This is a genomic window from Bacillus shivajii (genome assembly GCF_020519665.1).
Classification (GTDB): domain Bacteria; phylum Bacillota; class Bacilli; order Bacillales; family Salisediminibacteriaceae; genus Bacillus_CA; species Bacillus_CA shivajii.
This window is the reverse complement of sequence record NZ_CP084703.1, coordinates 692,059-1,614,804: the sequence shown is the minus strand read 5'-3', so window position 1 is coordinate 1,614,804 and position 922,746 is coordinate 692,059. Positions and strand designations below refer to the sequence as shown.

Annotated in this window: 874 protein-coding genes, 20 tRNA genes, 3 rRNA genes, 2 other RNA genes, 4 pseudogenes, 5 riboswitches and 1 other annotated feature (2 of these 909 cut by a window edge); of the genes and pseudogenes, 275 read left to right on the top strand and 628 right to left on the bottom strand. The window is 37.7% G+C overall.

What is annotated here, in order from left to right:
- Together LGQ02_RS07860 and LGQ02_RS07855 are read left to right on the top strand one after the other, a co-directional pair.
- Positions 1 to 601, top strand: partial view of a divergent polysaccharide deacetylase family protein gene (locus tag LGQ02_RS07860; protein ID WP_226517636.1) — the 3' portion only. Its footprint begins 338 nt before the window's first position; 601 of the gene's 939 nt are visible here — the last part of the coding sequence; its start codon lies beyond the left edge, outside the window; it ends in the stop codon at positions 599 to 601.
- Positions 594 to 1,139 (top strand): GNAT family N-acetyltransferase, encoded by a 546-nt coding sequence (locus tag LGQ02_RS07855; protein WP_226518253.1) that lies wholly within the window; start codon positions 594 to 596, stop codon positions 1,137 to 1,139. Before LGQ02_RS07860 ends, LGQ02_RS07855 begins: the two co-directional genes overlap by 8 nt.
- A 58-nt stretch (positions 1,140 to 1,197) precedes the next feature.
- On the opposite strand, the gene LGQ02_RS07850 is transcribed toward LGQ02_RS07855, so the two are convergent.
- Both LGQ02_RS07850 and LGQ02_RS07845 read right to left on the bottom strand, forming a co-directional pair.
- On the bottom strand, positions 1,198 to 2,820 hold the full coding sequence (locus tag LGQ02_RS07850) for a M20/M25/M40 family metallo-hydrolase (protein ID WP_226517635.1): 1,623 nt from the start codon (positions 2,818 to 2,820) through the stop codon (positions 1,198 to 1,200).
- Between the two features lie 102 nt (positions 2,821 to 2,922).
- Complete coding sequence (locus LGQ02_RS07845) at positions 2,923 to 3,168, bottom strand: hypothetical protein (protein ID WP_226517634.1); 246 nt, start codon at positions 3,166 to 3,168, stop codon at positions 2,923 to 2,925.
- Between the two features lie 226 nt (positions 3,169 to 3,394).
- Here LGQ02_RS07845 and cbpB point away from each other — a divergent pair, with 226 nt between their 5' ends.
- On the top strand, positions 3,395 to 3,844 hold the full coding sequence (gene cbpB / locus LGQ02_RS07840) for a cyclic-di-AMP-binding protein CbpB (RefSeq protein ID WP_226518252.1): 450 nt from the start codon (positions 3,395 to 3,397) through the stop codon (positions 3,842 to 3,844).
- A 313-nt stretch (positions 3,845 to 4,157) separates the two neighbouring features.
- The gene (gene namA, locus LGQ02_RS07835; RefSeq protein WP_226517633.1) at positions 4,158 to 5,174 is read left to right on the top strand and encodes an NADPH dehydrogenase NamA; all 1,017 of its coding nucleotides are present in this window, start codon (positions 4,158 to 4,160) and stop codon (positions 5,172 to 5,174) included.
- Positions 5,175 to 5,364: 190 nt separating this feature from the next.
- Here the strand turns inward: namA and LGQ02_RS07830 are convergent, their stop codons facing one another.
- A complete protein-coding gene (locus LGQ02_RS07830) occupies positions 5,365 to 5,799 on the bottom strand; it encodes an SRPBCC family protein (protein ID WP_226517632.1) in 435 nt (144 codons plus the stop codon).
- Between the two features lie 85 nt (positions 5,800 to 5,884).
- Between LGQ02_RS07830 and LGQ02_RS07825 the strand changes: the two genes are divergently transcribed.
- A complete protein-coding gene (locus tag LGQ02_RS07825) occupies positions 5,885 to 7,117 on the top strand; it encodes a DUF4236 domain-containing protein (RefSeq protein ID WP_226517631.1) in 1,233 nt (410 codons plus the stop codon).
- 50 nt (positions 7,118 to 7,167) lie between these two features.
- On the opposite strand, the gene LGQ02_RS07820 is transcribed toward LGQ02_RS07825, so the two are convergent.
- The 6 genes from LGQ02_RS07820 to LGQ02_RS07790 form a co-directional block, all read right to left on the bottom strand.
- Complete coding sequence (locus LGQ02_RS07820) at positions 7,168 to 7,608, bottom strand: YaaR family protein (RefSeq protein WP_226518251.1); 441 nt, start codon at positions 7,606 to 7,608, stop codon at positions 7,168 to 7,170.
- Between the two features lie 177 nt (positions 7,609 to 7,785).
- On the bottom strand, positions 7,786 to 10,161 hold the full coding sequence (locus tag LGQ02_RS21370; protein WP_319003517.1) for a flagellin N-terminal helical domain-containing protein: 2,376 nt from the start codon (positions 10,159 to 10,161) through the stop codon (positions 7,786 to 7,788).
- Between the two features lie 14 nt (positions 10,162 to 10,175).
- Entirely contained in the window at positions 10,176 to 10,589 is a 414-nt protein-coding gene (gene fliS, locus LGQ02_RS07805; protein WP_226517630.1) for a flagellar export chaperone FliS, read from the bottom strand.
- A 95-nt stretch (positions 10,590 to 10,684) separates the two neighbouring features.
- Complete coding sequence (locus LGQ02_RS07800; RefSeq protein WP_226517629.1) at positions 10,685 to 10,984, bottom strand: EscU/YscU/HrcU family type III secretion system export apparatus switch protein; 300 nt, start codon at positions 10,982 to 10,984, stop codon at positions 10,685 to 10,687.
- Positions 10,981 to 13,425 (bottom strand): hypothetical protein, encoded by a 2,445-nt coding sequence (locus LGQ02_RS07795; RefSeq protein WP_226517628.1) that lies wholly within the window; start codon positions 13,423 to 13,425, stop codon positions 10,981 to 10,983. The genes LGQ02_RS07800 and LGQ02_RS07795 overlap by 4 nt, the downstream gene beginning before the upstream one ends.
- Positions 13,426 to 13,545: 120 nt before the next feature.
- Positions 13,546 to 14,823, bottom strand: coding sequence for a DNA polymerase IV (locus tag LGQ02_RS07790; RefSeq protein ID WP_226517627.1), 1,278 nt, complete (start codon positions 14,821 to 14,823; stop codon positions 13,546 to 13,548).
- Positions 14,824 to 15,071: 248 nt separating this feature from the next.
- Between LGQ02_RS07790 and LGQ02_RS07785 the strand changes: the two genes are divergently transcribed.
- Positions 15,072 to 15,269, top strand: a complete 198-nt coding sequence (locus LGQ02_RS07785) for a hypothetical protein (RefSeq protein WP_226517626.1) — start codon at positions 15,072 to 15,074, stop codon at positions 15,267 to 15,269.
- A 37-nt stretch (positions 15,270 to 15,306) separates the two neighbouring features.
- Here the strand turns inward: LGQ02_RS07785 and LGQ02_RS07780 are convergent, their stop codons facing one another.
- The 5 genes from LGQ02_RS07780 to LGQ02_RS07760 form a co-directional block, all read right to left on the bottom strand.
- Entirely contained in the window at positions 15,307 to 15,804 is a 498-nt protein-coding gene (locus LGQ02_RS07780) for a MarR family winged helix-turn-helix transcriptional regulator (protein ID WP_226517625.1), read from the bottom strand.
- A gap of 319 nt (positions 15,805 to 16,123) precedes the next feature.
- Positions 16,124 to 17,239, bottom strand: a complete 1,116-nt coding sequence (locus LGQ02_RS07775; protein ID WP_226517624.1) for a M20/M25/M40 family metallo-hydrolase — start codon at positions 17,237 to 17,239, stop codon at positions 16,124 to 16,126.
- Between the two features lie 317 nt (positions 17,240 to 17,556).
- On the bottom strand, positions 17,557 to 19,107 hold the full coding sequence (locus LGQ02_RS07770) for an acyl-CoA carboxylase subunit beta (protein WP_226517623.1): 1,551 nt from the start codon (positions 19,105 to 19,107) through the stop codon (positions 17,557 to 17,559).
- 2 nt (positions 19,108 to 19,109) lie between these two features.
- On the bottom strand, positions 19,110 to 19,949 hold the full coding sequence (mce, locus tag LGQ02_RS07765) for a methylmalonyl-CoA epimerase (RefSeq protein ID WP_226517622.1): 840 nt from the start codon (positions 19,947 to 19,949) through the stop codon (positions 19,110 to 19,112).
- 26 nt (positions 19,950 to 19,975) lie between these two features.
- Positions 19,976 to 21,619 carry an acyl-CoA mutase large subunit family protein gene (locus tag LGQ02_RS07760; protein ID WP_226517621.1) on the bottom strand — a complete coding sequence of 548 codons (1,644 nt, stop codon included), beginning with the start codon at positions 21,617 to 21,619 and terminating at the stop codon, positions 19,976 to 19,978.
- A 200-nt stretch (positions 21,620 to 21,819) separates the two neighbouring features.
- Between LGQ02_RS07760 and prli42 the strand changes: the two genes are divergently transcribed.
- Positions 21,820 to 21,912 (top strand): stressosome-associated protein Prli42, encoded by a 93-nt coding sequence (gene prli42, locus LGQ02_RS07755; protein ID WP_226517620.1) that lies wholly within the window; start codon positions 21,820 to 21,822, stop codon positions 21,910 to 21,912.
- 304 nt (positions 21,913 to 22,216) lie between these two features.
- On the opposite strand, the gene LGQ02_RS07750 is transcribed toward prli42, so the two are convergent.
- The 14 genes from LGQ02_RS07750 to LGQ02_RS07685 form a co-directional block, all read right to left on the bottom strand.
- Entirely contained in the window at positions 22,217 to 22,729 is a 513-nt protein-coding gene (locus LGQ02_RS07750; RefSeq protein WP_226517619.1) for a L,D-transpeptidase, read from the bottom strand.
- Positions 22,730 to 22,784: 55 nt separating this feature from the next.
- Positions 22,785 to 23,753 carry an aromatic acid exporter family protein gene (locus LGQ02_RS07745; protein ID WP_226517618.1) on the bottom strand — a complete coding sequence of 323 codons (969 nt, stop codon included), beginning with the start codon at positions 23,751 to 23,753 and terminating at the stop codon, positions 22,785 to 22,787.
- Between the two features lie 189 nt (positions 23,754 to 23,942).
- Positions 23,943 to 24,017 (bottom strand) — tRNA-Arg (locus tag LGQ02_RS07740).
- Positions 24,018 to 24,096: 79 nt separating this feature from the next.
- Positions 24,097 to 24,447: a hypothetical protein gene (locus LGQ02_RS07735; RefSeq protein WP_226517617.1), complete on the bottom strand. Its 351-nt coding sequence runs from the start codon at positions 24,445 to 24,447 to the stop codon at positions 24,097 to 24,099.
- Positions 24,448 to 24,547: 100 nt separating this feature from the next.
- Positions 24,548 to 24,976 (bottom strand): BrxA/BrxB family bacilliredoxin, encoded by a 429-nt coding sequence (locus LGQ02_RS07730; protein ID WP_226517616.1) that lies wholly within the window; start codon positions 24,974 to 24,976, stop codon positions 24,548 to 24,550.
- A gap of 546 nt (positions 24,977 to 25,522) precedes the next feature.
- On the bottom strand, positions 25,523 to 25,981 hold the full coding sequence (locus LGQ02_RS07725; RefSeq protein WP_226517615.1) for a hypothetical protein: 459 nt from the start codon (positions 25,979 to 25,981) through the stop codon (positions 25,523 to 25,525).
- A gap of 163 nt (positions 25,982 to 26,144) precedes the next feature.
- On the bottom strand, positions 26,145 to 27,458 hold the full coding sequence (locus LGQ02_RS07720) for a dihydrolipoamide acetyltransferase family protein (protein WP_226517614.1): 1,314 nt from the start codon (positions 27,456 to 27,458) through the stop codon (positions 26,145 to 26,147).
- A gap of 31 nt (positions 27,459 to 27,489) precedes the next feature.
- Positions 27,490 to 28,473, bottom strand: coding sequence for an alpha-ketoacid dehydrogenase subunit beta (locus tag LGQ02_RS07715; protein ID WP_226517613.1), 984 nt, complete (start codon positions 28,471 to 28,473; stop codon positions 27,490 to 27,492).
- Positions 28,474 to 28,478: 5 nt separating this feature from the next.
- The gene (locus tag LGQ02_RS07710) at positions 28,479 to 29,474 is read right to left on the bottom strand and encodes a thiamine pyrophosphate-dependent dehydrogenase E1 component subunit alpha (protein WP_226517612.1); all 996 of its coding nucleotides are present in this window, start codon (positions 29,472 to 29,474) and stop codon (positions 28,479 to 28,481) included.
- A gap of 37 nt (positions 29,475 to 29,511) precedes the next feature.
- Positions 29,512 to 30,939: a dihydrolipoyl dehydrogenase gene (gene lpdA / locus LGQ02_RS07705; protein ID WP_226517611.1), complete on the bottom strand. Its 1,428-nt coding sequence runs from the start codon at positions 30,937 to 30,939 to the stop codon at positions 29,512 to 29,514.
- 17 nt (positions 30,940 to 30,956) lie between these two features.
- Positions 30,957 to 32,066 carry a butyrate kinase gene (gene buk / locus LGQ02_RS07700; protein ID WP_226517610.1) on the bottom strand — a complete coding sequence of 370 codons (1,110 nt, stop codon included), beginning with the start codon at positions 32,064 to 32,066 and terminating at the stop codon, positions 30,957 to 30,959.
- Positions 32,067 to 32,126: 60 nt separating this feature from the next.
- Positions 32,127 to 33,224 carry a Leu/Phe/Val dehydrogenase gene (gene bcd / locus LGQ02_RS07695; protein ID WP_226517609.1) on the bottom strand — a complete coding sequence of 366 codons (1,098 nt, stop codon included), beginning with the start codon at positions 33,222 to 33,224 and terminating at the stop codon, positions 32,127 to 32,129.
- A 41-nt stretch (positions 33,225 to 33,265) separates the two neighbouring features.
- Entirely contained in the window at positions 33,266 to 34,174 is a 909-nt protein-coding gene (locus LGQ02_RS07690) for a bifunctional enoyl-CoA hydratase/phosphate acetyltransferase (protein WP_226517608.1), read from the bottom strand.
- A gap of 170 nt (positions 34,175 to 34,344) precedes the next feature.
- Positions 34,345 to 36,405 (bottom strand): sigma-54 interaction domain-containing protein, encoded by a 2,061-nt coding sequence (locus LGQ02_RS07685; RefSeq protein WP_226517607.1) that lies wholly within the window; start codon positions 36,403 to 36,405, stop codon positions 34,345 to 34,347.
- A gap of 333 nt (positions 36,406 to 36,738) precedes the next feature.
- Between LGQ02_RS07685 and LGQ02_RS07680 the strand changes: the two genes are divergently transcribed.
- Positions 36,739 to 36,972, top strand: a complete 234-nt coding sequence (locus LGQ02_RS07680; protein ID WP_226518250.1) for a DUF2627 domain-containing protein — start codon at positions 36,739 to 36,741, stop codon at positions 36,970 to 36,972.
- Between the two features lie 45 nt (positions 36,973 to 37,017).
- On the opposite strand, the gene LGQ02_RS07675 is transcribed toward LGQ02_RS07680, so the two are convergent.
- The 31 genes from LGQ02_RS07675 to LGQ02_RS07525 all read right to left on the bottom strand — a co-directional run bounded on the left by LGQ02_RS07675 (position 37,018) and on the right by LGQ02_RS07525 (position 67,116).
- The gene (locus tag LGQ02_RS07675; RefSeq protein ID WP_226517606.1) at positions 37,018 to 37,812 is read right to left on the bottom strand and encodes a hypothetical protein; all 795 of its coding nucleotides are present in this window, start codon (positions 37,810 to 37,812) and stop codon (positions 37,018 to 37,020) included.
- Positions 37,797 to 38,456: a glycosyltransferase family 2 protein gene (locus tag LGQ02_RS07670; RefSeq protein WP_226517605.1), complete on the bottom strand. Its 660-nt coding sequence runs from the start codon at positions 38,454 to 38,456 to the stop codon at positions 37,797 to 37,799. Before LGQ02_RS07670 ends, LGQ02_RS07675 begins: the two co-directional genes overlap by 16 nt.
- Complete coding sequence (gene steA / locus LGQ02_RS07665) at positions 38,446 to 39,507, bottom strand: putative cytokinetic ring protein SteA (protein WP_226517604.1); 1,062 nt, start codon at positions 39,505 to 39,507, stop codon at positions 38,446 to 38,448. The genes LGQ02_RS07670 and steA overlap by 11 nt, the downstream gene beginning before the upstream one ends.
- Before the next feature lie 577 nt (positions 39,508 to 40,084).
- Complete coding sequence (gene spo0A, locus LGQ02_RS07660; protein WP_226517603.1) at positions 40,085 to 40,870, bottom strand: sporulation transcription factor Spo0A; 786 nt, start codon at positions 40,868 to 40,870, stop codon at positions 40,085 to 40,087.
- 273 nt (positions 40,871 to 41,143) lie between these two features.
- Positions 41,144 to 42,421: a SpoIVB peptidase gene (spoIVB, locus tag LGQ02_RS07655; protein ID WP_226517602.1), complete on the bottom strand. Its 1,278-nt coding sequence runs from the start codon at positions 42,419 to 42,421 to the stop codon at positions 41,144 to 41,146.
- Positions 42,422 to 42,551: 130 nt separating this feature from the next.
- Positions 42,552 to 44,282, bottom strand: a complete 1,731-nt coding sequence (gene recN / locus LGQ02_RS07650) for a DNA repair protein RecN (RefSeq protein ID WP_226517601.1) — start codon at positions 44,280 to 44,282, stop codon at positions 42,552 to 42,554.
- A gap of 25 nt (positions 44,283 to 44,307) precedes the next feature.
- Positions 44,308 to 44,757, bottom strand: a complete 450-nt coding sequence (gene ahrC / locus LGQ02_RS07645; protein WP_226517600.1) for a transcriptional regulator AhrC/ArgR — start codon at positions 44,755 to 44,757, stop codon at positions 44,308 to 44,310.
- 418 nt (positions 44,758 to 45,175) lie between these two features.
- Entirely contained in the window at positions 45,176 to 45,979 is an 804-nt protein-coding gene (locus tag LGQ02_RS07640; protein WP_404802385.1) for a TlyA family RNA methyltransferase, read from the bottom strand.
- Positions 45,980 to 45,983: 4 nt separating this feature from the next.
- Entirely contained in the window at positions 45,984 to 47,873 is a 1,890-nt protein-coding gene (dxs, locus tag LGQ02_RS07635) for a 1-deoxy-D-xylulose-5-phosphate synthase (protein ID WP_226517599.1), read from the bottom strand.
- Positions 47,874 to 47,882: 9 nt separating this feature from the next.
- Entirely contained in the window at positions 47,883 to 48,506 is a 624-nt protein-coding gene (locus tag LGQ02_RS07630; RefSeq protein ID WP_226517598.1) for a CNNM metal transporter family protein, read from the bottom strand.
- A 724-nt stretch (positions 48,507 to 49,230) separates the two neighbouring features.
- The gene (locus LGQ02_RS07625) at positions 49,231 to 50,133 is read right to left on the bottom strand and encodes a polyprenyl synthetase family protein (protein WP_404802412.1); all 903 of its coding nucleotides are present in this window, start codon (positions 50,131 to 50,133) and stop codon (positions 49,231 to 49,233) included.
- Entirely contained in the window at positions 50,120 to 50,365 is a 246-nt protein-coding gene (locus LGQ02_RS07620) for an exodeoxyribonuclease VII small subunit (protein ID WP_226517597.1), read from the bottom strand. The genes LGQ02_RS07625 and LGQ02_RS07620 overlap by 14 nt, the downstream gene beginning before the upstream one ends.
- Positions 50,355 to 51,734 (bottom strand): exodeoxyribonuclease VII large subunit, encoded by a 1,380-nt coding sequence (gene xseA / locus LGQ02_RS07615; protein ID WP_226517596.1) that lies wholly within the window; start codon positions 51,732 to 51,734, stop codon positions 50,355 to 50,357. The genes LGQ02_RS07620 and xseA overlap by 11 nt, the downstream gene beginning before the upstream one ends.
- Before the next feature lie 13 nt (positions 51,735 to 51,747).
- Positions 51,748 to 52,599 (bottom strand): bifunctional methylenetetrahydrofolate dehydrogenase/methenyltetrahydrofolate cyclohydrolase FolD, encoded by an 852-nt coding sequence (gene folD, locus LGQ02_RS07610; RefSeq protein ID WP_226517595.1) that lies wholly within the window; start codon positions 52,597 to 52,599, stop codon positions 51,748 to 51,750.
- A 507-nt stretch (positions 52,600 to 53,106) separates the two neighbouring features.
- Positions 53,107 to 53,508 carry a transcription antitermination factor NusB gene (gene nusB, locus LGQ02_RS07605; protein ID WP_226517594.1) on the bottom strand — a complete coding sequence of 134 codons (402 nt, stop codon included), beginning with the start codon at positions 53,506 to 53,508 and terminating at the stop codon, positions 53,107 to 53,109.
- Between the two features lie 549 nt (positions 53,509 to 54,057).
- Complete coding sequence (locus tag LGQ02_RS07600; protein WP_226517593.1) at positions 54,058 to 54,474, bottom strand: Asp23/Gls24 family envelope stress response protein; 417 nt, start codon at positions 54,472 to 54,474, stop codon at positions 54,058 to 54,060.
- A 20-nt stretch (positions 54,475 to 54,494) separates the two neighbouring features.
- Complete coding sequence (gene accC, locus LGQ02_RS07595) at positions 54,495 to 55,856, bottom strand: acetyl-CoA carboxylase biotin carboxylase subunit (RefSeq protein ID WP_226517592.1); 1,362 nt, start codon at positions 55,854 to 55,856, stop codon at positions 54,495 to 54,497.
- An 11-nt stretch (positions 55,857 to 55,867) separates the two neighbouring features.
- Positions 55,868 to 56,398 (bottom strand): acetyl-CoA carboxylase biotin carboxyl carrier protein, encoded by a 531-nt coding sequence (gene accB, locus LGQ02_RS07590; RefSeq protein ID WP_226517591.1) that lies wholly within the window; start codon positions 56,396 to 56,398, stop codon positions 55,868 to 55,870.
- Positions 56,399 to 56,856: 458 nt separating this feature from the next.
- A complete protein-coding gene (locus LGQ02_RS07585) occupies positions 56,857 to 57,216 on the bottom strand; it encodes a hypothetical protein (protein ID WP_226517590.1) in 360 nt (119 codons plus the stop codon).
- 1,409 nt (positions 57,217 to 58,625) lie between these two features.
- Positions 58,626 to 59,258 carry a SpoIIIAH-like family protein gene (locus LGQ02_RS07580; RefSeq protein WP_226517589.1) on the bottom strand — a complete coding sequence of 211 codons (633 nt, stop codon included), beginning with the start codon at positions 59,256 to 59,258 and terminating at the stop codon, positions 58,626 to 58,628.
- Positions 59,259 to 59,918 (bottom strand): stage III sporulation protein AG, encoded by a 660-nt coding sequence (gene spoIIIAG / locus LGQ02_RS07575; protein ID WP_226517588.1) that lies wholly within the window; start codon positions 59,916 to 59,918, stop codon positions 59,259 to 59,261.
- 1 nt (position 59,919) lies between these two features.
- Entirely contained in the window at positions 59,920 to 60,564 is a 645-nt protein-coding gene (gene spoIIIAF, locus LGQ02_RS07570) for a stage III sporulation protein AF (protein WP_226517587.1), read from the bottom strand.
- 25 nt (positions 60,565 to 60,589) lie between these two features.
- Positions 60,590 to 61,774: a stage III sporulation protein AE gene (gene spoIIIAE / locus LGQ02_RS07565; protein ID WP_226517586.1), complete on the bottom strand. Its 1,185-nt coding sequence runs from the start codon at positions 61,772 to 61,774 to the stop codon at positions 60,590 to 60,592.
- A gap of 13 nt (positions 61,775 to 61,787) precedes the next feature.
- Positions 61,788 to 62,183 carry a stage III sporulation protein AD gene (spoIIIAD, locus tag LGQ02_RS07560; protein ID WP_226517585.1) on the bottom strand — a complete coding sequence of 132 codons (396 nt, stop codon included), beginning with the start codon at positions 62,181 to 62,183 and terminating at the stop codon, positions 61,788 to 61,790.
- A 9-nt stretch (positions 62,184 to 62,192) separates the two neighbouring features.
- A complete protein-coding gene (gene spoIIIAC, locus LGQ02_RS07555) occupies positions 62,193 to 62,399 on the bottom strand; it encodes a stage III sporulation protein AC (RefSeq protein WP_226517584.1) in 207 nt (68 codons plus the stop codon).
- Between the two features lie 22 nt (positions 62,400 to 62,421).
- Positions 62,422 to 62,934: a stage III sporulation protein SpoIIIAB gene (spoIIIAB, locus tag LGQ02_RS07550; RefSeq protein WP_226517583.1), complete on the bottom strand. Its 513-nt coding sequence runs from the start codon at positions 62,932 to 62,934 to the stop codon at positions 62,422 to 62,424.
- The gene (gene spoIIIAA, locus LGQ02_RS07545; RefSeq protein ID WP_226517582.1) at positions 62,931 to 63,860 is read right to left on the bottom strand and encodes a stage III sporulation protein AA; all 930 of its coding nucleotides are present in this window, start codon (positions 63,858 to 63,860) and stop codon (positions 62,931 to 62,933) included. The genes spoIIIAB and spoIIIAA overlap by 4 nt, the downstream gene beginning before the upstream one ends.
- Before the next feature lie 529 nt (positions 63,861 to 64,389).
- Positions 64,390 to 64,947: an elongation factor P gene (gene efp / locus LGQ02_RS07540; protein ID WP_226517581.1), complete on the bottom strand. Its 558-nt coding sequence runs from the start codon at positions 64,945 to 64,947 to the stop codon at positions 64,390 to 64,392.
- 34 nt (positions 64,948 to 64,981) lie between these two features.
- The gene (locus LGQ02_RS07535; RefSeq protein WP_226517580.1) at positions 64,982 to 66,049 is read right to left on the bottom strand and encodes a M24 family metallopeptidase; all 1,068 of its coding nucleotides are present in this window, start codon (positions 66,047 to 66,049) and stop codon (positions 64,982 to 64,984) included.
- Positions 66,036 to 66,482 (bottom strand): type II 3-dehydroquinate dehydratase, encoded by a 447-nt coding sequence (gene aroQ / locus LGQ02_RS07530; RefSeq protein ID WP_226517579.1) that lies wholly within the window; start codon positions 66,480 to 66,482, stop codon positions 66,036 to 66,038. Before aroQ ends, LGQ02_RS07535 begins: the two co-directional genes overlap by 14 nt.
- A 130-nt stretch (positions 66,483 to 66,612) precedes the next feature.
- A complete protein-coding gene (locus tag LGQ02_RS07525) occupies positions 66,613 to 67,116 on the bottom strand; it encodes a YqhR family membrane protein (RefSeq protein WP_226517578.1) in 504 nt (167 codons plus the stop codon).
- 360 nt (positions 67,117 to 67,476) lie between these two features.
- Here LGQ02_RS07525 and LGQ02_RS07520 point away from each other — a divergent pair, with 360 nt between their 5' ends.
- Positions 67,477 to 67,857: an SA1362 family protein gene (locus LGQ02_RS07520; protein ID WP_226517577.1), complete on the top strand. Its 381-nt coding sequence runs from the start codon at positions 67,477 to 67,479 to the stop codon at positions 67,855 to 67,857.
- 75 nt (positions 67,858 to 67,932) lie between these two features.
- Positions 67,933 to 68,739 carry a hypothetical protein gene (locus LGQ02_RS07515; RefSeq protein ID WP_226517576.1) on the top strand — a complete coding sequence of 269 codons (807 nt, stop codon included), beginning with the start codon at positions 67,933 to 67,935 and terminating at the stop codon, positions 68,737 to 68,739.
- Positions 68,740 to 68,781: 42 nt separating this feature from the next.
- Here the strand turns inward: LGQ02_RS07515 and LGQ02_RS07510 are convergent, their stop codons facing one another.
- The 7 genes and pseudogenes from LGQ02_RS07510 to LGQ02_RS07480 form a co-directional block, all read right to left on the bottom strand.
- A complete protein-coding gene (locus LGQ02_RS07510) occupies positions 68,782 to 69,672 on the bottom strand; it encodes a patatin-like phospholipase family protein (RefSeq protein ID WP_226517575.1) in 891 nt (296 codons plus the stop codon).
- 84 nt (positions 69,673 to 69,756) lie between these two features.
- Positions 69,757 to 70,191, bottom strand: a complete 435-nt coding sequence (mntR, locus tag LGQ02_RS07505) for a transcriptional regulator MntR (RefSeq protein ID WP_226517574.1) — start codon at positions 70,189 to 70,191, stop codon at positions 69,757 to 69,759.
- 560 nt (positions 70,192 to 70,751) lie between these two features.
- Positions 70,752 to 71,495: an SDR family NAD(P)-dependent oxidoreductase gene (locus tag LGQ02_RS07500; protein ID WP_226517573.1), complete on the bottom strand. Its 744-nt coding sequence runs from the start codon at positions 71,493 to 71,495 to the stop codon at positions 70,752 to 70,754.
- Between the two features lie 119 nt (positions 71,496 to 71,614).
- On the bottom strand, positions 71,615 to 71,974 hold the full coding sequence (locus tag LGQ02_RS07495; protein ID WP_226517572.1) for a hypothetical protein: 360 nt from the start codon (positions 71,972 to 71,974) through the stop codon (positions 71,615 to 71,617).
- A 620-nt stretch (positions 71,975 to 72,594) separates the two neighbouring features.
- Positions 72,595 to 74,379 (bottom strand): vitamin B12-dependent ribonucleotide reductase, encoded by a 1,785-nt coding sequence (locus LGQ02_RS07490; RefSeq protein WP_226517571.1) that lies wholly within the window; start codon positions 74,377 to 74,379, stop codon positions 72,595 to 72,597.
- A 326-nt stretch (positions 74,380 to 74,705) separates the two neighbouring features.
- Positions 74,706 to 75,482 (bottom strand): annotated as a pseudogene (locus LGQ02_RS07485) (ribonucleotide reductase N-terminal alpha domain-containing protein); the annotation flags it as partial.
- A gap of 561 nt (positions 75,483 to 76,043) precedes the next feature.
- Positions 76,044 to 76,874 (bottom strand): lipoate--protein ligase family protein, encoded by an 831-nt coding sequence (locus LGQ02_RS07480; protein WP_226517570.1) that lies wholly within the window; start codon positions 76,872 to 76,874, stop codon positions 76,044 to 76,046.
- Positions 76,875 to 77,207: 333 nt separating this feature from the next.
- On the opposite strand from LGQ02_RS07480, the gene LGQ02_RS07475 reads away from it, so the two are divergent.
- Positions 77,208 to 77,579 carry a rhodanese-like domain-containing protein gene (locus tag LGQ02_RS07475; RefSeq protein WP_226517569.1) on the top strand — a complete coding sequence of 124 codons (372 nt, stop codon included), beginning with the start codon at positions 77,208 to 77,210 and terminating at the stop codon, positions 77,577 to 77,579.
- A 218-nt stretch (positions 77,580 to 77,797) separates the two neighbouring features.
- Here LGQ02_RS07475 and LGQ02_RS07470 read toward each other — a convergent pair whose 3' ends face one another.
- The 4 genes from LGQ02_RS07470 to gcvT all read right to left on the bottom strand — a co-directional run bounded on the left by LGQ02_RS07470 (position 77,798) and on the right by gcvT (position 82,431).
- On the bottom strand, positions 77,798 to 78,055 hold the full coding sequence (locus tag LGQ02_RS07470; protein WP_226517568.1) for an alpha/beta-type small acid-soluble spore protein: 258 nt from the start codon (positions 78,053 to 78,055) through the stop codon (positions 77,798 to 77,800).
- Between the two features lie 445 nt (positions 78,056 to 78,500).
- Positions 78,501 to 79,970, bottom strand: coding sequence for an aminomethyl-transferring glycine dehydrogenase subunit GcvPB (gene gcvPB / locus LGQ02_RS07465; protein ID WP_226517567.1), 1,470 nt, complete (start codon positions 79,968 to 79,970; stop codon positions 78,501 to 78,503).
- Entirely contained in the window at positions 79,967 to 81,310 is a 1,344-nt protein-coding gene (gcvPA, locus tag LGQ02_RS07460) for an aminomethyl-transferring glycine dehydrogenase subunit GcvPA (protein ID WP_226517566.1), read from the bottom strand. The genes gcvPB and gcvPA overlap by 4 nt, the downstream gene beginning before the upstream one ends.
- A gap of 23 nt (positions 81,311 to 81,333) precedes the next feature.
- Positions 81,334 to 82,431 carry a glycine cleavage system aminomethyltransferase GcvT gene (gcvT, locus tag LGQ02_RS07455; RefSeq protein WP_226518248.1) on the bottom strand — a complete coding sequence of 366 codons (1,098 nt, stop codon included), beginning with the start codon at positions 82,429 to 82,431 and terminating at the stop codon, positions 81,334 to 81,336.
- A gap of 276 nt (positions 82,432 to 82,707) precedes the next feature.
- A riboswitch (glycine riboswitch) is annotated at positions 82,708 to 82,815 on the bottom strand.
- Positions 82,816 to 83,398: 583 nt separating this feature from the next.
- Here gcvT and LGQ02_RS07450 point away from each other — a divergent pair.
- Together LGQ02_RS07450 and LGQ02_RS07445 are read left to right on the top strand one after the other, a co-directional pair.
- Positions 83,399 to 85,069, top strand: coding sequence for a DEAD/DEAH box helicase (locus LGQ02_RS07450; RefSeq protein WP_226517565.1), 1,671 nt, complete (start codon positions 83,399 to 83,401; stop codon positions 85,067 to 85,069).
- Entirely contained in the window at positions 85,047 to 85,841 is a 795-nt protein-coding gene (locus LGQ02_RS07445; RefSeq protein ID WP_226517564.1) for a YqhG family protein, read from the top strand. The genes LGQ02_RS07450 and LGQ02_RS07445 overlap by 23 nt, the downstream gene beginning before the upstream one ends.
- A gap of 275 nt (positions 85,842 to 86,116) precedes the next feature.
- Here LGQ02_RS07445 and LGQ02_RS07440 read toward each other — a convergent pair whose 3' ends face one another.
- From LGQ02_RS07440 to comGA, 9 genes are read right to left on the bottom strand one after another with little or no spacing between them, the layout of a single operon-like run.
- Positions 86,117 to 86,302 (bottom strand): YqzE family protein, encoded by a 186-nt coding sequence (locus LGQ02_RS07440; protein WP_226517563.1) that lies wholly within the window; start codon positions 86,300 to 86,302, stop codon positions 86,117 to 86,119.
- Between the two features lie 59 nt (positions 86,303 to 86,361).
- The gene (locus tag LGQ02_RS07435; protein WP_226517562.1) at positions 86,362 to 86,859 is read right to left on the bottom strand and encodes a shikimate kinase; all 498 of its coding nucleotides are present in this window, start codon (positions 86,857 to 86,859) and stop codon (positions 86,362 to 86,364) included.
- Positions 86,856 to 87,236: a competence type IV pilus minor pilin ComGG gene (comGG, locus tag LGQ02_RS07430; protein WP_226517561.1), complete on the bottom strand. Its 381-nt coding sequence runs from the start codon at positions 87,234 to 87,236 to the stop codon at positions 86,856 to 86,858. Before comGG ends, LGQ02_RS07435 begins: the two co-directional genes overlap by 4 nt.
- 4 nt (positions 87,237 to 87,240) lie before the next feature.
- Positions 87,241 to 87,741 carry a competence type IV pilus minor pilin ComGF gene (gene comGF, locus LGQ02_RS07425; RefSeq protein WP_226517560.1) on the bottom strand — a complete coding sequence of 167 codons (501 nt, stop codon included), beginning with the start codon at positions 87,739 to 87,741 and terminating at the stop codon, positions 87,241 to 87,243.
- On the bottom strand, positions 87,707 to 88,030 hold the full coding sequence (locus tag LGQ02_RS07420; RefSeq protein WP_226517559.1) for a prepilin-type N-terminal cleavage/methylation domain-containing protein: 324 nt from the start codon (positions 88,028 to 88,030) through the stop codon (positions 87,707 to 87,709). Before LGQ02_RS07420 ends, comGF begins: the two co-directional genes overlap by 35 nt.
- Complete coding sequence (locus tag LGQ02_RS07415) at positions 88,017 to 88,418, bottom strand: hypothetical protein (protein ID WP_404802411.1); 402 nt, start codon at positions 88,416 to 88,418, stop codon at positions 88,017 to 88,019. The genes LGQ02_RS07420 and LGQ02_RS07415 overlap by 14 nt, the downstream gene beginning before the upstream one ends.
- A gap of 44 nt (positions 88,419 to 88,462) precedes the next feature.
- The gene (gene comGC / locus LGQ02_RS07405) at positions 88,463 to 88,807 is read right to left on the bottom strand and encodes a competence type IV pilus major pilin ComGC (protein WP_226517558.1); all 345 of its coding nucleotides are present in this window, start codon (positions 88,805 to 88,807) and stop codon (positions 88,463 to 88,465) included.
- A gap of 25 nt (positions 88,808 to 88,832) precedes the next feature.
- Positions 88,833 to 89,855, bottom strand: a complete 1,023-nt coding sequence (comGB, locus tag LGQ02_RS07400) for a competence type IV pilus assembly protein ComGB (RefSeq protein ID WP_226517557.1) — start codon at positions 89,853 to 89,855, stop codon at positions 88,833 to 88,835.
- Positions 89,852 to 90,916 (bottom strand): competence type IV pilus ATPase ComGA, encoded by a 1,065-nt coding sequence (comGA, locus tag LGQ02_RS07395; RefSeq protein ID WP_319003516.1) that lies wholly within the window; start codon positions 90,914 to 90,916, stop codon positions 89,852 to 89,854. Before comGA ends, comGB begins: the two co-directional genes overlap by 4 nt.
- A gap of 131 nt (positions 90,917 to 91,047) precedes the next feature.
- On the opposite strand from comGA, the gene LGQ02_RS07390 reads away from it, so the two are divergent.
- Positions 91,048 to 91,122 (top strand) — tRNA-Gln (locus LGQ02_RS07390).
- An 87-nt stretch (positions 91,123 to 91,209) separates the two neighbouring features.
- Here the strand turns inward: LGQ02_RS07390 and LGQ02_RS07385 are convergent.
- Positions 91,210 to 91,653 carry a YtxH domain-containing protein gene (locus tag LGQ02_RS07385; protein WP_226517555.1) on the bottom strand — a complete coding sequence of 148 codons (444 nt, stop codon included), beginning with the start codon at positions 91,651 to 91,653 and terminating at the stop codon, positions 91,210 to 91,212.
- Positions 91,654 to 92,286: 633 nt separating this feature from the next.
- Here LGQ02_RS07385 and LGQ02_RS07380 point away from each other — a divergent pair.
- Complete coding sequence (locus LGQ02_RS07380) at positions 92,287 to 92,991, top strand: helix-turn-helix transcriptional regulator (RefSeq protein WP_226517554.1); 705 nt, start codon at positions 92,287 to 92,289, stop codon at positions 92,989 to 92,991.
- A gap of 547 nt (positions 92,992 to 93,538) precedes the next feature.
- Positions 93,539 to 93,781 carry a DUF2626 domain-containing protein gene (locus tag LGQ02_RS07375; protein ID WP_226517553.1) on the top strand — a complete coding sequence of 81 codons (243 nt, stop codon included), beginning with the start codon at positions 93,539 to 93,541 and terminating at the stop codon, positions 93,779 to 93,781.
- 76 nt (positions 93,782 to 93,857) lie between these two features.
- Here the strand turns inward: LGQ02_RS07375 and LGQ02_RS07370 are convergent, their stop codons facing one another.
- Together LGQ02_RS07370 and LGQ02_RS07365 are read right to left on the bottom strand one after the other, a co-directional pair.
- Positions 93,858 to 94,994, bottom strand: a complete 1,137-nt coding sequence (locus LGQ02_RS07370; protein WP_226517552.1) for an SAM-dependent methyltransferase — start codon at positions 94,992 to 94,994, stop codon at positions 93,858 to 93,860.
- A gap of 366 nt (positions 94,995 to 95,360) precedes the next feature.
- The gene (locus LGQ02_RS07365) at positions 95,361 to 96,002 is read right to left on the bottom strand and encodes an MBL fold metallo-hydrolase (RefSeq protein ID WP_226517551.1); all 642 of its coding nucleotides are present in this window, start codon (positions 96,000 to 96,002) and stop codon (positions 95,361 to 95,363) included.
- A gap of 314 nt (positions 96,003 to 96,316) precedes the next feature.
- On the opposite strand from LGQ02_RS07365, the gene LGQ02_RS07360 reads away from it, so the two are divergent.
- Entirely contained in the window at positions 96,317 to 96,502 is a 186-nt protein-coding gene (locus LGQ02_RS07360; RefSeq protein ID WP_226517550.1) for a DUF2759 domain-containing protein, read from the top strand.
- Between the two features lie 92 nt (positions 96,503 to 96,594).
- Here LGQ02_RS07360 and LGQ02_RS07355 read toward each other — a convergent pair whose 3' ends face one another.
- From LGQ02_RS07355 to LGQ02_RS07330, 6 genes are all read right to left on the bottom strand, one after another.
- Positions 96,595 to 97,668 carry an MTH1187 family thiamine-binding protein gene (locus LGQ02_RS07355; RefSeq protein ID WP_226517549.1) on the bottom strand — a complete coding sequence of 358 codons (1,074 nt, stop codon included), beginning with the start codon at positions 97,666 to 97,668 and terminating at the stop codon, positions 96,595 to 96,597.
- A gap of 12 nt (positions 97,669 to 97,680) precedes the next feature.
- Complete coding sequence (locus LGQ02_RS07350; RefSeq protein WP_226517548.1) at positions 97,681 to 98,268, bottom strand: hypothetical protein; 588 nt, start codon at positions 98,266 to 98,268, stop codon at positions 97,681 to 97,683.
- A 77-nt stretch (positions 98,269 to 98,345) separates the two neighbouring features.
- On the bottom strand, positions 98,346 to 99,464 hold the full coding sequence (locus LGQ02_RS07345; protein WP_226517547.1) for a YqgU-like beta propeller domain-containing protein: 1,119 nt from the start codon (positions 99,462 to 99,464) through the stop codon (positions 98,346 to 98,348).
- Positions 99,465 to 99,710: 246 nt separating this feature from the next.
- On the bottom strand, positions 99,711 to 100,679 hold the full coding sequence (locus LGQ02_RS07340; RefSeq protein WP_226517546.1) for an ROK family glucokinase: 969 nt from the start codon (positions 100,677 to 100,679) through the stop codon (positions 99,711 to 99,713).
- Positions 100,680 to 100,776: 97 nt separating this feature from the next.
- On the bottom strand, positions 100,777 to 100,956 hold the full coding sequence (locus LGQ02_RS07335; RefSeq protein WP_226517545.1) for a YqgQ family protein: 180 nt from the start codon (positions 100,954 to 100,956) through the stop codon (positions 100,777 to 100,779).
- A gap of 25 nt (positions 100,957 to 100,981) precedes the next feature.
- Positions 100,982 to 101,500 carry a hypothetical protein gene (locus LGQ02_RS07330; protein WP_226517544.1) on the bottom strand — a complete coding sequence of 173 codons (519 nt, stop codon included), beginning with the start codon at positions 101,498 to 101,500 and terminating at the stop codon, positions 100,982 to 100,984.
- 164 nt (positions 101,501 to 101,664) lie between these two features.
- On the opposite strand from LGQ02_RS07330, the gene LGQ02_RS07325 reads away from it, so the two are divergent.
- Positions 101,665 to 102,057: a YueI family protein gene (locus LGQ02_RS07325; protein WP_226517543.1), complete on the top strand. Its 393-nt coding sequence runs from the start codon at positions 101,665 to 101,667 to the stop codon at positions 102,055 to 102,057.
- Positions 102,058 to 102,892: 835 nt separating this feature from the next.
- Here the strand turns inward: LGQ02_RS07325 and LGQ02_RS07320 are convergent.
- Positions 102,893 to 104,356: a spore germination protein gene (locus tag LGQ02_RS07320; protein ID WP_226517542.1), complete on the bottom strand. Its 1,464-nt coding sequence runs from the start codon at positions 104,354 to 104,356 to the stop codon at positions 102,893 to 102,895.
- Between the two features lie 135 nt (positions 104,357 to 104,491).
- Here LGQ02_RS07320 and LGQ02_RS07315 point away from each other — a divergent pair, with 135 nt between their 5' ends.
- On the top strand, positions 104,492 to 105,415 hold the full coding sequence (locus LGQ02_RS07315) for a hypothetical protein (RefSeq protein ID WP_226517541.1): 924 nt from the start codon (positions 104,492 to 104,494) through the stop codon (positions 105,413 to 105,415).
- Positions 105,416 to 105,424: 9 nt separating this feature from the next.
- Here the strand turns inward: LGQ02_RS07315 and LGQ02_RS07310 are convergent, their stop codons facing one another.
- From LGQ02_RS07310 to LGQ02_RS07270, 9 genes are all read right to left on the bottom strand, one after another.
- On the bottom strand, positions 105,425 to 107,005 hold the full coding sequence (locus LGQ02_RS07310; RefSeq protein ID WP_226517540.1) for a rhomboid family intramembrane serine protease: 1,581 nt from the start codon (positions 107,003 to 107,005) through the stop codon (positions 105,425 to 105,427).
- Positions 107,002 to 107,760, bottom strand: coding sequence for an HAD family hydrolase (locus LGQ02_RS07305; RefSeq protein WP_226517539.1), 759 nt, complete (start codon positions 107,758 to 107,760; stop codon positions 107,002 to 107,004). Before LGQ02_RS07305 ends, LGQ02_RS07310 begins: the two co-directional genes overlap by 4 nt.
- Before the next feature lie 535 nt (positions 107,761 to 108,295).
- Positions 108,296 to 108,472 (bottom strand): sodium:proton antiporter, encoded by a 177-nt coding sequence (locus tag LGQ02_RS07300; protein ID WP_226517538.1) that lies wholly within the window; start codon positions 108,470 to 108,472, stop codon positions 108,296 to 108,298.
- Between the two features lie 333 nt (positions 108,473 to 108,805).
- Positions 108,806 to 109,762 (bottom strand): L-lactate dehydrogenase, encoded by a 957-nt coding sequence (locus LGQ02_RS07295; protein ID WP_226518247.1) that lies wholly within the window; start codon positions 109,760 to 109,762, stop codon positions 108,806 to 108,808.
- A 125-nt stretch (positions 109,763 to 109,887) separates the two neighbouring features.
- Positions 109,888 to 110,907: a ThiF family adenylyltransferase gene (locus LGQ02_RS07290; protein ID WP_226517537.1), complete on the bottom strand. Its 1,020-nt coding sequence runs from the start codon at positions 110,905 to 110,907 to the stop codon at positions 109,888 to 109,890.
- Between the two features lie 10 nt (positions 110,908 to 110,917).
- Positions 110,918 to 111,715 carry a DUF92 domain-containing protein gene (locus LGQ02_RS07285; protein WP_226517536.1) on the bottom strand — a complete coding sequence of 266 codons (798 nt, stop codon included), beginning with the start codon at positions 111,713 to 111,715 and terminating at the stop codon, positions 110,918 to 110,920.
- Positions 111,706 to 112,269, bottom strand: coding sequence for a 5-formyltetrahydrofolate cyclo-ligase (locus LGQ02_RS07280; protein WP_226517535.1), 564 nt, complete (start codon positions 112,267 to 112,269; stop codon positions 111,706 to 111,708). The genes LGQ02_RS07285 and LGQ02_RS07280 overlap by 10 nt, the downstream gene beginning before the upstream one ends.
- Before the next feature lie 151 nt (positions 112,270 to 112,420).
- On the bottom strand, positions 112,421 to 112,570 hold the full coding sequence (gene rpmG, locus LGQ02_RS07275; protein WP_026696706.1) for a 50S ribosomal protein L33: 150 nt from the start codon (positions 112,568 to 112,570) through the stop codon (positions 112,421 to 112,423).
- A gap of 99 nt (positions 112,571 to 112,669) precedes the next feature.
- Positions 112,670 to 113,257, bottom strand: a complete 588-nt coding sequence (locus tag LGQ02_RS07270) for a hypothetical protein (RefSeq protein ID WP_226517534.1) — start codon at positions 113,255 to 113,257, stop codon at positions 112,670 to 112,672.
- A gap of 377 nt (positions 113,258 to 113,634) precedes the next feature.
- Here LGQ02_RS07270 and LGQ02_RS07265 point away from each other — a divergent pair, with 377 nt between their 5' ends.
- Together LGQ02_RS07265 and LGQ02_RS07260 are read left to right on the top strand one after the other, a co-directional pair.
- Positions 113,635 to 113,976 carry a hypothetical protein gene (locus LGQ02_RS07265; protein WP_226517533.1) on the top strand — a complete coding sequence of 114 codons (342 nt, stop codon included), beginning with the start codon at positions 113,635 to 113,637 and terminating at the stop codon, positions 113,974 to 113,976.
- 26 nt (positions 113,977 to 114,002) lie between these two features.
- Positions 114,003 to 114,527: a hypothetical protein gene (locus tag LGQ02_RS07260; RefSeq protein ID WP_226517532.1), complete on the top strand. Its 525-nt coding sequence runs from the start codon at positions 114,003 to 114,005 to the stop codon at positions 114,525 to 114,527.
- A 367-nt stretch (positions 114,528 to 114,894) separates the two neighbouring features.
- Here the strand turns inward: LGQ02_RS07260 and LGQ02_RS07255 are convergent, their stop codons facing one another.
- The 4 genes from LGQ02_RS07255 to LGQ02_RS07240 form a co-directional block, all read right to left on the bottom strand.
- Complete coding sequence (locus LGQ02_RS07255) at positions 114,895 to 116,970, bottom strand: peptidoglycan D,D-transpeptidase FtsI family protein (protein WP_226517531.1); 2,076 nt, start codon at positions 116,968 to 116,970, stop codon at positions 114,895 to 114,897.
- Between the two features lie 309 nt (positions 116,971 to 117,279).
- Complete coding sequence (ltrA, locus tag LGQ02_RS07250) at positions 117,280 to 118,608, bottom strand: group II intron reverse transcriptase/maturase (RefSeq protein WP_226514859.1); 1,329 nt, start codon at positions 118,606 to 118,608, stop codon at positions 117,280 to 117,282.
- A 901-nt stretch (positions 118,609 to 119,509) separates the two neighbouring features.
- Positions 119,510 to 119,695: non-coding RNA, 6S RNA (gene ssrS / locus LGQ02_RS07245), on the bottom strand.
- Between the two features lie 96 nt (positions 119,696 to 119,791).
- Positions 119,792 to 121,063 carry an MFS transporter gene (locus tag LGQ02_RS07240; protein ID WP_226517530.1) on the bottom strand — a complete coding sequence of 424 codons (1,272 nt, stop codon included), beginning with the start codon at positions 121,061 to 121,063 and terminating at the stop codon, positions 119,792 to 119,794.
- A 211-nt stretch (positions 121,064 to 121,274) separates the two neighbouring features.
- Between LGQ02_RS07240 and LGQ02_RS07235 the strand changes: the two genes are divergently transcribed.
- The gene (locus LGQ02_RS07235; RefSeq protein WP_226517529.1) at positions 121,275 to 122,744 is read left to right on the top strand and encodes a methyl-accepting chemotaxis protein; all 1,470 of its coding nucleotides are present in this window, start codon (positions 121,275 to 121,277) and stop codon (positions 122,742 to 122,744) included.
- A 340-nt stretch (positions 122,745 to 123,084) separates the two neighbouring features.
- Here the strand turns inward: LGQ02_RS07235 and LGQ02_RS07230 are convergent, their stop codons facing one another.
- The 6 genes from LGQ02_RS07230 to LGQ02_RS07205 form a co-directional block, all read right to left on the bottom strand.
- Positions 123,085 to 123,693 (bottom strand): superoxide dismutase, encoded by a 609-nt coding sequence (locus LGQ02_RS07230; RefSeq protein ID WP_226517528.1) that lies wholly within the window; start codon positions 123,691 to 123,693, stop codon positions 123,085 to 123,087.
- A 202-nt stretch (positions 123,694 to 123,895) separates the two neighbouring features.
- Positions 123,896 to 124,228 carry an iron-sulfur cluster biosynthesis family protein gene (locus tag LGQ02_RS07225; RefSeq protein ID WP_226517527.1) on the bottom strand — a complete coding sequence of 111 codons (333 nt, stop codon included), beginning with the start codon at positions 124,226 to 124,228 and terminating at the stop codon, positions 123,896 to 123,898.
- A 100-nt stretch (positions 124,229 to 124,328) separates the two neighbouring features.
- Positions 124,329 to 124,421: transfer RNA gene (locus LGQ02_RS07220), tRNA-Ser, on the bottom strand.
- 8 nt (positions 124,422 to 124,429) lie between these two features.
- Positions 124,430 to 124,506 (bottom strand) — tRNA-Ile (locus LGQ02_RS07215).
- A 42-nt stretch (positions 124,507 to 124,548) separates the two neighbouring features.
- A tRNA-Met gene (locus tag LGQ02_RS07210) sits at positions 124,549 to 124,625 on the bottom strand.
- Between the two features lie 159 nt (positions 124,626 to 124,784).
- Positions 124,785 to 126,416, bottom strand: coding sequence for a Na/Pi cotransporter family protein (locus LGQ02_RS07205; RefSeq protein WP_226517526.1), 1,632 nt, complete (start codon positions 126,414 to 126,416; stop codon positions 124,785 to 124,787).
- 259 nt (positions 126,417 to 126,675) lie between these two features.
- On the opposite strand from LGQ02_RS07205, the gene LGQ02_RS07200 reads away from it, so the two are divergent.
- The gene (locus LGQ02_RS07200; protein ID WP_226517525.1) at positions 126,676 to 127,470 is read left to right on the top strand and encodes a DUF1189 domain-containing protein; all 795 of its coding nucleotides are present in this window, start codon (positions 126,676 to 126,678) and stop codon (positions 127,468 to 127,470) included.
- Positions 127,471 to 127,696: 226 nt separating this feature from the next.
- On the opposite strand, the gene LGQ02_RS07195 is transcribed toward LGQ02_RS07200, so the two are convergent.
- The 3 genes from LGQ02_RS07195 to LGQ02_RS07185 all read right to left on the bottom strand — a co-directional run bounded on the left by LGQ02_RS07195 (position 127,697) and on the right by LGQ02_RS07185 (position 130,927).
- Entirely contained in the window at positions 127,697 to 128,326 is a 630-nt protein-coding gene (locus LGQ02_RS07195) for an NfeD family protein (protein ID WP_226517524.1), read from the bottom strand.
- 348 nt (positions 128,327 to 128,674) lie between these two features.
- Complete coding sequence (locus LGQ02_RS07190) at positions 128,675 to 129,616, bottom strand: DUF1002 domain-containing protein (protein ID WP_226518246.1); 942 nt, start codon at positions 129,614 to 129,616, stop codon at positions 128,675 to 128,677.
- Between the two features lie 96 nt (positions 129,617 to 129,712).
- Positions 129,713 to 130,927 (bottom strand): MFS transporter, encoded by a 1,215-nt coding sequence (locus tag LGQ02_RS07185; RefSeq protein WP_226517523.1) that lies wholly within the window; start codon positions 130,925 to 130,927, stop codon positions 129,713 to 129,715.
- Positions 130,928 to 131,012: 85 nt separating this feature from the next.
- Between LGQ02_RS07185 and LGQ02_RS07180 the strand changes: the two genes are divergently transcribed.
- Both LGQ02_RS07180 and ispG read left to right on the top strand, forming a co-directional pair.
- Positions 131,013 to 131,405 (top strand): hypothetical protein, encoded by a 393-nt coding sequence (locus LGQ02_RS07180; RefSeq protein ID WP_226517522.1) that lies wholly within the window; start codon positions 131,013 to 131,015, stop codon positions 131,403 to 131,405.
- A 97-nt stretch (positions 131,406 to 131,502) separates the two neighbouring features.
- Positions 131,503 to 132,618: a flavodoxin-dependent (E)-4-hydroxy-3-methylbut-2-enyl-diphosphate synthase gene (gene ispG / locus LGQ02_RS07175; RefSeq protein ID WP_226517521.1), complete on the top strand. Its 1,116-nt coding sequence runs from the start codon at positions 131,503 to 131,505 to the stop codon at positions 132,616 to 132,618.
- A gap of 478 nt (positions 132,619 to 133,096) precedes the next feature.
- Here the strand turns inward: ispG and LGQ02_RS07170 are convergent, their stop codons facing one another.
- On the bottom strand, positions 133,097 to 133,525 hold the full coding sequence (locus LGQ02_RS07170) for a DUF4190 domain-containing protein (protein ID WP_226517520.1): 429 nt from the start codon (positions 133,523 to 133,525) through the stop codon (positions 133,097 to 133,099).
- 97 nt (positions 133,526 to 133,622) lie between these two features.
- Here LGQ02_RS07170 and LGQ02_RS07165 point away from each other — a divergent pair, with 97 nt between their 5' ends.
- Entirely contained in the window at positions 133,623 to 134,186 is a 564-nt protein-coding gene (locus tag LGQ02_RS07165) for a 5' nucleotidase, NT5C type (protein ID WP_226517519.1), read from the top strand.
- A gap of 100 nt (positions 134,187 to 134,286) precedes the next feature.
- Here LGQ02_RS07165 and LGQ02_RS07160 read toward each other — a convergent pair whose 3' ends face one another.
- The 4 genes from LGQ02_RS07160 to LGQ02_RS07145 are packed head-to-tail and all read right to left on the bottom strand — an operon-like array spanning position 134,287 to position 137,241.
- On the bottom strand, positions 134,287 to 134,715 hold the full coding sequence (locus LGQ02_RS07160) for a Fur family transcriptional regulator (RefSeq protein WP_226517518.1): 429 nt from the start codon (positions 134,713 to 134,715) through the stop codon (positions 134,287 to 134,289).
- 22 nt (positions 134,716 to 134,737) lie between these two features.
- Positions 134,738 to 135,589 (bottom strand): metal ABC transporter permease, encoded by an 852-nt coding sequence (locus tag LGQ02_RS07155; RefSeq protein WP_226517517.1) that lies wholly within the window; start codon positions 135,587 to 135,589, stop codon positions 134,738 to 134,740.
- A gap of 15 nt (positions 135,590 to 135,604) precedes the next feature.
- The gene (locus LGQ02_RS07150) at positions 135,605 to 136,438 is read right to left on the bottom strand and encodes a metal ABC transporter permease (RefSeq protein WP_226517516.1); all 834 of its coding nucleotides are present in this window, start codon (positions 136,436 to 136,438) and stop codon (positions 135,605 to 135,607) included.
- Positions 136,435 to 137,241: a metal ABC transporter ATP-binding protein gene (locus LGQ02_RS07145; RefSeq protein WP_226517515.1), complete on the bottom strand. Its 807-nt coding sequence runs from the start codon at positions 137,239 to 137,241 to the stop codon at positions 136,435 to 136,437. Before LGQ02_RS07145 ends, LGQ02_RS07150 begins: the two co-directional genes overlap by 4 nt.
- Positions 137,242 to 137,473: 232 nt before the next feature.
- Here LGQ02_RS07145 and LGQ02_RS07140 point away from each other — a divergent pair, with 232 nt between their 5' ends.
- Both LGQ02_RS07140 and LGQ02_RS07135 read left to right on the top strand, forming a co-directional pair.
- Entirely contained in the window at positions 137,474 to 139,018 is a 1,545-nt protein-coding gene (locus LGQ02_RS07140; protein WP_226517514.1) for a Ppx/GppA family phosphatase, read from the top strand.
- A gap of 25 nt (positions 139,019 to 139,043) precedes the next feature.
- Positions 139,044 to 141,128, top strand: coding sequence for an RNA degradosome polyphosphate kinase (locus tag LGQ02_RS07135; protein ID WP_226518245.1), 2,085 nt, complete (start codon positions 139,044 to 139,046; stop codon positions 141,126 to 141,128).
- A gap of 78 nt (positions 141,129 to 141,206) precedes the next feature.
- Here LGQ02_RS07135 and LGQ02_RS07130 read toward each other — a convergent pair whose 3' ends face one another.
- The 3 genes from LGQ02_RS07130 to LGQ02_RS07120 form a co-directional block, all read right to left on the bottom strand.
- On the bottom strand, positions 141,207 to 141,923 hold the full coding sequence (locus LGQ02_RS07130; RefSeq protein ID WP_226517513.1) for a lytic transglycosylase domain-containing protein: 717 nt from the start codon (positions 141,921 to 141,923) through the stop codon (positions 141,207 to 141,209).
- 437 nt (positions 141,924 to 142,360) lie between these two features.
- Positions 142,361 to 143,164 carry a metal ABC transporter permease gene (locus tag LGQ02_RS07125; protein ID WP_404802410.1) on the bottom strand — a complete coding sequence of 268 codons (804 nt, stop codon included), beginning with the start codon at positions 143,162 to 143,164 and terminating at the stop codon, positions 142,361 to 142,363.
- A gap of 59 nt (positions 143,165 to 143,223) precedes the next feature.
- Positions 143,224 to 143,982 (bottom strand): metal ABC transporter ATP-binding protein, encoded by a 759-nt coding sequence (locus LGQ02_RS07120; protein WP_226517512.1) that lies wholly within the window; start codon positions 143,980 to 143,982, stop codon positions 143,224 to 143,226.
- A 1,081-nt stretch (positions 143,983 to 145,063) separates the two neighbouring features.
- Here LGQ02_RS07120 and LGQ02_RS07115 point away from each other — a divergent pair.
- On the top strand, positions 145,064 to 145,339 hold the full coding sequence (locus LGQ02_RS07115) for a DUF2624 family protein (protein ID WP_226517511.1): 276 nt from the start codon (positions 145,064 to 145,066) through the stop codon (positions 145,337 to 145,339).
- A 42-nt stretch (positions 145,340 to 145,381) separates the two neighbouring features.
- Here the strand turns inward: LGQ02_RS07115 and LGQ02_RS07110 are convergent, their stop codons facing one another.
- Both LGQ02_RS07110 and LGQ02_RS07105 read right to left on the bottom strand, forming a co-directional pair.
- Positions 145,382 to 146,281: a deoxyribonuclease IV gene (locus LGQ02_RS07110; RefSeq protein ID WP_226517510.1), complete on the bottom strand. Its 900-nt coding sequence runs from the start codon at positions 146,279 to 146,281 to the stop codon at positions 145,382 to 145,384.
- A 58-nt stretch (positions 146,282 to 146,339) separates the two neighbouring features.
- The gene (locus tag LGQ02_RS07105; RefSeq protein WP_404802409.1) at positions 146,340 to 147,635 is read right to left on the bottom strand and encodes a DEAD/DEAH box helicase; all 1,296 of its coding nucleotides are present in this window, start codon (positions 147,633 to 147,635) and stop codon (positions 146,340 to 146,342) included.
- A gap of 247 nt (positions 147,636 to 147,882) precedes the next feature.
- Here LGQ02_RS07105 and LGQ02_RS07100 point away from each other — a divergent pair, with 247 nt between their 5' ends.
- The 3 genes from LGQ02_RS07100 to LGQ02_RS07090 all read left to right on the top strand — a co-directional run bounded on the left by LGQ02_RS07100 (position 147,883) and on the right by LGQ02_RS07090 (position 150,376).
- On the top strand, positions 147,883 to 148,509 hold the full coding sequence (locus LGQ02_RS07100) for a VrrA/YqfQ family protein (RefSeq protein WP_226517508.1): 627 nt from the start codon (positions 147,883 to 147,885) through the stop codon (positions 148,507 to 148,509).
- Positions 148,510 to 148,638: 129 nt separating this feature from the next.
- Positions 148,639 to 149,133 (top strand): CarD family transcriptional regulator, encoded by a 495-nt coding sequence (locus LGQ02_RS07095; RefSeq protein WP_226517507.1) that lies wholly within the window; start codon positions 148,639 to 148,641, stop codon positions 149,131 to 149,133.
- Between the two features lie 292 nt (positions 149,134 to 149,425).
- Positions 149,426 to 150,376, top strand: coding sequence for a 4-hydroxy-3-methylbut-2-enyl diphosphate reductase (locus LGQ02_RS07090; protein ID WP_226517506.1), 951 nt, complete (start codon positions 149,426 to 149,428; stop codon positions 150,374 to 150,376).
- Positions 150,377 to 150,893: 517 nt separating this feature from the next.
- On the opposite strand, the gene LGQ02_RS07085 is transcribed toward LGQ02_RS07090, so the two are convergent.
- The 31 genes from LGQ02_RS07085 to LGQ02_RS21260 all read right to left on the bottom strand — a co-directional run bounded on the left by LGQ02_RS07085 (position 150,894) and on the right by LGQ02_RS21260 (position 178,883).
- The gene (locus LGQ02_RS07085; RefSeq protein WP_226517505.1) at positions 150,894 to 152,012 is read right to left on the bottom strand and encodes a Nif3-like dinuclear metal center hexameric protein; all 1,119 of its coding nucleotides are present in this window, start codon (positions 152,010 to 152,012) and stop codon (positions 150,894 to 150,896) included.
- Positions 152,009 to 152,719, bottom strand: a complete 711-nt coding sequence (locus LGQ02_RS07080; RefSeq protein WP_226517504.1) for a tRNA (adenine(22)-N(1))-methyltransferase — start codon at positions 152,717 to 152,719, stop codon at positions 152,009 to 152,011. Before LGQ02_RS07080 ends, LGQ02_RS07085 begins: the two co-directional genes overlap by 4 nt.
- Before the next feature lie 157 nt (positions 152,720 to 152,876).
- Positions 152,877 to 153,233, bottom strand: coding sequence for a c-type cytochrome (locus LGQ02_RS07075; RefSeq protein ID WP_226517503.1), 357 nt, complete (start codon positions 153,231 to 153,233; stop codon positions 152,877 to 152,879).
- 129 nt (positions 153,234 to 153,362) lie between these two features.
- A complete protein-coding gene (locus LGQ02_RS07070; protein ID WP_226517502.1) occupies positions 153,363 to 154,088 on the bottom strand; it encodes a glycerophosphodiester phosphodiesterase in 726 nt (241 codons plus the stop codon).
- A gap of 43 nt (positions 154,089 to 154,131) precedes the next feature.
- Positions 154,132 to 154,680, bottom strand: a complete 549-nt coding sequence (locus LGQ02_RS07065; RefSeq protein WP_226517501.1) for a hypothetical protein — start codon at positions 154,678 to 154,680, stop codon at positions 154,132 to 154,134.
- 215 nt (positions 154,681 to 154,895) lie between these two features.
- A complete protein-coding gene (gene rpoD / locus LGQ02_RS07060; protein ID WP_226517500.1) occupies positions 154,896 to 156,011 on the bottom strand; it encodes an RNA polymerase sigma factor RpoD in 1,116 nt (371 codons plus the stop codon).
- Between the two features lie 32 nt (positions 156,012 to 156,043).
- The gene (gene dnaG, locus LGQ02_RS07055) at positions 156,044 to 157,876 is read right to left on the bottom strand and encodes a DNA primase (RefSeq protein WP_226517499.1); all 1,833 of its coding nucleotides are present in this window, start codon (positions 157,874 to 157,876) and stop codon (positions 156,044 to 156,046) included.
- Positions 157,877 to 157,939: 63 nt separating this feature from the next.
- Complete coding sequence (locus tag LGQ02_RS07050) at positions 157,940 to 158,410, bottom strand: YaiI/YqxD family protein (RefSeq protein ID WP_226517498.1); 471 nt, start codon at positions 158,408 to 158,410, stop codon at positions 157,940 to 157,942.
- Between the two features lie 577 nt (positions 158,411 to 158,987).
- Complete coding sequence (locus tag LGQ02_RS07045; protein WP_226517497.1) at positions 158,988 to 159,806, bottom strand: pyruvate, water dikinase regulatory protein; 819 nt, start codon at positions 159,804 to 159,806, stop codon at positions 158,988 to 158,990.
- A 43-nt stretch (positions 159,807 to 159,849) separates the two neighbouring features.
- Positions 159,850 to 160,467, bottom strand: coding sequence for a transcriptional regulator CcpN (locus LGQ02_RS07040; protein WP_319003534.1), 618 nt, complete (start codon positions 160,465 to 160,467; stop codon positions 159,850 to 159,852).
- A gap of 190 nt (positions 160,468 to 160,657) precedes the next feature.
- A complete protein-coding gene (gene glyS, locus LGQ02_RS07035) occupies positions 160,658 to 162,748 on the bottom strand; it encodes a glycine--tRNA ligase subunit beta (RefSeq protein ID WP_226517495.1) in 2,091 nt (696 codons plus the stop codon).
- Positions 162,741 to 163,631 (bottom strand): glycine--tRNA ligase subunit alpha, encoded by an 891-nt coding sequence (gene glyQ, locus LGQ02_RS07030; RefSeq protein ID WP_226517494.1) that lies wholly within the window; start codon positions 163,629 to 163,631, stop codon positions 162,741 to 162,743. The genes glyS and glyQ overlap by 8 nt, the downstream gene beginning before the upstream one ends.
- A gap of 320 nt (positions 163,632 to 163,951) precedes the next feature.
- Positions 163,952 to 164,707, bottom strand: coding sequence for a DNA repair protein RecO (gene recO / locus LGQ02_RS07025; protein ID WP_226517493.1), 756 nt, complete (start codon positions 164,705 to 164,707; stop codon positions 163,952 to 163,954).
- Positions 164,708 to 164,741: 34 nt separating this feature from the next.
- The gene (locus LGQ02_RS07020; protein ID WP_226517492.1) at positions 164,742 to 164,888 is read right to left on the bottom strand and encodes a YqzL family protein; all 147 of its coding nucleotides are present in this window, start codon (positions 164,886 to 164,888) and stop codon (positions 164,742 to 164,744) included.
- Positions 164,889 to 165,195: 307 nt separating this feature from the next.
- Positions 165,196 to 166,089 (bottom strand): GTPase Era, encoded by an 894-nt coding sequence (gene era / locus LGQ02_RS07015; RefSeq protein ID WP_226517491.1) that lies wholly within the window; start codon positions 166,087 to 166,089, stop codon positions 165,196 to 165,198.
- A 7-nt stretch (positions 166,090 to 166,096) separates the two neighbouring features.
- On the bottom strand, positions 166,097 to 166,495 hold the full coding sequence (locus LGQ02_RS07010) for a cytidine deaminase (protein WP_226517490.1): 399 nt from the start codon (positions 166,493 to 166,495) through the stop codon (positions 166,097 to 166,099).
- Entirely contained in the window at positions 166,470 to 167,261 is a 792-nt protein-coding gene (locus LGQ02_RS07005) for a DUF502 domain-containing protein (RefSeq protein ID WP_226517489.1), read from the bottom strand. Before LGQ02_RS07005 ends, LGQ02_RS07010 begins: the two co-directional genes overlap by 26 nt.
- A 93-nt stretch (positions 167,262 to 167,354) precedes the next feature.
- On the bottom strand, positions 167,355 to 167,744 hold the full coding sequence (locus tag LGQ02_RS07000) for a diacylglycerol kinase family protein (protein WP_226517488.1): 390 nt from the start codon (positions 167,742 to 167,744) through the stop codon (positions 167,355 to 167,357).
- Positions 167,728 to 168,138 carry an rRNA maturation RNase YbeY gene (ybeY, locus tag LGQ02_RS06995; RefSeq protein ID WP_226518243.1) on the bottom strand — a complete coding sequence of 137 codons (411 nt, stop codon included), beginning with the start codon at positions 168,136 to 168,138 and terminating at the stop codon, positions 167,728 to 167,730. Before ybeY ends, LGQ02_RS07000 begins: the two co-directional genes overlap by 17 nt.
- Before the next feature lie 43 nt (positions 168,139 to 168,181).
- A complete protein-coding gene (locus LGQ02_RS06990) occupies positions 168,182 to 170,464 on the bottom strand; it encodes an HD family phosphohydrolase (RefSeq protein WP_226517487.1) in 2,283 nt (760 codons plus the stop codon).
- Positions 170,465 to 170,508: 44 nt separating this feature from the next.
- The gene (locus tag LGQ02_RS06985) at positions 170,509 to 171,483 is read right to left on the bottom strand and encodes a PhoH family protein (protein ID WP_226517486.1); all 975 of its coding nucleotides are present in this window, start codon (positions 171,481 to 171,483) and stop codon (positions 170,509 to 170,511) included.
- A 5-nt stretch (positions 171,484 to 171,488) separates the two neighbouring features.
- Positions 171,489 to 172,676 carry a sporulation protein YqfD gene (gene yqfD / locus LGQ02_RS06980; RefSeq protein WP_226517485.1) on the bottom strand — a complete coding sequence of 396 codons (1,188 nt, stop codon included), beginning with the start codon at positions 172,674 to 172,676 and terminating at the stop codon, positions 171,489 to 171,491.
- A gap of 14 nt (positions 172,677 to 172,690) precedes the next feature.
- On the bottom strand, positions 172,691 to 172,978 hold the full coding sequence (yqfC, locus tag LGQ02_RS06975; protein ID WP_226517484.1) for a sporulation protein YqfC: 288 nt from the start codon (positions 172,976 to 172,978) through the stop codon (positions 172,691 to 172,693).
- A 118-nt stretch (positions 172,979 to 173,096) separates the two neighbouring features.
- Positions 173,097 to 174,044, bottom strand: coding sequence for a cysteine synthase A (cysK, locus tag LGQ02_RS06970; protein ID WP_226517483.1), 948 nt, complete (start codon positions 174,042 to 174,044; stop codon positions 173,097 to 173,099).
- 272 nt (positions 174,045 to 174,316) lie between these two features.
- Positions 174,317 to 174,502 (bottom strand): hypothetical protein, encoded by a 186-nt coding sequence (locus tag LGQ02_RS06965; RefSeq protein WP_226517482.1) that lies wholly within the window; start codon positions 174,500 to 174,502, stop codon positions 174,317 to 174,319.
- A 283-nt stretch (positions 174,503 to 174,785) separates the two neighbouring features.
- Complete coding sequence (locus tag LGQ02_RS06960) at positions 174,786 to 175,319, bottom strand: hypothetical protein (RefSeq protein WP_226517481.1); 534 nt, start codon at positions 175,317 to 175,319, stop codon at positions 174,786 to 174,788.
- A 52-nt stretch (positions 175,320 to 175,371) separates the two neighbouring features.
- On the bottom strand, positions 175,372 to 176,376 hold the full coding sequence (floA, locus tag LGQ02_RS06955; RefSeq protein ID WP_404802384.1) for a flotillin-like protein FloA: 1,005 nt from the start codon (positions 176,374 to 176,376) through the stop codon (positions 175,372 to 175,374).
- An 18-nt stretch (positions 176,377 to 176,394) separates the two neighbouring features.
- Positions 176,395 to 177,741 carry an NfeD family protein gene (locus LGQ02_RS06950; RefSeq protein ID WP_404802408.1) on the bottom strand — a complete coding sequence of 449 codons (1,347 nt, stop codon included), beginning with the start codon at positions 177,739 to 177,741 and terminating at the stop codon, positions 176,395 to 176,397.
- A 196-nt stretch (positions 177,742 to 177,937) separates the two neighbouring features.
- Positions 177,938 to 178,381 (bottom strand): GatB/YqeY domain-containing protein, encoded by a 444-nt coding sequence (locus LGQ02_RS06945; RefSeq protein WP_226517479.1) that lies wholly within the window; start codon positions 178,379 to 178,381, stop codon positions 177,938 to 177,940.
- Between the two features lie 18 nt (positions 178,382 to 178,399).
- Complete coding sequence (gene rpsU, locus LGQ02_RS06940; RefSeq protein WP_226517478.1) at positions 178,400 to 178,573, bottom strand: 30S ribosomal protein S21; 174 nt, start codon at positions 178,571 to 178,573, stop codon at positions 178,400 to 178,402.
- Between the two features lie 181 nt (positions 178,574 to 178,754).
- Positions 178,755 to 178,883 carry a hypothetical protein gene (locus tag LGQ02_RS21260; RefSeq protein WP_264184007.1) on the bottom strand — a complete coding sequence of 43 codons (129 nt, stop codon included), beginning with the start codon at positions 178,881 to 178,883 and terminating at the stop codon, positions 178,755 to 178,757.
- 45 nt (positions 178,884 to 178,928) lie between these two features.
- Between LGQ02_RS21260 and LGQ02_RS06935 the strand changes: the two genes are divergently transcribed.
- Positions 178,929 to 179,867, top strand: a complete 939-nt coding sequence (locus LGQ02_RS06935; protein ID WP_226517477.1) for a Na/Pi symporter — start codon at positions 178,929 to 178,931, stop codon at positions 179,865 to 179,867.
- A 32-nt stretch (positions 179,868 to 179,899) separates the two neighbouring features.
- On the opposite strand, the gene deoC (LGQ02_RS06930) is transcribed toward LGQ02_RS06935, so the two are convergent.
- The 13 genes from deoC (LGQ02_RS06930) to gpr form a co-directional block, all read right to left on the bottom strand.
- The gene (gene deoC, locus LGQ02_RS06930) at positions 179,900 to 180,565 is read right to left on the bottom strand and encodes a deoxyribose-phosphate aldolase (RefSeq protein ID WP_226518241.1); all 666 of its coding nucleotides are present in this window, start codon (positions 180,563 to 180,565) and stop codon (positions 179,900 to 179,902) included.
- A gap of 242 nt (positions 180,566 to 180,807) precedes the next feature.
- On the bottom strand, positions 180,808 to 182,151 hold the full coding sequence (mtaB, locus tag LGQ02_RS06925) for a tRNA (N(6)-L-threonylcarbamoyladenosine(37)-C(2))-methylthiotransferase MtaB (protein ID WP_226517476.1): 1,344 nt from the start codon (positions 182,149 to 182,151) through the stop codon (positions 180,808 to 180,810).
- A 5-nt stretch (positions 182,152 to 182,156) separates the two neighbouring features.
- On the bottom strand, positions 182,157 to 182,909 hold the full coding sequence (locus LGQ02_RS06920) for a 16S rRNA (uracil(1498)-N(3))-methyltransferase (protein WP_226517475.1): 753 nt from the start codon (positions 182,907 to 182,909) through the stop codon (positions 182,157 to 182,159).
- Between the two features lie 9 nt (positions 182,910 to 182,918).
- Positions 182,919 to 183,860 (bottom strand): 50S ribosomal protein L11 methyltransferase, encoded by a 942-nt coding sequence (prmA, locus tag LGQ02_RS06915; RefSeq protein WP_226517474.1) that lies wholly within the window; start codon positions 183,858 to 183,860, stop codon positions 182,919 to 182,921.
- A 557-nt stretch (positions 183,861 to 184,417) separates the two neighbouring features.
- Positions 184,418 to 185,539: a molecular chaperone DnaJ gene (dnaJ, locus tag LGQ02_RS06910; protein ID WP_226517473.1), complete on the bottom strand. Its 1,122-nt coding sequence runs from the start codon at positions 185,537 to 185,539 to the stop codon at positions 184,418 to 184,420.
- Between the two features lie 180 nt (positions 185,540 to 185,719).
- Positions 185,720 to 187,561: a molecular chaperone DnaK gene (dnaK, locus tag LGQ02_RS06905; protein ID WP_226517472.1), complete on the bottom strand. Its 1,842-nt coding sequence runs from the start codon at positions 187,559 to 187,561 to the stop codon at positions 185,720 to 185,722.
- Between the two features lie 32 nt (positions 187,562 to 187,593).
- Positions 187,594 to 188,172: a nucleotide exchange factor GrpE gene (gene grpE, locus LGQ02_RS06900; RefSeq protein ID WP_226517471.1), complete on the bottom strand. Its 579-nt coding sequence runs from the start codon at positions 188,170 to 188,172 to the stop codon at positions 187,594 to 187,596.
- A 450-nt stretch (positions 188,173 to 188,622) separates the two neighbouring features.
- Positions 188,623 to 189,654, bottom strand: coding sequence for a heat-inducible transcriptional repressor HrcA (gene hrcA / locus LGQ02_RS06895; RefSeq protein WP_226517470.1), 1,032 nt, complete (start codon positions 189,652 to 189,654; stop codon positions 188,623 to 188,625).
- Between the two features lie 156 nt (positions 189,655 to 189,810).
- Positions 189,811 to 190,956: a radical SAM family heme chaperone HemW gene (hemW, locus tag LGQ02_RS06890; protein ID WP_226517469.1), complete on the bottom strand. Its 1,146-nt coding sequence runs from the start codon at positions 190,954 to 190,956 to the stop codon at positions 189,811 to 189,813.
- Between the two features lie 64 nt (positions 190,957 to 191,020).
- Positions 191,021 to 192,847 carry a translation elongation factor 4 gene (gene lepA / locus LGQ02_RS06885; RefSeq protein WP_226517468.1) on the bottom strand — a complete coding sequence of 609 codons (1,827 nt, stop codon included), beginning with the start codon at positions 192,845 to 192,847 and terminating at the stop codon, positions 191,021 to 191,023.
- 149 nt (positions 192,848 to 192,996) lie between these two features.
- Complete coding sequence (locus LGQ02_RS06880) at positions 192,997 to 193,434, bottom strand: hypothetical protein (protein WP_226517467.1); 438 nt, start codon at positions 193,432 to 193,434, stop codon at positions 192,997 to 192,999.
- Positions 193,435 to 193,454: 20 nt separating this feature from the next.
- Positions 193,455 to 194,618 (bottom strand): stage II sporulation protein P, encoded by a 1,164-nt coding sequence (locus LGQ02_RS06875; RefSeq protein WP_226517466.1) that lies wholly within the window; start codon positions 194,616 to 194,618, stop codon positions 193,455 to 193,457.
- A gap of 71 nt (positions 194,619 to 194,689) precedes the next feature.
- Positions 194,690 to 195,826, bottom strand: coding sequence for a GPR endopeptidase (gene gpr, locus LGQ02_RS06870; protein WP_226517465.1), 1,137 nt, complete (start codon positions 195,824 to 195,826; stop codon positions 194,690 to 194,692).
- A 214-nt stretch (positions 195,827 to 196,040) separates the two neighbouring features.
- On the opposite strand from gpr, the gene rpsT reads away from it, so the two are divergent.
- Complete coding sequence (rpsT, locus tag LGQ02_RS06865) at positions 196,041 to 196,307, top strand: 30S ribosomal protein S20 (RefSeq protein WP_226517464.1); 267 nt, start codon at positions 196,041 to 196,043, stop codon at positions 196,305 to 196,307.
- A 109-nt stretch (positions 196,308 to 196,416) separates the two neighbouring features.
- On the opposite strand, the gene holA is transcribed toward rpsT, so the two are convergent.
- On the bottom strand, positions 196,417 to 197,439 hold the full coding sequence (holA, locus tag LGQ02_RS06860; protein ID WP_226517463.1) for a DNA polymerase III subunit delta: 1,023 nt from the start codon (positions 197,437 to 197,439) through the stop codon (positions 196,417 to 196,419).
- Positions 197,440 to 198,560: 1,121 nt separating this feature from the next.
- Between holA and LGQ02_RS06855 the strand changes: the two genes are divergently transcribed.
- Positions 198,561 to 198,698, top strand: coding sequence for a YqzM family protein (locus tag LGQ02_RS06855; protein ID WP_226517462.1), 138 nt, complete (start codon positions 198,561 to 198,563; stop codon positions 198,696 to 198,698).
- A 56-nt stretch (positions 198,699 to 198,754) separates the two neighbouring features.
- Here LGQ02_RS06855 and LGQ02_RS06850 read toward each other — a convergent pair whose 3' ends face one another.
- The 8 genes from LGQ02_RS06850 to LGQ02_RS06815 all read right to left on the bottom strand — a co-directional run bounded on the left by LGQ02_RS06850 (position 198,755) and on the right by LGQ02_RS06815 (position 208,272).
- Positions 198,755 to 201,037: a DNA internalization-related competence protein ComEC/Rec2 gene (locus LGQ02_RS06850; RefSeq protein WP_226517461.1), complete on the bottom strand. Its 2,283-nt coding sequence runs from the start codon at positions 201,035 to 201,037 to the stop codon at positions 198,755 to 198,757.
- Between the two features lie 110 nt (positions 201,038 to 201,147).
- Positions 201,148 to 201,468 carry a hypothetical protein gene (locus LGQ02_RS06845; protein WP_226517460.1) on the bottom strand — a complete coding sequence of 107 codons (321 nt, stop codon included), beginning with the start codon at positions 201,466 to 201,468 and terminating at the stop codon, positions 201,148 to 201,150.
- 35 nt (positions 201,469 to 201,503) lie between these two features.
- Positions 201,504 to 202,643, bottom strand: coding sequence for a Leu/Phe/Val dehydrogenase (locus tag LGQ02_RS06840; protein WP_226517459.1), 1,140 nt, complete (start codon positions 202,641 to 202,643; stop codon positions 201,504 to 201,506).
- Positions 202,644 to 202,663: 20 nt separating this feature from the next.
- On the bottom strand, positions 202,664 to 204,130 hold the full coding sequence (gene lpdA / locus LGQ02_RS06835; protein ID WP_226517458.1) for a dihydrolipoyl dehydrogenase: 1,467 nt from the start codon (positions 204,128 to 204,130) through the stop codon (positions 202,664 to 202,666).
- On the bottom strand, positions 204,131 to 205,381 hold the full coding sequence (locus LGQ02_RS06830) for a dihydrolipoamide acetyltransferase family protein (RefSeq protein ID WP_226517457.1): 1,251 nt from the start codon (positions 205,379 to 205,381) through the stop codon (positions 204,131 to 204,133).
- A 27-nt stretch (positions 205,382 to 205,408) separates the two neighbouring features.
- A complete protein-coding gene (locus LGQ02_RS06825) occupies positions 205,409 to 206,392 on the bottom strand; it encodes an alpha-ketoacid dehydrogenase subunit beta (RefSeq protein ID WP_226517456.1) in 984 nt (327 codons plus the stop codon).
- Positions 206,389 to 207,495, bottom strand: coding sequence for a pyruvate dehydrogenase (acetyl-transferring) E1 component subunit alpha (gene pdhA, locus LGQ02_RS06820; protein ID WP_226518240.1), 1,107 nt, complete (start codon positions 207,493 to 207,495; stop codon positions 206,389 to 206,391). The genes LGQ02_RS06825 and pdhA overlap by 4 nt, the downstream gene beginning before the upstream one ends.
- 333 nt (positions 207,496 to 207,828) lie before the next feature.
- Positions 207,829 to 208,272, bottom strand: a complete 444-nt coding sequence (locus tag LGQ02_RS06815) for an Lrp/AsnC family transcriptional regulator (RefSeq protein ID WP_226517455.1) — start codon at positions 208,270 to 208,272, stop codon at positions 207,829 to 207,831.
- A gap of 392 nt (positions 208,273 to 208,664) precedes the next feature.
- Here LGQ02_RS06815 and LGQ02_RS06810 point away from each other — a divergent pair, with 392 nt between their 5' ends.
- Positions 208,665 to 208,874: a hypothetical protein gene (locus tag LGQ02_RS06810; protein WP_226517454.1), complete on the top strand. Its 210-nt coding sequence runs from the start codon at positions 208,665 to 208,667 to the stop codon at positions 208,872 to 208,874.
- Positions 208,875 to 208,903: 29 nt separating this feature from the next.
- Here LGQ02_RS06810 and LGQ02_RS06805 read toward each other — a convergent pair whose 3' ends face one another.
- Together LGQ02_RS06805 and LGQ02_RS06800 are read right to left on the bottom strand one after the other, a co-directional pair.
- The gene (locus LGQ02_RS06805; protein ID WP_226517453.1) at positions 208,904 to 209,470 is read right to left on the bottom strand and encodes a ComE operon protein 2; all 567 of its coding nucleotides are present in this window, start codon (positions 209,468 to 209,470) and stop codon (positions 208,904 to 208,906) included.
- Positions 209,471 to 209,585: 115 nt separating this feature from the next.
- Positions 209,586 to 210,200: a helix-hairpin-helix domain-containing protein gene (locus tag LGQ02_RS06800; protein WP_226517452.1), complete on the bottom strand. Its 615-nt coding sequence runs from the start codon at positions 210,198 to 210,200 to the stop codon at positions 209,586 to 209,588.
- Positions 210,201 to 210,327: 127 nt separating this feature from the next.
- On the opposite strand from LGQ02_RS06800, the gene comER reads away from it, so the two are divergent.
- Positions 210,328 to 211,128 (top strand): late competence protein ComER, encoded by an 801-nt coding sequence (gene comER, locus LGQ02_RS06795; protein WP_264184023.1) that lies wholly within the window; start codon positions 210,328 to 210,330, stop codon positions 211,126 to 211,128.
- Positions 211,129 to 211,597: 469 nt separating this feature from the next.
- Here the strand turns inward: comER and LGQ02_RS06790 are convergent, their stop codons facing one another.
- The 8 genes from LGQ02_RS06790 to LGQ02_RS06755 form a co-directional block, all read right to left on the bottom strand.
- Complete coding sequence (locus tag LGQ02_RS06790; protein WP_226517450.1) at positions 211,598 to 212,329, bottom strand: class I SAM-dependent DNA methyltransferase; 732 nt, start codon at positions 212,327 to 212,329, stop codon at positions 211,598 to 211,600.
- 159 nt (positions 212,330 to 212,488) lie between these two features.
- On the bottom strand, positions 212,489 to 212,845 hold the full coding sequence (gene rsfS / locus LGQ02_RS06785) for a ribosome silencing factor (protein ID WP_226517449.1): 357 nt from the start codon (positions 212,843 to 212,845) through the stop codon (positions 212,489 to 212,491).
- A gap of 22 nt (positions 212,846 to 212,867) precedes the next feature.
- Entirely contained in the window at positions 212,868 to 213,428 is a 561-nt protein-coding gene (yqeK, locus tag LGQ02_RS06780) for a bis(5'-nucleosyl)-tetraphosphatase (symmetrical) YqeK (protein ID WP_226517448.1), read from the bottom strand.
- Positions 213,421 to 213,996, bottom strand: a complete 576-nt coding sequence (locus LGQ02_RS06775) for a nicotinate-nucleotide adenylyltransferase (protein WP_226517447.1) — start codon at positions 213,994 to 213,996, stop codon at positions 213,421 to 213,423. Before LGQ02_RS06775 ends, yqeK begins: the two co-directional genes overlap by 8 nt.
- Positions 213,997 to 214,010: 14 nt before the next feature.
- The gene (gene yhbY, locus LGQ02_RS06770; protein WP_226517446.1) at positions 214,011 to 214,301 is read right to left on the bottom strand and encodes a ribosome assembly RNA-binding protein YhbY; all 291 of its coding nucleotides are present in this window, start codon (positions 214,299 to 214,301) and stop codon (positions 214,011 to 214,013) included.
- Positions 214,302 to 214,303: 2 nt separating this feature from the next.
- Positions 214,304 to 215,143: a shikimate dehydrogenase gene (aroE, locus tag LGQ02_RS06765; protein WP_226517445.1), complete on the bottom strand. Its 840-nt coding sequence runs from the start codon at positions 215,141 to 215,143 to the stop codon at positions 214,304 to 214,306.
- 31 nt (positions 215,144 to 215,174) lie between these two features.
- Positions 215,175 to 216,293 carry a ribosome biogenesis GTPase YqeH gene (gene yqeH / locus LGQ02_RS06760; RefSeq protein ID WP_226517444.1) on the bottom strand — a complete coding sequence of 373 codons (1,119 nt, stop codon included), beginning with the start codon at positions 216,291 to 216,293 and terminating at the stop codon, positions 215,175 to 215,177.
- On the bottom strand, positions 216,266 to 216,796 hold the full coding sequence (locus LGQ02_RS06755; RefSeq protein WP_226517443.1) for a YqeG family HAD IIIA-type phosphatase: 531 nt from the start codon (positions 216,794 to 216,796) through the stop codon (positions 216,266 to 216,268). The genes yqeH and LGQ02_RS06755 overlap by 28 nt, the downstream gene beginning before the upstream one ends.
- A gap of 817 nt (positions 216,797 to 217,613) precedes the next feature.
- On the opposite strand from LGQ02_RS06755, the gene LGQ02_RS06750 reads away from it, so the two are divergent.
- Positions 217,614 to 217,766 (top strand): sporulation histidine kinase inhibitor Sda, encoded by a 153-nt coding sequence (locus LGQ02_RS06750; protein WP_226518239.1) that lies wholly within the window; start codon positions 217,614 to 217,616, stop codon positions 217,764 to 217,766.
- 13 nt (positions 217,767 to 217,779) lie between these two features.
- On the opposite strand, the gene LGQ02_RS06745 is transcribed toward LGQ02_RS06750, so the two are convergent.
- Entirely contained in the window at positions 217,780 to 217,989 is a 210-nt protein-coding gene (locus tag LGQ02_RS06745) for a hypothetical protein (RefSeq protein ID WP_226517442.1), read from the bottom strand.
- Between the two features lie 368 nt (positions 217,990 to 218,357).
- Between LGQ02_RS06745 and LGQ02_RS06740 the strand changes: the two genes are divergently transcribed.
- From LGQ02_RS06740 to LGQ02_RS06680, 13 genes are all read left to right on the top strand, one after another.
- Positions 218,358 to 220,739, top strand: coding sequence for a Na+/H+ antiporter subunit A (locus LGQ02_RS06740; RefSeq protein WP_264184022.1), 2,382 nt, complete (start codon positions 218,358 to 218,360; stop codon positions 220,737 to 220,739).
- Positions 220,736 to 221,161: a Na(+)/H(+) antiporter subunit B gene (locus LGQ02_RS06735; protein WP_226517440.1), complete on the top strand. Its 426-nt coding sequence runs from the start codon at positions 220,736 to 220,738 to the stop codon at positions 221,159 to 221,161. The genes LGQ02_RS06740 and LGQ02_RS06735 overlap by 4 nt, the downstream gene beginning before the upstream one ends.
- Positions 221,161 to 221,499 (top strand): Na(+)/H(+) antiporter subunit C, encoded by a 339-nt coding sequence (locus LGQ02_RS06730; RefSeq protein WP_226517439.1) that lies wholly within the window; start codon positions 221,161 to 221,163, stop codon positions 221,497 to 221,499. Before LGQ02_RS06735 ends, LGQ02_RS06730 begins: the two co-directional genes overlap by 1 nt.
- The gene (locus LGQ02_RS06725) at positions 221,492 to 222,976 is read left to right on the top strand and encodes a Na+/H+ antiporter subunit D (protein ID WP_226517438.1); all 1,485 of its coding nucleotides are present in this window, start codon (positions 221,492 to 221,494) and stop codon (positions 222,974 to 222,976) included. The genes LGQ02_RS06730 and LGQ02_RS06725 overlap by 8 nt, the downstream gene beginning before the upstream one ends.
- A 5-nt stretch (positions 222,977 to 222,981) precedes the next feature.
- Positions 222,982 to 223,458, top strand: coding sequence for a Na+/H+ antiporter subunit E (locus LGQ02_RS06720; protein WP_226517437.1), 477 nt, complete (start codon positions 222,982 to 222,984; stop codon positions 223,456 to 223,458).
- The gene (locus LGQ02_RS06715) at positions 223,458 to 223,739 is read left to right on the top strand and encodes a Na(+)/H(+) antiporter subunit F1 (protein WP_226517436.1); all 282 of its coding nucleotides are present in this window, start codon (positions 223,458 to 223,460) and stop codon (positions 223,737 to 223,739) included. The genes LGQ02_RS06720 and LGQ02_RS06715 overlap by 1 nt, the downstream gene beginning before the upstream one ends.
- Positions 223,720 to 224,082 (top strand): monovalent cation/H(+) antiporter subunit G, encoded by a 363-nt coding sequence (mnhG, locus tag LGQ02_RS06710; RefSeq protein WP_226517435.1) that lies wholly within the window; start codon positions 223,720 to 223,722, stop codon positions 224,080 to 224,082. Before LGQ02_RS06715 ends, mnhG begins: the two co-directional genes overlap by 20 nt.
- A gap of 684 nt (positions 224,083 to 224,766) precedes the next feature.
- A complete protein-coding gene (locus LGQ02_RS06705; RefSeq protein WP_226517434.1) occupies positions 224,767 to 225,219 on the top strand; it encodes an SRPBCC family protein in 453 nt (150 codons plus the stop codon).
- Between the two features lie 593 nt (positions 225,220 to 225,812).
- Complete coding sequence (istA, locus tag LGQ02_RS06700) at positions 225,813 to 227,363, top strand: IS21 family transposase (RefSeq protein WP_226517433.1); 1,551 nt, start codon at positions 225,813 to 225,815, stop codon at positions 227,361 to 227,363.
- The gene (gene istB, locus LGQ02_RS06695) at positions 227,360 to 228,109 is read left to right on the top strand and encodes an IS21-like element helper ATPase IstB (RefSeq protein ID WP_226517432.1); all 750 of its coding nucleotides are present in this window, start codon (positions 227,360 to 227,362) and stop codon (positions 228,107 to 228,109) included. The genes istA and istB overlap by 4 nt, the downstream gene beginning before the upstream one ends.
- A gap of 7 nt (positions 228,110 to 228,116) precedes the next feature.
- Positions 228,117 to 228,326 (top strand): hypothetical protein, encoded by a 210-nt coding sequence (locus LGQ02_RS06690; RefSeq protein ID WP_226518238.1) that lies wholly within the window; start codon positions 228,117 to 228,119, stop codon positions 228,324 to 228,326.
- An 81-nt stretch (positions 228,327 to 228,407) separates the two neighbouring features.
- Positions 228,408 to 228,764 (top strand): hypothetical protein, encoded by a 357-nt coding sequence (locus LGQ02_RS06685; protein WP_226517431.1) that lies wholly within the window; start codon positions 228,408 to 228,410, stop codon positions 228,762 to 228,764.
- Between the two features lie 67 nt (positions 228,765 to 228,831).
- Positions 228,832 to 229,500, top strand: coding sequence for a hypothetical protein (locus tag LGQ02_RS06680; protein ID WP_226517430.1), 669 nt, complete (start codon positions 228,832 to 228,834; stop codon positions 229,498 to 229,500).
- 228 nt (positions 229,501 to 229,728) lie between these two features.
- Here LGQ02_RS06680 and LGQ02_RS06675 read toward each other — a convergent pair whose 3' ends face one another.
- The 5 genes from LGQ02_RS06675 to LGQ02_RS06655 all read right to left on the bottom strand — a co-directional run bounded on the left by LGQ02_RS06675 (position 229,729) and on the right by LGQ02_RS06655 (position 235,196).
- On the bottom strand, positions 229,729 to 229,971 hold the full coding sequence (locus LGQ02_RS06675) for a hypothetical protein (protein ID WP_226517429.1): 243 nt from the start codon (positions 229,969 to 229,971) through the stop codon (positions 229,729 to 229,731).
- Between the two features lie 416 nt (positions 229,972 to 230,387).
- The gene (locus LGQ02_RS06670) at positions 230,388 to 231,728 is read right to left on the bottom strand and encodes a (Fe-S)-binding protein (RefSeq protein ID WP_226517428.1); all 1,341 of its coding nucleotides are present in this window, start codon (positions 231,726 to 231,728) and stop codon (positions 230,388 to 230,390) included.
- The gene (gene glcD / locus LGQ02_RS06665; RefSeq protein WP_226517427.1) at positions 231,725 to 233,137 is read right to left on the bottom strand and encodes a glycolate oxidase subunit GlcD; all 1,413 of its coding nucleotides are present in this window, start codon (positions 233,135 to 233,137) and stop codon (positions 231,725 to 231,727) included. Before glcD ends, LGQ02_RS06670 begins: the two co-directional genes overlap by 4 nt.
- A gap of 122 nt (positions 233,138 to 233,259) precedes the next feature.
- A complete protein-coding gene (locus LGQ02_RS06660) occupies positions 233,260 to 234,390 on the bottom strand; it encodes a CdaR family transcriptional regulator (protein WP_226517426.1) in 1,131 nt (376 codons plus the stop codon).
- 17 nt (positions 234,391 to 234,407) lie between these two features.
- The gene (locus tag LGQ02_RS06655; RefSeq protein WP_226517425.1) at positions 234,408 to 235,196 is read right to left on the bottom strand and encodes a phosphatidylserine decarboxylase; all 789 of its coding nucleotides are present in this window, start codon (positions 235,194 to 235,196) and stop codon (positions 234,408 to 234,410) included.
- A gap of 235 nt (positions 235,197 to 235,431) precedes the next feature.
- Between LGQ02_RS06655 and pssA the strand changes: the two genes are divergently transcribed.
- From pssA to LGQ02_RS06635, 4 genes are all read left to right on the top strand, one after another.
- Positions 235,432 to 235,974: a CDP-diacylglycerol--serine O-phosphatidyltransferase gene (pssA, locus tag LGQ02_RS06650; protein ID WP_226517424.1), complete on the top strand. Its 543-nt coding sequence runs from the start codon at positions 235,432 to 235,434 to the stop codon at positions 235,972 to 235,974.
- A gap of 100 nt (positions 235,975 to 236,074) precedes the next feature.
- Positions 236,075 to 238,681, top strand: a complete 2,607-nt coding sequence (locus LGQ02_RS06645; RefSeq protein ID WP_226517423.1) for a CBS domain-containing protein — start codon at positions 236,075 to 236,077, stop codon at positions 238,679 to 238,681.
- Between the two features lie 684 nt (positions 238,682 to 239,365).
- Positions 239,366 to 239,911 (top strand): peroxiredoxin, encoded by a 546-nt coding sequence (locus LGQ02_RS06640; RefSeq protein ID WP_226517422.1) that lies wholly within the window; start codon positions 239,366 to 239,368, stop codon positions 239,909 to 239,911.
- Between the two features lie 61 nt (positions 239,912 to 239,972).
- Positions 239,973 to 240,425 (top strand): TlpA family protein disulfide reductase, encoded by a 453-nt coding sequence (locus LGQ02_RS06635; protein ID WP_226517421.1) that lies wholly within the window; start codon positions 239,973 to 239,975, stop codon positions 240,423 to 240,425.
- A 40-nt stretch (positions 240,426 to 240,465) separates the two neighbouring features.
- Here LGQ02_RS06635 and LGQ02_RS06630 read toward each other — a convergent pair whose 3' ends face one another.
- On the bottom strand, positions 240,466 to 241,545 hold the full coding sequence (locus LGQ02_RS06630) for an HD-GYP domain-containing protein (RefSeq protein ID WP_226517420.1): 1,080 nt from the start codon (positions 241,543 to 241,545) through the stop codon (positions 240,466 to 240,468).
- A 746-nt stretch (positions 241,546 to 242,291) separates the two neighbouring features.
- On the opposite strand from LGQ02_RS06630, the gene deoD reads away from it, so the two are divergent.
- Positions 242,292 to 242,999, top strand: coding sequence for a purine-nucleoside phosphorylase (gene deoD, locus LGQ02_RS06625; protein ID WP_226517419.1), 708 nt, complete (start codon positions 242,292 to 242,294; stop codon positions 242,997 to 242,999).
- A 57-nt stretch (positions 243,000 to 243,056) separates the two neighbouring features.
- On the opposite strand, the gene LGQ02_RS06620 is transcribed toward deoD, so the two are convergent.
- Positions 243,057 to 244,043, bottom strand: a complete 987-nt coding sequence (locus LGQ02_RS06620) for a lipoate--protein ligase (protein ID WP_226517418.1) — start codon at positions 244,041 to 244,043, stop codon at positions 243,057 to 243,059.
- Positions 244,044 to 244,240: 197 nt separating this feature from the next.
- Between LGQ02_RS06620 and LGQ02_RS06615 the strand changes: the two genes are divergently transcribed.
- Positions 244,241 to 244,915, top strand: coding sequence for a cysteine hydrolase family protein (locus LGQ02_RS06615; protein WP_226517417.1), 675 nt, complete (start codon positions 244,241 to 244,243; stop codon positions 244,913 to 244,915).
- 3 nt (positions 244,916 to 244,918) lie between these two features.
- Positions 244,919 to 245,785, top strand: coding sequence for a glycine betaine ABC transporter substrate-binding protein (locus LGQ02_RS06610; protein WP_226517416.1), 867 nt, complete (start codon positions 244,919 to 244,921; stop codon positions 245,783 to 245,785).
- 387 nt (positions 245,786 to 246,172) lie between these two features.
- Here LGQ02_RS06610 and LGQ02_RS06605 read toward each other — a convergent pair whose 3' ends face one another.
- Positions 246,173 to 247,135: a calcium/sodium antiporter gene (locus LGQ02_RS06605; RefSeq protein ID WP_226517415.1), complete on the bottom strand. Its 963-nt coding sequence runs from the start codon at positions 247,133 to 247,135 to the stop codon at positions 246,173 to 246,175.
- A 135-nt stretch (positions 247,136 to 247,270) separates the two neighbouring features.
- Positions 247,271 to 247,996 (bottom strand): RNA polymerase sporulation sigma factor SigK, encoded by a 726-nt coding sequence (gene sigK, locus LGQ02_RS06600; RefSeq protein WP_226517414.1) that lies wholly within the window; start codon positions 247,994 to 247,996, stop codon positions 247,271 to 247,273.
- 247 nt (positions 247,997 to 248,243) lie between these two features.
- Here sigK and LGQ02_RS06595 point away from each other — a divergent pair, with 247 nt between their 5' ends.
- Genes LGQ02_RS06595 through LGQ02_RS06585 form a run of 3 tightly spaced genes read left to right on the top strand, consistent with a single transcriptional unit; the run spans position 248,244 to position 250,916 of the window.
- Positions 248,244 to 248,726, top strand: coding sequence for a YqeG family HAD IIIA-type phosphatase (locus tag LGQ02_RS06595; RefSeq protein WP_226517413.1), 483 nt, complete (start codon positions 248,244 to 248,246; stop codon positions 248,724 to 248,726).
- A 48-nt stretch (positions 248,727 to 248,774) separates the two neighbouring features.
- A complete protein-coding gene (locus LGQ02_RS06590) occupies positions 248,775 to 249,296 on the top strand; it encodes a DUF3189 family protein (RefSeq protein ID WP_226517412.1) in 522 nt (173 codons plus the stop codon).
- A 39-nt stretch (positions 249,297 to 249,335) separates the two neighbouring features.
- A complete protein-coding gene (locus LGQ02_RS06585; RefSeq protein ID WP_226517411.1) occupies positions 249,336 to 250,916 on the top strand; it encodes an alkaline phosphatase family protein in 1,581 nt (526 codons plus the stop codon).
- Between the two features lie 209 nt (positions 250,917 to 251,125).
- Here the strand turns inward: LGQ02_RS06585 and rlmN are convergent, their stop codons facing one another.
- Entirely contained in the window at positions 251,126 to 252,220 is a 1,095-nt protein-coding gene (gene rlmN, locus LGQ02_RS06580; protein WP_226517410.1) for a dual-specificity RNA methyltransferase RlmN, read from the bottom strand.
- A gap of 361 nt (positions 252,221 to 252,581) precedes the next feature.
- Here rlmN and LGQ02_RS06575 point away from each other — a divergent pair, with 361 nt between their 5' ends.
- The 5 genes from LGQ02_RS06575 (at position 252,582) to LGQ02_RS06555 (ending at position 256,629) form a co-directional block, all read left to right on the top strand.
- On the top strand, positions 252,582 to 253,040 hold the full coding sequence (locus LGQ02_RS06575; protein WP_226517409.1) for a DUF2188 domain-containing protein: 459 nt from the start codon (positions 252,582 to 252,584) through the stop codon (positions 253,038 to 253,040).
- An 89-nt stretch (positions 253,041 to 253,129) separates the two neighbouring features.
- Positions 253,130 to 254,194: an AbrB family transcriptional regulator gene (locus LGQ02_RS06570; RefSeq protein WP_226517408.1), complete on the top strand. Its 1,065-nt coding sequence runs from the start codon at positions 253,130 to 253,132 to the stop codon at positions 254,192 to 254,194.
- Positions 254,195 to 254,519: 325 nt separating this feature from the next.
- Positions 254,520 to 255,044 carry an RNA polymerase sigma factor gene (locus LGQ02_RS06565; RefSeq protein ID WP_226517407.1) on the top strand — a complete coding sequence of 175 codons (525 nt, stop codon included), beginning with the start codon at positions 254,520 to 254,522 and terminating at the stop codon, positions 255,042 to 255,044.
- Positions 255,037 to 255,915 carry a hypothetical protein gene (locus tag LGQ02_RS06560; RefSeq protein ID WP_226517406.1) on the top strand — a complete coding sequence of 293 codons (879 nt, stop codon included), beginning with the start codon at positions 255,037 to 255,039 and terminating at the stop codon, positions 255,913 to 255,915. Before LGQ02_RS06565 ends, LGQ02_RS06560 begins: the two co-directional genes overlap by 8 nt.
- A gap of 201 nt (positions 255,916 to 256,116) precedes the next feature.
- Positions 256,117 to 256,629: a ferritin-like domain-containing protein gene (locus LGQ02_RS06555; protein WP_226517405.1), complete on the top strand. Its 513-nt coding sequence runs from the start codon at positions 256,117 to 256,119 to the stop codon at positions 256,627 to 256,629.
- A gap of 238 nt (positions 256,630 to 256,867) precedes the next feature.
- Here the strand turns inward: LGQ02_RS06555 and LGQ02_RS06550 are convergent, their stop codons facing one another.
- The 3 genes from LGQ02_RS06550 to LGQ02_RS06540 are packed head-to-tail and all read right to left on the bottom strand — an operon-like array spanning position 256,868 to position 259,912.
- On the bottom strand, positions 256,868 to 259,054 hold the full coding sequence (locus LGQ02_RS06550) for a carboxypeptidase-like regulatory domain-containing protein (protein ID WP_226517404.1): 2,187 nt from the start codon (positions 259,052 to 259,054) through the stop codon (positions 256,868 to 256,870).
- Entirely contained in the window at positions 259,051 to 259,368 is a 318-nt protein-coding gene (locus LGQ02_RS06545; RefSeq protein WP_226517403.1) for a hypothetical protein, read from the bottom strand. The genes LGQ02_RS06550 and LGQ02_RS06545 overlap by 4 nt, the downstream gene beginning before the upstream one ends.
- Positions 259,355 to 259,912, bottom strand: coding sequence for a sigma-70 family RNA polymerase sigma factor (locus tag LGQ02_RS06540; protein WP_226517402.1), 558 nt, complete (start codon positions 259,910 to 259,912; stop codon positions 259,355 to 259,357). Before LGQ02_RS06540 ends, LGQ02_RS06545 begins: the two co-directional genes overlap by 14 nt.
- 1,357 nt (positions 259,913 to 261,269) lie before the next feature.
- On the opposite strand from LGQ02_RS06540, the gene LGQ02_RS06535 reads away from it, so the two are divergent.
- The 3 genes from LGQ02_RS06535 to LGQ02_RS06525 all read left to right on the top strand — a co-directional run bounded on the left by LGQ02_RS06535 (position 261,270) and on the right by LGQ02_RS06525 (position 262,569).
- Positions 261,270 to 261,446 carry a hypothetical protein gene (locus LGQ02_RS06535; RefSeq protein ID WP_226517401.1) on the top strand — a complete coding sequence of 59 codons (177 nt, stop codon included), beginning with the start codon at positions 261,270 to 261,272 and terminating at the stop codon, positions 261,444 to 261,446.
- A 274-nt stretch (positions 261,447 to 261,720) separates the two neighbouring features.
- A complete protein-coding gene (locus tag LGQ02_RS06530) occupies positions 261,721 to 262,182 on the top strand; it encodes a hypothetical protein (protein ID WP_226517400.1) in 462 nt (153 codons plus the stop codon).
- Between the two features lie 222 nt (positions 262,183 to 262,404).
- Entirely contained in the window at positions 262,405 to 262,569 is a 165-nt protein-coding gene (locus LGQ02_RS06525) for a DUF3918 family protein (protein WP_226517399.1), read from the top strand.
- A gap of 74 nt (positions 262,570 to 262,643) precedes the next feature.
- On the opposite strand, the gene LGQ02_RS06520 is transcribed toward LGQ02_RS06525, so the two are convergent.
- The 6 genes from LGQ02_RS06520 to LGQ02_RS06495 all read right to left on the bottom strand — a co-directional run bounded on the left by LGQ02_RS06520 (position 262,644) and on the right by LGQ02_RS06495 (position 268,705).
- A complete protein-coding gene (locus LGQ02_RS06520) occupies positions 262,644 to 262,916 on the bottom strand; it encodes a holin (protein ID WP_226517398.1) in 273 nt (90 codons plus the stop codon).
- Positions 262,917 to 263,445: 529 nt separating this feature from the next.
- Positions 263,446 to 263,616, bottom strand: a complete 171-nt coding sequence (locus LGQ02_RS06515) for a hypothetical protein (protein ID WP_226517397.1) — start codon at positions 263,614 to 263,616, stop codon at positions 263,446 to 263,448.
- Positions 263,617 to 263,811: 195 nt separating this feature from the next.
- Positions 263,812 to 264,738 (bottom strand): metal ABC transporter substrate-binding protein, encoded by a 927-nt coding sequence (locus tag LGQ02_RS06510; protein WP_226517396.1) that lies wholly within the window; start codon positions 264,736 to 264,738, stop codon positions 263,812 to 263,814.
- Between the two features lie 295 nt (positions 264,739 to 265,033).
- A complete protein-coding gene (locus LGQ02_RS06505; RefSeq protein WP_226517395.1) occupies positions 265,034 to 265,792 on the bottom strand; it encodes a PRC-barrel domain containing protein in 759 nt (252 codons plus the stop codon).
- A 198-nt stretch (positions 265,793 to 265,990) separates the two neighbouring features.
- The gene (locus tag LGQ02_RS06500) at positions 265,991 to 267,679 is read right to left on the bottom strand and encodes a glycoside hydrolase family 13 protein (protein ID WP_226517394.1); all 1,689 of its coding nucleotides are present in this window, start codon (positions 267,677 to 267,679) and stop codon (positions 265,991 to 265,993) included.
- A gap of 24 nt (positions 267,680 to 267,703) precedes the next feature.
- Complete coding sequence (locus LGQ02_RS06495) at positions 267,704 to 268,705, bottom strand: LacI family DNA-binding transcriptional regulator (RefSeq protein ID WP_226517393.1); 1,002 nt, start codon at positions 268,703 to 268,705, stop codon at positions 267,704 to 267,706.
- 165 nt (positions 268,706 to 268,870) lie between these two features.
- On the opposite strand from LGQ02_RS06495, the gene LGQ02_RS06490 reads away from it, so the two are divergent.
- Positions 268,871 to 270,862, top strand: a complete 1,992-nt coding sequence (locus tag LGQ02_RS06490; protein ID WP_226517392.1) for a S9 family peptidase — start codon at positions 268,871 to 268,873, stop codon at positions 270,860 to 270,862.
- Between the two features lie 224 nt (positions 270,863 to 271,086).
- Here the strand turns inward: LGQ02_RS06490 and LGQ02_RS06485 are convergent, their stop codons facing one another.
- Positions 271,087 to 271,332 carry an HPr family phosphocarrier protein gene (locus tag LGQ02_RS06485; protein WP_226517391.1) on the bottom strand — a complete coding sequence of 82 codons (246 nt, stop codon included), beginning with the start codon at positions 271,330 to 271,332 and terminating at the stop codon, positions 271,087 to 271,089.
- Positions 271,333 to 271,497: 165 nt separating this feature from the next.
- Between LGQ02_RS06485 and LGQ02_RS06480 the strand changes: the two genes are divergently transcribed.
- A complete protein-coding gene (locus LGQ02_RS06480; RefSeq protein WP_226517390.1) occupies positions 271,498 to 272,130 on the top strand; it encodes an NUDIX hydrolase in 633 nt (210 codons plus the stop codon).
- Here LGQ02_RS06480 and LGQ02_RS06475 read toward each other — a convergent pair.
- The 3 genes from LGQ02_RS06475 to mtnN all read right to left on the bottom strand — a co-directional run bounded on the left by LGQ02_RS06475 (position 272,127) and on the right by mtnN (position 275,989).
- A complete protein-coding gene (locus LGQ02_RS06475) occupies positions 272,127 to 273,614 on the bottom strand; it encodes an MDR family MFS transporter (protein WP_226517389.1) in 1,488 nt (495 codons plus the stop codon). The genes LGQ02_RS06480 and LGQ02_RS06475 overlap by 4 nt on opposite strands.
- 766 nt (positions 273,615 to 274,380) lie before the next feature.
- The gene (locus LGQ02_RS06470) at positions 274,381 to 274,623 is read right to left on the bottom strand and encodes a YrhC family protein (RefSeq protein ID WP_226517388.1); all 243 of its coding nucleotides are present in this window, start codon (positions 274,621 to 274,623) and stop codon (positions 274,381 to 274,383) included.
- 664 nt (positions 274,624 to 275,287) lie between these two features.
- On the bottom strand, positions 275,288 to 275,989 hold the full coding sequence (mtnN, locus tag LGQ02_RS06465) for a 5'-methylthioadenosine/S-adenosylhomocysteine nucleosidase (RefSeq protein ID WP_226517387.1): 702 nt from the start codon (positions 275,987 to 275,989) through the stop codon (positions 275,288 to 275,290).
- Positions 275,990 to 276,117: 128 nt separating this feature from the next.
- Between mtnN and LGQ02_RS06460 the strand changes: the two genes are divergently transcribed.
- Entirely contained in the window at positions 276,118 to 276,330 is a 213-nt protein-coding gene (locus LGQ02_RS06460; RefSeq protein ID WP_226517386.1) for a DUF2536 family protein, read from the top strand.
- Between the two features lie 139 nt (positions 276,331 to 276,469).
- Here LGQ02_RS06460 and LGQ02_RS06455 read toward each other — a convergent pair whose 3' ends face one another.
- The 25 genes from LGQ02_RS06455 to LGQ02_RS06335 all read right to left on the bottom strand — a co-directional run bounded on the left by LGQ02_RS06455 (position 276,470) and on the right by LGQ02_RS06335 (position 300,005).
- Positions 276,470 to 277,195 (bottom strand): YrrS family protein, encoded by a 726-nt coding sequence (locus LGQ02_RS06455; RefSeq protein WP_226517385.1) that lies wholly within the window; start codon positions 277,193 to 277,195, stop codon positions 276,470 to 276,472.
- Between the two features lie 98 nt (positions 277,196 to 277,293).
- Positions 277,294 to 278,466 (bottom strand): ABC-2 transporter permease, encoded by a 1,173-nt coding sequence (locus LGQ02_RS06450; RefSeq protein ID WP_226517384.1) that lies wholly within the window; start codon positions 278,464 to 278,466, stop codon positions 277,294 to 277,296.
- The gene (locus tag LGQ02_RS06445; RefSeq protein WP_226517383.1) at positions 278,467 to 279,642 is read right to left on the bottom strand and encodes an ABC-2 transporter permease; all 1,176 of its coding nucleotides are present in this window, start codon (positions 279,640 to 279,642) and stop codon (positions 278,467 to 278,469) included.
- A complete protein-coding gene (locus LGQ02_RS06440; protein ID WP_226517382.1) occupies positions 279,626 to 280,501 on the bottom strand; it encodes an ABC transporter ATP-binding protein in 876 nt (291 codons plus the stop codon). The genes LGQ02_RS06445 and LGQ02_RS06440 overlap by 17 nt, the downstream gene beginning before the upstream one ends.
- Before the next feature lies 1 nt (position 280,502).
- Positions 280,503 to 280,880: a GntR family transcriptional regulator gene (locus LGQ02_RS06435; protein ID WP_226517381.1), complete on the bottom strand. Its 378-nt coding sequence runs from the start codon at positions 280,878 to 280,880 to the stop codon at positions 280,503 to 280,505.
- Between the two features lie 206 nt (positions 280,881 to 281,086).
- On the bottom strand, positions 281,087 to 281,557 hold the full coding sequence (gene greA, locus LGQ02_RS06430) for a transcription elongation factor GreA (protein ID WP_226517380.1): 471 nt from the start codon (positions 281,555 to 281,557) through the stop codon (positions 281,087 to 281,089).
- Positions 281,558 to 281,967: 410 nt separating this feature from the next.
- Entirely contained in the window at positions 281,968 to 282,603 is a 636-nt protein-coding gene (udk, locus tag LGQ02_RS06425; protein WP_226517379.1) for a uridine kinase, read from the bottom strand.
- A 1-nt stretch (position 282,604) separates the two neighbouring features.
- Positions 282,605 to 283,882, bottom strand: coding sequence for a peptidase U32 family protein (locus tag LGQ02_RS06420; protein WP_226517378.1), 1,278 nt, complete (start codon positions 283,880 to 283,882; stop codon positions 282,605 to 282,607).
- A gap of 12 nt (positions 283,883 to 283,894) precedes the next feature.
- A complete protein-coding gene (locus LGQ02_RS06415) occupies positions 283,895 to 284,824 on the bottom strand; it encodes a peptidase U32 family protein (protein ID WP_226517377.1) in 930 nt (309 codons plus the stop codon).
- Positions 284,824 to 285,501 carry an O-methyltransferase gene (locus LGQ02_RS06410; protein ID WP_226517376.1) on the bottom strand — a complete coding sequence of 226 codons (678 nt, stop codon included), beginning with the start codon at positions 285,499 to 285,501 and terminating at the stop codon, positions 284,824 to 284,826. The genes LGQ02_RS06415 and LGQ02_RS06410 overlap by 1 nt, the downstream gene beginning before the upstream one ends.
- 122 nt (positions 285,502 to 285,623) lie before the next feature.
- Positions 285,624 to 286,736, bottom strand: coding sequence for an endolytic transglycosylase MltG (gene mltG / locus LGQ02_RS06405; protein WP_226517375.1), 1,113 nt, complete (start codon positions 286,734 to 286,736; stop codon positions 285,624 to 285,626).
- Between the two features lie 367 nt (positions 286,737 to 287,103).
- A complete protein-coding gene (locus tag LGQ02_RS06400; protein ID WP_226518237.1) occupies positions 287,104 to 287,403 on the bottom strand; it encodes a DUF1292 domain-containing protein in 300 nt (99 codons plus the stop codon).
- Between the two features lie 27 nt (positions 287,404 to 287,430).
- Entirely contained in the window at positions 287,431 to 287,844 is a 414-nt protein-coding gene (ruvX, locus tag LGQ02_RS06395; protein ID WP_226517374.1) for a Holliday junction resolvase RuvX, read from the bottom strand.
- Positions 287,845 to 287,846: 2 nt separating this feature from the next.
- Entirely contained in the window at positions 287,847 to 288,113 is a 267-nt protein-coding gene (locus tag LGQ02_RS06390; protein WP_226517373.1) for an IreB family regulatory phosphoprotein, read from the bottom strand.
- A gap of 121 nt (positions 288,114 to 288,234) precedes the next feature.
- Positions 288,235 to 290,871: an alanine--tRNA ligase gene (alaS, locus tag LGQ02_RS06385; RefSeq protein ID WP_226517372.1), complete on the bottom strand. Its 2,637-nt coding sequence runs from the start codon at positions 290,869 to 290,871 to the stop codon at positions 288,235 to 288,237.
- A 390-nt stretch (positions 290,872 to 291,261) separates the two neighbouring features.
- Complete coding sequence (locus tag LGQ02_RS06380) at positions 291,262 to 292,338, bottom strand: AI-2E family transporter (RefSeq protein ID WP_226517371.1); 1,077 nt, start codon at positions 292,336 to 292,338, stop codon at positions 291,262 to 291,264.
- Between the two features lie 184 nt (positions 292,339 to 292,522).
- Positions 292,523 to 292,714, bottom strand: a complete 192-nt coding sequence (locus tag LGQ02_RS06375) for a DUF3918 family protein (protein ID WP_226517370.1) — start codon at positions 292,712 to 292,714, stop codon at positions 292,523 to 292,525.
- 27 nt (positions 292,715 to 292,741) lie between these two features.
- The gene (locus tag LGQ02_RS06370; RefSeq protein WP_226517369.1) at positions 292,742 to 292,927 is read right to left on the bottom strand and encodes a DUF2797 domain-containing protein; all 186 of its coding nucleotides are present in this window, start codon (positions 292,925 to 292,927) and stop codon (positions 292,742 to 292,744) included.
- A 19-nt stretch (positions 292,928 to 292,946) separates the two neighbouring features.
- Positions 292,947 to 293,423, bottom strand: coding sequence for a PRC-barrel domain-containing protein (locus LGQ02_RS06365; protein WP_226517368.1), 477 nt, complete (start codon positions 293,421 to 293,423; stop codon positions 292,947 to 292,949).
- A 55-nt stretch (positions 293,424 to 293,478) separates the two neighbouring features.
- Positions 293,479 to 295,761 carry an SF1B family DNA helicase RecD2 gene (gene recD2, locus LGQ02_RS06360; protein WP_226517367.1) on the bottom strand — a complete coding sequence of 761 codons (2,283 nt, stop codon included), beginning with the start codon at positions 295,759 to 295,761 and terminating at the stop codon, positions 293,479 to 293,481.
- Positions 295,762 to 295,778: 17 nt separating this feature from the next.
- On the bottom strand, positions 295,779 to 296,444 hold the full coding sequence (locus LGQ02_RS06355) for a tetratricopeptide repeat protein (protein ID WP_226517366.1): 666 nt from the start codon (positions 296,442 to 296,444) through the stop codon (positions 295,779 to 295,781).
- Positions 296,445 to 296,498: 54 nt separating this feature from the next.
- Positions 296,499 to 297,605 carry a tRNA 2-thiouridine(34) synthase MnmA gene (mnmA, locus tag LGQ02_RS06350; RefSeq protein WP_226517365.1) on the bottom strand — a complete coding sequence of 369 codons (1,107 nt, stop codon included), beginning with the start codon at positions 297,603 to 297,605 and terminating at the stop codon, positions 296,499 to 296,501.
- A 29-nt stretch (positions 297,606 to 297,634) separates the two neighbouring features.
- Positions 297,635 to 298,774 (bottom strand): cysteine desulfurase family protein, encoded by a 1,140-nt coding sequence (locus LGQ02_RS06345; protein ID WP_226517364.1) that lies wholly within the window; start codon positions 298,772 to 298,774, stop codon positions 297,635 to 297,637.
- A 174-nt stretch (positions 298,775 to 298,948) separates the two neighbouring features.
- A complete protein-coding gene (gene cymR / locus LGQ02_RS06340) occupies positions 298,949 to 299,368 on the bottom strand; it encodes a cysteine metabolism transcriptional regulator CymR (protein WP_226517363.1) in 420 nt (139 codons plus the stop codon).
- Complete coding sequence (locus tag LGQ02_RS06335) at positions 299,352 to 300,005, bottom strand: YczE/YyaS/YitT family protein (RefSeq protein WP_226517362.1); 654 nt, start codon at positions 300,003 to 300,005, stop codon at positions 299,352 to 299,354. Before LGQ02_RS06335 ends, cymR begins: the two co-directional genes overlap by 17 nt.
- A gap of 196 nt (positions 300,006 to 300,201) precedes the next feature.
- Between LGQ02_RS06335 and LGQ02_RS06330 the strand changes: the two genes are divergently transcribed.
- Both LGQ02_RS06330 and LGQ02_RS06325 read left to right on the top strand, forming a co-directional pair.
- Positions 300,202 to 301,539, top strand: coding sequence for an AAA family ATPase (locus tag LGQ02_RS06330; RefSeq protein ID WP_226517361.1), 1,338 nt, complete (start codon positions 300,202 to 300,204; stop codon positions 301,537 to 301,539).
- A gap of 605 nt (positions 301,540 to 302,144) precedes the next feature.
- Positions 302,145 to 302,819 carry an RsfA family transcriptional regulator gene (locus LGQ02_RS06325; protein WP_226517360.1) on the top strand — a complete coding sequence of 225 codons (675 nt, stop codon included), beginning with the start codon at positions 302,145 to 302,147 and terminating at the stop codon, positions 302,817 to 302,819.
- 88 nt (positions 302,820 to 302,907) lie between these two features.
- Here the strand turns inward: LGQ02_RS06325 and ltrA (LGQ02_RS06320) are convergent, their stop codons facing one another.
- From ltrA (LGQ02_RS06320) to LGQ02_RS06235, 18 genes are all read right to left on the bottom strand, one after another.
- Positions 302,908 to 304,314, bottom strand: a complete 1,407-nt coding sequence (gene ltrA, locus LGQ02_RS06320) for a group II intron reverse transcriptase/maturase (protein ID WP_226517359.1) — start codon at positions 304,312 to 304,314, stop codon at positions 302,908 to 302,910.
- A gap of 468 nt (positions 304,315 to 304,782) precedes the next feature.
- On the bottom strand, positions 304,783 to 305,502 hold the full coding sequence (locus LGQ02_RS06315) for a LutC/YkgG family protein (protein ID WP_226517358.1): 720 nt from the start codon (positions 305,500 to 305,502) through the stop codon (positions 304,783 to 304,785).
- Positions 305,502 to 306,923: a LutB/LldF family L-lactate oxidation iron-sulfur protein gene (locus LGQ02_RS06310; protein ID WP_226517357.1), complete on the bottom strand. Its 1,422-nt coding sequence runs from the start codon at positions 306,921 to 306,923 to the stop codon at positions 305,502 to 305,504. Before LGQ02_RS06310 ends, LGQ02_RS06315 begins: the two co-directional genes overlap by 1 nt.
- 13 nt (positions 306,924 to 306,936) lie before the next feature.
- Positions 306,937 to 307,659, bottom strand: coding sequence for a (Fe-S)-binding protein (locus tag LGQ02_RS06305; RefSeq protein ID WP_226517356.1), 723 nt, complete (start codon positions 307,657 to 307,659; stop codon positions 306,937 to 306,939).
- Between the two features lie 204 nt (positions 307,660 to 307,863).
- Positions 307,864 to 308,052, bottom strand: a non-coding RNA gene (ssrS, locus tag LGQ02_RS06300) — 6S RNA.
- Between the two features lie 302 nt (positions 308,053 to 308,354).
- Complete coding sequence (gene aspS / locus LGQ02_RS06295; RefSeq protein ID WP_226517355.1) at positions 308,355 to 310,139, bottom strand: aspartate--tRNA ligase; 1,785 nt, start codon at positions 310,137 to 310,139, stop codon at positions 308,355 to 308,357.
- Positions 310,140 to 310,142: 3 nt separating this feature from the next.
- Positions 310,143 to 311,426, bottom strand: a complete 1,284-nt coding sequence (hisS, locus tag LGQ02_RS06290; protein WP_226517354.1) for a histidine--tRNA ligase — start codon at positions 311,424 to 311,426, stop codon at positions 310,143 to 310,145.
- Positions 311,427 to 311,516: 90 nt separating this feature from the next.
- Positions 311,517 to 311,754 (bottom strand) — a binding site (T-box leader).
- 72 nt (positions 311,755 to 311,826) lie between these two features.
- Positions 311,827 to 312,003 (bottom strand): hypothetical protein, encoded by a 177-nt coding sequence (locus LGQ02_RS06285; protein ID WP_226517353.1) that lies wholly within the window; start codon positions 312,001 to 312,003, stop codon positions 311,827 to 311,829.
- Between the two features lie 112 nt (positions 312,004 to 312,115).
- A complete protein-coding gene (gene dtd / locus LGQ02_RS06280; protein WP_226517352.1) occupies positions 312,116 to 312,556 on the bottom strand; it encodes a D-aminoacyl-tRNA deacylase in 441 nt (146 codons plus the stop codon).
- Positions 312,557 to 312,571: 15 nt separating this feature from the next.
- Positions 312,572 to 314,752, bottom strand: a complete 2,181-nt coding sequence (locus tag LGQ02_RS06275) for a RelA/SpoT family protein (protein ID WP_226517351.1) — start codon at positions 314,750 to 314,752, stop codon at positions 312,572 to 312,574.
- Between the two features lie 398 nt (positions 314,753 to 315,150).
- Complete coding sequence (locus LGQ02_RS06270; protein ID WP_226517350.1) at positions 315,151 to 315,663, bottom strand: adenine phosphoribosyltransferase; 513 nt, start codon at positions 315,661 to 315,663, stop codon at positions 315,151 to 315,153.
- A 144-nt stretch (positions 315,664 to 315,807) separates the two neighbouring features.
- On the bottom strand, positions 315,808 to 318,144 hold the full coding sequence (gene recJ / locus LGQ02_RS06265; protein ID WP_226517349.1) for a single-stranded-DNA-specific exonuclease RecJ: 2,337 nt from the start codon (positions 318,142 to 318,144) through the stop codon (positions 315,808 to 315,810).
- A gap of 67 nt (positions 318,145 to 318,211) precedes the next feature.
- Positions 318,212 to 318,538: a LapA family protein gene (locus LGQ02_RS06260; protein WP_226517348.1), complete on the bottom strand. Its 327-nt coding sequence runs from the start codon at positions 318,536 to 318,538 to the stop codon at positions 318,212 to 318,214.
- Entirely contained in the window at positions 318,535 to 319,470 is a 936-nt protein-coding gene (locus LGQ02_RS06255; protein ID WP_226517347.1) for a cation diffusion facilitator family transporter, read from the bottom strand. Before LGQ02_RS06255 ends, LGQ02_RS06260 begins: the two co-directional genes overlap by 4 nt.
- Before the next feature lie 298 nt (positions 319,471 to 319,768).
- Complete coding sequence (gene secF, locus LGQ02_RS06250; protein WP_226517346.1) at positions 319,769 to 320,695, bottom strand: protein translocase subunit SecF; 927 nt, start codon at positions 320,693 to 320,695, stop codon at positions 319,769 to 319,771.
- Entirely contained in the window at positions 320,685 to 322,004 is a 1,320-nt protein-coding gene (gene secD, locus LGQ02_RS06245) for a protein translocase subunit SecD (protein WP_226517345.1), read from the bottom strand. Before secD ends, secF begins: the two co-directional genes overlap by 11 nt.
- A 143-nt stretch (positions 322,005 to 322,147) precedes the next feature.
- On the bottom strand, positions 322,148 to 322,429 hold the full coding sequence (locus LGQ02_RS06240; protein ID WP_226517344.1) for a post-transcriptional regulator: 282 nt from the start codon (positions 322,427 to 322,429) through the stop codon (positions 322,148 to 322,150).
- Positions 322,430 to 322,447: 18 nt separating this feature from the next.
- Positions 322,448 to 323,254, bottom strand: a complete 807-nt coding sequence (locus LGQ02_RS06235; RefSeq protein ID WP_226517343.1) for a DUF368 domain-containing protein — start codon at positions 323,252 to 323,254, stop codon at positions 322,448 to 322,450.
- A 157-nt stretch (positions 323,255 to 323,411) separates the two neighbouring features.
- Here LGQ02_RS06235 and spoVB point away from each other — a divergent pair, with 157 nt between their 5' ends.
- The gene (gene spoVB / locus LGQ02_RS06230; RefSeq protein ID WP_226517342.1) at positions 323,412 to 324,962 is read left to right on the top strand and encodes a stage V sporulation protein B; all 1,551 of its coding nucleotides are present in this window, start codon (positions 323,412 to 323,414) and stop codon (positions 324,960 to 324,962) included.
- Positions 324,963 to 325,038: 76 nt separating this feature from the next.
- On the opposite strand, the gene LGQ02_RS06225 is transcribed toward spoVB, so the two are convergent.
- Both LGQ02_RS06225 and LGQ02_RS06220 read right to left on the bottom strand, forming a co-directional pair.
- Positions 325,039 to 325,707 carry a DUF421 domain-containing protein gene (locus tag LGQ02_RS06225; protein WP_226517341.1) on the bottom strand — a complete coding sequence of 223 codons (669 nt, stop codon included), beginning with the start codon at positions 325,705 to 325,707 and terminating at the stop codon, positions 325,039 to 325,041.
- Positions 325,708 to 326,190: 483 nt separating this feature from the next.
- Positions 326,191 to 327,480 carry an ArsB/NhaD family transporter gene (locus LGQ02_RS06220; protein WP_226517340.1) on the bottom strand — a complete coding sequence of 430 codons (1,290 nt, stop codon included), beginning with the start codon at positions 327,478 to 327,480 and terminating at the stop codon, positions 326,191 to 326,193.
- 338 nt (positions 327,481 to 327,818) lie between these two features.
- Between LGQ02_RS06220 and LGQ02_RS06215 the strand changes: the two genes are divergently transcribed.
- Positions 327,819 to 328,208 carry a TIGR04086 family membrane protein gene (locus tag LGQ02_RS06215; protein WP_226517339.1) on the top strand — a complete coding sequence of 130 codons (390 nt, stop codon included), beginning with the start codon at positions 327,819 to 327,821 and terminating at the stop codon, positions 328,206 to 328,208.
- A gap of 210 nt (positions 328,209 to 328,418) precedes the next feature.
- Here the strand turns inward: LGQ02_RS06215 and yajC are convergent, their stop codons facing one another.
- The 16 genes from yajC to LGQ02_RS06135 form a co-directional block, all read right to left on the bottom strand.
- On the bottom strand, positions 328,419 to 328,685 hold the full coding sequence (gene yajC, locus LGQ02_RS06210) for a preprotein translocase subunit YajC (RefSeq protein WP_226517338.1): 267 nt from the start codon (positions 328,683 to 328,685) through the stop codon (positions 328,419 to 328,421).
- Positions 328,686 to 328,849: 164 nt separating this feature from the next.
- Complete coding sequence (gene tgt / locus LGQ02_RS06205) at positions 328,850 to 329,992, bottom strand: tRNA guanosine(34) transglycosylase Tgt (protein ID WP_226517337.1); 1,143 nt, start codon at positions 329,990 to 329,992, stop codon at positions 328,850 to 328,852.
- A gap of 389 nt (positions 329,993 to 330,381) precedes the next feature.
- The gene (gene queA / locus LGQ02_RS06200) at positions 330,382 to 331,410 is read right to left on the bottom strand and encodes a tRNA preQ1(34) S-adenosylmethionine ribosyltransferase-isomerase QueA (protein ID WP_226517336.1); all 1,029 of its coding nucleotides are present in this window, start codon (positions 331,408 to 331,410) and stop codon (positions 330,382 to 330,384) included.
- Positions 331,411 to 331,468: 58 nt separating this feature from the next.
- Positions 331,469 to 331,687: a DUF2905 domain-containing protein gene (locus LGQ02_RS06195; protein WP_226517335.1), complete on the bottom strand. Its 219-nt coding sequence runs from the start codon at positions 331,685 to 331,687 to the stop codon at positions 331,469 to 331,471.
- The gene (ruvB, locus tag LGQ02_RS06190) at positions 331,687 to 332,685 is read right to left on the bottom strand and encodes a Holliday junction branch migration DNA helicase RuvB (protein WP_226517334.1); all 999 of its coding nucleotides are present in this window, start codon (positions 332,683 to 332,685) and stop codon (positions 331,687 to 331,689) included. The genes LGQ02_RS06195 and ruvB overlap by 1 nt, the downstream gene beginning before the upstream one ends.
- A 21-nt stretch (positions 332,686 to 332,706) precedes the next feature.
- Complete coding sequence (gene ruvA, locus LGQ02_RS06185; RefSeq protein ID WP_226517333.1) at positions 332,707 to 333,324, bottom strand: Holliday junction branch migration protein RuvA; 618 nt, start codon at positions 333,322 to 333,324, stop codon at positions 332,707 to 332,709.
- Between the two features lie 252 nt (positions 333,325 to 333,576).
- Positions 333,577 to 334,110: a BofC C-terminal domain-containing protein gene (locus tag LGQ02_RS06180; protein ID WP_226517332.1), complete on the bottom strand. Its 534-nt coding sequence runs from the start codon at positions 334,108 to 334,110 to the stop codon at positions 333,577 to 333,579.
- A gap of 106 nt (positions 334,111 to 334,216) precedes the next feature.
- Positions 334,217 to 334,945 (bottom strand): YebC/PmpR family DNA-binding transcriptional regulator, encoded by a 729-nt coding sequence (locus LGQ02_RS06175; RefSeq protein ID WP_226517331.1) that lies wholly within the window; start codon positions 334,943 to 334,945, stop codon positions 334,217 to 334,219.
- 185 nt (positions 334,946 to 335,130) lie between these two features.
- Positions 335,131 to 336,393 carry a YhcN/YlaJ family sporulation lipoprotein gene (locus LGQ02_RS06170; RefSeq protein WP_226517330.1) on the bottom strand — a complete coding sequence of 421 codons (1,263 nt, stop codon included), beginning with the start codon at positions 336,391 to 336,393 and terminating at the stop codon, positions 335,131 to 335,133.
- A 151-nt stretch (positions 336,394 to 336,544) separates the two neighbouring features.
- Positions 336,545 to 337,831, bottom strand: a complete 1,287-nt coding sequence (gene safA, locus LGQ02_RS21255; protein WP_264184006.1) for a SafA/ExsA family spore coat assembly protein — start codon at positions 337,829 to 337,831, stop codon at positions 336,545 to 336,547.
- 617 nt (positions 337,832 to 338,448) lie between these two features.
- Positions 338,449 to 339,348 carry a prephenate dehydratase gene (gene pheA / locus LGQ02_RS06160; RefSeq protein WP_226517329.1) on the bottom strand — a complete coding sequence of 300 codons (900 nt, stop codon included), beginning with the start codon at positions 339,346 to 339,348 and terminating at the stop codon, positions 338,449 to 338,451.
- A gap of 147 nt (positions 339,349 to 339,495) precedes the next feature.
- Positions 339,496 to 339,903, bottom strand: a complete 408-nt coding sequence (locus tag LGQ02_RS06155; RefSeq protein ID WP_264184021.1) for an ACT domain-containing protein — start codon at positions 339,901 to 339,903, stop codon at positions 339,496 to 339,498.
- Positions 339,904 to 340,170: 267 nt separating this feature from the next.
- Positions 340,171 to 340,356, bottom strand: a complete 186-nt coding sequence (locus tag LGQ02_RS06150; protein WP_226517327.1) for a hypothetical protein — start codon at positions 340,354 to 340,356, stop codon at positions 340,171 to 340,173.
- A 379-nt stretch (positions 340,357 to 340,735) separates the two neighbouring features.
- The gene (obgE, locus tag LGQ02_RS06145) at positions 340,736 to 342,019 is read right to left on the bottom strand and encodes a GTPase ObgE (protein WP_226517326.1); all 1,284 of its coding nucleotides are present in this window, start codon (positions 342,017 to 342,019) and stop codon (positions 340,736 to 340,738) included.
- Between the two features lie 34 nt (positions 342,020 to 342,053).
- Positions 342,054 to 342,587, bottom strand: coding sequence for a Spo0B C-terminal domain-containing protein (locus tag LGQ02_RS06140; RefSeq protein WP_226517325.1), 534 nt, complete (start codon positions 342,585 to 342,587; stop codon positions 342,054 to 342,056).
- Between the two features lie 98 nt (positions 342,588 to 342,685).
- Positions 342,686 to 343,819: a sensor histidine kinase gene (locus tag LGQ02_RS06135; protein ID WP_226517324.1), complete on the bottom strand. Its 1,134-nt coding sequence runs from the start codon at positions 343,817 to 343,819 to the stop codon at positions 342,686 to 342,688.
- A gap of 296 nt (positions 343,820 to 344,115) precedes the next feature.
- Here LGQ02_RS06135 and LGQ02_RS06130 point away from each other — a divergent pair, with 296 nt between their 5' ends.
- A complete protein-coding gene (locus tag LGQ02_RS06130) occupies positions 344,116 to 345,063 on the top strand; it encodes an agmatinase family protein (RefSeq protein WP_404802407.1) in 948 nt (315 codons plus the stop codon).
- A gap of 463 nt (positions 345,064 to 345,526) precedes the next feature.
- On the opposite strand, the gene hemY is transcribed toward LGQ02_RS06130, so the two are convergent.
- The 4 genes from hemY to LGQ02_RS06110 form a co-directional block, all read right to left on the bottom strand.
- Entirely contained in the window at positions 345,527 to 346,954 is a 1,428-nt protein-coding gene (gene hemY, locus LGQ02_RS06125) for a protoporphyrinogen oxidase (RefSeq protein ID WP_226517322.1), read from the bottom strand.
- Positions 346,947 to 347,891 carry a ferrochelatase gene (gene hemH / locus LGQ02_RS06120; protein ID WP_226517321.1) on the bottom strand — a complete coding sequence of 315 codons (945 nt, stop codon included), beginning with the start codon at positions 347,889 to 347,891 and terminating at the stop codon, positions 346,947 to 346,949. Before hemH ends, hemY begins: the two co-directional genes overlap by 8 nt.
- A 14-nt stretch (positions 347,892 to 347,905) precedes the next feature.
- A complete protein-coding gene (gene hemE, locus LGQ02_RS06115; RefSeq protein ID WP_226517320.1) occupies positions 347,906 to 348,958 on the bottom strand; it encodes a uroporphyrinogen decarboxylase in 1,053 nt (350 codons plus the stop codon).
- A gap of 290 nt (positions 348,959 to 349,248) precedes the next feature.
- Positions 349,249 to 351,420 (bottom strand): transglycosylase domain-containing protein, encoded by a 2,172-nt coding sequence (locus LGQ02_RS06110; protein WP_226517319.1) that lies wholly within the window; start codon positions 351,418 to 351,420, stop codon positions 349,249 to 349,251.
- A 569-nt stretch (positions 351,421 to 351,989) separates the two neighbouring features.
- On the opposite strand from LGQ02_RS06110, the gene zwf reads away from it, so the two are divergent.
- Positions 351,990 to 353,498 (top strand): glucose-6-phosphate dehydrogenase, encoded by a 1,509-nt coding sequence (zwf, locus tag LGQ02_RS06105; protein ID WP_404802406.1) that lies wholly within the window; start codon positions 351,990 to 351,992, stop codon positions 353,496 to 353,498.
- Between the two features lie 73 nt (positions 353,499 to 353,571).
- The gene (locus LGQ02_RS06100; protein ID WP_226518236.1) at positions 353,572 to 354,192 is read left to right on the top strand and encodes a cyclase family protein; all 621 of its coding nucleotides are present in this window, start codon (positions 353,572 to 353,574) and stop codon (positions 354,190 to 354,192) included.
- A gap of 300 nt (positions 354,193 to 354,492) precedes the next feature.
- Here LGQ02_RS06100 and gndA read toward each other — a convergent pair whose 3' ends face one another.
- Positions 354,493 to 355,905, bottom strand: a complete 1,413-nt coding sequence (gene gndA / locus LGQ02_RS06095; RefSeq protein WP_226517317.1) for an NADP-dependent phosphogluconate dehydrogenase — start codon at positions 355,903 to 355,905, stop codon at positions 354,493 to 354,495.
- Between the two features lie 237 nt (positions 355,906 to 356,142).
- Between gndA and LGQ02_RS06090 the strand changes: the two genes are divergently transcribed.
- Complete coding sequence (locus LGQ02_RS06090; protein WP_226517316.1) at positions 356,143 to 356,889, top strand: cytochrome c biogenesis CcdA family protein; 747 nt, start codon at positions 356,143 to 356,145, stop codon at positions 356,887 to 356,889.
- 921 nt (positions 356,890 to 357,810) lie between these two features.
- Positions 357,811 to 358,992: an amidohydrolase gene (locus LGQ02_RS06085; protein ID WP_226517315.1), complete on the top strand. Its 1,182-nt coding sequence runs from the start codon at positions 357,811 to 357,813 to the stop codon at positions 358,990 to 358,992.
- A 235-nt stretch (positions 358,993 to 359,227) separates the two neighbouring features.
- On the opposite strand, the gene LGQ02_RS06080 is transcribed toward LGQ02_RS06085, so the two are convergent.
- The 4 genes from LGQ02_RS06080 to LGQ02_RS06065 form a co-directional block, all read right to left on the bottom strand.
- A complete protein-coding gene (locus tag LGQ02_RS06080; RefSeq protein WP_404802405.1) occupies positions 359,228 to 359,941 on the bottom strand; it encodes an EcsC family protein in 714 nt (237 codons plus the stop codon).
- A gap of 40 nt (positions 359,942 to 359,981) precedes the next feature.
- The gene (locus LGQ02_RS06075; RefSeq protein WP_226517313.1) at positions 359,982 to 361,199 is read right to left on the bottom strand and encodes an ABC transporter permease; all 1,218 of its coding nucleotides are present in this window, start codon (positions 361,197 to 361,199) and stop codon (positions 359,982 to 359,984) included.
- Entirely contained in the window at positions 361,192 to 361,941 is a 750-nt protein-coding gene (locus tag LGQ02_RS06070) for an ABC transporter ATP-binding protein (RefSeq protein WP_226517312.1), read from the bottom strand. Before LGQ02_RS06070 ends, LGQ02_RS06075 begins: the two co-directional genes overlap by 8 nt.
- 108 nt (positions 361,942 to 362,049) lie before the next feature.
- Positions 362,050 to 363,201, bottom strand: coding sequence for an MFS transporter (locus LGQ02_RS06065; RefSeq protein ID WP_226517311.1), 1,152 nt, complete (start codon positions 363,199 to 363,201; stop codon positions 362,050 to 362,052).
- Between the two features lie 117 nt (positions 363,202 to 363,318).
- Between LGQ02_RS06065 and LGQ02_RS06060 the strand changes: the two genes are divergently transcribed.
- From LGQ02_RS06060 to LGQ02_RS06050, 3 genes are all read left to right on the top strand, one after another.
- Positions 363,319 to 363,756 carry an HIT family protein gene (locus LGQ02_RS06060; protein WP_226517310.1) on the top strand — a complete coding sequence of 146 codons (438 nt, stop codon included), beginning with the start codon at positions 363,319 to 363,321 and terminating at the stop codon, positions 363,754 to 363,756.
- A gap of 431 nt (positions 363,757 to 364,187) precedes the next feature.
- Entirely contained in the window at positions 364,188 to 364,775 is a 588-nt protein-coding gene (locus LGQ02_RS06055) for an HTH-type transcriptional regulator Hpr (protein ID WP_226517309.1), read from the top strand.
- Between the two features lie 186 nt (positions 364,776 to 364,961).
- Positions 364,962 to 365,501, top strand: coding sequence for a DUF3267 domain-containing protein (locus LGQ02_RS06050; protein WP_226517308.1), 540 nt, complete (start codon positions 364,962 to 364,964; stop codon positions 365,499 to 365,501).
- Between the two features lie 47 nt (positions 365,502 to 365,548).
- On the opposite strand, the gene LGQ02_RS06045 is transcribed toward LGQ02_RS06050, so the two are convergent.
- The gene (locus tag LGQ02_RS06045; protein WP_226517307.1) at positions 365,549 to 366,130 is read right to left on the bottom strand and encodes a YpmS family protein; all 582 of its coding nucleotides are present in this window, start codon (positions 366,128 to 366,130) and stop codon (positions 365,549 to 365,551) included.
- 118 nt (positions 366,131 to 366,248) lie between these two features.
- Between LGQ02_RS06045 and LGQ02_RS06040 the strand changes: the two genes are divergently transcribed.
- Positions 366,249 to 366,428, top strand: coding sequence for a hypothetical protein (locus LGQ02_RS06040; protein ID WP_226517306.1), 180 nt, complete (start codon positions 366,249 to 366,251; stop codon positions 366,426 to 366,428).
- Positions 366,429 to 366,527: 99 nt separating this feature from the next.
- Here the strand turns inward: LGQ02_RS06040 and LGQ02_RS06035 are convergent, their stop codons facing one another.
- On the bottom strand, positions 366,528 to 366,611 hold the full coding sequence (locus tag LGQ02_RS06035; RefSeq protein WP_226518235.1) for a YjcZ family sporulation protein: 84 nt from the start codon (positions 366,609 to 366,611) through the stop codon (positions 366,528 to 366,530).
- Between the two features lie 44 nt (positions 366,612 to 366,655).
- Positions 366,656 to 366,742 (bottom strand): YjcZ family sporulation protein, encoded by an 87-nt coding sequence (locus LGQ02_RS06030; protein WP_226518234.1) that lies wholly within the window; start codon positions 366,740 to 366,742, stop codon positions 366,656 to 366,658.
- 266 nt (positions 366,743 to 367,008) lie between these two features.
- On the opposite strand from LGQ02_RS06030, the gene LGQ02_RS06025 reads away from it, so the two are divergent.
- Both LGQ02_RS06025 and LGQ02_RS06020 read left to right on the top strand, forming a co-directional pair.
- On the top strand, positions 367,009 to 367,929 hold the full coding sequence (locus tag LGQ02_RS06025; RefSeq protein WP_226517305.1) for a peptidylprolyl isomerase: 921 nt from the start codon (positions 367,009 to 367,011) through the stop codon (positions 367,927 to 367,929).
- Between the two features lie 568 nt (positions 367,930 to 368,497).
- Positions 368,498 to 368,602 (top strand): YjcZ family sporulation protein, encoded by a 105-nt coding sequence (locus LGQ02_RS06020; protein WP_226517304.1) that lies wholly within the window; start codon positions 368,498 to 368,500, stop codon positions 368,600 to 368,602.
- Between the two features lie 62 nt (positions 368,603 to 368,664).
- On the opposite strand, the gene LGQ02_RS06015 is transcribed toward LGQ02_RS06020, so the two are convergent.
- Positions 368,665 to 368,991, bottom strand: a complete 327-nt coding sequence (locus LGQ02_RS06015) for a sporulation YhaL family protein (RefSeq protein ID WP_226517303.1) — start codon at positions 368,989 to 368,991, stop codon at positions 368,665 to 368,667.
- Positions 368,992 to 369,132: 141 nt separating this feature from the next.
- Here LGQ02_RS06015 and LGQ02_RS06010 point away from each other — a divergent pair, with 141 nt between their 5' ends.
- Complete coding sequence (locus tag LGQ02_RS06010; protein WP_226517302.1) at positions 369,133 to 369,459, top strand: hypothetical protein; 327 nt, start codon at positions 369,133 to 369,135, stop codon at positions 369,457 to 369,459.
- A 127-nt stretch (positions 369,460 to 369,586) separates the two neighbouring features.
- Here the strand turns inward: LGQ02_RS06010 and yhaM are convergent, their stop codons facing one another.
- The 7 genes from yhaM to LGQ02_RS05975 all read right to left on the bottom strand — a co-directional run bounded on the left by yhaM (position 369,587) and on the right by LGQ02_RS05975 (position 378,244).
- A complete protein-coding gene (yhaM, locus tag LGQ02_RS06005; protein ID WP_226517301.1) occupies positions 369,587 to 370,546 on the bottom strand; it encodes a 3'-5' exoribonuclease YhaM in 960 nt (319 codons plus the stop codon).
- Positions 370,547 to 370,591: 45 nt separating this feature from the next.
- A complete protein-coding gene (locus tag LGQ02_RS06000; RefSeq protein WP_226517300.1) occupies positions 370,592 to 371,962 on the bottom strand; it encodes a sensor histidine kinase in 1,371 nt (456 codons plus the stop codon).
- Positions 371,959 to 372,630 carry a response regulator transcription factor gene (locus LGQ02_RS05995; RefSeq protein WP_226517299.1) on the bottom strand — a complete coding sequence of 224 codons (672 nt, stop codon included), beginning with the start codon at positions 372,628 to 372,630 and terminating at the stop codon, positions 371,959 to 371,961. Before LGQ02_RS05995 ends, LGQ02_RS06000 begins: the two co-directional genes overlap by 4 nt.
- A gap of 225 nt (positions 372,631 to 372,855) precedes the next feature.
- Positions 372,856 to 373,428, bottom strand: coding sequence for a GbsR/MarR family transcriptional regulator (locus LGQ02_RS05990; RefSeq protein WP_226517298.1), 573 nt, complete (start codon positions 373,426 to 373,428; stop codon positions 372,856 to 372,858).
- A gap of 87 nt (positions 373,429 to 373,515) precedes the next feature.
- On the bottom strand, positions 373,516 to 376,509 hold the full coding sequence (locus LGQ02_RS05985) for an ATP-binding protein (protein WP_226517297.1): 2,994 nt from the start codon (positions 376,507 to 376,509) through the stop codon (positions 373,516 to 373,518).
- The gene (locus LGQ02_RS05980) at positions 376,506 to 377,738 is read right to left on the bottom strand and encodes a metallophosphoesterase family protein (protein ID WP_226517296.1); all 1,233 of its coding nucleotides are present in this window, start codon (positions 377,736 to 377,738) and stop codon (positions 376,506 to 376,508) included. Before LGQ02_RS05980 ends, LGQ02_RS05985 begins: the two co-directional genes overlap by 4 nt.
- Before the next feature lie 137 nt (positions 377,739 to 377,875).
- Entirely contained in the window at positions 377,876 to 378,244 is a 369-nt protein-coding gene (locus LGQ02_RS05975) for a hypothetical protein (protein ID WP_226517295.1), read from the bottom strand.
- A gap of 137 nt (positions 378,245 to 378,381) precedes the next feature.
- Between LGQ02_RS05975 and LGQ02_RS05970 the strand changes: the two genes are divergently transcribed.
- The 3 genes from LGQ02_RS05970 (at position 378,382) to LGQ02_RS05960 (ending at position 380,003) form a co-directional block, all read left to right on the top strand.
- Positions 378,382 to 378,567, top strand: coding sequence for a YhzD family protein (locus LGQ02_RS05970; protein WP_226517294.1), 186 nt, complete (start codon positions 378,382 to 378,384; stop codon positions 378,565 to 378,567).
- 262 nt (positions 378,568 to 378,829) lie between these two features.
- Positions 378,830 to 379,390 carry a VanZ family protein gene (locus LGQ02_RS05965; protein ID WP_226517293.1) on the top strand — a complete coding sequence of 187 codons (561 nt, stop codon included), beginning with the start codon at positions 378,830 to 378,832 and terminating at the stop codon, positions 379,388 to 379,390.
- 205 nt (positions 379,391 to 379,595) lie between these two features.
- The gene (locus tag LGQ02_RS05960; RefSeq protein WP_226517292.1) at positions 379,596 to 380,003 is read left to right on the top strand and encodes a hypothetical protein; all 408 of its coding nucleotides are present in this window, start codon (positions 379,596 to 379,598) and stop codon (positions 380,001 to 380,003) included.
- A 138-nt stretch (positions 380,004 to 380,141) separates the two neighbouring features.
- Here the strand turns inward: LGQ02_RS05960 and LGQ02_RS05955 are convergent, their stop codons facing one another.
- On the bottom strand, positions 380,142 to 380,723 hold the full coding sequence (locus LGQ02_RS05955; RefSeq protein WP_226517291.1) for a hypothetical protein: 582 nt from the start codon (positions 380,721 to 380,723) through the stop codon (positions 380,142 to 380,144).
- 383 nt (positions 380,724 to 381,106) lie between these two features.
- On the opposite strand from LGQ02_RS05955, the gene LGQ02_RS05950 reads away from it, so the two are divergent.
- From LGQ02_RS05950 to LGQ02_RS05935, 4 genes are all read left to right on the top strand, one after another.
- Positions 381,107 to 381,694 (top strand): hypothetical protein, encoded by a 588-nt coding sequence (locus LGQ02_RS05950; protein WP_226517290.1) that lies wholly within the window; start codon positions 381,107 to 381,109, stop codon positions 381,692 to 381,694.
- Positions 381,695 to 381,814: 120 nt separating this feature from the next.
- The gene (locus LGQ02_RS05945) at positions 381,815 to 382,264 is read left to right on the top strand and encodes a DUF4367 domain-containing protein (RefSeq protein ID WP_226517289.1); all 450 of its coding nucleotides are present in this window, start codon (positions 381,815 to 381,817) and stop codon (positions 382,262 to 382,264) included.
- A gap of 815 nt (positions 382,265 to 383,079) precedes the next feature.
- The gene (locus LGQ02_RS05940; protein ID WP_226517288.1) at positions 383,080 to 383,910 is read left to right on the top strand and encodes an SDR family NAD(P)-dependent oxidoreductase; all 831 of its coding nucleotides are present in this window, start codon (positions 383,080 to 383,082) and stop codon (positions 383,908 to 383,910) included.
- Complete coding sequence (locus tag LGQ02_RS05935; RefSeq protein WP_226517287.1) at positions 383,910 to 385,448, top strand: AMP-binding protein; 1,539 nt, start codon at positions 383,910 to 383,912, stop codon at positions 385,446 to 385,448. The genes LGQ02_RS05940 and LGQ02_RS05935 overlap by 1 nt, the downstream gene beginning before the upstream one ends.
- Positions 385,449 to 385,634: 186 nt before the next feature.
- Here the strand turns inward: LGQ02_RS05935 and LGQ02_RS05930 are convergent, their stop codons facing one another.
- The 4 genes from LGQ02_RS05930 to LGQ02_RS05915 form a co-directional block, all read right to left on the bottom strand.
- A complete protein-coding gene (locus tag LGQ02_RS05930; protein ID WP_226517286.1) occupies positions 385,635 to 386,063 on the bottom strand; it encodes a PaaI family thioesterase in 429 nt (142 codons plus the stop codon).
- A 780-nt stretch (positions 386,064 to 386,843) separates the two neighbouring features.
- A complete protein-coding gene (locus LGQ02_RS05925) occupies positions 386,844 to 387,695 on the bottom strand; it encodes an HAD family hydrolase (RefSeq protein ID WP_226517285.1) in 852 nt (283 codons plus the stop codon).
- A gap of 637 nt (positions 387,696 to 388,332) precedes the next feature.
- Positions 388,333 to 388,695 (bottom strand): YlbF/YmcA family competence regulator, encoded by a 363-nt coding sequence (locus LGQ02_RS05920; protein ID WP_226518233.1) that lies wholly within the window; start codon positions 388,693 to 388,695, stop codon positions 388,333 to 388,335.
- 138 nt (positions 388,696 to 388,833) lie between these two features.
- Entirely contained in the window at positions 388,834 to 389,976 is a 1,143-nt protein-coding gene (locus tag LGQ02_RS05915) for a DUF445 domain-containing protein (RefSeq protein ID WP_226517284.1), read from the bottom strand.
- Between the two features lie 121 nt (positions 389,977 to 390,097).
- On the opposite strand from LGQ02_RS05915, the gene LGQ02_RS05910 reads away from it, so the two are divergent.
- From LGQ02_RS05910 to LGQ02_RS05875, 8 genes are all read left to right on the top strand, one after another.
- Positions 390,098 to 391,459 (top strand): YheC/YheD family endospore coat-associated protein, encoded by a 1,362-nt coding sequence (locus LGQ02_RS05910; RefSeq protein ID WP_226517283.1) that lies wholly within the window; start codon positions 390,098 to 390,100, stop codon positions 391,457 to 391,459.
- A gap of 30 nt (positions 391,460 to 391,489) precedes the next feature.
- A complete protein-coding gene (locus LGQ02_RS05905; protein WP_226517282.1) occupies positions 391,490 to 392,563 on the top strand; it encodes a YheC/YheD family endospore coat-associated protein in 1,074 nt (357 codons plus the stop codon).
- 7 nt (positions 392,564 to 392,570) lie between these two features.
- On the top strand, positions 392,571 to 393,980 hold the full coding sequence (locus LGQ02_RS05900; protein WP_226517281.1) for a YheC/YheD family endospore coat-associated protein: 1,410 nt from the start codon (positions 392,571 to 392,573) through the stop codon (positions 393,978 to 393,980).
- An 85-nt stretch (positions 393,981 to 394,065) separates the two neighbouring features.
- Positions 394,066 to 395,088, top strand: coding sequence for a YheC/YheD family endospore coat-associated protein (locus LGQ02_RS05895; protein WP_226517280.1), 1,023 nt, complete (start codon positions 394,066 to 394,068; stop codon positions 395,086 to 395,088).
- Positions 395,089 to 395,265: 177 nt separating this feature from the next.
- On the top strand, positions 395,266 to 395,484 hold the full coding sequence (locus LGQ02_RS05890; protein WP_226517279.1) for a DUF5342 family protein: 219 nt from the start codon (positions 395,266 to 395,268) through the stop codon (positions 395,482 to 395,484).
- Between the two features lie 88 nt (positions 395,485 to 395,572).
- The gene (locus LGQ02_RS05885; RefSeq protein WP_226517278.1) at positions 395,573 to 395,761 is read left to right on the top strand and encodes a hypothetical protein; all 189 of its coding nucleotides are present in this window, start codon (positions 395,573 to 395,575) and stop codon (positions 395,759 to 395,761) included.
- A 178-nt stretch (positions 395,762 to 395,939) separates the two neighbouring features.
- Positions 395,940 to 396,851, top strand: a complete 912-nt coding sequence (locus LGQ02_RS05880) for a PucR family transcriptional regulator (RefSeq protein WP_226517277.1) — start codon at positions 395,940 to 395,942, stop codon at positions 396,849 to 396,851.
- Positions 396,852 to 397,088: 237 nt separating this feature from the next.
- A complete protein-coding gene (locus LGQ02_RS05875; protein ID WP_226517276.1) occupies positions 397,089 to 398,180 on the top strand; it encodes an ABC transporter ATP-binding protein in 1,092 nt (363 codons plus the stop codon).
- Positions 398,181 to 398,292: 112 nt separating this feature from the next.
- Here LGQ02_RS05875 and LGQ02_RS05870 read toward each other — a convergent pair whose 3' ends face one another.
- From LGQ02_RS05870 to nadB, 13 genes are all read right to left on the bottom strand, one after another.
- Positions 398,293 to 398,559 carry a hypothetical protein gene (locus LGQ02_RS05870; protein WP_226517275.1) on the bottom strand — a complete coding sequence of 89 codons (267 nt, stop codon included), beginning with the start codon at positions 398,557 to 398,559 and terminating at the stop codon, positions 398,293 to 398,295.
- Between the two features lie 139 nt (positions 398,560 to 398,698).
- A complete protein-coding gene (locus LGQ02_RS05865; protein ID WP_226517274.1) occupies positions 398,699 to 398,902 on the bottom strand; it encodes an alpha/beta-type small acid-soluble spore protein in 204 nt (67 codons plus the stop codon).
- A gap of 544 nt (positions 398,903 to 399,446) precedes the next feature.
- Complete coding sequence (locus LGQ02_RS05860; protein ID WP_226517273.1) at positions 399,447 to 400,097, bottom strand: CoA transferase subunit B; 651 nt, start codon at positions 400,095 to 400,097, stop codon at positions 399,447 to 399,449.
- A gap of 16 nt (positions 400,098 to 400,113) precedes the next feature.
- A complete protein-coding gene (locus LGQ02_RS05855; RefSeq protein WP_226517272.1) occupies positions 400,114 to 400,806 on the bottom strand; it encodes a CoA transferase subunit A in 693 nt (230 codons plus the stop codon).
- Positions 400,807 to 401,208: 402 nt separating this feature from the next.
- A complete protein-coding gene (locus LGQ02_RS05850; RefSeq protein ID WP_226517271.1) occupies positions 401,209 to 402,738 on the bottom strand; it encodes an acyl-CoA carboxylase subunit beta in 1,530 nt (509 codons plus the stop codon).
- A gap of 25 nt (positions 402,739 to 402,763) precedes the next feature.
- Complete coding sequence (locus tag LGQ02_RS05845; RefSeq protein WP_226517270.1) at positions 402,764 to 403,543, bottom strand: enoyl-CoA hydratase; 780 nt, start codon at positions 403,541 to 403,543, stop codon at positions 402,764 to 402,766.
- A gap of 13 nt (positions 403,544 to 403,556) precedes the next feature.
- Complete coding sequence (locus LGQ02_RS05840; protein WP_226517269.1) at positions 403,557 to 404,450, bottom strand: hydroxymethylglutaryl-CoA lyase; 894 nt, start codon at positions 404,448 to 404,450, stop codon at positions 403,557 to 403,559.
- 14 nt (positions 404,451 to 404,464) lie between these two features.
- Positions 404,465 to 404,680, bottom strand: a complete 216-nt coding sequence (locus tag LGQ02_RS05835; RefSeq protein ID WP_226517268.1) for an acetyl-CoA carboxylase biotin carboxyl carrier protein subunit — start codon at positions 404,678 to 404,680, stop codon at positions 404,465 to 404,467.
- Positions 404,681 to 404,711: 31 nt separating this feature from the next.
- Complete coding sequence (locus LGQ02_RS05830; protein WP_226517267.1) at positions 404,712 to 406,061, bottom strand: acetyl-CoA carboxylase biotin carboxylase subunit; 1,350 nt, start codon at positions 406,059 to 406,061, stop codon at positions 404,712 to 404,714.
- A gap of 11 nt (positions 406,062 to 406,072) precedes the next feature.
- Complete coding sequence (locus LGQ02_RS05825; protein ID WP_226517266.1) at positions 406,073 to 407,221, bottom strand: acyl-CoA dehydrogenase; 1,149 nt, start codon at positions 407,219 to 407,221, stop codon at positions 406,073 to 406,075.
- 437 nt (positions 407,222 to 407,658) lie between these two features.
- Positions 407,659 to 408,762: a quinolinate synthase NadA gene (gene nadA, locus LGQ02_RS05820; RefSeq protein WP_226518232.1), complete on the bottom strand. Its 1,104-nt coding sequence runs from the start codon at positions 408,760 to 408,762 to the stop codon at positions 407,659 to 407,661.
- Positions 408,763 to 408,767: 5 nt separating this feature from the next.
- Entirely contained in the window at positions 408,768 to 409,604 is an 837-nt protein-coding gene (gene nadC / locus LGQ02_RS05815) for a carboxylating nicotinate-nucleotide diphosphorylase (RefSeq protein ID WP_404802404.1), read from the bottom strand.
- A complete protein-coding gene (gene nadB / locus LGQ02_RS05810) occupies positions 409,582 to 411,168 on the bottom strand; it encodes an L-aspartate oxidase (protein ID WP_226517264.1) in 1,587 nt (528 codons plus the stop codon). The genes nadC and nadB overlap by 23 nt, the downstream gene beginning before the upstream one ends.
- Positions 411,169 to 411,257: 89 nt before the next feature.
- On the opposite strand from nadB, the gene LGQ02_RS05805 reads away from it, so the two are divergent.
- Together LGQ02_RS05805 and LGQ02_RS05800 are read left to right on the top strand one after the other, a co-directional pair.
- A complete protein-coding gene (locus LGQ02_RS05805) occupies positions 411,258 to 412,403 on the top strand; it encodes an IscS subfamily cysteine desulfurase (RefSeq protein ID WP_226517263.1) in 1,146 nt (381 codons plus the stop codon).
- Positions 412,396 to 412,947, top strand: coding sequence for a transcription repressor NadR (locus LGQ02_RS05800; RefSeq protein WP_226517262.1), 552 nt, complete (start codon positions 412,396 to 412,398; stop codon positions 412,945 to 412,947). Before LGQ02_RS05805 ends, LGQ02_RS05800 begins: the two co-directional genes overlap by 8 nt.
- A 161-nt stretch (positions 412,948 to 413,108) precedes the next feature.
- Here the strand turns inward: LGQ02_RS05800 and LGQ02_RS05795 are convergent, their stop codons facing one another.
- Positions 413,109 to 413,837, bottom strand: a complete 729-nt coding sequence (locus LGQ02_RS05795) for an urease accessory protein UreH domain-containing protein (RefSeq protein ID WP_226517261.1) — start codon at positions 413,835 to 413,837, stop codon at positions 413,109 to 413,111.
- A gap of 133 nt (positions 413,838 to 413,970) precedes the next feature.
- Between LGQ02_RS05795 and LGQ02_RS05790 the strand changes: the two genes are divergently transcribed.
- Positions 413,971 to 414,594, top strand: a complete 624-nt coding sequence (locus LGQ02_RS05790; RefSeq protein ID WP_226517260.1) for an NAD(P)-dependent oxidoreductase — start codon at positions 413,971 to 413,973, stop codon at positions 414,592 to 414,594.
- 112 nt (positions 414,595 to 414,706) lie between these two features.
- Here LGQ02_RS05790 and LGQ02_RS05785 read toward each other — a convergent pair whose 3' ends face one another.
- Both LGQ02_RS05785 and LGQ02_RS05780 read right to left on the bottom strand, forming a co-directional pair.
- Complete coding sequence (locus tag LGQ02_RS05785) at positions 414,707 to 416,719, bottom strand: ABC transporter ATP-binding protein (RefSeq protein ID WP_226517259.1); 2,013 nt, start codon at positions 416,717 to 416,719, stop codon at positions 414,707 to 414,709.
- Positions 416,716 to 418,476: an ABC transporter ATP-binding protein gene (locus tag LGQ02_RS05780; RefSeq protein WP_226517258.1), complete on the bottom strand. Its 1,761-nt coding sequence runs from the start codon at positions 418,474 to 418,476 to the stop codon at positions 416,716 to 416,718. The genes LGQ02_RS05785 and LGQ02_RS05780 overlap by 4 nt, the downstream gene beginning before the upstream one ends.
- Positions 418,477 to 419,595: 1,119 nt before the next feature.
- Here LGQ02_RS05780 and LGQ02_RS05775 point away from each other — a divergent pair.
- Positions 419,596 to 420,156 carry an RNA polymerase sigma factor gene (locus tag LGQ02_RS05775; protein WP_226517257.1) on the top strand — a complete coding sequence of 187 codons (561 nt, stop codon included), beginning with the start codon at positions 419,596 to 419,598 and terminating at the stop codon, positions 420,154 to 420,156.
- Entirely contained in the window at positions 420,137 to 421,021 is an 885-nt protein-coding gene (locus tag LGQ02_RS05770) for a hypothetical protein (RefSeq protein ID WP_226517256.1), read from the top strand. Before LGQ02_RS05775 ends, LGQ02_RS05770 begins: the two co-directional genes overlap by 20 nt.
- 111 nt (positions 421,022 to 421,132) lie before the next feature.
- On the opposite strand, the gene LGQ02_RS05765 is transcribed toward LGQ02_RS05770, so the two are convergent.
- Positions 421,133 to 423,073 (bottom strand): S8 family peptidase, encoded by a 1,941-nt coding sequence (locus LGQ02_RS05765; protein WP_226517255.1) that lies wholly within the window; start codon positions 423,071 to 423,073, stop codon positions 421,133 to 421,135.
- A 441-nt stretch (positions 423,074 to 423,514) separates the two neighbouring features.
- On the opposite strand from LGQ02_RS05765, the gene LGQ02_RS05760 reads away from it, so the two are divergent.
- The gene (locus LGQ02_RS05760) at positions 423,515 to 424,792 is read left to right on the top strand and encodes a helix-turn-helix transcriptional regulator (RefSeq protein ID WP_226517254.1); all 1,278 of its coding nucleotides are present in this window, start codon (positions 423,515 to 423,517) and stop codon (positions 424,790 to 424,792) included.
- Between the two features lie 166 nt (positions 424,793 to 424,958).
- Here the strand turns inward: LGQ02_RS05760 and LGQ02_RS05755 are convergent, their stop codons facing one another.
- The 3 genes from LGQ02_RS05755 to LGQ02_RS05745 all read right to left on the bottom strand — a co-directional run bounded on the left by LGQ02_RS05755 (position 424,959) and on the right by LGQ02_RS05745 (position 427,483).
- The gene (locus tag LGQ02_RS05755) at positions 424,959 to 425,567 is read right to left on the bottom strand and encodes a hydrolase (protein WP_226517253.1); all 609 of its coding nucleotides are present in this window, start codon (positions 425,565 to 425,567) and stop codon (positions 424,959 to 424,961) included.
- A 188-nt stretch (positions 425,568 to 425,755) separates the two neighbouring features.
- The gene (locus LGQ02_RS05750) at positions 425,756 to 426,523 is read right to left on the bottom strand and encodes a DUF4181 domain-containing protein (protein WP_226517252.1); all 768 of its coding nucleotides are present in this window, start codon (positions 426,521 to 426,523) and stop codon (positions 425,756 to 425,758) included.
- A gap of 810 nt (positions 426,524 to 427,333) precedes the next feature.
- Positions 427,334 to 427,483: a hypothetical protein gene (locus LGQ02_RS05745; RefSeq protein WP_226517251.1), complete on the bottom strand. Its 150-nt coding sequence runs from the start codon at positions 427,481 to 427,483 to the stop codon at positions 427,334 to 427,336.
- Between the two features lie 919 nt (positions 427,484 to 428,402).
- Here LGQ02_RS05745 and LGQ02_RS05740 point away from each other — a divergent pair.
- Positions 428,403 to 428,627, top strand: a complete 225-nt coding sequence (locus LGQ02_RS05740) for a hypothetical protein (protein ID WP_226517250.1) — start codon at positions 428,403 to 428,405, stop codon at positions 428,625 to 428,627.
- Between the two features lie 499 nt (positions 428,628 to 429,126).
- A complete protein-coding gene (locus LGQ02_RS05735; protein WP_226517249.1) occupies positions 429,127 to 429,777 on the top strand; it encodes a hypothetical protein in 651 nt (216 codons plus the stop codon).
- 122 nt (positions 429,778 to 429,899) lie between these two features.
- Here the strand turns inward: LGQ02_RS05735 and LGQ02_RS05730 are convergent, their stop codons facing one another.
- The 4 genes from LGQ02_RS05730 to LGQ02_RS05715 all read right to left on the bottom strand — a co-directional run bounded on the left by LGQ02_RS05730 (position 429,900) and on the right by LGQ02_RS05715 (position 433,307).
- A complete protein-coding gene (locus LGQ02_RS05730; protein ID WP_226517248.1) occupies positions 429,900 to 430,154 on the bottom strand; it encodes a hypothetical protein in 255 nt (84 codons plus the stop codon).
- Between the two features lie 28 nt (positions 430,155 to 430,182).
- Positions 430,183 to 430,575, bottom strand: coding sequence for a hypothetical protein (locus LGQ02_RS05725; protein WP_226517247.1), 393 nt, complete (start codon positions 430,573 to 430,575; stop codon positions 430,183 to 430,185).
- Between the two features lie 291 nt (positions 430,576 to 430,866).
- On the bottom strand, positions 430,867 to 431,817 hold the full coding sequence (locus LGQ02_RS05720; protein ID WP_226517246.1) for an aldo/keto reductase family protein: 951 nt from the start codon (positions 431,815 to 431,817) through the stop codon (positions 430,867 to 430,869).
- 302 nt (positions 431,818 to 432,119) lie between these two features.
- Positions 432,120 to 433,307: a chromate transporter gene (locus LGQ02_RS05715; RefSeq protein WP_226517245.1), complete on the bottom strand. Its 1,188-nt coding sequence runs from the start codon at positions 433,305 to 433,307 to the stop codon at positions 432,120 to 432,122.
- A gap of 369 nt (positions 433,308 to 433,676) precedes the next feature.
- Here LGQ02_RS05715 and LGQ02_RS05710 point away from each other — a divergent pair, with 369 nt between their 5' ends.
- Positions 433,677 to 434,327 (top strand): HD-GYP domain-containing protein, encoded by a 651-nt coding sequence (locus tag LGQ02_RS05710; protein WP_226517244.1) that lies wholly within the window; start codon positions 433,677 to 433,679, stop codon positions 434,325 to 434,327.
- A gap of 52 nt (positions 434,328 to 434,379) precedes the next feature.
- Here the strand turns inward: LGQ02_RS05710 and LGQ02_RS05705 are convergent, their stop codons facing one another.
- Entirely contained in the window at positions 434,380 to 434,883 is a 504-nt protein-coding gene (locus LGQ02_RS05705; RefSeq protein WP_226518231.1) for a GNAT family N-acetyltransferase, read from the bottom strand.
- A gap of 96 nt (positions 434,884 to 434,979) precedes the next feature.
- Positions 434,980 to 435,237, bottom strand: coding sequence for a CGCGG family putative rSAM-modified RiPP protein (locus tag LGQ02_RS05700; RefSeq protein ID WP_226517243.1), 258 nt, complete (start codon positions 435,235 to 435,237; stop codon positions 434,980 to 434,982).
- A gap of 258 nt (positions 435,238 to 435,495) precedes the next feature.
- On the opposite strand from LGQ02_RS05700, the gene LGQ02_RS05695 reads away from it, so the two are divergent.
- The 9 genes from LGQ02_RS05695 (at position 435,496) to splB (ending at position 444,627) form a co-directional block, all read left to right on the top strand.
- Complete coding sequence (locus tag LGQ02_RS05695; RefSeq protein ID WP_226517242.1) at positions 435,496 to 435,891, top strand: GntR family transcriptional regulator; 396 nt, start codon at positions 435,496 to 435,498, stop codon at positions 435,889 to 435,891.
- Positions 435,881 to 436,756 (top strand): ABC transporter ATP-binding protein, encoded by an 876-nt coding sequence (locus LGQ02_RS05690; protein WP_226517241.1) that lies wholly within the window; start codon positions 435,881 to 435,883, stop codon positions 436,754 to 436,756. The genes LGQ02_RS05695 and LGQ02_RS05690 overlap by 11 nt, the downstream gene beginning before the upstream one ends.
- A complete protein-coding gene (locus LGQ02_RS05685; protein WP_226517240.1) occupies positions 436,746 to 437,753 on the top strand; it encodes a hypothetical protein in 1,008 nt (335 codons plus the stop codon). Before LGQ02_RS05690 ends, LGQ02_RS05685 begins: the two co-directional genes overlap by 11 nt.
- A 24-nt stretch (positions 437,754 to 437,777) precedes the next feature.
- Complete coding sequence (locus LGQ02_RS05680) at positions 437,778 to 438,767, top strand: hypothetical protein (protein WP_226517239.1); 990 nt, start codon at positions 437,778 to 437,780, stop codon at positions 438,765 to 438,767.
- A 290-nt stretch (positions 438,768 to 439,057) separates the two neighbouring features.
- Entirely contained in the window at positions 439,058 to 440,473 is a 1,416-nt protein-coding gene (treP, locus tag LGQ02_RS05675) for a PTS system trehalose-specific EIIBC component (RefSeq protein WP_226517238.1), read from the top strand.
- A 699-nt stretch (positions 440,474 to 441,172) separates the two neighbouring features.
- Positions 441,173 to 442,822 carry an ABC1 kinase family protein gene (locus tag LGQ02_RS05670; protein ID WP_226517237.1) on the top strand — a complete coding sequence of 550 codons (1,650 nt, stop codon included), beginning with the start codon at positions 441,173 to 441,175 and terminating at the stop codon, positions 442,820 to 442,822.
- 14 nt (positions 442,823 to 442,836) lie between these two features.
- Positions 442,837 to 443,190 carry a phasin family protein gene (locus LGQ02_RS05665; protein ID WP_226517236.1) on the top strand — a complete coding sequence of 118 codons (354 nt, stop codon included), beginning with the start codon at positions 442,837 to 442,839 and terminating at the stop codon, positions 443,188 to 443,190.
- A gap of 142 nt (positions 443,191 to 443,332) precedes the next feature.
- Positions 443,333 to 443,581: a transcriptional regulator SplA domain-containing protein gene (locus tag LGQ02_RS05660; RefSeq protein WP_226517235.1), complete on the top strand. Its 249-nt coding sequence runs from the start codon at positions 443,333 to 443,335 to the stop codon at positions 443,579 to 443,581.
- A gap of 17 nt (positions 443,582 to 443,598) precedes the next feature.
- Entirely contained in the window at positions 443,599 to 444,627 is a 1,029-nt protein-coding gene (gene splB / locus LGQ02_RS05655; RefSeq protein WP_226517234.1) for a spore photoproduct lyase, read from the top strand.
- Positions 444,628 to 444,693: 66 nt separating this feature from the next.
- On the opposite strand, the gene LGQ02_RS05650 is transcribed toward splB, so the two are convergent.
- The 17 genes from LGQ02_RS05650 to LGQ02_RS05575 all read right to left on the bottom strand — a co-directional run bounded on the left by LGQ02_RS05650 (position 444,694) and on the right by LGQ02_RS05575 (position 458,169).
- A complete protein-coding gene (locus LGQ02_RS05650; protein ID WP_226517233.1) occupies positions 444,694 to 445,011 on the bottom strand; it encodes a hypothetical protein in 318 nt (105 codons plus the stop codon).
- Positions 445,012 to 445,057: 46 nt separating this feature from the next.
- Complete coding sequence (locus LGQ02_RS05645; RefSeq protein WP_226517232.1) at positions 445,058 to 445,615, bottom strand: GNAT family N-acetyltransferase; 558 nt, start codon at positions 445,613 to 445,615, stop codon at positions 445,058 to 445,060.
- A gap of 468 nt (positions 445,616 to 446,083) precedes the next feature.
- A complete protein-coding gene (locus tag LGQ02_RS05640; RefSeq protein WP_226517231.1) occupies positions 446,084 to 446,794 on the bottom strand; it encodes a hypothetical protein in 711 nt (236 codons plus the stop codon).
- A gap of 130 nt (positions 446,795 to 446,924) precedes the next feature.
- On the bottom strand, positions 446,925 to 447,059 hold the full coding sequence (locus LGQ02_RS21250) for a hypothetical protein (RefSeq protein ID WP_264184005.1): 135 nt from the start codon (positions 447,057 to 447,059) through the stop codon (positions 446,925 to 446,927).
- Between the two features lie 135 nt (positions 447,060 to 447,194).
- A complete protein-coding gene (locus tag LGQ02_RS05635; protein ID WP_226517230.1) occupies positions 447,195 to 448,862 on the bottom strand; it encodes an acyl-CoA dehydrogenase family protein in 1,668 nt (555 codons plus the stop codon).
- Positions 448,859 to 449,245 carry a MerR family transcriptional regulator gene (locus LGQ02_RS05630; RefSeq protein ID WP_226517229.1) on the bottom strand — a complete coding sequence of 129 codons (387 nt, stop codon included), beginning with the start codon at positions 449,243 to 449,245 and terminating at the stop codon, positions 448,859 to 448,861. The genes LGQ02_RS05635 and LGQ02_RS05630 overlap by 4 nt, the downstream gene beginning before the upstream one ends.
- A 603-nt stretch (positions 449,246 to 449,848) precedes the next feature.
- On the bottom strand, positions 449,849 to 450,283 hold the full coding sequence (fosB, locus tag LGQ02_RS05625) for a metallothiol transferase FosB (RefSeq protein ID WP_226517228.1): 435 nt from the start codon (positions 450,281 to 450,283) through the stop codon (positions 449,849 to 449,851).
- A 161-nt stretch (positions 450,284 to 450,444) separates the two neighbouring features.
- Positions 450,445 to 450,822, bottom strand: a complete 378-nt coding sequence (locus LGQ02_RS05620) for a DUF2500 domain-containing protein (RefSeq protein WP_226517227.1) — start codon at positions 450,820 to 450,822, stop codon at positions 450,445 to 450,447.
- A gap of 58 nt (positions 450,823 to 450,880) precedes the next feature.
- The gene (locus LGQ02_RS05615; protein WP_226517226.1) at positions 450,881 to 452,011 is read right to left on the bottom strand and encodes a GNAT family N-acetyltransferase; all 1,131 of its coding nucleotides are present in this window, start codon (positions 452,009 to 452,011) and stop codon (positions 450,881 to 450,883) included.
- Positions 452,012 to 452,139: 128 nt separating this feature from the next.
- Entirely contained in the window at positions 452,140 to 452,817 is a 678-nt protein-coding gene (locus LGQ02_RS05610) for an aspartate/glutamate racemase family protein (RefSeq protein ID WP_226517225.1), read from the bottom strand.
- A 38-nt stretch (positions 452,818 to 452,855) separates the two neighbouring features.
- The gene (locus tag LGQ02_RS05605; RefSeq protein WP_226517224.1) at positions 452,856 to 453,716 is read right to left on the bottom strand and encodes a GNAT family N-acetyltransferase; all 861 of its coding nucleotides are present in this window, start codon (positions 453,714 to 453,716) and stop codon (positions 452,856 to 452,858) included.
- 34 nt (positions 453,717 to 453,750) lie between these two features.
- Positions 453,751 to 454,203, bottom strand: a complete 453-nt coding sequence (locus LGQ02_RS05600) for a GNAT family N-acetyltransferase (protein WP_226517223.1) — start codon at positions 454,201 to 454,203, stop codon at positions 453,751 to 453,753.
- Positions 454,204 to 454,548: 345 nt separating this feature from the next.
- Positions 454,549 to 455,424, bottom strand: coding sequence for an STAS domain-containing protein (locus tag LGQ02_RS05595; RefSeq protein ID WP_226517222.1), 876 nt, complete (start codon positions 455,422 to 455,424; stop codon positions 454,549 to 454,551).
- 199 nt (positions 455,425 to 455,623) lie between these two features.
- Positions 455,624 to 456,097, bottom strand: coding sequence for a hypothetical protein (locus LGQ02_RS05590; RefSeq protein ID WP_226517221.1), 474 nt, complete (start codon positions 456,095 to 456,097; stop codon positions 455,624 to 455,626).
- A gap of 88 nt (positions 456,098 to 456,185) precedes the next feature.
- On the bottom strand, positions 456,186 to 456,905 hold the full coding sequence (locus LGQ02_RS05585) for a DUF421 domain-containing protein (protein WP_226517220.1): 720 nt from the start codon (positions 456,903 to 456,905) through the stop codon (positions 456,186 to 456,188).
- A gap of 127 nt (positions 456,906 to 457,032) precedes the next feature.
- On the bottom strand, positions 457,033 to 457,791 hold the full coding sequence (gene map, locus LGQ02_RS05580) for a type I methionyl aminopeptidase (RefSeq protein ID WP_226517219.1): 759 nt from the start codon (positions 457,789 to 457,791) through the stop codon (positions 457,033 to 457,035).
- 210 nt (positions 457,792 to 458,001) lie between these two features.
- A complete protein-coding gene (locus LGQ02_RS05575; protein ID WP_226517218.1) occupies positions 458,002 to 458,169 on the bottom strand; it encodes a hypothetical protein in 168 nt (55 codons plus the stop codon).
- Positions 458,170 to 458,297: 128 nt separating this feature from the next.
- Between LGQ02_RS05575 and LGQ02_RS05570 the strand changes: the two genes are divergently transcribed.
- Positions 458,298 to 458,852 carry a GNAT family N-acetyltransferase gene (locus LGQ02_RS05570; RefSeq protein WP_226517217.1) on the top strand — a complete coding sequence of 185 codons (555 nt, stop codon included), beginning with the start codon at positions 458,298 to 458,300 and terminating at the stop codon, positions 458,850 to 458,852.
- A 184-nt stretch (positions 458,853 to 459,036) separates the two neighbouring features.
- Entirely contained in the window at positions 459,037 to 459,990 is a 954-nt protein-coding gene (locus LGQ02_RS05565) for a peptidoglycan-binding protein (protein ID WP_226517216.1), read from the top strand.
- A gap of 134 nt (positions 459,991 to 460,124) precedes the next feature.
- Here LGQ02_RS05565 and LGQ02_RS05560 read toward each other — a convergent pair whose 3' ends face one another.
- On the bottom strand, positions 460,125 to 460,589 hold the full coding sequence (locus LGQ02_RS05560; RefSeq protein WP_264184004.1) for a GNAT family N-acetyltransferase: 465 nt from the start codon (positions 460,587 to 460,589) through the stop codon (positions 460,125 to 460,127).
- 66 nt (positions 460,590 to 460,655) lie between these two features.
- Positions 460,656 to 461,576, bottom strand: coding sequence for a ketopantoate reductase family protein (locus tag LGQ02_RS05555; protein WP_226517214.1), 921 nt, complete (start codon positions 461,574 to 461,576; stop codon positions 460,656 to 460,658).
- Between the two features lie 148 nt (positions 461,577 to 461,724).
- Here LGQ02_RS05555 and LGQ02_RS05550 point away from each other — a divergent pair, with 148 nt between their 5' ends.
- A complete protein-coding gene (locus tag LGQ02_RS05550) occupies positions 461,725 to 463,422 on the top strand; it encodes a M3 family oligoendopeptidase (RefSeq protein WP_226517213.1) in 1,698 nt (565 codons plus the stop codon).
- 329 nt (positions 463,423 to 463,751) lie between these two features.
- Here LGQ02_RS05550 and LGQ02_RS05545 read toward each other — a convergent pair whose 3' ends face one another.
- The gene (locus LGQ02_RS05545) at positions 463,752 to 465,377 is read right to left on the bottom strand and encodes a glutathione ABC transporter substrate-binding protein (RefSeq protein ID WP_226517212.1); all 1,626 of its coding nucleotides are present in this window, start codon (positions 465,375 to 465,377) and stop codon (positions 463,752 to 463,754) included.
- A 632-nt stretch (positions 465,378 to 466,009) separates the two neighbouring features.
- Between LGQ02_RS05545 and nikC the strand changes: the two genes are divergently transcribed.
- Genes nikC through LGQ02_RS05525 form a run of 4 tightly spaced genes read left to right on the top strand, consistent with a single transcriptional unit; the run spans position 466,010 to position 469,901 of the window.
- A complete protein-coding gene (nikC, locus tag LGQ02_RS05540) occupies positions 466,010 to 466,906 on the top strand; it encodes a nickel transporter permease (protein ID WP_226517211.1) in 897 nt (298 codons plus the stop codon).
- A 15-nt stretch (positions 466,907 to 466,921) separates the two neighbouring features.
- Positions 466,922 to 467,845 carry a nickel ABC transporter permease gene (gene nikB, locus LGQ02_RS05535; RefSeq protein WP_226517210.1) on the top strand — a complete coding sequence of 308 codons (924 nt, stop codon included), beginning with the start codon at positions 466,922 to 466,924 and terminating at the stop codon, positions 467,843 to 467,845.
- Positions 467,846 to 467,881: 36 nt separating this feature from the next.
- Positions 467,882 to 468,922, top strand: a complete 1,041-nt coding sequence (locus tag LGQ02_RS05530; RefSeq protein ID WP_226517209.1) for an ABC transporter ATP-binding protein — start codon at positions 467,882 to 467,884, stop codon at positions 468,920 to 468,922.
- A complete protein-coding gene (locus LGQ02_RS05525) occupies positions 468,888 to 469,901 on the top strand; it encodes an ABC transporter ATP-binding protein (protein ID WP_226517208.1) in 1,014 nt (337 codons plus the stop codon). The genes LGQ02_RS05530 and LGQ02_RS05525 overlap by 35 nt, the downstream gene beginning before the upstream one ends.
- Positions 469,902 to 470,374: 473 nt before the next feature.
- Here the strand turns inward: LGQ02_RS05525 and LGQ02_RS05520 are convergent, their stop codons facing one another.
- Positions 470,375 to 470,680, bottom strand: a complete 306-nt coding sequence (locus LGQ02_RS05520; protein WP_226517207.1) for a hypothetical protein — start codon at positions 470,678 to 470,680, stop codon at positions 470,375 to 470,377.
- A 264-nt stretch (positions 470,681 to 470,944) separates the two neighbouring features.
- The gene (locus tag LGQ02_RS05515) at positions 470,945 to 471,616 is read right to left on the bottom strand and encodes an HAD family hydrolase (RefSeq protein ID WP_226517206.1); all 672 of its coding nucleotides are present in this window, start codon (positions 471,614 to 471,616) and stop codon (positions 470,945 to 470,947) included.
- 154 nt (positions 471,617 to 471,770) lie between these two features.
- Here LGQ02_RS05515 and LGQ02_RS05510 point away from each other — a divergent pair, with 154 nt between their 5' ends.
- Positions 471,771 to 471,962 (top strand): hypothetical protein, encoded by a 192-nt coding sequence (locus tag LGQ02_RS05510; protein WP_226517205.1) that lies wholly within the window; start codon positions 471,771 to 471,773, stop codon positions 471,960 to 471,962.
- A 36-nt stretch (positions 471,963 to 471,998) separates the two neighbouring features.
- On the opposite strand, the gene LGQ02_RS05505 is transcribed toward LGQ02_RS05510, so the two are convergent.
- Positions 471,999 to 472,352 carry an aspartyl protease family protein gene (locus tag LGQ02_RS05505; protein ID WP_226517204.1) on the bottom strand — a complete coding sequence of 118 codons (354 nt, stop codon included), beginning with the start codon at positions 472,350 to 472,352 and terminating at the stop codon, positions 471,999 to 472,001.
- Between the two features lie 271 nt (positions 472,353 to 472,623).
- On the opposite strand from LGQ02_RS05505, the gene LGQ02_RS05500 reads away from it, so the two are divergent.
- Positions 472,624 to 473,286: a phosphatase PAP2 family protein gene (locus LGQ02_RS05500; protein WP_226517203.1), complete on the top strand. Its 663-nt coding sequence runs from the start codon at positions 472,624 to 472,626 to the stop codon at positions 473,284 to 473,286.
- Positions 473,287 to 473,390: 104 nt separating this feature from the next.
- Here LGQ02_RS05500 and LGQ02_RS05495 read toward each other — a convergent pair whose 3' ends face one another.
- From LGQ02_RS05495 to LGQ02_RS05485, 3 genes are all read right to left on the bottom strand, one after another.
- Positions 473,391 to 474,041 carry a glycoside hydrolase domain-containing protein gene (locus LGQ02_RS05495; protein ID WP_226517202.1) on the bottom strand — a complete coding sequence of 217 codons (651 nt, stop codon included), beginning with the start codon at positions 474,039 to 474,041 and terminating at the stop codon, positions 473,391 to 473,393.
- Positions 474,042 to 474,256: 215 nt separating this feature from the next.
- A complete protein-coding gene (locus LGQ02_RS05490; protein ID WP_226517201.1) occupies positions 474,257 to 475,942 on the bottom strand; it encodes an ABC transporter permease in 1,686 nt (561 codons plus the stop codon).
- Between the two features lie 28 nt (positions 475,943 to 475,970).
- The gene (locus LGQ02_RS05485) at positions 475,971 to 477,098 is read right to left on the bottom strand and encodes an extracellular solute-binding protein (RefSeq protein ID WP_226517200.1); all 1,128 of its coding nucleotides are present in this window, start codon (positions 477,096 to 477,098) and stop codon (positions 475,971 to 475,973) included.
- A gap of 318 nt (positions 477,099 to 477,416) precedes the next feature.
- On the opposite strand from LGQ02_RS05485, the gene LGQ02_RS05480 reads away from it, so the two are divergent.
- On the top strand, positions 477,417 to 477,572 hold the full coding sequence (locus LGQ02_RS05480; RefSeq protein WP_226517199.1) for a DUF1540 domain-containing protein: 156 nt from the start codon (positions 477,417 to 477,419) through the stop codon (positions 477,570 to 477,572).
- 95 nt (positions 477,573 to 477,667) lie between these two features.
- Here LGQ02_RS05480 and LGQ02_RS05475 read toward each other — a convergent pair whose 3' ends face one another.
- Positions 477,668 to 478,810: an extracellular solute-binding protein gene (locus tag LGQ02_RS05475; RefSeq protein ID WP_226517198.1), complete on the bottom strand. Its 1,143-nt coding sequence runs from the start codon at positions 478,808 to 478,810 to the stop codon at positions 477,668 to 477,670.
- A gap of 403 nt (positions 478,811 to 479,213) precedes the next feature.
- Here LGQ02_RS05475 and LGQ02_RS05470 point away from each other — a divergent pair, with 403 nt between their 5' ends.
- Positions 479,214 to 479,567, top strand: coding sequence for a hypothetical protein (locus LGQ02_RS05470; protein WP_226517197.1), 354 nt, complete (start codon positions 479,214 to 479,216; stop codon positions 479,565 to 479,567).
- 56 nt (positions 479,568 to 479,623) lie between these two features.
- Here the strand turns inward: LGQ02_RS05470 and LGQ02_RS05465 are convergent, their stop codons facing one another.
- The 3 genes from LGQ02_RS05465 to folE2 form a co-directional block, all read right to left on the bottom strand.
- Positions 479,624 to 480,433 (bottom strand): TIGR03943 family putative permease subunit, encoded by an 810-nt coding sequence (locus LGQ02_RS05465; RefSeq protein WP_226517196.1) that lies wholly within the window; start codon positions 480,431 to 480,433, stop codon positions 479,624 to 479,626.
- A gap of 12 nt (positions 480,434 to 480,445) precedes the next feature.
- Positions 480,446 to 481,447 carry a permease gene (locus LGQ02_RS05460; RefSeq protein ID WP_226517195.1) on the bottom strand — a complete coding sequence of 334 codons (1,002 nt, stop codon included), beginning with the start codon at positions 481,445 to 481,447 and terminating at the stop codon, positions 480,446 to 480,448.
- A gap of 271 nt (positions 481,448 to 481,718) precedes the next feature.
- A complete protein-coding gene (folE2, locus tag LGQ02_RS05455; RefSeq protein ID WP_226517194.1) occupies positions 481,719 to 482,621 on the bottom strand; it encodes a GTP cyclohydrolase FolE2 in 903 nt (300 codons plus the stop codon).
- A gap of 211 nt (positions 482,622 to 482,832) precedes the next feature.
- On the opposite strand from folE2, the gene LGQ02_RS05450 reads away from it, so the two are divergent.
- Both LGQ02_RS05450 and LGQ02_RS05445 read left to right on the top strand, forming a co-directional pair.
- The gene (locus tag LGQ02_RS05450) at positions 482,833 to 483,951 is read left to right on the top strand and encodes an NAD(P)/FAD-dependent oxidoreductase (RefSeq protein WP_226517193.1); all 1,119 of its coding nucleotides are present in this window, start codon (positions 482,833 to 482,835) and stop codon (positions 483,949 to 483,951) included.
- A 9-nt stretch (positions 483,952 to 483,960) separates the two neighbouring features.
- Positions 483,961 to 485,103 (top strand): nucleoside recognition domain-containing protein, encoded by a 1,143-nt coding sequence (locus LGQ02_RS05445; protein ID WP_226517192.1) that lies wholly within the window; start codon positions 483,961 to 483,963, stop codon positions 485,101 to 485,103.
- Positions 485,104 to 485,240: 137 nt separating this feature from the next.
- Here the strand turns inward: LGQ02_RS05445 and sufU are convergent, their stop codons facing one another.
- The 3 genes from sufU to dcd all read right to left on the bottom strand — a co-directional run bounded on the left by sufU (position 485,241) and on the right by dcd (position 487,458).
- Complete coding sequence (sufU, locus tag LGQ02_RS05440) at positions 485,241 to 485,678, bottom strand: Fe-S cluster assembly sulfur transfer protein SufU (RefSeq protein WP_226517191.1); 438 nt, start codon at positions 485,676 to 485,678, stop codon at positions 485,241 to 485,243.
- Between the two features lie 81 nt (positions 485,679 to 485,759).
- A complete protein-coding gene (locus LGQ02_RS05435; RefSeq protein ID WP_226517190.1) occupies positions 485,760 to 486,749 on the bottom strand; it encodes a CobW family GTP-binding protein in 990 nt (329 codons plus the stop codon).
- 160 nt (positions 486,750 to 486,909) lie between these two features.
- Complete coding sequence (gene dcd / locus LGQ02_RS05430; protein WP_226517189.1) at positions 486,910 to 487,458, bottom strand: dCTP deaminase; 549 nt, start codon at positions 487,456 to 487,458, stop codon at positions 486,910 to 486,912.
- Positions 487,459 to 487,558: 100 nt separating this feature from the next.
- Between dcd and LGQ02_RS05425 the strand changes: the two genes are divergently transcribed.
- Positions 487,559 to 487,921: a hypothetical protein gene (locus LGQ02_RS05425; protein WP_226517188.1), complete on the top strand. Its 363-nt coding sequence runs from the start codon at positions 487,559 to 487,561 to the stop codon at positions 487,919 to 487,921.
- Between the two features lie 58 nt (positions 487,922 to 487,979).
- Here LGQ02_RS05425 and LGQ02_RS05420 read toward each other — a convergent pair whose 3' ends face one another.
- On the bottom strand, positions 487,980 to 488,954 hold the full coding sequence (locus LGQ02_RS05420) for a CobW family GTP-binding protein (protein ID WP_226517187.1): 975 nt from the start codon (positions 488,952 to 488,954) through the stop codon (positions 487,980 to 487,982).
- Between the two features lie 291 nt (positions 488,955 to 489,245).
- Between LGQ02_RS05420 and rpsN the strand changes: the two genes are divergently transcribed.
- The 4 genes from rpsN (at position 489,246) to pgeF (ending at position 491,976) form a co-directional block, all read left to right on the top strand.
- Positions 489,246 to 489,515, top strand: a complete 270-nt coding sequence (rpsN, locus tag LGQ02_RS05415; RefSeq protein ID WP_226517186.1) for a 30S ribosomal protein S14 — start codon at positions 489,246 to 489,248, stop codon at positions 489,513 to 489,515.
- 472 nt (positions 489,516 to 489,987) lie between these two features.
- Entirely contained in the window at positions 489,988 to 490,308 is a 321-nt protein-coding gene (locus tag LGQ02_RS05410) for a DUF2325 domain-containing protein (RefSeq protein WP_226517185.1), read from the top strand.
- A gap of 28 nt (positions 490,309 to 490,336) precedes the next feature.
- Positions 490,337 to 490,828 carry a hypothetical protein gene (locus LGQ02_RS05405; protein ID WP_226517184.1) on the top strand — a complete coding sequence of 164 codons (492 nt, stop codon included), beginning with the start codon at positions 490,337 to 490,339 and terminating at the stop codon, positions 490,826 to 490,828.
- A gap of 317 nt (positions 490,829 to 491,145) precedes the next feature.
- On the top strand, positions 491,146 to 491,976 hold the full coding sequence (gene pgeF, locus LGQ02_RS05400) for a peptidoglycan editing factor PgeF (RefSeq protein WP_226517183.1): 831 nt from the start codon (positions 491,146 to 491,148) through the stop codon (positions 491,974 to 491,976).
- A gap of 62 nt (positions 491,977 to 492,038) precedes the next feature.
- On the opposite strand, the gene LGQ02_RS05395 is transcribed toward pgeF, so the two are convergent.
- Both LGQ02_RS05395 and LGQ02_RS05390 read right to left on the bottom strand, forming a co-directional pair.
- Positions 492,039 to 493,115: a M42 family metallopeptidase gene (locus LGQ02_RS05395; protein WP_226517182.1), complete on the bottom strand. Its 1,077-nt coding sequence runs from the start codon at positions 493,113 to 493,115 to the stop codon at positions 492,039 to 492,041.
- 345 nt (positions 493,116 to 493,460) lie between these two features.
- On the bottom strand, positions 493,461 to 494,387 hold the full coding sequence (locus LGQ02_RS05390) for a manganese-dependent inorganic pyrophosphatase (protein ID WP_226517181.1): 927 nt from the start codon (positions 494,385 to 494,387) through the stop codon (positions 493,461 to 493,463).
- Between the two features lie 201 nt (positions 494,388 to 494,588).
- Between LGQ02_RS05390 and LGQ02_RS05385 the strand changes: the two genes are divergently transcribed.
- Positions 494,589 to 495,440 carry a manganese catalase gene (locus LGQ02_RS05385; RefSeq protein WP_226517180.1) on the top strand — a complete coding sequence of 284 codons (852 nt, stop codon included), beginning with the start codon at positions 494,589 to 494,591 and terminating at the stop codon, positions 495,438 to 495,440.
- 77 nt (positions 495,441 to 495,517) lie between these two features.
- On the opposite strand, the gene LGQ02_RS05380 is transcribed toward LGQ02_RS05385, so the two are convergent.
- Positions 495,518 to 496,180 carry a potassium channel family protein gene (locus LGQ02_RS05380; RefSeq protein WP_226517179.1) on the bottom strand — a complete coding sequence of 221 codons (663 nt, stop codon included), beginning with the start codon at positions 496,178 to 496,180 and terminating at the stop codon, positions 495,518 to 495,520.
- Between the two features lie 524 nt (positions 496,181 to 496,704).
- On the opposite strand from LGQ02_RS05380, the gene LGQ02_RS05375 reads away from it, so the two are divergent.
- Positions 496,705 to 497,154 carry an Lrp/AsnC family transcriptional regulator gene (locus LGQ02_RS05375; protein WP_226517178.1) on the top strand — a complete coding sequence of 150 codons (450 nt, stop codon included), beginning with the start codon at positions 496,705 to 496,707 and terminating at the stop codon, positions 497,152 to 497,154.
- A gap of 122 nt (positions 497,155 to 497,276) precedes the next feature.
- On the opposite strand, the gene LGQ02_RS05370 is transcribed toward LGQ02_RS05375, so the two are convergent.
- Positions 497,277 to 498,701 (bottom strand): SpoVR family protein, encoded by a 1,425-nt coding sequence (locus LGQ02_RS05370; protein ID WP_226517177.1) that lies wholly within the window; start codon positions 498,699 to 498,701, stop codon positions 497,277 to 497,279.
- A 312-nt stretch (positions 498,702 to 499,013) separates the two neighbouring features.
- Between LGQ02_RS05370 and LGQ02_RS05365 the strand changes: the two genes are divergently transcribed.
- The 3 genes from LGQ02_RS05365 to modB all read left to right on the top strand — a co-directional run bounded on the left by LGQ02_RS05365 (position 499,014) and on the right by modB (position 500,850).
- Complete coding sequence (locus LGQ02_RS05365; protein WP_226517176.1) at positions 499,014 to 499,190, top strand: hypothetical protein; 177 nt, start codon at positions 499,014 to 499,016, stop codon at positions 499,188 to 499,190.
- Positions 499,191 to 499,429: 239 nt separating this feature from the next.
- Positions 499,430 to 500,176, top strand: coding sequence for a molybdate ABC transporter substrate-binding protein (gene modA, locus LGQ02_RS05360; protein WP_226517175.1), 747 nt, complete (start codon positions 499,430 to 499,432; stop codon positions 500,174 to 500,176).
- A 14-nt stretch (positions 500,177 to 500,190) separates the two neighbouring features.
- Positions 500,191 to 500,850 carry a molybdate ABC transporter permease subunit gene (gene modB, locus LGQ02_RS05355; RefSeq protein ID WP_226517174.1) on the top strand — a complete coding sequence of 220 codons (660 nt, stop codon included), beginning with the start codon at positions 500,191 to 500,193 and terminating at the stop codon, positions 500,848 to 500,850.
- A gap of 99 nt (positions 500,851 to 500,949) precedes the next feature.
- Here the strand turns inward: modB and LGQ02_RS05350 are convergent, their stop codons facing one another.
- Both LGQ02_RS05350 and LGQ02_RS05345 read right to left on the bottom strand, forming a co-directional pair.
- Positions 500,950 to 501,057: a YjcZ family sporulation protein gene (locus LGQ02_RS05350; RefSeq protein WP_226517173.1), complete on the bottom strand. Its 108-nt coding sequence runs from the start codon at positions 501,055 to 501,057 to the stop codon at positions 500,950 to 500,952.
- Positions 501,058 to 501,179: 122 nt separating this feature from the next.
- Complete coding sequence (locus LGQ02_RS05345; protein ID WP_226517172.1) at positions 501,180 to 501,452, bottom strand: hypothetical protein; 273 nt, start codon at positions 501,450 to 501,452, stop codon at positions 501,180 to 501,182.
- 205 nt (positions 501,453 to 501,657) lie between these two features.
- Between LGQ02_RS05345 and LGQ02_RS05340 the strand changes: the two genes are divergently transcribed.
- The 5 genes from LGQ02_RS05340 to LGQ02_RS05320 all read left to right on the top strand — a co-directional run bounded on the left by LGQ02_RS05340 (position 501,658) and on the right by LGQ02_RS05320 (position 506,905).
- Positions 501,658 to 503,202 carry a peptide chain release factor 3 gene (locus tag LGQ02_RS05340; protein WP_226517171.1) on the top strand — a complete coding sequence of 515 codons (1,545 nt, stop codon included), beginning with the start codon at positions 501,658 to 501,660 and terminating at the stop codon, positions 503,200 to 503,202.
- A 559-nt stretch (positions 503,203 to 503,761) separates the two neighbouring features.
- Positions 503,762 to 504,454 carry a DUF1538 domain-containing protein gene (locus LGQ02_RS05335; protein ID WP_226517170.1) on the top strand — a complete coding sequence of 231 codons (693 nt, stop codon included), beginning with the start codon at positions 503,762 to 503,764 and terminating at the stop codon, positions 504,452 to 504,454.
- A complete protein-coding gene (locus LGQ02_RS05330; protein ID WP_226517169.1) occupies positions 504,451 to 505,188 on the top strand; it encodes a DUF1538 domain-containing protein in 738 nt (245 codons plus the stop codon). The genes LGQ02_RS05335 and LGQ02_RS05330 overlap by 4 nt, the downstream gene beginning before the upstream one ends.
- Positions 505,178 to 505,879, top strand: a complete 702-nt coding sequence (locus tag LGQ02_RS05325) for a P-II family nitrogen regulator (protein ID WP_226517168.1) — start codon at positions 505,178 to 505,180, stop codon at positions 505,877 to 505,879. The genes LGQ02_RS05330 and LGQ02_RS05325 overlap by 11 nt, the downstream gene beginning before the upstream one ends.
- A 48-nt stretch (positions 505,880 to 505,927) precedes the next feature.
- A complete protein-coding gene (locus LGQ02_RS05320) occupies positions 505,928 to 506,905 on the top strand; it encodes a DMT family transporter (protein ID WP_226517167.1) in 978 nt (325 codons plus the stop codon).
- A gap of 53 nt (positions 506,906 to 506,958) precedes the next feature.
- Here the strand turns inward: LGQ02_RS05320 and LGQ02_RS05315 are convergent, their stop codons facing one another.
- The 10 genes from LGQ02_RS05315 to LGQ02_RS05270 form a co-directional block, all read right to left on the bottom strand.
- On the bottom strand, positions 506,959 to 507,165 hold the full coding sequence (locus LGQ02_RS05315; protein ID WP_226518230.1) for an aspartyl-phosphate phosphatase Spo0E family protein: 207 nt from the start codon (positions 507,163 to 507,165) through the stop codon (positions 506,959 to 506,961).
- Positions 507,166 to 507,511: 346 nt separating this feature from the next.
- Entirely contained in the window at positions 507,512 to 509,194 is a 1,683-nt protein-coding gene (locus tag LGQ02_RS05310; protein ID WP_319003514.1) for a glycerol-3-phosphate dehydrogenase/oxidase, read from the bottom strand.
- Between the two features lie 266 nt (positions 509,195 to 509,460).
- Positions 509,461 to 510,957, bottom strand: a complete 1,497-nt coding sequence (glpK, locus tag LGQ02_RS05305; protein ID WP_226517165.1) for a glycerol kinase GlpK — start codon at positions 510,955 to 510,957, stop codon at positions 509,461 to 509,463.
- Between the two features lie 260 nt (positions 510,958 to 511,217).
- Positions 511,218 to 511,739: a glycerol-3-phosphate responsive antiterminator gene (locus LGQ02_RS05300; protein WP_226518229.1), complete on the bottom strand. Its 522-nt coding sequence runs from the start codon at positions 511,737 to 511,739 to the stop codon at positions 511,218 to 511,220.
- 75 nt (positions 511,740 to 511,814) lie between these two features.
- A complete protein-coding gene (locus LGQ02_RS05295) occupies positions 511,815 to 513,350 on the bottom strand; it encodes a GNAT family N-acetyltransferase (protein WP_226517164.1) in 1,536 nt (511 codons plus the stop codon).
- Positions 513,351 to 514,707: 1,357 nt separating this feature from the next.
- Positions 514,708 to 515,394 (bottom strand): DUF2225 domain-containing protein, encoded by a 687-nt coding sequence (locus tag LGQ02_RS05290; RefSeq protein WP_226517163.1) that lies wholly within the window; start codon positions 515,392 to 515,394, stop codon positions 514,708 to 514,710.
- Between the two features lie 146 nt (positions 515,395 to 515,540).
- Complete coding sequence (locus LGQ02_RS05285) at positions 515,541 to 516,503, bottom strand: ABC transporter permease (protein WP_226517162.1); 963 nt, start codon at positions 516,501 to 516,503, stop codon at positions 515,541 to 515,543.
- Complete coding sequence (locus LGQ02_RS05280) at positions 516,504 to 517,526, bottom strand: ABC transporter permease (protein ID WP_226518228.1); 1,023 nt, start codon at positions 517,524 to 517,526, stop codon at positions 516,504 to 516,506. It abuts the gene before it with no gap.
- Between the two features lie 38 nt (positions 517,527 to 517,564).
- On the bottom strand, positions 517,565 to 519,091 hold the full coding sequence (locus LGQ02_RS05275) for an ABC transporter ATP-binding protein (protein ID WP_226517161.1): 1,527 nt from the start codon (positions 519,089 to 519,091) through the stop codon (positions 517,565 to 517,567).
- An 87-nt stretch (positions 519,092 to 519,178) separates the two neighbouring features.
- Positions 519,179 to 520,279 carry a BMP family lipoprotein gene (locus LGQ02_RS05270; RefSeq protein WP_226517160.1) on the bottom strand — a complete coding sequence of 367 codons (1,101 nt, stop codon included), beginning with the start codon at positions 520,277 to 520,279 and terminating at the stop codon, positions 519,179 to 519,181.
- A 559-nt stretch (positions 520,280 to 520,838) separates the two neighbouring features.
- Between LGQ02_RS05270 and LGQ02_RS05265 the strand changes: the two genes are divergently transcribed.
- The 3 genes from LGQ02_RS05265 to LGQ02_RS05255 all read left to right on the top strand — a co-directional run bounded on the left by LGQ02_RS05265 (position 520,839) and on the right by LGQ02_RS05255 (position 522,609).
- Complete coding sequence (locus LGQ02_RS05265) at positions 520,839 to 521,228, top strand: response regulator (protein ID WP_226517159.1); 390 nt, start codon at positions 520,839 to 520,841, stop codon at positions 521,226 to 521,228.
- Between the two features lie 152 nt (positions 521,229 to 521,380).
- A complete protein-coding gene (locus LGQ02_RS05260; RefSeq protein ID WP_226517158.1) occupies positions 521,381 to 521,614 on the top strand; it encodes a hypothetical protein in 234 nt (77 codons plus the stop codon).
- 119 nt (positions 521,615 to 521,733) lie between these two features.
- On the top strand, positions 521,734 to 522,609 hold the full coding sequence (locus tag LGQ02_RS05255) for a helix-turn-helix domain-containing protein (protein WP_226517157.1): 876 nt from the start codon (positions 521,734 to 521,736) through the stop codon (positions 522,607 to 522,609).
- A gap of 19 nt (positions 522,610 to 522,628) precedes the next feature.
- On the opposite strand, the gene eutH is transcribed toward LGQ02_RS05255, so the two are convergent.
- A complete protein-coding gene (gene eutH, locus LGQ02_RS05250; RefSeq protein WP_226517156.1) occupies positions 522,629 to 523,723 on the bottom strand; it encodes an ethanolamine utilization protein EutH in 1,095 nt (364 codons plus the stop codon).
- A 193-nt stretch (positions 523,724 to 523,916) separates the two neighbouring features.
- Between eutH and LGQ02_RS05245 the strand changes: the two genes are divergently transcribed.
- Positions 523,917 to 524,117 (top strand): CsbD family protein, encoded by a 201-nt coding sequence (locus tag LGQ02_RS05245; RefSeq protein ID WP_226517155.1) that lies wholly within the window; start codon positions 523,917 to 523,919, stop codon positions 524,115 to 524,117.
- 100 nt (positions 524,118 to 524,217) lie between these two features.
- Here the strand turns inward: LGQ02_RS05245 and LGQ02_RS05240 are convergent, their stop codons facing one another.
- From LGQ02_RS05240 to LGQ02_RS05200, 9 genes are all read right to left on the bottom strand, one after another.
- Positions 524,218 to 526,056 (bottom strand): PAS domain-containing sensor histidine kinase, encoded by a 1,839-nt coding sequence (locus tag LGQ02_RS05240; RefSeq protein ID WP_226517154.1) that lies wholly within the window; start codon positions 526,054 to 526,056, stop codon positions 524,218 to 524,220.
- A gap of 233 nt (positions 526,057 to 526,289) precedes the next feature.
- Positions 526,290 to 527,195, bottom strand: coding sequence for a manganese catalase family protein (locus LGQ02_RS05235; protein ID WP_226517153.1), 906 nt, complete (start codon positions 527,193 to 527,195; stop codon positions 526,290 to 526,292).
- A gap of 385 nt (positions 527,196 to 527,580) precedes the next feature.
- Positions 527,581 to 528,375 (bottom strand): class I SAM-dependent DNA methyltransferase, encoded by a 795-nt coding sequence (locus LGQ02_RS05230; RefSeq protein WP_226517152.1) that lies wholly within the window; start codon positions 528,373 to 528,375, stop codon positions 527,581 to 527,583.
- 174 nt (positions 528,376 to 528,549) lie between these two features.
- Entirely contained in the window at positions 528,550 to 529,440 is an 891-nt protein-coding gene (locus tag LGQ02_RS05225) for a DMT family transporter (RefSeq protein ID WP_226518227.1), read from the bottom strand.
- A 138-nt stretch (positions 529,441 to 529,578) separates the two neighbouring features.
- A complete protein-coding gene (locus tag LGQ02_RS05220; protein ID WP_226517151.1) occupies positions 529,579 to 530,895 on the bottom strand; it encodes a short-chain fatty acid transporter in 1,317 nt (438 codons plus the stop codon).
- A 218-nt stretch (positions 530,896 to 531,113) separates the two neighbouring features.
- The gene (locus LGQ02_RS05215; protein WP_226517150.1) at positions 531,114 to 531,662 is read right to left on the bottom strand and encodes a hypothetical protein; all 549 of its coding nucleotides are present in this window, start codon (positions 531,660 to 531,662) and stop codon (positions 531,114 to 531,116) included.
- A 57-nt stretch (positions 531,663 to 531,719) separates the two neighbouring features.
- The gene (locus LGQ02_RS05210) at positions 531,720 to 531,890 is read right to left on the bottom strand and encodes a hypothetical protein (protein WP_226517149.1); all 171 of its coding nucleotides are present in this window, start codon (positions 531,888 to 531,890) and stop codon (positions 531,720 to 531,722) included.
- A gap of 167 nt (positions 531,891 to 532,057) precedes the next feature.
- A complete protein-coding gene (locus LGQ02_RS05205) occupies positions 532,058 to 532,372 on the bottom strand; it encodes a YbjQ family protein (protein WP_226517148.1) in 315 nt (104 codons plus the stop codon).
- Positions 532,373 to 532,580: 208 nt separating this feature from the next.
- Positions 532,581 to 533,456, bottom strand: coding sequence for a DUF1028 domain-containing protein (locus tag LGQ02_RS05200; protein ID WP_226517147.1), 876 nt, complete (start codon positions 533,454 to 533,456; stop codon positions 532,581 to 532,583).
- 164 nt (positions 533,457 to 533,620) lie between these two features.
- Between LGQ02_RS05200 and LGQ02_RS05195 the strand changes: the two genes are divergently transcribed.
- Complete coding sequence (locus tag LGQ02_RS05195; protein ID WP_226517146.1) at positions 533,621 to 533,866, top strand: hypothetical protein; 246 nt, start codon at positions 533,621 to 533,623, stop codon at positions 533,864 to 533,866.
- Positions 533,867 to 533,923: 57 nt separating this feature from the next.
- Here the strand turns inward: LGQ02_RS05195 and LGQ02_RS05190 are convergent, their stop codons facing one another.
- Entirely contained in the window at positions 533,924 to 534,778 is an 855-nt protein-coding gene (locus LGQ02_RS05190) for an N-acetylmuramoyl-L-alanine amidase (RefSeq protein WP_226517145.1), read from the bottom strand.
- A gap of 414 nt (positions 534,779 to 535,192) precedes the next feature.
- Between LGQ02_RS05190 and LGQ02_RS05185 the strand changes: the two genes are divergently transcribed.
- Complete coding sequence (locus tag LGQ02_RS05185; protein ID WP_226517144.1) at positions 535,193 to 536,278, top strand: Delta(10) desaturase DesB; 1,086 nt, start codon at positions 535,193 to 535,195, stop codon at positions 536,276 to 536,278.
- Between the two features lie 152 nt (positions 536,279 to 536,430).
- Here LGQ02_RS05185 and yhbH read toward each other — a convergent pair whose 3' ends face one another.
- The 3 genes from yhbH to LGQ02_RS05170 form a co-directional block, all read right to left on the bottom strand.
- Positions 536,431 to 537,597 (bottom strand): sporulation protein YhbH, encoded by a 1,167-nt coding sequence (gene yhbH, locus LGQ02_RS05180; protein WP_226517143.1) that lies wholly within the window; start codon positions 537,595 to 537,597, stop codon positions 536,431 to 536,433.
- A gap of 1,583 nt (positions 537,598 to 539,180) precedes the next feature.
- Positions 539,181 to 539,774 carry a signal peptidase I gene (gene lepB / locus LGQ02_RS05175; protein ID WP_404802383.1) on the bottom strand — a complete coding sequence of 198 codons (594 nt, stop codon included), beginning with the start codon at positions 539,772 to 539,774 and terminating at the stop codon, positions 539,181 to 539,183.
- Between the two features lie 221 nt (positions 539,775 to 539,995).
- Entirely contained in the window at positions 539,996 to 541,894 is a 1,899-nt protein-coding gene (locus LGQ02_RS05170) for a PrkA family serine protein kinase (RefSeq protein ID WP_226517142.1), read from the bottom strand.
- Positions 541,895 to 542,111: 217 nt separating this feature from the next.
- Here LGQ02_RS05170 and LGQ02_RS05165 point away from each other — a divergent pair, with 217 nt between their 5' ends.
- Entirely contained in the window at positions 542,112 to 543,983 is a 1,872-nt protein-coding gene (locus tag LGQ02_RS05165) for a transglycosylase domain-containing protein (RefSeq protein WP_226517141.1), read from the top strand.
- Positions 543,984 to 544,024: 41 nt separating this feature from the next.
- On the opposite strand, the gene LGQ02_RS05160 is transcribed toward LGQ02_RS05165, so the two are convergent.
- Both LGQ02_RS05160 and LGQ02_RS05155 read right to left on the bottom strand, forming a co-directional pair.
- Positions 544,025 to 544,582: a DUF5366 family protein gene (locus tag LGQ02_RS05160; protein WP_226517140.1), complete on the bottom strand. Its 558-nt coding sequence runs from the start codon at positions 544,580 to 544,582 to the stop codon at positions 544,025 to 544,027.
- A 70-nt stretch (positions 544,583 to 544,652) separates the two neighbouring features.
- On the bottom strand, positions 544,653 to 544,958 hold the full coding sequence (locus LGQ02_RS05155; RefSeq protein ID WP_226517139.1) for an antibiotic biosynthesis monooxygenase family protein: 306 nt from the start codon (positions 544,956 to 544,958) through the stop codon (positions 544,653 to 544,655).
- A 401-nt stretch (positions 544,959 to 545,359) separates the two neighbouring features.
- Here LGQ02_RS05155 and LGQ02_RS05150 point away from each other — a divergent pair, with 401 nt between their 5' ends.
- Positions 545,360 to 546,622: an acyl-CoA thioesterase/bile acid-CoA:amino acid N-acyltransferase family protein gene (locus LGQ02_RS05150; protein ID WP_226517138.1), complete on the top strand. Its 1,263-nt coding sequence runs from the start codon at positions 545,360 to 545,362 to the stop codon at positions 546,620 to 546,622.
- Positions 546,623 to 546,663: 41 nt separating this feature from the next.
- Here the strand turns inward: LGQ02_RS05150 and trmL are convergent, their stop codons facing one another.
- The 3 genes from trmL to LGQ02_RS05135 all read right to left on the bottom strand — a co-directional run bounded on the left by trmL (position 546,664) and on the right by LGQ02_RS05135 (position 548,824).
- Positions 546,664 to 547,137 (bottom strand): tRNA (uridine(34)/cytosine(34)/5-carboxymethylaminomethyluridine(34)-2'-O)-methyltransferase TrmL, encoded by a 474-nt coding sequence (gene trmL, locus LGQ02_RS05145; protein WP_226517137.1) that lies wholly within the window; start codon positions 547,135 to 547,137, stop codon positions 546,664 to 546,666.
- Positions 547,138 to 547,233: 96 nt separating this feature from the next.
- On the bottom strand, positions 547,234 to 547,764 hold the full coding sequence (locus LGQ02_RS05140; protein ID WP_226517136.1) for a hypothetical protein: 531 nt from the start codon (positions 547,762 to 547,764) through the stop codon (positions 547,234 to 547,236).
- 154 nt (positions 547,765 to 547,918) lie between these two features.
- Positions 547,919 to 548,824, bottom strand: a complete 906-nt coding sequence (locus tag LGQ02_RS05135; protein ID WP_226517135.1) for an amidase domain-containing protein — start codon at positions 548,822 to 548,824, stop codon at positions 547,919 to 547,921.
- Between the two features lie 541 nt (positions 548,825 to 549,365).
- On the opposite strand from LGQ02_RS05135, the gene LGQ02_RS05130 reads away from it, so the two are divergent.
- Positions 549,366 to 550,769, top strand: coding sequence for an IS110 family RNA-guided transposase (locus LGQ02_RS05130; protein ID WP_226515085.1), 1,404 nt, complete (start codon positions 549,366 to 549,368; stop codon positions 550,767 to 550,769).
- Positions 550,770 to 551,145: 376 nt separating this feature from the next.
- Here LGQ02_RS05130 and LGQ02_RS05125 read toward each other — a convergent pair whose 3' ends face one another.
- Both LGQ02_RS05125 and queG read right to left on the bottom strand, forming a co-directional pair.
- The gene (locus LGQ02_RS05125) at positions 551,146 to 551,676 is read right to left on the bottom strand and encodes a methylated-DNA--[protein]-cysteine S-methyltransferase (protein WP_226517134.1); all 531 of its coding nucleotides are present in this window, start codon (positions 551,674 to 551,676) and stop codon (positions 551,146 to 551,148) included.
- Positions 551,677 to 551,740: 64 nt separating this feature from the next.
- Positions 551,741 to 552,886, bottom strand: coding sequence for a tRNA epoxyqueuosine(34) reductase QueG (queG, locus tag LGQ02_RS05120; protein ID WP_226517133.1), 1,146 nt, complete (start codon positions 552,884 to 552,886; stop codon positions 551,741 to 551,743).
- Positions 552,887 to 553,284: 398 nt separating this feature from the next.
- On the opposite strand from queG, the gene LGQ02_RS05115 reads away from it, so the two are divergent.
- Positions 553,285 to 553,671, top strand: coding sequence for a DUF302 domain-containing protein (locus LGQ02_RS05115; protein ID WP_226517132.1), 387 nt, complete (start codon positions 553,285 to 553,287; stop codon positions 553,669 to 553,671).
- A 151-nt stretch (positions 553,672 to 553,822) separates the two neighbouring features.
- Here LGQ02_RS05115 and LGQ02_RS05110 read toward each other — a convergent pair whose 3' ends face one another.
- Positions 553,823 to 554,023, bottom strand: coding sequence for a DUF2188 domain-containing protein (locus tag LGQ02_RS05110; RefSeq protein WP_226517131.1), 201 nt, complete (start codon positions 554,021 to 554,023; stop codon positions 553,823 to 553,825).
- Between the two features lie 161 nt (positions 554,024 to 554,184).
- On the opposite strand from LGQ02_RS05110, the gene LGQ02_RS05105 reads away from it, so the two are divergent.
- A complete protein-coding gene (locus LGQ02_RS05105; RefSeq protein ID WP_226517130.1) occupies positions 554,185 to 555,063 on the top strand; it encodes an SDR family oxidoreductase in 879 nt (292 codons plus the stop codon).
- A gap of 161 nt (positions 555,064 to 555,224) precedes the next feature.
- Positions 555,225 to 556,709 (top strand): alkaline phosphatase family protein, encoded by a 1,485-nt coding sequence (locus LGQ02_RS05100; protein WP_226517129.1) that lies wholly within the window; start codon positions 555,225 to 555,227, stop codon positions 556,707 to 556,709.
- Positions 556,710 to 556,804: 95 nt separating this feature from the next.
- Here the strand turns inward: LGQ02_RS05100 and LGQ02_RS05095 are convergent, their stop codons facing one another.
- On the bottom strand, positions 556,805 to 558,241 hold the full coding sequence (locus tag LGQ02_RS05095; RefSeq protein ID WP_226517128.1) for a serine hydrolase domain-containing protein: 1,437 nt from the start codon (positions 558,239 to 558,241) through the stop codon (positions 556,805 to 556,807).
- Between the two features lie 208 nt (positions 558,242 to 558,449).
- On the opposite strand from LGQ02_RS05095, the gene LGQ02_RS05090 reads away from it, so the two are divergent.
- Positions 558,450 to 558,704 carry a hypothetical protein gene (locus LGQ02_RS05090; RefSeq protein ID WP_226517127.1) on the top strand — a complete coding sequence of 85 codons (255 nt, stop codon included), beginning with the start codon at positions 558,450 to 558,452 and terminating at the stop codon, positions 558,702 to 558,704.
- A 59-nt stretch (positions 558,705 to 558,763) separates the two neighbouring features.
- Here the strand turns inward: LGQ02_RS05090 and LGQ02_RS05085 are convergent, their stop codons facing one another.
- A complete protein-coding gene (locus LGQ02_RS05085; protein ID WP_226517126.1) occupies positions 558,764 to 559,492 on the bottom strand; it encodes an HAD family hydrolase in 729 nt (242 codons plus the stop codon).
- 432 nt (positions 559,493 to 559,924) lie between these two features.
- On the opposite strand from LGQ02_RS05085, the gene LGQ02_RS05080 reads away from it, so the two are divergent.
- Complete coding sequence (locus tag LGQ02_RS05080) at positions 559,925 to 560,860, top strand: DUF4349 domain-containing protein (RefSeq protein ID WP_226517125.1); 936 nt, start codon at positions 559,925 to 559,927, stop codon at positions 560,858 to 560,860.
- A gap of 65 nt (positions 560,861 to 560,925) precedes the next feature.
- On the opposite strand, the gene cynS is transcribed toward LGQ02_RS05080, so the two are convergent.
- Positions 560,926 to 561,453 carry a cyanase gene (gene cynS / locus LGQ02_RS05075; RefSeq protein ID WP_226517124.1) on the bottom strand — a complete coding sequence of 176 codons (528 nt, stop codon included), beginning with the start codon at positions 561,451 to 561,453 and terminating at the stop codon, positions 560,926 to 560,928.
- 198 nt (positions 561,454 to 561,651) lie between these two features.
- Here cynS and LGQ02_RS05070 point away from each other — a divergent pair, with 198 nt between their 5' ends.
- From LGQ02_RS05070 to LGQ02_RS05060, 3 genes are all read left to right on the top strand, one after another.
- Entirely contained in the window at positions 561,652 to 562,923 is a 1,272-nt protein-coding gene (locus LGQ02_RS05070) for an ammonium transporter (protein WP_226518225.1), read from the top strand.
- Between the two features lie 259 nt (positions 562,924 to 563,182).
- The gene (locus tag LGQ02_RS05065) at positions 563,183 to 563,779 is read left to right on the top strand and encodes a polysaccharide deacetylase family protein (protein WP_226517123.1); all 597 of its coding nucleotides are present in this window, start codon (positions 563,183 to 563,185) and stop codon (positions 563,777 to 563,779) included.
- Positions 563,780 to 564,001: 222 nt separating this feature from the next.
- A complete protein-coding gene (locus LGQ02_RS05060; protein ID WP_226517122.1) occupies positions 564,002 to 564,979 on the top strand; it encodes a coiled-coil domain-containing protein in 978 nt (325 codons plus the stop codon).
- A gap of 335 nt (positions 564,980 to 565,314) precedes the next feature.
- Here LGQ02_RS05060 and ppc read toward each other — a convergent pair whose 3' ends face one another.
- The 20 genes from ppc to LGQ02_RS04960 all read right to left on the bottom strand — a co-directional run bounded on the left by ppc (position 565,315) and on the right by LGQ02_RS04960 (position 577,284).
- Positions 565,315 to 568,068: a phosphoenolpyruvate carboxylase gene (ppc, locus tag LGQ02_RS05055; protein ID WP_226517121.1), complete on the bottom strand. Its 2,754-nt coding sequence runs from the start codon at positions 568,066 to 568,068 to the stop codon at positions 565,315 to 565,317.
- Positions 568,069 to 569,065: 997 nt separating this feature from the next.
- Positions 569,066 to 569,150, bottom strand: a tRNA-Leu gene (locus LGQ02_RS05050).
- Between the two features lie 36 nt (positions 569,151 to 569,186).
- A tRNA-Leu gene (locus LGQ02_RS05045) sits at positions 569,187 to 569,275 on the bottom strand.
- Between the two features lie 25 nt (positions 569,276 to 569,300).
- Positions 569,301 to 569,374 (bottom strand) — tRNA-Cys (locus LGQ02_RS05040).
- Positions 569,375 to 569,385: 11 nt separating this feature from the next.
- Positions 569,386 to 569,460: transfer RNA gene (locus tag LGQ02_RS05035), tRNA-Gly, on the bottom strand.
- A 7-nt stretch (positions 569,461 to 569,467) separates the two neighbouring features.
- A tRNA-Gln gene (locus LGQ02_RS05030) sits at positions 569,468 to 569,542 on the bottom strand.
- A gap of 15 nt (positions 569,543 to 569,557) precedes the next feature.
- Positions 569,558 to 569,633: transfer RNA gene (locus LGQ02_RS05025), tRNA-His, on the bottom strand.
- 109 nt (positions 569,634 to 569,742) lie between these two features.
- Positions 569,743 to 569,827: transfer RNA gene (locus LGQ02_RS05020), tRNA-Tyr, on the bottom strand.
- A 59-nt stretch (positions 569,828 to 569,886) separates the two neighbouring features.
- A tRNA-Thr gene (locus LGQ02_RS05015) sits at positions 569,887 to 569,962 on the bottom strand.
- 7 nt (positions 569,963 to 569,969) lie between these two features.
- Positions 569,970 to 570,045 (bottom strand) — tRNA-Phe (locus LGQ02_RS05010).
- A 3-nt stretch (positions 570,046 to 570,048) separates the two neighbouring features.
- Positions 570,049 to 570,124 (bottom strand) — tRNA-Asp (locus tag LGQ02_RS05005).
- 22 nt (positions 570,125 to 570,146) lie between these two features.
- Positions 570,147 to 570,223: transfer RNA gene (locus LGQ02_RS05000), tRNA-Met, on the bottom strand.
- Between the two features lie 197 nt (positions 570,224 to 570,420).
- Positions 570,421 to 570,496, bottom strand: a tRNA-Val gene (locus LGQ02_RS04995).
- Between the two features lie 4 nt (positions 570,497 to 570,500).
- Positions 570,501 to 570,575: transfer RNA gene (locus tag LGQ02_RS04990), tRNA-Glu, on the bottom strand.
- A 9-nt stretch (positions 570,576 to 570,584) separates the two neighbouring features.
- Positions 570,585 to 570,677 (bottom strand) — tRNA-Ser (locus tag LGQ02_RS04985).
- A gap of 3 nt (positions 570,678 to 570,680) precedes the next feature.
- Positions 570,681 to 570,755: transfer RNA gene (locus LGQ02_RS04980), tRNA-Asn, on the bottom strand.
- 10 nt (positions 570,756 to 570,765) lie between these two features.
- Positions 570,766 to 570,882, bottom strand: a 5S ribosomal RNA gene (gene rrf, locus LGQ02_RS04975).
- 83 nt (positions 570,883 to 570,965) lie between these two features.
- Positions 570,966 to 573,901: ribosomal RNA gene (locus LGQ02_RS04970) — 23S ribosomal RNA — on the bottom strand.
- Positions 573,902 to 574,382: 481 nt separating this feature from the next.
- A 16S ribosomal RNA gene (locus tag LGQ02_RS04965) occupies positions 574,383 to 575,937 on the bottom strand.
- The 16S, 23S and 5S rRNA genes sit together here with 15 tRNA genes alongside, the layout of an rRNA operon.
- A 471-nt stretch (positions 575,938 to 576,408) precedes the next feature.
- A complete protein-coding gene (locus LGQ02_RS04960; protein WP_226517120.1) occupies positions 576,409 to 577,284 on the bottom strand; it encodes a nucleotidyltransferase-like protein in 876 nt (291 codons plus the stop codon).
- 372 nt (positions 577,285 to 577,656) lie between these two features.
- Here LGQ02_RS04960 and LGQ02_RS04955 point away from each other — a divergent pair, with 372 nt between their 5' ends.
- Positions 577,657 to 578,010, top strand: a complete 354-nt coding sequence (locus LGQ02_RS04955) for a YgzB family protein (RefSeq protein WP_226517119.1) — start codon at positions 577,657 to 577,659, stop codon at positions 578,008 to 578,010.
- A gap of 147 nt (positions 578,011 to 578,157) precedes the next feature.
- On the opposite strand, the gene perR is transcribed toward LGQ02_RS04955, so the two are convergent.
- The 5 genes from perR to LGQ02_RS04930 form a co-directional block, all read right to left on the bottom strand.
- Entirely contained in the window at positions 578,158 to 578,595 is a 438-nt protein-coding gene (perR, locus tag LGQ02_RS04950; RefSeq protein WP_226517118.1) for a peroxide-responsive transcriptional repressor PerR, read from the bottom strand.
- Between the two features lie 134 nt (positions 578,596 to 578,729).
- Positions 578,730 to 579,041: a cyclic-di-AMP receptor gene (locus LGQ02_RS04945; protein WP_226517117.1), complete on the bottom strand. Its 312-nt coding sequence runs from the start codon at positions 579,039 to 579,041 to the stop codon at positions 578,730 to 578,732.
- 29 nt (positions 579,042 to 579,070) lie between these two features.
- On the bottom strand, positions 579,071 to 580,021 hold the full coding sequence (locus LGQ02_RS04940; protein WP_226517116.1) for a D-2-hydroxyacid dehydrogenase: 951 nt from the start codon (positions 580,019 to 580,021) through the stop codon (positions 579,071 to 579,073).
- Between the two features lie 358 nt (positions 580,022 to 580,379).
- On the bottom strand, positions 580,380 to 581,489 hold the full coding sequence (locus LGQ02_RS04935; protein ID WP_226517115.1) for an aminopeptidase: 1,110 nt from the start codon (positions 581,487 to 581,489) through the stop codon (positions 580,380 to 580,382).
- Positions 581,490 to 581,511: 22 nt separating this feature from the next.
- A complete protein-coding gene (locus LGQ02_RS04930) occupies positions 581,512 to 581,949 on the bottom strand; it encodes a hypothetical protein (protein WP_226517114.1) in 438 nt (145 codons plus the stop codon).
- Positions 581,950 to 582,134: 185 nt separating this feature from the next.
- On the opposite strand from LGQ02_RS04930, the gene LGQ02_RS04925 reads away from it, so the two are divergent.
- The 4 genes from LGQ02_RS04925 (at position 582,135) to LGQ02_RS04910 (ending at position 585,474) form a co-directional block, all read left to right on the top strand.
- Entirely contained in the window at positions 582,135 to 582,686 is a 552-nt protein-coding gene (locus LGQ02_RS04925) for a hypothetical protein (protein WP_226517113.1), read from the top strand.
- A gap of 502 nt (positions 582,687 to 583,188) precedes the next feature.
- Positions 583,189 to 583,956 (top strand): hypothetical protein, encoded by a 768-nt coding sequence (locus LGQ02_RS04920; protein ID WP_226517112.1) that lies wholly within the window; start codon positions 583,189 to 583,191, stop codon positions 583,954 to 583,956.
- Between the two features lie 19 nt (positions 583,957 to 583,975).
- Positions 583,976 to 584,545 carry a hypothetical protein gene (locus tag LGQ02_RS04915; RefSeq protein WP_226517111.1) on the top strand — a complete coding sequence of 190 codons (570 nt, stop codon included), beginning with the start codon at positions 583,976 to 583,978 and terminating at the stop codon, positions 584,543 to 584,545.
- 206 nt (positions 584,546 to 584,751) lie between these two features.
- Complete coding sequence (locus LGQ02_RS04910) at positions 584,752 to 585,474, top strand: hypothetical protein (RefSeq protein ID WP_226517110.1); 723 nt, start codon at positions 584,752 to 584,754, stop codon at positions 585,472 to 585,474.
- 57 nt (positions 585,475 to 585,531) lie between these two features.
- Here LGQ02_RS04910 and LGQ02_RS04905 read toward each other — a convergent pair whose 3' ends face one another.
- The 9 genes from LGQ02_RS04905 to LGQ02_RS04865 form a co-directional block, all read right to left on the bottom strand.
- Complete coding sequence (locus tag LGQ02_RS04905) at positions 585,532 to 585,624, bottom strand: YjcZ family sporulation protein (RefSeq protein WP_226517109.1); 93 nt, start codon at positions 585,622 to 585,624, stop codon at positions 585,532 to 585,534.
- A gap of 230 nt (positions 585,625 to 585,854) precedes the next feature.
- On the bottom strand, positions 585,855 to 585,956 hold the full coding sequence (locus tag LGQ02_RS04900) for a YjcZ family sporulation protein (RefSeq protein ID WP_226517108.1): 102 nt from the start codon (positions 585,954 to 585,956) through the stop codon (positions 585,855 to 585,857).
- Between the two features lie 164 nt (positions 585,957 to 586,120).
- Positions 586,121 to 586,222, bottom strand: a complete 102-nt coding sequence (locus tag LGQ02_RS04895) for a YjcZ family sporulation protein (protein ID WP_226517107.1) — start codon at positions 586,220 to 586,222, stop codon at positions 586,121 to 586,123.
- A gap of 118 nt (positions 586,223 to 586,340) precedes the next feature.
- Complete coding sequence (yjcZ, locus tag LGQ02_RS04890; protein ID WP_226517106.1) at positions 586,341 to 586,436, bottom strand: sporulation protein YjcZ; 96 nt, start codon at positions 586,434 to 586,436, stop codon at positions 586,341 to 586,343.
- Between the two features lie 401 nt (positions 586,437 to 586,837).
- A complete protein-coding gene (bcp, locus tag LGQ02_RS04885) occupies positions 586,838 to 587,308 on the bottom strand; it encodes a thioredoxin-dependent thiol peroxidase (protein WP_226517105.1) in 471 nt (156 codons plus the stop codon).
- 74 nt (positions 587,309 to 587,382) lie between these two features.
- Positions 587,383 to 587,811 (bottom strand): potassium channel family protein, encoded by a 429-nt coding sequence (locus LGQ02_RS04880; protein ID WP_226517104.1) that lies wholly within the window; start codon positions 587,809 to 587,811, stop codon positions 587,383 to 587,385.
- A gap of 76 nt (positions 587,812 to 587,887) precedes the next feature.
- Positions 587,888 to 588,673, bottom strand: coding sequence for an ABC transporter permease (locus LGQ02_RS04875; protein ID WP_226517103.1), 786 nt, complete (start codon positions 588,671 to 588,673; stop codon positions 587,888 to 587,890).
- A gap of 4 nt (positions 588,674 to 588,677) precedes the next feature.
- Positions 588,678 to 589,463: an ABC transporter permease gene (locus tag LGQ02_RS04870; protein ID WP_404802403.1), complete on the bottom strand. Its 786-nt coding sequence runs from the start codon at positions 589,461 to 589,463 to the stop codon at positions 588,678 to 588,680.
- A gap of 7 nt (positions 589,464 to 589,470) precedes the next feature.
- Positions 589,471 to 590,481, bottom strand: a complete 1,011-nt coding sequence (locus LGQ02_RS04865) for an ABC transporter ATP-binding protein (protein ID WP_226517101.1) — start codon at positions 590,479 to 590,481, stop codon at positions 589,471 to 589,473.
- A gap of 847 nt (positions 590,482 to 591,328) precedes the next feature.
- Between LGQ02_RS04865 and LGQ02_RS04860 the strand changes: the two genes are divergently transcribed.
- The 3 genes from LGQ02_RS04860 (at position 591,329) to LGQ02_RS04850 (ending at position 598,997) form a co-directional block, all read left to right on the top strand.
- A complete protein-coding gene (locus LGQ02_RS04860; RefSeq protein WP_226517100.1) occupies positions 591,329 to 592,624 on the top strand; it encodes a glutamate-1-semialdehyde 2,1-aminomutase in 1,296 nt (431 codons plus the stop codon).
- A 307-nt stretch (positions 592,625 to 592,931) separates the two neighbouring features.
- Complete coding sequence (locus tag LGQ02_RS04855; protein ID WP_226518224.1) at positions 592,932 to 597,419, top strand: glutamate synthase-related protein; 4,488 nt, start codon at positions 592,932 to 592,934, stop codon at positions 597,417 to 597,419.
- Between the two features lie 498 nt (positions 597,420 to 597,917).
- Positions 597,918 to 598,997 carry an FUSC family protein gene (locus LGQ02_RS04850; protein ID WP_226517099.1) on the top strand — a complete coding sequence of 360 codons (1,080 nt, stop codon included), beginning with the start codon at positions 597,918 to 597,920 and terminating at the stop codon, positions 598,995 to 598,997.
- A 376-nt stretch (positions 598,998 to 599,373) separates the two neighbouring features.
- Here LGQ02_RS04850 and LGQ02_RS04845 read toward each other — a convergent pair whose 3' ends face one another.
- The 5 genes and pseudogenes from LGQ02_RS04845 to fabL all read right to left on the bottom strand — a co-directional run bounded on the left by LGQ02_RS04845 (position 599,374) and on the right by fabL (position 604,464).
- The gene (locus LGQ02_RS04845) at positions 599,374 to 601,116 is read right to left on the bottom strand and encodes an ABC transporter ATP-binding protein (RefSeq protein WP_226517098.1); all 1,743 of its coding nucleotides are present in this window, start codon (positions 601,114 to 601,116) and stop codon (positions 599,374 to 599,376) included.
- Positions 601,117 to 601,279: 163 nt separating this feature from the next.
- Positions 601,280 to 601,807, bottom strand: a complete 528-nt coding sequence (ntdP, locus tag LGQ02_RS04840) for a nucleoside tri-diphosphate phosphatase (protein WP_226517097.1) — start codon at positions 601,805 to 601,807, stop codon at positions 601,280 to 601,282.
- 74 nt (positions 601,808 to 601,881) lie between these two features.
- Positions 601,882 to 602,343: a DUF3939 domain-containing protein gene (locus LGQ02_RS04835; protein WP_226517096.1), complete on the bottom strand. Its 462-nt coding sequence runs from the start codon at positions 602,341 to 602,343 to the stop codon at positions 601,882 to 601,884.
- A gap of 759 nt (positions 602,344 to 603,102) precedes the next feature.
- Positions 603,103 to 603,267, bottom strand: a pseudogene (locus tag LGQ02_RS04830) (gamma-type small acid-soluble spore protein); the annotation flags it as partial.
- Positions 603,268 to 603,702: 435 nt separating this feature from the next.
- A complete protein-coding gene (fabL, locus tag LGQ02_RS04825) occupies positions 603,703 to 604,464 on the bottom strand; it encodes an enoyl-[acyl-carrier-protein] reductase FabL (RefSeq protein WP_226517095.1) in 762 nt (253 codons plus the stop codon).
- Positions 604,465 to 604,626: 162 nt separating this feature from the next.
- Here fabL and LGQ02_RS04820 point away from each other — a divergent pair, with 162 nt between their 5' ends.
- A complete protein-coding gene (locus LGQ02_RS04820) occupies positions 604,627 to 604,848 on the top strand; it encodes a cytosolic protein (RefSeq protein ID WP_226517094.1) in 222 nt (73 codons plus the stop codon).
- A 571-nt stretch (positions 604,849 to 605,419) separates the two neighbouring features.
- Positions 605,420 to 606,382 (top strand): NADPH:quinone reductase, encoded by a 963-nt coding sequence (locus LGQ02_RS04815; protein ID WP_226517093.1) that lies wholly within the window; start codon positions 605,420 to 605,422, stop codon positions 606,380 to 606,382.
- 43 nt (positions 606,383 to 606,425) lie between these two features.
- Here LGQ02_RS04815 and LGQ02_RS04810 read toward each other — a convergent pair whose 3' ends face one another.
- The 6 genes from LGQ02_RS04810 to LGQ02_RS04785 form a co-directional block, all read right to left on the bottom strand.
- On the bottom strand, positions 606,426 to 606,959 hold the full coding sequence (locus LGQ02_RS04810) for a chromate transporter (RefSeq protein WP_226517092.1): 534 nt from the start codon (positions 606,957 to 606,959) through the stop codon (positions 606,426 to 606,428).
- Positions 606,956 to 607,522, bottom strand: coding sequence for a chromate transporter (locus LGQ02_RS04805; RefSeq protein WP_226517091.1), 567 nt, complete (start codon positions 607,520 to 607,522; stop codon positions 606,956 to 606,958). Before LGQ02_RS04805 ends, LGQ02_RS04810 begins: the two co-directional genes overlap by 4 nt.
- A 30-nt stretch (positions 607,523 to 607,552) precedes the next feature.
- Complete coding sequence (gene ggt / locus LGQ02_RS04800; RefSeq protein WP_226517090.1) at positions 607,553 to 609,166, bottom strand: gamma-glutamyltransferase; 1,614 nt, start codon at positions 609,164 to 609,166, stop codon at positions 607,553 to 607,555.
- 319 nt (positions 609,167 to 609,485) lie between these two features.
- Positions 609,486 to 610,244, bottom strand: a complete 759-nt coding sequence (locus LGQ02_RS04795) for an SDR family NAD(P)-dependent oxidoreductase (RefSeq protein WP_226517089.1) — start codon at positions 610,242 to 610,244, stop codon at positions 609,486 to 609,488.
- A 47-nt stretch (positions 610,245 to 610,291) separates the two neighbouring features.
- A complete protein-coding gene (gene mutY / locus LGQ02_RS04790) occupies positions 610,292 to 611,377 on the bottom strand; it encodes an A/G-specific adenine glycosylase (RefSeq protein ID WP_226517088.1) in 1,086 nt (361 codons plus the stop codon).
- A gap of 35 nt (positions 611,378 to 611,412) precedes the next feature.
- Positions 611,413 to 611,724 carry a hypothetical protein gene (locus tag LGQ02_RS04785; RefSeq protein ID WP_226517087.1) on the bottom strand — a complete coding sequence of 104 codons (312 nt, stop codon included), beginning with the start codon at positions 611,722 to 611,724 and terminating at the stop codon, positions 611,413 to 611,415.
- 289 nt (positions 611,725 to 612,013) lie between these two features.
- Between LGQ02_RS04785 and LGQ02_RS04780 the strand changes: the two genes are divergently transcribed.
- Entirely contained in the window at positions 612,014 to 613,000 is a 987-nt protein-coding gene (locus tag LGQ02_RS04780) for a metal-dependent hydrolase (protein ID WP_226517086.1), read from the top strand.
- 199 nt (positions 613,001 to 613,199) lie between these two features.
- On the opposite strand, the gene LGQ02_RS04775 is transcribed toward LGQ02_RS04780, so the two are convergent.
- On the bottom strand, positions 613,200 to 613,466 hold the full coding sequence (locus tag LGQ02_RS04775) for a YfhJ family protein (RefSeq protein ID WP_226517085.1): 267 nt from the start codon (positions 613,464 to 613,466) through the stop codon (positions 613,200 to 613,202).
- A 187-nt stretch (positions 613,467 to 613,653) separates the two neighbouring features.
- Here LGQ02_RS04775 and sspK point away from each other — a divergent pair, with 187 nt between their 5' ends.
- Both sspK and LGQ02_RS04765 read left to right on the top strand, forming a co-directional pair.
- Positions 613,654 to 613,821 carry a small, acid-soluble spore protein K gene (gene sspK, locus LGQ02_RS04770; protein ID WP_226517084.1) on the top strand — a complete coding sequence of 56 codons (168 nt, stop codon included), beginning with the start codon at positions 613,654 to 613,656 and terminating at the stop codon, positions 613,819 to 613,821.
- A 99-nt stretch (positions 613,822 to 613,920) separates the two neighbouring features.
- On the top strand, positions 613,921 to 614,082 hold the full coding sequence (locus tag LGQ02_RS04765; RefSeq protein ID WP_404802382.1) for a YpzG family protein: 162 nt from the start codon (positions 613,921 to 613,923) through the stop codon (positions 614,080 to 614,082).
- A gap of 58 nt (positions 614,083 to 614,140) precedes the next feature.
- Here LGQ02_RS04765 and LGQ02_RS04760 read toward each other — a convergent pair whose 3' ends face one another.
- The 3 genes from LGQ02_RS04760 to recX form a co-directional block, all read right to left on the bottom strand.
- The gene (locus LGQ02_RS04760) at positions 614,141 to 614,458 is read right to left on the bottom strand and encodes a YfhH family protein (RefSeq protein ID WP_226517083.1); all 318 of its coding nucleotides are present in this window, start codon (positions 614,456 to 614,458) and stop codon (positions 614,141 to 614,143) included.
- A 138-nt stretch (positions 614,459 to 614,596) separates the two neighbouring features.
- Positions 614,597 to 616,258 (bottom strand): L-lactate permease, encoded by a 1,662-nt coding sequence (locus LGQ02_RS04755; RefSeq protein ID WP_226517082.1) that lies wholly within the window; start codon positions 616,256 to 616,258, stop codon positions 614,597 to 614,599.
- Positions 616,259 to 616,438: 180 nt separating this feature from the next.
- Positions 616,439 to 617,242 carry a recombination regulator RecX gene (gene recX / locus LGQ02_RS04750; RefSeq protein ID WP_226517081.1) on the bottom strand — a complete coding sequence of 268 codons (804 nt, stop codon included), beginning with the start codon at positions 617,240 to 617,242 and terminating at the stop codon, positions 616,439 to 616,441.
- A gap of 113 nt (positions 617,243 to 617,355) precedes the next feature.
- Here recX and LGQ02_RS04745 point away from each other — a divergent pair, with 113 nt between their 5' ends.
- The 5 genes from LGQ02_RS04745 to LGQ02_RS04725 all read left to right on the top strand — a co-directional run bounded on the left by LGQ02_RS04745 (position 617,356) and on the right by LGQ02_RS04725 (position 620,189).
- Positions 617,356 to 618,258, top strand: coding sequence for a TIGR01777 family oxidoreductase (locus LGQ02_RS04745; RefSeq protein WP_226517080.1), 903 nt, complete (start codon positions 617,356 to 617,358; stop codon positions 618,256 to 618,258).
- 139 nt (positions 618,259 to 618,397) lie between these two features.
- Positions 618,398 to 618,523, top strand: coding sequence for a YfhE family protein (locus LGQ02_RS04740; RefSeq protein ID WP_226517079.1), 126 nt, complete (start codon positions 618,398 to 618,400; stop codon positions 618,521 to 618,523).
- A gap of 141 nt (positions 618,524 to 618,664) precedes the next feature.
- A complete protein-coding gene (locus LGQ02_RS04735) occupies positions 618,665 to 618,838 on the top strand; it encodes a YfhD family protein (RefSeq protein WP_226517078.1) in 174 nt (57 codons plus the stop codon).
- A gap of 178 nt (positions 618,839 to 619,016) precedes the next feature.
- Positions 619,017 to 619,223: a PLDc N-terminal domain-containing protein gene (locus tag LGQ02_RS04730; RefSeq protein ID WP_226518222.1), complete on the top strand. Its 207-nt coding sequence runs from the start codon at positions 619,017 to 619,019 to the stop codon at positions 619,221 to 619,223.
- 90 nt (positions 619,224 to 619,313) lie between these two features.
- Positions 619,314 to 620,189 (top strand): hypothetical protein, encoded by an 876-nt coding sequence (locus LGQ02_RS04725; protein ID WP_226517077.1) that lies wholly within the window; start codon positions 619,314 to 619,316, stop codon positions 620,187 to 620,189.
- 409 nt (positions 620,190 to 620,598) lie between these two features.
- On the opposite strand, the gene treR is transcribed toward LGQ02_RS04725, so the two are convergent.
- Both treR and treC read right to left on the bottom strand, forming a co-directional pair.
- A complete protein-coding gene (gene treR, locus LGQ02_RS04720) occupies positions 620,599 to 621,315 on the bottom strand; it encodes a trehalose operon repressor (protein WP_226517076.1) in 717 nt (238 codons plus the stop codon).
- A 23-nt stretch (positions 621,316 to 621,338) separates the two neighbouring features.
- Positions 621,339 to 623,027 carry an alpha,alpha-phosphotrehalase gene (gene treC, locus LGQ02_RS04715; protein WP_226517075.1) on the bottom strand — a complete coding sequence of 563 codons (1,689 nt, stop codon included), beginning with the start codon at positions 623,025 to 623,027 and terminating at the stop codon, positions 621,339 to 621,341.
- Between the two features lie 411 nt (positions 623,028 to 623,438).
- Here treC and LGQ02_RS04710 point away from each other — a divergent pair, with 411 nt between their 5' ends.
- Positions 623,439 to 625,031 carry a putative bifunctional diguanylate cyclase/phosphodiesterase gene (locus LGQ02_RS04710; protein ID WP_226517074.1) on the top strand — a complete coding sequence of 531 codons (1,593 nt, stop codon included), beginning with the start codon at positions 623,439 to 623,441 and terminating at the stop codon, positions 625,029 to 625,031.
- Between the two features lie 130 nt (positions 625,032 to 625,161).
- On the opposite strand, the gene LGQ02_RS04705 is transcribed toward LGQ02_RS04710, so the two are convergent.
- The 7 genes from LGQ02_RS04705 to LGQ02_RS04675 form a co-directional block, all read right to left on the bottom strand.
- The gene (locus tag LGQ02_RS04705) at positions 625,162 to 626,139 is read right to left on the bottom strand and encodes a hypothetical protein (RefSeq protein WP_226517073.1); all 978 of its coding nucleotides are present in this window, start codon (positions 626,137 to 626,139) and stop codon (positions 625,162 to 625,164) included.
- A 14-nt stretch (positions 626,140 to 626,153) separates the two neighbouring features.
- Positions 626,154 to 627,116 carry a hypothetical protein gene (locus LGQ02_RS04700; protein WP_226517072.1) on the bottom strand — a complete coding sequence of 321 codons (963 nt, stop codon included), beginning with the start codon at positions 627,114 to 627,116 and terminating at the stop codon, positions 626,154 to 626,156.
- Positions 627,109 to 627,978, bottom strand: coding sequence for a cell division protein FtsX (locus LGQ02_RS04695; protein WP_226517071.1), 870 nt, complete (start codon positions 627,976 to 627,978; stop codon positions 627,109 to 627,111). Before LGQ02_RS04695 ends, LGQ02_RS04700 begins: the two co-directional genes overlap by 8 nt.
- Positions 627,965 to 628,621: a cell division ATP-binding protein FtsE gene (locus LGQ02_RS04690; protein ID WP_226517070.1), complete on the bottom strand. Its 657-nt coding sequence runs from the start codon at positions 628,619 to 628,621 to the stop codon at positions 627,965 to 627,967. Before LGQ02_RS04690 ends, LGQ02_RS04695 begins: the two co-directional genes overlap by 14 nt.
- An 84-nt stretch (positions 628,622 to 628,705) precedes the next feature.
- Entirely contained in the window at positions 628,706 to 630,820 is a 2,115-nt protein-coding gene (locus LGQ02_RS04685) for a bifunctional 2',3'-cyclic-nucleotide 2'-phosphodiesterase/3'-nucleotidase (RefSeq protein ID WP_226517069.1), read from the bottom strand.
- Positions 630,821 to 631,444: 624 nt separating this feature from the next.
- On the bottom strand, positions 631,445 to 632,311 hold the full coding sequence (locus tag LGQ02_RS04680; protein WP_226517068.1) for a VOC family protein: 867 nt from the start codon (positions 632,309 to 632,311) through the stop codon (positions 631,445 to 631,447).
- 220 nt (positions 632,312 to 632,531) lie between these two features.
- A complete protein-coding gene (locus LGQ02_RS04675; RefSeq protein WP_226517067.1) occupies positions 632,532 to 633,410 on the bottom strand; it encodes a sensor domain-containing diguanylate cyclase in 879 nt (292 codons plus the stop codon).
- A gap of 301 nt (positions 633,411 to 633,711) precedes the next feature.
- Here LGQ02_RS04675 and LGQ02_RS04670 point away from each other — a divergent pair, with 301 nt between their 5' ends.
- Complete coding sequence (locus tag LGQ02_RS04670; protein ID WP_226517066.1) at positions 633,712 to 635,166, top strand: NADP-dependent isocitrate dehydrogenase; 1,455 nt, start codon at positions 633,712 to 633,714, stop codon at positions 635,164 to 635,166.
- 699 nt (positions 635,167 to 635,865) lie between these two features.
- Positions 635,866 to 636,804, top strand: coding sequence for an acetamidase/formamidase family protein (locus LGQ02_RS04665; RefSeq protein ID WP_226517065.1), 939 nt, complete (start codon positions 635,866 to 635,868; stop codon positions 636,802 to 636,804).
- 59 nt (positions 636,805 to 636,863) lie between these two features.
- On the opposite strand, the gene LGQ02_RS04660 is transcribed toward LGQ02_RS04665, so the two are convergent.
- The 6 genes from LGQ02_RS04660 to LGQ02_RS04635 all read right to left on the bottom strand — a co-directional run bounded on the left by LGQ02_RS04660 (position 636,864) and on the right by LGQ02_RS04635 (position 644,499).
- The gene (locus LGQ02_RS04660; RefSeq protein WP_226517064.1) at positions 636,864 to 637,214 is read right to left on the bottom strand and encodes a hypothetical protein; all 351 of its coding nucleotides are present in this window, start codon (positions 637,212 to 637,214) and stop codon (positions 636,864 to 636,866) included.
- A 167-nt stretch (positions 637,215 to 637,381) separates the two neighbouring features.
- Positions 637,382 to 638,551, bottom strand: a complete 1,170-nt coding sequence (locus LGQ02_RS04655) for a D-alanyl-D-alanine carboxypeptidase family protein (protein WP_226517063.1) — start codon at positions 638,549 to 638,551, stop codon at positions 637,382 to 637,384.
- A gap of 911 nt (positions 638,552 to 639,462) precedes the next feature.
- Complete coding sequence (locus LGQ02_RS04650; protein ID WP_226517062.1) at positions 639,463 to 640,185, bottom strand: VCBS repeat-containing protein; 723 nt, start codon at positions 640,183 to 640,185, stop codon at positions 639,463 to 639,465.
- A 224-nt stretch (positions 640,186 to 640,409) separates the two neighbouring features.
- Positions 640,410 to 642,074, bottom strand: coding sequence for a ribonuclease J1 (gene rnjA, locus LGQ02_RS04645; RefSeq protein WP_226517061.1), 1,665 nt, complete (start codon positions 642,072 to 642,074; stop codon positions 640,410 to 640,412).
- 120 nt (positions 642,075 to 642,194) lie between these two features.
- A complete protein-coding gene (rlmD, locus tag LGQ02_RS04640) occupies positions 642,195 to 643,589 on the bottom strand; it encodes a 23S rRNA (uracil(1939)-C(5))-methyltransferase RlmD (protein WP_226518221.1) in 1,395 nt (464 codons plus the stop codon).
- A 37-nt stretch (positions 643,590 to 643,626) separates the two neighbouring features.
- The gene (locus LGQ02_RS04635; RefSeq protein ID WP_226517060.1) at positions 643,627 to 644,499 is read right to left on the bottom strand and encodes a DNA-3-methyladenine glycosylase family protein; all 873 of its coding nucleotides are present in this window, start codon (positions 644,497 to 644,499) and stop codon (positions 643,627 to 643,629) included.
- 165 nt (positions 644,500 to 644,664) lie between these two features.
- Here LGQ02_RS04635 and LGQ02_RS04630 point away from each other — a divergent pair, with 165 nt between their 5' ends.
- The gene (locus tag LGQ02_RS04630; RefSeq protein ID WP_226517059.1) at positions 644,665 to 645,030 is read left to right on the top strand and encodes a GAF domain-containing protein; all 366 of its coding nucleotides are present in this window, start codon (positions 644,665 to 644,667) and stop codon (positions 645,028 to 645,030) included.
- A gap of 55 nt (positions 645,031 to 645,085) precedes the next feature.
- On the opposite strand, the gene pdaA is transcribed toward LGQ02_RS04630, so the two are convergent.
- The 6 genes from pdaA to LGQ02_RS04600 form a co-directional block, all read right to left on the bottom strand.
- Positions 645,086 to 645,898: a delta-lactam-biosynthetic de-N-acetylase gene (gene pdaA, locus LGQ02_RS04625; RefSeq protein ID WP_404802381.1), complete on the bottom strand. Its 813-nt coding sequence runs from the start codon at positions 645,896 to 645,898 to the stop codon at positions 645,086 to 645,088.
- A 480-nt stretch (positions 645,899 to 646,378) separates the two neighbouring features.
- Entirely contained in the window at positions 646,379 to 647,914 is a 1,536-nt protein-coding gene (locus LGQ02_RS04620) for a fumarate hydratase (RefSeq protein ID WP_226517058.1), read from the bottom strand.
- 321 nt (positions 647,915 to 648,235) lie between these two features.
- Positions 648,236 to 648,592: a group I truncated hemoglobin gene (locus LGQ02_RS04615; RefSeq protein ID WP_226517057.1), complete on the bottom strand. Its 357-nt coding sequence runs from the start codon at positions 648,590 to 648,592 to the stop codon at positions 648,236 to 648,238.
- Positions 648,593 to 648,789: 197 nt separating this feature from the next.
- A complete protein-coding gene (locus tag LGQ02_RS04610) occupies positions 648,790 to 649,428 on the bottom strand; it encodes a histidine phosphatase family protein (protein ID WP_226517056.1) in 639 nt (212 codons plus the stop codon).
- A 270-nt stretch (positions 649,429 to 649,698) separates the two neighbouring features.
- Positions 649,699 to 650,535, bottom strand: a complete 837-nt coding sequence (locus LGQ02_RS04605) for a hypothetical protein (protein ID WP_226517055.1) — start codon at positions 650,533 to 650,535, stop codon at positions 649,699 to 649,701.
- Between the two features lie 330 nt (positions 650,536 to 650,865).
- Positions 650,866 to 651,060, bottom strand: coding sequence for an SE1561 family protein (locus tag LGQ02_RS04600; RefSeq protein WP_226517054.1), 195 nt, complete (start codon positions 651,058 to 651,060; stop codon positions 650,866 to 650,868).
- Between the two features lie 271 nt (positions 651,061 to 651,331).
- On the opposite strand from LGQ02_RS04600, the gene yfkAB reads away from it, so the two are divergent.
- Entirely contained in the window at positions 651,332 to 652,447 is a 1,116-nt protein-coding gene (gene yfkAB, locus LGQ02_RS04595) for a radical SAM/CxCxxxxC motif protein YfkAB (protein WP_226517053.1), read from the top strand.
- Between the two features lie 48 nt (positions 652,448 to 652,495).
- Here the strand turns inward: yfkAB and LGQ02_RS04590 are convergent, their stop codons facing one another.
- Positions 652,496 to 653,308, bottom strand: a complete 813-nt coding sequence (locus LGQ02_RS04590; RefSeq protein ID WP_404802380.1) for a YfkD famly protein — start codon at positions 653,306 to 653,308, stop codon at positions 652,496 to 652,498.
- 243 nt (positions 653,309 to 653,551) lie between these two features.
- On the opposite strand from LGQ02_RS04590, the gene LGQ02_RS04585 reads away from it, so the two are divergent.
- Entirely contained in the window at positions 653,552 to 653,707 is a 156-nt protein-coding gene (locus tag LGQ02_RS04585) for a hypothetical protein (RefSeq protein ID WP_226517052.1), read from the top strand.
- A gap of 220 nt (positions 653,708 to 653,927) precedes the next feature.
- On the opposite strand, the gene LGQ02_RS04580 is transcribed toward LGQ02_RS04585, so the two are convergent.
- From LGQ02_RS04580 to LGQ02_RS04570, 3 genes are all read right to left on the bottom strand, one after another.
- Positions 653,928 to 654,179, bottom strand: coding sequence for a hypothetical protein (locus LGQ02_RS04580; protein ID WP_226517051.1), 252 nt, complete (start codon positions 654,177 to 654,179; stop codon positions 653,928 to 653,930).
- A gap of 217 nt (positions 654,180 to 654,396) precedes the next feature.
- On the bottom strand, positions 654,397 to 655,758 hold the full coding sequence (locus LGQ02_RS04575; RefSeq protein WP_226517050.1) for an MATE family efflux transporter: 1,362 nt from the start codon (positions 655,756 to 655,758) through the stop codon (positions 654,397 to 654,399).
- Between the two features lie 246 nt (positions 655,759 to 656,004).
- Positions 656,005 to 656,385, bottom strand: a complete 381-nt coding sequence (locus LGQ02_RS04570; RefSeq protein ID WP_226517049.1) for an OsmC family protein — start codon at positions 656,383 to 656,385, stop codon at positions 656,005 to 656,007.
- 160 nt (positions 656,386 to 656,545) lie between these two features.
- Between LGQ02_RS04570 and LGQ02_RS04565 the strand changes: the two genes are divergently transcribed.
- The gene (locus tag LGQ02_RS04565; protein WP_226517048.1) at positions 656,546 to 657,769 is read left to right on the top strand and encodes an MFS transporter; all 1,224 of its coding nucleotides are present in this window, start codon (positions 656,546 to 656,548) and stop codon (positions 657,767 to 657,769) included.
- 310 nt (positions 657,770 to 658,079) lie between these two features.
- Here the strand turns inward: LGQ02_RS04565 and LGQ02_RS04560 are convergent, their stop codons facing one another.
- From LGQ02_RS04560 to LGQ02_RS04545, 4 genes are all read right to left on the bottom strand, one after another.
- Positions 658,080 to 658,874, bottom strand: coding sequence for a VLRF1 family aeRF1-type release factor (locus LGQ02_RS04560; RefSeq protein WP_226517047.1), 795 nt, complete (start codon positions 658,872 to 658,874; stop codon positions 658,080 to 658,082).
- Positions 658,875 to 659,004: 130 nt separating this feature from the next.
- Positions 659,005 to 659,424 (bottom strand): hypothetical protein, encoded by a 420-nt coding sequence (locus LGQ02_RS04555; protein ID WP_226517046.1) that lies wholly within the window; start codon positions 659,422 to 659,424, stop codon positions 659,005 to 659,007.
- A 296-nt stretch (positions 659,425 to 659,720) separates the two neighbouring features.
- Positions 659,721 to 660,695 (bottom strand): MBL fold metallo-hydrolase, encoded by a 975-nt coding sequence (locus LGQ02_RS04550; RefSeq protein WP_226517045.1) that lies wholly within the window; start codon positions 660,693 to 660,695, stop codon positions 659,721 to 659,723.
- Positions 660,696 to 661,912: 1,217 nt separating this feature from the next.
- Positions 661,913 to 662,377 carry a hypothetical protein gene (locus tag LGQ02_RS04545; protein WP_226517044.1) on the bottom strand — a complete coding sequence of 155 codons (465 nt, stop codon included), beginning with the start codon at positions 662,375 to 662,377 and terminating at the stop codon, positions 661,913 to 661,915.
- Between the two features lie 168 nt (positions 662,378 to 662,545).
- Between LGQ02_RS04545 and LGQ02_RS04540 the strand changes: the two genes are divergently transcribed.
- On the top strand, positions 662,546 to 662,686 hold the full coding sequence (locus LGQ02_RS04540; protein ID WP_226517043.1) for an FbpB family small basic protein: 141 nt from the start codon (positions 662,546 to 662,548) through the stop codon (positions 662,684 to 662,686).
- Positions 662,687 to 662,834: 148 nt separating this feature from the next.
- On the opposite strand, the gene LGQ02_RS04535 is transcribed toward LGQ02_RS04540, so the two are convergent.
- From LGQ02_RS04535 to LGQ02_RS04490, 10 genes are all read right to left on the bottom strand, one after another.
- Positions 662,835 to 663,167 carry an SCP2 sterol-binding domain-containing protein gene (locus LGQ02_RS04535; protein ID WP_226517042.1) on the bottom strand — a complete coding sequence of 111 codons (333 nt, stop codon included), beginning with the start codon at positions 663,165 to 663,167 and terminating at the stop codon, positions 662,835 to 662,837.
- A gap of 146 nt (positions 663,168 to 663,313) precedes the next feature.
- The gene (locus LGQ02_RS04530; protein ID WP_226517041.1) at positions 663,314 to 664,009 is read right to left on the bottom strand and encodes a SurA N-terminal domain-containing protein; all 696 of its coding nucleotides are present in this window, start codon (positions 664,007 to 664,009) and stop codon (positions 663,314 to 663,316) included.
- Positions 664,002 to 664,382 (bottom strand): FixH family protein, encoded by a 381-nt coding sequence (locus LGQ02_RS04525; protein WP_226517040.1) that lies wholly within the window; start codon positions 664,380 to 664,382, stop codon positions 664,002 to 664,004. The genes LGQ02_RS04530 and LGQ02_RS04525 overlap by 8 nt, the downstream gene beginning before the upstream one ends.
- Entirely contained in the window at positions 664,312 to 665,052 is a 741-nt protein-coding gene (locus tag LGQ02_RS04520; protein WP_226517039.1) for an ABC transporter ATP-binding protein, read from the bottom strand. The genes LGQ02_RS04525 and LGQ02_RS04520 overlap by 71 nt, the downstream gene beginning before the upstream one ends.
- Positions 665,045 to 665,842, bottom strand: coding sequence for an ABC transporter permease (locus tag LGQ02_RS04515; RefSeq protein ID WP_226517038.1), 798 nt, complete (start codon positions 665,840 to 665,842; stop codon positions 665,045 to 665,047). Before LGQ02_RS04515 ends, LGQ02_RS04520 begins: the two co-directional genes overlap by 8 nt.
- Positions 665,843 to 667,150, bottom strand: a complete 1,308-nt coding sequence (gene nosD, locus LGQ02_RS04510) for a nitrous oxide reductase family maturation protein NosD (protein WP_226517037.1) — start codon at positions 667,148 to 667,150, stop codon at positions 665,843 to 665,845.
- Entirely contained in the window at positions 667,147 to 667,710 is a 564-nt protein-coding gene (locus LGQ02_RS04505) for a hypothetical protein (RefSeq protein WP_226517036.1), read from the bottom strand. Before LGQ02_RS04505 ends, nosD begins: the two co-directional genes overlap by 4 nt.
- A gap of 60 nt (positions 667,711 to 667,770) precedes the next feature.
- Entirely contained in the window at positions 667,771 to 669,642 is a 1,872-nt protein-coding gene (gene nosZ / locus LGQ02_RS04500) for a Sec-dependent nitrous-oxide reductase (RefSeq protein ID WP_226517035.1), read from the bottom strand.
- 19 nt (positions 669,643 to 669,661) lie between these two features.
- Entirely contained in the window at positions 669,662 to 670,102 is a 441-nt protein-coding gene (locus tag LGQ02_RS04495) for a c-type cytochrome (RefSeq protein WP_226517034.1), read from the bottom strand.
- A 260-nt stretch (positions 670,103 to 670,362) separates the two neighbouring features.
- Positions 670,363 to 671,109 (bottom strand): lysophospholipid acyltransferase family protein, encoded by a 747-nt coding sequence (locus LGQ02_RS04490; RefSeq protein ID WP_226517033.1) that lies wholly within the window; start codon positions 671,107 to 671,109, stop codon positions 670,363 to 670,365.
- 480 nt (positions 671,110 to 671,589) lie between these two features.
- On the opposite strand from LGQ02_RS04490, the gene LGQ02_RS04485 reads away from it, so the two are divergent.
- The 4 genes from LGQ02_RS04485 to LGQ02_RS04470 all read left to right on the top strand — a co-directional run bounded on the left by LGQ02_RS04485 (position 671,590) and on the right by LGQ02_RS04470 (position 675,758).
- Entirely contained in the window at positions 671,590 to 671,862 is a 273-nt protein-coding gene (locus tag LGQ02_RS04485) for an acylphosphatase (protein ID WP_226517032.1), read from the top strand.
- A 225-nt stretch (positions 671,863 to 672,087) separates the two neighbouring features.
- Complete coding sequence (locus LGQ02_RS04480; protein WP_226517031.1) at positions 672,088 to 672,591, top strand: DoxX family membrane protein; 504 nt, start codon at positions 672,088 to 672,090, stop codon at positions 672,589 to 672,591.
- Between the two features lie 422 nt (positions 672,592 to 673,013).
- Entirely contained in the window at positions 673,014 to 674,402 is a 1,389-nt protein-coding gene (locus LGQ02_RS04475) for a TldD/PmbA family protein (protein ID WP_226517030.1), read from the top strand.
- Between the two features lie 3 nt (positions 674,403 to 674,405).
- Positions 674,406 to 675,758 (top strand): TldD/PmbA family protein, encoded by a 1,353-nt coding sequence (locus tag LGQ02_RS04470; RefSeq protein WP_226517029.1) that lies wholly within the window; start codon positions 674,406 to 674,408, stop codon positions 675,756 to 675,758.
- 445 nt (positions 675,759 to 676,203) lie between these two features.
- On the opposite strand, the gene LGQ02_RS04465 is transcribed toward LGQ02_RS04470, so the two are convergent.
- Complete coding sequence (locus tag LGQ02_RS04465) at positions 676,204 to 677,508, bottom strand: lysine N(6)-hydroxylase/L-ornithine N(5)-oxygenase family protein (protein ID WP_226517028.1); 1,305 nt, start codon at positions 677,506 to 677,508, stop codon at positions 676,204 to 676,206.
- Positions 677,509 to 677,698: 190 nt separating this feature from the next.
- Here LGQ02_RS04465 and LGQ02_RS04460 point away from each other — a divergent pair, with 190 nt between their 5' ends.
- From LGQ02_RS04460 to LGQ02_RS04450, 3 genes are read left to right on the top strand one after another with little or no spacing between them, the layout of a single operon-like run.
- Positions 677,699 to 678,670 (top strand): YbgA family protein, encoded by a 972-nt coding sequence (locus tag LGQ02_RS04460; RefSeq protein WP_226518218.1) that lies wholly within the window; start codon positions 677,699 to 677,701, stop codon positions 678,668 to 678,670.
- 47 nt (positions 678,671 to 678,717) lie between these two features.
- Positions 678,718 to 680,154, top strand: coding sequence for a cryptochrome/photolyase family protein (locus LGQ02_RS04455; RefSeq protein WP_226517027.1), 1,437 nt, complete (start codon positions 678,718 to 678,720; stop codon positions 680,152 to 680,154).
- A complete protein-coding gene (locus LGQ02_RS04450) occupies positions 680,151 to 681,335 on the top strand; it encodes a GNAT family N-acetyltransferase (protein WP_226517026.1) in 1,185 nt (394 codons plus the stop codon). Before LGQ02_RS04455 ends, LGQ02_RS04450 begins: the two co-directional genes overlap by 4 nt.
- 94 nt (positions 681,336 to 681,429) lie before the next feature.
- On the opposite strand, the gene bioB is transcribed toward LGQ02_RS04450, so the two are convergent.
- On the bottom strand, positions 681,430 to 682,437 hold the full coding sequence (gene bioB / locus LGQ02_RS04445; protein ID WP_319003513.1) for a biotin synthase BioB: 1,008 nt from the start codon (positions 682,435 to 682,437) through the stop codon (positions 681,430 to 681,432).
- Positions 682,438 to 683,759: 1,322 nt separating this feature from the next.
- On the opposite strand from bioB, the pseudogene LGQ02_RS04440 reads away from it, so the two are divergent.
- Positions 683,760 to 684,079 (top strand): annotated as a pseudogene (locus LGQ02_RS04440) (zinc ribbon domain-containing protein YjdM).
- A gap of 413 nt (positions 684,080 to 684,492) precedes the next feature.
- On the opposite strand, the gene LGQ02_RS04435 reads toward LGQ02_RS04440, so the two are convergent.
- The 5 genes from LGQ02_RS04435 to LGQ02_RS04415 form a co-directional block, all read right to left on the bottom strand.
- Entirely contained in the window at positions 684,493 to 685,866 is a 1,374-nt protein-coding gene (locus LGQ02_RS04435) for an aldehyde dehydrogenase (protein ID WP_226517025.1), read from the bottom strand.
- A gap of 71 nt (positions 685,867 to 685,937) precedes the next feature.
- Positions 685,938 to 686,243, bottom strand: a complete 306-nt coding sequence (locus tag LGQ02_RS04430) for an HNH endonuclease (protein WP_226517024.1) — start codon at positions 686,241 to 686,243, stop codon at positions 685,938 to 685,940.
- 151 nt (positions 686,244 to 686,394) lie between these two features.
- Entirely contained in the window at positions 686,395 to 686,874 is a 480-nt protein-coding gene (locus LGQ02_RS04425) for a M50 family metallopeptidase (protein WP_226517023.1), read from the bottom strand.
- 480 nt (positions 686,875 to 687,354) lie between these two features.
- Positions 687,355 to 688,719 (bottom strand): MATE family efflux transporter, encoded by a 1,365-nt coding sequence (locus LGQ02_RS04420; protein WP_226517022.1) that lies wholly within the window; start codon positions 688,717 to 688,719, stop codon positions 687,355 to 687,357.
- A 55-nt stretch (positions 688,720 to 688,774) separates the two neighbouring features.
- Entirely contained in the window at positions 688,775 to 688,993 is a 219-nt protein-coding gene (locus LGQ02_RS04415) for a hypothetical protein (RefSeq protein WP_226517021.1), read from the bottom strand.
- A 322-nt stretch (positions 688,994 to 689,315) separates the two neighbouring features.
- Here LGQ02_RS04415 and LGQ02_RS04410 point away from each other — a divergent pair, with 322 nt between their 5' ends.
- Positions 689,316 to 689,849 carry a small multi-drug export protein gene (locus tag LGQ02_RS04410; RefSeq protein WP_226517020.1) on the top strand — a complete coding sequence of 178 codons (534 nt, stop codon included), beginning with the start codon at positions 689,316 to 689,318 and terminating at the stop codon, positions 689,847 to 689,849.
- A gap of 136 nt (positions 689,850 to 689,985) precedes the next feature.
- Here the strand turns inward: LGQ02_RS04410 and LGQ02_RS04405 are convergent, their stop codons facing one another.
- A complete protein-coding gene (locus tag LGQ02_RS04405) occupies positions 689,986 to 691,107 on the bottom strand; it encodes an alanine racemase (RefSeq protein WP_226517019.1) in 1,122 nt (373 codons plus the stop codon).
- A 357-nt stretch (positions 691,108 to 691,464) separates the two neighbouring features.
- On the opposite strand from LGQ02_RS04405, the gene LGQ02_RS04400 reads away from it, so the two are divergent.
- The 3 genes from LGQ02_RS04400 (at position 691,465) to LGQ02_RS04390 (ending at position 694,559) form a co-directional block, all read left to right on the top strand.
- Entirely contained in the window at positions 691,465 to 692,406 is a 942-nt protein-coding gene (locus LGQ02_RS04400; RefSeq protein ID WP_226517018.1) for a sensor domain-containing diguanylate cyclase, read from the top strand.
- Positions 692,407 to 692,535: 129 nt separating this feature from the next.
- A complete protein-coding gene (locus tag LGQ02_RS04395) occupies positions 692,536 to 694,044 on the top strand; it encodes a response regulator transcription factor (RefSeq protein ID WP_226517017.1) in 1,509 nt (502 codons plus the stop codon).
- A gap of 2 nt (positions 694,045 to 694,046) precedes the next feature.
- On the top strand, positions 694,047 to 694,559 hold the full coding sequence (locus tag LGQ02_RS04390) for a GNAT family N-acetyltransferase (RefSeq protein WP_226517016.1): 513 nt from the start codon (positions 694,047 to 694,049) through the stop codon (positions 694,557 to 694,559).
- Between the two features lie 1,120 nt (positions 694,560 to 695,679).
- On the opposite strand, the gene LGQ02_RS04385 is transcribed toward LGQ02_RS04390, so the two are convergent.
- Positions 695,680 to 696,099 (bottom strand): GNAT family N-acetyltransferase, encoded by a 420-nt coding sequence (locus tag LGQ02_RS04385; RefSeq protein WP_226517015.1) that lies wholly within the window; start codon positions 696,097 to 696,099, stop codon positions 695,680 to 695,682.
- 305 nt (positions 696,100 to 696,404) lie between these two features.
- On the opposite strand from LGQ02_RS04385, the gene hutU reads away from it, so the two are divergent.
- The 3 genes from hutU (at position 696,405) to hutG (ending at position 700,848) form a co-directional block, all read left to right on the top strand.
- Positions 696,405 to 698,057, top strand: a complete 1,653-nt coding sequence (gene hutU / locus LGQ02_RS04380) for a urocanate hydratase (RefSeq protein WP_226517014.1) — start codon at positions 696,405 to 696,407, stop codon at positions 698,055 to 698,057.
- A 538-nt stretch (positions 698,058 to 698,595) separates the two neighbouring features.
- The gene (gene hutI, locus LGQ02_RS04375) at positions 698,596 to 699,864 is read left to right on the top strand and encodes an imidazolonepropionase (RefSeq protein WP_226517013.1); all 1,269 of its coding nucleotides are present in this window, start codon (positions 698,596 to 698,598) and stop codon (positions 699,862 to 699,864) included.
- Entirely contained in the window at positions 699,865 to 700,848 is a 984-nt protein-coding gene (hutG, locus tag LGQ02_RS04370) for a formimidoylglutamase (protein WP_226517012.1), read from the top strand.
- 30 nt (positions 700,849 to 700,878) lie between these two features.
- Here hutG and LGQ02_RS04365 read toward each other — a convergent pair whose 3' ends face one another.
- The 6 genes from LGQ02_RS04365 to LGQ02_RS04340 all read right to left on the bottom strand — a co-directional run bounded on the left by LGQ02_RS04365 (position 700,879) and on the right by LGQ02_RS04340 (position 707,662).
- Entirely contained in the window at positions 700,879 to 702,165 is a 1,287-nt protein-coding gene (locus tag LGQ02_RS04365) for a helix-turn-helix transcriptional regulator (RefSeq protein WP_226517011.1), read from the bottom strand.
- 393 nt (positions 702,166 to 702,558) lie between these two features.
- Positions 702,559 to 702,885: a nucleoside triphosphate pyrophosphohydrolase gene (locus LGQ02_RS04360; RefSeq protein WP_226517010.1), complete on the bottom strand. Its 327-nt coding sequence runs from the start codon at positions 702,883 to 702,885 to the stop codon at positions 702,559 to 702,561.
- Between the two features lie 22 nt (positions 702,886 to 702,907).
- On the bottom strand, positions 702,908 to 704,353 hold the full coding sequence (gene panF, locus LGQ02_RS04355; protein ID WP_226517009.1) for a sodium/pantothenate symporter: 1,446 nt from the start codon (positions 704,351 to 704,353) through the stop codon (positions 702,908 to 702,910).
- Positions 704,350 to 704,655 (bottom strand): YhdT family protein, encoded by a 306-nt coding sequence (locus LGQ02_RS04350; RefSeq protein ID WP_226517008.1) that lies wholly within the window; start codon positions 704,653 to 704,655, stop codon positions 704,350 to 704,352. Before LGQ02_RS04350 ends, panF begins: the two co-directional genes overlap by 4 nt.
- A gap of 204 nt (positions 704,656 to 704,859) precedes the next feature.
- On the bottom strand, positions 704,860 to 705,522 hold the full coding sequence (locus LGQ02_RS04345; protein ID WP_226517007.1) for an MOSC domain-containing protein: 663 nt from the start codon (positions 705,520 to 705,522) through the stop codon (positions 704,860 to 704,862).
- 973 nt (positions 705,523 to 706,495) lie between these two features.
- Positions 706,496 to 707,662, bottom strand: a complete 1,167-nt coding sequence (locus LGQ02_RS04340) for an acyl-CoA dehydrogenase family protein (RefSeq protein ID WP_226517006.1) — start codon at positions 707,660 to 707,662, stop codon at positions 706,496 to 706,498.
- Positions 707,663 to 707,899: 237 nt separating this feature from the next.
- On the opposite strand from LGQ02_RS04340, the gene mreBH reads away from it, so the two are divergent.
- Positions 707,900 to 708,907 (top strand): rod-share determining protein MreBH, encoded by a 1,008-nt coding sequence (mreBH, locus tag LGQ02_RS04335; protein WP_226517005.1) that lies wholly within the window; start codon positions 707,900 to 707,902, stop codon positions 708,905 to 708,907.
- A 157-nt stretch (positions 708,908 to 709,064) separates the two neighbouring features.
- Here mreBH and nhaC read toward each other — a convergent pair whose 3' ends face one another.
- Both nhaC and LGQ02_RS04325 read right to left on the bottom strand, forming a co-directional pair.
- Positions 709,065 to 710,495 carry a Na+/H+ antiporter NhaC gene (gene nhaC / locus LGQ02_RS04330; RefSeq protein ID WP_226517004.1) on the bottom strand — a complete coding sequence of 477 codons (1,431 nt, stop codon included), beginning with the start codon at positions 710,493 to 710,495 and terminating at the stop codon, positions 709,065 to 709,067.
- Between the two features lie 345 nt (positions 710,496 to 710,840).
- Complete coding sequence (locus LGQ02_RS04325) at positions 710,841 to 711,161, bottom strand: thioredoxin family protein (RefSeq protein ID WP_226517003.1); 321 nt, start codon at positions 711,159 to 711,161, stop codon at positions 710,841 to 710,843.
- A gap of 540 nt (positions 711,162 to 711,701) precedes the next feature.
- Here LGQ02_RS04325 and ytvI point away from each other — a divergent pair.
- Positions 711,702 to 712,832, top strand: coding sequence for a sporulation integral membrane protein YtvI (ytvI, locus tag LGQ02_RS04320; protein ID WP_226517002.1), 1,131 nt, complete (start codon positions 711,702 to 711,704; stop codon positions 712,830 to 712,832).
- A 65-nt stretch (positions 712,833 to 712,897) separates the two neighbouring features.
- On the opposite strand, the gene LGQ02_RS04315 is transcribed toward ytvI, so the two are convergent.
- Positions 712,898 to 713,917, bottom strand: coding sequence for a WD40/YVTN/BNR-like repeat-containing protein (locus LGQ02_RS04315; protein ID WP_226517001.1), 1,020 nt, complete (start codon positions 713,915 to 713,917; stop codon positions 712,898 to 712,900).
- A gap of 364 nt (positions 713,918 to 714,281) precedes the next feature.
- On the bottom strand, positions 714,282 to 714,509 hold the full coding sequence (locus LGQ02_RS04310; protein WP_226517000.1) for a hypothetical protein: 228 nt from the start codon (positions 714,507 to 714,509) through the stop codon (positions 714,282 to 714,284).
- Between the two features lie 306 nt (positions 714,510 to 714,815).
- Between LGQ02_RS04310 and kynU the strand changes: the two genes are divergently transcribed.
- A complete protein-coding gene (gene kynU, locus LGQ02_RS04305; protein WP_226516999.1) occupies positions 714,816 to 716,087 on the top strand; it encodes a kynureninase in 1,272 nt (423 codons plus the stop codon).
- Positions 716,088 to 716,334: 247 nt separating this feature from the next.
- Here kynU and LGQ02_RS04300 read toward each other — a convergent pair whose 3' ends face one another.
- The 3 genes from LGQ02_RS04300 to LGQ02_RS04290 all read right to left on the bottom strand — a co-directional run bounded on the left by LGQ02_RS04300 (position 716,335) and on the right by LGQ02_RS04290 (position 718,762).
- Entirely contained in the window at positions 716,335 to 716,556 is a 222-nt protein-coding gene (locus tag LGQ02_RS04300; protein ID WP_226516998.1) for a hypothetical protein, read from the bottom strand.
- Between the two features lie 39 nt (positions 716,557 to 716,595).
- Positions 716,596 to 716,724, bottom strand: a complete 129-nt coding sequence (locus LGQ02_RS04295) for a c-type cytochrome (protein ID WP_226516997.1) — start codon at positions 716,722 to 716,724, stop codon at positions 716,596 to 716,598.
- A 121-nt stretch (positions 716,725 to 716,845) separates the two neighbouring features.
- Positions 716,846 to 718,762, bottom strand: coding sequence for an ABC-F family ATP-binding cassette domain-containing protein (locus tag LGQ02_RS04290; RefSeq protein WP_226516996.1), 1,917 nt, complete (start codon positions 718,760 to 718,762; stop codon positions 716,846 to 716,848).
- A gap of 264 nt (positions 718,763 to 719,026) precedes the next feature.
- Between LGQ02_RS04290 and LGQ02_RS04285 the strand changes: the two genes are divergently transcribed.
- Positions 719,027 to 720,706, top strand: coding sequence for a hypothetical protein (locus LGQ02_RS04285; RefSeq protein ID WP_226518216.1), 1,680 nt, complete (start codon positions 719,027 to 719,029; stop codon positions 720,704 to 720,706).
- 1,254 nt (positions 720,707 to 721,960) lie between these two features.
- The gene (locus tag LGQ02_RS04280; protein ID WP_226516995.1) at positions 721,961 to 722,413 is read left to right on the top strand and encodes a DUF3592 domain-containing protein; all 453 of its coding nucleotides are present in this window, start codon (positions 721,961 to 721,963) and stop codon (positions 722,411 to 722,413) included.
- A 691-nt stretch (positions 722,414 to 723,104) separates the two neighbouring features.
- Here LGQ02_RS04280 and LGQ02_RS04275 read toward each other — a convergent pair.
- The 3 genes from LGQ02_RS04275 to LGQ02_RS04265 all read right to left on the bottom strand — a co-directional run bounded on the left by LGQ02_RS04275 (position 723,105) and on the right by LGQ02_RS04265 (position 729,007).
- Positions 723,105 to 723,347: a hypothetical protein gene (locus tag LGQ02_RS04275; RefSeq protein ID WP_226516994.1), complete on the bottom strand. Its 243-nt coding sequence runs from the start codon at positions 723,345 to 723,347 to the stop codon at positions 723,105 to 723,107.
- A gap of 488 nt (positions 723,348 to 723,835) precedes the next feature.
- Positions 723,836 to 727,156 (bottom strand): DEAD/DEAH box helicase, encoded by a 3,321-nt coding sequence (locus tag LGQ02_RS04270; protein ID WP_226516993.1) that lies wholly within the window; start codon positions 727,154 to 727,156, stop codon positions 723,836 to 723,838.
- Between the two features lie 336 nt (positions 727,157 to 727,492).
- Positions 727,493 to 729,007, bottom strand: a complete 1,515-nt coding sequence (locus tag LGQ02_RS04265; RefSeq protein ID WP_404802379.1) for a degradosome RNA helicase CshA — start codon at positions 729,005 to 729,007, stop codon at positions 727,493 to 727,495.
- Between the two features lie 432 nt (positions 729,008 to 729,439).
- Here LGQ02_RS04265 and LGQ02_RS04260 point away from each other — a divergent pair, with 432 nt between their 5' ends.
- Positions 729,440 to 730,678 (top strand): TraB/GumN family protein, encoded by a 1,239-nt coding sequence (locus LGQ02_RS04260; protein ID WP_226516992.1) that lies wholly within the window; start codon positions 729,440 to 729,442, stop codon positions 730,676 to 730,678.
- Positions 730,679 to 731,071: 393 nt separating this feature from the next.
- Here the strand turns inward: LGQ02_RS04260 and LGQ02_RS04255 are convergent, their stop codons facing one another.
- Positions 731,072 to 732,202, bottom strand: coding sequence for a DEAD/DEAH box helicase (locus LGQ02_RS04255; RefSeq protein ID WP_226516991.1), 1,131 nt, complete (start codon positions 732,200 to 732,202; stop codon positions 731,072 to 731,074).
- A 164-nt stretch (positions 732,203 to 732,366) separates the two neighbouring features.
- On the opposite strand from LGQ02_RS04255, the gene LGQ02_RS04250 reads away from it, so the two are divergent.
- From LGQ02_RS04250 to LGQ02_RS04240, 3 genes are all read left to right on the top strand, one after another.
- A complete protein-coding gene (locus LGQ02_RS04250) occupies positions 732,367 to 733,923 on the top strand; it encodes an ABC-F family ATP-binding cassette domain-containing protein (protein WP_226516990.1) in 1,557 nt (518 codons plus the stop codon).
- A 122-nt stretch (positions 733,924 to 734,045) separates the two neighbouring features.
- Positions 734,046 to 734,735: an SIMPL domain-containing protein gene (locus tag LGQ02_RS04245; RefSeq protein ID WP_226516989.1), complete on the top strand. Its 690-nt coding sequence runs from the start codon at positions 734,046 to 734,048 to the stop codon at positions 734,733 to 734,735.
- A 137-nt stretch (positions 734,736 to 734,872) separates the two neighbouring features.
- Entirely contained in the window at positions 734,873 to 735,022 is a 150-nt protein-coding gene (locus LGQ02_RS04240; RefSeq protein WP_226516988.1) for a hypothetical protein, read from the top strand.
- 47 nt (positions 735,023 to 735,069) lie between these two features.
- Here LGQ02_RS04240 and LGQ02_RS04235 read toward each other — a convergent pair whose 3' ends face one another.
- Positions 735,070 to 735,618 (bottom strand): DUF6155 family protein, encoded by a 549-nt coding sequence (locus LGQ02_RS04235; protein WP_226516987.1) that lies wholly within the window; start codon positions 735,616 to 735,618, stop codon positions 735,070 to 735,072.
- Between the two features lie 86 nt (positions 735,619 to 735,704).
- On the opposite strand from LGQ02_RS04235, the gene LGQ02_RS04230 reads away from it, so the two are divergent.
- Entirely contained in the window at positions 735,705 to 736,844 is a 1,140-nt protein-coding gene (locus LGQ02_RS04230) for a TOTE conflict system archaeo-eukaryotic primase domain-containing protein (protein WP_226516986.1), read from the top strand.
- On the top strand, positions 736,813 to 737,763 hold the full coding sequence (locus LGQ02_RS04225; protein WP_226516985.1) for a DEAD/DEAH box helicase: 951 nt from the start codon (positions 736,813 to 736,815) through the stop codon (positions 737,761 to 737,763). The genes LGQ02_RS04230 and LGQ02_RS04225 overlap by 32 nt, the downstream gene beginning before the upstream one ends.
- Positions 737,764 to 737,879: 116 nt before the next feature.
- Here the strand turns inward: LGQ02_RS04225 and LGQ02_RS04220 are convergent, their stop codons facing one another.
- The 6 genes from LGQ02_RS04220 to LGQ02_RS04195 all read right to left on the bottom strand — a co-directional run bounded on the left by LGQ02_RS04220 (position 737,880) and on the right by LGQ02_RS04195 (position 743,812).
- Positions 737,880 to 739,019: an acetylornithine transaminase gene (locus LGQ02_RS04220; protein WP_226516984.1), complete on the bottom strand. Its 1,140-nt coding sequence runs from the start codon at positions 739,017 to 739,019 to the stop codon at positions 737,880 to 737,882.
- A 2-nt stretch (positions 739,020 to 739,021) separates the two neighbouring features.
- Positions 739,022 to 739,822 carry an acetylglutamate kinase gene (gene argB, locus LGQ02_RS04215; protein WP_226516983.1) on the bottom strand — a complete coding sequence of 267 codons (801 nt, stop codon included), beginning with the start codon at positions 739,820 to 739,822 and terminating at the stop codon, positions 739,022 to 739,024.
- A 26-nt stretch (positions 739,823 to 739,848) separates the two neighbouring features.
- Positions 739,849 to 741,081: a bifunctional ornithine acetyltransferase/N-acetylglutamate synthase gene (gene argJ / locus LGQ02_RS04210; RefSeq protein ID WP_226516982.1), complete on the bottom strand. Its 1,233-nt coding sequence runs from the start codon at positions 741,079 to 741,081 to the stop codon at positions 739,849 to 739,851.
- Between the two features lie 25 nt (positions 741,082 to 741,106).
- Entirely contained in the window at positions 741,107 to 742,144 is a 1,038-nt protein-coding gene (gene argC / locus LGQ02_RS04205; RefSeq protein WP_226516981.1) for an N-acetyl-gamma-glutamyl-phosphate reductase, read from the bottom strand.
- Between the two features lie 439 nt (positions 742,145 to 742,583).
- The gene (locus LGQ02_RS04200; RefSeq protein ID WP_226516980.1) at positions 742,584 to 743,189 is read right to left on the bottom strand and encodes a flavin reductase family protein; all 606 of its coding nucleotides are present in this window, start codon (positions 743,187 to 743,189) and stop codon (positions 742,584 to 742,586) included.
- 2 nt (positions 743,190 to 743,191) lie between these two features.
- Positions 743,192 to 743,812 carry an alpha/beta hydrolase gene (locus LGQ02_RS04195; protein WP_226516979.1) on the bottom strand — a complete coding sequence of 207 codons (621 nt, stop codon included), beginning with the start codon at positions 743,810 to 743,812 and terminating at the stop codon, positions 743,192 to 743,194.
- 367 nt (positions 743,813 to 744,179) lie between these two features.
- On the opposite strand from LGQ02_RS04195, the gene LGQ02_RS04190 reads away from it, so the two are divergent.
- Positions 744,180 to 744,797, top strand: a complete 618-nt coding sequence (locus tag LGQ02_RS04190; protein WP_226516978.1) for a hypothetical protein — start codon at positions 744,180 to 744,182, stop codon at positions 744,795 to 744,797.
- Between the two features lie 14 nt (positions 744,798 to 744,811).
- Entirely contained in the window at positions 744,812 to 745,273 is a 462-nt protein-coding gene (locus tag LGQ02_RS04185; RefSeq protein WP_226516977.1) for a hypothetical protein, read from the top strand.
- A 160-nt stretch (positions 745,274 to 745,433) separates the two neighbouring features.
- Here the strand turns inward: LGQ02_RS04185 and LGQ02_RS04180 are convergent, their stop codons facing one another.
- From LGQ02_RS04180 to LGQ02_RS04155, 6 genes are all read right to left on the bottom strand, one after another.
- Positions 745,434 to 746,627 (bottom strand): M20 family metallopeptidase, encoded by a 1,194-nt coding sequence (locus LGQ02_RS04180; RefSeq protein ID WP_226516976.1) that lies wholly within the window; start codon positions 746,625 to 746,627, stop codon positions 745,434 to 745,436.
- 49 nt (positions 746,628 to 746,676) lie between these two features.
- Positions 746,677 to 747,498: a MetQ/NlpA family ABC transporter substrate-binding protein gene (locus LGQ02_RS04175; protein WP_226516975.1), complete on the bottom strand. Its 822-nt coding sequence runs from the start codon at positions 747,496 to 747,498 to the stop codon at positions 746,677 to 746,679.
- A gap of 275 nt (positions 747,499 to 747,773) precedes the next feature.
- Complete coding sequence (locus LGQ02_RS04170) at positions 747,774 to 748,436, bottom strand: methionine ABC transporter permease (protein WP_226516974.1); 663 nt, start codon at positions 748,434 to 748,436, stop codon at positions 747,774 to 747,776.
- Positions 748,426 to 749,454 carry a methionine ABC transporter ATP-binding protein gene (locus LGQ02_RS04165; RefSeq protein ID WP_226516973.1) on the bottom strand — a complete coding sequence of 343 codons (1,029 nt, stop codon included), beginning with the start codon at positions 749,452 to 749,454 and terminating at the stop codon, positions 748,426 to 748,428. Before LGQ02_RS04165 ends, LGQ02_RS04170 begins: the two co-directional genes overlap by 11 nt.
- A gap of 138 nt (positions 749,455 to 749,592) precedes the next feature.
- A riboswitch (SAM riboswitch) is annotated at positions 749,593 to 749,718 on the bottom strand.
- A gap of 247 nt (positions 749,719 to 749,965) precedes the next feature.
- The gene (locus tag LGQ02_RS04160) at positions 749,966 to 750,349 is read right to left on the bottom strand and encodes an HIT family protein (RefSeq protein ID WP_226516972.1); all 384 of its coding nucleotides are present in this window, start codon (positions 750,347 to 750,349) and stop codon (positions 749,966 to 749,968) included.
- A gap of 11 nt (positions 750,350 to 750,360) precedes the next feature.
- Positions 750,361 to 750,759: a VOC family protein gene (locus LGQ02_RS04155; protein WP_226516971.1), complete on the bottom strand. Its 399-nt coding sequence runs from the start codon at positions 750,757 to 750,759 to the stop codon at positions 750,361 to 750,363.
- A gap of 86 nt (positions 750,760 to 750,845) precedes the next feature.
- On the opposite strand from LGQ02_RS04155, the gene LGQ02_RS04150 reads away from it, so the two are divergent.
- Positions 750,846 to 751,280 carry an NUDIX hydrolase gene (locus LGQ02_RS04150; RefSeq protein WP_226516970.1) on the top strand — a complete coding sequence of 145 codons (435 nt, stop codon included), beginning with the start codon at positions 750,846 to 750,848 and terminating at the stop codon, positions 751,278 to 751,280.
- 191 nt (positions 751,281 to 751,471) lie between these two features.
- Positions 751,472 to 751,960, top strand: a pseudogene (locus tag LGQ02_RS04145) (staygreen family protein).
- On the opposite strand, the gene LGQ02_RS04140 reads toward LGQ02_RS04145, so the two are convergent.
- The 4 genes from LGQ02_RS04140 to LGQ02_RS04125 form a co-directional block, all read right to left on the bottom strand.
- Positions 751,957 to 753,048, bottom strand: coding sequence for a nitric oxide synthase oxygenase (locus LGQ02_RS04140; RefSeq protein WP_264184020.1), 1,092 nt, complete (start codon positions 753,046 to 753,048; stop codon positions 751,957 to 751,959). The pseudogene LGQ02_RS04145 and the gene LGQ02_RS04140 sit on opposite strands and share 4 nt — an antisense overlap.
- Positions 753,049 to 753,159: 111 nt before the next feature.
- Entirely contained in the window at positions 753,160 to 753,513 is a 354-nt protein-coding gene (locus tag LGQ02_RS04135) for a hypothetical protein (RefSeq protein WP_226516968.1), read from the bottom strand.
- A 15-nt stretch (positions 753,514 to 753,528) separates the two neighbouring features.
- Positions 753,529 to 754,029: a hypothetical protein gene (locus LGQ02_RS04130; protein ID WP_226516967.1), complete on the bottom strand. Its 501-nt coding sequence runs from the start codon at positions 754,027 to 754,029 to the stop codon at positions 753,529 to 753,531.
- 312 nt (positions 754,030 to 754,341) lie between these two features.
- Positions 754,342 to 755,301 carry a hypothetical protein gene (locus LGQ02_RS04125; RefSeq protein ID WP_226516966.1) on the bottom strand — a complete coding sequence of 320 codons (960 nt, stop codon included), beginning with the start codon at positions 755,299 to 755,301 and terminating at the stop codon, positions 754,342 to 754,344.
- A 356-nt stretch (positions 755,302 to 755,657) separates the two neighbouring features.
- Between LGQ02_RS04125 and LGQ02_RS04120 the strand changes: the two genes are divergently transcribed.
- The 4 genes from LGQ02_RS04120 to LGQ02_RS04105 all read left to right on the top strand — a co-directional run bounded on the left by LGQ02_RS04120 (position 755,658) and on the right by LGQ02_RS04105 (position 757,948).
- The gene (locus LGQ02_RS04120; RefSeq protein WP_226516965.1) at positions 755,658 to 756,935 is read left to right on the top strand and encodes a helix-turn-helix domain-containing protein; all 1,278 of its coding nucleotides are present in this window, start codon (positions 755,658 to 755,660) and stop codon (positions 756,933 to 756,935) included.
- On the top strand, positions 756,932 to 757,072 hold the full coding sequence (locus LGQ02_RS04115) for a hypothetical protein (RefSeq protein ID WP_226516964.1): 141 nt from the start codon (positions 756,932 to 756,934) through the stop codon (positions 757,070 to 757,072). Before LGQ02_RS04120 ends, LGQ02_RS04115 begins: the two co-directional genes overlap by 4 nt.
- Positions 757,073 to 757,346: 274 nt before the next feature.
- Positions 757,347 to 757,592, top strand: a complete 246-nt coding sequence (locus LGQ02_RS04110) for a hypothetical protein (RefSeq protein WP_226516963.1) — start codon at positions 757,347 to 757,349, stop codon at positions 757,590 to 757,592.
- 8 nt (positions 757,593 to 757,600) lie between these two features.
- Positions 757,601 to 757,948 carry a hypothetical protein gene (locus tag LGQ02_RS04105; protein ID WP_226516962.1) on the top strand — a complete coding sequence of 116 codons (348 nt, stop codon included), beginning with the start codon at positions 757,601 to 757,603 and terminating at the stop codon, positions 757,946 to 757,948.
- Here LGQ02_RS04105 and LGQ02_RS04100 read toward each other — a convergent pair.
- Positions 757,936 to 758,256, bottom strand: coding sequence for a hypothetical protein (locus tag LGQ02_RS04100; RefSeq protein ID WP_226516961.1), 321 nt, complete (start codon positions 758,254 to 758,256; stop codon positions 757,936 to 757,938). The two genes, LGQ02_RS04105 and LGQ02_RS04100, sit on opposite strands and share 13 nt — an antisense overlap.
- A gap of 10 nt (positions 758,257 to 758,266) precedes the next feature.
- The gene (locus LGQ02_RS04095; protein ID WP_226516960.1) at positions 758,267 to 758,482 is read right to left on the bottom strand and encodes a hypothetical protein; all 216 of its coding nucleotides are present in this window, start codon (positions 758,480 to 758,482) and stop codon (positions 758,267 to 758,269) included.
- A gap of 59 nt (positions 758,483 to 758,541) precedes the next feature.
- Here LGQ02_RS04095 and LGQ02_RS04090 point away from each other — a divergent pair, with 59 nt between their 5' ends.
- Positions 758,542 to 759,087: an Hsp20/alpha crystallin family protein gene (locus LGQ02_RS04090; RefSeq protein ID WP_226516959.1), complete on the top strand. Its 546-nt coding sequence runs from the start codon at positions 758,542 to 758,544 to the stop codon at positions 759,085 to 759,087.
- A gap of 6 nt (positions 759,088 to 759,093) precedes the next feature.
- Here the strand turns inward: LGQ02_RS04090 and LGQ02_RS04085 are convergent, their stop codons facing one another.
- Complete coding sequence (locus LGQ02_RS04085) at positions 759,094 to 759,558, bottom strand: Hsp20/alpha crystallin family protein (RefSeq protein WP_226516958.1); 465 nt, start codon at positions 759,556 to 759,558, stop codon at positions 759,094 to 759,096.
- 160 nt (positions 759,559 to 759,718) lie between these two features.
- Between LGQ02_RS04085 and LGQ02_RS04080 the strand changes: the two genes are divergently transcribed.
- A complete protein-coding gene (locus LGQ02_RS04080) occupies positions 759,719 to 760,042 on the top strand; it encodes a hypothetical protein (protein ID WP_226516957.1) in 324 nt (107 codons plus the stop codon).
- Between the two features lie 4 nt (positions 760,043 to 760,046).
- On the opposite strand, the gene LGQ02_RS04075 is transcribed toward LGQ02_RS04080, so the two are convergent.
- On the bottom strand, positions 760,047 to 761,510 hold the full coding sequence (locus LGQ02_RS04075) for a flavin monoamine oxidase family protein (RefSeq protein ID WP_226516956.1): 1,464 nt from the start codon (positions 761,508 to 761,510) through the stop codon (positions 760,047 to 760,049).
- 241 nt (positions 761,511 to 761,751) lie between these two features.
- Entirely contained in the window at positions 761,752 to 763,938 is a 2,187-nt protein-coding gene (locus tag LGQ02_RS04070) for a sensor domain-containing phosphodiesterase (RefSeq protein ID WP_226516955.1), read from the bottom strand.
- 69 nt (positions 763,939 to 764,007) lie between these two features.
- Positions 764,008 to 764,092, bottom strand: a riboswitch (cyclic di-GMP riboswitch).
- A gap of 220 nt (positions 764,093 to 764,312) precedes the next feature.
- Here LGQ02_RS04070 and LGQ02_RS04065 point away from each other — a divergent pair.
- Positions 764,313 to 765,020: a Crp/Fnr family transcriptional regulator gene (locus tag LGQ02_RS04065; protein ID WP_226516954.1), complete on the top strand. Its 708-nt coding sequence runs from the start codon at positions 764,313 to 764,315 to the stop codon at positions 765,018 to 765,020.
- A 3-nt stretch (positions 765,021 to 765,023) separates the two neighbouring features.
- Here the strand turns inward: LGQ02_RS04065 and LGQ02_RS04060 are convergent, their stop codons facing one another.
- Entirely contained in the window at positions 765,024 to 766,649 is a 1,626-nt protein-coding gene (locus tag LGQ02_RS04060; RefSeq protein WP_226516953.1) for a sensor domain-containing protein, read from the bottom strand.
- Positions 766,650 to 766,771: 122 nt separating this feature from the next.
- On the opposite strand from LGQ02_RS04060, the gene LGQ02_RS04055 reads away from it, so the two are divergent.
- The 5 genes from LGQ02_RS04055 to LGQ02_RS04035 all read left to right on the top strand — a co-directional run bounded on the left by LGQ02_RS04055 (position 766,772) and on the right by LGQ02_RS04035 (position 771,710).
- Positions 766,772 to 767,221, top strand: coding sequence for a V4R domain-containing protein (locus tag LGQ02_RS04055; protein WP_226516952.1), 450 nt, complete (start codon positions 766,772 to 766,774; stop codon positions 767,219 to 767,221).
- Positions 767,222 to 767,939: 718 nt separating this feature from the next.
- On the top strand, positions 767,940 to 768,878 hold the full coding sequence (locus tag LGQ02_RS04050; protein WP_226516951.1) for a DNA-binding transcriptional repressor DeoR: 939 nt from the start codon (positions 767,940 to 767,942) through the stop codon (positions 768,876 to 768,878).
- A gap of 348 nt (positions 768,879 to 769,226) precedes the next feature.
- Positions 769,227 to 770,441 carry a NupC/NupG family nucleoside CNT transporter gene (locus tag LGQ02_RS04045; RefSeq protein ID WP_226516950.1) on the top strand — a complete coding sequence of 405 codons (1,215 nt, stop codon included), beginning with the start codon at positions 769,227 to 769,229 and terminating at the stop codon, positions 770,439 to 770,441.
- 88 nt (positions 770,442 to 770,529) lie between these two features.
- Positions 770,530 to 771,180, top strand: a complete 651-nt coding sequence (gene deoC / locus LGQ02_RS04040) for a deoxyribose-phosphate aldolase (protein WP_226518214.1) — start codon at positions 770,530 to 770,532, stop codon at positions 771,178 to 771,180.
- A 134-nt stretch (positions 771,181 to 771,314) separates the two neighbouring features.
- Positions 771,315 to 771,710, top strand: a complete 396-nt coding sequence (locus LGQ02_RS04035; RefSeq protein ID WP_226516949.1) for a cytidine deaminase — start codon at positions 771,315 to 771,317, stop codon at positions 771,708 to 771,710.
- Positions 771,711 to 772,056: 346 nt separating this feature from the next.
- Here LGQ02_RS04035 and LGQ02_RS04030 read toward each other — a convergent pair whose 3' ends face one another.
- The 5 genes from LGQ02_RS04030 to LGQ02_RS04010 all read right to left on the bottom strand — a co-directional run bounded on the left by LGQ02_RS04030 (position 772,057) and on the right by LGQ02_RS04010 (position 778,040).
- Positions 772,057 to 773,898 (bottom strand): ABC transporter ATP-binding protein, encoded by a 1,842-nt coding sequence (locus LGQ02_RS04030; RefSeq protein ID WP_226516948.1) that lies wholly within the window; start codon positions 773,896 to 773,898, stop codon positions 772,057 to 772,059.
- A complete protein-coding gene (locus LGQ02_RS04025) occupies positions 773,891 to 775,618 on the bottom strand; it encodes an ABC transporter ATP-binding protein (RefSeq protein WP_226516947.1) in 1,728 nt (575 codons plus the stop codon). The genes LGQ02_RS04030 and LGQ02_RS04025 overlap by 8 nt, the downstream gene beginning before the upstream one ends.
- 347 nt (positions 775,619 to 775,965) lie before the next feature.
- A complete protein-coding gene (locus LGQ02_RS04020) occupies positions 775,966 to 776,964 on the bottom strand; it encodes a DoxX family membrane protein (RefSeq protein WP_226516946.1) in 999 nt (332 codons plus the stop codon).
- A gap of 169 nt (positions 776,965 to 777,133) precedes the next feature.
- Entirely contained in the window at positions 777,134 to 777,526 is a 393-nt protein-coding gene (locus tag LGQ02_RS04015) for a C40 family peptidase (RefSeq protein WP_226516945.1), read from the bottom strand.
- A gap of 148 nt (positions 777,527 to 777,674) precedes the next feature.
- Complete coding sequence (locus tag LGQ02_RS04010) at positions 777,675 to 778,040, bottom strand: YuzC family spore coat inner layer protein (RefSeq protein WP_226516944.1); 366 nt, start codon at positions 778,038 to 778,040, stop codon at positions 777,675 to 777,677.
- A gap of 250 nt (positions 778,041 to 778,290) precedes the next feature.
- Here LGQ02_RS04010 and LGQ02_RS04005 point away from each other — a divergent pair, with 250 nt between their 5' ends.
- Positions 778,291 to 780,549: a sensor domain-containing protein gene (locus tag LGQ02_RS04005; protein ID WP_226516943.1), complete on the top strand. Its 2,259-nt coding sequence runs from the start codon at positions 778,291 to 778,293 to the stop codon at positions 780,547 to 780,549.
- Between the two features lie 66 nt (positions 780,550 to 780,615).
- On the opposite strand, the gene LGQ02_RS04000 is transcribed toward LGQ02_RS04005, so the two are convergent.
- The 5 genes from LGQ02_RS04000 to LGQ02_RS03980 all read right to left on the bottom strand — a co-directional run bounded on the left by LGQ02_RS04000 (position 780,616) and on the right by LGQ02_RS03980 (position 786,563).
- Positions 780,616 to 782,301, bottom strand: a complete 1,686-nt coding sequence (locus LGQ02_RS04000) for a methyl-accepting chemotaxis protein (protein ID WP_226516942.1) — start codon at positions 782,299 to 782,301, stop codon at positions 780,616 to 780,618.
- A gap of 524 nt (positions 782,302 to 782,825) precedes the next feature.
- On the bottom strand, positions 782,826 to 783,554 hold the full coding sequence (queE, locus tag LGQ02_RS03995; RefSeq protein WP_226516941.1) for a 7-carboxy-7-deazaguanine synthase QueE: 729 nt from the start codon (positions 783,552 to 783,554) through the stop codon (positions 782,826 to 782,828).
- Positions 783,547 to 784,020 (bottom strand): 6-carboxytetrahydropterin synthase QueD, encoded by a 474-nt coding sequence (gene queD / locus LGQ02_RS03990; protein ID WP_226516940.1) that lies wholly within the window; start codon positions 784,018 to 784,020, stop codon positions 783,547 to 783,549. Before queD ends, queE begins: the two co-directional genes overlap by 8 nt.
- Before the next feature lies 1 nt (position 784,021).
- Positions 784,022 to 784,678 (bottom strand): 7-cyano-7-deazaguanine synthase QueC, encoded by a 657-nt coding sequence (gene queC / locus LGQ02_RS03985; protein ID WP_226516939.1) that lies wholly within the window; start codon positions 784,676 to 784,678, stop codon positions 784,022 to 784,024.
- A 239-nt stretch (positions 784,679 to 784,917) separates the two neighbouring features.
- A riboswitch (PreQ1 riboswitch) is annotated at positions 784,918 to 784,962 on the bottom strand.
- 191 nt (positions 784,963 to 785,153) lie between these two features.
- Positions 785,154 to 786,563, bottom strand: coding sequence for a Glu/Leu/Phe/Val family dehydrogenase (locus LGQ02_RS03980; protein ID WP_226516938.1), 1,410 nt, complete (start codon positions 786,561 to 786,563; stop codon positions 785,154 to 785,156).
- A 326-nt stretch (positions 786,564 to 786,889) separates the two neighbouring features.
- On the opposite strand from LGQ02_RS03980, the gene LGQ02_RS03975 reads away from it, so the two are divergent.
- Both LGQ02_RS03975 and LGQ02_RS03970 read left to right on the top strand, forming a co-directional pair.
- Positions 786,890 to 787,591 carry a DUF3889 domain-containing protein gene (locus LGQ02_RS03975; RefSeq protein WP_226516937.1) on the top strand — a complete coding sequence of 234 codons (702 nt, stop codon included), beginning with the start codon at positions 786,890 to 786,892 and terminating at the stop codon, positions 787,589 to 787,591.
- Positions 787,592 to 787,773: 182 nt separating this feature from the next.
- Positions 787,774 to 788,616 (top strand): S1C family serine protease, encoded by an 843-nt coding sequence (locus LGQ02_RS03970; protein ID WP_226516936.1) that lies wholly within the window; start codon positions 787,774 to 787,776, stop codon positions 788,614 to 788,616.
- Between the two features lie 208 nt (positions 788,617 to 788,824).
- Here LGQ02_RS03970 and ltrA (LGQ02_RS03965) read toward each other — a convergent pair whose 3' ends face one another.
- The 3 genes from ltrA (LGQ02_RS03965) to LGQ02_RS03955 all read right to left on the bottom strand — a co-directional run bounded on the left by ltrA (LGQ02_RS03965) (position 788,825) and on the right by LGQ02_RS03955 (position 792,628).
- Positions 788,825 to 790,153 (bottom strand): group II intron reverse transcriptase/maturase, encoded by a 1,329-nt coding sequence (gene ltrA / locus LGQ02_RS03965; protein ID WP_226514859.1) that lies wholly within the window; start codon positions 790,151 to 790,153, stop codon positions 788,825 to 788,827.
- Between the two features lie 772 nt (positions 790,154 to 790,925).
- Entirely contained in the window at positions 790,926 to 791,093 is a 168-nt protein-coding gene (locus LGQ02_RS03960) for a hypothetical protein (RefSeq protein ID WP_226516935.1), read from the bottom strand.
- A 215-nt stretch (positions 791,094 to 791,308) separates the two neighbouring features.
- Positions 791,309 to 792,628 carry a S8 family peptidase gene (locus LGQ02_RS03955; RefSeq protein ID WP_226516934.1) on the bottom strand — a complete coding sequence of 440 codons (1,320 nt, stop codon included), beginning with the start codon at positions 792,626 to 792,628 and terminating at the stop codon, positions 791,309 to 791,311.
- Between the two features lie 223 nt (positions 792,629 to 792,851).
- Between LGQ02_RS03955 and LGQ02_RS03950 the strand changes: the two genes are divergently transcribed.
- Positions 792,852 to 793,058, top strand: a complete 207-nt coding sequence (locus LGQ02_RS03950; protein ID WP_226516933.1) for a hypothetical protein — start codon at positions 792,852 to 792,854, stop codon at positions 793,056 to 793,058.
- A gap of 68 nt (positions 793,059 to 793,126) precedes the next feature.
- Here the strand turns inward: LGQ02_RS03950 and LGQ02_RS03945 are convergent, their stop codons facing one another.
- From LGQ02_RS03945 to cydS, 7 genes are all read right to left on the bottom strand, one after another.
- A complete protein-coding gene (locus tag LGQ02_RS03945) occupies positions 793,127 to 793,570 on the bottom strand; it encodes a redoxin domain-containing protein (protein ID WP_226518213.1) in 444 nt (147 codons plus the stop codon).
- An 85-nt stretch (positions 793,571 to 793,655) separates the two neighbouring features.
- A complete protein-coding gene (locus tag LGQ02_RS03940; protein ID WP_226516932.1) occupies positions 793,656 to 793,799 on the bottom strand; it encodes a hypothetical protein in 144 nt (47 codons plus the stop codon).
- Between the two features lie 120 nt (positions 793,800 to 793,919).
- Complete coding sequence (locus LGQ02_RS03935; protein ID WP_226516931.1) at positions 793,920 to 795,761, bottom strand: UbiD family decarboxylase; 1,842 nt, start codon at positions 795,759 to 795,761, stop codon at positions 793,920 to 793,922.
- Positions 795,762 to 796,501: 740 nt separating this feature from the next.
- Complete coding sequence (locus tag LGQ02_RS03930) at positions 796,502 to 797,005, bottom strand: ferritin (RefSeq protein ID WP_226516930.1); 504 nt, start codon at positions 797,003 to 797,005, stop codon at positions 796,502 to 796,504.
- Positions 797,006 to 797,146: 141 nt separating this feature from the next.
- Positions 797,147 to 798,166, bottom strand: a complete 1,020-nt coding sequence (locus tag LGQ02_RS03925) for a cytochrome d ubiquinol oxidase subunit II (RefSeq protein ID WP_226518212.1) — start codon at positions 798,164 to 798,166, stop codon at positions 797,147 to 797,149.
- Between the two features lie 20 nt (positions 798,167 to 798,186).
- Entirely contained in the window at positions 798,187 to 799,521 is a 1,335-nt protein-coding gene (locus LGQ02_RS03920) for a cytochrome ubiquinol oxidase subunit I (protein WP_226516929.1), read from the bottom strand.
- Positions 799,522 to 799,568: 47 nt separating this feature from the next.
- The gene (cydS, locus tag LGQ02_RS21455; protein WP_404802378.1) at positions 799,569 to 799,679 is read right to left on the bottom strand and encodes a cytochrome bd oxidase small subunit CydS family protein; all 111 of its coding nucleotides are present in this window, start codon (positions 799,677 to 799,679) and stop codon (positions 799,569 to 799,571) included.
- Between the two features lie 184 nt (positions 799,680 to 799,863).
- Between cydS and LGQ02_RS03915 the strand changes: the two genes are divergently transcribed.
- Together LGQ02_RS03915 and LGQ02_RS03910 are read left to right on the top strand one after the other, a co-directional pair.
- Positions 799,864 to 801,270 (top strand): MBL fold metallo-hydrolase, encoded by a 1,407-nt coding sequence (locus LGQ02_RS03915; RefSeq protein WP_226516928.1) that lies wholly within the window; start codon positions 799,864 to 799,866, stop codon positions 801,268 to 801,270.
- A gap of 11 nt (positions 801,271 to 801,281) precedes the next feature.
- Positions 801,282 to 801,542: a DUF3006 domain-containing protein gene (locus tag LGQ02_RS03910; protein WP_226516927.1), complete on the top strand. Its 261-nt coding sequence runs from the start codon at positions 801,282 to 801,284 to the stop codon at positions 801,540 to 801,542.
- A gap of 75 nt (positions 801,543 to 801,617) precedes the next feature.
- Here LGQ02_RS03910 and LGQ02_RS03905 read toward each other — a convergent pair whose 3' ends face one another.
- Entirely contained in the window at positions 801,618 to 801,998 is a 381-nt protein-coding gene (locus LGQ02_RS03905; protein ID WP_226516926.1) for a DUF3006 family protein, read from the bottom strand.
- Positions 801,999 to 802,672: 674 nt separating this feature from the next.
- Between LGQ02_RS03905 and LGQ02_RS03900 the strand changes: the two genes are divergently transcribed.
- The 5 genes from LGQ02_RS03900 to LGQ02_RS03880 all read left to right on the top strand — a co-directional run bounded on the left by LGQ02_RS03900 (position 802,673) and on the right by LGQ02_RS03880 (position 806,576).
- Positions 802,673 to 802,960 carry a hypothetical protein gene (locus tag LGQ02_RS03900; RefSeq protein WP_226516925.1) on the top strand — a complete coding sequence of 96 codons (288 nt, stop codon included), beginning with the start codon at positions 802,673 to 802,675 and terminating at the stop codon, positions 802,958 to 802,960.
- A gap of 376 nt (positions 802,961 to 803,336) precedes the next feature.
- Complete coding sequence (locus LGQ02_RS03895; RefSeq protein WP_226516924.1) at positions 803,337 to 803,801, top strand: hypothetical protein; 465 nt, start codon at positions 803,337 to 803,339, stop codon at positions 803,799 to 803,801.
- A gap of 187 nt (positions 803,802 to 803,988) precedes the next feature.
- Positions 803,989 to 804,678, top strand: coding sequence for a hypothetical protein (locus LGQ02_RS03890; RefSeq protein ID WP_226516923.1), 690 nt, complete (start codon positions 803,989 to 803,991; stop codon positions 804,676 to 804,678).
- Complete coding sequence (locus LGQ02_RS03885; protein WP_226516922.1) at positions 804,647 to 805,273, top strand: hypothetical protein; 627 nt, start codon at positions 804,647 to 804,649, stop codon at positions 805,271 to 805,273. The genes LGQ02_RS03890 and LGQ02_RS03885 overlap by 32 nt, the downstream gene beginning before the upstream one ends.
- A 700-nt stretch (positions 805,274 to 805,973) precedes the next feature.
- Positions 805,974 to 806,576 carry a CBO0543 family protein gene (locus LGQ02_RS03880; protein WP_226516921.1) on the top strand — a complete coding sequence of 201 codons (603 nt, stop codon included), beginning with the start codon at positions 805,974 to 805,976 and terminating at the stop codon, positions 806,574 to 806,576.
- 155 nt (positions 806,577 to 806,731) lie between these two features.
- On the opposite strand, the gene LGQ02_RS03875 is transcribed toward LGQ02_RS03880, so the two are convergent.
- Entirely contained in the window at positions 806,732 to 807,454 is a 723-nt protein-coding gene (locus tag LGQ02_RS03875) for an amino acid ABC transporter ATP-binding protein (RefSeq protein ID WP_226516920.1), read from the bottom strand.
- Between the two features lie 38 nt (positions 807,455 to 807,492).
- The gene (locus LGQ02_RS03870; protein WP_226516919.1) at positions 807,493 to 808,443 is read right to left on the bottom strand and encodes a TRM11 family SAM-dependent methyltransferase; all 951 of its coding nucleotides are present in this window, start codon (positions 808,441 to 808,443) and stop codon (positions 807,493 to 807,495) included.
- Between the two features lie 259 nt (positions 808,444 to 808,702).
- Here LGQ02_RS03870 and htpX point away from each other — a divergent pair, with 259 nt between their 5' ends.
- Both htpX and LGQ02_RS03860 read left to right on the top strand, forming a co-directional pair.
- A complete protein-coding gene (gene htpX / locus LGQ02_RS03865; protein ID WP_226516918.1) occupies positions 808,703 to 809,617 on the top strand; it encodes a protease HtpX in 915 nt (304 codons plus the stop codon).
- 245 nt (positions 809,618 to 809,862) lie between these two features.
- The gene (locus LGQ02_RS03860; RefSeq protein WP_226516917.1) at positions 809,863 to 811,308 is read left to right on the top strand and encodes a DEAD/DEAH box helicase; all 1,446 of its coding nucleotides are present in this window, start codon (positions 809,863 to 809,865) and stop codon (positions 811,306 to 811,308) included.
- Positions 811,309 to 811,420: 112 nt separating this feature from the next.
- Here the strand turns inward: LGQ02_RS03860 and LGQ02_RS03855 are convergent, their stop codons facing one another.
- The gene (locus LGQ02_RS03855) at positions 811,421 to 813,085 is read right to left on the bottom strand and encodes a glycoside hydrolase family 13 protein (protein ID WP_226516916.1); all 1,665 of its coding nucleotides are present in this window, start codon (positions 813,083 to 813,085) and stop codon (positions 811,421 to 811,423) included.
- A 161-nt stretch (positions 813,086 to 813,246) separates the two neighbouring features.
- Positions 813,247 to 814,287, bottom strand: a complete 1,041-nt coding sequence (locus LGQ02_RS03850) for a LacI family DNA-binding transcriptional regulator (protein ID WP_226516915.1) — start codon at positions 814,285 to 814,287, stop codon at positions 813,247 to 813,249.
- A gap of 306 nt (positions 814,288 to 814,593) precedes the next feature.
- Between LGQ02_RS03850 and LGQ02_RS03845 the strand changes: the two genes are divergently transcribed.
- A complete protein-coding gene (locus tag LGQ02_RS03845; RefSeq protein ID WP_226516914.1) occupies positions 814,594 to 816,138 on the top strand; it encodes a S41 family peptidase in 1,545 nt (514 codons plus the stop codon).
- Between the two features lie 163 nt (positions 816,139 to 816,301).
- Here the strand turns inward: LGQ02_RS03845 and LGQ02_RS03840 are convergent, their stop codons facing one another.
- Positions 816,302 to 816,853 carry a DUF3231 family protein gene (locus LGQ02_RS03840; RefSeq protein WP_226516913.1) on the bottom strand — a complete coding sequence of 184 codons (552 nt, stop codon included), beginning with the start codon at positions 816,851 to 816,853 and terminating at the stop codon, positions 816,302 to 816,304.
- A 421-nt stretch (positions 816,854 to 817,274) separates the two neighbouring features.
- On the opposite strand from LGQ02_RS03840, the gene LGQ02_RS03835 reads away from it, so the two are divergent.
- Positions 817,275 to 818,765 carry a S8 family serine peptidase gene (locus LGQ02_RS03835; protein WP_226516912.1) on the top strand — a complete coding sequence of 497 codons (1,491 nt, stop codon included), beginning with the start codon at positions 817,275 to 817,277 and terminating at the stop codon, positions 818,763 to 818,765.
- Between the two features lie 169 nt (positions 818,766 to 818,934).
- Here the strand turns inward: LGQ02_RS03835 and LGQ02_RS03830 are convergent, their stop codons facing one another.
- The 7 genes from LGQ02_RS03830 to pepF all read right to left on the bottom strand — a co-directional run bounded on the left by LGQ02_RS03830 (position 818,935) and on the right by pepF (position 827,773).
- Complete coding sequence (locus LGQ02_RS03830; protein WP_226516911.1) at positions 818,935 to 820,770, bottom strand: EAL domain-containing protein; 1,836 nt, start codon at positions 820,768 to 820,770, stop codon at positions 818,935 to 818,937.
- Positions 820,771 to 820,953: 183 nt separating this feature from the next.
- On the bottom strand, positions 820,954 to 821,895 hold the full coding sequence (locus tag LGQ02_RS03825) for a D-2-hydroxyacid dehydrogenase (RefSeq protein WP_226518211.1): 942 nt from the start codon (positions 821,893 to 821,895) through the stop codon (positions 820,954 to 820,956).
- Between the two features lie 242 nt (positions 821,896 to 822,137).
- The gene (locus LGQ02_RS03820) at positions 822,138 to 823,127 is read right to left on the bottom strand and encodes an ABC transporter substrate-binding protein (RefSeq protein ID WP_226516910.1); all 990 of its coding nucleotides are present in this window, start codon (positions 823,125 to 823,127) and stop codon (positions 822,138 to 822,140) included.
- Positions 823,124 to 823,876, bottom strand: coding sequence for an ABC transporter permease (locus tag LGQ02_RS03815; RefSeq protein ID WP_226516909.1), 753 nt, complete (start codon positions 823,874 to 823,876; stop codon positions 823,124 to 823,126). The genes LGQ02_RS03820 and LGQ02_RS03815 overlap by 4 nt, the downstream gene beginning before the upstream one ends.
- Positions 823,873 to 824,649: an ABC transporter ATP-binding protein gene (locus LGQ02_RS03810; protein WP_226516908.1), complete on the bottom strand. Its 777-nt coding sequence runs from the start codon at positions 824,647 to 824,649 to the stop codon at positions 823,873 to 823,875. The genes LGQ02_RS03815 and LGQ02_RS03810 overlap by 4 nt, the downstream gene beginning before the upstream one ends.
- Complete coding sequence (gene tenA / locus LGQ02_RS03805) at positions 824,642 to 825,316, bottom strand: thiaminase II (protein WP_226516907.1); 675 nt, start codon at positions 825,314 to 825,316, stop codon at positions 824,642 to 824,644. Before tenA ends, LGQ02_RS03810 begins: the two co-directional genes overlap by 8 nt.
- Before the next feature lie 348 nt (positions 825,317 to 825,664).
- A riboswitch (TPP riboswitch) is annotated at positions 825,665 to 825,768 on the bottom strand.
- 205 nt (positions 825,769 to 825,973) lie between these two features.
- Complete coding sequence (gene pepF, locus LGQ02_RS03800; protein WP_226516906.1) at positions 825,974 to 827,773, bottom strand: oligoendopeptidase F; 1,800 nt, start codon at positions 827,771 to 827,773, stop codon at positions 825,974 to 825,976.
- 208 nt (positions 827,774 to 827,981) lie between these two features.
- On the opposite strand from pepF, the gene LGQ02_RS03795 reads away from it, so the two are divergent.
- Together LGQ02_RS03795 and guaC are read left to right on the top strand one after the other, a co-directional pair.
- Positions 827,982 to 829,649: an alpha/beta hydrolase gene (locus LGQ02_RS03795; RefSeq protein ID WP_226516905.1), complete on the top strand. Its 1,668-nt coding sequence runs from the start codon at positions 827,982 to 827,984 to the stop codon at positions 829,647 to 829,649.
- Positions 829,650 to 830,708: 1,059 nt separating this feature from the next.
- Positions 830,709 to 831,692, top strand: coding sequence for a GMP reductase (gene guaC / locus LGQ02_RS03790; RefSeq protein WP_226516904.1), 984 nt, complete (start codon positions 830,709 to 830,711; stop codon positions 831,690 to 831,692).
- Positions 831,693 to 832,050: 358 nt separating this feature from the next.
- On the opposite strand, the gene LGQ02_RS03785 is transcribed toward guaC, so the two are convergent.
- Positions 832,051 to 832,209, bottom strand: coding sequence for a hypothetical protein (locus LGQ02_RS03785; protein ID WP_226516903.1), 159 nt, complete (start codon positions 832,207 to 832,209; stop codon positions 832,051 to 832,053).
- Positions 832,210 to 832,353: 144 nt separating this feature from the next.
- Positions 832,354 to 833,130 carry a Cof-type HAD-IIB family hydrolase gene (locus tag LGQ02_RS03780; RefSeq protein WP_226516902.1) on the bottom strand — a complete coding sequence of 259 codons (777 nt, stop codon included), beginning with the start codon at positions 833,128 to 833,130 and terminating at the stop codon, positions 832,354 to 832,356.
- Between the two features lie 227 nt (positions 833,131 to 833,357).
- On the opposite strand from LGQ02_RS03780, the gene LGQ02_RS03775 reads away from it, so the two are divergent.
- The gene (locus LGQ02_RS03775) at positions 833,358 to 834,299 is read left to right on the top strand and encodes a DMT family transporter (RefSeq protein WP_226516901.1); all 942 of its coding nucleotides are present in this window, start codon (positions 833,358 to 833,360) and stop codon (positions 834,297 to 834,299) included.
- 112 nt (positions 834,300 to 834,411) lie between these two features.
- Here the strand turns inward: LGQ02_RS03775 and LGQ02_RS03770 are convergent, their stop codons facing one another.
- Entirely contained in the window at positions 834,412 to 834,693 is a 282-nt protein-coding gene (locus LGQ02_RS03770) for a DUF6407 family protein (protein WP_226516900.1), read from the bottom strand.
- Between the two features lie 329 nt (positions 834,694 to 835,022).
- On the opposite strand from LGQ02_RS03770, the gene LGQ02_RS03765 reads away from it, so the two are divergent.
- Positions 835,023 to 836,588: a glycine betaine uptake BCCT transporter gene (locus tag LGQ02_RS03765; RefSeq protein WP_226516899.1), complete on the top strand. Its 1,566-nt coding sequence runs from the start codon at positions 835,023 to 835,025 to the stop codon at positions 836,586 to 836,588.
- A gap of 511 nt (positions 836,589 to 837,099) precedes the next feature.
- Here LGQ02_RS03765 and LGQ02_RS03760 read toward each other — a convergent pair.
- Positions 837,100 to 838,512, bottom strand: coding sequence for a Na+/H+ antiporter NhaC family protein (locus LGQ02_RS03760; protein WP_226516898.1), 1,413 nt, complete (start codon positions 838,510 to 838,512; stop codon positions 837,100 to 837,102).
- Positions 838,513 to 838,747: 235 nt separating this feature from the next.
- Between LGQ02_RS03760 and LGQ02_RS03755 the strand changes: the two genes are divergently transcribed.
- Positions 838,748 to 839,467, top strand: coding sequence for a 3-ketoacyl-ACP reductase (locus LGQ02_RS03755; protein ID WP_226516897.1), 720 nt, complete (start codon positions 838,748 to 838,750; stop codon positions 839,465 to 839,467).
- 61 nt (positions 839,468 to 839,528) lie between these two features.
- Here the strand turns inward: LGQ02_RS03755 and LGQ02_RS03750 are convergent, their stop codons facing one another.
- The gene (locus LGQ02_RS03750) at positions 839,529 to 839,855 is read right to left on the bottom strand and encodes a hypothetical protein (RefSeq protein WP_226518210.1); all 327 of its coding nucleotides are present in this window, start codon (positions 839,853 to 839,855) and stop codon (positions 839,529 to 839,531) included.
- Positions 839,856 to 840,057: 202 nt separating this feature from the next.
- On the opposite strand from LGQ02_RS03750, the gene LGQ02_RS03745 reads away from it, so the two are divergent.
- Positions 840,058 to 840,243: a hypothetical protein gene (locus tag LGQ02_RS03745; RefSeq protein ID WP_226516896.1), complete on the top strand. Its 186-nt coding sequence runs from the start codon at positions 840,058 to 840,060 to the stop codon at positions 840,241 to 840,243.
- A 158-nt stretch (positions 840,244 to 840,401) separates the two neighbouring features.
- Here the strand turns inward: LGQ02_RS03745 and LGQ02_RS03740 are convergent, their stop codons facing one another.
- From LGQ02_RS03740 to proC, 3 genes are all read right to left on the bottom strand, one after another.
- On the bottom strand, positions 840,402 to 841,685 hold the full coding sequence (locus tag LGQ02_RS03740; protein ID WP_226516895.1) for a voltage-gated chloride channel family protein: 1,284 nt from the start codon (positions 841,683 to 841,685) through the stop codon (positions 840,402 to 840,404).
- Between the two features lie 16 nt (positions 841,686 to 841,701).
- A complete protein-coding gene (locus LGQ02_RS03735; protein ID WP_226516894.1) occupies positions 841,702 to 842,313 on the bottom strand; it encodes a DUF421 domain-containing protein in 612 nt (203 codons plus the stop codon).
- A gap of 195 nt (positions 842,314 to 842,508) precedes the next feature.
- The gene (proC, locus tag LGQ02_RS03730; RefSeq protein ID WP_226516893.1) at positions 842,509 to 843,351 is read right to left on the bottom strand and encodes a pyrroline-5-carboxylate reductase; all 843 of its coding nucleotides are present in this window, start codon (positions 843,349 to 843,351) and stop codon (positions 842,509 to 842,511) included.
- A 383-nt stretch (positions 843,352 to 843,734) separates the two neighbouring features.
- Between proC and LGQ02_RS03725 the strand changes: the two genes are divergently transcribed.
- Positions 843,735 to 844,163, top strand: a complete 429-nt coding sequence (locus tag LGQ02_RS03725) for a (deoxy)nucleoside triphosphate pyrophosphohydrolase (RefSeq protein WP_319003512.1) — start codon at positions 843,735 to 843,737, stop codon at positions 844,161 to 844,163.
- A gap of 122 nt (positions 844,164 to 844,285) precedes the next feature.
- Here the strand turns inward: LGQ02_RS03725 and LGQ02_RS03720 are convergent, their stop codons facing one another.
- The 7 genes from LGQ02_RS03720 to LGQ02_RS03690 form a co-directional block, all read right to left on the bottom strand.
- Positions 844,286 to 845,725: an amidase gene (locus tag LGQ02_RS03720; protein ID WP_226516892.1), complete on the bottom strand. Its 1,440-nt coding sequence runs from the start codon at positions 845,723 to 845,725 to the stop codon at positions 844,286 to 844,288.
- Between the two features lie 216 nt (positions 845,726 to 845,941).
- Entirely contained in the window at positions 845,942 to 846,553 is a 612-nt protein-coding gene (locus LGQ02_RS03715; protein WP_226516891.1) for a YesL family protein, read from the bottom strand.
- Positions 846,554 to 846,678: 125 nt separating this feature from the next.
- Positions 846,679 to 848,169 carry a glycoside hydrolase family 32 protein gene (locus LGQ02_RS03710; protein WP_226516890.1) on the bottom strand — a complete coding sequence of 497 codons (1,491 nt, stop codon included), beginning with the start codon at positions 848,167 to 848,169 and terminating at the stop codon, positions 846,679 to 846,681.
- A gap of 43 nt (positions 848,170 to 848,212) precedes the next feature.
- On the bottom strand, positions 848,213 to 849,184 hold the full coding sequence (locus tag LGQ02_RS03705) for a PfkB family carbohydrate kinase (protein WP_226516889.1): 972 nt from the start codon (positions 849,182 to 849,184) through the stop codon (positions 848,213 to 848,215).
- 18 nt (positions 849,185 to 849,202) lie between these two features.
- Positions 849,203 to 850,057, bottom strand: a complete 855-nt coding sequence (locus tag LGQ02_RS03700) for a carbohydrate ABC transporter permease (protein ID WP_404802377.1) — start codon at positions 850,055 to 850,057, stop codon at positions 849,203 to 849,205.
- A gap of 5 nt (positions 850,058 to 850,062) precedes the next feature.
- Positions 850,063 to 850,962: a carbohydrate ABC transporter permease gene (locus LGQ02_RS03695; protein WP_226516887.1), complete on the bottom strand. Its 900-nt coding sequence runs from the start codon at positions 850,960 to 850,962 to the stop codon at positions 850,063 to 850,065.
- A gap of 150 nt (positions 850,963 to 851,112) precedes the next feature.
- Positions 851,113 to 852,468, bottom strand: coding sequence for an ABC transporter substrate-binding protein (locus LGQ02_RS03690; protein WP_226516886.1), 1,356 nt, complete (start codon positions 852,466 to 852,468; stop codon positions 851,113 to 851,115).
- Positions 852,469 to 852,945: 477 nt separating this feature from the next.
- On the opposite strand from LGQ02_RS03690, the gene LGQ02_RS03685 reads away from it, so the two are divergent.
- Positions 852,946 to 853,935: a LacI family DNA-binding transcriptional regulator gene (locus LGQ02_RS03685; protein ID WP_226516885.1), complete on the top strand. Its 990-nt coding sequence runs from the start codon at positions 852,946 to 852,948 to the stop codon at positions 853,933 to 853,935.
- Positions 853,936 to 854,251: 316 nt separating this feature from the next.
- Here LGQ02_RS03685 and LGQ02_RS03680 read toward each other — a convergent pair whose 3' ends face one another.
- The gene (locus LGQ02_RS03680; protein WP_226516884.1) at positions 854,252 to 855,169 is read right to left on the bottom strand and encodes an aldo/keto reductase; all 918 of its coding nucleotides are present in this window, start codon (positions 855,167 to 855,169) and stop codon (positions 854,252 to 854,254) included.
- Between the two features lie 205 nt (positions 855,170 to 855,374).
- Between LGQ02_RS03680 and LGQ02_RS03675 the strand changes: the two genes are divergently transcribed.
- Positions 855,375 to 855,755: a hypothetical protein gene (locus LGQ02_RS03675; protein WP_226516883.1), complete on the top strand. Its 381-nt coding sequence runs from the start codon at positions 855,375 to 855,377 to the stop codon at positions 855,753 to 855,755.
- 93 nt (positions 855,756 to 855,848) lie between these two features.
- Here the strand turns inward: LGQ02_RS03675 and LGQ02_RS03670 are convergent, their stop codons facing one another.
- Positions 855,849 to 857,801 carry a 5'-nucleotidase C-terminal domain-containing protein gene (locus tag LGQ02_RS03670; RefSeq protein ID WP_226516882.1) on the bottom strand — a complete coding sequence of 651 codons (1,953 nt, stop codon included), beginning with the start codon at positions 857,799 to 857,801 and terminating at the stop codon, positions 855,849 to 855,851.
- 256 nt (positions 857,802 to 858,057) lie between these two features.
- On the bottom strand, positions 858,058 to 858,567 hold the full coding sequence (locus LGQ02_RS03665; protein WP_226516881.1) for a hypothetical protein: 510 nt from the start codon (positions 858,565 to 858,567) through the stop codon (positions 858,058 to 858,060).
- Positions 858,568 to 858,921: 354 nt separating this feature from the next.
- Between LGQ02_RS03665 and LGQ02_RS03660 the strand changes: the two genes are divergently transcribed.
- Positions 858,922 to 859,158: a hypothetical protein gene (locus tag LGQ02_RS03660; RefSeq protein ID WP_226516880.1), complete on the top strand. Its 237-nt coding sequence runs from the start codon at positions 858,922 to 858,924 to the stop codon at positions 859,156 to 859,158.
- A gap of 165 nt (positions 859,159 to 859,323) precedes the next feature.
- Here the strand turns inward: LGQ02_RS03660 and LGQ02_RS03655 are convergent, their stop codons facing one another.
- The 3 genes from LGQ02_RS03655 to rbsK all read right to left on the bottom strand — a co-directional run bounded on the left by LGQ02_RS03655 (position 859,324) and on the right by rbsK (position 862,577).
- A complete protein-coding gene (locus tag LGQ02_RS03655) occupies positions 859,324 to 861,057 on the bottom strand; it encodes a DEAD/DEAH box helicase (protein ID WP_226516879.1) in 1,734 nt (577 codons plus the stop codon).
- Between the two features lie 144 nt (positions 861,058 to 861,201).
- Positions 861,202 to 861,549 carry a CHY zinc finger protein gene (locus tag LGQ02_RS03650; RefSeq protein ID WP_226516878.1) on the bottom strand — a complete coding sequence of 116 codons (348 nt, stop codon included), beginning with the start codon at positions 861,547 to 861,549 and terminating at the stop codon, positions 861,202 to 861,204.
- A 134-nt stretch (positions 861,550 to 861,683) separates the two neighbouring features.
- Entirely contained in the window at positions 861,684 to 862,577 is an 894-nt protein-coding gene (gene rbsK, locus LGQ02_RS03645) for a ribokinase (protein ID WP_226516877.1), read from the bottom strand.
- A gap of 83 nt (positions 862,578 to 862,660) precedes the next feature.
- On the opposite strand from rbsK, the gene LGQ02_RS03640 reads away from it, so the two are divergent.
- Positions 862,661 to 863,377, top strand: coding sequence for a hypothetical protein (locus tag LGQ02_RS03640; protein ID WP_226516876.1), 717 nt, complete (start codon positions 862,661 to 862,663; stop codon positions 863,375 to 863,377).
- An 88-nt stretch (positions 863,378 to 863,465) separates the two neighbouring features.
- Here the strand turns inward: LGQ02_RS03640 and LGQ02_RS03635 are convergent, their stop codons facing one another.
- Positions 863,466 to 864,308 carry an MBL fold metallo-hydrolase gene (locus LGQ02_RS03635; RefSeq protein WP_226516875.1) on the bottom strand — a complete coding sequence of 281 codons (843 nt, stop codon included), beginning with the start codon at positions 864,306 to 864,308 and terminating at the stop codon, positions 863,466 to 863,468.
- Between the two features lie 114 nt (positions 864,309 to 864,422).
- Between LGQ02_RS03635 and LGQ02_RS03630 the strand changes: the two genes are divergently transcribed.
- Complete coding sequence (locus tag LGQ02_RS03630; RefSeq protein ID WP_226516874.1) at positions 864,423 to 865,271, top strand: M55 family metallopeptidase; 849 nt, start codon at positions 864,423 to 864,425, stop codon at positions 865,269 to 865,271.
- A gap of 447 nt (positions 865,272 to 865,718) precedes the next feature.
- The gene (locus tag LGQ02_RS03625) at positions 865,719 to 867,056 is read left to right on the top strand and encodes a Na+/H+ antiporter NhaC family protein (protein WP_226516873.1); all 1,338 of its coding nucleotides are present in this window, start codon (positions 865,719 to 865,721) and stop codon (positions 867,054 to 867,056) included.
- A 30-nt stretch (positions 867,057 to 867,086) separates the two neighbouring features.
- Here LGQ02_RS03625 and LGQ02_RS03620 read toward each other — a convergent pair whose 3' ends face one another.
- Together LGQ02_RS03620 and LGQ02_RS03615 are read right to left on the bottom strand one after the other, a co-directional pair.
- Entirely contained in the window at positions 867,087 to 867,323 is a 237-nt protein-coding gene (locus LGQ02_RS03620) for a hypothetical protein (RefSeq protein ID WP_226516872.1), read from the bottom strand.
- Between the two features lie 183 nt (positions 867,324 to 867,506).
- The gene (locus LGQ02_RS03615; protein WP_226516871.1) at positions 867,507 to 868,043 is read right to left on the bottom strand and encodes a ferritin-like domain-containing protein; all 537 of its coding nucleotides are present in this window, start codon (positions 868,041 to 868,043) and stop codon (positions 867,507 to 867,509) included.
- 187 nt (positions 868,044 to 868,230) lie between these two features.
- Here LGQ02_RS03615 and LGQ02_RS03610 point away from each other — a divergent pair, with 187 nt between their 5' ends.
- Positions 868,231 to 868,437 (top strand): hypothetical protein, encoded by a 207-nt coding sequence (locus tag LGQ02_RS03610; protein ID WP_226516870.1) that lies wholly within the window; start codon positions 868,231 to 868,233, stop codon positions 868,435 to 868,437.
- A 50-nt stretch (positions 868,438 to 868,487) separates the two neighbouring features.
- Here LGQ02_RS03610 and LGQ02_RS03605 read toward each other — a convergent pair whose 3' ends face one another.
- From LGQ02_RS03605 to LGQ02_RS03590, 4 genes are all read right to left on the bottom strand, one after another.
- Positions 868,488 to 869,306: a YitT family protein gene (locus tag LGQ02_RS03605; protein WP_226516869.1), complete on the bottom strand. Its 819-nt coding sequence runs from the start codon at positions 869,304 to 869,306 to the stop codon at positions 868,488 to 868,490.
- A 462-nt stretch (positions 869,307 to 869,768) separates the two neighbouring features.
- On the bottom strand, positions 869,769 to 870,191 hold the full coding sequence (locus tag LGQ02_RS03600; protein WP_226516868.1) for a bactofilin family protein: 423 nt from the start codon (positions 870,189 to 870,191) through the stop codon (positions 869,769 to 869,771).
- Between the two features lie 24 nt (positions 870,192 to 870,215).
- Positions 870,216 to 871,136 carry a peptidoglycan DD-metalloendopeptidase family protein gene (locus LGQ02_RS03595; protein WP_226516867.1) on the bottom strand — a complete coding sequence of 307 codons (921 nt, stop codon included), beginning with the start codon at positions 871,134 to 871,136 and terminating at the stop codon, positions 870,216 to 870,218.
- 281 nt (positions 871,137 to 871,417) lie between these two features.
- A complete protein-coding gene (locus LGQ02_RS03590; protein WP_226516866.1) occupies positions 871,418 to 871,915 on the bottom strand; it encodes a GNAT family N-acetyltransferase in 498 nt (165 codons plus the stop codon).
- 337 nt (positions 871,916 to 872,252) lie between these two features.
- Between LGQ02_RS03590 and LGQ02_RS03585 the strand changes: the two genes are divergently transcribed.
- Positions 872,253 to 872,993 (top strand): glycerophosphodiester phosphodiesterase, encoded by a 741-nt coding sequence (locus LGQ02_RS03585; protein ID WP_226516865.1) that lies wholly within the window; start codon positions 872,253 to 872,255, stop codon positions 872,991 to 872,993.
- A gap of 97 nt (positions 872,994 to 873,090) precedes the next feature.
- Here LGQ02_RS03585 and LGQ02_RS03580 read toward each other — a convergent pair whose 3' ends face one another.
- Both LGQ02_RS03580 and LGQ02_RS03575 read right to left on the bottom strand, forming a co-directional pair.
- The gene (locus LGQ02_RS03580) at positions 873,091 to 873,669 is read right to left on the bottom strand and encodes a GNAT family N-acetyltransferase (protein WP_319003511.1); all 579 of its coding nucleotides are present in this window, start codon (positions 873,667 to 873,669) and stop codon (positions 873,091 to 873,093) included.
- Between the two features lie 93 nt (positions 873,670 to 873,762).
- Positions 873,763 to 874,233, bottom strand: coding sequence for a GNAT family N-acetyltransferase (locus tag LGQ02_RS03575; protein ID WP_226516864.1), 471 nt, complete (start codon positions 874,231 to 874,233; stop codon positions 873,763 to 873,765).
- A 163-nt stretch (positions 874,234 to 874,396) separates the two neighbouring features.
- On the opposite strand from LGQ02_RS03575, the gene cax reads away from it, so the two are divergent.
- Complete coding sequence (cax, locus tag LGQ02_RS03570; protein WP_226516863.1) at positions 874,397 to 875,449, top strand: calcium/proton exchanger; 1,053 nt, start codon at positions 874,397 to 874,399, stop codon at positions 875,447 to 875,449.
- A gap of 147 nt (positions 875,450 to 875,596) precedes the next feature.
- Here cax and LGQ02_RS03565 read toward each other — a convergent pair whose 3' ends face one another.
- The 3 genes from LGQ02_RS03565 to LGQ02_RS03555 form a co-directional block, all read right to left on the bottom strand.
- Positions 875,597 to 876,280: a Dph6-related ATP pyrophosphatase gene (locus tag LGQ02_RS03565; protein ID WP_226516862.1), complete on the bottom strand. Its 684-nt coding sequence runs from the start codon at positions 876,278 to 876,280 to the stop codon at positions 875,597 to 875,599.
- Positions 876,281 to 876,448: 168 nt separating this feature from the next.
- The gene (locus tag LGQ02_RS03560; protein WP_226516861.1) at positions 876,449 to 876,823 is read right to left on the bottom strand and encodes a hypothetical protein; all 375 of its coding nucleotides are present in this window, start codon (positions 876,821 to 876,823) and stop codon (positions 876,449 to 876,451) included.
- A gap of 237 nt (positions 876,824 to 877,060) precedes the next feature.
- Positions 877,061 to 877,399, bottom strand: coding sequence for a nuclear transport factor 2 family protein (locus tag LGQ02_RS03555; protein ID WP_226518207.1), 339 nt, complete (start codon positions 877,397 to 877,399; stop codon positions 877,061 to 877,063).
- Between the two features lie 467 nt (positions 877,400 to 877,866).
- Between LGQ02_RS03555 and LGQ02_RS03550 the strand changes: the two genes are divergently transcribed.
- From LGQ02_RS03550 to LGQ02_RS03535, 4 genes are all read left to right on the top strand, one after another.
- Positions 877,867 to 878,673, top strand: a complete 807-nt coding sequence (locus LGQ02_RS03550; protein ID WP_226516860.1) for an FCD domain-containing protein — start codon at positions 877,867 to 877,869, stop codon at positions 878,671 to 878,673.
- A 76-nt stretch (positions 878,674 to 878,749) separates the two neighbouring features.
- The gene (locus LGQ02_RS03545) at positions 878,750 to 880,300 is read left to right on the top strand and encodes a Na+/H+ antiporter NhaC family protein (RefSeq protein WP_226516859.1); all 1,551 of its coding nucleotides are present in this window, start codon (positions 878,750 to 878,752) and stop codon (positions 880,298 to 880,300) included.
- Positions 880,301 to 880,337: 37 nt separating this feature from the next.
- Entirely contained in the window at positions 880,338 to 881,765 is a 1,428-nt protein-coding gene (locus LGQ02_RS03540; protein ID WP_226516858.1) for an amidohydrolase family protein, read from the top strand.
- A 297-nt stretch (positions 881,766 to 882,062) separates the two neighbouring features.
- On the top strand, positions 882,063 to 882,368 hold the full coding sequence (locus tag LGQ02_RS03535) for a hypothetical protein (protein WP_226516857.1): 306 nt from the start codon (positions 882,063 to 882,065) through the stop codon (positions 882,366 to 882,368).
- 45 nt (positions 882,369 to 882,413) lie between these two features.
- Here the strand turns inward: LGQ02_RS03535 and LGQ02_RS03530 are convergent, their stop codons facing one another.
- The 19 genes from LGQ02_RS03530 to LGQ02_RS03440 all read right to left on the bottom strand — a co-directional run bounded on the left by LGQ02_RS03530 (position 882,414) and on the right by LGQ02_RS03440 (position 901,267).
- Positions 882,414 to 883,262 carry an SDR family oxidoreductase gene (locus tag LGQ02_RS03530; protein WP_226516856.1) on the bottom strand — a complete coding sequence of 283 codons (849 nt, stop codon included), beginning with the start codon at positions 883,260 to 883,262 and terminating at the stop codon, positions 882,414 to 882,416.
- 17 nt (positions 883,263 to 883,279) lie between these two features.
- A complete protein-coding gene (gene uxuA, locus LGQ02_RS03525) occupies positions 883,280 to 884,350 on the bottom strand; it encodes a mannonate dehydratase (protein WP_226516855.1) in 1,071 nt (356 codons plus the stop codon).
- Between the two features lie 119 nt (positions 884,351 to 884,469).
- Positions 884,470 to 885,102 (bottom strand): bifunctional 2-keto-4-hydroxyglutarate aldolase/2-keto-3-deoxy-6-phosphogluconate aldolase, encoded by a 633-nt coding sequence (locus tag LGQ02_RS03520; RefSeq protein WP_226516854.1) that lies wholly within the window; start codon positions 885,100 to 885,102, stop codon positions 884,470 to 884,472.
- Positions 885,103 to 885,170: 68 nt separating this feature from the next.
- Entirely contained in the window at positions 885,171 to 886,190 is a 1,020-nt protein-coding gene (locus tag LGQ02_RS03515) for a zinc-binding alcohol dehydrogenase family protein (protein ID WP_226516853.1), read from the bottom strand.
- 15 nt (positions 886,191 to 886,205) lie between these two features.
- Positions 886,206 to 887,480, bottom strand: coding sequence for a TRAP transporter large permease (locus LGQ02_RS03510; protein ID WP_226516852.1), 1,275 nt, complete (start codon positions 887,478 to 887,480; stop codon positions 886,206 to 886,208).
- Positions 887,477 to 888,001 carry a TRAP transporter small permease gene (locus LGQ02_RS03505; protein WP_226516851.1) on the bottom strand — a complete coding sequence of 175 codons (525 nt, stop codon included), beginning with the start codon at positions 887,999 to 888,001 and terminating at the stop codon, positions 887,477 to 887,479. Before LGQ02_RS03505 ends, LGQ02_RS03510 begins: the two co-directional genes overlap by 4 nt.
- Positions 888,002 to 888,024: 23 nt before the next feature.
- Positions 888,025 to 889,041 carry a TRAP transporter substrate-binding protein gene (locus LGQ02_RS03500; protein ID WP_226516850.1) on the bottom strand — a complete coding sequence of 339 codons (1,017 nt, stop codon included), beginning with the start codon at positions 889,039 to 889,041 and terminating at the stop codon, positions 888,025 to 888,027.
- Between the two features lie 266 nt (positions 889,042 to 889,307).
- Entirely contained in the window at positions 889,308 to 890,318 is a 1,011-nt protein-coding gene (gene allD / locus LGQ02_RS03495; RefSeq protein WP_226516849.1) for an ureidoglycolate dehydrogenase, read from the bottom strand.
- A gap of 14 nt (positions 890,319 to 890,332) precedes the next feature.
- On the bottom strand, positions 890,333 to 890,890 hold the full coding sequence (gene hxlB, locus LGQ02_RS03490; protein ID WP_226516848.1) for a 6-phospho-3-hexuloisomerase: 558 nt from the start codon (positions 890,888 to 890,890) through the stop codon (positions 890,333 to 890,335).
- Positions 890,887 to 891,516 carry a 3-hexulose-6-phosphate synthase gene (gene hxlA, locus LGQ02_RS03485; RefSeq protein WP_319003510.1) on the bottom strand — a complete coding sequence of 210 codons (630 nt, stop codon included), beginning with the start codon at positions 891,514 to 891,516 and terminating at the stop codon, positions 890,887 to 890,889. The genes hxlB and hxlA overlap by 4 nt, the downstream gene beginning before the upstream one ends.
- 4 nt (positions 891,517 to 891,520) lie before the next feature.
- On the bottom strand, positions 891,521 to 892,441 hold the full coding sequence (locus LGQ02_RS03480) for a sugar kinase (RefSeq protein ID WP_264184019.1): 921 nt from the start codon (positions 892,439 to 892,441) through the stop codon (positions 891,521 to 891,523).
- Positions 892,442 to 892,502: 61 nt separating this feature from the next.
- Positions 892,503 to 893,507 (bottom strand): LacI family DNA-binding transcriptional regulator, encoded by a 1,005-nt coding sequence (locus tag LGQ02_RS03475; protein ID WP_226516846.1) that lies wholly within the window; start codon positions 893,505 to 893,507, stop codon positions 892,503 to 892,505.
- A 1,050-nt stretch (positions 893,508 to 894,557) separates the two neighbouring features.
- Positions 894,558 to 895,298 carry an amino acid ABC transporter ATP-binding protein gene (locus LGQ02_RS03470; protein WP_226516845.1) on the bottom strand — a complete coding sequence of 247 codons (741 nt, stop codon included), beginning with the start codon at positions 895,296 to 895,298 and terminating at the stop codon, positions 894,558 to 894,560.
- A 17-nt stretch (positions 895,299 to 895,315) separates the two neighbouring features.
- Positions 895,316 to 896,017, bottom strand: coding sequence for an amino acid ABC transporter permease (locus tag LGQ02_RS03465; protein WP_226516844.1), 702 nt, complete (start codon positions 896,015 to 896,017; stop codon positions 895,316 to 895,318).
- Positions 896,018 to 896,114: 97 nt separating this feature from the next.
- Positions 896,115 to 897,014, bottom strand: coding sequence for a transporter substrate-binding domain-containing protein (locus tag LGQ02_RS03460; RefSeq protein WP_226516843.1), 900 nt, complete (start codon positions 897,012 to 897,014; stop codon positions 896,115 to 896,117).
- A gap of 138 nt (positions 897,015 to 897,152) precedes the next feature.
- Positions 897,153 to 898,688 carry a spore germination protein gene (locus LGQ02_RS03455; protein ID WP_226516842.1) on the bottom strand — a complete coding sequence of 512 codons (1,536 nt, stop codon included), beginning with the start codon at positions 898,686 to 898,688 and terminating at the stop codon, positions 897,153 to 897,155.
- Positions 898,689 to 898,719: 31 nt separating this feature from the next.
- Positions 898,720 to 899,907 (bottom strand): Ger(x)C family spore germination protein, encoded by a 1,188-nt coding sequence (locus LGQ02_RS03450; protein ID WP_226516841.1) that lies wholly within the window; start codon positions 899,905 to 899,907, stop codon positions 898,720 to 898,722.
- Positions 899,904 to 901,043: a GerAB/ArcD/ProY family transporter gene (locus LGQ02_RS03445; protein ID WP_226516840.1), complete on the bottom strand. Its 1,140-nt coding sequence runs from the start codon at positions 901,041 to 901,043 to the stop codon at positions 899,904 to 899,906. The genes LGQ02_RS03450 and LGQ02_RS03445 overlap by 4 nt, the downstream gene beginning before the upstream one ends.
- Positions 901,040 to 901,267 carry a hypothetical protein gene (locus tag LGQ02_RS03440; RefSeq protein ID WP_226516839.1) on the bottom strand — a complete coding sequence of 76 codons (228 nt, stop codon included), beginning with the start codon at positions 901,265 to 901,267 and terminating at the stop codon, positions 901,040 to 901,042. Before LGQ02_RS03440 ends, LGQ02_RS03445 begins: the two co-directional genes overlap by 4 nt.
- Before the next feature lie 198 nt (positions 901,268 to 901,465).
- Between LGQ02_RS03440 and LGQ02_RS03435 the strand changes: the two genes are divergently transcribed.
- From LGQ02_RS03435 to LGQ02_RS03415, 5 genes are all read left to right on the top strand, one after another.
- Positions 901,466 to 901,996 carry a CBO0543 family protein gene (locus tag LGQ02_RS03435; RefSeq protein WP_226516838.1) on the top strand — a complete coding sequence of 177 codons (531 nt, stop codon included), beginning with the start codon at positions 901,466 to 901,468 and terminating at the stop codon, positions 901,994 to 901,996.
- Positions 901,986 to 902,552: a CBO0543 family protein gene (locus tag LGQ02_RS03430; RefSeq protein WP_226516837.1), complete on the top strand. Its 567-nt coding sequence runs from the start codon at positions 901,986 to 901,988 to the stop codon at positions 902,550 to 902,552. The genes LGQ02_RS03435 and LGQ02_RS03430 overlap by 11 nt, the downstream gene beginning before the upstream one ends.
- Positions 902,553 to 902,687: 135 nt before the next feature.
- The gene (locus LGQ02_RS03425; RefSeq protein ID WP_226516836.1) at positions 902,688 to 903,032 is read left to right on the top strand and encodes a CBO0543 family protein; all 345 of its coding nucleotides are present in this window, start codon (positions 902,688 to 902,690) and stop codon (positions 903,030 to 903,032) included.
- An 809-nt stretch (positions 903,033 to 903,841) separates the two neighbouring features.
- Positions 903,842 to 904,342 (top strand): CBO0543 family protein, encoded by a 501-nt coding sequence (locus LGQ02_RS03420; RefSeq protein ID WP_226516835.1) that lies wholly within the window; start codon positions 903,842 to 903,844, stop codon positions 904,340 to 904,342.
- A 268-nt stretch (positions 904,343 to 904,610) separates the two neighbouring features.
- Entirely contained in the window at positions 904,611 to 905,828 is a 1,218-nt protein-coding gene (locus tag LGQ02_RS03415) for an NAD(P)/FAD-dependent oxidoreductase (RefSeq protein WP_226516834.1), read from the top strand.
- 272 nt (positions 905,829 to 906,100) lie between these two features.
- Here LGQ02_RS03415 and LGQ02_RS03410 read toward each other — a convergent pair whose 3' ends face one another.
- Positions 906,101 to 907,042, bottom strand: coding sequence for a C-terminal binding protein (locus LGQ02_RS03410; RefSeq protein WP_226516833.1), 942 nt, complete (start codon positions 907,040 to 907,042; stop codon positions 906,101 to 906,103).
- A 352-nt stretch (positions 907,043 to 907,394) separates the two neighbouring features.
- Positions 907,395 to 908,726: a 6-phospho-beta-glucosidase gene (locus LGQ02_RS03405; protein ID WP_226516832.1), complete on the bottom strand. Its 1,332-nt coding sequence runs from the start codon at positions 908,724 to 908,726 to the stop codon at positions 907,395 to 907,397.
- Positions 908,727 to 909,002: 276 nt separating this feature from the next.
- Here LGQ02_RS03405 and LGQ02_RS03400 point away from each other — a divergent pair, with 276 nt between their 5' ends.
- On the top strand, positions 909,003 to 909,755 hold the full coding sequence (locus LGQ02_RS03400; protein WP_226518205.1) for a MurR/RpiR family transcriptional regulator: 753 nt from the start codon (positions 909,003 to 909,005) through the stop codon (positions 909,753 to 909,755).
- 4 nt (positions 909,756 to 909,759) lie between these two features.
- Here the strand turns inward: LGQ02_RS03400 and LGQ02_RS03395 are convergent, their stop codons facing one another.
- The 9 genes from LGQ02_RS03395 to LGQ02_RS03355 all read right to left on the bottom strand — a co-directional run.
- Positions 909,760 to 910,653: an ROK family protein gene (locus LGQ02_RS03395; RefSeq protein ID WP_226516831.1), complete on the bottom strand. Its 894-nt coding sequence runs from the start codon at positions 910,651 to 910,653 to the stop codon at positions 909,760 to 909,762.
- Positions 910,654 to 911,489: 836 nt separating this feature from the next.
- Positions 911,490 to 914,690, bottom strand: coding sequence for a hypothetical protein (locus LGQ02_RS03390; protein WP_226516830.1), 3,201 nt, complete (start codon positions 914,688 to 914,690; stop codon positions 911,490 to 911,492).
- Between the two features lie 107 nt (positions 914,691 to 914,797).
- Positions 914,798 to 915,808, bottom strand: a complete 1,011-nt coding sequence (locus tag LGQ02_RS03385; RefSeq protein WP_226516829.1) for a LacI family DNA-binding transcriptional regulator — start codon at positions 915,806 to 915,808, stop codon at positions 914,798 to 914,800.
- A 46-nt stretch (positions 915,809 to 915,854) separates the two neighbouring features.
- The gene (locus LGQ02_RS03380; protein ID WP_226518204.1) at positions 915,855 to 916,451 is read right to left on the bottom strand and encodes a YesL family protein; all 597 of its coding nucleotides are present in this window, start codon (positions 916,449 to 916,451) and stop codon (positions 915,855 to 915,857) included.
- Between the two features lie 168 nt (positions 916,452 to 916,619).
- Positions 916,620 to 917,471, bottom strand: a complete 852-nt coding sequence (locus tag LGQ02_RS03375) for a carbohydrate ABC transporter permease (protein ID WP_226516828.1) — start codon at positions 917,469 to 917,471, stop codon at positions 916,620 to 916,622.
- Between the two features lie 12 nt (positions 917,472 to 917,483).
- Positions 917,484 to 918,401 (bottom strand): carbohydrate ABC transporter permease, encoded by a 918-nt coding sequence (locus tag LGQ02_RS03370; RefSeq protein ID WP_226516827.1) that lies wholly within the window; start codon positions 918,399 to 918,401, stop codon positions 917,484 to 917,486.
- Positions 918,402 to 918,655: 254 nt separating this feature from the next.
- Positions 918,656 to 919,969, bottom strand: coding sequence for an ABC transporter substrate-binding protein (locus tag LGQ02_RS03365; RefSeq protein ID WP_226516826.1), 1,314 nt, complete (start codon positions 919,967 to 919,969; stop codon positions 918,656 to 918,658).
- 246 nt (positions 919,970 to 920,215) lie between these two features.
- Positions 920,216 to 921,559: a GH1 family beta-glucosidase gene (locus LGQ02_RS03360; RefSeq protein WP_226516825.1), complete on the bottom strand. Its 1,344-nt coding sequence runs from the start codon at positions 921,557 to 921,559 to the stop codon at positions 920,216 to 920,218.
- Between the two features lie 732 nt (positions 921,560 to 922,291).
- Positions 922,292 to 922,746 carry the 3' portion of an aldo/keto reductase gene (locus LGQ02_RS03355; RefSeq protein WP_226516824.1) on the bottom strand. The gene runs 481 nt beyond the window's last position, so 455 of the gene's 936 nt are visible here — the last part of the coding sequence; its start codon lies off the right edge, out of view; the stop codon is at positions 922,292 to 922,294.

Here is a 922,746-nt window from a genome sequence, read left to right as displayed (position 1 = left end):
AAAAGCGAACGAACTTGGCTTTGAAGTAATTATTCATATGCCATTAGAGCCAAAAAGAGGGAAACGATCGTGGTTAGGTCCATCACCGATCACCTCAGATTTATCTACAGAAGAGGTGAAAAAGAGAGTCCGTAATGCCATTGAAGATGTCCCACACGCAAAGGGACTAAATAACCATATGGGATCTAAAATCGTCGGTGATGAACGAATCATGCGTGCAATCATGGAAGTAGCTAAAGAACATGAATTATATGTCATTGACAGCGGTACCAATCCCAAGTCTGTTATTCCACAACTAGCACAAGAAATGAACATTCCGTTTGAAATTCGTGATCGCTTTATAGATGACAGTATGTCGAGTAGAAATCATGTTTATAGACAAATGGTAAAAGTATGTGAGTTAGCAAAAGACCACGGAGAAGTAATCGCTATTGGACACGTCGGCGTAAAAGGAATAGATACGTTTAACGGAATTAATGATTCTCTACCTTACTTTGTGAAAAATAACGTGCAGATTGTTCCTGCTTCTCACTTAATTGAAACAAAAATTGAGCAAGAACCAGATAAATTTTGGCAAGGAGAAGGAGAAAGTGATGAATAAAACAAAAGAAAGACTAGTAATGAATTTTACAGCAAAAGACGGTACGGAAGTTACATTACGCCCCGCAGTAAAGGATGATGCATTTGACATCATTACGAATGTACAAGACATTATTCAACAAGGACGTTACATTCAAAAAGAAAAAGTACGAACGATTGAAGAAGAACAATCATTCATTCAAGAAATGATTGAAAAAGATAATATGTATGTGGCAGTTGATATTGGTGGTCACGTTGTCGGCATTGCCAGACTCATTCGGGGAGACTTAAAAATGAAGAGGCATACTGCTTTATTTCGAACATGGTTAAGTAAAGACGCCCAAGGGAAAGGGTTAGGTAAAAAAATCATGGAATATACGTTAGAATGGGGGCGAATTCATCAATTACATAAAATTTGCCTCACTGTTTTTGCAGAAAATAAAGTAGCCAAGCAACTCTATGAAAGATACGGATTTGTTACTGAAGGTGTTCAAAGAGAACAAATTTACATCGACGGTAAATACGATGATGAAATATTTATGGCTTACTTTTATGAGTAAAACAATAACAGACCCGTAAAAAACCACGGGTCTGTTTGTCCGTTTCATTTCACTTTTCCTACTTTGAAAAAATGAAGTGTATTCCTTTTTTAATAAGTGGAGGCAACTTTTCAAACGAATAGGTTACATTTAACCGTTCTGTCCAACTGTGTGGGTCTTTACCAAGTGGACCAAAATTGACGACTGCCATATCAAGCTCCTCCATTTCTTTCAACGGAAGGTTGTAACTTACATTCCATAACGGCATATTTTTCGTTAAAGAATGAAGGTGAACTGCTGATTCTCCTAACGAAGTATAACTCAAATCTGATAAGCCAGGAAAATAATGAACCGTTTCTAAGTTAATATTTAGACGTTCTTTCGCTTCTTTTGTTAAATAACGACACAATCCAATCACTGTTTCGTTTTCTTCTGAAGAAACTGCAGGGTAATATGGGGGTGCATAAAATAAAACAATCATGGGGGCTAACTCTTTACAAAGCGATGCAATTTCATTGACCATTTGGATCGTCAGTTCACGCTCATCCCCATCTGTTTCATTTGCTTGAATAAAAGATACTCGTCTTTCTACCTCATCTTCTCCTGCCGTTTTAATCGCATAATCAAGAAGCTCTTGAAACGTAAAAACATTGATTTTCCTCTCCTTTGGGGAATAATCATGGATTTCAGCGAAGGCAGTTTCCCTATCTTTATAAGCAATGGCAATTTTTTCAGCTGTCGATCTAGCAATTTTCAACAATTGACCTGTCACTTCTTTTGCCGTCTTTTTCATCGTCATTAAATTAAAAATCATTACAGCAGTATGAGGTATTTGCACAGAATAATCTAGTTTCAGATCTTTTTGTAATAAAGATGTTGGAGGAGGCGTCTTTTCTTTCCCGACCTTTTCAGATAACGTAGGGTTTAATTCGATTGCATCTGTTAAATAAGAGGTCATGAAGTTCCCATTTAATCCTGAAAAAGGTTCTGCTACATGTGACTCTTCTCCAAAACAATAAAAACCAGGTAACATTTTCCCTAATGAGCCTTGATATATATATAATTGTTCATCACCTGGAAATGTCGAAAAAACCGGCTCAGTATTCCAGACAACTTCATATTTTAATTGATGTTGTTTTGCTAGGTCTAATAATACTGGTGTAGCAGCACGCATTCCCGTTGAATTCACTTCCTCATCAGGAACAGCTAAGAACACGATATTCCCCTCAAATTCTCCGTTGGAAGCCGCTTCGACCATGGACATACAGATCGCTATACCAGCCTTCATATCCATCGTTCCTCGCCCAAATAGCCACTCATCCTTTTCTAGGTCTTTTTGAATGATCGGTGGAAGCTGCTCTTTTTGTTCAAACATTTGCTTCGTCAATTCCCTCGGCCTAAATGCCAAGTGCTTCCATTCACCATAATCTTCTACATCCACTACATCCAAATGCCCCATTAATATCACAGTTTTCTCTGTGTTTGTCTTACTTTTTACAAAAGCCGTCACAAATTTTCGCCCATCATCTGTATAATGGGTTTGGAGAAATCCTTCATGCTCTTTAAAGTAAGGAAGAGAACGTAGTTCATAATCTACAAACTCCATAATACCAATTTCTTCTTCGGAGCCTGTAACACTACCATATTCCACAAGAGAAATCGTGAGATCTTTTACCCCTTCAGCTGTTTGCCACTTTTCCATTTTTCTTCACTCCTAAAAGCCCGCTATAAAGCAAAGTGTCTCCTTACCACACACATTCTCTGTGATGTGCGAAAAAACCTTTAACGAATACAGATTTTTACTTTATGAATGGGCTTTTATGAACTGGACGATTTCAGCTGGTTCTTTGTTAATAAATGTTTCCGTTGTTTTGTACCCTTCTTTTTTTCGCCTTTCATATGTTTTTTTTGATATAGGGCGTTTTTTCCCCCACATAATCGATGATGGATCGTCCCACGTATTAAAAGTGATCATTTCTTGTTTATAAAAATAACAATTTCCTGAAGGATATTTTTCACAAATATATTTGACTGTTTGTTTACTATGCATAACGCTCACCTCACCATCAGTATGGATCGATAGAAAAAAGAATAAACTAAAGACAAGCACGATAGCTCACTTTTTTCATAAACATAATGTAAGCGCTTACAATATTTGTTGACAATTTCTTCGTTTCCAACTAACATATTAAATGGGTATAAATGATATTTCATAAGTAATCTCAAGGTGGTTAAGAAATTGAGGTTAAATCTAACAAAGGAAAGTGTGCATGGAAATGCAAAAACTTGAAGAATCGAACATTTTAGGAAAAGAAATTACACCGTTTTTAATTCCCGCTGAAAAAGTGGCTCATGTTCAACCAGATAATTCGTTAGAACACGCTCTGCTCGTTCTCGTAAAATCTGGATATACAGCAATCCCTGTATTGGATACTGCATTTAAATTAAAAGGCTTAATTAGCAAAGCTGAAATATTAGATACGATCTTAGGAATCGAGAAAATTGAACCTGAAAGACTAAATGACACAAAAGTAAAAGACGTTATGTCCACGTCTCTAGCTTGCATCAATGATTTTTCGCCTTTTGAAAAAGCTTTGTCGTACTCTATTAACCATCCGTTCGTTTGTGTTGAAGACGATTTCGGCTCTTTTATAGGGATCATCACTCGAAGTAAACTGTTAGCCTACTTAAATGGATATTTACACGAGCAAAGGAAAAAGCAATAAACAATGTGCAATGGCATTCAAAAATATTATTTTATAAGCATGAACACGAAAAGCCGTTTTAATACTTGAAACGGCTTTTTTATATTTAACTAATATGTCGTGCCTACACTCCGTATATAAATATGTAAGCCTCTATCACCTTACATAAATAAAAGAAATTTAGCTCGTTGCAACTAACGCTCCCCCTTTGCTCACAAGGTTCTGCAATCACCAAGCCCCTTTATGTTTCAAGTATTTTCTGACAAATCTTCTTCGTTATGTTACATTTATTAATGACTATTTAGACAGGCGAAAGAAAAGGAGTGCGTACAAGATGGAAACAAAATTGTTTACACCGATTTCCTTTAAAGGAGTCACATTAAAAAATCGAATTGTCATGTCCCCGATGTGTATGTATTCTTCACACGATGAAGATGGTAAAGTCACGGATTGGCATTTCACCCATTACATAAGCCGCGCGATTGGACAAGTCGGTTTAATCATGACAGAAGCAACGCCCGTTACTCAACAAGGTCAAATCTCTCCCCAAGATTTAGGGATATGGAGCGATAACCATATTGAAGGGTTGAGGAAGCTAATAAAAGGAATCAAAGCATACGGAGCGAAAACAGCCATTCAACTTGGCCATGCAGGGAGAAAAGCAATTTATGATGGTGAGATTCTCGCACCTTCACCTATAGCATTCGTTGATAAGTTAAAAGTGCCAAAAGAGATGACAAAAGAGGATATTGAACGAACAATCGAAGCTTTTAAAGAAGGAGCAAGACGCTCTAAAGAAGCTGGTTTTGACATGATTGAAATTCACGGCGCTCACGGCTATTTAATTAGCCAATTTTTATCGCCCCTCTCTAATAAGAGAACAGATGAATACGGGGGCTCTCGTGAAAACCGCTTCCGTTTCCTAAAAGAAATCATCGAACGTGTTAATACTGTTTGGGACGGCCCGCTCTTTGTCAGAATATCTGCAGATGAATATCATAAAGAAGGCAACAAACTGAACGACTTCGTATACTTTACAAAAGAATTAAAAGAACTGAATGTCGATTTAATTGATTGTAGTACCGGTGGAATTGTTAGAACACCCATCAACGTATATCCTGGCTATCAGTTACGTCATGCTGAAACAATCAAACGAGAGGCAAATATTGCAACAGGTGCAGTAGGTCTTATTACAACTGGCACACAAGCAGAAGAAATCTTACAAAATGAACGTGCTGATTTAGTGTTTATTGGCCGAGAACTGTTAAGAGATCCTTACTGGCCAAGGACAGCCGCAAAAGAGCTCGGTGTTGAACTAGAAGCCCCAAAACAATATAGGCGTTCCTGGTAAAAAACAATAGTGCTCGTTGTGTCTTTCCGGGGCCTCTGAAGACTTCGTAACCGTCGACACAGCTCATAGATTAGCTAAGCATCAATGGAAAAAATGTCAATATCAATGACGACTCAATGGTGATCTTCCACGGCATTTTGTCTCCTCTATAGGCACCATGAAGCTTTGACCCAAAAGCATCTCTAGAATATCATTTTTCGAGGTGCTTTTTTAGTTGCTTCTTCCGACTATGAAACATTCCATAAAGACCAGCCTTTATATAAACTGATGGAATATACGATTCGAACTGAACTGTATCGACCATTTTAGTGCGTTCTTCATCTAATTTTTCAAACGAATGGACGTGCTTCCACTCTTTTAACGGAAAAGGAAGTACATTTGCGACATCAACAAAAAACTCCTTATCCTTTATATTAATGACCTCACCTTTCCATTCAAAACTTGCAAAATAAAATTGCATATTCAAATGGATGACAGCCCCTTTATACATGCCCTTATCCCCCAACAACTCAATTTTCGGATAAGTTGTAATGTTGACTAGGTTTTCGTTAGATTGAAAGAAACACCATACTTCAGGCAAAGGTTTTTCAATCATTGTTTCAAACGTAAATGTTCCCTTAAACACGTAACCGCCCCTTTTAACTTCTCTTTATATCTTTTACAATATTAGTATCTTAAGTTTAACGGTTTAGAAGAAGGGTGTGAAGCAAATGAGCTTTCGTTTTCAAAAACGAGTAAGGGTGGCACCAGGTGTACGTATCAACTTTAGTAAACGAGGTGTCAGTAGCTCTGTTGGCCGTCGCGGGGCATCGATGACAATTGGTAAAAGAGGACTTTACGGAAATGCTGGAATTCCTGGCACAGGACTTTCTTATCGAACAAAACTTAACAGGGGAAATAGTCGTAAAAAAAGCAGTATGAACCAACAAAGAACAGGAAAGCCAGATGCTGAAAAGGTCCAAGTGAACTGGGACGCTCAAAATAACGACCTCGACTTCCAAACAGAAGATGGTCGTTCTCTCACTGATACCGAAATACGTAAAGTAAGAAGTTTACATAAAGAAGAAATTCGCGAAATTTACGAAGAAAAAGCAAAAGAAATCAACGAGAAAACAGATAAACTACTCGACTTACACCACCATTTATTTAACCAAGATAAAGACCTAACAAATGTTGCCGCGAACAGTTTGACATTAAGTGTTGATCGTCCCAATCGTGAAAATATTTATCACGACATTGAATTGGAAAAGAAAAGCACCCTTTCCTTCTTTGATCAATTAAAGCTTTTCCTTCCGAGTAAGCGAAAAGAATTCCAAGAAGAAGTAAACAAAATCACTGACGAGTCCTTTAAAGAAGAGTTAAGAACATTTGAAGAGGAATCAACTGCCATTGAAGAAGAAAAACGTTATAGAATGTTATTAGCAAAAAAAGTGGAGCAAGGTGATACTGAAGCAATGGAAGAATGGCTTAGCCTCTTTTTAGATGAAGTTGATTTCCCTTTAGAGACAGACGTCGATTTTCAAATCATTTCAGATAAGAAAGCCTATGTAGATATCGACTTACCTAAGTTAGAAGATGTTCCTTTTGAAAAAGCTCGCGTATTAAAAACGAACCGTCTAAAGGTTGAAAATAAAACACAGAGAGATCACCGCGAAGACTATGCAATTATGGTAGGTGGCTCAGCTTTTTATTTAGCTAGTTTTTTCTTTTCTTACTTACCAACTCTAGAGGAAGTCGTTATCTCTGGATATAATCAAGTGCTCGACGATTCAACCGGCCACGATGTCGACCAATACATTTATAGTTTAATCATTGACCGAAGCACTCTTAACTCGATGAACATGGAGAATGTACACCCTATTAAAGCTTTCGAACATTTTTCATCGATTATAGATGCGACAAAAACATACATTTTTAAAGAAATTGAACCCTATCAGCCGTAACAAAAACGAAGAGCTGTCTTTCTGTGTCAAGCACATAAGACAGCTCTTTTTTACGCGTAAATGTTCACTAATAATCCACGTATTTCGCCAACCATATCTAAAATATCGATCCCTTTTTTCTGTTCCTTTAATACGGCATCCGTTATGTCTAGAAGCTTACGATCAACCTCACGGACAATTTTATAAACTTTTGTTCGCCCTCTTCGGTTAAAACCTTTTTGTTCTTCGAGACTAAGGCCAAGCTTCACTGCATCATCCATAAATTCTTTAACTAGCTGTTTATATTTCCTTAGTTCATCAACCGTCCTTGATTCGGCTAGTACTTTTCCTTGGTCATCTATTTTGGTTAAAAGTTGGTTTAATTTTTCATATTGCTGATTGTTTCGTCCTTGCTTCATTATTTCTTGGAACGTTGTTTTTGCCTCTGTTCCAGATGATTTTTTTTGATTTGTTTTTTGCAACCCAGTTCTTCCGACTTTTTGCACATCCATCATAAGAACTCCTTTTCTATGACATCCACTTTATTATAAAAGATTATAACTACTGTTCCAAGTGACTTTTTTCTTTCTTTACGTAAAAGTTTTTTCAAAACGTATTTTTGTCTTAGCAAGTATTATTCGAAGCATTGAAAAAGGAAGACCCCAAATGGAGCCTTCCTGTAGATTTCATTATTGAAGCAACTGAAGTACACCTTGTGGCAATTGGTTTGCTTGTGCTAGCATCGCTGTTGCTGACTGATTCAAGATATTGTTACGAGTGAACTCAGTCATTTCAAGAGCCATGTCCGCATCACGAATTCGGGACTCCGCACTCGTTAAGTTTTCTTGCGTTACTTGCAAGTTGTTAATTGTGTGCTCCATACGGTTTTGCGTTGCACCGAGCTTTGCACGGATAGAAGATACATTTTGAATCGCTTGATCAATGGAATGGATCGCGTCATTTGCACCATCTTGGGTATGAACACTGACTTCATCAATTCCAAGACGAACAGTATTTAATTCGGAAACATCAATCATGACATTTTGATTCGTATTTGGACCGATTTGGAAAGAGAGAGCATTGTTGATCACTGAGTACTCAGACTTTCCTTCGCGGATATCACTATTGAATGTAAATTCTACACCACCGTGTTCGATTTTTCCGTTAACAGTTGTTAACGTCTTCGAAAATGCAACTGGTTCGTATTGTGCAGTACTAACGACATATGGCTCACGTACAATTGGTGAGCTGTCTTCATTTGTATTGTTCGTTACGACAAGCATATCACGTTCAACTTTTGTATCATCACCCGCAACGCTCCATGCTTGAACTCCGCTATAACCATCAGCAACAAGGGCATTACGTACATCATTTGTAGTTACTTTTGGATCAGCTTCTGTGTTAATCGAAACGACCCCAGTACTTGAGTTAACAACTGCTTTTGGACCGTCAACTCCTAATTGTTCTTGTGCGACACGGAATAAACGGTCTTCTCCGTCTGAGTTAGTGACAGAGAAGTAAGTTGATTCGTACTCACTTTCTAGCTTTGTTTCATCTCCTGTTACTGCTTCTTCTACTATTGGTTTAAAAAGATCGCCTATATGTTCATTGTCATCACCAAAAGTAGTCATTGCTTCATCAATCTTTCCAATAAGTGTGCCAATAGCACTCACTACATCTCCGTTATCTAAATCATTATTATCTTCAAGTGTTTGAGTTGCAGCGTTTATAGCATCTTCAATAATTGCCTCATTTGTCTTCCCTGCTAAAGCACTGTTTTTTGCAGCCTGAAATGCTGCTTCAACAGCTTGATCCACATATTCTACACCTTCAGTTTTAGCAGCACTAATGTCATCTTCTAGTTCTTCTAGGAATTCATCTTTTATATCCGTGAAATTTCCAAAATTACCATCTAGATTTATGGATTCTGCACTTTGTGTTGATGCTTTTAAGTTGACTGGATTCCCATCTTTATCTAGTTCAGGTTCATTAGACATCAACATCGGCTCTAAAACAGCAAGCTTTTCATACCCTGATGGTAGTCCACCATCTTCACCTTGAGAAGGCATTCCTAACTGTGTATCAGCATTCAATACATTTTCTACCGTTGTATCTTGATCACCTTGGTTTACTACTGGTACGTTTATGAAACGACCATCTACTTCAGCTTCACGATAAGTAGGTGTCTGTTCATTACGGTCTTTAGATACTGTAAAAGTAGCTTCAGCTTCCATTGTTACTTTAGCTGTGCCAGATCCGTTAATTTTACTGACATCAATTTTTAAGCCACCGATTGTTTGGTGCTGTTCATCTGCACCAGGTCCTACTGCAACTGCTCTCTTCCCATCTTCAACTGGTAAACCATTTGGACCGAGAACTTCAATTGTTGCCCCTGTATTCCCGTTATCTTCATTATATTCGCGAACATTAATCGTATATTCACCTAGCGCTTGATTTTTAACATTAGGATCAAACTCAATGTCACCTTCGTCTTTTAGCCCTGCTGCAGGTTGAGTAATGTTATATTTAATTTCATGGTCAGGTCCTACATCAACAGCATACCTGCCTGATTCAACATTTGGATCAATTACTTCAGGAAGGCCTACAACGTTTGTATGGTTGTAATCAACCACACTTAATACCGCACTTGATCCGTTTAATAGTTTGCGAGTGTTAAATTCTGTCTTTTCTGCAACACTATCAATTTCCGTTTGTAATTGACGAATTTCTTTTTGGATCTCTGCTCGGTCTTGATCTGTATTTGTATCATTAGCGCCTTGAACAGCTAATTCCCTCATACGCTGCAACATAGAGTGAACTTCTGTCATTGCCCCTTCGGCTGTTTGAAGTAAAGAAATACCATCCATCGCGTTACGCTCAGCCATCTGTAAACCTCTTATTTGGGAACGCATTTTTTCAGAAATCGCAAGTCCTGCTGCATCGTCTGATGCACGGTTAATACGAAGACCAGACGAGAGCTTCTCTAAGTTCTTTGAAGTTTGGAACTGGTTTTGATTTAAATTTCGATACGCATTGAGCGCTTGAATATTATTATTAATTTTCATTCTTTACTCCCCTTCTACTCAAACATCACATTTTTTTCGTAAGCACTTGCCTTTTGTTTCATCATTTTCGGCTGATTATCGACGTTCTTTTTCATCGCATTTTGCCATGAAGAAGAGATTTCTTGAAGAGTCGTGATTACCTCATCTAAAATCGCTTCATCTTTTTTAAAGTTCGCTTGAATAATTCTTCCAGCCATATAATTATATAAAGCATCTAATTGATCTGCGATGATACCAGCTTCATAGTTGATACCAGCACCTAATCGATGCAAGATGTCGTTAGCCTTTTGCATTTTTTCATTAGACAACACATAATCTTTGTCTACAATTGCCTGCTTTGCTTCCTCTAAGTTATCGAGAAGTGCTTCATACAGTAATGCCGTAATCTCTTGTGACGTTTTTTTATGTAAAGCTTCATTTGAGATCATTCTTTTCACCTCCACGAAAACACTTGAACACATCCATGTATATTAGTTACTTCATCCTTGGTCTACTATATTTATCGGCATTTATTCGACAACAGTTAATAATTTCTTTCAATTTCTTCAATTAATAGTAGAATTTCTGCAATGACAGCATATAGTTGTGGAGGAATATTTTCACCTAAATCCATATCTAGCAGATTTTCTAGTAGAAGTGCATCCTCTTCCATATGAATATCATTTTCTTTTGCAAGTTCTAAAATCTTTTCAGCAATATACCCTTTTCCAGAAGCGACGACAGATGGTTCTTCTCCACTTGCTTCATCGTATCGAATCACTGCTGCTGATGGACCGTTCATTTTACGCCGGTTCACATGATTGAAATGCTTTGAAACCATCATATTTTAAAATCAAACCCTTTCTCTGTCATGACCGGTTGAAGATCAGCATTGTCATTCACCGATTCATTGTGAGAGTTGCTGACAACCTCATCTTCTCGGGATGTCATTGGTGAAAATTTAATCCCACTTACTTTATAGCCAACATCCTTCAGGTTATCGACGTATTTACTAACGAGTGCCTCAATTTCATTAGAATGATTCACTTTGTCATTTTTTAATGTGACACTCAGTGATCGGTCAGAGACATTTAATGCGATCCCTAGAGGACCGAGTTTTTTTGTGTCTATATGAAAATATAAGCTACAGTTTTCCCAATCTACTTTGTCACCTTCGTTACGAGAGTTAACGAAAACTTGAAGATTTTCAGCTTCATCTTTCAACATTAATGGAAGCTGGAGCATATGCATCTGCAAGTTCTGCTGTGGGTCATTTCTGTTCATCAATTGTTGCCCAGATAAGTTTTGCAGTGCTTGTTGTGCTTGTTGCTGCTGACCTCTTACATTCTCTTCTTCACCCCGAGCCATTTGTAAGAGCAATGATTTCATGTTCCTCTGATTGACATCTTGTGGAACGTCTTTTCCAGCTGATAAAAATTGTGCAATTTCTGCTTCCCTCGTTAATCCCATTGACCTTACACCTTCAAACACTTGACGTACTGAACCTTCATTGTTAGCAAGTGTTCGTGCTGTATGATCAAATTGGTGAGACAATCGATGTGCAGAAGGGCTTTGTTCTCTCCAGCCTTGTTCTTGCGTCATAAAATGTTGCACACGTTGATTTGAAGGACGAAATTGGATACCATCCATTGTTCGTTGAACTTCTCGAACAATTTGCCTTGCTTCATCATGACGACCTTTCGAAAGAAGTTTTTTCGCATCTGCTAACTTACTACTGGCACCTAACATTTTTCTTTCTGTTTTCATATCTGCAAATAGCATCCAGTCATTTTTCATAATTGCCCGATCTAATTGTTTAATGACATTTTCCAGCATCGGCTTTGTCTGCTGCACAGCATGTTGACGAAATTGCTGAATCATTGTTTCTATTCGACTTAATTGCTTAGACACATCGCGTTGGAAGGCTTTGAAACTATCGGTAGCTGTAGCAAGGCGTTCAGTTACTTCAGTAACTAAAACGCTTTTAGATGAAATACCTGTCGTTTGCATAATTTCATTTCTCATATATTGCTGCATTTCTAATCTCGTATCAGATGCAGCTGTTGCTTGCTCGCTTCGTTGTATTGTTTGTTCTGCTTGTTGCAAGGAATCTATTACGATTTGACGTGCCTTAAGCTCTCTTCCTGACTCTAAACGATTCATTGCATCATTTAAACTTCCTTGAAGTCTATTTACTGTATCTTCAGGAAGTGCTGCTTGGCTCAATTCATTCCGTATTGTTTCAAGAGCAGACATTAAATTCGCTTCATTTCGTACTAATACTGACCAATTTTCAATAAGAGAAGCTGATTGATTATTTCCCCCAGGAAGTTGTGTCGTCATTGATGCACCCGTTAATCCTTGGGATTGACTTGAACTTAGCTGATGTATTAACGCTGCTACTCTCTCACTTGCTGCATTACGTCCAGACTTCGCTTGGATTTGCAACATTTCCCTTAAGGCATTATTAACCGTTTGTTGAAGCGTACTATCTCCACTTCGTTGAGTTACTTGTTGGAGTTGTTCAATAGACTGACGCAAATTTTGACCTGTCTGTAAACTAGTACGAACTTGTTCAACAGCTCGAATAATTGCTTCACGAGATGAAAGGTCTCTGTTAGAGGCACTGGAAGGTTCACGAATAGCATTGGCCATTTCTTGACGTACTTGTCCCTCTCGATCAACTGACCTTGGTGTTGTATTTTGAGTTAAATTTTTTAAATGGTCTGTAGACCTTTGCCCATGTAATGCTTCATGAACAGCTCTTATTTGATTAGACGTCGGTTCGACTCTCTTTTGTGCCATCATATGAAGGGTTTGTGTACGCTGTCGTTCTGTTCCCGCTCCAGATTGAAGATAGCGATTCATTTCATTAATCGATTCTCTCGTTAATGGAACACCACGATCGAGCATTCGTTGAATAGATTGACGAAGTTCCGGGCTAGGCTCTCTATGACCAAATTGACGGAGCACTCTTGTTGAAGCTTGTTGCTCTCTACTCCCACTCGATCGGCTTTCGCCTTGTGATTGACGAGTATCTGCTTCAATTGCGCGAACTCGAACACCGTCCTCTGTCCTTCCTTCAACTTGAACTGTGACACGATCTCCTTGAGGAACTCTTCCCTCGAACTTCGCTTTTACTTCTTGTCCTCTTATCGAAATAACTGCTTCTCGATCAGAAGTACGTGATTCTATTTTCGCTTTATAAACATCGCCTTCTCTAAGCTGTAGAGGACGCCCTTGATTATTTGACTGTATATTCGTTGTCTGTCCTTGAATTTCCATAAGTAAACACTTCCTATCACAAACTCTCTTTTATTTTATCGGTTAATTACGGTGATAGATTAAGTAATTTCACTCGGCAAAAATAAAAAGCGTGGACCAATTCTGATCACCACGCTTTCATCACTCATCTTTTGAGAATAGATTATCTCTTAAAAAATCTTTTTCAAGACTCGTTCCCCTTTTATTTTTATCTCGAATCTTGCCACTTTTGTCTTCGCCTAGCTGCGTTCCCTTTAAGAGGGCACTTTCACCAAATTTATTTCTTAACAAATCTACAGTACTGCTTAATTTCTCTTCTTTCTCATCTTTTTTATAAGAAAATAAGTCAAGCTGCTTATATGCATGTCCTTTCTCTACTAGATCCATTGCTGTTACACCTAAAAGACGTATTGATTCGCCATTCCAATATTTTTCCCATAACCGCCAAGCAGCTTGAAAAATATCATCATGTGAACTAACAGGATGAGGAAGTTTACTACTTCTCGTAATCGTTTTTCGGTCGTGATACCTTATTGTCAGCTGTATATTTCCTGAATAGACGTCTTTTCGTCTCATTCGCCTCCCAACAGAGTCAGATAAGTTCATAAGTATTTTCTTAACGAGTACTGCATTTGTTGTGTCTTCAGGTAAAGTCGTCGAATTACCGATGCTTTTAAACTCATCAACCGCATCAGGATCGACTGGTCTATCACATATGCCGTGAGCTTTTTCGTACATTCTTTCTCCTGCAACACCGAAACGTGCTTTCAAGTATTGCTGATCTGATTGTGCGATTTCCTGAATCGTTGTAATACCGAGCGACTTTAATTTTTCTGCCGTTTTTGAACCAACTCCGTGCATCTCTATTACAGGTAAGGGCCATAGTCTATCTCTTACTTCTCGTTTTCGCAAAACCGTTATTCCCATCGGTTTCTTCATATCACTAGCCATTTTTGCTAAAAACTTATTTGGAGCAATGCCGATACTGCATGGTAAATTCAGCTCTGACTTAATACGATGCTGAATATGTTCAGCTAACTCGATTGCCTTTAAATTAGCGTCCGGCGATGTGACATCCATATATCCTTCATCGATGGAGACTGGCTCAACAAGAGGGGTATATTCATATAATATTTGAAACATCCTTTTCGACGCTTCGCGGTATCTATCAAAGTTGGGTTCCCGAACGGTGAGTTCTGGGCACACTTTTAATGCTTCCCATAAAGGCATGGGTGTCTTGACTCCACGAGCTCTCGCTTCATAACTGGCTGTAACTACAATACCTTTCCGTTTCTCGGCATTACCTGCAATCGCAAGTGGTTTACCTTGTAACGAATGATCGTGAGCAGCTTCTACGGAAGCGTAAAAACTATTCATATCTACGTGAAATATGATCCGATGTTTTTTCTTTTGCTCCATCGTAACATCCTCCCAATACCATGATGCCTGTCAATAAAAATAAAATCAACAAAATTGCTATTCTGGTCTAACGGATCATTTAAAAGGGGCGGAAAACTTCAGTTTGGATATGATAATCAAAAAAATACAAGAGAACTTTCTTATGTTTTTCCGACAATTTTTTATATTTTCACACATCCTTTTCCCCTTATAACAAGCATAACTATGTTACGATGAAAATAGTATAGATGGAAAGGCGGTCGATACATTTGGCCAAGTTAAAAAGAAGTCACTCCATCCATGATATTGTTTTATTTCTCGTTACAGAAGTCGTATCTACACATAAACAAAATAAAATGCCTTCACCAACGATTCATCAGATCGCAAATAAAATTGGCTACTCTGAAGAAACGATCTTAGAGTCACTCGAATTCGGAAAAATTGAGCCCGTCAGTTTACTTCAATAAGTAACTGCGGGCTCTTTCACTTTCGTTAATCCTTCTATTATTTACTTTCTTCATACTCTACTGTTGTTCGTTCTACCCAATCGACAAACTCTTCCCCATGAAAATACTTATTCACTTCACGGTGAAATCGAACTAGCTCATCCATAAACGCTTCATTTCCCGTTTCGTATTGATTAATAAAATCAAATAACTTGTAATCCTTTTCTTTTGAAAGCTCACGTTTTTCTTTTCCTTGTTTGGTGAGCTCTATATATGTTACACGTAAGTCTTGATCATCTTTCGTCATTTTTATTAATTTTTTCGCTTGTAGTCTCTTAATGATTTGCATGACCGTCGAACGATCCCAAAGGCCGATCTTCGCAATGTTTGAGATCGACACTTTCGATTCAGAGTGAACGATCCACATGACGTGCTGTTCAGCTAGTGTTAGTCCTAAAGTTTGGGCATTCTTCTGCCATTCATCTTCAAGTACTTTTCCTATGCCTCTTATGTAGTTTAATAGTAAGTGGTTGTTTAGATTTTCAGTCAGTTTCATCACTTCCCCAAAATAGTTATCTCTCTCTAATTAACATAATACCATATATCCCCATTTTTTTGGGAGGAATACAAGAGAACTAGAGTTGGTAGACAGCCCTAACAAGATCACTTCTAATTTTTTTCTTTATTGTTTAATTATCGCCGTCTTTCGCAAATAAATACTTGGATTGGTTAACTTTCTCAGCTTTTTCATCCGATGAACGTCACTGTGAATATGACTTGTAAGTGCTTTACACCACTTTTACCTCAAACTCGGAAACGATAAACTAACTTCGTTGAAAACAAAAAAGAACACTCATAAGAGTGCTCTTTCAAGCTTATTTTGCTGCAGTTTTAATGAGCGCAAGGACTAATTCAGATGCTTTGACAAGCTCTGTAATTGGCATCTTCTCATTTGTTGTATGAATTTCCTCGTAGCCGATTCCTAAGTTGATTGTCGGAATACCGTGACCTGCAATGATGTTTGCATCACTACCACCACCACTTGTCACAAGGTTGCTATCCCGTCCAATTGTTTGAATTGCTTCTTTCGCTACTTCAACGACATGATCACCGTCTTTATGCTTAAATCCTGGGTACATGACGTTAATTTCTACATCAACATCTCCACCCATTTCACTAGCTGCACCTTCAAACGCATCCTTCATCTGAGCTACTTGTTTCTCCATTTTTTCTGGTACAAGTGAACGTGCTTCAGCTAAAATATCTACACGGTCACAAACAATATTCGTTTGACTGCCGCCTTCAAATCTACCGATATTTGCTGTCGTTTCTTCATCAATTCGTCCTAATGGCATATTTGCTACAGCTTTTGAAGCAATCGTAATTGCAGAGACACCTTTTTCTGGGGCTACCCCAGCATGAGCCGTTTTTCCGTGTACGACAGCTTTTACTTTTGATTGTGTTGGTGCTGCGACAATAACAGTTCCAACTTCCCCATCACTATCAAGAGCGTAACCATATTTTGCGATGATATCGTTAGCGTTTAAAGCTTTTGCACCGACTAATCCTGATTCTTCACCAACTGTAATAATAAATTGGATCGTTCCATGTTCGATATTTTGTTCTTTTAAAACGCGAATTGCTTCAAGCATTGCAGCAATTCCAGCTTTATCATCGGCACCAAGAATTGTTGTTCCGTCGGACTTTATGTATCCATCTTCAATAATTGGTTCGATGCCTTTGCCAGGAACAACCGTATCCATATGTGATGTAAAGTAAATTGGATCAACATCTTTTGACCCTTCAAGGGTACAAATTAAGTTTCCCGCACCGTGTCTTGTTTGAGTTGTTGTATCATCTTCTTTTACTTTCACACCAAGCTCTTCAAATTTTGCTTTTAGGACATTGGCAATTTCACGCTCATATTTCGTTTCAGAGTCTACTTTAACTAATGTAATAAATTCATCAATTACTCTTTCTTTATTCACCATTATCTTTTCCTCCAACATAGTAAAATTCGTTCCTTACTCATTGTATACAAAACAACGTTTACAGCCAAGTCGGAAGCAATTTTATTTTGCCCCCTTAATGTTTACTTCGTTTGAATTCACAGTGTCTTCTTTGCACCTCTGGGCACAAGTGCGACATCTGTTCATTCTTCACTTCGTTTGAATTCACAGTGTCTTCTTTGCCGTGGGTAAGGCACTGGAGCTACTCAGGAAGACCTCATAGTTACTCGCGCAAAACAAAAAAGAAGTCTGACTCAGCCTACTAGGACTTTGAGTCAGACTCTTTCGTATGCAATTAATTATAACGGAATATTTCCGTGTTTTTTGTTCGGTCTTTCTTCATCTTTTCTCTCCAACATATCTAAACTTTGAATAAGCTTCATTCGTGTTTCTCTTGGATCAATGACATCGTCAACCATACCATTGGCAGCTGCTACATAAGGATTTGCGAATTTTTCACGATACTCTTCGATTTTCTCATTTCTTGTCACTTCTGGCTGTTCACTCTCACGAATCTCTTTCGCGAAAATAATATTAGCTGCACCATGTGGTCCCATTACGGCAATTTCAGCATTTGGCCATGCAAAGACAAGGTCAGCACCAATCGCTTTACTATTTAATGCAACGTACGCTCCACCGTAAGCCTTCCTTGTAATCACTGTAATTTTTGGAACAGTTGCTTCAGAATAGGCATATAAGATCTTTGCCCCGTGACGAATAATTCCACCATGTTCTTGTTTAATCCCTGGGAAAAATCCTGTCACATCTTCAAATGTGACGAGTGGAATATTAAAGCAATCACAGAAACGGATAAAACGAGAAATTTTATCTGAAGAATCGATGTCTAAGCCCCCTGCCATTACTTTCGGCTGATTCGCGATCATTCCTACCGATTTTCCATTCAACCTAGCAAATCCGATGACTGCATTTTTAGCAAACGAAGGCTGGACTTCCATAAAGCTATCTTCATCAACAACTTCATGAATCACCTTTCTAACATCATAAGGTCGTGATGGATCGACCGGCACATAATCTAACAAATCATACAAGAAATCATCATTTCTCTCTTCTGTCTCGACTACAGGCGGACGGTCTTCATTGTGTTGCGGCAAGTAACTTAATAGACGTCTCACTTCATGTAGTGCTTCTTCTTCAGAAGCGCAAGAGAAATGAGCATTCCCGCTCGTACTACTATGTACTTTCGCTCCACCTAACTCTTCTGATGTAATCGTTTCACCTGTGACTGTTTCGATCACCTTCGGACCTGTAATGAACATTTGGCTAGTTTTTTCAACCATAAAAACAAAATCTGTAATCGCCGGAGAGTAGACAGCTCCTCCAGCGCAAGGCCCCATAATGACTGAAATTTGTGGGATCACTCCAGAATAAATCGAATTTCGGTAAAAGATATGTCCGTATCCATCAAGAGAAAGAACCCCTTCTTGAATTCTTGCTCCTCCAGAGTCATTTAATCCGATAAAAGGAGCTTTATTTTTTACAGCTAAATCCATCACATGAGCAACTTTCTTTGCGTGCATTTCTCCTAATGCTCCACCGTAAACAGTAAAATCTTGAGCAAACAAAAAGATGAGTCGGCCATTTACTTTTCCATAGCCAGTGACAACACCCTCGCCAGGTGCTGAACCTTTTTCCATCCCAAAATCCATACACCGATGTTCCATGAACGGATTGAGCTCGACGAACGTACCACTATCTAAGAAAATATCAATACGTTCTCTAGCAGAAAGTTTCCCTTTTTCATGTTGCTTTTCAATTCGTTTGTCTCCGCCACCTAATTCTACTTCTCTACGTTTATCATAAAGTTCATTTATTTTATCGTACATATCCATGGCTAAACGTCTCCTTTTTCGTCGTGAGTATCACAAAGTTCAACTAATACCCCTTTCGCATTTTTCGGATGTAAAAAGGCAATTGGGTATCCACCTGCACCTTCTTTTGGCGTTTCATCTATCAGCTGAATACCTTCTTTCTTCAATTGATCGAGTCTAGCTTCAATATTATTAACTCCTACTGCAACGTGATGAATCCCTTCACCTTTCTTCTTTATAAAAGAGGCAACTGGACTATCGTCTGTAAGCGGTTCCAACAGTTCGATTTTGCTATTACCTAATGGTAAAAAGGCGACGCGTACCTTTTGCGAAGGAACTTCCACAATTTTTTCGACTTCTAAGTGTAAGTGATCTAAATAAAATGGCAAGGCATCCTCGATCGATGAGACAGCAATACCAATATGGTCAAGACTATGTGGTGGTGCTAGGACCGTTTTTTCTCCCGGTTCTTTTTCTCTTACCGCTTGTTCAATATAGGCTGCAACAGTACTTGTCGGAGTTCCTGGTGTAAAGATTTTTTGTACTCCTTGCTTTTCAAGCTCTCTGACATCTTCATAAGGAATGACGCCACCACCAAAAACGAGAATATCTTCAGCGTCTTCTTCTCTTAACAACTCAACGACTGCTGGAAAAAGAACATTGTGTGCACCTGATAAACTGGAAAGACCAATCACATCAACATCTTCTTGAATTGCTGCACGTACGATTTGTTTCGGGGATTGTCTTAACCCTGTATATATGACCTCCATCCCTGCGTCACGAAGTGCTTGAGAAATAACGAGTGCTCCTCTGTCGTGTCCATCTAACCCTGGTTTTGCAATTAATACCCTGATTTTGTCCATTGTCTCTCCTCCTAAAAGCTAACGATCTAATATTCACCAAATTCATCCCGTAACGTATGACTGATTTCTCCAACAGTTGCATAAACACGAACCGCTTCAATAATATATGGCATTAAGTTTTCTGTTTCTTTTGCTGCCTCTGATAACTGACTTAACGCTCGATCAACTTTTTCTTGTTCTCGATTTTCTCGAACTGCTTTTAGACGAGTAAGCTGATTTTCCACTAACTCATCATCAACTTTCATTAGTTCAGGTTCTGGTTCATCTTCTAACTCATAACGGTTTACGCCAACAACAATCTCTTCTTCTTTTTCAAGACGCTTTTGCGTTTCATATGCGGAACGTTGAATTTCTCGTTGCATATACTGTTGCTCGACTGCGGCAACTGCACCACCGCGATTTTCAATTTGTTCAATATAGTTAGTGGCTTCCTCTTCAATTTTGTCAGTTAAGGACTCGACATAGTAGGAGCCACCTAATGGATCAACAGTGTCTGCTACACCTGTTTCATTCGCAATGATTTGTTGTGTTCGTAGTGCAATTCTTGCTGAATCCTCAGTAGGCAGTGCTAATGCCTCGTCTTTTGAGTTCGTGTGCAAACTTTGAGTTCCGCCCATAACGGCAGCCAATGCTTGAAGAGCGACACGAACAATATTATTATCCGGTTGTTGTGCTGTTAGTGTTGACCCTGCAACTTGTGTATGGAACCGAAGTTGCCAGCTCTTCGGATTTTTCGCCCCAAATTCTTCTTTCATAATCTTTGCCCACATTCTTCTTGCAGCGCGAAACTTAGCAACTTCTTCAAAAAATTGATTATGACCATTAAAAAAGAAAGCTAACCTTGGCGCAAATTTATCTACATCAAGTCCCGCGTCAATTGCCGCTTTCACATAAGCTTTTGCATTACTTAACGTAAAGGCCAATTCTTGAACTGCGGTTGCACCTGCTTCTCGGATGTGATAACCACTAATACTGATCGTATTAAACTTCGGTGTATGTTCTGTACAATATTCAAAAATATCTGTGATAAGTCTCATTGATGGTTTTGGTGGAAAAATATATGTCCCACGAGCTATATATTCTTTCAAAATATCATTTTGAATGGTTCCTTGAATTTTTTCTTTCGGAACTCCTTGTTTTTCAGCAACAACAATATACATTGCCAGTAAAATCGATGCCGGTGCATTGATGGTCATTGATGTACTAACTTCATCAAGTGAAATTTGGTCTAACAAAATTTCCATATCTTCTAATGAGTCTATGGCAACCCCAACTTTTCCCACTTCTCCTAATGCCATCGGATCGTCAGAATCGTAACCAATCTGTGTTGGCAAATCGAAAGCGACAGAAAGGCCTGTTTGCCCTTGCTCCAATAAGTAACGAAATCTTTGATTCGTTTCTTTTGCAGAACCAAAGCCCGCATATTGACGCATCGTCCAATGCCGACCTCGATACATTGTTCTTCTGACTCCTCTTGTATATGGATACTCACCAGGAAAACCGATTTGTTCCATGTAGTCCTTATCTATTTGTTCTGGAACATATAAAGGGTCTATCGTAATATGTGAAGACGTTTGAAATTCTTCTTTTCTTTCTGGTCTTTTTTCGACTTCTTTTTCCCTTTCTTCTCTCCATCTTTCATATTCGTTTAATAATGATTTTTCATTCATGATGCAGCCCCCTTTTATTAAAAATTTCAAAAAGAACGAATTAACCGAAAATAACATGCATACCTTCGACAAAATCGCAGACAATTCCTGCAATTATATAAAGATTCATTTGAAAATAAGTAAAACTCTTCTCTACCCCTTGTCATTTTTACTGCAAATTAGTAAAATATATACTACAAATGTTTTGAGGAGGTAGAAAAATGCCCCGTAAATATAGAAAATTAATTATATATATCATGGTTGCCACCATGTTTTTAGGTACAGTCTTTGCAGGTGTTGGAGGATTGCTATAAGCAATTTCTCAAACATTTTTTGTACAAGCTTATTTATAAGAAAAGCGCAAGCGCCTATGCACACGAGCGTAAAGCATTGGAGCCCCGGCAAGAAGAAGTCGCTCTATCAAGACTTCAATTGACGTGGCGAAGTGACCTCGAGCGAAGCTACGGCATTGAGTTTGCTTCCTTGCAGCTTTGCGACGAGTAAAACGAAGTGACGCAGGAGTCAAGTAGGCGCTTAGCTAGACATCTATCCAGAGCTCAAATTTTATACTTTCTTACTTTTGAAAAAACAAAAAAGACAGCTAAATGCTGTCTTTTTTTACTCTTTTTTTATTGCCCCCATTTCTTTACCTAGCACTTCAAATGAGTCCTCACGTTCAGTAATAAAGACCTTCGTTCCTAAAGGGACTTCCTCAAAGAGTATCTCAACATCTTCATTTTTCATGCGAACACAGCCTTGAGTTACATAGTACCCTATCGAAGACGGCCGATTTGTTCCATGTATGCCATATGTTCTACCGTCTGTGTCATCCGCATCAAAGCCGATCCAACGTGTTCCTAATGGATTTTTCTCATCGCCGCCCTGAATATCTGTTTTTCGGTAATATGGATTAATTGCTTTTACCGTAACCGTAAACTCTCCTTCAGGAGTTTGTGCTTCCTTTTGCCCTGTTGCAACCCGAAATGTTTGTTTCACTTCTCCGTCAATAATAAATGCAAGTTCATTGGTCGATTTTTTTACAATTAAGTAAGGGTCTCCAACTACCGGATTTTCACCTAAAGGCCAAACAGGCGAAATGACTAAGAGAAAAGAAAGGAGAATCGTTAACACATGCATCACTACCTTTCTTTTTACCCTTAGTAGGCTCGAAATTCGGAGCAATTATTCATCTGAAGATGGAATATTTCTTAATCGGTTTAAAGCGGCTTTTTAAAATTAAATATTGTTCCATCTCATTTAGTAATTGTACATATGCCGACCTCGCTTCAAATTCTTCTCGTGTTTTAGGTAAATCCATTCCTTTAAAACACATACGCAAACTTTCTAACTTCTCTATATAAACATAAGCAGTATTTTCTGAATGTACACCTGCACTTAACTCTTCAAGAAAATCAGCAATCATTTCACCTTGCTTTAATTTTACATCGACAGAGACAAGTAAAGGCATCATTCTTTCAATGATGTCGAGTTGCTTCTCTCGCATTTTAAAGTAATGATAATACTGATCTTCATACCTCAAAATATGGTTTTCTAAGTTATGTAATGCTTTATTTTTGGCTGTATTTAATAGCTCTGCTGCTTTAGTGATTTCACTTCCACCCCAATTACTGTCTCCATTACGAACATAAACCGAGAATTCATAAAAGATTTTTGAGAAATGAGCTTCTAAATTATGCCGCATTGCATCGAGTCCTGATTCAACACTCGGCATATATGTATTCATTAACAATGCACAACCAATGCCAATAACAATTAACGCAATTTCATTAATCACAATGCTTGTGTTCACCATTCCATATGAATATAAATGTAAAATGACAACAGCACTCGTTACAATCCCAGCTTGCACTTTAAATAGTACAGTTGTTGGAATAAATAGTAATAATAAAATTCCCATTGCTAATGGATGGTAACCAATTAATTCAAAAACTAAAGCAGCATACACGATTCCAATGATACAAGCCACAAACCGTGCCCAAGACATTTGTAATGACTTTCTTCTTGTTTGTTGAATGCAAAGAATTGTAATAATTCCTGCCGATGAAAAAAACTCTAGCTCCAAAAGTTGAGCGATCATAATAGCTAGAGATGCTCCTAACGCTGTTTTCACTGTACGTGATCCAATTCGAAACAAATGACTCACCTACCTTTCATGATATAAAGCACCGTTAACTTCCTTGTTATAGTCTTTGTATAAAGTTCTTTTCTTAAAGGTTGTTGATTTAAGGCAGGCTGTTTATTTCTACCCTAATAATGAAAATTAGCCTTACATAAAACAAAAAACTCCTCGCAAGAAATGCAAGGAGTTGAATATGTACGAAGTTGGCGCGCCCACCAGGATTCGAACCCAGAACGCGAGAGCCGAAATCTCGTGTGATATCCATTTCACCATGGGCGCAAAACAGACGGTTTTGAAAAACCGTCTGTACTATCGCAGTATAGCAATAACTCACAAAAAAATCAAGTTATTTTATTTGTTACTTTTCATAGTCATCGAACATCTTTTCAAAACGCTCGTTCATCTCTTCTTTCGTATAACCCATTTGACCTAAGCGACCTGCAAAATTTTGTGCCCATAGAGACAAACGTTGAGCCATTTTTTTATATTTTTTCGCTTTAGATCCCTTTGTTTCTTTCGCACGTGAATCAGAATTAGACATGACATTTTCACTAATAAATAATGCTTTCCATAGCTCATCTTCACCGAATTCGTCTGCACGTTCATTAAATTCGTCGATTAATTTTTTATAAAAACTTTCAAATTCGTCAAATGGAATCTCTTCTCCTAGATTTAAATATTCTTGTATTTGTTTATATAACTCATTCATGGTTCTTTCGTTCACTCCTTAATGATTAACTCTATTTAAGTATGATTGCGAAAAAATTATAGCATAAAAATAGGGAGGCTTCCACCTCCCTCATCACACATTACTTTTTGAAATATTCGTCGAAAGCACGTTCTAGTTTTTGAACAACTTCGATTGGTTCATAACCTTCAATTTCGTGACGCTCTATCATCGTTTGGATTTTCCCATCTTTTACTAGAGCAAATGAAGGAGATGATGGTTCATAGCCCTCGAAATATGTTCTAGCTTGTGCTGTTGCTTCACGGTCTTGTCCTGCAAATACCGTTACGTAGTTGTCAGCTTGAACTTCATAATTTTTCATATATTGCGCAGAAGGTCTTGCAATTCCACCTGCACAACCACAAACTGAATTAATCATAACAAAACTGGTTCCTGACTTACTTAACACAGCATCCACTTCTTCTGGAGTTGTAAGTTCTTGATAACCACCTTCAACCATTTCTTTACGCGCTGTCTGCACGACATCATTCATAAATAATTGAAAATCCATTTTAAAAACACTCCTTCTTCATATCCAATATCTCTATTTTACATTGTATTTAACTACTTTACCAACATTTTCACTTACTTTTGTACGATAACCTCACATGATCATGTCTTTCGTTGGTGACCGTGTCAATGAGTACCTTCTCCATGGCTATGTTATCGTCGTAATTGTAATCAATCAGTTCAACACCGTCATTACTGTTATAACTTTAACGTCTTGTGATTCACCTGTATCATTAATGGCGTTCTGCAAAACCTTAAAGCGAACTCCGAACTATATAAACAAATCTGATTCGGCATTTTTAGTCAATTGTTTGCCGTTAGCAATGTATGTACATCATCATCTAGAGGGACAATACTTTCAACGTATACAAATCCCCTACCTATTCGTCTTGTAAAGACTTTGATGGAAATAAAGAGTAAGAAATAACATCTAAAAAGATCATTAAGCTTACCCTTTCGTAATCAATCCCATTTACCAAAAAAACTAATTAGGATGTTATCGAACACCTTATCCTTCGTAAATAGAATGACTACGATTACAAAAGGATTAAAATTCTTTATGAATGACATTCCACTCTTTTTGTAGACTTAGTAATTGAGGAAGTAGTTGTGTAATTGTTTCGTCATCTCTTTTTTTTACTGCATTTAAAAACTGATCGTGTATTTGACCATGCTTTTCGTACCATCTTTCACTTGGTGAAGGGTGCTCTTTCAACTTCCCCTCTTTCTTCATTTGTTTTAACTTCTTTAAAATGGATTCCCTCTCTCTTAACACTTCTGTCCACTCTTCTTTTAAATCTGGGGAATATTTATCAAGTAGTAATTCAAAGTAATATTCCATATGTGGCCGAATCACTTGATGTTCATAGCTGATTTTTTCATGGCAATTTTCACAAAAATCGTTTTCTTCGCTACCATCCTCAGCAATAACAGGTTGGCCAATAGGAAAAACAAAGGTTAAAAATATAAAGGATAATGCAATGAGACGATAAAGCATTTTTGTCATGTAATTCACCCTTTCTTTTTTTGCTAGTATTTACTGCCACCTGTCATATATGCATATAATAAATGTTCACAAAAATGCACGAGACCAGGTCCCGTACATTTTGCAAATTATTATACAATTAAGAAAAGGCTCGGTTTTTACAACCGAACCTTCTTGGATCATCTTAATATAGAGAAATGGTATTTTCGTTCATGTTCTCTAAGCTATTTTTAATGTGGGACATAAACTTACCACAAATAAGCCCGTCAAGAACACGATGGTCAAGAGACATACATAAGTTTACCATATGTCTTACTGCAATCGCATCATTTTCCAATACGACTGGTCGCTTTACAATTGATTCAACAGAAAGAATTGCTGCTTGTGGGTGATTAATAATTGGTGTTGATTGAATAGATCCGAAAGAACCCGTGTTATTAATCGTAAACGTTCCGCCCTGCATGTCTGCTGAAGATAGTGAATTATTACGTACTTTTTTCGCTAAGTCGTTAATTTCACGCGCTAACCCTTTTACTGTTTTCTCATCAGCATGCTTAATAACTGGGACGAAAAGATCTGTTTCTGTTGCTACTGCCATTGACATATGAACGTCTTTATAACGAACAATCTTATCTCCAGCCCACATCGAGTTAATTTCTGGGTATTTCTTCAATGCATCGACTGTTGCTTTTACAAAGAAAGGTAAGAATGTTAATTTCATGCCTTCATTTGCAAAGAACTCGTCTTTTACTTTGTTACGGTATTTAACAAGGTCAGTTACGTCTACTTCTACCATCATCCATGCATGTGGTGCTTCATGTTTCGACTTAACCATGTTATTTGCAATTGCTTTTCTCACACCGCTAACTGGAATTTCTTCAGCTCTTCCTTGCGGAGTTGTTGTCGGCGTCCCCTTTGGTTGTGCTGGGGCCTGTGGCTTCGCTGGTTGTTGAGCAGTTTGCGGCTCTTCTTTAGCTGCAGGTGCTTCTTGTGCAGCAGGTTTCTTCGGAATGTTTCCACTCTCAACAATTGCTAAAACATCTTTACGTGTAATACGTCCACCACGACCGCTTCCTTCAACTTGGTCTAGGTCAATATCATTTTCTTGAGCAAGACGTAAAACAGCTGGTGAGAAGCGTCCTTTATTTGCTGAATCTTTCTTCGGTGCTGATGGTTTTGATTGCTGTGGAGCAGAAGGCTGTGCTTCCTCTGCCTCTGATGGTCCGTCTTCCTGTGCTGGTTCTTCTTCAGAAACCTCACCTTCAACGTCCATTGTTAAAATAACTTCACCTACAGCGATCGTTTGATCCTCTTCAGCAATCAGTTCTTTAATCGTACCTTCATAAGATGAAGGGACTTCTGCATTAACCTTATCTGTCATAACCTCTGCTAGAGGGTCATATTTGTTCACTTTATCTCCTGGCTGAACAAGCCATTTTGTAATCGTACCCTCAGTTACACTTTCACCTAACTGAGGCATTGTGATTTTCGTAGCCATAAAGTATGTGGCACCTCCCTATGATGATCGATTAAAATTCTGCTAATTCTTTCATTGCTTCTTCAACTTTATCAGGGTTAACCATGAAGTATTTCTCCATTGGTGGAGCATAAGGCATTGCCGGCACATCTGGTCCTGCAACTCGCTTAACAGGAGCATCTAAGTCAAATAAGCAGTGTTCAGAGATGATGGCAGACACTTCACTCATAATGCTTCCTTCTTTGTTATCTTCCGTTAATAGAAGGACTTTCCCTGTTTTTCTTGCAGCTTCAATGATTGCTTCTTTATCTAAAGGATAAACCGTTCTTAAGTCAAGGATGTGAGCATTGTATCCTTCTTTTGCTAAGTTTTCAGCTGCTTGCATCGCAAAGTGAACACATAATCCGTATGTGATGACTGTAATGTCATCTCCTTCACGTTTTACATCAGCTTTACCGATCGGTAATGTGTAATCGTCTTGTGGTACTTCACCTTTAATAAGACGATACGCACGTTTATGTTCAAAGAATAAAACCGGATCGTCACTACGGATTGCCGCCTTTAATAACCCTTTTGCATCATATGGCGTAGAAGGCATAACAATTTTTAACCCGGGTACATTTGCAAATAATGCTTCCACTGATTGTGAATGGTATAACGCACCGTGTACACCACCACCGTATGGAGCACGGAATGTAATTGGACAAGTCCAGTCATTATTTGTACGATAACGGATTTTTGCAGCTTCAGAAACAATTTGGTTGACAGCTGGCATAATAAAGTCAGCAAATTGCATTTCTGCAATTGGTCTCATTCCATACATTGCAGCACCAATACCGACACCTGCAATGGCAGATTCAGCTAATGGCGTATCGATCACGCGATCTTCACCAAATTGATCATATAATCCGTTCGTTGCACGGAATACTCCTCCACGTTTACCTACGTCTTCTCCTAAGACAAATACGTTATCATCACGTTCCATTTCTTCTTTCATAGCTAATGTTACTGATTCAATATAAGACATTGTTGGCATTGTGATCACTCCTCTCCATACACGTGTTCTAATGCAGATTCAGGTTCAGCATAAGGTGCTTTCTCTGCGTAGTCAGTTGCCTCGTCGATAATTTTACGAAGCTTTCCGCGCATTTCTTCTTCTTTTTCATCAGTTAAAAGTCCAGCTTCTCTTAAATAATCAGCGAATGTGTAGATAGAGTCTAGTTTCTTCGCTTCTTCTACTTCTTCTTTCGCACGATATGTACTATCGTCATCATCACTAGAGTGTGGAGTCAAACGATATGATACCGTCTCAATTAATGATGGTCCTCCACCAGAAAGTCCGCGTTCACGTGCATTTTTGATCGCTTCGTAAACTGCAAGAGGGTCGTTTCCATCAACAGTTTCACCGTGGATACCATACCCTACAGCACGGTCAGATACATTTTCACAATTTAATTGCTTTTCTAGAGGTACACTGATTGCATATTTGTTGTTTTCACACATGAAAATAACTGGTAAATCATGAACACTAGCAAAGTTGATTCCTTCATGGAAATCACCTTGGTTGGATGAACCTTCACCAAATGTTGTAATTGAAACAAATTCCTCACCTTTCATCTTTCCAGCTAACGAAATTCCAACAGCATGAGGAACTTGCGTTGTAACTGGTGATGAACCTGTTACGATACGGTTTTTCTTTTGACCAAAGTGTCCTGGCATTTGACGACCACCACTGTTTGGATCTTCAGCTTTTGCAAATGCTGAAAGCATTAAATCTTTTGCAGTCATACCAAATGCTAGTACAACACCCATATCACGGTAATATGGTAAAGCATAGTCTTTATTACGGTCTAAAGCGAATGACGCTCCTACTTGAGCACCTTCTTGCCCTTGACAAGAAATAACAAAAGGAATTTTCCCAGCTCGGTTTAATAACCACATACGTTCATCAATCATACGTGCCATTAGCATCGTTTCATACATTTCCATTACTTCTTCATCTGATAACCCTAATTGTTGATGTCGAAGATCACTCATGAGATTCCCTCCTTAAATACATCCATCTTTTACTTTTTTAACTATGAATCGCTTTGCCATCAACGGCTAAAGCTGCTTCTCCAATTGCTTCAGATAAGCTTGGGTGTGGGTGAATGGTTTCTGCCACTTCCCAATGAGTCGCATCTAATAACTTTGCTACAGCTGCCTCAGAAATCATATCTGTTACGTGTGGTCCAATCATGTGAACACCAAGTAAGTCATCTGTTTTCTTATCAGATACAAATTTAACAAACCCACTAGTATCACCATAAACAAGCGCTTTACCGATTGCTTTAAAAGAGAAAGTACCTGTTTTTACATCGTATCCTTTTTCTTTTGCAGCTTGTTCAGTAATTCCAACACTTGCCACTTCAGGTGACGAGTACGTACATTTAGCAACCATATCAGGATCTACTGGATGTGCATCTAGTCCATCCATATGTTCAACTGCCGCTATTCCTTCGTGAGAAGCAACGTGAGCAAGCTGCAGGCCACCGATCACATCACCAATTGCATAAATGTGTGATTCTTTCGTTTGATAAAATTCATTCGTAACAATCACACCTTTATCAGTCTTAATGTCAGTGTTTTGTAAGCCAATGTCTTCAATATTTGCTGAACGTCCGACAGAGACAAGAACTTTGTTTGCTTCTGCCTTCTTCGTTTCACCCTTATGTTCATAAGGTACTTCTACTTGTCCTTCAGAAACGACTTTTACTTGATCAGATAATACCTTTGCATTTGTAAGGACTTTTACGCCTTTTTTCTTTAGTGCACGAAGCATCTCTTTTGAAATGTCTTCATCTTCTAACGGAAGAACACGTGGTTCATATTCTAAAACAGTTACTTCAACACCAAAGTCTGCAAGCATAGATGCCCACTCAATTCCAATTACTCCACCGCCAATAATAGAAACCGATGAGGGTAACTCCTCCATTTGAAGTGCTTCATCTGAAGTAATGACATTTTCATGGTCAATTTCTAATCCTGGCAGTGATTTCGGCTTACTACCAGTTGCAATTAAAACATTTTTAGGGACAATCATGACATTATCTGAACCGTCGTTATTTTCAACAGAAATGGTCCCTGGTGATGGAGAGAAAATTGATGGCCCTAAGATTCTTCCATGCCCTTCGTAAACATCAATTTTTCCTTTTTTCATCAAATGCCGAACACCTTTGTATAGTTGATCAACAATTTGATTTTTACGCTCTTGAACTTTTAAGAAGTTAAGACCCGGCTCACTCGTTTCTACACCAAAGTCATTACTTTTCTTAACTGTTTGATAGACTTCTGCACTTCTAAGAAGAGCTTTACTAGGGATACACCCTTTATGCAAGCAAGTTCCACCAAGCTTTTCTTTTTCTACAACAGCTACTTTTTTCCCGAGCTGGGCAGCACGAATGGCAGCCACATAGCCGCCAGTACCTGCTCCTAGTATCACTAAATCATATTCTAAAGCCATTTTGAACCTCCTCTAAGTTAGCTATTTAACGGCTCTTTTACAGTACCTTGTCCGTATTCTTTCGCTTCTTCTTCATCTCGTAAGACACGTAATGCCCCTTCAGCTAGGGCTTGTAATTCATTTTCTCCTGGATGCACGATAACATCAGCGATCCAGTGAATACGATCAGAAATCTTCTTAACAAACCCTTTTCCATACGCTAAACCACCTGTAAGGATAATAGCATCAATGTTCCCATATAGTACGGCTGCAGCTGAACCGACCTCTTTAGCAATTTGGTAAGCCATCGCATCATAAACGAGCTCTGCTTTTTCATCACCTTGTGCAATTCGGTTTTCAACTTCAACAGCGTCATTTGTACCAAGGTAACCTACTAGGCCGCCTTGACCGACAATCTTCTTCATGATCTCATCTGAATAATAATCACCAGAGAAACACATTGAAACAAGATCCCCAGCAGGTACTGTACCAGCTCGTTCAGGTGAGAAAGGCCCTTCCCCATGCAAACCGTTGTTCACATCAATAACCTTTCCGTTTTTATGAGCACCTATCGTAATACCGCCACCCATGTGGACGACAATTAAGTTTAAATCTTCGTATGGGCGCTCTAACTGGTGTGCGACACGTCTTGCAACAGCTTTCTGATTTAATGCGTGAAAAATACTTTTTCTTTCAAAATCAGCAAAACCTGAAACCTTTGCAATTGGGGCTAGCTCATCGACAACCACCGGGTCTACAATGAATGACTCAATATTTAATTGATTTGCAATTTCATGTGCAAGAATTCCACCTAGGTTAGATGCATGTTGCCCTGAGTAACCTTCTTTTAAATCTTTTAACATCGCTTCATTAACATTGTAAGTCCCGCCTTCAATTGGACGAAGCAGACCGCCTCGTCCAACGACTGCTGAAAGCTTGGATAAATTAATTCCGCTTTTATCGAGAGTTTCTAAAATCATTTGTTTTCTAAATGGGTATTGTTGAATAATTGAGTCATATGAATTTATTGTATCTTGATCATGTCGGATCGTTTCTTCTAATACAACATGTTCATTATCGAAAATTCCTATTTTCGTTGATGTTGATCCTGGATTGATTGTCAGGATTCGATATTCATTCTGTTCCAAGTCGTTTACCTCCAAACGAAAACTAAAGGTTCTTCCAACAGTGTTCCTTGCCGCTTATTTTTATCGTCCGCGGCTAAGAATGTTCATGCCATTCGTTAAGAATTGTTTGCGTGATTTACGCATTGTTTCAATACGCTCTTCCGCTAAACGATCAGCTGCCATATATGATGGAATGTTATCACGCTTTGAGATTTCAAATATTTTTGAGATGTTGTCATAAATTGTTTCAACTTTTTTCATTGCACGGTCACGGTTATAGCCTAATAATTCATCAGCTACATTAATTACGCCTCCGGAGTTAATAACGTAGTCCGGTGCATAAACAATTCCTTTTTCTTGAATAATATCACCGTGTCTTGTTTCTTTTAATTGGTTGTTTGCAGCTCCAGCAATTACTTTTGCCTTTAACTGTGGTATCGTTTCATCATTAACTGTTGCACCTAATGCACAAGGTGCGTAAATGTCACAATCAACACTATAAATGTCATCGATATCTACAGCTTCTGCTCCAAATTCTTCAACTGCTCTATTTACAGCTTCTTTGTTGATATCAGTAACAATTAAAGATGCACCTTCTTCGTGTAAGTGACGGCATAAGTTGTAAGAAACATTCCCTACACCTTGAATAGCTACTCTTTTACCTTCAAGTGAATCTGTTCCAAATGCTTCTTTTGCTGCTGCTTTCATCCCTACATATACACCATAAGCTGTAACAGGTGATGGGTTACCGGATGAGCCGAATGCTGGTGAAATACCTGTCACATAGTCTGTTTCTGAGTATACAAGGTCCATGTCATCTACTGTTGTACCAACATCCTCTGCAGTAATGTAACGACCATTTAAGCCTTGAATGTAACGTCCAAATGCGCGGAACATTTCTTCGTTTTTATCTTTTTTCGGATCTCCGATAATAACCGTTTTTCCTCCACCTAGGTTTAAACCAGCTGCAGCGTTTTTATATGTCATACCTTTTGCTAGACGTAGAGCATCTTCAAAAGCTTCTTCCTCTGAGTCGTAAGTCCACATTCTTGTTCCACCGAGGGCAGGTCCAAGTGTTGTATCGTGAATCGCGATAATTGCTTTTAACCCTGATTCTTTGTCTTGACAAACTACAACCTGTTCATAATCATACGTTTCCATGTACTTAAATAATTCCATTTCAACATTCCTCCTCATTTTCCTGTGGAAAACTTTTTTATTTATTTTTTGGCTGAGGTACTTACAGCCATTGCCATCGATAATAACTTGCTTTCAACAGAGTCAGCTCTTGAAGTTAAAATAATGGGCGCTTTAGCACCGACGATCATGCCGCCCACTTCAGCTTGACCAAAAATCGTAAATGATTTGTAAAGGGCATTACCAACTTCAATTGTTGGTACCATTAGTACGTCTGCTCTACCAGCAACTTCTGAGTCAATCCCTTTTTGAGTAGCTGCTTTTTCTGAAACTGCAATATCAAAAGCTAACGGACCATCGATTATACATCCTTTAATCTGGCCACGTCGATTCATTTGTGTTAAAGCTGCAGCATCCATTGTCGCTTCCATTGCTGGGTTTACATTTTCAACTGCTGCAAGTGCTGCGACTTTCGGTGTTTCAACTCCGATTCTTCTAGCAGCATCAACAGTGTTTTCAATAATTTGCTGTTTTTCTTGCAATGTAGGATGGATATTCATTGCTGCATCGGCAAGAAACAATAGTTTATCGCGATTAGGCAATGCGAACCCTGCTACATGAGATAAGATTTTCCCGCTTCTTAAACCTTTTTCTTTGTTTAAAACTGCTTTAAGGAGTGTAGAAGTGCCAACCATTCCTTTCATTAATGCATCAGCGTCACCACTTCTAACTTTGTCAACTGCTTTCATCGCTGCATCTTTATCATTTGCTGCATCTTCCAATTGAAAGTGCTGCTGGTCATCTTCATTAAAAACATTTTCCATCGCTGTTTTCATTTCTTCTATCGGTCCTACAAATATAAAAGAAGCGATGTTATCATTCATTGCTTTTTTTGCTGCTTGAAAGACAGATGAATCCGTTGCATGCGCTACAGCAATCGTTTGTTTGTTTTCAAGTTTGCTTACAGTAGCTAGAAGCTCCTCCAAAGTCATGATGTATCCCACCTTTCATGCTGATTTATCTTCCACCACATTATATATGCAATTACCATGCCAACTTTTAAAAAAGCAGAAAACGCTTTCATACGGACGATTTATTAAAAGTGATGTCTGCAATTTATTTCATAGTGTGCAAGATAGTTCATGCAATTTCTTTCTCACTTTTATACAATACCATGTTTTTCGATTTTATAATATAAATTCCGAACAGATAATCCTAACTGTTTTGCAGTTTTGGTTTTATTTCCACCATTTTTTCTAAGAGTTTCTGCAATGATGTTTTCTTCTTCTTCATCAAGTCGTTCTTGTAGTGTCTGTTCAGAGGTCGAGTGGTCATTTGATGATAGTCGATGAGTTTCACTTTGATCATTTATTAAATCAGGGATATGGGAATCATCGATGGCTTTGTCAGCATAATGCATATGGATCATTGCTCTTCCTAATATATTTTCTAATTCCCTCACGTTCCCAGGCCAATCATACACTTTCAATTTATCTAGTGCCCGATTGGTGATATCCTCAACATTTCGACCATAGTCTTGGTTTAACTTCGTTAATAAATGCATACACAAGCGATGCAAATCTTCTTTTCGTGATCGAAGCGGTGGAATATATATCGGCATTCTGTTTAAGCGATAATATAAATCACTTCTAAATTCACCAGATTGAATTTTACTTTCCATATCAATATTTGTTGCAGCAATCACTCGGACGTCAATGGAAATCGCCTTTGTACCACCAACACGCATTATTTCTTTTTCTTGAAGAACTCTCAACAGCTTGGCTTGTGTTTGACTAGAAATCTCTCCAATTTCATCTAGAAATATACTTCCTCCATTCGCTTCTTCAAATAAACCTTTTTTACCACCGCGCTTTGCTCCGGAGAATGCCCCTTCTTCATACCCAAATAGTTCACTCTCTAATAAAGTTTCTGATATTGCGGCACAATTTACCCGTATAAATTTATTAAACTTCCGATTACTTGCATTATGAATGGCATGGGCAAATAATTCTTTCCCCGTTCCAGATTCTCCTCGAAGTAGAATCGTGGCAGGAGTAACCGCTGCCATTTTTGCTTGTTCAATAGCCACTGTCATTTCTTCTGAACTTCCGATAATATCATCAAAGATATATTTTGCTTCAAGCTTTCGTATAATTTGTTTCGCCCGTTCAAGTTCTGTTGTTAATGATTGAATCTCAGACATGTCATGGATAACTCCGACACTACCTTTTAATTCATTATCAACGATGATCGGGGCAACATTTACGATGACATCTTTACGATGAGGGCCTACTTTCATCTTCACTCCGCGCACAGGCTTTTTCGTCCTCAAAACATGCATATGTACACTTTCACCTTCTGATATATCGGTTGTTGCAGGTTTACCTACCACTTGGTCCTTCGTCAGTCCTGTCAATCTAGTATAAGCAGGGTTAATCAGCAACCCTTTCCCTTCTTGATCAACAACTGAAATGGCATCATCTGATGAATAAATAATCGCTTCAAGCATCGTTTGTATACTCTTTAAATTTGTGACTTCTTCGGCCATGTTTTCTATTTCCGTAATATCTCTGAAAACACCAAGTGCACCAAACAAGTCTTCCCCTTTAAACATCGGGACTCTCGTTGTTATAATTGTACGGTTTTTTCCGATTATTTGTTTTTTGTTCGTTTCTGTTTTAGCAGACTCTAGTACTCGTGGCAACTTACTTGTTGGCATCACTTCTTCAATTCGTTTTCCGATAACGTTTATATTTTTCAAATCAGCCATAACTTCGGCCTTTTCATTAATTAACGTAATCCGTCGATCTTTATCGATGGCGATCATCCCATCGTGCGTCGCATTTAAAATCATATTTAATTTTGTATTGTGACGTGTTGTTTCTTCGATTAAATTTTCCTTTTCTTCAATTAAATAAAACATCATCGATGCGACAGAGCTAGGTATAATTGTTATAGGTGTTCCTTCTAATTTCTCTCTTAATTTTTCATATAGCAATTTGTTACCTGTAACTTCAACAATGACATCAATTGGGGATATTTCATCTAATGCCGTTTGCCAATCTGTAAAAACAGGGATTTTCTCTTCTTTTGCCTTCTGTAATCCTATTGATGTAGGATCAATATCAACAACACCCGCAACAGTTATTTGTTCCGTTTCTACTAGTACATCAAGTAAAGATGAACCACCTTGCCCAGCTCCAATGAGTAATAACCTTTTCATAAAGAAAACCTCCCCCACATTTTTTTGTGAGATCCACTATTTAATAAGGTAATTCCTAAAAGATTGTTGCTCTTAGTAAGGTAAATACCTCTCTAATCTGTTATAGTTGGATGCTGCCACTTCTTCAAAATTATTAAAAACAACAATCTATGCGAAAAGAGCCTTTATTAAAGAGTGTGCAATTATTTTCATACCTCTTATTACTATACACATTTTTTTCAAGAATGAAAGGTAAAATCTTTTCATTGCTCATCATTACCTATTCAGCTAAAATAAAAAGTAAGTTTGTCTATTTGATAAGTAAATAGAAAGAAAGGATAGCCATTCATGACGATTCAACGTTTTATTGCACTGTGCATATTATTAGTACCTGTATTCTTAGCAGGTTATGGAATAAAATTAATGAGAGATACTTTATTTCAAAGGTATAATTGGCCTTTCGACTTATTATGGTTACAATTTTTCGCAGGAGTTGCAGCATTTTTAATTGGTCTCTATTTAATTGGAGGATTTATTTTACACAGAGACCGAAAAAATAACAAAGTTGCACCAAAGTTTAAAAAATAGCTTGAAAGGCTGACGACATTGCAAAAAAATATCTCCGTCAGCCTTTTAATTAACCCTTCCCCACTTGTCAACCCCATTTATGATAGGTGTCTTTACGATCCAAGCTTGGATCGATGTCCTTTCCGAAATGATTGTCATTAGTAAACAAAACATCAAGAGTATAATTTGAGCACCTATTGACCAGTTATGGATGGCCAATAATGCTAACCAACCACCAACCAGCATCGCACCATTATCACCAAGCATCATCTTCATTCTGCCTTCAAATACAAACCAAGAGAATAAGACAACTCCTAGTGCATAAATGAAATCCATTCCAGCTGTTAAAAATGGATGAAAAATGAGAATTAAGAGAAAAAGTAATTTCCAAACTCTTAACGGCTTAGTATCCATCAAGTTCATGACATGCGGTGTAAAGATTAGGAGAAAAAAATAAATAAGGAGCACCATAGCTACTGTGCCTTGAGGCATTAATGAAACGTAAAAAAAAGAAGCCACAACCGTACCAACAGCTTTGTACAATCCTGTCGTATAAGTTCTTTTATTAAAAGCATAGGAAAAGTGACCTTTTAGTCCTTTCGGGTAACTGGTGCCATAACGATCATCAACAAACCCTAATCCCCATATAAAAATTAAGAAAACAATTGAAGCATATGTAGTAACTGTAAAAGAAAAAAACAAAAAATCAATGCACATCATTATAATTAAAGTAAACCCACCACTATAGGGAACGTAAAGACCTTTATAATTCGTTGTACTGAAGTGATAACGTTGAAAAATCACATTCATAACAAAAAATACAAAAGGCACGATGAGAATAAACATTATTCCATAAGCCATAATGATTTCTCCATTTCAACGAGTTGTTTTAAGCGATGGTAAAAGCCATACATTGATTTCCCATGTTCTCGATGAGTCATATTTGTTTTTACTTCTTTTAATTTTGCACCTTTCTTTAAGAAAGAAATATTTAATGACATTTCTAACCCAAAGCCGACAGAAGGCATATCTAATATATGAGGAATCCATTCACTCTTAAAGCCACGTTGTCCAGAAAGTGGTGAAGACAAGTGAACACCTGTTTTTTTATAAATAGTATGTGAAGCTCTCCTTTTCACAAGGCTAAAGCCACCATTAACAGGTGGGGGAAAAGTTGCAATTGTCATGTCAACACGACTATCAGTTAAGGGGACTAACAATTTCTCTGCTTCAATGATTGATAAGCCGAGGTCTGCATCTAGCAATAGAACAATTCCCGCCTCGACGTAAGGTAAGCCTGTTTTTACCGCCTGTACTTTACCCTTATTCCGTTCGTGATGAAGCATTTTATCTACGAGCGGCAAAGCTTCTGTAAACGTATTATCAGCACTGCCATCATCGATAACAATCAAGTTATTTATCCACGTACACTGACGTAAATGAGTTAACGTCTCTTTAATCATATCTCCTTCATTGTACGCAGGTATAATAATATCAGCTCTCATCTGCACCCGCCTCCCTTGTCATTTCAAGACCTGAAGTAAGGAGGTCTTCTTCTAAAGAAAAAATAGTTGAACCTCGCTTCCAATCATGAATGATATCTCCTGTAAACATTCTCGTTAGTAAGGTAGAAGCCATTCCTTGCCGATTTTTTTCTAATAACTCTTTCACCGATGACCTGCACCCAACAGTAATAATTTGCTTGGCTCCAGATATGTAAGCTAACATAATCGCTAAATCTTCACTTAAACCTGGAAACGAAACAGTAATTGGCATGATTCCCGCTTGTTGCAATCTCTCTTTTCCTGGAGAATAGCCATTCACATAAGAATGAGCAATGAATACACTCGAATACTTGTCAATATCATCAGATATCGAGTCCATATCACCTATAATATAGTCAGGCATTAAACCGTGTTTATAAAGGGTATTTGCTGCACCATCAACCGCAATGACCGTACCAGACCCTTTCATAAAGGGTTTCAAAAATAAAATCTCATCATGAATACCCGCTCCCCTTGAAAAGATCCAAACTCTTTCCTCCTTTATACTAAATAAACGAGGGAGCTTTTCAATCTCTTGATAAAAGACATCAAGTTCTTTAGCCATGTGAGATAAACTATTATTGACAAACTGTCGAAAAAGTTTAGGAAACTCATTATCCCCTTCTTGTTGACGCTTCAAACAAAGCTCACTTGTATATTGTTCTAGTTCCCCTATAAGAACGAACCCATTCTCATTTTCCTTATACAAACGATTATTATAAACTTGCACCCTTAGCTCATTCGGAATAAAACATGATTTCGTTTTAAATAAATCAAAAACCGGAATACCGTGTTTTAAGATGAATGGAACACCTAAATTTGGAACCTTCCCTGACATCGAACGCTTTAGATTAATTACAGCTTTCACTTTTTTTCTAACAATTTCTTCAGCGCAAACTACATCTATATCTTCATGATTAATAATGATAATTGATTTATCAGGAATAGATAATAGCAGTTTTTTTGTTATATCCCCTTTGTAAGCAGAGCCAACTATTAATCGATTTGACACACTCATGCACCTCTATATTTGTCGTCGTCACAATTAGTATGGTCATTATTAAAGAGAACATGAATGCGAGTGATAAAATGGCCAATTTCTATTTACGAAAAATTCATCATGTTCTACTTTTAATAATGCTTAAAGTGCCACGAGAGGTTATTGTTAAAACAAAAACAAGTAAAAAATAAATATATCGCTCAATCATGTTTATACCTCAAATGGTGAGCTTAGCTGCGTGGTTTTCTTTTAAAGCAAAAAAGACACCACCTTTTATTGATTTGATTTACAAACCAATAAAAAATAATGTCTTTTAGTAAGGCTTTGTTAAAGGCTAGTGTTGATTTCACAAAAATACACTCGCTTGCCGCTGGCAAGGCTTCAGCTAATCGGGGAAAAGCGCCCCGATGGATCTTCAGCTCTTGCTTTCCCCGCAGGCGTCTCGTGATTTTTGAAAATCATCAATGAATATTAACAGCGCCTTTAGTAAAAAAAAAGTGTTTATTTATAATTTAAAAAGAAGTTAGTGGGTTACTATTCACTGTTTAACAGTAAGTGATAACAGTGATAAGTACCGTTATATCAACAGTTAGCTTACTTTATGCTCAATTCGTAGCTTATCTGCCACCATCGCAATAAATTCAAAGTTCGTTGGTTTTGCTTTAGAAACACTTACTGTGTAGCCGAACATTTTTGAGATAGACTCAATGTTCCCACGGCTCCATGCTACTTCAATGGCATGACGGATCGCACGCTCAACACGGCTTGCCGTTGTGTTATATTTCTTTGCAATATCTGGGTAAAGAACTTTTGTAATGGATCCTAATAGTTCAATATCGTTATAAACCATAGTAATTGCTTCTCTTAAATACATATACCCTTTAATGTGAGCCGGGACACCGATTTCATGAATAATACTCGTAATACTTGCATCTAAGTTCATCGGTTTGTTCTCTCTTTGACCGTGAGGTGCTGCAGGAGACTTTACATAGGTAGAACCGTTCCCGCTTACGTCACGCACTTTATTCATTAATGTATCCATATCAAATGGCTTAAGTACATAGTAAGCAGCTCCTAGCTCAACCGCCTTTTTTGTTACATCTTCTTGCCCGAATGCAGTTAGCATTATAATATTAGGACGTTTCGCTAATTGGCGACTATTTAACTTCTCTAAAACTGCCAATCCATCTAAATGAGGCATAATAATATCTAAAATTAAAACATCCGGCTCTTTTTCATCAATTAAGTCTAAACACTCTTGCCCATTATAAGCTGTTCCAATAACATCCATATCCTCTTGCGAATTAATATAATCCTCTAATAAATTTACAAGTTCACGATTATCATCTGCGACACACACATTTACCTTTTTCACTATTTTTCCTCCCCAATCACTTTTTATTTTTTGGCTAACACTTGTATTCGACAAGGAGAATTGTATTCCTTTTATTTTTTTGATTTTTTCTAAAAAAACTTTCGTTTTCTCCTGATTATTCTTATTTACTCCGGTTTTCGACTGCATTCGATGACAAACAACACCAAAAGAAGTCATTTGTCGAAAAATATTTATTTTCATTTTAGCATAGTATTGGTAAAACTTAAAACAAAACTTTAAGAGGAGGTCATAAAATGCCAAAAAGGCGAGTACTTAGCTCGCCTTTGCACCTTCACCATATATATCGATTTCTGCTTCTTGTAACATCCACTCAATATGGCACCCATAACCACTTGTCGGGTCGTTTACAAATACATGTGTCACTGCGCCAATAATACGGTCATTTTGAATAATTGGGCTACCGCTCATTCCTTGAACGATTCCTCCTGTAGCTTCTAACAATTCCGGGTCAGTCACTTTAATGACCATTCCTTTAGTAGCTGGATGTTTTTGCTCCGTACTGCTTACGATTTCAATATCAAACCGCTTTACCTCATCTCCATTCACAACAGTTAAAATTTCTGCAGGGCCAATTTCAACTTGATGGGATAGTCCGATTTCCATTGGTTCATTTACTTGCCCACTTGACACTTCTTCTGTCAATGTGCCAAAAATACCGAAGGGACTATTTTTCTTAATATCCCCTAAAACTTTACGGTCGTTTGAAAAACGAGCAAGCTTTTCACCTGGTTCACCTGTTAATCCCTTTTCAATTGATGTTACTTTAGAGCTAACAATTTCACCTTCATGAACTTCAATCGGTTGACGTGTATCCATATCAGAAATGACATGACCTAACGCACCATATTTTTTTGAATTCGGGTCATGAAAGGTTAATGTCCCAACACCAGCAGCTGAATCACGAATATATAAACCTAAACGATATGATTGGTCTTCTTTGCCTTTTACAGGAGTAAGTTCTTTTGTCATTTCTTTACCATTTCGTTTGATCTTCATTTCAATTGGTTTATCCGAGTTTCCAGCATTTTGAACGACTTCATTTATGTCGCTCATCTCTTCAATATTGACCCCATCCATTTTAGTAATCATATCACCTACATTAATTCCAGCCAGTTCACCAGGAGAAACATCTCCATCCTTCGTATCAATAAGGTGATGCCCTACAACTAGCACCCCATCAGTTTGCACTCTTACGCCTATTGACTGACCTCCAGGTATCACCTTTAGTTTCGGAAGAACTGTAACATCCATTGACTTTAACGGTAAACGGCCAAAGCCAAACTGTAATGAACTTTGATTCGATTCAAGACCTTTTATTTGAGTTTTTCCATCTACCTCTTCAAAAGTTAATGGACTCTCGTCTTGTGCCATAACGGGCAGTGCTGTATCAAGTTCATATGATTGACCTTCAAAAAAAATTAATTCATCAGGTAATGATGCATATTGTTGAATGGGTGGATAAAAAGCAGCGGAGAACAATAGTACAAGGAGAATTGCACCTATAATTTTACGGACCTTCGCATTTTTCAAACCTTTTCACTCTCCTCGTTCCTAACCTACACCTCCACCATGGCTGTATTACTAATTTTGCCTTGACTTGCTTCATTTATAACTAATTAAAAAGAAAAAAGCTAACCTTAATTGGTTAGCTTTGCATATTTCATCCCAACGATTGTTTAATTTGGTTTGCTTGTTCCAATAATTCTTTTGCATGTTCTTTTGTTAACTCAGTAATTTCCACCCCAGAAATCATTCGGCTAAGTTCCTCAATTTGTTCTTCTTCATTTAAAGGTTTAACGGAAGTTGTCACTCGTTCACTGTCTTCACCTTTAGAAATAAATAAGTGTGTGTCAGCCATTGCAGCTACTTGAGGCAAATGTGTAATACATAAAACTTGTGATCCAACAGAGATATGATGAATTTTTTCGGCAATTGCTTGAGCCACCCTACCACTTACACCAGTATCAACTTCATCAAATATTAAAGATGTGACCCCTTCATGGGTTGCTAAGATCTTCTTTAAAGCAAGAATCATTCTTGAGATTTCTCCACCAGATGCAACTTTTGCAAGAGGCTTTAACGGTTCTCCTTTATTCGTTGCAACCATAAATGAGATATCATCTATGCCTTCTTTTGTTATTGGTAAACTTTTCGATAATGAAAGTAAGTCCTCTTCTTGAAACGAATGTTCGTGGAATTCCACTTGGAACTTTGTATTTTTCATATATAAGTCTTCGAGTTCTGTCTGAATATTTTCCTCCAGTCTTTTCGCTTCATACTTCCTAACTTCCGTTAAATGCTTCCCTTCAACTATTAGGTCTTTTGCAATGCCTGCCAAGTCACTTTCCCATTGCTGAAGTCGTTCATCTCGATTATTTAATGTATCCATTTCATCTTCAATTTTTGAAGCATATTCTAAAACTTCATTAACGGTTTCACCATATTTTCGTTTCAGTTGGGTTAATTCATTTAACCTTAATTCGATCTCGTTTAAACGATCAGGATCAAATTCAATATTTTCATGATAATCACGAAGTGAATACGTTGCTTCTTCTAATAAGTAATAACAATTCGTAATTGTCTCTTTTAATTTATGTAATTGCTCATCCATCTCTGCAGCTTCTTCGATTTGATTCATAGCGACCATTACCCATTCTAGCCCTCGGTTATCTCCGTATAAAGCCTCATAAGCACCGTGTGTTGTTTTAAATAATTCTTCACTATTTGAAAGCCGCTTTTTCTCTTCTGTTAAACGGGTGTCTTCTTCAGGCTGTATATTCGCTTCTGTAATCTCGTGATATTGATATTTAATTAAATCTAATCGTTGAGCCATCTCTTGTTCATTTTCCGACAATTGCTTTAATTCTTTTCGTTTCTTTATAAATGATTGGTATAATTCCTTATATTCATGCTTTGGTTTTTTAATATGGTCTTCTGCAAATCGGTCGAGTAATGTTAAATGTTTATCTTCTTGTAGCAGCTGCTGGTGTTCATGTTGTCCATGAATGTCAACAATCATTTGCCCGATTTGACGTAAAACTGCTAAAGTCACCAATTTTCCATTAACACGGCAGATACTTTTTCCTTGCTTTGTTATTTCTCTTTTCAATAAAATTGTCTCTTCTTCACCTGTTTCAATTCCTACATCATTGAAAAGTTTATATACATCATGATGCCTGTCCACAGAAAAAAGTCCTTCAATCTCTGCTCGTTTACTCCCGTGACGAACAAATTCAACAGATCCTCTTCCACCAATTAATAATCCAATTGCATCAATAATAATTGACTTCCCCGCTCCAGTTTCCCCCGTTAAAACAGTCAGCCCTTCATCAAAGGAAACAGTCATTGTATCGATGATTGCAAAGTTACGGATAGAGAGCTCCATTAACATTAGCTACACATCCTTTTTCTATGTCTTAAAGCATTTCTAAAAATCGTTCGCTAATTTGTTCTGTATCAGCTTCGGCCCTACAAATAATTAACAATGTATCGTCTCCACAAATCGTTCCCATAATCTCATGCCAATCTAAATTATCAATAAGTGCTCCAACAGCATTGGCATTTCCTGGTAGCGTTTTCATTACAATCATATTGCTCGTTTGGTCAATTGATACGAAGCTATCCATTAGCGAGCGCTTTAATTTTTGAAGTGGGTTAAAACGTTGGTCAGCTGGTAAACTATATTTATATCGACCATCCATCATCGGAACTTTCACTAAATGAAGTTCTTTAATATCACGACTCACCGTGGCTTGAGTAACATTAAATCCATCTGCACGCAGTTGGTCAACTAATTCATCTTGTGTTTCAACTTCTTGGTTCGATATAATTTCACGAATTTTTATATGACGTTGCCCTTTATTCATTAATAATTCCTCCATCATTCTATAGCTCTTTATGCTTTATTAAAATCTATACTTTAATATTAAATGATTTTTTATATTTATACAATTAATGTATACCATTTTGCATAATCAAACTTGACTTATTTTCAAAATGCTCTTTTCGCATTAATTCTTTACTTTTCAAAACCGTTACAGAATGACGCTTTCCAAACTGGATCTTCATCTCGTGCAACTCCCGCTGGAGTCGCAGCCTTTCACTGCTTGGAGTTAACCAAATATTTCAATAGCAACACCTTTTTTTGAAAACAGCCTTTCAAAAAGAAAGGCTTCGTTAAAGAACTAGTGTTGATTTTACCAAAAATAATTAATGAAGGTTAAAAGAATCAAAAGAAAAGGAGAAAGCAAAATAAATTGCTCCTCCCTAATTTTTATATCTACTTTATTGATGTCCTAAGCGAACGATTTCTTCTACATTGAAATCTCTACGACCCTTATCAGTCGTTTCACTTAAAGAAAGGTGAAGTAAAAATTCAATATTCCCCTCTCCACCTTTGATTGGTGAAAAAGTGAGACCTTCAACATGAAACCCAATATCTGTTGCAAAACGAATCATATCTTCTAATACTTTTACATGAACTTTCGAGTCTCTGACAATTCCCTTTTTTCCTACTTCATCTCTACCAGCTTCAAATTGCGGCTTTACTAATGCAGAGACTTGTCCATCTTTTTTTAATAATTGTTTTAATACTGGAAGGATTAGTTTCAACGATATAAACGAAACATCGATCGTCGCAAAATCTGGTTTTCCGTATAAAAGATCATCTTCACTTACATAGCGAAAATTTGTTCTTTCCATAACGATGACTCTTTCGTCTTGCCTAAGCTTCCAAGCAAGTTGATTATAACCGACATCAATTGCATAAACGAGCTTTGCTCCATTTTGTAAAGCACAATCCGTAAAGCCACCTGTCGAAGCCCCTATATCAAGAACAACAGCATCATTCAAGTCAAAATGAAACGTTTCTATCGCCTTTTCTAGCTTTAATCCGCCTCGGCTTACATAAGGTATCGTTTGACCTTTTACTTCAATTTGACTATCTACTTTCACTTTTGTTCCTGGTTTATCGACGCGATCTCCATCAACGAAAATTAAGCCGGCCATAATAGTCCGTTTTGCTTTTTCTCTTGATTCGATCAAACCTTTATCAACTAATAAAATATCGATACGTTCTTTTTTATCCATTCTGTTACGCTCGTTTCCTTTTCTTAGGAAGAATCTGTTCCACTCGTTCCGCTACTGCTTGAGGTGTCAATCCAACCTCTTCTAACAGCTCAGGGACACTTCCGTGCTCGATATATCGATCTGGGATTCCCATACTTTCCACTACCATGTTGTGGTGATGCTTTGCATGGAAATGTTCGACTACTGCACTGCCGAAGCCTCCGAGGAGAGCACCTTCTTCAATTGTTAATAGCGGACGGTTTTCCATTGCAAATTGTTTTAACATGTCATCATCTAATGGTTTAATTGACCTAGCATTTACAACTTCAACATGAATTCCGTCCTTTTCGAGAATGTCCGCTGCTTCCATTGCAACTGGAATCATCGTACCGTACGCAAGGATAGATAAGTCTGACCCTTCCTTGAGGATTTCCCATTTTCCAATTGGAATTTCTTTTAAACTTTCATCCATTTTTACGCCAAATCCATTTCCTCTAGGGTAACGAACGGCAATTGGTCCATCATCATGACATACCGCTGTATATACTAAATGTTGCAACTCATTTTCATCTTTTGGCATTAATATTTTCATGTTTGGTAAATGCCTTAAATAAGAAACATCAAATACTCCTTGATGTGTTTCACCATCGGCACCGACTAAACCGGCACGGTCGATAGCAAAAAAGACATTTAAATTTTGGCGACAAACATCATGGACGAGCTGATCGTAACCTCTTTGCAAGAAGGTAGAATAAACCGCAAAAACTGGTTTCAACCCTTGCGTTGCCAGACCCGCAGCCATTGTCGTTGCATGTTGCTCAGCAATTCCAACATCAAACATTCGATCTGGAAATTCATTTGCAAATACATCCAACTTCGTTCCTCCAGGCATTGCTGCTGTTAAAGCAACTACTCGTTCGTCTTGTCGAGCAACCTTTTTAAGCGACTCGGCAAACACGCCACTATAACTTGGAGGTCCTGGCTTTTTCACCACTTCACCAGATTCAATTTTATATGGTCCTAAACCGTGCCATGTCCCTTTTGCGTCATTTTCAGCTGGAGCATAACCTTTGCCTTTTTTCGTAATAACATGAACAAGGACAGGTCCTTTTGTTTTCTTTGCATAATTCATGTTACTAATTAAGTCATCGTAGTCGTGACCGTCAACTGGACCTAAATAAGTAAACCCTAACTCTTCAAAGAACATGCCAGAAACGAGTAAGTATTTCAGACTATCTTTTACTCTTTCAGCTGTTGTCGCTAATCTACCTCCAAATGCTGGGATACGTTTAATTAGCATTTCTAATTCTTCTTTTGCTTTACGATACTTTCCAGCCGTTCTCATCCTACCAAGAACGTTATGTAAAGCACCGACATTTGGAGCAATTGACATTTCATTGTCGTTTAAAACAACGGTCAAATCTGTTTGTTCATGTCCGATATGGTTAAGCGCTTCCAACGCCATACCTCCGGTTAGTGCCCCATCACCAATAATCGGAATAATGCTCTCATCAGTTCCTTTTATATCTCTAGCAACAGCCATTCCCATTGCAGCTGATAATGATGTCGAGCTATGACCAGTTTCCCAAACGTCATGCTTACTTTCTGACCTTTTTGGGAATCCACACAATCCTTTATATTGACGTAATTGATCAAACTGGTCTGCACGACCTGTCAATATTTTATGAACATATGCTTGGTGACCTACATCCCACAAGAATTTATCTTTTGGGCTGTCATATAATTGATGTAATACTAATGTTAGTTCTACAACACCTAAGTTGGGCCCAAGGTGACCTCCAGTAACTGAAAGGTTTTCAATTAAGAAGTCACGAATATCTTGAGCAAGGTCTTCCAATTCGGTTTTGCTGCATTGCTTTAAAAATTCTGGGTCTTTAATGCTAGACAAATCCAAGAAAAACCCTCACTTTCGTAATTTTTTCTTATTATTATGTTTCTTTTGCTTTTTACGTTTTTTACCATCAAAGATGACTATCCTCAATTTTACCTCTAAAAAGTAAAATAATCTACCCACATGATATATGATTTCTGTTGAATATTGAATAGCTAATGTTTTTCCGACAGATTTTCCACCAACAGTCAGTGCAGCAACAATAGCTGTAAATACAACAGATATAAGGAACTGTATCGTCGTTCCCTCTTCATAACCTATTTGTAAAGAAAATCTTAATACGACATAAGCTGAAGCAGTTCCACTAATAACCCCAGCAATATCACCAATCACATCATTACAAAAGTTTGCAAACTTGTCTGCATTTCGGGTAATTTGTACTGCTTGTTTTGCACCTGGCAGTCTCTCTGCTGCCATGGCATGAAAAGGTTGTTCCTTCGCAGCAGTCGCTGCTACGCCTATTGTATCAACAAAAACACCGATAAACACAATTAATAATACAATGACCATCCCAAAACCCCAGGATACACCACTTAATATCGATGTTGACACAATAGCAAAAACAGCCGCTAACACCAAGGTGATAACGGCTATCATTGTGCTCCAACGTAGTGACTTTCTAACAGATTCCTTCATTTATATACATCGTTCCTCTTCATATCAGTTCGAAACATTATTATGTATCCGAGTGGTCATTTAAAGAGTAAAAACTGCGCCTTAGGTCCAGTAGGTTTTCCCAAGTAAGCACCTCAGCGTCGCCGCTGTGGCGGTTTCCCTTTAAGCCTACCTTGACGCTGTCACCAAACGTCAGACTGGATTACCACTTAGAACGCACTATAATCCTCTTTAAATGTCCGAAAAGTGAAACAGTCTAGGAGTTTTCCTCGACAGTTCCTTAGCCATTTTCTATCCTCTTTTGCAGGGTCGATTTCATATGAATGAGTTCGATATACAACCTAGCATTCATAATCCCCTCGCCCCCCACTCAAGGCAGGCTACGCTGCTCACAAGTTCCCGTACTTGCATAGCAGGTTCATACCTTGCGTCATAGTGATCCGCGGGTACGGATACCACCACGAAAGGCCTCCGCGGCGCAGGGTCATCGCCCACATGCCTTTGTGGATCGCCCTACAGCCTTTACTCCCAGTTAGGACCCAAGGCTGGGCGCCTCAAGCCAAAACTAGGAACTTCATCGATGTGCCCTTTAGCGGATTTTTAGGCCCGCTTTCGAAAATGGAGAACCGACTAGAATACTGCACCACTCGGTAACTAAATATAGTATAGCATGATATATCGTGGCAAAACAACAAACAACCAATGTATATACAGCATTATTCTTCCACGTTTGACATGATTTTACTCAATTGACTCGAGAGCCGATATAATCGGCAAGTTCTTTTAAAAGTGTATGATTCGTAGACGTCTGATATAAGCATTTTTTTGCTTCAGTAAGATGGTATTCTAGTTTTTCCTTTGCTCCATCTAAGCCTAACAGTTTTGGGTATGTGTTTTTATCATTATCTTCATCACTACCGACTGGTTTTCCTAACTCTTCTTCATCACCTTCGATATCTAGAATATCGTCTTTAATTTGGAAAGCGAGCCCAACATGCTGTGCAAATTGACGAAGTAACTGAACATCCTCTACGTCAGCCTCAGCTATCATAGCACCCGCTTCAACCGCAACTGCTAATAAGTCACCTGTTTTTCGTTCATGAATTTGTTGTAAGTCTTCTGCTTGTAAACTCTTTCCTTCCGCTTCCATATCTGCAACTTGTCCACCGACCATTCCTTCGGGTCCAATCGCTCTAGAAATACGCTGAATGAGGTCTACTTTCCGCTCACTTGTTAAATGCTCTGAACAAGAAATCAGTTGAAAGCTCTTCGTAAGTAGTGCATCTCCTGCTAAAGTCGCCATCGCTTCCCCGTAAATGATATGATTGGTTGGCTTTCCTCTTCTTAAATCATCATCATCCATAGAAGGTAGGTCATCATGAATCAATGAATACGTATGCACCATTTCAAGAGCACTTGCTACGTCATACCCAATTTCTAACGGCTTAGAAAAACCGTGTAACGTTGCTAATAATAGAAGTGGTCTAACACGTTTGCCCCCTGCCTCTAAAGAATAGATCATTGAGGCCTTCAACTTCTCAGGGGATTGTAGTGACTCTATGTAAATAGGTAATTTTTTATCAATTACTTCTTTTTCAGTTTTCATAAACTGTTCTAGTTCGATGTTATTCACACTAACTCTCCCCATCAACTTCAAAAGTAGAAACTTCTCCATCTTGATCTAAAACTTGCGTCATTTGTTTTTCTACGTTCTGCAATCTTTCGTGACAATATTGCGAAAGTTTCATTCCTTCTTGAAACATGGAAATCGCTTCTTCTAATGGTACATCGCCTTCTTCCAATTTCCCAACCACAGACTCAAGCTTCTCCATTGCCTCTTCAAAAGTTAACTCTTCTTGATCATTTCCTTTATTTGTCATTATATTCACCCCACTTTACTTTCGGTAACTCTACTTCCTTTTTTTCAGATACTTGGCAATTTAGATAACCATCTTGAAGGCGTATTCGAAGGTCCGTTTGTTCATCTACGTCGTTAATACTTTTAACTAGTTGCTCATCTTCTTTATAAACAAGACTAAATCCGCGTTCCATCATTCTTAATGGACTTAGTACTTGCAGTTTTGAAACTTGCACGGAGAAGGCTGATTGCTTTTCATTCAGTATTTGTTGCAGATTTTTGACTAATCGCTCTTCTGATCTCGCATGTTCCGCTTTTGCATCTCGTAACATATGGTAAGGATGACTTCTCTCAAGTCTAGATACGAAGTTGTTAAGCTTTTCATGACTGTTTGAGATAGTCCTTAATGCTTCTTTACGTAATGATTCAACATGCCTATCAAGATCTTGCTCTTTTTGTTCGATCAGCTGTTTCGGGTAACGAAAAGCATATGATTTCAATAAATAATTTAACTTATCTTTTTTTCTAGACACGTGAGTTTCCATTGTACGAATAAGTCTATCTTTATTGTTATTTACCGTTTTTACTAGCTCTAAAAGATCAGGTACTGCCATCTCTGCAGCTGCAGTTGGCGTTGGAGCCCTTAAATCAGCAACAAAGTCACTGATTGTTATGTCGGTTTCATGTCCTACTGCAGATATTACTGGGACGTTAGAGTAAAAAATGGCTTCAGCCACAACTTGCTCGTTAAAGGCCCATAATTCTTCTAGAGAGCCCCCACCTCGACCAACGATTATCACATCAAACATATTCGCTTCATTAGCTTGTTGGATCGCATTAGCAACAGAAGGTGCTGCTTCCGGTCCTTGAACAAGGACCGGAAGCAGTGTCACTTTGGCTATCGGATAGCGCCTATTTAACGTTGTGATGATATCTCTCACTGCAGCTCCAGTTGGAGAGGTAATAACGGCAATCGATTCAGGTACATTAGGAATCGGTTTCTTACGTTCTTGGGAGAAAAAACCTGCGAATTCTAACTTTTTCTTTAACTCTTCGAAAGCTAAATATAAGTTTCCAATGCCGTCAGGTTGCATCTCTTTTACGTAAAATTGATATTGACCGTGTGGCTCATACACAGAAATATCTCCACGCACTAATATACTCATTCCATTTTCAGGAGTAAACTTTAAAAAACGGTTATTACCAGCAAACATCACAGAATTCAGTCGTGATTTTTCGTCTTTTAATGTGAAATACATATGGCCACGGCTATGTTTCTTAAAGTTAGAAATTTCTGCACGAACCCATATATTCTGCAGGTAAGGTTCGCCATCAATGAGTCGCTTAACAAACCTTGTTAACTCACTAACAGACAATATTTCTTGATTCATGGCGTTAAACCCCTTACTTAACTATTCGCTTTGCAGATTCTACTGTGTTATGAAGAAGCATTGTAATTGTCATTGGTCCCACTCCACCTGGTACGGGAGTGATGTATGAAGCAACTTCTTTTGCGTTGTCATAAACGACATCACCAACAAGTTTTCCTTCATCATTTCTGTTTACACCAACATCGATGACAACGGCTCCTTCCTTAATAGCGTCTGCATCTAAGAAATGAGCTCTTCCTACAGCTACAACAAGGATATCTGCTGAACGAGTCATTTCCTTCATGTTCTTCGTTCTTGAATGACAATATGTAACAGTTGCATTTTCATTTAATAAAAGTTGTCCTACTGGCTTTCCTACGATATTACTTCGACCGACTACAACAACATGCTTTCCTTCAATTTCAATCTCTTTTGATTTAATCATCTCTACAATTCCAAATGGTGTACAAGGAAGGAATGTTTCTTGACCGATCATCATTTTTCCGATATTACTTGGATGAAAACCATCTACATCCTTATTTGGATCAATCGCTTCAATCACAGCATCTTCAGAAATTTGATCTGGCAGTGGTAATTGAACAAGAATTCCGTGGATATGTTCTGCTTTATTTAAAGCATCAATACGCTCTAAAAGTTCCTCTTGTGTCGTTGATTCAGGAAGTTCATATAATTCAGAGTGAACTCCAATTTCTTTACAAGATTTTTGCTTTGAACGTACATAGGATTGTGAAGCAGGGTCCTCACCAATTAAAATAACTGCTAAACCCGGTGTTACTCCTTTTCCTTTTAATCCTTCAACTTCATGTGTTAATTCTTCTCTTTTCTTTTTCGCTAATTCCTTACCTGAAATGACTGTTGCTGACATAAGTACTCCCCCTTATTTTTTATAGGCTTTGTTAAAGTTGCTTGCCCCTTCCTCTGCTTGCAATACACAGTAGTGTATGCGTCGGAGCAGCTCTAAGCAGGTAATAAGCATGCTTGTTGTTGTTTTTTGAGCCGCTCTCCGTGGACGCTTTCACCTCTAGGTACAGGTGCGACATCCGTTCATTCTTCACTTCGTATGAATTCACGGTGTCTTCTTTGCCGCGGGCACGGCTTCAGCTAACTTTGGAATGAAACTTTCCAAAGTGGATCTTCAGCTCGTGCTTTTCCCGCAGGAAAGAGGATTACTTCGTCGAATATGCTACGATTTGTCTCGACGAATACACACCAAAAAGTATGCTTGTAGAGGAAGAGACAGTACCACCTTCGCTTCTCAAAAAGGAAACGACTGTACAAAAAATCTTTTATCAACATTATTGCACTTTAACAGCGCCTTTTTATAAAAGAAAATTGTTATGTTGGAATTCATAACAATGTCCTTGCAACAAGATTAGGATTGCATTAAAGATTTCTCCACTTTAGATAAGACACCATTGACGAATCGTCCTGGTTCTTCTTCCCCACTAAAGCCTTTCGCTAAATCAATCGCTTCATTTATGCTTACATTGTGCGGAATATCCTCTTGCCATTTCATTTCATACACAGCAAGTCTCATAATTGCACGCTCCACTCTCGATATACGAGAAAGCGTCCAATTTGCTAAAGACTCTTCTAATAACGGATCGATCTCACTTTGATGTTCGACCGTTCCGTATACGACACCTTCTAAAAATGGTGACGCCTCTTCCCCTTCTTCTAATACGGCTTGAATGGCTTCCTGTGGATCGACGGAAGTCATTTCTATTTGATATAAAGATTGTACTGCCTTAATTCTTGCGACTCTTCGATTCATCTATAAATGTCTCCTTTAAACAAAACTTAGCAGATTATCACCAGAAAGCGATATAATTAGTTAAAACGGCAAAAAGTTATTTTCAAATTCGCCAACACCACGTTCTGTATAAGTAAAGCTTTTTTTCGCTTATGCTACCAACTATAGTTTTAATAAAAATTTGTAGTTTTAAAACTTACTTTTAAAAATATCTACCAACATGATAATAGCATAACTTAACCGTTCAATACAGAAGCTCTAAATGATTTTCCATTTTTATTATGTATAAAATTATTTTGTAGACAGTCCATGTATAAACAACCCTTGGCAAATCTCCATGGAACTATAGCTAAACTCGATCACATTCTGTAATTAACGCCAATGTTAAACATCCTATAAAAGTATTCCTAAATTACACAGAGCTTACCTTCTATGATAAGCAATGTACTGCGACGTAGATTCGTAGATGTAGTTATCTCGCCCATCATTTATATCGATAAAAAAGGTCTGACTGTTCCTTACGTAAACGAAAGTTTCAGAAAGGGGGTAGTCAGACCTTACGATTATAAATTATGCTCCATGTTCTTTCTTTGTATTGTCTTCTTGATCCACTTTCTGCTCTAAGTGAACACCTACAACGTGAACATTTACTTCTGTTAATTCAATTGCTGTCATGTTTTTTATCGTTTGATAAATATTTTCTTGGATTTTGCTACAAACTTCCGGAATTGATACACCGTAATTTGTAACAACGAAAATTTCAACAGCAATCCCTTCATCACTCATGTCAACTTTAACGCCTTTACCGTGGTTATTCTTCCGACCTAGACGCTCTGCAACACCAGCAGCAAAATTCCCTCTCATTGTTGCAACACCATCAATCTCTGATGCCGCTAAACCTGTAATGACTTCAATGACTTCTGGTGAAATTTCTACTTTCCCTAGCTCTTCTTTGTCATTAGCCATGTGAATTAAATGATTTTCCATGTTCCTCCACCTTTCAGACATTACTCCTCTAGTTCAGGCTTTAAAGAGTATTGTTCCAAAAATTTCGTATTAAAGTCACCACCTACAAAGACTTCATGATTAAACAATCTTATGTGGAACGGAATCGTTGTATCTATTCCTTCAATAACAAATTCTCCGAGGGCGCGCTTCATTCTTGAAACTGCTTCTTCTCTTGTTTCTCCATAAGTAATAACTTTTGCAATCATTGAATCGTAATATGGAGAAATCGTATAACCAGGAAAAGCAGCACTATCGACTCTAACACCTAAGCCTCCTGGAGGCAAGTACATGTCAATCTTTCCTGGCGATGGCATGAAGTTTTTATCGGGATTCTCTGCATTAATTCTACATTCAATTGCCCATCCATTAAAGGTGACTTTCTCTTGAGTATAGGAAAGCTTTTCCCCTGAGGCAACTAAAATTTGTTCTTTTATCAAGTCGATCCCAGTAACCATCTCAGTTACAGGATGCTCTACTTGAATACGTGTATTCATTTCCATAAAGTAAAACTTGTTTTCTCGGTGGTCATAAATAAATTCAATCGTCCCTGCACCAACGTATTCAACAGCTTGTGCTGCTCTAACAGCAGCCCCTCCCATTTCTTGACGCATCTTTTCATCAATTGCTGGAGACGGGGTTTCTTCTACTAATTTTTGAAGACGACGTTGAATTGTACAATCTCTCTCACCTAAGTGTATGACGTTACCGTGTGTGTCAGCCATTATTTGAATTTCAACATGGCGAAAATCTTCAATGTATTTTTCTAAATAAACACCAGGGTTTCCAAAGTTCGCTTTTGCTTCCTTTTGTGTAACAGAAATTCCTTTTCTAAGTTCAGCCTCATCTTTGGCTACACGGATTCCTTTTCCGCCACCACCTGCTGTCGCTTTAATAATAACAGGATAACCAATTTCCTCGGCTACACGTACACCTTCTTCTACGCCTTCAATAATTCCATCAGAGCCTGGAACGGTTGGAACCCCTGCTTTTTGCATCGTCGACCTTGCTACATCTTTTGTACCCATTTGACTAATTGCTTCAGGTGACGGTCCGATAAATGTAACTTTACATGCCGCACAAATTTCAGCGAAGTCGGCATTTTCGGCTAAAAACCCATAACCAGGGTGGATTGCATCGACTTCAGTCAATGTAGCTACACTCATGATATTTGTGAAGTTTAGGTAACTGTCGGTTGACGATGTCGGTCCTATACAATACGCTTCATCAGCTAGTCTAACATGAAGAGCATCACTATCAGCTGTTGAAAATACAGCAACTGTTTTTATCCCTAACTCTTTACACGCTCTTATTATCCGTACAGCTATTTCTCCTCTGTTCGCTATTAGAACTTTCTTGATCATATCCTCATCCCCTATTCTGGTTTAACCAAGAACATTTCTTGTCCATATTCTACAAGCTGTCCGTTTTCCACTAAAATTTCAACGATCTCTCCGTTAACTTCTGCTTCGATTTCGTTCATTAATTTCATAGCTTCAACGATACAAACGACAGAATCTGTTTTTACTTTGTCACCAACTTTTACATATGGAGCAGAATCAGGAGACGGAGCAGCATAGAACGTTCCAACCATCGGTGATGTAATTGTATGTAATCCAGAACGGTCTTGTTCGACAGGTTTTTCATCTGATTTCTCTTGGGTTACTTTTGTTTCAGGTTCAGACTTAACTTGCTCTTGAACTACAGGGTTAGCTGCGGGAACGATTTGTGTACTTTCTTGTACTGGCTGCATGTTTTGAACAGGTTGAGTTGGTTCAACTTGCGCATTTCCTTTTATGTCTTTTCTCATTGTAACTTTTGAACCATTCTGCTCAAACTTAAATTCATTAATAGATGATTGATCAATAAGTTTAATAAGTTCACGAATCTCTTGAATTTTTAACATAGTATACACTCCTCAATATTGTTTTTAAAACGTTTTCACATACTAATGCTATTTTATAACAAAACGAATAGAATCTTCTAATAATTGACACCTTTTCTAGTATGTCTTATGAGCAAGTCCTAAAAATATGCTACCTTAAAATCGATGAAAAGAAAACCTTTTTTTGACGAGCTATATATTATTTTACCTCATTTTTTTCACTTTGTATCACTTCGGACAAACAGTTTCGTAAAGTGAGTAAAATTGACAATTTCCACGTATAACAAGAAACATTTCGACTCACCCTACCATTTTCAACATCGTACAAACATTTTAAACATCTATAAGCTTTACTCTCGAAGAAAGAAGAGCCGTAGGCGTTGCCCATCCTTAATATCAACACTCACTTTTAACAGTGCCAAATAAAAAGGCTGCCTCAATGTTAAAGTGTCAAACACTTCATGAGACAGCCTTTCATATTATTCTGTTTGTTCAGTTTCTGATAGATTCTCCTGCACTTCCGCCTTATCATTTTTATATTCACGAAAAACAGGAAACTCGGATAAATTCTCTGGGATCTTGTCATTTTCTAATAGGATGATTTTTACAATATCTTTGTTTCGAGCCATATGATATTTTTCGCCATACTCATTCCCTTGAGTATATTTCTTTAAACTTTGGTAATCTTCCTCTTGAATGGAAACTGGCTCTCCATCCGCTTCTTCCTCATTTTGCATAAAGCCAACTTCAAATTCTACAATTTGAATTTTATCGTTTTTAATGTTGCGTGTTTGTTCGAGAACTGCTTTAGCGCCCTCTGTTAAATCAGACCATTCCATGCATTATCTCTCCCTTTCATTTTACTACCAAATAGAAATTTTGCCCTTGATAGTAACTTTTCACTAAAGGTTTACTATTTCACTCATTTAAAGTGAGAATAAAAATACCTTTTGTGACAAGTCAAATTTTGTATCCCCTTTCCCTTAACAAAGTTACATATTAAGTCATGGGGTTTCCGTTCCATCTCGGTATTATACCACCATCATTACATAAAATCATGTTTTTTACTTGAATCCATCTAAAGGACCGTTTATTTTACTTTTCATCTAAACATTTATTTCTATTCCTCGTTTCTAAAAGAATATTTTCTTTACATAGCAATCAATCACATAAATCGTTTTTCTTACTCGCTTGTTTTTTACTCTACTAATGTATTGGTAGTGACTCAATCTTCACTTTTTCAATTAACTAGTCCAACCTACAGTAAGAAAAGCGCAAGCCTCCTTGTCTCTTCCTCTACTAGTAATGCTATGTGGAAAGATGCGTCGAGACAGCTCACAGCTTATCCGAAGAAGTTACGTTTGTTGCTCATCGGCGATGAAAACTGGACTGAGCCGAGTGAGATAAAGGAGAGTTGAAAGACGCGAGTCGTTCATTCTCGACTTATCGTAGACGAGGTGAGGGAAGTTTCTCACGTCGATAGGGGGCTGAGCTAGACAACTATCCAGGACAATAATTTTATACTTTCTTATCTTTTAAAGAAAACTCGCCTATTGGCGAGCCTTTTAGGCGAAGACAGAGGTGTTAGGTGCGAAATTCCGAATGATGAGCGTGAACTTCACTTCAGACGGACGCTTCCCCGAGGGCTTGTCTTCAGCTCGTTGCTCCTGCGCCACTACGCTTGCTCGTCGCAGGTAAAGAGTGCTCCTGCGGTTACTCGTCGCAGCTCGAAGCAGTTCGAAGAAGTATTGCTTGTCGTTGCTCCTGCGGTTACTCGTCGCAGCTCGAAGCAGTTCGAAGAAGTATTGCTCGTCGTTGTTCCTGCGATTACTCGTCACAGATAAACAGTGCTCCTGCGGTTACTCGTCGCAGCTCGAAGCAGTTCGAAGAAGTATTGCTCGTCGCTGATCCTCCGGGAGTCGCCGTCTTTTGTTACGTTCACTTCGAAATAAAACGTACATTTAATGAAAAAATTTATCATATCATTCGTTTCATTGTGCAAAAAACGTATTATGAAATTGATTCTTAATTCTTAAAAATTTTTCACTACGTCGTGCTTCTACTTTGCTAAAATTTTATAAACTTAACGTGAAAAAAGGCATCTACGAAACAATGTTTCGCGATACCTTCATTATTTATAAGAGAATAACAATTAACTCTTTGAAAACCTAGTTATTATAATACATGTTGATTTTAACTTAAAGTGGTCATATTCCATTATTGAGAATAATTTTGTACGGGACCTCTTTTAATCTTCACCATCTGTTGGATCGTCTTTGCCATCACCTGGTTGGAATCCAACACGAATATCTTTATCACCCAGCTCTTCATAAGCAAGCATATTAATTTCTACAACTTCTGCTTTAGATAAGTCTGGTGCTTTTACATAGATCTTCACTTGATTGGCTTTTGTATCTGTAATAACTAGTGCATCTTCATAGCCTTTTGCTCGAATCATCGTTTCTAACCGCTCTTCTTGCTGGGATAATGTCTGTAAGCTTTCATATTGTTCTAGGGCATAGACTTGTACTTCAGGTGATGAATCAGAAGAAGCAATAACCTCTGCATAATCTTCATTCATACGTGCTCGTGCATCTTGACGTTGTAAACGAATTGTATCAAACATCTCTTGTGCACTGACATTTGAAAATTGTGAGTTTTGCCCAAAAACATCATCGACATCTTCCAACTCAATTACTGTAAAATCTTCATCTAACCCTTCAATACCTACACCTTCATTGTCCATTTCTTCCCCAGTTACTTCTTCATTGTCAATTGCATATTGATTGTCAATACGATCCATTGAAATGTAATAGACCGAAAGTACAATAATTAAACTTAACATCGTTAATAGCCATACGGTTTGTCGTTTTAAGACCATTTATGAATCCCCCTTTGAATTTTTCGGTAATACTGATACACGGTGAGAAGGAACATCTAAAGCTCTACTAACAGCTTCAATGACCCACGTCTTTACTTGTATATTTTCAACACCTTCAGCTACTACTACCACCCCGCGAATTGATGGCTTTTTTACTTTGACAACTAACGGTTCTTCTTTATCTCCGTTGCGAATGATAACTACATCTTCATCATTTGTTCGATCTTCTACTTGTCTCGACCCTCCCTCACGATCTGTTTCTTCTGTTACTTGTTCTCTTGTACTTATATTTTTTTGATAGACCGTTTCTTCTGTTTGGTCTAGATTCACAAAAACGGTCACGTTATTTATACCAACGACTTGCTCTAAAACTCTCTCAAGTTCGGACTCATAAAAGCTTTCATAATCAGACATCGAAGACAGCTCTGGCCTCTCGTTTGATGAACCAAACACCTCTTGTGACGATTCCTTCTCTTCTTTTTCATTTTCTTGTAAAGTCGGGACTGAAGCAGGCTCTTCATCAGGTTGTAAAACGACTCCAATGATCATAAAAAATACCCCAAGTGCCAGTAAAACCCCTAAATATTTCATATTTAATTTCTTAGGATTCTTAAACTGTAAAAACTTAAAGAATGTTGCGTTTTTTGGTTGCTTTTCCACGTTATTCCTCCCCTCCCTTCCAATGAATGTGTACTTTGTCAACTGGAACATTCCATTCCCGAGCTAGTAATGAAGCGATGTCTTTATCTATGCTGCTTGTTTTTCCTTCAAGCTCTTGATCAACGTCATTCTCAATAATGACTGGATCAATCGTAACAATCGATATTTCATCGGTTTCTTCTTCTTTTTCAGCTTCTTCTAGGGTTTGAATAAGAACATGTACCTCCGGATAAGTATCAAATGATCCTTCCTCTAATGGTATAGACTCTGCGTTCATAGTCACTTCTATTGGCACCACCTCAAACTGTTCAATTAATGGACCCTCAGCTTGTTTCTTCAGTTGGACAGCCACTTGTTCAGAAATATATGCATCTTGTACCGTTTCTATATCTCTTTTCTTTGATTCAATTTTATTCATTTGATTTTCTTGGTTTGGCCCCCCAAAATCTACAACTTCAGAAAGCCATTCTTCAGGATCAGTTTGAAAAATAGAGAGTACTGGTTGTAACATGACCATGAGTAACATTAAACCGACTACTAGTTTTACATAACGTTGCATTTTTGAGTTAGGTAACAAAAGTTCTAACACCGTAGCAAATAATATGAGAATAATAATGTTTGTCACCCATGCCGTTACAATACTCATTCGCCCGACTCCTTTCTATTTACGATCATCGCATCATTAACGATAGGTTGCCCGAGATAATAATGATCGTAATTGATAAAAAGAACATAAGTGATACTGCTGCTAATGCCGCAAAAATAAAGAGCATTTGTTTACCAATAATCGAAAGACATTGGATAATCGGGCCACCACCCAACGGCTGAAGAACTGCTGCTGTAAATGTATAAATGACCGCTAATGATAGAATCTTTAGTGCTGGAAATGCACAAATGAGTAACAAGATTGCAAGTCCTGCCACACCGACAGTATTTTTCAGTAAGACGGATGCCCCCATGACCGTGTCAGCAGCATCTGTAAACATGCGGCCTACAACTGGTACAAAGTTTCCTGTAACAAATTTTGCCGTTTTCACTGCTATTCCATCTGCCACAGCAGCTGTAGCTCCTTGAACAGATAAGACACCTAGAAAAACAGTTAGGAAGATACCAAGACCACCTACGGCTAAATTTCTTAAGAATTGGGCTAATTTTGTCACCTTGTAATGTTCCGTCATTGTACTGACGATAAAAAGAAGCGTAGATAAAAATAGAAGTGGCAAAACAAAATATTGCACAAAAAGTCCACTCGTATGAACAAGAAACATAACCATCGGGTGGAATAGTGCGACAGAGGTGACACTACCTATCGATGCCATTAAGACAAGAATTAATGGTACTAGCGAGACCATAAAACTACTCATTATCTTAATTGTGTTTTGGGTAAATTCCATCGCAATATGAAAACTATTTAAAGCAATGATCAACAAAACCATATACGTTATCGCATAAGCAACTTTACTAATTGAATGTTTTTCAAACGCTTGTTGTAGCTGAGCTAGAATCATACTAAAGACAGCTAGTAAAATTAACGTTCCTAAAAGTTTTCCATTTGCAAAAATTTCATGAAATAAAAACTTTAATAACCCTTGTACCCATGCTGAAAGAGATAATTGCTTGTCTCCTTTGACAAACTCCATGAAACTACCTCTTTGACTTTCAGGCAGGTACCCTTCATATTCATGGAGTACATCATTCCAAAATTGACCTATGTCCTCTAACCCTAACTTCTCAATTTGCGATTCAATCATCTGCTCTTGTTGTTCAGTTGTCACATTACCTTCTGCTTGTACATCTTCAGGAAGAAGGATCATCATCAATGCTGCTGCGATGATTATACAAATGTACTTTTTCATCCTTCCCCCTCCATTAATTTGGAATTAGTCCGATAATTGTTTCAATGATGACTGAAATAATTGGGATCGCCATGACCATAATAAGTACTTTTCCAGCTAATTCAATTTTTGAAGCCATCGCCCCTTGACCTGCATCCTTTGCAATCTGTGCTCCAAACTCAGCGATATAAGCTATACCAATTATTTTTAAAATCGTTTGTACATACATAAGGTTAATGTTCGCACTCGCCGCTAAATCTTCTAACATGCCAATAATGAGTGCAATTTTATCGATTAGGAATAAGAAGATAATAACGCCAACAAAAACTGTCAGTATAAATGCGAATATCGGCTTATGCTCTTTAACGACTAACGCTAAAAACGTCGCGATCATCCCTAAGCCGACGATTTGGATGATTTCAATGACCATCACCCCCTATCAGCTTTGGAAAAGAAAGACACTTCTTATCTTTGTAAATAAATCATCGACAACAGATGCAACCATATATAGCACAACAACAAAGGCAATTAAGGTTACCCAATTTGCGATTTCTTCCTTTCCCATTTGCTTTAATACAGTGTGAATCATAGCAACAACAATCCCTACTCCAGCAATCTGAAAGATCAAACTAACATCATAATTCATTGTGGTTCCTCCTTCGCCCTATTTACATCATGATGATGACAATGAGTACCCCACCTAAAAACCCGAGGCTTCGATACATTGACTCATATTTCTTCTCGGACTCTTGGGCATGTTTTTCTTCTTGTTCAAAATAAGTAATGGCAAGCCTAATTTGATTTCGCTGTGTTTCAATATCTTGTTGGCCGATTGTTTGGCCAAATTGCTCTAAAATATTGATCTCTGCTGCTTCAAGGTCCGTTTTTTTCTTCCACTTCTTTAAGCAGTCCGCCCAAATGTCAGGAGCTGACTTTTCTTCAGAAGTCAACTTTTCAGATACCTCGGAAAAAAGCTGATTAATTGGAGCAGCAGATTGAACAGCCACTTTCTGACATGCATCTGATAGCGGAGCCATTGAGAAAACCATCTCCCCTTCTAATGCTTCAAACGCTAAGCGTAGTTGGCGTATTTGGTTCTTTCTCCTCGTAAACCTTCTAGCAAATTCCCACCCTAACAATGTACTTGTAACAATTATGATAAAAGCACCTAACAACTTCATTTTCGTATCCCACCTTGGGCTGGGCGTTTATCTAAATAATGAATGGTTCCTTTTTTTGTTAATGGGTGAATTTCAATAATTCTTTCAAAAACATTCTCGTTAAGTAAGTTGGAGATTGTTGGGCGGCGCTTAACATCTTCTAAGTTTTTCCCGTGAACTGTTGCAATCACTGAAACACCAGCATGTACAGCTTCTAAAATCGCTTCTCCATCTTGTTGTCTTCCTACTTCATCAACGATTAGAACTTCAGGCCCCATCGAACGAATCATCATCATCAGTCCTTCTGCCTTCGGACAGCTATCTAGTACATCTACTTTTGTTCCAAATTCATGTTGAGGAACTCCTTTTACACAGCCAGCTATTTCTGAGCGTTCATCTATAATCCCAACATTCATCGGTGGCACATGTTTGTTTTTAACTCCCAAGCTAATGTTTCTTGCTAAATCACGTAATAATGTTGTTTTACCTGTTTTAGGAGGTCCGATAATTAATGTGTGGCACCACCCTTTTCGATGAAGGAGTCTTTCTAAATAAGGATCAGCCACACCTTGTTTCTCTCTTGCGATGCGTATATTAAAAGAGCTGATATCGCGAAGTCCTTTCACTGCCCCCTTCTCCATGATGACTCGTCCAGCTAACCCAACACGATGTCCACCCGCAATTGTTAAATAGCCTTTTTTTAGCTCTTCTTCTAGACGATAAACAGAATGTTCACTTAAAAGCCCTAACATTAGCTTTGCATCTTGTGATGAAAAAACATAAGGTGTGGAACCTCTAGGTAATGTCATTGAACGATCTCCTGTTCTAATTTCAACAGGTCGATTCACTCGGAGTCTTACCTCCTCAACTTCATACTGTATTGATTCAGGTAATTGAACTACTAGCTTCCTTATTACTTCTGGAAGAACGTTAATGATTTCTTTCATTCGTTCTCACCCTCATTTCTTCGCGTTAGACTGTCTACTGAAAAATATATGAATGCGTGTCCTATTTATGACTATATCTATCGGCTTCATGAAAGAATTTCATTTTTAGGAAGGCTTTGTTAAAGGTTAATGTTGATTTCTCAAAATTACACTCGCTTGCTGCGGTCATCTAGTGCCTTTTGATAATCAATAATGAAGATCAACAATGCCTTTACATAAAACGGCTCTTTTTTGAACGGATGAAGTTCGCTATTTTGCGTGCGAAAAAGGCCACCAAGCTTTGGTGACCTTTCTTTTTTACAGCGTGAATATAGATTTTGGTTACTTTATGTATGAAAGCTTTATCTGCTCACGGGGGGGCTTAATAACTTATTAACCGCTATAGCAAGTGAACCAACGAATATAGAGTGAATGTCGCACTTGTGCCTAGAGGTGATAGCGTGCACATAAGCACTAATATTAGGATAGTCAAACAAAAAAAACACGCAAGACGACATTGTCTCACGCGTTTTTACTTTAATTCTTTGAATTATGCTCTTGATACATACTCGCCTTTACGCGTATCAATAACAAGAACATCTCCTTCGTTAATAAAGAATGGTACTTGTACTGTTAAGCCTGTTTCTAATGTTGCAGGCTTCGTTCCACCAGAAGCAGTATCCCCTTTAATTCCTGGTTCTGTTTCTGTTACTTCAAGTTCTACAGTGTTTGGAACATCAACCCCAAGTGTTTCACCTTGATAAATTAAGATCGATACTTCCATGTTTTCTTTTAAGTAATTTAACTGGTTTTCAATTTGGTTACTTGGCAACTCTAATTGTTCAAAAGATTCATTATCCATGAACGTATGAATGTCACCGCTAGAGTATAAATAAGACATTTTACGGTTATCAAGATGTGCTTTCCCGACTTTTTCACCTGCACGGAATGTTTTTTCTTGAACGTTTCCATTACGTAGACCACGAAGTTTCGTACGAACAAATGCCGCACCTTTCCCTGGTTTTACGTGTTGGAAATCCATTACTTGCCAAATGTCGTTGTCTACTTCAATTGTTAAACCTGTTTTTAAATCATTAACTGAAATCATTCTTTAATCCTCCTGTTAATTGAACGTACTAAACTTACTCACCTAAAATTAGTAACTCTTTTGTTGATGAAGATAAAATGTCATTTCCGTCTTTCGTTACGACAATATCATCTTCAATTCGAGTTCCGCCCACACCAGCAACATAAATCCCTGGTTCAACGGTTACAACCATCCCTGGTTCAAGGACTTTATCTGATTTAACTGATAGTCCTGGGCCTTCGTGCACTTCAAGGCCCATACCATGTCCAGTTGAATGACCAAAGTATTCCCCGTACCCTTTTTCAGTAATATAGTCACGAGTTAGCGCATCTGCTTCTTTCCCTGTCATTCCTGGTTTAATGCCATTTACCCCACGTAACTGTGCTTGTAACACTGTATCATAAATTTCCTTTAGTTTTTCGTCTGGCTCACCAACAGCTACAGTACGAGTAATATCGGAGCAGTACCCATTATAATATGCACCAAAGTCTAATGTTACAAGCTCGCCTTTTTCAATCACTTTCTCACTGGCTACACCATGTGGCAAGGCAGATCTGTAACCAGATGCAACAATAATATCAAATGACGAAGATACTGCGCCTTGTTTTCTCATGAAAAATTCAAGTTCATTTGATACGTCAATCTCTTTGACCCCAGCACGAATATAATTTGTAATATGATCAAAAGCCGCATCTGCAATTTTTACAGCATCTTTGATAACTTTTAATTCATCATCACTTTTGATTAACCTTAAACTTTCGATTAAACCACTGACCCCAACAAGCTCTGTCTCAATGTTGCTTTTATATGTATCATACGCACTGTAAGTCACATGATCTTTTTCAAAACCGAGCTGCTTGATTCCTAACTCTTTTACTTGCTTTGCAATTTCTTCGTGAATAGCTCCAGTATGTTGAACTATATCAAACTCTTCACATTGCTCTTGAGCTTGTTCTACGTAGCGGAAGTCCGTAATAAATTTTGCACCGTTTTCTGAAATTAATGCAACACCCGCTGTTCCAGTGAAGCCAGCCATGTATCTACGGTTATAACTGCTTGTAACTAACATTCCATCAATGTTATTGCTTGAAAATTTGTCTCTTAACTGATTAAGACGTCCCATGATTTCTCCTCCTTATAAAATAATCAACAGCCATTTTATAGCTTTCAAATCCAAAGCCACTTATTTGACCAACACATACAGGGGCAATGACAGATTCTTTCCTGAATTCTTCTCGATTATGTACATTGGAAATGTGCACTTCAATGACTGGGATTTCCACACTACTTACCGCGTCTCTTATCGCATAGCTATAATGAGTAAAAGCACCGGGGTTCATAATGATCCCATCAAGCTGATGACTTTGAGCTTCATGAATCCAATCAATAAGCTGCCCTTCCCAATTAGACTGTTTATGTAAAATTCTGACTTGATTTTGGGAGCAGTGTTCATTAATTTCGTTCATTAAATCATCAAGGGTTTCCGTACCATATACAGACGGTTCTCTTTTGCCTAATCTGTTTAAGTTCGGTCCATTTAAAATAACGAGACGCATACAAAATCGCTCCTTTAAAAGAAAAGGATGATATAACTGACTTCACTCGTAAAGAAAACGAATATTACGAAAATAGCCAATTATTTAAAATAAAAAGAGAATGTTCCAAGGAACATTCTAACATAGTTAACTAGCTTTGAATAGCTTCACCCTCATGAACTGTTCTCTCATGGTATTCATAGGAAATCGAATAACCTATAAAAATTCCATACACGATATATAGACAAAGGTTTGTCACAATCGTATTTAGATCTAATGCTGTCAACGGCTTAAGTCCTGGGAATAACGGATTTAAAAGTCCAAAGACGACCACCCATAATAGAAACCCAAAAATTAAGCCGGGCCACCAATGATTAACCTTAGCAAAAACGAGTCGATACAAAAATGCTACGCCAATAGATAATAAAGAAATGACCGCAATACCCACTAAATGACCTAACCACCCATTTTTCCAATCTCCTAATGCCCATGGCATTAAAGCTAAAGCAGGGCCGACTCTAGAAAAGTTTAAATAAAACGCAACATAACCAATTAGACTCCAAAATAAGCCCCCAAAAACCCCTATGAGAGCAACTGTTGCATGGAAAGATACACTTGCTTCTTGTTTTTGTTGTTCTTTCTGAGTATTTTTCATTATCCTCACCTCAAGAATTTAGCATGTCCTTTTATATAAAAATCTTGCATATTACTTTAAAGATATTTTTTATTTAGTACTTTGGAGTTTCAACGTGTAGTTTTGTAAACAAAAGGGAATATTAGAAGTAAGTTTTGTTGGGTTATATGGAGGGAATAGAACTTTTCATGTAGAATAGAATAATAATATAATTATAAATACTCACTGCAATCAATGAGTTTTTATTGTAGTTGTTTAATCATTTTTTAAAATGTAATAACATGCTATAGGTCATTATCGTGGTCAAGCATTGTTTTTATCAGGATATATCGAGAATCATATTTTTCGAGTTCTACTAAAAAGTGTAGGAGGTGTGTGGGAATGTTTCGTTATTCATATCACCCGATTGTATTAACTGTTTTAATTCTAGCTGTATTAGGTCTTGGATATCTCCTTTTCACAGAACCTGGAGCCTTCATCATGAGGGTTTTAATGATGATCGGGGTTGCTGCTGTGATTTATTTTCTTTTTAAGACATTTATCATGCCAAAGATGATGAACAATCAAGCACCTTACGCCCAACAGCAACGGACGTATTCGACTAAGGGAGCTCAACCAACTCGTACCCCTGCTTCATTTCAAAAAAAGAAAAAAGATAAGAAAAATCGAATATCTAGGCCTTTAGTCAAAAAACAATCAGATGTGAAATTAACCGTGATTGAAGGGAAAAAGAATAAGAAAAAGAACCGAGCTTTATTTTAATTGCTTGGTTCTTTTCTTTAACAAATTTGTCTGTCAAATCATTATAAAACCTTCTACCTGAAAGGAGGAATAGTTTTGCAACTTAATGATACCACTGCTTTCAATTCTATTGTTCCAGTTGATTGGCTCCTATTTATTTTTTTATTGTTTATGAGTTTTCTTTATTGGAACATCAGTAAACGCATCGCCTTTCAATTATTATATTTAACAACGTTATCAATCATCGTAGCAAATATCATCACGCTTTACTTTCCATTTTTATATACAGATGAAGCATTAATTCCAATTACTGCTTCGAGTGTACAAGCAATGATGACTTTTTTTGCTTTCTTCATCCCATTGGCTAGAAACCGGAAGGAAGTTGGCTTATTTCTATTGCCTCCAGCAGTATTTAGTTTCCTCTTGTTAATCCTAACTGATATTGCAGTTTTTACAATTGTTGGCGGGCTTTTAATTGGTGGGTTTATCATCTATTCATTTTACCGTACGTTAGATTGGATAGGTGGTATGCCTGAACCTTACTTATTCATTTTCTCCATGGTATTGCCTTTATTTCTCGCTGGCATTATATTCCCAAACAACGAATATATGTTTTACCCTGGGATATTGTTAGGAAGCGGAATCGGTGTTTCTTTAGAGATCTTTAAAGTAAGGTTACAAACTGAAAATACAACAATCCCAAAAAGAGCCATTGGGCTTATCATTGGTTTTGCTGGGCTTGCAATATTTTATGGTGTAGACCGAATCCTCCAACCATGGCTTCCTCTTCCAGAACTAACAAAAGGTATTATCATTGGGCTTTGGATTACTCTTTTCGTCCCTGTGGTGCTCATATTTTTCAAACTGTACGAAAGACAGGGGAAAAGCCGAGTTTTCTTTTAAACTCGTTTCCCCTCCCTTTTAACTGATTACGACAACTTATTTTTAATAAGACCATTTTTTCAAAAACTTCTCAGTACTTGTCTTCCCTAACTCAATTAGTTTCAATTTATCTTGATCACTTAATGTAAATTGTGTCGTTGATACATCTTCAACTGGTATGAAGACAACATTTTTTGCATGATTTTTGGAAATATATCGTTGGTCATGAGCATTTCTCATCGTATCAAACATGGAGGTCAGCATTGATAATGCATTTGTAACTTGTCTTGGAGGGATCGCATCTAAGGATGGAGTTAACCGAAAACCGATAACAGGCCTTTTTAAATGCTTCTGTCCTCTTTTTTGAAAAATCCACATCGGAAAGTTACTAAGTACTCCCCCATCAACAATTAATGACTCCTTACCATCACTGTCTGTTAACTTTACAGGTTCAAAAAAGAAAGGTAAGCTACAACTCATTCGAATCGCTCTTGCTACTGAAAAGGAATGAGGAATAATACCATACTTCGTTAAATCATCAGGGAGCACGAGAATCCGTCCATTCGTAATATCAGATGCAATCATCTTCAACGAGCCTTCTGGAAAGTCACTAAATGTAGAAACACCTTTTTTCTTTAGCAATTTGTCAACCCATTGTTCAAACTCATTACCTTTATAAATCCCCATTTTGCGATATAACCGAAGCCATCGTAAAAACGGAAAAATCGTCGTTCCTATCCGTGGATCTAAGAGCTGTTGAAATTGCATGTCTGCAAACATTTGTTCAATTTCGGCACCATTATAGCCTGATTTAATGAAAGCTGCTGTTATAGCTCCTGCACTTGTACCAGCTATACGTTCAAATTGAATGTTTTTCTTATCCAGTACTTCTAATGCGCCAACAAAAGCAAGTGCTTTTATTCCACCACCTGCAAATACACCATCAATTAACATCAGCCCCGCCCCCTCCTATATTATCTTAATGTGAGTTTCACAAAAAAATGAGTCAATATTAAAAACGGTCTTAACCTATGTAGGTCAAGACTCGTTGTCTATTTCGTCATTTTTCTTTTGTACTTCTCTTAATTCCTCTACCCGGTACGGTTTTTCATCAAAAAATTGGACGAGATCCCCAATACGGTCAATCGCATCCCAACTTAAGTGATGTTCAATTCCTTCTACATCATCATAAATGTTTTCGTTATCAACACCAATGATCTTCATAAATTCTTCTAATAGCTCATGTCTGTATACGAGGCGTTTGCCTACTTTTTTACCCTTTGCAGTTAAAATAAGTCCACGGTACTTTTCATAAACTAAATATTCTTTTTTATCTAATTTTTGTACCATTTTCGTTACCGAGGAGGGATGCACTTCTAACGCTTCTGCAATATCAGAAACTCTTGCGTACCCTTTATCTTCAATGAGTAAATAAATTCGTTCTAAATAATCTTCCATGCTCGGTGTTGGCATGTTGTCCCCTCCAAACTTCCACACTGACTTCTTTTAAAAATTTCATCTGTTCTTATATCTTTTATAGCGATATGTCTAGAAAATCCAAGCTTTCTTAAAAAGTATACTACATTTTTCATTTAGAAACTACCGCTCTCCTATCTTCTACGTACAGATCATAAAGAAAACTTAAAGTCGTCTGACAAACTCGTTTTACCTAGAATATGCAAGGTGTGCACTCGTTTCTTTTTTTCTATACCCCATCGCTGGTGAAAATTAGACTCTCTCTTTACGTGGACGAACGGCTGAACTACTTCACGCTTCTGCTCTTAAGGATTACCTCAACTCGTCCGTTTTTCCACAGGGAATCACGTCATTTTCATCAACTTTTTCATATCAATTATGTATTTGGATACGAATATGTATTCATTCAGAACATCAAAAAGATAGCGAACCACCCCTTAGCTAGTTAAGAGGTGATTCGCTATCTAATTGTCAGAGATCGCCTATGATATATAAGCAGAGCCCCCCAAAGATGCATGAAATTTACAACCTGGAAGGTCCCTTAATGGGACCTTCCTTTATTGAGCTGTGTAGCCTCCATCTACCATCAAATTTTCACCGATAATAAACGAAGCATCATCACTAGCCAAAAACAACACTGCTTTTGCAATTTCTTCAGCATCTCCCAATCGCCCGACCGGGTGAAGGGATGTTAACTCTTGTAACATTTCTTTCGGCGCTTCTTTTAAAAGAGGCGTTTTAACATAACCTGGGCAAACAGAATTGACTCGTATACCTTCCTTTGCGTACGTTACACCAAGAGAACGCGTTAAATTTACTACTCCACCTTTAGCAGCTGCGTACGAAGTTACATTCATTTGGCCGACATGACCTAATATCGAAGCATTATTAATAATAGCTCCGCCAGAACCTTGTTTTCTCATTTGCTCAATGACATATTTATTAGATAAAAACACTCCAGTTAAGTTGATGTTGATTAGTTTATTCCATTCTTCAAGTGTTAATTCGTGTGCCGGTACAGCATCTCCTATACCAGCATTTGCAAACATAATATCAATTTTCCCATAACGATCAACCGTTTCTTTCATTAATTCGAGTATATCCTCTTCATTTGCTACATCAACATTCTTGAAGTAGCAATCATGCCCTTCAACTCTTAATGATCTTGCGAGTTCCTCGCCTTGATTACTATAATCAGCAATTACAACTTGTGCTCCTTCCTTTAAAAACAACTTGACTGTTTCTTCTCCAATACCACTAGCTCCACCAGTGACGATTCCTACTTTGCCATTTAGCTTCATTTACATCGCCTCCTATGTTATTCGTACTTTTAACATATTCGCGATGCAACGATTGGCCTACCTTCTTTTCAATTTCATTTGGTTGAGAATTCACAAACCTTTAACATTTTTCCAAAGTATCATGACTGAGGCTGGTTATTTTTTTTATGTTCTGCTTTACTTTGTATTAATGCTTTCACTAAGCTTTTTTTTGGGTATTGCATATAATATACTAGGAACCCTAAACCAAACATTGCTGCTATACTTCCCACTAATGACCATACTGCTAAAAAATTATTAAATGTAACTGGGTACGCAGCAAAGAAAAAAGCAGTGAGTATAGCAAAAATAAGTAATAAGTAGGTAGTTATAACTTTGCGAAATGATTTTGACCTACCTTCTTTTTGCACGAGTCTTTTCCCAAGCATAATTGAGCCAAAAATCACTGTGGTTAAGCTAATTAAATAAGCAAGTAATAAGCCGTCTAGATCTATAAGCATGATTTATACTCCTTTCATTTCTCGTTTTACCGTTAGTTTTTATTGAAGTCATGTGATTTATGTATGAGAACTTGTTTTCAATATTGATCCAATCCATACCGACTGGATGTTTCATAACTCTTTTTGATTTTTACCATCATATTTTCAACACTAAGAATATATAAACAAAATTTGGCTTATTGTTAAAGAGCTTCTATGTAAGCGAAGTGTGCTTTAGTGCAAGTCCTAATAAGGAACCTCGGATAAAGTCGATCACGTCCTGTGATCAACACCGAAGCCACCACCTCCTGCGAAGTAAGCCTTAGTTGCCACAAGCATAACTCCATTGATTAAACTACGAGTTGCGACGAGTAACCGCAGGAGCACACAGCCCTACAACCCAGAGCTACTTCGACCTGCGACGAGTAACCGCAGGAGCACACAGCTCTACAACCCAGAGCTACTTCGACCTGCGACGAGTAACCGCAGGAGCACACAGCCCTACAACCCAGAGCTACTTCGACCTGCGACGAGTAACCGCAGGAGCAGTTACTTTAATCCTTTAGCAAAGTTAAAAATTCTTAAAGTGCAAAAAAAAAGCAAGAGGCCCCCAAAACAGGTAACCTCTTGCTTATGACACTCTACAGTCCACACTTTAATTGTGCGTTACAGTTTGTACATGTATTACAGCCCCCGATGTCTTCTACTGTTCCTTGACGACATACTGGGCACGTATCCCCTACTTCACTTCCGTATGTGACAGAAGTGCTTCGAATATCTGAAATCGTGTCTACAAGAACAACTGGCTTTTTCTCATTATTTTCTTCCTCTTCAGAAGTTCCTGTTAAATCAACTGCATATACATCATTTTCTTCTGCTTTTAATGTTAATACTTGTGAGTCACGGCTTCCATCAACATAAACCGTTCCACCTTTTGCTCCACCTTTATAAAGACGCTCGTACACGCTTTTCACTTGGTCCACCGTATATCCACGAGGTGCGTTTACGGTTTTACTTAACGAACTGTCGACCCAGCGTTGAATGACACACTGTACATCAGCGTGTGCTTCTGGTGAGAGATCCATACTTGATACGAACCATTCTGGCATTTCATTTGGATCTGCTTCAGGGTGATGGTCTAAATATTCTTGTAAAATTTCCGCTTTTACTTCAATAAACTTCCCTAAACGACCACTTCTAAAGTAAGAGAAGGAGAAGTATGGCTCAAGCCCTGTCGAAACACCAACCATTGTTCCAGTTGAACCTGTAGGAGCGACCGTCAGTAAGTGAGAGTTACGAATTCCATGTTCCATAATCCCTTCTTTAATGTCTTCAGGCATTTGCTTCATATATCCAGTATGAACAAACTTCTCACGTAAATGATTCGTTTCTTCTTCATTGTTCCCAACTAAATAAGGGAAGCTTCCCTTTTCTTTTGCGATCTCCAGGCTTGTACGATAAGCAGTTGTTGCAATCGTTTCAAAAATCTGATCAACGAGTTCATTACCTTCTTCTGAGCCATAAACCGTTTCTGTATAAATAAGTAAGTCATGTAACCCCATAACACCAAGCCCGACGCGGCGCTCACCTTTTGCTTGCTTCGTGTTTTCCTCTAAGAAGTAAGGAGTCGCATCAATGACATTGTCTTGCATCCTTACACCAGTTGCAACTGTCTGTTTTAACTTCTTAAAGTCCACTTCTTTCGTGTATTTATCTGCCATTTCAGCAAGGTTAACAGCAGCTAAGTTACAAACTGAATAAGGAGCTAGAGGTTGCTCCCCACATGGGTTTGTCGCTACGACTTTTTGTCCATATGCACTTGCATTAGTTTTTTCATTGGCATTATCGATAAAGAAAATGCCAGGCTCTGCAGAATACGTTGCACAAATATTAATTAAGTTCCAAAGCTCTTTTGCTTTGATCTTACGGTATGTGCGAACGTCAAAGCCTAACGCTTCCCATTCACGAACATCGCCATAATTATGCCACTCACGATTGTATGCTTCCATTTCTTCTTTCGTGTAATTTTCTACATTTGGGAAGCGTAACTTATAGTCTTCATCATTTTCGACAGCATCCATAAACTCTTTCGTAATACAAACAGAAATATTTGCACCTGTTAAAAACTCAGGGTTATTGACTGAATATGTGCCACCTGTACGAAGCTTCTCTTCTGCTTCAGCAATCACTTTCAAGTCAAAACCACCTTGTCCTTCAATTCCTTTAAAATTAACGATACTCTGATACATCGCTTCTTCTAACTCTGTAAGTGGAGTGAACTTTAATTTATCTTTAATTAGTCGTTGAATATGTTCGTCCTCTGTATTTTCAAGGAGATAACGTAATATTCTTGGGTTTTGCATTTTAGAAATAATAAATTCTAAAATGTCAGGATGCCAATCTGATAGCATGATCATTTGTGCCACTTTTGTTACATCGATTCGCTAATTCGACTCTCTATGTCACCATAGAGTTCAGACCATATCTTGCACTAAACTTATGTGCCCTCGCTCTTCGGATCTGCTTAGATCCTACTCTACTCGCTTCTACCGCAGTGCGGCATGCTTTCGATGGTCGTTGAACCTTCTCCTTAAAATAGGAGCTTGGCTGCTGATTGTCTTTATCCACTTGTTGTTTTTAAGCATTCACGCTCACCGTTTCCAGTCACGTTGTAGCCAACAAGTCCATTAAAGAGTTCCCAGCAATTCACGAGGTTTTTTATAGACGAGGCACTTAATTATCCTGCTATACCACGTCTTGAGCCACCTTGCTCAACTAAATGTGTTAACTTTGCAATGTCATCTAACCAAGATACAGAACCAGATGACTTACCATTAACACCACGAGCTAACGTATTTCTTGGTCTTAATGTTGATCCATTTGTACCAACTCCGCCACCACGACTCATGATTTCCATTACTTGTTTACGGTGCTCAGAAATGCCTTCACGAGAATCTGCAATATATGGCATTACATAGCAGTTAAAATACGTAACATCTGTTTCTGCACCTGCTCCGTAAAGGACTCGACCTGCAGGAACAAAGTTCATGTTTACAAGCTCATGATAAAAATCTTCAAATGACTCTTGTCTTTTTACTGGATCTGTTTCCACTTCTGAAAGCCCTCGAGCATTACGCTTAGCAATTTGTTCATAATAAATTTCGAGAGGTTTATCAATTGTATCTAGAGAACGAGTCACGATTCCTGATTCTTTTTCTTCTTCGTCTTCTAATATTCCAACAAACTCTTCATCAACAGCGATTTTTGCCATTTTCTGATCCCAATCAATATGTTGGACAATACCATAACCTCTAGCAGGGAATTTAGGGTCTTCTTTGACAGTTAAAACAACGAAATCCCCAGCTTTTAACGTTTTCTTCTCCGTATCTTTAAATGTGTAACGATCAAGCATGACAAGTCTTGATACACCACTTTTTGTTAAATTCATCTCTGGAGTAATTGGAAAAACTTGTGGAAACTGCTCAATATCACGATTCAGCTCCTCCACGTTAATTGTCTGTGTCGACATAAACGTTGTCACAGGCTTTCTCTCCTTTTTCTAAATTCTACTAAAACTAGTACGAAATCTATTTTTTTCATTTATGTTTGGCACCTATTGCCAATTTCTCGATTGCTGTAATCACTATATCATAGTTCTGAACACCACATCAACATATAGTGCGTGATAAATATCAAAAAGTACTATATATTGATTTTTGGACGAAAGAAACGAGAATTGTCAACTTTAAAAATTGCCATTTAATAGACTTAATAAGAGCAAAACATAATTTTCATAGAGCTAATTGAAGATAATCGAGAAATTTGTCAGTTGCTTAAAAAACGATGATAAAAAAACTGTCATATAGAGGGTTCAACAATCACAAAGAAGTTTCGACAAAACTTCGACACGCCATTAAATCAACAAAACAATTTTTTACATCATCTAACTCTATTAAAAAACAACAGAATTTAAGAATACCATAGAACTACTTATAGAAAAAAGACACATATTATGGTTGTTAAGCAAAAAAACATAGGTGCAACTACTACATGTAGCTACACCTTAACTTTTTCTGTTCTTTTTTTCTTTCTATGATTTAAAGTTCCATGCATTAGTCCCATACTTATGTTTTACAAGTTCTTCTACTTGTTTCTCTTGCTCACCAGTTAATGAAAATGGTTCAAGCTTTATATTCATTCCCTTTTCAAAACCCGCTCGAAAAGCACTTTTTGCTTCTTCGATAGATACATCTCTTTCTGCAATTTCATTGATAGGCACAGCTTTATTTTTGAATGCCTTTTGCATCCGTTCTCGAACCCGCTGACTAGGATATTTAAATAAATCAAATAGTTTATCTTCATCTAGTGACAAAATGATAGATCCGTGTTGAAGAATGACGCCTTTTTGACGAGTTTGCGCACTTCCTGCTACTTTTCGCCCTTCTACAACTAACTCATACCAAGAAGGAGCATCGAAACATACTGCTGAACGTGGTCTTTTTAACCGATCTTTTTCTTCATCTGTTCTTGGAATCGAAAATTCCGCTTGAAGACCAAGTTGTCGAAACCCTTCTAACAGTCCTTCTGAAATAACACGATAAGCTTCTGTGACTGATTCCGGCATTTCCGGATGTTTCTCAGATACGATAACACTATAAGTCAATTCCTCTTCATGTAAAACACCACGTCCGCCAGTAGGGCGCCTAACAAAACCTAAGTCATGTTTTCCCACAGCTTCAAGATCAATTTCTTTATCTACTTTTTGAAAGTACCCAACCGATAATGTCGCAGGCTCCCATCCATAAAAACGGACGATTGGTGGCATGTCACTATTACGATGCCAATCCATTAACTTTTCATCTAAAGCCATATTATATGCAGGGCCTTTATTGCCAGAGTCTAAAAAATACCATGTTTCCATGAATCATCCCTCTATTCAAAACGAATTTCTACCTTCCCTATCATACAAAAAATAACGCAAAGATGAAAATAATTAACTCCATGCAAAAAATTCTTCCAGAACGTTGCACGTTCACATATTTCCGTATATCATTTATAATGGACAAAGCAATTAGATCGTTTAACTACACTAAGCTTAGCAACCAAATACTATAAATGAACTTCGGCTAAATCTAATCACTTCGTGTGATCAATGTCGAAGCTATCACATCCTGTGTAAGTAAATTTTAGTAGTTGTTAAACGATCGACGATCATTTCATTAATTCTGACAGTAAAAAGGAGTGGACCCACATCATGAACTGGGTATTAATTGGCTTAACAATTGTACTTATTATTTTCCTTGCCTTACGATTAAAACGTCCAAAGTATTTGAAACCGCTAGAACAAGAAGAGTTTAAAAAAGATTATCGCAAAGCTCAGCTTATCGATGTACGTGAAGAAAAAGAGTTTAAAACAGGTTATATTTTAGGTGCGAGAAATATCCCACTATCTCAAATGAGACATCGTATGACTGAAATTCGTCAAGATCAGCCTGTATATTTGTACTGCCAAAATGGAACTCGCTGCTATCAAGCTGCTAAAGTCCTTCGTAAAAAGCGCGGAATTGATAACTTTGTGATGTTAAAAGGCGGATTTCGAAAGTGGTCAGGTAAAGTAAAAAAATAAACTAAGGGTATCCCCCATTAGCTGTCGAGAAAGTCTCGACAGCTTTTTATACTTTTGTAGATAATATAAAAAGATGTCGAGCTAAAAATTTCAATAGATTGTATCGAGAAAAGAATAGAGCAGTAAAACCCCCCTTTTTCAAAACCGAATTTTTGAAAATAGGGGGCTCATCATACCGAGAGGTAATGCCAGTCAGTATTTATGCTAATATTAAACGTTTATTTTTTCTGCTGAATTAATTGTTGTTCTGCCATCTTCACAAGCTCACGCACCATATTTCCGCCAAGACTTCCCCCAACTTTCCCTGCATCCTTTGCTTTCATATTCCCGTTATACCCCTTATTTAATTTAATACCTTGCTCTTGTGCTACCTCATACTTTGCATTATTTGGATGGTTTGCGTTCATCACTTTTGCTTTTAATTGATCTAACCCTTCACGTGCTTCAGGAACAAGAATCTTATTTCTTCTTGCCATTATGCATCATTCTCCTTATTAAGATGCTTTACCTCATGTTACTGCTTTTATCTTTATTCCAGCATGACTTTACGCTTAACATAAGATTACTTTTCTCTCTCCATGATTAATTTTTACAATGAACATGAATAATAAACTTTATAAAAATTAACATCCGGTTTAAAGGGAAATTGGATATTGATTGGAACACCATCTTTAAGGCTTTTTTATACGGTTCATTATTTTTCAACTTGGTTCATTAGATTAATTACCTTTTTCTCACTTTTTCCTTACTATGAATTTGAAGAGTAAAAGGCGGCGACTCCAGTAGGACTTTAGTCCTGTTTAGCTGAGGCATTGCCTGCGGAAAGCGTCCGCCTGTAACGATGAAAAATCAACAACAAACTTTAACATAGCCAAAACAAAGCACCTCAAGCCCTGCAAGACTTGAGATGCCATAAAATATTTATGAAGTTGCTTCTTTTGTATAGCGTAAAATTGGTTTTCTTGCTGCCGTCGTTTCATCAAGACGCCCAATTACTGTGTGGTGTGGTGCCTCTTGAACGATTTCTGGATTCTCTTCTGCTTCTTTGGCAATTTGGATCATTGCATCACAGAATTCATCCAATGTTTCTTTAGACTCGGTTTCAGTTGGTTCGATCATTAGACACTCTTCAACGTTTAATGGGAAGTAAATTGTTGGTGGGTGATACCCAAAGTCCAATAAACGTTTGGCGATGTCTAATGTACGTACACCTTGCTTCTTCTGACGCTTACCTGACAATACAAACTCATGTTTACAATGTTGTGAATACGGCGCGTCAAAATACGGCTCTAAACGTCGCATCATATAGTTCGCATTTAATACAGCGAACTCAGATACGTTACGTAGTCCAACTGGTCCCATCGTTCGGATATACGTGTATGCTCTTACATTAATTCCGAAGTTTCCATAGTAAGGCTTCACACGACCAATCGATTCAGGTACATCATATTCAAAACGATAAGCATCTTCATCTTTCACAATCAACGGTTTTGGTAAATAAGGAACTAAATCACTCTTAACACCGACTGGCCCCGAACCTGGTCCACCACCGCCATGAGGCGTTGTAAATGTCTTATGAAGGTTTAAGTGTACAACGTCAAATCCCATATCCCCTGGACGAGAAATACCTAAAATCGCGTTTGAGTTCGCTCCGTCGTAGTAAAGCTTACCACCAGCATCATGAACGATCTCTGCCATCTCAAGAATTTCTTCTTCAAATAATCCAAGTGTATTTGGGTTTGTTAACATCAGTGCAGCTGTATCTTCACCAACAACTTCTTTTAAGTGATCAAGATCTACAAGTCCACGCTCATTTGATCGTACTGTAACAGCCTCAAATCCTGCTACTGTAGCAGATGCTGGGTTCGTTCCATGAGCAGAGTCTGGGACAATTACTTTCGTACGTTGATAATCGCCGTTCGCTTCATGGTATGCACGAATTAACATTAATCCAGTCCACTCGCCATGAGCACCTGCAGCTGGTTGTAACGTTACTCTGTCCATTCCTGTAATTTCTTCTAAAGAAGATTGAAGTTTATACATTAACTCTAATGCACCTTGGATCGTTTCTTCATCTTGATAAGGATGAATATGAGCAAATCCTGGTAGACGTGCCATATCTTCATTTATTTTTGGATTGTACTTCATTGTACAAGACCCTAGTGGATAAAACCCGGAGTCTACTCCGTGGTTACGTTTTGATAACGCAGTGTAATGACGAACAATTTGAAGCTCTGACACCTCTGGAAGTTCAGGTGCCTCATCACGTTGAAACTGCTCTGGTAACAAGTCATTGACATCTATTTCTGGAATATCTAATTCTGGCAAACTATGTCCAACACGATCTTCTTTACTTAGTTCAAAAATTAATGGCTGGTCTTTATGGCTCATTCTACTCCCCCCAATACTGAAGCAAAGTGATCAATCTCTTCTTTAGTACGTAGTTCTGTTACCGCAATAAGCATCATATTTTCTTTGTCATCATACGTTCTAGATAAGTCGTATCCACCTAAAATATCGTGTTTGACAAGTTCTTTATTCACATCTTTCACAGCTTTAGGAAGCTTTACAACAAACTCGTTGAAAAACGCCTGATCATAAACGATTTCAACCCCGTGTTTCTTCAACTGCTCTTTCGCATAATGTGCTTTTTGCAAGTTTTGCATTGCCATGTCTTTAACGCCACGTTTACCTAATGCCGTCATAGTCATTGCTGCACCTAATGCATTTAATGCTTGGTTTGAACAAATGTTACTTGTTGCTTTATCACGGCGAATATGTTGTTCACGTGCTTGCAATGTTAATACGAATCCACGTGTTCCTTCATCATCTGTCGTTTGACCGACAAGACGCCCTGGAACTTTTCGCATTAATTTTTTTGTTACAGCAAAGTAACCACAGTGCGGTCCACCAAGCTGAGTTGGAATACCGAACGGTTGAGCATCACCGATGACAACATCTGCACCGAATTCTCCAGGTGGTTGTAATACGCCAAGGCTTAATGGGTTAGAAGATACAATAAACAACCCTTTTCCTTGATGCGCGACTTCTTCTATTGCTTTTAAGTCTTCAATATTTCCTAAGAAGTTCGGATATTGGACGATAACACTTGCAATATCATCGTTGTACTGAGATTTTAAATGCTCGATATCAGTTACGCCATCTTTTTCGTCAATTTCTACAACCGTTAAGTTTTGTCCGTTAGCATTTGACTTTAATACTTCACGTGCTTCAGGATGAACAGTTTTTGAAACGAGAATCGTCTTTTTACGCGTATGCCCTGCACTCATCATTGCCGCTTCAGCTAAAGCAGTTGGACCATCATACATTGATGAGTTTGCGATCTCCATTCCTGTAAGTTCACAAATCATTGATTGGAACTCAAAAACCGCTTGTAGTTCACCTTGTGAAATCTCTGGTTGGTACGGTGTATACGCAGTATAAAACTCTGAACGAAGTAGCATATGGTTTACAAAGGAAGGAATGTAGTGCTCATATACCCCTGCACCTAAAAATGATGTATACTCTTTAATATTTTTATTGTTATTAGCAAGACGAGTCATTTCTTTTACAAGCTTTGGCTCATCTAATGCTTCTTCAATCTTTAATTCCCCATCATAACGTGTTTCTTTTGGAATATCAGAAAACAATTCTTCAATATCGTTAATTCCGATCGTTTCCATCATTTGTTTTTGATCGTTTTCTGTCATTGGTAAATAACGAAATTTCAATGCTTTCCTCTCCTTTCACCTAATTAGGATCGTTTATAAAATGGTGTAGAAACTACTTTCGCTTTTAAGCGACGCTTTCGAACTTGTACTTCAACTTCTGTATCTAATGCTTTATATTTTGAATCAATAATTGCTAAACCGACATTCTTCTTTAACGTAGGGGATTGCGTTCCTGTTGTAACAAAACCAATCTTTTCCCCGTCTTTATATACTTCATAGTCCGTTCGCGGAATCCCTTTATCAATCATTTCAAGACCTACTAGCTTACGAGCTGGACCATTTTCTTTTTGTTCCTTTAATACTTCCTTACCGATACAGTCAGCTTCTTTATCAGGCTTTACAGCAAAACCAATTCCCGCTTCAATCGGAGTGATATCTTTTGTCAATTCTTGACCGTATAATGCAAGTCGTGCTTCAAATCTTAATGTGTCACGTGCACCAAGACCACAAGGAACAATTCCTTCGTTTTCCCCTGCTTCAAGTAGTGCCTTCCATAAATGCACAGCATCTTCAGGACGGCAATAAATTTCAAACCCGTCTTCTCCTGTATAACCAGTACGTGAGATTAATACATCTTTATCAGCTAACGAGACCCCTTCACGGAATTTAAAGAATGTAATTTCAGATAAGTCTTGGCTCGTTAATTTTTGCGTAACCTCTTCTGCTTTAGGACCTTGAACCGCTATTTGCGCATATTCGTCTGAGACATTAATAATCTCAACATCCTCTGTTTGATGCTCTTTTAACCAGTTATAATCTTTTTCAATATTTGCTGCATTAACAACTAATAAGTAATCTTCATCATTACGCTTATAGAAAACGAGGTCATCAACCGTACCGCCGTCTTCATAACACATCGCTGTATATTGACAAGCACTCTGCTTTACTTTGGAAACATCGTTTGTCATGACTTTTTGTAGAAAAGCGATGGCTCCTTTTCCTTTCACTTCAATCTCACCCATATGGGATACATCGAATAAACCTGCCTTCGTTCTTACTGCTTCGTGTTCTTCTTTAATTCCTGAAAATTGAACAGGGAGATCCCATCCACCGAAATCAATCGTCTTTCCATTATAGTCCTTATAAATTTCAAACAATGGTGTTTTTTGCGTTGACAATATTCCCACCTCCAAGATGTATTAAGAGAGTACAAGATCGCTGATTGCTTGTTTCGCTGTCAGCTTTTGCTGTGTAACCGCTTACACACCGAATAAGTATATCATTAGTAACTAACTAACAAACCAAAAAGTTTTTTCATGAAAATTACTCCATAGAAAAAGACAGAGACATACCAAATAATAGTGGTAAGTCTCTGTCTTGATTACCTGAGAGTTTTCCTTCATAAGAAAGAAGGTTGCCCCTTGGGTGTCTCATGGTATGAGCTCTTTCCAGAGTTGCGTCAAACAAGAGTCATTTTTGCCTGAGAGATTCACGCATTTACGCTTGCTCCTTCGGCGGCATCACCGTTTCTTTACAACAACAATGCTCTCTCCCCTTGCTCTCATTCGCTATATGTAATTAGAAGCGTTCTAAAAAATTTTCATGTTTTTGCCTTATTAGGTTCATACTAAATTTTAGTTACTAACACGGTTACTTACATCCTACCATTACTTTAATTTTCAAAGCAATATAGAACTTTTCTTTTTTTTCGAAGATTTTATTTTTATACGTAAAAATTTGTTTTTTGAAACGTTTTATTTGGCTCTTTTGCATAAATTGTTGTTTCTCAAATCCGTTATAGGCGGACGCTTTCTGCGGGCACGGCTTCAGCTAACTTTGAAAAGAAATTGCATCTTCTTCCCAAAGTGGATCTTCAGCTCGTGCTGTTCCCGCAAGAGTCGCCGCCTTTCACTTATTTGAGTTTATATATTACCCTTTCAATTCAAAAGCAACACTCTTCACCTGCGACGATTAACCGCAGCCGTGTCCGCGGCAAAGAAGACACCATGAAAGCGAACAAAGTGAAGCTTGAATGGATGTCGCACTTGTGCCCTAGGGTGAAAGCGAGCACATAAGCTGTCAAACATAAGCACTTATTTTCAAGGTAGCCAATGAAAAAAGAACCGATAATTGCTAGGAGAGATACTTGTGGAACCGAGAATTGAATTTAATGAAGCATGGGTTGAATCATTTCAAGATTGTTTAGAAAACCATCGTGATTTCAGCAGTTGGTCAAAATATTTAATGGCTGTTGAAGCAAGAAAACATCAAATGATCGATGATTTTAATGGGTTAATTTCTCCCAATCATTTACCACATTTAAATATTTTTCCGCACCAATACGAAACAGCCCAACGGGTCATTGAAGAAATGAACGGAAAAGCGATCTTAGCAGATGAAGTTGGTCTAGGTAAAACGATAGAAGCTGGGTTAATTTTGAAAGAATACATGATTCGTCGCTTAGCAAAAAAAGTATTAATTCTTGCACCGGCCTCTCTTGTTACCCAATGGTGTAAGGAGTTAAATGAAAAGTTTTATATCCCTGCAGTTGAACAAAGGAAGAATCCTGCTTGGGAACATGTCGATGTCATGGTCACATCACTTGACACGGCAAAAAGAGAACCTCATGCCTCAATCTTAAAGGAAATTGATTTTGACTTTCTCATTATTGACGAAGCACATAAATTAAAAAATAAAGAAACGAAAAACTATAAGTTTGTACGTGAATTAAAAAAGAAGTTTTGCCTTTTACTTACGGCAACTCCGATCCAAAATCGTTTGAGTGAAGTGTTTCACCTTATCTCTATTTTAAAGCCAGGTCATCTCGGAGATGAAACCTCGTTTATTGAACAATATCAAGATGGAGAAAATCAAGAACAGCTTAATCAACTTATACAAAAGGTAATGATTCGAAACAGACGTTCAGATTCAGACATGCCTTGGCCAAAACGTCGTGTTCAAACTGTCCAAGTTGACTTTTCTAATGAAGAAAAACAATTATATGAAGCAATTAGTGAATGGAAACATCGATGGAAAAATGACGAATCCTTAATGGGCCTAGGTTTTACAACATTAACGTTACAGCGTGAAGCATGCTCAAGCCGTGAAGCCGTTTATATGACATTAAATAACCTAATGAAGCAATACGGTGAAAATGAGTATGTAAAAGAAGAAGTTGAACAATTACTACAGTTCATAAATAACGTACAAGTGAATTCAAAAGCTGAAAAAGCTTTGGAATTAATTCAAGACTGTAATGATAAGGTAATCATTTTCACTGAATACCGTGCAACACAACTATATTTACAATGGTTCCTCGCTCAACATGGGGTTAAATCCGTCCCATTTCGCGGCGGATTCAAACGAAGTAAGAAGGATTGGATGAAGCAATTATTCCGTGACCATGCGCAAGTTCTCATTGCAACAGAGGCAGGTGGTGAAGGGATCAACCTTCAATTTTGCCACCATATGATTAATTACGACCTACCATGGAATCCAATGCGAATAGAACAAAGAATTGGTCGAATCCATCGCTTAGGGCAAGAACACGATGTTCAAATCTATAATTTTGCTGTAAAAAACACTGTTGAAGATCATATTTTACAATTACTCTACAAGAAGATCGGCCTCTTTGAAGGTGTTATTGGTGAACTAGATGAAATATTAGAGAAGTTTTCTGATGAACCAGTTGAAGATCACGTAAAAAATATTCTTCTTGAATCTGAGACGCAAGGAGAAATGAAGATTAAAATGGATAATTTAACATCTATATTACATGCTAAGGGGGGAGGTTCTCATGAATACAGAGCAAATTCATAGTTATGTTAAACAGTTCTTTGTTGAAAACGAAAGTGAAATTCTTGAAGAATCTCCGAGTTACTTACACATACAATTATCGATCGACATGGATAAAGCATTAATGAACCGCCCATTTTATTGGCATTATTTAGAGAAAATGGGCGGGGTTCCAAACCCAATGAAACTCACTTTAATTACTGACCAAAACAATGCACCTGAAGGGTTAAAAGGGGAAGCCCTTCATTTTGGTGCACCTAGACTTCATCAAATATTTGAAACAGCCATTGAACAAGGCAGTCATGCCTTATTATATGAATCCATTCAAGTAAACAAGCCCTCCATTGGGTTAAATCCATGGCTTGTTTTGAATGTGATTGTTTCCTATTGCTGTGACCGTACGAAAGAGCAACTATTTTCAATTGGGCTAAACCTAATTACAGGGGAGATGATTAGTGATTTCCATTCTTTAATGAAAAATAAGGACTTCCAAGAAGCTATTCCTGATTATTGTTATACGATTAACCCAATCATTAAGCCAAAGTCTGGAATCGAGCGAATCAAAAAACAAATCCTGCTTACGTTAGAAAAGGAAAATCACGCTTGGGCATATGAAGCTGCCCAACGTTGGCAAGAGGATGAACGTTTACTTGAAGCATTTTACGAAGAATATGATGAGAAACCTTCAACATATGAAATGGAAAAAGAAGCACTTAAACAACAATACGAACCACTAGTAAAAATTAATATCATTAATGGTGGACTATTTTATTTTGCTAACCATCCTTTAACTTAGGCTCTTTCCGCATAGATTGTTGTTTTCGAGAAATCTTTCAGGCTTGGTTTACGTTACAGACGGGCGCTTTCCGCGGGCAACGCTTCAGCCTCCTCGTTCCTGCGGGGTCTTCAGCCGTTGCTTTTCCCGCTGGAGTCGCCGCCTTTCACTCAACCAATCTTTTTAAAAATAGCAACAAAGTTTACGAAATGAGCCTTAACTTTAAAAATCAAAATCATCAAACAAAAAAAGGCTGTTTCATATGATTTGTACATGTGAAACAGCCTTATAAAAGATTATTTTTTCCGTAATTTTTTTGCCGTAACAGATAGAGACATCGGAATTAACCCAAACCAGCGGTAAGACCTTGGCTCTTTCAATTCTTTCTTCTGCTGTTTTTTAGCAAGCCTCTCTTCTTTCGGCTGATCAACATATGAGACAAACTGTTGAGTCATAAATTTCACATAATCATTTGTTTTCATTCCTACCACACTCACTTTTTTTTACCATTCATATATAAGTATTTCATCAATAAAGAAAATTATACACGCAACATTTTCATAATTTTTCGACAAACATCAGTAGGTGTACTTTCAAATGTATAAACATGTAGATCAGCCTTCTCATACATAGGCTCCCTTTTTTCATACCTTTTTAACAATTTATGTTGTCCACCTTTTGTAAGTGGCCGAGTTTCATCGCCACTAATTCGCTCAAGTAACTCATTAAATGGAGATTTCAAGTAAATAAGCGTCCCGTTATTTTTCATAAACTCAATGTTGGCATCATTTTCTACAACCCCTCCACCAGTTGCAATAACCCCTCCAAGATTATCGAGTGCATGGAGACTGGCTGATTCTAATTTCCGAAAAGTACTTTCACCATCTTCATGGAAAATATCAGTAATTCTTTTATTATTTTTTGCTTCTATCCATTCGTCTAAATCAACAAAAGGCATTTGAAGATCCTTTGCTAGATGTTTGCCTATGGTTGTTTTGCCTGCCCCCATAAAGCCAATTAAATAAATGTTATATTTCATCGCGGCCTCTCACTCCAATTTAAAATTTCTCCTAAGGTCATATGATAATCTACGTCAAGGACACGTGTTGTGCCATTTTGTGATTGAGCATTTATTGTTATTTTAGCGACCTCTTCTTTTAGCTCGACTGTATAGCTGGCTTGTCCTCGACGGAACTGAATTGTGCCATCGTCTCCATTCATCACTTCATCTACATTATTAACTACATGAGTCAATGTTGTTAGTAATAAATTATCTACTTTATTTCTTTCCTTTTCAAGATATATAAAGGATTTTTCTGTCTCATAAATGATTAGAAGGTGAATGAGTAGCGCAGAGCTAAGACTAAGTAAGCTTAATGACAGCAGAAGAATAAATCCTTTTTCATTGTTCATCATTTCATTACTCCTGTACGTGTTTACGAATAAATGATTTTGGATGAATAATATAAGCTTCAAAAGAGTTACCATTGACACTTACAATAGTGAGAAATATCCCTATTTCCTTTTCTTGTACGAAGAAACTTGAAATGCGGTGTAAGAATACATCATGCCCTGAATCATTGACTCTTCTTCGCAAAACGTTGCCATACTGTTCAAATTTAACGATATCGGTGTGTCCTAATGAATTTTCATGATGAAAGTATAGTTCATTATGCGATTCATTTACTCCATATGAACGACTTTTCTGAAACTCTGCTTTAAGTTGTTTTACAAAGAGCTGAAATTCTTGATCACTTAAAGCATTTTCGTTTTCATCATGTAAAAAGACCGAGAAAAACAAAGGGATCACATTAATCATAATGAGGAAAATTGAGAGGACAACGAGTGTTTCGATTAACGTTATTCCATCTTGTGTTGACGTCCTTTTAAAAATATGAACACCTTTCATATAACCGTCCACTTCTCCCCTCCCACTGTAAACATAATTCTGAATGAGTGAGTTTCTGACCATAAATAACGGTATACGTCACATTGTTTTTATAAACGACCTTCTCTTCAAGATGACCTGTATTTTTTAAACTTTCAAACGTTAATCTCTGAAGGATATGTTCTGCGGCTTTCTCCTCTTTCAATGTAACTCGTTCGATCTGAACGAAATATATCGCTGGAAAAATAACTGAAATGATTACGCTAATAATAAACATTCCAATCATTACTTCTATCAACATGAATCCATTACAATTTTTCAATGGTAAAGCGCCCCCTAATAAAATGAAACTTCAATTCATAAAAATCACCACGATAGACAAAGTTTAACGTTCCCGTTCTCATTAATGTCCCATCTGTCCGATATTGAATGCCATTAAGAGGTAGGGAGCCTGGATTTACAGTCATACCTTTAGGGAGTGTTCTTGTTTTGATTGTTTCTACGCCCCGACGAACGGAATATTGATTTTGAGTATGAGAAAAAATCACTCGAATTGAACTCCCTTCGGAGATCGCTCTCATTTGTGCCTCATTCAAATCTCTCTCTAATTGCTTAAAGAAATAATGCCCCTCTAACATTTTGTTCATATTAAAGAAGCTGGGGACCGTAATGCTGATGAGAACCGATAGCATTGTAAGGACAATGAGCATTTCAATAAAAGTGAATCCCCGTTGATTCCTACCACACACTATTATCACTCACTCTTCTCATTATCTACTGTTACTTTCCCATCCGTATCAATGGTAAGTTTAGTCCCATCTGGGCAAGTTAACTTCTCCCGATCAACATACTCCTCTAACTCATCAATTGAATCAGGAATTTCTTGATCGTTCTCTATTTGGTAGGCTACAACTTGTGTTTGTAACAATTCGATCGTCGCATCACACCCTGCATCATTTGCTATCCCTTTATTTTTCGTCATGTTTGGAACAGCAATTAACAATAAAATGGAGATAATTACGAGGACGATCATCATCTCAATCAGCGTAAATCCATATTCAGATTTCCATTTTGTCGTTTGGATGAACTGTTTTTTCATTTGATCTTCTCCTTTCAATATTTCGTTACATTGCATCAACCATTTGAAAAACTGGCATCATCATCGATAAAAAGATGACAAGTATTATCGTACCTATCAATGTAAGGATCAGTGGCTGTGCGATCGATATTTTATTTTGCATATCTTCATAATATTTCTCAAACAAAAAGTTCGCATAACGATCTAACTCTTTTCCGAGTTGCCCTTTCTTTTCACCTAACGCTACGATTGTAGGTAGATGATCTTCATAATATCCCCTTTCCTTGAGTACTTCTGGTAAAGGTTCTCCTTCTAGAAGATGAAAATAAATATATTTTGCTTCTTCTTGTAAAAATGGATTGTATGATTCTTTGCTCATAACTTTTAATGACTGCTTTAAAGAAAAGCCATGATTTAACATTGGAGCTAATTGAGCAGTAAAATAATATGTTAAATATGAACGGGTGAACGTTCGAATGTATGGGACCTTTAAGATGAAGTGGAGCTTTTCCTCTAATGATTTTTTATTAAGCCATAAAAGGAAAAGTAACAAGGTAAATAAAGCAATGAGTAAAGTAAGCGGATTTAGAAGCGAAAGGAGAAAAATCATCCCTCGTGTTAGGAAAGGTAACTCGTGATTCATTTGAGCAAAGTATTGTTCAAATTGTGGCAACACACCCTCTGCCATAACTGAGATCATCAATACCATAATGATAAAAAGAAAAAGGGGATAATTTAATGTTTTCTTCACTTGCTTTTGTGTTTCGTACTTTTTGCGAAGTAGCTCCTTCATATTTTTTAAACCTTCGATAATTTCACCGTATTTTTCCATAAAATATAAATAACTAATAATCTCTTTTGAAAAGCCTCCATTTCTTAGTTGCGTAGAAAGTTGCTCTCCTTCAAGTAATCCTTCATACAGCTCTTTAATAAAAACTCTTTTTCTTCCTCTATGAATATTCGTTAAGAGTAATAATGACTCCCCCAAACTAAACCCTTCTTCTAACAAAGAAACGAGATCTTCTAGCCAAAGACTTCTATCGAGGTCGTTCCGAAATACCCGTTTCATTGAAACGTTCCTTTTCCAAGACGGAAATATTCTTTTTCATGAATATATCCTAGTGCTATCCCTTTTAAAATCACTTGTTGTAATGTATGAAATTTCGAAAGTTTTGGGGGATGAGGAAAGGACTGAAGTGCTAATTCTAAATGAGTGCCTACTAACTGTTCGAACACTGCTCCTCTTCTTTTTCTTCGATATTTTCGACAAAGAGGATAACATTCAGATAAACAATAAGGACACGTAATATCTACTAATCGTTGTGCCGCTATTCCCTTTAACGTATCTTTTAAGTCACTTGTTGAAATCCCTAGTTCGTATAGTCTTTTTAAAGCATTAAATGTGTTATCACTATGGAGAGTAGTAATCACAAAGTGACCTGTAAGGGCTGACCTTATCGCAATCTTTGCTGTTTCTGCATCACGGATTTCTCCTAACATAATTACGTCGGGATCGTGACGTAACAAACTTTTTAAGCCATGTGCATACGTAATCCCTGCCCTTTCATTGATTTCCATTTGCAACAGACGCTCATGCCTTTGTTCAATTGGATCTTCTAGTGTAATAATATTTCTGTTCATCATATTTACTACCATATGCAATAAGGAGTATATCGTCGTTGTTTTACCAGAACCAGTAGGGCCACATATGATTAGTAATCCGCTTGGCTGCTGTATAATTTCTGTAAGTTGATTTGCCTGTTTTGGGAAAATTGATAGTTCTTGCAAGGTGTATGTGACACTTTGAGGAAATAATCGAATGACGAGTGTTTCATGAAATGACGAGGGAAATGTAGATAAACGCGCAGAATACCTCCTTCCATCTATAGGTATTTCTAAGGAGCTATTTTGAGCACGTCTCCTTTCACCAACATCCATACCTGAAAGAAACTTCAAGTGACTGATTAATTTCAATGCTAGTGGATTTGGGACCTTTTGGATGTCCATGAGTTGTCCATCGATCCGATAGCGAATAACCGCTTCTCTTTCTAATGGAACGAGATGGATGTCAGAGGCTTGAAACGAAACAGCGGAGGACAAAATTTCTTTTGCTTTTTGTTCAATCTTCATTTTCATGTATCACCTGCTTTTCATAATCTTTCGAGCTCTATATTCGACATGAAATATAAAAATCCTTCTTTTTTTTATAAAAAATGAATATTTTTTTTATAAATGAAGCATCTTAATGACTAGTCACCCAATGGGATGTAGCCAAGTGGCAAGGCAACGGACTTTGACTTCGTGACGCGCAGGTTCGAATCCTGCCATCCCAGCCATTTTAAAGAGGATGATTTATAAGTGCCTAGCACTTATAAATCATCCTCTTTCATTATGTTTTGCACATATTAAATTCCCTTGCTTTTTTACTTACTTTTTAATTCTTCAACATCTTCTTTTAACGTATCACGTGTTTCTTCAATGTCTTGAATGACTTGTTGAGCTAACTTCTTTCCTTCTTCTTTTTCAGTCTCCATGGCATCTTTTACGTCACTTTTAATATCTTGACTTAAGTCAGACGCTTTTTGCGTCATTTCTTCACCTTTATCTGTTATGCGCCCCCACTGATCTTTTGCTAACTTTGACCACTCATCGGATTTTTCCATCGCAATTTGAGAGTATTCTGCCCCTTTTTCTTTTGCAACACTAGTTAATTCAACTGTTTTGTCTTTCGCTGTTGTTGCTTTTTCATTAATATCTTCACGTAACTCTCTTCCAGACTTAGGAGTCATGAGCACCGCTGTTGAAGCCCCAATAATTCCTCCGACGATTGCTCCGATGACAAAATCTTTCGTATCCATTTTACTCATAACGCATTCCTCCTACTATATTTCTATATACAATTCACTATTATTGTCCTAATTCCCTTCTTTTTCTTAACATTAAACCTGTCTTTTGTAATAATTCTTCTTCCGAATTTTATACGTTGAATCAATTTCGTACCTCAAAATAAGATGCAAAATTCCGAATGGTGAGCGTGAACTTCACTTCAGACTGACGCTTTCCCGTGGGCTTGTCTTCAGCTAACTTAGGCTCGACGACTCTTCGCCTAAATGGATCTTCAGCTCGTTGCTCCTGCGGTTACTCGTCGCAGATAAACAGTGTTCCTGCGATTACTCGTCGCAGCTCGAAGCAGTTCGAAGAAGTATTGCTCGTCGCTGATCCTCCCGGAGACGCCGTCTTTTGTTATGTTCACTTTCAAATTAAACGTACATTTAATAAAAAATTTATCATATCATTCGTTTCATTTCGCGAAAAACGTAATTATGAAATTGATTCACGTTATGTACTTTAAGAGTATAATGCTTGCAAAAAATGTCGGATGTGAACATCGTGTGAAATTATTACTTTTAACCCCATTATTAGCTTGAAAATGCGTTTATTTATATAAAGCACTATAATATAATGAAGACAGAATCTTTCTTCCATAGGAGTGAGTCGAAATGGAACAGCAAACACTTAAAATTACGAGTGTATTATCCGATGCAACCCGCTTTTCAATTTATCAATATGTAGCAAGACAACACAGGGATGTAACTGTTCAAGAAATTGCAGACACATTTAAAATTCACGCAAACGTAGCAAGACTTCATTTAACAAAACTCGAAGATGTCAATATGCTTTACTCAGACACTAAAAAAACAGGAAAGGGCGGACGTCCTAGTCGATTTTATCGACTATCAGATGAAGTAGTCAGCCTCCAATTTCCATACCGTGATTATCAACGCCTATCTGAAATCACGATTCAAGCACTAGCTTCTTTAGGAAAAGATGGGGAGCAAGCCCTCACTCAGTGTGGAGAACAGTTTGGTCTCGAAACTTCTAAAGCTTTTGTAGGTACACTAGATAAAAGCCTAAATGAATTTACACCTGAAGAGAAAGTAAAATTCATAGAAAAGATTTCCTTAAACCAAGGCTTAAACCCTGAGATTTACTATAACGAAGATAAAAATGAAGTTGTCTTTCGTGTATTTAATTGCACGTTTAAAGAACTTGCGAAAGAAAACTATGCCGTCTGTAAAATGCATCATGCACAAATTAAAGGAATTTTTAAGTACTTCTTTGGTGATATTACACTTAAACAAGAATCGAATATGCTCCATCCAGATGAAATGACTTGTACGTATACAACTGCAGTTCTATCATAAAGAAAACTCGGTGATTGCGGAGTCCTTATACAAAAAGGAGTACCGTAGTTACCTTATACTTAACAATTGAAAGCTTTTTTACGCTAATTGTATTGTATAAATCATTAATAGCACTCCATAACATATAAGAATACGAGCCATAAAGAAAAAAACTGTAATCGCCACTATACTATTAGCTATAAAAAATAACTTCTGATGTGAAGAACAAAAGCGCAAGCGCCTTGTCTCTTCCTCTACAAGTATCACTTTGTAGCTGTATCCGTCGAGACAACTCATAGCTTATTCGACGAAGTGTTGTGGGCTGTACACGAGCGACACTTTTGCGACGAGAAAAAAGAAGTGACGCAGGAGTCAAGTAGGCGCTGGAGCTAGACGTAACCACTAGCTAAAAATTTATCCACAAGCACATATTTTATAATTTCCTAAGCCATAAGAAAAATAAACTCAATTTTATTTTACAAAGTTCCTATTTCGTTTTATAATAAGGTGAACTGTTTTTCGCACATAATACTTTAAACGTGTAGGTACATAAAAGGAGGGAAGCGTCGTGGATCGCATGTTCCGTGTACTTAGCTTTTGGACTGGAATAATGGCCGTTTTATTTATGGTCGGAGACATGCATGAAATGGCGATCTTGTTCTTCGGACAAACGGGGGCATTTTTAGCGTTAAGCTACTTAAAGCTGTCTGAAAGAACATACATTTACATTTTCGCCGCATATTTAACTTTGTTCTTCGTCGGATTTACATACTATTCGACATTCATTTTGGAACCAGGAATTGGCCACTAAAAATGGCACATGCATGAAGGAAAAAAACCGCTTAGTTAAACTAAGCGGTTTTTTGTTCCTATTATCAAATCAACTCTTATTTCATACTGTATGGATCTTCAGTAAATAACCGATAATCCTCTGTTCGATGTAAATCTTTAGATTGTACATTTACATGGAAGGATGAACTAATACCTCCAGGATGGACAAGCGTTTGGATTGCACGGTTTTGTTTATATTCTTCTGAAAAAGGATTCGCATTCATGGTTTGCATCAAAAAACGGAAAAGACCAGCTTGTTTTAAAAATTGATCTTGTTTATCATGAAATATTGCTTTTAACCCACATTCTTTCGCAATATCGTTAAACGCATCCCATTGAATATGATAAGTGATATCCATTTCTCCACTAAATTTTAAAGGATTACGAATCAATTCATGTTGATAATATCCTCTCAAAGACCCTTCCTTATGTTCTGGTTGAACCCACTCTTCATTGGAGTAACCATAATCAACAGTAACAATAAGACCTTGATCAAACCATTCATTTATTGCAGTTAACCATTCTTTCATTTCTAATGATATTTCTATTCTGTGACCTTCTGGAAGATTTGGACCATACTTGTCGAGCCATGTAGTTAACTGTTCATTTGAACATGCCTCCAACGTTTCTTCTAATAATCCTTCCTCGTTTTCTGAAACCATCACTTCAAACAGTTCATCACTTTTTTTCTCTACAACGTGAACGGGAAAAGCATCAATCAATTCATTAGAGAAAAGAATTCCTTTTCCTATATGGAACGTTTGTTTTGCATTTTCTAAAGATCCAAAAACATACACTTTCTCTCGATGTTCTCTTAATATCTCATCTAACACTTCTCTATGAAAAGAACTAGATTCGATGATCACATACGTCAAGTTTTTATAAAGATTTGCTTGTTCATTGCGAAAATATTCCAGCACACTTAAGGCAAACTTTCCGTCCCCTGCTCCCCATTCATAAATAGTTGGCGTAAGCTCTTCTCTCTCAAATACATCCGCAAAAAATCGTGCAAACGTACGTCCAAAGACATGGTGAACGTGATTACTCGTATAAAAGTCACCACTTTTGCCCAACTTTTCTTTATCACTTGTATAATATCCCATTTCTTCATCGTAGAGTGCTACATTCATATATGTTGCATAACTCCACGGACCTCTACTATATTGACGTAACTTTTCGACAACACTTCCCATAATACAACTCCCCCAAAAATTCATTTAACACTGTTGACATAGTGAAAATGTCGAATTATAATAAACTTGTCAGTAGAACAATGATCTTCGGGAGTTCCCCCTCCCCCCTCAAAGTTCATTGATACTTGATTAACTCCCCAAACGGCCTTCTATGTCCCCATAGAAGGTCATTTTTTTAGGATCCTCTAAAAAAAAAGCCTGTCCATAGTAGTGAACTTAATATTCTTAGACAACTAGTGACGGCACTTTAAATACTTAACAAAACATTAAAAAATAAAAATTATAAACGCTCTCCCCATATAAGTTGAGTTCACAAAATATGAGGAGGGCTTATTTAATGGACTTTGTTGTTCAAGACCTTTCTTTTTACCAACCAAATCCATTAATAAAAGGGTTCGTTTCTTTTTCCGTTCCTATTGTTGTAACGGGTCCGTGACCATTAGCAACAGATGTCTCATCCGGAAGAGATAGCATTTTATGATGAATCGTATCCATAAGGATATTCTCATCACCACCTGGTAAATCCGTTCGTCCAACTCCTCCTCTAAAAATCACATCACCAGAAAAGATCACTCCATCTTCAGGAAAATAATACGAGACACTTCCAGGAGAATGACCAGGTGTTTCATAAACTTGACAGTTGAAATCACCAACTTCTAGTGGACCTTCCTTTGTTATGATCTCATCTGCTTTATTTGCTGAAATAGGTTCAATGCCAGGGAATAACCCCGAACCATTAAGGCTAGCATCTGTGAGCCAATTTTCTTCATTTTTATGTACATAAACAGGAACGTTAAACGCATTCCTTACTTCCTCTACTCCACCAATATGATCAAAGTGCGCATGAGTTAATAAGATCGCCTGCGGTTGCATGTTCTCATTTTCAAGCCATTGTACGAACGAATCACCATCACCACCGGGATCGACAATTAACGCTTTTTTCTGATCGTTATAAATGACATAGCTATTCGTTTGTAATGGACCTAAGGGAACTTGTTTCCATTCCATATATTGATCTCCTCCTTCCCCTTTATTTTACTATGAATATTGGTAAAAAAACAAAGTGTGATCCTTAAACATTTGTTACAATCTCATTATTCAATTTTTAACACATTTCTGCTGAAATATCTTTTTGTTTTCCTCGACAAATACGTGAAAAAGAAGTAAAATATAAAATGTATTTTATTGATATACTAAGTGAGAGCTTTGTAAAAAACGACGTTATTCAACCATTACGTGGTGTATGCTCAAATAATCAACGAATACATAAGTTATTGATGAGCATACATGGAAGGAATACATAAACGAAGGAGGTTGACACAATGGAGTTAGGAATTATTACACTTCTAATCACCATTCTTTCTGCCATTGGTTTAGTTAAAGAACTAAAGCGCAAAAATTTCTTTGCTGTAGGATTTGCTGCTGTTACCATTGCGGTATTTGGATGGTTCTCAGTGATGACACTTTACTCAATTATCTTCACTGGAGGCGGCGGTACAGTTGCTTAGCCTCAAGCATGAATATGCTATAAAAGAGGAACGGACAAACCCGTTCCTCTTTTATGTTGATACATAAAAACTCGCCATTTGGCGAGTTTTTGTTATTCTGTCTCTTGATGCGTTAACTTTCGATTCACAGCATCTACTTTCTTTTCCATTGAGGAAGGCTTATCCCTTCGGTCATCAAAACGCACATTCGTCGCAACCCTCTTACATCCTAATTTAAATGGGACTTCATGCACTTCACGGATCACCTCAAACAATACATCAATGTCCCCTTCAATAATGGTACTCATTGGTGTTAATTCTATTTTTATATCTTTCTTGCTTTCCTTTAAGATTCGGTGAATTTCTGCAACGACTGGAGATACACTTGCTGTCTCTCCTCCTAACGGAATTACAGTAATATCAGCTATTGCCATGTTGCGTTTCTCCTTTCTATTTTTCGAAATTCTTACTTTGTGAGGAAACTCTTTAAATGCTAAACGACGATAGGAACGAATCGCTGTTCGCATATGGTGCTCATCAGGTTCTAGTGTTGTTAGATGTTTTTGCAACCAATAAGACATCGTTAAAATCATTCTTTTTATTTTCGTTTCTCTCATGCGATTTAGCCAATAAGTAGCTGCAGGCCATACAAATACAGATGCATATGTACCATATTCAAACGCTAATTGTAAATGTATATTCGATACGATAACAATAAGAAAAGTTATTAATGGCACTAATAAGAAAAATAATAACACACCATTTGTGGAACAATACCTGTTCGTAATTTCTGCCTTTTGAATATCACCCTTATTGGTTGTTGAGACGACCCCTTTATAACTAAATACTTTATGTTCTGCCCCATGGTATTTTCTTAATTGACGAGGAAACCAAAAGTGTGTTCCGAAGAAAAAATAAAGGATCGTAAACGGAGGTAAACCTTTTACCGATGCTATATCAAAGTACTCCAACATGATCGGGATAGTGATGGCTAGAACCCAAGTTAATAAAAAAAAGTGAAACCACTTTGGCATTGAAAAGAATACTAACTTTCCTATCGAAAGAAAGGCTGATGTATTCAGGCGTTTCACGCTTGTTGTTAAAGCACCTTTTTCTTCATATGTACAAGCCATATAACGTTTTCCGATAAAGATTATCCCTTTTTGAAATGATAGTCCTCTGACCAACGCATGCCCTCCTTAGTCAATTGAAACTGAACGTTGAATCATCCAAAATTGTTCAATTCCTCTCTCATCGAGTTGTGTTTGAACATCCTCGTGCTCTTCAAGGACAATATTTTCATTCTCCCAATGATGGTAATAACGAATTTCTATATGACTAACATCTTGATGTTTCTTTAGTTGAGCAACTACTTTTCCTTGAGGACCGTATATTTCATTATCTACTCTTTCATTTTGAAATAAGAACGCAATCCCATCATTTGTTTTCGTAAAATGATCAGATTCGTATATTCGATCATTCCCTTGTAATAGCTGCAAATTCGCATGTAGCCAATTCACATCTACATCCATTGCCTCTTCGTTTGTTGCTACAATCTCCACAACCCCTTGGCCGATTAGCCCATCACTTGGTAAATCTCCCCATCCCCAATTTATCTGAACCTCTAAATCGTTATCTAGCTCATCCGTTGTCATATCAACATAAATAAGCTGATTAAGCGTTTCGTTAGAAGCAGAATCTGTTTGCTGAATAACGAAATACCCAAATAGAAATAAACCTGCCATGACTAACGCAGGGAGAATAAAGACTATTTTATTACCCTTCATTATTACAATCTCCTTTATTATTCATCTACTATATCTTCTGTTATATGAATCACTCTGTAAGTCCATACAACTGTGACTTACCACAATAAATCCCATTTAGCCCCTGTACTTGTAGAAACAACATGTTCAAGCTGGTTTCCTTTTAAAACCCAATACCCATCTGGTGATACCTTTAACGGAACGAGTTCTTCAATATCTTCAACAATCTTCATTATTTTACCATTCATTAGGTTCACTGACTTTAGATGAAACCCTGCTTCATAGTCAAAGATATCCCCTGTTTCAATCGGATCTAGGAAATAAAAATGATCCTTCGTATAAGTAAAAGAAGGGATCCACCACTCACTGGAATATGTGTTTAAGGTATTTGTCTTCCATGAAATAAGCGGTTCAAGGTCATCATATTGATATACTTCAAAAACTGATAGATCATTATCGTCTTCATCTGCTCTTACAGTTACATACTTCTCATCAAATAGTCCAAAGTATGTAATAACATCTCTTTGTATAACAGAAGCACCTTCATTATCACCATTTAATGACCAGCTTTTTATCGGTGCACTAAACCCTAAAGAATAATCATCCCAAGCTAAATAGCTTAATTGGTTTTCACCAAGCCACTGTAAATAATAAGGTGTATCTTCATGTGTGTTAATAGATCCTTCCGTTAAGTTCACTTCATGAATCGATGACTGAAAATCCCCATCCATTTCTGTTATTAAGAGCCTTCCATTTGCATAAGGATTCCAAAAAACATCAAATGCCACCCCTTCATTTTCCCATGAATACACAATATCGCCTTGACGATTAATAAATAATATATCTGATTGATCAGTTAAAGCGACTTTTTGAATGGAAAAATATTCGTAATCGAAACTAGCGTCCATTTGTAAAATAGGATCATGATGTTCAAAGAACAGTTCAGTATCACCTGAATAGATATGATGCTTATAAACTTTGGATGTCCCGCTTTCATCCGTTAAAAATAAAATGTGCTCCTCATCAAACCAACCACTTACCTCAATAAACGAGTATTCATTTACTTCAAGTGGAGATATTGAAAATGCTATTTCTGCAGGGGGCCTCTCTATCAGATTCACTTCTTTCAAATGTTCCAAATCTTCGCCTGTACGGTCAGGCTGAAAACATCCAGTCATAACGAAAATTAACAACAATAGGAAGTAAATGTACTTCAATCAGCCTCACCCTCAATATCATATCATTTTAATTTACCAACCCATTCACAAACATTTTTCACTATATTTATTGAAACAAAACTTAGCTTACCTCCAAATTCTGATAAAGAACTTCAGCTAAATTTGATCACGCCTCGTGTCTATGCCCACTTACCCAAGTAAGAGTTATAGGCAGCCTTGTTAAACTAGAAGACGCTTTAATTAGTACCAAAGGATTGAAGCAGTGCTTCAATCCTCATAAATGAATCAACCATTTGTATTTTGTTTTGCCAACCATGCTGCCCCGATTACGCCAGCATCATTTCCTAACGTAGCAATTCGAATCTTCGTATCTTCACCGATCTTCGGAATCGTGTATTTTTTAAATTCAGTTTCTAAGAGGTCCACTAAGAAAATACCCGCTTTAGAAACTCCTCCACCAATAACGATTGTTTGTGGGTTTAATGCATTCGCTAAATTCGCTAGCGCAAACCCTAAATAACTCATCGCTTGTTTAACAACTTGATTAGCAAGAGGGTCTTCTTTTTTAGCTGCATCTAAAATATCCTTCGCAGTAAGTGTTTCCTTCTTTTCAAAGGTATCCTGTAATAAACCATAACGTTTTTCTTTAATTGCTTCTATACCAAGCCTAGCAATTCCAGTAGCAGATGCGACAGTTTCTAAACACCCTGTTTTTCCACAATTACACGGTGCACCTCCACTTGCTACTGATGTGATATGACCAATCTCACCAGCCATACCGCTCTCTCCATGAATAATTTCTCCCCCAGCAAGTATTCCTCCACCTACACCTGTACCTAATGTAACAGCAAGTAGATTTTTAGCGCCTTCACCTGCTCCTTTCCACATCTCCCCGGCAGCAGCTAAATTTGCATCATTATCTATGAATACTGGTAAATTTGTTTCTTTTTCCAGTACTTCTTTAAGAGGGAAGTCTCTCCACCCAATATTTACCGCTTCAATAATTGAACCATTTGTAACATCTATAAACCCTGGAGCACCAACACCAACTGCCTTTAAAGAATCAGAGGGCACACCATATTCGTTCATCTTCTCTGCAATTGTATCTGCTATCTGTTTTAAAATGTTATTGCCTTTATTAGAGAGATCCGTAGGTATCTCCCATTTATTCAAAATTTCTCCCGTCCCTTGAATAAAAGCTAATTTAACCGTTGTTCCGCCAACGTCAACCCCAACGTAAACATGCTTGTCCATATGTATCATCCTTTTGTTCAATATCTCGATTCTTTCATATTGTATCATGTTCTACGTCGTTAGACATTGTTCATTCTGTGAAAATAAAATGTTTCACTCACTTTTTTTCCTTGATAATGACAAGCCTAGCCATTTGATATTCATCCTTTTCAATCATACCTAATTCGTATAGTTCTTTCAGTTCATCTTCCATCAATTGCAGATCACCGGAACGGTCTCCTGTGTAAATAAGCGTCCCATATTTTTTTAATAATTGCTGTACGTCAAAAAAAGTCATAACCGTTCTCCCTTTTCACTATTGGTTATAATAATAATAATTTAAATATAGCTAAAAAAACAAATAAAACTAATGGGAAATAAATGACAACACCTGAAAATCTAAAAATAACCTTTAATTTAAAGATAAGGAATATACCAATAAAAAGCGTAAACAAGAAGAACGGAAAATAAAACAATAATAACCATGCCGACAAACCTAATGCTGCAAACTCAATCCCTAAGATAAAGAAAAATAAACATAAGATTCCCCAATGAACAAACCCTTGAAAAGGAAAATACCCATAAGAAGGATGAAACTGTTTAAAAAAGATGATAACTAACACAAGTAACATGATGATTAAAATAATTTTTAATAAAAGAACTGGAAACCAACTAAAAAATGCTGCCCCAATTATTACCCCAAACCAAAATGAACCGAAACAGACCCCAGCAATAATAGATAAAAAGATCGGCAAAGCATACCAAACTTTTACTGCAGCTAACGAACCTAGTGCGATTCCTAATAATCCAATAATAAATAGCATAAAGAAAAATCCGCTCATTTTTTCCCCCTCCTTGTCACAATCTATGAAGGACAAGAAGAAAAAAGGACAAGAATTTATTTTTTGCAAAACGTTATTTTCACTTGATATACTGAAGTAAAGCTTTAAAAAATTAAAACAAAAGACAGCATGAATAACATATATGAAGAAAGAGGGAAAATGTGATGTCACATGAAAAATTAGAAGAAGTATTAAAAAGGGGGATTTATGGGGCTGGTGAAGTTAAACCAGAAGAACGAAAACTGTTCTTAGGTACAATATCTGAACGAGTTTATTTAGCTTTAACAAATGCCCAAGTCCGCAAAAAAGGAATGTACCCAGAAGTTGAGAAACTGTTGAAAACGAAAAAAGGGATTCGATTATATATTAATGGTACATTAAATTATCCATCCTACTCGAATTATGTTCAATCTGCCAATAAAAACTCTGTTCAATTTACAATAGTTAGCGATGGACAAGATAGTCCTCTAGGTGTAGTTATTGCTGCAGAACAAGCGATCGACAACCAAGGGGATATCTTTATAAAAGATGATGCTTTTGATTACGACATGGAATAGTCTTTATCTTTTTACTCCTCAATCATAAAGAGGCTACTCAAGTATAATAAGTAGTTCCGTTTTCGAGGAGAAAAACATTAAACACAATAGAATTCGCAACGCGTTTAACATTATGTTTTACGTGTTGCTTTTTTATGTGGTTTCTTTAAGAAAATCACTCGAATCCATTACAAGCGTACGCTTTCACCTCTAGGCACAAGTGTGACATCCGTTCATGCTTCACTTCGTTTGCATTCACGGTGTCTTCTTTGCACCCCAGGGCACAAGTGCGACATCCGTTCATGCTTCACTTCGTTTGCATTCACGGTGTCTTCTTTGCCGCGGGCAATACTTCAGCGTCCTCATTCGCTAAAAACGTGCTCATTGCGGGGTTCTGTCTCTTCCTCTACTAGTATCGCTCTGGAGTATATCCGTCGAGACAACTCGTAGCTGATTCAAGAGGCTTTGCTCGTCGCTGGTGTCTCCGCCTTTCATTCCTTCGAGTTATAAAATCTATGAAAAATAACCTAGTTTGATCAAGAATTTAGTAGGAATTTTTTCTTGGTAAAAATGAAATTAGACCTAAAAATATCACTTCAAGTAACATCTAACTAATAAATATTATTTACTCACTAAAAAAGGGTGCTAAATAAAGCGTTATTTATTATGAGAATACCCGAGAAACATTTGTATATCAACAATCATAAAGGAGATAATTCATGTGCGAATTACCTCCAAAAATGTGTTGTTATTTACGATTTTCTCCCTTTAAACGGAACTACTTACAAGTATAAGTAGCCTCTTTTTTCTTCACTATATACCATTTTGTTTAGTTACACCTATTTGCTTATTTAACTTATCTGTCTGGATCCAATGGATGAATCGCTCTAGGACGCCGATTTTTAAGTGGAATTGGTGCGCGTAAAACAATATCTCGCATGCTTCTCGCATTAAATGGAATAAATGGCCAGAAATAAGGCGTATCATAGGCCTTCATCGATGTTAATAAAACAATCAACAATAATGATCCAATGATATATCCTGGCACATGGAATATAGCAACAGTAATTAATAAAGCAATTCTAATAAGTCGATTTGCTAAACTCATTTCATAACTAGGGGTTGCAAAAGAACCGATCGCAACAATCGCTAAATACAAGACGACTTCGTTTGAAAATAGCCCTACTTCAATTGCTACTTCCCCAATTAATATGGCTGCAACAAGACCAAGTGCAGTTGCCAATGCTGAGGGGGTATGAATGGCAGCCATCCTCAGCATCTCGATACCGGCTTCAGCCAATATAAATTGAGCAATTAATGAAACTTCTCCGACTTCATCCGGTCCTATATATTGTAAGTTATCCGGTAACAACTGAGGATTTTCTGCAAATAAAAACCATAAAGGAAGTAAAAAGATCGACATCCAAACTGCTGCAAAGCGTACAAATCTGAGTGCTGTACCTACAGATGGCTTTTGGCGATATTCTTCAGCGTGCTGCAAGTGATGCCAAAATGTTGTCGGTGTAATAATAACACTTGGTGATCCATCGACTAACACTAAAACATGACCTTCAAATAAATGAGTAGATGCAACATCTGGCCTCTCTGTATAACGTACAAGTGGATAAGGATTGTAATGCTGGCCAAAAATATACTCTTCTAATGATTTATCCCCCATCGGCAAGCCGTCTGTATCAATGTTTTGTAAAGCCTCTTTTACATATTGGACAAGTTCTCCATCAGCAATATCTTCAATATACGTTAAGCAAAGGTCTGTATGAGACCTCCTTCCAACGCGTATGTACTCATTTCTTAACGTTCTATCTCTAACTCTACGTCTAATCAAGCCTGCATTAAAAACAAGTGTTTCTACAAAACCATCTTTTGACCCACGAATGACTTGTTCGGTATCAGGCTCTTCTGGACCACGTATCTCATACTCCCGTGTATCAATAATGATAATTTGATCATATCCATCAATCACTAACGCTGCCGGACCAGATAACACTTGGATAACTACTTCTTCTAAATCGTGTTCCGTTTCAATTTCTATATAAGGAATACGCGACTTCGTTAATTTCTCAACAACATTAACATCGTCTTCTTCATCCATATTGATATGGTTCAATTCCCTTTGGATTTGGGTTAACGCTTCATCTTTTGCAAATCCATCCACTGTAAAAACAGCCATGTCAATCCCATTATATTCCAAGTCTAGATGGATTAAATCAAAGCTTTTATCTATTCCTAACTGATCCTTTAAATATGAGACATTTGTTTGTAAGTCCTTTGAAGCTGGTCTTTGAACGACATTTGCCATTTTGAACCTCCTCCTTCCTCTTTTCATTGTTTGTAAAAACAAGAAAACCATGCATGTCAATGTTTTTATGCATAGAAGGACAGCCCTTATCATATAACGTATTAGACACGTTCCGTACATGAGAGGAGTAGACAAATGTCCAATAGAAATAAAAAAATCATTATATATATATGTTGTGCTTTCATTGTAGCGATCATCTTCTACCTATTCCCTCATTTTTATTCTACTACGATGCGTGAAGCATTCATTTACTTTCCTGAAGATGATCAAATTGAATTTATAGATGCAAGTACAAACATAAAATTAATAGATACAAAAGATGAAAATGAGTACTATTTAGAATGGAAAACAGCATCTGAAACGGATAAAAAAGCATACCTAAGACAAGATATTGGCTTCATTTTTGAAAATGGTGTCTTAATAAGTACGCAGAGCGAATGGAGAGAAAAAACGAAGAAGTTAAAAAATAAAGTGACCTTACATGGTGAGGATAGCGGGAGGTATGAAGCTATTACGTTTCATTTTGCTGAAGTTCATTACCCTGACGATATTATAAAGAGTAAACAAATCATGACTGAGGATAAGCATTATGTAATCGATACCCCATTATCCCCACTAGTAGACTTTAAAAAAGCTAAATCGCAGTCCGAACAAAGAGGAAAAGAGTTGTTAGACTCCATTATTGACCAACAATTAACTTATACAGTTGAAGGTCTAATAGAACAATTTAAAATTAATAAAGAATCTTATCATATATTTCCTTTGACTGAGATAGCCCAATTTCAAACAGAGCCTCTTCCATCAATGTCTCAAGAAGAAACAAATGCAGTAATCGGCCGTATGTGGGAAGGGTTATATAGATATTATTTATTAGGAACAAACACATTTACAGAAGAAACGTATGACCCCATCGGAAATACCATGCCATTTGTTTTTTTAAGTAAGGACGACACACACCTTCTCGTTTTATATGAAACAGCTGATAAAAAGGGGCAACAACTCTTACAACTGATCCCTAAAAGTGAAGACAATGAAAACTTGTCAAAAAACGAGCAATGAAAAAAGGAGCTATGACGACCTCTCAAGATGTCGCAATAGCTCCTCTTCTAATTGAATGGCTTTTTCATGATTCGGTTGAATTTCCATAGCTTTTTGTAACTGTTCATAAGCTTCTTCATAATTGCCTTGATAATAATAGACGACTGCCAGATTATATTGCCCTTCAAAAAATGAGGGACTTAAAGATACCGTATTCCCAAGGTATTCTTTTGCCTGATCAAAGTTTTCCGAGCTAATTTCAATCGATCCTAATTGAAAATAGCTTTGCGCTATAAGTTCCTCATCTTGAATGTGATCATTATTAACTACTTTTTCAAAGTATGGTTGTGCATCTTCATACTGTTCACTTTTCATATACTCAGTACCTATTTGATAATAAACAGCATACGACTGTCCTGTTCCTTCTTGATTATATGCATAGAATAAAAGTGCAATTAGAGCTAAACCACCAGATATAAAAGCAACAAGCCGTTTTGGCTGATGACTATGGTTAGGCATACCTACAATTGCTGATGCAACAAAGCCACCAATTAACCCACCAATATGTGCACCATTATCGACCATTGGTACCATAAAACCGAACGCTAAGTTAATCACTAATATGACAATAACATTCATCCCCATCGTCCTAAAAAATAGCCTTTTGTAGCGAACGCCAAAGTATAATAATGCACCAAAACAACCGAATATTGCGCCACTGGCTCCAGCTGATACATTTTCGTTAAAAGCAAAGCTTGCTACAGAACCTGCTAAGCCGGCTAAGAAGTAAATGATGAAGAATCTACTTGTACCAAAGATTCTTTCAACCGCACCGCCTAAGTAAAATAGAGCTAATGAGTTCATAAGTAAATGGAAAATACCAATGTGTAAAAACATCGCTGAGAAAAATCGCCACCACTCTCCTTCTAAAATGAGTGGGTTAAACTTCGCACCAAATGTAATTAATGTTTCTGGATTCGTCGTGGAACCAAATTGTTCTACAACTGTGTAAACTGCTAAGATGCAACCTAAAATAATGTATGTAAAAATTGGCTTTCCAAAAAAGAAGAGATTTCTTTCCCCTTCTAATCTTTTATCTGACGAATGTTGTACTGCACGACGTAACGATCGGATCACCGACTCTTCATCTTCAACACGATCACTTGAAATAAATGAAGGCATCTCATGTAAACTCCACTCTGTTGCAAGGGGGAAAAGCGTTTCCGTTAAATTATCTAAAGTCACAAGGATCGTTCTTTGCTGCTGTTTTCCGCCTGCAGAAAATGGAAGTGGCTGGTCCACTATCTCTTGATAGTCATCAACAGGTGGATATTGGGAGATAATCACATTCACTACATTTGCCTGCCTAAGCCCTAACTGTTTACGGACTTGCTTCGCTCGTTCATGTGTACTCTTAATATCTTGTTTTAGTTGATTACTCCAGTCAAGGTCCTTCTCAGCAAGACGAATGATTTGATAAGGTTCTTTCCGATCATCTTCAACCCAAACTTCACTAGCATTTTTATTAATATGTACGACTCGCATCCCTTCTTTAACGACAAGGTGGTATACGATTTCCCAAAACCTAAGAGATAAAGTCATTGTATTCATACGGTCACCCCCCGGCCCTCTTCCTCTAAAATAAACCTTTTGACTTCTTCTAACGTCTTAAATTCAGCAGTCAGCTTTGCTCGAACATTTCTTTTGACTTCATTTCTCGAATTTAAAAATATCGCATCCCACCCTGAGTTAAGCGCCCCCTCTACATCGTGTTTCCATGAATCACCAATAAAAACTAGCTGCTCAGCATGAATTTGTAACCTTTTTTCTGCGATACGAAAGATTTCTCGAGAAGGTTTTACAAACTCTACTTCTTCTGAAATAATAATATGCTCATTATGTATCCATTGGTCTACACCAAGCTTCTTTATTTTTTTGAGTTGAGTATCAGCCATTCCATTTGTTATGATACCTAACTTAACTTCTCTTTTACTCAACGTCGAAAGTAATTCCTTCATCCCAGGATAAGGAACACTATACTCGTCTACAATTTGATAATAATGAGCATGGAAGGCATCTGCATGCTCATTACTAAACGGTAATTGCAATGACTCCATCGTTTTATTAAAACGGATTCTTCGATACTCTTTTCCTGTTAGTTGTTTATTTTCAAAGCTTCCCCAATAACGGTCGCTGTTTGCTTTAAATTCAGAAAAAAAATGCCCAAAAGTGATATCACAATTTGGTACGTTTATTTCTGAAAGGTATTTTTCATAGCATGCCTTTATCGCATATTGAAACGCCTCTTCATGGCTAAATAATGTATTATCTAAGTCAAAACAAATCCCTTCCCATTTCAACGGCATTCACCTCAACCACATTATATCAACGATTATGATATATTACGAAGAATACCTTCGTCTTATTCCAAAAATTGAAACACACCGATTAGATTCGATTTTTAGTAAGTTGGCACTTTTGCTACTACAACCAGCCAAGCTTGAATACGAACAAAGTGTAAGGTTGAAAGATCGCACTTGTACCTAGAAGTGAAAGAGAAGCAGCACTTGCTACCATACGAACCCTTTAATTTTCAGGAGAGTCAAAATAAACAAAACTTGGCTTATCGCCTGCCTCTACGCATCATCTTCCATGAAGTGCTTGAAGAGGAAGAGGCACGTAGTCTGCGACGAGTAATCGCAGGAGCACAAAGCAACAGCTTCCTCGACTTTACCCCGACCTGCGACGAGCAAGAGTAGGAGCAGTTACCTTAATCCTTTAGCAAAGTTAAAAATTCTTAAAGTATAAAAGAAAAGACTAACGTACAAAAGGCGAATTTCCACATACGACTTCATGTTCATGGAAAAAGTCGATCGTTTCGCCTTTTATGTACATTAGTCCTTACCTAAGCATTTGATACATCATTTTTTGACGAACGGCTGGTATTCTCATCACAAACGCGATGGAGAGCCGTCTTAACCACTGTCTTGATAAGAAAAGGTTTAGTAGACGATATTTATACTTATAGAGACCGAAGATCGTCAAAAATATTACCAGAAACCCTACCCAACGCTGCATGTTGAATCCGCCTCCTTCCTTCATTAGGTTGCCTTAGGTTAAAGGATATTATGCGGATAATGAAAGGCTTTTAATAAGATAAGTACTCGAATCTGTTTACAGGCGGACGCTTTCTGCGGGCCCGCCCGCGGCAAAGAAGACACCATGAAAGCGTAAAAAGTGAAGCTTGAATTGATGTCGCACTTGTGCCTAGAGGGGAAAGCGAAGTGTATTTCTACTGCGTCTCAAAAAAATAAAGGAGATAATTCAGGCGCGAATTACCTCCAAAAAATGAGCGTTATTTTCATCCATTTAAACGGAACTACTTAAAGTTAATTATATTGACCTTTTTATTTACATGTTGAATAACGGCTTCATCGCGTCCTTTAATACATTTGCTGAATGTGTAAGTTGACTTTGCTCTTTGTCGTTTAACTCGATTTCAATAATTCTTTGTACACCCTTTTGATTGACGATTGCAGGGACTCCTAAATAAACATCATTTAGTCCATATTCACCTTGTGCTAATGTCGATACAGTTAAGATTGAATTTTCATTTCGTAAAATCGCTTTTGTTAGCCGTATCAACCCCATTGCAATCGCATAATGAGTTGCTCCTTTACGCTCAATAATATGATAAGCCGCATCACGTACATTTTCAAAAATTTCTTCTAAATCTTCTTTCCTTGCATCTTGTTTATACTTCTCCATATAACGGTCGATTGACTCAACACCAATACGAGTTTGACTCCAAACCGGCAGTTCTGTATCACCATGCTCTCCCATAATATAGCCGTGAATATTTCGCACATCAATATCAAAATATTGACTTAATAAGAATTGGAATCGCGCTGTATCTAAGATTGTTCCAGAACCGATGACACGTTCCATAGGAAGACCACTAAATTTCCACGTTGCATATGAAAGAACATCTACTGGGTTTGTTGCAACGATAAAGATGCCATTAAAGCCGCTTTCCATTACAGACCCAACAATTCCCTTAAAAATCTTCGCGTTTTTCTCAATTAAATCTAGTCTCGTTTCACCTGGCTTTTGGTTTGCCCCTGCTGTAATAACGACAATATCTGCTTCTTTACAATCTGAATAATCTCCTGCCCAAATTTTCATCGGAGAACCAAACGGGAGACCGTGGTTTAAATCCATCGCATCCCCTTCAGCCTTTTCTTTGTTCAAATCAATTAATACCATTTCATCTGCTACATTTTGATTGATTAATGAAAAAGAGTAGCTTGAGCCGACAAATCCAGTACCAATAACAACGACTCTAGTCGTTTTGTTTCCATAATCCATCATGAAACGCCACCTTTCAGTTGATGTTGATTTTCTCATAATTAGATTGTACATTACTTCACAAAACTTTTGTGTTTTTGCGAACGTTTACAAAAGGAGATTTTGTTACAAAAAGTTTTTTCACATTACATACCTATATATTTCGCATACAATGTCTTAGCTCTCGAGATATTTTCTGTCCCCTGCACAAGTACTCTCCCCTCGGGAAATAGTACGAACGTTTCTCCTTCTTCTAAAACGGCACGTAATAAATATGGGCTCTTTTTTACACTTGCCACTTTTTCTAATTTTCTCTCCCAACTAACTAAATTAAGTTTGTTGGCTGTCATAAATTGCACCGTATCTCTTCCACATAACGTTGTAACACGTTCATTCTCACCTTGGCTTAGAGCAGGATATTGTTTTAATTGACATGTTGGGCACTCTTCATTAATTTCTTCGAGTTTCATCTCAAAAGAATGATTTTCCCATAAATCAATGGATGCCAAATTATTACGCAATTTCTCTGAATTGCCTGTTAAAATTTTCAATACTTCCATTACTTGCATGCTCGCAATAATATCTACGATCGGCGATAAAACACCGATCGTATCACAGGTTTGACCTGCTCCACCATAAGTCGGAAACATACAACGTAAACATGGGGTTTTCCCAGGTAGAAAAACAGCATTCATTCCACGTGAGCTAACTGCGCCACCATAAACAAATGGAATGCCATGCTTATATGCAACATCATTTAATAAATAACGGGTTTCAAAGTTATCGGTTCCATCCATAATAACGTCTACCCCGTCAATGAATGATTCCACATTATTAGCATTAACATCTGTCACATGGCCTTTTATATTCACTGATGAATTTAGCTTTTTTAAAGCTTGTTCAGCCGCTACAGCTTTAGGGAGGAATTGTTGAACATCTTGTTCATTAAAAAGCATTTGTCTTTGTAAATTACTTTCCTCAACAAAATCTCGATCACAAAAAACAACATGTCCGACACCTGAGCGGACGAGATGATTAGCAATAACTGTGCCAAGCGCACCCATTCCAACGATAAACACTTTTGATTCATCTAATTTTCTCTGTCCTTGTTCACCGACAGGTTTAAATAACATTTGTCTTGAATATCTTGTCCAACTTTGGCTCATTGTTTCCCTCCTAAAGCATTAAAAAGTATAACCAAGTCAAACCAATTGCTGATAGTGTACATGCATGATTAGTCACGTCATTTGTAATACATGCAAACCCTCTTATTTTTTCTGTATTGATTTTACAATGTAAATTTTTTTCCGTTACTTTGCCACATATCCGACATTGAAATAATGCTTGTATTGTTCCCCCAACAACCGTATCAATATATTGTGCTAAAAAGCCGATAACAGCAATAATGATGATAATTGATACACCTATTTCCACTGAGGGATGGAGTAAAGGTGCAATAAGCCATGTAACCAAGCTTATAAACAATGCTCCTGCTATAGCACCTAATGTCCCGGCTATTGTCATGCCACCAGATTGTCCATATTCTATTTTATTAAAAGTAAAAAAATGTATCGGCCTTCTCTTACTTAATTTTCCTATTGAAGAGGCCCAAGTATCACTATTTGCAGCAGTTAATGCAGCAATAAAAGCAATAAGCCAAACGGTCATACTAGTCATGCCATATATAAGTGCAGAAACTGAAGCCCAACCACCGTTTGCAAGGACTTGTATGGCATCTCTTCTTTCCCCCTTTCGTTCTATTTCTTCAACCTCCGAACGAATATACTTACCAATCATTGTAGAAGAGAGAAAAAATGCCCCTAAAATGATTAAACCAAACAATGACAAACTGATCGCTATTGTAGCACCGATAGCAAAGGCGGCTAACGCTCCACCTTTCGTTAATGACCCTTTCTTATAAGCAACAACTGATAATAAATAAACTCCGATTACTGCTAGAATCGTTACATACATGGTATAACTATTGACTCCGAAACTAGTGTTTCAACTGGAATATCATGTTTTTCATACGGTACATATTCTAATATCTGAAAGTCATAGCAAAGGGCACATGTTTTCAATTGAAACTCAGATAAAAAACGGTCATAATATCCGCCGCCATAACCGACTCTATACCCGTTTTTATCAAAGAAAAGCCCAGGAACGATGAGTAAAGAAATTTCAGTAGGCTGAATACGCTCACACTTATTAGGGTTCGGCTCTTTTAATCCATAAAACGAATCTTCTAATTGATCAAAAGAAGTGAGTTTATAAAAATGAAGTTGTTTACCGTTTGGTTCACATTTTGGAACCACAACTAGTTTTCCTTCTTCCCAGCAATTTTTTATTAACTCGTATGTATCTACTTCATTACCAACAGAGACTGTCGTTCCTACTATTTTCGATGCTTTCCATCCTTCCCAATGTAATAATTGGTTATGAATTCTTATTGTACGTGTCTTTCTCTCTTCATTAGACATCGTATTATACTTATTCTTCATTTCTTTACGTAAAGACTTTTTATTCATTCATACCCACCCCATTTTATAAGTAATCTCTTTTTATTTTAGCATAAGCCATTAGTAATCCTATGTTGATAAAGTCACTTATTATAGTTAAGATGCATTGTGAATGCTTATATTTTGGTAAAAAAAATAAGCAGAAGGAAAAATCCTCTGCTTACTTCGTTTCACGGTGTAAAGTGTGACGACCTAAACGTGGGCTAAATTTTTTAAGCTCCATACGGTCTGGGTTCGTACGTTTATTTTTAGTCGTAATATAGTTGCGGTCGCCTGTTTCAGTACATGCTAAAGTAACTTGTACGCGCATCATTATCCCTCCAAACGTCATATCTTACTCATACCTTTAAAATAATAGCAGAACATGACGATATATTCAAGAGAAAGAAAATTCCGACTTTTAAGCGCACTACTTACTCGCTGCTAATACGTTTTCATAATGGACGTGTAATCCTTCGATGTCATGAATTGTTGGACTACTAATTTCCCAATCGTATAAATAAGTGAAGTCATTTTTTGTAACATTTAATTGATATTCCATTGCCCAGCCGTCGGCATTATTTTTTAACGGTTGAAATTGAACTGGTGCATTTGCCTCCCACTCCGCTATGTCTACAGAAGCAGTATGATATTTCTTTGCTTTTCCTGAAGACGATATTCCTCCATATAGATGATACTTGTCGCCATCAAAAATCATTATTGCTTCTTTTGTTGGTGAATAGTATACTAACGGTCTCTCAGCTGATTCATTTACATAACAGTTTACTAAAATTGAGATCGTTAGCGGTACTTCTAAATGGCTTTTCATCCATAGTTTATTTAATTTCTTCCCTTTTGACGAATCCATCAAATTCATATACTTCCAATCTAACAAACTAGATTTTTCTTGGTGGTATTGATCCGTTCCATCACAATTTATTTTTGCAAAGCATTCTCCATTCACTTTTAGTACATATTCTTTTGTCACATTTAATGAAGTTGGTTTTGTTATACTCACTATTTGTTTCCTCCTTCAAATGAATACTTGTCCATACATCTTATTAGCATTAGTCACGTTCCATTTTTTGTTATATTGTAATTCTACCGAGTCTTCCCCACTTCAACAAGAAGGTTATTTTGTCAGTACTTGTCAGTTGTGCGTCATTGTAGGAGATAATCTATAAAAAAAATAATGAATGGCATAATTCAATAATTTTTCCAACAATCTTCTACAATATACCCATGACCTTCTTAGCTTATCTTGACAAGGAATTTAGTATATTTTAGATATTGTCGAATTACCAAAAAAATCTGCTACAAACTCAACGCTATTTTTTATATGATAGTTTTAGAGAAAACTTTAGCACTGTTTAAAAGAAAGTTGGAGGTTAAGTCATGGAAACAATGATCATTATTTTATTTTCTGTATCAATTTTGTTATTCGTTCTTTCTTTTTTCCGAAAGGACCCTGCAAAAGAAACTGAAAAGCAATTAGAGAACTTTTCGATTCAATTTATGCAAGAGCTATATCAAGTGAAGAAAAAAGTCCAAGTTCTAGAAGAGGAGTATATGATTCCTTCTTCTCCTAATTCAATCGAACAATCATTATCAAATCCTACACGTAAAGAGCTTTCTCGTGATGAGGTTTTAAGCATGTATGAAGACGGTCTTACAGTTAAAGAAATCGCAAACTATACAGAAAAAAGTGAAGAAGAAATTGAAGATTTATTAGCATAAATTTCTTAAAAGCGAGGGATGAACAGGTGGAAGGAAACGAGAAAATGCGTGGAATTGCAGCTGGCATATTTATAGCAACATCAGCCATTGCTGCTATTTACTTTTTCAGTAGCCCGATGAATGCTGGTGAACAAACAAACGCAATGACAGAAGACGATGCTCATCAATTTTTAGAAGACTCACACGTCATTTTAACAAATGATGAATACGAACAATTATCGAGTGAATTAACAGCTGTAAAAGCTGATAATGAAGAATTGATTGCGAGGTTAGATGAAACTTCTAAATTAGATGAAGAACTGAAACAAGGTGAAAACAACGAACAACAAAGTGATGAAGAGGTTATATACCAAACAATCATATCTATTCAACAAGGGATGACATCAACTGATATAGGACGCCATTTAGAAAAAATGAATATCATCGATAATCGACGTGATTTTGAAAGAAAAATTGCAGACATGGGTGTTGAAACAAAAATCCAGTTAGGGGAAACAGAAATTTCTAGTGATATGTCATTAGAAGAGATCATTAGAAGGATTACTTCATAATTTACAAAATCACATTCGACGCCTAGTAAGGTATTTAAACCTATAAAAGAGGCAAACTCATGTAGTTCATACGATGAGTTTGCCTCTTTTTTAATAGTCTAGGAAATTATAAAATATGTGCTTGTGGATAAATTTCTAGCTAGTGGTTACGTCTAGCTTCAGCGACGAGCGTTACTTCTCAGAGGTACTTCGAGTTGTCTCGACGGATAAATCTTCGAAGGAAAGCTAGTAGAGGAAGAGACAGCTACGCGCCTACTTGACTCCTGCGTCACTTCGTTTTACTCGTCGCAAAGCTGCAAGGAAGCAAACTCAATGCCGTAGCTTCGCTCGAGGTCGCTCGTGTACAAGGCGCTTGCGCTTTTGTTCTTTAATCATCCATTTCATCAAAGTCAACGTTATCATCTTCATAGTCACGGTTATGCTCTGGCAGAACTGGACCTCTACGTTGCTCTTTTAAATCAAAGTATGCATCTAATATTTGTCTTCCAATTGTATTCGCTAATCTTGCTTGTGTTGTGCGGTCCATACCTGGAGCAAGAACGGAAAATACGACTTCTGGTTCGTCGAATGGTGCAAAACCTACAAGCGCTTGGTTATTTGCTTTTTCTCCATTTACACTCACTTGAGCTGTACCTGTTTTCCCGCCAACTTCATAATCTGCATCGTTAAAAAACGATCTAGCTGTTCCATTTGAACCGTGCATGACAAGGCGAAAACCTTCTTTTACTCGGTCTAGATATTCATCATTCGTATCTACTGTGTTTAACACTTTCGGTTTCATTTGCTGTGATATTGGACCTAATTCCCCTCTATCTTTTCCTGGCTCACGAATTTCTCGTACGACTCTTGGCGCAATACGATAGCCCCCATTCGCAAGTGTTGCTACATATTGAGTTAATTGCATCGTTGTATATGTGTCAAATTGACCAAAAGTTAGATAAAGTAAATTACCGGGAGCTTGATATCCACCATCGATCCCAACTGCTTCGCTCGGTAAATCGATCCCTGTATGCACACCTAAACCAAATTGATTGTAATAATTACGTAAATAATCATAAGTATCATACACCTTCGAAATATTCCAATTTGTACCACTAACACCAGGAGTATAATTAACTAAGTTCATTGCGACATAAGTCATATAAATATTTGAAGAACGTTCTAAAGCTTGTAAGTCATTAATATAGCCTAATCGTTGGTGAGACCGAATCAAGGGTGTTTGAGGAAGATCAATCGGTCTATCAAGAATTCTAGAACCTGGCGGAAGAGCTCCAGAGTCATATCCAGCAAGAACTGTCGCTCCCTTGATCGTTGAACCCATCTCAAATGCACTAGTTATCGTCCCTGTCTCGTCCCTTTTATAACGTGCAATTGATAGTACTTCACCAGTATGAGGTTCCATCATGACAACGTAGGCATCAGGGTCTCCAACAAATTCTGATGCAACTGCTTCTACCTCTCTATTAACGATTTCTTCAACTTTTTGCTGTAATTCTATATCAAATGTTAATACAAGGTCGTTTCCTCTGCTCCCAAGCTGTTCTTCAGGGTTTCTTAGAAAGTTCCCCTCACGGTCAAGAAAGTTATCAAGGCTTCCTTTTTCACCACGTAATACTGATTCATATTGTGCTTCTAAAAAACTAGTCCCTACCTCTTCATTACGTCTATACCCTTGTGAAAGGTAATAGTCTAAATCATCACGTCTTATTGAACCAACATTACCAATAATACCACTTAATGTATCATCAAATACATTTAAACGTCTCGAATCACGGATAATATCTACACCAGGTAAGTCTTCGAGATTCTCCATGATTTGAGCGGCTGATTCATAAGATATTCCTCGCTTCACTTTATGAGGCAAGTTATTATAACCAGCGATAAACTCTCTCCAAATACCAAAAACATGCATATCTTCTTCTGACTCTTTTAAGCGTTCAATCTCTTCATCAGGAATAAGTGCTAGTCGTCTATCATAGATCTCATCCATCGGAATCTCTTGTTCACTCGCATCCTCAATTGTTAACAATTCATCAAATTCACTCAATTCTCCATCTTCACTGTCACTATGTAACAGCCCCCAAAATTCACGAATTTCTCGATCGTATATGTTTCGAGGCTCTTGAGTGATATATTCGTTTAATTTCTTCGCTGTTTCTAACATTTCACTAGGAAGTGTGCGACGATTAGTATAAGTCACGGTAAACAAAAGTTCATTATCAACTAAAATGTTTCCATAACGATCGTACATTAAGCCTCGTGGAGCCTCAACTGGTACACTAATATTTACCGTTCTTTCTAGCTGTTCTTGATATTCCTCTCCTTGTACAATTTGTACGACACCTAACCTTAAAATAAGTGCTGAGAACAAAAGAAAGACAAGGAAAAAAATAATGTTTAACCTGACAGGTAAATGTGACTTTTTATTTTTTTTCTCTGTCATGAATGTAGTTCCTTTCTTTTTGTCTATTACATGAATCAATTTCATCACTCTAAATAAGGTGGGAAATTCCGAATGATAAACGTGAACTTCACTTCAGACGGACGCTTTCCCGAGGGCTTGTCTTCAGCTAACTTAGGCTCGACAACTCTTCACCTAAGTGGATCTTCAGCTCGTTGTTCCTGCGATTACTCGGCGCAGGAGCAATTATCTATCGACGATAAATTGTCGAGTAGGAAGAGGGTTCACACCCTCACCCCCTCTCAGAACCGTGCGTGCGGAATTACCGCACACGGCTCCTCCCTATACCCTTTACTGAATATAGCTGATATGTGACCTCAGATTATAAATATCTACTTTCTTTCTTGGTGACGGTAATGGAAATTTATTCATGAAAAGGTTAAACTTATCCCATGTAAAAGATTTCCTTTGACTCCTTCTATTCATCCATTTGAATAGAAGGAGTCTTATATGATAGACAAATTCCTCCACGGTAGGAAGGTTATCAGTGATACAGTAGTAGTTGTAGTAACCCTTTAGTGAACGTTGGAGTCTATCCATAATCGCTTGAATTTTAAGATTGCGTTTTGACTTTAACCACTCTTTTGTTTCTTTTAGTTTTGTTCTCATTTTCTTCTTGTCGGTTTTCCTTTTAACGCGAAACTTTCCTTGTTTACTTTCACTACAATAGTGCGTAAAACCTAAGAATTTAAATGTTGGTGGTTTGTGATTCCCTGTTCTTTGCTCATTTTCCTTGGCAAACCTTCCAAATGGAATAACTTTTGTTTTGTCTTCAGCGATTTCTAGGTTAAACTTCTTCAATCGTTCTTTTAACGCACGGTAAAACTGTTGTGCATCTTTGTGATATTGAAAACAACATACAAAATCATCTGCGTACCTCACTATGTAAGCTTGTCCTTTGCATCTTTTCTTTACATGCTTTTCAAACCATAGGTCTAACACATAGTGTAGATAAACATTTGCAAGAATCGGAGAAGCTAGGCCGCCTTGCGGCGTTCCAAATTCATCTTTGTACCACTTCATATCCTTTACATACCCTGCTTTAAGAAATCTATTGATTAACCTTAATACGTTAGGATCATTGATCCGATGTTTTAGAAATTCCACCATCCATTTGTGATCCACATTGTCAAAGAACCCTTTAATGTCTACATCAACGATATAGTTCGTGTACCTTCTTTCAATATACATATTAAGTACCTTTAGCGCATCATGACAGTTTCGGTTTGGCCTGAAGCCAAATGAGCAATCTAGAAAGTCTTGTTCATAGATTGAATTTAAGATTTTGGCTAAACCTTTTTGAATGATCTTGTCTTCATACTCTGGGATACCTAGGGGACGCTTCTTCTTAGAACCTGATTTATCAATATAAACCCGTTTAACTGGTTGTGGTTTGTAGCTTTGTTTCTTCATTCGATTGATAAGATATTGAAGGTTCCCTTCCAGGTTTTCACTGTATTCTTGTTTCGTTGTCCCTAATATACCTGGTGCTTTATTTCCGTTGAGTTGATGATGACACTCTTTTAGGGAATCTTTATTCAGTAAGTGGATCAGTGAAGTAAATTTTAGTTCTGGGTTTGTTTTCGCTACTTCAGCTATTCGCATCAGTTTTGTTTCCATGAGATATGCCCTCCTACCTCTGTGTGTAGTTCATGTGTCCCTGATTCGATCGATACAAGGTGGATGCCTTTCCTCCGTCAGCGTTACCCGACTTCATTGGTACTACGCATCCATCCGACTTCCTGAATGACATTTGGCTTCCTCACTTTGTATCGCTTGTCTACCATACTTCTTTTCCAGAAGATCATTCAGGACCTCCCGAGTTGCCATACCCTACCAATGTCCAGCGTGCCGAGGTCACAGACTCCGGGGAAACCTATATAAACTTACCATAGTGTTTATACAGGTATTGCTTTCTGGAATTATAAGACCATCAGCTTTCCCATTTATAAGTTTTCGAAGCTCAATCCCTTCAACCACTTGGCTTACGGCCCACTGTCTTACTGTCTACGCTTAAAGGTTATAGTTGCCTACAACCCTCCAAGACTCGTTACGGGTGAGTGGTTAGCTCTTGCCCGGTGGGGTTCCCACCCACTATAAGATATAACCTATGCTCGGACGCTCTATAAATTCTGATAGTACAAATAAAACATACATTTAATGAGAAAATTTATAATATCATTCGTTTCATTGCGCAAAAAACGTAATTATGAAATTGATTCACATAAATAATCTAATAAAATAAACTTATTTTCAAACATATGGCTAAAACAATTGAATCCATTTTATTGAACAACTTTTACCATTAATAATTATGAGTGATTTTTTTAAATTTTTCTATAGTCAAAGTTAACTTTCTTTATATTTATTAAAACTCATTATTAATATCATAGATCTTTATACTCACTATTCAATTAAATCATCCTAACCCTTTATCCTAATTGAAATTTTAGCTAAGAACAGGCGAATTGTAATACGTTCCACTACAAGAATAGACACCTTAAATAAAGGTGTCTATAAAAGTGTGCCCGCATGTGCGGTTATCTTCCAGATTTCACGAACCCGCTCGATGGCAGGTGGGTGCTTTCAAAAGAATATTCAACTTCCTCTTAGAGGCATGTTGGCCAAACTTTAATCTTAAGCTCCCAATGTGAATTGGTGTTCGGTTCGAATTAATACTCGAAGTTCACCAACACCGCAGGCAACGTTATCTTTGATTTGTCTTTATTATATCATATTTTAAAGTTATATCAATAGAGCGTCCAAGAGATTCGACAGTTATATTCCTCCATATTTTGTCGCCTTATTCCATTTGCTTGTGGCGCTTCTTCATTACACTATATGTTTCCTTATCTCTAGATATCGGCAAGTTAATTTTCCTTATGCACCAATAAATCACCATGTGCCCAATCCCTAGAAGCATTAATGCGTAAGGAATCCCTTGATCCTCTTTAAATATAAGAATAAACGCCATTAATATTAATATAGACGTAATTCTCCCTGTGTTTACAAACAGTTCACGAACAACAATGTATTCTACACGCATTTCAGCGGCTTTCCAACCACTACCTATAACATCATATGTTAACGATACGTATGGAACTAAAAGGAGTGGATATGCGATTGAAATTGTTACACCGTAAGCAATTAAGAGTGTAAAGTTTAATTCGAAAACAATAAATAATACTGCCAAATATAAGATGATCCCACCAATAAAAATTGCTTTTTTTCGAAAGTGAGGCTTAATAAATCTTCCCACCAAGAAATAGGAGACAAATGCAACAGCTGAAGCGATTAATCCATATGTACCTAATGCAAGCTCACTCCCCGTTGCCACATATACCCAAACAACAATGACAAAAACAAAGCTCCCTTCACGCAAACCTTGAAAAAAATGAGCATACAATATTCGTCTCCACGCTTCATACTCTTTACGAATTTTTATGACACTCATTAATTCATATTTCCCTTTTGTAGTCCTCTTTTCCAGAAAAAAACTAACGATAACAGCGGCTACAAACAAGCTTAGTGAAATTCCAAAGATGAGCTTGTACCCTGTTAGCTTCTCCATATGAGTGATAAGAAAACCAGCCCCAATAGGACCAATCATTCCAGCAAAGGATGTTAAAATACCTAAGAATCCATTAAAAAAGTCTCGTGTTTCTGGCTCTGTGATTTCAAATGTAAGAATATTAAACGACAACCAGTAAAACCCATACCCTACCCCTAGTAAAGCACCGAGTAAAATTAAATACTTCCCTGCATCTTCTCCTAAAAATAAAACGGTAAAGTAAAAAATCGATAAAAAAATAACCCCTAACCGCAAAACGACTACGCGGTCGATCTTTTTCGCCAACTTTCCAGCTAAAATAAAGGTCAAGGGGTGCATAATAACGACAGACAAATTATATATTGCAAGATCCATAAATTCGCCTGACTGCTTCCATAAGTATACATTGACAAATGTATTAGATAAAGCAATACCTAACGCATATAAACCACCAATGAGTAAAAGAAAATTCAGATCTCGATTTACTTCTACATCACCGATAAATGCTTTTACAACCTTTTTCATGTGCCGACGCTCCTTTTAACATCACACACATTATTGTGCCACTACGATAAGATGATATGCGGAAACATCGAGATGAAAAAGGAGTGATTGACAAATAAACATAAAACGATTGTCAATAAATTTTCACTTTATTCAATTAAAAAGATAAAGGTTTTTTACCGATATAATAATTAGGGTGGATTTTTATTTCTAATTAAGGGGGAACAATTTTATGACCGAAGTCGACCATATTAAATTAAAAGATATTCAAAAGAAAAATGTATTAGTATTTACCGCTCTTTTCATTTCAATTTTTAGTGGATTGATTTTAACCATTGTTCAAGAAGAATTAACTAAAAGCATGCTATATGGAATTGAAATTATTTTTCTAATCGCTCTTTATTTTATACTTAAGTACAGTGTAAAAAGAGAAACACTTTTTCCTTATATTGCAATCCCGTTAATTTACATATTTACTATAACTTATATTTACTTGTTTGGTGGAGGATTAGCGGTAACTTTAATTTTCATCTTTTTAGCTATTGTATCTACCGTACATATGCACCGAGCGGTTTTTTGGATTGGTTTTACACTTGGTATTATAGGTATATACCTCAATACATTTCATTCACCTATTGAAGCACAAATACTTCAAGAAAACTTTGCGTCAACCATGCTTGTCTACTTTTTAATTGGTCTTTTATGTAATGTTCAAATTTATTTAAGCTCTAGACAATTTAAGCAAATTGAAGAATTACTTGTTAGAAGCGAAACTGAAGCGAAACAAAAAGAGAACGATAAACACAACTTAGAAAATAGCGTTAAAGAGATGATGGAAAAAATAGCTAGTGTTAACGATAGAGTCCAGGAAAACGTCCAGTCACAAGATGAAATTTCAACCGTTGTCTCTGAAATAGCATCTGCTAGCTCTATTCAAAGTGATCAGATTACAACAATCTCCTCAAATTCTGAAAATACACTTTCTCAGATGGAAGATATGTTAAGGAAGTCAAACGATATAAAAACACAAATAGAACAAGCAACATCAAACTCTACTTCTGGAAGTGAGCTCTTATCTAACTTAATGGAAGAAATGAAAACGTTAGAAGGACAGATCGAGGAATTGAGTTCTTCATTTGCTACATTAACGAACAAAATTAATGAAACAAATAACTTCTCTCAAGACATTATCAACATAAGTGAACAGACAAATTTACTTGCTCTTAATGCCTCTATCGAAGCAGCTAGAGCTGGTGAAGCCGGAAAAGGGTTTGCAGTTGTAGCTGATGAAATTCGTAAGTTAGCTGAAATGACGAATAAAACAGCTGAAAAAATAACGAATAACATTTCTAGTGTAAACCAAACAAATGAATCAGCTTTATATAAAATGGACGTCAATAAACAAATGGTTACTCAAAATTTAAACAAAACTAGTGAAATGAATGACTTCTTTACTGAACTGAACAAATCATTAACTTTTATTAACAACCAATTCAATTCCTTTAGCGAATTAGCTGAGGTAGCTAAAAATAACTCTGCAAACATTAAAGATTCTACAACTGATTTTGCATCTATGATCGAGCAAGCTTCTGCCAGTTTGGAAGAAGTAAGTGCTACAGTTGACAATTTAAATAAACAGAACCAACTAATCGCTAAAGAAATGGATGAAACGAAGTCGGTTGTAAAGTTGCTATCAAAATAAAAAACAAATCATTGGATTTATAACAAAAAACAAAACGTCCTTTTTATGTTGATTTGCAAGAGTGTTAACTTTTTGAATTATAGTGTGTAATGGTGATAGACGCCTAGGTCATTTTGAATTTATAATCTATAACGATAATAGATGTCTTTAATAAGTTGAAAGTACCAACATCCACCCTTTATAATTTTAGCGTCAATCTCTATCGTGAAGCCAGATTTCAATTCATGAAGGAGGTAAAATAGTATACCTCTACCGACTAAGCAACAAAGCTAATTTACCAACAATCATCAAGTACACTAAAAAACCCCTGAAGGCCGTTTGGCATACAGGGGTTTTAACATTATTTTGCTTCAGCGTAACGCTTTGCAACTTCATCCCAGTTAACAACGTTAAAGAATGCATCAACGTAGTCAGGACGCTTGTTTTGATACTTAAGGTAGTAAGCATGCTCCCAAACGTCAACACCTAGAATTGGTGTTTGACCTTCCATAATAGGAGTGTCTTGGTTTGGAGTACTTGTTACTTCTACTTTGCCGTTGTTCACAACTAGCCATGCCCAACCGGAACCAAAACGAGTTAGCGCAGCATTTTTGAATTCTTCTTTGAACTTGTCAAAGCTTCCAAACGCTCCATTAATAGCATCTGCTAAATCACCAGTAGGTTCTCCTCCACCATTTGGAGACATGATTTGCCAGAATAACGTGTGGTTGTAATGTCCACCACCGTTATTACGAACAGCTCCACGGATGCTTTCAGGAACTTGGTCAAGATTAGATAATAAGTCCTCTAAGCTTTTACCTTCAAGGTCGCTATGCCCTTCAAGTGCACCATTTAACTTAGTAACGTAAGTGTTGTGATGCTTCCCGTGGTGAATCTTCATTGTTTCTTCATCAATGTGTGGTGTTAATGCGTCATGTGAGTATGGTAGTTCTGGAAGTGTAAATGCCATTTCATATCTCCTCCTTAATAATTATGTAGGTCTCTGATAAAACCAAGATACAATCCTCGGTATCAGCCCACTATGATAGCACCCTTCTCACAGTAGAAAAGGGGCTTCATTTAATTTTTACATTATCAGAATTAACATGATGATTCAAATAAAATGCTTTCATTATTCTAAAAATCATTAGTGATGCCTACTATAAAAGCTATTACACTAAAGGAACAAACATCATTCTAGGATTTAACATTTCATTTGGGCTTTTTAGTTGAAACATCTTTGCCGTAGTAGAATATTCAATGATTATTGTATTGTCATATGCCCATTTATATTGGGTTTGAACCGCAACCTTTAAGCATTTTGAATTGCATAGAAGGAGTTCTTCCCCCTCGGAAATTTCCTTAACCTCTATTAACTTACTTACGCCACTTACAACACAGCCACACCCATCTATATCAAATTTAATTAGTAATAGATTAGAAGTAAGTTCTGGACGCCTAGATAATAGTTCTGTTTCAGCTGATTCGGTTATATAAATATTCATTTTCCCTTCTCCTTATACATCATTCATCATTTAAGTAAAGAATCGTTCAGCGATAAAAATAAAAACTCACTGTAATTTCAGTGAGTTTGTATCTTATGTATGGCGGAGGAGGAGGGATTCGAACCCCCGCGGGCCGTGAAGCCCCTGTCGGTTTTCAAGACCGATCCCTTCAGCCGGACTTGGGTACTCCTCCGTATTATATGGTGGACCCTGTAGGACTCGAACCTACGACCGGACGGTTATGAGCCGTCAGCTCTAACCAACTGAGCTAAGGGTCCTTGGTTTAATTATGTTTTCCGTCTCAGTGAAAAAAATTTATATGGTAGCGGCGGAGGGAGTCGAACCCACGACCTCACGGGTATGAACCGTACGCTCTAGCCAGCTGAGCTACACCGCCATAAACTTTGATTTCCTTTTCGGTGAGACAATGAATATATTAGCATGTCTTTTAATTTAAAGTCAACAATTTCTTTTATATTTTTTTATTATTTTTTTTAATATCGTTTTGTAAAGGAAAAAGTGGGGGTTGAACTTAAGTGAACAACCCCAACAAATACTATTCTTCTTCGCCAATAACAGCTTCTGCAATATTTACTGCATGGTCACCGATACGTTCTAGGTTACTAACCATATCAACGAATACGATTCCAGCAGAACCATCACAGCTACCTTCATTTAAACGTATAATGTGCTTTTTGCGTAGCTGACGTTCCATTTTATCAATTTGTTCTTCTTTTAATACAACAGACCTTGCAGCAACAATATCGCCATCTTCAAGGGCTTTTACTGCCTTGTGTAATGTTTCAATTGTTAAATCAAACATTTCATTTAAATCTTCCATAGCAAGCTCTGACATTTTCACCTTATTCGTAACTTGGTATTCAGCAAGTTCAATAATATTTTCCATATGATCTCCGACTCGTTCAATATCACGAACAGTATCCATTAACATGGAATGGATCGCAGAATCTTGAACTGAGAGTGAGTTAGCGGAAACTTTCACTAAATAATCGGTGATCTTTCTATCTAAATTATTGACCGCATCTTCAAACTGATAAGTTAGTTCAGCATGACGTTTATGTTTTGTTTTCACAAATTGAGCGGCTTCTTTTAAACCTTGCTCAGAAAGCTCAGCCATTCTTAACGTTTCTTTTTTCGCCTGACCAAGTGCAATTGACGAGGATTGAGATATTAATGTAGGGTCTAAATGCTGAGCCTTGTACTCAATGACATTTTCTTTACCCGGTAAAATTTTCATTACAATGTATGCGATAACTGCGACAAATGGTAACTGTAATAAAACATTTGCCCCATTAAAAATACCATGTGCAAATGCTATTTGCATTTCTGGTTCTAATTGAAGTCTTTCACTCAATGCGGCAATCATTTTCGTATACGGGACAATAAATATTATCACAATCGTTGCGCCAACTAAGTTGAAGATAACGTGAGATGCCGCTGCACGCTTAGCAGCAAGAGAAGCACCTAATGCTGCAATAACAGCTGTAATGGTTGTACCAATATTATCACCAAATAAAACAGGTAGAGCTGCTTGCAAATCAAGTGCTCCTTGAGCATATAATTGCTGTAGTAAACCAATTGAAGCTGTTGAACTCTGTACACTTACAGTAAAAATAACACCGATTAAGACACCTAATAACGGATTTTCACTCATTGAAACGGTTAATTCTCTAAACACTTCTAAGTCACGAAGTGGATATAAACCGTCTCCCATTAAGTTTAAACCATAGAAAAGCGCACCAAATCCGAAAAATACTTGTCCATAATTGTTCGCTTTTTTATTCTTAATAAAGAAGATTAGAAACGTTCCAATTGCAATAATAGGCAGTGCATAATCAGAAATTTTGAGTCCGATAATAAATGCCGTAGCGGTTGTACCAACATTGGCACCCATAATAACACCGATCGCTTGTCTAAAAGTCATGAAACCAGCATTAACAAGACCGATTGTTAGTACTGTAGCTCCAGTACTCGTTTGTAATAATACTGTTACAACGATACCTGTTAATACTCCCATTAGTGGGTTACTTGTAAACTTCTCTAAGATTTCTCTAAGCTTATCCCCTGCAACTTTTTGTAAACCATCACCTAAGTATTTAATTCCAAATAAGAAAATTGCCAATCCACCAAAAAACATAAATAGTAGATCCCTTAATGGTATTTCCAACCAGCTCATCCCCTTAATCCATGTAATCGACTTCTTTCGTCAACGAAGTCCATATTACGCTTAAAGTATTAATTGTTTGTTAATCAATTGTAAAGATTTTATTAAGTTTTCATATGCCATTCATTATCCTACACTTTTTCGACAAAAAAACCAATGCTTGTTTCTGAATTTTTCTTTCGATAAAATAAAATTGTATATTTTTCAATAGAGTCACGAAATCGATTAAAATAAATCAAGGGTTAAAAAAAGGAGTGCACTGATGAATATTATTCAACAATTTATTAAAAGTTTATACTCGCCAGAAACGATCGCAAAATTCCGTTTCCAAAAAATCGGTAAGGCGATACTTTATGTATTTTTCTTAATGTTAATTACAAGTATTCCTGCAGGGATCATGTTAGGAAGCGGATTCAACTCATTATATAACCAAGTGGATACGCATTTAAATGATTCAGTACCTGACTTCACGATTCAAAACGGAGTGCTAGACGCAGATGTTGAAGAGCCAGTCGTGATCGATGAAGAAGATGGTGTCATTATTTTTGATCCGACAGGGGAATATTCACTTACTGATGTATCCACCTATGGAGATGGCTTTGCAATGTTAGAACGTGAAGCTGTTTTTATTACAGGAGGCATCACAGAATCATTTAATTATCAACAACTCGGCTTAAATGTTTCAAGAGACCAAGTATTGGAGTTTTCCGAAAATGTTGGTGGGCTACTCCCTCTCATTATTGGTCTTATTCTAGTATTTATGTATATCTTCACAACAGGGTTGAAGTTTATCGGGATCTTTACGCTTTCACTGATTACATTATTTATGAAGCGGAATACAGCCTCACAGCTTCGTTACCGCCATTGCTGGGTTCTATCTGTGTATGCAGTAACTTTACCCACTACATTGTTTGCAGTCATCGAAGCTTTAGGAATATTTATTCCATTTTCGTTTACTATTTATTGGGTGATCGCGATTATCATGATGTATTTCGTCCTTAGAGAAGTACCTCAACCAAAACAGCCCGATGCTCCAGTACCACCTACAAACGAATAAAATCTGAATAAACTTAAGTCACATCCATGTGACCTTTTATCTCATCGTTGCTTAACGTAAAGAGGATGACTCAAAAGTGCTAGGCACTTATGAATCATCCTCTTTTCATTTTATTTTAGCTGGACAATAGTACGATTAAATATTGTTAGTATAATAATCTTCATTAAAAAGAAACAAGTACCTTTGGCATGAGCCAGGTACTTGTTTTTTAAAATCAGGCTTCATGTTATTTTTCAGGCACGACAACGATCCTCGTTCCATCTGCTGAAATTACTTTTATTTTTTTCTCCGCTTCTACCCATTGATTATCTGTTGTTGCACTATATAATTTACCATCCACTTCAATTGTACCTGTCGGACGAAATGGAGTCTTTGTTATCCCTGTTTTTCCTACTAACTCCTTGAATTCTTCATTCATTGAATTATAGCCTTCTTCACTAGATAGTTTGTCTTTAAAAGTAAGCTTCGCCCACATATCTCGCTTTGGAAAAACTTTTGTAAACAAATATGAAGTAGGTGCTGCCAACATAAGAGCCATTGCCACTAAAATTCCATATACGATATTTGGTGAAGGGATTGCAAGTCCTAGTATCATTAAAAGGATCCCAATAGCAGCTACCGTACCGTCTCCCGTTACTTTACCATCAAAGATGATTAACATTAAACCTATTAAATATAAGAGCACAACCCATAAGCTAGCAGAGGCCGTTAGATGGTGTGAAAAATACAACGCCATAATAACAACACCTATGATACCAAATATCCCTTTTACCCTTACCATTAGCTCTCCAAAAATAAATAACGTAGCTATAAAAACAACGAAGAAGCCAAAGGAGGCATTATCTAACATTTCCATTTTAATTCCCCCTGTCTCATTCTTTACATTTGTTATATCTATTGTATCAATCTTTACACTTATGTACATCTACGAAATATCTTGAAAAAAGTTTCATTCCGTTATAAACCATCGTAACGAGGTCAAAATGGACTTTATAGCTTAACCAGACCCATAAGAGCTGGGATTTATGAAATTCATTCACTCAGAATAATCTTTTTCCTTTTTTTATATTTCTATTTCTTCAGCTCCGGTGACGGTGGAAGATGATGCGTCGAGGCAGCTCGAAGAATATTAGCCTCTCCTAAAGCAAAGAACATAAAGAAATTGAAAAAGAACGGCATGAGTCACTCACACCGTTCAATATAGCTATTTATATTTTTCCGTGATTTCACTACTCATTACTTCATATTGATTTGGAACATTATAAATCGTTGATGATAACCAACCTCGCACAGCATCAAAAAGCTCTGCAAAGAAATCAACGACCGCTTGAATAAACCCTTGCCCTTCTTCACTCTGAATAAAATCGGTAATGTTATCACGAATTTTATTTATTTGATTTTGAACTTGATCCCAATCAATGTTCATATCTTTCATACGATTAAACAAAGAGACAAGACCATTAAGCTCTTCGTCTGTTAACGTCATTCCTAATTCACCTGCAATACGCTGAATAAGATCACGCAAATCTTCTTCTGTTTCAATATCTTGTTTTGCAATTTCTTCTTTAATTCGAGCCATCAACTCTGTCGCTTTATCGACACCATATTCGTCACCAAGCTCTACAGTTCTAACAAGCTCTTCATTGGCAATTTGTTTTTGTTCTTCTGGAATTGCTTCATCAGCAGAGATTTCATAAGCTTTTATAAGTCCTGTTAAAGCTCCTGTCCCAGATACTCCAAAGGGAGCAGTGACATACACATCAGCATCTCTCACACCGGCAGTAACAAGTGCGTTTGCATACATTCCTTCCGTGATACGAGTAATGTTATTCGTTTCAACGTTAATTCCTTCTCCACTATCAGTGATTGTTATCATAGAGGAAGAAATTGCGTTACTACCTATTTGACTAGCGGGGATATAGTCTCCTAAATATTCATGTTCTTCTTCATTTGTTACGTAAATCACTTGTGCCTCATCTAGGTCTGCACCCATTTCATTTAATAATGTTTGCTTATCCTCTTCAGATAAATCCTCACCTAAAGTAATGATGACATCTCCAGGTATCGCATCTGCAAATGAGACAGAAACAAATAAAAACCAAAATGCAAAGGTTGTTAATCCTATTTTCCATATACTTTGACGCATATGATCATCCCTTTCACCATCGTATTTATACATTTATCCCCTATAAGTAGAAAACACTATTTCTCCATAAAAAGAAAGGGACAAAAGGTCTATTTACTATATACTGCCAAGAGCACCCATTCTCTTCTCCTTCATGACCCATCCCGTATACAATAGAGCAGTCATGCCCATTAGTAATAACGTTGACCTTAAAAACATGTCCCATTCATACATCATCCAATAACTATATATCAGTGGGCCGAGAGCCACTCCTAAAAACCGAACCATACTATAAATTGATACGACCATTCCTCGCTCACTCTTTGAGACGCTAGAAGTCACAAAAAGGTTACAAACAGGTAATAGCAACCCAGCTCCTATAGAAAAGGCAGATATAACAAACATAAGGACATAGAAGTTATGATCAATCATTCCAATGATGACACTTAAAAATAAAAGAAGTAAAGATACGAACATGACCCTTGGTATATGTTCATCATTCCCACCAATAAACTTTCCTGAAACATATGAAGCAATCGTAAGTAATCCAAATGGAATAAAAAATAATACCCCTTTTGACCACCCAATAATTCCATAGATCCTCTCTGCTTCGTACGATAAATAAAACAATAGACCAAATAAAATAAAGAGTACCACTCCACCTGTAAAAAAAACAGGAATCAACCAATAATACTGACGCTTAAATGCATATTGAATCGTCTTTCGATAATCATGAAAACTTGTATAAGGTGCCCTTTTATCAAATTTTATAAAGAAAAACATTGTGAGAAATGCAACCAAAGCCATTAAAAAATATAAGAAAAACGAACTGTACCAAATAATCATGACAGCTAGAATCCCTAAAAACGGACTCATCATCTTTCCTACTCCATTTGATACCTCGATTGCTCCAAGGGCAACACTTCGCTTTTTTTCACGAAAAAGATCCCCGACCATTGTCATTGCAAGTGGTGCTGTACCTCCTGCCCCAAAACCTTGAATTGCTCGTCCGACTAACAATAATAGATATGATGATGGGAAAGGAGGTATTACCGCTGCAATTATTGAAATAACATTACCTATACAAATAATTGCTAAGGATATAAGAATTAACTTCTTCCTTCCATATAGATCTGATAAATAACCAATTAAAGGAATTGTCACAGCTGCTGGCACAGCGAATGCCGTTATAATCCAACCTGTTTCAGTTGGATGAAGCATTAATGCATGTTCAATATTAGGTAAGATGGGAATAAATATTGAATTACCAACAACCATAATTAGTGGAAGCATACTAAGTACCATAATGATCATACGTTCTTTTGAATTCACTCTTTCACCTCCAAAAAAATGTTCTAACTTAAGTGGACAAGCATATTGTTTTATAAAGAACATGTATATAAAAGGAGAATGTCTAATGAGACCAATTCTTGTACTTACTATTATTATCATCGTTATTGCTAGTGCTTATTACGATTTAAATACAGGGACGATCCCCGATCAATCAATAAATGAAAGTCCTGAACCTGAACTTGTCGCTTCTCAATTAGAAGATGATATAGATGACTCTGATGAAAGTGACATTGCCGAACCTGCTCTAGCTTATGAGGAGGTCATCGTAGAAGCAGGACACACTGTTTATGGTATTGTCCAAGCCTTACATCAAGACGAACCATTTAACGTTCAAGCAGAACAAGTTGTCAATGACTTCGAAGCATTAAATCCACAAATAGAAGCACACCGTATTATCGTCGGAGAATCATATCGATTTCCACTCTATTCGACGATAAGTGATGAAGATCACTCATAGTTCTTGCCACTTTGCTGCCCCGTTGATACAATGGATAAAGTGAAATTGCAATTACTATTCATTTATTACTTTTATAAAATAAAGGGGCGATCTAAGAATGACTGAGATCATTCATCGTAGAGATACACGTCCGGTCAAAGTTGGCCATTTAACGATTGGCGGGACAGATGAAGTAACGATTCAAAGTATGACAATGTCAAAAACACATGATGTTGAAGCAACGGTTGCTGAAATTACACGTTTAGAAGAAGCCGGATGTCAAATTGTTCGTGTAGCATGTCCAGAAATGAAAGATGCTGAGGCAATTTCTGAAATTAAAAAACGTATTAACATTCCACTCGTCGTTGATATTCATTTTGATTATAAGCTCGCTCTAAAAGCTATTGAAGGCGGAGCAGATAAAATCCGAATCAACCCAGGGAATATCGGTAGAAAAGAAAAAGTAGAAGCCGTTGTTAATGCGGCAAAGGAAAAAGGAATTCCAATTCGTATTGGGGTCAATGCTGGATCACTTGAAAAACGAATTTTAGAAAAGTATGGCTACCCTACTGCTGACGGCATGGTCGAAAGTGCTCTTCATCATATCAAAATTTTAGAAGATCTCGACTTCCATGACATTATCGTTTCAATGAAAGCTTCTGATGTGAATTTAGCAGTCGAAGCTTACGAAAAAGCGGCAAAAACTTTTAATTATCCACTTCATTTAGGGATCACTGAATCCGGAACACTTTTTTCAGGAACAGTAAAAAGTTCTGCCGGATTAGGAATATTGCTCCATAAAGGGATCGGAAGTACAGTTCGTATCTCCTTAAGTGCAGACCCTGTTGAAGAGGTAAAAGTTGCTAAAGAGCTACTTAAATCCTTTGGTCTAGCAGCAAATGCAGCTACATTAGTTTCATGCCCTACTTGCGGAAGAATTGAGATTGATTTAATCAGTATTGCAAACGAAGTCGATGAATATATTCAAAAAATAAATGCTCCAATTAAAGTTTCTGTGCTTGGCTGTGCCGTTAACGGCCCAGGTGAAGCGAAAGAAGCAGATATCGGTATCGCAGGAGCTCGCGGCGAAGGACTTTTATTCCGTAAAGGAAAGACCATCCGTAAAGTACCTGAAGAAACGATGGTTGAGGAACTTAAGAAAGAAATTGATAAATTAGCAGCTGAACACGAAGAAAAACAGCGTCTTGAAAAAGAACAATTAGAAACAAAATAACGGCTAAAAACGCGGGGAATTTTCTCCGCGTTTTTTATATTATAAAGTTGTCCGCGACTTTTTCGATTTGTCCGTAACTTTTTCGGTTTGTCCGCAACTTTTTCTGTTTGTCCGCGAAAATCTCGATTTATCCGCAACTTTTTCCATTTGTCCGTGAGTTTTTTGATTTGTCCGCGACTTTTTCCATTTGTCCGCGACTTTTTCGATTTGTCCGTAACTTTTTCCATTTGTCCGCGACTTTTTCAATTTGTCCGCAACTTTTTCTATTTGTCCGCAACTTTTTCTATTTGTCCGCGACTTTTTCTATTTGTCCGCAACTTTTTCCATTTGTCCGCGACTTTTTCTATTTGTCCGCGACTTTTTCTATTTGTCAGTAACTTTACTAGTAGAGAAAACATCAATAACAATTTAAAAGACTGGCCACTTATGACCAGCCTCATCATGTTCCATTTATATGAAACATCACACGTATGGCATTTTATGATACAAATGGTGCGAAAAAGACACTCATGATAATCGAAAAGGCACTAATAGCAATTGCTGTATAGCCAAGCCCTTTTGCATGTCGATTAAGCGAAACAAACCCTAAGACTAAGCCTGCAGCGGCAAAAATGATTGGCAAGAAAAATAAAGATACGATTGATAAAGCAAGTGCAAGTGTACCGACACCTTTACCTGCTACTGCTTCATCTTCATTTTCTGTATCTTCAACTTCTCTTGTCTTATCAGAAGAAAGATCAACTTGTTGTCTTCCCCCTACTAAGCCAGGATTGGGCGTATATTCAGCCGCTGTTTCTTCTCTTAAGTCAGGATGATGTTCCTTTTCAGGGTCAACCTTTTTATCATCACTACGCTCATCTTTTACTACATGGAAATCACGTGGGTGATTCTTATCATATTCGGACATCTAAATCCACTCCTTTGCCATTACGTGTAGCCTTAGTATGTTACAATAAAAGAGTGATTATGGATGACAATGATTTCAAGTGTAAAGTGGTGAGAAAATGAATAAAAAACGTTTTGGGATTGACATTGATGGAACAGTAACGGATCCAGCAACCTTTATCCCGTATTTAAATGAACACTTTAAAAAAGAGCTCACGATTCATGACATTAAAGAATACGAATTATCAACAGCTCTCGGTGTGACAAAAGAAGATTTTTGGAAATGGATGAAAATACACGAACCAAATATTTATGCGCAAGCTGAATTAGCGATTGATGCACATCAAATATTAACAGAGTGGACAAATGAGCATGAGCTTTATTACATTAGTGCAAGACCAACTGAATATTTAAACCTGACTACTGATTGGTTTAATAAAACAAAAGTTCCATATGATCACATCGAACTAATTGGTACACATGATAAAATTTCTGCCGTAAAACAACATCGTGTCGATCTTTTCTTTGAAGATAAGCACGATAATGCGTGTAATATAGCTGAAGAGTGCGAAATTCCTGTTATTTTAATGGATACACCTTACAACCAAGACCCTGTTCATAAACTCGTTAATCGTGCAAAAGATTGGCAAGCTGCAAAAAAAATTGTTCAATCATTGCTATAAAATTCGATGAGCTCTATTCTCAACTCTAAGGGCAGTTGGTCATACATGAAATAAATTCTAATAAAAACAAGCAAAAAACCCAAGCTAAGCAATTATAACTTTAGCTTGGGTTTTCGTTTTTTTGGCATTGATTACAATATCCATATACTTCAAATTTATGTCCAACTATTTTAAAACTTTCATCTCCAATTGGAAACATCTCCATCGGACAGTCATGAATATGCTTTGTCTTTCCACAATCTAAACAAATTAAATGATGGTGATGGTGTTCTGTAGAACACGAAAATCGAAACTTTTTTTCACCATCTAACTCTGTTGCTTCCAATATCCCTAAGTCTGTAAAAAGAGAAAGGTTACGATAAATTGTATCGAAACTTAATCCCCCATATTTTTCTTGGAGATGATCTAATACGTCTTTAGCTGCTAAATATCTTTTCTCATCGGAGAATAACTGCAATATATCTTCACGTTTATCTGTATGCTTAAATCCTTCTTCTTTTAAACGTTGCATTGCTTCTTGCATATTCACGGCTCGTCTCCCCCTCTGACCCTTATACTGATTTTACTGTTTGGATGAACATTTTCATTTTTTTAACTAATATAGCTACGAGTAGTATGACAATACCTGTTACGACAATCATTCCACCTGTTGCTATGTTAAAGTAATATGATGCAATTATACCACCGATCATCGCTAATTCACCAAATAAAATCGCAAGTAGAGCGACTTGGCGGAAGCTTTTTGCTATTTGAATACTCGCAGCTACTGGTAATGTTACCATAGCACCGACTAATAGTATGCCAACTACTTTCATCGACATTGAAATGACAAGCGCAATTAATACAGCAAAGAAGAAGTTTAATCTTTTAACAGAAATACCAGAGGTTTTTGCAAATTCTTGATCAAATGATATCGAGAGTAGCTCTTTATAAAATCCACCTAATATAAAGAGCGCCACAATCCCTGTACCAAATATAAAATACAAATCAGATAAAGTTACTGTAACGATACTTCCAAACAAATAGTTGTACCACTGTGCATAATTTGTTTGCCCCAAACTAATTAGAATCGCTCCTAACCCAATTCCACCAGACAAAATAATAGGAATCGCCAACTCTTGGAAGTGTTTGTATATTTGCCGAAGCTTTTCAACGAGTAGCGACCCTATTAGAGAAAAAATAAGCCCTGTATATAATGGGTTTATAAAGGCAAGCCACGTTACAGCTTGACTTAAAAAGATCCCTGCTGCTATTCCAGTTAACGTAATATGAGAAAGAGCTTCCGAAATGACCGTAATTCTTCTAACTAACAAAAACGAACCTAATAGTGGACAAATAAATCCAATCATTAAGCCGGCGATAATTCCTCGTTCTAAAAATGTTAATTGTTGCAATAATTCCATGAGCTCTCACCTTATTTATGCTGCACGCTTTCGAGTGAGCAATATTGATATTAATAATATAACGACATTAACTAATACAATCATTCCGCCTGGCACAACATCTAAATGAAAGGCACTTATTAATCCAATCACAACAGAGATTTCACCAAAAATCACCGCATAAACAAACATTTGCTTAAATCCCCTTGCCCAACGCATAGCAGCAGCAACAGGAAGTGTCATTAATGATGATACGAGTAAGATCCCTACAATTCTCATCGATGCGGCAATCGTAAGTCCAACCATAATAATGAAAATAAAGTGCAGCGCTTTTTTTGGAATTCCTGCGATCACAGCTTGGTCCTCATCAAAACTTAAAAAGAACCATTCTTTATAAAATAAGATAATTAATATGATAACAACAGCTGTAATAATTGAAATCATTTGAAAGTCTGATTGACTAATCGCAACAACGCTTCCAAATAAATAAGCAAACAAATCTGTATTAAAGCCATTAGCAAGTGAAATGAAAACTACGCCAACACCAATACCTGCAGATAGAATAATGGGAATCGCAAGTTCCTTATAGAATTGATAAGCATTTCTTAGATTTTCAATAAATATTGCGCCACCGACAGAAAAAGTCATCCCCATATATAAAGGGTTTAACCCTGCAAAAACAGAATAATGTCTTCCAAGCAATAAACTAAATGCTATTCCTGATAACGTTATATGCGATAAAGCATCTGCAATCATCGCTAACCTTCTTACCGCCAAAAAAACTCCTATAAACGGAGCTAAAAAACCGATCATTAATCCTGTATATAAAGAATAACGTAAGAAATCGTATTGAAAGAACACGGATATCATGGGTGTTCGCCCCCATGATCGTGGTTGTGAGAATGGTCATGATTATGGGTTAATAATTGTACGTCATGTCCATAAAGGGAAGACATCATCTCTTCTTGTTGTGATTCAAACTCATGTTTGTCACCATGGAAATGTAAATATTTATTTAAACATGCAACATCAGTAATATACTCTGTCATTGCACCGATGTCATGTGTGATAAAAATTAACGTAATACCTTCTTCTACGTTTAACTTTTTTAGCATATTATAAAAGTTTTGAACAGATTGCGCATCCACACCAACAGTTGGTTCATCGAGAATTAGAAGCTTAGGATCACTAACTAATGCTCTTGCAATAAAAACACGTTGTTGCTGACCGCCAGACAACTGTCCGATGTTTTGTTGCATATAATCTTCCATACCTACTTGTTTAATTGCTTCTTTTACTTTTTCTTTATGTTTTTTCGTTAAAAAGCGAAATAAGCCGACCTTCCCATATAAGCCCATGGAAACAACTTCAAATACAGTTGCAGGAAATCCACTGTTAAAACTGTTTGCTTTTTGTGAGACAAAACCAACATGACTCCAGTTTTGAAATTTATCAACTGGTTTTCCGTATAAGCGGATACTCCCTTTAGATGGCTTAACAAGACCGAGGATACACTTTATAAGTGTAGATTTTCCTGAGCCGTTCGGTCCAACTAATCCTAAGAAAGAGCCTTGCGGAATTCGAAGTTGAATATTTTCTAATACATTTTCTTTTCCATAGGAGAATGTCACGTTTTCTATTTCAACAGCCCATGGATGATTTTTATTACTCATAGGAACCTCCACTTACTTCAAAAAAAGTCTTCGATTTTTCATAATGATTAAGAATCATTCCGATTTATCCTCATCGTAGTATACATGAGAGGACTTCCTTTGTAAACAAATTGAATTCATGTATGAATCGCATGAAGCAACAGAAACTTATATAATGAAAGAGATTATTTTTATATTACCGAAGCATCAAATCGTATTTCATACTAACGCTTTAAATAAGGGTGATCTAACTATGCAACATCAAATCGGCATTATCGATATGGGATCTAATTCAATTCGCTTTGTGATATATTCCATAGATGCAAATGGCTGCTTTAAAGAAATTCAAAATTTAAAGGTCGTTGCAAGATTAAGTACATATATTGATGAAAATAAAAATATGACAGAAGATGGTATAGATATCATTTTAGAAACATTAGAACGTTTTAAGTCTGTAGTATCAAGCTATTCACTAAGTACAATTAAAGGGGTTGCAACGGCCGCCATTCGTAACGCTAAAAATCAACAAGATATTTTAGCTGCCATCAAAGCTCAAGGTTATTTTGACATTAAAGTTCTTTCAGATGAACAAGAAGCATATTATGGATATTTAGCAATTACAAATTCCACGAACATTCTTAACGGGATAACAATAGATATCGGAGGAGGAAGTACGGAAGTTACCTTATATGAGAATAGAAAGCTTATCAACTCTCACAGCTTTCCTTTCGGTGCACTCACTTTAAAACAAAGGTTTATCAAAGGGAATGAACCATCACAAGTTGAGATGGAAGAACTTAAGACATTTTTACAACAGTCCTTTGCATCATTACCTTGGCTAAAAAATAAATCAGTCCCTATCATTGGCATTGGAGGAACGGCTAGAAATTTAGCTTCAATCCATCAACATATTATTGACTACCCTATTACGGGACTCCACCAGTATGAAATGACCTATGAAGATGTAATCTCAGTAAACGAAAAGTTGAATAATTTGACACTTAAACAACGCCAACAAGTAGATGGACTATCAAAAGATCGTGCAGATATTATCATCCCTGCTATAACAGCGATAGAGAATTTAATTTCTTACAGTAACGGGAAGACATTCACAGTAAGCAATAAAGGACTTAGGGATGGACTCTTTTATGAAATTTATTTAAATGAAATCGCTATTACTCATTTCCCGAATGTAACAGAGGAAAGCTTTTATCAATTAAGTCATCTCTATTCTTTAAATATACACCATCACCAAAGAATTGCTGTTCTTGCAACATATTTTGCTACTCAAATCAATCAATGTTTAGGAGAGACCTTCACTAAAAAAGATTTTAAAATGTTGCGGTGGGGAGCGAAAATATTTTATATCGGTGAAACAATTCATCCAGAGTCAAAGAGTGAGCATTCTTTTTATTTAATAACAAACCAATCAATTGACGGATTAACACACCTTGAGCGTTTAGGTATCGCTTTTATCGCTTCATTTAAGTCCCGTTCACAAATGAAGCAATTCGCTAACCCATTTAGACATTGGGTTACAACAGAAGAACTTGAAAAATATGAGTTACTCGGAGCAATCGTGAGATTTTGTCATGCATTAAATATCTCGAATCGTTATATTATTGAAAAACTACAGTTAACAAACGACGAAGACCATGGCCTCCTCCTAACTATTTATAGTACAGGAGATGCTTACTTTGAATATTTTTATTCATCAAAATATAAAAAGCATATTGAACGTGCGTTAAAAAAGAAATTGTCACTTCAGTTCAAGAGATCATCTTTACAACAAGTTTAACTTCTAATTTGGAGGTTTATTGGTGATGAACAACATTCAAAAATACCGTGAATTGAATAAACCTGTTCATTTTAATAACCGGGAGTTAAGCTGGCTTGCATTTAACAAACGTGTCTTGGAAGAAGCCATCGATGAATCAAACCCTCTTCTTGAACGATTGAAATTTCTTGCAATATTCAGTTCAAATTTAGACGAGTTTTTTATGGTTCGTGTTGCCGGTTTAAAAGATCAAGTCAAAGCAGGATTTAATAAACGTGAGAATAAGGCTGGTTTAACACCAAGACAGCAACTGAAGGAAATAAGAGAAATGAATAGCAACCTTGTTACACTTCAAGATGATTTGTATATGAATGTGATTCTTCCAAAGTTAAAATCAGAAGGGATACACTTTTTATCAATTGATCAACTAACTAGGAAGCAATACGACTATGTAAAAAATAGGTTTGAATACTTTATATCACCTGTATTAACACCGGTAGCCATTGATGCGTACCGACCTTTTCCAATGCTAATGAATAAAAGTTTAAATTTAGCAGTTGTTCTTCAAGTAAATGATACAAATAAGAAGTTGGCAATTGTTCAAGTTCCATCAATACTTAACAGAACAATCCCGCTTCCTTCATCTAGTCAAACATGTAACTACATCTTGCTTGAAGATGTTATCCGCCATTTTATCGCGAGACTTTTTCAAGGAAATGACATTGTTTCAGTCTCGCCTTTTCGGATTACACGTAATGCAGATTTAACAATCCATGAAGAGGGGGCCCAGGACTTATTAAAAGAAATAGAAAAAGAATTAAAAAAAAGGAAATGGGGAGCTGCAGTACGTTTAGAAGTTCAGAAACAACAAATGGATAAAGATGTTCTCTCTTTTTTAATGAACGTGCTCGAACTCAAAAGAGGTGACGTTTATGAGGTCACAAGTCCAATTGATTTATCGATGTTGTTTTCGTTTTATGAAGAAATCTCTAATGAGTTTGAACATTTAACAAATGAGAGCTACATCCCTCAGCCCGCTTTGGACTTAAACGATAAAGAAGACCTTTTTGAAACAGTTTTAAAAAAAGATGTATTTCTCCATCATCCATATGAGTCATTCCAACCTATCGTTGACTTAATTACAATAGCAGCCGTTGATCCAAATGTATTAGCTATAAAACAAACACTTTATCGAGTAAGTGGTGACTCACCAATTATAAAAGCATTAGAAGAGGCAGCTTACCTTGGAAAACAAGTGACGGTTCTCGTAGAGTTAAAAGCACGTTTTGATGAAGAAAGAAATATTCAATGGGCTAAAAAGCTTGAAAAAGCAGGTATTCATGTCATATATGGCATTGTTGGATTAAAAACACATAGTAAAATCACTCTTATCATAAGGCAACATGATGATTCCATACAACGTTTCGTTCACTTAAGCACCGGAAACTATAACGACCATACTGCAAAATTTTATACAGATATGGGATTAATTACGTCAGATGAACAAATTGCCATCGATGCTTCTAACATCTTTAACCATTTAAGCGGATGTAACGACAAACCAAATTGGAATGTCATATCCACTGCCCCTTTTGAAATGAGAGAAACATTTTTGAAACTTATCGATGATGAAATCGCCTATCAAAAAAAATACAAGAACGGAAAAATCATCGCGAAAATGAATTCATTAACAGATAAACCCATCATTATGAAGCTTTATGAAGCAAGCTGTGAAGGTGTCAAGATCGAGTTAATTGTCCGAGGCATTTGCTGCTTACGTCCTGGCATAACTGGTGTTAGTGAAAATATAACCGTCCGTAGCATTGTTGACCGCTTTTTAGAACATAGCCGCGTCTACTATTTCCACCAAAATGGAAAAGACGCCACATATTTATCTTCTGCTGATTGGATGACAAGAAACATGGAGAAACGAGTTGAAATCCTTTTCCCAATCCATAGTAAAAAAATTAAACAGAGAATAAAAGAGATCCTTCGTATATCATTAGAAGATAACGTTAAAGCAAGGTATCAAATGGATAATGGTGAATATGAATACGTAAAGAAAAAAGACGATGCCCCCCTTGTGCAAAGCCAGATTCATTTTTGTCAACAAGCTTCTAACCCATTCTAAATATGTTAAAGAGCCGCAACTGAGTTTATACTCGTTGCGGCTTTATTTCAGCTTAATATCCGTCTAAAAGAATAAAAATTATTCTACAGCTACTAATGATGCTTGCTCTGCATTTTCTTGAATTTCGACAGCATACCAGCTCGCTGCATGTCCATTTTCTTCAATATAAGCTTCTAATCCATACATTCCACGATGATATGCAGTTAATGCATAATCCCAATCTTCATATTCTTTATATAAAAAATCAAGGTATGTGACAGAAAGTTGAATAGAGTAATACGGATCAAATAACATTTCATCATCATATGGAAGACCTGCCATCTCTGCAATCCATGGACCTGTATTTTTCATAAACTGAGCTAATCCATATGCATGTCCATATTTCGTTTCAGGACCCACTGTTTCAGGGTCAAACATACCACCAGTTTCAACCTTTAATAGCTCGTACACTAGAAAGGGGTCGATACCTTTACGCTCGGCTTCTAATGCTAAAAATTTTCCCCAATTTCGATCAAAGCGACCTTCACTATCTTCATACAAATAATCCGCAACGTGTTTAGCATGAAGCCATGTATCATATCCTGATACATCATAACCTTCAGGAATATGGTCGATATAAGTTTTCATCTGGTGAATTTCTAATTCAAGTTGCTGTTCTGCTAATTGTTCTTCTTTTTCAGACTCTAACTCTTCAACCTTCTCCTTCATTTTCACATATTCATTTCCAGTATAAAAAGTTGCTCCACCTAAAATAAGGATCGTTAATAATAAGAATAATACTTTTAATAATTTCATTTTTTGTCCCTCCTAAACGAACAGTGCACCATCTATGCACAATTGTGAATGATATATGATTACATATCATAAATCAACCCTTTTGCTCGAGATAGGTGAGTGTAGAAGAATGATATCTAAGTATTTATTTAAATTATGAACTACTTTCTCTTTATAAGGGCATTTTTCTCACACATGCTCTAAATCCCATTAAAACCACCCCAGTTAATTGTAAAAGATGCTAATGAATGCCAATATTTACTTTGAACTGATCAATCATATTCTTCTCATACATACCTAATTAACTAGAATCAAAATTAAGTATCACCAAGTCTCGAACTAAAAATAAACCTTAGTTAAAGTGCTACTATCAACCACCCTTTAATCAATTCTCGTAACAAAAAAGGCCTCGTGACCACACGAAGACCTTTTTCCCCTTTATATTCCTTTGTTAAACGTTACGATTCTTTTAAAGGGGAACGAAACATTCTTGGAATCAACCCTTGTTTTGGTGAAAACAAAAATGCAATTAAAAACAAAAATGATGCGACTAGAACGATCGATGCACCCGAAGAGACATCATATATTACTGAGAAAAACAAACCGCTTATTGCAGATGTGACGCCGAATACAGCTGATAAGAAAAGCATAACCGAGAAACGCTCAGTTAATAAATAGGCTGTTGCACCAGGTGTAATTAACATCGCTACGACTAAAATAATACCCACTGTTTGTAGTGAAGCTACAGTAACTAATGATAATAATAGCATAAGCATGTAATGAATAAACTTTACCGGAAGGCCGGTTGCTTTTGCCATCGTCTCATCAAATGTACTTAGTAATAATGGTCTGTAAAAAATAATAATCGCTCCGATAACAAAAACACCAATTCCCGCTGTCATCCATAAGTCTGTTGTTGATACTGCTAACACATTTCCAAATAAAATGTGCCATAAATCAACATTTGTCCCTTGGAGTGCGGTAATCATGACAACACCTAGAGCAAACATTGCCGTAAACATAATTCCAATTGCAGAATCCTCTTTGATTCGGCTATTTTGTGAGATGTAGCCGATTGCAAGTGCTGTTAATACCCCAGTAATAACAGCTCCAATGAAAAAACTTGCACCTAACATGTAAGCAATAACTACACCAGGTAAAACAGCGTGGGAGATTGCATCACCCATCAGTGCCATTCCACGCATAATAATAAAACAACCAATAACACCACATATAATGCCCACAAAAATTGCAGCCATCATCGCATTTTGTAAGTATGGGTATCGAATTAGCTGATCAATAAATAATGAAATTTGATCAATCAAGGTGTAACCACCACCATCTCTTTTCCATCATCAATCACTGCCGCATTTCCTTGGTAAGCCTGCTTTAAATACTCTGGACGGTAGACATCTTTGACGGGACCAGCCTCAATGAGTTCTTGGTTTAAAAGGATTAATTCATTAAAATATTTTTCAACTTTACTTAAGTCATGATGAATTACAAATATTGTTTTTCCATCATTTCTTAATTCATGTAATAAATCCACAATGATTTCTTCTGACTTGACATCTATACCTACAAATGGCTCATCTAAAAAGAATAATTCAGCATCTTGCGCTAATGCACGCGCAATAAAGACACGTTGTTGCTGACCACCTGAAAGTTCACCTATTTGCCTCTTGGCGAAATCTTCCATACCAACCTTTCTAAGTGCACTTTTTGCACGTTCACGATCTTTACGCCTAATTTTCTTTAAAAGTGGTACATGCATATAACGCCCCATTAAGACAACGTCTTCTACACGTACTGGAAAGTCCCAGTCGATCGAATTTCGTTGAGGAACATATGCGATCGACTTACGGATATTTTTAATATTATTGCCAAAAAAGCTTACTTCACCTTTACTTTTTTCTAGACCAAGCATCGCTTTCATTAATGTTGATTTGCCTGCACCATTTGGACCAATTACACCAATGATGTTTCCTTTCGTTGCTTTAAAAGTAATTTGTTTTAAAGCAAGGTGGCCTTGGTAATGTACGGATAAATCACGTACATCGATCGTCTCATTTAAATTCATTGTTATTCCTCCGTTCATGACGATCATTTTTTCATACTTCTACCTAATTCATGTCATCTATATATATGTCGTTACACCAACCATTGTGACTACAAACGAAAATGTTGTACATTTTTTAAAATGTTTCCTTAGGGAAACTTTCGTTATTATTAATTATATATGCTCTTAACATCTTTTTCAATCATCTTATTGAATCAATTTCATAACTCAAAATATCATGCGGAATTCCGAATGATGAGTGTGAACTTCACTTCAGACGGACGCTTTCTCGAGGGCTTGTCTTCAGCTAACTTAGGCTCAACAACTCTTCGCCTAAGTGGATCTTCAGACTGCGCAGATCCTCCGGAAGTCGCCATCTTTTGTTACGTTCACTTCTAAAGAAAACTCGCCGATTGGCGAGCCTTTAAGGCGAAGACAAAGGCGTAGTTGTAACGCACAGGACGTGCTAACACCGGCGTTCCGACAGGATGTCGGGTATTTAGCCGGTGAACATAACTATACACATAGAAATTTTCACTACGCCGAAATTGCTTCTTAGCTAAAATTTTATACATTCTTATAGTGTAAACAAAACTTGGCTTTTCGTTAAAGAGATTCTTAGTAAGCGAAGTGTGCTTACTTAGAAGCTCTTATGCTTTAGTGCAAGTCTTAATGGCGAAAGCCTTAGTTGCCACAAGCTCAACTCCTATGATTAAACGTCGAGTTGCGACGAGTAACCGCAGGAGCAACGAGCAACGGCTTCTTCGAAATCCCTTCGAGCTGCGACGAGCAAGCGTAGCGGCGCAGGAGCACAAAGCAACGGCTTCCTCGACATTACTCCGAGCTGCGACGAGTAACCGCAGGAGCACTTATCTATCGACCATAAAATATAAATTCTGATAGTACAAATAAAACGTACATTTAATGAAGTATTTATAAAATCATTCGTTTCACTGCGCAAAAAACGTAATTATGAAATTCATTCAATTATTAAATTTATATAAAATTATCACTATGGAGGCACACTTTAAACAATTAACCATACGCTTTAAAGAAGGCTTTTTCGGTCAGATTATCACATGTATGAGGGGGAAATCATCTTATGGTAAATCCTGTTATCCGCCAAATGGTCAACCAAAGAATCCGTTCTTTGACTGCAAAAGAATTAATTCGCTTAGCGATGGAAAACGATATAAAACTTACCGTAAAGCAAGCGAACGAAATGTTAAATATTTTGCATAAAGAGCCTTTTGATATCGGTAATGAGCAGTTAATAAAAAGAGTAAATAGAGAGTTGAAAGCTCTTGATCCATCATTATATAAAAAAGCCCGTAAACTCTTAAAACCATATGAGCAGTATCTCGATTTCGATATATAATAAAAAAAAGCAAACCCGCTTTCTTAAGCAGGTTCGCTTTTTTTATTTCATCGCTTGTTCTGTTATTTGATCTTTTAAGCTTTCGTCAAATTTCCGAGCTCGAATCATTTCTATTTCGAGCTTGTAAGGCGCTTTTTTGTTTTTCTTATCTGTCCCAACGTATGGAGTCTCAAGTATTTTTGGGATATTCTCAAATGAATCATGATATAGAATTCGTTCTAATGCTTCAAAACCTATATGACCAAACCCTATATTTTCGTGACGGTCTTTACGAGATCCACACTCATTTTTACTATCGTTAATGTGTAATACTTTTAATCGGTCCAAGCCAATGGTCTCGTCAAACTCTTTAATGACACGATCTAAGTCATTGACGATATCATAACCTGCATCATGAACGTGACAAGTATCGAAGCAGACAGATAACTTTTCGTTATGCGTAACGCCATCAATAATTTTGGCAATTTCATCGAATGAACGCCCGCATTCAGATCCTTTCCCTGCCATTGTTTCAAGCGCAATTTGTACATCTTGGTCAGGATCTATGACTTCATTTAATCCTTCAATAATCTTTTTAATTCCTTCATCTGCACCTGCACCAACGTGTGCTCCTGGATGAAGAACGATTTGTTTAGCACCTAATGCCTCTGTTCGGTCTATTTCGCTTTTAAGAAAGTTCACGCCTAACTCAAACGTTTCAGGCTTTTGAGAGTTTCCAATATTAATGATGTATGGAGCATGTACAACAATATTGGACAGTCCATTCTCTTCCATAAATGTTTTACCCGCTTCTATGTTGAGCTCTTCAATCGGCTTACGTCTTGTGTTTTGAGGAGCTCCTGTATAAACCATAAATGTTGTAGCCCCATAAGATGCAGCTTCTTCCCCTGCTGCAAGAAGCATCTTCTTCCCACTCATTGAAACATGTGACCCTAGTAACATCCTCTCACCTTTTCCTATAGCAATTGTTCAAAGGCTCACCTCTATAAACATTGCCTTTTTATTTTTTTCTTCTTCGTTCCATTTTGTGTTGACGTCTATCTCTTTGTTCTTGCTCATAGCGAGCTTTTTTCTTATATCCAGGTTTTACTTTCTTTGGCTTAGGTAAAGCTTTTCCATGATTTTCAATCTTCGTCTTTTTCGGTTGACGTTTTCTACGCTCAAGGTCGACCCATTCACCTTTTTTCAATTCTTTCAATTTAAAATTGATTCCTTGTTTTTCTAGCTTATCAATTGACATCTCGTCGTTTCGTCCATATAACGTTAATGCAATACCGTCCCATCCTGCTCTAGCGGTTCGGCCAACACGGTGAACATAATATTCAAGCTCTTTCGGAATTTCATAATTGATAATATGACTAATCCCTTTCACATCAATCCCTCGCGCAACAAGGTCTGATGCAACTAAATATTGCACTTCAGCAGCTTGAAGACGTTTCATGACTTTTTTACGTTCACGAGGACTGATCCCTCCGTGAAGACGATCGACATTTAACCCTTCCTCGACAAGAGCCTCATATACTTCATCAGCTGTTTCTTTCTTATTTACAAAAATAACGGCTAAAAACGGATTTACGTTTTTGACGATATTTTTTAATAATTCTTTTCTGTCACGGTCACGGTCTGGGATTAGCCAGTGCTCAATTTTTTTTGGTGATGTTTCTTTAGGTTGAACATGAACGTGACGAGGATTTGATAAATATTTTTTTAGAAACGGCTGAAGTTTTTCAGGAATCGTCGCAGAGAATACGAGCATTTGTAACTCATCACCCATATGAGCTGCTGCACGATCAACATCTTCAATGAATCCCATATCAAGCATTTGGTCAGCTTCATCGACCACAAATGTACGCACATGGTGAACAGCTAATGCTTTCTCTTTAATCATATCCGCAATTCTTCCTGGTGTTCCTACCACGATATGTGGACGTTGCTTAAGCTTTTCGATCATTCTAAGTCGATCCGTTCCACCCGTTACAAGTTGTGATTTCACTTCATCGGAAGCATCTGTTAACTTTTTTAATTCCTCATATAACTGGTTGGCTAACTCTCTTGTTGGAGCTGTAATAACTGCTTGAGTTTCTCGACTATTTACATCAATATTATCTAACACAGGTAATAAAAAGGCTAACGTTTTACCTGTACCAGTTTGTGATTGGCCAATAACATCCTTACCATTTTTAATTGCAGGGATCAAACGTTCCTGAATTTCTGTCGGCAAAGATATATTTTGATTTGTTAATGCATCAATCAAATATGAAGATAATTGAAATCGTTCAAAGTTATGTGACATTATCGTTCCTTCTTTCATGATCTTTCATTATTTTTTTGTTTCGTATTCGTGCTAATTACATATTTTATCACGAACGATCAAGTATTTTCCACTTATCTCGACAAAAGCTCCGAAACTTCTATGATTTCTATTGCTGTATCGAAATATTGTTCTCTTATTATTTTGGGTCATTTCTAAAGCGCCCAAACATTTTTTGGGTAAATGAATACATTAAACAGAGAAGATATTGTTTTTCGAAAGGATGGTCAGTATGTTCGGACCACGCCCCCAACCTCCAACTAATCCAAATCCTTTTGGTGGATTCTCAGGCGGGTTTTCACAACCACAAGGACAGATGTTTCAACGCTCGTTCTTTGGAGGAGGGATGCCACAGCAAGTTCCAACAAGTAACCCAGGTGCAGGCGGTCTTCTTTCTAAATTATTTGGTGGCGGATCCCCTGCAACACAAGCTGGTGTAAGTCAAATGATGAACACTGCAAGTACAGCAGCAAGTACTGGCGGAGGATTACAAAATATATTAGGGCTTGTCCAAAATGCACAAAAGGTCGTTCAAGTCGTGCAAACAGTAAGTCCTATGGTTCAGCAATATGGACCACTTGTGAAATCCTTACCACAAATAATCGCTATGCTGCAAAGCTCTGATGACGAAGAGTCAGATGATAGTAACGATGCCGAAGAAGTTCTTGAGGATGCAGAGGAAATTAAAGTAGGAGAAGACAAAGAAAAGAAAGAACAAAAAAAAGATACAAATTCTCCTAAGAAAAAGAAAAAAAGAAAAAGCCCATCAAAAGGCAAAACTCAAACACCTAATCATAAAAAATCATCGCAGTCATCAAAAACAAATAGCCAGTATCCAGCTCCGAAACTTTACGTGTAGGTCAGTTTCCCTTGATATAACTGGCCTTCCTTCATTTTTTTGTTGACTATTCTACAGATACATAGTAAAATTTTAAATTTAATTTTATTTATGTTACAATAGGGTTAATATGTTAATGGAGGAATGCCTATGTTTACAGTCGGTGATCATGTCGTATATCCCTTTCACGGAGCAGGAATGATAAAAGATATTGAAGAAAAAGATATTCTAGGAGAAAAACTAAGCTATTTTGTTGTTTATTTTCCTCTGAATCATGTCACCCTTATGCTACCAGAAAATCGTGTAACCTCTTCAGGACTAAGAAAAGTAATCCAACCATCACAAATAGATGAGGTTGTTACTGCGTTAAAACCGACCGAAGCAACTCCCAAGAATGAAGTAGCCCGACCTTACTCTAAAGAGAACGAAACATTATTAAAATCTGGTTGCATTATTGATGCCGCAATGGTCATTGCAAACTTGACATCTAAAGAGGGAGAGCGTACAAATGGGTTACATATGGAAGATCGCAAAAACTTAGACAGAGCAAAACAGTTTATTGCGAGCGAACTCATGATTGTCAAAGATATGAGCGAAGAAGAAGCATATGAATTCATTCAAACAAACTGTCAAGAAGGTGCGTAAAAATTTCGATAATGAAGTAATTGTAGATAGGAAATTTTCAATATTTAAATGTAAATGTGAAAAGTCTGTCTACTAAGATATCGTTACAAGCAATAAAAGGACGCCTTGCGTTAATACGTAAGCGTTCTTTTTTATGCAGCCTTGCACAGTATGTATATTTCGCCATTTCTTCTGGTCCATAAGCAGTCTATCTTTGTAAATTTCAACGTTTGTCATTACACCCACTTTGCCTTTATAATAATACAAGGTTAATGAGAAAGATATTTGCTTTGAACATAGAGGAGGATTCCGTATGGAAGTCATCAAAATTTCACCGCGCGGTTATTGCTATGGTGTTGTAGATGCAATGGTATTAGCACGGCAAGCAGCGGCGAATCTGGATTTACCTAGACCTATTTATATTCTAGGAATGATCGTTCATAACAAACATGTAACTGATGCCTTTAACGAAGATGGTATTATTACTTTGGATGGTCCTAACCGACTTGAGATATTAAACAAAGTTGACAAAGGTACAGTCATTTTCACAGCACACGGTGTTTCCCCTGAAGTACGAAAAATGGCTAAAGATAAAGGATTAACAACTGTCGATGCAACGTGCCCTGATGTCACTAGAACGCACGATTTAATTCGTGAAAAAGAAGAAGAAGGTTATCAAATCATTTATATCGGAAAAAAAGGACATCCAGAACCTGAAGGGGCGGTCGGTGTTGCTCCAGACATTGTAAACCTTGTAGAATCAGAAAAAGATGTAGAAAACTTAGACATAAACTCCGAAAAAATTATTATTACTAATCAAACAACAATGAGCCAATGGGATGTTTCTCACATAATGAATGCAGCAATAAAAAAATATCCACATGCTGAAGTTCATAATGAAATTTGTTTAGCAACACAAGTAAGACAAGAGGCTGTTGCCGAACAAGCAAAGGAAGCAGACCTCCTTATCGTTGTCGGTGACCCAAAAAGTAACAATTCCAACCGTTTGGCGCAAGTATCAAAAGAGATTGCTGGAACTCCAGCTTATAGAATCTCTAATGTTAATGAGTTAAACGTTGAATGGCTCAAAGGAAACGAGAAAGTTGCTGTAACATCTGGTGCCAGCACCCCAACACCTATTACAAAAGAGGTCATTAAATTTATTGAACAATTCGATGAAGATGATCCTCATACATGGGATGCCACTAGCACTGTTAAATTGACAAAGATCTTACCAAAAGTAAAGAAAAAACAAAACACATGATAACAACAAAAGCGCAAGCGCCTTGTACACGAGCGACACTTTTGCGACGAGTAATCGCAGGAGCAACGAGCAACGGCTTCTTTGAAATTACGGCGAGTTGTGACGAGCAAGCGTAGCGGCGCAGGAACAAGGAAAACGTGTCTCTTCCTCTTCCAGTAAAGCTATGAAGCTTTGTCCGTCGAGACAATTCGTAGTTATTCGATGAAGTTTTGCTCATCGCTGCCTCTTCCTCTACTAGCGAAGCGATGTAGTGTATCCGTCGAGGCAACTCGACGCACATTCGTGAAGTAAACGCTCGTTGGATTAGCCGGCATGAAGAAGTCGCTCAAGACTTCAAGTGACGGGGCGAAGCGACCTCGAGAGAAGCTACGGCATTGAGTTTGCTTTCTTGCAGCTTTGCGAAGAGTAAAACGAAGTGACACAGGAGTCAAGCCAAGCACATATTTTATAATTTCCTAAACTAATTAAAAATAAATAAAAAAAGTGCTAGGCACCTCTAATGTGCCCTAGCACTTTTTTACATGAACTGAAAAGGATCTGTATGGATTTTTGAAGTTATTACCTTTGTATCATATCCTTTTTCTTTGACAAATTGGTCGATAAACGATTGTACGCCTTCTTTCATAATCTTTTCTACATTATGACCAGGGTCAACCATTGCTAAACCTTCTAGCATTGCATCGTGAGCCACGTGATAATATAAATCACCGGTTACATATACATCTGCACCTTTAAACATTGCAGCAGAAACATATTTATTTCCATCTCCACCTAATACAGCTACTTTTTCAACCTTTTTATTTATATCTCCAACAACGCGAACTCCCTTAACATTAAATGCTTCTTTGACATGGTCTGCAAATTGGGAGAGTGTCATTTTTTCATTTAAATAACCGATTCTACCTAAACCATACTGTTTTCCTGGTGTGGCCATCTCATATATGTCGTAAGCGACTTCTTCATATGGGTGAGCTTTAACTAATGCTCGAATAACCCTTTTTTCGATGGAAGCTGGATATACCGTTTCGACTTTCACTTCATCAACATATTCCATTTTACCTTGTTCACCAATGAATGGGTCCGTACCTTCACCTGGCTTAAAAGCCCCTGTTCCTTCCGAATTAAATGAGCAGTGCGAATAATTACCAATATGGCCTGCGCCCGCATTCCCTAAAGCATCTCGAACATCATCTGCTTGTTCTTTAGGCACGTATACAACGACCTTTTTCAATTTATCTTCTGTAGTCTCTACAAGTACTTCTGTGTTCGTTAATTTAAGTGCCTCTGCCATTAAATCATTTACGCCACCAGGTGCAACATCTAAGTTTGTGTGAGCGACATAAACAGCAATGTCATGTTTAATAAGTTTTTCAATCGTTTTTCCGTATACTTGATCTGTTCGCAACGCTTTAATTGGCTTAAAAATAATCGGATGATGAGCTATAATCAAGTCAGCTTCTTGTTCAATCGCTTCATCGACAACTGAGTCTAACACATCAAGAGCAATCATTACTCTTTTTATCGGTTTGTTTAACGTCCCAACTTGTAATCCTATTTTATCTCCTTCGACCGCAAATGATTTTGGAGAAAAGGATTCGAACGCTTGAATGATCGTTTGTCCATTTGCAAGCTTCATGTTAACTCCTCCTTCAGCCAATGAATTTTCTTTTTTACTTCATCAAGTTTATTCGCTACCTCTTTCGAATCACTAGAAGCAGATTGCATGATCTCATATATTTTTTCTAGCTGTTCTAATTCCCTATTCCATTTTTCGTTAAAAGTGGAGTTTTTGTACTTTAACAATATTGGTCCTAGCCAAATTTCTTTTTCTCGATCTTCTGAATATGCAAATAAGGGGTTCCCACGTTCTGCAACGAGAACTTCATAAATATGTCCATCTTCTTCTACAAGTGCTTCATCAATTAATAACCACTTATTATCTATAAGCCATTTACGGATATGGTCAGCTGCTATATTCGGCTGTAAAACTAACCTCTCTACGTTTGTTAAATGAGCTTTTCCTTCTTCAAGAATTGTCCGAATTAACGGCCCTCCCATACCAGCTACAACAACAGTATCGACCTTCTCTCCTTCTAAAACAGCCAAGCCATTTCCTAACTTTACATGAATGGCTTCTTCAAGTAAGTTCATTCGAACTTGTTTTTGTGCTGATAAAAAAGGACCTTCATTAACTTCTCCTGCGACTGCATATTTTGCGATATTCTCTTTTATTAAATAAACCGGTAAATATGCATGATCGGAACCAATATCAGCAACAGATGCTCCTTCTTTAATAAAAAAAGCAACTTTATGTAAGCGTTTAGACAATTTATGTTTCGTCATCTTTTTCACCATTTCTTTAAATTCATATTATGTATGCTATATATTCAGATAGAAAAAAAGAAGGATACTTATCCTTCTTTTCCTCGTTGTTTATCGTATCATAAATGTACGAAGGTTAAAACTGCTAGTCCACTATGGTTATGTGAACAGAAGTTGTTTATTCAGTTTCGGATAGAATATACTCCGCTACTGCATCAGCATCTTCTCCACCTACTAGGCCGGCTGGCATTGTTCCAGGACCTTCTTCAATCGCATGAATGATTTCGTCTTTACTTAGACCGGATAATCCAGGACCAGATGCACCTTCAAGGTCTCCACCGTGACACGCGATACATGATTCTTGATATACGTGCTCACCTAACTCGTATGGACTATCGAATTGCTGCTCTGCATCTCCGTCCCCATCTTCTCCTGCCATATCTTGTTGGTTAATCCCTACAAAAGAAAGAATGATGATTAAACCAATTCCTAGTACAGCAGTTAATGCGAAAGGATAAAGGGGTCTCCCTTTCATGAGTATGTACCTCCTTCAACAATTAAAAGTTACCTTTATAATTTTCTTGCTTGGAAAATAAATGATTCCAGCAAAGCTATATTATATTGTACTTCATAATTACTCAATAGAAAAGTAAAAACGTGAAGATTAATCTTCTTTTCGAAAAACTTCAGTCATTTGCCGCGGATCGTTTGTAATAATTGCATCAACTTTTAGTTGTGAGCATTTCATTGCATCTCTCAACCGGTGAACATTATACACTCGAACTGGCAAATCATATTTCGTCCACCTTCTATAAAATTTAGAAGCTTGATACGAATGACGAATATGAATCGCATCAGCCACAATGTTTTTTGCATATTTTACAGCGCGTAAAATAGGAAACTTTGTTAAAAATGCTGTGCGTATACTTGGTAATTGTTCTTTTACTTTTTTTAACACTGCATGGTCAAATGAAGAAATAACAATTCGATGCTCCATATTGTTCATTTTTATTAAGTTAATAAATGGTTGCAATAACCTATCATATCCACTTTTTTGAATTTTTATTTCTACGTGAAGAGTCAGTGTATTATTTGAAGCCCAGTTTAATACTTCTTCAAAAGAGGGAATTTTCTCTCCACGAAATTGTTCATCAAACCAACTGCCAGCATCAAACTGCCTTAACTCTGCATATGTAAATGATTTGACCAATCCACTTCCATTTGTCGTACGATCAATTTTCTCATCATGAAATACGACCGGAACAAAATCTTTTGTCCACTGTATATCAAATTCAATGCCATCAATCGGATAAGTCGCAGCGGAATAAAAAGCAGCTAACGTATTCTCAGGGGTATAACGCTTATTTCCGCGATGAGCGATAATATCCATTTATTCTCACCTCATTCGTAAAGTTATCGTATATTAAGCTTATTTACAGAAGTAAAAAGGAGAAGAAAAGAATAATACCGGTCCCACCAGCTATAAATAAATATTGAAACTTCCAACGTAATCCAGAAAATATCCAAAGAGTGCACAATCCAACAATTGTTCCTCCTAGTACAAATGGTTGTTCAGGAAACAATTTGTCTACTAATTGAATGGTTAAAATAAAGGATAAAAATGCTGCTGAAATAACATAAAGATGAACAACAGCTACACCTTTACGGTGAAAGTAAGCCGAGCCTAATATTGCAACGATTAATGCAAAGCTTATCATTGTGATTTGCATTGTATCCGAAAACTGAGTAAAATAAATGACAAGAAATGTTAGCGTTATCATCGCTAATAGAAAAACTGAATGTGTGAAGGGCTTTATATATTTTAACATAGAACGTTTTTGCTTATTGTTTCTTTCATGTCCAACATCTTCAGTCCCTTCAGAATATAACTGAAGTAAAAAGTTACAGTACGTTGCCGGCAATAGTTTATTTTTTCGCCAATATTTTATTTCATTAACGATGATTTTTTTACGTTCGTCCATTGGATCACCTATATATAAATTTTCATATCGTTTATATCGTTCATTCGATAAATATGTTTAGAAATCTAAAAAAAATGAGTAAATCAAACTAGCCAATAAAAGGGTTCTCAGTTTTTCACAATAGGAGTATGAAGATTAAGATCGTAAAGAACTTCCTCCTTGTCCAAACAAAGTGCAAAAGAAAAGCCTGACAAATGTCAGGCTTTGATCAAAGATTACTCTAAGAAATCCTTTAATCGTTTACTTCGGCTTGGGTGACGAAGTTTTCTTAAAGCTTTTGCTTCAATTTGACGAATACGCTCTCTCGTTACACCAAAGACTTTTCCAACTTCTTCAAGTGTACGTGTTCTACCATCATCTAAACCGAAGCGAAGACGTAAGACGTTTTCTTCACGATCAGTTAACGTATCCAAAACATCTTCAAGCTGTTCTTTTAATAATTCATAAGCAGCAGCATCTGATGGTGCTAATGCTTCCTGGTCTTCAATGAAGTCACCTAAGTGAGAGTCATCTTCTTCACCAATAGGGGTTTCTAAAGAAACAGGCTCTTGAGCGATTTTCAAGATTTCACGAACCTTTTCTGGAGTAAGGTCCATTTCTTTAGAAACTTCCTCAGGTGTTGGCTCTCTCCCTAGGTCTTGCAATAACTGTCGTTGTACACGAATAAGTTTATTAATTGTTTCTACCATATGCACAGGAATACGGATCGTTCTTGCTTGATCGGCGATCGCTCTAGTAATTGCTTGACGAATCCACCAAGTTGCATAAGTACTAAACTTATACCCTTTATTGTAATCGAATTTCTCAACGGCTTTAATAAGACCCATGTTTCCTTCTTGGATAAGGTCTAAAAAGAGCATTCCACGACCGACATAACGCTTTGCAATACTAACAACTAGACGTAAGTTTGCTTCAGCTAAACGACGTTTTGATTCTTCGTCTCCGTCTTCAATTTTCTTCGCCAGCTCAATCTCTTCTTGACCAGATAATAATGGGACACGACCAATTTCTTTTAAGTACATTCTAACAGGGTCATTTATTTTAATCCCTGGTGGTACACTTAAGTCATTAAGGTCAAATTCTTCCTCTTTTTCAACTTGTTTCAAACTTGGAACAGATTCATTTTCGTTTAATATTTCAACCCCTTGTTCACCAAGGTATTCGAAGAACTCATCCATTTGATCAGAATCTTGATCAAAAACGCCTAAACGTTCAGTGATTTCTGTATAGTTTAGTATCCCCCGTTTTTTCCCAAGCTCCACTAATTGCTCTTTTACTTGATCGATGGTTAAATCCCCTTCCGCCATCGGACGAATTGGTTTCTCAGCCATGCGATCCCTCCTTCCTGTAATTCACGACAAATTCAAAGATCATTTCTGATACTATTTTTTAACTGTTGTTCTAATTGAATGATATCCATAGCGATTTTCGCTGCTTCTTCCACTTGACCAGACTCTTCTGCTTTTTTTTGCTCAAGCTTTAATTCGTTTATTTGAATTTTTTTAGGATAATTTTCAATTTGCTTAATATAATCATTCAGTTCTTGCTCAGACAATTCTTCATTAAGGGTCATCATCGCAAGCTCAGTTGCTAACTGCTTTAATTCTTTATCATTAAGTCGTTCGATAAAAAACGATAAATTAGAATCATATCCTTCTGCATAAAAACTGTATAGGTGAGCAGCTATCGCTTGATGTTCATCTATATTAAACGTTCCACCAATCTTCTCTTGAACTTGATCGGCAATCTCACGTTTTTGTAGCATGTAAGCTAATAAAATTCTCTCTGCGTTCTCATGTGCAGATAATAGTTTTTTTTGTGGCCGTACAGTCATTTTTTTCTCTAGCGGCCGATTATTTTGATCGTGCTTTTCTTTACGTATATGTGATTTATAAATTTGAACTTGTTCTTGCTTTAATGCATCAAGAGACAAAGAAAACTCTTCTGCTAACTGCCTTAAGTAATGGTCCCTTTCCACCGCCCTTGGTAGCTTACTAATTTCTGTGAGGACTTGTTGAATATATTCCATTCTGTCCCCTTCGTCATTTAAGTTTTTGCCTTTTCGGTAAAAGCGAAACTTAAATCCCATAAAGGTCAAACTTTGACCGATAATATTTTGTACAAAGCGTTCAGAACCGTTTTCGCGAATATAATCATCTGGATCATTTCCATCAGGTAATTGAGCTACTCTTATATTTAACCCTAGTTGTTCTAAAAGTTGAGCATTCTTAAAGGTTGCTTCTTGACCAGCATTGTCTGAATCGTAACAAATGATAACTTTATCGACATTTCTTCGGAGCATTTTCCCTTGTGCTTCTGTTAATGCCGTGCCTAAGGTTGCTACCCCATTATCTATACCCGCTCTCCAAGCGGATGTAACATCTACATAACCTTCAAATAAAATGGCTTCGTTTTTTTTTCTCATTGAAGGCCGTGCTATATGAAAAGAGTATAACGTTTGACTTTTGTTAAATACTTCAGACTCTGGACTGTTTAAATACTTCGGATTTCCATCCTTTAAAATTCGGCCACCAAAAGCGATGATGTTTCCTTGTCTATCCCAAATCGGAAACATTATTCGGTCCCGAAATCTGTCAAAAGGCTTTTGATCAAATTCTCTAACAGCAAGTAAACCACTTTTTACAATCTCATTCATAGGTAACTGCCTTTTCTCAAGAAAGGTTGTTAAGAAATCCCAAGAATTTGGTGCATACCCAATTTGAAAAGTGTCAATCACTTCCTTTGTAAATCCGCGCTTTCGCAAGTATTCACGAGCTTCTCTTCCTTCATCGGTAGCACTCAATATATGATGATAAAGCTTAGCTGCCAATTCATGACCTTTATACCAGTACTTTCGCTCTTCCCCATAACGGTCTTCATCTTTTTGACCTGATTCAAGCTCTGGCAATTCAACATTCGTTCGGTTTGCAATTTTTTCGACGGATTCGATAAAGGATAATCCATCCAGTTCCATTAGGAAAGAGAAGACATTCCCACCAGCACCACACCCAAAACAGTGGTACAACTGTTTATCAGGTGAAACTGAAAAGGAAGGTGTTTTTTCTCCATGAAACGGACACAAACCTACAAAGTTTCTACCTTGCTTTTTCAGTTGAACATATTCACTAATCATGTCCACAATGTCTACGGATTTTCTAATTTCTTCTATTTTTTCTTCCGAAATGCGTGGACTCACATTACTCACCCGCCTTCTTTCGTAAATAGAAAGAATTGGCGTATTATAATTTCGCCTTCTACGTCAAAAATCCTCTTTATTTGACAAGATTTTTTCTAATTCTTTCTGAAATATTTGTTTGTCTTCGTTTGTGTATTTTTTTGGGCCTTTTGTACGAAGACCTGCACGACGACGTTTTCCTGAGTCATGACGCATATCCAGTAAATATTCAATTTCGGATAAAGTGATCTGCTTTCCCCTAGGATGTAACGTAGTTACTCCTTTCCCTAAAAGCAGGCTTGCAAGACCTAAGTCCTCAGTAATTGCAATATCTTCTTTACCGATTAAATTAATAATCTTTAAGTCCGCTGCTTCCCTTTCTTGGTCGACAAAAACATAACTGACAAAGTCTGGGTAAGTAGACGTACGAAAGTGGGCGTAAGAAGACACGACAGTCACATCCGCAGCATAATTATTTGCAACTTCAATTATTTCATTTAGGACTGGACAAGCATCTCCATCGACAAAAATCTGCTTCTTATTATCTCTCATCATTTCCTATTCTACATTCCTTATAAGAATCCTTCTTCTAATGTGAATAAATTCTATGTCACATTTACTATCTTTACCAAAAATCAAATAAAAAGTCTTGACATTTAGAATTTATTTGATCTTTTTTCTAAATTCCTTACAAAATTTTCACAAAAGGGTTCATGATTGTCATAAAAAAAGTGACAACTCATGCATACTATACATCATATACATTTTCGTTATCATTCATGATAGTTTTATGTAAGAAAGCAACTCACTTTATTTAGACTTACACCTTCCCAACTTATTATTTATTATTGGGACATTGTCATCATTTCAAAATGGTCGACATTCTCGTGAAAATTTATACAATTAACGGTATTTAAAAATTGAAATCACAATATTTCATTATATAGCATCCTTTCACTTTCCGCTATATATTCGTTAGATTTTTTTATACAAATAATGAAAACTCGGCGATTGGCGATCCTTTAACGAAGAGAATACTTTGGTTGTTGTTATACTACCTACCATCCTTTTTAAAATTTTGGAATATAAAAGAAGACTAAATCACCATTGATTTAGTCCCTTTTGTTTACTATTACTTCGAGTTATTTGACTGTTGTACCATACGATAAATAATATTTGCTGTCTCTTCGACAGCTTTATTTGATACATCGATGACTTGGCAGTCAATTCGTTCCATTATTTGTTTTGAATAATTAAGCTCTTCATTGATACGTTCAAATGCTGCGTAGCTTGCTTCTTCTTTTAAACCTAGTGCTCTTAACCGTTCAGAGCGAATTGTATTTAGCTTTTCAGCATTAATTTGTAGGCCGATTACCTTTTCAGGAGATATTTGAAACAATTCTTCAGGAGGTTCTACTTCTGGTACAAGTGGTACATTCGCCACTTTTAGTCGTTTATGAGCTAAATATTGTGATAGTGGCGTTTTAGATGTTCTCGACACCCCTACTAGAACAACGTCAGCTCTTAAAACCCCTCGAGGATCACGCCCATCGTCATATTTAACTGCAAACTCAATTGCTTCTACTTTACGAAAGTAATCTTCATCTAAAGTGTGCATTAAGCCCGCTTCATTACGAGGGGGCTTTTGTAATTGCTTTTCAAATAGTTCGATCATAGGCGTAAGAATATCATGGTAAGCAATACCATGTTTACTCGCCTCACTAATTAAGTAATTTTTTACTTCTTTTATAACGAGTGTAAAAGCGATACTCCCATTTGTTTCTTTCGCTTGAGATATAACCTCATCGACAATTACTTTATCCTCAACGTAAGGAACTCGACGAATCTCAATAGAGGATGAATTGAATTGACTTGATGCTGCTTTTACAACTAAATCCGCTGTTTCTCCGACTGAATCAGATAGGACATAAACAATATGATTGTTTTCCATACTATTGACTTAGCCTCCTTTCACATCTCTTGACACTTCACTTCTATACAGTATCTTCGTTTGCAAACCTGACAAATGCTTTCGTTATATTTGTTTTCGTTATTCTCCCAATGACCTCATGCTGAACTTTCCCATCTGTTTCAACATCACGGACAACCGGGACCCCGTCAATTTGCTTGTCGATCAATTTGTTTGCAACATCGATTAAAAGGTCATCTGGATTACATGTTGTGATATTTGGCATTCTCGTCATAATGATACTTATCGGCACAGATTCTAATTCTTGCTTCCCCATACTTGCTCTTAATAAGTCTTTACGCGATAAAATTCCAACAAGTATTCCATTACCGTTTACAACAAATAACGTACCTACATCTTCTAAAAACATCGTACAAATAGCATCATAGACAGATGCAGACTCATTGACAACAACAGGAATAGACTGATATTGCTTTACTGTCATTTTCTTTATTTTTTCTCCTAATAATTGAGAACCTGTTTTACCAGTATAGAAATAACCGACTCTTGGTCTTGCATCTAAAAAGCCTGCCATTGTTAAGATAGCTAAGTCTGGCCTTAACGTCGCTCTCGTTAATGAAAGTTTTTCAGCAATTTGTTCACCTGTAATCGGCCCTCTATCTTTGACAATTTCTAAAATCATTTGTTGTCGTTCATTTAGTTCGATTGTACTCACCGCCCTCTGCTCATAGGCAATTGTGATCGTCTTGGTCAGCAAGCTTTTGTATACAGGTAACAGATCAAAGAAGAATTGTCACATAATACAATAATAACAAAAGCTTGCATGTCCGCTTATCTAAACTAATAATGTCAAATTACCAATCAAAATTCAATTATTCTGAATGGAAGACAATCGCATTAAAGTCTGCAAAGGTGTTAATTAATCTAGATGTTTCCGTCATTTGTGCAAGACGATTCTTCTTTAATGATTCGTCATCCGTCATAACCATTATATTATCGAAATAGTCATGAATTACTGGCTCAAGTGTTACCAACTGTTTATATGCGTCCTCAATCTTACCTTTAAGGAGATATTTTCCTACAATTGGTTCAATTTCATCTTTTGCTTCTTTTAACTTTTGTTCTTCAGGTTCATTTAACAACTCTTCTTTAACTTTAGCTGACGACTCTTGTGCTTTTTTAGAAATGTTTGTTACACGACTGAAGGCCTCTACTAGCTTTTTAAACTCTGCTTTTTCAATTTGTGCCATTAAAAAGTGTGCTTTTTTTACGAGCGTGTTTACATGACCGATATCTGTTTTTAATACTGCCTCTACAACATCATATCGCACTTCTTCGTCTTGCAATAAGTTTTTCAGACGCAGCTTCAAAAAGTCAATAAGGTCATCTTTTACACTTTGTACATCACGTTTTAGAAGTCCTCGCGATTCAGCTAATTTAAGTGCTTCTTCAAAGACGTCGATTAAATCAAAATCCCATCCTTGTGACAGATACACTTGAATAATACCTGCAGTTTGACGTCGTAAACCATGAGGGTCTTGTGACCCGGATGGAATCATCCCAATACCAAAGCTAGACACGATCGTATCTACTTTATCAGCAACACTCACTAGAGATCCTAGTTGTGTTGATGGGGGGAAGTCTGTCGCTTGTTTCGGTAAATAATGCTCGTAGATAGCCTTAGCCACATCTACATCTTCTCCGAATTTCAGGGCATATTCTTCCCCCATTCGACCTTCAAGTTCTGGGAATTCATCAACCATATGTGTTACCAAGTCCGCTTTACATAGCTCTGCTACTCGCTCGACTTTATTTAAACGATTTGATTCAATACCAACTGTTTTAGCAATAGACATAGAGAGCTCTTTTATACGTCGAACTTTATCACCCATAGATCCAAGCTCTTCGTGATAAACAATCGACTCAAGTCGCTTTAATCGATCATCAAGTGGCTTTTTTAAGTCTTCTTCGTAGAAAAATTCAGCATCAGCAAGTCTAGCTCGTAATACTTTTTCATTCCCTTTTTGAACATTCTCTAAATGACGATGGTCTCCATTTCTAACTGTAATAAAGTATGGAAGTAATTCTCCGTCTTTATTTCTTACTGGAAAATAACGTTGATGTTCTTTCATAGAAGTAATTAAAACATCGTCAGGGATATTTAAAAACCTTTCATCAAATTCACCGTACAATGCCGTAGGATATTCTACAAGATTTGTCACTTCATCAAGTAACTCTTCATCGATCAAGATATCCCACCCTTCACTCTCACCAATTCCTTCAACCTGGTTACGGATCGCACTCTTTCTTTCTTGTTCACTAGCGATGACATGTTGTGCTAATAACGTCTGCACATACTCATCAGCCTTTGGAAGTGTCGTTCCTTCTCCAAGGAAGCGATGACCTAAAGTCGTATTTGATGTAACAACTCCTTCAACCTCAAATGGAATGATCTCCTCCCCGTATAGAGCAGTAATCCACTTTATCGGCCTTACGTATTTTAAAGCATTCGCTCCCCAACGCATGTTTTTCGGGAAAGAAATGCTAAGCATAACTTCCTTCATCTCTGGTAAAAGCTCTGAAGTGGATCGACCAGCAATAAATTTCTTTACAAATACGTATTCTTCACCTTTTAATTCTTTAAAATATAAATCATTCACAGCAACTCCTTGGCCTCTAGCAAAACCTTGAGCGGCTTTTGTCCATTCACCATTTTCATCTTGTGCAATTTTCTTAGATGGACCTTTTGCTTCTTCTTCAATATCACCTTGCTTTTCGTGTAACTCAGCAACTAGAACAGCAAGACGACGTGGAGTTGCATAAGTGTGTATATCATGATATTTTAAGCGGTTCTCACTTAACCACGTTTCTACTTTTTTCGTTAATTGATTGGCAGCATCAGTTACAAATCTTGCTGGCATTTCTTCTAGCCCTATCTCAAATAAAAATGATCGCTTACTCATTAGATGAATCCTCCTTTTCCTTTAACATCGGGAACCCAAGGTTTTCTCGTGCTTCATAGTATTGCTTTGCACAACGTCTAGCAAGATTTCTTACTCGACCGATATATCCAGTTCTTTCAGTGACAGAAATAGCTCCTTGAGCATCGAGTAAATTAAACGTGTGAGAGCACTTAAGCACGTAGTCATAAGCTGGAATTACTAATGACTCATCTAATGCCCTATTCGCTTCTTGCTCGTAAGTAGTGAATAGATTAAACAGCATTGCACTATCAGCTGTTTCAAAAGAATACTTAGATTGTTCGTATTCATTTTGTAAAAACACATCACCGTAAGTGACGCCATTTACCCATTCTAAATCATAAACATTCTCTTTATCTTGAATGTAAGAAGCAAGCCTTTCTAGACCATAAGTGATCTCTACAGCTACAGGGTTTGCATCAAGCCCTCCTACTTGTTGGAAATATGTAAATTGTGTAATTTCCATACCATCAAGCCAAACTTCCCATCCTAATCCCCAGGCAGCGAGAGTTGGCGCTTCCCAATTATCTTCAACAAAGCGAATATCATGCTCTTCCGGTTTGATCCCTAGCTCACGCAAACTTTCTAAATAAAGCTCTTGAATATTATCTGGAGACGGCTTCATGATTACTTGAAACTGATGGTGTTGGTATAAGCGATTTGGATTATCACCATAACGCCCGTCTGCAGGCCTTCTTGACGGTTCAACATAAGCGACATTCCAAGGCTCTGGTCCAATACTTTTTAAAAATGTCATCGGGTTCATCGTTCCTGCCCCTTTTTCGACATCATATGCTTGTAAGATCATACAGTCTTGTTCTGACCAGAATTTCTGTAACGTTAAGATCATTTCTTGAACATTCATACGTTTCCCTCCAGTTTTTTACTCAGTCATTTCACAAAATATACACTAGAACGTAAAAAAACCCTCGTCTCTATGTCTATCATCGACATAGGGACGAGAGTTTACCCGCGGTTCCACCCTAATTGCTTTACAAATTATCTGAAAGCCACTTTGTTAAATTTGCTCCAGAACGCCTTCCTTACTATCTGTATCCCTAGCTTACACCATCCTAGGTTCGCTTTTTGAATAAATCATTATACAGAGGGAATAAGTACTACTTTCCTTCTTTGCATTGAAAATATTTTGTTTAAATCAAATCTTACTCAAAAAAAACCGTCATGTCAACTTTCTTCATCATACAAAGAATCAATTTGGTCTAAAAAGCGCTTTGACTTTAACCTTACGCCAACATACTCATCAAAATATAAGTGCAATACTTCCTTCAGTTGCCTTTTTGTCTCTTTCTTAACAGAAACATTCCCTAAACGCTTTATATCAAATTGCTGAAAAAGACGTAACAATTTAATTACAGAAGGTGTTACTTTCATGTGATAAGAATCTTCATGCTTACAACTGCTACATAGTATCCCACCTTGCCTTACAGAAAAGACAAAATGATCCTCTTGCCTACCGCATAATGCACAATGAAATAAATTTGGTGTTACACCAGCTACTTCAAGCATTTTCGTTTCGAAAATTCTCGTTAAAATATCTTCATCCACACCATCATTTAAATATACAAACAATTGATAAATGAGTTCAAACAAATACGGATTTCGTTGATGGTCCTCAGTTAACTTATCTGCCATTTCAGCTATGTAAGCGGCATGAGAGGTTAACTTCAGATCGATTCGAACATCTTTAAAAGAATCGGTGATATCTGCCTGATTCAGTGTCCCGATACCAGATGATCGTTGATAAACGAACATTCCATACATAAATAATTGAGCACTTGAAGCAAAGCGACTTTTAGGGCGCTTTGCTCCTCGTGCCATCAGTGCAACTTTTCCATTTTCACGAGTAAATACAGTTAATATTTTATTTGTTTCGCCATAATCATTCGTTCTAATAATAATCCCTTCTACTTTATGAAGCAAAATGATCACCACCATTTTCGGTGGCAAACGAGGCTTAATGCGTCGGAGGATCTGTTTCTTCTAGAACAAATTCTTCCATCTCTTCATCTTGCGACGTACCTTGACGTTCCACTTCTTTATACAACAGATATGAATCAATGTTTCCAGTCACGGAGAAAACTTTCCAAGGTATATCTTTCATTAGAAAATTCCACCTTTCAGCATCAAGTGATATCCTCTTGTATAAATAGCTTAGCCTCGTTTGCCAGTTTCATGTTATGGAATTATTGGCAGGAATAAAGAAAGAACACAGAAAATCACTTGTTTAAGACATCATAGTCAATTTCCAATTAAATTACAATATATGAACTCCCTAATTACACTCCAAGTAATGTAAAAAATCCCCACCTATAATAAATGTTACAAGAATACTTTCTTTTAAAATGAGTTAAAAACTACCCACTTATTAAAAAGTGGGTAGTTTTAACATCGTAAAGAATACTTTCCCTTTAATATTCGTCATCTCGATAGCCAAACTCGTTTAAATATTTCGCTTTGTTTCGCCAATCTTTTTCAACACGAACCCAGAGTTCCAAGAAGACATTCGAGCCTAATACAGCCTCAATATCTTCTCTTGCTCTTTGGCCAATTTCTTTTAGCATTTTGCCTTGTTTTCCAATAATAATCCCTTTTTGTGAACTACGCTCAACCACGACCACAGCCCCCACATAAACCTTCCCATTATCACGCTCTTTGATCTGTTCAATATCGACCGCAATAGAGTGGGGAACCTCTTCATGAGTTAAGTGGAGAACTTTTTCCCGGATCATCTCTGCTATTAAAAACCGCTCAGGGTGGTCGGTAATTTGATCATCAGGATAGTATTGTGGACCTTCTTCTAAATAAGAGAATACTTGGTCTACAAGAGTCGTTACATTATTACCTTGAAGAGCAGATATTGGAATCACTTCGGTAAAGTCAAATTCCTTACGATATTCATCAATGATCGGCAATAACTCATCAGGATGAATTTCATCAATTTTATTAATAACAAGAAAAACGGGGGTGTCAACGTTTTTCAGCTTGTCCATAATAAAATCGTCGCCTCTCCCCCTGCCTTCCTTTGCATCGACTAAAAACAAAACGGCATCAACTTCACGCAATGTTGTTTGCGCAACTTTAGTCATGAAGTCACCTAACTTATGCTTAGGTTTATGTATTCCAGGTGTATCAATAAAGACAATTTGCCCACGGTCTTCTGTAAAAACACCTTGAATTCGGTTTCTAGTTGTTTGTGGTTTATCACTCATAATCGCAACTTTTTGACCGAGAACTTGATTTAATAACGTAGACTTTCCTACATTAGGTCTGCCTATTAAAGCGACAAAACCTGATTTCTTCATATTGACATCACCTTTCTAAATCCTTTGGAGAAAAGGCACCTGGTAAAATTTCCTCAACTGTCCATTCTGATATTTCATCATTTAAGTTTGTTAAAATTACTTGTGCCTTTGGATCCATAAGTTCTGAAATAACTTGTCTACATGCACCGCATGGCGAAACGGGTCCTTCTGTATCAGCGACAACAGCGATTGCTTTAAACTGACGAACACCGTCTGAAACTGCTTTAAATATCGCCGTTCTCTCTGCACAGTTACACATGCTATATGCAGCATTTTCAATATTACAGCCGTGGTAAATTTGTCCATCTTCTGATAAAAGTGCTGCTCCTACTGGGAACTTTGAATATGGTACGTATGCTTTTTCACGTGCTTTTTTTGCTTCAGAGATTAATGTTGTTTTTTCCATTTTTTTCACCTTCTCTTTTCATTCTATGTGTACCAACTTTAACCACTAAATCTTTAAATAACTTTTCTTTTTCTTTTCTTTGTTGTTCAGTAAACTGTGCTTTTAATTGTACTGCTTTATCCGGGGGAACAACAACTCCACCTGATATAATAAACTTTAACCCTTCTTCAACTGTCATGTTAAGGATCGTGACATCTTCAAGTGGTACTACAACGAGCCACCCTGAAGTTGGGTTAGGTGTTGTCGGGAGAAAAACGTTTATACAATCCTTGTTTGTAATCCGTTGTACTTCCCCCCGGGTTTCTCCAGTAAGAAACCCTAACGTGTAAACTCCTTTACGAGGATATTCAACCATAACAACCTTTTTAAACGATGAGCGCTCTTGAGTAAACGCATTGATCACTTGATCAACAGATGAATAGATATAATTTGCAATTGGTATTTTCCGAAAGAAGCTGTCCACGTTTTCAAAAGTCTTTTCTTTTGTCCCTTTTCTCTTCATTGATCCAATTAATGCCACGAGAAAGACCGTTAAAATGAAGCCAATTCCAACTAACCTTTCTGTAAATGGGGTATACACTCCTAAGAAATAAATACCTCCATCTTCAATTCGGGCAATATTTAATACCCGAAGAACATCAGTAATAAAAGGACCTAAGAAATTATCAATGATGGAAAAAGCTAATTGAAGCACGTATAACGTTGCTATAGCAGGTAGCAAAAAAAGAAATCCAGCCATGAGGTTACGTTGAAAGTTTTTCCACATGCGACAGCTTCCCCTCACATTCACTCATATTAAATATTCTTATTCGGTATTTATGAAAGGGCCTACCTATTTATGCAACTGTAACGTCCTCATTTAAAATAAACTAAGAATTTTCGGCATGAAAATAAAAGCACCTACAATGACTGCTGTTATAGAGTAAATAAACACCGCACCAGCTGCGGCATCTTTAATGACTTTTGCTCTAACATCAAATGATTGAACGATTAAATCAACACAATGCTCAATAGCTGTATTAATTAATTCAAGGGCCAAGATTCCACCTACAACCAGAGCAAGAATCGCTTGTTCAACAGGTGGAACATTTAATATTTGAGCAGCAATAAATATGAATACCGCCAAAATTGAGTGAATGCGAAAGTTTTGCTCATGCTTCCATGTATGTGTAATTCCCATAGACGCATAATGAAAACTTTTCTTTAACCGGCTCCACGAAATAAAAGGACGTTTATTTTTTGATGCCATGTTTCTGTAAGATCATTTCTTGACGTTTATTCATGGCTTCTTCTTCCTCTTTCGTTTCGTGATCATAACCAATCAAATGCAAGAACCCATGAACGGAAAGGAAACAAAGCTCTCTTTTCATATCATGTCCATATTCCTCTGCCTGTTCCTCAGCCCGTGGAACCGATACAATGACATCACCGAGCAACTCTGGCATACCTTCACCAACTACATCCTCTTCACCTTCATTTAAGGCAAAAGATAGGACGTCCGTAGGTTGATCTTTATCACGATATGTCTTATTTAGTTCATGAATCGTGTCATTATCAACAAACGTGAGGGAAACTTCAGCATTATCGCTGACTTCCTCGATTTCCATAGCGGTCATCATCACCTCTTTAACCACCTTAACCATCTCTTCGGGTAATTGATTTGTTTCATCTGTTAATTCAACATGTCTAGTTGTCACGCTCTTCACCCTCTTCTTTTACTTCTTTCTTTTCTTCTTTGTTATCTGTTTTATGTCCCGACTCTTTTGTCTTAGCATCTTCTGGATATTCTATCCGTGAATGAAATGTCCCTTGTAACGTTTCGCAAATCGATTGTGCAATTGTATTTAATTGCTTCAATGTGAGATCACATTCATCGAATTGACCATCTTCAAGACGGTCCGTAATAATTTTACGAACAAGGTTTTCAATTTTTTCTGGTGTTGGTTTATTCATCGATCTCACTGCTGCTTCTACACAGTCAGCAATTCCAACAATCGCAGCTTCTCTTGTCTGCGCTTTCGGGCCAGGGTACCTGAATTCTTCTTCAAGAACCTGTTGTTCGGATTCTTTTGCTGCTTTATGATAAAAATATTTTAATAATGTCGTACCATGGTGCTGCTCAGCAATCCCAATTATCTCTTTTGGCATTTTAAACTCTCTTAACATTTCTGCACCATCATAAGGATGTGAAATGATAATCGTTTTACTTAACTGTGGTGAGATTTTATCATGCGGATTATCCATTTTCATTTGGTTTTCAATGAAAAAGTGAGGTCTCCTCGTTTTGCCTAAATCATGATAATAAGCCCCTACACGAGCTAACAAACCATTTGCACCTACTGCCTCACATGCTCCTTCAGCTAAATTTGCAACCATGACACTATGGTGATAAGTACCAGGCGCTTCTAATAAGATTTTTCGAAGCATAGGCTGATTTGGACTCGATAACTCAATTAATTTCGTAGTTGATAAGATCCCAAAGCCAGCTTCAAAAAATGGTAAAAGCCCTAATGTAAGTACAGCAGCAATGAATCCTGATAATACACCGAATCCTATATGAAATCCAGCATCTATTAATGTATACTGCCCATTTTTGAGCATGAGTATTGCAATGATCACTAATACATTAACTAACCCGACAAATAAGCCTGATTGTAAAATACGCATGACTCGGTGAGATTTACTTAAGAAAAATACCCCTGCAACAGAACTAAAAAACACATAAATCCCGTGTGAATAATCAATAACCCCAGCTGATTGACCATTGAAGATGATACTTGCAACAATCGCAAAAATCATGCTTGTAAACAAAGCCACTCTCGAGTGGAGAAGGGTTGTTATTAACATTGTCCCCATTGCTACAGGAACAGCATACGTAATACCACCTAAATCGATGAGGTGAGTGTAACTGACAAGTTTTAAAATGACTAATGTTGCCGAATAAATGAGAACATACATTAACAAATGGGTGTTATTTGATCGAAGCGTCGTTTTTGCATCCCCTAAATAATAAGCTAACATCGATATAAGCAAGACAACAATGATCGCTAGCCCAATGTAAGGATAGATGAAGGTATGGTCTTCTAGTAGACCAACTAGTGCTAACTGGTTATAAATTTCTGTAGTAATTACTTGCCCTTCTTCCACTAATAATTGACCTTCTCGAACAATCACTGGATCAACTGCATCTACAGCCTCTTGTCTCTCTTGTTCAGTAGCCCTTTCATCTAATAAATAATTTGCTGTTACACCAAGCCTTGCGATTTCATCCATAGAGCGATAGAGCTTCGGGTCAACCGTAGAAATAAATACCATTCGTGCGGCTTTATTTTTCGCTTCTTCTACTTCATCAATATGTATCTCATCACTCATGACATCATGTATAGCACTTGTTATCGTGTTTTCAGCAAGCTCTAATTCTTCACGTGAAGCTTGTAACAAAGCTCTTAAAGTTTCATTACTCAATTCTTCACTCATTTGCTGTGTGACACTTTCTCGAACCTTTAATACTTGGTCCTCAATAGCAAACTCATCCGGGACAGAGTCAAGTAATTCTTCAACTTTGACTTCATCGTCCTCATTTTCAGCGGCATCTTCTAATTCAGTAATTTCTTCTTCACGTTCACTTGCTTCTGTTTTTACTTGACTAATACTATTGAATATATCTTTTATTCGTTCAATTTGATTTTGGACATACCTGTCTTTTGTTGAATAGACAGGTTCTACTGAATCATAAGCTTCCTGCTGTAAACGTTCTGTCTCTTGTTTATTTTCGATTGTTATAGGCGAACGAATATCTTGCTCAGAAACAATTCCCACTTCAGCTTCTAACGTCTTTGGACTAACGTTAGAAAACATTAATGCATACGTCACCAAGCCTAATATAACAAATAAAAATATACGTATATAAGGGTGATCTTTTAGTTTTTTCCACCACTTTTGATGTTCAATAGAAGAATGTTTCCCCATTCGATTTCCCCACCTCGCCACGCATTCGTCAAAGCTTAACCGCTTTACTTATCACTATCTTCATTTTCGTTCTCATAAGCATTAATAACACGTTGAACGAGCGTATGTCTAACAACATCTGAAGACTCTAAATAAATAAAAGATAAGCCTTCTACATTTTGTAAAATATTTATAGCAACCTTTAAACCTGATACTTTCCCTTTAGGTAAGTCAACTTGAGTTAAATCTCCTGTGACGACCATTTTCGAGCCAAAACCAAGTCTTGTAAGAAACATTTTTATTTGTTCTGATGTTGTATTTTGTGCTTCATCTAAGATGACATAGGAATCATCGAGAGTACGGCCTCGCATATATGCTAATGGTGCGATTTCTATCGTTCCTCTTTCCATTAACCTCGTTGTATGTTCAGCACCTAAAACATCGTGTAAAGCGTCATATAAAGGGCGTAAATAAGGATCTACTTTCTCTTTTAAATCTCCAGGTAAAAACCCTAAGCTTTCTCCAGCTTCTACTGCAGGTCTTGTTAATACAATGCGTTTTACATGCCCTTCTTTTAAAGCGTGAACGGCCATTACCACTGCTAAATATGTTTTCCCTGTTCCTGCAGGACCAATCCCGAAAACAATATCATGTTTCTTTAAGGCAGATACGTAATGCCTTTGGCCTAATGTTTTCGCTAAAATGGGCTTTCCTTTTGCTCCTGTCGTAATTTTTTCATCGTATAGATCTAAGATTTCTTCTAGCATGTCTCGATTTGCTAATTGTGCAGCATATACAACATCCCGCTCCTGTACAGAGATTCCTTTACGAATTAAGTGGAGTAGCATTTGTAATACTTTTTCTATCTTTCCAATACTTTCTTTAGGTCCAGTGGCTGTAACTTCTTCGCCACGCGTTAATATCGTTATATTTAAAGCTTCTTCTAGCCTTTTTAAATGCCTGTCATTAGGGCCAAATAACGCTTGTACTTCATTTGCATTTTCAACACCTAATTGAATCGTCTGTTTCATGTCTGTCAATCGTCTCAGTCTCCTTGAATTATCGGTTGTTTTTCCGCAATTTCATCAACAATGCGGTAATGGATAGTTACTATAACTTTACCACCCTCTACCTCATGGTGCAAAACTTTTTCACCCATTATTTCTGCGTTGTCTGTAAAACGATCCAGCAGTTTTTCTTTCCCTTTTTCAACTGCTACCTCTGTCAATTCCTCTTCACTACCTGTGACTAATGCGCGTTCAGTTTCTAAATACTCTTTATATCCATAGTTTATCGGAATATCAAAACCAAATATACTCCAATTTGTTTTATATTCTTCCACTTTCACTTCATCATACTCAGGTGCATTCCATCCCCAAAAAGGTAAAGGAAATGACCCAAAATAAACTTTATGCATTTTATAACGTTCACCCGTTACTGTATCGATTTCTCGTTCTACAGGTAATCGTACTTTCGCCTTATACCAAAATTCACCATACACTTCACCCTCTGCAGATATTCGCTGTTCTTCACCTTCTTTTCCAACTAGTCCTGAAACAAGAAGTTGACCTTTTTCCACGACTTGATTCGGTTCAACAACAGGCATTCCATCCTCAACAAACATATCGTATATAACCGCTTTCCGCTTTGCAACGAGGTGTCCGGGAGATTCTGCGGCTTTCGGTTCTGCTAATTCCTTTTCAACTACTTGAAAATGATAGGTTGTTCCTTTCACTGTCACACCGATCCATGTTGCATCTTTAATTTCATCAGTAACAAATGATTGAATATTCTCTGGTTTAGGTAAGCGGAATTGAAAGGCTCCTTTCTTAACGCCTAATTCATTTACAGTCTGTCGCAGTTGATGCTCCACATCAGGTGAAGCTCCTTCAATTTCAATATCCCAAACCATATTTGAAAGAAAAAAGAGTAAAGCAAAGAAAAGAAATGCACCAATTACTAATCCACTTCGTCTTTTCATCCGCTTATATAGAAACGGCAATCCTTTTCTCTCTAAAAACGAGATCTTACAGTTTGATCGTTTGGCAAGCCCACGAAGTTTTGGCACCTCGTCCAATAAAATGGAACAAACAAGGACATCACTTCCTGGGTATTTGATGTCCCAAACACGTATATTTTCGTGAATACAACGATTGATAAACAATTCTGGGTATGGTCCTTTCACCTTCACTCGAACACTGCCAGTAACCTTATGTACCCAGTTATTCTTCATTCTCATCACCTGCTTTAATTATTGGTATGAATAAACTTGACATCATCGACCACACCTTCTAATAAAATTTCTTCTGGCAAAATATTCTTAATAACAAACGAATGTCCTATAATAAGGAGCTCGCCCTCTGTCAACCGCAGCCTTAATTCTTCATTTGTAAAACGTATGAGGCCGCGGTGATTTTCAATATATATATGAAAGTGACCAATCATCGTCACTCTCGGCATATCCATCATGACATCAGCAGGAAGATCCATGTTTTTCGTCATCCATTGTCTGATCATCTTCTGTAAATTCTTCATGACGAACCCCCCTTCAACTCATATGTATGTAACGATTTCAGGTCCTATCACAAAAAAAACATCGACCTCTTAAAGAGACCGATATTTCATAAAAAATATATAAATTCTTATTCCGGCTTTATTCTTCATCAAATAACGGTGTTGAACGATATCTCTCACCAGTATCTGGAAGAACTACAACAATTGTCTTTTGTTTATTTTCAGGACGTTCAGCTACCACTTTCGCAGCATGTAAAGCTGCACCTGAGGAAATCCCTACGAGAAGGCCCTCTTCTTTACCAATTTTACGGCTAGCTTCGAACGCATCATCTCTTGTTACCTTTACCACTTCTTCATAGAGGTCTGTATTTAAAATCTCAGGAACAAACCCTGGTCCTATTCCTTGAAGCTTATGTGGTCCTGGACTGCCACCACTTAAAACTGCAGAATCAGTTGGTTCTACCGCTATAGCTTTAAACGAAGGATTTCTCCTTTTAAGTACTTCGGTTACCCCTGTAATTGTTCCACCTGTACCTATTCCACTAATTAAGATATCAACATTTCCATTTGTATCTTCCCAAATCTCTTCAGCAGTTGTATTGCGATGAACTTCAGGATTTGCTTCATTCTCAAACTGTTGAGGCATAAAAGCATTTGGGGTTTCTTCAACTAGTTCATTCGCTTTTGAAATAGCACCTTTCATTCCTTTCGCACCTTCAGTTAAAACTAATTCTGCACCTAACGCCTTTAATAACTTTCTTCGTTCTACACTCATCGTATCTGGCATAACAAGAATTAAGCGATAACCTTTGGCAGCACAAACAAACGCCAAAGCAATACCCGTATTACCACTTGTCGGTTCAATAATAGTGGTATCTTTTGTAATGATCCCATCTTTCTCAGCTACTGAGATCATCGCATTACCAATACGATCTTTGACACTGCCATGTGGGTTAAAATACTCTAATTTCCCTACTACTTCAACACCTGTCGCATCACTAACATTGTTTAGCCGTAGTAAAGGTGTTCTTCCGATTAACTCCGTTAAATCTTTCGCTATTTTTGGTCTTTTTATAACATTACTCATATTTCTCTTCTCCTCCTTAGCCCTATCTTCGTTTAACATAACAACATGTTTATATTTAAATCTAGACCTACCTTATTTGATACCTTTCCTTAGGTTTCCACCATCCATATTAATCCAATCATATTTATCGGGATTATTTCCATAAATTACTGATTATTTTATATTTTTATTCTTTTTCATTTGGATCATAAAAAAGACTGGATACTCAAGAAGACAAAGTATAGATGTAACGAGCTAAGTCGTGATTCTTCTTCGTTATATATTTTCTGAACTTAGAACAAAAGCGCAAGCGCCTTGTCTCTTCCTCTACCAGCATTACTTTGTAGCTGTATCCGTCCACCACGCAATACGCCACGTCCTGTGGCATGCGCGGCATTAGGACGTCCTGTCCGTCCACCGCGCAATACGCCACGTCCTGTGGCACGCGCGGCATTAGGACGTCCTGTCCGTCGAGACAACTCGAAGTACCTCTGAGAAGTAACGCTCGTTGTGCCTTTCTCTACAATCTTATTCGAAGATGCTTATGCGTCGGCACAGTCAGAGCAATGTTTATCTGCGACGAGTAATCGCAGGAGCATATTCAGCGAAGCGTCGTTCGTCGCTGGGCTAGACGTAACAACTTGCTAGGTATTTATCCACAAGCATATATTTTATAACTTTCTAGACCATAAAAAAAAGACTGATTTTCAAAAGGTGCACAAATATAGTGAACCCTTTGAGTCAGTCTTTGTTCTTTTGACGTTATTTTCGGTTAGTAAAGGTTTCCCTCGGTCTTCGTGAGCGAGGTTTTCCTAAAATCTCTGACCAGACGATTCCTTTTATAGCTTCATCTCGAGATACTTTAGAAAAGTCGAGCTCAACCTTAGAAGTTTTTTTCGTAATATCCCCTTCAGTAATAGGTGATTTATCAACTTTTTTCACTTGTTTTAAAGCTTCTTCTTTTCGCTTTTTCAACGCTTCATAACGGTCAGATAAATCATTGTTTGCTTTTTCTAATTCTTTTGCTGGTTCATGTTTTGATACACTTTCTCTTTCAACAGTTGGTTGACGAGTTTTTTCATGCCTTTCTTCTACTGAAGGCTGCTCTTGCTTAAATATTTCACGCCAGTCAACTTCTTCCTCTTTTTGTTGATGCCCAGATTGTTGTGGGCGGTTTTGAGGGCGGTTAGGGCGCTTATCCTCTTGCTTTTTATCTCCACCCAAACCTTGAAAGAAGCTCAAAATCGCAGCAATGATAAAGAAAAGAATTAGCGGATTGTCTAATAATCCTTGCATTAGCTACTGACTCCTTTCTTGAGGTAAGAAAAGCAATCAATCGATTCTTTTCCTAATATTTTGTATCTGTTCCCTCATTATTGTCAGTATCATCATTTGTTGCTTTTCCAATTGAGTCACGCATATCAGTGTCAGCCATTACGTTTTTTAAGTTCATGTAGTCCATAACACCCATGTTTCCTGAACGTAATGCTTCAGACATCGCAAGTGGTACTTCAGCCTCTGCCTCAACAACTTTCGCACGCATTTCTTCAACTCGCGCGCTCATTTCTTGTTCTTTCGCAACGGCCATTGCACGACGCTCTTCTGCTTTTGCTTGTGCGATGACTTTATCTGCTTCCGCTTGGTCCGTCTGTAATCCTGCACCGATGTTCTTACCGATATCAATATCGGCGATATCGATTGATAAGATTTCAAATGCAGTACCAGAGTCTAAACCTTTCTTTAATACCGTTTGAGAGATCATATCCGGATTTTCTAATACTTCTTTATGGTTTGTTGCAGAACCGATTGTTGAAACGATCCCTTCACCAACACGAGCAATTACTGTATCTTCACCTGCACCACCGACAAGTCGATCGATGTTCGCTCGTACAGTAATACGTGCTTTCGCTTTTACTTCGATCCCGTCCATTGCAACACCGGCAATAAAAGGTGTTTCAATAACTTTCGGATTTACACTCATTTGAACCGCTTCTAGTACGTCACGTCCAGCTAAGTCGATCGCTGCGCAACGTTCAAAGCTTAAATCGATATTCGCTCTTTGAGCAGCAATTAATGCGTTTACCACGCGATCAACATTACCACCAGCTAAGTAGTGTCCTTCAAGCTTGTTTGTACTAATGTCTAAACCTGCTTTTACTGCTTTAATTAACGGGTTAACAACACGGTGAGGAATAACTCGACGTAACCTCATCCCTACTAATTGGAAAATCCCTACTCTTACTCCTGCCGCCCATGCGGAAATCCATAGTGCAACTGGAACAAAAGTAAATAATACTGCCAATGCGACAATAATAAGTCCTAGCGTAATAATTAGACCAATTTCTGCTGGCATAATACTTCCTCCTTTTTATCATTCATTTTCTTTGTTTTCGGTATCTCCACTAACTTCGCGAACAACAATGCGCGAGCCTGCTGTGGAAATGACCTTTACATTTCTTCCTTGTTCAATATATCCTCCTTCGGATACGACGTCAAGTCGTTCCTCACCAATCAGAGCAGTTCCAGATGGTCGTAACGTCGTAAGAGCCTCCCCAACGTTACCGACAATATCTGTTCTCGTTTCATTCGATACGTAACCTTCTTCATTTTTTGTCGCATCATTTAGGATAACCCGCTTTAACGGCCCCCTGTATCCAACGTATTTAAAGAATAGTATAGAAACGATGGTTGTTAAAACTGCTGCAATTAAAATGGAAAGGAGAATATTCATTGTTGAATATGACGCTAAAACCATACTCCCTATAATAGCCCCGATTCCAATAATACCAAATATACCGAAACCGGGTACAAATATTTCAATGAGTAACAAAATAACACCGACAGAAAACAGGATAAATGTTTCCCAGCCTGCAAATCCAGCTACCATATGTCCAAAGAAATATAAAAATAATGCAGAAGCTCCCATAATTCCAGGGATTCCAAATCCGGGTGAATACAACTCCAGCACAAGCCCCATACTTCCAATCGAAAGCAAAATAGGGATAACAATTGGATGTGTGACAAAGCGGGCAATTTGTTCAGCAAAACTTACTTCTGCTTCTCTTTCCTCGGCATTTTCGAGGTTTAAGTATTCAAGAAGTTCTTGGCGGTTTTGAGCAATCGCTTCCGCATAACCTACCTCATATGCTTCACTAGAAGTTAATGTTAATAACCTTCCACTAGGCGCACCATACTCTGGAATGTCTATCTCTGAGTCTGCCATTGCTAATGCATATTGTGGATCACGGTCATTTAATTCTGCAGCACTTCTCATTGCAGCCAACCACGCTGAATGTGCTTTGTCATCTGCAGCAGTACCTGAGCCACCTTCAATTACTTGTGCAGCTCCCATCTCAGACCCTGGTGTCATTACAATTTGATCAGCGTTCAAAGAAATATATGCTCCTGCAGACATTGCATCGTTAATTACATAAGCTGTCGTTGGTGTCTCAGTATTGCGAATTAATGAAGCGATTTCACTCGCTGCATCGACGAGACCTCCAGGTGTATTCACTTCGAATACGATATGATCTGCTCCTTCTTCTTCAGCAGCGGTAATCGATCGATTTAAAAATGCAAGTAAACCTCTCTCTACAGCTTGTTCAACTGGTATATAGTAAACCAGCTTACCATCCCCAGTGCTTTCGGCTTGTTGAGGGACAATCGAAAGGATGAATGCTAACATCAACATCGAAGAAAAGAGCACTATTCTAAACATTTTCACTTGTATGATTCCTCCTTTCTTTTATGTATTAAACGTTAGTAGTAATTACGAAATAACACTATAAAGGTTTCAATATATATCAATTATATAAAAACTTAGGGGAATTTGATATTATGATGACTCAAAAGAAGTAAAAATATAAAAACGCCTTGTGGATACACAAGGCGTTATTCGCATCATTTCATGTTGTTTATGATAACGATTTTTGAACAAGTTGATTTACTTTCGTGCCATCAGCTTTTCCTTTTACTTTCGGCATAACAGCACCCATCACTTTTCCTATATCAGCCTTTGAGGAAGCTCCAACTTCTTTGACCGTTTCTTGGACGATTTGTTCGAGTTCATCTTCTGATAACTGTGACGGTAAGTACTCTTCTAATATATTGATTTCTAACTTCGTTTTTTCAACTAAGTCATTCCGATTAGCTTGCTCAAACTCATGGAGGGATTCTTTTCTTTGTTTCATTTCACGATTTAGAACGGTTAATGCCTCATCTTCTGTTAATTCTCTAGTCAGCTTAATTGATTCATTTTGAATTGAAGATTTCACTGAACGGATCACAGATAAACGTTGCTTATCTTTATTCTTCATCGCTACTTTCATTTCTTGATTAATTTGATCAAGAAGATTCAAGGAAATTACACCCTCTCCTTAGAACTTACGCTTACGAGCCGCTTCGGACTTTTTCTTACGTTTAATACTTGGTTTTTCATAATGCTTTCGCTTGCGAACTTCTGCCAACGTACCTTCCTTAGACATATTTCTCTTGAAGCGACGAAGAGCAGCATCGATAGATTCGTTTTTACGTACACGTGTTTCTGCCATTCTATATCCCTCCCTCCGAACAACCAATCAAGACATACAAGATTGCATGTCTTTGTTGATTATATATGAAAAGGTATGGTTTGGTCAACTTAGAAGTTATACATATCTTTAATTATTTCTCTTTTCCATCTTTAGGAAAGGTTATTTTCTAAAAGATTGTTGCTTATTCCATGAAGATTGGTCATATTTGATAAGAAGTTGCTTGTATTTCAACTGAAGTTGCTCGTATTTCAACTGAAGTTGCTTGTATTCCATGGGAAGTTGCTTGTATTCCAAGAAGGTCCTTTAAGTAAATCACTAAACTTGTCATTCTTGTCCACCTGTGTCCATATACATGTTCAGAGGAGGGAGATGAATGAACGAAATACTAACGATGTTTGCTATATATATCGCTTTATTTTTATTCGGTATGACCGTCATGAAACAAGGTCTTTTCCATATACAAGAAAGAAGAACGAAAGATTTTTTATATAAGGCAGTTGATCATCCCCTAAAAAGCTTTCTAGTTGGAATTGTCGTGACTGCTTTGTTACAAAGTAGTTCTGCTGTAATGATTATGACTGTTGGTCTTGTAGCAACAGGTTATCTATCCTTTAAACATTCCATTGGGATTATTTTAGGTGCTAATATCGGAACGGTTGTTACATTAGAAATCTTGGCTATAGACTTGTCTTGGCTTATTTTGCCTGCATTATTGATTGGTATTCCGCTCTTACTAACTCGTCGGACAATCCTTTTTTCAATTGGCTGCCTCTCTTTTGGGTTTGGGAGTATTCTTGTCGCGATGCACGGCTTTGAGACATTAGCTTATCCCATTTCTTCTTTATCGACTGTATATGATTGGATTATCTCTACAAATGAATTTGAATTTCTTGCGATTTCTATAGGCGTAGTATTAAGTGGTATGATTCAGTCAAGTTCTGCTGTCACTGCTATAGCTATGACGTTTATGAACGAAAACTTATTCTCTTTACCAACAGGTATTGGAATTATGCTAGGAGCAAATGTTGGGACTTGTTTAACTGCTTGGCTTGCAAGCCTAGGCGGAAGTAAAGAATCAAAGCTTACAGCTTATGCACATATTTGGTTAAATGTACTAGGACTAATTATTTTTTTCCCTTTCATTCAAACGTTTGCAAATTTTGTTGAAATGACATCTTCCTCACCGTCTCAACAATTAGCACACGCAACATTGTTTTATAATGTTATTAGTTCTGCCATCATTTTGCCTTTTATTAATCATTTTACAAACTTTATCTTATGGATCCACCGAGGGTCTCAACATATAAAGTGAAAGAGGCTCGTCCATTGGACGGCCTCTTTTGTTTAATAATCAGATGTACCTTCTTCACCTTTTACGATTGCAATACCTGCACTTGCCCCAATTCGTGTCGCACCAGCCTCAATCATCGCTAAAGTACCTTGACGGTCTCTCACACCACCGGAAGCTTTAACACCAATATCAGGTCCAACAGTTTTTCTCATTAATTTTATGTCTTCAACAGAAGCTCCACCTCCAGAGAAGCCGGTGGATGTTTTTACATAATCTGCTCCTGCTTTTACAGAAAGTTCACACGCTTTTACTTTTTCCTCTTCAGTTAACAGAGAAGTTTCGATAATAACTTTTGTTAATGCGTTTCCTTTTGCAGCGTCGACAACTGCTTTAATGTCACGTAAAACGAGGTCATGATCACCTGTTTTTAATGCCCCAATATTAATTACCATATCTACTTCCGTTGCGCCTTTCTCAATTGCATCTTTCGTTTCATAAGCTTTAACTTCTGGAGTTGACGCACCTAATGGGAATCCGATTACTGTACATACTTTAACATCTGTTTCTTTTAAGATCTCAAAGGATACATTAATCCACGCCGGATTTACGCAAACTGACGCAAAACCATATTCTTTTGCTTCATTTGCAAGTGCTACTATTTGCTCTTTATTTGTATCTGGTTTTAATAACGTATGATCGATAAACTTAGACAATTCCATACTCATACTTTTTCCTCCTCTTCGCTCCACTAGAGGTACGTACCTCTAGCTCTTTCTACATTAATTTAATATATATCAATACATGCGAATAGCATACATTTAAAGTTTTTCCGTATTAACCGATAACTTGTGTGGGAATTAATGTGCTTTCCTCCAATAATCATTGAGTGATTTTTTTCAGAGCATATCCAAAGTCAAAGCAGAAAAAAACACTAGCGGTGGTTTTCCGCTAGTGTTACGTATTAGCCATTAACAACTGTTTTTTGCTCAGAAAGTACTCGAACAAAGCTTCCAATATTATATGGATATCCGGCTTGTTCAATTTTAACTTTAACAATTTCACCAACCATACTTTCATCAACTGGAACCTTTACTTTCAAATAGTTATCAGTGTATCCAACATAATAACCACTCTCAGGATCTTCCTTATCTTTCTCTTCAGGAATAACTTCTATTACTTCTCCTTCGAATTTCGAAGCATATTCTTTAGCTAATTGGTTAGATAATTCAATCAAACGATGAACTCGCTCATTTTTCACTTCGTCATCGACTTGATCTTCCATTCTCGAAGCAGGTGTCCCTGTTCGTTTCGAGTAAGGAAATACATGCAATTCAGAGAAGTGTACTTTTCGAATAAAATCAAACGTTTCTTGGAATTCTTCGTCTGTTTCTCCAGGGAAACCAACAATTACATCAGAAGTAATCGCTAAACCTGGTAGTGCTTTTTTCAACTTCATAATACGATCATAGAAAAATTCCATTGTATATTTACGTCTCATCCGTTTAAGTACCGTATTTGATCCAGACTGTAATGGAACGTGTAAATGACGAACCACTTTTTCAGAGCGATCAATAACATCTATGACTTCATCTGTAATTTGACTCGCTTCAATAGAAGAGATTCGAATACGCTTCAATCCTTCAACCTTTTCAAGATCAAGAAGTAACTTTGCTAAGCTGTATTCTTTCATGTCTTCTCCATAACCACCGGTATGAATACCAGTTAGGACAATTTCTTTATAACCAGCCTCTACGAGTTGGTTTGCTTGAGAAATAACATCTTCTGGTTTACGAGAACGGAGTAACCCGCGTGCCCATGGAATAATACAAAACGTACAGAAGTTATTACAGCCTTCTTGAATCTTTAATGAAGCACGTGTGCGGTCAGTAAATGAAGGAACGTCTAACTCCTCATATACACGCGCTTTCATGATGTTTCCAACACCATTAATTGGCTCTCGTTCTTTTCTAAATTGCTCAATATAGCTAATGAGCTTATGGCGGTCTTGAGTGCCGACAACGATGTCTACCCCTGGAATAGCCATAATTTCCGCTGGAGATGTTTGTGCATAACAACCGGTTACACAAACAACTGCATCAGGATTTTTACGAATCGCTCTGCGAATAACTTGGCGACTCTTTTTGTCACCAGTGTTTGTTACTGTACATGTGTTTATGACATAAACATCAGATGTTTGGTCATATTCTGTTTTTTCGTAGCCTGCTTGCTGAAACAGCTGCCAAATCGCTTCTGTTTCGTAATGATTAACTTTACAACCTAATGTATGAAAAGCAACCGTTGGCATTTTCTTCACCCCAACAATTCAAAATGATAAGATATTGCCGCTAAACCATAAAGTGGTGCCGTTTCAGAACGTAAAATTCGCGGCCCGAATCCACACGTAATTGCACCATGTTCTTGCATCGTTTGTATTTCACGATCAGAAAAACCGCCTTCAGGACCAATTAGAAGTAGAAGGTTGTCTCCCGCCTTCATGTTATTTAATACTGAGAAAAAACGACTTTTCTCATCGCTTTTAGCTGCTTCTTCATAAGCAACTAAAACATACGTATAATTTTTGAATGTATAAACTAAATTTTGGAAGCGATCAACAGAATGTACTTTAGGCATCTTTTGACGGTGAGATTGTTCTGCTGCTTCCTTCGTAATTTTATTCCATCGCTCTATCTTTTTTTTCGCTTTTTTTTCATCCCACTTCACAATAGAACGTTCCGCTTCAAATGGAAGGAAATGAAAAGCACCGAGCTCTGTTCCTTTTTGAAGGACAAGCTCAAGTTTGTCTCCTTTAGGGAGACCGTGAGCAATTGAAACTTCGATCGGAAGTTCTTTTGTGACTGTCTCCTCTTCAACAATGACTGCTTTAACATGTTCATCTGTAAACTCACTTAACTCACATGTATAGCATTTACCATCAAGAGCACAGCAAACAATCGTGTCACCTGTTTCCATACGCATGACACGACGAATGTGCTTTTGCTCTTCACCGGTTATCATAACATAATCAGAGTAAAAATGTGATGGTTCCAAAAAGTACCTTTGCATGAATATCACCTATTCTGGTTTTTGCGCGACCATTGCTAACCAGTCTTCCATTTCAACAATTTCAAGTAATTCAAAACCACTGTTTAAAATAGCATCTTTCACTTGCTCTCGTTTACCTTGAATGATCCCTGATGTGACAAGTTTTCCACCAGGTTTTAATGATTTAAATGCATCATCTGTCATTCTAACAATCACTTCTGCAAGAATATTTGCAACGATTACATCCGGCTCATCACGAACACCATCGAGGAGGTTGTTTTGTTCAACAGTAATAACATCCTGATTTTTGTTTAACTTAATGTTCAACTTTGCCGTTGTCACAGCCACCTCATCTAAATCGAGGGCGAGAATTTTTGACGCGCCTAATTTAGCAGCTGCAATACTCAAAACTCCTGATCCTGTTCCAACATCCACGACAGAGTCATTTTTTTTCAAATGACGTTCAAGCGCTTGTATTGACAGGACCGTCGTAGGATGTGTCCCTGTTCCAAATGCCATGCCTGGGTCTAGTTCTATAATTAACTCATCGTCATGTACCTTTTCATATTCTTCCCATGTCGGTGTAATCGTAATCCGATCTGAGATTTTTACAGGCTTATAGTACTTTTTCCAAGCTGTTGCCCACTCTTCTTCATTTACTTCACTTACCGTCACTTGATTATGACCTAAGTCAATATTATAAACGAGGAGCTGGTTTATGGCCTCTTTTATTTCTTCAACCGTTTCACCTAAAAAGCTATTAACTGGTAGGTAAGCTTTTACGATGACCCCTTCATCTGGATAATCATCTGGCGAAAGTTCATACACTTCACCTAAAGACGTATCGCGCTCTTTATATAAGTCATCTGGATCTTCGATGACAACACCACTTGCTCCTGCTTCGTGTAAAATATTCGAAACAGGTTCAACTGCTTCTTGTGTTGTATGAATACAAATTTCAGACCATTTCACCGTAAACCAACTCCTCAAATTTCTTTAATATCTACCCTGAAAATAAATCTTAGTTTGGAAGAACATGTTGCTTCTTCCTCTTCTAGCTTTTGCTACGTAGCTGGATGCGTCGGCGCAGCTCTCAGTGGTTCGACGAAGCTGTGTTTGTTGCTTCTTCCTCTACTAGCTTTTGCTACGTAGCTGGATGCGTCGGCGCAGCTCTCAGTGGTTCGACGAAGCTGTGTTTGTTGCTTCTTCCTCTACTTAGCTTTTGCTACGTAGCTGGATGCGTCGGCGCAGCTCTCAGTGGTTCGACGAAGCTGTGTTTGTTGCTTCTTCCTCTTCTAGCTTTTGCAACGTAGCTGGGTGACTTCGTCGAATAAGCTGCGAGTTGTCTCGACGGGCAGGACGTCCTAATGCCGGGCATGCCACAGGACGTGGCGTTTTGTCCGGTGGACGGATACACTTAAAGAATATGCTTGTAGAGGAAGAGACAGTCCTCGCAACATACTTCCAAACTTACTTAAAAAATAAACTCATTTTCATGTGCCATGGGCTAATTTCTATAGCATGGTTGCTTATTCACCGAAGTTTTTAAATGCTCGTTTTACCTTTGCAAAGAAATTCTCACTTTGTTCATCAGGCGCTTCATTTCCGCTAATTTCAGCAAGTTCGCGCAATAATTCTTTTTGACGATCTGTGAGGTTTTTCGGTGTTAAGACACGGACTTTAATATGTTGATCTCCTTGTCCCATACCTCTCACGTTAGGGACACCTTTTCCTCTAAGACGGAAGTGTGTTCCTGTTTGAGTACCTGCTGGAATTTTCAATTTCACTTTTCCTTTTAGTGTCGGTACTTCAATTTCATCACCTAGAGCTGCCTGCGTGAATGTTAGAGGCATTTCGCAATGTAGGTCATCACCATCACGTTTAAAGAATTCGTGAGGCTTAACATTAAAGACGACATACAAGTCTCCTGGAGGACCTCCATTCTCACCAGGTTCTCCTTGACCAGCGACACGAATTTGCTGTCCAGTATCAACACCTGCTGGAATTTTAATATGAATCTTCTTACGCTTTTTCACTTTTCCTTGGCCGGCACACGTACGACATTTATCTTTAACCATTTGTCCAGTTCCATCACACTGATGACAAACTCGTCGGTTAACAACTCTTCCAAATGGGGTATTTTGTTCAACGTTTAGCTGTCCTGCACCGCCACAATGCTTACATGTTTCAGGCGACGTTCCAGGCTTTGCACCTGACCCGTGACACGTTTCACACGTTTCTTCACGTGGTATTTCGATATCTGTTTCTTTTCCAAATACCGCTTCTTTAAATTCTAACATCATCGTATACTGCATATCTGCCCCTTGACGAGGTGCATTTGGATCTCTACGCCCACCTCCACCAAAGAACATATCGAAAATGTCACCGAAGCCACCAAAGTCTCCATCGCCACCTCCACCAAATCCTTGGTTTGGATCTGTATGTCCAAATTGGTCATAATGGGCTCTTTTTTGTGAATCACTTAGCGTATCGTATGCATCTTTTACTTCTTTAAACTTTTGCTCTGCATCCGCTTCTTTATTTACATCCGGATGATACTTGCGAGCAAGCTTACGATAGGCCTTTTTTATTTCTGCTTCAGAGGCGCCTTTTTCGACACCAAGAACGTCATAATAGTCTCTTTTGCTCATCGTATCCACTCCCGAATCCTAATCCATAACGAATATCTTATCACCTACCTGTAAAACAGGCAAGGTGATTATATTCATTAAGCTATATGGTTTTCCTTTTAAAAACTTCCGAGGAAGTTTAAGTGAAAAAAGTCAAAGCCAAGGGAAACCTGACTTTGACTTTTCCATACCCACCGAGTATTACTTTTTCTCGTCGTCTTTAACTTCTTCATATTCAGCATCAACAACGTCATCATTTGCATCAGCTTGACCTTGTGCTTCACCTTCAGCACCTTGCTGATCTTGCGCTTGCTGTGCTGCTTGTTCGTAAAGCTTCGTTGAAAGCTGCTGAACAACTTCTTGTAATTCGTCTTTTGCTGTACGAATTTCCTCGATATTGTTTTCTTCTAGAGCTTTCTTTACTTTATCTTTTGCAGCTTCTGCATTTTCTTTATCAGCAGCGTCTACGTTGTCACCAAGATCACTTAACGTTTTTTCCGTTGTGAATACTAACTGATCTGCTTCGTTACGTAAGTCGATTTCTTCACGACGCTTTTTATCTTCTTCAGCGTTTGCCTCAGCATCTTTTACCATTTGCTCAATATCTTCTTCAGAAAGTCCAGATGAAGATGTAATTGTAATGGACTGTTCTTTATTTGTGCCAAGATCTTTCGCACGTACATTTACGATACCATTGGCATCAATATCGAACGTTACTTCGATTTGTGGTACACCACGTGGCGCTGGCGGAATGTCTGATAATTGGAAACGCCCTAATGTTTTGTTATCTGCAGCCATTTCACGCTCACCTTGAAGAACATGAATGTCAACTGATGGTTGGTTATCTGCTGCAGTTGAGAAGGTTTGTGATTTACTTGTTGGGATTGTTGTATTACGCTCGATTAATTTTGTCGTAACACCGCCCATAGTTTCAATACCTAATGATAAAGGTGTAACGTCAAGTAAAACAACATCTTTTACGTCACCAGTTAATACACCTGCTTGAACAGCAGCACCAAGAGCTACGACTTCATCAGGGTTTACACCTTTATGAGGGTCTTGGCCTGTTAGTTGTTTTATCGCAGTTTGAACAGCTGGAATTCGTGTAGAACCACCAACTAATACAATTTTATCAATTTCACTTGCAGATAATCCTGCATCGCTTAATGCACGGCGAGTAGGTCCCATCGTACGTTCTACAAGGTCTGCTGATAACTCATCGAACTTCGCACGTGTTAAGTTTAACTCTAAATGTTTAGGTCCAGTTTGGTCTGCTGTGATAAACGGAAGTGAGATTTGTGTTTGAGAAACACCAGATAAGTCTTTCTTTGCTTTTTCAGCAGCATCTTTTAGGCGTTGTAGCGCCATCTTATCTTGAGATAAGTCTATACCATTTTCTTTTTTGAATTCTTCTACTAAGTAATCGATGATCACTTGGTCAAAGTCATCTCCACCAAGTTCATTGTCACCAGAAGTTGCACGTACTTCAAAGAATCCGTCTCCTAGTTCTAGAATAGATACGTCAAACGTACCTCCACCTAAGTCATAAACTAGAATCGTTTGATCTTCTTCTTTTTCAAAACCGTATGCAAGTGCTGCTGCAGTTGGTTCGTTAACAATACGCTCTACTTCAAGACCTGCAATCTTACCAGCATCTTTTGTAGCTTGACGTTGTGAGTCGTTGAAATACGCAGGAACTGTAATAACTGCCTTCGATACTTTCTCACCTAAGTATGCTTCAGCATCTTCTTTTAGTTTTTGAAGAATGATTGCAGAGATTTCTTGTGGAGTATATTCTTTCCCTTCTGCATCTACTTTGTATTCTGTTCCCATGTGACGCTTGATAGATGTAATTGTGTTCGGGTTTGTGATCATTTGACGCTTCGCTACTTCCCCAACTTGACGCTCCCCATCTTTAAATGAAACAACAGATGGTGTCGTACGAGCTCCCTCAGCGTTTGTAATGACTGTTGCTTCGCCACCTTCCATGACTGCAACACAAGAGTTTGTTGTACCTAAGTCGATTCCAATAACTTTACTCATGACAATTCCTCCTATTCTAATCTATGTACTCTTTACGCGTTTACTTTTACCATAGCTGGACGTATGACGCGATCATTTAGTTTATAACCTTTTTGTAATTCTTCAACCACAACGTTTGAATCGTATTCATCAGATTCAACTTGCATCACTGCTTGATGAATTTGTGGATCAAATGTTTCTCCAACCGTTTGGATTGGTTTTACCCCTTCTTTTTCAAGTGCATCTTTAAGTTGGCGATATACCATTTCCATCCCTTGAAGGAGTGAGTTTGTCTCATCTGATTCCGGGTTGATCGCAAGTCCTCTTTCAAAATTATCGAGAACAGGCAAAATCTCCTCTGCAAGTCGTTGAGATCTATATTTTGCTTCCGCTTCCTTTTCTTGTTTTGTACGTCGGCGGAAGTTGTCATAATCAGCTTGTACTCTTAATAAGCGATCCGTCGCTTCTTGAACTTTTTGTTCGAGTTTAGCAATTTCATCGGATGATGACTCTTCCATTGCTTCTTCTACTTCATGATCTTCTACAAGTTCTTGTTCAACTTCTTCGCTTTGTTCTTGATCTTGCTTTTCTACTGTTTCTTGATCAACTTGATTAGCGTTTTTTTCCACCATTTTCACCTCCTCAACGAAATAAAAGATTTCATTATATGAATCTTAATGAATTTTATATTTGAATCAATTTCATAACTCAAAATATGATGCGGAATTCCGAATGATGAGTGTGAACTTCACTTCAGACGGACGCTTTCCCGAGGGCTTGTCTTCAGCTAACTTAGGCTTGATTACTCTTCGCCTAAGTGGATCTTCAGCTCGTTGTTCCTGCGGTTACTCGTCGCAGCTCGAAGCAGTTCGAAGAAGTATTACTCGTCGCTGATCCTCTGGGAGTCGCCGCCTTTCGTTACGATCACTTCCAAATAAAACGTACATTTAATGAAATATTTATAATATCATTCGTTTCACTTCGCAAAAACGTAATTATGAAATTCATTCATTTTCATGGAAAAGCTCTTTCACTCACATAATGAATGAAAGAGACCTCCCCTTAAAAACAATCAAAAGAGTTTACCCTTTATAATATCTTGCTGATAAGAGTTTTGACAGATCTTTTGACATATAATCAAGGATTGAAACGACTCTTGGATATTCCATTCGTGTTGGACCTAGTATTCCCAATGTCCCCATATGTTTACCATCAATTGAATATGATGCTGTAATAATTGTACATTCATCAAACGGTTCAAAGCGATTTTCTTCACCGATCCTAATAGTAATTCCTTGTTCTTCAGTTCTAAACAGTTTCGAAACAAGTTCATCCTCTTCAAATATGTTAAACAACCTTCTCACTCGATTTACATCATGAAACTCAGGTTGTGCAAGTATATTTGTCTTCCCACCGTAAAACACCTTTTCATTTTGGTGAGAGGCGAAGGTCTCATTTAACATCGTCATCATATCATCAAATTGATGGATATACTTACGTAATACACTTCTTACTTCATTGGTAAGCTTTTGTCTGAGGTGAACGATCGGTGTACCCTTTAACCGTTCATTTAGAATGTTCACGACTTTTTCAAGCTCTGAAACATCTAATCCTGGCGGTAAAGAAACCGTTTGATTTTCAACGTGCCCAGTATCAGTAACAATGATTGCTACAGCAGCGTCAGATCCGATTGGTACAATTTGAATTCTTTGAAGCGTTGACTCAAAGACTTCAGGACCTAACACAATCGATGTGTAGCTAGTTAAACTGGAAACGATTTTTGCTGATTCACTGATCATTTCCTCTAACTCACTGTAACGATCTTTAAACGCTGATTGAATATTGTTAATCTCGTTTTTTGACAGTTTTTTGGGTGACAATAAATGGTCCACATAATACCTATAACCTTTTTGTGAAGGAATGCGTCCAGCAGAACTATGCGGTTTTTCTAGAAACCCTAGTTCTTCAAGGTCCGACATTTCGTTACGAATTGTTGCAGGACTATACTGAATATCATCTCGTTTAGAAACGCTGCGCGAGCCAACAGGTTCAGCATGCGTAATGTAGTCATCAATAATGGCATTTAAGATGAGCAATTGACGCTCTGTCAACATATGCATCCCTCCTGTTAGCACTCTCTTGTGCCGAGTGCTAAATCTATATAATAAGTTACCAAAGATAGATTCCACTTGTCAATGTTCTAAGCTCAATGAATTTTCATCATTTTTGAATTCCCTATGTAGCAATTCGATAACAAGCTCTTACATTTACTAGTCTGTCGCTAATAAGAACTTTTCAAATACTTCGTTACCTAATAATAACCCCTTTTTTGTCAGACAAACTCTATCACCTTTTTCTTGAAGTAGGCCTTTTTCTTTCAAACCATCGATGACGTCTCCAAATATATGGTCCATGGTTATATCATATTTTTCATAAAATGAGGTACGACTAACACCTGTAAGTTTTCGTAGCCCCATAAACATTTCTTCTTCCATTCGTTCTTCCATACTAACTTCATGTTCTTCAAGATAAGGAAATCCTATGTCTTTCATGCTGTTCATATATTTGGGTAATGGACCGTGGTTTATTCTCCTAACTTTTTGTACATAGCTGTGAGCACCTGCTCCAATTCCGTAGTATTCCTCATTTTCCCAATACGTTAAATTATGCGTACTTTGAGTTCCTGGCTTTGCAAAGTTACTAATTTCATATTGTTCAAACCCGGCATTCGTCAACTCTTCTTGTAGTACACGATACATATCTGCTTCTCTATCTTCACCTGGCAAATGAAGATTCCCACGTTGCCATCGTTGATAAAAAACTGTTTTAGGTTCTACTTTTAACGAATAAGCACTTACGTGTTCAACCTTTAATTGAATAAGTTGTTTAATTGAGTGCTTGAGTTGATCAATTGTTTGCCCAGGGAGGCCGAACATAAGGTCAATACTTATGTTTTCAAACCCTACTTCCCTGCATAGACGTATCGTGTTTGGAATATCTTCTGGTCGGTGGTCTCGACCAATCGTCTTTAGTAGATCCTCATCAAATGTTTGTACACCAATACTTAATCGGTTTACCCCTACTTCTTTCATCATTTGTAGCTTTTCACGACTAACACTACCTGGATTCACTTCTACTGTCCATTCACATTGATCGTCAATTGAAAAATTTGTTCTTATATCTTCTAATAATGTATACAATTGTTTCGTACTTAAGGAAGTTGGGGTGCCACCTCCTACATAAATAGAAGAAATGTTTATCTCTTGGGGGAATTTTTCTAACGTATTCTTCATCTCATTTTTACAGCATTCTAAGTAATCATCAATTGGCTGGTTTTTCAAAAAGAATTTATTAAAATCACAGTAATGACATATTTGTTCACAAAACGGAACGTGTACATATAAAGCTTTTGGCACATTTTCCACCTACTTTATTAACAAGGTAAAGACCGCAGAGATTCTGCGGTCTTTTTTATCTCTACTATTTGTCTTCATCCATGCTTAACACGGACATGAACGCTTCTTGAGGAACTTCGACATTACCTACACTCTTCATACGCTTTTTACCTTCTTTTTGTTTTTCAAGAAGCTTACGTTTACGAGAAACGTCTCCGCCGTAACATTTTGCTAAAACGTTTTTGCGCATCGCTTTAATTGTAGAACGAGCAATAATCTTCTGTCCAATACTCGCTTGGACAGGGATTTCAAATTGTTGACGTGGGATCAATTCTTTTAACTTTTCAACAATTGCTTTTCCTCGTTGATAAGCACTGTCTCTATGAACGATAACAGATAATGCATCAATTTTCTCGGCATTAAGAAGTATGTCCATTTTGACAAGGTTACTCGTATGATAGCCAATCATCTCATAGTCGAAAGATGCATAACCTTTCGTACTTGACTTTAATGTATCAAAGAAGTCAAACACAATTTCAGCAAGCGGAATGTTATAAGTAATCGTTACTCGGTTCTCATCGATGTATTGCATGTCAACATAATCCCCGCGTTTTTTCTGGCATAGTTCCATAACCGGACCGACAAAGTCATTTGGAACCATTACTTGCGCTTTAACATATGGTTCTTCAACGGATTCAATCGTTTGTGGATCTGGCATATTTGCTGGATTATCTACTTTTAAAACTTCCCCATCTGTTAAGTTAACATTGTAAATAACACTTGGAGCAGTCGTAATAAGTTGGATATTAAATTCTCTTTCGATACGTTCTTGAATAATTTCCATGTGTAACAATCCTAGGAAACCACAACGGAAACCAAACCCTAACGCTTGTGATGTTTCTGGTTCGAACTGAAGTGACGCATCGTTTAATTCTAACTTTTCTAATGCTTCACGTAAGTCATTGTAATCATTTGTATCAACAGGATATAGTCCGCAGAATACCATTGGATTTAACGTTCGGTATCCAGGTAACGGTTCAGCTGCTGGGTTGTCAGCACTTGTTACTGTATCACCTACTTGTGTATCGCCAATATTTTTTATAGAAGCGATCATAAAACCAACATCACCGACAGTTAGTTCATCACGGCCGTCTGGCTTCGGTGTAAACACCCCTAATTCTTGCACTTCAAATTCTTTTTCAGTCGCCATCATACGTACTTTATCGCCTGGCTTAACTGTCCCTTCTTGAATTCGCATATAGACAATAACTCCGCGGTAAGGGTCATATAACGAATCAAAGATCATCGCTTTTAATGGTGCTTCTGGGTCACCAGATGGAGCTGGTACGTTATGAACGATCGATTCAAGAATTTCCTCGATACCAATACCACTTTTTGCAGAAGCTAAAACACAATCTTCCCCTGGTAAGCCGATGACATCTTCTACTTCTTGACGCACTCTCTCTGGTTCAGCACTCGGAAGGTCGATCTTATTAATAACTGGTAAGATTTCGAGATCATTATCTAGTGCTAAGTAAACATTCGCTAATGTTTGCGCTTCAATCCCTTGCGCTGCATCTACGATTAACAGTGCCCCTTCACACGCCGCTAAACTTCTCGATACTTCATATGTAAAGTCGACGTGACCAGGTGTATCAATAAGGTGGAAGATATAATCATCTCCATCTTTTGACGTATATTTAAGTTGTACTGCATTTAGTTTAATTGTAATTCCACGTTCACGCTCAAGGTCCATTGCATCAAGCATTTGATCTTTCATTTCACGTTGTGTGAGAGCACTCGTGTTTTCTAAAATACGGTCTGCTAACGTTGATTTCCCATGATCTATATGAGCAATAATTGAGAAATTACGTATCTTCTCTCGTCTTTTTAAACGTTCTTCAGGCTTCATTTTATAATCACTCCTACAATAATTCCGAAAATACACTAAAACTTATTATAGCAACAACAACCATAAATCAGCAAATTTTTATTTAAATCCACATACAAACACGAAGAACGGAAAAATCATCCAGGCACCTAGTACCTGGATGATTTTGGTTATCCGATGATCGAGAAAATACCTTTAAATACTCCATGAACGATATCTGCTGTTCTGTTGCCCATTTCAGAAAAGAAGTTTCGACTGTTTTCTTCTCTTCCTATATTTTTATCTTCTAGATCACGTTGGATATCTACATCAGTAATTAGGTCTTTCTTTATTTCTTCGTCATCTTGTCCATATACGACAAGGTGATCTCCATCTTCCATATCAATTTTTAAATCATTTTCATCTTTTTTCTTCAGACCATCAAAAAGCGATGGTTCTGGATCTGATTCTATTTCTTGTTCAGTCTCTTTTTGATTATCCTTGTTGTCGATAAAGGATAAAAGAGAAGATGGTTCATGAGTGACATGATTCGAATATAAAATCCCTAAAATGAACCCTAACATTAAAAGCGTTGATAGCATGACACCCCTAGTAAAAATTTCAACCATCCATCTCTCCTCCTTAATCGTTATTGATTGTTCTCAAAATAATAATCGCTAAAAGCATCTGCAAATATTTCAACAGTACGATAAACTTCTTCTAATGAATTATCGACCCCGCCGAATTCTACTAAAACTGAGTTCGTATCTAAATCTTGGTTATAAGAGCCATCTCTCCCTGCAACAAGTGGTGGCGAATAAACAGCTCTGGTAATTCCTGGATAGTTGTCCTTTATACGTTCATGAAGCTCTTCAGCGAGCCTTAAGTTTTGCTCATAATTTGGGTTGTTTTTTCCGATTACAAACAAAATTCGTGCATACTTCTTGCCATCAATTTCAACCGTCGTTAAATCTCTCGGTTGTGAATCTCGATGAAGGTCAAAATAAAAGTCAAAGTCTCCATGAGTTTCAATATCTTGTTTAATCACTTCTCTCGACATATCATATGAACGGCTATATTGCCACCCACGATCATTTAGTTTTGAGTTAATATCACTCGTATCTACGACGCCACCTATTCCTCTTTTTTCAAGCTCAAGACCTAGACGCTCACCTACAAGGGTAATATTTACACTGTCATGGAAAGCCACATCTGTATCCTTTAACTCTGGTAAAAAGGATTCACGGTTATGACTGTGAATAATGTGAAAAACATTTTCGATCAACTCTTCAGCTGGATCATTCATCATATCTTCTTTAATTTGTTCCATTTCTTCTAACCTTTCAGTGGATGCCTCTCGTTCTGCCATGAGCACTTCCATCGGGGGCGCAGATTCAATCGGCATTGTCATAAACCCTTCCCCTTCACCCCCGACTAATATTTGACCGTCAAAAGAAGAAAATCCAGGAAGTTCTCTACCAAGCAAACTCCTAGGATCATCAGGATCAATACTTGTCGCTAGTTGAAAAACAGTTGATGATACTGATGGAGGAGAGTGGTCTTCTGGTAACGTCTGAGTGAAGTATCGATTTTCCATCCCCATCAAGTAAACAAACATTTCTTCTGGAACGTGTTTACTCGCATCATTTATTGAAGCAAAAGACAAGCTTGAACCGGGACCAAAAGCAGTCAACACTGCAATGAAAAAATAAATAAAAAATATACTCATGATTGTAGAAAAAATCCCTCTACGGAGGCTTGTCCTATTTCCTTTTAAGTGTCTACCATTCCTACGAACAGGTCTTCTTGCCAAAAAACTCACCCTCTCTTGTCCAACACTTAATTCATGTGTATGTAAGAGAGGGTGTAATTAGAACGTGCATTTTATTTTGTATATGACCCTACATTACTTTGATTAACATCTCCATGTAAACATGCATTTAACCCTTGCGCTAATACGTTCGCCATATCTTCAATAAAGTCATCTACTTCTTTAGGAGTTACCATTAAATTATGACCTAAAGGAGCTAACACTTCAGAAATAAGCTGTCTTTTTTCCTGATCACCTAAGCCTCCAACAATCCCTAGATATTGCTGCCTCTCCTGTTCACCTGGCATATCCTCATCCGTCAGCTTTCTTCTTTCACCAAAGGTCATTCCTGCAGGAGCTAATGAACGTTTAGGACGATCTTTTTCACGCGTTTCTTTGCCTAAATGCTTTAATACGAAATCGATCGTATCACTTGTAATTGAGACGGCATCCACGACTGTTGGAATACCTACTGCAATAACTGGAATTCCAAGGACTTCTTTTGAAAGTTCCTTGCGTTTATTTCCAACTCCTGACCCAGGGTGAATTCCTGTATCTGATATTTGGATTGTTGAATTTACGCGTTCGATGGAGCGAGAAGCTAACGCATCAATCGCAATAATAAAATCCGGTTTTACTTTTTCAACAACACCTAAAATAATATCACTCGTCTCAATTCCAGTAACCCCCATCACTCCTGGCTTAATAGCAGAAACAGGTCGGAACCCATCTTCCACTCGCTCTGGTTGAAGTTCGAACAAATGATTCGTGACTAGTAAATTCTCTACAACGAGCGGCCCTAATGCATCGGGAGTTACATTCCAGTTCCCTAATCCAACGACAAGGCAACTATCATTTGCTGTAATTCCAATATCAGTTAAAAATGCGTGGAATTCATTTGCAAAAAGTTCTTGGACTTTTTCTTGTAGTTCAGTATCCTTTTGTCTGATCCCGTGTACTTGTAAGGTTAAATACTTTCCTGCCTTTTTACCAATTTGACTTTCCCCTTGTTCAGAAATGTCAACATGCGTGACCAACACACTATCTTCTTCTTTTTCTTTTATAATGACACCATCAATGGTTCCCTTTTTCGGTTGGGCTTCCTCCGTTTTTTTTTCTGCTCTTTCTTGTTCTTCAACAACCATTTCATGAGCTTCAACCGCTAAATCCGTTCGAACCTGATATTGACTTAAATCTAATTCTTCTTTCACAATTTTCACTCCTCACAAAAAATTTAGCCGGTATTTATCGAAATACTTAATAGTAGTATTGGTAAATATCTTATATACATGTATAAAGTACAAAAACTTGACACGTTTCACAATAATCTATTGCATTTTAAAATCCATTTTGGTACAATCCATAGTGTTGCACAGATAATAAAACGTTATTACACATATCGGTTGCATCAGGGAGGTGAAACAGATGGCAAACATTAAATCTGCTATCAAACGTGTTAGCACAAGCGAAAAACGCCGCGCACAAAATGCTGCATTTAAATCGGACCTTCGTACAGCAATCAAAACATTCAACACAAAAGCTGAGCAAAAAGATGTTGAGGGTGCAAAAGAAGCATTCTTGGTTGCAACCAAAAAAATCGATAAAGCAGCTAATAAAGGAATCATCCATAAAAACGCAGCGAATCGTCAAAAGTCTCGTTTGCAAGTAACTCTTAACGAAGTTTCTGCTTAATTGAGACAGACGAAAAGACATTCATTTTGAATGTCTTTTTTGTTTGCTCATCCATACCAATAATCCCAGGCGCCTGACTCCTGGGATTATTTGGTGTTTAATAAAAATATTAACTTGCACTTCTTTTCGAAATAAATAATTCTACAGCCAACGTTTTATCAATTTTCCCTGTTTTTATTTCATAATCTATGTTTGCTAATTGATCAAGTAAGGATAATAACTCTTCATCTTTAAAATGGTTCGTTTGTTGTGCAGCAAGCTTTACGACATAAGGGTGCAACTTTAATTGTGAGGCGATCTGCTTCTGCGAGTATCCCTGCTGACTCATTTGTTTAACTTGATATAAAATACGAAATTGCCTTACCATTAATGAGACAATTTTAATCGGGTCTTCCTTTTGCTTTAATAAATCCTGATATATTTTCCAAGATACATCTACTTTCCTTTTCACCACACCATCGACTAAAGCAAAAATGTTTTGTTCTAACGACCTAGCGACAAGTTCATCTACAACCTCTTTTGTAATTGCTCCTTCTTCTCCGACATGGATTGCTAATTTCTTTAATTCTGTTGCCATAAGCATTAATTCTGCACTAGTTAAAGCAATAAGTTGATCAACTGCCGCACTTTCAATTGCTACGCCTTGTTCTTTTGCCCTTTCATTCACCCACTGATACAACAACTTATCATCAAGTGGACTGCCATCTAAAACTTCAGCCTTTTTCTTAAGCAATTTAGACAATTTTTTCCGTTCATCCAATTTTTCATAAGGCGCATGAATAATGAAAATTGTTTCCGGTGCAGGATTTTCAATATACTCTTCAAGTTTTTTTAAATTATGTTCTACTTTCGATTGGACTTTTGCATTACTTAAAAAATACGCTTCCTTTAAAATAACAACTCTTCTACCACCCATAAACGGAAAAGTATACGCTTCCTCTACTGCCACTTCCACTGGATATTCCGTCATCTCATATTTGGATAAATTAAACTCCCTTTCATGTTCAGAGAGGCCAACTTCAACTAACCTGTGTATCGTATCTTCAATAAGAAATGACTCCGTTCCAAAAAGCAAATAAACAGGAGACAAATTCCCTTTCTTAATTTTTGAGATCACATCTATATATGACAAACCATTCACTCCTCGTACTGAATTCCTTTTGTATTTTATCATAGTCCTAACAATTCAGTAAGCGAATGTCCTTTATGAAACAAATACTATTATGAAACCTTCGCTTTTACCTCTAGGTACAAGTGCGACAAACCTTTCATTCTTGACGTCGTTAGAAATCATGGTGTCTTATTTACTGCGTTCATGGCCAACTTCACAAAAACACCAATCTCTTTGAATTCAACTTAGAAGTCATTTTGTCCATTCAAAAATTCCTACGCTTTCACCCCAGGGCACAAGCGCGACATCTGTTCATCCTTCACTTCGTTCGAATTCACAGTGTCTCCTTTGCCGGAGGCAATGCCTCAGCTAACTTTGGAGTTCCTGTCTCTTCCTCTACAAGTAATGCTTTGAAGCTGTATCCGTCGAGACAACTCGTAGCTTACTCGTGAAGCCGATGCTCGTTGTGCCTTTCTCCACGAGCTTATTCGCAGGAGCTAATCCGTCGGCACAGCTCATAGCGTATTCAGCGATGTTTCGTTCGTCGCTGGAGTCTTCGGATTTTTGACGGAGACCCTTTTATCAAATATTTTCCAATGAACTCAGTACGTTTTAGATGATTATCGGGGTGTTGCTCCTATCGTCTCAGGTAAAAATCGCTTTCCACAGACATAAGCAAATTAGTGGACCATTGCTGTAGAAGCCGGCGGACGTCTGTGGAAGAACGAGGTTCGAAGATCCCGCATAAGAGCTCGTCGGCTCGAGGAAGCTGAGAAACTCGTCCACGGCAAGCTTGCAGGTTTGAAGCAGCAATCACAAATTGACTCAGAAAAACAAACAGCTATCTCGTGAAGTTGATGCTAAAACAACAAAAAGGAAGTGGAGCCGTAAATGCCCCACCTCCATTTATGATAAACGCTGCTAACAAATACCTAGGATATCGTTTGGCAGCGATGATCATTTATCGAATTGTTATTGTTATGTTATCCTATGCTTGAATGGATTATAGGTGACAACTCTTAACAAATCTAACAAGATTAGCGAATGCGCTTTTTCAGTAAAGAAAAGGAAAACATCCTATATTTTTTGTGGATTTTTTTTTTGTTTTCTTTTATACTAAATGAGTGACAGGAGGGATCGATATGAATAACGAATTCGAAAAAGAAGTGCAATCGAAACGTAACGACGCAATTGACAGTGCCGTTGGTTTTATCGTTGTCTTCGGATTTTTCATGACAATTTTCGCTATTGCTCAAGCAATTGATCTTGTGTTCGGTTAATTTACGTCTACATAAATAACGGATGTTTAAAGGGGGTGTCCTAAGAGACATCCCCTTTATTCATTAATAAACGGCCACGTTTCATATTCTCCTCTGTAAACTCCTACTTCAATGGCGCCATGTAAGTCAGTTCGCAAAACCTCAACATTATATTCGCCAAGTCGATTAATCACTTCTTTATTTGGGTGACCGTATATATTATTCCGACCGACCGGAATGAGTGCAGTTTTCGGCATGATTTGTTGTAAAAAAGACTCTGTTGTCGATGTAGCACTTCCATGGTGACCTACCTTTAAAATATCTACATGAAATGATAAGTAATCATTAACAATTCTTTGTTCTCCTTCCTTTTCTAAATCCCCCGTAAACAATACACTTACACCATTTATCTTCGCTAAAAATACAATCGACCGATTATTCTCACTTACTTCTTCTCCAGTCGGATGAAGCACATAAAATAACGAATCTCCTCGTTGCCAACGATCGCCTTCTTCTATCCAACGAATCGGGATACCTTTCTCTCTTGCACATGTTAACGGAGCTATTGACTGATGTGGCAATGAAGTTGACTTCGGATATAAAACTTGATCAATGTTCATTACATTTGTTAAATAACATAACTCACCCATATGATCTATATGACCATGTGTAATAATTACCTTATCAACTTTATGGATCCCCTTTCCCTTTAAAAAAGGTTCAACAATACGACTACCTGGACCACTAGAAAAACTGCCGCGCTCCCCCCAAGAAATAACGCCACCTGTATCAACAAGGTATACACCTTTTCTGTTTGGAAGTTCTATAACAATGCTATCACCTTGTCCAACATCAAGCATCGTAATCGTTGCTTCACTTTTAAAATACGGCAAAAAATTTTGTGCAGAAAAAACAAAACCAATAAGTAACAAACTAAGAGTAATCCTCTTTACCTGCTTCGTTTCCAATTGTAAAAAAAACAGTAAAATTGATATATACATAAAAAGCATCATCAGCATGGAGGGCTTACCGAATACGAGCATTCCCCATTGAAGACTCATAACGACATCAACAAGACTATGCATAACGGTTAATGTTGAGGACATGAGAAAATATACTAAAGAAGCAATAGGAGGAAAAAGGAGTATTGTAAAAACAAATATGAAAGACAAAGGTAAAATCCACATTGATACAAATGGAATAAACAACACATTCATCGGCAATGTAAACAAAGACACCTCATAAAAATGAAATAAAATTATTGGGATCGAAATGAGCTGAGCAACGATTGTTACTCGTACCATCAATAGGAGTCCTGAACAATGAATAAATAGCCGACTTGAAACAATTAAAGCAAAACTTGTTAAAAACGAAAGCTGAAAACCTAAATGATATAGGTAAAACGGGTCATAAAGTAAGAGGATTATACAAACTACTGATATACTATCAAGTGCTTTTAACCTCCACTTTAATAAGTTCGCGATTAGTACGGCCATACACATAAGTGATGCACGAACGACAGACGGTGCACCACCTGCTATAACAATATAAAAAGGAAGGATGATCAACAAAACAATGTTTGCGTATTCCCTTGTAACACCAAAACGTATCAATAACTGATAAATTGTAAACGTTAATAAACCAACATGTAGCCCAGATACCGCCAACAAATGAATGATCCCTAATTTTTGGTATTGATCTAACCTCTCAACGTGAATATAGGAACGATCACCAAATACAAGAGCAGTAACCATGCCAATTGCATCACTGTCACGAGCATCTGTTACAAAGTCAATTGCAGACTTTCTAAATTTTCGCAAGTAGCTTGAATCGATAAGAGTTGATGGTTGAAGACAAGCAACCCGTTCATCATTTACTTGAAATATCCAATGAATTCTTTGTTTTAATAAATAATCCAGGTAATCGAATTCAAACGGATTCGTAGCCCTTCTCGGGGAATTCAGTACTCCTTCAAATGAACAAGTTTCACCTGGATTAACCGAGGTGAGCTTTTCTCCCCCAAATACTTGCACTTTTTCACCTTCACGGGTTTTTACTTGAAATTGCACTTGTTTCGAACTTGTCCGAATTGGTTCAGTAAGTATTTTACCTTGCAGTACAGATTCATCACCTGAAAGAGTTGTCACATTATTTTCGAGTGTTATCGTTCCATAAGCAAAAAATAGAAAACAAACTAAAGCAGAGAGAAATATATGTAGATACGCGGGGCTACCTTTTATGCGAAAAAGAGGGAATAATCCTAAAATCATGAAAATGATAGACCATATTGTCAAACCTTCAAAAGCAAACAAAAGGCTTCCAATAGCAAAAAAACCATAAATATAAACTCGTGAGATCAAGAAACCACCTCACTACTTGTCAATATTTTTTTAGGAGGTACGAGCTATGACAGCAAATACTCCTACCTCCTTTTTACAAAAATCTGACTGCATTGATGTTCTATTCCTTACTAACTATTAACTTTCATTGGATTAGGAGGAGACTTTACGTTCTCTTCTTTAGACTTATATGGTCGTCTCATCGATATAATAACGGATGCTAAGCCAGATAAACATAATAAAACAATTGAAAAAAATAAATAATCTATAAAGAGTGAGAAACTCAGAATATGTTGATAGCTAATCACAATGATGACAACACTTGCTATCATCCCGGTCAAACCTGGAATATATTTCAGAAAACGTTTCGACGGAAACCTCCAAAGAAATATTTCACTAATGATGTACAATCCTATTGCAATGAAAATTGCAATAATATGTGGTTGATTCACGTTGACCCTCCCTTGTTTTATAAATCACAACTTCTTTACCTTCTTATATCCCATTTCGGGCGAGAATTGTGTAAAAAGAAACTATTTTGTTTTGCTCTATCTTTCATTCGCTTTTCACACATTTGGTTTGCAGCTTCTACAGTTGTTACTTTGTTTTGTTCTGCTGTGTTAAATACTTCTAATAACGAATAGTATATCGCTTTCGTTTTAGCCAAGACACGATCTTTATTTGCACCGTATAACTCATCAGATACTTGAATTAAACCTCCGCTGTTAACGATATAGTCAGGAGCATAAAGAATTCCTTTATTATTAAGTGTTACACTTAGTCCTTCATGCTGTAATTGATTATTTGCAGACCCCACAATTGCACGAACAGTTAGTTGTTCAACGGTCGTTTCATTAATTATTCCACCAACAGCACATGGAACAAAAATATCTGAATTTACACGGTAGATTTCATCCATTTCTACTACCTTTACAACCGAACTGAATTCTTCTGCTTTCCGTTTAAATTCCTGTAAAACCTTTTTATTTACATCTGTTACGAAAAGGTCTGCTCCTTCTTCTAATAAATGATTTGCAACTTTATAGCCAACTTTACCTAGACCTTGGATGGCATAAGTTTTTCCTACTAAACATTCTTCTCCAAAAAGTGCTCTATTTGTTGCTTTTAAAGCGAAGATGACGCCTTCAGCCGTTGGTACAGACGAATCTCCACTCCCACCATACATTTTTGGAATCCCTACAATACAATTCGTTTCTTTATATGCTTGAACGAAATCCTCCATCGTTGTTCCCATATCTGTACCAGTGTAAAAACGACCGTTCAATGATTCAACAAACTTACCGAAAGCTCGAAACATTTCAGGGGATTTGTCTTTTTCTGGATCGCCAATAATGACTGCTTTTCCGCCACCAAAGTCAACATCTGCTGCGGCACATTTATACGTCATTCCTTTTGAAAGCCGCAGTACATCTTGTAAAGCATCTGTCATAGACGAATATGGTAGCATACGACAGCCTCCGATTGCAGGGCCTAACGTCGTATCATGAATAGCAATAATCGCCTTTAAGCCTGTTTCTTGATCATTACAAAAAATCACTTGTTCACATTCTGAAAATTGTGTTATTAAACCCTGTTGAAGTCCAATTGTACTTTCAAGTAAACTCATATTCTCCCCCTCTTAAGAGTTTAGCGAAATATTGTCATGGATCGATCCATGTTCTTCTCTTTATTTTGGTCATTTACTATGTGAATCGCATGACCTAACGCTTCCTCAGCAGCCTCTAACCACACTTCTGTTAGTGTTGGATGGGGATGGACCGACATCGCAATATCCTCCACACGTGCTGCTAGTTCTAAAGCTAATACCCCTTCACCAATTAGGTTTGAAGCATCCGAACCGACAACATGCATCCCTAATAAAACGTGTGTGTTCGCATCTACAATTACTTTTGCTACACCTTCTAGTTCGTCAGTTGCTAACGCTCTACCATTCGCTTGAAAAGGGAAAGTTCCTGTTTTTACTTCATAGCCACTTTCTATTGCCTCTTCTTTTGTTAATCCTACACCTGCAATTTGCGGATCTGAAAAAATCACATATGGAATAAACGGTGTATCAATCGCACTAGGCAAGCCTCCAATCACTTCAGCAGCTACAACCCCTTGCTTTGTAGCACGGTGAGCTAGTGCTGGTCCAGGTGTCACATCACCAATTGCAAAAATATGGGACACGTTCGTTCGACATTCGCTATCTACTTCTAGAAAACCTCGGTCATTTTTGATAATACCAGTCTGTTCAATAGCTATACTGTCTGTATTCGGTTCTCTCCCAACTGTTACTAACACTTTGTCAGTAACAACTACATCTTCTTTCCTCCCTTCCTTAAGTTGAAGTTCAACTTTTTCATTATTAACTGTCGCCTTTTCCACATTCGTTGCAGTCCTTATCTTGATCCCTAATTTTCTCGCTTTTTTCGATACTTCCTTAACCATTTCTTCTGAAACATGGGGCAATAGCGAGTCAGTCACCTCAATAATCGTTACCTTCGTTCCAATTTTTGCAAAAGCTGTTCCTAACTCAATACCAATGTATCCACCACCAACAACTGTCAAATTTTCAGGAACATCAGTTAACGCTAAAGCTGAAGATGAATCGAGAATGTATTCTCCATCAGTTTGCAACATGTAAGGTGCAGTTGCTTTCGATCCTGTTGCAATAATTGCATATTCAAATTTATAAACCTCAAAATCCCCGTCTGTTTCTACACCAACACGGCTATCCGATAAAAAACTTGCTTTTCCTTTTACAACGGAAACGCCATTTTGTTCACATAGATTCACTACACCACTGTTTAATTTAGATACAATCCCTTGCTTCCAATCCTGCCATACACCTAAGTCAACAGGCTCTACTTCACCGTTAAATCGAATCCCCATCTTATTTAAGTTGTTTAATTGATGATATTGTTCTGCCATATGAATGAAAGCTTTAGATGGAATACAACCTTTATTTAAACAAACGCCCCCTAATGATTCCTTTTCAATCAACGTTACTGACTTCCCTAATATTCCAAGTCGAATCGCTGCAGCATAACCACCTGGTCCTCCACCAATAACAACTACATCTGTTTCTACCGCCACTTCTCCTACTACCATTTAAGTCATCTCCATAAATAGCCGTTTTGGTTCTTCCAACATTTCTTTCAACCTGTTCGTAAATTGGACAGCTGTCACTCCATCAATGATACGATGGTCAAAGGATAAGGACATGTTCATCATTAAACGGATAACCCCTTCCCAATCACGAACAACCATACGTGGTTCCATTTTATGCAAAGCAAGTATTGCTACTTCAGGATGGTTAATAATTGGTGTTGCGTGTAATCCACCTATAGGTCCTACGTTACTAATTGTAAACGTACTTCCAGTCGTATGTTCTAACGAAAGTTTTCCTTCTCTAGCTTGATCCGCTAATTCGCGAATCTCATCTGCCAGTTGGAAAATACTCTTTATATCAGCATTTTTTATAACAGGAACAACAAGACCTTTATTTGTATTAGTCGCAATACCTATGTGGTAATACTTCTTTAATACGATTTCGTTCTTATCTTCATCTAAAGAAGCATTCAAGTAAGGAAACTCCTTCAAGGCAATAACAATTGCTTTTATAAAAAACGGTAGGAATGTTAGCTTTATACCCTTTTGCTCTGCAAATGATTTCATGTCTTTTCTAAATTCTTTTAACGGTCCTATGTGCAAATCATCAACATGCGTTACATGCGGAATCGCTGACACTGACTTTGTCATCTGTTTAGCAATACTTTTCCTTATACCTGTTAACTGTACCCGCTCTTCTACATTAGGTTCAGAAGGTACATGGTCTTTTATCGAGTTGGCTCGGACATTGTCATTTTGACTTTCAGCATTTTCATTAACATTTACTTTTGAGTAGGTTAATAAGTCTTCTTCTGTGATCCGACCAGCTGGACCCGTTCCCGCTACTTCCTTTAGATCAACGGACATTTCTCTAGCCTTTTGCCTAACATACGGCGTTGCTAAATCTCTCCGAAACGTCCCTTCCTTTTGAATAGTAGAGACAAAACTCGTAATCCGACTCATATTTTCAGATGTTGTAGAATTACTAATGTTATTAGAGGCTTCACTATCTCCTTCCTCTTCAATGATCGTAAAAATAGTCGTACCAACTTCTACAACGTCACCTTCTTTGAAATAAATCTTATGAACTCTTCCAGTTGAAGGTGACGTTAGTTCTGTATTCACTTTATCTGTTTGAACTTCTACTACTTGCTGATCTTGTTTAACAAAATCCCCCTCTTTTATGAGCCATTTTGTAATTTCTCCTTCATGCATTCCTTCCCCAACATCTGGGAGTTTGAATTCAACCATACTCTCCCTCCTAACACCGATCGCAATTTAAAATAATACCGTTTCATGAATCCCTTTTGTAACTCTTTCTACTGTTGGTAAGTATTCATCTTCAACTGAAAATTGTGGTACTGGGACATCAAATCCTGATATACGTTTAATCGGAGCTTTTAAATAGATAAGTGCTTCCTCATTGATGAGAGAAATGATCTCCCCACCTAATCCAGCTGTCTTATGTGCTTCCTGGACAATGATTGCTCGCCCAGTTTTTTTCACTGAATGTATAATTGCCTCTCGGTCTAATGGGTAAAGGGAACGAATATCAACAACTTCACAGCTCCACCCTTTCTCTTCCTCCGCTCGTTTCGCTGCATTTAAAGCCTCCCTAACCATAGCTCCCCATGCAAAAATCGTTAAGTCTGCCCCTTCTTTTATGACGTTTGCTTTCCCTAAGGGCACTCGGTACAACTCTTCAGGTACTTCTTCCTTAAAGGCACGATATAGTTTTGTTGGTTCAAGAAAAATTACAGGATCTTTCTCTTCAATTGCCGAAGCTAGTAACCCTTTAGCATCATAAGGGTTACTAGGTACAACCACTTTTAACCCAGGTGTATGGGCAAAAAATGTCTCTACACTTTCTGAATGAAGTTCAGGGCCTCGTATACCTGCCCCATATGGAGTACGGATCACCATTGGTACCTCAAATTGACCACGGGTACGGTACCTCATTCTCGCTGCATGAGATACAATTTGTTCAAACCCAGGATAAATGAACGCAAGAAACTGTATTTCCACAACAGGGACTTTTCCATTCATAGCTAAACCTATTGAGGAGCCGATAATTCCTGATTCAGCTAAAGGAGTGTCAACAACTCGATCGGCTCCGTGCTTCTCATATAATCCATCTGTCGCCCTGAATACACCACCGTTTTTTCCAATATCTTCTCCTAAGAGCATCACCCTCCGATCTTCAGCCAACTTTTGATCTAACACTTCTGAGATCGCTTGAATCATTGTTACTTTTCTACTCAAAGTGACTTCACTTCCTTTGTCATAAACGTTCGCAGATCTTCTTGTTGCTCCTTGATATTCCAAGGCGTATCAGCATATACGTGCTCAAACATTTTGAGAGGGTCAGCTTTCGGATAGCTTTCAGCTCGTTTTAATTCCTCATCAATCTTTCTTTCAGCTTCTATTAATAATTGGTCTTCTCGTTCCTGATCCAAAAGACCTCGATTTGTTAAATATTTTTGCAACCGTGTTATTGGATCAAATTTTTCCCGCCACTCAATAGAGAGGTTTTCTTGATCACGATATTTGGATGGATCATCAGCTGTCGTATGAGCTCCATAACGGTATGTCACTGCTTCAATTAACGTTGGACCTTCCCCTTTTCGTGCTCGTTCAACTGCTTCCATAACAGTCAAATAAACCGCAATGACATCATTCCCATCAACACGAACACCTTTCATATCATAAGCTCCAGCTCGTTGGGCGATCGTCTTTGAAGCAGATTGTTGATTAAAAGGAACGCTTATTGCATAACCATTGTTCTGGCAAAAAAATATCGTTGGTGTATGAAATACCCCCGCCATATTTAACGCTTCATGAAAGTCCCCTTCTGAACTAGCTCCGTCCCCAAAGTATGCAATGCTGACTTCTTGTTTTCTATCTAGCATACTTGCCCATGCCGTCCCTACAGCATGTAACATTTGAGTTGCAATTGGCACACTAGGAGGAAGAATTCGTTTCCCTTCCGTACAAACTCCACCATCTATATGACCCATCCAGTAAAGGAATATTCGATACATATCTTGACCAAAAACAAGTGAAGCTGCATGGTCACGATACGTAGGAAACAACCAATCATGTCGAGAAAGTGCCATTGCACTACCTACTTGTGACGCTTCCTGACCTTCAAACGGAGCGTAAGTCCCCATCCTACCTTGCCTTTGCAAGTTAACCGCTTTACGGTCAAATGTCCGGACAAATTGCATATTCTCATACATTTTAACGATGAGAGCACCATTGATCTGCCCATCTATTTCAAAAGCAAGCTCTCCTTCTGGGGTTAATACTTGATATGGATCTTTTTCAGAAGAAAGTCGATGAACATTGTCATGCTTTATCACTATACAAATCACTCCTCGGCATATGAATTATTGATAGCGCTTACATACATTACTTCTTTACTTTCACACTTGTATATCGCTAGTATAAAAGAATGATTTACATTCCTACATAGAAAAACGGATGAATTTTCCGAATTTTACATTTATTTTGAATGGATTTTTATTTAATTTCCTACAATTTGTAATATAAATATCGATCTTTGTTTTTCACTGTTTTTTTTCAAAGGAGGTTTGAACTATCTTGATGTCATGAGGTGTTTGATCGTCAAAGACCATTTCCAATCATTGTTGTGAGGGTAATAGGAGTTTGTTAAGGTGTTTGTTTTATATAGCTGGTTATCCGTTTATAGACGGTAAAATGCTTCTCTCTTCAACAGGAGAATTTAAAACAATCGATGTATTGATATTAGCAAATGGAATGAAATGATCAATTAGCTTTCCTAAATGATCCATATCGTTGACAGCTGCTTTCAATATATAGTTCACCATTCCGGTAACTTTATGGCATTCCAAAATATCTGGGTGATTTTTTACTTTTTCTTCAAATTCATGATATGGAATTGTAATTTCACTCACTTGAATAAATAACATCACCTTCCTACCAACAGAGTCTGGAGATACTCTTGCACTAATTTTATGTATAATACCTTGTTCTTTCAGCCTTATTAAACGTTCTGTAACACTTGGTCTACTTAATGATAATTTTTTAGATAAGTCACTAATCGTTATTCTGCCATCCTCTTGGAGAATTTCGAGTAACTGAATATCTGTTTGGTCCATGCTCATTTCCCCCTATCTAAAACAAACAAAATATAAATACCTTATAGTTATGAATTATTAAGCAGATTATATCATGAATACACTTCTAAACTGAAAAGAAAGAGAGCCACTACGTCTTCAATAAAATTAAAACCCTCCTGAAATAAACAATGTTTATAATAGGAACTTTATATGACTGACAACTTTCATAATAATTGGTTATTCGTTCGCTTACATGGTGTTTTCTTTGCCATGAACGTGCCGTGAATCCCCCTCGAACCGTGGCTAATCATGATCATTTATTCTTGTCTGCTGAGTCTCTTATCGCCCGTTCTTCCACAGGAAAAAGGAATATTTATCCAAAAATTTAAACAGGACGTCCTAATACCGCGCTTGCCACAGGACGTGGCGCTTTGCTCGGTGGACGGACAGGACGTCCTAATACCGCGCTTGCCACTGGACGTGGCGTTTTGCTCGGTGGACGGACAGGACGTCCTGATACCGCGCTTGCCACTGGACGTGGCGTTTTGTTCGGTGGACGGACAGGACGTCCTAATACCGCGCATGCCACAGGACGTGGCGTTTTGCTCGGTGGACACATACAGTATTCAGCTAGTAGCTAATGACGTAAGAGATTTTAACAGAACCAAAATTAATTAGACGTATACAAGTTATTTGCTACCTCTTTTAATTTTTGAAGTTCATCCGAAGGTAATCCAAGTTGCTCGAGGCGATTTAAAATATCAGCTGTAAATTTAAGCTTTTCTTCACTATTTCTGTCTAAAATCATTTCTTCAAGTTCCACTTGCTCAACATCAACACCAGCAGCTTCGAATAGTTCAATCGCATACTCATGATTTTTGTAGTCAGATGCGTAAAATACTTTTTTTATTCCCGCTTGAATAAGTGATTTACAACAATTCAAACAAGGAAAGTGAGTTACGTATATTTCTGCACCATCAGTTGGGACACCAAATTTTGCGCATTGTAATAATGCATTAATTTCTGCATGAATGGTTCGTACACAATGATTATCAATTACGTAGCAACCATCTTCAATACAATGTTTTCCCCCTGAGATTGAGCCATTATATCCACCTGCAATAATTCGTTTATCTCTTACGATTGTTGCTCCAACCATAAGTCTTGTACACGTACTCCTTAATGCGAGCAAATGACTTTGTGCCATAAAATATTGATGCCATGAAATCCGTTCCAAATGCTGTCCACTCCTTTATGTACATAACGTAACGTAAAGTCACGTCTTAACACGTTAGCTTATTTTATGATTTAGTTTAGAAAAAAGCAGTCATCTTCGTCAATAAATAATTGTATCAACGAATCGAGACGTGTTCACGTAACTGTTCAACAGTCCTTTGACCAATTCCAGAAACTTGCGATAAGTCTTCTACTTGTTCAAACGGGCCATGCTCTTCTCGATATGTTATAATCGCTTCTGCTTTTGCCGGCCCAATACCTGGAAGATTCGTAAGTTCCTCCTTTGAAGCTCTATTAATTCTAACTTTAGAAGAATCATCCGCTCCTGATAAGTGATGATTTATGCCCTCGAGCTCTTCTTCCATTGATGGAACATAAATAACCATTTCATCATAACATTTTTCAGCCAGGTTTATCACATTTTCATTTGCATTGTCAGTAAACCCTCCGGCTAATAAAATCACGTCATAAACACGCTCACCGTATTGAATTGTATACACACCGGGTGATCGAACCTCTCCTTTTACGTCTACAACAATCTCTTCTAATTCTACTTCGTCGTCATGATGTTCTTCATTCTCCTCGCCCTCGGTTAGAAACAGCCAGTCCTCAGCGTCTACAACTTCTGGTTCATTATCATTGAAAAACAAAAATGAAAGACACAAAACAAAAAAAATCACTCCTCCAACAATAAAAGGATACCATTTACGGTCGATCTCTTTAAATTTCAAGGCCATTCACCTCTTTTTTTGAATATAAATCATATTACATCTAAACGATCATACAATGATTAAGAAAGTACGTATGGAAAAGGAGGGGGGACGCTTGAAGAGAGTAGGATTCATCGGCACTGGCAGCATGGGCAGTATATTAATCGAATCTTTTATCGAAGCTCGTGCATTAACCCCAACCGAAGTAACAATTACAAACCGGACGATCGAAAAAGCTTTGGATCTGGCTAACTCTTACAAAGGAATTGAAGTTGTAAATCAGCCAGAGCAAGTGATCAATCAATGTGAGTGGATTTTTTTATGTGTAAAACCACATCAAATGATCCCGCTCCTCAGCCAATTGAATGATAAGTTAACTAAAGATCATACGATCATTTCGATAACGAGTCCGCTTCTAGTAGAAGATCTAGAAAAAATCGTAAGCTGTAATGTTGTCAGGTTCATACCAAGCATTGTTAACAGAGGATTAGAAGGTCCATCTCTTGTAACTTTTGGCGATGGTATTTCTTCAGCAGAACAAGAAGAATACATGAGTGTATTTAGAAAGATTTCAAGACCACAAATTATTGACGATACGATTACGAGAGTAGCTTCTGACCTTGGAAGTTGCGGACCAGCATTTTTAAGTTACTTGTTAGAGCGAATGATTAAAGGAGCGACAGAAGAAACTGCGATTACAGAAGAAGCAGCTACAAAAATTGTGGAGTCGATGTTAATTGGTTATGGAGAGTTATTAAAACAAAATTTATATACGTTGCCAACGTTAAGAGAACGAGTAACTGTTCCCGGTGGTGTAACTGGGGAGGGGTTGAAGGTGTTAGAAACAGAAGTTGGGAAGCAATTTAATTACCTATTTCAACGAACACATGAAAAGTATAGGGAAGACCGAAAAGTTATAAAAGATCAATTAGACGAGAGCAAGGATTAAACCTTCGCTCTCTTTTTCTTTGGATTTCTACTAAAAGATTGTTACATTTAGTAAAAAATACCTTTCCAATCAGTTACAGAAGGACGCCTTCACCTCTCGGTACAATTGCGACATAAAACACACCAAGTTCGTTAGAGCCAATGAATCTGTGCATTATGTCCGCCCAAAAATGCCTTCGCTGTCCGCGGGCAATGCCTCAGCTAAACAAAGCTAAAGCCCTGTTGGAGGATCTTCGCCTATTGCTTATTGCTCTTCTAGCTATGCTACGTAGCTTGATGCGTCGGCGCATTAACATCATCAGTAAGCTTTTAGAGGAAGGCACAATTCGTAGCTAACTTGTTAAGTAAATGCTATTCGCTGGGAGTCGACACCTTTCCCCTCTTCGTATTTATAAAGGCCAACAATCTATGCGAAAAGAGGCTTTTCTTTTCAAATATTATTTATACGACATTCCCTTCAAAATTCCTGTTTATATTTTTACAGCTTTAAAGAAAATTCGATCGTGATCATTTTCTACTTTTTCATCTCCAAATTCACCACTTATTTCGATGTCGGAGAAACCAGACGCTTCAAGCCACTTTACATAGCTAGCAACTGGGTAAGTTTTTTGTTGATGGTCTTCGTCAAAACGTTCATATAAACCATCTTCTCTTTGAACAAAGAAAGTTAAGGTATGTTCTACACTGTATGGTTCTTCACCTGGTGTACAATACCACATATAAGAAAGGTCTTCATGATTTTCTCCAAATAATTGATCATAAAATATTTCTTCTACCTTATAAGTAGAATGAACATCAAATAAAAAAGTCCCACCTTCTTTTAAGGTACTGTACACCCTCTCAAAGGTTTGTTTTACATCATTTTCAGACTTCAAATAATTTAATCCATCGCAAAAGAGTGTAACCCCATCTAGGTCATGAAAGCCTGATAAGCTTCTCATATCTTGACATACAAAAGGAATTTGTAACTTTTTCTCCCTTGCTTTTTTCTCTGCAATTGCAAGCATTTCATTCGACAAGTCTGAACCAGAAAGCTTGTAACCTGCTTCCTGTAACATCATTGTGAAAGTTCCTGTCCCACAACCAACATCTAAAATAGATGCTCCTTTTCGTAAATACTTTTCTGTATATGTGATCCAACGATCATATGGAGCATCTTCCATTAAAATATCATATAAAGACGCAAACTGTTCGTAAGCCATAATTACTCCCTTATAAATAACTTAGCTTTTCAGCCAAAATAGGAAACCCTAGCTAAAACACCCACATTTTTGGGTTCTAAAGTAACCTATCTTATAATAATATCCTTAGTTGCCGTGATCATCACTACATAACATAAAGGACCTTCATAATTAGGTCTTTTACGGATTAACCAATTGCTCAATATTTACCTCAGATGCATCGCCCCAAAGCTTTTCAAGATTGTAGTATTCACGTTCCTCTTTATGAAATATATGAACGATAACATCATGAAGGTCAATTAACACCCAGCGTGACTCATCAAAGCCTTCTAAGCGTTTTAACTCAATACCTGCTTCTTGTGCTTGGTCTTTTATTTCCTTTGCAATCGCTTCAACTTGACTTTCTGAATTCCCGTGACAAATAACAAAGTAATCAGCGATAAGACTTATTCCTTCCATATCAAGTGCAATGATATTATTTGCTCTTTTGTCGTCTGCTGCTTTTACTGCTAAATTTAACGTATTATTTTTATGCATAAATGCTTCATAACCTCCTATTTCATTTGTTTGCAAAATAATTGTAAGCCTCGAATGTATCAGGATATACCGGCTGTTCCTTTTTCACTAAAAATTGTATTGTATTACGCAGAGCATAAAAGCATGCTTTATCTAGATCTTTTTCAGCAACCGTGCGCACTTCTTCTACACCGGGAAAAGTTCTTCCTGGTTCAATATAATCGGCTATAAAAATGATTTTTTCAAGTAAAGTCATTTCTTTTCTTCCTGTTGTATGGTATGTGATTGCTAAAAGGATGTTTTCATCTTCAATTTGAAGTTCCTTTTTTACATATAATGCTCCAACAAAAGCATGAAGAATTTCATTTCCATAATCCAGCAATTGATTCGGCAAGCTTTTTTCCATTTGTATCGAACGTCTCATTTCCTCGGTCGGACGATATTTAGCATAGTCATGCAAAATTGCTGCTAACCTTGCTTCCTTAATATTAGCGCCATATTTTCTAGCTAACGTTTCCGCTTCATCAGTAACACGTAGCGTATGTTCATATCGTCGGGTTTTTAATGCATGTTTTACTGCTTCAAGTGCCTCTATTTCATTCATATAGTTTTAACTCCTTTATGAACTTGTACACTTCATCTGTTAACAAAAATTTATTGAACATACTTGTATTTATATTTTCACGAATATATGAAGAAGAAACATCAATTGTAGGACCTTCCACAAAATGGATATGGTCATTCGAACGTTGTTTTGGGAATGGATAATTCGGCCTTTCAATAACAATGAATGAAACGAGTTGTTGTAGTCGTTCACTTTCATGCCATGTTGGCAACGTTTCTAAACTATCTCCTCCAATGATAAAATAAAACGTATGATCAAGGTGCTTTTTTTGTAAACGTTCAATCGTTTCGACGGTAAAAGATGGCCCTTCTCTTTCAAATTCAACATTGCATACACAAAAACCATCGTGCTTCTTTGTCATTAAACTCACTAAAGATATTCGATCTTCATCAGACGTATCACTTTTCCGTTTTTTATGAGGAGGGATTCGGTTAGGCATCCACCACACTTCATCAAGCTCCATTTGAAGCCGTGCTTGTTCTGCAATAAGCAAATGACCGATGTGAGGTGGATCAAATGTCCCTCCTAAAATCCCAACTTTTTTCATAAGCTACCCTCACTTTAAGGTAATTCAATCTTCTTTTGTTCTTCCGACTCTTTATAGAAAATAATCGTATTACCTATCACTTGTACGACGTTTGCATCAGCACCCTTTTCAATTGCTTCTGCTACTTCATATTTATCCTCATCACAATTTTGCAAGATACTTACTTTAATTAGTTCTCTTGCTTCAAGTGCATCATCAACTTGCTTAATTAAATTTTCATTCACACCGCCTTTTCCTACTTGAAAGATCGGTTTAATTGAATGAGCTTCACTTCTTAAATATCGCTTTTGTTTATTCGTTAACATCGTTATTTTACGCCTCCTAAATTTTTTAACACAGTATCTTTCATCACTTTTATCGGTGCTTCTTTATCAAACCACTTTTCAAAAGCAAGTGCTCCTTGATAGACAAACATGTCAACACCGTTCATAATATTTGCGCCTTTTTTCTCTGCTTCGCATAAAAACCTCGTTTGAAAAGGATTGTAAATCAAATCACTAACGAATGATCCTTTACTTAATTTCTCTAAAGAGATTGGCATTTTTTCAATATCTGGTGTCATACCAATTGAGGTTGTATTAATGATAATATCAAATTCCGTCAACCTTGCTTGAGCAATCCCCAATGTCATCGCTTCTGACTGCGTATATGGTGAACAAATAAGTGACAACCCTTCCGCTTTAGAAAGAGTACGGTTGGTAATTCCGATCGTTTCCACTCCACTTTTTGCAAGGGATAAAGCGACTGCTTTCGATGCTCCTCCTGCACCAATTATGAGAACTCGTCTATTTGTAAGCGATGTTCCAAGTCGATTAATTAAGGACTTTACATACCCTTCACCATCTGTGTTATATCCTATTAGTGTCCCTCCATCATTTACGATCGTATTAACCGCTCCGATCTCTTTTGCTAGCGGGTCAATATGATCTAAGTATTGGATAACACTCACTTTATGTGGAATCGTCACATTCAAACCCTTTAACCCAAGGCCTTTCACACCATCTATTGCCGCCTTTAACTCGTTCGATTCAACATGAAATGCATGATAGGTATAATCCAACCCTAATTCATCATAGGCAGCTTTATGCATTATAGGTGATAGAGAATGTGAGATTGGTGAGCCAATCACTCCCAGAACTGTTTCCATGTCTATTTCCCCTTTATCGATTCGGAATCGTTTAAAAGATAGATGGGCGTGTACTTACATTTACGCCTTCAGGTGCATGTGTGCGAACACGTCCGTTTGCACCATGAATCGTTACCCAACCTAGTCCAGAAAAAACGATGTCTTGCTTTTCTTCATGGATCTTCCATTCTTTGCCCTCAAATGAAGGAAACATTTTCACGTTCTCTTCAGAAGGAGGTGATAACAATTGTCCGTGATGCTTGTCTAATAGTTCATCAGCTTTTTCTAATTTTGTACGATGAACATTCAAGTCATTAGATAAGTACACGACAAACGATAAATTTTCTCCTTCAAGGTAATCGATACGGCCTAAACCGCCAAAGTATAAAGATTGGCCAGGTTGCAATTGAAAAACACGTGGTTTAATTTCTTTTTTTGGGGTAATCACTTTTAATTCATTTTTATCTAATAAGTGAGCCATTTGATGATGATTGATAATTCCTGGTGTATCGTATAATGACGATCCGTCATCTAATGGTACGTCAATCATGTCTAACGTTGTTCCAGGAATATTAGACGTTGTTATCATAAGCTCTTCATCAGCCCCAAATTCCTTAAGGAGACGGTTTATAAACGTAGATTTACCTACATTTGTACAGCCAACAATATAAACATCACGACCATCGCGCAGTTCCTCAATCAAGTTAGCAGTTTCAATAACCCCTTCACCAGTCCCGGCACTCATTAAGTGTACATCAGCAGGCTTTAATCCATATTCTTTGGCGGCCCATTTCATCCATTGAATAACTTTGGGCCTTTTTACAGACTTCGGTAACACATCGACTTTATTACCGACAAGAAGGACCGGGTTCTTTCCAACAAACCTGTGTAATCCAGGAAGCCAACTGCCATCAAAGTCAAAGATGTCAACGACTTTTACAATTAGCGCCTTCTTATGACTTAATGTATTTAATATTTTTAAAAAATCATCGTCTGTTAATGAAACATCTTGTACTTCATTATAATGTTTCAAACGAAAACAGCGTTGGCAAATGACTACATCTCGCTCCAACGCCGATTTAGGGGTATACCCTATTTCATTTTTATCTTCTGTCTGGACTTTAACTCCACAGCCAGAGCAAATTATTTCTCTTCTTTCTCGATTGTCCATTTGATCAACCCCTTTTTCTTCATCTGACGAAAGACGACCCTCTCTAATCTGCGGTTTATTTTCGTAAAGAAACCATCAGTTTGCGCGACAGGTACGACAAGAACTGTATGAAAACCAGTACGGTTTCCCCCAAGTATATCGGTGAGAAGCTGGTCTCCAATTACAACCGTTTCGCTATGTTTTAAATTTAATATTCTACAAGCAGTCTTAAATGCTCTGCTCATTGGCTTTTTTGCACTATGAATAAACGTAATATTATGAGGGTCAGCAAAGTGTTTGACTCTTTTTTCATTATTATTAGATACAATAACAATTTCTAAGCCTTCTGACCTTACATACTCAAACCACTCAATTAATTCTTCCGTGGCATCTGGCCTGTCCCATTCAACCAGTGTATTATCTAAATCAGTTATGATTCCCTTTATTCCTTGTTCTTTTAATTCACTGATCGAGATTTCATAAATTGATTTCACGTATTGATCAGGAATGAAACGCTTTAACATGAATTTTCCCCCAATTCGATTGAAACAATCAAAATAACAATAATGTATATCATACCTTTATTTTCCTTAGCGTTCAAATGTTTTAATAACACATGTTTGAGTTCTATTTTAATAATGAAAAAGTAAAAAAAATAAATATGATAAAAATTTTTCGACAATTCTAGACAAATGGTAATTTATGTGGATAAGTATATACACATAGTCAACGTATAAAATATCACCTTTTCTTCATTTTATATACAGACAATCCACAGTTTATCCACTTCGAATGTGGATAAAGCAGAATTTGTGAAGCCTTACAATACATGGTAATATCAAAACGAATCAATGGTCAGAACACTAAAAACTGCTAATAACAAAAAATATAATATGATCAATTTTAGTCTATTGAGTCACGAACATCGTTACCTAGAACAAAATGTATTTCGTACTTAATTCATGCATGTTTTATTGAAGTTTGTCGAAAGAGACTGTAACACTTATTGACAAGTCCGAAAGATTCGTTAAGTGATGTATTATCGTCAAGTCCTAAAAGCAAATCCACTCCTGTTTTATCTACGTATTGCACGGAGTCACTCTGTTGAGGCACTTATACTTTAATCCTTGGATGAGGTTCTTAAAGTATTAAAAAAACGAAAAAATGAACATCATTCTTTCGTTAGTAAAGGGCGTTGATATGATTTTTTCAGTACAAGCTATTGATTGTTCGACAAGTCATGACCGACCTCTAAAAATGTCCGTTGCTAAGAAACTAAAACATTTTCGAATTTAGGTTTTTAATCGAGGAGGTGAAGCTGCCATGAGGCGGCAATATGGTATGAAACTACTTTCAGATGACCTGTTAATTGAGACTTACCATAAGGCAAGAGAATTAAACTTATCGGAGGATTTCCTCTCCCTCATTCAAGAAGAATTAGAGAGAAGATCAATGAAGGAAAAGCAGTCAGCGCGGTCCACAATCTTTCAATAACATAGAATTGCTTTTAATCGCCATTTTTGTCTACTTGAATATACTCTCGTGGTTGAAATTTAATATCCTCTAAACGATCCTCCATAAAGAAGAAACCACGAATCCCATCATCATCAAGTTGTCGTTCAACAATTTGATTTGTTGATTGGATATGAAAAGGTGTGGCAACAGCAACTAATCCAATAAAAATGCATGCAGAATATAAATATACACGTTTTTTCAACCGTATCACCTCTTGTATTAGGATGATACGGTTATCTTTTTTTTATACAAATACGTGTAATTTTTCCTTAAATTAGGATACTAAAGGATGTAATACGAATAAAAGTTAAACCATATTAACCCGTTTCAAAAAAATTTTTTATGATTTTTGTACAGTTTCTACATATTTAATAATTTTTTAAAAACCATAAAACAAGCATGTCACAAAGGATGCAAGGAAAATATATTTATATTATAATTTTACTTGCGTTTAAAATGGGATGATATCAAATAAAACCAAAAGTGGTGTTTTTATGAAAGTTTAAAAAGGAGGTAAACAACTTGTCAGAGTTTCACTTGCTACACATTTTAGTTTTAGCACCCTTTATTATGGCGATATTCGTACCTTTTTTGTATAAAGGGTTTCGTCATATTCACACAGGATGGTTTGTTCTAGTCCTTCCTCTTGTATTATTCATTTATTTATTGCAGTTCCTCCCAATCGGAGGTCCGATGGAGACGCTAGAATATACAATTCCTTGGGTGCCTTCTTTAGGAATTAATTTTACGATTTACTTAGATGGTTTGAGTCTCCTTTTTGCATTGTTAATTACCGGAATAGGTACTTTAGTCGTCCTTTATTCGATTTACTACATTGCAAACAAAAAAGACGAACCATTGAACAACTTTTATGTATACTTACTAATGTTTATGGGTGCCATGCTCGGCGTTGTCTTATCAGATAACTTAATTGTTATTTATGTGTTTTGGGAGTTAACGAGCTTAGCATCTTCTTTACTTATCGCTTATTGGTTCCATAAAGAAAAATCCCGTTATGGTGCACAAAAATCCATGCTCATCACCGTAACTGGTGGATTCGCGATGCTTGCTGGTTTCTGTTTGCTTTATATTATGGCAGACTCTTTCAGTATTCGTGAAATTATTGCACAAGCAGATGTTATTATTCAAAGTCCATTATTTGTACCAGCAATGCTTCTCGTATTACTCGGTGCATTTACAAAGTCTGCACAATTCCCTTTCCATATTTGGTTGCCAGATGCGATGGAAGCACCAACACCAGTTAGTGCTTACCTTCACTCAGCGACGATGGTAAAAGCGGGGATTTATTTAGTTGCCCGTTTAACACCTGTTTTTGGTGGGGCTCAAGAGTGGTTCTGGTTACTAACAGGCTTTGGTTTAATGACGTTGATTTGGGGGTCTGTCTCTGCCATAAGGCAGACTGACTTAAAAGCAATTCTTGCATTTTCAACAATCAGTCAGCTAGGCTTAATTATGTCTTTACTAGGTTTAGGCTCTGCTGCTGTGCATTACGATTATGCTGATGTAGAAATGCTTTATGCTACAGCGACATTAGCTGCAGTATTCCACCTGATTAACCATGCAACCTTTAAAGGTAGCTTGTTTATGATTGTCGGAATCGTGGACCATGAAACAGGCACACGGGATATCCGTCGCTTAGGTGGATTAATGACAATCATGCCAATAACATTTACCATTTCATTAATTGGTGTTGCATCAATGGCAGGTTTACCACCGTTTAATGGATTCTTAAGTAAAGAAATGTTCTTTACTGGGGTATTAAACGCAACAACGTTAGACATCTTTAACGTGCAAACGTTTGGATTCTTATTCCCGGTCATCGCATGGGTGGCAAGTGTCTTTACGTTCGTATACTGTATGATCATGTTCTTTAGAACATTTACTGGAAAATACCAGCCTGAAAAACTTGAAAAAAAAGCTCACGAAGCACCAATTGGCTTACTTATTTCACCAATTGTTCTTGCTTCACTCGTAGTTATTTTTGGGTTATTCCCTAACTTACTTGCATACACGATTATTGAGCCGACCATGCAATCCATTTTACCGAATATCCTTGATGAAGGTGAACGCTTCTATGTAAACATTTATCACTGGCATGGCTTAAATACAGAGCTATTTATGACTGCTGGTGTCGTGATGTTTGGTATGCTCGTTTTCCTTAATTTAAAACGTTGGCAAGAAGCGACGTTCTTCTTAAAAGAAAGAGACCCGTTAAACGCAATTTACGACAATGGATTAGATGGATTAATTGCAGGATCAAAACGTGTGACAAATGTTCAGTTAACTGGATTATTACGTGATTACTTTGCATATTCAATGGTGTTTATCATCCTCTTATTAGGGTGGACGATCTTTAAATACGATGCATTTGCAATCGATCTAACAAATGTTGCACCAATCTCACCTTATTTATGGATAATTACACTTGTCATGATCGCAACGACAATCAGTATTCCATTTATTAACCACCGTGTGACAGCAATTATTGCTGTTGGGGTAATCGGCTTTTTACTTGCACTTCTATTCGTGGTGTTTAGAGCTCCAGATTTAGCCCTTACGCAACTACTTGTTGAAACAGTGATGGTTGTATTATTCTTGCTCTGTTTTTACCACTTACCAGAGCTTCGAAAAGAGAGTTTTAAGCCTACGTTTAAAATGACAAATTTAGTCATCTCTATTGGAATGGGTGCTATTGTTACGATCATCGCACTAAGTGCGCATGCGATGAGACATGCTGAAGGATTCGATCGAATCTCACGTTTCTTCGAAGAAAATTCTGCATCATTAGCAGGCGGTTACAACATGGTTAATGTCGTCCTTGTTGACTTCCGTGCGATTGATACACTGTTAGAAGTGTTAGTGCTTGGTATTGCAGCTTTAGGAATTGTTTCACTCGTTAAGCTGAAAGTGAAAGGAGGACAGGACGTATGAAAACGAACAACATAATGCTCCATACGATTACTCGGGTCGTTTCATTTATCATCCTATCCTTCTCTATCTATTCATTCTTTGTAGGGTTTGACAACCCAGGGGGAGGATTTATCGGAGGATTAATGACTGCAGCTGGTCTCCTTCTCTTATACATTAGTTTTGATATTAAAAAGATAAAAAAAGCAATCCCCTTCGATTATTCAGCAATCATTGCTTGGGGATTAATAATCGGTATCGGAACAGGGATATACAGTATGTTCCTCGGTTATCCGTTCTTAACCCAGTTTCATGACTACTTCTCTGTACCGATTTTAGGAGAGTTGAAATTAAAAACTGCACTACCTTTTGACTTAGGAATTTATTTAGTCGTAGTTGCAGTAGCATTGTTATCAATCTTGACGATTGCGGAGGATGATACGTAATGGAAATATTAATGATTATTTTAGTTGGGGTTATCGTCTCCGTAAGTACGTATTTACTATTAACGAAAAGCTTACTAAGAGTTGTACTTGGGATCATGCTTTTATCACATGCTGCCCATTTACTTTTTATAACTTTGGCTGGGCTAAAGGAAGGTGCCCCACCGCTTTTAGGGGAAGAAGCAGCATCTTATGCCGACCCTTTACCTCAAGCACTCGTCTTAACAGCGATTGTTATTGGATTCGGGGTAACTGCTTTTCTACTTGTTCTTTCTTATCAAACTTATAAAGCGCACAAAACAGATGATCTTGATAAATTAAGGGGTAGTGCCGATGAATAATATAGTATTGCTCCCAGTCTTGATACCTTTTCTTATGGGTGCCATCCTAATTTTATTTAGAAAACAGTTACCCATACAACGGTATGTAAGTGGAATAACAGCATTATCTCTCGTTGTTATCTCTATTTACATGACGTATGTAATCTTTCAAGACGGGATAATCACAGTTGAATTAGGGAATTGGCCCGCACCGTTTGGAATCGTGCTAGTTGGAGATTTATTCGCTTCAATTATGGTTGTTTTAGCGAGTATCGTGGCAGCATCCTGCTTATTCTTTGGTTTTTTAACCCTCCACCACGATAGAGAGAAGTATTATTACTATCCATTTTTCTTCTTCTTAATTACGGGGGTAAACGGGTCGTTCTTAACAGGGGATATTTTTAACCTTTTCGTATTTTTTGAGGTTATGCTTCTATCATCCTTTGTATTAATTGTTATGGGCCGAACAAAATATCAACTTCGTGAATCTTTTAAGTATGTTGTGATTAGTACATTTGGCTCAATGTTGTTTGTTATCGCAGTTGGACTTCTTTACTCGGTCACTGGAACACTTAATTTTGCACACCTTGCAGAACGAATTAGTGAAGTTGAAGAAGGCGGTCTATTAACTGTCATTGCGATTTTATTTCTCATTGTATTTGGTTTAAAAGGTGCACTAGTACCACTTCATTTCTGGTTACCAAATGCATATTTCGGTCCTCCGACAGCCGTTGCAGCATTACTCGGTGGACTTCTTACAAAAGTTGGGGTTTACTCGATTATGCGAACGAATACGTTAATCTTTACGCATGATCAAGACTTTACACTAAATATAATATTGATTTTAGCAGGGGTAACGATGTTTATCGGTGTTATTGGAGCAGTATCCAAGTTTGACTTCAAGAAAATCTTAGCCATTCATATCATTAGTCAGGTCGGCTATATGATTATGGGTCTAGGGATTTTCACACCACTTGCGATTGCTGGTTCGATTTACATTATCGCTCACAATATGATTGTTAAAACTGCCTTGTTCTTATTCTGCGGAGCGACTGAAAAAGTGACCGGTACAACAAACTTAAAGAAAATGAGCGGACTATTAAAGACACACCCACACCTTGGCTGGCTGTTCTTTGTTGCAGCAATATCTTTAGCAGGTATTCCACCGTTGAGTGGTTTCTTCAGTAAATTTGCCCTTGTTTTAGGTGGTCTTGAAGAACAACGATATATCATTGTTTTTGTTAGCTTAGTTGTTGGGTTATTAACGCTATTCTCAATGGTTAAAATCTTTATGTATGTGTTCTGGGGTTCACCATCACTTACTCCAGAAGAAGCAAAGCAGCGTAAAGTAGGAAAACTCTTACTTCCAGGAATCCCTCTTGTAATCATTAGTTTTGTCATGGGGGTTGCTGCAGAACCAATATTCGTCATTTTATTCGAAGCTGCAGAGCAAATGTTAGACCCATCAATCTATATTAATTCTGTACTTAAGGAGTAGGTAATATGGCATTTCAAATCCTGCTTAACATTGGTATTGCGCTTATATGGATGTTGCTTAAAAATAACTTTACAGGGATTGAGTTTTTCTATGGATATCTAGTAGGTTTACTACTCTTATTCGTTTTACGCCGCTTTTTGGTGTATGACTTCTACCTACGCAGAGTATATGCGTTTATTAAACTTATTGTTCTGTTTGTTTATAAGCTCATCCTCTCCAATATTGATGTCATAAAAATTGTATTAAGTCCAAAAATGGACATTCAACCAGGGATTATTGCAGTTCCAACTGAATTGGAAACAGAATGGGAGATCACCCTTCTAGCAACGTTAATTTCATTAACACCTGGAACGCTTTCTATGAATTTTTCTGAAGATGGAAAAACAATATTTATTCATTTCATCCATGTAACAGATAAGGAAGAAGCAATTAAGGAAATCCACGATTCATTCCAAAAGGCAATTATGGAGGTGACGCAATAATGTTAGCAATCGTAAGTCAGGTCATTCTTATTGTCATGTCTCTCTCCATATTAGTATGTTTCTTTCGCGTCATAAAAGGACCGACGATGTCTGATAGAATTGTTGCCTTAGATACTGTCGGAATTAACTTAATCGGTTTTATTGGGGTACTCATGATCCTTCAAGAAACCATCGCCTATGCAGATGTTATTCTTGTTATTGCTGTTTTAGCCTTTATCGGATCTGTAGCACTTGCGAAATTTATTGAGGGAGGTGTAGTCCTTGATCGAGATCGTCATTAGTATATTTATTATTCTCGGTGGATTTTTAAGTCTTCTAGGTTCTATTGGACTACTTCGCTTCCCTGATGTTTATTCAAGGCTTCATGCAGCAACAAAAAGTGCCACACTCGGTGTCATTACGATCATGATTGGTACTTTCCTATATTTCTTGGTTGTCGAAAACTTATTTGCTGGAAAGATTTTATTAGCCATTCTTTTTGTCTTTTTAACAGCTCCTGTTGCTGGTTTAATGATTTCACGTTCAGCATATAATGTCGGCGTTAAATTATGGCATAAAAGTGGGCAAGATGACCTTGGAGAGGCTATAAAGAAAGCAGAGAAACAAAAAGGTCAATCTAATTAATCATTACAACCCTTGCTATCATTTGATAGCAAGGGTTTTTCAATGCTACCCTTTAACTAAGTAATCATGTGGAAGAACGAGATTCGATGGTACCAATAGCTGTTCGGCTCGCGGAAACTGAGAAACTCGTCCCCGGAACCGGTTTCATGCCGCAAAGCTAACCTTTTGATTTCACAAAAATACACTCGATTGCACCTCTACGCACAAGTGCGACATCCGTTCATACTTCACTTCGTTTGCATTCACGGTGTCTTCTTTGCACCTCTACGCACAAGTGCGACATCCGTTCATACTTCACTTCGTTTGCATTCACGGTGTCTTCTTTGCACCTCTACGCACAAGTGCGACATCCGTTCATACTTCACTTCGTTTGCATTCACGGTGTCTTCTTTGCCGCGGACAAGGCTTCAGCTAATTGGGGAAAAGCACCCAATGGATCTTCAGCGCTTGCTTTTCCCGTTGGCGTCTCGTGATTTTTGAAAATCAACAAATAAGGTTAACAGAGCAAAGGATAATAAATACATCGGCCCTTTCGTGTCTCTTCCTTCTAATAAGTTTCTTTAGTTAGTTAGAAGAAAGTGAATTGTGACAATACATTTGAACGTAAATTGAACAAAGACGCTTCACGGTCTATTTTCCTTAGTTATATCATACTAATGAACCGAAAAGGAAAGGGGTAGTCAGATGAAAACGATTGAGTACTCTATAGTCATTCATAAACCTGTTCATGAAGTTTTTCAATACGTAGAAGATTTAAGTAAACGCCCAAATTGGGAGAGCGGAGTTGTTAAAGCTAAAGTAATAAATGGTAACAACTATGAAAAAGGGGCTACCTTACAAGTAACAAGTAAAATCGTTGGTAAAAAGGTCGTTGCTGAAGCTGATGTCGTTGAATTTGAGGAAAATCAGAAAACAGAATGTGTAGCAAATAAACCATTCACTCATATTATCACCAACATTTATGAACCACTCTCTAATGAATCTACACGTCTTATACGAAAAGGGACGGCTGATCCTGATGAAGTGAAAAAGTTCTTCAAATTTGCGACACCTATGGTTATGAAAATGATGGAGAAAAACTTAAAGGAAACTAGTGAGACGTTAAAAGAACAACTCGAAAAAAAACTTGTTGATTAAAAAAAGACATAATAAAAGATTAAGTAATTCCGTTTTCGAGGAGAAAAAACGATAATTCCAAAAGAACAAGATGTTTGACATGTTGGCTTTTTTATAAGTGCTTTTAATAAGATAATCACTCGAATCCGTTTCAGGCGGACGCTTTCCGCGGGCAATGCTTCAGCCTCCTCATTCGCTATAAGCGTACTCATTGCGGGGTCTTCTGCTATTGCTTTTCCCGCTGGAGTCGCCGCCTTTCACTTCTTCGATTTATAAATTCAATGGGAAAACAACCTCGATTTATCAAGGAACTTTGCTTTATATAACGAAATTAGAACTAAAAATATCACTTCAAATAATATCTAACTAATAATTATTATTCATGCACTAAAATGGCTTCTAAATAGTATGTTATTTCTTATAGAACTACCTGAAAAATCTTTTTATTCCAACAATGATTACGGCCAACGAAATGTACCACCAGTGACATAGTTCTTACCACTGAATGACAAAGAATGTACCAGTAAGTGCCAAGGTATTTACCACTTCACCTTCTGTATAATTATTGAGCACACCTGCGGGTGTGCCATTATTTATGTAGGAGGTATTTTTGTATGATTCATTATCGAAAGATTTTGGAATTGCACGATGAGGGGATTAGCCTTAGGGGCATTACCGCAAGTACAGGTAACTCTCGTCAAAAAGTAACAGAGGTGATTAACCTAGCCGAAAAAAAGGGTTTAGTTTGTCCGTTAGAGGAAGAAATGACGGATAAATGGATTGAGGAGTTTCTTTTTCCAGAGAAAACATTAGAAGCTTCTGGCCGGCAACCATTGAACTTTGATTATATTCATGAAGAGTTGGCCAAGCCTAATGTGACACTTTCACTTCTTCATCATGAGTATGAAGCTGAATGTCGAGCGAATCAAAAGATTCCTTATTCGTACCGGAGTTTTTTGCGTCACTATAGTAGATACGCTGACAAGTACAAAGCTACATTGCGTATACGCAGAAAACCAGGCGAGATAATGGAAGTTGATTGGGCAGGGTCCACAGCCTTCATCATTGATAGAGATACTGGGGAGAAGGTTAAAACGTATGTTTTCGTTGCGACACTACCGTGTAGTCAATTCTCCTATGCGGAAGTAACCTTATCGATGGATTCACAGTCATGGATTACTGCTCACAATAATGCGTATAAGTATTTTGGAGGCTCTACGCAAATTGTAGTACCAGACAATCTTAAAACGAGTGTGACAAAACATACCACTCGTGAATTGATTTTAAATCCTACTTATAGGGAAATGGCTGACTACTACAATACGGTTGTAATGCCTGCGCGGGTTCGTACCCCAAAAGATAAGGCAAGTGTTGAAGGGTCTGTTGGAGTTATCTCTACATGGATTATCGCAGCACTAAGAAATACACATTGTTTTAGTATTGATGAATTGAACGAGGAAGTTCGGAAGAAATTAGAGGAATTCAATCAGCGTCCTTTTACTCGGAAAAAAGGATCTCGTTTATCAGCATTTGAAGAAGAGGAGAAATTTGCCCTTTCTCCCCTTCCAGTTGCACCATATAAAATGTCTGAATGGAAAAAAACAAAAGTACGTCCTGATTATCATCTTTCCATCGAGAGCATGTTTTATTCTGTACCCTACGAATATATTAATCGAGAAGTAGAGGTGAAGCTTTCAGATCACCTCGTTGAAGTCTTTTTCAATCATATGCGTGTGGCATCACATAAACGATTATACGGGAAGTTTGGACAATCTTCCACCATTCGTGATCACATGCCTGATAATCATAAGTTATACGTGGATCAAACGCCAGAGGCTGCAATGGAATGGGCTGAAAGTATCGGAGCATCAACCTTGAGCGTCGTACGCTATCTTTTAGATACTTCACAAAATGAAAAACAAGCATTACAGTCCATATTTTCATTGAAAAAAGCTGAGCGCCGTTATACTAAATATGAAATTGAACGTGCATGTAAAATGATCATTTCTATGACTAAAAGACCAACGGTCAAAAGTATTCAAACGATTTTAAAGAACAATAAAAAGAATGATGCCGAGCAAGAGTTGAAACGTCAAACAGACATCAGCAAAAATAATCATGGCTTCACGCGAGGAGCTTCTTACTATGGGGGAACGGATAAATGATGAATGAACAAACACTAACTAAATTACACGAAATGAAATTAAGCGGAATGGCGGAAGCTTATAAGGAACAATCATCAAATAAAGAATTTCAAAAGATGAGTTTCGAAGAACGTTTTAGTTTACTCGTCGATTTAGAACATTCCCGTCGTAAGAGTAATAAGCTCCAACGCTTGATTAAGACAGCAACTTTTTTGAATTCAAATGCATGTATTGAAGATTTGGAATATCATGAAGATCGAAGACTAGATAAAGATTTGATATTAAAACTGGCCGGCTGTACCTATATCCAAGACAGTCACAATATCATATTGAAAGGACCTACTGGTTCCGGTAAAACATTTTTGGCAACGGCTTTTGGAGTATCTGCTTGTCGTCAATTTTATAATGTTAAATACATTCGCTTACCGGAATTATTGGATGAACTGTCTCTCGCAAAATTAGCGGCAGACGGCAGCTATCGGAAATTGATCAAAAAATATAAGAAAGTAGATTTACTCATCCTTGATGAATGGTTACTGACAGATCTATCAACGGATGAAGCAGCAATCCTATTAGAAATTACAGAATCTCGTCATAAAGCTGCTTCGACGATTTTCTGTTCACAAATTGACCCTAGTGGATGGCACATAAAGTTAGGGAATGAAACAATTGCGGAAGCAATTCTTGATCGTATTATCCATGACTCCTATCAAATTCTGATAGACGGAGATGTTTCTATGCGTGAGCGTCATGGATTAGGTGGGTAAGTTGAAGATGGCGACTCTAACGAGAAAGGAACTGCGAAAGATAGAAGAATACTATTATTGGAGTGGATACAAAGCCTGGTATCCATTTCCTAAAGAACTCAAAGCAGAGCTTTTGAGTGTCTATGGTGAGGAGCCTTTTCCTCATACATGGACGGAGCAGGATATTTGGCAGGGTTCAAGAAACTGTGTTGGTGATTTGCAAAAATATCGGCAATAAAGCTCTATTTTCATTTTATATCTCAAACTGTTATCCTGTAAAAGTCGACAATTTAAATTCTGTTTGAATGGGGAGGATTATATGAAACTCTTATCCGTAATTTTGCTTTTGATACCTGCTCCTTTTTTATTTCATTTTTATGAATACAATTTAAACGGTGAAGGTTCGTTATTAGTGGTGTTTTCATTACTATATATAGTAATAACTGGTATCTTGTTTAGCCGTCATAAATTCTTCAATTTCATTTCAATAAATTGTATCACCTTATTCTTATCATTGTTGTTAACATGGATTTTCATTCCTGATGATTCTACTTGGTTCAAGCCGGTAAATAAGGAAATAGCCGTTGTATTTGTTTGGGTACTTTTCTTGATAGGTCAGATATTTATAAGGTTTATTGCTAAAAAACTATTTGATTTTAACAAATATGGTAAATAATTTCGAATTTTACATTTATTTTAAATTATGCTAAGGTTTGGGCTAATCATAAATTAGGAGGAATATAATGCGTCACTTTAAGTTTTTGTTACTATTCTTGTTTTCTGTAGGTTCTGTATTTTTTGTAAGTAATAACTTTGCCCAGGCTACAGAACTCGGTTCGTTCACGGAGGAAGATTTTAAAGAGGCACAAGAGTTAGGTATCTACGATGAAAGTATGACCTATGAAGAATTTGTTGAACTTGAGGAAGAAAATCAAAGACACTATGAAAAATTAAAATCTGATGAAGATGAGATAACAATTCAATCCTACTTTCCAAGGGTTGGGGATGTCTTAACAACGAGCAGTTCATCATCTTTTGGATTAACTGGACATAATGGAGTAGTTGTTGCAGGGGGAGATATTCTTCATTTTCCTGGAATGGGACAAAGTATAGAAACTATCACTTGGAATGAATGGATTAATGAATATCCTGAAACCAGAGTAGATCGTCCTAGCTTATCCGTTGGACATGATGTGAATTACTGGCTTACTACTAATATAATGGGAACAGATCCTGATTATGGAACAGGTGGAAGTCTAGATTCACTAGATCCAAACTATTGTTCTAAATTAGTATGGCAAGGATTTTATAACACAGGTCATGCACAGTGGGTCAGTAGTGGACTTATATTACCTTATAGTTTAATAGATCACATTACTGTACCAACTTCTGTGGTTTACAATACTATGTAGACTCTAAGGGATAAAATTTAGGTATACGTATGACGTGCTTGTACGAACACATACGCTGTACTATAATCATATCACAGTCGGTAATACATGTAATAATGTTCGTGTTTGGCACAGTGGTCGCATAGGCAAACCTTTGGTGTAGGCTCGTCGCGTCTTGTCGCCATTATTCGCGAAAAAAATAAACCCCACTCTATAATTTAAAAGAGGGGTTTATTTTAATTTAGAGAATTAACAAAGGGTGAGCTGCTGCACAGCTGGTTCTCCCTCATAGCGTTTTTCAATATCCTCGTTGAGTTTTTGCAGTTCAGTGTTTTTGAAATCAATGCGGGCTTCCATCAAACGCAACTTTTCTTCATTTGGATATTCATCTGAAGAAATGATCGTTTTTAACTCGATTACAGCATCCAGCTGAATACGGTCGCGTAACTCGGCCTTGTGTTCTTTGATTGTCTGATTTTCTGTGTCTAGCATAGGAAATCGCTCCTTTTATAATGTTCGTTTTTTTTTCCTCATTAATGATAAAGAACTACTTTGATAACAAATCTAACTAATTGAACGTAAAAAAGTCCTACAAGATTATTAAAATATTAATCTGTAGGGCTTTTTTATTCAATGGTAAACGCATTGGCGTTGTGTGGTAAAATGCTTGTCATTCGGTGGTAAAAAACATGGCGAGAGTGGTACATTCGAGTGGCCGTAATCAAACAAAAACAAAGAAGATAAGCTTAAACGAATTACGTCCCCATTGTGTTGTTATTTACGATTTTCACCCTTTAAACGGAACTACTAAAAAAATATGGCTGTCTCTTTTTGATCCTGAGGCAGCCATAAATAGCTTGTAACTTTGTAATTATATTCTTCCTTGAATAGGACAAGGCGTCCCTCAGTTACTCATCGCCGGCTCCGTCTTTTTTAACCGCCTCAGCTAGTAAGTCAACAATATGCACTGCACGCACTTTTCCTTGTAAGACTTCCCGCTCAATCCCTAACTTCATTTGCAGAAGGCAACCAGGGTTCGCTGTCACAATTGTTGTAGCATTTGTCGCTTTTGCATGGGCCATCTTATGATCAAGAATTTGCATAGACATTTCTTGTTCTACTAGATTATAAATCCCTGCAGAGCCACAGCATCTATCAGATTGCTTCATTTCAATATAGGTCACTCCTTCAATTGATTGAAGCAGTTTCCTTGGTGCTTCACTTGTTTTCATGACATTTCGTAAATGACAAGAATCTTGATATGTCACGACTTGTGGAGCTAATGCCATATCTGGCATTCCTACTTCATATAAAATTTCTGATATATCTTTCACCTTAGAAACGAATTTTTTAGCCCTATTCGTCCACTCCGGTTCATCTTTTAACAAATAATCATATTCAACTAATAACGCTCCGCACCCACCTGCATTGGAGACAATATAATCTATGCCTTCCATTTCAAATGCAAGAATATTTTTCTTCGCCATTTCTTTTGCTGAATCTTTTTCACCACTATGTGCGTGGAGTGCCCCACAACAATTCTGCCCTTTCGGAATGGCAATTTCACAGTTTGCTTTTTTTAATAAAAACAATGTAGCATCATTTGTTTCCATGAACATCGTATCCATAAGACAACCTGAGAAAAAAGCAACCTTTTTCTTTGGTACACCTTCAGCTTCAACATGTTTCGGTCGACGTCTCATTTTTCTAGGCGACGGAATGTCCGGTAAAACGCGTTCCATCATACTCAAGTGCTTACCTGCTATCTTTGTTAGCTTCGTCGTTTGCGCAAGCTTCTGAACACCACTCTTTTGATAAAACCACATGAGTCTTGTTAATGTTTTCATTCTATTTTGATGAGGAAATACGTGATCGAATACGACTCGCCTTAAAATTGATGTAGGCATAGAATGCTGCTTTTTTTCTTGAAGGATATCTCTAGCTTCCTCAAGTAAATGTCCATACTTTACTCCCGATGGACAAGCAGGTTCACATGCTCTACACCCTAAACATAAGCTAAGTTGCTTTTCAAAGTCTTCATCAGGTTCCATATTTCCATCAACGACTGCTTTCATTAGTGCGATCCGACCGCGTGGCGATGCGGCTTCATTTCCTTCAGTCTCACCGTATGTTGGACAAGCTGGTAAGCAAAATCCGCAACGCATACAATTCATCAGTTCATCATAGTTCATCCGCTCTTGAAAATCACGAACGACTTGATTTTTTCGTTCCTTTTCCATCGATGTCATTTTTTCACCACCACTCGTTTACGAGCCTCTTTTGCAAAGATCTTTCCAGGGTTCATAATATTGTTCGGGTCAAACGCCTGTTTAATCGCCTTCATTGCTTGAACCCCTTCTTCACCTAGCTTCCAAGATAAGTAGGGTGATTTCATGACACCAACCCCATGTTCGCCAGTAATCGTTCCTTCTAGTTCAATTGCTTTTTCAAAAATTTCTTCAAACGCGTTTTCAACCCGTTCCATTTCTTTTTTATCACGAGCATCTGTCATACATGTCGGATGTAAATTGCCATCCCCTGCATGACCGAATGTACAGATCCTTACTTTGTTTCGTTTTGCAATCCTTTCGATTTCTCTGACCATCTCAGCAATTTTTGAGCGTGGAACAGTTGCATCCTCTAAAATTGTCGTTGGCTTCATTCGCGCTAACGCAGATAAGGCAGCGCGTCTTGCTGCTGTAAGTGCCTCACCTTCTTCTGCAGTTTCTGCTACTTTTACAGCAAGAGCATTTTGTTCTTCACAAATGTCTGCAATCTTTTCAATATCTTTTTTTACAACTTCTTCAGGACCATCTTGTTCGATGAGCAAAATAGCCCCAACTTCAGTTGGTAACCCTATTTTTGCAAAGTCTTCAACAACTTGAACAGTAGGCTGATCCAAAAACTCAAGTGTTGCAGGGATGATGCGATTTGATATGATGTTAGACACTGCTCGCCCGGCTTCTTCTAACGAATCATAATATACAAGCATCGTTTTTTTCGATTCTGGTTTCGGAATGACCTTAAGCGTTGCTTCGGTCACAATGCCTAACGTTCCTTCTGATCCGACCATTAATCGTGTTAGATCATAACCTGCAACATCTTTTGTAAGCTTACCACCTGTTTTCACAATGTCACCATTTGGTAAAACAAATTCAAGACCCATGACGTAATCTCTCGTTACACCATACTTTAATCCACGCAGGCCACCAGAGCATTCATTAATATTTCCACCAATCGTAGAAATCTTCATCGATGAAGGATCAGGGGGGTAAAACAAACCTCTGTGCTCTACTTCATGTATTAAATCTTGTGTAATCACACCAGGTTGAACAGTTGCTGTTAAATTTTCTTCATCGATGTCGATGATTTTGTTCATGTAATTAAATAAAAGAACAATGCCACCTTCAAGTGGCGTCGTACCAGCACATAAATTGGTCCCCGAACCTCGAGGAACAACTGGAACACGGTGTTCGTTACATATTTTCAACATTTCCGAGATATCTTTTGTATGTCTCGGCTTTACGACAGCATCAGGCATTGCTTGATAGTTTGGTGTGGCGTCATAAGCATAAACGATCAAATCTTGCTTGGAATCAAGGACATTTTCTTCTCCTACGATTTTAACTAGTTCAGTTCGTACTTGTTTATCTAGCATTTGCTCTCCTCCCTTATTTCCAAATCATCGAACCCTTTTGTTACATTATAAAAAATAAAAGCGTTTTCTTCTATGTAGGATCATACAAAACCTACTCAAGAAAACGCCCAACTTTTATATATTTATCTAATTTCTTTATAGAAGGTGAGAGCTAGATAAAAAGATACGAGATTTTCTACCTTTTTTAAAGAAAGACCGGTTTTTTCTGAAATTCTTTTTAAACGATAATGTAATGTATTAATGTGAATATGAAGCGTATCTGCTGTACTTTTTAAAGACATGTTTTCTTTCATATATGTTTCTAGCGTTAACATAAGCTCTTCATCTTCCATTAACGGTTTTAATACACGCTTTACCATTTCTCCCTTAGTATCAGTTGTAATTTCAGCTAGAGCTACATCTAATGTTAAGTCATCATAAAACATCATTTTGTGTTGCTTTTTTGAAGCATTCAGTGCCTTTTTTGCTTGTTGGTATGACTTTGGAAGTTCGCTAGGTTCTTTTGTGACATTTCCAACACCAATAAAAAGTTCCAATCGGTAATGTTTTTTTATTTCATTTTGACAGTGGAAAAGGTTTGCTAGAAATGCTTCTTCACCCCTCCCCTCTTCGTTGTTTACTAAAACGAAGCGCCCTTGTCCCCAAGGTACGATGATGTTTTGATCATCTTCATTAAAGACACCTCTTATTGTATCAATCATCTCCCGCTCAATGATTCTACCTTCCGCTTGATTAAGTTTGTGAGGGTTAACTTCAAAAAGAACACATACCCGAGGTAAATTTAACGATATCCCTAGAATTTCACCTCGCTCTAAAAAATCTCGATCTAATTGTTTAACATTGACCCACTCGTAAATGAATGTTTCTAGTCCTCGGTATTTCGATTCTAACCGTTCACGTGAAAATGACTCTTGAATAATGAGTTCGGTCATTCGTTGAATAAGTTGGCCGAATTGAACAACTTCATCTGATTTACCGGTTATACCAATGACACCAATGGGCCTTCCATCAAGTATAATCGGCAAATTTAACCCAACTTTAACTCCTTCTAAATTGTGAACGTCATTTTCCGTTATAATAAATTTCTCTTTTTGCTGTAAAGTCTTATATGCACCTTCATGAAAATTACTGACACGCTCTATATCACTTGCAGCAATAATTAGTCCTCGTTCATCGACGACAATCACTTCTTCTTGGACAATTTGAGTAACTTCGTCAACAATCCTCTCAGCTATCGTTGATAATAGTTTCATGAAGCACCTCACAAATCCTATTCATCATTTCCGTAAGCAATTGTTTCACCTTGTTTGACGTACCTAGGACAAGCTTGTTCTTCGGTTAAACGAATCGCTCCTTCTTCAAATAATAAAATAACACTTGATCCAAATGTAAAATAAGCCATTTCTTCTCCTTTTTCTACCGTCTCATTTAAATGGCTCATATGCACACTATTAACATTTAGTGCTCCAATCTTTACAACTGCAATTTTTTTACAACCACTAATAACTTCTGTTATGATACGATAATTCTTTGCTAAAGGTGAGTCACCTAAAAGTAATCCGAGCTGATTTACTGGTTCCGAATATTTTCCAAGTGCATACCGTTTTGTTACTTGGCCATGAACTGGACTATGAATCCGATGATAATCTTTAGGACTTAAATAGAAGAGCATGTAAGTCCCATTCACATAACGCTTAGCTGTTTCAGGTAAACCAAGCATTGTTTTTAAGTCATACTCTTTCCCCTTAATGGTAAATGATGCTTCACTGCTCACCTTACCTAGTTCAGATAATTGTCCATCAACTGGACTTACAACACTATTTTCCTCTTGGGATATAGGACGACTTTCAGATTTTAATCTGCGAATAAATAAATCATGGAGGGACGTATATTCCACTAATTGCTTTTCCATTTCATCTTCATTCAATTTGTATGCATTAGAAAATGAACGATTTAAATGTTTACTGGCATTCGATTGAACAAATCGGCGTAATAATAACGTATAGATTGGATTATGAGTTAATTCAAGCATTGTTCGATACATTTTACGTTTCATCATAAAGTCTACCTTTCTATGTACAACACGGTGGTTTTATTCATTTCATTTTAATGAGGTTGCTTGATTGTTCTCAACACTACTTTTGTAAAAAATCTAGTAAATGTTTGTTGTTTCAATGATTTTCCACAATTTTTGACAGTTTCTTGTAGTAGTTTGGTATTTCGTTATATGGTATAATATACATTTAGTAAGCTCTTGGAACATTTTTCAAGATCACAAGAGGGGAGTGAGACTGTTGATACTATTTCAGCACCTCGTTGATAACACTGTTAAAAAGTTTCGTAGTCAAGCAGCAAATTTATTAACGATTATAAATCTTGGATTAGGAGGATTTGCAATCCTCGCCGTTCTACAAGGGCAGTATGGATTAAGTGTTGCATTCATTTGCTTTGCCGCTATATTTGACCGTTTAGACGGCAAGATTGCAAGAAAGTTAAACATCACTTCAGATATTGGCAAACAGCTGGACTCATTATGTGATATTATTTCTTTTGGTGTAGCTCCTGCCTTATTATTATACCAATCTACATTAATTGATTTTGGTGTAGCCGGGTCAATGGCGACGATTATTTTTATTGCAACAGGCGCAATTCGTTTAGCCCGTTTTAATGTTACTGAATCAGAAGGCTATTTTGTCGGTTTGCCCATTACAGCAGCAGGTTGTATTTTAACTATTAGTCATTTACTAAACGGCATGGTTCCAGACCCAACCTTTATGTTTATTATTTTAACATTATCTATTCTTATGATAAGCAATTTTACAATAAAAAAGGTATAATATATTTAACAACGTCTTCCATTTGGAAGGCGTTTTTTCATAAGAATCCATTTTCATGATTCGTAAAAATGAATGATTTTTCGGAAACGGAGGATTTACAATGAGGATCATTGCCTCACACACAAACTTAGACTTTGACGGTTTCGCTTCAATGATCGCAGCCAAAAAATTATATCCGCAAGCGGAAATCGTTTTAGCATCAAAGCTTAGTCCTGAAGTGGACCACTTTTTAGCCATTTATAAAGATACGTATTCATTCAAACGAGTGAAAAATATCAACATGAACCATGTAAGAAATATAACCTTAGTTGATACGAATTCACTTTCACGAACGGGAGATTTAAAAAACGAATTACACGAAGAAATCACGTTTACAGTTTATGATCATCATCCGCTAACCGAAAAAAGCGTCACTTTTGAAGAAGGGGTAACAGAACAAGTTGGAGCGACAGTTACATTACTAATCGAAGAAATACAAAGAAAAGAAATTAATATAAAACCATTTGAAGCGACAATTTTTGCTCTAGGGATCTACTCAGATACTGGTGCATTTACCTACTCTTCAACAACAGGAAGAGATCTTCAAGCAGCAGCATGGCTCTTAGATAATGGGGCAAGTCTTGCGGTAGTAGAAAAATACCGAGAAGCACCGTTAGAGCACGACCAGCAATCATTGTTTGAAACTTTACTTGATCAAAGTACACAAATATCGATAGACGGCGTAAATATCCTTGTTGCTACTCATGAACAAGAGAAATATACCGGTAATTTAGCTTACATATCCAGACGTATTATGGATAGGTCTGGTGTAGATGCAGTTTTTTCAATCGTAAAGATGGGTGAAAAAGTTTTCATCACTTCACGTTCCTCCTCTGAACGTATAAACGTTTTACCAATCATTAAACAATTTAGTGGTGGAGGACATAAAAAAGCTGCTTCAGCAATGATTAAACACGAAAATGTGAACAATATCCAAGAAAACGTTTTAGAGCAATTAAACGAAATCGTCACCCCATCATTAACTGCAGAGCATATAATGACTAGTCCTGTTCGTGTCGTTGCACCTGATACAACCATTGAAGTCGCTTCAAAAATGCTCTACCGATACGGACATACTGGCTTTCCAGTCATTAAAAATGACCAACTTATAGGAGTGATTTCAAGACGAGATGTTGATAAAGCTTTACACCATAACTTAGGACATGCACCTGTTAAAGGTTATATGAGCACTACTCCAGTTATTATAACGATAGACACTTCTCTTGAAGAAATACGTGAAAAAATGATTTATGAACATGTTGGACGATTGCCAGTAATGAAGGATGGAACATTAATCGGAATAGTTTCTAGGTCAGATGTTATATGTGCAATGCATGAAAAACCAGAACTACATATCACTTATTCTAAATCCTCTTCTATCCCTTATCGTAAACAACTTATTCAAGAAATGAGGAAACAGTTTTCTCCGCCTGTATATGACTTATTAATGTTGATCGGACAAGAAGCCGCACATAAGAATATGAAAGCTTATTTAATTGGAGGGATGGTTCGAGACCTCTTATTAGAGCGACAAAACGAAGACATGGATATTGTGATCGAAGGTGACGGGATTGAATTAGCCGAAAAACTACAATCCCTCTACGGCGGACATGTACGCCCGCATGAAGAATTTCGGACGGCTACATGGACACATCCTACAGGATTTAAAATTGATTTAACGAGTGCTCGTACAGAGTATTACGATTTTCCAGCGGCATTACCTAAAGTTGAAATGTCTAATATTAAAGAAGATTTATATAGACGTGATTTTACGATTAATGCAATGGGCATTTGTTTACACGAGGATCAATTTGGTGAACTTATCGACTACTTTCAAGGATACGAGGACTTAAAACAAGGCAAACTAAAAGTACTATATAATCTTAGTTTTGTTGAAGATCCGACACGTATTTTACGAGCCATCCGTTTTGAAAGCCGCTTTCAATTTTTCATGAATGACCAAACATTCTCCCTAGCAAAACAGTCAGCGAATCACATCCTTTCTGTTTCAAAACAACGATTATCAAGTGAGTTAAATCGGTTATTTTTTGAAGAGGATAGTTTGTATGGATATCACCGACTTGATGAATTGAATATCTTACCTTATTTATTAGAACATATAGTAGATGAATCTTCTATTTATAAACGGCTTGAAGCATTTAAGGAAATGAGAAATAAAATCAAAAATAAAAAAATTAAATTAAGCCGCTCACTTTGGGCCGGACAATTTTTTTCACTAACGTCTTTATCCATTCATGCACTCGAAGAAATAGAAGCTTTTTGTTTAACGAAAGACGACGGCCAAGTTGTACAAAAACTCTACTCACTACTTGAAGAAAAACCATTAGATAACATATCTATCGATAGCCCTTATAGTGAGTGGCACAAACATTTTGCCAATGTAAAAATCGAACCACTTGTTGCTTATTTTGCGATCGAGGTATCAATGAAACCGGAATTCATGTCAAAATCAGTTGAATATATCGTGAAAAGAGAAACGTTAGAGCCTTTACTAGATGGAAAGGACTTAATTGAGCATGGACTCTCACCTGGCCCTCACTTTAAAGAAATGTTAGAACATGCTGAACGGTTGCAAATGGATAACTCTTCCTTATCTAAACAATCACTATTAGAAGATGTGCTACGTTATCAATTAGACACGGAATAACGGATGATAATGAGAATCACCTTATACTCTCAAATATTTGAGAGCATTTTCCTTGCACAAAAATACTGAACTCTTATAATTGTATTTGTATTTAGTTGAATTAATTTCATAAGATGTACGTTTTATTTGTACTATCAGAATTTATAAATTTATGGTCGATAGTAACTGCTCCTGCGCCGCTACGCTTGCTCGTCGCAACTCGACGTTTAATCATAGGAGTTGAGCTTGTGGCAACTAAGGCTTACTTCCACAGGAGGTGGTGACTTCGGCGTTGATCACAGGACGTGATCGATTGTAGTCGAAGTTCCTAATTAATGACTTGCACTAAAGCATAAGAGCTTCTAAGTAAGCACACTTCGCTTACTAAGAATCTCTTTAACGAAAAGCCAAGTTTTGTTTAGGAGTGAACGTAACTAAAGGGGGCGACTCCCGGAGGGTCAGCGCTGTCTGAAGATCCACTTAGGCGAAGAGTCGTCAAGCCTAAGTTAGCTGAAGACAAGCCCTCGGGAAAGCGCCCGTCTGAAGTGAAGTTCACGCTCATCATTCGGAATTTCCCACCTTATTTTGAATTATGAAATTGATTCGATTAATAAATATAACTTTTCTATTGACTTATTTATAAAAACAATTAAAATATAAGTTGTACTAAATAATAATTATTATAAATAACAAGGAGAGATTAGCATGTCTGAAAAGCGTATGGTTGCAAAACAAGCACCAAGATTTGAAATGGATGCTGTTATGGCAAATAAAGAGTTTAAGAAAGTATCTTTAGAGGAAAACATGAAAAATGATAAGTGGACAGTCCTGTTTTTCTATCCGATGGACTTCACATTCGTTTGTCCAACAGAAATTACATCAATGAGTGATCGATATGAAGAATTTGAAGATTTAGATGCGGAAGTAATCGGTGTTTCAACTGACACTGTACACACACATTTAGCGTGGATTAACACAAACCGAGATGATAATGGTTTAGGTGACTTAAACTACCCACTTGCGGCTGATACAAATCATCAAGTATCTCGCGAATACGGAGTGTTAGTTGAAGATGAAGGAATTGCCTTACGCGGCTTGTTTATCATCAGTCCAGAAGGTGAGTTAATGTACTCTGTTGTTAATCATAACAATATTGGTCGAGATGTCGATGAAACGTTACGTGTATTACAAGCACTACAAACTGGTGGACTATGCCCTGCAAACTGGAAACCTGGACAAAAGACGCTATAAATCATCACTGTGTAAAAAATAATGAAACAGTAAAAGCTATATATTGAGGAGTGATTCGATTATGAAACTACGTGAAGAAATGCCCGAACTAACTGGTGCAACGGAATGGATTAATGGAGAAGTAACAAAAGAAGAATTAATAGAAAGCGGCAAACCTACTCTTATTCACTTTTGGTCTGTTAGTTGTGGCCTTTGTAAAGAAGCAATGCCAGATGTAAATGAATTTCGTGATGAGTTTGAAGATGAATTAAACGTGATTTCAGTGCATATGCCTCGTTCTGAAAAAGATTTAGAAATGAGCGTCATTAATGCGATGGCACAAGGTCATGACATTACACAACCTACGTTTGTTGACTCTGAACATAAACTAACGGATGCATTTGAAAACCAGTACGTACCTGCATACTATGTTTTTGATGCTGAAGGTAAATTACGCCATTTCCAAGCTGGCGGTGGCGGTATGAAGATGCTTCGCAAACGTGTAAATCGTGTACTTGGCACTGAAGAAAAATAAGAACACACCATTTAAAACGAGGCTGACGATGTCAGCCTCGTTAACTATCATTGATTAGTACATTAGAAATCGATACATCACGAGTTTTTCTTAAATCAATAAATTCACCAGACACATTAAGTAATGGTCGATTGACCTCTTCCATATGTAAATGAACGATCGTACCTTTATTACCATCATTTAAAAGCACATTTTTTCCAATATATCCTCTTAAAATGTGGTTTACAAACGGGAAAACAATTTCTCCATTTAATTTCCCTTTATATACTTCTGATACAAGTTCATCTAACGCATGAAACGGCGAGAATTTCGATCGGTAAACACGGTCAGAAGAAATCGCATCGTATGTATCTGCCACTGCTATAATTTGTGTCAAAAATGGGAGCTCATCACCCTTTTTGCCATATGGGTATCCAGAACGATCTAATCTTTCATGATGAAGCGCAGCTCCAGCTTGAAGCGCTTTGTTTCCTGGGGCGATTTGTTCTAGCATTTCTCTACCATAAACCGTGTGCATTTTCACTTGCTCGAACTCATCATCTGTTAATGGACCTTGTTTATTCAAAATATTTTGGGAAACTTTCATCTTGCCAATATCATGCAAAAATCCCATCTCACCTAATAATAACGCTTTCTTCTTATTATATTTTAGAATCCTCCCAATTGTTGCAGCGAGTAATCCTACATTTAAACTATGTCGATATGTATACTCATCGTGACCTTTTATATGATGTAGTTCAAGGAAGATCTCATTTCCATTTAATATTGATTCCAACAGTGGAGTAAATGGTTTCATGAAGTTCTGCAAATTCGGGACCTCTCTTGACACCGCACGATGAAAAAGTTGTTTAATTTCTTGAACATTATTAAAATAAAGGCTTGAAATATCCTCTTTATTTTTCAAAACGTTTAAGATTTGTAAACGAAGTGGATCTTCAAGCTCATCCAACACTTTTATCGATTGAATACCGTGATTCTTTAATATTCGAATTTGCCAATCCGTAATTGTTGTGCCTTTACGTAATAAAAACTTACCACTTTCGGAAACAACATCGTCTCCTACAGTTTTTCCAATTATTTCAAGTTCGCCAGCAAGATTAACTAACATATAACTCCCCATCCCTCGACAAGATCCCCCTTATTTTACCATATCTATAATCATTTTCTACCACGTATAAAAAAATTTTTGTTCATTTATACTATATTTATTGACGTTCGAATCAATTTCATAATTACGTTTTTTGCGCAATGAAACGAATGATATTATAAATTTTTTCAATAAAAATACGTTTTATTTTTGTACTATCAGAATTTATGGTCGATAGAATAAGTGCTCCTGCGGTTACTCGTCGCAGGTCGTAGTCATTTCGACGAAGCTGATACTCGTTGCTCCTGCGCCGCTCCGCTTGCTCGTCGCAGGTGAAGAGTACTAAGAACCTCTTTAACGAAAAGCCAACTTTTGTTTACACTATAAGAATGTATAAAATTTTAGCTAAGAAGCAATTTCGACGTAGTGAAAATTTCTTTGTGTATAGTATAAGTGCAACTACGCCTTTGTCTTCGCCTTAAAGGCTCGCCAATCGGCGAGTTTTCTTTAGAAGTGAACGTAACTAAAGACGGCGACTCCCGGAGGATCAGCGCAGTCTGAAGATCCACTTAGGCGAAGAGTTGTCGAGCCTAAGTTAGCTGAAGACAAGCCCTCGGGAAAGCGTCCGTCTGAAGTGAAGTTCACGCTCATCACTCGGAATTTCCCACCGTATTTTGAATTATGAAATTGATTCGTTCACGTAAAAGTTTTGCGTTTACTATTCGTTTTGTGGTAACGTAAATTGGAACGTTTTTCACATGAAAGAAAGGATGAATGAAATGAGTGTACATATTGGAGCTAAACAAGGTGATATTGCCGAATCGATCTTACTCCCTGGAGATCCATTACGCGCAAAGTTTATCGCAGAAAACTTTCTAGAAGATGTAACTTGCTATAACGAAGTTCGTGGGATGTTAGGCTTTACAGGAACTTATAAAGGAAAGCGCATTTCTGTGCAAGGAACAGGTATGGGTGTCCCATCTATCTCTATTTACGTCCATGAATTAATTAATAGCTATGGCGTGAAAAACTTAATTCGCGTTGGTACATGTGGAGCATTAAAAAAAGAAGTAAACGTTCGTGACGTAATAATCGCGATGAGTGCTTCATCTGACTCAGGTGTAAACCGTCGTTACTTCAACGGACTTGACTTTGCACCAACAGCTGATTTCGGTTTGTTGAAAAAAGCTTATGACGGAGCTGTAGCAAACGGTATGAGCGTCAATGTTGGAAGTGTTTATACGAGTGATGTCTTTTATAATGACGATAAAGAAACGGTACCAATGCTTGCAAACCATCAAGTGCTTGCAGTTGAAATGGAAACGTCTGCTCTTTATACGATCGCTTCCCGCTTCGGTGTAAACGCACTTTCTGTATTAACAGTTAGTGATCACCTAATTACTGGGGAAGAAACAACGTCACAAGAACGTCAAGAAACGTTCAACGAAATGATTGAGGTTGCACTAAACGCAGCGATTGCAGAATAATAATATCTTAGACAGTGAAAAAGGGCTATCTCAACATGAGACAGCCCTTTCTTCTGTTTAATAAATAAGTTCAATGAGCCCTTCCTTTGGAATACGGCCAAAATAATAAGTCATATCAAGATCACTAAATGCTTCATGGATCGCATTTTTCTCATATTGTACGCCTGTTAAACGTTCTTCAACGTCTGATACATCCCCTACTCCAAAGAAGTCACCGAATATTTTACATTCTGTAATTTTACCGCTCTTCACATTTAAGCGAATATCAATCATCCCGGCATCAAATTTCTTTGATCGTTGCAAATCAAATTTTGGAGACTTACCATAATTCCAGTCCCAATTTTTATAACGCTTTTCAGAGATATCAGCTATTCCCTTCCAATCTTCCTCAGTAAGCTTGTACGTTTCAACGTCTTGCTCATGAAAAATGTAAGAGAGTAATAATTCTTTAAATTGTTCCATTGCCAGTTTCTCATCTAAAAACTCGTTAATATTAGCAACACGGCTACGAATGGACTTAATCCCTTTAGAGCGGATCTTTTCATCCTTCACATTTAAGGCATTTACAACGTGTTCGATTTCTGAATCTAACATTAACGTTCCGTGGCTAAACATTCTCCCCTTCGTAGAATATTGTGCATTCCCTGAAATTTTTCGTTCCCCTACGTGGATATCGTTTCTTCCACTAAGCTTCGCATCTATACCTAGCTTTTGAAGGGCATCGATCACTGGTTGCGTAAACTTTTGAAAGTTAGAAAAACTATCTCCATCATCCTTCGTAATAAAGCTAAAATTTAAATTTCCTAGGTCATGATAAACAGCGCCTCCACCTGATAAACGGCGAACAACATGAATCCCTTTCTCATCAACATACTCTTTATTTATTTCTTCAATTGTATTTTGGTTTTTTCCGATAATGATTGATGGCTCGTTTACATAAAACAACAAATATGTATCATCAATATTTAAATTTTTTAACGCGTATTCTTCGATGGCTAAGTTAACTCGTGGATCTGTAATATTTTCATTATCAATAAAGCGCATAAAGATCTTCCTCCTTCATATTTGTCCATTAATCAGTTTACCACAACCATCCCCCCTTCAAAACCAAATGTATAGCATCTCACATCAGTAAATATGAAATTTCAATAAATTAATTTAATTCTTTCAAAATACATATTAAATTTGAGGTTGATTACAATAATCTCTAGCAATGAAAGTTATTTTTTGGAGGTTTCCTCATGCAAAAACATCAAACAGCATTAGTTTTAATCGATTTGCAAAAAGAATCGAATTTCGGATTAGTAAATATGGATGCAGTTGTTAAACATACAAAACGTCTAATTAAAGCATGTAGATCTGCTAATATTCCTATCATATATACACGTCAAATAAATCGTGTTGATAATATTGGATTATCGGTAGGAGAACCTTCCAATGACGACGGGTCACCTTTTTTTTATAATTCCAATACAGATCAAATTGAAATCATTGATGAACTAAAACCTGAAGAGAGTGATATCGTCATTGATAAATATCGTTGGAGTGCTTTTTATGAAACCCCTTTAGATCTCATTTTAAGAAGTCTTGGTGTTACCGAACTTTTTATTGGTGGGGTCGTTACCGACGGGTGCCTAATGACTTCCGTTTTTGACGCTTATTTTCGCGATTATAATATCCATCTCATTCACGATATTAGTTCAGCGTCCAATGAAGGTGCACATAAATCATCGATTTTAACGATGGCAAATTGGATCTATAACTTAAAAGTATATGATACAGAAAATATCGTAAAGAAGATCCAAGGTGGTAGCTATGACTGTTGGAAACCTGCTCAAGTAGATTCTTTACACTTTACAGCGGAGAACATGGATGAACAATTTCAAAAAATAATCAATAAAGAAAAAGGAGAATAAACAATGATGAAACATGTCAAAAAACTTTGTATACTTATTTCTATACTTACAATGGCATCATGCGGAGCACCGGCTGACGAAGCTGGAGACGCCGATACAATTGTATTTGGACAAACGGCTTGGACAAGTACCGAAGCTCCCACACAAATAGCGAAACAAATTTTAGAAGAAGTCGGATATAACGTTGATATTGTGTTATTAGATCAACCAATGATTTTCCAAGGCATGCAAAATGAAGAGATTGATTTATTTATGGATGCTTGGCTTCCCTATACAGAGGAAGCACTTTGGGATGAATATCAAGATGACTTACAAATGGTAGCTACAAGTTATGAGAATGTTCCTTTAGGTTGGGTTGTCCCGGAATATGTTGAAGAAAATACGATCGATGATTTAGCAGGTAAAGCAGATAAGTTTGACGGTGAAATTGTTACAATAGCTGAAGGAGCAGGTATTGTAGGACTTTCTCGAGATGTTCTTGAAGATGAAGACTATGATTTAGAAGGATTCGAACTGGTTGCCTCAAGTGAAGCAGCAATGTTAAGTACTTTAGATAGAAGAATGCAACAAGAAGAACCGGTTATTATTACGGGTTGGCGTCCACACGCAATGTTTTCGAGATATGACCTTAAATTTTTAGAAGACACACAAGGACACTTTCAGTACGACAATGTATATGTTTTATCATACGAAGGTCTAGAAGAGAAATTTCCAGAGGTATATGACATTATGTCACAATGGAGCATTGAAGTGGAAGACTTAGAAGAAATGATGTATGAATTTGAACATAACGATGTTCCATTTGAAGAATCTGCTGCGCAGTGGATTGAAGAGAATCGAGACCAAGTCGATGCGATGTTAGGTCAATAATTCAATCAGCTTTTGAGGACCATAAGCATCTTTGATGTTTATGGTCTTTTTTAGATCTAATTTCATCATTTTATAAAGAAAAAAATATGATAAAATCTTGCTATATTCGCATAGATGTTATAACTCGAAGAAGTGATAGGCGGCGACTCCAGCGACTAGCATCGACTTCACAAGTAAGCGAGCCAATGAATAGTCATTATGTCCGTTCAAAAATCCCTTCGCTTTTCGCAGGCAGGCCTTACGAATGTCGCACTTGTACCTAGAGGTGAAAGCGTCCGCTTGTAGACGGATATGAAAAACTAAATGTTAAACGTGTTGCCATTTCTATTGTGTTTATTGTTTTTCACCTCGAAAACGGAACTGCTTAAGAATATTGCGTTCCCCTTTTTAATTTCTATATATGATGTACACAAGATATGAGATGTAAACGATTGTTAAGGCTAGTCCTTCAAGTTTACCTACGGTACTTTTTGTTTTTGAAAAAATAAATAATAAAACAGTTAACATTAACATTACGCTTGCATCGAAAAAAATTTTATAATCGACAAGTAGTGGAGTAATCATCGAAGCCACACCTAAAACAAACAATATATTAAAGATCGAACTCCCGACAATGTTTCCTAATGCAATTTCACTTTGTTTTTTTAATGCTGCTGTAACTGATATCACTAATTCTGGTAAAGAACCTCCTATTGCAACAATCGTTAGACCAACTAACGTTTCGCTTAACCCAAAAATATAGGCAATGATTGTACTGTTTTCAACAACTAAAAACCCTCCAAAAACAATTGCTCCGAGACCCACAACTGTTTTTAATAAACTTCTTGTCCATGATTGCTCTATGCTTGCATCAGTAGTCATCTCATCAAAGTCTTTGTCACGACTGTTTCGGGCTGCTTCAAATACGTAGTATAAAAAAATAGAAAAAAACAGTAAAAAGATGATTCCATCGCTTCGCGTAATCATATTGATTGAAGTACCTTGTAAATATTGATCACTCATTAAAACAAGTAAAACAATACTAGCCAAAAAGGTAAAAGGAATTTCCTTTTTTATCGTCGCTCTTTCAACCTTTAATGGAAAAATAATGGCTGTCACTCCAACGACTAGAGCGATATTTAAAATGTTGCTCCCTACTACATTTCCGATGGTTAAATCTGAGCTATCTTCATAAGCTGCAATAAAACTAACTGTTGCTTCAGGGGCACCTGTCCCAAATGCAACAATCGTTAGACCGACTAAAAGTGGTGGTACACGTAGCAGCTTAGCAATATTTGCTGATCCATCAACAAAGTAATCAGCCCCTTTTATTAATAAGGCAAATCCAACGAATAATAATAAATAGATCATATACTTTTTACCGCCCTTTAAATTGCTAACTAGTACTAAGTTTTACAACTAAACGTCCATCTATCCAAGTCAAAATGAAGCCTCAACATGACAAAGTGCCAGCCCTTCAGGGTTCTGGCACTTTGTAGTGACAATCTATAGATCTTGGTTATTTTGATACACATTCCGTTGGTGGCGATAAAACTCATGGAACAATTTCATCAGGGCTCTTTTTTCAATTCTTGAAACGTAACTTCTAGATATTCCTAGTTCCTTCGCAATTTCTCGTTGTGTTTTTTCTTTTTTCAAGTCAAGACCGAACCTTGCGATAATCACTTCTTTCTCCCGCTCATCTAATACGTGAATATATTCATACACTTGTCTTTTCTCCATATTAAGCTGAATCAAATCTGCGACATCTTCAGTTTCTGCCTGTAGTACATCAATGAGACTAATTTCGTTCCCTTCTTTATCTTGACCGATTGGGTCATGTAGTGAAACATCTTTTTTTACTTTTTTTAATGCGCGTAGATGCATGAGTATTTCATTTTCAATACACCTCGCTGCATATGTGGCAAGTTTTGTTCCTTTTCCTGGTGAGTAACTTTCAATTGCTTTGATCAATCCAATCGTTCCAATTGAAATTAAGTCTTCATTTTCTTCGCGCGTATTTTCAAATTTCTTTACAATATGTGCGACTAGCCGTAAGTTATGTTCAATAAGAAGGTTTCTTGCTTCTTCGTCTCCTTCCTTCATTCTCTTGATGTATTCTTGTTCATCTTTTTCTTTTAACGGCTGTGGGAACGCATTGTTTTTTACAAATGAAACAAAGACGAATAGTTCTTTTACGAAGGCTGTTATAGCTGCGAAGATACTAGACATATACGGACTACACCTCCTCTAGGCATTCGTACAATATCTATATGCACGTCGAAGGTTGTCTGTGACTGTCAATTTGTGAATTCATAAAAATGAAATATGTGATGTTTGATCACATGCTCCAAGTCGTAAAGGCATCACCGTACATAAACGTCTATTTGTTTTCTAATAATAAACAGTAAAGTAGTACAACCTTTAAATACCTTAATAAAGCGTAAATATTTACAAATAATGTGGAGGGTGTTTATACGTGAAGTACTTTAAGCCTGATTTTGAGCTTCATCATTTCTCTGATATTACGAAAGATTGGCTCGAGGAAAACCAAATCGAAACGATTTTCTCAGATTTAGACAGTACCCTCGCAATCCATGATGAGCCCGGTGATGATGATTTAAAAGCTTGGATTGAGATGTTAAAAGAAAATCATGTAACACTCGTAATCGTGTCAAATAACAGTCAGGGGCGAGTCGATCGCTTTTGTAAACCATTCAATATTACTGGGTTTGGAAGGTGCCAAAAACCAGCGCCTTCAAAAATTCGAAAACAGATGAAGTCAATAGGTGCAAAAGAAAAAACAAGTTTATTTTTAGGAGATCAACTATTAACAGATGTATGGTGTGGCAAACTCCTTAATATGAAAACAGCACTTGTTACACCCATTGGTCGAGAACATGAACCGATACAAATAATAATAAAAAGGAAAATAGAATCGTTTATTAAAAAAAGGTGGTAACTCTCGGTTACGAAGAATGAATGAATAATTTCATAAGGAGCAAAAGTTATGATCTATATTTATAATTGTTACGGTGGCACTCACTCTTCCGCTCTAGCTGCCGCGTATCACTTAAAGAAAATTCCTGAATCAACACCAACAAAAGAAGAGATTTTAGGTATTGATACATTTAATAAACTTAAAACAAAAGATATGGGAAGGATCATTTTTCATGGGAAGGATAATGAAGAAAACCTTGTATATACGATTGGCAGGGGCCGCTCTAAAGCATTAGTTCCCGCAATGAAAAACTTACTTTTACTTTTACAAGAAAATGGAGAAAAACATGAGCAAGTTATTCTCTCTAATGCTTCGCCAACCGTTCCTCTTTCAATGACTTTTGGCGGCTTGTTTTCAAGAAGACTTCATATCGACTTTATCGGAGTTCCACTTTTAATTAAAGGAGCGAAAAAGACGTATCCGAATATAAAGAAACTCGTTGAGAAAACGAAAGAAGTAGCAAAAAGTTCGACAAATGACGTTGAAGTGCTAGATAACAAAGAACTTGAAGTAAACAAAAAGCTCGGATAACGATCGTATTCTATTCGTTACGGAAGGAGATGAAAGAACTTGAGGAAGCTTTTATTGCTTTTCATCCTTTTATTAAGTTCTTGTCAAAACCCTGACTCCCAAGAGAATACAGTTGATCCTTTTTATGATACATCTATTACAACTTCCAACAAAAAAGTAATTATGGTCATGATCGATTCAATGATGGGGTCATCGCTGAATAAAAGCATGGAGGAAGGAAATGTACCAGCACTTCAATACTTGATCAAACATGGACAATATTATAAAGACCTTGTTGTTCCTTTTCCAAGTATGTCTGTAACCGTAGAAAGTACGTTAGTGACTGGAGAAATGCCTGATAAACATCAAGTTCCAGGTTTATCGTGGTTTAAAAAAGATGAAGATCGAATCGTAAATTATGGAACAACGCCAGAGTTTTGGATGAAAAATGGTTTTTCAAAAGGCATTTACGATGTGTTTTATAACTTAAACAATGACCATTTAAACGAAAACGTTACAACAATTTTTGAAGAGTTAGATACACGAGGTTTTTCAAGTGGAGCGATTAATACATTATTATACCGAGGCAACCATGAACATACTCTGCATTTGCCAGAAGTAACAAACAACTTAACAGACCTCCCTGAACAAATTCAAACGAAAGGTCCTACGACATTAGCGTTTGGTGAATTCACACGTCCTGAGTCAATCGAAGGAGATCCATTTACGGACGGCATTTTTCACCGATTCGGGTTAAGAGATCGTTATTCAATGGAAGTAGTCCAAGGGCTAATTGAAAACGAGGAACAACCAGACTTTTTATTCATGTTTTTTCCTGACAATGACAAAAAAGTTCATAAACACGGACCTCATTATAGACGTGGTCTCGAACAAGCCGATGAGTATTTACAGGATGTGTTAAATAGTTATGACAGTTGGGAACAAGCAATTGAAGAGAACATATTTATCATATTAGGTGATCATGGTGCAGACAAACTTTCCGCAATTGAAGAGGAACTAGCCATCAACCTTGAAAATTTAGCAGGGGATTATCTCATTTCTCCATTGGGCCAACCTGCCAGTCGTGGTGACATTGCATTTGGGGTTAATCAACGTATGAGCTATATTTATGATGTACAAGAGCAAGGTATTCTTCCGATAATATCCAACCATGCTATGAACGATTCACGCATCGATCTGATTGCATGGCTTGATGATGAATGGGTAGAAGTACTAAGCCCAGATCATAAAGGAGTCTTACGCTTTAAAAAAGACGGTGAATTTTCCGACCGATATGATCAAACATGGAAGATCGAAGGAAATCACGAGATTGTTAAATTACTTGTAGACCACGATGATAAACTAATATCGTATACCGATTATCCGGATGTATTAAATCATTTAGAAACATCTTTAAATAGTCATGACGGTTCAAAATTAGTGTTAGTTGCAAAGCCTGGTCACTCCTTTTATACTGATGGGGTTGAAATGCATGAAGATGGTGGTGAACATGGTGGCCTTCATAAAAACGACCTCCTAACAGCATTAGTAATTACTGGAACAGACCTTGAACCTGATTCACGGCGATTTGTCGACTTGAAAAATTTTGTATTAGACCTCTTTGAGGGTGATAAAGAATAGAGAAGTACTAAAAGAGAATATCGGAAATAATTGTGAAAAGCGGTCATCACTTATTGAGTGCGCTTTTCACTTTTTTCTTGATTTCTTATTGAGTTGATTTTCTACGTTTTCACGAGTTGTTTTTTCACTTTCATGATTTGTTCATCACTTTTCATTTGGTAACAAAAAGGATGACCTATCCAATTGAATGGGTCACCCTTTTTCGCGCCTTACACGTTCGTTTTAGAGCGCGCTGCTTTTGTTTCTTTATCTTTTTTCATATGTTTACTACGTAACTGTCCACAAGCGGCATCAATATCAGAGCCTTGCTCATGACGAACACCACACTGTATACCGTTCTTCATTAAAATATCGTAAAACGTTAAAATTGATCCCTTTTTACTTTGCTTATACTGAATATATTCGTCTACCGGATTATACGGAATCAAGTTCACATATGTGAGACGTTTCTTATCTTTTAGAAGATCGGCTAATTCATGTGCATGTTCCGGTTTATCATTCACCCCGTCTAATAAGATATACTCGAACGTAATACGACGGTTCGTTTTTTCTAAATAATAATCAACAGCTTCCATTAATTTTTCAATCGGTAATGCTTTATTGATCTTCATAATATTTGTTCGAAGCTCATTGTTTGGTGCATGTAGTGACACTGCTAAATTCACTTGGAGATTTTCATCAGCAAATTTATAAATCTTATCAACGATCCCACTTGTTGAAACAGTGATATGACGAGCACCAATCGCAAGTCCTTTATCGTTGTTAACGACGCGGAGGAAATTCATTAAGTTCGTGTAATTATCGAACGGTTCTCCAATCCCCATGACAACGATGTGACTCACTCGTTCGTCTTCACCATTCTCATCAAGTGCGTGCTGTACGTTCATAATCTGCTGGACGATTTCACCGCTAGATAAGTCACGGTCTTTCTTCAATAGACCACTTGCACAAAAACTACAACCAATGTTACAACCAACTTGGGTCGTTACACAAACCGAGTTTCCGTAATCGAACCTCATTAATACGGTTTCAATTAAGTTCCCATCACTTAATTTAAAAAGAAACTTCATCGTCCCGTCTTTAGAGACTTGCTTAGAATGTACTTCTAATGTTTGTAACACGAAGTTCTCTTCTAATAATTCGACCGTATCTTTTTTAATATTTGTCATCTCTTCGAAGCTTTTTACGCGTTTTTTATATAACCAATCCCATACTTGTGAGGCACGGAAAGGTTTATGTCCGCGTTCTGTAAACCAGTCTGTCAACTGGTCAAACGTTAATCCATAAATGGAAGGTTTATTCATTTGAACCACTCATTTCAATACTTATGATTTATTTTTTAGGCTCTGTTAAAGATGAGCTTTATATTAAGATTGGGCATTTCCTGCGGATTTTCTTTTTCTCTTGCCACATAAAAGCTTTAAGATTATCGGGGATTACCTCCGATTTGATCTCCTTTACCACAATCGTGCCTATCTTTAAACAAACGTTTATTCTTCTTTTCAATATGCCGTTCGTTATTATCTCAAGATTTCCCCATTAATTCAAGCCCTTAGACTCTAGAAAACAGCATATTTTTCACTACATGACGTGTTTTTCTTCTAGTTTATCCTCCATAAAGTTGTGGTATACAACGACCAAACAATCACTGGAGGTGACTGAGCGATGCCATGGGATACGAATAATTATCCAAGCTCAATGAAAAATTTAAAAACAGGGATAAGAAAGAAAGCAATAGAGATCGCTAATGCAATGATTAATGAAGGTTATACTGAGGACCGAGCAATTCCTATCGCGATTGAACAGGGAAAAGAGTGGTACAGTCATGCAAATGACAAAGAGAAGAATATGATGGTCCAAAAGAGTGACAATGAATTGCGCTCGCAAGATGAAGACAACAGGTCTGGACGACCTGAGTTACTTGATAAAGGAGAACACGTCTTATCTCATGAAGAAGGTTGGGCGGTACAAGCTGAAGATGCTAAGAAACCGTCTGAAGTCTTTAAGAAAAAACAGGATGCTGTGGATCGAGCAACTGAAATAGCTAAAAATAAAGGGACTCATTTAATTGTTCACGATCAAGATGGCTCTGTTCGTAAAAAGCAGTCTTTTGATGAACAGTGATTTTCATGAAGCAGCCCCTTCCACCTGATTCCCAAAATTGTGATACAATTTTAATATTACTAATTTAAATGATTGAAGGGGTCTTCAACATGAATCAAAACAACATAGTTGTTAAACTTATCGAGCCGATTATCATAGGAGTAATTGGTGGCTACGTATTTTCCATTTTAGACCTTCCTTTACCTTGGGTATTAGGAGCTTTAACCTTTATTTTACTTTGGCAAGGGTTTACTAAGCGAAAAGTTTATTGGCCTGAGTCAGTAAAAAATATCGGCCTTACCATACTTGGGATTTACTTTGGTCTATATTTTACAAAAGAAACGTTTATGACGATGGGACCATACTTCGCTCCCTTTGTCATCGTAACGATCATTTTAATTTTTGCCAGTATTTTACTTGGTATGGTCGTTACTAAATGGATCAATGTTGATAAAATTACAAGTACTTTTGCTTCCATCCCAGGTGGACTCACTGAAATGGTCATAGCAAGTGAATCTTTAAATGCGAAAGCTTCACTCGTTGTTATTTTTCAAACGGTACGATTACTAACTGTCCTATTCACCGTTCCCGCTCTCATCATTTTCTCGTTCTCTGCAACTGGAACTGCTTCGGGCGATTCATTCCTGAATCAACCATTTATCTTTGAAGGCTGGAAATACTTATGGTTTATTATCCCTGCTGTTATCGGGGTATCGTTAAAAGACAAATTACCTGCTGGAATTGTTATCATCCCACTCGTCATTACGGCACTTATGAATGTGAGCCCAGCTGAACTTGCTACTGTACCTCCTGCTCTTCTTATTGCAGGTCAAGTTTCAGTCGGTATTGGGTTGGGGATGAAAATATCCTTCGAAGAATTAAAATTAGGTGGAAAATATTGTGGCATTTATGCAGTGATTACGTTCACGTTAATTCTCTTATCATTTGGGCTTGGCTTTATTCTCGCTCAAATGACATCGCTTAATTTAGCCACTGCAATGTTAAGTGTTGCTCCTGGCGGGCTGATTGAAATGGTGCTCACCGCTTCGATTGTCGGTGGAGATCCGGCAATTGTCAGCGCTTTACAGCTCACTCGCTTATTTTTAATTATATTATTTGTCCCTCCGATCTTAAAATGGTACTTCAGAAAAACAGAATTACAGCATGCAGCTTAATACCTTATGCATTCATAGTAAATGGCTTAGAATATGAAGTTCTAAGTCATTTTTTACTTGTAGTCTTTCTTTCATGATCATTCTTCTATAAATACAGACTAGCTCCCCTTATATCCGCTTACGTTTCACTTTCTCAATTTTTGTAGTTCGTATCATAATACTTAATCAACACATAATGATGCTAACTCGTTCATTGTAACTGTAATAAAAATTCGTTCCTACAGAGATTGTTCTATCTTTAAATATTTTTTTCAAAGATAAGTGCGATAAATACACAGATGAATCGTCTAATTATATAGAACGCCAAAATACGGAGGAAAATGTAATGTCCAAAGAGCAAATCATCTCAGATTGGTTTTATCAATACAGCGATGATATATACCACTTTTTACTATATCGGATCGGCTCTCCAGATGTTGAAGATGTCGTTCAAGAAGTTTTTATAAGAGCAATGAAAGGTCTTGACTCTTTCGAAGGGAATGCCCAACCAAAAACTTGGTTATTTACGATTGCCCGAAATACTGCTATTGATGAAATCCGTAAAAAGAGTCGGAACAAATGGAAAGATTATTTAACCTTCGAATCGAAACATGAGCCAGCAGACAACGAAACGCCCGCAGACCTTATTCAGTTAAACGAAGATAATCAAGAGCTTTATAGAGCCATTCAAACGTTAAAGTCCAATTATCGAGACGTTGTCATTTTACGGGGAATTAAGGACCTTTCCGTAAAGGAAACATCTGAGGTTTTGAATTGGAGTGAAAGTAAAGTTCGTTCCACATATCATAGGGCAAAAAATATGCTACACAAAAAGCTAAAAGACGAACTAGGAGGTGTATATAGTGACTAATAACGATCAGGATTTAGATAAAAAATTACGTGAAATGGCAAAGCCAAACTTAGATGATGCGAAAAAAAGAGAACTACATCAGTCTATCATGGCTTTTGCAAGTCAAGGTGAAAGGAAGAAAAGGAGAGGATATGTTATGAAACGATTTGCTGCAGGAATTGCAGGTGTAAGTGCAGCTGCTATATTAGCCTTCTTTATCGTTACTTCGCCAGACGAAGATCCGTCTCAAATTGCTGGTGATGACCCTCAACCTGATGAAAATGAAGTTGGGATAACGACTGAGGATACAGAAAGAGATGATGTAACAACAGAGGAAAAAGATGAAAATGATGATGTTACAGATGAGCCGGTTGGTGATTCTGTTGAGCCATTAGATAAATACGAAGTTTTTTCAAATTTTAGTCTTTATCACCCGGGTTATTTAGCTGAAGCGAGAACGTTTTACGAGAGTGAAACGACAGATTATGTACTCGGCTATGGGCATCATGCCCACGCTGTGACAATGTATGAATTGTTTGAAGTGAAAGATGATGAAGTTACGATAATTCGTAGTGTCGTTGATGAGACAGACTTTGAAAGAATTGAATCTATCTTACATTTAGATAACTGGGAAGAAGCAATGATTGAGTATTTACTTGATGAAGCAGAACCAGTTGAAGAGCTATTTTTCACTTACGATGAAGCAACGTCTGAAACAGAAGTAACAGCAGACGGTGAAACATACACGGTATACCCTGTTGAAATTGAAAACGAATTGACTTACTACTTCAAAGAAGGAGAAGGCCTTTGGGTAAAAATATATGAGGATGAAGATACCGTTGAAATGTATGGTGAAGAACAGAAAACCGTCCGTATTCAAGATGAAGAATAGCCCTCCTTAATTATTAGCTGTCGACAGAATGATATCGTCGGCAGCTTGTCTTATTTAGGAAGCCTTTTCTAACGATCATATTCATATATTTTCCGGAAGTATGAAAGTTCCGGCGTCCAATGTTACTTAATGAACTAGTAACCATTTCCAATTCATTTACATAGGCTATCATCGATGACCTGATGAAAGAGGTGATAGCACTTGTATTACTATTATCCTTTTATACCCGCACCGCACGCTTATCCAATGCATCGAAACTCCCGCCAGATAAATCGTGGTACAAACATTCCATATGTTCCTATTTTCGGGGACCAATCACAAAGTGAAATCAGAGATCATGTCTACCAATCAATTGTTGATGAAGCAACAGCAGCTGAGTTCTACACAAGGTTATTAAATGAAACACCTGACGACTTGCATCATGAGTTTGTTGAACATGCTCGGGATGATGAATTAGAGCATTTAGAGGCATTAAAAAAACTGTATGTTTATTTGACTGGCAATCAAACGGAGTATGAAATTGAACCTATACAATACGATACGTATAAAGACGGAATATTAATGGCCCTGCATGGTGAATTAGAGGCGGCTGAATTTTATCGTGATGTTCAACTTTCAACTACTGACCAAGTAGTAAAAGACACCTTCTTCTTTGCAATGGTCGATGAACTCGAGCACGCTACCCAATTTGGAGTCTTGTACAGTACATTGTAAGCATTTATGAATTTTTCCGCTTTCGTCATTGTTCTTTCAGTTTTTAAATACATTCACCCTAACTATACACCATAAAGCCCCTAGTAAACTCCAGTTGATTTCCAGGTGCCAGGCACCTGGAAATCAACTGGGAAAAACTAAGAAACAAACAAAGTGAGTCACCTTAGCAGTCGTAATTATTATGAAAAGCTCGGATGCAATGTTGCATTCCGAGCTTCTGTCATGATTGCTTTATATTTTATTCTAGACGGTTCAGCCCTCTAACAAGCCCAGGTAAGCCACGTGAGCCTCTCTCATCAAGTAATTCTTCTATTTGGTCATCTTTACCGTTTATATATAATCTAATCACTTCCTGTATGTCCTCATGATTGACTCCCTCTAAATGTGATACGATCGACTCCCAGTTTGTCGGGTCTAGCGATAGTCCTCTCCTTCTATTGTTTGTTGCAATCTGCACAACTTCCTCTACATCGTCAGTCATGTATAATTCGGTTACTAAATAATAACCGATAAAACGGTTCGCAGGATCAATTGAAACAGCTCGAGAAAAGGTATCATTTGCTTCATTTATTCTTTCTTGCATGAATAGGCTTTTTCCTAACATCCCTAGCACATATGAACTCGGTTGGACTCCTTCATCTAATTGCTGTTTATAAGTCAACAACCATTCCTCTACTTCTTCCCACTTACCTAAATTGTTATAGACCTTTGCAACGGTTAACAAATTTTCCGCGGATGAGTCGAGTTCAGCGAGTTTCAAATAATACGGAAGCAACTCACTGTCTGAATCGCGATTTGACTCCCTAATTCTTGTCACCATTCGTAAACTATGGATGTCTCTATCATCGTCCTCTACATTTTCCCGATACTCGTTTAAGGCTTCTTCAACCTTACCATCAAGAAGCAACATATCGGCTTCTATTAATTCCCGTTCTTTCAAATGGAAAAATGGCAGTTCACCGACTGTTTCTTCTTTTAAGCGATACCCATTACTTTGCCCGATCAATTTACCTTGTTCGTCAAATGCTCTTACCGACCATGAGAACGTCCCTTTTGGATTTGAAAAAGCTAATGTATTTTCAGGAGCATGTAGATGATCTTCTAATTGTTCTTCTAAAAAGATAACTCCTACCGTTTTTGCATATAGTTCTTCAACTGGGATGACAACTTCTTCATTTTCAATGCCAAATAAAAACGGCGCTCCGAATGATCCACCTTCATAATCTACATAAAGCATTAACTCATATGTTTTCGCTCCAGGATATTCCTCCCACCTAAATGAAACTTTCTCCTCTTCAACCGTCGCATAATTCGTCGGTTCGATAATATCAATGAGTGGTGTAAGCTCGACGTCATACGTTATATGGTCACCATCATTAATCTCGATCCAGTCGTATGTCTCGACTGGCCAAGTCCAACCGTCTATTTGCTCAAAGTCAATGCCAATATGAATTTGATAGTTTCCAGTTTCTACATTCGTAAAAAAAAACTCGCCATCTTGGTTTGTAATCGCCTCATATTTTTCATGAGGAGAAACAGAACGATTTACTTCTCTTTCATCACGTAAATAAACAGCAACATTTCTTAATGGGGTACCATCATCTCTTACTACCTTACCTTCCACTTTTGAAAATGATTCTTCCTCATACTCCTTAAGGTCGCCTTTTAAAGCAACTAATGATTGAAAATATTTGCTTTCAAAAAAATGGTCCGCACCATCTTTAGCAAGCTTCTCTTGAACATGAATTTCCTCTTCTATAAAACGCTTTGCCTCATCTAAATTTCCAGATTGGACTTGTTTGTTCGCCGTTTGTTCAAGTAAATAATAATACTCTTGATAATAAACACTACTTACATGTTTGCGATAATCATTTAACAACATTTTTGTGTGTTCAATTTCCCCTGTGTAAACGGCTAGATTAAGCCATAGGAGAGTCATCTGATGAAATAAATAACTGCCTTCATCGAATTCAGCAATCAGTGCTGTTAGGATATCATTTCCCTTTTCAAATTCTCCGGTGCTCCGGTAATGATGAACTAAAACCTCGGCGGCAGGCAATAAATACCCATCTCTCGGTGCTTTCTCTAAGTAATGCAAGATATACGGTTCCATTTCATGAAGCGTAAATAATCTGTCATACGCACCCGAACGACTTTTAGTCGCTGGTCCAATATAGACGTCATACGTACCAGGTCGCTCCCGCTCGATCATATAATCTCTAATGAGCGATAAGCTTTGACGATTGTCTCGTTCAATTCGAGAAACAATTTCTGCTTTGGCAAGTTCAATTTCTCCACTTGCAATTTGATTGTTTATTTGCCATTCCTTCACTTTAGGCTCAACAAAAATGATGATGACTGAAAGAGATAAGATAAAAGTGATAAGTAGCATGAATAAGTGTTTTACTTTCATTTTCACTTTCATTCATCCATCCCCTCATCTCTTACTAAATCACTCCAAAACAAATTCCCGCCTTTTTCGACCATGATCCTTTTGGCATCGTCTTTATTATCAACTATAAACATTGAACCTGTTCCGACTGAAAAAAGGAGAATGACAGCCATTCCAACTGGAAGGAGTGGAATCGTCACTTCTTTATTCCACCAGTTATTAAACTGTTCACCAAATGATTTCGGGTGTGTTCGTTTCATAACTTCGTCTTTTCTAGAAAACTCGTATGAAGAAAGCTCTTCGTTTAATTGTCTTCGTAACGTTTTTTGCTCATCAAACCGTTTCATCCTTTTCTCCTCCCTCCTCTAATGAACCTTTCAAAAGCGTTCTTCCCCGTCGCAATTTCGTCTTTACTGAATTCTCATTTCCATCGAGAAGTATAGCAATCTCTTTAATAGATAGTTCTTGAAAATAATAAAGGGTGATCACTTCACGATATTTATAAGGGAGTGACTGTATATGCTGATGCAATAATTGATTTTCATAGTTTGTCATCAATAACGATTCAGGCTCACCGTCACGTTCATCAATTACGTTCTCCCAACTATCAGCCTCTTTTTTCAAAAAAATATGTTTCCAACTCCACCTTCTCATTCGCGTCCTGCATTGATTGACAGTGATTTTCATAAGCCAACTCTTTAGCTTTTCATCAGACTCCAACTGGTCAATATTCTGAAAAGCTACTACATATGTATCTTGAACGGCTTCTTCAGCAATTTGACGATCTCTCATTAAAAGCACCGCTGTACGAAGGAGAATATTTCCGTATTGCTCCATTAATTGTTGTAACGCCTGTTCTTCTTTATTTTTTAATCGTTCTACTAAAGACACTGTCCCTCCCCCTTCACTATGAACGATGCATCTAAGCTAAATAAAGTTTCATGTTTTTATCACTTTTTTACGTTTTTGCTACGGAACGATCATAACATGGTATTTATTGAAGAAGGTGTATTACCTTTTCCTTTATTCTAAGCAGTTAAAGGTAATTGTCTCTCCCTCTACAGCCCATAAGCTGTTGTGTATGCAATGAGGCACCTCATAACTTAATTATCCAACTATGTATGATAAACTTCAGCAGATACGGGGGTAAATGTTCTTGAAGTATCAGCCTTATTGAAAATCATGGTCGATATTTTTTACCTAATGTTGTTTTTATTAATCGAACTTAATATTGTATAGGATGATTTATTGAAATTATCGCAAGTATTATGATCCACTTACTGGGACCTTACATTGAAAGTGAAAAAAATAAACCAGAAAATCACATAAATACTTGTATGAACTTTTTGAATTGGCTCTGTTAATCTTCATTGTTGATTTTTAAAAATCACGAGACGCCTGTGGGAAAAGCAAGAGCTAAGAGCATTTACTTCATGAATATGCTACGATTTGTCTCGACGGACAGGACGACCAATGCCGGGCATGCCACAGGACGTGGCGTTTTGACCGGTGGAAGGATGCCACTACAGAGCTTTGCGGCTAGAGGAAGAGACAGAAGCTCCATCGGGGTGGTTTTCCCCGATTAGCTGAAGCCTTGCCCACGGCAAAGTAGACACCGTAAATGCAAGCGAAAGTGAAGCATGAACGGATGTCGTACTTGTGCCTAGAGGTGTAAGCGAGTGTATTTTTGTAAAATCAACATTAGCCTTTATCAAAGCCTTTGAATTAAATAAAAAGCCCTTTTTAACTTACTCATGCAAAATTGGTAAAGGAAAATTTGGAAAGCGGTGAATTTACGTGGAATATGCAGTAGAGTGTGTCGTTCCCAACATGATGGATACGATGAATGCAATGCAAGAGCCAACAATGAAGGAAAGACACTATCCAATCGGACTAGCTGTAGCAAAATTATAGACAAAGCGGCTTAGATCAATTGGCCGCTTTTTTATTTACTCCTCTTAAACTTCCTCACTTGTAAAAATACGACAATGACTGCCATCACAACGATAAACAAAACAATAGGATTACTAAGCAAAGTACTCATGTTAACCCTCCTCTTTTTATCCATTCCCAATTCTTCCTTATGAAATAACGATTAAGTTTATTTTTTCCTATTTTAATGGATCGATCTTCACTTCTAAAACCTATTCTTCAGCTTAAAATACAAATAATCAGTTCCCATAATTTTTACAATCAAAATGTATAGGAAATGCACATTCGGTTACCTTATATGTGGGAGGTGATACAAATGGCAAATCGTAACAACCAAAACAATCGTAACAATCGTAACAACGAGCGCAATGACCAAAACCAAGAATTTAACGAGAACAACAATAACAACAATGTAGAATTTGCTCGTGAAAACGATGCTCAAGATTTAAACAACCGTAACAACCGCAACAACAGAAATAACCAAAACAACTAATTGCACATGTGTCATTTCCTCTATACATACTCGTTTTGGCAAACCCATTTCGACATTGATAGAGGAAAAGAAGTACTTCTACTGAGGATGACTCAAAACAAAAGTGCCTGGCACCTCCTTAGCAAGATACAGTTAGAATTTATATCTTGTAAATGCTGGAGAGAGCTAGGCACTTATGGGTCATCCTCATTTTAATTAGTTTGTCTTAATTTCGTTTAATTTTTAGGAATGATTCCCCCTGATCTTGAATTGGATATAGTAAGGAGGGAAATGCATGTCCATGAAAAAAAATTTAAAAGAACCATTGAAAAGAGTCGATTATAAGAGAGCCCAAGTAACAGCTGTTTCTGAGTATGTTGAAAGTTTGAAAGACCACCGTTATGTTTCGATGAGTACAAAAATGATGATACTCACTAATTTTGGAGAAATATACGGAGAGGTTGTAAATTCTGAAGAGGTCGTTAAAGCATATGAAGCTGATGAAACAACGATTAGTGATCAAAACCTAGATGAAGTTAACTTTTCTTATTTAGAAAGTGCGGCCGATGAATCGATTGCATTTCAAAAAAGTATACCTGGTCAAAACGATTTAGTTATAAAAAATTTTTCTGGTACCCTTCATTTAAAAGATGTCACGATATATCCTTTTTCATCCCAAGAAATAATAAGAAAAAACCATCTATTACTTTTTACTGATCAAATTATTGGCATCTCCTACGGTGATAAAAAGAAGTAAAATGAATCATGTTATTATATTTTACCTTATCTGACATTGTTGATTGATCGATCTTGTCGAACTGTCTTGGAAACAACCTCCTTGTTTATTTCTTTCATAATAACCTCATATTAATAAATGTTTGAAGCGACAATTTGTTGCTTCAACAAAGGGTACTCCATGGGCGAATGAACAAACTCAGTTCGTCACAACAAAGAACACTACCAATAAGGAGATGTTTACATGTTTGGTATGAGACGAAATAAACGAAACGGAAACGGTTTAATGATGTCACTAGTTGGTATAGGCGTAGGTGCTGCCGCTTACGGAATGATGAGAGGCCGCAATAACGGAAATAACAACATGATGGAGCCTGTCCAAAAGGCAATGAACCAATTTAGAGATTAATTCGCCTTAAAAGGAGTTATTGAGCAGCTTTATGAGCTGCTCTTTTCCCTTTCACCTTTTTCCGCTATAGCTATTTAGCTACCAGTATGTTCGCGTCCATTACTCTTTGTATATTTCCCTATCTCAAATAATCCAACAGCTGATAACCCACAAATTCCTCCAGCCCAAATTCGCAATATAAATTCTAATTCAGTAAAGGGATATGAAACGATTCCAACTAACATTCCAATGATAAAAGATGATAATGGTATGAAATTTTTAGGGATATTAACTGTCCTTTTTAACAGTTCAACTAATGCTACGACAATTGGAGAAAGGATTGATGCAAACATTAATACTGCATCCATATACCACACCTCCTCACTACTTAATATGCTAAAACCAACAACATGAAACGGCTGTCATCCTTAGCAGTTATCTTATAGTAAGAAAGGTAAATTTAAAATATCTCAATTGATGTTGTAAATGAGTACTATTAGGGTCTAGTTCGATAATATTTAACATAAAGAAAACTCGCCACTTGGCGAGCCTAAATAGCGAAGACAGAGGCGTAGAGAGACGCACAGGATGATGTGCTAGTACCGACGTTGCTAAAGGACGTTGTTTTTTTAGCCGGTGAACCTTACTATACACATCAATATTTTCACGACGTCGATATCGCATCTTCGCTAAAATTTTATAAATTTTTAATAGTAAATAAAAATGGACAAATACAGGCTCTTCAGGTAAAGAGAGAGCCGTAGTTGTATTTTTAATTCGTTCTTAAAAATTTTCTATACGTCAAGCCACTTAAAAATGTAAAAAAAGAGATTGACTCGTAAGGTATCCAAAACGTTACTTTGAGCCAATCCCTTTTAGTGTTTTTAAATTTCAGCTTTAACAGCAATCACTTTCGTTTCCAGTCATCATCAAACCTTTGCCCTCTGGTGTTTCTCTTACATCGAGTGCAAGACCTTGAGTTTGTGCATGGATTGCCTTTTCAAAGGCAACTTTTATGCCGTTAATTTCTTCAACAATATCATCTTCTGTTGGCTCATCCAGAGCCAATCCTAATTGTGGACCGCCTCAGCCCATGCCTGAGAAAAAGACTTTAATGTTTTTTGCACCATGTTCGGCCATTAATTCTTCAATAAAGCCTTTTGCGCTATCGGTAATGTTCATTGTTTCACCTCAATTAATATCATATACATTCTGTACGATCATTATCCTACCAATGTTTTGAGGTGATGACAACATATTTGCTTAGTTTCCACCTAATCCTTCTACAAATGTTTTCGTATTTTGACGAAGCATGTTAAGGTATGTGTCTGCTCCTGAATCTTCGTCGCCGATCGCATCTGTATAAACCTCTCCTGCTATTGAGACACCTGAGTTTTCTGCGACCATTTCCATATAACGGTTATCGACAGTTGATTCAACAAATACTGCCGGAATTCCTTCATCTTGAACGATGTCAATCACGCGGTTAATTTGTTGAGATGTGCCTTCTTCATGAGAGTTGATCTCCCAAATTCCTTCTGTAATGAATCCATAATCTTCACCATAATATTTAAACGCATTCTCACTTACGATAATGACACGGTGCTCTTCTGGAATTGTTTCTACTTGTTCTTCAATCCATGAACTAAGTTCATTTAATTCGTCAATATATGCATCCGCTCTTTCGCGGTATTCTTCTTCACCTTCTGGGTCTAGATCAATTAAATGTTCTACTAAATTTTCCACATAAATGATGCCTTTTTTCGGGCTCAACCATGCGTGTGGATCAACACCCTCTTCACCAACTAATGGAATACCCTCCATTCCTTCAGTGAGTTCGACAATTGGAGTTTCAGAAATGTTAGCCACAATTCTTTCTAACCATTCTTCAAGATTCATCCCATTAACGAAAAATACATCAGCGTCACTAACTTTACTAAAATCACTTGGTACTGGCTCATATTCGTGTGGTTCTTCACCAATTGGGACAATGTAGTCTACATTCGCACGATCTCCAGCAACCTCACCAATCATATCCCCTAGAACAGAAAAACTTGTTACAATGTTTAGTTTTTCCCCATCAGTATTTCCTTCCTCATCGTTTGTTCCTGTTTCTTCATCTGTTGAACATCCTGCAATCAGTAAAACTGATGTCATCATAAGAAACAATACCGTTTTAAACTTTTTCATTTCCATCCTTCTCCTCCACTTCCTTTTTTTCTTTGCTTTCGTAATATATGAGTTCCCCAAAAATGTGTGCATACTACAAAATAAGTTAGTCAAGCGATAATGTTTTTGTCCTAGCTATAAAAGTTGCACAAGAGAAACTTTTGAGTTACTAATTGCATTATACAAAATTCAGTTTAAAAAAGTAAAGAGTTTTTTTATGCGAAAATTATACAAAAACAAAACCCATAATTATCCAGGTGCCAGCAACCTGGATAATTATGGGTTTTTTGTTCATTCTATGATCGAAGTCTAATATCTAAGATTTCCAATATCCCTTTTTACCGTAATGCATAAAAAGTTCCTCTTCCATATCTCTTGTAAGGGGTGGTTCCTTTAAATATTCTGGAGCGTTCTCTACTTCTTCACGTTCAACATTGATGTGAATTTGCTTGCTCGTCCAATCAATGTTAGTGATCCAATCTGTCGAAATGAGTATTTTCTTACCTGGTAAAATTTTCTTCGTGTCACAAACGAAATAACGAATTTTATAAGAATCTTCTTCTATTAGAAGATCTTCAATTTTCCCAAATGAATCTCCTCTTGCTGATAACTCATAACCGATGATTTCCTCTGCACGATGAACGTAAGGGCGATAGTCCTCTTTACTAACAACATCGTCAATTTGTACTGGTTCTGGTTCATATTTCGCAAGTTCCCGTGCAGCAATCGCGTTCCCCCACAAACTTGAACCAAGCCAATATGGACCAAGGCTATAATATAAGCTAAATTCTCGTTCAGATTTCCTTGTTACTGGTTGTTCATTGATTTGCGGTGCATCCTTTGCTTGTTCTTTCGAGATATTTACATAAATCTTCTCTTCTTTCATATCAATATTTGTGATCGAAGCTGGAGATAAAAACAGCTTTTCTCCTGTGAACCAAGTGCCTGCCTTTACAACAAGATAACGAACGGTCCAATGGTCTTCATCAAAATAAACGTCATGCACTGTTCCAAATTCCTCATCATTTCCAATTACATGAAATGAACTTAGCCAATGGTCATAATGGAGAAGCATAAGAACCATCCTTTCTTATAGATGATCGTCTCATTCTTCCAATTCCCGTCACAACATCATGTAAAACACGCTAAAATATATACAAAATATCCCAAGTGCCTGCCACTTGGAAAAAAAAGGTGGTTGTATCATTCTACTTAGAATTTAATTAACTAAATAAAGCCTGCATCAATTCGGTAGATGCAGGCTTTTTTCACTTTAATGCTTAATACGATAAACTCGCGCTTCGTATGGTTTTAATGTAAATGTGTCTGCATGAACGTCTTGAATGTCATAATTACAGATAAACAATTCACGTTCTTGCCCTTTTACTTCTACAGGCAAATCAACTGTTGGTTCATTCCCGTAGAAATTACAGTACACAAGCAGCGTTTCGTCACCTAGTTCACGTTTATATGCGAAAATCTCTTCATGATTATATAGAAGTAAATCAAAGCTTCCATAGACAACAATATCATTGTTATGACGGAGATCGATTAACTTTTGATAATAATAGAAAATCGAGTTTGGATCTTCAAGTGCTTTTTCCGCATTAATGTCTTTATAATTCGGATTTACTTTAAGCCATGGTGTACCTGTTGTAAAACCGGCATGGTCAGTGTCATCCCACTGTACAGGCGTTCTTGCATTGTCTCGACCTTTCACATAAATACTTTTCATAATTTCTTCATGTGATACACCTTCTGCACGCTTTTCTTTATACATATTTAAAGTTTCGATATCTTCATACTCTTCAATTGAATCAAAGCACACATTCGTCATCCCTATCTCTTCACCTTGATAAACATAAGGCGTCCCTTTCATCATATGAAGTAACGTTGCAAGCATTTTTGCAGACTCTAAACGATATTCTCTGTCATTCCCAAATCGAGATACCATTCGAGGTTGGTCATGGTTATTCATATACAAGCTATTCCAACCTTCATTTTCTAACGCTTTTTGCCACTTCGTTAAATTATTACGCAAGTCGCTTAGCTTTAACGGACGTAAATCCCATTTTCCTCCTGGACCTGAATCGAGGTCAACATGCTCAAACTGGAATACCATATTCAACTCTTCGCGGGTCTCATTTGTATACTTCACGGCTTCTTCTGGATCAACACCAGGCATTTCTCCTACAGTCATTACTTCGTAATCCTTTAATGCCTTACCATACATTTCATGTAAAAATTCATGAATTCTCGGTCCATTCATAAAATACTCTCCGCCTGAAACATACTTTTTCCCATGCGGATTTGGAGCATCTGGTAGACCTGGTTCTTTTGAAATAAAGTTAATAACATCCATTCGAAATCCGTCAATTCCCTTATCTAGCCACCAACGCATCATATCGTAAACTTCTTGACGAAGCGTAGGATTTTCCCAATTTAAGTCAGGCTGCTTTTTTGAGAATAGATGTAAGTAGTATTCTCCTGTCAGTTCATCATATTGCCAAGCTGATCCGCTAAATGCAGATTCCCAGTTGTTTGGCTCGGAGCCGTCTTCTTTTCCAGGATGCCAAATATAATAATCACGATATTTATTGTCTTTTGATTTTCTTGATTCCGCAAACCAGGCATGTTCATCAGATGAGTGATTCACAACAAGATCCATAATTAACTTCATACCACGGTTGTGAACTTCCTTTAAAAGTTCTTCCCAGTCGGCCATTGTTCCGAACTCATCCATAATGTCTTGATAGTCGCTAATGTCGTAGCCGTTATCATCATTTGGTGATTTATATACAGGCGATAACCAAATCACATCAATGCCAAGTTTTTTTAAATAATCTAGCTTTTCAATAATCCCTTGCAAATCCCCAATTCCGTCCCCATTACTATCATTAAAACTTCGTGGATAAATTTGATATACGACACTTTCTTTCCACCATTGTTTTGATTGTTGCATTTTTGATTCCTCCTTGATTTATTTCTATAATGTACGAACTGTTTGTCTCTTGTATATATTGTGTGAAATAATAAAGTTCGACACGGTTTCCTGTTGCTTTCTTTGTTGAATCATCATATCAACGGCGCGTTCTCCCATATCCATGAGCGGTTGTGAAACGGTTGTTAAAGGCGGTATTGCCATTTCAGCTGCTTGCGTATTGTCATACCCTATTACAGACAAGTCATGAGGAATGCGAATCCCTTTTTCATAAGCGACAGATAAAACACCTATTGCCATTTCATCACTTGTTGCAAATACAGCACTAAAACGTTTACGTTTTTGCATTAACTTTTCCATACATCTTTTTCCCGACTCAAAACGAAAGTTCCCATATTCAATTAAATCAGGATTCACCTCAATATCGTGGTCCTTCATCGCTTGCATAAAACCATCTATCCTTGGTTTTCCTGCAATTGGGTCGTCTGCACTACCACTCACAAGGGCTATCTCCTTATGTCCTTGCCCGATTAAATATGCCGTTCCATCATAGGCAGCTTGTACATCATCGACTTTTATATAAGGAAAAGAAAATCGCATCGATTTTGTAGAAACTAAAATGACCGGACACATAAATGTTTGAAGCATATTCCCTTGTTCGGTTGACATTTCTTCACTTGCATAAATGATCCCATCGACTTGCTTTTCTTTTAACACTTGCAAGTCATCGACAGCACGTGAATCAGATGAGTTTAAATGACAAACTAACACACTGTAATTTTCCGCATTCGCTCGTCGTTCAATCCCTTCAAGCAACCTCGAAGCATATAAACCAGACACTTTCGGAAGAAGAACCCCAATCGTTTTCGTTTCCTTTCCTACTAACCCTCTAGCTAGTGCGTTTGGGGTATAGCCTAAATCTTCAATCACACGTACCACTTTGTCTTTCGTTCTTTGAGAGTAACCAGATTGTTCGTTAATAATTCTAGAAACCGTCGCGATTGAGACTCCTGCTTTCTTCGCAACGTCTTTAATGGTAATCGACATAAATTGTCCACCTTTACGTAAACGTTTACTCTTCTAAAGTTATCATAGAAAAAAAGCGTTTTCAATCATCTTTTTATTTCGAACTTCGAAGTTTTCTGTTAAAATTAATTGAAGGTTCAGATATTTTAAATATGTAGAGTCAATACATAAGGGGGAGAATGACATATGAAAGATAAACGTGCAATCACGATCGAAGACTTGAAAGAGATTAACGTTTTAAATGAACCACAACTTTCACCTGATGGAACGAAAGTATCTTACGTTCGCCAATTCATTAATGGGGAAGACGAGTATACGTCACACTTATTTGTTAAGCAAGTTGACAGCCCTGAACCAGCTTCACAGTGGACATTCGGCAAAGGACGAGTCGCCAATCCTCGTTTTTCTCCAGACGGAAAACACCTTGTCTTTGTTTCTATGAAAGAAAAAACAAAGCCTCAACTTTACTTACTATCATTAGCTGGTGGTGAAGCAAAGCCGATTACCGAACTTGAAAACGGCGCGTCTCAGCCCATTTGGTCTCCGGACAGCAACAAGATTCTATTTACAACTTCGTTTGAAAAAGGGAAAAAACCTAATGATGAAGCAAAATCGTCCGAGAAAAAAGACGATAAACCGGAACCACTTGTTGTAGAACGATTAAAATATAAATCAGACGCTGCTGGTTTTCTCGACAAGAAAAATAAACAGCTTGCAGTATACAATGTAGCAGACGATGACATTCAATTTTTAACAGACGATGAATTCGATCATGAACCTTCAAGCTGGTCTCCTGACAGTCAATCCATCGCCTACTTTTCAAACAAACAAGGTGATCACGAAATCATCTCGGATATTTACGTACATGATTTCGAAACAGGAACGTCGGAAAAAATCACAAATAGTAAAGGTGTCTTTACGTTCGGGGTCTTCTCACCAGACGGTGAAAATATCGCTTATTACGGTCATGAAAAAGAGTATTCTGGTGCGACACATAACAAATTGTGGATTCAAAACCTTAAAGACCAGTCAAGAGAATGCTTAACGAAAGACTGGGATATTCACATCACAGATGCAGCAATTGGTGATGTTCGCTCCGGACACCCGAACCCAGGCCCTGTTTGGTCTAAAGATGGTCAAGAAATTTATGTGACAGCAAGTACAAACGGTTCAACAAACTTTTACTCTGTAAAACGAGATGGTACCGTTGAGGAACGCTTTACAGGAACACACCAAGTTTTCGGTTACAATGTGAATACAGAGAAAAACATTGTTGTGCTTGGCGTAAGCACTCCTACTAATCCAGGAGAGCTATACTTACTAACACTTGAAAATAATGAAGTAAAACAACTAACAAATGTGAATGATTCTTGGGTTGAAGACGTTCACGTTCAAGAACCGGAAGAATTTTGGTGTAAAGCATCTGATGGTTGGGATATTCACGGTTGGGTATTAAAGCCTTATAATTTTGAGGAAGGAAAAAAATATCCGACAATCCTTGAAATTCATGGTGGACCTCATGCTATGTATGCCAATACATTTTTCCATGAAATGCAATTATTAGCAGCTCAAGGCTATGTCGTCATTTATTCGAATCCACGTGGTGGCCACGGCTACGGTCAACATTTTGTTGATGCGTGCCGAGGTGATTACGGTGGAAAAGATTATGAGGATATTATGAGTTTCGTTGATGCAGCAATTGACCGTTATGAGTTCATTGATGAAGACCGCCTCGGTGTAACTGGAGGTAGTTATGGTGGGTTTATGACAAACTGGATTGTCTCTCATACGAACAAATTTAAAGCGGCAGCAACGTTACGTTGTATTTCAAACTGGATTAGCTTCTACGGAGTAAGTGATATCGGCTATTTCTTTACAGAGTGGGAAATTGGCGCAACATTTTTACAAGATCCAGAAAAACTATGGAAACACTCTCCGTTAAAATATGTTCAAAATATCGAAACACCTCTTCTTATTTTACACGGGGAAAAAGATTACCGTTGTCCGGTTGAACAAGCCGAGCAATTGTACATCGCACTTAAGCAACAAGATAAAGAAACTCGCTTCGTCCGTTTCCCGAACGCGAATCACGAGTTATCACGAAGCGGCCCTCCATACTTGCGTTATGCAAGACTGGAAGAGTTAACGAACTGGTTTGATAAATATTTAAAACAATAGTTTTTTTATGCTAGCTGGTTACGTCGATTGTCGTCTATTCAGCTAGTTTTTTATTTTGAGTGTTACCCAATGCTTTTGTAAAGTATGGTCTACCAGGTATGGACCAATCTGGTATCAACCTACCTGGTACATCACTTTTGGTATTTACACTCCACCCTGGAAACTACAATTCAGAATAAAAAACTGCCCTCCAACGGAAGACAGTTGCTTTAACTATATATTGTTCATGAACGGTCAAACAATCCAAGCTCTACAATTTCATCTAAAAACGCTTCACTTGTTTCTCCCTCAAAAGTAATTTCTACTTTTTCACCTGGTTGTAGAGCTAACGCTAATACGCCAAGCAAACTTTTGGCATCAACCACCCAATGATCTTTTTTAATTAAAATCGTCGTAGAATACTGGCTCGCGCTGTTTACAAACTGGCTTGCTGATTCGGCAAAGATTGGCTTTTTTACTGTAAGTTGCATAACGATCCCTCCCTTTTATCCTTTTATTATATTTGGTCATAAATATAAATACAATGCTATCTGTTGTGTCTGTTTTACGAATTTATTATAAAATCACTTTATTTTCCAAACATGACGTAGTTTTGCTATCATTAACATGAATGAGTGAAAAGGAGTTGTCATACTTTGGGAACGAAAAAGCCAACTTGGAGTCATTACTTTGAAACAAGGAAAGCAAATATATTAGATATAGAGAAATTTCGGCGCTTCGCCCTTTTCGTGCCGTTTATTCAAAAGAACGGAGAATGGCACATTCTTTTTGAAGTAAGAGCGCAAAACGTGCCCCAGCCAGGGGACGTCTGTTTTCCAGGTGGAAAAGTTGATGCTGACGATCCTACAGAAAAGGACGCTGCTATTCGAGAGCTATGTGAAGAGCTCGGTGTGAAAAAATCAAATGTTCATCTCATCGGAGAACTCGATTATATGCTTACTGCATTTGGCCTTATTCTTTATCCATACATTGGTGTTCTTGATGAAGACGCGTCATTTAACATAAATCAAGATGAGGTAAAAGAAATTTTCACCGTCCCGCTGTCTGCGTTAAAAAAAATGGAGCCGAAAAAACATCACGTGTATTTAAAAGTAAAACCAGAAGACGAGTTCCCTTTCCACCTCATTCCAAACGGGGAAAATTACGAATGGCGAACTGGTGTCGTGAATGAACAATTTTATGGATACGACGGCTATACAATTTGGGGCTTAACCGCTCGGATATTAACTCATGTTCTAGAAGAAATTGAGTTATCAGAAAACAATTAACTCACTTCTTTACTCGTTTTTGGCATCGAAAAAATCAGGGTAAAGCTTATTACAGCAAAAATAAAGACGCCGATATACACACTGTTTAATGAAAATGTTAACCCTTCTTGGATGAATTGTCTTTCTACATCCGTAAACTGCTCTCTACCTACGGGATCGAGCATCATATTGACGACATCTAAAGAGGGGGTAATATTTATGCCTTCACCGTTTTCCTCTAAATATTGTTGCATGCGACTATTTAAAACACCGCCGAGAAGTGCGACGCCAAGCGCACTTCCTAATAGTCTCATAAACATATTCGATGCCGTTGCAACGCCACGCATTTTCCATGAAACACTGCTTTGAATACTAACAATAAATGTCGTTGTCGTAAAACCCATTCCTCCACCGATAAAAAACGATCCTAGCCCTGCCCATATTGGATGTTGAACGATAGGTAGTGTTAGAAATAAACTAGCACCGATCATTAAGCTGAATGCCCCTAACATCGCTGTTTGTCTTGATCCTTTTTTTACAACCCACTTACCTGCTAATGTTGAAGATATTGGCCAGCCTACGCTCATCATCGTTAACGTAAAACCAGCAATTATTGCAGGTTGATCTAAAACAATTTGCACGTATGTCGGCAAATAACTAGAAACACCAATGAGAACTGCCCCTAATGTTAGCGAGGCAACATTTGCAATTGCAATGAGCCGATGCTTCCATATGGAAAGCGACATGACTGGGTCTTCTGCTCTCGTTTCTTGCCATAAAAATAAACTAAGTGAAACAGCAAAGACTGCAAATAAAGATAAAATTTGTGGTGAATCCCAGTCCCATTGAACTCCACCTTGAATAAAAATCACCATAAGAGCACTGACACATACTAGTAATATGCCAGATCCAGCGTAATCAATAGATGATTCTCGTTTTTCAACTTGTTCATGCAAGTAAATGAATACACCTGCCATCGCAATAAGTCCAAATGGGATGTTGATGAAGAATACCCACTTCCAATGCATAAACTCTACGATAATTCCACCGAGCACTGGTCCTAGAATTGAAGAAACTCCCCATACACTTGCAAGGTAACCTTGTATTTTCCCCCTCTCTTCTTTCGTGTAAATATCACCGATGATCGTTGTCGCGATTGGCTGGACCGCTCCTGCACCTAAACCTTGAATAAAGCGACTCATGATTAAAAATTCAATCGAAGGTGCTAGTCCACACATGATCGAACCAATTAGAAAGATCGTGACTCCAATTGAAAAAACTCGTTTTCTCCCAAAAATATCAGAGAGTTTTCCGTAGATTGGAATTGTCACGACTTGCATAAGTAAATATGCCGAAAATACCCAACTGAACAGTGCAAAACCGCCCAAGTCAGAAACGATACTCGGCATAACTGTTGCCACAATCGTTCCTTCGACTGCAGCCATAAACATCGCCAGCATGACAGCCGCAAGAACAAGTGACCGTTTCGTCTCTTTATTTGTCATCACATTCACTCCATCCACACAAACCAATCGCCTCTATTATAGCAATGACCTAGTAAATGGAAAATTATTTCTCTCCTGAATCCGTGATGGTAGGTGTTAATATGCCATCCATCTACTCACTTTCCGTGGGCGAACCGCGAGCTTTTCCCGCAGGAGTCTCGTGATTTTTGAAAATCAACAATGAAGATTAACAGAGCCTACTTTTAAAACAATCGACACTATCATTTCCACTATCTGCACAGATAGTAAAGGGAGGGATGTTATTACTTTAGAATAACGAATTGATTCTTTTAAAAAAGAGATCCGTATCTCATTCTTACTTTGACAAAGAATGCCGAGATAAGATTTGATGACATCACTATTCATTATGGCTAGAACTGATTTTATATCAGGAACTTTTAATTCATTCATACGAATAGTGAGATCCGTTTTAGATGAGGAGGCTGAAGCATTGCCCGCGGCAAAGAAGACACAGTGAATGCAAGCGAAGGGAAGCAAGAGCGGATGTCGCACTTGTGCCTAGAGGTGAAAGCATCCGCCAGTAACGGACTCAAGTATTAATCCAACAAAGTTAAATCGAAAGATTATTAAGGTTGTTACAAAGTATAAATTATTTCATCACGGATTCAGGTCTCTTTCTTAATAGCATCTACCAATTCCCCCCCCATCGCTACCTAACATTATCCAATTATATCCAGTTGACTGACACCTAGATATAATTGGAATATATACAATAAAAAACACTCACTTTTTAAGTGAGTGCGTGTTAGGAGGCTTCTTCTTCGTGGATCAGTCTTTGAATATTCATTGCTTGACGGTGAAAGAAAAATGAACCGATTAATAAACCACCTACTAAAGCCATTAATAATCCTTCTTGACCTGCTACTGCTTCGTTCCCTGGTAAAACCATCCCTAAAGCCATGAAGCCACTTATTGCAAGTAATATATATGCAAAACGTTTAAAGTCAGCAACTTTAAATTTTAAATCTTGAATTTTTTTGTCAGTCATACTAATCCCACTCCTTCTTTGAAGTAGTTGTTATATCAATCTATGAATAGTATAACATGCCTATAATAGGTTAAGAGGATGTAATTGTTGCCACATTTACCAGGGGGGAAAATCTACATATATTTATTCTCTATTTAATTTCACCTGTGATTTATGTGAATCGAACATAAAAGAGAGTGATATGGATTTTAATGTTAAAATAAGGATATAAAGCACTTATAAAAAAACTGTACGTAAAGGGATGGGAAGATTTGTTTAAGAGGGAAAGGCGGTTGGTTGAATGAAAAATAAAGTGTTATTTTTAGTATTGTTCATCATTCTATTATTTCTATCATCTTATATTTACGGATATCTTTATTACTATATGATGCCTTGGAAGGCGAATAATTTCACTTCAATTATTACTGTTCTGGTCTATTTCCTAGGTATTGTTCCATTTACAGCATTTTTATCAGATAAATTCTTGAAATACTACTTAAGACAAAACTACATTGTTAAAGATTAAAAATATAGGAAGTTGGTTAGTAGTGGGAGCTTTTGATGCTCTTGTTAAACAAACAGGTACGTTCATTGCAACATAAAAAAGACACGGGAGCTCCATGCCTTTTTGATTTGCATTTGTAAATGTTATGTGATTTCACTATGAGGTTTCTCATTTGCCCATTTAGTGGGATTTTCGCAATTCCTCAAGCATAAGAAGAACCATTTTTGCCGAGTTGACAGAAGCTTTTTTCAAAAATTGATCGTAAGAGACTTTCGCATCAGAGCCTGCAATATCAGATAACGACCGAATAATAACAAACGGGCATTGAAACTGATAACACACTTGTGCAATCGCTCCTGCTTCCATTTCTGAACAATGAGGGTCGTTAAATTGCTCACGAATAAATTCAACACGGTCATGGTCACTCATAAATGAATCCCCTGATACGATTAACCCTTTTACAGAATGAATCCCGACCTCTTCTGCACAATTTTCTGCAACCTTCATCAACGTTTCATTTGGTTCATACGATGCCGGCATTCTAGGAACTTGCCCAAACTCATAGCCAAACACTGTCGCATCTACATCATTATATCGTACCTCAGTTGAGATAACGATATCTCCAACTTTTAAACTTTGATGGAAACCACCAGCAGAACCTGTATTAATAATATAATCAGGTTGATAAAGCTGATTCATTAACGTTGTACAAATTGCTGCATTTACTTTTCCGATCCCAGACTTTGATAAAACAACGTCGACACCTTCTAGTTTTCCTATAAAAAACTCACAACCACCAAGAACTTGTTCCTCAGGCTCACTCATCTTTGACTTTAATAACTCAACTTCTTCTTCCATTGCACCAATAATTCCTATACGCATTACCCTTACCTGCCTTTACTATGAAAATCTTCCTACCTTATCATAGCGAAACAAATCAGTAAGAACAAGCTCAACTTTTCAATTCTGCTTTTTTGCTTTAAAATATCTAGCGAAAGGATGTGTTATCTATGATTATCCATACAGATCATTTAAAAGATAAAGTTGAATTTTTCGAAGCCAAAAGTATTGAAGAACTGGAGAAAAAAGTTACTGAGAAAATCGAAGACAACCAGGCAATTATGTTAGAAGTTCACCATGTTTCTCACCAAGTAAACGTTGATCCCTCAACAGGACTGAAGCATTATTCAGCGGTTGTACATTTTAAGGCAAAGAATTCATAGCGCTATTCACTTAGGCGTAGGCGTTTTTCCTTTTCATGACTTCTAAGGACACCCCTCCCAAGTGAACAACAATCCAATGATAAAAAAAAAGAGGCTATCTCTTTGTGATAAGCACTTAGAGACTGCCTCTACTTTAACTTTAGTTATAAGGATTATGATCTAATTTTTCAACAGATACAGGCATCCAACCCTCGTTTTCAACCCATTCTAACCTGACTTTATAAGGTGTATCTCGGTCTTCATAGTAGCTTACCGTTCCAATAGCACTTTGGTGATCTCCACCATTTCTAATGCGCCAAGTGATCATATCATCATTTAAGTTCGTCGCATATTTAATTGCTTGAATCATCTCTTTCCAGTTAACATGATCTTCATCATAAACAGCTGAAAATGGTTCTTCTTGTACAGTTCCGATTGGTCCCCACTCGCCTTCACCGATAATTGTTTCTGCTGGTGAATCATTCTCCTCATTAGAACCATTCGTTGCTTCTTCGTCACCATTCACTTCATTCTGATCTGAATCATTATTGTCATTGCCTGATTCTACCTCGTTGTTATTATTAGCGTCTTCTGATTGATTTGTACTTGAATCGCCTTCGTCCGTAGCAGATTCTTCAGTTGAATCTTCGGTTGTCTCATTCGTTTCATTCGAATCATTTAGCTCATCGTTATTTTCTTCTTCCGTTTCTTCCTGACTAGACCCATCAACCATCGCTGGCTCTGACCCTCCACCAAAAAAGAGCGAAGCACTAAAGAAAATAATAGCCGCAACAACAAGACCGATCGCACTATTTAAAACAAGGTTCATTCGACGTTTCTTTTTCATATCAGTACGACGTGTTTGATAGTTTCCGTATTGACTCATCTATGAAAATGCCTCCTTTATAAAGCTTACCCATTTCTTAATCTATATTATAGATCATCCATTGATAAATTTCGAGACTTGTTACTAAAGTATGTCCGTCAGGAGTCCGATAATGGCAAAGTTACTTCTTTTTGTAGTACTCGACTCTGAACCTTAACAAATACTTGATTCTCATCGATCTCTAGTAAGTATTCTTCAAACTTTTCTTTTGAACCAATCACATTTTCTCGAAAAGATCTTACAAAATATAAGTAACCATCACCTCGTTTTTGTTCATCCACGCGAAACCAAGAACCTGTATTAAATTTATCTTGACCTTGGTCATGGCTTGGGTGGAATGGCAGTACAGACCCTCGTAAATCATAGTGGAATAACTCACGGATAAAAGACTCTTCTGGGACCCTTATGATAAAGTCATAGGAAATTGAATGGTGGCCAAAGTCCGAATCGTCTCGAATTGGCTCAACTTCTAAGGACACAAATTCTATTGATTCAATCACATTTATAAATTGCCGTTCTATAAGCTTCTCTCCAACAAGTGGACCTGTAACAAACATAAATGTTACTCCTAATAAGATTAAGGCAATTGACCATCTCTTTTTATTCAATCTTTTTTCACGATATACAAGGGTTGCCGTGTACACCGAAAATGGGATTAACAATACCATTAATAGTAACAGCCCTAATGCAAATGGCTCAAAAATGTAACTTCCTAATACTAAATAGGATTCATTGTAATACATTTGAGGAGCAATAATGATATACATGTACCAAAAGAACACAATAAATATAATTACCCAACCGATTGGACCACGCCCGAATCCATAATAAATTGGGATGTAAATGACCATAATTAAGGTGACAGCTTGTAACATGATATATAACGGTGTTAATTGGTTCATTAATAATGAACCTTCTCCTATCACTATTACCGGTAGAAACAAGATAAGTAAAATAACCGTAATATACCCGCTTAAAAAAACAATAACTGAACAATACCTTGCTAAAACTAACTTCACATCAGAAATGGGGAGCTGTTTCATCCTGTTTAACACACGATCTTGCTCTTCTTCAGCTAATAGGAGGTTTATAAAGTGAAAGCTCATAACAGCTATAACGAAGGCTGGAATACTCATATAACTGTTGCTTCTCGTAATATCCCCTGTAGCAATCGTAAAAGCAACATAAGCAACTGCAAGTATGATACTTGTTACCAGAGCCCCTCGCCTTCTTGTTAGTCGGTTTAAATCATGTAAGAGTAATGCCTTCAATTACATCCCCTCCTTTGATAGACGAAATGAATCATTTCCTAAAAAAGGGCTCGTTACCTCAAACTCAATTTTGCCCCTCTCTAACATTCCTTGGACTTCTTTAACTTCAGAATTAGTTAACAACTGAGGAAACTCCATTTCAAACATTTGAGAATGTAACTCAGGTTCATATACAGACCATTCCACTGAATCACGAGCGCGTAATGAAAATGTTACTCGTGTTGATTGTGTATACCGTTCTGTTTCTTCAGGTAAAGTCATTGTAATCCAAGTATTTGACTTCACATGATAATCATTGATGATAGGTTTTACATCTACTCGAATCAATAACTGATGTTTTTCAGACGGAGTTTCATATGTTAAATAATCGATTGATTCAATATGCAAGCGAGATAGTTCATCTTGAACTTCTGTTATTGTCTCTGACACCGTGCTACTAATTGAAAATGAAAATATGATACTCATACAAACAGGAACAAGTACAAGGGGCATAGTCACTACTTTACGCATACGAGATAATTGATTAATCCATAATGAAATAAAAAGTGATACAAGTAAAAGAAATATAGATGAAATGAGCAAATTTGTACTCAATTTCTCACTAAAGTTAATTGGTACATTTACACCGTCATAGAACTGGTTAAATAAGAGCTGTGGCACTGCCATTAAAAGAACCGCCCACGCAATAAAGGCAATTCTCATCGCCCATGCAGCGTGCCGGATCGATTTTGCAAAATAAAACGGTAAATAAACAGCAATCGATAACACAGTAATGTTCACAATAACCCCAAGCGATTCGATTGCTACATCAGATGGTCCTCTTATTACAGATGTCTTGTAGAAAACGAACGTCAGTAGTGCATTTAAAACGATTACTGAACTTAAAATGATCAGGCTTGATACATATTTCGAAAAAACAATCATTGACGGTTTCACAGGTAGTTGAACAAGCCGGGCTTTTACACCATTTATTTCTTCTGCGTTACACATATGTGCTACTAAGTTAAAGGTAATAAAGGCAGATCCGATAAATGGAAAAATTAAAAAGTTCGCATCACGAAATCCTGAGCTAATATGAAAATAAATCATCAACCCCCAAGCAACAATAAACATTAAAATGACGGTTAATAAAACATTTTTAGTACTTTTTAAATCTTTTTCAATGAGAGCCCTCAATTGGGTTCCCCCCTTTTTCAACGACAAAAAAGAATAAATCATCTAATGATGGCGGTCTCATAACCGCTTCGTTCGGTAAGTCATCACATTCAGATGACGGTAAGATTCCCTTTAATTCCACATCGGATTTTACGACGATGGCTGATTCGGATAAGTTCTGTTCATTCGTTGTCGGCGGCAAAGAAAAAAACGTAAACTCCTCTTTTAACTTTTCTACTTCCCCTTTAAGGGATAGGTTTCCATTTTTCAAAAAGAGAACATAGTCGCATATTCCTTCAACATCTTTTGTATAGTGAGTCGATAAGATAACTGTTTTATCTCCGTCTTCAATATAAGCTTGTAATAAATCAAAAAATTGCTGTCTTGATATACTATCTAATCCATCTGTTGGTTCGTCTAATAGGACGAGAGACGGCTTATGTGCTAAACCTAATATAAGGTTCAACTTCATTTTCATCCCTTTAGAGAGTTCGTGAATTTCATTTAGGCGGTGGATTTGAAATACATTTAACCAATAATTGACCCATTCATTGTCCCAGTTGCTATAAAAACTTGAAACAAAGTGAATGGATTGCTCAACTGTGTAATCACTATACATTTGTATCTCATTGTTAATATACGTCATCTTTGTACGAATCTTTGGATCTAAAAAGTCAATCGATTCCTGTTCAAACTGAACGTCACCTTGATCAAACACGTTAATACCACTCATCCCTTGAAGCAATGTCGTTTTTCCAGCACCATTTCTACCTATTAATGCAATTAATAATCCTTTTGGGATCTGTAAAGTTATCGGACCAAGTGTAAATCTCCGGTAAGAACGAACCACATCTTGTAACGTCATCATTGAACCTTCCATGCTAATCCCTCTCCTTCAAAACTTTGTTAATGAGCTCTTTCATTTCCTCTTCAGATAAGTTGAATGTCCTACCAAACTCAAAAAGCTCATTTGCTTTATCAATAAACTTCTGTTTATTTTTTTCATGTATATTTGAACTGTCCAACTCTTTAACAAATGTACCTTTTCCTGCTCTTGTATAAATGTATCCTTCATTCTCAAGCTCCTGATACGCCCTTTTTACTGTAATCACACTCGTTTTCGCCTCTTTTGCAAGCTTACGGATTGAAGGAAGTTCTGTACCTGCTTCAAGCGTTCTATTTAAAATAGCTTTCATAATTTGATCCTTCACTTGTATGTATAGCGGTCTTGAATCTTCGTCATTAAGATGGATCCACATCCAGTGCGTTCACCCCCAACTCTAGTCTGCGCACATATACTGTGTATAACGTTTATATACAGTATATGACCAGTATACACAGCTGTCAATATAAATTTCCATTTAAAACCCAAGCGCCAGTCACCTGGAATTAATTTTTAATTATTCACAATAAAAAAGACCACAGGGGCTGGATAGCCTCTGTGGTCTTACGTGTTCTATTCGTATTATTGTACTTCTGTAATTTCAACTTCCATGTCTCCACCTGGTGTAGATACATTAACACGGTCACCGATTGTTTTCCCCATTAAACTTTGAGCCATCGGAGAATCATTAGAGATCTTGCCTTCTATTGGGTCAGCTTCAGCACGTCCAACAATTGTATACTCTTCTTCTTCACCGTCTGGAAGTTCTTTAAATGTTACTGTTTTACCTAATGAAACAATAGAAGAATCTGAATCTTCTTCAATGATTTCTGCATTACGAATCATTTTTTCAATTTGGTTGATACGGCCTTCAACAAAAGCTTGTTCCTCTTTCGCAGAATCATACTCTGAGTTCTCTGAGAGGTCTCCAAAGTCTCTAGCTACTTTTATTCGTTCTACGACTTCTTTACGTCGCTCCGTTTTTAAATATTCAAGCTCTTTTTCTAATTTCTCTTTACCCTCTAAAGTCATATAGTGTTTTTCTTCTGCCATGATCTTTCACTCCTTCGGACGATTAAATACCATTATAGAATTCGAACTAATTAAGCAAATTCCTTCAATTGTTTGTGCCATTTAAAAAATTTAAATGATGAGCACACGTTAACGCTTTCATCTCACTTTTTTAAGCATGTTTAGCGACAGCTTTGAATGAAACGGTTTTGTTCAACCATATGACACTTCGCACGAAATAAGAATCATTTAATTCTTTTGCAAAGTATATAGAAAAAATTGTAAGTATGCAAACTTTATAACTGCTTGCCCATTAACAAAAGACATAAATATAAATAAATGGTCAGCATCTTTCCCCATTTATAGGAGACAATTTAAGATGCTGAACCAAGTTCATTTCTATACTAGTCAAAACCATTTCTTCCAGCTTTTTTCTCGCTCCTATTATGCTATTACAAAATTGATTTTTGTTCAAGAATCGTTTTTACTTTTGTCACTAATAAATCAATAGCCACATGGTTATGGCCACCTTCTGGAATAATGACATCAGCATAACGCTTCGTTGGCTCAATAAATTGTAAATGCATTGGTCGTACGACAGATGTATACTGATCAATTACTGAATCTATTGTACGACCTCTTTCACGTATGTCACGCATTAGCCTGCGAATAATTCGTACATCCGCATCCGTATCAACAAACACTTTTATATCCATTAAATCACGTAATCGGTCATCTTCTAAAATAAGAATGCCTTCTAAAATTATAACATCCCGTGATTCAATAAGTTCAACATCGTCAGAGCGCGTATGATTTGCATAATCATAAATTGGCCTTTCAATTGCTTCTCGATTCCTTAACTTTGCTAAATGCTCTAAAAGCAAGTCATTGTCAAATGCTAGCGGGTGGTCATAATTTGTTTTTAACCGCTCTTCCATCGGTAAGTGAGTTTGATCTTTATAATAAGCATCTTGTTCAATTTTTAATATATCTTGATCTTGAAATTTACAGTAGATTTCGTTAGCAACGGTTGTTTTACCAGAACCAGAGCCACCTGCTACTCCTATAATGACAGGCCTTTTTTCCATTTTATAATGCTTCCTTTCTCATCATGTTGTTCGCATAGACAGGCTTGTCAACCTTAAACTTCACAATTTGTAATGGGTGACGTGCCGCGTCAATCTCTTCTCCATCTTCATCCCAAAGTGTATCAACCTTCTGTGTGAAGTTTTCTATTTCCGGACCGAAAAATTCAACTTCATCGCCAGGGCGGAAATGGTTTCGCTGTTGTAATGTCACTATTTGAGTGTTTTCGTCATATGATAATACAAGCCCTGCAAAGTCATAGCTTGTCTTTTGACTATGATTTTTAAACATTTGTTCTTTATATCCTGGTGTATTTTCGAAAAAGGCTGGAGCTGTCGGACGATTTGCGCACTTAGCAAGCTCCTTAACCCACTCAGGGTCAATCTTAAAGTTGTCTGGGTCAGCACAATATGCATCGATCACTTTACGGTAAACACTCACAACAGTTGCTACGTAGTGAATGGACTTCATTCGCCCTTCCACTTTTAAACTGTCAATTCCTGCTTCAACGAGCTTAGGAATCGCTTCAATTAAGTTTAAGTCTTTTGGTGACATCGCAAATGGTGCATCATTACCTTCAAATAAGGCGACTTCATTCACACTATCACCTATTTGATCTTCTTCTGTATATAAGAAATAATCCCAACGACAAGATTGACAACAGCCACCTCTGTTTGAATCACGAGCCGTCATATGATTACTTAAAACACAACGACCTGAGTATGAAATGCACATTGCTCCATGAATAAACGTCTCAATTTCAATATCGACGTTCTTCTTCATTTCAAGCATCTCTTGAAGACCGACTTCACGTGCTAAAACAACACGCTCAAGCCCTTCTTCTTTCCAAAACTTCACTGCTTGCCAGTTTGATAACGATTGTTGCGTCGATAAATGAACTTCTAGTTTTGGCGCAACTCGTTTACACGTTTCGATAATGAGCGGATCAGCGACGATAATTCCAGAAACACCAACACGCTCTAAGTCTCGAAGGTATTCTTCTAATCCATCCATGTTTTCATTATGAGCAAATATATTTGTTGTTACATAAATTCTTGCACCATATTTATTTGCAAACTGCACGCCTTCTGCCATTTCTTCAATTGAAAAGTTATCTGCATTTGAACGCAAACCGAATTCTCGACCACCAATAAAAACAGCATCTGCCCCATAATGGACAGCAACCTTCAACTTCTCGAGGTTACCAGCTGGTGCCAATAGCTCTGGCTTCTTTGTTATAACACGTTTCCCTTCTTCTGTTCTAGTTGCTACTTGCTGCATATTGAGCCCTCCTTAATACACCGTTTCTTTGAAAAAGAATCCCGTATCAATGTCACGGTTTGGCGGCTGGATCGCCTTTATTTCTCTTACAAAGTCTTCTTTTTTTCCTTCGTACGCATCCGAATCTTCGATATATAAATCGATCGCTTCTCTGTAAAGTGCTGTAATTCTCTTTAAATATTCACCATCTTTTAAGATGCCGTCAATTTTAAAAGAATCAATCCCTTCATCGATCATTTCTTCAAGCTCATCGATAATACACATATCTTTCGGGCTCATAATATGTGTTCCATTCTTATCTTCCCAAATTGGATATTTTGCTTCACGTTCAGGATCATGTAGGAAGAGGCTGCGATCTTTACTACGTCCCTCCACCTTTAAATCCTTTCCTTGAAACTCCATGTAGTTTCCTAAGAGCATACGCTTTGATTGAAACATACAAGTCATACCATGAACTTGTACTTCAACTTCCACTTCAGCTTCGTCTTTAATTTCAACAATGGAATCCATATTTAGTTCTCGGGCAAGCACAGCACGTTTAGCACCTTTTCTTCCCCAATAGTTTGCAGAATACCAGTTCGTTGCAGTCGTCTCTGTATTCCAGTGAAGCTTCATATTTGGAGCGTGCTCTCGTACGTTCATTAAAACAGCTGGATCCCCAAAAACAATGGCATCGACGTTAACACGGTCTAAAAATTGAATATAATCAGGTAATAACGGTAACTTCTCATTATGAAACAGAGCATTCATCGCTACATAAACTTTTGCTCCTTTACCGTGAGCAATATAGACAGCTTTTTCGATATCTTCACGAGGAAACTCCCCAGCAAGACGAAGACCAAATTCTTCTTCTCCAATCATCAATGCTGTTGCACCAGCATCAATTAACGGTTCTATATCTTCAACACACGTTGGTGTCACAAGTAATTCTGGCTTTTTCATTAGTTTCCACCACCTATGATGTTTTCTTTCTCCTCTTTTTTCACACTTACCATAACGCCATCACCAACCGGATAGATCATTGATGAAAAACGTTCATCTGTCATTAAGCGCTCATTAAACAATTTTAACCTCTTTACCATCTGTTTCATTCGTTTATTCTCTGGTAGTTCGCTTTCAGCAACCATCCCTTTAAATAAAATGTTATCTGAAATCACTACACCACCGATATTTAATAACGGCTCATAAAGGTCAAAAAAACGTTCATATTGTCCTTTTGCAGCATCGATAAAAATCGCATCAAATGTGCCAAGTTCAGTTGCTTCTTTAATAAGGTGTAAGGCATCTCCAGAAAGGACAGTAATTTGTTTTTCCATCTGCGCTTTACGAATGTTTTCTTCAGCTATTTTCAAACGTTCTTCATCACGTTCAATCGTCACAATATGAGCGTTTGGACAGCTCTTAACCATTCTTATTGCAGAATATCCAATTGCTGTACCAATCTCCAGTATTTTCTTCGGCTTATGAATCTCTAACACCTGTAACATCATAGCCATTCCAGTTGCTTCCATAATCGGCACGTGATGCTCGCTTGCATAACGCTTCATTTCTTCTATATGGGAATCATTTGTTTGCAAAAAAGATTCAATATACGATTCCGTAAGTTCATGTTTTGCCATAAAAAAAGCGCCTCCTTTGGCTGCTTTTAGAATAGTACCTGTTTCTTTGTATAATTGACCGATATATTTTAACATAAAAATAAAGAGAATGCGAATATTGACGCATTCTCTTTATTTCATTTTTAGTCACGGTGTTGCTCTAGTACTTGTTGGTGTTCAGAATATGTTTCTGAGAAGTATACTTCACCATCTGCAGCGTGATAGAAGTATAAATAACTATGTTCAACTGGCTGTAACGCTGTACGAATCGATGCAGCCCCTGGATTATTAATCGGACCTATAGGTAATCCAGAAATCTGATACGTATTATACGGTGAATCAATTTCTAAATCTTCATATAACGTACGAGAGATATGCTCACCATGTGCATAAGCAACTGTAGGATCCATTTGTAAAGCCATTCCAATGTTTAAACGATTATGGATCACTCCAGATATAATCTCTCTTTCTTCATCGTTTCTTGCTTCCCCTTCAATAATGGATGCAATCGTTAAAATTTCATGATAGCTCATGTCGGATCCTCCAGCATTGTACTCCTCAAGAGTCGCAGCAGTTCGATCTAACATTGCTTGTATAACTTGTTCTGCGGTTACTTCTTCTTCAACAAAATCATATCTTGCAGGGAAGATATAACCTTCAAGAGGCCAGCGAATGTTCTCATCTAAAATCGTCTCACTTAGCATCGTATAGCGTTCAATGAGAGACTCTAAATATTCTTCGTCATGAACAAGTTCAACAAGCTCTTCTTTTTCTAAATTCGTTTCATTAGCAATACGTTCAGTTACTTCTTCTAACCAACGTCCTTCTGGAATTGTAAATGTAAGCTGATATTCCTCGTAGATCGTTCCTTCCTTCAATTCATCAATGATTTCATCCATACTCATCGACCTTGAAAGTTCATAATCTCCCGCTTGGAATCCGTCTTCATTTTTATATCTTACGTAATAACGAAACATGGATCCACTACTAACAAGATCATGTTCCTCAAGGATAGACCCAATTCTTGTGCTCGTAGAACCAATTGGAATCTCCACTTCAATCATTTCTTCATCACTTTCATCTACAGGTCCAATTGCATTCACTACATATTGATACGTCGCATAGGTTGCTCCTGCGATCGTTAATAATATGACGAAAAAACAAATAAGCACAATCTTTCTCACAAGGGATGCTTCTTTTTGTCTCTCTATTAATTTTGATTCATGTTTTTGTTTATCATTCGTTTTATCAGTCAAGTTGACACTTCCCCCTTTCACCCAATCTATTATACACTATTTGCTAAAAAAATTGGGGACTTGTCGAACGGTGGAATAGATTTTTTATTTTAAGCTCTCAGAAAATAAGTTTAATAAGTCATTCGCTTCTGTCCACCCGCTTTCACCACAAGGCGCAAGTGCAACATCCGTTCTTGCTTCACTTCGTTTTCATTCACGGTGTCTTCTTTGTAGTATATCCATCGCCCACTGGAAAAACGCTATACCTTTGGCATGCCCGGCATTAGGACAACCTTTTTCCTTCATTGTTTCTGAATCTATATCATTTTTTTAACGTGGAAAACCCCAAAGCGTTTAACTAGCTTTGGGGTTGAAAGAGTCGCTCGATTTACTCTTCGTCTTCAGTGAATGTATTTAAAAGCTCTTCGACCATGTTCCATTCCTCATCTGACTCAATTGGGTAAAGAGCTAAGTCTTCACCTTCTGGTTCTTCGTAGCGGAATGCATGAACTTCGATTTCATCGTCTTCAGAATCATTAGATCCTTCTGGTGCAAGTACCATGTATGAATGACCTGTTGCATCGACATCAAATGTGAATAACACTTGGAATAAGTGCTCTTCTCCATTTTCATCTGGAATAACAATGCGGTCATCATCTTGTGGTTGGTGAATTTCAGGCTTTGACATCATGTCTGCCTCCTTCTTTTGACTGTGTTATTTTGAATCTAAGTAACCTTGCAAGATCATAACAGCCGCCATCTTATCAATGACTTTTTTCCGTTTCTTGCGGCTTACATCTGCAGAAACAAGCATTCTCTCTGCTGCAACAGTAGAAAGACGCTCGTCCCACATTTTCACTTCTAATTTCGTACGTTCCTTTAACTTATCAGCAAACTGTTGACACAATTCACCGCTGGGACCAATTGTACCATTCATATTTTTCGGAAGTCCAACAATTATAGTACTTACCTCATACTCTTTTATTAATTCATCTAAACGTTCAAAATCACGTTCATCATTATCAGAGTCACGTTTAATCGTTTCTACGCCTTGAGCTGTCCAGCCTAACGCATCACTGACGGCAACGCCGATTGTTTTCGTTCCAACATCTAATCCTAAAACTTTCATAACTACTCCTTTGGCTCTTGCGCTAGGTAAGACCTTACTAGCTCTTCAATAATTTCATCCCGCTCTATTTTCCGAATCAAGCTTCGCGCATCGTTGTGGCGCGGAATATACGCAGGGTCGCCTGACAGTAAGTAACCAACGATTTGATTAATCGGATTGTACCCTTTCTCCTCTAGTGATGAATAGACGGTAAAGAGGACATCTTTTACATCATCATCCATAGAGTCATCGTTAAAGTTAAATTTCATCGTATTGTCCATTGAACTCATGACACACACCTCACTCTAGAATTGAAAGAAATGGTACAGATAAATCGAAGAATAAACTAGGACAAGCTTACTACGTTCACTTTTATCTTCTTGTCCCATATTGTACACGAATTTCCTTCAATTAGTAATCGCTTTTTAATAATTCATACACAACATTTAATGCTTCATCTAGTTGATCTGGATTCTTACCGCCTGCTTGAGCCATATCAGGACGGCCTCCCCCGCCACCCCCGCAGCGAGTCGCAACTTCTTTAACAATTTTCCCGGCATGATGACCTTGTTCAATTAAATCTTTTGACACACTCGTCACTATGCTTACTTTTTCATTGTTAACAGAAGCTAGTACGAGAATACCTGATTCTAACTTTCCTTTCAAAGAATCCGCCATTTGTCTTAGTCTGTTCATGTCAGGGACATTCACTTTTTTCACTAATACTGGGACTCCTGCTACATCTTCTACTTCATTTAATACATTCCCTGCCTCAATTTGGCTTAACTTCGCAGATAATGATTCATTTTCACGCTCTTTTTCTTTTAACTGCTTTTGTAACTGTTCAATGCGAAGAGGAACATCATTTAATTTTGCTTTTAATTGGCTTGCAGCTTCTTTTAAAACATCGACTTGGCCATTCATGTATTCATACGCTTTTTTACCTGTAACAGCTTCGATACGTCTTACACCTGCACCAATCCCTGCTTCAGAAACAAGCTTAAAGAGACCGATTTCCGCTGTATTGTTTACATGACATCCTCCGCAGAGTTCTAGGCTATAATCACCAACTTGAACGACGCGAACCGTATCACCATACTTTTCACCGAAAAGTGCCATTGCCCCCATTTCTTTTGCTTGCTGCAAGCTCTTAAACATCGTATTCACTTGAATACCAGCCCACACTTTTTCGTTGACAATCGCTTCAATTTTTTCCATCTCTTCTTCACTGACTTGACCGAAATGTGAGAAGTCAAAACGTAGACGATCTTCACTTACTAATGAACCTGCTTGGTTCACGTGATCACCTAATGTATCTTTTAAAGCTTGGTGAAGTAAGTGAGTCGCTGTATGGTTTTTAATGACACCTTTTCTGTTTCTTTCATCAACTTTTGCAGAAAAAGCCATGTTTGTTGTAACAGAACCTTTTTCTACTTTTACTGTATGAAGGTTTTGCCCATTTGGAGCTTTTTGTACATCCTCCACGCGAAGTAGGGCTTCGTCATTTTTTAAAATTCCTGTATCGGCAATTTGTCCACCGCTTTCGGCATAAAATGGTGTACGGTCAACAAAAATTTGTACAGTGTCACCTTCATTAGCGATATTGACACTTTCTTTATCCTTTACAATGACTTTCACGACAGATGGGATTTCCATGACGTCATATCCGACAAATTCACTTTCTTCTGTAATGCTGCCGAGAATTTCATCTTGTGTTTGCATGGACCCTGACTCTTGGCGCGCAGCTCTTGCACGTTCACGCTGTTTTTCCATCTCTTTTTCAAAACCTTCTCGGTCAATGTTTAAACCTGCATCTTCTACGTATTCTTCTGTTAAATCAACAGGGAATCCGTACGTATCATACAACCGGAAAACATCTGTACCCGCGATCGTTTCACGAGATTCTGCTTTAGCTTTGTCCATCACACGGTTTAAAATCGCAAGCCCCTCATTTAATGTTTCATGGAAACGCTCTTCTTCATTTTTAATGACCTTTTGGATAAATTCAGCCTTCTCGTTTACTTCCGGGTAAAAACCTTTCATAATCTCCCCTACAACCGGAACGAGCTCATACATGAATGGACGCTCAATATCAATCATTTTCGCATAACGAACAGCACGTCGAAGGAGTCTTCTTAATACATAACCTCGTCCTTCATTTGAAGGGAGTGCTCCGTCAGAAACGGCAAAGGAAACAGTACGAATATGGTCAGCAACAACTTTAAATGCTGTGTCTGTTTCATCGCTTTTACCGTATTTAGTATTTGAGACTTTCTCTGTTGATTGAATGATCGGCATGAATAAATCTGTATCAAAGTTCGTTTTTGCATCTTGAATGACTGATACCATTCTTTCAAGCCCCATACCTGTATCAATGTTCTTTTTTGGAAGTGGTGTATAACTTCCGTCTGCATTATGGTTGAATTGAGAGAAAACAAGGTTCCAAATTTCTAAATGTCGTTCATTCTCTCCACCTGGGAAAAGCTCAGGATCATTTTCATCATTCCCGTATGCTTCACCTCGGTCATAGAAGATTTCTGTGTTCGGTCCACATGGTCCCTCACCAATATCCCAAAAGTTTTCTTCTAAACGAATAATACGTTCTTTCGGTAAGCCAATTTCATTATGCCAAATGTCGAACGCCTCATCGTCTTCAGGGTAAATCGTAACTGCCAGCTTCTCTTCGTCAAAACCGATCCACTTCTCACTCGTTAGAAATTCCCATGCCCAATGTATCGATTCTTTCTTGAAGTAATCTCCGATAGAGAAATTACCAAGCATTTCAAAGAATGTGTGGTGTCTTGCTGTTTTCCCTACATTTTCAATATCGTTTGTACGAATTGATTTTTGTGCGTTAGCAATTCTCGGGTTTTCAGGAATTACACGACCATCAAAATATTTCTTTAATGTTGCAACCCCACTGTTGATCCATAAAAGAGATGGATCTTCATGTGGTACGAGTGAAGCACTCGGTTCAATATCGTGCCCCTTTTCTTTAAAGAAATCTAAAAACATTTGTCTTACTTCAGCAGAACTGAGTTGTTTCATAATCATTTCCCTCCTTGAATTTATCTTCCTTCAATGATGAAGCTTGTAAATGCTTGATAAGAGTATGTAGAAGCCGCTGAGAATTAAAGCAACATAAAAAAACTCCCCTCCCTAAAAACAGGGACGAGAGTTGTCTCACGCGGTACCACCCTGGTTACAATGCATAAATTCTCGCATGTCACCTTTCACACGAATAACGGTCGTGTTCCGGCAGGGTTTGCCTGCTCTCAGGAGTAGCTGATTATTAACCTTCATCTAGAATTTCTCACAGCCTAAGGAAATTCCTCTCTGACAAGCTTTCGCCTGTTTAGATGGTCTTTAATAATCTGGCTCCGTCATCAAATTAAAGTATGAATATAACAGTCATTATAGAAATTGCTTGTCACTTTGTCAATAATATACCCCTTTTCTTTCACGAAAGATACGCCTGACGTGTAATAAAATTACTTTAAATACCGTTAAAAGTGGTACTGCTATGATTAACCCGACAATTCCTGCGATTTCTCCCCCTACGATTAAAGCGAAGATGATCATGACCGGGTGCATATGAACACTTTTTCCAACAATCAATGGAGCTAATATATTTCCTTCAATGGTTTGGATCGTAAAGTTTACTAATAGTGCGAATAAAACAAGATGAAACGACTCAGTCAAAGCAACAATTAATACCGGTATACCGCCAATAATGGGTCCAAAATAAGGTATAATATTCGTCGCTCCAACGAAAATTGCAAGTAACGTCGCATATGGCAAATCAATAAGCGTAAAACCGATAAATGCGATGATACCAACGATAATACATACTGTTAATTGACCTCTAATGTAATTCCCTAGTGAATGGTCAATCTCACGAATTAGCTTATACCCTTCTTTTCGAAAACGGACAGGTGTAAAGTACCAAACAACTTTTTTTACCAGCTCCATATCTTTGAGTAAATAAAAGGTGAGGAAGGGCACAACAATAAGAAAGATCAACCAATCAAACAGCTGTCTAATAACCGCACTTACCCCGATTAACATATCTGCAATCATCGCTTCACCACTTGCGATCCATTGCTCTGCTCGCTCTTGAAATGAATCCGGTAATGTTGAAGTCGTATCATTTACGGTACCGACAAAATTACGATATGTATTTGTCATTTCAGGAAGTTGGTTAATAAATTCTTGACCTTCTTTTATAACATAAGGCGTAAGCTTTAAAACTACCCAAGAAAAAACTAAAATAAACACTCCATACACAATAAGTATTGCAATTGAGCGTGGTATTTTTCTTTTCTCTAATCGAAAAATAAAAGGGTGGATTAAGTAAGCAATAAAGCCAGCAAACAAAAACGGCATCAAGATCCGAAATACTACATGAATGACTGGTTGAATAAGTGAAAATAAGTACAGCAAGAGGATAATGAATAATCCAATTAATAGGAAAAGGATGAGGCGATACATCCATTTTATCATCGCATTTTCCAATTGTACCCCCTCCAAATGAATTGGCATTGACATGCTGTTAATCGTTTTGAATGATGGGTCTTAACGTTTGGATACGACTCCCTCGGTTTGTTCACAAAATTGTCAAGGACCAGGTCCCGTACAATTTTGTGAACAAATATGGAAAAGAAGTCGACTCATTCGTGAGCCGACTTATTCCCAATTATTACGTCAATGCTTTTGTCATTCGTTTCTGCATACGTTTCATTGAACGCTTGTTTGGAATCATCTCTTCGAGCGTACTAAAATCCATCGTACCTAAACGTTTTTTCCAACGCTTTCTTGATTTGTTGTCCATATTCGTGGCGTATGCATAAGCTCCAACACCTAATGCGACAAGAGATGCCAATACTCTCATTGTTGTCACCACCTGTCATTATACAACTTAATCAATAAGCCGCTCTTCTTCTTCAAATAAGTCATCAAGGGAGCTTAGAGACCCGTCAGCTTCTACTTGATGAAGACAAAAGCGTCCGTTAGAAATTGAAAGTTCAATAAAACAACTCCAGCAATAATATTGGTTAGTACCAATCTTTCCTATATCTTTCCCTTTACAATTTGGGCACCGCATATGTGAAACCTCCTGGCAATCATGTTTCCGTCCGAACCATAAAGGCTTCATTTACACGCTTTAAAGGAATTTGTGTTTTAAATACCTTAATTCCTTTAGTAATATCTGTAAAAAGCCCTTCGGTCAGTTCATACCCTACAATCTTGCCCGTTTCTGGAAGAAAATATACATCTTCAATAATCCCGATCATTGCCCCATCTTGTTCCAAGAGTGGTTTCCCAAAAAAATGATCGCTTCCATCATAGAACCTTTTTCTCCGTTTTAATGGTGTTAACATGGTTCCATTTTTGCAATAGATTTCTCTTCCTTTTTCATATGAGATGCGCTCTAAAGGTAGGAAGTGATTGCGTGACCACCAGTGCTGTTCTGTGCGTACCCAATAACCTAATACTTGTGCTTTGTCTTCAGATAAAACTAAATCTGCCACTTTCCCGATTTGAAAATTATGATCAGACAAAAAAACAGGTGCACCCTTGACCTTTTGTGATGTTCGCAAAGGAAGCTCCTCCCTTCGAACATTCTTAGTCTTAGGTTACACCCGATTTCTCATGCTAGTATTCTTCTTCCATTCCCCGCTCATTTAATTTATCTCTCAACGTTGTATTTCGTTCTACATCATTGTTATTTCCAACCGCCATCTCAAGTGCATTCCAATCTCCACATAAAAGTAAAAAGTCTTTTGCCCTTGTAATCCCCGTATAAATTAATTTTTTTCTTAACATCCGGTAATATCCTTTTACTACTGGCATAATGACAATTGGGAATTCGCTACCTTGTGATTTATGGATCGAACAACAATAGGCATGAGTAATTTGTGTTAAATCTTGCTTCGAATAGGTCACTTCAATACCATCAAAGGAAATAACAATTTTTATCTCGCCATCCGTATTTTCCTTTTCTGTAAAAATCGCAACAATTTCTCCACGGTCACCATTATATACATTTTCTTCAGGGTTGTTGACAAGTTGCAAGACAACATCGCCACTACGATATACAACGTTTCCAAATGGAACCTCTCGTTTTTGGTCTGATGGAGGGTTAAACAGCTTCTGTAGCATATCATTTAAGTTTTCTACCCCTGCAATCCCACGATACATTGGTGCTAATACTTGAACTTCTTTCGCGGTAAATCCACGAGAAATAGCTCCTTTACAAATTTTCTCAACCGCTTCAGGCACTTGTGGTTGGTCACATGGGAAAAAACGAAGGTCTTTACTTTCTCCATCAATTTTTCCAGGTAACGCACCCTCTTTAATTTGGTGAGAGAACTCAATAATTTTTGAACCATCTGATTGTCGATAGATATCAGTCAGTTTTACCGATGGTATTTGCTTTGATGCTAAAAAGTCGGTAAACACTTGGCCTGGACCAACAGATGGAAGCTGATCTTCGTCCCCTACCATAATGACTTGCATATGATCTGGTACTGCTTTAAAAAGTTGATTGGCAAGCCATGTATCCACCATCGACATTTCATCAATGATTAAAAGATCACCTTCAAGCTGCTCGTACTCATCGTATTCAAACTCATCTTCATTACCTTTATAACCGAGAAGACGGTGGATCGTTGATGCTGGTAGACCAGTTGATTCTGTCATTCGCTTCGCTGCACGACCTGTCGGCGCAGCCATTAAAACTGGAAAGGGGGATTTTTTATCATAGTCTTCAGGATCAACCGAGATTCCTTTTAAATCACTGAATACCTCAATCAATCCTTTAATTACCGTTGTCTTCCCCGTTCCTGGTCCACCCGTTAAAATCATGACTCGAGAGTGAAGGGCTTCTTGAATCGCTGTTTTTTGAGAAGGAGCATACGTAATGCCAAGCTCTTCTTCAACATCCCCTAACGCTTTTAAAAACTCTGACTCTGGATACTCTTCAAGCTCCTGATCTTCTTTTAAAAGGCGATGAATGTTTGTAACGATCCCTTGTTCAGCATAATAAAGAGAAGGCATAAACATTTTTTTCTCTTCTACAACGAGTTTATTTTCTTCTCCTAACTGAATGATTTGATCTGCGATTTCCAAGTGAGATATCGTTACATCACTTTCTTTTTCTAATAAATCTTTCGCATCTTCAATCATTTGCTCATTTCCTACATAAACATGGCCATTATTAAGCGAATGTTCATAAAGTAAGAAAAGAACCGCCGCGCGAATCCGGTCTGGATGATTACCTGTTAATCCTTGTTTTCGCCCAATCACATCTGCTTTTGCAAATCCGATTCCTTGTACGTCTTCAATCATTTGATATGGGTTTGTTTCAATCACTTTTAACGCATCCATCTTATAAGCTTGATACACTTTAATAGCTAGTTGCAGTCCAAAGCCATATTCATAAAGCTTCACTAAGACTTGTTCGATTCCTTGGTCTTCTAATAACGTTTGATGGATTTGGTCTGCTTTTTCAGGCTTTAAGTTTGCCACTTTATTTAATACTTCACGATCTTGTAATATAACTGAGATCGCATTTTTACCTAGTGTATCAACGATGTTTTCGGCTGTTTTTTTCCCCACGCCTGGAAAACGATCACTCGATAAATAAAGAATGATACCTTGCTCGGTTTCTGGTAGTAGTTTTTGAAACTGCTCGACTTGATATTGTCTGCCAAAGCGTGGATGGTCTTTAAAATAGCCGTAAAAAAGGTACGTAATGTCTTTTTCTAAGTTTGGCATTGTACCAACAACGGTAATCTCTGAATCGATCTGTTCATAGGATGACTTCTTTACCTTCAACTTAGCAACGGTATAGAGAGAATCTTCATTATGATAAATTTGATGGAGTAGTTCTCCTTTTATATAATCTTTTTCTTCATGGATGGCGGCCTCTGTCATTATGAAACCTACTTTCGTTATTCTTCGTTATTTAACACTTGTTCCATTTGTTGTTTCCCATTTGCACTTAACACGTGATCTGGTTGAATATCTAATGCTTTATTGAACATTTCTAATGCTTTTGCGGCATCATCTTTAAAAGCATAAGCGACACCTAAATTAAAGTAACTGTCTGCATGATTTTCATCGAGCTCTATTACTCGTTCAAATGCTTCCTTTGCTTCATCAACTTGTTCTAATTGTGCAAGTGTCAACGCGTACTGGAAATGCGCATCAACGTCTTCTGTGTTGAGTTCTGTTGCCCTTTGCAAACTCGGTAACGCACGAGCGAGATCACTTAAATTGTAAAAACTCATGCCTAACATGTAATAAACGTCACCTTCTTTTAAGCCGTGTGATAACGCTTCTTGGTAAACATCAATTGCTTCTAAATACTTTTCTTGGTTAAATAGTACATTGCCTTTACCGTAATAAGCAGTGGCGAGCTTTTCATCTAGTTCAATTGCTTTATTAAAAAAGTTTAATGCTTTCTCATCTTCATTAACGGCTGCTAATAAATTTCCGAAATTCGTATACGCAACGGCATCTTTCGGATTTTCCTCAATTGCCTCATTGAGTAATTTCGCCGCTTCTTCGATTTTCCCTTCTTGCATTTGTTTAACTGCTTGTTCGTTCTTATCCATATGTACATTCGCTCCTTTAGTTATTAACGTTGAAAAAGGACTGATTGGTTAAAATCAGTCCTTAATGACTTCACTTATTGTACCGCCGCCAAGACATATCTCGCCATCATAAAAGACGACCGCTTGTCCTGGTGTAATTGCACGTTGTGGTTCATCAAAGTCAACTTGGACTTTATTCCCTTCTAAAAGTGTTACGCTCACTCCACTATCTTTTTGACGATAACGGAATTTTGCCGTGCATTTAAAAGAATCAGCAGAGGCTCCATCTTTACTAATCCAGTTCACATTTTCTGCGAGGAGTCCTTTGGAGTATAACTCTGGATGGTGGTACCCTTGTCCAACATATAAAATGTTATTCTTTAAATCTTTCCCAATAACAAACCATGGTTCACCGGGACCACCAATGCCTAAACCTTGGCGCTGCCCTAGTGTGTAATACATCAGCCCATCATGCTTTCCTTTGACTTCTCCGTCTATGGTTTGCATTTGGCCAGGTTGAGCTGGTAAATATTGACTTAAGAATTCTTTGAAATTACGTTCTCCGATAAAGCAAATTCCCGTGCTATCTTTTTTCGTAGCCGTTGCTAAATTTGCTTCTTTTGCAATTTCGCGGACTCGAGGCTTTTCTATTTCACCCAACGGAAACATGACTCGTTCAATTTGTTCTTCACTTAATGCATTTAAGAAGTACGTTTGATCTTTATTTTCATCTATACCGCGTAGCATTTCCGTCCCTTTTTCCGTGCGACGTACACGTGCATAATGTCCTGTTGCAACATAATCTGCTCCGAGTGTCATTGCATGGTCTAAGAACGCTTTAAATTTGATTTCTTTATTACACATCACATCAGGATTCGGTGTTCTACCTGCCCGATACTCATCTAAAAAGTACGTAAAAACTTTATCCCAATACTCTTTTTCAAAATTTACAGCATAATACGGGATGTCAAGCTGATTACAGACGCGGATAACGTCATTATAATCTTCTGTTGCTGTACAGACGCCGTTTTCATCCGTATCATCCCAGTTTTTCATAAAGATCCCGATCACTTGGTAGCCTTGCTCTTTTAGCAAATACGCCGTTACAGAAGAGTCAACACCACCTGACATGCCGACAACGACACGTGTATCTTGCGGATCTTTTTGTTCAATTTGACTCATCTTTTTCACCTCCAATGAGTGAAGATTATTTATTTGGCTAATCGATTTATGACATTTGAAGTTTTCTCTGCTGCTTTCGTTATATCATCGGTTGTTAGGCCATATCCGAAACTAAAACGAACAGCTGAGTGGCTTCGGCTTTCATCATCAAACATCGCCGTTAATACGTGAGAAGGATCGATGGACCCTGCTGTACATGCAGAACCGCTCGAGCATGCTATCCCTTCCAAGTCAAGGTTCATTAAGATAGCTTCTACACTTAATCCTGGAAAACTCACATTTAAAATATGAGGTAGACGATTTTCCTCGTCTCCATTAACAATGAATTTTATCTCGTTTTTATTTAATACGTCAATAAATAAGCGTCGAAATACGTCGTATTCTTCAGCCTTTTTCTCAATACCATGAACGGCTAATTCCATTGCTGCTTTTAAACCTGCAACAGCTGCGACATTTTCCGTACCAGCTCTACGCTTTCGCTCTTGTTCGCCTCCATGAAGTAATGGAGAGAATGTGTGACCCTTTTTTGCATATAAAAACCCAATTCCTTTCGGGCCATTAATTTTATGAGCAGACATCGCTAAAAAGTCGACCCCTAACTCATGCACATTTATATTCGTAAGGCCAAAAGCTTGGACAGCATCCGTATGAAAAGCTGATTGATGATCTTTTAATAACTTCCCTACTTCTTCAATTGGCTGGATCGTACCAACCTCATTATTTCCGTACATAATTGACACTAGAATTGTGTCCTCACGTAAAGCAGCTGTTACATCAGTCGTGGAAATACGTCCCTTATCATCGACAGGTAAATATGTGACATCAAAACCTAGTGACTCAAGGTATGCAAAGGAATGTAGCACACCATGGTGTTCAATTTCCGTAGTAATTAAGTGATTCCCTTTGTCTTTATTTGCTAACGCGTAGCCGATAGTTCCTAAGTTATCCGCCTCTGTACCACCACTAGTAAAGATAATCTCATCAAACGTAGCACCAATTGTCTTTGCAATAAAGTCCCTTGCTTCATCAAGACCTTTTCTTGCAACACGCCCAAAGTGGTGAATACTTGATGGGTTTCCGAAGTTACCTTCCATGTAAGGTTTCATTGCATTGAAAACTTCTGGATGGACAGGAGAAGTTGCCGCATGATCTAAATAAATTCGTTCCATTTTACACACCTTCTATGTTTATTCATCTTCAATGATAATACATCGTACTTTGTTCTCTCCGTCGTACGTTCACGTGTTCTATTAGTTATCACACTTTACGAAATTTTCGTTTACAAAGGAAAAGTGAGGCTTTGAAATGCCTGCCCATTTCTCCTCACTACGAAAAGCGATCTATTAAATATAAAACATGTAATATTCTTGGTCGCCTTTATCTTCATAATTTGCTAAGTCTTCTAGAGTGGTATTGTCTAATACATCTTTAACCGCATCTCGAATCTTAATCCATAAATCTCGTTTTGCTGGTTCTTCATCATCGACAATTTCCACAGGGCTAATCGGCCCTTCAAGAACACGAATAATGTCTCCTGCAGTAATTTCTTTCGGTTCTTTAGCAAGCATATATCCACCGTAAGCTCCACGTACACTTTTTACAAGAATTGCATTTCTTAAAGGAGCAATTAATTGCTCTAAATAATGCTCAGACAAATTATGTTCCTTCGCGATAGATTTTAAGGATATAGGACCTTCCCCGTATTTTTTTGCTAATGCAATCATAATTGTTAGTCCGTATCTACCTTTAGTTGATATTTTCAACGTTCATCCCTCTTTCCATTCTTCGATCATACCATTTTTCACATAGATTTAATGAGTAGCCTGCGACATGACCAATGGTTAAACAAAAAAGAAGTGTCCCTATAAAGACTGGGCCTCCTAATTGCCAGCCAACAACTAACACTACCATCTCCATGGCAATTCGCACATTCGCAACACTCATACCAGTCTTTTTGGACACAGCAAGCATTAAGCTATCACGTGGCCCTGCCCCGCAACGCGGTGATATGTACACACCAATTCCAAAACCCATAATTGTGATCCCAAGGACTAGCATAATTACTTGAAATAATAATGTAGATGGAGTTTGTAAGAAAAATAAAAAGATATCAACAAACACACCGACAAACACCATATTTAAATAAGCACCTAGCTTTGGCCACTCTTTTGTTAATAGTGTAGACAAAACTAATAGAAGAAAACCCATGATGATTGTCCAGCTTCCAACCGTAAGCCCAAATTGATTGGTTAAACCAATATGAAGGACATCCCATGGAGCACTTCCTAAATCTCCACGAATTGTAAGTGCAATACCGAAGCTCATGATGATTAATCCGATAAAATAAATAGACCAACGATACATCATAGGCCATTGATCTTGATGAAAAAATTTATTCATTCATTTTCCTCTTCCTTTTAAAATGAGGTATAGTTTTCTTGTAACAATGCAGATTTCATTATAGCATAGATAAAGGCTGTCCGTCCGTGATATATACTGTAATAAATAAGTAAATTCGTATTTCTCATATAAAATGGTATATGAATTATTCCTTATATTCAATGATAAAAAACGATCCTAGAGAGGAGAATCACTATTGGATCTATTTGACCACTCTCAAACCCAATCGAGCGAAAAACCAAAAGGTCCGTTAGCATCAAGAATGCGTCCTCGAACGATTGAGGAGGTAATTGGCCAAAAGGGAATTGTCGGTAAAGGAACACTGCTTCGAAGAGCGATCGAAGCTGATCAGTTAACGCCAATGATCTTTCACGGTCCTCCTGGAACTGGTAAAACAACATTAGCAAAAGTAATCGCAAATTCTACATCCGCGCATTTTGAACAGTTAAATGCGGTCATTGCTGGAATTAAAGATGTACGTGAAGTCGTTGACCGAGCGAAAAACCGTCTAAAATACGATCATGAGAAAACTGTTTTATTTATAGATGAGATTCACCGTTTTAATAAAGGTCAGCAAGATGCGCTTCTTCCTTTTGTAGAAGATGGTACAGTTGTCCTAATTGGAGCAACAACTGAAAACCCAATGTTTGAAGTAAACCCAGCTTTACTTTCAAGATCACGTCTATTTAGATTGCAATCCTTAACAGATGATGACCTTAGAGAAGTTTTACAAACTGCGATCCATGATAAGGAAAGGGGCTTTGGCGATTATAAAGTAGACATAGACGAAGATGCACTCTCTCATTTAGTCGATATTTCTAATGGAGATGCTCGAACTGCATTAAATGCGTTAGAGTTAGCAATTCTTACTACAGACCCTAATGCAGAAGGTGTCATCCATATTGATTTAAGTACAGCCGAAGCTTCCATTCAAAAACGCATCCTTCAATATGATAAAAGCGGAGACAATCACTATGATACAATTTCTGCTTTCATTAAAAGTATTCGAGGTTCAGACCCTGATGCTGCGTTATATTGGCTAGCAAAAATGATTTATGCCGGCGAAGATCCTCGCTTTATCGCTAGACGACTCTATGTTCACGCTGCCGAAGATATTGGCTTAGCAGACCCAAATGCGTTGCTCGTTGCCCAATCTGCAGCTTATGCAGTCGACTTTGTGGGAATGCCGGAAGCACGTATCCCACTAGCTGAAGCAGCGCTTTACTTAGCAACTGCGCCGAAAAGTAATTCGGTCATTACCGGTATTGACAATGCATTAAGAGCTGTCGAAAAAGAAAAAGCTGGTGACGTCCCTTTTCATCTTCGAGATGCGCATTATAAAGGTGCTTCAAAATTAGGCCATGGTGAAGGGTATAAGTACCCTCACAACTATGAAAACCATTTTGTACCACAACAATATTTACCTGACCATTTAAAGAATGCAACATTTTATGATTCTTCTAATAACGGTTATGAAAAAACAATCCAAAAACGACTCGATTACTTTAATGAACGGAAAAAACGAGGTAAATAGAATTGACGTTACAAGCTTTATACTAAAATGTAATGAAATAAAACGGCAGATCGTCTAAATGAGGTTCTGTCGTTTTTCTTTTTATCACCAAAACATTTTCTGGTAATTGATGACAAAAATCACGAAAGAAACAGAAAAAGGTTTTCATGGGAAATGACTTTCGCACGATGACACATGAAAATAAGTATTGATAAGTTAAATGAGTGGAGTCCATGAGACTCCTGTGGGAAAAATAGACGAAGATCCAACATGACGATAGTCATGTTTAGCTGAGGCATTGCCCACGGCAAAGAAGACACCGTGAATTCTAACGAAGTGAAGAATGAACGGATGTCGCACTTGTCCCTTGAGGTGAAAGCGAGTGGACAGAAGCGAATAAATCATTATTATAATATTTTCAGGGGAGACATCCATGCGAAGTTAATTTCGTACACTAACTCGTGAAAATAAGCCTATGAAAGCGAAGTGACAAACAGATACAATAGCTAATTTTCCCACATTTTTTGACATTATCTAGTATAAAATCTTTCATCTATGTCCATCTTAGTAGTAATTAAAATTCATATGACACTAAAAGTCTACGATAAGAAAGGACTGTAATGAAGATGAAAGTTAGACAAGATGCATGGTCTGAAGAAGACGATCTTCTATTAGCTGAAACTGTTCTTCGTCATATCCGTGAAGGAAGTACGCAATTAACTGCTTTTGATGAAGTTGGCGACGCGTTAAATAGAACGTCAGCTGCTTGTGGCTTCCGATGGAATGCGGTCGTGCGGAATAAGTATAATGATGCAATCAAACTAGCAAAGAAACATCGTAAAGAGCGTAAGCGCCAACAAGCAAATGAGTTAAAGCCTAGTACGTATGTCCCTCAGAAAAAGGAACAACAACCAACATTTGATTCATTTGTACCAAACTCTTTCTCTCGTGATGCTCAACCGCAACGTGATGTAAAAGTAGAAAGCGAGATGACGTTACAAGATGTCATTGACTTCTTACAAGGCATGAATGGACAAGGACAAAAGGATCGGCTTCTCGCTCAAGAAAATGAAGCTCTAAAATTAGAAAATAATGAATTACGTCAAAAAGTAAATGACTTAGAAAAAACTTTAGCAAAGCTTGAGCACGAACATAAAGTCATTGAAGAAGACTATCAATCCATTATTGGTATTATGAATCGTGCTAGGCGCATGGCCTTACTAGATGAAGATCCTGAAGATCGTGAAACACCTACATTCCGCATGGACAAGAATGGTAATTTAGAAAAAGTAGCAAAATAGAAAGTTCTTATTCCATAATCGAGTAGGAGGAGGGTTCGCCCCTCCGTCCTCTCACACCACCGTACGTACGGATCTCGTATACGGCGGTTCAATAAGTTGAGTGATGCCTTTCATGCATTTTTTTATAGAAAGCGTCCATGTTAAGGAGTCCTGCTTTTTGCAGGGCTTCTTTTGTAATGGATCTGTGCAGTATGAAGGACTTTGAAATTCTCCAGTAACCCTTCCGTGTATTTGCCCATTCCCACGCTTTATCTTTGGGAACTTTCAGCTTGATCAAACTTCGATATCTGGTCTTCACTTTCTTCCATCTTTTCCAGATAAGTTGTCTGATTCTCCTTCTCACCCATTGGGCGGTGTCATGAACATATTTCTTCATCCTTGAGATGCCATAATACGCAATCCACCCTCGAAGAACTTCATTAAGTTCCTTTATAATTTCACGCACATTCCCCGGTCTCTTTCGCGAGAGAAGGACTCTCACCTTCTTTTCCAAACGGTGTTTAGCCCTAATGTGGGGACGAACTCCGCTTTTCCCTTTCGGGAGAGACTGAAGGCAGAAACCAAGGAACTTTCTTTTTGTCGGCGTTCCGACCGCACTTTTCTCTTTATTCACCGTCAAACGAAGTTTGTCTTCCAGGAAGGTTGTGATGCTATTAAGGACACGTTCCCCCGCCTTACGGCTTTTGACATAGATATTGCAGTCATCTGCGTAGCGAACAAATCGGTGACCTCTTCGCTCAAGTTCCTTATCCAATTCATGAAGATAAATGTTACTGAGGAGCGGAGATAGGTTACCACCTTGAGGTGTTCCAATTTCGCTCGGGTGGACATGATCGCCAATTTTCACTCCTGAAACAAGGAACTTGCGTATGAGTTTCAGGATCGTACGATCCTGAACGAACCGGCTCACTAGATGCATGAGTTTATCATGATTGACCGTATCGAAGTACTGTTTCAGGTCGACATCAACCACATAGCGGTATCCCTCTTCATGGTAGGACTTCGCTTTCATGATAGCGTCATGCGCGCTTCGTCTGGGGCGGAACCCATAACTGTTCTTTGAAAAGTGAGAATCAATGTAAGGTGTAATCACCTGCACGAGTGCCTGTTGGATCACTCGATCCCTCACTGTAGGAATTCCCAGCTCTCTTTTACTTCCGTTGTCTTTCGGGATGAGTACCCGTTTGACAGGGTGAGGTTCATACGAACCATCTTTAAGAGAAAGCACAATCGACCTGTGGTGCTCGGCAAAATAAGAATGGATCTCATTCGTTTTCACACCATCGATGCCTGCGCTGCCTTTCTTTTGTTTAACACGTTTAAATGCATGTACAAGGTTCTCCCGAGAGACGAGTTTCCTCATCAGCTCGGAAGGCTCACCATCCTGACTCTTCTTCTCACCGCGAAGAATACTGCACACTCCTGCATTACTCTTCGCTTCCAGCGTACCCTCCTGCAGGTAGCCATCTTTTGATGTTGTCTGTGATCGTTGCATTCTTCACACCTCCAAGTTCATCAGAATTCTTATTGTTCGACCCTTCGTCACGAAGTGACTACTATGGTCTCGGCTGACTTCTTAGCATTCACGATGCCATTACTGACACCGTTGTCCCTGTAAGGAATCACTCCTTCTTAGGGACCCTGATAAGACCTCCCCGGGTAAGACTGACCGCTTTCCACCCGTCGGTACAGGATTTACTGTGCGGAATTCGGGCAATGTAGGATTTCATCTTGTTCTGCAGACTCATCCTTTCCGTTTCAGCCTTGTATCCTGTTTCTGTTCGTTACCGCGTGTGTTTGCGTCCGGCTTCCTTCAGGTTCCGGGTCGCCCCGGACACCCTTGCCATCCGCTAACGGTTCCCATTGCCAAGCCCGTAGTGGACTTCCACCACCTAGCTGCCAGACATGCCGGGCACACAGATAAAGCCACAGTGAATATTAGACTTCACTGTGGCTTTTTACGTTAAGCATCATCGATAACAATATAATATGCTTTCACTGGTCCATGTACTCCGACAACTAAACGTAATTCAATATCAGCTGAGTTACTCGGTCCAGAAATAAAATTTATGCATGAAGGTATTTTCCCTTGTTGTTTTGCAATTTCATGGATTTGTTCATTTGCTTGGGTCATTCGTGGTACGAGTGTACTTTTTGGAATGATTGCTAAATACGTTTGCGGTAAAAGACTTACAGAACGCCCTTTCCCTTCGTCACTCAATAAAACAACTGTTCCAGATTCTGCAAGAGTCATATCTGAAAAAGTAATTCCGATATTTGTTCGCTCTGCAATTTTTATATTCTCTTTTCTTAAATCTGGTTCCCACTTATGGACATCTACACCCTTTTCTTTTTCAATATTTAACGCATCTAATAATCCAAATTGTTCAAACCTGTCATCTTCCCAATGGACAATAGACTGTCCTCCTAATTCTTCAACAGCTTCATGTAATTGTTTTGCTAATTGTGACTTTGTCGTTACTTTAACCTTTGTATGGATTTTATCACAATGTTTGACAAACTCATTTAATAGTTCATCTTTTGTATGACTTTTAAACACTTCATCTTGTGGTCGTTTACTCCACTTTGGCAACTCTACTTTCTCTGTTTTTTGCTTACGCCCTAATTTATCCGCAATATTTTTTAAGAAACGATCTTTACCTTGGATTGTGCCTGTTGGCATTAATTGTCTCCCCCTTGCCCACGGTTCTCAAACCATTTTCTAAAGCTTTCTCCTTTATTTTCAGGTAAATTACGAATTTGTGTCCATAACTTTACAGGACCTGGACCTTTTCCTTCTCCACCTCTTGTTGCATTAATCATTGACGGAGCTGACTTAGAACCTAATTGATAAAGAGTAGGGTTACTTGCAGCATAGGCATAACCTTTCATCGCAAGCTTTTCACCGAAACTTGTCTTCCCTTCTCTTTCAACGATTTCACGGCGGTGCTCAACTAACAATTCGTGGAGCGGAATTTTTACCGGACACGCTTCAGTACATGCTGCACATAACGTTGACGCATATGGCAGCTCTTTGTGATCATCATACCCTTCCAATAAGGGTGTTAATACCGCACCAATTGGTCCGGGGTAGATTGAGCCGTATGAATGACCACCTACATGGCGATATACTGGACAAACATTTATACACGCTGCACAGCGGATACATTGCAACGCACTTTGAAACTTTGTACCGAGAATCTTGGAGCGCCCATTATCGACAATTACAACGTGGAAGTCTTCTGGACCATCAACTTCCCCTTCTTCTTTTGAAGGAGTTAAACCTGTAATATAACTAGTCAGCTTTTGACCAACTGCACTGCGACAAAGCATACTAACTAATATATCAAGCTCTTTCCACGTTGGGACAATTCGTTCCATTCCCATCACAGTAATTTGCGTTTTTGGTAATGTCGTTGCCATCCTCGCATTTCCTTCATTTGTAACAAGTGAAACAGATCCTGATTCAGCAACAGCAAAGTTACAGCCTGTAATTCCAACTTCTGCTGATAAAAAATCTTTACGTAACTGTTCACGTGCAAATTGAGCTAGCTCCGTTGGGTCCGATGTTTGATCATATTTCCTCTTATCTTTAAATGTATCGCGGATTTGTTCTTTGTTTTTGTGGAGTGCTGGAACAACAATATGTGAAGGAGGATCATGATCATCTAATTGTAAAATCCATTCTCCAAGATCTGATTCAACAACATTACAACCAATGTCAGTTAGTGCATCGTTCATACCAATCTCTTCAGTGACCATTGATTTCGATTTAATGACATTTTTAGCTTTTTTCTTACTAACAACCTCTGTAATATAATCATTTGCTTCTTCAGCATTTTCTGCAAAAAATACATGTCCGCCTTGTTTGGCAACGTTTTCAGCAAATTGATCTAAATAGTAATCTAAGTTTTCTAACGTATGCTGTCGAATCTCTTCTGAAAGGTCTCGCCACTCTTCCCAATTTCCTAGTTCTTCTGTAGTTTCTGTCTTTCTTCCTTCAAGACGTCCTTGTGCTTCAACGACTGCGTTACGCATAAACGAGTCATTAATCCCTTTTTCCACTCGGTCGAAAAACTTATCATTACCGATCTTTATCCCCATCTGTTCACCCCACTCAACCTTGACTATTTAACACTTCTGCAATGTGCATCACTTTGATCTGTTTTCCTTTACGTTCAATACGACCACCAATGTTCATTAAACAGCCTAAATCTGAACCAACTAACACATCAGCTTCTGTTTCATCGATATGTTGAACTTTTTCATCGACCATTTGTTCAGAAATCGGCATCATTTTTACAGAAAATGTTCCTCCAAATCCGCAACATTGTTGTTTGTTCGGAAGCTCCGTAAAAATGAGACCTTCTACATTTTCTAAAAGTTTGACTGGTGCTTCTTTTACGCCTAATAGTCTCGTCATATGACATGACGAATGATATGTCACTTTAGCAGGAAACTGAGCACTTACGTCTTCTACCTTTAGGACGTCTACGATAAATTGTGTTAGCTCAAACGATTTTTTTACAAGAGCTTCTGCTCGCTCTTTCCACATCGGGTCATCTTCGAATAATTTCGGATACTCGTGAAGCATCGTCGTACAGGATCCTGATGGTGAAACAACATAGTCAGATGCTTTAAATGTTTCGATCATATGTTTGGCCACTTCCTTCGATTCTTTATGGAAGCCACTATTAAAGGCAGGCTGACCACAGCACGTTTGTTTCTTTGGAAAATCGACTTCACACCCTAGCTTCTCCAACAGTTCCACAGTACTTCTACCGACAGAGGCTGGATAAACAACATCTGCAAGACACGTTAAAAACAATGAAACTTTCATTTTCTCCCCCCACTCCGCATTTAGTCATAAGGTCATCAGATGACTAATGTAATTGTTTTCATTATATGAAAGAGTTAACAACTTTTCAATATGTAATAAAAGTGACATTGACGTTGGGTCGCTCATAATCATGGCAGATAAAGATGTTTTTGAGTTTTAGGTTCGAAAAAAAGAAAAAACACCCGTTATTAGGTGTCTTCATTTTTGAGCCCCAAAGTGCCGTTTAATCTTCCCAGTTTTGAACCTGCGGTTGGCAGGTGGGTGCCCTGTTCAAAGCTTCTGACTTCCTCCAACCTATGTAGGTAAGGCCTGCCTTCCCCTTTGAAACGAAAAGCTCCCAATGTAAATCTGTTGGCTCAAAACGTAGAGTTGAGACGTACACCTCAGGACTCATAAACTTATTTTGTTGATTTCATCATATCTGAAAAATTAGAGTTTTACAATAATTAAACATGCCTATTTTTATAACATTTTCATTACAATCATTGGACTAGTTTGATGTTATTAATCTTTACCCTTTTAAAAGAAAGTAAAACCTCTGATTAAAGGATTTTTTCTAAAAGGTTGTTTCTTTCGGTAAAAAATCTCTCTCGAATCCGATATAGGCTGAGGCTTTCATCTTTTAAAAAGAAACAACAACCTATCCGAAAAGGGCCAAAAAGAAAGACTGACCTCAATGGCCAGCCTCTCAAACATTATTCTTCTTCTTTTTTCTTCGGAATCACTGATAAGTTGAGTTCTTGTAATTGTGCTTCACTAACACCACTCGGAGCCTCAGTTAACAAGCAGCTTGCACTTGCAGTTTTAGGGAACGCGATCGTTTCACGGAGATTACTCTGTCCTGCTAAAATCATGACAAGGCGGTCAAGTCCTAATGCAATTCCTCCATGTGGTGGTGTTCCATACTCAAATGCCTCTAATAAGAAGCCAAACTGTTCTCTTGCTTCTTCTTCGCTAAAGCCAAGCGCTTTAAACATTTTCTCTTGGAGACTACGTTCAAAAATACGTTGTGAACCTCCTCCAAGTTCATATCCATTTAATACGAGATCATAAGCTTCGGCACGAACTTTTTCTGGGCTCTCTTCTAGTAGCGCTTCATCTTCTGCTACCGGACGTGTGAACGGATGATGTTCTGCATGATAACGACCTTCTTCTTCATCGTAAGAAAGAAGTGGGAACTCTGTTACCCATAAGAAGTTATACTCATTATTGTCAACAAGGTTTAATTCTTTCGCAAATTTAATACGAAGTGCTCCTAGTGCGTCCCAAGCAACATGTTTTTTGTCTGCTACAAAGAAAATGACATCTCCTGCTGCTGCTTCAAATGCATCACAGATTGTTGCAGCTTCTGTCTCGTTAAAGAACTTCGCGATTGGACCTTTTAACGTGTTTTCTTCTTCGACTTTTAACCAAGCAAGCCCTTTTGCACCATATACTTCAACAAACGAGCCTAATCCGTCTAAGTCTTTTCTTGAATAATTGTCAGCAACACCTTTTACACAGATCCCTTTAACAACGCCACCATTTTTCACCGTGTTTGCAAATACTTTAAAGTCACTGTCCACAACAGCTTTAGATACGTCCATCAATTCCATACCAAATCGTGTATCAGGCTTATCAGAACCGAAACGGTTCATAGCATCTTCATACGATAAACGAGGGAATGGGCGTGGTACATCGATGCCTTTTAATTCCTTTACGAGTTTAACCATCATTTCTTCCATCATCTCATGCAATTCTTCTTTTTCCATAAATGATGCTTCAATGTCAACTTGCGTAAACTCTGGCTGACGGTCTGCTCGTAAATCTTCATCACGGAAGCAACGCGCAACTTGATAATAACGCTCAAATCCTGATACCATTAACAGCTGTTTAAAAAGCTGAGGTGACTGCGGTAATGCGTAAAACTCACCGTGATGGACCCTTGAAGGAACAAGATAGTCACGAGCACCTTCTGGTGTACTCTTCGTAAGCATCGGTGTTTCAATTTCCATAAAACGAAACTCATCAAGGAAGTCACGAATCATTTTCGTTGTGCGATGACGAAGCATCATTGTTTCTTGCATGTTCGGTCTTCTTAAATCTAAATAACGGTACTTTAAACGCGTGTCTTCTGTAATTTCAACGTCATCTTCAATGACAAATGGAAGTCCTTTCGCAGCATTTAATATATTTGCTTCTTCAACCATGACCTCGACTTTACCAGTTGGAATCGTTTCATTAATATTTCCGCCTACTCTTTCAATAACCGTTCCTTGAATATCTAAGACATACTCATTACGAACTTTTTCTCCAACTTCGAGAGCTTTCGGGTTTTCATCTCCATTAAAAACGATCTGAACAAACCCAGAACGGTCACGTAAATCTACGAAAATGACTTGCCCTAAATCTCTACGTTTTTTTACCCAGCCTTGAAGACGAACTTTTTCACCTACTAAATGTTCTAATACTTCACCGCATCTATGTGTACGTTTTGTCATCAATTATTCCCCTTTCTCACCTTGATGGGATAATACCCATTCTGCTGCTTCTTCGATCGCTACTTTTTGTTGTTCACCTGTTGATAAATCTTTTATTAAGACAACATTTTCGTTCAATTCATCTTCGCCTAAAATCATTGCAAAGTTAGCACCAAGTCTGTCTGCAGCTTTAAATTGCGCCTTCATCTTTTTGTTCATGTAATCTGTGTCGACGACAATTCCGTTACGACGCATCTCATGAACGAGCTTAGGTGCATTTTTCTTTGCTTCTTCACCCATTGCGATAAAGTAAGCATCCACTGTATCTTGAATAGGCAACTCGATATTTTGTGTTTCTAATGCCATTAATAGACGTTCAAGACTTAATGCAAATCCTATTCCTGGTGTTGTTGGGCCACCGATTTCTTCTACAAGCCCGTTATATCTTCCTCCACCACAAAGTGTCGTAATTGCACCAAACCCTTCGCCATCAATCATAATCTCGAATGCCGTGTTATTGTAATAATCTAAACCACGAACGAGCGTAGAATCTACAACGTAATCAATATCCATGTCAGATAAATATTGTTGAACGTTTTCAAAATAAACTTTTGATTCTTCATTTAAGTAATCAAGGATTGACGGTGCATTCTCCATTAACGGGTGATCTTTGTCAGCTTTACAATCTAAGATACGTAATGGATTTTTTTCTAAGCGTGCTTGACAGTCAGGGCAAAACTCTGAAATGCTCGGTTTAAAGTGATTAATTAAGGCGTTTCGGTGTGCCGTACGGCTCTCTTTATCACCAAGACTATTGACGACTAGTTTTAAGCCTTTTAGCCCGAGTTCACGGTAGAAGTCCATCGCTAACGCAATCACTTCTGCATCGATTGCTGGATCGTCACTCCCCATTGCTTCCACACCAAATTGAACAAACTGTCTCATACGGCCTGATTGAGGACGTTCATAGCGAAACATTGGACCAATATAATAAAGTTTCACAGGCTGGTCTGCCCAACCATGCATTTTATTTTCAACGTAAGAACGTACTGTTGAAGCTGTCCCTTCTGGTCGTAATGTTAAGCTCCTCCCACCACGATCTTCAAAGGTATACATTTCTTTTTGCACAATATCAGTCGTGTCACCAACACCACGTGCGAATAGGTCCGTTTGCTCAAACATCGGCGTACGAATTTCTTTATAATGATATCGTCTACATAATTCGTGTGCTTTTTGTTCAATGTATTGCCATTTTGGAGATTCTTCAGGCAAAATGTCTTGCGTACCTCTTGGAATTCTGTAGTTCATTCTAGTGCCTCCTCTATTTCCTTCATTTTTCAATATGTATTTTCAAATTTAATCGCAGAAACATAAAAAAACCCCCGTTCCTGAACGATTGTCAGGGACGAGAGTTGTATTCCCGTGGTGCCACCCTTGTTGAAGCAAACATATTGCTCCCACTTCCATCAGTTAACGCCTGAGTTACGATTCTTCCTACTAGAGCATATCAGCTTTTTCAGAAAAATACCTAAGGAGTGTTCATTCATGAAGGCCAGTGTAGAAGTGCTTCCAGCCAATGGCACCTCTTCTCTGTTCACGGGGAATCTCCACTACTATTCTCCCTCATTGGTTTACTATTCGTTATTAATTGTAATCTATCATACGAATTGTCACAATGCATGTCAATATCATTTTAAGAAAATCAATCTTAATTTCGTTCTAAGTGCTTCTTTAATTGTCTCACTTCACGGTTTGATAAACCAAATTCACTTGCAAGTTCAACATTTGTGGCATTTGGTTCCATGTCTGTAAACCGGTGAAAATTCACACCTAACAATTTAGAATTCACTGATGTAAAACGCTCTTGCTGGTTTCCTGATCTCATTGTAACGTCATCTGCCTTTCGCTTTTCTTTTCAGTGTTACCGAAAATAAGCGAAAGATACTTCAATTAACAACTTCTATTCAATTTATATCTGATGAACATACCTCACTGAATTACTTACTTTCAACGATTAATGTAACTGGTCCGTTATTAGTAAGGGATACATCCATCATTTCACCAAATAGCCCTGTCTCAACGTGCATGCCTAACGTGCGAAGTTCTTCGTTAAATTGATCATACAAAGCTTTGGCATGGTCTGGCTTTGCTGCTGCCATAAAATTAGGCCTACGCCCCTTACTACAGTCACCGTATAAAGTGAATTGTGAAATCGATAAAATTTCTCCACTTACATCTTTAACAGATAAATTCAGCTTTTCATTTTTATCTTCAAAAATGCGTAAGTTTGTGATTTTCTCAGCCACAAATTTCACATCTTCCATTGTATCTTCATGAGTAATCCCAACTAGTAAAACGAGTCCATGATTAATTTGACCAACGACTTCATCATTTACAGTAACATTTGCTTGATCACTTCGTTGTACGACTACACGCATGTTATCCCTCTTTCATTAGTGCATAATTCGGCGTACAGCATAAATATCTGGTATTTGTTTAATTCGTTCTACGACTTTTTGTAAGTGCGACACATTTTGAATGGAAATCGTCATATTGATTGTTGCCATTTTATTTTTATCAGAACGGCCTGAAACAGCATTCATGTTCGTTTTCGTTTCTGCAACAGCCTGTAGCACTTCATTTAGTAAACCTCTTCGATCGTACCCTGAGATTTCAATATCTACGTTATAGTTTTTCGAGTGCTGTTGATTACCTTCCCATTCTACTGGAAGGAGGCGAGTTTTTGCATCATCATTATCAATATTTGGACAATCACTACGGTGAATGGAAACACCTCGCCCTTTTGTAATATAACCGACGATATCGTCCCCAGGTACTGGGTTACAGCAACGAGATAAGCGGATGAGTAAGTTGTCGATTCCTTTTACTCTTACTCCAACACTTGTTTTCTTTTGTGTATCAAATGTTTTTAAATCGTCTACTGCTTCTGTGATCGTTTGATTTTCTAAGTCGTCATCTTGCTTTTTACGAATATTATCCGTCAATCTTGTAACAATTTGTGCAGCTGTAATTCCGCCATAACCTACTGCTGCATACATATCTTCCTCAGCTGAGAAATTGAATTTATCTGCAACGCGATCTATGTTTTCTTTAATCATTACATCTTTAAGCTTATACCCTTTTTTCTCAATTTCTCGTTCAATTAACTCTCGGCCTTTTTCCACATTCTCTTCTCGGCGTTCTTTTTTGAACCATTGACGAATTTTATTTTTCGCATGAGAACTTTGGGTAATTTTTATCCAGTCCTGACTTGGACCATACGAATGCTTTGACGTTAATACTTCAACTATATCACCTGTTTTTAATTGGTGATCAAGCGGAACCATTTTTCCATTCACTTTAGCACCGATACAGCGATTTCCGACCTCAGTATGGATGCGAAAAGCAAAGTCAAGCGGCACCGATCCTTTTGGAAGCTCAATGACATCCCCTTTTGGTGTAAAAACAAAAACCATGTCCGAAAACAAGTCAATCTTTAATGATTCCATAAATTCTTGTGCATCATTTGTATCATTTTGCCACTCAATAATTTCACGGAACCATGACAGCTTCGTTTCTAAAGATTCTTGATTTTGGACAGTCTTTCCTTCTTTATATGCCCAATGTGCGGCAACACCAAATTCTGCTACCTTGTGCATATCTTCTGAACGAATTTGAACTTCAAGGGGATCCCCTTTAGGACCAATCACTGTCGTATGCAAAGATTGATACATGTTTGCTTTTGGCATTGCAATATAATCTTTAAAACGACCAGGCATCGGCTTCCAATGTGTATGGATGATGCCTAATACGGCATAACAATCCTTTATACTTCTGACAATAATACGCACGGCCAGTAAGTCATAAATTTCATTGAACTGTTTGTTTTGAATCGCCATTTTGCGATAAATACTATAAATATGCTTAGCTCTTCCATTGATTTCAGCTTTCACATTCACTTTATCAAGTCGATCGTGAATCGTTTGTTTTACTTCGTCAATATAATCTTCTCGCTCTGCGCGTTTTTTCTTCATCAAGTTGACGATTCTGTAATATTGTTGCGGGTTTAAATAACGTAAAGAGGTATCTTCAAGCTCCCACTTAATCGTCGAAATCCCTAATCGATGGGCAAGTGGTGCGAAAATTTCTAACGTTTCATTTGCAATACGTCGTTGTTTTTCGGGCGGAAGATGTTTTAACGTCCGCATATTATGTAAACGGTCGGCAAGTTTAATTAATATGACCCGAATGTCTTTTGCCATGGCAACAAACATTTTCCGGTGATTTTCCGCTTGTTGCTCTTCTTTCGACTTATATTTAATTTTTCCTAGCTTCGTTACGCCATCAACTAGCATAGCAACTTCTTCACCGAACTTCGCTTCAATTTCTTCTAACGGAATATCTGTATCTTCTACGACGTCGTGAAGAAATGCTGCTGCGATCGTATTTGGGTCCATTCCTAGTTCAACTAAGATTCCTGCCACTTGAACTGGATGCCAAATATAAGGTTCTCCTGATCGGCGAAATTGTTCACGGTGAGCATACTCCGCCAATTCATAAGCCTCTTTTAAAAATTGAACCTCTTTTTCCGGAAGATATTCACTTGCTTTTTCCAGTACTTGTTCACTAGTCATAAGATCACCTTAACATCCAGATATTGTTGAGTATGTTTAAAAGTCCGGGAAAAACGACATAAACGTATTTTCATGTCAGTCATTTTTGTCCTTCATTTAAACACATTCAAATTCGTATTAATATAAGTTTTATCATTAGATGAGAATTTTGTCGAATGCAATGATAAAAAAAGGGCCTCTTCCGTAGAAAAGACTTTCATTCAGCATAACATAATTCTTTAAAAAGAGCATTGATTATTTAATAATAAATGTTATTTTCTTGATATTTTAAATAAATGTGTTACTTCAATGAAAAGTCTTATAAATGAAGATTTTTGAAAACAAGGGGGTGAATATGCACCCCCTTGCTTCATTCAAAAGATAAGAATATTAATTGTCGTCAATAACAAACAGTGGTCTTAGTAAGTCATTAATGTAAAGACATCGTATTTACCTAATTTATCGCGACCATCTAAATAGCTTAATTCAATCATAAATGCGATCCCTGCAACGACACCGCCAAGCTTTTCAACCATTTGGATTGTAGCTTCAATTGTTCCACCTGTTGCTAATAAATCATCTGTAATAAGAACGCGTTGTCCAGGCTTAATGGAATCCTTATGAAGGTTTAAGCTGTCTTTACCATACTCAAGACCGTAGTCTACTTCAATCACTTCACGTGGAAGCTTGCCTGCTTTACGTACAGGAACAAAGCCGACTTCTAATGCATAGGAAATAGGACAACCGACAACAAAGCCACGTGCTTCAGGTCCGACGACGATATCGATTTCTTTTTCCTTTGCAAAGTTTACCATTTCATCAATGGCTTTTTTGTACGCTTCTCCATTTTCCATCAACGTTGAGATATCCTTAAAGCGAATACCTTCTTTCGGGAAATTCTCCACGACTGTAATATACTGTTTAAAATCCATTGTTCATACTTCCTCCCAATTTCTACCTTCGTTTCTTTCCACTCTGTTTTAAACCTACGTAATATTTCGTATTGACCAGAGCATAAACAACGAAGTAAACATTTATAAGGAAGGCGCAAGCGCCTCAACTATAATTATTCTTTCTTACGCAAATGACAATGCTTTGTCATTCATCGCATCTTCTAATTGTTTTTTTAGAGAACGATATGATGAGTAAAGTAGCTCGTTTTCTAATTCGCTCTGTTCGATCCGTCTTTGATAAGTCGGCGAATTCACTAAGTCCTTTTTTTGTGGATGTTCTTCGACGGTAATAAGTCCATTGTTTATTTTAACAAATTCCAAGTCAAAAAACACCTTACACATAAAATGAATTGATTTTTCGGACCAATTTTTATGCTTTGCTAAGTCAGCGCCATGTTTTTTCATATCAAACGAGCCTCGTTTTCTCAAAAATGCATAAAGCCATTTAAATTGTTCACGAGTTGGCAGTGTTTCAAAAAATGAACTTTCATCATGCTGAAAACATGCATAAATGCGGTGAGGTTCTTGCATTGACTCAAGTACATTTTCTAAATCACGTATTGATTCCGGTAAATCGTATAGAACGATGTATTTTCTAGACTTATTTAGTATTGTTTCGTCCGAATACACTTTATAAACATCCCAGTTATTATCTATATGAACAGCTTCCATACTTTTTTCGCGAAAGACGACAAACGTTACTTCATCTGCTGGCAAGTGACTAATTGTCTTTATGGATTGATGATCACCACGCAAATCGAATAGTTGCCACCCGTCCACTTTCATATCTTCTAAAATAATTTGGGGTTTACTATGCCCATTCCATTCATTAATCGATAGTTGTCCTACAACTGAAGCTTTTGCTAATGGGGAAAGAGCATCATGTTTATCACCCATTCTAAAGCCAATACCATCCAATTGTTGGTTTTCTTTTTTAAAGGTGATTTTTAGATGATCTTGTTTGGCTCCGATTTTTTTACACGTATCGATTTCAACTTCCTCTATTAGGATCTTCGGTGCAGGGTTTCCTACCCCAAAAGGTGCCATCGTCTTTAAATCATTAATCGCTTCAATTGTTACTTCATGAAGTTGAACGGGTAAGTCTACATGAAGTGACCGAATCCAATCTTCTTCAGTCAACGTTTCTTCTGCAATTTGAATCAACTTTTCATGCAACGGTTCAACATGCTCAATTTCCATCGTAAGACCTGCAGCCATTGGATGTCCACCAAAATGCGGGAGCCACTCTCGACATTGAGAGAGAGATTGAAACATATCAAACCCTTCGATGCTACGTGCAGATCCTTTCGCTAGTCCTTTTTCTGAGTCAAGGCTAAGGACAATTGTAGGTCGGTAATACTTCTCGACAAGTCTACTTGCAACAATGCCGATAACCCCTGCGTTCCAACCTTCTTGTCCAACGATAATAACTGGAGGAATCCCACTTTCTTCAACTTGTTTTTCGGCTTCTTTTGTCATATCGCTAACAATTTTTTGCCGTTCTTTATTCAAGTCATCAATCATTAGTGCGATTTCTTCAGCTTCATAAGGGTCCTCACTCGTTAATAAGTGAATGGCAGGGTCAGCCGAATCTAGACGGCCAGCTGCATTTAATCGAGGTCCGATCATAAAACCGACCTGTTCTTCACTCATTTCTTCTGGTTCAATGCCACACTGAGCCATTAATGCTTTTAAACCAGGACGCTGATTCCTAGATAGATTACGTACCCCTTTCGTTACAAAATAACGATTTTCATCAACTAACGGGACAAGGTCCGCAACGGTACCTAAGGCAACCAAATCCAAAAATTGTTCTGGAAGTTCACCTAACAACGCTTCAGCAAACTTAAATGCGACCCCTACACCTGCTAAATTTTTATTCGGATAAGGACAGTCTTCACGTTTCGGATTAATAACAGCATATCCTTGTGGTATTTCTGGTGGTGGCTCATGGTGATCAGTAATGATTAAATCCATCCCTAAATCTTTTGCCACATTGGCTTCATGAACAGCTGAAATTCCTGTATCAACTGTTATGATTAATGTTATGCCTTCTTCATGTGCATGGCGAAATGCATTTTCATTCGGTCCATATCCTTCAGTAAATCGGTTTGGAACGTAAAAGCCAACTTGAGCTCCTAATTGTTTCAACGTTAAATACATAAGTGACGTACTTGTAACGCCATCAGCATCATAATCACCGAATATGAGGATTTTTTCATTGTTATCGATTGCTCTTTTCATTCTGTCAATGCCTTTTTCCATATCTTTCATTTCAAACGGATCATGCAACTTGTTTTTATCAATATGTAAAAAAGCATTAGCTTCTTCTGCTTTTGTAAAATTTCGCTGAATTAAAAAACGAGCAGCAATCATAGAAACACCTAGTTGTTCTGCTAATTGTTTCACGAGTTGCTCATCTGGTTTGTTTATTTTCCATCGTGCATTTGATTGTAGCATAAAAAATACCACCCCTGACCAACTCATTATACATAAGGTCAGAATAGGTGGCAATGGAGATATATGTTTATTTCTTTTTACTAGTATCCGTCTCCTTCGTTTCCTCTTTAACAGCTGGTTTTTCCGGTTGTTTTTTTCCAGAAGGTGGTGGTGTTTTATTTTGCTTTGCTTTTAATTGTTTTATTTCTTGTTGCAAGTGATAAATTTTATAAATACCGACACCACCTACAATGATCCCACCCATTAAAACTGAACCAATAATGATAAGTACTAACGGCCATTCAGTTTGTCCAAATAAGTAGTTCACTTCTACAGGTTCTACATTAATAACAGAAAAAATTGCAATGACCAATGCAACGATAATACCGATTATGAGTCCCCATTGACCTCTCATTTTTTAGCCTCCTCTTCATTTGAGTACGGGTTAATATGTACACGGACGTCTTGTACATAGTCATCTTCCATTAATTTTTCTTTGACTTTTTTTCCTATTGTATGGCCTTCTTCAACAGTGATCTCCGGGTTAACTGCAACTTTCAAATCGACGATCACGTAGTGTCCGTGCTCTCTTGCTAAGAGTTCGTCCACTTTAAGAACCCCAGCTACACTTTGTGCCTGTTTATACATTTCAACCGTATCTTCATCATGAAGAACATGGTCTAGCGTATTATGAATGGCTTCACTCCCTAGTTTCCAAGCCATTTTTATAATTAATATTGCTACAAATATTCCTGCGACAGGGTCTGCATAAACAAGGCCTGAAATTCCAATAGCTCCACCAATCACAGAAGCCCCAATCCCGATTAAAGCTGCCAACGAGGAAAAAACGTCTGAACGGTGATGCCATGCATCTGTTACTAACGCATCACTCTTATACTTTTTACCCAAGTGTATTTTGTATCGAAACATCAATTCTTTAACAATAATAGAAAATATAACTGCATAGATTGCAATAACACCTGGTACAGCAATCGGTTCAAAGAATGACTTTACAGCACTCATTGCGATCTCCAGACCTACGAAGAAAAGCAAAACAGCTACGATAATTGCCGTTATAGTTTCAGCTTTTCCGTGACCGTATGGGTGATCATCATCTGGTGGCTGCTGTGCAGCTCTAATACCAATTAGAACGGCAACGGAACCGACGACATCTGAAGCTGAATGTATCCCGTCAGCAACTAACGCTCGGCTGTTTGCAATAATCCCAACTACAATTTTTATCACTGCTAATAAAATGTTTCCGATGATACCAACCCATGCACCAAAACGGACTTTTTTATATCGTATATCTTGTTTGGTCGTATCTATTTTATCTGCTACACTCAAAGCTTCCACCTCAACTCACGCTTAAAGCACGAATACTTCTCAATTTGATGACGAATTAATGTCTAAGGCCATCCCATATAAATAATGGGAGTCGTAACCTATCTCGTATATTCTAACACGACCATACCAAATCAATTCATTCATTATCATCAATAAAACCATTCATTTAAGTTCAATTTACCCTTAACAATCCGCACTATCATTACCAAATATAACCAAGCGCCAGGCACCTGGTTATATTTCCCTTATTTTTGTCAAAGCAGAAGCTGGTGCTTATACGGCACCAGCTTTTTATTGTTTATGCTTCTGTTTGTTGTACAGGTCGATGTTTCTTTCGTTCTAACTGCTTAGCCTTCATTACAAGCCACAGTTGTGAAGCAAGGAATAAAGATGAATATGTTCCTGCTACTAAACCTACGACTAGTGCAAATGCGAATGTTTGAATCGCGTCGCCACCAAAAATCCATAGTGCAGCTGCTGCGAATACAACTGTAATTACTGTGTTAATAGACCTTGCTAATGTTTGAACGAGTGATTTATTGACGACTCGTGCTAAATCATCAAACTTTCTCACTTTCTTCTCAAGTTTCATATTCTCACGGATACGGTCAAAGGTAACAATCGTATCATTGATTGAATAACCGACGATCGTAAGAACTGCGGCAATGAACGGGATGTTCACCTCAAACTGTAAAATAGCGAAAACAAATAAAATAAACAACGCATCGTGGAAGAGTGCGACAATCGCTGCAACTCCATATAAAAACTCAAAACGTATCGATACGTAAATAATAATCCCAACCGTTGCAATTAAAACAGAGATAATCGCATTTCGGGCTAGTTCTTCACCAACCATTGGTGTTACTGTACTAACTGTTGGTGTATGCCCATACGCGTCTTCAAAGTGACTTTGAACAGCTAACATTTCTTGCTGCTCTAAGTTTCCAATAAACGATGCTCGACCAATTTCATGTTCACTACCTGCCAATATAATATCATCTGGCACGATCCCAATTGACTCAAATTCACTTCTTACTTCATCTGCAGTTAATGTTTCATCAGACAATACATCAATTGTTGTACCACTTCTAAAGTCAATGCCTAAATTTAATCCGACAGTTGAAAGGAGGAGGACACCAAGAATGACCATAACTCCTGAGAGGATGAAAAACCTCTTTCGGTGTTTAATAAAATCGATTTTCGTACTTTCATGATCAAAGTTCACTGATATCACTCTCCTTCACGCCAAACATACGAGGTTTTTGGTTTAAAATTCTACTATTAACCCAAAGACCTAACAGTAGGCGTGTACCAAATACTGCCGTTAAGAAACTTGTTAAAATACTGACGATCAACATGACGGCAAAACCTTGAACAGCGCTTGTTCCAAAGTAGAACAGAACAGATGCTGCTAATATTGTCGTAATGTTTGCATCAAGGATCGTCGATAGTGAGCGGCGCCCTCCTGCTCTAAAGGCACTCATCGTCGATTTACCTGAACGAAGCTCGTCCTTAATACGTTCATATGTGATAATATTTGCGTCTACTGCCATACCTACACCTAGAATTAGTGCGGCAATCCCCGGTAAAGTTAGGACCGCATTCATCCAATTAAAGACAACTAATACGATGTAAATATATGCACTTAAGGTAATCGTAGCAATTAATCCCATAAAGCGGTAATAACCAATCATGTATGCAAAAATAAGGAATATCCCGATAAATCCAGCATAAATTGCTTGGTCCATCGCACGTTCACCAAGAGAAGCTCCTACTGATTCTGAATAGATCTCTTCAAGCTCTACAGGTAATGCACCAGCATTTAAAATACCTGCTAATTGCTGCGCTTCTTCAATTGTGAAATTACCAGTAATCATAATGTCTGTCGTGCGTAATTCTTCATTTACACTTGGCGCAGAGATAATTTTAGAATCTTCCTTTTGAATCTCTTCTTCGTATGTGTCGCCTTCCTCATAATCGAGCCAAATCGCTAAAATATTGTCCGGAAAAGGACGCTCTAATATTTCACGAGTTACATCACCAAATGTATCTCTATCTCTTCCTGTAACTGTTACGATCGGCTGGTTTGTTTCAGGATGGAAACTTTGACGAGCTCCTCCTTCAACAAGATCCGCTCCATCCATCATTTCGTTATCATCAATATCACGAAATGATAATCTAGCTTCTGTAGATAAAAGCTCACGGGCTGATTGTTGATCTGACACACCAGCTAATTGAACACGAATACGATTTTCCCCTTCAATCGTTACGTTAGGCTCTGAAACTCCTAACACGTCAATCCTTGCATTTAAAGCAGCCACTGTATCTGTTAACAGATCCCTGTCGATCTCTTGATCTTCATCTGCTGGGTGGACTTCATATAAAACTTCGAATCCACCTTGTAAATCTAATCCTAAACTAATTTCATCAGCATGATCCATCACATTTGATGCAATTAGTCCGGCCAATGCCGCCACAATAATGAAGAATGTGACAATCAGCCCTTTTCTGACCCCTCTTTTTTTCTTTGCCATGATCTAATGATCCTCCTTCAAGCAACCTACCTTACCTATTTAAATACATATGTAATTAAAGCGTTACGAACTTAAACCAATAGCTCCATTATAGCGACCTTGAAAAAATGATGTCAATGTTCGATCTATAGAGCTTCCAAAATCTAAAGTCGAATCGGTTCTTCATCATTAAACCAACTCGGACCTTTGTAAGCTTCAATCGTTAAGTAATTCATATAATCATTAACTTTTAAACTGAAGATAACGGAAACAACCCAATGAGGACGAACTTGATCCGGAACTTCCATTTTTTTCACCTTTTCTAAAAAGCATTTCCAAACATCCTCTTTTGATACTCTGTGATACCCTAATAAATTCCACTCTTCTGCTTTACTTTGAATGACTGGTTCAACTTCTGCTTTCCAATTTGAAAAATCATGTTCCATTTCGTACCCTCCTCGTTTTTAACCTTTTGACCCTAACAATAACGCTGTAGCAGTTCCTGCGATAAATGTGATAATACTAGGAAATAGCTGATAAGCAGATGTGATCCCTGGGAAAACAGGAACAATCGATCCTATGACAAGACCTATTATGACTGCATAAGATGCGTAAGGAAAATGGCTAAGTAAATATTTAATTGCCTTACTGCTTACGATAATTCCAACTAAAACCCCAGCTCCTATTGCTAAAATCACTTGCAAATTTAAAGATTCGAGCGCAAAAATCGCTGTATTGTATACCCCCAGAATTAAAAAGACTAACGATCCACTAATTCCTGGCATAATCATCGACATACTAGCTAGCCAACCTGAAAAGAACAAACCCACTCCAGATAATAGCGTTAACTGAACAATTGGTTCAGAAGCCTCTGCTGGTCGGAAAAATTCCATACTAGCTACTAATAGCATTGCTGCTATGAGCGCTATGTAATGAGCTTTATTAAACGTCTGTTTTACCTTTGCCTTTTTCCATAATAATGGGAGTACTCCTACAATTAATCCTAAGAAGAAAAAGTGAGTAGGTTCCGTATGGTTTTCTAAAAGCCAACGTATAATTTTTACAAAAGCGGCCACTGCAGCGACCATGCCAATACCTAACGGAATGAGAAACGGCAAATGCCTCTTCCACTCCTTACTAAAAAATCCAGTTATCGCCCGAATAAGATTATCATAGATCCCTAGAATAACTGCGATCGTTCCGCTACTGACACCTGGGATTAATTCACTGATGCCCATCATTGCACCACGGTATAAATTTTTCCACTCCACGCTAACATTCTCCTTTTATTCTGATTGTTTCTATATATATGTATCAAGACCGTTATTTAAGCTTGTCTTTTAAAACTTGTCATGCTTGCCCACCCATTCAGCATATACATGTTTTAGAAAAAAATCCATGATTTTTTGAAAGAAAGTAGGGGCATTCATGACAAAGCAATCGTTCCTAAAAGGAGCTTTTATTCTTATTTTCGCAGGACTAATAACGAGGTTTCTCGGTTTTGTTAACAAAATTGTCGTTGCTAGAATTATGGGCGCTGAAGGTGTAGGACTATATATGATGGCAGTTCCAACACTTCTTCTTGTGATCACATTAACTCAGCTCGGCTTGCCAGTTGCAATATCGAAGCTCGTTGCAGAGGCCGACGCCGATCAAGATCGGACAAGGATTAAACGAATTCTCATTGTTTCCTTAACCGTAACCGGTACACTGAGTATTGTGTTTACGACGGTAATGATATTAGGTGCTCCAATCATTTCTAACACCTTCTTAACAGATTCAAGGGCCTTTTATCCATTAATCGCAATTTCTCCTATTGTGCCAATCGTTGCATTATCTTCTGTTTTAAGGGGATATTTCCAGGGCTTACAAAACATGAAACCAACTGCTTATTCTCAAGTGATAGAACAAGTCGTTAGAATAACGCTTGTTGCGGCTTTCACTATGGCTTTACTTCCATACGGATTAGAATTCGCTGCCGCCGGTGCAATGATTTCTGTTGTTTTAGGTGAACTTGCTTCCTTAATCTTTATGGTTACAATGTTTAAAAGGAAAAAACGCTTTAAACTACGCAGACAGTTTTTCTCATATGCCAAAGAAGGAAAGAAGACTTTCCATGATTTAATGGCTATTGCACTTCCTACAACCGGAAGCAGGTTAATTGGTTCTGTGTCGTTTTTCTTCGAACCGATTGTAGTAGCACAAAGTTTAGCAATTGCTGGCGTTGCAACCGTTGTAGCAACTGCTCAATACGGGGAGCTAGCTGGGTATGTCATCCCGATGTTGTTACTGCCTACTTTCATTACGTATTCTCTTTCTGTATCACTTGTTCCTGCTATAAGTGAAGCAGCTCATCAACAAAATTATAGCCTTATTCACCATAGGCTCGGCCAAGCTCTAAGGCTCGCACTTGTCTCAGGTGGAGGAGCTGTCGTTGTGTTATATGTTTTTGCTGAGCCGATCATGGAGCTTGTTTACGATGCACCAACAGTAGCAACTTACTTGAAGGTCATGGCACCATTTAGTTTATTCTTGTATTTCCAAGGGCCTCTGCAAGCAACATTGCAAGCATTAAATTTAGCAAAAGCAGCAATGATCAACAGTTTAATTGGAGCATTTGTAAAAATTGCTGCAATTTTCGTTTTAGCTTCACGACCAGAATTAGGAATCATGGGAGCAGCTTTAGCGATTGTTATCGGTTTTTTACTCGTTACACTCCTACATTTTGCAACCTTAGTGAAAACTGTAAGCTTTACTCTTCATGTCCGTGACATTTTGAAAGTGGTATCTGCAATGGTCGTTACAGGACTTGCAGCAACATATTCATACTATGTTCTATTTGATCACCTTACACTTCTATGGAGAACAATGAGTAGCATGACAATTGCTACCATCATCTATGTTGCATTAATCCTTGTACTAGGTCTTGTAAAAAACGATGAGTTAAAGCGAATCCCGTTTATTAAGAAGTGGGTATAAATCCTCCTCATAAAAATTTAACTTTAAGTATAAAAGTGCCTGGCACCTGGAATTTAATCCCCAGGTGCCAGGCACTTTATTTTTTAGATTCATCTTTTAGGTCTATAAAGAACTGACGGTCGCCATTTAAGGCACAGTAAGATATTTTTTTTATGTCTCTGTAACCTAATTTTCTTAGTTGTTGCCTAAGCCATAAAGGGGTCTTATTGATTTCTTTTAAGTGATCTTCAACGACTTTTCCATCTAATATTAATGGCAAAGGTAAAAATGGTGGACTTTTTTCTTCATTCTCCCCCTCCTCTTTTTTTATCACAGACAATTCACCTGATGGCTCTAATATTGCAAACTCTACATCCGAAACGTATTTCACATTATTTTGTCTTAATTGGGTCATTAAATCATCAAAATTATATCGTTGTTTTTTCATTTCTCTTTCATCAATTTCTCCTTTTGTTATTAAAACAGATGGCTTTCCATCAATCATCTTTCGGAGTCTTCGGCTTTTTAAAGAAATATATGCTAACGAGATTTGAATAACCATAAGTACAATGATCGGTAGGACTTGCCTTCCCATAGACACATTCGTATTTTCAATTGCCAAAACTGCAAGTTCTGCAATCATAATTGAAATGACAAAGTCAACAATTGAAAGCTCACCGATCTCCCTTTTACCCATTATGCGAAACACTAAAAGAATGATTAAATATATAACAACCGTTCTTGTAATGACGGTTCCAAGTTCCATGGTAGAACGTCCTTTCTACACACATTCTTTTGCTTAGTTTCACCTAGAAAATTTAAGTCATGTGAGAGAAGGATTGGAAATTCTTTTTTAATAAAAGGCTCTTTTCGCATAGATTGTTGATTTCGAGAAATTTTTCGGGCTTGGTTTACGTTACAGACGGACGCTTTCCCGAGGGCTTGTCTTCAGCTAACTTAGGCTCGACAACTCTTCGCCTAAGTGGATTTTCAGCTCGTTGCTCCTGCGGTTACTCGTCGCAGATAAACAGTGCTCCTGCGGTTACTCGTCGCAGATAAACAGTGCTCCTGCGGTTACTCGTCGCAGCTCGAAGCAGTTCGAAGAAGTATTGCTCGTCGCTGATCCTGCGGGAGCGCCGCCTTTCACTCAACCAAGTTTTTTTAAAATAGCAACAAAGTTTACGAAAAGAGCCTAATAAAAAAACTACCCACAAAGCTTCAAGGCTTATGGGCAGCTTTCATCATGTTTTCACGGGAAAAAAATAAGATAACGGAAATATAAATATACACTTGATATAACAAAGGATACAATTGCTGTTGGGGCTCCTACCTTCAAAAAGTCCATATACGTAAATGGCTGTTTCGCTTTCATTGCTAAACCCGCTACAATGACATTAGAACTTGCACCAATTAATGTCCCATTTCCCCCTAAGCAAGCGCCTAGAGCTAACGCCCACCATAATGGATCCAAGTTCGTCATCCCATAGTCTTGGAATTCTAAAATGACTGGAATCATCGCTGCAACAAACGGAATATTGTCAACAAATCCAGATAAAATACCAGACGACCATAAAATTAACATAGACGTTTTCGGAACGTCACCTTCTGTATAATAAATGATTGATTTTGCTATCTCATCAATAATCCCAACTTCTTTTAATCCTCCTACAAGCATAAATAATCCAACAAAGAAAAAGAGCGTCACCCACTCAACCATTTGAAAAACTTCTTCTGTTTCTTTTTCTTCATGTGTTAAAAGCATTAATAAAAGCGCGCCTGCCATTGCGACACTCGTTAACTCGACATTTAAAAAAGGTTGCCCAATAAATCCAACGGTTGTAATAAAAAGAACAGAGACAGATTTAAACAAAAGTGCACGCTGCTTGATATACTGTTTTGGATTAATCTTCATTAACCCTTGCTGGTCTTCTAAAGACACTTTTAACTGTTTTTTATAGAGCATACAAACACCAAACATAATCACGATATAAATGACGACAACAATTGGGCCTAAATGCACTAAAAAATCATTAAATGTTAAATGCTCAACAGCTTGGCCGATCATTAAGTTGGGCGGATCTCCAATTAAGGTGGCTGTGCCACCAATGTTTGATGCTAAAATGGTCGATAGCAAATAAGGAATAGCCGAGATATTTAGCAACCTCGTTAACGTAATGACAATCGGGACAATGAGCAATACAGTTGTCACATTGTTTAGAAGTGCTGAGCCAAAGGCGGTTAAACTAGAAATGACGATTAATAACGGTATCGGTTTCCCTTGGACCATCTTCGCTAATGAAATTGCTATATATTCAAAGAAGCCACTTTGACTTGTAATCGACACTAATATCATCATCGATAATAGTAGAACAATCGTATGCCAATCAATGTGAGAAAAAAAGGCGTTATCTAAATCCAGTACTCCGACAAAAAGCATAAGCACTCCACCTAAACAGGCAATAAGAGCACGGTTTAGTTTTTCTGTAATAATAAATATATAACTAATTGAAAAGATGACGAGTGCGATGATCCAATCCATAATCGATTGCTCCTCCCTATGTATTCCATACATTGTATGAGGACAAGTACATAAACATGATTGAAATCGACTGAGCAAGACAACTTGAAATAAGCTTGTATAAACAAAACTTGGCTTATCGCCAAGTCCTAATGGCGAAAGCCTTAGTTGCACCGAGCAACAGCTTCTTCGAAATAACTCCGACATGCGACGAGTAACCGCAGGAGCAGTTATACTGATATCAACCGAAATTATATAAATTCTGATAGTATAAAAAAACTCAAAAATGCAGAATTCAGCGTATAAATAAGCCTGACAAGCATATGTATGGAATAAATGAATATTTGGAGGGGAGTATCATGCAAAATCGTTTATTCAGTAGTTCGTTATACGGGATATTAACAATATTGATTCTCGTGATTACAGTCAGTTTTATTTCTTCTCTACTACTGCGTTTTACGGGGCTTCAAGAAGGTAGTTTAGTATGGGTTTTACTAGGCTTTTCTTTTGTAGCAATGTTCTTCGGTGGTTTTGTAGCAGGAGGTCGCTCAGGGGAAAAGGGGTGGCTAGCTGGAGCCGTCACAGCATTTTTATACACTGTCGTTATCTTCCTTGTTCAATTTTTAGGTTATAACCAAGCATTTGACTTGCAACAATTACTAATGCATAGCGGATACCTAATAGCAGCTGTGTTAGGAGGCATGTTCGGAGTTAATATACGTGGGGAATCACATCGTCATAGTGCATAACTTTATTTAGTTCATTTATTATACCTTCATATTCTTCTTATTCACAAAATTGTGCGGGACCATATCCCGCACAATTTTGTATATAAAAAAAGGTCCGTTGTAATTCAAGGAAGCGTTTTTGTTGCACTTGCTCAAATAAAAGAACCTGGCACTTTTAGTACAAGAAACCGTAAATCGATAACTTGTACTATTTTAATGCCAGGTACTCAATTAATCTTGATTTGTAACTTCACGAACTGCTTGACGATCAAATGTAAGTTTGTTACCACCGTCAACATCAACAACGATACGATTTTCATCAAGCGCATCGATTGTACCATGAAGACCACCAATTGTGACGATCTTGTCCCCTTTTTGAAGGGAAGTATGCATTTCTTGAACTTTCTTTTGACGTTTTTGTTGCGGACGAATCAAAAGGAAATAAAAGATTGCAAACATTAATAATAGAGGTACTAAAGCACCAGCTAATCCTTCCATGACTTTCACCCCTTTCAACGATAAACACCGTTTCTTTTGTGATTATATTATCACAAAACGCACATTCATCATACTCTCCTGCTCTAGACAGTTGTCTCTACCGTACCATTGTAGCCAAATTCACTACTGAAAATCAATAGTAAAACGATCGAAATAAATGACTTTTAAAAGTTTTTGGCATTTGGCTTATTAAAGCCATAAGCTTCAAAAAATTCTTCTTTAAAATCTAATAATCGATCTTCACGAATCGCGTCTCTTACACGCTCCATTAATTGTAGTAAGAAATAGAGATTGTGATAAGAAGTCAATCTAAATCCAAATGATTCACTACATTTAATTAAATGGCGAATGTAGGCTCTACTATAGTTTTGACAAACATGACAATCACAATTTTCATCAAGTGGTCTAAAGTCACGAGCATACTTTGCGTTGCGAACAACTAGGCGGCCTTCACTCGTCATTAGCGTTCCATTTCTCGCAATACGGGTTGGAAGGACACAATCGAACATATCTATCCCTCGAATAGATCCATCAATTAATGCATCTGGCGAACCTACTCCCATCAAATAGCGTGGTTTGTTGTCAGGCAATAAAGGTGTCGTAAATTCAAGCACTTCGTTCATGACATCTTTAGGTTCACCAACTGACAAACCACCTACAGCATAGCCTGGGAAATCCATTGCTACAAGATCCTTTGCACTTTGTCGGCGCAGTTCTTCATACTCTCCGCCTTGAACAATCCCAAATAGCCCTTGTTCATCTGAACGCTCATGAGCATTGATGCAACGTTCCGCCCATCTTGTCGTACGTTCAACTGACGCTTTCATATAATCGTATTCTGCAGGATAAGGTGGACATTCATCAAATGCCATCATAATGTCAGGTCCTAAGGCATTTTGGATTTCCATCGCCTTTTCAGGGCTTAAAAACATTTTTTCTCCACTTAAGTGATTACGGAACTCTACTCCTTCTTCCGTAATTTTTCGCATATCACTTAAGCTGAATACTTGGAAGCCACCTGAATCTGTTAAGATCGGTTGATCCCAATTCATAAATTTATGAAGTCCACCTGCTTCTTTTATAATGTCATGACCTGGACGAAGCCATAAATGGTACGTGTTACTTAAAATAATCTTTGCGCCCATATCCTTTAAATCCTCAGGACTCATCGTTTTCACAGTTGCTAGAGTTCCAACTGGCATAAACATCGGTGTTTCAAAAGAACCGTGGGGTGTATGAACGATCCCAAGACGAGCCCCCGATTGTTTACACGTTTTTATATGTTCGTAAGTTATTGGTGCTGTCATTGTTTCACTTCCTCTTAATTTTTCCTATCCAATCTTAATAAATTGCAACATCTTCAAGGAAAAGACATTTTAATGTTACTTATGCGTTGTTTGGAAGTAGGCTACGAGACTCCTGCGGGAATAGCGCGAGCCGAAAATCACCCAATACGAGCGTAATGAGATTTGGGATGCCCGTGCCGTTCCCGCGGCAAAGAAGACACCGTAAATGCAAGCGCAAGTGAAGCATGAACGGATGTCGCACTTGTGCCCTGGGGTGCAAAGAAGACACCATGAAAGCAAACGTAGTGTAGCTTGAATGGATGTCACACTTGTACCTTGAGGTGAAAGCGAGTAGCGTCTACTTTCAAACACAAATGTGCTTTATTCGTTTTAAAAATGCCTTTTCATGATCAAATGAGTAACATCGCATCGCCAAAACTGAAGAAACGATAGCGATTTTCTACTGCATTTTTATATGCATTTAAAATATTTTCTCTTCCTGCAAACGCACTAACTAACATGACTAATGTTGATTTAGGTAAATGAAAATTCGTTAGTAGTCCGTCAATCGCACGAAATTGGAACCCTGGATAAATAAAAATGCTTGTCCAACCTGATGATGCTACAAGCTCTCCATCGTTTTTCGAAGCAACTGTTTCTAAAGTTCTCGCCGATGTTGTCCCAACAGCAACGACACGTCCGCCATTTTCTTTCGTTTCATTAATGATACGAGCTGTTTCTTCACTCAATTGATAAAACTCCGCATGCATTTCATGCGATTCAACATCTTCTACAGCTACTGGTCGAAATGTTCCTAGACCAACATGTAACGTTACGTAAGTAATATTGATCCCTTTACTTTCAATTTCCTCAAGCAGTTCTTTTGTAAAATGAAGTCCTGCTGTCGGTGCTGCAGCACTGCCTCGGTTCTTAGCATAGACCGTTTGGTATCGATCTTTTTCTTGAAGTTGCTCTTGAATATATGGAGGAAGCGGCATTTCACCTAACTGATCCAAAATTTCATGAAAAATACCGTTAAACGAAAACTTCATCTTCCGTCTACCTTCTGACATTTCCTCCACACAAGTCGCTTTTAATAATCCATCTCCAAATTGTACAACGGTCCCGACTTTTACCCTTTTTGCTGGTTTGACAAGGGCTTCCCACGTATGTTCACCTTCATCGTGTAATAAGAGCACTTCAATTTTCGCCCCGGTTTCTTCTTTAACTCCAAAAAGTCTAGCCGGTAAAACTTTTGTATCGTTTAATACGAGAGTGTCTCCCTCTTGCAAATACTCAATTACTTCAAAAAAACGACGGTGTTCTCGTTCACCTGTTTTTTTATCCATAACAAGTAACTTTGAAGAAGAACGATCTCCTAAAGGTGTTTGAGCGATTAGCTCTTCTGGTAAATCAAAATCAAATTGTTTTACATCCATGATTCATTAAACCTTCCTTTACTTCAATTCCACTTTTTACGTGGATTACATACGAGTTTTAACGGAAACGTCCGATAAAATACAAAATTAATGATAAGACAATACTAAGCACGATGGATGTAACGATAGGAAAATAAAATGTTGTGTTCCCACGCTTGAAAAAAATATCCCCAGGAAGTTTCCCTAAGGATAAGTACTTTCCACCAACTTGCCATAACAAACCGATAATGACTAAAATGATCCCTAACGTAATTAACATTTTAGGAATTTGTGTCACTACTTTGGCACCTCCATTTGAAAATGCTCATAAACCTTTGGGGTAACCATTCGCCCTCGTGGTGTACGTTGTAAAAATCCAATTTGTAATAAATATGGTTCATAAACATCTTCAATTGTATGAGACTCCTCACCAATTGTTGCTGCAATCGTATCTAACCCTACCGGACCACCTCTAAACTTTTCAATGATCCCCATTAATAATTTATGGTCAATATGATCTAAACCTAGACGATCAACCTGAAGTAATTCTAAAGCTTCTTGTGTTACTTGTAAATCAACTTCTCCATTTCCACGTACTTGTGCAAAATCACGAACACGCCTTAACAAGCGGTTCGCAATTCTCGGGGTACCACGTGAGCGCCTTGCAATTTCTTCTCCCGCCTCTATATGAATACGAATATCCATGACATCGCCAGTTCTCTGGACAATTTCGGTTAGTTCATCTTGCTTATAATACTCAAGACGACTCATAACTCCGAAACGGTCACGCAATGGTGCTGACAGCATGCCCGCTCTTGTCGTTGCTCCAACTAAGGTAAATGGGGGAAGGTCTAAACGCACAGATCGCGCTGATGGTCCTTTCCCTATGACAATATCTAAGCAAAAGTCTTCCATCGCCGGATACAACACTTCTTCTACAGACCGGTTTAACCTGTGAATCTCATCAATAAATAAAACATCCCCAGGCTCTAATGCAGTAAGGATAGCAGCTAAATCTCCTGGACGTTCAATAGCCGGACCTGAAGTCGTACGCAAGTTAACCCCCATTTCATTTGCGATAATCATTGCTAATGTTGTTTTCCCTAAACCCGGCGGTCCATATAATAACACATGGTCTAAACACTCTTCTCGCATCTTTGCCGCTTCAATAAATACCGTTAAATTTTCTTTCACGGAGCGTTGGCCAATATATTGAGATAATGTTTGCGGGCGGAGACTCCGTTCTTCCCAATCTTCCTGCGCTTGTGATTCTCCGCTTACGATACGCTCTTCCATGTTATCTTCCTCCAACGTTTATTATCTTTGCAGCATAAGTTGTAACGCTTTTTTAATATATTCATCAGTAGACAACTGCTGCTCTTTAATTTCAGGCAGCACTTTATTGATTTCTCTTTCAACATATCCTAAAGCTTTTAATGCTTCTACAGCTTCATTTAATTCTTTATTTGGATCACTTTCCGAAAACCTTGAAGAAGTTTCGTCACTATATTCATCCTCGAAAAGTGATGGCATTACATCTGGCAACTTCCCTTTTAAATCTAGAATCATTTGACGAGCTGTTTTTTTACCAACACCAGGAAACTTAACGAGGAAACGTTCATTTTCTTCTTCTATTGCTTGAATAACCGTTTTTGGTTCACCAGAAGCAAGGATAGCAAGTGCTCCTTTAGGACCAATTCCTGATACTTGAAGGAGTTTCTCAAACAAGCGCCTTTCTTCACGATTTAGAAAACCAAATAATTGGATTGCATCTTCACGTACATGCTGATATGTATAAACAGTCTTCGTTTCATCAAGCCATTCTTGAAAACGAAATGGGTTTGCACAATATACGAGATACCCCACTCCGTGAACATCAATAACAATTGCTTCCGTTTCTATATGAATCACTTTTCCTGTTAAACACTCAATCACAAACCATTCTCCTCTACTTCAAAATAAAATACGAACACACATTTCTATTTTAGCATATTGTGAGAAGATTTTTTATTGATTTATGCTTTCGTAATGGCGATAAACAAAACTTGGCTTATCGCCAAACCCTCATGGCGAAAGCCTTAGTTGCCGTTAGACTATCAACCGAAATATTATAAATTCTGCTAGTATAACAAAACACAAGCCCCTTTCAAACAGCTGCATCAACTATTTGAAAGGGGCCAGATTTTATTATAAATCATTTACAGCATATTTTTCATATGTTTTTAATACTTGCAAATATTGATCTTTGCTTGAAACTGGAATACCTTCCACTAACTCATCGTGCAAATGACTTTTCAGCCGACTCGTATTAATTTGGAAAAAAGATTGAATGACCTCATTATCATCGGGTCTTCCATTATATATATTTAATGTTCCCTCATCAGAAAGACCGAAATAACCATTCATTTTCAACAGTGGGGATATGTCATTTAGGTCTTGTTTAAAAACCACTTGATCTTCACCTTGATCAACGAGTTGCCAGTCATCATAAAACGACCAAAAGTCTTCCATAGACCATATCGTTTCTTCAACTGTTTCTTCACTAACCTCACCGTCTAAGTAATGTCGTTGTAAAATAACTTCAACCGTCTTTGCCTCAAACGATTCATGATCAACTTGAGCTTTCGTCTCACTAGAATAAGTAGCCATAACAAGCACAATTGTTGTTATCATCAAAAGCAAAATGCCATATAATTGATTTCTGTTCATTGTAGAAACCATAGATAAAGCCTCCTTGTCGGAAAACATCTAAATTATTTCCTTCTTTATGTTAGGAATTATTATAAGGTTTTCCAAACTTAGGTAGCTTTATCCTAGAAGATTAAAATTAACTTTCAATATCTAAATTATGATAAACATTTTGTACATCATCATTATCTTCTAATGCATCGATTAGTTCAAAGACTTCATCTGCCGTTTGTTCATCAAGTTCTGTTTTTGTCGTTGGAATCATCGTTACTTCGGAAAAAATAAAGTTGTAACCATCTGACTCTAATTGTTGCTTAACTTCTTCAAAGTCTTCTGGAGACGTATATATTTCAGCACGCTCGTTAGATACAGAGACATCCTCAGCACCAGCCTCAATTGCCTTTAGGAGAGTCGCCTCTTCATCGAAGTTTTCATCCACCTCTATGATTAAAAGACCTTTTCTATCGAACATAAAAGATACACACCCTGTTTCACCAAGGTTGCCATTATTTTTATTAAATGCAAGTCGTACTTCAGCTGCAGTTCTATTCTTATTATCTGTTAGCGCTTCAACGTAAACTGCAATCCCGTGTGGTGCATAACCTTCATACGTAATTTCTTCATAAGAAACACCTTCAATATTTCCATTTGCCTTTTTGATTGTTCTGTCTATATTCTCATTTGGCATATTTGCAGACTTTGCTTTATTTAACGCCATGCGGAGCTTCGTATTCGTATCCGGATCATCTCCTCCAGAACGTACCGCAGCAAATATTTCTTTGGATATTTTCGTAAAGACTTTCCCTTTTTTTGCATCTTGTCTCCCCTTGCGATGCTTGATATTACTCCACTTTGAATGTCCTGCCATTTTCCTTCCCCCATTTCGATAATCTATGTATAGTATATAAAAAAATTATAGGAGAGAAAATGTAAAATTGGCGTTTTTTATATGGCCGAAGTTTTGTTTGTTGTTGATTACCTCGATTAATTGACTAATACTTGCATCTTCATTAGAAAAAACAGGTGAGAATTCACCTGTTTTTCATCTACATATTAACGGCTGCGTTCAAATGGGCGTTGAACCGCACGACCAAGATCTTGAAGCATATCGTCGAATGTTGCGCCGACTTCTTCAAACGGTTCGCCTGCACGCAATCGTTCGTCCATGCCGCGGACTGTCTTAAAATGTTCTCGGTCGCTAACGACATGAACATCTTTGTCATCCGCCATTCTTGATACCATCGATTCAACTTTATTTTCAATTTCTTGTTCATTACCGTCAGCTTCAACGGCAACGACAACATCATCACCATTTACAATTACACGACAGTCGTCTACTTCTTCTTGCGCTTCAACACGGTTAGAAATTTCTCGTGCCGATTTTCCATCTTGGCTATCAAAATAGCCTGTTACATTACCACGCTGACCTTGTTGCCTCGTTTGACCATCACCAAACATGCCTTGTTGTCCCATACCGCCACGATTTCTGTTATCTAATTGTCCTGTATCGCCTAAACGATTTTGTCCACGCTGTCTGTCACCAGGTAAATTAGCTTCTCCCATACGGTTTTGACCACGTAGTCCTTCACCTGTAATGTTTGTTTCTCCCATTCGACCACGTGTTCCATCACGCATTTGCCCTCGTGGTACACCTCTGTCACGGTCACCTAAAATGTTTGCTCCTCGGTACGTGTTTGCACCTACTCGTCCTTTATCACGACTTGTTTGTTGACCTTGTAAAGCGCGAGGACGACGATTTAAAATTCCATCCTCATCAACCATTCCAGGACGGTCGTTACCTACAATACCTCGGCCAAACCCACCATAAGCACCTGCACGAGTACCGTGGGCACCAGCATGTCTTCCTTGTTGACCTCCTAATGCTCCATGGTTACGTCTTTCACCGAAAGCACCAGTACGTCTGCGGTCTCCTAATGCTCCACCTCGGTCAGCACCAAGTCCTCTATTTCGAGTACCTAATGCTGCATCTCGACCAATCCCACGCTCTTGTGCTCCTAATGCACCTGTTCGATTTCTTCTAGCTGCTTGTCCGTGTGTATCAACACGGTTGTTCCAACCTCTTAAATGTCCTTGTTGACCGTAACCTTCAGTTTCGCGACCTCTCATGTCGTTGTATGCACCTTGCATACCCGTTCCGTCACCACGAGCACCGTAAAAGTTCCCGCCTTGACGTCCTTGATTAACTGTAAATCCTTCTTGTTGGTTATTAGCTGCATTATCGTTAACATCACCACAACCAGCTAAACCTGATAACAAGATGGTGACTGCCGTTAAACTTAGTGCAAATTTCTTCATTTAATGCCCTCCTTTCAACATTTAGGTTGTCTATGAGGGCTCATTTTGATTCCAATGTTTTAACGGTAATTTTTATGTAAAAATAAAAGAGCTGCCTCATTGGCGAAATAACGCGCCTTTATGAGACAGCTTTCCTTCATTCCATTTTTATTCAGTTATTTTCATCATCAGATGTGTCTTCTTCATTTGATCCTCCTTGAGGACCGTAACCATAATATGGCATAGGAGCCATCATGCCATAAGTGGCTTGGGGTGGATGCATTGCCATGCCAGGAAAGTGAGCTCTATAATATGCTGTCACATCACCATAAGACGGTAAGTCCTGCTGGTATTGATGCCCCATATCCTCATGGTTAAAATCATGATGCTCCATATCTGGCATTTGATCCATTTGAGGCATTTGATCCATTTGAGGCATTTGTCCTGGATGCGGCATACCTTCCATATGTGGCATTTGCCCATGATGTGGCATCCCTTCCATATGCGGCATTTGACCTGGATGCTGCATATGGTCCATATACGGCATCTGTTGCATTGGATAATGCATAGGGTGCATATGCATCGGATGAGGCATCCCCATTGGCATTCCATGACCCATTGGATAACCTGGACCATGAGGCATCATTGTTGGATGAGTCTGCGTATGTGCAAAATGATAAGGTGCCGCACATAATGGAGGATACGGATAACATCCTGGCATTACTGGCGTAATTGGATAACAATCTTGAAATGGATGTACCATTGGTTGTTCCATTGGCATTTCCATCGGTTTAGTTACTGGCTTTGTCACAGGTTTTTCTTTCGGTTTAGCAACTGGTTTCTCTTTTGGTTTAGCAATTGGTTTCTCTTTTGGTTTAGCAATTGGTTTCTCTTTTGGTTTAGCAATTGGTTTCTCTTTAGGCTTTGCTATTGGCTTTTCTTTTACTGGAGGTTTTGGTTTTGGTTTCACCTTCGGCTTTTCCTTCACTTTTGGCTCTTCTTTTACTTTAGGTGGCTCTTTCGGTTTAGGCACTTTCGGTGGAGCTGGAATTTTATACGTTGGCTGTTGCTTTTTATAAAAATTAAAATTAACATTTGTTTTTTGTGTTTGATACGTTTTAGATGGCTGTGGTGCTGGTGCCGGCGCAGGTTCAGGAACATGTGGAGCTACTGGCTTTGGTATTGGCTTCTCCTTTTCCTCTTTAATTGATGGAGGTGGCATTTTTGGCTTTTTCGGTGCCTCTTTTGCCACTGGTTTTTCCTTCACTGGTGCTTCTTTTTTAGGAGGTGCATGCTTTGCTTGCACTCCATTTGTAGGAATTTTGATTTTCATCCCTGGCATGATTAGGTCTGGATTGCTCAGCTGTGTGTTAGCAGCTTTTAGCTCTTCGAAGTCTACCCCATACTTTTGTGAGAGCTTCCAAAGCGTTTCCCCTTTTTGAACAATATGAATTCTCACTTTTACTGATCCCTCCCATACAATGTCAATACATTCTATGCACACTTGGGCGAATCGTCACTCATTTCCCATAATAAAACGTGGCTTTTCACCAAGTAATAACGGTTCAAGCAATAGTAACCGCTATACTTTACACTTTGAAAACCAACTGGTTGGAATCGACTTCATAAATAATTACTATTCAAGTGTAAAGAAATCCGCCAATATAAAAGCTTATAACGACCAGAAAGCGAAGTTTTTACAAAACGAAAAACCAAATTCCATAACATTCAATCAGCATCATTTTAAAATTTATGCTATATGACGAAAAACAAGGCTACTCAACACAACCTATGCGAAAAACTTCTTCCTTAGCACTTAAAAATAAAGAAAATATATAATAGCTAAATTGAGCCATTTGAGTCTAAAGAAAACATCTTTTATAACAGTTTTATTTTTAAGCTACACATCCGTATTCAATTGTCGGTTTAACCGGCTACTTGCCAATTTTACACGGTTATAAAACATGGTAACGTGGGCAGTACTTCTTTTTTCATGCTTCTAACCCCTTGGCTCATAAGTGGCAATAATTATGAAATTCATTTTAGACCATAATCAAAAAAGCTCTCCTATAGAAATTAGGAGAGCGAGCAATCATTAATTGTTTCTTTTTCAATAACATTAACATTTTGATAACATGGATAACTTCCTAAAACAGAAACATCACACCCTAGTGCTTTTAGCTCTTCGCATGCACCAGGAAGTAGTACTTGGTCCATTTCCATCTCAACATCAATAATGAAAAAATAATGACCTAAAGAGGTTTTCATCGGCCTCGATTCTATTTTACTTAAATTGATTTTCCGCCAAGCAAAAGCCGATAAAACTTGATGTAATGCCCCTGAATAGTCAGAGGGTAAAGTTACCATAAGTGTCGTTTTATATTTTTTTGGCTGTTTTGGTAACGTTAATTCATATTGATTTGACTTATCATCTAATAAGAGGACAAAACGTGTAGAATTTGTTTTATAATCATTAATCTTATGATTAATAATTGAAAGTTTATACTCTTTAGCTGCTAATTCATTTGCAATAGCTGCTGATTGTTCCTCAGGATGATCACTTACATATTTCGCAGCTGCGGCTGTTGAATTCATATATTTTAGTTCAGCATTCGGAAAACGATCGCGCAAGAATTGATGACACTGCGCAATTGCTTGTGGGTGAGAATAAATGACTTTCATCTCTTTATCGATTCTATATGCCTCATTCACCATAAGGTGCTGTTCAATTAATGTCGTATACTCCGCTGCCATTTTTAAGGGCTGATGATGGATTAAGTAATCTAACGTTATGTTGACTGAGCCTTCAATAGCATTTTCTAATGGTACAACCGTACCTAAAACTCTTCCCTCTTTTACTGCGTCCATACTGTCAGGTATTGAGCGAAAAGGAATGATTTTATTATTTGGTAATAGAGCATTTGCTGCAGCTTCTGTAAAAGATCCTTTTGGTCCTAGGTAACCGATACAATTCATCTTTTTCGCCCCTTTATTTTTAATATCCAATTTTACTTATAATGAACCACCTATTTTCCCCATGGTGATGTTAAAGGGGGATTGCCTCTATTATTAAAAATGAACGATAATGAAGCCAATTCATTATAAGAACTAACATGTATTAATTTATGCACCAGAACCAATTAGTTCCACTTTAACGACGGCATCAAGTTCTTCAATTTTTTTCAGTAAGACAGTAACATCAGTCGTAAGTGCTGCCGTTTCAATGGATAACGTAATTGTTGCACGTCCTTGTAAAGGAATCGTTTGGTTAATTGTTAGGACATTCGCTCCTGTTTGAGCAATAATTGATAGCAACTTCGATAACGTTCCAGAACGGTCCTCTAGATGAACGCTAAGTGTCATTATTTTCTCTTTTACCATTGTATGAAAAGGAAAAATTCCGTCCTTATATTTATAAAAAGCACTTCGGCTTAAATCAACTTCTTTAACTGCATCATTGATCTTCGTATACATTCCATTTTCTAATAATCTTTTGGCTTCAATCGTCTTTAACATTGCTTCAGAAAGCATATCTTCACGAACTAAATAGTATTGATCTGTCCGCTTTTTCAACACATTCACCACCTATGTAAACAACCACTATTGTCTTATTATTATAGTTCACTTATAAAGTTTACAACAATATTGGAAAGCGTTAAAGTATGAAGGATGAGTTTCACACTATTTTACAAAACAGAAATTGAAACAATCATGGGCTTATCGCCAAGTCCTGATTGCGAAATCCGTAACTGCCATTATACTTTCAACCGAAATTTTATAAATGAATAAATTTCATAATTACGTTTTTTGCACAATGAAACGAATGATATTTGATATCATAATTTTTTCATTACATGTACGTTTTATTTTGGAGTGAACGTAACTAAAGACGGCGACTCTCGGAGGATCAGCGACGAGCAATACTTCTTCGAACTGCTTCGAGCTGCGACGAGTAACCGCAGGAGCAACGAGCATTTGCTTCACCGAATATTCTTCGAGCTGCCTCGACGCATCCACTTCCAAGAAGAGCTTGAAGAGGAAGAGGCACGGAGTCTGTGACGAGTAATCGCAGGAACAACGACGAGCAATACTTCTTCGAACTGCTCCGAGCTGCGACGAGTAACCGCAGGAACACTCTTTACCTGCGACGAGCAAGCGTAGTGGCGCAGGAGCAACGAGCTGAAGATCCACTTAGGCGAAGAGTTGTCGAGCCTAAGTTAGCTGAAGACAAGCCCTCGGGAAAGCGTCCGTCTGAAGTGACGTTCACGCTCACATTTTGAATTTCTCACCTTATTTTGAATTATGAGATTGATTCAAATACTAAAAAAGGGAGCTGCATTTTCTGCAACTTCCCTTGCGTTCGTTATTCAACAAATTCGAATTCATACTTAAGAATCCTTACTGTATCTCCGTCTTCAGCACCACGATCACGCAACGCTTGGTCAATTCCCATATGACGCATTTTACGTGAGAAACGTTGAACTGAGTCTTCACGGTTAAAGTCTGTCATCTTAAAGATTCGCTCAATTTCTTCACCTTCAATGACAAATGTTCCGTCTGGCTCTCTAGAGATTGTAAATGGATCTTCTCTTCTTTCAAATTTATAAACAACACGTTGTTCAATTTGCTCTTCTTCATAAAGTGGAAATTCTGGTGTTGTCTCCACTTTATCAGCAATAGAGCGAAGTAATCCACTCAAACCTTGCTTTGTGACAGCAGAAATCGGGAAGATCTCCACATCCTCGCCAACCATTTCACGGAACACATCAAGGTTTTCTTGTGAAGTTGGTAAGTCCATTTTATTAGCAACAACGATTTGCGGGCGTTCAGTTAAACGCATATTGTATTGCTTTAACTCTTCATTAATTGTTACATAGTCTTCGTATGGATCTCGTCCTTCTAAACCACTCATATCAATGACATGAACAATGACTCTTGTTCGTTCAATATGTCGTAAAAATTGATGACCTAGCCCGACACCTGAATGAGCTCCTTCGATAAGTCCTGGGAGATCTGCCATAACGAAACTACGATGGTCATCCGTTTCAACAACACCTAAATTCGGAGAAAGTGTTGTAAAATGATAATCGGCAATTTTCGGCTTTGCAGCTGATACGACAGAAAGCAATGTTGATTTACCTACGCTTGGAAAGCCTACCAAACCAACGTCCGCTAACACTTTTAATTCAAGCATAATACTTCTTTCTTCACCTGGCTCACCATTTTCAGCAATTTCTGGAGCTGGGTTTGCTGGTGTTGCAAATCGAGTATTTCCTCGACCACCACGCCCACCTTTTGCAATGACTGCCTTTTGGCCATCTTCCGTTAAGTCAGCAATAATTTTGCCTGACTGTTCATCAATTACGGTAGTTCCAGGTGGAACTCTAACCATCATTGGTTCACGGCTTTTTCCATGTTGGTTCTTCGGACGACCGTTCTCACCACGCTCAGCTTTAAAATGACGTTGGTACCTAAAATCCATTAATGTTCGCAAACCTTCGTCCACGACGAAAACAACATCGGCTCCTTTACCACCATCACCACCAGCTGGACCTCCATCTGGCACATACTTTTCTCTACGGTAAGCAACCATTCCATTACCACCGTCTCCACTTTTCACAAATACTTTGACCTTGTCCACAAACATGATCTTTCACCTCTAATATGGTTAAACAGAAACTTTATTCAAAACAAATTTTGATATAACATTCCCGCTCATTCCAATCAATTTTTGTAACTTTTTCATCATATTGTTCTTTAAAATGAGCTATTTGGTCATTTAAATAATGATCTTTACGCAAAAATCCTTGAAAGTCAATTTCAATCATTTTTCCATTCAAATCGTTGAAAATAAGAAGAAGGTGGTTATCCTCTCCACGATTCGACTGTTCATCGAAAATGTTGAAAATGTCATTTATCAAACGAAATATTTCATCTTCATAAGACGACCAACCTTGTTCCCCAGTTAGTGTCTCAAAACTGACAATGTATGGGTGTTCTTCCCAATTACATGTTAGAAGGCTTGTTGCCACTTTTGGAATGTTCATATTTGATAATTGACTTTCATTCTTAGATTGTTGCACTAAGTCATCAATAATACTATCTACTTTATCTAATCGACCTAATGCTAGGTTCCCCTTTATTAGCTGTATTTGATTCAGCCAATCATGTCGGTAGTGTCGTAATGCATCTACGACATCAATATCTCTTGACATAGAAACACTCCTAATGGAATACGTATCTTGTGATCCATTTTTTCATAACTTTTATCATATCATATTGAGGTAAGTTTGCGCATCATTTACTTTCACAATTACGTATATTCGATTGGTAAATAAATTTCAAATGTCGTACTTTCCTCATTCGAGTGGAATTTCACATGGCCTCCGTGCTTTTCAATGACTTGTCTTGTAATTGATAAGCCAATCCCTTTTCCAAGCTCTTTCGTACTAACAAAGGGATCGAAAATTTTATTTTTTATCAATCCTGATATTGGTGGTCCGTTATTTGTAAATGTTAATACAGCCATACCTTCTTCTTCTTTCAAGGTCACTTCTAGTCGTCTTTCATTCTTGCGGAGTAATAATGCGTCAATTGCATTTTGACATAATTTAAAAACTGCGAGTTTTAATTGATCTTCAATAACATTTACTTGCATTAATTCAGTCATATTAAGGGATACTTGTATTTGATGCTCTTTAAAATACGTTTGAAAACTTTCCAATGCTTGGGTAACAACGTTGTTAAACATCATTTTCTTTATGTGAATATCTTGGTGCGTCTTATGATTTGACAGTAACATGATTTGATTAACGTGTTCTTCGAGCTCTTCGATTTCTTTATTAATATAATTGATAAATTTCCCTTCATCAGAAGGCTTGTCTACTCGACTTTCTAAAAGTTGAATAAAGCCTTTAATTGATGTTAATGGGTTACGAATTTCATGTGCAAAGCTTGATGAAAGCTTCGATAACGTTTTAATTCGTTCCTGGTACAGTTTATCTAGTTCTTCATTTTTTTGTTTTAATTCTTCAGTCGATACTTTTGTAGAATGCAGATGGACAGCTTTTTGAAGTTCAAGGAAAAAATGATTTAACTTACACTTCCCCATTGTTTTTTCTGCTTCTTCTGATGGTAACTTATCGATCCATTTTTCAATAATAATCCGAACATTATCGAAATAAGCTAATAATTCTATAAGGTCTATATTTTCTTTTCTTCTGTGATTTTCAACTTTGATACCATGATGTTCGATCTTTGGAGAGGTATTTTCGTACAATGTCATGAGGAAACAGTCAAAAAGGCTGGAAATTTCTAACTCTATATTTTTTTTATCATCTCGTGTGATTTCTTTATTAAATGGATAATGATCAATCAGTTCTTTAAGAATCCAGTGCTTTTTATCGTATATTTGGTCCACTAAACCTCTTTTTACACATGTCATCATTTTTACCTTTCTCCTTCTTGAATTTGTACAGTAGGTTCAAGTATAAGTATACGTTAAAATTGTTTCGGTTTGCTAAGATAGTTTACGACATTAACTTTACACAGTCCTTAAAAACAACGATAATCCACCATGTTTTCACACTGTTCGACAAATACTTTTGTAGAAGTTTGAAATATCCGACATTTTCTTTTTTGAAAAAATTTCTCTTGTCTGTTTACATATGCTCATCTTTGGGTAAAAGGATTTAATGTCCTAAGTTTCATTCTTTAAAAGGAGGAAAAATTGTGACTGATTCAATGATCTATGGAAATACTCCGTGCTTTTTAGGAGCAAAAAATTTAGTGAAAAATCAAGAACAATCAAAACAGTGTGATGTCATATTATATGGAGTCCCTTGGGAAGGTGCCGTAACTTGGGGTGACTATACAGGCTGTGAACTCGGTCCTAAAGTCATGCGGCTTAACTCTGCTAGATATAGTGGTTATTTGCCGGAGCTGAACCACCTAGATGTTTTTGAACATTTGACCCTTGGTGATAAAGGCGATGTTGATGTTATTCCACATGACCCCGAAGCGACAAAAGAAAGAGTTCGTTCTTTTGCTAAAAATATTTGGGAGTCAGGCAAGTTTTCGATTGCACTAGGTGGTGACCACGGGATAACTTATCCAATTATTGAAGGGCTAATTGATCATGGCGAAAAGAAAGTTGGGATTATTCACCTTGATGCTCATTATGATAATAATTTAACTTCTGTTAATGATCCATATGGGCGCGGGTCACCATTCGCTAGGCTTTACGAAACGAAAGGAGTTCGAAACGAAAGCTTAGTACACATGGGCATCCACGGCCCTCGTAATAAGCCAGAAAACGGCAGACTTGCAAAAGAAGTCGGAGCTACAACATTAACGATTGAAGATATTCGTCAAACAAACGACTTAAGAGAACTAACGAAAAAAGCGTATCAAATAGCGTCAAAAGAAACAGATGTTGTTTACTTAAGTATTTGTAGTGATGTACTCGACCACGCGTTTAATCCGGGTGGTCCTGTTTATGGAAATGGCCTCACATCCCATGAACTACTTACAATTGTCCATGAAGTTTGCCGAAACGGTGTCGCTGGAATGGACTTTGTCGAGGTTTACCCTCAACAAGATACGAATGACTTTAGCTCTCACTTCGCATCATTTATTATTTTATATGCCTTAGCTGGTGAGATTGAACGAAGGAACAGCCAGAAAGGGTAAAAAATTTTCATTGGTTGAAAAAAATGAGTTTAGAAAATAGGACAACTAGGTATATATATACTATAACTCCCCCCACTTTCTCATATTTTCCTCTCCCTGTGGAAAGCCGCACGAATTTATCGTGCGGTATTTTTTTTATTTATTGGTTGAATCAATTTCATAACTCAAAATATGATGCGAAATTCCGAATGATGAGTGTGAACTTCACTTCGAAATAAAACGTATATGTAATGAAATATTTATAATATCATTCGTTTCATTGCGCAAAAAACGTAATTATGAAATTGATTTGGATACCCTGAAAATAAGTTTAATAATGTACCATTCGCTTTCGTCAACTCGCTTTCACCTTTAGGTACAAGTGCAATCACCCTTCAATGCTTCGCTTCGTTTTATAAAAATGGTTATATCCGCTATAAAAAAAGCACATGACAAAATATGCCACGCGCTTTCCTGCTGAACATTATAACTTTTGAGACAACGTTTCTACAACTTTTTTTCCTTGATCAATACAATCTGGAACTCCAATTCCTTCAAAAGAAGATCCTGTCACATGTACTTTTGGTAAGTTCTTTTCTAAACCTGACTTGAACTGTTGTAGTCTTTCTTTATGCCCAACGATATATTGAGGCATAGAATGTTTCCAGCGACGAATACGATAAAAGTCCGGATCTCCTTCAAGCTCCATAATATGACTTAAATCTTTCATAACAGCAGAAAGAATCTCTTCATCAGATTTAAAGACAATGTCATCATCACCTGCTCGTCCAACGTATCCTCTTAAAAGAACTTTCCCTTCTGGGGTTGAATGCTCCCATTTTTTATGTGTCCACGTACAAGCTGTAATGGAGTAGTTTGTCTTCTTAGATACGACAAAACCAGAACCGTCCATGTCTTGTTTTACTGCTTCTTTTGGAAATGCCATTGCAACAGTTGCTACAGAAGTAGACGGAATTTCATTCAACCATTGAGCAAAATCATAACCTTTTAAGAACTTATATGTGATATGGTGAGGTGTTGTAATGACTACATGGTCAACAATATCTTCTGAACCATCTGCAAATGTAAGACGGTATTGACTGTCTAACTTCTCAAGTGATTTGAGAGCTGTTCCCTTTTTTACCGTCATTGGATCTAGTTGACGCTCAACTTGATCAACAAGAGACTGTAACCCATTACGGAAGTTTAAAAACATGCCTCTAGGTTTTGCCGATTTCTTTTCAGAAGATGGTGCTTTTTTCGCTTGAGTTGGCCCCTTTGCCATCGATGTTTTCATACCAACGATTAAGCTACGATATTTTTTCTCGATTTGCTGAAATTGAGGAAATGTTGCTTTTAAGCTTAACTGATCAATATTTCCTGCATAAACCCCAGACAATAATGGCTCAATAAGGCGCTCAACGACTTCATTTCCTAATCGCTTTCTAAAGAAGTTTCCTAATGACTGGTCTTCGTCACCATTTGATGTTCTAGGTAAAACTAAATCAAACCCTGCTCTTGCTTTTCCAACAGGTGAAAGTAATTGTGTTTTTAAAAACGGTCCCCACTGCGTAGGAATACCAAAAATCGCTCCGCCTGGCATCGGATACAGCTTTCCTTCATGAAGGATATAAGAGCCTGTTTTACTATATACAACGTCTTCATCTGTCATCCCGACTTCTTTCGCAAGTTCCATGACACTTGTTTTTCTTGCTAAAACAGAGTCAGGCCCTTGTTCAATGACGAATCCATCCGTATAATCTGTGTCAATTTTCCCTCCAAGCTTTTCATTTGCTTCGTAAAGGGTAAAATCTGCTTGAAGACCTTTTTCTTCAATTTCTTTTTGCAAGTAGTAAGCTGCACTTAACCCTGTGATCCCACCACCGATGATAGCAATTCGTTTATTACTCATTCTGACCCGCTTCCTCAAGCGTTCTTTCAATGACGGTTGCTAGGGCATTAATGAACGCTTCTTTCGTATTTGGCATTTCAGGACGATAATATGTAACACCGAGGTCATCTGTTACTACTTTACACTCATAATCGTTATCGTAAAGAACTTCTAAGTGATCTGCTACAAAACCAACAGGGCAGTAAACAAACGCTTCATAACCATGCTTTTCATGAAGATCCCGTGTTAAGTCTTGCACATCTGGACCAATCCAAGGGTCCGGTGTATTTCCTTCACTTTGCCAGCCAATTTCATAATTTTGAACTTCAGCTTTATCTGCAATTAATTTCGCTGTTTCTTCAAGCTGCTTTGGATATGGATCACCGTTTTGTAAAATACGTTCAGGAAGACTATGAGCTGAGAAGATGACAACATGGTTTTCTCGTTCGCTTGCAGTCATGCTTTCACGTGTTTTACGAATTTCTTCTGCCCAATAGTCAATAAACTTCGGCTCATCATACCAACTTTCAACACTTGTAATTTCAGGGCCATCAATCGCTGCTGCCTCTTCCTTCGCACGACCATTATAAGATTTCACACTAAACGTAGAATAGTGAGGAGCAAGTACGATACTTACTGCCTCTTTAATGCCATCTTCTTTCATTTGGTGGACAGCGTCTTCAATGAACGGATCAATATGCTTAAGACCTTGGTAAGATTTAAATTCACGGTCATCAAAACGACGATTAAGCTCTTCTTCTAATTTTTTCGTTTGTTCCTCTGTAATTTTTGCAAGAGGTGAGATCCCACCTATAGCTTCATAGCGAGAAGTTAAATCCTCTAATTGTTCTTGTGATGGTTTTCTCCCACGTCTTATATGTGTGTAATAAGGTTCAACTTCGTCCAAACTCCTTGGCGTACCATATGCCATTACTAATAAGCCAACATTCTTTTTCATCTTGTTCACCCTTTTTATTTATTCAACTTCGTTAACTGTTCGTGTGAGTATTCATGAACAAAACTCGTTAATTTCTTTAATGTATCTGGGCTAATTTCTGGGAAAACACCGTGACCTAAGTTAAAAATAAAGCCTGGCTGCTTAATCCCCTCATCTATAATTGCTTTGGCTTTTTCTTCAATCACGTTCCATGGAGCCATTAAGACACATGGATCAAGGTTTCCTTGTACCGCCTTTGTGATGCCATCTTTCCTTGCTTCTTGAATTGGATAACGCCAATCTAGGCCAACTACATCAAGTGGTAAGTCGTGCCAATCTTTTGCTAGGTGGCGAGCACCAACACCAAACGTAATTAGCGGAACGCCTTCTCCACGAAGTTCTGTGAAAATTCGGTGCATAACCGGTTTCACATATTTTACATAGTCTTGCTGATTTAACGCACCCACCCAAGAATCAAAGATTTGAATCGCTTGTGCACCAGCTTTAATTTGTGCCTTTACATAAGAAATAACCATATCACCGAGTTTATCCATTAATAAGAACCATGCTTTTTCATCTGCATACATTAATGCTTTTGTTTTATTGTAATTTTTCGAAGGACCACCTTCAATCATATAGCTCGCTAATGTAAATGGTGCCCCGCTAAAGCTAATAAGAGGTACGGTTAGTTGCCCTCGTAAAATTTTAATCGTTTCAAGAACATAATCAACGTCTTTTTCAGGTTCAATCGATCCAAGCTTTTCAATATCTGACAGAGTACGGACAGGGTTGTCGATCACTGGCCCAATACCTGATTTAATTTCAACATCGACGCCAATCGCAGGTAGAGGTGTCATAATATCTTTGTATAGAATAGCTGCATCATTGTTATATTGATCAACCGGAAGCTTCGTCACCCATGCACACGTTTCTGGCATTTTTGTAATACCTTCAAGGGAATACTTCTTTTTTAATTCACGATATTCCGGTTGGCTTCGCCCAGCTTGTCTCATATACCAAACAGGGACATGGTCAATTTTTTCTTTCTTCGCTGCTTTTAAAAACTGATCATTGAATACTTGTGTCATAAAGGCACCTCATTTTGTCTTTTTATTTTATTCATACAAGTTCTTTTAGATGGAAAAAAAGTATTTTATTCATAGATAAAATGTAAACCTTTTTAACTATAACTAACGCTAGCCAAGATTGTACACTAAACCAAGAAAATTGTCATAAAATCGATAAAACTTCACACATCGTATAACAAATTGCACATATTAACCTTTATTCATCACCAATATTTTTCCAGGTGCCAAGCACCTGGAAATGTACTTACAACGGAGTCCCTAAGGTAATTTTATAGGGACTCCAATATTGTTTACGAAGCGTCGTCATATGAGAATAGATGAAACTTTGCTTCTGCTATATTTGATGGTTCTCCTTCTCGATTTATTTGAGGGTTATAAGGTACAACGACATATTCACTATTTGAAAGTAAATTTACTCCTTGAACTGTATACTCATTTTTACCAACAACTTCTCCGACCTTTTCATACTGGTCATTCGCTACTTTTTCATAAATGTGATAGTGGAGACGGTGGTCGTCACTACCTGACCAAGTTAAATTAACATTTCCTCCCCTCCAACTTAAAGAAAGTCTTGCGGATAAATCGTTTATTGCAACAAAACGTATCGGTTCTTGAAGGTCTTCCACACCGTCAGGCTTTTCAAATGCTGTCAGCGATTGTGGATCATCTAGTGCCGCTTTTGTTAATATATTTTTGAATAATACAGTCGGAACAGCACTACCTTCGGTTAGATAATGGTTTTCATCAGATCTATCATATCCCATCCAAATCGCACCTGATATTTCTGGTGTAAATCCTGCAAACCATATATCTCTAGCTCCACCGTCAACAAATTCATGAGAAGTAGTTCCCGTTTTTCCTGCAAGTGGACCTTGAAATTCACCATGTCTAGCGGTGCCACCATTCACCACTGCCTCTAGCATTCTCGTCATATGCCATGCAGTTTGTGGAGATATGACCTCTCTGGCCTCTACTTCACGTTCAGCAATTAATTTACCATTACGATCGTAAATTTCTCGAATGAAATAAGCTTCACTAAACTGTCCACCAGTTGCGTATGTTCTATAAGAAGAAGCAAGTTGCAAGGGTGTTACGCCAGTCTCCATTCCACCGAGTGCAAGGCCTAGCCCTTCATTTTCTGCTTCGATACTTTGTAAAGATAATGCTTCTTTTGCATGGTCGAGGCCAATTTGATTTAACAGCCATACTGCAGGAGCATTGGCTGAATGTTTTATTGCATCGTACATGGTCATTTCACCACTATATTGATGGTTATAATTTCGTGGTGAATATCCGTCATAGTCCATAAGCTCATCTTTAAGAAGAGAGTATGGTTGTACGCTTCCCGTTTCTAATGCAGGAGCGTAAACTGCTTGTGGTTTAATGGCTGAACCAGGCTGTCTTTTCGCATGAACACGATTAAATCCTTGTCGAACATACTCTCTACCACCTTGAGCTGCTAAGACCCCTCCAGTTCCATTATCAATTAAAACAATCGACCCTTCTACTTTATTCTCCCCCGTTGATTGAGGGAAATTGGCGTCATGTTGAAACTCAGCAAATGTAACCTCCTGTAGATTTGAGTCCATTTCTACTACAATTCGATAGCCACCTTTAAGTACTTCATCTCTAGATAAGTTGTATTTCTTTTCAGCTTCGTCTAAAACGAGATCCATGTAAGATAAATAAGCAGGGTTTTCCGTCATTTTCGTTGGGTCTGACGGAACCGTTCTGCCTTGAAGACGAACAGCTTCATCAGCAGTTAAGTATCCTCTTCTTTCCATTAAACTTAATACAAGGTTTCGCCTTTGCTCACTTCTCTCTGGATGTTGTATGGGCGAATAAGAATTTGGCCCTTTTGGGAGTGCAGCAAGAAGTGCACCTTCGTCTATTGTTAGCTCACTTACATGTTTATCAAAATATAACTGGCTTGCTGCTTGGATTCCGTGAGCACCATGACCGAAATAAATTCGGTTTAAGTACATTTCTAAAATATCATCCTTTGAATATTCACGTTCCAAATTGATGGCAATAAGTACTTCCTTCGTTTTCCTCAGCCACGTTTTTTCATGAGATAAAAACGTATTTTTCGCTAGCTGTTGTGTAATTGTACTGCCGCCTTCTACTTTCGACCTCGCTATGATATCACGATATAATGCTCGTCCAATCGCTCTGAAATCAACACCTTGATGATCATAAAAACGGTGATCTTCTACAGAAAGAAATGCATGAAGGACATGTTCGGGCACTTCCTCTAGTGAGACCATTTGCCTGTTTTCAACAAATAATTTCGTAATTTCTTCTCCATTCGGATCTTCAATCGTTGTTGCTGCATTCATAACTAATTGTTTATCGTCTATTACATAATTACCAAATAGAATAATTCCTAGATATAGTGTAAAACCAATGACAAATACCGAAACAACAAACAAAAAACTAAACACGACTCTCTTTTTCGACATATTGTCACCTCCTAAATCTTTATTTTACGGCAAAAAGCAAGAAAGATGTATAAATTTCACCATAATCATTCATATATCTTATTATCTACGAGAACGCACGAGAAATGTTTCACCTTCGATCAGACTGATCATATGAACCAACGATACAAATTCTTTTTAATAAAGTGTTTTTAAAATTAGGCTTTGTTAAAGGCTAGTGTTGATTTTACAAAATTACACTCGCTTGCACCTCTAGGCACAAGTTCGACATCCGCTTATGCTTCACTTCGTTTGCATTCACGGTGTCTTCTTTGCCGCGGGTAAGGCTTCAGCTAATCGGGAAAAAGCACCCCGATGGATCTTCAGCTCTTGCTTTCCCGCAGGCGTCTCGTGATTTTTGAAAATCAACAATGAAGATTAACAGGCCTAAAATTATTAAATCTTCCTAACAATGTCTATAACTAGAGCATTTCCGCCTATTATGTTATTCTTTTTCTTGGGTTTCAACCTTTTAATGTCATTATAGAAATACAACGCCGCAAGTTGGGATAGTCTAATTAAAAGAAAATGTTTTATAGAAAAGAGGGTTTATTTTGACAACTGAAGATAGAAAGTGTTCAATTATCATTTTTGGTGCAACCGGAGACTTAGCGAAGAGAAAGCTCTACCCTTCAATATATAACTTATATAAAAAGGGGAAGCTTTCAAACAACTTCGCCATCATCGGTGCCGCTCGACGTCCATGGACAAATGAAGTTTTCAGAGAGAATGTCGCTAATTCAATCCATGACGCAAATATGAATGTTGACGACAATGAATTGGACGAATTTCTTAACCATTTCCACTACTTGTCTTTTGATGTAACAAATGTTGCCTCTTATCAAGAGCTAAATGAATTATTAAGTCAATTAGAGGAGACATTCAGCATTCCTGGAAATCGCATTTTTTACATGGCGATGGCTCCTCAATTCTTCGGTACAATTGCGTCGCAATTAAAGTCAGAAGGTGTGACAAACACGAGCGGCTGGAATCGCCTTATTATCGAAAAGCCATTTGGACATAATTTAGAATCTGCCCAAAAACTAAATGATGAACTTCGTGAAGCATTTGATGAAAGTGCTATTTATCGTATTGACCATTACCTTGGTAAAGAAATGGTCCAAAATATTGAAGTGATTCGTTTTGCTAATGCAATGTTTGAACCATTATGGAATAACCGCTATATCTCTAATGTTCAAATTACTTCTAGTGAATTACTTGGAGTAGAAGATCGCGGAGGATATTACGATCAAAGTGGTGCCCTACGTGACATGGTACAAAACCATATGCTACAAATGGTTGCCTTACTAGCAATGGAACCACCAATCCGCTTAACAACAGACGAAGTACGTAGTGAAAAAATCAAAGCTTTACGAGCACTTCGGCCGTTAGAGAGCACGGATGTTGAAAAATATTTTGTTAGAGGACAATATGGTCCAGGGATTATTAATGAAGAAAATGTAAATGGTTATCGTCAGGAAAGTAATGTTGATCCTCAATCTTCAACTGAAACATTCGTGGCAGGTAAACTTTTAATTGATAATTTCCGTTGGGCAGGAGTCCCCTTTTACATTCGTACTGGAAAACGTATGACTGGAAAGTCTACAAAAATTGTGATTCAATTTAAGGAATTACCGATGAACTTATATTATAAATCAGACGATGAAAAACACCCTAACTTGCTAATCATTCACATACAGCCTGACGAAGGGATTTCCATTGTATTAAATGGTAAAAAAATAGGACTCTCAGAAGGAACAACACCTGTAAAACTTGATTATTGTAGCGATTGTCCAGACTCAATAAACACACCAGAAGCATATGAAAAACTATTGTATGATTGTATCATAGGAGATGGCACAAACTTTACACACTGGGATGAAGTCGCTCTGTCTTGGAACTTTGTTGACAAAATTTCAAACGTATGGGAATCTACACCAGCTGGAGATTTTCCTAATTATGAGTCTGGCTCTATGGGACCAAAAGTATCGGACAAGTTACTTGCAGAAGATGGCTTCCATTGGTGGCCAGTCATTGATGACAGTGCCTACTCTATTTAACTAGCTACATGAAGAAAGCACTACAGCAATTGATCTGAATTCTAAACGGTTTAAATGAAAGGGGAAAACAATGATGAAAATGTATGATATTACAACACCAATTTATGAAGGAATGCCTGTTTATAAAAATAAGGAAGAGAAACAGCCAAAAGTTGAATCTACGACAAACGCTCACGTTACTGAGTCGAGACTTTCATTAGATGTTCACACTGGTACGCATATTGACGCACCACTACATATGATTAATGATGGAGAAACCTTTGAAACGCTAGATATCGATGACTTAGTCGGGTCTAGTAAAGTGATTGATTTAACAAATGTTGAAGGTGGGATCACGAAAGATCACTTGCAAAGCTTTGACATTGAAAAAGGTGACTTCATCCTAATCAAGACGAAAAATTCCTTCGATGAAGAATTTAATTTTGAATTTATTTATTTAGCCGAATCTGGAGCAAAATATTTAGCTGAAAAAGAAATTCGTGGGGTTGGAATTGATGCTCTTGGTGTCGAACGCGCTCAAGAAGGTCATCCGACACACAAAACTTTATTCGGAAGCAACATCATTGTCATCGAAGGGTTAGAGCTGAAAGAGGTTCCTGAAGGTAGTTACTTTATGGTTGCAGCACCAATAAAGTTAGTTGGTACAGATGCTTCCCCTGCTCGTGTCCTTTTATTCGAAGGCATGAATGGTTAACGCTAAAGCAAGCTATACATTAACTGAGCATATTCAACTTAGTTAACGAAAGAAGGATGATTCGTCGTGATATCACGTACGAGTCATCCTTTTTTTAAAGACAAGATACGAAGTCATGTCGTTATAAAAATTTAATGAAATCTTAGTTGCAGTTATATAATCAAACTTTAAAATTCTGGTAGTACAAAAATGGACACCAATGCCGTAGCATGGTGCCCAATCAAGTACTTCAATTGGAGTACTTCTTGTCAATGTCATAGTTATTTCTCTATGTGAAGCCTTTTAGAAAACTATAATCGCTTACTTTTCTAACCAGTTTGTATGGAACGTACCTTCTTTATCAATTCGTTTATACGTATGTGCTCCAAAATAGTCGCGCTGTGCTTGAAGAAGGTTCGCTGGTAATGTTGCTGTACGGTAGCTGTCATAGTAAGAAAGTGCTGCTGAAAATGCCGGTACAGGTACACCGTGCTGAGCAGCAAGAGAAATGACATCACGTAACGCTCCTTGATAAGATTCAACAATCTCTTGGAAATAAGGGTCTAATAACAGGTTCGGTAAATTTTCATCTCTGTCATATGCTTCTTTAATGTTTTGTAAAAAGCCAGCACGAATGATACATCCACCTCTCCAAATCATTGCGATACCGCCAACATCCAAGTCCCAATCGTACTCATCTGATGCCGCTTTTAATTGAGACAAGCCTTGAGCATATGAGCAAATTTTACTCATATATAACGCCTTTCGAACTGCTTCGATTACATCTTTTTTCTCAACTGTAAGCTCTGGTCTTTCAGGGCCTTTTAAAATTGAGCTCGCATGCACTCGTTCTTCTTTTAACGCAGACAAGAAACGAGCAAAGACAGATTCAGTAATGAGTGGCAGTGGTACGCCAAGGTCAAGGGCGCTGACGCTCGTCCATTTTCCTGTTCCCTTTTGTCCGGCAGTATCTAAAATAACATCGACTAAAGGCTTATTCGTTTCTGGATCAACCTTTGTAAAAATATCAGCCGTGATCTCAATTAAATAACTGTCTAATTCGCCTTGATTCCACTCGGCAAAAATTTCATGAAGTTCGCCGGCATTAACACCTAATATATTCTTCAACAAGAAATACGCTTCACAAATTAATTGCATATCTCCGTATTCAATACCGTTATGCACCATTTTCACATAATGGCCTGCTCCATCTGGGCCGATGTATCGGCAACACGGTTCATCATTTACTTTTGCTGAAATTTCTTCAAGCATATCTTGCACTTTTTCATAGGCATCTTTTTGTCCACCAGGCATAATAGCAGGACCTTTTAAGGCACCTTCTTCTCCTCCGGAAACTCCTGCACCAATAAAGTTAATACCTTTTGTGCCTAAGTACTTATTACGGCGAATCGTATCTTCATAATATGTATTCCCGCCATCAATTAAGATGTCTCCTTCATCCAAATAAGGTAATAACGATTCAATCGCTTTATCAGTGATCTCACCTGCGTTTACCATTAATAATATTTTTCTAGGTTTCTCCAATGAGTTAATAAATTCTTCAACATTATTCGTTCCTACGAAATTTTTACCTTCGTTTGTGCGTAAAACCTCATCAACTGTCTCTTTTGAAAGGTCATATATCGCAACAGAAAAGCCTTTACTTTCAAAATTTAAAGCTAGACTCTTCCCCATTACTCCAACACCGACAACTCCAATTTGTTGTTTTGGCATAGTTGTTTAACACCCCTTTTCTATACTACATTTGATATTATATATGATATAAAGCTTTTAATCCAAAAATGAAGCAAAACTTATTAAAAGAACAAACCATTTCCAGATGTGACAAATATCTGACGTATAACAAAACCTCACCTTTGTGTAAATTATTACGTTATAATATACTAGCAATGGATATACATGAATAAGATAGAATTGTCCACCTAAAGTGATTAATGGAGGTTTTCATAAATGACCGTTTTAAGTGTATTTATTATAAATGAATTCACGTTCCTTTCTTTATTTATTGCTTTGTTTGCTGGTATCGTATCGTTTTTATCACCATGCGTTTTTCCGCTTGTCCCAGCTTACATCGCCCAATTAACTGGTAGTAATATTTCAGAAAACCAAATTCAGGCCGATCGTAAATTAATTTTTACTCGTAGTATTGGCTTTATCATTGGTTTTACATCGATCTTTTTAATATTAGGTGCTTCTTCAACGTTTATTGGAAGTCTTTTTATACAAAATCGTGAATTACTTGAAAAATTGGGTGGAATCGTTATTGTTCTCTTCGGTCTTCAATTAATGGGTATTTTTAACATTAACTTCTTATTAAATGAGAAAAGAATTTCAAACCCTAAAAAGTCAACGAGTTTTGGTAGATCAGTCGCATTCGGTCTCGTCTTCGCTGCAGGTTGGTCTCCATGTATCGGCCTTGTTCTCGGCTCAATCCTTGCGTTAGCTTCACAAAGCTCAGATGCGCTTGGTGGAATGCTATTATTGCTTGTTTATTCACTAGGGCTCGGAATCCCATTCTTACTCGTATCTTTACTTTACGCTAAATCACTAGATAAAGTTCGCAATATAAACCGTTACTTACCAATCATTCAAAAAGCTAGTGGTGCCATTATGGTAGTTCTAGGAATTATGTTGTTTACTGGTGTTTTCTTTAGAATGGCAGCTTATTTATCCCAATACATCCCTTTTAACATTTAACTGATTATATTTTAAAGGCATTGTTAAAGTCACTGTTCGTTTTGTGACTTCGCTTCCGCCGGACGCTTTCACCTCTAGGCACAAGTACGACATCTATTCAAGCTTCACTTCGCTTGCTTTCTTAGTGTCTTCTTTGCCGCAGGCACGGCACGGGCTTCCCAAAACTCCCCACGTTCGTTTTGGGTGATTTTCGTCTCGTGCTCTTCCTACCTCTTCCTCTACAAGTTTCGCTTCGTTGTAGCTGCGTCGAGGTAGCGCGTAGCTTACTCGTAAAGTTTGTGCTTGTGCTGGAGTCGCCGCCTATCGCTCGACTCACTAAAACTTCATCAGCAACCATTCCTTTAACAACACTAAACTTTAACAGAGCAATTTTAATAAGTACTGAAGTTCATTTGAGCTTCTGTACTTTTTTTATTTTGTTCTCATACCTAAAAGATGAAAGCGAGCAAAATATAGCAAACAAAACAAATTAGATATTTATCAAATGAATCAATTACATAATTACGTTTTTTGCGCAATGAAACGAATGATATTATAAATATTTCATTAAATGTACGTTTTATTTGTACTATCAGAATTTATAAATTTATGGTCGATAGAATAAGTGCTCCTGCGATTACTCGTCGCAGATCGGAGTAATGTCGAGGAAGCCGTTGCTTTGTGCTCCTGCGCCGCTATGCTTGCTCGTCGCAGGTAAAGAATGCTCCTGCGGTTACTCGTCGCAGGTCGGAGTCCGTCTGAAGTGAAGTTCACGCTCATCATTCGGAGTTTCGCATCTTATTTTGAGTGATGAAATTGGCTCAAATTAGCGATTTTTAAGAAAATTATTGAAACTTCCTGTCGAAGGGAGGAAAACGGCTAATTTTTGTGGAAAGGTTTTAGAAGAAATATCGTAGTTATAGATGAGAGGAGATGAGAATCATGATATCTAAAATAGAAGAGAAATTACACAGTTATTATGATGAGATGGTACAGATTAGAAGGTATTTACATCAACACCCAGAGCTTTCATTTCAAGAAGTAAAAACACCAAAATATATTGCTGATTACCATCGCAAAATAGGTTTAGAGGTTAAGGAAGAGGTCGGCGAACGAGGTGTTGTCGCCACATTAACGGGAGGAAAACCTGGACCAACAGTTGCACTGCGAGCCGATTTCGATGCACTCCCTATGCAAGATGAAAAGGATGTTCCTTACAAATCGAAGGTTCCAGGAGTCACACATGCATGCGGTCATGATGGGCATACAGCACTATTACTAATTCTAGCAAAAGCATTAAAAAGCGAACAAGATTCTTTGGAAGGAAGCGTTGTCTTTATACACCAACATGCTGAAGAACTAGCGCCAGGTGGAGCGATTGCAATGATTGCAGATGGCTGCCTTGAAGGTGTTGACGTCATTTTTGGCACTCACTTATGGGCAACAGAACCTACTGGAGTAATTCAATATAACGAAAATGCTTTAATGGCTGCAGCAGATAAGTTTGAGATTTTTGTTCAAGGTAAAGGCGGGCACGGAGCTCAACCTCACAATTCAAAAGATGCAATTTTACTAGGTTCACAACTCGTCGAATCATTTCAGCAAATCGTCAGTCGTAGAGTTGATCCACTAGACCCTGTTGTTATTAGCGTCGGATCTTTCGAAGCTAAAAATGCTTTTAATGTTATTGCAGACACTGCAAAACTCATCGGAACTGTTCGTACTTTTGATGAACAGACACAACGGCAAGTACAAGAAGAAATGAACCGTGTCATCGATGGATTAGCTGCTAGCTTCGGTGCTGAAGTGAATTTCCATTATTATAAAGGTTATCCTGCACTAATTAACCATTGTGAAGAATCACAGTTTGTACGTGATATCACAAAGGATATTCCTGAAATCTCCAAAGTTGAGGAGAGCAAACCACAAATGGGTGGAGAAGACTTTAGTTACTACTTACACCACGTAAAAGGAGCGTTTTTCTTTACTGGCGCACAAAGCCCTAATTGGGATGTTACGTACCCACACCACCATCCGAAATTTGATATCGATGAAAAAGCAATGTTATACGGAGCGAAGGCGTTAGCGAGGTTAACACTTGCTTCATTTCAAAAATATAAATAAATGATTTGATTCAAATGTAGGTCACCAATATTTACTTGGTGATCTTTTCTTTTTTACGCTCATATGTGTGATTGATCGTTACCTTCCTTTTTTCACAATTTATGCAATACACCAATACAGAGATTGATTACCTCCTACTCGTATTCTCCCGAGCAACGTCACCAATACCACGGTTACGTTTTCATGCAAAAAAAATGCCTCAACGGACACTTCCACCCATTGAGACATCCCTGCATTACTGTTTTAATAACCTATGGCGAAAACTATTTTTCGCATGGTAAGCTAACACATCTAAATAATGATAGTTTGCAACGGCACCAACAATTGCACCAAACCCTGGGATGAGTTGTAACGTTTTCGGTAAATCGATAAAGTCACGATATTCAAGTTGAAATGACTTCCAGTCGATGGACTCCATATAAGTCAGGCGATCTGGGAGTTTTTCCTTTTCTTTATCCCAGTTTGTCACTTTCTCGAACGTTTTAGCTTTTTGTTCATCTTTTGAAAAAGCTAGCTGAAAGACATTTAACAGAAATAATCGTTCACGATAATCTTTCACATCAAAGCCATATATTTTTGCTGCATCGAAAAGAAATTTCATTTTTATACTCAATAAAAGCGGAAAGTCTGCAAGCCCAAGAAAAATACCTCCAGCCCCAGTACCTGCTCCTTCAACTGCCGCTGAACGTTTATACATTTCAACCTTTTTATCTAAAATCTCTTCACGTTCATCTAGAGTACGTTCTAAAATCATTTTTTGATCTGATAAGTAGTCACTGCCAGCTAAAGTTGCCCGCACCATCTGTTTTACACTGCTTGATACGGTTTGGTGAACTTTTTCAGGAATTTTTCTATTGATTTTATTTTGCATGTCTTTAGTAAACTTCCCGGTAATTGACTGTGGCTTTAACGTTTTTCGTTCCCACCGTTTTAGTTCCCGTTCAACCATTTCCTCCCTCAAAGTTCTTCCCCCTTTTTTCCATTCCAACCTAATTAGCTTCGTACACTTTTTTCAAACGTACATTTAAATGAAAGGCGTACACTGCAATTCCGAATAGAAGTGTAATTCCACCGTCAAGTAGAGAGTGCGCGATAGAAACTGTTATACCAAAAATAACTGCTTGTAATACACCGAAAAACTGAATGAGGAATTGATGGTTAGAAAACTTCGACTCAACACGTATTGGATATAGTTCAATCATTTGATGTGTCACAAAATGGTTTCTCACTGTCTCTAACTGTAACGCCGTCATGTAAGGGAAAATAATCGCTAGTAACCATCTGCCCCAGTCGAGTTGAACAATGCTTAAAAATAGTACCCCAAGTAATGTCAGCCTTAAATAAATGCCAAAGTAATCGTTTGAACGAACAAAAGCTTTTAAAAACATATAACGATATACGTGTTCTTTTTTATGTTTAATAACGGTAAATAAAAATGATAGCCACCCTCGATATTTTACCGTAGTTTTTAACGCCGGTACGTCCGTAAACGAGTTTGCAACTCTGTAAAAGGTCATCACTGTTTTGTTTTCTATATCTACAAGGCGGTCCCATTTAATACTATGTGTACGTGAGAGCCTATGAAAATATCCGATATAAAATAGAAGCAAACTAAAAGCAAGTGAAGCGATTAACCATACGGACTGTAAAGAAAACAATGCAAATACCGCTACACCATTTAAACCAAGTCTCATTGCCATATGTAAAAAGTACACATTCGTTTCTTGAATACGCTGCTCTTCAAAGCTTGATGCCAAGTTCCAAAGCTTTAAGCCACTCAGTAATATAAGAATTGAGAACAAAACCGAACTAGAGTCAGCAATTCGATCAAAAAATAGCGGTGTTAATATTAAAAAAACAAGGGCTAGCCAAAATGTTTCCATCATCCAACTGTACTTAATGGAAGAACGAAAATAAGGAGACATTCTCCCTTCCAAGGGAATTAGGTAAAACAAATCACCTTGCTTTGCAAAAGTACGTACTCTCCCCCTCGTAACCATCCAGGTGAACATAGCAGTAAAAAATAAAGTTGCTGGAAATGTTTCAGGAAGCCACGCTAAAAACTCACCATAATAATAGCTTCCGAAGAGAAATAATAAGTATAAAGTAAACAGAAACCCACTGTTGCCGATTAACCTCAAATACTTAATTGCCATCGTCCAATAATCACTACGCCGTTTTATCCAAAGCTCTTTTTCTTCAATCATCGTCATCTTCCTTCGTTACTTCAACATAAATGTCATCTAAATCCGCGCCAGGCATTTTTGCTTGATTTTGTAATTCAGCTAACGTCCCTTGCAAGATGATTCGCCCATGATGAAGAAGGATAAAACGATCGCAATACTTTTCGGCTGTCGCTAAGATGTGTGTGGACATTAAAATACCACACCCTTCTTCCTTCATCTCTACCATTCGGTCGAGAAAAGATTTAATTCCGATCGGATCAAGACCTACGAATGGCTCGTCCGCAATGTACAGTGGGGGCCTGATTAGAAAAGCACACATAATCATAACCTTTTGTCGCATACCTTTAGAAAAGTGACTCGGAAACCAGTTCTTCATTTTTTTCATTCGAAATTCTTTGAGCAGCTTTTCGCCCCGTTCTTCAAATGTTTGTTTATCCAGCCCGTAAGCCATTGCCGTTAATTCTAAATGCTCCCAAAGAGTCATCTCCTCATATAGAAGAGGGGTCTCAGGAATATATGCAAGTTGTTGACGATACCCTTCTTTATTTTCGCGAAAGGACTTCCCTTCAATTGTTACTTCACCGGCATGTGGTTCCATTAACCCTAGAATATGCTTAATTGTTGTACTTTTACCAGCACCATTTAAACCGATTAACCCAACAATTTCGTGACGGTTTACTGAAAATGAAACATCGTGTAATACAGGTTTACTACGCTGATACCCACCTGATACATTGTTTATCGATAACAATTGCTCTGTCATTAGTTACGTCTCCTTTATTCATCTTAAAAAATAATCGGATCTTAACTTTGTTTAAATCAAAGATATTTCCACTCTTTTACTATAACGAATCTTATATTCAATGAAAAGTTATGAATGAGCGAAATATGGCTTTTTTCCTTTCTCTATAAATAGCAGACCGATAGATGTGACAGCTAGCATGACAATGATCCAAGCGATAAAGTATGGAGATATAACATCACGTACGGCACCAGCGATAAAAGGTGACGAAATTGTTCCAACTGAAAATACAGCAGACAGAACAGCAAAAGCTTTCCCTCTACTTTCTGGCATCACATTTTCTGTCAGAAGTGTCATCATAGCTGGAAACAAGATCCCTGTTGAAATGCCAAACAAGATTAAACTTCCTACCGATACTACCGGAGCTGTAAACATCATCCACATAAATGAGGCGGACATGCTAAAAAGCCCTAATAAAATGCGAAATCTTGTATTTAACTTATGCAATAAAACAAACGAAAGAATGAAAAATGTCCCGATTCCCATGTATGCTGCATTTTTCCCAACTTCCCCTTTTGTTAGACCTGCCTCAACTGAAAGAAACGGTAGCTCGTACATTAATGTTCCTTGAGCAAACATAACCGCAAAAGCCGTTAAAAACACTGGAAGAAGTGAATGTTGTTTTATTATTTGAAGAGGATTTGTCACATTCGTTTTCTTCACAGGTAATGAAGGCTGATGTAAATACTTATATGCGATCATAAAGGCAAGAAACGTTACGGCAGAAATAAATAGATACGTACCGTCAGCACCTGCTCTCTCTCCAATTATTCCCCCTGCGACAGGTGCAGTAGTCATCGCTGCTGTAATCATTAACGTATTCATCGCCATATTTTTACTCTGCTCTTCATTCGTTTTTGCATACGAAGACAACAACGTCATACAGGCCGGCGTTAAAAAGGCTAATATAAGTCCATTTAGCACACGTAATGCAAACAAATGAGTCGATTCTGAGATGAGTGTGTGAAGCAGTAATGAAATGGACATAAGCAACAATGGAATGGTGATAAATACCTTTGCTCCATACTTATCAATATAATTTCCAGCAACTAAGTTTCCACCTAAATTTACAAAAGAAGTAACACTAAGCATGACGCCAATTAAAAAGCTCCCTGCACCAAGAGAAACAGCAAGTGGAGTAAAGACTGGAAACTGCATATGCATACTCGTAAAGATTAAAAACAAGAGGATAAATAATACGAACTTTTGTTTAATGACCAATAGTAGCACCTCCCATTGTCCAATCGTATGAATAAAAAGACTAAAATAGACATGCCTTTTTCATTCAGGGGAAATATATGATAATATTGGTAAAAATATTAAGAAGAGGTGAATTGCATGTCAGAAGCAAACGATTGTATTTTTTGTAAAATCATCAATGGGGACATCCCTTCATCAAAAGTTTATGAAGATGACCACGTTCTTGCATTTTTAGATTTGAGTCAAGTGACAAAAGGACATACGTTAGTCATTCCGAAAAAGCATGAAGAAAACATTTACGAATTAAGCGAAGATACTGCTAAGCAATTATTTGCAGTTGTCCCAAAAATCGCAAATGCCATTAAAGAAGCGTATGAGCCACTAGGAATGAACGTATTAAACAATAATGGTAAGGATGCAGGTCAATCAGTATTCCATTACCACCTACACCTTATTCCTAGGTATGGTAAAGGTGATGGTTTTGGTGCTGTATGGCACGATCATAGCAGCCAATACTCTCCTGAACAGTTACAAGAAATTGCTAAAGACATTCACTCACGTATAAAAACGGTGTAGACATATGCATGGTGATGACGGGTTTCTAATAAGAAGCCCGTTTTTTAAAAATTGCCTTTATTAAAAGTCCCTCCCATATGTACTAAAATAAAAGAAATATTATATAGTAATACTGCCCTTTTCATTATCAAAAGGCGCACCTATAATGCTTTAATCTGTGAAACAAAGAAACCTTACCGTTATTAACGACTACAACTGCACACCTACTAGCATTACAACATTTCTAAAAATAATTTTCAGAAAATACAGAAAGGATATTGAGATTTTTTTATGCATTATGTTATGATGTTAATATCATTTTACTAATAAAATATTGAATTTTTCGATAATATCCAAAAAAGAGATTGTTCAAAAAGAAGGGAAAATATTGGTGGCAAAATCTTTTCCATACTTTTTGAACAACCTCTAACTTTACATGGGAGGGAATCATAGTGGAGCAACACCCTGCACATTCAGTGAAACAATCAATCATGTTTAGTCATAAGGTGGCTCAATTAAGTAAAGCTTTATGGAAATCTGTTGAAAAAGATTGGCAATCATGGATTAAACCATATGACTTAAATATTAATGAACACCATATTTTATGGATCTCATATCACCTAGAAGGAGCTTCGATTTCAGATATCGCAAAATTTGGCGTAATGCACGTTTCCACAGCCTTTAATTTCTCAAAGAAACTTGAAGAGCGTGGGTACTTGAAGTTTTCTAAACGCAATAACGACAAGCGAAATACGTACGTGTACTTAACTGATGAAGGAGAAGAACTACTTCTAAAAACGTTAGAGACTTATGACCCACATACATACGGTATTTACAGTGGTTCATTACCTATTAAAGAATTATACGGTAAGTTCCCTGACTTCTCCGAACTAATGAGTATTTTAAAACATGTTTACGGGCCTGATTTTATGACCATTTTCGAAAAATCGTTATCTAAGCTAGAATCTGATTTTGATGAAGTAAATGGAAGACTCGTCCCAAAGGAATTCGAAGAAGAAAGAGAGAAAGAATCATCATAACAATCATAACCGACCAAGGTCGGTTATTTTTTTATTTTTTACTCAAACTATTTACATGAGAACAGTAGGGGCCCTAGCGAGAACAAATCATTTGAAAAATACAAGGAAAAAATCTTTTAAAAAAGACTTGATTTCTCCTTGCTAAGGGCGTAAATTACAATAATGGATTAAAGGAGGTGGAAGCAGATGAACTGCTTGAAAACCATTTCAGTTGAGCATGACTTTGGAAAAGAACGCCTATGGTTCTTATCAGGAATTGTTATGGTCGGCTATTTTATTGTTTATTATCTAATATTCCGAACGTTTTTTTCCCAGCAACCGCTTATCGATTACGGGGTTGGATTTTTATTTTTTAGCTTATTTTTAGTTTTTCCAGCTCATTTATTTTTGCACTGTTTACCAATTTGGATGAAAGGAAAAAAAGCGACTCTTGGAATAAGACGAAATCAATGGCCATATATTTATTATTCAACAAAAAATGCATTGCCAAAGCGAATCGTTCTTTTATCAATCTGTTCACCTGCGATTGTTATTACCGTTTCAGCAGTTATTGTGACGATTCTGTTTCCACAGTGGTTACATTATTTGGCTATGATCTCAGCGCTAAATATAGGTTTATGTGTATACGATTATATGAACTTTAAACAATTACGGACGGCGCCAAAGTCCTCACTTATAGAAGAACACCAAGATGGCTTTCATATTTTATTTAAAAGTCAACCATAGTAAAATCCGCAGTCATACATATCTTGACTGCGGATTTCTTCATTTTTTTATTTTATTGTTACCTCCAACACAATTTCATTTTCGTCCAAATCGAACTTTTGTACTTTTACCTGCATCTCATCACTGATACCATCTCTAATATTTAAAAAGATCTTCCTTTCTGGCGGGATCACTTCCATCCAGTCTGGAAAGTCCACTGAAGTTTGCATTAACTGTAAGACTCTTTCAGAAGACAATTGTAAGACACCAACTCGAAAAGAATGCTCATAAAGAACTAAATTTCCTTCCTCTGTTACATTAGGAGCAAAAACCATTTCTATCGGTACATTCATCCCAAGTACGTTTATACTCGTCTCAAAAAAGATGAGGTCAGCTAAGTATATCGAGAGCTCTTCTCCCATCGTTTCTTTTACTTCTTTTTGTATCCAATAATTCACATCTTCTTTAGTCGTTGAGACTGTAAACGTTGCACCATCGATATCTTCTTGAATATGGGCCTGCCTTTCTTCAATTTCTACTGGTTGTAAAACAAAATATAAGATCGTCATTCCAACTAAAATCATTGCGATGATAAATCCTAAAAACGAAAAAAACGCTATTTTCCATATATTGGTGTCTTCTCTTTTCATGCTTTGTCCTCCATTATTTTTATATCCTACATAAACGAATTTTTGCAAAGTCCTATGATTTTTATCGATCTTTTGATAAAGTTAAATATGAGTCTACCTAATATGTGGGGGTTACTAGATGCTTATTCCTTTTTTTCTTTTTTCAATTTTGTATTTATTTATGATTAATTCTATGACAAATTCATTATGTATACAAAAGGAAATTCCAGAAGAGAGACAAGCGAAAGTTTTTCGTACGATTAATGTTTTAATTACGATCTTATTGACTTCCTCTTACTTCCGTGTTTTCTTTACGTAATGAATGAAAAGAGAGCTTGATCTTAAAAGTTAATTAACAAGCAGGGATTTACATTCCCTGCTTGTTATTTTTCCCTTTATTTTCGTTATCTCAAACATATTACATCCACGCAGTGCCGACGATGACAAGCAAGATGAAAAGGACCACAATCAATGCGAAGCTTTCTTGGTATTGGTGTCCCATTACTTGCACCTCCTTCTACTTTTACTCCCTTTATAATCGATTCTTTAATACGCCCAAGAAGCGCCGATAATAACGAGTAAAATGAACAACACGACAAGTAACACGAAACCATTTTGATATCCATGTGACATGGGTAAATACCTCCTTTTTATCTTTCACTACATTGTATTGTGAAAAAGTCATTGTGTTTGGACGTTTATCACGATTTTCAAATGATTATTTGGGACTTTCCCTAATATTTTTCTCAACAATCCAAATAATGACAAAAGATGCATTGTGCGTTTTAACTAGATCACTTCAGCCTTCGGTTGTCAGAATGATGTCGATGCATGTTCAAACTACTGTACATATGCTATAGTAAAATGTATTGAAACTTACATATTTAGGGGTGAACGTTTTGAAGAAATACATATTTTCCTTTCTCTTCGTTTTAGTGGTCTTCATGACAGCATGTAACGGAGATGAAACGACTGAAGAAGTAAATGAAGAATCAAACGAATCAGTAAATGACAGTGAGCAAACTGAGGAGGCATCTGAAGATATTCTTGTTTCTACAAGTGCAGGTGATATTACAGAAGATGAATTTATTCAATCGTTAAAGAATATGTTCGGTGATGTTGTCCTTTCTCAACTAGTTGAAGAAACAATTATTAATCATGAAGCTGACTCTCTCGATATTGAAGAAAGCGATATTGAAGAAGAAATTAATAACTTACAAGAGAACATGGGCGCACAAAATAGTGAACAATTTCAACAGATGCTTAGACAGCAAGGCATTATGAATGAAGAAGAACTACGTACACGCGTTTTGAAACACCTCGTATTGCAGAACCTTATTGGACATGTCGGTGATTTTACTGAAGAAGAGGTTAAAGCCGAATATGAAAAAGGTGAAGAGGTAAATGCTCGCCATATTCTTATTGAGGATGAGGAACAAGCGTATGAAATTTATGAACGAATTCAAGATGGCGAAAGCTTCTCAGAGTTGGCAGAACAATATTCAGTAGACCCTGGATCACGTGAGAATGGTGGAGAACTAGGATTTTTCCGTCGAGGAGCAATGGTTGCACCATTTGAAGACGTTGCATTTACACAAGAAGTGTCTAATGTAAGTGAACCTGTTCGCTCACAGTTTGGATACCATATTATCGAAACATTAGAGAGAAACCCATATGAAGATGATTATGAGGAAGTAAAAGAAAGTTTACTTAATGCATTAAACAACCGTAAACTTTCAAAAATGTCAGCAAAGCAAGAAGAGCTATTTGATAACATTGAAATTGAAGTACATGATGATGAATTCGAACACTTATTTTAAAAACAATTAAATCGATTCAATTTCATAATACGTTTTTTGCGCAATGAAACGAATGATATGATAAATTTATTCATTAAATGTACGTTTTATTTCGAAGTGAACGTAACAAAAGACGGCGACTCCCAGAGGATCAGCGACGAGCAATACTTCTTCGAACTGCTTCGAGCTGCGACGAGTAACCGCAGGAGCAACGAGCTGAAGATCCACTTAGGCGAAAAATTCTCGAGGCTAAGTTAGCTGAAGACAAGCCCTCGGGAAAGCGTCCGTCTGAAGTGGAGTTCACGCTCATCATTCGGAATTTCGCACCTTATTTTGAGTTATGAAATTGATTCAATCATATAAAAAATTCTTATAAAAGTATCAAGCTCGATCCATTTTGGAGGAGCTTGATACTTTTTTGTGTGTCCTAGATGAAAGCGATACATTATGTACCTACAAACGAACGATTTTAGAAACAGCCTACTTGAAAAATATCTGCAAATTTCCATGTTCGCCTAGTAACATCTTTATAGTCATGTACATAGTTTATGAATGTGGGTACCCCTGTAAATTAAACTGAGAGGGTGACATGCACATGTCAGGATGTGGAACAACTCCATATTTCAACGGCTTCACACTTATTGTTGTATTGTTCATTTTACTCATTATCGTTGGCTCAACTTACGTAAACTAAAACTTGGGGTAATCATTGACTTCGAGGTTGCTTACAAAGCTACAGAAGCGTATCTCAAAAGCTTACTTGCTTTCGAGGTACGCTTCTTTATTATTGTTTTGTTCTAATTCTATATCATTTTCATTTAATTTTGCTTTTTTTCTTCTATTACGAATTTCATCTAGTATGATTGATCCTTCCAATTCTATCGCTTTTTCTTCTTTACGCTTCTCGTCAACTCGTGCATTTACATACATGATACCACTAAATAAAATACCTAAATAAGTTGCATACACCCACCAGGGTAATTGAGCACCTTCTGCTCCTAATGACGTTAAAGACAATAAACGTATGACAAAAATCAAAAATATAGCAGCTATTAACGTGAAAATAATTTGAATAGGGTTCATCTCTATCTCCTCTCATTGATAAATCTTCTCTATCTTCCCTATTATCTATATTAGGAAGGAGAGAAAATATGATAGAGTGTTTCAAATTTTAAGAAAAAGGGTATAGAATTCCACCAGCATAAACATGGAGGGATGATTGTAATGGATAAGAAAAGGCTTTCAAAATTGACATATGGGCAGTTCCAAAAGATGTTAGTCCGTCATACACTTAAACAGCTAGAAGATTATCATACTGTTTCTCCTTTAATATTTTTTCCGATCATACATGACCGTGTAGAGTCTTTTCTATTAGCTCATTGGAAGGCTACTTGGCATGATTGTTCAGATATGAATTGGAATGAGTGGTTACACTCCGATTGTTATGCTCTATTTGAAGAGGAAGTACTAGATGATATTAAAAATGAAGCGTTAAGTTATGACATAAGTGCTTTAAATGCTGTAACGAAAGGGGAAAGAATATCATATTAAAGTGGTTTATACGTGAACGTTTTCTATAAAAAGGTATAAAAAAGCTAAGTACATGTAAAATGCTCTTGATTTATCTGAAGAGCATTCATCGTACTTAGCTTTTTCCTACGTTATCTATATATCTTATCTATATATCTAGTGGGTCATCGTGAAAGGACGGTTTATAAAATGAACGATTTTCCATCGGGAAAATTCGTTCACTAAATTCTCCCGGCATTACCCTTTCAAGTGTGCGATCCATCATATTCATTTTTGCATCAATATTATCAATCATATGTAACATTTCAGCTTCTTTTATAATTGGCCGCTTCGGACTACCCCATTCTTCTTTACCATGATGAGATAAAATAAGATGTTTCAAAACAAGAACTTCTTCTCCTTGTATATCTAGTTCATTCGCTGCTTCCTCTACTTCTGTCACCATAATTGAAATATGTCCTAGTAGCTTTCCTTCGATCGTATATTGAGCATCTAATGGACCAGATAATTCTTTCACTTTCCCTAAATCATGCAAGATCACACCTGCATAAAGTAAATCTTTATCTAGCGAAGGGTATAATGCTGCAATACTTTTTGATAAATCCAGCATACATACAACATGATAGGCTAAACCAGATACAAACTCATGATGGTTTTTTGTTGCTGCTGGGTATTCTGTAAATGCTTTTTGATGTTTTTTAAATAAATGACGAGTAATACGTTGGATCTTTGGATTTTTCATTTCAAAAATGTATTGCGTTATTTGTTCTACCATTTCAGCTGGGTCTCGTGGCGCTGATGGCATAAAATCCCTCATCGAAACTTGATCCATGCTTGTCGTTGGACGAATTGCTTTAATTTTTAACTGTCTCATTCCACGAAAATCTTGAATTTCTCCTTCTGTATGAACGACAATAGAGCTTTTAAAAGTCGCTTCATCTTCCGGGGAAATCGCCCACAATTTTGCTTCTATTTCTCCAGTTTTATCTGACATTTGTAACGTAAGAAATGGCTTGCCATTACTGGCAATACCCTTTTTAGCAGATTTAATTAGTAAATAATGATCGACTTGATCACCTACTTGTAGGAAGTTAATCCCTTTCTTCACGTTGTTCCCCCCTCACCTGTATTAAAAAAATTACTCACATATCATTTAACTTTTAGTACGTGTGTTTTTTATATCTTGTTTAGGAATGACCATCGAAAAACGAACACCGTCATTTTCGTTTGAGACAGAAGGATATCCCCCATGAATTTCACAGATTCTCTTTACGATCGCAAGACCTAAACCAAATTGCCCTTTATTTCCTTTTCGAAATGGAGTGAAGATATGATCAATCTCATTATTAGGTATTTGTTCACCATTATTACGTACGTGTATGAGAAGTTGTTTATCTTGTTCCACTGCTTCTAGTTCAATGAAGTCAATAGCATACCGTAAAGCATTTTCTACTAGATTCTCTAATAGCACACCAAGAAGTTCTTTGTCTCCATACAAATTAACATGATCACCTTTAATATTAAACGTTACATTTTCCCGTTGTAAACGGAAGCGTTCTTCAATACGATAGGCAATCGAACCAAACGGAAATTCCTCTTTTTCCATGGGTGCTTCTTTTAACGAATCTAGCTTTGTATAGTAGATCATATCTTTTACTCGTTTTTCCATCCGGTTTGACTCTTCTAATATGACATCCATCGTCTGTTCAATGTTGTCTTTTGGCAAAATCCCATCTTTAACAGACTGTGCATAGCTTTTCACTACCATAATTGGCGTTTTTAATTCATGAGAGGCATGTTGGATAAAAGTTTTTTGCGCTTTATCGTACTTCATTAAATTTTGACGCATTATTTCAAACTGCTCTGAAAGCTTTTCGAAATCTTTATCCTTCTCCCAATGGAATGGATCTTTCCAATTTCGATTGGCTATTTGTTCAAAATGATTTCCTAAGCTCGTCAACGGCCTCCTTAAGTAATGTTTTAACCAAAAGGCCGGAATTAAGCTTAAAAGGCCTGCAATAACCATTATATATGAAAGGCGTCCCCAAAGACGATTGACCATTTGATCTCTATAAGTATCCCACATAAATGAAATATGGTAGGCTTCTCCACCTGTTGTATACACTTTAAATACGACGTAAAATAATGTTGCTTCGTTATAGTTTAATTCATACCTTCCTCGGCGAGTGAGTTGGTTATATGCATTTTCTCCCATTTCTCGTAATACTTCATTTGGAACAGGGTCCCCTTCAATTCTACCGTACTGATTCATGATGAAAATATGACCGACAGACCGTTCTGCATCACGGCGTTCAATAAAATCGACTTCGGAGTTAGGCGGAACAAGGTGTTCACCTAAAGGGTCAGCAAAGCGAGCTTGCTCTTGCTCAATAATACGGTATGTTTCTTCTGTTAACGTACTCTTTAACGATATCGGATAGATAATTCCAATAAGCAAACCAACCATTAAGATGATTGCAATAAATGAAAACCAAATGCGTTGTGTTAAATTCAGTTTGATCATGAAGATAAAACCCTATAGCCGAACCCATAAAGTGTTTCTACATGAATCCGTGACAGTTTCTTCCGTACACGCCTAACAACATCATCGACAGCTCGCTCAGAACCAAAGTAGTCACTCCCCCAAACGTATTCAATAATTTCTTCACGAGATAATGCCTTACCAATATTTGAGGTAAGTAAAATAATTAAATCCATTTCTTTCGTTGTTAATTCAATTTGCTCATCACCATCGTGAATGGTTCTTGAATGGGTGTCAATTGTATAACCATTTAGTTCAATCTTTTCTACAGTCTCTTCACCTTCTGGATAAATACGATGTAGCAATTTTTTCGCTCGAATCACTAACTCTTCAGGTAAAAAAGGCTTTGCTAAGTAATCATCACTTCCTAATTCAAGTCCTAAAACTCGATCTAAGTCTTTATCTCTTGCAGAAATAAAAATAACTGGTGTATCTTCTTGGGCCTTAATGGCCTTGAGCAGTTGATAGCCATCCATACCGGGTAACATAATATCTAACACCCATAAATGAGGAGGCTGTTCAATGAATTCATATGCTTCTTTTCCATCTGTAAAATGTTTAACTGACCAACCTTCTTTTTCCATATATGCTTTAATAACTTCCCCTAAGTTTTTTTCATCTTCAACTAAATACACTTCATATTGTTCCATCTATGATCACCCTTTTTTGAAGACTTTTATTTGTACATATTTTAATACATAAATTGCGTTATGGAAAACGTTATGAGAGCTTTTAGAGAGTCTTTTAAATTTGTAAATGTTTTTTTATATAAAGAAAAAAGCCGACTCTAAAAGACCAGCTCAATGTAAAGTTAGACAGGTGCGTTTATCTGTCTATATTTCACAAGAAACTGTCCTTCTATGTGAGTCAGCCACTTACTCATCATCATCAGTATTTTGCTTGATTTTTGGCACGAGCTCATAAATTTTCCCGCTCTCAACGACATCTACAAACTGTAATAACCATACATAATATTGTCTGGCGTATGATAAGCGATCTAAATCATGCTCAATTTTTTCTTTTAATTCAGGATCATCTGTTCTCTTTAAAACTCGTTCAAGCACTTCTTCAGCTTCGTCAGCCTCTTCAATATTTGTTTCTGTCGCTTTACGCCATTGACGAGAAAATAGTGCAGTAAAAGATTTATACCAATCTTCTTCTGTGCGGTATAAATCTTTTCTTATCCCTCTTCGAAAAACAGGTTCGACCATTTTCATATCAGATAAAGACCTTACGCCAGTACTCATGCTTGTCTTACTCATTCCCAGCGCTTCACGCATGTCGTCAAGCGTCATAGGATCTTCTGCAAAGTATAGCGCACCGTATAAGCGGCCAATTGATGGTGTAATACCATATAAACTCATGTTTTTAGCTATACTTTGGATAAATTGATCTTTCGTTTCTTCGTATTTTTTCCATTCATTGTTATTTTTTTTGTCTTCACTCAATGAGATAACCCCCACCTTCGCTCTCTGACAATGATTTTACCAAAAGATACGCCAGGTTTAAAGACATTGTGAGAATGAAACAAAACTTTATAGCTCTATTACATATTCTTCGTCACATTCTTCCATAAAGTAGTCATGACACGTAAAGTATATAACTTGTCTATCTTTAGTAATATCTCTTAATACAGAAAGGATTTTCTTCCTTCTATCTTTATCTATGTTCACAAACGTCTCATCCATAAATAATGGGATATTCCTTTCATTTGCTACATGTGCTGCTAAGGAAAAGCGTAATGAAAGGTATAACAATTCACACGTCCCTCTACTAAGATCTCCTGGTTCAAAATGCACACCATCGTACCGTTCAACGATAAATCGTTCCCTCCCCATTGGAGCAAAGAGTCGGGTGTATGTACCATCTGTCATCTTCTGAAAATACTTCTCTGCATATTTTATAACAGATGGCTGACGTTCTTGTTCATAAATGCTCTTTACTTCATCAATAAACATTTGGCTTGTAGCATAAATAGCCCATTTTTTTGCATACGATTGTAATTCTTCTTTTAGTTGTGTAAATTGTTGTAACTGCTCTTCATATGAGCGGTCTTGCTCTAAACTTGTTATTTCATGTGTTAGCTTTGCTTTTTGTTCAATCGTCTGCCTTCGTTTCAGTTCTAATTTCTCTAACTTTTCTTCAACTAACTCTTTTTCTTCATAGATGTCTTTCCCACCTATTAAAACCTCTTCTTTTAAAAATACCTTGAATTGTTTTTTTTCAGGACTCATCGCTTTCATCTGAAACCATAAATTTTCCTGCTCTTCTTGTAAAGCTCTATTTTTCGTAAACCTATGCCCTTTTTCTTGAAATGCTTCATAATCTTTTACGTTCGCTAATGAAAATAGTTCTTTAATCTGCATTTCAATTTGCTGTCTTTTCATTCGATACGTATCGTAAGATTGTTGTCGATAGCTTTTTTCATTTTCAATTTTTTCTTTTTGGCGCAACTTTTCCGATTCTTGATTGACATACTCGTGAAGAAGTTTTATCGCTTCATTGACTTTGGTCTTTGTTTGACAACTAGTCTTTGAAAGCAAGGTCATAACATCTGACTGAAATTCGTATTGTTTCTCTTCATACCTCTTTATTTTTTCACTTACTTCTTTCCCTTTAGTATAGAGTTCTTTCCAGTTCTTTAGTGTTTCAAGAAATCCTTCATAATACTCAACATCATGATCGGTTGGAAAATTGTGATTGACTGCCCATTTCCTTATATCAGAAGCTATTTTCTCCTTTTTATTTAAGGATGACTCCCATTCACTTTCCCACAGACCTCTTTCTTCTTTAATACGTTCCCATTCATTTTTCAGACGTTCAAAGTCTCTGCGCTTTTGTTCTTCTTGAAGAAGAATTGACTTAGCATGTTGAATCGAGCTTTCATTTGTCCGATCTATATTTAACGCTTGTTCTAACTCTACTCTTTCATTTGTCTTCTCATCATATAAGCTCTTTATACGCTTCTTTTTTGTTTTTGTCTTTCTCAAAAGAAACATTGACGTAGAGCCAAATAAAAGTGCCAAAAAACTTATACTAGCTGAAAGTAAATATTGTGCAAAGGAAGCAAAAACTACGACACTAAGTAAAAGCGTAGTTGTCCCACCGAAGAAAGCATATGATAAAAATCGGTCTTGCTTTTGAAGGTCTTTCCATTCATTATTCAGCAAGGCGATTTGCTCTGTGACCATTTCTTTTTTTATTTGAAGACGTTCGCTTCCATCACTTTCATCAATTCGCTTTTTCAACTCAATATATTCATCTTCATCCATCATTTGATTTTTTGTTGACTCGTATTGACCGCGAATTTTATCACTTTGTTTTTCAATCTTGGCTTTTTGTTGAAGTAGCTGGTCTTCTTTCACAATCCATTGTCTCCATGCTTCTTTTAATGCTGTGAATTGTTGTAAAACAATTGGAGAATACCGAGCTTCTTCCATCTCGTTATTCCCTTTAGCCCAGTCTTTTTCAATTTCGGACATTTCTTTTTGTAAACGGTTATATTCAACCTTTAACTCTTCGATGTCTAGCTCTCTACTATTGTATAATTCGTGCTGTTTATCTATACGATTTAACTCGATCTTTAACATGGATAAATGAGGGGTAACAGATAAGCTTTGTAATGAGCGCTCAAGATGCATGACATTTTCCTTACTTTGTTCCTCCCCCGCTTTTGCATCTAGTAATTTTTCATTTAATTGTTTGTATCTCTCTAACCCTTCTTCAGGATAAGAATCGACTTCTTCCCATTCCTTTAATTGAAGCTCTAGTTTTTCCCACTTTTTAGCTATTGGGTACAACTCACTCTTTTTTTCTAACGAACGATACTTATCTTGTAATCCCTTCAATTCTTTTTCGTGCAGTTCTTGTTCATCGGTTAATTGTTCAAGATTACTTACCATTTTTTCATACTCATCAATACGGCGCTCCCACTCGGAAATCTCTTTTTCTTTCTCTTCCATTTTTATAGCGAGGGCATTCATGTCTGTCTTTCTACCACGAGGTTTATACAGCTTGTTCATTTCTTGATCAATATACTTTTCGAGTTTAAATAAGTTTTGAGCCCCTACCATTCCAGTATCAATGAGAAAGCGATTAAGCTCTGCTGGGTCCATCTTTTCCAGCCCGCTTAAACCATCTAAATTGAAATAGAAAACGGCGCGAAAAGTGCTTTGATCAATATCTGCAAAAAGAGTTTGCAAAAAGTCTTCTCCAGCTTTATGTCCATCATCGAATGTAACGGTGACATCCCCTCTAGCTTTACGGCCTTTCACTCGTTCTATTGTAATCGACCCATATGTATGAGTGAAAATCGTTATCTTCCCACCATAAGCTTGGGAAGTGATTGGGATAAATTGTTGTTCCCCTTTCTTTGGGAAACCGAACAAAATGGCTTCAATAAATGACATAATCGTCGACTTCCCAGACTCATTTTTCCCATAAAATAAATAGATGCCGTTATGATGAAAGGTCCACGTTTTATCTTCCCACTTACCAAACCCATATATATGGAGCTTCTGTAAAATCATTGCTCTTCCTCCTCTTCCATTAATGAGGACAGTAACATCTTTTCAGCCGAATCAATAATTTGGACTTTCTCGTCTTCTGAAAATGGTTCTATATATTTTTTCATCAAACGATTCGTTTGAAGCTTACTAATCGTATCATCAAATGCTTGAAAGTCTTGTTTCTCTTGTTCGCTAATTCTTACAATATCGCCGAGTAAATGTTCTTGTTTTCTGATAGAATCTCTATCAATGACTGGTGAAGTTAAAACTTCTAACCGATGTACCCAACAATGTTCATCCACTTCTTCTCTTAATAGAGTTAATAGCTCATCACGATGTTCTTCCTTTTTTAAATAAAGGTGGAGAGGCCCCTCACCAATTATTTTCAAATCAATGAGAAATGTTGTGTCACCTTCTTTTTGTGGAAGTTCGTCAATCATGTCTTGAACGAGAGCATCGATTGTATCAACATCATCGATTGAAACGTTTTGTTCAACCCAAATGAGTGGGGCTGTTTCAAAGAATTCGGTCTCTACTTCATTACCATTAAACTGCACAAGATATGCACCTTTTGGCCCCTTCTCTTTTCTATGGGCACCTTGTACATTTCCAGAGTATATGACCGGAGGGTGAGTAGATAATACCTTCCGCTCGTGAATATGTCCTAAAGCCCAATAATGATAACCTTTTTGTAACAAATCGCGTAATGCGAAGGGGGCATATGGTTCATGCTCCTGATTCGTCTTTTCTTGGCCATGAAGAACACCAATATGATAACCTTGATTTTCAACTGCATCTTCATATAAGCAAGTAGGGTTATCAGTATAAGCTTTTTCAGGGTAGCTAAACCCATGAATGCAAACTCTTTCATCACCTGAGGTGACGACCTTAACTTGTTCACCTTCTGAAGAAAAAACGTGAACATTGTTTGGTAAATGAATAAATGACTGTTTTTCAACGATCGGATCATGATTACCGTGAATAATAAAAACACGAATATGATGTTCGTTCAGTCTTTCAACTTGCTTCTTTACGAACCATTGCCCTCGTAATGAGCGATGTTCATGATCATAAAGGTCACCACTAATAATTAAAAAGTCTACTTTTTCTTCGATTGCTTTATCTATGATGTTTTTAAATGAAATGTACGTGGCTGTTAACACGGTTTCTTTCATTGAGGAAGGCATTCCAGCTTCAATATGAATGGAACGTCCTAAGTGAACATCAGCACAATGAATGAATTTTACCATCAAAATGCCTCCTTTAAATAGAGCTTTGTTACCGAGATTATAACACAAAAGCGAATGAACGTTCGTATGCATTCGAAAATAAAGAGACTGCCTCGTCGTTAATATCGGTAAAAAGACAGTCTCACAATCTAATCATTTTAGTAGTAAGGCAGGACAGATAATGCCGTTAATGCCGCTAGTGGTAAAATAAGTCTTCTAAACCTTCTTCGTCTAGGGCGATAATATGGAGAATAATATGGTGAATAGTATGGCGAATAACTATAACCTCCAAACGGATAAAAACCTCTTGTCATACTTTCATCAAAACCATACCCGAATCCACCGCCATAACCTTGTGGCATCATTTGTTCATGCATATCCCAGTCCGTATTTGGCACCGCCAAATAAAGGTTTTCATCGTCTACGTGTTCAACGATTCCGTCATATTGCTGGTGATCCCTCGTTGTCACCATAACATAACGGTGCATGTGGTCATGACAAAGTTTTTTCATATCATTTTCATGCATACGTATCTCCTCCTTCCAATGCCCATCTTATTCACTTTATAGGCGAATGGTGAATAATTGAACGCAAAATCATTCTTCTTGATTTAAATTTGCCGAATATTTAGAATGGAACTTGTAAAGGGAAAGGAGGAGTCATTATGTCAAAATATTTTTTAACTGCTTACGATAAAAAAGGAAATCATTTATTAAACGAAATCTTCGAAGCAACAAATGATCAAGAAGCAAAAGAAACTGGCCTTTCACGACTTACTAAAGAAAACTTACTTGATAACCCTAGCCGTGTTGTTCGCTCATCAGGAGGACTCGTTCATTTTCACCAATAAAAAAAGAAGTCGAGCTTTAGTATGACTAACAAATTTCAACCGATTTGTTAGTCAATTTTTTGTTGTCATATAAGGCTTCACTAAAACCGAAATGGTTATTATTGTTAAAATGAGAACAGGAATAATATATTATCTTGTGATTTATTCACTTAAACTAATGGGGAGTTTGCTAAGAAAGGAGTGATATTTGAATATATATAGTTATGCTATTACGAATTAAATAAGTTGTAATATATATAAGCATGAAAAGGAGAAATATATTGTGTTTAATTCAATTATTACTTTTGGCGGGGCATATGCTGTTATACTATTCATCATTATTGATTTTATAAGATATAGGTCAAAAAATTTATTCAAAAGGGCAATTTTATATAGTTTTCTTTTTTACCTTTTATTTGTAGCTGACCGTACAATTGGTTATCTTTTTTTCCCACCTTTTGAAGATACATATTTAAGTTTTCAACTAATTCCTTTTTACTTCGTTAGGGATATATTATTTTTTGAGGTTGGCAGCTGGTATTTTTGGAATACTATAAAGCTATCTTTTTATAACCTCATAATGCTTGCCCCTTTAGGTGTTTATTTATCGTTATTGTTTGATGTAAGGAGTATGAAAAAAGCTGTTTTAATAATATTTTCAGTTAGTTTCTTCATAGAAGTATATCAATTAGTATTTACTTACTTTGGTTTAACTTTAACACGAACATTTAATGTTGATGATTTGATATTAAATACTTTAGGGGGAGTAATTGCTTTTATTATTTTTAGAAAAATAAAACAGTATTATCATCTCTATTTTAAACCCACCAAGGTTCAATCATAATAAAATTATAAATGATATAAAAATATTGAGAATAATTTCACTCAAACTAACGGGGTGCGTTTTTGCAACAAGCGGAGACGCTCTTTTACATTTTTATGCTAAATAAAACGGAATGAGTGTTAACATTAAAATAGAGTACAAAGGCTATTGAAGTATTGAGAAGAAGTTTAGCACAATAAGGTTTAAGATTTATAGGAGGCGTTCGATGAAAAAACAGGTCATAATTTACACCATTTTATCAATCATTGGTATTTTCATTCTTAACTTAATGGTTAATATGCAAGGAAATACGCGTGATATCACTGAAACCAATGTTTTATTGTCAGTTTTATGTGTCATGTTTGGAATACTCATTGAGTGGAGGAAAATTCTAACTATTTTTAAGTCAGGTGTAAACGTTAATTGGTTAATCGTACCATCGGTGATACTTTTAATGATCGCTATCTTGCCATATGGATTCTCCATTGTGGTTATAGTTATACATAATATATTTGGAACTAGTTTGAATCCTCCAATTGTAACTCCTTTACTAACAGAATCGGTTCGTAATATCACCTTTGTCTTTGCGGGAATAATTTTGGTACGCTCGTTAACAAAAGAAAAACATGCTTAAAGCTTGTTTAACTACCATGAAAGAACGCAGTTAACTTTCATTTTCTGTGTTGAAGTAATGCTTCATGGATGGCGAACGGGTTGCGTTAGGATTATTAAGAGATTAAAGAGCTTGGAGTTTCCAAGCTCTTTAACTCGTTCAACTCATTCCTACTTCACTTTTAAACTTTTTGATTTGTTCAGCTTCATTTTCCATAAATTCTTCGATGATTTCTTGTGAGCGCTCATTCCAATTCGTTTGAGCGTTCTCTTTCAATTCATATTCTCTTAATTTTTCTTGCATGATTTGGGACTTATAGCTATTTATTACATATTCGCTCCAATATTCATCTTCAGTTATATTTAATTCAGCGATTAGTTCGTCTATTTTTTCTAAAACAAATTCAGTATTCTGACCTTTGCCAATTTCTAATTGCTCTCGCATTTCTTCGGCTCTTTTTCCAGCTTCCTTGTCAGATACTTCAATTCCTACTTCTGTTGCTCTATTTAATAAGGCAACTTCTCGAAGCTGGACTTTAAACGCCTCTTCATTCGCCTCTTCCTTTGCATATCCGTCTTCTTTCAGTTTATTTGCAAATTCTTCATGTTTATCTACAATAAAACTATCATTTAGAGGATTTAACTCACCTTTAACTGTCTCCCCTTGTGATGTTGTGCCACACGCTCCAAGCAGTAACACAAATGCACTTAAACTAATTACTAATTTTTTGATAAAAATCATCCCTTCTTTTAAATAAAACTCTTGTGTCTTCAATTACATTTACGAACCAACTTTAACTAATGTTTCAACTAATCATTACTATTACCTTTGCATAAAACGATATTTTACGATTTCTTCGTTTGCAAATATAGACAAAAAAGTAGTTTATTTTGGACTGCTAAATTAAAAATTCTACTCCAAAACTGAACTAGTTACATATAAGAGAGATCGTTTATTTTATTGGAAGAATAACGGTTAATTTATGTTAAACTCAGTGTGAGAAAAATGAAGTTTGTGAAAGAGTGTACTTAAAGAAACGGGTAGCGATTGCTTAACAAGAGTAGTCGCTTCTTGTACTAACAAAGCATTTGGCGAAAGAAAATAATACAAGGTCGGGGGGAGTTATGAAATACATTTTCTTAGTTATAACAGCTTTAATTTTACTAACTATAATAATCACTGGCTGTAATGAAAAAGTCAATAATGATGGTGAAGTTGCAACAACCAAAAAGCATATAGTTAACACCAAAGAATTTATTGTAAGTTCTAACTCGACAGAATTGGTTACATCAGTAAAAGGGACAGTATTTCTAATTGGAGAAGAAGGGGTTCCTGAACATGCCAAAATAGTTGCATGGATTGACATAGACCCTAACGATTGGGGTGGAGTAGTATTCTATACACCTAAAAATTGGCATATTTCAAGTGTGATGAGTAGTGATCCTAAAGATATAAATGAGAAAACTTCTGAAGACTATGTAACGATATGGACGAATGAAGAAGCTAAAAATAATATGATAGAAATTGGAACAAACCGTTATTACCCAACAGGTGGTGGAAAAGGAGCAGTAATAATCGAATTGGATATTGACAAAGAAACGATTGGTACATCAGAGATATTCAGTATAACCGTTGGGGTTGGGTCTGATGAAAAAGAAGGTAAAAGGTTAATCCATCCAGATTATAAGGTAATAGAGATACCTTCATCATAAAAAGTATGAGTTAGAAATTTGCCATCTTTTCTTTGTTCTACAAACGGGTGCGATAGCTGAATAAGCTGTCGCTGCTCTTGTTTCAGTGGTGCATTACAAAATAAGAGAAGGGGGATAAACATGAAAAATACTTCAATGATTATCATCATGATTTTATTATTAGGGTCTTTATATTTCTTTACAAATGAATCAGTAAAGATTACCGAGAAAAACTATAATGAGATAGAAAATGCTTTAAATGATTTAGAGTTTGAAATTAAGTTTCCTATGTATTTAGGAGATGTGAATTGGGATGGGGCTAACATCATTTTCCATGATGAAAAACAAACTAAAATCGAAATATATGGTGTATCTGATAATGGGTTTGGAGTGACATTCATGGCTTCATTAGTAGAGTTGGAAAAACCAAAAAATTTTAATTGGGAAGAAATTAAGATAAATAATAATTCTGGTCTTATCACTCGTGAAAATAACATCATTCAATGGATAGATAAAGGTGTATCATACAGCTTAGATGGCGGCGATTTAAATGAAGAAGAGTTATTAAAAATAGCAGAATCATTAGGGTGAATGTTGGTGGATATGTGATGTTTTTCACTTAATCTAACGGAGAGCGTTAGTAATATTTCGAGTTGTAATGTTGGCAGCTCTTTTTTCAGATCTCAAACTGGAAAGTCATGTTAAACTAAACGAAGAGTGGAAGAGTTAAAAAAATATAATTAAAGGTCATATAAACTGAATCAATTTCATCATTCCGTTTTTTGAGCAATGAAACGAATGATATGATAAATGTTTCATTAATAGTACGTTATATTTGTAAGTGAACGTAACAAAAGACGGCGACTCTCGGAGGATCAGCGACGAGCAATACTTCTTCGAACTGCTCCGAGCTGCGACGAGTAACCGCAGGAGCACTGTTTATCTGTGACGAGTAATCGCAGGACAACGACGAGCAATACTTCTTCGAACTGCTTCGAGCTGCGACGAGTAATCGCAGGAACACTGTTTATCTGCGACGAGTAACCGCAGGAGCACTCTTTACCTGCGACGAGCAAGCGTAGTGGCGCAGGAGCACTCTTTACCTGCGACGAGCAAGCGTAGTGGCGCAGGAGCAACGAGCTGAAGATCCACTTAGGCGAAGAGCTGTCGAGCCTAAGTTAGCTGAAGACAAGCCCTCGGGAAAGCGCCTGTCTGAAGTGAAGTTCACGCTCATCATTCGGAAATTCGCATCTTATTTTGAGTTATGAAATTGATTCAAACTGCAGAAAAATATAATTTAATTGAGAAATTCACTTCACATTTTAATGTCAATTTCTAACAAGCTAACAAGCTATCATTTCAATATATTATTGTGAACGAATTTTATTAGTGAAATAGGTGTACATATGCAAAGTTATCGTTTTGTAGAGTCATGTTTATTTTTACCTACTTACTTGAATAAGAAGAAACTAAAACACCACATTGCTGGAAAGTCTATCCTTATCACTGGTGCGAGTTCTGGAATAGGTGAGCAATTAACCTATCAGTTAGCCAACATTCGTTGCCATTTAATCTTAGTTGCGAGAAGAGGAGAAAAGCTTTCAAAGATAAGAAGCAAATTAGCAACCAAATCTGCCAAAATTAGTATTTTTCAAGCTGATCTTAGAAATGAAGATGAGAGGGAACATCTTCTAACATTTCTTCATGAACTTCCAAATGGCTTAGACATCGTAGTAAGTAATGCAGGACTTTCAATTAGAAGATCCATCTTTGAATCTTTAGATCGTTATCATGATTTCACACGAACGATGGCAATCAATTATTTTGCACCAGTACATATACTGATATCTCTTATCCCTATTCTTAATAAAAACCATGGGCAAATAATCAACATATCGACAGTAAATGCCTTGCTATCACCTGTTCCTTATTTCGCTGCTTATCAAGCATCGAAATCTGCTTTTGATGTTTGGCTTAGATCTGTTTCTCCTGAGTTAAAAGATAAAGATATAACAACAACAACCATATATTTACCATTAGTAAAAACACCTATGATTAAACCAACTGATGCATACCAAGATGTGCCAGCCATGTCACCAAACCATGTGGCCAAAATCATCTGCAAATCCATGTACACGAAACAGAAGAAATACCAGCCATGGTGGCTTATTTTCGGTCAAGCAGCTTCCATTTTTGTTAGAAATCTTGGCTATTTTTTAATTAAAGGAGGTAAGTAATGATGAAGATATTTAAGTTAATGTATGTCTTGTATAAGATTCAGTTACTTTCTCCAATAAGTTTGTATCGATTAATTGTAGCTATTTTTAAAAATGGCATCAATTTAATGACACTATTGCATTTTGCTAAAATGAAATATGGCAATCATATTGCCTTAGTTGACGATAATGAAACTATTACTTATAGGCAGCTATTTAATGAATCTAAAAAGCTTGCTTTCTTTATGAAGGAAAAATATCACCTTCAAAGCGGACATAAGGTTGGTTTTTTGTGCAAAAACCACGCAGCACTAGTAAAAGCTATTTTTGCTGTTTCAAGATTAGGAGCAGATGTCTATTTAATAAATGCTGAAATGAGTAAGAGCCAGTTTAATCATTTAGTCCATCGCCATCGATTCGATCTTCTCATTTATGATCGTGAACTGAATGGTTTGGTCGAACAGTCTGATTATACAAATGCGAGTCTTTTTACCTATCATGATAAGTTGCCCTCTATAAACCATCTCCAACGCTCAAATACCAATGAAAAACAATCTTTAAAAAGAAGTTCTTCAAGTAAACTTGTTCTGCAAACAAGTGGTACGACCGGTGTTTCTAAGGAAGCCGCACATAAACCTTCATTATTTAACTATTTAAATCCATTTATCGCATTTATTCAGCGATTAAAGATATTAAATTATAAAACTGCCTATATTGCTACTCCTATTTATCACGGATACGGTATTGCTGTCTTGCTTTTATTTATACCATTGGGAAAAAAAGCTGTGATTAGCAGCGTGTTTGATGCAAAAAAAGCTTGCAGATTGATACGTAATCACCATATTGAAATGGTTACAGTTGTTCCTGTGATACTTCAGAAAATGCTACAAACCAATCCACAAGACTTAAAGACCCTATCCTGCATTGCATCTGGTGGTGCAAGGCTTCCTGTAAAGCTTATTGAACGTTCATGTGGTGAATTAGGGAATGTTCTGTACAATTTGTACGGGACTTCAGAAGCTGGTTTAAATTTTATTGCTACACCAGAAGATTTAACGATTGCTCCTACTACAATAGGTAAAAAAATAAATGGGCTTCAAATAAAAGTCTTAGATGATGATATGTATGAGGTAGAGAATGGAAAAGTAGGACAACTTTGCGTGAGAAATGATTGGTCAATAGCAAACCGAAATAAGACTTGGATCAAAACAGGTGATTTAGGCTACCGAGATGAAAACGGTTATTATTTCTTATGTGGACGAACGGATGATATGGTGATTTCAGGTGGCGAAAATGTTTATCCGATCGAAGTGGAGCAAGAATTAATGAAGCACTCCTTAATTGAGGATGTTGCTATTATAGGAGTTAATGATGAACACTTTGGTCAAAGGTTAAAAGCATTTGTACTTCTGGTAGAAAATGTTGATCTTACAGAAGAAGAACTTCGTGAGTGGTTACGCCCAAGTGTTGCTAGATTCCAATTACCAAAGGAAATTGAGTTTGTTGACAAAATGCCCTATTCTCCTTTAGGTAAGCTTGATAAAAAACAGCTCAAATAAAGAGGAACCGTAAATGAAATATTAAAGTTATAGGGATCTATCCTAAACAAGTAAAATAAAAAAACTGGCTACCTTAAAGCTGTCGAAGCCAGTTTACTTTTATATACAACATTTACTGAAAAATACGGTAGTTAGAGTGCCATTATTCTTTTGCAGTCGGTAGCCGGTTACAGCTATTTATCTTTTTTACCCTTCAAGTTGATAGAATGTTGCTGTAACTTTTGCTAAATGACGGTTTTTATCATCATGTAAATCGCATTCTACGAATTGTACCGTCTTTCCCTTTTTTATGAATGATGCAACTGCAATGATCTCTCCATCATTTGCAGTGCGGAAAAATTGTGTTTTTAACTCAAGAGAAACACTAGGGCTTCCAAAGGCTGCACATAAATGTCCCATTGCTGTATCAGCAATGTATGTAATGATCCCACCATGAAGAAACCCAACAGGGTTAAACTTAACCTCATCAACGGGGGCTGTAATACGAACCTTTTCTTCCTCTTCAAGATATTCAATATTAAAATCTAATAATGAATATAAAAATTGCTGACCTGTTCCATCGTTATGTACTTGTAAAGCTCGTTCAAACTTTTCTCGCAAACGTTCCTCACTCATTTCATTGACCCTCCCTTATATTGTCATTATAGCTTGAATCTGATGATGAGTGAGTATTCATTTTTTGGATTATCGTGACTTTTTGGATTATCGTGACTTTTTGGATTTGTCCGTGACTATTTGGATTTGTCCGTAACTTTTGGATTTGTTGATTAAAAAGTATTTCCCATGTACCCTGAATCAATTTCATAACTCAAAATAAGATGGGAAATCCCGAATAGTGAGCGTGAACTTCACTTCCAAAAAAAAAACGTACATTTAATGAAAAAATTTATAATATCAATAGTTTCATTGAGCAAAAAACGTAATTATGAAATTGTCTCACCCTGTAAAATAATTTAATAATGATGCATTCGCTTTCGCCCACTCGCTTTCACCTCAAGGCACAAGTGCGACATCCGTTTATGCTTCACTTCGATTGCATTCACGGTGTCTTCTTTGCACCTCATGGCACAAGTGCGACATCCGTTTATGCTTCACTTCGATTGCATTCACGGTGTCTTCTTTGCCGTGGGCAATGCCTCAGCTAAAAATGACTATCGTCATGTTGGATCAACGGGCTTTGCTATTCACACTGGAGTCTCGTGGACCTTGCTCAATCCTGTCAACACCTATTTTCATTAAACCATTGTTTGAAAAAATACATTCTCATGTAGATCCTATGAAAAAACCTCTAGACAAAAATGCGATCTCCCTTACGTTCGAAAACTCCCTTTGTATTTTAAAATCATAAAAAAGAGCCTACGAACGCTTCTGCAGCTCGCAAGCCCTTACGTCTTTTTATTTGAATACTTTAGGATGAAACTGTTTTCTAAATACTTCTCTTACCATATACGCAACCCCGTTTTGATCATTGGATCTTGTAATCCAATTTGCCATCGATTTTAATTCCTTTGAAGATTGCCCCATTACGACACCTAAGCCTGCTTGAGCAACCATCTCTGCATCATTATCATAAGATCCGATCGCTACCATTTCTTTTAAAGGAATACCAAGTTTTTTTCCTAGTACTTGTAACCCTCTAGCTTTTGAAACAGAAGCATCAGTGATATCTAAACTTCCATGTTCAGAAGAAGTAAGTCGAATGTCAGGAACAGCTTCTTCTAGCTCCTCCATTGCATCTTGCTGTTCTACTTCATTCCAAAAGTGTGCTCGTATTTTTGGTACAGTTAAAGGCTGATCGATTAAATGGTGGCTAGGTGAGTCAACAAAATTTACTGGGTAAAATAATGGATCCCCCATACCTACATTCATCCGAGCAATCAGCTGGCTCTTATGATGAACTTTATTTCCTACTGCGTATTTTTCGTGTAACAAACGGATATGACAATGGTAATTTTCTAATATATCAACGATTTGATACACTTTGCTCGATTCAATTCTACGTTCAAAAATCGGGTTTTCAGAGTCGTCAGCTACAAATGCTCCATCATGAGTAATTAAATAGTTATCATCAATTTTCAATGATTTTGCCACTTTTTTTGCAGACGGAAAAGCTCTGCCAGTTGCTAATGTTACATAAACACCCTTACTCTTTACAAACTCAATTGCTTCCTTTGTTTCTTTCCCTAGTCGATGATTCGACTTCAATAGGGTTCCATCGATGTCCAACGCTAATAAGCGGTATGCCATAGCTGCCTTCCCCCTTCAAAATTCCTTAGTGCGTTGGTAATACATATATGTCCCTTTGATGGTGATTAGAACTGAAGAAAAAAACTTGGCCCATTTTAATCACTGTTTTATAAAAAGGCTGTTTTCTAATAGATTGTTGTTTTATTGTGGAGTCAATAATGTTTGGATACTCTGAGGCCGACGCTTTCACCTCTAGGCACAAGCGCGACATCCGCTCTAGCTCCTCTTCGTTCGCTATCACGGTGTCTTCTTTGCACCTCTAAGCACAAGCGCGACATCCGCTCTAGCTTCTCTTCGTTCGCTATCACGGTGTCTTCTTTGCCTCTGTTATTCCAAGCGTTAAAAAAGCATCACTGTTTACGTAAACAGCCTATAAAAACTAGAGTTAGACTCATGTAATTGCTAATTATTTATGTAATAGCTATCGTTGTTTATGAAACTGATATATAGAAAAGCTACCTCTACTTCAGCGTATCCAATTAACCTATTCATCTTTTTGAAGGAATATTAGGATTAATTACCTTCCTCGCAACTTTCTGCTAAGTGACGTCACCCTTCACCTCGATTGATTACCTTCCTCAACTAACTAAGAAAAAAACAGCCACCATCAATGGTAGCTGCTTCATATTTTATCTAATTATTGTTCTTGCTGCTCGTCAACACCGTAAAGCTCTTCTAAAGGAGATGTTACGACTTTATTAAGTTCTCCAACTAGCTGGCTCATGCGTTGCTCTTGCTCCATAAGCTTTGAAATTGTTTCGTGCTGTTGAACAACTTCAAATTGCTTTTGAGCTTCTTGAATTTCTTCTTCTGTAATTTGAGCGCCTTGCATTTGCTTTTGTTGAAGTTCAATTTGAACTTGACGGAAGTTATCTAACATACGTTTTGCAACTTCATCATTGTTTACTTCGTTATGAAGGTCTCTTAATGTTGTAAATTCTTCGCTTTCTTTTAAGACACTCGCAAGCTCTTGTGCCTTATCGTATGGATTTGCCATAATAGAAAAATTCCTCCTTAGTATTATCCGCACTATCGAAGCGATTTTGGATCATTGTACATTTGTACATTCCATAAGCACGAACAGTTCTCCATTCGACTATAACATGATTATAATTGGAATTCACGTTATAACAAAGATTCATAATAGAAAGAAAATGAGTGTCCCTTGAATGAAACCAATGAGCCCACCAATAATTGCTCCTAAGACAGCAATCATCTTTAATTCCTTTTTTGCTATCATTAACAGCATGTCTTCTAGTTTCTTTAGTGGAAAATGGTTTACTTGTTTTTCGACAATATCACTAATTCCGAGCTGAGTGATAAGTTGGCGGACATATTTTTGTGCTATAAAACTTACTGACTCCATCACTTTCGGAACAAGAGACTTTGAGACAACTTCTTGATATTTATATGACCATTCATTTAACGGGCGCTCCCACTCATTGACTACTGGTGTTTCATGAATAATCATCGTCACAAGTTCATCTATATTTTCTTCTATTACATCCTTATTCATCATTTCCATCATTTTGTAACTTAATAATTTTTCATACTCATTTTTTATTAACCGATTGACAACAAGTTGCGTATTTTCATCACGAACCATCTTTTTTAGTTCGTTAGATAACCGTTCAGTAGCTGAAAAGCGAGATGCTACTTTACCTAACATGCCCCCGAAGCTTCCTTTCGTTTCAAAAAAGCGATCAAGCATCTTATTTAATGTCGCTTCTCCCTCTTTAGAATCTAAGAACTTCTCTGCTTGCATTAAAATCCGATCAGATAAAACCGGCAATTGTTCTTCAACCTTCATCTGCCAATCTTTAGGTATAACTGTTTTTAATGGTTCATGTTCATATTTTTCAACAAGCATCATTAGTTTGTTCTTTATCAGACGTTCATAAGATTCCGTTACTGATGTTGTTGACCAACGGTCTCCGGTATAAGGTGAAAGCCACTCATTTAACGTTCTTTCATCTTCTGTTACTGATTTTATTGAAGTAAGTATTTTGTTTTCCACTTCTTTTTCTAATGTTCCTTCGAGCAATTTACTTTCAATTCCCTCTGGAGTTACTAGATGATGCTCAACCATCTTTCCTAGCTGTTTTGCAATTTCATTTCTTCGCTTTGGTACTAAACCTGGTGTGAACGGGAGACGGTATGAACCAATATATAACGGCTTGTATGGCCTGAAGATCATCCGTATCGCTAGTACATTTGTTCCACCACCGATAAGTGCACCAATCAAAATCAAACTAAAAAACCAAACGATTTGTAATGTCATAACTACCACCTTTTAGCGAGGCATTTGCACAATTCATACTTTCCTTACATAAAATACGTTATCCGCACCTACCTAATTTATTATTGAAACAATATTTAAAATTGAATCGCGAGGGATTGCAATGTTTAGTTATCCATTTTATATACGTCTCATCGACTGCTCAAACACACTAAATGAATACGAAATCATGATCCCTCAAAAGGCTGCATCGATTTGGAACTTACGACTAAAGCAAAAGATGAATGTATCTTATCATTTTCATAGTAGTGAATGTACGATCTCTATTTCCGATAAAATGGTCGACCATACAATTCTCCTTTCTGAACAACTCGCTGAAAAATTACAATTGCCATTAGAACAACCCATTCAATGTTTTTACGATCAAGAAGCAAAAGTGTTCCATTTCGGACCCTCAATCGGGATGGTGATTGGTGAAGGCTTCCCTACCAATGAGCAAATATTTGGCACAATTACGTCCTATGCAACCGCAATGGCTAAAAAAGCATATGACTTGTATTTACCATTTTTCGTTTTTCCATTTCAAGACATACATGAACAAAAAGTTAATGGTTACCGGTTTGACGGAGAGCAATGGATTCAATGCAAATTGTTACTTCCACATGTCATATATAACCGGATCGGAAGACGTGACCAAGAGAACACTCAAAAAGCAACCAATTTCTTTAAAAAACTTAATGAACACAATATACCTTACTTTAATGAACGTTTTATAAACAAGTGGGAAGCATACACATTATTTCTGAAGGAGCCTACACTCGCCCCATTTTTACCTGAAACAACAAAAATTAAATCTAAAGATGACTTTTTTTCTCTGTTTGATAAATATGATAATTTTTACTTAAAACCGTCCTGGGGCAAAGAAGGAAACGGGATTATGTCAATGTCGAAAGAAGAATCAACCTATTGTTTACAGTTCCCGCTTTCCCAAGATAAACAAACAAAATTTTTCGAAACCGACAAACAAGTTTATGAATATTTGAAGTATAAGTTATCTAAGAGACAATATATCGCTCAACCTCGAATAAAAAGTATAAAGTACAATAATGCTTTTGTAGATTTCCGCGTACTATGTATGAAAGACCATGTTGGTGAATGGAAATGTTGCTCTGCTATTGCTCGTATCGGCAGTGAAAAAAATATCGTTACAAACTTGTCACAAGGTGGTACGCAACTAAAAGTCCTTGATGTCCTTCAAGACAATTTCAAAAAAGATCATGCACAACATATGGAACGGTTCTTACATGAACTTGCTATCCACGCTGCCAGTTCGTTTGATATTGTGACATTAGGTCATTACGGCGAGCTAGGATTCGACTTTATGGTTGATCAACAAGGTCACATCTATATTTTAGAAGTTAATATAAAACCGACAAAGGGAGAGCTTTTACAAGTGGATGACAGCCCTCTCCCATCTATTCGATATATATTAAACTATGCCTCATCTTTATCAAGCTTTGTATAATCACAAACGTTCAATAACGGAGGTTTTCGTGTGAAGACGTTAGGAATTTTACAATACACATTAAGTAAAGAATCAGAATACATTGATGAAGTAGCCCGAATTTGTGCATCTAAAGGAATCTGCGTTTATCAATTTACACCCTTTCATTGGAACCACATAAAGAATTCTATTCGAGGATTACGTTATAACATTGAAACAAACAAGTGGGAAAAAGCAACGTTTGAACTTCCGCAATATATTTATGACAGATGCTTTTATCCAGCGAATAAGCAGTTAAAACAAAGGTGTCACATTCAATTACAACGAATGAAAAAAAACGCGGTATTTTTAGGTGAAGGTTTTCCGAACAAATGGAAAGTTTATGAATGGTTAGCTGAAAATGACCATCTCTCCAATTACTTACCACCAACCGACTTGCTAACGAACAAAAGCTTTCTTTCTTATGTAAAAAAATACAAATCCGTTGCAATAAAGCCTATTTTTGGATCTGGAGGACAAGGTTTTTTCAAGATCACTTCTGAGGGAGATCGGACGCTTATCCAAAGCGGAGATCATACATTTTCTCAATTTTATGAAGGTTCTCTAGAAGATGTATTTCAAGATGTCGTAAAGAAAATATCTCACGAACCGTACCTCATCCAACCATTTTTATCGTTAACAAGAAATAACACCCCATTTGATTTACGTGTTGTTATGCAAAAAAGACAGAGTAACCAATGGCATTTCATTGGAATGGGGTACCGTTTCGGTAAAAAAGGCACTTTCACCTCAAATTTGCAATCTGGTGGAACAGTACGAAAGTCCATACCATTTAGAAAGTCCGAAGCTGTTCAGATTAAAAACACATTATCATACATCAAAAAAGAACTCCCTAAACAAATAAATAAACACCACGGTACCGTCTTTGAAATCGGCATTGATATAGGAATCGATGAAAATGGTGATATATGGATTTTAGAAGTCAACTCAAAGCCAGGTTATCAAACCGTATTGCAGCTCTCAACAGAAGTTAAAAAACATTATATATGTGAAGGTCCTTTAAGAGTAATTGAAAACGATAAGAAAAGGAACGAAGATCACCGCTCGATATTCCTAAAGGAGTGAATACATCATGTCACAGCCAGGTAGATTTGAAAGCATCATTGTTGATCAAAAAGAAAAAGGGGACGTCTTAACGATTTCTAGTGCATATAGAGAATTATGGGAAATCGAGGAAGGAACTTTTCAACATGTTGTTTTTGGATCCAGAGAAATACCATGTACCATTCATTACGATGAAACCTTGAAAGATAAACAACTTGTCGTTTCAAAGAGTGTCTCTGATTTTCTACTGTTACCTAAACAACGAACCTGTTTAACGATCATTTTTGATGAGGATAACAGATTATACCTTGGACCGATTATCGGAATTTTTACAGCAGGTTTTACAGGAAGTAACCTCCGCCCTGTTGGCGAAAGGTCTTTCCTTTTTGCTAAATATGCCAAAGCAGCACAGTTATCAGGGGCTATTGCAGTCATTTTTGGTGTGCATCATATTCATTGGGAAGAAGGTATAACCGAAGGGTGTATTTTCACAGAAAAAGGCTGGCAAACAGTCCGTGTTCCACTGCCAAATGTGATTTATGACCGGCTACCAAACCGAAAAACTGAAAGGCTTTCAGAATACCGTGCAGTTTCTAAGCGTTTAAAAGAGGAATACAACATTCCGATGTTTAACCCTGGTTTTTTTGACAAATGGGAAATCCATGAAAAGCTATCACTGAATGAAAAAGCAACCCCCTTTTTAGCGAAAACACTTGCATATCCTAAGAAGAAAGATATTCGTGAGTTTATAGAAAATTGCCACCACATTTATATGAAACCGAAAAATGGTAGTTTAGGAATGGGCATTCACCAAATCGTATTTAAACCTGATGAAGGCTTTTATTATTGCAGGTTCCGTGACCATGAAAAAAACCGTCTGCGCCGATATAGTTCAATCGATAGGTTATTGAAAACTCAATTTAAGGGTGGATTTGAACATTTTGTCGTTCAAGAAGGCATATCATTATTGGCGTATCAAAATAAACCGATCGATTTTCGTGTCCATACAAACAAAGATATCAACGGAAAATGGACGTTAAGTGCACTCGCAGCGAAAGTTGCTGGTCCAGGCAGTGTGACCACACATGTAAAGAGTGGTGGTCAAGTAAAGTCAGTAGCTGAGATTTGGGAAGACTTACAATTAAATAAAACGTTATTAAATGAGTTAAAAGAAGCTGCCTTGTTGCTTAGTGAATGCATTGACGAGGCGGTTGAAGGAAATGTAGGGGAAATCGGCTTTGATCTTGGTATAGACAAAAATGAAAAGATATGGATGTTCGAAGCGAACTCGAAACCAGGTAGAACGATTTTTTCTCACCCGAAATTAAGGTATGACGATCAACTTACGAGACGATTACCAATGGAATATGCAATTTATTTACACACAAAATCAATTGATTCGCAAATCGGAATGCCTGAATATATCGTAAACCAATAAATAAAATGTCTGTTCAATAAAGAAAAGGCGTACAAAGAGTTCGTTTTTATGACCATTCTCGAATTATCTAAAAAAGGAGCTTACTGTGAAAAACGTAGTGATATTAACTAGTTCAAAGCACGGAAAGCCATTTATAGGAGATGAACAATTTTACAAGAAGCTTATAACACAATTAAAAGACAGGAATGCTGAAGGGTATGTTTTTCCGTTTTCAATGCAAAACCGTGAACTTATTGCTTATAAATGGCAACCTGATACCTCAACCTGGTTAAAAACAACATGCCCTAAACCTTCTGTCGTTTATAATCGTTACCCTTATCGTGAACTTGAGAAAAATAAGCAAGTACAATCTTATTTAAAGTTTTTAGAAGAAGAAAATATCCCTTTTTTTAATTCATGCTTTTTTAGAAAAGAAAATGTTGCACAACTTTTACAGAAAAACCGTTATACAGCAGTTCATTTCCCTAATACGGTCCCGGTTACGAATGTAATCGCATTTAAGCACTTTTTAGATAAGTATTCTGAAGTTTTCATTAAAGATGTTCATGGGTCTCAAGGTAATGGTATTTGGAAAGTGACAAAACACCGTGACGATTGTTATACACTCGTTTCGCAGCGTAAAACATTTCATGACTTAAGCTTCAAAAAAATCATGTATCTCTTAACTCCGTTATTTAAGAAAAGGCAGTTAATATTACAAGAAGGTATTCCATTAAAACAGGTTGATGAATTTCGTTATGACTTCCGTATCTTAATGCATTTCGTAAAAAACAAATGGAGTCTCATTGGATTTGCTCCTCGAGTAGCAAAAAAGGATGGGTTAACAACGCACGTCCCTAAAGGAGGAAAACTCGTTTCAGTTAATGATGTCCCGTTTATACCACCTGAAAAAAAGATTAAAGAAATTGGTAGATCCATTGGAAAGCTACTGCAACAACGGTTCGGAAACGTGAATGAATTTTCATTTGACTTAGGCGTTGATGAAAGCAATCACCCTTGGATCTTCGACGTAAACAGTAAACCAATGGTATTTGATGAAGAACATATTCAAGAAAAATGCATTCGCTCCTTAGCCTACATGCTACTATCCACCACTAACGAAAAATAATTTCCCACCCTTTAAACCCCAAATAATTCCAGGTGCCTGGCACCTGGAATTATTTGGTGACACTTAAACCTATCTGAAATATATTTTAAAGCTTGTTTCTTTTCTTTTTGGTCCTCTTTTTGTATGATAAAATGAATGAGGATTCATTTTTATCATTTCGTTAAAGGGGGTTGCTTCGTGCTTACACACTTTCAGTATAAAGAGATAAAAAATAATATGGTTAATCAAGAGTGGCAGTTCTCTTTCTTTTATAAACAAAACCGTTTCGTCGGCCATTATTTTAAAGATGGGTCAATTCAATGGAAGCAACCAGGTGAAATATTACGTGAAGATAAGGAGTTTATTGAGTCTTGTGTTCACGACTTAATGCTCTATCACGTTTATGAAGACCATTAAAGGCTCACAACAAGTAACAACTAATCATCCATGGAATGGATATTTCCTTAAATATTGAACCAATCTAATTTTAAGGAGGGATCATTACATGGATAAAAAAGAGTCAAATTATGAAGGAAGAGATGAAGTGATGATGGATATTGACCGTATGACAAACGAAGGACTGGCGGGTGGTCAAGATCACGTCACATTTGGAAAACGACAAATCGAACAAGCTCAGGAGTTTTATAAAGAGGATGCACCTTATGTAGCACAGAAAAACCAAAAAGAAGAGTAAATCGATGAAGGCGCCTATATTAAACATGGCGTCTTTTTATATGTCTCAAACGCGATAAGTAGCTTGTATATTTCGTTTGCTTTATAATGGTTCAATAACAGACGAAAATCAACTGTCAATCAACATACATACCTATTTCATTCTGTTAATGAGTTGATTTTTAAAGGAGTTTCAATTTATGTTAAACAAATTAAAAAAGAACTTTACTCATGCGATTTTCGAAAAAAACGCAAAGGCCTCCCCTGCATCGAGACTTGTTTTACAAGATGAAAGTGGAGAGTCTATTTCTTTAGATAAGACAAAATTATCTTCTGATGAAATTCACCTATTACAAATGTTATTTGATGAACCGAAACGTCAAAAACATCAAACACCGCTTCATGAAAAATTATCATCATATTTATTTAACAATGAAGAAATTGATGAGCAGACACTCCATCAGCTTTCCTTCCCATACAGGCTGATTCACTTTCGTCTTAAAGGGAAGCTTGCAGATCAAGATGAATTTGAAGAAGCGATGCTTAACTTGTACCCTTCTACTGAGCTACTTTTATGGAAGAACAACTCAGAAGCAATCTTACTGCAAAAAATCGATGAAGAATTCGATGAAACAGAGAACAATCAAGAATCGATCATCGATACAATTACATCAGACTTTTTTGTTCAGTTAGTACTGTATACAGGTTCACCAATTCCTGACCACCATTTATTGCGCACTCGTTTTAAATGGGAAGAAGAAGCATTTGCTTACGCTCATCAAACCTCACCAACTAAAAAATCATTCGTTGAACAAGAGGTAATTCCTCATTTTATCGTTGGTGATTTAACTGATCATACAAAACAACATTTGTCCATGTTACTACACCCTGTCAAACAGGATCATGAATTATTAAATAGCATAAAAACATATTTAGAGTGTAATATGAATACTACCCTTGCAGCCAAGAAAATGTTCATGCACAGAAATTCCTTACAATACCGCGTAGATAAATTCATTGAAAAGACATCTATTGACATTAAGCGGTTCCCTAACGCCATCGCAGTTTACTTCATCTTAATTATGATCCAAAACGAAACAAGAGAAAATTAATATCTATAATCCTTTTAAACCTCCCCAAACTGTACATACCCATATATCCTCAGGCTACGGTTACCTGGGGATATATGGGTTTAAGGTTCTGTGTATGTAAAAACTTGTGGTCGTTTGCATATTGCACAAAACATTTCGTGGATTTTTGTGCACGCTTACAATAGCTTTGTAAACCCTTTCAAGATAGACTAAATATAGAAATTAATTATTATGATTTTATTAATTGGAGGTAATTACATGGCTGATATTACTTTTAAGAATTTGTACAAAATCTATGAAGGTGATGTACAAGCAGTTACAGATTTCAACTTAGATATTGAAGATAAAGAATTTATCGTTTTCGTCGGTCCATCTGGTTGTGGTAAATCTACAACACTTCGTATGGTTGCTGGACTTGAAGATATTTCAAAAGGTGAACTTTACATTGGAGACAACATAGTAAACGATGTTGCACCTAAAGACCGAGACATCGCGATGGTTTTCCAAAACTACGCACTTTACCCACACATGAACGTATATGAAAACATGGCATTCGGATTAAAGCTTCGTAAGTTCAAAAAAGAAGATATCGACAAGCGTGTTCGTGATGCCGCAAAAATTCTTGGCTTAACAGAAATGCTTGATCGTAAGCCAAAAGCAATGTCTGGTGGTCAGCGTCAACGTGTTGCACTAGGACGTGCGATTGTACGTAATCCAAAAGTATTCTTAATGGATGAGCCACTATCTAACTTAGATGCTAAATTACGTGTACAAATGCGTGCAGAAATTACAAAGCTTCACCAACGTCTACAAACAACAACAATTTACGTTACACACGACCAAACAGAAGCAATGACAATGGCGACACGTATTGTTGTTATGAAAGACGGACTTGTTCAGCAAGTGGGACGTCCAAAAGATATTTACGACTATCCAGAAAACGTCTTCGTTGGTGGTTTCATCGGGTCACCATCCATGAACTTCTTAACTGGAAAATTAGTAGACGGTTACTTCCAAATTGGTGACTTAAGCATTAAAGTTCCTGAAGGGAAAATGAAAACTATTGAAAAATACAATAACAAAGAAATCATCTTAGGAGTTCGTCCTGAAGATATTCATGATGAGCCAGTATTCTTAGATGCTGCTGAGAACTCTCAAATCGAAGCAAAAATTGACGTCGCTGAACTTATGGGTGCAGAAACATTCCTATACTCTAAAGTAGAAGGTCAAGACTTCATTGCTCGAGTTGACTCTCGTACAGATGTTCAAGGCGGCGATACAATGAAGGTAGCATTTGACATGAACAAAGCTCACTTCTTTGACCCTGAAACAGAATCAAGATTACGTTAGTTCCCCCTATACGAACATGTTCAGTAAGGGCAAGAACATACTCTTGAACAATCCTTATTGAACATGTTCTATATATTTATATACTTTGTGTTCCTTTTAGAGTCCCTTCTCATCAGAGGGGCTCTTTATTTACTTCTGCAACAAGATAAGTCGTTGTTTGTTCACATTGCTCACAAAATAAATAATGAGCACACTTATTTGAACGATAATCATCCTTAATGCCATTTTCTAATTTCATTAAATCTATAGATTCATACGCACTATAATCGTCATAGTACTCTGCCATTCTTCCTTTATCTGTTAAACGAGCGTAACAATTCGAACAATTCACCTTCAATTCTGTATACCCATTACAAACAGGACACATTGAGTTTTCCACCTTCACTCACCTACTTTTAAATAAATGATAAAATCATTTCACCTCACTACTCTCTTACCCTAGAAGAATCGCCCATACTCATTCAATGAAAAAGGAGATGGAGCTTGTCCATCCCCTTACAGCCATGTATTCATTTTCATTATTGTTGTTGACCACTGAATTGTTGCTCAGCCATTTGAACAAGACGCTTAGTGATCTCACCACCAACTGAACCGTTAGCACGAGATGTTGAATCTGGGCCAAGCTCTACACCAAACTCTTGCGCAATCTCATACTTCATTTGATCTAACGCTTGTTGTACTCCAGGTACTACTAATTGGTTTGAACTATTGTTGTTTGCCATGTTTATCACCTCCTGTTCTGTTGTAAGCATAGTATTATGTCATTCTCCAAGATCTATGTAAAAATAAAACTAAATATTTTCTAGCAAGTTTTGCTAATAAAATCTTGCCGATCTTAGATTCGTCATCATTAATGAATGAAAGAAAAACGCTAAAATATGTCGATTACTCCAGAGGTGATTGCTACTCGTTGGTCTTTTTTTCTCTTCAAACGCAATGGAAGTCAACACTATCACCATCACATATCCTAAAGTTTAAGTCTTTCACCTTCTACTCGTGAGCTACAGAATTCACTCATAGTGGCGCTCCTTCCCAGTACCATCCATTTACGTAACCCATGCTACTTCATTCATGTTCATCTAATTTATCCAAGATACCGTATAGCGCAAAATAGAAAAAGACGATATACCATATATGAAGCAGAAATTGAGGTTGTAGGAGAGTGTCCGTAGGTGCACTTTTACTTTACACAAAAAAAACTGTTTCATACTTCCCATTAACAGTAAAAAGCGAGCAATCACATGCTCGCTTTTTATAACCATTTATTTAATTAAGTTCATTCTTTAACGGTGCTCCTGTTACTGATTGAATATCTTCAAATGTAAAGTCACCTAAAACTTCTTTTAAAACAAGTCCATCATCCGTAACATCGATAACAGCTCGATCTGTAATAATACGATTTACTACACCCTTACCTGTCAGCGGTAAAGAGCACTCTTTTAAAATTTTTGAATCTCCATTTCGGTTAACATGTTCCATAATGATTACGACTTTTTTCGCTCCATGGACGAGATCCATTGCACCGCCCATACCTTTAATCATTTTCCCTGGAATCATCCAATTTGCCAAATCGCCATTTTCTGCAACTTCCATTGCCCCAAGTATGGCAACATCGATATGTCCACCACGAATCATCGCAAACGATTCAGCACTACTAAAGTAAGAAGCACCTTTTATGGCAGTAACTGTCTCTTTTCCTGCATTAATTAAGTCAGCATCTAATTCTTCTTCAGTTGGATATGGGCCGATCCCTAACAATCCGTTTTCAGACTGAAGAACAACCTCTTTATTATCCGAAATATAATTGGCAACCATCGTCGGCATTCCAATCCCTAAATTGACATAATCACCACCTTGTATTTCCTTTTCAGCTCTTCGGGCAATCTTTTCTCGCATTGCTTTACGATCAACACTCATTTCTTCCCCTCCTCTTTTACGACTGTGCTACCGTTTTTCGTTCAATTCGTTTTTCTTGTTCTCCAAGAATAAGCTTATTTACGTAAATGCTTGGGGTATGAATGTGTTCAGGATTTAAGTCGCCTGCTTCAACTAAATGCTCAACCTCTGCAACCGTCACTTTTCCAGCTGCTGCAATCATTGGGTTAAAGTTTTGCGCCGTTTTTCGATAAACTAAGTTCCCGTGTTTATCTCCTTTATAAGCACGTACTAAACTAAAATCAGCAGTAATGGCACGTTCTAGCAAATATTCTTTACCATCAAATGTACGCACTTCTTTTCCTTCTGCAATTTTTGTTCCGACTCCTGCAGGGGTATAAAATGCTGGGATCCCTGCTCCACCTGCTCGAATACGTTCTGCTAACGTACCTTGAGGAATTAACTCTACTTCAAGCTCTCCAGCTAAAACTTGACGTTCAAATTCTTTGTTTTCACCAACGTAGGAAGCCATAATTTTATCAATTTGTTTATTTTCTAGAAGTAAACCAAGACCCCAATCATCAACACCACAATTGTTTGAAATGATTGTTAAATTTTTGACGCCAGTACCTCTTAAACCTTTAATTAAATTTTCTGGGATACCGCATAGACCGAATCCGCCTACTAAAAGAGTTGCACCGTCTTTAATGTCTTTTACTGCATCTTCAAAAGATGTGTAAACCTCTTTCATTACGTTCCCCTCCTCATTTTTTACTTTGGCGCTGTTAAAGCTTAGTGTTGATTTCACAAAACACACTCGCTTGCACCTCTGGGCACAAGTGCGACATCCGTTCATGCTTCACTTCGCTTGCATTCACGGTGTCTTCTTTGCCGTGGCGAGGCTTCAGCTAGCATCCCGATGGATCTTCTGTCTCTTCCTCTGCCCGAAAAGAACTGTAGTGGCATCCGTCGAGACAAATCGTAGCATAATCGTGAAGTAAATGCTCTTAGCTCTTCCTTTCCCCGCCGGCGTCTCGTGATTTTCGAAAATCAACAATAAAGAATAACAGAACCTTACTGTAAAACAAACACGCAGTTATATCTTGATGGAATTAAGCCTAATTACCCTTTTGAGAGTTGTGGATTGTCGATCTTAGACTGGGTACACAGCATGTTTTCGATCAGTGAACACTTGATACTTAGAAGAGTAAAGATCAAAACGATTAACTAGTTCATCACGTAAGTCGTTAGCTTGAACGATGTCGTCAACGATTAATTCTGATGCAAGTCGATAAATATCAATATTTTCTTGATACTCTTTTCGCTTCTCTTGAATAAATGCTGGCCTTTCCTCTGGAGGGAGTGATTGAATTTTATTTGCATAAACTGCATTTACCGCTGCTTCTGGACCCATTACAGCAATTTGTGCTGAAGGAAGAGCAATACAGCAATCAGGTTCAAAAGCTGGGCCACTCATTGCATACAAACCAGCTCCGTATGCTTTACGAACAACGACAGAAATTTTTGGAACCGTTGCTTCAGACATCGCAGAGATCATTTTTGCCCCATGACGAATAATTCCAGCTCTTTCTACTTTTGTTCCAATCATAAAACCAGGTACATCTGCTAAGAATAAAAGTGGAATGTGATAAGCATCGCAAAGCGTAATAAACCTTGCTGCCTTATCTGCAGAATCATGGAACAGCACGCCACCTTTTTGGCGTGGTTGGTTCGCTATAATTCCAACACTTCGCCCGTCAATACGAGCAAAACCAGTAATTAGCTCTTTGGCAAAAAGCTCTTTCATTTCAAAGAAACTGTCTTCATCGACAAGCCCATGAATAAACTCATGCATATCAAATGGCGCATTTTGATTTTCTGGAATTAAATCCTCAAGTGTTTTTTCTAATTTTTTAGGTTCTTGTGTCTCTTTTTGTTCTGGTAAGTTTAAATAGTTAGATGGGAAGTAACTTAAGTATGATTTTGCTTTTTCAATCGCTTCTTCTTCACTCTCGACGAGTACATCACCGCACCCTGAGACAGAGCAATGCATACGGGCTCCGCCCATTTCTTCTAATGAAACTTTTTCACCGATGACCATCTCTGCCATTCGTGGCGACCCTAAGTACATAGAAGCATTTCCATCTACCATCATGACTACGTCACAAAACGCTGGAATATACGCGCCTCCTGCAGCAGATGGACCAAAAAGCAAACAAACTTGCGGGATTTTCCCTGAAAGTTTCACTTGATTGTAAAAAATTCGTCCTGCTCCTCTACGGCCAGGAAACATTTCAATTTGGTCTGTAATTCTTGCACCAGCAGAATCAACCAAATATAATAATGGCACTTCCATCTTCTCTGCCGTTTCTTGAATGCGAATGATTTTTTCAACCGTCCGTGACCCCCAGGATCCTGCTTTGACGGTAGAATCGTTGGCCATGACACAAACTGTCTTCCCTTGGACTTTCCCGATGGCTGTTATCACACCATCAGCTGGTAGCCCTTCCGCTTGGAAATTCGCGAATTTTCCGTCTTCTTTCCATTCACCATGATCAAAAAGGAGAGCAAGACGTTTACGAACAAACATTTTCCCCTTTTTTTCATTTGCTTCGTGATATTTTTCGGCTCCGCCTTTTTCAATCGTATCAACAATTTCATTCCAACGACTTTCCTGACTCATCGTCTCACCCTTTCAACCCATACTGTTACTCGCCTGTATAATTTGGCTTTCGTTTTTCTTTAAATGCTTGAAGACCTTCCAAACGATCTTTCGTAGGAATAATAACTTCGTAGGCTTTTTCTTCGATTGCAAGACCCGTTTTTAAATCGACTTCGGTCCCTTGGTTAATTGCAAATTTCGCTTGCTTTACTGCAATCGGACCATTACTTACAATAGTTGTTGCTAACTGGGTCGCTTCTTCAATAAGAAGTTTATAAGGGACAACTTTTAACACTAATCCCCAGTCAAAAGCTTTTTCTGCTGTAATTTTTTCGCCTGTATAAATAAGCTGTTTTGCGCGTTGCATGCCAATTTCACGTGGTAAACGTTGTGTTCCACCTGCACCTGGAATAATCCCTAATGTTGTCTCTGATAAACCAAACTTTGCATGCTCTGAAGCAATTCTTAAATCACATGCTAGTGCGAGTTCTAAGCCTCCACCGATTGCTGCTCCATTTAATGCAGCAATGACCGGAACTGGAATACTTTCAACTAGATTGACGGTCTCACGTATTTTGGCAACAGCTTGACGAACTTCTTTTTCGGACATTCCTTGCCGTTCACGTAAATCAGCGCCTGCACAAAATACTTTCTCCCCGTCACCACTAATAATGATGGCACGTATCTCTTTATCAAAAGTCCAATCTTTAAGTTGAATAATGATCTCATCTAGCATTGCTTGAGAAAGTGCATTTGCTGCGTCTTTTCTCTTCAACGTTAAATAGCCGATATAATTATCGACTGTCGCTTCGATCCATTCCATCATGACCAACCTTTCATTAACGCACTATTTGTAACTGGTGACTTGGCAAGCTTTTATTTAAAGCATTTTCAATATACTTTGCCGCTTCCATAAAACGCTCAAATTGAACATTTGTATCAATTCCCATTTCACCAAGCATATGAATTAAATCTTCACTTGCAACGTTCCCTGTTGCACCTTTTGCATAAGGACAACCTCCAAGACCCCCCAGTGCACTATCAAATGTCTTGATCCCTTTTTCTACGCCAACAAGCGTATTTGCAAGAGCCATTCCTCTCGTATCATGCAGATGCAGCGCTAGTTTATCAACAGGAAACTCTCGCAAAAGTTCATCTAATACATCATTCACTTGCTTAGGGTTTGCAACACCAATCGTATCTCCGAGCGAAACTTCGTAAACACCCATTTCCATAAGCTTATAAACGACTTTTTTCACTTCATCGACATCAACAGCGCCATCATACGGGCAACCAAATACGGTTGATACATAGCCGCGTACGTTTTTCTCTGCTTTTATTGCCCCATCAACTACTTCTTGCAGAACAGGGAACGTTTCTTCAATCGATTTATTAATATTCTTTCGGTTATGCGTATCACTAGCTGACATAAAAACAGATGCCTCATCAATTCCGACAGTTAAGGCTCGCTCCAGCCCTTTCATATTAGGAATCAATGCAGCGTAAGTAACATTTGGGTTCCGTTTTATTAACTTAGCTACTTCCGCTGCATCAGCTAACACTGGGATCCATTTCGGATGAACAAAAGAAGAGAATTCGATATAATCAAGACCTGTTTCACTCAATTTATTAATCCATTCAACTTTTATATGTGTCGGTACGGAAACTTTCTCATTTTGAAGTCCATCACGAGGGCCTACTTCCTTTATTTGCACCTTTTTTGGTAACTTCACAAGGAAACCTCCTATTAATCCTTTAACGTCATTAATACATCTTCTTCATTAACGAATCCGCCTTCTTCGACTTTTAATTCATCAACAATTCCTTCTACTTCTGCAGTAATCGGAATTTCCATTTTCATTGATTCTAAAATAACAACTTCTTGACCAACCTTCACTTCGTCTCCTGGTGTAACTTGAACTTTCCATACATTTCCTGCCATATTTGTTTTAATTTCTTTCATGATAGATGATCCTCCTCAAAGTTGTAATGACTTATTTTGAAGCAAGAATAAAGTATTCCTGAACAAAATTTGTCGTTGCTTTTCCTTCTTTAAAAACTGAATGACGAAGCGTATCTAAAAGCATTGGAATGTTTGTTTTAATTCCTTTTACTTCTGCTTGTTCTAAACAATGAATGAGCTTTTCAATCACATCGTCTCTTGATGTTCCTTTTCCAATGACTTTCCCGATCATTGGATCATAAAACGGGGATATTGTTGCTCCTTCTTCTACTCCAAAGTCATAACGAATCCCTTCTTGCTCTGGGAACTGCCACGTTTCAAGCTTTCCAGGTGAAGGGAAAAACGTTTTTGGATCTTCAGCATAAATACGTACTTCAATCGCGTGAACAGCTGTATCTCCTCGATCTAAAAACGTTGCAATTTCTTTTCCTAACGCCAAGTGAATTTGCCACTCGACTAAATCTAGTCCAGTTACTTCCTCTGTTACTGGGTGCTCTACTTGAAGACGTGTATTCATTTCAAGGAAATAAATATTTTCATTTTCATCGACTAAAAATTCGACAGTTCCAACATTCGTATAGCTGATCGCCTCACCTGCCTTAACCGCTGTATCAAATAACTTTTTACGTCCCTCATTTGATAAAAACGTTGAAGGAGCCTCTTCGACAATTTTTTGGTGCCTGCGTTGAATTGAGCAGTCCCTCTCCCCTAAACATACGACATTTCCTGACTCATCTCCTGCAATTTGTGCTTCAATATGCCTCGGATTTTCGATAAATTTTTCCAAATATACTTCCGCTGAGCCAAAAAATGTTTCCGCTTTTTTCATAACAGAAGGAAGAACTTTCATCATTTCTTTTTCATGGTCGACTTTTTGCATACCAATACCGCCGCCACCGGCTGCAGCTTTAAGCATGACTGGATAACCGATCTCCCTTGCTGCTTTTAATACGGTGCTTTCATCTGTATTCGATAATGTTTTTCCAGGAATCACTGGAACCTCTGCACGAACCATCGATTCACGGGCTTGAATTTTGTTCCCCATTTTTTCAATGACTCCAGATTTTGGCCCGATAAATGTAATCCCTGCATCTTCTGCTTTTTTCGCAAACTCTGTGTTTTCTGATAGAAAACCATACCCTGGGTGAACCGCATCAGCATTCATCGTTTTTGCAGCCTCTAGTACACGGTCCATATTTAAATAACTTTCATTCACACGCGAACCACCTAATAAAAATGATTCATCTGCCATCTTCACGTGTACGCTCTCTTTATCTGCTTCGGAATATACAGCAATTGTTTTGATCCCAAGTCGCTTACATGTTTTTATAATTCTTACGGCAATTTCGCCACGATTTGCAATTAAAATTTTGTTATACATATTCATTCCCCCTATCTTGGACAACCAATTTCTCTAGCAATAACCATACGTTGAACTTCTGATGTACCTTCTCCGATCTCTAAAAGCTTTGCATCACGTAAAAAACGTTCTACATGATATTCACGCATATACCCGTAACCACCGTGAATTTGAATCGCTTGGTTACAAGCTCTCATCGCTGCTTCTGAAGCAAAAAGCTTTGCATATGCTGCCTCTTTTTTAAATGGTTTTTCATTGTCTTTTAACCATGCAGCTTTATGAACCATATTGCGTGCTAACTCTAATTCCATCGCCATATCCGCTAACTTAAACTGAATCGCTTGGAAGCTTCCGATCGGCTTTCCGAACTGTTTTCGTTCCTTACTGTATTCAAGTGCTGCTTCGTAAGCCGCTTGACCGACACCAACTGCAAGAGCTGCAATCGAAATACGTCCACCATCAAGCGTATACAAAAATTGATTAAAGCCTTTATCTGGATCACCTAATATATTTTCCTTTGGTACTCTCACATCTTCTAACACTAATTCGGTCGTATTGGAGCCGCGTACCCCCATCTTTTCGTACTCACTACGAATCGTTAATCCTTTTGAATCAGTTGGTACGATAAATGCAGAAATTTTCTTCTTGCCACGATCATCTACGCCATTTACTGCAGTGACAATAACCGTACGTGCGTAACTTGTATTTGTAATCCAGCACTTTTCACCATTGATGACATATTCATCACCTTCAAGAACTGCTTTCGTTCTCGTTCCTCCTGCATCTGAACCAGCATTTGGCTCCGTTAACCCAAACGCTCCTAAACTTTCCCCTTTTGCAAGTGGAATGAGATGTTCTTTTTTCTGTTCTTCTGTTCCGAAATAATAAAGAGGTGATGCACCTAAGGAAACAGCAGCTGCATAGCTAAGCCCTGTGCTTCCACATGCTTTCCCAATTTCTTCAACAGCTAGAATATAAGAGATTGTATCTCCGCCAGACCCACCATATTCTTCTGGGAATGGAATACCCAATAGTCCAAGTTCACCCATTTTATTAAAGTTTTCAATTGGGAACCTTTCTGTACGATCGACTTCTTCTGCAATTGGTTTTACTTCTTTCTGCGCAAAATCCCTTACCATATCCCGTATCATGATTTGTTCTTTCGTTAATGAAAAATTCATGAATCCCTCTCCTCCATTTCATGTAAAGGCTTACATTTTTGTTTTTTAAAAAGGCTATTTTCACATATGATGTTGTTTTTTATAATTTCGAAGAAGTGCAAGGCGGCGACTCCAGCGGGAACAGCGCGAGCCGAAAATCACCCAAAATGAACATGGTGAATTTTGGGAAGTTGAGGCCGTGCCCGCGGAAAGCGTCCGCCTGGAACGTATTCGAGAGCTAAATTTTTATCACTATCTTTTAGAAAATAGCCTTTTAAAAGAGAAATCATACTGACTGAGCAATCGTTCAGATTTCTCTCAAATAATTAAGTCTATTATAAATAACATTTTCTGAATTGACAATCAATTTATAATATTATAAATTATGTGAATAGATGAACACCCCTTCTAATACATTGACATGATTGGAAGGGGTGCACATTTAATTAGTTAAAAAATTATACAAATTGAAACATCCGTTCAATTGCAACTTTTGCATCTTTTGCAATCTCTTCATTTACTGAAATCGTATTATTTACTTCGCCATTTGCGATACAATCTAATGCCCAGACAAAGTGAGGTAAATCTATACGGTTCATCGTTAAACAAGGACACATTTCTTTATTTAACGAAACAATATCTTTGTCAGGGTGATTTTTAATAAGACGGTTTACTAAGTTCATCTCTGTTCCAATCGCCCACTTACTTCCTGACGGTGCGTTTTCTATCGTTTCAATAATCTTCTTCGTTGATCCTGAATCATCTGACTTCTGGACAACTTCCCACGTACATTCTGGGTGAACAATAATTTTTCGGTCTGGTTCATTCTCGCGCAGTTCAGCAATATGTTCTGTTCTAAAGTTTTCATGTACGGAGCAATGTCCACGCCATAAAATCATTTTTGTATCCTCAACTGTATTGTTTTCATCTGCAATTAACTCGTTTTTTATTGGGTCCCAAACGGTCATTTCATGTAGAGGTATCCCTAAGTCATAACCAGTATTTCTCCCTAAATGCTGGTCTGGTAAAAATAGAACACGTTTTTTTTGTTCATAGGCCCATTCAAGCATTTTTCTAGCATTGGAAGAGGTTAACGTTGCACCGCCATGTCTACCGACAAAAGCTTTGATATCAGCTGTGGAATTCACATAGGTCATCGGTACAATCGTATCTCCATAAATCGCCGTTAATTCTTCCCACGCTTTTTCGGTTTGCTTTAAGTTCGCCATATCTGCCATTGAACAACCTGCTCGCATATCTGGTAGCACGACCGTTTGATCATTACCTGTCAAAATATCTGCCGTTTCTGCCATAAAATGAACCCCACAGAAGACAACATACTTTGCTTCTTGATTTTGTGCAGAAACGATCGCTAATTGCAACGAATCGCCTGTAGCATCAGCAAATTGAATGACTTCTTCTTTTTGGTAATGGTGGCCTGGAATAAATAACTGATCACCTAATTCCAATTTCAATTGAACCGCTTTATCTTGCAACTCATCATTTGTCATTTCTTTATATTTATTTGGCAACGTTTTTTCTTGAAGATCAAATAAGCTCATGCTCATTACTCTCCACCCCTAACATCTAAGCTAATATCGATTGATTTTACTGAATGAGTTAGTGCTCCCATCGATAGAAAATCGACACCACTTTCGCCATAATTCTTTATTTCATTTAACGTAATCCCACCAGAAACTTCTGTCATGATATGATCAGGTACGTAAGCCATCCATTCTTTTGTTTGTTCAGGTGAACAATTGTCAAACATAATCACATCGACTCCTGCTCTGACGGCCTCTTTTACTTGTTCAACATTTTCTGTTTCAACCTCAATTTTCACCATATGTCCTGCTTTTTCACGTGCTTTTTCTACCGCATTTGTTATCGAGCCACACCGAGCAATATGATTATCTTTTATTAAAATGCCATCATCAAGACGAAGGCGATGGTTAAAGCCACCTCCACATTCAACAGCATGCTTTTCTAGCATCCTTAATCCAGGTGTCGTTTTTCGCGTATCACAAACTTTTGTCTTTGATTCAATTAATTGTTCACTAGCTTTTCTAGTTAACGTTGCGACCCCACTCATTCGTTGTACTAAGTTTAAGAGAACGCGTTCAGAAGTTAATAAGTCACTGATCGGACCTTGCACAACAGCTAATACATCTCCTTCGACGAATTCCTCGCCATCTCTTTTTTCAACGTTCACCGAAATTTCCGAATTAATGAGTGCGTACCCTTCAGTTAATATTGCTTTACCACAAAAAACACCAGGTTGTTTTGCAAGAAATTGAACCTCTCCTACTTCATCGTCAAAAATACATGCTGAAGTTCGGTCACCAAAACCGATGTCTTCTTTAAAAAAACTTTTCAACTGATCATGAAGTAACCATTTGTTGATCATTTGTTTTCCATCCCTTCGTCCGTTTTGCCCGCAACGATTCTCCTTCATGAATAAGCTGGGCATTTCTCCACTTTTTTTGCCTCTGTGGAAAATCTACTCGAAAGTGAGCACCACGGCTTTCGGTCCGCTCCATGGCAGACCGTGCTATTAACCAAGCTGTCGTAATCATTGTTGCTCTTTCGATTGTTTCAATTTTCCAATTTAGCCATGAAGCATCTTTCCATTGTTGTAAACCTGTATTTTCTAACCATGTTAAAAAACCTTGTAACGTCGCACTCGTTCTTGTGACTCCTAAAGCGTTAGAAACGTACTGTCTAATGTCTTCCTTCGCTGGTAAATCTGGTTCTTTTCCAAGTTTCATAGTTTGATGAGTCTCTTTTGTCTTACACGCCACCTCCGAAGATCGCCGTAAAATATCTTCAGCCACTTGTGTTCCAAATACAACTGTCTCAAGTAAAGAGTTACTTGCTAGTCGGTTGGTTCCATGTACACCTGTGCGAGCGACTTCTCCGACAGCATAAAGTCTTTCAATGGACGTCCGACCGTATATATCAGTCACAACACCTCCCATATGAAAGTGTGCCCCTGTCGTAACAGGAATTCTACCTTTTTTCAGGTCAATTCCGGCTTCCTCACACATCTTTGAAATATGTGGGAAACGTTCTTTAAATTTCGGAATTCGAGTAATATCTAAATAGTTCTTTTTTTGTAAACGTTCATTTTCATGAATGGCACGTGCTACAACATCTCTTGGGGCGAGGTCACCATAAGGGTGGAGGTTTTCCATCGTAATGTTTCCCGCTTCGTCAACAAGTCGCGCACCTTCCCCACGGAGTGCTTCGGAGGCTAATCCAATAACCTTTCCATTTTTATGAATCACTGTAGGGTGAAATTGTAAAAACTCTAAATCAGATAGCGTTGCTCCGGCACGGTAAGCCATCGTCAGCCCTGAACCAATCAAATTTGGATCATTGGATGTATGTTGAAAAATCCCTCCACATCCACCTGTCGCTATAACGATTGCTTCAGCAAAGTATGTGTTTGTATTTCCATCAGCTTTTTTCGTGACGACTCCATCACACACACCATCTGTAACTTGAAGGTCAATGACTTGTTCTTTTATGACTTCGACATTCTTTGGAAGTAACCGCTGTAGAAAGTTCATACACCTCATCCCAGTCTGATCTCCACCAGCATGCAGAATTCTTCGTGAGTTGTGAGCACCTTCCATTCCTAAAGAAAGGTGACCACGGTGATCACGATCAAATTCCATCCCCATTTCCATCCAATTTCTAAGAAGTGCTGGTCCTTTCTCTACCATTAACATCGTAGCTTCAAGATTGTGGTGGTAGCCCCCAGCTTTTAACGTATCTTCATAATGGTTTGAGGGATAGTCGGTATGATCAATTGCAACTGCAATCCCACCTTGGGCTCTCCAAGAATTACCATCACCAATCCCATTCTTTGAGAACAATTTCACATTCTTTTCGTTACAAAGTTTCAATGCCGTGACAAGCGCCGCCATTCCCGTACCAATAATTATGACACTGTCGTGACCCATTTTACATCTTCCCTTTACATGTGTCTTGACACCTATATTTACATAAAATTAAACTAATGACAAGACATTTATGAGCGGAGGAAGAAAAAATGATATATTTAGATCACGCGGCAACAACCCCAATGTCAAAAAAAGCAATGGATACCTACATAAAAGCAAATGAAGATTTCTTTGCAAATACGAGCAGTCTCCATGAAGCTGGGGAAAAATCAAGTATGCTCGTAAAACGATGTCGCGAATCACTTGCAAACCTCTTGCACGCAAAACCATCAGAGATTTTCTTTACTAGTGGCGGAACGGAATCAAACCAACGTTTGTTAAAAACACTTTACTATACGAATAAACATAAAGGGAATCATGTCATAACGACACGTGTTGAACACCCTTCGGTTCATTCCTATTTCCAAATATTAGAAGAACAAGGGGTTGAAGTCACTTACTTGAATGTTGATCAATATGGTCAAATTTCATTAGAGGAATTAAAAGGTGCGATACGTCCCGACACCATTCTTGCATCGATTCAGCATATAAATTCAGAAATCGGAACAATCCAACCGCTCGAAAAAATTGGTCAACTGTTAAATGAGCACGACATTTTATTTCATAGTGACTGTGTTCAGTCGTTTGGAAAAGTACCAATTGATGTGAATAAACTACACCTTGATGCCCTATCTATTTCTAGTCATAAAATTTATGGTCCGAAAGGAGTCGGTGCTGTTTTTTTACGAGAAGAAGTTAAGTGGAATTCTGTTGACCCTTTAACGACTCACGAAAATGGCTTTCGACCTGGTACTGTAAATACACCTGGGATTGCTGCATTTGTGGCAGCATCGATTGACATGAATGAACGTATGTCAGAAAATGAAGCGTATATAAAAAATCTTAGAAGTTTGCTTTTAGAAGAATTATCGCCACTCGGAGAACTTATTCAAATCGAAGGTCACACAAAAGAGCAAAGTCCATACATTATCGGTTTAAATATTTACGGACTTGAAGGTCAATACATCATGCTAACATTAGATCGTTATAATATATGTATTTCAACGGGCAGCGCTTGCCAAGTTGGAAAACAAACACCATCTGAAACAATGCAAGCATTAAAGAAAACAGATCAAGAAGCACGCCGTTTTTTCCGCATATCTCTTGGGATTCACAATACAAAAGGTGATATCATAAAAACAGCAAAAATCATTCGAACATGTTGGGAACAAAAGGAGGGAATAAACCATGTCTGATAAGAAAAAATGGCTCGGTGAAGAACGACGTAAAAAGGTGCTATCACTATTAAAAGAACGCACATACCCACAACCTGGCAGTGCACTCGGTGAAGAATTAAATGTAAGTCGACAAGTGATTGTACAAGACATCTCGTTATTAAAAGCAAAAAACATCCCAATTATGGCTACAAATAGAGGGTACGTTCTCGCTGATGAAGATGAATCAACGATGCCTTATCAAAGACTTGTCGTCTGCTCACACGCACCAGAAGAGACGAAAGACGAGCTATTCCTCCTTGTCGATCAAGGTGTAATAGTGAAAGATGTAAAAATTGAACACCCTATATATGGTGATATTACTGCATCCGTGATGGTGAGTAATCGAAAAGAAGTACAGCAATTTATTGATAATATTAAACAGACTGGCGCTTCCTACCTATCCGAGTTAACTAACGGGTTACACTTACATACGTTAGAGGCAAAATCTGAACAAGATTTAGAAGATGGGATCAAAGCATTAAGAGAACACGGATATTTAGTCGAAGACGACGCCAAAAGTTAAACATCACCCATTTGTCTCAATGAATCATAGTAATTGAAGAGAATCATGCACATATTATTTCACGTTGCAAGTAACTCCATATAAAGCGCGTATACAAACCGAAAAAGGTGTCGTGACACAACCGTCACCGACACCCTTTTGGTTTATAGCAAACTATTCATTTACCAAAATGTTAATATATCTAAAATCCCTATTAAAATCATGATTACCCCCGCTGTTCGCTGAACGATCAAACCAATTTTTCGTCCTTTTTTCATCACCTTGCCGCTCAACCCTAAATACCAGATGATAAAAATAACTGCTAAAAATGGGATCGATGTCCCAATTGCAAACAAACTTGGCATAACGAAACCGTAAGAAGTTGTTAATGTCATCGGCATTAATAAAACGAAAAACAAAATAAACATCGTTGGGCAAAATCCAAGTGAAAAACTAAAACCAAGCATAAAAGCGCCCCATTTTCCTTTGCGCTCCTTCTTATCTTTCGTTTTCCATAAATTTAACGTCCAACGCATTTTAAATAGCCCTAACATATAAAGTCCGATTACGATTAAAATGGGACCAAGTAGTTTTCTCATCGGCTCGAAAAACAACGGAAGCTGCTGTTGAAACTCCTGCCCTAAAAGGTAAACGATTAGTCCTAAACCTGAAAATGCTACAATCTTTCCAACAACAAAATATATTGTATCTGTCCACGATATGCCACGGTTTACGGACTTTGTACCGTACAACGTGATTGCGCTTATATTTCCAGAAAACTGACAAGGTGCTAATGCTCCGACAATCCCTAATAAAAACGCAAACAAAATTGGGATTGTTTCTGCACTTTGTGCCGCATTCATAAACGGCTCTCTTAAAAATGCACTAATTTGGTCTACATATTGAAACATAAACATAGCTCCTATAAACTCATAATGTACGTTCGTTTCCATTTTAGCAAAACTTCTATCTTTAATTGTGAAGATTTTGTGTATATATTTCTACCAATGATATCTTAGCAACTCTACGAAAAGAGGGGTATAGATGAATATTCTTATTTTAGGTGCATCCGGCCGCGTCGGTACGGAACTCGCCAAGTTAGCTTTACAAGACGGTCATATTGTGACAGCTCTTGTACGTAATCGTGTCAAATTACATATTCCAGAGCAAGACAACCTTCGCATCCATACCGGAAATGTACTTGAAGGAGATTCTTTAACTAAAGCATTAACCAGGCAAGACGTTGTTTTTAGTACCCTCTCTACTGATAAAAATGACGTATTGTCTCGCTCCATCCCAATGATTATTAATGAAATGGAACGTTTAGGTATAGAGCGATTGATCACAATCGGAACAGCTGGCATTTTACAAGCACGCTCAGAACCACACTTGTATCGTTTTCAATCTAACGAATCAAAACGTAAAAGTACAACAGCAGCCGAAGATCATTTGCATGCATTTGAAGCGTTAAAACGGTCACCTATAAATTGGACAGTCTTTTGTCCGACCTATTTACCTGATGGTGAAGCAACTGGAAACATCCGTTATGAACTTGACGTTTTACCGGAGGATGGTTTTCGTATCACAGTCGGTGATACTGCATTGTTTACGTACGAGAACTGGGATCGATCTGAGTTCTTTAGACGTCGCGTTGGGTTAGCGGAGTGATTTGATTGTCAAGGTATTTGTTTTGTACCTGGTGGTTTTGTACCTGGTATTTCGGTGCCAGGCACCAACCAACATAACCCCGGAACTACCATAGCTCCGGGGGTTATTCAAATTAGCTTACTGATTTACTTGAGCCAGACTGAAGCTGGTACATGTGATAATACCTGGCCGTTTCCACCATTAAACTTTCGTGATTGCCTTGTTCAACGATTCTACCTTTTTCAAGGACAATAATTTGATTAGCATTGCGAATCGTTGACAGTCGGTGTGCGATGACCAATGTTGTACGCCCTTCCTTTACAACGTCGAGCGCTTTTTGAATGAGCTCTTCTGTTTCTGTATCAATATTTGCGGTTGCTTCATCCAAAATTAGAATTGGCGGGTCAAATACGAGCGCGCGAGCAAACGAAATAAGCTGGCGTTGCCCGGCTGAAAGGGTGCTTCCTTTTTCTTTCACTTCTTCATCGATGCCATTTGGAAGTGACCGAATGAAGTCACCTGCACCTACCTTTTCAAGAGCATCGATCACTTGATCACGACTGATTTTTGGATCATTCATACTTACGTTTGTCGCAATGGTACCAGTGAATAGGAATGGATCTTGCAATACAATCGCCATATGCTCACGGAGTGCTTGTTTTGTCATCGAATAAATATCCTGACCATCGATCGATATCTTTCCTTTTTGGTGATCATAAAAACGGAATAAAATGTTCATGATCGAACTTTTTCCTGAACCAGTATGACCGACGAAGGCGACGGTTTCTCCTTGTTTTGCTTGAAAACAGATGTTGTTTAAGACGTACTCATCGTTTTCATAAGCAAAAGATACGTTGTCAAATTCGATGTTTCCTTTAAAACGAGGAACTTGCCCACCAGTTACTGCCACCCCAGGCTCATCAATGAGTTTAAAGACACGCTCTCCAGCAATTCGAGACTCTTCTAATTGAGCGAGTTGATTGACGATCCCATTTATCGGCTCAAACAGTCGGTTAATATAGTCGACAAACGCATATAAAACACCTAGTGTGACAACGGTCCCGACACCTAATGCCCCACCACCAAAATACCAAATCAAACCAACGAAAACAACGTTTCGTAACAAGTTTAATAGATTAAATGACGTCATCGAATTTAACGCCAACAATTTATTATTAAACGTAAAATGCTCCGCGTTTACTCCTTCAAATTCATTACGAACTTCTTTTTCTCGACCAAACGCTTGAATCACTGGCATTCCAGAGATACTCTCATTAATCTTTCCGTTAATATCACTTAAACGTTCGCGAATGACGCGATTATACTTTGCAGCAAATTTACGGTAAAGAATCATCCAAATAATGATAATTGGAATAATTAAAAGTGTGTACATTGCAAGCGTCGAATCTAACAGGAATAGCGCAATGAAAATCCCAACCATATAGATCATACTTGTAAAAAATGTCGCTAACACTTTTACATACAGTTCACGAATTGCTTCTGTGTCGTTTGTGATCCTCGAAACAATTTTCCCTGTTGGAAGTCGATCAAAATATTGAATCGGTAATTCGTGAACTTTTGCAAAGACATCTTCACGCATTTTTTTAATGATTTGATTTGCTGATGTTTGTAGCATAAAGCTTTGATGATAATGGAAAAATGCAGAGATGACGATGAGTATAAAGTATCCACCCATGAGCATTAATAAGTATGGGATTTCGGGTTGGAAAAATGCGTATACTTCTGATCTAGATAACGGCACTGCATTGTATGTTACTGTTTCATCGCCATGTTCGATTGTCAGTAATCCACTTTCATAGGACCGACTGCCATCCATTGCAATCGGCTCTTCAACAAAATAATACGTTAAGCCAATTTGCAGTAGTTGGACTTGATTTTTCCCATCTAAATTCCCTTCATAACGGTCGGTTCGAATGAACTCCCGACCGTTATAGACGGTTTCCCCTTGTTCCATTTCCACCCACGGCTGTTCGACACCGAGAATATGGTTATCGATCATCGTTTTTGCGATAAATGGTCCCGTTAGTTCTGCGGCTGCAGCGATCGCGAGTAAACAAAGGGCAAAAATGATTTTCTTTTTAAATTGAAGGGCGTAGCGAAAAAGTCGTTTCCCTACATCTTTCATTTCGCATACACCTCCTCTGGCTGTTCTTCATTCATTTGTTGTTTCGTATATTGCAGAGCGTACCAACCTTGCGCTTTCATTAGCTCGTCATGAGTACCTTGTTCAGTAATTAAACCGTTTTCTAAGACGAGAATGATGTCGGCATGGCGAACGGCTGATAATCTGTGAGCTGCGATAAACGTTGTTTTCCCGTGACGTTCTTTACGAATGTTTGAAACGATCGCTTCTTCAGTTTTTGCATCAACTGCAGATAGGGCATCGTCTAACAATAAAATATCTGGGTCTTTAATAAGTGCTCGCGCAATCGAAATACGCTGCTTTTGACCTCCTGATAACGAAACACCTTTTTCACCGACGAGTGTTTCAATTCCATTAGAAAACGTTTCAATCTCTGCAGTAATGGACGCTTGATCCATCACTTTCTTCAGCTCATTTTCAGTTGCAGTTGGTTTACCAAATAAAACATTTTCGCGAATTGTTTTTGAAAATAAAAATTGATCTTGTGGTACATAGCCGATCCAACTCTTTAGTTGAGATAAGTCGATTTGTTCAATTGGTACTCCTGAAATAAACATGTTCATGTTCGTAATCGGGTATTCGCGTAAAATTTGTTTAAACAAAGTTGTTTTTCCCGCTCCAGTTTTCCCAACTACGCCAACTGTTGCGCCTTTCGGTACGTTGACATGAACATTTGTTAAGGCTTGTGACTCTGAAGACGGATACGTAAAGTTTAACTTTGAAAAATAAATGTCCTCAGGTTTTTCAATTGTTTTTACTACACTCGTATTTTTCACGTCAGGTTCATAGGAAAATGTCTTGTTCAATCGATCCATCGAGGCGTTCCCACGTTGCATAATGTTCATCAATTCCCCGAAAGCAAACATCGGCCATATAAGCATTCCTAAATAAATGTTAAATGAGACGAGCTGCCCTAATGTGATTTCGTTACGAAAAACGAGAAACGCACCGTAACCGAGTCCGATCATATAGCTTAATCCAACAAGGATCTTAATTGTCGGTTCAAATAAGGCATCGATTTTTGCTACAGCAATGTTTTTTTGTAACACATCGTCTGTTTGTTTTGAAAAACGATGTTGATCATCTTTTTCTTTTACAAAAGCTCGCACAACGCGCACTCCTGAAATCGACTCTAGCACTTGATCATTCAAGTCTCCAAATGCCGATTGTGCTTTCATAAAGCGTTCGTGAATGATTTTTCCGTATCGACTCATTAGCCACGCCATAATTGGTAGTGGTAAAAATGCCGCAAGTGTCAACTTCCAGCTCACTAAAAACGTCATCATAAACAAAATGATAATGAGAAAAATCGTCGAATCTATTAGCGTTAGCACGCCAAAGCCTGTCGTTAAAGAGATTGCTTTCACATCATTTGTCGCTTTTGCCATCAAGTCTCCGGTTTTATTTTTCTCATAAAACGTTGGCGTCATTTTCGTTAAATGCTTCATATAGCGCGAACGTAACGTCCGCTCCATAATAAACGCTCCGCCAAATAATTGGCGCATCCAAACATATGTCATGAAGTAAATGACGATCATGAGAACGCCTAACACTGTGACGTAAAAGGTCAGTCGTTCCCTCGTAAATTGCCCTTGATGCACTTCATCGATGACCATCCCTAACAACCTAGGAGGCATTACTTCTAAAAAACTTACAACGAATAAAATACTTATCGCGATGGTGTATCGTTTCCAATGTCGTTTAAAAAACCAAGATAATTTCCCTAAAACAGAAAACATATAAAGATCACTTCCCTATTCAGTTTTTCTTCTTTACTATCCGCCGCCTGTCGTTTCCTCCTCTGTCTTACGCCTGTTACGAATAAACACTTGAATTGTCATCAAAATCCCTCCATTAAGTTTTTTCTATGTCAACGGCAGCTGCCGAAAACAACAAGTAATCAAAAGGATGTTATTTGCTATTCTTAATCATGTAGCTTCGATTGATTTTTAAAGGCCCTTTTCTAAAAGGTTTTTCCAGCGATTACTCGACACAGGAAAAGAGTGTTGTTTTTATGAATTGATAAAATTTGAATGTGTGAGCGATAGGCGACGACACCAGCGACGAGCATCAGCTTCACGAGTAAGCTTCGAGTTGTCTCGACGGATGCACTTCAAAGCATTGCTTGTAGAGGAAGAGACAGGAACTTCCAAGGTGAGCTGAAGCCGTGCCCGCGGCAAAGAAGACACCGTGAATGCGAACGAAGTGAAGCAAGAGCGGATGTCGCACTTGTGCCCCGAGGTGCAAAGAAGACACCGTGAATGCGAACGAAGTGATGAATGAACGGATGTCGCACTTGTACCTTTAGGTGTAAGCGTCCGCCGTTAGCGAACACAAGTAAAAACACATGTTTACGAATACAGTCTTTTCAAAAAAACAAAAAAACACACGAGCATGGTGCTCATGTGTCTTTAAACATTGAATCGCTCGGTCATAAAAAATAACGACAAAACGACAAAACCAATATAAAAAGACGTACACCATACGTATCACGCATGACATACGTCTACCATTACACAAATAAATAAGGAGGCTACATGTCACAGCATGATTTTTGAATTGTAAAGTTGTGCTTCCGTGGTTGTTGTTTCATGAAAATCATGCTGATCCCTCCTCACATATAAATTTTGGAAATTCTAAAAACGATCATAACACTATTAACAATATTCAGTCAACTACTTCCGTAAAATTTTTCCACCTTTTTTTTCTCGCGCATGTAATATGAACATTACGTGGCAAAACAATGAAAGCCCCTCCTATATTGACAAAATCGTATATGATTTAAGGGAACATTTTCATCAATGATGAAACCTTTTCATGCTTTTGTCTGTTTAATAAGTGAAAGGAGGCCGGAAAGCATGAACGAAACAACTGAAAAAATGTGGATCCGTGATGCTCTCAAAGGCGATGACGAAGCTTTTCGAGGTTTGATTGATGCATACTATGCAACAGTTGAACGATTTGCTAGACAAATAGGTGTTCGAGAAGAAGATTTACAAGATGTCACCCAAGAAGTTTTTATAAAAGTCTACCGGTTTTTAGATAAATACTCTCGTGGGAAATTTTCAACGTGGCTTTATAGTGTCACCTTAAATGTTTCGAAAGATTTTTTCAAAAAAAATAAACGAGAGAAACAAAAACTAAAAAAAACAATCCAAAATCATCCGCCACAATTTTATGAGGAGAACTTAGATTTATCGGAAGACGCACAAATCTTACACGATACTCTCCAACTAATGGATGAAAAATATCGAATTCCGATCGTACTGTTTTATTTTCACGAGGCATCGATTCAAGAAATTGCCGCGATTATGAGCATGAGAGAATCAACGATAAAAACAAGACTAAAACGTGGGAAAGAGCGACTGCGCAAACAGTTAGAGGAAGGAGGACATTTCCATGAGTCACGAGCGTTTTAATAAAGGGATGGATGAATTAAAAAAGAAATACAATGAATCACCAAGTAATACATCGTCTAATGAGATTTTCCAAGCTGTCAAAGAGGAAAAACAAAAGAAAAAGAGATTTCGATCTTGGCCAGCTGTTGCTGCTTCAATCGCAGCACTATTTATCGGAGCAGTATTAACTGGATCATTATTTACAACAGAAGAAATTAGCCAAGATCCTGGCAATGACTCTGGCAGTCGAACTGGAGACTTGCTAGAGGATGAGCAAAACGAAAATACGGATACACCAGATCAGACCAGTGATGATGAAAAAGAACCTACAGCAAATGAAGAAGGTACAGAAGACGCTTCAAATAAAACTGATGAGCATGCCTCAGACGTTCAGCATCGTGAAAAAACTGTTGTTAGGTCTGTTTATCCTGAGGGACAAGAAGATCAATATACGTTCAACTTACATGTCAGTGAAAACCTTCGTTTTTCAACGTATATTGAAGAGAAGATGATTTATGTAGAAGAATTAACAGAAGACGGTGCAGTTGAAACGTTCTATCCTGACTTTGCTGGTTCGGGTGAAATCTTTTCAGAAGAGACGTACATTCAAGTCTCCCAGATCTCTGATCACTCATTAGATAAATGGGAAGATGAATTACTCGAGCAGAGTCAAGCTGAAGGGTATGAACAGCACGAATTATATTCACCGGAATTTGAGTACGCAGATCGTCAAGGGCTTCTTATAAAAGGAGATCTTCAAAAGTATTATGCTCTTATCGAACATGAGGAAGGAATCTATTCTATTAAAACACAAATGACCGTTGAATTTGCGGATGGCGCATTGCCATTCATGATGAAGATCTTCGTTGATGAATTAGTGTTTTAAGAGAGCAACATTACAAATTGAACCTATGAAAAAACCCGGCAGCTATTTTTGCTGCCGGGTTTTACGTAATATTAGACTTTTTTTTCCCTTAAATTCCATTAAGTAATTTCATTAATAAATATGAAAGCTCGTTGTGTCAGAACTACTTTCATAGTTAGTGAGTGTTGTTTCCGCAAGAACATGATACTCCCCTACAGCTGTATTCGAAGAGGTAGATAACGTCCAAGTTGCAAAACCGTTTGAATCCGTTGTTACTGTATTACTAATAGTAGACCCATTTGGGCGTGTAATCGTCAAATCAACAGTTGCATTAGCTAGTGCCTGCCCATCAGAATCTGTTACTTCAGTAGATACTGTTACGTTTTCTCCTCTATAATACCAGCTATAATTCGTGGAGACCGTTGTTACTGTTTCATTACTCTGCGCTTCTCCGAACGTGATCACAGTAGAATCAGAGCTTGGTTCGTAGCCTGTTAATGTCGTTTCAGCGAAGATATTATAATCCCCTAAAGCAGTATCGTCATTGGAACCAATTGTCCATGATGCTATTCCTGATGAATTCGTGGATACGGTATTTTCTACTGTTGAACCGTTTGGACGTGTAATTGTAAAAGTAACTGTTGCCCCTTGTAACGCACTGTTGTTTCCATCTACAACGGTAGCAGTCATTGTCACATCATCACCGCGGTCATACACTTCCTTATCAGTTGAAACGGTAGTATGTGTTACATGATCATCAGGTTGTGTACCACCATCACCACCAGCTAGTTGAACAGCTGCATATGCATCAACAATCCCATGTCCGTACTCATAGAAACTACCTGCATTTTGAGCCGTATCTTGTAAAATGCTTCTTGCCTCGGATACAGTGATGTCAGGGTTTACAGCTCTCATTAAACCAGCAACGCCCGCAACATGTGGAGATGCCATCGATGTACCTGACAATGTCGCATACTGTCCATTTGGATAAGTACTATAAATATCGGATCCTGGCGCCATTAATTCTAAACCATCCCCATAATTGGAAAAGCTTGATCTAGTACCACTTGATGTTACAGACCCTACGGCAATTGACCCACTATATGCTGCAGGGTAGGAGATATTTGAACTAGAATCATTTCCAGAAGCTGCTACAACGATTGTACCTGCGTTTACTGCAGTTTGAACCGCATCATCCATCCCTTGATTATAACCGCCGCCACCTAATGACATATTCATAACATCTGAGTTAATATCAGCAGCATATAAAATTCCTTCTTGAATGCCATATAGCGTACCACTTCCATTGTCATCTAATACCTTTACTGAAACAAGGGATGCTTCTTGCATAACACCAGATACGGAACCATAACTTGCAATTGTTCCTGCAACATGCGTCCCATGTCCTTGTCGATCCTCTGCATCTCCACCAACAAAACTTCTCCCTAAACTAGTATCAACAAGGTTACTCAGGTTCGGATGACTAGAGTCAATACCAGTATCTAATACAGCCATGCGAACATTATTACTTCCTGTAGTAATGTCCCAGGCTTGAGGTGCGTTAATCATTTCATAATGCCACTCTTGATTGTCGTGCATACTCACTGATACATCGCCACTAACAACTGCTTCTTCCAACACATGCATTTTCATATTTTCTGTCACATATCTCACATCTAAATCAAGGTCTGTTAATGCATCATCTAGTACATTTTTTGCTTGATCTGTAGATTCATAAGCATTAGTCGCATACTCTATTAAAAACACGAATCCCATACTCTCTTCAGCATTTCTTCTAAACTCTTGACTTAACCCTTTATTTCCATCTCCAAGTAAGGAATCTACTACCTCAAACCCCTTCTCTTTTATTGCATCATCATTCAATATATGGTTTGGGCTATTTATAGAACGTCTTAGATCTGCTATTGATTCACTGCTTACTGATATGACCAACTGCCCTTCAATATAGTCATGGTCGATTGTTTCAATTGGTCCTTCTTGTGCAAATGTTGTTCCTGCAAATAAGGATACCAACATCAATATCATAATAGATAGACTCAGTAATTTTTTCATTGTATAACGACGCCTCCGTTTTTTGTAATTTTCAGAAACTTGAAGTTATTTTTCACCTTTTCCCACGCTACTACACTAGTTTTCTAGAAAACTGAACACCTCTTTCATTTTTGCTAGAAAAGCTTTCGTACATCACCGATAAAAAGTTCGTTTAGGAATCCATCCAACATTTTGATGATGTACAATGACCATCCACCTCTTGAATGATGTACAAAAGCTTTAAGCAATTCGTCATAACTCATTGTATCAGCAACTTCTATTTCTTGTTATTGGGAAAAATATAAACGATTATTTTGTAATACTAGGTAAAATTATTTATTTTTTCACAATATTTGGTTATCTTATTGATTCTCACTCTTGTCCATGAGTATGATGTTAATTGTACAATTCACCTAACGTGTTATATAGCCATGAAATCTTTTAAAATGGAGGTTCCGCTCAATGATTGGAGAAAGAATTTACTATTTTCGAAAGCTTAATGGACAAACGCAAGAGCAGCTTGCTCATGGTATTTGCTCCATTTCTCATTTAAGTAAAATTGAAAATGGTCATGAAACACCTGGCCCTCACATCTTAGAGCATCTATGCAAAAGGCTAAATATTTCTCTCAGAATTGTCGACCCTCAAGAAGCAGTAAACTCAATGAATAAACAGTTAGACTCCTGGTATAACCACCTTTGCAATCGTAATATCGAAGAATCCGCCAGACTATACAGTGTGTTATGCAAACAAGTGGAACTAATCGAAGATCCGAATACGTTACTGAAGTATAAATTGTTCACGTTAAAATACACCCTTTTAAATCAAAAATTATGTAAAGCCACGCATCTCGTTAACGAATTAAAAAAATTTAAAGGGAAGCTAAAGACTGATTTAGCATTTTATTACTTCTATATCTTAGGGTTGTATCACTTCAAAAAAGGCGAGTACTTAAAGTCTTTAAAGCACTATATAAAAGCGGAAGAATCTGGAGAAGAATTACGAATTGAAGCTCCTGAATTATATTATCAGTTAGCGGTTGTAAACATGGAACTCTATCGTACATATTACTCAACGAAATATGCGAATCATGCACTGATGTTATTTAATGACAATTGCAATTATGTTCGAAGTATTGAGTGTCAAAATATCTCCGCCATTAACGCGATCCGAGTAAATCATTTTACAGAGGCTGAGAAGCACCTTTATAATGCATTTCACGTATCCCGCTTATTACATCAAGAGGAAGGAATGAGCTGGACGTATTGCAACTTTGGTTATTTGTCTTTTAAACAAGGAGAGTTAAAAGAATCGATTAGTTACTATGAAAAAAGTTTAGATACTAATTTGGAAAAGCAAGGAGAAAAAAACATTATAACTTACTACAGAATTGCACGTTCTTATTATGAGCTTAATGACATTAAGACAGCCAAGAAGTGGATAGAAAAAGGACTGGCTTCTGCAGAAGAACTGAATAATACGGAGTTTACGTTTCACTTCAAAGTTTTCCAAACTAAGCTTTCAAATAATAGTCATAATCATTTGGAAGATTTATTAAAAAATAAAGTGATTCCTCATTTTCAAGATAAACAAATATGGTTTTATGTGGCTAAATATGCAGAAACTCTAGCAGAATTTTACGCACAGCAGTTTCAATATAAAACTTCGGCACACTTCTTTAAGTTAGTAAATGAAGCACAAAAAAGGATTTATTTAGAACCAGAACCTCAACCTGTTTAATTAAAATAAGTGATTATTATATGTTCACCTACAAGCGCGACTTCGAAAAAAAAGCTAAAAAAATGAACACGCTGGCATTCTGCTGCTCGCGTGTTTTTTCTCCCTCACTTTTTCAGCTATCTCTTTAACTATCGTAAAACATGGAAGTTCAATAGACAAAAATACCTTATTTATTTAAAATTTTTATACAGTTTAACCCCTTTTCTACTGAAGTCTCTATATAACCAATAATCTGTTCAAGTGTGAACACTGTTAGTGGCTGTTCAAGATCATCCCTACAATAATCCATATCAACTATTACATAAGGGACGAATTTCTTTATATCGTTAGATTTTACCTCTTCTGTCTCAATGATTGTCCCGTTTTTATTTAATGCTTCATTTAATTGTTGTGTGCATCCATAGTAATCTAGCAATTTTCCGTTAAGTAATCGAAAATCATTATGGTATCGGTTGAATATGTTTTCATCTACTTCCATTCTGTTTTTTAACCAAGGTAAATAAAAGCCTTTCAGCCAAATGTCATCTGCAATTAAGTGAGTATAGTATCCTTGTATAAAGTGGGAATCTTTATTAAATCTATATTTATGTATGAATTCCTCGTAGTCAATATATCGAGAATAGTCTTTCACATTACCTTTGTAAAAATGTGATAAGTCTTTAGGTGAAGCCGCATCCGCTGCAATGCCCCCTAAAAGGAATGATGTTTTATCCTTTATCGATAATTCATCTGCAATTCTATTTGCAATAACTAAGTGCATTATTCTTGAACCCAATTTAATCCCCCGCTTTTCGTTTTCTTTTTAGGCTCTTGAAAGACAACCACATGTTAAAGTAACGGCTTGTTCCGCTATTAGGTCCATTTATTGAATAGACGCGAAATGAAGATTTGCCAAAGGAGGTATTATAAATTTTTTATCATGATAGCCTTACAAAAATTCAGCATTTCTAACAATTTTCCTCATCAGTATTCTTGAATGTTTCCATCGTGAACTGTTTCCCAACCTTTAATCTCTCTTTCTATAAATCGTTTAAGTTTATTTTCGCCAATTACTTCATACCTTTTTCCATGTTCTATGAATAACGAGAAGCCATCAGTTCTCATATTAAAGCTTGCTCTATTATTATCAGATTCTGCAAAGAAATATATTGTATATTGTACAGGTGAGAGTACATGACCATTTTTCCTTAATTCCATTTCTGAAGATTCACTTAAGAATTTTTTTATCAATTTCTTATCTGCTATCGTCACTTCTTTCTTTAAAAGATTAGATTCATCATATTCACGATGTTCAATTGTTATTTCATTGATTTCCTCATTCATATTTTGAATATCTGAAGTAGCTTCTTTAAATGTTGTCAGTGCCATGTCATAATTGACATGAAAGGTAATAAGAACTGCGACTAAACTAACGACCATTAAAATAAACGAAGCAACGTGCTTTGTCCCGTTTAAATACTTCCATTCTATGAATGATTGAAAACTAAAACCTAACATAATAAATATGATCAGGAACATTCTTAGTTCTTCATAATTTTTTAAATCAATCACGAAGATAACTAGGACAGCTGCCATAAGAAAAATAATACCTTTTCCCCAGCGTTCTACTTTGTCTCCACTTGTCTCTGATACTTTGTGAAAATCTCCCGTCACTAGCCATTTATCAAGTAAATAATTAAGTATTGGTATGATAAAGCTAAGGATCGATAAAGATAAAAAAAGTGGATCCATTGTACCCCCTCCCTTAAATAGTAATACCTATTAAAATTAATAAAGTAAAAGCAATAATTGATTTTTTCGCAATCAGACGTCCTTTTAAGTTATTTAACGAGTCTTTATTATTTCTATTTCAATTTTAACACCGACCCCCTTCCGTTTGGGATAAGAAGGAAAAAAACATCACTATATGAAGTAATGCTCTTCGTTAATGAGTTTTATATTTGCTGCTACCTGAAAATCCCCATAATTTAACAATGAATATTATTATACATATAAGCATAGTTTCGAGTGAAAAAACGGAGCGGCTGAAGCTTCTTCGTATGAAACTCCATGTTTCGATTTCTCCTACATATATATCCAAGTCATACCCTCACACCTTGATATTGAAGAATCGTCTCCAGCTGTGAGAGCTTCTTCAACTCTCACCCTCTTCATTTTAATACCATTTTGCAGACCGAAAGATGATTACAGCCACAAGAATGTACCAGCTGTGCCATGTTTTTTACCAGCAGTTGCCACGAAATTTACCACTCGCTGTCACTATGTTTACCAATAGAAGAACGTCAACGGTTTTGAAGTGAAAAAGCCTAATCCTCATATACGAAGGGATTAGGCTTTCGGTTTACTCTATCGCGACAATTGTGGATTATTATTTTTAGTGAATAGTATGGTTGTACTATGCACCAAAATGTCCTGTTATAAATGAATGTCTTGTTCAACATAAGCACCCGTTCTTATAAATTATTTCATTGACCTTGCCACTTCCAACATTTAATAAGAAAAACATAGGGAGATTTTAATCTTCCTATGTTTTCATTCAAATTATTTATCTGTTTGTTTTTGCTTCTTTTTCAAATACTCCGCACGTATTTTTTCAAGTTGCTGCTTTTTATCAAATTTGGCAGGCCTCTGTTTTTCATGAAACTTTGTCACAGCTACCTGAGCTTTTGTATCCAATTGATATTTCCCCACTTTGTTCACCTTCTTTTCTTGTCTTTAAAGAGAATTTATTCAACAAATATAATATACCTTATTTTACTGAAATAAACCTTATTACTTTATTATGTACTGCTAACTTCGCATATATCAGTAAAAACAATAAGTACTTGAATCAATTTCACAACTCAAAATAAGATGTGAAATTCCGAATGATGGGCGTGAACTTCACTTCAGACGGACGCTTTCCCGAGGGCTTGACTTCAGCTAACTTAGGCGGTAACTCTTTGCCTAAGTGGATCTTCAGACTGCGCTGATCCTCCGGGAGTCGCCGTCTTTTGTTACGTTCACTTCGAAATAAAACGTATATGTAATGAAATATTTATAATATCATTCGTTTCACTGCGCAAAAAACGGAATTATGAAATTGATTCACATAGTAAAATAATTCATTGCCAAATGGTATTCATTTCACTGCTATAATCGAAATAAAACGTTTTGACACTTGCATAAGCCTCGTATAAGTCTACTACGTAAGACAATTGTTAATTAGTGTAGTGGTAAACAGTCTGTCATTCTTTAGTACACTTTTTGTCAATTGGTGGTAAATACTGTGTCAGAGGTGGTACATATCGTTTGCCGTATTCAAAAGAGAACGATTTATAATTTTTCCTTTTTTTCACCTCTTATTTTGACAACGTATCCCTATGTTTTTTGTATTATAACCACAATATTATCGAGACTTTACGAGCACACTATAAAAAGATTAGGTCAAGTGGAAGCCATCATAGATTCTAACAACTCAAATACATAGTGGCTGTGACGATGAAAGCTTTGAATGTAGTATTAAGAATCTCCAATGAATTAATTAAATAATAATCATCTGTCGTTGAGGGCAGAACTGAATCTTTCTATAAGGATTATGTAAAGCCCTAGCTTCAAAGGAGAGGAAATAATGAAAAATTACGCTAACATTGTAGATTTGGGTGAAATTATCGTCGTCTCTAAGGTTTTCCAATTAAATACTTATCAAACGGTAACTTTATTAGAAAATGATTTAATCGAAGTATTCGAAAATAAGGAAGCCTTTATAAAAAAATACGGGAATAAGGAAGTATATGACGAATTAGATGATTGGTGTGAGTTAAGTACTGGAAAAATCTTTACTAAACTAAAATAGAGGGGGAGGAAAAAGTTAAGATCCCCCGACAATAACGTGTAGGTTCACCAATAAAATACTTATTGGATTAATGGTAAACGCAAAAGACAAATAAGAGAGCTTAGTTTAACATTTCATTTTTTATTTATCTCCTCAAGTAGTTCAATAATTTTTTTGTTTTGATGCGATTGCTCTCTTAGATAACTAATAATTGTTCCTATCCCAATAATGGCAATAACGATTAGAATCCACATAAAAATCCTCCCCTTCCTAAATGATAGGTCATATCCTTAACTACATGGATAGAAGCATTACCGATGCAATTACGTTTATAGAATAAAGTGAATAATTTTAATTTTAACATATCATACCATTTTTAGTTTTTTTGAGTGGGTGTGCTTATTACATACGATTATGTACTGATTTTCCAAGAAGATGCACTGATGTACATGGAATGTAATTGTAATGATTATAATATGAAATGTGTTGTGTAATGTATTAGAAAGGAGAGAACAGAGGTATGAGAAAAAAAGCATTTCTTTTAGTGCTTATTACAATGATGACTTTATTTGGAGCAGCATGTAACGGTGATGAAAATGGTATCGAAGAACCTGCAGAGACAGAAGACGAAACAACTGTTGAAGATGACGAGACAGTAGATGAAGCGGACGAAGACTCGATCGCTGTTGAGGAAAATATGTTTGATGTCGAAATTACGCTTCCTGCTTCGTTAGTTGAGGATGTCGATCCAGAAGAAATGATTGCAGAAGCCGAAGAGGAAGGCATTGGTGATGTCGTAGTTAACGATGATGGGTCTGTGACTTATACAATGTCTAGGGAAAAACATAATGAATTACTACAGGAATTAAAAGAAGGTACTCACGAAACGATAGAGGAAATAAAGGCTAGCGACGATTACGTGTCAATTGTTGATATAAGAGCGAATGACGACCTTTCCGAATTTACTATAGTTGTTGTTGACCAGGAAACTTATGAAAACAGTTTTGATGGGTTCGCAGCCTTTGGTCTTGGAATAAACGGCATGTTTTACCAATTGTTTCAAGGGGTAGATCCGGACGATTATGAAGTTATCATACATGTCGAGGAAGAAGAATCGGGAGAAGTTTTCAACACCATTAACTATCCAGACGATTTTGAAGAAGTAGAATAACGAAAGAGGATGACTCATAAGTGCCTAACTCTCTCCATCCTTTGCAAGAAATAGATCATATATCTTGCTATGGAGGTACTTGGCACTTTGAATTTGAGTCATCCTCTTATTGTCTACTTATACTACTTAATTTTTTTATTATCAATTTTCCTATTTCTCATAAGTCCAAAGATCACCAGCCCAATTAGAAAAATAAATAAAAGTGTAAATAATATACCATACCCCATTTCTTGATTAGTATAATTTTGATACGCATATATTCCCATTGAAATGGAACTCATTATTAGAGTTAAAATGATTAATGGATGAATTCTTACTTTTTCCAACAAAACTCCCCTCCCCGTCAGCACCATAACAAGACCTACTGGATGTTGCACTAAAGTACTCCTTAGTTGAACTAGAAAACTAAACAGTATAACGAGTATTCCAGCTTGCAGGAAACTCAATTTTATTAGCATAGGCATAGCGAATTAACTGACCATGATGCTGTACTTCATGTTCTAACAAATCAAATAGTAAATGACTGTTCGTTTCATCTATGCTAATATCTTGTAAAAACCTCTCTAAGTTGGTATGAGTTTCTTCCAGTTTACTAATTATTAACGTTTTATTATTACTCTCTAATAGACTACATTCAAATCCATCCCATTGACTTATTTTTAAAGCCTTTAAATAACTTTCTCTTGCCCCGATAATACAATATGCTTGTTCTCCAATTGTATTTGAGGGTACCTCTGATATTCTTAATCTTAAACAACGATCATTCATGTGATGATAAAAGTCGTCTGTTAGACTCAATGCTTGTAAAACCCTTTGTTTTAGTCTATCCATTCCTTAATCCTCCATCTTTCAATTTTGTACAAACCTGCTTCATGACTTCCTTAATCAAGAATTCTCGCTATTAATAAACTACACTTTTTCACAATCTCCACGATTATCTATTAAAACCTTACCATAAATATCCAAACTTTCTACATCACAAAAAGAAAAATTTTGATAAAACATTTCATTTAACGAAAACAAAATGATGGCCAAAAAAACACAGTGAATCCAATTGGGACTACCACTGTGCTCGTATTCTATATTTTTTTATTTACTTAATATATCCTCAAGTTGATTTAACGTATCTTCTGACAATTTGATATGAATCGCTTCAACATTTTCTTTCACTTGTTCTGGCCTACTTGCTCCTATGATCGCACTTGCTACGTTTTTTTGTCTCAAAATCCAAGCAAGAGCTAGTTGAGATAGCTTTACACCTTGTTCATTTGCAATCACTTCTAATTTTTCGACTTTATCAAGCATTTCTTCTTTCATAAAACGCTCAATAAATTTTTGCTGATCTTCTTTCGTTGCACGACTGCCTTTAGGAGGCATTACTCCTTTTTTATACTTACCAGTCAGCACCCCTTGTGCTAACGGTGAGAAAACAACTTGACCAATTCCGTACTTTTCACTTACTGGGATGACTTCTTTTTCAATATATCGGTTTAACATGTTATAAACCGGCTGATTAACAACAATACGGTCAAGGAGACGTTTATCTGCGATACGTACAGCTTCTTCAATTTGCGCAGCTGACCATTCACTAACACCTGCATATAAAATCTTCCCTTGACGAATAAGATCATCAATCGTTTTCAACGTTTCTTCGACTGGTGTATTCGGGTCATAACGGTGACAGTAGTAAATATCAACATAATCTTCACCTAGTCGTTTTAAACTTGCATGAAGTTGTTCGAAAACGTGTTTTCTTGATAACCCGCGATCATTTGGACCCTCACCCATTGGATTAAATACTTTCGTTGAAAGCACATAAGATTCACGGTCATAATTTCTCAATGCCTCACCGACGACTTTTTCTGCTTCACCACGCGCATATACATTGGCAGTGTCGAAAAAATTAATTCCTAAATCATACGCAGTCTCTATTGTCGTCACTGCTTTTTGCTTTTCAACACTATCTCCATATGTAAGCCAGCTTCCTAAGCTGATTTCACTTACTTTTAATCCAGTTCTTCCTAAACGACGGTAATTCATCTTACCTCTCCTTTAACATAGGTTTTTCTGTTACATCCCCTACAAACAAGTGAATGTTTGATGATGCGTATTGAAGCTGTCGCAACCATTACACGAAAGTTGATATCAAATAGGCGAGACGCCTACGGGAAAAGCAACGAGTGAAGACCACGCAAGTGAGCAAATATTTGCGAACGAGGAGGCTGAGACGTTGCCCGAGGCAAAGAAGATACCGTGAGTGCGAACGAAGTGAAGCATAAACGGATGCCGCACTTGTGCCTGGAGGTGCAAGCGAGCCATCATTTGATATCAACCGCAAATATTTAATATAGAATAATACCGATGAGAACACCGATAATCACGATCATCCATGCTGGTAACTTCCAATAAACAAGCATCGCAAATAATACAGCTGCGAAAGCAAAGTCCATTGGCTCAAAAATCGCACTTGTAAAAATAGGATGGTAAAAAGCCGCAATTAATATGCCGACAACCGCTGCATTGACACCGAATAATGCGCCACGAACATGTTTGTTTTGACGAAGTTGATTCCAAAAAGGCAGCGTTCCGATAATGAGTAAAAATGCAGGGAGGAAAATCGCCACTGTCGCAACGAGTGCACCTGTCCAGCCACTAATGACTGCCCCTAAATAAGATGCAAAGGTAAATAACGGACCTGGTACGGCTTGGGCAGCACCGTAACCTGCTAAAAAGGCATCTTCACTTACCCATCCAACTGGTACGACTTCTCTTTCAAGCATCGGTAGTACAACATGTCCGCCTCCAAACACTAAGGAACCAGCACGATAAAAACTATCAAACATCGCAACCAATAAATTTGGATACAGCTCTCGTAAAATCGGTAATAGAAAAAGGAGACCAAAAAATAATCCAAGACTTATTGCTCCTATTTTTTTACTTAGAGGAAAAGAAAAATCCCCACTCTCTTCTTCCTTATGATCTTTATATAATAGATAACCGATAAGTCCAGCTAAAATGATTACAGCAACTTGCGTCCAGGCAGTTTGCCAAAGAAGAATCGCAACGAGTGAGACGATCGCAATTGTTGCTCTTTCACGATCTGGGGCTAACTTTTTCCCCATACCTAAAATCGCATGTGCAACGACAGCAACTGCAACAATTTTTAATCCTTGAATGAAACCAGCATCACTTAAATCAAACGCTTGTACACTCATCGCAAAAAGAATCAAGACGAGAACAGATGGCAACGTAAATCCGAGAAAAGAGATAATGCCTCCGAGCAGCCCTCCACGAATCATCCCTATTCCAATCCCAACTTGACTGGAAGCAGGTCCAGGTAAAAACTGACAAAGAGCAACTAAATCAGCATAATCCCTTTCATTCATCCACTTTCTTCTACGTATGTATTCTTCATGAAAATAGCCGAGATGTGCAACGGGGCCTCCAAAAGAAGTAAGACCAAGCCTTGTCGATATAAGAAAAATTTCTAATAATGTCTTTAACTTATTTTGATTGTTCATAACGTTCATATTCACTCCCTCTTTAAACAAGATGTACTCCATTATAAAACGAAGTAGCCATGTTTTGTACTTCTTTCAAGAAAATTTACAATCTTAATAAAACATCAGTTATAAACCTACCTGGTACTAAAATGCCTGGCACGAACATACTTGGTATAAGCTACTTAGGATTCGAATAATAGTAAAACATGTATAAGATGTTAAAAAGATGATCTATTTGGGGAAGTATAAAAGAAAGGAACATAAGGGACATCACTTCCATTCAATAGACAATTACACTAAAATGAACAAATAAGTTATTTCCCTAAACAATAAAAAAGCCCACGATATTTTTATTTTAGGAAAATCATAATTATTTTTTTACATAAGGGTGTTACGATGCTTAAATCAAAATCGACAGAAGTCATGTTTCAAAGGGCTGAAGAATTATTTAACCGTATATCACAAGATAATGAAGTCCTTCATATTTTTAAATACCATTCTCTACGAGTGATGCACTTTTCTTACCGGTTAGCGTCCGTCGTTGGCTATGCTGATGAAGATATGAAAGTTGCAGGACTTCTTCATGATATCGGAAAAATTGGTGTTGCTAAAGAAATCTTGTTAAAGCCATCTAGGTTAGATGAGTTAGAATATCAAATTATTCAAGCTCATAGTACGATCGGAAACAATATCTTAAGAAAAACTCTCGACCTCCCACGTGCTGCTATTTTTGTACGAGATCATCATGAACATTGGAATGGAAATGGGTATCCGAGAGGGTTAAAAGGTGAAGATATTTCTTTACAAGGGCGCATCATTAGTATTTGTGATGCCTTTGACACGATGACCATTGATCGTAGAAACTATAATCGTCGTACATTGACTTATGAAGAGGCATTTGCAGAACTAAAGCGTTGTTCGTGGACACAATTTGATGGCGACCTTGTTTTAAAATTCGAATCGATGGTAAATGACTTAAAGTTGCCAGACATCCAAAGATGGTCAGAAAACAGTGAAGAAATGGTTAGTATTTTTAAAAATAAATAAGACTTCGTATTTCCACTTTAAAAGGCTGTCTCCTAGCGACAGCCTTTTTTCTCTATGTGAGCAACTTCGATAAATAATACTCATCAACATATTCATCATTTACTTTTAACGAGTCTCGCTTTACCCCTTCAATTTCAAAACCTTGCTTTTTATACAAATGCACAGCATGTTCATTATGTTTCATTACAGTAAGCTCAAATCGATGTATCCCATGTTGTTCTGCCCATTGGTGGGCCTTTTCAAATAATTTCGTCCCAATTCCTCTTCCTTGATACGATTTTAAAATCCCCATTACAATATAGGCTGAATGTCTATTACGATTTACTTCTCCACCAAATAGCGCAATGTAGCCGACTAGTTTATCATTCTCATACTCTACTACATATATCTCCTTTTCTTGCTTTTCTCTAATTTTTGAAATAATCTTTTCCTGTTGCTCTACCGTTAGTTGTCTTTCGTCTGGCTCGTACAGCATGAACGATGTTTCTGAATCCAGTTGTTTATTTAAATGTAAAAAATCTTTTGAATCAGTCGTTTCTATTGAGCGAATCCTCATTTGTTCACCACTTTTCCATTTCTTCAACACTTTTTCGATTTCCTTGCGACTTCACACTTTTACTAGCGACTTTCCATGATATTGATCCCTTTGAGTTTATTTGTAAACTCTTAACACATAGCCCCCACAACCACATTGATCAATATATTTCACATGAATGCTCTCACCAAACCGTTCCTCCAGAATTTCTTTCAAATACGTTTCAGGATTTCCAAACTCATTTGGTGTGACTAAATTGACAGATGTACCTTCAGATGTTTCTTCTACCGCTACAATACTATGTTCAATTACTAAATCTTTGTTTTCAGCATACCCCCCATGCTCTAAACTTGCAGACCAGCTTTTCGTTTCCATCAGTTTTCCCCCTTTGTACAAGCAAACCGTGTACATTTCTCATCAAATGACCATTCATTAAACAAACTTTCTGAAACTTCACTCTCATTTTAATATAACACGCATCAACAAGAGGATAAAAACTTTCATCATAAAATATCATTTTATCAACTTATCAACTTCCTTTTTTTGACAACACAAACTAATTAGTGTATTAGTATATATAGTACACTTAATACATAGTAATAAATGAATCCAATCATTGAAGGTGGTGAAGCGATGTATTTTCACATCGATCCGAAAAAAAATGTGCCACTATATGAACAAATTATTCACCAAGTGAAAGAAATGTGTGCAAAAGAGTTATTACAGCCTAATGAGAAGCTTCCTTCTGTAAGAGAACTTTCATCGCAAATGGTGATTAATCCAAACACGGTTAGTAAAGCGTATCGTGAGCTAGAAAGACAAGGTGTTATTGTAACCATTCGTGGGAAAGGAACATTTATTTCAAACGAGCATTCACAAATCTTTGATCCAAGGTTCATCGATCAATTAAAGCAATCGTTAAAACAAGTCATCATTGACAGCCATTACGCAGGAATTACAAAGGATCAATTAGAAGATTGGTTAGAAGAAGTGTATGAGGAGATTGGAGGAAAAAGTCATGAAAGTTAGCCATTTATCAAAACAGATCCACCAAAAAGAGATCTTATCTGACATTGATTTTGAAGTCAAAACGGGAAGTATCGTAGGGATTGTCGGACGTAACGGTGCTGGTAAAACGACGCTACTTCGAACAATGGTCGGCATTTTAGACCCTACAAAAGGCGATGTACTTATGAACAATGAGAGTATTTTTAAGAACCCTCGTTTAAAAGAAGACATTATCTTTGTCCCTGATTCTTCAGAAGCATTAAAGAACTACAGTACAAAAGAAATGCTAACCCTTTATAAGAGCATTTATCCGAAGTTTGATGAATCATACTTTCACGAACTGATGGATCGATTCTCCTTAGCAGAAGTTAAAAAAATTGGTAATTATTCAAAAGGAATGAAGGCACTCTTCTCTCTCGTTGTCGCTTTTTCTACAAGAGCAAAATATATCCTTCTTGATGAACCGACAGATGGGCTAGACGTGATTGTAAAGAAAAGGATTTTAAAAATATTAGTCGAAGAAGTGGCCACACAGGATGTTGCAGTCATCATTTCTTCTCATAGGTTGGATGAGCTTGAATTTATGGCCAATGAAATTATTATGATTAAAGATGGTCGAGTAGATTCTCATTATGAACTCGATGCGATGAAGTCGATGTATAAAAAAGCACAAGTTGTCTTTCATGACTACATGCCAGAAGAAGTGGAAGAGTGTGTCACCATCATTCATCAAACAGGTCGCGTCTATACGATTATCATTAATAAAATAGATGAAGAAGCAGAAGAAACGATCCGACAAAGTCACCCACTACTATATGAAGAGTTGCCAATGTCACTAGAAGATGTGTTCGTTGCTAAGCTTGGAGGCGATGATCATGTTTCATAAAGGATTAGGATATCAAAATTACAAGCAAACAAGAATGATCATGTCGATGATTTTCGTCTTATTTACCATTCATCTGCCTTTTCAAGCATTACTTACGCTTGAATCGTGGCGTACAGAAAAAGAGTATTTTTCTGAGTTTCATAACCAACCTTTTGAAGTGTTTACTTATCAAATCCATCAAATATTTTCAGCAGGGCTTTTACCCTTTTTAGTCGCAGTGGCAATTATTCTCCTTGCTGGTCTTTTAATAGGGACAGAAAGAAATACAAGACGTAACGATTTTACTTTCTCCCTTCCCTTTCGTCGAAGAGAAATTTATTTATCTAAAACAATTTATGGCGCATCGTGTATTTCATTTTTTCATACGTTTCATTTCATGCTCGCATATTTCATTGTCAAACAATCGGAATTTAGTTACGTATTAGAACGAGTGACATTAACTGAAATTTTCTGGGGCCCACTTATCGGATTTTTACTTTTATTTACGTTTTCGATGTTTATTGGAACGATTGCTGGAGAAATGATCTCACAAGTTTTTTTAACATTCATTTTTGCTGTCTTTCCAACAGGCTTTTGGATTTTATTACAAGGGCTAATTGATGTAAACTTTTCGACTTACGTGAATATCCCTATTTTCATAGATCAGTTGACAATCTTTAGCTATTTATTTTGGCATAATCCTTCTACTCAATCTGTTATTTTTGGACTGGTTGGAATCGCTCTAGCCATCTTTTTAGGTGTAATTTTGTATGAAAGAAACCGTGTTGAACATAATGGAGAGTTTCTCATATTCAAACAATTACATCCAATTTTTTTAACAGGGATGATCATCTGTTTTTCATTACTCGGTGGGGTGATTATGGCATCATTAGCTCCTTGGAATGCTGAAACATTACGTATCATTAGCTACTGGATCGGCTTTTTTACCTTTATGATTTTTGCTGATTACATTTCACAAAAAATTCTTCGTATGAATGTAATCGTAAAAAACAAATAAATTCCTAAGGAGGGAGGATTATTCATGTTTCACCGGGCTCTTTTCATTCAAAATTTCCAACAAACAAAGTTTATTGTCGTTATTTTATTCGTCCTGTTTGCCATTCAACTCCCCTTCCAAGCATTTCTATCCATCGAGAACTGGCGAACACAACCTATCAGTTCCATTCAGCAGCAACACCAATTTTATTTATTTGAAGTTTTTTCGACTGGGGTTATGACCTTTCTTATCATTATGTCTCTTGTCTTTCTTGCTGCTCTTTTAATAGGAATTGAAAGAAATACGAGACGCAATGACTTTACGTTCTCCCTTCCCTTTTCACGCAAGGATCTATTCCTAGCAAAATGGATGTATGGAGCCATCATTATCACGATTTTTCATGCACTTCACTTCACACTCGCTTATTTCATTATATGGCAATCTGAATTTAGGTTTATACTAGAACATGGTACGTTTACGGAAATATTCTTCGGCCCATTTTTAGCGTATTTATTGTTTTATAGCTTTGCATTATTTATTGGTACGATTACAGGAGAAATGATTTCTCAAGTCGTTTTAACTTTTATTTTTGCAGGCTTTCCTTATGGCTTTTACTTATTAATATTGGCGATGGTAGATGTACATTTTCAAGCTATTATTGATCCTATCAATTGGGTAATGAAAATAACTTTGTTTTATTACACGATTGCTCATATGACTCCTGGTTATGACATCATAATCCCGTTATTCGGCGTATTAATTTTGCCTCTCTTTGGGGCACTATTATATGAACGAAATAAAGTTGAACATAACGGGGAATTTCTTATTTTCAAACAATTGAACCCGATTTTTCTCATGGGGATAACTGTTTGCTTTTCTTTATTAGGTGGCATTCTTGTTTCATCAATTGCCCCTTGGAATAGCGAGTTCATTCGAATTTTTGCTTACTGGACTGGTTTTCTCCTCTTTGCTTGTTTTTCATATCTTCTGTCAAAAAAAATATTGAAAATGAATGTGATCGTGAAAAACAAATAAAATATTGGAAACACACGCTATGGAAAAATGCGTGTGTTTTTTCTTTTTACGGGGAAATTTAAAAATATCAAATTTCGACAAGAAAACAGTTGCAAAACATGTATATACAAATTAAAATAAGTTTGTAAGCGATTGAGTTGTATATACAAGGTATTCGTGAAAGCGATTTATCAGAAGATGCTTCTATTTATGCAATTGATACTTAATATCTCACATGTAAGATGTAAGCGCTTCTTATAAACGTAACATCATCAATTTTAGTTTGATCGTAAGTTTTAGGAGGGTTTTAAATGGCTAAATATGAGCGGCAAGTAAAAGAAATACTTGAAGCACTCGGCGGAGAAGAGAACATTGATAAAGCAACACATTGTGTAACTCGTCTACGTTTAGCATTAAATGATGAATCGAAGGTAGATCAAGAAAAGCTTGAAGCCATTGACATTGTCAAAGGCTCCTTTTCAACAAATGGACAATTCCAAGTCATTATTGGACAAGGCACTGTGGACCAGGTTTACCGAGAAATGGTTGCAATGACAAACATCGGCGAAGCATCAAAACAAGATGTGAAAAATGCTGGTTCGGAAAAAATGAATCCGTTTCAACGAGCGGTAAAAACGTTAGCTGATATTTTTATTCCAATTTTACCAGCGATTGTGACAGCCGGTTTACTATTAGGGATTAATAATATTTTAACGAACCCTGGTATTTTCCATGATACCTTATCGTTAATTGAGCTTTATCCACAATGGGCAGATATCGCTGAAATGATAAATATTATTGCAAGTGCCGCTTTCGCTTTCTTACCTGCGTTAATTGGTTGGTCTGCAGTGAAACGTTTTGGCGGAAGTGAAATACTCGGTATTGTACTTGGTTTAGTTCTTGTTCACCCTGATTTGTTAAATGCTTGGGCTTATGGTGATGCACAAGCAGAAGGCACGATTCCAATTTGGAATTTATTTGGACTAGAAGTAGAAGCGATCGGTTATCAAGGTCAAGTTCTTCCAGTATTAGTGGCATCTTATGTATTATCAAAAATTGAATTAGCTTTACGTAAACGAGTTCCTGAATCCATTCACCTACTCGTTGTCCCAGTTGTCGCTTTATTAGTAACAGGGTTTTTAACGTTTATTGTTATTGGCCCAATTACGTTTGCAATGGGTAACGGAATTACAAGCTTCTTTATGTGGTTATTTAACTTCGTTCCAGCCATTGGTGGTTTAATTTACGGTGCGTTATATGCTCCACTCGTTGTTACTGGTATGCACCACGCATTTTTAGCAGTTGACTTACAACTTGTTGGAACAGGAAATGGTACCTTCTTATGGCCAATCTTAGCGTTATCAAATATTGCTCAAGGTTCGGCAGCATTAGCGATCATGTTTGCTACACGTAATGAAAATTTAAAAGGTTTATCATTAACATCATCGGTTTCAGCGTATTTAGGTATTACGGAACCTGCGATGTTCGGGGTTAACATTCGCTTCCGTTATCCGTTTATTTGCGCGATAATCGGTGCGTCAATTGCAGGGATGTTTATTGCGATTAACGGTGTATTAGCAACGTCTATCGGTATCGGTGGTTTACCAGCATTCTTATCAATTATTCCAGCTAGCTGGATACCATTTATTATCGGTATGGCAATTGCAATGGTTGTACCATTTGTCTTAACGCTTATATATGCAAAATTCATTGCAAAAACAGATTAGAAGCATTCAATATAACGAAGACTGTCTAGACTTACTAGGCAGTCTTTTTTCAAACCTTCAATTACCTCAGTCTTCTTCTAATAATAACTATCTTCATATCATTCTAGGTAAGGAATTTATTCAGAATATGAACGAATCATTAAACCAGATACTCCAATACAAATAAAAGTAGAAAAGTTTATATTTTGTTCACGTAAGAATCAATTTTATAACTCAAAATAAGGTGCGAAATTCCGAATGATGAGCGTAAACTCCACTTCAGACGGACGCTTTCCCGAGGGCTTGTCTTCAGCACTTAGGCTCGACAATTCTTCGCCTAAGTGGATCTTCAGCTCGTTGCTCCTGCGCCACTACGCTTGCTCGTCGCAGGTAAAGAGTGCTCCTGCGGTTACTCGTCGCAGATAAACAGTGCTCCTGCGGTTACTCGTCGCAGATAAACAGTGTTTCTGCGGTTACTCGTCGCAGTTCGAAGAAGTATTGCTCGTCGCTGATCCTCTTGGAGTCGTCGTCTTTTGTTACATTCACTTCGAAATAAATCGTATATTTAATGAAAAAATTTATTATATCATTCGTTTCATTGCGCAAAAAACGTATGATGAAATTGATTCGTAATTGTAGACATACATTTATAAAGAACAGGGAATAAGAAACTTTAACTGACACCTAATCAAAATCTCGTGGAGAAACGGGGGTGTTTATTTGAAAAACAATTCTTTATACAGAATTACAGTCATTGTTCTCATGTTTATTAAATTTATTTTTCAACTATACCTGTTCAATAAACGAAATAAAGATTGGGACTCAACGACTCATGAAAGCTGGGAAGAACTTCTTAGAAAGCAAGCTTCTGAATATCGAGATAAATCACTGCATTTAGAAGGATTAATGATTAAGGTTGGACAATTTTTAAGCACTCGAGCAGACATATTACCAGAAGCCTTTTTAGAAGAGTTGGCAGATTTAATCGATCAAGTTCCCCCAGTTCCCGCTCATATATCAAAAAGCGTCCTCAAGAAAGAATGGGGACGCGACATTGATGACTACTTATCACATATAAGTGAAAAGCCCTACGCTTCAGCTTCAATTGGCGAAGTGTATAAAGGTACATTGCATAATGGTCAAGAAGTAGCGATAAAAATCCAAAGGCATAACATCGATAAAATTATTAAAACCGACTTTAAAGCTTTACGCATTGTCTTATGGATTACACGCAAATTTACTTCCTTTGGCAAGCAAGCAGATACGAAAGCATTGTATAAAGAAATGGTTCGGACGATTGGAAATGAACTGAACTATTATAAAGAACTGAAAAACGCCAATTACTTTCGACAGCGTTTTCAAAACGATCCAAACATTTATATACCTCAGTTTTATGAAGAGTATTCGACAAAACGTGTTCTTGTTATGGAATGGATTGATGCGCATAAAGTAACGGATATTACTTTTTTAAAAAAGAATCAAATTGACCGCGAACAACTAGCAAAACAAACATTTCATTTTTTTGTCGAACAATTGCTAGATCATGGGATGTTTCATGCTGACCCACATCCAGGAAACATCTTAGTAACGAAAGATGGCACATTAATCATTCTCGATTTCGGAATGGTTGGGAATGTAAATCGTGAGGATAGTATAAAGCTTCGAAAAATGATAGAAGGCTTTGTTTTAGAAGATTATTCATTAGTCATCAACCAGCTTGAAGAACTCGGCTTTTTGCTGGCACACGCTAACAAACATAAGCTACAGACTATTTTAAGAAATACTGTCGAAGCATATTTACAAGAAGATGTCCGTAAACTCGACCAAGATATAATTGAAGAAATTTTTTCAGAAGTTCAAGAGCTTGTTCAAGAACAACCAATTCAACTTCCGGCAGAGTTTGCATTTCTTGGGCGAGCCGCCTCTATCGTCCTTGGTGTACTAACAATTATTGACCCAGACATTGACTTTATTGAATTAGGGAAACCTGTAGTCAAAGGATGGCTTGATGAAACAAATGATGAACAAGGACATATCCAACTTCAAGTATTAAAAGAATCAGCGAAACCTTTACTATCAGTTCCTAGGAATTTAAACCAGTGGTTAGAATTCCCTAAATATCAAAGGAAGTCTGAAGAACAGAGAGAATTACAACGGTTCGACCACCAGCGATCACTGCTTATTATTACTATGGTATTTACCACCTTTTTCATTTCTCTCGTGTTTTTATTTGTGGCAATCACTTTTATGAACCTTTTATTAATCAGCATCACAGCAACTATAGGGGCTATTTCATTAACGTGTGTAATTTTGTTAACTAGAAAGCATAGAAAGTGGGTAAAAACCTACCGTGATAACAATTTCAAATAAAGGAGGAAGTACTAATGAATGATTTATTAAAGAAAGGTTTTTTATTAGGTTTAGGTGCAGCAGTAACTAGTAAGGAAAAGGTTGAAAGATATTTACAAGAGCTCGTATCAAAGGGGCGTGTCACCCCTAAAGAAGCAGAAGAACTATATGATTCATTAGTGAAAAAAGGTGAAGAAACAGAAGAACAGTGGACACGACGTTCAAAAGACCGTGCCCGTACGATGATGGATGACTTAGGGATTGTTTCAAAAGAAGAGCATGAAGTATTGCAATCCCGAGTAATTGAGCTTGAAAAACGAGTTGCAGAATTAAGTACTCAACTAGAACATAAACATGGCAATGAGTTAAACAATTCCAATGACCAGTAAAAACAAGGCTATCTCTTTCATGCAACGCATGATTTGAGATGGCCTCTTTTTTGTCTGATTATCCCAACGGATAATCTGCATAAACAATCATGGTCAACGAGACATTACTACAGAAGGCTGATTGATGTAAGGAGGAAAACGTATGAACTTGAATGACTTACAAAAAGGTGACACTGTTTATGTCATCTCTCGAAACCCACATACACAAACAGTTGCTCAAATTCAAGAAGCTGAAATTGTCGATAATCCTGATCATCCTGAGAAATTATCACTATTTCTATTTGAAGAACACTTTCCACTAACTGAAGAGTATGCGATCTATTCGAGCTTTGAGGAAGCTGAACAAATGTACCACCATTACTTTCAAATTAATGAAAACGAAACACTATAAAGAAAGGCTTGAAGAAAATGATAAAACCGTTTATGCCTCAACTCGTTTATATCGAACCTCAAGCATTGGAATATCCGTTAGGAAAACAGTTAAAAGAAAAATTCGAGAACTTAGGTATTGAAATTCGCCAAACAACATCACATAACCAAGTACGTAATATTCCAGGGGAAAATCATTTGCAAAAATATCGGAATGCAAAATCAACATTAGTCGTCGGAGTACGAAAAACGTTAAAGTTTGATACATCGAAGCCTTCCGCAGAATATGCGATCCCTCTGGCAACTGGATGTATGGGCCATTGTCAATACTGTTATTTGCAAACAACAATGGGGAGTAAGCCTTATATTCGTACTTATGTTAACATCGAAGAAATTTTTGATGCTGCCAAGAAATATATGGATGAACGGTTACCAGAAGAAACGAGGTTTGAGGCTGCCTGTACATCAGATATCGTTGGCATTGATCACCTTACTCATTCATTAAAAAAAGCGATTGAATTTTTCGGCCAATCTGATAAAGGAAAACTTCGTTTTGTGACAAAGTATCATCACGTCGACCATTTATTAGATGCTGATCATCGTGGAAAAACCCGATTCAGATTTAGCATAAATGCAGATTATGTCATTCGAAACTTTGAGCATGGTACCTCTGCGTTAAAAGACCGCATCGAAGCAGCAGCAAAAGTTGCTGACGCAGGATATCCACTAGGGTTTATCGTCGCTCCCATTTATCTTCATGATGGCTGGAAAGAAGGATACGAGCAAATGTTTCAATTATTAAATGAAACATTACCGAGTACGGCACGTGATGACCTAACTTTTGAATTGATTCAGCACCGTTTCACAAAGCCAGCTAAACGTGTCATACAAAAAAACTACCCAATGACAAAACTAGAGCTGGACGAAGAAAAACGAAAATATAAATGGGGAAAGTACGGAATCGGCAAATATGTGTATCAAAAAGATGAACAAGAGGAAATCAAGGAAAATCTCCACAAACATATTGAGCAATACTTTCCCGAAGCAAAAATCGAATACTTCACATAAAATAACAAGTGCCAGGCACCTGGAAGATATTTTCCACGCACCTGGCATTTGTTATTAATTTCCATTTTATCGCTTTTTCTTCATATTAGCTGCTTTTCTCTCTGCGGTTTGTTTTTCTCGTTTTAAATCATTTGAATGTACAGAATACCAGATAAATCCCCAATATATTCCGACTACAAGACAGATGATTAAATATAAAAAGTGACGGTAGGGCTCACCTGGAAAGACAAAACCTGTAATATGAAAGTTGTATCGAAAAATCCACGTCAATAGGATATACAATAAAGACAGCTTTACACCAATATTCAATAGCCCTTCTTTAATAATAAAAGCCATTCTACCCTCTTCCACTAATGAACGCATTCTTTCCTTTTTCTTAGACATAAGCTAGTCCCCTTCCTGCAAAAAACATTTTCATCATATCAAATTTTTATCGTGAATTCAGTAAGGAAACCCACTCTTCTTTCAGTAAGCTATACACGACGTGATCAACATATCGGTTACCAACCTTTTCAGCCTGCCTTAGTACACCTTCCTCTTGAAAACTTAATCTACGTGGGATATCACGGCTTTTTTTATTCTCGAGCCCTGCATGAATTTCTATTCGATTTAACTTTAGTTCTTCAAAAGCATAATAGACAAGCGCTTCAACAGCTTTTGTCATGATGCCATACCCTTGAAACTTTTCACCTAACCAGTATCCAATACTTGTCTTTTCGTTTGCTCGGTCAATTTCATGATAAGCAACAATTCCGGCAATTTCACCTTTAAAAATAATCGCACACGACAAACTTTTCTGTTCACCAAAACTTTTTAACGTTGAGCGAATAAAGCTCTTTGTATCATCTACTGTTTTTGTATACGGTACCCACGGTAACCATTCTCCTAAATATTCCCTTGATGAATCGGTTAATTGAAAAAGTGCTTCCTCATGCTTTTCTTGCAGTACTTCTAACTGCAAGTCCTCATTAATAATATGATAAAACATGTATAATGCCCCCATTGTATTTATGAAAATTTCGTATATTCACTCATATTACTATATTTTTCTGAAAAAACAAGAAGTTATCATTACCTTTGTTTAAATAAAAAAACTCGGTAACTGCCGAGCATTTTGACGAAGGGAAATCCATATTTGCGACGAGTAACCGCAGGAGCAACGAACAACACTACGCTGATTAAGCTATGAGCTGTGCCGACGGATCCTCACCAAAGAATAAGCTGTTAGAGGAAGGCACAACGAGCATTTGCTTCTCCGAATATTCTTCGAGCTGCCTCGACGCATCACCTTCCATAAAGTGCTTGAAGAGGAAGAGGCACGTAGTCTGCGACGAGTAACCGCAGGATCACCTATAGACATGGAAATTTTCGGATACATCAGTCAGAATCATTGTTAACATTCTTCGTGCAAAAAAAGACTTCCACTAAGTAAAATAGTGAAAGCCTTCATATTACTTTATAAACAGAGATCTCCTTCCACGCCTCTGCCACAATGTACTCTTGTTTCAATCTCATCAATATACCAGGTACCTTCAGTTTCTTCTAAGTGAAGTAAATAGTCTTCTCCTCTAACTGAGTCATCTCGTAGACCCCAATTGAAAATAATCGCTTCTGCACTTTCTCCATCTTCAGAATAACGAATTCTAACCGTTGTTTCATCTTGACGGTCCATCATTTCGGCATACCCTGCTTCAGCGATCCAAGAATGAACGAGAAGCCCAGGGTCATTATATTCACTGTCATCTTCAGAGAAACCCGCTGGTTCTGAACCTTCATATTCACGCCAATCTAATGTTTCTGGTTCATACCCCATTTCTTCTGCTGATTCAGATGGCTCGTACACCATCCAATGCTGTTCATAAAACCCTTCATCATATAGACTAGGTTGCTCTCTTTCATCAACTGTCTCTTCTCCATTATGTTCTCCATTGTCATTGCCTAATTCGTCTAACTGCCCACGTAAATCCTCAATCGTTAAGTCCCTATCTTCTAATTCCTGCTCTAATTCAGAGATTTGTTCTTCGAGAGACTCCTTTTGATCTTCAAATTCATCTTGAATTTCATCAGCTGAAAGGCCACCATTATCATCTCCATTTGCACAAGCCGAGAGGAGAAGGATAAATGCACTTCCAACTAATGAAGATCGAATTGCATATTTCCTCATCACGAATCCCTTCCTTTAAACAATGGTATGATCTCTTTCAGTTTATTGTTTCCCTTTTTGCCAATCTGAAAAAACATGTTCTTTCAATTAAATATTCATTCATCATACAAAATATAGCCTTATCTTTTTAATATTAGGAAGGATAACAAATGACTTCTTGCTTCGTTACTTCAACGTTTTCCCCTTCTTGTATCGGAACAAGATAAAAACCTACCGTTAGCATGGCTACGATAACGATAATAAACGATGTGACAATCATATGCTTCACAGTTCTCTTCCTTTCTAAATGTTCACTATCTAAAAATATGACGTTATAAACCTTATATATGTGTCAAAACAACAAAAAAATACTTGAGTTATTTGTTTAACTCAAGTATTTTATTCTTTTTCTTATGTTATGTGATTATAATTGAGCAATTTTTTCTCCTAAAATGATTTTCCCATCATCAAGTGTCCACCCTTTTGTTTCCTTCTGAAAAAGTGGAAGCAGTTCATTTTGAGTATAAATATTAAATACTTCTTCTTGTCTCTCTGTTTTTGATTCAGCTAACAAGTTTAATGCGATAACAGCTTCGAGTGTTGTCACCATTTTTTTGGATAATTGTTTCACAATTCTCGTTTGTGATATTGAATCAGATGTTTTATATGCTTCGAGTTCTTGATTTAACTCACTAATTATTTCATAAAGTACTTTCTTTTTATCCGTAAAAGTATTAGGTATATGATCAAGTTCTGAATATAGTTGACTTATAAAAACGCTATCCACCTTAAACTTCTTCATGAGACGAATGATTTCTAAACCTAATATATTTGCCGTTCCTTCCCAAACAGTGAGAACTTGTGCATCTCTTAATAGGCGTGGCGTGACAAAATCTTCAATATAACCATTTCCACCGTGCATTTCGATTGCTTCATGCGAAAAATGAATCGCCTGTTCGGCTGATTCGGCCTTTAATAGTGCAATATGAAGTCTTAGCAGGCTATCGTCAAGCTTTGTCGTCTCTCCTTTTGTCCACCGGTCAAACAATTGACCTAACTCAAAAACTGCTGCAGTTTCCACTTCTTGCTTTACTTTCATTTTTACTAAAGTATCTTGGATCATCGGGTATTCAATCAGCTTTTTCCCAAAAGCGTCACGATCATTAGCATAGTTTAAAGACTCGGTATACGCGCGTCTCATAATTCCGACAGAAGCGACAGCATTGCAAATCCTTGATAGGTTTAACGCTTCCATCATGTAATAAAAACCTCGTTCTTTTTCGCCGATCATATAAGCTTCCGCGCCTTCAAACGTCACTTCTGCTGAAGGAACTGCACGCACACCAAGTTTATCCTTAAGCCTTCGAATTGACAGTCCATTTAATGAGCCGTCTTCATTTCTCCATGGTACGAGAAACAACGATAACCCTCTTGTGCCTTCTTGTGCGCCTTCTGTCCGCGCTAAAACTGTTGCTACACCACAAGCTCCACCATTGCTTGCGAAATACTTTTCTCCATATAGTTTATATGATCCGTTTTCATATACTGCTTTCGTCTCGTTTGCTCCTACGTCAGAACCCCCTTGACGTTCTGTTAAAAAGGTTGCTCCTTCATATAACTCATGCTCTCCAGTTGATAATACGTGTGGTAAATATGTTTCTTTTAACGTTTTATCAGCGTAGTTTTCCAATAAATATGCTGTTGCCATTGTTAATGTGACAGGACAGTAAAAACCTGGCTCTGTTTGTGATAATAAATAACCTTGTGCAAAAGAGTAAACATAGTCTCCTTTTCGCTGTAATTCCGGAATCTCTTTATGAACATATCCTACGATTCCTTTTCCGTATGTGTAATCTCTTGTTTTGCGATAACCTTCGTTTAACCATACATGAGATTGATCATTACCAAATCGATCATACTTTACTAATTTCGGTTCGCCTTCACGGTCAGTGTGTCGTGCTCTCTCATCTATTGTTGTCGCACACTCATAACCAAACTGTTCCAATTCTTTGTCAGCCCAAGCGAAAAATCCTGCATCAAACTGCTTTTTTAAAATCTCTTTTAACTGTTCATCTGTTTTATAGAAATTCATTTTCTTTCACCCTTTCTCACCTTGCTTAATTGCATTTCGAATTGCTCTAAGTAGTCTTCCATATCCTCTTTCAACGTTTGAAACTCATTTATCCGCTCTTCTATTTCAGCAATTTTCTTTTTCCCATATGAAATTGTGGTCTCAAGTTGCCTAACTCCAGATTGATCTTCATCAAATAATGAAATCATTTCTTTAATTTCTTCTAACCTAAAGCCAAACTTTTTTCCTCGTATAAGTAGGCTGAGCCTTGTAAGATCTTTCTTATCAAACAGCCTCTGTCGCTGCTTTCCCCGCTTCGGATGTAGTATTCCTATTTCTTCGTAATAACGTAATGCTCTCGTACTAACGTTGTAATCTCTCGCTACTTCCGTAATGGATTTCATAGCCGTCACCTTTTTTCTGAATATTCATTCTTAAATAAAAATAACATTAACGTTAACGTTAATGTCAAGTAGAGGTTTATTATTTTATATATTTTTTTAGCCTGAAAATTTTGTTACATGGGCCAATTTCATATGAACCGATGTTGAAATACACTTCGCTTTCACTCCAGAGCACAAGTGCGACATCCATTCAAGCGTCACTTCGTTTGCTTTCATGGTGTCTTCTTTGCACCCCTAAGCACAAGTGCGACATCCATTCAAGCTTCACTCCGTTTGCTTTCATGGTGTCTTCTTTGCCGCGAGCACGGCCTCAACTTCTCAAAATTCACCACTTTCGTTTTGAGTGATTTTCGGCTCGTGACTCCTGCGATTATTCGTCGCAGCTCGGTTCGAGGAAATAATGCTCGTTCCTATCTCTTCCTCTTATAGCAATGCTTTGATGTGATATCCGACAAAACAACTCGTAGCATACTCGTGATGAAGATGCTCGGCGCTGGAGTCTCGTAGCCTACTTCCAATGAACCAATAATATAAAAATGCAATTTTCATGTGCAATGGTGCGAAATTTAATTCGCATGTTTGTCTACAAACCCACGGGCCTTCCTATGACAATGACTCGTCAAAGAACATGAAATCTGTACGATTTGTCTCATAATAGTTTAAACGTTCTTTTAAGGATCCAGTGTGAAATTCAAATTTATGACCATCTGGATCTTGGAAGTAAATTGAATCTCCCTCTTCATTGGCTCTGTCTCTTCCTTCTAATATTTGTACATCATGTTCCTTCAAGTGATCGTACCACTGTTGAAACTCCTCCTGCTTTACCGTAAAAGCGATATGCGTATAGGAATCATGAATTTCCTCACGTCGAATCTCTTCTTGAACGTTTAATGCGATCCACTGACCACATAATTCGAAGTAAGCCGTCCTTTTACCGACCATTAACTTTTTTGCCTTCAAAACATTCTCATAAAATTCAATCGACCGATCTAAGTTAGAAACGGAAAATGTCATATGGTTAATCCCTTGCAGTTCCATCAGAACCTCCCCTTTCAGATCATACATGCTTGTTCGTTTATATCTCTCATTCCCTGCTAAACGTAAATCTATTCAAAGAAGACTAACGATTGACGAGGTTTGTATATTATTCAAAAGTAAAACGGTCACCGATATTAGTGACTGAAATCAAATAATTCCACTTATACTGAGCCAATTCTCTCAAAGCCATGATATCTCGTGCCTTGGTGAGTGAGATTGCCAACATCTCCTTCTGCAAGCTGACCATATTCCCTACCGGATATTTTAAATTCCTTCCGACTACCGTCTTCGAGCTCAAAAGTAACAAAATATGTCGTGTACGTACGATGGTTTTTCCCAGCTCTTTTACGGACATCCGTTCTTTTTGACACAATTTTTGATTTGACCGTTTCCCTCGGTAATTGATTGTTGCGTGCCCATTCGCGAATCCCATTAAATAATTGATAGAGAATCGTTCCGATGACAATAAAAAAAATAAGGCCAATGATAATAGGAATAAAGTTCGCAAATGTTCCTGGTACAAATAAAATGATATCCAACAAAAACACTCCTTATTATAGTCTACAAGTTATTTACGAGAATGGGCTATTCGAAGTTTCACCTAATGTTTTTAACCATGACAAGACACGGATTTTCTTTTCCCCATAACTCCGTCAACTCTTGAACACCGACAAAACCAACAGATTCATAAAATTTTCTCGTATTTTTATAATGAGGATCACCATGCTTATCACTTAATGTTTTTACTGCAAGAAATTTTTTCCCCGCTAAGATCGAATCGTATTCCATTTCTGCTATTAGCATTTTTCCGATGCCTAACTGATTATAATCAGGGTGTACTGCAATTAAATGAATCTCATTTGTCTCTATCGTTTCTTCTTGTATTGTTATAAAACCAACCACTTCATCCCTGTATAAAACTGTTAACATCTTCATTTCTTTTACTTGATTAATATAATTTACTAGGGCATCTTCTATCCCAAACCATTCCGGTAATAGCCGAAGAATACGTTCACAAATGAGCGATCTTTCTAATTGATTTGTTATTTCACGAATTTGTAATGGCAATTCAGCTCTTTCTTTTCCGACTTGTAACAAATGAACAGCATCACCAAAGCCCTTTGCATATCGTTCATCATCGAAACGAAGACAAGCTTGTTCATCAATCCCGTACCCTTTCGTTAATCCAACCTCTTTCATCGATGATTCGATATGTTTTCGATCATTCCATTCAGTAAAATGAACACTAATCCCTATCTCACCAATGAGCGCAAGACCAGGCAAGATTTTTCTCTTTCGATCCGCTGTATCACTTTCTGATAAAATACAATGATTTGGTAAAAGAAGTGCTCCAGCTGAACAACCGGCAATAGGAGTCCCGAGGTTGTATTTTTCTTGAATCACCTTCTTAATTGGAGGTTGACTATAATACTTATGATATTTTTCTGTGTCGCCTCCTCCAATAAAAATACCATTTGTGTTTTTTAATACAGACACTACCCAATCAACATCTAATTCTCCGTTTTCTTTTTGTTTAATAATCGTAATTTTTTTAACTCCTATTGATTTCCAATGGTCAGTATACCTAGGAATATATTGTTCCCATCCTTCTCTATGTAAAATGAGAAGAGCGATATGTGCATCACGTCCACCTGCTTTTTTCGCAAATTCAATAGACGGTTCTTTGAGTGATGGGTTTTCTCCAAATAAATAACATGTTCGTACCATCTTTTTCATCATCCCTATCTACAATTTATAAATTATTCTAAATAAAAAAAAGCTAGATGAAACATCCAGCTTAAGTGGTTTTACAAATTGTATTCGATACCTTTAACGGATTCCCTTTATTTTCCTTGTTATTGAAGCATAAATGAAAGCGCAGCTTCTATATGTATGTCTGTCGTATCATAAACAGCTTGTGATTCATCTTCACATAACATATTTAGTTCCGTACATCCTAAAATGACGCCATCGAGCCACGTGTACTTTTTCAACAAGTCAGCATAGTAGTTTTTGGACAACTGATTAACTTTTCCTAAACATAATTCATCAAAAATAATCCGATTGATCTCTATTCTTTCTTCTTCTTTTGGAATATGGATTCTTATCCTTCTTTCTTCTAGTCGATCAATTAAAAATGGCTGTTCCATCGTATATCGTGTCCCTAATAGCAGTAGGTCCCGTCCCCCATCAATTAAAACACGTTCGGCAGTTGCATCTGCAATGTGTAAAAAAGGGACAGAAATTCGCTCTTCAATGTCTTTTGAAACTTTATGCATCGTGTTCGTACATAAAACGACTGCTTCGGCTCCTGCTAATTCTAACTTTTTCGCAACCTCGGCTAAGTAAAGCCCAGCATCCTTCCATTTCCCTTCACGTTGCCACTTTTCAATAGGGGAAAAATCAACACTATACAGAATACATTCTGCGGAATGGAGCCCACCTTTTCGTCTCTTAACTTCTTCATTCAATTTCCGATAATATGTTTGTGTGGACTCCCAACTCATCCCGCCTATTAAACCGATTTTCCTCATCGTTTCATCTCCCAATTATCAATGCTCCACCTACATTATTAATATTTAAAGTGGTACTCAACTGAATCTGCAATAGGTTCGTAACCTACTTTCATATAGATATTGTTTGACGTTTGATTCTCTAGATCGGTATATAAACTACAAAATTGATAGCCTTCCTGTAAAAGCCAATCACTTAAAGCTGCAACACAAGTTGTTGCATATCCTTGCTTTTTATATTCTTCAGGTGTGTAAACTAAACTAATAACAACACCATTTTTTGACTCACGGGACCTTGCTGCCATGGAAACTGGGCAACCATTCTCATTACGCCAAATAAAAATTTGATTTTGTTTAATTTTATTTATTACAAATAATTTCGCTTCCTCTTTATTAATCGGCTCTAAAGCTTCTTCATAAAACTTTTCTGTCCAATATGTCACAAGAGCAATATCGTCTTCAGTAGCATAACAAAGTCGGCCCTTTTGTCTTGGAATATCATTTACTTGATCTAACCGATAAATTTTTTGTTTCATAAATGTTTTTGACTTACAATTTGTGAGTTCTTTCCAACCGTTCACGAATTCTTCTACTAAAGGTTTTGCCCCGACAACCCCAGGAATATATTGATTTTTATTATATACCCACTTTGCAGCTTCTTTTGCATAATCAACATCCCCACAAATGACTAAATTATAGGGGGGCGTTTGCAATAGGACGATACCTGTAGTACCGTCCTCCTTTTTTCCAACGGCAACAAATGGTTGTTTTGTAACTTCGTACGACACGTTCTTATCTTCTTCCTTTTTTAAGCGATTGAGTAGGCCTAAAGGTAAATTGTTTTCAGCTTCATTTTTTAACAAACATGTTTCAACCTGTTGAAGCACCTCTTTTGGTGATGAATATTCTTTAATATCCACCGTAGTTCCCTCCTTCTGACCGTTGAATTTCAAATTAAAAGTCATATTCCATTTTTATAAGTGGAACTTGATGATCTTGTTTTTGAACGATTGACGTAATCGTACGTTTAAAACCAAGCTTTTCTGTTGCTTTGAGTGCGCGTTTATTAAACTTAGGAATATGAAACGTTAGTTTTTTTGGCTCATATCTCTCTTTAGCAATGTTCATTACATATGCGATTAAGCTTTCTCCTCTTCCTTGCCCTATCAAATCAGGCCTTAATACAAGTTGCATACCGACGATTACATCTTTAGGCAAGAATATACAATAACCGATCAGTTCTCCACTTTCATAAATAGCAATATAATGGTTCCAATTAAATGGATTTAAAAATTCGTCGATATCATCGCTTCCATCATCAATGTTATAAAAAGCTTCCTCACCATCGTACTCCCATTGTACGATAGCCATCGCTTCTTCATTCGTCATCCATTTCCATTCAAACATCGGATCCCACCCTTTTTCGCACATTGTTCACAAAATTGTCACAGACCTGGTCCCTGAATTTTTTGTGAATTTAGATAATTATATTATACCTTGCACAGGGTTTAGAATCACGGCTAATTTAAAATATTTCATATTGGACAATTGTAAAAAATGATTAAGCAAAGGAAAATCATTCTAAATCCTGAAGCAACACCTCTTAATATGCCTAACAATAAAATTGCCAATGTAACAAAAGTCGCGCTTTTATAGAGCTTATTGGTAATTTGTTATATTGCTGCAGGGGCACAGCCATAAAAAATAAGAGTTCTCATTTAAGTTGAGAACTCGACTACAACAATCATCCAATTATTCATTAATCTTAAAAACTTCATCCTCAGTGCCGATGCTTAACCCTGTCATCATTAATGCTTGTTCAAGGTTACGTGCTACCTTCATATGATTAAATGAAATGCCTAAGTTTACAATTGTTTGGGCTAATTCTGGACGTAAGCCAGAAATGATCGCTGTAATTCCTACTACTTTTAATGCGTCATGAAGTTGAAATAAATTATGAGCTACGGCAGTATCTATCATATGAACACCTGATAGATCAACAATTAAGTACGATAACCCTAATTCTGTCCCTTTCGTTAACGATTGATCTAGCAGTTCTTTTGAACGATATGTATCAATTGTACCGATAATTGGTAGAATCGCTACCGATTTTGTCAATGGGACCACTGGTACTGAAAGCTCTAATAATTCTTCTTGTGCCTTTTTAAATGTATCTTCATTGTATTCTACGTAAGCTTGTGTAAATGAATAAACTGCTTTATCTAAGAGTAGATCAATTCGTTCAGACATTAAAAAGTAGTCATCAAACCCTACGTTACGATTTTTACATTCTTTACGAATAAACTTGTAGATCACTTTTCGAAAATGTGGTAAAGAAAGCATTGCAAAGTCTGCTGAAATACCAGCACTCACTGCACGTTTACCTGCTTTTTTCCCCCACTTGTATACGTCATCTAAATTTTTCTTCACATCATCACTTAACAAGGCATTTCCTATCATTTGCATAAACTCAAAACGATACTGAAAGTTCTCCTCTTTTGCAAAACCAATATGATTGTTAGATTGTACGCTTTGCGAATCAAAAGCTTCTTCAACTTGCTTTGCAAGATTTTCACTCTCTTCTATGATGGCATGACCAACATTCATCAATTCATTTACCGTCATCATTACTTTAACCCCCAGCCACTATATACATATACAATTAATCCTATACCACATCATGTCTATCCATAAACATGGAAGTTATAGACATTTATATTAGAAGCTTTCTCCTAAACTAGTATCAACAAACGCGACAAATAACCAATAAACCCCAGGTGCCAGACACATGGGATTTATTGGAATTTATTAGTTCCCACTTAAGCTATTAATAGCATGAGAAAGATGAAATTTGTCTCGTATCAAATCCTGAATACACCCAACGTCTTTGGCGAGGACGCCATCTATAACCTGCTACTGAAGTTCTTCCTATAAACGTTGGCCAGAACCAGAACCTTCTTCCAGAGTCTAACACTATATACGTATATCGGTGTAAACATCTCCGTATTGCACCTGGGTCAACCGCAAGGACTCCTACTCCATCAACTTGCTGCAGTTGAGGAGGTGGACTAGCAGGTGGTGGACCTGGCGGTGGGCCTTCTGGGCCTCCTGGGCCTCCTGGGCCTCCTGGGCCTCCTGGGCCAAACGGAGGTCTCCCTGATGGTCCATCTGTTGGTGGACCAAACGGTGGTCTGCCAGGCGGTGGACCTGGTGGTTGATGCCCTGGTCCAAATCCTCCCCACTGTTGCTGTTGAGGAAATAACCAACTCAATAAACCTGATAGTTGTCTTTGATTATGCACCGAGCTCTCTCCTTTCAAAACGTCTCTTTATACGTTATGCAAGGAAAATATCAAGGTGCTTGCCTACATCTATAATACATCCGCCCGATTATTGCTTGCTTTCTTCATCTGCCGGTGACAATAGGTTGTCATCTTTCACATCAATATACAACTGTCCTTTCGTTCCTAAAACAGCATAAAACACATCATTTCTCGATACATTCCTTTCATTTAGTTGTCTTAATAACCATTCTTTCGTAAGATGATTTTCGTTAAGGTTCTTCTCTATAATTTCTCCGTCCATAATAAGTTCTATAGGGAATTTGTTCGTTCCTCTTTCTTCAAATAAATCTCCTCTTGTAACAGGGCGCAGATGTTCTTTTAATAATGCAGATATATGGCCGTCCGGCTCTAAAACGACATAATCTACATCTTCCAGATCAAAAATTCCTTTTTCACGTAACGACTGATTGAGAGAATCCATATTGTATTTTTGCTTTTTCATATTTTCTTCAAGCACTTTGCCATCTTCTACTAAAACTGTTGGAGATCCTGACACTAACTTTCTTACGTTTCTCACTCGTAAAGATAAAAAAGTTGTTCCGTATCCGATTATTGCAACGACAAATAAGGCAGTTAACGTATGGCTATAATTTATTCCTGTATCAAAAGCAAAGTTAGCACCAATTGCCCCCATCATTACGGCGGTAATAAAATCATGATTAGACATTTGAGACAGCGTTTGTTTTCCTAGTACAGTATTGATTAATAATAAGATTAAATATGCTGCTGTTGCCCTAATAAGCACATGGGTAATTTCGAAGTCCATTTTATCACCTGATATTTTTAACAGTGTAGTTAGTATTTTCTACTACACATATTTCATACTAAAAAACACTCCCACTACTAATTGTGAGAGTGTTTGTATAAAATATCATTCAAAAAGATAAGAAAAGTTATTCAATATCATCTTGTTCAGTTAAAATCATTACCCCATTTTTCGTAATGGCAATTGTATGTTCATATTGGCAAGACAAGCTGCCATCTACCGTACGAGCTGTCCAGCCATTATCGTCCATTTGCGATGCCCATGCACCAGTATTGATCATCGGTTCAATCGTAATGACTAAACCATCTTTTAATCTTTGACCACTGTTCGGCTTCCCAAAGTGAGGTATATTAGGCTCCTCATGAATAGTCGGTCCAATTCCGTGACCTGCAAAATCTCGAACAACCCCATAGCCATATGGCTCTACATATTTTTCAATGGCAGCACCAATATCACCGACACGGTTCCCTACCTTCGCTGCTTCTATACCTTTGTATAGGGACTCTTTCGTAACTCTCATTAATTGTTCCGCTTCTTCTGATACTTTTCCAACAGGGTGTGTCCAAGCTGAATCAGCTAATGCTCCATTTAAGTCAATAACAAAATCTACCTTTACGAGGTCCCCCTCTTTAAGCTTTTCATCTCGAGGAAAACCATGGCAAATCTCATCATTAATGGATGCACATGTCGCATACTTATACCCTTGATACCCTTTTTGGGCAGGCTGGGCACCATGCTTTCTCATATACTCTTCTGCAAACTTATCAATCTCAAGCGTTGTCATACCTGGTTTAATCATTTTTGCAATCTCTTTATGAATCTTAGCAACAAGCTTACCTGCTTCATGCATTTGTTCAATTTCTCTTGCTGATTTACGTTGAATCATTCGTCAGACTCCTTTTCCAATTTATTTTATCCTATGTAATATTCACTATCTCAGTTCAAAACTAAAAGTACACGTTTCACTTAAGAAAAAGCCCCAAACAATGGGACTATACGACGTATGAAATCGCTAGAAACTTAACGTTATCATACATGAAGTTGCTTAACAAAGGCAACTGATTCCCCCTTTCAAGCTCATTTCAACAAACTTTTGTTATGTTCGCTTTTTACTTTTCTTTTCAACGATCAATAACCCAATTAACCCAAGAGCGCTTATTAAATAATACACGACTGACGCTTCATCAATCACCCGCATAACTGGTCCAAATAATATCAAAATAAAACAGACGACCGTTATTGTCATTTTATAAGTACGACTCATCTATACTCCCCTTTGCACCTTCCTGTAACTACTGTTATTGTAAATGAAACAACGACCCTAGCCAATCATATTACGACTTGGCTTTTAATATCATCGTTCACAACTTTATGAATAGAGAGGTGATTAATTTGATCGAACTGAAGCCATTTACTAAAAAAGACTTTCCTCTACTATTAAATTGGATAAATAAAACCTCTGCTAAATTTTTGATGAAGTGGTCAGGGTCAACCTTTACCTTCCCACTTACTGAAAAGCAATTAAAAAACTACACTTGCCGTGCCAACAAAGATGAGAGTGATACATTTATTTTTACCGCATTACTCAAAGATACAGGTCGACCAATCGGCCATATTGCCATACGGAAAATTGATTATCAACACCGTTCTGCAAGATTAGGGAAAGTGTTAATTGGGGATGAAAAAGACCGTGGCAAAGGATATACGAAAATGATGATCTACGATGCATTATCATTTGCCTTCGATACTTTAAACCTACATAGAGTTTCGCTTGGAGTGTTTGATAATAACAACCATGCAAAACAAATTTACGAACGTTTCGGCTTTAAAACAGAAGGATACTTTCGTGATTTTCGATTCGTAGATGGTGAGTATTGGGGAATGTATGAAATGAGCTTATTACAACATGAGTGGCTAGAGATAAAAAATTCAAATATGAAAAACTAGCATTTTGGTAGCTAAAATCGTAATTCTATTTCATAGGTATGGCGAACATGACAAAATGATTTCAGAGGATAACATTCCGTTTTCAAAACGATTAAAACATCGAAATTTGGTTGAACTCTCTTATATGTGCTTGGTACGATGTGGACGTTGCATTAAAAGAGAAGCACTATAAGGAGGTTTTCAAATGAAACCAAACGCAACATTAAAATCTATGAAAGTATTAGGGGTTACCGCTTTTGCACTAGGGACATTCCTTTTCACGTCCGGACAAGCTAGCGCAGGAGAAGACAAAGAACTTGGCGAAAAACTATTATATAAAGGAAAGACTCATGAACATATCGTAGACCTGAAAGAACTATTACATGAAAGAGACTTCCTTGATATCCGTGAAGAGGAAATCAACGATCAATACGATCAAGTTACTAAAAAAGCGGTACGTCAATTCCAAGAAAAATACGATCTACTCATAGATGGTATTGCAGGAGTACAAACGATCGCAGCCCTTGTTGAACTAGAAAAAGGAGATGAAGGGATTTTAGTAGAAACGCTTCAAGAAGACTTAACAGAGTTAGGCTATTACGAACATAAAATTGATGGTGAATTCGGTCCATTCACTGAAAAAGCCTTAATTAACTTCCATGAAGAAGAAGATATTGAAGAAAAAGAAGGTATCGCAGGACCAAAAACATTCAGCGCACTCCATGAATTAACAAGTCGTTACAATCCAGATATTGAAGCTGAGAACACTGCAAATACAGCTCAGACATCAAATGAAACTGGAAGTTCAAATGATGGACAAGCTTCAAGCAATCAGTCAAGCGAGTCTAGCAATGACAACTCTGAAGCAGTAATGACAATGGAAGCAACTGCTTATACAGCCTATTGTGATGGTTGTATAGGAATCACTGCAACAGGAATCGATTTACGTAACCAACCTAATAAAAAGGTCGTTGCTGTTGACCCTAATGTTATTCCTTTAGGATCAGTTGTTGAAGTAGAAGGTTATGGTCGTGCAATTGCTGGTGATACTGGTGGAGCAATTAAAGGTAACCGAATTGATTTGCATATGGCGACAAAAGATGAAGCATTCTCATTTGGGCGCCAAAACGTTACGGTACGAATCATCGAAACCCCGTAAATACAATAAGTCAAAAAGGGTTTGTCTCTTAGAACAGAGACAAATCTTTTTTCTTATTATTCTATTTTCCAAGATCGTTAATGAGAAAACATTGGAAACCAATTCCTAATATATCGATCCTATACACCTTTTCTTTAAATATTCAATCTCATTAAATATTCTTTTTCTCCACCTTCAAACTGCACAGTCTTTTTAAATACAAAACCCGCTCTTTCATATGCTCGAATCGCAGCTGTATTATTTGGGTCAGGACCAATGATACAACAAGACACATGATCCATTTTGTTAATAATATTTAGTAAAAACTCATTGAGAATCCTCACTCCATACCCTTTATACAAAAATGCCTCATTTCCGATAAATAAGTCAATACCTACACTGTTTCTTGGTGCTGAAATGCTATACGCATAATGTTGATGGTCCCAAATATAGTAGGTTTGTATATAGCCTATCTTCTCGCCATCAAGCAAGATGAGATAAGGCGATGTTTTTACTTCCCCCTTTATTTTTTTCATATATTTATCGTAAATCTCATCATAAGATTTTCGCCTTTTACTGTACCACTTCAATGCAGAGCCTTTATTTAACCATTCATGCATGATCGTAATATCCTCTTCACATAGTCGCCTAAAGGTGATCATATTATAGGTGTCCTCATTTCTTTCCTACATGTTTAAATTTCTTTCATATACTTTGAGATGCTGATAGACGAGCCTTAATAACGGCGTTTCGATTCCATAACGTTCAGCAAGGAGCAACAAAAACCCTTGTAAATGGTCGACTTCAATCGGGGCACCCCGTTCAATGTCTCGAAGCATCGACGATTTCATCGAGGGTGCTTGATTGTCAAGAGTGTCCATTTGCTTTTCAACCACTCGATCTGAAATAGGGGCTCGATGCGCTTCCATCGTCATACGAATTTCCTCAAATAACTGCTGAATATAAGTTCTCCCTTCAAACGTATCCCGTATCGGGCCAATTGGAGACCTCATTAACGATGTAACCCCAGATAATGTCGTAATAAACAAATACTTATGCCACATGTCTTTTTGAATGTTTTCACTTAATTGAAATACTGACTTCGTTCCTGAGAAAACTTCCTCAATTTCTTTTGCACGCGCTGTTACTTTTCCGTTCCACTCACCAAACACGAGGTCATTCTTCTTACTTGTTTGTACGATCTCTCCTGCATCATTTAGCGTCGATTCAATAAAACATATTCCGCCGAAGATTTGATCTGGTGAAAAATATGCTTTCATCTCTTCCATATGTTCAATACCGTTTAATAATGGAATAATTACAGTATAATCAGATACAAACCGTTCCAATGAAGTTAATGCATCTCTTAGCTGATATGATTTCGTACTAATGAAAACAACGTCAAAAGGTGTTGGCTCATTTGTGGCGAGAATTGTCTTTGGCTGAACGTGTATATCGCCATTTACACTATGTATCACTAGACCTTGTTCTTTTAACTGCTGTTGTTTTTTCTCACGCACTAAAAACGTGACGTCTTCCCCTTTTTCGATGAGTCGACCTCCAAAATAACCACCAACTGCTCCAGCTCCAACAACGAGAATTCGCATGATTCATTCTCCTCTCCATTTTGCTACTTACACTTTCTCTACACACCTGTTTATCTCCTTTTAATCAATATAATTTCACATAGAATAAAGGATATGACTCATCCATGCAGAAATATAAATTGATAAGAAATTGACTGGGGGAATTTTCATGACAAAATTTTATGTTGAAAAATTAAATTTTCAACAACCAAAAGAGATAGAAAAGAAATACGAGGAGTTGCTTTCAAAGCCAGTTCATACAGCAGATGAATTAACAACATGGCTAAAGGAAGCCTCTCGGTTTTCAGATGAGATCGCCGAAGGTTTATCTGGGCATTACATTGACTTTCAATGTCAAAGCGATTCTGAAGAGACCAAAAAAGCGTTTGAATACGATCAAAAATATATCTTACCGATCGTCAAACGTTATGAAGCATTGCTTGACGACAAATTTTTATCCTCACCTGCGATTGAACTGCTCGACCAATCGTATTATCACGAATTTATAAAAAGCAAGCAAAATTCAAAAGAGTTGTTCCGCGAAGAAAATGTCGAACTTGAAGTTGAAGAAGACCGCCTTGCAACCAATTACTTTGAGCATACGGGTGGACTTACTGTCGATTGGCGCGGTGAAGAAAAAACAATAAGTCAACTCCAAGAATATATGGAAGATTCGAACCGCGAAGTAAGAAAAGAAGCAATTGAAAAGATCTTCAATGCGTTTTTATCAAAAAAAGATGAGTTACAAGCAATCATGACAGAACTAATTGAGATACGAGAAAAGAAAGCTAAGAACGCTAATCTTGCCAATTACCGTGATTATATGTTTAAAAAATATGAACGCTTTGATTACACTCCAGATGATTGCAAGAAGCTAGCAGAAGCTGTGCGGAAGCACGTGAAGCCGCTAAAAGAAAGAATTCAGAAGGAACACCAGAAGGAAATAGGTGTCGATGTATACCGTCCATGGGACCGAAAAGCAGTGCCAAATGGTCAAAAGCCGTTAAAACCTTTCCAAGATACCGATGAACTCGTAAAAAAATCTGCAACGATTTTTGAAAACATGGATCCTCGTTTTGCCGAATTAATTCACACGATGAATAAACGTGGCATGCTGGACCTTAACAGTCGAAAAGGAAAAGCTCCAGGAGGCTTTTGTGATTCTCTTCCCGTTTCGAAACTATCTTTCATTTTCATGAATGCATCAAACAGTCATGATGATATGATTACTCTTCTTCATGAAATGGGTCACTGTATTCATAACGATTTAAAAACAACCCTTCCGTTAAGCTTGTATCGTGATACACCAATGGAATCCGCTGAACTTGCAAGCATGTCAATGGAATTGATGACAATGGATCAATGGGACCTATTTTATGAAAGTGAAGCTGATTTAACTAGAGCAAAGAAGGAACAATTAGAAGGAATTATTAACTTCCTCCCTCATGGAGTGATTATCGACCAATTCCAGCATTGGTTATACGAAAACCCTGACCACACTGCTGAGGAAAGAAATGAAAAGTACTTCGAGCTTTCACAATCTATTGATTCTAAAGTCGTTGATTGGTCTGGATATGAAGAATGGCTAAAACACCATTGGCACATGGTCCTTCACATTTTTGAAGTCCCGTTTTATTTCATCGACTATGTGATCGCCCAATTAGGAGCCGTACAACTGTACAAAAATTATTGTGAAGAACCCGACAAAACACTAGCAAACTATAAAAAAGCACTCTCACTTGGTAGCTCAAAATCGTTAGCAGAAGTTTACGAGGCAGCAGGAATCAAATTTGATTTCTCAGAAAACATGATTAAAGATTTAATGGCTTTTGTTGAAGAAAAATTAAATGAGCTTGATAAAAAATAAAGAATAGCCTCAATAGGTCACCAATATTTTTTGTGGTGACCTATTTTAATGTTCAAATGATATTTCGATCGTTGATGGTGCAGGTGAAAGACCTAACTTACTTGTTTGACCTTTCCTAACAAATGGAAAACCTTGTTGGGGCTCTTTCCCCTTATATGGCGACACTTCTATCAAACTTCCTCTTGCTCTATATTCATGTGAACCATTTACAGTGACCTTACTCCAATACTTCTTTTCCATAGGCTTCAAAACAATTTGATATACGAAAAAACTCCATAAAAAAATAACCCGTACCATTAAAGGTACGGGTTATCATTGTGAGTTAACAATTATTGTTCGATTGTTACGTCTTGTAACATCATTAAACCGTTTGGATGCTTCCAGAAACCTTGAACCTCGTCACGTAAACCTACTAAGTAAGTTCCATGGTATAGGTAAAGCATTGGAGCTTCTTCTACAAGGATTTCCATCGCTTGCTCGTAAAGGTCTTCACGAGTTGCAGGATCAGCTTCTTGACGAGCTAAGTCTAGTAACTCATCTAACTCTGGGTTATCCATGAATGAACGGTTACCTGCTGAACCTTGGTTGTCAGAGTGGAACAATGCATGCATACCGTAGTCAGCATCACCTGTTACAGTAACCCAACCAAGGATAAACATGTCATGGTTACCTTCAGCAGTTTCGTCAAGGTAACGACCCCACTCAAGTACTTCAATTTCAGCATTTACGCCAATTGCAGTAAGTTGAGCTTGTACTAATTCAGCAATTTCCATACGCTCACGGTTATCGTTTGTCCAGATCGTTGTATCGAATCCATCTTCATATCCAGCTTCAGCAAGTAATTCTTGTGCAGCTTCGATATCTTCTGGAAGTGGATCTACTTGATCACTAAACCCAAATACTTGTTCACCGATAGGACCTACTGCTGGAGTACCAATTCCGTCCATTACACCGTAAATGATGTCATCTTTGTTAATTGCCATTGATACAGCACGACGAACACGTGGATCATCGAATGGTTCACTTTGTAAGTTAAAACCAATATAAGCTAAGCTTAAGCTGTCTTGCTCATACACAGTTGTAAGATCGCCACCATCAACACGGTCTTTATCACTTGGGCTTACTGGATCAATAATGTGAGCAGTTCCAGTTTCTAATTCACCAACACGAGTTAAATCTTCACCAATAACTTTAAAAGTTACAGAATCAACGTTTGCTGGTTCACCCCAGTAATTTTCGTTCTTAGTAATAACGACTTCATCACCTGTAGTCCAGCTTTCAAATTCAAAGATACCTGAACCAATTGGGTTTTCACCAATATATTGACCTGGCTGTTCGCCAGCTTCCATTGCTTCATAGTCAGCTTCGATTGCATCTAAGCTGATCATTCCACTACCACTGTGTGCTAAGTGAGATGGAAGTGGTGCAAATGGGAATTCTGTATGAATGTGAACAACATACTCATCTACAACTTCTACTTCAGCAACACTTGTAAATAAGAACGCTCTTGGTGATGCAACTTCTGGGTCTAAAATACGGTCAAGGTTTGCTTTTACAACCTCTGCGTTAAATTCAGAACCGTCATGGAACGTTACACCCTCACGAAGAGTAAATTCCCAAAGATCTTCTTCAAGTGCTTCCCACTCAGTAGCTAGTCCTGGTTGAAGCTCCATATCTTCGTTATGCTTTAGAAGCGTTTCGAAAATGTTTGTTTGAACGTTACTAGAAGGAACGTCATTTGAACCATGTGGGTCCATACTTACTGCGTCTGCAGACATACCGATAACTAGATCGTTACCTTCAATAAGTTCTGCTTGTTCACCATCAGCACCATCAGTGCCTCCAGTATCTGTTTGATCTGTTCCATCTTCATCTGGCTCAGACGCACAACCTGCGATTGTTAGAGCAGCTACAGCTGAAAAAGCAATAGCTTTTAAACTTTTACTCTTAAACATAAATTTGCCCCCTTTATTTTTTTGGAAAACTCACATATATTAAACTACAATAATTCGCCAAAAAAAACAACATTAAAATATTTGTTAAATTTAAATCTTCTTAACAAAACTTGGCTTGTCGCCAAGTCATAATGGCGAAAACCTTAGTTGCACCGAGCAGCGGCTGCTTCGAAATAACCCCGACATGCAACGAGTAACCGCAGGAGCACCGAGCAATACCTCCAAGAATAAACTCCGATCTGCGACGAGTAACCGCAGGAGCACTTATACTATCGACCATATTTTTATAAACTCTTGATAGTATAAAGTAAGCTCCTTCATACTGCAGTTATTTTCCCCCAATATAATAGAAGAAACATATCCACTAATCATTTCTAAAGGGGATTGCATCAGTTTATTAAGAATTATCTGACATTATGTTAAAATAATTTCCATTTGTCAAAATTCCTTGTAATATGTCATAGACGTGATATAATTCTTGCTTGTAAGATAGATTCGCAGACAGGGTCGTATATTTTTCATTTATAATATTAAAACGATTTTAAATTGTCTAAATATTGTTTTAATATTTCCATATCGATCCAAACCTACTATTTTCATCAAAATTATAAAAAGAAAGAGAGGCTTAAAACATGGCTGAAACAAGTGTTAATGTTCCACAAAATGAAACGAAGCGGCCTTCACCACATATTGAAAATTTAAAGACTGCTTTTAGAAAGCTAAGAAAAAACAAGGCTGCGATGGTTGGGGGGATCTTAATCCTCTTCTTCGTCATCACTTCATTTATAGGACCTTATTTAGTACAAAATTCACCTACAGAACCAAACATGAGTGCAAGACTACAAGGTCCATCGGCTGAATTTTGGTTCGGTACGGATAACTTAGGGAGAGATATTTTCGCCCGAATTATCCATGGAATGTCAATTACTCTATGGATTGGATTTGCTTCTGTTATTTTAGGTGCAATCGGTGGAGTAATTCTTGGATTAATTTCTGGATATTACGGTAAAAGAGTCGATGCAATCATTATGAGGTGTATTGACGTATTACTAGCATTCCCTGGTATTTTACTAGCTTTAGCGATTGTTAGTGTATTAGGAGCAAGCTTAAATAACGTAATTATTGCGGTAGCAATATTCTCGATTCCTGTTTTTGCAAGGATCGTACGTGGATCAACTCTTGCAGTAAGAAAATTAGAGTATGTTGATGCAGTAAGAGCATTAGGTGCTTCAGATGCTCGAATTATTTTTAGACATGTTTTACCTAATATCATGTCACCCATTATTGTACAAGCAACACTTCGTATGGCTACGGCTATTTTAACTGCTAGTGGTTTATCATTCTTAGGTTTAGGTGCACAGCCGCCAACACCAGAATGGGGAGCGATGTTAAGTGCTGGGCGTAACTATATGTGGGAGAACCCTCATATTGCATTATTCCCAGGTCTTGCAATCGTTATTGTAGTACTTGCATTTAATCTATTTGGCGATGGTATTCGTGATGCACTAGATCCGAAAATGAAAGATTAAGAGAGGTGAGAGACTTTGTTTGTATATATTATTAGACGATTACTTCAAACAATACCTGTTATTTTTGGTGTTACAGTTCTAGTTTTCCTTATGATGCACTTAATCCCTGGTGACCCTGCTCAAGTGATCGCCGGTGAAAGTGCTCAAGAAGAACAAGTTGAACAAATGAGAGAGCGTTTAGGTTTGAATGAACCGTTACCTGTCCAATACGGTAAATTTATCGCAGGAGCTGTTCAAGGAGACTTAGGAAATTCAATCCGAAGCGGACGACCAGTTACTTCTGAAATTGGGGTCCGATTCTGGATAACGGTAGAACTTGCGTTTTATAGTACGATATTAAGTATTTTCTTAGGATTGATTGCTGGTATTATTTCAGCAACAAAGCGTCACACACTTATGGACGTTACGATTATGGTGGTAGCTCTATTCGGATTATCGATGCCGAACTTCTGGCTCGGATTAATGTTAATCCAGTATTTTGCTTTAGATCCTCTTGGTTGGTTCCCTGTTTCAGGGTGGGGCTCACCGAGTCAAATCGTTTTACCGGTTATTACACTCGGTACAGCCGGAGCAGCAATTATTGCACGTATGACACGTTCTTCTATGCTTGAAGTCGTAAACCAAGATTATATTCGTACTGCACGTGCCAAAGGTGTTAAAGAACGTTATGTTGTTTACAAACACGCGTTACGTAACGCATTAATTCCTGTTGTAACGGTTGTCGGACTTCAGTTCGGTGCATTACTTGGTGGTACGGTGTTAACAGAGACAGTATTTGCAATTAACGGTATGGGAAGATTCGTTATTGAGGCAATTTCAGCTCGTGACTTCCCGATTGTCCAAGGATCTGTTTTAATTATTGCCCTATTGTTCGTACTTGTTAACTTACTCGTCGATATTTCATACCGATTCTTAAATAAACGTATCGAATTAGATTAATGAATATCCTTTTCTTTGAAAGGTGGGAATTAGCTCATGGAACCGAATAAAACGATTATTGATGTAAAAGATTTACAAACGTCGTTTTTTACAAGTAAAGGTGAAGTAAAAGCTGTTGATGGGGTTTCATTTGCAGTACCTAGTGGTAAAACGCTAGGTATTGTAGGTGAATCTGGATCAGGAAAAAGTATTACTTCACTTTCAATTATGCGCCTTATTCAAGATCCAGGAAAAATTAAAGGTGGAGAGATCTTATTTAATGGCGAAAACCTTTTAGATAAAAAAGAATCTGAAATGCGTAAAATTCGTGGAAATCAAATTTCAATGATTTTCCAAGAACCAATGACTTCTTTAAACCCAGTATTTACTGTTGGTGACCAAATTGCTGAGTCATATATGATCCACGAAAGTCTATCAAAAAAGGAAGCTATGAAAAAAGCTTTAGAAATGCTTGAACTTGTTGGTATTCCTTCACCTAAACAACGCCTTAAGCAATACCCTCACGAATTATCAGGAGGTATGAGGCAGCGTGTCATGATTGCAATCGCATTAGCTTGTCGTCCGGAGTTGCTGATCTCTGACGAGCCAACAACGGCGCTTGACGTGACGATTCAAGCACAAATTTTAAGGTTGATCAATAACTTACAAAAAGAATTAGGAATGTCACAAATTCTTATTACACACGACCTTGGTGTTGTTGCAGAAACGTGTGATTACGTTGCTGTTATGTATGCAGGTAAAGTTGTTGAGTACGCAGATGTAGAAACATTATTTGAATCACCAAAACATCCTTATACTGTTGGGTTGTTACAATCCTTACCTCGTCATGACATTGACTATGAAGGTGAATTAAATGTGATTAAAGGAATGGTTCCAACTCCTGAGAACCTTCCTGAAGGGTGCCGATTTGCACCACGTTGTCCATTTGCAACAGATCTATGTAAACAAGAGCTTCCAAGCTTAGAAGATTTAGACAATGACAGCCAAATCCGCTGCTGGATTTATTCTGATAAGTGGGACGGGCCGGAGGTGAAAGTAAAAGATGACTACGGAACTTTTGCAAGTAAAGAATCTTAAACAATACTTCCCGATAAAAGGCGGGATTTTAGGACGAAGAGTAAATGACGTTAAAGCCGTTGATGATATTACCTTCAGCATTAATGAAGGTGAAACATTGAGTATCGTAGGTGAGTCTGGTTGTGGTAAGTCTACAACTGGTCGAGCAATCCTTCGCCTTGATGAACCAACAGCTGGCGAAATTAATTTCGACGGAAGTGACTTGCTTAGCATGAGCAAGAAAGAAATGAGAAAAAAGCGTAAAGATCTACAAATTATTTTCCAAGATCCTTATGCATCCATCAACCCGCGTCAAACAGTAAGACAGATTTTAAACGAAGCGATGGAAATTCAAAACGTGCTTCCAAAGGAAGAGCGCTATGACCGTATGATCGAATTACTAGAAACAGTTGGACTCGGTCCTGACAAGTTAGACCGATTCCCACACGAATTTAGTGGTGGTCAGCGTCAACGTATCGGTATTGCTCGTGCGCTTTCTGTTGACCCTAAACTAATTATTTGTGACGAATCTGTTTCTGCCTTAGACGTTTCAATTCAAGCACAAGTACTGAACTTATTGAAAAAGTTACAACGTGAACTAAACTTAACGTATTTATTCATTTCCCATGACTTAGGGGTAGTAAGACATATCTCTGATCGTGTTATCGTTATGTATTTAGGTAAAATCGTTGAAATTGCTGATAAGAAGTCATTGTTCGATAATCCTAAACACCCTTATACAAAGACATTATTATCTGCTATTCCAGTACCAAATCCAAAAGAGAAAAAAGAACAAATCATCTTAAAGGGTGATGTTCCTTCTCCTATCGATCCTCCTACAGGATGCCGTTTCCATACGCGTTGTCCTTTTGCGACGGACCGTTGTGCTGAGGAAGTACCAGAGCTTCGTAAAACAACTGAAGGTATGTTAGAAGGACACCAAGCTGCATGCCACTATATCGAAGAGATTGAATCTGGTGAAATGAAACCTAAATATTAATTACTAAAGCCACCTAAAAGCTTTGCTTTTAGGTGGCTTTTTAACATCTAGTTAAAGAAAAGTTCCTGTATGAAAAACTTATTTTGAATATTTAACATTTCCTATAAAGGGGAAAGAATCATCAAAGTTACTAAAGCTATTATCCTATAAACCCAGAAAATACTATGAACAATAATGATATCATGAAAGGATAAATCAATAATAATGATTGCTTACATGCAATGTTAACTTTCGCTTTCATACGTTTCTTCGTTTGATCATATGAAATTTAGAAGGAATTTCTTGTGAAGTAAGCAAAAGACGTCATAGGATATTGCACTTTTAACCGGTTACGGATAGATCGTTAAGCTATTACTACATCGATATAACTATATCAGTATAATTTTCAAACAAAAAAACTAGAGAACTTTCACCCATCTAGTTTTTTTCGCCCCTTAAAATGGTTAGAACTTAAGCGTAGTTCCTCCCATATATTAAGATTCTTGCTCTTCTCTTTTCTTTTTCTCCAACGCTTTAAAACATTGTATAAATTCTGTTGGGTCTGTTTTAATCAAATATGAGTAAACCCCTTTACTTGTATGAAAATAAAGCATCCCTTCGTCCCCTACTAATTGTCTAAATGACATGTCAAACATCGTATGAAACGGAAACTCTCGATGTTCAGTGACAATGCGATCTTCATATAAATAGATCATTCTGGGCTCCTCTATATTCACTTGTTCTAGACCTTGTATTTCTCTTACAACCTTTATATATGGCTGTGAGGCAATCCACCCCATATAAACCCTCCAAAAATCATTTTCGAACACTTAAAATACAGTTTAACATAGCACCCAACGTTTTTTTCTATTTAAAAAATTCTCTTACCATTCTTATAATTGTCTTTGTCATCATTTTCATAAGAATTCAAGTGTGTATTTTCCCCATGAATGTCGTTTCTCTTTTCCGGTTTTCTTACCCCATATAAATCAGCTCTTCTTTGGCATTTATTTATACTATTTATGGAAAAACAATAGATAGGTTTCAATTTGCGAAGAAACTTATTATTCTTTATTGTGAAACACATCTTTAATGACGTACTCTAAGTTTTTCTCTTCCATAGAAGTTAGGCGTAAGTCATAATTTTCGAATGATAAAACAGATGTCGCTTCATTCGGGATCACGACACATGCGATTCCTGCTTTTTTTGCTGCTGTTAAACCGTTCACTGAATCTTCAAATGCTATAGCCTCATATGGAGTTACACCTAACTCCTTTAACGCATTTTCATATAGTTCAGGATGAGGCTTAACAACCTCAACTGTGTTCCCTGTTTGAATCGTATCAAAGAAATGTAATAGATCATAGCGTTTAAGGTGTTTGACTACCCACTCTTTCTCAGAGCTTGATGCCAGGCCGACCTTTAAACCTAGTGCTTTTGCTGTCTCAATATAACTTTTCACACCTGGACGTAACGTTTCACCTTCCATCACTTTAGTATGGTACTTTCGTGCTTTTTCTTCCATACTTTTACGATCTATCGCAGTTTCTAACTGTTGTTCTAGATACTTGTGTGGGTCGAACTCTTCCTGAGTCGTGTTACCGATACACTCAGCATATAATTCAAGGGGGAGCTCTAATCCATACTCCTTGTAGATGGTCTCATATGCTTTATACCACGGCGTCTCTGTATCTACAATGAGCCCATCACAAGCAAAAATAACTGCTCTTATCAACTTTATCATCCTTTTTTAAAAAGTGTACCATAATAATGCTTCGTCCACGTTAATCCTTTCATAAGACAGTCACTTTCAAGGTTTACCATTAGGAAATTGACATTATCACTGTTATAATGGGGAGTATAGTCCAATATTTGAAAGGTCGTGATGTGTGATGGACTTTTTTACCATGCCAGACCCATCGGAAACAAATTTTGCATATGCATATATTGTATTAATCATCGTGTTTCTTGCCACTTACTTCACAGTGCGAAAACTAAAAAAATCCAATGAAAAAGCAATAAAGGAACAAGAAAAACTAGAAGCACAAGCGTACGAGCTATTTGAAGAAGAGAGAAAATAAATAAATGAGCCAAGACGGTGATCCTGGCTCATTTATTTATTTTACATTCGCTTTATATAAAGTAAGACTCCCTAAATTGATCACAGCACCGACCTTCTTTAAAAAGTCGATACCTAATATCCCATCATACCCTTGTAGTTCGTCTATTGAAAATATCCCTACTTCAAAATCATGAATGGTTATATTACCAATTTTGATGAACTCAACTTCTTTATTGTCAGTGTCTACTTCATCTGTGATAAGTCCTAGTTTCAAAGCAGCGTCAGAAGATATTACCGTATTTTTAACCCCCGTATTCACTAATACACGCTGTAAATTAAGTTCATTCCCCGCATTCGTCATTGCCATCTCTGTAAGCAGAACTCCATCTTCTTCAATTAAATTTTTCATGGGAATCCCCCTTTTCCATAATGAGCTTATCTATATATTATCATAACCGTAATCATTTGTTAGGAAACAAAGTGTCTCATTTCGTAGAACCTTTGTCTAAAAGTGTAAAAAAACAACAAATGTTCTTGATTCCTTTCGTGTTCTCTTTTAAAATCAAAGAGATTGTTTAATCGAAGTCTTATAGTGAGCTTGGCATAAAAATGTTGCTAAAGGCTAGTGCTAAGCTTTTTTGCAACAACTTCATAAAGAAAGTGTGGTTTAAATACAAACTATGAAAAATAAACAACTGACACTACTCATCATCATCTCTTTTATCGTTTTTGCTGGATTATCGGTTGCTTCTACTTTCTCAAATGGGCTAGTTTTCGATAACGCATTAATTACATGGCTATTAAGTATATCTTCTCCAATTGTTGTAGATGTAATGAATGTTGTTTCACCAATTGGTTCTGGGGAAACAATATTAATTTTGATGGTTATCATTGCTTCTATTTTGATTTTTCTAAAAAAATATTATTATAGTATACTCGTCGTCGTTATAACTGTCGGAGGAGTCGCTTTAAACTTTGTGCTAAAAATTTTATTCCAACGTGAACGTCCCGGAGAAATGAGTTATATAGAAGTATTCGGTTACTCCGTTGAGTTAGCATCATACAGCTTCCCGAGCGGCCATACGATGCGTACAGTGCTATTATTTACTTTTATCATTTATATTAGCTATTTATTCATTCATAATACTGCATTAAGAGTATTAGCATATATCGTTTGCACCGTAATTATCGCAGGCGTTGCGTTAAGCCGAATTATTACAGGTGCACACTTCCCATCTGATATCTTTGCAGCAATAAGCATTTCGATCGTCTGGTTTGGACTCGTCGTTATGTATTTACCGAAACTCTTAGCAAAGAACCGATATACAAAGAAATTAATATAAAACCCAATACCCAATATAAAGCAGAGCAAATCGTGCTCTGCTTTTTTATACCTCCTTTTCCCTTCATTGTTCACAAAATTGTCGGGGACCTGGTCCCCGACAATTTAATGTAATTCTGTGTAAAGGCGTTGTTGCATAAGAACTGTATCAATTGGACATTCTGCTGCATCTCTTCCGTACTGCCAAGCCCAGACGTTTGCTTCGCAATTCGGTACTTCTGGATTAAACGGTGGATAATTTTGCTTTGTTGTTATTCCGGGCTCTGGCTCTGCACTCCATAAGACCGTTTGTACTCTCACATTTTCACTTCTTTCTACCGCTTCACAGTAAGCTGCTTCAAAATCACCTTCGACTGGATCATTATAATACCCAGGGCGATAATCACTATTTAAAAATGTATCTGCCCAGCCGATAAGCCAGTCAGCATCCACAGCAAAGAAATTTTCGATGTTTGCAAAGATAAAGACTCCTGGATTAATTCCTAACCGTCTTGCATTAAAGATGGCATTTCGTGCTGCAACTGTCCCTTCTCTGTACCCTACAGCTTCACTAAAACTATTACATATTGGCATTACTTTTATTCCATTATCTTTTAAAAAGGCTATCTCTTGCACCGTTAATCCTTCACTTACATCAGGTATGGTATTTAAATACCTTCCCCAAAAGTCTGGATGTCCGAAATTTTCTACAACACAGTCATATAACGCTTGGTCAGCTGCTGCAGCTGAATCTATTCCCCATATGATATTAGGCATTGCACACCCCTCCTAATCGCCAACTATATGCAAATTAGCTTGGCTATGTGTATGGAAACAAACGAAGACTAATTTCTATCGACGAAAGAACTTTACTTTAACCCTGCTTCACCACAAAATTTTCGGTGACCAGGTCTCCGAAAAATTTTGTGAACAAATAAAAAAAAGAAGCTGCCTAGTAATGGACAACTTCCTCATAAATGTTTGAACTTTAATTAATATTTCTTTAATAAATATCGTAACGGAATACACGAGATTAAAATGATTAATAAAGCTGCAGGTGCTGCTAAGTGATAATATGATTCATGTGCTTCATAATATATTCGTACGGCTAATGTATCAAACCCTGGTGGTCGTAACATAAGTGTCGCTGGAAGCTCTTTAATGGAGCTAACAAACACAAGTGCACCACCAGCAAGAACCCCGGGCATTATCGTAGGAAGGATCACTTTAAGCATGACTTTCCATGGTGGATAACCTAAACTTCTTGCAGCTTCATCGATTCTTGGAGATACAAGACTTAAGGAAGCCTCCCCTGCTTGCATGGCTTGTGGTAAAAAGCGTACAACAAAAGCAATAGCAATCATATAAAATGTATTATATAGAACAGGGATGTGGTTATTAAATATAAAGACCATACCGAGAGCAACAATAACTCCTGGAAGAGCATAACCTGCATAACTTAGCCTATCAATCGTACTCGATATAATGGATGGATATCTCGATTTTAAATAAATAATAGGCATAGCAAGCAACATACAGAATAAAGCAGCAAGTCCTGAAACTTTTAAACTATTCCATGCAAACTCAAAAAAGCGGTCATCTATCGCTCCCATACCTATACCTCGAATTGACCAATAAGTTAAAACGATAATTGGTAATACAACAGAAATGAAAAAGACTAAAATCACGTAAATTAACGTTAAAAATTTCCATTTACCTAAAGGTAAGATATCTGGGGCTTTATACGTATTTGTTGTTTGATAATACTTATTTTTCTTTCTTGTCCGTGCTTCGATCCATAAAATAACAACTGTTAAGGCAATTAATACTAAACTTAAAACTGAAGCTGCTGCAGTATCAAAGCTAGCTCTTTGGAAATAAATCGCAGCCGTAAAAGTAACATATCGAAGCATGGCAATCGCACCAAAGTCAGATAAAACATATAGCGAAATCAGGATTGCTCCTGCTCCTATAGCTGGGCGTAAAAACGGTAAATTAACTCTCCAAAAAACTTGAGAAGTATTGAGTCCTTGAGAACGTGCGACTTCTTCAAAGTTTCGATTCATTTTGCGAAGGGAAGCACTTGCAATAAGAAATACATACGGGTAAGTGAACATCGTTAATACAAAAAACACACCCCAAAAAGAATAAATATTTAGTGGATAATCACCAAATACATTCACTAACCAAGCAGTTTCTTGCCAATAATCGCGAACCCATCCACTTGGACCTATTACAATAATATAAGTCATAGCACCAACATACGGTGGAATAACAAGCGGAAGCGCTAACAACCACTGCCACTGCTTACGTCCTGGAATATCTGTTCGCACAACAAACCACGCTAGCGACACACCAATGATAATAGCAAATACAGTTACGGCAACGGTTAGTGAGGCCGTATTCCACATGAGTTCTGGTATTCGTCCATCTAATAGACGCTTCCATCTGTCTACTCCAGCAAACATTGAACGCCAAATGACATATATAATCGGAATAGACATTACCATTGCTACAATAAGTCCGCATAAAAGTAAGACAAGTCCTGGTGGGTCTCCACGCCAAATATCAAACCATTTTCTTCGTAAAAAACGGAGAAGGGCTGGAGAATTTTTTTCCCCAACCTTGGCATTTTCTTCAGTATTTATTTGTTTGTTATTATTGTCTTCTTTAGTCATAATGCCCTCTCCTAAGTTAATGCTTATATTATCTTAAATCAAGGTCTAATCCTGACTCTTCAATTAATTCTGTTGTACCTTGGAAGTAGTTACCAAGCTCTTTAATTTCCATGTCTTGAACTTTTAAGTCCTCGAATTCAACGATGTGAGGCTCTACTTCTTCTGGGTACTCCGCACCGTAATGGGAGTTAATAAGAAGCTCTAATGACTCACCTACAAATGCCACTTGGTTTTCAGGTTGTAGTACCCACTCAAGGAATACGTCTGCATTATCTGCATTTGGTCCACCTGATACAAGTCCAACCCCTGCAGCATTTGCTATCGCACCCATTTGATCTTCACCTTGGTCAAGATAAATGAAACCTACATTATTATCGTCTTCTAATAACTGCTGGTGGAAGTAATAGTTATTTACTAGTCCGAATGCATGTTCACCACTACCGACAAGTGCGCGAATATCGCTGTGTCCTTGTGTAATTGCTGAAGCATTTTCTCTAATAGACGCTACCCACTCAGCTGTTTTCTCATCGCCCCACTCGTAACGAAGTGCAGATACGTGTCCTCTCATACCACCGTTACCACCACGAGTAATTGCATAACCGTTTGGTACATCTGCCCACTTAGAGTCAAATAAGTCTTCACTGCTTGTTGGCATTTCATCTTCTGAAATCATATCTTTATTGTAAATGAAACCACGTGCTCTTGCCGAAATTGCGAAATATGCGTTATCATCTGCACGGAATTCCTCTGGAATGCTATCGATTCCTTCTGGATTAGATCCTTCTAATAATCCTTCACCGTGTAAGTAACCTAGTGCTCCTAAATCATTTGAAATATAAACGTCTGCTTGAACATTTCCTGATTCCTCTACAATCTGGTTAGGATCTGCACCGTGAAGAGCTAAAACTTCAATCCCTGTTTCATCTTCAAATTTATCAAGTAATGCTTGAACAAATCGTTCGTTACGTGCTGAGTATACTACAAGTTCCCCATCATGTTCCACTACTTCTTCTTGATCATTTTGCTCTTCTTGAGCTTGATCTTCATTCGCATCTTCTTCTGGCTCTGATCCACCATTATCATTACCACAACCAGCTACAACAAATAAAGATAATGAAATTAGTCCAAATAAAATAAATTTCAATTTTTTGTTCATTTTAAATTCCTCCTCTGTATAAATACAACAAAGTTAATTGAGAATGATTATCAACTTTTTTGATATTCTCAGTATAGTAATAGTGAGAATCATTGTCAATTAAATTTAAAAGAATTTTATTATTTTATTGATAATCGTGAACAAATTATGAACATATTAATTCATGTGTTGTATGGCGTTGCTTTCAGTTATATATTACTTACTTTATATAGTTCATTATATCTGTTTTCCATACAATTTCGTTGATCGTTTCTTTACAAATTCGTGAATACCAGTCATCAATATAAGGAAACATTTTAAGTATAAGGGGGTGTAATAATGGCAATTGATGTTTTATGTGAAGTTAATAACTGTAAATATTGGTCGGATGGCAATAAATGTGCTGCAGATCGCATTTATGTCGTTAGCCATACTGGGAAAAAAGCTAAAAAACAAGAAGAAACTGACTGTAAAACCTTTGATCCTGAAATTTAATATTTTCTTGCCTATAAAAAGGAAAATGATTTAATGAAATACACAGAAAGGTTGGGGACAGTTCTCCCCAACCTTTCTTTGCAATTCTTTAATTATTATCTTAAATCAAGGTCTAATCCTGACTCTTCAATTAATTCTGTTGTACCTTGGAAGTAGTTACCAAGCTCTTTGATTTCCATGTCTTGAACTTTTAAATCATCGAATTCAACGATGTGAGGTTCTACTTCTTCTGGGTACACCGCACCGTAATGCGAGTTAATAAGAAGCTCTAATGATTCACCTACAAATGCCACTTGGTTTTCAGGTTGTAGTACCCACTCAAGGAATACGTCTGCATTATCTGCATTTGGTCCACCTGATACAAGTCCAACCCCTGCAGCATTTGCTATCGCACCCATTTGATCTTCACCTTGGTCAAGATAAATGAAACCTACATTATTATCGTCTTCTAATAACTGCTGGTGGAAGTAATAGTTATTTACTAGTCCGAATGCATGTTCACCACTACCGACAAGTGCGCGAATATCGCTGTGTCCTTGTGTAATTGCTGAAGCATTTTCTCTAATAGACGCTACCCACTCAGCTGTTTTCTCATCGCCCCACTCGTAACGAAGTGCAGATACGTGTCCTCTCATACCACCGTTACCACCACGAGTAATTGCATAACCGTTTGGTACATCTGCCCACTTAGAGTCAAATAAGTCTTCACTGCTTGTTGGCATTTCATCTTCTGAAATCATATCTTTATTGTAAATGAAACCACGTGCTCTTGCTGAAATTGCGAAATATGCGTTATCATCTGCACGGAATTCCTCTGGAATGCTATCAATTCCTTCTGGATTAGATCCTTCTAATAATCCTTCACCGTGTAAGTAACCTAGTGCTCCTAAATCATTTGAAATATAAACGTCTGCTTGAACATTTCCTGATTCCTCTACAATTTGGTTAGGATCTGCACCGTGAAGAGCTAAAACTTCAATCCCTGTTTCATCTTCAAATTTATCAAGTAGTGCTTGAACAAATCGTTCGTTACGTGCTGAGTATACGACAAGTTCCCCATCATGTTCGACTACTTCTTCTCCTTGATCTTCTTCCTCATTTTGCTCTTCTTGAGCTTGATCATCATTTGAGTCTTTTTCCTGCTCTGCACCAGCTTCATCATTGTTTCCGCAGCCTGCAGCTACTAATAATGCTAATGAGATAAGTGCGAATAAAATAAATTTAAAACCTTTGTTCATTTCTTCTTCCCCCTATAATTTTATGTAGTTGATTTAATTGAGAATGATTATCATCCCCACCAACAATTCCAAGTATAATGATAATGAGAACCATTGTCAATTAGTTCTCGGTATTTTTTTTATTTTCATTTCTGAATATGAACAAATCTTGAACACGTTTCATTATCAACCGTGGATTTAACAATAAATATTTGGGTTTATTCTCAATTTCACTTACAAATCTTTCAGTTTAGACTTCTTCTCCCTTCATTTAACTTTCTATTCTTTTCTTAAAACCGGTCATTATGGGATGAGACCCCCCATCCTTCTGTGCTTTTCTTCGTACTGAGTTCGTTTAAAGAAATAATATTTATGGTTATCCTACTAGATTAAAGGGAAAGATGATGTACAAGGAGGGATAACTATGACTAAGGAAGATCCAAGCCACCACGTTCATGAAAACCATCCTCATCAGCATAGTATTGCGTGCGGTCACACAAAAATTCGCCACGGTGACCATATCGACTATGTCCATAATGGACACCTCCATCATGAGCATGATGGACATTGGGATGAGTGCAAAATACCAGTTAGTGAAACCAACCCAGATGAATGTAACGAAATAAGCTGTGGATGCAACCATGAAGAGGATTGTGGGCATGAACTTGTACCTCACGGAGATCATATGGACTATTTAGTAAATGGTCGCTTACACCATGTTCATGGAGATCACTGTGATGATCACGGGCCAGTTGAGTTAGTAAACGTTCAGAATTAGTATAATGAAAGATTGGCCATAACAAGGGATAAACCTTATTATGGCCAACTTTTTTCTTAGGGATAGATATATGGATTTTTCGGTTGCTCGACTTTTTCCCATTCTCTTACTTCAACTATAGGTGTGGATTGTTCATTAATATCTAATACACCTTTCATTCTTATCCAATCATTTTCATTTTGTAACCGTTCATCCTCAACCGATAATAATAAGCCCATGACATGAGCATCTGCAACACAATGTGTCACTAAAAACCTTGCGATTAAAAGATGATCTTCAGAAGCAGATTTATCAACGGAAATGAACCCTTCCAACTCTATCTCTTTCCCATAAAAAAGATCTGGATAAGTTAAAATACTGTTAACATAAGACACAAAATTCTTTTTATCCACTGTTAATACCCGACTTTGCTTCATTTCTTTAATGACATGAGATAACTCTATTTCTGACCGCTCTTCTAAATGAAATGTTTCTCCTTCGTTATGTGAATAACAAATCCCTCTTTTTACTGCCTCGGCGGCACCCAACTCCTTATAAGGGAGGAGAAAACCTGTAAATAAGGGAAGGAAAATAATTGAATACGTAATAATACTCTTTCCTTTGATATGCTTCACATCATCAGTTTCGTGATTGCATCCTAAAATACTGCAATAGTCATGATCTTCTGCTTGCTCTTTCGTAAGAAATATTCTAGGAACTTGAATAAAAAAAAGAAATAAAAAAATAATTGATGCTACTTGACTTAAACTTGTATATTGAGGATTAATAAATCGATCAATCTCCCCTGTATGGTGTAACATAAAAATAAATCCAGAAAACATTAATAAAATAAATGCTTTTATTGCTTGCTGAGAGTAAAAGATCATTTCAATCCCTCCTTAAATCCAAGGGTGTACAATGAATAACACACTAAAAACAGTGACAGTGATGATAATCATGAGAACAATGACAAAACGTAGTTTAAATACTGCCATCATCATAATTGTGTTTTTTAAATCTAACATTGGTCCATATATAAGAAATCCAAGTAACGAAGCATCCGGAAACATATGCCGAAAAGAGGCTCCAATGAATGCATCCGCTTCGGAACATAATGATAATAAGTAAGCTAGTCCCATCATAATCGCTGTAGAGTATACAATCCCTTCTCCCAGACTTAATATAGCATTTGTTGATACATATGTTTGAACAAAAGCAGCTAATATCGCTCCGATAACCAAGAACTTCGCCACACTGAAGAACTCATCTACAGAGTGAATAAACATTGCTTTTATTCGCATCGATAACGGAAAGCGATATGTAGAATGATTAGATTCATTTACATTTGTTGAATGTTTTAATTGGTTGCGTCTGAAAAGGAGACTTATAATAGCTGTAATAATTAATGCAATCATAAGACCAAGAACCATCCGTAATAAAGCCATTTTCACATCTTGACCGAAAGCAACATACGTTGAAAAAATAACAATTGGATTAATTAATGGACCGGTCAAAAGAAAACCAACACCAGCAAAAATTGGTATTCCTTTGGATACTAATCTTCTAACGATAGGTACAATTCCACACTCACATGCTGGAAATAGCGCCCCAACAACACAACTCATGCAGACTGCCATCAACCGATTCTTTGGAATTAACCTTTTTATATGCTCTTCTGTTACAAATACTTGAATCATCCCCGCTATAAAAACACCTACCAGTACAAACGGTATTGCTTCAATTAATATACTAAGAAAAATGGTATTAAACGCTAAAATTGACTGAGGGAAAAAATACGGTTCAATAGCCGCTCCTCCATTTAATACTACAAGATACAAAACAAGAGCTAAGATGAGGAAGCCTGTAATTTCTACAATATTTTGTTCAATACGCCGTATCATTGAAACCTCCAACTTTTTTATTTACAGAAAATATATATGTGGACAAGAAGGATTCATGATAACAAATCGAAATTATTACGATTTAATATAAATAACTCAGTCGCTTATTCTTATCGACAAAGAAAACGGGACTGAACCGAGATCTTCTGAATATACTTGCGGAGCATGACAAATGCTCACCGTCCGCTACAGGAAACACATTTCTAAAAATACCCACGTGCCAGGCACGTGGGTATTTTTGGAAATCACAGAGGTTATGGGATTGATCATCTTACTTCCTTTTATCTACTATGATTCTTGCTATAGCATCGTGAAGATGAATTGACTCTTCGTTACGGCATTCAACTGAGAAAGAACAAACCTCGTCTATCTCATATAACTCAGCTGCGACAAGTCTTGTTACATCCTCTACAAACCTTGGATTTTCATATGCTTTCTCTGTAACTGCCTTTTCATCCGGTCTTTTTAAAACCGGATATAACAAAGCACTTGCACTTGATTCAGCAGCCTCTAACAACATGACTTTCCAATCTTCTTGTTCATTCATATCTTTAAGAACAGCCTCTATTTTTATGTAACCTCTTTGATTATGAGCGCTATACTCACTAATTTCTTTTGAACAAGGACATAGCGTCGTAACAGCAGCCGTGAGTCCAACATTGACATCGAACCCTTCCATTTCTTCATAGCGAACATTTATAAAGCAATCCGCGTGCATCATCCCCGTTTTTCCCAACGCTGGACTTTTCCGTTCAAAAAACCAAGGAAAACTTACCTTTAATTGAGCTGATTGTTGGTCCATTCGATGCACCATTTCCTTTGTAAAAGAAGTTAAACGGTCCAAGCCTACTGAAAAACCTTCCTCGTGAAAATCATTCATAAGTTCCGGTAAGCGGCTCATGTTAATTCCTTTATTCTCTCTTGGCAGAGATGTTGTTAATTCAAATGTTCCGATTGATGTTTGCTGACTAGGAGTACCTTTCGATTCAATCATAATAGGATGCTTCACTTCTGACACACCGACAGCATCTAAATCAAAGAAGAAATCACGATCCGTATTTTGCAGATCAACCATTTGCTCCTTCACTGAAGGTTTATTGCCTTTAACCGGCGAAACCGAACCAAAGAGGAGATGACGTTCTTCTCTCGATGGTATAAAATCACTTTTCTTCATAATAAAAAATCCCCTCTCACAAATCGTAATCATTCTTATTAATAAATTTCAAATATATTTTAGAACTCTCTCTTTTTAAAAGCAAATAAAATGAAATTGAAATTCTCCCTCCCTCTTTGACAAAAAAGCATTTCATAAATATAATACACTTAAATCGTAATCATTACGATTTATAAAGCCACTACAATTACCTGAAAAGAGGGATTTTTAAATGAAACTATATGACATTATCATTGTTGGTTCCGGCCCTGCTGGTGTCGGTATGGGGGCACTCCTCAAGCAGTTAGGCGTAAACAACTTTGCAATCCTTGAGAAACACGAAGTAGGTAGCACATTTAAGAAATGGCCAAAAGAAACAAGATTATTAACCCCTTCCTTTCCTGGTCATGGATTTGGTCAGCTTGACCTAAATGCAATTGTACCTTCAACATCTCCGGGTTACGCATACGCTTCCGAACATTTAACGGGAGAAGAGTATGCAGATTACTTACGGCGAATTTCAGACCATTTCAAACTGCCAGTACAAACAAAGGTGGATGTGAAGAAAGTTGATAAAGAAGGTGACATATTTGAGGTTCACACGAATAAAGGGCTCTTCCATAGTAAGTATGTCATTTGGGCAGCTGGCGAATTTCAATATCCAAACCTTTACCCATTTGAGGGAAGTGAACATTGTATTCATACTAGCCAAATCGATTCTTGGGCAGAGTTTTCTAATCAAGAACATTATTACATTATTGGCGGGTATGAAAGTGGCATCGATGCAGCGTACCACTTAGTAAAGAACGACAGTCAAGTCACTGTATTAGCTAAAGGAGCCCCATGGGCTGATGAGGATCCAGATCCAAGTGTTTCGCTATCCCCATTTACGAGCGACCGGTTAAGTGAAATTGAAGACGGCAAACAGCTTACCTTAAGAGAGAATGAAGAGGTCGTAGAAGTGGAGCAAGAAAGCAGTCACTTCCTCATTCATTTAAAGTCAGGAAAGGTCCTTACTTCTCCTACAAAACCAATTATGGCTACCGGGTATAAGAGTAGCTTGACGTTAGTTTTCGAGCATTTTTATTGGGGAGATCATGGAGGTATTGAGTTAACAGAGCTCGATGAATCAACGATCTCTGACGGCCTGTTCTTGATTGGTCCTCAAGTAAAGCACAATGATGTGATTTTTTGTTTTATATATAAATACCGCCAAAGATTCGCGGTTGTTGCAAATGAAATATGCACCCGTTTAGGGCTACAAGTCGATGAAAGGGTTTTAGAATTTTATCGGCAAGCACACATGTATTTAGATGACTTATCATGCTGTGATAACAGCTGCATGTGTTAGGAGGACTTCATGAGCGAGCGGTCATCAGTTGTTGATAGTCAAGTTTTGTCGCTTTTTCCACCTCCATTTTTTCGTGCAGCAGCGATTCTTTTCATTTTTCTCATATACGGACTTCCAGTGTTTTTGGCTTATAAAGTATCTTTAACTTTGGATCCATTGGCAGAAATAGCATTGATCTTACCGTTTTCTTCTGCCTTATCTCAATCACCTCCATTCATCTATTCACTGATTGTTGGTGATTACGGTTTGATCTCACTTGGTACATTTTCATTCATATGGGCCTTTCCGGTCGTTGTATTTGTCGGTCTGAGCATTGCCGTTTCCGAACAATCTGGACTTCAAAGAAGACTGATCTATTTAATTGAGCCTCTGCTAAAAAAAATCGGTTTGTCAGGTGCAGATTTTGTTCCGGTTTTAACAGGATACGGCTGTAATGTTGTTGCAGTCCTTCAATCGAAAAATTGCCAATCCTGTACTCGTAAACAATGTGTATCAATGGTTTCTTTCAGTTCTGCCTGTAGCTATCAAATCGGTGCAACATTATCCATCTTTAATGTCGCCAATGCTCCGTGGCTCTTCATTCCTTATATCACATTGCTGTTTGTTGCTGGCGCTGTTCATACGAGGATCTGGTTTATGCCGACTACTTCATCAATGATGTACTCATATGCCTCATCCTTAAGGAAGCCTTCATGGACTCGTGTAAAAATACAGTTGAATGGTATGCTCAGCCAGTTTTTTAAACAAGCGATGCCAATCTTCTTAGTTATTTGTTTCATTGCTTTTCTTTTAGATGAATTAAAGATCATTCATGTGATCATCCAAGTGTTCAAACCTTTATTCGCTTTGCTTACATTGCCTGAAGAAGCTGGCTTAGGTATATTTTTTTCCATCCTAAGAAAAGATGGAATCCTTTTATTTAATGAAAGTAACGGGGCTTTGCTAGCTACTTTCACACTATCAGAGATTTTCGTCGTCGTCTTTCTTGCCTCTACTTTGTCGGGATGTCTTGTAACCATATGGACGATTGCAAAGGAGTTTGGCATAAAACACGCAATGATGCATGCATCAAAACAAGCGGCAACTTCAATCGTTTTCGCCGGCTTACTATTAATTTTCATCAAAGGAATCTCTCATTTACTAGGGTTATAGAATAATAGAAAGAGGATAACTCATAAGTGCCTGGCTCTCTCCATTTTTTAAAAGATGTTGATCATCAACTGATCTGTATCTTGTTATGGAGGTAGCCCTTTGCTTTTGAGTTATCATCTTTTCTAAAAGGAGAAAGTTTAATTAGATCGATCTTGTTTATTTTTCTTAAGAAATGCTCTGTCGAGTGCCTGCCATGGCATAAGTGCACAATTATGCCTTGCTCTTAATTTATGCACCCCCTCTAATGAAACGGCATCACCTAAGTCTGTCTCTTTCGGTAGTTCGCCATTTCGGATGAGCCGCTCCATTGCCTCTCGCATCTTAAATACTTCTTCTACACTTTCCCCCCTTATGAGTTCAGTCATCATTGAACAGGAAGCCATGCTGATACTGCATCCTTCTCCGATAAAACTAACGTCTACAACGGTCTTGTCTTCAACTATCCAATATAACGTCATGACATCACCACAAGTTGGATTTTTATAATGAAGATGACTGCCGTTCTTTAAATCTCGGAAGTTCCGCTTCTTTTTTGAATGGTCCATTATGAGTTGTCGATAGATGTTATCAAGCATTCTACTCCCTCCAATTCCGATATTTAAAAAGAACTGAGCACAGAAATTAATCTCACATGCTCAGCTCTCAAATTCCCATTATCATGCGTAACATTGCTCAAATCTTTCTTGAAACCATTCATGATCCAAGTTCTTACCGATAACCACAAACTCACTCTTTCGATGGTCTTCATCCGGCCATCGCTCTCCAGCCTTTGCACCAAACAGCATATGAATACCTTGAAAGATAATCCGTTTATCAAATCCATCTGCAGATAAAATGCCTTTATACCTGTAAAGTTCTTCTCCCTTTTCATCTATTAATTCATTAAACCAGGATTCAAAACGCTTCATGTCAACCGACCGATACGTTCGTAAAACAATTGACTGTATCTCCTGGTTATGGTGATGGTGGTGTGAGGCATCTAAAAAATGAGGGTCAACCTTTAACTTCTTATCAAGATCAAAAGAAAATTGGTTTAGTAATTCTGATATATTCACTTTCCCGTATTCAGATTCAATCAACATAGCTGTAGGATTCATCATTGTAAGACGAGCGACGACACTCTCTATTTCTTCACTTGAAACAAGGTCGGTTTTGTTTAAGATTAAAATGTCAGCAAATGCCGCCTGTTTTCCGACTTCATTATGAAGAGATAATTGTTTTTGAAAATGGTGACTATCTATAACTGTAACAATCGAATCTAAGTGATAAATCTCGGACAATTCATTGTCGATAAAAAAGGATTGCGCTATCGGAGCCGGCTCAGCAAGGCCTGTTGTTTCAATAATGACACGATCAAAAGATGCATACCCATCTTCTTCAACTGCCTGAATTAAGGCATATAAGGTTTTTATAAGGTCGCTTCGCATTTTACAGCATAAACAACCGTTGTTAAATTCAATAATTTCCTCTTCTGCACCAATAACAAGTTGTTGATCAATTCCTGCATCCCCAAATTCATTTACAATCACAGCAATCCGTTCATCTTGTTGATCCTGTAATATACGGTTTAACAACGTTGTCTTCCCAGAGCCTAAAAAGCCCGTCAAAACAGAAACCGGAATACGTTTATATCCTTGACCTTTCATACCAAATCTCCTTTTAATATTTTATAAATCGTAACCATTACGATTTATTAACACCTTATCTTATTTACTTCCTCTTGTCAAAAAATCCCACGTGCCAGGCACCTGGAAATAAGTCCCATCTCCCTGGCATGTGGGATTTGCTCGTGGGATTTAATGAAAATTAATTTTCTTCTTGTGCTACTTCTTTATCTTTATAAATATAGCTCCCTACCGCACCTTTTTGTTTTTGGTACTTTCCGTTATAAGAGAAGTTACAGGGTTGATCCATTTCCGCAAAAACAAGTTGACAGACCCTTCTACCTGAAGTTAATTCAATTGGGACTTTGTTTGCGTTAAACAGTTCTAACGTTATTTCACCTTCAAATCCCGGATCGACCCAGCCTGCATTTTGAATAAAGAGTCCCATTCTTCCAATACTGCTCCTGCCTTCTACAAATGCAGATAAGTTTGCAGGCAATTTCACATACTGCTCTGTCGTAGCTAGTAAAAATGACTGTGGCGGTATGATCACTCTCCTGCTTTCAAATGCCTCTTCTTGAACCGGACGATCTAAAGAAATCATACTCACTTGATGTTCATTCATTTTTCGAAAATGGGTCCCAAGGGTTAAATCAACAGATGCAGGTTGAACTTGTTCTTCCTGTAAATGAGAAATTACCAGTTTTTCTTCTTTCATATACTTTTTGATCCCAACATCAGATAAAATCATTTGTCATCCCTCTTTACAACATTGAATATAATATGATTAAATACTATTATAAATCGAAATCGTTACGATTTAAACCGTAAAATAATGGAGTGATTCCACAATGGATATGCGACGGTACGAATACGCGAGGCAAAGATGCATTGAGCGCCTGCCCAAGTCAGAAAGAAAATTATTTACATTTGTTGAGGAAAGAGAAAATAGCTTGGCTGATCAAGCACATACAGAGAACCAGTTCGTACAACTTCTGCAGCAGAACTCTCCTATTATTGAAGCCGCAGAAGAGTTTGACATGAATCCTAAAACCGTTTATGAATGCGTTCAATTCATTGAAAAGAAACTAATGGATCAAGCGACAGAGCTCGCGAAAAAAATGAAACTGATTGATTACACCGATGCATTTCGTCTTCAGGGACTTTGTCCGGTTGAGCGAAAAGCAAAATACTATTTCTTTATTGATCAATAAATTTAATCCCCCTAGAAACAAAGACAACAAAGGGAAAAGCCCTTTGTTGTCTTTGTTTTTATACATTCAATTTTTCCCATTCACTTTTTATTTCATCTATGTTTAGGTCTATCCCAATTAATACTAAATACTGGTTGCCCTTATAATCAGTTGGCTCCCAGGAACTTCTTTTCATCGCATGTTGTAATAAGTACGTTCCTTTTTTTAAAGAAATATACCCTTTTGCTCTGAGTAAATTAGGTCTCCACTTTTTTAAAAACTTCTCAATTTTAGTAGATTTAATTGGTTGGGTGATGCTTAATGTAAGTGTATTTATCCGAGAGAACGATTTGTCTTGATTATGTGCATGATGATGGCTATGATGTGGGTGTGTAGAATCTTCGTTTACTCGTAGCGTTCGTTTATTTTTAATTTTACCTATATTTAACAATAAATGATCAACGTCAATTTTACTATACGTTGTATAATAAATTGGTGAAACAGCATTTTGTTTAATAATCGCTTTATTTACTTTTTCTTTATGAGAGTTTGATATCAAGTCTACTTTATTGACAATTAATAGATCCGCAACTTGAATCTGTCGCCTTGTCGTTCGAACAAGTTCTCGGTCTGCTTCAAAAATACTATTATATTCTAGTAAATTTTCACCATCAAGAACTGTCACGACTTTGTCTAAGTAAAGGTACTCTCGTAGTTGCGGTTCTGTTAAAGAGTCAACCACTTCCTCGGGGTTTGCAACCCCTGTCAATTCAATAAAAATAACATCTGGTTTTTTTTGAAGTAACTTGATCATAGACTCAGTCACTTCACTTTTTTTATTACAACAAATACAACCATCCAATAACTTTTCAACAATTTGACTTCCGTTTGTTTGAAGAACGATTTCTCCATCCATATCAGTCTTTCCTATTTCATTTATTAATACCGCAGGGGTCATTTTCTTTTCTTCACAACGATGAAGCATATGTTTTAGTAGCGTCGTTTTTCCACTTCCTAAAAAACCACTTAATACAACCACTGGAATTTTGTTCATTTTCTACACCCAACTCCTTACCTTATTTTTTCACTCTATAATCTATAAAAATTTGTAAGCACACTGAATTAACTAATCTTAATTGAGACCTTAAAAATATATGAAAAAGTCTAACACAATCACAAACCGTAATGATTACGATTAATATATATACTACTCATTTCACGTTTATATGTCAAAAGCTTCGATTAAAATTCTCAACGCCCCTCTTTACTAATGTTCCTTTTTTCGTTATTATATTTAACAAAGCGTAATGATTACGATTTAATAAAAAATGAAAGGATGACACTTATGGCTAAAAAATCAAAAGTTGCTAAGGAAAAAAAGCGTCAAGCGCTTGTCGCGAAGTATGCTGACTTAAGAAGGGAATTAAAAGAAAAAGGAGACTATGAAGCGTTAAGAAAGCTTCCAAGAGACTCTTCTCCTACTCGTCTCACACGTAGATGTGAAATGACTGGCAGACCACGTGGAGTTATTCGCAAATTTAAGCTTTCTAGGATCGCCTTCCGCGAACTAGCCCACAAGGGGCAAGTTCCTGGAGTGAAGAAGTCAAGCTGGTAATAGAAAAGAAGCCAATCCGCTTGGCTTCTTTTTTTATAATTTATTCCCGTTACTTGTATGTAGGAGCGGTTTTATCAGTCACTCAATTTCAGTGATAATAACTATACTAACAGGCTTATCAGAGTAGCCCAAAATACAAACACGAAACAGGATGCAAACCTTAAAAGGTCATATTTTTCCGCGAGAATACCTCGGTTTTAAAAGAAGATACTCGAAGAAACCCTCTTTCAAGAACTACTTATTATAGAGGTGGTCCATGATTAAAAGACATCTACAATGAAAAGTCCTCCATGATCATTTATTAAACGAAACATATTTGGTTGCCCATACTTCATCTATCATCGATTTTTCTAACTTCTTCGAGCATGTAAAGAAATCTTAACATTCATTCTATTGTTTATATATACTTTTTCATTTATACTTTAATTGATAATGATTATCAGTATTGATTAAAGGGAGGAGAAAAATACATATGGCTACTTTACTCATTATCGGTGGTGATCAATTAGGAGCTATTCCAAAACACTTAGAATCTCTTGGGTTTAAGGAGATTAATCATATTGATGGACGCAAAAAAAGTATGATCAGAAAAGACATCCCTGATAATACTGATTTAATCCTTATCCTTACTGACTTTATTAATCATAACTTAGCCAAGAAAATTAAGGGGCGTGCTGAAAAGAGGAATATCCCTATTTGCTTTTCTCGGAGGTCTTGGTGTTCTATTTATAAAACGATGGTTACTTGTGAACATGCGTGTGAGCATTGTCCATTCTTAGTAAAAGATGATTGATTGATCGATTCGTTTACCTAGAGGTGATATGATGCTAGTTATTAACCGAACAAAAAGTCCAACATCTAAGTCCACAGTACAAGACTTAATTAATCAAATGATGAAACAAATAATGATAGAAAGTAAAACAATTGAGAAGAAAAACTTATTAGATACCATATACAGAGAATGTCATCCTTGCGTTTCATCCCTCTTCTCTACTTCTGGAGACTTTTTATTAAGAATGTCTGCAATAATCGATTACATATTACAAATCCTAACAAGGTTACGTGCCTTTGACCTTAAGCAAATCATAGAATATAGAGGGACTTACATATTCTTCGGCAAAAATAATCAAGATCTAACCGAAGTATGGGTATTTTTATCCGCTGAAACAAAAGAAGATCAACTTTTCAAGCATGGTATTAAAGACATCATCTCCGAAAACAGTTCATCAAACTTTTCATCCCCATGGGTTTGTTTCCTTTATTGTTTAGATGATGGGGAGTTAAAAGATTTTTTCCTCCTTTCTCCTTCATGAGATAAAATAGCGAATTGCCCTTACATACACTTTTCAAAATAAAGCTTAAAACTCACGCGTTAATAACAGTTGGCTAATCCTTTTCCTTGCAAAGTCTATCCGTATTTTCTCAAGAGTTATTCGTATTCACCCAAGAGTTATTCGTATTTACCCAAAAGTTGTTCGTATTCACCCAAAAGTTATTCGTATTTACCCAAAAGTTGTTCGTATTCACCCAAAAGTTGTTCGTATCCACCCAAAAGTTATTTGTATTCACTCTTAAAGGTCTCGAATATGCTAAAATTAGGATGATTATTATACGAAAAGGGTGTTTCCAAATGAACGTTGAACCATTTTCTAAAGATCAAAAGTACGCCACTTTTTTAAATAGATGGAATTCTCTCAAAGGGAATGTCATTGCCGGTTTTACTACAAAACAAGGTGGGGTTAGTGGAGGAGAGTATTCTTCGTTAAACCTATGTCTGCATGTAAATGACAATTGTGAAACGGTCGTAAAAAACAGAAACCTACTTGCTGAACATCTCGGCTTCCCTATGACTCGTTGGGCGTGTGCCGATCAAGTTCATGAGAACAGCATTGCTAAAGTGACAAAGGATGACGCTGGAAAAGGTGTGCTCAATTACGACGACGCGATTAAAGGCACAGACGGCCTTTATACAAATGAGAGCAATGTCCTTTTAACATTGTGCTACGCAGATTGTGTTCCAATCTATTTCCTAGGACCTGATAAAAATTTGGTTGGCGTTGCTCATGCAGGATGGAAAGGTACTGTAAAGGATATTAGTGGGGAAATGGTACGTACGTGGAAAAACGAAGAAGCGATAGATCCAGCTAATATTTACGCTGCTATCGGTCCATCCATTGGCTCTTGTTGTTATGTCGTCGACGATTATGTCATTGATTTTGTCAAAGAAGTTTTAAAACAGCCAACTGAACTCCCTTACAAAGAAGTAAGCAAAGGACAATACACGCTTGATTTAAAAAAATTAAATAAAATGTTGCTCGTCCAAGCTGGAGTTTTACAAGAAAATATTGACGTATCTTCTTATTGCACAAGTTGCGAAGATACATTATTTTTCTCACACCGTAGGGACCAAGGAAAAACAGGGCGTATGCTCAGCTTCATCGGAATGAAAGAAACTAGATAAAGATAAAAGGTGCCAGGCACCTGGAAATAACCTTCCAGGTGCCTGGCACTTTGCACTTTATCCTACCCTAATCCTTTAACTTGTTCAATCGTAGATGAATCTAATGATGTAATCACTTTTACTAATAGCTTTACGGCATTTTCTAAGTCGTCGAAATGAACGAGTGAAACGTGACTATGGATGTATCGTGATGGTACACTGACAACCATTGTTGGAACACCAGCATGAGCTAAATGGAACTTGCCTCCGTCTGTCGCTCCCCCATCCATTAATTCTAGTTGATAAGGAATGTTATTTGATTTTGCAGTTTCAACGACAAAATCACGAAGTTTTCTATGAGGTACCATTGAGCGATCTAGGAATCCTAAAATCGGACCATCACCTAATGCAAGTGTTCCTTCTTCGCTACTCATTCCAGGTGTATCTGTTGCAACACCAACATCGGTTGCAAATGCAATATCCGGATTAATCTTATGTGCAAGTGTTTCAGCGCCACGTAATCCAACTTCTTCTTGAACTGTAGCACCTGAATATAATGTATTTGGCAGTGACTGCCCTTTCAACTCTTCCATCACTCGTAATGAAATATAACAACCAGCACGGTTATCCCAGTTTCTCGCTAATAACATCTTATCATTTGGAAGAATTTCAAATGGACAAATCGTTGTAACAGGATCACCAACTCTTACACCAAATGACTCTGCCTCTTCACGATTTCTCGCACCAATATCTATAAACATTTTATCGATTTCGAGAACTTTTTTTCTTTCTTCAGGTTTTAGTACGTGAGGAGCTTTTGAGCCAATGACGCCCGTTAAGTCCCCTTTATTTGTCATCACTTTCACTCGTTGTGAAAGCATAACGTGGCCCCACCATCCACCTAACGCACGGAACTTTAAAAAACCATCTTTCGTAATATGACTTATAATAAATCCAACTTCATCTAAGTGCCCTGCAAGGAGAATTTTCTTTTCACCGTCTCCCATTTTACCGACAAGACTTCCTAAATTATCAGTCTCAATTGTATTTGAAAAAGAAGAGATTCTTGTTTTCATGACGTTATAAATGCGGTCTTCAAAGCCTGGAACCCCTTCTGTATCTGTTAACTCTTTCATTAATTCCATTTTCTTTTGCTCCATACATGTCACTCCTACATAGTTTTCTTTAGTATGAGCAAAAATTGAAGTACTTCATGCACGAATGAAAAACATTTTTCCATAGTGCTTCGTGAAAGCGAAGCAACAAACACAGCTTCACCGAACCACTGAGAGCTGCGCCGACGCATCCAGCTACTTAGCATAAGCTAGTAGAGGAAGAAGCAACAAACACAGCTTCGCCGAACCACTAAGAGCTGCGCCGACGCATCCAGCTACTTAGCATAAGCTAGTAGAGGAAGAAGCAACATGTGTTTCCAAATTAAGAATTTATTTTCAAGTTAGACTAAAAAAGGTTGCTCCCGCTGGAACAACCTTTTCCCTCTTTCATTATTTCATCGCTTCAGTTAACTGAGGTACGACTTGTTTTTTACGAGAAACGACGCCTTTTAAAATCGCTGTTTGGTCATGAAGCTGTACGTTAAACGCCTCTTCTACCGCTGCTGTCGGCTCACCGACAGCTAACGCGTGAGAATCATTTTCTAGGATGTCTGTAACGAGGAATAAGAAAAGGTCTAAACCTTTCTCTTTCATCGTTTTTTCAATCGCTTTTGTAATTTCTTCTTGTTGGGCAAAAACTTCTTTCGGATCAACTGTGTTTACTTGAGCAACTTCAACTTTACTCTCACCCATCTGGAATTCTTTTGCGTCTAAAGAAATTAGCTGTTCAACAGACTTGTCGCTTAAATCCGCACCAGCTTTCAGCATTTCAAGACCATATTCTTTCGCATCAACACCCGAAATTTCAGCAAGTTTTTCAGCAACTTGTACATCTTCTTCTGTACAAGTCGGTGAGTTAAATAGTAGTGAGTCAGAAATGATCGCAGAAAGCATAAGTCCAGCGATATTTTTTGGAATCTCAACATTGTTTTCTTTATATAGCTTATAAAGAATTGTTGCCGTACACCCAACTGGTTCTGCTCGGAAATATAATGGATCACTCGTTTCGAAGTTCGAAACTTTATGGTGGTCAATCACTTCAAGAATTCGAACATCTTTAATGTCCTCCACACTTTGTTGGAATTCATTATGGTCAACTAATATAACTTCATTTACTTCATCAGATGCCTTTGAAATTAGACGCGGGCTTTCAGCATGAAATTGGTTTAATGCATACTCTGTCTCACCATTAACTTCGCCTAATCTGACAGGTTCAGCATCCATACCAAGACTCTTCTTTAAATCTGCATAGGCAATTGCCGAACAAATCGTATCCGTATCAGGGTTTTTGTGTCCAAAAATAAACACCTTTGTCATATGTATCACTCCTCCAAATCATTTCTACCACTTCACGAACAAAAATACAACTTTAATCATAAAAAAATCAGCAATTTTTATAAATACCATTTTTAACCAGGTGCCAGGCACCTGGTTTTGATTTCCAATTACAAACATTGGTCTGTGACAAGTATTTGGAAAATAGACTAAATATAGAGTGTTTATAATGGAGGGGATAGTATGTTTTATCATATCAAGGAGTTGCAATATGAAGCTCGTCCATCTAGACCTGATCCGATGTTTGCTAGACAGCTTCAAGAAATTTTAGGCGGCCAATTTGGAGAAATTTCCGTGTCATTGCAATATTTATTTCAAGGTTGGAACTTCCGTGGAGATGAAAAGTATCGTGACTTACTGATGGATGTTGGTACAGAAGAATTAGCCCATGTAGAGATGCTCGCCACAATGATTGCTCGTCTTCTGGATAAGGCACCCGTTGGAGACCAGGAAATTGCTGCACAAAATCCTGTCGTAGGAGCTATATTAGGAGGAATGAATCCACAACACGCAATCGTTTCAGGACTAGGGGCTATGCCTGCTGATAGTAACGGCAACAGTTGGACAGCAGATTATATCATCGCTAGTGGCAATCTTTTAGCTGATTTCCGTGCTAATTTAAACGCCGAATCTCAAGGACGCCTACAAGCTGTTCGACTTTACGAAACAACGACAGACCCTAGTGTAAAAGATATGTTATCATTTTTAATTGCTCGAGATACGATGCATCAAAATATGTGGAAAGCAGCCATCGCTGAACTTGAAGCACAAGAAAACATTGTTGTACCGAGTACTTTCCCACGTGAATTAGAAAAACAAGATGTAGCATACGACTTCTACAATTTATCAGAAGGTGAAGAAAGTAAACGAGGAAGATGGGCAAGAGGAAGAAGTATGGATGGTTTAAGTCACTTCAATTACGTTTCACCACCGCCTGCATTTGGTCCAGCTCCTGACCTTAGTCCTGCTCCCCCATATATTCACAACACGTTGCCAACGATTCGTGACAAACATATTGATATAAATAAAGGTTAATGAAAACAACAAAATCACAGTGATAGCGACTAGTAAACCGAGTCACTGTGTTTTATTATTTTTCTTTTCTTTATTTACTACATCGCTAGATCTTCAAATCGCTTGATGTCTTTGTTATGACCAATAACGATAAGCAAATCGCCTTTTACAATTTTATAATCAGGTTCAGGTGAAATATTAATTTCCTCACCTTGTTTAATTGCTAAAATCGTAATCCCATATTTTGCCCGGATATCAAGGTCAATTAATGTTTTCCCTTCAAGTTTAGATGAAGCAATTAATTCGACAATACTATATTCATCTGAAAGCTCGATAAAGTCGATGACTTTTTCATCTGCCATTTGCTGTGCGATACGTCTTCCCATATCATTTTCTGGATGAACGACCTGATCGGCACCAATTTTTTCTAGTACTTTATGGTGATAGTCATTCTTTGCTTTCACCCAAACATTTTCTATTCCTAATTCTTTTAATAAAAGAGTAGTTAATATACTTGCTTGAATATTATCACCAATTGCTACGACAACATGATCAAAGTTTCGTATACCTAACGAGCGAAGCATCGCTTCATCTGTCGCGTTAGCAACAACGGCATGTGTTGCAACATTTGCAAATTCATTTACTTTATCTTCTTGGGAATCAATCACAAGTACTTCGTGACCTTGAGAAATCAACTCTTTACAAACACTGCCACCGAACCTTCCAAGTCCGATTACAACGAACTGTTTACCTTTAGCCATAGATTCATCTCCTTGATAATTAAACAAATCACTAGGATATGTGCATTGTTCCATAGTATAAAAAAGGATTCGCACCTTCACTGTTTTATGTATGAATTTATATATGATAATTTACTCTTCGCTTTTACCATTGTCAATATAAAAAACATGACACTTTTTTATTTTAATTTCTTCTTCTTTTTTTAATGCAAACGATCTACCAATTAAAAAAAGCATTCTCAAAAGTAGAAACTACTTCATAAGTGAATGATCATTGATCAAAAGGGCTGTCTTGCAGCCCTTTCAACAATTTCCTTCTAAATCTCCCACTTTTCCACTTAATCAACATAAGTCGCCATAATCTATTATTTTCATCTACACTTCGTACCACCAATATAAATGACATGTTATAATCATATAGACAAGGTATCTTAAATTTCCGAAAATTAACTCTTCTGTTGATAAGGAAAACTCTTAAAGAAAGATACTACAAATACACTTATAATGTTCTTAGAGTGATCGATATTAGGGAGGTGGTGAAAGGGATGAAGATTGATGAGACAGACAGAAAGATTTTAGAACTGTTAATGGAAAATGGAAGAATGTCATACGTAGATATTGGAAAGGAATTAAATTTATCCCGTGTTTCCGTCCGAGAAAGAGTTAATCAATTAACGGAAAACGGTGTTATAGAAAAATTTACTGTCGTTATTAATTCAGAAAAAGTTGGTAAAGGAGTTTCTGCTTTTTTTGAAGTCGATTGTGAACCAAGTTCACTCGTTCAAGTGGCCGAATCACTCGCTAGTAACCCGAAAGTTGCCAGCTGTTATCAAATGACCGGTCCAAGTACATTACATATGCATGTTCTTGTTGAAGATTTTATAAAACTAGAACACTTTATAAACGAAGAACTATACGCATTAGAAGGAATTACACGAGTAGAAAGCCATATATTATTGCGACGATTCCGAAGTCGAACAGGGTTAAAATTATAAAAGAGGATCACTCAAAAGCAAAGTGCCAGGCACCGCCATAACAAGATAAAAATAGAACTTAATGATCTATATCTTGCAATAGGATGGAGAAGCCAGGCACTTATGAGTCATCCTCTTTTTATTTACTTATATCTTTTATGAATTTTTCTACCATCGTACGTAAATACAATGTTTCTTTCAGCGAGCACTGTTTCAATGTGAACTGGGCGGCCCCATAGCTGATAGACATATGGCAACGTTTTTTCTAGGTATTGGGTATCTAATTCAATCCCTTCATACTCATGTGACAAGAGCAATTCACCGTTTTTCAAATGGTCGCCATCCTTTACTACAATATATGGAAACCCGCCGTTCACACGACTTGATATTAGTTGGTCACGAACTTGCTCCCATTCTTTATCGACAACTTTATAATCACGACCTTTTTTCTGGAACAAATACATATCTTCACGTAAAACGAGATCTTTTGTTAAATAATTTCGGATAAATGATATATCTGATTCAATTTCTCGTACTTCAAAGATTTTTTCTCTGCCACTGTTTGGTTTCACACCTTGCTTCGCTTTCATGTCATCTGTTGGTTTGTTATAACGCTCTTCAATATCTTCGAATATTTTCAACCCTAGATAATACGGATTAATTTGTGTTTTTGACGGTTGCACGACTCCTGCATTCAGCTTCGCAAACTCAACCGATTCCTCAGCTGTTAAGTTCATTTCACGTAGAATCCGTTGATGCCAATAAGATGCCCAGCCTTCGTTCATAATCTTTGTTTCAAGCTGTGGCCAAAAATATAGCATTTCCTCACGCATCATCGTCAAAATATCCCGCTGCCAATCTTCCAACTCACGACTGTATTCTTCAATAAACAATAAAATATCTTTCTCAGGTTGTGGCGGCAACTTCTTTTTCTTTTTCCTCTTTATAGGCTTTTCTTTTTTATCGGAATCATCAATCCCCCATAAGTCATCATAATCACTACTTACTTGCGGATAATCATCATCTTCTTCAAAATACACATCTTCTTTCGTCCAACTTAACTTTGGTCTAACTAGGCTAGGGTCAATATGTTCTTGGATTGCTAATACAGCATCTAAAAACGTTTCTACCTCTTCTTTACCATGAACTAATTCATAATGTGCGATCCTTTCAGCAGTCGCTGTCATACTCTCAACCATATCTCGCCTTGTGTTTGAAAAACGAACATTATTTTTGAAGAAGTCACAATGCGCAAGCACATGAGCAATAATTAACTTATTTTGAATTAACGAGTTCGTGTCTAGTAAAAATGCATAACAAGGGTCAGAGTTAATAACGAGCTCGTAAATCTTACTTAATCCTAAGTCATATTGCAATTTCATCTTATGAAACTGTTTACCAAAGCTCCAATGTGAAAACCTCGTTGGCATACCATAAGCACCAAACGTATAAATAATGTCTGCCGGACAGATCTCATAACGCATTGGGTAAAAATCAAGCCCGAACCCTTCAGCAATTTCAGTGATTTCATCAATCGCCTTAGTAATCGCTTGGTCGTCCCTTTCCATCGGTTTTCCCTCCCTGCCAATGTCTTATCTCATTGTATGAGAGAAACTATAAATAAATGAAAAGAAGTGACGATCAGTTAACGCCTATATTACTAACCATTCATTTTTATACACATGAGCAAGTTTAAGTTCGTGTTCATTAAACATAATATGAATAATAATAAGTGACAAGATAGAAGATAATTATAGTCCTTAAAAACTTATAAGCAGGAATTCGTTCGCTCAACAAGAATATACTTATTTATAATGATTAAAACGTTTTCACTGTACTTATAGAAAAAACAATTAGATATGAACAAGTGAGGTGATAAAATGATGAAGGCCTTTTTAACTCCGATTTGTTTCTTATTGATTCCGATTTTTTATGTCATTGTCGGTTTACTTGGTTTCTCTCAATATGGGGTGATTTTTTGGTCTGGTGCAACCATCCTTAGCTTGCTTGGTGCATATTTCACCCGTTTTTACACACCTGCAGAATATATATACTGAGTTAAAAAGCATTCGGAGGCTTGTTTCTTCGAATGTTTTTTTACTGTTGATCACAGGACGTGATCGACTATAACCGAAGTTCCTTTCTAAAGTTTGGCGACAAGCCAAGTTTTGTTTATATTTCACGACTTATACAAAAATTTGTTCCCTATTTACCGACAATTTCTTATACAATATGTATAAATATATGCTTAACGACATTTTGAAAGTTATTTATGTTGTTAAGGGAGGATTCTCTGATGTATAAGCTTCTAATAATAACTCTATTCACCCTTATTTTATCTGGGTGCGCGATTTATAACGATGACAATAAAATATATGTACTTGCTGCAGCTAGCCTTTCTAATGTGATGGCAGATATTAAACAAGTTTATGAAGAAGCCCACCCTGATGTTGAGTTAGTTGTTACTTATGGATCTTCTGGTAGACTTCGTCATCAAATCCTACAAGGCGCTCCAGCAGATGTTTTCCTCTCAGCATCCACCGCACACATGGATGAACTTGAAGAAAAAGATGAATTAAATAAACGAACGAACCTTTTGCTAAATCAGCTTGTTATTGCCTTATCAGACAGTAATACTTCCATCAAAAATATTGATGACTTAACCGACTTTCAAAGCATTGCAATTGGCCAACCAGAGCTTGTACCTGCTGGCCGATATGCAATGACTGCTTTAATGAATGCTGAAATATGGGAAGAAATAGAAAACCAACTCGTTTTCACAAATGATGTAAGACAAGCTCTTACGTATACTGAAACAAACAATGTTGATGCGGGAATTGTTTATGAAACAGAAGCGATTCACTCTTCAGTAAATATCCGTTACCTCCCAGTTGATCAAAGCTTATATCCTGCAATCATTTATCCTATTGCCTTATTACAAGAATCTAAAAATGTACAAGAATCAACCCATTTCTATGATTGGTTACAAAGTGAAGATTCACTTAATATTTTTCAAAACCATGGCTTTACAACTATTCCTTAAATGAGTGATTAAAGATGTATACAGAATTTTTAACTCCAATTTATATTTCTATACAAGTTACGTTTATCGCAAGTCTACTCGCTTTTACAGTCGCAGTTGCTGCAGCTGGCATGATGAAACGAAAACACTTTAGAGGGAAGAACATCGTTGAGACGATCTTCATGTTACCACTTGTACTCCCTCCTACTGTCATTGGTTTCGGTTTGTTATATATGTTTGGTCGAAACAGTGCTATCGGGCAAATGTATGAACGAATTTTCCACGATTCGATCGTCTTTTCATTTTGGGCCGCTGTCATTGCCGCCACTGTTGTTGCATTCCCCTTAATGTATCAAACGTTAAAAGCAGGCTTTGAACAAGTCGACCGGGAACTTGAAGAAGTTGCGAAAGTACTTGGAGGGAACTCATTACAAGTTTTTCGTTATGTAACACTCCCGCTTTCTAAAAATGTTTTACTAGTCGGTATTGTTCTTGGAGCTGCGCGTGCCTTAGGGGAATTCGGTGCGACAATGATGTTTGCTGGAAATATCCCTGGTAGAACGCAAACAGTTCCAACAGCGATTTATGTAGCTGTTGAGATGGGAAAAACAGAGTTAGCACTATACTGGGTAATATCGATCATTATATTGTCCTTTTTCATGCTTTATTTTGTCCGACGCTCGTCGTCATCATAAAAGTTAAAATCAAGGATCCTATATGAAAGTAACAAAACAAGATCCGCACTTTTTAGAGTAAATATAATTAAAAGCAGCCGTGGTGGCTGCTTTTAATTATTAATACATATACGTTGCGCCGATAATCACTAGCAAGATGAAGAGCACTAAGATTAAAATGAACGTGTCTCCATATCCTGGAGTCGGACAAGGTTGTTTGTGTGACATTATGTCATCCCCCTTTTCCCATGTGGTCAATTTCATCATATGCAAATGCCTTGATTGTGAGTGGGCGGATGCCTTATCCTACAATATTTTCATATTCAATTTTTGTCTGAAGATCTACATTTTTATCCTGAGGTCGTGCGAATCATCGTAAAAAAGACGATCACAAACGCATAAAGTGCACATAACAGCAACAAATAAGCATAGGGATAGCTCTCTTTCCCTTTTCTCCATACAAAAAATGCTCCAACAGAAAAGAATAAACCAATGACAAAAACATGGGTTGGAAACCCCCACTCTCGTTCACCATTAGTCCAAATAGATATTATTGTTGTAGCTGAAACAATGAAAAAAATTCCACTCATTAGCCAATACCACATACGGTCTGAAGAAAACATTATATCTTCTCCTTTCAAAAAACCAATACTTCTATCGTATATATATACCCTTTACATAGGTTGTTTAAATATAGTAGTAATGTTTATTTTTCCGGTAAATAGACCAACATGATGAAATAATTTTCAAATTCCCGTGATACTTTTACGATTTTTGTTTATAATTGAGAATTGGAGCTATTGAACTTGAAAAGAAAGGGTTATGTACATGTCTAATGAAAAACCAAGACGAACATTTGCGATCATCTCCCACCCAGACGCAGGTAAAACAACCTTAACAGAAAAAGTATTATTTCTTGGGGGCGGGATTCGCAGTGCCGGAACAGTCAAAGGAAAAAAATCCGGGAAGTTCGCTACATCTGACTGGATGGAAATTGAAAAGCAACGTGGAATTTCTGTTACATCAAGTGTGATGCAACTTATTTATAATGACGTTCAAATTAATATTTTAGATACACCAGGTCACCAAGACTTCAGTGAAGATACGTATCGTACACTAACAGCCGTAGATACAGCTGTAATGGTCATCGACAGCGTAAAAGGGATCGAAGCACAAACGTTAAAGCTCTTTAAAGTTTGTCGTATGCGCGGTATTCCGATTTTAACGTTTATTAACAAGCTGGATCGTGAAGGTAAGGAACCACTTGACCTACTATCCGAAATTGAAGAAGTACTTGAAATGGAAACGTACCCGATGAACTGGCCAATTGGTATGGGAAAAACATTAAAAGGAATCTACAGCATTCCAGATGAAAAAATTGAAGTGTTCAATGACTCTCACGAACGTGAAATTGTCCCATACAGTGATCAAACAGTTCTTGAAAGTTACGAAAAGGAAAAACTAGAAGAAGATATTATGCTTTTAGAAGAAGCCGGTAATGAATTCACAATGGAGAAAGTGCAAAATGGTACATTAACACCTGTATTTTTCGGAAGTGCACTCTCTAGTTTCGGCGTTCAGTCTTTCCTTGACCAATTCGTTAAACTGGCTGCCGAACCGCAGCCACGTAAAGCATCTGGGGAATACATTGATCCTGAAAGTGACCAATTCACAGGATTTATTTTCAAAATCCAAGCAAACATGAACCCGAATCACCGTGACCGTATTGCGTTTTTACGCGTTTGTTCTGGGAAGTTTGAACGTGGCATGGAAATTATGCTTTCACGTACAGGGAAGAAAATGAAGTTAAGTCAATCTCATTCATTTTTTGCCTCTGACAGAGAAAATGTGGATACAGCAATGGCAGGAGATATTATCGGGATATATGACTCTGGAAACTTTGAAGTCGGTGATACACTCGTCACAGGCAATGAGCGACTTGTTTATGAAGAAATGCCACAGTTCCCACCTGAGAAATTTGCAAAAGTAACAGCGAAAAACGCTCTTAAGCATAAACAGTTCCATAAAGGAATGTCTCAACTCGTTCAAGAAGGTACAATCCAACTTTACAAAACGCCTTACTTTGAAGACTATATTATTGGTGCTGTCGGGGAACTGCAATTCCAAGTGTTCGAATATCGAATGAAAAACGAATATAACTCCGACATTGAATTTCAACATATGACACATGAGCTTGCCCGCTGGGTAACAAAAGGCGAAGTGACTGACAAAATGACTGACAGCAGAAAAATGCTCGTAAAAGATCAGCACGGGCGTTCCGTCATTCTGTTTGAAAATGATTTCGCTCTGCGCATGTTCCAAGACCGTAACCCTGATATTGAACTATCTACCGGATGGGATCTATTAGAATAACTTGTAATAAAAGACCTCTTGAAAGAGGTCTTTTTTGTTTAGTTTTGTTAAAGTCTAGTGTTGTTATAGAAATGTGTTGTTGATGTCGTTGTAGTGATGCGAGGGATATCCGGCGACTCCAGCACAAGTACCAACTTCACGAGTCATCTACGCGCTACCTCCAACTAACAACGAAGCGATGCTTGTAGAGGAAGAGGCAACTGGCTTTAACAAAGGTTTAAGAAATACAAAAATCCTGCTCTATAAATAAAGCAGGTTTTAGACTATCCTTTCCTTTTTATATCTCTTTCTTCCTTTCCCGTCACAAAAGCGGCATGAAATCTTCATCGTAACAAACCAAACCTTCTTGTCAACCTTGCCAACACCATTACACTGCTTACAAAGGTAGAAGATGGCCAATGTATCACCGCTTTCTTTTTTTATCATTATACTCATGAGAATGCATTTTTGTAACTTGTCTTGGTAAAATTTGATAAAATATATGAAAGGCAAACGTTTTTATCTGAAAGACTTCGGGAAAAGGTAATAAATTGTAATTACATAAGAAAGGAGCTAAAAGATGAAAAACATTTTAGACCAATTAAAAGAAGTTACGTTTGCTATTCTACCAATGTCTTCCGTTATTATAATTTTACAATTTACAATCATCGGGATGCCCACAGATACATTCATCCGCTTTCTAGCTGGGGTTGTTATGGTAGGGCTCGGTCTTTTTTTATTCTTAGTAGGTGTGCATATTGGCTTACTTCCTATTGGAGAAATGATAGGATCCACACTACCAAAAATTAAGAAGCCTCTTCTAATTATTGGTGTAGGTTTTGTACTAGGAATGGTTGTCACGATTGCAGAACCCGATGTTCGAGTACTGGCCTTCCAAGTTGACCAAGTTTCCGGTGGTGAGATTTCAAATACGGTTCTTGTCTATGCGGTTGCTTTAGGTGTAGGCATATTTGTTGCAATGGCAATGGCAAGGACATTATTTGGTATTCCTTTAAAGTACATTCTTTTAGTTGGATATGGCCTCGTATTCGTCCTAGCAAGCTTTACACCTAGTAGTTTTATTCCGATCTCTTTTGACGCTGGAGGGGTAACTACAGGACCGATGACAGTACCATTTATTCTAGCTCTCGGTGTCGGTGTCTCATCTGTATTAAGAGGAAAATCGTCTACAAGTGACGGATTTGGCCTCGTAGCCTTAGCATCGATCGGACCGATATTATCTGTCATGATTTTAGGGGTGATATACGGATGATTGCTGAGCTGTTTAAAGGATTTGACCACGTCCTCTTAGAAGTAACGATGGCCATTTTGCCGTTACTCGTCTTTTTTGTTATCTTTCAATTTTTCTTTTTAAAATTAGATAAAGAAAAAATCAAAAATATAGTTGTAGGCTTATTATTCACTTTCGCTGGACTTGCTTTATTTTTACAAGGAGTTGAAGTAGGGTTCTACCCTGCTGGAACTGAGATTGGCGAACTTCTAGGAGAAAGAGAGAATACACTAATATTATTACCTTTGTTAGGCTTCCTTTTTGGTTTTGTTGCAACGTTCGCTGAACCAGCTGTACGAATATTAAACCATGAAGTAGAAAAAGTAACCGCAGGTTCAATATCAAGTACGGTGATGTTAATTACATTATCTATTGGCGTTGCTGTATCAATTGCACTATCTATGGTCAGAATTTTACTAGGAATACCATTATGGTATTTTATTATACCGGGTTATGCGTTAGCTATCATTCTATTGTTCATCTCAAAGGATCGGTTTATATCGATTGCCTTCGATGCTGGAGGAGTTGCTACCGGACCAATGACAGTTACGTTCATTATGGCTATAGCAGTCGGTTTAGCTACCGTTATTGAAGGTAGAGATCCACTAATGGATGGGTTTGGCATGATTGCACTGGTCGCATTAACACCAATATTATCCGTATTAATTTTAGGAATGATCTTCACAAGAAAGGAGCGGCTAGAAAATGACTCCTAAACGATTACAACAAAAATTATTAGTCACAATCGTCAAAAAAGGCAAAGCCAAAAAAATCATGAAAGCAGCGAAAGATGTTGGTGTTGAAGGTGGCACCGTCATGATCGGCTCAGGTGTCGGGATTCATGAAAAAGAGAAAACTTTCGGGATTGATACCATATATGAAAAAGAATTAATCTTAAACCTTGTCCATGAGGACCTCCTTCCTGATGTAATTAACGAGATTACTCATACAGCAAAGTTAAATAAGCCTGGTCAAGGTATAGGATTTGTTATCGATGTGAGGAGAACATTTGGAATTGCTCACAAAAAAGAGGAAGAAAGTTCAAAGGAGGATTTGGAAGATATGACTGATGATCATAACCATCGCGGTTTTGACCTTATTATAACAATTGTTAATAAAGGAGAATCCGGAAAAGTCATTGATGCTTCAAAAAAAGGAGGTGCTGAAGGAGGAACCGTTCTAAACGGTCGTGGCAGCGGTATTCACGAAAAAGCAAAGTTACTCTCAATTCAAATCGAACCAGAAAAAGATGTTGTACTTACACTTATTAAAAGATCTTTAACAAATGATGTGTTAAATGCATTAGAAGAGTATGTGCATATAAATGAACCAGGAAAAGGAATTGCCTTTGTCTTACCTGTTGAGGAAACAGTAGGTATCCATCATTTAATGAATGAAGTGAAATAAAGCGTTGAACAAGGTTGCTGGCGATAAAATCACCGGCAATCTTTTTTTATGCGAAATTCAAAATCACTTCATGTTATACTCATCTACGTTGGAGGTGATTTTCTGAGAATTCATCCATATATCATCATTACTGCAGCAATGTTATTTTTTTCAGGTAATTTCATCGTCGGAAAAGCATTACAAGGTACAATTCCTCCATTTACATTAGCGCTGTTTCGTTTCCTTTCAGCCGCCCTATTTTTACTACCGTTTTGTTATAAAACGGTCATGCTTAATCATTCACTATGGAAAAAAGAATGGAAACCATTACTTGGACTTTCAATTACAGGAATCGTTCTTTTTAATGGCTGTCTTTATTTAGCCGTGAATTTTACGAGCTCCATTAATGCAGCAATTGTCGATGCGCTAACTCCTGCAGTTGCTGCCATATTAGGATTTCTATTTTTAAAGGAAACATTAACAAAAGTTCAAACGTTTGGCATTATTTTATCTTTTGGAGGAATAATTTGGATCATTACTCAAGGGTCAATAGAGACGTTACTATCGCTGGCTTTTAACATTGGTGACATCATTATGCTTATTGGGATTGTCTTTTGGGCCTTGTACTCGATTATTATAAAACAGCATAGCCATAAATTCCCGAATACCGCAGGACTCGTTATGACAATGATTATAGGTGTGATCTTTTTATTTCCAATTGCAATCATAGAATGGATGACAGTTGGCCTACCTAAGCTAACAAGTTGGAAAGCGCTTTTAGGAATCATTTATATTGGTGTTTTCCCGTCTTCATTAGCTTTATTAGCTTGGTATCGCGGTGTTCGTGAAGTTGGTCCGGCAAAAGCTTCCATCTTTTTTAATTTAGTCCCTGTTTTTACGACCATCCTATCCATTCTATTTTTAAATGAAACTTTTACATATCACCAGTTGTTTGGCGGGGTATTCGTATTGTTTGGTGTTTATTTATCTACTAGAATTCCTAAACATTTACGTGTGAAAATTAAACGTGTTAAGAAAGCTAGTTAATATAAAAAGCCGCCTCTAATCGGTAAAACGATTTGAGACGGCTTTTTTTAATATTAATTCATATAACTTAACATATCATCTTCATATGTATTCGATCGATAACTTTTTTCCGTTAAACGGCGGTATAGGTTCATTAATTGATCGAGTTCTTGACTGTATTGTACAGTTTCATCTGATGTGAAACCTTTTTTTGTTGCGGCTTCAATCATCATAGAGCGCTTTGTTTCCATTTGCTTTTTTAATAATGCTTGGGTACCCATAAACCTCACTCGTTTCTCCTTCAATGTATCTTTTATATAAATAAAACAAATCTAGTTCGTTAGAAATCTTGGAAGTATATTTCTATTATATGTAAAACTTGACAGAAATCAATAGTTTTCAGCTTATTTATTCAAAACTTTTTATAAAAACACTCTCTAAACAACCTTATTTTGAAATATTTTTGTGGAATAAGAAAAAACAGTTGTTTTATTTGAAATTTCCAAATTAAACAATTTTTATATATTAGAAGGGGTAAATTTTACTTAAAAAAACACCTGGGCTATGCCAAGTGTTTTGTAAGTGAGTGTTAATTCATGTTTTATTTAAGCTATAAGTACTTTCTACTTATACGAGAACCTTCATATCTTTCTCTACTTTCTCTTTTGGATACATACAATATTGTATTTCTACGTCTAATACTTTTTCATGGCTTTGCCTTTCTTCTATTGACCATTTAAATCGGTTTTTCATATAATCAATGACTGCTTTCTTATGTTCTTTTACCCAATCAATATTAAAAAACAATGCTCCTGTTCTTCGATTAAAATAGTCCAGTGGTGTTGCTACCATCTCTTCTTCAATCCCGTATATCAGTGGTGCATAAACACTTTGTGGTAAGCCGTATTGCTCGGCTTCTAAACCAGTCGTTTCGATTATTTCATAAACTCTCGTTACGTTTGAACCATATAATTTCGTTAATTTATTCGCTTCAAACTCTGTTAACCCTAATTTTACCCCTTGCTTAGTCATTGCTTTTATAAATTCTTCTAACTTCGCAGAGCCTCCGACATCTCCACCGGACAATACAACATTAGCTGTCTCACACTTCTTCTTTTTCACACCGAGGTCGTTTGCGACGATATCTACAATTCGTTCTGCCATTTTTCTATATCCTGTTAGTTTTCCACCTGCAATCGATAAAAGTCCTGATTCAGAAGTAAAGATTTCATCTTTACGCGAAATTTCCGATGCACTTTTTCCTTCTTCATGAATTAACGGTCTAAGGCCAGCCCAACTTGACTCCACATCGTCTTCTGTTAAGTTCAGTGAAGGGAACATATCGTTTGCTGCTTGTAAAATATAATCAAGGTCTGCTTGCGTCATTCTCGGTGAAGCAATATCTGCTTTGTAATGTGTATCAGTTGTTCCAATATACGTTTTCCCATCACGTGGGATTGCAAATACCATCCGGTCGCCATCTACTGTATCAAAATAAACAGCTTGCTTTAGTGGAAAACGAGATTGGTCAATAACAAGATGAACACCTTTTGTTAAATATAATGTTTTCCCTTGCTTGGAACGATCTTTTTCACGAAGCTCATCAACCCATGGACCTGCCGCATTAACAACTTTCTTTGCACGTATCTCATATACTTTGTTAGATAAAAGGTCACGTACGTTTACACCGACAACTTTCCCATTTTCATACACTAATGATTCAGCTTTCGTATAGTTAGTTGTTAACGTTCCACGATGAACAGCTTCTTTTAAAATTTCTAACGTAAGTCTTGCATCATCTGTTTTGTACTCAACATAGATGCCGCCACCTTTTAGCCCTTCTTTTTTTAAAAGTGGTTCTTTTTGTAACGTTTCTTTACGGTTCAGCATATAACGACGCTCATTTCGCTTTACTCCTGCTAACGTGTCGTATACTTTCAACCCAAGTGATGTTGCGGTCTTGCCGAATGTTCCTCCTTTAATAATTGGTAGGAGCATCCATTCTGGTGATGTCACATGTGGCGCATTTTCATAGACTATGGCTCTTTCCTTTCCTACTTCTGCGACAAGCTTGAACTCCATTTGTTTTAAGTAACGAAGTCCGCCATGAACAAGTTTTGTCGAACGACTAGACGTACCGGCAGCAAAGTCTTGCATTTCCACTAACCCTGTGGACATCCCTCTTACAGATGCATCTAATGCAATACCCGATCCAGTGATTCCTCCACCAACGACTAGTAAATCTAACTCCTTAGAGCTCATTTTCTCTAAATACACACTACGCTGAATTGCTGAAAATGGTTTTGCCATGATGTTCATCCTTTCGTATGACGACCGGAGATATCGCCCTTTCCTACATTTATATCTATACAAGTAAGTTCGATCCCATCAATATTCTTTCACTCTTATAGACTATGAAATATACAAAAAGAGACCACAACTACTCATTGAAAAGGGTATACGACTCCCTATGTCATTTGAGTGTTGTGGTCTCTCCATATCTCCAGACCGTTCTTTATTAACTTATCAATATTTTACCATAACCCTACTTTTATTGTATAGATCATCCATCTATATTATTTAAAATAGGTTGTTGCTTCAACTGCTTTTTTCCATCCACGATATAATTGTTCTCTTTTTTCTTTTGGCATTTTCGATTCAAACGTATGATTAATTTTCCATTGTTTAGCAATTTCGTCTTTCCCGTACCAAAACCCTACAGCCAGTCCTGCCAAATATGCAGCACCTAATGCTGTCGTTTCATGTACAACTGGGCGTTCAACAGGTACATTCAACACATCTGCTTGAAATTGCATTAAAAAATTGTTCGCAACTGCGCCACCGTCAACACGCAGTTTCTTCAATTCTATGCTTGAATCGGCTTCCATCGCTTCAACAACATCTTTCGTTTGGTAAGCTAACGATTCAACCGTTGCACGAATGAAGTGCTCTTTTTCTGTACCACGAGTTAGGCCAAAAATTGCACCACGAACTTCACTGTCCCAATACGGCGTTCCTAAACCGACAAATGCTGGTACCACGTATACACCATCTGTTGATGGAACATTCTCAGCATATCTTTCTGTTTCAGAAGCGGACTTTATCATTCGTAATCCATCTCGTAACCATTGAACGGCAGATCCTGCAACGAAAATACTTCCTTCAAGAGCATATTCAACCTTTCCATCTAAGCCCCATGCAATTGTCGTTAATAAGCCATGTTTCGATTGAACAGCTTCCTCACCAGTATTCATTAACATAAAGCAACCAGTACCATATGTGTTTTTTGCCATACCTTTTTCGTAACACGCTTGACCGAATAATGCAGCTTGCTGATCACCAGCAGCCCCTGCGATTGGTACTTCCTCTCCAAAGAAATGGTAGTCAATTGTTTTTCCATAAATTTCGGATGATGGTCGAACTTCTGGAAGCATGGACTTAGGTACATTGAGAATATCCAGCAACTCATCATCCCATTTTAATTCATGAATATTATACATTAACGTACGAGACGCATTTGTGTAATCTGTTACGTGTACTTTTCCTCCAGACAGTTTCCAAATAAGCCACGTATCCACTGTCCCAAACAATAGCTTTCCTTCTTCTGCTTTTTCTCTTGCTCCTTCAACATTGTCAAGAATCCACTTTACCTTTGTGCCAGAAAAATAAGCATCAATTAATAACCCAGTTTTTTGACGAAATAAGTCATTGTAGTTCTTCCTTCTTAGCTCTTCGCAGATTTCATCCGTTTGTCTTGACTGCCAGACAATCGCATTGTATATCGGCTTCCCAGTATCTTTATCCCATACGACGGTTGTTTCTCGTTGGTTTGTAATACCAATTGAAGCGATCTCACTAGCCTTTACTTCAGCCTTATTTAAGCATTCTGCGATTACAGATAAAATGGATGACCAAATCTCATTTGCATTATGTTCTACCCAGCCTGTTTTTGGAAAAATTTGAGTAAACTCTTGCTGTGCAGTCTGGACAATTTCTCCTTCATGATTAAATATAATCGCTCTTGAACTCGTAGTGCCTTGATCTAATGATAAGATATAGTTCGTATGATTCATTGTTCCCCTCCCTTTAAAGCTCCTTATGTGTGCTTATTAATGGCCTTATTCGCTAATTTAACTTCCAACAACACTTTTACTAAAGTATTCATACACCGTACCTACTAATTCGCCTATAAAGGTGACATCCCTTCATCTATTAAAGATAAAAAAACAAAAAAATACCTAGTTGTCTCACTAGGTATTATCCGATAAGCTCTATAGTTCCCACAGATTATGTTTTTCACTGTGTTATTTAACGTTACACTTATTACTATCTACTACCAAAGATCTTTATTTGAAGTCGTAATTGCTGTTGCTCCTGCCTCAACTGCAGCATTCACCTCATTTCTTGTTCGAATTAAGCCACCTGCAATAATTGGCAGATTCGTCTTTTCATCGATTTCTTTTATAATATGTGGAATAATTCCAGGAAGAACTTCAATACAATCAGGCTGAATTGCCTCAATCATGTTATAACTTGATTCAAGTGCAATGGAATCAAGTAAAAACAAACGCTGTACAGTAATTAGATTTGACTTTTTAGCTGTTAATAACACATTTTTCCTCGTTGAAATCAAACCATCAGGACGAATATCTCTGCATAAAAATTGTGCAGCATATTCGTCACTTTTTAAACCTTGAACTAAGTCAGCGTGTAATAAAACTTTTTTTCCATTCCCATGAAGCATTCTAATAATACTTTTTAGCTGACCAATATGTGAGTTTAACAAAACGATATATTCATATTCCGTTTTAACGACCTTATCTAGATCTTTCAAGTCACGAATAGCTGGTAACATTTTAGCGTTTGAGAACACATTTCTTCCCTCCGATATTCTCCAATCAAAGATGAGGGCTCATTGCCCCTTCTATCTTTAACAATCGTAATTAATCTCAAATAACTCTTTCCGACGGTCTCTCCATTGTGTTACACTGCCGCTTTTTCGGGCACGTCGTAAAATCTCCAAATCCACATCACCTACAACAACCGTTTCGATATTTGGGTTACACTCCCCAACGATACCATCACGGGGAAATTCGAAGTCAGAAGGTGTAAAGATGCCTGATTGTGCATATTGAATATCCATATTTTCAACTTGCGTTAAGTTTCCAACTGTCCCTGCAATCATCGTATACACTTGATTTTCAATCGCACGTGCTTGGGCGCAATAGCGAACGCGTAAATACCCTTGTCGTTCATCCGTACAGAACGGCGAAAAAATGATGTTTGCTCCTTTTTCAGTAGCAATTCTTGAGAGCTCTGGGAACTGAATATCGTAACAAATTTGGATTGCAATTTTCCCACAATCTGTATCAAAAACCTCTACTTTATCGCCACCTTGAATTCCCCAAAACTTTTTCTCATTCGGAGTGATATGGAGTTTATATTGTTTTTCGATCGTTCCATCACGGCGAAACAAGTAAGCAATATTGTAAATTTTCCCTTCCTCTTCCACGAAATGCGATCCACCAATAATATTTACATTATATTTAATTGCTAAATCTGTAAATAAGTTAATATAGTCCTCTGTAAATTCTGTCAGTCGACGTATTGCCTTACTTGCACTTTTTTCTTCGATAAACGAAAGTAACTGTGTTGTAAAAATTTCTGGGAAAACAACAAAGTCAGATCGATAGCTTGCACCTACATCTGCATAATACTCACATTGGTTCGCAAACTCTTCAAATGAATTAATCGTTTTCATCATATATTGGATCGCACAAATCCGCACAGGAAATGACGTTTTGAAATGACGTTTTGTCGTCGGTTGATAATCAACATTGTTCCATTCCATTAACGTCGCATATCTCATTGATGCTTGATCGTCTACTAAATAGTTTTTATTTACACGTTTTAGCGTAAATCCATTCATCACTTGAAACGTTAAAACAGGATCATAGACACTATGTTGCATCACAGATTCTGCATACTCCCTCGGTGTCATTGTATCTGCATATTTATTATAGTTAGGAATGCGTCCACCAATAATAATACTCTTTAAATTTAATTTTCTTGCTAAGTCTTTCCGTGCTTCGTACAAACGCTTGCCAATTTTCATACGACGATACTCAGGATCTACAGCCACCTCAATCCCATACATATTATAGCCTTCTGGATCATGGTTTGTAATGTATCCTTCGTCCGTAATCTCATCCCACGTATGCTGATCATCATATTCATCAAAGTTAATGATTAAACTTGAACACGAACCAATGATCTCACCTTCTAGTTCCACACAGAACTGCCCTTCTGGAAAAATGTCTAAGTGACTTTTCAACTGATCTTTTTTCCATGGTTCCATTTTTGGAAAGCAGCGTTTCCCTAATTCAATAATCTTTTCTATATCATCTTCACGTATATTTCGAATCACGACTTTCTTTTCGAATTTTGACATATCTAATTGACTCATTTGCTTCACCCTTTCATGACAAGCTGAGCTTGCTAGTCAAATTATAATCGAATGACATGAATTATTAAACAACCTTTGCCCCTGTTTGTTTACTTTTTATATTCTCCAAAATCAAAAGCTGCAATCACCAAGAGTGAACTGCAGCTTCTAATTATGTAAGTGAATCAATTTCATAACTCAAAATAAGATGGGAAATTCAAAATGTGAGCGTGAACTTCACTTCAGACGGACGCTTTCACCTCTAGGCACAATTGCAACATAAAACACACTATGTTTGTTGGAGCCCATGAATATCCGTTCAAAAATTCCTTCGCTTTCCGCGGGCAATGCCTCAGCTAAACAGGGCTATAGCCCTGTTGGATCTTCGCCTATAGCTTTTCCCGCTGGAGTCTTCGGATTTTTGACGGATATCCTTATATCAATTCGCCGCCTGTCACTTCGTCGAGGTATAAATCCAATGCGAATGTAGCCAAGTTCATCAATGATTTTCTCTTTAAAATGATAAAAATGAGAACTAAAATATCATTTGAAATAACACCTTACTAATTAATATTAATTACTCTTTTAAAAAGGGTGCTAATTAATACGTTATTTTGTATGAAAACAACCGAAAAACATTTATATGATTAATTTCACAAATCTGGGGTCTTATTCCATGGATTTGAAAGCATGAAAAAAGGTGTACCTCCCTGCCCAAACGTTACTAGTTTTATAAACGTAGTAAATTGTCAAGCAGCCGCTTAAATCGGCAATCGAATACGGATGTAAAAGCTTATGTTATAAAAAATGTTTTCTTTAGATACAAATAAACAAGTATTAAATGCAAGAAGCAGTTGAAATACACGTTATCTCTTCCTCTACTAGCTTTGCTCTGATACTTTATCCATTCACCGGGCAAAGCGTCACGTCCTGTGACATGCCTGGTATTAGGACGTCCTGTCCGTCGAGACAAATCGATGTAACCTCGGCGAAGCAACGCTCGTTCCTGTGGGAACAGCAACGAACGTCACTACACTAACTAAGCTATGAGCTGTGCCGACGGATCCTCATCAAAGAATCAGCTGTTAGAGGAAGGCACAACAAGCATTACTTATTCGAACTGCTTCGAGCTGCGACGAGTAACCGCAGGAGCAATGAGCTTCAGATAAATTTGGAAAGCAAAGTGTATGTCAACTACGACCAAAATCAAAATTAAAAAAACAAATTCTGAAGCTGTCATCAATTATATGGAAGTGTATTATGAAATGGGTTTATATCAACAAAAGTTAAAGGAGATAATTCAGGCGCGAATTATCTCCAAAAATGATCTGTTATTTTCTATTTGTTCCCTTTAAACGGAACTACTTACTATTTATGACTACTCTTTATTTTGTTGTCGGGTCAGATACCATTGTTCTCGTGTTTTCTCCACGATTTTCGGTTCCATATGTCGCTCTTTATGTTCAATTACGACAGAAAAGTATTTCATCGCTTTTTCATGATGACCTAGTTGCCGAGCAATTTCACCGATTAGATATGTGATCGTCAACTCTGACATACTTGTACCGATATAATCTCCTTTTATTAACGATTTTTCATATTGATTCATTGCTTGAGTCAAATACCTTTCTTCCTGTTCATCACCCAAATAACGATATAGCCAACTTAAGCGCATGCATAGGCCTGCTATAACGACATGTGGTTGTTTCACCTTCATCGCAGCTAATATAGATAGCTTAAACACGTGAGTTGCCTGTTCGTATGTTCTTTCATCTGAATAATCTTGTTCTTTCCAATACGCTGAAACTTCTTCTTTAAACGTTTGAATATGTACGGTCCTTGTTAATTGCTGAAAATGGTCAGTAAAAGCATATCCACATTTATTACAAACATAAACTTCATACAAAACAGGATTAAACTTCGGATCTTTATATACGGTGTAAAAGTCGTTCCAAGTTTCTTCCATCCGTATGAAACGTGATCGCACTTTCTTAGAAGTAAAACGATGGTTACAAATGTGACATGTTACTTTTTTATCGTATAAAGGAGGTATTTCAAGAGCCATAAGTCACCTCGATACTCATAGTATAAAATTAGTATAAAAGACCTCATTAGGAAAAAGAAGTATATCCATCATTTCATACAAAAAAGTCCTATGGCATACGAAAAGAAAAAACCCTCTGTAACAAGACAGAGGGTTGGATAATCATTTTAACGGCTTCCTTTTTCATATGGCTTACCAATTGCTTTTGGAGGATTTGCTTTTCCAACAAATCCTGCTAACGCAAGAATTGTTAATACGTAAGGTAAGATGAGCATCCATACTTGCGGTACGTTCGCAAGCCCTGGAATTTGCTGTGCAGAAATACTTAACGCTTGGGCAAATCCAAAGAATATCGCAGCTCCCATAGCACCAAATGGGTGCCATTTACCAAAGATTAAAGCAGCTAATGCCATAAACCCTTGACCAACGATTGTATTACCAGCAAAGTTACCTGCAGTTGTGATCGCAAATACAGCACCACCCATACCTGCAAAAGCACCACTTAACATCACTCCGATATAACGCATGCGAATAACTTTAATTCCCATCGTATCAGCGGCCATTGGGTGTTCCCCAACAGAGCGCAAACGTAAACCGAACGGTGTTTTAAATACTATATACCATACGACAACAGCTAAAATAAGCGCAATGTATGTTGTTACAAAAATCCTGCTGAAAAACATTGGCCCGATGATTGGAATATCACTTAGAAACGGAACATTGATTCGGAAAATACGAGCAGAAATATAATCTGTTTGTCCGCGTTGGAAAATCTCACGTACAATAAAAATGGAAAGTCCAACAGCTAAAAAGTTAAGTGCAACACCACTTACGATTTGGTCTGCTTTGAATGTGATCGAAGCAACCGCATGGAACAATGAGAACAGTGCTCCAATAATCATCGCAACAATTAATGCAACCCAAGGTGATGCATACCCAAATCCTAACGTCTCAAACCATAATGTTGCCAATATTCCACTAAATGCACCGATAACCATTAAGCCTTCAAGTCCGATATTAACGACACCTGAACGTTCACTGAAAAGTCCACCTAAAGCTGTTAAAAGAAGGGGAGTTGCAGCAATCAAAGCTGCAGGAACAATTGTATATAAAATCTGTAAAATGTCCATTTATTTCTCCTCCTTCTTTTGCATCTTGCTCATAATCAAGCGAATTAAATAGCTTGAAGCTACAAAGAAAATAATTAACGCAATAATAATCTCGACAAGTTCAGGTGCAACACCAACTGCCTGCATGTTGTTCGCACCTTCTTTTAAACCCGCAAATAAGAATGCTGATAAGAATATACCAATTGACGTGCTGGCACCTAATAATGCAACGGCGATTCCATCAAACCCTAAGTTTGTAAATGAGGATAGGATATATGCGTATTGATACGTTCCTAAACCTACCATCGCCCCACCTACACCAGCAAATGCACCTGATATAGACATGGATAAAATAATGTTCATGTTTACATTCATACCAGCGTATGAAGAAGCATGCTTATTATATCCTACTGAACGTAGTTCAAACCCTCTTGTTGTTTTCCAAAGTAGGAACCACATTAATATACATGCAACAATACCAATAAAGAATCCCCAATGTAATCTAGAGAAGTTCGTCAAATCAGCAAATAAATCAGAAGATAGAGATGCTCCATCATTAATAAACGCTGTACGCTGACCTGATTCAAGTAAGTTTCCACGAATAATCGAGTTACTTACATGAAGTGCAATGTAGTTCATCATAATCGTGACGATTACTTCGTGTACTTCAAATCTTGCTTTTAAAAGTCCCGGAACAAATCCCCATAATGCACCAGCTAATGCACCAGCTAAAATCGCTAATGGTAAGTGAATGATCATTGGTGCATCAATAACAATACCGACATAAACAGCTGCTAACCATCCAACAATTAACTGACCTTCAACCCCGATGTTTAATAAGCCGGTTCTAAAAGCAAAGGCAACAGCTAAACCAGAGAAGATCAATGGCGTCATTCGTTGTAATGTTTCACCGAAGAAATAAATGTCTCCGAAGACACCAGAGATTAATGCTGAATAACCCGCAATTGGATTATTTCCACTTATCAGCATGATAATCGCACCGGCTAAAAAGCCGAAGAAAATAGCAATAAGTGGAATAGCCATTTTGATTAATATGTCTCTACTCGCTTTTTGTTTATCAGTCACGATGTCTCACCAACTTCCTGTTTACCACCAGCCATTAGAAGACCTAATTGTTGCTCATCAGTCTCTGATGCATTAACAATTTCAACAATTTCACCTTCATAAATGACAGCAATACGATCACTAACATTTAATACTTCTTCAAGCTCTAAAGATATAAGTAATACGGCACGTCCTTTATCTCTTTCTTCGACGAGTTTACTGTGAATAAACTCTATTGCCCCAACATCTAAACCTCGTGTAGGTTGTGCAGCAATAAGCAAATCAGGAGAGCGGTCAACTTCACGTGCAATAATCGCTTTTTGTTGGTTACCACCTGACAGTGCACGTGCTAATGTTTTTTCGTTAGGAGTACGCACATCGTATTCTTCAATCAATGACTTCGCTTTCTCATACATTTTCGTATAATTTAAAACCGTATTGCTTGAATAAGGTTTTTGATAATACGTCTGTAAAAGGATATTTTCACCAATTGTAAAGTCAAGAACTAAGCCGTGTTTATGACGGTCTTGAGGGATATGGCCAACACCAGATTCTGTTACTTTCCTCGGTTTATAGTTGGTGATGTCTTGTCCACTGACAGAAATTGAACCACTTTTAGGAACGCGTAAACCTGTTATTGCTTCAATTAATTCTGTTTGTCCATTACCATCAACACCTGCAACACCTAAGATTTCACCAGCTTTTGCTTCTAGATTCAATTTATTGACAACGCTTACGCCTCGAGTGTCTTCCACTACTAAATCGTCAATGGATAGAACTGTATCACCAGGCTTGGCTTCATCTTTTTCAACTTCAAAACTTACCTCTCTACCTACCATCATTGAGGCAAGCTTGTCCTCGTCTGTATCAGCAACATCAACCGTTCCAATACCTTTTCCTCGACGAATAACTGTACATTTGTCACACACTGCCATGATTTCTTTTAATTTATGAGTAATTAAAATAATGGATTTCCCTTCTTTTATAAGGTTCTTCATTATTTGAATTAATTCTTTAATCTCTGGCGGTGTAAGTGCAGCTGTTGGTTCATCAAAGATTAAAATGTCAGCACCACGATAAAGTGTTTTTAAAATTTCTACACGTTGCTGCATCCCTACAGAAATGTCTTGAATTTTCGCTTTCGGATCTACTCTTAACCCATAACGATCAGATATCTCTGCTACATCTTTTTCCGCTTTTCGTAAATCAATATTCATTCCTTTAGTCGGTTCACTACCTAATACAATATTTTCAGTAACAGTAAATGTATCTACGAGCATAAAGTGTTGGTGAACCATACCAATCCCAAGATCATTTGCTACATTCGGATCGGTGATCTCAACTTTCTCGTCGCGCACTTTAATTTCACCTTTTTCAGGTTGGTACAAACCAAACAAGACATTCATCAACGTAGATTTTCCTGCTCCATTTTCACCTAACAATGCATGAATTTCACCTTGTTCTACCTGAAGTGTGATATTGTCATTGGCAACGATACCGGGAAATTCTTTTCTTATGTTATTCATCTCGATTACGTATTCCAATGTAAACACTCCTAACGAAAATCATTAACAAAGGCTAGTGAAGCACTAGCCTTTGTTAATATCTTATAATAAAAGGAACATGCTCACTTATAGTGAACCAAGGAAGTCGTCGTACGCATCATCTGTTTCAGGTACGTCGATATCCCCATTCATAATTTGTTCGATATAATCTTCTACTGCTTCTAATGCTTCTTCAGATACGTTATCTGTTGTTTCAGCAATACCAACACCTTGCTCTTCTAAACCAAACTCTAGAATTTCTCCACCAGGGTAGTCGCCGTTCATCGTTTGCTCAGCAACTTGGTATACAGCTTGGTCTACACGTTTAACCATAGAAGTTAATGTTACGTTACCGTCAGAGTACTCACCTTGTGCATGCTGGTCTTGGTCAACACCGATAACCCATACGTTTTCGCCACCACGTGCACGGTCAATAGCTTCTGTAAATAAACCGTTACCAGTACCACCTGCAGCATGATAAATCACATCTGCACCATTTCCGTACAATGTATCTGCAATTTGTTGACCACGAGAAGCATCGTTAAAGTCTTGTGCATATTGTACAGAAATTTCGATATCTGGGTTTACTGTTTTCACGCCAGCTTTAAAACCGTTCTCAAACTTTTTAATTAGTGGACTTTCAACACCGCCAATGAAACCAACATGGTCAGTTTCAGTTTGCATTGCTGCAACAACTCCTACTAAGAAAGAACCTTCGTGCTCTGCAAATGTGATATTCGCAATGTTAGGAACTAAACTTCCATCTGCACCTTCTACAACAGTATCAACGATTGCAAAGTGTTGCTCTGGGTTTTGTTCAGCAACAGTACGAATGTCATCTTCCATTAAGAAACCAATTGCAAAAGAGATTGATGTACCTTCACGAGCTAAACGGTTTAGGTTTGGCATATAGTCAGAAGCGTCATTTGACTGGATGTAATCAACTTCTACATCATAGTCTTCTTCAAACTGTTGTAAACCATCCCATGCTGATTCGTTAAACGAACGATCATCAACACCGCCTGTGTCTGTAACCATCTTTGCAGAGAAGTCTCCAGTTTCTTCTGTTACTTCGTCATCTCCACCTACTGGAGTTTGGTCTGCGTCATCTTCTGCTTCACCGCAAGCAGCTAATAATGTACCAGCAGCTAGAACAGATGACACCAACATCATAAAACGCTTTTTCATGATTGTGATCCCCCTTGATCATTTAATTGTTTTTCGTGTCTTATTCCGTCTTAATACAGCTATTCCACCAAATAACGAGAAAAAAACGGAAGAAATGACATCGCTGCCATTATTATGACACAAGTTTTAAAAAAATATCATCGAAAAGCGCTTACATTTAAAAAAAGGTAACACGTACGATGTCAGACAACTGAATTGTGCAAACCTTTTTCAATGAAACGTTTTCTCGAATCGTTTTTAATATATCATTAATTCTACCTTGAATAAATAGTTTTTTATAAAGATTTTCATATTTTTTGTGAAATTATCCTCAAACGCTTACATAATTGACATGTCTACCCTTTTAAAATTTTTTTGTACTGTTCAGGAGACTATATTTACATTCTATAAGAAAATTAACAATCTTCTATTAATTGGTGATATCTTGAAAAAATATATGATAGAATAGATATATCAGTACTTTCACATGTAAAAGTAGTATAACACATTCAGATATTCATACATTCAACGAAACAGCTTTTATTCTTTTTCGACTTAGAAAGTGAAGGAGGGAATATATTTGCAAGGTGAGCTTTCAGTACTTGTATGTGATGACTCAGAAATCATAAGGAAGCAATTTATTGATTCCTTAAAAACGATCGGAATTAATAACATATATGAAGCAAAGGACGGAAAAGAAGCTGTGATAGCTTGTCTAAAGAAAAAGCCGGATATTGTCTTCCTAGATATTATCATGCCGAATATGGATGGCATTGCTGCATTAAAAGAAATACATCAGCTTCATCCTCAAACGAAAGTCATCATGGCTTCTTCTACAACTGGTCAAGCGCACCTGAAAAAATCACGTTTATTAGGCGCTTATTCTTTTATACAAAAACCGATAAGTGAATCAGTTATTCGAGATATTATTGAAAAAGTATTACATGAAAACGAATCAGCGTCTCTTTAATAACTTTTGAAGCTCTCCTATAAAAATAGGAGAGTTTTTTTCTTCATTTTTCTTCATATAAATGCCTCTTATTAATTATATTGTTTTTCATTTATTGATTCGGGAATGAGTATACTACAAATGGAGCATCGATTAGATGGGAGGTATGCATCATGAAAGGTGATAAGCAGTTTTGGTTACAATGGCATAAATTTTGGTATAACTGGCATCATACAAAATTTTTTTATTATGGAAGCCAAAGACATGAAAAGAAAATGAACAAACATTTAAAGTTAATGAAAGAATTTCAGAAAACAAGTAACCATGATTCTGAAAATGAAGAGATGGACGAAACATCAGAAAGGAAGAAAAAACAAAAAGGCCTGAAACCTAATACAGTAAAATAAGTGTTAAATATTAATGTCCCCCACTTATATACCATTTACAATTATAATCATTTACCAACTCTTTCATCGTTAAGATGTGTTAATATAGATTATATTATTATCATTAGGGGGCTTACAATATGAGTGAGAATTGGCAAGTTGGCAATGTCATACGTATGCTTAGAACTGCAAATAACTTTTCCCAGTCAGACATTGCTGACGGCATATGCACTCTAAGTGAGATCAGTCAAATAGAAGATAATATAAAAAGTCCTGACTCCAACACTTTACATCTTCTTGCTAATCGTCTTGGTGTCGATATGAACTTTTTCTTCGAAGAACTAGAAAGCCCTAAAATTCATTATGCTGAAGATACAATCTATTTGATTCGAAAGTTTGTTGAAGAAAAAAAGTATGAAGAAGTCGGCCAGGTTATAGAAAATGAAAGACATAATCCCATATTTCATAAACCACGTTTCAAACAAGTGATTCTTTGGCACGAAGCGTTAGTGGTGAATTATGTTAAAGGCGACTTTAAAACTGCCTTAAAGCTATTATATCAAGCACTTAATATGTATCAACCGTCCATCCACTATACTGAAACACAAATTCAAATACTGGTTTCATTAGGGAACCTCTATGGCGAAAATGATCACCATGCAAAAGCTCAAAGTTATTATGAAAAAGCGATTTTAAACTATGAAAAGTTAACAAAATTAGAATGCCCCAAGATCTTTCTTCGAATTTTATACAATTTGACATTAACATTTATTCGTGAACATAAGTATGAAGATGCATTAAGTAGATGTGAACAAGGACTTCAACTTTGCAAAGAAACAAAGTCGCTATACTTATTAGGTGAATTTCATTATCAAATGGCAAACATCCATTGGTTTACTGGACGTTTAGAAGAGGCTAATAAAGAAATGACAATTGCGGCAACCATTTTTGATTACACAGATAATATTCAATACAAAAAATTTGTATCATCTAAAATAAATGAAATAAACAGGTAAGAGCACTTATATTCGGCTCTTACCTGTTTTCTTTTTCATAAGAGGAGCGGTTTACAAAATATATTGCCAACATTATTCCTAAAAGACCAGATACTAGCTTTCCAACCATCATTGGAAATATATAGTTTGGTTCAACAGATGCTGTAAATCCTAAATGCCCACCAATAACAAACGCCCCACTTACAGCAAAGGCAACATTCATTAATTTTCCTCTCTCGTCCATCTCTTTTAAGAGCTTAAACATTGGAATGCTATGCGCTAAGGATGAAACGAAACCGATCAATGTTGATTCATTCGTTTCCAACTTTCTTGCCAATGGAGTAAGTCCGTTCTTTAAAATGATTTTTATAAATTGGACAAGAGGAAATGCACCGGCTAACGTAATCGCGATAATCCCAACAATTCCAAATCCTTCAGATAGCGGAATCATTCCCGGAATTATAATAAAGCCTGTTAACGTTTCAACGATTGAAAATACAAGGCCTAATGTTATGATGACCACAATCGCTTTACCTATCACACCGAACACCTTTGTCATTAAACGAGGAGCAATGATTAAACCAATACAAATTACTAATGAAAAGATTAATAAAGGAATGAGCTGAATGAAAATAAATCTCAATGAAAAACCGCTTAATACCCCTGCTAATAAAGCGCCTACTGGTATTGGAATAATGCCTAATAAAACCCCTTTGAAAAAAATCGGATAATCTTTTCTTTCTATTAGACTAAGAGCAACTGGTATAGTAAAAACAAAGGTTGGTCCAATCATCGTCGCTAAATAGATGCCAGAAAATATAGCCGCTTGACGATTTTCTGCTAGTTCTTCCGCTAAAAAATATCCCCCCATATCAACAGCCAATACAATCCCTGCAAATATAGCCGGATCAGCACCGATTAATTGAAATAACGGTGATATGATAGGTGCTAATATATTAGCGATTACAGGAGAGAGTGATATAATCCCAAGCATCGCCAAAGCTAATGGCCCCATTGCATAAAACCCTTCTTCAAAGGACTTCCCAAGACCAAATGAATTACCAAAGATTCGATCTAATGCCCCTACACACATGAAAATTACAAGCACCCATATTATAACGTCATTTATCCACATTCATTTTTCACCTTTCGACCAAAACGTTAGATTTGTTTTAATAGGTCACTTTTTAACATTTACCGCAAAATCCAGTATAAATTAAAGAATCCTGCTCTGTCAGTTCCTATGCTTTAATGTACTTCGCTTCTCAAGAAAAGTGGTTTTGTATAAATTTATCGCGGTAATATTTCTAACAAAGGAGGATGATATCATGAACAAACATACATTTGAAGGAAAATGGAACAAATGGAAAGGTGAAGCTCGGAAAAAATGGGGAAAGCTAACAGATGAAGATATAGAAGAAATCAAAGGAGATAAAGATCGTTTTATAGGTAAAATACAAGAAAGATACGGTAAATCAAAAGAAGAAGTAGAGGCTGAACTGAACAACTGGAATACGGATGACCATTAATTAAAAGGTTGCCTAATAAGTTAGTAGACGTTCTTGTAACTCCTATCATTACCGAGTTATAAGAACGCCCACTACTTTAAAAGGCAACCTTCTCTATCATTTATACAGAATATAAAGGTAAACGAATCGTAAATTTCGTCCCTTCCCCTTCTTTACTATCTACTTGAACTTCTCCTCCATGCTCTTCAATAATTTGAAAAGTAACCATTAATCCTAAGCCCGTCCCTTTTTCTTTCGTAGTGAAAAATGGTTCACCAATTTTTTTTAGTTTTTCTTTAGGAATTCCACACCCTTGATCTTCTACCGTTATAATAGCAAAACCTTTCTCTTGATTTAGCTTAACCTTTATTTCCCCTGTTTCTTCCATTGCTTCGATGGCATTTTTTATTAAGTTTACAAATACTTGTTTAATTTGGTGTTCAGCACAGAGAACTTTTGCTTCTTTTGTATTACTGGTAAATTCAATTTCGATATTTTTTATAATTGCTTGAGTATTTAACAAAGTGATTGTATGGTAAAGCAATTCATATATGACCGTTGGTTCCTTTTTCAACGTTTGCGGCTTTGATAAAATAAGTAATTCATTTAAAATCTGTTCAATTCTCGCAAATTCAGACTTCATAATATCAAAGTATTCTTTTTTTCCACTGCTGTTTAATTCGATTAATTGTAAAAACCCTTTTAACGAAGTTAACGGGTTACGAATTTCATGAGCAATCCCTGCTGCTAATTGTCCGACAGCCGATAGCTTCTCTGATTGATGAAGCATCTCTTCAGACTTTCTTTTTTCAGTGATATCACGAAACGTTAATACGGCCCCTACTACTTCACCACCTGAAATCATCGGTGTTAAAATATATTCGGCTATGTATGGGGTTCCGTCTTTTCTAAAAAAAGTAACTCCCGTTTTTCGAACGACGGTATCTTTTGACAAACTAGCTTCATGTCGATGTTCATTACTTAAGTCACTTAATGGTTTAAAAGAAACCGTTTTTAAAAAACTCGATAAAACTTCCTCACTCAACTCTTCTTTCTTATATCCAGTTATTTTTTCAGCGGCTTCATTCCACATAAGAACATTCATTTTTTGATCTAAACCTAAAATACCGTCCCCTACAGACTCGATAATAAGCTGATTCATATGATATAGACGATGAACTTCTTCTAAATTTAATCGTTCTTTCGTAATGTCTTTGATGATGCCATATGTACCAATGATTTGAGAATCAACGATAATCGGGATGCCACTCACTAATACCGTTAAAGGTTTGCCGACATGCTTTGTCATATGAAATTCTTCTGCATTGGGTTTCCCTAACTTTGCTAAATTGAAGACTTTTTCAGCAAGCTCTAGCTTCTCTTTTGGAATAAATGATGTAAATTTTGAACCTAGTAAAATTTTTTCGTCGGTTCGAAATAAATTAATAAACGCTCGGTTCACTGACAATAGCCTACCTTCTAAGTCTAATGAACACACTGCTTCTGAATGTCCATCAAAAAGACTTTGATAGCTTTGCTCGATTACTTTTGTAGCATTACGATGTTGCGTAACATCTCTAAAGAAGATCGTAATCCCTTCATTCGTTGGAAATGCTCTAATATTATAATAAGAATCTGTATTCGGATCGAATTCTTCAAATTCAAGTGCAATCTTCTCAATCCATACCCGATGATATGCATGGTAAGATTGTGTTCTTATTGCTTCAGGGTATTCATCCCAAATACATTTACCGATTAACGTCTCTTTATTTCTTTTTAAAAGAGTAGCAGCAGTATCATTCATATAAGTGATTTTCCAATTATCACCGATAGACATTACTCCATCAGAAAGTTGATTCATCATTAAATAAAGACATTTCGCAAAGTCTTCATTCTCAGGGGGTTCTCCTACAAATGAAGCCATTTCATTGCGCCAGTCTATTTGTGCATCATTAACCACAAATATACACCTCATTTTTCCGTCAGTAGCCAACTATCTATTATATTAACAAAAATTATTCTTTTTTTCCTAAATTTTTTAAAAAATTCTGCCAATGATTATCGAGATATTCCACTATAATACGAGTAAAAACACCGTTTTGTAATCAAAACGGTGTCGTTTTTTGTTACTTATTGATTGTTTTCGACATATAACAACGATATGAATTTTAAACACTTTTATTATTTCATAAATTAATTGTCTGAAATGCCTGCTGAACGTTGTAAACGTTTAGCAATTTCCATGAAGTCCTCTTGTGTAACTCCTGGTGCAAACTCTTCTGGTATCTCCTCTAGGTCTGGAATTGGTCCTCCTTGAGGTGTACCTTTTATAACCTCTAGTGGGCTACCATCTTCGGGGTGTGTTCCTTTCCATATTTTATTGATATCCTGGTAGTCTCTAGCACTCCATGTATACAACTTTCGGTGAACTCCTTCTGCTTCAAATTTTCTTGTTGTTTCAAAGTGTTTATTTTCTAAGCTTGGGATTGGGACCATTTTCGTGATATCTGCACCTGTAGCAACTTCAAGTGCTTTTGCGTATGCAACAACGTGCACGCCTCCCCTTACTAATAAATACCCAATCATCTCTCTAGCAACAGGATTATCCGTCATTTCATATACGCGCATTTTATGTGTTCTAGCCCCACACTCTAAGAAAAAGTTATGAAGTAAATCTAATACTAAGTTCCCGCTTGTAAAGACATTATCTCCTGTCCATGCATTTCCCATTGAATCTGCAGGTAACGCCGTTTGTGCTGACGCGATAAAATGATGACTATTTCGTTTATCTTTTGCATTTTGCATCGGTGTAATATCAGGATCTCCTGGGAATGTCGTTCCTTCAATCATTAAATTAATCGTATTAGAAACTAATTCAACATGCCCAAACTCTTCTGCAGTAATACTAGCTATCAGATCATAAAATGGTTTGAATTTCTTTTTTCTTCTAAAGTTAAAAGATTGAAACATATAATTATTTAAAGTAGACATTTCTCCATACTTTCCACCTAACAACTCCTGTACGGCTGCAGCTCCATTTGCATCAGGCGCTTTCGGTTTTGGCAATTCAATTTGCAGACGATCAATTCTTGTAATCAATGAGCTTCCCTCCATCTCAAAATATAATCGTGACAGAATGGACATAGTTGTTATAGCTAGCAGGCATTCCGTATTATGATTATGAGAGGACCAGATTGTCTTAACACTAATTAATTTTAAAGAATAATTGTATTACCGTGGAAATATGTAAGAATTTGTCGATTACTTAAAAAAGTGGTTCCCACTTTCAGGGAACCACTGAAAAAGTCAATATGTCTACCCACAAATTTCTTCGTTTTCACCTAGGGGCACAAGTGTGACAACTATTCTAGCTTCACTCCGTTTGCTTTCATAGTATCTTCTTTTTTGACGAACATCCTTTAATCAATTATTTTTCAGCGGCCTCCTTTCTTGTATAAAGCTTTGCTCTGTTGTTTTCGATCGATCAATCAATATAACTCAATTTCTTCTTACAAATAACAACCATTTCGTGCCCCTCATTAGGGTTGTTCATGTCGAAACCATTTCTAATCTCTTCAATAATAAATCCTTCTGACTCGAGCAATTCACGTATTTGTTCTTCATAATAATAAGTTAATGATATGTGCTGTGGCAATTCGAAATAACTTCCGTCATCCTTTGTAACTTTATACACTTGCTCAGCAACAAGTCGTTGCTTTGTAACATCAATCGATACACCTTTATCTGTTTTTATCACACGCTCATTTGTTTTGGAATTAAAGACCTCCCATTGTACTCTTTCTGGATATACCCACGACTCATCAAGTACCCCTTTTGGACGAAAGATATGTAAAATAAACCGTCCATGGTCATCGAGCGCACTATAAACAGATTGTAAACAACTTCTTTGATCTTTTTCTTCTTCTAATATTTGAAACGAACGAAATGGTATGACGATTAAAGGAAAAGGTGAGTGAAATGTAAAATCTGTCATTGATCCTTGAACAATGTTAGCTCTTTTTTGTTGTTCGAGAGAGCGTTTTGCTAACTTTTCATTTAAAACCTCGAGCATTGCTTCAGACCTATCTACTCCGGTCATCTGATAACCTTTAGCCACCAAATGAAGGAGAACACGTCCTGTTCCACAAGCTAGTTCTAATATAGGTCCCTTAAACTTTTCAGCCATCATTTCGTAAAAGGCGAGATCTTCTTTTACAATATTACGAGGGTCATAGTCATAATACTTTGCTGTTTGTTTATATAAATTATCTGGGATCATTTAATTCTCTCCTTTTTATCAACTTGTTTTCCGTAAAGTTAATTGCATCCTTTCTCCTCCACGAATCACCTTAATGAGCTCACGGAAGTGTAGAGAAGGATTTCATCTCCTTATTTAGTTCCTTTAATATTTTCCTTTGTATTTTGTTTTGTTACTTTATTTACTGTTGTTGTTTCAAATAGGACTTCTTTTTCCTTCTTCAATTATTTTTTTCTTTTGCTTCTCTTTGTCCCATGAAACATATAATACGAGAGAAATAATGATGATGATTCCAACCCACTCTCTCGGCACTGGGAACTGTTGAATGAGTAACATTGCCGCAATAATTCCATAAACTGGCTCAAGGGTTGTAATAATACTTGCTGTACGCACATTTACCTTCGTTAACCCTTGGATATATAAAACATGGGCACAACCTGTAAACACAATACCTAATACAATTAATAGAAAGATGTCATACATTTGCGTATTAATGAAAGACATTTGTGTGATCAAAGGTACGAGACATATCATAGCAAAGAAATTTTGATAAAAACCTATTTGTAAACTGGTTCTATGTTGCACGTACTTTCTATTAACGATTGATAATAACGCGAATGTAATAGCTGAAACGAGCCCCCAAAGCGCTCCCTGGGTCGCTTCACTACCTACACTATAGTCCGGAACAATAACGAGTACTCCAATCAAACTGATCGCTGCAAAAAGTAAGTTCTTTCTTTGAAATGATTCACGAAAAAAAATCGGTTCGAGAAAACTCGCAAAGATCGGAAACGTTGCAAATGTTATTAAACCAATCGCAACCGAAGATAATTGAATTGAATGAAAAAAACTCCACCAATGGAGAGCTAACAACCCACCAATAAATATAAAAGGAATCATCTCTTTCCTATCGGAGAGCCTTATCGTTTCTTTTCGCACGTAAAGAACTAACCATAAAAAGAGAGAAGCAAAAATAACTCTTCCAAATACAATCGCAAGCGCTGATAATGAGGTCAATGCAGCAAAAAGTCCTGAAAAGCCAAAAAGTAAAACTGCTAAGTGTATAAATAATAGCTCACGGTTCACCAACAAACGAAACACACCTTCCAAATTACAAAATTGTCGGGGACCAGGTCCCCGACAATTTTGTGAACATTTCTGTATTATTTATTCTCTTTTGCGACATTCTTTTCCTTTTCATTTATGAAAATTAATTTTCACCATTTAAAAGAATAGTAAACCAATTCCAATTACAATACTACTTAAGAAAAGAACAAACAAACAGAATCCCATAATATCACGTGCTTTTAACCCAGCTATTGCTAGTGCTGGTAATGCCCAAAATGGTTGAATCATGTTCGTCCATGCATCTCCCCAAGCAACAGCCATTGCTGTTTTTGCTGAATCTACCCCTAATTCAGCTCCAGCCGAAAGCATAATTGGTGCTTGCACTGCCCATTGTCCGCCACCAGAAGGAACAAAGAAGTTGACTATCCCAGCACTAATAAATGCAAATAATGGGAACGTAAACTCATTTGAGATGGCTACGAACCATTGTGAAAATTCGACTGCAAGCCCTGAAGCTACCATCATCCCCATAATACCTGCGTAAAATGGAAATTGTACGATAATGCCTCCAGCATTTTTTACTGCATTTGCAACACTATTTAAGAAGTTGCGTGGTGTCATATGGAAAAGGATCCCTAAGAATAAGAATATGAAATTAACAATATTTAAGTTTAAACTAAATCCATTTTGCGATAAATAGTAGGCGATGAAAACAAGCCCCATAAAACCAGTGACCATCGACAGCACTTTACTATTTTCCAACCTCTCTGCCGGTGTCTGGTTGGCTTTTTCCTTTTGCGCTTCACTTGGTGAATCTTCAAGTAATTTCGGATCAACTACTACAACATCGTCTTTATTCATCATGAACCGATTTAAAATTGGTACTGAAATAAATAAAGCGATAACGATAAATAAATTAAATGGTGCAAAAATTGTTTCACTCGTTGGAATGACACCTATCAAGTCTTCAGTAAAATGACCCTCTGTTGCAATTGTCAATGGAATCGATCCAGCAAACCCGCCGTGCCATACGATAAACCCACTATATGCACTAGCAATGAGAAGTCTGTAATCAACATTTCTAATTTGCTTTGCAAGCTCTTTAGCAAATAATGCTCCAATAACTAACCCAAAACCCCAGTTAATCCAACTTGCTGCTAGTGCGACAAGCGTTACAATGACAATGGCTTGAGCAGGTGATTTGGCAAGCTTTGCTAACTTCTGCAAAAATCCTTTAAATAGTGGACTTGAAGCTAATACATACCCAGTGACTAAAATGAGGACCATCTGCATGGCAAACGTTAATAAATCCCAAAAACCATCTCCCCAATAAGTAACCATTTCTAGTGGAGTACTTGGCGTTATCAGAAGACCGAGAGCAAAAACGACAAAAGTTAAAATAATGACAAATAGAAATGGATCTGGCAAATACCTCTGCATCAGTTTCGTCGATGCGTTTGTTAGCGCTTTCATTTTGTTTCGCTCCTTTCTTATAAAAAATCATTTTTTAATTGGCATACTTAAATGACTCTTTTATGAAGTAAATCTTTCTTACCATGCCTCCTTCTCTTGTTGGACTAGAATCTTCCGTAAGAGAAATATATGTAATATACCTAGAAAAAAGACGAGTATGGACAAAATTTCGCAATAAAAAAGGAGGCGCAACAGCACCTCCTTTTTTCCAAGATTACTTATTTTTTCACTTGTATCATAAGTGTTGCAGAATAGTTGTGATTTTTTTCTTCACCATTTTCATCTTCAGTAAAGAAATCCGTTCGTAATTCGATTTCATATTCACCTGGTGGGAAAGACTCACCTTCAAGAAAAGCTTCAATAAATTCACGGTTTTCATCTTCTTCTGAATAACTGCCTGATTTTTTATATGTTTCTTTAAACCAAACATCTCTTTCTAACGTTGTTTCTAAAAGCGGTTGGTTCATTACATAAGGAATTTCTATCCCACGGGTCGTTTCAACTATATCAAACCAAAATGGAGACATCGCATGATAAATGGTTTTTTCTTCTTCTTCACCGATGTATTTCAATTTTGCTTTCAGCACGACTTCTTCCGCTTGTTCATATACTTCCTTTTCAGAAATAAGACGAAGCAAATAGTCCCCAGCTTCTGTTTCAGATGTGATAAGCTCATTTCCTTGAACTTCGTCCTGCTCTATATTCGTACCACATGCTACTAAAGTAAAAACGAATATGATGATTAGGAATGTCCACCTCTTTATCATGTCTTAACTCCTTTCTCCATTTTGACCGTAACTTGTCTATGACCGCTCCTAATAGGATTAGCTTTTATAAGTTTCATTGTTTATATCACTTTTTATATTTTCGCTTACTGCATTGTTTTTCTGTCTTACTTCTTCATTATCCAAATGCTCTAAAATCAGTCGTAGTTTATCATTAATTAATAAAAGGACAACGGCAATGACAGCCAATAGTATGAAAATCCATGCCACTGTTTTCCCCTCCCTATTTATTCTTTACCCTTAACTGACAGAAAAAACTCGGTAAGACCGAGTTCATTCTTGTTTAATACCTTATTCTTCTCATTATACTTCTCATAAATCTTCTCTATACCACTATTACCAATTTTAATGACTAGGTTGGCTTTTTATGAAGATTACTATTTTAGCGTTACAGCTGTACCATATACTAATACTTCAGAAGAACCTGACATAATGGACGATGAAGAATATCGTATATTTACTATGGCATCTGCCCCTAATCTCTCGGCACTTTGAACCATCTCTTTTTCAGCAGCTTCTCTAGACTCACGAAACATCTCTTCATATTCTGTCATCTTTCCACCAACAATACCTCGTAAGCCACCCACAATATCTTTTCCAATGTGTTTAGCTAACACGACATTCCCAGACACAACGCCCAATGCTTTTTCAATTTCCATTCCAGGGACTGTTTCTGTATTTACGATAATCATATAAATCGCCTCACTTTTTTTTCATTACTACTAATACGGTTTGGTTAGCAATTGGTTTCACTTTTTTCTCTATAGACTCTGTCGTAGATTTTCAATAAAAAGTTTCAATCTAAAGAAAACTCGCCGATTGGCGAGCCTTTCTCTAAGTCGAGCTACTTCTTCGCTAAAATTTTATAAATTAACGTGCAAAGCAAAAAGAGCTGAAAAATCAGCTCTTCACTTTATTGGTCATGTATTTTAAGACTTGCGGATCGATTTTCTTATCTTCTCTCCAACGCTCTTCAAAGTTCTCTTGCATATAATAGGTTTTAAGTGCTTGTTTTACATCTTCATTGTATTCTTTATGGACGGAAGATAACATGCCTTCCTTTTTTAATACCGTTTGGACGTTTTCTAAAACTTCTCCGTCAATGGTTAACAACTCATTTTCATCCGGCCTTGAAAAATAAAGTTCGTGTAGATCAAATAAGCGTTTTATCTCTTTAATTGGTTCTGGGTGGTCATCTACTCTAAGATCATATTTTCGATCATTGTATCCTCCGTAACCCCCTTCTTGTTGAACAACAAAAAGGGCAGCAGATTGTTTTCCACGAGAATCACCACCCGCAGACTGTGCGGCATCTAATGCTTCAAGTAGCCTTTCTGACAACGTTCCACTCGTTTGCTCAAATGTTTCTACAAGTGCATCGACAGTTTTTTCACTAACTAAGATATTCCCTTGAGCTGTGCAATATGTACCTTGACGATGTCCTGCCCAGTCATAACAGTTTTCACCAGTATAAGCAGCACTGTTTCCATTTATATCAATAATCGCAAATTGTCTTAAGGCACGGTCTTCATCATTTTCAATCAATTTCTCAACTACTTCTTCTGGGGTAAAACCTTTTTCCAACAGCTCAAGTCCCTGTGGACCAAACGCAGTATTAGCAAACGACTGAGTTGCTACTGCTCCTACCTCAGCTTTTGCCCAAGGTACGACTGCCCCTACGCCTAAAAACTTAGATTGTACAGCTATTCCCCATTCTTTCGTTTCTGGATCAAAACCGATAATAGAAAACGTTGCAACGAACGGATCACGGTTCATAATAGACACCCCTCTTTTATCATTTGTTCTATCTTAATATTCAGAAAGGAAACCGTCAATTATTTCGAAAAATGAAATAAATACTCCCCCTTTTATTTACATTGCATAGGGAAGCCTTTAAAAGTATAATATAATCAATAATGGTCGGAAATGGAGGAGTTGCTATGGAGTTTGAATTAAAAGTAAAGAACTTAACAAAAGATGAAAAGAAAGAATATATCGTTGCTTTTACGATCATCGCGATTTCCATTATAGTTGGAATTTTCGTTGGCCAAAATGAAGAGTGGTTTAGGCCCGCAAACTTCTCTGCAGGTTATATGTCTGGCTCGTTATTAACTGGCGTTATTTTATTTTCTCTTTACCGATTTGTTGATTTTCTTATCGAAAAAATGAAAAAGAAATCTACTTAATAAAGGAGACGTCCCGAAAACTCGGTGTCTCCTTTTTTTAACGTACAAATATTCAAGTTATTCCGTTATGATATAAATATCATACCCTGTATCTCTTAATTCCTTTGCTAATTTCTCTGCATTTTCTCGATGTGTAAATGCACCGACTTGTACTTTATGAATTTTATCTGATTTCTTTGTAAGCACTTCACGTAAACGCTGATAAGTTTTTGGACCAGCAATCCCGTCGACAACTAAATTATGGCGTTTTTGAAAATTTCTAACTGCACGCTCTGTTTCTGCACCAAACTGACCATCTACCCCAAACTGTGGGAGTGATTCTCCTGCATCGATTAACGCTTGTTGTAACAGGCTTACTTCTGAACTTGAATCGCCGTTTCTCAATGTTCTACTTGGTAAATTCACAGTACGATCCCCTCCTTGCCCACCTTCAATACTCTCCAACTCTTCACGAAGTTTTGCCACATTAAATCCTGGACATGCTGTTGATTGATTCGGGTGCTCAGAGTGACCTAACACTCGATGGATAGGAACATTCACATCTTTCCTTAACTCGATGATTAAATCTTTCAAACGACTCATTTGAACAGAGGTAAACTGACCACTACCGACTAAACAGATACCAATATTCCCTGTATTTCTTCCGCCTGTATGGTAACTTGTCGTTCCAATGCTTTGAGCCCATTCAATTTCACCATTTCGCAAAATGACAAAATGATAACCTATTCCCGGCCAGCCATGGTGATTAACATGATAGTTTGCAAAAGAAGCAGCATTGCCTGTTGACGTAGCACTATGATGAACAGTAATCATCGATATTTGCTCGATTGAATGTGTATCATACTGTCTTGATGGATGTGTAGTAAGGTCATTTCTTACATCATTTATTTGGGACATTGATCGAAAGTGCATCAGATTCCCCTCCCTTATCATGATTCATTCAGTAAAGCCCTGATCTATATTTAAATACTGACTTTTATTGATAAAGTATAGGGAAATTGTTTATTTTTTTGAAAATAGATAGTTACAGAATATTTTCGCAAATGTAAAAGGGCATTAAGCCAAAAAGTAAGCTAGAAATCACTTCATTATTTTACCAGCACCTCCATACTCTATTCTTCATATACTATTGTTTAACGACATCTCCACATACGTTTACCACCTCATTTTAGTACCTGGTTATAATTCTCTATTGACTCTACAGATTCCTACATGTATCCTTATACTAATTACATGATTCTTATCATTATGAGGTGCTCGATCAACAATCAACAATCAATGATCAACGAGTATACAACTAACTTTACTTATCGAAAGGGGTTAAACATGAAAGATTTTCACTCATTTGGCTGGTATGCCTCTCGTATTTCAAAGAAAATGCCGAATTATACTTTACGTCCAGTTCCGACTAGACTATTGGGGGGATTAGCATATGCAATTGTTGTTATTAGTTCATTTTTAGCAATTGGTTTGCTCTCCCTTCATCCTGTCGTAAACTTGCTCCTATCAGTTGTTATTGGATTTAGTTTTGCTGGGCTTGGGTTTCTTGGTCATGAAATCCTTCACGGAACAGTTGTAAGAAAGCGTTGGTTAATGAATGTCCTTGGTGCTATTGCTTTTTGGCCATTAAGCACCGGACCAGAACTATGGAAAAAATGGCATAACTTAACACACCACGTACACACTCAAGATGAAGAAAAAGATCCGGATGCGTGGCCGACACTTGAGAAAATTTCAAAAATGAAAGCTTTTCGCTGGGTGTATCGTCTACCTCTTTTTGTTCGAGCAACTGCAAGCTTTGCATCTTTAACGATACAATTTACAATGCACTCGCTGAAATGTTTCTTTACGTATTTGAAAGAGTTTCACCCAACAAAGCGACCAAAGGTTTGGATACAAGCTATTGCTCCTTGGGTCACTTGGATTGGATTATTATTCATCATGGGCTTTGAAAGTTGGTTTTTTGCCTTTTTACTACCATTACTCATTGCAAACTTTATCGTAATGGCATATATTTCGACAAACCACCGTTTGAACCCATTAGTCCCAGTAAATGATCCGCTTGCAAATAGCTTGACTGTAACAGTCCCTAAGTGGGTCGATGTCTTACACTTTAATTTTTCTTATCATACGGAACATCATTTGTTCCCAGCGATGAGCCCTAAATATTACCCGATCGTGAAACAACACATTAAAGAAATGTGGCCAGATAGGTATCACGAAATGCCGATGGGAAAAGCACTTATTGCTTTATGGAAAACACCGAGAGTGTACCATGGTCATCATGACCTCATTGATCCTCAAGGCGGGAAAGTATTCGGATCACTTGGTTTTGGTTTAGATCCAGAGAATATTCAAGAAAAAACTTCATCTGAAACTAAGGAACAAGATAAAAAGCGCCGCACTCCATAATGGAGACGGCGCTCTTTTTTAAAATTTTTTCACCCTGGATCATTATCAAGCTTAGGAACGAAGAAGACACCTTCAAATACGTTATAAGCTGTGTCCACACGTTTTTCACCAATAAAAACTTGCAGATGAACACAATGTCGCTTCCGCTTTTCTTAATGAACGAGTGAATCCTCTTCTTTACGGAAAAACCATTTTAGTGACTGATAAACATCACCTTTTTCACGTAACACATAGTGCCTAAATCGTGGATCGTTAATATTTTTATAAACACTCATTAGCGTGGATGGTCGATTATATTGATTCACTTCACCGTACCCAAACATACTTGATCGTTCCATCAACATCTTTACTAATGATAAGCAGCGCTGGTTATCAGAAGTTAAATTATCACCATCAGAAAAGTGGAATGGATAAATGTTATATTGCTCTGGAGAATATTTCGAATCAATTAATTCTAATGCTTTCCTATAAACGGATGAACAGATAGTTCCCCCGCTCTCTCCCTTCATAAAGAAGTCTTCTTCTGGAACAATTTTTGCTTCTGTATGGTGCGCAATAAATTCAATATCGACCGTTTCGTATTTTGTTCTTAAAAAGCGTGTCATCCAAAAGAAGAAACTTCTAGCCATAAACTTTTCCCAACGTCCCATAGACCCTGACGTATCCATCATTGCTAAAACGACCGCTTTAGATTCTGGCTTAACCTTATCATCCCACGTTTTAAATCTTAGGTCGTCGTTATAAATTGGTGATACTCCTGGTTTCCCAGCCATCGCATTTCGTTTTAACGCTTGTAAAATCGTTTGTCGTTTATCAATATTACCCATTAAACCTTTTTTACGAATATCTGTAAATTCAATATCCTCAATGACAATATTATCTTCTTCTTTTTGCTGTAAGTTCGGTAACTCTAATTCTTTAAATAAGATACTCTCTAACTCTGCTAATGAGACTTCTGCTTCATAATAGTCTTCACCTGCTTGGTCTCCAGCCCCTTGGCCTTTTCCGGCTCCTTTATCCGGAGTGCCATCTCTTGCAACAACGTCACCAATTTCACTGTCCCCGTCTCCTTGGCCAACGTGTTTGTTTTTATCATAATTGTAACGAATTTTGTATTCATCTAATGAACGTATCGGGATTTTTACGACGTCTCCCCCATTAGACATAATAATATTCTCTTCACTAACTAGGTCGGGTAAATTCTTGTTAATTGCATCTTGAACTTTCTCTTGGTGACGCTGCTGATCTTGATGTCCTTTTCGGTGGAGGGACCAGTTCTCTTGTGAGACAACATAATTCTTACCTGCATTACTCTTCATGTGGTCTTCCCTCCTTTTTTTAATTAAACAAGCACAAATTTTTAACATTAGCATACATTAACGATGACGACATGTTACTGACTAAATTGAATCGTTCCAAGCTAAGTTTTGGTTTCTGCTATTCTTTCATAAATGCGGAAACCCTCCTGTCAAAACACATTAATCCTTTACTACGGTACAGATGTGAAAAATATAAGAATAGCTTACTTTATCCTATGCAAAGAGTCCTTCGAGTTGACAAAAAAATCTGATAAATATACAAGCTTTCTTATGAATTTTCAAGTTTTCTATCGGACAAGCTAGATTATAAAAGTTACATAGAGAAAAAGGGAGGTTCGTCTCTTATTTCAAGAGAAAAATAAACGAATAACTTATTAAAACCAGACTAATCGTAAGCAGGATGGAACTTTCACTTACAAAAAAGCTTGTATCTTTTAATTACACAGAAATTACCACTCTCAATTGGAAAGCCTTTGATGGAATGAATTTTGCTCCGTTCTCTGAACAGTAAAATGAAGTAGTAAGGAACCACTCAATAACTTATATAAAAACGGCTACTTTGAACAAGTGAGCATATATTTGAATTAATTTCATAACTCAAAATATGATGCCAAATTCCGAATGATGAGCGTGAACTTCACTTCAGACGGACGCTTTCCCGAGGGCTTGTCTTCAGCTAACTTAGGTTCGATTACTCTTCGCCTAAGTGGATCTCAGCTCGTTGCTCCTGCGGTTACTCGTCGCAGATAAACAGTGTTCCTGCGATTACTAGATAAACAGTGCTCCTGCGGTTACTCGTCCCAGATAAACAGTGTTCCTGCGATTACTCGTCACAGACTCCGTGCCTCTTCCTCTTCAAGCTCTTCTTGGAAGTGGATGCGTCGAGGCAGCTCGAAGAATATTCGGTGAAGCAAATGCTCGTTGCTCCTGCGATTACTCGTCACAGACTCCGTGCCTCTTCCTCTTCAAGCTCTTCTTGGAAGTGGATGCGTCGAGGCAGCTCGAAGAATATTCGGTGAAGCAAATGCTCGTTGCTCCTGCGGTTACTCGTCGCAGACTCCGTGCCTCTTCCTCTTCAAGCTCTTCTTGGAAGTGGATGCGTCGAGGCAGCTCGAAGAATATTCGGTGAAGCAAATGCTCGTTGCTCCTGCGATTACTCGTCACAGACTCCGTGCCTCTTCCTCTTCAAGCTCTTCTTGGAAGTGGATGCGTCGAGGCAGCTCGAAGAATATTCGGTGAAGCAAATGCTCGTTGCTCCTGCGGTTACTCGTCGCAGCTCGAAGCAGTTCGAAGAAGTATTGCTCGTCGCTGATCCTCTGGGAGTCGCCGCCTTTCGTTACGATCACTTATAAACAAAACTTGGCTTTTCGCCAATTTTTAATGGCGAAAGTCTTAGTTGCAGTTATACTATCGACCATAAATTTATAAATTCTGATAGTAAAAATAAAACATACATTTAATGATAAATTTATAATATCAGTCGTTTCATTGTGCAAAAAACGGAATGATGAAATTGATTCAATTGAAAAAAAGCACCTTTATAAGATGCTTTTTTTACTCGAGCTTTCCTATCATCATTATCCTCAAAAAAGCCGGAAACCTTTTATGGGCCAATAAGCTAAATTCGCTTTTCCAACAATATCATCCATTTTCACCAGTCCAATTTGACGACTGTCTATACTATTTTGACGATTATCTCCTAATACAAATACGTACCCTTCGGGAACAGTACTGTACTCAGTTACCTCTTCAAGAGTAAAATCATTTGTGAATATACCGTCATGATGATCTTCTTTGATTTGTATTAAATACTCCTCTTCATACGACTTTCCATTAATATAAAGGGTATCATCCTTAAATGAAATATGATCTCCTGGTAATCCGATAATCCTTTTAATATAGTCTGTATCTTCTGTAGCATGGAAGATAATTAAATCGAATCTGTCTGGGGTATGAATCTCGTAACCTATTTTATTGACAATAATTCGTTCACCATCATTGATTGTCGGCATCATCGATTGTCCATAAACAATATAATTTGTAAAGAAAAAACCGCGAATAACCATCACAATGATGACAATGATAATGGTTGTTTTAATCCACCCTACCATCTCTTTTTTCCAAAAACCTCTATTTATCGAACGCTCAACATGCACTGCTTGTTCCTCATTATTCATTTGTTTCTCCTCCGTCTTAATCACGCAGTTATTATTATTAAAATATTTCCATTTAACAGACGAATTAAACGGTTTAAGAAAAAGTATTACAATGATCTAATCATGTTATGTTTATATGTATTATATTTTTTGTGAATATATGAAACATAAGATGAGCGCAAAGCCCTAAAGTGTAAAAAAAAGAGAATGACTCATTATGAGGTCATCCTCTCCATACCTATTTATCTGTTTAGTAAGCTTCCAACATACTTTAATAAATCGTTCGCTGACACTGAATTGTAGCCATGCTCATCAATAAGTCTAGCAATGACTTCATTGATTTTCTTCAACTGATTTTCATCAGGCGTTTTTGTCGACGTCGTGATTTTCACGACATCTTTTAAATCAGCAAATAATTTCTTTTGAATAGCTTCTCGTAGACGCTCGTGGGAATTGTAATCAAATTTCTTCCCTTTTCTCGCATAGGCAGAAATTCGAATCAAGATTTCTTCACGGAATGCTTTTTTCGCATTTTCAGAGATACCGATTTGTTCTTCAATTGAGCGCATCAGCTTTTCATCTGGGTTCATTTCTTCACCTGTTAGCGGATCACGGATTTTATTTTTATTACAATACGCTTCGACGTTATCTAAATAGTTATCCATGAGTGTTTTCGCTGATTCTTCATACGAATAAACAAATGCTTTTTGAACTTCTTTTTTCGCAATTTCATCATATTCTTTTCGAGCGATTGAAATGAAGTTCAAGTACCGTTCACGGTCTTCTTTAGAAATCGACGCATGTTGGTCTAGCCCATCTTTAATTGATCGTAATACATCTAATGCATTGATCGATGTGAGTTCTTTACGAATAATTGCTGAAGAAATTCGGTTAATGACATATCTCGGGTCAATGCCGTCCATTCCTTCGTCAGGGAATTCCTTCTTTAGTTCTTCAACATCCTGTGTATTGAATCCTTCTACACTTTGGCCATCATATAGCTTTAATTTTTTCAAAATATCAACGCTATTTTTCTTTGAATCTTTTAAACGAGTGAGTACTGTAAAAATAGCAGCGATCTTTAACGCATGAGGGGCGATATGAACATCACCTATATCACTTTCTTTAACCATTTTGTTATAGATTCGTTCTTCCTCACTCACTTTTAAGTTATATGGTACAGGCATAACAATAATTCGCGAGTGTAATGCCTCGTTTTTCTTATTAGATATAAACGATTTATATTCTGCTTCGTTTGTATGTGCGACAATCATTTCATCAGCTGAAATAAGCGCGAACCTTCCCGCTTTAAAGTTTCCTTCTTGGGTTAATGAAAGAAGGTGCCACAAGAATTTCTCATCGCATTTTAGCATCTCCTGGAATTCCATTAATCCTCGGTTTGCTTTATTTAATTCCCCATCAAAGCGGTACGCTCTTGGGTCCGATTCCGATCCATATTCAGCGATCGTTGAAAAGTCAATACTCCCGGTTAAATCGGCAATATCTTGTGATTTTGGATCTGATGGACTGAATGTCCCTACACCTACTCGGCGATCTTCAGATAAGAAAATCCGTTCAACCATTACATCTTCGATCCTACCACCATATTCTTTCTCTAACCTCATCATATTAAGTGGAGATAAATTTCCTTCAATTCGGACTCCAAACTCATCAAAAAATTCATCTCTCATATGATGAGGAATCAAATGTAAAGGATCCTCATGCATCGGACATCCTTTAATCGCATAAACCGCACCTCGATCAGTTCGAGAGTACTTCTCTAAACCTCTCTTTAGCATTGTCACAATTGTCGACTTACCACCACTTACAGGACCCATTAATAATAAGATTCTCTTTTTAACATCTAGTCTTCTTGCTGCTGAGTGGAAATACTCCTCCACTAAACGCTCCATCGAATCTTCTAATCCATAAATTTGATCATCAAAAAACTTATACCTTTTCTTTCCATTCGGCTCTTCTTCTACTCCCGCGTCTTTAATCATGTTATAAATACGGGAGTGAGCAGTTTGTGCCACTTCCGGTCGCTCACGCAAAATTTCCAAGTATTCCGAGAATGTCCCTTCCCACTTCAGCTTTTCCTCTTCTTCTCTGTGGCGTTGAATATTATTTAATATGTTCATATGCTCCTCCTCTCAACACCAAACGTTCTAGTAAGACATCCATGTTCCATCATATGCACTTGCCTAGAAGAAGATTCGACTGCATTTCAACAGATTTTCTCTTTCAGCAAGAGACGTACAACATACATATGCAAGCTCCCATTAAAATAGAAATAACACTTTCTTCCTCCATGTTATTTCAGTAAAATGAAAGTGACGATCAAGGAGATGGCACAACATGCGAAAATTATTTGGAAGTCTAATCATAATGGTGTTAATTACTATATTTTCAGGTTTATTATTCGTCACAGCTGAAGAGGTCCAACAAGCTGAATCTTTTCATAGCTTTTTAGATCGTGAAGTAAAACTTGAAAGTGCAGCATTATCAGAGAACAGTATGATTTATGACCGAAATGGTAAGATCATTTCAGAAATATTCAATGACGAAAATCGTATATACTTACCTTTTGAAGATATCCCTCAAGTTGTCATCGATGCCTTATTAGCTGCCGAAGACCAGTCTTTTTATGATCACCAAGGCTTCGATGTACAAGGAATTACGAGGGCACTGCTTATCAATTTAAATAACCAATCAATTCAGCAAGGCGGAAGCACAGTTACTCAACAGTTAGTGCGCAACCTTTATTTAACGAAAGAGCAAACTTATGAAAGGAAGTTAACGGAACTCCTGTATGCTTATCAGTTAGAGAGGCGCTTATCAAAAGAAGAAATTATTGAACTCTATGTAAATGCCATTTACTTTCAAAATGGTGCATACGGAATTGAGGCGGCTGCTCAACTTTATTTTGATAAACAAGCAAGTGACTTAACTTTAAGTGAAGCAGCTTTTCTATGCTCGATTCCTAATCGCCCTCAGTTATATGATCCATTTGTAAATATTGAGCAAACCAACGAAAGAAAGCAATGGATATTAACAAAAATGTTAGAGGTTCATGTCATTGATGATAAACAATATGAAGAGGCACTACATGAAGAAGTTGAGTTGTCTCCTCGCAGTCGTATTGATTTATACCCGGATTATGTTACATATGTGCATGAAGAATTTAAGCAACTTGTAGCTAAGGAAGATGGATATCAATCAAAAATAAACAATGCAAGTTCTGAAAAAGAAAAGGGAAAAATTAGAGATGAACTTAACGAGCACATCAATGACCTTTTTAAGAAAGGGCTCCGTATTGAGACAACTCTTGATCCTGACATGCAACGAGAAACGGTTAATGAGGTGAATAGCTTTTTAGGTACCGGTGACCTCCAAGGAGCTGTTACAACCATTAACCATCAAGAAAACGAGATCGTCGCAATAACAGGTGGTAAAAACTATCGGAAATTTGATTTCCATAGAAGCTTTCAAGCTTTTCGTCAACCAGGATCAGCGATAAAGCCACTACTTGTTTTCGCTCCATATATGGAATATACAAATGCAAACGGGCAATCACCCATTGATGCCTCTCCATTTTCTAAAGGGAGTTATTCACCTCGTAATTTCGGTGGAGCAGTATATGGGAGAGTATCGTTACAAGATGCTTTTAAACATTCTTACAATACAGCTGCAGTAAGGATGCTTTATACAATCGGCGTTGAATCAGGTTTTTCTCATTTGGAACCTTTTGCTTTTTCCAAAGTCACAAACGACGATTATGTTCTTCCAGCTGCATTAGGCGGCTTCAAATACGGGTTATCTGTTTTAGAAATGACGAAAGCCTACACGACGTTTTCAACAAATGGTCTGTATCATTCACCAAAGGCGATCCGTCAAGTAACAGATAAAGAAGGCAAAGTGTTGTACGAGTGGAACAACGATGAGAAGCAAGTGTGGAGCACTCACACTGCGCAGCGAATAAAAGATATGATGAATCTCGTTGTTACAGAAGGGACCGGCAGGCACGCAAATTTTTCAACAGGCAATTACATCGGTGGGAAAACAGGGACGACAAACGATTTTCACGACCTTTGGTTTATCGGTGCAACAGACACATATACAACTGGATTGTGGCTTGGAACAGATGCTAATTCGTCCATTCGCTATGCTAGTGAACGTAACTACCATACTCGGTTATGGAGGCAAGTGATGGAGAATATTGAGCGTTAAATATATTAAGAAAAAGCAGAGGTTACAAAGTCCTCTGCTTTTTATATAGGCAAACTTGCTAATATACTATTATAAAGTTTTACTAATGCATAAATAACAGCTACAACAAACGTAAACCAGAAAAAAATAAGAAAAAATATCATACCCGTTAAAGCTGTTGCCGATAATGACTCACTTCCCCTATATACAAAGAAAATGAAATACACAAGACATGTAGCAATAAACACAATGAGGATGATATAGATGTGAAAGACACCAAATACCGATAATATCCCTCCAATAAGAAAAATCCACGCTCCTCCACGAATTTCTCTTAACCTCACACCTTCTTTATCATTTGAAAAGAATAAAAGTGATAATTCATTGACTGTGTCAGCAATGAGCTTTAGTGCTGAAAAAAGCATGAAGAAAAACAGCCATAGTAAAAATAAAATAGCAAGGTGAATGCCTCGTTCTGAAAAAAACTCAACCATCCCGCTATATAAACCGATGTTATGTAAATATTGTATAATCACCCGTTCTGTATAAATCGCAAACGAAAGACTAAATAAAACAATTGAAATAAAAGGAAAGTGACTCGTTAAATACGTATTCTTCATACATCGTTCCCCTAAAATAACTCAAATTGAAAACCGAGTGCTTATCTCCACTCGGTTTTCATACTTACCATTATAAATGATGCGGAACGTGATAACTATATATTTTATTTCCGCTCGTTGGGCTCTTATCTAAATTCGCACGACGTTCTTTATGTGCATCTTTAAATGCTTGACTGTTTGTCCAATCTTCAAACGCTTCTTTAGATTCCCATTTGGTCACGACAATTTGGTAGTTATCATCGTCTTCAGGGTTTAAAAACATAAAGTCTAAACACCCAGGAACCTTTTTCATTTTTTCTCCACTTTCACTAAAACGATTTGTTACATGTTCGCGCCCTTCTTTCGGGACGTGTAATTCATTAAATACTACATACATAATGCACTCCTCCTTTTATAATATTTATTATACAAGATGGAAAATGTAATCTAAAGGAAGCAGATCAAGGTGTAGAAAAGCGTTCACAGTTTAAAAAAACTTTCATGAAGTCACCTTCCCTTCTTTTATAAAAAGTGGTATATTGATTTGTAGAGAATATTAAAGGGGGCATACATATGGGTCTCTTGTTAATTTTAGGAGTTTGTGTAGCATTTTTAGCTGCAATCTTAACAGCAGGATACAACGATAACCCTAACCGCAATTAATAAGTAAAAGCTGCTAATCCAACAGAAGGATCGGCAGCTTTTTTCATTTCTTTAACCATTGTCCAAATTGATAGGCGTAAAGTTGTCTCCCACTGAATAGAGTGATATAGAAAAACTATTGAGGTGGGATCAAAGATGACTTGCTTTCTATACCCGGATATTGGACGTGTTGATGAACCATTACAGCTCCATATGAATGGACTAGTCCCAAACGAAAAAGTAACACTTACATTAACGTATGATCATCGTCTAACAGGCATTTGGCGTGCCGAATGTGAATGTTTCGCTGATGAAGATGGTAGGTTACATTTAAATAATGAAGAAGGGATTAAAAACAACCCTCTCGTTCGTTTAATGTGGGAACTCGAACCGAAAGAAGGAAACCGGTCACCATTCCTTCCTCACGACATGACATCACCAATGGAATTTCAGGTTGAAGTTCAAACAGAAGAAAGTAAAAAACATATCTCTAAAACTGTACAACGACTTTTTAAAGAAGATGAAGTCCTTACAAAACAAGTAAAAAATCACAATGTAAATGGAACCTTATATTACATTGATCATGAAAAAGATATGCCTCTAATTATCGTCTTAGGCACAACAAATGAACTGTCTTCTAAATATATTGCAGCTTTACTAGCTTCACAAGGTTATGCTGCGTTAAGTTTATCCTATTCACTTGGAGTTAAAAAGCAAGCAGTTCCGGTTGAATCTATTCAATATGCAATAGATGCCGTTAAAAACCTTGCACCTGTAAATATTAATCAAGTTGTTTTGTTTGGTCACTCTAAATGGGCAGAACTCGCGCTACTAACTGCTTCTAAGAATAAATCAATAAATGGTGTAATTGCCTACTCGCCACCTAGTCATGTTTTTCACGGTAAAAAAAATGACATTCACTGGACAGAAAATCGTGAGCCACTTCCTGCTGTGACAGATATTTCATGGTACCAATCCATACTCGTTTTTTTGAAAAACAAAGTAAGAAATGAAAAGGTGTCACAATTTAGCAATTATGAGCAAAAGTTAAGTCAATACAAGAATAAACAAATGGGAGATGCTGATTTAGAAGTTGAGAATATTGAAGGTCCCGTTTTACTCGTAAGTGGAGGAAGAGATACACATTGGCCTTCTGAAAAAATGTGTGAACAGCTTGTTGAAAGGTTCGAAGAAAATAAGTTTCATGATGGAATAAGGCACCTAACTTATTCAATGTCAGGCCATACGTTTAACCTTCCTTACCTTCCTTCTGTTCTTTTTTCACCAGAAAAGCATGGAGGTTCAAAAGAGGATAATGCTGTTTGTGGTGCAGATGCTTGGGGTGAAACACTCGCCTTTTTGAAAAAGCATTTCCCTCCAGTAACTATTGAAAAAGAGACAATTCAGCTTCAATTCTAAGTAAAAAAGACAGTCCCAATAGTCTACCGGGACTGTCCTTTTTATTTTAAAGTTGGAAACGACTGTTGCCTTAAAGCTTCGTAGATTACAATCGCTGCTGTATTCGATAAATTCAATGAACGAATTTTATCCGTTTGCGGGATTCGAAAGCATTTGTCTTGATTTTTTTCTGTTAAAGACGCAGGAAGACCCTTTGTTTCTTTTCCAAAAACAAAGAAATAATCTTTTTCTGGGTTTGTGTAATCAAATTCATGATAGTGTTTTTCCCCTATTGTTTCGATGTAAAAGAATTCTCCATTTGGATATTTCTCAAACAAATCTTCAACCGAGTCATGATGATGGATGTTAACATCCGGCCAGTAATCGCACCCAGCTCTTTTTAGCATGCGATCATCTGTGGAAAATCCTAACGGATGAATTAGATGTAAGGATGTATTAGTACCAACACAAGTTCTCGCAACATTTCCTGTATTTGCAGGGATCTCGGGTTCATGTAATACGATGTGCAACCCCATTTTTCTTCACCTCAATATGAACGTGCAGTTATTATTTGTCGCTATTCACCAAACGTTATCATACCATGACCTGATACCAAAAGAAAGAAGGCTCCTCTAAGAAGAGACTTCTAACACCTCTATAAATGAGATCACATCATAAACCGATGTTCCTCTACCTATCACTTGATAAAATGGTACGTTCTCTGATGAACCAAGTAAATCTTCTTTTTGTACAAATGTAAATTGAATGGTATCGTTTGGCTCAGGTATCATCATCATTTCGCCAACATAATGAGAAATTTCACGAATTTCTATTTCTCCACTCTCTTCTATTACTGTTTCTCCAAATAATAAGAAATCACGCAATGTGTGAATATTTAAGCCTTGGATATTTTGGTCTTGAATGAGTTCAATTCGGTTTTCATCTTCATCAATATAACTTGTTACAAATAAATTGTCTTCGTAAACACTATCATCTAATGTCCAACCTTCTAAAGTTTCTACGGGTTGTAATAGCGGGAAAGAAAGCTTATTATTCGCTTGTTGAAATGTTATATCTTCAGAGTAACAAGCAGTAATTACAATGAGGACGAGCGTTACCATAGAAACCAAGAATAAAACTAACAAATTTTTACGTTTCTTCATAAAAACACCATGGCTTTCTTTTTATTTCATATATTACAAATTTTTTTAGCTTCATTACATAAATCTCCAAAATTAAGTACCACTTTAGGATACTATAAATAATAATGGCTATCAAACGAAGTTGTTAGTAATGAATCTTTCGTTATTTACTTAGTCAAGAATTGCGGTCAATAATGTTGAAAAACTTGTATTGTATCTGTGGAGTCCATGCTGTCGAGTCTTCATATGCCCAATATCTCATTCTACTGTTTGTTGTATGTGCATTTACTAAAGGCATCCCGTCTGCATCATGGGCAACCACGATCGTTGTATGTTGCCAGCGACCATTGCCATTAAAGTCATAGCATATGACATCACCTTTCATTAATTGCTCAGGTGAAGCAACTTCACGTGCTTGTAATCCGGAGTTGTCGCCACTCAAATACCATCTCAATGAATGAGCAACTGTCCAACTGAAGCTCCAATTATTATTTTGGTACCACCAGCCCTTTGACCGATTAGGTACTCCTGTTTTTGGAGCTCCACCTGCTCGCATACATTGGGAGACGTAATTTGTACAGTCATCTTCAAATTTACGATATTCAGGATTATAATCGTTCCACCAGCGCTCTGCATATTTAACTACCGCCAATCGATCGTAATGATAATTTGGACGTTGACGTAACGATCGGCTGTCAAATGTTCTTATTTCATCTTCTGGTGGCAGATACAAGCCATCATGATTAACTAAATAATCATCAATCATCTCACCATCTTCAAAGATTGCTCTCCGATGTTGTAATTGTTCCTCCAAGTACATGTATTCTCTCTGTTTAACCACATGCTGTAATACGATTAAATAATCAATTAATGTTCTCGATAAGTATGAATGTTCACTTATTACTTGCCCATCAACAATATTCTTAACGATCTCGGCTTTTCTTTCTTTCATCTGTTTTTGTTTTCTTTGTAGTGCATGGGACTCGTCAGTTCTTAAATATAAAAGATCCCCATCATCTTTGACATAACACTCATGACATTTTTGAATATATGGCTTCAATAATTCTAACGGTGATGTCATTTCATTTGCCTCCCCTCATTTGATCATATTCAATCAACAGGGGAATACATTCATAAAACTAATAAGAAGTACCATCACCTAATGACCACAATTCTCCAGGTACCAGGCACATGGAAAATTGTGGGTGTTTGTGTTTGTGAATATAACTCACCTGAAAGGAGGAAAGTCTTATCTGACAATAAAGAAAACTCGCCGATTGGCGAGCCTTGGGCGAAGACAGAGGCGTTAGTTGCGACGAGCTTTACTTCTTGATTAAGCTTCGAGCTGCGACGAGTAACCGCAGGAGCCAACGCACAGGACGTGCTAGCACCGGTGTTGCGATAGGACATCGCGTTTTTAGCCGGTGAACTTATACTTAGTTCTTTAAAATTTTCTCTACGTCGATCTACTTCTTCGCTAAAATTTTAAAATTCTGGTGTATGAAATAATGTAATTACCAATAAAAAACATAAAAAATCCCCAGCGACTTCAAGTAAGATTAAAGTACCTGACAAGGAACTCAATCTCATCACCCACTCACAAAAATGGAGGTTGAAGTCATATGGGGACTAGTAAAAGTTATCATATTCAAGGCAAAAAAGGAAGTTTATTTCGAGATCAATTGAGAGGAGTGGACTTAGAAAAAGTACTCATCGTCTCTATTGATGCAGCGAAACTTCATCAAAAGGCCTTGATATGCAACTACTTTGGCGATGTTATTGAGAAACCATTTTTCTTTTCTGTCAATACAGATGGAATATCTTACTTATGTTCAAAGATTAATAATGCGATTACGAACAATGACGCTCAAAGAATTTTCCTTGGTGTTGAAGCTACTGGACATTACTATGAGGATATTGTCCGTGAGCTTGGCTATAAAGGATTTGGTGTTAAAATATTCAATGCTTATACTACCTTCGAGGAGCGTGCTAGCGCACTGAATTGGTGTAAGACAGATGATATAGACCTCGTAGCCCTTGCCCACTGTATTAAGAATAATAAAGGCACTGAATTTACTTTGGCAGAAGGTATCCAGCGTCAACTTCTTACCTTCACAAGAGTGAGGAGACAAGAAATCAGAAAGCGCTCTTCTCTTCAAATGGAGATCCGGGTGTTAATGGATCACATTTGGCGTGAATTTCAAGGCTATGCCGTCCAAGAAGGAAACAAACGGAAAAAAGTTAAAGTTTTTAGCGACTTTTGGGGGAAGTCTTCCCTCTTCTTCATGAGTCATTTTCCACATCCTTCTTATATCCTTGAGCTAGGAGAAGTAGGGCTTCTAAGGCTTTCTAAGGAACACAATTTGAAATTGCGTAAGAGTACAATTGAAAAGCTCTTGTATGTGGCAAACCAGGCCCTTTCTCGCTCGCTTGCAGAGCTTAGACCAGAACTAGTTGTACTTAAAACTAAGCTGGAAGATCTAGAAAGGGTAAACAAAAATATCCGTTCATTTGGACAAGAGATTGAAACACTCCTTCTTCAAACGGAGGGCAAGCTCCTTCTGTCTACTCGTGGTATCGGCGTGGTCACCGCTGCAGAACTTTATAGCGAAATAGGTGATATTTCTCAATACGAGAACCCTGGACAAATCATTAAAAAAGCTGGAACTAATCCTATCATGAAACAATCAGGTGGTGGAAAAGGGTATTTTGGGCGCATTTCGAAGCAAGGAAATCCTCACCTTCGTTATATCATTTATAACCTTGGTCGTTGCCTATCTATGCACAATAAAGATCTACAACCATTTGTAGCGAGATTAAAAGAAAAAGGAAAACACGCTCGTAAAGTTTTTATTGCCTTAGGGAACAAGTTTATTAAAATTGCCTTTGCGATGCTTCGTGATAAAAGGCCATTTATTTCGAAAGTAACACCATATGAAATCTTAGAAGAAATCAATAAAAAACTATCATACAACTGTCTGATAAGTACAACTAACACAAGTCATAAAACTTTATCAGCTGCATAATTAAAAAACAAATAAAGTTACCACTGCTTCTGAGGTCGAGGTGAGATCGGATCAAAATTCTAGAGGCATTCAGACCTCGAAGTTAAGCAATATCCACCTCGTCCTGTAAATGCGAATTGTACGTTAATGAAATCAAAAGATTGTACTTATGCCAGAATGCATCCCTACAGTATTGAACACGAGGATAACGACTTCAGACTTGAGAAGTAGTGGTTAACTTTCATAGGGTTCTTTGTCAGTCGCTTTCTTATTACCAATTATCACCAATTATTAAGACGGGTTTATTTGGTATAAACAAAAATCTAAAAAAAGTATTTGACATAGTACGCTTAACGTGTAAAAAAGAAGCTTCTTCTCTGAAGCTTCATTATGTGCATTATGATATTTTTTCAATTGATCCTTCGAGTCGTAACAATGTTTCTTTTTTGTCTAATCCTCCACCGTATCCTACCATTGATCCGTTGCTACCAATTATTCGGTGGCATGGAATAATAATCGGTATTGGATTTTGGTTATTAGCACCACCTATTGCTCTTACCGCTTTTGGTGCCCCAATTTCTTTTGCGATCTGCTTATAAGACTTCGTTTCTCCGTATGGAATTTCTTGAATCTTATTCCATACTAGGCATTGAAACCTCGTTCCAATTAAATCAAGTTCTAGGTCAAAACCTGTTCGAATTCCATTAAAGTATTCATCTAATTGTTGGATAGCTGAAGAAACTTCTTCTTCACTTTCTTTTAATTCAGCCGTTACAAAATGTTTTTTCAGTCTTGTTTTTAAACTCGAACATGTTTCTTTTACTGAACCGAAACTAATTTGACAAATGCCTTTATTTGACTTTGCAATTGTCAGTCTGCCAATTGGACTGTTCATTTCTGCAAAATAAATGAATGGTCTTTTCGTCATGAAATACCCCTCTTTTCAGCTCAGTTTATATTATTTTACTGAACTATCAATTCACTTTCCATGTTTATTTTGGCTCATTTTTAAGGATGTTGAGCCCTTTTTCTATTTCTTCTTGTACTTGTTCGTCTTTTTCTCTATCTTGTGCCGCTTTTAAGTGCTGTTCAGACTCATTTCCACCACCAATTTCACCGATTGCCCATGCAGTCGTCCCTCTAATTACAGGGCGTGGATCCGACTTTAATAAATCGAATAAATGCGGTAATGCTTCTTTTTCTCTGTAATGAGCAAGTGCAATAATAGCATTTCTTTGAATTGGTTTTTTCCCTCTCCATGACCCAGAGATTGCTCCAAATTTCCCCTTAAATTCACGATTACTTATCATAAGTAGCGGAATGAGCTTTGGCTTTACAACCTCTGGATCAGGCTCCATTTCTGGATGGTGATGGGCATCTTTTCCTTTATTTTCAGGACAGACGACTTGACACGTATCGCATCCATATAGACGGTTTCCTAGTTTCTTTCTATATTTATCTGGTAGAAAGTCTTTTGTTTGCGTTAAAAAGGCAATACACTTATTTGAATCTAATTGCCCCCCCTGTACTAAAGCTCCTGTCGGACAAGCATCTACACATTTGTTACATGTACCACACTGATCGAGAATCGGAGTATCTGCAGGTAAATCGATCGTTGTAATTAATTCTCCCAAATAAACATAAGAACCAAACTCAGGCGTGATAATTGCACAGTTTTTTCCGCTCCAACCGATTCCCGCACGTTCAGCTACAGCTCGGTCTGCCAGTTCACCTGTATCAACCATCGACAAACATTTTGCATCAGGATGATTTTCTAAGATAAATGTTTCTAGTGCTTTTAATTTCCTTCTTAGTATATGATGGTAATCCTCACCCCAAGAAGCTCGGCAGAAAATTCCTCTTCGTTCTCCTCTTTTTGAGCGAGGAGCATTTTTCATTTTTGATGGATACGCTAAGGCAATCGAAATAATTGTCTTCGCTTCAGGCATTAACGTTGAAGGCTCCGTTCTTTCTTCGAGTGTTCCTTTTTCAAATCCTGATTGATAATTGTTTTCTTGCTGTATTTTCAAACGCGACTTTAGTGTGATAAAGGGATCGGCCGAGGCAAAGCCAATTTTATCAATACCTATACGCTTACTGTATGCAACAATCTCATTTTTTAGATAGGCATTCGCCACGGTTCTCACACCTTTCAATCTTTTTATCTACATCGTATTTTATTTTTAATAAGGAATCATTACTTTCGTCATCTAGCTTTTTATCTGCCAATGGTCTTGTTCAGACGTATAAAAAACGAAAAAGTAGCATTTCGAATGGAAACACTACCTTATCTTCAAATAAGTCTATGCCATCGTACGTCACTAATCAATAAGATCCGTACATTTAAATTTGGAAAGTTTTGTTTATAATTAATGAATATTATACGTAAAACTATTATAGTATTTTACTATCGTCGTTTTCACCTGTCAAACTGCCCTCGAAGTTCAATGGAAGGGGATTTTATTGATAAAATGTTTCTGTTCATTTAAAATCGGTAATATATATACCTAGTGGGATATTTTAAGGAGGGTTAACCATGAGCTTTAACTTTACTGTAACATCTACAAAAACACCTGAAGAAGCTATTGCTGCATTAGAGGAAACATTACTTGAAGATGGATTTTCTGTTTTATGGTCTTTTAGCGTTAAAGATAAGCTAGATGAGAAAGGGTTAGGATTGGACGAACCATTTCAAATTCTTGAAGTATGTAACGCAAAAATTGCTAAGCAAGTTCTTGAGTTTTCAAAATTAGCTGGATACTTCCTTCCTTGTAAGCTTGTCGTTTACGCAGAAGATGGTGTAACTCACATTGGAATGCCAAAGCCTACAACATTAATGGATTTTGTCGATGATTCACAAGTTCGACAAGTTGCTAACGATGTTGAACAATCGTTAATGAAATGTATGGAAAAAGCTAAGTAATTCATCAAAATGATCTGGGACAAATTGTACCAGGTCATTTTTTGTACTCCTTCATAAAATCGCATGCAGGAATTTATAAACATACAAACCTGTTAATAAAAGCGCCTGACACCTGAAAATTACCTTCCAGGTGCCAGGCGCTTTTATACGATTACTTGTATATTTTCTCGTCGATTACTTCATTTAAGTGATTATAGATGACGAGTTTACTCGGTTTGTTTTGTTCAGCGACTTTTGTACCCGCTTCAACTGCTTCATCCTTTTTATCGTATTCTTTCTCTGGAACAGCATCGTCAAGTTTCAAGTGCCATGCGTCTGCATCTTTATTCGGTCTAATGCTATATGTTTTCATGAACATCACTCCTTGTTTCATTTTCAGTATAGTTCGCTTTTTCCCGCTCTTTTTTTTCATTAAACAAAAAATGTTTAAACAAGCATTTCTTTGGTTATTCAAAGTTTTAAAAAGGCAAGCTATGAATGAAGAGTGAAATCTATAAAGGAGTGAAGTGTTTAATGAAATACGAGGATGTAAAAGATAAGCAAACGAACGGGCAACCAGCTCAAGTACAAAATCGTCAGCCTGGCTTTGAAACTGAGATGAATCCTCTCCCTATTTATGATGACCCAAATTATAAAGGTTCGAATAAGCTTAAGGACAAAGTTGCACTTATAACAGGAGGAGACAGTGGGATTGGCCGTGCTGTTGCCATTGCCTTTGCAAAAGAAGGGGCTAAAGTAACCGTCACTTACTTAGACGAACATGAAGATGCCGAGAAAACAAAGTCAGAAGTAGAACGTTACGGGGGAGAATGTTTACTCATTTCTGGTGATATCGGCGATGAAGCTTTTTGTCAAAATACCGTTCAACAAACAATTAATCACTTCGGAAAATTAGATTGTCTTATTAATAATGCGGCTGAACAGCACTACCAAGAAAAAATTGAAGATATTACAGCAGAACAAATGGAACGAACATTTAAAACAAATATTTTTTCCTGCTTTCACTTAATCAAAGCGGCCCGTCCTCACTTAAATGCAGGAAGTACAATTATTAATACGGCTTCGATTGTCGCATATAAAGGTAACCCTGTTCTAATGGACTACGCGTCAACGAAAGGAGCCATGATTGCGCTCACTCGTTCGTTATCAGAAAACCTTGTTAGTTCAGGAATTCGTGTCAATGCCGTTGCACCTGGGCCAATTTGGACACCATTAATTCCCGCTTCTTTTCCTTCTGATCAAGTGGCAAACTTCGGTACAAGCAGTCCAATGAAACGGCCTGGGCAGCCTGCAGAATTAGCACCAAGCTATGTTTATTTAGCATCAGATGATTCTTCATACGTTTCCGGACAAGTCATCCATGTAAACGGTGGTGACATCATTAACGGATAATTCATAAAGAAGCTGCCTTTGAAGTGTCGAAACATCACTTTTTAGGCAGCTGTTTCTTTTTTTAAACACTGACCAGCCTTTAGACAACCATTTTTACATAAATTAAAGATTTGTAAACAAACTAAAAGCTAAGTGTTAAAAACTAGAAATTAGGTGATAAAATGTCTTCAGAAAAAAGTAAATCTACTCAACGTGTCATCATGGTCATACTAGATACATTGATGGATAAACCGCTCCAACATGCATTAAAAGATGAGACATTGCCTGCTTTTAAATACTTTATGGATCATGCCGAGTATTATCCGAATGTCGTCACTCCATTTCCCTCAATGTCTGTTAACGTGGAAAGTACTTTATTAACAGGAACCTATAGCGAACAACACCACGTTCCTGCTCTTGCATGGTACTCTCAAAACGAAAACCGGATCATCAATTACGGCACTCACGTATTTGAACTAATGAAACTCGGTTTATCTAATAGTGTGTATGATGCGATTTACCGATTAAATCATCAACACCTTAGTTCAAATGTAAAAACGATCCATGAAGAGCTTCACGAACAAGGGAAAGAAACCGCATCCATTAACCCACTCATGCATCGCGGAGCCCAACGGAATACGATGACCGTCCCTGCATTGATGCGTTTCTTCTTGGCAATAAAAAAACAAATTGACGTATACTCACCTGCTAAATTCTCCTATGGAAGATTATCAAAAATGAGTCCTTTAAATACATTCAGCAGCATTTGGCATAAATACGGCTTTAATAATCATTTTTCAATCCAAGAGTTTTCACACATAGTTAAAGAACAAGATATTCCACACTTCTCACTCGTATACTTACCTGACCATGATAAAAATGTCCATAAACATGGACCGATGGATATGAAAGGGATTAAAGACATGGATCAGCAATTACAAACATTGCTTGACACTTTCCCTTCATGGGATGATGCATTGAAAAACTATACGTGGGTTTTAATTGGAGATAACGGGCAATCTCAATTAACCGATCAGCGTGAGCGTGTCTCTGTTGATCTCCGTAAAGTTATGGCTCCTTTTAAAGTGGCAAAACTAAGAAAAGGCGTACAAAAAGACGCGCAAGTTGTTTTAGCTATAAACCTTCGCTCAGCCTTTATATACACTTTAAATCCAAACGATGTCACGCTCGAGGATATTGTAGAAAAATTACAAACTGATTCTAGAATAGAAATCATCGCCTGGAAAGAAGAAGGCTGGATCAACGTAACCTCTAGCAAAAACAAAAATTCATTTAAATTCAAAGAAAAGGGAATTATGAAAGATCCATATAATCAAACTTGGGAAATTGACGGAGACCACTCCATTCTAGACTTAAAAATTGAAGGAAAAGGCATTGAATTCGACGATTTTCCAGATGCATTAAAAAGGATTCAAAGTGCTCTACACTCTCATGAAGGAGAATTTGTTGTCGCAACTGTAAAACCAGAGTATGAATTTATCGGCGAAAGTACACCTAAGCATGTTGGAGGGGCAAGTCACGGTGGCCTACATAAAAATGATTCGAATATCCCGATGATTGTCACCGGTACGAAAACAACTCCAGAATTTTTACGGATGATTGATTTAAAAAAGTGGATCTTGAATTTGATAAATACAAGTGAATAAAGAAAAAAAGATGCTTTCTATCCACGGATAAAGCATCTTTTTCTACTCAAATTTTTTTAAGAAGCATGGCGATATTGGACCATGCTCCTTAAAAATTATACTTTTGATTTTTCATCTGCTTCCTCTTTTAAGATTTGTCTTACTCCTAAGAAAAGACCATAGACATCTTCCTGTTCATTGATTAAGAAACGAATGGGCGTCTCTGATTCATTCATATCGATTGTAAAGAGGTGCTTGTCAACCGGCCTCATTTCATACTTTTTACCTTCATTTTCAAAAAACAACGTACTGTCTTCCTTAGAAACAGTCATTTCTGCTCCTTCTCCTGAGATGAATTTACCAACATATTGGTCTAGTTCGTCAACTTGAACAGTATAATCTTCATACGTCATTAGCGGTGTTTCTGGCGCTAACCCTTGAACGGCATTTAAAGCACCTAATAACAATGGAGAAACTGGGATCCCAACTAAGTTTGTTAGAATCATTCCCGCAAGGCCTTTTTCAGGAACGATACTCATATGAGAAGAAATCCCTTTCAAACTTCCACCATGCTCAATTAACGTTCCCCCATTATAGTTAGGTGTGATCATTAATCCATAACCATAATATTTATTTTGCTGAAATTGAACATGTGGATGTGTCATTTCTTGAAGACTTTCAGGTGTTAGAATACGATTTCCATTAACTGTACCGTTATTTACATAGATTTTCGTATATCGAAGCATATCTTTTACATTTGACCGTAAAAATCCCGCTCCGAGCATGGCTGGTGAATCCCACCACTTATCTGCTAAATATACTTCTTTTTCACCCTCTTCTTCTTTTGCTGCATAGATACTTGTAACATTCTCATTGTGTAACACGCTGTTAATATCAAATGTACTTGATGTCATTCCCGTTGGCTTTAAAATTTGATCTGTTACATATTCAGCAAATGGTTTCCCACTTACTCTTTCAACGATTGCTCCTAATAATGCGTACGCATCATTTGAATAACAGAATTGTGTTCCTGGCTCACCTAGTAACTCAATTTCCAACTCTCCAATAAATGTTAACAGCTCATCATAATTATCAATAGGCTCTTCCTCTTTTAATCGTTCTTTTTGCTTTTCTGAGACTGAAGGGTCATTTTCCATTGTGCGTTTCATCGCATAATAAAGGCTTGGTAATGTTGGTAACCCTGAAGTGTGTGTAAGAAAATGATGAATCGTTATTTTTTCCGTATATTGTGGATTCGGCGTTTTAAACTCAGGTAAGTATGTAACAACTGGATCTTCCACTGACAGCATTCCAGCTTCTTGTAATTGCATAATCGCCATCGCTGTGAATGATTTCGTAATCGAAGCGATCCCGAACATCGTCTCGTCTGTCACTTCTAATTTTTTATCTATGTTTCGGTAGCCAATCCCTCGTTTATAAACCTCATCCCCGTTTTTAGAAACGGCAATTGCTGTTCCAGGTACTTCGTACTTGTTTATGATTTTGTCTGCAAATGGTTCAAAATGTTCAACCCATGATTTTTGCTCCATCATTTCACCTCTCCCATCTTTTTCATTTATCTATTTATTTCGAGATTCGTGATAAAAATCCTTCATTACTCTCTCAACAATCGAAAAATTCAGACGACATATTTTTGCATATTCACTTAAAAATGAGTCATAAAGCCGACAGATAAGCAAAAATATGATACATTATATATGTAATTCCTCATGATTTAACTTAAATATTGGAGTGATGACCTTGATTAAAGTAGGAGATACTGTCTATGTAAATAAACTCGGCCGAAGTGAGTATGTCGGAAAAGGTACTGTACAAGATATTTGTACAGATATTCAAGACCTTGACCGCTTTTTCGATGAAAGTCATCCATTTCATTCCACTTATTTATCTTGGCTTAAGAAAGGGAAGGACATTTATATTGTTGACTTAGAAAGCAATATCGGAAAAGCTGGTTTCTTAGTACAAGAACTATCACATGAACTAGTCAAAAATTAAAGATTTATGAAAGAATGATAAAGAGGCTCTCAAAATGAGGGCCCCTTCTTTTTTTTACTCTATAAAATTTGTGCAAATAACCCTTTTTGTTCTTTTAAAGACTCGTAAAAATCTTGTAACGTCCCTTGATCATCAATTTGATATTGCGGTTCACCACGATCGATGACATGTCCTTCAACTAAAAACGTCTTCATATCAACCTCACTTGCAACCATGTCCTCTTGTTTATCATTTCCTACCATGATACATTCCTCAGGTTTTACGTTAAGCTGTTCACATATATGCTCATAATAGTGAGTATGAGGTTTCGTATAAACACTCTCTTCATAAACGGTAACGACTTCAAATGGCTGGTCATCAATTCCTGCCCATTTCAAGCGGTGATAAATTGCTGTTTTAGGAAAAACAGGGTTTGTTGCAACTGCTACTCGATACCCTTGATTAACCGCTTCTTCTACAACTTGCTTTGCTAGCGGCGTCGGCTCACACAAATAAGAAAATGTCGGAAATACATTTTCATAAAAGTGATCTAAGGTTGGCCAAATATCGTCTTTTTCCACTGGGACAATTGATAAAAATGTTTCTTCAAACACTTGTTCATTTGTCTTTTCACGATCTAAGTTTTTCATCATTGCATCTGTACCAGCCCAAAGAGCTTTTACGAATAGCTTTGGATCGATAATGTGAGCAACTTTAGGGGCTAGCTCTTTTATATATTGCTGTACAAATGCATCGGTATCCATCGGAAGCAACGTTCCATCTAAATCGAATAAAATTACTTTTGTCATATTAACGCCTCGCATTTTCATTTATATATATGTACCAAAACCAAATTATACCATAACTTAATGAAGTTGGTGCAGTTTAAAGCCTTTGCTGGGACAGTGTTTGGCATTTTGGCTACCTGGTATGACTGTACCTGGTATTTCTGTACCTGGTAGATTTCTACCTGGTAGTTCTATACCTGGTAGGTTGTATTCTTAGTAGTTCGGTGTCTGGCACCGTTCGTTGTAAACAAAACCTACTCCGAAGTGCTCAAAACGTATACTCCACCAACATATAGGAAACGATCTTACTATTAAACATTAAAGCAGTTTCATAGAGAGAGTGTGGTATGAGCGAAAAAACAAGAAAAAGTTTGGTTACTAGGAAGCAGACCGTTTGTAACCTTTCCTCCTATATTACGTCTACGACTTTAAAAGACCATAGGGGGTCAAAAAATGAAGAATATTCAAGCAACATTTTTGCTAACTTTTACTTTTTCGCTTTTATTTTTGTTAGCCAGTTGTAGTAATGTAAGTCAAGATGACGCAGCAGAATATGATATGGGGGATGCAGAATACGCAGTAGATGATGATGCAGGCTTTGTAGAAGAAAGCGAAGTAGCACATGATTCAGCCGATCAAGAAGCAAGAAGTAACGAACAAGAGGATAGTCTCCAATTCGAAAATAATGATCGAATGGTTATTTACAATGGGAATTTATCGATTGAGGTAAACAATTACGACGATGTACAGCGTCAAATTGAAGAAGAAGTAAACGAAGTCGGTGGTTTTATCGTCGAATCCTCGATTTATCAGCACGGAGGTAGTGACGAAAATCGTACAGGTAACCTGACCGTGAGAGTCCCTGCTGAACATTTCTTCTCTTTCATTAATGGGATTGAATCAAGAAGTACAAAGGTGTTAGAAAAATCAACGCATGGAAATGATGTAACAGAAGAGTATGTTGATCTGGAATCAAGACTTCGCTCCCAAGAAACGGTGGAAGAAAGACTACTTAATTTTTTAGATGAAGCTGAAAACACCGAAGATTTGCTGCAAATATCCAATGATCTTGCGCGGACACAAGAAGAGATTGAACGATTAAAAGGGAGAATGAGTTACCTTGAAAATCACGTCGCTTACTCAACCGTTTCCATTCACATTCAAGAACGAGCAGTCAACGTCCCACCTATTCAAGATCGTGAAGAACTAAATACATTTGAACGTGCACAAAGTCTGTTTATGGACACAATTAACTTTATAATTACGATCTTCTCTGGGCTCATTGTCTTTTTAATTGGCTTATCTCCCGTTCTTGTACCAATCATTCTCGTTGGGCTTGCTATTTATTCGTATCATAGGAAGCAGCAAAAAAATAATACAAACACTTAAAAGATGTTCCCTCCCATTAAAGTTAGATGATTATTTTTAATGGGGGGGATTTTTTAGAGGTGTTCCTACCATTTCTCATATGGTAAAAACTTTCCGTCTAACGTAATGACAACACGTTCTGCTTCAGGGTCTTCATCATCTGGTCGTTTATCGACTTTAATATCTAAGTTGATTGCGCTCATAATGCCATCACCGAACATTTCATTAATTAATGCCTTCAATGTTGTCCCATACACCTGCGTAATCTCATAAAAACGGTAAATTAACGGATCAACGGGTACCGTTTTATCCAAAGAACCTCTCATTGGTGGTTCTTCTAAAATGTAAGCAACCCTTGGGTCTACACTTAATAATCTAGCTAATTGTAGGCTATCCTTTCGCTCCATTGATTGCTGCCCATGCATAACAGCAGCTACCCACTCTTTACTTCCACCAATTTCATTTGCGATGTCCTCAAACGTTAATTGCTTCAATCTTTTTGCGATTAATAGCATTTGTAATACAACCTCGCGGTTTACATAAGGAAATTCCTCTTGAACATGCACCGGTGCACCGAACGCTTGATGATGATTTTGACGAACGTTTTTCATCATAATTCCCCTTCCACTTTATTCATTGTAGCTTATTCTTTATCAGCACCTTCGTGTATGTACAACGAATATCGATCAATACAAAAAACTGTGTAAGGTTTGTTAACACATTTGTAGTTTCAGAAAATTTAAAAAGTATAATAAAAAACAAGTTAGTGATCCGTCCAGATCACTACATAATAATGAAAAGGGGATGTCATGATGGATCCGATTTTTTTAATGAACAATGTTTGGATTATGATTTGTGCAGTACTCGTTTTACTTATGCAAGGCGGCTTTATTTTACTTGAAGCTGGTTCAACTCGAATGAAAAATGCAGGCCACATAGCTGGGAAAACGATCTTTACAGTAGGAATTGCTTCCGTTGTTTTCTGGGCAGTCGGTTACGGTTTTATTTACGGACAAAGTATTGGATTAATTGGTTTTTCAGACTTTTTCTTCGGTGATTTTACAACAGTTGTTGATGGATTAGTTGGATCTGTTGATTTCTTCTTCCAACTAGCTTTTGCAGCAATCGCTTTAACAATTGCGTTTGGCGGTTTTGCAGAACGTGCGAAATTATCCGTATATATTCTTTTCGCCGTATTATTTACATCATTCGTATATCCAGTCGTTGCTCATTGGATTTGGGGAGGTGGCTGGTTAGGTGGATTAGGAAAGCAAGACTTTGCTGGTTCTACAGTCGTACACTTAACTGGAGCAATGGCTGCACTTGCTGCAACAATTTTATTAAAGCCTCGTATCGGTAAATACAATAAAGATGGTTCAGCTAATAATCTCGCTGGACATAACCAAGTTTATACAGCACTAGGTGTATTGGTTCTCTGGGTTGGTTGGTTCGGTTTTAACGCTGGAAGTACATTAGAAGTTTCTGATGCTTTCTTCGGTTATGTTGCTTTAAATACACAACTTGCTGCAGCTGCTGGAGCGATTGGCGCATTATTTATCGCTTGGGCGATGTTAGGAAAAGCAGATGTGCCAACAATGTTAAATGGTGCCTTAGCTGGACTCGTTGCAATTACCGCCTCATGTGCTTTCGTTGCACCTTGGGCAGCCGTCTTAATTGGAACTGTCGGTGGCTTAATCGTCTTTTTCAGTATGAAGTTCTTCGAAAAAGCTAAAATTGATGATCCAATCTTTGCTTTATCTGTTCACGGTATTGCTGGTATTTGGGGAACTATTTCTACAGGTTTTTTTGCTACACCAGCATTAGCTGAGATGAATGGCGGTCTTCCTGGTTTATTTTACGGTGGAGGTTTCACTCAATTAGGCGTTCAAACAATCGGTGTTGTCACATCAGGTGTTTACGCATTTGTGTTATCCTTTTCAATACTTTATGTAATGAAGCGTATCATGAATGGTATCCGTGTTTCCGAAGAAGAAGAATTACAAGGACTCGATTTAAGTGAACATGGAAGCTATGGTTATCCAGAAAACATTCCACTGTTTCAAAATGATAAAAAAGGAGCATAAAGAAAACCCTCGAATGGCGAGTCATTTGAGCACGCATTTTAGCTAAAATCTAATAAACTTTGATAGTACAAAATGAGTGAGCAGGGTTGAGTACTCCTGCTCGCCTTTTTATTTGGAAAGAGAGCAGTTCAGCTATTTTATGATTCTTACAAATCATACTAACCTTTAATATAACTATACTGTGGATAATATAAATAAGGGAAAAACAATCGAGGTGATATGAATGTTTCGTCATCCATGAGCAGTAAAAAACGAGGTCGTGTACGACCTCAAAGATCATCGGTGGATAAAAAATGTTCAGCAGTTAAGATCTAGTGATAAATCTACCGTTTTAACCTTTGACGATGGACCTGGAAGGTACACTAATAGAATTTTAGATATTTTAAAAGCAAAACAAGTACCAGCCATGTTCTTTTGGCAATCTAAGCTTTTTTACACAGAACGTCCTTGGAAAAGAGTGATCAATGAAGGGCACACTATTCAATCACACGCCCACAATCATAAAAATTTAATTCAGTTAAGCAAAGAACAGCAATATGATCACATTAAAAAGAGTATAACTATTATAGAGAGCATAACTGGGAAGAAAGTTCAGTACTTCCGTCCTCCTTTCGGCCAATACAACGAAGACACAATGCTTATTTTAGACGAACTTAACCTTCAACCTGTTATGTGGGAGATCTGTTCATATGACTGGGAACATAAAAACAGTCCAGACCAAATCATTACAAATGTCTGTGACTATGCAAGGTATGGTTCAATAATATTGCTTCATGAATTAAAACAAACTGTTAAAGTTTTGCCTCAACTTGTTGATTGCCTAAAGAAGAAAGGATTTCGTTTTACAATTCTATAGGTGTATATTGGACTGTATAAGGTACATCAACGTCCGAATAAAGGAACAAAACCATCTAATAACTTACTATTAAATAGTTCTTTCATTATCCACTGTCCCTAACCATCAGTATCAGGAATCATTTCCTATTTTTTTACAGAGGTAACGCTAGGCATTTATCTTACATAAAATAAGGTAGAAGCCTATTGAAATTAAATAGGAAGCCGTTAAGGGGGAAGATATGTGAATCCAAATGCGAACATATATCGAAATTCGAGGAAATCAAGAACCCAACTTCAGCAATTGATTATTCACTTAAAATCTGAGCTTGCAAAATATAAAACCCAGCTTCACCAAAAAAGCAACGAATACAAAACAACAAACGTACAATACAAAAACGAGTTAGAAATCCAACAAAATATATCGAACGAACTACGTAAGAAGCTCAACGAATTAACCGCCAAATTAGAAGCGAAAAACACTGAGTATGAAAGGAAAGTGACTGAACTTCAAGATGAAAGTGAACATTTTATAAAACTGTTTGAAGGTGAACAAAAACAGTGGCAAGAGAAAGTAATCAAGTTGCAAAACAAGCTTTCCGAAGCTGAAGAGCAAATAACGGAACACTTAAACTATGAACAAGATCTTGATATTCAAATCGATACATTAACGTTAGAAGTCGAGCACCTGAATACAGTAAAACAAGAATATGAATCTACTTATAAAAACTACCTTAAATTACAAAAAGCAAACGCAAAGTTACTCACCGAAAAAGAAAATTTACAAGGCGAAATTGATACGAATGCTTCTGTCATTATTCAATTGCAAGCACAAATAGATGAAAATGATTCAAAAATCCAAGAGTTATCTGCAAAAGTTGATAAATATAAAGATCTTCAAAATGGGTGGCAACAACAAGTCGATCGTTTAAACGAACAGCTTATTGAACGAAATGAAGAATTAGAATTTGAAGCGAGCCTTAACCAACAATTAAATTATCAAATAGAACTACTAACGAATGAATTAACTCACCTTAAAACAACATCTGAAAATCGTTCTTCTCAACCAATGAACGAGGAATTACAACAACAAACTGAAGTGTTTAATATCGTATTTGACGATAACATCACCGGACTTCAAAGAAGTTTCTCGCTGATTGCTCAATTAGAAGAGAAGATTAAACAGTTAAAACATGAGCTGAAAAATACGAAATGTGAATGAAAGTTCGATATTTTTTACCTTCATATCATGTTGTTTTAACCAAATTCTTAATGGATTTGGTATTTTGTCTTTCCTCACGATTGCTCCCATTCGTAAATCCATTCCAATAAACTTCCTCCTATTTTTCATGAAAGATTAAAATATATAAGACAATGACACGCTTTTACAATGTGATTTAGAAGTTATGTGATCGCAGCCCAGCATACAACTCAGAGTGGAAAGGGTCACATAGAACATTTCTATGTGACCCTTTCGTGACCCAACCTATACGTTTGTGAATAATAACTCGTAGCTACAATAACTAATCTTGCTCAGTATTAGCTGGCCCCCTCTTATTAACCTGTATTTACTAAGCCAGCAGCAACGCCACTAATGGTTAAGAGTACTTCCGTTAATAGTTCCTCATCTTGATCTTCTGCATCACGCATTTTTTGAATCAAATCAACCTGGAGGAAGTTGAGTGGGTCTACATAAGGATTACGTCGATCAACTGACTCTTGAATACTTGGTGCGTGATCAAGGAGTTGTTGATGACCAGTAATTTTTAATAAAACTTCCCGCGTTCTATTATATTCATCAGAAATATCGTTAAAAATACGATCTGCAATTTCTCCATCTTCAACTAAGTGAATATATTCTTTAGCCGTTGGTAAATCTGCTTTCAATAATGCCATTTGTAAATTATTGATTGTTGATTGGAAGAATGGCCAGTTTTTATACATGTTTTGTAGCAACTGTAAGTTATCTTCTCTCTTCGTCACAAAAGCATGTAACCCAGTGCCTGCCGCATACCAAGCCGGAATCATTTGCCTTGATTGTGTCCAAGCAAAAACCCATGGAATCGCACGTAAATCTTCGAAGCGTTGACTTCCTTTTCGACTCATTGGTCTTGATCCAATATTTAGCTCTGCTAATTCTTTTAACGGTGTAGCTTGTGTAAAGTACGTTAAGAAATCTCTATCGCCAAAAACGAGAGATTGATATTTTTTCAAAGAATGTTTTGAAATCTCTTCCATCGCTTCTTCCCATGCTTTATCACGAATATTCCCTTCGAGAGAGCTTTTAGAAGCTTTTGCTGACGATTCAAGTAATGCCGACGCCGCTTGTTCTAAATTACGATAGGCGATATCTTCAAGTAAGTACCTCGACGACAACACTTCTCCTTGTTCAGTAATTTTCACGCCATCGCCTAAAGTTTCAGCTGGTTGTGATAAAATACTACGATTTAACGGTCCGCCACCTCGACCTAACGAACCACCACGACCATGGAAAAATTTCAAACGTATATTAAATTGCTTCGCCATATTATGAATTTCTTCTTGTGCTTTAAACAGCTTCCAATTCGCCGTTAACGTCCCCCCATCTTTACTACCGTCTGAGTACCCGAGCATAATTTCTTGATGATTGCCACGTTCGTGGATATGGTTACGATACACGTCCATCTCAAACAATGTTTTCATAATCTTAGGACCTGCAACTAAGTCATCGATCGTCTCTAGTAAAGGTGCCACATGTAAATAGCTCTCTACTTTACCATCTGCGTGTAAGCGATAAATCCCTGCTTCTTTTGCTAAGACAAGCACTTCTAGTAAGTCACTTGCCGATTGCGTCATACTGACGAGATACACTTCAATGGAGCGACGACCAAACTCTGTATGTGCTTTTTTAATCATCTGGAACGTTTTTAATACTTCTTGTGTTTCCGGCGAGTAATCTTCTTCGATTAGTAAAAGAGGCCTCGGTTCGTTCAACACTCGTTCAAGAATGCTTACCTTGTCTTCTTCATTTAAAGCAGAATAGTCTTCAGTAATATTTACAGCCTTTAAAACTTCAGTGATTGCAGTTTCATGTTCACCACTATGGTTTCTAATATCAAGTGTCGCTAAATGAAATCCGAACAATTCAACTTGACGAATGAGCTTACGGATCGTTTTTAATTTATTATGAGCTGGCTGATGCTTTTCGGCACTTTCTTTAATGAACTTTAAGTCGTGAAGTAACTCTTCTGAAGCTTTATAGCCATAATCTGATTTTCCGACGTTACGAAGGCGTTTAAGGATGACCGCGAACTTACGACGATAAATTTCATTTTTTACTTGCCATTTTTCATCTTCATCCATATACTTCTTCTCATCTTTTTCGACTGATTCGATAAGATCTTCACTAATTGACACGCGCGTTGTAGACTGACTAAATCGCTTCATTAATTCTACAACGGCTGCTTTATATTTTTTGATAACTAATCTTCTTTGAAGCTTTAATGTTTCCCATGTAATTTCTGGAGTCACGTTTGGGTTACCATCTCGGTCTCCACCGATCCACGATCCAAAGTGGAGAAAGTTCGGAACTTTGTAATCACTATTTGGATAGTAGTCTTTTAGTTGATTTTCTAATTCTTGATGGACCTCAGGTAACACTTCAAATAAAGTATGATCAAAGTAATAAAGACCATTTTTCACTTCATCTAAAACACTAGGCTTACGTTGGCGTAATTCATCCGTCTGCCATAAAGCTGTTACCTCATTAAACAAACTTTCGTCTAAATCGGCACGTTGTTTCTGTGTTAACAATGGATTATCGAATTGTTGCAAGATCATTGAAATTCGCTTTTGTGTTTCAAGTACGGTACGCTTCGTTGCTTCCGTTGGGTGTGCAGTAATAATGAGTTCAATCGATAAATCATTTAAAACTTGTTGAATAACTTCTTCAGAAAATTTGTCCTCTTTCAGTGCAGCAACTGCACTTTCAATTGAAACAGGCTGAACGGCGCCTTCATCTTGTAATTGATATTGACGTCTGCGACGAATACGATGATTTTGTTCGGCAATATTTATAAGGTGAAAATAAATGGAAAAGGCACGAATAACTTGTTGCCTAACTGGTGGTTGAACACTATTAATCTCTTCTTTTAAACTTTCATATAAGTTTTCATCATAATTTTTTCTTAAGTTTTTCGTTTTTTCTCTGATTTCTTCGACTTTGTTAAATAAAGAGATACCACCATGATGAACGAGAATTTCCCCTAGGATATTACCGAGTTTTTTCACATCATTTCGTAAAAGTAAACTACTATCAGTTACATTTATCATATAAGTCATCTCCTAATATTTTCAGTATATATTGAAAAAAGTTGGTTTTACAAAGAGCACCAAGGCGCACAAGGAAACAAGCAACGAATCCTCGGGGCATACATAGTTGGTACGTGAGGATGATGAGGAGAAGCGTAGTTAACTCACAAATCTAAAGGTGACTTGAAGTAAAATGGTGCTGCAGGGTAATTAGTAAAGTAATGCCTACGCTATCGATCAATAATGAAAAAATCATGACCTCTAACGTCCCAAGGTGGACAAAAAACGTCCCATAACTTGAAAGGATACTATTATTCTCTATGATTTTTACTATATTAACATACTAGACTATGAGTAATCAAATTTTTAAGAAAATTCTATCGTAGATAAGTTAGCCGTATTCCTTAGCAAATGATGAAATAATGGATTGTGCATTTTTATAGTACATAAAATTGCAATGCACTCATACATCGTTTTGCAACTAAAATTACATTAGATAATTTCTATTTGACACGGTCCTTTATGAGCATGATGTCAAACCAGGAAGCCAGGAAACTCGCCTTGCCATCCAGGCTATCATGCTAGTTGTACCGTATCAAATAGATGGACTTTTATTACGTATTTCTATTTTGCAATATATAACTACGTTCCGTATTTGACGATAACATGACTAGTTAAAGCATGAACGAAAAAGTAATTGAAACTAAAGGAAATGTGAATTGAACTTTGATGTCTTTTCATACAGAGCCTTCATTCATTTTTTGGACTAAACTAAATGGATTCGATATTTTGACTTTATTCCAACATCAATATCACTTCTTCTGAACTTTCCCTATATATAATAAGGGAGGCGGTTTCACCGTAGTTTACAGGCTTTTCCCTTCTCAGTATTCTTCCTAATTATATGTTCACTTTCCAGTACGATCTGATTGTCTACACGTACTTAGCAGAAAAATCAAAAAAAACGACTCTCAACGTTTTTTAAATCGTTAAGAGTCGCTGGATTATCATTTATGTATGGTACCGGTGGTCGGGGTCGAACCGACACTCCAGAAGGAACACGATTTTGAGTCGTGCGCGTCTGCCAATTCCGCCACACCGGCAAATCACACTGGCAGTATATATTGATAAATTATAATTGGTGCCGAGGGCCGGACTTGAACCGGCACGGTAGTCACCTACCGCAGGATTTTAAGTCCTGTGTGTCTGCCAATTCCACCACCCCGGCATGAGGTATAAAGGACTTTTTATTATGGAGGCGGCACCCGGATTCGAACCGGGGATCAGGGTTTTGCAGACCCATGCCTTACCACTTGGCTATGCCGCCATATGTTATTCTGGAGCGGAAGACGGGATTCGAACCCGCGACCCCCACCTTGGCAAGGTGGTGTTCTACCACTGAACTACTTCCGCATGAAAATGGCAGGGCTAGCAGGATTCGAACCTGCGAATCACGGAATCAAAATCCGATGCCTTACCGCTTGGCTATAGCCCTTTAATTTATCTCGAATGGGGCGGCTGATGGGAATCGAACCCACGAATGCCGGAACCACAATCCGGTGCGTTAACCACTTCGCCACAACCGCCATAATAATCATATACATTAAACAGTATAATCTAAACCCTTGTATTATGTTCAGAAAAATACTGATAAATTTAAAATTATGGTTTTGTAAGTTTCGTTCAGTATTCAAATGGTGGAGGGGGAGAGATTCGAACTCCCGAACCCTGAGGGAGCGGATTTACAGTCCGCCGCGTTTAGCCACTTCGCTACCCCTCCAAATGAGACAATAAATATATTACCGAATCTTTTATAATTCGTCAAGAGAAAATAAAAAATGGTGCTGGCCAGAGGACTTGAACCCCCAACCTACTGATTACAAGTCAGTTGCTCTACCAATTGAGCTAGGCCAGCAAAAAAATGGTGGCTCGGGACGGAATCGAACCGCCGACACACGGATTTTCAGTCCGTTGCTCTACCGACTGAGCTACCGAGCCAAATGGCGGTCCCGACGGGAATCGAACCCGCGATCTCCTGCGTGACAGGCAGGCATGTTAACCGCTACACCACGGGACCACACAAATATGTATTTAAAATTTGGTTGCGGGGGGCGGATTTGAACCACCGACCTTCGGGTTATGAGCCCGACGAGCTACCAGACTGCTCCACCCCGCGTCGTTATGAAAGCTTACGGATAATGTTATGCTCCGTAGCATATTAGACTGTCTCTTCCTCTTCTAGCACCGCTTTGTAGTTTATGCGTCGAGACAACTCGTAGATCATTCGACGATGTTGCGCTCGTTGCTCCACCCCGCGACGATATGAAAGCTTACAGGTGAACACGATTTTGAGTCGTGTGCGCTTGTATAAAATGGTGGAGGATGGCGGGCTCGAACCACCGACCCCTTGCTTGTAAGGCAAGTGCTCTCCCAACTGAGCTAATCCTCCAAATTGGTGACCCATAGGGGATTCGAACCCCTGTTACCGCCGTGAAAGGGCGGTGTCTTAACCACTTGACCAATGGGCCTTATATTTCTGGCGGAGAGAGAGGGATTTGAACCCTCGAGACGGGTTTAAACCGCCTACACGATTTCCAATCGTGCTCCTTCGGCCACTCGGACACCTCTCCGTATGGCTCCACAGGTAGGACTCGAACCTACGACCGATCGGTTAACAGCCGATTGCTCTACCACTGAGCTACTGTGGAATAAAAATTGGCCCAGCAACGTCCTACTCTCACAGGGGGAGAGCCCCCAACTACCATCGGCGCTGGAGAGCTTAACTTCCGTGTTCGGCATGGGAACGGGTGTGACCTCTCCGCTATCGTCACTGGACTTATGAAATTGAGAAGTATTGTACTCTCAAAACTAGATAACATTTGACTGATGACCTTCGGTCTGAAGGTTAATGTAATACTTTGGTTAAGCCCTCGATCGATTAGTATCTCTCAGCTCCACGTGTTGCCACGCTTCCACATGAGACCTATCAACCTCATCTTCTCTGAGGGATCTTACTCACTTGACGTGATGGGAAATCTCATCTTGAGGGGGGCTTCATGCTTAGATGCTTTCAGCACTTATCCCGTCCACACGTAGCTACCCAGCTATGCTCTTGGCAGAACAACTGGTACACCAGCGGTGTGTCCATCCCGGTCCTCTCGTACTAAGGACAGCTCCTCTCAAATTTCCTACGCCCGCGACGGATAGGGACCGAACTGTCTCACGACGTTCTGAACCCAGCTCGCGTACCGCTTTAATGGGCGAACAGCCCAACCCTTGGGACCTACTTCAGCCCCAGGATGCGATGAGCCGACATCGAGGTGCCAAACCTCCCCGTCGATGTGGACTCTTGGGAGAGATTAGCCTGTTATCCCCAGGGTAGCTTTTATCCGTTGAGCGACGGCCCTTCCATACGGTGCCGCCGGATCACTAAGCCCGACTTTCGTCCCTGCTCGACCTGTATGTCTCGCAGTCAAGCTCCCTTATGCCTTTGCACTCTGCGAATGATTTCCAACCATTCTGAGGGAACCTTTGGGCGCCTCCGTTACTTTTTAGGAGGCGACCGCCCCAGTCAAACTGCCCACCTGACACTGTCCCTGAACCGGATCACGGTCCGAGGTTAGAATTCCAGTACAGCCAGGGTAGTATCCCACCGACGCCTCCACCGAAGCTAGCGCTCCGGCTTCCAAGGCTCCTACCTATCCTGTACAAGCTGTACCAAAATCCAATATCAAGCTACAGTAAAGCTCCATGGGGTCTTTCCGTCCTGTCGCGGGTAACCTGCATCTTCACAGGTAATATAATTTCACCGGGTCTCTCGTTGAGACAGTGCCCAAATCGTTGCACCTTTCGTGCGGGTCGGAACTTACCCGACAAGGAATTTCGCTACCTTAGGACCGTTATAGTTACGGCCGCCGTTTACTGGGGCTTCAATTCAGAGCTTCTCCCTAATGGGATAACCCCTCCTCTTAACCTTCCAGCACCGGGCAGGTGTCAGCCCCTATACTTCGCCTTGCGGCTTGGCAGAGACCTGTGTTTTTGATAAACAGTCGTTTGGGCCTATTCACTGCGGCTCTCTCGGGCGTAAACCCTAATAGAGCACCCCTTCTCCCGAAGTTACGGGGTCATTTTGCCGAGTTCCTTAACGAGAGTTCTCCCGCGCGTCTTAGAATTCTCTTCCCGCCTACCTGTGTCGGTTTGCGGTACGGGCACCAGTCACCTCGCTAGAGGCTTTTCTAGGCAGTGTAGGATCAGGAACTTCGCTACTAAAATTTCGCTCGCCATCACAGCTCAGCCTTACGGTAAGCGGATTTACCTACTTACCAGCCTAACTGCTTGGACACGGACATCCAATGCCGTGCTTACCCTACCTTCCTGCGTCCCCCCATTGCTCAAATGGTGACGTGGTGGTACAGGAATTTCAACCTGTTTTCCATCGCCTACGCCTTTCGGCCTCGGCTTAGGTCCCGACTAACCCTGAGCGGACGAGCCTTCCTCAGGAAACCTTAGGCTTTCGACGGAGGGGATTCTCACCCCTCTTTTCGCTACTCATACCGGCATTCTCACTTCCAAGCGCTCCACCCATCCTCTCGGTTGAGCTTCAACGCCCTTGGAACGCTCCCCTACCACTGTCCGTAAGGACAATCCATAGCTTCGGTGATACGTTTAGCCCCGGTACATTTTCGGCGCAGAGTCACTCGACCAGTGAGCTATTACGCACTCTTTCAATGGTGGCTGCTTCTAAGCCAACATCCTGGTTGTCTAAGCAACTCCACATCCTTTTCCACTTAACGTATACTTGGGGACCTTAGCTGATGGTCTGGGCTGTTTCCCTCTTGACTACGGATCTTAGCACTCGCAGTCTGACTCCCGAGGATAAGTATTTGGCATTCGGAGTTTGACTGAATTCGGTAATCCTGTGGGGACCCCTAGTCCAATCAGTGCTCTACCTCCAATACTCTTCCCTCGAGGCTAGCCCTAAAGCTATTTCGGGGAGAACCAGCTATTTCCGAGTTCGATTGGCATTTCACCCCTACCCACACCTCATCCCCTCACTTTTCAACGTGAGTGGGTTCGGGCCTCCATCCAGTGTTACCTGGACTTCACCCTGGACATGGGTAGATCACACGGTTTCGGGTCTACAACCACGTACTCATTCGCCCTATTCAGACTCGCTTTCGCTGCGGCTCCGTCTCTTCAACTTAACCTTGCACGTAATCGTAACTCGCCGGTTCATTCTACAAAAGGCACGCCGTCACCCATTAACGGGCTCCGACTACTTGTAGGCACACGGTTTCAAGATCTCTTTCACTCCCCTCCCGGGGTGCTTTTCACCTTTCCCTCACGGTACTGGTTCACTATCGGTCACTAGGGAGTATTTAGCCTTGGGAGATGGTCCTCCCAGATTCCGACGGGGTTTCACGTGTCCCGCCGTACTCAGGATCCACTCCGGAGGAAACGAAGTTTCGACTACAGGGCTTTTACCTTGTCCCGCGGACCTTTCCAGGTCGCTTCATCTACTCCGTTTCTTTGTAACTCCGTATGGAGTGTCCTACAACCCCAAGAGGCAAGCCTCTTGGTTTGGGCTAGTTCCGTTTCGCTCGCCGCTACTCAGGAAATCGCATTTGCTTTCTCTTCCTCTGGGTACTAAGATGTTTCAGTTCCCCAGGTCTGCCTTCTCATACCCTATGTATTCAGGTATGGATACCACCTCATTACAGGTGGTGGGTTCCCCCATTCGGAAATCTCCGGATCAAAGCTTACTTACAGCTCCCCGGAGCATATCGGTGTTCGTCCCGTCCTTCTTCGGCTCCTAGTGCCAAGGCATTCGCCGTGCGCCCTTTCTAGCTTAACCACTTTGCGGCAGATAACCATCGGATTTCTGCGTCAGCTGCGATCTTCGAGATCCTCACGTACATGTTGTACGCTGTGGCCTCTCATCACTTGCTTCCTTGAACTCCTCGGTTCTCTTTGCAAACCAATATCATAATTGGTTTTACCACGTATGGCGTCATATTAACCTTCTAAGACACTCGGTTGTACTCTGTCGAATCCATTACTGAATTCGTTTCAAACAACCGGTGAAGATCAATCAGTCTTAATCTGTTATCTAGTTTTCAAAGAACAATTTGCTACAGATGATCGTCGCTCTTCTTCGTCAGCTTCGTCTCTCGCTCTTGTCACGTATCCTTTAAACATACGCTCAATCGCTCGAATCCTTGCTTCCTTGAATAGCTTGATCCTCTTTGCAAAGTTATTTATTTGAGAGTATAACCTCTCAAAACTAAACAAAAAGCGCAAACGATCGATAAAGTAATGAGCTAATAGCTCCTTAGAAAGGAGGTGATCCATCCCCACCTTCCGGTAGGGATACCTTGTTACGACTTCACCCCAATCACCTGTCCCACCTTCGGCGGCTGGCTCCAAAAGGTTACCGCACCGACTTCGGGTGTTACAAGCTCTCGTGGTGTGACGGGCGGTGTGTACAAGGCCCGGGAACGTATTCACCGCGGCATGCTGATCCGCGATTACTAGCAATTCCGGCTTCATGCAGGCGAGTTGCAGCCTGCAATCCGAACTGAGAATGGCTTTATGGGATTCGCTCAACCTCGCGGTCTCGCTGCCCTTTGTACCATCCATTGTAGCACGTGTGTAGCCCAGGTCATAAGGGGCATGATGATTTGACGTCATCCCCACCTTCCTCCGGTTTGTCACCGGCAGTCACCTTAGAGTGCCCAACTAAATGCTGGCAACTAAGGTCAAGGGTTGCGCTCGTTGCGGGACTTAACCCAACATCTCACGACACGAGCTGACGACAACCATGCACCACCTGTCACTCTGTCCCCCGAAGGGGAAAGCCCTATCTCTAGGGTTGTCAGAGGATGTCAAGACCTGGTAAGGTTCTTCGCGTTGCTTCGAATTAAACCACATGCTCCACTGCTTGTGCGGGCCCCCGTCAATTCCTTTGAGTTTCAGCCTTGCGGCCGTACTCCCCAGGCGGAGTGCTTAATGTGTTAACTTCGGCACTAAGGGCATCGAAACCCCTAACACCTAGCACTCAACGTTTACGGCGTGGACTACCAGGGTATCTAATCCTGTTTGCTCCCCACGCTTTCGCGCCTCAGCGTCAGTTGTAGGCCAGAAAGTCGCCTTCGCCACTGGTGTTCCTCCACATATCTACGCATTTCACCGCTACACGTGGAATTCCACTTTCCTCTCCTACACTCAAGTCCCCCAGTTTCCAATGACCCTCCACGGTTGAGCCGTGGGCTTTCACATCAGACTTAAGAGACCGCCTGCGCGCGCTTTACGCCCAATAATTCCGGACAACGCTTGCCCCCTACGTATTACCGCGGCTGCTGGCACGTAGTTAGCCGGGGCTTTCTGGTTAGGTACCGTCAAGGTGCCGCCCTATTCGAACGGCACTTGTTCTTCCCTAACAACAGAGCTTTACAATCCGAAGACCGTCATCACTCACGCGGCGTTGCACCGTCAGGCTTTCGCCCATTGCGGATGATTCCCTACTGCTGCCTCCCGTAGGAGTCTGGACCGTGTCTCAGTTCCAGTGTGGCCGATCACCCTCTCAGGTCGGCTACGCATCGTCGCCTTGGTAAGCTCTTACCTCACCAACTAGCTAATGCGCCGCGGGCCCATCTTACAGTGTTAGGATAAATCCCAACTTTTACAATAGAATCATGCGACTCTATTGGTCATCTGGTATTAGCCCCGGTTTCCCGGAGTTATCCCAGTCTGTAAGGCAGGTTGCCCACGTGTTACTCACCCGTCCGCCGCTGACCTCATAAAAGTAAACTTTTAATTGGTCCGCTCGACTTGCATGTATTAGGCACGCCGCCAGCGTTCGTCCTGAGCCAGGATCAAACTCTCCAATAAAGTGAGTTTGATGTCTCTGACATCATTTAAAAATTTCATTGACGGGATATTTTCATATCCCATTTCGCTTGGCTTTTTGTTTAGTTTTCAAAGGTCAAAAACATCCTTGTCGTCCGTTAACGACTTGAATATCATAACATTTCACGGTGTTTTTGTCAACACTCTTTCGAAACATTTTTGACAGGCGCCGTTTGACAGCGACTTTAATATCATATCATTCCGATCAACGTTGTGTCAACATCTTTTTTCGAAATGTTATTTGTTACTGTCTGTCGTTTTTGGCGACAAATAATAATTTAACACCATCCTATATAGAAGTCAATAAAATTTTATACTTTATTTTCGATACTAACCTTCAAGTAGAAAAAAAGAGAAACAGCCCCTTAATTTTATGATCTTCTTTATTGATAAGGAGCCGATCTACTTTTATGTTAGGTATACACTATGTTTTACTTGGAACCTTTCGTTAAACTAAGAATTTTCATTTACTACATAAAAACGGTGGTAAATAGATCTACCTTTAGTTTCTTGTTTTATAACATCAACAAAACCTTTTTCCACTAAATATTCTAATAAGATACTTACATCTAATGAATAGTCATTGCTTTCTAGCTTCCGCTTTAACTCTTCGATTGTCCAAGGACCATCTTTTGTCTTCATTAAATCTATTAAGTGTGCACTGCCAAGCCTTGTTTTTGTCATTAACTCAAATTCGTTTGCTAATAGCAATAATTCAAGGCGCTTCTCGATACTTTCTCCACCTGTTACTAACTCAGAGTATAATTTGTGTATTTCCGGTTCAATTTTCTTCACTTGTTGCCACACTGTCACTTCAGGGTGGAATCCATGTTCAAGAACAGATAACCTAGCCAAATGGTGAAGAGCATGCACAATTTGATTATATGCATCTAAATAGTGACCATTATGAAATAGAGATTTTCCATCAGCAAAACGGCGAATAAGTTTTGAGAACTCTACCCCTATCCTCTTTTGACGATCTTCATGTGGGAATTCGATCATTTGTTGTCTGAAATTTTTAGTAAATTCGTTACGATCAAATACGACCTTCCCATTCATAAGCCAATCAACAACACGACGATTCGAACTATTTAAAAGCCAATCTTTAATTTGTGATGTATTCACTAAGTGCATCGCTACTTTATAATCATCATATACATAGTGCTTGATTTCCCAATCTGGTTTATCCTCAGAAACGACAACTAATAATACAACATCGAAATAATCTGTATTAGCATCTTGTTTATCTCTTTTCTCTACTGAAATAATCCCTAATGTATGTTCATCTGTTGAACGATCTTGGTATAACTGTCTTAATAAGTTGTCCATAAATGGAATGCCTCCTACGTTTTCCACCTTTTAGTTTAAAATTCTTCTTATATATTTTTCCCGATGACGTAAACCTTCTTTTTGATTACAGTCTCCTATTATATATATTTTTCTTCTTCTTTCTTACATTTCTTCATTAATAATGACCTTAGCAATAGTAACATAAGTTTCTTATTTTTCACTATATTGGACATTCATAAATAAAACAGGTAAATCCAAGGTAGCTAGATTTATTTTAAATTCATAACTGTTCCTTGTCCTACGTTAATTTCGACACAATATGCAAAATCCCTTCTTTCACTTTTCTAGAATTCTCAATATAGAAGTTTCCTACGAAGTTATGCTATACTTTCAATTTAGGAGGTTATGTCGATGGGTGTAAAATATTCAAATAAAATAAATAAGATCCGTACATTTGCACTTGTGTTAGTTTTTGCTGGAATTGTCATTATGTATCTTGGTCTTCTTTTCTTACAATCTAGTCAACTTATCATGACATTGTTTATGCTTTTAGGATTTCTAGCAATTATCGCAAGTACAGTTGTTTACTTTTGGATCGGGATGCTCTCCTCTAAAACCGTCCAAGTTCAATGTCCTAGCTGTGAAAAATACACGAAAATGCTCGGTCGAGTCGATGCGTGTATGTATTGCAACGAACCGTTGACACTTGACAAGTCTCTTGAAGGTAAAGAGTTTGATGAAAATTATAACCAAAAGAAAAATTAAGCATATGAGCTATTGCTCATATGCTTTTTTTATTCACAGAGGCATCTTGGCGATTGTCGAGCCGATCGTAGATAGGACAATCGAAGTTTGTTTATTATTGTTAATAGCAAAAAAAGAAAGTGGATTTTTCGAAAAATCCACTTTCTATTAATGTTGTTGATGTTTATGGCATTCAGGGCATAATCCGTAAATTTCCATGCGGTGACTTTTCACTTTAAATCCTGTTACGTGTTCAGCTAAAGTTTCTACTTCATCTAATCCTGGATAGTGAAAATCTACAATTTTGCCGCAATCTTCGCAGATGACGTGGTAATGATCCGTTGTATTACTGTCAAATCTGCTGGAAGAGTCGCCATATGTTAATTCTCTAACCAGCCCGACTTCTTTAAACACACGCAAGTTGTTATAAACTGTCGCCACACTCATGTTTGGAAATTTACCTTCTAATGCTTTGTAGATCTCGTCAGCGGTCGGATGAGATTTTGCATTAAATAAATATTCTAAAATGGCATGGCGCTGAGGTGTCATACGAACTTTCGTGCTCTTTAAAGATTGCAGAGCCTCTTGAAGTCGTTGGTTCTCCATTTGCCTCACCTCTTCCAAAAAGACATTATTACTTTATAATATTTACAATTAGTATACATAATGATAATAATATTTGTCAATGTAATCGACTTGTTGCTACATATATTATAGTTCTTAATTTAATATGTGTGTATTTAAGATTTACTTTGATTTAATTGTGCAAGAAAAGGAAGACTTTCTTTTGCATGGATTAAAAACGACGTATAACGACTATCCACATCTTTAGGCTTTCCTTTTTTCTTTTCAACTTGCAAACAAATTTCTTGCATATCTTTCTTAAGGGCTTCAATATCTTCATCTTTGATCCCAAACAAGAAGGTCGAATTTCCCTTTTTCAAAAAGCCACCGCTACTTGCTAATTCCGTCATACGGTAACCTTTTTCCTTTAGATCGCCTTCCATTTCGTTTGCATACCGATTATGCACAACACAAATCATTAATTTCATGACGTTCCTCCTCTATTCGTTTTACCTATTTAATAACCTCGCTCAGGATCTATCACATTTTTGAATTGGTTTCCTCTGGCAAGAAACTCATTTAAATTTTTTTCAAATATATTTAATGCCCTAGGCTGATATTCTGGAGAAATACCTGATAAGTGCGGGGTTACTGTCACTTGCTCCATCGTCCAATATGGATGTTCTTTTGGTAAAGGTTCTTCATGAAATACATCTAATACGGCGTGTGCAATTTCACCATCATTTAAAGCGTCAATTAAATCTCCGTCTTTTATCACATTACCTCTACCTATATTAATAAGTATTGCATGATTCTTCATTTGTTTAAACTCGTTATAAGTTAAAAGGTCATTTGTTTCTTCCGTTTTCGGTAGAATCGACACGACAAAGTCACTTTCTTTTAATATAGAAGGAAGTTGGTCAAATGAATATATATCATCAAAGTGTCCAACAGGTTTCCCACTTCTGTTCAAACCCACCGTTCTCATTTGGAAAGCTTTTGAAAGCCTGGCTATCTCTTGTCCAATTGCTCCAGCTCCGAGTATACCAATTGTTTTACCGTAAAGTTCACTCATAGTTATTTTACGCTCCCAATGCTTCTTTTGTTCATTTGAAATCAGCGTTTTTGCTTGCCTTATTACTTGAAGCATCATGTGAATGGTATACTCAGCCATTGGGACGCCGTGGATACCACGAGCATTCGTTACAAGAATATTCTTTCTTTTTATAACATCAAAGGGCACTTTATCTACACCTGCAGAAATGACCATGATCCACTTTAACTGTTTTGCTTTTTCAACTAAATCAGTAGTCAAGTCTTCCCCATATGTAATAAGGATGTTCGCTTCCGGTAAGTCACCTTCTGCTTCTTTCATACTCTCTCTAAAAATGAATGTAATATCAGGATACTTTGTTACTAGCTGTTCTCTTAAATCACGACGAATTTTTGCCGAAGTTAAAACGATCAACCTACACCCCTCCATTATCCCTGCAAGTTCACAAAATTGTCACAGACCTGGTCCCCGACAATTTGGTGAGATTATTTTTTATCATACCATATGAGTACTTTACGTACATGAAGTGGGTGATTCTTTTTAGATTTTTATATAGATGCGTCCTGATAACAACATCGTGAAATTGATATGTTACTCGAAAAATAAAAAATAGGCGAGATTGTATCTCGCCTAAAAGTGAGAGTGCTCTATTCATAAAAGAGGGATTAACTGTCACCAGTCTCTTTATTTATATGCATTTGCCTTTTTTCCGCTTGGACATCTGTCCCATTTATTACATGTTTACCTATTTAATTCGTCCAATCGCATTTTCTTATTTAAGATTCTCTGGATTTAATCCTTCTAATTCTGGCAGAACAAACCGTCCGTCTTGACGAATTAGTACATCATCGAAATAAATCTCACCACCGCCGAACTCTTCTCTTTGAATTAATACCATATCCCAATGAACCGATGACTTATTGCCGTTGTCTGCATCCCCATATGCCTCACCTGGAGTAAAATGCAAACTACCTGCAATTTTTTCATCAAATAAAATATCCCCCATCGGTTCAGTAATAAACGGGTTCACCCCTATTGCAAACTCACCAACATAGCGCGCACCCTCATCTGTATTAAAAATATCATTAATTTGTTCTTCTTTATCTGCAGTAGCTTTTACAATTTTTCCATTTTCAAATGTTAAAGAGACATTATTGAACGTAACTCCGCGATACGGACAGGGTGTGTTATATGTGATCGTTCCATTGACGCTTTCTTTAACAGGTGCAGTATATATCTCCCCGTCAGGAATGTTCGCCTCCCCGGCACAAGGTACTGTAGGAATGCCTTTTATCGAAAACGTTAAATCTGTTCCTGATCCTTTAATTTGTACACGGTCTGTCTTGTCCATTAATTCTTTTAATGGTTCAAAAGCACGTTCCATTTTTTCATAGTCAGCTGTACATACATTAAATAGGAAGTCTGTGAATTTCTTCGTTGACATTCCCGCTTTTTGTGCTAAACCAGGGGTTGGATAATTTAAAAGTACCCATCTTCGTTGGTTTATGTAGAATTCATTAACCGGCTTAAAAATCTCTCCGCGCATTTTAAAAATCTCAGGCGGTACTTCTGCAAGTTCAGCATCATTTTCTTCAGCGATGATCGCGATAACGCAATCAATATCTTTATATTGCTGCATCGCCCACTTTGCTTGAAGTTCTGTTTGTTCTGACTTTGCTCCCATTAATAAATGTTGGTTTATTTCATCATCCAATAATTGTGTGAAGGCGAAAGCATTTCTTTCATAAATTTGATCAATCAATTCGACAATCAAATCTTTTGTTACGGAATGCCCTTTGATTAAAACCTTGTCTCCGTCTTTTACTTTTAAGGAATGGTCTAATAAAGTCGTTGCTAATTTCTTTATACGTGAGTCTGACATATCATTTGCTCCTTTTTAAGTATTAGTGGTTTAACTGTATATCGAAATGGAAGAATTCCGAGAAGATTCGATCCTCATCTTTTTCACGCCAGTTTACTATGACGTTCCCTGGCAACATGTTTCTTTCTGCTTCTAAACAGAAATCGCATTCTTCTGTATAAGTAAATGAACGTGTTCCACCCTCAACATCTAAATCTTGAAAGAAAAATCCACCGTACTGAGTATCGACAAAAAACTCAATCGCTTCAATATCAATCTCTTCTCTTATCGATTCTAGTTTTACTCCGACTTCAGGCTTCTCTTCATGAACATTATCAAGAAAGAACGTCATTTCCCAATGATCCATCGCTTCAGTTTGACTCCAATCTGGATCAAGCTCAGCTTCGTACGAATCGTTTAAAAATAACATTGCTCCACCTACAATTAAGGCTATTAAAACAAAGGGCATTAATTGTTTCACATTCGTCACTCCGCTCTCATCTAATCTATGAAAAAAACTTTATGCATACTTGAATCTAATTGTAACAAATTCATGATCAGTGTAGCACACTCCCGAACATTTTTTCTTCTTTTTCCAAATGGAATGCATCACCCGAATCTTTTCATGATACAATTTCCTTAAAAGTTATGAATGGGGGAAAATTAATGCAAACCCTTATATTTATCAGCTTCCTTTTGATCTTTTTTGCGATATGGTTATCACCATTCTTTAAAAAGTATCGACAAGGAAAATTAAGAACATCAACCATAAATACGACATTACTAGTTATATTGTTTACAAACATCGTATTTTTGATCGTTATTGATCTATTTACGGCCTCTCCAGATTCATGGTCTGGAAACGGTAACCCTGCAATTTTGTTTGTTCTTCCGTTCATCTTACTCTTTTCAGTTTTTTGCTACATGCTTTCTACCGAATGGTACAGACGTTCCACCTTATCCTTAAGAATCGTTCTCATTATTACGCTCCCTACCATGATTCTAGCCTCGATTTTTCACACCATACATATTACTTCACTTCTTGATGCTTTAGGAGGAACACCAACTGTAGCTGATTCTAAAATTTATCGATTTGGCTGGTTTAATCAATATACAAACACGCTGTTTTTTAACATTTATACTTATATTTTCACCATTGCATTTACAATCATGATCACAACAGTTACGAAGACAAAGTTTAAGCCAAGGCTATGTTAAAGTTGGTTGCCCTTCCTCTACTTGCAACGCATAGCAGTGAATGCGTCGGGGCAGATCGAAGTTGTTCGAAGAAGTGTTGCTTGTTGTTGATTTTGTGCTCCTGCGTCACTTTGTTTTACTCGTCGTAGTTTGATGTGATTTCGGTGAAGCGAATGCCTTGTGCTCCTGCGTCACTTTGTTTTACTCGTCGCAGTTTGATGGGATTTCGGAGAAGCGAATGCCTTGTGCTCCTGCGTCACTTTGTTTTACTCGTCGTAGTTTGATGGGATTTCGGAGAAGCGAATGCCTTGTGCTCCTGCGTCACTTTGTTTTACTCGTCGCAATTTGATGGGATTTTGGAGAAGCGAATGCCTTGTGCTCCGCTCTCGGTGGACGCCGGTGTCGACCTTTTTACGTTTCAGTTGAATCAGTTGAAAATGTTATGACCTAAAAATCATTCAACAAGTTTCATAACCATGTTAAAATTTTACATAGTATCTTAGAACTTATCCAGGAGGTCAAAGTGAAATATTTATCTTTAATTCTATTAGTTATCGTCACCCTTACAGCCTGTTCGGACACTGAATCCATAAATGAATCTGAATTTGATATTGAAGGGATTGCTTTGAATTTTTATTACCCGCCCGAAGGAATTGGGCATGCCCTTATTTTTGTCGAAGATAACTTATTTGGGTCTTATATGAAGTTTATGTACCAAGGTGAAGTTCCTGAAGATTATTTACTAGAAGCATATCGGTTATGGATCCCACCGGAAACTGACATTTATTCAAAAGACACAGGTGAAAAAATCACAAAAGAAGACGGATTAAGGACTCACTCATTCGAGCAAGCATCTGAAATTTTTATTAACGTAAAGGAAGATTTTGAAAGCGAAACTATGAACCGAGGTGGCTATGTCGTTCACAACCCTATGCTCCTTCCCGTCTATACAGCAAAAGAAATTTACATATCCCCACCAAGTAAGGAGCAATATGTACAGTTTCATTCACCTGTAAATCAAGGTGACTATCGTTTACACGCTTTTTATGAAGATAATTCGCAGGAGATTTGGGATGACTTTATTGAGTTTGAAAACAAATTAAATGAAGAGTTTAACATTTATCATTATGGACGTTTTCAAACACCCGAGACCGAAAAAGGTATTATTGAAATGTTTGAAATTGATGAGTATCCAACTTTCATTTTATTAGGTGCTGAAGGTATTGCTTTAAAAACAAATGACGAAGAAGATGTCTATGACTTTTTAGCCGAACAATCCGAAGGCGAATGAAATGAAAAGGGGTGATTGGATGACCACTTCTAAAGTGTTTATCATGGCATTGCTGTTATCTTTCATTTATAGTTGCAGCCATGGTGAGAAAACTAGTTACGACCTTGAAGGGCGTATCATCGGCTCCCCTAACAACTTCAATATGTTAACTGTTCTCGTCGAAGACAACTTTGGAGGAAGTTATGTTAAAAATGATGTGAACCGTCATCAAATTGAACGGTATATCGCGGAAGCCTACCGCATTCACATTCGTCCGGATACCATGTTTTTCGTGGATGAGAAAGGGGTTACAAACGAACAAGGAATAGCATCGTTAGACTCATTAAACCAAAAAGTATCCGTAAAAGTAGCAGGAGAATTCAAACGTGAAAAAACACCTTTACAACGTTACATTCGTTACGACCAATCATTTAGCCCCATTTATGAAGCTAAAAAAATAAAGGTACACCCCTATCAAGTAGACGACATCGTATATGCCTATTTACCAGTTAACGAAAACGATTACGTCTTACTAAGTTTCTACTCGTATGAAAAGAAAGACTATAATCAGTTGAATAAATTTACGAACCTGCTAAATCAATTCAAGTAAAGGAAGCAGAAGATCGATCGCCAAACTTTTGAATTAGATAAAAAGAATCGAAACCAACAAATATTAGGGGCTTCAGAACATAACACACATATTTTAATGAACGAACGTGGCGTTGTTCAATATTTAGTAAGTGATGATGAAATCATTCAATATTCAAAGGATAATTATATCAAGGTTCAACTAGGCAAAATAAGGAGAACAATGTCATGAAGATTTTACTTTTAATACTTATATTTTTAACCGCATGTTCACAAGAGCAAGAAGAGATTACAGAAGAGTCATATGATATACACGGTAAATATATGGGTGGAGGAAATTCTTCAGGTGTGATTCGAGTCTTTGTTGAAGATAACTACGGTGGTAAAAATATTAAAATGAATAAACCAGAAGAATTAGATGAGTCTTATCATGTGGAAGCTTATTTAATCGAGTTGACTGATGAAACAATTTTTATTGATGGGAGTACAGGAAAAGAAGTTGAAAGCCCTCATTTTTCAAGAGCCAATTTTTCAGTATCAGTCAATGTACTTGAAGCATTTGAACGAGAAGTACAATCCAATTATCCAAACTACATTAATTATCAGTTTGCTCTTCTCCCCCATTATACAGCCGATACGTTGAAGGTCTATCCGATTACACCAGAAGACTATCTTGGTATGTTTTCACCAGTTGAAGAAGGCAAATACGTGATTATTAGCTTTATAGACAGAACAGAAAGTCCAGATAAAATCTATGAGCTCCATCAAAAGTTTTTGGAAATCCAAGAAGACGGCATCGCAGTCGAATATTTTTCATTTAACGAAACTCAACAAGAGTTATTAGAAGTTAATGAAGTGCCATCTTATTTTCTTCTTGATAAAAACGGGCAAATATTACGAACGCCTGAATGGGAAATCATTGAACAACATTTATACGAGCAAAAATACTAAGAGGCTGATTCATAAATGGTGATTGAATCAGCCTTTTAGCATGGAGACTCTCAGCATTTACCAAGCACAATAACACCCTATGATCACTAACAAAATGAACAGTACAAGAATTAATGGAAAAATTGTCGTTGGTTTATAGCATCCAGACATTTGCAGCCCTCCTTTATTTAAAATAAAGTACAATATATACTACGTCACAAAAGAGGCTCGGGCAGGGCTTTTTAATTAGTTCGTTTATAATTGATGAAGTTGTCTATTTATAAGAAAAACGACAGCGCTCAAGCAACGCGCTCGCGGAATTAGCATCGGTGCTAAAGCTTTATAAATTCATAAACTTAAGAAAGAGCCTGCTGTCTAAAAGCAGACTCTTAACTTAATGCTTACCAAGTTGCGCAAGCGCATCCAACAATCACTAAAAGAACGAAAAGTACAAGCACTAATGGGAATCCAGTAAATGGTTGAGTTTTATAGCAATCAGACATCGAAAATCCTCCTTTATTTGTAATAAATTACACTATACCTTATGGAATAAGGGGAAGAATGGCCTGGGCAAAATCATTAGTTTTGTTGTAAATAGTGAAAATGACTACCCATAAAACTCAAAAGAAAGAGTCTGCCTTCACTAGGCAGACTCACCTTCTCATTCTTACCAAGTCGCACAAGCGCAACCAACAATCACTAAAAGAACGAAAAGTACAAGCACTAATGGAAATCCAGTAAATGGCTGTGTTCTGTAGCAATCAGACATCAAAAATCCTCCTTTATTTATAATAAATTACACTACACCTTATGAGAGAAAGCGACCTATAGACAGGGCAATATAATCAATTTTGTTGTAAATAGTGATAATGTCTCACCTTCACTTTTTAGAAGTCACAGAAACATCCAATGATCACTAACAAGATAAACAATACTAATACTAATGGGAAAATCGATACTGGCTGTGCATGCTTATGACACATTATTTTTCCCCTCCTTTACTCTAAATAACTTACAATTTATCTTATGAAAACAATAAGGGGGGGACAGGGCAAAACCATTAGTCCTGTTATAAATGGTGAAAGTGTCTATCATTGGAAAAAGAAAGAGTCTGCCTTTATAGACAGACCCTCACCTTTTATTTTTCTTTAGAAGTCACAGAAACATCCAATGATCACTAACAAGATAAACAATACTAATACTAGTGGGAAAATTGTAGTAGGTCTGTAAGACATAAGAATCCCCTCCTTTACCATAGATTCAATATAAACTATGGTAAAAAGAAGGGGATGGACAGGGCTATCAACTCTATTCTTTGAAAAATAGCCTGTAGACCAAACCTAAATATGATGGAACTCCTAAAAGCAACAGACCGCCTAACCGATTACTTCGTTTCTTCTCTTAAATATTGTAACGCTTCTTCTACATGACCTTTCACACGAACTTTACGCCATTCTTTCATTAACTTTCCTTCTTTATCAATAATAAATGTTGAACGCTCAATACCCATATATTCTTTCCCAAAATTCTTCTTTAACTTCCAAACTCCAAATTCTTCAGCAACTTTATGGTCTTCATCTGCAAGCAGTTCAAATGGTAAGTCATGCTTGTCAATAAACTTCTCATGACGATTAACTGGATCTGGACTCACTCCTAAAATTACAGCATCTACATCTTTAAAGCTTTCATGATTATCACGGAAGTCGCATGCTTGGGTTGTACAACCTGGTGTCATGTCTTTTGGATAAAAATATAGTACTACATACTTGCCACGATAATCTGATAAGTTTACTTCCTTGCCGCCATTTGCTTCCAATGTGAAATCAGGTACTTGTTGTCCTACTTCTACTGTCATGATTATTTCCTCCTTGAAGCTTTTCTTAAAATTCTTTTGTATCCTTTATTAAGGATAACCAATCTAAGAAAAAGCTACAAACGTTCTGCTTTTTTATCATGATGAATGACTGTTGTAACGACAAAGGCCGCCGGGAGCAAATAACCAATTAACGCCTGTACCATCGCAATCCACCTTCCGATCCCTTGTGGAATAATATCTCCGTATCCAACGGTCATGAGTGTTACTGCACTAAAATATAATACGTCTTCTACAAGGTGAAGGAACGTGTCATGTTCAAGTTCATTCCCTTCAATTAAGACATCAATCCCCATTAATTCAAGTCCTAAATAAATCACACCGAACCCTGCCATGACTGTAATATAGACGGCTATGAGTACGAGGAAATTTCGAAATGAAATCCTACTTCCATGAAGCGGCTGATTTTTCAACAATAGACGAAAGCTCATTAAAATCGCAACAATCGCAGAACCAATAATGATTAAAAAAAAGAGGTCCCTCATTCGCATCACCTCCATTTACCATATGAGTAAATAAAGACTTTTAGGACAAGGGACCATAAATCTTTTTATTTAATTGTTAATTTCCCGCTCCGCGGTAACGTTTCACACCTTCATTCCATAATACAACCGCAATCGTAATAAAAACTAGTCCCATAACCGGCGTTAAAAACGCATAACCATACCATTCTGTGCGCCCTAAGAAAAACGCCGATGGATATACACCGACAAATGCAAACGGTAGTATCCATGTTAGTACGTAACGAATTACTTGGTTATAAATATCGACAGGATAACGACCGTAGTTTCCGATGTTATACATCATCGGCATAATATCTGTTTTACTATCAGACCAAAAACTAATACTCGCTAAAATGATAAAAATCCCTGCATAAATGAGTGAACCACCAATCACCATTAAGAAAAATGCAAACGGATCATACCAACTTAACGCAAGCCCTAACTGTGATCCAGCATAGAACATAATAACAATCCCTGTGATCACACCGAACATCGATTCAAGTTCCATTCGTTCAATAATGATTTGAAACAAACTATGAATCGGCCTTGTTAATACTCGGTCCATTTCACCTTTTACAATGTAACGATCATTGAAATCCCAAATATTAAAAAACGAAGAGAAAATCGCATACGGCACTAAGAAAAAACCATAAATAAAAATAATTTCTTCCCTACTCCAACCGCTAAGTAAAGTCGTATGGCCAAAAACGACAAGAATAAATATCAGGTTCACTGCTTGGAAAAGTAGATCTGAAAAAAGTTCAACAACTAAATCTGCTCGATAACTCATTCTCGTTTTCATATATTGAGAGGCGTATTGAAAAAATATAGAGACATAAAACATCGATCTACCCTCCTTGCACGATTAACTGACGTCTTGCGATGATCCACATCACTTGGATCGGAATAAATAAAAACAGTGACCAAAACAATTGGATACCGAGTGCAGAATAAATTTCAGTACCTGTAAATCCTTCTGTAAAAATCATCGACGGAATATAACTAATCGCTTGAAACGGCAAAAAGCTCATAATGTCTTGCGCCCATAACGGGTAAAACGAGATCGGAAGCAACAGTCCGGAAAACAAGTCAATCACCACTCGCTTTGCTCGAATTAATCCGGTATTGTACATTAAGAAAAACGTCAAGATTCCTGTAATTAAATTAATTTGCGTATTGACGATAAAACTAAAAATAATTGATACAAAGAATAATAGCCAAATACTTATTGAATTCGAAAAATCAATGGGGAATACAAGCCATATTAGAGCCATTCCCGGAACTGAGAAAAAGAGTAACCGGAACAGCCCTTCTCCGAGCCCTTGCATTGTCTTCATCCCTAAATAGTTATAAGGACGAATCATTTCAACGGCAACTTTTCCTTCTTGAATCTCTTGAGCAATCTCACGATCAATATTGTTAAAGTAAAATGCACGCGCCATCCACGCAATCGCCACGTACGTCGTCATTTGCGTGACACTTAAACCTTGAATCGATTCTTGAGATCCATAGATCGCCTGCCATAAAAAATAATAGGCACCGATATTGATAGAATAGATTAAAATGCCACTATAATAATTCGTTCGGTAGGCAAGCATCATTAAGAAACGAATCCGTATCATCTCGAGATACATACTTACATTAACCATGGACAACGCCTTCTTCGTAAATGTTTCGGATGATCTCTTCGGTCGACACTTGGTTTAATTTCACATCAGCAATTGGATGGACCGCCATCACTTCACTCATCACTTTTGAAACAGCATCATCGTCCCCTTCGACCGTTGCGATCCATTGATTGGCTCTCTCACCTTTACGCCACTTGACGTCATAGGTTTGCGTTAACACTTGTAATGACGTGAGTGATGCTTCCTCGTGAAATTCAAAATGTACTTGCTTTCCTTCAACCCAATTTTTTTGCAATTGTTCTAGTCTACCATCATAGATGATGTTTCCGTCATCTAATAGAACAACTCGGTCACATAGTGCTTCAATATCAGCTAAGTCATGTGTTGTAAGCAAAATTGTTGTTTTATATTTTCGGTTAATTTCCTTTAAGAAAGCACGGATCTTCATTTTTACAAGAACATCTAAACCAATCGTTGGCTCATCTAAAAATAAAAGTGGCGGGTTATGGATAAGCGCCGCTGCCAATTCACAACGCATACGTTGACCTAAAGAAAGCTTGCGAACTGGCTTATCTAATAAAGGTTCAATTTCTAACGTCTCAATAACTTCTTTCATATGAGATTCATAATCCTCATCTGAAACTTTATACACTTTTTTTAGTAGCTTAAAAGATTCTTGAACGGCAATATCCCACCAAAGCTGTGACCGTTGACCAAAAACGACACCGATCGTTTGCACAAACTTTTCTCTTTCTTTATGTGGGTTCATCCCATTTACACGAACCTCACCAGCTGTTGGGGTTAAAATTCCGGTCAACATTTTAATGGTTGTTGATTTCCCCGCTCCATTTTCTCCAATGTAACCGACCATCTCTCCTTGTTTTATATTTAAAGAGATGTCGTTGACTGCACGTAAAATTTTATAATTTCTCGTAAACAAATCGCGAAAAGCTCCTGCTAACCCTTGCCGACTTGAATACGACTTAAATTCTTTTCTAAGGTTATGAACTTCAATGACATTCATATTATATCCTCCTCTCACCACAACTTTATAAGTTTAACGAAAGGGGCGTCGAGATTCAAGGAAGAGTGTTTATAGTACGAAGGGATATATTGGATTTTGTTCATCACTTTTATGGTTTGTTCATCACTTTTATGGTTTGTTCACCACTTTTGAGTTTTGTTCATTACTTTTGAGTTTTGTTCACCACTTTTGAGGTTTGTTCATCACTTTTGAGTTTTGTTCATCACTTTTGAGTTTTGTTCATCACTTTTGAGTTTTGTTCATCACTTTTGAGTTTTGTTCATCACTTTTGAGTTTTGTTCATCACTTTTGAGTTTTGTTCATCACTTTTGAGGTTTGTTCACCACTTTTACGGTTTGTTCACCACTTTTATGGTTTGTTCACCACTTTTATGGTTTGTTCACCACTTTTGAGGTTTGTTCACCACTTTTACGGTTTGTTCACCACTTTTGAATTGCACATAAAATAATGTGGATCGCACTCGAAAAAGTTTGACCTCCTCCGAGACGGAGGTATAGCACCTTTTACCGGAACCACTGAAAAAATCAGTATGTCCGTTCAAAAATTCAATCCTTTCACACCAGAGCACAAACACTACATCCCCTATCCTTCACTTCATTCGAATTCACGGTGTCTTACTTGTAGCATTTCAGATTTACTTGCTAGTTTCATCACTTACTTGCGACTTACTCTTTTTACTTGCGAGTTTCACCACTTACTTGCGACTTACTCTTTTTACTTGCGACTTTCACCATTTAGAGCATAGTTATAGTTATCAATCGCATTCATGTTACAATAGAGCGTGAAAAACTGAACAGTTTAGTTTGTACATAAGGAGGACCATCATATGAAGTACGATCAGTCAAAACAATTATATACAGAAGCACAAGAAGTGATCTTAGGGGGAGTAAACAGTCCTTCTCGCTCATTTAAAGGCGTTGGTGGCGGTCACCCGATTTTCATGAAAAAGGCAAAAGGAGCATACTTTTGGGATGTAGATGACAACAAATATTTAGATTATTTAGCTGCATATGGACCTATTGTTACAGGACATGCTCATCCCCACATTACGAAGGCGATTCAAGCAGCTGCAGAGGATGGTGTTTTATACGGAACACCAACTATTTATGAAAACAAATTTGCAAAAATGCTTCAAGAAGCGATTCCTTCTATGGAAAAGGTACGCTTCGTCAATTCAGGTACTGAAGCAGTGATGACAACGATTCGCGTTGCTCGTGCTTATACAAGAAGAGATAAAATTATCAAATTTGCAGGATGTTATCACGGACATTCTGATCTCGTCCTTGTTGCAGCTGGGTCTGGCCCGTCTACACTAGGTAACCCAGACTCGGCTGGTGTTACAAAAAGTATTGCTAAAGAAGTGATTACGGTTCCGTTTAACGATATCGACAGCTTTAAAGAAGCCCTTCAACATTGGGGAGATGAAATTGCAGGTGTTCTCGTTGAACCGATCGTCGGAAACTTCGGGATTGTTGAGCCAGAACCTGGCTTTTTAGAACAAGTCAACGACCTTGCCCACGAAGCTGGTGCCCTCGTCATTTACGATGAAGTCATTACCGCATTCCGTTTCATGTATGGTGGGGCACAAAACTTGTTAAACGTTGAACCAGACATGACAGCTCTCGGAAAAATCATCGGTGGTGGCCTACCGATTGGAGCATACGGCGGAAAGCAAGAAATCATGGAACAAGTTGCACCTTTGGGACCTGCCTATCAAGCAGGAACGATGGCAGGAAATCCAGCTTCGATTCGTGCAGGAATCGCTTGTCTTGAGGTTTTAAAAGAAGACGGTGTTTACGACAAATTAGATGGACTAGGGGCAACCCTAGAAGAAGGTATTGTTGCATCAGCTAAAAAGCACCAAATACCAGTAACTGTGAATCGATTAAAAGGAGCACTAACTGTTTATTTCGAAGTTGACCACGTAAGCAATTATGAACACGCAGAAAACAGCAACGGAGAAATGTTTGCTTACTTTTTCAAACAAATGCTTGATCGAGGAATTAACCTAGCCCCTTCAAAGTATGAAGCTTGGTTCTTAACAACAGAGCATACGAAAGATGATATTAATGAAACGATTCAAGCAGTTGACGATGTCTTCTCTAACTGGAACCTCGCATAAATATACACCTTTAAACAAGAGTGAAAATAAACTTTCACTCTTGTTTTTTTATAAAAAATACTGAAAACGCTTACAGATTGATGTCCGTAATGATGAAGCTACATTACTAACCTATGAAAAACTGTATGTTTCAACCGTGAAAATGTATAAATAATTGATTTATTCTTGGATAGATGATAAAGTAATCATAATTCTGACAATTCTGTTAAGTTGGAGGTGAATGTCTGCCTAACGTTAAGTAGTGATCTAACGGTACCCATTCTTTAGAGAATTTTTTAGGAGGTGAAGGTCAGCTGTGACCGAATTTATGAAAAATAAAAATAAGCTGATTGAAAACTTTCAAGGAGCATTAAAAGAAGAGCATGATAGCTGCGGAATCGTTTCTTTTATTGAAAAAGAAAATATCCCTACAAAAGAAAATATCGACAATACGATTGATGCACTTATTAAAATGAATCACCGTGCCGGATTTATTAACGAGGAAGGTGATGGCGTAGGAATTCACATTGACATTCCAAGGCTTCTTTGGAAAGAAAAGCTTGAACAATATGACCGTGATCCAACACTTGTTAATCACCCATCATTTACTGTCGGACACATTTTTATTGAGCAAGGAACAGATGTAGAAACATACAAAACTAACATGAAACAAAACTTTGCCGAAAAAGGACTTACTCTTATTTTTGAAAGTGATTCCGAAACAAACCGAGAAGCACTAGGGCCAATTGCTAAAAAACACGAGCCTACTTTTTGGCAAGTGGCGTTAGTTGGCGACAAAGACATGTCGATGACATCATTACGCGCACTTCTTTTTGAATTAACGATTGATTTTGAAAAGAATCCTGCCGTACATGTCGCTTCTCTCAGCCACGAACATGCCGTATATAAAGTGATGGGCGGCGGAGACATTTTGCCAAATTATTATAATGACTTAGCAAACAAAAATGTGGCATCCACAACAACATTAGGACATAATCGTTATTCAACGAATACACTTTCGAATTTTTTCCGCGTTCAACCGTTTAGTGTCATCGGTCATAACGGGGAGATCAATACAATTGCAAAGCTTCGTGATGAAGCAAATATGATTGGCGTTCCTCTTGTTGACGGAGGAAGTGACTCTCAAGATTTAAACCGTGTGATCGATACATTTGTTTCAAAACATGAACTATCACTTTTTGAAGCGATGGAAATCTTATTCCCGCCAATCATAAATGAAATCAAGCATTATCCTGAGCAGTTACAAGATTTATTTACGTATATTCGCGAGGCTTGGGGACATTTCGCCCAAGGTCCAGCGGGGATCATTTCACGCTTAGGTAATGAAGCTGTTTTTAGTGTTGATTCACTTGGGTTACGCCCTGTTTGGATGCTTGAAACAGAATCAAGCTACATTTTCTCATCAGAACAAGGAATCTTTACATCAGATCACTATTTATCTGAGCCAAAACCATTCGCTCCAGGTGAAAAAGTAGGTCTGTCTCGAAATGAACAAGGAACAATTGAAGTATATTGGCATGATGAACTTCAAGAAGAAGTTTACGAGCGTATGTCTTCAAAACTACCAATTGACGGAGCAAATAAACGATTAAATACAGAGATTACTAGTCCAGCTGACACAATTCAGTTTCAGCTAAATGTCCCACCTTCTGTTTATGCAGCAAATGGTTGGGATCGTGAACATATTCAGTTAATTGAACAGATGGCAGACAAAGGAGCTGAACCGATCCGTTCATTAGGTCACGATGCTCCGCTCGCCGCGATGCACCCAGGTAGACAAAACATTTCTGACTTTATTAAAGAGAGTGTTGCGGTTGTCACAAACCCTGCCATTGATAGAGACCGAGAAATGGAGCATTTCTCAACACGCGTTGTTATTGGGAAACGCCCTGCCTTATTTGGAAAGGAACCTTTGAGTACCATTTTACAACTCGACTCACCGGTCGTTGCAGAAGCAATGTCTGGAAAAACCTTAGAGGAAAAATACGGCCAACTTTCTTACGAAGGATTACTTAAACGCTACCGACAAACGAATGAAGTTCATACCCTCTCAATGGTCAGGCTCGAACATGAAGATGTTAAAACATCGTTACAAAGACTTGTTAACGAAGCTTCAGAGGCGTTAGAAAATGGTAAAACTTTACTTGTTCTTGATGATGATGGTACACATGAGGAGGATCATTATTGGCTTGACCCCCATTTAGCTGTATCAACGTTAGATCAAGAGCTTACAAAGAAAGAGAAACGTCGTTTAGGGTCAATTGTACTTCGTTCTGGGAGTATTCGATCTTTACACGATATTGCCGTTGCATTTGGACTTGGTGCTGACATCATCCATCCATACATTATGTTCGCAACGGTTGTTGATGAAGATACGAAGCCTGCAACAAAGTTGTATAGCGCATTAAATAAAGGCTTAGAAAAAATTATCTCAACAATCGGTATCCATGAACTTCGTGGATATGGAAGACTCTTTTCTTCCATCGGATTAAACGAAGAAATTGCTGATCGTTTAAATATTGTAAACTTCTTAGCTAGCAAAGACTTAGGCTATAACTTTGAAAAAATGAAAGAAGAAAGCTTAAAACGTAAAGAAGACTTTGAAAATGATAAAGTGCGCCCTGGAAAGACCTTTCATATTTTCCCACGACTATGGAAGTCTCTTGGTGACCTCGCTTCTGGAAAAGCAGGATACGATGCTTATCGGGAGAAATTAGATGAACAAGAAGCGAAAAACCCAATTAACATTCGCCACTTAACATCGTTTAAACAAGTGGATTCGAAAGTTATTAAAGAAGACGTCAATGTCGGGGTAAAAAATCATGATTTACCATTTATGATTAGTTCAATGTCGTTTGGCTCACAAAACGAAGTGGCCTTCCGTGCATATGCCGAAGCTGCTGATCAGCTGAATATGATCAGCTTTAACGGAGAAGGCGGCGAAATTAAAGATATGCTTGGAAAATATCCGAATACACGAGGCCAACAAATTGCATCAGGACGATTTGGTGTAAACGTTGAACTGTTAAACTCATCAAACTTATTAGAAATAAAAATTGGTCAAGGCGCTAAACCTGGTGAAGGTGGTCACTTACCTGGATCTAAGGTAACAGAAAAAGTTGCTGCTGCACGTAACGCGACTACTGGCTCTGACTTAATTTCACCTTCAAACAACCATGACATTTATTCGATTGAAGACCTTGCCCAAATGATTACCGAAATTAAAACAGCGAACGACCAAGCGAAAGTTGCTGTAAAGGTACCGATCGTACCAAACATCGGAACGATTGCCGTCGGTATCGCAAAAGCTGGAGCAGATTATATTACATTAAGTGGCTTTGACGGCGGTACAGGTGCAGCACGTGTTCACGCTTTACAACACGTCGGCCTCCCTGCCGAAATTGGCGTAAAGGCAGCACACTTTGCCCTTTTAGAAGCTGGATTACGTCATAAAGTTGAAATTTGGGCTGACGGTGGTGTCAAAAGTGCAGCTGATGCTATAAAACTCATGCTCTTAGGTGCAAACCGAATTGGTTTTGGAACATTATCGATGATTGCTGTTGGGTGTACAGCTTGCCGTGGTTGTCACTTAGACACTTGTCACGTCGGAATCGCCACACAAATTGAATCCGAAGCTCAAGCGAAAGAACACGGGCTCCGACGTTTTGTACCTCGTGAATACGATCTAGCCGTCCAAGGCCTGAAAAACTTATTCAGCGCTTTTGGTGAAGAATTACAAGCACTAACAGCAGCACTTGGTTTTAAAAACACGCAAGAGCTTGTTGGGCGCTCGGATCTATTAGAGCAAGTACATGGTCATGACCAAATGGACTTAACAGATTTGCTTGCGACATTACCAGAACAAGATGTAGCGACATTCGAACCTCTACATGTCGTTGAAGAAGAATCACAACTAGCCGTTGCAGTCGGCGCTGAATATTTAGATGGCAATGTTGAAGAATTAACAACGTCTCGCTCATATGAGGCTGTCACTGCAGAACAACGCGTATTAGGTAGCCGCGTCTCTTGCCACCGCGTTCGCGGAAAACTGGATGGCTCCTATCGTGAGTTACCTAAGGTCGATCTAAACTTTACGAAAGGTTCCGTCCTAGGAAACGGTTTAGGTGCCTATAACAGTGATGGTGTCAATATTCGCATTGACGGAGGCGCACAAGACGGTGTCGGAAAAACATCGTTCGGAGGCAGCTTCAAAATTTTCAAATCGATCGGAGGTCGTGGGGAATTTGTCAACGGTTCTGTCGGAAAAGGGGCAGCCTATGGAGCTCAACAAGGGTTGTTCATTATTCAAGGAAACGCAGATTCTCGCGCAGGAATCCGCTTATCTGGAGCTGACATGATTTTCGGTGGTCGCTTGAAAAAGCCTTTAAAACCTGGACGTAAATACGGTATGGGCATTCACGCTAATTTAAAAGGCTTTGCCTTTGAATATATGACGAATGGGCGCGGCCTCGTTCTCGGCGACCCAGGTCCATGGATTTGTGCTGGTATGACTGGTGGTGTCGTTTACTTAAGACACGACCCTGAAATGGGCTTAGATGAGAAAGCACTAAAAACTCGTATTGCAAAAGGGGCGAAAGTATCATTAGAGCCATTAAACAAAAATGGTATTGATGATGTTACTGAATTATTAACGACATATCATCAAGAACTTCTCGAACAGAAGCAATTCGATGAAGCAGCCATCATTGATGAATTGATGAAAAATCCTAGTGAAAACTTTAAACAAGTCGTTCCAGTTAAACAACAAGCAGACCCAGCTGTTTCAACAGAGTAATAATGTTCGTAGATGTCAGGCTCTTCTTATGAGCCTGACATCTTTTTTGTCATTATAATAAAGTTCTCATATTCGAGAGGTTGTGAATGCACATGAGATGGGATTATCGCACGTGAGGTCATACCTTCGCACGTGAGGTCATACCTTTGCACGCAAGACATACATAGGCTTAGCTAATTTTCAAATACCCAAAGATGACATGCCACTACCGTTATTTTTTCAACAAAAATGGGTATATAGAATAATCTGAATCCATTAAATACTACTTGAAACTTTTTGAAAACAAGTGTATAGTACCTAAAATAACCATCGAATCACTTCAACTATTTCTTATCATTGGAAGAGTTTACACAAATTTTATATCCTAAGAGTAAACACACTCGATATAAAGCTCTTACATCATTAATAAATGAGTAGGAAAATGTGAAACCTTTCATATGATAAGTCGTTTACAAAAAAGGAAATACACGATCTGAAAGGGTAGGATTAAGAAAAACTATGAGGCTTGGAGCCCGTATATTTAAAACAGGTTTAGCTGTGACTTTAGCTTTATATGCAGCAATTTGGCTAGGGTATGATACACCAGCGTTCGCTGGGTTAGGCGCATTTTTTGCCGTACAGCCTTCCGTCCATAAAAGCATTACATTAATTTGGGATCAAGTGCAGGCAAATATCATTAGTGCAGGACTAGCCATCATTTTCGTTTTAGCATTCGGACACGAACCATTTGTTATCGGTGTTGTCGTTTTACTCGTCATCGCCATTCACTTAAAGTTAAATAAAGAAGCCATTATACCATTGGCAGTTGTTACGGCAATTATTATTATGGGTAATCCGACAGATGAATTTATCCCGTTTGCACTAAATCGTTTTCTATTAATTATGATTGGTGTTGTTTCAGCATTTATAGTAAATATGATTTTTCTTCCACCAAAGCATGAAAACCTACTATACCATAAGGTTACGAATATTAACGAGCAAATCATTCAATGGATTCGACTATTAATTCGCCATGATGCTGAGTACCAAACGTTAAAGAAGGATATAGATACGATCCGCGAAAACATGTTAAAGGTAGATAATATTTTTGCACTTTATAAAGATGAACGAAACTTGTTCCGTAAAAATGAATACGCACGAATGAGAAAAGTTGTTCTATTCCGCCAAATGATTCACTGTACAAAAAAAGCCAAGGAAATATTAGGAAGTTTAAGCAAGCATGAAAATGTGTTAAATCAACTTCCAGAAGAAATGGAAGAAGTCTTAATTACTCAGCTTGATTATTTAACGAACTATCATGAACGAATTTTGCTAAAATATGCCGGGAAGGTAAAGCCACATTCAACAGATGAGCTTTATGAAGAGGTTGGTCTCGGGAAAAGACAATTAACAGAAGTTTTCATGCAATATTATGAAACACCTGAAATTGATCGAAATGAATGGATTCACTTCTTCCCTGTGATTGCTCTTATCATTGAGTACAGTGAAGAGTTAGAACACCTAGACCGGTTAATGGATGGCTTTTATACATTCCATCAAGATGAAAACGAAGTCGATATTAGTGAAAAAGAGTTTTAAGAACAAAAGCGCAAGCGCCTTGTACACGAGCGACAAGCGCTGGAGGCCCGGCATGAAGAAAGTCGCTCAAGACTTCAAATGACGGGGCGAAGCGACCTCGAGCGAAGCTACGGCATTGAGTTTGCTTCCTTGCAGCTTTGCGACGAGTAAAACGAAGTGACGCAGGAGTCAAGTAGGCGCGTAGCTGTCTCTTCCTCTACTAGCTTTCCTTCGAAGATTTATCCGTCGAGACAACTCGAAGTACCTCTGAGAAGTAACGCTCGTCGCTGAAGCTAGACGTAACCACTAGCTAGAAATTTATCCACAAGCACATATTTTATAATTTCCTAGACTATTAAGAAAACAGAGGTCGCAAATTGACCTCTGTTTTTTCTCGTTAATTTAATTGTTGAACTTGGAAGAGGCGGTGATACGCGCCTTCTTTTCGCATCAATTCATCGTGTGTACCCATTTCCACTAATTCGCCGTGATCAATGACAAGGATTCGATCTGCATGGGTAATTGTTGATAGACGGTGCGCAACAATGAAAGTCGTTCGGTTTTCCGCTAAGCGGAATAATGACTGTTGAATTAAATGCTCACTTTCTAAGTCTAATGAGCTTGTCGCTTCATCAAAAATAAGAATTTCCGGGCTTTTTAAAAACACTCGTGCTATCGCAATTCTTTGTTTTTGCCCACCCGACAGCTTTACACCACGCTCTCCGATATTTGTATCATACCCTTCTGGCAAGTCCAAAATGAACTCGTGTGCATTGGCCGCTTTGGCTGCTTCGACAACCTCTTCATCTGTTGCATCAGGTCGCCCCATTAAAATATTAAACTTCACGGAGTCGCTAAAAATGACGTTATCTTGTAAAACCATGCCAATTCTGTCGCGAAGTGAACGGACTTCATAATCACGAACGTCCTTTCCATCGATAAGAATTCGCCCATTTGTTACATCATAAAAGCGTGGGATTAAACCCATAATTGTACTTTTCCCTCCGCCACTCATACCAACAATCGCAACTGTTTCGCCACCTTGAACGGTGAAGCTCATATTTTTTAATATCGTTTCATCTTCATCATAACTAAAGCTTACTTGATCAAAGATAACTTCGCCCTTCGGAAAACGGTAAGGAACGGCCCCGTGTTTATCTTCAATATCATATTTTTCATCAACAAGTTCAAAAACACGATCCATCGAAGCGATCGATTGTGTTAGTGTAGTCGAAGAGTTAATGAGTCTACGTAGAGGGTTATAAAGACGGTCCATGTATGCCACGAAAGCGACCATCGTACCGACGGTTAAGTTCGTCTGAATGACAAGTGCACCTGCTGCTCCAATGACTAAAACTGGTGCAAGGTCTGTTATCGTATTTACTACAGCAAAAGTTTTCGCATTCCAACGTGTATGATCAAGGGCTCTGGCTAAGAAGTTATCATTTTGCTTATTGAATTGTTTTTGCTCATGATCCTCTAAAGCAAAGCTTCGAATCACGTTCATCCCTTGCAGTCGTTCATGTAAATGACTTTGAACTTCAGCTAATGCTTGAGAACGCTGCCTTGTTAACATTCGTAATCGACTGTAAAAATATTTAATCGCGAAACCGTAAAATGGAAGGAGAGAAATCGCGATCAATGTCAGCCATATATCCATCGTAAACATAATTATAATTGCTACAACAATCGTGAACATGTCTAACCAAATATTCATCATTCCTGTAATAATGAAGTTTTTCGTCTGTTCTACATCATGAATCACACGTGAAATAATTTCTCCCGATTTACGGTTGGAGTAAAATTTTAAACTTAATTTTTGCAAGTGGGTAAAGAGTTTTTCTCTAATGTCATAAAGTACTTTACTACCGATCCATTGTGCAAAATATTGTCGATAGTATTCAATCGGTGGACGAAACACAATAAATATAAAAAGAACGATGCCCATAAGCCAGTACAACTGCGTTAACTTTTCATCGGATGTTAAATGAGCTGCACCGATGATATCATCAATAACGTATTTTAAAATGAGTGGGATAACAAGTGGAATCCCGAATTTCAGCATTCCGATAATGACTGTCCCGATAATCTCTTTCCAATAAGGCTTTACAAACTGTAAATACCGTTTAATACTATCCAACCGTTGCACCTCCTCCTGCTCTCTCTTAGGATAACCATAATCGTTAAACAACACTTCTTTTTTGTTAAGAGCATGTCGAAATATACGTCCACTTTTGACCAACGTTTCTGTTAAAAGAAAGAAGCGGCCCTATAAGAGCCGCTTATGTTTTTTCACACCCTGCTTATCGATATTGTAAAAAGCGTTCATACCAATATTCAATAAAACCAGGTTCAAAAGGTCCTTTCTGCTGGCTGACCCATGAAACAAGTTCATCAACACTTCGTCGCAAAATAATTTCGACTTCATCTGGATAATTCATTTGTTTTTTATGTAATGCAAATTCATCTTCATCCAACAGCTTGTACGTCATGTCTGGAAATACTTTTATGTCCAAATCATAATCAATATATTTTAATGCTTCGTGATCATAAGTAAATGGCGTGCCTAAGTTGCAGTAATAATGAATCCCATCATTACGGATCATCCCGATACAATTAAACCAATGATCAGCAGTAAAGTAACAGATTGCAGGTTCTCGAGTTCGCCACTGTCTACCGTCTGATTCTTGTACCATAATACGGTCATTGCCACCAATCACCTCATGAGAAGTTCCTTTGAGTATGATTGTCTCTTCCCAAATACGATGAAGTTGTCCGTTATGTTTATAGCTGTGTACTTGTATGTTACTGCCTACTTTGGGAAAACTCACTGCTTTTCTCCTTTCCTCCTAAGTTACAAATGGGCTTAACGACTTAGTATGATTTAGGGACATTACTCATTGCACTATTTTTTCGACTTGCGATGAGTTACCATACGATCGTCTGGATGTAAATATAAATCAAATGGCGGTTTCTCTACTAAGTAATCTTGTAACTTAAAATAACTTAATTTTCGGTAAGGGTCACCATTTATTACAGGTTCTTCTCCTTTTTCAAGCAAATATTGATCACATGCAATTTGACATTGATCAATATGCTTTGGGTAATTAGGATCTTCGAATATTTCAAATGTTTCTTTTGACATGTAAAATGGCTTGTCTGGTTTCCCACCTAAATAGTCACATAGTAGGTCATAGTCAACCTCATGACTATCAAGGACAATGCTCCTTAACGATACTCCTTTTTGAAGGGATTTTGCATAATTGTTTACTGCCTCACGTACATCATCTATCGTGACTGAAACAACTTTTACTTCTTTTTTTCTCTCAGCCTCATTTTTCTTCTTCCTTCTTTTACCGAAAAACATCGAACATCCCTCCAATGTTTGATTGAAAAAAAGCATTAGATCCTATCGAGTTAACACTCCTCACCTTTAATGTTTAAAATACTGCCCCTATATTCGTTATTGTTTTTATAAAGATTCCTTTTCTTCCTCTATCTTCCTTATTATACTATTGATTCACCGATTTTAAAACGATTCAAAACACAAAAGCTAAAAGACTTAACAAAACAAAATTGTCGGGGACCAGGTCCCCGACAATTTTGTGAACTTTTTTTGTTTAAAATAATGGCTATGTAAAAGTTGGTTGTTGATTTTGTGCTCCTGCATCACTTTGTTTTACTCGTCGCAGTTTGATGTGATTTCGGAGAAGCGAATGCCTTGTGCTCCGCTCTCGGTGGACGCTTTCACCTCTAGGCACAAGTGCGACATCCGCTCAAGCTTCGTTCCACTTGCTATCGCGGTGTCTTCTTTGCCGCGGGCACGGCTTCAGCTAACTTAGGAAAGAAATGATCTTTTCTTTCCTAAGTGGATCTTCAGCTCGTGCTTTTCCCGCTGGAGTCGCCACCTTCGCTTCTCACAAAGAAAACAATTGTTAAATAACACTTTTTATCAACACTGAACTTTAACAGCGTCAAAATAATAAAAAGGAGGCTAACCTAAGGTACCTGTTCTATCAAATACACGTCGAAATGACAAGTCAATCGTTGTGTACTAAAGAATGGTTACCTTATTAGGTTAGCCCCTTTTCTGTAGCGTTAATGGCACGCTATATGAGCAGTTTGATTACTGCTGTTGTCCTTTAGAAGAAGCTTGCTGTTTACGCTGAGCAGATTGTTGGTTCTGCTGGCGTACTTGCTGTGCATCAGTTTCGCTCGCGAACTCGTAGTTTTGTCCTTGAGCAGACTGTTGGTTTTGCTGACGTACTTTTTGAGCATTAGTTTGAGAAGCTTGTGGTTGCTGTTGTTGTTGTTTTTTAGCCATGAGTATCACCTCCACAACAATTATGATGTCCGCTAGCCGGCATTTTATCCGAAAAAATTTACCCTTGATCTTATGAAAATTTTACCGTTAATGATAGGGGAAGTTATGAGAAGTCGTGGGAGTTTTTCATTAGTTTTTAGCTTAGAGCATGGGCTTTCGCTTTGTTCATCACTTCTCTGATTTGTTCATCACTTCTCTGATTTGTTCATCAAACTTCTCAATTTCTTCATGAGATCTTATTTATATAATGATTCTTACTTGCGACTTCCTCCAGTTACTTGTGATTTCCCAAATTTACTTGCAAGTTTCTCCATTTACTTGCGACTTCCACTCAATAAAAAAAATAACGAGGATGGTTCAAGAGTGAGCTAATCACTTATGAATCATCCTCGTTCATCAATATTACGTTAATAATGAAATTCCACCGTCAACGATGATCGTCTGGCCACAAATCATTTTTGCATCATCTGATAATAAAAACATAGCAGTATCAGCTAAATCATTCGGTTCGACAATTCTTCCCACTGGCGTTCGGCTTTTCGCATCTTCTAAGAGTTGTTCTCGATTTGGAAAATGTGTTAAGGCGTCTGTGTCAACAGCTCCTCCAGATACTGCATTTACACGAATACCTAATGGGGCCAATTCGACTCCTAAGTACCTAGTGAGTGCTTCAACTGCTGCTTTTGATACACCGACTGTTGTATAGTTTTTTAAATATCGTTGTGCTCCTAGTGAACTTAAGCTAACGATTGCTCCGCCACCTTGTTTTTCCATGCGCTGTGCGGCCATTTGTGAACAAAATAACATTGCTTTACTGTTAATATTCATTGTCCAATCCCAATGACTTTCTTCTAACTCAGTCACCGGGCGTAGGACACCTGATGCCGCATTATTTACTAGTACATCAAGCCTTCCGAAATGTTCATCAATCGTTTCAAACATCTCTTCAATTTTATCGACCTTACCGATATTCGCTTTAACAGTCAAAACTTCTCTGCCTAATTGACGAATTTCTTCTGCCGTCTCTTCTGCTTTTGATTTACTTCGTGCATAGTTAATGACGATGTTATAACCTTTTTTCGCTAAACGTAAAGCAATTTCTTTACCAATTCCGCGACTACTCCCAGTAACGAGAGCTACCTTACCGTTGTTTTCACCTGACATATGTACATCCTCGCTTTCTTGAACTTCCTGAATTTCAAATTTTGTTCATTTTTACTACCGATTATATCGAATATCGTAATGATTCTCTAGATAAACTATAAGTACTGGTGAAGAACCATAGCATCTATTTTAACATGATGCCATATTTAGGGAGGACAAAACATGTATGTAGGAAGGGATATGACTGAACTTTCCATGATGGGGAAAAATGATTGGACAGATAAAGAGCTAGCTTTTTTTCATAAAAATTTACAACAAATCGCCCCATATTTAAATACTGAGGGGGTCACGATTCATAAAGAGATTATAAAGGAAATTATGAACCGTGGAGGATTGCATCACGAAGCTGAATGGACAAGTGGAAGTCGTGTTCATTACGATTAAAAGCCTTGTTTAAGAGGGTATGTCATTCCTTTTAAAGGGAGAAAACCGACTATCACAATAAATTTTTGGAGGTAATTCGTACATGAATTACCTCCTTTATTTTTGAAGGGAGTATTTCAATAATATATAACGTATTATTTAGCACCCTTTTTAAAGAGGAAAAAGTAACACTTAAATTCATCTCGAATACGGAACCAACTATTAGAAGGCTTTTCTTTTTTTTATAAAAGAATTATGAGAAAATACAAAAAAGATAATCAATCTGCTAGTTGAATCAATTTCATAATTAAGTTTTTTGCGCAGTGAAACGAATGATATTATAAATATATCATTAAATGTACGTTTTATCTGGAAGTGAACGTAACAAAAGACGGCGACTCCCGGAGGATAAGCGTAGTCTGAAGATCCACTTAGGCGAAGAGTTGTTGAGCCTAAGTTAGCTGAAGACAAGCCCTCGGGAAAGCGTCCGTCTCAAGTGGAGTTCACACTCATCATTCGGAATTTCGCATCATATTTTGAGTTATGAAATTGATTCAGTTACAAATTAATCTAAAAAAGGGAGTGTGAGAAAATGAAAGCTGTTGTTTATGAAAAATATGGATCACCAGAAGTTCTTCATACAAAAAATATTGAGAAACCTGAACCAAAAGCTGGAGAAGTACTCATCAAAATTGGTGGAAGTGGCCTAAATCCAGTCGATACGTATTTTAGAAAAGGGATCCGTCCTGTCAGTTCATTTCCATTCATTCCTCATTTTGATTTAGGTGGAACAGTTGAAGAAGTTGGAGCAAATGTTACATACGTGAAAAAAGGAGACCGCGTATGGGCTACGAATGTAACTGGGACATGTGCTGAATACGTTACATGTGATGAATCAAAAGTATTCCCATTACCTAAACGTGTAACAGATGTTGAAGGGGCAGCTCTTGCCATGCCATTTATGACAGCACACCTTTCATTACATTATCGCGCAAATGTCCGCCCTGGTGAAACGGTGCTCATTTACGGTGGAGCCGGTGCTGTTGGCCAAGCTGCAATTCAGCTTGCAAAAAAAGCTGGTTTAACGATTATTGCAACAGCGAGTAATGAAGAAAAAGCTTCAATTTGTAAAAAAGCTGGTGCAAATGAGGTCCTTTTATACAAAGAAACAGATATCGTTGAAAAAGTAAATGAGGTAACAGATGACCAAGGTGTCGATTTAATTTTAGAAATGTCCTTAAGTGAAAATATCGAAAAAGATTTAGATATGATCAAACTTGGTGGTAAGATCGTTACAATTGGTTCTCCGAAAGACAATACACCGAAATTACCTTGGAGAAAACTTAATCAAAAACACGCTTCCTTAATGGGCGTTTTATTATTTACTGCACCAACTGAAGTGTTGCGTAGAGCAGGTGAAGAAATAAGCAGGCTGTTTGAACAAAAATCAATCTTTGCTCATGTTGGAGCCACATTCTCATTTGATGAAGCTGAGAAAGCTCACGAAGCGATTGAAAATCAGCAAGTGAATGGAAGTATTGTTTTAACTCCATAAAAATCTAAATAAGCAGGTGGTTTCATAAAACCACCTGCTTTCTTTATGGTGCAAGAAAAATTGCTCCGTAAATTAAGGAACCTAGTATAACAAAAGCTGGATGAACTTTTAACTTCTCTAATAAATAATAACTTACAACAATGAGTAACCCAGTTTGAACCACACCATTATCAATGTACGAAGTCTCAACGAAGCGTAAAGTCATCACACCTAATAAAACAGCAATCGTTGGGCGAACGATACTTGATAATAATTTTACCTTTGGGGAATCTTTAAATTTGTATAAAATACTTAATAGGACAATCATTAATATAAGTGATGGGGCAATCGTTGCAAATAATCCAACAAACGCACCAAGAACTCCACCTTCAACAAAGCCAATATACCCTGCCATTTTTGTTGCAATTGGACCTGGTAGTGCATTTCCTAAAGCCAACACTTCCCCAAACTCTTCTACACTCATCCAGCCATAGCGGTGGACAACTTCATACTCAATTAATGGAATTGTCGCCGGTCCGCCACCATAACCAACGATTCCAGGAATGAAAAACGCTAAAAATATTTCCCAATACGTCATTCTTTCTCACCTTCCTTTACTTTAGAAGGTTGTTTTTGTTTTTTCAAGAAAACAAAAATAATCAGTCCTGCAATAACAATTGCTGGATGTAACCCTGCTAGCTGGATTAACAGTACGGAAAGTAAAATAAGGATCATCACTTTTCCCCAACCAAAATCATCTTTTGATCGTTTTACAAAACTCCATGTTAATACTCCTAACATCACTGCAACGATTGGTAACACGCCATTTGTCATCCCTTGAACCCAGGCATATTCTCTAAAAGAGGCTAATGATACAAGAAGAGCGATCATGAATATAACAGTCGGAACTACCGTTGCAATAATCGCGTTTACCATTCCCCCGATTCCAGCTACTCGATAACCAATATATCCTGCCATTTTTGTTGCAATTGGACCAGGTAACGTGTTTCCGATCGCTAAAACGTCCGAAAATTCATCACTGGTCATCCATTTGTATTTATCTACGACTTCTTTATGAATAAGGGGTATGGAGGCTGGACCGCCCCCATACCCTAATAATCCGACACGTAGAAAAGCCATAAATAATCCTGCATGATTCATTTCGTGCCGCTCCTTTATAATAAAATCATTTTAATATGCTGCAACGGAACCATCTGTTCTGGATTCCGTTCCCCCAGCTAAAACTCCGGTTTCTGGATCTCGCCAAATAATTTGTCCTCTACCGAAGCTTCCTGATTGATGGGTTACTTGGATGTTATGACCTTTTGCAGACAATTGCTGAGCAAGATGATTTGGTACAGTTTGTTCAACTAACACCGTTTTATCTTTCATCCATTGCCATCTTGGTGCATCTAATGCTGCTTGAGGGTTTAATCCGAAATCAATCGTGTTCATGACGACTTGCATATGACCTTGTGGCTGCATGAAGCCTCCCATTACGCCAAATGGTCCAACAGCTTCATTCCCTTTAGTTAAAAACCCAGGAATAATTGTATGATACGTACGTTTACCTGGTGCTAATGCGTTATCATGGGATGGGTCAAGACTAAAGTTATGACCACGGTTTTGAAGAGCGATTCCCGTACCTGGAACAACTAATCCAGAGCCGAAGCCCATATAGTTACTTTGGATAAATGATACCATATTTCCTTCTCTATCAGCAGTCGCTAAATATACCGTACCGCCTTTTGATGGTTCTCCTGCTTCTGGTTGAATCGCTTCTTCACCAATTAAAGCGCGGCGCTCTTTTGCATAAGCATCACTTAATAATGAATCAACTGGAACGCTCATTTCTTTTTCTTCTGTAATATACTTTTCACCATCAGTGAAGGCTAGTTTCATTGCTTCAATTTGCTTATGGAGCGTGTCTTCATCATCACGCGTTGAGAACGTCTCATCTTTTAACATATTCAATGCCATAAGAGCAACGAGCCCTTGGCCGTTTGGAGGGATCTCCCATACATCGTACCCTTTATAATTCACACTGATTGGTTTGACCCACTCAGGCTTATAAGCAGCTAAATCTTCTTTCGTTAAATAGCCACCATATTTTTTTGAATATGCGTCGATTTTTTCCGCTAGTTCACCTTCATAAAATGAACGTGCGTTCGTTTCACCAATAGATTCTAACGTAGAAGCGTGCCCTTCTGAACGCCATACTTCTCCTACTTTAGGAGCAACGCCATTTGGAGCAAATGTATCAAACCAGCTTTCAAACTCTTCGCCTTTTAAAACTTCTTTAAAGGCTTTCGTCGCACGTTCCCAGAAATAAGAGAGTGTTGGGCTTAATGGGTATCCTTCTCGCGCATATTGGACAGCAGGCTTTAACACTTCTGATAATGGTAATTTACCGAATCGTTCAGAAAGTTCCGCCCATGCACCAGGTGCTCCAGGCACAGTAACAGGTGTCCAACCAAATTTCGGGATTTCTTCGACACCTTGTTCTTTTAACTTTTCAATTGAGATTGATTGTGGCGCTTGACCACTTGCATTCAGACCGTGGAGTTCTCCTTTAACCCAAACTAATGCAAAAGCGTCTCCACCAATTCCATTTGACGTCGGTTCGACAACAGTTAAACACGCTGCAGTAGCAATTGCTGCATCGATCGCATTACCACCTTGTTTCAAAATGTCTAAACCTGCTTGAGCTGCTAACGGTTGAGATGTCGCAACCATACCGTTTTTTCCATATGTCACATTTCGTTGTGACGGATATGGATAATGTAAACTATCGTATGTAACCATTTATACTCCCCCTTATGTTTTTTACTATATTAACATACTTCGAGTTTCGAAACGATTATTACCCTAAATAATTTTTAGAATATTTCGCTATTACACATTGTAACACATCACCATCAATAATCAATGATTTGTTAAGGAAATTGACAAATTAAACTTACATTCGTTTGTACCGAACCCCACTTCTTTCCAATCCGAATCTTCGAAAATAAAAAAGCGATTAAGGGGAAATCCCCCCCAATCGCTTTGTGCGCTCGACTTTTTTTTCAAAAACACCAAACATCATCGCTGTAACGAAAGCTCCTATGATGATTTTTTCCGGCTAAAAATTTGATCGAGACTGGCCGCCGTCAACATTTAATGTTGCACCAACAACCCAACTTGCTTTTTCCGAAGCTAGGAATAAAACGACATTTGCAACTTCTTCGACCGTTCCAAAACGCCCCGCTGGAATTTGTTCTTCTACGAATTTATTGATCTTTTCTGGATTTTCATCTAACCTTTTTTGCCAATTACCTGAAGGGTGCAATATCGAACCCGGTGCAACACCATTAACACGGATGCCATCCTTGATCACTTCGTCGGCTAAGGACTTCGTAAAGCTGATCATTGCTGATTTTGCACTATTATAAGTCGGTTTCCCACCTGCTTCACGTCCAAAGATAGAGGAGACATTAATGATCGAACCTGACTTTTCCTTTTTCATAAATGGGACTGCTAACTGACTAAAGTGAACAGCCGATAAAAAATTAAGCTGCAACGCTTCTGCAAACTGATCGAATGATGTCTCCATCGTCTTTCCACCATTGCTGCCGCCAACATTATTGACTAAAATATCAATACTTCCTACTTCAGTTATAAATTGATTGAACACTTCTGTACGGGCTTGTTTGTCCATTAAATCCGCTTGAAATGTTTTTAATCCTGATAGTTCATCTTTCGCTTTTTTTAAATCTTCCTCTCCTCTTGCAATAACCCCAACATTAGCGCCTTCAGCTAAAAATGCTTCAGCAATTGCTTTGCCGATTCCTTTAGATCCACCGGTTATAAGAACATTTTTTCCTTGTAATTGTAAATCCATAAATTTTCCCCTTTCTTTATGTGAACGTTTGCCGAAAACGTATGAACTTAAACTTTTATGTTTTGTTTTATGATTTTTTGATGAGAAACAGGGAAGGGATACCATTCAACTTCTTCTTTTCGAACAAATCTCAATGGAGCATCTGCTTCGTAAAATTGGTCAGGTGCTTTTGAGGCCTGTAAAACAAAAACATCGATTTCCCAAACGATATGAGAGAAAATGTGTTTTACGTGTTGAACAGGTCCTGTCACTTCCCCTTCAATATCTAGTTGGTCGATGAAGGTTTCTAAGTCTGTTATATCCTCCGATTCCGCTTCTATATTAGGAAATTGCCAGAGCTTTGCTAACAACCCTGTATCAGGTCTTCGTTCAATTAATACATGACCATCATCGTCTTCAATGACAACTGCCTTCATGTCCAAAGGTTTCGGTGGTTTCTTTTTTGCCTTGACTGGAAGTAATTCTTGAACACCTTCTTCTCTCGCTTTACAGTGTTTTTGTACAGGGCAAATTAAACAAGCTGGTTTTGTTGGTGTACAAATAAGTGCTCCTAATTCCATTAAACCTTGGTTAAAAAATGATGGGTTCTCTCTCGAAATAATGTCTTCAATGATCTCTTCGAATTTTTTTCTCGTCTTCGCCTTGCTTATATCATCATAAACGGTAAAAATACGAGATAACACCCGCATCACATTCCCATCAACAGCTGGGGCTGGAATCCCGTATGCAATACTTAAAATGGCACCTGCTGTATAAGGTCCAACTCCTTTTAAGCTATGTACACCTTCTTTTGAATTCGGTACAGTACCTCCATATTTTTCGTCTACTTCCTTTACAGCTTGATGAAGGTTTCTCGCTCTTGAATAGTATCCGAGCCCTTCCCATGCTTTAAGCACCGTCTCTTCTTCTGCTTTCGCTAAATCGCTTGCTGTCGGAAATAAGCTCATAAATCGTTGAAAATATGGGATAACAGTATCAACCCGTGTTTGCTGAAGCATAATTTCAGAAACCCACACTTTATATGGATCTTGGTCTTCTCGCCAAGGTAAATCCCTTTGGTTTTCTTCAAACCAGCCGATTAAATCACGCTGAAACCCTTCAGCATGGAAAGTTTCAGTTTCAGTTGCAGGCATTTTCTTTCCCCCTTGCTTTTTTCTAGGTGTAATAACTATATGTTTTTATGGATAAATGCCCAACAATGAAGCTTTTTTAATCCTCCATCAATGCACTCGTCTAGCTTTCCGAAAATAGGGTGGTCTTTATCCTCCCTATCCTTTTTTACCGCGTAGTAGTGATCCATCGTCGGTATTTCAAACATTTCGACATATAAGTTATTTTGATCGACGGCTTCAAACCAATCGACGTCTATTGCATCATAACTTTGGTTTTCTTTTAAAATTTTTGGTATTAAGGCTTCATACTCTTTTTTATACTCATTTTTTATTTTATACTCTAAGAAAACTTTAATGGGTTTTTTCATTTTAATTTCTCCTTTTGAAATGATAGTAAATCGGGTAAGAATAAAGATAGAACTCTTTTCTACTGGATTTATTAATGGCTGTTTCTCGTCTTTTATTTGGCTTTGTTAAAGGCTAGTGTTGATTTTCAAAAAAAATCAACACGGAATTTAAGGAAACGTTACTTCAGCTCGGCAGGCTTGCGGTAACATCATTTATCAAAAAAATACACAAATTCTCCTACCGATTTTTTCATAACATCAATTTCATTTTAACAAGAAAAGCATTTCGATTCATTAAGGAGGCAAGCAGATGGACACAGGAACTCATGTTGTTATGGGAATAGCGATTGGCGGTCTAGCTACATTAGATCCTGTCGTCTCAAGCAGCCCAGCAATGACTCAAGCTGTAATGGTCGGAGCAATTGTTGGGTCACAGGCCCCTGATTTCGATACGATTTTGAAGCTAAAAAACAATGCCACTTATATTCGAAACCACCGAGGAGTCACACACTCGGTTCCTGCCTGGTTTATATGGCCAACTCTTATTACGTTGTTTTTATGGACGTTGATGCCTAATATCAATGTGTTTCATTTATGGCTTTGGACGTTTCTAGCCGTCTTTATTCATGTCTTTGTAGATATCTTTAATGCATACGGCACAAAGGCATTTGCCCCGTTTAAAAAGAAGTGGATCGCGCTAGGTATTATTAATATTTTTGATCCATTTATTTTCATTGCTCATATTATCGCTATTTTGTTTTGGCGTTTTGGTACAGAGCCTGGTGTTACCTTTTTAACTTTGTATGGGATCAATATCATTTATTACGGGTGGAGAATTCGAGCACAACGTAATGTTTATCATGAGTTAAAAAGTCGGCACCCTGATGCAACGCATATTTTCACTTCTCCAACATTTCGCTGGAATTTATGGCATTGTGTTGTTCGTACGCGAGAAAAAATGTATGTTGCAGAATCACGACATCACCAAATTAATTACTTTGAGACATATCCATTCGAACCTATTCCTGATGATCCAATTATTAATGCCGCACGTAAAGACGATAATTTAAGCTCATTTTTATCTTTTTCGCCAGCTTATCGTTGGGAAGTAACAGAAGAACCGCATGGATATTCTGTTAAATTTGTTGACTTGCGTTATCGTAGCAAAGGATATTATCCTTTTATTGCGATTGTACGGTTGGATGAAAATAAGAATATTTTATCCTCTTACACTGGCTGGATCTTCAACACGGAAGCATTACAACGAAAGTTAGAATTTGCTCCTGAATCGAGTTAAAAAAGCTGTCTCATTAGCTCACATTTTGCTATTGAGACAGCCTTTTATTTATTTAAAGAAGAAATAAAAATTTTGCTTAGTAGTGAGTGATTTATTCACCACTTTTGCGGTTTGTTCACCACTTTTGTGATTTGTTCATCACTTTTGTGATTTGTTCACCACTTTTGCGATTTGTTCACAACTCTGTGACGTTTTCATTTTAGTGATTAAACTTTTTCTTTTCGAACCATTCACGATATTTCGGTTTTTCTAGTAAGACTTCATGCAACCGGTCGCCATAGTTTGTGATCCATTGGCCCAACACTTGTTCAGTCATTTCTTTCCCTTTATATTTTCTGCCGGCTTTGGCATAAGTCGCCTCGAAATCTTCCCATAGTAACTCTACCCATGTTCTTGCTTCTGCATATGATAATTGATCGTTTTTTTCTAACAAACGATTCGTTAACTTTTCATGGTAATCATTCATTATTTTTTCTCCTCCTTGTCAACAATTACAAATCATTTAGGAAGTCATCCTGCACATACTATAAATGCCCCATTAAGATAAGCCTTTGCTCTCATAGCGAAAAGGGGCTTTATCTAAACGGTTTGGCTTAATAAAGTCAAATCATCTTGTTCTCGTTTAAAGTGGAAAATTGAAGGAGGCTTTACCTATGAGGAACAAAGCGAAAGATTTCCCTCACAGAATTTCACCATCAGGAGAAGCGCAAGCAAAATCTGCTTATGCGTCCAAACGTCCGGATGGCACAATTAATGACCATCCGCAAGAGCGTATGCAAGCTTCGACGAAGGACCGTAATGGTGAAAGGCAACAACCTTAATTCAAGATGGATGATCAGATCGCAAGTAAGTTAAAGTAAGGCACTATAAAAGTTTCATTCACCAAATAAGCGGAACAACCCATTCGTTTAGGAGGTATAATGATGGCCAAAAATAACTTCCCTCGAAAAGGTAAAGCATATGACGATCCATTTCAATCTCCACGCGCTAATCCGAAACACGCCTTTCACCAAGTAAATGGTGAAACCGAACAAAGTTTGCATAACCAAGTTTTAGCCGTGCAAACTCGCAAGAGGTCATAACTCCACAATTGAGAGGAGAGGTAGCTTTTCCTCTCCTCTCTTTATTTTTTTTAGGTGATTAGGATCTTTTTTCTCCGAGTAATGAAATTGGTAAAGCTTCTTCTTCATGACTATGTTCACGTGTTCCCCATGCAAATACACCGTTTAAATAAGACACAGTAAATGTCTCTCCTGTACTTCCTTCAATAACATAGGTTGCTCCCTGTTCTATAATATTTGGGTCCATCATATATGCTTTTGCCATTGTCATTTTTCTTTCGTGAACAGCATACTCGTTAACCATCCCCATTTGCTCTGCTTTTTGAGCCTTTACTTTAAGGTCAGCAATTTCTTCTCTAAGTTCTTCTTCCGTCATTTGACTATAACGTTTTTCCATATGTATTTCCCCCAATAAGCAATGATACTTCCTATTATAAAGAAACGAGACCATATAAGCTATGTTCCGAGTTAATCTATACAAAATACCATAAAAATCCAGGTGCCAGGCACCTGGATATTATTGGTGATCACTTTTTTATATTAAATATGCGAAGATCATTCCGAGAATCCCTGCGAGGGTTGCATAGTATAATATTGGAATCATCGTTATTCGGATAATTTGTCCTTCCTTCCCTACCATCCCTACAACTGAAGCTGCTGCTACAACGTTCATCACACAGATCATGTTTCCTGAGTTTGAGCCGATCACTTGAAGGCTTAAAATTAAGGATGGATCTACTGCTATTTGATCTGCAACACTAAATTGGAATATCGAGAACATCATATTACTAAATGTTGCACTACCACTTATAAAAGTTCCTAGTACCCCTATAATAGGAGCAACTAGTGGCCATGCCCCTTCAACCGTTGCTGAAAAAGTATTTGCTAATTCTAACGGCATACTTAATAGTCCCGCTTCATTTACACCAGAGTTTATAAAGATTCGAACCATTGGAAGAGCCGTAAACAAAGTAATGGCCGTACCTATGATTGCTCTTCCTGACCTTGAAAAGGAGGTCACTACTTGTTTTTTCGTCATGCCATGGATAAATGCGGTCATCAATACAACGACAATGAACACAAAACCGGGTAAGTATAATGGTTGAACGTCTGCAGAAATTGTTGTCCCTAAAATATCGATAAATTCAATCGAGACATTTTGAAGCCATGCACGAAACGGCAATTGCTCTAACCTCGTTAATACTAATAACAAACCAACAAGTAAATACGGTATCCATGCTTTTACCATGGAAACTTTTCGCTCCTCTTCACTAGTATCAGGAGTAAGTTCACCTGTCCAAGAAGCAAGCCAATCTTTTTTATCAGGAAAATCCCAGCTTTCTTTTGGGATTAAAAACCCTTTTTTGGCAGCTGGAACTACAATCGCTAAACCGATTAAACCACCGAATATTGATGGGAATTCTGGGCCTAATAAGTGTGCAACAATAAATGCAGGGACTGTAAAACTCAATCCTGCAAAAAGCCCAAACTTCCAAACGCCTAATCCTTCTTTCCAAGAACGATTTTCTCCAAAAAAGCGAGTAAGCATCATCACTAAAACAATTGGCATTAATGTGCCGATAAAAATATCAATGCGAATGATTTGAGCAGCAAGTATATGAATAAATTCATAGGTCGTCATATCACCTAAATATGGTTGTGCAATCGCCGCTGTCTCACCGCCTTCTTGAATTCCTTGATTCACTCCAATAACTAAAGGTGTTCCTACAGCAGCATACGTAACGGGAGTACTGTTAGCAATTAACGCTAAACTTACTGCAGCTAACGCTGGAAAGCCTAATGCTACTAACAAAGGCCCTACAATCGCTGCTGGCGTACCAAATCCTGCGGCCCCTTCAATAAAAGCACCAAACAACCAAGCAATAATAATGATCTGTATTCTTCGATCTTCACTTATCCCCATAAACGTGTTGCGAATCGTATTTACTGCACCACTGATTTTGAGTGTGTTCAATAAGAGGATCGCACCAAAAACAATATAAATGATCGTCACTCCGATAATGATTCCTTCAATAGTTGATGCTGCAATCATTATAAGAGGTACTTTCCAATAAACAAAAGCGAGTATCGCCGTTGCAATTAAACTAATCGTCATCGCACGAACTGCCGGCATTTTCAAAATCACTAGAAATAACATCACTGAAATAATTGGAGTAAGTGCAGCTAATGTAGTCATAATACATAACCCTTTCTACGTAAAACACTATTTGTATACATTAAATTATACACCGTATTGCTCAGCGTTTCACAAACTAATTATGGAGATTATGTTTCAAATTATAAAACGCTTTCTACAATAACATACAGTATTGAGGATTCCAAAAAAATCCAGGTGCCAGGCACCTGGATTTTTTTGTTACTCTCTTTCTTTTAACCATGTTTCGATTAAGTCGATTGAGAAGCCTTTACCATATAAAAATTGTTTGATTCGCTGCTCTTGTTCCCATCCTTCATATTTTCCGTACTTTTTTAATGCTTTTTCTCCATGTTTAACGATTGCTTCCCATTCGGCATCTACGTCATTTTCTAATTCACACTCTTCTACTGCCCGTTGTGCCATTGATTGAGAAAAGCCGCGTTGCACTAAAAATTGAACGAGCTTCTTTTTTCGTTGCTGTTTACTATCGGAACGATAGCTCTTCTGTTTTTTCTCGGCTGCAGAAACGGCATGGTCGAATTGCTCTTCTTCGGTATACTCTAACATCGCGTTATCAACATGACGTTGTGAAATCCCTTTTTGATAAAGCTCTTGCTCAATTACGTACGGACCTTTTTTCTGAGTATTTTTTTTCGTCCTCACAAACGAAGCAGCAAATGCTTCATCATCTAATAAATTCAAATCGCGAAGCCTATCCATCATTTGTGCAGCTTCTTCCTCCGTCGCTTCTTGATCAAGTAAATAGCGATACACTTCTTGTTCTGAACGCATTCTATAAGAAAGGAAATTCAACGCTCTTTGAAAGGCTTTATCGAGTGTATCCTCCTTACGAAGCGTCTCGATATCTTCCTCAGACAATTCCATCCCTTTTTTCAAATGCTGTTTCACAAAAATATCTTCAGAAATGGTAACGGCATATTCCTCACCAGAACCTCGATTAACATAAATATGATAACGACCTTTTTTCCGTTTTGACGCCGTCATTTTCGAAACTTGTGGCATCTGTCTCACCTCTACATGCTATCCTACCATATATAAACAAAGTGTAACGTTTGATTTTTTTAGAAAAAAAAGAAAAAATGTACGTAAGAATGAAACTGAGGAGGATATTACCGATGAATGTAGTCATTGCAGGAGGATCAGGCCTTATTGGTCAAGCATTAACAGATCATTTAATAAAGGACAACCACAACGTCTTTATTTTAACGCGAAACAAGACAAATAAGCCTTCTAAAGATCACGTCACATATGTGGAGTGGTTAGATGAGTCGGCAGCTCCAGAACGACACTTAAAAGACATAGATGCTGTCGTTAATCTTGCTGGTGAAAACTTGAACAGTGGCCGCTGGACAAAAGAAAAAAAGCAAGAGATCCTAGATAGCCGCATTCATGCAACGCGAGAAATCGTAAACTTAATAGAAAAACTTGAATTAAAACCGAACGTTCTTATCAATGGGTCTGCCATCGGATACTACGGAACTTCTGATAAAAAAACTTTTACTGAAGATGTAGAAACAAGCGGTGAAGACTTCCTTGCTACTGTCGTAAGAAAATGGGAAGAAGAAGCCTCCAAAGCAAACACTGTTACAAGAGTCGTTTATACTCGCTTCGGAATGGTTTTAGACAGTAAAGATGGTGCATTAAAAAAGATGCTACCACCTTTTAAATTTGGCTTGGGAGGAAAATTAGGTACAGGGCAACAATGGATGTCATGGGTCCATATCGATGATGTCGCACGTGCGATCATCCACTGTATAAACACACCAACAATAAAAGGTCCTGTCAACATTACCGCCCCGAACCCTGAACGTATGAAAGATTTCGGAAAAACGTTAGCACAAGTATTGAACAGACCTTTTTGGGCACCAGTCCCTAGTTCGATACTTAAAATTGGACTAGGTGAAATGAGCACTCTCGTTTTAGAAGGACAAAAAGTACTACCGAAGAAGCTTGAAGATCATCACTTTACTTTCACTTACCGAGATCTACAGAACGGATTAAAAAATTTATTACAATAAATAACATTGCGTTGTGCATACCACAGCGCGATTTTTTTCGTTATGGCAACTTGCATTCATTGCGTTACTGGATAAGATTGCATAATCCATCGATGAAACGTCCATACTACAAACAGACGGAGGAAAAAGAGGTGAAAACATGAAAAGCAAAGCAAGAAAGTCAAAAGAAGAGCGTCGCCGAATGAGTCGAGCTCAAGAAGTTCACTACCAATCTGAGTTTAAGGCCGCTGATCGCATGTTTACCCAATCAAAGAATAACCTTTAAGCGTCTGTTTGAAAAGTTGCTGATAAGCGTATAGATGTTTAAAGAACGCTACATAATAATATCTGCGCATTTTCAGCATCTTTTTGAACGATCTCGTTAATCTCACTTCATAAGATGAACATCAATGAAAGGATGAGTATAATGGCTAACAATCAGAATCGTGACAGAAGCAAACGAGACTTACCTGAAGTTCCTGAAAACGAAAAAGTTGAGTACGCTGAAGAATTAGCTGATGCAGAGGATCGTCAAGCACAAGCGCGTGCGAAAGAAGCAGAACAGCGCCAACAAAACCGAGTAAATACTGATCATATCTAACGAAGAAAAAGAGGAAGCCAGTCTGTTTTTTCACTTTGGCTCCTCTTTTTTTACGGACAACAAACTGATTTTCACAGAAATTAATAAGTCTTTTAAGATAAATTACCTTGTATACCTACACAAATAACGAAAAGAAAGTTATCATGGAAGTAAGCCTTACGAGAGGATGTCAACCATGATGGTAGAATTTCATTCAATTTTTCTTCTCTTTATTTTCTTCGCTTTAGGTTTATTCCTAATCAATATTTTCACAAGTATATGGGCCTACCGGGATGCGCGGCGACTCGGACATAGTAGTGAATATAGCTTGATTGTACTCATTGCGACGTTGTTTTTCCCCGTGATCGGCTTAATTGTATACCTTATTATTCGTAAGGATACGTAACACTTCGATCATCATTTACCTTTCTTCGATCGTGCCTCGGTTTTCTTGTTTTACGTAGCAAAATTCAATTTTGAAAGGATTGATGAGAAGATGAAAAAAAACCTTCCCCCTAGCTACTTAGGAAAAAAAGTGTATATGGATGAAGCAGAAAATCGTTACTATGTCATTCGATATGAGGAGCATACTGGCAAAAAGCGAACTCACGTATTGCTCTTTGACCAAGAATCTCCTGTCATTTTCGCTGTTCTCCACCATGACGGACATTTTTCAGACTCCTTTTATTTATCAAACAAAACGACCGAACTCTCTGCAAAAGTATTAACTCGTTATAAAAAAATTGCTGACCGAAGAAAACAGCACCGTGTTACACAAGATGACCTTCGTGATGCACTAAAGCCTGAAGGCGAAGCAAAGATGAAAAACGAAAACATCATGAAACACCTCATAGATGAACATTTAGAAGACATTAAGAACCTCTGGCCATCAAGGTTATTGACACTCCAAAATGCATACGGCAAAAGTGAAGAATCACTTATTCTCACATCACTCAAAGAAGCCCTTCAAGAAGCTAATAGCTCAAAAGCCTTTCATTTTTTATTACGCCACAGATACGACTCTTTAGTTCCATTACTAGCTCACCATATAGAAAGTAACCCTAAATTATTAGAGGATGTCACAAAATTTTATTTAGGATATGATCAATCAAAAATCGTTGAAGATTTTATATTAGAAGCGGTCGATCATTTATCAGTTCACAATGAAGAATTAATCGAAAAGCTGCTTAGCACTGCCCAAGACATTGATCACGTTCATTTCACAAAAGTGTTACGCGTAACGCTAAGAAAGTTGTTTAAACGTGTCACTAGTGAAACTGGTGCTACTCCAAGGGAATGGTTGAAAGACACCGTACATGACAAGAAACTGAAACACTCAATCGTCGTTTCCCTAAAGAAAAAAACCGGATAAACAAAACTTGGCTTATCGCCAAGTCCTAATAAGGAACTTCGGCTAAAGTCGATCACGTCCTGTGATCAACACCGAAGCCACCACCTCCTGTGGAAGTAAGCCTTAGTTGCCACAAGCATAACTCCATTGATTAAACGTCGAGTTGCGACGAGTAACCGCAGGAGCACACAGCCCTACTACCCTGAGCTACTTCGACCTGCGACGAGTAACCGCAGGAGCACACAGCCCTACTACCCTGAGCTACTTCGACCTGCGACGAGTAACCGCAGGAGCAGTTACTTTAATCCTTTATCAAAGTTAAAAATTCTTAAAGTATAAAAAAAGTGCCAGGAACCTGGTATTTTATTTCCAGGTTCCTGGCACTTAAATTAAAAACACCCCAGCATATGTTATGCTGAGGTGCTCATTGTTACCGTCCAGTTCGTCTTGCAAAGTCTACAAAACGAAACTTATCTGGCCGGTGGCGTGATTCAGTATATTGAAAAAGGGTCGCATCATCAAAATAAACGTAGTTCTTTACAACAACAATATTAGCAAAACCATCCAAATCGAGTAGGGATCGATCACCTTCTGTCGGTTCTTCAACAACGATTTCCTTTTTCGCAAAACTTATTGTATATCCTAACTCTTTTTCGATATAAGCATAAATCGAGCTTTCACAAATTTCCTTCGTCAATGATTCAATGTACTGTTTGTTTAAGTAATCTTTATCTAAAATAATTCGCTCACCATCAATTTCTCGAACACGATGAACTTCCCACACTTGTTCTTGAGGTCCAACTTGCAAATGCTGTTGAAGATTTTCATCAGGAAAGATCGTTTCCAGATTTTCAATATGTGTTTGATGATTATCTCCAAGTCGTTCTGCTAACTCTTTAAAGCTAACGAGTCCCGAGATCGGAAAATCAAACTTCCTAGCATCAAGAACAATTGAACCTTTCCCTTGAACTTTTTGAATAAAACCATTCTCAGCAAGTAAGGTCAATGCTTTGCGAATCGTTTCCCTGGAAGTGTTAAAGATGTCCATAAACTCATGTTCTGACGGAAGCTTTGATTGAGGGGCATATTTTCCCTCACGAATGTCATCTGCAATTTCACGATAGATTTGGATATACTTATTTTTCATGCGGCATCACCGTATTCAGTTTATCATGCTTCTTTCAAATGATAAACTAATGACTCATACGGTCGTAATGTTATTGACCGAGGGTCTTCTGGTGAATCGGTATAGTTTGAAACAATAAGCTCAACATGATAGTTGTTTATTCCTAGTCCTTCTGGAGCTTCAAACGTTGCTTCGCCGTCATAAAAATGATTAATCACGAGCAACTTCTCACCTTCCATTTCTCTCACATAAGCAAATAAGCGGTCATCATCATCAAGAATGAGGTTATAATCTCCGTAAGTTAAAATGTCTAACTCTTTTCTTAGTTGAATGAGTTTTTTATAATGATAAAAAACCGATTGTTCATCTTTTAATGCAGCTTCTGCATTAATCTTTTTATAGTTAGACGCCACAGGAATCCACGGCGTTCCTTCTGTGAATCCTCCATTAGTAGAATCATTCCACTGAACAGGCGTACGCGAATTATCACGGGATTTTTCTTTAATGATTTCCATAATCCGCTCTTGAGGCACACCGTTTTCTTTCATTTCTTTATAAATATTAAGGGTTTCAACATCACGATATGCGTCAATTGTTTCAAACTTCGGGTTTGTCATCCCAAATTCTTCGCCTTGGTAAATGTAAGGCGTACCTTGCATCATATGAATCGTTGTTGCAAGCATTTTTGCCGATTCATTATGGTACTCTTCATCATTTCCGTAACGACTCACAATTCTTGGCTGGTCGTGGTTACACCAAAATAGTGCATTCCAACCACCACCTTTATTCATCTCGACTTGCCATGTAGAAAGGATTTGTTTTAGCGCTTTAAAATCAAATGGAGCAGTTGTCCACTTTTCACCATTCGGGTAGTCTACCTTCAAATGATGAAAGTTAAATGTCATGCTCAATTCATTTCGATCAGGACGTGTATATTTGATGCAATGGTCTATCGTCGTTGAACTCATTTCCCCAACTGTCATCACATCATACTTTGAGAAAACTTTTTTGTTCATTTCTTGCATAAATTCATGTACTCTCGGTCCATCTGTGTAAAACTTCCGACCATCTCCAGGAGCAACAGATCCGTCATCATTAGGAAAGCTTTGATCTTTTGAAATAAGGTTAATGACATCAAGACGGAAGCCATCAACACCTTTTTCAAACCAGTAGTGCATCATTTCATAAACGTTTTCACGGACTTCTTCGTTTTCCCAGTTTAAATCGGCTTGCGTTACATCAAATAAATGCAAATAATATTGGCCTGTTTTCTCATCATACTCCCAAGCATTGCCTCCGAACTTTGACTGCCAGTTGGTTGGTTCTTTCCCGTCAACAGGATCCTTCCAAATGTAATAGTTTCGATATGGATTATCCTTTGACGACTGAGACTCTTTAAACCACTTATGCTCTGTTGACGTGTGGTTCACCACGATGTCCATAATAATTTTAAGATCTCGTTTATGCGCTTCTTCAAGAAGTTGATCGAAGTCTTCCATCGTCCCATACTCTTCATGGATATTATAGTAATCACTAATATCGTATCCATTATCTTTTTGCGGGGACTTATAGACAGGAGTCAGCCATATCACATCAACGCCAAGTTCCTTTAAATAATCGAGTTTCTCAATAATTCCTTGTAAATCACCTACACCCGTTCCCATCGTATCATTAAAGCTTTTCGGATAAATTTGATAGACGACAGAACGTCTCCACCATTCATTTAAACTCATTTATGTAACCTCCTAAAATTGACTATACAAAAGCTTGTCATTATTAAGCTTCAAATATAAAAAATTGTCTCTAATAAACAACAGAAACAACTTGATATTTGGTTCCATTCGCTCATAATCAAGCACGAACGAGAATATTTTTAATGTGTAACCACATTTTCTGCACCGTTCACACAGAAAGTATAGCTTGTATATACAAGCTAGTCAATATTGAAAGTAACATCACTACTTCTTCTTTTATCATTCCTTTTACACCCGTTGAATAACCATTTTTCACTTCGGATCATGCCAAAAATTAAATTTGAATTTTAGAAACTTTCCATACAACTTGTTATAATAAACTGTAAGAAATAAATGACACTTTAACGAACGCCATGCAAACTCGCTTTATTTATGAATAGGAGAATGAACATGCAGAAAAGCAAACATCCTTCCTCAAATCGCAGTGTTTTTAAAATTTGCCTTGTGTATTTCATTTTAGGAACGTTATGGATAACCTTTACTGATCATGCAGTTTTTCGTTTGTTTGATGATTCTCAAGCAGGTGTTGTTCTTCAAACAACAAAGGGTTTATTGTATATTTTCATCACTTCAATCGTGCTCTATTTTTTCATCCAAAAATATTTTCGCCAAAACGAAACGATATACAATGAATGGGTCGAAGAAAAAAAACGCCACATTGAAACACTGAAAAATAATGAAAAAAAGTTAAACCACCTTGTTAGTCATGATTTCTTAACGAACTTACCGAATCGCTATAGATTAAATCAAGACTTAGAAAAGGTAATTAACAAAGAAGATGTTAACATTGCCCTGATTATTTTAGATATTGACCGTTTCAAAACGATTAACGACACGTTTGGGCACCACTTCGGTGATGAACTGTTACACCAGTTAGCAAAGCGCCTTCACGCTTCTGTTCATACGTATCCAGTGAAAGTTTATCGGCTTGGCGGTGACGAGTTTACGATTGTGATCACCTCATACCAAAACATCGAGCACTTATGCCTTATATTAGATGGGATCAGGCGAGAAATTAGTCTGCCATACGACATTCATCACCAAAAGATTGAAGTGTCATTTAGCATGGGCGTTTCTATTTACCAAGAAGATGCCCACGATATTACTGCACTTTTTAAGCATGCTGATATTGCCATGTATACGGCCAAAGATTCTGGCGGGAATAATTATAAGTTTTACTTAGAAGAATCCAAATTAAAAGTCGATTCATTCAGGCTTGAACACGAACTGAAAGATAGTATTAAAAGGAATGAATTAAAGCTTTATTACCAACCACGGTATGATTTTCACAACGAGAGGATAGATGGAGTAGAGGCACTTGTACGGTGGCACCACCCTGAACGAGGACTGATTTCACCAGCTGATTTTATTCCAATCGCTGAAGAGATGGGGTATATTTCAAAGCTTGGACATTGGGTAATTGAACAGTCATTTAAACAGCTGCAAATTTGGCATCAAGAAGGCATGAAGCTAAGTGTTGCAATCAACTTATCTGCAAAACAACTTTCTCAAAAATTCTTCTTAGAAGATATATTAGAATTAATGAAAAAGTATAGAATAGATCCTGTTTATGTCGAGTTTGAAGTGACAGAAACGATGGTGATGTATAATTTAGAGACATCGATCCAATTCTTAAAAAGACTTAAAGGACTTGGTTTCAAAGTTGCACTTGATGATTTTGGAACTGGGTATTCTTCATTAAATTACTTGAAAATCATCCCTACAGATTATATGAAAATTGACCGAACCTTTATTAAAGAGATTCCAAAAAATAAAGTTGATACGTCAATCGTTAAATCTCTATTACAACTAGGAAAAGACTTAAAAATACATGTTATTGCTGAGGGTGTAGAGGACAGTGAAACCATTTCATTTTTAAGAGAACATGATTGCGGGGGCATGCAAGGGTATTTTTTAAGTAAACCGGTTGAAGCAGAAAAAATTCAAGAAATTGTAAAGGACAGTCACACACTACCTCTATAACTACAAAATTATGAGTAAAAGTGATGTCATGACAAGTCTTGCATGCATTTATATAATAGAATTTCTCGAAAAAAAGTGATATGAAGGGAAGTTCTCCCTACCATATCACTTACTCTCAAAAACTATTTTTCTATTTTTTCTTCATGAAAAGCCAGCCTAAAACAACCGCTAACAGTGCACCAATGATAACGATAAACATAGGAAAATCAGCGGACTCTTCTTCTTCGTCTACATTTTCTTCAGAAGGTTGCTCTTCTGTAATGTCAGAAGCAACCTGTTCAAGTTCCCCTTCTTCCGTGTTATCTCCACTTTCGTCGTCAACAATATCATCAGCAGCCATTTCATCATCAATCAATAAGATCTCTAACCCTTCTTCTTCATCACTGTACCAAGATTGAACAAGATAACGTCCTTCCCATGCTCTCGCATCAACGGCCCCATTAAATACTTTCGGGTGATGGTGTATTTGATAGTCTTTACCGTCTACAGTGATACGAAAACGGTCATAAGCACTCTCTGCTTCTCCTACTCTATCTGCTTCAACTGCCTCAATTTTACCTACTGGACCTTCAATAAAATCTGCAGCATAAAAAAGAGTCCCACCATTTACTTCTTCATCGAAAAACTCTCCCATAAATATTGCAAAGTCTTCTCTTGTCACTTCTTCACCGATCTCATCTAATTCAACATCAGCATCTCCAAAATACGCACGGGCAATATCTTCATATGTCGCATTTCCGTCGAGATCTTCAACCAAGCCTTCTTCTAATGCAAGCTGCTGGTATTCTTCTGGTGATTGACTACTACCATGACTATGCCCGTGACCGTCGTGACTCTGATCATCGCTATGCCCCTCTACTTCTAGACCTTTAAATGAAGCCGCCCAATGTGCTAAATCTGCTCTCGTTAGTATTTCTTGCGGACGATAAAGGTTTGCACCACTTTCAAATGGGATAACATTTAATGCTCTTAAAATTACAATTTCCTCTTTCGCATCCGAGAGCTCAATATCATCATAAATAGTCGCTTCATTTTCAACATGAGCAAATCCTCTAAGACTAAATAAAAGAGTAAAAATAATTGTTAATAAAAAAATACGTTTCTTCATATTGATCCCCCGTTTTATTCCTCACTTTGATAGATCGGATGAATTTGAATCGAACCATTTAAATGCTCAACGTGAAAACTTTCAGGTTCACCATCTATTTCTGAAAATGCAAATTCAATCGTAAAGAGTTCTTCTAATATGTCTTGTCCAATTGCCATTCCATCAATAAATCCTGCTTCTAAATCAAGCTTTACTTGTCCATCTTCATTAATAAATAACGCAACTAAGACAACGTGAGCATCCTCTGTCTGATGGTGAATGTAAACATGGTCTGACCTAAACAAATAATCGACGTGAGTTCGTTCATTAAAGTCTTCTTCCTCAATAACATAATACGCGCCTACATTTTTTATAAGTGAGTCAAGTTCGTCTTTTACAAGGAAGTGATCCCTTTCTAATAACGTCCCGAATCGCTCCGTTCTAAAAGACCATTGGTAATGAACAGCTCTCGCTAACATTCCAGGACGGTCTTGTAAATGTTCATGTTCTTCCATGAATTTTTGACGGCCTTTTAAGTTCCCCGAAATGATTTTCAACAGTTCCTCATGACCTCTTAACGATGCTTCCATCACCTCTAATTGACGATACATTAAATAAAGATCATTTAAATCTGTTAAGAATTCATCAAGATGTTTTTCTACGATACGTTGGTTTGCTAACACATCAATGAATTCTTCAGATTGAAGGATAAAATTCATATATGTGTCTAAGCCAATACTTTGATAAAACGTCAGTTGAGCAACTGCTTCATCCTCTTGCACGTCGTATTCACTCTTTAACTGTTCAACCTGCGGCTCTAACCTTTCAATCTCTTGCCTTGTCTCTTCCAATTCACGCTTTAGCTCTTCTTCTGTGCCTTCTCCAATACCTAGCAAAAAGTCATGGAAGACACCTGCCACATGTGCAGAAGTTTTGGGGTTTATAACTGCTAAGCCTATAAACAAAAGTACAACGCCACTAATGATGACTTTACGCATTTTTAATCATCTTCCTTGTTGACAGGTAACTACCTAATAAACCGATTAAAGTTCCACCAATAATAACCCCTAACAACGTGATATTCATAAATGTTGAGCTAAAGTTAAATACATATCCAAATTGTAATTGCAGCTGGAAAAATGCAATGTAATAAACGACATAAACCGCTAAACTTGCTAATAAACTTCCGATAAATCCAAGTACTGCTCCTTCAAATAAAAATTGCCCACGGACGTGAGACTCTTTTCCACCTAGAAGAAGCTTAACTCGAATATCTTTTTGCCTTTGATATAGGGATAGATTAATCGCAATACTCACCGTTAAAAATGAAGTCAGCATAAAGATCCCCATAATAATTAAACCATAGCGATTCGCTGTATCTGACCACGATTGAACCGCTTCAGCAAATTCTTGAGCATAAACAACATCCGTAATACCATCCATATTTTGAAATTCTTCAGCAGCAATCGTCACTTCATGTTGACTTGGGAATTCTAGCAAAATCGTATCAGGAATATCACTTTCATGGAAAGCAGTAAATAAATGTTCCCTGCCATCGAAAAAGCCTTCTAATTGATCGAGCATTTCTTCTCGAGTTTCAATTTCAACAGATTGCACCGAAGACTTTGAATCTAATATTTCAGCGACACTTTCTGTTTCTACTGCCGGGTCCACGAAGATCTTCACCTTGGCATATGAATCTAGATAATCAACTGTATCATCGACACCAGATTTTAATAAGAACAAGCTACCTGTAATTGTTAAAGAGATAAAGATCAGCAAAATAGCAGCTAAAGAAGCACCAATATTTCTTTGAATTCCTTCTTTTGCATCACGCAAATAATATTTAACTAAGTTCATATTCTCTCACCTTGCCGCTTTCCATGACGAGTGTCCTCGATTTGAATTGTTCTACTAACTGGTCTGAATGGGTCACAATAAACATCGTAATATTTTCACGTTCATTAATCTCTTTTAATAAACTCATAATATGAACGGCTGTTTCAGAATCAAGATTACCCGTTGGCTCGTCCGCGAGTAAAACTTTCGGACTGTTTAACAATGCTCTAGCAATTGCTACTCTTTGTTGTTCTCCTCCAGATAATTGATCTGGAAATTGATGTTCCTTCCCTTTTAAACCGACAAGTTCAAGTAGTTCAAACGTTTTACGTTTAATTTCATTCTCACTTATTCCGAGAACTTCACCAGCTAATGCAATATTTTCAGCCGCAGTCTTTCGATCAAGAAGTTCATAGGACTGAAAGATTGTTCCAGTAAGTCTACGACTTTTATACTTTGGAATACTTGCTAACATCTGGTCACTAATATAAACCTCACCTTCATAATCTTCAATTTCGCGATACAAAATTTTTAGTAAGGTACTTTTTCCAGAGCCGGAGCTCCCTTGTAGAAAAACGAACTCACCTTCATCAATTGAAACATCGAGATTATGAATGACTTCATCATTTTCATATCGTTTAGAAAGTTGTTTTATTTTAATCATCTTTACCCCTCAACCTTTTATGCAAAGAAAAGGGACTTCCTTTAACTTTAGGAGCCCCTTTCTTTTTTAGATTAAAATGCTAGCTTATTTTGCAGCAGATTTCTTTTTATTCATAACAATGAATCCAACTACAGCAACTGCAGCAATTAAGAATAAGACAATTGGTAATGCAGAATTGCTTTCATCTTCATCTTCTGCTACATCCGTCTCAGAACTAATCTCTTCTTCTGTAGACTCTTCTGCTTCCTCAGCTTCTGTTGCTTCTTCTTCACCAGCAGCTAAGATATTCTCAAAGTTATAAGAATAAACTCCCCAGCCATCTCTTTCTTCAACATAAGTGACAGTAGTTAAATCATGTGTACCAATGTACTCAGCACCTGATGGTGAAGATTTGAAGATTACTGGACCTGCAGTTTCAACTGGTTTGATCGCCCAGTTTGGCTCACTATCAGTGATCGTTCCAATTTGTGTTACATATTCAATTAATGCTTCACGGTTTGTATCATCAGTACGTAAGATCGTATTCGATCCGTCAAGATGAGGGAAGTCCCCACCACCGTTTGCACGGTAATTATTTGTAACAAGCGCAAACTCCATATCAGAAGAGAGTGGCTCGCCTTCAAAAGTAGCATTTACGATACGGCTTCCTTCTGGCTGTGTTACATCAATTTCATACTCAATACCTTTAATCACATCAAAGTTAAATGGCTCAATACCTGAAACTAATTCTTGTTCTTCTGATGATTCAGGATCAATTTGGTTAAAGTTAAGTGCTGAGTGCTCAAGCACATCAATAATTTGTTCTCCGTCTAACTTAACAACGTAGAAAATGTTTGGATACATATATAAGTCAGCAATATCATTTACAGATACAGCACCTTCTGAAATATCTGTATACTCATTTGGTGTTGTTCTACCAGCCCTAAATGGCGCAGCAGAAGCAATAATAGGAAGTTCATTGTATTCTGTATGCTCAAGAAGCTCTTCAGCTTTCCAGATTTGTGCTCTATTAATTAAATCAGTTGCAGTTGTATCCATTACGCGTGAGAAGAAGTGGTTAATTGGCACTTCCGTTACACCAATTGAACTACGTACATATTCAATCGTTTGGTCATGACGATCTTGGACTACTTCGACAAGCTCTGGAGCTGCTTCAGTATCCTCTTCTACTGGAATATTACGTGCACTACCTTCAATTACTTCCCAGTTTCCATTACTATGAGAAAGCTTTAAGTCAACAACTCCTAAGTGATCTCCAGCAAAACCAGCCATAACAGAAGGTATTCCGTGAATTAGACCGTTCTCGTTGTCTATCCCGTCAACACCATCATATTTAGAATCTCCTGGGAACACACTTTGCTCGTGTCCGAATAAAATCGCATCAATTTCATCTTGGAACTGTTCCGCAAAGAAGTATAAAGAGTGTTCACCTTCATCATTGATTTCCGCGTCTGCTCCATCTTCAAGACGCTTACCACCATGAATATTGATGAAAATAAGGTCTGCTCCGTCTTCTTTCATTTGTGGAAGAAACTTTTCAATCGTGTCAATGACCGGCTTAGTAGTTACTTCACCTGGTAGTTTGTCTGCATGCCAAGTCATAATCCCTGGTGGTGTAAGACCTAAAACACCAACGTTAACAGTTTTATCGTCAACTTCTTGCTCTAAAATTACGTATGGATCAAAATAGTTTTCTGTTGCATTTCCATCTTCATCTACTGCGTATACGTTCGCATTGATAATTGGGAATTCTGCATCTTGGAATGAACGGTGCATGAAATCCAATCCGAAATCAAACTCATGGTTACCAATATTAACAGCATCGTAGTCCATTAAGTTCATCGCTGCGATTATTGGATTTGTTTCGTTTTCTTCTAAAGGCTCAATTGTAGCAACAAACTCTCCTAAAATTGCCCCTTGAAAAATGTCTCCTGTGTCAAACAACATCGTATTCCCATAGTTTTCACGAATGTCTTTTACTAGTGAATATGTTTTCACTAACCCGATTGACTCATCAGGCATGTCACGGTAATAATCGTATGGCATTAAATGAGCGTGAATCTCAGTTGTTGCCATAACCGTTAAATCATGTTCCGATTCGTCATCAGCTTGTACATTGTTTGTTAATATGTTGTTACCAAACAACGCACCAGCCACTAGCAATACAGCAAACGAAACGATTGAAAGCTTCTTATACATCAAATCTCTCCTTAAAAAAATATAATATCATTAGTGGTGTTAAAACTTTGTAATTAAAAGATTATACACAAATACGAATAATTAACACACACTAAATTTGTAAACGATTTCATCATTGGACAAAAAAATATTCCGATTTTTCACTCAATCGTTAGATGTCAGACATTTGATGTCTGTGCTTACAAATCATAATAGATTTTCTAATATTCGTAAACACTTTTTTTAAAATTTAATTAATATTTACTAGATCATAATACTAAGTGCACTAAAAAGCTTTATAAAAATAGCTTTTTTTCTAGATTAGAGTGATTGATTAATAGTAATGCCTATAAATTATAACATACTTTTCTCATAGTTCATTTGGTAATATTTACAGAGGTCCTTAATAATAGACCTTAAGTAAAAGCTTGCCTTTCTTAATAATACATTAGTGTTCTTTCCTACTTTTTTAACTTCCTAGCCATATACTATGTTTTTTCGGAAAACTAAAAACACATTTGATTGAAAAGGTCAAATGTGTTTAAGAAAAACCGATTATATTATTTCATAAAAATATCCCTCCACTATACAAGGGACATTTTTCCTATTTATTAAACAGGATATATCATCCATAACCAATCACGATTATTTAGTAAACGCATCATTCACGTATAATTCAATTAGGTTACCAGAAGGATCTTTCGTCTTTATTGAACCGTTTTCCTCAATTAGAGGAGCCCCAATTTTCTTGAGATTGTTCATAATTATTTCTCGTTTTTCATAGTTTGGATAATCTAATGTGAACTGTTTCATACCAACATTTTTTTCTGCAGGTGCTGATGCTCCAACTCCTGCCCATGTGTTTAATCCTATATGATGATGATATCCTCCAGTAGACATAAACAACGCCTGCTTGCCAAACCGGCACACAACATCAAATCCTAATTCTCGGTAAAAGGCTTCTGTATCTGGAAGTTCAGCTACATGTAAATGAATATGGCCGATCAAAGTTTCAGAAGGCAGTCCTTCCCACGTATCACCTTCCTCAATTTCATTAAGAAGCTTCGATAAATTCAACGGATCAACGGTCATCTTCACTTCGTTATCCTTCCACTCCCACGTCTCAGGTGAGCGGTCGACATATATTTCAATGCCATTTCCGTCCGGATCTGATAAGTAGATTGCTTCACTGACTAGATGGTCCGAAGAACCAATTGGATAATTTTTTTCTGATAAATGTTTTACGACAAGAGCTAAATCAGAACGTTTAGGGAGAAGAAGAGCAAAGTGGTACAATCCAGTACTCCGCTGTTGTTTTGGTACAACATCGTCTGGCTGTTCAATATATAATAAAACATTTTTTCCATCTGCCGTTAACTTTGCTTTTCTCTCTTCTTGCGACAACACTTGAAAACCGATCATTTCCTTGTAAAATGTGATTGACCTTTCTAAATCTTGGACTTTTAAGTGAACTTGACTGACGAAAATATGTGGCTGCTTGTGAAAATTCATTGGCTCCCCCTTTTAAATGGACTTAGTGACATCGTTTGAAACCATTTGTTTTTATAGTTACAAATTGTAACCCATTTACTTTATGTAAGTAATTTTAGTTTTAATCCATATCGTACGTCAAATAATCTGTTTATATCTTCATTCTTACTAAAAAAACTGACTATAATAACAAATAAGTCAGCTTTATCGGTTCCATCCTAATTCGTAGGTTGTCGTTTTATTATTCTTTACGAATACATATTTGGTTTTTTCCTTTATCCTTAGCTTCATATAAAGCTACATCTACTTTTTCCAACATCTCATCTACTTTCATACTCTCTGAAAAAAATCCGCCACCAATCGATACATAGACATTGATGGTTGTTGAATCGACTGGAACTTTTAACCTTTGAACATGTTGAAGAATTCGCTTAGCGGTAACGGTTAGGTCATTCTTATTTGCATCTAATAACAGAAGGGCAAATTCATCCCCACCCCAACGAGCACAAATGTCATCTTCTTTTGTCACCTCTAACAAAAGAAAGGACAATTCTTTTAACACATTATCACCTGCTGCATGTCCAAAGGCATCATTGATATCTTTAAAGTTATCAATATCCATATAAATAATCGCTACAGGATTATCATCTACATGCAACTGCCTTGCACATTCTTGTAATTTTTCTTCAAAAAATCTTCGGTTATAAAGAGATGTTAACGGGTCAGTATCGGCATATTTTTTTAACTGCCTTTCAAATAACTTTTGCTTCGTTATATTCACATGACAAATAACCGCGCCTTCGATCCCCTCATCATTCCTTTTTAATTTTGTAGCTTTCATCAGAAACCACTTTTTAACATTCCCTATATGACAGTCATACTCGTGAGTAAAGACATCAATTTTATCGTTCATAAGTGAGATAAGACCTTTATGTACTTCTGTATTATCGCGACTAGCATGTATGTAGTTCGCGCCTAATCCACATGAACATAGATCACCGCGATTTTTTATAACTGATTGATTCCATTGTTCATTGACAAAAATAATCTCCCCATTTTTATCTATTAAGCAGATTTGATCTCGTATAGAGTTTAAAATCGTTTCATTGATATCTCCCATTAAGTTTTCCTCCTCAATCCTTAACTTTCCTAAACCTAGAAATTCGTATACACTCTCTTACCGCTGCTGTACCATTAATTTTCCCATTCCTAACCAATTTACATTTTTTATCTTTAAGCATTACACAATTCCTCTTCCCCCTGAAATTTACTTTTTCAAAAGATAAAAGTATGAAAAATCGGAAATATCAGCCTTATAGTTATTCCTATAAAGAAGTGATTAAGTTATAATGAAAGCGTTGCAACATTTTGTTATAGAAAAATAATGATTTATGTGAACAATGAAAGGGAGGATACGGATTATGACAGACAGACGCGCGATTACAGTTGCTAGAGGAGATGGAATTGGCCCTGAAATTATGGATGCCACTCTAAAAGTGTTAGAACATGCTGGTGCAAAAATTGAGCCAGAATTTATTGATATAGGTGAAAAGATGTACCTTTCTGGGCATAGTTCTGGGATTACAGATGAAGCTTGGGAATCCCTTCGACGCACCAAAGTATTCTTTAAAGCACCGATTACGACCCCACAAGGTGGCGGTTATAAAAGCTTAAACGTAACGATTCGTAAAACGTTAGGGTTATATGCAAACGTAAGACCGAGTGTTTCATATACACCACTTATTAAATCGAAACACCCTGATATGGATCTTGTCATCATTCGTGAAAATGAAGAAGATTTATACGCTGGTATTGAACACCAACAAACACCAGAAGTTGTTCAATGTTTAAAGTTAATTACACGTCCAGGAACTGAAAAAATCGTTCGTTATGCGTTTGAGTATGCTCGCAAAAATAATCGTAAAAAAGTAACGTGCTTCTCAAAAGATAACATTATGAAGTTAACAGATGGCCTTTTCCATCAAGTATTTAATGAAATCGCTGAAGAGTACCCTGAAATCGAAACTGAGCATTGGATTATTGATATTGGAATTGCAAAGATTGCTGATACACCACAAGACTTTGATGTCATTGTGATGCCAAACCTATACGGAGATATTGCCTCTGACGTCGCTTCACAAATAACTGGAAGTGTTGGGTTAGCTGGCTCGGCAAACATCGGCGATCAATGTGCAATGTTCGAAGCAATCCACGGTAGTGCACCAGATATTGCTGGAAAAGGAATTGCAAATCCTTCGGGACTTATCCAAGGCGCAATTCAAATGTTAGTACACATTGATCAACCAGAAGTTGCAGAACGCATACACAATGCGTGGTTAAAAACACTAGAAGATGGAGTATATACTGGTGACATTGCTAAAGGAGCACCATCTGTCGGAACGATGGAATTTGCTGAAGCTGTCATTGAACGTCTTGGGCAAAAGCCAGAAACATTTACACCAGTTGAATATAAAAAGAATGAACAAAATGATGAAAACGATCACAAGCTGTCTCCACAAGTGAAAGACCGCCCAAAAGCTGACGTTGTTCGCCAATTAGACGGAGTAGATGTATTCTTATTTAATAATGAGCTAACGTCAAATGAAATTGGTCAAAAGCTAGAAGAATTAGCAGGGCCAGATTTCAAGCTAGCTGTCATTACAAACCGTGGTGTAAAAGTTTATCCAAGCGGGTTCCCAGAAACGTTCACAACTGACCATTGGCGTTGCCGCTTTGAAGGTACAGGTGAAGTGACAAACATTGATATCTTAAACTTATTAAGCCGAATCGAAAAAGCAGGTCTTGACTTCATTAAAACTGAAAACTTATATAAATTTAATGACAAGCTAGGATACTCTCTAGCACAAGGTCAATAATAGTATAAAACCTAGCTTATGGGTCTCCATCAGCTAGGTTCTTTTAAAATTTAAAAGTTACTCTGAATAATTTATTGTTTTGAAGCACATGTTGCTTCTTCCTCTACTAGCTTTTGCTACGTAGCTGGATGCGTCGGCGCAGCTCTCAGTGGTTCGACGAAGCAGTGTTTGTTGCTTCTTCCTCTACTAGCTTTTGCTACGTAGCTGGATGCGTCGGCGCAGCTCTCAGTGGTTCGACGAAGCATTGTTTGTTGCTTCGCTTTCCACGGGCAATACCTCAGCTAAACATGACTGTCGTCATGTTGGATCAACGGGCTTTGCTTTTCCCGTTGGAACCAGGGTGACTTCGTCGAATAAGCTGCGAGTTGTCTCGACGGGCAGGACGTCCTAATGCCGGGCATGCCACAGGACGTGGCGTTTTGTCAGGTGGACGGATACACTTAAAGAATATGCTTGTAGAGGAAGAGACAGTCCTCGCAACATACTTCCAAACTTACTATAATAATAAAGTTAACCTATTTTCATTTGTCATGATGCGAAAATAAATCGTATGGAGATCTACCCTACAAATAAGTTTGGTAATGATCATTCGCTTTTGTCCACTGCTTTTAAAAGACACAGGTGCGATAAAAAAGAATAGGTAATATAATTTAACTGATCCAATATAAAAGATATTTTAGAGGTTTAGGAGTGAAAACAGTGATACATAAACTATTATCTATTGATCCCAAGCATGTACATGGTTCTTTTAGTAACGATTACGAACCAGTTCTTACCATCAATTCTGGAGATTCGGTTCAATTAAAAACACCTGATATTCAATGGGGCTACTCCCCTTCTAAAGGTGAAGAAAGAACAATTTTTTCATCAAGGGAAAAAGAAGAAAAGCCAGGACATCCTATCATTGGTCCTATCGCGATTCGTGAAGCAAAGCCTGGTCAAGTTTTAGAAGTTCGCTTAAACGATATTGTTCCCGGGTGGTATGGACGTAACTGGGGTGGTGGTATTAAAAATTGGCAAAATGAAAAACTTGAAATTACGGAATCAGCAAAAGTTCAATTAGATTGGGAACTTAATTCTCAGACAATGACAGGCTCATGTGAAATCGGTAGCAAGACATTTCATGTTGGGCTTCAACCTTTTATGGGATTACTAGCAACAGCACCTGAGGAACCAGGCGTACATAGCACACCGCCACCTCGTTATTGTGGTGGGAATATTGACTGTAAAGAACTTGTCAAAGGTAGTACTCTCTATTTACCAATTTCCGTTGAAGGAGCATTATTCTCGATCGGTGATGGTCATGCTGTGCAAGGTGACGGTGAAGTATCTGGTACGGCAATTGAATGTCCAATGGATTTTGTTGACATTACTTTAACTGTTCGTGAAGATATAGAACTTACGATGCCAATTGCAAACACTCCTTCAGGATGGGTTACATTCGGCTTCGATGAGGATTTAAACGAAGCGACTGCAACAGCATTAAATGAAATGGTTAAGTTAATCCAATCGTTTTATCATGTCGAAAAAAATGAAGCAACAGCACTGGCTAGCGTTGCTGTTGATCTAAGAATTACACAAGTTGTTAATGGGGTAAAAGGCGTGCATGCTGTATTACCTCATGGGGCGATTCGATAACCATTTAACATTTATAACGTGAAAAGGACCATCCCGTCGGATAGTCCTTTTCTAGTACATTAATAGAAGAATGGGAAAAACAATCTTCTTAGGCCAAAAAATGGAAAGCGGTGGCGTCTAAAGCGACGGAACCTTCTTGGAAAACCATAACCATATGGAGTATAACCAGGCCCGTAGAACTGACGCTCACTTTCCCCTTCACGTTCCATATCCCCTGTAGGAACGAGCATGTTTACTCCTTCTTGATCGACACTATCAATAATTCCGTCAAACACTTGCCCATCCGTTGTTTCAAATTGCACGAGATGGAGCTGGAACCTCACACATACATCATGCATTTGTTGCTGGTGAGCAGCAGGGTCCATTGCTCCATGTTGCTGCATGTGATGCCCATTTTGGTGTTGCATCATATATCCCCTCCCTATTCACCCACATCTTATTCATGACATAGGTATCTGTGCATAATCCATGCTAAAAAATGGTATTTTTTTCACAACGCAAAGTGGAATTAAGTAAAGGCTAAAAAAAAGACCCTACTATAAGTCTCACAATAGGGTCTTTACATATAGATAGAAAATTAATGGTCTTCTAGGTATTCCTCTAACGTCAAATTATTCTCCATGATCTCTTTAGCAACTTCTTTACCAACATACCGAAGGTGCCAAGGTTCATACTGATAGCCAGTAATGTGTTCTTTTCCTTTCGGATAACGAATAATAAACCCATAGTTTGCAGCATTTTCAGCGATCCATTGTCCCTCCGCAGTGTCTGCAAAATCTGTAGTAAGTCGAAAATTAACCTCATGTGTCGTAACATCCATCGCTAACCCTGTTTGGTGTTCACTTTCTCCTGCTCGTGCACTATACTGATTTGCTTGTTCTTCTCCACGTTCATTTGCATTCCAAGTGAAGATTTCTCTTTGCCGATTATATGAACGATATCCTGATTGAGCAAACAAGTGTAGCCCCTCTTTTTCAGTTGCCTCAAATAATAATTCCAATGCTTCAGCTGCTTCCGCTCGCATCAACTTTTGAGGAAGGTCTTCATCAAATGGAAACGGTACATCTGGTTCCATAAGATCAAATGGCGTGTAACCAGCTGGCAAATGATTTTCTTTATTAACAAGGACTAGGATATCATCAGGGTCTTTAACTAATTCTCCTCTTGGAGGAAACTGATTGCCCGGATCTTGATTAGGCAATTCTAGTTTTAAAAAGTTTTCTGTTTCCATTTTTTCACCTGAAGCTAGACGCTCTTCCAACATAGAGCGAGTATTTGGACCGTATAATCCATCATTCCCCAATTCATCATGGGCTTGTTGAAAATGATAAATGGCTTTCGCTGTTTCTGTTTGATAAACGCCATCATCTGGAACATCGTAACCTATTTGCCGTAGGGCACCTTGTAAATCACTTACACCTTCCCCTTGGGATCCAATTGTAAACGAACCGTCTGGCAAAGAAGGGTGCTCATCCTGAATTTTGTCTGTCTGCTCTTTTTCACTTTGTTCTTCTGATTCACTTCGCTCTTCTATATCCCGCGTATCCTCTATTTCATTTTGATCCTGTGTTTCCTCTTCTTTAGAAGAGTCATAACCACTATCTTCTTCTTGTCCGTTATTTTGCTTCTCTTCCTCAATATTGGAGTCTGTCAGTATAGAAACAGAAGAAAAATTAGTACTATAACCGATAATGGCAACTACAAGGAATAAAAATAATGTTGCCATGATTAAATAAAGTCGTCGCATATCTATATCCTCCATTGTTGTCTGAATTTTTACGAATGACAAGTTTCCTAGCAAAATTAATCCAGATTATTAGATTCCCAATATTTAATGACAAAAATAGCTTATGTATTAAAAAACGTATCCTTCAATTAGACGAAAGAAATCGTCATATGTTTCAACATTTCGTTGATTTATAGAGAATAAATTTCAGAACTCAAAATATGATGTCAAATTCCGAATAATGAGCGTGACCTCCACTTCAGACGGACGCTTGCTCGTCGCAGGTAAAGAGTGCTCCTGCGGTTACTCGTCGCAGATAAACAGTGCTCCTGCGGTTACTCGTCGCAGCTCGAAGCAGTTCGAAGAAGTATTGCTCGTCGCTGATCCTCTGGGAGTCGCCGCCTTTCGTTACGATCACTTCTAAACAAAACTTGGCTTTTCGCCTATTTTTAATGGCGAAAGCCTTAGTTGCCGTTATACTATCGACCATAAATTTATAAATTCTGATAGTAAAAATAAAACGTACACTTAATGATAAATTTATAGTGTCATCGTTTCATTGCACAAAAAACGGAATGATGATTCAGATTGTAAAAATTATCAGTTGGGTTTGCTTCTATAACTAAATGATTGCATTCCTACACTCAAGCAATATTAATCTAAACATGACTACCCGTCAATGTAATAAGATGGTTTAGGATGGGGATATTCTACTAAGGATAAAAAAACGCATGGCATTTCTCTTTGAAAGCCATGCGTGTTGTTTTATGAATGTATTAGAATCTTAAATAGTAAGCAAAAATTTATATTGTTTTCTTTGATCGATAACTTACCTTTATAAAGCCTTCGCTTATCAATTCGTATCGTATCTTTTTACGTTCGTATAAATTTTATTGCTTTTAGGGTCATTAACCTCCGCGATCAGAGAACTTTTATAGCTCTATACCATAGATACCTACTTCCTGATAGTCCAAAATAAATCGATTACCATTCCACTTTAATCTATTTTGAACAGTGCCTACAATATCAGCATGGAATCTTCCCGCAATTTGCTGATAGGCTATCAGCAAATTTACTGGGTCTCTCGAACTATAACCTATTGGATATAAGCCACTAATTGGATCTACCCAGCCACTGATTGGACTCTTTAATTTCCCACTTTCATCATAAATTTCATTTAAATAATCAGGACCACGTAATGATAAATCAATGATGTATTTTTTGTTATTTTTTTTGCTCATAACCTCAACCTTGTAATCATCCATATAATTAACCTCATATTGATACTCCTGGTTAAACACATTAGAATCAAACAATAAACGCGGTACATTATTCACAAAAGAATAAATATAGTTATAGGTTGTTCCGCCACTACCACCTGTCGGTATGCTAATGAAAATATCATTTATCCCATCACCTGTGAAATCACCTAAAAACAACGCAGGATCATATCCCATATTTTCCTTAAGCGGAATGCTATAAAAACGACCTGTCATTCCATCCTGTATAACTATGGTAATGTTTCGAATAATTGAAACATCCGACGTTTTAAACCCTGTCACGTAAACATTATCAGGTACTAGGTCACCATTTATATCGCCTTGTACAAATGCAACAACCCCTAGATATCCCATATTTGTATGAAAATTGTACATATAAGGCCTCCTCTGAATTTGCCTTTATGTACTATGGTATGCGCCTAACTATCCACACGTTAATCTCTTATTAATTTCTCTTTAGAAAAAAGACGGTACCATTTTTTCAAAGAAGCCAATCAAAAGATAAATTACAAAGTAAGGCAATCTAAATTTACTTTAGCCTAAAGAAGAGGATGATTCATAGTTCTTTCCACTGTGAGTCATCCTCTTTTTTTACGTATTTATACTTCCATAATAATAGGGAGAATCATTGGCTTACGCTTTGTTTTTTCATATAAAAATGGACCAAGAAGTCCTGAAATTTCATTTTTAATTTCAGACCACTGTGTTATTTTCCCTTCCATTAACTCATCTAGGTGAATAGAAAGCTTCTCTTGGGCTTCTTTAATTAAATCTCCAGATTCACGCATATAGACGAATCCGCGAGAGATAATATCAGGTCCTGCCATTACCTTATATTCCTTCATATTAAGAGTAACGACAACGACGACAAGTCCTTCCTCTGATAGAATCCGCCGATCTCTTATAACTATGTTGCCTATATCACCAATACCGCTCCCATCAACATTTAAAGTGCCTGATGGGATGCGGCCCGCAATCACAGCTTCTTTTTTATCCATAGCTAACACTTGACCATTATCCATCAGGAAGCAGTTTTCCTCTAAAACGCCACAATCTTTCGCTAATTTAGCATGTTGTTTTAACATTCGATATTCCCCGTGAATCGGTAAGAAATACTTTGGATTAATCAGACGGAGCATAAGTTTTTGTTCTTCTTGTCCACCATGACCTGAGGTATGAATGTCATTTAGTCGTCCGTGGATAACATCTGCTCCAACACGGTACAGCTGATCAATAATTTTATTTACGCTTATCGTATTCCCCGGGATTGGTGTAGCCGAAAACACAACTGTATCTCCTGGAATAATTTGGATTTGACGATGACTTCCATGGGCTATTCGGGATAGAGCCGCCATTGGTTCCCCTTGACTTCCAGTACATAAAATAACGACTTTGTCACTTGAAATCTTGTTCATTTGTGCTGCATCTATAAATGTATCTTTCGGTGCTTTTATGTAACCAAGCTCTAGGGCCATATTTATAGAGTTGTCCATACTTCGGCCAAAAACAGCGACTTTTCTGCCGTATTTAACCGCTGCTTCTACAGCTTGCTGGAGGCGGTAAATATTTGATGCAAACGTTGCAAAAATAATCCTACCTTCGACAGAACGGAAAATCTGGTCAATGCTTTCCCCTACTTTTCGTTCAGACATTGTGATTCCGGGCATTTCACTATTTGTACTATCTGAAAGTAAGCAAAGTACCCCTTCCTCTCCAATTCGAGCCATTTTCGATAAGTTTGCGGGCTCTCCAACAGGCGTAAAGTCAAATTTAAAGTCACCAGTATGGACGATGTTTCCAGGTGGTGTTTTTACAACAATACCGTAGGAGTCCGGGATACTGTGTGTCGTTCTAAAAAATGAAACGGATGTTTTGTTAAATTTCACGACCATATCTTCGTTAATTTCTTCCAACACTGCTTCTCGTAGTAAACCGTGTTCCTCTAGCTGATTACGGATCAATCCTAATGCTAATTTTCCACCGTAAATAGGAATATTCACTGCACGTAGTAAATACGGAATTCCACCAATATGATCCAAGTGTCCATGAGTGACAAAAAGTCCTTTAATCTTATCAACATTTTGTTCTAAATACGTATAATCGGGGATTACTATATCTACACCCAATAACTCATCTTCGGGAAATTTCAATCCGGAATCAATAATAATAATCTCATCCTGGAATTGTACAGCGTACATATTTTTTCCGATTTCCCCCATTCCCCCAAGGGCATATACGGATACTTGATGATTTTTTGTATTCATAAATTATACTCTCCAATTTCATTTTCTCACTATACTGCCGGTAGTAACCTTTATTATCGCTATATTAAAGGCGGTTCCATTCCAAAAAATATTTTAAAGATAAATCAGCGACTATATTGTTTATTTACGACGTACAAGCTGCGAAACTACTTCTACCTGCCCTGTCTGAGGAAACATATCAACAGGCTGCAAAGATGTTAATTTGTAGCCACCGTTCGTTAAGTCGTTGACGTTTTTCGCAAGGGTTGATGGGTTGCATGAAACATAGACGATGCGTTTCGGTTTTGTGCGAAGCAATGTTTCGATTAAGGATCGATCAAGGCCCGTACGAGGTGGGTCAACAACAACGACGTCTGGTTTCCAACCGACTTTTTCCCACTTTGGTAACCATGTTTCCGCTTTACCTGTAACATAAACCGCATCATCGTATCCATGGTTTTTCGCATTTTTCTTTGCATCTTTGATGGAATCCTCAATGACGTCCATTCCGCGTAACTCTGCCGCCCCATCAGAAAGCCATAAGCCAATTGTTCCGACGCCACAATACGCATCAACAACTTTTTCTTTGCCCGTTAACTCTGCTGCTTCTTTTGCTGCGTCATACAGTTTTTTCGTTTGAATCGGATTCAATTGAAAAAATGCTCTTGGTGATAAATCGAACGATAAATCACCGAGCTTTTCTTCAATTTTCTCTTTTCCGTATAAAACTTCAGTCTTGTCTCCAAAAATCAGTGACGTTTTCTTATCATTTACGTTTTGAACAATCGATGTCACACCAGGAAGTTCTTCCTTTATACGTTCAATAAGTAAATCTCGTTTTGGAATTGATTCTTGTGCGGTTACTAATACAACTTGAAATTCCCCTGTCTCAAATCCAATGCGAGTAACAATTGTACGAATGACACCTTCTTGATTTCGTTCATTGTATACAGGGATGCGAAGATCTTCGACTAGTTTTTTAACCACTTGTGTTACTTCGTCTGTTTTTGGATGTTGGACGATACAACCGGGTACATCAATCAGCTTGTGACTGTTTGCGCTATAAAGTCCTGCAATCACTTTTCCGTCCCGCTCGCCTACTTGCATTTGACTTTTGTTACGGTAGCGCCAAGGCTCGTCCATTCCAATCGTATCTTTAAAGGAAACCTTATCTAAATCAATTTTCGTGTATCGCTCAAATGCTTGACTAACAACATCTTTTTTCTCGCGAAGCTGGGCTTCATAAGACATATGTTGCAACTGGCAACCACCACACTCGTAATAAACAGGACAAGGTGCCTCTACACGGTCTGGAGAGGGCGTTCGAACCTTAACGATTTTCCCTGTTGCAAACTTTTCATGCACTTTCGTCACTTCACAGACGATCACTTCTCCTGGAATCGCACCGGGGACGAAAACGACATTTCGTTTATAAAATCCGACACCTTCTCCATCGATCCCCATTCGTTTAATCGTTAAAGGAAATTGCTGTCCTTTATGCATTTTTACTTTGCTAATTTTTGTCGGCTTTTTCATCTGCCGCTTGTCGTTTTTCACATTGTTCACCTCAAGCTTAGTCTGCTGCTTCAATACTTTCCCATAAGTAAAGTGAAGCATATGTACGGTACGGCTTCCATTTCACTGATTTATGAGCCATCTCTTCTAATGTCGGCTTTTTCTCTAAGTTATAAAACTTTTTCCACGCATTTTGAATACCAATATCTTGTGCCGGAAATAAATCAAGTCTACCAAGACCGAACATTAAAAAGTTTTCTGCCGTCCACTTTCCGATTCCCCGAATTTTAACAAGTTTGCGGATTACTTCTTCGTCTGGCTGTTTCTTTAATTCTTCTAAATTCAAATCTCCGTCTGCAATAAGCTTAGACGTATCTATGACATATTCTGCTTTACGACCACTAAATTGTAAGTCTCGTAATTGTTCGACAGTCAATTGACTCACTTTCTCTGGTGATGGGTAAAACCACACACCTTCTTTTTCTTCTCCAAACGTCTTCACAAAACGCTCCGTCAAGCGAAAAGCAAATGTCATATTTAACTGCTGGTGTATAATTGTTTTCATCAAGCAACCGTATAATTGAAAGTCACAAACAAACGGTGTGCCGCGAAACTGCTTAAATAATGGAGCGATTTCTGTATTTTGATAAAATTTATAGATTTTTTCAAGCGGTATATCCCAATGAAACAGTTCATTTAGTCGTTGAATGACTTCTTGTTCATCAACCATTTCTTTCACTTCAATTCGAAAACTTGGCTTTTCAAATGTCCCTACGCTTGTGACTGTTACAACAATTGGTTTACCTTTCAAATAAATTGGGACCTTTATTTGCTGTGTTTCACGGTCAATAACGTGTAACGGGTCTAATGCAAGCCGAATTAATGCTTGGTTAAAATTGTAAGGTCCAGACACTTGAATGAGTCGATCCATACATACACCGCCTTTCTTCGTATCTCATCATAACATAAATAAGGACTTTCCTTAACTTGGTAGCCCTCTTCTGTATGATCCTTTGTTAAAATAGACGATGTGAATATGATGTGCCGGTTCAATAAAGAAATTATGAACAGACACTTTTAAAGGGAGAGATATGTTTTGTCATTTGCTACAGACGTTGCATCGATACACATTATGGCTGATGTGTATAAAAAGAAGAGTTTAACAGATATCTTACAAAAGACTGTGACTACTTTACATGAAAAGGTCCCTTATATTGATTGGGCTGGAATTTATTTTTATGAGGATGAGTCAAGCGTAAAATTGATGGCTGCATCCAATGAAGAAGATGATTTTCGTTGGGAAGCAAATGGAGAGTTAAAGTTCCCAATAAAAGCTGCTGAAGATAAGCAGCTAGGCGTATTAATTGTTCGTACAAAAGAAGCAATTGCTTTTGACGTGACTGACCTTTCTACGCTTGAAACATTAGCACAGGCTATCGGAGAAACAAGCTTAGCGAACTAAAATTTATGAAAATGGAGTGTCACTCAGTCATGTTGAGTGACACTCCATTTTTTTGTCATTCTTTCCACTCTTGTTTTTCGATATAAGAGTCCAGTTCTTTTTTCATTACGAGGTCATCTAAGCTCTTGAATTCATAACCTTGTTCTCTTAGATCATCGATCACTTTCGGTAAGGCATCCGCATTATCACTTGAAACAGAATGAAGTAATAAAACAGCGCCTGGATGTACACGTTTCATAATGGAGTCATAAGCGTATTTCCAGCCCTTTTGTTTGTTGACTTCCCAATCCATATACGCAAATGACCAAAATACATTGATATAGCCTAATTCTGCTGTTTTCGCGAGCGTTCGTTCACTAAACGTGCCTTGTGGAGGTCTTAAATATCTCATATCGTCTTTACCTGTAATTTCTTCGTACAATGACTGTAAACTCATTATCTCTCGCTCTATACGTTCGTCAGATACCTTAGGGAGACTAGGATGATGATAAGAGTGATTTCCGATTGTATGCCCTTCATCAACCATACGTTCAATTAAATCCCGTTCTTTATCAAGGTAATGTCCGGTTACGAAAAAAGCCGCCGGAACTTCCTTCTCCTTTAGTACGTCTAACACTTTAATGGTATATCCATTTTCATAACCATTATCAAACGTTAAATACAGTTCTTTTTCGGACGTATCTCCTATGTAAAATCCTCCGTACTTATCCAGTAGTTCTTCATACTCTGGTTCGGTTGTAGCTGGTTCATTATTTTTTGCCGGTTTGAAGTTCCAATTATATGATTTATTACTTAATGCGAAGGTTTCAGATGGTATCGTTGTAAAACATATTATAGCTATCATGAAACATAAGGCAAGTTTCCTCAAGTTACACGCACCCCTTCTCTTTTCTCGGTTAATATAAGATAGTTTTTTACAAATCGAGAAATTCATTCATGTTCTATGATGAAAAGATATTTATAAGAATGAAAGTATTTGACCGGTCAGTTTTTGGGTTTGTCCGCGACTTTTTGGCTTTGTCCGTAACTTTTTGGCTTTGTCCGTAACTTTTTGGCTTTGTCCGTAACTTTTTGACTTTGTCCGTAACTTTTTGGCTTTGTCCGTAACTTTTTGGCTTTGTCCGTAACTTTTTGACTTTGTCCGTAACTTTTTGGCTTTGTCCGTAACTTTTTGGCTTTGTCCGTAACTTTTTGGCTTTGTCCGCGACTTTTTCGATTTATCCGTGAAAAATCACATTTATCCGTTAGTTAAAATGATTTCAATTTAGTCGTGGATCAGATTCAATGCTGGGCTCTTATACAAAAAAAGTACGCAAAGCTTTATGCTAAGCGTACCTTCAACATTTTTTTAAGCAAATACTTTTTCTTTATGTTGTGCTAGTCGTTCAAATGACGATTTATCTACGTCTTCATGTAAGCTGTTTCCGTGTGAATCCATTGTGACAATCGCAGCAAAGCCTTCTACTTTTAAGTGCCACATTGCTTCTGGAATACCAAACTCCATTAAGTCAACACCGTCTACTTTTTTGATACAATCAGCGTAATATTGAGCAGCACCACCGATCGCATTTAAGTAAACACCGCCATGTTCTTCGAGTGCCTTCAATGTTTTTGGTCCCATTCCACCTTTACCGATGACAGCTCTAATACCGAACTTTTTCATGATATCACCTTGATAAGGTTCTTCACGAATACTTGTCGTTGGTCCAGCAGCTTTCACGTGCCACTCGCCTTCTTTATCCTTAAGCATAACAGGACCACAGTGGTAAATGACTTGTCCGTCTAAATCAATTGGTGCGTCATTATCCATTAAGTGGTGGTGGATCGCGTCACGCCCAGTATGAAGGTCACCATTGATAATGACGACGTCGCCAACTTTCAGTTCACGAATTTGTTCTTCTGTAATTGGGGCTTCAAGAACAACTTCACGTTTTTCTTCTTTTTTCTCTTGCTTCTCTTTATCATCATTTGCAAAAGAGATTTTCTCGCCGTCTTTATATAACCAGCTATCGATTGTACCTGTTTCTGCATTAAGCTTCACACCTAAGCGACGGAACGCCCAGCAGTTATAAGCGACAGATACAAAGAAGCTTGCTGGAAGACGGTTCATTGAGCCAACTTTACATCCTAAAAGTGTCGCTTCTCCACCGAATCCCATCGTACCTATACCAAGTGTATTCGCTTTTTCTAAAATGTAATCTTCAAGCTGAGCGAGTTTTTCGTTATCATTTACATCATTTACGTCACGAAGTAACTGTTTTTTCGCTAGCTCGTAGCTTGAAATACGGTCTCCACCAATTCCTACGCCGATAAATCCTGCACTACAGCCTTGACCTTGTGCTTGGTATACGGAGTGAAGGATACATTTGCGAATTCCGTCAAGGTCACGTCCAGCACGACCTAGACCTTCAACCTCCATTGGCAAACTGTACTGAATATTTTTATTTTCACAGCCACCACCTTTAATAATTAAGCGTGCATCTATGTAATCTTTTTCCCATTGTTCAAAATGGATGATCGGTGTTCCAGGACCGATGTTGTCACCGCTATTTTCACCGGTGAGAGAATCTACGGAGTTCGGACGGAGCTTTCCATCTGTTGTCGCTTGCTTGATTGCGTTATGGATCGCTTCTTTCATTTTAATTTGATTTGCCCCAACTGGTACTTTAATTTCAAATGTGAGCATCCCTGTATCTTGGCAAATTGGTAATACATGTTCATCAGCCATATCGATGTTTTGTGTAATTGTTGATAATGATAATGCTGCTGTCGTTCCTTCGTTTTCACGCTCTTTCGCTACTTTAATCGCTCGTCGGACATCGTGAGGTAAGTTTGTTGATGTTTCGACAACTAGTTCATACATGCTTTGTTGAAAGTTTTCCACGACACATCTAACTCCTTTTTCTATCATTTGATACCTATTATACTATGAAAAACCTTGCATTTGTCGTGATTTTTTGAATCGTTTTGAAAAATCAATTAGTTCCATTTTTGATCTTTTTCAAATGTATCATAACGCTTGAAAAACAAAAAGAAACGAGTTTAAACAATGAACTCGTTTCTTCCGTTCTTTTATTTATTGCTAAAAACAACTCAGAGCTAACTCGGGAAGTCAAAGCTAGTCGCTGTGAGTCGCCATCTTCGCTCCATATAAAGGAAAGAATTGTAAAATAACACTTTTTATCAACAATGAACTTTACAGCGCCTATTTATTAAGAATGCTCGGCGCAAGACCTGCAATTTTTTCCATCACTTGCTGAATGTCTTCGTCTTGAACGTCTAGTTCTCTTAATGTGTTTTCTAAATGTGTTGCGATTGCTTTGAAGTGCTCAGGCTGAATGTTCATTCCTTCGTGAGCTTTTTCCATGCTCGTACCACTATATTGGTTAGGTCCGCCTAAAGCAAATGTTAAAAATTTCGTTTGGTGATCACGTTGCTTTTCCATATCCGTTTCTGTAAAAAATGAGTTTACTGTCTCATCTTCAAGTACTTTCTTGTAAAACATGTCTACTGCCGTTTCAATCGCTTCTTTTCCGCCTAGCCTTTCATACAAAGTTGCCATATGTATTCTCTCTCCTTTAATCGTTTTCACTTCTTATTATCCGCATTTCCACGATGTTTATATCGTAAACCTCCATTTTTATATCACAGTGATATCTGTCACAATATGCTACATTTAAAAAAATATTTATAAAAAGACAAAATCACCTAATGGAAAAAACATCCAGGTGCCAGGCACCTGGATGTTTTTTCCATTAATTAGTATAGTACTGTTGATGATTGAAGACTTTCTCCTTTTTCTAAGTGACTCGTTCGATTGATATAGTGGAACTTCACTTGTTCGTTTTCATCATATTCTATATGACTAATGCCAGTATTTCCAATAATAAAGGGTCGCGTAAGCTTGTGCCAACTTTCTCCTGCAATCATATACATAAGTAAAATACTGAGAAAACCACCATGAGAGACGAGTGCTACGGTATTGTTTTGATGAGCTGCATATAGTTGGTCAAGTACATAACGACATCGTTTGGTAATCTCCTCTTGGGTTTCACTACCTTCTACTCCTGATAATAAGAGTGAATGAGTGCTTATTTGAGGAAATTCTTCTTTTACTTGATCGCGGGACTTTCCTTCTAGCGGTCCAAGCCCAACCTCCCTTAATTGATCCCAACTTCGGATTGATAATGGGTGATGGTATTCTATCCCTTTCGCTGTTTCGTAAGCTCTGTCTAAATCACTTGAATAAATCGCATCTAAATGGACGTCTGAAAAGAAATGCCCTACAAAAACTGCTTGTTTTTTTCCTAACGTCGTCAACGGAAAATTTGCATGCCCTTGAATAATCCCCTTTTTATTCGCTTCAGATTGGCCATGCCTTATTAAATATAATTTCAATTTTCTCTCCCCCCTTTTATCTATTCTTTTCACATCATATAAAATAACATATACCGCTATGTATCATCTTTTCATAAACAAAACTTGACTTGTCGCCAAGTTCTAATGAGGAACTTCGGATATAGTCGATCACGTACTGTGATCAATCACTAAGCCACCACATCCTGTGTAAGTAAGGCTTAGTTACTATTATACTATCGACCATTATTTTATTAATACTGGTAGAAAAAATAAAAGAGATAACTCAAATGAGTTATCCCTTAAACTGACTTATTCTTCGTCTTCTTCGTCTTCAGTTTCTTCTTCACCTTCAACTTCTTCAAGTTCGTCAGCTGATATTTCTTCATCAGATTGATAAGAAAGTGCTAAAGCGATCGCTGTTGCTTCTACTTCTGCATCTACATCTGCAGGAACTTGAATCGTCACAATGTAACGACCATTTTCTGTGATTTCATAGAAAGAGTATTGACGGTAGTCATCGCCATCAATGTTTTCCGGGAAGTGACCAGGACGGCTTGCATCCCCTTCTACTTCAGCATAAAAATGGAATGGTACAGACTCATCAAGAAGATGGAATTCTGCATTTTCTACATGACCACGGTTAGCAATCATTCGCTCTTCCATGTTCATTTCGTTCTCTACGTCAACATCACGAGTGATAACGTCATCACCGTCTAAAATCAAATTTTCTTCTACTTCAAAGTAAACATCTTGTAAGAAATGACCTTCTTCAAATACTGCATATGCAACTGGCTGACCTTGTTCTGTATATTCAAATTCCATTCCTTCAAGTTTTTTCACTTCTTTTCCAAACGTTGTTGTATAAATAGAAGCATCATGAACGATTTCTTCTCCATCCACTTCCACACGCAATTCATCTTCAGAAGACTCTAAGACTGTAAAAGGCATACCAGCTTCTAGTTCTTCTGACTCTTCCTCTTCTGTTGCTTCTTCAGTTGTATCTTCGTCTTCTAGTTCTTCGGATACTTCTTCTGTTTCATCTTCTTGTGGAGCACCAGTTTGTTCTGTTTCTTCTTCAGTAGCACCACATGCAACAAGGGCTAAAGATAAAGCACCTAAGGCTAAAGACTTTGATAATACTTTCATAATATAAGATCCCCCTTAAATTTTGATCCTATTGGATTATAACAATTTTTTAACAGAAAATTAAGCACAGTTAAGTTCTCTGAATTTTACTAACTATTCTAAGATAACAAAAACATTGTCGCACCAATGTTTCGTGCCTCTAAATAAAAATGTGAAAAATTATGGGAAAATATCAAAAAGCTTTTTTTCGGACAAGTTTCAATGAAACCATTCCTCAAAGTCTACCTTTTTAAACATCATTGTTCATTGTTTGTTAGCGATTTTCCTTCTTTTCATGTAGATGTATTCTAAATATTAAAAGGCGCTCATTTTGAGCGCCTTCTCTGTCATTTATGATTCCGCTTCGATTTCTTTGCGATATCGCTGACATTGTTTTTCTAACTCATCAAGTTTTTCAATAATACGATCAATATCTTCAACGCCTGCTTTTTCAGGGTCAATCGAATCAAGCATATTTACAAGATGATCCATTCGCTGATGAAGAAGGGACATTTTTTCTTCCTTCCCCATTTGTATATCGTTCATGATCTTACTCCTTTCCGCAACGCTAACCGATTTCTGTGCCTATTGTAAACAAAACCAAACGAAACGACAAGACAGAATGTACAAATCCTTTAATTTAATTCATAAAAATTTAGCTGCTCACCACCAAGTTTCAATAGAACTAATGCTCCTAAAAGCAAGGAACAAAAAGTATCTCTATTTAAAAACATTCCCAAAAAGATGCCATTCTCAATCATGGAAAAATCATGTATGATGATAAACGGTGCAATACATTGAAAGGACGTTTTACTTGATGAAAACTTTACGACCTATTACACCTTCTTACGATCCGTGGGAAGCTTACTTGGACATAAAAGAATATGGAGAGCAACGTTTAACCAATGTTGAATTTACGACTACGAACTTGTGTAACATGCGATGTGAGCACTGTGCAGTCGGCTATTCATTACAAACGAAAGACCCAGATGCTTTGCCATTAGAGTTACTTTTGCAAAGGTTAGACGAGATTCCTCATTTACGATCATTAAGTATTACCGGTGGTGAACCGATGCTTTCAATAAAATCGGTGAAAAATTACGTCGTCCCTTTGTTAAAGTATGCCCATGAACGTGGTGTCCGCACACAAATTAATTCAAATTTAACAATGCCTATTGAACGATATGAAAGAATTATTCCTTATTTAGATGTATTACACATTTCTCATAACTACGGCAGTGTCGAAGACTTTGCAGAGATTGGTTTTGCCGTTATGGACCGAAAGCCGACATTTGAGCAAAGGAAAGCTTATTTTGATCGCATGGTAGAAAATAGCCGTTATTTAACGAAACAAGGTGTGACAGTTTCTGCTGAAACGATGATCAATAAGCGCACATTACCACACTTAGAACAAATCCATGATCAAATTATCGATATGGGATGTCAGCGTCACGAAGTGCATCCTATGTACCCAAGCGATTTTGCTAGCATTTTGTCGATCGCTTCATTATCAGAAATTAGGGAAGGGATCCACCGTTTACTAGATCATCGTAATCCGAACGTTTGGATGTTGTTTGGTACATTACCGTTTTACCCGTGTAATTCAAATGAAGAAGACCAAGCTTTGCTCGCTCGACTGTACAACGAGAAAAATGTTACAGTTCGAAACGACCCAGACGGTCGTTCAAGGTTAAATGTTGATATTTTTGATGGGACAATTAATGTCACTGACTTTCATGATGCGAAACCTCTAGGGAACATTCAAGAAACAAAGCTACCAGAAGCCTACAATCGTTGGAAAGAGTCCAGTTTGGCAAAAAGTATTGATTGCCATTGTCCTGCAGCTGAATGTCTTGGTCCTAACCTACTTGTTAAAAACGCCTACTACAAAGATATTGATTTCACAAAACGAAAAGCTATTGTTACGAAATAATGGGAATGCTATCCAGGTGGCAGGCACCTGGATAGTATTCCCATTTGTTTATCTTGGTTGATTTGTCGTTTGAAACTTCAAATTAATGTGATCTTGGATCGGTATCCAAGATCCGATTCCTTGTTGGGTCACATTTTTTACTTCTAACCACTTTTTATCACTCTTCATCCGGAGGAAGACTTCACCATATGTTACTTTTCCTTTTTCATTCACCGCTGGTGCAAAAGCTGTTAAATATCCCATCGTTTTCGGCGAGACGTTATACACTCGATCTGTTTTCGTTCCGTAGCCTATAACCGTTGAAAAGCTTAGTGGCAAATTCGTTTTTTCCATCGCTTTCATCATCATCATTTTTTGGACTGTTTCACCATTTGGCACATCTGCCGTTAAGCCACCTTTAATTCTTTTTTGCTGCTCTTGGTTATACGACACTTTTTTCTGTTCTTGTCCACCACGATTATCAATCATATTTGTATTCACTTTTTCAAAATCCCAGTTAATTTTCGTCTCATCTGATTCATAAGCCAGCGGCCATTGCCCTAAATAAATAGAAACATCCATTCCTAAAGCTAGCTTAGAGCCTTTTACGGCGGACTCATTAAACATTTTAATAAGCTCTGGATTTTCAATATTAATTTCCGTTGAGTCTAATAACTCTTCTGCCAATTCACTTGGTTTTAGACGCGGTAAGTCTTGTGTTGGATTCGGATATGTGTTCTCCTTCGAGATTTCCATCGCAGAATCTGGCAGTAAGTGGTCCTCTTTCTCTTCGTCCTTATCATCTGCAAAAACAGGTGGCATGAGAATAACATTTACAAGCATAAAGAATGCAAGAAAACATAAAGCACCTTTTTTCACCATTACGTCCTCCTTCATCAAATCACTAAAGATCATCCATTTACTGTTAGTTTTACTTCACAATAAAAAAATATCCGTAATTGGTAAAAAAATAAGGGCAGTCTCATTAACTTCCTGTATTGAATCAATTTCATAACTTAAAATATGATGCGAAATTCCGAATGGTGAGTGTGAACTCCACTTCAGACGGACGCTTTCCCGAGGGCTTGTCTTCAGCTAACTTAGGCTCGACAACTCTTCGCCTAAGTGGTTCTTCAGCTCGTTGCTCCTGCGGTTACTCGTCGCAGCTCGAAGCAGTTCGAAGAAGTATTGCTCGTCGTTGCTCCTGCGGTTACTCGTCGCAGCTCGAAGCAGTTCGAAGAAGTATTGCTCGTCGTTGCTCCTGCGGTTACTCGTCGCTGAGCCTCCGGGAGTTGCCGTTATACTATCGACCATAAATTTATAAATTCTGATAGTACAAATAAAACGTACATTTAATGAGTTATTTATAATATCATTCGTTTCATTGCGCAAAAAAACGTAATTATGAAATTGATTCTATTGTATTTCAATAACAAAAGAAATTTTCACTTTAAGAAGAGGGATTCTACAGTTAGAGCTAAATTTTGCAGTTTTAAAGACTTTATAAGTTATGAGTTTTATCCTTAGGGTTCTTTTCGTCTTCCTTTTTGTCTAAAGTGTAGGATTCATTCATCATTGATTTACCTTCAGATGGATAACCATCATGTCTTCTATCAGGATGTCCAAGCATATATGTGTATTTTCCTAATCGTTTATGATTAATGATTAAAGCTACTACTAATAAAAGAAACCCCATATATCCACCAGCTGTAAAGTCAATGAAAGCTGCTAATATAAATAATATTATTGCCACAATCACTACAACTGTTTGAATAATGATTAATAGAATACGACCACCTCCCCTAGTACTTTCCCTTCACCAACCTCGCTATAGTCAAATTGTAACATCAAATCCATCATTGGTTTCTATCTTCACTTCAACAAAAATGACTAACAAATTCAATGAAATTCATTAGTCATAATTAACCACACGATCGTCGCGATAAGTGATGGTGATATTAAATTTTCTTCTAGTTGTTTTGTGGTTCTTCTCCGTCTTCGATCACTTTAATCTCCCGCCAGCGACCCAATAAAAAGTAAGCTGCGGCAATGAGGCTACTTATCACAAAACTTACAGCCATTCCAATGGCAATACCTCGTTCTCCCATCATTGAAGCGAATAAGTATGTGAGTGGATAACGTAAGACCCAAAAAGAAATCGTATTTAAAATGAACACTTGAAACATTGCTCCTGCAGCACGTACAACACCATTTAAAACGAAGTTAATCCCTAAAAACGGATAAAAAAATGCGATCGTCTGAACATACATTTTCCCAAAAGCAATCGTTTCTTCATCTTGTACAAACAATGAAATCATTGCTTCTGCACTGAAGAAGACAATTGCTCCAATGGAAAACGAGACAAGGATAATGAGAAGCATCCCGCTTTTCGCTATATCGTTTACGCGATCCCATAACCTCGCCCCTATGTTTTGTCCAGCCATACTGTTAATCGCTGAACCTAACGTTAATGCAGGTAGCATAATTAAACTGTCTAGTCGTTGCGCTGCTCCAAACCCTGCGACAACTTCCTCTCCAAACGATGTCACGACTGTCATGATTGCAAGAACGCCACCTGATATAACCATCATTGATAAGCCAGAAGGAAGACCGAGTTTAAAAATATTTTTTAATAGAAACATCTGTGGCCATGTTGGCATCGAGAACGGAACATTTGCCTTTTTTATCGAATAAATCAGTCCATAAATAAATGCAGTACCTTGAGAAACAATTGTTGCATATGCTGCTCCATCAATGCCCATATTGAACCCCGCGATAAATAAAGGATCAAATATGGCATTTAAAACGACAGCAAGAAACACAAAACGAACAGGCGTTTTACTATCACCTAACGCTCTTAAAACAGTAGCAATAAAGTTATAACCGAACAGAAAAAGGATACCGATAAAGTTAATTTTTAAGTAGGATGTTGCTAAAGGTAAAATGTCTTCTGGTGTTCCCATCCACCGTAATATACTTCCTGACATGAGAAAACCAAAGATCCCTAACGCTAAAGTCATTAAACCTAAAATGACAACAAAAGCATTCAGAGATGATCTCAGACCTTGGTCATCTTTAGCCCCTTTATATTGCGACAAAACTGTAAGGGCAGCCGTATTTATCCCAATGATAAACGATAAAATCGTAAACACGACAGTTCCAGAAACAGCGATTGCTCCTAGAGCATTTGTTCCTAACAAATTACCGACCCAAAGCGAATCAACGAGCTGATAAGAAACTTGTAACAGGTTCGCTAAAAAAATGGGGCCAGAGAAAAAGATCATTTTTTTTAGAATACTACCTTCTGTAAAATCGTACTGTTTTTGTTCCATCTTTTATCACCCTCAACATCCGTGCGGGGTCTTTCAAGCCACAACCTGCTCCGTATTTTTATTGATTTTAATAAGGACCTCATTTAGAAATAGTGATCCTTTCATCCTTGATTGATCTGTAAACGGTGATTACCGACAAATCCTATTGCGAAAGCCTTAGTTGAATTATATCGAACATACTTTTATTCATTCTAATAGTACAAAAAGAAACGACTGCTATTTTAGCAGTCTTTCTTATGAACATGATTATATGATCGAAAAGCTTTCTGTAAGCTCTACGGCCCCGATAATTGTTTGTGCCATCGGGCAATTTTTTCTCGCAAGTTCAACTGCTTTTTCCACTTTTGCTTCTTTAAGCCCTTCACCGTTAATATTGTAATGAAGGTGAATCTTCGTAATTTTATTCGCTTCATCAGGGTTACGCTCTACATCAGCGTCGATTGTCATATCGGATACAGTCATACGTTGTTTTTCTAATACTTTCCTTAACACGCCTCCACCACAAACTGCAATAGATCCAACCATTAATTGGTAAGGGCGATAACCGTATTCCTCATTTCCTGAGATTTGTAATGTTCCATATTCTACTATTGTTTCAAATCCATTTTCTTTCATTTGAAATTTCATGAGACAACCATCCTTTTCGTGTTTGAATTATCCATTATTATTTTAACCTCGATTCCATTCATTCGTCACGCCAAAAACATTTTCTTGAATTCCAACTAAAACAATTTAGAATAGATAAAGGAAAGTGAAATTGAATTATATAAATGATTGGAGATGCGGTATGACATCAAATCAGTTAACTATAAATCCTCCAAATAACAATCCGAATTATCGATATTGGGTTCTCGTTGGTATGGTGCTCATCGCAGGTTTTTCACAAGGAATGCTTCTTCCAGTACTTGCGGTGATGCTCGAAACAGCTGGTGTATCTTCAGCTGCTAACGGGCTTAATGCAGCTGCGCTATATATCGGAATTATATTAGTTGCACCTTTTATTGAAAAACCGGTTCGCAAATATGGATATAAACCTGTTATTGCGTTAGGCCTTGTCATTTTAGTCGTCACCCTCATGTTATTTCCATTTTGGCAATCCTTTTGGTTTTGGTTCGTATTAAGAATGGCAGTTGGTATTGCAGATAACTTGATTCACTTTTCTACACAAGTATGGATCAGTTCAACAAGTACGAAAGAAAAAAGAGGACGACAGCTTGCAATATATGGACTAGCCTTTGGGATGGGCTTCGGCCTTGGCCCTATGATGACAAGACTCCTTGAAGTTAATGACTTTTTACCATTTATTATCGCTTCAGCTGCGAGTATCGTAGCTTGGGTTTTCATGCTCTTTCTTAAAAATGAATGGCCGGCAAACGACTTTGAAACAGCGTCACAACTCGGAACGTTATCTCGTTATAAGCAAGTGTTTAAATTAGCATGGTTTGCCCTTCTTCCAGGATTTTGCTTTGGCTATATGGAAGCTTCTCTACACGGAAATTTCCCGGTATACGCGATGCGTTTCGGACTTGATATACAATTCGTTACAGTCTTTTTACTACCGAGCTTCGTGTTTGGCAGCTTAATAACACAGCTACCACTCGGAATACTAAGTGATAAAGTTGGCAGAAGTCGAGTTCTACATTCCCTTGCTTTTCTCGGTCTCATTCTCTTTTTCTCTATGAGTTTCGTTGAAGAAAACCAATGGATGCTTTGGACTCTGTTTACACTCGCAGGAATGTTGTTAGGCTCTCTTTTCTCTCTTGGAATTGCCTATTTAGCAGACCTTTTACCTGCAAACCTCCTTCCAACAGGAAATGTGATGACGGGCGTTCTGTTTGCGACCGGAAGTATGATCGGCCCAACTATTGGTGGGTGGCTCATTGAAATTGTTGGTCAAGGTGCGATATATTATTCCATTAGTGCCATGCTACTATTTATGTTTGCAGCCGGAATGCTATTTGAAAAAACAAAGCAGCACCACCACAACGATCCTGCAAATGAAGCTGCGTAATATAAAGAAAACTCGCCGATTGGCGAGCCTTGGGCGAAGACAGAGGCGTTAGTTGCGACGAGCTTTACTTCTTGATTAAGCTTCGAGCTGCGACGAGTAACCGCAGGAGCCGACGCACAGGACGTGCTAGCACCGGTGTTTCGATAGGACATCGCGTTTTTAGCCGGTGAACTTATACTTAGTTCTTTAAAATTTTCTCTACGTCGATCTACTTCTTCGCTAAAATTTTATAAATTAACGTGTAAATAAAGTGCCAGGCACCTGAAAAATGTTTCCAGGTGCCTGGCACTCTTATATTAGCACTCTTATATTATTGAAACACTTGATCGATAACATTAGAAGACCTAGCATTGTTTAAGTTTTTATTAACTTTTCCTGAGACTTTTATACGAAGCTGTGATTCTAATGAGCGAACCATTTCAGGTTCTCCTACTAGGTAGACCTTCTCCCATTTTCGTTTACTTTGCATTCTCTCAATTGTAGTTGCCATTCCTTTATAAAAGCGGTGTAAGTTTTCACGAAACCGTTGTTCAAAACCATCAACATGACTCGCACCTGAAGCGGTCCTGTCTGCCGAAGCTAAGCCTTCTTTAAAGGTCCACTCTTCTGTGTCAGGGTTGAAAGTGTACGTATGCGATTCATGTAACTCTCCTAGGTCAACGTCATACACTTTCACTTCATCCATATTCGGTAAGATTACCGCACTCTTTGGATAGTCACGTTGAATTTGTTCAAGCTGATCAACAATTGGCGTTGTTTCCCAATGAAAACTTGTTTCAACTGGAACTTGTAAGTAGTGAACTGACCATAAATCCTGCTCTTCAGAAGCGAAAATAACAACTCCTTTTTGTAACAACGTCTGATTACCGTGGATTTCTTTTTCTACTTTATCTTTCATCTTTTGATAGCTCTTTAACTGATTATCGTCTCCTGCAGCCTGTAAGTATTCTTCAAGCTTTTTCAAACCATTTTTTAATCGAATCTTCCATTCACCTTTTTGCTGGTCTTGATCGGCACGATCAGTGTTTAAATAGACGGACAATACACACTTTCCTTCACTGCATCGGAACTGCTGTAATGCTTCCAACTCTTTCGATAAAGCCATTTACAAAATTCCCCCTTAAAATAGCGTGTACAAGTATGTAACCGTAAAAGAAGCTAGTTAAACACAAAATTTAAGTGCCAGGCACCTGTAAATGATTTACCGGGTCCTGGCACTTTGTACAATGGTTCAGTTATTCGTTTTTGGATTCTGGTAATAAAGCTGTTTCATTTTCGAGTTGTTCCGAATCGATTTGTGTCATTTGCGATGCGAATGATTGAAATTCATTTTTCGTTTCTTCTAATGCACTGATTAAATCTTTTGCATGCTCTTTCATATGTAAAGATGATTCTACAATTTTCTCTACATCATCTGAAGCGTTCTCAACGACTGTTGTAATCTTCTCACTTGACTGTCTAACCTTTTCGACTAATGGTTCACGATTTTCATTTAGAACGGTTATCCAATGTTTTGTTTGATTACTAATGCATTCAGCACTGCTAATTACTTTTGATCGAGTACTTTTATTTGCTGCTACATAAGCAACTCCTGCTACTGTTCCCGCAATTAATCCCCGTACGACCCACTTTTTCGCTTGCTGATCATTTTCCATTCCCTCGTCCTCCCGTTCAAAATCATTTTCAATAGCTTCTTAATATCATTTTACCAAGAAAAAGTTAAATCAAACAAAAATTTTCACATCGTTTTTTCCAATGTTGACAAAATAGTAAAAAATATATCAAAAGTCGAAGAACAAAAAAATCATTCATTCGTCACAAATGAATGATTTTAAAAGGTTTTTCATAAGATTTGTCGGATGTTCACTTGGTTACACAATCTTCTCAGCACTTTTCGTGTTTACTATTTTCCTTGTTGCTCCACGATTTCGTTCATCCGGACCTAACCACATTACTTGCATATATGATAATAGAACACACCATCACGGTTTTCTGTCGTTACTTCTCCATTTACCTCTAAAAGATCTAAATGTCCAAGTGTTTCCGATAACGTTAATCCAGGTTGCTTTTCATATAAACGATGATAGACCTTTTTACATAGCTCAAAGCTTGTCATTGCATCATAACCTAGCATTTCTTTAAAGTATACTGCTTTTTTTTCTTGCTCGATTAGTCTCGATTCAATCAATTCTCTTGGTTCATTAATGATCTTCCCGTGCCCTGAATAGCAAACTTTCACGTCTATACATTTTTTCAATGCATCTCGATATTGAAGTAATGTTTTAGGTCTGTCGCTTCCATCTTCATATGGTGCTTCAATAATTGCATTGGAAGAAATGTGTGAAATTAAATGATCTCCTGCGATCAACGTTCCATCTTCTTCTCGTAATAATGAAATGTGGCTTTGTGCATGCCCCGGTGTTTCAATCGTCGTCCAACCACTAAGACCTGGAATCGGTTCTCCTTCATTTAAAACATGGTCGACATCACCTTTTGCTGAAAAACTTCGGTAATATTCATTCGCTTTTTCGATGTCTTGAATGAGCTGCTTTGGAACTCCGTGCTTTTTATAAAACGATTGAAAAAATTGATGTGTCCGTGCTAAAAAGTTAGCATCTCTCGTTAACCATGGCACTAAGTTTTTATGTCCATAAACTTTTGCTTTCGGTAAAAACTTTTCAAGTAATCCGATATGATCCGGATGGTGATGTGTTAATATGACGACTTCAATATCCTCAATTTCAATATTAATTTCTTTAAGTTGATCCTTCATCGCGTGAAATGCTTCTTCTGTTTTTGGTCCCGTATCTACAAGCGTAAGGACGTCTCCTTTTATCAGGTACGTATTTACTGGCCCAACTAGAAACGGAGTGGGTATTGTTATTTGATATATTTCTTTCGTTAATTGATTCATTAGTAGACTCATAGTACCTCCTTCACAGGAAAATGAATGAACATTCACTCGTTTATTTCTATTTTATACGATTTACTGCTCTTTGTCATGAATTCTTTCCCCTTATTTAAATTACTCTTTGCAAAGAGTATACTTTTATTAAATACATATCGTTTTTAAGAAAGGTAGCATGAAGAGGCAGATCACAACGCAAAGAAGAACACAGGAAGAGTTTCCTGTGTAATGGATGGAGAAAATAAAAAAAGGTTACTTTCTATTGAATCAATTTCATAAATACGTTTTTTGCGCAATGAAACGAATGATATTATAAAATTATCATTAAATGTATGTTTTATTTTAAAGTGATCGTAACGAAAGGCGGTGACTCCCAGAGGATCAGCGCAGTCTGAAGATACACTTAGGCGAAGAGTAATCGAGCCTAAGTTAGCTGAAGACAAGCCCTCGGGAAAGCGTCCTTCTGAAGTGAAGTTCACGCTCATCATTCGGAATTTGGCATCATATTTTGAGTTATGAAATTAATTCGAATGTATAAAATTTTAGCTAAGAAGCAATTTCGGCGTAGTGAAAATTTTTATGTGTATAGTTATGTTCACCGGCGTTCCGACATCCTGTCGGAACGCCGGTGTTAGCACGTCCTGTGCGTTACAACGGCGCCTTTGTCTTCGCCTTAAAGGCTCGCCAATCGGCGAGTTTTCTTTATACTTCAAGAATTTTTAACTTTGATAAAGGATTAAAGTAACTGCTCCTGCGGTTACTCGTCGCAGGTCGAAGTAGCTCGGGGTTGTAGGGCTGTGTGCTCCTGCGGTTACTCGTCGCAGGTCGAAGTAGCTCGGGGTTGTAGGGCTGTGTGCTCCTGCGGTTACTCGTCGCAGGTCCTAGTAATTCGGGGAAGTAGCGCTCGGTGCTCCTGCGGTTACTCGTCGCAACTCGTAGTTTATTCAATGGAGTTATGCTTGTGGCAACTAAGGCTTACTTCCACAGGAGGTGGTGGCTTCGGTGTTGATCACAGGACGTGATCGACTTTAGCCGAAGTTCATTAACGATAAGCCAAGTTTTGTTTAGATGTGAACGTAACAAAAGACGGCGACTCCCAGAGGATCAGCTCAGTCTGAAGATCCACTTAGGCGAATAGTTGTCGAGCCTAAGTTAGCCGATGACAAGCCCTCGGGAAAGCGTCCGTCTGTAGTGAAGTTCACACTCATGATTCGGAATTTCGCATCATATTTGAGTTATGAAATTGATTCTCTATTAAGTAAATAATTTATAAAATGCATATGTGTGAGTTCATCTACAATAAATGAATCGATCTCGTTTATATACATTGGGTTGATTTGATTTTTCAACTGAGAATAAAGTTTAATCGTTCCTTTCTTTCGAGACATTATATAAAATAACCCTTCATCTAAGTTGTTCGGGATCTCTATTTCTCCTGGGGTAATTTTCGGCACCTGTCTAGCTATTTGAACATAACTTTTTTTTAACGCATCATAATGGTTTCTATCATCTGTTAGGATATCATGGAAAAGGTACTCTGCTCTCTTATCATTACTAAGTACCTTTAAATAATCTAACAGTAATTCATCTGTACTTTCTCTTTGAAGAAGGTGTATTATTAATCTAAGCACAATTGTGTTATTTGGATTGTTATATTCCCAAGGTCCGCTTAGCCCACTAAAACCTCCATAATAAAACATTTCACCCCTCCCAACTTTCATATACCTATATCCTTATCCAATATATGAGTATATTGTAAAAAAATGATTCGAAAGAGTTCATAAAGTTGTAACAGGTTTCACATGTACAGATAGTAAAAAGTAATATAATTGAATTGAAAGAAAATTACGATTAAAGGGTTGATTGAAATGAGAAAAAGACTATCAAAAAGTTTTAACGAACTTGTAAATGAAAATAAACAACAATTACTTCGAGATGAGAAAGCAATCTCTCAAATCGAAAGAAAAGTCGATGATAAGTATGTAAAGAAAGAATTACAAAAAGCGTAAAATCAATTTGTTTCATCATTCGTACTATGTTCAAAAATTCACATAAATTTTGGACATATACAATAAAAATTGCACACACATGCAAAAGTCTGCTCCTAAAGTGTTAAACACTTTGTTGGAACAGACTTTTTGCATGCGTAATCATTTATTATGATTGATATTCTTTTAAAAGAGAATTTAATTTTAATGCTTGAGATAAATCCCCTCTTACTTTTAGCTTCCCTGTCATATAAGCGGTTGTTGGATTTAAGTTACCTTCTGCAAGTTTTAAAAAGTTTTTATCACTTAGTTCAAGTGTCGTCTTGGCTTCTAGCGTTTCACCCTCTAGGTACTCCACTGTCCCATCTTCAAGCTTTAACTGATAAATCCCCTCATCATCACCAGATATATTAAATTGATAAACGATATTTAAACCTTGGATATGAGAAGGGTCTTCCTTAATTTTGCTTACTAGTTGATCAAACATTTCTTTTACAGTCACAATTTTTCCACCTTTCATTCGACAAAATGATTGAATGTTCACTCATTATTATTTAGCTATTCTTCTATAAAATCCTGCAACAATTTAGAATTAGTCAAAAAAAATAAAAGAGCTTATCATTGAAGCTCTTTTATCATCACACCATATTAATGATAACCTTCTAAAGAGTGAATATTAACTTGGACTGTCTCCATTTGTGAAACGAGTAATTCCTCATACTGTTCAGAAGCTAAATATTGAAGTTCGTCTTCTTCCATATTAGGATTGTCATTTTCTACATCGTAATAAACATCTTCATATACCTTTCGAGCCATTAACCAGCTTTTCGTATAACCTTCTAGATTATGAGAAAAGCGTTCTGTACCGTACTCCTCAATTAAGCTTTGCGTCTCTGGAAAATGTTTATATTGCTCCGTAAATTGCTCGTATTGCGCTAAAATTTCTTCTGCCGAAACAGTGTGACCTTTCTCTTCTGCTAATTTTTCCATCGCTAATGTACGAATCATGCTAGTTAATGTATGATTGATGTTTCTCACTTGCTCCTCTTGTTGATCCCAAAATTCTTTCATATAATCTAACGTTTCTTCATCCATTGAAGCTGCTCCTTCAGCTCGAACCATTTCTAAATGTAGTAAGCCTAATAATTGCTGAAACTCGACCGTGTCACTCGTGATTTCTGTGTCATCGACTGTAGCAAGCACCCCACTCGTTTCTACTTCACTGTCTTGGTCTGGGTCATTCACTGTTTCTGTTACTTCTTCCTCACTACACGCTGCTAATAAAAAGATCATTACTAACAGGAAAAATGGTATGACGCGCTTTATTAAACTATTTTTATTCATGTTCTTCACCTACTTCAAATATTATTGTCTCGCTTTTCTTTTTATCACCTTGCTCTAAAGTTACTTCGGCGATCCATTCCCCTGACATCGGTAATTCTACGGAACCTGCATATATTCCATTTCCTCCATCGGCAAATTGGACGTCAATATGCCCATGATCCATACGGCTCATCTCTAAAAGTGCACTTACATTCAAACCTTCAACTGGTTCTTCTCCATCTAGTATTTTCAAAGTCATATGAACATGACCATTACGATCTTTGTTTACATCAGACATTTCCATTGACCATTCTTCGTCTCCACTACATGCGACTATAACGAACATGCTTGTTAAAAGAAGTAACGTTGCTAGCATCTTGATTTTCACTTTCATTGTTGTTTCCCCCTCCCACCTTCATGACTTTCATAAATTCTTCCACCGTATATTTCGTCATTTTCCCATCTTCAAGATAGGCAACATGAGTACAAACTTGCTGTATCTCATCTATATGGTGTGAAGATAAAAAGATGGTTTTATCATCTAGTGATTGCAAGACTTCCAAAATCTCTGCTCGTCCAATCGGGTCTAACCCGCTCGTCGGTTCGTCTAATATAAGTAGTTTTGCGTCATAATAAAGCATTAACGCCAACCCTAAACGTTGCAGCATCCCTTTTGAAAAACGATTAACCTTCTCATCCTTAACTTCTAGCAAGTTCACTTGCTGTAACACGCTTTCAATCTTTTGCTCATTTGCCCTTTTATCTTGAAGTGATGCAAAAAAGTGAAGGTTTTCTTTCGCCGTTAAATGTGGATAAAGGTGAAACTTTTCTGGAAGATAAGCAACATCCTTCTTCCATTTATTCTTTTTCACCGGATGTCCATTAAGTGTAATTGTTCCATTTTTAAAAGGAAGAATCCCTAGCATCGTATGAATTAACGTTGATTTCCCAGACCCATTACGGCCAACGAGGGCACACCGTTCTTTTTTGACAATATTTAAGCTTACATCTTTTAGCACCTGCTTCTTCCCATAACTTTGAGATAAACTTTGAATATTAATCATAGCGAAGCCCCTTTCTTTTTGACCAAACAGCCACCCCGTAAAATACAACTAAAAATATCGTTACGTTTAGCCATAAAAATGTTGTGGGGGAAAGCCAAATTAACTGGTCCATTAAGTAAGACATGTATTCTAAAGAAAAGACACCTACAGATGTTTCTAAGTAAAGTCTAAGAGCATTTAATGGTTGTAAAAAGAAAAGTAGTGAAAAATAAAATACGTTACCGTGTGTAACCATAGGTAGTTGGTAAAGTAAAATTAAATCGAATAAAAACACAAATGAAAACCAAACAAACACAGTCGCTCCTACGACTTGCATACGATTTGTACAAATCGTTCCGATGAACAAACCAATCTGATTAAAAATAAGAATAAATGCCGTAACTGTTAGTAAAAATGCTAAAAATGCCCCTACATCAAACCCAAGAAACATTCTCATGGGAACAGCAAGGATTATATACCAACCTAGAAATAACGTAAGAACGATACTATTTATCGCAATGCTCTTCTTTAACAAGAAAGTGCGATACGACTCTTTCTTTGTCACGATCATCATTAAAGTCTTTAATTCTTTTTCTTGCATAATCGTAAATGATGCAACGAATAAACAAAGAAGCGGCAACAAATATACATGCATTTCATGTAAAGAGATTAATAATGCTTGAAAGCTGTATTGGATCGGAGTGTTCATCGTTTCTATAAAGATAAATAACGACATAACGATGACCATCCCCATACTAAGCCATAACCCTTTTCCTCTTATTTGTTCCATCCATTCTTTCCAAATGTACATTTATGCCACCCTCCTTTTCTGACGAACAAAAATCATTCCACTTACTAATAAAAAGGCGATTGAAATTGGTACAAACGAAATTCCTCTTCTATTTTGTTGCAATGGAAAATCGTCTTGAAACATCGTTTCTTGATTATTTGTCCATTGATTTAATTTTTCATAGATAACAATACTTGGGCTGTGCATAAATAAATAGACAAATTCATTTTCTTCAACGAGCTCGTGCAATGAAGAGTCATAAGTGACTGCGAAGTCGCCAACCCCAGTTTGATATAAATCTAATAATGGAAAGTCACTTCCCCAATTATTGCCCCGGCCCCCTTTACTCCACTCATTTTCGGAATGTCCGCCTGCGCGAATAACAGGAAGCTTATTTTTGTGAAAGCTGTTTTCGGAAAACACTTGATCGCGTGCACTTGCCCACAGTTCGATCCCGATATCATTTTGCGAAAATTCATTGTTAAGAATAAGGTTATTTTGTGAATGCTCTATGAGTAAACCTCGTTTGTTTTGCAAGAAATGGTTACCTTCGATGAGATTGTCACTACTTGTTTGTAGTAAGAAACCGAAAGAACGAGAGCTTTGATTCATCGAAAAAGTATTTTCTAAAAATACGTTCTCACTCGAATGCATGACGGCAGCGCCACCAATATTAAATGTAAAAATATTTTGCTTAAAAATATTTTTATTTGAATACATATAATGAAGCCCGTAACGAGTGTGCCGGATAGCATTTTCATAGATTTGGTTTTCATCAGCATACTCGAAATAAATTCCGTCACGTGTCGATTCGATTCGGTTTCCTTTTAGTATGTTTTCGTGTGAATAATAAACTTGAATCCCGTTTCCTTGAGCTCCTACTGAATCTTGATCTTTTTGTCCATAGATTGTCACGTTTTCGATCGTATTTCTATGAGACTGACTTAAATAAATGCCATGATAAGCGTCGATGATTGTAAGGTTTTTCATCACATTGTCATTAGAATATACTTTTACTCCGGAATATTCTTCTTCATCATTACGGCTAAAACTGCTGTTTTCTATTTGGAGCTGTTCAAGATTCACATGATCAGCATTGATCATAATGACGTTTCCGGTCTCATTCCCGCGAATAACAGTCCCTTCGGAGCCTTTAATTGTTATTGGTTTATCAATGGCAATGTTCCCTTCATATGTTCGGTCCTCAAGCTGAAGTACGTCATTTACTCCTACCTCATTAATCAATTGCTGTAAATCTCCCTCAGCTCCTACTTGATGCGGAAATAAAAAAATAAACAAAAAAGCTCCGAAAGTCAGTATCCACTTCATTTTCTACGCTCCTTCCATAACGGAAATAAGAGTAGTAGAAAAGCAACTGCGAGTAAGTATGAGCCAAAAGAAAAATAACTATGAGTAACAAAGTTCGCAATCGTATTTTCACCTATGATTGGTGGAACAAACGGATCAATCGTAATCGGTGCTCTTGGATCAAGCTCTGTTCCAAAAGTGACTAACCAACGTCTGAGGTCATATAAGCCGAGAATTCCTCCAATGATAAACAAACCGATTAAACCATAAAGTAGTGACATCTTCCTTAACAGTGCCACGATAACAATGAGTAAAGCGAACCCTCCAATGACCCAAGGCATAAATTGTAATTCCGGGAAGTTTTCTTCACTAAAACGCGCCATGCCGATGTAATGATTCAAACTATTTACAATATCAATTTCACCTTCAAGCTTATATGGATAAACGATAATGTTTAGCCCATTAGGATATTGTGGTGCGAAAAAACGCATCCCCCACCAAGGCAAAAAAATGGAAATAACCAATAATCCTGCAGCGACAAATAAACTCACCATTGACTTATTTGATATTTCTTTGGACATGACATTCATCTCCTAAAATACAAGCAGGAAAGGGAGACTACTTCCCCTCCTGCCTATTTATTACTCTTTTGGATTTACAATTAAGTAACCTGTCATTTCTTGGTGTAATGCTGAACAGAAGTTCGTACAGTAAACTGGGAACACTCCCGGTTTATCGGCAACAAATTCTAATGTCTTCGTTTGACCAGGCATTTGTTCAAAGTTTAGGTCGTAATCCATGATCCCAAAGCCATGCGTAATATCTTGGTCAAAGTCAGTATTCGTTAAATGAAGGGTAACTGTATCTCCTTCATTTACTTCAATGACATCAGGTCGCTTAGCTTCTGCGTCAAAGATAAACTTCGAACGCATCGTAATTCCATAAATTGTTACATTGTCACCGTCTCGCTCAATTCGTGTATCTGCTTGATCGTAAACGGCGTTTGGATTATTTTCATCCCTCTCGTATACATGGAAAGGGTTAATCACATCTCGATGAACCATTTGCGCATAGTGTGGCTCTAAGTTAACAGGTGTTGATGATAGATGTCTCATCTCATCCCCAGTAATGTCAAATAAATCCATCGATTCAGGGTGAGATGGCCCTACAGAAAGATAATTGTCAAGGGCAAACTTATTTAATGAGACTAAATAGTTTCCATGCGGATTAACTGTATCCCCGTGAGCAGTAACTAAGTGACCAGGAGAATACCAAACATCGTGACGATCAATGACCTCACCTGTCTCAATCTCCCATTTCACAACTTCTGAAGAAATGAACATTGTCGTATAACCATGTCCACGATCGTCAAATTGAGTATGAAGCGGCCCTAATGCTCCTGGTGGGTCAACTTCTCTTTCCATAACAGACTCATAACTTAATACTGGAATACCATTACGTTCACTAGAAAAGTCTTCGTTTTCAATTGCTTCGAATGCTTTTTCGAATGAGAAAACCGTCATCGCTGGAGCTAATTTACCAGATGTAATAAAGTGTCTTCCATCAGGAGTGACATCAATTCCGTGTGGAGATTTTGCTGCTGGTACTAAGTAAATATCACTATCTAAGTTTTCTGGGAAAATCATCTTTTCTCCGTTATGCATTTCATATTCACCATTAGCAACTCTCTCTTCAAGGTTTCTCCAGTTGAATAAAACGACGTAATCACGGTCAGCTTGTGATGCGTTAATTTCTAAGTTTGTTGTTGCTTCTTCGGTGTTATACGTTGAAAGAACGGCCCAATCACCTGAAATCTTTTTACCTGACGCTGCTTTGTCATAACTCCAAGGTGGAAGAGCGACTTGATAGGCAATATCAAACTCTTTTGCTTCTTGGTCAAATGTCACTGCTGACATAACACCTCGGTACTCTTCACTAAAATCATCTAAAGAAGCATTCGGATCATCAAATGGTAAAGAAAAACGTGTTGGTAAAAATAAATACTCAGTATTTTCCGTAACGAACGCCGCACAGTGAGGTCCACCAATGTTAGGGACCTTCATAATGTCAGTCGTATGGAAATCTGCTAAGTCGATGGCAGCAATTCGGTTATTGGCGACATCTGTTGCAAATAAAAAGTTTCCATCATAATCCCCATCTGTTTCTGATAATGCTGGGTGGTGTAAATCTCCCCATGTATAGCCACCTAGCATTTCCTTTGATTCTTTGTCAAATCCATAACCAGTAGCTGGATCTGGTGTGAAAACCGGTATTGTACGAATATGTCTCATGGACGGAACACCGTAAACAAATAGTTGTCCTGAGTGCCCTCCTGAATTGAGTAAATAATATTCATCGTGCTCCCCATGTGGTACGTAAACCATCTCTGCATTGCTTCTGTTTTCCGCCGACATTTGCTCTTCAGCTTCCCCAAATGTCGCTCCCCCGAAAAATACAAAGGCAACGATTAGACCAGCGATAATACCACCAGCACCTGATATTAGTTTTTGCATCTTAACTCCCCCCTCAACATCATTCTTCACTTGCTAGTATTAATGCTTCTGTAATTGCTTGAATTTCTTCATCTGTTAATGGATTATCAGCTACAAAACTGGCCATAACCGCTGTTGTCGGCTCATTTAAATATTCCTCTAACGATTTGCCATGCTTTGCTTTTACTTCGTTATAAGCATTGGATAAATCCGGGCCTGTTGATGGTCCATCAAGATCAAGACCTTCCACAGCATGACAGCTAATACATCCCTTTTGTGCAAGAATTCTTGCTTCAGCGGCAATTGTTGTGCTTTCTTCACTCGCTTCATCTGCACTCTCTGCTTCATCCTGTACCTCAACCTCATCTGTCGCTGATTGCTGAACTTGCTCATTTGTAGACGCTGAATCACCAAAAATGAAATAGCCCCCTGATAAGGCAACTGCAAAACCTATCACAAAAATAAGAATGTTTGATTTCATTCTTCGTCCCCCCTCCCTCGATGTTGATCATAAAGACCTTTTACAAACTTAATGGTAATTCGTTACAGTTGATTTAATCGTGATGTAAATCACTTTGAATAGTGTGTTCGGATTTTTGTCACACTTAATGTTGAAAAATTGTCATATTTAATAACATGCTTGAATGGGCTTGTCCTTTTGGGAGTTATAGAAGCCCGCTATTCAATAGAAAAAGACTGGTAGACGTCATTTAAACACGTCTACCAGTCCCTCATATAAATCTATGAAACTGTTTCTTTACAATTATTTTTTGTCAGCTTACTTTCTACTTGTTCCTGGACGATATGTGCTAACTGCTGCAAGTCCATTTCATCATGCTCTTGATGTACTCTAATGGGATCAGATATTGTTACAAAAACATCGGCAGGTCGAATGAAATTACGATTTCCTTCCATCATCTGGTGCGTTCCTTCCATAGTGACCGGTAAAATCGTTGCCTTTGATTTTGTTGCTAGTTTAAAGCTTCCTTTTTTAAACCGCTTCACATCGCCTCCCTTACTTCGAGTCCCTTCAGGAAAAATAACGACATGTTGCCCGTTTTGTAGATTTCGTGCCCCATCAATGATTGCTTGGATCGCTTCCCTTTTGTTTTTTCGATTCATGAACACACAATTCATATGCTTCATCCACGAACGGACAATAGGGATCTTCTTGACTTCTACTTTTGAGATAAAACTAATTTTCACTCCTAAATGTCCTAGTAACACGGGAATATCAAAGTTTCCGACGTGATTACATACAATAAGTAATGTTTCATCTTTTGGGATCTTCTCTTTTCCTTTAACGTGAACATTCCCACCAGCTACCCGAATTAGCGACTTTGCCCACTTTGTCGTAATGGCATCTACATGATTTTGATATGCTTTCGTATCACCTTGTTTTTTTAAACGCTCTGCTTTCCACAAGTTTGGCAGTGAATAAATTAAATATCCGAAAAAATAAATAAACCATAAAATTGTTCGAAACATGTTTATCCCCCGCTCCTCTCTTTTTTCAACTCCATGATTATAGCAGACACTCTACCATTTGTAACAACAAATTCTCCTACTCTTTTATGTTAAGGCTATGTTAAAGTTTGTTGTTGATTTTTCATCGTTAAAGGCGGACGCTTTCACCACTAGGCACAAGTGCGACATCCACTCAAGCTTCACTCCGTTTCCTTTCATAGTGTCTTCTTTGCCGCAGGAAATGCCTCAGCTAAACAGGACTAAAGTCCTGTTAGATCTTCGCCTATTGCTTTTCCTGCGTCTTCCTCTACAAGCTTTGCTACGTAGCTTGATGCGTCGAAGCAGTTCGTAGCTTATTCGAGAGGCTGATGCTTGTGCTGGAGTCGCCGCCTTTTACAAATTCACTGGAAATCAACACTGTCCTTTAACAGAGCCTATGTTAAAAACGAGATTTATCGGGAAAAAATATATGAGAAGAACGATTGAAACGGAGGTATTCATATGAAAAGATTTCATGGGATTGTTAAAGGACGCGTTCAAGGCGTTGGTTTTCGTTACACTACGCAGCAACTTGCGACAGAACACAATTTAACTGGTTGGGTTAAAAATAATTTCGATGGGACGGTCGAGTTTGAAGGACAAGGGAAAGAAAGAGAACTAGAAACATTCTTAGCCCAACTGAAGCGAGCACCATACCCAGCATATGTGGAACATATTACGGTTAACGAGACCCCTTTACAAGAAAATGAGCGTCAATTTCAGATTCATTCATAGCATTTTTATTACTTTTACAACGTTTATAAACATATTACTTTATTATGTTCACCTTTTCACAAATCCTTCACTTTCCTGTTACAGTTTGTTCATTATTACACCACCAAAGTCCTAATAAACTATTTTACAATGTAATTAAGAAATCGTTAGTGGCCGCTAACTAAGCAAAATAATAACTAACAGCACTTATTGTTCAATAAAAATTGATTGGAAGGGGAGATTTTCATGTTTATGGATTTTCTTAGAAATAATTCAATTGCTGCTGCAATCTTAACGGTATTACGAGTATATTTAGGTTGGCAATGGTTAACTGCTGGCTGGTCGAAAGTAACTGGAGGTTTTGACGCATCAGGCTATTTAAATGGTGTTGTAAATAATGAAGCTGTCATGGAGCAATACCCAACATACCACGCATTTATCGAGAACTTTGCTTTAGCAAATGCTGGTGCTTTTAGCTTTATGGTCGCATGGGGAGAGCTTTTAGTCGGATTGGGCTTACTTCTAGGCGTATTAACAACAGCTGCTGTTTTCTTCGGCATGATGATGAACTTTGCGTTTATGTTTGCAGGTACTGTCTCTTCAAACCCATTCCTGATTTTAATTAGTATCTTCGTTATCGCTGCTGGTTACAACGCTGGTCGTTACGGCGGAGACTACTGGGTTATTCCTTACCTTCGTGCAAAACTATTTAAAAATAAAGGGGCAACTCCTGCAGGGCAAACTGCATAATTTCTAATCATTCACGATAGAATGTGTGTAAAAGCACATTCTATTTTTTTATGAACATAGTTGCCCTTATGAAGTAAAAAGGTCGCAACGTCATCAATATCACGAATGGTTATCTTACTCGCTCGACCTTCCTTTACAACGTCACCAATATTTTTTAGCTACATCTCTTATCGCTATGAGGCTGCATCCGTCGACTACGCTGCTTTGCAGTTGCATGTAACAATGCTGCACAATGTGATTATTAGATGTTTTGTTTGTTGCATTATCCGGAGGCGTCTCTCCTATATAAAAGCACCCTCACTCGTCAAATACTATCATATAGAAATTTACAACTTTGTTTGTGTATGCTAGTCTAAGATGGTAGTTTCTAAACTTTTAGAACATTTTAAAAATTGTTTTTGCTAATATAAGGAGGGGAAAAAATGCTTCAGCAATCATTAGTTGAAGATATGATCACAGCCGCATTAAGTACTGGCGGAGACTTTGCAGAGGTTTTCGTTGAAGACAAGTTTAATTCAAACATCGCATTTGTTGGTGGCAAAGTAGAAAATGGGATTTCAGGTAGAGATTTTGGGGTAGGTATTCGAATTTTCCAAGGGTTAAACAGTGTATATGCCTACACGAACGAACATGATCGAGAATCTTTGATTTCCGTTGCTCGCCAAGCTGCTCAAGCTATTACTGGAGAACCAAAAGAGATTACACTAAACTTCACACACAAGTCCTTCGCAAACCAGCACCCTATTTTACATATTCCTCGAGAGGTTCCAAAAGCAAAGAAAGTGAATGTATTAAGAGAAGTTTATGATGTTGCAAAAAACTATCACGAAAATATTTCTCAAGTTACGGTTAATTATGCAGATGAAGATCAGCAAGTATTGATTGCTAATTCTGAAGGAACTTTCGTCGAAGACCAAAGAATTCGCACTCGTTTAGCTGCGCAGACTGTTGCAACCAAAGGCAATGAAATGCAAACAGGTTTTTACGGACCTGGTGCACATAAAGGCTTTGAATTTTTTGAAGACATTGACCTTCATCATTACGGAAAAGAAGCAGCACGAATTGCTGTAACGATGCTCGATGCTGATCCTTGTCCAAGTGGTAAATTCCCAGTCATTATCGATAATGAGTTTGGGGGCGTTATTTTCCATGAAGCTTGTGGTCATGGATTAGAAGCAACGTCTGTTGCTAAGAAAAACTCTGTATTTGCTGACCGTGTCGGAGAAAAGGTTGCTCCTGATATTGTCACATATATTGATGACGGTACATTAGCGAATGAATGGGGTTCTGCAAATGTCGACGATGAAGGAGAAGCCACGCGCAAAAACGTATTAATCGAAAATGGTATTTTAAAAGGGTACTTAATTGATAAATTAGGAGCTCGCCGTATGGGCACAGAATCTACAGGCTCAAGCAGAAGGGAATCTTATAAGTTCGCCCCTACTTCAAGGATGACAAACACATTTATTGCGCCAGGTAAGTCTACTCCAGAAGAAATAATCGCCAATACAGAGTACGGCATTTATGCAAAATATATGGGTGGTGGCTCTGTCAATCCAGCAACGGGTGATTATAACTTCGCGATAAATGAAGGCTACATTGTACGTGATGGGAAAATCGCTGAACCTGTTCGTGGTGCTACGTTAATTGGCAATGGTCCGAAAACATTACAAAAAGTAGATATGGTCGGTAACAATCTAGCTCACGGTCAAGGTATGTGCGGGTCTCTAAGTGGTTCCATCCCTGCAAATGTTGGTCAGCCGATGATCCGAGTAAGTGAAATTACGGTCGGTGGAAGAAAGGGGCAATAAACGATGGACATTTTACAATTTAAGGATCAACTTTTTGAAAAAGGCAAAACTCTCGGTTTTTCCGATATGGAAATATATTATCAAAGCAATACAAAATTTAGTACGAAAGTTTATAAAGGTGACATTGACAGTTACGACCTTGCAAAAGAAGGTGGCGTAGCTTTTCGTGGAATGTATAACGGTCAAATGGGTTATGCCTATACCGAAAAAGTCGATGAAGATTCAATTAACCTATTATTAAACGAAAGTAAAGACCATGCATCTATTAAAGACAACGATGATAAAGAAGTGATCTTTGAAGGATCTAACCATTACGAGTCATTAGAACTATTTAGTGAAGAGCTTGCGGACGTATCGAACGAAGCAAAAGTTTCCCTACTAAAACAAGTGGAAGAAGAATGTTTTGCTCTTAGTGATAAGGTTTCTAGCGTGAACTATTGTTTACTAGAATCAAATGATGTCGAGAAAATGATCGCCAATACGAAAGGACTAGAAAAAAGAGAAAAAGGCAACGTCGTCTATATCTTTCTATCAGTTGTTGCAAAAGAAGGAGAAGACATTAAAAGTGCAGCGAAATTAAACTTAACTCGTGACTTTTCTACTTTAGATCCAAAGAAGATCGCAAAAGAAGTGACAGAAGAAGCACTCAGTTTCTTAGGTGCAGACACGGTAGACAGTAAAGATTATCCTGTCATTCTAAGAAATACAGCTGCGGCTTCACTACTAAATGTTTTTTCATCATCTTTTTCTGCAGAGAATGTTCAAAAAGGGAAATCAAGACTTACGAAAAAATTAGGAGAAACAATTGCAAATAGTAACGTTACGATTGTTGATGACCCTCATTTAAAAGAAGGCTTTGCAACACGTACTTTTGATAGTGAAGGTGTCGCAACGAAGAAATTAAATGTTGTAGACGAAGGCGTATTAAAAACGTTTTTCCACAACTTAAAAACTGCACATAAAGATAACGTTGCATCAACTGGACACGCTAATAAATCCTCTTATAAAGGCACGATCACTGTTTCGCCTTCTAACTTATTTATTGAACCAGGCGAAGTCACGTATAACGATTTGGTCGGAGCTGAAAAAGAAGCGATGGTCATCACAGATTTACAAGGACTACACTCAGGTGCGAACCCGATATCTGGAGACTTTTCACTAGCTGCGAATGGTTACTTAGTGAAAGACGGTAAAATTGATCGCCCTGTGAACCAAATTACCGTAGCAGGCAACTTTTTCGAAATGCTTGAGCAAGTCGAAGGAATTGGAGAAGACCTTGATTTTGGAATGCCATCTGGTGGCTATGTTGGGTCCCCTAGTTTAAAAGTTGGAATGCTATCTATTGCAGGAAAATAATTGTGGAAACGAGCTTGGCGGTGGTGCCAAGCTCGTTTTTAGGTTTTCGCTGAGAATATAGGTGGCGTGATTAAATTTGTTGGTATGTTTCTCGCGTTTCTTGATTTGTTCATCACTTTCTTGATTTGTTCATCACTTTTCCGGTTTGTTCATCACTTTTTAAGAGTTCCTTTTACTTGCGAGTTTGATCCTTTACTTGCGAGTTCTCATGTTTACTTGTGACTATCTACCTTTACTTGCGACTTTCATCATTTACTTGCGACTTTCATCATTTACTTGCGACTTTCACCCTTTACTTGCGACTTTCACCCTTTACTTGCGACTTTCACCCTTTACTTGCGACTTTCACCCTTTACTTGCGACTTTCACCCTTTACTTGCGATTTTCATCCTTTACTTGCGACTTTCACCTTTTACTTGCGGGTTCTTAAGTTTACTTGCGACATCTATTCTTCCAGCGCTCCGAAGTTTTGAAAAACGGTATTGCGTTGTTCTGGATAAAGTTCTCGTCCTGCAATTTTATTTATAATTGTCACATTCCTTTGAACGGCAAGGCCCAGATTTGTAGCGCTTGCTCCGTGAGAGTGCTCGATATTTGTCAATGTAAAAAAGTGATGATCTCTTGGCTCTTTAAAGCTGAGGCGATAATCTCTTTTTACTTTAAAATGCTTGTTTTCTTCCCACTCGATTTTGTCATTGAACTTTTCAAACCAGTCTGGAATGTTTGGTCGATAGCCCGTTGCTAAAATCACTTTATTAACATCAATTGAGTATTCTTTTTCTTGCTGCCACTGTTCACACGTGACGGTATACTTGTTACCTGTCTGCTCAATTTTTTTCACATCTGAACTTGTTAAAATCGTAACTCCTGTATCAAAACCATTGACCGTTTTATGGTAAAGTAAATCGTAAATTTCATGAAGCGTTTTTTCTTCTACCCCTTGCCTTAAATGTTGCAAGTGAGGGATTTCATTCATTCGCTTATCATAAGGAAGAGAATGATAGTAGTCGATATAGTCTGGTGAAAAGACTTCCTGACCTAGTTTTCCTGATTCTAGTTGAAAGAATGCTGCTGACCTTGTCACCCAATAAATATGCTGATCATTCCCATTTTGTTTTTGTAGTAAATCTAGAAAAACTTCAGCAGCACTTTGCCCTGAGCCCACAACCATTAGGCCTTCCGCTTCTTCAAGCTCGGGTTGCTCGTACTGATAATTGCTCGTATGAAGGACATCTTTTTTCGGAAAACCTCTGAGCCCTTTCGGTATAAGTGGGGAACTGCCTGTACCTAAAACGAGGTGCTTGGTGGCATATGTCCTCTTCTCCCCTGATTCTTGATCCTCAACTACCACATCATAATACGTATCATGATCAATCACATCAACGACTCTTGAACTAAACATACAATTCGTTAACTGTGAAGCGACCCATTGCGCGTAATCATTGTACTCCCGACGAGGAATATCAAACCGATTAAAGAAGTAAAATTGATAAAGCCTGTTTTGCTCATGTAAGTAGTTAAGAAAACTGAACCGACTCGTCGGATCTGCAAAAGTCACAAAGTCCGCTAAAAAAGGAACTTGTAAATCTGCTCCTTCGATAAGCATACCTGGGTGCCAATTAAATACCGGAGTTTCATCAAAAAACATCGCATTGACCTTATCTTCATCTTCTAATAACGCTGCCATTCCTAAGTTAAAAGGTCCGATCCCTATACCTATGACATCATACATTATTTCGTTTTTTCCCATTTTTCACCCTCACTCTACTTTTCACGAAAATACGTCTATTATTGATTAGTTTTTACGTTCTTTGGAAAAATAAAACATCATGATGATAATGAACCTTTACCGGATGCTTAATATTATACAAAATGTATACATAGATTATATAATGATTGAACATAACGAATTCATTTTTTACTAGAGGTGTTTAATGTTGATAAAATCGTTTGAAAAGCCAACGGTCGTAGTTAGTAAATGTTTAGGATTTGACGCGTGTAGATATAATGGAGACGCCCTTCATGATCGATCCGTTGACAAATTAGCTCCCTTCGTTCAGTTTATTCCTGTTTGTCCTGAAGAAGAAATAGGTCTTGGAACACCTAGAGATCCGATTCGAATTGTTGCAAAAAACAAAGAAAATCGATTAATGCAACCAGCAACGAAAAAAGACTTGACTGAAGAGATGACCACGTTTTCACAAGAATATTTACATTCACTAGAAGAGATAGATGGATTTATATTAAAAACTCGTTCTCCAAGCTGTGCTATTTCTGACGCTAAAGTTATGAGTGGGCTCGATAAATCACCGACAATCGACAAAAGCGCTGGTCTATTTGGAAAAGAGGTATTAAAGAAGTTTTCACACTTAGCGATCGAAGATGAAGGAAGGCTAAAAAACTTTACGATCCGAGAACATTTTTTCACAAAAATCTTTATCCTTGCGACGTTTAGAAAAATTAAGAAAAGCCTTTCGTATCAAGATTTATTACAATTTCATAGTCATAATAAATATTTGTTTATGGCTTTTCACCAATTGAAGTTAAAAGAACTCGGAAGAATTACCGCAAATCACAACAAAGAGCCGATCGAACACACTTTGCATAACTATGAAAAAGTATTATATGAACTTTTAAGTCACCCTCCTACATGTGCGAAAAATATTAATGTCCTGCACCATATAATGGGATATTTTTCAAAGAAGCTGACACATGAAGAAAAATCATATTTCTTAAACCTCATTGAGCAATATAGAGAGAATAAAGTGCCACTAAGTAGCCCAGTGGGGGTTTTACGTGCGTGGGTTAGTCGGTTCCAACACCCATATTTACAAACTCAAACGTTCTTTACTCCTTACCCTGAAGAATTAGTCGAAATTACTGACTCAGGTAAAGGTAGAAGCTATACGTAGCTTCGGTTCAGTTTTAACAGACGATTAGACTAGAAAAGGTGATGGCAATGACCAATACATTCGCTGTCTGGTTTCGGACAGATTTTCGTTTTTATGACCAACCTGCTCTTTTTTACGGATTAAAAGCAGCGAAAGAACTAGATGGAAAGCTGATGTTGATCTATCATTTAGACCCTGGTTTTACAGATCACATTGACCTTCATCATGACTATTTTTTTCAAACGTTACATCACTTTTATAAACAATGTGAAAAACGAGGACTTCACCTTCATATCATCTACGGAGAGCTCGAGGAAGCTTTGAATAAACTTGTTCACGCTCAACCAAATTTGAAAGGGGTCTTTTATAATCGCGATATAGCCGGTGAAGGGAAAAAACGAGATGATGTAGCTACACGTTGGTTTCATAATAAAGGAATTGATACGTATGACTTCAACGGGACACATATTCATGAACCTAAAGACGTGTTAAAAAAAGATGGCAGTTATTATAAAGTGTTCACGCCTTATTTCCGCACGTGGTCAACAAAGCATGTCCCCCTTCCTTTATCGAGCAATTTCCATGAACTAAAGCTTTATCATTTGGAAAGCGATCCGATTGATCGAGAAGGTGAGCACTTTTTCTTCCATCATATCCTGACGAAAAGTACATTCACTTGGGAAGGGATAGGTGAAGAAAGTGCTCAAGAGAGGCATAAGCAATTCGTTGAAGAACGTTTAATTACATATCGTGATGATCGTGATACACCATATAAGGACGGTTCAAGCCGACTATCTCCGTATATCAAAACGGGGAACCTGTCTGTGCGATCGATTTACCATACCGTTATGAACCGACTTGATGAAGCAGGAGCTGGTGCGGAATCATTTTTGAAAGAACTAGCGTGGCGAGACTTTTATTATATGATTCACTATTTTCAACCTGAAGCAAAAGATGTAGAATTAAATGAAAAATACCGTACGATACCGTGGAATCGTAACCTCGATTTCTTCTCTCTTTGGAAAGAAGGTAAAACGGGTTTCCCTCTAGTCGATGCTGGCATGCGTCAGCTAAATCAAACAGGGTGGATGCATAACCGTTTGCGAATGGTGACCGCCTCCTTTTTAACGAAAGATTACTTGATCGACTGGCGACTTGGGGAACGTTATTTTCAAGAAAAACTAATTGATTATGATGCATCATCGAATATTGGCGGATGGCAATGGGCGGCATCCGTTGGAACAGACGCAGTTCCTTACTTTAGAGTTTTTCACCCTGTTAAACAGTCTGTACGTTTTGACCCAAATGGGCGCTTCATTAAAGCGTTCGTTCCTGAGTTAAAACATGTACCTGAAAAATACATACATGAACCTCACAAAATGACTGAAGATTTCCAAAAAGAAGCTGGATGCATGATCGGAGTAGATTATCCCGCTCCTACCGTCGATCATCGTATCCAACGAAAAAGAGCGATTCAACTTTTTAAGGGAGATGAGGAGAATTGAACTACAGAAAATTAAAACAAGAAGAAATTGATTTGAGCTTTGACATGTCTTCCTATGCGTTTCAATATGCATTATCAGATGAAGAACGAGAGGAAAGACGTGAATGGGTATATCCAGAGAACACTTGGGTTGCAGAGGAAAATGGGGAAATTTTATCGAAAGCAACGACGATTCCTTTCAATGTGTTTTATCACGGTCAAAGTATTGCGATGGGCGGCGTATCTGGTGTAGCCACTTGGCCTGAGCAACGACGTAGTGGTCTTGTGAAAAACTTACTCGCTCATTCTTTGCAAGAGATGAAAGAAAAAGGGCAAATTGTTTCATTTTTATTTCCGTTTTCTATCCCCTTTTATCGTAAATATGGATGGGAACTTTTCGCTGATACACAAACGATTACGTTAACACGTGAACAGTTACCGAAAAGAAAGGAAACAAACGGCTATGTTCGCCGGATAAAACCGTCAATCGACGTCTTGCAACCCGTGTACGATGCATGGGCAAAACTCTATAACGGAACGATTGATCGTCATGAGGATTGGTGGAAGCGCTCTGTTTTTAAACGTAAAAAAGGAAACGTTGCCGTTTATTATAATGGTGACAGTGAAGCTAAAGGGTATATGATTTATGAAGTAAAAGAAGAAAAAATGACGATTAAGGAACTTATTTCGTTAACCCCTGAGTCACGTGATGGACTTTGGACGTTTATTGCAAATCATGATTCAATGATTAAATCTGTCGTTTTAAAAACAACGCCCCATGATGGCATGCCGTTTTTGTTAGATGATCCAAAGGTTAGTCGTGAAGTAACTTCTTATTTTATGGCTCGTATCGTTGATGTGAAGTCGTTCTTATCGTATGTACCGTTTAAGCAGACAGATGATGAGAAACCGTTGATTTTCCATGTTACTGATGAATTTTGTGAGTGGAATCATGGGACGTTTGTCATCGGGCCAAAAGAAAGTAACATTCAATTTTTCCCGTTTAAAAAAGAAGGTTCTTGTACGCATGAACCGAAGCGTGGCTGCAGGTTATCCATTCAGACCTTATCCGCCCTTCTCTTTGGCTCACAACGTCCAGATATGTTAATAAGAGAAGGTCTCATTGAAGGCGAAGAACATGAGCTTAATAGGTTAATAGGGTCTATTCCATACCAACCAGCGTTTATTTATGATTTCTTTTAAAACACGATAACCTCGATATAATCGTAGAAGCACCTGCCTTTCATAAGCAGGTGCTTCTATTTTGATAAGTATCATTTCCTTTAGTCTCTACTTTTTACAATGCACATTCTTCTATTTCAAACCCTAAATCTTCAATCATTTTATGATCTATTGTAGCCGTTTGTCCTTCTGTCGTTAAATAATCACCTACAAAGATAGAATTTGCAGCATATAGTCCCATGACTTGTAACGAGCCGAGATTTACCTCACGCCCTCCTGAAATACGGATCTCTTTTGTTGGATTCATAAAACGGAAAAAGGCTAGTACTTTCAAACAGTAACGAGGATTTAATTCATTCATTCCTTGTAACGGTGTCCCTTCAATTGGGTTTAAAAAATTTACTGGAATAGAGTCAGCATCAAGCTCTTGTAATTCTACAGCCATATCATAAAGATCATCATAACTTTCGCCCATTCCAGCAATCACTCCAGAACATGGGGAGATGCCGGTACTTTTGGCATTTTTCACTGTTGCGACTCGATCATCATATGTATGCGTAGTCGTAATGTTTTCATGATGCCTCGCACTCGTATTTAAGTTATGGTTATAACGGTCGACCCCTGCTTCCTTTAAACGTTCTGCTTTATCATGAGAGAGAATCCCTAAACAGGCACAAATCTTTAAAGGCATATCATTTTTAATTTCTTTAACAGCTTCCACCACTTGATCAACTTCTTTATCTGATGGGCCTCGTCCACTTGCAACAATACAATACGTTCCCGCTTTTCTATCTCGAGCTTCTCTTGCCCCCGCTAACAACGTTTCTTTATCTAAAAAAGTAAATTTTTCAATCGGTGCTTCTGAAACAATTGATTGTGAACAATACCCGCAATCTTCTGGACAAAGACCGCTTTTTGCATTAATGATCATATTCAGCTTAACTTTATTACCATAGTAATGTCTTCGCACGCGATACGCACTATGTAGAAGAGGTAAGATTTCTTCATCTGAAGCACCTAATATTTCATAGCTTTCTTCTCTAGTTAACTGTTCACCTTTTAAGGCTTTATCCGCATAATGTTCCCATTGTAAAGGTGATTTCATACTGGCATGATTGAGCATAAGCTTTCCTCCTTATTTTTAAAGCTTTGTTAAAGACTAGTGTCGATTTTACAAAAATACACTCGCTTGCACCTCTGGGCACAAGTGCGACATCCATTCAAGCTTCACTTTGTTTGCTTTCATGGTGTCTTCTTTGCACCTCTGGGCACAAGTGCGACATCCATTCAAGCTTCACTTTGTTTGCTTTCATGGTGTCTTCTTTGCCGCGGGCAAGGCTTCAGCTAATCGGGGAGTTTCTTGCCTCTTCCTCTACAAGCTATGCTTTGAAGCCGTATCCGTCCACCGGGCAAAACGCCACGTCCTGTGGCATGCCCGGCATTAGGACGTCCTTTCCGTCGAGACAACTAGATACAATAGAACTTCGACTAAAACCCCCACGTCCTGTGGGAACGTCGAAGTCACCACATCCTTGTGGAAGTTCGTGAAGCTGATGGTCGTCGCAGGCGTCTCGTGATTTTTGGAAATCAACAATGAAAATTAACAGAGATATTTTTAAAGCTGACACTTTATTTATCTATCTTTCTACTATCAGTTAAACGGATTACACTACCGATTGTCAACCTATATGTAAAAACAGTTAACGAACTTCCCGTACAAAAGGATAGATATATTTAATCTCAAGAAATTTCGATGAATGAAGAACGAACTTACACTCATTTAACGAAGAACAATCTAAGCTATCTTATTTCGAGTGACTGAGAACTTGCCAATATTTTGCTAATAAAATCAATTTCATAATTCTGTTTTTTTGTGCAATTAAACGAATAATGTTATAAATTTTTCATTAAATGTACGTTTTATTTGGAAGTGAACGAAACTAAAGACGGCGACTCCCAGAGGATCAGCGACGAGCAATACTTCTTCGAACTGCTTCGAGCTGCGACGAGTAACCGCAGGAGCACTCTTTACCTGCGACGAGCAAGCGTAGTGGCGCAGGAGCACTGTTTATCTGTGACGAGTAATCGCAGGAACACTGTTTATCTGCGACGAGTAACCGCAGGAGCACTCTTTACATGCGACGAGCAAGCGTAGTGGCGCAGGAGCAACGAGCTGAACATCCACTTAGGCGAAAAGTTGTCGAGCCTAAGTTAGCTGAAGACAAGCCCTCGGGAAAGCGTCCGTCTGAAGTGAAGTTCACGCTTATCATTCGGAATTTAGCATCTTATTTTGAGTTATGAAATTGATTCAATAGTTAAAGAAATCATCATTATACCTACGAATCTACAAACTGTACCATAAGTACACTTTTCTACCTATAAAACAAACTTTGTATAATGGGGTCAATTTCAAATGAGGTCCAAACTGAATAACCATTGGAGGAAATAACATTAACTGAATTACCAAATTGTCGAAAGTGTAACTCTGAATATACTTACGAAGATGGGGCGCTTTTTGTTTGTCCCGAGTGTGGGCATGAGTGGACGTTACAATCTGAAACAGAAAACAATGAAGAGGAAAAAGTTATCAATTATACAAACGGAATATCTTAAACGATGGCGATACGGTTACTGTCATCAAAGATCTTAAAGTAAAAGGTAGTTCCTCAGCTGTGAAAGTAGGTACGAAAGTGAAAAATATTCGTTTAGTTGATGGTGATCACGATATCGATTGCAAAATTGATCGATTTGGCGCAATGAAATGAAAGTCTGAGTTTGTTAAAAAAACATAAATTAATCCTTTGAAAAGTTGATTATGATTAGACCGTAAAACTTTCATCGTTTTGCGGTTTTTGTTTATTTCGAATCCAATTTGTATTTTCATACATTTGGAGAGCCTTTATATTCACTATTCTTTCTGTTTATTCATGAATTGAGTCCGCCATGATTGAGTCCGGGTCAGCTGAGTCAGACTCAATTTTGTAGGACTCAAATGAAGAACAAAACAAAGTAAAAGCATATAACAAAGAGGTCAGACAACCTCCAACGATTGCTCGCCTACTCCATGCTCCACACACGTAATTACTCACAACTATAAACTCGTATAAAATTCCAAACCATGCTTTCACAACAATAAAAAAGACCGAAGCATGCTTTCGCACCTCCAGCCCTTTTATTATTACTCCCACATTTTTCGTAATGTGTTTAATGTAGCTTTTGATTTACTATACCTTAATGGAAGATCAAATTTTGTCGTTTGTCTTAAAACACTTTTTTCGTGTGTGAACGTATCAAAGCTATGCTTTCCGTGGTAAGCCCCCATTCCACTTTCACCTACACCACCAAATGGCATATAAGGGGTCGCTAAATGCATTAATGTATCATTTACGCATCCTCCGCCAAACGAGAGGTGTTCAAGGATCAATTGCTCATTTTCTTTGCTTTCAGTAAATACGTAAAGCGCTAATGGATTGGGGCGTTTTCTCACTAAATCAATGACGTCATAGTCATTGGCATAAGTAATTATCGGCAAGATTGGGCCGAAAATTTCTTCTGCCATCACTTGGTCATCATACGTAACATCAATCATCACTGTTGGTTCCATAAAGCGTTCCTCACGATCAAAACGCCCACCATAATACACCTTTTCTTCATCAAGCATATTTGCTAAACGATCAACATGCTTTCCACTTACGATCTTCGGGAATTTCCCGTTTCCAGTCACATTCTCACCGTAATACTTTTTAATGTAGTGCACCAAATATTTTAATAGTTTTCGGCGGTGCTTTTCATGAACGAGAATATAGTCAGGAGCAACACACGTTTGACCTGCATTGATAAACTTTCCCCAAACAATTCTTTTTGCCGCTAATTTTACATTTGCGTCCTTCATTATTAAAGCTGGGCTCTTACCACCTAATTCTAACGTGACTGGCGTTAAATGCTTTGCAGCAGCTTCCATTACTTTTTTTCCGACTTGGACACTCCCCGTAAAGAAAATGTAGTCTACGTTTTCTTCTAATAATTCTTTCGACGTTTCAGCGTCTCCTTCTACGACCGCGATATATTCTTCATCAAACGTTGATGAAATCAATTCACGTATGACTGAACTCGTGTCAGGTGTCATCTCCGAAGGTTTAATAATTGCAGTATTTCCTCCACCAATTGCACCGATAAGTGGTGCGATCGCCAATTGAAATGGGTAATTCCATGGCGCAATGATAAGTGTTACTCCGTATGGTTCTTTATAAACGATACTTTTACTGCCAGCATGAGATAAAGGGGTTTTTTCTTTTTTTGGTGCTGCCCAATGATCAACATTTTTGATCATATCTTTTATCTCATTGTATAAAAAGCCGATTTCTGTTAAAAATGCCTCGTGCTCTGATTTATTTAAATCACGCCAAACTGCATTTAGAATATCACCTTCACGTTCTTTGATAGCCGCTTTAAGTTTTTCCAACTGCTTGACACGAAAGGCAATTGACTTCGTTTCCCCACTGTAAAAATATTGTTTTTGTTTTTGAACTAACGAATGAATAGCCTCGTTCATATTATTCTCCCCTTACTTTCACACATTCTCTTACTTACATTCCCAATAAGCTCTCATATGAACCCTATTGTTTATGAACGGTTTTGTCGTTTATGATGTGATTTCTTCACTTTTATTAATGTTTGTGATGGCTGCTTTTTAATCCACTTCAAAAATCGCTTTATCGACTCATCATCTTTTAACCGTTCAATTGTATATAATCGGATCGCTAATTCTTTATTTGTATATAAATGGTGGGTTTGTTTATGACAAGGAATACATAAACGAGCTGTTGGCATAAACGTACCACCTTCTTCTTTCGGTATCAGGTGATGTTCTGTTAATATTACATTGTCCCTTTCGCAAAGTTGGCATTGCCCTTTCTCTTCACGCTTCATAAACAAAAACATCCTTACATCTATAATTAAATACCATTTATTTTCCAGGTTCCTTGCACCATATCATTATTATACACTAGCTACATAAACTTTTCTTGCTAGAAAGACGTTGTCACAAGTGGGAGAATGACATCAACCTTAGTTCGTTTCGTTAATCTAAAGGGTCTCTCTTTGTCCCATGCCGAATGACATCATACACGGCTTTTCCGTCACTCGGATGTCCTTCTCCGTATTCAACGGGAAGTAATGCGAAGAAAATGAAGTATAACGAGAAGTATACGAATTGATAGAAAAAAATGTGTGGCTCTAGAACGCCATAAGTAATTAACGCATTTAAGATAAAAATGGTTATTAAGTTAAAGATTGAACCACCTAAATAGACAAGAGCATGGGACCAACGGTTACTAACTTCTAATTCATCTATTTGACACCAAGAGTCCAAAAAGTAAACACGGCGAATTTCAAAATCACCAAGTTTAAAAATCACTTTTCCTCTCCCTAATGTAAATTTCATTTTCCCGCCAAAAAAACGTGCCATCACATAATGACCGCTTTCGTGAATAAGCATCACAAGCGGCAAAATAATGGCAAATGCCCATATAAATGTTGGAATGTCAGATAATGTGAACATCCCTTCCCCTCCCTTCTTGTCTTTCATCTATTATTCGGTTTTTACCTTATTTCCCGCTAGTCAAACTCAATAATTGTAAAGAGCTCGGTGGTAATCAAGCAGCTTTGCGAGATTGATTATTGCGACGTCCATGACGTACTAAAACTAGATTCCAGAAAAAAATACCACCTACTGCACTAAGATTGTAAGGTCATCATGATGTGTTCATGGCCTCGTAGCAAAATTTCAAAAATACTTAGTAGAAGGCTGTGTTAAAGCTCAATGTTGATATCTTGGGATTTGAGGAATGGCAGGTGGTGACGCCTGCAGGAACAGCAACGAGCATCACTTCTTCGAACGACTTCGAGCTGCGACGAGTAAACGCAGGAGCCACGAACCGAAAATCACTCTGAACAGCATCCACCTATAATGACGAAAAACAACAACTAACTTTAACAGAGCCTAATAGAAAAACCGATCGAGTATAACGACTCGTTCGGTTTAATGTTCTGTATCTATTTTTAACGAGAACTTTCGTTGTACAACGAAGAGTCTCCATGCTAGAAAGCTTGCACATACACCAAGTGAAACAATCAGTCCTAACCAATATCCGAATGGACCGAGCGGAGTATAATTAGCTGAAATGAACCCGAACGGCAATCCGATAATCCAAAACGAAATAAACGCCATCACAAAAGGAATGTTTACATCTTTATAACCACGTAAAATCCCTTGAATCGGGGTATTTATAGCATCAGACAATTGGAAAAAGATCGCATAAATTAAAAAGTGCTGAATTAACACTAACACTTCTGGGTCATTTGAATATAAGCTTGCGGCAGGTTCTCTAAGAACATAAATAAAAACACAAGCAAAGAGTCCCATTAAAATAGAAATAACCATTCCAATGTAGCTATATTGCTTAACATCTTTCATCCGTTTTGCTCCAAGTTCAAATCCAACTGCAATCGTCAATGTAAACGCAATGCTTAACGGAATCATGTATAGAATACTTGCAAAGTTTAAAGCAGCTTGATGAGCTGCAATAATTTCTGTTGAGAACTGACTCATTAAAAGAGTCACTGCTGAAAAAATACTCGTTTCGAAAAAAATCGTTAACCCAATCGGTAATCCGATGACTAAAATTTCTTTCCAAGTTCTCAACTTTAATGGGTAGAGCACCTGGAATAGACGATATTGTACAAACGGTCGTACATTTTTCGTAAAGTAAATTGTTACCCCTAAAATAAACCAGTATGTTATCGCTGAGGCATATCCGGCACCGATCCCACCTAGCTGTGGAAAACCGAAATTGCCGAAAATAAGCGCATAGTTAAAAATAAAATTCACAGGTAGTGCTAATAGAGTAATAAACATCGTAACCCTTGTTTGACCGAGAGAATCCATAAAACATCGAAACACGGTATACACAAACAACGGTATGATTCCTAACACTAAACCGATTAAATAGTGCTTAGCAATATGAGCAACCTCGGGCGTTAAAGCCATTAATCCTAATATCGGTTCCAGCAAAAATATACCAAGTATTACAACAACAATCGATATAGCAATGGATAAATATATCCCTTGAATGACGTAATATCCTACATCATCAGCTTTCTCTGCTCCGATTTTTTGCGAGAGGATTGGCGTAAGCGCAATTAAAATCCCTGTAATCCCCGTTAAAATTGGTACCCATAAACTAGATCCGATCGCCACACCTGCTAAGTCATTTGCCCCCGCTTGACCAGACATTGTTGTATCAATAAAGTTCATTGCATACATACCTACTTGAGTCACTAATATCGGCCACATGACAACGATGAGTAAGCGTATTTTTTCTTTTATTGTTTTCGTTTCATACATGTTACGCCTCCTCCCGTTAATACTATTTTCATAATATAGACATACCTCTTCATCATCATATATTGGTCGGAGTATTGTTTTCGTAATAACATAAATGGATGACCATTTCCGATAGTAAACAATAGAACTCTTCTTCTCTCTTGTCAACTAAACAAGTCATAAATGGGTAAAAAGCACATATATTCGTTGTCAGTACTTTAAAATGATTTATTAATATAACCATTTCTCCGTCTATTCTCGTTAACTGATTTTCATTTACTTTTCTATTACTCATCTGATAAAATCAGCTTCATTGATGCGATTCGGATAGCCATTAAAAAACTTGTCTTTCTCTTGTATCGCACCCTTGAACAGTATTATGCGATGGAACCTACTATTACATTCAATGGAAACATCTTTTAAAACATAAGCTACTACATCCTTATTCGGTTACCGGTTTAATCAGCTGCTTTCCAATTTGATAGGGTTATAAAACGAGGTAACTTTTGGGGAGGTACTCCTTTTTCATGCTTTTAACCCCCTTGGTTCATAAAAGGCGAGTTTTATTAAAATCATTCGTTTTCAAAATCTGTAGCAAAAGGAGGATCTGATAACTAATGTGGGAAGCTCTCTGGCAATACACTGTCGTGTTCGTAATGGCTGCAACACCTTGGCTTGAGATTTTATTCGTCATTCCTATTGGAATAGCAATGGGGCTAAACCCAATCATCGTCGCAATTGTTTCCTTTGTCGGAAACTTTCTACCAATCCTCCTAATCGTCTATGCATTTAAACAAATTCAAAAAGCGAAAATAGTACAACGCTGGAAAACGAAACGTGAAGCGAAGAGGAGAAAGAAAGAAGTTGTACGTGAAGGCGTTGATATGGAAGGCTTAGAAAGTGAGACTGACCCTAAAAAGCGTACGAAAAAAGATCGTGCAACGGCAATCTTTCATAAATACGGAATTCCAGGACTCGCGATTGTTGGTCCTATACTAACTGGGGTTCACCTTGCTGCGGTTATTGCACTTTCATTAAAAGCTGATAAACATCGAACGACGTTTTGGATGGCGGTCAGTCTTATCGCATGGACGGTCTTGATTACCGTCGCTTCCTACTATGGGATCAGCTGGATCACGAACTTATTATAAATATCACCGTTTACCCTTAATACAAGGCAGGTTATGTCTTCGTCGAGCTAGCTTCATGTTTAAAAGATTATACTTCTTATTAAAAGAAAGACAGTCCTTTTAAAAGTGCCAACACACTTCACGGACTGTCTTTTCTTTATTGTGAACACCCCCTCGCATCAATTGGTGATGTAGAAATATCCCCTGTTTTTTTCAGCACATAATATTTTTCATATAAATTTACAGCTGTACATGCATGGTTAGGAATAATCTCAACTTTCTCCCCGATTGAAAAGTCTTCAAGACTAACTTCTTCATTTCCTTTCAAATCAATCATTCCATGCTCTTCAGATAGCCTCGTAATTTCAATTCGTTTACTTGGATGGATCACTTTTCCGAATCCTTTAATGCTTTCATTACCATGGGCACCTTTTTCTGTTGTTAACGCTTTACTACCTGTATCTAAAATGATCCTATCTGTTTTTTTAGAAACAATTGTCCCTAGGACCTTCAAGGCAACTTCCTCATGTTTTGCAACACCTAGGCCTGCTTGGACCCCATCGAAAAACACTGCATTCCCTGGTCTGATTTCTGTAATCCCATTTATTGTTGCACCAATCTCAAAGGTAGGCGTTGACCCAATACTACGGTGTTCAATTGTTATCCCCGCATGCTCACATAATTGAGCCGTTTGTAAAATGGTATTTGTCTCTGTTTCTGCGATTTCCACTCGTTCTTGTTCTGTCGTCGCTGCATATGAATGGCCAGCATGTGTAAATAGCCCAGTTACTTTTAAGTTAGAGAGATCACTTATCTTTTTCGCTAGATGAACAGTCTCTTCTCCCGGTTCTGTACCACACCGGTTTAGGCCAGAGTTTACTTTAATCCACACCTCTTGTTCCGTGTTGTGCTTGTCAGCTTTTTCGTTAACGATTTTTGCTTGTTCAAGACTATCTGTCGCAAAAATAAGCTGTTTTCCTTCTGCAACCTGAAGTAATTGATCAATTTTCTTAGGATCGACGATTGGAAATGCCAGTAAAATATTCGTTACTCCATGTTTAAATAGTAGTTCCGCTTCGGATGGCTTTGCAACGGTAATACCCACTGCTCCAGCTTTTAACTGTTCTTTAGCAATCCAAATCGATTTATGCGTTTTAAAGTGCGGACGTAACTCGATCTTGTTATTCACCGCAGCTTTTATCATTCTTTGAATATTTCTTTGCATTTTTTCCTCGTCAATCAATAGAGCTGGGGTTGGAATGTCTTCATATGATGGCACGCATAATCATCCTTTCGAAAATAGCTATTGTTCACGCCTTTATCTATCTACCTACTATTCTATTAAAAAATACCCACACCTGCTATGATGATTTCATAAAAGGAGCTTCATTCATATTTTTCACACCATTTTGATAACCAAATCTAGCTAGAACTATTAACCTTCTCTCTAGACCTTATTCCTCATTGCAGTGATTGCCATTACGTATCTGAATTATCAATATATTAGCACTTTACTGTAATAATAGATTATAATAATAATGAACTAAGAAAATAATAAAATTTTCCTACTTTTCTATCGTACTTTTTGTTAAAATTTAGTATTATATTGGAAATTTTTTTCTTCGGAGGAAAGAAAATGTTCGAAATACATTATATGATTTTTGCAATGATAGGATTGATCGGATCCGTTCTTTTTATGGTTTTGTATATAAAGATACATAATCAGCAAAAACGGATTTTTAGATTAGTAGAGAACTCTCAAGACCTTGTTTATCAATTTCAAGTTGAACCTGAACATAAATTTTTGTACGTCAGCCCTTCCATTGAAAAAATGTTAAAGGTTTCTGTAAAAGATGTTTATGCCAACCCTAGAATTCCCTTTGATCTTATCCATCCAGAAGATATGCCAAAACTTCAAAATAAATTATCTGGTAAAGTAGATTATAGCCAGCCGATCTTACAACGTTGGGAAATTTCTCGTGGCATTTACGGTTGGTTTGAGGAATATGCTACACCCGTTTATAAGCATGGAAAGCTTGTGAAAATCGAAGGAATCGTTAGAAATGTTTCAGATAAAATCCGTTTACAGAAAGAGCTTGAATTTAAAAGCTTTCACGATGAATTGACAGGGCTAAAAAACCGAACAGCGTTTCGAGAACGGTTTCACTATTTAAATGAAATCGATCTATCTGTAGGCCTCATGCTTTGTGATGTAAATGATCTAAAAGCAACAAACGACAACTTCGGTCACCTTGCAGGAGACAACCTTATAAAAGAAACAGCTTCAATTCTTAAAGGTTGCGTTGATGATTATACGAGCGTATACCGCATTGGTGGAGATGAATTCGTTCTTCTAATTGAAGGCACATCTAGAAGATATGTAGAACACAAATATGAACTCCTTCTATCTTTATGTGAACATCATAATGAAGAGTCTACAAATTCACAAAACATCTACTTCGCTGTCGGTTATGAACATTCCCGCTCTTCCATGAAACTGATGGATCATTTGTTTAAACAGGCCGATGAAGCAATGTACGAAGACAAGCGTAAGACAAAACAACAATTGTTTGTATAGCAGTTCCTCGATTTCTCAAACAATACATTACCAGTAGCCATCTGATCCTTGTGCTACGATACTAATTTACTAGCAGTTTGACCACAGCTATTATAACGTGTACGAGCAACGATAATAGGAGGTATGAGAATGAAGCCATCAATACTCATTGCTGACAGAGACCGTGAAGATTGTTTAGGGGTAGAGTGGTTTCTTTCTCAATCTTCTATACAATGTCATCAAATGATAAAAAGCTACCAAGCAGATGATGTTTTGCAGTCGATCGAGCAGTACCAACCTGAGATTATCATCCTTGAGCTTGAAATGTTTCACCATGCTCAGTTTAAAATCCTTGCGACAATGCTTGAAGATTCCTTTACTCAAGTCATTTGTACGTCAACAGAAGCAACGTACGAACAAGCACGCAAAGCACTTAACCTTCAATTTGTTCATTTTTTGTTAAAACCTTATACCCCAAATCACTTGTACGCAAAAGTAAGAAAAGCAACTCATTTTATTCAAAAACATGAATATATTTATCAACAGGAGAAAACTCAGTCGAGTACCACCTCACAAAGTGGCCTGTATGAAAAATTATTTAATCGTAAAGAGTTATTTCCAACTGAGTATGTTTCGATCGGATTTTTCCCTGCAGATAAGTCGTCGATTTCAAGTTTATATAAAGAAATTACTTCATTTTTTCGCTACGAAGTCATGGATGCGCTTTCACTAAGTGAAATGATTCTTCTTTTTACTGAAAAACATGAATCAAATTATGTGAAGGAAGTAACTCGTTTTTTACAACATTGGGAAACAATTTCTGATGTGCCGTTATCAATTGTTGTTTACGAGCCAAAATCACCTGACAAAACGATGTACAGTGTCTTCGAAGAAACGAAAGATATGGGAGAAATGATCTTTTACCACGGTCAGCGTAAAATTCTTTCATTTGAAGAAGCAATCACCTGGAAGAGAATGGACCCTTTCCTCTCTCCTCCCGAGCAACGAAAATGGATCGAAATGCTAAATAAGCGTAACATTCAACAAATAAAACAAGAATTATATGAGTCATTTCAACATGTGAAAAATCCATACCCAGACCCTGGACTCATTCGTACTAAACTTACGAGTATTCTCGCACAAGTAAGAAGGTATATGCACATTTACCATATACAGCAAGGGGAAATTGAAGAAAAATATGCACAGCTTTATCGTTCAATCTTATACACGCCCGTTCTTTATCGTATCGTGCAAGAAATGGTCATTTTCATCCAACTCCTCTTTAACGATACGAAAAAAAAGCATGATGAGGCCAAGTATGATATTGCCGAGCATGCATTTCAGTTTATCGAAAACAATTATTGGGATGCCTCGTTAAAGTTAAGTGATGTTGCAAAAGCGGTCAGTTTAAACCCTGCATACTTAAGTTCATTATTAAAGCGAAAAACAGGTCACTCATTTAAAGAACATCTACTTACAATTCGTCTTCAAGAAGCACACCGGTTATTAAGTGAAACAGCTTTATCCGTGAAGGAAATTGCTCACATATGTGGTTTTGCAGAGGCCAATTATTTTAGCCGTTGTTTTAAAGAGAAATATGAGAAAGCGCCAACAATGTTCCGTATGCAAAACATAGATCACGATATGAGGGGGAAATAAACATGAACATTCGCCAAGCACGAACCGGAGACGAAGCATGTATTACTGACGTACACATTCAGAGCTGGCAAAAGGCATATCAAGGAACACTGCCAGATGATCTATTAAACAACCTATCTTACGAAAAACGATTTGAGCAGTGGAAACAGGCGATCGCAAATTCTTCAGACGGATACGGACTTTTTGTTGCTGAAAATGATAATGGCGACATCGTTGGTTTTGCCTCTTGTGGAAAAAGCAGAAGTTTAGAAAAATTTCCTGAGTATGCCGGCGAGCTCTACGCCATTTACTTGCTTCCTACTGAGGTAAGAAAAGGGATCGGGAGACAATTATCAGACAGAGTGGTTACTCATTTAAAAAGACATAGCATGAACTCGATGATTATTTGGGTACTTCAAGACAATGACGCATGCTTGTTTTACAAAGATCTTGGCGGTAGATTTATCGGCTCCGACCGGTTAAGAATTGGGGATGAATATTACACAGAAATTGCGTATGGATGGAAAGAAATTTAATAGAAATGGCTGAGGGCTTTTTCGCACATGCGAGAAAGTCTTTTTTAGTGGAACCACTTAACTTATCGATTCCACTGTGAGGGGGGGGATAGTTGGGTATTGGGAGTGGTTAAAGAAGGAGGACTTAGGTGTAAATTTATTCATTTATCCATCACGTATATTCGTTATATCTTTCATTTATACATGAATTGAAGCCTACATATTTTAACCTGCTTCATGTGAACCTGCTTCGATTTTGTACTGTTCAAAAATGGCATTTTTTTATGTGAAATTGCACATTTTTAAGGTTAGACACCTATCACACAAACTTCCCTGCCATATCGGTTTTCCCCTCATACTTTTACCAATCATAATCTATGTATAAACTTACGAGTCTAGTTAAGTTTTAATCGATCTTTGCGACTTTCCCCAATTTATTTGCGCCAATGAAAAAAGCTCAGCAACTTTTCGTCACTAAGCTTCATAAACAAAACTTGGCTTATCGTTAAAGAGATTCTTAGTAAGCGAAGTGTGCTTACTTAGAATCTCTTATGCTTTAGTGCAAGTCCTAATAAGGAACTTCGGCTAAAGTCGATCACGTCCTGTGATCAACACCAAAGCCACCACCTCCTGTGGAAGTAAGCCTTAGTTGCACCGAGCAACAGCTTCTTCGAAATTACTCCGACATGCGACGAGTAACCGCAGGAGCACTGTTTATCTGCGACGAGTAACCGCAGGAGCACTGTTTATCTGCGACGAGTAACCGCAGGAGCACTGTTTATCTGCGACGAGTAACCGCAGGAGCACTGTTTATCTGCGACGAGTAACCGCAGGAGCACCGAGCAATACCTCCAAGAATAAACTCCGAGCTGCGACGAGCAAGCGTAGCGGCGCAGGAGCACAAAGCAACAGCTTCCTCGAAATTACTCCGACATGCGACGACTAACCGCAGGAGCAACGAGCAATACCTCCAAGAATAAACTCCGAGCTGCGACGAGTAACCGCAGGAGCACCGAGCATTCGCTTCTCCGAATATTCTTCGAGCTGCCTCGACGCATCATCTTCCAAGAAGTGCTTGAAGAGGAAGAGGCACTTATCTATCAACCGAAATTATATAAATTCTGATAGTATAAAAAAATGATTAATAGTTCTCACCATCTGCATATGAGAAGTTTCGAATACACATTCCTCCGACTTTCATCATCCCACGCTTTTCATAAAACGGCTGCAGTTTTGTATCGCATAATAAATCAACCATATAAAAAGAATCTAATTCCTCAATCATTTTATCCACTAGCTCTTTGCCAATACCTTGACCTTGATAATCTCTTACAACCTCGAGTAAAGGGATATATGCGCTGATCACGCCGTCACTAATTGCATTAATAAACCCTACGACCTCGTTTGTTGCCTCATCAATAGCTAGGACGACAGCATAACTATTTTGCAAAATTTCAAGGTGCTTTTCTGGTGACGGGTACTTGTCTCCCCAATCGGCAAAAAAGCCTCCTTTTAGTTGGTCGGGATGGATATCTTTTATATTGCTTGTATAGTTAATCATTTTTGTTCACTCCTCACGTAGTACTTTTCCTTATAACACATATGTGACAAATAAATAATGATAACCTCATTGCTCACTTCCATAAATGACAATTCGATGGCGGTAACATAAATCCTCTAAAAATAACAAGTTAAGTTTCTAAAATTTTTCTTCATAACTAAATTTTTTTTAGTGAAAACCAAGTTTTTTCTCTATCCAATCATTTTTATATATGATTTTTCCGAATATTCATATGATGATTCTCTCCTCTCCCCCGAATGAATCTTTTACGATAGATACAAATAGATAAAGGGAAGGTGAGTGTAATGACAATACGCGCAAATAAAGGAACTGAACTTGAAACGAAAGGGTGGATTCAAGAAGCAGCTTTAAGAATGCTTCGCAATAACTTGGATCCTGATGTCGCTGAAAACCCAGATGACCTTGTTGTATATGGAGGAATCGGAAAAGCTGCAAGGAACTGGGAGAGCTTTGAAGCAATCCAAGATTCATTAAAAAATCTTGAAGATGATGAAACATTATTAGTGCAATCTGGAAAGCCCGTTGCCGTTTTTCGTACACATGAAAATGCCCCTCGAGTTCTCTTAGCAAACTCAAACCTCGTTCCAGCTTGGGCAAACTGGGATCATTTCCATGAGCTTGAGAAAAAAGGCTTGATGATGTATGGACAAATGACGGCAGGTAGCTGGATTTATATTGGAAGCCAAGGAATTGTTCAAGGAACATACGAAACGTTTGCGGAGCTTGCAAAACAACATTATACCGGCAGTTTAAATGGAACCATCACATTAACTGCAGGCCTAGGCGGAATGGGTGGTGCACAGCCGTTAGCTGTCACGATGAATGATGGTGTTTGTATTGCAATAGAAATTGATCCACATAAAATTCAACGACGCATTGACACAAGGTACTTAGATGTAAAAGCAGATACATTAAATGAAGCAATTAAACTTGCTCGTGATGCAAAAAATAATGGAAAACCACTTTCTATTGGACTTTTAGGCAATGCAGCTGAGCTTCTTCCTGAAATGGTTGAGCAAGGATTTATTCCTGACGTATTAACTGATCAAACATCAGCACACGATCCATTACATGGATATGTTCCAAAAGGATTTACTCTTGAAGACGCGAATATGTTACGTAAGGAAGACCCAGAACAATATACGAAACTTTCAAAAGAAAGTATGGCCATTCATGTACAAAGTATGCTAGACATGCAAAAGAAAGGTGCTATTACTTTTGACTACGGAAATAACATCCGTCAAGTGGCCTTTGACGAAGGAGTTAAAAACGCCTTTGACTTCCCTGGTTTTGTTCCAGCATATATCCGTCCACAATTTTGTGAAGGGAAAGGGCCTTTCAGATGGGTTGCGTTATCAGGAGATCCAGAAGACATTTACAAAACAGATGAAGTGATCTTGAAAGAGTTCTCATATAATAAGCCGTTATGCAAGTGGATCAAAATGGCTCAAGAAAAAATCCAGTTCCAAGGATTACCTTCTCGTATTTGCTGGCTAGGGTACGGAGAACGTGCTCGTTTCGGAAAAATCATCAATGATTTAGTTGCTAAAGGAGAAATTAAAGCGCCGATCGTCATTGGGCGTGACCACCTTGATTCTGGTTCTGTTGCTTCACCAAATCGGGAAACAGAATCGATGAAAGATGGCAGTGACGCAGTTAGTGACTGGCCAATTTTAAACGCACTCATTAATAGTGTCGGTGGAGCCAGCTGGGTTTCTGTTCATCACGGTGGAGGTGTAGGCATGGGGTATTCTCTACACGCTGGTATGGTCATCGTAGCTGATGGAACGAAAGAAGCAGAAGCAAGATTAGAACGCGTATTAACATCAGACCCAGGTATGGGCGTTGCACGACACGCTGATGCTGGCTATGAAAAAGCCATTGAAACAGCTAACGAAAAAGGCATCCACTTACCAATGATTAATCAAAAGACATAACATGTGCCTTTTAGGCCATTCAAAAATTGCTGTAAATCGTGATCGTTTCTAAAAAATTCGTTCTTCCTTCCTCTTTAGGGGGGGGAATAATTGTAAAACAATCACTCATTGTCATTTTCATAGATAAATAAAGACTCACCGCTTTTTGGATTCGCGATCATTCTACCCCTAATAAGGAGCGGTTGTCTGCTTTTTTTCTTCGGCTTTGTTAGTTATTATTGTTGATTTCCAAAAATCACGAGACGCCTGCGGGAAAAGCAAGAGCTAAGAGCATTTACTTCATGAATATGCTACGATTTGTCTCGACGGATGCCACTACAGAGCGTTGCGTGTAGAGGAAGAGACAGAAGATCCATCGGGGTGTTTTTCCCCGATTAGCTGAAGCCTTGCCCGCGGCAAAGAAGACACCATGAAAGCAAACAAAGTGAAGCTTGAATGGATGTCGCGCTTGTGCCTAGAGGTGCAAGCGAGTGTATTTTTGTAAAATCAACACTAGCTTTTAACATAGCCTAGTTTTAAAAACGAAAGGAGAATTCTAGTGAGTTATCTTTTTATAAAAAACGCAAATGAACTTATTACTGTAAAAGGTTTTTCACATGAACCTGCAAGAAAAGAACAAATGAATGAGCTCGGTATTATAAATAATGGTGCCGTTTTAATGAAAGACGAGACGATCGTCGCTGTTGATGAAACGTCAAAACTGGAATCCTCTTATCCGGAAGAAATTGCACAGGCCAAAGTTGTCAATGCAACCGGAAAAGTTGTTGCACCAGGACTTGTAGACCCACATACTCACCTCGTTTTTGCTGGAAGTAGAGAAAACGAATATAATATGCGACTTCAAGGTGCTTCCTACATGAAGATTATGGAAGAAGGTGGCGGAATTCATGCGACAACGAGAGCGACTAGAAAAGCTTCGTTTGAAGAAATGTATGAACAAAGTTTACGTCGTCTAAATAAAATCGTTGAGCATGGTGTGACAACCGTTGAAGCGAAAAGTGGTTATGGAATGGATTGGGATGTTGAGAAAAGGCAGCTAGATGTCGCACATAAACTAGAGGAAGAACACCCGCTTGATATCGTACACACGTTTATGGGTGCTCATGTTATCCCACAAGAATATAAAGAAAAACCAGATGAGTTTGTTGATCTCGTCTGTGAAGAAATGATTCCAAAAGTAGCAGAATTAAACCTCGCAGAATTTAACGACGTGTTTTGTGAGCGTGGCGTCTATACTCCAGAGCAATCACGAAAAATATTAGAAGCTGGGAAAAAACACGGTCTCCTTCCGAAAATTCACGCCGATGAAATTGAACCTTATGAAGGAGCAGAGCTTGCTGCTGAAGTTGGTGCTGTCTCAGCCGACCACCTTTTAAAAGTGTCTGATCGTGGGTTAGAGATGATGGCAGAAAAAGGTGTCGTCGCTGTGTTACTACCTGGGACTGCGTTCTTCTTAATGACTGAAGCAGCAGATGGAAGAAAAGCCATTGATGCAGGCGTACCAGTTGCACTATCAACAGACTGTAACCCTGGATCCTCACCGAGTGTATCGATGCCGTTTATGATGAACTTAGCAAGCTTAAACATGGGCATGACACCTGCAGAAGCAATTACAGCTGCAACGATTAATGCGGCTCATGCGATTAACCGTGGTGAGACAGTTGGAAGTCTTGAAGCTGGGAAAAAGGCTGATGTCGTCATTTGGGATCTGCCAAATTACATGCAATTTACGTATCATTACGGCGTAAACCACACAGAAACTGTTGTGAAAAATGGAGATATTATTTTTTCAAAGAGGGATCTGTAAATGAATAAAGAGTATAAAGGATTAACTGCACCTCCATTCACGTGGACAAAAACAAGTGAAACGCCTGAAAAGGTGCACGAATGGATCAAACCAATCCAGGATGTATCAAGTAGTGAAATTGATGATGCCGATGTCGTCATGATTGGCATCCCGCTCTCACGATCATCGATTAGCGCCTCTGCTGCATCAGAGTTTCCTGATGCGTTCCGTAAGAGCTGGAAAGGTTTTGCAACTTACAATTTGGATGACGATGTTGATCTATCGACGCTTTCGGTCATCGACCTAGGTGATACAAAACAACACGTGACAAACATTGATCTCTGTCACGAAAACATCACCACTGCTGTCACTGACATTCAAAGTTGTCATTCCAAACCTTTGCAAATCTCAATCGGGGGTGACCATTCAATCACAGCTATGACTGTGAAAGGAATTCGCAACGCTCATCCAGATAAAAAAGTCGGTATCATTCAGCTTGACACTCACTTTGATCTTCGTGACCCAAATGAGTTAGGCCCAGCTAACGGGACACCGATTCGTTATTTAATTGAAAATGAACTAATTGAAGGCGATCATGTATATAATATTGGCCTTCACGGCTTTTTTAACACGAAAGCGTTAAAGGAATATGCTGATAAGCATGGCGTTCACTACACAACAATGAGGGCCGCAAGGAAAAAAGGCCTCAATACAGTTATCGAAGAAGCTCTAAATGAGCTCAGCGTAAAAGTTGACGTTATTTATTTCACTTGCGATATGGATGTTCTCGATATGTCTTATGCTCCAGGTGTTCCAGCAACAACGCCTGGTGGTATGAGAACGGATGAAATATTTGAGGCTGCAACACTGATTGGTACCCATCCGCAAGTAAGAGCAATGGATATTGTTTGTCTCGACCCGAAAAAAGATATGGCGGATATGACTGTGAAAGCTGGTACACATGTATTTTTAAGCTTTTTATCCGGAGTTGCACTAAGGAAATAAGAAAGAGGATGCCGCGGCATCCTCTTTCTTTTATGTCTGATAAGTCATTTCTTTTAATGCATCATTTGCTTTTTTAAAGTATTCAATTGCCTTTTTAAGCTCTTGTTTTCTCTCGTAATATGTAGCGACCTCTCCTGCAAAAAAAGCTAAGTATGCCGCCATTTTCTTTTCCTCGAAATAAGGAACGATTGTTTCAGTTAATAGTGTCTCATAATCTTGTTTATATTTTTCACCCACTAACGCTCGATAATATAAAAACTTATAATAACGAGCCATTTCCTTGCCATCTAATTCTCGCTTTTTTAATACATCATCAACCGTTTCGAAGCCATGTTCGATCCACGTCATCATTTCTTGCTCATGTCCAAGCTTATAAAACTCGTCTAAAATCATCGAAATGGTAACGAGCCTTTGCTCCCCTTTTCTTAGTCGGTAACTCAATTGAAAAAACCGAATGGCTTGAAAAGGATCGTCAGTACTCGCATATATTTCTCCAAGGTTATGTAATACACTTGCTTCAAGCCACTGATTGTTAATTTGTTTTGCAATTTTTTCTGCTAATAAATAATTTTTTTTTGCCTCATCATACTGTTTCAGCTTACTGTAGCTAATTCCTATCGCTAAACGACACTCTCCACAGCGAAAATAATTGTAAGTTCTTTCAAAACCGTTTAACGCCTTTTTCAAGTAATAGATACTAACATTATCATTATAAAGATTTTGATACAATATTCCTGCTATAAAATAGAAGTCTATGATTTGAAGTTGTGAATGGACAGCTTCATTTACGATTTTTTCGGCTTTTTCTATAATTTCCTTTGCTTTCGGAAATTCCCCATCAAAGTATAAATAGCCGATTTCACATTTATATAGATAAAATAACAGTTCAGGATCATTGAGTTCATAGACAGTCTTTTTAATATCCTCAAGTTTATCCTTACCATTTTGATAGTCCTCAACGATATAGCAATAGCGGATATAGAAAATATCACATAATAATTTAATTTTCACATCTTCAACAAACGGTATTTTCTCTTGCAAATGAAAATACGATTCCTTCGCTTGCTCCATGTTCTTTTCAATAAGTAACTCTCCCCAAGATAGAACTTCTTCCTTAACTTTTGAACCATCTTGTTTCCTCAATTTATTTTCATCGATCCCTAGACGGCTCATCAGTTTTTTATAAAGTTCAGGGCTTGGTTCCATTTGATCATTTTCAATTTTACTATAGTACGAGATGGAACAAATTCCTTTACAAATATCCTCTTGTTTTTTTTGTTTTTTAATTCGATTATATTTCAGCACTTTTCCGAGCATTTTATTCCACCACCGTTAATCCTGACACTATTTTCATATGTTCTCTATTAATGTTAAACAAAATCACATCATAATTGTATCTTTTCTCCTAAGAAAATTTGAAGCTAATTTCTATTAATTTTCTTATCAGAATTCAATGACTCTTCAAAACTGTATGTGGAATTAAAATGTCTTGATAGCACGCACATATACAACGTTAATCTTGAAACAAATAGAGAAACGATGATCGGGTTGTGTAATTATTTGTCGATTTTTATTCATTTGCAGATCAAAAGTATTAGAAAATCATTTCACTCATTTAACATATATTAAGAAGTTTTTATTTGAAAACACGAAACCCCCTCGAATTCGACAGTTATTGACAAGATGTCACCCAATTTTCTTTATATACATTTATTTTTCTTCTACTTTTTCTAAAAACAACTTTTCTTGAAACGATCCTCTCCGCTTTGCTTTTTCTTGACGGATCGTCTCTAGCTCAGAGGTTGAATAGCCATAATGTTCACTTAAACAGTAAATTAACTCTAGCATGTCTGCCAATTCCTCCACCGCATGTACTTCATTACCTGCTTCATGTAATTCATCAAGTTCTTCTTTCAACTTTCGTTTTGCATAATATTCAAACTCGTTTTGATCGAGACGAGTTATTTCACATCTTTTTCCAGTCTCTTCTATAATTTCAGGGATTCGATCACGTACAAGCTTATGGTAACTAGGCACCTTTTTCACTCCTCCTTTTTTATCATCCGCTATAGTTTAGTTGTTCCTTTTTTCCTGTTAATAATGAGCCGATGACAAATGCAATAAATGAAAATGCGACTGGTAAAACGACAGAATGCATGCCAAACGGATCAGGCCAGAATTGATGGATGAGTATATAAGAACCTACACCAGTAATCATTGATGCTAAAGCTCCCCCTTTGTTTGCTCCTTGCCAATACAGGCCAAAGACGATAGGCCATATGAAAGCTGCTTCAAGTCCTCCAAAAGCAAACAAGTTTAACCATATTAAAAGGTCAGGCGGGCTAAGTGCAAGAGCAAAAACGATAATACCTAACGTAGCTGTTACTCCAAATGAAATTTGCTTTACCTTTTTTATTGTTGCATCAGGCTTAATGTAATTTAAATAAACATCTTTTACTACGGTCGAACTAACGAGTAGTAATAATGAATCCACAGTACTCATAATTGCTGCTAAAGGTGCCGCTAGAACAAAACCTGCTAGCCACGGTGGAAGGACTTCCATCGCAATAAGTGGCATCACTTGATCTGGTATTTCAAGCCCAGGAATGATCGGACGGGCAAACACCCCAATTAAATGCATCCCTAGCATAATGAAACCCACAACGATCGTTCCGACAATCAGTGCCCTATGCATCGCTCTTGAGTTTTTATAAGACATCGCTCGAATCGCTACTTGCGGTAAGGCTATTACGCCAACGCCAACTAAAATCCAAAAGGATGATACAAAGGCTGGCGTCAAGCTTCCATCATGCCCATAAGGTGTGACTAAATTCGGGTTTTCTGCAATAAGATCGTTCATAATGTTTGTAATTCCACCGCCAGCAATGATTGTACCGATTAAGATAATTAATGTACCAAAAACCATCACAACACCTTGTACCATATCAGTCATGACGACAGCTCGAAAGCCACCGATAATGACATAAATGAGAACTGCGATTGCAAAAATAAATAAAGCTGATGAATATGTAAGTCCAGTTAATGATTCGATAAGACGTGCGCCACCAACCCATTGCGCTGCCATCGCTGAAAATAAAAAGACGATAATACTAAATGCAGAAATTAGCACCACTGCTTTACTTTCATAACGTTTTCTTAAGAAATCAACGAGTGTAACAGCCTCATATTTTCGTGCCATGATCGCAAACTTTTTTCCAAGCACTAATAAAACAAAATAACCAGTTGCTACTTGGCTCATTGCAAGAAGGACCCATCCAAGACCATGAACGTATGCTGTCCCCGGACCACCAAGAAAGCTACTTGCACTTCCATATGTCGCGACCATTGTCATCGCTAGTAAAAATCCGCCTAATTCGCGACTGCCTAAAAAATATTCTTGTAAAAATCCACTACCTTGCCTATTTGCATTCTTTGCGGACCATAACCCGATAACAAAAATAATGACAAGGAAGATAAACAACGAAATAAGTACGGGCATATTCATTCTTCTCGCCCCCGATCAGGCCTTTCATCTTCTTCGAATGACACTTCTTGAAAGAAGCCTTTTACTAATACAATGACTAATGCGACCATGACGAGAAAACCGACCACACAGCTATAGAAAAACCATGCAGGTAACCCAAAAACATATGTATACTCCTCGACAGGCTTCGAGCCAAGTCCGTAAGCAAACCCATACCACCAAATAAAATTAAACAAGACGAGTGCAACTCCCACTAAGGCTTCACGATTTGCAATTTTATAGCGCGGATCATGATAAACAATTAAGTTTCTGTCATTCATCATACTCCTCCTTTACTTACATTCTTCTTATCTATCATTTATCATCATTGTAAACCTAATTCATGATAAACGTCGAATAATCCTGCTAGTAAGTTTTGATAATAGGCTAGTTAAACTCACTATATTTAAAACTGTCCATTTTCCGATCCTAAAATTGTAAAAGAGCTTTGAAATTAAATTCAAAGCTCTTAGCCAATCTTACAACTTTTATATGGTTTCATTGATCTTTTGTAAACGTTTTTCTAGTGCTGTCTTACAGCTTAAAGCTAATTCAGGTACAGCAATGATTTGCTTTATCGCCTCTTCATTTTTCTGATCGTGAAAATAAATCTCATTCACATAAGCTACTGAAACTTCGGAGTAACGCTTAATAAACTGTAAAGGCTGTGAAACAGATACTGTTCCTTCCTTTAGTACTCGCATATAGAACCCGGTTAACCCTTGTTCGGTAACGGTTTGCGGGATTTTAGGGTGATTAAGTTTCTTTGCTAACTTATGACAAGGTATTCGTGGCTGAGAAACTTGTACTTGAGCTTTCCCCCATTGAAACACATCACCAATATAGACCGCATCTTCTGTTAACCCTTTTACGGTTAAATTTTCTCCGAAGGCGCCTGGACTTAACTTTTCATTTAAATTCTCTTCCCAAAAGAGATAGTGATCAAAAGGATACACGCATACAGCTTTATCCTTCCCACCATGATTCTTTAAGTCCGCTTGTTCATCGCCTTCTAACTGGGTAGACGATAAATATAAAGACCCATCGACTGACGTTTTTTCTATTGCTGATTCAACCGTTTCGTTTTGTCCTGTTAATGCTTTTACTTTCCCTACGTTCACTGAGATCAAGTTTGCTTTGAGTCGCTTCATCTCATTAAGGCCCCTCTCTTATTTAAGCTCTAACCTGAAAATATTTTCTTTATTTAGCAGCACATGTTGTTTCTCTTTAACCTCTGGGAACAAGTGCGACATCCGTTCATTCAAACTGTCAGCACTTATTTTCATTGGCCATGTTCGGACTTCATTAGCATAGTTGTCTATCCTAAAAAAAATGTGACTATTTTTATAAAATAGATTCGGCACCCTTGGGTAATTTATGGGGTGTTTTGAAAATTATGGATAGGTTAAGTTTATTATATTACTAACTTTTAAAAAATGGTGAATTTTCATTCAATTCCCTCATTTTTTTTACATTTGAGAAGGGGTTATATTATTTTTATTTATTCGAATGAATTTCATAATTACGTTTTTTGCGCAGTGAAACGAATGATATTATAAATATTTCATTAAATGTACGTTTTATTTGTACTATCAGAATTAATAAATTTATGGTCGATAGTATAACGGCAACTAAGGCTTTCGCCATTTAGACTTGCACTAAAGCATAAGAGCTTCTATGTAAGCACACTTCGTTTACGAAGAATCTCTTTAACGAAAAGCCAAGTTTTGTTTAGAAGTGGACGTAACAAAAGACGGCGACTCCCAGAGGATCAGCGACGAGCAATACTTCTTCGAACTGCTTCGAGCTGCGACGAGTAACCGCAGGAGCACTGTTTATCTGTGACGAGTAATCGCAGGAACACTGTTTATCTGTGACGAGTAATCGCAGGAACACTGTTTATCTGCGACGAGTAACCGCAGGAGCACTCTTTACCTGCGACGAGTAATCGCAGGAACACTCTTTACCTGCGACGAGTAACCGCAGGAGCAACGAGCTGAAGATCCACTTAGGCGAAGTTGAGCCTAAGTTAGATGAAGACAAGCCCTCGGGAAAGCGTCCGTCTGAAGTGGAGTTCACGCTCACATTTAGAATTTCCATCATATTTTGAGTTATGAAATTGATTCATTCATATGCTTTTTTCCCTAAGATCATCGACGTAATGTCATCAGATGGAGGGTTATGAAGTCCTGCCCTAACATCTCGGTAATAGCGTTCGAAATGGTTTTCTCGGTGAAGACTGTAGCCTCCGACGGTGCGCATGGCAAGGTCAACAACATTAACAGCAGCATTAGTTGCGACTGTTTTTACCGCAGCCAACTCTGCACCTAACTCTGGTCGCCTTTTTGGGTCTTCATCCCATAGACTTGCTACATGATAAAGGAAGTGCCTTGCTTTCATCAGTTCAAGGTCGATTTCTGCTGTTTTGCGACGAACTTCTGGGACTTCAGAGATTGGGTGGTTCAAGCTATTTGGTTCGTAGGTTTTGGCAAATTCGATAGTATCATTTCTTGCAGCAATCGCGATCCCTAAATAGCAGGCTGGGATGTGTAGAAGCCAACCTTGAGGACTTTTTCCGTGTCCTGGGTCTTTTGTTGCCACAAGAGCGCGGTCTGGAACATGTACGTTTTCTAAAATTAAGTCATCACTTCTTGTTGCCCGCATCCCTAACGTGTCCCACGTTTCGTTAAAAGTGATCCCTGCTGTTTCTCGATTTAATAAAAATTCCCCAACTCCTTCTGTTTCACCATTTTGTGTCGTTGCCGTAATAATAATATGATCTAAGACAGGGGCTAGTGAGGTGAACGTCTTCTTTCCATTAATCACCCAGCCTTCTGACGTTTTCACCGCTGTCGTCTCAGGCTTTCCTCCTCTAGCTGGACTACCGGTTTTCGGTTCAGTTGCTGCACTGTTTATGAGCGTTTTTTGGTTTATGATCGTTTCCGATACTTGTTTAAACGTTTCTTCTGGCCATTTATTTGCATCTCTTAATTGCATCATGATTCCATTATGCCAGCCTAACGATAAGGCTGTTGCACCGTCACCTTGAGCAATCGTTTCTTGAACAAGTAAAAAATCATATAAACTGATTTCTTCACCGCCGTATTTTTTTGGGATCGTTAATGCCGTCATTTGATGATTCTTTAACTCTTCAAAGTTCTCAACAGGAAACGTACTATTTTTGTCATGGATGGGGGCACGCTTTTTAAAGGGTTCAATAAATGATCTCGATTTTACATACAGTCGCTTTTGTTTTTCTGTTTTTATCAAGTTCTTCATTAAATAATCCATAACATCGCTCCTTGTCTTTTTCCGAATCAATTATCTTGTTTTATTGTATGAGATGTTCGCCCTAAAATAAAGGAAGATCCATCCAATCATTAATTAAACGTATCGTAACTATTGGGGAGAGTTGATCATTTTCACACACTCTTCCATAATTTCTCTCTGTTTTTCCCCCTACAAATCTAACAAGCTGTTAGAACAAATATGATATGGGGAAAACCTGTAATAGATGGAGGAATGTAAATGTTTTCGAATACACAAATTGGAATTGACTTAGGAACAGCTAATATTTTAGTTTATACGAAAAATAAAGGAATTGTTTTGAATGAACCTTCTGTTGTAGCAATTGATATGAAGACCAATCAAGTGCTTGCAGTCGGTGAAGAAGCAAAAAGTATGGTGGGGAAAACACCTGAAAATATTGTAGCAATTAGGCCGTTAAAGGATGGAGTTATTGCTGATTATCAAGTCACGACAGATATGTTAAAGCAAATCATGAAAAAGGTGAGCAAGAAGCTTGGCTTGTCTTTACGTAAGCCAAACGTTGTCGTTTGTACACCTTCAGGATCAACATCTGTTGAAAGAAGAGCGATCCATGATGCGGTGAAAAATTTTGGCGCTAAAGAAGTGGAACTTATTGAAGAGCCTGTTGCTGCCGCTATTGGAGCAGATTTACCTGTCGAAGAGCCGATTGCTAATGTTGTCGTTGATATCGGTGGGGGAACGACAGAGGTAGCAATTATTTCATTTGGTGGAGTTGTCTCATGTAATTCCATTCGCGTAGGTGGAGACCAGTTCGATGACGATATTGTTCAATATGTACGAAAAAATTATAACTTACTGATCGGTTATCGTACGGCTGAAGATATTAAAATGGAAATTGGCTACGCACTCATTGGTCATGACGAAGTACAAATGGATATTCGCGGTCGAGACCTCGTTACTGGTTTACCGAAAACGATTAAGTTAAGTTCTAAGGAAATTCAAGGGGCGATTCGTGAGTCGTTATTATCGATTTTAGAAGCGATTCGTGCAACGTTAGAAGACTGCCCACCAGAACTAAGTGGAGATATTGTTGACCGTGGTGTGATTTTAACCGGAGGCGGCGCCCTCTTAAATGGCATTCAAGAGTGGGTTAGTGAAGAAATCGTCGTGCCCGTTCACGTTGCACCAAACCCATTAGAAGCTGTCGCAATTGGTACAGGTCGCTCATTAAGCGTCATTCATAAACTGCAAAAAGCAGCGAAATAGCTAGTTAAAATTTCTTACACACGTTTTTTAAGAATAGAAGTCGGATCAAAAGTTAATAGAATAGAAGTAAAAAAGGGACCAGGTCTGTCACAAAATTGTACTAGACCTGGTCCCTGAATTTTTGGTTAAGAGGGTTGATTTTTTTGGAGTTTTTGTTCTATGAGACGAGTTGGTGTGCTGTTTGTTGATTATTTGCTTGCTGTTCAGGTTCTTTTTTCATAGAGATGCCTGTGAACCCATAAATGACAGTAATGATTGGGCATAATATGCAAAAGAATGCAAAGGGGGCAAATGAAAGAACTGGAACGTTTAAAACACTTGCCATAAACACGCCACTTACTCCGTATGGGATGAGTGGATTAATAACCGTTCCTCCTGATTCGAGGACTTTAGATAAGTGTTTTCCTGAGTACCCCATTTCTTTATACCTTTTTTCGTATGCTTCCCCTGTTAGCACAACAGACATATATTGTTCTCCTAGAGTCGTATTAATCCCTATTCCAGATAAAACGGTTGAGAGAACGACTTTTCCTCTTGTTTCTACTAGTTTATGAATGGTTGACATTAACGTTTGAATGACGCGCAGTTCAGATAAAATGCCACCCATACTCAATGCTAGTAAAAGGAGTGATACTGCCCACATCATACTTTGAATGCCACCACTACTTAAAATCGAATCTACTTGCTCGTTTCCTGTTGATGATTCGAAACCATTTTGAATAATGGACATCCATTCTGTAACGTGAAAGGCTCCTGGTTGTAAAATGGCTGAAACGATGACACCTGCAACAATCCCCATAACCATTGTTGGGATCGCCGCAATTTTTTTCACTGCTGCTACAAGTATCACAATTGCCGGAAGTAGTGCGAACCAATGAATGGTTGTTTCCAATGCGAATGCTTCAAGCCACGCTTCTACATAAGCGATATTCGCAGTGCCTGATCCTGTGCTTAGGAAAAAGAAAATGATACTTGTAATTAAAAATGCTGGGATTGTTGTCCAAAGCATGTGACGAATATGTTCAAATAAGTCGACTTTACTAACTGAAGAAGCTAAGTTCGTCGTATCTGACAATGGACTCATTTTATCCCCAAATACAGCCCCAGAGACCACCGCTCCTGCAACCATCGCTAAGTTGTAATCAAGCGCTGTTCCTAGTGCAATAAAAGCAATTCCGATTGTCGAAACCGTCGTAAAAGAGCTACCAAGAGAAATTCCAATGATAGACGTCACTAAAAACACACTAAGTAAAAAATATTCGACAGAAATAATTTCAAAGCTAAATGCAATCAATGTTGGAATTGTACCAGACTTCATCCAAACAGCTATCAGCACACCGATTAGCATAAAAATAATCACCGGTACAATACCTGATTGGACGCCTTCAAGCATCCCTTTTTCGATCCTCTTCCACGGAAGCTTGCGAACCTTTGCCCAGCCTATCAATAGTAGGACCACCAAGAAGATAGGAACATGTGGTTCAGCACTGAATAAAACTAAAGAAGTCCCTATTATTCCAAGGATTATTAGTAATATCGATACCGCTTCCCACCCTTTCATCGTCACATCATTTTTTTCACTCATCATAAACCTCTCCTCTTTTCCCACAAAAATGTCGAGGACCAGGTCCGTGACAATTTTGTGAACATTTCTATATGTTTTCGTTCATATCGCTTAAACACTAAAACGCTTAAACGCTTTTAAGTGATAAAGTGTAATTTTGTAATGAAACTATATTATCGAACATATTTATTTTTGTCAATGTCATTTATAAAGGTTTTGAATCTTCAATCAGCCGCAGTCAATGAAGTTCACAAAATTGTGCGGGACCTGGTCTCCTACAATTTTCACGAAAAAAACCGCCAATTATTTTGGCGGTTCAAGTGTAATCTAGAATGCTTCTTCTGTAAGGCATTTAAGGCACCTTGTGCATTAAGAATATTTTTTCCATTTGTCAATAACATTCTTTAACTCGTCCCATTGCACAAACCTTGATCCCCTCCATTCTTCTTTCCCCTGTATAAATAGAAGAACTGTTGGAGCACTGAACACCATAAACTCCCCTGATATGTTTGGAACGTCTTCAAGCTGTACGAAAACTGATGAAATGTCATTATTTGATTTAATAAATTCACTCAACTGATGGGCTACAGCATCACAAACTGAACAGTGATGAGACTTGATTAAAACAATAAGAACTTCCTCCTCTTCGATCACTCTTTGAAGGTCGTCTTTATTTCTTACCATATTCATTTAACTGTTCCCCCCTTAATATTTCACTTTCACATTCCGTTACAGTACAAACAGTTTATTACAACATCAAAAATATTATTTGTAATCTATATTGTCTCATGGAAAGTAAGTAATGCTCACCTTCGAATTCATGAACATGAATAGAAAAAACTTATTAATCCATCGGTCACACGACCTAAAATCCTTAATTAGTTATTATTCATTCCCAAACCACCATTAATCTCCTCGCACACACACTTTCCAAAAAAAACATGTGCCGGAACCTGGAATTACTTGGTAATGTGTTATTGGCTATTCGTAAGGGAATAAATGAATGTTGAGGCAACTCTTTTATCTGAAGTATTTGTACAAAAATGTGAAATTGTCGGGGACCAGGTCCATGACAATTTCGCAAAATGGGTTGACAAGCTCGTTTTTCGGCTTATGAATTTTCTTATATGGAATATTCTGCTATGATAAAAGGTATCTTATGTACAATTACAGATGGTATATGGTGAGCAAAATTTCTTTCTATAAACGACAATAAAAAGGAGGGCTGGCATGACAAAAAATCACGGACTTATCGCAGCACGCTTTGTACTAGTAGTAATACTTAGCATTGGATCATTATGGTTATTAGGCTGGCTCTTCACGATTTCTTATCCATTTTGGATTGCAGCAGGTCTTCTATGGATGTTTATGCCTCTTATTCGGATTTTAAAAAATAAGGTGAAGTTCCCTAACGGCCTTGCTGTATTAACAGCACTTTTGATTGGCTTAAGTACATTAGCAGGAGTATTTACAGGCCTAACTTTTTTAGCTATTTTTGGTGTGCGCCGCATCTCAGAATTTGTACCGATGTGGATCGAACAAGGATCAATGCGCTTGCAACAATTTTTTAATCAAACGATTTTACCGTTATGGCATGAGCTTTCTGGTATTATGGACGCCTTAACACCAGAGCAACAAAGTACTTTACAAGAAGGAATACAAGAACTTGGTGGACAAGTCGCAGCACTACTTGGAGAACTTGGGCAAAAAATGGTCGATGCCCTCACCAACTTACTCATTGCTGTACCTACTTTTCTGATTGCCTTTCTCTTTATTTTCCTAGCGTTCTATTTTCTCGGTAAAGACTGGGATCGAATCGTTGACAGTGGGATAAAAATTAGTCCAGCGCCGCTTATTCGTAAAGGGAGAGCATTTAGAAAAATGTTCAGTCACCGCGTCCTAGGATTTCTAAGAGCACAAATCATATTAATGGGGATCGCTTCATTGATTGTATTAGTAGGGTTATCAATTTTAAGAATCGAACAAGCATTAACGATCGCAATCATTGTCGGAGTCGCCGAAATATTACCGTATTTAGGATCAGGTACAATCTTGATTCCATGGTTTATCTACCTTTTCATTACCGGAGACATTAGTTTAGGAATCGGTATTGCAATCGTTTATGGGGTAACCATCGGCATAAGGCAAATAATTGAACCGAAAGTTCTCTCTTCTAGTATGAATTTAAATGCACTCGGCGTTTTAATCTCACTTTTTGTTGGGTTTCAATTGTTTGGAATTATTGGCCTTTTCATCGGTCCTTTTGTCTTAGTCATCGTAGTAATCATGAAAGATATCGGTATGTTAAAAGATATCGGTTATTTTATCAGATACGGTTTTGTTGACGAAGAAACAAAATAAAGTGTAAACAATGCCAGGCATTTCCAGGTGCCTGGCACTCATATTCGCAATTACTGTATAATCATTCACACTCTCAGCGAAACATCTGCAATTCTTTTGTCTCTTATTCTTTCTGGCCATTGGACTGGGGCTTTTCGCCAAGTGTGTCCTTGATTCTCAGAGAGGTAGATTCCTTTATTATTGACTGCATAAAATGTGTGGTTTTCTGTTGAATTTGTATGCAAATGATATACAGTTGAGCCTTTTGGATCTGGTAATCCTTTCGTTACACGTGTCCATTCAGCGTTTGATTTGTCTCTCCTGTACAAATGCGTATTTGCCCTCTCAGGAGTATAAGCTGTTCTTGGGCCTTCAGCAGCTGAAACAACAACAACTTCTGGATCTGCCGGGTCAACCGCAACGTAAACGAGGTAGGTAAATGACCCTAACCCTTCATTTTTCGTTTGCCACGTTTCACCTTTATCTCTACTCTCTGCATACCCACCTCCACCAGCTTCATAAATGTACGCGTCATGATTAGGGTGTAATTTGATCGTATGGCAGTCAAATTGTGATCCTTCTTTTCGATCTTCAAATGTCTTGCCGTGATCTAGACTGCGCACCACGCCACCAAACTCAATACCCGTTAAGATGAACTGGTCATCTTCTTTTCCCGTCACAATATCTCGAACATGATGGGTGTAAGGTCTTGGCGGGAAGCTCCAGGTAGATTTCGAAGGTAGAGACAATAGTGCCGGGAACCTCGACCATGTTTTTCCATAGTCATCCGTAAAAAACAATTCACTTGGTTCCGTACCAACATATAATCGAGAAGATTTACTATTTTTCTCCACAGCTTCGGATATGTGAAGCGAGGTGATCCGTTCATGTAATACTCCCTCACCGATGCGTATCCAGCTTTTACCGTCATTTTTCGTATACCATAACCCGTGATCAAATGTTCCAGCAAAAACCCCTTCACCTTCTCGTTCAGCCGCTACACACTGAATTGATGTACCTTTTATTTCACTTGTAGCAAGCGTCCATTCTTTTTCTTTCTTTTCTGCGATCAAAACCTCGTGATCACTTGCAATATATAGTTTCATCAAATCCCCCTCTCCATTTGTCTTATTCATAGGTTTCTTGATTGATGTGAAAAATCCTTTGAAAACTCGCTATATAAAGAAAACTCGCCGATTGGCGAGCCTTTTAGGCAAAGACAGAGGTGTTAGTTGCGACGAGCTTTACTTCTTGATAAAGCTTCGAGCTGCGACGAGTAACCGCAGGAGCCAACGCACAGGACGTGCTAGCACCGGTGTTGCGATAGGACATCGCGTTTTTATCCGGTGAACTTATACTTAATTCTTAAAAATTTTTCACTACGTCGTGCTTCTACTTTGCTAAAATTTTATAAATTCTAATTGTGTAAGAAAAAGCCCGGTAACTGACCGAGCGATGTGAAGCAATGGTTTATAAACGTTCTCTTCGTTTTAAATCACGGTTCGGCGTTTCGTCAAAGAGGTTCTTTTCCCCTTCTTCTAAATATCTATCTTGATCATGCAGCCCTTCAATTTGACCTCGTGACATTTCATATTCATGTGCTTCTTTAATTTCTTCGATAAACGTGTGGACGATTTGCAGCTCATCTTCTGTTAAGCGGTCAACTAAGCGGAGGACATCTTCTTTCGTGACAAACATCGGTGCTCCCTCCTTTATTCTAAATGTCAGCGCCCCGTTACTACCGATGTACCCAAGTACCCCAATTATCAATCATCTAATCAAATAATTTCATACTTTCGTAACATAAAAATGTTCGATAATGACCGTCATACCAGTAATAAATCAAATTGAATATTAACCATTCACCATTGGTTTCTACTATAAATTCCCATCTAATCCCAGGTGCCAGGTAACTGGATTTAATTTCCATATTCATTGCTTTATACTTGTCAGCGATTGAACTTCTTTCTACAATAGAGTTATTGATAAGGAGGAGATGCTCACGTGACACTAACATTTGATCAAGCGGTACAGTTGGACAAGAATGATCCGTTAGCAAAGTATAAGGATGAGTTTTACATACAAGAAGGTCACCTTTACATGGATGGAAATTCACTTGGCCTTCTCTCAAAACGTGCTGAAACAGCTCTTAATCGTTCTTTAAATGATTGGACAGAGCATGGGATTGACGGCTGGACAGATGGTGCGGAACCTTGGTTTTACCTTTCAGAAAAATTAGGAGAGATGACCGCTCCTCTTCTCGGAGCCAAAAAAGACGAAGTGATTTCAACTGGATCAATCACGACGAATTTGCACCAAATGGTTGCTACGTTTTTCCAACCAAAAGGGAAGAAAACCAAAATATTAACCGAAGAACTTGCTTTTCCAACTGACATGTATGTTTTACAAAGTCAGCTCTCTTTACAAGGACTAGACCCTAATGAACATTTAATCGTTGTCAAAAGTAAAAACGGTCACACCTTAGACGAAGACACCATTATTGAAAACATGACCGATGAAGTTGCATTAGTTGTCCTACCATCTGTCCTTTATCGAAGTGGGCAATTGTTAAACATGAAACGGTTAACGAGTGAAGCCCATAGTCGAGGTATCACAATCGGTTTTGACCTTGCCCACTCTGCTGGATCCATCCCTCACAAGTTGCACGAATGGGGATGTGATTTTGCCGTTTGGTGCACGTATAAGTATTTAAACAGCGGTCCAGGAGGTATTGGTGGACTCTTCGTTCACGAAAAGCACCATGGACGTGCTCCAGGATTAGCTGGCTGGTTTGGCTCAAATAAAGAGCGTCAATTTGATATGGCTCACGAAATGACTCCTGCAGAAACAGCTGGTGCTTATCAACTCGGAACTCCGCACGTTTTTAGCAGCGCACCATTGATCGGTTCCCTTGAAATGTTTGAAGAAGTCGGAATTGACGTTGTAAGGGAAAAATCTTTAAAACTAACAAATTTTTTATTAGAGTGTCTTCGTGAAGAACAGTTACTAGGAGAATTTGAAGTAATTACACCGTTAGAAGAATCGAAACGCGGTGGTCATATCGCAGTATCCCATGTGGAGGCTGCGAGAATTTGTAAAGCATTGAAGAAACGAGGGGTCATTCCAGATTACCGTGCACCAAATGTCATTCGTTTTGCACCGATCGCTTTCTATACGTCATTTGAAGATGTATGGAAAACTGTTCAAGCATTAAAAACGATTATGGACCAACAAGAATACAAGGAGTTTTCAAACAATCGAAATGTCATCGCATAATGAAACCCAAAAAATACCAGGTGACAGGCGAGGCCACTGAAAAAGTCATTATGTCCGCTCAAAAACTCCTTCGCTTTCCGCAGGCACTGCTTCAGCTTCCTCGTGGAACCCCGCCACTGCGGGATCTTCAGCTATTGCTTTTCCTTCTGGAGTCTCCGGGTTTTTGACGGACATCCTTTTATCAACAGTTTTTCAGTAGTCTCGTGTCAGGCACCTAGTATTTTTTCATATTTACTTTATATCCACCCTATCGTTGGTTTGCTCGGTCGCGATGTGCAACATCGTCATGGATACTAACTGAATCTTTCTCTGTATAATAATCTTTTTCATGGATTTTATCTTCATCATCTTTGATTCTCTCAAACATTTCTGTATCTATTATTCCTTGTAAATACTCATAAACTGCTTCTAGTTGCCCATCGTTTAATTCATCAATCATTTTTCTTACTTCTTCTTTTGTTACTGGCATTTGAATCCCTCCTAAATGTATACTTTCGTGATCTTCCTGCTAGGTTTGATGATCTTTTTTCTCAGATCGCTTCCCTTTCAATGAATGAATATACTCGTAAACCGCCTGAATTTCATCATCTGATAAATGATCGAGCATTAAATGGATTTCTTCTTTTGTAATGTACAATCGATCAACCCCCTTTATATATTTGAGGTGTATACAAGCATTTCCCGCTATGAAACAAAAATAATCTATCTTTTCTAAAACCAAGAAAAAGCCTCCTAAAATTCTTAGGAGACCCTTAATCTTATTTATTTTTCTCAGCTTCTATTTCTTCCACAAGAATCGATAGTTCTTCCCAACGTTCCATTAACGCTTCAAGTTTTCCTTCAACCGCCTTCTGTTCTTCAAAAAGGTCTCGAGCTAAATCAAAGTCACTTCCTGATTCTTGAATTTGCTGTTCTAATGACTCCACTTTTTCCTCAAGTTCTGCGATCTTGTCTTCAATTTCATCCCATTCTTTCTGGTCTTTATAAGATAATTTCTTCGGCTTTTTCGATTGGTTTGTCGATTGGCTAGAGTCTTTTTCTTCTTTTACATTTATTTGTTTTTTTGCTTCGTTCTCTTCACTTTTCACTGTCTCCATATATTCACTATAACTTCCATGAAAACGTGTAACATGACCGTTCCCGTAAAAAACAAGGAGCTTATCTACGACACGGTCAAGGAAATATCGATCATGGGAAACAGTCACGACAACACCTGGGAACTGATCTAAGTAATCTTCCAAAACTGCGAGCGTTTCTGTATCTAAGTCATTTGTCGGCTCATCTAAAAACAACACGTTCGGTTCTTGCATTAAAACCTTCAATAAATATAAGCGACGACGTTCTCCTCCAGAAAGTCTACGGATGTGTGTAAATTGCATTGGACGTGAAAAAAGAAAGCGCTCAAGCATCTGCTCTGCTGTTACAACCGTGCCATCAGCAGTATAAACGACTTCAGCGACGCCTTTTATATAATCGATCATGCGAAGATCTTCATCCATCTCTTCATGATTTTGTGTGTAATAGCCGATTTTCACCGTTTCACCAATATCAATTGTTCCTGAGTCAGGTATTAGTCGGCCTGCTATGATATTTAATAACGTCGATTTCCCGCTTCCATTCGGACCAATAATTCCGAGACGATCTCCAGGAGTAATTAAATAATCAACGTCTTTAAAAAGCTGATGACCTTCAAAGGATTGAGTAATCCCTTCAAGCTCAATGACTTTTTTTCCTAGTCTGACAGAGCCAATCGCAAAGTCGACATCTCCTTTTTCATGAACATAGCTTTCACTCTTGATGTTTTCAATACGATCTTTTCTAGCTTTCTGCTTCGTCGTACGCGCTTTTGCGCCACGCTGAAGCCAAGCAAGCTCTCGACGTAAAATGTTTTGTCGTTTATCTTCTTGTTTTGCTTCTTCTCGTTCACGTTCTGATTTTTTCTCTAAAAACAATTCATAGTTTCCTTCATATTGAAAAAGCCTGCCATGATCAAGTTCAAAAATACGATTCGTTACACGGTTTAGAAAGTAACGGTCGTGCGTAATGAGAATTAATGCGCCGCGATATTGCGCTAAAAATTGCTCAAGCCACTCAATGGTTTCATTATCTAAGTGGTTTGTCGGCTCATCTAATAATAATAAATCTGCAGGTTGAATCAGTGATTTTGCCATGGCGACTCTCTTTTTTTGCCCGCCAGAAAGATGTTTCACTCGTTTGGAAAACTCAGTGATCCCTAGCTTCGTTAAAATTGTTTTTGCTACTGTGTTTGCTTCCCAGGCTTCAGCTTTATCCATTTTTTCTTGCGCACTTACTAATTGCTTTTGCAATGCTTCGTTTGTTGGGGCGCTTTCAAGAGATAACAATGTTCGTTCATATTCACGCATCGTTTTCATAATGAGTGAATCACCTTCATACACTTGTTCAATCACTGTTTTTTCCATATCAAGCTCAGGATCTTGAGGTAAGTACTCTATATGAAAATCATTAGCATGAATGATTTCTCCACCTTCTCGTCCATCAATACTAGCTAATACTTTAAGTAGTGAAGATTTACCGGTACCATTTACACCAATGAGTCCAATTCGCTCCTTTTCCCCAACAGAAAAGGAAATATGATTAAAAAGAGTTTTCTCTCCATATGTTTTCAGTAAGTTTTCAACTCGTAAAATACTCATAACATCATCCTCCACACCCTATTGTAGCACGCCAGGGCCCTTCCATGTTTATCCAGGTGCCAGGCACCTGGATAAACATGGAAATTAATTGATAAATATTAAAAGCGTATGAATCTTCTTTTGTTTTCTTCGTCATTTTCTTTCTTGTTGGTTAAGAGATTATGGTACTCTATTAATAGGTGAAACGGTTTATAGTGTAATCCGTATTTATAGTAGTCATCATTATATTTTCTAAAACTAAAAGAGGTGTTTCTATTGCTACAAATGCTTATTATGAGTGCGTTATTAGGGTTGTTATTTCTCCCTATACAGCCTGAATGGTGGAAGGGTGGCTTTTTCCGCCAATGGCTCATCCCGCGTTATATTGTTGGTTTTCTTTACGGGATGTTCTTATTTTATGTTGGCCTCTTAGATCAATCATTAACGGCCATTATTACGTACTACTTGCCAATTGTAGGGATTGGCCTGATTGCCGACAATACCCTTGTTTTTTCACTGAAAAAAACGTTCCGCAAACAAAAAGCAGTGATCGGCGCAGGAACTGGTCTTGTCGTTCTCGCTGGGTTCGGTTTGTTTTGGATCCTTCAGCCTTTATTTTTAGCGGATGCGAAGTATAACCTTGCCGGCGGTGAAGAGGTTTCTGTCGAGGATCTGGCTCCGGTAAGCGAAGAATCGATTCCAGTCGTTTCTAGAAACTATGCCCGTTACCGTGCAGACGTTCAGATGGGGCAACTTGATAACCCTGCGTTTTACACACTTGGTGAAACGAGAATCCAACGTGTTGATGACACACTTTACTGGATCACTCCCATTGAGTATGATGACTTCTTCCGTTGGATGAGAAGTGATGCTGTTCCAGGATACATTCGAGTAAATGCAGAAAATTCAAGAGCAGAGCCTCAACTCGTTCTAACTGATATGACGATCGTTCCTTCCGGCTTTTTTCACGAAAACTTAGAACGTCACGTTCGTATGGAGTATCCTGATGTCTTAATGCTAGATACAACGTTCGAGATTGATAGTGAAGGAAATCCATATTACATTGTCAGCTACGGTCATTACACAGAATTTCGTCGTGTCGCTGATGTTGATGGTGTCATTATCGTTAATCCAACTACTGGAGAAATTGAAAAGTACGAAAAAGAAAATGCACCAGAGTGGGTAAACCGTATTTATCCCCCTCATATTGCTGAAGAACGAAATAACTGGTTCGGAATTTATAAACATGGTCTCATTAACCGCTTTTTTGGACGCGAAGGGCTTACAGAACCAACTCGCTGGACTGCCGATGATGCTGTTGCAGGTGTCGTTGACCGTGAATTAAACTTAAATTGGTTCTCAGACCATATGCGCTTACAAACAGGTCAAGAAGCCTCTAACTCGATGGTTGGCTTCACCATGTTTGACGCACGTACTGGTGAGCTTCGTTACTTCCGTGATGCAAGTGGCTCATTAAATGGGCGTACTGCTATGAATTTAGCAGAGCGTACGTTCCGCCGTGACGATTATGTCGCTGGTACACCAACTCTCTATAACATTTATGGGCAGTATACATGGGTTGTACCACTCATGGATCGAAACAGTGTACTTCGTCAAATTATGCTCGTGAATGCATCAAGTGAGCACATCTATGGCTACGGATCGACGAAAAGGGAGGCATTTGGAGCCTATCAACTTGAGCTTTCTACGACTGTTGATGACGATATGGTACCAGGGGAATTAACTGACCTAAAAGAGATTACTGCTATGGTAGAAAGAGTTTACCATTGGGACCGAGAAGATAACGTAACAGTACGACTTCTTCTTGAAGGATACGACCGCATTTTCACGGTAAATTCATCATCTTACCCAAGGTCAGTATTCATCGAATCTGGAGATGAAATCACAATTAAATTCATTGATTCAGGAGAAGACATTCAGCCGATTGAAGAGCTAGAATTTTAAACGTCTATTATATTCGGAAAAACCAAGTGATCGCCTCTTACGGTGAAAACTTGGTTTTTTGCTTTTATGGAACAAAGAGACTTTCATATTAAAAAAATTGAAACTTTGAAAGTTGAGTCAATTTCATAATTACGTTTTTTGCACAATGAAACGAATGATATTATTTTTTTCTTTAACTGTACGTTTTATTTGCTCTATCAGAATTTATAAATTTATGGTCGATAGATAAGTGCTCCTGCGATTACTCGTCGCAGCTCGAAGGGATTTCGAGGAAGCCGATACTCGTTGCTCCTGCGATTACTCGTCGCAGCTCGAAGGGATTTCGAGGAAGCCGATACTCGTTGCTCCTGCGATTACTCGTCGCAGCTCGAAGGGGTTTCGAGGAAGCCGATACTCGTTGCTCCTGCGATTACTCGTCGCAGCTCGAAGGGATTTCGAGGAAGCCGATACTCGTTGCTCCTGCGATTACTCGTCGCAGCTCGAAGGGATTTCGAGGAAGCCGATACTCGTTGCTCCTGCGGTTACTCGTCGCAGACTACGTGCCTCTTCCTCTTCAAGCACTTCTTGGAAGTTGATGCGTCGAGGCAGCTCGAAGAATATTCGGAGAAGCGAATGCTCGTTGCTCCTGCGGTTACTCGTCGCAGACTACGTGCCTCTTCCTCTTCAAGCACTTCTTGGAAGTTGATGCGTCGAGGCAGCTCGAAGAATATTCGGAGAAGCGAATGCTCGTTGCTCCTGCGATTACTCGTCGCAGCTCGAAGGGATTTCGAGGAAGCCGATACTCGTTGCTCCTGCGGTTACTCGTCGCAGACTACGTGCCTCTTCCTCTTCAAGCACTTCTTGGAAGTTGATGCGTCAAGGCAGCTCGAAGAATATTCGGAGAAGCGAATGCTCGTTGCTCCTGCGGTTACTCGTCGCAGATAAAGAGTGCTCCTGCGCCGCTACGCTTGCTCGTCGCAGGTGAAGAGTACTAAGAATCTCTTTAACGAAAAGCCAAGTTTTGTTTAGAAGTGAACGTAACAAAAGGCGGTGACTCCCGGAGGATCAGCGCAGTCTGAAGATCCACTTAGGCGAAGAGTTATTGAGCCTAAGTTAGCTGAAGACAAGCCCTCGGGAAAGCGTCCGGCTGAAGTGAAGTTCACGCTCATCATTCGGATTTTCGCATCTTATTTTGAGTTATGAAACTGATTCAGATACAAAACGTATAAAATATTGACGTTTCAATACAATTTTTAAAATTTAGGTGGAGATAATATGCCAATTATCGCATTACTTATAGGAGTGCCTTTATTCATTTACGGTATCTTTAAACTAGTTAAGACGAAAAAAAATATGGATCAATCTAAAGTGATCCACGGAACAATTGTTGATTTTATCGTTGAACGAATGAAAGATTCAAGGCCTGGTCATTATCAAATTTCTGGCAACGTCGCCTACTTTCCCGTTATTGAGTATGTCGATGCTATAGACGGTACAAAAAAACAATTTCGTTCGATGACTGGTTTTAATAAACATAAACATAAGCTTGGAGAAGAGATCGAACTCATCTATTATATAAAAAACAATAGAAAAGAAGTGATGATCAATCATTGGTTTGTGGTTTGGGGAAAAGGAACATTTTCGTTGATCGCTGGTGGATTCTTGACTCTTATTGGGGGACTTTGGTTAACTTCAGAATGGGACAAAATACAAACGTTATTTATGTGAATTTTAGGCTCTTTTCGCATAGATTGTTCCTGCGATTACTCGTCGCAGGTAAAGAGTGTTGTTTTTATAACGTGAAGAAGTAAAAGGCGGCGACTCCAGCGACGAGCATGGCTTCACGAACTTCCACAAGGCCTGCCTCTTTCTCTACTAGTATGGCTCTGTTGTTTATCCGTCGAGGCAACTCGAAGCTTACTCGTGATGTAAACGCTCGTTGGTGACTTCGACGTTCGCACAGGACGTGGGGGTTTTAGTCGAAGTTCTACTGTATCGAGTTGTCTCGACGGACAGGACGTTCTAATGCCGGGCATGCCACAGGACGTGACGTTTTGCCCGGTGGACGGATACAGCTTCAAAGCATTGCTTGTAGAGGAAGAGACAGGAACTCCCTAATTAGTTGAGGCCGTGTCCGCGGCAAAGAAGACACCGTGAATGCAAACGAAGTGAAGCAAGAGCGGATGTCGCACTTGTGCCCCGGGGTGCAAAGAAGACACAATGAAAGCAAACGGAGTGAAGCTTGAATGGATGTCGCACTTGTGCCTAGTGGTGAAAGCGTCCGCCTGTAACGGATTTTAGTGGTAATCGTATTTTGTTCAAAAGCAACAATCTTTTAGAAAACAGCCAAATTTTAAAAAGAGGATGACTCAAAAGCAAAGTGCCAAGCTCCTTTATAAGTCATCCTCTTTTAATGATATTATCGATCCCCCCGGTTATAAGCCTCAGCTGATTTATAAGCATCAATCATTCCGAAGATCCAAAAAATAGGATACGTAATAAACCCGATCAAAACAAAAAATAATAGTGCATTAATCATTTGAATGATCATAAATAGAATGCCTTTTCCGATTTGACCGTTATAGATTTGTCCTAGCCCCGTCCAAAGAGCACTTAATACAGCTGCAACTCCTGGACTTTTCATAGGATATTGCCCTGTCATGACCTTCCCCCTTTCTTTTTCTACTTTTTCATTTCATCTACGTCGAATCAGCTCCTTCACTAAAATTTTATTAACCAAATTATAGTCCAACTCTCATCACAAATTTTGATATACGCTTTTAGAATTATGCGTATTGGCCTATACATATTCCCTGAAATTCATAAACAAAACTTGGCTTATCGCCAAGTCCTAATGGCGAAAGCCTTAGTTGCACCGAACCGAGCAACAGCTTCTTCGAAATTACTCCGACATGCGACGAGTAACCGCAGGAGCAGTTATACTATCAACCGAAATTATATAAATTCTGATAGTGTAAAGAAAACTCGCCGATTGGCGAGCCTTTTAGGCGAAGACAGAGGTGTTAGTTGAACTTATACTTAGTTTTTTTAAATTTTCTCTACGTCGATCTACTTCTTCGCTAAAATTTTATAAATTAACGTACAAAAAAATCAAAAAGAACCGCCTCCTAAATGGAAGCGGAACATTCGTCACGTTTCAAGCTCTAATAGTTCTTCGATGTCTTCTTTATTTAAGGATGAAATCATCGTTTCTCCAGATTGAATCACTTGGTCTAATAGCTCTCTTTTTTGCTCTTGGAGTTGATGGATTTTTTCTTCGATCGTACCAGTCGTAATGAGCTTTGTTACTTGAACGACTTTTTTCTGCCCGTAACGGTATACACGGTCTGCAGCCTGCTCTTCAACTGCTGGGTTCCACCACGAATCGTACAAGACAACTGTATCTCCACCCGTCAAGTTTAAACCAGTACCTCCAGCTTTTAAAGAAATTAAAAAGAAGTCTTTCTCCCCTTCGTTAAATCGATCAGCTAATTTAAGCCTTTCTTCTGAAGGAGTTGATCCATCAAGATAATGGTATTGCCAGCCACGTCGGTCAAACTCATCTTTTAAAATCGCAAGCATCGTTGTGAACTGACTAAATATTACGAGCCTTTGTCCATTTGCATTTGCCTCCTCGATATAGTCGAGAAGCCGCTCTAGTTTTCCCGAGCCTCCCTCATAATTCTCAAGAAACATGCCGGGATGACAACAAATTTGTCGTAACCTTGTAAGACCCGCTAAAATTTTCATTCGGTTCTCTTGAAAGGCATTTTGTTTAATGGCATCACTTGCTTCATCTTTTATGAGCCTTAATTGGGCCATATACACTTTTTTCTGCTCTTCATTGAGCTCAGTGTATTGGACGTTTTCAATTTTCTCAGGTAAATCTTTTAATACATCTTTTTTCAACCTACGTAAGACGAACGGGCGAATTCGCTTTGTGATGCGTTCTTGCGACATTTCCTTATATGCACGTTTATGTTGGAATAACCCCGGAAGAACGATATCAAAAATCGAGTACAATTCATCTAACGAGTTTTCGATCGGCGTTCCACTAAGGGCAAAGAAATACTTCGCTCGAATTGATTTAACGGCTTTTGCCGTTTTCGTCCAATCGTTTTTGACGTATTGAGCTTCATCTAAAAGCATTGATGAAAAAACTTTTTCATCATATGCGTCATGATCTCTTCTAATTAGTGGATAAGAGGTGATCCAAACATCTGTATCACTATCTTCTTCACTGATCAACGTTTGTCGCTCCTGAACAGTACCAGTAATGACTTTCACGTTTAGCGATGGAGCAAATCGTTCAATCTCTTTTTTCCAGTTAAAAACAAGGCTAGATGGGCAAACAATAAGTGATGGCTCTGTTACTCCCAGCTCTTTTTGCTTTAAAAGGTAGGCAATCATCTGCACCGTTTTCCCTAGTCCCATGTCATCGGCGAGGATGCCCCCTAAATTGTAATGAGCCAGTGACATGATCCACTTGAAGCCGGTTTCCTGATATTGGCGAAGCTCAGCCTGAAGTTCGTCTGGTAGCTCAAAATCCATCTCCTCAGGATGATCGACTGCTTCAATAAGTGCCTTAAACTGCTTGCCTCGCTTTAAAACAGACGTATTTTCATGATCTAGCTGAAATGCCTTTAAAAACGGAACAGATGTATTCGCTCGTAGATCATGACTTGGTAAATCCAAATCTTCATAAAGCTCTTTTACTTCTTGAAAAGCCTGATCTTCAAGCGAGACAAACGAACCATTTGATAGGCGATAATATTTTTTGTTTGCTAATAAATCTTTTAGCAATGCATCGATCTCATCTTCATATAAGTCGTCCATTTGAAATGATACGTCTAACAAACTTAACTCTTGGTTCGTCTCAACTTTCACTGTTGGCTGAACATCAGGTGAATACATTAAGTTTTTCACCTTACTCGTTGCATATAAATGAAAATCTTGTGAAAGCTTTGGGATCTCGTCAAAAACAAAATCAATGATCTCATCAAAGTCATTTAAATAAAGTTCTTTCCCGTTGTATTTGAATGGAATGTTTTCTATTAGTGATAATAAATATAGCTCCTGTTCAACATCACGGACAACGACCTTCTCTGTCGTCTCCGATTCATGATCAAAGGGAGAAAACTCGTGCTCACCGTAATGAAAAACTACTTCTGCTCGTAATCGTTCTTCATCATAATCAACATAAAGGTTCGCTTTTAATGGCGACATATCGATTAAGTCATCGATCTCTTCACTAATACCGACATCACCGACTTGTTTTAATTGCGGTATAACCATAGATGTGAAATTCTCGAGTTCGTTTTTCTCAAAGTGTAACGATGCCTTCCCATGAAGTTCAAAGTGTCTTGAAAGAAGATGAACAGCTTCTCGTCCTTCTGTAGGCAATTTATAAAACGTTTCTTTGTAAAGCGCCGCATTATATTCTTTGTCTAATAAAATAAAGTCATCTTCATTTTCCCACGTAAATTTGTACGTCCCTTCATAGTTATCATTTTGCTCAAGGTGAAATTCCATTGGCAATCTTTCAGATGATACATCTATACCATGAATCGTTCCATTTGGAGTTTCAACTGTCACTTGACGATCACCTAATAGATCAAGAACCTCATCAAAGACAGAACCTGGAACCGTCCAACTTCTCCTGTCTCTTTTTCGAGAACCGTAGTAGGCCATTGAGCTAGGTGATGAATCTTCTTGTACTTGATAATACTTCCAAATCGTTTCAAGTATGTGGCGATCTTCAATTGAAAAGTCATAATCTAACGGGTCATAAGTGAAATGCTTTGCGAATTTTAATGACCGCTTTTCAAATACAGCTTCTAAAAACTCCTTTATATCTTTTACAACATACAGCTTCTTCGGGCCTATTTTCAATTCCAACGTTACGATACTACCATGATTTGTTCGAAAACCACCGTGCAAAGTCAGTTCGTACTGAACTGAGAGAAGCTCTTTTTCGCGATAACGTTCTTGTTTGTTGTAATATACTTCACTAAAGGAATGAATAAAATTTTTCGCTTTCATCATTTCCATTTCAGGTAATGCTTTCGTTTGGGCAGGTTCCTTTACTTTTAAGCGGTGAACGACTTCTTTATCTTTTAGTTGTTCTTTCAAGCCATGTTGAGTAGACGACAGCACTCGTTCTCCTTCTGAACCATGTTTCTTTTTCATATAAAGCAATACAGCAACGATGTGCTTACAAATCCCCGTAAAGTCTTGAAAAGCAGGACAGCTGCAAGAGCAACCTTTGATCGTACCATTTTCATATAAATTGATTTTCACTTCATAAGACTTCGAGCCAACCACCCATGCTTTATAACACTCTTCGTGAAGATCCCAACGAAAGTCATCGACTCTTCCTTCCGTAAAATATCGTTTACCTCTTTTGTATGTATTCGGAAGGTCACATAAGCCCTCAATATCCTTCTCTTCTAAAATTGCATGATTCCTCACCGTCTTCACCTCACACCCATCTAAATGACTATATTATAGACTAACTGATTATAGACGAGATTTCTAAAAGAACTTCGCCACGTCTGTTCGCTCGTGTAAATTTTATTTTCCATTACAAGTATTGACCATTATCCCTTCATTTTACCAAATTTTATCTATGAAAGCTTGTCTATCCTTACATTCACCGTGAATTTTATCGTCGTTTCAAGGAAGCTTTAAAACGAGGGACAATTAACCAATTTTATCCAGGTGCCAGGCACCTGGAAAAAATTGGTATATCCTTAAACAGAAAAAGGTATCTTCATTTATCGAAGATACCTTTTGTGACTAATTTTGTTAATCTTGACGAGAGCGTTTCTTTCCGCCTCCGCCACCACGAAGTTTCATTGAGTCACGTTCTTTACGTGGTTTACGGTTACGATCACGTTCACGACCACCGCCGCCGCCACCTTTACGATAACCGCCTTTACCACCTTTTCGGTCATCATTACGCTTACGGGAGAATCCGCCTCCCCCAGACTTTCTTTTCGTACGAACCGGTGCTTCTCCAGTAATTTTCACTGTCTGTTTACTCGGTTCTTTTGTGACCATTTTTAATGCTGCAGCTACAAGCGCAACAGGGTCATTGTCTTCCATCAGTGTCTGAGCATAACCATAAAGGTTTTCATCAAGCTCTTGGCCTAATGCTTTTTCTAATTGAGAAACTGCTTGTTGATGACGACCAGCAAGTGCTTCAGCAAACGTTGGTACGCCTTGACGTTTCATCGGTTTCTTTGTAACTTTTTCAATCACGTTTAAGTGATCTTTTTCTTTTGGTGTCACAAAGCTAAAAGCAATCCCGCTTTTTCCGGCACGACCTGTACGGCCAATACGGTGAACGTAGCTTTCAGAGTCTTGCGGTAAGTCAAAGTTAAACACGTGAGACACGTTATTTACATCAAGTCCACGCGCAGCAACATCTGTTGCAACGAGAATTTCGATCGTTCCTCGTTTAAACTTACGAATCACTTGGTCACGACGCTCTTGTTTCATATCACCGTGTAACCCTTCCGCTGCAAAGCCGCGAATGCTTAACGATTCCGTTAACTCGTCGACTCTTCGTTTCGTACGACCGAAAACGATCGCAAGCTCAGGAGGGTCTATGTCTAATAAATGACATAGCGCATCAAACTTTTCTTTTTCACGCACTTCGATGTAGCGTTGTTCAATGTTTTCAACCGTCATTTCTTTTGCTTTAATTGCAATAGAGATTGGATCATTCATGAATTTTTGTACGATTGTTTTTAATCGTGGTGGCATCGTCGCTGAAAATAGCATCGTATTTCTTTCAGCAGGAACGTCTGCCAAAATCGTTTCAATGTCCTCGATAAAGCCCATGCTTAGCATCTCATCAGCTTCATCTAAAACAACGGATTTCATAAATTCAGGACGAATCGTTTTACGACGCATATGGTCCATAAAACGTCCTGGTGTTGCAACGATAATTTGTGGACGGTCTTTTAAACCACGAATTTGCTTGCCAATATCTTGTCCGCCGTAAATAGGTAGTGAACGAACGCCTTTGAATTGACCAAGCTTATTAATTTCTTGTGAAACTTGAATGGCTAACTCACGCGTTGGTGTTAACACAAGACCTTGTGGATGCTTTTGTTCTGCTTCCATATTTTCAATTAAAGGAATACTAAACGCTGCTGTTTTACCTGTTCCAGTTTGCGCTTGACCAATAATGTCTTTTCCTTCTTTTCCATATGGGACAACCTGTTCTTGAATCGGGGTCGCTTCTGTAAACCCCATGCTTTCAATTGCACGTAATATCGATTGCTCGATATTTAGATCTTTAAATAATGCCAAATTGTTTCTTCCTTTCATTTATCCATCTCTATACTGGATCTACCCTTCAAATAATCTGTTTAAACCAGATTAATGCGATGTGAAATGCACGGCTCTACCAAGATTTTGATCGCTATTTTCATCGACTCACGATTACTTTATTAAAAAAAGAATAAAAGCTTACCCCTTTATTGAAAGGAATAAGCTTACATAAGTTATTCTTATCAATTTTATGTTGAACCATTCATAAATGAAATAAATCCATTCCAGATGAATATCATGTGTATTTTGTTCGTTTTTTTCAAACCAACTTATTAATCTTAACACATCGATTTGAGAAATGCTAATCATTTTTTATGGGTGAAAAATATGTTGAAACTCCTTTACAATTTATTCGTACATAACAATAACAACAAACTTTACTTATCATACTAAGAATTTAGGAGGAAAACGATGAAAAAAAGCTTACAAACTGGACTTATTCTTCTCTTTATTTTTACACTCATCGGTTGTACAGAGAGTACGATCGAATTTCCTGACGATGGATTGCAGACTGCCGTATTGGAGGCTGCAGAATTAAATAAAGATATCACAACAGAAGACGCGAAGTTATTGACGTCAATTGATGCCTCTGAAAAAGGGATCCAGTCAATTATAGGGATTGAACAATTAGAGAGCTTAGAAACCGTCGACTTGTCCGATAACGAAATTGAAGACTTTACTCCGCTTTTAAAACTCGAAAATTTGGAGAGTCTTGATATAATCGGGAATTTTCATGATGATGATTTCGATACGATTGAATTATTAATGGAAAAAGGCGTGACGGTTCATTACGATGATAGGCCTGACTTTGCAGAAACCGGACCACCGTCAGAAGGAGTTTTTTACAAAGTCGAAGAAGGCAATAATACTGTTTACTTATTTGGTTCCATTCACGTTGGAATGGAAGAGATCTTCCCGCTGCATGACTCTGTAGAAGAGGCTTTTGACAAGGCTGATTACTTAGCTGTCGAAATAGATACAACGGAGCTAAACGGGTTTGAAGTTGCACACTATCTGAATCAAGTTGGGACGTTCCAAGATGGCAGAACCTTAAGCAACGTTGTACCTGAAGATTTATTTTCTGATGCTGTAGACATATTACAAGGCCATCATTATGACGAAACGATGATTAACATGTTAAAACCTTGGTATGCAGCAATGATGATTTCAAACGTAGCTGTTGAAGATGCTGGTTACTCTGCTGAATATGGGATTGACTTTTACTTTATTGAACGCGCTCGAGATAACATCGAGATTATTGGACTTGAGACATTTGAAGGTCAACTCTCCATGTTTGACATATTAACGGAAGAAAGCCAAATCGAATACTTACGTGAAGTTGTTGAAGAGTATGATTATGCTGAAGAAGAAATAGGCGAGCTCATGGAAGTTTGGAGAAATGGAGATATAGATGCATTACTTCCTCATCGAGAAATTGATGAAACAAGAAGTGATGATTATCAAGAGTATATGCGTGCGCTCATGGACGACCGTGATTATGACATGACAGAAAAAATTGAGGAATTTCTGTTAGATGGGCACGGTGAAACATACTTCGTCGTAGTTGGTGCCATGCACCTTGTCGGAGAAACGAGTATTGTTGGTCTACTTGAAGACCGTGGCTATGATATCGTCGAAGGTATTCAATAAAATGATGATTTAATAGGCAGTAAATTAAACAGGCAGTAATCTTACTGTCTGTTTTTATATGCAAAAGAAAGTAGTTGCAATGCTGGATTGATACACAAGGGTGATGTCCACAGCACGAGAGGTGGTGCTTTTCCCACACGAGAATGTTCATTCCACATGAGGTGGGGCTTTTCCCACGTGAGAAGGCCTTCATTCCACATGAGTTGGTGTTTTTCCAACGCGAGAAGGCCTTCATTCCACATGGGATGGGGCTTTTTCAACGCGAGATCCTATTTTCACAAGCAAGTACCAAATTTTACAAGCGAGATTCAATTTTCACAAGTGACAACTATCGCGAGTGTAATATCGAAAGAAGGCCTGGACAACAATGCCCAGGCCTTCTTTCATTAATGTTTAATCTGTTAATTCCCCTTTATAAAAACGTTTCTCTTCAAACGTTACGTTTAAGTTTTTGCCGTGTTGCTTTAACCATTTTTCTTCAGGTCCAGAAACAATCGAAATGACAGTTCCACTTCGCCCTGCCCGGCCCGTTCTTCCAGCACGGTGAGTATATTGCTTTTCATCACGCGGCACATCGAGTTGCACGACATGCGTCAAGTCTTGAATATCAAGCCCGCGAGATGCTACATCTGTTGAAAGAAGTACAGGGACTTTCCCAGAACGAAACTCTTTGATTGCAGCTTCTCTTTCTTGTTTTGTCGCTTCACTATGTAATACACCGACACTGTGTCCTTTATACTCCAATTTTGAAGATAATTCAAGAAGTAAATCAATATCGTTTGCAAAAGCAAGCGCCTTAACATTAGGCATGTTCATCACTTTTTTTAACTGTTCAATTTTATCTCTTCGTTCACAAGTAATGTAATAATGGGCAACGTTTTTAAGCTGATCATCACTTTGCTCAATTCGAATAACAGAAGCTTGATTCATTCGCTCTTTCGCTTTTCCTTCAATTTCTTTTGGTACCGTCGCTGAAAAAACGAGAAGCTGGCGATCTTTCAAAGTTCCTTTTATTATATCGTCCATTTCTTTTACATGTTCGTGTGATAAAAGCTGATCTGCCTCATCTAGTACGACTGTTTTCACTTCATGCATTTTTAATTTTTTCATTTGAATAAGCTCTTGTAGCCTTCCTGGGGTTCCAACAATCATTTGCGGCTTTTTCTTTAGTCGGTCAAGTTGACGCTTTATATTGGCCCCACCGACTAATGATGCAATTTGAATATCTGACCCTTCTGACCACTTTCGCGTCTCATCTGCAATTTGCATGGAAAGCTCTTTTGAAGGTGCTACAATGACAACTTGCGCACTTTTCTTTTGCGAATCTACTTTATTTAATAACGGCAGTAAATAAGCAAGTGTTTTACCTGATCCGGTTGGCGCTTCTACAATGACATCCTTTCCTTCATTAATTTCTGGAACTGCTTGTTCTTGTACCGGTGTTGGACCTGAGAAATTAGACTTTTCCCAAGCCTCTTGTAAAAAAGGTGTAAAACTCTGTATCATAGGCGATGTACTATTCATCAATAACCCTCACTTTTTATCATTATAAAATCGTATATATCTTAATCACCTTCATCTTCTTCCATAATTAACCAGGTGCCTGGCACCTGGAAAAAGATTGATGATAGATTGAGTGTAGCGTATTTTTAGTTATAAAACCAAATTTTTTATAAAGGTGCGATCATATGAGTATTTTAACCGTTCAAAATTTAAGTCACGGTTTTGGTGACCGAGCGATTTTTAATAATGTTTCCTTCCGTCTTTTAAAAGGCGAGCACATTGGATTAATTGGTGCAAATGGCGAAGGAAAGTCAACATTCATGAATATTATTACTGGCGAGCTTGAGCCTGACGAAGGGACCGTTTCTTGGGCAAAAAACGTCCGTGTTGGCTTTCTAGACCAGCATACTGTATTAGAAAAAGGCCTATCGATTCGAGACGTTTTAAAAAGCGCATTTCAATATTTATTTAAAATGGAAGAAGACATGAACGCCATGTACGAAAAAATGGGCGACGTTACTCCCGAAGAAATGGAAACCCTTCTTGAAGAAGTCGGAGTCATTCAAGATATGCTGACAAACAACGATTTTTATACGATCGATGCTAAAGTCGAAGAAATCGCTCGAGGACTTGGCCTTGATGAACTTGGCCTAGACCGTGATGTCAACGACTTAAGTGGTGGACAGCGCACAAAAATTTTATTGGCAAAACTCTTACTCGAAAAGCCTGACATTTTGCTGTTGGACGAGCCGACAAACTATTTAGATGAACAGCATATTGAATGGCTAAAACGCTATTTACAAGAGTACGAAAATGCCTTTATTTTAATTTCTCACGATATTCCATTTTTAAACAGCGTTATTAACCTCGTTTATCACATGGAAAACCAAGAATTAAACCGATATGCTGGTGATTATGACCACTTCCAACATGTATATGAAGTAAAAAAACAGCAAGTCGAAGCTGCCTATAAAAAGCAACAAAAAGAAATAGCTGACTTAGAAGACTTCGTTGCTCGAAATAAAGCACGCGTTGCAACTCGAAACATGGCGATGTCACGTCAAAAGAAACTCGACAAAATGGAAAAAATCGAGTTAACGAAAGAAAAACCAAAGCCAGAGTTCAACTTTAAAACGGCGCGAACACCGAGTAAATATATTTTCCAGGCGAAAGATCTCGTCATCGGTTATGATGAGCCGTTATCACGTCCGTTAAACTTAAGTATGGAGCGCGGTCAAAAAATCGCACTCGTTGGGGCAAACGGAATCGGAAAAACAACGTTGTTAAGAAGCTTATTAGGTGAAATTAAGCCACTGAACGGAACCATTGAACGCGGTGATTTCCTTGAAATCGGCTATTTTGAACAAGAAATTAAAACTGAATCAAACAACACATGCATTGACGAAGTATGGAACGAATACCCGCACTTATCCCAATATGAAGTTCGCGCCGCTCTTGCAAAGTGCGGGCTTATGACAAAACATATTGAAAGCAAAGTCGCTGTTTTAAGTGGTGGAGAAAAAGCGAAAGTGCGTTTATGTAAACTAATCAACGAAGAAACAAACCTGCTTGTTCTCGATGAACCAACAAACCATTTAGATGTCGACGCGAAAGAAGAACTAAAACGAGCGTTAAAAGAATACAAAGGAAGCATTCTTCTAATTAGTCACGAGCCTGAATTTTATCAAGATGTCGCTACTGATATTTGGAATGGAGAAACATGGACAACGAAAGTATTTTAACAATAAAGCAATGATCTAATAAAAAATGAATGTCGCAGTGCCTAGCTCAAAATTTTCTAGGTTACTGCGGCTTTTTTTGAATATACATGGAGAGTGGAATCCAAGAAAGGGTGTGTTTACGAATGTATTATCAACCGCAGTTTCGCCATGCCCCTCCAGCTCCCCGTGTCCCTGTTCGTAATAACAGCAATAACCATTCAAAACGTACGTTAGTTGTTTTCGGAAAAGGCATTGTATCAGCTCAACCAGACGAAGCAAAAATTACGGTCGGTGTCATTACTGAAGGGAGGCAGTTACAAGAAGTTCAACAAGAAAATGCACAAGTTAGTTCGCAAGTAATCGCAAGTTTAACGGAGCTCGGTATTCCAGAAGCGAACATCCAAACTGTTGAATACCGCGTTGACATGCAATATGACTACATTGATGGAAAACAAGTATTCCGTGGATACCGTGTCACCCATCAGTTCCAGATCACGATCGACCAAATTGATGAGACAGGTGTCGTCGTGGATACTGCTGTTGCAAGTGGTGCAAATACCGTTTCAAACATTCAATTTACGTTAAAAGACCCTAGCCAAGAGTACAATGATGCCCTGCGCCAAGCGATCCAACAAGCAGAAAACAAAGCAAATGTTATGGCTGACGAACAAAACATTTCTTTAAACCCAGTACCAGAAAAAATCGAGGAATTAAGAGAAGAAGAGGCCGTCCAACCGTTCCAACCGATGTTATTTGCGACAGCAGAAGCTACTCCTATCCAGCCCGGAACTTTGCAAATTACAGCTAGAGTAAAAATGACGTATTCTTATTAATAAATTATATAGGAAAAACATGTCCTGCTACACGGTTCGAAGCCGTCTCACACTCCTTTTTAAACAACGATTTCCAACGGTATCTTACGTAATTTTAGGAAATGCTACAAGAGAATCATTTAAAAGGAGTGTGTTTGATGAACAAAAATAAAAAGCAAACGAACAAAGAAAGTAAGGATATACAAAAAGAAAATCACGAATTCTCAGAAGAACTTGCAGATGGTGGAGAACGAAACGAAGTCATCGAAAAGCAAGATAAACCAACTAGAGGTGTGCGGTTAATTTAATTCACAATAAAATCCAGGTGCAAGGCACCTGGATTTTATTGTGAACTTCATGGGTTATCTTCCATTATGTAAGGGATTGAATAATAAATATCAGTCAATGCATCGTGGAAACCCCATCCAACACCACCTGTATCTTCTACGACATCTTCTAGTCGTTTCGCAAATGTCTGATAGTAGTTCTCATTATCAATACATTTGTCTACGACATGATCATACATGTTCACCATACTCCCGTAAAAATTCTCATCAATATCACCAAAAGAGACTGTAAATTCTACTCCGTTTTCAACATAAAAAAGCATTAAATCTAGAGTCTTAAACTCATCCTCTGTTAGCTTTTTAAATCGATTGATCGCATTCTTCGCTTCTTTAAGCCTCAGTTTCGGCATGCTTCGTTCTGGAAAAAACTCATTTTCGATTTTCACCTTTGCTTCTTCATATAATTCATTCACCAATTCTTCTCGATTATACTTCAACGAGACAAATTGCTTTACATCTTTGTTTAACTTATACAATTCGGTAATGAGTTTAATCAACTCTTTTTTATCTAATTCTTTAAGTTCTTTTTTCAGTTCTGGAATTTTCAAAGTACTCACGGTAAACACCCCTCTAAAAATCTTCTAATATTCAATAAATTTGGTTAAAATTATAACATATGACTCTATTATATTGAGGGATCTGCATGAACTTAGAAACGAAACTGAAACATGTACTCAGAGAAAATGCTCATTTAAAAGAAGAAAATAAACGGTTAAAGCAAACCTTAAATGATCACAGCATACCTTATACAGTTCCAAAGGAAAATGCTAGATCAAAATCAGCAATCGTAAAACAACGTATTGCTATTTTTAAAGATTTATTTAAAGGTCGTAATGATGTTTTTCCTGTTCGGTGGGAGTCCAGAAGCGGCAAGTCAGGTTACGCACCAGCATGTGATCACGAATGGGATCCTGTTCTATGTGAGAAGCCGAACATTAAATGTAGTGATTGTAAAAATAGAAAATTGACACCGTTAACTGATCAAGTTCTTTTTGATCACCTTAGTGGAAAGAAAACAATCGGAATTTATCCACTATTAAAAGATGATACATGCTTTTTTCTCGCAATTGATTTTGACAAAAAAAGCTGGAACGAAGATGTGAGAACATTTATTGATATTTGTAATACTTTTCATATTCCAGTAGCTGTAGAGAGATCGCGTTCTGGAAATGGGGCTCACGTTTGGATCTTCTTTTCTGAACGAACCCCCGCCTCAATGGCTAGAAGATTAGGGAACAATATTTTAGAAAAAGCACTAGAAAGTCGTTATCAAATTGGTATGGATTCTTATGATCGAATGTTCCCTAACCAAGATTCTATGCCACGAGGTGGATTCGGAAACTTGATTGCCCTTCCTTTACAAAAGGTCGCACGTGAAAAAGGAAATAGTGTATTCCTTAATCAAGAGTTTGAACCATACGACGACCAATGGACATATTTGTCTCATATAAAAAAACTGTCACAAAAAGATGTTCAAAGAATAATATCTGAGTTGTCTCAAGAAAAGTCTAATCTTACGAGAACAGATATAAACCTAAAACAAGACACATCAATTGAGTTACTCAACGGTATTAAAATAGAGAAAGATACTTTTCCATCAAAGGTTATTAATGATTGCCTTAAATTATCATCTTTTAGTAACCCTCAATTTTATAAAGCACAAGCAAAACGGCTATCTACCCATAGAATTCCTAAAAAAATTTGTAGCTTTGATGAAGATGAAACAAGCTTCATTTTTCCAAGAGGGTGTTATGAAAATATTAATAATTTTACAGTTAACTAATGATGATATCGGACAAATTGGCGGAGGGAAAGTGAAACCAACTGGTATAGTTGATATTGCAATGGTTCAAAGCTTAAATAGTCGTGAAAAAGTAAATAACCTATTAAAAGATTATGGACAAGTAGTCGTAGATGAATGCCACCACATCTCTGCCGTTTCATTTGAGAAAGTGATGAAACAAGTAGATGCTAAATATGTTCATGGGTTAACCGCTACCCCACAACGAAAGGATGGACTACATCCAATCATTACAATGCAATGCGGTCCTATACGTTATAAAGTTGAAGCTAAGCAACAAGCAAAAGTTTACCCATTCAAACAAGTGCTAATCCCCCGCTATACATCCTTTCATGTATCTGATGAAAATAACGAAATGACCATTCATCATTTATACAAAAACATGGTAAATGATGAAAGAAGAAATGAAATGATCTTTAACGATGTTTTACATTGTTTAGAAGAAGGGCGCTCTCCAATTATCTTAACTGAACGAATTGAACACATTAAGAAACTTGAAGAAAAATTTAAAGATTTTGCCAAGAATGTTATTGTACTCACTGGAGGGTTAAAGAAAAAAGAAGAACAAGAACGCTTACAACAGTTGAAAAGGATTCCCGAAAATGAAGAAAGATTAATTATTGCATCAGGTAAATATATTGGAGAAGGTTTCGATGATGCTCGTTTAGATACATTATTTTTAGCAATGCCCATCTCCTGGAAAGGAACACTCCAACAATACGTCGGAAGGTTACACCGTCATTTTGTTGGCAAATCCTCTGTCAAAGTATACGATTATATCGACCATAAACAGCCAATGATTAAGAAAATGTATGAAAAGCGCTTAAAAGGATACGCTGCTTTAGGATTCAAAACGTTAAATAACGATGAAACAAAAGATGAACAAATGAAACTTTTCTAATTAACAAAAAAATCCAGATGCCAGGCACCTGGATTTTTCCAGGCTCTTTTTGTTTATATTCGTTTATAAACATTCAAATTAGAGAGTATTTATACATGAATGATTAAAAATAAACACTACTTTTTTAATTGAACCTCTAACATATCCCCCACTTTTGCAAGTTCCTCATATGTCACCGTCAGTGGTGGCAACAATCGAACGACATTAGGACCTGCATTTAAAACAATTAACCCTTGTTGACGTAATTTCTTCATGATGTCAGCGACTTCTTTCGTACATTCAATCCCGATCATAAGGCCACTTCCGCGAATTTCTTTCACAACATCGATTCCTTTTAATTGTTCTTCTAATTTCGCCATGAAATATTGGCTTTTTTCTGTAACCTCTTCTAAAAATTCCCCTTCAAAAACTGTCTCTAAAACCGCTTCTGCAGCTGTCATCGCTAATGGATTTCCGCCAAACGTAGAACCGTGACTTCCTGGACCAAATGTTTCTTTTAATTCCTCTTTCCCAATCAACGCTCCAACAGGAAAACCATTCCCTAGTCCTTTGGCAACAGTAATCATATCTGGAGTAATTCCGTAATGTTGATACGCAAAAGGCTTACCGGTACGCCCAATTCCTGTTTGAACTTCATCAACAATTAATAGCACTCCGTTTTCTTGGCAAAGCTTAGCTACATGATTAATAAAACTGTTTTCTCCTGGAATGACCCCACCTTCTCCTTGAACAACTTCTAGAATAACAGCAGCTACTGTTTCATCAATAGTTTTTTCGACAGCTACTTCATCATTGAATGGCAAATAAATAAACTCTTCAAGCAATGGTCCGTACCCTTGATGAATCTTATCTTGACCTGTGGCTGACATACTTGCGAACGTTCGGCCATGAAAGGACTGTTTAAAACTTATCATTTTCGTTTTACCTGTATGTTTTCTTGCTAACTTTATTGCTGCTTCATTTGCTTCAGCCCCGCTATTACAAAAATAAACGAGGTCCCCATCTGAATGGTGTGTCAATAACTGTGCTACCTTCTCCTGGCCTTCAATGTGAAACAAATTGGAAACGTGCCACACTTTATCTAGCTGCTCTTTTACAGCGCTATTTACACGTTCATTGCAGTGACCTAAATTGCAAACGGCAATACCTCCAGCAAAATCTAGATATTCCTTGCCGTTATTGTCAATTATCGTTGTTCCATTCGCTTCTTTTACAGTTATATCCCATCTTGCATATGTTGGAAATAATGCACTCATTTCTAAACCACCTTATTTTTATAATACGTTTTTCGACGAGGTCCTTTTATAACTTTCGTGCCGATTAGTGAACCTTGCTTTGATAATGTTGTGCCTTTTCCGTTTACGATCAAGACGGTTTCTATTTTCCCTTGCAAACTTTTCATTGCTGCTTTTACTTTCGGAATCATTCCGCCGGAGATTGTGCCATTAACCATTAACTTCTCTACTTCATCAATCGTAACGTTCTCTTGCAGATGACCATCTTTTAAAATTCCTGGTACATCAGTGACAAATAGAAGTTGCTTAGCTCCTAATCCTTCAGCTACAGCTCCAGCTGCGCTATCTGCATTAATATTGTATCGCTCTCCATCTACTCCGATCCCAACGGGAGCAATGACAGGGATCAGATCACTTTGAATAAATTGTTCAAGTAAAAGGTTATTGATGTTTTTTGCTTCACCGACAAAGCCAAGGTTCTCTTTATCAATAGGAGTGACTTCTATTATCCTACCGTCACACCCAGATATGCCGATCGCGTTTAATCCTGTCTTTTGCAATTTCGTCACTAACGCTTTGTTCACTTTCCCGCAAAGAACCATTTCTACGGCTTCTAACACTTCTTTTGTTGTTTTGCGAAGTCCTTGAACAAATTCACTTTTCACGTTTAAGCGTTTGAGCATGTGATTAATTCCAGGACCGCCTCCGTGCACAATCACTGGTGTTTTACCAGCGTCTTTTAACGCTTTTATACTAAAAAAAAATTCATCGGAAAGCTCATCAATTGTACTTCCTCCACATTTCACGACGATAATTTCTCTCATGTTCTCCCCCTTAAATGATAAGTTTGCTACGTTCGATAACCTGCATTAATTCGTACGTAATCATAGGTTAAATCACAGCCCCAAGCCTTACCGAATCCTTGCCCTGTTTGTAAATCAACGTAAATCGTGATGTTTTCTTCTTGTAAATATTTTTTTGCGAGAGCTTCTGAAAACGGCAGCGGCTCACTGTTTTTTAACATCTCAACTGGACCAAAGGTAATGTTAATTTTTTCTGGATGTATTTGAGCACCACTGTAGCCAATTGCACAAATAATGCGTCCCCAATTTGCATCAGTACCATAGACCGCTGTTTTAACAAGATCTGAACCAACAATTTGCTTAGCAATCATCCCTGCTTCTTCATCTGTACTTGCCCCTTTTACTTGGACCTCAATTAGCTTTGTTGCTCCTTCTCCATCACGAGCGATTTTCTTTGCTAAGTCTTCACACGCTGCTTTTAAAGCTCCAACAAAGTTTTGCCATTCCGGATGATCGGTTGTTAACGTATTATTTCGTGCTAAACCACTTGCCATGACGATGACCATATCGTTTGTAGAAGTGTCTCCATCTACAGTGATCCGGTTAAATGTTTCATCTGTTACTTGTGAAAGTGCCTGCTGAAGCATGTTTGGCTCAATATTTGCATCTGTTGTTAAAAAGCCAAGCATTGTTGCCATATTGGGGTGAATCATCCCGGATCCTTTTGCAACTCCACCAACGGTTACCTCTTTTTCATCCACTTTTATTTTGTAACAAGTATGCTTCTTAACCTTATCCGTCGTTAATATTGATTCACTAAATTGGTCGGCACCACGGAGCGTTCGTTCAGGAGTTAACTCTTTGATCCCTGGCACAATTTTGTCCATCGGTAAATACTCTCCGATTAAGCCAGTTGAAGTGACGGCAACTTCATGTTCTAGTAAGTCAAAAGTCCGAGCACTGCGCTTTCGTATTTCGTAAGCGTCTTCTAATCCCTTTTTTCCTGTACACGCATTCGCATTCCCACTGTTTACGACTACCGCCCTAAGTTTTCCGTTCTTTTCAATACTTTCTTTTGTTACCTTTAATGGTGCGGCTTGCACTTTATTAAGTGTATAAACGGCTGCACTGCTTGCAGGCACCTCGCAAAGAATGGCTCCTAAATCTAGCCGTTTTCTTTTTACCCCTGTATAAACCCCCGTTGCCTTGAAACCTTTCGGGGTAACGATGCTTCCACCATTTACAGGAATTACATTGCATTCATCACTTAATACTTTCACCTTTGTTTCCCCCTCTTTTTTCGTCTTAAGGATAAACTGGGACAAAGTTTAAACCTGTTGTTTCTTCAATTCCCATTGCAATGTTTAAGTTTTGAACCGCTTGACCTGCCGCTCCTTTCATTAAATTATCAATAACAGAAACGACTGTGATGCGACCTGTACGTTCATCATACGTAACACCGATATCACAGTAATTTGTGCCGTATACTTCTTTTGTTGCGGGGTATGAACCTTCATTACGAACTCTGACAAATGGAGCTTCTCCATAAGCGTCATTGAATAGTGAACGCAACTTTTTTTCGGTGATTGGTTCTTTTGCTGTGGCATAAATCGTCGCCATAATTCCTCTTGTCATAGGTATTAAATGAGTGCTAAAAGTAATTGACGGAATCGTTGCATCCAATTGTTGCAGCCCTTGTTCAATTTCAGGAATATGTTTATGAGCGTTTACTTTATAAATTTTTAAACTATCATTCATTTCACTAAAATGACTTATTGCAGATGGTGAACGCCCTGCTCCTGACACGCCTGACTTTGCATCAATAATGATCGATTCTGGATCAATAAGCTGATTTTTGACAAGCGGTGTGAGACCTAAAAGTGTCGCCGTTGGATAACAGCCTGGATTTGAAATAAGCTGGGCAGATTTTATTTCTTCTTTTGACCATTCCGGTAATCCATAAATGGCTTTGCTTAATATTTCACCTGTGGCAGGCTCAAGTCCATACCATTCCCTATAAACATCCGCATTTTTTAAACGGAGATCTCCTGACAAATCAATGACTTTTAATCCTTCCTCCAATAGTGAGGGGGTAATTTGACTTGATATTCCTGGAGGTGTCGAAAGAAAAACAACGTCTGCTTTTTCTTTTAACAACTGAGCGTCAATATCATCTAGTTTTTCACAAAAGATGTCGTGAAGATGTGGGTAGCTCTCAGCGATGGAGAGACCTTGCTGCGATGATGAATGAACTGAACTCAATTCAACTTCTGAATGGTGCTGTAATATCCGAATTAATTCAGCACCTCCATATCCTGTTGCTCCAATAATCGCTGCTTTCATATTTCTCTCCTCCTCTGATTGTATATTGTTATTTATTATAAATATGTATAATAATTTATTCAACTGTATTTTTATAAATATTTTTATTTTCTATTAATTATGCGGTTTTTTCATTATAAGTAAGGAGAAAGCTCGGTAGTTCTCGCACTTTTTGAAGCAGAGGGAGTGAACATGCACTTCATTTTCACTCAGCTTAATTCTTTGCTGAATTTTATAAGCTCAAACATTAAACAAAACTTGCCATATAGCAATCACCGAGACATAGACAAATAAAAACAAGAACCCCCAAAATCTAACATCTTCAATTACTCGACTAATACCTCGTGGTAAAAAACCCCTGACCCCAACCTTTCGTAATTATCAATAGAAGAGTACTCTATCCTCAACAAACAAAACCTTCCAGGCGTCTAACACCTGGAAGGTTTTTTAGTAATGCTTTTTACTTGGGTCGATCTAATGCAAAAATATCTCCTAATGTTGTATAATCCAGCCCGCCGAGTCGTCCGACTGGTTTTAAGGCAGCCGTGTCGACCTTACCATCTTTATACACTTCATCTGCAAAATGATATTGTACAATTCTCCCAATGATAAAATCTGTCGTCGTTTCTCCTTCACTAAAAGTTAAATGTTTTTCCAGTTTACACTCAAAGCGGACTGCCGCTTCTTTTAATCCTGGAACCTTAATTTTTTCACTTTCAACGGGAGTTAGCCCGACCTTTTCTACTTCACTTTCATCCGGGCCTAAATTGGCAGCCGTTTCATTTACTGCCTCAACATTTGATTCGTCTGTTACATGAACAACAAATTCTCCACGCTCCAAAATATTTCTTGCCGTATCCTTCGATTCACTCCCACGCCGACCGCAAGAGATCGATATCAACGGAGGCTCCGCTGAAATGACATTAAAATAGCTGAACGGTGCCGCATTTAACACCTCTTCTTTTGACATCGTACTTACAAATGCTACCGGTCTCGGTGCAACTGTTGCCGTTAATAAACCGTAATTTTTCTTTTTATTTAACGAATTCGGATCAACAGAATGCATAGTTAAGCTTCCTCCCCTTTTATATACTTGTCGTACCAAGCTTTAGCGTGATCAATCTCATCGCGTGTCAACTGGTGTCCTTGGTTTGCCCAATAAACTTCAACATCAGCTCCAGCACTTGTTAACATTTGATCAAGCTCTTTCGTTTCTTCAGGTGCACAAATTGGATCATTTGAGCCTGCTCCAATAAACACGGGGGTTTTTTCTAAGTTCGGTAACTCAATATCACGACGTGGTACCATTGGGTGCAAGAGGACAGCTCCTTTTAAGCTGTTTTCATAATGATAAAGAAGACTACCAGCAATGTTTGCGCCATTAGAATAGCCAACAGCAATGACATGATCACGGTCAAAACTATAATCTTTTGCCGCCTTATCAATAAACTCATGAAGCTCTTTTGTACGGAATATCAAATCTTCCTTGTCAAAAACACCTTCAGCTAATCTACGAAAAAAACGGTTCATACCATTTTCATCAACGTTTCCTCTTACACTTAATACGGCTGCATCAGAATCAACCATTGGATGCAAAGGAAGTAAATCCTCTTCATTACCACCTGTTCCGTGTAACAATAACAATGTATTTCTGTTTCCTTCTTTTCCTTCTTTAAAAAGATGTTTCATTCGAACTACTCCCTTCGACACAATCTTTATTACAAGTTTTAGACTTTCAAAAAGTAAGTACTTATAGTTTAGCGTTTTCAGACGACACTTTTCAAAACATACGACTTATTTTTTCACGAATAAATAAAACCATCCACCCCCACAAATATGGAAAATTATGTTAGTATGGATACAGAATTTGAATCCGTGATAACTGGTGTTGGTATGCCATCCATCTACTCGCTTTCCGCGAGCGAACCGCAGGCCTCCTCATCGCTTCGCTCTTTGCGGCAACTAACCAAAAGATCAAAGTCTTTAGCAAATAGTCAGAAATGACTTGTTTAATCACGGATTTAAGTACAGAAGATAAAATAGGGGGAACACCGTTATGAAAAATGATTTATTTATTGGCCTTCTTTTTCTTTTATTCATTGGGTTTGCTATCATCACGACAGAACAAGATGATGAATACATCGCATACATTCATGCAGATAAACATTCGAATTATGCCGAAACCTTTCATGATTTGAATTTAGGAGACATTTTCAATTTTCATTTCGTGCAATACGAAGCTGACTCACACTGGGTGAATTTATGGGTAGACGAATATATTGACGGAGAAAAACAAGAGGAACCTCATGCCGCATTTGGTTATGGAAAAAATCTAAATGAAACCATAAGCGGCAATCTAGGATTCGGTAAACTTAACCGCGCAAGCGATGAATCGTATGTTTTTATGTATGCACCTGGAGTCACAGCTCACCCTACTAAAACAGAGCCTACAAAGGAAATTGAATATTCGTCATGGAGAAGTAACTATGCCATTAGTTCCGACAGAGTCGGTTTAAAAGTAGGAGAAACAAAACGTCTCGCTGTTTATCAATATGCTGGAGATCAAATTTACACCTATGATTACCAGAATGAAAAAGATTTTCAAAGGTTAATAGGCGACAGCGTCCGAATACTTGTTTTTAATATAAAAATTACAGATAATATGGAAAAGTAAGGTAGAAGCAATTCATGAAAAAGTTCTTCTCTAATAAACGCAATATAATAGACGCTGTTCATTTTGCAATCATCGCCTCTTTTCTTTTTTATGCCGCTTGGTCTGGGTTTTATCCGTACAGCTTTACACATGAACATGTCGAAGGTCAAATCATCATTTACCATGGTATGCTTGATCCTAAAATATACATATTTGATATTGAGTTAGAAGCGATACGACTTACCTCTCAAATTGATAGCCTTCGGTCGTCAGCTCTTACCTTCGTATCATTGTTATTAGTCGGAGTTCTGGCTTGGATTAAGTGGTATCGTGGAGGGAAGGAAGCAGAAAGTGCCGATAGGAAAACAAAATGGCAAAAGTACAAAAAAATACTACATGTAGCGGTCGCAGTTATATCGCTTATTGTGTTACTCACCCTTCATATATCAATTTTAAATAATATTTATGAAGGACTCGATGTATTACTAGACGGTTAAAAATATATTAGGGCCTGAATACCATTAACCCATTCTTTCTTAGGACAGACTTTCGAAAAAAACACAGTGATTTCAAAATGAATATCACTGTGTTTTCTGCAACTTCTATTAATGTTCATACCCAAATAATAATGTCAGAGAAATTGGTTTTTCCGGCTCTTTATCCTTTTGTTTTCGTACGAAACTCATATTGGATTTCCTTTAATGCTTCATGATTTGTTAATAGCTCTAGCCCTGTTAAAGCCAATGCTTTTGCTCCTTGTATAAGAGCATGATCGCCTTGCTCGGACTTTGCTGCTTCACGAAAAGCATCTGTATGAACAACGAGGTCTTCTGGTCCGATTTTCAAAAATGGATGAATCGTCGGAACTACTTGACTGACGTTACCGGCATCCGTTGATCCTAAACCTTTCGTGTTCTCCGGATCAAACGGCTCCCCTAAGCTCTCCCATTGCTTTTGAAACAGCTCGTCAAAGCGATCGTTTAACTTAAAGTTATCGACTTCGTTTTGAATTTTGATAACACGATGCGTTGTTCCAGTTGAAAGTGCGGCACCTTCAGCGATTCTCTTCACTTTTTCTGTCACTTCATTACACGTTTCTCTTTCAGCTGCTCGAATATAGAAACGTGCTTTTGCATAATCAGGAACAATGTTAGGTGCATCCCCACCGTGCGTAATGATCCCATGAATTCGAACGTCGTCTGTTACGTGTTGTCGCAATGCATTTACACCATTAAACAATTGGATGACACCATCTAATGCATTGATTCCATCTTCAGGAGATGCGGCTGCATGGGCTGCTTGACCGCGAAATTCAAAATCGAGTGGGTCAACTGCTAATGAATTTCCTGTACGGGTGTTTTTGTTGTATGGATGAATCATTAACGCTGCATCAACGTTCTCAAGGTACCCATGCTTTACAAAGCTCCCTTTTGCACTTCCGTTTTCTCCACCCTCTTCTGCAGGTGTTCCAAGAACGGTCACGGTCCCTCCCGTTTCACGAACTGCCTTTGACAGTGCAATACCTGCTGCAACACTTGTTGTACCGATAATGTTATGGCCACACGCATGACCAAGGCCTGGCAATGCATCATACTCTGCTAAAAAACTAATGTTCGGCCCTTCTTTATCAGATTTATATGTTGCAACAAAGGATGTTTCATGACCTGCAACACCTATTTCAACAGTAAACCCTTCGTTTTCTAGTAACGCGGTTAATGTTTCACAAGCAAAGTACTCTTCATTGCCTATTTCAGGTTTTGCATGAATCGCGTGACTTGTTTCAAGATATTTATCTTTATTATTTTCTACATTTTCGATAATGGTCTCTTTTAAAGTAGTTGTCGTTGTCATGAAATCATCCTCCATTTACTATTGATTTTTTAGTCTTTTAAAATATCGATTAATATTCTTTTAATACATCAAGATCAACAAACACTGGAATTAACGAGTCATTATAAACTTCACGAATGTGATCAGCTGTGTCTTCTTGCTGGTAAAGCTCTACGATCGTTTGTAGTACTTCATCATCGGCACGCTCTGCTTGGGTTGCGATGATATTAATGTATGGTTCAGCCGTCGTATGGTCTTCAATAAAGATGGCATCTTGAACAGGAATAAATCCTGCTTCAACAGCTACACCGTTGTTGATCACAGATGCATCAACGTCAGGCAATACTCGTGGTGTTTGAGCGGCAACGATTTCTACAATTTCGATGTCATGTGGGTTAGAGACGATATTCTCTACGCCACCAACACCGTTAAAATCATCAACTAATTCAATAAATCCTGCTGCCTCTAGCAAAAGAAGGGCACGCCCTTGGTTCGTCTCTTCTTGTGGAACGGCTATTTCTGCACCTTCAGGAATCTCTTCATAAGAAGTATACTTTTCTGAATACAAGCCCATTGGTGCAATTAATGTTGAACCGATTGGTACTAAATCAAGGTTATGCTCTTCAATGAAGTTATCAAAGTATGAAACTGTTTGGAATGCATTAATGTCTATTTCACCATCTGCTAAAGCCATGTTCGGACGGACATAATCAGCAAACTCCATAATCTCAAGATTGATTCCCTCTGCTTCTGCTTTTTCAGCAACAAATTCCCACATTGGAATTCCTGAACCGTTCACACCAACTGTGATCGTGTCGTCATCTCCGCCACATGCAGTTAAAAGAATCGTTAATGTAAAAATGCTCGTTAATGTTGTAAATAATTTTTTCATGTTGTTTTCTCTCCTTATTTTTTCAAATTTACTATTTATTTTGTTAAAGTTCGTTGTTGATAAAAGACACTCACTTTCACCTCAAGGCACAAGTGCGACATCCGTTCATGCTTCACTTTGCTCGCATTTACGGTGTCTACTTTGCCGTGGGCGTCGCCTCAGCCTCCTCGAACTCTCAAGCTCGTTCTATGGAGTCTTCACCTGACGCTTATCCCACAGGAGTCTCGTGTTTTATCAACAACACTCCGAAAAATAACTTTAACGGAGCCTATTTCTTAATGTCTGCGAATTGCTTGTGATAGCTTATTACCAAACATTTGAATCCCTTGCACTAAAACAATTAATATAATAACGGTAACTAACATGACATCTCCCATAAAGCGCTGGTATCCGTAGGCAATCGCTAAGTCACCAAGACCACCGCCTCCAACGGCTCCTGCCATCGCTGAAGCTCCAATAATACCAATCGTTGCAATCGTAAAGTTCAAAACAAGTGAACTTAATGCTTCTGGCACCATAAATCGAAATATAATTTGCCATGGGGTTGCCCCCATTGCCTCGGCTGCTTCAATGATTCCGGGTGATACTTCTAGTAAACTACTCTCTACGAGTCTTGCAATAAATGGTGCTGCAAAAACGACTAATGGTACGACTGCCGCTGCTGTTCCAATAGATGTACCAACGACAAACCTCGTAAATGGAATGATCGCAACCATTAATATAATAAATGGTACTGATCTAAAAATATTTACGATCGTATTTGTCACGCGGAAAAATAATGGACTTTCAAATAAGCCTCCGTCTCTTGTAACAACTAATGCAATTCCTACTGGCAAACCGATTAATGCTGCAAATAATAAGGAAAAACCGGTCATCGCCAATGTTTCAAGAGTCGCATCCCAAACGCGAACCCAAAATGTACTCCACTCAACGTTCATGATTTTCTACCTCCTTGATGATCAAGTTCTCTCCGATGTATTCAACAGCTTTCTCTATATTCTGGTCTGCTCCGTCAAACTGGACAATTAAATTCCCAAATGGTTGTTCTTGCAATTCTGTGATATGACCGTGCAGGACATTCACGTCGAGTTCAAACTTTCTTGCCACTTGAGATAAAACAGGCTTTCCAGCTAAATTTCCTTCAAATAAAATTCTGTATAGCGGCTTTCGCTGATTTTGCGGATCAAGCATATTTAAGATCGATTTCGGAATGTCATCCTGCATAACAGAATTCACAAAGTTTTTCGTCGTTCTGGCTTTTGGCTTTGAGAATACATCGAACACGCTTCCTTCTTCGATCAGCTCTCCATTTTCCATGACTGCTACTTTATTACAAACTTCACGAATCACGTTCATTTCGTGTGTAATCATTAGGACGGTAATGTTAAGCTCGCGATTCACTTTTTTTACAAGCTGTAAAATGGAATCTGTTGTTTGCGGGTCGAGTGCTGATGTTGCTTCATCACATAGTAAAACTTCAGGTGAAGTCGAAAGCGCCCTGGCAATACCTACACGCTGCTTTTGCCCACCAGATAATTGATCTGGATATTGAGATGCCTTATCAGATAACCCAACGAATTCTAATAGTTCATTTACTCGCTGTTTCACTTCTTCTTTTGGTGTTTTTGATAAATACAATGGAATGGCCACATTATTAAAAACTGTTTTCGACTCACATAAGTTAAAATGCTGGAAGACCATTCCGATCTTTTTCCTAGCATCACGCAGTGACGCAGCTGATAATTTCATCATATCCTGCTCATTGACGAGAACTCTTCCTGAAGTTGGTCGCTCTAGAAGGTTTACACACCGGACAAGCGTACTTTTTCCAGCCCCACTAAAACCAATCACACCGTAGATATCACCTTTATTCACTTGCAACGATACATCCTTTACCGCTGCAACCCCTTCTTCACCATCTCCAAAAACTTTACTGACATTATCAAATGTAATCATGCTGTCTATTAAAACCCCTTTCTATCTCGTTCACAAAATTGTACTAGACCAGGTCCATGACAATTTTTAAAACAAAAAACCCCTCTTCTTTCAAATAAGAAGAGGGGTTCACACAAAATATATGTATGTAACTCGCTCTTCTCATCTTCCAAGCTTTTATGATAGCTTGCAGGAATTGGCACAGTACTTTTACGACATTTCATACGTAAAAATCCGCTGCCGAGACTTCATTGGGCCATGTCCCTCTGTCTCTCTGGATAAGAAGATTATTATTTTTTGTTTTTTGTTGGTAATGGGTATCTTACATCTGCAAAAACAATGTGTCAATATCGACTTTTCGGAAAATAGTGATTAAAATGAATTTATCTTACATTTTGAAAACGCAATCATTACTGATTCATCAATAATATTTAGTGTTCCGAATTTTTTATAAAAAATTTTTTTTTATGGAATGCTTGTCGTTCATTGAATGCTCAAGGTCGTATCGATTTTTATACGATCCATTAACTACTTAGATTCGTGTATTCTCCCTACTTTTTAACCAATACCGAATCCCTTTGCCAGCATAAGGCTCATCTTTATATCTAGGAATCACATGCATATGAGCATGAGGAATCGACTGACCACCTACTTCTTCACAATTCCAGCCAACGTTATAACCGTCAGGATGATATTCTTCATCTAGTTTTCTTTTTACTTCGCGGAGCAAATCGTATGTTGCTTTCCATTCTGCTCCCGTTAAGTCAAAGACTGTTTGACGATGCTCTTTCGGGATAATGAGTCCTGAACCGATTAACACTTCTTGTGGCATTTGTAAAAATAAACAATACTCATTTTCGTACACAACTTTTTGCCCCGTATACTCATAAAAATGGCACAAAGAACATTGTTCCACGTTAATCCCTCCTAACCAGTATATGGGATCGGTTCATTTATCTCGATTAAGTTCCCGTCAGGGTCTCTAAAGTGAGCAACACGAATCCCCCAATCTGGTCGATCAACCGGCTCAAGATCAAGACTAACTCCATTCTTCTTCAACGAGTATGCTGATTCATCCACATTGTCTACGCGAAAGATAAGGACAATGCGATCCATTTGTTGTGCTTCTAGAGGTCGATCGCTTTTTCCAACTGCATCAGCCATCATTTTCCGACCAAAAATCGCAAGTAAATGTCCACCCGTTTGAAACTGAGCGTAATTTGTGTTTTCGTCCCCCCAATCGACTTCAAACCCTAAAGTATCTTTATAAAACTTAAAACAAGTCTCATAATCTTTTACTAATAAACGTGTATGTGTGAATTGCATTCCCTCACTCCTTTCATCAATCGATTCGACATAACGATAGATTTTCCTATATAATTTTGGAACAATATGTTTTAAAGGAGGAAAAGATGAAAGTAAAAGTATTAGCATACATTACAAGACGCAACAGAGAACAGCTTGAGCTTCTCGTGCATGACCATAAAGACATACCAGAAGCAGGAATCCAAGTACCGGGCGGGACCGTCGAAGAAGGAGAAAAAATTGAAGATGCACTCTTTCGAGAAATTGAAGAAGAGTCAGGACTAAAACGGAGTAAGTTACATCTCCAAAGAAAAGTCGGCGTCTTCTACTACACTCACCCGGAAAAACAGGAATTACACGAACGCCATGTTTTTGTTTTACACATACAAGGAGAGCATTTACAAAGCTGGGCACATCACGTAACAGGTGGCGGTGAAGACGAAGGACTAGTATTCAAATATAGGTGGGAAGCCGTTCACTCCCTTCCACAATTAGCAGGACAGCAAGGAGATTACCTTTCCTTAATTAGGAAGTATTCATGAATATGATCGAAGGTTGTTCATGAATTACTAGAAAGAACAGTTTCAGCGCTTCTCTACTAGGCAAAACATTCTATGAAATATAGGCGATTACCCACTCATGTTGTCATAAACCTACATATCGTACAACGAGGGTTTACAACAGCGATTTCTACTACCCTTCCTCAATAAAATAACAGTATGGAGGTATTTCTTTGTCTTCTTTTGATCCTGAGAAGTTAACAGTAAAGACCATTCCCCCAGCAGATTTCTATCAACCACTTTTAGGTAGAAAATACACATTGACTCATTCTGATATAACTGGAGAATTATTTTTAGATATCGGATATATTTACAATACTGAAGCGATTGATTAGAAAATGCGAGATGAAGTTATAGCATCATGGCAAATAGACAACCATTGCCGTTACTATTTAGTAGGGGTTGCTAACGTTGATGGTGGTGAGTTTAGCGAAGAGGAGGCTCAAATTCGTTATCGTATTTTCAAAAGAGAAATGGATACGGCACTTAAAGGGATGATTTTAGGTGACCTCCCGTTCTTCACTAACTATCCATCGTTACTTGATTCACCGATTTATATCATCTTTCACTCCACTTTTGAGCCGTATCGCCATACTTTCTATTATGGGACTCCAAGAATGTACTTGAACAAAAATTCTAATATACTTCGTAATCATGCTTAAGGTTCCTCATTAATATAAGGTTTCTCTTGGTAAAAATAGTTTGGTGTCATCATCACATCGTTGTATTCTTTATGAAAAATATGTGTGGCAGCTGGAGAAACTGGTGGAATAAGCCACGTCCAATCGCCGGTCAGTCTCCTATCTGCCTCTCCTTCTTTTTTCTCGAACTGACGGAATTGTTCAGCCGCAGTATGATGATCGACGATGCTTACTCCTTGCTGTTGAAACGAATGAAGAACAGCTCGATTAAGCTCTACAAGCGCTCGATCTTTCCATAGCCACGAATTCTTTCTTGTATCAAGACCAAAAACAGACGCAACTTTCGGTAGCATATTGTACCGATCTTCATCAGCTAAGTTTCTAGCGCCAATTTCTGTTCCCATATACCAACCGTTAAAAGGAGCAGCAGGGTATTCAATCCCACCAATTTCTAACATCATGTCTGAAATAATGGGTACCCCATACCATTTTACGTTCAAATCTTTAAAGGCGTTGTTTTCAGGATGATCGATTTCAACTTCGAGAATGATCTCTTTGGGAGCCTTCCTCCAATCGGGTTTACCGCCATTCATTTGGACAACATGTGGTAGAAAATCATAATTTGTTTTTTCACCTTCCCACCCTAACTGTTCACAAACTTGAGTAAACCGTGTCGACCATGAATCACCGATGACACCATCCTCTGTTTCATAGCCTGCATATCGGATAAGCTGATGGTTCCAAATTCGAACTGGGTCATGCCCTTTATTCCTCGGTGGAAAAATTGTAATTGTCGGTCGAATTTTTCCATTGTTTGTCGCGTACTTAATATGATGGTGCAATGCATCAAATACCTCATCTGCCTCCGTAACATCTCTAGCATCAATGACATGAAGGGTATCCCAAAAGAGACGTCCAATGCATTTGTTACTATTTCTCCACGCCATTTTGGCACCATGAGATAACTCATCAAACGTGTGTTGATAAGTGCCAGTCTCATCGATTTCTTCATTAATTTCTTTAAGGCGTTGTTCTTCCCTTTCTTCCATTCCTAACTCTTTATAACATTGTGTTATAAACACTTTTGCCTTCTCATACAAGCTAGTCATCATTTGTCTCCATTCGTAAATTTCTTATGTGTTCATCCCTCAATTAAGTTCTAATCAATTTCCAAACACTTCAAGGCGTCTGGCACCTGGAAATAACCTGGAATTAATTTTCTATTTATCATTAGTCTCTTCAACTGTTTTATAAAACTCAGATGGCTTATATACAATCTGATAACCAGGTTCGATTTCATAATCAACCATTTTCTTTAAAGCTAGACCTTTTTCATTGAATGCTTTCTCTCTCTCACGCCCGTTTTCACTATATGCCTCTTTCCCTAAGTCGATAAAGCTTCCGTATTCAAGCGCCCACTCCATTAACATCACTTTTACATGTTCAGGTAACGGAAACATTTCTAGGTCAAGGTTGCTTTTACAATGCATACACCAAAATGGGTCTGCTGCATAGTCTGCTTCCATTATTACTTCGTCGATTTCACAATCACAATTCTCACAGTAAACCATCATTCTTATCCCCTTTTACTAGCTTTTACTAAAAATTAATCGGATGACTTCATACCCGTCTGAATGAGCTCCATTCAACTGGCTTGTCATAGCTGGATATTTTATTGGAATTACTGCGATTATAAACATGATTACATTCAAATATCCAGTCCAAAAGAATAAAACAGATAAAAAGGAGTCACTGTCTACAAAATTAGCCATAAAAAGAAAAAAACAAGCAGCAACGAAAGAAAAGATAGGGCCAAGCAAAAAGAATAATAAAGTCGTTTGTTTTGACCACTCATCTTCTGACATCACCACAGCACAAGATCCCCCTGTCGACCATTGAAAATGAACATGACAACGACCGATCCTTATTGTTTCTTCATTTTCTGGCGTTCGTGGTCCAACAAAAATATGAACATCCTTCTTTGTCGTTAATAAAACCCCCACTGCATGACCAAACTCATGAATAAAGACAGACAAAGGAAACCCAACAAGAATAAATAAAACAACCATAAATGTCGTTTCCAAACTCATCAGCTACACCCCTTCTTTCTACATATCCTCCCCTCAAAACTTCCTAAAATATCCAGGTACCAACCACCTGGAATAAGTTGGTAAAAACCTAAAGAAAACTCGGCGATTGCCGAGCCTTTTGGCGAAGATAGAGCCGTAGTTGCACTTATACTTCAAACGTAAAAATTTTTACTACGTTGAGTACCTTCATAGCTAAAATTTTATAGATTCTTAACGTGAAAAAAAGACCAAGTTCGTTTTGAACTTGGTTAATATATATATAACAATAAGGGGAAATTGACTTAAAAACTTACCTAGGGTTAATTGGATGGATTACTTTGCTGCAAATACAGATGAGGCAATTTGATAGATGAGTCCAGATTGAATATTCAACCCGTGAGTCCCCCACCTATTTAGAACATCAATATTCGGATCGGCTCTATTAATCATCTCATCGGCATACTCTTCTAGTGGCTTATACCGATGCCATTTCTTCCATAAGTAGGGCTTTTCCCAAAGTTCCTCTTCAAACAATTCATAAATGAATTGGACCGAGCCTTTAATTTCATTGTCTTGCACCCATAACGGTCCATAAATGTGTAAGATCGGCTCACCTGCTTCATTTAATGTTGAGTGAATAAAACAGATCGGCTTTTGGAATTTCACTGCTAAACGAAAAATTGAACTCGGTGCCTTTTGGCTTTTGGACATAAATTTCACTTTAAAAGGACTTACTTCTTCATCAAAACCAACTTTATCATCTAAATAGAAAAAAACATTTTCATTTTTTGAAATTAATGATTCAACTTTTGGGTCATGAAAAACTCCGTCAGATGCTAGGTCATCAACATGGAACTTTTGTTGATATGTCACCCATTGTTCTTCGACCGTTTCTTCTGGATCTGTAATTAAATACAGATACCGATCTTTTTCTCTTAATTTTTTGCCAACTTCTAATGGAGCATAACGGTCATGCCCATAATGAAAAGAAACAAAGATCGCACCTAAATCTAACAATTGATTAAGGTTCGCTGAGTCTTTAACCTCTTTAAATCCTTCGAAAACTTCAGGATCCTTCATGTATACTTTTTGAATCTGATTATGAATCCGATAGCGAATCCAAATATCTACCAGCGTCTCATAATCGAGCTTTTGCCGTTGAGAAAGAGTGGTAGACATATATGACAGGGTCAATAAATGGTCATCAAATAACCCATGGTGAAAATCTTGCTGAACTTGACTTTTCATTATTTCGTATAAATCATCATGCAGAATTTTTTCGTCTATTACCATCTTGCACCCTCCCTATTATTATTGCGTCGTAGAAAACGATCTGAAAGTACCTTGTTTTTTCTGTTTTTTCCAATTATAGTAATTATCAAAACGTAGATTTAAAACAACTCAACAAGCAACTTCCTTTATGCTTAAGAAAATCATATCACGGGAGACAGAAGAAAAAACCTTTTGCAGTTTCTGCAAAAGTCCTTGAAACTAAGGAAACAATCCTACCTTCTATTAACATCTTTTATTAAGTTCCTAAAACATTTATTAAGCATTCTTCTTCACTTTCACGTATAATTAGCTATTGTAGAATCAATTCAAAATATATTTTTTTCTACCTAAATATAATTCCGAAGGAGGGAGAAGTTTTGCATATAGGTAATAGATTGAAGAAAATCCGTAAATTAAATCGCGTTTCTCAACTAAACCTTTGTAAAGGGATCGTCTCAACATCGCATTATAGTAACATTGAAAGTGGACGATATGTCCCCTCTACCGATATACTAGAATCAATCGCACAAAGGTTACAAGTTCCTACCAGTTATTTACTGAACGTTCATGAACATTCTCCTGAATTGGACAAACTGCTAGCAGAGTACGAGGAACTAATCGAAAGCGACTTAAAAGAAGCTAAGGCTTTTGTAGAAAAACAGAAAAAGAAGTTCGAATACATTCCTTCAATCTATCAGGAAGCAGAGTATCTTTTACTAAAGTGTTTACATGACATTAAACTTCTTAACCTTAAAGAAGCTGAGAAGTCTTATGAGGAGATTAAGTTTTACATCCAAGAAGATGAGTTAGAGTCCTACAACCATAAACTTAAATTCAAGTATACTTATGTATCTGGCCTTCTCATATATGAAAAAAGGAATTACATTGAAAGCTATCATTACTTTAGCAAGGCCTCCATGTATACAGAAGATGAAGGGAAACGAGTAAAGATTATATTTAATTTAGGTCTTATTTGTTATTACCTTTACAACCTGACAAAAGCTTTAGAATACGTACAATCTGCACGGACTATGTATCTCGAACATCATAAGTGGAGAGAAACTGTAGAATGTTATATTTTACAGGGAATGATTCTAAACGAAATGCAAAATTACGAAGAAGCTGAGAAGGTCCTTCAAAGAGGCTTTAACCTTGCAGAGGAAAAGAAACTTGATGCAAATAAAGCTAAAATATTGCATAACTTAGGAAACACTTGTGCTAATAATTGTGAATTTGAAAAAAGCCTAAATTACTATAAATCTAGTATCAAAATAAAGAAAACCTCAGATCCCAATAACATTTTCGTTACATACTATACTTTAGCAAAAGTCTATTTTAATATGAGTGACTTTCACAGTCTAAAAAAATTATTATTAGAAGTAAAAGAAATAAGCACAGACGAATTTGAGTTATACCGAATTAAATTAATAGAAGCAAAAATGGAGTATTTATTATTAAATTATGATGTATATGAAAAGTATATGAAAGAGGCAATTGAATACTTTTATAAAAAGAAATTTTTCATTGATATCGAGGGTGAGTGTAAGCATTTAAGTGATTATTATTATGAACAAAAGAAATATAAATCCGCTCACTATTATTTAAGTTTAGAACTAGATACTATAAAAAAAATTTATAAGGAGCCAAGAGTATGAAAAAACTTATCAGTAAACTACTATTATTATCTGCATTTTCTCTTTTATTTGTCAGTACACCAACCGAAAGTATTTCTTCTCCTCACGACGGTGACGCACCGCGTCCACACACAATCAGCTATGATGATTTAGGTTAATCACTGAAAGCCCCGAAAAGACATTGTCTTTCGGGGCTTTCCCCTTTCTATAATCACCTTTATATCTTCTTGTCACAATCTTCATTGTAACGACATCACTTAACTAAAAATAACACGTTGGGTCCTACACCTTCTCCCCATACAAATTCAATTTATAACCTATATTCAATACGATACAAAAAAGGTCTTTATATTCTTCTCCACCACTCAATCACGTTCTTTATTCTTAAATCATACTTTATACAAGAAGACTATCAATAAGGTTGTGAGTGTTATGCCAGTTTCTGTTGTCTTTAATCAAATTAATGTAAACTCAGTTGGCCCAAACTCTTCGATCGCCTCTGGCCAAAATAACCAAGTCGATTGGGCCCTTGAAGGAAAAGTATTAATGTCAGGTGGAATTCAAGTTGGGGTTACATTTAATACGAATGTTGTAAACACCGTTATTGATCCAGACGGATTTGACTTGTTCCAAATTCAACCCGAGTTTGCTAACCCAATTCCAAATGTACAATTCTAGGAGGCTATATGAATCCAAAACCACCAAAAAACATTATGTTCGATTCGATCAATGTTCAATCTGTGTCAGCATGTTCGGGAATTTTCATTGGGGAGAACTTACAAATTGAATGGGGAATTGAAGGAAAAACCAATACTGCAGCAGGTTCCATGGTTGGGGATTGTAATATCATGGCTCACGTCGTGAATGTCATTTATGATAACGACTATATTGACTCATCCATCTTTGTAGGAGGAGGCGGGGATGAAAATTGGAATGGTTTGGGGGATTGGGACAACGAAAATAATGGAAATAACAATCCAAGTATAGAGAAAAAAGCAGCCCGTCAAGGACCGCCTCCAACTTATTTCTTTTGATCATTTATAGAAACGTTTTGATGAGAAGAGTTTTGTTCCATTTGGTGTTCTAACATTTCTTGAACAACGGCTGGAAGTTCATCTGTATTGCTATTTGTCAGAACATCAATGACATCTGGATCAGATAAAATGGAACGAAGACCTTCCAACGAGTTATGATCACCACTAATCGATCCAAAACCTTGATTATGCTTTTTATGACTTTGGAAGTTAGCAGGATAATTGTTTCCCATATTTAAACATGATGCTCCTTCAATCGTCCCAATCCTTATATTTCCAATAAAAAAATTCGGTGAAAGAAACGTCATTGAATCACCTCTAATCATTGTCAGTCAGAAAAAAATCAAACGTATCTGGATCCATCACTAAATGCCGGTTATTCACAGCAATATTTACATCACCACTTGTCGTTCCCATTCCCTCATTTATCTTACGTGTACTTTTATATGAGATTTGAATATTATCGCCTGCATATACGCCAGACGAATTCATGATTTGCTTAATCGATAAGTCATCGAAGGTAATTCTAACCAAGTAAAAACAACCTCCTCTCCACCAAAATGTAGATTTATTAAAATAGGAGTGGCCAAACAATGTTATTTAATTTATGGAAGATGTTTAACCCTCTTCAAAACGGAGGGTTTAATCCTTTACAACAAAAAGATCAACAAGGTTTTGACCCAACGAATCTTTTTGGAAAAAATGCTCAAGGTATGCCTTTTGACCCTAAAATGTTTGAACAGAGCGAGTTAATCAATGACTATGTGGAAAATATTATAAAAAATTCACTCCCATATCAAAACGAAAACCGTGAAGCTGAAACACATGAGAACGAAGAATCAAACGAACCGTTTCATACATCTGCATCGATTCCATACAAAGTATTCGAAATGCATGATTACATGATTGTTCGAATTTCGCTTCCTTCAGAATCAAGTGTTGACGATATTAGCCTATCGATCGTTCATCATCGCTTAATCGTGAGAGGGCACCCTTTTCAAGAAGAAATTACGATTACATTACCTGAAGTTCCTAGTCAAAAAAGGGTTGCAGCGAAATATAAAGATCATATCATTGAAGTCCGCCTCAAAAAAAGACGAAACGAGACACCTAATCCAATTCCGATCCGTTTTGATTAGTCAGTTTTACTCATGGTCAAATGTAATATCAACATGCTTTTCTTGATGGACTTTCGGTACTTTAAGTACTAAAAGTCCATTTTTAAAATGAGCAAATATTTGATCTGGATTAAATGAAAATGGTATATGAATAGCTCTTTTGAAATTCCCATAATAGCGTTCACTAATTTTTAATTCTTCTTTCGGGACCGGATATGGATAAGGGATATGCCCAACTAAAATTAACTGATTTCCTGAGACATTTACTTGTATGTGATTTTGCGACTCCAACCCTGGAAGTTCCACAATAATGACCCCTTCAGATCCCGTTTCGAAAAAGTCAATAAATGGTCCTCGTCTCGGGACAACCTTCATAATATCATTCCAAAAGTCTTCCCCTAGCACGCCTTCCACTTTTTCTTGCATGTTTTCCCAATCCATTGTATTTCCATCATTAATCGTTTTTTTCACAAATGGATCTTTCTTACTCACAAAACCACCTCCTCAAGGGTACGTATAGACACCTTATACCCACTATATGCGAAACATACAGTATTTAGAAGAAAGGTGATGCATTCATAACTGTTATGAATACTTTTAGATACATGTACGTATTTTTGTACTAAATGGCTTTGTACAATGAGGTGTTGTTATGACAGAAAACCATAAACCAAATGATAGGATCCAAGCTCTCGAACAACAAATTGCCCGACTACAGGAAACATTACAACAAAAAGAAAAAGTCGATGTTTACATTGAAATTCATCACTTAAATTTAGAACACTTCGACTTAGCAGACCTATCATTCAGACTAGATAGCCTTGACATAAAAGAATTAAGTGGAACGTTAAACCTAGGAAACAACTTCAGTAGACCTTCTCACCAAGAGAATGTAAAGAAAAATAATGATGAAAAATCGGATGGAACAATCGTTTTATTTGATAATAAACATATACCACATACTTGGAAAAAATAGTTCTCTAGTTGGTATAACTTTTTGAGGATTGATAAACTTCGAATGCCGAACGAACACCTGATTCAACCGCTCCTTCAATCCATGCAGGATGAGTAGAGGTATGCTCACCTGCAAAATGGATTTTGCCTTCTGGTGCCGAAATATATGGATAGATCTGAGTCATATCCTCATTTTTAAAAGCAGCTAAATCTCCAGCAATGTAAGGCTGCTGTCTCCAACTAAAAGAATAGCCTGTTACAAACTCTTTATATACAACATCGCCATGAATCTTCGCTAAATTATTTAGTAAAAATTTTATACGGTCTTCCTCTGATTGGCTATCCCATAGTAATGTATCAGACCCTAATGTATAACTTCCTGTTATGACCGCAGGCCCTGGGTCACCAAGTCCTTGACTAGGATAGTACGTAAACCTGCTAGGAAGGTCCGTCACTGTATGCCCGCCAAAAAGCCCTTGTTTTTCCCAAAAACGACTTCTAAACTCCATGCCTATTCGTGTTGCAGGGATATAGCGAAGGTCGCGGATCGCTTTCCATTTTTTTCGAGAAAATGCCTCCCGCGGTTGAATATCCACTAATTGCAATGCGGAAAAAGGAAGTGTAATGATCGCATAATCCCCATGTAATACTGACTCCTCTAACGCGTTTTGATCTTGTGTAAATACAGTTACAGAATTTGGATCACGTTTTATCTTAGTAACCTTTTGTTTAAGACGTACTTCATCTTCTAATTGAGTTAGAAGATGATATGGGAGTTGGTCATTTCCGCCTTCAATTTCATAAAATTCGATATCCGGTTCAAGCCAAGGTCTAAATGCACGTGCAATGTGCATAATATTATACTCTGAAAAACCATGTATCCCAAAAAGTGTTTTTACTTTCTCCTTAGCTCCTGATGATAATTGTTGTTGATACGGGTTTCGAAGTAGAAAAGAGTCAAAGGTATATGGATCAAGAAATGAATAGATCGGTTGTGGTGTATAGCGAGTTAGTAATGGAAGTATTGGAGTAAAAATTTCATCTAAAAAATCTCTTACAGTTTTCCCCTTTTCACGTGGATCTAACGGATAGCCAAACATATCTGGATTCTGCTGATAATACCAAAGTCGCGTTTTAATTCCATTTACATACATCATGTCATTCGGGGTAGCGTTTATGAAAGGATGTATCTTTAAGCCCAACTTTTTAATATATTCCCACACTAAATAATGTGTATGAGGAATGCGCATAGCTCCAGCCTCAAAGTAAAGTCCGTCTGAGAAAGGTTTCCTTACCGTGAATACACGACCTCCCACTCTATCATCAGCTTCTAAAACAACCACATTGTGTCCAGCTCCTTTTAACAAGGAAGCCGCTACAAGCCCTGAGACTCCTGCCCCTATAATGATTACTTTTTTCGGATTATTTGTTTTCCCCAATCCATACCGAATGATTGAAAGCATCCGATCAATAGTCAATTCGCTTGACAATTAGACCCCCTCCAATCCTCATAAACAACATCCCTTATAAACATATATATATAATAAATGTAATACCATGATTTTTTTCCATATTTTTCATAATAATTATTATTTAACTAAAAAACCTCACGCTGTGAGGTTTTTAAAAGCAGTTATTTAACGATATAACTGATATGAGAATAAAAAGAAAAGGATTTCCTTTCTGAATTCTTTTTTTAAATGTTAGATTACATGCATCGAAAAATTCTCCTTAAACAGTTTTCACCTTTAATAATTGTGTGAATTGTTCACTAGGGATCGGTGCACTAAAGAAAAACCCTTGAACCTCATGACATTGTCGTTCCTTTAAAAATTGGAAGTGGTCTTCTGTTTCTACTCCTTCAGCTAGGACTCTTAAACCTAATTTTCTTGTAAGAGCAATAATCATTGATAAGATTTCTTTTGCTTTAGGGTCAGAATCCATATCATGAAGAAAAGATTTATCAATTTTTAATATATCAATCGGTAAGTCTTTAAGGTAATTCAATGAAGAATAACCTGTTCCAAAATCATCTAAAGCAATTTTCACACCCATTGATCGAAGCTGCTCTAACGTTCGAATCGCTACATCGTTTTTTTCTAAAATCACTGTTTCTGTAATTTCTAATATTAAATTATTTGGATCCAACTCTGTTTCTTTTAAAACTTCTGTTACGACCTGTACTAAATCATCTTGATAAAATTGTTCTACAGACAAATTAACAGAGACGGATTTTAACAAGCTCCCATCATTTAACCACTTTTTTTGTTGTTTACAAGCCTCTTTAAGCACCCAGTTTCCAATCGGAACGATTAACCCTGTTTCTTCTGCTACAGGAATAAAATCAGCTGGAGAGATATGTCCTAAAACTGGATTTTTCCATCGGAGCAGTGCTTCAGAACCGATAATTTGACCAGTTTCGTTATCTAACTGTGGTTGATAATAAAGAGTAAAATCATTATTTTCTAATGCAAAACGTAACTGGCTTTCAAGCTCCATTTTTCGGTCCATTTCATGGCTCATTTCGTATGTAAAGGACTGGTACTGACTATGGTTACTTTTCTTAGAATAACGAAGGGCAACATTCGCATTTTTCATTAATTCCTCAACAGTCTCGCCGTGCTCCGGGTACATGCTGAGACCTACACTTAACCCCATATGAAAGTCATGGTTCTTTAAATAAATAGGGGGTTCAAAGATCTCAAGCAGCCGTTGAACGTGATGATTTGCCTCATTGGCTTTCGTATTGTTTAAAATAATGACAAATTCATCTCCACTGATCCGAAACACATGATCAAAATATGAGGATAAACGTATCGCAATGAGTTTTAACAAGTCATCACCATAAGTTCTTCCCAACGTATCATTTACATATTTAAATCGATTCACATCAATATACAAGAATGCAAGTGGTTGATCTTTTTGTTCTTTTAATATAGCTTGAAAGTACTCCACAAGTTTCCAATGATTTGGAACTTGTGTCAGCTTGTCGTAATATGCTAAGTGGTAAATCCTTTCTTCGGATTTTTTACGGTCTGATATATCTCTCGACACATATAGATATTGACCTACTTCCCCATTTTCTTCAAAAATTGGAGAGAGAGATCCTTCTAAATATAGCCATTTTCCTTGTCGATTTCTAAAACGATAGGAAACTTTTTGTGGCTCATTTGTTTCTTTTAACTTTTCAAATGATTTCCAAGCACGAGTCACATCCTCTGGATGCATATGCTCATATCCAAGTGTACCTAAAAGCTCATCCGGAGAATATCCTAAATACTTCTCATGAGAGGGGGATGTGTATACATACGCTCCCTTCGAATCGAGGATCCCTACAAAGTCCGTTACATTTTCAGTAATTAACCGATATTTTCTTTCACTTTCGTAAAGTTTTTCTTCCGTTTTCTTCCGCTCTATCGCAACAGCTGCCAGATGAGAAAACGTTAGAAGAAGCTGCAAATCATAATCAGTAGGCTTTTTTGACTCACGATAATATAAAGCAAACGTCCCTAACACATTTCTCTCAGATGATAAAACCGGTATTGAGAAGCAAGCTTTTAACCCGTAAGACAATGGTAGAGAACGGTAATCTCTAAAAAGTGGATCGGTTGCAATATTTTCTACAATCACATTTCTTTTATAAAAAGCCGCAGTCCCACAAGATCCAACGTTGCTTCCAATATCAATGCCATTAACCGCTTTGACATATTCTTCATCAAGGTTAGGAGCGACCGCATTTTCTAACTGATTCGTTTTCTCATTATAAATAAGAATGGAACATACCGAATAAGGTACAAACCCTTCAATGACAAAAGTAATTCGTTCTAACACCCTTCTATATGACTGACCTGTTGCAATCATCTCGAGAATATTATTTTGTGCCTGTAATAAGTCTGTATTCTCTGTGCTTTTATTCATATCAAGTACTTTCCTTTCGTTTGAATACAAATAAAAACACACCCGTTTATTAGGATGTGTTTCCCCTAAAACGGCACCTGGCTGGCTTGACTGTAAAGTTTTAGCCCCTATAGTTTTGCGTCCCCTCATTTCTGAAGGTTTGCCCTGATCGTTTTATTTCTTTGTTTTGATAATCATACATACTACCTGGATCAAAATACCTATATCTGTATAATAACATATATAAAGGAAAGTTTAATAGACGATTTACAATTTATTTCTAAAACTGTCACTTGTTTTGCTAAAGCGATTTAGGTCACAACGTGCTTAGGCAGTACTCGTTAAAATAGTTTTATAGGAAGTTATTATATATAACAAGAAATGAGGTTTTAAACATGGGCTGCGAAAACCATCATGGTCACCTTGATAGCTGTATCCATTCCGTCCCAGTATTTGAAGGTATGAGCGATAGTGAACTCCAACTAATTAAAGAAGCGAAGAACAGCCGAAAATATAAAAAAGGGGAGTACATATTCAGAGAAGGCGATCCTTCAGAATCTCTTTACATCATTCATCAAGGTTTAATAAAGCTTTCGAAGATTTCACAGGATGGAAAAGAACAGATCATCCGGTTACTTTTCCCTGGGGATTTCTTTGGAGAATTTGCACTCGTGCATAATAAAAACCATTATGCTAACGCTGAAGTACTTCAGGATACAGTTGTTTGTACAGTTGAAAAACAAGGGTTTATCAGAACGATGGAACTCAACCCGAATATGACTCTGCGCTTTATAGATACATTAAATGATCGCATATTTTATGCAGACGAGTGGGTTAGCTCTATGAGTTTATTAGAAGTTGACCAGCGTCTAGCACGTGTACTATTGCTTTTTAACGAAAAAGTAAACCCGGACAATGATACATTTTCCCTTCCTATCTCAAAAAAAGATACCGCTTCATTAATAGGAACGACACCGGAAACATTAAGCAGGAAACTCGTCCAGTTCGTATCCCAGCAAATGATCAAATTACACGGTCGTAATGAGATTGAAATTATCAATCGCGAAAAACTTGAAGCATTCGCTGGAAGATACGATTGTTGAATGTTACAAACGATTACTCACCTGTTTTATTAAAAAGTTTCGTACATCATTGGCTTGTAATGGTTTACTAAAATAAAAGCCTTGAACAACGTCGCACGAAGAGTTTTTTACATAATCGAGCTGTTTTGCTGTTTCAACTCCTTCAACAACAACTTTTAAATCAAGGTCATGAGCTAACATCGTTATCGCATTTGTGAGGGCTTTACTACTTGGGTTCGTTTCAATGTCAGCGATAAATGAACGATCAATTTTCAAATGATCAACAGGCAAATTTCTTAAATAACTTAAGGAAGAATAACCTGTACCAAAATCATCAATTGAAATCCGAACACCAAGTTCCCTTAATTGATGTAACGTTAATACAACAGATTTCACATCATGTATAAACATACTTTCCGTTATTTCTAGTTCCAATGAATGAGGTTGGACCTTTGTTTTTCGGAGCATATCCTTGAGTTTTTCTACTAATCCTTTTTGAAAAATTTGCTGTGCTGAAAGATTGACTGACACTCGTAACGAAGAGTAACCTTCTTTTTCCCACTCTTTTATCTGATTACAAGCCGTTTGTAACACCCAGTCTCCAATAGGAATAATTAGCCCAGTTTCTTCTGCAATTGGAATAAAGTCAGCAGGTGAAATCATTCCTAGGTCAGGGTGATCCCAGCGAATTAATGCTTCAAACGCTGTTGCTTTATTGAGAGTCAAATCTAATTGTGGTTGGTAAACGAGTGTAAACTCATCATTTTCCAGTGCTCTTTGTAAACTATTTTCAATTAATAATCGTTCAAATGCACCTGCGTTCATTTCTACCTCTGCTTTTTTTATTTTGTTCTTTCCGCTTTTTTTCGCTCGGTACATTGCTGAGTCTGCATTTGTCACTAACGTTTCATGATCATCTCCATCGTATGGATATAAGCTTATTCCAACACTAGTTGTCATATAAACCTCTGTTTGTTTTAATGAAAATGGTGTACGAAAGGCTTCAATGATTTTGTTAGCGATTCTCTCAGCTTCTTTTTCAGAGCGTAAATCGTTTAATAAACATACAAATTCGTCTCCACCATTTCTCGCAATTAAATGCCTATGATCAAGTGTTTTCCTTAACCGTTCCGTTACTTGTTTTAGCAATGAATCACCAGCGGAATGGCCAAGTGTGTCGTTAACAAATTTAAATCGGTCGAGGTCTAGAAATAATACCGCAAATAAAGAATCTTGATTTTTTGCAGACTTTAATAACTTTTCCATTTCTTGTTCGAGTGTATGACGATTCGGGAGTTGCGTTAATGGATCAACACCACATTGCTGACAAGGTGATAACAAAATCACGGATTGACGAACTCGACCATCAGCATCTTCGATTGGATTAACTTGAATCCACTGTAAAACTGTTCCGCCATTTTTTCTTTTGAGGGAAACTTCTCGGTGACCTTTTTCTATTAATTGACCTCTACCTGAAAAAAACTCCGCTACGTTCCTTCCTATTAACTCATTTTTTGAATAACTACTAACCTTAAGAAACTCATCATTAGCATATTGCACATCTCCTCGCCTATTTATGATTAACACTCCAGATGAAAGCTGATCAAATGCTTTTTTCCAATTATCTTTATTTGTCTGATACATGTCCATCGTTAAACACCTCTTTATAGTGAAGCATACCTCATCTAAAAAATGCTTCCTTGATTTATATCAATGTTTTCTTATGTATTCACTGTAATAATGGCATTAACAACAAAGAGGAGTGATAATAGATGGATCTATTTACATTTGATGATATGAAGAAAATAAAAAGAAAAGATTTAGGCAACTCCGTACCATTGGAACTCTTTCGTTCCGTTAGATTAATAGGAATGTATCAAGGACTTCCTATGAAAGGAAAAAGTACAACATTGACGATCGGAAGAAAAATCGGTGGAAGTTTACCGGTTCAATCAATTGAAGATACGTTAGACATGTTTAAGACATTAGAAATTGGAATTCCAAGAGTAATTGAAAAAAATGATAACGAAGTCCATGTTGCGATAAAAGATTGCTTTTGCGAAGGGCTTCCAGTTCATGAAGGGAACATGGTTTGTGACTTAGAGGGGGCCATTTTAGAAGGAGCATTATCGAATATTTATCAAGGACAAGTAAATGTTCGAGAAGTGAAATGCAATGTTAACGGTGATAACAATTGTGAGTACAAAATAAAATTTTTGTAAAATGAATGAATTTCATAACTCAAAATAAGATGGGAAATTCCGAATGAAGAGCGTGAACTCCACTTCAGACGGACGCTTTCCCGAGGGCTTGTCTTCAGCTAACTTAGGCTCGACAATTCTTCGCCTAAGTGGATCTTCAGACTGCGTTGACCCTCTGGGAGTCGCCGTCTTTTGTTACGTTCACTTCTAAACAAAACTTGGCTTATCGTTAAAGAGATTCTTAGTACTCTTCACCTGCGACGAGTAACCGCAGGAGCACTGTTTATCTGCGACGAGTAACCGCAGGAGCACTGTTTATCTGCGACGAGTAACCGCAGGAGCACTGTTTATCTGCGACGAGTAACCGCAGGAGCACCGAGCATTCGCTTCTCCGAATATTCTTCGAGCTGCCTCGACGCATCATCTTCCAAGAAGTGCTTGAAGAGGAAGAGGCACTTATCTATCGACAATAAATTTATAAATTATGATAGTACAAATAAAACGTACATTTAATGAAAAAATTATAATTTCATTCGTTTCATTGCGAAAAAAACGTAATTATGAAATTGATTCAAATAATAAACATAACTTTCTAGAAATCATCGATATTTGCCACAATATATTCACCTTTAATAGAGTTCAAGTATGATTGTTTTATCATTAAGCTACAATATTTACTAATGAAAGCCTTATCATTGTTTGCTATAATTGAACATACTTTCAATATATAGGTGATCGTATGGAAAATGATAAGTTAACAAAAGCGATTGAAGCAGCTAAACTTTACTATTTATTAGATTACAATCAATCTGAGGTTGCAAAAGAATTAGGTGTATCACGCCCAACGGTTTCTAGGCTTCTTCAAATAGCAAAAGAAGAAGGTATCGTTCAAATTAATATTAATGATCCTTCCGAAGACTTTAATAACTTAACAACAAAACTTGAACAAAAGTTCAATTTAAAAAAAGCAATTGTTTCTCCTGTTCCACAGTACGAAGATAACGTGATAAAAAAGTATTTAGGAGAAACAGCTGCCAACTTTTTACACAGAATTGTTCAAGACGGGGACATTATCGGGGTAACATGGGGGTCGACACTTTATCACACATCTGTCGCTCTTAAGGAAAAAGCGTTAAAGGATGTCAAAGTTGTCCAATTAAAAGGTGGGGTTAGTCACTCTGAGACCAACAACTATATGAGTGAAATCCTTTACCTATTTGGTAAAGCCTATCACACAACACCCCACCACCTTCCTTTACCTGCGATTGTCGACCACGTTGTCGTAAAACAAGCGATGGAAGCCGATCGGCATATTAAACAAATTTTAGATCTTGGTCGCCAAGCAAATATTGCTTTATTTACTATCGGACCAACAAAATCTGAATCATTGTTGTTTCAGTTAGGGTACTTTACTGATGAAGAAATGACTGCCATCCAGTCAACAGCAGCTGGTGATATATGTTCACGTTTTTTCGATCTTAAAGGGCGATTATGCCATGAGCAATTAAACAACCGAACATTAGGAATTGAGCTTGATGAACTTAAAAAAAAGGATTATTCCGTTTTAATTGCCGGAGGCTCCCAAAAAATAAAGGGCATTCAAGGGGCATTGCACGGCGGTTATGCAAACGTTTTAGTGACAGATCAATTTACAGCTAAATTTTTACTAGATTCATAACAAATAAATAGCCTTCTTTCGTAAAGGTGATTGACTTCAAATGAGTCAATCACTTTTTTACATTTGTACAAAAGGTTACGGAACAAAAGTGCAAAATAATTAGACTTTTTCGATTTAATTCGACATTAAATTTAAAAATACGACAAATAAAGCGATAGAACAACTCTTTTCGGCTTTGGTAATATATTCTATTAAACATTTGTTCAATAAAGCGTTTACAAAAGTTCTTACAATCTGTTATATTAAGTATGTACTGATCATGATCATGAAAATTTTAAGTGAAAGACAAGAAAATTTGAAAACACTTTCATTTTAGAATAAACCTATTAAACTATTGAGGTGAACAACATGAATATTATTTGGGGTATCTTTGGTATTTTTACAGTATTTTTCGTCGCGTTTTTATTTTCTAGCAATCGTAAAGCGATTAAACCTAGAACAGTTCTAGGTGGTTTAGCGATTCAAATCACTTTCGCATTCATCGTCTTAAAATGGGAAACTGGGAAAGAAGCCTTACAGCAACTTGCTTTAGGGGTTACTCAAATTATCAATTATACAAATGAAGGAATTGATTTCTTATTTGGTGGATTATTTGAAGCTGAAAATGTTGGCTTTATTTTTGCATTCCAAGTATTACCTGTCGTTATTTTCTTCTCTGCATTAATTTCTGTTCTTTATTATATTGGAGTTATGCAATTTGTTATCAAAATTCTAGGTGGCTTACTTTCGAAGCTCTTAGGTACTAGTAAAGCAGAATCATTATCTGCAGCTGCAAACATTTTCGTAGGGCAAACAGAAGCGCCTTTAGTTGTAAAACCGTATTTAAACAAAATGACAAGGTCTGAAATTTTTGCCGTCATGACTGGAGGATTAGCCTCTGTTGCTGGTTCTGTTTTAATTGGATATTCATTATTAGGAGTACCACTCGAATATTTACTAGCTGCTAGTTTTATGGCTGCTCCAGCTGGATTAATCATTGCAAAAATTATGGTACCTGAAACAGAAGTGTCCGAGACATCTGATGAGCTGAAGATGGAAAAGGATACAGAGTCAACAAACGTCATCGATGCTGCTGCACGAGGTGCAAGTACTGGACTACAGTTAGCATTGAATATTGGTGCAATGCTTCTTGCATTCATCGCGTTAATCGCGTTAATGAATGGTATTTTAGGAGCTGTTGGCGGCGTATTCGGTTTTGAAGGGTTAACTCTTGAAATGATTTTAGGAATCATCTTTGCACCGCTTGCTTTTGCCATTGGAGTACCTTGGGCTGAGGCAGTTCAAGCTGGTGGATTTATTGGTCAAAAGTTAATTTTAAATGAATTTGTTGCTTATGCATCATTTGCACCATCAATTGATGAGCTTTCTCCAAAAGCTGTAGTTGTTATTAGTTTTGCACTTTGTGGTTTTGCAAACGTATCTTCTATGGGTATTTTACTTGGTGGATTAGGGAACCTTGCACCAAATAAACGTCCAATCATTGCAAAACTTGGTCTTAAAGCTGTATTAGCAGGTATGTTAGCATCCCTATTAAGTGCATCCATTGCAGGAATGCTATTTTAATAACAAACATTCAGAGAATCTTTTTCTCTATGAATTCTAAAAAAAGTTATCATTGAAAGGGTAGATGAAATTGACAAATTTAGCGAAAATGATTGATCACACAGCGTTAAAAGCAGAAACGACCAAAGAACAAATTGAAGCACTATGTGCTGAGGCAAACGAATACAAATTTGCATCTGTATGTGTAAATCCTACTTGGGTTGAAACTGCAGCTGAATTATTAAAAGGTTCTGGAGTAGACGTTTGTACAGTTATTGGCTTTCCTTTAGGCGCAAACACTCCTGAAGTCAAAGCCTTTGAGACGACAGACGCTATTAACAAAGGTGCAACAGAAGTCGATATGGTCATTAATATTGCAGCATTAAAGGCTGGAAATGACGAGCTTGTTGAGCGTGATATTCGTGCCGTTGTTGAAGCAGCAAAAGGTAAAGCATTAACGAAAGTCATTTTCGAAACGTGCCTTCTAACAGACGAAGAAAAAGAGCGTGCTTGTCGTTTATCTGTAAAAGCAGGGGCTGACTTTGTAAAAACATCTACTGGTTTTTCAACGGGTGGAGCAACAGTTGAAGATATTGCACTAATGAGAAAGGTTGTTGGACCTGAAATCGGTGTAAAAGCATCTGGTGGCGTTAGAAGTCTAGCTGATGCAAAAGCAATGAGTGAAGCAGGAGCAACTCGAATTGGTGCTAGTTCTGGGGTTTCCATTGTAAACGGAGAAACATCAACTTCTGACTATTAATTCATTGAGTTCTAACTAATTGCGAAAAGGGTGTGGGAAAGGCTTTAAAGAACCTTTCCACACCCTTTAAAAGTCTCTATATCATCAACTAATTAGTTAGATGTCATAAATCAATTCTGAAGGTGGAGATAAATATGAAAAAAGAAGCATTAGTTAAAGAAGCAATCGTTGCTAGAGAGCGTGCATATACTCCTTATTCAACCTTTAAAGTTGGGGCTGCTCTATTGACGAAAGATGGAGAAGTTTTTCATGGATGTAATGTTGAAAATGCTGCTTATAGTATGTGTAACTGTGGAGAGCGTACCGCATTATTCAGTGCATACGCAAAAGGAGAAAGAGAATTTTCAGCTTTAGCCGTTGTCGCTGATACTAATCGTCCCGTTCCCCCATGTGGAGCATGTAGACAAGTTATTACTGAACTTTGTGAACCAAATATGATCATTTATTTAGCAAATTTAAATGGTGACATCAAAGAAATCACCGTGAGCGAGCTTTTACCAGCTGCCTTTTCTAAAGAAGATTTAATGTAAATAGCTATACTGATACAAATTAAATCTTGTTACCATTCGCTACAGCCCGCTCGCTTTCCGCGGACGATCCACGAGCCTCCTCGGCTCTTCGCAGGATTTCAAGATGGTATGCATGAGCCTGTGGGGTCTCGTTTGGCTCGTTTCTTCCGCTGGAGTCTTGCGGGCCTTTGCTCATTCAATCAAAGAACATCACTTTTTTCTGCAGCCATAGTGCAAAGTCTTTTGCTTAAAAGTCTAACCAGAAAATAACTTGTTTTAAAAATTGGGTGGCACCCCTTGCTAATTTTACATAATAAGATCCCCCTAGAGCTCATAAGCTCTAGGGGGCTTTTTCTAAACGAAGGTTTTAAACGACTTCTTTTTTCAATTGGCTATAGAAAAGGTCTGCATAAAATCCATTTTCATCCAGTAACTCTTCATGAGAACCACTTTCTATGATTTTTCCTTCATTTAACACAATAATTTTATCTGCTTGTTGAATCGTATTTAGACGGTGCGCAATGACGAAGCTTGTGCGACCTTTCATAAGGCGTTGCAGTGCTTCTTGAATTTTAATCTCTGTCACTGTATCAATACTACTCGTTGCTTCGTCTAAAATTAAAATGGCTGGGTTTGCTAAGATCGCCCGTGCAATCGAAAGAAGCTGTTTTTGACCTTGGCTAATTCCTCCACCTTCTGCATTAATTTTCGTATCATATCCATCAGGCATTCGAGTAACGAACGTATGAGCATTTGCTAGTTTCGCAGCTTCTTCAACTTCTTCATCCGTTGCGTCTAACCTTCCATATCGAATGTTTTCGCGAATCGTTCCTTCGAATAAAAAGGAATCTTGTAAGACAAACGCCATATGTTTTCGAATACTTTCTCGTTTTAACTCTCCAATATTTTGACCGTCGATTGTAATTTGCCCATCTGTCGGATCGTAAAAACGAGATAATAAGTTTAATAACGTTGTTTTCCCTGCACCCGTTGGTCCAACAAAAGCAACGGTCTCCCCTTTTTGAACATTGAAGTCGATATCTTGAACCGTATCCCCATCTCCTTCATAAGAGAATGACACATGTTCGAAAGCAACTTCGCCCTCAACATGATCAAGTTCCTTCATGCCATCTTCATCAGAAAGTTCTCCTTTTTCATCCATAATTTGAAATACGCGCTCTGCTCCAGCAATTGCGGATAACAGTGTATTAAATTGGTTCGCTAAGTCATTTAACGGGCGAGTAAATTGCCTCGCATATTCGACGAAAATGACAATAACCCCGACACTTATTTGGCCGTTAAGAACAAGAATACCGCCGACTCCAGCGATTATGGCAAAACTTAAGTTGTTAAGCATATTCATCAATTTCGGAATAAATCCAGATATCGTTTGCGCCCAAAAACCTGATGTGCGTAATCTCTTATTCTTCTCTTTAAACTCACGAATTACTTTTTCTTCTTGAGAAAACGTTTTGACAATTCGCTGGCCAGACATCGTTTCTTGTATATAGCCATTTATGTTTCCGAGATTTTTTTGTTGCTCTTTAAATAGTTTACTCGTTCGCTTCGTGATCCACTTTAAGCCTAGAAACATCGTTGGGATAATCAGCACAGTAATGAGTGTTAATAATGGACTGAGCCAAAGCATGACAGATAATGTCCCAATGAGCGTTAATAAGCTTGCAAAAATTTGAATAACCGAGCTATTTAACGTATTACTTACATTTTCAATATCATTTGTTACCCGGCTCATGATATCGCCTTGCTGACGCTTATCAAAAAATGGGATCGGCAGTTTATGCAAGTGATGAAACAATTCAGTTCGCAAGGTATAGACCGTTTTTTGCGCCACCCGAATCATCCAAAAATGCTGTAAAAAAACAGACAATGAATGGAGAAGGTAAATCGCTGCTAATAAGACAATCATTAATTGCAGGCCACTTAAATCTTGCTCCATAACAAAATGGTCAATTGAAAAACCGACAACGAGTGGACCTAGTAAAGCAAAGGCTGAACTTAAGAAAATCATAATTAAGACGAGAGTAAGCCTTCCTTTACTTTCTGATAAGTATTTCCAAATCCGCTTTAACGTTGCTGCCCAGTTTTCTGCTCGTGGCTTTTTTTTATTATTCTCGTCACCGCCACTCTCATGTTCATCGAAAATTTCTATTTTTTCATGTTGGAAAGGTTTAATAAGATTTTTAAACATCGTGCACCTTCTCCTTTCCAAACTGAGATTCATAGATTTGCTGATACAGATCTGAATGCTGTAAGAGCTCCTCATGGTTTCCTTTGGCGATAATCTCACCGTTTTCTAATAAAAGAATTGTATCTGCACGCATCGTCGTACTCATTTTTTGTGTAATCATCAGTGTTGTACATTGATATTGTTTTAACGCATCAAGTAGTTTTGCTTCTGTTTTTACGTCAAGCGCGCTCGTACTATCATCTAAGAGTAAAACAGATGGTTTTCTTACGAGTGCTCGAGCGATTGAAATACGTTGCTTTTGACCACCTGATAAATTCACACCACGCTGGCCAAGAATCGTCTCATATTGATCTGGCAATCCATCAACCGTCTCATGAATTTGCGCGTGTTTCGCTGCTTCTTGAATTTCTTCTAATGTCGCATTTTCTTTTCCCCATGATATGTTTTCTTTAATCGAACCAGTAAACAAGAGCGCCTCTTGTGGAACATAGCCGATTCTTTTCCGTAAGTCATCCAGCTTCATCGTTGAAATGTCTGTATGATCAAAATAGATTTTTCCATCATCGACATCGTAAAGCCTTGGGATAAGCTGGAATAACGACGTTTTTCCCGAACCAGTCGCTCCAAGAAGGGCTATCCTCTCTCCTGGTTTTGCTTCAAAGCTTATGTTTTGCAAAACAGGTGTCGTCGTTCCTGGGTACTTAAAGTTGACTGAATCAAAAGTGATTTTTCCTTCATTTGAATGTTTCGATAAAGCTCCCTTTCCATCCACTAGATCGACTTCCGTTTCAAGTACATCTGAAATACGCTCAGCTGATGCTTTTGCGCGAGAAAAAATCATCACAATCATTGAGAAAACAGATAAAACACCTGTCATTCTAGTAATATAGTTAACAATCGCTACGATTTCCCCAACCGATGCCCCTCCTGTATTTAAATTGACAGTCCCAAACCAAAGGACACCGATAATACTAACGTTCATCACAAGCAAGATGATTGGCATCGTTGTTTCGATAACACGTAATGCAGAAACTGTGCGGTTACGTAGATCTTCACTTTCATTGGTAAACCGCTTTCCTTCATGATGTCTTCTTAAGAATGCTTTAATTAGACGAATCCCCATTAAGTTTTCCTGTACGACCCCATTTACTTTATCAAGCTTCTGTTGAACAGCTTTAAAGAGACGTCCAGCCTTACTCATGACCCAAATGAGAAAGCCAACAAGTAAAGGAACAGAGATTGCAAGAATAAGAGCAAGCTGCCAATTGACAATCAGTGCCATAATCACTGAGCCTATAACAAGTAATGGTGCTCGAAGCATGATGCGCAAACTCATAAAAATCGTATTTTGTATCTGAGTTACATCGTGTGTCATCCGCGTAATTAATGAAGATGTCGGATGCTCTGTAAAATTAGAAAAACTAAATGATTGCACTTTTCCAAAGAGCTTGCTTCTTAAATCAAAACCCGTATTTTGACTAACATGCGCGGCATAAAACGAGTTCGTAATTCCTGCAGCGAATGCGATGAGTGCAAAGCTTACAAGTATTCCTCCCCACATGAGGACAACACTCATGTCACCAGCTAAAACACCATCATCAATAATTCTCGCCATGATAAGTGGTTGAACGAGTTCTACCCCTAATTCAATTAATGTTAAAAATAAGGCAATAAAAACCGGTAATTTGTACGGCCCTAAAAACGAAAATACTCTCTTCATGTTCGATCCCCCAAAGATGATTCACTCTATGACAACTATGAGCCTCGAGCTTTTAATATTATTTAATGATGACAAGTACGAAGTTTTCACTAGTGTTAATTTTCAGACATCTACGTGTGAGCCACTTCAACACTCGATAATGTCAATGATAAACTCTGAAAATACGTTTACACAAGGAAAACAAAGAAAGTCTAATAATACTTTATCATAAAATGAGAGGGAATCAGGAAAAAATGCTTCGAAAACCGAAATTAATTTACATAAAGTAAATCCATATAATTCCAAGTGCCTGGCACCTGGAAAATCGTCTCCAGGTGCCAGGCACTTTGGTTAATACGAAATGACGTTTATGCAAATCTAAAATATATTAATACAAAGGTTGAGAGTACAAAGATAAAGTTTAGAAATACGAATATCATTTGATCAATTGTTTTTTCATGGACTTTTATCGGTGGTTTATAAAACGAGACTCCTTCAATAATGAATGTAATTAAAATAATGTGAATCATAAAGTGCCCAATAATTTCAACAACACCAAACAGAGTTGTCGTCATAATAAAGATCCCTGTCAACACAAAAGCAAGCAGCCGGTTTAATATCCCAACAATTAACAAGTAGCCGACAACAAACTCAATAAATGCACTTAAATTAACAAATAGTTCTGGTGAAAATCCGAAAGTAGGTACGCCATGACTTGCAATAATATCCGCTGACATCGCTGGATATACCCATTTTTCTACAGCAACCCAACAAAGTGAAAGCCCAGTCATTAAGTATAATAGAGGAAAACTCCACTCTGACCATTTTGTTTGGTGCGCGATTAGTGCAAAAAAGATTGCTATGTAAAATACGTAATCAATCATATGAAAAACACTATATTCAACAACCATCACGCCAAATAAGCCAAAAAGAATGAATGCTCCTAAGCGCGTTGCATATCGATGGGGAATTAACAATGTACCAATAGCTATCCATGTTAATATAACAGTAAGGCCTCCAGGGTGAATGAGCTCGGGAGCAAACAAACCCCCAGTTAGTACTTGAATAATGAGAGCCACAACCGTACCATAACGCAAAATAGGAAAAGTAAAAGGTCTTAACCTCTCCAGTTTTACATCGATCTTCTTTAATAACGGAATCGACATAAGTCTAGGTAATACTTGCGGCAAGATCGCCAAAACGACAGCTGTTATCATTGCAATCACAATAAATAGCGGCGTAATGATATTTTCAATAACCTCTCTTTCAGCTTCTTGTTCAGTAAACCACTTCACATGTCCATGAACAACAATAGGAATGGTCACCATACCTAAAAATACAATGAAAGCAACAACAAATCTCTTCATTCATACACCTCATTATGGATATACTTACCTTTACAAACCTTGTTATTCCCACCATGAGCAAGAAACATTCAACCGAAGCGTTTATATGTATCCACTATTTCTCAGTCATAGGGCATAGAACCTGTCTAATCTTTTCCTGGTTCTATGCACCTTGTGAAAAATGACTCCTTTAAACGACTCTTCTTGCTCCTAAGAACATTTTCTTTAAATGTTTATTTATCTTTTCAACTTTCACTTGTTTTGTATGACGAGAAGTGTGAAGAATCCTTCCCTCACCTATATAAAGGGCAACATGTCCTACCTTTGCTATTCCTTGCTTCTTCTGACTCTTTCGAGTAGTGAAAAACAACAGATCCCCTTTTTTCAATTCTTTAACACGTACCTTTTTAGTCACTAAAAATTGCTGCCTGGAGTTTCGTGGGAGTTCAACCCCATTCATATAAAAAATATATTGAATAAACGAACTACAATCGAAAGAATTCGTTTGAAACGGAACTGCATTAAACACATAAGGAGTGCCTATATATAACAATCCTGTTCCAATCACTTTATTCACCAGCATGCTTATCTCCCCTTGCTACACTTTCGATTCCAATAATTTATCTTATTCAATTTCCTTGCTATTGCTTGGACAAGAAAGGAGATAAGTATTTTTATATTAAAGCACTCGCCAATAGAGACAAAAAACAATCCGCATTAGCGAATTGTTTTTAAAACCCCCAAACTAAATTCATCGTTAATGTACAGCATCTAGGGCCAACATTTTCATCAGTACGAAGCGTAAATGTGACAGAAGTGGGTGTATAACTCGTGTCAACAACCGTTTCAACACCTGTAGACATTATGACTTCATTGACTTTTTCATCTTGACCAGCTTGAGCAGCCTCCATTAATTGCTCCATTTTATCTGGGGATTCTCTAAGGTTATTTAAAACTAAAGAGCCGTCCTCCATCAACTGCTGAAATTCCTGGATCGATTGTTGAAAAATATCAATATCTACAGGGGGATATGAATTCGACCGATAATAAGGGTAATAACAGTAATAAGGGTAATAGTAATATCCTTGATAAAACACGGAATATACGACCTCCAATGTTCGCTTTCATAATCTTATACAATATATGTAAAACACCTATATAAAGTGAATTGCAAATCATAACCAATCACAATAACATGTGCTTGTAGTATATTTAGAAAAAATACCTAGAAATGACATAAGAAAGTCTAGTAAAATAAGAAATAAATAGTACCTTTATACTATTACTTAGAATGATTAAACGTTTTGAAATGAACACCTACGAACAAACCGAAAAGGAGGAGAAACGATGACGAAGACTCCTTTGTTTAGCGATTTAAATGAAGATATAACGGATGTTTTGAGCAAATCTTCGATGATTCTTATAACTAATAAAGACGGAACAATCATGTACGTCAATGATCACCTTTGTAAATCGCTAAAATACAAACGAACTCAATTAATAGGACAAAATATAAACATCCTATATCCTACCAGTTACTCTCATGTTTTCTTCAAAAAAATACATATCACGATTAATAAAAAAAACATTTGGCGAGGTGAAATGACACTGTCCACAGAAGATGGTAACCACTTTTCATTGCACACAACGGTTGTTCCATTAATAAACGAAGAAAGAAACATAGATCAATATATTTCGATAGGTATTGACATAAACAATCAATACAAATCAGGACATACTTTAACGCGCGCTCTAGATAAACTTACCCAATCTCACAAAGAACTAATGGACATTAAATATGCATTAGACGAATCAACAATTATTGCAATTACAGATCAGAAAGGCGTTATTACATATGTGAATAATACCTTTTGCGAGATTTCGAAATATCGTCGTAATGAACTGATTGGACAAAATCTCCGCATGTTAAATTCTAACTATCACTCAAAGCAATTTTTTAATGATCTGTGGCAAACGATCGGACGAGGGGATATTTGGCGAGGAGAAGTAAGAAATCTAGCGAAAGACGGTACGTATTACTGGGTTTATACAACAATTGTTCCTTTTTTAAATGATGACGGAAAGCCTTATCAATACATTGCCATCCGAAATGATATTACAGAACGAAAACAAACAGAACAATCGTTAAAATTAATTCTTGATAAACTCACTCATTCGCATCAAGAGATGACAGACGATAACCGGTCGTATCACCTTCCGACAAATAACTATAAAGAAATAACGGTAAATGGTTACCCTGAAATAACAAAGTTAATTCACCGTTTCAATGAAATGGTTCATACGATAAACGACTCAAGAAGAAAAATAGAACACCAAGCTTATCACGATTCACTCACTGGCTTACCAAACCGATATAAAATTGAACAAAAACTAGAAGATGCATTTCAACGTTCGAAAGAACAACAACAATCACTTGCCCTTTTCTTTCTTGATTTAGACGGTTTTAAAATGGTGAACGATCTCATGGGACATCATATTGGGGACCTTTTATTAAAAGAGGTATCAGAAAGGTTAAAAAACACCGTCCAATCTAAAGGAATGATTGCTCGTCAAGGGGGAGACGAATTTCTCATTTTATTAGAACGAGCAACGAAAAAAGAAGCAGCCCAAGTGGCTACGAAAATCTTAGAATGCCTTACTATACCTTTTACATTTAACAATCAAGATTTTTACTTAACACTCAGTATTGGGATTAGCCTTTATCCAGAAGGTGGTCAGACAATTGAAAGCATGATTAAAAATGCAGATACAGCAATGTATGTGGCAAAAGACCGTGGGAAAAACAATTATCAATTTTTCACAAATGAGCCTAGTAGACAATTAAATAGAAAACATCAATTAGCAACAGGCTTAAAACATGCCATTCATAACGATGAATTTGTATTGTATTACCAGCCGCAATATAACCTGAAGACTGGTGAATTACGAGCACTCGAAGCATTCATTCGCTGGAAACACCCACGACTTGGATTCATTTTGCCAAGTGAATTTTTACCTTTAGCAAAAGAAACAGGCATGACCACTGAAATTGGGAAATGGGTATTGTATGAAGCTTGCCAGCAAAACAAAAGGTGGCAAGAAGCCTTTAACGTCGCTGTTCCAATATCAATAAATGTATCACCAATACACCTAAGAAATGAATGCTTTCTCGGTGATATAAAAGATATTTTAACGAAAACGAACATGGAGGCACAGTACCTCGAAATTGAAATGACTGAGAGCGAATTAAGTGATATGACGGAAGAAATCGAGGTATTACAAATGTTTAAAAACATTGGTGGAAAAGTTGCACTTGATAACTTTGGCACTGGCTCTTCATCTTTAAGCATGCTATCTCGCTTACCTGTAGATATATTAAAAATTGATCGATCCTTTATTCAAGACGTTCATTCAAATCAAAGAAAAGCAGCAATCATCCAATCGATCATTGACCTAGGAAATCGTTTATCATTTAACCTTGTTGCTGAAGGGGTTGAATCGGTTGAACAAGCCGAGTTTTTGAAACAACATAACTGCCACACTGGCCAAGGGTATTACTTCGCAAAACCGATGACAGTAGAAGAATTGGAAGCTACATTTAAATAAAACGTAAAAAGAACGAGGTATCCTGTTTAGGACACCTCGTCCTTTTTGATTCTCTTACGTAAACAATTATAATTTGAACGTCCTTACCGAATCTTGTAGTCTTGTTGCCAAATCACTTAATGTAGTCGCTGAGGCCGTGATTTCTTCCATCGATGCATTTTGTTCTTCGGCAGATGCGGCTACATTTTGCGTATTACTTGCTGAAGTCTGGGCAGTCGAAGACATACTATCTGTCGATTTAACCACTGCTTCTGTACTTGCAGTAATTTGTTGTACCGAAGCCGAAACTTCTTGAATTTGTGTTGATACTTCACTGATTGCGGAAGTAATCTCTTCAAAAGAGGCCCCAGCTTTGTTCACGTAATTGATTCCATCATTTACAGCCTTTTTCCCTTCACCCATAGAATCGATGGATTGCGTAATTTCAGATTGAATATCTTTAATTAACAGACTAATTTTATTAGCTGATTCTCCTGATTGTTCAGCAAGCTTTCGAACTTCATCTGCGACAACAGTAAAGCCTTTCCCATGTTCACCAGCCCTTGCTGCTTCAATTGCTGCATTTAATGCTAGAAGATTTGTTTGTTCTGCAATATCAGTAATTAAGGAAATGATTCCTTCAATCTCCTTCGATTTTTCACCCAGGTTATTCATATAACTTGAAGTATCATTCGTTTTATTTTGGATAGAGACCATTTGCTCAACCGCATTATCGATGACTTTCTTCCCACCTAGAGCTTTGTGGTTTGTAGTATCAGATGAATGACTAACCGTTTCTATATTGTTCGTAATAATCTCTAGTCCTCCTGAAACTTGTGAAACTTCTTCATTAACTGAAGCTGCAGTTGTAACTTGGTACTCAGCTCCTGATGCTACTTCTTGAATCGCTTCAGTGATCGTATTCGTTGCTTCACTTGTTTCTTCTGCACTTGCTGAAAGTTGTTGTGATGAAGCGGCGACATGTTCAGAAGATTCCATAACTTCTGAAATAATTTTTCTAAGCTTATCGATCATTTCTTGAAAGTCTTTCGCTAATATCCCAATCTCATCTTTTCTATTTGTTAAACGTGACGGATCGGTTGTTAAATCACCTTCAGCAACTTTTTTTGTATGACTTGCTAGTTGATGAATCGGCTTTACAATTGCTCGACTTTGGAAGAAACCATAAATAATTGCAACAATAACAGCAATAATTGTTGTTACAATTGAGATCGTGATCGTCAGTTCATAGGATCGTAAACTTTCAGAGTATAGTGTTTCCGATTGTTGTTCATTTGTTTCTATTAAAATTGATAGCTGTTCGCTCGCCTCAGAAAATGGAACCCCGCCTCGCTGTAATCCCAATTCTGCTTGTTGAAATTGTCCATTACGTACAAGTTCTATATTGTCTTGAACAATTTCGGCGAATTGATACCAAGAATTCTGAAATAATCCGAACACAGCTGCCTCAGATTCATATGTAATCCGCTCATTATACTCAGTAATTAAATTGTCAATAACAGAAAGGTTTACCTCAGCCGTCTTTACAGGCTCTGCATCTTCATTTAATACGGAAGTTACCATTTGGACACGAGTATTTTCAGCAAGTTGGCTAATTTCTGCAAGAGCAGTTAGCGGTACTACTCTATGGTCATACATTTCATCAACATTGTGTTGAATTGTTGCTGTTCCCCTATAAACCATCACTACCGTAATAATTAGTAACACAACTAACGCACCGTAAGATATAAAGAGTTTTGTTCCTATTCGCATTATCTCATCTCCAAAAAAGTAATTTACTAGAAAAAGGTACTAAAACAAAACTTGGCTTATCGTTAAAGAGATTCTTCGTAAGCGAAGTGTGCTTACATAGAAGCTCTTATGCTTTAGTGCAAGTCCTTAATAATGAACTTCGGCTAATTTCGATCACGTCGTGTGATCAACGCCGAAGTCACCACATCCTGTGGAAGTAAGCCTTAGTTGCCACAAGCTTAACTCCATTGATTAAACTACGAGTTGCGACGAGTAACCGCAGGAGCATTTATACTTTAATCCTTTAGCAAAGTTAATAATTCTTAAAATGTAAAAATGTTCACTTGCCATTCTCCAAAGCCTAGTTTAATTTTTTCATATAAAATTCACTGTGATAAAAATCACAAATAACAAAGAAATAACATAAATGAAGCGATAATGAATGATTAAACAAAAAAGTCCTAGAATCAAGAACCAAGCATCCTCTCAATAAAAACCAAAAAATCCCAGGTGTCAAGCACCTAGGATTTTTTGTTTTATCATATTTATACGCCTCGTTTATTCCCCCAAAGCAATGTATGGAGTTGAGGCAAGACACGAACATTTGTTAATTGTTCATCTTCCATCGTCAAGTCGATGAGCCATTCATATTTACGTAATAATTCATCTCGCAGTTGCCTGTCGTCTAATGTTTCTACATCATCGTTGCCGACTTGCAAGTATAGCGGAAGATCAGGATAACGTGCGCCGATCATCTTCGCAAACTCGTAATCTCGTTCATCAAAAATAACAACCTTTAAGCTGACAAATCGTTGTCGATTACCTTTTGTTAGACGTCCGACGATATCATCCAATATTTCCATGTCAACTGACATGTTTGAACTCGGCGGCTTCGGAGATAACGTTAAGTCATCAATTTCAAGAAACCACTCTTGCCAACGGCTACCTTGTGTTTCTAACGCCACTTGTATGCTATTTTTATGAAGCAATTCAACGAGCTCATTCATCCCACGTATAAGTGCAGGGTTCCCTCCTGAAATCGTTACATGAGAAAACGTCTTTCCACCAACTTCTACAAGCCGCTTCAAAATGTCTTCAGCAGTCATTTGCACAATATCATCTTTTGCACTGCCATCCCAAGTAAAGGCAGAATCACACCATGAACAAGAGTAGTCACAGCCTGCCGTGCGGACAAACATCGTTTTTTGGCCAACGACCATTCCTTCACCTTGGATCGTCGGACCAAAAATCTCAAGAACAGGAATCTTACTCAACTTCCATCCACTCCCGCTTCACTTCGGCATAGCTTGTCGGTGTTTCAAATAACCTTACAAATTCAACCCGTTCTTTTTGTCCTGAATTTCGTTTTTCAAGTGCCTCAGCCATTTTTTCATAAATCCAGACGACCATGTTTTCAGCTGTCGTATTCATTGGTGGCAACATTTCGTTAATGTAGCGATGGTCAAGATAGACCTCAATTTCATTTTTCCAAATCTCTTTAATATCCCCAAAATCCATCATAAGCCCAGTGTCATCAACGAATCCACTAATGCCAAAAATCACTTTATACGTGTGCCCGTGAAGGTTTTTACACTTCCCTTCATAGCAGTGAAGGTGGTGTGCTGCATCGAACGTGAATTCTTTACTAACTAGAACACGTTTATTATGGTATTTTAGTTGATCACGCTGGATATCTTTATCGATTTTCTGCAAGTTTTCAACAATTTTAAATCCGTACAATTTATGAGCCTCCTTTTTGTTTCAGGTATGTTTCGAGACCATTTCTCCTTAACTCACATGCCGGACATTCTCCGCACCCGTCAGCAATGACCCCGTTGTAACACGTTAAGGTTTTTTCACGAACGAAATCTAGGGAACCTAGTTCATCAGCAAGCCCCCATGCTTCTGCTTTATCCATCCACATGAGTGGTGTATGAATGACAAACTCATCGTCCATTGATAAATTAAGTGTGACATTTAAGGATTTGATAAACACATCACGGCAATCTGGATAACCGCTGAAATCCGTTTCACAAACTCCTGTAATGATATGCTTTGCTCCTACTTGCTTTGCAAGAATCGCTGCAAATGATAGAAAAACAAGGTTTCGCCCTGGTACGAACGTTGAAGGAAGTTCACCTTCCTTTTCTTCAATTTCAATATCATCACGAGTTAAAGCATTTGGTGCGAGCTGGTTTAAAAGTGACATATCTAGTACGTGATGTTTAATGTTCAGTTCCTCAGCAATTCCTTTTGCCACATCAATTTCTAGTTGATGACGCTGGTTGTAGTCAAACGTCACTGCCTCAACTTCAGCGAACTTTTCTTTCGCCCAAAACAAGCATGTCGTACTATCCTGTCCGCCACTAAAAACAACAATCGCCTTATCATTTTTCATCTATAATCCCCCTCAAATCTTTAAATGAACCTATATATTCCCATCGATTCCACACATTTGCCCCTGATCATTTCAAGTTCATTTCCTGTTCGCCCTCAGTAATTCCCAGGTGCCAGGCACCTGGAATGTGCTGGAAGTAAATGATTTACTAGGGACAAATCTATTGATTGAAAAGCACATTTATATTTAAACGCCAGTCATTAATGCACAAAAAAATAGACTGCCCCTAAGGACATGTCTTCTCCTTAGTTTTTTATCGAGGGTTTAGCTAGAACCTCGCCTACGCTTATACGCGCAGAGTTTCTTTTTTTAGTTGCATGTTGCATTATATCATACCTTTTTACGTTAGGCATTAGTATTGTTTGGAAAACATAGCTAAACAAGGTAAGAGGATGACTCAAAAGCTAAGTGCCTTGTACCTAGTAGAATACGAAAATAACTCCAGGTGTCATACACCTGGAGCTTTCTTTTCACCTTAAAACAACTTCCCGTGTTTATACATCAATGTGAAGAGACGTTTCAGCGAATTTTGGTAACAAGTATTACGGATCCCGTTTATACCTTTCGTAAAATACTCGGTAAACACTTGTTTACAGCTTTCCTCCATTTGTTCGTACATTTCGTCTAACACTTCTTGTTCTGTATAAAATTGGGTGATACGATCCTGCTTCCATTCTAAATATGAAACCATCACCCCACCGGCGTTAGCTAGTATATCTGGTATGACAACTTTACCTTGACTATGCAAGTAATGGTCCGCTTCTGCACGAATCGGTGCATTCGCTCCTTCAACAAAAACCGAAGCCTTCACATCCTTCATATTGTCTTCTGTTATTTGATCCTCAATAGCCGCTAGAATAAGAACATCAACATTTAGTGTTAAGATCGCATCACGATCTAATAAATCAGCTTCCACTCCTGCTTTAAACAATTGTTCTTCAGTATTTGGCAAATGTCCGTACTCTTCTTGATAAGCAACAAGTTTTGGAATATCTAAACCATTTTCCTTAAATAACGTCACTTTATGATCGCTCACTGATACGACGTGATGCTTTAAGTCTGGACAGTCATCTGCCATTTTTGCTGCGACAGATCCAACATTCCCAAACCCTTGAACAGCAAGCTTGATCAGTTCTCCTGAATCACTTTTTTTATAAATCGACTTCAAGTTTTCATACTGTTTCACGTGTTCCCCTTTTGGAATAAGCTCCTCTTTATCTTTTTGCTCTCGAGCCCACTTATGCACAAGCCACCAATAGCAACGATACGTCCCGCGTCCCGTTGCTTCTCTTCTACCTCTAGCACCGCCATTATCAATGCTTTTTCCAGTAAAAGCGCCTAAATAATTCTCACCAGGGTGAACCGTTTTATACTCACCAACCATCCAATCCATCACTCGTTCGTCTGTTCCCATATCGGGTGCTGGAATATCATGCGTAGGGCCTATATCAGGTGCAAAACGTTGTACATATTTTTTGGAAACTAAATTTAGTTCTCGTTCTGAGTATTCTTTCGGATCTAAAACGACCCCACCTTTTGCTCCACCGTATGGTAAGTTGTGCAATGCATTTTTTAGTGTCATTAAAACAGCAAGATTTTCAACTTCCTCTTCATTCACAGCCTCACTAAAACGGATTCCACCTTTATAAAATCCCGCAATATTATTATGTTGAATCCGATATGCTGGAATCCGTTCGATCGTCCGATTATCACGTGATACACGTATGTAGCTTTTTACTACTTTATCTGTCGTCGTTAATACTTCTGTTCCAGATCGAAACACGCGTTGACGTTTCTCCCCCTTTAACTTCGGTAAAAATGCCTCATCATGTTGAATTTCACCAAGCATTTGTTCTATCATCTGTTGTGTTTCTTTAATTGACATCGATGATTCCCCTTTCTTCAAGCTTCCCTTCATAATATTCTCGATTTTTTTATACGTTAAACAATCTCTCTGTCCTTTCGTTCTACTATAAGAGACTGAATAAATGAAAAGGACTTGAACCTATACTTACTTCTTTTAACGAGTATTCACTACCTGCTTAGACATAAAAAAACGTTAACATTTTACTACCTCGAAAACTTGTGTTTTTCGATTGTTTCCTAATTAAACCGATTCCTCACTTCCTTTTTTAAACTCCTGTCACGGTCCAACCATACTCATGCATATGGTATCAAGAATATGTATGTTAAAGACAGGAGGAATAAGGCTTGTATTACTATTACCCTTATGTACCAAATGTGAACCAATACCAAAGCAACCCTTATGTGTATCATCCGTACGTGAATTTTGATCGTAGTTATCCATCATCCCCATATTACATGCAACGTCAACAAACCGTTCAAGGGCAAGCATTATGGACGGAAGGAGGACCAACTACTGTTTGTGGTATCCCTTGGTCGCACAATGACTACATGACTGCAGCAGTTGGTGCCGAGACTCCTTATCAGTGCGGACAAAAACTTAAAGTAAGGAATGTAGCACTTCCTGACCGAGAGATTGAGGTAACAATTGTTGACCGCGTGCCAGGGTATCCAATGAATCGCGTCACCCTTCATAAAAATGCGTTTGAAGAATTAGGGGCTGACCTTGAAGCTGGAATCATCAATGTTGAGTTTATGCCTAGTAATGACATAGAAGATGATGTAGATAATGATATTGAAAATGAAGAGTGGGCAAACTATGTAAAAGAAATTATTCAAACCGCTTACCCTGGGTATAACGTAACGGATATTAATCGTGTTGAAAAAACAGAAGTCTCTCCTACACAAGTAAGAGAAAGATACGAGTTTCAGTTGCAGTCGCCAGAGGAAACGATAAAAGTTCGTGGAAGGATCATTTATCACCCTGAAACAAACCGAGTAAAATCATTTGACTTAGAAGAAGTTGAGAACAATAATAATAATAGGTAAATCATAAAGAGAGCCTTGCGATCCGACTAAACCTCTGAGTAGGATTGTGAGGCTTTTTTTACAACCTCGCTTCCCTTTCCTTTTACAACAGCTTTTATCGGACAAGCATGCTTCCATGCTGGTTACATCTCATAAACGTGATACACTAAGGTTGATTAGGTGCATGAGGGGAGTGAGATATTATGCGTGATTCCAATAACGATCATGACCAAGACCAAGAAAAAAAAGAAGAACATAAACAACCTGAAGAAGAGTTGTTTTTTGACGGGGAGAACTATTATACGAAAGAAGAATTTTTTAATCCTGAAGATGAAAAAGAGAATGAACCAAAGAAAAAGAATAGTAAATGGCTGCGAATGACGATAGCGTTTATGCTCGTTGCAGCGCTATTAGGAAATGTTTTTGCCGTGTGGCCCCAACTTTTCAATCTTGCATCGATCGAATTTTTACAAATATCACGTGAGTTGTCTCAAAATGAAGATGTCCAGTTATATAAAGAGTCTGTTGTTGTCGTACGAAACGGAAACAGTAAAGGAACTGGATTTACGATATCAGAAGATGGTCATATTATGACGAATCATCATGTCGTTGATGAAGGCTTTGACATCACCGTCACCTTTCAAGAAGGGGAAGCATATCGTGCAGACATTATTGAAAGTGACCCAGATATTGATATTGCCATTTTAAAAGTCGACGATGAATCGTTTAATCATCCCGTTTTAACGTTTGAAGATTCCTGGAAAGCGGGGATGTCTGTATACTTTATTGGTAATCCACTCTTTTTCAACTTTATCGCTAACAGAGGAGAAGTTCTTGATCTCACTCCAGAACGTGATATTCCAATGCTGATGATTGATGCTCCTATTTATCGAGGAAACAGTGGGAGCCCCGTTATTAATGCTGAAGGGAATGTCGTCGCTGTCATCTATGCGACAACAAGAACAGAGTTTGGAGGAGAGCGTAAAAGAGTTGGCTTAGCAGTGCCTGTTGAATATTTTACCGATAAATTGGATGTGTTAGATTAATTCTTCCATAAAGAAAACTCGCCGATTGGCGAGCCTTTTAGGCGAAGACAGAGGTGTTAGTTGAACTTATACTTAATTCTTAAAATTTTTTCACTACGTCGTGCTTCTACGTCGCTAAAATTTGTCGAGTAGGAAGAGGGTTCACACCCTCACCCCCTCTCAGAACCGTGCGTGCGGAATTACCGCACACGGCTCCTCCCTATACCCTTTACTGAATATAGCTGATATGTGACCTCAGATTATAAATATCTACTTTCTTTCTTGGTGACGGTAATGGAAATTTATTCATGAAAAGGTTAAACTTATCCCATGTAAAAGATTTCCTTTGACTCCTTCTATTCATCCATTTGAATAGAAGGAGTCTTATATGATAGACAAATTCCTCCACGGTAGGAAGGTTATCAGTGATACAGTAGTAGTTGTAGTAACCCTTTAGTGAACGTTGGAGTCTATCCATAATCGCTTGAATTTTAAGATTGCGTTTTGACTTTAACCACTCTTTTGTTTCTTTTAGTTTTGTTCTCATTTTCTTCTTGTCGGTTTTCCTTTTAACGCGAAACTTTCCTTGTTTACTTTCACTACAATAGTGCGTAAAACCTAAGAATTTAAATGTTGGTGGTTTGTGATTCCCTGTTCTTTGCTCATTTTCCTTGGCAAACCTTCCAAATGGAATAACTTTTGTTTTGTCTTCAGCGATTTCTAGGTTAAACTTCTTCAATCGTTCTTTTAACGCACGGTAAAACTGTTGTGCATCTTTGTGATATTGAAAACAACATACAAAATCATCTGCGTACCTCACTATGTAAGCTTGTCCTTTGCATCTTTTCTTTACATGCTTTTCAAACCATAGGTCTAACACATAGTGTAGATAAACATTTGCAAGAATCGGAGAAGCTAGGCCGCCTTGCGGCGTTCCAAATTCATCTTTGTACCACTTCATATCCTTTACATACCCTGCTTTAAGAAATCTATTGATTAACCTTAATACGTTAGGATCATTGATCCGATGTTTTAGAAATTCCACCATCCATTTGTGATCCACATTGTCAAAGAACCCTTTAATGTCTACATCAACGATATAGTTCGTGTACCTTCTTTCAATATACATATTAAGTACCTTTAGCGCATCATGACAGTTTCGGTTTGGCCTGAAGCCAAATGAGCAATCTAGAAAGTCTTGTTCATAGATTGAATTTAAGATTTTGGCTAAACCTTTTTGAATGATCTTGTCTTCATACTCTGGGATACCTAGGGGACGCTTCTTCTTAGAACCTGATTTATCAATATAAACCCGTTTAACTGGTTGTGGTTTGTAGCTTTGTTTCTTCATTCGATTGATAAGATATTGAAGGTTCCCTTCCAGGTTTTCACTGTATTCTTGTTTCGTTGTCCCTAATATACCTGGTGCTTTATTTCCGTTGAGTTGATGATGACACTCTTTTAGGGAATCTTTATTCAGTAAGTGGATCAGTGAAGTAAATTTTAGTTCTGGGTTTGTTTTCGCTACTTCAGCTATTCGCATCAGTTTTGTTTCCATGAGATATGCCCTCCTACCTCTGTGTGTAGTTCATGTGTCCCTGATTCGATCGATACAAGGTGGATGCCTTTCCTCCGTCAGCGTTACCCGACTTCATTGGTACTACGCATCCATCCGACTTCCTGAATGACATTTGGCTTCCTCACTTTGTATCGCTTGTCTACCATACTTCTTTTCCAGAAGATCATTCAGGACCTCCCGAGTTGCCATACCCTACCAATGTCCAGCGTGCCGAGGTCACAGACTCCGGGGAAACCTATATAAACTTACCATAGTGTTTATACAGGTATTGCTTTCTGGAATTATAAGACCATCAGCTTTCCCATTTATAAGTTTTCGAAGCTCAATCCCTTCAACCACTTGGCTTACGGCCCACTGTCTTACTGTCTACGCTTAAAGGTTATAGTTGCCTACAACCCTCCAAGACTCGTTACGGGTGAGTGGTTAGCTCTTGCCCGGTGGGGTTCCCACCCACTATAAGATATAACCTATGCTCGGACGCTCTATAAATTCTTAACGTGTAAACAAAAAGATCCCCGCACCAATTGTGGTTCGAGGATCTTTTTTTTACATTTACCTTACAAGAATATCGGGTCGCTCTTATCATTTAACTTCATATTCCTCTTCAATATATGTCCAATTGCCGTATAAGTAAGCACCGTTGTTATCATAGCCTATATTTACATTTATCTATTTTTTAAATTATTTATTTCTTCACGTATTTTTTGCTAATCTATTCACGTAAAAAGTTTCATTTGTACTTTTATTTATCCTAATCAAGTGTTTCAGTCTGTTCACTTTTACCTTCACTATCTTTATCAATTAAGTGAACTGGTTCTGCATTCTTGAAAAGGTAGAAAGTGAAAGAAAATAAAATAACAATGAACAAAACGCCACCAGCAATCAACATTCGTTCAAAAGAAAATTTCCCAGCCTTCATAACCCCATTCCACTCCTATCCTAAACACTACTACCAATAACCATTTTACAATGATTCGCCTATAAATCACATAGGCTTTCATGAAATCTTTGTGTCAATTCATAGTAAATATGGCAAAGACAAATAACCCAAAAATATCCAGTTTTCAGGCGCGTGGATATTTTTGGATATTAATTGCTGCTTTACTTCTTTATTCAAGACGTTTTGTAGGCTAGTTATATCGTCTTCTCAGCATTTATATAACCTGCGCCGTAAATATTTGGGTACCGATCTCGCCACAAGTCTGTTCCTCTCATTAACGCACGTTTCACTTGCTCTGGCGTATCTTCTGGGTGATGTTGCAAGTATAGTGCACAAACTCCTGCACAAATTGGCGTTGCCATCGATGTTCCTGACATGCTAATATATGCTTCTCCTACTCTTCTCTGCTTTTGCAGTTTATCTAAATACGAGTTTGGTGAACGTAACGATATAATTTCTACTCCAGGTGCTAAAAGGTCAGGCTTTGTTTTTCCGTAAATGGTCGGACCTCGACTTGAAAAACTCGCAACGTCATCATCTTCACGTTCGACACTATTACGGTTATCTAGTGCTCCAACAGTGATGATTTTTCCACTTAAGCCTGGGCTTGCAATCGTTTGAGTACTCGGACCATCATTACCTGCTGCTGCACATACAACGATTCCACGATCCCACGCTGCATTGACGATTTTCACCAATGGATCATCTTCTTCTTGATCAAATCTTTGTGCTGGACTCCCTAATGATAGATTAATAATATTAATGGGTCGATCAGGGTTTCGTTCATTATAAGAGATGCACCAATCAACGCCTTGCATCACCGTTTCTAAAGAGCCTGCCCCTGTTTTATTGAGCACTTTAACACCAATTACATTCGCTTCAGGTGCAGGACCTTGATATTCTCCTCCAGCTGATCGTCCATTTCCTGCTACAGCACCTGCCACATGAGTCCCATGACCGTTATCATCGTAGGCTTGAGTTCGCCCATCTATAAAATCTGCAAAGCCAGTAATGCGTCCTAACAAGTCTTCGTGTGGATGAATTCCTGTATCAATGACAGCAACGGTTACTCCTGAACCAGTAAGAACGGTATCATTTCGAACAACATTTTCAGCATGTGAAGCTGGTACTGCGGTATCAAGTAATGCTTTTACTTCTCGGTTTAAATATACTTTTTTAATCGATGAACATTTATTCAGCATCTCCTTCATCGCATGTGGAGTTACGTCTGCACTACAACAAGACACTCTTGTAAAATGGTGACGTACCTTACAGCGACTATGTGCTGATAATAACTTATCTACTTCACCAATCCCATGAGTACACATGCCATCTTTAAACTCGATAATGACTGACACCTTCTTCATTTTATCGATAAACCTCCCATATATATTGTGAAAAAAACAAGGCACCCATTTGAACGGCTTATATATATGAAGCAATTTTTGCCGTAAACGATGGTCCACTTTTTCACCATTTTCACGTAAAAATTTCACTAATGGATAACTAAACATAGTCAGCCTCCTTTCTAGCTCTTCTATAAACTATGAAAAAGAAAAGTAATAGGAACGGCACGTCTCCTATATTTAGTCTACTTCCTCGTAAAATGGGGAATTTGCCTGAAACTTTGCTTAAAGCATGTTGAATCTGGACTAATCCGTAAATAAGTCGTCAATAATAGATAAAAAGATTTATTATCAAAGACCTTAACAATTATAGAAGGATTGGAGGAGAAACATGCAGGATCGCATCAATGCAATCGTCTACCACATTCAAACGAATGAACAAATGGAGTTAAGTGAAAAATCACGTTATGACATCGAAGGTCACCTCATGGGGGCTGTTCAAGATGCAACAGAAAGAGCAAATAAAGACAAAGAGTATTGGAGGAGTCTTTACTTTCAAACAGTAAGAGGCGTAAATATTCCGAAAGTTTACAGCTAGTATATTCATTAACACAAAAGTGCCCGGTCCAAGTAAAGGACCGAGCACTTTTGTCGCACTTATACCAGTTATAACAACCGCTTTAACTGCTGAAAACATTCATTATAGTCACCGTGTTCAGCGGCATTAAATTTTGTGTTTTTAAACATCACTTTTCCTTCTTTATCAATGACAAAGACTGACCTACGGGCAGTTTTGTCTTCTTCATTAAACACACCATACGCTTTTGCAGTTTCCTTAAACCAATCAGAGAGTAGTGGAAACGGCAAAGTTCCAAGGCTTGCTTCAAACACATTATGAGCAAAAATATGGTCTACACTCACTGCTAAGACCTCTGTATTTAAACGTTGTAATGTTTGATAATCCTCTTTCCAAGAGGTAAGCTCTTTAATTCAGCCAGGTGTAAAATTTAATGGGTAAAATGCAAGTAAAACATTTTTCTCACCTTTGAAATCGGCTAATGAAATCTTTTCTTTTCTCGTTGATGATAAATGAAAGTCTGGTGCCTTCATCCCAATTTCAAGCTCAGACATCTTCTGTCACCTGCTTTCTATGTACACAGTCTCTCAATGTATTATGTCCAAATCTCTTTCTTTATTATGCAAAAAAATGAATGAGTACTTTTGCAGAGTAATACCCCATTAAAACAAGGATGAAACTCCCAGTTACATAAATACTAATCTTTATAAATTCATTTTGTTCGTTTATTTTTCTTTTTAACTTTTCAAAGACACTTTTCATCAGTTCCTCTCCTTTATCCATTACGGTTAACAGCAAGCATACCTTAAACAAAAGTTCGTTTATGTAAAATGTGAAAAAACTCCATTCGTCCTTATGATACACGAATGGAGTTTTTTTCATTTATTTTCCTATAACTGTACTTAAAATCCCGCCATTTTTGAAAAATCGCTCAATATTTTTTTCAACCTTTGGATTTGGAATGAGCGGTGGTGCGTGATGAGTCTTCACGCGAGCATCAATCATCATATTATCACACGCCCAATGTTTATTTTCATAGCCACTGTTTGTGCCATAAATATCATGAGATGGATTACTACGAGTAAACGTCGCCCATAAGAAGTTACTTAACGATTCACTTAAGAAGTCACTATCATCACAAACAACGATCATCGGACAACTTGGCATATCTCCTTTTTCCTTGATCGCTTTCGCTAGTTCTTTCATTTCCTCTTGTGTGTCTTCATATGAGGAGAACTTTGCTCCTTGTAATGCAACAACGCCAGGCATCACAAATCGTGCTTGTCCAAATTGCCCCTCTAGATCTATCAATTGTTCAGGAACATCTGTACATAAATCACGTTTTTTCTCACCACAAGCAGCAAAAACAACTTTACTTCCCGTGTTTAACCCAGTTCCAGAGTAATCAAGCGTGTCGATTGTCGTATTCGTTTGAAAATGGATGTCTCGTCTTAAATCCATACGTTCTAGTATATATGAAATAAACTCTTCCTCGCGATGGGTACTTAACGGCTGCTCTTCTTCAGCAGCAATAAACAAATATTTCGCAAGGCTTAACTGTCCTGTTCCAAGAATTCGATTTGAAATCGTTAACAGTTCCATTGGCTGCTTCACTTTTTGGTACGGTGTGTAACGCTCACTACCAATCGCAAATAGTAGCGGATGGACACCTGCTGCATCAACCGCATGAACTTCCTTTACTCCTGGTACTTCAAGCTTTACCGCATCACCTGTTAAATCATGAATCAATTCACCAAACGAAGTATCTTCTTGTGGAGGGCGGCCAACAACGGTAAACGGCCAAACGGAATTTTTCTTCGCATACACTTTATGCACTCTCATAACTGGAAACTCGTGCGTTAAACTGTAATAGCCTAAATGATCACCAAACGGTCCTTCAGGTTTCGTTTCTCCTGGATGAATCTCACCCGTGATGACAAAATCAGCATCATGACTAAGGCAATATCCATTTTCGTCATAACTGTATCGAAAACGTCGCCCAGCAAGCATACCAGCAAACGTCATTTCACTGATCCCATCTGGAAGTGGCATAACAGCGGATAACGTATGTGACGGCGGTCCACCGACAAAAATACTGACTTTTAATGGCTTACCAAGCTTATTTGCCTTATGCTGATGAATGCCAATTCCACGGTGAATTTGGTAATGGATGCCCACTTCTTTATCTCTTTCATAATCATTCCCGCTTAACTGCACGCGGTACATCCCTAAGTTAGCATTCATAATTCCCGGCTTTTCAGGGTCCTCTGAATATACTTGTGGCAACGTTACGAATGCTCCACCGTCATCAGGCCAATGATGTATTTGTGGAATGTCTGACACCTTAATTTCTTCAAAATCATCAGGTATACCTTTAGATTTTTTCATTGGCAATGCCTTTGTCGCAGTCACACCCGCACTGGCATTTTTCAATGGATTTTTCAAAGCTTTCATCGGATCGTTACGTAAACCGATGACGTTTTCTGCCGCTTTCCACGTTTTACGGAAAATATATTTACTTCGCTCCACCGTACCGAATAGATTCGAGACAGCAGGATATTTTGAGCCTTTCACATTTTCAAACAATAACGCAGGCCCGCCAGCTTCATAAACTTTCAAATGAATAGCAGCCATCTCAAGATGTGGATCTACCTCTTCTTTAATACGAATTAACTGACCACTTTTTTCTAAATCAAGAATACATTCTTCTAAACTGCGATACATAATATTCAAGCTCCTATTTTTAGATTATAAGAAAAGCGCAAGGCGTCAAATTACGCCTAAAATGTGCCCGCATTCTACGGGCAACGGTGTAATGTCAACATCCTGTCTCCGCGAAAAGCGCTGGAGTCTCGGTATGAAGAAGTCGACTAGACATCAAATGCCGAACGAAGCGACCTCGAACCGATTATGCTGCCTCTTCCTCTACTAGCGGAGCTTTGTAGTGTATCCGTCGAGGCAACTCGAAGCTTACTCGTGTTGTAAACGCTCGTGCCTGTTAGTCTAGACAACTCTCCAGGACAAAAATTTTATGCTTTTTTATCTTTTAAAAAACAAGGAAGGAACGATTTACGTCAAGTTTCTTCCTTTTAACTTTCAATAACTATCACTATTATTTTATCATATGTCTTCTATAGAACGTATTTCTGCACAATAAAATTCACGAAAATGTTACTTAACGACCGTTTGTCAGGGTAAGGCGGGTTCTTACGTGCGTTGATTTTGTCTCACGTGCGATCATTCCGGCTCGCGTGCGATCATTCCGGCTCGCGTGCGATCATTCCGGCTCACGTGCGATCATTCCAGGCTCACGTGCGATCATCCCGTCTCGCGTGCGGTCACCCCGTCTCGCGTGCGATCACCCCTTCTCACGAGTAAAACTCAATAAATAAAAGGAGTGCAACCGATGCACTCCTTCCTTAATTGATATATTTAATCAAAACATTCTTTTATATGACCCTATTTTACTCAGGCTTATCAAATGTTCGCTTACCTAGTTCATTATCTAACATGTAAAATGCATTACTGTCTGTTTCTATGCGCTGTAGTTTTTGAATCAAGTTATCGAATGTTGCTTCTTCTTCGACTTGTTCTTCAATAAACCAATTTAAAAATGTCATCGTCGCATGCTCTCGTTCATCCAATGCCATATCTGCTAGTTTGTAAATGCGCTGAGTGACTTCTTTTTCATGGTCTAGTGCTTTTTCAAACGAGTCTAGTACTGACGAAAACTCGTTATTAGGAGTTTCCATTCCAACGATTTCTGCCCTTTCCCCCAGATCATTAATAAAGTTATAGAACTTCATTGCGTGAAATCTCTCTTCTTCAGCCTGTTGAAGGAAAAAGTTCGCAAAACCATCAAGGCTTTCACTGGAGCAATACGCAGCTTTCGCTAAATATACGTGCGCAGAATAAAACTCATAATTCATTTGATCATTTAACCCTTTAACTAACTGCTTACTTATCATCGTTTACACCTTCCCTTTCAAAGTATCAATACATCTAACTCCCTACTTTAATGCTAACATACGTAAATAATCCCTGAAAGCAAAAGGACTCTACTATTCTATACCCAAAGAAAAATGTCCTTACACTACCGCTTCATTCTTTTAATCATACGAATGACCTTTCACATATTTCGCATTGAAGATGAATAAGCGAAGCAGTAAATATAGTGAAGGGATCAACAGCAGCAGTCCAAAAACAAAGGCGATAATAAGCGCAATCCCCATTTCAGGCCCTGTAATACTTTCATAAATCGTTAAATACGGATACAAAATGTAAGGCAAATGAGTCGCCCCGTATCCGAAGAATGCAAAGCCAAATTGTAATGAGACGAAAATAAAAGCAACGCCCAGATAAGTTCGTCTATATATAAGCCAAACAGCGAGTACGAAACAAACGAGAGACGCTAAAAATACCCATGCCATATCAAGCATCGCTTGAAAGTGTTCTTGATTATGGGTACTCAATGTTACAAAGACGAGAAAGCTGGCAATAATCGTCGGCCCGCTCCAAATTAATGCAAAGCGGCGCAATAGCTCGAACGCATCCTTATCCTCAGCTTGTGAGGCATAATACGCTAAAAAACTCGCACTTATAAATAAAACACTGACAAGCGCTAACAAAACAACCGTCCAAGAATATGGACTAAAAAACAGCTCATCCAATAATAAAACAACGGTTCCACCTTCTCGGACGATAAACCCACCTTCAGAAATCGTCAATACCGTTGATAACGAAGCTGGAATAAGTAATCCACTAATCCCATACAAAAACAAATAAATATTACTTTCTCTCGCCCCGTAATTAGCAAAAGCATAAAAAGAACCACGAATCGCTAACAAAACTAAAGCAATACTTGCAGGCACTAACAAAGCCGTTCCATAATAGTAGGCCGTCGTTGGAAAGAAGCCAATTAAGCCGATAAAGAAAAAAACGAGAAACACATTTGTCACTTCCCATACTGGTGACAAATAACGGTCTATTACCGTACGAATGTTATGCTCTTTTCGAGTCACCTTTGCATAATAAGAATAAAATCCTGCCCCAAAGTCAATGGATGCGACCAATAAATACCCGTACAAAAACGTCCACAATACGGTAATCCCGATCATTTCAATTTCAATGTTCATAATAACGCCCCACTTTATAAAATAATGTTGTGATTTTCAATTTCTTTTTCGGCAGGCTTATTTTTAAACAAGCGAATGAGGATCACCGGAAGTAAAATTGCTAGCATTAAATATAAAATTGAAAAAAGAATGAGCATTTCATACACATGCTCGTTTGTCGTTACACCTTCACCGACTGTCATAAACCCACGTAATATCCAAGGTTGCCTTCCTACCTCTGTCATAATCCACCCTGCTTCAATTGAAAGTATCGCGAGCGGTCCTCCCCAAACAATGAGATAAAGAAGCCATCGCTGTAACGGATTGAACCGTTTTAAATAATAGAACAAGAGATAAATGCCAGCGACTGAAACTAAATACATCCCAATAAAAATCATTAAATTAAAAAAGTAATGAATATAAAGTGGCGGCCATAACTCTTCAGGGAATTCGTTTAATCCGATCACCTCTTCAAAAGGCGTGTTGTGTGCCAAAATACTCAAAGCAAACGGAATATTGATCGCATACCGAACCTCTTGCTCTTCTTCATCTAATATCCCACCAATAATCAGTTTTGCCCGATCTTCTGTTTCAAAATGCCATTCCGCAGCAGCTAACTTTTCAGGTTGATATGCCGCTAAAAATTTCCCAGCAAAATCACCATTAATGATCGTGGCCATCCCAAAAACAAACGCACCAATCATCGTTAAATGTAGTGCTTTCTTATAATAAACATGTGCTTTTCCTCTTAAAATGTAAAAAGCTGCAATGGCTCCTAAAATAAATGTAGCCGTTAAATAAGCAGTCGTTAACACATGTGCAACTTTCGAAGGTGTCGCTGGATTAAACATTGCAAGGAGTGGTTGCACGTTCGTATAAAGCCCCTCTCCTTCTACTTCAAACCCGCGCGGTGTATTCATAAACGCATTGACTGTTGTAATAAAAAATGCCGAGGCAGATGCACCAAGAATCACTGGAATAGACAATAACCAGTGATAGATCGGCTTAAAGCGGTCCCACGTATATAAATAAATCCCTAAAAAAATCGCTTCAAAAAAGAAGGCAAACGTTTCTAAAAATAACGGAAGACTAATGAGATGTCCAGTTGCTTGCATAAAGCTTGGCCATAACAATGATAGTTGCAAACCAATGATTGTTCCGGTTACAACACCGACTGCAACCACAATGACGTACCCTCTTGTCCACCGTTTCGCTAGCAAAATATAGTGTGGATCCTTCTTTTTTATCCCAATAAGCTCTGCAATCGAAAAAAAGATCGGAATTCCAACACCAACTGTTGCCATAATAATATGAAAGCCTAACGTAATAAAAGTAAGTAACCTGCTTAACTCTAACGTATCCAATTCCATCTCGTTAACTCCCTACTTCGATAATTACGACGAAGAAAGCCTCTACCTTATTCGTCATCTTGATAATTCACTTTGCCGAACAGTCCCCAAATAAAAAAAGCACCAAGTGACAGTAAAACAACAATAATTGGCGCAATCATGATGATAAAAAAGCTCATGATTTCCCTCCATTTCCATCTTTTACACAAGTCCTATTATTTTCCATTGCGTTATCATTTATGTATATAAACGTAAAACTTTGCACAAGTCGACTAAGTACAGATAAGCAATCGTTTGTTATAATGTTTCTTTAAGCGTTTCGTAATGAATGGAAAGCTTGATATAGATGAAGGAGGAAGTTGGATGGAATATCTCTTTTTTATGTTACTTCTCGTTTCGATCGTTGCTTGGTCGATCGGTATGGTGAATCCAAGTACGATTTTAAGATGGGAAGCTAAGCAAACGCGCAAAAGGCTAACCTTGTATTGCGCCACCCTTTTTATCGTTAGTTTTATTGGTTTCGGTGTTTCCGCAGGGCCTTCAGAAACAACTTCTGTCGATGAAGCCTCTGATAAAGGTATAGAAGTAGAGCAATCTGTTGAGGACGAAGATCATAAAGATCAAATGGAACAAGAAGCAAATGAAGAAACAGTAACGGACAGTGAAGACACTACACAACCTTCAACTGAAAAGGATGACGAAGCAAAGGAAACTGAAAAAAGTAATAATGAATTAGCAATGCCGCCACCAAAGGGAGATTTAACGGTTCATTTTTTTGATGTCGGGCAAGGTGATGCAACATTGTTCCAAGGACCTGACTTTAATATTTTAATTGATGCGGGTAGGCATGACCGAAATGATGTCGTTCAGTATCTGCAATCTGTAGGAACTAAACATCTAGATCTTGTGATCGGAACACACCCTCACGCCGATCATATCGGTCAAGTCGATAAAGTAATCGAAGCCTTGGAGGTATCGGAGGTTTGGATGTCTGGTGATGAACATACAACTCAAACATTCGAACGTGTCATCGATGCAATTTTACAATCAGATGCAACGTACCATGAGCCGCGAGCTGGAGAATCGTTTGAAGTTGGCTCGCTATTCATTGAAGTCGTGAACCCTTCTCATTTAACTGGAGATTTTCACGAAGGATCAGTGAGTGTTCGAATGCATTATGGTGATACCACATTTTTATTTACAGGCGATGCAGAACGACAAACAGAGCAAAAAATGATTAATGATGGCCATGATTTATCCGCTGATATTTTCCAACTTGGCCATCACGGTTCGAGTACATCAAATACAAACAGCTTCTTAGAAGCGGTACAACCAGAAATTGCGATTTACTCTGCAGGAAGAGATAATCAATATGGGCACCCTCACACTGAAGTCGTTGAGCGAATCAACAATACCGGCATTCCGCTTTACGGTACGGATATTCATGGCACCATCATCATTACAACGGATGGAACGTCTTACGATATTCAAACAAAACAAAGTGGTGAAGTGCAAGTAAATAAAGCACGCACGGATTCGAACGATCAAGCAGATACCCCTTCATCTAGCTCTTCTTCTGCCAAATGTATCGACATTAATACTGCATCCAAAGAACAGTTGATGGAAATTAATCATATCGGTGACGCAAGAGCAGAAGCATTAATCGATTTACGCCCGTTCCAGTCAGTAAGGGGCTTAACAAGAATCCATGGGATTGGTGACGCTAGAGTTTCTGAAATGAAAGAACAAGGATTAGCTTGTGTCGAGTAGAGGTGAACGTCATGATAAAAGTTGTGATTGATCGAATCGTTGATGAAAAACATGCAGTCCTTTTAACAAAGGATGAAGAACAAGAAATAATTGTTCCCATCGATAAATTGCCTAGTGGTGCAATGGAAGGTACATGGTTAAAGGTGAGTTTTCACGGAGATGACATTGAAAAAATCATTATTGACCAAGAAAGTAAAGCAACGCAAGAGCGGATTTCATCTAAAATGGCTCTCTTAAGAAAGAAAAAAGGTAGCCAATTTAAGAAAAAGTAAAAACGACCACTTCATGTTAAAAGTACCTTCGCGTAGCGGAGGTGCTTTTTTTTTTTCGCTACGATCATACATCTTTTACCTGCCACTCTTCCTTAAATGTTCAAGAGTTTCTTTCACTTCGATCTTCCTTTCTGTCGTTTCCCTCTCTAACATCCTTACTTCTTTTACATGACCTTTGTTAGAAAACAATAATGAGACCCTAGCCCCTTCTGCTACACCATCAGGCATCTCACTAAGGGCAACATACTCAATAATCGTTTCATCATTCTTCTGAAGGAGAACGACAACTTCACCGTCAACAATCCGGTCGACTGTATAAATTTTCTCGATCAGACTTTTTGTTTGGAGTGGTAGTTTACGAACTTCATTGTCGGGTGGAGAGATACTGATATTAGAGGAAATGAACAAACTTACAATCAACAAATACAAGAAAAAACAAATAAACGCTTTTCTCATCTTTAACCTCCCTTTACATGGATTTGTTTAGATACGTTTAATAGGAAATTTAAGTTTGGAGTACGTGCAGAAAAAATAACTTTTGCCAAACAAAACGAGGTGAATTTCGCGTGTAGAGATAATCGTGGATTCGTCCATATTATACAATTCATTTCATATTTTTTACAATGGAATCAATTTCATAACTCAAAATAGATACGAAATTTCGAATGATGAACGTGAACTTCACTTCAGACGGACGCTTTCCCGAGGGCTTGTCTTCAGCTAACTTAGGCTCGATAACTCTTCGCCTAAGTGGATCTTCAGACTGCGCTGACCCTCTGGGAGTCGCCGTCTTTTGTTACGTTCACTCCCAAATAAAACATACATTTAACGAAAAATTTATAATATCGTTCGTTTTATTGCGCATAAAACGTAATTATGAAATTGATTCAATTAGGACGATTTCGCTTGCTATCTATCGTACAAAATTTTGACAATTCATGAAAGACAGTGTCACATTTTTTCATCCTTTCATATTATGTGATACGAGCATTTCTCCTCTTTCCTTTCCCGCTCCCATCTTTTAAACAAGCCTTTACCGTACTTTCATGGAACCCATTTACTTTGATGTATTCATCCATCTCCAAAAAGGCAAGTACAAAATCTATTAACTCTATGAGGAGGTGAAGAAAATGTTGAAATACTTTAAAGGGCCATTACTTCTGTTTATAAGCTTTATGCTAGCAGTATACAGTTTGCTTGCTTTTTTAACCTATAACCATATAGAAGCAAAAATTGATAAAATCGACACATTACACGAAGAAGTTCAACAAGTACTAGACGATGACGGGGAATTAAGCTATGCACAAAGGTCTGCATACAACCGAGAAGTCGATCACTACGACAAGCTACAAAGTCTTTTACAATCTTTTTGGATGAAATGGGTATTTAACTTTCCTGAATTTACTCGAATCGAATAAATAACACACCTTTTATAAATAAAAGCTAACTTTCTTATGAAACTCATGATGAACCGTTGTTCTCAGGAGTTTTTCTTATGTACTTAAGTTCAATACGCTCTCGATTTAGCTAAACGGTTTAATAGCGAGTGAGTTACCTTATATGTAATTTGGAGCATTGAGTAATTCGACCCCACACATGTAAACACCAACCACTTATGAAAAACGAGACACTCATCTGCGGAAAGAGAATGTTTTCACAGAATATGGGAAGGATATTTTTGCATTGGTAAAAATATGGGGGGGGACTTTAATGAAGAACGATCAGCATATTCAACTAATAACTAACTATAAAAGAATCGCACCACTGGACAGCGTACATGAATGAGGTATGAATATGAAAAACAAAAAGATAGAAGTTTTATTATGGAGTATTGCCTTACCAGGCTTTGGTCAATTTCTAAATGGTAAATATTTAAAAGCTATCGTCTTCATTTTATTAGAGTTTCTCATAAACGTTCAAGCACGCTTAAATTACGTCATTATTCCAAGTTTTCATGGGCAGATTACTGAAGCTATTGCTCATACTGATTACCAATGGATTATGTTCTATCCTTGTTTATACATTTTCGCAATTTGGGATGCATATAAAGATGCGGGTGGTGGAACGGAGCCATTTGCATTTATGCCGTTTGTCTTTTCTGCCTTTATTGGTACAATAGGAGTCGTTTACTCCTCTACATTTCATATTAACGGGATATACTTCGGTCCGATTTGGTTACCAATTATATTTCTTTTCCTTGGATTTTTCATCGGAAAAATTCTTAGAAAGCTTATTATTGGTCGGCTTGATACCATTTAAGTGCCTGGCTCTCCATCCTTTAAAAGATATATTATATCTTGGTATGGGGGTCTGGCTCTTTTCTTTTGCGTCATCGTCTTCGTTTTCAACAAATGTGTCAAATCATGAAACGATATGAGTAGCCGACCGTATATAAAGTTAAAGTCTTCATAGCATAGAACGATGTTTTTAAATGAGGTGCTACATTATGATGCTTGATACAACAAACTTACTAATCGCGATCATTGCCGTAATTGCTGGTGGATTTGTGTCATATTATTACAAATGGTGGGCAGCACCAATTTATACTTTTGCAATCTATACAGGATTACACTATTTACACGAATTACTCTTTTACGGACAATTAGCGCCTAGTAGAAGTATAATGAACGATTTCTTATTTTTAATTGTCTTTTCGTTTCTTCTTGGGGTTGGATTAACACAGTTAAGAAAATCCACCATTAACCGGCTGATTCTTTTATCGATCGTCACTCTCGTTCCTCTCACAATGACGGTATACGTAATGAAAAGCACGACTTTTGAAGAAGCAATCTCACAAATGCTTGATAAAAATGAGACCATTATAGCTATTGACGTTAATTGGAGATCACTTGAAACGGACAAATTTATAGACAGAAAGGTAACGATCGAAGATAAAGAAACCATCAAGCGGCTCATTGATGAATCGACAGAAATGTCTTTGTTTAGCCATAATCGTACTTCTGGAATGGAATTTTATTTAACGATCTACACTGATCAAAGTCGTCATAACCTTCATCGAATTACATTTGAAGGTAGAAACATCATGATCGGTGACGAGTTTTATAGATTACTAGATGAAAACAGGCTAAAAGAAGCAATTCTTAATGAAAACTTCGATTGGGAAATTCTCGACTAGTATTTTCCGAAAAAAAGATATAGAAATGGGGGATACAATGGATCCGTATAGTCATCACAAATCACTAACGGACGGGCAAAGAGATAGCCGGTTTGAAGAAAGAAAAACGAAAAGAAATAACACGAAAAAATTTCAAGGAAAGTCCGCAATTTTTTCTCTTATATTATTAGCATCTTTCTTTACAATGTTATGGTTTATATTTTCTCCAGACGAAGAAATCGTCGTACATGAATATGTGTTTGAAGGGGAAGGAACTAATTGGTCAGCCGTTCTATTCTATGATGGCCAAGAACTTTGGGGAGAAGATGAATCTGGTGTTACAACTTATAAGAGTCATAGTAATTATACGTTTGAGCTCACCTACAACGGGGGATTAGAAGAACTCGCGCCGATGGAAAAGTTAGAGTGTCGTTTTACAAGAGGTACCACTGGTGAAGGTAGTGTGAGGTTAACATTTGAAGACGAACCTGTTTCTAAGACAGTATTTTCGACTAGCGGTGGTGGCACTGGTGCAGTCATGCAAGAAGATATGATTGTGGAAGTCGACGTTCAGTGGGATGACAAGGAAGAATCTTTTGAATTAGTTGTTGAGTGAATGTATTTCATAATTACGTTTTTTGCACAGTGAAACGAATGATATGATAAATACTTCATTAAATGCACGTTTTATTTGTAAGTGAAGGTAACAAAAGACGGCACCTCCCAGAGGATCAGCGACGAGCAATACTTCTTCGAACTGCTTCGAGCTGCGACGAGTAACCGCAGGAGCACTCTTTACCTGCGACGAGTAACCGCAGGAGCACTCTTTACCTGCGACGAGTAACCGCAGGAGCACTCTTTACCTGCGACGAGTAACCGCAGGAGCACTCTTTACCTGCGACGAGTAACCGCAGGAGCACTGTTTATCTGCGACGAGTAACCGCAGGAGCACTGTTTATCTGTGACGAGTAATCGCAGGAACAACGAGCTGAAGATCCACTTAGGCGAAAAGTTGTTGAGCCTAAGTTAGCTGAAGACAAGCCCTCGGGAAAGGTCCGTCTGAAGTGAAGTTCACACTCATCATTTGGGGTTTCGCATCTTATTTTGAGTTACTAAATTGATTCGAGTAAATGGTCTCCCCTAAAAAATATATTAACTTGCGAGCTGACGAATCAGCTCGTTTTTTCTATATAGGCAACTAGTAAAAATAAGTATTTTCTAAGTCAACCAAGGGTTGAAAGTGTTTACATAATTTGTAAACCTAAAAGGGATGATAAGGATTAGAAAATGTAATATAAATAATTGAGGTAATACTTATGGAGACTTACATCAATATCAACCCTAATAGAGAAACACTAGTTCTTTTGGGAGCAATTAGCATAGGGGTCTTAGGTTTAATTTATTACATAAAATTAAGCTGGAAACATTATGGAATGTTATTTTTAATGAGTGCTTTTATAGGTAATATTCTATGTTTTTTATTTGTAAATTTTGGGTTTTATACTTTTCCCTACCGCCTTCTTCCTAAACTTTCTGAAATGCCCATTATAGCAGTAACGATAACTTTCCCCTTGCTTGTCTTAGTAGGCGTTAGATACAGCCCAAAACCATGGCCGTGGAAAATCCCCTTTTACTGGACCATTATTCATGTTGGCATCTTCTTAGAAACAATCATGTTAACAGGAACACGTCTTATTGAATATCAATTTAAATGGGATCTCTGGGATTCCTATACTTGGTGGTGGATTTATTTTCTTATCTTTGAATGGATTGGTGGAATGATCGTTCCGGAACATTTAAGAAAGCCGCTTCAAATTCGACATCTAACGTATGGAAAGATAGGTTGGTTTCTCATTCATTTCATTCTAATCATTACGATATTTTTAGGAGGGTATTATCTAGGCTTAACACAACAATAGTGATCGGTTTTCAATATCTGTAGGAACATCTTTTTTCAGGATAAAGTAGAAGAATAACGACCTTTTTAGATCGTTATTCTCTCCATTTCCTACGTAAAAAGCAAAGAACCTTTAAGTTTTCATATACAATGTTCAGTTTTCTGACCTCATTCGGCTTAAAGCACTTTACTTAAAAAAGATTGAGTCCTTTGATGTTTTGGGTGATCAAAAAGATCGTCTGGAGCACCTTCCTCCATTATTTTTCCATCGTCCATAAAAATAACACGATCTCCCATTTCTCTGGCGAACCCCATCTCATGAGTGACTACAACCATCGTCATTCCTTCTTTTGCAAGGTCTTTCATTACTCCTAACACATCACCAACTAATTCAGGGTCTAACGCTGATGTGGGCTCATCAAATAACATAACCTTCGGGTTCATCGCTAACGCTCTTGCAATCGCTACACGTTGTTTTTGACCTCCAGATAAGCTCTCTGGATAAGCTTTTGCTTTATTTGACAAGCCAACTTTTTCTAAGAGAGACAAGGCTCGTTTTTCAGCTTCCTTTTTATTTATTCCTTTAACTTTTTGCGGACCTAATGTGACATTATCCAACACAGTCATGTGAGGGAACAAATGAAAGTGTTGAAACACCATTCCGACTTTTGATCGAAGGTTGTTTATGTCCACCTTCGGATCTGTGATGCTGACTCCATCAATCATAATTTCCCCTGACGTCACTTCTTCAAGTAAGTTTAAGCAACGTAAAAATGTGCTTTTCCCTGATCCAGATGGCCCAATGACACATACGACTTCTTTTTCATCTACCTTTGCATTTATCCCTTTTAAAACCTCTAAATCGCCAAAGGATTTATATAAATCTGTCACGTTAATCATTTGTACTTTAACCTCCGTTAAAACAACTCTTTTTACAATTATGAACAGACGAGCACTTCTCGAGAGAACATTTTGTTTTTACTGACTGCACATCGATCAATAATTGAAAATCCAGCTCGTTCTATAATCTCATCAACTGGCTCGATCGAAACAACGACGATTTTTTTCGCAAATGTACGAGCACTTTGAAACATTTCAAATTTCTCGTCATCTGTTATGACCGAACAAAGGTTGTATGGCATGTCTATCAATGCGACATCGTAATCCCCAGTAACATCTCGGATATCAGTTAACGTCACGTTTGCTGAGTAGCCAAAATGTGCGAGGTTTTTCCGCGAGCCATATACGACGCGAATATTCAGGTCGCTACCATCGATATTAACTCCCATAGAGCAAGCTTCAATAAGAACGGTCCCAATTCCACAGCACGGATCGATCGCTTTAATGTCAGTTGGATCGGGTACAGCGATATTGACAACACTTCTTGCCATCCGTGTACTTAATGCTGTCGAGTATTCATGCGGTTTTTCCTGATGTTTGAGCCAAACTGGTTCGTTGTAATAGAGTCTACCGAATACCCAACGTCCGTTGTAATTCATGATTCCGAAAAGTTGCTCAGGAGATGTTAAGTCGACGTCCCCTTTCATTTGTAATCCAACTTCACGAACGATCGGCTGTCTTTTCGTATACGTTAATTTTTCAGTAGTAGGGTTTTGGACAAAAATGAGTTTGAATGTCTGATTAAAAGCAGGGAGTTCTTTTACTTTTTCCACCATTTCTTCTACCGTCTTGCTCTCTAGAAGTACATCAAGACGTTCATTCATAAAAGGGCTGCGCTTCGGGTTAATTTGTTTCTCGCTTTCTATAACACCCGATTCAGTATCAAAACCAAAGAAAGCGCGCATTTCCAATTTACATAGTTCGAGCTCTTCTGTTGTGCATGAATAAGTGTATATTGAATTCATCGTTTTATTATTAGTTTTATTCAATCTTTCGTCATCCTTTATATATTCGATTTTGTTATTATATCAAAGAATTCCAAAAAGCGATAAACGTATCGAGCGCCAAGCATTTGGTGATTCGTTTCCAGGCGCCTGCCAATTGGGGATATTTGGTGTATAAATTCGCTATGTTATTCAATCGAGTGAAATATGATGAGTTTAGTGATTACTGGCAGCTCTTTACTTGTACATTGTCTTTCTATTTTATGTTAATATATTAATAGTTTTTAAATATTGGAGGCTGACAATGGGAAAAAGATTATTATTTTTCATCTTAACGAATATTTTAGTCATGACGACGATTGTTGTTGTTTGGTCGTTAATTACGACGTTTACAGATATCGGAGGAACGTTTGATACAGGTGGACCTGGTCTAGGAATTGACCTCGGTGCGTTAGCTGTCTTTAGTTTACTCGTCGGTTTCTCTGGATCATTCATCTCACTTGCGATGTCACGCTGGATGGCGAAGAAAATGATGAAAGTAAAAGTGCTTGATCCAAGCGGCCGTTTAACAGCTCAGGAACAAGCTGTTGTAGAAAAAGTACACCGCTTCTCTCGAGCAGCTGGCTTAATGCATATGCCTGAAGTTGGAATTTATCATTCGAACGAAGTGAATGCATTTGCAACTGGTCCATCTAAAAAACGCTCGCTCGTTGCTGTTTCATCTGGTCTACTAAACTCAATGGACGACGATGCTGTTGAAGGGGTTATTGCCCATGAAGTAGCTCACGTTTCAAATGGTGACATGGTAACAATGACATTATTGCAAGGTGTCGTAAACACATTTGTTGTCTTCTTCTCAAGAATCGCAGCAATTCTTGTTTCACGTTTAGTACGTTCTGAGATGCAGACGATTGTTCGTTTTGCTGCAATTATTATTTTCCAAATTTTATTCTCGATTCTTGGAAGTATTGTCGTTATGGCGTTCTCTCGTTACCGTGAATTCCATGCGGACCGTGGTGGTGCTGACTTAGCAGGAAGAGATAAAATGGCACACGCCCTACGTTCTTTACAAGCACACGTAAACCGTGCTACAGCTAATGACCGTACAGACGACTCAGCGATTCAAACAATGAAGATTAACGGAAAGGGCGGAATGGCAAAGCTATTCTCTTCTCACCCTGACCTTGAAGAAAGAATTGCTCGTCTAGAACAAAGATAAGGTACCAGAGACTTGTCGAATTATCTTTTAACTTTTGCAACTGCTCTATCACGATAGTGCAGTTGCTTTTTTAAGTTCATCTATTTCCATAATAAACCAAGTGCCAGACGCACAGGGATTCTTTTCCAGGTTCCTGAAGCTTAGGAGTAACCGGAAAATCTAGAGGGGCTTATTGTATAGACTCATTGAAAATCGCCAAGACTTCATGTACAGTTACAACATCTTATAACAAATGAGGGAACAATATGAATATAGAAAGTTTCGAGAGTTTTCATTTAAGTAAAGAGATTAGACAAGCACTTTCAGACTTGAACTATGAACAACCTACTGAAGTGCAACAAAAAGTAATTCCTCCTTCGTTAAACAAGAAAGACCTTGTCGTTAAATCGCAAACAGGCAGCGGCAAGACGGCCTCTTTCGGCATTCCAGTTTGTGAATTAACAGAGTGGGAGGAAAACAAACCACAAACGTTAATTCTCACCCCAACTCGTGAACTCGCAGTTCAAGTGAAAGAAGATATCACGAATATTGGAAGATACAAACGTGTGAAAGCTGCTGCCGTTTTTGGCAAACAGCCTTTTAATAAACAAAAATTAGAATTGAAACAAAAAACACACGTAGTCGTTGGAACGCCAGGAAGGGTACTAGACCACATTGAAAAAGGGACTCTTCCTATAGAAAAAGTTACAAACCTTATTATAGACGAAGCAGATGAAATGTTTAATATGGGGTTCATTGATCAAGTCGAAGCAATTATCAAGGAACTACCAACAAATCGAACAACTTCGATTTTTTCGGCAACCATCCCAGAAGATGTAGAGAACCTACGCAAAAATTATATGAAAAACCCTGATGAAATTGAGGTCACAAGCCAACATTTAACGACAGATAGTATTGATCACACTGTTATAGAAACGACCGAAAACAAGAAATTCAACTTGCTAAAAGATGTCATGACTACCGAAAACCCAGACAGCTGTATCATCTTTTGTAACACGCAGGAGAGTGTCGATCATATTTTTCGCCAATTAAACCAAGCAAATTACCCTTGTGAAAAAATACATGGCGGACTCTATCAAAAGGACAGATTTGCAGTGATGGATAACTTCAAACGAGGGAAATTCCGCTATTTGATTGCGACAGATGTTGCTGCAAGAGGGATTGATATTGAAAGTATCAGTTTAGTCATAAATTATGACGTCCCTTTTGAAAAAGAAAGCTACGTCCACCGAACGGGACGTACTGGTCGCGCTGGCAAACATGGAAATGCGATTTCATTCGTGACACCTGTAGAGAAAAAAGATATTCAAGATATTGAAAGCTATATTGGCTTTTCGATCCCTATAATACAAGCCCCTTCCAAAGAAGAGGTCAGCACTAGTAAAGCCGCTTTTGAAGAGAAGCTGAATACGAGATCAGAAGAGAAAAAAGATAAAAGTGCGAAGTTAAATGAAAATATTATGAAACTATATTTTAATGGCGGGAAAAAGAAGAAACTAAGACCTGTTGACTTCGTTGGAACGATCACGAGCATTCCTGACGTTACAGCTGATGACATAGGAATTATAAGTATTGAGCAAAATGCCACCTTTATCGATATTTTAAACGACAAAGGCTCCCTCGTTCTGCAAGAAATGAAAAACAAAACCGTCAAAGGAAAAAAACTAAAAGTTTATCAAGCAAAGAAATAATCACAAAAATAAATACCAGAAATATCCAGGTGTCGGGCACCTGGATATTTTTGGTGTTTACCTTTGGATATTTTTTCTGTACAACCGTTTGCACAAATACTTAAATAAAAAACTACGTTAATTTATATACGCGTGCTTCATATGGCCCTAATACGATGTGATCACTCTCTTTTTCCGTCGTGTTGTTATTACTTAAAGACAGTTGTTTCGTTTTATCACGCAAAGGTGCTGGCCATTCAACTTCTGTTTCGATTGCAAACAGGTTTGCGATAATGAAAAACGTTTCTTCTTTGAACGTTCTCGTATACGCATACACGTGCTCATGGTCTTCTAAGACAAGATTATACGTACCATAAACAAGAGCTGATTCTTCTTTACGGAGGTCGATCAGTTTTTTATAGTAGTTATAGATTGAATCAGGGTCTTTCATTGCCCTTTCAACATTAATATCCGTATAATTCGGATTAAGTTTTAACCATGGTTTCCCTGTCGTAAACCCAGCGTTTTCCCCGTCATTCCATTGCATTGGTGTACGTGAATTATCACGTCCGTTTTTCCAAATCACTTCCATGATTTCTTCGTGTGATTTTCCTTCAGCTCGTTCATTATGGTATAAATTTTTGATCGCGACATCATTATAGTCCTCAATAGATTCAAATTGAACATTCGTCATGCCAATTTCTTGACCTTGATAAATAAACGGCGTTCCTTTCATTAGGAAGTACATCGTCGCAAGAGATTTTGCTGATTTTTCACGGTACTTGTCATCATTTCCCCACGTAGAAACAGAGCGAGGCTGATCATGGTTTTCTAAAAACAGTGCATTCCAGCCCATTCCTTCAAGACCATCTTGCCATCTCGTTAACGTTTTTTTTAGCGCTGGTAAATCTAAGCTACCTTCAGCACTCTTTCCCCAAAGATCCAGGTGTTCAAATTGGAATATCATGTTAAAGCAACCGTTTTCTTCGCCTACCCATTCCTCTGCTTGATTCACCTTTACGCCATTTGCTTCACCGACAGTCATAATATCGTATTTATCAAAGGTTTCCTCTTTTAATTCTTGAAGAAAAACATGGATCCCTTCTTGATTCATATGGCCGTCAAAAGATGGAACATATTTCTTGTTCTCAGGGTTTGGCATATCAGGAAATCCCGGAGCTTTTTTAATGTGTGAGATCGCATCAACACGGAAACCATCAATTCCTTTGTCTAACCACCAATTCACCATGTCATACAAGTCACGACGAACATCGGGGTTTTCCCAATTTAAATCAGGCTGCTTTCTAGAAAAAACATGCATAAAGTATTCTTCAGTTTTTTCATCATATTCCCATGCTGAGCCGCCAAAAATTGATTCCCAGTTGTTCGGTTCTTTCCCATTTTTACCTGGGTGCCAAATGTAGTAATCACGGTACGGATTATCCTTTGACGAACGCGATTCTATAAACCATGGATGTTCATCGGATGTATGATTAATAACAAGGTCTAATATTAACTTCATACCTCGGCTATGAACTTCCTCTAGAAGCTGATCAAAATCATCCATTGTTCCGAAGTCTTCCATGATTCCCTTATAATCACTAATATCATAACCATTATCATCATTTGGTGAACTAAAAACCGGACAAATCCAAATGACATCGATCCCTAATTGTTTTAAATAATCCAGCTTAGAGATGACACCTTGAATATCACCAATTCCATCGCCGTTTGAATCCATAAAACTACGTGGATAAATCTGATATGCTACAGCCTCTTTCCACCAAGTTTGTTTCATGTTGCTTCCCCCTATCAATTTCTAAAATTATCACTTTTTTTCTTCATTTAATCATAACTCTTTCCAATATTTTCTTTACTGTCTCATACTTTTCCCATTTTCTTACTAGTACATACAGTATTCTATAAGTGAACCGGTTAACTTCAAGTTGAAATTTTTTTCTATAAAGCTTTTGTAGAGTCTCTAACAATTAGTTGAACTGGTAGTTCAAACGTTCTACGTTTGACTTCCATTGTGGTTTCATCAGCCTCAATTGATTGAAGTAATAATTCAGTGGCAACTTTACCTTTTTGAAAAATATCTTGCCTGATCGTTGTTAAGCTTGGAGTCATATACTTACATATACTTATGTCATCAAACCCTACGATTGAATAATGACCGGGTACTTGTTTTCCATTTTCTTGATACGCTTTCATCATGCCTATCGCTAAAATATCAGAAGCAGCAACGACCCCTGTAATACTATCATTCGTACTTAAAAGATGCTCTGCCATTTGAAACCCTTGCTCAAAAGTGATCTCATCACACTCGAAAACTTTCTTTCTATCAGTTCGAATACCAGACTCTTCAAGAGCTCTTGTATAACCTTCTAGACGTTTATTATTTACAGCACTTATATCTAGCTCTGTTGCAACAAACGCTATCTCTTTATGACCTAAGTCAATTAAATGTTTTGTTGCTAAATACCCGCCATGTTCATCATTTATTTGGACTTTATGAAATGACTCAGAAAAACTCTTATACGTGTCAATGAGCACAATAGGAATCGATAATTTATTCATTTCACGGTATAAATCTTCTGGAAAATGGCCTAAAAATACGAGCCCATCTAAATTCCTTTTTTTCACCCATTGCCTGCACTCTTCAGGGTCACTAACACTCGTAATGAGAGTATCATACTGTTTTTCTCTTGCTACTAATTCCACTCCACTAATGAATTCGTGGTAATACTGGTTTTTCTTAAACACCGATGCTGGTGAATCGTCAATTAAAGGCATTAAGACACCAATTAGATTTGATTTCCTTTTAGATAGACTAACTGCAGTAAAGTCAGGGGAATAATGTAATTCTTTGATAGCATCCTGTACCCTTAACCGTGTCTCGTCTGATACTTTTTTCACACCGTTTATAACGTATGATACAGACGCAGGAGAAACTCCTGCATGTTTTGCAACGTCACGTATTGTAGGTTTCTTTTTCATACTCCCTCCAGGTTAACCGGTTAACTAATCATACCTATTTTAAATAAATAACGTTATACAGTCAAACCCCAAAATCGACGATCATGTGAATATTCACATCTAAATAGACATTCTTATAAGCCTCAAATTTTCCCAAACGTTTCCCTACTGCTTCCAAATGCTTACCAAGTGTCTGCAACTTGGAGGGAATTGGAAACTACTAGTGACAAGTGGTGTTTTGGCGATAAATTAATGAAACTTTCCTGGGTTTTCTCGAAACTTTTTTTGACACTTTGTCGTAGAACCAGATATGGGAGGTGGAACTGTTTGAAGAATATATTACACGTGATAATTGCAGCTTTCATCACATTTTTCCTTGTAGGCTGTACGGGTTTATCTGAAGACACAATCGAAGAGGAAGCAATTGATAACTTAGAAGCAGTCCTATTACTCGTACAAGAAAATAGAGGTGCTGATATCGCTCCTGACTTCAATGTTGATGAATTCCTTTATGATTATGACCAATGGGAAAGCACAGAGCTTTCTGAAGGTGAGCTGGAAGAAATCCGGTATACCGGCGAACCACACGCTTATATAACAAAAGAAGAAATGATCGAAGACGTCGAGACGATGCATCGAGTCCTAAAATATATGTACGCACTATATGAAGCAAACGGCGGAGATACAACGTTTAAAAATGCTCGTGACGACCTAATCGATACGATTCATGAACGGTTTGATTCGGACGATACGATTCACGCAGGAGCATTATCACAATTACTCATTGAGCACTATTCCTTTATACGTGATACACACTTTTATATCGACGGTCAACTTGTTACATCGGTTAACTATAACCTTTTCATCAGTGAACAAACCTCATTTAATAAAACCAGCAACGGCTACTTTTTTTCTACGACCGATGGAGCTAAGCTCGTAAGCATTAATGAGGAAGAAAATCTCGAACAATTCTTAAAACCATCTATTGATGAAAATGGAGAACTAGTATATACCCCTAGTTTGTTTACTGAGCAAAACGAGCCCCCAACTTTTCAGTTTATAACTGATATGCATGGTGAAAAAACTGAGAAAGATGTAACGCTCAACCAAGTTTCTAGTCAACGATTAATGGATGACTCCAAAATCATCATAGACGAAGAGATTCCACAATTATCTCTTAGAACCTTTATGTTTTACGATCATTCCCCTGTCTCAGCGAACATCTTTATCGATTCAGCTGATAAGTTACAAGATGAAGCCGTTTGGATTTTAGATATTCGTAGCAATGAAGGCGGGTATTCCCACTACATCAATGAATGGCACAGGGAGCTTTTCGGTTATCTACCTGGCTTTGGAGATTATATACTTACACTTTATTCAAATACGGGCTACCACATTTATGAAGATACAGAGCAATATTACGAAAGTAGAGGCGTTGTCGCTGATCCACTTAGTGACTTTACAGGGTTTAGTTCGATCCTGTTCCCTCTAGATGAACCACACTGGGGACGTGAATTCTACGCTGAAAAAAATATTAAAAATGAGGATTCCATCATTTTTGTCCTGATCGATGAATATACAGCATCAGCGGCAGAACATATGGTTCAAGTGATGAAACAAGTAGAAAATACCATTCTTGTCGGTACTCCGACAATGGGCGCATTAAATAGCGGTGGGGCTCTTTTCTGGGAACTTCCTAACAGCAACATTGTTATGGATGTTCCATCTACTTTTAACTACCACCCAGAACATATGAAAAAAGAAGGTATTGGCCTAGAGCCAGACTTATGGATTAACCCAGAAAATGCTGAAGAAAGAATCAAAAATTTTATCAACATCCACTTTGATCAAAATGAACAAGACGTCAAGTGATTAATTATCACTTGGCGTTTTGTTTGCCCATTTCCCCTAACCTTTTCTCCCAATTTTAATTATTTTCCTATACCTCAAGAATCCATTCCTGTTTTTTTTTTAGAAAATATTCGAGAGTGGGCAGCTCTATATCATAATTTGTCTAACTTAGAACATTCACCACTCAATATGATTTCTTATCACTTGATGGATAATAGTATGGCGGAATTTTTAACCAACCGTGCTTACGCATCAAAGCCTTTAATGATGTACTAAAGGTTAACATCTCTGATTGAAATTCTGCCCACATCATACCTACGTCCGTACGAATCGATTGAGCCTGTCCCATCGCACATTCTACGATTGCACTCGCTATTTTTAAAGACACACCATTTGCGATTTCGTCATCCGTCACCTTGATCCCATGGGGAATATCATCAATCACATTATCTGGTTTAGGTGGAGAAGTTTCTGGTAGTGGAACCCCTTCTTTGATAAGAAATGACTCAAGTCTTTCTGACTGTGATAGACACATTTTATGTGCATCAGTGAGCATTTCTTTCACTTCTTCATTTTTCGTAGTGTTTAGCCCCATTTCCTCATACCTGAGCATTTCATTGACGGCTGTAAAATAAGTCCATATTGCCATTACCTCTCCAACATGTAACGGTGCTTTTGAGTCATTATCGGTATTTGTTTTTAAAGCCTTCCAAAATGCTTCAAATGGATTAGGCATTTTGATACCTCCTTACCATTAATTTCTTCAAAAATAATCAAGTTATGTATTACGTTGAGCGAATTTCATAATTCACATCTTTAAAATTGATGACAACTTCAGAATTTATTTTTTTCATTTTTTTAATTTGCATTTTTATTTGATCGCAGTTGAAATACACTTCGCCTTCACATATAGGCACAAGTACGACATCCGTTCTTTATCCCCCTCGGGTAATGAGTGGCTACCTATAGGACTAACGATTATCTATTACTTCTATAAGACAGAGTCTTTCGTTTGATAAGTCATTAACACAATCAGGTCTTTGTCCTCTGAACATGATATAAACTTTTATATCTATTGATTCATTTTGAGAATATCGAGTCTATTCCATAAACTACCACAATATTTCTATATCATCCCAAATTAAAGGAGGAAATCAATGAAAAAATTGTTGAGGGTTCAACTTATTTTTGTTGTAGTCATGGCTTTACTCGCTTCATCCATTAGTTTTGCAGGTGCTGATTCTCCCCCTGAATCTACTAATGATTCTGAGCAACGCTTTATTATTGCTTTTAAATCTGAAGAGTTTCCTAGTAATTATGCTGGCATCATTAACCGTGCTGGTGGTGAAATAACGTACGAAGTGTCTCAAATTGGGGTTTTAGAGGCAACGTCTGATAACCCACTTCAATTTATTAAATCATTAACTAAAGAAAGTGATGTACTAAGTCTTTCTCCTTCAATCGATGTCACCCTCGATTTACCTGATTTTGATCTTGATGGTGAAGCTGTTTCAGGAGACAACCCTGGCCCTGTTCCTGTTGATGAAAACATTTGGGAAGCTGGTTGGCAATGGGATATTGAAAAAGTGACAAATAACTTTGCAAGTCATGATGTACATAGTGGTACACATGATGTCGTCGTTGGTGTTATTGATACAGGATTTGACTTCGATCACCCAGACTTAGCACCAAATATTATCGGAGGTCCTGAAGCTTCACGTACATTCGTACCAGGTACGGAGGATTCATGGGATAACCACGGACATGGAACGCATGTTGCTGGTACAATCGCTGGTAATGGACGGATGAAAGGTATCGCTCCTGACGTTGGTTTAAAGTCTTACCGTGTCTTCAACAGAGGAAGCGCACAACAACTTTGGATTACAGATGCAATGATTGCTGCAGCTGATGACGGTGTCGATGTCATTAACATGAGCTTAGGGGGAACACGTGTCGTCGGCCAATGGTTCTATACAGACCCTGAAACAGGAGAGCGTGTAAGAATGGGGAACAACCAAGCAGCAGATGTCGTTGCTTATAAACGAGCAGTTGACTATGCTGTTAGTAGAAATGTAACAGTCGTTGCAGCTGCTGGAAATTCTGCTCAAGATATGAGCAACCCTTCAAAGGTAGCCGACTGGATTGAAGGAAACGCTGGACCAGAATATGATGTAAACGGAGCTGCTTGGTTCGTCCCAGCTCATCTTCCAGGTGTTGTGACTGTTTCTGCGATGGGAGGCGGATTTGGTACAGAAGATCGACTATCTTTCTTCTCTAACTACGGAAACGGTGCAATCAACCTTGGTGCACCTGGTGGTGACGACCCTCCTGCTGGTTATGAAGGAGGAGACACGTTTAAATTTGCCATTTTAAGCGCTTATCCAACTTACTTTGACAATAACCGAAGCCAACAGCTTTTTGGTGAAAATGGTTACGTTTGGATGAGAGGAACATCAATGGCTTCCCCACAAGTAGCAGGAGCTGCTGCAGCTTACATCTCGCAAGTATATGAAGAAACAGGCAAAAAGCCAACTCCTCGCCAAGTCCAAAATCGCCTGCAGCAAACAGCTGACAGTGTTGATAAGACTGGATACAGTGAATATTTTGGTCATGGGCGTGTCAACATATACAATGCTTTAACTAGATAAATAAATGATAAAAACAAGTCAGGAACGATTGGTTCACTGACTTGTTTTTTCTATATATACTATACAATTTTCCCCATATATAGGGAACACCCGCTTAAGCTGTGGCTTGCACCGGAATTAATGCCTTTAAATAACCCTTTTTAAAAAACCGAGAAAAATAATATACACTTTATGAAACACTCACTTTATGCTCTTTCTTTAATAGTTCCTCAATTTCACTAGCAGGTAAAGGTTTGCTAAATAAATACCCTTGAAAAGCATCACACTTTTCTTTCTCAAGAAATTGTAATTGGTTTTCAGTTTCCACACCTTCAGCTACCACTTGAAGCCTCAAGTTCTTTGCAAGGGTAATAATTGTTGAAACAACTTCAACTTCGTATAATGGATTCCTAATATCATGGATAAACGATTTATCTATTTTCAATTTATCAATAGGCAGATTCTTTAAATTGCTTAGTGAACTATAACCTGTCCCGAAATCATCCATGGATATTTTAATTCCTAGCTTTTTAAGCCTCTTAAGAATGCGCATCGTATAATTGATGTCCATCGCGATACTTTCCGTAATCTCTAATTCAAGACACCTTGGATCGAGTTCATTTTCTTTTATAATCTCACTTATTTTTTCACATAAATCTTGTTGTAAAAACTGTCGCAATGATAAATTGACGGACACATTTATAGGAGGGAATCCTTCATTTTGCCATTCTCTTATTTGTTTACAAGCCGTTCGTAAAACCCATTCACCAATTGGAAGGATCAAACCTGTCTCTTCTGCTAACGGTATGAATTTATCTGGAGAGATGATCCCCTTATCAGGGTGATCCCAGCGCAATAACGCTTCCATACCGTTTATTTCGCCAGTTTCAATATCAATAAAAGGTTGATAATAAACCTTAAATTCCTCTTCTGCTAATGCTTTTCGCAGATCATTTTCAAGGATGAATTCAGAATATGTAGACGTATTCATGGTAGGCTTGAAAAAATGATAGTCATTTTTCCCCCGATCTTTCGAACGGTACATCGCAATATCGGCATATTTAATTAATGTATCTGCACTTTTACCATCTGATGGATAGAAAGAGATTCCCATACTTGTTGTCACATGAATATACATTCCATCTATTAGAAATGGCTTTTCAAATTCATGCTGAAGCTTTTTAGCTATACTATGCATCTCTTCTTCATCTACTTCAGATATTAGCAGTAAAAATTCATCTCCCCCCATACGACACAATGTTCCCTTATCTTTCATACAAATTTCTAATCGACAAGCAACATCCTTTAATAACTGGTCACCAAATTGATGGCCCATTGAATCATTTACCTTTTTAAAATTATCAAGATCTAGAAGGATGATACCTATTTCTTTATTAATATGATGTGATTGATTAATCGAATGTTCTAGTAACTCATAGAAATAATTGATATTTGCTAATCCAGTAACGTTATCATGATAGGCCATAAATTCCACTTTTTTCTCAGCCTTAATTCTCCGCCCTTCTGATAACTTTGCTTCTAGTATCATTACAAATGCTAAAACTAGGTAAAACAAAAAGAAATAGACAATATCAAACGCGTTCCAATGGGCAAAATAAACGTCACTATTAAAGGAAACAAAAAATAGAAAGATAAGGAAGGAACCAATTATTGAAAGTAAAATATTCTTCCATTGTCTATAAAACATACTTAATATTGGAGCTAATAGCAAAACAAATAAGTTAATAGGATGCTTATCGACAAAATTGAGAATAAATAAGATTAAAAGAACCGTTAACGTAACAAAATACATCGTACTTTCGATATATATTCGTTTATATGTCATCCAAGTTAAAATTGTGCACACGGGGATCCCTAATATAGCAATAAAAATAAGAGCATTAATAATGGTTGGATCATACTCTAGTAAGATAATATTTGTAACTACTGTAAACATTAATAATAACCAAAGAAGGGTCACCATCATTCGGTTACGCTGATTAAGGATATCTAATTCTTTATTCACATGACTACCCCTTATTTACTGATGTATTCTACTAAGACGTCATACGACAAGCACTTTAACACTATTATAAAAGTACTATACAATAAAAGTAAACAGAGGAAAATCCAGCTTTATGGGTCTTAGAAACGAGGCAATGAAGAATGAAGGTTGAAAAAGGGGGCCAGTTACCTGACCCCCTTTTTATTAAAACCCTTTATTTAGGTCGACTTGATTTGAAAGTAAAAGATTATTTTCAATCTTATGTAATGTATCAATGAAGCAATCGACACCCTCTTCAGGCGTTGTCACAGCTGAAATATGTGGTGTAACGACAACGTTTGGGTGCGTCCAAAACGGATCGTTCTCTGGAAGTGGCTCCTCTTGAAACACGTCTAAAATGGCCTTTCTTACCTTGCCATCATCCAACGCTTCTAATAAAGCCCGATTATCAACAGATTCACCACGACCAACATTAATAAAAACAGCATTAGAGCTTTGATTAAACAATGCTTTATCAAACATCCCACGAGTTTTTTCCGTCAGTGGCATCGTATTAATCACATAGTCTGCTTCTGCTAAAACATCATGAGATCCATTCTCTGATGAAAAAACGTCTTTAAAATGCTTTTTTTGTTTCCCGCTAAGAGAAACTCCGTATACTTTCATCCCGAAAGAGGATAACGTTTTTGCGACTTCCTGTCCAATAACCCCTGTACCGTACACAGTCACTTGTCTTTCATACAATGGAGACGGAGCTTCTGCTCTCCACTCTTTCTGCTTCTGCAAATCTTCATAACGGTCGTGATTTTGTAAATCTCTTAAAATATAACTTAAGCAGTATTCACTGATTTTTTGCCCGAAAGAACATACCGTCCTTGTTAAAACAACATCATCTTTCCATTCGACGTCTTTCAGAATTTTATCGACTCCCGCTCCGAAAGAGTGGACCCACTTTATGTTTCCAAATGTAAAGTTATCTGGACGTTTAAACGCCACAAAAGCATCAGCCCATAAATAATCTTCTTCGCTTACTTCCTCCGGATGACGAAAACGAAACTGTTTCGTTTGATCAACGTCTTGTTTTTTAAACATCTCTTCTATTTCCCTATACATAGGGCTTGCAAATAATATTTTATTAATTTTCATGGTCACACCTTCCCTCCTTATATATATAATCCTACCTTTTCTATCATTTTTTTTCAAAATAGGAACGGATTACGTCAAGGGTTTAGTGGTTAACAGATGGTGAATATGTTTCGAGTAGGGTAAAAAGTGAAGGAGGATAAAATTATTTCACAAAAGTTGCATTAGCATTCTCTTACATTAATAAAAACGCCTCCCCCCAGCACATGAAAGCTTTCCTGCACCGGGGAGAGGCCCTCAAAAAGTTATTTAACAATATCTACGAAAATATCATCGATAGATGGTTCCTCTTCAATTAATCCGAATTCTTTCATCCAATCAATTGTTTCTTGCCACACCGCTTCATCCTGACTACCGAACCCTTCCTCAGACGCCATTTTTGGCAATAATATTTCGAGACTTTGCTGCTCAACTTCTTCAATTAAAGGGAAGTTCGCTTCGTCTTGGTTACTTAATAACACTTCTAGAGCTTCTTCCGGATGGTTTTTCATAAATTCATATCCTTTCGTTGCCCCACGCCAAAACGCTTCAATCACATCTTGCTGCTCTTCCCACGTTTGGTCATTCGTTACGAAAACCAATTCATAAAAACTCGGAACCCCATAATCTACTGGATTAAAGTAGTTGGGCTCATACCCTTCATGTCTTAATACTGGTACTTCATGATTAATATATGCTCCAATCACAGCATCAACATTCCCACTTACAATTGATGAACCTAACTCAAAACCAACATCAACCATTTGTAATTCTTCAAAGTTTCCCCCATCATTTTGAAGCATTGTTTTTAGAAGTGGTTCGTTTAATGGAATTCCAGGATATCCGATTTGTAAACCAGTTAAATCTTTCGGCGACTCAATTCCTTCATCATCTAAATAAACGATATGATTTAAAGGAGAACGAACAACTGCTCCAACTGATTTCACCGGCACATCTTGGTTAGCGCGAGCCATAACAACATCTGGTTGATAGGAAATCCCCAGCGTCACTCTTCCTGCTGCTGCGAGATTAATAGGGTCTGTCGGGTTTGCCGGAAACTGAATATTTACTTTCACACCTTCTTCTTCAAAATAACCGTGTGCCTTTGCCACATATAAATAGCTATGTACAGCGTTTGGGTACCAATCGAGCATAAGGTCAATTTCTGTTATTTCTTCATCCGCTTCATTTCCTCCACACGCCGCAAGAGTAGCGATAACCGCGACAATAAAACTACTTAATAACCATTTCTTCATCCTGTTTTCCTCCATTTTAATGTAATCTTTTCTAGTAAAACGACAAGTAAAAATAAACTAATTCCAATTGCTGATAATAATACGATTGGCGCAAAAACGCCTGCTCCATCAAACTGTGTCATCATTCTTCGACTAAAATAGCCTAAACCAGCTTGTGCGCCTAACCATTCTCCGATCGCCGCACCGATAACACTCAGTGTTACAGCAACTTTTAATCCTGAGTAAAAATGTGGAAGTGCCGATGGAATATAAAGTTTTAAGAAAATATCTTTCTTCTTTGCTCCCATTGTTAACAGAAGTTCTTTTAATTCTTTACTGCTTGAGCGTAACCCATCAAAAGTATTTACTGTAATCGGAAAAAATGTAATAAGAACTGTGACAATAACTTTACTCCAAATCGAGTAACCGAACCATAAAACAAAGATCGGTGCCAAAGCAATCACAGGAATCGTTTGTGATGAGATTATAATCGGGTAAAAGGCTTTTTCTGCGGCTTTACTAAGGTTCATCCAAATCGCTAAGCCAACACCCAATACAATTGATATGAAAAGACCGACAACAATAATCGTCAACGTTGCAGGTAAATGGACAAAAAATAACGGATCCCTTAATTCCCAGAGCTTCAACATGATTTGGGTTGGTGCTGGTAATATATAAGCCATATCCAGCAATCTCGCGCCCAACTCCCAAATAATTAGAATAATAGCCACAAGAATGAATGAGACACTATAATCCTTCCAATTCCTCATGCTTTCAACCTCGGTCGTAGTTGATCTAGTAAATAATGTTTCAATTCAACAACAGATGGTTCACTTAAATCATGAATCGATCTTGGGCGCTTTGTCGGAACGTAAACCTCTTGAAGTTGCTGAACAGGTGTTTCTGTAAGAATGAACACTCGGTCTGATAAAAATAACGCTTCATCTACATCATGGGTAATGAATAAAACCGTTTTTTGCCACTTTTTCCATTGCTCTAATAACCATTCTTGCATGGATATCCTAGTTATCGCATCTAAGGCACTAAATGGCTCATCTAAAAGCAAGACATTAGAACCACTTAAAATCGTCCGTAAAAAAGAGACTCTTTGTTTCATACCTCCAGATAAATCACCCGGATATTTGTTTTCGGTACCTTTCAAACCAAACTCTTCTAAAAGGCCTCTTACCTGTTCATGAGCTTGGCGTTTCTTTACCCCTTTTAATTCTAGTGGCAAAGATGCGTTATCAATAATCGTTCGCCAAGGCATGAGCAAATCTTGTTGAGGCATATACCCAACATGACCGAGTCGATCCTCAAACACCTCACCGTTGATCAATATATTACCAGCAGTAGGTTGTTCTAAGCCGGTAATTAATTTAAACAATGTACTTTTTCCTGATCCACTCGGGCCAACGATGCTTACAAACTCACCAGGCTTTACGTCGAGTTGAAGGCTATCAATGATTAATGTAACGTCCTGCCCTTTGTCCTTTGCATAGTGAAAGCTGACACCTTCAAACTGTAATACTGGTTCACTCATCTGTTGGCCACATCTCTTGACGATAAGACATATCCCAAAACATATACTCAAACCGTGTTGTATTTAAGAAGATTTCCTCTAGTTTTACAAGCTCTTCTTCTGGCTTTCCTGCGGTCAACTCGTCAAGTAAATCAATGCACCATGTTGCCAGCTGACCAAATTCGTCAGAGCTATACATTTGAATCCACCCTCCGTAAAATTCATGCTCACTTGCTCCAGGCTTTTCATTCAACTCTTTACCGATTTCCCAGTAGCTCCACATACAAGGCAAAAGAGCGGCGACAAGTTCGGCTAAGCCTCCATTTTGACCGACATGTAACATGTAGTGTGTATATGCAAGCGTTGTTGGAGCTGGTTTTGCTGTTTCGAGCTCTTCTTCACTAATTCCAAACTTTTTTGCGTACTCTCGATGCAAAGACATTTCCTCGTTTAGAGTTGAATCTAACAAGTTAGCAAACTTCCCCATCGTCTCAACATCTTTTGCCTTCATTGCACCAATTGCAAATAGTTTCGCATAGTCAATTAAATAAAGATAATCTTGGATCATAAAAAATCGGAATTTGTCCTTTTCTAACGTTCCTTCCCCAATCCCTTGCACAAATGGGTGGGCATGGTTTTTACGCCAAATCGGTTTCAAGTTTTCGTGTAATCGTTCACTAAATTTCATGCTTTTTCACTCCTTTATTTTTTAATGACTCTAACTATCGTTAAAACATCATAAACAAAACTTGGCTTATCGCCAAGTCCTAATGGCGACAGCCTTAGTTGCCACAAGCATAACTCCATTGATTAAACTTCGAGTTGCGACGAGTAACCGCAGGAGCACAAAGCAACAGCTTCGTCGAAATAACTCCGACCTGCGACGAGTAAACGCAGGAGCAGTTACTTTAATCCTTTAGCAAAGTTAAAAATTCTTAAAGTGTGACAAAAAATAAAACCACTCCTATAGCAAGAAGTGGTTAAAAAACTTAATAAATTTTTGCACGTATATTGAAAAAAATACACGTCATTCATTTATCATATTACACTTCTTCCCTACGCTAGTACGAACTAGATCAGGTTAAAAGGGTTAAGACCTGTCGTCTCTCTCAGCTTCGATAAGCACCCCTAGAGTGATTCTATTTAATTTTCGAAATCATTAATCTATGAATATTTGTACCATACTTATATGGTTTAATCAACAACTGAAGAAAATATATGACAGTCCCCCAAAAAGTATAACCATTAATTTCTAGATGCTTCCAGGTGCCAGGCACCTGGAAATTTTATGGAATCAACTAGAGGACCTGTAGAGGGTTTAACGGTTATAAATAGAATTTCTTATTTATTCAAAACTTCTTTCCAGCTCATCGACTAAGGTACCGACGTAAGCTACGGCTTTTTTAATCGGATCAGGTGTTGACATATCGACGCCAGCTAGCTGCATAAGCTCGAGTGGTTTTAACGTTCCTCCAGCTTTTAAAGCAGAAATCCATCGATCAACAGCCGGTTGCCCTTCTTCCTTGATCGTTTGCGCGGCTGCTGTTGAGGCGGTTAACCCTGCAGAGTACGTATATGGATATAGTCCCATATAATAATGAGGCTGGCGCATCCACGTTAACCCTGCCCCGTCATCGATTTCAACCGCATCGCCCCAAAATTGCGACAACAACTCCTTTTTTTGCTCACATAGAAGTTTAGCCGTAATTGGCGTTCCTTCGTCTGCTAAGTCGTACACACGACGTTGAAGCTCGCCTTCTAAAATATGAGTGACAAAGTTGTGATAATACGTTCCTAAGGACTGGAGAATGACCCACCGGCGCATTCGATCATCATTTGGCTTCGCTAAGATGTGCTGGCTTAATAACATCTCATTCATTGTTGACGGGGCTTCTATAAAATATCTAGACGGACGAGTATTCGAGATGTTTTGATAACGACCAGCTAACCGGAAGTGACCGGCATGACCTAGTTCATGCGCAAGCGTAAACGCATTTCTCATCGAATCACTCCACGTCATTAAAATATACGGGTGAACACCATAAGGACTTGAGCAGAACGCTCCAGAACGCTTTCCGACGTTGTCAGCACGATCAACCCAGCGACTGTGCACTCCTTGCTTCATGATCTCCATATATTCAGGCCCCATCACTTCAAGTGATTCTAGGACAAGCTTTGATGCTTCTTCATACGTAATTTCAGGTTCAAATTCTGGATCAAGTGGCGCTTTCAGATCACTAAATTTCATTTGTTCCAACCCGAGAACACGTTTTTTCAACTTCGCATAACGGCGCATATGTGGCGCAAGCTCCGTTTGTATTGTATCTAACTGATTATGATACATCTCTTTCGTGACTTGTTGCTCATGAAGGAGCATATCTGTAACTGAATCATAGTTTCTAAGGCGCGCTTCAACGACTTGTTTTTTCACTTCTGTCGCATATGTCGCAGCATACGTATTTTTATACTGCTCTAGTGTCGCAACAAACGAGTCATACGCGTTTCGACGTAGCTCTGTATCTGAAGAGCCTTCGTAATTAGGAAATGAATTAAACGTTAACGGATGTTCTTCACCGTCATCTGTCGTAAAAGAAGAAAACTGCATGTCTGACGTCTTGCTACGTTCATAAGTCATATAAGGTGCATTCATCACTTCACTAAAAGCGGCTAGTACTTCTTCTGCATCAGAACTAAGCTTATGAGGCTTCATTTCCAATAAATCCGACAATGTTTTTTCATACTCCTTCAACCCTTCTTCTTGCTCTATGTAATTTTCAATCTTTTGATCATCGAGTTCAAGGATTTCAGACCGGATAAATGATGTACTTGCATTGACTTGGGACATAAGTGAGCCGACTCGGGCGGAATTCGCTTGATTGTTTGGATCTGTCCCATCACCAGATTGACGAAGATGAGCGTATGTCATCACACGCATGACACGTTCTTGCAGTGCATCTTTTGCTTGTAAACAATCTAACAGTACCACTGCACTCTCTCCAAGTTTCCCTTTATATTTCGTCACCATTTCAATATCGCTTTCAATGGCCTTTAATTCACTCTCCCAAGCTTCCTCTGTTGCAAATAAGTCCGCTAAGTTCCATGTTTGTTCAATAGGAACTTCAGACCTCATTAACGTCTTCCCCATTCATATCATTCCTTTCTCATATTTTGAACCTGGATTATTTCGGATTCCGAAGGTTATTTCTATTATAAAGGAGAACAGGCGCTATTAAAATATAATCGAAAGAATTTTCGATAAATTCATCTAAAGAAGAATTTCTCGTATTGAATCCAACTTACGTGACAAATTAATAGTCAAAAGAAATTTTATTTTTCTAGAAGGAGCAACAAACATGAACAGTTCCCAAACATATGAAAAAAGAAAAGCACATTTTTTCATAATGGCATTAGTCGCTTCTAATATTTTGTCAATTTTACTTGGGATCGCTTACTTAGTCATAAATGATTATCATAAAATGTGGAATATTTACGGGGGGGGTTTCCTATTTACACTACTTTTCAATATCATCGTAACCCTATATAAAAGTGGAATAAGAGGCATGGACTATCTCTATTTACTTTTTACAATCGTTGCCATGATTACCATTCCAATTATGAACAAACGGGCATCGATCGATATTTCGAATATGTCATCTCAAAGTGTTGTGTCCATCACTTTGATTTTTTCTCTATTTGCATTAGGTGCTGTCGTATCTATCCTAAAATTGCGTGACAAAACGAATGGTAAATACAAGAGAAATAGTCGAATGAAAAACGCAACGAAAACGGTATTGAAGGTCGAATGCCTCATAGCTTTAAGCATTTTTTTATTACTGGGGGTGTATTTATCCTACCAACTATTAAGAGGAAAAAGCGGTAACTTCATTGAAATGGGTTTACCTCAGCACTCACTATTTTTAAGTTTTATTTTTCTTGCGGCGAGCGTGCTCATGTTAAACATGTTTTCATCTAAGACCTCATTATTTCTAAAAATATTTATTTCCACTATTGGAATTGCCTTAACCGTTATTTTCAGTTTACCGCTTGTAACGACATTATTTGCAATCGATGATGTAGAAGCTCACTATATAAAAGCTTTTGATCAAAAAACAGAAAACATCATTCCTGAAGATAAACATATTAACGTTTCCAATATACACTTTTCTCTCCCAAAATATTTCTTCGGCACACCATCTGGTGAATATCGTGTAATGGAAGATGTTCTTTTTTATGAAGGAAAAGCTGGTGTAGACAAGGGGATTTCACTACATTTCGATGCGTATTTGCCACCTGAAAACCGTACAGATTTACCTGGTAACAACTCTGTGTTATTACGTATCCATGGCGGCGGTTGGACAGCCGGAGATAAAGGATCTTTAAATAACATTCAAGTGAGTAAGCACTTTGCAAGTCAAGGATACGTTGTTTTCGATGTACAACACGGACTTAGTCATGAAGAGAAATTTTTTAAATTCCTCAGTGTACCTGGGCACACGGTTGCTGGATTTACAATTGATGATATGGTACGCCACATCGGTATCTTTACTGATTTTTTAGTGGAAAACCACGATACATTTGATGCTAATCTAGATTCTGTCTTTATATCAGGGAGCTCTGCAGGCGGGCAATTAGCAAATGCTGTCGGATTAGGAATAGCAACTGGAAAATATAATGACTTAAATCCGAACGTTCATGTAAAGGGTATTATTCCTATTTATCCCGCAAATGGATTAGCGCCACTTCTCGGAATAGAAGGCGAAGAAGAATTGTCAGAACCTGCACTCTTAGTAGATGAAAATAGCCCTCCTGCATTAATATTCCAAGGAACACACGATGGCCTTGTTGACGAGAGCATTTCAAAAAAGTTCGATCAAACGTATGATGAAAACGGAAGTGGAAATGCAGCCTTAATTTTAATGCCATTTGCAGGCCATGCAAGTAACTCGTACTTTTCTGGTTACTATAATCAATTGTTTATGTACTATATGGAACGTTTCATGTATCAGTTTCAGGAAGGATAGCATTTATGAAGGTTGATCGGTTCTTTTGGGAGGTTTGTTCGTGAGTATGATTTGTTCATGATTTTCTCAATTCACCAAGTTTTTTCGGATTACTTGCGACTTCCTTCCTTCACTTGCGACTCTCCTACTCGTGCAACTTCACCGATTTAATTACCTCCCCATGTTTTACTAGTGAACCTTTACTACATCCATCTATATGAATCAATTTCATCATTCCGTTTTTTGCGCAATGAAACGAATGCTATTAAATTTTTCCCATTAAATGTACGTTTTATTTGTACTATCAGAATTTAATAATTTATGGTCGATAGTATAACTGCAACTAAGGCTTTCGCCATTTAGACTTGCACTAAAGCATAAGAGCTTCTAAGTAAGCACACTTCGCTTACTAAGAAGCTCTTTAACGAAAAGCCAAGTTTTGTTTATAAGTGAACGTAACTAAAGACGGCGACTCCCAGAGAATCAGCGACGAGCAATACTTCTTCGAACTGCTTCGAGCTGCGACGAGTAACCGCAGGAGCAACGAGCATTTGCTTCACCGAATATTCTTCGAGCTGCCTCGACGCATCCACTTCCAAGAAGAGCTTGAAGAGGAAGAGGCACGGAGTCTGCGACGAGTAACCGCAGGAGCAACGAGCATTTGCTTCACCGAATATTCTTCGAGCTGCCTCGACGCATCCACTTCCAAGAAGAGCTTGAAGAGGAAGAGGCACGGAGTCTGCGACGAGTAACCGCAGGAGCACTCTTTACCTGCGACGAGCAAGCGTAGTGGCGCAGGAGCAACGAGCTGAAGATCCACTTAGGCGAAGAGTTGTCAAGCCTAAGTTAGCTGAAGACAAGCCCTTGGGAAAGCGTCCGTCTCAAGTGAAGTTCACGCTCACATTTTGAATTTCCCACCTTATTTTGAGTTATGAAATTGATCCATATACTAAAAGTCCATTTTTTATATGAAATTATGAAAATACTTTGACATCACCTTTATTATCGTGTAAATTACTCTATGTACGAACATTGATTTCACAAAAACAAATAAACATTCGTATTTTAGGGGTGGAAGTTATGGAAAATGTGTTTGATTACGAAGATATTCAGTTAATTCCCGCAAAGTGTGTTGTAAACAGTCGATCAGAGTGTGATACTACAGTAACTTTAGGTGGGCATACATTTAAGCTACCAGTCGTCCCAGCAAATATGCAGACGATTATAGATGAGAAGATTGCTTTATTTTTAGCCGAAAATGGTTATTTCTATGTTATGCATCGATTCGAACCAGAAACGCGTATTTCTTTTATAAAAGAAATGAAGGCACGCGGATTATATGCTTCCATAAGTGTTGGGGTAAAGGATGAGGAGTATGAGTTCGTTCGTCAGTTGAAAGAAGAACACCTTACACCAGAATTCATAACAATTGACATTGCGCACGGTCACTCTAATGCAGTCATAAAAATGGTGCAACATATTAAAAAATACCTTCCTGAAAGCTTCGTCATTGCCGGTAACGTTGGGACACCTGAAGCAGTCAGAGAGTTAGAAAACGCGGGTGCTGATGCTACAAAAGTTGGAATTGGCCCAGGGAAAGTATGTATTACGAAAATTAAAACCGGATTCGGTACTGGTGGTTGGCAGTTAGCTGCCCTTCGCTGGTGTGCAAAAGCTGCTAGTAAACCAATTATTGCTGATGGCGGGATCCGCACACACGGTGACATCGCAAAATCAATTCGCTTCGGTGCAACGATGGTGATGGTTGGTTCTCTGTTTGCTGGACACGAAGAGTCACCTGGTGAGACGGTTGATAAGGATGGAAAGCTTTATAAAGAATATTTTGGCTCTGCTTCTGAGTTCCAAAAAGGTGAAAAAAAGAACGTTGAAGGGAAAAAAATGTACGTGGAACATAAAGGTTCATTAATGGATACACTTATTGAAATGCAACAGGACCTCCAATCATCCATTTCTTACGCAGGTGGAAGTAAGCTAGACGCCATCCGTCACGTAGACTATGTTGTCGTCAAAAGTTCGATCTTCAACGGTGATAGAGTATATTAATGAAAAACAAGGTTTTATAGAAACTTATACGGGCGCTATTTTGCGCCCTTTTTTCGTATTAAAGCATAGTTTATCGTTACAGAGATTCTTAGTAAGCGAAGTGTGCTTACATTGAAGCGCTTATGCTTTATCCTTATGAGGAACTTCGGCTATCGTCAATCACGTTCTGTGTTCAACGCTGAAGTCACCGCACCCTGTGGAAGTAAGCCTTCGTTGTCACAAGCTCAACTCCTATAATTACACTAAGAGTTGCGACGAGTAATCGCAGGGGCTGTCATCGACTATAATTTTATTGATTCTCGTAGTATAAAAAAGTTCACCTACACATTTGTAAGTGAACTCATCAAGTTATTTGACTCTACTTTTTACTAGCAAACATTTGCACGATGGCTGCTACAACGAACGCAGAACCTAACCCAATAAACAATCCAGGTCCAGGGTGACCAAGTGCTAACCCGATCCCTAAACCAAGTAGTAATCCCCCAGGGATTAATAAATAATTATTCATTTTCACCAAGTTATGCCCCTCCCGCTCGAAATGATTGAATATATTGCTACAGAAAATACAAATTTTATTTTACCAAAATTTTCAATTAATTTCCATTAAAAAGAGCCTGTCATAAGTGTGGAAGCTTTCCACAACTAACGACAAGCACCTTAATTAGAGTAATCCAATCATTTTTAACCCATGCATAATACCATCTTCACTCACTGGCTTCGTTTCATACTTCGCTGCTTCTTTCGCTCTTTCATGACCATTCCCCATCGCAACACTCTTTTCAATATCCGTTAACATTTCAAGGTCATTTAAAGAGTCTCCAAACGCTGCTTGATTTTCTTTTGCAATACCAAGCTTTTCAACGATTTTTTCGATCCCTTCAGATTTCGATCCACCCGCAGGAAGGATATCCACAGAGAATTCGTGCCAGCGTATAAAGTCGAACTCTTTATATCGCTCTTCATAGCCTGTTTCTTCGCCTTCCTTACAGAATAGTAATGCCTGGTATAATTCTCTATCGATATACTTTGGATCATGTGTTGGATAATGTTTCACCTTCAAACTACGAATACTTTCACTAATATAGTCATGGTCTGGAACATTGGCCTTCATATCTTCATGATCCATAAAAACAACTGGATGTTCATTTGACACTGCTACCTCTGTTAATGACTCAAGCGCCTCTTTATTTAATGGATTTTTATAAATGACCTCTCCATTTAATACGACATACTGACCGTTGTAACTGACGTATGTATCAATGCTCAGTTCCTCACGAAGATCTTCAAACAGAAACGGTGCACGTCCCGTTGCAATCGCTACTTCATGTCCTTGTTCTTTTAATGAAAAAATTGCTTCTTTAGCACTTTCAGGCAAGTTTTTATCCTCGTCTAAAAGCGTACCATCTATATCAAAAAAGATGATGTGTTTGTTTGTCATTGTATGAATCCTCCATCTAAAATCAATTTGCCTATATCTTTTTTAGCTTAACAAATCGTTTTGTTTTTATAAATAGTGAACTACCGGTGTGGTGTTAACCGTTTTATTTTTTCTTAAGCGGGAAGTCGTTATTATAATATAATTTCACTTTATGTCAACACTCCGTACTTTCAGTTTCTTAAGATTAATATAATGCTTAAATACGGCTTCTTAAGGAGAGGGTGCTTGTGAAAAAAAGCGAATTTTTTCAGGGTATACTTTTTGTGATCCTCGCTGCATTTTTATGGGGGATAGGTGGTGGTGTTGCAGGTCTTTTATTAAATAAAGGTTGGGACCCTATCGTCATTGCTGCATTTCGTGCGTTGATCGGCTTACTCTTCTTAATTATTTGGTTTTTATGCAGAAAACATACTCCGTTAACACTTAATAAACCACTCGTTATTTGGTCATCTGTGGCCGGAATTGGTATGGCTGGAAATATTGGTTTTTATTTCATCAGTATCGCTTACACAAACGTACCGATTGCAGCAACACTTATGTACACTGCTCCTATTTTTGTGCTTTTTATTGCATTTATCTTTAAAACGGAGACCATGACTACTTTTAAATTAGCCTCTACATTTATCGTCATGATTGGAATTATCTTATTAACAGGGGTTTACAATATTCATTTGCCTAATATGAATGTAATCGGTATTATTAGTGGCCTATTATCTGGTTTATCTTATGCTGTTTTTATTTTTGCTTATAAATATAGTTCAGGCCATGGAAATACGATGACAATTTTAAACGTTTCTGCATTAGTAGAGTTTTTTACCCTATTCCTTTTGGCAAATAAGTGGCAATTTGGCATGGTCATTACTGTTTATCAAGACTTAGTGTGGTTTATCCTTCTAGGTTTTTTAGGAGCAGGTTTATCTGTGTTCCTTTATGTCCATGGGTTGAAAAAAGTTTCACCTGGAATTGCGTCTATTATTGCAATGATCGAGCCTATTACCGCATCGATTTTTGGCATCATCGTACTAGCACAATTTTTAACATCTATGCAGCTAATCGGTATGTTCATGATCTTACTTACTGTGACTTCTTTAAGTTATCACTCCATTAAACAAGAGCAGAAAGTGGCTATAAAGAAAACTCAGCACCTGCCGAGCCTTTTCGCAAAATGAGAGCCGTAGCTGCGCTCAGCAAAAAAAATTTTAGTTTTTAACGTGTAAAAAGAGAGTTGTCCCCCGGTGAACCCTATATTACATCTATGGAGACACCCCCTCATTTTTTTTACTAATAATACCTAATGACTCGTCCATTGTACACCGCTTCCACACTTGGGGGATTACTTTTTATTGCAAGTTCGATTATTTTAGACAAGAGGTTTTCATCCATAATCGAGTGCAAATGTAATATTCTGTTTGTGCCTTCTTTAGTTATTTCAACTTCTTCATATGACTTTAATTGATAAAATTCAATTGCTTCTCTCACTAACGCTCTATTTGTTTCAACATGATCTTTACTAAAATCGTATTTCTTTATCGCTTGGTTCACAAATTCATTTAAATGACTCATCACTAGGCTCCTTCAAGGCAGTTTTAGTTAGGTAATATAGGAATGATTAATGTTGCATTGAGAGGATCTTTCCCCCCCCTAATTAAGAGCGAATCCCTTTTCCTTTTTATACATTGTTGCAATAATAAGATCTTCACACACTATTTTAACACTTCTACATTAACCTCTGTTAAAGTTCGTTATTCATGGTGACTTCTTTACACTTATAGGCATAAGTGGGATCGTCTGTGATTTACCAACAAATTCGGAAAAACAACAATAAGATTTAACAGTGCCTTACATAAAAACAAATGAAATTCAAAGAATAGAGATAAAGGAGGCTTTATCTCATGAATAAAGTATCGACTGTTTTTTGGATAGCCATTGTCCTGTCGCTAGTTTTTGTTCTTTGGGGTGTCATTTCACCCGAACATTTAGGAAGCGTCATGGATGTTACACTAGGATTTTTCCTGCAAAATTTCGGCTGGTTTTATCAAATCGCTGCTACTTTCTTTCTCGTAGCTGCCCTATACCTTATCTTTAGCAAGTACGGGAAAATTAAGCTTGGTAAAGACGATGATAAACCTGAATTCAGCCGCCCAACTTGGTTCGCAATGCTGTTTAGTGCCGGAATGGGGATCGGCTTATTATTCTTTGGAGTTTCCGAACCTATTGCCCACTTTGCCCATCCACCATTCATTGAAGGTGATACCGGTGAAGCAGCAATTATGAGCTTACGGTATACATACCTTCATTGGGGATTTCATGCTTGGGCCATTTATGCGATCATTGCGCTCGCTCTTGCTTATTTTAAATTCCGAAAAGGATATCCTGGTTTAATGAGTGCAACGCTTATACCTTTACTTGGGGACAAAGTAAAAGGGAAAACCGGAACGATTATCGATATTGTCGCCGTTTTTGCAACCATTTTTGGTGTATGCGCATCGCTTGGTTTAGGTGCAGCACAAATCAATGGTGGTTTAAGCTATTTAACTGGCATTCCCAATAACTTTACGATTCAATTTATAATCATTGCTGCTGTTACAGTATTGTTTTTAATTAGTGCTGGCACAGGGATCAAAAAAGGGATTAAATATTTAAGTAATACGAATATGGCATTAGCGGTCATTTTATTTTTAGCTGTGATCATCCTTGGTCCCACTATCTTTTTATTAGACTTATTTGTCACAACTTTAGGAAGTTATGTACAAAACCTTCCAGCTATGGGGCTGCGCTTATCCCCCTTTGATGAAGGTAGTGCCGCTTGGCTTCAAGGTTGGACAATCTTCTATTGGGCTTGGTGGATTGCATGGTCACCATTTGTTGGAACGTTTATCGCCCGCGTTTCAAAAGGGAGAACCGTACGGGAATTTGTAATCGCCGTTTTACTTGCCCCGACACTTGTTTGTACACTATGGTTTTGTGTGTTTGGGGGAACAGGTATTTTTTACGAGTATACAATGGGACTGGACGTATCTGGACAAGCACTTGAAGCAGCCTTGTTCTTTGTTTATGAACAGTTGCCGTTAAGCGGTCTTCTGTCAATTATCACGATCTTTCTCATCAGCACGTTCTTTATTACCTCTGCTGATTCCGCAACCTTTGTTCTTGGAATGCAAACAACAAACGGCAGTACTGAACCGCCAAACGTTGTAAAGTACATTTGGGGCTTAATCTTAGCAGCTTCAGCCGTCGTCTTGATGGCTTCAGGAGGACTTGAAGCCATGCAAACAGCGATTATTGTCAGTGCGTTCCCGCTGACCCTAATCCTATTCGTTACAACATTCTCAATGCTAAAAGCATTTAAAGGAGAAATAAAACCAAAGCCTAGACCTGATCGTGGACCTGAAAAAGAGAAGAAGTTAGCACGAAGCAAAGTAAAAGGCCCAGATGAAGAAGACTTGAATCCGACGTAAGATAAAATGCCGAGCTTTTCATGAAAGCTCGGCTTCTTTTTATCGTATTTTTTTTGTGAGGTTTTTGGTTTGTCCGTGAGAATTTCGGTTTGTCCGCGACTTTTTCGATTTGTCCGCGACTTTTTTTGATTTGTCCGCGACTTTTTCGATTTATCCGCTACTTTATCGATTTATCCGTGACTTTTTCGATTTATCCGCGACTTTTTTGGTTTGTCCGCTACTTTTTCGATTTATCCGTGACTTTTTCGATTTGTCCGCGACTTTTTCGATTTGTCCGCGACTTTTTCGGTTTGTCCGTGACTTTTTCGATTTATCCGTGACTTTTTCGATTTATCCGCGACTTTTTCAATTTATCCGCGACTTTTTCAATTTATCCGCAACTTTTTCGATTTATCCGCGACTTTTTCGATTTATCCGTGAAAATAACAATTTGTCCGTAACTTAAAATCATTATTATTAAACACCATAACAAGGAATATAACTGCTCACATCTCCCCTGCCTAAGAATCGATTATATAAGAAACGAAACTCCTGTATATAACACTGTCGTTATCCCTGCCGCAATTAATGCAGGCTTCAATTTGAATTTCGCATAATCAACAACCGTGAGACCTAATATTTTCGCTATCGTATTCGTATCGTCACTAAGCGGTGACGCAAACGCACCAAACGAACCACTAGCAAAAATTGCACCGATTGTCACATGGAGTGAGATGTCTCCTGCATAAGCAAGCGACACTCCTAGCGGCATTAAAATCCCCCACGTCCCCCAAGCTGAACCAATAAAATATGAGACGGCAGCACCGAATACAAACAAAAGGGGTGTTATAAACATGGCTGGGATCCAGGCTGTATGTGCTGTAACAAACCCAGAAAAACCAAGATCGTCGGTTACAGAAGATAACCCCCACACGACCGATAATAAAACAATAACTGCCATCAATTCATTACCACCTGCAATAAAGCTGTTGATTAAATCTGCAAGTTTCACCCCTTGGAAAAGGAACATGACGATAGACACTAAAACCGTGATAATTAACGCAACAACCATCGCTTGCAAAACATCTGCATTAATGAATGCATCGAATAAGGAGTGACCTTGCTGATGGCCATCCCACCATGTCAAAAATAACGTAAGACCGATCACAAGAATGATTGGTACGAGTAAGTTCAAAGGTTTATCTGGCAATTCTTTTGATACAGCCGGATGGCAATCATGCCAATCTTCTTCCTCTTCCTCGACTTCCTCTTCATCAATTTCCATTGGACCACCTGAGTGAGACTTGTGGAAAAAACTTAAATAAATTCCTAAAAATATGATTGTAATAGCAAAAAAGTTAAACGGGATACTTTGTAAAAACAAATCATATGGATCGAGGTCACTGCCGACATTTTCGATAGAAATTTGTATGACAGACACCATATATCCAACAAACGCAGTGGCAACTGGAATTAGGACGATAACAGGAGTTGCTGTCGTTTCAATAACAAAGCCTAGTTCTTTTGTCGACATCTTTACTTTTTTCAACAGCGCCTTCATGATAGGTGCAATCGTTACAAAACGAAAGGTAGGAGCACTAAAGGTCCCGATTGTTGATAAATATGTTAATACAAGTGCTTGTTTCTTCGTCGTAATCCGTTCTGAAGCTGCTTCAACAAAACCTTTAATTCCCCCACTCATTTTTATAATGCCAACGAGTCCTGAAAACGCATATAAGAAGACGATTATTTTTATATTATTAACATCAATCAATGCTTGAACAATATAATCAAGCATCGTTTGAACACCGCCAAGTATCGTTGGGTTGATTAAGTAAGCCCCAACAAGCAAACCAACTAAGAGGCCCGGAAGCACTTGTCTTGTAATAATCGCAATTGGTATTACTAATAAAAATGGAATAATCGACAGCCAGCTTGTCTCCATGAACATACCTCACCCAACCTAATATGTATTAAAAACTGTTTATTAGGATGTGATATTCGCGCATTTTTATACCTGCAACCCCAACCTACTTACCATATATTTACCAGGTGCCTGGCACCTGGTAAATATATGGTAGAAAAAAGGATGCTTCGCTCCTTTTTTGAGCATTTTGTTGTTCTTGTTACTTCCATACAGATACAATAATGCAAAGACATAAAGAAAGGATGATGTGAAAATGCAATCATTAGAAGGAAAGAAAGCGCTGATAACTGGTGGCAGCAGAGGAATTGGACGAGCAACTGCTATTGCCCTCGCCAAAGAAGGCGTTGAACTGGGCCTCATTGCACGCTCTGAAGAAAGCTTTCAATCTGTTGAAAAAGAACTAACAGCTCTTGATGCAACCTTTGTTACAGCAGTTGCTGACGTTGCAAACGAGCAAGAAGTGCAACTAGCAGTTAAAAAAATTGAAGATAAATTCGGAGCTATCGATATTTTAATTAACAACGCAGGAGTCGGTGTTCGCGGATCATTCCTCGAATTACCAACAGATGAGTGGAAAAAGGTATTAGATACGAACGTAATGGGGATCGTTCACGTTACGCAAGCCGCCCTACCAGCCATGATTGAAAAGAATAAAGGAGACATCGTCAATATCTCCTCTATGTCCGGGCTTAAAGGGACAGAAGGCTCAAGTGCTTACAGTGCGTCAAAATTTGCCGTTATCGGTATGAGTGAATCACTGATGCAAGAAGTTCGGCCCCATAACATACGCGTTAGTGTATTAACCCCTAGTCTAGTAGAAACAGATTTCACACGCGGAAGAGATAATCACGATTGGAACCCAGACAAATATACGCAAGCTGAAGATGTAGCAGAATATATCGTAAATAACCTCAAATTAGAACAGCGTACATTTATTAAAACTGCCGCGCAATGGGCCACAAACCCGTTTTAAACAAAACGGAGCTGTCCATCCAATGCATGAAAATCTTCAAATGCATTGGGGACCGCTCCTTTTATTTTTGCTTTTGATATATCCACTTTGTTTTTCCTTCATCTTGATCTCTATTTGTAACCCCTCTTATCAATCCAGTTTCTTCAACTTCTTGTAAAAGCTTTGTTACGGTACGTATATCAAGTTTTCCCGAAAAGACATTCTCTGCCATCTCTTCAGTAGTTGGATGATCCTTCGTTTTGTTCCCTCTAATATAAAGTAAAAGTTTCACACGCTTTTTCTGACGCGCATCTTCTTTATACTTCCCTGTCACAAGATTTTTTAATGGGTCCTTTACAATCATTCCTAGCACAATTCCGATTAACACTAAAAATAAATCATATAACATGACATTCACAATGTTCCACCTCTTCTAAAAGCCATTCATCCTTTTCTAGAATAACAATGCTCCCGCTATAAAACAATCGAATCTTTTTATTACGAGGTGGTTTCTATAAGGAATGCTCATAATTGCCCTATGTTTACAGTGACAAGGATTGGACAGACTGATTAATGATCGTTATCAGTACGTTTTTTCAGGAGGAATAACCATGACAAATAGAAATGCTGCACAAGAAAAAATGGAGAATATATTCCACAACACTTGTGGATCTTGGGAAGATTGTAATGAACTAGACATTCAACTGTTCTTCCAACAATGTTTAAAAAACCACATCGATCCTAACTATTGCATGAGTTGGGTTGAGCAACATAAAGCACAAATGCCTAATTGGTAAAGACTTTTATCTTAAAAGACCTCCCCTCTAGTCAACAGGAGGTTCAAACATTTTCATATACCGTCATACGTAGTTGAGAGACATTTTAGCTCTTCACCTACATTTTATTTCAACGAATGATCAAGACCTTGGTGAACATCATTTTAAAATACTAGACACTAACTTTTTTTCTTTTTCTCCACATTTTTAATCGTTTCTCCAATAGCAACTTGATACAATCGGCTTTTTGGTTCATGGATCGATTGAGATGGCCACAGTCCATGGTGACCAGAGAAAAGATAGCTCGTTAAACAGGCGACAAAAAAATATTCAATCCCTTTTCCATCAAACATCTCCACTCCTAAAAGAAAGGCAGCTATTGGAGTATTTGCACCTCCAGTAAATACTGCGACCATACCTAAGGCAGCTAGAAATGACATCGGAAAATCAATAAGTGGATATAACGCATTTCCTAATGTTGCCCCAATGAAAAATAACGGGATTGCTTCCCCTCCTACAAAACCCGTTCCTAACGTAACTGCTGTAAAGACTAGCTTAGCAAGAAAAGCAAACGGAGGGACCTCATGTTTAAAAGATTCTTCAAGCATATCTAAGCTACGTCCGTTATATTCATAAGAACCTATCATATAAGTCAAAGCGACAATAATTAATCCCCCAATAAAAGCTCTGACCATATGATTTTTCTTCGTATATCTTTCTGAAAGCGTATGTATTCCGTGCCTTAATTGGCAATATAAAACACTCACTAAACTAAAAAGAATCGCTAAAAAAATGACTTTTCCAAACGATATAACTGACAATTCTGGTACAGATTGAATAATAAATGTTTCATGCTCTACTCCCCAAGCTTTTTCAGTCATAAAATGACCAACAAAACTTGCGGTAAGGCAAGGGACAAGGGCTTCATATTTCAGTTTACCTAGAGCGGTCATTTCCATACCAAACACAGCACCTGTAATTGGCGTACCAAATGCAGCTCCAAACCCTGCACTTATTCCACTCATCAATAAGATCTTCTTGTCTATGAGGTGGACTTTAAAGAACTTATTTACAGCTTCAGCTACACTCCCTCCCATTTGAATTGCAGCACCTTCTCTGCCTGTTGACCCGCCAAATAAGACAGTTAAAAATGTCCCAAAATAGACAAGAGGTCCTAACCTGCGGAGCACCGTCGTTTTCCCATGTACTCCTTCAATTACGAGATTATTCCCTTTATATAACTCCGTACCAGCACTCGTTCCACATTTCATATAGAGGTATCCAAGAACTCCCCCTGCTATCGGAAGGCAAAGAATTAACCAAGAATTTCGTTCTCGCACCTCACCAAGAAAATCATTTGTATTTAAGAGAAAGGCCGTTGTGGAACCAATAACGAGACCGATGATTCCACCCCAAAAGATCCATTTTGAAAGAGTTATGAACAATGTTTTATTCATATACATACAATTCCTCTCTTCATTATTTCAAGTGCTCCGGTGGTTGCTGCTTATGTTTGTTATGTGCTATCTCTGTAAATAGATTTTCTGTAGAACTTGGGTGCGTTATAGGGGTTTGATTTGGAGAATGAGGTAACGCTTGCCTAATCAGCAATCTCAATTTTTCAATATCTTCTTTTGTTGCATATTGTTTTTCAGGTTTTAGCATAAATCCTAACTGACCATTTGATTCAATCGTTGCCCATTGTACATCACTGATGTTTTGTATCCCTTGTTGCCTAATTCGCAACTCAAGCATATCAACCGTTAACCGTAGTTTTTTTAAGTTTTTATCAAGAATTTGGCCATTCTCAACAACGACTACCGATTGGCTGTAAAAAAAACGTTCTAGTTTGTCATTTTTTAGTACGATGTACTCGATAAATAGCAGGGTAAGTACAAGTAAAAAGGTAATAACCATCGTAATCCAAATATTTCGGTCACCAACTGGCTGAATAATTAATGAACCAATCGCAATCATCATGACTGTCTGCGCTACAGTCATTTGTGAAATCGATTTTCTACCTGCAAGACGTAATATAAGAACTCCGCCGAAAACGATGACAACTGCTTTCCATACGAAATGTAAATCCAAGATAAACCACCTCCAAAATAACTTCCCTTGTCGACCTTCATTTTCTTCCATATTTTGCACTCGAAACCATATAAATATGTAAGCCCCATTCGTTGCGAAAACTCCGATCAGGAGTTCAGAGTCAAAAAAAAAAGAACCTCTTGGTTTTCCAGCCAAAAGGTTCATTATTCATGAACTTAAGTTATATTGTTTTTTTTACTGCAGAACCGCTACTTTCTCTAACTCTTCACTAATTTCTTTCGAACGATTCATCGCACCTTCAATAGCAGCTTTGATTGCTTCGCCGCCACCGTTTTCAGCTAAAGCTTCAAGTCCGGATGCAGTTGTTCCGTTTTTCGATGTGATATTCTTGCGTAACTTTGCTGGTGATTCATCACGCTCAAGCATCATTTTGGCAGCACCTAAAATTGTTTGAGCACCGATTTCTCTTGCTTGGATTGGATCCATACCATTTTCTTTCGCTGTTTTTTCGATATGTTCCATCAAGTAATAATAGTAAGCAGGTCCACTCCCTGCAATACCTGTAAACAAGTCCATCTGATCTTCTTCGATGACGTAAACTTCGCCAATTGCCTTCAGTAATTTTTTCGCAAGCTTCACATTTTTCATCGTCACGTTCTCACCTGGCGAAATCGCTGTTGCCGACTCCTGAAGCATGCTAGAAGTGTTTGGCATCACGCGAATCACTTGCTGACCTGACTGCAAATGCTCTTCCATAAACGACGTTGAAATCCCAGCTAAAACACTCATGACAACTTGATCTGGTCGAAGTTGATCTTTAAGCGACAATAGCGACTGCTCGGCATCCTTTGGCTTCATCGCAAGAACGATCACGTCAACCGACTCAATCGGTAAACGGTCGCGAACCATCCCTTGAATGCCATATCGATTATGCAATTCTAGTAATCGCTCTTCGTTGCTTCGGTTTGTAACAATGACTTCATGTGGTTCAAGTGTTCCCGTTTTTACGATACCAGAAATCATCGCCTCGGCCATATTTCCAGCACCAATAAACGCAACACGTATATTTTTAGACATTAATGTTCGTTCTCCTTTTTGTAAAAACAAAGATGTCGTCTCAAACCTCTGTTTTTTTAATCCAGTATCTATCGTAACATGCTGAATATTGACTTCAAGGGGTTGACACAAGGTAGTGAGGATACACGTCAATTAGTGAATGTAAGCGTTAACAAATAGAGTTTAAGGGGTCTTAATCACGATATATGCAACCTTAGGGAACGAGAGGGCATGAGAGGACAGTTAACTGTCCTCTCGTATGTTAATTCGCTAACACAACAGAGCGATTTTTTACTGACCGTAAGTTTTGCCACGGAATAATTCGATTACACTATCCTTAATAATAATAAAAACACCAAGTACCTGATGTTAGCAAAAAGTTCCTAACACTAAATGGTATAATCATGGAAACGATAAAAGCAGGAGCGATACACATGAAAAAAGAAGTAAAAGTGGTTGGCGCTATTATTGAAAATGACCATCAACAAATCCTCTGTGCACTTAGATCACCTCAGATGAGTATGGCAAACATGTGGGAGTTTCCTGGCGGCAAAGTGGAAAATAATGAAGACATCTTCACTGCACTCAAAAGGGAGATTCAAGAGGAACTAAGTTGTACCATTGAAACTACTAGCGAAGTGTTTCATGAACATATCCATGAATATGATGATATCGTGATTCAGTTGATTTGTATAAAGACTCACATTATCGCAGGCTCCCCCGTTCCACGTGAACATGCTAAGTTGATCTGGTTAAAACGAGATAATCTTGAATCATTGAAGTGGGCACCAGCAGATGTACCGGCGATGAAGAAGCTGATGGAACAGAAATAAGCTGTAATTCTATCATGAATTACAGCTCCAATGTTTTTACAACCCACCACTATATCCTAAAGCAGGGCCATTCATTTCTTACTATTTATTTGTTTCAGTGCTCAATTTCACAACCCTTGTGCCTAACATTTACATCTCACATAACCGCGGTGTTTTTGTTCAATGAGTTTACCGAGCTGGAAGAGCGCAAATTCGTTTTCGTTACCGCTAATTATCTGGATACTTACCGGCATGCCGTGTTCATCTGTGCCGGCTGGCACGACTAATGATGGCAATCCCCAGACGTTTGCGTAGGCAATGTATGGCATATAAGTTAGAAACGTTTTTCGAAATGAGAACAACTCTTTATAGACGGAGCCGTGTTTTTTCGCACCTGAATAATAAACAGGGTAGATGAGCAGGCGGTTTTGTAAGTAATCTGTGATTTGTTCATCTCCTACTTTGATCATCTCATTAATTTGTTCTAGTCGACTTTCAGAAGGCTTAAATATATTCGCGCCAATTAACGCCCATGATAAGTAAGCGTGCATATTTGTTTTCTTCGTTATGCGTTCTTTTATATATGTGGAAAAAATCCGTGGCTTTTGATTATGAAAAATAATATTTTTCATTTCTTCTCCGCCATTGATAGACATGATCTCCTGCCATACTTGACCACTCTCTTTAAAGTATGGGGGAATGTTTTTCGTGACAGTAAAAGATTTACGAACGGTACCTTCGACACTTGAAAGGATCGTATCTGTTGCTGCAGATAAAGGATATCCCGTTTCTTTTGGAAGCATCTCGATCGTAAAATCTGTTAGATCCTTTGATTTTGGTTTATGATCTGATATGATTTCATACATTTTTTCCATATCTGACACAGACTTTCCGATCGGTCCGATTCCGATCATACGTTGTTGTAACGGGTGGGTGACAAATGGAAAATGTCCTTTTTGTGATACGCGAAACATTCCTGGTTTAAACCCGACAACACCATTAAAATGACTCGGAAAACGAATAGATCCACCAATATCAGATCCGATCCCAACAGCTGCTCCTCCTGTCGCTAGCAGTGCCGCTTCACCACCGCTCGACCCACCAGCTGTTTTCGTCACATCCCACGGGTTGTTCGTCTTACCATAAAGTTTATTTTCAGTCTCTTGGCAAAAGCATAGTTCCGGCGTATTTGTTTTTCCTAGAATAATTGCGCCTTCTTTTTTTAGACGTTCTACAACAAGGGCGTCTTCCGTTGCCTTGTTATTTTTTAGGTCAACCATTCCGCCAGAAGAAATCATCCCTGAAACATGGAGTGATTCTTTCACACTAATTGGCACTCCATGAAGCATACCTGTTGTTTCGCCATTTTGTAATTGAAAATCTTTTTGTTTCGCTTCCTCGAGCGCTATATTGAAGCGGTCCTCTACGAGTGCGTTAATATTCGGATTTACTCTTTTTATGTGATTGATATACGCTTTTACAACTTCAACACTCGAAATCTTTTTCTCTTTAATAAGCATGGCAATCGTGCGTGCATCTAAATCTAACAACTCATTTTTTATACCTGCTTCTTCAACTCCCATACCTTTCCCCCTTTATACCTTTATAGAGCTGCAAAAGTCATTCTTCTATTTCTAGTTTTATCATAGCGAATGGAAAATAATGACTCAATAAAAATGCGTTTAAATTACATAAGACATTCTGCCAGAGCTAGTAATCAAACCTAAAAAAAAACACATAAGTTCACTCCCCTAAAACTCATGTGTTTCATCATTATACGAATTCAATCTAAGAATATGTTAGTCAGCTTCTTGTGCATTGCTATAAAACAATGACACACCCACCCACGAGAGTACACTTACACTGTAAAACGGTGCAATCGCAGGGAAAAACAAGATCGTTACTACAACAGTCGCAATTCCAAGAATGAGAGCAACTAATTTGAATGGATGCATCACCATCATCATCCACATTTGCTGGAAGTGGTCCTTTACATGAAAAGTTTCAGCTTCTCTTCCATACGCAATTGCAACAAGTACTAGCGAGCTCCACACTACCAAGATCAACATAATCGTGCTTACGAAAAAAAAGTAAAAAAGAAAACCTTCAAAATAGCGAATAATCGACATGTTCACAAACAATAAAAAGGTAAGTAGGATCGCTCCTAGTGCAACATTATTTGCTTTTAAAAAGACCCGTTTATATGTTTGAAAAAATGTTTTTATATACGGTGGGTTCTCCCCGTTCTTCCACGCTATAATTATCGTTGTCATTGCAATAAACGCCGGGTAAAAGCCAAAAACGCCTAAACCTAAAATTGTAAATGCTATCCACATGACATTAACGACGGCAAGTTTCATCAGCCAGTCAGAAACTCGATAAATTACTCCAGATGTTCCACCAAGTTGCATTTGCTTTCTCCCTTTCATCACCAAACGGTTCAAATGAATATTTTACCGTTTCGTCCCCATGTTGTAAATAAATCCTTAGTAAATGAAAAGGAACTGCCCCTATTGTAAGGTACAGTCCCTTATTATTATACCCATACAGATTTTAACGTTTTACCTGTAATGTGCAAGTTTACATCTTCTTTTTCGGCAAACGCTGAAATCACAAAATCACTGTTTTGTTTTGGAAGAACTAAGTTTGTTAATGTGATTTTTCCATTTTCTAAAAAGACTTCGATACTTCCTTTGTCAACAATGATTTGTAAATCCACCTTACCTGCTAATGAAGGAAGTGGAGCAGTCGTTTTTGCAGGAAATTCCTTATGAAAATGGCCATTAAACATTTCTGCCCGGTCTATCGTAAGCTTAGCGTTTTTTCGATCAAGGGTAATGGCTGCTGCTTCATTTTCCTTCGTATCAAACAAACGGATACCAGATGTGTTATCAGCAGAAATATCCACTTCTACTTCAAGCATAAACGGCTCATTTGGCTGAGACGTAATTATCACTTCTTCACCTTTGTTAACTCTATGTGTTTTATCAACAAATGTTTCATTTTCTAGGTTTTCAATCTCTTTAATTGGTTTTTGAATTAGAATAATATCTCCATCTTCACCTTTTTGTAGCGTGACTTCCCTAGGTAGACTCATTGCACTGCGCCACGGGTCAGTCGGCACTTCATTTGCATATTGCCAGTTACTCATCCAGGCAAGCCAAATGCGGCGACCATCTGTTTTAGGGATATCCGAAAAAGATTGTGTTGCATAGAAGTCTTTCCCGTAATCTACCCAACGAACTCGTTCTGGCTTATCTTCATTCTTAAAAGCTTTTCCGTCAAACTGCCCGACAAAATATTGGCCTCCTGAGCCTCCAGCATTTGCACCATCTTGGACATCTACTTGCAGTACCCACCGGGTTTCACCTTTGCTATCGTTTTCAATTGACAACTCAAACAAATCCGGGCATTCCCATACCCCATCGTGTGAACCTTCACCTTCGCCAAAGTTACTTAAATGCGTCCAATTTTTTAAGTTCGGTGAGCCGTAAAACATAATCTCCTGTCCTGCAGCAAGCACCATAATCCATTGACTTGTTTCATCATGCCACAATACTTTCGGATCTCTAAAGTCTTCAATCCCCGGGTTAGGAATAACCGGGTTCCCTTCATACGTTGTCCACGTACGCCCATTATCTGAACTATAAGCAATACTTTGCTGCTGTACTTCTTCAGTGGCACTAGTATAAATCGCAACAAGTCCATGACCGCCATTGAAAAATCCAGACGTATCATGCCAATCTACTACTGCACTCCCCGAAAAGACCATCCCTAGTTCATCAGGCTTTAAGGCAATAGGTAAATGTTCCCAATGAAGCATATCTTTACTTACTGCATGCCCCCAATGCATCGGGCCCCACTTGAGACCATCAGGGTGATATTGATAAAACAAATGATATTCTCCCTCATAGTAAACGAGGCCATTTGGATCATTCATCCAGTTTTTCTCCGGGGTGAAATGAAACTGTGGTCTATATGCTTCAGTATAATAATTTTTGTCCTTGTTTTGTTTTAAAACCGACAAATTCAACACTCCTAACTCTCTAACATATTTCTATATCAACCAATCAAGATGAAGCAAACTTCACTTCTTCAAAGGAAGGAAGAGCTGCAATTGCTCCTCTTCTCGTTGTTGTAAGCGCTCCGGAAACGTTGGCAAAAAATAACGCTCTCTCAATGTTAGCTTTATTTTCTAGTATTCTTCGAAAATCTCCTATGTCTTCTACTTGTTGGCTCAGTTTGTATAAGAGTCCACCAACAAACGCATCTCCAGCTCCTGTCGTGTCTACCGGTGTTACGGTTATCCCCTTCACAGCACCAGAAGTTTTCCTGGTGTAATAAACACACCCATCGGCGCCTTTTGTGACAACAATGATTTCTACGGAGCCAGTCATCAAACCAGAAACAGCCTTACGTTCATCTTTTATACTTGTTAAAAAGAAAAGCTCTTCTTCGCTCACCTTTAAAAGATGCGCTTTCGGAATCCTTTGTAAAATTTCGAATCTAGCCTCATCTTCACTCTCCCATAACGGAAGACGGATATTTGGGTCAAAACTAACAATGAAGTCATTGTCGTGTGCTTGCTTTATCGCTTCTAAAGTTGCCCCTTTGACCGGTTCATCAATGAGAGAAATCGAACCAAAATGAAAGATCCCTGCTTCTTTAAACCATTCTCTTTTTATCTCTGTTTTTTCAAGAAGCATATCTGCTGACGGCTCCCGATAAAACATAAAATCTCGTTCCCCATCTTGCTGTAAAGAAACAAAGGCTAATGCTGTTTTTGCTTTAGACGTCTTAACAAGATAATCACTGTAAACACCTTTATTTTTTAACGTCTCAATTAAATAATCACCGAAGGGGTCATCTCCTACTTTTCCGATCATGTACGATTTTCCGCCTAAACCTGCAATGGCAGCACTGACATTTGCAGGTGCTCCCCCAGCTACTTTTTTAAATTGCTCCACACCTTTCAATGGATGACCATTTTGTGTTGGGATAAAGTCGATTAACGCTTCACCTAAACATAATACTTTTGACATGATTACCTCCGCCTTGTCTTAGTTTTTCGACCCTGTATGAGCCAATCCTTGAACATAATAACGTTGTAGGAAAATAAAGATCAACAGCATCGGTATCGTCGCAACCGTTAAGGCTGCCATAACTTGCCCCCATTGAACGGGAGGTTGATTCATGAAAAACTGAAGGCCAATTTGAATTGTTCGCATACTGTCATCATTTGCAACAACTAATGGCCATAAGAAGTCGTTCCAGTGATTAATAAACAAGACAATCGCAACTGTTGCAAAGACAGGCTTTGAGAGCGGAACGATGATCCGAAAGAAAATCCCGATTTGAGAACACCCATCGATTTTTGCTGCTTCTTCTAGTTCTCTTGGGAAGTCTAAGAAAAACTGTCGGAATAGAAAAATCGCAAAAGCATTTGCTATAAACGGAACAATTAAGGCTGTATATGTGTTAACCCAACCGAGATTATAAACAAGTACATATAGAGGTAAGAAAATACTTTCCGGTGGGATAATTAACGTAGCGATAATGACTGCTAGCCAGAAGCTTCTTAGTGGGAAGTTGAATCTCGCTAGTGCATACCCTGCCATTGAATTGACAATAAGTCCAAAAAAGATAATCCCAATCGTATAAATTAAACTGTTCAGGATATAGCGAAATAAGTTCACACGTTCAAAGGCCATCAAATAGTTTTGTAAATAACCCCCCTCAATGTCCCCTGGCATTGGTGGAAGGAATGCCTTTATCGATGTCATGTCACGGAAAATTTGCACGTCTTGCTTAAACGATGACATGAGCATCCAGACAAGCGGGAATAAGAAGATGACAGCCAAGAAGCTCATAATGACATACAACAGTGTTCTTTTCATTAATTCGTCTTTTTTCACCTTCATTACCCCCTTTCCTCTTTTATGACAAATCTTTGGATAATCGTAATGATTAATACCATAACAGTAAATACCACGGCCATCGCAGATGCATAACCTACATCACGGTAGTTAAAGCCAACTTCATAAATATGGTAGACAAGAGATTTTGTCGAGCCTAGTGGACCGCCTTGTGTCATGATCATCGGTTGAACGAGCAGTTTAAATGCCGCAATCGTAATCGTAATAAAAATGAACATCGAAACATTCCGAAGGCCAGGCAACGTAACGTTTAAAAATTTCTGAAATGTATTTGCCCCGTCAATGTCAGCTGCTTCATACAAATGTTTCGGAATATTTTGCAGTCCGGCAAGAAAGATCATCATTTGAAACCCTGCCCCTTGCCATACAGACATGGCAATAATAGAGTTCATCGCTTGATCCGGACTCGTTAAGAAAGGTTGAGGCGGAATGCCCAATAACCCTAAAAACTCATTAATTAGTCCTTCATTAGGGTTGTACATAAATGTCCATAAGATCGAAACAACCACAAGTGACATGACGACCGGTGAAAAATAAGCCGTTCTGAAAAAAATCTTAAATTTTAAGTTTTTGTTTACTAATAACGCAAGTCCTAAAGCAACACTAATTTGGACTGGCACGACAAGTACTGTAAAGTAAAGTGTGTTCGCTAAAGCATTCCGAAACTCCAAATCACTTATGATCATTTGGAAGTTTTCTAATCCGATGAAGTTCACATCATTCGGACGAAGAATATAGAAATCTGTGAAACTATAATAAAAGGCAGCTCCCATTGGATATAAAAGAAAAATAGATAGCAAGAGCAGTGCCGGAAGGAGGAAAAAATAGCCGGTAACTGCTTCTTTTCCTTCTCTCGATTTCAAACTGTATTTTTTGCGAGCCATCTTTAGGATCACTCCCGTCTTTCTAGAAGTTTTTCAAGTTGTTTTTTCAAAACGCCTTTACCTGATTCTTTGAATCAACATGTAATAAAGATGGGGCTGACAAATTCATTCAGCCCCTACCTTTCTCAATCAAATCTAATGTATTTTCTCTTAGTCGTTAAAACGACGAAGCTCTCGCTCTACACGTTGCACTTGCTGATCTAATATCTCTTCAAGATCTTCACCAAGTGCCGCTGCATGGAATGCTTGTGCAAACGCATCTGTTAACACGGGGTATGCCGGAGTTTGCGGACGAGCTTGTGCTGTCCCAATAACTTGGTCACGGATAACAGACCAAGGCAACTCATCGTAACGGTCCATTGCATCAAAGGCGGAAATTCTCGCCGGTGGCATACCCGTCACCTCTGAAAGTCCTTTAGCTGACTCTTCATTTGTCATCCAGTGCATAATTTGGAATGCTTCTTCAGGATATTCCGTTGTCGATGTTACGCCATACGCCATACTACCTGATGGAGATACCGGTGTTTCACTATAAGGGTAAGGCATCATTCCCCATTCGAAGTCTGCGTCATCAGCAGATACAGCAATCCACGGACCACCTAGTGCCATCGCTGCATTTCCTTCTTCAAACTCCATCTCACCAGGTGTTAAATTGACAACACCTTCTTCAAATAGTGTTTTTACAAATTCTAACCCTTCGACTGTTTCTGGACTGTTTAAGTAACCATCAGATGTTGTTCCGTCTTCTGAAATAAGTGCTCCGCCATTTGACCATACAAATGGTGCACCCATGAACGTTAACCATTCACCAACACCATAGTTCATAAATAAGTTCAATCCGTATCGATCTTCAGTTGTTAATTGTTTTGATACTTCGAGGAATTCATCCCAAGTCCAAGCGTCTTCAATTGTTGTTGGCGCTTCAATTCCTTCCTCTTCAAAAATATCTTTGTTGTAATAAAGAGGAACAGATGCTTCCATTGCACCTAATGAATAAACCTGTCCGTCGTAGCTCCCCTGTTGAAGGATTGAGTCAACAAAGTCGTTACGATCTTCATCTGTCATATATTCATCAACAGCAAGTAAAATTTCTGCTTCAGCAAAGCTTGCCACATAAGGACCATCTAATGCTAAAACATCAGGTAAGTTTCCAGCTACAAGTGAAGCGTTGACTGCGTCACTGTAGGAGCTTCCACCATCATCAATAATAATTTCAACGTTCACATGGATATCTTCATGCGCTTCGTTAAATGCGTCGATTCGTTCAATGTAAAAGTTTGTTTCATCTTCTCCTGTTTGATGAATCCACATATCTAACATAACTGATTCATCACCAGAGGCCTCAACACCTTGATCTGCCTCTCCCGTTTCCACAACGTCAGATGGTTGTTCACCCTCGCCGTCTTGTTCCGGTTCTGCCGAGGAACCTTCATCATCACCACCACAAGCAGCCAACAAACCAAATGATAACGTCATCGGTAACATCCATTTCAGTGCTTTCTTCATCCCTTTTTCCCCCTAAAAGATTTTTTATAAAAATAATAACAACCATAACATACACTCTTCCGAACAATTTGTTTTCCAAAAAAAATTGTGTCAAACGTTACCACAAATGTTTATGAAAGAGCTTACATTTATGTTACACCGAGCTCTAAAGTATGTCAAACGTTTTCATATATTTTTTGTTTCAAATTAAGGGGTTAATTATAATAACACCTCTACTAAAGTAACAATAAACTAGATTCCCTTACACTTTTGAGAATTCCTATGTCTCATATAATTACTAGATAAAACAAATTTTATGTCAAACGTTACCACAATTGCACAAAAAAATTATAGTTGTTATCATTTTAAGACTTCATTAGGAATACGGATGTATTTTTGTTTTTATGACAATCGTTACCATAATTATGGTATACTGAGTAATACAAATCAACGAATCACATTCCAACTTGAGATGAGAATTGGACAAAGGAGACGACCATGGCAAATATTAAAGATGTTGCAAAAAAGGCTGGTGTGTCAGTAACGACGGTCTCACGCGTCATTAATAATAGAGGATACATAGGGAAAGAAACTAGAAGAAAAGTGGAAGAAGCAATGGCTGCAATCGATTATTCTCCAAACCAAATTGCTCGTGCCTTGCAAAGAAGTCAGTCTTATATTATCGGCATAATTGTTCCTGACTCTGGACACCCATTTTTTGCAGAACTTATTAAAAATATTGAAATGTATGCTTATAAAAGTAATTATAAACTGCTTGTTTGTAATTCGCTAGATGAAGCAGAGAAAGAAACAAATTATATTAGTATGCTTAAGGAAAATCGCGTTGACGGCATCATTATGTGTAGCCAAACATTAAACGTCGAAGAATATAAAAAAGTAAACTTACCAATTGTCTCATTTGACCGCATCATTTCAAATGATATCCCTTATGTAACATCAGACAACTTTCACGGCGGAGAATTGGCAACAGAACACTTAATAAATAAAGGCTGTAAAAAATTGCTACATGTATCCGGCCCATTAAATTTAGATGTATTGCCAAATAGGCGTGCTGACGCATTTAAGCTTACTTGTATGAAATATAATATCCCTTTTCATATAGTGGAAGGAGAATTTAGCAGACAAGCTTTCTCTTACTACCCTGAGGATTTTATTGAAGAAAAAGTCGCCGAGCAGTTATCAGAATATGATGGTGTTTTTTGTAGTAATGATATTTTAGCTTATGCTATTTACATTCATGCTTTGAAACAGAATATTAAAGTACCTGAACAGTTGAAAATCATTGGTTACGACCATAATCAGTTTACGAAGTTTTTACAAAATCCAAAGCTTACAACCATTAATCAACCTGCTGATAAGCTCGGAAAAGCGATATGCTCCAACTTAATTAAAATGATCGAAAATGAAGATAATGACGTAAACAACACCATTGTTGATGTGGAATTTATACAAGGTGAGACGACCTAAACAAAACTTGGCTTATCGTTAAAGAGATTCTTCGTAAGCGAAGTGTGCTTACATAGAAGCTCTTATGCTTTAGTGCAAGTCCTAATGGCGAAAGCCTTAGTTGCCACAAGCATAACTCCATTGATTAAACTTCGAGTTGCGACGAGTAACCGCAGGAGCACAAAGCAACAGCTTCGTCGAAATAACTCCGACCTGCGACGAGTAACCGCAGGAGCAGTTACTTTAATCCTTTAGCAAAGTTAAAAATTCTTAAAGTGTAAATAAAAAAAGCTGATCACCTGTTCATTAGGTGTCAGCTTTTTTTAGATACATTATCTTATGGCAGTTCATTTCCCGCTGCACGGTAAAGCTCATACCATTCTTCACGTGTCAATGTAATGTCAGATGCTTTCGAAATATCGGTGATTCGTTTAGGATTCATCGAACCGATGACCGGTTGTATTTTTGCCGGATGACGTAAAATCCACGCAATTGCGATTGCAGAATCTGTTACACCGTATTTTTCCGCAAGTTCCTGAAGTTTCGCATTAACTTCAGGATAATCGCTGTTTCCAATAAACGGCCCTTCAATCATCCCGTGCTGAAATGGGGACCACGCTTGAATCGTCATATCATTCAAGCGACTGTACTCGAGAACACTACTGTCACGAACAACCGACGGATCACGATGCATATTTACGTTAAAACCAGCATCAAGCATCGGCGTGTGCAAAAGACTGAATTGGAGTTGATTAATCATGAGGTCTTGCTCCACATGTTTTTTCAATAGCTCAATTTGCAGCGGATTTTGGTTACTTACACCAAAATGGCGTACTTTCCCGCTTTCTCCTAACGCCGCGAACGCTTCGGCAACTTCTTCTGGCTCCATTAACGCATCGGGGCGGTGTAGGAGTAAAATATCAATGTAGTCTGTGTCTAATCGTTTCAGACTTCCTTCCACAGAATTGATAATATGTTCTTTTGAAAAATCAAAGAAGCCGTTTCTGATGCCGCATTTTGTCTGTACAATGATTTCTTCCCTCGATACGTTTGACTTTTTCAACGCTTGAGCAAACACTTCTTCTGATTGGCCTTTTCCGTATATATCGGCGTGATCAAACAAGTCAATTCCCGCTTCTACAGACGTATCGATCACATTTGCTGCTTCCTGGTCGGACAACTTGTCCATTCGCATACAGCCCAGCGATATCTCTCCCGCTTTTAGAAGACTCGAACCTAACATCATTTTTTTCATCGTAAAACACCCCATCGAAAACTGTAGTATGTACTTTTATGTATCTTATTGACATCATAACACATTCGGTTGTGACCTTCTCGCGTGATAAATTCTTTTCGCACGTGATTCGCCCGGACCTAAATCCATCCGTTCACCAACGGATAGTTTTACATGTTCAGGAAAAAATAATAAATACATGATCTTTTAAAGGGGGGATTACAAGGTGAATATTGAAGAAGAAAAATCGCAACGAGAAGAGCATCAAGACGACGATACGGACAAACAATCAAGTAGAGTCACTAACTCAGAATATCCTTTTGACAAAGATTATCACCAGGCTCGTGCTACCAATGCAGAGTTTCCATTTGCTGAAGAGCCTGAAAGTACAGGAAGAGATTCTTCTCGAGAAAATAAGGTTAATCGAGAAAGTGATGATACTACTAGTGAAGAGCATCATGACCCTGAATTTTTCTTAGATAAAGAACAAATCGCAAGAATAGCTGAGGTTCAACGAGCAAACGAACTAGAAAATGGCCTTTTTGCATCTGAACATGAACGGATTCGTGTTGAGGATAATGAGTTAACTGACGAGGAAGAGCGCTAATCGTTTTTGTCCGATGCCATAAACAAGCCTAACCAATTGAATGCATAAGAAAGTTGTCCTTGCTACAAAAGCCTCGGGCAATGACCCGAGGCTCTATTGAGAGTCCGTCTCTTGGTTTTGTTTCACTTTAATTCGTCCCTCCACGGTTGGAAAAGGCTTGTCTTCTTTCAAATATTCAATGAAAAGTTCCGATAATAATTTGTCTGACGTACTTTCAATGTTTTTTTCCGCAAGCCAACTGTAACCGTCTCCTCCACTTGCTAGAAATTCATCTGTTGCAAGCTTGTAAGGCATATATAAATTGAGTGGTTCATCCCCAATAAAAACGTCAGTCACCCGCTCTCCTTCCGGCATTTTCCGATCAAAGGTAAATGACATTCCTGAAACATGCAAAAAATCACCACTCTCTTTTGGATACTTCCGAACGGCAAATTCTAAACTACGTAAAATATCCTCACCAGTTACCTCCATCGTCACCACTCGGTTCCCGAAAGGAAAAACGTCATAAACGTTCCCGACAGTTACATCTCCAGCAGGAATCCCAGTACGAATCCCTCCACCATTCATAAAAGCAATGTCAGCTTCCGTTGTATTTTTCATAATATCTGTAATTAAATTACCAAGGTTTGTTTCCTTCGTGCGAACATTTTTCCGCCCCCCATTTAAATCGACATCGATCGTCGCAACAATTTCATTGATCACTTCTCCTACTTCAGCTTTAATTGCTTCTAGCATCGATTTGACACTTTCGTTTTCTTCTAAGCCTGAATGATCCCTAACTAAATGACCTTGAATACCAACAAACTTTTCATTATGAAAAAGAACGTGTAAAACTGATACGGCTTTGCCATGTTCCCATCCTTGAGTAATGTAAGTCCCTTCATAAAGTTGTGGATATTCAAGGGTTGTGTGAGTATGTCCACCCATGATTAAATCAATGTCATCTATTTCGCTAATTTTTTTATCAACATTGTAACCACAATGTGAAAGGAGAAATATATGATCAACGTCTTCCTTCACTTCTTCAACGAGTCTTTCCACGGCCTCTACTTCTGGTTCAAACTGAAGACCTTCCACATTGCTAGCTCCAGTCTTAACCGATGTTTTATTTACGGTCACGGATAAAAGGGCAACTTTTTTTCCGGAAAAATCAAACGTTATGTATGGTTTTGTTAAATACTGTTCACTCGTTTCATATTGGACATTGCCACTTAAAATCGGAAATTCTGCCATCAATATTAATTCTGCTAACTTTTTCTTTCCGTAATTAAAGTCATGATTTCCAAGGACCATCGCATCATAGCCGATTGCATTCATCAATTTCACCGCTGCAACACCATCATTTACATTAACGTAGTTTGTTCCATGAAAAGCATCCCCTGCGTCAAAGAGGTATGTATGCTTATTTTCCTTTCTCAGTTGGTTCACAATCGTTGCAATCTTTGCCATGCCCATTTCACCTTGGCTATTATTCGGCAAAACTCTTCCATGCACATCATTTGTTACAACGATGGATAAGCGGTCAAAGTTATCTTTATAACGTTTAAATATCCCTTCCATGTTATGAATCGTTAACAGTTTTTTTGGGCGGATCTTCTTTTTATGAATGCCTTCAATTAAATCCAAGCTAATTGCAGCAGCAAGCTCTTCTCTTGCCCATGAACTAATATCCTTTACATCACTAAATTCGTTCATTGGCTCTTTACTATATGAATCCCGTAAATTAAGTGACCTTACAAGAAATGTATAGGCTTGTTCACGAGTGATCTCTTCATTTTCACCAAACTCAGGCTTTGTCACATCTTCTATGATCCCAAGCCGAATTGCTGCATCAAGATAAGGTGAGAACTCGGCTGATACATCAGAAAACGGAACAGCTTCAGTCGCTTCATATGGAGCAACATCTACTCCCATCGTGTCAAGGAGCTCGATGATAAACTCACCTTTTGTGACGGTGTTTTCTTTTTCTTCTGTTTCTGCCGAATGAACGCCTACACTTAAGAAAAATAAAATCAAGATACAAAGAGTGATGACACTTTTTTTCATGCAGGTCAGCTCCTTTCTAATCATTAGTAAGATGACAAACTTATTCTTAGTATGTTAAGAAGTGGAAAATCCATGCTTCTTTGTAAAAGATCGTTCCAACCCCCACCCATAATATACCAGGTGCCTGTGAATTGGTATATCATGGTAATCAAAGGCAATATAAAAGGGCGATCAAAGAGCCGTGTGTTATCGGCTTTTGATGCACCCTGTTAATTTGCTTTTTTATTTTTGGGAGGTGTCGTGTGATAAGATAGGACTATTTTTGGAATTGTTCCTCTTTGGCTTCTGATTGTGATTCAACCTCAAACAATCTCTTATTCAACGCTTGCATTTGACCTTCTTTTTTATCAACTTTTGTTTTAATATGCTTTAACATCGCTGTGACTGATTCTTCTTGATGAGATTCTATTCGGTTCACAGTTTGTTTAATGTCACTTACATCACTTTGCATAAGGTCGTGTCGATTCTCTTGTCTAGCTTGTCCTTCTTGTAGTTCGACTAGTTGTTTTTCGTGTCTAGCTTGACCTTCTTGAAGTTGTGTTTGCCCTTCTTGTAGTTCAACTAGTTGTTTTTCGTGTCTAGCTTGACCTTCATGCAGTTGTGTTTGCCCTTCTTGTAGTTCAACTAGTTGTTTTTCGTGTCTAGCTTGACCTTCATGCAGTTGAGCTAATTGCTTTTCATGTCTGTTTTGTCCCTCATGGATCTGATCAAGCCGCATTTCCAGCTTTTCTTGTCCTTCTAAAATCTGCTTTAATAACTCTTCCACGTTCCATCACTCCTAACTTTATTATACCATTTTCTTAAAAGTCGATGTCTAAACGCTCCAAGCTAATACCTATACATATTATAGCAAAACAAGAACGTATGTTCCACTCTATTTTCGGCATTTTTATACTAAATGAATCAATTTCATAACTCAAAATAAGATACGAAATTCCGAATGATGAACGTGAACTTCACTTCAGACGGACGCTTTCCCGAGAGCTTGTCCTCAGCTAACTTAGGCTCGACGACTCTTCGCCTAAGCGGATCTTCAGCTCGTTATTCCTGCGATTACTCGTCACAGATAAACAGTGCTCCTGCGGTTACTCGTCGCAGCTCGAAGTAGTTCGAAGAAGTATTGCTCGTCAGTGCTCCTGCGGTTACTCGTCGCAGCTCGAAGCAGTTCGAAGAAGTATTGCTCGTCAGTGCTCCTGCGGTTACTCGTCGCAGCTCGAAGCAGTTCGAAGAAGTATTGCTCGTCAGTGCTCCTGCGGTTACTCGTCGCAGCTCGAAGCAGTTCGAAGAAGTATTGCTCGTCGCTGATCCTCCGGGAGTCGCCGTCTTTCGTTCACTTTCAAATAAAACGTACATTTAATGAAACATTTATCATATCATTCGTTTCATTACGCAAAAAACGGAATTATGAAATTGATTCAAAGATTTAATCTAAAGAGAAAACGGCGGTTATCCTCTATTTACTTACGAGTTTTTAGATTCACTTGCAATTTTCCCGACTAAAGTTTCTACAACCTGCATCTAATCAAACTTTCGTCTCGGCTTCTTCATTATGCCAAAATCCATTGAATCTAGCATAAGCTAACGGTTTTCCGAGACGATGCAAATTGTCTGCAAAGTCGATGATCGTGCAAAACTCCGTTCCACCGAATTTCGGACCACGTAATCCTCGGCCGACAATTTGTTCATACAAAACGACGCTCGTAGTTGGACGACAAATAACAATATACTCTGTGTTGGGCGCGTCAAAGCCGGTCGTGAGCACGCCGTAATTAAATAAGAACTCAATTTCTCCTTTTTTAAATGCATCGATGTACATTCTGCGCGTTGCCTTAGGTGTATCGGAAGAAATTGAAGCTGATTTTCTACCAACCGAGTTCATAACAGACGATAAATATTCAGCATGATCCACTGTACAAGCGTAAACAAGGGTTTGAGACCCTTCAGAAATTTCCTCTAATCGTTTAACGATCTGGTAGTTTCGATAATCATCGTTGGCAAGCTCGTCTAATAGCTCTGCATTAATTTTATCTTCTTCGACCTCTACATCTTGTTCATCAACGGTATATTCTCTACCGGATTCATAAATAATATGTTTCGGTTTAGCTAAAAAGCCTTGCTCTCTGAAAAAGAGAAGAGGGTTGTCTTCATAAACTGGGTCACCTTTATGCTCTGGTTGTAAAAGGTGAGCCTGGAATTTATCGACGAGCTTAGGAGTTTCGCCATTACTTCTTCCAGGTGTTGCCGTTAGTCCGCAGATCGGAAATAATTGTGGTCCACAAACTTCTTCTGCTTTCATTAGGAGTTCATTATATATTTTTGTTGCAGCATGATGCGCCTCATCAATAATCATTGCTCCACAGTCACGAAGCATCTCTATTAAAACCGGATCTTCATTTTTCAATCGAGAATAAAGTTGTTGAATACTGGCAACAACCGCACCACCTGTTAAATCTTCTTCATGAATCTGTTTTCCTGCATAATAACGATAAATACGTAACGATACTGGGTATTCTTTTTCCTGCCACATCTCAGTGATACAAGATGCAGCTTGTTCACAAAGCTCTTCACTTTGAGCAATCCAGATCAAGTATTTTCCTTCATTAAAACCGGAATGCATCCATTCTATGAAACTTTCAACGGCGACACGCGTCTTTCCTCCGCCAGTTGGAAGAGTGACGATACAGCGTGTGTGCTCTCCTTCAAGTGATAATACGCTCAGCATCTGTTCTTTTAGTATTTGCTGAAAACCAACGAGTGGTGGCACGGCCCTTCTCGGTTCAACATCTACGACAGCTTCGGCCACTTCCGTTTTTGGTATAGATATCCCGGAGAACACGAGTGGAAAACCAAGTGTGCGAATGAAATCACGAGGCCAACTCTTCCCCATGATCCACCTCTTTTTCGCTAATGGTGTCACCATGTATTTAGGAGATGTTATCTTTTTTCCAGAAGAAGGGTTACGTGAATATAGCTCGATTAACGCTTTCTCATCTAATTGTTTTAACAAAAAGATTTTTAAATCCCTTACAGCTTCACTACTTCCTGAAAAAAGATGAGCTCCCTTTTCTAAGATGAGCATTTTTGTCAATTCTCGGGTATTAACTTTTTCTCTATCAAGTGAATCAAGGAGTCGATTTAATCGTGAGAAACTTTTTTTACCGAATAGGTTCTTAATAAGTCGATCTGGGACTTCATATTGATCATGTAAAAGCTCAAGACATCGGCTGACATCTTGCTGCGAGGGAAATGAGTTCATCCTTGTAGCTCCTATCTCTTCCATTCTGTCTTTAAGTCTATGATCTAGTTTATCGAGTGTGCCTGTTTGTTTCAATGGAGGAATTTGCTAGTTTTCTTTTGTTTCTTGACTAGAAAAAAATACATATAACCGTCACTCGAATTTTTATGCCTCACAGCTAGCATCCACGTCAAAATATAAGTGATAATGGTTTGCACATTTCGGGTTAAACTCCGCTTCGCAGTTGGGGCATGTTGCTCCGCTATTCATGTATTCGTTAATGGATAGCTCCGTACCACAAGCACCGCAAAGAATCGCTTTTTCATCGAACTCATTTTGACTCCACTTCTTTGGAGTATGGGTTGTCAACTCGGCATGGCAGGAGTAACACGGATAATATGTATTGCAACATTTAAACTTGATCGCAATCCGATCGATTTCTGAATCATAATGTGTACATCGTGTTTCGTTATCGACATCAATGCCTCGGACTTTCGTTCCACCGATTTTCATCTTGAATTCCCTCTTTCCATATTTTTTCAAACAAATGGTTGGGCAAAGAAACCCCCAAGCCTATGTCGTTTAATTGCATTCCATATTTAACCAGGTGACAGGAACTTGGTGAATAATGGCATTTTATGGTGTAGTTAATCTTTTGCTGTATGTTTATCTATAAAACTTTTTAGTTGGTCAGTTGTTGGCATTCCGCCTTGGGCACCAAAGCTTTGAATAGATAATGCGGCTGCTGCGTTTGCAAATTGAATCGCTTCTTCTAGCGTTGATCCGTTAGCAACCGCAACGGCTAACGAGCCATTAAATGTATCTCCCGCTCCTGTTGTATCAATTGGCTTTACTTGAAAACCGGAGACGGTTTCCCATTCTTTATTTTTATAGTATGATGCCCCGTTTTTCCCTTCCGTTACAATCAATTTTTCAAGGAGGTTACCTGCAGTCTCCCTGCTAAACAACGCATTGTATTCTGTTTTGTTCGGCGTGATAATTTGAGCTTTACGCCAATATGCGATGTTCATTTTTCGGGCTGGGGCTGGGTTTAAAATAACCGTTACTTTCTCTTGCTCACACAGTTCCAACACAAACTCAATGGTTTCCATTGGGATTTCAAACTGGAGTAAGATAATATCACTTGATAAAATGACGCCTTTAAATTTTTTCACGTAGTTAGGTGTGACTTCGTCGTTAGCTCCAGGTGTAACAATAATCCGGTTGTCTTCGTTTGATACGATAATCGTTGCTACTCCAGAGCTACATTGGTGGACTGGCTCAATGCCCGTAACGTTAACTCCTTCGTCTTCCAGCCGTTTTCTCAAAATGGCGCCAAATGGGTCATCACCTATTCTACCAACCATATGAACAGTTGCCCCTAACCTCGCTGCAGCAACTGCTTGATTGGCACCTTTTCCTCCTGGTACTGTTTTAAACTTCTTCCCTATTACAGTTTCCCCTTGTGTTGGTACGACATCAGTGGTTGTCACCATATCCATATTGATACTTCCAATAACAGTAATCACTGGCGTTTTCATAAAACCCACCCTTTCTCAATATGTGAAACTTTTTCTTCCCTTCATCGTATATTAATGATAACGATTTTTAAAAGGATGGTTGCATGAAAACTTTTATTTTATTTTTTCTCTTAATCATTTTTACATTTGGTTGCGCAAACCAATCATTGGACCGAGAGGCTGACTTACAAGGGAATCATTCTCCAGTACTAGCGGAGGGCGAACTTTTCGTCATTGCTGGCTATGAGCAAACCGTAGATCATATGAGACGTTTTGAAATGCCTGAGGAGATAGAAGGGTACCGGATTTCCTACGATGACGAAACATTATTTGTCGATGAAGATGGCAATGAGGTAAGTGAGTCTGACGTTCGTACACATTACTTTAAGTTCAATGTTTGGACGAAGGAAACCTTTGAAAAGTCGGTTACGAATACCGGTGATGATGGGTGGTCTGAAGAGTCAATTAAAGAATTTCCTAACTATACCGCTGCAAAAATCGAACTGGTTGAAATGTCTGATGAAGAATATCTAGCGAGACGGCTTGCAGATGAAGAAGGATATTTCTCCATTATTTTTTATTTAGGAGATGAATTTGAAGATGATCCTAATAAATATAACTCCTTTATCCAGATGATTGACGAAAAAAGATCAAAAATACGTCAATTCACATACACAGCCTTTCCTAGCGAACGTCTGGAAGTGCTTTTAAACATCCAGTCTTATCCTGCATTCGTCATTTTTGATCATGAACAGTTGATCCTCAAAGCATATGACGAGGATCAGCTTATGGAGTTTATCGAAAGAGAGCTTAGTAATTAACTTACCGCTTAGGCAGGCTATTTTTGCCCTTATACACAAATAGGAATTCCATCCAGGTGTTTGGCACCTAGACTAGTTCTATACCAGTTTACACGTATTTTCCTTTAGGAGGGATTGCTTTTTGTTCAAAGTTATCAGCTAGGTTCCTCAAATTGATTGTCAAATTTTCTCCCGAGACCGGACGCCCATGACCAGTGATTGCAACAGCTGGATGTAATTCTTTTAGTTTTCTTACCGATTCACAAGCTGCCCTCCAGTTCGTTGTAAAATACTTCGGAGGCCCGTTCAGCTCAAGTTTTTGCGTGATCGTTTTTATTAACGAATCTTGTTTTACCGTAATAAACGCATCCCCTGCGATCAAGGTGCGATCCTTTTCTCTAAAAAACGATACGTGCCCTGGTGTGTGCCCTGGCGTATGGATCCAACGAAAATCCTCCAAATACGGGACCGATCCATCAGCCGGAAGCCTTTCAATATGGTCAGCTAAATTTACCGCTCTTTTCGGAAACTTATAGGAAATTTTCGCAATCAGTCCACCTCGTACAAATGGATCTGGTGACGGATAGTCAAATTCCCCCGTCAAAAATGGAAGTTCAAATGCATGAGAATAAACAGGGACTTTCCAATAGTTTATTAATTCTATGATGGAGCCGACATGATCAAAGTGCCCGTGTGTTAACAAAATCGCTTTTGGACGTGCTCCTTTTCCATATGTTTTTTCAACTGCCTTCACAATCTTCTTCGCTGACTTTGGCATCCCAGCATCCACTAATACGAACGATTTTTTCCGAGCATCACCGATAAAAACAACGTTAACAACTTTATTTGCGTAACAATATAAGTCAGGTAAAACTTGAGTGATCTTTCCACTTCTTATGGTTGTGGCTGGAATGTATTTATAATCACTGCCATACGACATTTTTTTACTCATACTGTCCACCTCCCTAAGAAACGAGTCTTTTTTCTTACGTCCTTTTACAGCGAACTATGCTACTTTATATGGTATCATAAGAAGGAATATTCAGAAAAAAGGGGTAGATACATAATGAAACTTTTTATTTCCGCTGATATTGAAGGAGTCTCTGGTGTTGCGACAAACATTCAACTAAAAAAGAATGACGAATACCAACGTTTCCGTCGCCTTATGACCCAAGATGTAAATGCTGCAATTGAAGGAGCATTTGATGGTGGTGCAACTGAAGTCGTTGTAGTTGATGGGCACGGAAACATGTCCAATATTTTTATTGAGGACCTTGATCCACGCGCTCGTCTTATTTCTGGAAACAACCGCGTCATGTGCCAAATGGAAGGCATCGATGAAAGTTTTGACGGCGTGTTTTTCATCGGATACCACGGCCGTGAAGGTGGATCGGAACGCGCGATCATTAACCATACACTTGCTGGCATTTGCGTTGAAGAGATGAAAATCAATGATAACATTGTCGGTGAAGCAGAAATGAATGCAGGTGTTGCAGGTCAATTCGGTGTTCCAGCCCTACTCGTCTCTGGGGATGATGTTGTTTGCGAAGAAGTAAGTGCACTTTTACCTGACATCGAAACTGCGGTTGTTAAACGAGGCGTTGACCGTTTATCCGCTGATTTAATCGCGCCACAAAAGGCACAAGAAATGATTAAGGAAAAGGCGAAAACAGCAGTAGAAAAAGCAAGTCATGTCGAGCCTTATAAAGTAGAGGGACCGGTTACATTTGAGATTACGTTTAAAGGAACGAATCAAGCGTATATGACAACAACACTCCCATCAGTTGAACTCGTTGGGCCAAAAACCATTCGTTTTACATGCGATGATTACGTAAGCGCATATAAACACATGTGGGGCTGCGTCATTATTGGCATGGCTGCAACAAACGGAGTGTTAGGACAAGTGAATGCTTAATTGAAGTAAAATAAGCCTTACTCCAATCTTGGAGTAGGGCTTATTTCTTGTCTTTTAGTCATGATATGGATTTTTGTCCGCGACTTTTTGGGGTTTGTCCGCGACTTTTTCGAGTTGTCCGCGAATTTCTCGAGTTGTCCGCGAATTTCTCGAGTTGTCCGTGACTTTTTCGATTTGTCTGCGACTTTTTCGATTTGTCCGCGACTTTTTCTGGTTGTCCGCGACTTTTTCGAGTTGTCCGCGAATTTCTCGATTTGTCCGTTATTTAAAACCGTTCTAACAAATTGAGCTTCTTCCCTCTCAGTGGATTCCAATTAATCCCATGTGTCAGGCACCTGGAATTATCTAGTTTTTAGGTGAAAATGGTTTTAATCGTTATTGTTCTTCTTATTCCATGTTAAACTAGTTCAGTGATAGATTTCCCCCTCAATTTTTGGAGGTTTTCATATGAACACTCGTTTTAATGTTATTGAATTAGTACTTATTCTCGGGGTTACAGTCGGAACATTAATGTTGGCGATTTTGCTAGATTTTTCACTAGTTGTTGCAATACTACCTGGCCTTACGTTGCTTACTTTTATCGCTAAGAAAAATGGCTTTACATATAAAGGGTTAGTAATGTCTTCGTGGACAGGTGTAAAGAGGAACAAAAATATTGCATGGCTGCTTGCTTTTATTGGAGTCATTCTTCCGACTTGGTTTTTATCAGGAACCATTAATGATTTGAATCAGCTTTTTTTATCGTTTGTTTCACCGGAATACTTTTTTGTGATCACATTCCTTATTGCAGCCGTTATGTCGCTTATCATAGGCTCGGCTGTTGGATGTTTAAGTATCGTCGGGGTGCCAATTATTGCAACAGCAGAAACGCTCGGTTTACCTATCGCTCTCGTTGGTGGGGCACTCGTCTCAGGTGCCTTCGTTGGTGACAGAACATCACCATTATCGAGCTCCTTTCAATTATTATCGTTCTCCGTTGAGCTTGATGTTCGCACGCATTTTAGGACGATCTTACCGACGATGCTCATCGCTAGCGGAATTACTGCTGCCATCTTTTTGGTCCTTGATTTTGTCGTGGAAAAACCAAGTGTCGATTCCACTGCAATAGTAAGCAATATTGAAGCTGGGTCTCTCATAGTTTCACTCATACCACCTCTCGTTTTACTATTAATGATTTTACTAGGAAAAAATATGAAACTTTGTTTTTCATCAAGTATTGCTACAGCAGCAGTGATTTTACTCATTCGTGGCGTATCGGTCAGTGAATGGACGACAAGCATGATCTTTGGTATTGAGTCATTTGGGGGGCTTGTCGGGATGATATCCTTTATTCTTTTCATCCTTATTGTTGGTGCGTATTGTCAGATTATCGAAGACACCGGCATGATCCAACCATATATTCATCGTTTTTTTACAGATCAAACGTCGCTAACGAAAAACACAATGCAAACCATTGGAGTCGCTGCCGGAGTGTCACTCATCTCGCCAAATCAATCATTTCCAATTTTATTGACAGGAAGGTCACTCTTTCCACATTGGAGCCTTCATTTAAAAAAAGAGCATTTAGCTCGGGTGCTTTCCGACACGACAGTCGTCTACGCAGGGCTCGTGCCGTGGAGCTTGTTAGCCATTTTATGTAGTACAATCATCCAAGTCCCAGTCCTTCAATATGCACCGTTTGCATTCTTTTTGTGGATCTCAATGTTTGTGACATTGGCATTCTCAATGGTACCAGGGACTTCCCGAGATATGTCGAATGATTACGAAGAAAGAATGCATGGTTAACATTCTACGGAAATGAAAATGGCTCAGTATCTAATACTGAGCCATTTCTTCTCCTATGTAATTGCCCTGTTTTTCCTCATAACCTAGAATGTGCTCACGTGTTTCTTCAGACCCGATATAACGATTATCGAACCTCTCCATAAAAAACAGTAAGTAAAAGGTGACCGTTACCACAACGACAATAAAAGCGACAAATGAACCGACAAAAATAACCCCTACCTTTTTCCAGCCGTATCCCTTTATCCTTTCCCTCACTCTACCAAGCATCGTGTATACCCCTTTTAAATTTCTGATAAAAGAAATAGTGATATTCCACCATTCACTTTAAAAAATCTCAACTCTACAATTACTTTAACATAAATTTCCACCATTTATGAACACCATAAAACCTCCACTTTAAAACCAAAAAATCCCAGGTTCCAGGCACCTGGGATTTTTTGGTTGGACCTTTTATACACGGCTTAGGCCTTTGTTTAAAGCCTCAAGATGTTTTCGTGACGCATCACTCAACTTTTGAAAAACAGCTCGGGCTTCTTCTGGAAGGTCTTTGATTTCTAAAAACCTTTCATACATATCAATATTTTCAATTTCTGCTTCGACTCCGTCTTGATAAGCTTCTTTTAATGTTTCTGGTGCGGTGACGTATTTTTTTGCATCATCTTCTGGCACTTTGGTCTTAAACATTTTGAATAACGGTAGTAGTGAATGAATGTGGTGCTTCTCTGACTCTTTAATTTTCATAAATGGCCTAACCTCGCCAAACTTGTCAATCACGGCATCGTATCTTGCTTGAGCTAAATATTCATCTTGAAGTGCATAAACGAGTGCCTCTTCTACAGTCACTTCTTGAGCAAGCAAAGCTCCCTTTGCCCCATAATTTTTTGGTAGCTGTTGTTCAGCAAAATATGTATTTGTCGCTGAAAATAATGCCATCATGAAACATGTGAAGATAAATATACTCCGTCTAACTCGAATATTGGCTTCCATTTGCTGCTCCTTTCATCTCGTAACTTATAAGTATTTTGCACAAAATGGAAAAAGGTCATTCATCTCTGGAATAAATATCAAGTACGTTAGAATCAAAACTAAGGAGTTTAGCTTACCTTTTTCAATTGACTTATTTGAAAAACAAAGTAAAAATGGAATTAATAACCATTGATTAGGAGGTAAAAAAATGAGTGCAATTAACTGGTACGATTGGATCTCTCCAACGAATCCAATCGCAGCAATTTTTCTAGGCTTACTTATTGTCATCATCATTACATTCGTTGTCTGGCTTGAAGAAAAAACCTTTAAATTGCCTCTTATTGTTTTTCTCTCTGGAGCTATTACAACAGTTTTAGGAGTACTTTTTCTAAATGTGATTGGTTTTTACAGTTAATAACCTCTTAAAAATGTTCACAAAATTGTGCGGGACCTGGTAGAGCAATTTTAGTCTTTACGGAAGTTGCCCATCACTTCAAGCGTTTCACTGACGCTAACAAAGGCGTTAGGGTCTACTTCCTTAATTAACCCAAATACCATTGCTAGCTCATATCGTGATATCACAGTGTATAACACTTCACGAGGTGCTTTGGAATAAGCGCCTTTCCCTTCGATTACCGTAATTCCACGAACGAGTTTACTTAATAGTTCTGTTTGGAGTTCTTCACCGCGATCGGTAACAACCATTAAACTTACTTTTATATGTCGTGTATGAATTCGGTCAATAACGATTCCGGTTATGTAAATCGATGCCATCGTATATAACGCAAGCTCCCATCCGAAAATAAATCCGGAAATAAACACGACCCCACTGTTTAACACAAAAATAATGAAGCCAAGCGGTAAATCTCGTTTTTGTGTAATTAAGAGTCCAACTACGTCAAATCCTCCAGTGGATCCATAATACTTTACAATTAAGCCGACTCCGACCCCAGTCAGAACCCCACCAAAAACGGCAGAAAGAAGAGCATCTTGCGTAATTTCTACGACAGGGATGTATTGCATCGAAATCGCCGTCACTAATACAGAGTAAATGCTGTTTCCAATAAACTCCTTCCCTAGCTTCATCCAACCCATGATAAGAATTGGTATATTTAAGATAATGATCCAGATCCCGGTATTAATCGGCGATAAAAGACCGAGTACCATCGCAAGACCTGTGACTCCACCTGTAAGGACTTCATGCGGTAAAAGAAACACATTAAAAGCAATCCCTAATATAATTGATCCGACAAAAATGATGAACAGTTTCATTACACGATCCATGAGGACACTCCATTTTTTTAATTAGTTATAAACCTCATGAACTATAGTGCTCATAAATACAAGAAATCATTACCTTTTTTTGCAAAACTGTATTGTTCAATGAGAATCAGTAGCTGTATCGGTAGGTTGTATTTTTATACAAAATACCCTCCTTTATAATCAGTTTTCCTCGTATTTATTCATGAATTGAGTCCTCCACATTTATGTCTGGGTCACCCGAGTCAGACTCAATCGTGTCGGACTCAACAAGCAAGAAAACTGAAATGATCTTTCGTAAAAAAAAGGTCAGACAACACTCCTACTTCAGATCCCACCATCACCCAGCCCCATAACTATCACTCACACCAACAACCGTATCAATCAATGTATATCCATACAAAAAACCACCTCATTATATGAGATGGGTACGTTTATATAAAGATTATAAGGAGCACCGTGAAGTCTCCTACGGACATAACACATTTATGCTTGCTCTTTGACTTCCTTCACTTTTTCTTTCTTTGAACTGTTTTCTTTTTTCCCAGCCACATCCTGAGAGCCAGTCATCACGCACTCTCCATTAAAGTGACCATTTTCGTCAATGACGATTGTGTTCATTTCAGCTTTTCCATCTAATGATCCAGAATCGTAAATATGAATTTTCCCTTCAATTTTTACGTCACCTTGAATTTTACCCGCTAAAAATAAGTTTCGAGCTGTTAATTGTTTTTCGATATACCCTTCCTGACCGACAGTTACATCACCGTTACATTTCACATCACCGTAAACTTTTCCGTCAATTCGAATACTTGAGTTTACTTCAAGGGTGCCGGTAAAAGTTGTTTCCTCTCCGATCACTGTGGAAACTTCATCCAATTTCTTTTCATCTTTTTTATTTGAAAACATCCTTCTCGCTCCTTTTTATTCCTTCTATCTCTGATGGAAGGTCATATATATATACGGATCAATATGCTCACCATTTCGTTTAATTTCATAGTGAAGGTGTACTCCTGTACTGCGGCCAGTCGTTCCCATGCCAGCAATATCATCGCCTTTTTTCACTGTATCTCCGACAGAGACTTCAATCGAATTTAAATGAGCATAGAGGGTTTCATACGTACTGCCGTGATCAATAATGACCGTCTTTCCATATCCACCGTGACGTCCTGCATGAATGACAGTACCATCTGCCGCAGCATAAATGCGGGTTTCTAACGGTGCTGCAATGTCTGTTCCGGAATGAAACCTTTTCCATTGAGTGATCGGATCTTCACGATTCCCATAATGTGAAGAGATCCTGCCTTCTTCTGCCGGAAAAAGTGTCGGTACGGTACGAAGTTCTTCTTCATATTCCATGAGTGTAGCTAATGTATCCTCAAAACTATCAAGAAGCTCTGGAAGATTGTCCCTCATTTCAAGTAACCCCTTAAAAACATCGTCATTGTACTCGTCACCGACGTCTAAACCTTCTGGAAGTTCAATTCCCCCACTTCCATCTCGATCATCAAGATCTGAAGGCATTTCCAAATCCATTTCACTTAATCGTGCTTCAAAACTTTTAAACTCTTCGATCGTTTCCTGAACAGCCGAAGCTTCTTCATGTAATGCGATATTTTCATTTTTCACTTCTGTTATTTCAACCTGCTGCTGATCAATCTTAGCATAGAGCTGAGATTGTTCCATATTTAGTTTATTTAGCGTATATGTAAGTCCACCAATCGTAATTATGAGAAAAAACACTATTAAAATACTGCTATAAAAGAGTTTTTTTGAAAGGTTAAATTTTCTCACTGGTGATTGCGGACCGTCTGTGAGTATGATCGTCCATGATTTTTGCTTATTTTTTTTCATATCCTTTCCCCCCTCGCTTGTCTGAAGCTAAGAGCTCCCCTTTCTTATCACCTTTGAATCTTTCAAAAATATTGTTTAGAATATTTATTCAATCAAACACAATTCCTTATTTTATCACCCTTTAATTATTTACAAAAGGTTCAATCGATTTTGCTATTTATTCCCACTTATATACCAAAACTTTTGTATCATTACGTAAGACACGATCAATTAGCAATAAAAAAAGAGCTTAGAATCATTCCTAAACTCATTTTTATCATAATATTTGGATATTTATTATATTATAAAAATAATACCATCCAATCTTCATCAAGATATGTACCGCCAACATGAAGAGCCTCTTTATCTACTCCGTAAGTTACAAAACCAATAGATTCATATAGTTTTTTCGCAGGAGTATTATCAGTAACAACCGTTAAATAGATTTGTCTGAGACCGTTTAACTCTTTAGCTTTTTCAATAGCTGCTTTCATGACCTTTCTCCCAATACCTTTCCCCCTAACTTCAGGAGTTACGTACATAGCAACAATGTTTGCGCGATGATTCATTTTTTGTTTTGTATCCCTCACAAGGGTAACAACACCAACTAACCTCTCGTGATAAAATGCTCCATAGGTAAATGAACTGTCTGATTGAAGCCGTTTTTTATAAAAGGCAACGGAATTCTCTTTTTCTTCTTCATAACCAGATGCAAATGACTCGGGATTTGTTCGTAAGGCTTCGAGTCTAAGAGCTCGGTATGCTTCAGCATCAATCGCTTCCATCAATCGTACTTCCATGATATTCCTCCTAAATTTATTTTTCCTTATAATAATGGATAATGATCATTTAGTACAACATGAAATGTGTAATTCATCGAAGCAGTTAATGACAAAACAAAAGTGGATTCACCACGCCTACTTCCAAGATCATGATCCGATGGCTCTCGAGCGACTTGGCGAAACAGAACAAACGACCTTGTTTTAACATTTTTAACCAAGTGCCTGGAACCTGGATAATACTTTCCAGGTCCCGGGCACTTTATTTTATTTTTGTAAATATAATTGATTGTGATGCAATTCTTTACATGAGAGAATTATTGCGACATACATATTCTTTTGAGGTGATCAAATTATTATGAATAGACAGACAAAGATCTTCGCTCATCGTGGCTCTTCTAGTACACACCCTGAAAATACAATGGAAGCTTTTCAAGCTGCCCTTCAATACGGCGCTGATGGCATTGAACTCGATGTTCAACTGACTAAAGACGGTGTTCCTGTTGTTATTCATGATGAAAAGGTAGACCGAACGACGAACGGGAATGGCTGGGTGAAAGATTTAACCTACAATGAACTAAAACAGTTGGATGCGGGGAGCTGGTTCGACCCTAGTTTTTCACATACAAAAATCCCTCGTTTAGAAGACGTACTTAACTGGCTTGTACAAACGCCACTACTTTTGAACATTGAACTCAAAAACGGATTCATTCGTTATCCTGAAATCGAAAAAAAGGTTCTAGATTTGGTTCATCGATACAACATGCAAAATCGAGTGATTTTTTCTTCATTTAACCATTACAGCTTAGTGGATCTTCGCAAACAAAATCGACATATCGAAATCGCTATACTTTTTATGGAAGGTCTTTATGAACCTTGGAATTATGCGAAAACAGTTGGTGCAAATGCCCTACATTGTTATTACCCTGTTGCCGTTCCTGAGTTGATTGCAGGATCTTCCCAAGCCGGTATGCCTGTTAGACCTTTTACTATCAATGATGAGGGCCTAATAGCTACTTTTATTCAAAGAGGCTGTAATGCGATTATGACTGACTTTCCAGAAAAAGCCGTTCATATTCGAAAAAAAATACAAAGCTAAGCTTCTAAAATGTCTTTGTGAAAAAAATAACAAGGTGCCAGGCACATGGAAATTAACTTCCATGTGCCTGGCACCACGTGAAACTTTCACATTTAAATTAAGATTCGTTTTTGTAAAGCATGTCTACGTGTGGGATGCCGTCTTCTAAATAAACGTCTGATACTTGTTTGAAGCCAAATGCTGCGTAGTAATGCTTAATGTAATCTTGTGCTGAAAGTTTGATTGCCGTTTCATGCAATTCGTTGACAAGTAAGTCCATCGTTTGCTGCATCAATTCGTTTCCAAGACCTTTTCCACGGTACTCCTTTTTTACAATGACACGTCCGATCGCAGCTTCAGGATACGTTGTCCCCTTTGGCAGAATCCGGGCATATGCAGTTACTTCACCATCTTGTTCATTAAAAATATGATATGCTACTTGGTCATTGCCGTCGATTTCAGGGTATGGGCATTCTTGTTCAACAACGAAAATATTGACGCGTTCTTTTAAAATTTCATACAGTTCTGCAGCTGTTAAGTCATCGAATTTCTTTATGTTCCAAGCCATGTGTGATCGTCCCTTCATGTTAGCGTTATTTATTTGTGTATTTTTTGGCCGTATCCACCTTTGTTCACCTTTACGAAGAGAGATTCCTATATCTTTTACGACTTTAATCGTTAACTCTTCGCACTCCATTTTTTGAAAACTCCATTGTTTACTCGCCACACTCTAGTTTTTCTTACAACATTCTCAACTTGCTTATAACTTCCCCACTGACAACCACTTTCTCTATTTCATTTCTGCTTTCTTTTTATCAGGGACTCTATACAGCATATATACATGTTCGATCCCTTCATCAAGGAAGATGTCTGAGGTGATTTCGAATTCATATGAAGCATATAAATCTTTTATGTAATACTCGGCCTGGAGTTTTATTTCAGACTCTCCCAATTCATTCAACAAGAACTTCATACCGCGCTCCATAATTTCTTTAGCATATCCTTTGCCCCGCTGATCTGCTTTAACGATAATCCTGCCAATTGATGCCTCTTGATAAATCGTTCCGCTTGGCATGAGCCTAGCATATGCAACAACTTCATCTCCCTCTTTTAAAAATAAGTGATATGAAGCTGGATCATGTCCATCGATTTCCATATATGCACAGTCTTGTTCAACTACAAAAACCGCCATTCTTTCTTTTATAATTTCGTGCCATTCTAGATTCGTTAATTCTTCAAATGATTTAATTTCCCACGTCATACTACTCTCCTCCATTTCATTGCTATTCTATTAGTTTACGTGAACCTGACATTTTCTTCAAAGGACTCGCTCCAAATACAATCGGTTCTTAAGACGATCCGTATGATTTTTCCAAAAAAGAATAGGCTAAAGATGGAAACGCTAAAAAGAAAGGTTGGCAACTATGAACAGAATTTTCTTTGGGCTCGTCTTGATCGGGGTCCCTCTTTCATTAATCGGTACGATCATGGCATGGTCCCCGACGATGATGTTCGGAGTATACAGTGTGACAATCCTAGCGCTTGCTTCATACATTGGAAGAGCAACCGACAGTTTGTCAGTGATTGCTGGACCTAGAATCGGTGGATTACTCAGTGTGACGTTTGGTAATGCAGTTGAGCTGACGATATCAGTTTTTGCTTTAGCTTCTGGTTACTTAAATATTGTCCTTGCTTCACTAACTGGTGCTGTTATTAGTAACTTGCTGCTCGTTGCTGGTACTTCTTTTTTTATCGGTGGATTGAAGTTCAAGCGCCAAAAGTTCAATGTTTATAATGCCCGCCATAACACAGGTCTTCTCATGTTTTCTGTTGTTGTATCATTTGTTTTTCCGTTTATTTTTGCTGAAAGCATTAGTGATACTGAAATCCTCGTATTAAGTACTGGGATTGCCATTATTATGCTCGTGCTTTATTTTGCAGCTTTATTTTTCCATCTTGTCACTCATAGAGGGGTATATGCACAAAAAGGGGATGAGCCTGCTGAAGAGGAAGAGCCGGAATGGCCGAAAGGAAAATCGATTGCCATATTAGCTGCTGCCGCATTAGCTGTAGCACTCGTTAGTGATCAGCTCGTCGATACATTTGAAAGTGTCGCAGAATCGTTTGGATGGAGTGAAGTATTTATTGGGGTCATTATCGTTGCCATTATCGGTAACTTTGCTGAAAACATAACTGCAATTTACATGGCACTGAAAAACAAAATTAATGTCTCTGTCGAAATTGCGTTAGGGTCGACCTTGCAAATTGCGATGTTTGTAACACCTATATTAGTGTTGCTCTCGTATTTCTTTCCGACTCCAATGCCACTGATTTTCTCAACAGAAGCATTAATTTCAATGATCTTGAGTGTATTCTTATCAATTATGATCATCAACGACGGTGATACAAACTGGTTTGAAGGCTTAACCTTATTACTCGCCTATGTCATCATCGCAATCGGCTTTTACTTTATTTAACAAGCGCCAGGAACCTGGTGAATCATTTCCAGGTGCTTGGCATTTTCATTAAGATCTCCTGTGTGCAGCCAATCGTCTTCTGAAATTCCCATCCCAGCTTTTTTAGCCACAAAAAACTTAGGATATCTTCCTAAGTTTAAATAGGTTCTATTTAATTAAATCTGTATAGCAAAAACGGTCTTTCCCCGTCATTACATCAGGAGTTACTTTTTTCTCACCAGTTGCAAAGTCTATTTTTTTGTTAAAAATCGGGCCATCAAAAACGAATGAGTGATACTCACCAAACTCTCCACACGGGTCGACGTCCCTTGGTAATTTCTCAACAAAATCGTGATCAATCACCATTCCAGAAAACGCTTCATGTAACTTATTTAAATCAACACACGTAATGATTGTTTTATACCCTTGCGATACAAAACGTTCCAATACCTCTGACGTACTTTCACCCCAAAGCGGAAAAACAGGAACAACCCCTGTATCCTTTAACATCTCTTCGCGATACTTTCGAATATCTTCTAAAAATAAATCACCATAAGCAATATGATTGATTCCATCCGCTTTAATTTTCTTAATCGCTTCAGTCATGATTTCATTATATTGTTCATTGGAGCAATCTTGTGGGATGTGTACTTTTCTTAACGGCAAGCCGATTGACTCCGCCTGCTCCACTACTAGTTCCTCTCGCACACCATGTATACTCATTCTATTATAACCACTAGTGACCGTCACAAATAATGAATCTACTTCGTATTCATCGGACTGTAGTAGGTCATGTAGTGCTAATGTTGAATCTTTTCCACTAAATGAAACGACAATTTTTTTCTTTGACACTTTTGTCCTCCCTAATAAAACGTTTGCTAGCATCGTAACATAACATACATAGGTTGAGGGAAACTTAATGAATTTTTTTAGGTAAAATAGTGTATTGGGATAAACTATAAGAAGAAAAAATAGGAGAAGGGGTTTAACGATTTCATCTCTTTCTATAAAATAAAAATGTTAAAACCCGAGAAGGTTTTTGAAACGATAAATATCAGTTTTGTTTTTCCAAGTTTCATCTTTTAATACGTCAACATTTGCTTTCATATCGGCAAACTTCGCCTTTATTTCACCAAACTCTTTTGCATAATCTACTTTCATACCATCTAGCTCTGCTTTCAGTTGCTCTTGTCCTGTCTTCAGTGCAGAAAGCATTTGACCATGCTCTTTCAATGTTTCACTATGGTTGTGTAAGATTTGCGAATGCTCGTCCAACTTTTGAGTATGACTTTCGAGAATCTCACTATGCTTTTCAAGAATTTCAGTGTGCCCGCATAATGTTTCTTGAATTTGACCGAGTGCTGAAAGAATTTGTTTTTCTACTTTTTGTTCCAAATAACTCCCTCCTCTATTTTTGATATGAAATATTATAACAAGTTCTAGAGGAGAGAAAAAGCTAAAGAAATCTCGCCGATTGGCAATCCTTAAGGCGAAGATGCACTTATACTATCTACATTAAAATTTTTACTACGTCGAGATTACTTCTTCGCAAAAATTTTATAAGTTTGATAGTGGAACATAAAGTGAAACTTTTACCACGGCAGGGAACATGTGTCCCCTTAAGGCAATTCTTTATCTCACAAACCAAACGTTTTTAATTTTATCGCCTTCGACTTCATACATCGCGATCGCATATACTTCTTGTCCATTTGCTCGACCTGTTACGTGTTCATGGTCAAACACGATTTTCCCTTTAGACATGCGCGAAAGTAACGCAGCATGCTGGTTCGGATTCTCTTTAAAAAGCTTTCCATATCGTTCTCTCATTTCTGCAAGCCCTGAAAACTTCAACTCATTCGATGGAAAATCAAACACTTGTACATCTTCAGCGTAAACATCAATAAACGCATCAATATCCCCGTTGTTATATGCATCTAATTGTTTTTGTGCTAGTTCTTCTGCTTTATTCATCACATTCCAACCTCCTATATCTTATACCTCACTTTCATTTTATTGTATCTATTCTTATTCCTCAATTCATTTTCACTAATGAATCAATTTCATAACTCAAAATATGATGCGAAATTCCGAATGGTGAGTGAGAACTTCACTTCAGACGGACGCTTTCCCGAGGGCTTGTCTTCAGCTAACTTAGGCTTAACAACTCTTCGCCTAAGTGGATCTTCAGACTGCGCTGATCCTCCGGGAGTCGCCGTCTTTTGTTACGTTCACTTCCAAATATTACGTACATTTAATGAAGTATTTATAATATCATTCGTTTCACTGCGCAAAAAACGTAATTATGAAATTCATTCTAGTAAAATAATTGATTTTTAATAATTTTCAATTAATTAAAGGAATTTATGTCTCACTATCGAATAATAATTACATATAGCTCCTCATTGATGAGGAGGTGGCTAAAATAGGAGATGGCTAATATGAAAAAACGAATGAATAAAAGTGTTAGTGTTCAACAAATAGATGAATATCACTTCTTCTCAACTAAGGGGGAGCTAACTGAATACCTTTTACTTAAAAAGATGGCTGAATCTGAAACTCCGCTCGGATCTTGGGTTTTAAAGGCAATGCTTGAAGAAAACGGTTTAGACGTGAGTATTGCCACCGTCGGAAGAATATTGAAGGCTCTAGATGCAAAAAAACATAGCAAACTTATTGATAATCAAGGAAGAATTCTAACAGAAAAAGGAGAACATCACGTTACAAATTTAACTGAAGAAGTGGAACGAATGATGCTACACAATCATTTAATGAAGGCTTCAAAACCACAAGATTTAGCCGAGCTTCACGACTTAGTTTTAGCTAGAAAAACGATTGAATGTGAAACAGCAAGACTAGCAGCAATAAGAGCAGAGCCTCACCATCTCGATGCACTATATCAGTCTATCCATCAACACGAACATGATGTCTCCAATAAAAAAGATCCAAATCCTATCGCCTGTGACTTTCATGAGAAAGTAGCTGAAGCTTCAAAAAATCGTTTTTTAATTGCTTCATTAAATATTCTCATATACGAGGAGATAAAACTGGAGGCAAAAATTTCTGATTTAGTTACTAGAGAACGAGGCGAAGAGTACGGGAATCACCATCAACTAATCGCAGATGCGATTAAAAATAAAGATCCCGAGCTTGCCGTAAAACAAATGAATATTCATATGGACACGCTAATACGTGCCATTGAAGAACAAAGTATTGATGAGACATTTTTTAAAGGTGGTGATTCATAAAGGACATAGATGAAAACATTGCTCTGTCAGTCTTGCCGCACCATAAACTTTCATTAATTAAAGGAGTGAAGTGGAAATGGAATATGGGTTTTTAGCACTTATCCCACCTTTGTTAGCTATTATTATTGCCTTAAAAACAAAACAGACACTCGTCTCATTATTTGCAGGTGTATGGATCGGAGCAACAATTATTTATAACTGGAATCCTCTTGTCGGCTTTGTCAGTACAATTTCAGATTTTATTATTCCTTCCATTGCTGATTCTTGGAATGCAGGGCTTCTCATTCTTGTTACTTTAGCCGGAGGTTTTGTGCATATTTTAAAAGTTTCAGGTGCAGCACAAGCATTTGCTCAAGCTGCGACTAAGAGAATCAATACGAGAAAACGAGCTCAAACAACAACTTGGGCAAGTGCTTTTGCATTCTCTTATACGGAACCAGTTCTTATTTTAGGTACAATTATGCGCCCAATCACAGACAGATTGAAAGTATCTCGTGTAAAACTTGCATACATTCTCGACTCTATGGGAGCTTCCTTAGCAGCGATGTCTCCAATAAGCAGCTATGGTCCATTTATTACAGGGTTAATTGGTACCCAGCTAGTAGCCATTGGATTATCGGATAATCCTTGGGGATTATTCTTAGCAATGATTCCTTATAACTTATATGGAATTTTTGCAATGATTACAGTTTTATTTGTCGTCCGCACCGGCTTAGATATCGGCCCGATGTATTATGCTGAAAAGCGCGCTGTAGAAACAGGTGAACTTGTCGGAAAAGATGATAAACCGTTAATGGTCGACCAAGATGATGAACTTCCTGAAAACTATAATCTAACGATGAAGAACTTTTTAGTTCCAATGGGGCTACTCTTTGTAACGATTTTCGGCGTAATTTTTTGGTCAGGTGATATCATCGCAAATGGGTTTAGAGACTCATTTATAGAAGGAAATATTGTCCTTGCCATCTCTACCGGCTTTGTCGTTGGTTCTATCGGTGCCATTTTTGTTTCTATCACAACTGGTTTGCATAATTTCAAAGATTCAGTCGATGAATGGACAAAAGGAATTAAAAACCTTATCATTGTACCAATGATTCTTGTCCTAGCTTGGTCAATTGGTGGAGTAGCAAATGAGATGGGACTAGGTGCATATTTATCGCAAATCGCTGACAGTTATTTGCATGCTGGAATTATCCCTGCAATCATTTTTGCACTCGGTGCGATCATTGCCTTCTCGACAGGAAGTTCATGGGGTGTTTTTGCCATTATGATGCCAATTGCCATTCCGATGGCAGATGCACTTGGAGTTCCGCTTCCATTAGTCATCGGTGCCGTCATTAGTGGTGGATTATTTGGAGATCACTGTTCACCAATTTCAGATACTACGATCCTCGCTTCAACAGGGGCAGCTTGTGACCATATTGAACACGTGAATACACAGCTTCCTTATGCTCTTACTGTTGGAGGAGCTGCATTTCTTGGGTTTCTTGTAGGAGGCTTCACAGGCGTTCCATGGATCGGAATAATTACTACAACGGTCGCGATTGTTATCGCCCTTTATCTATTAAACAAGTATGTCAAACGCAGAGTTGATGATTCGAAGGTCGACAATAATTTAAGTGTATAAATTATAAACTTTAATAGAATCATAGGAGTTGATCAAAGTGAAAGTAGACATGATTATTAAAAACGCATTTGTGATGACAATGGAAGGAAAAGGCGTCGGAATGATTGAAGATGGTGCCGTCGCTGTAAAAGGAAACTTAATTGAGGCGGTTGGAAAAACAGACGAAATTGTAAGCCAATATTCATGCGAAGAAATGGTTGATGCAAAAAATAAGCTCGTCATGCCAGGCTTTATTGATGCCCATATGCATACAGGGCTTGCAATCGTTCGCGGAGTTGCCCAAGATATGCAAAACTGGATGCAAGAAGGGCTTTGGCCATTTATGAAGCATGTAACGAAAGAGGATAATGTTAAAGGTTCCATGCTAAACATTGTTGAAGGAATTAAGGCTGGAACAACAACCTTTGGAGATTACGATGCGAATATGAACGATATCGTTCATAACTATATCAAAACTGGAGCACGCGCTCGCGTAACAGAGCTCGTTAATGAAATCCCAGATGATATCGGTGATATCCCTGTCGGCGAATTATACCCTTTCTACTCGTCGATCGGTGAGAAAAAACTGCAAAATAACCTTCGACTTTTCGAAGACTATCATGAAACAGAAAACGGACGTATTACATGTATGTTTGGTCCCCACGGTCCAGATATGATGAGCCTGGAGCTTATGAAAGAAATGCAAAACTTAGCAGAGAAATATGACACAAAACTTCATATGCATGTTGCTCAAGGGGATCGTGAAATTGATCAATTGGAAAAACGCTACGGGAAGAGAACAATTCCATTTTTAGATGAAATCGGCTACTTAAACAACCGCCTTTTAGCTGTTCACTTAACTGAAGCAACGAAGGAAGAAACAGAAATAGTGGCCAACCGTGGAGCAGCAATGATCAACTGTTCAGGAAGTATCGGAATCATTGACGGCATCGTTCCACCCATTGCAGAATTTCTTGAAGCTGGCGGAACTGCTGCCCTTGGGTCAGACCAAGCTCCAGGAAACAACTGCAATAATATGTTTAACGAAATGAAGTTTGTTTCTATTTTAAATAAAGCAAAGCGTCAAAACCCTGCAACTTTCCCTGCAACACTTGCAGTTAGACTTGCAACAATCGAAGGCGCCAAAGCTGTCGGACTCGATCATGAAGTTGGGTCGTTAAAGGCTGGGAAAAAAGCAGATATGATTTTTATCGACTTGGAAGAACCAACGATGTCGCCAGTGATTACCTCACCGATTCGTAACATCGTTCCTAACCTCGTCTATTCCGCTAAAGGTAACGAAGTTGAATCTGTTATGGTCGATGGAAAATTCATTATGAAAGACCGTACGTTACTAAATGTTGATGAAAAAGCGATTGTCAAAGATGCTCAACAAGCTGCAACAGCAATTAGTAAGAGAGCGAATGATGATATCTTAAAATCAAACAGTCCACTTTTAACGATGATGGAAAATGATGAATTATAATCATATTGAAATGGACAAAAAAATCGAATGAACATGTTGTGAGGCAGACTATACCACGATTCGGTGAGTCTGCCTTTTTGTTGAAATGAATGCATTTTAATAAAATATAGGATGAAGTAACAAGGGTATTCTGAATGAAATATCCATAATTATTGTCTAATATTCTACTGTTTTTTCACAGTAGAAGCATTATTTGGATATTTATGTTAACATAAGTTTGTTAAAAGGCATGTATTTAACGTTTTGCAGCATGAAGAACAATAGGAGTGTTACTACGTTATTAAAAAGGGGTTAGATATGGAGTTTTTATTCAGTACATTATTACCACAATTATCAAATGTTTTCTCATTTATACTTATCGTACTTCTGATGGTAGGTACATATATTAGTTGGAAAAAATCATTTAAAGAAGGGATTTTCTTTTTCTTACTTATATTTATCCATGAAATTTTCATGCACTTAAGTAAAAACTTTTTATTCTATTATGAATTGCCTACTCTCGTACATTTTATCTCTAAATTCATATTGTTATTGTCTTTTATTATTTTAGTTATAGGTATGATTCGCTGGAATAATGAAGATGGTAGCAAGGTTGAAACCTAAAACGAAAAGAGCGACCAACGTTTATCGAATTGGTCGCTCTTTATACTATACACCCGAATAAGACATGAAGCCTCCGTCAACTGGAACTGTAATTCCTGTCACAAATCCTGACATATTTTCGTCAACAAGCCATAGTAAAGTTCCTAATAAATCTTCTGGCTTCCCAAACCGTCTCATTGGTGTGTGCGAAATGATTTTATTTGATCGGTCTGTAAGTGACCCATCTTCATTTAATAGCAAGTTACGGTTTTGTTCTGTTAAAAAGAATCCAGGTGCGATCGCATTCACTCTTACACCTGATTCAGCCATATGTACAGCTAACCATTGCGTAAAGTTATCAATGGCAGCCTTGGCAGAGCTGTATGCGGGAACCTTTGTCATTGGTGAAGGTGCGCTCATTGAAGACACATTAATGATTACTGTACCTTGTTTCTTTACCATCTTTTTCAGGAAAACTTGTGTCGGATTTACTGTTCCTAAAATATTTAAATGAAAGACGTGCTGAAAGCCTTCATCGCTCATATCAAAGAACGTGTTAATTTCATCGTCATCTAGGTCTTCCATTTGGAACGTTTCTTTCGTAGTCGTTCCCTCTGGATGGTTTCCCCCAGCTCCATTAATTAAAATATCACATACACCGAACTGTTCTGTTACTTTCTTCTCAGCGTCTATTAAACTTTTTTTATCTAAAACATCACAAGCAATTGCAAGAGCTTCTCCACCAGCGTCAATAATGTCCTTTTCAACCACTTTCCCTTTTTCCTCTGTACGATTTAAAATCGCAACTTTAACACCTTGTCTCCCTAACTCTCTTGCCATCGTACCACATAAAACACCACTACCACCTGTGATAACTGCGACTTTCCCTTTTAAGTTCTCATTGATCGGTAACAACGGTCACACCTCCACTCTTATTTTTCTTTCTTTTGTCGCTCTAGCGTATCCCAAATCCCCCATAAATACATAATGCCAAGAGCACGATCGTACAATCCATATCCAGGTCTGCACTCTTCTCCCCAAATATGACGCCCATGGTCAGGCCTTGCATATCCTGTAAATTCAGATTCATGATACGCTTTGACAATGTCATAAATATCTACGGATCCATCCTGCGTACGATGAGAGGTTTCTATAAAGTCACCATTATCATAGATTCGTACATTTCGAATATGAGCAAAATGAATACGATCTGAAAAAGAACGGACCATATCTGCAACATCATTTTCACGGTTCGAACCAAGCGAGCCACTACATAATGTGAGGCCGTTATATGGGTTATCAACTAGCTTTAAAAACCTCTCTATGTTTTCTTTATTAATCATAATTCTAGGTAAACCGAAAATTGGCCATGGTGGATCATCTGGATGAATCGCCATTTTTATATCATGTTGTTCTGCAACCGGTATAATTTCTTCTAAAAAGTATGATAAGTTGCTCCATAAATCTTCTGTTGTAACATTCTTGTACGCTTCAAATAGTTCCGTCAGATCAGCAAGCCTTTCTGGTTCCCAACCTGGCATTGTTCTTGTAGAGTCTTCAGCAATTGTTTTCACTAAATCTAAAGGGTCAATGTCATGAATTTTTGATCCTTCATAAAAAAGTGCAGTTGAACCATCCTCTAGCTTTTTTGCCAGATCTGTTCTCAACCAATCAAATACAGGCATGAAATTATAACAAATAACTTTAACCCCTACTTTTGAAAGCTTTTCAATCGTTCTTTTATAATTTTCAATATAACGATCTCTTGTAGGAAGACCTAGTTTAATATCTTCATGAACATTGACACTTTCAACGACATCGATATTTAACCCATAAGCCTCAGCCTGTTCTTTGACTTGATTGATTTTATCCATTGGCCACTCTTCCCCAGCAGGCATATCATGCAAAGCCCAAACGATTCCTTCCGCACCAGGAATTTGCTTAATTTGATCAAGCGAGACATGGTCATTGTTGTCACCAAACCAGCGAAATACCATTCTCATTTTGAATCTCCCCTGTCTTATACGTGGTTTGTTCACCACTTTTGCGGTTTGTTCACCACTTCTGCGATTTGTTCACCACTTCTCAGATTCACTTATGACTTTCGCAATTTCAAGCTTACTTATTGAGACAGTTTTTCGATATATTTTTTTGCAGCTGATACAATACCTTCAGCACCCTCTGCCTTCAACGCTTTGTTCCAGTCACTGCCTACTCCTACTGCGGCTGCACCGTTCTCTAACCATTCATGGACGTTCTCGAGATTTACGCCACCTGTTGGCATCACTTCAACGGTTGGTAATGGTCCTTTAATCGCCTTAATAATAGATGGTGAGAAGTTGTTACCTGGGAATAGTTTAATTAAAGCCACACCGTACTCTGTCGCTTCTTTGATTTCTTTAATCGTCATGCAACCTGGAATGTATGGGATTTGATATCGATTACACATTTTAGCGGCACCCTTATCAAAACAAGGGGATACAACGTACTCAGCACCATTTAAAATCGCTATACGAGCTGTTTCTGCATCTAAGACACTTCCAGCCCCGATGACAACTTCTTCTTTATATTTTTCTTTTAATTCACTCATTAATTGAGCAGCATTTGGTGTTGTAAATGTCACTTCGATCGATTTCACTCCGCCTTCAATACAATGTTCAGCAATCGTTTTTGCCTCGTCATATGTATCACCTCGCACAACGGCTGTTAATTTTTCCTCAGTAAGTTTTTGTAATGTTTGAAAGCTTTGAAACATCAATAATTCCTCCTTTTAGGTTTACAATGTAATTTGGCCTAACACGTATGTTGTGTTAGGCACTTTGATTATTCAAAAACAATTGCAGCTTTACGGACTTCATTAGGGTGTTCTTCAATAAACTGCATCGCTTCTTTTATTTGGTCGACTGAAAACGTATGCGTAATCATGTCATCAACCTTTAATTCACCTTCATTTAGCAGTTTAACCACCTCTGCAAACTGATTCGTTTGCAGTCGAGAGCCAACGATCGTTAATTCCTTTTTCGTGATCGGAAGCTGTGAAATTTGTGAAGGCTGCTGGTCAAAGCCTAAAACGACAACTCGTCCTGCGATTGATGCAACATCAACACTTAATTCAAAAGTTTGCGGCAGACAAACAGCATCAATGACAACATTCGCCCCTTCACCAGAAGTTAATCTCATCACTTCTTCTGCTACATTTTTTTCACGAGCATTGATGACTGCATCAGCTCCGCATTGCTTTGCAAATTGTAATCGTTCTTCACTTAAATCAGAGATAAAACAAGTTGCACCATGAAGTTTTGCGATTTTCAAGCAGCAAATTCCAATAGGTCCTGTACCTTGAATGAAAACCGTGTCACCTTTTTGCACTTGTCCTCGCCAATTCGCTTGTGCGCCAATAGTAAAGGGCTCTACAAGAACAGATGCTTCAAACGGTATATCTTCATTTACCTTATGAAGGTTCCCCTCAGGAACAACAATATATTCTTGCATACCGCCATCTCTGTGTACACCGTACACTTCTAACTTTTTACAAACATTTGCTCTACCAGATCTGCATGCATAACAGTTTCCGCACGTATCGATCGGCTCTAAAACAACTTTATCTTTAGGATGTAATGTTGTTACATTCGTCCCTATTTCGATAACTTCCCCTGTTACTTCATGTCCAATAATTCGAGGATAGGTTGCTAACGGGTTTGTGCCATGATAAATGTGCATATCCGAACCACAAATCCCTACCATTTTTACTTTTATGAGAACGTCATTTTCGTTTTTGATAATCGGCATTTCTTTTTCGATTATTTCGATTGATCCTGCTTCTTTTACATAAACGACTTTCATGAGTTCTCCCCCTTATTAGTCAAACAATCCTGGTAGGAATAGCGTGATCTGTGGAATAAATGCAACGAGTAGTAACACTGTTAAACTTACAAATAAGAATGGCATTAATGCTTTCGTTGTATCCCAAATGGATACTTTCCCGATACTTGAAGCAACGAATAAACATACCCCTACTGGAGGTGTTGAAAGACCAATAATTAAGGCAAGAACCATGACAATTCCGAAGTGGACTGGGTCCATACCAACTTGTGTTGCAACCGGTAATAGAACTGGGAATAGAATCACTAACGCTGCAATTGTTTCCATGAATGTTCCTACGAAAAGTAACAATAATAGAATTAATAAAATAACGATAATAGTATTTTCACTAATTCCCATAATCGTATCTGCAACTAATACTGGGATTCGTTCACTCACCATGATCCAACCAAATAAGTTTGCAAATCCAACAAGCATTAAAATGGAAGCTGTACTTACCATCGAATTTAGGATAATCTTAGGGACTTGTGAAATTTTCAATCCACGATAAACAAATAATCCAATTAGTAGTGCATAAATGACTGCCACAATAGAAGCTTCAGTTGGTGTAAAGAAACCTCCTAAAATACCGAATAAAATGATCACTGTCATTAAGATCGCCCAGAAAGCACCGAAGAATGACTTTCCTACAACTGCTATTGGTTTTCGTTCTTGTTTTGGATAATTTCTTTTCACAGAAATGAGATATGCCATAAACATCAGACCTACACCTAATAGCACACCTGGAACTGCTCCTGCTAGGAACAAATCGCCAATTGACACGCTCGCCAATGTTCCGACGATAATTAAAGGTAACGATGGCGGAATAATGGGTCCAATCGTTGAAGACGAAGACGTAACAGCAGCAGCAAAGCTCGAGTCATACCCTTCTTTTTTCATGGCAGGGATCATAACAGAACCTATACTCGCTGTATCGGCTAAGGCTGTTCCGGAAATCCCGGCAAAGCCCATAGAAGACCCAATATTCGCAAGGCCTAATCCTCCTCTTATATGTCCCAGCAAATCGTTGGCGAACTTTATAATTCGCTCTGTTATACCCCCTGCATTCATTAGGTTCCCCGCAAGAATAAATCCAGGGATACATAACAATACGAATGAATTGATTCCAGAGAACATTCGACTCGGAATGATCGTTAAACCAATATCATTGATTAACAAGTAGATAATTGAAGAAATCCCTAAACTAAAAGCAATTGGTACTCCTAAAAACATTAAGAAAAGGAAGGATAAAAATAGTACTAGTGCCATCATTCTTGTTCGCCTCTCTTCCTTTTAGAGAAAATAAATTCATACGCGTTAATAAAAGCGTAAAAACCGATAAATAACATCGAAAGACCAATACTAGCATGAATCCATGACATGTCGATCGCCATCGTCGCAGATGTCTGACCTTGTCCAACTTGCATAAATGTATAACCATGATAGGCAATAAAGAAGCTAGCTGCCACTACGACTAAAGATGTAAATGCCTGATAGTATTTGCTGACCCTCTCAGACATGATGTTATAAATGAAATCGATGCTAATAAATTCATGGCGCTTCATGGCAACTGGTGCCCCAAATGCTACGGCATATATGAATAAAAATCTTGTTAACTCCTCTGTCCATACAGCTGAAAACGGTAAAAACCTTGTTAAGATTTGAATCGTTACAACGACAATAATACCGATAAAACAAAGGGCTGTTAAAGTCTCTAACGTTCGATCTAAAAGTTTTAGCGGCTTCATATTCATCATCGCCTTCCTTTTTAAAGGAGGCATATCAACGCTCATGTTGATACGCCTCAATTACTAATTTATTCTACTTCTAGAATTCTTTCGAATAGCTCAAACTGTTCTTCAGTTAATGAATCTTGAATTGCAGGCTCCATCGCTTCACGGAATGCATCTTGATCAACATCATCATTAAATGTCATACCTAATTCTTCAAGTAAGTTATGGTAATTTTCGATTTCTTCAACAAACAGATCAGCACCATAAGCTTGTGCTTCTTCTGAAGCTTCTAATACAGCTTCTCTCAGTTCATCAGATAGACCTTCCAACGCTTCATTTCCGATAACCATATAGATCCAAGAATAGACATGCTCTGTTAAGTTTACATAGTCTTGAACTTCGTACAGTCCACCACTGTGAATTAAGTCAACAGGGTTTTCTTGGCCATGAATAACTCCTTGCTGTAAGCCAGTAAATACTTCGTTAAAGTCCATTACTTGCGGGTTGGCACCAGCTTCATTCCAAGCGTCCATGAAAATTGGTACGTTTGGTACACGCATTCTAAATCCGCTTAAGTCATCAGGAGTATTAATCGGTTCATTTGATGTTAAGTTTCTTGGCGCACGCTCCATGTAAAATAACGGTGTCACACCAACCTTTTCAACGATCTCTTCTTCAATTTCACGACCGATCTCACCTTCAATGACATTTGTCATGTGCTCTGAGTCTCTAAATGCATATGGTACACCTAGTAATGCCGCTTTCGGTGCCCAGTTTTGCATTGTCTCACCACTAATTAATAATTCTACATTGCCTGCACGAATGTCATTTAATACATCCGTTTCTCCACCAAGTTGGTTGTTTGGATAAATATCAATTTCAATTTGACCTTCTGTCTTTTCATTGACTAACTCAGCAAATTTTTCTGCTGTTTGGTGCCAAATGTGATCTTCAGCTGCTAAATGTCCCATTTGCCAAGAAATTGATTCTCCTGAATCTGCATCGCCGTCTGTTCCATTAGTATCTGCGTCGTCTCCTCCGCATGCTGCTAAAGTTAAGGATAGAGCTGTAACTGCTGTTAACCATTTGAATTTTTTCATTGTTTGTTCCTCCTTGGATGTTAAGGTTTTATACTTTTGGCTTTGTTAAAGCCTATTTTTATCTTCGCTATCGGCGGACGCTTTCCGCAGGCACGGCCTCAACTTCCCAAAACTCATTTTAATCGTTTTGAGTGATTTTCGGCTCGCGCTCTTCCTGCTGGAGTCGCCGCCTATCGCTCGACTACTATAACGACATCAACAATTCATTCTTAAAAAAGACTAAACTTTAACAGAGCTTTATTTTTTAACCGCTTTCATTCCCTGGACTAATTGGCTAAATATTCATAAACCGATTTAGTAATTGACACACCTTCATTTAACGCTTTTTCTTCCTTAAGCTGTTCTGGTTCACCTGGAACTAACACTTTATCAAAGCCTTCTGCTGGTTCAACTTCGTGAATTTCATCAATCATTTGATCCATTGAGTCTAAGAAATCTTCGATATTTGTAAACATGGACGGATTGATCGTAATGATAAAGTGACCTAACTTACGCTTTTGGTCGTAGTCACCATACATTTTCGAAATGCTTGGCCCGAAAGCAGATCCAGTAAGAATTCCTGACATAATATCAACAACCATTCCCATTCCATAACCTTTAGGTCCTGCAAACGGAAGTAATGCTCTTACATCATGTGGATTTGTTGTCGGCTGACCTGATTCGTCTACTCCCCAGTCACTCGGAATGTCGTTACCTGCTTCGCGAGCATGAAGGACTTTACCGAATGCAACGTTACTTGTTGCCATATCTAAAATGACTGGTTTATTCTTCCCTGCTGGGAATCCATAAGCAATTGGGTTTGTCCCAAAGTAAGGTTTCGATCCACCAAATGGAACAACGATATTATCTGTATGCGTTAACGCCATTCCTACTAAATTTTCCTCAGCTGCTTGCTGTACAAAGTATGATAATGCTCCACAGTGGCTACTGTTCGTAATTCCTACCATGCCGATACCATTTGTCTTAGCCATTTTAATCGCTTGGTCCATCGCTTCTTTCGCGACAACATGTCCCATCCCGTCATCACCGTCGAAGATCGCTGAACAAGGGCCAGTTTCTTCAATTTTAAATTCAGGGCTTGGATTTAAACCGCCTTCATTTAGCCTTTTTACGTAATGCTCTGTCCTTAGCACCCCGTGTGAACTTACACCACGTAAATCCGCATGAACAAGAACATCGGCAACTACTTCTGCATTTCCTTGATCTAAAGAGGCTTCTGTTAATTTATTTACGACTAATTCCTTCAACTCGCTTGGAGATAATTTCACATCTGACATATTGTATCTTCCTCCTATTCTAGGTTGGAGTGACGATTTTTCATTTCTTGATGAAAGTCGTTTCCTTTTGATTTGTTTATTGTAAAAATAATGATTGCATCTAACAATAAGTGAAGGCTTTGATCAAATTGATTCCCTAATGGCTGAATCGTATCTGGTTCATCAGGGGGACGATGCTTTGTTGCAGCAGGGACTCTTAATGTCACTTCACTTAATTCGGCTAAAGGCGATTTTCTGTTAGTTGTTACAGCGAGCACTTTCGCTCCAACCTCTTTTGCCTTATTAGCAAATTCGACGATTTGTCCTGTTGTTCCAGAGCCCGAGATCGCTACTAGCAAGTCTCCGCTTTGTATGCTTGGTGTAATTGTTTCACCGACAACATATACATTGAAATCTGCATGCATTAAGCGCATCGCAAAGGCTTTTCCCATCAACCCGGAGCGTCCTTCACCGAGAACAAAAATACGTTTTGCTTTTAGTAGCTCCTCACTTACTCGAAGCGCTTCTGTTTCTTCAAGATTTGAAAGTACTTCTGACACTTCATTCGCTACTTGTTGAATGGTTGATTTCAAGAAGGAATCACTCCTTTCAAGCTTTTAGCTGCCTCTTCTTTGTTAGACGCTTGAGTGATCGCGCTTCCAACAATAATGACATTCGGATGATAACTGATATAGCTTGAGATGGAATCTTCATTAATTCCGCCAGCAACAGCTATTTCGAGATTTGGAGATGTTGCTACCAAATCAAATTGTTGAGTCGTAACCTTTTGACCATCCTTTTGCATATCCTTACCGATGTGAAGGCTGACTAAATCAGCTCCGAGGTCTTCAATTTCTTTGACCCTTTCTTCACTTTCTATCCCAAGTAAGTCAACCATCACTCTTTTGTTATAACGATCAGCTACCTCAAGCATATCTTTAATCGTGCCATCTGCTGCGAATGCCATAACTGTCGTTATATCAGCCCCGGCATTAAAAGCTTGCTCTGCCTCGTGTTTTCCAGCATCACATGTTTTCATATCTGCAACAATTGTATGCTTTGGGTATTTTTCTTTTATTTCTTTAATTATTGAAACACCGTATTCTTTAATGACACCAGTTCCAACTTCAATCCAGTCTATATAATCCTCCGTGCTTTTTAAAATTTGAAAGCATTCTGATTTCGTCAGACGGTCTAAGGCAAGTTGAAGTTTCATCATACGCTTACCTCTCAATCTTTTGTTCATTGTTCACTTTTGCTAGTACATCTTCCACATAAGGTAGACCTTCATTATCTCCAGAAACGGTCACGACCATTGAGCCAATGACATTAGCAAAGTGTAGAGATTCTTCAAGTGACTTGCCATTTAAGTAAGAGTAAACATAGCCGGCATTAAATCCATCACCTGCACCAACCGTATCAACAACACTCTTCGGTTTTACTGGATCTGCATAAACCATCTCACCATTTCGGTATCCGACAGAACCTTCTTCTCCACGCTTTAATACAATATCTTCTACACCATAATCTTTGAAAATTTCGATGTATTCTTCAATTGTTCTTTCACCGAACAAAAGTTCAGCTTCTTCTTCACCCGATAGGACGATATCGACATGAGGCAAGAAATCTAATAGTGTTTTCTTTGCTTCTTCTAATGTCCAGAGCTTAAGTCTTAAGTTTGGATCAAAAGAAACCTTTACTCCATGTTTCTTTGCGATTTCAATCGCATGCTTAATGATGCCAGGATTTTTCTTATCGATTGCCGCAAAAACCCCTGTTATGTGAAGAACTTTCGACTGTTTAATGTAATCTTCAATAATACTTTCTTTCGTTAAAACCGAAGTCGGTGAATTACTTCTGTAATAGAAAGTGCTCCCCGAACCATCCTCTAATATTTCTTTAAAGTTTAACGAAGTTGGGTAACCGTCAACTAACTCCACTTCTGAAGTATCGATCCCTTCCCCTCTCACAAAATTGAGAATATATCTCCCAAATTCGTCTTTTCCAAGTTTACTAATCCAACCTGTATTTAGACCTAACCGTGCACACCCGATCGCAAAGTTGAGCTCTGCTCCACCTACTTTACGCTCGAATGTATGACTGTATCTCATAGGGCCTTTTGTATTTGGATTAAATGTAATCATTGCATCTCCGATTGTTACGATATCTTTGTTCAACTTTAGGCCCTCCTTTCTTGGTATTCTTTTAGCTTGAATTTCTAATATGCAATATAGGTTCATACCTATAAATGTTTCTCTCTGGCACTTGTGCAGGGTGCTTAATAAGCTCGAGCAATAGATGTGCTGCATCTTTCCCCATTTCAAATGCTGGCTGTGCGACTGTTGTAATCGTCGGATTAAATAAGCTTGCAAATGATACTTCATCAATCCCGATAATCGCTAAGTCTTGAGGAATGCTAATCTGTTCTTCCTTTACGACTTTCAACACTTCCATCAGTGCTAAGTCGTTCCCGGCTATTAACGCCTTCGGTGGCTCTGGAAGTGAAAGCATTTCTTTAATAACTTCTTTCATCCTATGCACTTCGACACTTTGTACATATGTTTCGTTCACATCAACACCATTATTATTTAATGCTTCCTTGTATCCTGAGACCCTCTCAATTCTCGGGGTTAACTTACGCTCCAAAGAAGTTGTGACAATCCCAATATCTTTGTATCCGTTTTCAATTAAATGATTAACTGCCAACATACTTGCTTTCTCGTTATCTAGTAAAATACATTTCACTGGGAGATGATCAATAAATCTATCAGCAAAAACTAGTGGGAATTTTTCATCAAGCATTTGATTATATAGATCTAAATTTTCTCCCGTTGGAAAAACAATGAGTCCATCTACTTGTTTAGCCCTTAGCATCTCAATGTATTTCCGTTCTTTTTCAGGATCATCATCGGCATTACAGACGATGACATGAAAATCATGCTCGTGACAATAATCTTCAATTGCTCGAATGACTTGAGTTGAAAATGTGTGTAGGATGTTCGCGACGATCACGCCTATTGTCGAAGTCTTTTTTTGCTTTAAGCTTCGTGCAACGTAATTAGGTTGATACCCTAACACTTTTATCGCTTGCTCAATTCTATTTTTTGTTTCCTCTCCCATATAGTCATAGCGCTTGTTAATATACTGAGAGACAGTGCTTTTTGAAACATTTGCTTCTGTTGCAACATCTTGCATTGTAACCCTTTTCATGTTTACGCCTCTTTCTACTAAAAAACACTTTAGTAAATCGGTTTAGTAAATCGGTTTAGTGAAAGTATAAATGAAAACGGATTCAAAAATCAATAGTATTTTTTAAAAATTTAGATTGAAAAATTTAGATGCTATATTTGTTTTTTTATTTATTAAATGAATCAATTTCATAATATGTTTTTTGCACAATGAAACGAATGATATGATAAATTTTTTCATTAAATGTACGTTTTATCTCGAAGTGAACGTAAGAAAAGACGGCGACTCCAGAGGATCAGCGACGAGCAATACTTCTTCGAACTGCTCCGAGCTGCGACGAGTAACCGCAGGAGCAACGAGCTGAAGATCCACTTAGGCGAAGAATTGTCGAGCCTAAGTTAGCTGAAGACAAGCCCTCGGGAAAGCGTCCGTCTGAAGTGGAGTTCACGCTCATCATTCGGAATTTCGCACCTTATTTTGAGTTATGAAATTGATTAAACCCCTTAAAGATAAAGCTTTGTTAAAGGCTATTGATGATTTTTCAAAATTATACTCATTTGCACCTATAGACATTTAACATAGCCAAAATAAAAAAGGCACCTTGATTAACAAGTGCCTTTTTAGCGTTCATAAAAACAACCCTACCTATGATCAATTTGTACCCAACTTATTTGAGAATGAAAACGGCCTTTTCCATAGGCTGTTTTCTAAAAGATTGCTCCTGCGATTACTCGTCGCAGGTAAAGAGTGTTGCTTTTAGTAAAAAATTAATTTTTTCGAATCCGTTACAGGCGACCGCTTTCACCTCTAGGCACAAGTGCGACATCCGTTCATGCTTCACTTCGTTTGCATTCACGGTGTCTTCTTTGCCGCGGGCACGGCTTCAGCTAAACAAGGAAGTTCCTGTCTCTTCCTCTACAAGCAATGCTTTGAAGCTGTATCCGTCGAGACAACTCGAAGCTTACTCGTGAAGCTGATGCTCGTCGCTGGAGTCGCCGCCTTTCACTTCTTTAAGTTATTAAAAAGCAACAATTTATACGAAAAGAGCCTTTCCATAAAAATACATACACCTTATTCACTTAATAACTGTAAGAACTCCTTCGTCCTTTGCTTGTTCGGACTCTCTAACACATCTTTTGCATTCCCGCTTTCTACAATATACCCGCCATCCATAAAGAATACTTTATCTGCAACTCTCCTAGCAAAGTTCATTTCATGTGTAACAATTACCATTGTTTGCCCTTCTTTTGCCAATGCTTCAATGACTCGAAGAACTTCTCGAACCAATTGAGGGTCTAATGCCGACGTCGGTTCATCAAATAATAGGACCTCAGGATTCATCATTAACGACCGGGCAATGGCAGCACGTTGCTGCTGTCCACCGGACAATGAATCGGGATACTTATCTTTATGTTCGAACATCCCGACTTTTTTTAAAAGCTTTTCACCTTCTGTTACTAAAGAATCTCTTTTCCTTCTTTGCACGATTAATGGGGCTTCAATAATATTTTCGATGACCGTCTTATGTGGAAATAAATGAAACCCTTGAAAGACCATCCCAGAGTATTTACGTAACTCATTCTTTTCTTTTTTTCCGAGTTTCTTTTCACTAAACTTGACGTTTTTATCCCCAATAGTAATCGAACCATGGTTAGGTATTTCTAATAGATTTAAGCAACGGAGTAGTGTCGTTTTTCCTGATCCCGAAGGGCCAATTAAACAAACAACTTCCCCTTTTTTTACATTAAAATCAATCGATTCGAGGACGGTATTCTCACCAAAAGACTTTTTTAAATTGTGCACATCAATCATGACAAACAGCCCCCTTTTTATGTTTTATTTAAATATCGGTTATAACGTTTTTCTAGTCGATCTTGGAAATGACCAATAATAATACAGATGACCCAATAAATAAGGGCTGCTGTTATGTACATTGTCATACTTTCATACGTTCTTCCAGCAATGAGGCGTGCTCCATACAAAAGTTCATGAACAGTAATGACAGATGCTAAAGATGTACCTTTGACAACATCAAGAAAAATATTAAAGGTTGGCGGTAATGCGATTCTTGTAGCTTGTGGAATAATGATTCTTCGCATCGTTTGCCAATACCCCATCTGTAATGCAGCGGCTGACTCCCATTGTCCTCTTGGAACAGACATTAATGCAGAACGAATGACTTCAGCATTATAAGCGGCAAAGTTTAAACTAATTCCGACAATCCCTGCTGTTATCGCACTATTAAATTGAATGCCGATTACTGGTAAGCCATAATATAAAATAAATAAAAACACGAGTAACGGCGTTCCACGCATAAAAGAAATATAAATACGCGCTGGCCATCTTAAAAACCAAAAATTTGACATACGAGCCATAGCTAAAAACAATCCTAAAACGAGTGCAAAAAACATACTAATTAATGCGATAAAAAGTGTAATTTTAGCAGCATCTAATAAAAATGGGAGGGAGTCCCACGCTAATTGTGGATCATAAAGATGCTCCCAGTGAATGTCTCTAAACCATTCAACCATAATGAATCCTCCTTTCCAAAACTGCTTTTCTATCCAAAACGTGAATCTAAATTGTAAAAAGAGATACAAGGACAACCTTGTATCTCCCTTACCATCCTTAGTTTCCTTCTAAACTAACAACCTCACCTTGATCGACAGGCTGAGATGCATCTGCTCCGAAGAACTCTTGTGATAATTCTGCAACTGTGCCATCTTCTTTCATTTCTTGCAGAACTTCATCAATGACTTCTTTCAATGAATAATTTCCTTTTAGCATTGGAAATGCACTTTCGGTTGCATGGAATTTCACTTGATCAGCGACAGCTAAGCGTTCATCACCAAAACCTTCTAATGTTCGGTGTAAGACAAGTACATCATTTAAGTAGGCATCTTGATTTTCATTAATGATATCTCTTAAGATTGCATCAACACCACCGTCATAAGCTGTCCCGTCAGCCCCAATGTTTTCCGCGAAAATCGCATAGTTACTTGTTAAAGAACCAAGTGCAACAGGAACCCCTTCTAAATCATGCGCTGATTCAAAACGATCGAGGTCATCTGAACGAACAATCACCGAACCATAAGAAAACTTATACGGTTCTGTAAAAGTAAAGATTTCCTCTCGTTCTTCTGTGATTGCAAAATCATTTGAAGCAATATCAATCTGCCCGTTTCTTAACGCAGGAAGGATCCCATCAAAATCCATCGTGCTAAATTCCACTTCTACGCCTAAGCGCTCTCCGATTTCACGCATCATCTCAACATCAAAACCTGTTAATTCATTACTTTCATCGTGAAATGTAACTGGAGCATATGTACCTGATGTTCCTACAACAAGTTTGCCAGCTTCTTGAACATCTTGCCATAACGTATCTTCCCCATTGGCAGTTTCCTCTGTTTCTTCTGTATCACCTTGTGATGCTTCTTGCTGCTCTGTGTCATCGGCTGTACCACAAGCTGCAATCAACATAATCGTTGATATTGATAACATTGATAAAAACGTCTTCAAAACACCCATCCCCCTATTCCTTATAATTCATAGTTGTTTAATCAGATTTATAGATTATATTGTAACATCACCGTGAGCTTCGAGCAACAATTTTTTTAGCGAAAAGCCCTCCCAAAAATTAATTTGAAGAGGGCGTTAAACTTCCATCTACCCTTTCTTTTCCGAGTCCTTTGAATGAGTTGAATCATTTCGTAAATGATTAATTGTTAACGGAACTCGGATCACGGTATCAAGCAAGTCAAACAATCGATATGGTGCGAAAGGAGACGTATAATAGCTTCCGAAGCTCCGTAAGCCAACAAGGTGAATGTTGATCATAATATAGCCAACAATGACCCCAAATAAACCAAAAGTTGCAGCAGCAATCATCAAAAAGAACCTTAACATTCTAAGTGCAATACTGACATTGTAAGCAGGAATTGCAAACGATGAAATCGCGGTTAATGCTACAACAATGACCATGATTGGATTAACAATTCCAGCTCGTACAGCCGCATCACCAATGACTAAACCTCCAACAATACCAATCGTCGACCCAACAGCACGTGGCAAACGTATCCCTGCTTCTCGCAACATTTCTAACGTAAATTCCATTAAAAACGCTTCAATATAAGATGGAAAGGGAACCCCTTCTCTTCCTCCGGCAATTGATAATGCTAACGTTGTTGGGATCATCCCTTGATGAAAGGAGACCATTGAGATATACAGTGCTGGTAAAAATAACGCAATAAATCCAGCAATATAACGTAAAACACGAATAAGTGTACCTATTTGCCACCTGTCATAATAATCTTCCGAAGACTTAAATAATTGTTCCAACGTTATTGGGGTCAGCAAGGAGAACGGGGTGCCATCAAGAATGATAATGACTTGCCCGTTTTGTAACGCTGACGCTGTTTTATCAGGGCGTTCTGTCTGCAAAATTTGTGGAAAAGGAGACAGGACATTATCCTCAATTAATTGTTCAACCGTTCCTGACTCAGGAATGTTATCGACATCTACACAAGAAATTCTGTACCGTACTTCTTCAACTAGCGCATCATTTACAACTCCCTTTAAATACAGCAAAGCGAAATCAGATTTTGAACGTCGACCTAACTGACCTAGTTGTACCGTTAAATTTGGATCACGAACTCTTCGGCGGATGAGTAACACGTTTGTCTGCAAGCTTTCTGTAAAACCGTCACGCGGGCCCCGAACAACGATTTCACTCTCTGGTTCTTCCACACTTCGTTCCATATTATACTGCCTAGAACCTATAACAATCAGTTTCTCTAACCCTTGTATGAATAGTAGTGATTCCCCAGACATGAACGGCAAAACAGCCTCATCGAAGTTATCCTTTACCTCGATCTCAGTAAAATGAATCGTTTCTTGCAATAGCTTGTCTAAAAAACCTGCACCATGAAGGCCACTTATATCATCTTCAGAAAGACGGTGCTGCAATGGTTTTATGACAAATTCATCTAATTCCTTCCTGTTCGTCAAACCATCAATGAAGAAGACCACCGCATCAATTGTATTTCCTATCTTAAAGTCATACTGAATGATATCGTCGCTTTCACCAAATATGTTCTTTAATGATTGAACAGTTGTATTTAAGTCTGTCGAAAGCTCCATATCATACTCGTTTGTCTTTCTTACATCATCCTTTGAAAGTTTATGAAACAATTTATTAAGCACCCACGCCACCTCCTTTTTTCAACCCTTTTTTTTACTCCATACTTTCGATTAACATATAATTACGAATTTCGACTTCCGCATTCACCGTAATATTTGCTTTTGCGAATTGTCCACCTTCCCCATCCCAATTCTCTTCAACTTCTTTCCAATACGAATAGTCTTGGATCTTCACTTCTCTCCAAAATTCAAATACATCTGCATAATACTCTGTTTGCATTTTTTCTATTATATTGTTGACTTGCCTTTCAATTTCCTCATCAATCGCTTCTTCTAATTTCTTGATCATTTCTTCATCTAACTCTTCTTGTTCATGTATCCACGATTCACCGAACATTCCTTCTGACCTAATTTCAACTGTAAAATGATTTTCATCATTCTTACGTTCAAACTCCACTTGCGAATGCACACCATCAGCTTCATATATAAAGAGTTCTTCTTCTTCAAAAGGAACTTCAAGAATACCCCCTGCGACATCTTCACTGATCCAGTTATAACCAGAAATATCACCATCACCTAACCAACCTAACATTTCCTTCGTTCCACCTAAGAAGACAGCCGCACCACCCATTTTCAAATCTCCCCCCTTTCCTTTAATGATCCTTGGGAGGAGAAAACTATGATCCCCCATCATTAATGTTGTCACGTCTCCTAAATCTTTTGGTAAAAGCATTTGAAAAGCAAGCCCTGGATGTTCGTTGTTTTCACGCATCATATCCATCGATATGGCAGGGTTATCTTCTAATGGGAGTTTATCTGCGAGTACATCACACGCTGGCCCTTCTGAAATTAACACCATAATATTTCTTCGCATCTCGTGATCACGGGCATACAAATCTAATAGATGCGCTAGTATACCTTCAGTAACTAATTCATCGGATATGACAATGACTTTTAAATGTTCGAAAAACAATCTGCGACTTCTCCGTTTTGATATATTCCGAACCGTTCTGAAGTTTGCTAATCCGCTAGTTGTCACATTAAAAAAAGCCTTTTCCCCCGTTGTCTCTTCATCTTCAGCCATTGCTCCAGGAACGGCGACTTGAAACGTTGAGCTAAACCGTCTTTTATGACTGCCCCCAGTGTCGTCGTTGTTTTCACCTTTTTCAGGATCAATCGCTACAGCCATAACAAAGCCAAGTTCATCAATCTCTTCTTGGTCCCAACAGCCTGTTTGTATACATAAGCATAAAAGGAGGATCAAAATGATTACTCTCTTCATCCTTCTACCTCCTGTTCGTTCTTGTGTTTTTTGTTGTTTCTATACCAAACAGTCAAATATCCACATATTATGCCAATAAAAATATTAATAAATCCCGAATAGGCAATCCATTCACTGAATGTACCGAGTTCAATAAAAGACTTCGGTAAAAATGCAATAATGTAAAAGGAAAAAATTAAAAAGGCCACGATCCACTTTTTCTTTTTCACCCATGGAAAGAATTCTTTTTTTACGAGGTTTGCACTGAGTAAAAAGGTAATTGTAAACGTATTAAACATCGACATCACCCAAATCGTCACAAAAAGGGGGGCGGCTCGTTCGAAAATGCCACCTGGAATTTCTACTTCTTTAACTATTTCAATGAGTGGAAACGTATATTGTTGTGTTGCTTCTAAACCAAAAGCGGCGAACGCCATAATGATAATGAAAAGATATATAAGCGAAATAAAAACGATAGAAACGAGTAATGGTTTGGCTCGGATATCAGGTTTTTTCATATAAGCCATAAAAAAAAATAAAATTTCAATTCCTAAAAAGGCAAACATCGTTTCTTTTAACCCAATAAACACTGGCGTGAACCCTTCTGCTAATACTGGACGCAAGTGAGTTAACTCTAGTTCAGGAATCTCAAAAGAAAGAATGAAAAATAGGAAAAAAGTTACGAAAGGAGTAAACATCAAGTTAAGATGGACAATGCCTTGAACCCCTTTTGATACGGCATAAGCAGATAATAGTAAAAGGATCATCATAATCACTTCATTCGGGGTGTTTATTAATAAATAAATATCAATAACGATCGTTAAAAAACGACACATATAAGCGGTGAGACATGCGAAATAAAGAAGAAACGAAAACGCGAGCAATTTACTAACCCACTTTCCCACTTTTCCTTCAGCTAAATATTGAATGAGAGTTCTTCCAGGGAAGTTCTGATGCAAACGAACGATTAACCAAACGATCACCATCACAAGCAATCCGCTGATCATTAAAGAAAGCCATCCATCTGGTGTGTCCATTTCAGATGCTAGACCGCGAGGAAGAACAATGATTCCTGTTCCGATGATCATCGCAATTAAGCTGATACTAATTTCTAGCTGACCTATTTGATATACGGGCGGTTGTTCGGATGCCTTCACTTCGACGTTTCTCCTTTCTTATTTTTATCGTTCCATTCGTCAATCAATTGCTTTCGCTTACGTAAATTTTCTTCTCTTTTCCATGGAGTCTCTAAAACGTTATTTAGTTTGTTTACTATCGCTTGGACGATTAAGACAATAATTGCTGTTGCAACTGCAAACATAAATACCGATCGCTCAGGTAAAAAGCCAAAGATTCGGTCCATCAACACACTCCACTCCATCTTCCACCCCTCCATTTCCGATCTATTATTGTATTTTCTTTCTTCACTGTGAAAATTATGCAAAAGTATTTGCCAATCTTTTTTATTCGCATATTAATCTCTTTTAAGTAATCGAGTAGTCAAGAAGCCTATACATACATCTCCATTTCTTAGGAGACACTCAAAGATAACATTATCTATAGAAAGGACTTACAGAGGATGCATGTTGCAACAACTGCTATTGCCTTAATTGCGCTTATTATCCGGGGGGAATGGAGGAACTGGAAGACGTACCATTCAACTCTGCTTTTCGTTGCGATGGGGAATTTACTTTATAACTTCTTAACAGCCAATTATTTTTTATGGCGCTTGGATGCTGATTTTTTATCAAACCATACACTAACAGAAATGTTATATACATTTATTGTGTTTCCAGCTACTGCGTTAATGTTTTTAAGAGATTTTCCGAAAGATCTTCAAGGGAAAATTTTACGGAATTTAAAGTGGATTGCGTTATATGCGGTGTGGGAGCTTGTCTTTGTTATGACAGGGCACATTGAATATCAATACGGCTGGTCACTTTGGTGGTCAATCGCCTTTCTTTTTGTCATGTTTCCGCTTTTCAGGTTGCACCATACTCATCCTTTATTAACTTACGTTTTATCTGGTATTGTTGCGGTTGCTACATTGTGGTTGTTTGAAGTGCCAGTTCAAATACCTGTGGAACTAAGGAATTTGTATGGGCAATAGAGGAGAAGCCCTACATGAAATCATGAAGTTGCGCAGTGAGATTACTCAATTGAGGACTGAAAGCTGGCTAAATTATGAGGTTTTTACTTGGAACTGGTGGCTGTTAATCGTATTCCTTATTGTTCCGTGGATCATTTGGATTAAATTCGTGGACCGTAATCGTATCTTTGAAGTTTTACTTTTTGGGATGATTGCTATAAGTATTACATTATATCTTGATGCAGTGGGGGATGAATTGCTTTTTTGGGTTTATCCGATCACTTTTATTCCTGTTGGTACGATTGCGTTACCATTTGATGTAAGTATGGTTGGCGTCGCCTATATGCTCGTCTATCAATATTTCACGACATGGAAATCATATATAATTGCACTTGTAGTGATGGCTGGTATATATGCCTTTATTGGTGAATCGTTTGCCCATTGGGCTGAGCTTGTTTATTACCCTAAGTGGACATTCTACTACTCTTTCATTTATTACATTTTAAAAGGTTTATTAGTGAAATGTCTGATGGAAAGAATGCGAAAAATGTCTGTTGCTACTGTGGAAGATAATTAAGAAGTATGATGAGGTATCGAAAGGGGATTCATTACGTTGCTCTATATGACTTTTGTTTTAGGGATTCTCGCTGTTATCGTCTGGTTTATGCCAAAACATATGCAACGTCGTGATATGTATATGATTTAGATTAGCATGTCATTTGTAGAGCTTGTCGTTGATCTTTATTTTGATAAAGTTCTTGGGCTATATTACTTTGGAGGTTCTAACGAATTGAATGGTGGTGTTCTAACAATAAAACTTTTTACTGCCCCATTATTTTCCATTCCTTTCTTAAATTTTATGCCGCAAAAATTTTCGCGTTCCATTCCTTACTGGCTGCTCTGGGCTGCTTTTTCAACCTTTTTTGAATGGACAACAGTTAAATTTGGTTACCTAACTTATACAGGATGGAAAATTTGGTGGTCAGCTATTTTTTATCTTATTATTTTTCCGTTAGTAAGGTGGCACTATTATTACATTAAACATGAATCACATTAATCGTTTCAAAAAATGAAATAGAACGATCCGTAATTTAAATATTTTTATAAAACGGCTAGTAGGCTAAGAAAAAGTTTTTATTATTCTATATGGGTCATATTATATTGTCTTGTTTAGGGCTTATCACCCACTATAACAGATGGGACGTTTGGCACTCTTTTCTTTCGTCATGGCGATGTTCATCACCTTTCCTGTTCATTATAAGAAACCGCTGTTAGCATGGTTAATAACTGCTGCTATATTTTTAATATTATTAACTCCATTCGACTTACCATTAGTTAATATGATATAGCACCCATTAGGGTAAATGGTTGAAGCAACACTCACTCATTTCTCTAGCTAACACTGATAAAAACTTGACTTCTGATAAATAATTTAAAGCTTTAACGTACAAACTTTTATCATTAGGTAAAAAGCCCATTCAAAAATTTGAGAATACTGAATAAGTGTTGATAAAAGAATGTCCGTCAAAAACCCGAAGACTTCCTCAAGAAAAGCAATAGCTAAGAGCCTTTACTTAAAGAATATGCTACGATTTGTCTCGACGGATGCCACGACAGAGCATTACTGGCAGAGGAAGAGACAGAAGATCCCGCAGTGGCGGTGTTCCATGAGAAAGCTGAAGCATTGCCTGCGGAAAGCGAAGGAGTTTTTGAGCGGACATAATGACTTTTTCAGCGGCCTCCAAAAATCCAGCCTTCTTTTTTAAGCAGAGGATTGAATACGACTTGTATAATGCGATATTTACGAATTACTGCTGATCATACCTTAACCGATTCGTAACAGACCGATTAATTTATCATTACGAGGTGATTGCCTTGAAGTTAGAAAAAAATATACTTATCATTACTTGGATCATCTGTATTCTTGCTTTAATCTTTTTTGTACCTAAAAAGAAAATAAAGGAAGCAAATGTGGTTTTCTTGTTTAAACAAGTGATGACATGGTTATTTGGAGCGATCGTCGTGCAAAAAAAACTTATTAAATACCCATTTCGAGAATTTCCTAAAGCCATTCATACAAGCTTTTCTTTTGAATACTTTATTTATCCTGCAACCTGTGTGCTGTTTAATTTAAAGTTTCCTAATCGAAAGCCATTGCCAATTCGAATGGGTTACTATGTCTTATATTCATCAATCCTGACTGGATTAGAAGTGCTCATGGAAAGGTATACACGGTTAATAAAGTATGTCAACTGGCACTGGTATTGGACATGGCTCACCCTTTGCATGACTTTCTTTTTTTCACGGATGTACTACTTATGGTTTTTTGATAAAAATGAGCCACTCTCTGCCGATAGCAACGGGTGACATCCTATGTATTAACAAAATCCCCTGATACTAGTAGAAGAACCATGAGCTTTGCGCTCACTCTTTCATACTTGTTTAAGGGGATTTTTCGTTATATACCTTTAACTTCCGTTTATTCGGAAGTTTTTGTCGAAGACTATCCGCCGCGATAACGGAAATCAATCAAGCTAGATCAAGAAACACTCGAATGGATTTGTATAGCTTGGTAATAATACGTCGTGAAGCCGAGGTTTGGGCTTACACCCTAAAGGTAAAAGGAGTTAGCCACATGAATTTACAAACTGGTACTTATTATTGGCCTACTACATTAAAAAATCCACCTACATACTCTCATCTGCAAGAAGACCTAGATTGTGATGTTCTTATTATTGGTGGTGGAAGTTCTGGCGCTCAATGCGCCTATATGTTAGCCGATTCCGGCTTAAGCGTCGTGGTGGTCGAAAAGAATACGATTGGTAGTGGCAGTACAACGACAAATACAGCTATTATTCAATATTCTGGGGAAAGATTGTTTTCAAATTTAGTTAATAGCTTTGGCAGACCTTATATTTCAAGGCATTTGCAGCTATGTAAACAAGCCATTAATGATATTGAAAAGGCGTCCGCGACTGGGGATATTGATTGCGAATTTACGAGAAGAGATTCATTATACTTTGCTAGCTATAAAGAAGATGTACAGAAATTACAACAAGAATACAATTTTTTAGTCGAGGAGAAGTTTCCAGTCGATTTTCTATCAGCCGACCAAATTGAAGACCGCTATCCTTTTAAAAAGGATGCCGCTCTTTATTCTTATAATGACGGTGAAATAAATCCATTTGCTTTTACTCATAATTTATTTGATTATGCGGCAAAAAAAGGAGTGAAAATATTTGAGCATACCGAAGTTAATGGAAAGAAATTTGAACAAACAAAAGCTACAATAAGAACGAAAAACAATCATTACATTCAAGCGCGTCATGTCATTGTTGCTTGTGGATACGAAGGAGTCGATATAAAAAAAGAAAAGAAAGCATCTTTTGTCAGTACATATACAGTCACAACAAAACCAGTCGAGGATTTCTCATCATGGTACAATAAAACCCTTATTTGGGAAACGGCACGGCCTTATACCTTTATTCGTACAACAAAGGATAACCGTATTATTATTGGGGGATTAGATGAAAATACCCCTTATGCAGAAGTACGTGATCGTAAATTAGTCAGTAAAAGAGATAAGCTGTTACTTGAATTTAACAAGCTTTTTCCTGATATAACGGTGGAACCTGAATATTATTCTACCGCTTTTTATGGCGGCACAAATGATGGACTCCCTATCATCGGTAAATACGAGGAATATCCGAATTGTCACTTCTTGTTTGGGTTTGGTGATAACGGTACAGTGTATAGTATGATTCTTTCAAAAATTATTTCGGATGTCATTGTAAAAGGGCATAGTCCAGACCTAGATCTATACTTACAAACTCGTCCGTTAAAGCCAAATTAACTAACTACAAAAAGGTTGGATATGTGTAGTCATAAAGAAAACTCACCAATTGGCGATCTATTCAGGCGAATGCAGAGAATTTGTTGAACTTACCTTTAAAATTTTAGCTAGACCAATTAAAAACTCCGCTTATTGCTAAAAGGTTCTATGTAAGCAAAATTTGCTTACATAGAATCTTTTACGCTTTAGTGCATGTCCCTTGAAGCCTAAGAGAGCAAAAGCAAACCGTATAAGTAATCCAGAAAATCCACATAACTGTAGATTAAGATGAATTATTTGTCACTGTTTTTAATAACTTCCACAGCATTTAGTGCAGCTTTCCGTTTTAATGCTGCTTCTGATTCTTGAGAATACCATGCAATATGTGGGTTCAAAATAACATTATCCATTTTTAATAATGGATTATTAGGTTCAATTGGCTCTTTTTCTACTACATCAAGACCTGCTCCTGCAATTTTTCCAGTTTTCAAAGCTTGAATTAAAGAGGACTCATCTATGACACCACCTCGGGATGTATTGATCATATAGGTGTGATCTTTCATCATATTAAATTGACGATCACTTATAAGTCCTGTCGTCTCCTTCGTTAAAGGAGCGTGAACCGAAATATAATTTGATTTACAGCACAATGTATCTAAGTCCACTAACTCTACATCTAAATCATTTGCGGATTCTTCTGGGTGATACGGGTCATATGCAATAACGTTTATACCAAAGGCTTTTGCCTTCTTAGCTAAAGCCTGCGAAATCTTCCCAAAGCCTACTAATCCAAGCGTACTTCCTCTTAAACGATACATTGGTGCGCCAATTTTAAAATCCCAAACCCCATTCTTCACACTTTCATTTAGGGGTGAAATTTTCCTAACCAAAGATATTAGAAGTGCAAATGCATGATCTGATACCTCATCTATACAGTAATCAGGCACATTCCTAACTTTGATACTATGTTCCTTTGCTGCATTCACATCAATTGTGTTAACACCCACTCCATATCTAGAAATAACTTTGCATTGTTGTAAGTTTTCAATGACTCTTCGACCAATTGAAGCATATTGATTTAGAATACCATCAGCATCTCTGCACGCATTTATGACTTCTTCTTCTGTCTTACATTGACAAGGGACCAGTTCACCACCAGCTTTCTCAATAACCTCCCTTTCGATTTCCAAGCTCTCATACTCATAATCTGTTACAACGATTTTAAATTTTTTCAATGAGATCAACCTCTCCATACCGACAAATAAAAACTTTTTAAAAAGGCTTTGTTAAAGGCTAGTGTTGATTTTACAAAATTACACTCGCTTGCACCTCTAGGCACAAGCGCGACATCCATTCAAGCTTCACTTTGTTTGCTTTCATGGTGTCTTCTTTGCCGCGGGCAAGGCTTCAGCTAATCGGGAAAAAGCACCCCGATGGATCTTCAGCTCTTGCTTTTCCCGCAGGCGTCTCGTGATTTCCGAAAATCAACAATGAAGATTAACAGAGCCTTAAAAAAAAGCTGAATGAAGGATGCACTGTAACATACTTCCATTCAGCTTAGTATCTTTCAATCAAACGATTTAATGATTAAACATTGGTTGGTTTCTTAAATTGTGGTAAATAGTCTTTGTGTGCTTCGAACATTTCATCGAGAATTTCTTTTGCAATTTTGTCTGACGGTACAAGTGGGTTTATAGTCATTGCCACTAATGCTTGGTTATAATCACCTGTAACAGCAGCTTCAGCAGCTACACGCTCAAAAGACTTAATTTGCTGAACTAATCCGCGAACAGTAACAGGGAAGTCGCCAATGGCTATAGGTTTTGGGCCATTTTTAGTAATAATACAATTTACTTCCACTGCTGAGTCAGTTGGAATGCTTGCAATAGCTCCTTGATTGATTGTATTTACTGGTTGAATATCTCCTGTGTCATTGAAAATAGAGTTAATTAAGTTACACGCAGCATCACTATAGTATGCTCCACCGCGCTTCTCTAACTGCTCAGGTTTTTCCCTTAGAGTTTCATCTTTATACAGTTCAAAGAGTTGTTCTTCTAGCTTTTGTACAACTTCTGCTCTTGTTCCTTTTTCTTCTGCTTCCTTCTTTTCTTCTGTTAACATTTCATCCGTTTTATAATAATAACGGTGATAAGGGCACGGAAGGAGGTTTAAACCTTTTAAGAAGTCAGCATCCCACTCAATATTCGCGATATTTTCCATCGTCATACCTTTTCCGGTAGTCATTTCTTCAATTACTTTCTCAATGATCGGTTCTCCGTCTAAATAAACGTTTAAACCAAATATCATGTGATTCAAACCTGCGAAATCGATATGGATTCTATCTGCATCGACCTCCATCATTTTTGCCACTTTCATTTTCATTCCAATTGGAACATTACATAAACCTACAACCTTTTTCCAATTCGTATGTCGGTAAATTGCTTCTGTAACCATACCAGCAGGATTTGTAAAATTAATAAGCCAAGCATCAGGACAAAGTCTTTCCATGTCTTTAATAATATCGATAATAACAGGGATCGTTCTAAATCCTTTAAATAGTCCACCAGGTCCATTCGTTTCCTGACCAATCACATCGTATTTTAACGGAATTCTTTCATCTTTTGCTCTTGCATCAAGCATACCAACACGGAATTGTGTAGTAACAAAATCAGCATCTTTTAAAGCCTCTTCACGATTTAATGATAAGTGAATGTCGATCGAAAGCCCCGCTTCCTTAACCATTCGCTTTGCTAACTCTCCTACAATATTTAACTTTTCTTCTCCTTCTGGAATATCAACTAACCATAGCTCTCTAATTGGGAGAGTATCATACCTTTTTATGAAGCCTTCAACCAGTTCTGGTGTATAACTAGAACCGCCACCTATCGTAACAACCTTTAATCCATTTTGTACTGTCATCTAAAACACTCCTTTATATCTTATCGACCATATATGCACCTAAAAAAATTACTGTTATAATAGAATCAATTTCATAATTACGTTTTTTGCATAATGAAACGAATGAAATGATAAATCTTTGCATTAAATGTACGTTTAATTTGGAAGTGAACGTAACAAAAGGCGGCGACTCCGTCTGAAGTGAAGTTCACGCTCACATTTTGAATTTCCCATCTTATTTTGAGTTATGAAATTGATTCAATAAAGAAACCATTGCAGTAAAGGAAGATGAAGCAAATGTTTACTCCTGAACAACTAGCTCGATTTTCTGAACTTGATTCTCATTTATATCATTACATCACAACAAACAGTGAAAAGGTTATTTACATGAGAATACGTGAATTAGCTGAAATCGCTCATGTATCTCCAACTTCTATTTTGCGTTTTTGCAAAAAAGTAGATTGTGATGGTTTTTCTGAATTTAAAACAAAATTAAAAATTCACCTTAATCAATCAGAATCTAAATCAATTAATGATCCGTATGAAACAATGACAGAGTTTCTGGAGCGAACTTTAAAAACCGATTACCAAGAAAAAGTTACAGAGATTGCAGAATGCATCGCTAACTCTGACCATGTAGTTTTCCTTGGAACAGGAAGTTCAGGGATTCTAGCAGAATATGCCTCTCGTTATTTTTCCAGTTTAAAGAAATTCTCATTGGCAATTAACGACCCTTACTTTCCTATTACCGGTAATTTCATGAAAAATAGTACCGTCATTGTTTTATCAGTTTCTGGAGAAACTCCAAGTATCATTTCAAAAATAAATAAATTCCGTGAAGAAGGGGCAAACATCGTTACAATTACTAACTCAAAAGCTTGTACTGCGGTTAAATTATCTGATCATTATCTTTCTTACTACGTTAACCGAGAACTCATTAAAGATGCAGACATTACTACCCAGCTTCCTGTCATTTATTTAATCGAAACATTAGCTAAAGACACATATAAAACGTTACAACAAACAAACAACGACCTACCTTCGGAATAAATATCTACTTTTCGTACTTTTCTCTATAATAGGCAACTGCACCAACTAAACCTGCATCATTTCGAAAGTGACATCGGTCTAGGTGAATGTCCCAAAATTGGTTGATATAGTTTAGTTGTCTATTTAATTCATCAAGAAAGCTAGGCCGTGAAGTCACCGCTCCTCCTAGAAGGACTTTTTCGGGGTTCAATACCGAACACAAATTATAAATCCCTAAAGCAAGGCTTTGATAAAAACTTTCTACCATTTGTATCGCTACAGGATCTTGGTCGTCGTATGCTCGGAAAATATCCTCCCCTGTCACATCGTCTAGCGACATCGAGTAATATTCTGCATATTTAGCACGAAGAAACTTCATAGACGCAACCCTATTTAGACTGTTGTTTTTCGGAATATTCGTTTGAATACCTTGAGTGATCATGTATCCAAACTCCCCTGCACGAAACGCATGTCCACTATACAATTGATCGTTTAAAACCAACCCTCCACCGACTGCTGTTCCGATAGTGATACACAGGAAGTCAGAAGACCCTTTTCCTTTACCTAACCATTTCTCAGCAAGGGCAGCACAATTGGCATCATTTTCAATGGAAACCTTAAGGGGAAATTCCTCTTCTAACATTTTCTGAAGATGTAAACCATGGAAACCTTTAATCGTTCCACCGTTTTCAATGTAACCCTTTGGAGAATTGATAAAGCCTGGCGCACTGATAGAAACCCCATTTACGTCATGCTTATATTCAACAATTTTTTCACGAAGTCCATTTAAGACCGTTTCACTATCCCCATCGTTAGAAGAAAATTGATCTTTATGATGAATCATTCCACTTTCATCTAAAATTCCCCATTTTACACTTGTGCCCCCAATATCAAAGGACAAATATTTCCTCACTTCCATGAATAAAAGCACCTCCTTTTCTGTTCATGCGATTTATATTTTCATCATTTTCCATTAGCAGATAAACTTCTTTATTGTTTTATCACTTGAATCAATTTCATAACTCAAAATTAGGTGCGAATTCCCGAATGATGAGCGTGAACTTCACTTCAGACGGACGCTTTCCCGAGGGCTTGTCTTCAGCTAACTTAGGCTCGACAGCTCTTCGCCTAAGTGGATCTTCAGCTCGTTGCTCCTGCGCCACTACGCTTGCTCGTCGCAGGTAAAGAGTGCTCCTGCGGTTACTCGTCGCAGCTCGGAGCAGTTCGAAGAAGTATTGCTCGTCGCTGATCCTCTGGGAGTCACCGTCTTTTGTTACGTTCACTTACAAATAAAACGTACATTTAATAACATTTATCATATCATTCGTTTTATTGCGCAAAAAACGGAATGATGAAATTAATTCACTTATATTATTTCAAACCTAACTTGTAAGATAAATATCCTTTCATTAAAACGGAGCAAATACAGTCATTATGAAACTTGTACCATCGATGGAACACAGTGTTCCTACCTTGTGGATAAAAAAAGATAGAGAGCTCTTACTTAAAAGCGGGCTGCCCCCCTCAAAGTTCGTTTTTCCCACCCAAAATGAAGCAGGAGAACCGTCCCTGCGCTTCTCAATTTTAATTTAGAAAAACGGAACCGTTCTCAACTGGTTCCGTTTGATTTGGCTCCATTTTAAATGGAAACCTTAAGGAAAATTTCATTTCACTCTAAAATTTTTTGAAGATGTAAATCACTGTGGTACCAATATTTGTACCACCGTTTTCAATACTTCCCCCTCTCCAAGATCTTTACCGAAGCTCGACCACCAGTTTACTAACGTCTCCATTTCGAATCGCTACAGCAAGATCACCGACTAACTCATTTGCCGCAACTCGCTGAGTCTCACTTGCGTTGTCCACAAAACTTACATCTACAGAAACAGGTGTCACACCATCTGTCCCGTATGTGTTCTTCTTATCTGGATTAACATACGTAACCTCAGTCGTTCCAAGGAACGTAAACGACACTTCACCGTTCTCATCAAACATCCAGTTTGGAAGTGTCGGCATTAGCTGACACACGAGTTTTCCTCCCTGTCCATCGCTTGCTTCATCGAAACGGAATGGCTTCTCACCAGCCATCATCACAAACCACATGTTCATGAATTCAATGGTGGAACCACTTAGGCGAGAAACAAAACCGCGACCATGCAAGTTCTCATTTGGATTTGCACTGCTGGCAATAAACGAAGAATTTTCAAGTGTACTTCTCCCATACATTTTTGGATCTAAGAATGGAATAAGCGCGGACTTCATATCTGTAAAGAATTCTTCGATTAAACCAGCCTTTAAAGTAGCTAACAGATATTTATATTCCATATGCAAAAAGATCGATTCGTTTTCTAACCAACCAGGTGTGAACGACTTCGCACGCCCTAGCTCCAACGGTTCGCCTTCAATACTCATCGAGGTTTTATACATCCCCAACTTGCGATCATAAATATCAGAGGCTTTCACTTTTTGATACAGTTCCTCGGCTCTTACCTTATCTTCGGTTACTTTTAATTGCTTGACTACCCCTTCTAAAAATGGTGTCACAGGTTTAGGGATCCATTCAATAACCGTGTTTCCTATATCTACATTCGTGATGTCGCCCTTAGGTTCGAAATAGAAATAGGTTGGAACTAAGGGATTACTATAAGACTGAGCCCTTTTAATTCCACTTTCTACTCGATCCTTGAATTGCAATAGAAACTCTCGAGACTCCTCAAGGGAATAAACGATCTCTTCTCCACTGATCCCTTTATAAATCGTATCGCGGTAATCTTCTCGAGACTTCGTTATTTGCTCCCAATAACGTAATTCCTCTTCGTCAGAATCACTATTAAATGTACTTAATTCTGAAACAACATTTTTTAGGAAGGCATCAACCTCCACTGGTAAAACAAGCTCCCCTTTTCCGTTTACCTTTAGCAGGAGATCAATTAATCGCTTTAGTTCAAACAATTCCGAAGTACTTGCACCGAACATCCCTGGTAAGCCATTTAAAGAATCATTCCAACCAGGTTTATCCCCTTCCATCTCTACTCCTAACCCAAACGGTGCGAGGGTAGCCACTTTCACTAAGCCGAGGACGAATAGCTTAGAGTATAAATTTGTTTGATAGATTTCTCCGTTACCAAAATGATCTCTTATCCAAAGAACACCATCATTGTCAGCCGCTTTCGCAACCTTTTCCTTTATTTTTTCCGTTGCATGATACTGCCTTAACTTTCCATCGCTCACCACATACTTCTCTTTTCGGCTTTTGACACGGACTGGACTTTCAAAGAAGCGGTAAGTCGGTTTAAAATAAAAGTCATCCTTCTTATCAGGATAAATACTTAAATAACTGTCGATTAAATCCAAATTGTATGTCCAGTGATCCATCCAGTAACCCTCACCGAATTCTGCTTGCTGTTCTTCTTCAGACGCTAGCAACACCTTCGTTAAAAGTGATTCGAAGCTGGTGGTAAGCTCAATGCCTTCCTCTTCCACGAAATGTTTTAGCTCCCCAGGCGTAAAGCTTGTAGCAAAGAAGTTCTTGAGCTTTTCTTGGCTACCAATATTATTCGCTTCGGAAAAATCTAGCTCCCCAGTTAAACGGAAGCGCACGCCTTTTACAGCTAACGGATTGTAACCATCAAGCTGAATTAGGTTCATAAATACATTCACGTTGTAATCCTCGACCGCTGGCTCAAAGAACACATCGCACCGGCGATTCTGATTAATATCACGGTAGTTTCCGTTCCCTTGAGAGTAGTACGTTGGGCTTATCGAGAAGAAATTATAATCTCGCTCTAAGTCACCATGTTTTCTTGAAAACAAGTAATACACTTTTTTCTGTGCCTCATTTTCAAAGGAGATTGGAAAGCCTCCACGGAGACCGTTATCCAAGAAGCTTTGCTGAGCATAAGCATCAAACAAAGGCTGGCCTGAACGGGTTTTAATTTTTTCTGAAATCGATTTTGTTATCAACTTCGCTCGTTCCTTCATTTCAGTAATAGAGGTAACAGTTAGTACCTCTTTCACGTAAGATTGGACGGTACAAAGGCTTTTTGCATGGCCAATCACAGTATGAAATTCAAGTGTGTCTCCCGGTTGCAATTCCACACTTTCCGCTGAGAAACCACAGGAAACCTTATTTGTCGTTACTTGCTGAGGTTCCTCTAGTAGGCTTTGAATGGATTGCGTGATAAATGGACGAGGTACGTGTAAAGATGTATCTGTACCAAAAATAACGTCGCGGTCAATAATCGGCTTCATCATTCTCTCGCCACTCGGCCCACGTGAGAAAGACAGATAGAAATTTCCTTGATGAATTTCTTTTACTTCAGATGAATCTTCAATACTACCTCGCAACCTGTAAAAGGGGATGTTTTGCTCTAGATTCTCTACATCAAACCAACTTTTGATTGTGTTTCCTAACTCTTTATACGCTGCATTAGGCACGCCACTTGGAAACAGTGATGGTAGCCCATCGAGCATTTCATAGCTTCTTTCTTTATTCGAAAGGTTCGTGAGAGTCACTTGACGAACAAGACCAGCTACAGCTGCTTCGGGCAAAATAAAGTACTCCACCTTAACCTTCAGCTCATGTTCATGATTGACATATTCTACTTCAAGAGCGTTCTCGGAAATCGTCATCTTTTCTTCAACCTTGTCGCTTACATTGCTCTGAGGAGAAAATGGCTCTAAAAAGGTAACCCGTTCATCTTCGATCACTTTAATAAACGTTCGAAAGCCTTGCACTTGGACTTGTTGATATGATTTATCTGCAGGTAGGAACTCCATCATCGCATGATTTTTATCTTGAACACCGAAGCTCGCAATTCCTTGACCGCGGTTAACATAGAACGCCCACATAGGAATACCGTCCACCCCTGCGATACCAGGTAAAAAACTAGAGAATGGGGCTTGCTCTTGATAATTACTAATTTCAAACGTTTGATTTTCAGTTAATTTATACATTCTTTCACCTTCCTACTATTATTACTTTTATTTTTCATATCCGACCACCCACAATAACTAAAGCGCTTTCGTAAATACGTAAAAATATAAAGCTGTAGACCAATAAATCACTCTATTGGTCTACAAGATGTTCTTTCTACTAACGAAACTGGTATTTTCACAGACATGAACTGCTTTTTCTTCATAATAATTTGTTCGATTAGAAGACTCGCTGCTGTTTTCCCTATCAAGGTTGTATCCTGTTTGATTGTCGTTAATCCTGGCGTCATATATCTGCCAATTTGGATATCATCGAAACCTATGATAGAAATATCATCTGGAACCTTCAATCCGAACTCTTGAATGGCAGTTATGGCACCTATTGCCATCAAATCGGCTGCGACATAAACGGCTGTCGGCTTATCATCTAGCTTTAAGAGCTTTTCCATCGCCTCTTTTCCGCCGTCGCTCATAAAGAAACCACCGTCAACCAAATATTCCTTAGGTACAGGAAGTTCTTTCCTCTTCATCCCACTAAGAAATCCCTTTAGACGCTGTTCCCCTACAAATGTTTTTTTACTCCCAGAGATATGAGCTATTTTTTTATGTCCTAAGGAATGTAAGTAATCAACCGCTAACTCACTACCCTGAACGTTATCACTAAACACTACACTTGCTCCCCTTAAATCAAGGTCGATAACGACAGATGGGATGTCCGATTCCATTAACCCTTGCACATCAGGCGAGTTCAACGTGGAACAAACAACAACAACTCCATCAACCCCCCTGTAATGGAAGTGGTCTACGTATGACTTCGGCACATTTCCAACATTGTTGGAAGCAAAGAGTAGGTCATAGCCTTCCTTTTCTGCTGATTTTTTAAAGCTCTCAATGACAGCATTAAAGAAAGGGTGCTCCATTCCAATTCCTGATTGCTCTACGAAAACCACGCCAATCGTCCAAGACTTTTTTGTCGAAAGCGTCCTTGCACTGGAACTTGGAAGGTAACCCAATTCTTCCACTGCTTCATTGATGATTTTCTTTGCCTTTTCTCCTACATCGGAGCGTTTATTTAATACCTTAGAAACAGTACTTATCGAATATCCTGTTTTCTTGGCGATATCATAAATCGTGGCCATGGATTAATACCCTCTTTCTTGCTACATATACGCTGTCACGAGCTACTTATACTGCATTATATTTTTTAAAGACCGAATAATTGACCCCCATGAGCACATACGCAAAAACACTAATGCCAATGGCTAGAAATACTTTAGGAAAATTAATAGCTACTAATAAGTATGCGACCAACCAAATGAGTTGTACCAATGTGATCATTGGTCTGGCAAACACAAGACCAATCGCTACTTTGAAGTATTGAACGGACTTCTTATATTCGAAATGCGCCATTACAGAGAAGATGTTTAAAAAGGTCATCACTGCAATAGTCGCGAATCCCAAAATGATCAAATAGATGTAAAAGTGAATCGACTCGTGATAAAAATACGAAACAAACGAGAAGTTCACATAAATAATATAAAACACGATTAAGAAAAATGCACCTAAAAGATTCGACCGTACAAATTCAGCTTTAAAAAGTTTTAAATAAGTTTTAAAAAGGGGAAGGTCCTTTTCCCCTTTAATCCATTCTCTAACAACTCCAAACAGGGCTAGAGTCGCAGGCATGAATCCAAACACACCTAGTCCTGCCAAAAAGAACAGTAACCACAAGATGTTTAACGCTATGAATCGGTAGGCAGTTTCAGCGGCTTGAAATATCATATTGCTCAATCTAGTCACCCCGTTTTTCTTGATTATTTGTGTAAAAGGCTTAAGCGGTTACCTATTACATCATTTTATTTTCACCTAAGTTAGATGAACTTTTCTATAAAAGGATTTAGGTAGTAGGCCGCCCTTACCCCAACGTCCTTTTTTTACGTAATAAACCTCTTAGCTCTTTACAGCACCTTCAGACAAACTCTGAATAAATAGTCGGTTGAATAATAAGAACACGATAATTAACGGTACTGTTGCCCAAAACGTTCCAGACATAATCATACCATAGTCCATTTGACGAGCGTCGTTCAACGCACGCAATGCAACTTGGATCGTGTGCATAGACGGATCACGTAACACGACGAGTGGCCATAAAAAGTCGTTCCAGACGTGCATAAATACGATAATACCTAGGGTCGCGAATGCCGGAAGAATCATTGGTACAACAACATTCCAATAGATTCGGAAGTTCGAGCATCCATCAATTTTCGCAGCCTCAACGATTTCGTAAGGCACACCATCTTTAATATACTGCCTCATCCAGAAGATACCGAATCCATTAATGAGTCCAGGAATAATAATTGCTCTAAAGTCATTTAACCAACCGAGCGAGGTAATGATATAGTATTGTGGTATTAACCCTAACTGTGGCGGAACCATCATCGTTACTAATATTAGAACGAACAATACATTTTTCCCTTTAAACTCAAGCTTCGCGAACGTGTACCCTGCTAGTGAACACAAGAATAGTGTTCCGATCGTAATAGTTGTAGCAACAAATAAGGAGTTCCACATCGCTCCGAAGAAATCGATATTGTCGGTTACCTTTTGAAAGTTCTCCACTAAATGGTTACCAGGGGTGAACGGTGGCGGTACTGAGTTGATCTCTCTATTTAAGCGACTTGCCATCACGAACATATAATAGAACGGGAACAGGGAAACTATAGATGCGACGGTTAAAAATAAGTAGACAATTGCTTTTTTCAATGAGAATTTCCCTTCTCCAACTTCTTTTTTCGCTGCCATTTAAGTCTCCCCCTAACTAATTTTTTTCGAACGGCCAACTCGACTTGTAATAAATAGGTTGATTGCCGTTAGTGTAATAATAATCAAAAACAAGACAATTGCTGCAGCAGATGCGGTGCCAAAGGAATTGTAAACAAATGCATCTCTCCATAAGTAAGCAACCATTGTAATCCCTTCTTCACGTAAGCCTCGTCCTAAGAAAATCAATGGCTCAGTGAATAGCTGTAAGCTTCCGATCGTTGCTGTAAAAACAACAAACATCGTAATAGGCTTAAGCATTGGGAGTGTAATGAGACGTATTTGCTGACTCAGCGTTGCTCCATCAATCTTCGCTGCCTCGTAAAGCTCCCTTGGAATACTCTGCATTCCAGCTAAGAATATAATTGTGTTGTACCCGACCCAACGCCAGAATACCATCGTGGAGATAGCGATTTTTACCGGCCAGTATTCTGCATTCCAACGAATTGGATCTATATCAAAAAAGCTCAACACATAGTTTGCAAATCCAAATGGCTGGTTGTTAAATACGATACCAAAGATGATGGCAACTGCAACGATTGACGTAATATATGGTAAGAAAATGAATATTCTAAATGTATTACGAAAACGTATAAGTGCTGAATTTAAGGCAAACGCGATAATAATCGCAAAAAAGATTTGTGGTAGTGTTCCCAATATCCCGATAATAAACGTATTTTTTATCGCCGAAAAAAACTCTGGATCGTTAAGAATAAACTCAAAGTTTTTGAATCCATTAAATACCATCGGGTTCAAGCCGTCCCAGCGAAAGAACGATAGGTAAAAGCTGAATATCATTGGAAACAACCCAAAAATGGCGAATAAAATAAAGAATGGAGAGATAAACAAATATGCTGATAAAGCTGTGCGTCTTTTCTCGGTTAGCCGTTTGGCCTTTTTAGTCTTTTCCAACGTCGGTACCCCCTTATCGAAATTTATGTGACAATTTTTACTTGTTGGTTTTCGAGAATAGCTTTTGTATCAGATGAAAAGTATTACTTCGTTTTTTGCTGTCGTGATCATTCACCAAAAGCCATCCTCGAAACTATAATACTTGGTTAAAAAGTACCAACAAGATTATGAGATTAGGTAGCTCAATGAATGAAGATTCTCTTTTTATATAGGGTATGGCATGTAATAGCCATACCCTATGCATTACCAATATATTAGCGTGTTAAGATTCTTTCAATTCTTTGAAGGGCATCTTCCCATTCTTCCTCTGGGTCTGCACCACTTGCAACGTTACCAAGTGCTTCTTTAAATTCATCATCAACTGGATAGTATAGACGACCTTTATATACTGGTTCTACTTGTTCAGCAGCTTCTGAGAATATTTGTGCTGTTGCGATTCCACCAAAATAATCATCTTCAAATTCCTTAAACTCAGGCATATCATATACAGCAGGAGCAGATGGGAACAAGCCATAATCTAAGAATGATTCTAATTGTTGCTCTGGAGCAGTTAACCACTCGATAAACTTGTAAGCTTCTTCTGGGTGATCACTTTCTTCTGGAATAGTTAAGTAAGACCCTCCCCAGTTACCAGCACCTTCTGGCATCGTAGTGATAGACCAAACTCCTTCTTCTGGGCTATTGTCTTTAATTACACCTTGCATCCAAGCTGGTGCTAGCATTGTAGCGTAAGTCCCTTCGTCCATGCCACTGAACCACTCAGGAGTCCAAAGAGGAATATCTCCTACTAAATCATTTCCATGTAAGTTAGTAACATAGTCATAAGCATCTCTAATTTGATCATGCTCTTCAATAATTAGTTCGTCATCCGTGTTAAAGTATTGCTGGGTTGCTTGGTCACGACGTGCATTGTAAACAAGTTCACCAGAGTCAGTCATTAATTTTCCAGTTTCCTCTTTAATTACCTCAGCAACTTCTTCAAAATCTTCCCAAGTAGTAATTAGTTCAGAAACAGCTTCTGGAGAAGAATCGAAACCTGCTTCTTCAAAAACATCTGTACGATAATACATTACAGTTGGACCAATATCTGTTGGTAAACCAAATAGGAAGCTACCATCGGCATTTTCTCCGTTTTCGAATACCCAATCAAGGTAGTTATCTCTTACAGATTCAGCACCATGATCAAACAGATTTGTAAATGCATGCTCTGCATCACGATACCTCTCAATTTGTGCCTCCTCAACCATCGTGATATCTGGCGCGCCAGAACCAGCAGAGATTGAAGTAAATAAGTTGTCGTGTAAGTCATTCATGTCCTGGTTTTGAAGGTTAATCGTTACATGAGGGTTCTCTGCAACATATTCTTCAATCAATTTATCATATCCAGTGTTACCGAACTCCCAAAATACTAATTCGATTTCACCATCGCCAATCGCCTCTGATGTTGTGTCGTCACTAGTTGCATCATCACCTGTGTTATCCACTTCTTCTTCTCCATTCCCTCCACATGCTGCAAGTAATGAGATAGATAAAGCAGTCGTTCCAACAAGTTTCAAAAATTTAGACATTTACTATTCCCCCTTGGAAAATATAATTTTTGTTTCACCTAGTAAACTGTAACTTTAACCTAATCTACTACTACCCCTCACCTCCTCAAAAGACTCTCATCTCTTTAGAGCGAACGACCCTTCCCATATCAAGAAAGCGCTTTATTTTTGGTGTAAATCTCGAGACACTCCCCATTTTAAAATGTAGCAGGTGTACTGCCACCATAGTAAGTGCCTCGATGTTATCATCACTGCGGAAATAATATATTATACTTCGAAGAAATTATTTGAAATCGTTTGTTTATACCAATAGAAACTGTCTTTCTTTGTACGTTCCAACGTTCGATAATTTACGTGGACGATTCCGAAACGCATGGTGTATCCTTCAGCCCACTCAAAGTTATCTAGTAAAGACCAAGTTAAATATCCTTTAATATTTACACCTGCTTCCATACTTCTGTGTAAGGAAACCAAGTGCTGCCTTAAATAATCGACTCGCTTAGTATCCTTCACTTCTCCATGCTCTGGTTCATCATTATAACAAGAACCATTTTCCGTAATGTAGATCGGCACATCTCCATAAGTCTCTCCAATATACTTTAATACTTTGTAGAAACCATCCGGGTATATATTCCAACCAATATCTGTTTTCTGAAAACCAATATCCACACGTTCGTGATCGAACAACCCTTCGTTTTCTTTGTAACGACAGACACCACCTGAGTAGAAATTGATACCAAGGAAATCAATTGGCTGATGGATGATTTCCATGTCCCCTTCTTTCGTGTTTAACGTAACACCCTTTTCCTTGAACCAATCTACCATGAATTGCGGATAAGACCCTTTAAACACAGGGTCAAAAAACCAGTCTATGAAAAAGCCATTGGCACGCTTACAAGCATCAATATCTTCTTGCTGATTACTGTAAGGTTCATTCCATTCCACATTCGGAGCAAAACCAATTTGCCCTTCTACACCAAGTTCACGAAAGCGAATGACCGTTTTCCCATGAGCAACATGTAAGTGGTGTGCCACATCTACTGCTAATTGAAGGTCCTGATTCCCTGGTGCATGCGCACCTACAAAGTTAGATAAAAATGATACGCACCAAGGCTCATTAAAGGTAATCCAATGCTTGATTTTCCCTTCGAACTCTTTAAACATCACTTCCGCGTAGTTTACAAAAGCATCAATTGTCTCACGGTTCCCCCAACCTCCACGATCTTGCAGTGCTTGAGGAAGGTCCCAGTGATAGAGCGTACACATTGGTTCAATGCCCTTCTCTAGTAAACGATCAACTAACCGGTGGTAATAATCTAATCCTTCACGGTTTACTTCACCAGTACCATCCGGAAAGATCCTTGGCCAAGCCACTGAAAAACGGTAAAAATCAACACCTAAATCTTCCATAATCTCAACGTCTTCTTCGTACCTATGGTAGCTGTCGCATGCCACATCACCATTGTCACCGTTCACTACTTTCCCAGGTGTCTTTGAGAACGTATCCCAAATGGAAACTCCTCTTCCACCCTCGTTCACAGCCCCTTCAATTTGATAGGAAGCTGTAGCGACGCCCCACTTCATGTCTTTTGGAAATTGTATTACAGCCATAACGAAACCCCTTTCGTAACCTCGTAAAAAAATGTGTTTTATATCTTACTTTTTTGCAGAAAACTTTGGCAGTACTTATTCACGAAAACACTTTCGTGAATAATACATACATCCTGTCGATCCACAACTAGAATGTTTTCATAGGTTCATTAGAGAGCGTTTATATTCAACGTCTTCGGTTATCGACCGCTTATTTTGAACACGTCATTTACTAACCTTGATGTTGAAACCGCTTTCGTAACTTCATTATAAATGCCTATATATTAAAAGGCAATACTTTTTTATTATTTTTCGAAAGCGCTTTATATTTTGGTTTTTTGATATATTAATATGTATTATTACTTAAGATATTGTGAAATGGATTTTAAGAAATTAAATAATATCTTTCATAAGATAACGGGGCCTTATGGTGTAGCGGAAGCTGTACAAAAAGTAATGTCAGAAGGACAATGGTAAGACTAGTCATTCGTGAGCTTATTCAGTATAAATATTAGAAACTTGACGAGGTTCTCCTACTAAACTCGTGATCTCCGGTGTAGAGAACTTCTTAGATTCCCCTTTTAAACAAAAGCTTTTACATAGAGCGTTTTGGGTAAACAAAACTTGGCCTACCGACATAGAATCTCTTATGCTTTAGTGTAAGTCCTAATAAAGAACTTCGGCGTTGATCACTCCCTGTGATCAACGCCGAAGTACATGAGGTTAACAATAATGAAAGTCTTACATTCACCATCACCAAGGAAGACCGTTGTCTTTTAAATGATTCTCCCACATTGCTTTTAGTTTCTCTACTGTTTTTAAATCCATGGTTCCTTGAGCCGCTGAAATATTTCCTTCTAACTGTCGGATGTTTTTCGCGCCAGGAATTACTGTCGAAACTTCTGGATGGGCAAGGATAAATTGTAGTGCGCTAATTGCTAGACTTTGGTTAGGTTCAACAATATTATTAACTTCCTCTAACATTACTGCTCTTCTATGAATAATGTCTCGACTCCATCGACTTCTAATATCTGTAAACGTACTCTCAGCATGATATTTACCTGATAACCAACCAGAATCTAGTGGAACTTTGATAATCAGAGCTATCTTTTTGTCATGAGCTGCTTTGAATGCCTTGGCTGTATCCTGATGAAAAATATTAAACATTACTTCAATCACTTGACTGTTTGTTTTCTCGATTACTTCAA

Bases quoted from the DNA above. Each gene is read 5' to 3' on its own strand.
- LGQ02_RS04015 (WP_226516945.1), bottom strand. From the start codon at position 777,526: ATGCTGGTGAATAAAGTGATTGGAACAGGATTGTTATATATAGGCACT.
- LGQ02_RS06070 (WP_226517312.1), bottom strand. From the start codon at position 361,941: ATGACAGAGCAATTGTTATCGATAAACAATGTATCAGGTGGGTATCAG.
- hxlA (WP_319003510.1), bottom strand. From the start codon at position 891,516: ATGATGAAACTTCAACTTGCCTTAGACCGTCTGACGAAATCAGAATGC.
- LGQ02_RS07685 (WP_226517607.1), bottom strand. From the start codon at position 36,405: ATGAAAAGGTTATTACTCATTGGAGCTGGGCAAGGTGGTTCATCTTTA.
- LGQ02_RS03425 (WP_226516836.1), top strand. From the start codon at position 902,688: ATGTCATTTGTAGAGCTTGTCGTTGATCTTTATTTTGATAAAGTTCTT.
- LGQ02_RS05375 (WP_226517178.1), top strand. From the start codon at position 496,705: ATGAAGATTGATGAGACAGACAGAAAGATTTTAGAACTGTTAATGGAA.
- LGQ02_RS03595 (WP_226516867.1), bottom strand. From the start codon at position 871,136: ATGAAAAAAAATAAGCAAAAATCATGGACGATCATACTCACAGACGGT.
- cydS (WP_404802378.1), bottom strand. From the start codon at position 799,679: ATGAGCTTTTTTATCATCATGATTGCGCCAATTATTGTTGTTTTACTG.
- ruvB (WP_226517334.1), bottom strand. From the start codon at position 332,685: ATGGAAGAGCGTATCGTAAGCGGAGAATCACAAGCGCAGGAAGATTGG.
- LGQ02_RS06720 (WP_226517437.1), top strand. From the start codon at position 222,982: ATGGCATTTCAAATCCTGCTTAACATTGGTATTGCGCTTATATGGATG.
- LGQ02_RS07265 (WP_226517533.1), top strand. From the start codon at position 113,635: ATGGAAACAATGATCATTATTTTATTTTCTGTATCAATTTTGTTATTC.
- LGQ02_RS06615 (WP_226517417.1), top strand. From the start codon at position 244,241: ATGCAAAAACATCAAACAGCATTAGTTTTAATCGATTTGCAAAAAGAA.
- LGQ02_RS04490 (WP_226517033.1), bottom strand. From the start codon at position 671,109: ATGTTTCGAACAATTTTATGGTTTATTTATTTTTTCGGATATTTAATT.
- LGQ02_RS03405 (WP_226516832.1), bottom strand. From the start codon at position 908,726: ATGACAGTACAAAATGGATTAAAGGTTGTTACGATAGGTGGCGGTTCT.
- LGQ02_RS03640 (WP_226516876.1), top strand. From the start codon at position 862,661: ATGAAAACTTTTATTTTATTTTTTCTCTTAATCATTTTTACATTTGGT.
- LGQ02_RS06225 (WP_226517341.1), bottom strand. From the start codon at position 325,707: ATGGAACTTGGAACCGTCATTACAAGAACGGTTGTTATATATTTAATC.
- ytvI (WP_226517002.1), top strand. From the start codon at position 711,702: ATGACAAAAAATCACGGACTTATCGCAGCACGCTTTGTACTAGTAGTA.
- LGQ02_RS07715 (WP_226517613.1), bottom strand. From the start codon at position 28,473: ATGCCAACAATGTCTTATATTGAATCAGTAACATTAGCTATGAAAGAA.
- LGQ02_RS03900 (WP_226516925.1), top strand. From the start codon at position 802,673: ATGTTGAAATACTTTAAAGGGCCATTACTTCTGTTTATAAGCTTTATG.
- LGQ02_RS03770 (WP_226516900.1), bottom strand. From the start codon at position 834,693: ATGAGTCATTTAAATGAATTTGTGAACCAAGCGATAAAGAAATACGAT.
- LGQ02_RS04315 (WP_226517001.1), bottom strand. From the start codon at position 713,917: ATGAAACTATATATTGCAAGTGATCACGAGGTTTTGATCGCAGAAAAG.
- LGQ02_RS05765 (WP_226517255.1), bottom strand. From the start codon at position 423,073: ATGAAAAAATTACTGAGTCTATCTATTATGATATTGATGTTGGTATCC.
- LGQ02_RS05195 (WP_226517146.1), top strand. From the start codon at position 533,621: ATGGAGTTTGAATTAAAAGTAAAGAACTTAACAAAAGATGAAAAGAAA.
- LGQ02_RS04055 (WP_226516952.1), top strand. From the start codon at position 766,772: ATGGATCTATTTACATTTGATGATATGAAGAAAATAAAAAGAAAAGAT.
- LGQ02_RS06335 (WP_226517362.1), bottom strand. From the start codon at position 300,005: ATGAATAAATTTTTTCATCAAGATCAATGGCCTATGATGTATCGTTGG.
- LGQ02_RS05495 (WP_226517202.1), bottom strand. From the start codon at position 474,041: ATGCCTAATATCATATGGGGAATAGATTCAGCTGCAGCAGCTGACCAA.
- LGQ02_RS06880 (WP_226517467.1), bottom strand. From the start codon at position 193,434: ATGGTTGAAATTTTTACTAGGGGTGTCATGCTATCAACGCTTTTAATG.
- LGQ02_RS04110 (WP_226516963.1), top strand. From the start codon at position 757,347: ATGCCAGTTTCTGTTGTCTTTAATCAAATTAATGTAAACTCAGTTGGC.
- splB (WP_226517234.1), top strand. From the start codon at position 443,599: ATGATAAAACCGTTTATGCCTCAACTCGTTTATATCGAACCTCAAGCA.
- modB (WP_226517174.1), top strand. From the start codon at position 500,191: ATGTATACAGAATTTTTAACTCCAATTTATATTTCTATACAAGTTACG.
- LGQ02_RS03935 (WP_226516931.1), bottom strand. From the start codon at position 795,761: ATGTATCGCAGTTTAGAAGAATGTATTCTTGATTTAGAAAAAAGTGGT.
- spoIIIAC (WP_226517584.1), bottom strand. From the start codon at position 62,399: ATGAATTATGATGTTAGTTTGATCTTTCAGATTGCTGGAGTAGGGATT.
- LGQ02_RS07445 (WP_226517564.1), top strand. From the start codon at position 85,047: ATGAATACAGAGCAAATTCATAGTTATGTTAAACAGTTCTTTGTTGAA.
- LGQ02_RS04560 (WP_226517047.1), bottom strand. From the start codon at position 658,874: ATGGCTTTATCGAAAGAGTTGGAAGCATTACAGCAGTTCCGATGCAGT.
- LGQ02_RS07480 (WP_226517570.1), bottom strand. From the start codon at position 76,874: ATGGAAACATGGTATTTTTTAGACTCTGGCAATAAAGGCCCTGCATAT.
- LGQ02_RS06220 (WP_226517340.1), bottom strand. From the start codon at position 327,480: ATGGATTGGATCATCGCACTCGTCATCTTTTCAATTAGTTATATATTT.
- LGQ02_RS05865 (WP_226517274.1), bottom strand. From the start codon at position 398,902: ATGGCAAACAACAATAGTTCAAACCAATTAGTAGTACCTGGAGTACAA.
- LGQ02_RS04115 (WP_226516964.1), top strand. From the start codon at position 756,932: ATGAAAAAACTTATCAGTAAACTACTATTATTATCTGCATTTTCTCTT.
- yfkAB (WP_226517053.1), top strand. From the start codon at position 651,332: ATGAAAACTTTACGACCTATTACACCTTCTTACGATCCGTGGGAAGCT.
- LGQ02_RS07470 (WP_226517568.1), bottom strand. From the start codon at position 78,055: ATGGCAAGAAGAAATAAGATTCTTGTTCCTGAAGCACGTGAAGGGTTA.
- LGQ02_RS05370 (WP_226517177.1), bottom strand. From the start codon at position 498,701: ATGGAAAGGGACGACCAAGCGATTACTAAGGCGATTGATGAAATCACT.
- LGQ02_RS04465 (WP_226517028.1), bottom strand. From the start codon at position 677,508: ATGGGAAAAAACGAAATAATGTATGATGTCATAGGTATAGGGATCGGA.
- LGQ02_RS04945 (WP_226517117.1), bottom strand. From the start codon at position 579,041: ATGAAATTAATGATTTGTGTTGTGCATAATCGGTATGCAAACGAAATG.
- cysK (WP_226517483.1), bottom strand. From the start codon at position 174,044: ATGAGTAATGTTATAAAAAGACCAAAAATAGCGAAAGATTTAACGGAG.
- LGQ02_RS06040 (WP_226517306.1), top strand. From the start codon at position 366,249: ATGCTTATTCCTTTTTTTCTTTTTTCAATTTTGTATTTATTTATGATT.
- LGQ02_RS05290 (WP_226517163.1), bottom strand. From the start codon at position 515,394: ATGGCTCTTGAAATACCTCCTTTATACGATAAAAAAGTAACATGTCAC.
- LGQ02_RS04310 (WP_226517000.1), bottom strand. From the start codon at position 714,509: ATGTTTGTCACGAAAGAAGATGTCCTCCGCTTAGTTGACCGCTTAACA.
- trmL (WP_226517137.1), bottom strand. From the start codon at position 547,137: ATGGGGTTGCACATCGTATTACATGAACCCGAGATCCCTGCAAATACA.
- treC (WP_226517075.1), bottom strand. From the start codon at position 623,027: ATGAGTTTAAATGAATGGTGGAGACGTTCTGTCGTCTATCAAATTTAT.
- LGQ02_RS03385 (WP_226516829.1), bottom strand. From the start codon at position 915,808: ATGGCCACGATTTATGATATCGCCAAGAAAACAGGATATTCGATAAGT.
- LGQ02_RS06830 (WP_226517457.1), bottom strand. From the start codon at position 205,381: ATGGTTGAATTCAAACTCCCAGATGTTGGGGAAGGAATGCATGAAGGA.
- LGQ02_RS04290 (WP_226516996.1), bottom strand. From the start codon at position 718,762: ATGAGTATTTTACGAGTTGAAAACTTACTGAAAACATATGGAGAGAAA.
- LGQ02_RS05830 (WP_226517267.1), bottom strand. From the start codon at position 406,061: ATGTATAACAAAATTTTAATTGCAAATCGTGGCGAAATTGCCGTAAGA.
- spoIIIAD (WP_226517585.1), bottom strand. From the start codon at position 62,183: ATGGTCATTGAAATCATCCAAATCGTCGGCTTAGGGATGATCGCGACG.
- LGQ02_RS05955 (WP_226517291.1), bottom strand. From the start codon at position 380,723: ATGATTTTTATCAAAAAATTAGTAATTAGTTTAAGTGCATTTGTGTTA.
- prli42 (WP_226517620.1), top strand. From the start codon at position 21,820: ATGCCCCGTAAATATAGAAAATTAATTATATATATCATGGTTGCCACC.
- nosD (WP_226517037.1), bottom strand. From the start codon at position 667,150: ATGAAGTGGATACTGACTTTCGGAGCTTTTTTGTTTATTTTTTTATTT.
- LGQ02_RS06345 (WP_226517364.1), bottom strand. From the start codon at position 298,774: ATGGAACGAATTTATTTAGATCATGCGGCAACTTCTCCTGTCCATCCA.
- LGQ02_RS06075 (WP_226517313.1), bottom strand. From the start codon at position 361,199: ATGATTGAAGAAAAAGAGCTTTGGATAAAACGGCGTAGTGATTATTGG.
- LGQ02_RS06510 (WP_226517396.1), bottom strand. From the start codon at position 264,738: ATGAAAAAGTTTAAAACGGTATTGTTTCTTATGATGACATCAGTTTTA.
- LGQ02_RS03810 (WP_226516908.1), bottom strand. From the start codon at position 824,649: ATGAGTGAACCAGTATTACAGTTTGAAGGTGTCAGCTTTCACTATGCA.
- LGQ02_RS04655 (WP_226517063.1), bottom strand. From the start codon at position 638,551: ATGCGACGACTTTATTTAATCATGGCAACATTATTTTTATTCCTTGTA.
- LGQ02_RS04175 (WP_226516975.1), bottom strand. From the start codon at position 747,498: ATGAAAAAATTATTTACAACATTAACGAGCATTTTTACATTAACGATT.
- LGQ02_RS04045 (WP_226516950.1), top strand. From the start codon at position 769,227: ATGAATATTATTTGGGGTATCTTTGGTATTTTTACAGTATTTTTCGTC.
- LGQ02_RS07800 (WP_226517629.1), bottom strand. From the start codon at position 10,984: ATGATGGTTTCAAAGCATTTCAATCATGTGAACCGGCGTAAAATGAAC.
- ybeY (WP_226518243.1), bottom strand. From the start codon at position 168,138: ATGGTTAAGGTGGTTAAAGAGGTGATGATGACCGCTATGGAAATCGAG.
- LGQ02_RS05490 (WP_226517201.1), bottom strand. From the start codon at position 475,942: ATGACTAAAGAAGACAATAATAACAAACAAATAAATACTGAAGAAAAT.
- LGQ02_RS04230 (WP_226516986.1), top strand. From the start codon at position 735,705: ATGAACTTAGAAACGAAACTGAAACATGTACTCAGAGAAAATGCTCAT.
- lpdA (WP_226517611.1), bottom strand. From the start codon at position 30,939: ATGGCTTTAGAATATGATTTAGTGATACTAGGAGCAGGTACTGGCGGC.
- LGQ02_RS03910 (WP_226516927.1), top strand. From the start codon at position 801,282: ATGATAAAAGTTGTGATTGATCGAATCGTTGATGAAAAACATGCAGTC.
- LGQ02_RS04545 (WP_226517044.1), bottom strand. From the start codon at position 662,377: ATGTTTTATTATGGAGGTTTTAGTGGGCTAAGCGGACCTTGGGAATAT.
- LGQ02_RS05300 (WP_226518229.1), bottom strand. From the start codon at position 511,739: ATGTTACCAGCTATTCGTGACTTGAAAGATCTAGATAAGGTCGTTAAA.
- LGQ02_RS04955 (WP_226517119.1), top strand. From the start codon at position 577,657: ATGGGTGTAAAATATTCAAATAAAATAAATAAGATCCGTACATTTGCA.
- LGQ02_RS04285 (WP_226518216.1), top strand. From the start codon at position 719,027: ATGCTTATTATGAGTGCGTTATTAGGGTTGTTATTTCTCCCTATACAG.
- LGQ02_RS05875 (WP_226517276.1), top strand. From the start codon at position 397,089: ATGGCTGATATTACTTTTAAGAATTTGTACAAAATCTATGAAGGTGAT.
- LGQ02_RS07240 (WP_226517530.1), bottom strand. From the start codon at position 121,063: ATGAAAAAGGTTGTAAAAGCATTTATCGGTGATGTAGAAGTAAATCGA.
- LGQ02_RS04485 (WP_226517032.1), top strand. From the start codon at position 671,590: ATGAAAAGATTTCATGGGATTGTTAAAGGACGCGTTCAAGGCGTTGGT.
- LGQ02_RS05740 (WP_226517250.1), top strand. From the start codon at position 428,403: ATGAAAAATTACGCTAACATTGTAGATTTGGGTGAAATTATCGTCGTC.
- LGQ02_RS05720 (WP_226517246.1), bottom strand. From the start codon at position 431,817: ATGAATTACCGTCGTTTAGGAAGAACTGGATTAAAAGTAAGTGAAATC.
- LGQ02_RS05450 (WP_226517193.1), top strand. From the start codon at position 482,833: ATGAAACTATATGACATTATCATTGTTGGTTCCGGCCCTGCTGGTGTC.
- LGQ02_RS06920 (WP_226517475.1), bottom strand. From the start codon at position 182,909: ATGCAAAGGTACTTTTTGGAACCATCACATTTTTACTCTGATTATGTT.
- LGQ02_RS06670 (WP_226517428.1), bottom strand. From the start codon at position 231,728: ATGACATCGATGGAAAAGGAACGAAAAAATCAAGTCGTTCGTGATTTT.
- LGQ02_RS07080 (WP_226517504.1), bottom strand. From the start codon at position 152,719: ATGACGAAACATAAATTGTCTAAACGCTTACATAAAGTTGCTTTTTTT.
- hemE (WP_226517320.1), bottom strand. From the start codon at position 348,958: ATGACACAAGTATTCAATGATCAGTTTTTAAAAGCAGCGAAGAAAGAA.
- LGQ02_RS03650 (WP_226516878.1), bottom strand. From the start codon at position 861,549: ATGAAAATCGGTGGAACGAAAGTCCGAGGCATTGATGTCGATAACGAA.
- LGQ02_RS05795 (WP_226517261.1), bottom strand. From the start codon at position 413,837: ATGTTTCAATATGTAGACCAAATTAGTGCATTTTTAAGAGAGCCGTTT.
- LGQ02_RS04025 (WP_226516947.1), bottom strand. From the start codon at position 775,618: ATGAAGAGAGTATTTTCGTTTTTAGGGCCGTACAAATTACCGGTTTTT.
- LGQ02_RS07010 (WP_226517490.1), bottom strand. From the start codon at position 166,495: ATGGAAAAAACAACATTAATCTCTGAAGCAAAAAAAGCACGTGAAAAA.
- LGQ02_RS04475 (WP_226517030.1), top strand. From the start codon at position 673,014: ATGCTTCAGCAATCATTAGTTGAAGATATGATCACAGCCGCATTAAGT.
- LGQ02_RS05480 (WP_226517199.1), top strand. From the start codon at position 477,417: ATGGCAATTGATGTTTTATGTGAAGTTAATAACTGTAAATATTGGTCG.
- LGQ02_RS05970 (WP_226517294.1), top strand. From the start codon at position 378,382: ATGTCAAAATATTTTTTAACTGCTTACGATAAAAAAGGAAATCATTTA.
- rbsK (WP_226516877.1), bottom strand. From the start codon at position 862,577: ATGAAAACGCCAGTGATTACTGTTATTGGAAGTATCAATATGGATATG.
- LGQ02_RS05310 (WP_319003514.1), bottom strand. From the start codon at position 509,194: ATGGCAAAACCATTTTCAGCAATTCAGCGTAGTGTGTATTTAGAGAAA.
- LGQ02_RS03840 (WP_226516913.1), bottom strand. From the start codon at position 816,853: ATGCCTAATCCATTTGAAGCATTTTGGAAGGCTTTAAAAACAAATACC.
- LGQ02_RS04870 (WP_404802403.1), bottom strand. From the start codon at position 589,463: ATGTATCTCGAGATGATACGGATTCGTTTCTTAATGATGCTTGCCTAC.
- LGQ02_RS07005 (WP_226517489.1), bottom strand. From the start codon at position 167,261: ATGTGGAAAAACTTTCAACGTAACCTCATGGCTGGATTTCTTTTTTTG.
- LGQ02_RS05775 (WP_226517257.1), top strand. From the start codon at position 419,596: ATGAACGAAACAACTGAAAAAATGTGGATCCGTGATGCTCTCAAAGGC.
- comGG (WP_226517561.1), bottom strand. From the start codon at position 87,236: ATGATGAACAATGAAAAAGGATTTATTCTTCTGCTGTCATTAAGCTTA.
- LGQ02_RS03615 (WP_226516871.1), bottom strand. From the start codon at position 868,043: ATGGAAGCCAATATTCGAGTTAGACGGAGTATATTTATCTTCACATGT.
- ggt (WP_226517090.1), bottom strand. From the start codon at position 609,166: ATGGTTACATACGATAGTTTACATTATCCATATCCGTCACAACGAAAT.
- comER (WP_264184023.1), top strand. From the start codon at position 210,328: ATGGGCAGTATATTAATCGAATCTTTTATCGAAGCTCGTGCATTAACC.
- LGQ02_RS05255 (WP_226517157.1), top strand. From the start codon at position 521,734: ATGAGTGAGAATTGGCAAGTTGGCAATGTCATACGTATGCTTAGAACT.
- LGQ02_RS04200 (WP_226516980.1), bottom strand. From the start codon at position 743,189: ATGCATTCTGTTGATCCGAATTCGTTAAATAAAAAGAAAAATTACGGT.
- LGQ02_RS05880 (WP_226517277.1), top strand. From the start codon at position 395,940: ATGTTAAACAAATTAAAAAAGAACTTTACTCATGCGATTTTCGAAAAA.
- LGQ02_RS05125 (WP_226517134.1), bottom strand. From the start codon at position 551,676: ATGACGAAAAGACCATTCATTTATTTTGCAGAAATGAACAGTCCAATT.
- LGQ02_RS06400 (WP_226518237.1), bottom strand. From the start codon at position 287,403: ATGTCAAAGCCTGAAATTCACCAACCACAAGATGATGACCGCATTGTT.
- LGQ02_RS05115 (WP_226517132.1), top strand. From the start codon at position 553,285: ATGAGCTTTAACTTTACTGTAACATCTACAAAAACACCTGAAGAAGCT.
- LGQ02_RS04700 (WP_226517072.1), bottom strand. From the start codon at position 627,116: ATGCGTAAAGTCATCATTAGTGGCGTTGTACTTTTGTTTATAGGCTTA.
- LGQ02_RS04695 (WP_226517071.1), bottom strand. From the start codon at position 627,978: ATGAACTTAGTTAAATATTATTTGCGTGATGCAAAAGAAGGAATTCAA.
- LGQ02_RS07795 (WP_226517628.1), bottom strand. From the start codon at position 13,425: ATGGAAATTCAAGGACAGACAACGAATATACAGTCAAATAATCAAGGG.
- LGQ02_RS03465 (WP_226516844.1), bottom strand. From the start codon at position 896,017: ATGGTTGAATGGTTTAGAGACATTCACTGGGAGCATCTTTATGATCCA.
- LGQ02_RS04345 (WP_226517007.1), bottom strand. From the start codon at position 705,522: ATGAAGCGACTCAAAGCAAACTTGATCTCAGTGAACGTAGGGAAAGTA.
- bioB (WP_319003513.1), bottom strand. From the start codon at position 682,437: ATGCTCAATCATGCCAGTATGAAATCACCTTTACAATGGGAACATTAT.
- LGQ02_RS04650 (WP_226517062.1), bottom strand. From the start codon at position 640,185: ATGTACAATTTTCATACAAATATGGGATATCTAGGGGTTGTTGCATTT.
- LGQ02_RS05945 (WP_226517289.1), top strand. From the start codon at position 381,815: ATGAAAAATACTTCAATGATTATCATCATGATTTTATTATTAGGGTCT.
- LGQ02_RS05680 (WP_226517239.1), top strand. From the start codon at position 437,778: ATGTTTCACCGGGCTCTTTTCATTCAAAATTTCCAACAAACAAAGTTT.
- LGQ02_RS07285 (WP_226517536.1), bottom strand. From the start codon at position 111,715: ATGTATGTAACGATTCTAGCAGTAATCGGAGTTTATTTATTATCAGTT.
- LGQ02_RS04350 (WP_226517008.1), bottom strand. From the start codon at position 704,655: ATGATGAATGACAGAAACTTAATTGTTTATCATGATCCGCGCTATAAA.
- panF (WP_226517009.1), bottom strand. From the start codon at position 704,353: ATGAATATGCCCGTACTTATTTCGTTGTTTATCTTCCTTGTCATTATT.
- LGQ02_RS06215 (WP_226517339.1), top strand. From the start codon at position 327,819: ATGCAAAATCGTTTATTCAGTAGTTCGTTATACGGGATATTAACAATA.
- LGQ02_RS07315 (WP_226517541.1), top strand. From the start codon at position 104,492: ATGTCCAATAGAAATAAAAAAATCATTATATATATATGTTGTGCTTTC.
- LGQ02_RS07360 (WP_226517550.1), top strand. From the start codon at position 96,317: ATGGAGTTAGGAATTATTACACTTCTAATCACCATTCTTTCTGCCATT.
- LGQ02_RS07525 (WP_226517578.1), bottom strand. From the start codon at position 67,116: ATGAAAAATACTCAGAAAGAACAACAAAAACAAGAAGCAAGTGTATCT.
- LGQ02_RS07095 (WP_226517507.1), top strand. From the start codon at position 148,639: ATGTTTACAGTCGGTGATCATGTCGTATATCCCTTTCACGGAGCAGGA.
- LGQ02_RS07730 (WP_226517616.1), bottom strand. From the start codon at position 24,976: ATGGATTTTCAATTATTTATGAATGATGTCGTGCAGACAGCGCGTAAA.
- LGQ02_RS04875 (WP_226517103.1), bottom strand. From the start codon at position 588,673: ATGTTTTATGTCTCTATATTTTTTCAATACGCCTCTCAATATATGAAA.
- LGQ02_RS05885 (WP_226517278.1), top strand. From the start codon at position 395,573: ATGGATAAAAAAGAGTCAAATTATGAAGGAAGAGATGAAGTGATGATG.
- LGQ02_RS06010 (WP_226517302.1), top strand. From the start codon at position 369,133: ATGGATAAGAAAAGGCTTTCAAAATTGACATATGGGCAGTTCCAAAAG.
- LGQ02_RS03980 (WP_226516938.1), bottom strand. From the start codon at position 786,563: ATGTCAATTAAAGAAACACAACAGATGATAGAACAAATGCTTGGTGAA.
- mutY (WP_226517088.1), bottom strand. From the start codon at position 611,377: ATGCCTGCAACTGAAACTGAAACTTTCCATGCTGAAGGGTTTCAGCGT.
- LGQ02_RS06375 (WP_226517370.1), bottom strand. From the start codon at position 292,714: ATGAGAGTATTGGCATCTCTTGTCGCATTAGGTGTTGGAGCTTATGCA.
- LGQ02_RS05380 (WP_226517179.1), bottom strand. From the start codon at position 496,180: ATGGCTAAAGGTAAACAGTTCGTTGTAATCGGACTTGGAAGGTTCGGT.
- floA (WP_404802384.1), bottom strand. From the start codon at position 176,376: ATGCCAGCAGAAATTGGTCTAATTATTACGCTAGGACTTATTATTGTC.
- LGQ02_RS04685 (WP_226517069.1), bottom strand. From the start codon at position 630,820: ATGTATAAGAAGCTTTCAATCGTTTCGTTTGCTGTATTGCTAGTGGCT.
- LGQ02_RS06410 (WP_226517376.1), bottom strand. From the start codon at position 285,501: ATGGCAAAACATGAACTTACGGAATCGTATATTGAATCTTTTTTGCAA.
- LGQ02_RS04280 (WP_226516995.1), top strand. From the start codon at position 721,961: ATGCCAATTATCGCATTACTTATAGGAGTGCCTTTATTCATTTACGGT.
- LGQ02_RS03360 (WP_226516825.1), bottom strand. From the start codon at position 921,559: ATGGCTGTAATACAATTTCCAAAAGACATGAAGTGGGGCGTCGCTACA.
- LGQ02_RS04135 (WP_226516968.1), bottom strand. From the start codon at position 753,513: ATGATGGTTTACTGTGAGAATTGTGATTGTGAAATCGACGAAGTAATA.
- LGQ02_RS03880 (WP_226516921.1), top strand. From the start codon at position 805,974: ATGGAGACTTACATCAATATCAACCCTAATAGAGAAACACTAGTTCTT.
- LGQ02_RS06390 (WP_226517373.1), bottom strand. From the start codon at position 288,113: ATGAGTTCAATGGACAATACGATGAAATTTAACTTTAACGATGACTCT.
- LGQ02_RS06305 (WP_226517356.1), bottom strand. From the start codon at position 307,659: ATGAAAGTTTCATTGTTTTTAACGTGTCTTGCAGATGTTGTTTATCCA.
- LGQ02_RS05465 (WP_226517196.1), bottom strand. From the start codon at position 480,433: ATGATCTTTTACTCTCAGCAAGCAATAAAAGCATTTATTTTATTAATG.
- LGQ02_RS04165 (WP_226516973.1), bottom strand. From the start codon at position 749,454: ATGATTACATTTGATAATGTCAGTAAAGTTTTTGGAGATGGTGAAGAA.
- LGQ02_RS03450 (WP_226516841.1), bottom strand. From the start codon at position 899,907: ATGAAGAGAGTAATCATTTTGATCCTCCTTTTATGCTTATGTATACAA.
- namA (WP_226517633.1), top strand. From the start codon at position 4,158: ATGGAAACAAAATTGTTTACACCGATTTCCTTTAAAGGAGTCACATTA.
- LGQ02_RS03635 (WP_226516875.1), bottom strand. From the start codon at position 864,308: ATGAGTAAAAAAATGTCGTATGGCAGTGATTATAAATACATTCCAGCC.
- LGQ02_RS07135 (WP_226518245.1), top strand. From the start codon at position 139,044: ATGAACAACATTCAAAAATACCGTGAATTGAATAAACCTGTTCATTTT.
- LGQ02_RS05365 (WP_226517176.1), top strand. From the start codon at position 499,014: ATGATGAAGGCCTTTTTAACTCCGATTTGTTTCTTATTGATTCCGATT.
- LGQ02_RS04725 (WP_226517077.1), top strand. From the start codon at position 619,314: ATGAAAAAAAACCTTCCCCCTAGCTACTTAGGAAAAAAAGTGTATATG.
- LGQ02_RS06240 (WP_226517344.1), bottom strand. From the start codon at position 322,429: ATGGAACATGATTTTTCAAATTGGAAAGCAGAAGTTGAACCAGTCATT.
- LGQ02_RS07050 (WP_226517498.1), bottom strand. From the start codon at position 158,410: ATGATGAGAGATAATAAGAAGCAGATTTTTGTCGATGGAGATGCTTGT.
- LGQ02_RS05565 (WP_226517216.1), top strand. From the start codon at position 459,037: ATGAAACCAAACGCAACATTAAAATCTATGAAAGTATTAGGGGTTACC.
- LGQ02_RS05325 (WP_226517168.1), top strand. From the start codon at position 505,178: ATGACTCCTAAACGATTACAACAAAAATTATTAGTCACAATCGTCAAA.
- LGQ02_RS04905 (WP_226517109.1), bottom strand. From the start codon at position 585,624: ATGTCTGGATGCTATAAACCAACGACAATTTTTCCATTAATTCTTGTA.
- nadB (WP_226517264.1), bottom strand. From the start codon at position 411,168: ATGGGTCACGACAGTGTCATAATTATTGGTACGGGAATGGCGGCGCTT.
- LGQ02_RS04765 (WP_404802382.1), top strand. From the start codon at position 613,921: ATGATGGCCAAAAATAACTTCCCTCGAAAAGGTAAAGCATATGACGAT.
- LGQ02_RS06420 (WP_226517378.1), bottom strand. From the start codon at position 283,882: ATGCAGCAAGTAGCAACTAGAACAGAAGAAGGGAAACGTGTTATAACA.
- LGQ02_RS06680 (WP_226517430.1), top strand. From the start codon at position 228,832: ATGCGTCACTTTAAGTTTTTGTTACTATTCTTGTTTTCTGTAGGTTCT.
- LGQ02_RS05410 (WP_226517185.1), top strand. From the start codon at position 489,988: ATGGCTACTTTACTCATTATCGGTGGTGATCAATTAGGAGCTATTCCA.
- LGQ02_RS05860 (WP_226517273.1), bottom strand. From the start codon at position 400,097: ATGAGTGTTGATCGTAAAGCAATGCGAGAAAAGATTGCCCGAAGAGCT.
- LGQ02_RS07385 (WP_226517555.1), bottom strand. From the start codon at position 91,653: ATGAGTAAAATGGATACGAAAGATTTTGTCATCGGAGCAATCGTCGGA.
- LGQ02_RS05825 (WP_226517266.1), bottom strand. From the start codon at position 407,221: ATGAATTTTTCATTAACGAAAGAACAAATCATGATACGGGATATGGTA.
- LGQ02_RS07255 (WP_226517531.1), bottom strand. From the start codon at position 116,970: ATGACAGAGAAAAAAAATAAAAAGTCACATTTACCTGTCAGGTTAAAC.
- rpsT (WP_226517464.1), top strand. From the start codon at position 196,041: ATGGCAAACATTAAATCTGCTATCAAACGTGTTAGCACAAGCGAAAAA.
- bcd (WP_226517609.1), bottom strand. From the start codon at position 33,224: ATGGAATTATTTAAGTACATGGAAACGTATGATTATGAACAGGTTGTA.
- LGQ02_RS07020 (WP_226517492.1), bottom strand. From the start codon at position 164,888: ATGAAAGATATACCTTGGAAAGTTTTCTCCGTGACTGGAAACATTGAT.
- LGQ02_RS05445 (WP_226517192.1), top strand. From the start codon at position 483,961: ATGAGCGAGCGGTCATCAGTTGTTGATAGTCAAGTTTTGTCGCTTTTT.
- queC (WP_226516939.1), bottom strand. From the start codon at position 784,678: ATGAAAAATGATAAGGCGATTGTTGTTTTTAGTGGCGGACAGGATAGT.
- LGQ02_RS04240 (WP_226516988.1), top strand. From the start codon at position 734,873: ATGAACAAAAATAAAAAGCAAACGAACAAAGAAAGTAAGGATATACAA.
- LGQ02_RS06460 (WP_226517386.1), top strand. From the start codon at position 276,118: ATGATTATCCATACAGATCATTTAAAAGATAAAGTTGAATTTTTCGAA.
- hemY (WP_226517322.1), bottom strand. From the start codon at position 346,954: ATGAGTAATAAACGAATTGCTATCATCGGTGGTGGGATCACAGGGTTA.
- LGQ02_RS05080 (WP_226517125.1), top strand. From the start codon at position 559,925: ATGAAGAATATTCAAGCAACATTTTTGCTAACTTTTACTTTTTCGCTT.
- LGQ02_RS07780 (WP_226517625.1), bottom strand. From the start codon at position 15,804: ATGAAACTGACTGAAAATCTAAACAACCACTTACTATTAAACTACATA.
- LGQ02_RS04155 (WP_226516971.1), bottom strand. From the start codon at position 750,759: ATGCAATTCACACATACACGTTTATTAGTAAAAGATTATGAGACTTGT.
- LGQ02_RS03555 (WP_226518207.1), bottom strand. From the start codon at position 877,399: ATGAATAAAGCAGAAGAACTAGCACAAAAACAATTAGATGCATATAAC.
- LGQ02_RS05110 (WP_226517131.1), bottom strand. From the start codon at position 554,023: ATGAAAACATATAGCATTAGACCGAATAAAGATGCAGACGCATGGCAC.
- LGQ02_RS06050 (WP_226517308.1), top strand. From the start codon at position 364,962: ATGAACTGCTTGAAAACCATTTCAGTTGAGCATGACTTTGGAAAAGAA.
- LGQ02_RS04070 (WP_226516955.1), bottom strand. From the start codon at position 763,938: ATGAATAAAAGCACAGAGAATACAGACTTATTACAGGCACAAAATAAT.
- LGQ02_RS06775 (WP_226517447.1), bottom strand. From the start codon at position 213,996: ATGAAAAAAGTTGGGATTTTAGGAGGGACATTTGATCCACCTCACATC.
- LGQ02_RS05230 (WP_226517152.1), bottom strand. From the start codon at position 528,375: ATGATCCCAGATAATTTATATAAACAAACAGCAAAGTATTATGACTAT.
- LGQ02_RS03610 (WP_226516870.1), top strand. From the start codon at position 868,231: ATGAGTGCAATTAACTGGTACGATTGGATCTCTCCAACGAATCCAATC.
- greA (WP_226517380.1), bottom strand. From the start codon at position 281,557: ATGGCAGAAGAAAAACACTATATGACTTTAGAGGGTAAAGAGAAATTA.
- LGQ02_RS05295 (WP_226517164.1), bottom strand. From the start codon at position 513,350: ATGAGTCAATTAGATATGTCAAAATTCGAAAAGAAAGTCGTGATTCGA.
- LGQ02_RS03820 (WP_226516910.1), bottom strand. From the start codon at position 823,127: ATGAAGAAATGGTTATTAAGTAGTTTTATTGTCGCGGTTATCGCTACT.
- dnaJ (WP_226517473.1), bottom strand. From the start codon at position 185,539: ATGAGCAAAAGAGACTATTATGACGTTCTTGGTGTCGAAAAAGGCGCC.
- LGQ02_RS05390 (WP_226517181.1), bottom strand. From the start codon at position 494,387: ATGACAAAGGTGTTTATTTTTGGACACAAAAACCCTGATACGGATACG.
- LGQ02_RS05750 (WP_226517252.1), bottom strand. From the start codon at position 426,523: ATGGATCCACTTTTTTTATCTTTATCGATCCTTAGCTTTATCATACCA.
- LGQ02_RS06155 (WP_264184021.1), bottom strand. From the start codon at position 339,903: ATGCTTTCTGAAGCAATGTTAAAGACGATTGAAGCCAAAAGATTATTA.
- yqeH (WP_226517444.1), bottom strand. From the start codon at position 216,293: ATGGACAATCGAGAAAGAAGAGAAATAATTTGCTCTGGCTGTGGAGTT.
- LGQ02_RS05285 (WP_226517162.1), bottom strand. From the start codon at position 516,503: ATGGACATTTTACAGATTTTATATACAATTGTTCCTGCAGCTTTGATT.
- LGQ02_RS04935 (WP_226517115.1), bottom strand. From the start codon at position 581,489: ATGTCAGACTCACGTATAAAGAAATTAGCAACGACTTTATTAGACCAT.
- LGQ02_RS04730 (WP_226518222.1), top strand. From the start codon at position 619,017: ATGGTAGAATTTCATTCAATTTTTCTTCTCTTTATTTTCTTCGCTTTA.
- LGQ02_RS06855 (WP_226517462.1), top strand. From the start codon at position 198,561: ATGAATAACGAATTCGAAAAAGAAGTGCAATCGAAACGTAACGACGCA.
- LGQ02_RS06085 (WP_226517315.1), top strand. From the start codon at position 357,811: ATGATATCTAAAATAGAAGAGAAATTACACAGTTATTATGATGAGATG.
- LGQ02_RS06755 (WP_226517443.1), bottom strand. From the start codon at position 216,796: ATGTTAAAGCGTTTCATTCCTGATCAATACGTGAAATCAATTTATGAA.
- recJ (WP_226517349.1), bottom strand. From the start codon at position 318,144: ATGCTACAATCAAATGCACGATGGAAAATAAACAAACCAGATGAGCAA.
- LGQ02_RS03480 (WP_264184019.1), bottom strand. From the start codon at position 892,441: ATGATTACATTTAATCCAAATACAAAAGGCCCTATGAGATACAGTCAT.
- LGQ02_RS07630 (WP_226517598.1), bottom strand. From the start codon at position 48,506: ATGAAGGAATCTGTTAGAAAGTCACTACGTTGGAGCACAATGATAGCC.
- LGQ02_RS04420 (WP_226517022.1), bottom strand. From the start codon at position 688,719: ATGTATGAAACGAAAACAATAAAAGAAAAAATACGCTTACTCATCGTT.
- treR (WP_226517076.1), bottom strand. From the start codon at position 621,315: ATGAAAAATAAGTATATCCAAATCTATCGTGAAATTGCAGATGACATT.
- LGQ02_RS06475 (WP_226517389.1), bottom strand. From the start codon at position 273,614: ATGACAAATAAAGAGACGAAACGGTCACTTGTTCTTGCGGCTGTCATG.
- LGQ02_RS04385 (WP_226517015.1), bottom strand. From the start codon at position 696,099: ATGATTAACTATACAAGCAATATAAAAGATATCCATCCCGACCAACTA.
- LGQ02_RS07415 (WP_404802411.1), bottom strand. From the start codon at position 88,418: ATGCTCATTGTCCTTACAATGCTATCGGTTCTCATCAGCATTACGGTC.
- LGQ02_RS04005 (WP_226516943.1), top strand. From the start codon at position 778,291: ATGACGAAGACTCCTTTGTTTAGCGATTTAAATGAAGATATAACGGAT.
- LGQ02_RS03515 (WP_226516853.1), bottom strand. From the start codon at position 886,190: ATGAAAGTCGTTTATGTAAAAGAAGCAGGATCAATCGAAATAATCGAA.
- LGQ02_RS04275 (WP_226516994.1), bottom strand. From the start codon at position 723,347: ATGACAGGGCAATATCCTATGAAAAGTCCAGGAGTTGCAGCTGTATTA.
- LGQ02_RS06275 (WP_226517351.1), bottom strand. From the start codon at position 314,752: ATGACTAGTGAACAAGTACTGGAAAAAGCAAGTGAATATCTTCCGGAA.
- hisS (WP_226517354.1), bottom strand. From the start codon at position 311,426: ATGAACTACAGAATTCCAAGAGGTACGCAAGACATTTTGCCTGAAGAA.
- mreBH (WP_226517005.1), top strand. From the start codon at position 707,900: ATGTTTTCGAATACACAAATTGGAATTGACTTAGGAACAGCTAATATT.
- LGQ02_RS05665 (WP_226517236.1), top strand. From the start codon at position 442,837: ATGAATGATTTATTAAAGAAAGGTTTTTTATTAGGTTTAGGTGCAGCA.
- rlmN (WP_226517410.1), bottom strand. From the start codon at position 252,220: ATGAATAAACCTTCCATTTATGGATTAACGTTTGACCAGTTGACAGAC.
- LGQ02_RS07850 (WP_226517635.1), bottom strand. From the start codon at position 2,820: ATGGAAAAGTGGCAAACAGCTGAAGGGGTAAAAGATCTCACGATTTCT.
- LGQ02_RS04390 (WP_226517016.1), top strand. From the start codon at position 694,047: ATGAACATTCGCCAAGCACGAACCGGAGACGAAGCATGTATTACTGAC.
- LGQ02_RS06110 (WP_226517319.1), bottom strand. From the start codon at position 351,420: ATGTCGAAAAAGAGAGTCGTGTTTAGTTTTTTGTTTGTTGTTTCGGTA.
- LGQ02_RS07155 (WP_226517517.1), bottom strand. From the start codon at position 135,589: ATGGAATTATTGCAACAATTAACATTTTTAGAACGAGGAATTATCGCC.
- LGQ02_RS06435 (WP_226517381.1), bottom strand. From the start codon at position 280,880: ATGTGGATCCATCTTAATGACGAAGATTCAAGACCGCTATACATACAA.
- LGQ02_RS07140 (WP_226517514.1), top strand. From the start codon at position 137,474: ATGCAACATCAAATCGGCATTATCGATATGGGATCTAATTCAATTCGC.
- cynS (WP_226517124.1), bottom strand. From the start codon at position 561,453: ATGATGAAAAACGTTCGTCAAAATCATCATCAAGCGTTCGGTGCACCG.
- LGQ02_RS06355 (WP_226517366.1), bottom strand. From the start codon at position 296,444: ATGGATAAGAACGAACAAGCAGTTAAACAAATGCAAGAAGGGAAAATC.
- aroQ (WP_226517579.1), bottom strand. From the start codon at position 66,482: ATGCGTCTCGTTATTTTAAATGGACCGAACTTAAACAGATTAGGCAAA.
- LGQ02_RS03580 (WP_319003511.1), bottom strand. From the start codon at position 873,669: ATGGAGTGCGAAGAGTTAACGATTAAAGTCGTAAAAGATATAGGAATC.
- LGQ02_RS04105 (WP_226516962.1), top strand. From the start codon at position 757,601: ATGAATCCAAAACCACCAAAAAACATTATGTTCGATTCGATCAATGTT.
- LGQ02_RS05805 (WP_226517263.1), top strand. From the start codon at position 411,258: ATGATATATTTAGATCACGCGGCAACAACCCCAATGTCAAAAAAAGCA.
- LGQ02_RS03550 (WP_226516860.1), top strand. From the start codon at position 877,867: ATGAAAAAACGAATGAATAAAAGTGTTAGTGTTCAACAAATAGATGAA.
- LGQ02_RS06315 (WP_226517358.1), bottom strand. From the start codon at position 305,502: ATGCCAACAGGCACAATCCAAGGTAAAGATCGTTTCTTAAAAAATATT.
- LGQ02_RS05855 (WP_226517272.1), bottom strand. From the start codon at position 400,806: ATGAAAGAGGTTTACACATCTTTTGAAGATGCAGTAAAAGACATTAAA.
- istB (WP_226517432.1), top strand. From the start codon at position 227,360: ATGATGAATGAACAAACACTAACTAAATTACACGAAATGAAATTAAGC.
- rsfS (WP_226517449.1), bottom strand. From the start codon at position 212,845: ATGCATAAAAATAATACGTTAAATTTAGCAGTAAAAGCAGCAGACGAC.
- comGC (WP_226517558.1), bottom strand. From the start codon at position 88,807: ATGAAAAAACAGTTCATCCAAACGACAAAATGGAAATCTGAATATGGA.
- LGQ02_RS07150 (WP_226517516.1), bottom strand. From the start codon at position 136,438: ATGATATCCGTGTTCTTTCAATACGATTTCTTACGTTATTCTTTATAT.
- LGQ02_RS05460 (WP_226517195.1), bottom strand. From the start codon at position 481,447: ATGATACGGCGTATTGAACAAAATATTGTAGAAATTACAGGCTTCCTC.
- LGQ02_RS06180 (WP_226517332.1), bottom strand. From the start codon at position 334,110: ATGGTTTCTACAATGAACAGAAATCAATTATATGGCATTTTGCTTTTG.
- LGQ02_RS05710 (WP_226517244.1), top strand. From the start codon at position 433,677: ATGCTTAAATCAAAATCGACAGAAGTCATGTTTCAAAGGGCTGAAGAA.
- LGQ02_RS05095 (WP_226517128.1), bottom strand. From the start codon at position 558,241: ATGATGGAGCAAAAATCATGGGTTGAACATTTTGAACCATTTGCAGAC.
- LGQ02_RS03875 (WP_226516920.1), bottom strand. From the start codon at position 807,454: ATGATTAACGTGACAGATTTATATAAATCCTTTGGCGATTTAGAGGTT.
- yqeK (WP_226517448.1), bottom strand. From the start codon at position 213,428: ATGAATGAAATAGAGGCACTTGAAGCAGTAAAACATGCATTAAAAACC.
- fliS (WP_226517630.1), bottom strand. From the start codon at position 10,589: ATGATCTCAAATGAAGCTTTACATAAAAAAACGTCACAAGAGATTACG.
- LGQ02_RS05475 (WP_226517198.1), bottom strand. From the start codon at position 478,810: ATGAACAAAGGTTTTAAATTTATTTTATTCGCACTTATCTCATTAGCA.
- LGQ02_RS04785 (WP_226517087.1), bottom strand. From the start codon at position 611,724: ATGAAAAAACCCATTAAAGTTTTCTTAGAGTATAAAATAAAAAATGAG.
- LGQ02_RS04455 (WP_226517027.1), top strand. From the start codon at position 678,718: ATGACCAATACATTCGCTGTCTGGTTTCGGACAGATTTTCGTTTTTAT.
- LGQ02_RS06490 (WP_226517392.1), top strand. From the start codon at position 268,871: ATGAAAGATAAACGTGCAATCACGATCGAAGACTTGAAAGAGATTAAC.
- LGQ02_RS06635 (WP_226517421.1), top strand. From the start codon at position 239,973: ATGAAACTACGTGAAGAAATGCCCGAACTAACTGGTGCAACGGAATGG.
- LGQ02_RS04860 (WP_226517100.1), top strand. From the start codon at position 591,329: ATGAAGTACGATCAGTCAAAACAATTATATACAGAAGCACAAGAAGTG.
- LGQ02_RS06135 (WP_226517324.1), bottom strand. From the start codon at position 343,819: ATGATGACATGTGTAAAAAGAGGTTTAGTGGACCAAATATACGATAAA.
- LGQ02_RS05835 (WP_226517268.1), bottom strand. From the start codon at position 404,680: ATGAAAGAAATTAAAACAAATATGGCAGGAAATGTATGGAAAGTTCAA.
- LGQ02_RS04530 (WP_226517041.1), bottom strand. From the start codon at position 664,009: ATGAATAAAAATAGTTTAATAAAGCGCGTCATACCATTTTTCCTGTTA.
- LGQ02_RS03765 (WP_226516899.1), top strand. From the start codon at position 835,023: ATGAATAAAGTATCGACTGTTTTTTGGATAGCCATTGTCCTGTCGCTA.
- treP (WP_226517238.1), top strand. From the start codon at position 439,058: ATGGCTAAATATGAGCGGCAAGTAAAAGAAATACTTGAAGCACTCGGC.
- LGQ02_RS03760 (WP_226516898.1), bottom strand. From the start codon at position 838,512: ATGGAGACAAGCTGGCTGTCGATTATTCCATTTTTATTAGTAATACCA.
- LGQ02_RS05550 (WP_226517213.1), top strand. From the start codon at position 461,725: ATGACAAAATTTTATGTTGAAAAATTAAATTTTCAACAACCAAAAGAG.
- LGQ02_RS03670 (WP_226516882.1), bottom strand. From the start codon at position 857,801: ATGAAAAAAAGTGTCATCACTCTTTGTATCTTGATTTTATTTTTCTTA.
- LGQ02_RS06080 (WP_404802405.1), bottom strand. From the start codon at position 359,941: ATGGTTGAACGGGAACTAAAACGGTGGGAACGAAAAACGTTAAAGCCA.
- LGQ02_RS06990 (WP_226517487.1), bottom strand. From the start codon at position 170,464: ATGGGGAAACATTCTTCTATTGAACATCAAAAGTGGTGGAAAAAACTA.
- LGQ02_RS06000 (WP_226517300.1), bottom strand. From the start codon at position 371,962: ATGATCAAACTGAATTTAACACAACGCATTTGGTTTTCATTTATTGCA.
- deoD (WP_226517419.1), top strand. From the start codon at position 242,292: ATGAGTGTACATATTGGAGCTAAACAAGGTGATATTGCCGAATCGATC.
- LGQ02_RS03920 (WP_226516929.1), bottom strand. From the start codon at position 799,521: ATGGAATTGGATACGTTAGAGTTAAGCAGGTTACTTACTTTTATTACG.
- dcd (WP_226517189.1), bottom strand. From the start codon at position 487,458: ATGATTTTATCTGATGTTGGGATCAAAAAGTATATGAAAGAAGAAAAA.
- LGQ02_RS05850 (WP_226517271.1), bottom strand. From the start codon at position 402,738: ATGAGTCAGGAAAGTCGTTGGAATGAAATTGTTGATACGATTGAAAAA.
- LGQ02_RS03375 (WP_226516828.1), bottom strand. From the start codon at position 917,471: ATGGCAGCGAAAAAAGAAGTTGGAGAAGGGAAATTCTCATTGAAAAAA.
- LGQ02_RS03795 (WP_226516905.1), top strand. From the start codon at position 827,982: ATGAACAGTTCCCAAACATATGAAAAAAGAAAAGCACATTTTTTCATA.
- LGQ02_RS05525 (WP_226517208.1), top strand. From the start codon at position 468,888: ATGACTACGGAACTTTTGCAAGTAAAGAATCTTAAACAATACTTCCCG.
- LGQ02_RS07440 (WP_226517563.1), bottom strand. From the start codon at position 86,302: ATGAAAACAAATGATTATGTGAAATTTATGACTCAACAGTTTGTCTCA.
- LGQ02_RS04255 (WP_226516991.1), bottom strand. From the start codon at position 732,202: ATGAATAGTACATCGCCTATGATACAGAGTTTTACACCTTTTTTACAA.
- pheA (WP_226517329.1), bottom strand. From the start codon at position 339,348: ATGAATTGTATCGGTTACCTAGGACCAAAAGGATCTTTTACAGAAGCT.
- LGQ02_RS05790 (WP_226517260.1), top strand. From the start codon at position 413,971: ATGAATATTCTTATTTTAGGTGCATCCGGCCGCGTCGGTACGGAACTC.
- LGQ02_RS05900 (WP_226517281.1), top strand. From the start codon at position 392,571: ATGTCACAGCCAGGTAGATTTGAAAGCATCATTGTTGATCAAAAAGAA.
- LGQ02_RS04365 (WP_226517011.1), bottom strand. From the start codon at position 702,165: ATGCTCGGAAAAGTGCTGAAATATAATCGAATTAAAAAACAAAAAAAA.
- LGQ02_RS05160 (WP_226517140.1), bottom strand. From the start codon at position 544,582: ATGAAGAATACGTATTTAACGAGTCACTTTCCTTTTATTTCAATTGTT.
- LGQ02_RS05220 (WP_226517151.1), bottom strand. From the start codon at position 530,895: ATGAAAGCGCTAACAAACGCATCGACGAAACTGATGCAGAGGTATTTG.
- LGQ02_RS04660 (WP_226517064.1), bottom strand. From the start codon at position 637,214: ATGATGCAACACCAAAATGGGCATCACATGCAGCAACATGGAGCAATG.
- LGQ02_RS06705 (WP_226517434.1), top strand. From the start codon at position 224,767: ATGAAAACGATTGAGTACTCTATAGTCATTCATAAACCTGTTCATGAA.
- LGQ02_RS06675 (WP_226517429.1), bottom strand. From the start codon at position 229,971: ATGCTAGACACAGAAAATCAGACAATCAAAGAACACAAGGCCGAGTTA.
- LGQ02_RS04220 (WP_226516984.1), bottom strand. From the start codon at position 739,019: ATGAGTGCATTATTTCCAACATATGCAAGATGGGATATAACTGTAAAA.
- LGQ02_RS03390 (WP_226516830.1), bottom strand. From the start codon at position 914,690: ATGTATAAATTAACTGAAAATCAAACGTTTGAAATTAGTAATTATCAA.
- LGQ02_RS05135 (WP_226517135.1), bottom strand. From the start codon at position 548,824: ATGACATCACCGTTAGAATTATTGAAGCCATATATTCAAAAATGTCAT.
- LGQ02_RS07820 (WP_226518251.1), bottom strand. From the start codon at position 7,608: ATGGATGTGCAAAAAGTCGGAAGAACTGGGTTGCAAAAAACAAATCAA.
- LGQ02_RS03620 (WP_226516872.1), bottom strand. From the start codon at position 867,323: ATGCTTGGTAGAGTGAGGGAAAGGATAAAGGGATACGGCTGGAAAAAG.
- accB (WP_226517591.1), bottom strand. From the start codon at position 56,398: ATGTTAAAAATTCAAGAGATTCGTGAACTTATTAAACTTATTGATCAA.
- LGQ02_RS05470 (WP_226517197.1), top strand. From the start codon at position 479,214: ATGACTAAGGAAGATCCAAGCCACCACGTTCATGAAAACCATCCTCAT.
- rpsU (WP_226517478.1), bottom strand. From the start codon at position 178,573: ATGGCAGAAACACGTGTACGTAAAAACGAATCTATCGATGCTGCTCTT.
- LGQ02_RS07000 (WP_226517488.1), bottom strand. From the start codon at position 167,744: ATGGCATCAAAAAATAAACGTCCTTTTATTTCGTGGAGCCGGTTAAAG.
- era (WP_226517491.1), bottom strand. From the start codon at position 166,089: ATGAAGAAATCAGGTTTTGTCGCTTTAATAGGCAGACCTAATGTAGGA.
- hutG (WP_226517012.1), top strand. From the start codon at position 699,865: ATGAATAAAGAGTATAAAGGATTAACTGCACCTCCATTCACGTGGACA.
- ltrA (WP_226514859.1), bottom strand. From the start codon at position 118,608: ATGGAAACAAAACTGATGCGAATAGCTGAAGTAGCGAAAACAAACCCA.
- LGQ02_RS05270 (WP_226517160.1), bottom strand. From the start codon at position 520,279: ATGAAAAAGCGTTTTATGATGTTGGTGTCATCTGTTCTAGCTGCTGGT.
- spoIIIAA (WP_226517582.1), bottom strand. From the start codon at position 63,860: ATGAAAGAAATCATTAACGTTCTTCCAGAAGTAATAAGGAAGCTAGTA.
- LGQ02_RS03690 (WP_226516886.1), bottom strand. From the start codon at position 852,468: ATGAAGAAAGCACTGAAATGGATGTTACCGATGACGTTATCATTTGGT.
- LGQ02_RS21370 (WP_319003517.1), bottom strand. From the start codon at position 10,161: ATGAAAATTAATAATAATATTCAAGCGCTCAATGCGTATCGAAATTTA.
- LGQ02_RS06935 (WP_226517477.1), top strand. From the start codon at position 178,929: ATGAACGAAATACTAACGATGTTTGCTATATATATCGCTTTATTTTTA.
- LGQ02_RS04680 (WP_226517068.1), bottom strand. From the start codon at position 632,311: ATGAATTTTCACAAGCAGCCACATATTTTCGTCAGTCAAGTTCACTTA.
- LGQ02_RS05140 (WP_226517136.1), bottom strand. From the start codon at position 547,764: ATGAAGAAACGTAAAAATTTGTTAGTTTTATTCTTGGTTTCTATGGTA.
- LGQ02_RS04590 (WP_404802380.1), bottom strand. From the start codon at position 653,308: ATGGTGAAAAAAGGTGCTTTATGTTTTCTTGCATTCTTTATGCTTGTA.
- LGQ02_RS06130 (WP_404802407.1), top strand. From the start codon at position 344,116: ATGATCTATGGAAATACTCCGTGCTTTTTAGGAGCAAAAAATTTAGTG.
- LGQ02_RS05185 (WP_226517144.1), top strand. From the start codon at position 535,193: ATGAAAGATTTTCACTCATTTGGCTGGTATGCCTCTCGTATTTCAAAG.
- nikC (WP_226517211.1), top strand. From the start codon at position 466,010: ATGGCTGAAACAAGTGTTAATGTTCCACAAAATGAAACGAAGCGGCCT.
- LGQ02_RS04745 (WP_226517080.1), top strand. From the start codon at position 617,356: ATGAATGTAGTCATTGCAGGAGGATCAGGCCTTATTGGTCAAGCATTA.
- spoIIIAF (WP_226517587.1), bottom strand. From the start codon at position 60,564: ATGAGTATTGTAACGGCATGGGTGACAAACATTATTATTCTCATATTA.
- LGQ02_RS06270 (WP_226517350.1), bottom strand. From the start codon at position 315,663: ATGGATTTTAAACAGTATATTACAGTCGTGGAGAATTTCCCGAAAGAA.
- LGQ02_RS07070 (WP_226517502.1), bottom strand. From the start codon at position 154,088: ATGGATATTATCGCTCATCGCGGAAATAAGCGTTATACCCCTGAGAAT.
- LGQ02_RS03460 (WP_226516843.1), bottom strand. From the start codon at position 897,014: ATGGGTGTTTTGAAGACGTTTTTATCAATGTTATCAATATCAACGATT.
- LGQ02_RS06415 (WP_226517377.1), bottom strand. From the start codon at position 284,824: ATGAAAAAGCCAGAATTACTTGTGACACCAACGTGTGTTGAAGATATA.
- LGQ02_RS05630 (WP_226517229.1), bottom strand. From the start codon at position 449,245: ATGAAATCCATTACGGAAGTAGCGAGAGATTACAACGTTAGTACGAGA.
- LGQ02_RS03585 (WP_226516865.1), top strand. From the start codon at position 872,253: ATGAATAGACAGACAAAGATCTTCGCTCATCGTGGCTCTTCTAGTACA.
- LGQ02_RS06535 (WP_226517401.1), top strand. From the start codon at position 261,270: ATGGCAAATCGTAACAACCAAAACAATCGTAACAATCGTAACAACGAG.
- LGQ02_RS06645 (WP_226517423.1), top strand. From the start codon at position 236,075: ATGAGGATCATTGCCTCACACACAAACTTAGACTTTGACGGTTTCGCT.
- LGQ02_RS06660 (WP_226517426.1), bottom strand. From the start codon at position 234,390: ATGAAACTATTATCAACGATAGCTGAGAGGATTGTTGACGAAGTTACT.
- mtaB (WP_226517476.1), bottom strand. From the start codon at position 182,151: ATGCCAACGGTTGCTTTTCATACATTAGGTTGTAAAGTTAATCATTAC.
- mntR (WP_226517574.1), bottom strand. From the start codon at position 70,191: ATGCCAACACCGAGCATGGAAGATTATTTAGAACGAATTTATTTACTC.
- LGQ02_RS06725 (WP_226517438.1), top strand. From the start codon at position 221,492: ATGAATAATATAGTATTGCTCCCAGTCTTGATACCTTTTCTTATGGGT.
- LGQ02_RS04735 (WP_226517078.1), top strand. From the start codon at position 618,665: ATGGCTAACAATCAGAATCGTGACAGAAGCAAACGAGACTTACCTGAA.
- LGQ02_RS07585 (WP_226517590.1), bottom strand. From the start codon at position 57,216: ATGGAATGGTCTGATTTAACAGAGGGCGCTAAAGCAGTTCTCGAACAA.
- LGQ02_RS04850 (WP_226517099.1), top strand. From the start codon at position 597,918: ATGAGGCTTGGAGCCCGTATATTTAAAACAGGTTTAGCTGTGACTTTA.
- LGQ02_RS03680 (WP_226516884.1), bottom strand. From the start codon at position 855,169: ATGAAAAAAATGATGTTAGGTTCGAGTCTTCTAAAAGCGGGAGAGATA.
- LGQ02_RS07365 (WP_226517551.1), bottom strand. From the start codon at position 96,002: ATGGAATGGAAACAAGTTCCCTTAGGTCCATTACAAACGAATAGCTAT.
- LGQ02_RS03435 (WP_226516838.1), top strand. From the start codon at position 901,466: ATGCATGTTGCAACAACTGCTATTGCCTTAATTGCGCTTATTATCCGG.
- LGQ02_RS07330 (WP_226517544.1), bottom strand. From the start codon at position 101,500: ATGAGCGGATTTTTCTTTATGCTATTTATTATTGGATTATTAGGAATC.
- LGQ02_RS06545 (WP_226517403.1), bottom strand. From the start codon at position 259,368: ATGAAACGGTTTGATGAGCAAAAAACGTTACGAAGACAATTAAACGAA.
- LGQ02_RS06790 (WP_226517450.1), bottom strand. From the start codon at position 212,329: ATGGCTTACGAACAGTTTGCGTCTTTATATGATATTTTAATGGAAGAT.
- LGQ02_RS07295 (WP_226518247.1), bottom strand. From the start codon at position 109,762: ATGGATTATGGAAACAAAACGACTAGAGTCGTTGTTATTGGTACTGGA.
- LGQ02_RS03705 (WP_226516889.1), bottom strand. From the start codon at position 849,184: ATGTCAAAAGTATTATGTTTAGGTGAAGCGTTAATCGACTTTATCCCA.
- LGQ02_RS03500 (WP_226516850.1), bottom strand. From the start codon at position 889,041: ATGAAAAAATTCAAATGGTTAACAGCAGTTACAGCTCTATCCTTAACT.
- spoIIIAB (WP_226517583.1), bottom strand. From the start codon at position 62,934: ATGAAGTTGTTAGGTGCTTTTATCATAATTGTTACAAGTACATTGTTA.
- LGQ02_RS04605 (WP_226517055.1), bottom strand. From the start codon at position 650,535: ATGAAAGTATTATCAAAGTCTTTAGCCTTAGGTGCTTTATCTTTAGCC.
- yhbY (WP_226517446.1), bottom strand. From the start codon at position 214,301: ATGTTAACGAATAAACAAAAGCGATATTTAAGAAGTGAAGCTCATTCA.
- LGQ02_RS04635 (WP_226517060.1), bottom strand. From the start codon at position 644,499: ATGGATCGACTCATTCAAGTGTCTGGACCTTACAATTTTAACCAAGCA.
- LGQ02_RS03415 (WP_226516834.1), top strand. From the start codon at position 904,611: ATGAATTTACAAACTGGTACTTATTATTGGCCTACTACATTAAAAAAT.
- LGQ02_RS03395 (WP_226516831.1), bottom strand. From the start codon at position 910,653: ATGGAAGTGAGGAAATATTTGTCCTTTGATATTGGGGGCACAAGTGTA.
- LGQ02_RS03850 (WP_226516915.1), bottom strand. From the start codon at position 814,287: ATGAAAAAGAAACCTACAATACGTGACGTTGCAAAACATGCAGGAGTT.
- LGQ02_RS07720 (WP_226517614.1), bottom strand. From the start codon at position 27,458: ATGGCTACGAAAATCACAATGCCTCAGTTAGGTGAAAGTGTAACTGAG.
- LGQ02_RS05200 (WP_226517147.1), bottom strand. From the start codon at position 533,456: ATGAACCGTGATCCGTTCGTTGCAACGTTTTCTATTATCGGTTTTGAT.
- LGQ02_RS03505 (WP_226516851.1), bottom strand. From the start codon at position 888,001: ATGAGCGTTGATATGCCTCCTTTAAAAAGGAAGGCGATGATGAATATG.
- LGQ02_RS04060 (WP_226516953.1), bottom strand. From the start codon at position 766,649: ATGGACATGTATCAGACAAATAAAGATAATTGGAAAAAAGCATTTGAT.
- yjcZ (WP_226517106.1), bottom strand. From the start codon at position 586,436: ATGTGTCATAAGCATGCACAGCCAGTATCGATTTTCCCATTAGTATTA.
- LGQ02_RS06170 (WP_226517330.1), bottom strand. From the start codon at position 336,393: ATGAAGAAATTTGCACTAAGTTTAACGGCAGTCACCATCTTGTTATCA.
- LGQ02_RS06565 (WP_226517407.1), top strand. From the start codon at position 254,520: ATGTCCAAAGAGCAAATCATCTCAGATTGGTTTTATCAATACAGCGAT.
- ruvX (WP_226517374.1), bottom strand. From the start codon at position 287,844: ATGAAAGTTTTAGGATTAGATGTTGGAACGAAAACAATCGGCGTTGCC.
- LGQ02_RS05435 (WP_226517190.1), bottom strand. From the start codon at position 486,749: ATGAAAGGTCAAGGATATAAACGTATTCCGGTTTCTGTTTTGACGGGC.
- LGQ02_RS03655 (WP_226516879.1), bottom strand. From the start codon at position 861,057: ATGAACTCATTTCCCTCGCAGCAAGATGTCAGCCGATGTCTTGAGCTT.
- LGQ02_RS07775 (WP_226517624.1), bottom strand. From the start codon at position 17,239: ATGGTGAATAAAGAAAGAGTAATTGATGAATTTATTACATTAGTTAAA.
- LGQ02_RS04670 (WP_226517066.1), top strand. From the start codon at position 633,712: ATGACAGACAGACGCGCGATTACAGTTGCTAGAGGAGATGGAATTGGC.
- LGQ02_RS04425 (WP_226517023.1), bottom strand. From the start codon at position 686,874: ATGTTCACATTATCTGACATTCCAACATTTATATGGGCATTTGCCATT.
- LGQ02_RS07040 (WP_319003534.1), bottom strand. From the start codon at position 160,467: ATGATTTTAGAAATTGTCAAAGATAGAGGGCCGATTACAGGTGAACAA.
- alaS (WP_226517372.1), bottom strand. From the start codon at position 290,871: ATGAAACAACTCAGTTCTGCTGAAGTAAGACAAATGTTTTTAGATTTC.
- LGQ02_RS03825 (WP_226518211.1), bottom strand. From the start codon at position 821,895: ATGAAAATTAATAAAATATTATTTGCAAGCCCTATGTATAGGGAAATA.
- LGQ02_RS06690 (WP_226518238.1), top strand. From the start codon at position 228,117: ATGGCGACTCTAACGAGAAAGGAACTGCGAAAGATAGAAGAATACTAT.
- LGQ02_RS03860 (WP_226516917.1), top strand. From the start codon at position 809,863: ATGAATATAGAAAGTTTCGAGAGTTTTCATTTAAGTAAAGAGATTAGA.
- LGQ02_RS04795 (WP_226517089.1), bottom strand. From the start codon at position 610,244: ATGGATTTACAATTACAAGGAAAAAATGTTCTTATAACCGGTGGATCT.
- LGQ02_RS04090 (WP_226516959.1), top strand. From the start codon at position 758,542: ATGTTATTTAATTTATGGAAGATGTTTAACCCTCTTCAAAACGGAGGG.
- LGQ02_RS04000 (WP_226516942.1), bottom strand. From the start codon at position 782,301: ATGCGAATAGGAACAAAACTCTTTATATCTTACGGTGCGTTAGTTGTG.
- LGQ02_RS06285 (WP_226517353.1), bottom strand. From the start codon at position 312,003: ATGAGATCAGGAAACCAGCAAGAGCGTTTTACATCAGTGAATTCTAAA.
- LGQ02_RS05315 (WP_226518230.1), bottom strand. From the start codon at position 507,165: ATGGGTACCCAAGCATTATTAAAAAAGCAAATGGAAACAAAGCGCTCT.
- LGQ02_RS05770 (WP_226517256.1), top strand. From the start codon at position 420,137: ATGAGTCACGAGCGTTTTAATAAAGGGATGGATGAATTAAAAAAGAAA.
- LGQ02_RS05085 (WP_226517126.1), bottom strand. From the start codon at position 559,492: ATGACAAAAGTAATTTTATTCGATTTAGATGGAACGTTGCTTCCGATG.
- rpoD (WP_226517500.1), bottom strand. From the start codon at position 156,011: ATGGCTGAGAAACCAATTCGTCCGATGGCGGAAGGGGATTTAACCATC.
- ltrA (WP_226514859.1), bottom strand. From the start codon at position 790,153: ATGGAAACAAAACTGATGCGAATAGCTGAAGTAGCGAAAACAAACCCA.
- LGQ02_RS07520 (WP_226517577.1), top strand. From the start codon at position 67,477: ATGTTTCGTTATTCATATCACCCGATTGTATTAACTGTTTTAATTCTA.
- comGA (WP_319003516.1), bottom strand. From the start codon at position 90,916: ATGAAGATTGAACAAAAAGCAAAAGAAATTTTGTCCTCCGCTGTTTCG.
- LGQ02_RS05205 (WP_226517148.1), bottom strand. From the start codon at position 532,372: ATGATTATCGTAAATACAGAAACAGTCCCTGGAATGGAAATTGAAAAA.
- LGQ02_RS05560 (WP_264184004.1), bottom strand. From the start codon at position 460,589: ATGCATGAATGGTTAAATAAAGGCTCTGCATTGAAGTGGTACAGTAAA.
- LGQ02_RS07510 (WP_226517575.1), bottom strand. From the start codon at position 69,672: ATGTTAATTGATGGTGTATTTGCAGGTGGTGGAATAAAAGCACTTGCT.
- LGQ02_RS05635 (WP_226517230.1), bottom strand. From the start codon at position 448,862: ATGAATTTCTATAAAACAGATGAACAGTTAAAAGAGATTTTAAAAAAG.
- LGQ02_RS07760 (WP_226517621.1), bottom strand. From the start codon at position 21,619: ATGAATGAAAAATCATTATTAAACGAATATGAAAGATGGAGAGAAGAA.
- fosB (WP_226517228.1), bottom strand. From the start codon at position 450,283: ATGGAACTGCAAGGGATTAACCATATGACATTTTCCGTTTCTAACTTA.
- LGQ02_RS04815 (WP_226517093.1), top strand. From the start codon at position 605,420: ATGAAAGCTGTTGTTTATGAAAAATATGGATCACCAGAAGTTCTTCAT.
- LGQ02_RS04020 (WP_226516946.1), bottom strand. From the start codon at position 776,964: ATGAAGAGATTTGTTGTTGCTTTCATTGTATTTTTAGGTATGGTGACC.
- LGQ02_RS03890 (WP_226516923.1), top strand. From the start codon at position 803,989: ATGATGCTTGATACAACAAACTTACTAATCGCGATCATTGCCGTAATT.
- LGQ02_RS07325 (WP_226517543.1), top strand. From the start codon at position 101,665: ATGTCACATGAAAAATTAGAAGAAGTATTAAAAAGGGGGATTTATGGG.
- LGQ02_RS07280 (WP_226517535.1), bottom strand. From the start codon at position 112,269: ATGAATAAAAAGTCTTTACGTAAAGAAATGAAGAATAAGTATAATACG.
- spoIIIAE (WP_226517586.1), bottom strand. From the start codon at position 61,774: ATGAAAAAGTACATTTGTATAATCATCGCAGCAGCATTGATGATGATC.
- LGQ02_RS03750 (WP_226518210.1), bottom strand. From the start codon at position 839,855: ATGTTATATGATTTATTTTTAGTGTTAATCGGAATTGTGCTAGGAATG.
- LGQ02_RS07825 (WP_226517631.1), top strand. From the start codon at position 5,885: ATGAGCTTTCGTTTTCAAAAACGAGTAAGGGTGGCACCAGGTGTACGT.
- LGQ02_RS04185 (WP_226516977.1), top strand. From the start codon at position 744,812: ATGAAAAAGTTCTTCTCTAATAAACGCAATATAATAGACGCTGTTCAT.
- LGQ02_RS05995 (WP_226517299.1), bottom strand. From the start codon at position 372,630: ATGGAACAATATGAAGTGTATTTAGTTGAAGATGAAAAAAACTTAGGG.
- LGQ02_RS05925 (WP_226517285.1), bottom strand. From the start codon at position 387,695: ATGGCATACCGCTTATTAGCGTTGGACATCGATGGAACCCTATTGAAG.
- LGQ02_RS04180 (WP_226516976.1), bottom strand. From the start codon at position 746,627: ATGACAACGACAACTACTTTAAAAGAGACCATTATCGAAAATGTAGAA.
- LGQ02_RS07690 (WP_226517608.1), bottom strand. From the start codon at position 34,174: ATGACTTTGGAGGAGCTTCTAGCTACTGTAAGCAAACTTGAAAACAAA.
- LGQ02_RS04430 (WP_226517024.1), bottom strand. From the start codon at position 686,243: ATGAAGCGTGAAGAGAAAGGGCAATGCCAACTTTGCGAAAGGGACAAT.
- LGQ02_RS04910 (WP_226517110.1), top strand. From the start codon at position 584,752: ATGAAGATTTTACTTTTAATACTTATATTTTTAACCGCATGTTCACAA.
- LGQ02_RS05165 (WP_226517141.1), top strand. From the start codon at position 542,112: ATGCGAAAATTATTTGGAAGTCTAATCATAATGGTGTTAATTACTATA.
- LGQ02_RS07090 (WP_226517506.1), top strand. From the start codon at position 149,426: ATGGAAGTCATCAAAATTTCACCGCGCGGTTATTGCTATGGTGTTGTA.
- LGQ02_RS04245 (WP_226516989.1), top strand. From the start codon at position 734,046: ATGTATTATCAACCGCAGTTTCGCCATGCCCCTCCAGCTCCCCGTGTC.
- LGQ02_RS03780 (WP_226516902.1), bottom strand. From the start codon at position 833,130: ATGACAAACAAACACATCATCTTTTTTGATATAGATGGTACGCTTTTA.
- LGQ02_RS03720 (WP_226516892.1), bottom strand. From the start codon at position 845,725: ATGGGAGTTGAAGAAGCAGGTATAAAAAATGAGTTGTTAGATTTAGAT.
- LGQ02_RS05155 (WP_226517139.1), bottom strand. From the start codon at position 544,958: ATGTATGTAGTATTTAATGAATTACACGTCCCGAAAGAAGGGCGCGAA.
- LGQ02_RS06310 (WP_226517357.1), bottom strand. From the start codon at position 306,923: ATGGGGATAAAGATCGGTAATGATAAGTTTTTCGACCGAGTGGAAAAA.
- LGQ02_RS03695 (WP_226516887.1), bottom strand. From the start codon at position 850,962: ATGGCTCGCAAAAAATACAGTTTGAAATCGAGAGAAGGAAAAGAAGCA.
- LGQ02_RS06175 (WP_226517331.1), bottom strand. From the start codon at position 334,945: ATGGCAGGACATTCAAAGTGGAGTAATATCAAGCATCGCAAGGGGAGA.
- LGQ02_RS05985 (WP_226517297.1), bottom strand. From the start codon at position 376,509: ATGATTTTACAGAAGCTCCATATATATGGGTTTGGTAAGTGGGAAGAT.
- LGQ02_RS06750 (WP_226518239.1), top strand. From the start codon at position 217,614: ATGAAACTACTTTCAGATGACCTGTTAATTGAGACTTACCATAAGGCA.
- LGQ02_RS07085 (WP_226517505.1), bottom strand. From the start codon at position 152,012: ATGAAGCTTGCAAATGGACAAACGATCATTCAAGCGTTCGAATCCTTT.
- LGQ02_RS03630 (WP_226516874.1), top strand. From the start codon at position 864,423: ATGAAACTTTTTATTTCCGCTGATATTGAAGGAGTCTCTGGTGTTGCG.
- LGQ02_RS05660 (WP_226517235.1), top strand. From the start codon at position 443,333: ATGAACTTGAATGACTTACAAAAAGGTGACACTGTTTATGTCATCTCT.
- cax (WP_226516863.1), top strand. From the start codon at position 874,397: ATGAACAGAATTTTCTTTGGGCTCGTCTTGATCGGGGTCCCTCTTTCA.
- LGQ02_RS03960 (WP_226516935.1), bottom strand. From the start codon at position 791,093: ATGAAGGCTGGGAAATTTTCTTTTGAACGAATGTTGATTGCTGGTGGC.
- LGQ02_RS07370 (WP_226517552.1), bottom strand. From the start codon at position 94,994: ATGGGAAGTGTTGTCGAAAAGTTACGTCAATATAGTAGAGGTCCGTGG.
- LGQ02_RS07075 (WP_226517503.1), bottom strand. From the start codon at position 153,233: ATGAAAGGGAGACCCCTTTATCCTTTCGCATTAACTGCTGTACTAGGA.
- LGQ02_RS07170 (WP_226517520.1), bottom strand. From the start codon at position 133,525: ATGTCCGAATATGATAAGAATCACCCACGTGATTTCCATGTAGTAAAA.
- LGQ02_RS06550 (WP_226517404.1), bottom strand. From the start codon at position 259,054: ATGAAAGTGAAAATGAAAGTAAAACACTTATTCATGCTACTTATCACT.
- folD (WP_226517595.1), bottom strand. From the start codon at position 52,599: ATGTCAGCAACAGTCATTTCAGGTAAGGAATTAGCGAAAAAGAAAAGA.
- LGQ02_RS06610 (WP_226517416.1), top strand. From the start codon at position 244,919: ATGATGAAACATGTCAAAAAACTTTGTATACTTATTTCTATACTTACA.
- LGQ02_RS04250 (WP_226516990.1), top strand. From the start codon at position 732,367: ATGAGTATTTTAACCGTTCAAAATTTAAGTCACGGTTTTGGTGACCGA.
- grpE (WP_226517471.1), bottom strand. From the start codon at position 188,172: ATGGTGGAAAAAAACGCTAATCAAGTTGATCAAGAAACAGTAGAAAAG.
- glyS (WP_226517495.1), bottom strand. From the start codon at position 162,748: ATGAGTAAGCGATCATTTTTATTTGAGATAGGGCTAGAAGAAATGCCA.
- LGQ02_RS06060 (WP_226517310.1), top strand. From the start codon at position 363,319: ATGTCAGAAGCAAACGATTGTATTTTTTGTAAAATCATCAATGGGGAC.
- LGQ02_RS07305 (WP_226517539.1), bottom strand. From the start codon at position 107,760: ATGCCGTTGAAATGGGAAGGGATTTGTTTTGACTTAGATAATACATTA.
- LGQ02_RS06815 (WP_226517455.1), bottom strand. From the start codon at position 208,272: ATGGACCAAACAGATATTCAGTTACTCGAAATTCTCCAAGAGGATGGC.
- proC (WP_226516893.1), bottom strand. From the start codon at position 843,351: ATGTCTAAAAATATACGTGTTGCGTTTATTGGTGCTGGAAATATGGCC.
- LGQ02_RS06140 (WP_226517325.1), bottom strand. From the start codon at position 342,587: ATGTCAAGAGATATTGATGTCGTAGATGCATTACGACACTACCGACAT.
- LGQ02_RS04505 (WP_226517036.1), bottom strand. From the start codon at position 667,710: ATGTCCAAAGAAATATCAAATAAGTCAATGGTGAGTTTATTTGTCGCT.
- LGQ02_RS05650 (WP_226517233.1), bottom strand. From the start codon at position 445,011: ATGTCTAAGAAAAAGGAAAGAATGCGTTCATTAGTGGAAGAGGGTAGA.
- sigK (WP_226517414.1), bottom strand. From the start codon at position 247,996: ATGTCTAGTATCTTCGCAGCTATAACAGCCTTCGTAAAAGAACTATTC.
- hemH (WP_226517321.1), bottom strand. From the start codon at position 347,891: ATGAAAAAGAATGTTGGCTTATTAGTAATGGCATATGGTACGCCAAGG.
- LGQ02_RS05685 (WP_226517240.1), top strand. From the start codon at position 436,746: ATGTTTCATAAAGGATTAGGATATCAAAATTACAAGCAAACAAGAATG.
- LGQ02_RS06455 (WP_226517385.1), bottom strand. From the start codon at position 277,195: ATGAGTCAATACGGAAACTATCAAACACGTCGTACTGATATGAAAAAG.
- LGQ02_RS05330 (WP_226517169.1), top strand. From the start codon at position 504,451: ATGATTGCTGAGCTGTTTAAAGGATTTGACCACGTCCTCTTAGAAGTA.
- LGQ02_RS06590 (WP_226517412.1), top strand. From the start codon at position 248,775: ATGATCTATATTTATAATTGTTACGGTGGCACTCACTCTTCCGCTCTA.
- LGQ02_RS07300 (WP_226517538.1), bottom strand. From the start codon at position 108,472: ATGCAGCGTTGGGTAGGGTTTCTGGTAATATTTTTGACGATCTTCGGT.
- LGQ02_RS05100 (WP_226517129.1), top strand. From the start codon at position 555,225: ATGTCTTCAGAAAAAAGTAAATCTACTCAACGTGTCATCATGGTCATA.
- LGQ02_RS04340 (WP_226517006.1), bottom strand. From the start codon at position 707,662: ATGGATTATTTAATGAAGAACTTGATAAAAACAGAAAAACAAAAGCGA.
- perR (WP_226517118.1), bottom strand. From the start codon at position 578,595: ATGGAGAACCAACGACTTCAAGAGGCTCTGCAATCTTTAAAGAGCACG.
- LGQ02_RS04225 (WP_226516985.1), top strand. From the start codon at position 736,813: ATGAAAATATTAATAATTTTACAGTTAACTAATGATGATATCGGACAA.
- LGQ02_RS05930 (WP_226517286.1), bottom strand. From the start codon at position 386,063: ATGAGTGAGGAACGTTTGCGAGAAAAGTTTGAACGAGCTTTACAAGTA.
- LGQ02_RS04760 (WP_226517083.1), bottom strand. From the start codon at position 614,458: ATGGAAAAACGTTATAGTCAAATGACGGAAGAAGAACTTAGAGAAGAA.
- hutU (WP_226517014.1), top strand. From the start codon at position 696,405: ATGACAATACGCGCAAATAAAGGAACTGAACTTGAAACGAAAGGGTGG.
- LGQ02_RS06090 (WP_226517316.1), top strand. From the start codon at position 356,143: ATGACCGTTTTAAGTGTATTTATTATAAATGAATTCACGTTCCTTTCT.
- LGQ02_RS05150 (WP_226517138.1), top strand. From the start codon at position 545,360: ATGACTTGCTTTCTATACCCGGATATTGGACGTGTTGATGAACCATTA.
- LGQ02_RS05845 (WP_226517270.1), bottom strand. From the start codon at position 403,543: ATGATGGAATGGATCGAAGCGACAGTCGATAATTATATCGGCTATTTA.
- LGQ02_RS05395 (WP_226517182.1), bottom strand. From the start codon at position 493,115: ATGGAGCAAAAGAAAATGGAATTAATGAAAGAGTTAACAGATACAGAA.
- LGQ02_RS06620 (WP_226517418.1), bottom strand. From the start codon at position 244,043: ATGCGCTTTATTGATAATGAAAATATTACAGATCCACGAGTTAACTTA.
- LGQ02_RS04900 (WP_226517108.1), bottom strand. From the start codon at position 585,956: ATGTCTGATTGCTATAAAACTCAACCATTTACTGGATTCCCATTAGTG.
- LGQ02_RS05960 (WP_226517292.1), top strand. From the start codon at position 379,596: ATGAAAAAACAGGTCATAATTTACACCATTTTATCAATCATTGGTATT.
- LGQ02_RS06570 (WP_226517408.1), top strand. From the start codon at position 253,130: ATGAATCAAAACAACATAGTTGTTAAACTTATCGAGCCGATTATCATA.
- LGQ02_RS03715 (WP_226516891.1), bottom strand. From the start codon at position 846,553: ATGCAACTTGGTGGAACATCTGGAGTAATTTATCGAGTTTCTGACTGG.
- LGQ02_RS04150 (WP_226516970.1), top strand. From the start codon at position 750,846: ATGAAAGTAAAAGTATTAGCATACATTACAAGACGCAACAGAGAACAG.
- LGQ02_RS03940 (WP_226516932.1), bottom strand. From the start codon at position 793,799: ATGAAAAGTGTCTTTGAAAAGTTAAAAAGAAAAATAAACGAACAAAAT.
- LGQ02_RS04495 (WP_226517034.1), bottom strand. From the start codon at position 670,102: ATGAAATCAAACATTCTTATTTTTGTGATAGGTTTTGCAGTTGCCTTA.
- accC (WP_226517592.1), bottom strand. From the start codon at position 55,856: ATGATCAAGAAAGTTCTAATAGCGAACAGAGGAGAAATAGCTGTACGG.
- nhaC (WP_226517004.1), bottom strand. From the start codon at position 710,495: ATGATGAGTGAAAAAAATGATGTGACGATGAAAGGGTGGGAAGCGGTA.
- recD2 (WP_226517367.1), bottom strand. From the start codon at position 295,761: ATGACAGAGGCCGCCATCCATGAAGAAAAAGATTATATAAAAGGAGAA.
- LGQ02_RS05780 (WP_226517258.1), bottom strand. From the start codon at position 418,476: ATGTTTTCTGTTTTAGGGAAATTATCTTGGTTTTTTAAACGACATTGG.
- LGQ02_RS03950 (WP_226516933.1), top strand. From the start codon at position 792,852: ATGCAGGATCGCATCAATGCAATCGTCTACCACATTCAAACGAATGAA.
- LGQ02_RS04810 (WP_226517092.1), bottom strand. From the start codon at position 606,959: ATGACGTATTGGGAAATATTTTTAGCGTTTTTCATTCCTGGAATCGTT.
- LGQ02_RS06740 (WP_264184022.1), top strand. From the start codon at position 218,358: ATGGCGATATTCGTACCTTTTTTGTATAAAGGGTTTCGTCATATTCAC.
- LGQ02_RS03685 (WP_226516885.1), top strand. From the start codon at position 852,946: ATGGCAAATATTAAAGATGTTGCAAAAAAGGCTGGTGTGTCAGTAACG.
- tenA (WP_226516907.1), bottom strand. From the start codon at position 825,316: ATGAAATTTAGTGAACGATTACACGAAAACTTGAAACCGATTTGGCGT.
- LGQ02_RS04925 (WP_226517113.1), top strand. From the start codon at position 582,135: ATGCAAACCCTTATATTTATCAGCTTCCTTTTGATCTTTTTTGCGATA.
- LGQ02_RS03510 (WP_226516852.1), bottom strand. From the start codon at position 887,480: ATGATGGCACTAGTACTATTTTTATCCTTCCTTTTCTTAATGTTTTTA.
- LGQ02_RS06525 (WP_226517399.1), top strand. From the start codon at position 262,405: ATGTTTGGTATGAGACGAAATAAACGAAACGGAAACGGTTTAATGATG.
- bcp (WP_226517105.1), bottom strand. From the start codon at position 587,308: ATGACAGTAGAAGTAGGACAACAAGTACCTGATTTCACATTGGAAGCA.
- LGQ02_RS07600 (WP_226517593.1), bottom strand. From the start codon at position 54,474: ATGGAAAATCATTTAATTCACATGGCTAATGACAAAGAAGAGCTAGGG.
- LGQ02_RS04130 (WP_226516967.1), bottom strand. From the start codon at position 754,029: ATGAGTTTGGAAACGACATTTATGGTTGTTTTATTTATTCTTGTTGGG.
- LGQ02_RS06715 (WP_226517436.1), top strand. From the start codon at position 223,458: ATGTTAGCAATCGTAAGTCAGGTCATTCTTATTGTCATGTCTCTCTCC.
- LGQ02_RS04035 (WP_226516949.1), top strand. From the start codon at position 771,315: ATGAAAAAAGAAGCATTAGTTAAAGAAGCAATCGTTGCTAGAGAGCGT.
- argB (WP_226516983.1), bottom strand. From the start codon at position 739,822: ATGAGAGAAATTATCGTCGTGAAATGTGGAGGAAGTACAATTGATGAG.
- LGQ02_RS06960 (WP_226517481.1), bottom strand. From the start codon at position 175,319: ATGCAAGGATTATTAGACAATCCGCTAATTCTTTTCTTTATCATTGCT.
- LGQ02_RS05485 (WP_226517200.1), bottom strand. From the start codon at position 477,098: ATGAACAAAAAATTGAAATTTATTTTATTTGGACTAATTTCATTATCT.
- istA (WP_226517433.1), top strand. From the start codon at position 225,813: ATGATTCATTATCGAAAGATTTTGGAATTGCACGATGAGGGGATTAGC.
- LGQ02_RS04435 (WP_226517025.1), bottom strand. From the start codon at position 685,866: ATGAACGAGGCTATTCATTCGTTAGTTCAAAAACAAAAACAATATTTT.
- LGQ02_RS06260 (WP_226517348.1), bottom strand. From the start codon at position 318,538: ATGAGAGGTCAATGGGGACTCATAATCGGTATTATCGTTGCATTGGTC.
- hrcA (WP_226517470.1), bottom strand. From the start codon at position 189,654: ATGTTGACAGAGCGTCAATTGCTCATCTTAAATGCCATTATTGATGAC.
- LGQ02_RS07230 (WP_226517528.1), bottom strand. From the start codon at position 123,693: ATGGCATTTACACTTCCAGAACTACCATACTCACATGACGCATTAACA.
- LGQ02_RS07190 (WP_226518246.1), bottom strand. From the start codon at position 129,616: ATGCGTCAAAGTATATGGAAAATAGGATTAACAACCTTTGCATTTTGG.
- folE2 (WP_226517194.1), bottom strand. From the start codon at position 482,621: ATGAAGAAAAGTGATTTTATACCATCGAGAGAAGAACGTCATCTCCTC.
- LGQ02_RS03605 (WP_226516869.1), bottom strand. From the start codon at position 869,306: ATGGATCGTGTAATGAAACTGTTCATCATTTTTGTCGGATCAATTATA.
- LGQ02_RS06370 (WP_226517369.1), bottom strand. From the start codon at position 292,927: ATGCGGTGCCCAAATTGTAAAGGGAAAGATATAGGAAAGATTGGTACT.
- yqfC (WP_226517484.1), bottom strand. From the start codon at position 172,978: ATGAAGAATTTACAGAAGATGATCAGACAATGGATGACGAAAAACATG.
- LGQ02_RS05705 (WP_226518231.1), bottom strand. From the start codon at position 434,883: ATGAGGATTCGCTCAATAGAAACGACTGATTCAAAAGATTTTTTACAT.
- allD (WP_226516849.1), bottom strand. From the start codon at position 890,318: ATGTCAGATGTGAAATTATCTCCAAGCGAGTTGAAGGAATTAGTCGTA.
- pgeF (WP_226517183.1), top strand. From the start codon at position 491,146: ATGAACGTTGAACCATTTTCTAAAGATCAAAAGTACGCCACTTTTTTA.
- LGQ02_RS04325 (WP_226517003.1), bottom strand. From the start codon at position 711,161: ATGAATATGGTAAGAAATAAAGACGACCTTCAAAGAGTGATCGAAGAG.
- LGQ02_RS05555 (WP_226517214.1), bottom strand. From the start codon at position 461,576: ATGCGAATTCTCGTTGTTGGAGCTGGAGCAGTTGGTGGTTATTTTGGA.
- lepA (WP_226517468.1), bottom strand. From the start codon at position 192,847: ATGAAGCCTGAAGAACGTTTAAAAAGACGAGAGAAGATACGTAATTTC.
- LGQ02_RS05105 (WP_226517130.1), top strand. From the start codon at position 554,185: ATGAAATACGAGGATGTAAAAGATAAGCAAACGAACGGGCAACCAGCT.
- LGQ02_RS06530 (WP_226517400.1), top strand. From the start codon at position 261,721: ATGTCCATGAAAAAAAATTTAAAAGAACCATTGAAAAGAGTCGATTAT.
- LGQ02_RS05335 (WP_226517170.1), top strand. From the start codon at position 503,762: ATGAAAAACATTTTAGACCAATTAAAAGAAGTTACGTTTGCTATTCTA.
- LGQ02_RS05280 (WP_226518228.1), bottom strand. From the start codon at position 517,526: ATGGCTATTCCACTTATTGCTATTTTCTTCGGCTTTTTAGCCGGTGCG.
- LGQ02_RS06470 (WP_226517388.1), bottom strand. From the start codon at position 274,623: ATGACTGACAAAAAAATTCAAGATTTAAAATTTAAAGTTGCTGACTTT.
- LGQ02_RS05980 (WP_226517296.1), bottom strand. From the start codon at position 377,738: ATGGTAAAATTCATTCATTGTGCTGATGTTCACTTAGGACGTTCCATT.
- dtd (WP_226517352.1), bottom strand. From the start codon at position 312,556: ATGCGTGTAGTCGTACAACGAAGTGATCAAGCAAATGTTACTGTAAAT.
- LGQ02_RS03745 (WP_226516896.1), top strand. From the start codon at position 840,058: ATGACAAATAGAAATGCTGCACAAGAAAAAATGGAGAATATATTCCAC.
- LGQ02_RS07435 (WP_226517562.1), bottom strand. From the start codon at position 86,859: ATGAAATATAACATTTATTTAATTGGCTTTATGGGGGCAGGCAAAACA.
- LGQ02_RS05785 (WP_226517259.1), bottom strand. From the start codon at position 416,719: ATGAAAGATGTAGGGAAACGACTTTTTCGCTACGCCCTTCAATTTAAA.
- LGQ02_RS03575 (WP_226516864.1), bottom strand. From the start codon at position 874,233: ATGACGTGGGAAATTAAATCATTTGAAGAATTAACGAATCTAGAATGG.
- LGQ02_RS03520 (WP_226516854.1), bottom strand. From the start codon at position 885,102: ATGTTTCAAAGCTTTCAAACATTACAAAAACTTACTGAGGAAAAATTA.
- LGQ02_RS07380 (WP_226517554.1), top strand. From the start codon at position 92,287: ATGGAACAGCAAACACTTAAAATTACGAGTGTATTATCCGATGCAACC.
- mtnN (WP_226517387.1), bottom strand. From the start codon at position 275,989: ATGCGTATAGGAATTATTGGTGCAATGGAAGAAGAAGTTGAGTTATTA.
- ppc (WP_226517121.1), bottom strand. From the start codon at position 568,068: ATGATAAATGTAACTGATAGTAGTTTACTTTTACGAAATGATGTGAAA.
- LGQ02_RS04775 (WP_226517085.1), bottom strand. From the start codon at position 613,466: ATGAATGATTACCATGAAAAGTTAACGAATCGTTTGTTAGAAAAAAAC.
- LGQ02_RS07735 (WP_226517617.1), bottom strand. From the start codon at position 24,447: ATGAATGAGTTATATAAACAAATACAAGAATATTTAAATCTAGGAGAA.
- LGQ02_RS07100 (WP_226517508.1), top strand. From the start codon at position 147,883: ATGTTCGGACCACGCCCCCAACCTCCAACTAATCCAAATCCTTTTGGT.
- pepF (WP_226516906.1), bottom strand. From the start codon at position 827,773: ATGGGGAAGACGTTAATGAGGTCTGAAGTTCCTATTGAACAAACATGG.
- LGQ02_RS07110 (WP_226517510.1), bottom strand. From the start codon at position 146,281: ATGTTACTAGGGTCACATGTTTCAATGAGTGGGAAGAAGATGCTTCTT.
- LGQ02_RS05645 (WP_226517232.1), bottom strand. From the start codon at position 445,615: ATGTTTTATCATATTATTAATGAGGACTTGCAGTTAGAAGTACTGCAA.
- LGQ02_RS05530 (WP_226517209.1), top strand. From the start codon at position 467,882: ATGGAACCGAATAAAACGATTATTGATGTAAAAGATTTACAAACGTCG.
- LGQ02_RS03600 (WP_226516868.1), bottom strand. From the start codon at position 870,191: ATGTTTTCAAATAAAAAAGATGAAAAGAAATTGGATGAAGTTTCCACA.
- modA (WP_226517175.1), top strand. From the start codon at position 499,430: ATGTATAAGCTTCTAATAATAACTCTATTCACCCTTATTTTATCTGGG.
- LGQ02_RS04960 (WP_226517120.1), bottom strand. From the start codon at position 577,284: ATGGACAACTTATTAAGACAGTTATACCAAGATCGTTCAACAGATGAA.
- LGQ02_RS03725 (WP_319003512.1), top strand. From the start codon at position 843,735: ATGGAAACGATAAAAGCAGGAGCGATACACATGAAAAAAGAAGTAAAA.
- LGQ02_RS03625 (WP_226516873.1), top strand. From the start codon at position 865,719: ATGAACACTCGTTTTAATGTTATTGAATTAGTACTTATTCTCGGGGTT.
- LGQ02_RS04675 (WP_226517067.1), bottom strand. From the start codon at position 633,410: ATGGGAGATATCAATGAAACGATTTTAAACTCTATACGAGATCAAATC.
- LGQ02_RS03470 (WP_226516845.1), bottom strand. From the start codon at position 895,298: ATGATTGATGTGCACAATTTAAAAAAGTCTTTTGGTGAGAATACCGTC.
- glcD (WP_226517427.1), bottom strand. From the start codon at position 233,137: ATGCTAGATAAACAAGTACGAACTGAACTAGTTAAAATCGTAGGAGAA.
- LGQ02_RS06100 (WP_226518236.1), top strand. From the start codon at position 353,572: ATGAAAATGTATGATATTACAACACCAATTTATGAAGGAATGCCTGTT.
- LGQ02_RS07725 (WP_226517615.1), bottom strand. From the start codon at position 25,981: ATGACAAAAATGCTTTATCGTCTCATTGCATTATCCTTTATATTTTTA.
- LGQ02_RS04555 (WP_226517046.1), bottom strand. From the start codon at position 659,424: ATGGAAAATGATCAGCAAGCGAAAAAGTGGGTCGTACGGGGATTAATT.
- LGQ02_RS06685 (WP_226517431.1), top strand. From the start codon at position 228,408: ATGAAACTCTTATCCGTAATTTTGCTTTTGATACCTGCTCCTTTTTTA.
- LGQ02_RS06030 (WP_226518234.1), bottom strand. From the start codon at position 366,742: ATGTCACATGGATATCAAAATGGTTTCGTGTTACTTGTCGTGTTGTTC.
- LGQ02_RS04050 (WP_226516951.1), top strand. From the start codon at position 767,940: ATGGAAAATGATAAGTTAACAAAAGCGATTGAAGCAGCTAAACTTTAC.
- mnmA (WP_226517365.1), bottom strand. From the start codon at position 297,605: ATGAGTCAAATTGAACAAAAAGATCCGCAAGATACACGTGTCGTTGTC.
- LGQ02_RS04480 (WP_226517031.1), top strand. From the start codon at position 672,088: ATGTTTATGGATTTTCTTAGAAATAATTCAATTGCTGCTGCAATCTTA.
- eutH (WP_226517156.1), bottom strand. From the start codon at position 523,723: ATGTGGATAAATGACGTTATAATATGGGTGCTTGTAATTTTCATGTGT.
- LGQ02_RS04835 (WP_226517096.1), bottom strand. From the start codon at position 602,343: ATGTTTTTCGGTAAAAGAAGGAAGAAGAAAAATGAGGCTGAGAGAAAA.
- LGQ02_RS04415 (WP_226517021.1), bottom strand. From the start codon at position 688,993: ATGAGTAATAGAAAAGTAAATGAAAATCAGTTAACGAGAATAGACGGA.
- LGQ02_RS07670 (WP_226517605.1), bottom strand. From the start codon at position 38,456: ATGAGAGCTGATATTATTATACCTGCGTACAATGAAGGAGATATGATT.
- LGQ02_RS04410 (WP_226517020.1), top strand. From the start codon at position 689,316: ATGTGGGAAGCTCTCTGGCAATACACTGTCGTGTTCGTAATGGCTGCA.
- aroE (WP_226517445.1), bottom strand. From the start codon at position 215,143: ATGGAAACAGTTCTGGGAGTGATTGGCTCACCAATCTCACATTCTCTA.
- LGQ02_RS04125 (WP_226516966.1), bottom strand. From the start codon at position 755,301: ATGGTAATAGACGAAAAAATTCTGCATGATGATTTATACGAAATAATG.
- LGQ02_RS07580 (WP_226517589.1), bottom strand. From the start codon at position 59,258: ATGGTCTTAAAACGACAAACCGTATGGCTATTAACGATGTTAAGTTTA.
- spoVB (WP_226517342.1), top strand. From the start codon at position 323,412: ATGACAAAGCAATCGTTCCTAAAAGGAGCTTTTATTCTTATTTTCGCA.
- rnjA (WP_226517061.1), bottom strand. From the start codon at position 642,074: ATGAATACAAAAAATCATCAAGTATCCGTATATGCCCTTGGGGGAATG.
- LGQ02_RS06630 (WP_226517420.1), bottom strand. From the start codon at position 241,545: ATGGGGAGTTATATGTTAGTTAATCTTGCTGGCGAACTTGAAATAATT.
- sufU (WP_226517191.1), bottom strand. From the start codon at position 485,678: ATGCTTGATAACATCTATCGACAACTCATAATGGACCATTCAAAAAAG.
- LGQ02_RS05935 (WP_226517287.1), top strand. From the start codon at position 383,910: ATGATGAAGATATTTAAGTTAATGTATGTCTTGTATAAGATTCAGTTA.
- LGQ02_RS04300 (WP_226516998.1), bottom strand. From the start codon at position 716,556: ATGCCAGTAACAAAAGAAGAAGTAAGAAAAATGATTGATGAATTAAAC.
- argC (WP_226516981.1), bottom strand. From the start codon at position 742,144: ATGAAAGCAGCGATTATTGGAGCAACAGGATATGGAGGTGCTGAATTA.
- LGQ02_RS05615 (WP_226517226.1), bottom strand. From the start codon at position 452,011: ATGGTACGAACATGTTATTTATTTGGAGAAAACCCATCACTCAAAGAA.
- LGQ02_RS07340 (WP_226517546.1), bottom strand. From the start codon at position 100,679: ATGGACAAGCATGTTTACGTTGGGGTTGACGTTGGCGGAACAACGGTT.
- LGQ02_RS07235 (WP_226517529.1), top strand. From the start codon at position 121,275: ATGACCGAAGTCGACCATATTAAATTAAAAGATATTCAAAAGAAAAAT.
- LGQ02_RS07855 (WP_226518253.1), top strand. From the start codon at position 594: ATGAATAAAACAAAAGAAAGACTAGTAATGAATTTTACAGCAAAAGAC.
- LGQ02_RS07640 (WP_404802385.1), bottom strand. From the start codon at position 45,979: ATGGATAAAAAAGAACGTATCGATATTTTATTAGTTGATAAAGGTTTG.
- LGQ02_RS05975 (WP_226517295.1), bottom strand. From the start codon at position 378,244: ATGCATGAAAATGATATGAAAAAACTTTGTCATGACCACATGCACCGT.
- LGQ02_RS06640 (WP_226517422.1), top strand. From the start codon at position 239,366: ATGTCTGAAAAGCGTATGGTTGCAAAACAAGCACCAAGATTTGAAATG.
- LGQ02_RS05585 (WP_226517220.1), bottom strand. From the start codon at position 456,905: ATGGACTTCGAAATTACCCATGTGCTTATTAGGGCAACAGCAGCATAT.
- glyQ (WP_226517494.1), bottom strand. From the start codon at position 163,631: ATGAATGTTCAAGAAATGATCTTAACGTTACAGAAATTCTGGTCAGAA.
- tgt (WP_226517337.1), bottom strand. From the start codon at position 329,992: ATGACAGCACCAATAACTTACGAACATATAAAAACGTGTAAACAATCG.
- LGQ02_RS04600 (WP_226517054.1), bottom strand. From the start codon at position 651,060: ATGAACGATATACAAATGGGGAAGGAAGAAAAAATGTCCCTTCTTCAT.
- secD (WP_226517345.1), bottom strand. From the start codon at position 322,004: ATGGCAAAGAAAAAAAGAGGGGTCAGAAAAGGGCTGATTGTCACATTC.
- LGQ02_RS05385 (WP_226517180.1), top strand. From the start codon at position 494,589: ATGTTTTATCATATCAAGGAGTTGCAATATGAAGCTCGTCCATCTAGA.
- LGQ02_RS04515 (WP_226517038.1), bottom strand. From the start codon at position 665,842: ATGTACATTTGGAAAGAATGGATGGAACAAATAAGAGGAAAAGGGTTA.
- LGQ02_RS05760 (WP_226517254.1), top strand. From the start codon at position 423,515: ATGATTGGAGAAAGAATTTACTATTTTCGAAAGCTTAATGGACAAACG.
- queA (WP_226517336.1), bottom strand. From the start codon at position 331,410: ATGGATGTAAAACAATTTGATTTTGATTTACCAGAAGAGCTAATCGCT.
- LGQ02_RS04540 (WP_226517043.1), top strand. From the start codon at position 662,546: ATGAGAAAAAGACTATCAAAAAGTTTTAACGAACTTGTAAATGAAAAT.
- LGQ02_RS04575 (WP_226517050.1), bottom strand. From the start codon at position 655,758: ATGGAACAAAAACAGTACGATTTTACAGAAGGTAGTATTCTAAAAAAA.
- LGQ02_RS05600 (WP_226517223.1), bottom strand. From the start codon at position 454,203: ATGTTTGAATGGAAATGGATGACGAATGAAGAAGCGATGGCTATCGTA.
- LGQ02_RS03970 (WP_226516936.1), top strand. From the start codon at position 787,774: ATGCGTGATTCCAATAACGATCATGACCAAGACCAAGAAAAAAAAGAA.
- LGQ02_RS04030 (WP_226516948.1), bottom strand. From the start codon at position 773,898: ATGTTTAAAAATCTTATTAAACCTTTCCAACATGAAAAAATAGAAATT.
- LGQ02_RS07130 (WP_226517513.1), bottom strand. From the start codon at position 141,923: ATGAAATTATTAAAAGTATTATTCTTATTATTAACGATCCTTATTTTA.
- LGQ02_RS07225 (WP_226517527.1), bottom strand. From the start codon at position 124,228: ATGAATATTTATATAACCGAATCAGCTGAAACAGAACTATTATCTAGG.
- LGQ02_RS03365 (WP_226516826.1), bottom strand. From the start codon at position 919,969: ATGTCTAAATTTTTGAAACTTGTTGGAACGACTGCTTTATCTATCTCA.
- LGQ02_RS03835 (WP_226516912.1), top strand. From the start codon at position 817,275: ATGAAAAAATTGTTGAGGGTTCAACTTATTTTTGTTGTAGTCATGGCT.
- LGQ02_RS04915 (WP_226517111.1), top strand. From the start codon at position 583,976: ATGACCACTTCTAAAGTGTTTATCATGGCATTGCTGTTATCTTTCATT.
- LGQ02_RS07200 (WP_226517525.1), top strand. From the start codon at position 126,676: ATGAATATTATTCAACAATTTATTAAAAGTTTATACTCGCCAGAAACG.
- LGQ02_RS07500 (WP_226517573.1), bottom strand. From the start codon at position 71,495: ATGAAGCTAAATGGCAAAGTAGGAATCGTCACTGGTGGAGCTAGTGGT.
- LGQ02_RS04755 (WP_226517082.1), bottom strand. From the start codon at position 616,258: ATGACTACATTAGCTGCACTTACTCCAATTATTTCAGTGATGTTATTT.
- LGQ02_RS07320 (WP_226517542.1), bottom strand. From the start codon at position 104,356: ATGGCAAATGTCGTTCAAAGACCAGCTTCAAAGGACTTACAAACAAAT.
- LGQ02_RS06520 (WP_226517398.1), bottom strand. From the start codon at position 262,916: ATGGATGCAGTATTAATGTTTGCATCAATCCTTTCTCCAATTGTCGTA.
- LGQ02_RS07675 (WP_226517606.1), bottom strand. From the start codon at position 37,812: ATGGCTTATGGAATAATGTTTATTCTCATCGTGCCTTTTGTATTTTTT.
- LGQ02_RS07145 (WP_226517515.1), bottom strand. From the start codon at position 137,241: ATGAGTAATAAAAATCATCCATGGGCTGTTGAAATAGAAAACGTGACA.
- gndA (WP_226517317.1), bottom strand. From the start codon at position 355,905: ATGCCAAAACAACAAATTGGAGTTGTCGGTGTTGGAGTAATGGGGAAG.
- LGQ02_RS06730 (WP_226517439.1), top strand. From the start codon at position 221,161: ATGGAAATATTAATGATTATTTTAGTTGGGGTTATCGTCTCCGTAAGT.
- LGQ02_RS07335 (WP_226517545.1), bottom strand. From the start codon at position 100,956: ATGACTTTTTTTGACGTACAGCAATTATTAAAAAAATATGGGACGCTT.
- LGQ02_RS05950 (WP_226517290.1), top strand. From the start codon at position 381,107: ATGAAATACATTTTCTTAGTTATAACAGCTTTAATTTTACTAACTATA.
- udk (WP_226517379.1), bottom strand. From the start codon at position 282,603: ATGGAAAAAAGGCCTGTCATTATAGGAGTAGCAGGTGGCTCTGGTTCT.
- ispG (WP_226517521.1), top strand. From the start codon at position 131,503: ATGACTGAGATCATTCATCGTAGAGATACACGTCCGGTCAAAGTTGGC.
- LGQ02_RS07290 (WP_226517537.1), bottom strand. From the start codon at position 110,907: ATGAGCCAAAGTTGGACAAGATATTCAAGACAAATGTTATTTAAACCT.
- ltrA (WP_226517359.1), bottom strand. From the start codon at position 304,314: ATGCAACGATCACAGACAACATCAAAAGATGGCTACCTGCAGGAGGGT.
- LGQ02_RS04710 (WP_226517074.1), top strand. From the start codon at position 623,439: ATGCAGAAAAGCAAACATCCTTCCTCAAATCGCAGTGTTTTTAAAATT.
- mce (WP_226517622.1), bottom strand. From the start codon at position 19,949: ATGGACAAAATCAGGGTATTAATTGCAAAACCAGGGTTAGATGGACAC.
- LGQ02_RS05260 (WP_226517158.1), top strand. From the start codon at position 521,381: ATGAAAGGTGATAAGCAGTTTTGGTTACAATGGCATAAATTTTGGTAT.
- LGQ02_RS06495 (WP_226517393.1), bottom strand. From the start codon at position 268,705: ATGTCGATTACCATTAAAGACGTTGCGAAGAAAGCAGGAGTCTCAATC.
- LGQ02_RS04805 (WP_226517091.1), bottom strand. From the start codon at position 607,522: ATGAATCATGCAGGATTATTTATGGCTTTTCTACGTGTCGGATTATTA.
- LGQ02_RS03915 (WP_226516928.1), top strand. From the start codon at position 799,864: ATGGAATATCTCTTTTTTATGTTACTTCTCGTTTCGATCGTTGCTTGG.
- aspS (WP_226517355.1), bottom strand. From the start codon at position 310,139: ATGACAAAACGTACACATAGATGCGGTGAAGTATTAGAACATTTAGTA.
- yajC (WP_226517338.1), bottom strand. From the start codon at position 328,685: ATGGAAGGATTAGCTGGTGCTTTAGTACCTCTATTATTAATGTTTGCA.
- LGQ02_RS03855 (WP_226516916.1), bottom strand. From the start codon at position 813,085: ATGAAACAAACTTGGTGGAAAGAGGCTGTAGCATATCAGATTTATCCA.
- LGQ02_RS05610 (WP_226517225.1), bottom strand. From the start codon at position 452,817: ATGAGGAAAATCGGTTTAATAGGCGGGATGAGTTGGGAGTCCACACAA.
- LGQ02_RS03430 (WP_226516837.1), top strand. From the start codon at position 901,986: ATGGGCAATAGAGGAGAAGCCCTACATGAAATCATGAAGTTGCGCAGT.
- LGQ02_RS07045 (WP_226517497.1), bottom strand. From the start codon at position 159,806: ATGGAAAACAATCATATTGTTTATGTCCTATCTGATTCAGTCGGAGAA.
- LGQ02_RS03895 (WP_226516924.1), top strand. From the start codon at position 803,337: ATGAAAAACAAAAAGATAGAAGTTTTATTATGGAGTATTGCCTTACCA.
- deoC (WP_226518241.1), bottom strand. From the start codon at position 180,565: ATGGAATTGTCTAAGTTTATCGATCATACGTTATTAAAACCAGATACA.
- LGQ02_RS04065 (WP_226516954.1), top strand. From the start codon at position 764,313: ATGGGCTGCGAAAACCATCATGGTCACCTTGATAGCTGTATCCATTCC.
- LGQ02_RS03400 (WP_226518205.1), top strand. From the start codon at position 909,003: ATGTTTACTCCTGAACAACTAGCTCGATTTTCTGAACTTGATTCTCAT.
- LGQ02_RS05345 (WP_226517172.1), bottom strand. From the start codon at position 501,452: ATGTTTTCTTCAGACCGTATGTGGTATTGGCTAATGAGTGGAATTTTT.
- LGQ02_RS04260 (WP_226516992.1), top strand. From the start codon at position 729,440: ATGAAAAAAAGCTTACAAACTGGACTTATTCTTCTCTTTATTTTTACA.
- LGQ02_RS05215 (WP_226517150.1), bottom strand. From the start codon at position 531,662: ATGATAAAGAGGTGGACATTCCTAATCATCATATTCGTTTTTACTTTA.
- LGQ02_RS05190 (WP_226517145.1), bottom strand. From the start codon at position 534,778: ATGCACTTTCGATCAATGTCCCAAATAAATGATGTAAGAAATGACCTT.
- LGQ02_RS03740 (WP_226516895.1), bottom strand. From the start codon at position 841,685: ATGTATATGAATAAAACATTGTTCATAACTCTTTCAAAATGGATCTTT.
- deoC (WP_226518214.1), top strand. From the start codon at position 770,530: ATGATTGATCACACAGCGTTAAAAGCAGAAACGACCAAAGAACAAATT.
- LGQ02_RS03475 (WP_226516846.1), bottom strand. From the start codon at position 893,507: ATGAAAAGGGTTACAATGCAAGATGTTGCAACAGAAGCAAATGTTTCA.
- LGQ02_RS04400 (WP_226517018.1), top strand. From the start codon at position 691,465: ATGTTCGAAATACATTATATGATTTTTGCAATGATAGGATTGATCGGA.
- efp (WP_226517581.1), bottom strand. From the start codon at position 64,947: ATGATTTCAGTTAATGATTTAAAAACAGGTTTAACAATTGAAGTAGAC.
- LGQ02_RS03930 (WP_226516930.1), bottom strand. From the start codon at position 797,005: ATGATAAGTAAGCAGTTAGTTAAAGGGTTAAATGATCAAATGAATTAT.
- LGQ02_RS05340 (WP_226517171.1), top strand. From the start codon at position 501,658: ATGTCTAATGAAAAACCAAGACGAACATTTGCGATCATCTCCCACCCA.
- LGQ02_RS07120 (WP_226517512.1), bottom strand. From the start codon at position 143,982: ATGAATTTAAATGAGACGATCGATGTACGTGATTTATCCGTACATTAC.
- LGQ02_RS04140 (WP_264184020.1), bottom strand. From the start codon at position 753,048: ATGACTAGCTTGTATGAGAAGGCAAAAGTGTTTATAACACAATGTTAT.
- LGQ02_RS07625 (WP_404802412.1), bottom strand. From the start codon at position 50,133: ATGGGGAGAGTTAGTGTGAATAACATCGAACTAGAACAGTTTATGAAA.
- recN (WP_226517601.1), bottom strand. From the start codon at position 44,282: ATGTTAATGGAGCTCTCTATCCGTAACTTTGCAATCATCGATACAATG.
- LGQ02_RS07310 (WP_226517540.1), bottom strand. From the start codon at position 107,005: ATGAATACAATGACTTTATCTCTTAGGTTTTGGGAAATCGTATACCAC.
- LGQ02_RS06035 (WP_226518235.1), bottom strand. From the start codon at position 366,611: ATGGGACACCAATACCAAGAAAGCTTCGCATTGATTGTGGTCCTTTTC.
- glpK (WP_226517165.1), bottom strand. From the start codon at position 510,957: ATGAATCATACGAACTATATCTTATCATTAGATCAAGGCACTACGAGT.
- LGQ02_RS04880 (WP_226517104.1), bottom strand. From the start codon at position 587,811: ATGAGGGACCTCTTTTTTTTAATCATTATTGGTTCTGCGATTGTTGCG.
- LGQ02_RS06015 (WP_226517303.1), bottom strand. From the start codon at position 368,991: ATGAACCCTATTCAAATTATTTTCACGTTAATAGCTGCTATATTTTTG.
- LGQ02_RS03815 (WP_226516909.1), bottom strand. From the start codon at position 823,876: ATGAGGAATTGGAAGGATTATAGTGTCTCATTCATTCTTGTGGCTATT.
- LGQ02_RS04570 (WP_226517049.1), bottom strand. From the start codon at position 656,385: ATGAAATTTCAAATGAAAGAAAATGGATTTGAAACAATAGTAGAATAT.
- LGQ02_RS04565 (WP_226517048.1), top strand. From the start codon at position 656,546: ATGACATCAAATCAGTTAACTATAAATCCTCCAAATAACAATCCGAAT.
- LGQ02_RS06950 (WP_404802408.1), bottom strand. From the start codon at position 177,741: ATGTTTAGAATAGTGCTCTTTTCTTCGATGTTGATGTTAGCATTCATC.
- LGQ02_RS04395 (WP_226517017.1), top strand. From the start codon at position 692,536: ATGAAGCCATCAATACTCATTGCTGACAGAGACCGTGAAGATTGTTTA.
- rlmD (WP_226518221.1), bottom strand. From the start codon at position 643,589: ATGAAAAAGCCGACAAAAATTAGCAAAGTAAAAATGCATAAAGGACAG.
- guaC (WP_226516904.1), top strand. From the start codon at position 830,709: ATGGAAAATGTGTTTGATTACGAAGATATTCAGTTAATTCCCGCAAAG.
- nosZ (WP_226517035.1), bottom strand. From the start codon at position 669,642: ATGCAAAAACTAATATCAGGTGCTGGTGGTATTATCGCTGGTCTAATC.
- LGQ02_RS03380 (WP_226518204.1), bottom strand. From the start codon at position 916,451: ATGATATTTCAAGCCGCTGAAACTGCCTACCGATTCATAGCGTTAAAC.
- LGQ02_RS04550 (WP_226517045.1), bottom strand. From the start codon at position 660,695: ATGAGTCTACTAATGAATCAATTAACGAAAGAAATATATCAAATAACA.
- LGQ02_RS07535 (WP_226517580.1), bottom strand. From the start codon at position 66,049: ATGGGACGTCTTAATCAGTTAAGAGACAAATTTTCAAGCAATAACATT.
- LGQ02_RS06840 (WP_226517459.1), bottom strand. From the start codon at position 202,643: ATGAGTTTACTTGAAAGTACAATTGGACTTCAACAGGGTTTAATAACA.
- LGQ02_RS05500 (WP_226517203.1), top strand. From the start codon at position 472,624: ATGAAAAATAAACAACTGACACTACTCATCATCATCTCTTTTATCGTT.
- lepB (WP_404802383.1), bottom strand. From the start codon at position 539,774: ATGAATAATGAGGAACAAGCAGTGCATGTTGAGCGTTCGATAAATAGA.
- nusB (WP_226517594.1), bottom strand. From the start codon at position 53,508: ATGAATCGAAGAGTCGCAAGAATTAAGGCAGTACAATCTTTATATCAA.
- LGQ02_RS06575 (WP_226517409.1), top strand. From the start codon at position 252,582: ATGCCATGGGATACGAATAATTATCCAAGCTCAATGAAAAATTTAAAA.
- LGQ02_RS03440 (WP_226516839.1), bottom strand. From the start codon at position 901,267: ATGGAGTGGAGTGTGTTGATGGACCGAATCTTTGGCTTTTTACCTGAG.
- LGQ02_RS07115 (WP_226517511.1), top strand. From the start codon at position 145,064: ATGGTAAATCCTGTTATCCGCCAAATGGTCAACCAAAGAATCCGTTCT.
- LGQ02_RS05575 (WP_226517218.1), bottom strand. From the start codon at position 458,169: ATGAGTCGTACTTATAAAATGACAATAACGGTCGTCTGTTTTATTTTG.
- LGQ02_RS21260 (WP_264184007.1), bottom strand. From the start codon at position 178,883: ATGACAAGTTTAGTGATTTACTTAAAGGACCTTCTTGGAATACAAGCA.
- xseA (WP_226517596.1), bottom strand. From the start codon at position 51,734: ATGAATCAAGAAATATTGTCTGTTAGTGAGTTAACAAGGTTTGTTAAG.
- LGQ02_RS04740 (WP_226517079.1), top strand. From the start codon at position 618,398: ATGAAAAGCAAAGCAAGAAAGTCAAAAGAAGAGCGTCGCCGAATGAGT.
- LGQ02_RS04100 (WP_226516961.1), bottom strand. From the start codon at position 758,256: ATGACGTTTCTTTCACCGAATTTTTTTATTGGAAATATAAGGATTGGG.
- LGQ02_RS05915 (WP_226517284.1), bottom strand. From the start codon at position 389,976: ATGACATTACAAATCGTTTGGTTTTTTAGTTTGATTTTGATTGGTGCA.
- nadA (WP_226518232.1), bottom strand. From the start codon at position 408,762: ATGAGCTTATTTGATCTTCAAGAAAAAACGTTGCCAAATAAATATAAA.
- LGQ02_RS06735 (WP_226517440.1), top strand. From the start codon at position 220,736: ATGAAAACGAACAACATAATGCTCCATACGATTACTCGGGTCGTTTCA.
- LGQ02_RS04080 (WP_226516957.1), top strand. From the start codon at position 759,719: ATGACAGAAAACCATAAACCAAATGATAGGATCCAAGCTCTCGAACAA.
- LGQ02_RS05245 (WP_226517155.1), top strand. From the start codon at position 523,917: ATGAACAAACATACATTTGAAGGAAAATGGAACAAATGGAAAGGTGAA.
- LGQ02_RS07770 (WP_226517623.1), bottom strand. From the start codon at position 19,107: ATGGATATGTACGATAAAATAAATGAACTTTATGATAAACGTAGAGAA.
- LGQ02_RS07065 (WP_226517501.1), bottom strand. From the start codon at position 154,680: ATGGACGAACGTAAAAAAATCATCGTTAATGAAATAAAATATTGGCGA.
- LGQ02_RS04820 (WP_226517094.1), top strand. From the start codon at position 604,627: ATGTATGTAGGAAGGGATATGACTGAACTTTCCATGATGGGGAAAAAT.
- LGQ02_RS06505 (WP_226517395.1), bottom strand. From the start codon at position 265,792: ATGCTTCTCCATTATGACCATTGGCTAAGTTCATTTCATGTAATTGGA.
- LGQ02_RS05695 (WP_226517242.1), top strand. From the start codon at position 435,496: ATGTATTTTCACATCGATCCGAAAAAAAATGTGCCACTATATGAACAA.
- LGQ02_RS05690 (WP_226517241.1), top strand. From the start codon at position 435,881: ATGAAAGTTAGCCATTTATCAAAACAGATCCACCAAAAAGAGATCTTA.
- dnaK (WP_226517472.1), bottom strand. From the start codon at position 187,561: ATGAGTAAAGTTATTGGAATCGACTTAGGTACAACAAACTCTTGTGTT.
- LGQ02_RS06500 (WP_226517394.1), bottom strand. From the start codon at position 267,679: ATGCAACAATCAAAACAATGGTGGAAAGAAAGTGTCGTATATCAAATT.
- LGQ02_RS05940 (WP_226517288.1), top strand. From the start codon at position 383,080: ATGCAAAGTTATCGTTTTGTAGAGTCATGTTTATTTTTACCTACTTAC.
- recX (WP_226517081.1), bottom strand. From the start codon at position 617,242: ATGCCACAAGTTTCGAAAATGACGGCGTCAAAACGGAAAAAAGGTCGT.
- LGQ02_RS04865 (WP_226517101.1), bottom strand. From the start codon at position 590,481: ATGAATGTCATTGAAGTTCATAACCTTAGAAAAGAATTTAAGTCGTAT.
- LGQ02_RS05800 (WP_226517262.1), top strand. From the start codon at position 412,396: ATGTCTGATAAGAAAAAATGGCTCGGTGAAGAACGACGTAAAAAGGTG.
- LGQ02_RS05700 (WP_226517243.1), bottom strand. From the start codon at position 435,237: ATGGAAACGAAAAGCTGGTCTGCAAGTTTAGAGCATGGGGGGTATGCT.
- LGQ02_RS03885 (WP_226516922.1), top strand. From the start codon at position 804,647: ATGAAAACTTCGATTGGGAAATTCTCGACTAGTATTTTCCGAAAAAAA.
- rpsN (WP_226517186.1), top strand. From the start codon at position 489,246: ATGGCTAAAAAATCAAAAGTTGCTAAGGAAAAAAAGCGTCAAGCGCTT.
- LGQ02_RS07350 (WP_226517548.1), bottom strand. From the start codon at position 98,268: ATGAAGGGTAATAAAATAGTCTTTATTCTCCCTGCGTTAGTCATGGCA.
- LGQ02_RS06485 (WP_226517391.1), bottom strand. From the start codon at position 271,332: ATGCAACTTACAGTAAAAAAGCCAATCTTTGCCGAATCAGCAAGCCAG.
- LGQ02_RS04470 (WP_226517029.1), top strand. From the start codon at position 674,406: ATGGACATTTTACAATTTAAGGATCAACTTTTTGAAAAAGGCAAAACT.
- LGQ02_RS05910 (WP_226517283.1), top strand. From the start codon at position 390,098: ATGTTTAGTTATCCATTTTATATACGTCTCATCGACTGCTCAAACACA.
- LGQ02_RS06440 (WP_226517382.1), bottom strand. From the start codon at position 280,501: ATGGAAGGTTCAATGATGACGTTACAAGATGTGGTTCGTTCTTACCGG.
- ahrC (WP_226517600.1), bottom strand. From the start codon at position 44,757: ATGAATAAAGGGCAACGTCATATAAAAATTCGTGAAATTATATCGAAC.
- map (WP_226517219.1), bottom strand. From the start codon at position 457,791: ATGATTCAACGTAAATCAGCAAGAGAAATTGAACAAATGCATGAAGCA.
- LGQ02_RS07475 (WP_226517569.1), top strand. From the start codon at position 77,208: ATGAACTGGGTATTAATTGGCTTAACAATTGTACTTATTATTTTCCTT.
- LGQ02_RS07845 (WP_226517634.1), bottom strand. From the start codon at position 3,168: ATGCATAGTAAACAAACAGTCAAATATATTTGTGAAAAATATCCTTCA.
- obgE (WP_226517326.1), bottom strand. From the start codon at position 342,019: ATGTTTGTGGACAAGGTCAAAGTATTTGTGAAAAGTGGAGACGGTGGT.
- lpdA (WP_226517458.1), bottom strand. From the start codon at position 204,130: ATGGTAGTAGGAGAAGTGGCGGTAGAAACAGATGTAGTTGTTATTGGT.
- LGQ02_RS05505 (WP_226517204.1), bottom strand. From the start codon at position 472,352: ATGAAAAATTTAATTGAAGAAGATGGAGTTCTGCTTACAGAGATGGCA.
- LGQ02_RS04690 (WP_226517070.1), bottom strand. From the start codon at position 628,621: ATGATTAAAATAAAACAACTTTCTAAACGATATGAAAATGATGAAGTC.
- LGQ02_RS05735 (WP_226517249.1), top strand. From the start codon at position 429,127: ATGAGAAAAAAAGCATTTCTTTTAGTGCTTATTACAATGATGACTTTA.
- LGQ02_RS05520 (WP_226517207.1), bottom strand. From the start codon at position 470,680: ATGGGGTGGATTGCCTCACAGCCATATATAAAGGTTGTAAGAGAAATA.
- yhbH (WP_226517143.1), bottom strand. From the start codon at position 537,597: ATGAAGAGTAATGCAGGTAAGAATTATGTTGTCTCACAAGAGAACTGG.
- LGQ02_RS05070 (WP_226518225.1), top strand. From the start codon at position 561,652: ATGGATCCGATTTTTTTAATGAACAATGTTTGGATTATGATTTGTGCA.
- LGQ02_RS03905 (WP_226516926.1), bottom strand. From the start codon at position 801,998: ATGAGAAAAGCGTTTATTTGTTTTTTCTTGTATTTGTTGATTGTAAGT.
- LGQ02_RS04195 (WP_226516979.1), bottom strand. From the start codon at position 743,812: ATGAAACATCTTTTTAAAGAAGGAAAAGAAGGAAACAGAAATACATTG.
- LGQ02_RS05420 (WP_226517187.1), bottom strand. From the start codon at position 488,954: ATGAACAAAATTCCAGTGGTTGTATTAAGTGGTTTTTTAGGAAGTGGA.
- LGQ02_RS07195 (WP_226517524.1), bottom strand. From the start codon at position 128,326: ATGGAAATGTTAGATAATGCCTCCTTTGGCTTCTTCGTTGTTTTTATA.
- LGQ02_RS03755 (WP_226516897.1), top strand. From the start codon at position 838,748: ATGCAATCATTAGAAGGAAAGAAAGCGCTGATAACTGGTGGCAGCAGA.
- comGB (WP_226517557.1), bottom strand. From the start codon at position 89,855: ATGAAACGGGTATTTCGGAACGACCTCGATAGAAGTCTTTGGCTAGAA.
- LGQ02_RS07165 (WP_226517519.1), top strand. From the start codon at position 133,623: ATGAATAAAAAACGTTTTGGGATTGACATTGATGGAACAGTAACGGAT.
- LGQ02_RS05405 (WP_226517184.1), top strand. From the start codon at position 490,337: ATGATGCTAGTTATTAACCGAACAAAAAGTCCAACATCTAAGTCCACA.
- cbpB (WP_226518252.1), top strand. From the start codon at position 3,395: ATGCAAAAACTTGAAGAATCGAACATTTTAGGAAAAGAAATTACACCG.
- uxuA (WP_226516855.1), bottom strand. From the start codon at position 884,350: ATGAGAATGGTATTTCGCTGGTTTGGTGACAACAATGACCATGTCTCG.
- rpmG (WP_026696706.1), bottom strand. From the start codon at position 112,570: ATGCGCGTACAAGTTACTTTAGCATGTACTGAAACAGGCGACCGCAAC.
- LGQ02_RS07180 (WP_226517522.1), top strand. From the start codon at position 131,013: ATGAGACCAATTCTTGTACTTACTATTATTATCATCGTTATTGCTAGT.
- LGQ02_RS04780 (WP_226517086.1), top strand. From the start codon at position 612,014: ATGGACACAGGAACTCATGTTGTTATGGGAATAGCGATTGGCGGTCTA.
- sspK (WP_226517084.1), top strand. From the start codon at position 613,654: ATGAGGAACAAAGCGAAAGATTTCCCTCACAGAATTTCACCATCAGGA.
- LGQ02_RS04705 (WP_226517073.1), bottom strand. From the start codon at position 626,139: ATGAAGAAACGTATTTTTTTATTAACAATTATTTTTACTCTTTTATTT.
- yqfD (WP_226517485.1), bottom strand. From the start codon at position 172,676: ATGAAGAATAACTGGGTACATAAGGTTACTGGCAGTGTTCGAGTGAAG.
- LGQ02_RS04525 (WP_226517040.1), bottom strand. From the start codon at position 664,382: ATGAAAGTGAAAATCAAGATGCTAGCAACGTTACTTCTTTTAACAAGC.
- LGQ02_RS03535 (WP_226516857.1), top strand. From the start codon at position 882,063: ATGGAGTTTTTATTCAGTACATTATTACCACAATTATCAAATGTTTTC.
- LGQ02_RS05350 (WP_226517173.1), bottom strand. From the start codon at position 501,057: ATGTCACACAAACAACCTTGTCCGACTCCAGGATATGGAGACACGTTC.
- LGQ02_RS04190 (WP_226516978.1), top strand. From the start codon at position 744,180: ATGAAAAATGATTTATTTATTGGCCTTCTTTTTCTTTTATTCATTGGG.
- LGQ02_RS07710 (WP_226517612.1), bottom strand. From the start codon at position 29,474: ATGAGTGATCTTCGACATCAACAATTAGGGTTATCAGATGAAGAAGTA.
- LGQ02_RS05545 (WP_226517212.1), bottom strand. From the start codon at position 465,377: ATGTTTAAGAGTAAAAGTTTAAAAGCTATTGCTTTTTCAGCTGTAGCT.
- LGQ02_RS07620 (WP_226517597.1), bottom strand. From the start codon at position 50,365: ATGACAAATAAAGGAAATGATCAAGAAGAGTTAACTTTTGAAGAGGCA.
- LGQ02_RS07790 (WP_226517627.1), bottom strand. From the start codon at position 14,823: ATGGAGCAAAAGAAAAAACATCGGATCATATTTCACGTAGATATGAAT.
- LGQ02_RS06605 (WP_226517415.1), bottom strand. From the start codon at position 247,135: ATGATCTATTTATTATTATTCGTTGGATTTGCCTTATTAATAAAAGGG.
- LGQ02_RS06045 (WP_226517307.1), bottom strand. From the start codon at position 366,130: ATGAAAAGAGAAGACACCAATATATGGAAAATAGCGTTTTTTTCGTTT.
- LGQ02_RS03590 (WP_226516866.1), bottom strand. From the start codon at position 871,915: ATGGAAGTACGATTGATGGAAGCGATTGATGCTGAAGCATACCGAGCT.
- LGQ02_RS04170 (WP_226516974.1), bottom strand. From the start codon at position 748,436: ATGAACGTTGAGTGGAGTACATTTTGGGTTCGCGTTTGGGATGCGACT.
- LGQ02_RS05715 (WP_226517245.1), bottom strand. From the start codon at position 433,307: ATGAACGTTATGAACAATCAAAATAAGTTAAAGACATTATTAGAAATT.
- htpX (WP_226516918.1), top strand. From the start codon at position 808,703: ATGGGAAAAAGATTATTATTTTTCATCTTAACGAATATTTTAGTCATG.
- LGQ02_RS04615 (WP_226517057.1), bottom strand. From the start codon at position 648,592: ATGGCAACTTTGTATGAAAGGCTAGGCGGAAAAGAAGCGATTGAAACG.
- LGQ02_RS06655 (WP_226517425.1), bottom strand. From the start codon at position 235,196: ATGATGAAACGTAAAATGTATCGAACAATGCTTGAATTAACTCATAAT.
- LGQ02_RS05595 (WP_226517222.1), bottom strand. From the start codon at position 455,424: ATGATGACGGTAAATGAATTGATGAATGTTGGTCATGCCATCATAGAA.
- LGQ02_RS07495 (WP_226517572.1), bottom strand. From the start codon at position 71,974: ATGCTTATAGATCTAGACGGCTTATTACTTGCTTATTTAATTAGCTTA.
- LGQ02_RS07125 (WP_404802410.1), bottom strand. From the start codon at position 143,164: ATGATGGCTGCAATTTTTGTGGGCATTATATGTGGTGTTATTGGTTGT.
- fabL (WP_226517095.1), bottom strand. From the start codon at position 604,464: ATGTCAGGTGAAAACAACGGTAAGGTAGCTCTCGTTACTGGGAGTAGT.
- LGQ02_RS04520 (WP_226517039.1), bottom strand. From the start codon at position 665,052: ATGATTAATATTCAAAGTTTATCTCAAAGTTATGGGAAGAAGCAGGTG.
- LGQ02_RS05130 (WP_226515085.1), top strand. From the start codon at position 549,366: ATGGGGACTAGTAAAAGTTATCATATTCAAGGCAAAAAAGGAAGTTTA.
- gcvPB (WP_226517567.1), bottom strand. From the start codon at position 79,970: ATGAGCCATAAAGACCAGCCATTAATTTTTGAACTAAGTAAAGAAGAT.
- LGQ02_RS06325 (WP_226517360.1), top strand. From the start codon at position 302,145: ATGAAAGTTAGACAAGATGCATGGTCTGAAGAAGACGATCTTCTATTA.
- LGQ02_RS04855 (WP_226518224.1), top strand. From the start codon at position 592,932: ATGAAAAATAAAAATAAGCTGATTGAAAACTTTCAAGGAGCATTAAAA.
- LGQ02_RS05425 (WP_226517188.1), top strand. From the start codon at position 487,559: ATGGATATGCGACGGTACGAATACGCGAGGCAAAGATGCATTGAGCGC.
- LGQ02_RS04895 (WP_226517107.1), bottom strand. From the start codon at position 586,222: ATGTCTGATTGCTACAGAACACAGCCATTTACTGGATTTCCATTAGTG.
- LGQ02_RS05320 (WP_226517167.1), top strand. From the start codon at position 505,928: ATGCGAAATTCAAAATCACTTCATGTTATACTCATCTACGTTGGAGGT.
- LGQ02_RS06020 (WP_226517304.1), top strand. From the start codon at position 368,498: ATGCACATGTCAGGATGTGGAACAACTCCATATTTCAACGGCTTCACA.
- LGQ02_RS05170 (WP_226517142.1), bottom strand. From the start codon at position 541,894: ATGAACATATTAAATAATATTCAACGCCACAGAGAAGAAGAGGAAAAG.
- LGQ02_RS03545 (WP_226516859.1), top strand. From the start codon at position 878,750: ATGGAATATGGGTTTTTAGCACTTATCCCACCTTTGTTAGCTATTATT.
- LGQ02_RS03955 (WP_226516934.1), bottom strand. From the start codon at position 792,628: ATGTTTAGTTATCCATTAGTGAAATTTTTACGTGAAAATGGTGAAAAA.